Genomic DNA, 922,746 nt, shown 5'->3' on the forward strand with positions numbered 1-922,746 from the left:
GTCTTTCAATATATCCTTCATCTTGTTGATAATCACCTGTACATTGATATCCTGTAATGACGAGCTGTGAACAAAATTCAGAATATCATCCACATCATTTTCAAACCTTCTTTCGTCCGGAATTTCATAGCTTATGGCCATTTTTTTGAGTGAACGGACTATTTTATGCGAATTTTTAGCGACAAAACTGACAATAAGATTTTCAAGAATTTCTTTATCATTAGGCTGAATTTTCCCTACTGCTCCGAAATCGATGAAAACAATTCTGCCGTCTTTTCTTACTAAAATATTTCCGGCATGAGGATCGGCATGGAAAAACCCATAGTCTAAAATCTGTGATACAAAGAGTCTCAATCCTGTTTCTGAAACCTTTACAGGATCGATATCATTGGCCAAAAGAACAGATTTATCGGTTACTTTGATTCCATCAATAAATTCCATACAAAGAATATTGTTGTTGGAAAATTCTTCGTACACTTTAGGAACGTATGTTTCTTTATTGTTCTTAAAATTCAGACGGAACTGCTGGATATTATTTTTTCATTGATCAGAGAGACTTCTTCGAGTAAAGATCTTTCAAAGGTAGAAATAGCCTGTTTCAGATTGAGTTTTTCTCCTATCTCCGAATAAGTGGATATCAGCTTTTCAATATCTTTAATCAACAGTAAATCATCTTCAATGACAGACTGAACATCAGGTTTTCTCAACTTTAAAATTACCGGACTGCCATCCAACAGAACAGCTTTGTACACCTGTGCAATGGAAGCCGTAGCCAAAGGTTTTTTCTGAATTTCACGGAAATAATCTTTGACGGAAATATTGAATTCACTTTCCAGCGCTTCTTCCACATCCATATCTACCGTATCCACTTTGTCCTGAAGTTTTTGTAACTCCTGGATCAATTCCGGCGGCAATAAGTCTTCCCTGTTACTAAATGTCTGACCCAATTTTACAAAGGTAGGTCCCAGCTCTTCTAGAGCGAGTCTTATTCTTTCATAAACGGTTCCTTTTGAAATGATTTCATCTGAATGACCAGAAGCTTCTTCCTGCTTATTTCCATTCATTCTGGCCAGAATATCTTTGAATCCATATTTACTTAATACGGAAATCAGTCTTGCGGATCTTTTCAGTTTTCTTTGAGGCTTGTCAAACATAGTGTATCAATAGTAGGTGCAATTTACTCCAAAAATTGTTCCTATTTTTTATTAAATTCGAGAACAAAAACAATAATAACTTCACCTATGAAAAAAACTATACTCTTGTTCTTTTTCCTCATTATTTCCTCCATCCTTTCAGGGCAGTCTAATTACAACCTTGGATATGCGGAATATATTAATGAACATTACAAAGAAGCAATCTCACTTTTTACTAAGGCCATCGAGAAAAAAGAAAAAACTTTTGACTCTTATCTTTACAGAGGAATGTCTTATTTATATTTGGAGGATATTAAAAATTCGAAAGAAGATTTTGATAAAGTTCTTAAACTGGACCCCAAAAATCGCAGGGTCTATTCTTTTTACGCTACTTATTATTCCTCTCTGGCCGATTTTGGAAAAGCACTGGAGTATTATAATATTGCGATAGAGAGAGATCCTTTAGACTATGATTTATATAGTGAAAGAGGGGGCGTTAAAGCAGAACTGGGAATGTATAATGAAGCTTTGGCTGACGCCAATATTTCAGTAGAAAAACAACCTAAAAATTTCAGCAATTATCTGAACCGCGGATATATAAAAATGCGAATGGATAATTATTCTGAAGCTATTGAAGATTTCAATACATCATTGTCCTTAAAAGAGAGCCAGAAAGGATTTGGAAACAGAGGGGCGGCTTTTGCCTTGCTAAAACAATATGATGCTGCGCTTAAAGATTTAGAAAGATCCCTGCAATATAATTCTGACGATCCAACGGTTCTTTATATTCGTGGGGAAGTGCTGCTAGCTATGGGGCAACAGGAAAATGCATGTAAAAGCTTTCTTAAAAGCAGGCAATTTGGAAATACAGGGATTGATGATGTCATTTCCCAGGCAAAATGCACAGAGCTTAAAAATTAAAAAATTCACACATAATCAATATTTTAAAGAATAAAATACACCAATATCAATAAAATCACATCATATATTGTAAAAATTAATATATTTACAACGTACAAATTAAAACAATTCAAAAGTATTAAAACATGAAAAATTTACGAAACAACAAACTTTCAAGAGAACAGTTAAAAGGAATTGCAGGAAGCGGAATCATTATCGGAAACTGCTCAAACCAATGCTGCCCTACAGACGGAAGACCAAAATGTCCTGGACTGATCTGCCCTGCTGTAGTATGCCCTCAGTATATGTAAGACCAGAGTTTATACAGAATTATACGGTACCCGAAGAAATATTCTTCGGGTATTTTTTTTACCCTGAAAAATGCCTATGTACCTCAATTTCTGGCACATTATTTCTATCTAAAAAGAAAAAAATACAACTCTATAATTACAACACTATGTTAAAAAAAATTATTTCAGCTGGTCTTATTTTATCAGCAGTTCTGTTTACAACACAAGTAAAAGCACAGGTAGCATCAGCGAGATCTATTGCAGAAGTGGCCACAAAAGAAATGAGTTATTTAGGGCTTACAGAATCACAGGCAAATAAGGTTACAGAGATCAATAAAATGACAGCAGATGCTCTTATTGCTCTTGATAACAAAGCCGGTGACAATAGCAGTTCCCAGAATAATAAAATGATTGCTGACGAATTTGTAAGCATCATTGCCCAGCGTCATCAGGCGATGGAGCAGATTCTTACTCCTGAGCAGATGGCTGTAGTAAAGCAAGACAGAGCAGAAAAGATTGCTCTTTTCAGAACATTGATTATGGTTCCTATTCTGGATCTGACTGAAAGACAGGTTGAGCAGGTATACGAGATCAACTTCAAAGGAGTACAGAAAGTTCAGAAAGATTTTGGAAAGCGTCTCAACAAGAAAAATGCGGGTCCTGAAGATGCTGACAGCAATAAGGCAAAAAAGGTTATTATAAGTGATTTTAAAGTCCTTGATAAAGATTTTAAAAAGATATTAAGCCCGGAACAATATGAGGTTTATAAAAACAATCAGGATTTAATCAGAGAATCTGCTAAAAAAGGATAGTTCGGTCCGTTTGGATAGTAAAATATCTGCGGCAGCTCCAACGGAGCTGCCGCAGATATTTTTATTTAAGGTAGGTTTCGTAAAGGTCTTTTCTTCGGTCTTTCATTACCTGAACAGAACCGTTATGATGGAGATCTTTCAACAGATTCAAATCTACATCCACAATCAGGGTCATTTCTGTGTTGGGAGTAGCTTCTCCTTTCACGGCATTGGATGGGAAGGCAAAATCGGAAGGGGTAAATACAGCAGCCTGTCCAAACTGAATATCCATATTATTAACCTTCGGAAGGTTTCCTACGCAACCGGCAATGGCAACGTAGCATTCGTTTTCAATGGCTCTTGCTGCGGCACAGTGGCGTACTCTCATGTAGGCATTCTGAGTGTCTGTAAGATAAGGAACAAACAGAATCTTCATCCCCTGATCGGCCAGAATTCTTGGTAACTCCGGAAATTCCACGTCATAGCAGATGACAAGACCTATTTTTCCGCAGTCGGTATCAAAAACTTTGATTTCATTTCCGCCTTTCATTCCATAATATCTCTTTTCGTTTGGAGTAATATGAATTTTTCTGTATTCATCCATACGTCCATCACGGTGAAGAAGATAGCTTACGTTGTACAATTCATTATTTTCAAAAACAGGCATACTTCCCGAAATAATATTGACGTTGTAACTGATGGCCAGCTCTGAAATTTTTTCTTTGATTTCCTCTGTCAGCTTCGCCAGCTCTATCATACTGTCCCTTTCGGAAAGATTATTGAAGGGAGCCAGTAAAGGCGTGTTGAACAGCTCAGGGAAAAGGACGAAATCAGATTTGTAATCTCCCATTACGTTTACAAAGAATTCTACCTGCTCGTAAAAAGCTTCAATATCTTTAAAATGCCTCATCTGCCATTGCACCAATCCGAGACGGATAATGCTATCCTGCATGGTATTCGGTTTTCTGCTGTAATAAATATTGTTCCATTGCAAAAGAACTGCATTTTCTCTTGAAGCTTCATCTTCCGGAAGATATTTTTTCAGGATTTTTATCGGAAGAAAATTATTGGAAAGCTGGAAAGACAATACCGGATCATAGATCTCCTTATCTCTTACTTTTCGGATATAATTTCTTGCAGAAAGCTCGTGGCTGTATTTGTGATAATTGGGGATTCTGCCTCCAAGAATAATCGATTTCAGGTTTAATAACTCACAAAGTTCTTTTCGTGCATCGTACAATCTTCTTCCCAAACGCAGTTCTCGAAACTCAGGATCTACAAAAACTTCAATTCCGTAGAGAACATTCCCCGTTGAAGTATGGGTATTGAATGTATAATTTCCAGTAATATCACTATAGGTATGATCGTCCCCGAATTCTTCATAATTGACGATAATGGAAAGCGCTACAGCAGCGAGTTTTCCGTCAACCGTGATACAAATTTGTCCGTTAGGGAATATTTTTGTCAGTTTATCAATACTTTTTTTGGACCATATAGACTCCGACATCTGTGGGTAGGCCCTTTTCATCGTTTCCGCCAGTTCATCATAATCCTGAAGGGTCAGGTTTCTTGTTTCTATTTGCATTTGATGTAATTTTACTTAAATTTAGTGAAAATATTTTACTTAAATCCTTATAGATAACTACTTCCCCAACTATTTATACAAAATATAACAGTGGATATCACCGAAATTTTACAAGCAGCAGTTCACTCAAATAATTATTGGAAACACTCTGATTTCAGTTCTGTAATCGAGGCGCTTTCATTTCCTTATCGCACTGATATAGAAAAGGAAACAGAAAAAATTGCTATTCTAAATTTGGGAAATAAAACTGTGGGATATATCTGTCTGAATTATCCTCTGATTTTTATAGAAAAGCTATATGCTTTACAGGTAAAAATATTCTGCATACATTTCGTGATATAGAATATATTATTGTCGATACGCTATCTAATCCGTATTTGACTGTAGATCCTGATATTTATAATGCTTATTTTGATTTTATAGAAAACCTGAATGCTTTTTCTGCGGAAGATTTTTATTTTTACAATGTAAATTAAAAATCATTCTTGTCCGATTAAATTAAATTTTTATTAGTTGATGAAACCATACGCAGTAATTTTACTCATAAGCGTCACCATTATGTTTATTTTAAGAATCTTTTATGCTGATACATCAGTCAATGTTTCGCATAATTTAAACTTGTTTTAAGCATCTGAAATAAAACCCCAGGAAGCAAAAAGTTTTATTTACTTCTATTTAATAGGTACTATGTTAACAAGTTATGTCATTTTCCATAAACATATACTCTTCAAGCTGATATATTGCTTGTTAATTGCTTTAAATATTTTACTGATCATTTCTTCATTGAAACAGTTTTAACAAAAAAATCCTACCCAAAATGGGCAGGATTTATATTTAAATTCAAGTCAAAAATTATTCCCACTCAATCGTTGCAGGTGGTTTGCTTGAAATATCGTAAGCTACTCTGTTGATCCCTCTTACTTCGTTGATGATTCTGCTGGAAACGGTATCCAGGAACTCGTAAGGAAGTCTGCTCCACGTTGCCGTCATAAAGTCGATGGTATTGGCAGAACGAACTACAGCTGTATATTCGTAAGTTCTTTCATCACCCATTACTCCTACAGATTTTACAGGAAGAAGTACTACAAATGCCTGAGATACTTTTCATAAAGATCATTTTTGTATAATTCTTCAATGAAAATATCATCAGCTTCCTGAAGAATTCTTACTTTCTCAGCATCCACAGCTCCCAATACTCTGATTCCTAATCCAGGACCTGGGAAAGGGTGTCTGTATACCAGGTGATGAGGAATACCCAATTCTTCTCCTACTCTTCTTACTTCGTCCTTGAAAAGCTCTCTTAATGGCTCTAATAATTCGAATTCCATATCTTCAGGAAGTCCTCCAACGTTGTGGTGTGACTTGATTACTGCAGATGGTCCATTAACAGACTGGCTTTCGATAACGTCAGGATAAATGGTTCCCTGAGCTAAGAATTTAGCACCTTCAATTTTGTGAGATTCTTCGTCAAATACGTGGATGAATTCGTTTCCGATGATTTTTCTCTTTGCTTCAGGATCGTCTACTCCGGCTAGTTTTGAAAGGAATCTTTCTTTAGCATCCACCATTTTAATGTTCATATGGAAATGCTCTCCATACTGATCCATTACTTTTTTCCCTTCATCCTTTCTCAATAATCCCGTATCTACGAAGATACAAGTCAACTGATCACCGATGGCTTTGTGGATCAAAACAGCGGCTACAGAAGAGTCTACACCTCCTGAAAGTCCAAGGATTACTTTGTTGTCTCCTACTTTCTCACGGATTTCCTCAACTGTTTTTTCAATATAGTTAGTCAGTTTCCAGTTTTTCTCTGAGTTACAGATGCTGAAAACGAAATTTTCAAGCATTTTTCCTCCTTCTTCTGTATGAGAAACTTCCGGGTGGAACTGAACGCAGAAGATTTTTTTGTCTTCATTGGAGATAGAAGCAATTACGCCTGATTTCGCATTTAATTCAAAACCTGCAGGCAATTCTCCTACTTCGTCAAAGTGGCTCATCCAAACAACAGAGTTCTGAGTAACTCCTTTTAATAAAGAGCTTTCTTTAACGATCTCTAAGTTGGCTTTACCGTATTCTCCTTTCTCTCCTTTGTTTACTTTTCCTCCTAAAAGGTGAGCCGTCATCTGCATTCCGTAGCAGATTCCCAATACAGGAACTCCCTGCTCGTATAATTCTTTCTCAACCAGGTGAGCATTTTCTGCATTTACAGAACTTGGTCCACCGGATAGGATGATTCCTTTTGGCTGTTTTGCTAAAATATCTTGTAATGGTGTATTGTAAGGCAAGATTTCAGAGTACACGCCCATCTCACGGATTCTTCTTCCGATAAGCTGGTTGTACTGGGATCCGAAATCTAAAATAATAATACCGTTGTTCATTTTTGATAATTGATAAATGATGATTAAATTAAAAGCTTTAAGCTATAGGCTTCAGGCAATAAGCTTTCTATAACGCAATAAGCATGCTGCCTGTAGCCTAAAGCTTATTGCTTACTTAACTGTTTTACAAAAAAAGACTTGGATTAGCTCCAAATCTTTTTTCGTGATTTTTATTAAAACTTTCCGATGTCTTCTCTATAGAAGCCGTAATCGAAATGTACGTGACCTGCGTCTTCGTAAACTTTCTTGCGGGCATCTTCGTAAGTAGCTCCTGTAGCCACAATGTTCAGTACTCTACCGCCATTGGAAACTACTTTATCACCTTTGGTGACAGCTCCTGCGTATAACAGTTTACTGTGTTTCAGTTTGTCTTCTCCTGTAATTTCGAAACCTATTTCGATATTTCTCGGATATCCTCCTGAACACATTACCAAACAAACTGCCTTTTCGTCTTTAAACTTAAGCTCAATATCTTTTCCTTCCATACAATCCTGAATCACATCCAGAAGATTGTTTTCCATCAACGCCATCAATACCTGAGTTTCAGGATCTCCGAATCTCATGTTGTATTCAAGAAGGTAAGCTCCGTTTTTCGTTACCATCAATCCGAAGAAGATGATTCCTTTAAATCCGAAACCTTCAGCTTTAAGACCTTTGACAGTAGGTTCTAAGATATTTTTCTCAAAATCTGCATAGTGCTCCTGAGTAAATTCCGGGCTTGGTGCTACTGAACCCATACCTCCTGTATTAGGTCCTGTATCTCCGTTTCCAGCTTTTTTATAGTCTTTTGCTGCTACACATGGAAATAATTTTTCTCCGTTAGAGAAAGCAATGATAGAAGCTTCAAAACCTTGTAAATATTCTTCAATAACTAAACGAATACCAGCATCACCATAGATTCTTCTGATCATGAAATCGTGGATTGTGGCTTCAGCTTCTTCAAGGTTGTCACAAATAACAACGCCTTTTCCGCCAGCTAAACCACTTGCCTTGATTACCAAAGGATACTGCTGTGTCTGCACATACTCTTTAGCTTCGTTATATGAATCAAATACTACAGCTTTAGCTGTTTTGATATCATAGGTCTGCATAAATTTCTTAGAGAAAGCTTTACTTCCTTCCAGGCTCGCTACTTTTTGAGTAGGCCCGAAAACCTTAAGATCATGCTTTTTAAATTCGTCCTTGATACCTGCTACAAGAGGAGCTTCAGGACCTACGATCGTAAGATCAATTTTTTCTTTAATAGCGAAATCTCTAAGTTCTTTGATTTCTGATAAATGAACATTTTTCCCTATTACATCGGTAGTAGCATTCCCGTTGGCAAAAAACATTTTAGAAATTCTTGAGTCATTCTGAAGCTTTGCCGCTAAAGCAGATTCTCTACCGCCTTCACCTATGATTAATATTCTCATACTTTATTTATTATCTAGTCTTAATTTACAAATATATAATTTTGAATGCTAAAAATACAATCCCTAATTATTTTTTAATTCTATTTTAATTAGTGGAAAAAGTGTCTGACACCTGTAAACATCATTGGAATACTGTGCTCGTTTGCTGCCTCAATACTATCCTGATCTTTTACACTTCCACCTGGCTGAATAATCGCCTTGATGCCTTCCTGAGCGCAGAAATCTACTACATCACGGAAAGGGAAAAATGCATCTGAAGCCAGTACTAAATCTCCTGAGAATTTTTCTTTTGCTCTTTCGATCGCCTGCTGTGTTGCCCAGATTCTGTTTACCTGTCCGCCACCGATACCGAATGCCTGAATTCCGTTGGAAACTACGATTGCATTAGACTTCACATATTTTACTACTCTCTGAGAGAAAAGTAATGCTTTTTTCTGCTCTTCTGTAGGCTGTACTTCAGTTACCACTTTGATATCATCTGAGAAGTGAAGGTCATTATCCTGAACAAGGATACCTCCGTCTACTTTCACCCAGGTCTGTTTGTCAGAAACAGGGTTTACGATTTTGATGATTCTCAGGTTTTTCTTTTTTCTTAAAATTTCAAGAGCTTCTTCATCAAATTCAGGAGCCATTACAATTTCAAGGAAAGTTTTGTTGAGCTCTTCCGCTGTTGCTGCATCAATTTTATAGTTCATTGCAACAATTCCGCCAAAGATGGAAACCGGATCACATTCAAATGTTTTCTGATAGGTTTCCAATGCTGAAGTTCCGATCGCAACGCCACAAGGGGTAGAGTGTTTTACGGCACAACAAGCCATTTCTTCTTTGAACTCAGTGACTACTTTCCAGCAAAGGTCCATATCACGAAGATTGTTGAAAGAAAGTTCTTTACCTCCAAGCTGTTCAAAGTCTTTCATCGCTCCGTTTTCGAAAGTAGAAACGTAGTAAGCTGCTGTCTGGTGAGGATTTTCTCCATATCTTAGATCTGCTACTTTTTTATAAGAAGCATTCAGATAAGTAGGATATTCTTCATCTAAAAGCATTCTTGAAATAGCCGCATCATATGCAGAGGTAAGGTTGAATACTTTTCCTGCAAGTTTTTTACGGGTTTCGATATACGTATCACCGTTTTGCTCCATTTCAATTTTCACTGCTGCATAGTCTTCAACATCAGTGATTACTGTTACAGAATCAAAGTTTTTCGCTGCAGAACGAAGCATTGAAGGTCCACCGATATCGATAAACTCTACTTTTTCATGTAAAGAAATGTCTTTGTTTACATTTTCAAAGAAAGGATAAAGATTTACGATTACCATGTCAATCAGACCAATTCCGTGCTCCTGAACGGTTTTCATGTGCTCTTCATTGTTACGAACAGCCAACAATCCACCGTGAACTTTTGGGTGTAAAGTTTTCACTCTTCCATCCAACATTTCAGGGAAATTGGTAACCTCATCAATCTGAATAGGATTTAAACCAGCGTCTTTCAAATGTTTGAACGTTCCTCCTGTAGAGATCAACTCATAATTCTGAGCTTCCAAAAACTGTGCGAATTCTATTAATCCACTTTTGTCAGAAACACTGATTAAAACTCTCTTTTTACTCATTTTACTTTCAATTTTTTACTTTTTACAGCTATTTCAAACTGTGTCCGGGTCTTTCACCTCCGAACTTACTTTTATTTTACTTAGATTTCTTTTTATTAATGTAACAATGTATCAGTCCAGCAATGTAACAATACCTTCAACATTGGTAAATTGGTACACTGATACATTGTTATATTTATTCATTTCCCAGGACCTTATTGATCGCTATCGGAAATATTTCATATTCAATCTGGTGAACTTTCTGAGCCAGCGTTTCAGGAGTGTCCTCAGCGGTTACTTCGAAAGACTTCTGAAGAATAGCTTCTCCTTCGTCAATCCCTGGTGTCACAAAATGTACAGTTGCCCCACTCTCTATTTCTTTCGCTTCAATAACTGCATTGTGAACGTTCATTCCCCACATTCCTTTTCCTCCGAATTTCGGAAGCAAAGCCGGGTGAATATTGATTATTTTACCATTCCAGTTTTCACAGAATTCAGATTTTAAGATGGATAAAAATCCTGCCAATACAATCAGATCTGTATTTTCAGGGATTACTTTGGCCAATTCGCTGCTGAAGTTCTTTCCTCTCGGAATGAGTATGTTTTCTATATTGTGATTCTTTGCTCTTTCCAGTCCGAAACATTCTCTGTCTGCTACCACCAGAGTTACTTTTGCATTCCGGATTTCTCCTGAGTCAATAGTATCAATGATTCTCTGCAGATTGGTTCCTGAACCGGATACGAGTACAACAATGTTCTTCATTATTCAGATGTTAGATGTCAGATTAAAGATTACAGACTTACATCTGATATCTAAGATCTGAAATCTGATGTCATTTAAAATTTCAAATTGATTTTCTCTGCTCCTTCAGTGATTTCACCGATTTCGTAAGCGTCATCTAAAAGGTGTAATACTTTTTCAGCATGTTCAGCATCTACAACGATTACCATTCCTACACCCATGTTGAATGTTCCGTGCATTTCTTCACGTGCCACTCCACCTCTTTTTTCAAGCTCAAGCATCACACTAGGAATTCTGATTTTTGATTCGTCGATAGAAGCACAAAGTCCTTCAGGAATAATTCTTGGAACGTTTTCGTAAAGACCACCTCCTGTGATGTGGGCAATTCCTTCTACTCTTACTTCTTCCAATACTTTGTGAATATCTTTGTAGTATAGTCTTGTAGGAACTAAAAGCGTCTCGTATAATGGTTTTCCTTCAAACTCTTCTTCAAAGTCCGGGAATACTTTTCTTACTAAAGAGAATCCGTTTGAGTGGAATCCTGAGCTTGGCAACGCAATAATTTTATTTCCAGCTTTGATCTTAGAACCGTCAATGATCTGGTCTTTTTCTACGATTCCTACACAGAATCCTGCAACATCATAATCTCCGGGCTGGTACATTCCAGGCATTTCAGCAGTTTCACCACCAATCAATGCACAGTTGTTATCCTTACAAGCGGCAACCATTCCTAAAACGATTTCTGCAGCGATTTCTGAATCAAGCTTTCCACAAGCCAGATAATCCAGGAAGAATAAAGGTTTAGCACCGTGGCAAAGAATATCGTTGGCACACATTGCGAAGCAATCTACCCCGATAGAATCGTATTTTTTGGTATCTAAAGCTACTTTCAGCTTTGTTCCTACTCCATCTGTTCCTGATACAAGAACCGGATTTTTGTATCCTCCGATTTCATAGAAAGCACCAAAACTTCCCAAGTGGTTCAGTACATTGGAATTGTGGGTTTCACCGACCGCTTTTTTGATCTTGTCAACCGTTTTGTATCCTTCTTCTTTGTCTACTCCTGCTGATTTGTAAGTGTTGCTCATGTCTGCTTAGATTTTTAGATATAGGATTTCAGATCTCAGATTTCAGATGATTCTTATCTTGTATCTGACGTCTTGCGTCTTCTTATCTTTTAATATTTCAATTACTTTTATACTCGATTTTAGAAAACAAAAAAGCCGACAATCTTTTCAGATTATCGGCCGTTATTTTATCTCAGAATTTCAGAGCCCACAACTTTCCCTTTATGAGAAAAACATTGTTTATAGGAGGTCTGAATTTTCATCTCTTTTCTTTTTGCAAAAATAGTAATTTTAAATGAATATTCAAATTCTATTTTTCAAGGATTGTTTCAATGGCTGCAATCTTCTTAATTTTTTCTTTTAACTCACTGTCTTTCTCTTCATTAGAAATTTTCTGAGCGGCTTTATCAAAGTTATCATTAAAGAAAGGAAGTGAAAAAGTTTCCACCACATTTCCTCCGTGGAAAGGGAAACGCTTTGATGCTGCTTCCAAAACACCTGCCCCACCTCTACCTCCGGGAGATGTAGACATCAATAGCATAGGTACTTCATTCCAGACTGTTCTGTCTTTGATTCTGGATACCCAGTCGAACACATTTTTGAATGCTGTAGAATACGTTCCGTTGTGCTCTCCCAAAGAAACAAGTAATACATCAGCACCGTCAATTTTTGCTGCGAAATCATGAGCTTCCTGTGGAACACCGCCTGCTAATTCTCTTTCGTGTTTATAGATAGGCATTTCGAAAGGGTTTAAATCGATTACTTCTACTTCTGCATTTTCAAATAACGTTGATGCATAGGCTACCAACTGCTTGTTCATTGAAACTTCTGAATTACTTCCTGCTATTGCTAAAATTTTCATAGGTGAGGTTTATTTTTAAGATTACAAATTTAGTTTTTTATTTAAGATAAGACGGCAGTTCCATAGGTACTTCCATTAATAATACTTCAGTGTCTTCCACGGCTTCTATATTAAAGCTCTGTGTATCCCAGATTCCCAACCCGTCTCTTTCATTCAGAACGCGGTCTCCGATTTTTGCACTACCTTTTAAAACAAATGCATACACTCCGTTTCCTTTTTTGTTTAGCATATAATTTTTACCGTTTCCTTTTTTAAAGTTGGCCAGATTGAACCATGCATCCTGATGAATCCAAACTCCGTCATCATTTTTATTGGGAGATAAGATCTGTTGGAATCCATTGATTTTTTCTCCTTCTTTGATACTTTTCTGATCGTATCTCGGTTCAACATTCTGTTCTTTTGGGAACACCCAGATCTGAAGGAATTTTACTTCTTCATCTTTATTTTTATTGTATTCGCTGTGCATGACACCTGTTCCGGCACTCATCACCTGGATTTCTCCTTTTCTGATTACTGCTGTGGTTCCCATGGAGTCTTTATGTTCCAGATCTCCTTCCAAAGGAATGGATATAATTTCCATATCTCTGTGTGGGTGTGTTCCGAAGCCCATTCCCTGCGAAACGGTGTCATCGTTCAATACTCTTAAAACTCCGAAGTTGGTTCTGTCTCTGTTTTGATAGTTGGCAAAACTGAATGTATGGTAAGAATTTAACCATCCGTGGTTGGCATGGCCTCTTGAATCTGCTTTATGATATACTGTTTTCATTTTCTGTGATTATTTATAGTACAAATGTACGAGATGTGGGTGTTTAAAAAGTTGATGTAGGTTAAGAAAGGAAATTGGAGAAGTAAAAATGGTGAAAAAGTGAAAATATAGGCTAGGTTGGATTACGCAAAGACGCGATTTTTTGCATTTGATATGTTTTTAGGGCGCAAGGATTTTATCTGGGATAAAATTTTATACTGGATATTTTTTCTTCCAATGATTAAACAAGTGCAAGCATCTGTGATATCTGTGAAAATCTGCGGGAGATTATTGCAATCTTAAGATCAAAAAAATAATAAGCATACGAAGGATAGGTTTTAAGTTTTGGCTCTAAAGCCAATTGATGGATGTTTAAAAAGAAAGCGGGCTAAAGCCCGCTTCTATTGAATTTTATGATGCTATTTTAAATTAAATTTCAAAACACATCACATTACTTATTTCTAACCTCTATTTTCTTATTAAAAATGTACCTGCTTGATTTCCTCTTCAATTTCCTTAGGGGTTTCATCTTCGGATTTCACAAAAATCATGGTTACTACGGCTCCGATCAGCATGCAAACACCTCCTACGACAACATAATCCATCGCCTGTTTTCCGAAAATCCCGCTTACGATAGGACCTCCGAACAAACCATTGATGATCTGAGGAATCACAATAAAGAAGTTGAATATGCCCATATAAACCCCCATCTTCCGTTGTGGAATCACCTCAATAAGCATGGCATAAGGCATTGCGAGAATACTTGCCCAGGCAAAGCCTAATCCAATCATGGAGATCCATAAATTGTTGACATCCTTAATGAAATACATGGAAACCAGTCCCAAACCTCCACACAATAAAGCTAAAGCATGAGTCTGTTTTTTACCAATCAGTTTAGCGATAGGTGTTAACAGAAACGCAAACGGAATCGCCCAGAGATTATACATTCCGAAAAGTTTTCCGGTAAGGTCTCCAGCATCATTGAATGCCTTGGAATGGGTATCTTCCGGGGAAAGTCCAAAATGATGGGTTGCCAGAGCACTGGTGGTAAATACCCACATGGTAAACAATGCGAACCATGAGAAAAACTGAACAATTCCCAGCTTTTTCATCTGCAAAGGTATCGCTGCAAAGTCTTTAAAAATATCTGAAAACTTAGAGTTATGTTGGTCTGCGTCTTTTCCAACTTCAAAATCAGCAAATTCCTGTGGGGAATACTCTCTGGTTGTCATGATGGTGTATAGAATTGATATGATAAGCAATGCAGCACCGATATAAAAAGAATAAATCACATTATCTGCTACAAATCCTGCTGGTGCTTCATTGGAAATTCCCATTTTCGTTAACCAGTCCGGCAGATAAGATCCTAATACCGCTCCGATTCCAATCAGAATTGTTTGTACAGAAAACCCTATCGTACCCTGATGTTTCGGGAGCATATCACCCACCAAAGCCCGGAAAGGTTCCATGGCAATATTCACTGAAGCATCCATCATGGCTAAAAATATTACCGCTAACAAAAGTGCATTGGCGGCAAACATCTGAGTAACGGATGCTGCATTAGGAAGGAGAACCAATCCTATCGCGCATAAAACAGCGCCAATCAGGAAATAAGGTTTTCTTCTTCCCAGCGGACTCCAGGTATTGTCTCCCATATGACCGATAATAGGCTGGACAATCAGACCTGTAATGGGAGCTACTAGCCAGAACCAGGATAATTCGTGAACATCAGCTCCTAAATTCCCCAAAATACGGCTCGCATTTCCATTTTGTAACCCGAATGCCATCTGAATTCCCAGGAATCCCATGCTCATATTGATAATCTGGAGCATCGATAGGTCTGGCTTTTTTCTTTTCCCGACTGCCCCAGTATCATATTTCCCCATCATGATTGCCATTATGATTTCAGTTTTTGAATTAATGCATCTTCAATAGGTGCTTTTTCCGTAACCACTTTGTCTACCACCTCATTAGGAACTGTCACAGAAAGAACATACTGTCTTACCTTCCAGCTTCCATTGATTTTCTCTACCACTCCTGAGCCTCTGCAGATCTTCATCTGTGTATCCAGCAATTCGTCAAACCAGGCCAGTTTCCCATCTTTACTGAAATAAATATTTCTTTTAAGAGCTTTAAAGTTCCAGGTTTTCTTTTTGTCAAAGTAAGGTTTTGCCCAAACCATAAATGCTTTTTTATCCCAGATTTCAGTTGCATCTGTTCCGATGAAGGTAGATTCCTCTGCAAACAGATTAAAATAGGCATCGTAATCTGCTTTTGCCGCCATTGCATTAAAGGTATCAAGCATGGTAGTGATTTCCGATTTTTCTTTTTCAAATCCGGTCTTCGACTGTGCTGTAAGTAAAGAAAATCCCAGTAAAAAAAGGATTAATGTATAAGCAGTCGTTAGTTTTTTCATAGGTAATTATTATTTTTCTAATTCAATGATGAATGGTGTCTTTGCAGGGATATTCATACTGTTTTGTAATGAAATTTCTTTTCCTGAAATTACTTCTTTTCCTTTTGTATATCCATTCAGTGATTCTGCGAATCTTTTCAGATCTAACGTCTGATCTTTTTCATTATTGTTGATGGCCACCATTACACTTTCTTTTTCATTATATCTGAAATACACAAAAACGCCATCCTGAGGAACGAAATTTTTAGTTTTTCCATGATGTATCACGTCTTTACCTTTTCTCCAGTTTAATAATTTCTGAGTAAACCGGAAAAATTCTTTCTGCTCCGCAGTTTGAGCGGATGGATTGAAAGCGTTTTGTGTATCAGATTTCCAGCCTCCTGGAAAATCCCTGCGGATATCCGCATCACCACCAGTTTTTTTATCACCTCTCATTCCTATTTCTGATCCGTAATAAATCTGTGGAATTCCTCTTACTGTCGAAATCAGAGTGAGTGCCATTTTATATGCATCAGGATTTGCATTAAAGATTTCATTCCATCTTTCGGTGTCATGATTTTCAAAGAAAACAAGGGTATTATTGATATCCGGATAAAGGAAATCGCTGGTAAAAGAATCGTAAATACGGATCATTCCTTTATCCCAGCTTTCTTTTTCTTTAAGGGCTTTAGGCATGTTTTCAAACAGCATAAAATCCATCACCGATGGTAAATTTGAATTGTAATTTTCTATCGCCCCGATCTTCGAATTTTTCTGCCACGCGGCAATTTGAGCTGCTGTATACAGCCATGTTTCCCCTACAATATTGAATTTCGGATATTCATCGGTGATCGCCTTTGCCCATTTTGCCATGGCGTCTTTATCATTGTAAGGATAGGTATCTACACGAAATCCTCCCAGCTCGGCATATTCGATCCACCAGATAGCATTTTGGATCAGATATTTCAGGACCAATGGATTTTTCTGGTTGATATCAGGCATCGTTGTATCAAACCATCCGTCCAGGGCATATTTTTTATCAATATCCGAAGCATTGGTATCAAACTGTGTCGTCGTTTTATAGTTTGACCGTTTAAATCCTTTTTCTCCTTCATCAAACCAGTGTATCCAGTCTTTGGAAGGAAGATCTTTAATCATCCAGTGGGAGCCGCCCCAGTGATTGGTTACATAATCCATCACTAACATCATCTTTCGCTTATTTAGCTCCTGGGATAATGTTTTATAATCTTCGTTGGTACCGTAGCGTGCATCAATTTTATATAGATCGGTCTGAGCATAACCGTGATAGGAATACACTTTTTCGTTATCCTCATTCACGGGAGTCAGCCAGACTGCTGTAGCTCCTAAATTCTGGATATAATCAAGATTATTGATAATCCCGCGGAGATCTCCTCCATGTCTGCCGTTGGGAAGACTGCGATCTGCTTTTTCGGTAAGCTCCGGTCTTGAATCATTCTTCTCATCACCATTGGCAAAACGGTCCGGCATGATCAGATACATGAGATCTTTTGAAGTAAAAGATTCACGATCAGCAGATCCCGGATTCCTTTGTTTCAGCTCATAAGTGTATGAACCCATATTCTTTTTGCCTTTCTTAATATTGATAGCAAACTTCGGAACGTTTATTTCGTTGGTATTGACTGTAATAAAAACATAGTTAGGATTATCTACTTTCCTTATGTCTTTGATCTGTATGCCATCTGAAAGCGTAATCTCGTTATTAGCCACTTCTTTTCCGTATACAAGAATCTGAAGTTCAGGATTTTTCATCCCCTTCCACCAGAAAGCAGGCTCTACTCTTTCCAGATTTTTCTGGGAAAAAGCAAAAGAAGCTATCGAAAGGGCGAATGCTGCATATATTGTCTTCATATTAGTGTTCAATTTAGCATTAAATTTTCATATATACGTTCAAAAATGTAACGGAAAGTCTCTTTTTTTAATCTTCATTTCTATAAGATTATCAGATTAAATGACTTCATTTTAATTTTTATAAAGAATAATTAAATTTTTCACAAAAAATTCATGCATAAACTTAATTTCCCATGCTTTTTATGTTTAGTTTTATAGAAAAAATGTTGGATTTCAGCAATATGTTCAAAACTGAAGGACCGGATGTTGTTTACACATGGACAATTCCTGTGTTTGCTGCTATAATTTTCCTGGAAATGGCCTACAGTCATTTTAATAAAGAGAAAATATATGAGACAAAAGACGTAGCAACAAATGTACTTTTCGCCTTGCTTAATTATGGACTAGATATCATCATGAAGGGTTTCTCCTTATTTGTTATGATGTTTTTTTACCAGCACCGTCTTTTCGACTGGCAGGAGGGGATCTGGTACTGGATTGCCGTATTCCTGGCTCAGGACTTTGCGTATTATGTTCATCATTATGTAGATCATCATTCCAGAGTTTTCTGGGCGGTACATATTACTCATCATAATTCTGATTATTTCAATATCAGCACGGGATTCAGAAGCCCTGTATTTCAGCCGTTGTACAGGTATTTATTTTTCTCTCCACTAGCTTTCATGGGTTTTCATCCGTGGCATATTCTGGTAGCCTACTCTTCTATACAGATTTACGGCACGTTTGTACACACCCAATCGATTAAAAGTATGGGATTTTTAGAATATATCCTGGTGACACCTTCTCATCACAGGGTACATCATGCCTGCAATATCAAATATCTGGACCGCAATATGGGAATGGGACTGATTATCTGGGATAAAATTTTCGGGACTTTTGAAAAAGAAGATCCTGAAGTTCCTGTAAAATATGGAGTTTATCCGAAAATAAAATCCAAAGATCCCGCAACGATGCTTTTCTATGAATGGAGAAGAATAGGGAAAGATATCAGACAGCCGGGAATTTCTTTTAAAGACCGCCTAAAATATCTTTTTTATTCGCCGGGATGGAGACATGACGGAACTGGAAAAACCGTCAAACAGTATCAGAAAGAATATAAAGAGAAAATAAAAACTCCTGTTAAAGTACAGGAACAACTATTAGAATCTGAAAATCAATATTCCCAGCTGATTCAACACGCAGAGGATAAATAAAAATACCCCGGCCATCGAAAATCCGATAAACCGGGGCACCTTAGTGTATCTTTACAATTATTTTACTGGTTTAATTGAAATTGCGAAACCGCCGCTTCTTACCATTTTAAAATTAATTTTCGACTTACTTGTAATCTCTTTTTTGTAGATGTTATAACTTTGAGGGTTATCGATATAATCAGCATCTTTTCCATCTTCATAGATGGTTGCCTCATATTTCTTTCCTTTATCCAGGAATGAGAAGTCTACAGTATACTCACGTTTGTTTTCATCCGTGATACCTCCTACAAACCAGTTTTCAGTGCCTTTTGCTTTTCTCGCTGTAACTACATAATCACCAGGCTCAGCAGCTAAGATTTTTGTATCATCCCAATCTGCTGCAACATCCTTAATAAACTGGAATGCATCCATATGCTTTTTGTAGTTCTCGGGAAGATCCGCAGCCATCTGAAGCGGCATATACATCGTTACATAAAGTGCTAACTGCTTTACCAGAGTAGTTTTTACAAAACGGTTATCTCCAGGGAAATAATAGTCAAGTTTTGTCTGGAAAATTCCCGGCGTGTAATCCATAGAACCTCCCATCCATCTTGTAAACGGAAGAACCGTCTGATGATCCGGCTTATTTCCTCCGAAAGCTTCATATTCCGTTCCACGTGCTGCTTCTGCAGAAATATAGTTTGGATAAGTACGGCTTTCTCCTGTAGGACGTACGGATTCGTGAGAATTCACCATGATTTTATAGTCGTTTGCTTTTTCAGCAATTCTATAATAATGGTTGATGGTCCATTGAGAATAGTGATGTTCACCTCTAGGAATGATATCTCCTACATATCCGGTTTTCACGGCATCATAACCGTATTTGTTCATCGTTTGGAAAGCTTTATCCGCCCATCTTTCATAGTTCGTGGCAGAACCTGAAGTTTCGTGGTGCATGATCAGCTTGATTCCTTTTGAATGCGCGTATTCATTCAACATTTTAATATCAAAATCCGGGTAAGGAGTAATGAAATCGAAAACAAACTCTTTTGAATGTCCGAACCAGTCTTCCCAACCGATGTTCCATCCTTCGATCAACAATCCCTGGAATCCGTTTTCTGCTGCAAAGTCAATATATTCTTTAACTTTTGTATTGTTGGCAGCATGTTTTCCGTTTGGAGTTAATTTTGCAAAATCTGTTTTACCTAAATGGACATTTTCAGCGGTAGAATAAGCCCATTGTGATTTTCCAATAATCATTTCCCACCAGACTCCCATGTATTTTGTAGGGTGAATGTAAGAAGTATCGGTGTACTTTGTAGGCTCATTAAGGTTGAAGATCATTTTAGAATCCATCACCTGCTCTGCTTTCGGAGCTACAATAATTGTCCTCCAAGGCGTTACTGACGGAGTCTGAATATATCCTTTCGCTCCCTGTCTGTCGGCAGTCAAATGCGTTTTGAATTTAAAATTCTGTGCATCTACCTCAAGGTGTGAAGCCGGATAATCCAATACAGCTGCTTCTGCAACGTTAATATACAATGGCTCTTTTCCTTCTTTTTTAAGCATCAATGGAGACTGCACTGCATTTTTCACCAATGACTGTGAAGCGTTGGCATCATATGCTTTATCCCATTTTGAAGGGATTTCGGATACTTTTGTTTCCTGATACTGATACTCCTGAGAGTCATAATCTGCAACCATCCACCATGCCTTCATATCGGTAGGGAAATCGATTTCAGAATCTTCTTCTCTGATGACGAAATAATTAAGGTTTTTCTGTTGTGGGAATTCATATCTGAAACCCAATCCATCATTGAATAATCTGAACTTTACCACAATACTTCTGTCTGTAGAAGCCTGATTCAGGGTGACTGCCAGTTCGTTGTAATGGTTGATATAATTTTTCTTTTCTCCTAAAACCGGCTGCCAGGTTTCATTTTTGGAGTCTCTTTTTTCATCTGTCTTTGCAAAACCGTTGTTCAGATCGTATTTTGCATCTTCTGGTTTGGCAATTTCAGAAGCGAATTTTATGGCTGTGTCTTTAAATAATCTCAATCCCAATTTAGAATCTTCCACCACTACTGCCCCATTGTATTTCAGGTTATAGTAAGGTACTCCTTCTTTCAGCTGAAAGTTCATTTCGAACTTTCCGTCCGGAGATTTTAAAGATTGGGCTTTCACACCTGTAAACATCATTGAGAGCAAAAGTGCTCCAACTGTAATTTTCTTCATAATGACTATTTATTAACTTAAAAAAATAAAGTGCTGCGGTAAAGCAGCACTTTGCTTTATTTTAGTTTGTTTAGTTTAATTTACAATTTAGTAATGGTTAACTTGTAATATGCTGAATTGTGTAGATCCAGTTCAATTTTATAATTACCTGCCTGTGAAACTTTATATCCAGGATCTCCTGTAACAGTTCCCTCTAAGCTTAAATAGGTCTGAACACCTGTCCCTGAAACTAAAGTCTGCTCTGCATCTTTTGGCTGGAACTTTATTGCCCAATCATCATTGGCTCTGAATTTAAATACTCCGGTATTGGATAAAGCAATTGAATTGATAACATATGTTTTGGTTGCAGGATTGTATACAAAGTCAGTATCTGATCCCCATCCCGTAGGCGTTGCATCACCAATAACTCCGAAGTTTGCTAATGTAGCAGAATAGGTATTTGCTGCCCAGTCTACTTTCATATAATAAGTTCCTGCTGCTGCCGGTACTATATCTGAACCATCAACTTTTAGTTTTCCGCTATTGGTTCCATCATCCCCTTTATTTCCCGGCCAATCCTGATTGATCGCAAATTTATATTTACCATTATCACCTGAAGCATCTTTGATGAAAATAAATCCTCTGTATCTATCATTTTTCTCAGGAGAAAACAGATTCGGTGAATTAGATGGAGTCCAGTTTGCATAACCAGCTGACCCTGCGTATGCTCCAGGAACATTGATCTTTGGATATACCAAATCAGGGTTTGGAGTATAAGGAGTTACTTTAAGAGCAATTACATTAGAATAAAAAGCTGCTGAGCCTACTGAAGTCTTCAATCTTACTTCGATATCGTTTACAACATCCGGAACTGCTCCAATGGCAAACATGGCGGCATTCAAAGCGGCATGTGTTGCAGAACCTGAAGTCATATCATTAGAAAAGTCAATGGCAGCACTTTTTTTGAAACCATCCCCTTTCATTCCAAATTCTACTTTCTGATTGGGAACTACAGCAATATTAAATGTTGGTTTTGCCCATGTAAAGCTTATTACGGCATCATTTGCATTAAGTTCATTAAGAACTATTGCACTTTTATCAGCAGATATTTTACCGGCAGATGTTTCATTAATAACCGCCTGATCTTCATCTTTTTCACAGGAAAAAACGATAAGACCTGTAAAAACCAGGGCTAATATTTTGAATAAATTTTTCATTTTAAACAGGATTTAAAATTAATACCCAGGATTCTGAATCAAATTAGGATTCGCTACAATATCTTTAGCAGGAATCGGGAACAGGTTTCTGTAGTTTTCTACTGCTTTTCCATCTTTTACATTTCCTTTCCATGGCCATAGATAATCCCCTGTGGTGAACTTATTGAAACGAATAAGATCACTTCTTCTGGTCATTTCCCATGATAATTCTCTGGCTCTCTCATCTAAAATGAAATTCAGATTGATAGAAGAAACATTTCCGCTTGTATCTCCATAAGCACGTTGTCTCAGTTGATTAATATAACCGATTGCTGTAGCCTGATTTCCGCCAGTTCCTCCTCTTAATACAGCTTCTGCATACATCAGATAAATATCTGCCAAACGGTACAATGGGATATCAGCCTCCACCCAGTTGGTATGAGCTCCGACAGATCCGTTACTTTTAACATTTTTAAACTTGATAAAAGCATAACCATCTGTAAATGAGCCTAAATCATTAATTTCTAGATTTTGCCCTGAAGTAAAGAATCTTCCTCTTTTGTCACTTCCATTATTAGGGAATAACCCTACAAATGCTTTTGTAGTTCTTAAACCACTCCATCCTCCATTCACTCCAAAATCAGCAGCTTTCATATCACCACCTATGGCAGCATGTACCAGATAAGTGGTCCCACCATTAGTCTGCGTATTGATTCCGTCAAAATTAACGCTTAAAATCTGCTCCGGATTATTGATATTATTATCAGCAAGGAATAAATCATCATATTTCGGTTTTAAAGAATATCCTGCTGCAATCACTTTATTACAGTATGTGATACAATCTGTATTTCTCTGAGTTCCAGTATAAACTTCAGCATTTAAATATAATTTTGCCAACAATGACCAAACAGCAGCTTTATCTGCTCTGCCATATTCATTTGTTTTAGGATCTTTTAACTCTCCTGCTATAGCAAGTAATTCAGATTCGATATAATTAAACAATGCTTTTCTTTCTATTCTTTGTGGCGGGTTTATAGATCCAGGCAGGTATGATTCATCTACAAAAGGAACATTTCCAAACATATCAATCGCATGAAAATATGACTGTGCTCTCAGGAAACGTGCTTCTGCTCTCATCAATTTTGCCTGATTAAGATTGTCTCCAGTAATATTATTGGAAGCTAACTTTTCATCGGTAACATTTCTTAAGAACTCATTACAAAAAGCAATTTCTGTATATATTCTATAGTACATAGCCGCAATAAACTCATTGGAGGCATCCCATGTCATTTTGTGCATGGTATGAAGATTTCCGTCATTCCATCCAATCACAGCTTCATCTGTTGTAACAACATTTAGTGTGTACATCAATCTGGTATATTGGGAAAAACCACCATTGATTCCGTTAATATCACTATCCGGCTGATCACCATCTCCACTTACCTGGCCACCCATTGCAAGTCCTCCATAAAGTTTTGCCAAAACATTTTTATAGTTAGCAAAATCCTTATAAATACTGGCTGAAGTAACATCTGTGATAGGTTCTCTTTCAAGATCTTTCACACAAGAAGTTGCTGTTAATAAAAATACTGCTGAAAGAGGCAATACTATATTTTTAAGTTTAATTCTATTTAGTTTCATTGAATTTTTATTTAAAATTGGAAGTTAAAACCTAAAGAGTAAATTTTAGGCATTTGGTAGTAACCGTTGTCTATTCCCCCAAAAACTTCAGGATCTACTCCAGAGTATTTAGTGATCACAAAAACATTCTGCGCCATCGCATATACTTTCAGGTTGCTTCCTTTGGTGAAGATTTCTCCGAAATTGTATCCAACATTGATATTATCCAGTCTCAGGAATGAAGCATTCTCAACATAAATATCAGATTTGTACTGAGGAACTGCAAACTTATACTGAGGAGCTGTAGAGAATACGTTCTGAAGGTATTCGTTGGTAGATGCTGACTGCAGTGAACTATTTGAAGCAGCATTATTATATACGTAGTTTCCTAATACGGCTCTTGCACTTAATGCAAAATCCCAATTTTTGTGAGAAACTTTAGTAGAGAAGCCTAAAATTGCATCCGGTGTAGTAGATTTGTAATAATACATATCTTTTGTATTGATTACTCCATCTCCGTTTCTGTCTACAAAGGCTCCGTCAACAGGTTTTCCGTTGGTATCATATACCTGCTGGTATACCCAGAATGAATTAGGTGCATATCCTACAGCATGAGCCTGAATTCTGTTTCCAGAACCTCCTTCAATACCTCCTACTTCCATGTTAAATGATTCGTCAGCTCTGTCTTTAAGCTTCGTGATAACCGGCTTGTAATGAGTAGCATTAAAGCTTACTTCCCAGGTGGTATTCTGGTTTTTAACAGGAATTACGGTAATACTTCCTTCAATCCCTTCATTTTTCATATCACCTACGTTCTGCCAGCTGGCATTACTTAAACCTCCAGCAGGCTCGTCAGCATATACAAGAAGATCTTTCGTATCCTTTCTGAATACATCTATTGATCCGGTAATTCTGTTTTTATTAAAACCAAAATCTAATCCTAAGTTTTTAGTGGTTGTAGTTTCCCAGGTAAGATTTGGATTATAGTTAGCAGGTCTGAACATAAAGTAGAATTCATTTCCAAACTGATATCCAGCTCCCTGATAACTTGGATTGTAGGCTGCAAAAGCCGGGTAATTATTAGGCTTGTTACCGTTAAGCGCAGGCAATTCCTGCTGGCCCGTTTTACCCCATCCCGCTCTTAGTTTTAATGTACTGATGGAAGATATATTTTTGATAAAATTTTCTTCATTAAGCTTCCAGGCTAAGGAAACTCCAGGGAAAACACCCCAAACATTATCTCTGGTACCGTTAAAGAATCTTGAAGAGCCATCTTTACGAACTGATCCTGAAATAATATATTTATTAGCTATGGTAAAAATAGCTCTTCCATAAAATGAAATCAGCGTATTTTGAGTTTTGAAATCTAAATCTTGCGAGTTAATTCCTGTTCCTCTATAAGTGATAGCTCCCGGAAGATAGATATTGAAATCCTGATAAGAATATCCTGCAGTAATGTCTACACCAGTATTAATAGCACTGATGTTTTTTACATAATTAAAATAGGTTTCCAAAAGCTTGTTTTTCTTTTCCATAGAATAGAAATTTGAGCTTCCTTTATCTTCGAAACCTGGTCTCAGACGAGCGTCTTTAAATTTATGTCCGTCACTTTTTGTATAATCGTATCCGGCATTTACATTGAAATGAAGGTCCGGAAGAAAATGAAACTTATAATCTAACTGAATATTTCCCAATCCTCTTAATACAGAGGAAACATCTCTTACCCCATTGATCATCCCAAGTGGGTTTGAATTGGCATTTACATTATAACCTGTTGCAGATCCTGAATCCAGCCATTCATAATACCCTCCGTAATTAGAGTTTCCTGAATACACCGGTTGTGTAGGATCAAAATAAGTAGCCGCCTTAATCACTCCGCCATCTACAAATCTGTTATCGGTAAATGTTCCCTTTGCATTTACATTCACTGATAAATGATTATCAAAGAATTTAGGGTTTAAGTTCAATCCTACAGAAGTTCTGCGGAAAGAATTTGATTTTACAATACCGTTCTGCTCATTATATCCTAATGATAAACGGTATGGCAGACCTTTAATCCCTCCTGAAAGGGCAACGTTATTATCGGTACCCCATGCTGCCTGATAAATCTGATCCTGCCAATCGGTATCAGCATTTCCAAGTTTGGTTTTATAACCTGCAGGTGCATACGTATTAACAAAATCTCTAAACTCCTGAGCATTTAATACATCTACCTTTCCCATTTTAGTAGAAACCGAAGTAACTGTTGAGAAATTAACTTTAAACTTTCCTGCTGTTCCTTTCTTGGTTGTAATGAGAATAACCCCATTGGAAGCTCTGTTACCATAGATCGCAGTAGCGGAAGCATCCTTAAGGATATCAAACGTTTCAATATCATTCGGGTTAATTAATGATAAAGGATCGGAAACACCATTCATTCCAACGAAATCCTGAGGAACTCCATCAATAACGATCAACGGAGAGTTTTCTCCACTTAAAGAAGAAGTACCCCTGATCCTGATTTTTGTACCCGATCCCGGAGCTCCACTGTTATTGGTAATCTGTACTCCTGGTGTTTTACCCTGGATCAGCTGCCCGGCAGAAGTAGCTCCTCCGTTGAAGTCTTTAGCCGTAACAGAAGTTATAGAACCGGTAAGGTCAGATTTTTTCTGTTTTCCATATCCAATTAGTACAACTTCATCAATCTTCTTCTCCTGAGGAAGAGAATCTTTTTTCTGCGCATGTATTACTGTACTGGCCAGTAAAAAAGCGGGCGCGATTTTTAATACTGTTGTAAAATTCTTCACAATCTTATTTTTTTATAGTTTCGTTTTTCAGTCATATTTTGGCCCAGAGCCAGACTCGCAATTTAAAAAAAAATTAGAATTATTATAAATTTAATATAATTTTAGTTAAAATTATGTATATTACGAAACCGATTTTAGTTAGTTTTTTAAAATCCAATAATTTACAACGTCTTATGCATTACATAATATTTGTTTTAAATTAAGAAAATGTTAAACAATTGTTTAACTTAATTTCATATTCAACCTTTCAAAATCGCTTTCTTCATCATAATAATGCCACTAATAGCGGTATTCAACAGATATTCCTTATCTTTGCAGTTAAAACTTTACTATAAATGTCAAACAGAAAGATGATTACGGCAGCTTTGCCTTATGCAAATGGGCCGGTTCATATAGGACATTTGGCAGGTGTTTATATTCCTGCGGATGTTTACGCAAGATTTCAGAGAAGATTAGGAAAAGATGTAGCGTTTATCTGTGGTTCAGATGAGCACGGGATTCCTATTACCATAAGAGCTAAAAAAGAAGGAGTAACTCCTCAGGATATCGTGGACAAATATCACGAGATCATCAAAAAATCTTTTTCTGATCTGGGAATTTCATTTGATGAATACTCCAGAACAACGTCTAAAAAGCATTATGAAACCAGTCAGGATTTCTTCAAAGTTTTATACGAAAAAGGAAAATTCACGGAAGAAATTTCTGAGCAGTATTTTGATGAGCAGGCAGGAGAATTCCTTGCTGACCGTTATATTGTAGGAACTTGCCCTAATTGTGGTAATGAAAACGCTTACGGAGACCAGTGTGAAAAATGTGGTTCTACCCTTTCTCCTTCTGAGCTGATCAATCCGAAATCAATGCTTAGCGGAAATGTTCCTATCCTTAAAGAAACAAAAAACTGGTATCTTCCATTAAATGAATACGAAGACTTTTTAAATGAGTGGATCATTGAAGGTCATAAAGACGATTGGAAGCCTAACGTATACGGACAGGTTAAATCTTGGTTAAATGACGGTCTTAAGCCTCGTGCCATGACCAGAGACCTGAACTGGGGAGTTCCGGTTCCTCTTCCAAATGCTGAAGGAAAAGTATTATATGTATGGTTTGATGCTCCTATCGGTTATATCTCTTTCACCAAAGAATGGGCAGAGAAAAACGGAAAAGACTGGAAAGACTACTGGCAGAGTCCAGAAAGTGATCTGGTACATTTTATCGGAAAGGATAATATTGTATTCCACTGTATTATTTTCCCTTCGATGATGAAAGCACACGGAGATTATATCATGCCGGCTAATGTTCCTGCTTTTGAATTCCTGAACCTTGAGAACGATAAGATCTCAACATCAAGAAACTGGGCAGTTTGGGCTCATGAATATGTGGAAGACTTCCCCGGACAGCAGGATGTTTTAAGATATGCGCTTCTTTCATCTGCTCCGGAAACAAAGGATAATAACTTTACATGGAAGGATTTCCAGACTAAGAATAATTCTGAATTGGTAGGGATCTTCGGAAACTTTATCAACAGAGTTGCAGTTCTTATTCATAAATATTATGACGGTGTTGTTCCACAAGGCGATGTAAACAGCCCTGAACTGCAGGAAATAAGTAAATCTGCAAAAGAAATCTCAGGATTCCTTGAAAATTATGAGTTCAGAAATTCATTAACTGCATTAATGAACCTTGCGCGTTTTGGAAACCAGTATCTTCAGACGGAAGAGCCTTGGAAAACCATCAAGGACAACCCGGAAAAAGCTGCTCAATCTTTATTCGTTGGAGCTCAAATAGCTGTTGCTCTGGCTCAGTTATGCGAACCTTTCATGCCTTTCAGCTCTGAAAAGCTATTGAACATGTTCAATGTTGAGAAGAAAGACTGGAACTCTATTGAAAACCAATCAGTATTAATTGAGACAGGTCACAAAATCAATGAATCTTCCCTTCTTTTCTCAAAAATTGAGGACGATGTCATCGAGGCTCAGATCCAAAAACTGGAAAACACAAAACAAAACAATAAAAAAACAAACCCTAACGCAAACCCTATGAAAGAAGAGATCACGTTTGATGACTTTACTAAAATAGACCTTAGAACAGCAACCATTTTAGAAGCTGAAAAAGTAGAAAAAGCAGATAAATTACTAAAGCTTACTGTAGATACAGGAGTAGATGTAAGAACTGTTGTTTCCGGGATTGCAGAAAGTTTCACTCCTGAAGAAGTAATCGGGAAGCAGGTAATGATTCTTCTGAACCTTGCGCCAAGAAAAATCAGAGGAATTGAATCTCAGGGAATGTTATTATTAACAACAAAACCAGACGGAAAATTATCTTTCGTAACACCGGATGACAGCAATGTTGAAAACGGTATTGAGATCGGATAATTAAAATCCTTATAAAGATAACAGGCTGTTTCACGAGAAGCAGCCTTTCTTTTATAGACAGCTTATGGTCAATAAAAATGTTTTAAGAAAGCTTTCCAATCAGGAATTAGAGGGATATTTAAAAGAAGGCAACCGCTTTGTTCCGGAGGCTGTTCAGGCAGCTTTTGAAATTCTGGAAGAAAGAGGGCGTATTTTCAATGAGCAGGAAAAAACAGCTGTTCAGCAATTAATTCAGCGTAAACAAGAAGCTGAAGCAGTAAAATTTACAGAAGAACGTGAACTTTGGAAAGATCATATCACTGAAGATACGAATGCTGTTAAACTTTTTCCGAGAGACCTTATCTTACTTGCTGGAGGACTTTTGGGAACAATTCCAGGAGCTTTATTGTTAGGACTGAATTTTGTTAAGCTTAAAAAGTATGGAGCAGCAATTCTAACATTTATTTTCGGAATTGTCTTTATGCCTATTCAGAATTTTTAGTTCCACTCATATATAAGGAAAGTATACAAGGATTTTTTACTTATAGAAAAAGTCCAGAATTTTTCATGGCTGCCGTAGGTGCTTTAATTTTACTGCTATTATGGGTTTTGTTTACACCAAAAAAGCTACCTTATAAGGCAGCTTCTTATATCTTACCAGGTATTATTTGCCTGATAATGTTAGCAATTATCATCAATTACCCTGAATGGTTTTCTGGTTATCTCTTAGTAAGCTTCGCTAAATAAGAATCTTCATCTTTCAATACTCTTTCTATTTTGAAACCATTATTTGTGGCAGCATTTTTCAAGGTATTGAAATCAAGATACAGCCAGGTAATCGGTTCTTCAGATTCCCCTTTATAATGAACCACATATTCCAGTTCTCCGTAGTATCCACCAGCCGGAATATACACTCCCCCATCTTTATCACGATCGAACATATAAAGAATATCCGTACTATCAATTAAAACCTGTCCTTCATCGTTCAGTAAAGTATGTAGTTTCTGAAGATAAGTATCAATTTTCGCAAGGCTTTCAAAAACTCCGGTACCGTTCATCAGCAATAAAATAGTATCAAAAGTTTCTCCGGAGAAATCAAGCATATTCTCACAAACTGCTTTTTTTATGCCTCTCAGCTTGCAAACTTCAACAGATTTGGGTGAAATATCCAATGCGGTAACCTCAAGATTTCTTTCATTTTGAAGGTATAAAGAATGAGAACCTGCACCCGCCCCGATATCCAGAACTTTTCCGTTGGATAAATGCAGTGCTTTCTGCTCAATATCATTCATTTCTTCAAAATCTCTGAATAAATAATCCACCGGAAGTTCATCCAGCTCAGAAATTGACGTTTCAGTCTGCAGATCTTCAGGATTGTCATTATGATAATAATCCCAGATCGCTCTGCCCATTAAATCTTTCATAGTGCAAAGATAATAGTTCAATGTTCAATGTTCAAAGTTTTTGGTTGAATGTTGCGGGTTTGCGAGATGCGGTTACGAGTTTCCAGGTGCAAGATTCGGTGTAGCTACAACTTTAAACCTTAAACCTTGAACTTTAAATCCTTGCCCTCTACTCCATCGAATCCTTCTCCTTATGTCTGTCAGCCTGAGATTCGTTTTCTGCTACGCCTGCTTTCCAGTAAGAATAAGCGTACAATTCCTGGGAAGTCCAGTTTTTCTCTTTTCTCAGATAGGTACGGATTTCTTTCACACTTGAGAATTCACAGGCTACATAACCAAACTTTGTTGATTCCGGAATTTCAATACTTTTTACCGCATTTGAAATTTCACTGCTGATCTGAGGCTGTGGATTGTGTAACCATTTAAAATCAATCTGAGCATTGGTTTCAAGCAATTGTTCGTCTTCTTTTCCGTGAACTTCAATGATACAAATACCTTTTGCCGTTTCAGGAAGTGTTTCCAGAATAGCACTGATCACCGGAATAGCTGTAGCATCTCCTACCAGCAGATACCAATCAGCTGCCGGATACAATTTTTTTCCTTCCAGACGCATCATCACTCCAAGCTTTGAACCTGCTTCAGCTTCTCTTACCCATCTGGAGGCTGGTCCACCATCTCCGTGGTCTACAAAATCGATGATCAGTTCATTTTTTTCCAGATCAATTCCTCTGTGGGTATAAGTTCTGATTGCAGGAGCCACTTCTTTAGGTGGATACACCCATTGATGATTTTCATCCAGTGTGGGAAAATGAACCTCATTCAGTCCGGCCGGAGGAACTGCGATCTTATTATTATCTCCCACCATGGTATTTTGGAACAAATGAACTTCCGGTGAGTACAAATACACTCTGATAAAATGGTCAGTAATGTATTCTTTTCTGGTGACTTCGGCAACGATCTGCCCTGTTGAAATTTTAGCCATAACTGATTTTTTTAAATTAAAATCCGGTTTCCGATTGATTCAGAAACCGGATTTGAAATACAATATGTTTTCAGATCAGGGTATTTTAAATCCCGATCATTTTTTTAAAATTCAAAAGTGTAAGAAAGGTTGAATGTTCTTCCTCTTCCTTTATAATTAAACAGTTCCGGAAGTCCGTAAGTAGCATATAAAACCTGGGAACGTTTGCTCCAGATCGTCTGGTAATCGGTATTAAACAGGTTCTGAATTCCTAAGTTGAATTTTCCCCAGTTGAAACGGTATCCCATCATCAGATCTGATGTATTATAGCCTTCCACTACATTATTAAGCTCGTCTTTCTGCTTGAAATTCTGTAACGACTGGAATCTGAATGACCAGTTCTTAATATTATACCCGATATACGTCACCAATTTTGAAGGGGAAGCATTGTAAATTTCCTGCTTCTGCCATTCTCCGTCTTTGTCTACTTCAGATTTAATCAAAAGTCCGCTGGCACCGAAATACACTCCATTGCTTAAAGAATAGGAAACCTCAGCTTCAATTCCCATATTTCTTAATTTCAAATCATTCACAAGAATCTGGAACGTCTTTTTATCTACAGCAACGGTTTTGTCTGAGTTACTCAAAAATCCTGCAATCTGAGCTCTTAGACCTCCTCTGTTCACACGGTATCCTACTTCAAACTGATTGGTTTTGATAGCCTGAAGCGGTTGTTCTTTCACATTGATACTGGATACTACATCCCAGTTTGTTCCTACCAATTTGTACTGTCCTATTCCATAAAATTTGGCAGGATCTGCTAAGCTTGCTCCCTGGGAAAATGTTCCCCAAACCTGATGCTGCTCATTGAATTTATATAATAAACCTGCATTAGCTAAAGTCACATTATAAGAACTTTCACCTCCGGGAATTGCCGATGCTGAATTTCCATACCCCATAGCAATCTGTGTCTGCTGCTCTGAGCCTACAAAATCATCCATTTTTACGTTGATATGCTGATAGCGGATTCCGGCATTCAGTTGTAATTTGGGAAGAATATTGTATTTTGCCTGAACATATCCTGCATAACTCTGTGAATGATTGGTTGGATATCTGCCAAGGCTGTATTTTGTTTCATTGATTAAACCTCCACTGGACATTGTTTTGGCAATATCATAAACAGACTGTGTTCCTTCAAATTTTTCAAAATCGAAATCTGCTCCGTAAGTAACATTTAAGCCTCTCCATGATTTTGACAACAAAGCTTTAATCCCGGAATAATAAGTATCTTGCTGCGAAGAAGACATATAAGGTATTTTTCCCGTCTGTAAGGTAACATTTCCCGGGAATGGATAGAATCCTAATTTTTCACCTCGGGTAGCCAATTGCACATATAAATCCTGGCCACCTAAAATTCCGTTTCCGTTATACGCTACGGTTGCCATATAACGTTCCGTTCCTACATTTTTATCGGATGAGAAACCATCTCTCATTTCCAGCAATGAAGCATTTTTTGTAGTAAATGCACTTAAATTTTCACCTAGAAATAAGCTTCTGTCTCCATTAAATTTAGAGTTGTAATACTGAACAGAGGCTGTTATTTTATGTTTATTGTTAAACTGATATCCTCCCGTAGCCAAAATGTCAATGGATTGGTTATACTGAAGATCGGTCTGGGTAATATCAGTAAAAAGCTGTTTCTGATCTGCCCCGTAAACACCTCCATTCTGCTGATAGGCTACTCCCAATCTTCCAAAGAACTTATCTCCTTTTGCGGCAATAGACTGAGCAGCACGGAAGTCATGGTCATCTTTTCCCATAAATCCTGTACGTACACCCAGTTCAGTTTCACCGCTGATTCCTTTTTTGGAAGGTGTTTTTGTAATGATATTGATAATACCACCGGTAGCGTTACCTCCATAAATTGAACTTGCTCCTGAAAGCACTTCAATTCTTTCGATATTAAAAGGATCAATAGCATCCAGCTGACGGCTGATCGCACGAATACTGTTCAGAGAAACGCCGTCTATCATCACCAAGGCAGAACGTCCTCTCATATTCTGACCATAATTGGTTCTTCCCTGCGGACCGATATCCATAGAAGGTATCAGAATTGATAACATTTCTTTGATCGGAACTCCACTTTTGGCTTGTTCCTGAATTTTTTCTTTCTGTACGACCCAAACTGTTCCCGGAACTTCAGAGATTTTTGTTGGTTTTCTGGAGGCTACGATTACCACATCTTCAATACCTTTGGAGGCAATAGAATCTTTTACGGTCTGGGAAAGCATTAGTCCCGAAACTAAAAGACCTATGAATGCATACTGCTTTTTCATTCTTTCTACTCAACGTTTTATAATCTTGCAAAGATAATTCTTATTTAGAAAGAATAAAAATAACCAAACATGAAATTTTCCCTTATTTTATGATAGTAAACCTCTTTTACAGAAAAGTTTTCTAAATCCGGATATATATACACCATTAAGAAGGATTTAAGGAATAAAGTATAGTTAAGATAAATCATTCTGTTTTTTCAGCTTAAGGCGAAGCTCATCTTAATACTCTAAATACCTTACTACAATCTTAATGTTTCCAAAAAGTTTAAAATTTGATATCTTCTTAAAAACGTAAAATCCCAGCCCAACTAAGGACCAGGATTTTACTGGTAAAAACAAGGTTTCTTTTTATACTGCAGGACCTGCAGCATCTTTTATTTCTTCTAATAATTTTTTTCTTTCGCGAAGTCTTCTTCTCGCAATGACCGATTTACCGCCAAGAACTCTTACAAATCTGAAATACTGGAATCGTTTTGCTCCGAAATGATGAGTCGCAACATAAATCAGTACTCCAAATCCGACTAAAATAATATATCCGAATATTTTCTTGGTGGCGATGATAATGGCATTAAGCTGAATGGCTTTCATATTGGCTGCTACATTCTGAGGAGTCACCGTCATTCCATCCATATAAACAGCAAGATCTCCTATTGCCGTAACCTGAAAACGGTATTGAAACCAGGAATATAAAGTTGAAAAAATTCCTACGGCAAGAAAAGTTCTCCAAACCAATACAAGCCCGATGGCCGCCAGCATTTCATCCATTTCAAGCTTATCCAGCGTATAAAACCATACGGAGATAAACAATGAACACATTCCGTAGCCCTTTAAAAACATAGGCAGATACCAGTTGTCATAACTGAATTCCAGAACCATAGAAAAATACATGATAATGGCATATGCAACCATTGCTGCAAAACCTGAAAAAATGTACATTTTCAAAGGTTTTTCTTTTTTGAACCAGAAAATGGCTATGATTCCTGCTAAAATAATTCCTGGAATCATCAGTAGACTCAGCCTGGTATTGGTCAATTGATCATATCCCAAAACTCCTACCGCAAACATATTCTGAATAGAAGCTGTTCCCAGAAACATTCCCAGCCAGAAAAGCATGAACAAACCGTGCTGCACATTATTTTTGGTGAAAATTTTGAATGAAAGATACGGGCGTTTTAAGGTCAGCTGACGGATAGAAAGCAGTGCAAAACTGACAAAAGCTGCAATACTTCCATAGATGATGTTCCTGGAGTTGAACCAGTCCTGCTGTCTTCCAAATGAATACACATAAGCCGAAAACATGAATGTTGAGATGAAAAGCAAAATACTCAGCCAGTCAATATAATGCAGGGGAACTTTTAATGCAAAATATTTGTCATGCATAAAAATCCAGTGTATCAATGCTAAAATAAAGCATAAAACAGCTGTAAGCAGGTAGAACTGCTGCCAGTTGTAAAGAAGGGCAAACTCAGCAGCATAATAGGTTGCCACCTGGTTCATGACAAGAACGAATGTATAGAAAGCTCCATAAAATACTCCACGATTTCCAATCATGACCATCAATGGCAGAAACAGTTCTATGGTAACCATCATTTTCATAAAGCCAATCATTAAAGAAGTAAAAATAAAAATCATTGGCTGTAAAGTAGTCCCGTTCACGTAGCTCAGCAACCCTAAAAGTACCAGAAGCAACACCATCTTGTCCCTTACTTTGAATCTCATTTTGATTCTTAGGACAACAGGCATGCAAGCTCCCATCCCAATGGTAGTGGCGTAATTGGCCCACATAAAATATTCTGTCATGGCACCCGTTCCGCTTACAAGAGAACTGATATTTCCTGTATACACCCCGCCGATGGGCATTACCACAGCAAGTAGTAATACAATCAGCAGCAGCTGTACGGGTTTCGGTACCCAATCGCTATATAATCCTTTGTTGTACATGATTTTTTAGGGAATAGACTTCAGATATCAGATGGCAGACTTTCGACATTCAACCTTAGCTTCCCATACGCATGATGTCTGAAATCTGATATCTTCCATCTTTTAGTCTTTATTAATATTCACATTCATATTCATTCCGGCACTCAGTTTATCCAGATCTTCTTTTTTGTTGGAATCGGTAAACTCTATTCTTACAGGAATTCTCTGTTGTACTTTGATAAAGTTTCCGGTAGAGTTATCTGTAGGTACATTTGAATATCTTGAACCGGTAGCTGCAGAAACTGCTGTGACTACTCCTTCGAATTTTTTACCGCCCAAAGCATCGGCTGTCATGAAAATTTTTTCTCCTACTTTGATATTCGGCATCTGGCTTTCCAGGAAGTTGGCAGTTACCCACTTCTGACCATTCAGAACGATTGTTGCCACCTGCTGGCCTGGTTGGATCAACTGACCTTCAGAAATTGTTCTTCTTCCCATCACTCCATCATACGGTGCCGTAATAACAGTATAAGAAAGGTTGATCCTTGCCATATCCAGAGCAGATTTTGTTCTTTTAATTTCGGCATCATTAATTCCTAATCTGCTTTTCACTTCAGTAGTGGAAAGGTTTGCGGATTGCTTTTGATTCACTAAAGTTTCATAAGCCGCCTTTTGAGCATCATATTCTGTTTTTACCTGATCATACTGCTGTCTGGTAACGGCTTCAGCTGCCAAAAGGTTTTTATATCTATTTAAATTCTGTTCAGCATTCCATAATCTCGCTTTTGCACCTGCGATATTAGACTGCATGACGTTGATATTGTTGGAAACCGTGTTCACTGAAGAACTTGTTGCCGTTTTCTGAGCCATTGCATTCTGATAAGCAGCTTCTGCCTGCCCCAATTGAGTAAGAATCTCACGTTCGTCAAGAATTACCAGTGTATCTCCTTTTTTCACACGCTGATGTTCGATAAACTTAATTTCTTTGATATAAGCAGAAACTCTCGTATTGATAGGGTTAATAAATTCCTCTACCTGAGCCGCTTCCGTGTAGGTTTTGCTTCCGATATGGAAATATTCACGAATTAACCAGAATAATCCGAATCCGATCACCAGAAAAACGATGATGTTGGAAATGATGGCTCTGATTTTATTCGTTTTATTTTTCTTTTTCTTATTTTCTACAGCAGATGCTGCCGGAGTTGGTGTTGTATTTTGAGTAGTTTGTCCCTTGTTTTCCATTGTTGATTTTCAGTTTTAAAAATTAAAGTGTTCCTGTAGATTTCAAAAGGTTGTAGTACTGATACAGAACATTGATTTCTGCATTTGCATAATCCAGTTCTGACTGTAGTTTCTGGTTCTGCGCATCAATCATTTCTGCCTGCACAGCCAGTTGGTTAAGATATTTGGCTTCCGTAATTTTGTAGTTTTCTTCAGCCAGTCTTTTGGAATCATTCAGAATATCTGCCTGCTGAATCGCTTCCTGATATTTAGTATAGGCTGCATTCACTGCCATATCTACATTCTGCTGTACCAGAGTCATGGCGTCATTCGCCTGATTCTTTTGCAGCTCACCTAATTTCACTTTTTCCTTTGTTTTAAAAAGAGTATCTATATTATAGCTCAAAGAAACTCCGGTCTGCCAGCCTCCTGAATACATATCCAAAACAGGGTTTCTTGTTGTAATCGGTCTTTGCAGCGTATATCCTCCGAACCCTGCCACCGTAGGCGCATTATCCGTTTTTATAATCTCTATATTTTTATCTGCAACAGCAATATTTTTTTGAGCCGATTTCAGTAACGGATTGCTTTCATGGGCAAGATCTGTATAATACTCCATACCTATTCCGGATTCTTTATTTTCGAGGCTTTCCGTAGGGATAATCTCCGTATCAGAGGATAGGCCTAATGCAATATTCAGATTATAATTAAGGATTTTCTTATTATTCGTAAGGGTAAGAATTCCCTGGTCCAGATTTTTGATGGCCAATTCGCCACGAATTACCTCGTTTCTTGTGACCATTCCCTGCTGATAAAACTTCTGGATATTTTTCAGACGTTCCAGAGCCAGTTTTTTGTTATTCTGAAATACTTCTTCCTGATTGATGATTTTATAGACATCCAGATAATTGGAAATCACTAAAAATTTCACATCCTGTTTATTTTTCTCTAAATCCAGTTCCGAAAGCTGTTCACGAAGCCCTGCCATTTCAATAGATTTATTCACCAATCCTCCTTTGAAGATCAGCTGTGTTGCCTGTACAGCATACGAACTTCCGTAATGCGGCATCGGAACGTTTGTAGAATTTGAAAAATCTTTATCAATGGCTACTGCATCTCCTAAGTAGAACTGGCTTGTAGAAGCTGTAATGGTAGGAAGTTTCTGAAGCTTAACCACATTGGTGTTCTGCTTTGCAATATCAATATTCTGTGCGGAGACTTTGAGCTGCTGGTGATTCTGAACAGCGAGTTCTGCCACCTCACCTGCAGTCATCTGCTTAATCTGTTGTGAAAAAAACAGCGCAGGAAAAGCTGCTATCAATACAGATAGTGCTGTTTTTATTTTCTTTGTCATTTTACCTTGTTTTACAGATGCAAAGTTAGGTCAACAACAAAATCAATCAAATGTTTGATTTTTGGAAAAAGATGTTCAAATGTAAGATTTTAATTTTCGAACTGATGTCTGTACTGTGTAGGGCTTACCTCAAGATGCTTCTTAAAAAAATGAGAAAATGAGTATTGATCGCTGAATCCGAGGATAGAAGAAATCTCCGAAACCGGTTTACTAGAAGAGTTTAAGAGTACTTTCGCTTCATTGATGACAATTAAAGCAATAATCTGGCTTGCAGACTTACCTGTGATGGTCTTGACCACAGAGGAAAGATGTCTGGTTGTAATGGATTGCCGTTCGGCATAAAATTCCACTGTCCTTTCTGTAAGATGATGTTCCGAAAGATCGGTAAGAAATACAAATACGATTTCTTCCTGTCTGGACATCTGATTCAAAGAACTGTTATCTTCCTTGGAAATAATTCCTGCCATCTGGTAACAAAAAACAGAGAAAAGATGCTCTACCATTTCTTTTTTATAGAGCATTTCAGTATCAGAATCCAGGATATATTTCAGGAAATTGACGCTTTTCCAAACGACTTCCATTTCGTCTTCAGGAAAAGGAACTCCTTTATTCATCTGCTGTCTGAAATATCGGTAAGTAATCAGCCGATTAAATTTCAATGATAAGGCAGAGATAAACTCTCTTTTGTAAGAAACCATTCTCGACTGAAAGTCATCCGTTACTCCCACCACTTCATAAATGGTCTGCGGATCGGTTACCATAAACATATTGGCAGAAACTTCAAGATCACTGAAATGCTGACGAAGTTTTATAGTCCCTGATTTAATAAATATAAATGCAGGATTTTCAGGACGGAAAGGTTTACCGACAGCGATTCTCTCGAAAATATTTCTTTCCGTAAAAATATCAACGCCAAATTTTTCAAGGGCAGACATAAGACAAATGTAAGCAATCTTACCAGTGATTACAAAATTTTATTATTTTAGCAGGAATCCAATTTCCCTTCAGCATGAGAAAGGTTGATCTATTATTTGCAGAATACAGTAAAAGCCATAGAAACGCGACCAACAAGTTCATTCACTGGATTTGTGTGCCTTTAATCTTCTGGACAATTCTAGGCTTTGCCTCCCTGATTCCCTCTCCACATTTCTGCGCTTCCTACTTCGGATGTGCAAGTATTATAAGCCTTTTGGTGATTACTCTGATCACTTTATTCTATATACGACTGTCTTTTCTGATCGCTATTATGATGATTGTGATCATGCTGGTCATGGAACATTTCATCTATCTTACCAATATCAGTGTCGGAAAACAATCATGGATAGTTTATCTTTCTGTATTCATTATCACATGGATTTTCCAGTTTATAGGGCATAAAATTGAAGGGAAAAAGCCTACTTTCCTCAAAGACCTTCAGTTTCTTCTGATAGGACCAATATGGCTTTTAGGCTTTATTCTTAAAAAGACAGGAATCAGATACTAGTCTTCCAAAGCATAAACCGCAAAACTGGCCAGCCAGTGGTCTCCACCATAATTTCCCTGGAAAAGCAGAGGTAATCCATTATTGAGAAATACATCTGCTGTCTTTCTGAAGTCTTTTTTCAAGGGATGATTGGTAGGAAGTGCCTTTGAAATTCCTTTCATACACCATGCTTTAGAAAAAGACAATCCTACGAGGTGAACCGTCTGATAATCGCTCAGATCACTTACCACAGGGATTTTTTCAACATTTTCCAGACTTCTTTTTTCGTAGAAAGCATTCAGCCACTGTACAAATTCTTTTTGAGGAAGCACTCTTCGCATCAGATCTGCAATTTCCAGACTTGGCGAGAAGAAATCTGAACCATCCGGTTCCAGATAAGCAGGTGTTTTCTGATCTTTTAAGAAAAAGTATTTAGCCTTTTCCATCAGCTGATTTTCGAAGTCTTTATCTTTATTGGCCCTTGCCCAATCTATCGCAAATGCCATAGCAAATGCAGTATTAGGGTGAACTCCGGTTCTGTTGGGATAAGTTTGTTTGGGAAGATAGGTCTTCCAGGATTTCAGAATCTGATCTGTTAACGGTTTCAGGTTTTGATGCCATATTTTAGCTTTCGGATGATCCCAGGTTGTGAGTTCTTCATCCAGTTTTAAAATCCACGCCCAGCCATAGGTTCTTTCAAAAGTTCCTGTCAGCTGATATTTTGTAAAGTAATCTGCTTCTGTCTGCAGTTTTTCTTTCTGAAATGATTCATCCAGAATTTTTTCAATCTCTCTGGCATTGGACAGATTAGGTTTTGTTTTTAAAAGTCTTGTCAGCATCCAATGTCCGTGAACAGAGCTATGCCAGTCGAAACATCCATAAAAACTAGGGTGAAGATCTTTAGGAGTTAAAGGAACTTCGCCTGCATTATTGATGATATGCGCTGTTTTATTCGGATATTCCTGATTGATACAATGAAGAGGTTTGTCGGATAATTTTATCGCCATCTCGTCTGTAAGTTTCGGAATTTCCTGGGCATACATCAGAAATGGAGAAAACACAAATGCTAAAAGACTTTTTTTCATGAATTAAAAATAGAAATAAATTACCAGTTCTCGTAATTTTTCAAGTTGGTTTTCCAGCATTTCTTCTATTTACTGATTTGATATTAAATTTTTTGTTTCATTTTAATTTTTTAATCAATCTTACCCATAATCATTTTTGTGCACACTTTTTGATCATACCCATAAAAAACTAATTAACCCATGAAAAAAATTATTTTACTGTTATCAGGTCTTATTCTGATCAATTGCAGCAAATCAGGTGGTGAAAAACAGGAAGTGAAAGCCGACCTGATGGAAGTTCTAACTGAAGATAGAACACCTTCTCCTGCAGCGGCGCCTCCACCTCCACCACTTCCTATCTCTGAAAAGGTAGTTTCTGATGAAAATGGAACCAACAAAGATGTTCACCCCTCAAAGAAAACAGATATAATCTCCAAAAAAATCATCAAAAACGGAGATATGAAGATTCAAGTGGGTGATATTAAAAAAACACAGAGCCAGGTTAATGAAATCATTAGAAAAAACAATGCTTATATCCAGAAAGAAGAGTTTCAAAATACGGATATGGATGATAACCTTAGTCTGATTATCCGTGTACCTCATAAAAATTTTGATGCTCTGATCAATTCTTTTTCAAATGGAGTAGGAACTGTTTTATCTAAAAATATTTCATCCAATGATGTCACAGAGGAATATACCGATGTAGCAATAAAGCTGGCCAATAAAAAGATATATCTTGAAAAATACCGTGATATGCTTAAAAAGGCTGCTACTACGAAAGATATGCTGGAAATCCAGGAAAATATCCGTGAGCTGGAAGATGAGATCGATGTAGCAGAAGGCAGACTTCGTTTTATTGATGACCGGGTGAATTACAGTACACTGAATTTGAATTTATACAAAGAAAAAGTGAGAAGTTCCGCCACTTCAAAAATAGGTTTTGGAAGCCGCTTTATGGATTCTCTGACGCAAGGCTGGAACAGTTTTGTAAGCTTTATGCTGGGAATGGTTTCATTATGGCCATTCTTTCTGCTTGTCCCCATTATTATTTTCCTTTGGAGAAAGTGGAGATCAGGGAAGAAAAATAAAAATTAAATGATAAAAAATCCGGGCATCTTCGATGCCCGGATTTTTACTGCATTATCAACAATTTATCCTGTTTCCAGTACTTGTTTAAAATCAATAACAATGCAATAGCCTTGTTAACAGCTGTTAAATATTTTTGAAAATTTACTTTCTGATGGTTTTGGTAATACGGGTTCCATCTTTATACTGAATCTTTACAAAATAGATTCCAGACTGAAGTCGGCTGATATTCATACTATTCTGTTCCGGATTCATGAAAGTCATGATCTGAAGTCCGTGAGGCGTGATGACATCTACCCTGCTTATTTTACCATAATAAGTTTCTGGTGCAAAATTGATCATATGTTCCGATACAATAATTGAAAGATCATTCTCTTTGTTAGCAAGAGACGATGTTTTGCAACTTTGACCTTCATTACAGTCATTTACCACTTTCCAGACAGCGTTACTTCCCGGTGCTTCTCCAGGATTTGCATACCATTTGTTTTCCCAGATTTTGCAGGCATGAAAAACCTTTATTCCTGCCGTTGGATAGGTTTTTGAAGGATCATATTCCTGTGCTCCACAATACGTAACCGGACCACTGGATTCACAACCAGGACCTTCGATACAAGTACTTATTTCTTCCCATACCATATTGACTCCAGGTAGTTCTCCCGGATTTGCATACCATTTGTTTTTCCAGATTTTACAGGAATAAAAGACTTTCGTTCCGGCTGTAGGATATGCGTTGGCAGCGTTATACTGCTCTGCTCCACAATAAGATTGACCATTTCCGGATGTAACTTTCTTAGTTCTGATTTTTAATTCATTGCTGGCATCAGATAACTGATCGTTCATGGCAACCGATTTAACCGTGTAACGATATTCTGTGTCTTGTGCCAATCCTGTTCGTAAAAAGTTTGTTTGTACAGTCTCTCCTACCTTGATCCCATTTTCAAAGATCTGGTAGTTTTTGATGCCCTGTGAATGGGTAGATGCCATCCACATGAGTGAAACTGAATTTTCAGTAACTTCCATTGAATGGAGGTTTGATGGTGCTGTAGGTTTTTCAATAGTACCTTCACTATTAGTTTTTATATTGAGTGGCGCACTTTTTCCTGACGTAAGTCCTGAAGAGCCTTTCGCCTGTATTTCATAGGTATAAATTGTGTTAGCAGTTAAGCCTGTATCCTGAAAAGTAGGTGTACTTACCTGTTGAATATTTTGTCCGTTGCGGAAAACATTATAGGACACTGCATCTGATTGCGTATTCCAGCTTATTTTAGCCGAAGAGCTTGTTACTCCTACTTGTGTTAATCCTGTAGGTGTAGCGGGTGCAGAAACTCCTGTTCCGGAGGTTACGTTCACATCAATTACATTATAGAATGCATTGGTGGTATCTGCTACATCCCAGACTGCTAAAATAATATGGTAGCCCGTACGGTTGGTAGGAACTGTAATCTGATGAGAAACATTGTCCTGTGGTGGTGTTCCATTATGCATAACTGTACCTATAAGTTCAAGATCCTGGCGGGAAAGCGGCTGATTGGGATTCCAACCCTGCTTTGTCATATAATAATGCCATTTCGCTGTCGCATGGTACGCCGAGTATTTCCAGATAAAGGCATTCACACCAGTGGAGATATTGGTTTTCTTCCAACGGTCGGCAGTCTGTATGTCCAGTGTAGTGTCTCCACCGATGCTTCCATTAGCAGAGGCGATCTTTCCATCTGCAGGACCAGCCGCAGGAAACCCTTTTGGGGCTTCAAGAGATCCTGGTTCATTAATAACAGATCCATAGATACTAAATGCAGCAGAATAACCTAGTGCAGCCTTATCAAGGCTTCCTTGATATCCTCTGGAGGCAGGACTCAGTACATATCCGTGCGCAGACAGATGAATTAAAGATGGTACCAGCATCGCCAGCATCAGCAATAGCGCAAAAAAAAATTTACTCGTCTTCATAACTAAATATTTTGGTGTTATTGATTAATCTTCCGTAAAACTATTTTCTGAAACCCTTTTTCTCGATATAACTAAAGAAATAGAAAAGAAAACAGCTTTAATTCATTAAATAATTTGAATTGTATAATTTTTAATAAAAAAACAAATTAGACTAAATGAAGTAGTCAATATTTCATATTAAAACATAAAATTACAATTCATAACATCTTATATTTAACATATAGTCACAATATGTTAAAACATAAATATACAAAAAACCACTTAATTAATCACACTTTATTGAAATATTTTTTTATATGAATTGATTGATAACAGAGGGTAGAGAGAAATGAAAATATAAAATGATGTCAGTTATATAATTTGCAAGCAGTACTGAAAACTATTTAATAAAAAAGCTGAAAGAATTGATCATTCTCTCAGCCAGTAGATTATATTCACAAAGAATTCAAGTTATTTCCCAAGTACGAAGACTGCAGGAATTTTATGAAGTTCCGGCTTTTGTTTCTGCCAGTCTTTTATGGTTTTTGTTTTGATGAATTCGTGTTCCGGATCGTTGATATTAGCTGCAATACAAAGCTTTGTATTCGGTGACAAAAACTTACACAAATCTTCAAACAGCTGGTTATTCCGGTAAGGTGTTTCCATGAAAATCTGAGAATATCCTGTTTTCTGTACAAGACTTTCCAGGTTCATGATCTGCTTCTTTTTCTCTCCTTTATCAATAGGAAGATAACCATGGAAGGTGAATTCCTGCCCATTAAAACCACTGGAAATCAAGGCAAGAATAATGGATGAAGGTCCTGAAACAGGAACTACTCTGATATTTTTTTCATGACACCATTTCACAATCAGATTTCCGGGATCTGCAATACATGGCAGTCCTGCTTCTGATAGTAATCCGAAGTCCTGCCCTTTCAGCATGAGCTCCTGAGCCTCCTTAATATCTGCATTTTCTGTGTATTTATCCAATAGAAATAACTTCAGATCAGCCTGTTTTTTTTCGGGAGCGAAAAATTTAACAACTTTTCGAGCTGTCTTCTCATTTTCCACAAAGAAATAGTCCGTCTGCATGATATAATCCTTCAGAACAGGGGAAAAGTGGTTGATAGAAGTATTTTCTGATAAATAAGCAGGGAGTAAAAAAAGCATTGTATTATTTTTTTAGTTCTTTCGTTAAGTGAAGGTTGTGGGAAATATTTTGCATTTTCATGCTTATTATTTTGATAATTGATTTTTGATAGCCTCACACCCTTTATCCAAAAGCTGGAAAACCTTTTCAAAATCGTTCATATCGCCCCAATAAGGATCCGGCACTTCAGCATTTTTGTGATCTCCCAACACCTCTAAAAACAAGGAAACTTTCTGACGTTCTTCTTCATTTTTAGTTTTAGAAACCACATCTTCCATTACAGCAATATCCATACAGTAAATTTTATCAAAGGTTTCAAAATCTTTTCTGGTGATGGGCCTTGATCTTTGTCTGGATATATCGATATAATGATTAGCAGCCGTTTTAATAGCTCTTTTATCAGGATGTTCACCTTCATGCATTGAAATAGTTCCGGCAGAATCTACCATATAATGATCCGGTAGTTTTGCTTTCATAATTCCTTCCGCCAATGGGCTTCTGCATATATTTCCCAGACAAACCATTAATAATTTCATATCCTGTGTATTTAAAAAGAGTTTTTTGTCACGACAAAACTAAATAAAAAATGAAGAATAAAACTATCCTTCATTTTAATTTATGTAAGCTCAACCTTAATTATTGTTTGATTCTTTCAGTAAGGTCTTTTACGTATTTCTTGATTTCTTTATCTATTTTAGAAACGTCTTTGATGGTATCACAGGCATACATTACTGTAGAGTGATCTTTTCCACCCATTTCTTCACCAATTTTAGTAAATGTAGAATTGGTAAATTCTTTGGAGAAGTACATGGCAAGCTGTCTTGGCAATGCAATTTCTCTTTTTCTTGTTTTTGAAAGCAGCTGTTCTTTTTTGATTCCAAAATAATCACAAACCACTTCCTGAATATAAGGGATATTAATAACCTTCTTCTGATTCGCAGCAATTCTGTTGATGGTTTCCTTAAGTAACTCAAGACTAAGATCTCTCTTATATACGGTAGAGTATGCAATCACAGAGTTGATAACCCCGATAAGCTCTCTCACATTCGTTTTTGCTTCGGCAGCAAGGAAGTCAAGCATATCTCCCGGAAGAACAATTCCGTCTCTGCTTAGTTTATCTTCAATAATCTGTCTTCTTGTCGATAGATCCGGAGATTTGATTTCTGCAGAAAGTCCCCATTTAAAACGGGAAACAATTCTGTCCTGGATATCCATAATATCAGCAGGTGCTTTATCAGAAGTAAGGATAATCTGTTTTCCGTTCTGGTGAAGGTGATCAAAAATATGGAAGAAACTGTCCTGTGTAGCTGATTTTCCGGATAAGAACTGAATATCATCAATAATCAGTACATCTACCATTTGATAGAAATTCGCAAACTCAGTCTGCTTATGAGCTTTAGCCGCAGAGATAAACTGCTGGATAAATTTTTCAGAAGACAGATAAAGAACTACTTTATCAGGAAACTGATTTTTTACTTCAAGACCCACCGCCTGTCCTAAGTGAGTTTTACCAACTCCATAACCTCCATATAAAAATAAAGGGTTGAATGCTGTTGCTCCAGGTCTTTTTGCAATGGATCTGGCTACAGTGGCTGCAAATTTATTGCTTTCTCCTTCTACATAACTATCAAATGAATAGTCAGGCTTCAGGTTAGAATCTATGTTTACTTTTCTAATACCAGGAACTACAAACGGGTTTACAATATTAGCAGAAAAACCTTGTGGCATGGTTTCCTGTGTTTTCGGAGTAGGAACGCTTTGTCCCTTGATGTTCATGGTAACAGGCTTTTCTTCACCTTTTGGTCTGTTTTCCATTACAGAATACCATAATTTCACTCCTTTTCCAATATTTTTCTTCAGGGCAGCAGAAAGTAAGGACAGGTAATTGTCCTCTATATATTCCTTGTAAAAATCGCTTGGTACGATCAACGTAAGGTTGTTGGCCACCAACGAAAGCGGCTGAACCTTATCGAATAGCATATCGAAAGATTTTTCAAGTTTTTTAAGGTCAGAATTGTCTTCAGCAGCGTTCAGGTTATCGCGCATAAACTGAAGGCATTTCTGCCATATCATCATTAAATTGTCATCCATTTTTTAAGCCCCGATTATTCTTTGTTTGTACTGTGTTTAGAAGGAAGACAAAGGTCCAATATTTTCTTTTCAAAAAAAAATATTGCAGGTATTGATTATTTAAAAATATATTTGTATGTATAATTTAACCCGTAAAATGATACACACAACACACTCAATACGAGTACGTTACGCAGAAACAGATCCGATGAAATATGTATACTATGGAAACTATGCAACGTACTTCGAAGTAGCGAGAGTTGAACTCTTCAGAAGCATAGGAATTTCATACGATGAAATTGAAAACCAAGGAATTTGGCTGCCGGTTTCGGACTACAAAATTAAATATATCCGCCCTGCTTTATATGATCAAAAATTAGAAATTCATACTTATGTTAAAAAAATTCCAGGGGTAAGGATTGAATTTGAGTATGAAATTTACAATGAAGAGCATACTAAAATAACAGAAGCCTCCACTACTCTATTTTTTCTGGATGCAAAAACCAATAAAGTGATCAAGTGCCCGGATTTCCTGATGGATCTGATTGAAAAGAACTGGAAAGGATAGATGCCAGATAGTAGGTTGCAGGTAGTAGGTGGTAGGAATTAGGAAATACCCGACGAAATATTAATGGAAGAGATTAATGTGAATGGTGAATTTTTGATAGAGCCAAGATGTCTATCTCAAATTATCCGGTCACAAAATAAACCCGCAACTCACAAACCATAACTATTAATTCACAACTAACAAGATTACACGTTAAACTCTAAATTTTGAACTCTATCCCTCCCTATTTATGAATTAATTCGCACCTTTGTACCCTTATTATAATCATCCCTTATATATTATATTATGAAGATTGCATTTTTGGGACCTCATGCCAGTTTTACCCAGCTTGCTACAGCACAGCTTTTCCCTGATGACGAAATAGTACCACAAGCCAGCATTCTGGATTGTTTTAATGCCGTTGAAAACGGAGAGGTAATAAAAGCAGTAGTACCTTTGGAAAACTCTATTGAAGGAACCGTCTCTATGACGCTGGATTATTTGTATAAGACTCCGTCTATTAAAATTGAAGCAGAAGCAGTAATGCCTATTGCCCATCATCTGATGATTCATCCGGAAAATTCTATTGAGAATATTGAGAGAATATATTCACATCCGCAAGCCCTTGCACAGAGCTTTCACTTTCTGGATACCCATTATAAAGAAATTCCAAAACAGGACTTTTCCTCAACTGCAGCCGCTGCCAAGTTTGTTTCTGAGAATCCGGAGACTCCTATTGCTGCGGTAGCCAATCAGTTTGCAGCCAATTTATATGGTTTGAATATAGTGAATCGTAATATTCAGGATTTCGAACAGAACCACACGCGATTTATCATCATTTCTAAAGAGCAGAATAAATACCAGAATGATAAACTGGAAACATTGGGTGAAAAATCAGGTATGCTGATCACTCTTCCCGAAGATCATCCCGGTGGATTGCATCAGGTATTATCTGTTTTTGCATGGAGAAAAATGAATCTCAGTAAGATTGAATCCAGAACATTAAAAACAGGACTGGGAAATTATTTCTTCTTTATCAATGTTGAAGGACCATGGGAAGAAGTCTTACATGAAAATGCATTGAAAGAGCTTGAGTCAATCCATGCCAATGTAGATTTTCTTGGGAATTACAAAGAATTTCTTCTGGAAAGCTAGAAAAAAACTAAATCTGTAAAAAAACACTGCCATTAAGCAGTGTTTTTTTTATTTACACTATAAAAAAACAAAATCTTAAAAACTTTTACAATAGATTACCATAATGACAACATCATCTGTTTAATTAAAAAATAACCCACACAATGGAGAGAATTATTTTTTATCAAAACCCTGATAAACAAAGTATTATAACAAAATTAAATATAATAAGTCGTAATTAAATTATATGGAAATATCAATCAAAATATAAACATATGTTTAAAGATATTACATCATATTAATGTTAAAAATGAAAATATCACAATGTAGAGTATAATTTTTATTGTATATTTGCTTAGCAACTAATTAAAATCTTGATCATGAAAACTAAACTTTACAGCTTAATGTTAGCATGTGCGACGTTACCATTATTCTCGCAAGTAGGTATCAATACAGCAACCCCATCCGCAACCTTAGACGTTAACGGGACACTGAAAGTTCGTGACACTCCCGCCGCTACAGCACTACCCGGATATCAAATTTTAGCAGTTAACCAGGGAACCACACAAGTGTTTTCGGTAGACCCGTCATTATTAAGCGCAGCTGCAGGAACCAACACATCTGTATATTCTGCAAAAAAAACAACAGGTATCACGCTTCTGAATTTAGGAGTTTTACCATCTGATTTCCAACCTGTCAGTTTTGTACAAGCGGATAGAACTATAGGAAGCGCAGCTTTGTTTACAAATGCTGACGGTTCTTATAATATTCCGTCCACTGGAGTATATGCGGTAGGATTCGCGTTCAGATACGGAACAGGATTACAGGCTTCATTACTATCAGGAACACCTGGTATTGCCATTGCAAGAACCAGATCATCAGTAACCACCTTGATAGACACACGTCCCTTCAGTGGTGTTAACCTTGCATTAGCAGTTAACTTAACACTTTCCGATTCCAGCATTAATTCTTTGTATTCATTCCAGGCGGGTGACAAAATATCTTTCGGACTTGTAGATTCCGGTGTTGTCACAGCAGGATTATTAGGATCCAGTATTGCATCATTCTACGTTTACAAAGTATCAAACTAGTAAAAACATATTGTTAGTTATCTATACCATTTAACCCATCGCTTATACCGCGATGGGTTAATTTTTTAATAGCATATTAAACATTTCTTTATATTTGATAAAAACTAATGAAATGAATGAATTTGTTGCGGCTATCATCTTTATCATTATCTTCATCATTTTCAATAATCTGAATACCAAAATCAGAAAGTTGGAAAAGGAGATTTCAGATCTTAATTATAAAATCAATAATACTCCTCCGGCTCAGACTGAAGTAATTCATAAGAAAAACTCAACAGAAGAGACATCCTTCCCTCAGCAAGAGCAATCTCCGCTGGTTCATTATCAAAATATACAACCCAGTGAAGTAAATGAAAACATTTCAACACCAGTTCAAAAAGACTGGCTTGCTCCTGTTTCTGATTTTTTAAAACAAAACGCACTTACCATTATCGGTATTTTTACCCTTGTTCTCGGAATTGGTTATTTTGTAAAATACGCTATTGATAAAAACTGGATTGGAGAAGCAGCAAGAGCGGGAATCGGTTTTTGTATCGGAGCAGGAATTATTATAACCGGACATTTTCTCAGAAAAAATTACCAGGCTTTTTCTTCCATTATTACAGGAGGCGGTGCTGCTGTTCTGTATTTCACAGCCACCATTGCCTTTCGTGAATATCATCTGTTTACCCAAAATACAGCTTTTATTATAACAGCACTGATTACCGCAGCCTCTATCATCCTGTCCTATTACTATAAAAATGAAGTATTGATTATCTTTTCACTGATTGGAGGTTTTGCAGCTCCCTTGATGATCAGCACAGGACAAAGTAACTACCTTTTCCTTTTTATTTATATTACCCTTTTAAATACAGGAATGCTGGCAACCTCTTTTCTGCAACACTGGAAAAGCGTGGGATGGACAGCTTATATTTTTACAACAGGATATCTCTTCTTTTGGACTAATGAAAGTCCTGAACTTTTAAGCATTACTTTTTATTTGATCAGTTATCTGATTTTCTACATTTTTGCCCTGCATGATTACTTCAGAAGAAATATACTTTCAACCTCTGATATTTTAATACTTGCTCTCGCTAATTTTTCAAGTATCCTGGGGCTTCTTTACATTTTTGATACATTAAAATATGACCCTCCGATTGTTTTCCCACTTATTTTTGCTGCTGTAAACGCTATTTTACTTTTCAGAGAATACACCCGCAAAAGCTTTGGAGTAGCTTATTCTGTATTTGCAGGGCTTGTTACCAGCCTTATAACAATTGCAGTTGCTATTCAGTTTAAAACGCATCTCATCACCAGTATCTGGGCCATAGAAACCACCCTGCTTCTTTTTATCTGGAAAAAAACAGGTCATAAGATTTTCAAAACCTTCTTTTATATCCTGTTTCCATTGGTGATAATCGCCCAGCTTATAACCTGGACTGAATATTTTGGAACAAAAGATTTCAATATCATATTCAATCCTCCATTCATCACCAGTTCCTTTACTATTGTTTCCATCATGATTAATCTGTATTTACTAAGAAACACCGTGAAAGAAACACAGGAAAAAAGCAATAACATTTTTGAAGATCTTATTACCGCGATCAGTTATGGGGTTATCTATATAACTTTTCTTCTTGAAATCACTTATCATATTTCGGAAATGCCCTGGTCAGCCATTACCAGCACAGGACTTTTATTCAGTATTTATTATATTTTCATTTTATTGCTTTTCAGAAAACTGCTCAGCATCAGAAATGATGTTCAAAACCTACTAATTTATCTGTTTTTCTTCCTGTTCGTAATAAATACATCGGTTTCGACTCTTTCAGTTGTGACCGCTGTCTTAACAAAAAAGCTCAATTTAAGTTTTTATTTTCTTCATCTTCTGCAATGGATTCCTTTTATATATATAGGATACAGAATTATTCCTACTTCAGCGTTTCACAAGCAAAAGATTTCTTACTGGATACAGGCTCTGGCACTAATCATTTCTGTAAGCTGCGAGCTGCACCATTCTTATATTTTAATGGTTTCCAATAATCTTCGTCATTCTTATAAAGCGAGTGAACATTTCAATATTCTTTATCTTCCTATAATATGGACAATTCTTGCCAGTATATTTATTTATAAAGGCTTGAAAAAGAGTATCCAGGAATACAACAAGATTGGCTTTGCATTGATAGGTCTGATGGTATTAAAACTTTATGGGTATGATGTATGGCAAATGGATAATATTTCAAGAATAAGTGCCTTTATTGCTCTCGGAATCATTTTATTATTAAGCTCATTTGCTTTTCAACGCCTGAAAAATATGATCAGAAATATGGTGGATAAAAAAGACAAAACAGAAGAAAACACCGACTGACAATCAGGGAAAAAGTTTTTATTTCTAAATAGAATGTAAAACAATTCGAGATTTTATTCAGATTTTATAAAAAATAACTATATTTATCACGTTTTTAACAGTTACATATTCTGATTATGAAAAAACTATTCTATTCTTTTTTACTACTATCTTCTGCTACTTTATTGGCACAGCAAAAAAATCCTGCAGTAAAGTTTGCAGTGGCCGATAATGCCATTGGGACAGTAGAATTGTTCAATACCAAAAAGAACGTATTGCAGGTTTCAAAGGTATACAATACTCCAGCTAGTCTTCCCCAAAGCTTAAAAAAATACAGTTCTGTTTTTACAAAAGGCGTAACTGAATATAAGTTTAAAAACGGAGAAAATGTACTTGACAGAATGGCATTATCCAATATGAATGTTCAATATAATATCCCAGCAGATAATCCTGTATTTATTGAAGGATATGAATTTGCAGACACCAACACTTTGATATATCCTGAAATCAAGAAAAGAACAGAAACTAAAGATTACAACGGTAAGAAAACATTATTTATTTACACTACCGAATAATTAATAACATAAAAAAGGATGTCGTTTTTACAACATCCTTTTTTATTAGTATTTATTGTTCCACTTTTTCTTGAGCTCTTCGTAAATCTTCTTTTCCGTAGAATTATTTCCCGGCTCATATAGTTTCACATTCCTGATTTCTTCCGGAAGAAAATCCTGTTCCACAAAGTTTCCTTCATAAGAATGGGCATATTTGTATTCTTTTCCGTAATCAAGGTCTTTCATCAATTTAGTAGGTGCATTCCTCAAATGAAGAGGTACCGGCAGGTTGCCCGTCTGCTTTACCAGAGCCAACGCATCATTGATAGCCATATAGGCAGAATTACTTTTGGGTGAAACCGCAAGATATACGGCTGTTTCACTTAGTATAATCCTTGCCTCAGGGTTTCCGATAACATTGATTGCCTGGAAGCAATTATTGGCGACCACCAAAGCGTTAGGATTCGCCAACCCTACATCTTCAGCAGCAAGAATAAGCATTCTCCTTGCGATAAACTTGATATCTTCTCCCCCGGCAATCATTCTCGCCAGCCAATACACTGCTCCATTAGGATCACCTCCACGCATGGATTTGATAAAGGCTGAGATAATGTCATAATGTTGCTCTCCGTTCTTATCATAAAGAGCCATCGTCTCCTGAAGAACTTCCAGTACATCAGAATTAATAATTTCAGTTGTACCCGAATTTTTATATTGATTCAAAACCAATTCTACAGAATTGATCAGTTTTCTGGCATCACCACCTGAGTATTGAATAAAAGCTTCTTTCTCAAGGATTTTAAAATCTGTTCCTTCATCTTTATTGTATCTTTCCGAAGCTATGTCTATTAATTCCTCCAGCTTTTCATAACTTAATGCTTTTAAAATATAAACCTGACTTCTTGAAAGTAATGCCGATACTACTTCAAAACTCGGATTTTCGGTAGTCGCACCAATCAATACAATCCAGCCTTTTTCTACCGCATGCAATAATGAATCCTGCTGCGATTTATTAAACCTGTGAATCTCATCAATAAACAAGATAGGTGATTTTCCGGAGAACAGATTCTGCTTTTTTGCATCTTCAATCACATCACGTACATCTTTCACACCGGAAGAAACAGCAGAAAGCTTATAAAATTTTCTCCCCGACTGTTCTGAGATAATTTCAGCCAGCGTTGTTTTTCCTGTTCCCGGAGGCCCCCATAAAATCAACGAATTCAAGGTATTATTTTCAATCATTTTTCTGATTGTTCCTTTATCGCCGGTAAGGTGCTCCTGTCCTAATACATCTTTCAGGGTTTTAGGTCTTAATTTTTCAGCTAATGGAATATTTTGATTCAAAGTACTTCTTTTTTAAGATCAATGTCCCGGATTTCCGAGCTCCGAAACTTATAACAAAATTAAACTAATTTTCATTTTTTTACCCTATTTTTGCATTGTTTTGAAACTTACATTCAATAAAATCATTACATTTCCGCTGGTAATTTTGATCAAATTTTACCAATGGTTCATCTCGCCCTTACTTCCCAAAAATTGCCGTTACGAACCTACCTGTTCTCACTATATGATTGAGTCACTACAGGTGCATGGGGTTTTTAAAGGTTTCTGGCTGGGATTTAAAAGAATTTTAAGATGCCACCCCTGGGGAGGAAGCGGTTACGATCCCGTTCCACCCAAACATAAATGTCAATAATCAAACTATTAAATCAATAGAAAAATGAATACACTCTTTTTCAGAATTTATCTTGTGCTGTTTGCGTTCACCACGCAGCTTCTTTTTGCACAGGAATACCCTGGAGGTTTATCTGACGGAACTTTAGATATCAATGGAAGCAATGTTCCTGTAAAAATCTACTCTACTACGGAGATGGGAGACCTTACGGCTTTTCCGGACAGAGAATCAGACAAGAACCAGTCTTTTGTTGTCATCCTTAATGAATCTAATTTTGAACCTTCTTATTACAATTATGTTGCTTCAACTTTAGCAAAGTACAAGGATTCAAAGTACCAGTTTTTCGATAAAAACTTTAAACTGATTGATACTGGTGTCACCAAAGAAAACATCACCACTTTCAAGTATGCAGTAAAATCTGTAAAACCCATCACTGATTCTGATAAAGTAGAACTTAAAACATCATTTAAAATCTGGGATCCTTCAAAAGGTATTCACATCGGATCATTTACGCTTCACTTTTATAGTTTGATGTTTGTATTTGCATTTGGTTTCGGGTATGTTTTAATGACGAGAATCTTTAAGATTGATAATGTGAACCAAAAATACCTTGAACCTCTGTTCACATGGACATTGATCGGGACAATTCTGGGAGCAAGATTAGGACATGTTATCTTTTATCAGCCGGAATTATTTAAAGAAGATTTCTGGAGTGTATTCCTGCCTATAAGCACAAAAAACGGTTTTAAATTTACTGGATTTTCAGGGCTGGCAAGCCATGGTGCTACCATTGCCTTGATTTTCACTACGCTTTATTATTCATTTAAAATCATTAAAAAAAATCCATTCTGGGTATATGACAGATTGGGTATTGTGGTTGCTTTAGGAGGAGCATTTGTAAGAATGGGGAACTTTTTCAACTCTGAAATCGTTGGAAAACCAGCTGACCCGAATTCTCCGTTTGCTTTGCTTTTCCCACAACAAAGCAGTGAGTATGGTCTTACTGTACCCCGTTATCCGAGCCAGTTATTTGAAGCCGTAGGATATGTTCTGTTGTTCATTCTATTATGGATATTGTACAGAAAAACAGATAAAAATACCAGCAGGGATGGTTATTCGGTCTGTTTTTCATCATTCTTTGGGCGATCAGATTCTTTGTTGAGTTCCTTAAGGAGCCACAGGGAGATGAATTCATCCAGATCGGTGGTCTGAATACAGGTCAGGTTCTTTCGATTCCTTTTATGATTGCAGGGGTTGTCATCATGATCGTTTCCAAGAAATTTAAGATTACTGAAGCAGAAAACGAGAAACCGGAATAAACCATTTAAACTAAAAAATAAAAAAGGCAAATTTGTAGAAATACAGATTTGCCTTTTTTATTAGCTGTTTACTTATAGATTTCTCTCCGCTTTCCTGTTCAGTTCTTCAAAAACAGACCCCAATGCATCAATGACATCAGTAGGCAGCATCGATTCTTTTGAATGTTTTTCTGAAGCAATATCGGCAGCTCTGCCATGTAACCATACACCAAGAATACAAGTCTCTTCTTCAGAATATTTCTGGGCCAGAAGCGAAGTCAGGATTCCGGTAAGAATATCTCCGCTTCCTCCTTTCGCCAACCCTGCATTTCCCGTTATATTATAGAATACTTTTCCCTCCGGAGTAACAACCTGGGTATGGTGGTCTTTAAGAACAATATAAAGACCAAGATCTTTTGCCTTTTTCCTTGCCATTTCAAGTCTTTTGAAAGAATTATCTGTACTTCCGAAAAGTCTTTCAAACTCTTTCGGGTGAGGCGTAATGATTGATTTTTCAGGAATTAATTTCAAATTTTTCTTATCTTTTGAAATGATGTTCAATGCATCTGCATCCAGAATCAATGGCTTTGAATAGTCTTTCAGAAAATTCAGAAAGTCTTTTTCGGTTCCTGAATGAGTTCCCAAACCAGGGCCTGCACCACAGGTAACATCTTTGTCCATCTCAAAATTTGTGATAAACTGCTCCCCTCCTTTTATAAACATTGCTTCAGGACATGAGGTCTGCAGAATATCATATCCACATTCCGGAGCAAGGGTAAAAGTAAGCCCTGCACCGGTTTTTAGAGCTGATTTTGTAGCCAGTACTGCCGCTCCTATTTTTCCATAGCTCCCTCCTATGATGGCTGCTTTACCATAGCTGCCTTTATGAGAAAATTCCTGTCTCGGAACGAATATCGAACTAATCAGCTGATCATCAATTACAGAGTAATCGGAATCGGTTGTGTCTGCATATATTTTATTTAAATCAATATCCAGTACTATTATTTTTCCAGAATATTTTCCGGTTTCAGGATGAAGGAAGGTCTTTTTCCAGCATTGGAAAGTAAGGGTATAATCAGCTTTCAGAATAACAGGATCATGGTCAAACATTTCATCAGCAGACAATCCGGAAGGAACATCAATGGATATCTTAATATTCTTTTTAGTATTCAATTGCTCAACAAGCATTTTATATTCTCCTTCCAGCGGCCTGGATAATCCTGTTCCGAAAAGAGCATCGATAATGATTGTTTTATCATCAAAATTATATTGTTCTTTAGGATCAAATTTCCTGACTGAAATTCCGGATAAATCACGAAGTCTTTTCAGGTTAACAGAAGCATCTTCTGAAAATTTCTTTTTGGAATCGCTTACAAATACATCTACATCAAAACCTTTCAGATAAAGTATTCTTGCGACAGCCAGGCCGTCACCTCCGTTATTTCCGTTACCACAAAATACAGCCAGTTTCTTATGATTTTTACAATGTTCCGAAATCCAATGTGCAACAGCCATTGAAGCTCTTTCCATCAGTTGAATGGAGGAAACCGGCTCTTGAGAAATCGTGAACTGATCCCAGCTGCGTATCTGTTCTGCTGTAAAAACTTTCATAGGCAAATCAAACTTTTAAGCAAATTACAAAAGATTTTTCATTATGATGCCACGTCAATAACAAAAATAAAGAGACCTCACTAATGAGATAATATATCTTAAAAAAGCTGAAATATTCATTAAATCAAATTCTATAAATTTCTCATAAAATTCAATATTTTGGGAATAAAAAACCATAAAAAGTAGTGTTTTTTACATTTTTAAATTATATTTTTGTGTATATACTAATTAAAAAATATAAATTATGGGATTTGTTAAAGAATTTAAAGAGTTTGCCTTTAAGGGCAATGTTCTCGATCTGGCTGTCGGTGTGATCATTGGGGCAGCATTTGGTAAAATTGTTTCGTCTTTGGTAGAAGATGTTATCACGCCTCTGATCTTAAACCCGGCATTGAAAGCAGCCGGTGCAGAAAATATTGCAAAACTTACATGGAATGGTGTTGCTTATGGAAACTTCCTTTCAGCAGTAATCAGTTTCCTTTGTATTGCGATGGTTCTTTTCTGGATCATCAAACTGGCTAATAAAGTGAACAAAAAAGAGGCTCCAGCTCCTGCCGGACCTACAGAAGATCAAAAATTACTTACTGAGATCAGAGATTTGTTGAAAAGCAAAAATATCTAATTTGTAAACTACATTTTAATATAAAAAGCACCTCGGTCTAACCAAGGTGCTTTATTTATAATATCATTTCCAAATTACTGAATCTGTAAGATGCTTGAAATCTGCTCTGCCAGGGAAAGACCGATTCTATCCTGCGCTTCAAGCGTAGAAGCTCCCGTATGAGGGGTAAGGGAGATTTTAGAATGAGTAAGGATTTCTTTAGAAGGTGTTGGCTCATTAATGAAAACATCTAATCCGGCAAATCTTACTTTACCTGAGTCCAAAGCTTGAATTAAAGCTGCTTCATCAATAACTCCTCCTCTTGAGCAGTTGACAACAGCCACTCCGTCTTTCATTATTTCAAACTCATTCTTTCCGATCATATAACCGTCCTTCTGTGCAGGAACGTGCAGAGTAATGAAGTCTGAATGTTTTAAAACATCCTGTAACGGCTCTGTTTCAATATCAACATTGATGAACTGGTTGTTGTAAAATTTCACTTTGATACTTGCTCTTCCGACGTTATTATCAGCTGCAATCACTCTCATCCCAAGTCCTAAAGCAATTCTTGCCACTTCCTGGCCGATTCTTCCCATTCCCACAATACCGATGGTTTTTCCTCTCAGTTCTATACCTGCAGCGTATGCTTTTTTAAGACCTGCAAATTCAGTATCTCCTACAACTGGCATTTTTCTGTTAGAATCCTGAAGAAATCTCGCCCCGGAAAACAAATGGGCGAAAACAAGCTCAGCCACAGATTCCGATGATGCTGAAGGAGTGTTGATCACATGAATTCCTTTTTCTCTTGCATAATCTACGTCAATATTATCCATACCAACACCCCCTCTTCCAATAATGTCGATAGACGGACATCCATCAATAATATCTTTTCTTACCTGTGTGGCACTTCTCACCAATAAGGTGCGGATTTTGTGCTCATTAATATAATCTACTAAAAATTCCTGGGGAACTTTTGTAGTAATCACCTCAAAGCCTTTTTCTGTCAATGCATCTATTCCAGATTGATCCAGGCCGTCGTTTGCTAAAACTTTCATAAAATATCAAGTATATTAAAAATGAAAGATTTAAAAATTAAAGGTACTGGTTCACATTTAATCTTTAAATCTTTGAATTATATTTTTATTCGCCGTCTTCTTTGAATACCTCAATGGTCACTTGTTTTTCTACCAAATCCGTAAATCTTCCTTTGTATCTTGTAGCTCTTACCAGGTGGTTGTCTATCCAGTGATAATTTCCTCCTCTTGGTTTTCCGCAAAGCACGCTGTGGTATTTGAAGCCATGCTTATCCAGCCAGTCGATCGTAATTTGTTTCAGATTTTCGGTTCTTGAAGTAAAAAAGCAGATCTGATGTCCTTCGTCATACCATCTGTTGATCGTTTCCAGAGCATCAGGGTAGGGTTCGCAGGTAACCATTCTTTCCGGTTCTTCATTGGGAACGTCATCGGTAATGGTTCCGTCGATATCTATTAAGTAATTTTTTATTCCATCCTTTAGAATAGGACTAATGTGTTCAATGTATTCTAATTCCATTACTAAATATTAAAAAACAAAGTTAGCGTTTTTACAACTATCAGGCATATTAATCTTAGTTTATGTTAATATTTTACTACAGAAACTATTATTTAAAGAATAATATCAATATTTTATTCATTATTTACCCTGAAATAGTTAATAATTTTCGTTTTGCATTTCTTTTTTTAAATAAGAAAGTGGAGGTTTTAAAGAAAATCAATCTGTGAATGGATGTATTATCTGTAAACTTTCATCATTTTATTAGTCTTATTACAAAAAGCATGATGTTTATCTAAAAATTTCCAAAATACATTTATTACTCTTACATTTGTAGGAATGGAAGAATTTGTCGTTTTAGTAAATCCTGAAGATGAGGTTTTAGGGCTGATGGAGAAACAGCAGGCTCACATCAATGGCTTGTTACACCGTGCTTTTTCTGTATTTCTTTTCAATAATAAAGGAGAAATGCTATTGCAGAAAAGAGCGTCAGGAAAATACCATTCTCCCAATCAATGGACCAATGCGGTATGCTCACACCCCCGAGAAGGAGAAACTTATCTGGAAGGAGCAGTACGCAGACTGAAGGAAGAATTGGGAATTGAAGCTGATCTTTCCGAAAAATTCCATTTTATTTACAAAGCAGATGTAGGCGGTGGTCTTTGGGAGCACGAGCTGGATCATGTGTTTGTGGGAAATCATGAAGCTGATTTCAATTTGAATAAAGATGAAGTGGAAGAAGTAAGATTCATTTCTATGGAAGATCTTGATAAGGAAATTTCCGAACATCCTGAAAACTTTACAGAATGGTTCAAAATCATCCTCGAAGAATACAAACACCATTTTTAATGATGAAAAAAATATTGCTTTTTTCTGCTTTTTTGACAGGAAGCCTGTTTTTTGCCCAAAAGGCAGGTGTATTTGACACTCCGAATTACTCTATCAATGTTCCTGAAGGCTGGAAATCCACAAACGACAGTGAGATCATCAATATTTTCCCTACCAGCCAGATAGGTGCTATTACCATCTCGGAATATCATGATCTTCCCCTTCCGAAAGAAGAAGTGAAAAAATTTATCCTTGCCCTTTATCAATCACATGACGAAGAGAAAAAAGTAAAAGAAAAAAAGAGCCAGAAAGGGTATACGGAATATTTCTATGAGCATTTCGATGAAAAAGAGAAGCTGTTCTGGGTAACCAAGGCTTTTCAAAAAGATAAAAACTTATATTTGGTTTCCATCAACTGTGGCCAGAAGTTCTGGAACGGAAACTATATGACCCTATTCAATGAGACTTTTAACAGTTTTAAAATAAAGAAATAAAATTAAATATGAAGAAAACAGCCTTGTACGACAAACATGTTTCTTTGGGAGCTAAGATCGTACCTTTCGCAGGTTTTGAAATGCCTGTTCAATATTCAGGGGTTACAGAAGAGCACTTTGCCGTAAGAGAAAAAGCAGGATTATTTGATGTTTCCCACATGGGACAGTTTTTCATCGAAGGGCCGGGTTCAAAAGACCTTTTGCAGTATGTAACTACCAACAATGTAGATGCACTTGAAAACGGAAAAGCTCAATATTCTTGCCTTCCGAACGAAAACGGCGGAATTGTAGATGACCTTATCGTTTACAAGATGGAAGATGACAAATATTTTGTAGTAGTAAACGCATCCAACATCGACAAAGACTGGAATCATATTTCAAAATACAATACTTTCGGAGCTAAAATGACCAATGCTTCTGATGAAATGTCATTACTGGCAGTTCAGGGGCCTAAAGCTACTGAAATTCTTCAAAAGCTTACGGACGTAAATCTTTCAGAAATTCCTTACTATCATTTTACAGTAGGAACTGTTGCCGGAGAAAATGATGTGATTATTTCAAACACAGGATACACAGGAAGCGGTGGTTTTGAGATTTATTTCAATAACGGAAGTGCTGAAAAACTTTGGGATGCCGTAATGGAAGCAGGTAAAGAAGAAGGAATCATTCCTTGCGGATTGGCTGCCAGAGATACTTTAAGATTAGAAAAAGGATTCTGCCTGTACGGAAATGATATAGATGATACAACGTCTCCGATTGAAGCCGGTTTAGGATGGATCACTAAGTTTGACAAAGACTTCGTTTCTAGAGATGTTTTCGCAAAACAAAAAGAAGAAGGGGTTACAAGAAAACTAGTAGGTTTCGAATTGACAGACAAAGGAGTTCCAAGACATGATTATCCTGTAGTGGATGCTGAAGGAAATGTAATCGGGAAAGTAACTTCCGGAACACAGTCTCCAATGAAAAAAGTAGGTTTAGGTCTTGCTTATGTAGACAAACCTCACTTCAAATTAGGTTCTGAAATCTTCATTCAGGTAAGAAACAAGAACATTCCTGCAAAAGTGGTAAAAGCTCCTTTTGTATAATCTGTTCAAAAGATATAAGAAATAATAAATCAGCCCCGCAATTTTTGCAGGGCTGATTTTATAAAATTTTAGTCTGAAATATATTTGACCAAGGAAGCTCCATTTTCAAGATTCAAATTGAGCCTTTCAATGAAAAAGCGGACATCTTTTATAAAGTTATCTTTCAGATATTCTTCTTCTATATCGTGCCCCCAGCTGATTCTTTTATAAAATTCAGGATTTTCTGCTAATGCATGTTCCAGTTCAATCAGTTTCACACGTAAAGGTTCTATACTTGTAAAACCTTCGTATTCTTCAGTATAATCCCAGAAATCCAACAAAGTAAGATCAACATTTAAAACTCTTTCGACTTGCCTTAACAGTCGATCTTCATCACCTGCATCCACATCTCCATCTCCTGTCATTATTAAGTTTAAGCCGTTTCTATGATCAAAATGGTAACGGTCTCTAAGCTCCAAATACTTTTCAAATGGTTCTTTCACATCAAAAATGAGATAGATCTCTAATCCAAATCCCATATACGCTATATCACACCAAAGAACTTCTGCAATTCTTCAACGTTCTTCTTATCATTTCCTACGAAAATCTCCTTGTCTGTCACAAAAACAGGTCTTTTAAGGAAAGTATAATGATCCAGCAGTAACTCTTTAAAATCTTTCTCTGTCAAAGACTTTACATCCAGCCCTCTCAATTTAATCTGAGTGGATTTTTTACTGAATAATGCTTCGTATGATTTTGTTTTCTTATGCATTTCCGCCAATTCCTCTTTTGTGATGGGCTCTTTTTTAATTTCGCGAAGTTCCCAGCCTGTAAGGTCAAATTGGGCTAAAATTTTTCTACATGTATCACAAGTGTTGAGATAAAATACTTTCTTCATTACGGGCTCTAAATCTGTTATGGGTTAAAATTCTCTTTCATTGAAAGTTTCGTCTTTCAAAAGTAGGATTTAATCTAAAACTTTGGAAATTATTAAATAACTTTATTCAAATTTTATAAAGATGCAGAACAAGCCTATTACTTTTCAGTTTATTTCGGAGCCTTCAGATGTTAATTACGGAGGAAATGTACATGGAGGAAGTGTTATGAAATGGATTGACCAGGCCGGTTATGCATGCGCGACAACCTGGAGTGGTAATTATTCTGTCACTGTTTATGTGGGCGGAATCCGTTTTTATGATCCTATTAAAATCGGGGAAGTAGTAAAAGTAGACGCTCAGGTGATCTATACCGGAACTTCAAGCATGCATATTGCCATCAATGTTTTTTCAAGAAATTTAAAACAGCCCAACTTTGAGAAGAAAACACATTGTATTATTGTATTTGTAGCTGTGGATGAAAATGGAAAAAAACTCCCTGTTCCAAAATGGACACCGGAAACAGAGGAAGAAAAACAGCTTGAAATGTATGCCAAACGCCTGATGGAGCTGAGAACGCAGATTGAAGATGAAATGAAACCTTTTTTGTAAGAGCGGGTTTCGGGATGCGAGATTGCAGGATTTGAGGTTTAAGGTTTTGGGAAACCAGTAACAAAAAACAACCAATCACATGATATGAAAAGTTTTTTTACTTTAACAGCATTGCTCGTAACAGCTTTGGTGCAGTCTCAGACACACCGGTTTATTTATGAACTTCAGTATAAAATGGATTCTACCGAGGCTGGATATGAAAAAGTGAATATGATCCTCGATATCACTCCGAAGGAAGTAAAATTCTATGGGAAAGATCTCGCCATCAGAGACTCACTGAATAAAAAATTCGGAACGAACTTCAGCTATACTGATATGACCGGACAGATAGTTAAAAGAAAGATCAATTCTTTTGATAATGAAAATTTCATCAATATTAAAAACGGATATTATAAATTTAAAACTATAGATAAGATCAATTGGACGATTGCTGATGAGATAAAAAAGGTAGAAAACTATACTTTACAAAAAGCAACTACAAAATTTGGAGGGAGAAGCTGGACGGCCTGGTTCTGTAAAGATATTCCATTTAATGAAGGGCCATTTAAACTGCGTGGATTGCCCGGTTTAATCTTTGAGCTATCAGATGCTAAGAAAAATTTCCTTTATACTCTCGTGAAAAGCAGAGAACTTCCGGAAGTTTCCCCTACTTCAGATTTCCTGGAATCCAGCTTTGGTAATAAAGCAATTCCTATTAACGAAAAGCAAAAACATAAGCTGCTCATGGAGTTTTATAATGATCCTTTTGCTTTTGAAAGAAATAATATCAGCAAATCCAATAATGACCTTAGAATTAATATCAACGGAAAGGAAATTCATAATGTTGATGAACTGAATACGCAAACCAAAAGCATGCAGGAGGTTATCAGAAAATATAATAATCCGATTGAAATCAATAAGGCGATGCATTATCCGGTATATTAAAGCTATGGTTATTTTAAGTTTAGGCTAAAGCCAATGGGATTTAAAATTTATTTGGCTGGGCTAAAGCCCACCCTTATTGAATTTTAACAACAAGATCTTTTATCTTTTATCTTTTATCTTTTATCTTTTATCTTTTATCTTTTTACCATAATTCATATATTTGCATCATCAAAAGGAAATGGTGTTCTTCCTTACCCAACCGCTTTACAAAAGCTGATGACGCCTGATTAAAAGATTATTAACAAATAACTAATCAGGATTACTATGTCAAAAAGTCAAAGAACACCAGGTAAAAAAGCAATTTTTCATACTCGTTTTTTCTTCAGAAAATTTCCGGCAGTTCCTTATATTTTAAAATGGCTGTGTATCAGTATCATCATTGGTATATTGGTAGGAACAGCTTCTGCAGGATTTCTTCAGTCTTTAGAATGGGCAACAAACTTCAGAGAAAATCATCTCTGGCTGATTGCTTTACTTCCTGCTGCAGGATTTCTGATAGGGCTTCTTTATTATTATTTCGGAAAAGATGTGGAGGCTGGAAATAACCTGTTGATTGATACCATCCATGAACCCAAGGGAATTATTCCTTTTAAAATGGCTCCTTTTGTCTATCTGGGAACAATTGTAACTCATTTTTTCGGAGGTTCTGCCGGCCGTGAAGGAACAGCTCTTCAGATGGCGGGTGCCATCGCGGATCAGCTCACCAGGCCTTTTAAACTTGACAGAAATGAAAGAAAAATATTAATTATTGCTGCTATTGCTGCCGGATTTGGCTCCGTTTTCGGAACACCACTGGCAGGAGCCGTTTTTGGTCTTGAAGTTTTTCTGATCGGAAGGATTCGTTACAATGCAATCTTTCCGGCATTTGCTTCCGCAATTCTGGCAGACTGGGCTACCAATCTATGGAATGTAAAACATACCCATTACCATATTGATTTTATTCCGAAACTTGAATTTTTACCAATTCTATACAGCATTCTGGCAGGAATAGCTTTTGGAATCTGCGCGGCCGCTTTCAGTAAAATCATCCACTGGATGGGCTCTGTCTTTAAATCAAATATCAAATACCCTCCGCTTCGTCCTGTAGTGGGAGGAATTATTATAGCACTTGCCGTTTTTGCGATGGGAACAACCCGTTATATCGGACTGGGCGTTCCTATAATTATGGAATCTTTTGAAAAGCAACTTCCACTGTATGATTTTGCTTTAAAAATGATTTTTACCATTGTTACCCTTTCAGCCGGATTCAAAGGTGGAGAAGTGACACCCTTGTTCTTCATTGGTGCTACCTTAGGCAGTGCTTTATCACTTTTCATCCCATTACCGTTCGGATTATTGGCAGGAATGGGATTTGTAGCCGTATTTGCCGGAGCTACCAATACTCCTTTGGCATGTATGCTGATGGGAATTGAATTATTCGGAGCAGAATGCGGTGTATATGTAGCTATTGCGTGTGTCGTTTCTTATCTTCTTTCCGGTCATAACAGTATTTATACAAAACAAAAGATTGGAGAGGCAAAAAACAGAAGATTTGAAAGTCAACAGGACAAGTCTGTTTCGGATTTTTTATAAGGGATTTCGAGATGCAGGGTGCGGGATGTGGGATGCGAAGTGCGAGGAGCGGGGTCACAATTATTTGTTTATTTTGTTGCTGGATGCGGTATGCTGGTTTTTATTAGTTCTCAGTTCTTCATTTATAACATCTTAAACCTGAAATCCCGAAACTCGCACCACGAATCCCGCACCACGAAACCCGAATCCCGAATCCCCGATCTCTCAAATACTAAGACTCCGAAACTCGCAACACGCATCTCATTACCCTCAAACCCTCCCACTCTCAAACTCCCTTCATCATTTCCAACTATAATTCGTAATTTTACCCCATGTTCGATTACAGATTAAAAGTTTTCCATACGGTGGCTACCCGATTAAGCTTCACCAAGGCTTCAGAGGAGCTACACATCTCGCAACCTGCTGTCACTAAACACATTAAAGAAATTGAAACTCAGATAGGCGCTAAGCTATTTGACCGTAAAGGAACTTCTATCCAGCTGACCCAAAGCGGAAAAATTCTGTTTGAACATGCAGAAAAGATCAGAAACATCTATCGTGATATGGAGTTTGAGATCAGCCAGATCAGCCAGCAGCATAAAGGAAAACTGATTATCGGGGCGAGTACAACCGTTGCACAGTATATTTTACCAGAGATTTTAGCCAAATTCAATTCTTATTATAAAGATATTAAGATTGAGCTTCTTACCGGAAATACGGAAACCATCTCAACACTTTTAAAAGAAGAGAAAATTGACCTGGGTATCATTGAAGGGGAATCACAGTCTTCTTATTTTGAATATAAAACGTTTAAGCCCGATGAGATTGTACTGGCCGCAAAGTCAGATCACCCTCTTGCCCATAAAACATTAAGCTTAAAAGATCTTTATCAGCTGGATTTTATCTTCAGGGAACAAGGTTCCGGAACACTTGAATTCATCCAAAACAGGCTTAAAGAAAAGGAAATCAATATCCATGAATTGAATACTGTTATGCAATTGGGAAGCAGTGAAAGTATCAAAAATTATCTTCTTCATTCGGAATGTATGGCGTTTCTTTCTATCAGTACTATCTTAAATGAACTGAAAAACAATGTACTTACGGTCATTGACATTAAAAATTTCAGTATTGAAAGAGATTTTCATTTTATCCTGCCTAAAGGCGAACAATCTGAACTGATCAAACTTTTTTTGAGGTTTGCAGAATAACAGGCAATAAGCAATAAGCAATAAGCAATAAGCAATAAGCAATAAGCAATAAGCAATAAGCAATAAGCAAAGATATAACTTTTAGTTATCCGATATAACAAAATACGATTTACTTTGTAATACTTTATTCCGGACTTTTGATGCTCATTTTAAAAGTTCGCGTTATGAAAGATTTCATTCAAAATGAAATAACAAGGAAAGTATTTTTTATTGTTTTGGCTGTATTATGCCTTACACCTTTTATATCTTCTCCCATTGCTCTTGCTTTGGGATTTGCCCTGGCTGTTTTTATCGGAAACCCTTTTGAAAAACACCTTCATCAATATATTCATTTACTGCTGCAGATTTCAATAGTAGGTCTTGGATTCGGGCTGAAACTTGATGAAGCGCTTCATGCCGGAAAAACAGGCTTGATGCTGACTGTTGTAAGTATTGTCACCGTTATGGTTTTAGGATATTTTCTGGGAAAATTATTTAAACTGGAAAGACCTTTATCTTATCTTCTCTCCGCAGGAACTGCTATTTGTGGCGGGAGTGCTATTGCTGCTGTTTCCCCCATCATTAAACCTAATACAAAACAAATTTCTCTTGCACTGGCTATTGTTTTTACCTTAAATTCGGTTGCCTTGTTTGTATACCCTGCAATAGGACACCTGCTGAATCTTTCACAGGAGCAGTTTGGACTTTGGTGTGCTGTGGGAATTCACGATACGAGTTCTGTAGTAGGTGCTGCCAGCAAATATGGAGATGAAGCCTTGAAAATAGCAACTACTGTGAAATTGGCTCGCGCTTTATGGATTATCCCTGTTTCATTGATTACCATGTTTATTTTTAAAAGTAAAGATTCCAAAATAAAGATTCCGTGGTTTATCGGGTATTTCATTGTGGCGATCCTTTTGAATACTTATTTCCCATTTCTTGACCGCTTCAGCACTTCAATTACTGTTCTGGCAAAATCCGGTATGAATCTGACCTTATTTTTGATTGGTTCTACCCTTTCTATTCAAACGCTGAAATCAATCGGATTAAAACCTTTGGTTATGGCAATTATCCTATGGATCACCATAAGTGTTGGCAGTCTTCTTTACATTATCTATTAAAAAGAGCAGAACCCTTTTGGAATCAAAAGGGTTCTGCATATTAAATGTGGAAATGTTTATTTCTAATTGAAATAATTTCTTAGATCTCCCCACAAGTATAAACCTGTGGACAGCCCATATATATTGAGCAATAGTCAGGACCAGTTACAGCACCAGAGCAGCTACATCCGCAAAGAGATAAATCCGGCTTACCGCTTACTCCTCCAGTAATATTTTTTAAATCTTGTTTTCTCAGTTTTTTAGCATTTTTCATAATGTTCATGTAGTTTAGTTTTGATTAAAAATATAGTTTTAGTTACTTCTCAAAGTTAAACAAATATTAAACACTCGCAACAAAAATCAGAATAAAATTTAATAATTTATTGATTATAACTTCATTGTTATATTCAAAACAAGGATTACCAGCATCTTATTTATTAAACAAGTTAAATTATTCTGTAAATTCAAGATCTCTGTCGTGGGTTTCAGAAATGGTAAGTGAAGAGTAAAATGCAAGCCCGAATACCACTACTCCTACTATGGCAGCACTTTCTACAACAGGGAAATGCCCTTTAAGGGAATCAAAAGCGAATATCATTACCGGCACCAACCCTCTTACCATATTGGGAACAGTTGTGGTTGCAGTATTTCTTATATTCGTTCCAAACTGTTCTGCTGCCAGTGTCACAAACATGGCCCAATATCCTGTTCCAAATCCCAGCCATACACAAAACATGTAATATTTTGTTTCCGTATTTGTATTACCAAATAACATGATTGCCACCCCAACCAGAGTAAAGACCAGCATATAAAAGATGGCCATTTTTCGTGATTTTAAAGCATGAGAAATAAACCCGCTCAACAGGTCGCCGACAGAAATACCTACATAAGCCCACATAATTGCTTTTCCGGGGTTGATATCTTTTATGCCCAATTCAGGGGCAAACTGATTGGCTAAAACAGCCAGAATCCCTATGCAATACCAAGTAGGTAATCCCACTGCAATGCATTTTAAATACCTTATCAATCTGTCTTTATTGGTAAAAAAGGAGAGAAAGTTTCCTTTTGAGATGTTTTTATGCTCAAGATTCTTATAAATTCCGGATTCCGATACGCTTATTCTCAGTATCAATAACATAATTCCCATGATCCCACCGATAATGTAAGAAATATTCCATCCTCCGGCCAGCTCTACGGTAAGCTGAGCTACAACAGCACCCATTAATCCAAAACCTGCAACTACTGAGGTTCCGATAGCTCTTAAATTCTTCGGCAGACTTTCAGAAACCAGCGTAATTCCGGCTCCGAGCTCTCCGGCAAGTCCAATACCCGCAATAAATCTTAACCCGGCATATTGGTACACTAAATGCTCTTTCGGAAAATAAGGCAGAAAACCACAGGCAATATTGGCTAATGAATAAACCAAAATAGATCCAAACAGTACAGAAAGTCTTCCCTTTTTGTCTCCAAAAATTCCCCAGAATACCCCTCCTATGAGAAGTCCTACCATCTGGCAGTTCAGTATGAAGGTTCCGTCTGCATCCGGATTAAGCCCTAATGCTTTTAAACTTGGAATTCTAACGATACCGAATAAAAGAAGATCATAGATATCTACAAAATAGCCTAAGGCAGAAATAATAACGGGAATAGAGAAAATGTACTTCAGTTTTGAAGACAGGGACAGTTCTTGCATTTTTAAGTTTTGATAAAAATAAAAAACCTTTCAATTTCTTGAAAGGTTTTTATCAAATATCTTTTTCTGATTATTATCTGGCAATATTCACAGCTCTTGTTTCTCTGATTACTGTTACTTTTACCTGTCCCGGATAAGTCAGTTCATTCTGGATTTTCTCAGAGATATCGTAAGAAAGCTGAGAAGCTACTTCGTCATTTACTTTTCCACTCTCTACCATTACTCTCAGTTCTCTACCTGCCTGAATTGCATAAGCACTGGATACTCCATCGAAGCTTAATGCTGCAGATTCAAGATCTTTTAATCTCTGAATATAAGATTCCAATACCTGTCTTCTTGCTCCCGGTCTAGCTCCAGAGATCGCATCGGCAACCTGAATGATCGGAGATAATAACGATTTCATTTCAATTTCGTCGTGGTGAGCTCCAATAGCATTTACTACTTCAGGATTTTCACCGTATTTCTCAGCCCATTGCATTCCTAAAAGGGCGTGTGGTAATTCTGATTCCTGCTCAGGAACTTTACCGATATCGTGTAAAAGACCTGCTCTTTTGGCTAATTTAACGTTTAATCCTAATTCAGCAGCCATGGTTGCAGCAATGTTGGCTACTTCTCTTGAGTGCTGCAGTAAGTTTTGTCCGTAAGAAGAACGGTATTTCATTCTACCTACAATTTTGATCAGTTCAGGGTGTAATCCGTGGATTCCTAAATCAATGATGGTTCTCTTCCCTACTTCAATGATTTCCTCTTCGATCTGTTTTCTAGTTTTTTCTACTACTTCTTCGATTCTTGCCGGGTGAATTCTACCATCGGTTACCAATCTGTGAAGGGATAGTCTTGCAATCTCTCTTCTTACAGGATCGAAACATGAAAGAAGGATAGCTTCAGGAGTATCATCAACGATAATTTCTACTCCGGTTACTGCTTCTAAAGCACGGATATTTCTACCTTCTCTACCGATAATTCTACCTTTTACTTCATCAGACTCGATGTTGAAAACGGATACTGAATTTTCGATTGCCTGCTCGGTTCCAATTCTTTGGATCGTTTGAATAACAATTTTTCTTGCTTCATTCTTGGCATTCAGCTGAGCTTCTTCCATGATGCTCTGAACATGTGCCTGCGCTCTTGTTTTTGCCTCAGCTCTCATAGTTTCCACCAATTCTGCTTTAGCTTCCTCTGCAGTATAATTAGAGATTTTTTCTAGTATTTCTACTTTCTTGGCAGTAGCTATATCTAATTCCTGCTGTTTTCTGTCCAGAATTTCGTTCTTCTTAGCATAATCTGCAATCTGCTTGTCTAAGTCTTTTTCAAGCTTTCCAGTCTTGCTAAGTTCATCATTCAGCTTATGCTCTTTGTCTTTTGTTCTCTTTTCAACTTCCTGCATTTTCTTTTCACGGGATTGAATGTCAGCGTCATGCTGTGATTTCAATTCCAGGAATTTTTCTTTAGCCTGAAGATTCTTTTCTTTCTTTATGGATTCAGCCTGAACATTGGCTTTTTCTATAAGGTTTTCGGCATTTTTCTTGGCATCATCTATGATGAATTTTGCTTTAGCATTCAGAGAACTTCTGGAAAAAAATATTCCCACTACAGCTCCGATTACTAAACAAACAACACCTACTATAACTTCTATCATAATTTATATTGAGTTTTAATTGTATTCATATCCTTGTTCAATAAAAAAAGCCCACAATAATCCAGAGATTGAGAGTAAACTCCTAATCAACACGATTTGAACTGATTTCCACTGTCTGTAATCCGGAAGTCCGGCACGCCATTCGATGGACATTTGTTCGGTAATTGTTTAGCGTTGAGTTTACCTTTAATGTGTTAGAATTATTGTAGGCAGTACTTTTCAGGAAAAAAAATCTATTTCCCGATTTCATTCAACGACTGATTAATCTGCGTTAATCTTTCGTTGGTTGAATTAATATTTTTTTCGTAGTTCAGAGAAACTACTTCTGCATTGGTTCCCAGTTTAAGGGCACACATTGCCAAAGCATCCTGTTTATCTCTTACATCGAAATTCTGTTCAAAATCTTTAATCATATTCTCGATCTGCTTCCCTACTTTACGCAAAGTTTCTTCCTCTGCTGCCGGTACGTTCAGCGGATACACTCTTCCTGCAATGTTGACGGTTATTCTCCTTACCTCCATTATAATCCACTGTTTTGAAGCTGAGCAATACAGAAATCAATTTCTTTCACCAATCTGTTGATATGGTTTTTCATTAACCTATTGTGTTCAGGATTTCCTGATATTGCTGAATAAAGTTTTATATTTTTTTGTTCTTCTGCTAATACCTGATTCTTTCTTCTTTCCTCATCATATTTCTTCTTCAACTCTTCATGCTCAAAATTTAATTCTTTTAAATTTTCCGTAAGATTTTTATAGTTCTTTTGCAGAGTCGAAATCTTTCTCTCTAATTCTGAAAAATTGTTTTCTAAATCTTGAAGCATTTCAGGTTTGTATATTCTAACTAAAAGCAAAAATAAAAAAATAATAACACTAACAAAAATAAAACACTCTATATTTTGATATAACAATAAAAAAGGAGGCGCCAGTGCACCTCCTGTGTATTTTTTGACACAATATTTTTATTCAAATTTCAGAACGAACATTACCGCTCTTGTCTGCAGTGTAGAGATCGCAGATGACCAGTAAGGAGGTGTAGTAGCATTGTCCGCCACTTTCTCGTTGTTCATGAAGAATGTTCCTCTTACGGCAGGAGTCAGCTTAAACTTGTTGAAATAAAACTGAATTCCCATTTCTGCAGACCATGCAAAGTTGTGCGTTGTAGATCTGTAGATTCCCTGCATGTTGTCATCTGTGGAACTTGAGTTAGACTGAAGGTTTACAACATAGTTCACCCCTGCAGCAACGTAAGGCCTTGAGTTGTACCATCTTTGACCATGAAGTTCCAGAAGTACCGGAATATCAATCAAGGTAGATTTAATTTCTCTTACTTTATCCTTTTCCTGTAAAGGGAATGGCATAAAAGGAGGATTGGTTAAAGATCCACCCGCATAAATGTCATTGGATTGAGTATTAAAAGTCAACTGTCTTTGTGCAAACTGTAACCCTGGTTCTACTCTTACATCAAGATAGTCATTCAGTCTCCATTTTGCAATAAGCCCGGCACCGAAACTATAACTTTCCTTTGAGGTAACAAGGTTTTCATTATCATTCATCCCATATTTCGGATGCAAAACAATGCGGTAATCCAGTCTGTTCCCGTTCAAATAAAACCCCCAACTGAATTTCTGTTCGTCGAAATCTTCCAACTTGTCCATTCTGTTTCGGGTTCTGAATTGCGCGTTTGCAAAAACGGCAACATTTACTGAGGTTAAAACCAGTGCTTTTAATAGAAATTTATTCATAGGTTACTTTGTTGCTTTATAAATTGTGGCTATACCTAAACTTAATTTTTTATATTCAACTTTCTTAAATCCCGTATCTAAAAGAATTTGCTTCATCTTCTCCCCGAAAGGAAAAGCATTTACAGAATCCGGAAGGTATGTATACGCCCTATTATCCTTAGAAACCAATCTGCCGATGGCAGGTAATATATTTTTGAAATAAAACATATAAAATGGCCCCATGAAACCCTCAACCTTTGAAAACTCCAGTATATAAACACTTTTGTTATCTTTAACTACTCTTCTTAACTCTGCCAAACCTTTGGTAAGGTTTTCAAAATTCCTTACTCCAAATGCAACGGAAACAGCATCAAATCTATTGTCCTCGAAAGGTAAATTTTCTGCATCTCCTTTTTGCATGGAAATTTTGCCGTCTAATTTAAGTTTTTTTATTTTAATAACGCCAACATTCAGCATTTGTTGTGATAAATCTAATCCAACTACTTTAGAACCGGTTCCTTTTTCAATAGTAATTGCCAGATCTCCCGTTCCTGTAGCCACATCCAGCACTTCCTGCGGATTATCATTTTTCATCCATCTTACCAGTTTATTTCTCCATAAAACATCAATTTTCATGGATAAAACATGGTTCAGAAGGTCATACTTCGGTGCAATGTTGTCGAACATATCCTCTACCTGGCTTTTTTTGGTAGCCTCTGAATTGTAGGGAGTAACTTTGGTGATATCTTTTGTCAAAACTTAAAACTTGTAATATTCTTTGTAATAATTTAGGTAATCCTGCTTTCTGAAGATTTTGGATCGTGATTCCACTTTCTGGATATTTTTGATCACTTTGTCATAGTCTTCATCTACATTGTAATAAAAATCTTCTGTGTAAAGCTTATTGAAGCGTCTTGCTCCTCCGTAATAATCCTTTCCGTCGATAACCGTTTTATCAAGTGCTGTCAGCAACGAATCTTTTTTAAGATTATATCCGTAATACTGATCATTTACGTAGTAATCCTGATGGGTAATATTAATCAGACCACGAAGTTTATTGACTTCAAATGCTGAATCGTAAAGCATTTTCTTATTCTGATCAAAAACCTGAATAGAGTTTTTCCCTTTATTCAAATCCACATGCACATACTGCCCCGCTGAAATAATTCCTTCAGATCCGTTATTGATCTTAAAGTAATACGTATTCGGGGTAGGATTATCTACCACATAATAATTCTTCTTGGCTAAAAAAAGGAAGTAGATCCCAAAGGCAACGATAAACGCCACAGCTGCAATAAGTAAGCCTTTTAAGGACGAGTTGTTTTTCATAGATTGTAAAGTACAATTTTTGCAAATTTAATAATATTTTTAATTCTCCGTTATTAATATTAATTATTAACTTTGCATCTTTAAAAAAATCATATAAACGAATGCCGAATACGATCATTATTGGCTCTGGATCTTATATTCCGAACAGAGTTATTGGTAGAGATTACTTCATGAATTCCGAGTTTTATACTGAAGACGGAGTAAAGATTGAAAAGCCTGTGGAAGAGACCATTGCGAAATTTGTAGAGATTACAGAAATCGAAAACAGGAGATTCATTGAGGATGATCTTTCCAATTCACAAATCGGTTATGAAGCTGCAAAAATCGCCCTTGAGGATGCAAAAGTAGACGGCGAACAACTGGATTATATCATCTATGCAAGCAATTTCGGGGAAGTTACAGAACACGGATATGCTGATTTTATGCCTACAATGGCAGCGAGAGTAAAGAATAAACTGGGAATCAAAAACAGAAAATGCGTAACATATGATATGCTTTTCGGATGTCCGGGATGGGTGGAAGCTATGATTTTGGCAGATAACCTTATTAAAGCTAAAGTAGCTAAAACAATTCTTGTTATAGGAGGGGAAACTTTAAGCAGAGTAACAGATCCACATGACAGAAACAGAATGATCTTTGCAGACGGTGCAGGAGCTGTAGTAGTAAAAGCAACAGATGAAGAGAATGTAGGGATTATTGCCCACAACACGATTTGTGACAACGGACCTGAATTAAATTATCTTGAAAACCAACCTTCCATCAATAAAGAAGTAGATCAAAAACGCCTATATGTAAGAATGTTAGGAAGAAAAATCTATGAATACGCTCTAAAAAATGTACCGGTTGCGATCAAGGATACCATTACTGATGCCGGTCTTTCTATTGAAGATATAGACAAAATCTTAATTCACCAGGCAAACGCTAAAATGGATTATGCTATGATTGAAAGACTTCACAGACTTTATGATGTAAAAGAATACGATCATGCCATCTCTCCTATGACGATCCAGGATCTTGGAAACACTTCTGTAGCAACAATTCCTACTATGTATGATTTAATAATTAAAGGAAAAATGGAAGGTCAATCGTTTAAAGATAATGGTAACATTGTAATGACTTCGGTAGGTGCCGGAATGAACATCAATGCTATCGTTTATAGATTTCCTAAAAAGTAATATTTAAACCATTAAAATACAAAAGCACAGGGAAGTTTATTCTTTGTGCTTTTTTTGATCAGACATGCAAAAGAATTTTTTAATCATCGCCGGAATCTTCCTTTTTTTGGAAGTGTATATTTATCAGGCCATCAGAACACTTACCGATAATTTCTGGATCAGAATCGGATATTGGATAATTTCTTTGGTTGTGTACGGGATTTTCGCTTACGAAGTCACTCACTATCAGAGATCAGATAGAAGTATGGCAAGAACCCAGATCATGATTTCTTTATTTTTGATCTTTATCCTTCCTAAAATTTTCATAGTTCTGTTTTTATTAATTGATGATATCATCAGAACCGGAGGTTATTTAATCGGCTTCGCCAAACCCTCCGAGAATTTCTTCCCGGAAAGAAGAAAGTTCCTGAGTCTGGTTGGATTAGGAATGAGCGGAGTACTTTCTGCTCTTTTCATAGACGGAATTACGTTTGGAAAGTACAGACATAAAGTAAGAAGAGTAAGAGTAAATTTTGCTAACCTTCCGAAAAGCTTTAAAGGATATAAAATCATTCAGATTTCAGACGTTCACAGCGGGAGCTTCTCAGATCCGGACAAATTACAGCATGCGATTAACCTGATCAACGAACAGAAACCTGATTTGGTATTATTTACCGGAGACATGGTGAACAATGTTGCAGACGAGTTCAAACCTTTTATTCCCTTGTTTTCAAAAATTAAGGCCAAAGACGGAAAATTAGCCGTGCTAGGAAACCATGATTACGGAGATTACGTGACCTGGGAATCACCTGCAGCTAAAAAAGAAAACCTTGACACCTTAATCGGCTATGAAAAACAAGCTGGTTTCGACATGCTGAGAAACGAACACAGAGTCATTGAAAAAAACGGAGAAAAACTATACATTCTGGGAGTAGAAAACTGGGGATTAAAACCATTTCCTCAATTCGGAAGAATAGATGATGCTTTAAAAGGAGTGCCAGAATCCGCTACGAAGATTCTGATGAGCCACGACCCTACTCATTTTGATTATGTGGTTAAAAAGCACCCTTCAAATATCCACTTAACTCTTTCAGGGCATACCCACGGAATGCAGTTTGGTTTAGATCTTAAAAACGTAAAATGGTCACCCGTACAATACAAATATCCAAAATGGGCTGATTTATACGAAAGTGAAGGGAAACTATTATATGTAAACAGAGGGTTTGGTGTATTAGGATACCCAGGAAGAGTGGGTGTACTGCCGGAGATTACGCTTTTTGAGTTGAGCTAGAGGTGCGGGTTTCGGGATGCGAGATTCGGGGTTCGAGTTATTATTTGCAAATTGTTTGGTTGCGAGTTACAACTACACAAAATTAAACCTTGAATTCTCTCCCTAATCCCTACAACCTAATATCTGCTACCTATCACTAAAAAATATAATCTTTCATACGGGAAGTAGCCATTTCCCTGCCATTGAGAAAAGTAAGGAGGGCATCTAATTTGTCCTCCATTTTTTTGCCCGAAAATAAGCTCCGGTAAAAAGGAATATCAAAACGGTATTTTTTGAAATCTGTAAACTGCCATGTGTTCAGATAGATCAGTACAAATTCTTCATTCTGCAAAGTTTCCAGCACCATGTTCTGGTAATATTTCATCGGCAGGATCTGAAACACGAAATCATTATAAGGAAGCTGACTGTACGGAGAAATACTTTCAGGGACAATACTCAAACCATCCTCTTCTGTAATTTCGGTATCTCTTTTGAGTCTTTTAAAAGGAAAAAGAATATTGGCATTATCGATATTTGAGACGTAATTAAATTCCATCAGCTTTAAAGTTTCCTGAGCAACTTTTACATCTTTCTGACGAATTCCTCTGATCTGTTTTTCCAAAAGATCCTGAATATTCTTCTTGGCATTTTCTATTTCTTCAGGATTTGATCCTTTATTATAAAAAGCAATTTCATGCCCTTTGGATGAAATTGCTTTTATTAAATTCTGAAGTTTTTCGGTAAGAGAAACCTCTACAAAAAAACTTGATTTGATATCATGAATATCTAAAACTCTAAGAATCGCTTTGGTATTATCTTCGGTGATTTTCAATCGCTCTTCATCAGTAATTTGAGAGCCGTTTTTTACTTCAGCCTCAATACAAGTGATGTTAAAAGTTAATAATACCATTTAAATTAAAGTTTATATAAATTCTATAATATATTAAAAATCAGATGTTAAAATCAAGAACAATTAAAGTATTACTTTATATTATCAATCCTTTCCTAATTTTACTTTCAGATTCTTAATCATATCTTTTGTCATTTCCGAAATTCCGAAATCATAAGTCAGACCCCAGTCTTTTTTCGCTACTGAATCGTCAATAGATGCCGGCCATGAATCTGCAATTGCCTGTCTGAAATCCGGGTTATAATCAATCGTAAAATCCGGAATTTCTTTTGTGATTTCTTCTGCCAATTCTTTTGGAGTAAATGACATTCCACCTAAATTATAAGAAGAACGAACTGTCAAACTTTCTTTTGGAGCATCCATTAATTTCAAGGTTGCATTAATGGCATCATCCATATACAACATCGGCATTCCTGTATTTTCGGAAATGAAACTTGTATACTTTCCGTCTTCAATCGCTTTGTAGAAAATCTCAACAGCATAGTCGGTAGTTCCACCTCCCGCAGGAGTCTTCCATGAGATCAATCCAGGATATCTGATACTTCTTACATCCACACCATATTTGTCGAAATAGTATTCACACCACTTCTCCCCTGCCATTTTAGAGATCCCATAAACAGTTGTTGGATTCAATACCACATCCTGTCCTACCTCATGCTTTGGAATTCCTTTTCCAAATACCGCGATAGAACTTGGCCAGAAGATCTTTTTAAGAAGTCCTTCTTTAGCCATTTCACAAAAGTGAAGCAATGGTTCAAGATTCAGCTTCCACGCAAAAACAGGCTGCTTTTCCGAAGTTCCGGATAAAAGTGAAGCAAGGTGATACACTGTCGTTATCTCATAATCATGAATCACCTGTCTTACCAATTGAGTATTGGTAACGTCCATTCTTTCGTAGTGTCCGGCAGAAGTAATTCCTTCCTGCCATCTGTCCAATCCTGAAGCAACAACGTTTTCCGCTCCGTGAATTTCAACAAGTCTGTTCGTAAGTTCGGTACCAATTTGTCCCAAGGCACCTGTAATCAGTATTCTTTCCGTATAGGATTCCATTTTTCAGATTTTTTTTAGAATTGTACAAAAGTAAAAAAAACATGCCAACCATAATAAAAAAGGTGTATTTAAAAAACATAGCCCTGACAAACTACAGATATTTCAATTAGATAATCTCAATGAAAGAAAAAATCAAATGCAATGATCATCAGGCTGTGATTAACTGAAAATTCAATAATTTTGTTGTAAAGAAAAAACAATCATATGAAGAAGATTTTAATTGCTTCGATGCTTTTGGCAGCTCAGCTAAGCTGGGCTCAGTTCACAGATATCAATATTATCAAAGAAGTACAGGTAAAGAAGAAAGGTGTTGTCGTCTCTGCGCACCCGTTAGCCAGTGAAGCGGGAGCTAAAATCTTAAAAATGGGAGGAAACGCCTATGATGCCGTTACTGCAACACAATACGCCCTTGCTGTAGTTTATCCTCAGGCAGGAAATATCGGAGGTGGCGGATTTTTGGTAGGTGTAAAAAATAACGGTGAAAAATTTACGCTGGATTACAGGGAAACTGCTCCTAAAAAAGCCTCCAGAGACATGTATATTGATAAAAAAGGTAAAGCAGATACTGATCTTTCCCAGAACGGAAGACTGGCCGTAGGTATTCCCGGAAGTGTAGCAGGATTCTTTGCTACTCTGAAGTACTGTAAGCTTCCTATGGAAAAAATCATCCAGCCTGCTATTGATCTTGCCGAAAAAGGATTTGCCATTACCGACAAGGAAGCGGAAATGCTGAATAATCAAAGAGAAAAATTTCAGAAGCATAATAAATCTTCGATCATTTTTGTAAAAGAAACTCCGTGGAAAGCCGGAGATCTTTTGGTTCAGAAAGACTTAGCTGAGACATTGAAACTGATCCAGAAACAAGGTGCTAAAGGTTTTTATGAAGGAAAAACAGCTGATCTTTTAGTTGCCGAAATGAAAAGAGGAAACGGAATCATCACTCTTGAAGATCTTAAAAATTATAAAGTTGCTGAAAGAAAAGCGCTGGAATTTGATTATAAAGGAAGCAATGTTGTCACGATGCCTCTGCCTTCAAGCGGCGGAGTTCTTCTTGCCCAGATGCTCAGAATGGCTAGTTTTGAAAACCTTGAAAAGTATCAGCAAAACTCTACAAAAGCAGTTCAGATCATGACTGAAGCAGAAAGAAGGGCTTACGCCGACAGAGCAGAATATATGGGTGATCCGGATTTTATTCAGGATAAAACCTCTTATCTGATCTCGGATGAATATCTGAAAGGAAGATGGAAAAGCTTCAGTTTTGATAAGGCAACTCCAAGTGCAGAAGTCGGTAAGATTATAGAACAACCTAAAGAATCTATGCAGACTACTCATATTTCCGTATTGGATAAAGATGGAAATGCTGCTTCTGTAACCACCACACTTAATGGATACTATGGAAGTAAAGTTCTTGTTTCAGGAGCCGGATTCTTTTTAAATAATGAAATGGATGATTTCTCTATCAAACCCGGAGTCCCGAATATGTTTGGAGCAGTAGGTGGAGAAGCTAATTCAATACAACCTAACAAGAGAATGCTCTCTTCGATGACCCCAACCATCATCCTTAAAAACGGAAAACCTTATATGGTCGTGGGAACACCAGGAGGAACTACAATTCCGACTTCGGTGTATCAGTCTATCGTGAATGTAGTGGATTTTAAACTGAATGCGAATATTGCGGTGAATGCACCCAAATTCCACCATCAATGGTTACCAGAAACTATCACCGTGGAAAACAATTTCCCGGAAAGCACTATTTCTGAACTGAAAAGCAAGAATTACATCATTGAAAAGACAAAATATATTGGTAAAACAGAAATGATTGTCCTTGATGAAAACGGAAATATTCATGCTGTCGCTGATGGCCGTGGAGATGATTCTGTAGCAGTAGAATAATACTTATACAAAAATAACAAATACAGCCTGGGCTTCATTCTCCGAATGAAGTCCAGGCTTTTTTAAGCATTTTAGAAAACCCGCGCTACAGATTCTTTTCAATGACTTTTGTCATGTTTTTAGATAAATTTTCTTAATTTTCGCCCTTAAAAAAACAAAACGACTGTTCTTTGAAAGCAAAAAAAATACACAATCAGCTTTATTTCCAGGTGATTATCGCCATCATTGCGGGTATTCTTCTGGGAAAATTTTATCCTGAGTTAGGAGAAAAGATGAAACCTTTGGGAGATGGATTCATCAAATTGGTAAAAATGATTATCGCTCCGGTAATTTTCATTACACTTACGTTAGGAATCGCCCACATGACCGATTTGAAAAAAGTTGGCAGAATTGCAATCAAAGCAATGATCTATTTTTTTACCTTTTCAACTCTGGCTCTTATCATAGGGTTATTAGTAGGAAATATTCTTCAACCGGGTCATGGTTTAAATATTGATCCTTCTACTCTTTCGGGTGATGTTTCACAGTATCAGGCAAAAGCTCATGAATCAACACTTACGGGATTCATTATGAATATTATTCCGGAGACATTATTCAGTCCGTTGGTGGGTGAAAATATTCTTCAGGTACTTTTGGTAGCAATTCTAATGGGAGTTGCTTTGGTTTTAACAAAAGAAAAGAGCCAGAAAGTAACCGATTTTTTACAGGATCTATCAACTCCGGTATTTAAGATCGTTCATATGTTGATGAAACTGGCCCCGATAGGTGCTTTCGGAGCAATGGCTTTTACGATCGGCAAATATGGACTACATTCTGTTCTTAATTTGATATTCCTGGTAGGTACATTTTATATTACATCAATCCTGTTTGTGATTCTGGTATTGGGAGCGGTAGCATGGTATAACGGATTTAATATTTTCAAACTCCTTTTCTATCTTAAAGAAGAACTACTTCTCGTTTTGGGTACAAGCTCATCAGAATCTGCTTTGCCCGGAATTATGGAAAAACTTGAAAAGGCAGGTTGTTCACGCGCCATTGTAGGCCTTGTGGTTCCTACCGGATATTCTTTCAATCTAGACGGAACTAATATTTATATGACCCTGGCCTCTCTCTTTATCGCGCAGGCCTTAAATATTCATCTTCCTATCGAAAAACAACTGATGCTTCTTTTGGTGGCTATGCTAAGTTCAAAAGGGGCAGCTGGCGTTACAGGCGCCGGATTCGTTACCCTTGCCGCAACATTGGCAGTAGTTCCTGAGATTCCGATTGCAGGAATGACTTTGATTCTTGGAATTGATAAGTTCATGAGCGAATGCAGAGCTCTGACCAACGTAATTGGGAATTCTGTAGCTACCGTAGTAGTTGCCAACTGGGAAAAACAGCTTGATAAAAAGCAACTTCAATACTGCCTGGATCATCCGGCTGAAGTGGAAAAGAAACTGGAAGTGTAAAGAGATTGCAGATAGCAGGTTTAGGTTGCAGGAATTAGGGAAAGAATCAAGGTTCAAAGTTCAAGGTTGTGTGTAACACCTAACCCGAAACCCAACAAACAGCAACGAGTAAATCCGAAACCAAATTAACCTGCATCCAGTACCATAAAGCTTTAAATCAAAATACTTAAACTCGCGGGTTGAACTTTAACATGGATTGGTGATTTGATCTTATTGAATTCACCGTCCAGATGCCAGTTTTTGGTATTGACCTTAAATGATATTTCAGAGACTGGAAGATAGGTTACATATTCATCATCTTTCAGTCTTTTAGTAAACATTCGGAAAGCAAAAAGTGCTGAATAAGTAAGTGGAAACTTTTTTACCAAAACCATGTCAACCAGTCCATCACTTTTACTGGCTTTCGGAGCAATATATGCATTGTTACCAAACTGACGGGTATTGGCAATGTTCATCATCAGATACCTTCCATTGTACTGTTGATATTCTTCATCAAAAAATTTCACCTTGATAGGTTTGTAATTGAAAAAGGTTTTCAGGGAAACTTTGATATAATTTTTGAATCCACGGCTTGTTTTTTCAAATTCCTTAACCACTTTACCGTCAAATCCTGTTCCCGAAACATTGATGGATAGCCTGTCGTTTACCGTAAAAGTATCAATCTTTCGGGAGTTTTTAGCTTTTATTTTTTCTAAAAGTTCATCCAGATTTTTACTGAATTGTGTTTCATTGGAAAATCCATTTCCTGAACCTGCGGGAAAAATTGCCAGAATTTTATCTGTGTAAATAAGATTTTTGGCTACTGTAGAAATAGTACCATCCCCTCCGATGGCCACAAAAATATCAACCTCTTCAAAATGGGACTGAATAAATTCATCTGTTCCTGGAATAGATTCTGACACATAGTACAATGGGTTATTAACCTTTGTTTTAAGTTCGTTTAAAAACGGCTGATAATTTTTTTTGGCCGAAAAAGGATTGATAATAAAAGCTACTTTGTCCATTACCACAAAATTAAAAAATGCTTCCAAAACTGGAAGCATTAATTTACTTAATTTTCATTCTTTCTTTAAATTCTGTATTTAATGTACCTTTCAGATCTTCCCATGAAACCGGAATTGTAATATCTCCGGCAGCAAAAGCAGCAATTTCATACGGACTGTAGTGAAAATACAGGTTTTTATCATCAAAATAAAAGTTGTCTGATGCCGGAATTTTATCCACTAAAAGCATTTCTGAGTTCTTCACTTCTCCGTCACCATCCATTGTACCACTATTTATTTTATCAATATTTTTCATCAGAATGGCTTCAATTTTATTTTTAGGCATTGAAGTAATGTCTTTCAGTTCTAATTTTTTGTTGTTTTTAAGATCAAAAACCCTTTCGGAAAATCCGTAGTTATCATGTGCTCCTCCTTCATACCCGCTTCCCAGATACTGAATATGCATATAACCGTTAGAATTAGAAATAAGATTCATATGCGAGCTTGAATACCAGTTTTGAGCATAAGTAACATCTGAAACCCAGTCTTTATTATCATTTTTTACAGAATTGAAATAATTAGTTTTTTCATTATCCAGATAAGTCTGAAGACCAGCTTTGGAAAAATCTTTAATCTTTTCATTCTGGAAATAGATGCTGTCTAACAGTTTTTTATCTTTTAAAGTTGGAAAAACCAAAAGCTTTGAAGTAAAGCTCACTTTTAAAGAATCCGTAATTTTTGTAGAGTCATTGACTTTCACAGAGTCTACTACAAATTCTTCAGCGGCTTTGTTTTCTATTTTTTCTGCTGATCCTGCTGTTTCATTTTTTTTACAGGCAGTAACAGCTAAGAAAGAAGATAATGCTATAACAGCAATCGTATTTTTCATAATTCTATTTTTGGGGTATCAAATACAAAAACCATTCAAAAGATGAATGGTTTTTGAAAAAAAAATATTTTTTTATTTAAATCCTGTTAACTATTACTTTTTTACAAGACTGATTACCTGATTTTCAAATTTAGAAGCAACGCCCCAGATTTGTTTGAATGCAGGGTAATATTCTTTCGGGTAGTCTGAACTCCCAATTTTGGTAGTTGTAGTCACCTCCAGTATATTTCCTTTTTGTTCTACAGAATAAGTATATGCTATTTCTTTATCTTCTGTAACGATCCTTTTTTCTTTAGGCATTTCCTCTATCTTGTATCCTTCAGGAATTTCAAGAATGACCTTTTTTGTTCTGGTTATGGGTGATCCAAAATCAATTGGATATTTTCTTACTTCGGTTTGATCAAATTCATTAGAGTTTTTACTTAAAAACAGCATCGGATTAATGATCATTTTCTTCCCTACTCTGTCAATAAGGTTGGACGAAGAGAATTTCATCGTGCTTTCAAAGTCGCCATTTTCCAACACTTTCGAATTGATATCCGTGAAATCCATTGAGAAGTTTTCTTTATACTGCTTCTTGTATTTTTCTGCGTTATCATCGTAGTTGTCTTTAGCATACATCGCGTATGCACCTGTATCTTTATCCGAATAGGTACCGGAAATACTACCGTCATCATTGATTTTGGCATTCGCTGTAAGATAAGTATTGCTTGATTTTACATTGGACATCTGAATCTGCAAAGCCTTATCTTTAGTCACAAGGATTCCATATTGATTCCAGTTTTTTAGAGGTATTTCATCCAATGAAGATTGTTTGGAGGTAGCATCATAAATATGCAGCTGCTTATCTATATCAATTGCTGCCAAAACAAAGTTCATATTGGAAATATTAGGGGACACCATATTGATCAATCCGTTCTCTACCGTAGAAATAATCAACGGATCAGCTTTAAGACCTGCTTCGCGAAGCATCATAACAAGGAAAAGATTAATTTCTGCGGCGTTGCCGGTTTTAGTTTCCAAAAGTTTTTTGATACCATCTTCTGTATAAACCCCTTTGTCCTTATTCCATGTAAAGGTTTTCTGAACGTATGAAAATATTGCATTGGCTTTTTCAAGATCTGTTTTCATTTCCGAAACTCCTGCCGGAATATTTTCTCTTGCCAGTTTTGTTCTTTTTATTTCACCTCCAAAATCATCACTATCATACAGTCTCTTTGCAATCTGATCCCATGAAGATGAATACAATTTAAGCTCGCCGAAATTAGTAGAATTTAGCTCAGCACTGATTTTTGTTCTGAAATTTCTATCGTTTCTTACAAATTTTTCAGTTTTAAAACCAGTCAAATTCTCATAAGCAAATCTATAGGTTTTATATTGAGCACCATACAGATATCTTTCTTCCATTTCTCTATACTTAGGACTGATTCCTCCCGTATAGTTTACATTATAAGACATATTGATGGGTGTATCAAAAACATATTCTGTATTCAGTGAAGGAGTATCAGATTCTATCAATACCTCTGGAATCATAAAGCGGAACGGAGATATAATTTCATATTGATATTCTATGACAGATCCATTTTTCACACTTGGAAAAGCAAATTTTGTTAAAGTAACATATTTATTCTCTTTACTCTTATATTGAGAACTTTTTTCCACTTTTACTGGAACTGTAACTCCATTTTCAAGATTATAGGTAAAAGCTTTGAACTTTCCCAGTGATTCTCTGTTGGTTCCAACATTATAAATAGGAATTTCAAGATTCAACCAGTCTTCGGCTTTGTCTTTATTATAAATCTTCACTCTGTAAAAATATCTTTTGTGGAGATTTCCTGTATTGGAATCCACCATAAAATAAGCAGATTTGTATAAAATTTCGGCAGGAGCATTTTCATCTAATAAAGATTTTGCTTTTGACAGATCTGCCTCATTAAATTTGGGAGGGTTCAGAAATTCATATTTCTTCTGAGCACTGATCAATATGGTATTGGCAGAGCAAAAAAGCAATACTATAATTTTTTTCATGGTTATATTTTTGTTATTAAAATTTTCGAATTATCCATATTCAGAATCTTTTTTCTGAAACTTATATAATCGTTGTATTTTTCTTTTGGATATAATCCTTTATTGATCTGTACTTTTCTGACCACCTTTACCTGTCCTTCACTTTTAACAAAACTTAGTTTGTAAGATCCAAATTCAGAAGTGATGCTTGAATTATCAGGAGTTTCATCCACCTTATACCCCAAAGGAAGTACATAAGCAATTTCATATTCGTCCTCATAAGACATACCGACTTCAAAAGGAAGCTCGCGGGTTTCATCAGTTTTAAAGACAGCATCATTAAAAATAGGCACAGATCTGAACAGAAGGCTATTTCCAGCTTTTTTGGAGAAATTATTGGTCTTAAAATCAAGGTCGTAGGTAATAACAGCATTATCTCTGTCATTGTTAAAATTTTTCATTTCAACCTTTTCAAAATTTAAAACATTAAACCTCTCTTTTACCGCATCATTTTTTTCAGTGGGATTAAGACTGGCAAACCTCAAATTATAATCATATTGATTTCCCGTATAGGAAAAATTTCCAGTCCCGATAATACTGTTGTCCTCATTAAGGTTAACTCGCAATATTTGTTTTTCTTTATTTTGTTCAGCTTTATAAACCGGTGTATTGATAAGTTCTATTCCCTTCGGAGTTACAGCAAGCACATTTCTGTCTGTGGTATTATAGCTTAAATGATTAAAGGCTATTTGTTGAGAAGTATTTTCAAGCCAGATATTTCCTTTTTCAGTCGGGATCATCAGAATAGCGTGATTTCCTCCCATAGAAGGAAATTCGGGATCAAAAGAAACCTGTGAGGAACTGGAATTGATCACACAGTATTTAGATGGAATTCCTGCTTCATTCAATAGAATTCTCATATAATTCGTTAATGCTTTACAATCTCCATATCCTTTTTTGTGGACTTCATCCGGCTGCATAGGAAGCCAGCCCCCAATTCCTAATCCTACAGCGATATATCGGGTTTTGTTCTGCATGTACTGATAAATTTTCTTTACTTTATCTTCTACAGATCCCTGTAATTGTAAGGATGCTACTTCAGCTTTAATAGCCGGAGTAGATACCGAAACTGGTTCTATCAGATCTTTATAATACCAGGTTCCAAAATCCGTCCAGTTATTTAAAGTCCCTTGTTTTCCTGCCAGGTTAAATTTTGTTAAAGCAAAATTTACTGAAGGTAAGATTTTAACAGGCTCCGGAATCATAAAAGCATCATCAATGGCAGGTACATTTTTATAGGAATAGGTCTTATCATTTTCACTTCCGCTTTCTACAACAGACGCATAGTTATACTTTGAAGGGTATATCTTGGTACGCAGTTCAATTCCTGATGTATTAATGATTTTGAACTGAGCCTCTTCCAAAGACATTTTAATAGAGTGAAACGGTACAAAATCCTGAATAAAGATCGTATTCTTATCTTCGCTTTCATAAGAAAAATCAACAGTATAAGGATACTGAACTGATGTGTAAGAAAATACCAGAATTCTGTTATCAGAATAGAAAACTCCCTGAGGATTATTAGCAAAATCTTTAAAATCCGACTTTGAAAAGCTCTTAACCTTTTTTCCTGCTTCATCATAAATCGTAACTTTTATATTAGAAATACTTTTTGCTTTATCATAAGGTATATACGCTACAGCTCGTTCATCACCATCTTTATTTAAAACTGTAGTCACAGTATTATATTGGTATTTTATTTCATCAACTTTGTTGATCTGAACCGTTGTAAATTTTTTTCGTATAACAACGTTAGCATTTTTCTTTAAATTCTCAGGAATGGCAGAGGCAGGATAGCTCTGTGCGAAATACAATGAGGCGGTAGATAAAGCCCCCAAGACTAATATTTTCATCATAGTTATTAAGATGATACAAAAATAATAAAATCTTAATAACTGTTAAAAAAAATATAAAAGGCTTCAACATGTGAAGCCTTAACCTATTACTTAAAAAAGTACTATATTAAATGTACCTATAAGAAAATGAACACATTATCAACTTTTCATCATTAATTTTGAAAAGTTAAAAACAGAATATTTATACTCATTCTATATTGGGAGAAGGGTATACCTATTCTGTGGCATGAAGGGATAAACTTCATATTATCTTCATTTCAAATTTAAAATAAATTACAATTCATGCAATTTAAATAATGTAGAATTAATAATAGGAAGAAGTACAATAAATTCTACAGCTTAAAATTATTTATAAAAAAAGACCTCAAAAATGAAGTCTTTTAATTTTTTTGTTTCTTTTTTAATCATTCGGGACCAGTTTACTATCAAACTGATCACTTCCGAGTCCCAATACAGGAATAAAAATAAATCCGAAAAGGAGAATCAGAATCGTGTAAAGAGGAGTTTCTTTGGCAAAGCCTTTGGCTAGTCTGTCATATACAACCCAGCAGGCATAGATATTCACCAATGGAATAAAGAAAAGAATGATCCACCAAATTGGTTTTTTCACAATTTCCAGCAATACGATGGTGTTATAAATAGGAATAAAGGCAGCCCAGGCATCTTGTCTTCCTGCTTTCTGGAAAATTTTGTACATGCAATATCCGTAGAAAATATAGCAAAGTAAGCCGAAGAACATCGTTCCGATCCCCAATCCTGCAGCTACTGCTCCAGAAGCCGCATCTGCCCCGTTGTAAGGGTCTGTTTGTAAAAGAGTTAACATATTATTGTTTTTTTGGTTTATCCAAATATAAAAAAAGCTTCTAAATAATTAGAAGCTTTTTTTGTTATATTTTTAAAAACGTTTATGCATCAATTTTGGCATATTTCGCATTTTTCTCAATAAATTCTCTTCTTGGCGGAACTTCATCTCCCATCAGCATTGAGAAAATACTGTCTGCTTCCACTGCATTATCAATGGTTACCTGTTTAAGAATTCTGTGTTCAGGATTCAATGTAGTTTCCCAAAGCTGTTCAGGGTTCATTTCTCCAAGACCTTTGTAACGTTGTACTTCTACTCCTTTACCATCCGGAGCCATGTCTAGAGTAAACTCTTCACGTTCTTTTTCGTTATATGCATATACTTTTTTGTTCCCTTTCTTTAATAGGTATAAAGGAGGTTGAGCAATATAGATATATCCATTCTCAATAAGTTCCTTCATATATCTGAAGAAGAAAGTAAGGATCAATGTAGAAATGTGAGATCCGTCAATATCGGCATCGGTCATGATAACGATCTTGTGGTATCTCAGCTTAGCCATATTCAATGCTTTGCTGTCTTCTTCTGTTCCTACAGAAACTCCAAGAGCTGTATAGATATTTCTGATCTCTTCATTATCATATACTTTATGAAGCATAGATTTCTCTACGTTCAGAATTTTACCTCTTAAAGGAAGGATAGCCTGGAAGTGTCTGTCTCTTCCCTGCTTAGCCGTACCCCCTGCGGAATCTCCCTCTACAAGGAAGATTTCAGATTCTGCCGGGTCTTTAGAAGAACAATCAGATAATTTACCTGGAAGACCAGAACCTCCCATGGGAGATTTTCTCTGAACCATTTCACGGGCTTTCTTCGCTGCCTGTCTTGCTTTTGCTGCCAAAACAACTTTCTGAACGATCAGTTTTGCCTCAGAAGGGTTTTCTTCAAGGAAATTGGTAAGCATTTCCCCAACAATTTTATCAACAGCTCCGGAAACTTCAGAGTTTCCTAGTTTTGTTTTAGTCTGTCCTTCAAACTGAGGCTCCATTACTTTTACAGAAATCACAGCTGTTAATCCCTCACGGAAGTCATCACCTGTAACTTCTACTTTCTCTTTCTGCGGAATACCCAGATCATCAGCATATTTCTTAAGCGTTCTTGTTAAAGCACGTCTGAAACCTGCTAAGTGAGTTCCTCCTTCATGAGTATTGATATTGTTTACATAAGAGTGAAGATTTTCGTTGAAAGATGTATTGTAACGCATTGCTACTTCTACAGGAATATCATCTCTTTCTCCTTCCATGAAGATTACATGTTCCATGATAGACTCACGGTTACCATCAATGTAAGCAACGAATTCTTTTAACCCACCTTCTGAATGGAAAACTTCCGAACGGAAAGATCCGTCTTCTAATTTCTCTCTTTCATCAGTTAATGTAATGGTAATTCCTTTGTTAAGGTAAGAAAGTTCTCTTAAACGGCTTGCTAATGTATCGTAATTGTAAATTAACTCTGTAAATATACTATCATCCGGCTGGAAAAACTGCTTGGTTCCTCTTTTTTCGCTGTGACCAATCTCCTCAACACCTGTCTGGGCTTTTCCTCTTGAATAGATCTGCTGGTAAACATTTCCATCTCTGTAAACAGTAGTGATCATCTCATTGGAAAGTGCATTCACACACGAAACCCCAACCCCGTGAAGACCTCCTGAAACCTTATAAGAGTCTTTGTCAAACTTACCTCCGGCTCCAATTTTCGTCATTACAACTTCAAGGGCAGATTTCTGTTCTTTTTCGTGGAAATCAACCGGGATACCTCTACCGTTATCACTTACCTCAATTCCGTTTCCTTCCTTGATGCTAACGAAGATCGTGTCGCAGTACCCTGCCAATGCCTCGTCAATAGAGTTATCTACTACTTCATAAACCAAGTGGTGAAGTCCTCTGACTCCTACATCACCAATGTACATTGAAGGACGCATACGTACGTGCTCCATTCCTTCCAATGCCTGAATACTACTAGCTGTATATTGTTTTTGACTCATATTAAAAATTAAAAATCCTGCTGTATGCAAAGACTCACAAATATCGTGATTTTTTTCGAGGTATGAAAGTTAAAAAGTGTCAAAAAAATGTAGAGTTTTCTTATTAAAAACATAAGAAAAAGGAAGCCAATAAAAGATTCAAAATTAAAAGGTATTGCTGAAATTGCAACTGTTGTAAATCATATTCAACATCAATAATTTATGCTTAAATTTATTAACTGAAAAGTTGAAATTATGGATGATTTTATAGCAGCACGCGCTCAGATGGCTCTCTCTCTGGGCTTTCATATCATATTCTCTTGTGTGGGTATGGTGATGCCTTTTTTGATGGCTTTTGCCCATTGGAAATACCTAAAGACCAATAATGAAGTATATAAAGGACTGACAAAAGCATGGAGCAAAGGGGTAGCTATCCTTTTTGCTACCGGAGCAGTTTCAGGAACCATGCTTTCCTTTGAACTTGGACTTCTATGGCCTGGATTTATGAAACATGCAGGTCCGATTTTCGGGATGCCGTTTTCTCTGGAAGGAACAGCCTTTTTCATTGAGGCTATTGCTATCGGTTTCTTTTTATATGGATGGGAAAGATTCAATAAATGGTTTCACTGGTTCTGCGGATTTCTTGTAGGAGTAAGCGGGCTGGCTTCCGGAATTCTGGTGGTAGCAGCCAACTCATGGATGAATTCTCCCACCGGTTTTGATTATATTAACGGACAGTACCTTAATATAGATCCTATCAAAGCAATGTTCAATGATGCGTGGTTTCCGCAGGCTCTTCACATGACGGTTGCGGCATTTTGTGCAACAGGATTTGCCGTAGCTGGAGTACATGCCTTTATGATTATGCGAAAAAGAAATGTTGAATTTCATACCAAAGCTTTTAGAATTGCCGTAGGATTTGCTTTGATTGGGGCATTCGGAGCACCTCTAAGCGGTGATGTTGCTGCAAAGTCGGTAGCAGAAAGACAGCCTATCAAACTGGCAGCTATGGAAGCTCATTTTGAAACGGAAAAAGGGGCTTCATTTGTGATTGGAGGAATTCCTGATGAGGAAAAAGAAGAAGTGAAATATGCAGTGAAAATTCCGAAAGTTTTAAGTTTTCTGGTGAGCAATGATTTCAATTCTGAAGTAAAAGGTCTTAAGGATTTCCCTAGAGATGAATGGCCTCCGATTGCTGTGGTTCATTATGCTTTTCAAATCATGATTTTCTTCGGAGTGATCATGATTGTTATTGGAGCTATTTATTTATATGCTTTCTTTTTCAAAAAAGAATGGCTGAATAAACACTGGCTATTGAAAACATTTTTAATAGCAACACCTTTTGGATATATTGCGTTGGAAGCCGGATGGACAGTAACGGAAGTAGGAAGACAGCCCTGGATTATTTATGGAATTATGAGAACAGTTGACGCTGTAACTCCTATGCCGGGAATACAGTATTCATTCTATTTTTTCACGGCTATTTTCGTATCATTATCACTGATCCTTGTTTTCCTTTTAAAGAGACAGATTCAAATGGTACCGAAGCTTTACGATCCTACCGATGCTCAGTTTAACGATAAAAACAAAAAATCATGATTTACATTGTAATAGGTTTTCTCTGGCTATCCATTTGTCTTTATATTATTCTGGGAGGAGCTGACTTTGGAGCAGGTATTGTAGAAATGTTCACCAATAAAAAAGCCCGTCATAAAACCCATGAGATTATGTATGAATCTATTGCTCCTGTTTGGGAAGCCAATCACATGTGGCTGATTATTGCCATCGTTATCCTTTTTGTTGGTTTTCCGGAGATTTATACCACTATGTCTACTTATCTTCACATTCCTTTAGTCTTAATGCTTTTAGGAATTATTGCAAGAGGAACAGCTTTTACGTTCAGGCATTATGATGCTGTAAAGGATAACTGGCAGGTTTTATATACCCAGATTTTCTATTATGCGAGTCTTTTAACTCCTTTCTTTTTGGGATTAATTGCTGCTGCTACGGTTTCACATTCTATCAATCCTGATGCTGTAGGTTTTCTGGATTTGTATGTATTCAGCTGGCTGAACTGGTTTGGGGTTTCTGTGGGCTTATTTACTGTAGCCCTTTGTGCTTATCTTGCTTCTATATTTTCATTAAGAGAAACACGTGATAAGGCCGATCTTTTGTTAATGATCAGAAAATCCAAGCAGACCATGATCTTTGTTGTGGTCACAGGAATATTGGTATTCGTAACTGCTTATATTTCAGATATTCCCCTTTTGATGTGGGTATTTTCAAAGCCTTTGGGGATTATGGCGATTGCTTTTGCCACCATTGCCTTGTTGCTTATTCTAAGAGCGATGAACCGTCAGAAGCTGCTTCCTGTACGTGCTTTGGCAGGATTCCAGATGGTGATGATTTTAGTAGCGGCAACGTATCAGCATAATCCGGATATTATTTTATTAGGAAACGGACAGCATCTTTCATTACTGGAACATATGGCTCCTGAAAAAACTATCGCCGCATTGGGATGGGCATTGATGCTGGGCTCATTGTTTATTCTTCCTTTCTTATTTTATCTGATGGCTTCTTTCAGTAAGTTGAGAAAATAGTAAGTATGCAGGGTTATAAAGATAAAACAGAATTCATTGAAGAGCTAAAGAAAAGATATCTGCTCTATGATCAGGAATTTAATGATATAAAAGAAGAGGAAAAAGATCTTCGGCAGCCGGGAGTTGATAAAACTCCATCACAAAATATTTCCTATCAATTGGGTTGGACTCACCTCCTTTTACAATGGGAATCTGATGAAAGCAAAGGAATTGAAGTGAAAACTCCCACTCCTGAATATAAATGGAATAACCTGGGAGGATTGTACCAGTCTTTTTATCATGAATACGGTTCTTATAGTTTACAACAGCAAAGAGACTTGCTGAGAAATCAAGTTGATAAAATTATCACTTGGATAGAAAATCTTGACGATGAAACACTATTCACTCCGGAACAGAGAAAATGGGCAACTACTCCCGCCCAGTGGCCGGTTTGGAAGTGGATTCATATCAATACCGTGGCTCCGTTTAAAAACTTCAGGGCACAGCTCCGGAAATGGAAAAAAGAAAAAGGTACAGCATAGCACTGTACCTTTTTTATTTATGTTTTCTGAGAAATCTTAAGACAGTTTCATCAAAAGATTTTCGTCAATTTTCTCTACTTTCACAATATTGTTTTTTGTCAAAGTCTTGGAAGCTTTATCCCATTTTTTACCGGATAACTGGCTTCTTTCTTTTACTTCAGCCAAAGCCATTGGCTCTTCCTGAGAATTAAGGATTTCAAGGATTACTTTTTCATCCTCGCCCAGTTCAATTTGCGGTGTTGCTTTTTCAGGTCTCATCTGAGGGAAGAATAATACTTCCTGAATAGAGGCATTATTCGTTAAGAACATGATTAATCTGTCCATACCGATTCCTAATCCTGAAGTTGGCGGCATACCGTATTCCAGCGCTCTTAAGAAGTCCTGATCGATAAACATCGCTTCATCATCTCCTCTTTCAGATAAAGCCATCTGTGCTTCAAAACGCTCTCTCTGATCGATCGGATCATTAAGCTCTGAATAAGCGTTAGCGATTTCTTTACCGCATACCATTAATTCAAAACGTTCTGTTAAGCCTTCTTTGCTTCTGTGTTTCTTTGTCAGTGGAGACATTTCGATCGGATAATCCGTAATGAAAGTCGGCTGGATGAAGTTTCCTTCACATTTTTCACCGAAGATCTCATCGATTAATTTTCCTTTACCCATCGTCTCATTTACTTCGATACCGATAGACTTGGCAAAATCGTATAATTCCTTCTCAGTTTTTCCAGTGATATCGAACCCTGTAAATTTCAGGATTGCTTCTGTCATGGAAACTCTTGGATAAGGAGCTTTGAAATCTACTTCATGTTCCCCAAAGGTAGCTTTTGTAGTTCCGTTTACCTGGTTAGCACAGAATTCCAGTAATTTCTCAGTGAAATCCATCATCCAGTTGTAATCTTTGTAAGCTACATAGATTTCCATAGCGGTAAACTCAGGGTTGTGAGTTCTGTCCATTCCTTCATTTCTGAAGTTTTTAGAGAACTCGTATACTCCGTCAAAACCACCTACGATCAGTCTTTTCAGATATAATTCGTTGGCAATTCTTAAATATAATGGAATATCTAATGCATTGTGATGCGTGATAAACGGTTTTGCTGCTGCTCCACCAGGAATTGACTGTAGAATTGGTGTTTCCACTTCAAAATATCCTGCATCATTAAAGAATGTTCTCATGGCATTGAACAATTTTGTTCTCTTCACGAAAATTTCTTTTACCTGTGGGTTTACCGTTAAATCTACATAACGCTGTCTGTATCTTAATTCAGGATCTGTAAACCCATCGTGTACAACACCGTTTTCATCAGTTCTTGGTTGAGGAAGTGGACGAAGAGATTTAGTAAGAAGTACAAAATTTTTCACTAAAACCGTCTTCTCTCCTACCTGAGTGGTAAACAGTTCTCCCTCAATACCGATAATATCACCGATATCCAAAAGGTGCTTGTATACTTCATTATAGAGTTCTTTATCTTCACCCGGACAGATCTCGTCTCTATTGAAATAAACCTGAATTTTTCCTTTAGAATCCTGCAATTCTGCAAAAGAAGCTTTTCCTTGAATTCTGCGGGACATCAATCTACCAGCGATCTTCACCTGTTTACTTTCAGAAAAATCCTGTTTTATAGATTCTGTAGTATCTGTAATTATATACTCATCCGCAGGGAACGCATTAATCCCCATTTCAGTAAGCTTATTCAGCTTTTCTCTTCTAATGATTTCTTGTTCTGATAATTGCATTTCTTATTTTTCTAAAAGCGTACAAATTTAGGCATTTTTGACATGACCGTCAATGGCTTTTTTAAGAAATTTTAAAAAGTGGTAAAGATGCGGGGTATTGGGGTTCGGGATACGTGTTTAGAGATCAAAGATTTGAATGATTGTGCTATAACATTAAACTTTGAACTTTGAATTTTAAACCAACCAGATTTTTCTGTCTTTTTGAGGAATAAACGTCCACGCCAGCATTCTGCTTACTTTTTGTCCCTGAGCCATATCGATGGTTTTCACCTCTACAGCATTTACTTTCTTTAAAAGATTGTTGAGTTTATTGAGATTATCTTTTTTGGAAACCAGACACGTGAACCAAAGAACCTGTGATGAAAACAATGTACTTTCATTGATCATTTTAGTAATAAAAGCAAGTTCCCCACCTTCACACCAAAGTTCAGACTGCTGTCCACTAAAGTTAAGAAGAGGTTTCGTTTTTTTTGATTTACTAAGATTTTTTGTTTTTCTGATATTCCCTTTCATGGCAGATTCTTCAGAATCATGAAAAGGAGGATTACACATGGTAAAAGTGAATCTGTCTTCCGGACCAATGATATTGGTAAAGATATAATCAGCATCAGGCTGGCTTTTTAATTGAATAACAGAAGAAAGATCTTCATTTTGATCCAGAATGTGTTGAGCATTTTTCAAAGAATCCTGATTGATATCCGTTCCCAGCATTGTCCAGCCGTAAGATCTGTGGCTGATTAAAGGATACACAAGATTAGCTCCTGCTCCTATATCCAGACCTTTTACAGAATTTCCTGTCGGGATTTTATTAAGTTGTTCACTTAATAAATCAGCAATATAATGGACGTAATCTGCTCTTCCCGGGATGGGTGGACAAAGATTGGTATCGGGAATATCCCAGCCTTTAATGTTGTAGAAATGTAAGAGTAAGGCTTTATTGAGCAGTTTAACTGCTTGAGGAATGCTGAAATTAATGGTTACCGTCTGATAAGCATTCACGAAAACATAGTGTTTCAGTTCCGGCACACAAGAAATAAGCTGATCAAAATCATAGGGATTACGATGCAGATTTCTTGTGTGCAGACTGGATTTTTCAGCGGACATATTTTATTTCTTCTGACTTAAAATATATTCCACCATTTTTTTTGCATCTTCTTTAGATACCTGTGGATGGGCAGCCATAGGCACACTTCCCCATACTCCACTTCCGCCCTCTATAATTTTGGAAGCCAGCAATTCCGTATCCTTTTCAGTATACTTTCCTGCAATTTCCTTATAAGAAGGTCCTATCATTCTCTCATTAACAGAGTGACATCCTGAACAGTCCAATGTTTCGATGATCTGATCACCTGAAAGTTTAGATTGAACTGGTTCTGAAACAACTGCCGTTTCAGAAGAAGATGCCGCTTCTGCTGTATTTTCTTTTTTAGAACAGGAAATGATCATAAGACCTAAAGTTCCTGCTAAAAGTATTTTTTTCATTATTTCTTAGCTGTAGAATCTGTTTTAGCAGCTTCAGGTGCAGGAGCAGCCGGAGTTGCAGCAGCTGGAGCAGCAGTTTTAGCCGTAGAATCAACAGTAGCTACTTCTGGCTCTGGAAGCATTGTGTTTGTGTCCTGTAAAGAGTGATCTACTTTTTTAGAACAGCTTGCTAATAATAAACCTCCGATAAATGCGATTGCTAATACTTTTTTCATTTTTTTCTAATTTGGAAGCAAAAATATAAAAAATAACCTTTTAAACTTATGACAAATGTTTTCTTTGAGAAATATTTTTGGGATCGAAGCTTTAATTTAACAATAAAAAAATAATTCAATACATAGGGAAATTTAAAATAGGTTATTATTTTTGTATATTGGATAATCCGAGCCAAGACCAAAATATAAATATGAAGCTTATGGCTAAAAAAAAATTGTTGGCTACAACTTTCTTTGTTGTATCCTCATCCCTCTTCCTTTCGTGTGACAATTCATCTAACGAACCACAATCAGAATATTCTGATAAAATTGAATCGGTGACACTTTTAAAAACAACCAAATCATGGGATGGAACGGTATATCCGGCCTATCCTACCACACAGCCGGAAATCACAGTTCTTAAAATTGCCGTACCTCCGAATTCTGCATTGAGTTGGCATAAACATCCTGTGATCAATGCAGCTTATGTAGAAAAAGGTGAAATTCAGATTGAAAGAAAAGAGGATGGAAAAACGCAATGGATAAGAAAAGGTCAGGTGCTTCCTGAAATGGTTAATACCGGCCACAGAGGTAAAACCGGAGACCTCGGAGCAACGCTGATTGTTTTTTACAGCGGAACTCCTGACATTCCTTTATCTGAACCGGTACAATAAATAGTTCAAACGCTATGTTCGCAAAGTAATTATCATCAAACTCTATTTTGGGTTCACAAGGGCACTTCATTTAACTAATGATATTGTATTTTACTGAGTGTAACGCCGTTGCGAACGTTTTATAGTTATTTTAATAACATCTTTGCGAACATAGCGTTTAAATAAAAGATTATTATAGTTATCTTTAATCCATGGTTTTAATTTCAAAAATTCTGTTTTTCACCAGTCATCATGGTTTTTATACTGTGGTTCTGTTGCTGGTATTCTTTGTAGGGCTTTCGTATATGACCAAAAAAACCTGGCTTTTAATACCTATCATTCCACTGGCTATATTAAATGGTTTTGGCGGACAGTTTTTAAACGCATGGTTTTTAAATAAATATGGAGTGGAAAGCACAGCTATCATCACGTCTGATGTAGAAACCAATTCTACCCTGAATGATATGTACATCCACGATTATGAGGCTATTGTGAAGAAACAGGACGGAAAATATACCACTACTTTTTTCTCCACTACTACTGCAGCGATTTATCCCATCCGAAATTCAATCAGAATACCTGGTGACAAGGATATACCCGTAAAATACATCCCGGGATATGAAAAAAACATTGTTATCCTTTATGACCAATCCAGGGAAGGAAAAATTGTATTACAAAATGAAAAACTGGCTCCTGTGAATTCTGCAAAAACCAAGTATGAAGCAGACAAAACGAATAAGGAATTCATTGAGGAGTATATTGCTACATTGGAAAACTACGTAAAATACTACAATGATGAAGCTTATAAAGAAAAAATCAAGGAATTAAAACAAGAGCTCAAGCAGCTTAAATAAAGGATTTTTATATTAAATTTTAGTATTTTCTGATATTTTTTAGTTTTTTTATTAAAAAAATTTCTACATTTGTCCCATGTTAAAAATGAACAACAATATTTGGTGGTGGCTTTCAAACTCTTCGTCGGGTCTGGAGGTATTGTCATGTTGTTAACTACAGCAGAAATAATCAAAAAACAATATATAGGCTTTGACGGATACCGTTAAAGCCTTTTTTTATTCCTTAATCTCACAAAAAACAATAAGATGTTGACCAACGCAATTACAATAAAAACTGTTTCGAAAAAAACACTGGGAGACCTTCATACTCCCATGAATATTTACCTTAAGATCAGGGATAAATTCCGTGACACCATTCTTCTGGAAAGTTCGGACTCAAAAAGTATTGATAATAATTTTTCCTTCATTGCAGTGAATGCCATCGCCGGAATTGAAGTGAAAAACCTCAACGAATATGAAATCAAACTTCCTGCCTCTGCTCCCGTAAAACAATTTATTATGGAACGAAATATCACAGATATATTTGAAGAGTTCCGAAAAATTTTTAACTGCAAAGAGACCAATGATCCGATTGAACAAACTGCTCAGAGTCTTTTTGGATATACAAGTTTTGAAGCGGTACAGTTCTTTGAAAACATCAATCTTAAACCACAGAGCAAGGAAGTAGAAATCCCTGTGATGAGATACAGATTGTACCAATATGTAATTGCTATCAATCATTTCAATGATGAAATGCATATTATTGAAAACTTTATCGATGGAGTAAAATCTGAACTTCATCTGTTGGAAAATCTTATTAAAAATCAGAATACTCCGGTTTATCCTTTCGAGAAAACCAGTGAGGAAACCTCTAATATTACAGATGAAGATTATCTTGAACTCGTAAAAACAGCACAGAAACACTGTATGCGTGGAGATGTTTTCCAACTGGTTTTAAGCAGAAGGTTTGAACAAAAATTCAAGGGAGATGAGTTCAATGTATACCGTGCTTTGAGAAATATCAACCCTTCTCCTTACCTATTCTATTTTGATTACGGAAATTACAAACTATTTGGATCAAGTCCTGAAAGTCAGTTAATCATTAAAATAATAAAGCAATTATTCACCCGATTGCCGGAACTTCGAAAAGAACCGGAAACTTTGAAGCGGATCTTGAGTCTATAGAAGTGCTAAAAGCTGATCCCAAAGAAAATGCAGAACATACCATGCTGGTAGATCTCGCTAGAAATGATCTTGGAAAGCTTGGGAAAAATGTAACGGTTACTAAGCTTAAAGAAATCCAGCTTTTCTCTCACGTTATTCATATGGTAAGTGAGGTGACTGCAGATGTTGCTGATGACATCAATCCTCTGGAAATGGTTTCCGCTACTTTCCCTCAGGGAACATTAAGCGGTGCTCCAAAACATAAAGCGCTTCAGCTGATCAACCAATACGAAAAAGATTCCCGTGGATATTATGGTGGCTGTATCGGAATTATCGGGTTGAACGGAACCTGCAATCAGGCCATCATGATCAGAACCTTCTTAAGCAAAAATAACACGTTATTTTATCAGGCTGGTGCCGGCCTTGTGGCAAAATCTGTTCCTGAAAGTGAACTGCAGGAAGTCAACAACAAACTGAATGCTCTTAAAAAAGCCGTAGAAAAAGCTGAAAAAATAGTTGAAAAATAAATCCGTCAACCAGCAAACAGCAACAAAAAAAATAGCAACTCTCTAACAAAAAAGCAATGAACAACAATATAAACACTCAACAACCACAGCTTAAAGTCCTCGTTTTCGACAATTATGACAGCTTTACCTATAACCTTGTCCAGATTATCGAAAGAATTCTGAATCAAAGAGTGGATGTGGTAAGAAATGATAAAATTACCCTTGAAGAGATTGGAAAATATGACAAAATCATCCTTTCTCCAGGTCCCGGAATTCCTGAAGAAGCCGGTATTTTATTAGACCTTATTAAAGAATACGCTCCTACAAAAAGTATCCTTGGAGTGTGCCTGGGTCAGCAGGCTATCGCTGAAGCTTTCGGAGGAAGTCTTATTAACCTTTCTGAAATTTTCCATGGAGTAGCCACCACTACTGAAATAGTAAAAGAAAATACTAAAGTTTTCAAAGATCTGCAATCAGGATTGGAAGTAGGAAGATACCACAGCTGGGCAGTCAATCCGGAAGGTTTTCCGGAAGAACTGGAAATCACAGCTGTAGATAAAGACGGAATGATCATGGCTTTGCAGCACAAAACATATGATGTACACGGAGTTCAGTTTCACCCTGAAAGTATTTTAACACCGGAAGGAGAAGTAATCATTAAAAACTTTCTGTTGTCATGAAAATCTTAGAAATCCCTTCAACAAACATAAAAACGCCACAAATGAAAGAAATACTGCAATATCTGTTCAATCATAACACACTCTCAAAATCAGAAGCAAAAGCGATGATGATTGAGATTGCACAGAATAAGTTTAATGCCGCAGAAATTACTGCTTTTATAAGTGTCTTCCTGATGCGGAATATCACCTTGAAAGAGTTGGAAGGCTTCAGAGAAGCACTATTACACATGGCTGTTCCTGTAAAGATCGACACCAATGATGCCATTGATATTGTAGGAACCGGAGGTGACGGAAAAGACACCATCAATATCTCAACCCTGGCCAGCTTTGTAGTAGCCGGAGCCGGACAAAAGGTAACAAAGCATGGAAATTACGGAGCTTCCACCACTACTGGTTCATCGAATGTACTGGAAGAACTGGGATATCAGTTTAAAAACAGTTCAGAACAATTGAATGAAGATCTTGAAAGAGCCAACATTTGCTTTTTACATGCTCCTTATTTTCATCCTGCTCTGCAATCAGTTGGATTACTGAGAAAATCTTTGGGATTGAGGACATTCTTTAACCTTTTGGGTCCATTGGTAAATCCGGCAAAACCAAAATTTTCCATGATTGGAGTTTATAATCTGGAAATTGCAAGAATTTATCAGTATCTTCTTCAGAAGGAGGAACGTGACTTTACTCTGGTCCATGGTCTTGACGGATATGATGAAATAAGCCTTACTGACGATAGTAAAATCATTACAAAAAATGGTGAAGAAATCTATTCGGCAGAAGATTTGGGTTTCAATCCGGTAACACTGGAAGATATTAAAGCAGGAAGTTCTATTCAGGAAACCGCAAAAATATTTATGAATATTCTGGAAGGAAACGGTACGGAGCAGCAGAACTCAGTAATTCTTGCCAATGCTTCAGTAGCGCTGCACAACACCCATAAATTCGGAACGTACGATGACTGTCTTCTGCTTGCTCAGGAAAGCCTGCAAAGCGGAAAAGCATTAAACAGTTTTAATCTCCTGATTAATTAAATTCATTATTCACTTGCGAAGCAAAATTCACCATTGACCAAACTTAAACACAAAAATGACTATACTGGATCAAATTATTAAACGAAAAAAAGAGGAAGTTGCTGCTGCAAAATTGCGCATTTCTCTTGACCGATTAAAAAATACCGCCTTTTTTGGAAGACCAACCTATTCACTGAAGGAATCCATCAAAAATAAAAGCGGAATTATCGCTGAGTTTAAAAGACAATCTCCTTCAAAAGGAATTATAAACAATAGTGTACAGCCTTTGGAGGTAGTTTCTGCTTACGAAAATTTTGGAGCCAGCGGAATTTCAATCCTGACTGATCATGATTTTTTCGGAGGAAATTTAAATGATGTTCTGGATGTAAGAAATGAGATTACCATTCCGATTCTGCGAAAAGATTTTATGATTGATGAATATCAGTTTTATGAAGCCAAAAGTATTGGAGCTGATGTAGTATTACTGATTGCTTCATGTCTTTCACCAGCTCAGGTACAGGAATTTACCGAATTAGCTCACCAACTGAAATTGGAGGTTTTACTGGAAATTCATACAGAAGATGAACTGAAGCATTTCAATTCAGAAATTGATTTGGTAGGAATTAATAACAGAAACCTTAAAGATTTTAAAGTTGATCTTCAGCATTCCGTTCAGCTGAAAAACCAGCTTCCAAAAGAAGTTTTATCTGTTGCTGAAAGCGGTATTTACAATCTTAAAGATTTTCAGTTTTTAAAAGAAAAAGGATTTGATGGTTTCCTGATGGGTGAATATTTCATGAAAAATACAGATCCGGCCAAAGCTTTTGAAGAATTCGCTTCTCAAATTTTAACTCAATAATAATCAACAATGAACCTGCAACCTACAACCTCAAACCTGCCATCTCGCCTGAAAGTCTGTGGTCTTACAAAACCGGATCAGATTCAGGAATTGATTGCTATGAAAACAGATTTTCTCGGTTTTATCTTCTACGAAAAATCACCGAGATATGTTTTGAACCATCTGAGTCTGGAAGAGATCTCAACTATTAATCATCAGGGAAAAGTAGGTGTTTTTGTCAATGAAAAAGTAGAGATCATTGTAAAGATCGTTCAACATGCAGATTTGAATTTTGTACAGCTTCACGGTGATGAAAGTAATGATTTCATTGCTGAACTAAGACAAAAACTAAATCCTGAGGTTGGAATCATTAAAGTAATCAGAATAGGGAGTAATACGGCAGAAAATCAAAATAAAATAACACAAATTCCTGATCTGAAACCTATCGCCTACTACCTATTCGATACTGACAGCAAAGCCTTTGGCGGAACGGGAAAACAATTCGACTGGAATATTCTGAATGAATTTGAGATTCCTCTGCCCTACTTTTTAAGCGGCGGTATTTCTGAGGAAAATATAGGGAATATGGATACATTGAAACAACAACCTTTTGCTTTGGATATCAATTCGAAATTTGAAACAGAGCCCGGAAATAAAAATATTGACAGCATAAAAAAGTTTAAAACTTTATATCAGCAAAATAAATAACACATAAAAACACACAAGGATGAATATACATTTGCTCAAAAAGACATTTTACAAAACCTTATTTCCCCCTAAATTCGGGAATGAAAAAATCCAGAATCTGTATCACTTTGTTTCACAGAACGACAGTAATACAGAACATTGGGAAGTGGGTGGATTATTGTCTGATTTCATTTGTATTATTAAAGATTTTGAAGAAACAGATATTCAGTATTTTTTTGAAAGAATCAGCTTATGGAACAGCTATTATCTGGTGATTATTTCAGATAAATTTCTGGAAACTCATGTCAGATCAAGTATAAAATATGACTTAGGATTAATTTATGCCAAAATATTCCTGTTATATGAGGATTCCGATCCTTATTTTATGATTGATAATCTGGAAATTGCCATTACCATGTATCAGTCCAAAATAGATAAAGCAACCTTAATTGATTTAATGCATAAAATAGAATTACTGTACTATAAAAAACTGATTACCAAACAGCAAAATGATTACCATCTCACATTTATTAATAGTTTAAACCCATGAAATATCAGGTAAAAGAAACGAAATATTTAACAGAAGCCGAAATAAAACACATCCTGGAACTTTGGGATATTTCTGCATGGAACACCATGAAATCATCCTACTTCCGCTCTTTTTTTAAAGACTCGGAATTTCATTTTCTGATGGATACGGATGAAAGCATATTGGCCATTATGAGAGTGAATTTTGATTTCACCTTACAAATAGCAGACACCGGTTATTCCTTTGCGGAAGCCGTAGGGCTTGTTTCTGCTCATAAAAAGAAAGGGTATGGAACCGCTTTGGTGAAACATTTCAAAGAAAATGTTACTCAGAGAAATCTTGAGACAATTGGTTTCTGCCACGCTGATCTTCGTTCCTTTTATGAAAAATGTGACATAGAAATCCTCCATGACAAGGCCAAAATGATCAAAGAAAGTATCGGCTCGGAGTGGGTAAATTCTGAAGATGATGATATCTTGATTTTTCATACCTCACAGAAAAGAAAAGAGCTGCTCAACCAGCTGAGTGTACAAAACAACGCTTATTTAATGAATAAAGAATAAAAAATGAATTATAAAAACCCCGATGAAAACGGATATTATGGAGAGTTTGGAGGTGCTTTTATCCCCGAAATGCTCTATCCTAATGTAGAAGAACTGCAAAAAAACTATCTTGAAATCATAGAATCTGAAGATTTTCAGACAGAATATCAGGATTTACTGAAAAATTATGTAGGAAGAGCTACGCCCCTCTATTTTGCTAAAAACTTAAGTCAAAAATACCAGACACAGATTTATTTGAAACGGGAAGACCTCAACCATACGGGAGCTCACAAGATCAATAATGCTCTGGGGCAGGTTCTGTTGGCAAAACGTCTTGGAAAAACCAGAATCATTGCTGAAACCGGAGCAGGACAACATGGTGTTGCCACAGCTACAGCGTGTGCTTTGCTTGGTCTTGAGTGCATTGTTTATATGGGAGAAATTGATATCCAGAGACAAGCCCCAAACGTCGCAAGAATGAAAATGCTTGGGGCGGAAGTTGTAGCAGCAACTTCAGGATCAAAAACCCTTAAAGATGCCGTAAATGAAGCGTTAAGAGACTGGATCAACAATCCTGTGACGACTCATTATGTGATTGGAAGTGTGGTAGGACCTCATCCTTTTCCGGATCTTGTGGCAAGATTTCAAAGTATTATTTCAAAAGAAATTAAAGAACAGCTGAAAGAGAAAATCGGAAGGGAAAATCCGGATTATGTGATTGCCTGTGTGGGCGGAGGAAGTAATGCTGCGGGAACTTTCTATCATTTTGTGGAGGAAAAAGAAGTAAAAATCATTGCTGCTGAAGCCGGAGGGATGGGTGTAGATTCAGGAAAATCGGCTGCGACTACATTTTTAGGAACCCTTGGAGTCCTTCACGGAAGCAAAAGCCTTGTGATGCAGACGGAAGACGGACAGGTTATTGAACCCCACTCTATTTCTGCCGGACTGGATTACCCGGGAATCGGGCCTTTTCATGCGCATTTATTTAAAGAAAAAAGAGCAGAATTCTTTAGTATTAATGATGACGAAGCTTTACAATGTGCTTTTGAACTTACCAAACTTGAAGGAATTATTCCTGCATTGGAAAGTTCTCATGCGCTGGCAGTTTTAGACAAGAAAAAATTTAATGAAGATGATGTTGTCGTTATTTGCCTGAGCGGACGTGGAGATAAGGATATGGAAACGTATCTGAAGAATTTGTAAAATGTCGGATGTAAAATGTACAATGTACTTTCTCACCTGAGTTTAATACTATTTTCTACATTGTACTTTGTACGTTATACTTTAATACAATAAAAAATGAAAAAACTAAATATATACTTCACAGCAGGAATTCCACAACTGGAAGATACCGCTGATATTATACAACTGATTCAGGATTCCGGAGCAGATATGATTGAAATCGGAATGCCTTATTCTGATCCTGTAGCAGATGGACCGGTGATCCAGAAAGCTCACGAACTGGCTTTACAAAACGGAATGACGATCGAAAAACTGTTATTTCAGCTAAAAGCCATCAAAGACAAAATCAACATTCCAATTATTCTAATGGGATATATCAATCCGGTATTGAGTTTCGGATTTGAGAAATTCTGTGCAGCATGTTCGGAAAGTGGTGTTTCAGGGCTGATCCTTCCTGATCTTCCTCCTATTGAGTTTGAGAAAAACTATCAGCATATCTTAAAACAATATAATCTTAATTTCACTTTCCTTGTAACACCGGAAACCTCCGATGAAAGAATGATCTATCTGGATTCATTAAGTTCAGGATTTCTGTACGCAGTAAGCTCTTCTTCCACTACCGGAAATGAAAATGCGGTTTTAAAGAATGAGGACTATCTTTCCAGGCTCGCTGCTCTTCCACTTAAAAATCCGGTGATGATTGGGTTTGGAATTAAATCGAAAGAAGACTTCGAAAATGTAACGGAAAAAGCAGATGGCGGTATCATCGGAACTGCTTTCGTAAATATTTTACTTCAGGATAGAGACTGGAAGAAGAATGCCATAGATTTTATCCATTCCATAAAAGGGTAAAATTCACTAAATTTGTATATCAAAAATTGAAATGAATACAAATCAAAATAAAGCAGTAGAATTTGAAGATTTAGGAATCAAAGAATATCAGCCAGCCTGGGATTATCAGGAACAGCTGATGAAAAACATCATTGATACCAAAATAAAAAACAGAGATCTTCCTGCAGAACAGCATAGTATTACTCCCAACCACCTTCTTTTCGTAGAGCATCCTCACGTGTACACGTTAGGAAAAAGCGGACATGAAGAAAATATGCTTGCCGGTATTGATAAGCTGAAAGAAATTGAGGCTACCTTCGTGAAAGTAAACCGCGGTGGAGATATTACGTATCACGGTTACGGACAGGTTGTGGGCTACCCTATTCTGGATCTTGAAAACTTTTTCACAGATATTCATTTATATATGAGGAATCTGGAAGAAGTGATCATCAGAACCATTGCCGAATATGGTATTAAAGGAGAACGCTCACCAGGAGAAACCGGAGTATGGCTGGATGTGGGAAAACCATACGCCAGAAAAATGTGTGCCATGGGAGTGAAAGCTTCCCGTTGGGTAACTCTTCACGGCTTTGCATTGAATGTGAATACGGATATGCGTTATTTTGAATACATTATTCCATGTGGGATCAAAGATAAGCAGGTTACTTCTTTAAAAAGAGAGCTTGAAAGAGAACTGACACCAGAAGAAATGGAAGAACTGAAAGCAAAGATCAGAAAGCATTTCGCGGATGTTTTTCAGGCAGAATTGATTTATAAATAGTCAAGTTTACTTACAATAAAATGAGCCCGGTTTCAATCGTTGAAACCGGGCTTTTAGTTTTATGATAATGTTATTTTTATTCACCTTGACTATCCACAACGTTTGTTATTCAGTAGGAATCCAGACTGCAAGGTTAAAAAAACATTATTTTAATTTTTTTTATTTTTCTTGAATATTTCTATAAAAATGATCATTTTTTCATCTTTTTAAATATTATAAAATCAATAAAACAACAGAATAATGTATTTTTTTCAAAAAAATCTTGCATATATTTTAATTTTTATTACTTTTAATGTCACAAATAAGTGAACTATCATAATTAAAATGTTCACTGAAAATTAACCACAAAATATAAAAACTATGAAAAAATTTCTGTTATCCATGATGGTATTCATGACGGTACTGTCAGTGAATTCCTGCTCAGATTCAGCTGCCAACCAGGATCCTAATCTTGTTGCCAAGGAGTCTAATGAAATCGCAATGAAAGATTTTGGCAAAACTGTTCCGGTAGGGATTGAAAAAGAAGATGGAAAATTTAAAGTTTCATTTATGGTTTCCGCACAGCCCTATCAAATTAAGGATACCAAAGAAAATGCAGGATTTATCTCCATGATCAAAGAAGCAGTAGAAAATGAAACGCCTGTTCAGGTTTTCCTGAAGGTCAATTCTAATGAAATTGCTAAGGTTGAAAAAGCGACAGCTGATGACATCCGTTATTTTAAAACTGTTTTCAACAAAGAAGAAAGAGGTGACAGCAAAAAAGCAGTAAGCGTTATTCCTAATCTTGCAACGCTGAACAGTTTATTCACTCAGATCAAAAATCAGGCTTGTGGAACTTCTACCGCATCTTCACCATGTATCACTTTCAGATATCCTGTGGATGGCTGCTATGCAAGAGCGCACAAAATGAGACAAATCCTTTTGAATGCAGGCTACGATTGTGAAAAGCAATTCGTGTATGGTAACCTTAGAGCATCTACAGGAACATGCTGTGTTTCATGGGTATATCACGTAGCCATTTTGGTAAGCTTCAAAAATGCTTCAGGAATTGTTGAAAAAAGAATCATTGATCCGTCATTATTCTCCAGCGGACCGGTAACCGATTCTGCATGGAGAGCTGCTTGCACCAATACAAGCTGTGGATCTGCTTCAGTATCTTCTTATGCCAATACTGCAGGAAACGTATACTACAGAAGTCCATCAGGATCTCTGTTATATGATAACAATTATGTGAATACCAACTGTGTATTAAACATATTCTCATCCCTTTCCGGATGCTCTCCTTCCCCTGCACCTAGCGTAGCGAGCTGTGGATTCTAACTAATTTATGTAGAGCTCCTGCCGATATTTTGATATATTGCAGGAGCTTTTTACTTAATCCTTTTTATTATGAAAGCCTGGTCCTATTTACTATTACTTTTTATTATGATTACATCCTGTTCTGGAAATTCCACTCCGCAGAATTTAACCTGGTATAATAATGCCACTATTTCCGATATTACTGAAGATCCGGACAAACCCAATGAACTGGTACGTGTTGCTATAGGAATCAGTGCGCAGGTATTTTATCTTTCAAAAAAATCGCCGGAATATAAAAGCCTCATGGAAAAAGCGACTCAAAGCTTTAAAAAAGGTAAGGCCTATAATATTGGTATTGAAAATAAAACCAATATCATCAAAGAAATTAAAGAGGTCAAATAATCAGGATTATCTGATCACAGAAATTCCGGCATCCACTTTTATCTCCGCTCCATGGATATAGGACGCTTCTTCTGAAGCCAGAAACAGAACTACACTGGCTATTTCTGAAGGCTCTCCCTGTCTTTTAAAAGGAATTGTCGGAATAATATCATCAATAGCGCTTTCTATCTGCTCTCCGGTTAAACCTGTATTATTAAAAATATTGGTTTTGATATGTCCGGGACTTACTCCATTCACACGGATTCCACGTTCTGTAAGTTCTACAGCAAAAGTTTTGATCATTGACTGCACTGCAGATTTGGCTGCAGAATACACCGAAAAATTAGGCATCGCAATATCCGTTGCCACTGAAGTATTGAAAATAACAGAGCTTCCGCTTTTCATTAATGGCAACATCTGCTGTACCGTAAAAAACGGTCCTTTCACCAGCATATTAAATAATTCGTCAAACTGATTTTCATCCACATATTCCACAGGTGCAAATCTTCCGTATCCTGCATTGGCAAAAACCAGATCAATATGTTCTGTATATTTTCTGACTTCCTGCTGAAGATTCATCAAATCTTTTATATTCCCAGCGTTAGATACGATTCCGAAGGCATTTTCTCCAAGCTTTTCCAAAGCATTATTCACGGTTTCTTCACTTCTGCCTGTAATAATGACTTTCCCTCCTTCTTCTATAAATTTCTGAGCGGTAGCCAGACCCATTCCATTGGTTCCTCCCGTAATTAAGGCGGTTTTGTTTTTAAATCTCTGCATTGTTTTTAGTTTAAAATTCTATGACAAATATTGGAATTCATAGGCTTTGAAAAAATCCGAATCATGCGGAAATGAATAAAATTGAAACTAAAATTTCTTACTGTCATCTTCATTATTTCACCTTTTTAAAGTTTATCAATAATTGCTATCAATAAAATCATTTAAAATTAAATTGTACACAATTAAATTGACTGTATATTTGTACTGTTAATTTACTTCAACAATAAATAGAGGTGATAAAAAACAAAGTAGTTTAATTTAAAAACAAAATAAAAATGTCATTAATAGAAAATCTAAACTGGAGACACGCTGTAAAAGCTTATGATCCTACCAAAAAAGTTTCACAGGAAGACCTTAATACGATTTTAGAATCAGCAAGACTGGCTCCTACTTCGTCGGGCTTACAACCGTTCAGAATTATTGTAGTGGAAAACCAGGAACTGAAAGAAAAAATGGTAGCAGGTGCTTTAAACCCTGAAGTAATGAGAGATTCTTCTCACGTTTTGGTCTTTGCAGCATGGGACAGTTATTCTAATGAAAAAATTGACAAAGTTTACGATTATCATACAGATGTAAGAGATCTTCCGAGAGGCCGCTTTGGAAGCTATACCGATAAAATTAAAGAAATATATGGCGCACAGACTCCTGAAGAGCATTTTGCACACACTGCCCGTCAGACTTATATTGCCTTAGGAATTGCCCTTGCACAAGCCGCAGAGCTTAAAATCGACAGTACTCCGGCAGAAGGATTCAGCAATGAGGTGGTAGATGAAGTATTGGGATTAAAAGAATTAGGACTGAAAAGTGTAAGTCTTTTATATCTTGGATACCGTGATGAAGCTAATGACTGGCTTTCTACTATGAAAAAAGTCAGAATTCCAATGGATGAATTTATCATAAAAAAGTAATACCTTCATCGAATCTTTCGTACTCAAAAATTATGGAAAATCCGAAAACACCCAAACTGGAAAACCAGATTTGTTTCCCATTGTATGTCATTGCCAAAGAGATTACAGGGCTTTACCGTCCTTTTCTTGATGAACTGGGCATTACCTATCCGCAATATCTTGTGATGATGATATTATGGGACGGTGACGGACTTACGGTAACCCATATCGGAGAAAAACTGTTTCTGGACAGTGGTACTTTGACCCCTCTTCTTAAAAGGCTGGAGTCTAAAGGATTTATTATCCGAAAAAGAAAAAAAGAGGACGAAAGAGTGGTTGAAGTATTTTTAGACGAAGCAGGAAAACAGCTTCAGCAGAAGGCATGTGAAATTCCGGGAAAAATTCAGGAAAAACTGGGAATACAACCGGAAGAGCTGTTGCACCTTAAAGACACCGTCTTAAAAATCTTAAACAAAATAGAAAATAAATGAAAACGTTATATACAACTCAGGTCACTGCTCAAGGAGGAAGAAACGGACATGTGAAGAGTGAAAACGGAGTTCTGGATCTTGATGTAAGAATGCCGAAAGCTTTAGGAGGAGCCAATGATGATTTTGCCAATCCTGAAATGCTTTTTGCAGCGGGATATTCTGCCTGTTTCGACAGCGCTCTGAACAGAGTGATCAGTCTTTCTAAAGTAAAAACAGGTGAAACAACAGTGACTGCTCAGGTGAGCATAGGTCAGCTTGAGAATGGAGGCTTCGGACTAGCAGCAGAACTGGATGTGAACATCCCTGGAGTTTCTATTGAGGAAGCACAGGCTTTGACAGAAAAAGCACACCAGATCTGTCCTTATTCTAATGCGACCAGAAATAATATGGAGGTGAAACTATCAGTCACCAACAACGATTAATCCAATTTTTTTAAGCATAGTTATAACGAAAGGAGCTGTTTCCATGGAAACAGCTCCTTTTTATTTTAGTTTCCCACAGATTTCGCAGATGGGCACAGAGGATTAAGGATATTTTTATGTATATAGTGTTTAAGAATATCATTCATCATTTATAACTCAATATGATATAAAATAGAGTAATTTTGTGTCATGGAAATCATTATAGATATTGTATGCCAGGTGTATGCAGGGCAAAAATCAAGAGAGACGATTGATCTTGTTCTAAACACATTCCTTCCCGGATATGAAAAATTAAATCTCGATTATACTTTCCCAAGGCACGACAAAGATTATATTTTTAAAACAGAAGATGAAATGATTGGTTATTTCATCGAAAACCCTGCCCTTGACCAAACTTTTTACTGGAATAAATATCATGATAATCCGGACAAAATAATGGTGGGTGCCAATATTACAGATGATGACAGGCTTATTATGAGCCTAACAATGGACACTACGGAAGAGAAAAGAGATATGTACTTCAATAAACTAAAAGAAGTTTTACAATCAGATATCGGGGTAATTACCTATGTATATCCCGCAGGTTATGAAGATGGAGAAGATTTCATTGTAAAATATGGTTAGAAACATACATTTACTTAGCCTTATAACAACTTCTCATCATTCATCATTCATTATTTATAATTCATCATTACCTTCTGTCTTTATTTACATCACTTTTCTGATAGGCATCTACTTTTTTATAGGAATCATTTTTCTCTTTTTCCTTTTTATCGGAAATCAGGATGCCGAAAAGGTGGTCGATTTCATGCTGGAAAATCACCGCAGTAAAACCTTCTACGATTTCTGAATATTTCTGTCCTTTCAAATCCACATATTCCAGTTGGATAACTTTGCTTCTGTAAAACTGATCTCTGAAATCAGGAATAGATAAATCACCTTCGGGGCCAAGATTCTGCAGATCGGAACGCCATACAATGACCGGGTTAATAAAATATTCCAGCGGTGTACCTTCCTTATCAAAACGCTGTACCCAAATGATCTTTCTGTTGATTCCCACCTGAGGAGCAGCAATGCCTACTCCACCATCTGTTGAAAGAAGAGATTCTTTCATCCTTTTTACCAGAACAGCGGTGTTAGGATCAAGAGGATCAGCTTCTGAAGAAATGTTCAGCAGGGTTTGGTGCTGATTATTATCTGTCGTCTGATAGATGGGTAACGCCGTGTTTACATCTCCCTGATTGATGATTGAAACTTCACTGGAGGTGAGTTTCTGAGCATTAAAAAATCCGGTAAAAAAGATCAGCAGGATAGGGATTTTTTTCATATGTTTTTGAATCTGATACAAAGGTAAATATTGTGGTGTAAAAATAATTTATTTAGCAATGAATTTTAAGTTTTGGCTAAAGCCAATGGAATTTTGATATAAAAAAATGAACGGGCTAAAGCCCGTTCCTATTGAATGAATGCAATTGAAATTATTTAATTCATAATAAGATCTGCTCAATCCGCATCATCTTCTTATTAAAAAGTCTTCGTCATATCCGCAGGAATAATCAGATTGAAATCTGTCGGGATATAATCTTTGGCAGGTACTTTCAGTTCGGGATCGTCTGATTCAAAAACAGAAATTACGGCCATTTTCAAATTAGGATTTTTCTGTTTGATATACCAATAGATTCCTCCAAATTCTTTACTGTGATAGTTACCGTTGTAGTGGATGAAGGTTTTTCCGGCCTGGTAGCTTTTCAGGATAGATTCAGCCATTGTAGCATCTTTTGTAGCCTGAGCTGAAATAAAATTCATCACTTTGGTTCCTTCTGCATGATCTCCCATCATCTTTTTCATTTCCGGATATCCAGGAGTGTCTAATGTTACTTTAATCGGCAGCTGGGCAATGTAGGCTTTCTCTTTTTCGCTTAATTTATTCAAGGATTCAAGACCTTCTTTGGCGGTTTGAGAGGCATATCTTCTCGGGATATTCGTCGCAATAAAATTCAGTTTTTTATCTTTGGCAAAATCTACCAAAGGCTTGTAATCGGTTGCATAATTGTTCCACAAACGGGCAGAATCTTTTAATGTTTTTGCATCAAATCTTCCGTTTAAATATTGATCCAACTGCGCCTGATTATCTCTCTCAAACATCTCTGCTCCTAAGATCAGCTGTCCGTTCTTTTTCACAAACAAAGCTTCCGTAATCTTCAGCTGAAGCCAGTGATTGATAGAACTGTTATGATTTTCGCCAAAAAAGACCACATCATAATCCGCCAGTTCTTTTACCAGCTTTTCTGTCTTTACTTCTTTTCCTTTTTTATCGTAAAACTGATATGCTTTTAAATCCTGTGCCTTCAATGCACAGAAACCAGCCAGCAGTATCGCTATGAAAATATTTTTCATTTTTTATATTTAGTCACAAATTACACAAATATTCCTGCATTTGCAGATTGTTTCAATAAAAAAGACCGTTTTGAATTTTACAAACAAAACGGTCTCATTCAAATCATCTAATTATTATTTCTCTAAGGCTGCTACAAGGTCCTTCCACTCTTGAAGCTCAGGAATTCCAGGTTTTCTTTTTCCGAAGAACTGAACGATAAAGTCTCCTTCTTTGTTGAATACTTCGATAGCGGTTACTTCTCCGTCTTCAGTCGGTTTTTTCACGATCCACGCTTCTGCAATTTTCGTTACGTCAAGATGTAAGTTGAAATCAGGATCCATCACATTGAACCATTGCTGGTGCCAAAGTGTTTTCTTCACATTTCCTGTGTGGATCTGGATAATGCCTCTGTTTCCAACGAAAACCATGATCGGAACGTTCTTTTCAGAAGCATCTTCAAGGATATTCACCACTTTCGCATTATCAATTTTCTTAGCAAATCCTTCCGGAGCCAATCTTAATGCCTGCGTTCTGCTTACTCCATATTTTCTGGTCATCATGAAGAAATCATGGGTGTCTTTCAATTCTGTCCATGCTTTTTTAAAGCCTTCTACATCAATGTCTGAATCTGCTTTTTCAGCCTGTTTTGGAGCGATTGCTTCAAAAGCCAATGCCTGATTCTGATCTTCTGCTCTGAATTTTTCTACGATCACATCGAAAGCAGCTTCATTACTGTCTTTTGTTAAATAAATCTTGTGAAGTGCCAGACCATCTTTTCCGAAAAACTGAAGGCTTTTCTTCTCTCCTTCCAGTACTGCAAAAGCAAATTTCCAGTGGTTAAGGAAAATTCTGAGATCAATATCTTCACCCACAAAAAGCTGTGCATGAGGACTGCTGAAATCTCCGTTCAGATAAGTCCCTTTTCTTTCATGAACACATTCATCATTACGGGTAAGAGCCATTACTTTTCCTAACTGCTCAGCTTCTGTAAGGATTCCCTGGAAATCCGAGTTCAGGACAGTTACTCCTTCTCCTATGCTTGTTGCCAATAATTCTGCCTCACTTACTTCTAACTGTGCTGCTGCATTTCTTATTCTGATATGTGGATTTTCTGCTTTCAGAGCTTCCCATTTTTCCTTTAAATCATTAACTAATGTGCTCATTACTTTACTTTTTTATGGTTAAAATTGTATAAATTCTTCGTATGGTTTCGTTTCCTGTTTTACTTTTTATTTCTTCTTCTCTTTCAGAAGTTTTCATCCTTTTAAATTGGCTTTTGGAGACCAGCTCTTCCATTTCACTGTTGCTGTACAAAGTGAAATCATATTCCGTAAACGGCAGTTTTTCCATGAATTCTTTTTGTCCGAATGTAAGAACAAATGTTCCGTCATCTTTTAAAACTCTATAAATCTCGTTTAGAAATTCAACCGGATTTTCCCAGAAATAAACTGTGTTTACGGTAAATATTTTATCAAAAGTTTCATCTTTAAAAGGAAGCTTATTCCCTTCGTATAAAACAAATTCTGCCTGGCTTTCAAATTCTTTATTGAGCCTTTTGGCTTCATTGTGCATGGTTTCAGAAATGTCAATCCCTGTGTATTTCAAGTTTTTGGCAAGGCTCATGATACTTTTCAGGTGTGCGGCATTTCCGTGTCCTATTTCAAGGATTTGCTGGCCGTCATCAATCACAAGTGTTTTGATGCTCTCTAACGTCATGCTGATGTTAGTGGCATTCATCATTTCACCAATCTCGATGCCTTTTTCACCCTGAGGATTGGCAAGATTCTGTGCGAGGATTTTGAGTTCTTCTTTTTCCATGGTTATCCAAAAATGATCATTGGGTTATTCGTAATAGGGTGTCCGCAGATGGTACAGGGGAAGTTATAGGCATTGCTGATATTTTCTTCAGTAAAAACTTCCTGTGGAGTTCCATAGGCAGAGACTTGTCCTGATTTCATTAATAAAATCTTATCTGCAAACTGTGCAGCAAGGTTCAGATCATGCAAAACAACAATAGCACTGTTGGCTTTTTTGGTGAAATTTTTGATAATTTCCAATGCTTTGTACTGATGTTTTATATCTAAATTATTCAACGGCTCGTCCAGAAAAACCAGTTTATGGGCAATTTCATTTTCAAGCTGTGCCATCACTCTTGACAGATGTACACGCTGCTTTTCTCCTCCCGAAAGGGTATTGTATTCTCTTTCTTTGAGATGAAAAATATCGGTTTCGTACATCATATTGTTCATGGCTTCAAGATCTTCTTTTCCTGGTTGGGCATCAAAATAAGGATATCTTCCCATCATGATCACGTCCTTCACTTCAAGCGGAATATCATTGCTGTTATGCTGCGAGAACTTGGCTTTGTGTTTAGAAAGTTCCCGGATATTCCATTTTCTGATGGGTTTATCTTTAAACAGAACTTTGTTATTTCCGGATTTCACTTCATCTGCCAATACGCTCAGAAGACTTGATTTTCCTGCTCCATTGGGTCCCACAATGGCCAGGAATTCACCATATTCCAGTGAGACATTTACCCCGTCCAGAATTCGGAATTCTTTATGTTGATAATTAATCTGATGTGCCTTGATCATTACAGTGATTTTTTAAATTTAACCAAAATAGCGATAAAAATAGGGCCTCCCATTAAGGCTGTTAAAATCCCTATCGGCAGTTCTGACGGTGCCACAATACTTCTGCTGAAGGTATCTGCCGTTAATAACAAAATGCTTCCGCACATTGCCGATAATGGCAAAATAAAAACATAATTGGATTTGAATAAAAGCCTTAAAATATAAGGTACAATAAGCCCTACAAAACCAATTGTTCCTGAAAATGCCACGCAGGTTCCCACCATTAATGCCACGGTGATGATGATCTGCTTTTTCAGTCTTTCCACATTGATTCCCAGATGCTGTGCATCTTTTTCTCCCAGCATCATTGCATTTAAGGCTTTTCCTTTGGGTAATAAAATGATGTAGGCGATGGTGATCACAATGGCGAGAATGATATTCTTCGTCCATGTTGCTGCGGCCAGGCTTCCCAGGTTCCAGAAAGTAAGATCTCTGAGCTGTTCATCTTTTGAGATATAGATCAAAAATCCGGTTATCGAAAATCCGATAGCTGTAATGGCAACTCCGGTAAGCAGCATCATCACTACATTGGTTTTCCCTCCGCTTGTTGAAATTCTGTAGACCAGCATCATGGATAAAAAAGAACCGATAAAAGCGGCTATTCCTACCAGTGAAAATTGTACAGCTTCAGGAAGATATTCTTTGAAATGTCCTCCTAAAACAATCGCAATGGCTGCCAGCAACGTTGCTCCTGATGTAAGTCCTATTAAATCTCCCGTTGCCAGAGGATTCTTGAAAAGTCCCTGAAGACTCGTTCCTGAAACCGACAACATACTTCCTATTAAAATAGCCATGATAATCCTGGCTGCTCTTACGTCCCAGATCACATATTTATCACTCAGCGATAAACCGGGATCTTCTTTTATCAATTGCCACAGAGCCCTGAACGGAGAGTTTTCTCCGAAATCATAAACTCCTGTATTAAGTGACAGCACTGCTATAATGATAAGCAGTACCGCACTTATAACAAGATAAAAGTATAGTTTACTTTGTGCTTTCAATTAAAAGTTTGTTTAATCCTACTGCTGCTTCTCCTACTCTTGGTCCAAAACCTGATACCAAACCTCCGTCCATTGCAATGATTTTCTTGTTCTTACCTGCATTGGTCTGAGATACTCCCGGCATTTTTAGCGCACCTTCGTTTCCTCCTGCTCCCTGTAAACCGGTTTCAAAGAAGAATAATACATCAGGATTAGCTTTTACAACTGCTTCCGGTGTCAATGGTTTGAAATCTTCAAAATCGGTTACTGCATTTTCTCCCCCTGCAAGGGTGATCAATGAAGCCATTGGGGTATTTTTACCACTTACCATCAACATATTTCCTCGGGCGTAGATGAACAATACTTTTGGTTTTTTAGCGATAGGCTGTACCTGCTTAAGGTCAGCATCAATTTTATCGTTTAGTTTCTGATAATCTGTATTTCCTATAGCTTTTGCTACCTGCTCGATCAGTTTTTTAGTTCCTTCAACCGTATATTCCTGTTTAAAAACTTCGGTTTGAATCCCTGAAGATTTAATTTTCCCCATTAATTCCGGATTGATATCTTTATCAGAAGCCAGAATCAATGTTGGGTTTACAGCCATGATCGGTTCAATTGTCATTGATCTCATGTGTCCTAAATCTTTCGCTGTAGCTTTTAATGAAGCAGGATAGGTGCTGGTAACATCAGTTCCTACGATTTCTTTTTCGTGACCTAAAGCAGCTACGATTTCAGTAATTCCTCCATTTAATGTTACTATTTTATTGTTGGTTTTGGGTGCTTCTGAACTGGCTTCTGTTGTATTTTCTTTTGCTCCTGTCTCTGTTTTTTTGCAAGAATATACTGCTACAAGAACAGAAGCTGCAAGGATGAATTTTTCATGATATACTATTATTTGATTATTTATAAAGGTTCGAATTCAAAATTGGTGTATCCTCTTTCTCCTTTTGTATTTTTCATGGTATTGAATCTCAGCTTGAAATAAAAGCCTTCAGCATCTTTCAATACAAAAAAACGGTCTGCATACACAAAAGGAACAGGATTGGATGCCGTACCGGTAGTGGTTCTCCATTTATCCCCGATAGCCCTCTGGTCATTGAAAACAAATTTTGAAGACTCTACATCTTTTAGTTTAAATGCATTGTAAGCAGCATCAAGATTTCCTGTAACCGTTACCTGGTAAGCACCTACTCCATTCAAAGTATTGGTTGTTACAAAATCTGCATAAAAATAGCTTCCTGCACTGGTTGTAGGTCCCATGAACACTTCATTGGTAAATGTTGTGAATGCCAGATCCCATTTCTTTTTCTTTGGCTGAATCTTTACCGGCGTTCCTGTTTTCAGGTTGAAGAATGAGAAGCTGTATTCTGTATCTTTGGTAATCATATATTCTTTGATGTCTGCTTCTGCTGCGTTCACATAACCATAACGGATTTTGTATCCATTCTGAGCTCTCAGTATCTGAATTTTTTTCCATCCTCTCGGATCACCGGACAATGAAACTGAACCTGCCCCGATATTGGCAGCAGAAGGTATCTCTCTCCCGAGATTGATCAGATACACAGGATTATCCGCATCATTTTCTTTGATGGCATCAATTCCTGAAGTCTGATTCAGGAAGTCACCATTAGGATTGTCAACATATTTCATATTGGCAGCATCAAATGTTCCTACCTGAGCAATATCTTTTAAACTTGAAATATCAGCTTCCTTTACTTTACTGATGTCTGATGCGTTGGGTATTTTGATCACCGTCATGGCAAGAGATCCGTTCATGATCACTCTGTAGGCATCGCCGCTGTAAAAACCAAGATCCCAGTCTGTCCTGCTGTTGACCGCCGGATTGGTGTAGTCACTTAAGTCGATCCAAACCTGATTAGGTTCTGTAGGGCCGCCAATTGGCACACTTACTTCAGATCCCGTCATAGGCGGAACCGGAACCGGATCTTCGTCTGCAGAAAGACAAGACTGTGTGGCTGCCATGATGGAAAGAACAGATACTATTTTTAAATACTTCATAATCGTAACTTATTATTTAAAATTGAAACATTAATCGGGCAAAATAGCTTCTGCCATAATATAAATTAACAAACCCATTGGCAGCTGTATGAGCTGAACCGGCCACTGCCGTAGAGTTTAACCTTGTTACATCAAATATATTTTTCACTCCTGCAGAAATTTCAAAATGCTTATTCCAGAAAGGTTGGCTTACAATAAAATCCATCATATGGAAACTATCTATTTTTCCAAGGCGGAAGTCATTAGCTCCATCGGACACATAAATTCTGTCCGGACCTGTGAATTTGTAATAAAGGGCAAAATTAGTGTCGGTACTTTTCAGTTTGTAAGTTGCTGAAGCGCCTGCCTGTACCAGATACTGAAAGTCTGTTGGGGAAGAAGATTTCAAATCAATCATCGATACTGATGTTCCGTTTACTGATCCTCTTAAAGACAGGGCAAACTGATCTTTTCTGAAATCTACATTAGCAGAGAATAGTAGATTTTTATAGGTATTAAGGTTCATATATTTATAGGTGGAAGGCTCCTTTACCATTACCATTTCAATCCTGTCACGTACATCGAGGTATAATGCGTCTACTCCATAAGCGATCTTCCAGCCATTATCTGCTGAAAAGTTCTGATTCCAGAAAAGTCCTGCAGAGAATCCCTTTTCAGGATTCAAGTCCGGATTTCCCTGTACATCATGGTTAAGATTCACAAAATAGGTGTACAACTCGTCATATTTTGGGAAGCGGTTAGCCGATCCCACCACTGCTCTAAGATTTGAATTCTCAGAGGTTTTATATCTTGCTGATAAAGAGTAGTTGTATTGATTATTAAAGTTTTCGCTAAGAGAAAGTCTTACTCCCGGTCTTAAAGAGAATTTGTCTGACACATTCCATTCTGCAGAAAGGAAATTGGAATAGGTGAAGATCTTTCTTTTTACCGCTTCACCAAAGAAATCTCCGGCAATTAAAGCGGCATAGCCATTGGTATAGTCTAATTCATATCCTAACTGGAAATCAAAAACCTTGCTGTCGAGGAAGTTGCTGAACATTCCTCTGGAGTAGATGACATCGGTCTTATAATAAGATTTTTCTTCCTGACGGCTTTTGATTTGTCTGTTCGGGATATCGTAATTATAGTCGTAGTATTTCCTATCCTGGTTCTGATACGAGAAGTCTCCCATGTATCGGATATGTCCCAGATTAGTCTGAATATTGAACTGGTGAATCCATCGGTCCGTGTTATATCTTCTGTCTCTGCTTTCATACGAAACACCGCCCAAACCATCATTAAGAGGATTTCTGTTGACCTCCGGATTGTAGAAGTTGAATTTTTCATTCAGATAAGACAGTTTGTAAAAGAATGTCGTTTTATTTTTGGTATATCTTAATAAAGCAGACGCATCATACTGATCTTTCGGGTTCCATTCATACCCTCTCTGGTTATCCTGCCCGAAATATTTGTAGCCTTTGCTTTCTCCTTCATATCCCATAAACTGATTATGGTTGAAATTGATACTGGCAAACCATTCATTGCTGATGTTATAATCTACATTAAGGTTCTGAATATGCCTTCCGTTTCCTCTTTTCTTAAGATCATAGTTGTCCCTTACTGTTTCTTCCTGTATCGAACCTCTAACACTGATCTTTTTTGTACTGTTTTTTTTGGTAATAATGTTGATAACCCCGGCAACGGCACCATTTCCATATTCAACCCCCATACTTCCTTTTACAATTTCTATTCTTTCGATATTGCTTAGAGTAATTTTGGTAAGGTCTATATTACTTCCCAGTCCTGTATCCCCTACTACCGGTATATTGTCTATAAGGATTTTCACATAGTCTCCGTTAAGTCCCATGATGTTGGCGGTGGAATTTCCTGAACGCGTATCCGGAGTGATCTGTATATTCAGACTTTGATTCAGAACCTCGGCAACATTCGTTGCTGCCATATTTTTAATCTGTTCTGCATCAATAACATCAACCTTATATATCGATTTGTTAATGGACTGCTGCATGTACTGTCCTGTAATAACAACTTCTTCAATTTTCTTTTGATTAAGAGAATCCTTTTTTTGTGCATTTACCCATAAGGCCACGGATAACGATAGAACGGAAAGCACTTTCTTCTTCATAAGGGTACAAATTTTCAGCAAATATAAAACTTTATTTAGACTCATTAAAAATAATTATATATTTTTGTGGAATAATTCTAAATAAAAATAATCTTATGAAATTACAATTACTTTTAGGAGCTCTGATGTTTACAGCCTTAACGGCGAATGCTCAGGTATCTAACATCAATGAAAATTTCAACAATTTTACCGCTGGGAATACTACTTTCCCTCAGTTTGGATGGTCTGCCATCGTTGCACCGATAACGGGTGAGTTCCCTCCTGTACCTCCAAGAATGATTGTAGCAGGAGATTCCAACAGATTCGTTCAGTCGTACGCAGGAAACAATGCAACAGGTTCTTCTTATCTGATTACGCCGCAGATTGAAACTCCAACAGGAAATAAAACTCTGACTTTTGATACTACCCTGGTATCTCCATCTCCTGGTCCGGGAAGCATTCAGATAGGAGTAGCCTCCAACCCTGCAGACATGTCAACATTCGTTCCTGTAGGAAGCCCTATCAATGTATCGGTTATTGGTACAGTACAGAATATCAGTGTTAATATTCCGGCATCCACAGGCTCATACATTGTATTTAAGTTCACTCCTACTGCTACTCACGTAGCGATTCAGGTAGATAATGTAGTGTATAACACGACTGCTTCTTTAGGCGTATCAGACAACAATAAATCAACAGAAAATTTCAGATTTGCCTTAAATTCTGATCAGTCTGCAATAGAATTCATTGCCAAAAAAGATCCTAAAAACATTCAGATCTATTCTGCAGCAGGACAAAAAGCAGCGGAAGGTAAACTGAACGGACAAAGATTTGATATCAGCACACTTCAGACAGGAGTATATTATATGAATATTGAAACAGCAGAAGGAAAATTCATTCAATCAAAATTCATTAAAAAATAAGGTTCATCAGACTATTATTGGCCTTTATTAAAGCCGGTAGGACTGTTCTTACCGGCTTTTCTATGCTTTGATTTTTATTATTTTCTGGTAGTGATTAAAATAAAAACACGATAAAAATCATGTTTTTATTTAGACTGATTAAAAATAATTATATAATTTTGTGGAATCATTCTAAATAAGGATTTAAAAAATAAATTATGAAAACAAAACTATTATTGGCATCAGTACTGGCACTGTCTGTTCAGCAGACTGTTTTGGCGCAGACTGACGCGTTGGGATATTCACAGGTCAATATGACCATGGGAAGCGGATATCAAAACCGCGTGTTTGTGAACCTTGCAGATGGTAATATGGTTTCTCAGCCAGCCAATACGTGGGATATTGCTTTTTATAGGAACTCAAACTATGCGTTCGGATCAAGAGTCAATGATGCTAAAGATATTGAAGTATTCACTGCATCAACCAACTTAGCAGACTGGGATAACATCAGCATCAGCAATGAAGCTTCATGGGGCGATCCTCTTTATAATCCGGACCAGACCACTGACTGGAGCCAGGGCGCTTTTGAACAGGGACCAGTAACCTCTCCAAACCCCAATATTCCTTCAACCGGCTGGGGCGTTTATAACCCGGTGAACCACCACATTCAGGGGAAAGCAATTTTTGTTTTAAAATATGCTTCAGGAACCTATATCAAGTTTGCCATTGAAGATGCTTTTGCAGGATATACCTTCAGATATTCAAAATGGAACGGGACTTCATGGGGAGCTACAGAAACCAGAACCATCGCCAATGGAACAGATGATTCATATTTCAACTATTTCTCATTTGATACCGGAGAAAAAGTTCCCAATCTTGAGCCTTCCAGAACGGCATGGGATTTCGTATTCACCAAATATTACACGTTCTATATGGGTGTGCAGATGTACCCGCTTTCCGGAGCGATTCAAAGTCCGAACGTAAAAGTGGCAATGGTTCAGCCTGAAACACAGCAAACCGCATCGTATGCAATTCCTGCTAATGCAAGTTTCTCATCTGCTATTACCACAGTAGGACATTCATGGAAGGGGATCGGGACAGTAAAAAATGATGTGGTCTACTACGTCAAAAAAGGAAATGATTACTACAGAATGTACTTCACAACCAATGGTGGTGCCAGTACAGGAAATATGTATTTCAAATACAAAAAGATCACGGAAACGTTAGGGATAACTGAAGTTGGAAAAAAAGCATCATTCGGTATTTATCCTAATCCAGCTACTGCGGATAAAAAAGTAACGGTTCTTTTTGATGTTAAAGAAAAAACAGGCAACAAAGGGAATGTAGAAGTGTATGACCTTACCGGGAAAAAGGTATATTCGGATGAACTTACAAACCAGGCAGGATTCTACAAGCAGGACCTGAACCTTTCTACACTTCCATCAGGAAATTACCTTGTAAAAATTACTTACGGTGGTCATTCGGAGACGAAAAAGCTTATCGTGAAATAAACTTTCTATTTTAATACTTTCTATTTTTTCTAATAAAAAGGCGGTTTCAGATTGTTGAAACCGCCTTTTATTTTTTCTTCATTAAAGAACTTAAAAATATATAAAACAAATAGTTATATAAGATTCTTCTTTAAATCATTAAATTTTTAAATCTTTAAACCCTTCAATACCATCAATATATTTTAAATCCTTTATAAACTTCTGCAGAACTTTCCATAATTTTGGAAGCATCCTTACGGAAATCCAAAAGGTGATCCTGACCGTTATGCCTGTTATGATGTTCTACACTTTCCCAAAGCTCGATCAGGAAGAAAGTTCCTTTATTATCTTTATCTTCAATAAGATCGTACTGCAGACAGCCTTCTTCTTTTCTTGTTTCTTTCACAAGGTTCTGAAACAGCTCTACAGCGTCCATCAGATAATTTTCATTAAACTTAAAAAGTGCAATGATATGTAAATTCATGTTCTAATATTTAGTGATGTAAAAGTAAAATATTTTCAAAACCAAATATCTTTTTAGCCCTTTTATTTTTCCACACCAAGTGTAATTTTTAATTAAAAACTGATTTATAAATAGTTATAGAACTCATCACAATCACCAGAGTTCCGATAATCACAAACATTTTCTTCACAGGAAGCCTGGCAGTAAGCATTGCTGAAAAAGGAGCGGTCACAATTCCTCCGATCAAAAGCCCGAGAATGATATTCCAGTGCTGGATTCCCAGGGTAAAGAAAAAGGTAACGGCAGCCGTGATGGTAAGAATAAATTTGGCCACTGTAGAGCTTCCTACGGCAAATCTTGGGGTGAAAGCATTTTTAATCAATGTTCCGGTTACCAAAGGTCCCCAGCCTCCTCCTGCAAAGGAATCTATAAAGCCTCCGATCACACCCAGCCTTGTCAGATTGGTTTTTCTTTTCAGGGCTTTGCTTTGTTTTTCTTTAAATGCATTTGATAGAATCTGGAATCCGAGGTATAAAGTGTAAAAAGCAATGAGTGTTTTCGTGATCTTCGCATAATACTCTCCCAGATAAGTAAGACATACTGCACCAATAACAGCACCAATAACAGCCGGAATGGCGAGCTTTTTCACCAGACTTTTGCTTACATTTTTCAATTTAATGTGGCTGAGACTTCCTGCGGCGGTGGTAAAACTTTCCGCAGAATGAATACTCGCACTTACAATATGCGGTGGAATATTAAGCAGCATAAGGGTTGTAGTACAAATAACACCATATCCCATTCCCATGGAACCTGCAACAATTTCAGCAAAAACGCCTACCAGAAGCATCCAGTAAAAAATATAATTATCTTTTGCCAGAATGGTCTGCAGTTCTTCCAGATATCCGAGTTCGTACATGGAAAAAACAGCAATGGATATAATAGCAGCCGTCACCAAAAGGACATTCAACCTTACCTGAATTTTTCTTGAAATCACCATATTACAAGTGTTTTAATCCATACTCCTTCAGCATCGGGGCGTCATTGACAACTGAGGCATTTAAAGTTGAAATGTTCTCTGTAGTTCTGTGCGAGGAAATATTTCCGGATATAATACATGCAGCCACGGAATGCACTGCGGTAATAGAGGGCGTAAGCTTTTGTAATTCGGTTACCTCTTCTTTTGAAATCATAGTTTATTCATTTGAAGTAGTGCAAATATCTGATAAAATATTTATCCTACAAAACAAGTAGACTATCAATTCAAAAAAAAGGATCAGGTTAATCTACCAGATCCATTAAAGTTTTACTTTCCAGAATATTCAGAGAGGCATCGCGAACTTCTATCAGGACATCATGAAGCCCGCAGTGATCTTCATTGCAGTCATCACATTTTTCATAAAAATTGAGACTTACACAGGGAAGCATTGCAATAGGGCCGTTTACAAGACGGATGATCTTTGCCAGTTTCACATTTTCCGGACTTTCTTTGAAAAAGTATCCTCCACCCTTTCCTTTTTTACTGTCGAGAATTTCCGCTTTTTTCAGTTCAAGAAGGATGTTTTCCAAAAACTTTAAAGGAATCTTTTTATGTTCCGCAATTTCAGAAATAAGAATCGGGCCTTCATTTCTTTTTTCTACAAGATATGAAAGCGCCTTAAACGCATATTGAGATTTTTTTGAAAGCATTAGAGCAAAAATACGAAAATTGTTTAATATTTGAAAAAACCTGAAAACAGGAATAATAAACGAATAAAAAGGTAAGTTTGTCTATCCGTAATTTTACGGTTTTAGGTACCACACTTTTGCCTTTCTCCTATTAAATCATTATGTTTGCGCTATGTTCAGTAAACAAGAGGCACAGCAATTAAAAAAGGAATTTTGGACAGCTTTTGGAAGATCATTTCCCAGAAAATGGATTCTTTATGATACCAAAATCAAGGACATGGCATTTAAATTTTCTGCCGACAACAAAAAAGCAGAAGTTTCTCTGGATATCGAAATGAAAGATGAAATCTTCCGAAACGCTTATTACGAGAAGATCTGGTCTTTAGAAGATATTTTAAAAGATTTTATTGGAGATTTTCAGAAAGAAGAATATTTCACCCTTGAAAACGGTAAGGTCATCAGCAGGATATGGGTTGAAAAACATAATGTTTCTATTTTTAACAAAAACACCTGGCAAGAAATTTTTGAATTCTTTGTGGACAAAATGGACGGTTTTGAAAGGTTTTACTACGAATATGAGGATTTTATAAAGGATATATAGAATACTTACGAAATAAATACTACTTTACACTTCAGGTTAAGATAAAAAAGAAAACTTATCTTTGCCCTACCACTTAAACTAATAGATGAAACAAACTAACATGATTAAAAATGAGAAAAGTGTACAAAAACATTTTTGGAGAGATCATCTCCAAAAGTAATGCTGTGAAGCTGAGCGAATATCATCTGTATTATTATGAGGAAGGTTCCGATTTCCTGAAAGAAATTGAATTTATTAACGAAGACAGTGTTTATAACATCAATTATTTTTTAAGTGACGAAGAAGACGAAACTCAGGTAGTCAATTATCTTAAAGAAAAGTCTGACTTTTTTGATATTGAAAAAAAAGAAACCACCGAGGGCTTTATTATTTCTACCAATAAATTGTATTCCTTATCCGTAGATGAACTGCCTTTAATTTCTAAAACTGTTTTTAAAACAGAAGATCCTGAAAATTTTATCTGTTCACAGGTTATCGATAACGAAACCCATCAACCACAGCTTGAAAGAACCATAAAATGCTGGTATACCAACGACGAAAGCGGTGAAAAATATGCTGCCATAGAATGCAGCTATCAGGAAGACGGAAAACTGGAACTGGCTGTAGATAAAACACCCGACCCGGACAATGAAGAAAACTGGATTCATTATGATTATGACACTTTCCACAACCTTCAGGCACAGATCCCTAGCGACATCAGCTATTACAAAACAGCTGCCTTACTCCCAAAAGAAGCCTATCAGCAGTAATCTATATTCTTTAACACACCACAACCCGATTATTAAATGGAAGAGAACCCAATTTTTTTTGCAGACGGAAATGATCCGGAAATGATTAAAGCTTACAGAAAAGCTCAGGAAACCTTTAAGTATTTCTGGCGCGAACAGTCCTGGGAATACAGAAGAATCATTCCCGGACTTAATGTATCGTGCGTTAAAACGGCTTTTGAAGAACAGGATGAAGAAACCGGAGAAAGCCTGGTAGAACATATGTGGATTAATGAAATATTCTTTGACGGAGATCACGTGAGAGGATATTTGATTAATGAACCTAACAGCCTTAAGAACATCCAGGTGGGTGATTATGTGGAAATCCCTTTAAGCAATATCAGCGACTGGCTTTTTGCCATCACTCCGAGTGTACAAAAACCCAAGGGACTTTCCAAGCTATTTTCATCATCATCTTCTCCACTTCCGAAAGCTTACGGAGGGTTTACCATCCAGAAAATGCGTGCTGACATGTCTGATGCAGAAAGAAAAGAACACGATAATGCCTGGCAGCTGGATTTCGGAGACTTTAATGATATCCTCGTTGTGAATAACCAGAAAGAAAATCCGGAAAATCTTATTGAACATCCGATGAGTAAAAATATGAAGGAAGAATTTGCAAAGTTTTTACAACAATATCCGGATGAACTTACCCAAACCGATGAAGACGGACTGACGCTTCTTCACAAAGAAACCATTGCCGGGAATCTAACCACTGTAAAAGTTGCTTTAGAAGCCGGAGCGGATAAAAATATCCAGTCTAAAAAAGGAAAAACAGCTTTGGATTATGCAAAACAGCTGAACTGGGAACACCTTATTCCTGTATTGGAAGGGTAAATTATTAATTAAGATGGTTACAACTCAATAATAAAGTTGTCAAAATAAAAATTCCGGAAGAAAATCTTCCGGAATTTTTTATGTTTTATCCAAATTTCTTTTTCCTTAGCCAGAAGAACAGTCCTCCGATAAGACCGATAATAGCCAGTGGAAGCAGTAAATTGATCCACTGCCAGGTCGATTTCTCTTCAGTGATTCTTTGCCTGTCGAGAAGTCTTTCTTCAATGTTTCTGTTTCTCAGTTCCATCAGATTGCTGTCATCAAGAAGATAATCTAAAGCATTTCTCAGAAACTGTTCGTTTCCAAACTGTTCGTTCGTTAACAGATCTACCCCTAATGGAAGTGGTTTTCCTTTGATTACTTTGTTCCTTCCTACATCTCCGTCTGCAATCACGATCATTTTGTTTTCCGGGCTGGAGGTTTTGAATCCAGGGTACGATTTTCTTTCAATTCTCGATGCATAGGCAGAATTGAATTTTCCTTCCAATGCAACAGCGAAGATCTTCGGTGTACTTGGTTTCTCCATTTGTCCAAGACTGTCTACGCTTGCAATTTCCTTCAGATCAACATAATTAGGAACCTGTTTCAATAAAGTTCTTTCACTCGATTCGAAAAGGACTTTTGTTTTGATATTCTTTCTTCCTCCTAAAGTATCAATAGAAGTCGGGAATTCAAATTTTACAGGGTTGATATTCTTTGTAACCGGATTATTATTTTCGGCAATTCCAAGCGGATAATAAGGCCAAGGTAAGCTTGTGTACTGAGGATTTCCACTCACTTCTCCTGTAACCAGTCTTAACAGGGCAAACTTTTTCACGTCTTTTACCAACGCTGGATTGATTCTCAGTCCGTAATTAAAAAAGAAGTCTGTCATATTGATATCGACAGGGAAAGGCATTACTTTTTTGGATCTTGTTAACGTATCCATTTCGGCATTCACAGCATCAATCATCCAAAGGGTTTTCCCTCCGTTCATGATGTACTGGTCCAGAATTACTTTTTCATTATCTGTAAAAGCTTTTCTTGGTTTTGCAATCACCAAAGCACTCATCTGCTTTAACAGCGGAACATCTTCCAGTGAAAGTTCAGTCTGATTTTTAGGAATTATAGGTCCTGCATCATAGTTTTCCATTGCCAATTGTACAAATCCCTGGAATTCATCCGGATTCAATTCATCGTGGTTGACAAGAATCCCGATTTTCTTTCTCTTGGCAGCTGCAATATTTTTAATATTGGAAACAAGATTGTACTCCAGTCCTTCAATCGATCTTGTCAGCTGCTGATCGGCATCAATTCCGGCCTGCTGAACCACTAAAGGAATAGAAACCCCGTCATTTCCATATTTAATCACAGCGTAAGGGAAAAGCGTGATCTGTGAGATTTTCCCGTCTTTTACATCCGGAAGAATAGATGGCTGCATTCCCATGGCCATCAAAGTGTCCTGAGACATTTTTGTTTTAATCGGATCGATGAATTTAAAATCAATCTTCGGATTAATTTTTCTGAATTCTTCCAGCATGAATTTCGTTTCGCTTTGCAGCTGTTTGAAACTTGCCGGAAAGTCACCTTCCAGATACACTTCTACCGTCAGAGGCTTTTTAACAGACTCCAGTACTTTGATGGTGTTATCAGAAAGGGTATATCTTTTTTCTTTTGTTAAGTCTAATCTGATTCCCGAATAGGTCAGGATAATAACCAAAGGAACAATTGCAATTAAGAAAATTCCCAGTGGAGATTTAGCATTGAACTTCTTCATGATTCTACTTCTTTTTGTTAATAAAATGATTAGCCAATACTAATGAAGCGCCGATGACAAGTACAAAATATGCCACATCTTTAGCATCAATAAGTCCTCTTGTGAAGCCTAAGAAATGCTGATAGAAGCCAATATTCTGCAGGATAAAATCTGCACCTCCCAATAGTTTATAGCTCGCCAGCTGCTCGATACCAAAATACATAATGAAACACATAAAAACACCCAGCAGATAAGCCATAATCTGATTCTGAGAGAGAGAGGAAGCAAGAATTCCCACTGCTGAAAATGCTGCAATTAAGATAATCAGTCCGATATAGCTTCCGAAAGTCATTCCCAGATCAATATTTCCTGCAGGAACTCCCAAAACATATACCGTATAAAGATAAATTAATGATGGAATAAGACATAAAATTCCTACAATCCATACGGAAAGGAATTTACCTGTTACCAGTTCTGAAACTTTTAACGGTTGTGAGAAAAGCCAGTTTAATGTTCCGGTTTGCTGTTCTTCCGCAAAAGTTTTCATGGAAAGGGCGGGGATGATAAACATTAACAGCCATGGAACCAATACGAAATAGCTCTGCAATGAGGCCATTCCAATCTCAAAAATATTAGAATCGTTGTCGAAAAAGAACAGAAAAAGAGTCGCTATCAAACTGAAAGCGGCAATGATCACCCATGCACTCCAGTTTCCAAAGTAACTCCAAAGTTCTTTCTTTAAAATTGCAATCATAGTTTTTTTGTAAGATGTAAAAAGGATGCATGTTTCAAGACATACGCCCTACTGTACAATTATTTGTTTTTTTTATTTTTATTAACCAGTTTCACTGTCATCATAATCAGAAATACAAGAACGAAAAATCCTGCAATTAATTGCCACCAGTATTCGATCACCATTGATTTTAATATAACGGTAAATACCACCAGAAACAGAATGAACGTTGCAATTTCATTCGCCTGTCTCAGTTTGATATTGGCAATCGGCAGTGTATCTCCATGTAATTCTTTTAAATGAAGGACTTTTTTCCAGCACCAGTAATGGTAGATGGCAAGCCCGATCAGGAAGGTCAGTTTCAAATGAAACCACGACATTTTCATCAGCCCGATATTTAAAAAGATCATGACCAATCCGCAAACTGCCATGATTATCCCCGCAGGAACGGTGATAATATTCCACAGCCTTCTGGCCATAAAAGTGTACTGCTCTCTCAGAATTTTCTTTTTTTCTTCCGGAAATTCATCGGTATCTTTATAATATACGAAAATCCTCACGAGATAAAAAATTCCCGCAAAGTAGCTTACCATAAAAATAATGTGCAGCGCTTTGATTATTGTGTAAAGCATTCAGAAAAAATTAACAGCAAAGATAAGCTTATTATATAATTGTTAAAAATAAATTTCTTTTGATCAGGAAAAGATAAGTAAAAACAGTTTTATATAAAAAATAGTTCGGCTCGGGGCAGCAAAGCTGCCCGAGCCGAACATTATATTTTTATTGTGGTAGCCACTTCAATAATTAAGAGATCACTCCTAATTCTTTTCCAACCTTTTCAAAAGCAGCAATCGCTTTATCCAAATGTTCTCTGGTGTGAGCCGCTGATAACTGTACTCTGATTCTTGCTTTTCCTTTCGGTACCACAGGATAGAAGAATCCGATAACGTAGATGCCTTCATCCATAAGCTTTTCAGCCATTTTCTGAGAAAGTGGTGCATCGTAAAGCATTACCGGAACAATGGCAGCATCTCCATCAGGAATATCAAAACCTTTTGCTTTCATTTCCGTTCTGAAATATTCTGCATTTTCCATTACTTTATCACGGAGAGAAGTATCATCAGAAATCATATCCAATACTTTCAAAGCAGCTCCTACGATACCCGGTGCCAGAGAGTTGGAGAATAAATAAGGCCTTGAACGCTGTCTCAGCATATCAATGATCTCTTTTTTACCGGAAGTAAATCCTCCTAAAGCTCCTCCTAAAGCTTTTCCTAAAGTAGAAGTAATGATGTCTACTCTACCCATTACTTCATTAGCTTCGTGAGTTCCACGACCTGTTTTTCCGATGAAACCTGTTGCGTGAGAATCATCTACCATTACCAAGGCATCATATTTATCGGCAAGGTCACAAACTCCTTTTAAGTCTGCTACGATACCGTCCATTGAAAATACTCCGTCCGTAACGATGATTTTAAAACGGTGATTTTTTTCAGAAGCTGCAATCAACTGAGCTTCCAGATCAGCCATATTATTGTTTTTATATCTGTATCTCGCTGCTTTACACAAACGAACACCATCAATGATTGATGCGTGATTCAGCTCATCTGAAATAATAGCATCTTCTTCTGTAAACAATGGCTCAAAAACACCTCCGTTGGCATCAAATGCTGCTGCGTAAAGAATAGTATCCTCAAGACCTAAGAAATCAGCAATTTTTTTCTCCAAATCCTTGTGAATATCCTGTGTTCCGCAGATAAAACGTACAGAAGACATTCCGTATCCGTGAGATTGGATCATTTCCTGAGAAGCTTTCATCACTTCCGGATGGTTGGATAATCCCAGATAATTGTTCGCACAGAAGTTCAAAAGCTTTTTTCCGTTTGCTTCTATTTCTGCGCTCTGCTGAGAAGTGATAATTCTTTCTCTTTTGTAAAGTCCGTCATTCTCAATATTCTGAAGTTCGTTCTGTAAATGTTGAAGGTATTTTTCAGAGATCATTTTTAGTAATTTTTTAGATATGCTAATTTACTAAAAAGGCAGTAAAATAAAACCTTTTATATGCTTAATTCTAAAAAATGAATATAGATTTCAGTTTTAACATTATTAGTCTATAAATTTAGTAGGATAATATTTATATTTGTTTAAAATTTTAATGCATGAGATTAAAGCCGGTACAAAAAATAAAGATGATCAGTTCAGAAACCTTTATTAAAAACTATATGAAGCCAGGAGTTCCGGTTATTATTGAAGACTTTGTTCATCCGGAAAGTCCAGCTTTCAAAAAGTGGAATTATGAGTATTTCAAAGAAGTTGCAGGAGATCATATGGTGAATATCTACGGCAGTGAGCTTGATTCCCTGGACAGAGTGGCCAGTGATCCTATTGCACAGACTACATTTTCAGAATATCTGGATCTCATCCAATCTGCTCCCACTGAACACAGGCTTTTCTTATTTAATTTATTAAAAATAAAACCTGAATTGAAGAATGATCTCATCTACAATGATGTAACGAATGGTAAAATACTGAAATGGCTGCCCTTTATGTTTTTTGGAGGAGAAGGTTCTGTAACCAGAAATCATATTGATATTGACATGTCCCATGTTTTTATCACACAATTTCAGGGAATCAAAAGAATCTGGCTCTTCCCGTGGGAACAGTCTGACTTCATGTATAAACTCCCCTACAACTTCCACAGTCTGGCTCAAATTAAAAATCCAGATTACAGAAAATATCCGGCGCTACTTTATTTAAATGGTTATGAAGCTGTCATTCATCCCGGAGAAACCCTTTATATTCCTTCCGGCTGGTGGCATTATATTCAATATGACACGGAAGGTTATTCGATATCAGTAAGAGCGCTGCCGTCAAGTGCCCTTGAAAAATGGCGTGGATTTAAAAATCTGGTCATTACCAGACATTTTGATAATCTCATGAGAAAAGTGTTCAAAGAAAAATGGTTTGAGTATAAAGTGAAAACAGCCAGAAAAAGGGGAGCCAGAGCAGCAAGAAAACAAAGAAGCTTTCAAATCTGAAAGCTTCTTTTGTGATATTTTGATTGATTTTGGTAAAAGTAATCATTCATACTTTACCGTTTTTCATTTTAATGTTTGATAAATTTAATATTCTTTTCATCAATCGTAATGAAATAAGCTCCCGGAACTAATTCTGCTATTCCAATCGCTTTACCTGGATGATATGTTCCTTTTCCTACCAGTTTTCCGTCTATGGCATGAATCGTAAAGTCCATAGCCTTATTAATTCCTTTCAGATTAATTTCATTTTTTGCAGGGTTCGGATACAAACCAAATTCTTCTTTCTCAACAGAAGAAACACTTAATGTATTATCCTGAACAACAGTAGAGTTCTTCTCAAGAATCTGGTATTCATAATTAAACTGAACACTTGCGATCGGGAATGTTACCGATTGTAAAAAGCTTTGGTTATTGGATGTATTATTAAGAACAAAATAAGCAGTCTGACCTGCAGTTCCGGTTACTTTAATAGGTAAAGGCATTTCAAAAAAGCTAACGTTAGCACTGCTTTGCGTCTGAGAAACTTTAAATAAAGCCTGATTTCCGCCCTGCATCCACTTGATGGTGTAAGTAGGATATCCTTCGCCATAAACCCAGTCATTGAAAAATTCTGTAAAGTCTTTTCCGGTAGACTGAAGCAAAGAAGCATTAAAATCAGCTGTACGCACATAGTTGTATGCCAGGTTCGGCCTCGCATGATAATCTTTAAGTGCCTGATAAAATGCAGCATCACCTAAAATCCACTTCAGCATTCTCAAAACATATCCTCCTTTAGCATAAGACAATCTGCTGTCAAATATCCTGTTGATGCTGGAAAGTCCGGAATCCGGGACATATACAGTTCCTGTTGTACTTGCAGTAATGTAGTTAGATTGACCTTGCAAGTAATTCAAAAATTCTGTATTGGTCATCAATAGTTTTTCATTGGCAAGGTGTTCTCCAAAAGTTGCAAAACCTTCATTCAGCCAGATATCATTCCATGCACCACAGGTTACTTTATCTCCAAACCACTGGTGAGTAAGCTCATGGGCAATCAGCTGCTTGCTCCATCCACCCATGGAAGACATGGTCTGATGCTCCATTCCTCCACCATACATAAATTCCATGTGTCCGTATTTTTCATTACGGAAAGGATAAGTCCCAAAATAGGTTTCAAAAGTATCCATTACCTGCTTTGTCCAGTTGATATTCGCAATGCTCGTTGCATTTGAATTTGTGGACGGATAGATATAGTTGACAAAAGGAAACGGAGGGTTTCCAATGGTATCAGTAAGTTTAACAAAATTGGTAATCGACAGTGCTATCAGATAAGCCGGCGTAGGATACATTGTTCTCCAGAACGTCAGTTTAGTGCCACCGGTAGGAAAAGTCTCAGACATCAGTTTTCCATTGGCTGCCACGCTGTAGTTTGAGGGAGTTGTAATTTTAAAATCAAATCTTTCAATTTTATCATTTAAACTCTGCTTTGTCGGAAACCAGTCCTGGGCGCCATAAGGTTCATTCAAAGTAGAAAGTACCGGAGTTCCGCTCTGAAGAGCAGTTTTGAATGCATCATTACTTGTGGACGGTGCTCCAGCATAATAAATGGTAAGAGAGTCCAGTGTATTGGCAGGAATGGAAGCCGGAAAATCAATCTTCAGTTCTTTTGAAGGAAGCTGCTGAAAGCTTGTAATGTTAGTTCCGTGGTATTTCACCTGAGAAACCGTTAACGAATTGGAAAGATCAAAATAAATGCTTCCCATATTTTGATTAGGTTTAAAATGTGAAGTTACCGAACCGGAAATATTATACACCGCAGGATCCAGGCTCACATCCATTCTCTGATACTGCAAGTCATAATTCAGCGTATTGGGATTGGTATTCCCGATATTCATTTTTTGAGTGAAGGATTTTTTCTCTTTTTCAATGAGTCCCTTCATATCAATGTTTTGTTCTTGCTTCTGGCTATAGAACTGTTGGGAAAATAGAAATCCCAACACCAAAAGGTACAATTTTGTCATGTTTAGAAAAATTTAATCAAATATAAAAAAAACCTTTTAATCAATGATTAAAAGGCTGTTATAATATATAAAATAAAAAATTTTTAAAGATCTAATGCGGGTTCAAGAATTTTTTCCATTCTTTTCTTCACCATATCTACTGATCCGGAATAGTTATTCACCATTAAAGAAAAAACCAACGTTTTTCCTGAATTGGTTTTCAGATAACCGGCTAATGTTTTTACTTTGTTCAAAGTTCCTGTTTTCGCAAAAACCTGTCCGTTACCTCCTGCATTGAACATTCTTTTCAATGTTCCGGATTGTCCTCCGATAGGCAAAGAAGTCAGATAAGATCTGTAGTATTTCTGATCCATCAGAGAAGTAAGAAATTTCACCTGGGAAATCGGGGTTACATTATTACTTCTTGACAATCCGCTTCCATCGATGTAATTAAGTCCAACCATATCAAAACCTGCCTCTTTCAGGTGATTAGTCACCACTATTCTTCCGGATTCTGAAGTCTGGTCACCCATTTTCTGATATCCTACCGTTCTCAGCAAAGCTTCTGCCAATGAATTGTCACTGTGCTGGTTGGTATAATAAATAATATCATTTAAAGTAGGTGATTTATACGCTGAAAGCATTTTTCTGTTTTCCGGCGCAGCATCTGTCATTTTCGGAGTTACTTTTCCGGTAACAGGAATTCCGCTTTTCACCAGTGTTGTTCTGAAAGAGTTGGCAAGATAAGCCGGTGCATCAGGAAGTTTGGTTGTTAAAACTCCGTTTCCTTCGTATTTGTCAGCATACACCATCTGATGATTGTAAGGAGAAACGTAGAAGAATTTTTTTTCTGTAGAGAAACCTCCTTTTTTAACGATCAGTTTTTCGTTAGCCGGGTTGATATCGCGGGTACTTCCTGCAGGCAGATAATAATTATTGTTTTCCAACCATACAACATTTTCCGGAAGCACTGAAATATTGCCTTTGAAAAGCGCTGTCTGAATGATAATATCACCATTTACCTTTTTGATTCCCTCTCTTGAAACACCGCCTACGAAATCTGAAATAATATCTCTATAAGATGCTGCACCAGCTTTGTTGGTTCCCAAAGAAGGGTCTCCGCTTCCTATTACATAAAGATTTCCATTCAACACTCCATTTTCATCTATTGTTCCTGAGTACTCCAGCTGAGTCATCCAACGGTAGTTTTCACCCAGCATATTTAATGCCGTTTCCGTTGTAAGCAGTTTGGTAGTAGAAGCAGGTACTAAAGGAGTATTTTCGTTGTACGAAGAGATTACCTTCTTCGTTTTAGGATCATACACTACGAATCCCCAGGTTGCATTTTTCAGCACAGGATCCGCCATCATTGTGTTTACATTAATGTCTACCAGTTCTTTTGCTGACAAAACAGTTTTCTCCACCATCGTGGTAACGGGTGAAGGCAGGTTTAAACTGCTTTTCTGATTGTCATAATTCTGGGAATAAAGAACGGTAGATACGGTAGATTGAGCCAGGAAAAGACCAGAAGCCAACACCGCCGCACTTGAAATATATTTTCTGAAATTTACCATCTATCTTCTTTTTGTTCTGTAGTTTTGACTCTATAAAAAATGAAAGGTTAAATCATTCAGTAAAAGAGCCAAACACTTAATCAACGTCCAAAAGTAGAAATTATTGTTATATAACGGACCACCGCCCCGTTATAAAAGAGTGTAAAGTTTGTTAAAAATTGTTAAAAATCAACAAAAACATCTTTTTTAATGCTTTGATACGCAGTGATTTCATCAAATTCTTTCAAACTTATCAAAACCATGTTTTTGAATTTCTCATAGTTTTTCCCACGGGGAAGCTTCAGCATAATCTGGAACTGATAGAAGTTATTCAGTTTTGCAATCGGTGCTCTTTCCGGACCTAAAACACATTCTTCAGGAAGATATTTTCTGAGAATAGAGCCCAGAAACTGTGATGCCCGATCGGCTTTATCCTCTCTTCTGTGTTTCAACTCAATCATAATGAGCTTGGTGAAAGGCGGATAATGAAATTTCTGACGTTCTGTAAGGATATATTTATAGATCTTGGCAGGATTATTCATCTTGATCAGCTGAAATACGGAATGATCAGGATTAAAGGTCTGAATAAGGATTCTCCCTTTTCCGGAAACTCTTCCAGCCCTTCCCGAAACCTGTGTGATCAGTTGATACGCTCTTTCTTCCGCTCTGAAATCCTGTACATATAATAAGGAATCCGCTTTAGGAATTGTCACCAGTTCAATATGATCAAAATCCAGTCCCTTGGAAATCATTTGGGTTCCTACAATAATATCTGTTTCTCCGTCTTCAATCTTCTCGTACAATTTTTCGTAGGCGAATTTTTTGCGCATGGAGTCTACATCCATCCTGTCTACTTCATTTTCCGGAAACAATTTGGTAACCTCTTCATGAATCTGTTCTACACCTACTCCTCTTTCGTTCAGCTTTTCAGAATTACATTTCGGGCAGGTTTTCGGTTTTGAAGCTCTTTGCCCGCAATAGTGGCATTTCATTTCATTTGCCGCTTTGTGATACGTCATGACCACATCACAATTAGAGCAGTAGTTCACATAGCCACAGCTTTCACATTCTATGACATTGGAATAGCCACGACGATTGTGTAAAACGATTGCCTGATTCTTTTCATCCACCGTTTTCTTAATCTCTTCGATAAGCTTCAGAGAAAAATTCCCTGAAACCTTTTTAGATTCCTGAGCTTCCTTGAAATTGATCAGTTCATATTCCGGCAGATTGACATTCCCGAATCTTTCATTCAGAAAAACGTATTTCATTTTATCTTTCCTGGCACTGTAGTAGCTTTCAACAGAAGGGGTAGCTGATCCCAAAATCACTCCTGCGTTATACAGCCTACCTAAAACCAGAGAAGCGTCTTTAGCATTAAAATAAGGGGAAACTTCCCTTGGTCTGTACGCAGAATCATGTTCTTCATCAACCACAATAAGCCCAAGATTCCGGTAAGGTAAAAACAAAGCATTACGGGTTCCGATCAGAATACGGATGTCGTTCTGCTTAATTCTTCTCCAGACTTCTACCCTTTCAAAATCGGTCAGTTTTTGATGATAAAAACCGAGCTGTCTTCCATACTTCTTTTCTAATCTCTGGGTGATCTGTTTGGTAAGCGAAATTTCCGGAAGCAAAAACAAAACATTCTTTCCATCACGGACGCACTCATCAATTTTCTCTAAATAGATATGGGTTTTCCCTGATGAAGTAACGCCATGAAGCAGAACATTCTTCCCTTCTTCAAAAGCTTCATCAATTTCAGCTTTTGCTATTTTCTGCTGTTCGGAAAGCTCTTCAAGTTCCTCAATTTCTCCTTCATAGCTTTCAATCCTGTCTTTCTGCATAAAGTATTCCTCCACAAGACCTTTGTCTGCCAAAGGTTTGAAGTGGGAACTTCCGAAATAACCGTCTTCAAACAGTTCAGATTTTTTGAGGGGAACATCAGGATGTTCCGTCTGTTTTTCCAATATAAGAAGGAAAAGATCTTTCTGTTTTTGAGCTCTGTTCAGTTTTAAAAGAATATCCGTAAGATTTTGATTGGCCAGAACCTCATCATTAATTCTTACGTAAGCCACTTCTTTGGCCTTATACTTTTCAGCAATTTTCTCATCAATTTCAATATACTGAAGATCAATAAGAGAATTGATGGTTTTGATGATATCTTTTTTAGGAATAAAAGCTTCAATATCCGTCAGATTGATTAGCTGTCGTACTTCCAATGCCTGAACCAGATACATTTCGTTAACATCCAGATTTTCAAAATCTATAATGGCTCCTGGTTTTAGTTTTAAATAGGTTTCACTTTCCAGTTTTAAAGAAGAAGGAAACGAAAACCTGTAAATTTCTCCGAGGCTGCACAAATAATACTCCGAAAGCCAGTTCCAGAAATCAATCTGTTCCTGAGGAAGAATCGGTTGATCATCCAGCATGCTGATGACTTCCTTGGCTACAAAGTTTTCCGGTGCATTATCATGAAGCTCAAACACGATTCCCGTATAGATCTTCTTCCCGCCAAACGGTACCAGAACACGCATTCCAGGCTGGATTTCAGACATCATTTCCTGAGGAACTTTATAAGTGAAAGATCCTTTCAGGTTGAGGGGTAAAACAATTTGAGCGTATTGCAAGGGAAATATTTAAAGTGTAAAATTAGAATTTTCCTGAGAGAACTGCAACTTTGTGGAGATTCTTTAGTAATCTTTAACCAAGAACCTGAAACTGCATTCTATTCTTTACTTTCTCCTTATTTTTGTCTATTCCGTAGTAATGTAACCCATTCAGATATTTTTTAATGTCTAGAATTACATTGATCAAAAATAATGATATGACAGGCTGGATTTCTGCGGAATGACAAAGTGTGTAGATAAAAGAACAACCACAAATTCAGAAAGGATCGAAGAAAGGATTCATGAATGACTAAAAAAGAAGTTCTGTAATCTGATACCAGAATGCAGACGTAATAAATCCTACAATGATACTGACTCCAATGATCAGGTTGGTCAGTTTTGAGTTCAGCCTGAACTGTTCTGCAATAATACTTGAAGTAACCAAGGTTGGCATCGCTGCTTCAAATACTGTAATTTTAGCCACATCTCCTTTTATTCCGAATAACAGAGCCATTCCCAGAACAATTGCGGGTGCCAGAATCAATTTATAAAGCATGGACATCGACATTTGAGGAATCAGTTTTTTCCATCCGTTGAATTTCAGCTGTAACCCGACTGAAAACAGAGCTAACGGACTTACCGTTGCTGCCAGCTTATCAAAAAATGGTTCCGCAACAGTAAAGTCAATAAACTGAGACAATACCAAAGCAGAAATACAGCCAATTAATGGTGGAAATGTTATTAATCTCTTTAAAATAAATGCTGCACTCACCTTTCCTGACTTACTTCCCCCTTTTACTGCAGCAATAATTCCCAGGGTTGAAAGGGCAAAAAACATGGTCTGGTCACAGATAATGGCAATACTCAAAAGTCCTTCGCCATAAAAAGCACTGATCAATGGAAATCCGATGAAAGAGGTATTACTATATCCGCTTGCCAGTTCTAAAGTACTCCTGGACCGCCTTGAATATCCTCTGCTCTTACTGTAAAACATCATAAAAAAGAAACAGAACACAGAAATTAAAAATGTGGCTGCAATCGGGAACAGCATTTCTGTTGTCCATTTTACTTTGGGCAGATATTTAAACGAAACTGCCGGAAGAGCAAGATAAAGAATCCAGGTATTGATGCCTTTGTGAGCATCGGGGTGGATAGATTTTGTTGCTTTGAATATCATTCCTGCAATGATACACACTGCAATCAGAACAAAATTTACCATAACTGTAATAAAATATGAGGCAAATTTACGGCTGATTTTTGAGTTGGAAGGGTAAAATTTATATTTTTTTCGGTAGAATTTCTAATGAAACTTTCCAGTATAATACCTTACAGGTTTTCAAAACCTGTAAGGTTGGGAGATCTACCTTCCGGAAATTCATAACTGTTTGAAATAATTTTTTCAGAATATATTTTACTTCTTTATCACCTCCCAAAGACTCATCACCTCTATATTTTCCAAAGGTTTTGAAAGGGTAATTCTTTTTGAAGTTCCCGGAAGCAGGTCAAAGAAATTATCGCTGAAGTGAGTATCGCCGATTAAATAAATGTCCTTAGCCAGCTTATCTGTTGAAATTTCAATTTCAGTGGGTGATATTTTCCTGATTTTAATATCAGGTTGTAAGAGTTTCAGATCTTTTGGTTTACTAAAGAAGAACAGCTTTTCGAATTTTGTGTCTTTTTCGGAACTGACCTTTAAAACAGTTGCGGACAAATCAAACTGACCCAGTTCTGATTTAATGATACTTCGTATTTTCTTACTTACATCAGCTTTTACATTATCTGACTGACTGCTTTTCCAAAGTATTTTTCCTTTGAAATCAATCAATTCAAATTTTGTCTCTGTTTTCAGTTCTTTCAGGAGATCGCTTATCAGATAGACATCATAGCTTTTTTCGGTTTCCGCTATTGATACCAAAACAGGTTCAAAGCTTCTTTTCGCCTGATAATGGAAGGCTTTCCAGTTTCCAAGATAATCAATGGAAGACCAGGAAACTACCGGCCAGCAATCATTCAGCTGCCAATACAAGGTTCCCATATTGTAAGGCTTTGCACGGCGGTGAGCTTCAATAGCAATCTGCATTCCTCTTGCCTGTAACAGTTGTGAAACGTAATTGTATTGCGTAAAATCTGTTGGAATTTTATAATCACGCTTCAGATATTCATTAATGATGTTCCAGCCACGGGCGTGCTTTTCGTGAGCTTTAATGGTTGGATTCTGAAAGCTTAAATCCAGAGTTCCGGAGAACATTGATTTTGTAGTTTCAAGGCTAGGTGTACCCTGAAAGCCATATTCAGACATGAAACGCCCTACTTTTTCGTTGTAAATTTCAAAAGGCTGCTCACCCCACCAAACGCCCCAGTAATGAGAATCTCCTTCGGTAAGACTTTCTTTATGTCCCCAACCAATGGAGGGAGAACTTGGCCAATATATATTTTTATCCGATTTCAGATTTTCTGCCAATGCATTAGGAATTACCTCATGAAACAGCTTCTTATAATCTTTCCAAACCTGAAGAGAGTCATTTTTTGAATATTTAAACTGTTTCTGATAGCCCCAGTTGACAATCGCTTCATCAATTTCATTATTTCCGCACCACAGAGCAATGGACGGATGATTCTGAAGTCTGTTCACCTGATCTTTTACTTCTTCTTTTACATTGTTTAAAAATGCTTCATCTGACGGATAAAAGCTACCTGCAAACATAAAATCCTGCCAGACCAGGATACCGTTTTCATCACAGGCTTTGTAAAATTCATCCTCTTCATATATACCTCCGCCCCAGATACGGATCATATTCATATGGGCATCTTTGGTATCTTTGATCAGTTTCTGGTATTTTTCTTTGGTCATCCTAGGTGAAAAACTATCTCCCGGAATCCAGTTTGTTCCTTTGATATATAATGGCTGTCCATTCACTTTAAAATAGAATGATTTTCCCTTTTCGTCTTTTTCCTGAACCAATTCTACCGTTCTTAATCCTATTCTGAGATTTTTAGCATCAATGTTTTTCTGATCTTTAGCTAATTTTACTTCAAAATCATAGAGATGAGCCTCACCACGCCCGTTAGGCTGCCAAAGCTTCATTCCGCCAGTTTCGTAAGGAACAGAGACTGTATTGATTCCTTTTTTCAGAGATACTTTTCTGTGGGTTTTATTAAGATCTAAGGTATAGTCTCCTGCATTTTCAGCATAAATTTCTATGTCAAAATGTAAGTCTGTAGAAGCTCCAGAGGTGCTTTTCTGAATATCTTTAACAGTTATAATTTTGGCCTTATTCCAGAATTCCAGCTGAACATCTTTCCAAATTCCTGCCGTAACCAATCTTGGTCCCCAATCCCAGCCAAACTGATATTGTGCTTTTCTCACAAAACTTCTTGGTGATTCCGGTAGGGTGAACGGAATTTTTTTCGCTAATTCCTTTCCGGTATTCACTGCAGATTTAAACTTAATCTGAACTGTATTTTTTCCTGTTTTCAGATATGGTTTCACCGGAATTTCCCATTTCCTGAACATATTATCTGTTTTCTTTAACAGTTTTCCATTAAGATAAATTTCTGAAAATGTATCCAGACCGTTAAAAACAAGATCAATATTGTCGTTCTTTAGTTCATGAGGTGAAATAGTAAATGAGGTCTGATAATCCCAGTTCTCATTTTCAACCCATTGTACTTTCTTTTCATTTTCATCGTGATAAGGATCGGGAATCACCTTGTTATTCATTAAATCCAGATGAACGGTTCCCGGAACTTTCGCAGGAAGCCAGTTTTGATCTTTTGAATTTTTAAACTGCCAGTTCTCCAAAGACAAGCTTCTTTGTGAAAACTGCGCGGAAAGGATATTCTGCACAAAAAGGAAAACAAAAAGGATCGTTTTATTCATCAATAAATTTGTTTTGTATTGTTACCATAGCAGTGATTTTGTCATTCCGAAGTACGAAGGAATCTCTATTTTTATTGGTTAAGTTCCCGCTACGCTTGGAATGACAACCAGAGTGCATATTATTTATTCTTCAATGCAACCACTTCATCCGGGTTGGCAAAAGCCCCACCATCCGTAATGGCTGAAGAATGGAAGTATCCGGCATGGGTAAAGGCTCTTATCCCTTCGATATTGGATGAGCGAAGTCCGCCTCCAACAAGGATTTCTATTCTTCCACCGGAAAGTTCAACAAGTTTCTTAAGATTTTCTTTTCCTTCAGATACATTCGGTTTCTGACCGGAGGTAAGAATGGTTGTAAAACCACATTCGATTACTTTTTCCAGAGAATCTTCCAGATTTGCGGCACGGTCAAAGGCACGGTGAAAAGTACATGGAAGCGGTTTTGCCAATTCGACTAAAACTTTATTCTGCTCTATATTAATCTCATCATTTTCATCCAGGATACCGAATACAAAACCATCTGCATGTAAAGATTTTAAATGAACCAAATCATTTTTCATCTGCTCAAATTCCGAATCCGAATAGGTAAAATCTCCACCTCTTGGACGAATCATCACAAAAATCGGGACCGTAATTTTTTCACGAAGCTTCTTCATGGTTTCGAAATCCGGAGTAGTTCCACCTTCACTGAGTCCATCACATAATTCGATTCTGTCTGCCCCATTTTCAAAAGCAATTACTGCTGATTCAGGATTAAAACAAGCTATTTCTATTTTTGACATTGTATTGTATCTATTAAATTTTATTTCGGTTCGTCTTGCCATACATCCGCAATCAGAAAAGAACCGTTTTCTTTTACTACTTTTATCACAGAGGGATATTGAGCTTTGAAGCCATCATCTCTCAATACTACATTGAATATATATTCATCCCTTGAAGACGACTTTAAATCGCAACTTTCTACTTCAATACTGTTCCAATCCTGAGCAGAGATCAAAAATCCTATGCCGACTCCAGCTTTACTGGTATCAAACTTAGACTTCCATTTATCCTGAAATTCTTTGTCGGTAAGACTTCCGTCTACATCCAGATTAACATTTGTTGCATCAGTTTTATAATCAAAATAATCTTTTGTGGTGATCTTCTGCATATTCTTTTCTTCACTTCCAATATCAGCTTTAAAATAGTAGACAATACTTTTTTCCAACCATTTTTGGGCTTCTTCAGCTTCATTGGAATCATTATGCAAAACTACTTTTTCTTTTATTGGCTGGATTTCACCATCTTTTTTTATCTCCTTCTTTTCTTCCTTGCAAGCAATAATCATAAACAAGGAAGCGATAATCGTTCTTTTCATATTTGTTTTATGTTTTGGCTAAAGCCAATGGGTATCTTTTATTTGTTTAAATGGGCTGAAGCCCATTTCTATTGAATTTTTAATTATTTCAAAGCAAATTCAGGAGTTTCAAGGCGGTTTCCTTTCTGATCATAAACGGCAAAGTTGAATCCATCCTGAATACAATAAGATCCATATTCTCCCTGTTTATTGATGGCTATAAAACCTACCTGAATATCTTTCAGATTTTTATTTCTTCGCTGATTGATTTTTACAATTCTCTCTACAGCTTCTTTACAGGCTTCCTGTGGATTTCTGCCCTGTCTCATCAACTCAACCACAAGATGGGTTCCCACGGTTCTTATCACTTCTTCACCATGACCTGTTGCTGTAGCCGCTCCCACTTCATTATCTACAAACAAACCTGCTCCAATAATTGGGGAATCTCCTACCCTGCCATGCATTTTGAAAGCCATTCCACTCGTCGTACAGGCACCGGAAAGATTTCCTTGGGCATCCAAAGCAATCATTCCTATGGTATCGTGATTTTCAATATTGGCAATGGGTTTATATTGGCTGGTCTTTAACCATTCTTTCCATTCTTTTTCTGATTCGGGAGTGAGAAGATTTTCTTTTTTAAAACCTTGTGAAAGGGCAAACTGTAATGCTCCGTCACCAACCAGCATAACGTGTGGTGTCTTTTCCATGACAGCTCTGGCTACAGAAATAGGATTTTTAACATATTCCAGGCAGGCTACAGAACCGATATTATAATTTTCATCCATGATACAAGCATCCAGCGTTACCCTTCCGTCTCTGTCCGGACGTCCTCCATATCCTACACTTCTTTCTTTTGGATCTAATTCTACAAGACGGACTCCTTTTTCTACAGCATCCAAAGCTCTTCCTCCTTTTCCAAGGATTGTCCAAGCTTCTTCGTTGGCTTTTAATCCGAAATTCCAGGTGGAGAGTACAATAGGTTTGTTGACGATTTTTTTACTTTCAGGCAGATTTCCGGCCATCACATCTAAAGGATTAATGGTAAGGGCTGCTGTGGCAATTCCCAGTTTTTTAATAAAACTTCTTCGGTTATTGTTCATTGTATGTCAAAATTATTTAATACAAAGCAAATATCTTAAAAAAATTCGTTGAAAGTCTTATGGCTTTTTCACTATTTTTTCTTTCCTATTTTTTCTTATTTTTATATTGGTTATTATAATGAATATTTATGTTTAAAACGTTTAGAAGAATGGATTGCTTTAAGGAATTATCTGATGAAGAAATTCAGGTCCTTGCAAGCATCAGTACTCCCAAACTTCTTCGGAAAAAAGAAAAACTTTTAGAGCCTGGCCAGCCATTTAACCATTTATTTATATTGACAGGTGGTCTTCTGAGATTTTTCTTTGATGATGAAAACGGAGTTGAAATCAATACTTTTCTGCCCTCAGAAAAAGAGGTTGCTTTTATGGAAAGCCCGGAATCTTATTCCCCGGAAGGCACAAAAAAGTATACCATACAGGCTGTCATTGATTCTCAAATTTTTCTTTTTAATAAAGGCGAATTTGAGCAGACTGCATTTCAGCATAAAGGAATTTACAATTTGTACTTAAAATCTTTAAAGCAGATTATCAGCATCTTATCCGCACGTACAGAACAGTTTTGCAAAAGTTCTCCGCTTTCCCGCTATGAAGATTTCCTGAGCAGCCATCCGTTTGTGTGTCAAAATGCAAACAGAAAGTATATTGCCAATTTTTTGGGTATTACTCCTAATTCTCTTTCCCGTATAACTGCCCGTGACAATAAAAAAAAGAATCAAGGAAAAAAATAACTTAAGAATATTTTTAATTGTTGCATTCAGTATAATTTTGTCCGGTCAAAAACTTGTTCTTCACACATAAAAAAACCAAATGAAAAAAAATATAATCATCTTCAAAGCATTCCATCTTATAGAATAGTCTTTACCTCTTAACAGGATTAATATGTGATTGTCCGGATATTCATCGGGATCTGAATCTGTATTTTCTTAAGTCAAAATTTTATTACCATTATATATTTATGCAAAGAATAACCACCATTCTCTGCCTGTTACTGGCATGCAATTTTGCTCAGGCATCTACAGGCAATATTGAAGACAAAATAGCCGACGGAGCATCCTGGCTTATCTTATTTGTATTGCCTATTGCAGGGATTTATCTCTTCTGGAAAGTTCATATTTACCCGGAAAAAGTAGCAGAAAAGAAAAACCATCCCCAGCTGAACGCTATCAAAAGTATGTGTCTTCTTTCTCTGATCTTTGGCGGTCTTTTATGGCCGGTTGCCTTAATTTGGGCCAACTATGACTATGGAAACCAGACGGCTCCTGAAAGAGAGAAAGACAACACAGATTTGCCTGAAGAAGAATTAAAACCTATCGAAAATTAAAAAACATGCTGGAATTACTAGTTGCAATATATGCCGGAATATGCTGGCTTCTTATTAAAAAATTAAAACTGATCCCGTGGACATTTACCACACAGGTAATTGTATATTCATTGCCTATCTTCGGATCTATCGCTTTGATATTAAGTTTAAATTATTATTGCCCTATTACCTCTGATGTAAAGGTGGGAAACAGAAGTGTGGATATTACTACGCAGGTTTTGGGAAAGGTGAAAAAAGTATATGTGAGTACCAACCAGGAAGTAAAAAAGGGAGATACTTTATTTATGCTTGACAGGGAGCCCTATTTACAGGAAATTAAATCACTGGAAGCTAAACTGAGCAGTATGAAAGCCACTGTACATTCTTATGATGCAGACATTTCGGCCTCCAGAAAAAATATTACGGCATTACAGTCGCAGCTTGATCTTGCCAACAAAAGAGTCTCTCAATATCAGGAGCTTGTACAGGCAGGAGCAGCCAACAAGTTCGATCTTGAACAGGCGATCACGAATGTCCGCGATCTTCAGTCAAGAATCAGTGCTGCACAATCACAACAGCAGTCTTTGGAAACAAAGTCCAATGCTTCTTATGGCGGAGAAAATTCATCAGTATCTGAGATTCAGGCTAAGCTGGATCAGGCAAAATGGAATCTTTCCCAGACCGTTGTTTTAGCACCAACAGATGGGATAATTCCGAATGTGCAGCTGAATGAAGGAGCTATTATGGCCCCATTCAAATCAGCATTTGTTCTGATTCAGAAGCAGCAGTCAGTTATTGGATTTTTTGCTCAGAACGAGCTTGAATCTGTAAAAAATGGAAATGAAGTAGAGCTTGCTCTTAAAACAGAACCTGGAAAAGTGGTAAAAGCTAAACTTGAATATGTAATTGATGCTACAAGCCAGGGAATCATGAATAATGCAGGAGGAATGCTGGGTGGAAATGGTTCTACGGCAGGACTTCCTGATACGGCAAGACAATTACCTGAGACCGATGGAAAATTGATTGCCAAGTTTGTATTGGAAGATAACCAGAAACAACTTACAGTGGGAGCAAGAGGAATGGCTGTGATCTATTCTGATCATATTAAACCTCTTCATCTTATCAGAAAAGTAATGGTGCGAATCAACAGTAAAATCAACTTCCTGATTCCTAAACTTCATTAACATGTATAAAAAGTTAGTTTTATTGAGCGTGCTCTCTGTAAGCTTAAGCTCATGCATCGGTTATAAAGAAGCTACGAAGGAAAATATAAATGAGCTGAAAGAAAAAAGTGAAATTGCTTCTCATATACAAATTCCGGATGACTGGATTTTTGACAGAAAAGCAAATTCAAAATCAATTTCCTATGACTGGATCAATGATCTTAAGACCTCACAGCTTGAAGCTTTGATTAATGAAGGAATGTTGTATAATGCAGATCTGATTATTGCCAGAGAAAAGCTTAACCAGATTGAGCTGGCAATGGAAATTGCCGGAAGCGACCTTTATCCAAGCGTAAGTGCTGTAGCCAACACTTCGAATAATCTGGTTAGTGGCAGTCAGGTTCAGCGTCTTGCGTTAAAAGCCAATTGGGAAATTGACCTTTGGGGCAAAAATAAATCTTCACAGATGGCCAGCACCAGCAGCTATTTTTCTGCAAAACATCAGAATACACTGCTTCATCAGTCTATTGCAGGAATGATTGCCAAAGCTTATTTTCTGAATATTGCAGGAAACATTCAGGAAAATAAGATTGAAAGTTATATTCAGAAGACCAAAGACCTGGAAAAACTCTACATTATTCAAAAGAAAGTTGGAACGGCAAATGCTATTGATGTGTCCAATATTTCTGCCGAAATTATTTCCCTGCAGGGTTATCTTGAAAAGATTAAAAATGCCAATATGCAGTCGAGAAGGTCTCTGGAACTTCTTACCGGAAAGTATCCGGAGGGAAAACTGGCAACCCAGAATTTCTTTAATTCTGTAAAAAGCAGTATTCCTGAATCTTTTCCTCTGGAGCTTCTTGAAAACAGATCAGACATACAGGCGAGTCATTTCCAGATCGAAAAAGCTTTTTATGAAGTACAGGAAGCTAAAGCGGCAAGACTTCCATCATTAAATATAAGCTCATCGCTTGGGAGTGCAGGAAGTAATGTGGAATCTATTAATTCTTTATTTTCCAACCCTTTAATAAAAGTGGGCGGAGGATTAGTTTCTCCTCTATTCAATGGTGGAAAGCTTAAAAAGAATGTAGAAGTAAAAAATTCTCAGCAGAAACAAGTCGTTGAAGAATATTCTAAAGCTGTTCTGAATGCATTGAACGAAGTGGAATCTTCTTTAGCAAATCTCCGTTCTATTGAAAAACAGATGACTTATACAACTAATGCTGTCAATGAACTGAAAAACAATATTTCTCTTACTGAAAAACAAATAAAGGTCGGTACCAGCAACAGTTTTGTACTGATTCGTAAACAAAGGGACCTATTGAAAAATGAAATGAACCTCATCAATCTGGAACTTCAGTACAGAATAGAGCGTATAAATCTTTATATGGCTTTAGGTGCGGAGAACTTCATTTATTCATAATTTTTATACTTGAGAGACTGCAGATTTTTTCTGCAGTCTTTTTTATAATTTATCTGATATTAATGAGGCAGTTTATCTCTGAAATATCCATATACCCATGTTCCGGCAATTGCACTTAACAAAGTAACAGATACTGCTAAAGCTCCTGTTCCAATCTGAGCAAAAAGAGGTCCGGGACAGGCTCCAGTAATGGCCCAGCCAAAACCAAATATCAATCCTCCATAGATCTGACCTCTATTAAACTTTTTAGGTGCCAGAGTAATAGGTTCCCCATCAATTGATTTTACCTTAAATTTTTTAATCAGCCACACTGAAATCATTCCTACCAATACGGCACTTCCAATGATTCCGTACATATGGAAAGACTGCAGACGGAACATTTCCTGTATCCTGAACCAGCTGATCACTTCTGCTTTCACAAAAATAATCCCGAAAATAATTCCAGCGGCGAGGTATTTCAGATTGTGATACCATGGATGGTTAGCCGTACTTTCGTTTACACAAGTGGTATATATATATTGTTCTTTTTCTTTGATCATAATGCAATTCTCTTTTTAAATTATACTTATAGGGAAAGGATGATAGGCAAAATAAGGTTAGCCATTAAAAAGCCACCGATCATAAAACAGACTGTTGCCACCAAAGAAGGCCACTGTAAGTTGGAAAGTCCCATGATTGCATGTCCGCTGGTGCATCCTCCTGCGTATCTTGTTCCGAAACCAACCAAAAACCCACCCACTACCATCATAATAAATCCTCTCAGGGTCAACAGGCTTTCGAAATTCATCAGTTGTTCCGGAACCAGATTACTGTAATTTGTGATTCCATATCCTGCCAATTCTGCTTTCAGATTGGGATTGACTTTTATTTCATTAGGATTCACTAAAAATTGGGATGTAATCAATCCTCCGAAGAAAATCCCCAGTACAAAAAATAAATTCCAGGCCTCTTTTTTCCAGTTGTATTTGAAAAAATTTACATTGGCAGGAATACAGGCTGCACAGATATGTCTCAGCGAGGAACTGATTCCAAAGGATTTATTTCCCATAATCAATAAAGCAGGAACGGTAAGTCCAATCAATGGTCCGGCAACATACCATGGCCAGGGTTCTTTTATAATTTCTAACATTTTTTTTACTTATTTAAAATTTTAGTCTGACACACAAAATCACTTTTAGGAATCTCTGTAGAGCTAATTGCTTTAAAACCTCCTTCAATTTCTGAAAAGTTTCTGTATCCTCTTGCCTGAAGGATGCTTGCTGCCATTGTACTTCTGTAACCGCTACCACAATGCATGTAGAAATGTTCTGTTGGTTTTATCTTATGAATCCATTCGTTGATATAGGCCAGAGGTTTGCTGTAAGCTTCATGAATATGTTCTGCGTTGTATTCACTTTCTTTTCTTATATCAATGATTTTGGCTTCTTTTTCTTTGATTTCGGTTTCAAACTGTTCTGCAGAGATTCGGTTGACAAAGTCTGTTTCCTTTCCGCTTTTTTTCCAGCTTTCAAAACCTCCATCCAGAAAACCTAAAATATGATCGAATCCTACTCTGCTCAAACGAGTTACCGCTTCTTCTTCATATCCTTTTTCAGTAACCAGCAGAATAGGCTGGCTGACATCAGCAATTAAAGCTCCTACCCACGGGGCAAAATCACCATCCAATCCTATATTGATAGACTGTGGGATAAAACCTTTGGCAAATTCACGATTGGATCTTACATCTAAAATCAAAGCACCTGAGGCTTCAGCAATTTCCTCAAACTGTTCAGGAGAAAGAGCGTGCAACCCTTTTAAAAGTACTTCATCAAAACTACTGTACCCTTTTTTATTCATCATCACATTCATTCCGAAATAAGCTGGCGGAGGCAAAAGCCCATCTGTTACTTCTTGTATAAAACTCTGTTTATCCTTTTGATTCAAGGCATAATTGGTTCTTTTTTGATTTCCCAATGTATCTACGGTTTCTTTCTGCATATTTTTGCCGCAGGCTGAACCGGCTCCATGAGCGGGATAAACCGTAATATCATCTTGTAAAGGCAGAATTTTATGATACAAACTATCATATAAAAGACCTGCTAGCTCTTCCTGAGTCATATTTGCTCCTTTCTGTGCCAGATCAGGACGGCCTACATCTCCAAGGAACAAGGTATCACCGCTAAAAAGAGCCTTTTCATTACCATTTTCATCAATCAATACATAACATGAACTTTCAAGCGTGTGTCCTGGTGTATGAAGAACCTTAATTTTAATATCTCCTAGTTCAAATATCTGTTCATCTTCTGCAATAACAGCATCAAACTCGGGATTGGCTGTCGGTCCATAAACAATTGGAGCTCCGGTTTTAAGGCTTAAATCCAGATGTCCGCTGACAAAATCTGCATGAAAATGAGTTTCAAAGATGTACTTCAATTCTACTCCATCTTCCTTCAGTCTGTTGATATAAGGCTGTGTTTCTCTCAAAGGATCAATAATTGCGGCTTCGCCGGCTGAAGTAATATAGTAAGCACCCTGTGCAAGGCATCCTGTATAAATCTGTTCTATTTTCATTTTATTTTATTTTGATTTGTTATCTGATACAAATTTCCAGCTTTCTGCTTTCCCGTACAGCTACTTTTGTTACATAAGAACATTAAAGGAAGATTTCTTTCGTAATGATATAAATACCCATGATCAGGATAAACCACCCAAATGCAGGTTTCAGTTTTTTGCCGTCTATCTTTTTTGATAGTTTTGAGCCCATTATAATTCCTGCAACAGCAATCACCGTAATAGAAACCAGCAGTTTCCATTCTATTTTCACCTGGTTTACTGAAGAGAGGAAACCGATTAAAGAATTGAAAGAAATAATCATTAAGGAAGTTCCTATTGCAGTTTTCATGGGCACTTTTAATAGATTCACTAATGCCGGGATAATCATAAAACCGCCTCCTGCTCCTACCAATCCAGTTAAAACACCTACTATTGAACCCTGTCCTGCTGCCAGAAAAGCACTATTCTTATTCGTAATGCATTCTAAAGATTCTTCTGAAGAATTTCTTTTTATCATTTTATAGGAAGCCAGAATCATTAAGCCTGCAAAAATCAGTAGTAAAAAAATATTTTTGGTAACCGTAAAGTTCTGTATCTGGAATACGTTTTCAGGAATTAAAGGAAGAAGATATATTCTGGTCAGAAAGATAGAAATTACCGAAGGAAGTCCGAATACCAAAGCCATCTTAAAATTAACCAATCCCTTTTTAAAATAGGATACAGAGCCTACAAGACTGCTGATTCCCACTACAAAGAGAGAATATTCTGTTGCCAGAAAAGCATCAATCCCGAAGAGATAAACAAGTACGGGAACCGTGAGAATACTTCCTCCACCTCCTATTAAACCGAGAGAAACTCCTATTAAAATTGCGGCTGCATATCCTATAATTTCCATTTTTATTCAACTAATTCTGATGCAAAAATGGGAATGCGGAAAGAAAGCTACAGCTACTTTTGTTACATAAGGAGATTTTTAACACAAATGAAGACTAATGGTTTCACAAAGGACACAAAGAATTTAGAGTAATTCCGCTTCTTTGAGATTGCTTCACCTTTGCTTCGCAATGGCTTTAACTACCCCGTCAAAAATTCTTTGAACTTTTGCCACCCTTCCAAGAAAGGGAAATATGAGTATTTTTGATTAAATTGAGAGAGAATTTATGAGTTCAGGGCTTTCAGGAGGGTAATTTTATTTCTGCCTAACATGAGTTTTCCGTCTTCTTCCAGTTGCTTCAAAAGTCTTGACACCACTACTCTTGCGGTTCCCAGCTCATTGGCAAGCTGCTCATGAGTGGTATGAATGGTTTCAGAGCCAGTGAGTTCAGATTTTTTCTGCAATAGGTTGAGAAGTCTTTCGTCTACTTTTTTGAAAGCGATGGCATTGATGATATCTAATAGCTCTTCAAATCTTTTATGATACAGTCTGAAGATATAATCCAGCCATTCCGGATGTTCTTTGATGAATAAAGAGACTTTGTCTACCGGCAGAAAAAGAATTTCCGCATCTTCTTCAATCTCAGCTTTTACAATGCTTTTTTCATTATGCATACCGCCCAGAAAAGACATGATACAACTTTCTCCTGCTTTGATGTAGTACAGTAAAATTTCACGCCCATCTTCTTCCGTTCTGATCACTTTCAGCATTCCTTTCATCACAATAGGAATGGAACGGATGGAAGCATTTTCATCTAGAATAATATCTCCTTGATGGTAATTCTTCGTTATACCATATTGATACAGCTTTTCTACCAATTCTGGTGATGATGAGAATTCTGAAGAAAGTATCGTGTCGTTCTGCATTTTTTTATTCTAATTTACGCCAATTTCATCAACAAACAACCATGCTTTGGAATCTGCACCAGGATTTCCTGCCGGAATAATGCCTGCATTTTCAATAGTTACTTTCAGGTATTTCGCGTTCTGCGTTCCTACATTCACTTTGATTTTTCCGCCGGCCTTCTGAATTTCAGGCGTGCCGATCTCTTTAATCAGTTTGAAATTCTTATTATCATCAGAAACAAAAATCTTTGCAGATTTAGCCAGATGAATCCAGCTTCCTTTATTTTCAAGGGTATTGAAATACACTTCTGAAAAAGTTGTTTTCTGCCCCAAATCTATTGTTGCCACTACATCTTTTCCCTGAAAGCCCAGCCATGTTTTACCCAGTTTTTTTACATTTCCGATAATACCATCTACTAAGGTGAAAGCACCTCCAAAAGAATAGTTTTCGCTAGGTTGTTGTTCTAAAGTTATCTTTTTTCCGGTAGTCTTTGAAATGATAAATTGCTGTGTAGACACGGCACTTTTCAACTGCCCCTCTTCAAAATAAGCTGATTTAATGGTTAAAGAATTAGGAATCTCAACTGCCGTCTGATACGTTTTAGAATTGATGGAAGGGTCTGTTCCATCCAGCGTATATCGGATACTGTTTGAATTCTGCGAAGTAGACAGTTCATAAGCAATTCCGTTATTGGAAGGAATTACTTTTCCGGTGATGTTATAAATGCTTCTGGCATAGTTGACCTTCATACCATCCAGAACTTTAAACTGGTTAATCACTCTGTTTTCAAATTCTTTATAGTTCTTAGGATCTGATGTTCCCCATCCTACTTCAGAAAGCGCCATTAATCTTGGAAAAATCATGTACTGTACCTGCTTAAAATCTAAAATATATTCCGTCCACAGATTCGCCTGAACTCCCATAATATATTGGGACTGTTCTGCATTCAGTTCGGAAGGGATAGGATTATAGGAATAGACTTTTTCCAGCGGAGTAAATCCTCCAAAAGCATTAGGTTCAGACTGTGGATCTCCCTGATAATGGTCAAAATAACAGTAGGCACCAGGAGTCATGACGGCAAAGTGTTTTGATTTTGCAGCTTCAATACCTCCATTCACGCCTGTCCAGCTCATCACAGCGGCGTTGGGAGCTAATCCGCCTTCTAAAATCTCGTCCCAGCCTATGATTTTTCGCCCTTTACTGTTAACATATTTTTCAATCCGATGAATAAAGTAGCTCTGTAAGCCGTGTTCATCTTTTAAATTATTTTTCTTAATCAGTTCCTGGCAGTGCGCACATTCCTTCCATCTTGTTTTCGGGCACTCGTCACCTCCAATATGAATGTATCGGGAAGGGAATAATTGGATTACCTCATCCAGAACATTTTCAAGAAACGTAAAAGTTTCATCTTTCGGGCAGAAAACATCATCAAAAACGCCCCATTTTGTAGCAGGTTCAAAAGAACCTTTGGTACATGCCAGTTCAGGATATGCAGACAGTGCGGCCAAAGCATGCCCAGGCATTTCAATTTCAGGGACCACAGTAATGTGTCTGTCCTGAGCATATTTCACCACGTCTTTTATTTGTTCCTGTGTATAAAAATAAGGTCCGTAAGGTTTTCCATCAAATGTATTATCAACGTAAGCTCCGATCATTGATTCTTTACGCTTTGAGCCAATTTGCGTCAGTTTAGGATATTTTTTGATTTCAATCCTCCATCCCTGATCATCCGTTAAATGCCAATGGAAAGTGTTCAGTTTATACATTGCCAGATAATCTATATACTGCTTCACTTCATCTACTGTGAAAAAGTGGCGGCAGACATCCAGGTGCATTCCTCTCCATGCAAATTTCGGCTGATCTTCGATTTTCATAGCCGGAATATTCTTTCCTTCTTTATACTGTTCAATAAGCTGGATCAAAGTTTGAAGAGCCAGAAAGTATCCTTGTTTAGTGTAAGACTTTATATGTATCTGTTTTGGAGAAATTTCTATGGAGTAATACTCTTTTTTCTGTTCAGAATCTGTTCCTGATGCCTGAGGAATTATAGAATTCGTTAAATGAATTTCACCACCCTTCTTAGCATATTGAAATTCCACCTGAGAACCTATTCTCTTTTTGAAATATTCTGTTTCCTCTTTTGGCAGATCACCACTTAATACGAAAGCTTTTGGTATTGCAAATTCACCCTGTAAAAGTTGAACTTTTTGAGGATAAGGGATTAGATTTAATTTATTTTGGGCAAAAATCATGTTTGAAATCAATACAAAGAGTACTAGAAAAGTCCGTATCATGAGATGGGGTTAAGGTTTGAGCTAAGATAATTATTTTTCAAAACTCTTTGAGCCTTTTTAAAAACAAATTAAATACCCTATTTCAGACTCCTGTAAAATGAATAATTTGCAGTTTGCAATCATTCTATATAGATATTATTGTGGTTTGCTTTTTGATCAATGTAGTCGACTTAAAAAAATTAAAGGTTTAAATTTGTAAAAAAATAAGATGAAAAAAAATATTTTTCTGGCAGCCGCTTTATTATTTTCTTTATCAGCTCAGGCACAAATTTTTGATATTATAAAATCTGCTGTTAAAGACAAAACAGGTGTAGATCTTAATGTTCCTGTTAAAAATAATGGTACGGTAACTTCTACTAAGACGACGACTACCACTTCAGGTAATTCATCTGCCAATATTGGAAACCTTACTTCAAGTCAGATTTCTTCAGGATTAAAAGAGGCCTTAAGTATGGGCGTAACGGATGGAGTAAAAAAACTAGCGGTAACGGATGGTTTTTTCAAGAATGAAGCCGTAAAGATTTTAATGCCTGAAAAATTAAGAAAAATTGATACAACACTACGTTCCATCGGAATGGGAAGCCTTGCGGACGAAGGCGTAAAATTGTTAAACAGAGCTGCTGAAGATGCCGTAACAGAAGCTGCACCTATTTTTACAAATGCTATTACTTCTATGACGATTACAGATGCCAAAAACATTTTATTAGGGAGTAATAACGCCGCAACAAGTTATCTGCAGGGAAAAACCCAGACTCAGCTGTTCAATGCCTTTCAACCCAAAGTAAAAGCTTCTTTAGGGAAAGTAGGTGCTGATACGCTTTGGAAAAACCTGATTTCAAAATACAATACGTTTACCGGACAGGCTGTTACTACAGATCTTAACGAATATGTTACTACAGAAACCATTAATGGAGTTTTTAAAATGGTAGCAGATAAGGAAAGCGGAATCAGAAATACACCTGCCATGAGAACTACAAGTATTTTGCAGAAGGTTTTTGGAGCGCAGGATGGGAAATAAATAAGATTAGACTAAATATATAAAAGCTGTTTCATGATGAAGCAGTTTTTTTATGTTTAATTTCTTTTGTCTTGAAATCGAAGATTCGACGTATTCAAACAAAAGAAACAAAAGTTCAAGACCTGGACCTCTCCGCTAAAAATAAGTCCTGTTCTCTAAAAATTCTAAACTTGCGCGAATCATTATTCTTTATCGGTTCTGATTTTGCCTCGCGCTTCGGACAGGAGAATTTTCTTAACGTTCACAGGACTTATTTTTTTGACGCTGCGAGTTTCGATGTCGTCTTTAAAAAGTTTCGGCCTCACTTTGTGAGGCCGAAACTTTTTTTATTTATTATCAGATTAGAACTGCATTTCAGGAATTTCTCCTTCAATGATCAGATCTGCTTCTGTTGCTTTAATAATGTCTTCTACCGAAACACCTGGTGCTCTTTCCACCAGCTTGAATCCTTCCGGAGTTACATCCAGAACAGCTAATTCCGTCACTACTTTTTTCACACAGTTTACACCCGTTAAAGGAAGTGTACATTTTTTAAGAATTTTACTTTCTCCTGCTTTGTTCACGTGCATCATGGCTACAATAATATTTTCAGCAGAAGCTACAAGGTCCATCGCACCTCCCATTCCTTTTACCATTTTTCCGGGAATCTTCCAGTTGGCAATATCTCCGTTTTCCGAAACTTCCATCGCTCCAAGAATGGTAAGATCCACTTTCTGACCACGAATCATCCCGAAACTGAAGGCTGAATCAAAGAATGAACCTCCTTCCAGAATAGTAATAGTCTGTTTTCCGGCATTGATGATATCAGCATCTTCTTCTCCTTCGAAAGGAAAAGGCCCCATACCCAATACTCCGTTTTCACTCTGGAATTCTACGGAAATACCTTCCGGAACATAGTTGGCAACCAAAGTAGGTATCCCAATTCCAAGGTTTACATAATAACGATCTTTCAGTTCTTTTGAAATTCTTTTGGCAATTTGTTCTTTTGTAAGCATAATAAAAACTTAGACTGCAATTTAATTATTTTCACGTGAATACAAAAGAGCTTTGTTGTATTCAACAATTAACACTGTTAGTTAAAATAATATCTGTAATTTTGTTCTATTATTTTTAATAGAATGAAAATACTTTTTAGATATCTAAAACCTTATCAGTGGCTGATAATCATCTCTTTATTTTTGGCTACTGTCAATCAGGTTTTTTCTTTATTTGCTCCGGCGATCACAGGAAATATCCTTGATCAGCTGGTTACCCATCCCAACTTTTTTGATAAAGAAAAGCTATTGCCCAGAAGCCTGAATGAATATTTATACGGAAGTTCTGTATATCATGGGGCTTTTTACTTTTTGGGGCTTCTTATCGGAACTGCAATGGTAAGCAGAATTGCCAAAGCTTTCCAGGATTATGTGGTAAGCGTGATCACTCAAAAGTTTGGAGCGAAAATATTTACAGACGGCTTAAAGCATTCGATGGCACTGCCTTATCAGGAATTTGAAGACCAGAGAAGCGGTGAAACGCTGTCTATTTTAACAAAAGTAAGAGAGGATACGGTAAAATTCATCACTAATTTCATTAATATTTTCTTCGGAATTCTCGTCAGTATTATTTTCGTTTCCGTGTATGCGATCCGTTTACACTGGTCTATTATGCCTGTTTATATCTGTGGAATTTTCTTTATTGCCATTGTTACCAATTTGTTGAGTAAGAGAATCAAAGTGATCCAGAAAAATATTGTAACGGAAACCACCGCTTTAGCCGGAAGTACTACTGAAAGTCTTAGAAATATTGAAATTGTTAAAAGTTTAGGATTAACCAATCAGGAAGTAATCCGTTTAAATAACAATACGTATAAGATTCTTGGCCTTGAACTGAGAAAGGTAAAAAGCATCCGTTCTTTGAGCTTTATTCAGGGTACCATGGTCAATTTTCTTCAACAGATGATTACTCTGACTTTATTGTATTTAATTTTTAAGAATATTGTTACACCAGGTCAGTATTTATCTCTGATATTTTATGGTTTCTTTATTTTCGGGCCAATGCAGGAAATTGGAAACATTATTATTTCTTATCGTGAAGCAGAAGCTTCTCTTCAGAATTTTGACCGTTTGATGAAAAAAGAAGTGGAAGAAAAGCCGCTTCACCCAAAACAAATCGGGGCTATTGAGGAACTGGAATTCAAACATGTTTCATTCAAGCATCAGTCTGCACAGTATAAAGCTTTAAATAATATTTCTTTTGATCTTAAAAACGGTGAGACCATTGCTTTTGTAGGACCCAGCGGTTCCGGAAAAAGTACCCTGGTGAAACTATTGGTTGGATTGTACAGACCTCAGGAAGGAAATATTTTTACAATGGAATCAATGGAAAGGAATTTGATTTTGATGAACTGAGAAACCAGATTGGTTTTGTAACACAGGATACTCAGTTATTTGCGGGAACTATTAAAGAAAACCTTCTTTTCGTTAATCCTTCCGCTACGGAAGAGGAACTGGCAATTGCTTTACAGAAATCAAGCTGTACCGCATTATTGGAAAGGGCTGAGAAAGGAATTGAAACCGTTATCGGTGAAGGAGGTCTGAAACTGAGTGGTGGTGAAAAACAAAGAATTGCCATTGCAAGAGCTCTTTTAAGAAAACCTCATCTTTTGATTTTTGATGAAGCCACTTCTGCTCTTGACAGTATCACCGAAGAAGAAATCACTACGACGATCAAAGAAATTTCGAAAGAAAGAGAACAGATCACCGTCCTGATTGCCCACCGTTTAAGTACCATTATGCATGCTGATAAAATTTATGTTCTTGAACGCGGACAGATTGTAGAAACAGGTTCCCACGCCAATCTTATTGACGAAAAAGGATTGTACTACGCCATGTGGAGACAACAGATCGGAGAAAGAAAAACACTTACTCCTCAAGCATAAAAAAAGCGCTGAACATCGATTCAGCGCTTTTTGTTTTTATTGTTTTGAACTTATTCTTTAGTTCTTACAGTTCTCTGCTCAATTCTTTTTTCAAATTTTTCTCCCTGGAAAATTCTCTGAACCATGATTCCCGGAATATGAATTTCGTTCGGGTCTAATTGTCCCGGTTCTACCAGTTCTTCCACTTCAGCAATGGTAATTTTTGCCGCACCCGCCATCGGATGGTTGAAGTTTCTTGCTGATCCTTTAAAAATAAGGTTTCCTGCATGATCACCTTTCCATGCTTTTACGATAGAAAAGTCTGCATCGTATGCATGCTCCAGAATATGAGGTTTTCCTTTGAATTCTTTTACCTCTTTCCCTTCTGCTACTTCAGTTCCATACCCTGCAGGTGTATAAAATGCCGGAATTCCGGCCTGGGCAGCTCTGCATTTTTCAGCTAAAGTTCCCTGAGGAGTAAGTTCTACATCCAATTCACCTGAAAGCATTTGTCTTTCAAATTCAGCATTTTCTCCTACATAAGAAGAAATCATTTTCTTAATCTGCCTTTTGTGAAGCAATAGTCCTAATCCGAAATCATCTACTCCTGCATTGTTTGAAATACAAGTCAGATCTTTCACATCGCTTTCTACCAAAGCATTGATTGAGTTTTCAGGAATTCCGCAAAGTCCGAATCCACCTAGCATCAGTGTCATTCCATCATTAATTCCTTCGATGGCCTCCTTTGCATTTTTTACTCTTTTATCTATCATGAAATATTAGATTTTTCTGTTGGCTAAATTTAATAAATTTTCTTGTATATCCTATGAGGAGAAACATTACTGAATTTGATACATTTTTTAAAAATCGATCTGAAACTTTTAAAAACATCATAATCAAAACATTACATCAAAAACTGAACAAGTCTGTTCATTTTTTATCTTATTTCTCATCAATTTCATCTATATTTGCCCTCTCAAAGCCGGAAATACTGTTTTTCAGTTCCGACAGAAATTTAAACACAACTTTAATGTAGAAATTATTTTATGGCAGATTACTACTGTCCTCATCACTTCTTTTGATCTCTATAAAGGTCTCTTTCAATATCTGCCATCTCACTAATCATATAAAAATATCAAAGCTTACATAAAAACATGAAAAAATTATTTACCTCAGCATTACTTGCACTGGTACTCAGCATCAATGTATGCGCACAGGAAAAAACGTATTTCGATGAAAACTGGGAAAAAACTACTCAGGACAATATGGAATATTACCGTGAAACGACTCCTAAAGGAAAGCTTACTCTTATCAAAGATTTCTATAAGGACGGAAAACTTCAAATGGAAGGACTGGCTTCAGACACTACTCCTAACAGTGAGGTTTTTGAGGGAAAAGTAACCTGGTATACTGAAGAAGGAAAGGTTCTGAATTTTGCCACCTATTCCCAAGGACAGCAGGTTGGCCCGGCACAGACTTATGATATGAATGGCAGGCTGACAGAAGATGTAGTATATAAAGCTGACGGAAGTTTTTCAGGAAAGATGTTCAGTTATAAGGATGCTGAGGATGGAATGGTCTTTAATATTCTGGTCGATTACGAAAACTCTACGCCTGTAAAAACAACCGTTTATGATGATGACATTAAAGGGATCAGAAATGAAACTATCATTGATAAGGACGGTAATACCGAAACAAAATATTACGGTGAAAAAGGGAAATATCTTGGCAGCAGTACTACTTCCGGTGCGGGTGAAAATATGATGGTGGATTACTATTCCAGCCCAATGAGGATTTCTAAGATAGAAAAATACAGAAAGGACGGCAGTGTAAAAGAAGGCGTCATTTATAGCAAAAGCGGAAAGATCTTACAGGAACAGAAAATGAATAAAAAAGATGGCTATAAAACCACTTACGATGAGTCGGGAAAAAAAATAGGTCATCTTGTATACCAATATGATAAGGAAAATGATATTTATAATCCAATAGACGGGGATGATTATCATCTGGCTTATGAATATTCACAGATTTCCTCTATTGATACTTATGACAAAGGCTCAAAGGTAACCAGTAAATATTTTGATGAAGACGGAAAGTTATCCTCCGAGCAATTTTTAAAAGATGATCTTATCCAGGAAATCAAATATTATTCACCGGATGGAAAGCTGAAATCTACATTAACATACAAAGATGGTATCCCTTATAATGGTACTACTTATGAAGGTTTTAGTGAAACTGTTTATAAGGAAGGTATTATCATAAATATCAAAAACTTTTTTGAGGGTGACAATACAAAACTGAGTTTTGAAAAAAAGCTGAACGCTAAACAAACAGGCTATGATGCAACCGTTTACGATCCCAAAGGCACTATTCTATATACATTTACACAACCTATCACTGAAGACGGGGAAGATTATTCCTTCACAGCACAAATCACACAGTATGTAAAAGGAAAGCCTGCCAATAAGTCTTCTGTAAAAGCAGGTGTTATTCAAAGTGGAAAAATCAGAATAAAAACATGGGATGGAGCTAAAGAACTTGAACGCAGCGGGAAATGGATCTTGTTAAAACTTTATAATATGGATGGAAAGCTCATTCAGGAAACTAAAACGCTGGCCGATACTCAGGAGGAAGATGCTTCTGCCGAAAACCAGACGCTGATTAACGAGGATGATCTGCACCATTTATTTGACTAATTACCACAACTATATATCAAAGGCGGTTTCATTTTTTTGGAACCGTTTTTTGTTTAACCGCAAACGGGCACAGATTTTCACAGATAATTATGGAAAATTATACTTTTTTACATCCATAAAAAAGAGGCTATCATTGTTGACAGCCTCTTCATAATAATTGTGTTGTGTTTATCTTACTGAATAATCAGTTTTAAAGTAAATAGTTTTCTTCCGTGTACTTTTACATAGTAAACGCCTGCCGGAAGATTTTCATTCACCAAAGAGAAACGTTGGTTATTGATATTTTTCGATACATACAGTAATTCTCCCGAAGCTGAAACCAGTTCTATTTTTTCAATCGGATAATCACTTTTAATAAAAGTAGGCTGTCCCGGTTTGGTTGGATTAGGATACAACACTACATTTTTCTCTGTACTTCTTGTTTCTTCCGTTCCTAAAGTAGGTGAAGCCACCTGGAATTGTACTCTGTTCGAAACTTCTGTGTAGGAATCATTGGTAAACATCACCATGTAGTAATTTCCCGGTGTTGCAGGTACTGCTGTTCCCTGAATAGTTTTTGTTCCCTGAGTTATTCCGTCAAAATAGGTATAAGAAACAAAATTATCATCCGGTGTCTGAACACTCTGAGGATATATTCCCAACCAGTCTTTGATGATTCCCGGAGAATCCGTCCATGAAGCCGTAATATTTTCACCCAAGGTATAAACAGGTTTGTTGATCCAAAGATCAGTAACGATATCTCCTACTTTGAAGAACACCTTCTCCCCGATTCCGTTATATCCGTCTTCCAATAAATACTGAGCATAATAATACCCTTTTGGAAGTCCTGTGAAATTAAGAGTTCCTGAAGCCGTTGTTACATAGCTCCATTTGATAGAAGCTGTAGTTCCCGGAGTTTGTCCCATTTTGTAAATTCCGATCCAGTCTTTCTGTAAGTTGGGTCCGTTTGTAAAATTAATAGTAACGGTTCCTCCCACAGGATACGTATCAGCAGTAGTCTGCAGCTGTACTTTCGGTCCTACATAGAAATTTTTTCTTGGAGTGATTTCTGTATATCCTCCATTTGCAAAGAATCCTGCAAAATACTGACCTTTAGTAGCCAGACCATTATTGAAAGTTACTGTTCCTGCAGTCTGCCCGTTCGTATAAATATAACCTTGTGAAGTGGTAGAAGCAGGAGTCTGTCCTTTTTTATAGATTCCTACCCAATCCTGCTGATTTCCCGGACCACCTGTAAACGTAGCCGTAATTGCTTCATTTTGCGCATATTCTGTTTTGTTTAAAGTAAATATAGGATTAGACACTACACTTCCTGTAATTTCGAACTGCTTCACATCACTCCAGTCGCTCCACTCAAGGTTTCTGTCTCTGTAACGTGTTTTTACATAATAGATTCCGTTGGGAATAGAATTCGCTGCCAATGTCGCTTTGGTGATGTCTATTCCATCATTTAGGTTTTTCGTTTTATCAGGAGTTCCGTTTCCGTCTTTTCCGAACCAGTTTTCAAAATCGCGGTAGAATTCCTTTTCAATCACAGAGAAGTTCGAGGCTTTACTGATCTGGAACTGTGTTGTATTTAAAAGCTCTCCGTTAGAAGATGAAAATGCACTTCCATTTAATGTCAAAGGTAAAGTAATGGGTCCTGAGAACGTATTGGTAATGGATGGTTTTGCAGGTTTAGGTTGATTTTTATATCTGTGGAAAGAATCTACCAACACATTGTTTTTCTTATTGTAAATTCCACCGATTGAATAACATTCGACATCTACTTTTCCGGTTGGGACATCTACTTCCACGATCTGATAGGTCCAGTCTGTCAAAGTTTTCTGGACATCGTCAAAATCCTGTTCATTAGACATTCCCCAATACTGATCCCATGCAGTTCCTCCTGAAATAATCTGGTAATTCGGTGTGTTTTTAAGCTGACCTCTGTGGTATAAATGATGGTGGGCTCCTACGTGCATTAAATATTTATCAGAAGTTACCAGAAGCGGTACTGCATTTTCTCTTACCCATGTAGAAATATCTCCCACATACTGCTCAGCCTGATAAGGTCTGTGACTTAAAGAAATAATCCAGTCTACCGTAGAATCATTGTTGGCTGCCGTTAAAATCTGCTGAAGCCACGTTTGCTGTGCTGATCCTGTATGTTCAGAACTTAAGCTCACAAATAATACATTTCCTGCCTGCTGGGCATAATAATTTTCATTTCCTGAGCTTATACCTTTATAACTGATTTCATCAATATAAAAATGAGCATAGTAGGAATTCATTCCCATCGTTCCGTAAGTTTCATGATTTCCTACCGTTGTCTGAATAGGCAGATAAGGTGATAATTTGATATTCTTTTTAAAGTGAACATTTTCATAATGGTCCAATGTACCTACGTCTACCTGGTCACCTACCATAAAAGTAAGCGCAATATTATCTGACGGATCTGAAGCAGCTCCGAATTTTTCCTTTAATTTTTTATAGGCATTCAAAGTAAGCGTATCATATCTCGGTTCTGCTTTGATCTGGTTGTCCCCCATAATAAGGAAGCGGATCTTTCCATTGGCAGTTACAGCCTGTCCCGGTAAAGGAAGTGTTCTAAAATTGTAAACAGCAGACTCACTGGTTCCTGTTTTGATCTTATAATAATATTTGGTATTCGGCTGAAGGTTCGTAATCTTTGCCGTGTGATAATAGTAATTGTTGTTGTATCCCGTATCTGAGAAGATGTTGGTAGTTCCCGTTACGGTAACATTCAGATTCGCTGGAGAATCTCCGTAGATCACTGTTGTTTCATTATTGGAAGCTGTTTTCCAATTGACGATCATAGAATTCGGAGTCGGGTTTTGTAAATAAGGGAACAAAGCCTGCCCGAAAGCCATCTGGACCGCGAAACAAAAAAAGAAGAAATAATGTTTCATAATCGTTTTCGTTTTAAAATAACATATAGAATTTCGAATTGTAAATCAACTATTTAAAAATCCTTGCTAAGATTTTTTACTTCGGGCAAAAGTAGAGTTCCCATATAAACTCTGTCTGATGGTATTTTAAAGAAACCGTTAATTTTTCAGCGAAACCGGAATGAAAAAATTATAGTTTTTAGCACATTAAATATTTGGTGTATTCAAAAACTATTTTGTACATTTGCAACCTGTTATTCAACCTCTGACGAAGAACGTGTAAGTTGCTTAGCTTTAACATTTTATTTTATTAATAATGGATTTATTAAAGTACGTACAAGACAAGTACATTGCGAAAAAAGAATTCCCTGAATTCAAAGCAGGTGATACAATTACTGTGTATTACGAAATTAAAGAAGGACAAAAGACCAGAACTCAGTTCTTCAAAGGAACAGTTATCCAATTAAGAGGTACTGGTTCTACAAAAACTTTCACTATCAGAAAAATGAGTGGTGATGTAGGTGTAGAAAGAGTATTCCCTATTAACATGCCTGCACTTCAAAAAATCGAAGTTGATAGAAGAGGTAGAGTTAGAAGAGCTAGAATTTACTACTTCAGAGACCTTAGAGGTAAAAAAGCAAGAATCAAAGACGCTGCTTACAAGAAGAAATAATTCAGACAACAATACATACAAAAAGAGGCTGTTTACGTGTAAACAGTCTCTTTTTTTGTTTCAATATTTTTTACTTTTTATAGGGAACTCCTTCTCCGGTTTCCAGAAATTTTTTCAGACTGCCTATAAATTGCAGCCAGCCATTGGAGCAGATCTCATAGCATTCAACAGCCGGGTTCAGACCGATATGAGTAAGTTTTATCTGGCACCCCCCTTTCTTTTCCTCTATTTCCCATACAATTGTTGTTCCGATCCATTCTGTTTGGTTCTTTAAATCGGGAAGAGCAATTAATGAGTCTTCAACAGACCATACAACTTTTACATTGGCGGTTAATTCTTTCACACGCATTGTTTTGTGAATCTGATCTCCAAATCTTATGGTGAAAAGATTTCCCTCCTCCGAAGATGAACCTTCAAACAATTCAGTCCACCAAAGAGGAATTTCATGAGTCAAAGCATGGTACATTTTATCTACAGTAGTGTTGATCTCAACTATATGCATGTAATTCTCAACGTTACTGGTACTCATTGTTTTCATAAAATATGTATTAGGTAATACAATTTTATGAAATTTACTATGAATCAGGCTTTTCATAAGACAAGAAATATACATTGAAATTCTTGAGTAGAGTAATTTTAATCAGTTGCAAAAAGACTATTCATTCTTCATAAGATATTGCAAAGGTGTTGAACCTGTGTGTTTTTTGAAAAACTCAATAAAAGCACTGTCTGATGAAAAGTCAAGGATATGCGACACCTCTCCTATTGAATTACCTTCTACCAAAAGTTCAATAGACCGCTGTAACCTCCATTGCTGTCTCCAATCCTGATAAGACAGTCCGGTTTCTTTTTTAAAAATACGGCTGATCGTTTTCCCCACTGCTCCGGTTTTTTCTGCAAGATTTTTCAACATTGGAGGTATAGACTGACGTAGCGTCCACTCTTCAACGATTCTCTTAAAACGTCTGTCCTGCGGCATTTTAAGTTCCAGTTTTTCTTCCTGAGCCCTTTGCATTTCATCCCAGAATACGTTTAAAAGATTGGTTTGGTCACTTTTAAGAGCTGACCACTCCCAAAAGCAAATCCTTTCTATGATTTCCTTTAACAAGGTGTTGACATGAAGAACTTTCAGATCTGATTTTATATACTTTTGGGAATAATCTTCATCAAAATAGATGGATCTGTAGGCTACAATGTTTCTGAAATTCACCCGATGAACTTCATGGGCAGGAATCCAAAGCATTCTGAACGGAGGAAGAACCAACTGTCTGTCAGAAGTAGTCACTGTCATACAGCCTGATGGCGCATACAACAACTGAGACTTTGTTTTATGAAAGTGAAAACCGGAATCATGCAATACCATATCAGAAGCTATTCCAATTACATTTTCGTGAAGGGTATCTGCATTAAAACTTTCATTTTGCTTCAGTATAGCCATGTCCTATTTTTGATACTTTTTGTTTTTACATCATTATAAATATACATGGATTTTTTGGAAACTTTGCAGAAAAAAATGAAAAAGACAAATCCTATCTGGCTGCTGACTCTACTTGTGATGCTTCCTCAGTTTGTAGAAACCATCTACAGTCCAGTTTTACCAATGGTACAGGAGAAATTTGGAGTGAATGAAGAATCAGTTACCTTAACGATCAGTTTATATTTTATAGCATTTGCGCTGGGGGTAGCATTCTGGGGCATTCAATGCGACAGGATCGGAAGAAAAAAATCAATGGAATATGGTCTCATTACCTATGGAATCGGAACCCTGGCAGCTGTTTTTGCTTCTGATTTTATAATTCTTCTTACAGCCAGGATTATTTCAGCATTTGGAATTTCAGTGGGTTCCATTGTGACTCAAACCATTTTAAGAGACAGCTATGACAAAGATAATCTGAGTAAAGTATTTTCCTGGATCGGAATCGGCTTATCTGTAAGTCCTGTAGTAGGAATGATTACCGGTTCAGCATTGGCTTCTTCCTTCGGATATCCGAGTGTATTCATCACATTATGTATTCTGGCAATCCTATTCTTCATGCTCTCCCGACAGAAAATTTCGGAAACCCATCATTCGGAAAAGGAAATCAGCATGAATATTTTGATACGTTTGCTCAAGCGGATGCTCTGTGATCAGGACATCATCAGATGCTGTTTATTAATCATGAGTTTCAATGTTTTATTATTTTCATACTATTCGCTGGCTCCTTTTATTTTTAAAGAAAATCATTATTCGTCTTATGTCTTTGGGTACAGCAGTATGATACTGGCAACAGGTACATTTGCAGGAGCAAAAATTAACAGATACCTGTTATTCAAGAATATACAACCTAACTATTTAGTAAAAGCAAGTATATGTATAGCATTTATCGCCTCTATTTTCGTATGGATTCTGACAGGTACAGGTATATACTTTTTAATTCCTTATTTCTTCATTGTGATGGCATTCAGCATGGCTATTCCTAATATCTTGAGTACTGCCCTCATTCATTATAAAAGTGAGACAGGAAGTGCCGGAGCTTTATTGGGATTGATTTATTATATCCTGATAGGTTCAGGACTAATAGCGATTGGTTTTATACAGAACCTGGGAATTGCGTGTGTCTTGTTTTCTGGAATTGGAGTTTGTACTTTATTGCTGTTTGGGAACAAAAAGAATTGATTTTGAAACATTAAGTTAATGAAGTTAATAAGAATAGTTAAGTTTCATCAAAGATGAAAAATTAAGTAAAATGTTTATAAAGCTTATTATTTTTACTCACTTGCAAAAACTTAATGTTTCAAATATTTTATAGTTTACAATGAAATTATTGTATAAAATTATACAGTGCTTCAATAAATTTAGGATAGACTTCGATATGAGGAAGATGCCCTACATTTTCAATTTCGACAAGCTTTGAACCCGCAATTTCACGTTGAGTTTTCTTTCCCAATTCCTGATATTGCCCCATTTTAGGTTGAAGTTCTTTAGGAGCTCTGTCCTTTCCTATTGCGGTTCTGTCTCTTGTTCCAATGATAAGCAAGGTAGGAACTTTGATATTTTTAAACTCATAACATACCGGCTGATTGTAAATCATATCTGTGGTAAGTGCAGCATCCCAAGCTACCTGAGGATAATCTTTATGAAGAGTCCATCCTGCGATTAAGTCAAGCCAGGGTTGATATTCTTCTTTCCATTTGTTGTCGTAATAAAATTTAAGCTGATAATTTTTATACGTTTCGGCTGTATTTTTAAGTTCAGACTGATAAGCCTGATCAATGGTCTGGTAGGCTGCAAAAGTTTTATAATCTTCCAGTCCGATCGGGTTTTCGAGAATCAGTTTCTGTACTTTCTCAGGATGTAGTAATGTAAATCTGGTGGCCACCATTCCTCCCATTGAATGTCCCAATACTATGGTTTTATCAATTTTCAATACATCCAGAATTGCCTTTGTATTTTTTGCCAGTTGCGAAAAAGAAAATTGGTAAGTATGAGGCTTTGAAGATTTTCCAAATCCTATCTGATCAGGAATCACTACCCGGAATCCTTTGGCAGAAAGGTCTTTTGCTGTTCTTTCCCAGTACGCTCCATTAAAGTTTTTGCCGTGGAGAAGCATGACCGTTTTTCCGTTCGGTTTTTGCGGTCTTACATCCATATAAGCCATTTTCAAATCTTCGCCCTGAGACTTGAAATTGAGATAATGTACTTCGTAAGGGTATTGATAATCAGACAGCATTGCATCCAGAGGTTTTACCTGTGAAAACATAAAACCGGAGACTGTCAAAGAAAAAACAGTCATTATATTTCTGAAATGTTTCATGAAACGTTTATTTTAAAGATAAAATTAAAAAAAACCGCTCCAAAAGGAACGGTTTCAACTGTTATTTTTAGTTAAATATTTTTTAGACAATTATGCCATTGAAACTTCTTTTTCTTTTTTTGAAGGTAAATTCATCAAAACAATGGCAAAAAGAATCAGAACAATTCCTACCCACTGGATCAGAAATACTTTCTCTCCCAACAAAACAAAAGCCATGGTAACAGAAACCGGAAGTTCCAGTGATGAAACGATACTTCCAAGTCCCAATCCTGCATTGGGAAACCCAACATTGAATAAGATTGGCGGGATAATAGTTCCAAAAAGAGCCAGTACAAATCCATATGTGAGAAATATTGAATAATTAAATGAATGGATATGTTCTGTATTATCAGTAAAATTCAGGTATAATGATTTTAAACCATCAAAATACATAGGCCCTATCTGGGCAAAGAATAAGAATGCAAAAACTACAACAGAACCACCTGCCAGCATAATAATACTCTTTCTGAAAACCGGAAGATGAGTAGCCAGTGTGTTTGAAGTGAACATCGTCAAAGTATAGGAAGCTGCTGCCATCAGTCCCCAGAAAACCCCATGCCAGTCCAGTTCTATTTCCATATTAATAAGATTCGTTGCCAGAACCGTTCCCAATAATACGATAACCACAGAGACCACTTTCCTTGTATTAGGCAGCTTTTTTGTAATAATACTCTCTACTACCACACTAAACCATACCGACTGCATCAATAATACAATAGCAATGGAAACATTGATATATTGTACGGCAATATAATAAAATAAACTGGTACCTCCCAAAGAAGTTCCTGCAAGCAAGAGCATTCTTACTTCTTTAGAACTTGGCATTGATAATTTCTGCTTTGAGGTTATGGTCTGAATAAAGTTGAGGATCAAAAGTCCTGTCAAACCTAAAACGAATTGGGAAGTAGTAACTTCTGAGGTTGTAAAACCATCATGATAAGCCATTTTCACAAAAGTGGCTAACATACCGTATATACTAGCTCCAATCCCTACAAATAAAACACCTTTTAGTATATTTTTCTTCTTCATAATTTTTTTAACAGCCTGCAAAGGTACGACATATTAATTTAATCATTCTGAAGTGTCATGGTAATAGATAAATAAAATCGCCGCAAGCAAGCTTGTGGCGATTTTGAGATTGTTTATAAAAGTAAATTATTTTTTAACCATTACTTTCGAAGCAGCTTCGAAACCTAGTCCTTTGATTTTAACCATATAAGTTCCGTTAACAAGATTGCTTGTAGAAATTGCTTTCTTAGCATCCGGTGAGATTTTATCTTCTGAAGAAACCAGCTTACCAGACATATCGTAAAGTTCTACACTTACTTTTCCAAGAGTATTGCTTGGGAACTTAATATAGAACTCGTCCTTGGCAGGATTTGGATAGATAGAAACATTATTGTTCTTATCTGCATTTACATCATTAGTAGCCAACAAACATGCCTCCGGAACATTAAAATCCTGAACCTGGTCATTAATATTATTTTTAACTCCCGCTGATGCATTTACCCCTAAACCTCTTCTTGCAAACACACCCCAGATCATACATTTATCCTGTCCCTGAGTAGTTGCCAGCTCAGCTGCTAAAATTGCATTTCTTCCATCAATAAAGCTAGGGTTACAACCCTGAAGTTTAAGAGCATCCGTTACTAACTGTAATACTTTTGTGCTTCCATTAGGCGTTGTGGACAATACGTCTGAAGAATAACCATATTTTTCAACATATTTCCAGTGAAGATCCCATAGCATGGTTGCCCAAACAAAACCAATGGAGTGTACATCCGGAACAACAGCTGATCCGTTATTGTATTCCATTCCGTTGGTATTTCCGTAGGTAAATCCGTTAACAGCAAGATTTGTAGAATATTTCGCAGGTCTGATACCACCGCCTGTTATTGGTTGTCCTATTGCATAAGTCCCTGTACCTCTAGCCACTGTAGCATCGTCTCCAGCTTTATTAGTCAACATTAAAGCAAAGAAATCAGACCATCCTTCTCCCATTTGTTCTTTACTAATTCCTGAGTTCAGACAGTTGTATCCGGTGCCGGTCATTCTGTTGGAAATTCCGTGACCATATTCGTGAGTTACGATTCCGTTATCAAAGCTTCCGTCAGGGGTCATATTTCTTTTTAAGGTAACATTTACTACAGTACTTGCTGCAAGCTGAGTTTTGATATATTCACCTTCTGCATTGGTAATTAATACTGAAGGGATTGTAATTGCCGGATCATCACCCGCCATATTTCCCAAAGTAGAACCATTTACTGCGTTATTGTAAACAATAGCCGCTTTAGCTCCTGCATCCTGAAGGTTTTTCACTTTTATGGCAAAAGCACATGTTCCTCTCTCAACCAATCCTATTTTATCAACCAATGAACTTGCAGGCAGAGCCGTACATCCATCTAACACTGATGAAAGTGCTACATCTCCTGTTACTCCATTTATAGGTAGTGGGTTACCAAACTGTGCAGTTCCGGCTCCCGGTGTACGGGAAACAGCAGCGGTAGGTGCATTATAATAGAAAATTCTTCCAACAGAAGACCATAGGTACATCTGCATTTTACCATTATATCCGTCTGGTGGTGAAGAGAAGTTAGCATTATTTAATCCACTTCCATCCTGAGCCTCTGCATATACAGAATCATCTTCTCCTGTTGCAGCTCCATTTCCAAAATTGTTCTGCTGAAAGTTTCTTCCGGTTTCTGTAAATCCAAATTTGTAGAAAACATCATGAATTCTATTATTCAGATAAAATAAATTCGTAATAGAAGCATTTCTGTTGTTTAATGGAGTTTCATTAATATTAAAAGGAAAATCAAAATTTCTTGTTGCCCCACCTTCTGCCGGAGTTCCTGTAAGATAATCCGGTGCTGTTAAAGCTGTTCCTGCTGCATCTTCATAGGCAAAAACATTATTTCCTCTCGTAATGGTATAATGATTAGTTCCGTCAGAATGCCATCCTTCAGGAGAAGCACTCAGAATCCATGGATTGTTAATGATGGATCTTGAACCAAAAGTGGGTGCTTCAATTGGTAATGGAAATACGTTATATGATGCATTATCAGGTAAAAGCAATGGAATATTATTATTCTGTGCTACACTATTCTGAGGCCCAACTAATGTATTTTGAAAATGATCAGCATGGCTTTCCCCTACTTCTGAACCGTAAGCATCATGATGGAAATTACATGATAGTGTCAGATTGTTTTTCAACAGGATATTTCCATTGTTGGCATCTACTAAAATATTCCAGTAATTGGGAGATTTTGGCTCCATTAAAATATATTCGTAAGCCAAACGCAAGTTTCCATTCTCGTCATTTGTATAAACTAATCTTTGATTAGCAGATGTAGCTCTTTTCTGAGTCTTTTCAAGATATCCGAGAATCGTGAAATTCGCAATATCAGGATTCTTCAGATCCTCGGCAATTTTTTGAAGAGCTGTATTTTTATTAATAGCAGCTGTACCTGAAGTAGATGTAGTATAATCTGTAACAAAATTATCTGTGTAGTAAATAATTTTATTGTCCCTGATCAATGCTGTTCCTACAGAACTGTATACCGGCAAACCATTATAAGTCTGTAAAAATTTAACCACATTACCATTCAATGATTTTGACGGATCTATATTATCAACAATGATATTATTAAGATCAGACTTTTTATATTCCCTTATTTTATTTTGAGAAATATAATCTTTAATCAGTTTTTCATTATCCTGTCCGAACAATATTGCAGGAAATGCAGAAAATACTGCAAATAAAAGAGGTAGAGCTTTGTTTTTCATATCCATTATTAAAGGCGCTAATCTACAAATAATTCACAAAACTTTACGTTTTTTTTAACAAAAATAAATATGTAAATAAATACCTATATAAAACAAAAAAATCAAACTATTTTACATATTCCTCAATTAATAGAATAAAATAATATACTTAGATATTCAAGATTGTTTTTATTCTGTTTCTTTGATTTTTTTAGTTTAAATATTTCACAATACAAATAAATCTTTAATATAAAATTCTCATACAAACAAGACTCAACTATTTTTTATAATGTTATGTCTAATTTTTAAGAAACTCTCCTTTCCAATATCTTACATACAATTCTGCTATCCTATGTATATTCATAAAAAAAGCCGCTCGGATGAGCGGCTTCATATTTATATATGGTTCAAAGATTATTTACCTTCTTCCATTTTTCTTTTCAACTCTGCTAATGCATCGATGTCTCCAAGAGTAGATCTTTCTTCGTTGTTAGAAGAAGAAGTTACGTTTCTAGAAGAAGCTTCTTTTACGTTTTTCTTCTCTTCGTCTCTGAAGATACCTGTGTGAGATACTACTACTCTCTTGAATTCTTTGTTGAATTCGATTACTTTGAACTGAGCATCTTCACCTTTTTTGATTTTAGATCCATCTTCTTTCTCTAATAATCTTGAAGGGCAGAATGCTTCTACTTCAGCATCTTCGAATTGAACAGAAGCTCCTTTATCGTGAACTTCTACAGCTTTACCAGCGTGGATAGTTCCTTCAGCATATTTAGTTTCGAATTTATCCCATGGGTTTTCAGTCAATTGCTTGTGACCTAGAGATAATCTTCTAGCTTGGATATCTAATTCAAGAACTACAACGTCTAATTTATCACCTACTGCGCAGAACTCAGATGGGTGCTTGATTTTCTTAGTCCAAGAAAGATCAGAGATGTAGATTAATCCGTCGATACCTTCTTCTAACTCTACGAATACACCAAAGTTAGTGAAGTTTCTTACAGTTCCTACATGCTGAGATCCTACCGGATACTTAGCTTCGATGTTTTCCCATGGATCTTTAGACAACTGCTTGATACCAAGAGAAATTTTTCTTTCTTCCCTATCTAAAGTTAATACTTCAGCTTCTACTTCATCACCTACTTTTACGAAATCTCCAGCAGATCTTAAGTGAGTAGACCAAGACATTTCAGAAACGTGGATTAATCCTTCAACACCTGGAGCAATTTCTACGAATGCACCATAGTCAGCAAGAACTACTACTTTTCCTTTTACTTTGTCACCTACTTTCAAGTCAGCAGAAAGAGCATCCCAAGGATGAGCTTCTAATTGCTTCATACCTAATTGGATTCTTGTTTTCTCATCATCGAAATCAAGGATTACAACTTTTACAGTCTGTCCGTCCTCTAGGATTTCAGATGGGTGGTTCACTCTAGACCAAGAAAGGTCTGTAATGTGGATCAATCCATCAACACCTCCTAAGTCAATGAATACACCGTAAGAAGTAATGTTCTTAACAGTTCCTTCAAGAACCTGACCTTTTTCAAGCTGAGCGATGATTTCTTTTTTCTGACCTTCGATATCTGCTTCGATCAATGCTTTGTGAGATACTACTACGTTTTTGAACTCAGGGTTGATTTTCACAACTTTGAACTCCATAGTTTTTCCTACGAACTGATCGTAATCTTTAATTGGCTTAACGTCAATTTGAGAACCAGGTAAGAATGCTTCGATTCCGTGAACGTCAACGATCATACCACCTTTAGTTCTAGATTTAACAAAACCGTTAACGATTTCTCCAGTTTCGTGAAGTTCGTTTACTTTATCCCAAGCTTTAAGCGTTCTAGCTTTTCTGTGAGATAATTGTAACTGTCCAGTTTTGTCTTCTCTCTTGTCAACCATTACTTCTACCTCGTCACCTACTTTCAGGCCTTGGTTGTAACGGAATTCGTTTAGAGAGATAACACCTTCAGATTTGAAGTTGATGTCTACGATAGCTTCTTTATCAGTTAATCTTACAACTTTACCAACTAAAACGTCGTTATCGTCAAGGTTGTTTAATGATCCGTTGTAGATTTCTTCTAAATCGCTTTTTTCTTTTCTCGCATCTGCATCAAGACCTGATTCGAATGAATCCCAATCAAATTGTTCTGGTGCTACGTTTTGGTTTAATAAAACCTCTGCTGAATTTGTCTCTTTTGACATTTTCTAATAAAATTTGTATTCCTTCTTTTTTAACGGTTTGAATAAATGCGGATTAAAAAATACGGAAGTAATTAATTGTAAGTAATTTACTCTTCAAACCTTTTTGCCCCAAAAGTGGGTGCAAAGATATGAATTTTATTTAAAATAAGCAATAGATTTCAGTAGACTAATATTTAATATATATATTTAAAAATCAATACTTTGATTAAAAGAATGCTTCAACTGAGCCCAACACGGCATCCTAATATTAACTGCCTTACATTCAGAATGAAGCAGTATCAGCTGTTATGCCGGGCATGAGCTGAAAGTTTACGAACGTAATTCACGAATCACCTGTAATAAGTAGGATAACTCAATGTGCTTCTTCATTTCGCTACCCTTCATTCAGAGTGACAGAAACACAGAAATAAAGAAGAGCAATACTTTCCTACTCTAAAACTCTAAGGCCCTACCACTCTCAAACCCTCAAACTCCAAAATTCATTACCTTTGCAGCATGGAATTAGAATCAATCTATCAAAAACTGCAGATTCAGGATATGAATCAGATGCAGAAATCTACTTATAAAGCTTCTGAAAACAATACAGACATTGTTTTACTTTCTCCTACAGGATCCGGGAAAACGCTTGCCTTTTTATTTCCTGTTCTCAGAAATCTGAAAAAAAACGTTCAGGGAGTTCAGGCATTGATATTAGTTCCGGCAAGAGAACTTGCTTTACAGATTGAGCAGGTTTTTAAATCCATGGGGACAGATTTTAAAGTTTCTGTCTGCTATGGTGGACATGACAAAAAAATTGAGGTTAATAATTTGATTGAAGCTCCGGCTGTATTAATCGGAACTCCTGGAAGAATTGTTTACCATTTAAGAAATAATAATTTTGATCCGAAAACGATTAAAACATTAGTTCTTGATGAATTCGATAAAGCTCTGGAATTGGGGTTCCATGATGATATGGAATTTATTTCCAATTCTTTAAAAGGTCTTTCTCAAAGAATTTTAACATCTGCCACAGCTATGGATGAAATTCCTGCTTTTACAGGCTTAAAAGATGAAAAAATAATCAGTTTCCTTAAAGAAAATGATGTAAAACCGGATCTCCAACTGAGAAAAGTAATGACGATTCCTGAAGAAAAACTGGATACGCTTTTCAATCTGGTTTGTAAAATCGGGAACAAAAGGACTTTGATTTTCTGCAATCACCGTGAGGCTGTAGACCGTATCTCTGAACTTCTCAACCAAATGGGAATCGACAGAGAAACCTTCCACGGTGGTATGGAACAGGATGAAAGAGAACGTGCCTTACTGAAATTCAGAAATGATTCTGCAAGAATTCTTATTACCACAGATCTGGCTGCCCGCGGGCTTGATATTCCTGAAGTAGAATCAATTGTTCATTATCAGCTTCCTCCAAAAGAAGATGCTTTCATTCACAGAAACGGCCGTACAGCAAGAATGAATGCCAAAGGTTTTGTGTACCTGATCATGACGGAAGATGAAAACTTTCCGTTCATTAAAAACAATACTCCTGAAGAAAATATTGCCGGATTTACTAAAGTTCCACAAAAAACACCTTTCCAGACTGTTTATATCAGTGCAGGAAAAAAAGATAAAGTTAATAAAGTGGACATTGTGGGATATCTGCTAAAGAAGGGAGAGCTGCAAAAAGAAGATGTTGGAATTATTGAAGTAAAGGACACCACATCCTATGTTGCCGTTGCCAGAAATAAAGTAAATGCTCTTTTAAGAAAACTTCAGAACGAAAAACTGAAAGGTAAGAAAGTGAAAATGGAGGTTGCATATTAAACCTTCCACTCTGCACTTTATTGTCATTGCGAGGAGCACAGCAACGAAGCAATCCGCCCTCCCCGCAATGACATAATATTATTTAATTCCTCTCACCCTTGTAGGGAAAGTATATACAGATTTCGAGGCAGTAATGAAGAGAATATCATTGTTTTTGCCACCAAAAGTCACATTGGATGTCCATTTCTCAGGAATAGAAATATGATAGATTTTCTTTCCCAAACGGCTAAAAACATGTACACCATCTCCCGTTAAGTAAAGATTTCCGTGTTTATCCAGTTCCATTCCATCTGAGCCCATTTCGCAGAAGAGTTTTTTCTCAGACAATTTTCCTTCTCCCAGTATATCATATACGTAGGTTTTTCCGGCATCAATATCAGAAATATAAAGTTTCTTTAATTTTTCGCTTCCAACAATTCCATTAGGTTGTGTGAAGGTATCCAGTTTCGTTACTTTTCCGGTTCTATCCCTGTAATAAAGGCTTTTATGCTGGATCTCCTGTTTAAAACCAATCCAGTAATCTCTTTCATACAAAGGGTCTGTAAAATACATTCCTCCAAATTCATCATTCCATACATCATTAGGCCCATTCAATCTTTTTCCTTCAAAACCTTTTAACAGGACTTCTACTTTTTTATCTTTGGAAATCTTCCAGATCTCACCCTGATCGTCTGAACAGGTAATCAAATAGCCGTCTTTGTCAAAATGGGTTCCGTTGGCTCTTCCTGTTTTATCTAAAAACTCTATCACTTTATTGCTTTTCCAATCCCAATAATAAATTTTATCATTAGGCTGATCGGTAAAGTAAACATTCCCTTCTTTATCTGCTGATGGTCCTTCTGTGAAACTGAACTTATCGGAAACCATTTCCGGTTGTACTCCTTCATAAAACATTTTACTATAATTTACTGATTGACAGTTTACCAATGCGAAAACCAAACCAATCATACTTATTTTAAAGATATTCTTCATACTTCATTTTTAAAGCTGCAATTTACGATATGACCCAAAAGCATCAAAATATTTTCTCACTTTGACACAATAAAAATCACAGAAGTAAAATGTCTCAATTGTCCTATTTTGGACGTAGATCATATTAGTAATAAAAAGATATAATCCGGAGCTTTGCAGTAACAGAACCGGTCACTTTCTTCAAGAAAAAATATCTTAAAAAATGATGAGTCCGGACGAAAATTGTACCAAAATACTTTATAGCATACAACAATGAGCGCAGAGTCCAACAATATCAAGTCTTTGGAAATTGAAAATGAAGATTTCAGAAATTCCGTAGGAACTATGGATGAAACCGGGAAAAGAAAATGGATTTTCCCCAGAAAACCAAAAGGAAAGTATACCAACTACAGAAATTACACCAGCTATATTCTTCTTGCGATTTTCTTTGGGTTGCCTTTTGTAAAGATCAATAACAATCCTTTTCTTCTCATTAATGTGATCGACAGAAAGTTTTTTATCATTGGACAACCTTTCTACCTGCAGGACTTTTTTATCCTGGCTTTAGGAGCAGTAACCTCCGTGATTTTTGTAATGTTATTTACAGTAGTCTTCGGAAGAATATTCTGTGGCTGGCTTTGTCCACAGACCCTTTTCATGGAAATGGTTTTCCGCAAAATCGAATACTGGATTGAAGGTGACCGAAATAAACAGATGAAGCTTGACAGACAGGAATGGGATGCGGAGAAAATAAGAAAGAGGCTGACTAAATGGTCTGTTTTTCTTCTTATTTCACTGATTATTTCTCACTTTATGTTCATGTATATTGTGGGCTATGAAGAAGTTTTCCGCATTATGAGTGAAGGACCGGAAGGAAACTCACTGAAGTTTCTTGTGATGATCTTCTTTACCCTGACGTTTTATTTTGTATTTGCATGGCTTCGTGAGCAGGTCTGCACACTGGTTTGTCCTTACGGAAGACTGCAAGGTGTATTGATTGACAAGCAAACCATTAATGTATACTATGATTTTAAAAGAGGGGAAGGCCGTGCAAAATGGAGAAATAACGAAGACAGAAAAGCAGCAGGAAAAGGAGATTGTATCGACTGTAACCAATGTGTTGTGGTATGTCCTACAGGAATCGATATCAGAAACGGACAGCAATTGGAATGTGTAAACTGTACAGCCTGTATCGATGCCTGTGATGAAGTCATGGAAAAGGTTGGTTTGCCTAAAGGTCTGGTACGTTACGCAACAGAAGCCGAGATTGAAAACCAGGATAAATTCCGCTTTACCCCAAGAATGAAAGCAACAACTGTTATCCTTGCATTGTTAATCGGATTCCTTGGATTTTTAATGTACGACCGTGGTTCTATGGAAGCAAAATTCATCAAACCGGCAGGTTCTACATTCTTTGTTAAAAACGGTAAAATCACCAATACCTTTATTTATACTCTTCTGAATAAATCTAATGAAAAGAAAACCCTTTTCATCAAAGTGATTACTCCAACAAATGCAGAAATTACTTACTTCGGTTCTGAAAAAATTATATTGAAAGGAGATCAGATCCTGAAAGGAAACATTAACATTTCCTTCCCTGAAGAAGAAATTAAGTTCTCAAAACAGAATATGGTCATTGGCGTGTTCGATGAAAAAGGAAAACTTGTAGATTCGTTTGAAACGACTTTTGAAGGACCATTTAAGTTAGCTCTTTAGATTACAGATGATAGGTTGCAGGTCGTGGTGATTAGAAAAAGTAGTTGATGCTTCCCTAATTCCCCTCCTCTGGAGGGGTGGCAAAAATTCTTTGAATTTTTGACGGGGTGGTTTACAACAATCTCTCCATTAAACTTTAAACTGTTAACCTTAAACCTTAAACTTTGAACTCATTAAGCCTTATATTTCCTCATGAACTGTGTAGGAGTCATTCCGGAGCTTTTCCGGAATACTCTTACAAAGTAGGAATATTCTTCGTATCCCAGTCTAAAGGCAATTTCCACCAAACTCTCGTCGAGATACATGAGCATTCTTTTGGCTTCCAGCACTACTCTTTCGGTGATCACATCAGTCGCTGTTTTTTGAACAACAGTCTGGGCAATCCTGTTCAGATGTTTGGATGAAATACCTAACAAAGAGGCATAATGCGTAATGGACTTGTGTTTTGTGAAGTTTTGTTCAATCAGATTTTCAAAATCCTGATAATGTTTAAAATAAGAAAGTCCGGCAGCAGAATCCATTGTATCAAAATCTTTTGAAAACAATCTTGCAGCATTAATGAAAATCTGAGACATTAGTGATAAAATCAGGCCTTCTTTCATGATTTTTTTAGCCTGATGTTCTTCTCCCAGTTCTTTAAATAAACTCATGTTTTTCTTCAATTCCTGAGCGTTTAATTGTAGTTTTCGCGGGAATGATACGGATCCGAAAAACGGAAAATTTCTGAGTTTCTGATTCACATAATGCATTTCATAAAATTCCTGGGAACAAAAGAAAATGTAACCGTCTATATCTTCCGAAAGCTCCCAGCTGTGAATCTGCCCCGGTGACAAGAAGAAAAGACTTCCTTCAGAGACTTCATATCTTTGAAAATCGATCTCATGCACTCCTGTTCCTTTGGTAAAGAGAACTGCTGCATAGAAATCATGTCTGTGAGGCTTCTCTATATGACGATGTCCCAGCACCAAATGACTCTTCATGGTGTTAAAATAAAAATCTGAAGTATTTTTACCCGCCTGGAAAAGATCTATATGAAGAACGGAGATCGGATTCATTGATAAATATCTTAAGGATTCACAAATTTAGATAAAAAGAACCGGTAATAGCTGCTCTTCTTCTCTGTGATGACCAAATGGCTGTTTTGTGATGATTTTACATCTTTATTTTTCCTTTAAAACAAAGTCTGACCGCACTTTTTACAATATATTTTGGATGAAACTTTAAAAAATTTTTATCTTTGAAGTTTAGGAGTTGTAAAATGAAAATAAATTTACCTGATAAGCTGTATTATTCTATAGGAGAAGTTGCGAAAGCATTCGATGTAAACACTTCATTAATACGTTACTGGGAACAGGAATTCCCTATTATCAAGCCTAAAAAAAACAGAAAAGGAAACCGGTATTTCACTCCTGAAGACATCAAAAATCTTCAGATGATCTACCATCTCGTAAAAGAAAAGGGATATACCCTTGACGGAGCCCGTATCGCTCTGACCACCAACAGTAAAATTTCCGAAACCATCACCCTGATCGACCGCCTGGAGTTTGTAAAAGCTGAACTGATCAAGCTGAAAGAGTCTTTAGGAGAACGGGAAGAGGATTAAATGCTTTGAAAATATAAAACCTCCGCTGCAATTCATTGCAGCGGAGGTTTTTATTCATAGTAACACATGGGAAAACCAATGATTCATTATTGCTTTTTGTCCAAAACTATTCTTCTTTCTTAAAACTCACCACCAGATATTTTCCGTTTGAACAGTATTTCTTACAGCTGTCATCTTTAAAATTTTCAGGCTTTTTGGTGTATTCTTCAATATACCTTGCACTTTCAGCTGTATCAGCCGGAACTATAACAATATGGTTAATGTTTTAATTTGTTTTTCTGTAACAAATTCAAGTTTATTTATTTTACCTGATTGTATATCAGCAACATCGTTTTTAGGATCAGCAAATCTAAATTTTTGCTTTGTACTTCCATCACTTTTTACGACTCTTCCCTTACTTCCATTCCATAAGTTATGCCACCAATTATCCTTTGTAGTTCCAGTGTAGTTTCCATTTTCATCAAAATTAATAAATTTTCTTCCATCTGGGTCTATATACCTTATAGGATTATCACCCGCATAGGTGTAAGGGCTAAATCTTCTCATTTTTTCCGCCAGCGGAGCTCAAAGTCTGGAGACTTTGCGCAGCGGGGGTTTCCGATGGATTCCTGTAGATGTGTTTTTCCTGTTCCGCTACTTCCTAAACTCACTACGTGCAAAGGATGGTTTCTTTTTCTACTGCAAAAAATCAAGAACATTATTAATCTGTTGTCTGTTTCTCCGATTACTCCGCTTTGTCCTATCAGTTCATTTGTACGTTCTAAAAGGTTTTCAGATTCCAAGAGTTCTAAGGATTCTTTTCGCTCCTCTTCTGATAATGGTCTTATTTCCTTTTCCGTATGCTGGTTTTCTAATTGTTCTAACCTGTATTTTTCCAGTTCTTCAATAAGCTCATTGATACACGCTTCTATAACCGAATGTCCGACTTCTAATTTTACCGCCGTTTTTCTTATCAGCTTTTCTACCTGTGTATCATTGTATAAATCCAGATTGTGTCTTACTGCGATAAGGTGAGTTTCGGGATAAGGTTACTCTTAATCGGTCTAAACCTTCTAATCGGATTCCGCCTAATACAGATATGTTCAGGATTTGGTTTTCGTAAGTGAGTTGGTTGGGGTTGTCATTCGTGAACACAGGAAAATTATTTTTATAGAACTTTTCAGTTTTAAAAATAACTAATCCATTTTAAACAACAAAATTTTTTGGAGTTGTTTAATACTTTTTCATTCTTTATTTTTGTTTTATTATTGGTTTAACCGTATTAATTAGAACTTATGAGTTTCGGCAAACGTTTATCGGAGATAAGAAAAAGCAAAGGTCTTTCGCAGGAAGATTTGGCTAATCATTTGGGAACTAAATCGCCTGTGATCGGAAGATATGAGCGTGACGAGATGAAGCCCTCCATTGATACGGCTAATAAACTGGCTTCTTTTCTGGAAGTGTCTTTGGATTATTTAACAGGCAATGCAGATGTACTGCTCGATATGCAGACAATGGAAAGGATTCTGGAAGTGCAGGCTTTACCCGATGATATAAAGGAAAAACTTTTCTACTTCATTGATATGACAATAAGAGATTACAAAGCTAAAAAAGCGTACTCGTAAAATAAAAACCGCCACTCGAACAAGTGGCGGTTTTATTTTAGGGATATTCAAAACCAAATATAATTTTATACAGTTTGCTATCTTTTAAATAAAATTCCATAAAATACGGAGGCATTTCATATTGCTTTATTTTAGGATCATTAGGATTGTCAATCGTATATCTGATAATTTTTTCGTTAGATTTTTTTTCAACTTTATAGTTACTACCTTTTATATTGGTTATTTCCTCTAAAGTCATTCCTAATTTGAGCCCTGATTCTGTATTAAAATTATCGTATTTAGTTTCTGCAACGTCTTTCTCAAGTTTTCGGTCATCTTTTAAATACCCTACCTCGAAGCAACTAAAACTATTCTTCACATCTCCCTCATATTGATAGACAAGTAAATATTCTTTTTTTTCTTTATCTGTAAAAGCAATCACAGGAGAATATCTTAAGTTATCTAATAATCTTACATTTTGAGGATAAAAATTATTTATAGAACCTTCTTCTCTTAATTGTAATTGATTCACTTTAAAATCTGGTTTAAAAAAATTTTCTGTAATAACAGTTTCATTTTCTATCTTTCCTTGTATCTTTTTTTCTGATTGATGACAACTAAAAAACAGAAAAAATAATAACAAAAGACTATTCATTAACATTTGGTATTTTCGTTCCACTTTTTCCATTATTATTTGGATTATTCTGAATATTAATATTTACAGGTACTGGACCTCCTGTTTTTATCATACTTCTTAGAGTATCTCTAAAATTGGTTAGAACAATTTTATCCCCAGACATTCCGATACAACCTAAAGTTCCCTCATTATTTCCATCAGGATGTATTCTTAATAAACTTCTACCTGTACTAAATTGTGGATTAAGATTAAAACTAAATCCGACTCCGTCCCGATTCATTCCTTTGTTATACCATCCATTTGGACTTCTGTCTTGATAACTATCCACAGTATACTCCCCATTTTCTGGTGCGCCATTTCCAAAACCTCCTGCAACACCATCATAAGAACCTAATGTTTTTGTTTTCCCATTTTCAAATGTTACATTTAACTTTACATCCACATCGCCAATTTTAGAGTTTCTCATTTCTCCATCTATCTCAACACTCATTTCTTTTGCTGCAGAATAACTCATTTTTCCATATGTATGATAACTTTCTAATACAAGTCCTTTATGCTTTTTATTGTCCCAGGTTTTAGTGCGTTCATAGTAAGTTCCTCTATATGTTTCACCTTTTTGAAGTACTCCTTTATCTTTATGGTTTTTAGCTGTTACATCATCTCGCCAAGTAATATCTCCATTCGCTGCTTCAACCCAATCCATTCCATCTGGATCTACAAATCTTATTGGATTATTATTAGCGTACATCATTGGATTTAAATCAGGATGTTTTTCAGAAAGTGGATCTGGTACAACCCAACGAGCAATATCAGGTAAGTATTGGCGGGCTCCGAAGTCATAAGCGCCAGTTTCTTGCAGTTCCTTGGAGCTATACTTGTAATTCTTATAAGTTCCCTGCCCAAAATAAGCATTACCGGTTTTCAGATGGTTCATCCCAAATGGATAATAATCATTACTGTCCACGATTTCAAGAGTGCCTGTGCTGTTTTTTGCAAAGCTCACACAGACATTTCCTAGGTGATCTTTGTATTGATAAAATTGTTAAAATACTACCACACGAAAGGATTCGTGCGGCAGCTTGGGTTTTGTTATAATTGTAAAAAGTATTAATGTGTAAACATCGAGCAGTCAGCAGAAGGATTAGAAAATGTAATATCTTCGTATGTATCCGAGAATTTTAATTTTCTATTCATTAAAATTGACTTCATACACCCCGAAATCGGAACTGGTGATAGAAAAGTTATTTCATTTTTTTTGTTTAAAACAATATGCCAATTCTCAAAATCATCAGTAATCATTGTTTTCTTTTGATTGAAATTTTCATATTTGGTTTTTTTAAACATTTTCTCTATGCTTTTACATTCATTATCAGGTAGTATAAGTTTATACCCTTCAAATATGTAAACATTCTTATATTGAATACCTTCCATAAATTCAGGTTTGAAAAAAGCTACATCAATTGAATATTCATTTTTTTCTTTTGTCCGGTCGTGAAAAGTTACTGCTAATATTTCATTCTTATTATCAACCTTTCGTTTTTTAGAAATATATTCTATATATCCTTTAATAATATTATGCAAATCTTGTTTCTTAATAGCACTTTTATTAAATGTAAAAAAGAAAACAAGAGTAACCAAAAGTATTTTTTTCATAGATTTGAATTAATTTATTTTTTCTTTCCTGTATATACTGCTTCATTGTAATTATATTTTACATATCCACCCTTTGACCCATTATTTTTTAGCCATGTATTGTATACATACTTAGATATTGCATTATTGCTTTTTGAACGTCCCTTATCACCTGCATCTTTATATGCTATATCAAATGTTGGATTTCCTTTGTTCCAGTTTCCTTCACTAAATCCAGAAGGATTATATTCAAATCCGGGATGAGAGTGAACAGCTTCAGAATACACACCATCTTTTGTTATATGCATGGTACCAGACCCAACACTCAGATTATGATTCGCTAATACATCAGCAGCACTTGAATGCTTAGTTTCATTGTAATTTGTACTTATTACATTTGTAGAAAATCCGTCAGAAAAATCAAATTTATCCTGTCCAAATTCTACAGAAGTATTGTCTGCTATAAATTCAAAAACTTGTGTAGCTGTATTATAATCATTTATTTGGAAATAACCGAAATCAGGCCCAACTCCTGCAATTGAAACCTTTTCATTCTTTAACTCGCCTATTTGCGAATCTCCTGTAGGATTTGATTCTGTGACATTAGTACGAGCTATTTTTATAGAGGCGGATTCATCTTCATTGGTAACTGTATCATAAGCATTATTATCTTTTGTTCTTTCTATATTACCATTATTGAAAATCTTAATCTTATCTTCATTCTGCATTCCATCTGGATCAACAAATCTAATAGGATTATTGTAAGCGTATGTATAAGGTGACCAACGACGAGAAGTTTCTGCTAATGGATTAATAACACCCCATCTACCCAAGTCAGGCATATACATTCTTGCCCCATAATCATACATTCCCGTTTCCTGCAATTCCTTACCATTGTACTTGTACTTTTTAAAACTATCCTGTCCAAAATAAGCATTACCGGTTTTCAGATGGTTCATCCCAAATGGATAATAATCATTACTGTCCACGATTTCAAGAGCGCCTGTGCTGTTTTTTGCAAAGCTCACTCTTATATTTCCTAAGTGATCCTTGTATTGGTAAATGTACTGATTTTTCTGATAATCATAAAATCCTTCAGAAGTAGGGAAAAACTGTAAATCCGGAGTTTTGGCTGATGGGAGAGAAACGGTAGTATTTTCCAATGAGAAAGCCTGAGGTTCCATTGCTCTTGCTGTCATCAATTCAATTTCCCCACCTCCTCCTGAAGTAACGATATCTCTTTTAAAATACTGAAAACCATCCAGATACTCTGTCTTTTCTATTAGCAGTGTCAATTTTGCTAGCTTCTATACTGTTTTAGGAACCTTATTTATAAACAACCCTTGCCATATTTGCAAGGGTTGTCATTTATTCAACATTGGAAACCAAACCATAGGGTAAGTTTATTTAATAAGCTCAAAGTCTGGAGACTTTGCGCAGCGGGGGAAAGACTACCTCAAAGGTAGTCTCTCACATTTATTATATAGTTTTATTCTTCGTAGTCCTTTGAAAATTTTATTCCTTTTATCATAAGCAATTCTTTTATTTCTTTTGATTTTTGATATGGAGATGTTATGCGAATAATTTCATTTTTAGAATTAAATATAATATGCCAATTTTTTACATTGTAATCTATTAGGTCTTTTGCTAAATTGAAATTTTTATATTTAGTTTCTTTAAAAGAGTTTTTTAAAATATTTGATTTTTTAGATGATTCATCTATAACTAATTTATAACCATCTATTTGATAGACTTTAGTGTATTTTGCATCTTGCAATAACATTGGACTTACAAAAGTAACATCCACCCAATAGCTATTTTCATAATATTTACTGGTATTAGCTCCAATTAATAATATGTTTTCCTCTTTACTTAGAATCTTTTCTGAGTTTCTATATTCAATATATGTTTTAACTATATTTTGATACAAATTATTTTTCTTTTGGCTGTTAAAATTATTTATACAACTACAAAGAATTATAATGCACATTAGTAAGAAAAATCTTTTCATATTTCTATTTTTTTGTTCTACCTGTATATACAGACGCTTCATTACTATATCTAAAATAACCTACATTAGGCGTATATTGATATGAATTTTTAATATTATCATACTTTACACGATCACCTAAAGGTAGTGATAATTCACTTACCCATGTTCCATTTCTAAGAAAAGAAGTAAATCCTGATGGACCAGGTTCTGAACCTGGTATATGAGAGTGAACCCTTTCTTGAATAGTTGCCATATTTATAAAATGAGAAGAGCTTGACCCTGGTAGACTTACATTAACATAACCAATTGTTTTAGCTATACTAGAACTCGAATTAGCTGTATGATTGGTAGTTATAATATTTGTAGAAAAACCATCTGAAAAACCTAATCTATCCTGTCCAAATTCGACTTTTGTATTACTAGCAGCAAATTCAAAAAACTGGGTTGCAACATCATAATTTTGTATTTGCAAGTAGGTATATCTAGATGATCCTGCTTCTCCATCATGACCTTGTGTTACAATGTTTTCTGTCTTAGCATCTCCTATCTGCGAATCTCCTGTTGGATTTGATTCTGATACGTTTGTTCTTGCAATTTGTATAGACTTAGATTCATCTTCATTAGTAATTGTATCATAAGTATTATTGTCTTTTGTTCTTTCTATAGTACCATCATTAAATATCTTAATCTTATCTTCTGCCTGCATCCCATCAGGATCAATAAACCTAATAGGATTATTAAAAGCATAATTATATGGTGAAAATCTTCTACTTGTTTCCGCTAACGGATCAACAACACCCCATCTTCCAATATCAGGCATATAAAATCTCGCTCCATAATCATACATTCCACTCTCTTGCAGCTCTTTCCCATTGTACTTATACTTTTTAAAACTATCCTGTCCAAAATAAGCATTACCGGTTTTCAGATGGTTCATCCCAAATGGATAATAATCATTACTGTCCACGATTTCAAGAGCGCCTGTGCTGTTTTTTGCAAAGCTCACTCTTATATTTCCTAAGTGATCCTTGTATTGGTAAATGTACTGATTTTTCTGATAATCATAAAATCCTTCAGAAGTAGGAAAAAACTGTAAATCCGGAGTTTTGGCTGATTGGAGAGAAACGGTAGTATTTTCCAATGAGAAAGCCTGAGGTTCCATTGCTCTTGCTGTCATCAATTCAATTTCTCCTCCCGGATCCCCTCCTGAAGTAACAATATCTCTTTTAAAATACTGAAAACCATCCAGATACTCTGTCTTTTCTGTAGTGGTGGTAACGGTATAATATCCTGAAACACTGGTTACAGCGGTTTTTTCCAGCTTGGTACCATCTGCTCTATACATGGTATTGATAACTTTACCGGAAGGGCCAAAATCTATACTCATTTCCTGAGGAAGATTTAAATAATTATACCTGATCACTGAGATCAGCTTATCCTGCATGGAGGTCATATTTCCATTGGCATCATATCCAATAGGTAATCCAGCTGTACCTTCGTACCCTGTACTATTACCGCTGTTATCTTTAATTTTGACAGCCTGATTACCTGTGTATGAATACGTAAGATTGTCAATTACCGTAGCGGTATTGCTTCCATTCTCCATCACAGAAGTCCTGTAAAGGGCGGTAATATTACCATTTACATCATACTGCAGAGATTCTGTATTTTCTTTGCTGTATGGGTTGTTGGGATTCTGATAGTATCCGGCCGTCAGCCTGTTGAGTTTATCGTAAGCATAACCGTATCTCTTTGGTGTTAACGAAGGATTTACACCCAATGTTTCAACAGATCTCCAGTCTACTTCTGCGATATTGCCGTTGTATCTTGGAAGTACATCTTTACCCGAAAATAGTGCAGGGTCAGCATTGGTAATACCTTCTTTCTGAGTATACTTGATTTTATAAGAAAAAAGCTTGGCTCCTAAATCTGCAAGACTCATCTGGTTTTTGTTGATGTCAGTCATCCACCCTCTGATATTGTAAGCGTAATCAATACTCTGAAGGTTGTTTCCTACCTGCTTGTTGACCAGTTGAGAGAGTTCATTATAACTGTTTTTAGCCAATAGTTCTTCAGGATTGCTGTCTACCTGGTGATAATGTTCCTTCAGCCTGTTTCCATTATCATATACAAAACGTTCTTTTACCGTGATTCCTGTTTCCCCTGCCTTTCGTAAATGAGTAGTAATGGTTTGTAAAGCAAGCCCCGTAAAATCCAGTTTGGATTCTGTGTGGGTATATCCTCCCAAATGATTAATAGAGTGACTGCCAATAGCTCTTCCTTTCTGATCATAATAGGTATAGTTCTTTGTCCACTTGTCATCATCAATGTTTTTTACAAAGCTCATCACAGGAAGTCCTTTGGTACTTCTCCCATCAGCTGCAGGAGCTGCTGGCAATACTGGCTCTCCCTGAATAGTTGAAGGAAATGCAGGATTAAAACCGTAGGCAGGATAAGAGTCATAATAATTTACCGATAATAAAGTGAGCCACTTAGAGGCATGAGGATAGGTGACACCAGGATCGTAATAAACATCCATTCCCTGCCTGGTAAAGACCACAAAATTAGTCCGTGTCATATTATTTGAACCATCAGCCAATGGTTGCTCTGCATTTCGGTCTCCTCCTGTCGCAAGTCCAGTAATCACAACTCTTCCAAACTGATCGTACTGAGTATACAGCCATTGCCCTTTTGTTCTTAATAGAGCATCCTGAGTTCCTACAAGTCTGTCCTGTTTGTCATATACCATATATTCCCAGCCTTTGCCAGGAAGCTTTTTTTCCACAAGTCTTCCCCTGCCATCATAACGGTATTGATAGCATAAAGTATTGAGAAGATCATCCGTAATAGGCTTATGAACAGCCAGAGGAGGAATAACAAAAGCCAGCTGGTCATATTCATTGTAAACATAATAGGTATCGATATGTTCTGCAGAACTCTTTATTTTCCTTACCAACAGAACCTGACCTTTACCATTTTTAAATTCTATGGTTTCATTATCATCCTCATCTTTGACAGAGTTTTTATAAAGCTGGTTAGGGGCATACACTGTAGCAGGCGATAAGCTCAGTACACTTTTAGTAGCCCTATCTATCCAGCTTGTGGTCGTGGTAAACTGATAGACTTCATTCAATCCGTTAGCATCATACTCGAATTTAACAGGTTTAGTGCTCCAATCATTACCTACCTGAATCTGCTGTTGAATCCTGTCCAGAGGTGAGTTTTCCAATTTTTTTTCAGAATAGATCTTTTCATTTCCGTAGGTGGTAGGATAAACACCCAAAGGTCCTGAATAATAGTTCCCATTGCTTGTGGAAAGTTGAGGAATAGGAAGATAGTCTTTCACCTGTCTCCCGAACGCGTCATATTCAATGTGGGTGACAACATCTCTTCCCAAAGGTGATGCTTTTACATTAACAATCTGCTTGGGTCTTCCCAGCCCGTCAAAATACTGAACGGTTTCTGAGGATTTGGTTGGAGAAGTTCCGTTATAATCGAGATACGTTTTGGACTGAATATAGTTTTCATTGCTTGAAATCGTGGAAAGCTGGGCGTAGGTTATATTGGATAAGAGCAACGCTCCTATCGGTATTATCAATTTTTTCATCAGTTTTAGTTTTTATAGTTGTATTTCATTTCCTTCAACACTTTGCCATTCACATCGATCACTTTCTGAAGCCTGTTTGCGGAATCATACACATAGCTTTCCCTGATTCCGGATGGTGGCGTGATGCTTCTTACTCCTACTAATGGATCATACGTAAATGTTGTAATCTGATAAGCGGATAAGGCCTTATTAGCTCTGAAGGTATTCAATGCTGACAAGAAAGATGTTTCATCATTGTTGGGACCAGCTAAAGCGTCTGTATTGGAAGCATTAACAATGGAATCAATTAAAGACTGCTGGATGTCTGTTAATTTGGCTCCTTCTATTTTGGCAATAGGCTGGGTTTGGTTGTAACCCCAGATAATTACCGTTGAAATACCATCTTTTGTGGTGTATTGCTGTAAGTTTCCTTTGTTGTCATATTTATCGTAAGTGACTTCAGTAGAAACAACATTTTGTAAATCGGTAGAGAGTATCGTGTAAGGCAATACTAATCCTGAAGTTTTCAAATCTGCCTCTGATTGATTAAACGGATATAAGGTTTTTGTCTGGGATAATATCTTACTTGTATTACCCACTGTTTTACTGCTTATAGTTTCTAAAGGAATTCCGATCATATTTTTGGAAATCATGAGCTGGTTACTTTTTTCATGGGCGTATTCAAATTGAGTAAGTTGGCTTGCATCAGAAAAATCTACATTTACAATTGTTGGGTTAGTATGTCTATAATTATCGTCATAAGTATAACTGGTAATTTGACTAATCTCACTGTTATTAAAATAATCGGTTGTTGTTATCATTTTCTTTTTAACCCAAGCTGAAGATATTTCATAACGATCTACTGTAAAGGTATAATTACGTCCTAAACAAACTCCATTAGCGTCATGTACAGCACAGGCCATAGACTTTACTCCTATATAATAAGGTCTTATCGTAAGACTCGGGAATCCTGTACTGTAATCATTTGAAAGATTATTGAAATGATTATCAAATTCATAGGTGTATGAATCTTTTTTTATAAGTTTATGCTGAGAATTATAATATTTTCTATCAGTTAATATACCACGGGCAAATTGATTATTAGCATAAGTAAAAATTGGACTTCTTGCATTCTTAGGATTGGTATGAGACAGATTCATATATTCATCTGTTATTTCATAGCTTTCTGTGTTATTATTTATATTCTTATTTCTGGTAATAACCTTATCATAAATCGTTGGTTTTCCGTTGATGGTACTGATATTAAAATTTCCAGAATTACTAATGACCATTTGCTCACAGGTGTACCCAAACTCCTGATCCTCCGCTACCTCCTGAATATAGGAATATTCAATATCATCTGCCATGTATCTTCCTGTAGATTTATTGTTTTCATCCCTATAAATAAACTCTGTTTCATGAGTCAGTTGATCTGCATCATTTTTTGTTATTTTTTGTATCCTTATTCCTCCAACAGATTTATTGTACTGTTTAACTTCTGAAACTTTTTCATACCATTGTGCATTCAGAGTAGCATAGTGACTACTACTAACATTTCCTACCTTCCTGATTCTGATTTTATAGGACGGTTTTATATTTTCGACAAATTCATATTCTTTGTTGATAAGAAATGTTCTGAGAACAGTATTGGCATTATCCAAAAGCTCCCCCACAAAATGTGGTCCTTCCGGCAAAGAGCCGATCGGGCCTTCATCAGGGTTGGCTGTACTTTGAAAAGTAATTCTGAAATCTACTGTGTTTCCATTTGTATTAACGTTAAATATACCACCTAATGGCTCAAGGTTAGAAATAAGAAAGTGTTTTTTACCTATTTGTGTTTCAGTACCTTTAAAATAAAAATCATCTAGCTCATACTGCAATCCCATTTTCCCACCCGTAGGATATTGTATTTCTTTTAAACTACCAGAAACAGCATAATTAATATCAGGATTTTTATCATCTCCAAACCCATAAATTTTATCACCATATGCAACAAAAGGAATTCCATGATTGGCTAATTTACCATTATAAAAGCCTACAAAGTCTGTTTGATCTGATAATCTGTTAGGTAATGGATTATTCTCATAATATTGAAGTTTATATTTTGAATTGTCTTTTAGGTTTACCACTTCTTTTAACTTCAGCCTTTTCATCAGATAGGGGATTTCAGAATCATAGCCGGGAGCCGATGGAGAATCTGTACTTGTAAAATAATCTTTTACCAAACTATAATCTGATATTAGTGTCTGCTGAGGATTTCTGACTTCTATTTTATTTAAAGAAAGTCCGTTATTAATATCTTCACGATTACCATAGATGAACTTTACTTCACCACCTTCAAATTCAATGCTTTGCAACACGCTTTCAGAAAGCACATTGGTCTTTGTGACAAATTCTTCATAAGTTATACCGTTCTGGTATACACATGCTCTTGGAATTTTAAGCCCTTTATAAAAGTTATTCAGGTAACTGTAACTACTTGCCTGGTAATTAAACTTTATTTCTTTTCCTGTTGGTAAAAGAATCCTTGTAATGATAAAATCTGTATTACTGAAGTCATGAGGAGCAGGAGTACCACCACCTACAGTTTGTGTTTGATTTCCTACTTTGAAGAAATACTTTATACCCTGATCATCAGTGAAAACAAATGCATCTTCTATTTTTACAGTACTAAAGGGAATCTGAATAATTTTCCCTGAACTGTCATAATAAAATTCTCCTGAAACGTTTCCCAAAGAGAAGGAATAAATATCAGGCTGGGTATCCAGTTGCGAAAATTCCTCTTTGATACTTTTTGCTAAATTATAATCATGAAGATTGCTTTGAACAGGATTGAAGCTATCCGGATTTATATACTGAATCTTACCTTTATCTTCACGCCCTAAAACCTGTTTGGAAAGGGATATTCCTCCTACGGACAGAGACCAGCCAAGACCTACCTTAGAAGCTGTTTCTTTTACCTTTACTCCTGATGCATGATATTTCAAAGAAATCGGAAGGGTAAAATCTCCTACTTTTATGGTATATATTGGGATATCAATACCAACAGTTCCTGTATGCGTAGATGTTGGAATATCTGTATGCTTTGATAGTTGGCTGGCATCAGGTGACTTTATTGTCAGATTATATTTACTTTCCTTTGCTTCTACAGATTGTGAATAGCCAAGGGCATATCCACAGATAATAAGAGAAGCTGCAATTATCTTTTTCATCGTAGTTTATTTCTTAATTAATTTAGCATTTGCCGTTTTATGGTTATCTGTTTTTATCGTCACCAGATAAGCTCCCTGAATTAGTGCCTGGGTATTTAGCTTTGTGACTTTGTTTTTGGTAGTAATGTTTTGAAGCTGTCTTCCAGACATATCGTATAACAGTATAGTGGCATCCTTAAAATCAAAACCGATTTCTACATAAGCATAGTCAGATACAGGATTTGGATAGATCTTGATATCATATTTTTCAATCAGCTGATCAACCTGTTTGTCGCCCAGCTTTACAATTTTCCAGTTTTCTTTACCCAGCTCTTCTGCACTGGTTCCAGCAAGAATAATGGAACCGTCTCTGTTGAGTTTTAAATCAGAAAGTCTTTCTTCTTTTTGTCTGGATTCTCCTTTTACGTGTTTTCTCCACTGCTCATTGCCATTCTGATCCAAATACAGCATCCAGAAGGTTTCATCATCAGTTTGAATTCTTCCTTCAGCCTGGGTATAACCTCCTAAAAGAATACCTTTAGAAGATTTATCGTCAGCAGAATGAAGAACACTCATACCCATCAAAATATCTCTGTTTTTGAAATTGTAGGATTTCTGCCACTGCTCTTCTCCTCTTTCATTGAGAGCAATCAGCCATAGGTCTGTTCCTTCTTCAATGCCTACGGTTTTGTTTCCTGATCTTTCTGATCTTGATTCTCCACCAATGATAAAACCTGTAGAGGTTAGTGCAAGGGTTCTCAAATGATCATCTCCTTTGCCTCCGAAGTTCTTTTCCCATTCTACTTTTCCGTTTTTGTCCAATTTTACGATCCAGTAGTCGCCTTCACCGAAATTTTCCGTGGATTTTGCGATTCGAGATACGGGGTTCGGGTTTTGAACGTTGGATGCAGAATCTGCGCCTCGCATCCCGGAATCTTTTTCAGAACTAGAAATATGAACCTCGGAACTTCTTGAATAAATCCCCAGTAGCGCTCCTCCATCTCTCATTGGAATCATCTTCTCTACTTCATCCAAGCCTTTTCCTCCTAAAATTAATTGGGAGAGTTCTTTTCCGTTTTTATCGAGTTTGGTAATCCAGACATCTTTAGAGCCATAGCCTTTTGCTGAATTCTGTACGTTTCCGGCCACAAAAAATCCTAAATCAGTAGTCTGGATAACCGCTCTGGCTTCTTCATCTGAAGAACTTCCCAACGTTTTCTGCCATAATTCATCTCCAAATTCATTGATTCTGATCAGCCAGATATCGGAACCTCCTTTGGAATCGTCTTTTTTGTCTAACCCTTTTCCGGAATAAGATGTTCCGGCCAAAAGAAATCCTCCATCCTGAGTAGTAACGGTAGCAGAAAGATAATCATGGTTCTGTCCTGAGAAATATTTCTCCCAGACTTCTTGACCTTGTTGATTGAGTTTTAGTAAATGAAAATCATAACCGTTATTGTGCTTACTGCCTGAAGCCTGTTGCTTATTGCTTTGAATAGAACTTCCTGTGATCAAATACTGTTGATCAATGGTTGTAGCGACCTGGCTTAGAAAATCCTGGGTAGAGGATTGGATGTCTTTTTCCCACACCACTTCCTGGGCAGATATGCCCAGGCTCATGCATAAAGTAAATGCACTGAGATAAAGTTTTCTCATCTTTATGTTGTTTTTTGAGTTAGTAATTAGTTTATTAAAACGCAACGAATTTAACACTTTTTAAGATACGAAAATCACAATACTTTAACCTGCTATAAATCATATTATTAATAGTTAGATCTTATTAATATTGTATTGCAATTTGTATCATTATGATGCAAAAATATATGCTCGCTGCGACAGAACCTGTCGTGTTAAAAAATAAATATCTAATCAGAATATTTAGTATCAATTACGAAATTATATCGCCCAAAAGGCAATATTCCCATTAGCTTATCAACAATAAAACACTTTCTCTATATCATATTTAACTAATTCATTATCAACTATTGTCGTGATTTATTTTTATCAATAAGTTTACTGCATGATGAGAAAAAGCTATTACCAAAAACTGGCATTGATGGTCACATTGCTGACTGTTTTATTAGCCTATCAGAAATACACCAGTCGTGAAAAAGAACCTTTTCCTGAAGTTACCTTTATTAAAGATTCTTCAATACGGGATCTATCAGATTTTGATCCTAATATACTGGACAAAGAACAGTGGCTGAAACTTGGATTTTCAGATAAACAAGCTGCTACTATCCTTAAGTATAAAGATATGGTAGGAGGAAAATTTACGTCAAAAGAGCAGTTGAAAAAATGTTATGCTATTTCCGAAGAGAAATTCAGTGAGCTAGCCTCTTTCATCTTGCTTCCTGAAGCAGCAGAAAAAGGAGATTCCAAAAGATTCACTCCATACGGGAAGAAAGGAATTATGATTTCAGCGAAATTCAATCCTGATAGGTTTTCTGTCCACGACTGGCTTAAGATGGGTTTCAGTGAAAAGCAGGCAGAAGCTATTATAAAGTATAGAAATTATCTCGGGGGAAGTTTTATCAGTAAGGAAAAGTTTAAAGAATGCTTTATCATTTCCCCGGAAAATTACAGCAAAATCGCACCTTATCTTTTGCTGCCGGAAAACACTCCGGAAAACTTCAGGAATTTTGCGAAGGATAATACTGTAAAATCCAGAATTCAATATCATATTTTTGATCCTAATCAGCTTGATTTAGAGGGTTGGAAAACACTTGGATTCTCAGAGAAACAAGCAATCATAATCCTCAATTACCGGGACAGAAATTTACGGGGAAGTTTCAAAAGCCTAGAAGATCTGCAGAAATGTTTTGTGATCTCCGCAGAGAAATTTCAGGAGATGAAACCCTATATCAAAATTCAGGAAAAACAACAGGAAAAACAACAGGAAAAACAACAGGAAAAAACAGATTTTTCAAAAACAGATCTTAATACCATTACTTTCAAACAGCTTATAGAATTTGGTCTGGATGAAAGAAGTGCAGGCTCAATAATTGGCTTCAGAAAGAAGCTGGGAGGTTTTATGAATAAGCAGCAAATTTTAACCACCTACAACATAGATCAGGATCTGGTTCAAAAACTGATTTCAATAGCCCCGTTGAATATATCAAATGTACCCCGGTATTCATTAGTAGACGCACCTGAGGAATGGCTTAAAAATCATCCTTATTTCAAATATTCAGCAGACAAAATCATATTCTACCGGATCAGTAACCCTGATGATAAGAAAATATGGAAACTTTTGAAACTGAAACCTGAGTATGAAGAAAGAATGAAATTATATGTAAAATAACATGAACCCTAAAATAGGCGTAAACTCTTCCAAAATATTCCGGAAGAGTTACGTCCTGTAAAATAATATCTTCGATTTTAGTGATGCATGTAGTTGCTTGGCCCATTAGTCCCTTCAATGGATTCCGGCAGTATTCCGTATTTATTACGTAAATCTACTGTGCCTAATTTTTTTTCCGTATTAATATCAATTATACTGATCGTACCGGAATTTAAGTTGGGAAGATCCAATAAATTATTCTGTACTGCTACAACTTCTTTTCCTGATTTGGTTTTAAAGAAAGCCATATGATGTGCGCCTTTATCCGCATCCAGAGTCTTCAAAAGCTTTAGTTGAGGAAGATTATTAATATCAAAGACAAGTACTTTTCCAGGTTCTGCAAAACTCACGTACAATTTGTTGGTATCATCGATATACATTTCAAGTGCCCAGCCTAAACCTTTTGTGCTTCCGTCAAAAATCTTAGTAAAAGCATCATATTTTTTGGTTATAGCATTATAGGGAGCTATCCAGATATCTCCACCAAGCATTGTAGTAGCAAGTGCATATTGCGGGAACTTTCCGCGCAGTAACAAGACTTCTACAGGAGCAGATAAATCAGTTGGAGAGTCTGCAACCTGATAGGTTTGCTTTATTTCGTAAGTATTGAGATCTAATAAAGTACAGGTATTACCCATTCCGGTAGTAAGATCAGGGTGAATAGTGGATGATACCATCATCAATCCTTTTTCCTCATTGATGGAAATACCGTGTGGATACATGATAAACTTATTTGGGTTAGTCTGAATGGGTGCTTTAATCGTTTTGATAAGCTTATTATTAGCCGCGTTAAAAACACCTATACTTCCGTCTTTTGGACCTCCTGCTCCACCCATAAAGGTCATAAAATATCTTCCGTCATTGGTAAAAAATAAATTTTCGCCTACCGTATTCTCACCCGTATCAACAGGAATTGCGTTCAATAATATGGGTTGTCCGTTTTGGTCTTGCCCGGTTTTTACTTCGTAGAGATAACTGCCTCCCAAAGCAGTTGTGAACATTTTGTTGGCATTTTGATTGTAATAAATATGGTGAGGCAATACACCGACACCTAATTCAAGCTTACTGCTTATATTTCCAAAATTGGGTGCTTCAGGATCAAGTTCAATAACGGCAATTCCGTCTGGTAATCCTTTTAAACTTCTGTAATCAATGTAAAATGAAGAATCATGTGGATGATCCGGATAATGATTATCATTTTGACAACTCACTAATATTACCAAAGTAATACATACTAGAACTGAATTAAGACTTAATTTCATGATTTTCAGGCTATTATTGTTAATATTATAAATATAAAACATTTTCACTGAAAAATAAAATATATTACACCAATACGTGAAAAAACAATAAATAACATTAAAAAATAATGCTTCCCATAGGTAATACAAGGAAGCATGAAATTAAAAACCGTTAAGTATTTTAGATATTTTTAATCAATTGTTTTACTGGAATCTGCCAGCAGGGAGTTAAGTGTATTCAGTTCCTCATCCGTCATATCTCTCCATTTCCCGATAGGTAAATCAAGTTTGATATTCATGATACGGATTCTCTTAAGTTTTTTTACTTCGTATCCAAGATATTCACACATTCTTCGGATCTGTCTGTTCAGTCCCTGAGTAAGAACAATTCTGAAATTCATTTCATCAATCTTTTCTACCTCACATTTTTTAGTCACGGTATCAAGAATTGGAACACCGTTTCGCATTTTTTCCAAAAATCTTGGTGTGATAGGTTTGTCTACCCGAACAAGATATTCTTTCTCGTGGTTATTTCGTGCTCTAAGAATTTTATTAACGATATCACCATCGCTCGTTAAGAAAATAAGTCCTTCACTTGGTTTATCCAGTCTTCCGATCGGAAAAATTCTTTTGGGGTGATTGATATAATCTACGATATTATTTTTTTCACGTTTTGTATCCGTGGTACAAACGATTCCTACCGGCTTATTAAAAACGATATACACCGGTTTTTCCTGAGGCTCTCTGATCGGTTTTCCATCTACTTCTACAAGATCTTCATCAGAAACTTTGGTTCCTAACTCAGGAATTTTCCCGTTTATCTTGATCCTTCCTTCTTCCAAAAGTTTATCTGCTGCTCTCCTTGAACAGTATCCCACTTCTGATAAATATTTATTGATACGCGTTTTTTCCATTAGTCTTTTCCGTAGCCGGTATAATTTTTATTACTGAAATCGGAGGTCCATAGTTTAAATCTATGAAAAATCATTATCCCATCTTGCAGTTTATGTGATTTGAAAACGATTCCTCCTTTTGGCTCAATATTTTTGAATAGGAAACTTGTATTTTCAGTATTTCCCAATGCAAAGTTAGGAAGAAAATGATATTCTTATGAAAGTAATACCATAATCAATATTTCCTGATGGTGTATTATTTTCAATCTCCTGAGAATTGCTGGTTTAATTTTTACAGACCTTCAAATCTGTACTCGTTATTCAGGAACTGATCTGTAGCATCTTCAATGGCATAGTCACCAATCTTGGTACGTCTCAGCTGTGTCAGATAAGCTCCTACTCCCAATTCCTGACCGATATCATGGGCCAGACTTCTGATGTAGGTTCCTTTTGAACATCCTACCATAAAACTCACCACAGGAAAATCAATTTTAATATCCTTGATGTAATGGATCGTTGTTTTTCTTGCTTTCATTTCCACTTCTTCACCAGCTCTGGCAAGGTTGTATGCTCTTTCACCATCAATTTTAATAGCCGAATAAACAGGTGGTTTCTGTTCAATTTCTCCAACAAATTTTTCCAACACTTCTTTTACCTGTTGTTCAGTAATATGCGAGATATCCTGTTGAAGAATTTCAGGCTTTTCAGTATCATAGGATTCCGTCTGTACACCAATCTTGATCTCTGTCCAATATTCTTTGGGAGCATCCTGAATTTCAGGAATTTTCTTTGTAAATTTTCCACAGCAGACGATAAGAAGCCCAGTTGCTCTGGGATCTAAAGTTCCGGCGTGTCCGATTTTAAATTTTTTAGGAAGATCAAACTCCCTTTTAAGTTTATATTTCATTTTATTGACAGCCTGGAAAGAAGTCCAGTCCAAAGGCTTATCCAATAAAAAAATGTATCCTGATTTCAGTTCTTCAGCAGTCATTCTTTTCCAATATTGTCTATTTCTCTCACTTGTTTGAAACTAACTTTATATTTATTTACAAGATAAAGAAGAATTATTAAAAATACAGTTATTACAGCTTTACAATAATAAGGGGTATAATCATAATAATGATTAAAAAATAAAGCAATAAAAGATTTAATATTTATTAATAAAACTAATATGAGATAAATATTTATTAATCGTATTGTAATTCTTTTTTTGTTAATCAAGAAAATGAAAATTATAATTGCAAAAATAAGAATACTTGTTACAAAAATATCATGTTCTAAACCTACATTATAAGCAAAAGGATGGATATTTAAAGGAATAAAGATAAAGCCACAAAGGATGAAAAATAACAGACAAAGTAGATAAACAAATTTCTCTTTAAATAATATGTTTTGCATTATTTAAAGAAATAAAAATAAATCAACAGGGCAACTCCAACAAAAATACGGTACCAGCCCCAAGGTTTGAATCCATATTTGTTAAGCACACCAATAAATGCTTTAATGGCAATAAGTGCTACAATAAATGCTACAATATTTCCTACCACGAAGATCATAATGTGATCCTGTGAAGACATAATCATTTCATATCCTTTCTGTGGATTTGCGGTTTCTTTTCCCCAGGTCTTAACAAAAACTGAGTACACTGTTACCGCAAGCATGGTAGGAACTGCAAGAAAAAAAGAGAATTCTGCAGCAGCCTTTCTGGTAAGACCTTGGGCCATTCCTCCAATGATGGAAGCAGCACTACGGCTTGTACCCGGCATCATTGCAAGACACTGCCAGAAACCAATGGTAACAGCATTTCTTATCGTAATTCCTTTTTCATCATCAATCTTAGGATTCTTAAACCATTTATCGGCAAACAATAAAACTACACCACCCAACACCAGTACAGAAGAAATCGCAATCTGGTTCCCAAGAACGGCTTCAATTTTATCATCGAATAAATATCCCAACACCAAAGCCGGAACTACGGCAAATGCAAGTTTGAAATAGAACTGAATATTATTTAAGTCAAAAAACTTTTTCCAATAGGCTACTACCACAGATAAAATAGCTCCAAACTGAATAGACACCTGAAACATTTTTAAAAATTCTGTTTCTTCCAACCCCATAAGATTCGCAGTAAATCCCATATGTGCTGTAGAGGAAATCGGAAGATATTCCGTCAAGCCTTCTACAATGGCAATAATAATTGCTTTGATTAAATCCATATTCTTTTAAAAATTAAAAAGATTAAAAGATTTAAGAATTAGAAAAATCAGCTCATTGGCTTACATCTTTCAATTCTTAAATTTTTTAATCCTTAAATAAAATTATTTTATTTATTTTCTTTTTAAGATCGCGTACACTTCTATTGCAAATCCTATAACAACAAACAGAGGTGCTATTCTGATTCTTCTGATAGAAAAGATCCCGTCATTCCATGAGTTAGGATCAAATTTTCCATCTACAGTATTGGCATCAGGTCCCATCATCAGTAGAAATCCTACTACAATAAATGCTAATCCGATCAGCATCCATTTGAAATTCTGCTGTCCGAAATAGAAAGTGTTTTCCTGTGGTACTTCAGCTTCATGTCCAAAGTCTGAAGCGGAAAATTTATTTGTTTTTTTGCTCATTATTAAGAGTAATATAAATCGTCAACGTTTGATTTTAAGAATCTCCATGTAGCGAAAATGGTACTTAAGACAGAAATAAAAATTCCAACACCCAATACCAGGATAACTAACCAGAAGTACTGATTGTTGTCCTGCACGAAAGCTGAACCAATCTGACTTGTGAAATAATACCAGACTCCACCTAACGCAATAAGACCTATTACAGAACCGATAGCTCCCAGAATAATAGCTTCTACAATGAAAGGTTTAAGGATAAATCTTCTTTTCGCTCCTACCAACTGCATTGTTTTAATAATAAATCTCTTCGAGAATATCTTCAGACGGATAGAGTTGTTGATCAATACAACTGCCAATATCAGAAACAGAATCGAAAATCCTAAAATCCATTTCAGAATTCTGCTCAGGTTATTGTAAACATCTACCATCAAAGTACTGTCATTTTTAACATCGATAATCCCTGGAACAGATTTGATCTCTTTGATGGCTTCATCAATTTTTGCTGGATCTACGAATTCCGGTTTTAAAGCTACTTCAATAGAGGAAGGGAAAATATTTTCTTCGAACAATGCATCACTGTCGATTCCCATACTCTTTTTGGCTTCTTTAGCCGCCATATCCCTTGAAATATAAGTCGCTTTTTTTACAGGAGCTAATAACTGTACCTTTTTAAAAGTTTCTTCCTCAAGTTTTGCAATTTTTACAGAATCTTTAGCGTCATAGTTTTCATCAAAGTAGGCATTCACCACCAACTGTTCTTTGATATAGTCAGAATACTTCTGGGCATTAATCAGAATAAGCCCCATTAATCCTAACAAAAATAACACTAAGGCAATACTTATCACTACTGTAATATTGCTGGACCGAAGCCTTTTCTTATTAAATTCATCTACAGATTTAGCCATTAATATTAAAATTTTTGGCTAAAATAGAAAAAATCTTCCGAAATTTGGGACGAAATAAAGAAAATCACTGTTAATAAAATCATAAAAAACTTTGAGTGTAAAAGCAAAAAACATCTTGGACAGCACTTCCTGACAGATGAAAATATCGCAAGAAAAATTGTAGAAGGTCTTAGTTTTGAGAACTATACCAACATCATGGAAGTAGGCCCTGGAATGGGAGTTCTTACCAAATATCTTCTTGAAAAGGATCAGAACATTTACCTTGCAGAAATAGACACAGAATCTATTGAATACCTGAAAAACAATTATAAAAAAGTAACGGAAGAAACTTTTGTAGGAGATTTCCTGAAACAGGATTTCAGTTTTATCAAAGACGATCAGATTGCTATCATTGGAAATTTCCCTTATAACATTTCGTCACAGATTCTGTTTCAGATTGTAGATCATTACCAATTGATCCCGGAAATGGTGGGAATGTTCCAGAAAGAGGTTGCTGAAAGAACGGCTGCTGTTCCCAGAACTAAAGATTACGGTATTCTTTCTGTTCTGATACAGGCGTATTATGATGTATCTTATATGTTTACGGTACATGAGAACGTCTTCAATCCTCCGCCAAAAGTAAAATCGGGAGTCATCAGACTTACAAGAAACCCTAAGGAAGGACTTGCGGGCAATGAGGTTCTGTTTAAGCAGATTGTTAAGACAGGTTTCAACCAAAGAAGAAAAAAACTTTCTAATGCTCTGAAATCATTAAACATTCCTGAAGCCTTAAAAGGACATGAATTTTTAGATAAGAGAGCGGAAGAACTTAGTGTTGCAGATTTTATACACTTTGCGAATCTCTGGAAAGAAAATCAATAAACAATTATTATAAAAAGCTCCTCTATCAGGAGCTTTTTTGTTGAATAAAGTACAATACCCTTATTCGTTAAAAGTAGAAAGCCTTTCAAATAAATTCGAAAGGCTTTCTTTTATAGTACATTATCAATTTTAGTTTCTGTTCTTCAGCATGATCCATCCTGACCAGTTCATCTGAGCTTTTGATTTTGGATACTCAAAGTTGAATTTATACCAGTATGTTGCTGTAGGAAGTCTCTTACCACCTACTGTTCCGTCCCAGGTAGGATTTTCTTTTGAGAATCTGAACATTTCTACTCCATACCTGTCATATACAGAACCTGTAAAGTTTTTAAAGTCTCCAAGAGCCTTAAGATCCAGTACATCGTTGATTCCGTCTTCGTTCGGCGTAATGATATTGTTAATCTGCAATGTAAAGAATTCAAGAGATCCCACACAATGTGTTCCTACTCTTCTTACTAAAACAGTGTAGTTTGTATTATCTAAAAGGTTAGTAAATACATTAGAAGCCTGCCATGTAATACCATTGTCAATAGAATATTCCAAAGTACTTGGTGTATTGTTCATTGGCGGGTTTTCCGCTGTAATTGTTACTGACTTTTTGATACTTTCATAATTTAAAGCGGTAACGAAAGGAGTTGCTGCTCCCATTACTTTAGCTTCAAAAACTTTCTTACAGATACCGTTATCAATTTCCACTGAGTAAATACCCCATTGGTTTACATTAATTTTCTGCGTTGTAGCACCTGTGCTCCAAAGATATTTATAACCGTCACCAGCTCCTGCATCCAGGGTTACAACATCACCTACACACATTTCAACATCTTTCAATGTAGAGGTAATTTCTGGTGTCACTTCAATTCTAATTGTTGCCGGATTCAGAGATTTACATCCTTTTGCTCCAATTGCATATACTGTAAATGTGGTAGTCTGATACAGAGTAACGGTCTGCATATTCCCTGTTCCCATAAAATTGCTCCAAAGATAAGTATCTCCTCCTTCAGCAGTAAGAGTTACAGATTCTCCTGGACAGATTTTTATTCTGGAAGCTTTCACTTTAGCGGTTGGGGTTGCTTCTTTCTGTAATGTCAGTTCTACAATTTTGCTACAGAATCCTCCATTGGAAACCAAAACATACAAAATCTGTCCATCGTTACCATTATAGTTTAAAGGAGTCTGAATATAGTTGTTATTCTGTGCAACAGCATCCGCCTGATTTTCGTAGAATTTAAAGATAGCTCCAGGCGTTGGGCTGATGGTAGGCATAATTGTACTTAAATCAAAAGTAGTAATATCCGGTGTGGTACAAAGCAGCAATGTTGCATCCTGAGCCTGAGGTGTTGTTCCTCCGTGAATCTGTATGGAAGCTTTACCCGGACATGGATTACCTGGAACACTTACTTCGATAGTATAAGTACCAGGCTGTATTGCAGTAATTGTATTAGTAGTTGCATTAGGTATTGGTGCACCGTTATAGAACCACTGATATACAAGGTTAGGGTCATTTACAGAAGCTGTAATTACCTGAGGGACATTATCACATACATTGATATCTGAAGGCAATTTGGTTCCTGCAGGATCTAAAAGATCTACCCCGATATTGAAAGATCCACCTTCAAGGAATACGGCAGAGTCATAACTGTGGTCACTGTAATCGGCAATTACCATTTTGAAGTGGTATTGCTGTCCTGCTACTACGGTTGCCGTAGCAGTCAATGGAATCGTTCTTCCGTTAAAATTTGTTTCAACGTTCCCGGTGTTATATCCTGCAAAATATTGTTCGTTTACGGCACCACAACTCCCTGCAATTGCAGGGTGGATATTGGTAATACTTACCGGTCCTGCTCCTCCCGGAAGTACAGCCATATTTACATAAGGTCCACCTGAAGTAGGTCTCAATAAGATGGCAAATGCATCTGCAAAGGTACAAGGGAATGAGCCTGTATATTCTTCTGAGGCAATCAGATAATTAAATTTAATCTGAGAGGTGGTTGGAACGAAGTCAAACTCCAAAAGCACAGCATCATTCAATCTGCTTTCCACTACCCCAATCACCTGTGCAAGGTCAGCATCTGATCCTCCACCGTTCACATCACTAAGGCCACCCTCAAAGGTGTTACCAGCTCTTCTTGCAAATCCTGTGGAAAGAATAAGTCCATCTTTAAACGGAAAATTGGTTGCAGCCTTATGAAAATATCCCCATGCTCTGTTTGCCTCACTTGCAGCATGGTTAGGTGTAATCTTCACATTGGTTACATTGGGAGTAAGACAAGTATTGGTCCCGGATGAGATCAATACATCTTTAACCATTTTTTCAATAGTATAAGCTGTTTCAGGATACTGCGGAGCATTCACATCAATAAAAGCACCAGCCCTTCCGGATAGATTGGAAGGAATTTCTTTTGCCTGTTTTCGCGGAGGCAGATCTTGTGAAAATAAAAAAGTCGAGATGACTAAAAAAAATAAACAAAGCGGTAGATATCTTCTCATAATATTTTTGTTTCAACAAATTTAATTTTTTTTTAAATATATCATATACATATTTATATTTTTTACCACAAAAAAACAAAATAAGAACCTCTTACAGTAAATTTTCATTAATCAATCCCTATTCGGACAAATCATAAATAGTGTGGTAGCATTGTATTACAAAATATTTTAACATATTCTTCCCCTATTCCAAATAATTCACAAAACGCAACAATCTTTATTCCTAAAAACAACAAAATCTTTCATTGCTGAAAGATTTTGTTGTTGATTTTTTATTTTAGTAAATTCTAGTTTCTGTTCTTTAAGAGAATCCAACCTGAACGTTGTTCCATTTTCTTGCTGGCCGGATTTTCCCATTGTACTCTATACCAATAAGTAGCGGTAGGAAGATTGATTCCTTTTAAAGATCCTGTCCATATAACATTACCTTTAGTTGCTTTAAATACTTCCGCCCCGTATCGGTCGAAAATTGAAGCTGCAAAGTCTTTGTATCCGCTGATTCCAGTAAAGTCAATGGTATCATTTACACCATCCATATTTGGAGTAATAGCATTGCTGATAACAAATGTAAAGTAATCCAGTGAAGTACCACATTTGGCACCTTTCACTCTTACCATTACAGAATACATCGTATTATTCAAAATACCTGTAAATATATTGGATGGCTGCCATGTCAATCCTCCATCTATAGAATATTCTAAAGTTCCACCTGTAGGATTACTTGCCGTAAGTGTAAGAATATGGTTATCATAAACAATATTGGTAAACTGTGGCAGATCAGGATTAATAAGCTGTGCAGAGAATGTTTTGGAACAAACCCCATTGCTGATTATCACAGAATACGTTCCGGGAATATTAGTGGTTATCGTCTGAGTCGTTGCTCCTGTACTCCATACATAAGTATAGTTGGGTCCTGCCCCGGCATCCAGAGTTCCTTTATCTCCGGCGCAGACAAATACATCTTTTAAGGTAGAAACAATCGCCGGAACTACTTCAATAGTAACTTTAGCCGGATTCACAGAGCTACATCCGTTTCCTCCTAATGCATATACTGAATACTCTGTTGTTACGGTAGGCGTCACTACCTGTGTGTTTCCGTTTCCTGTAAGTCCTACCCAGTTATAAGTAATTCCTCCTGTGGCAGTTAATGTTACAGATTCTCCTTCACAGATTTTTAATTTAGATGCTGTAAGACCTGCTATAGGTGGTCCTACCTGAACTGTAACAGTTGCGGGCGTTGCAGAAATACATCCGTTAGCTCCAACTGCAAATACCGTATACACAGTAGTTGTAGTAGGTGAAACAACCTGAGTATTTCCATTTCCTGTAAGACCATTGCCCCAGTTATAGGTTACCCCTCCGGAAGCGGTCAACGTCACTGATTCTCCCACACAAATACGAGGTTGTGATGAAACCAATGCAGCAACCGGTTGTACTTTATCTTCCTGAACTGTTACTGTAGCAGTAAATGTACAGCTCAGGTTTCCTGGTTGTGAAATGTTAGTAACCGTTAGAGTATAAGTTCCTCCAGAGCTTACAACAGGGGTAAGAGTATTACCTCCTGATACAATAGTTCCTCCGGTTGTTGTCCAGGCAATTGTAGATCCTGCAGGAACTACTGATGCCGAAGCATTGATAGTAACCTGAGGAGTTGTACAGGTAATTGTTTGTGGTGCAGCAATAGTAAGAGTAGTTTGGGCTGTGCTTAATAATTGCAGAGATACTACATAGCTGCAGCCTCCATTGCTTACTAATACATAAATAGTCTGGCTTCCTCCGGGAGGTGTATATGTTGTAGGTACTGCAATAAAGTTTCCGTTAGCTGCATTGGCATCAGCCTGATTGATATAGTAAGTAAAAGTAACGCCTGCAGTAGTTGTAATCTGAGGCTGAGCTTCAGTAAGATTATAAGTTAATCCTGGCTGATAACACTTATGCAGTGTTGCATTTTGTGCTGTAAAAGGCTCTGAAACTTCTATTGTTATCGTTGCAGGGTTTTGAGAGACACAACCATTTGCACCTACTGCTGTTACGGTATAAGTAGTGGTAACAGTAGGTGAAACAACCTGTGTACTTCCGTTTCCTGTAAGGCCATTACCCCAGTTATAGGTAGCCCCGCCTGAAGCGGTAAGTGTTACAGAATCTCCTTTACAGATTTTTATTTTGCTTGCTGTAAGCCCGGTAACTGGCGGGGCACTGTTTCCTGTTACAGTTACAGTTCCTACAGCGGTACAGCTGATATTTCCAGGCTGATAAACTTTTGTAATAGTTAAAGTATATGTTCCTGCCGCATTAATGACAGGGTTTAAAGTAGTTCCTCCTGAAACAATATTTCCTCCTGTAGTTGTCCAGTTGAAAGTAGCTCCTGCCGGATAAACAGAGGCTGAAGCATCCAGTGTAGTCTGAGAGTTAGCACAGGTAAGTACAGCCGGAGGAGCAATAGTAGGCGTCATTTGTGGCGCCTTTACCAATTGCAGCTGTGCTACTTTTGCACAGAAACCGTTTGCTACTCTCACATACACCGTTCCACCTGCACTCTGATGAGCTGTTGGATTAGGAATTGTATTTGCATTTCCTGCATTAGCATCCGCCAATGTGGTATAGTAGGTAAACACAGCACCCGGTGTGGTGCTTATTGAAGCTTGTGCTAATGTTAAATTAAAAGTTGCATTTCCGGCAGCATAACAGGCTGTTAATGTAGCATTCTGTACTGTAGGAGATGTTCCGCCAACTACTGTAATAGTAGCTTCCCCCGGACAGGTATTCCCCTGGATGAAAACCTTAACGGTGTATACCCCTGGTGCTGTTGCCGTGTAACTTGCATTGGTAGCTCCTGCAATCGGAGTGGTACCCTGATACCACTGATACGTTATATTAGGTCCCTGTACAGAGGCTGTAAAAGTCTGTGGCGTATTATCACACATATTAACAGAATCAGGAAGCTGCACGCCAGCCGGATCCAGGATTTTCACCCCGATATCAAATGATCCTGCTTCAAGAAATACTGCTGAATCGAAGTTGGGATCCTGATAATCCGCCAACACAATTTTAAAATGGTAGGTTTGCCCGGGAATGACAGTTGCTTTTGCTGTCAGAGGAATAGTACGTCCATTAAAATTGGTTTCAATCTGAGCGGTATTGGTTCCTCCGTAATAGGCTTCATTCTTAGGTCCGCAGTTTTGATATTGCGGGTGAATATTCGTTACACTTACAGGTCCTGCTCCTCCGGGAAGCACTGCAAGATTGGTATAAGTAGGATCAGATGCCTTTTTTAACAGCAAAGCGAAACCATCTGTAATAGTACATGGAAAGTTTTGCTGATATTCTTTAGAAGCAAATAAATATCTGAAAGTAATTTCAGTAGAGGCGGCTACAAAGTCAAACTCTATAGAGGTTGCATTGGTTAGGTTATTGTTAGCAATCCCTAAAGCGTTCGCAAGATCTACATCTCCTCCGGTTCCCAGATCATCACTTAATGTTCCTTGAAAAGTATTCCCTGCTTTATTGGCATATCCGGTTGAAAGTATAATCCCTTTACTAAAAGGAAAGTTGGTATTTGATTTATTAAAATATCCCCAGCTACGGTTCTGATTGGTGGCAGACAAGTTAGGAGAAACGGTTACATTGCTTACCGTTGAACTGGTACAAGTAGAGCCTCCTGATATAAGCACATCATTTATAAGCTGGGTTATAGGATAGCCGGACTCCGGGTAACTAGGTGCATTTACATCTATAAAAACACCTGCCCTCAAAGAAGCAGCTTTAGGTTTTGCAGCAATTTCTACCCTTCCTTTATTTTGAGCCAAAACAAAGTTCCCCATGAAAGCTAAAAATAACGCTAAAAATAAATTTCCTCTCCTCCTATTTAACATTTTATATTATTTTGAACAAAAATACTATTTTTTTTGATTGAAATTCAAGTTAACACAATTTACATTATTACTAACGCAAATTTATTTATATTAGAATATCAACTCTGTTTATTTTAAAATAATAAAAAAAGACTGACGAAATAGTCAGTCTTTCAGTTATAGTTTAAATTATTCTATATTTTTAAGTAATATCCATCCTGTTTTTACAGTAAGTTCTTTACTTGCAGGATCTTCGAAGGTTACCTGATACCAATAGGTAGAAGTAGGAAGCTTTTTACCCTGGAAATATCCGTCCCAATATGGATTGATCTTCGCTGCTTTGAACACTTCTCTTCCATATCGGTCGAAAACCTGTCCGCTGAAATCTTTATAATTAACCACACCGCTGAAATCAATGACATCATTAATATTATCACCGTTTGGAGTAATTACATTTTTCATCACGAATGTAAAGAATTCAAGGAAACCTACACAGCTGGTAAATTTAACCCTAACTCTGATCGAAATGACTTTATTTTTAGGCACATTGTTAAATACATTTGAAGACTGCCATGTAACCCCGTTATCTACTGAATATTCCAGGATACCATTACTTGGATTACTTGCTGTAACGATCATAACTCCATTCTCACTATAATCCACTTTTATCACTTCAGGGATCACGGCCTTAATAACCTGAGTTTTGAACTCTTTTGAACAAACTCCGTTACTGATCGTTACCGAATATTCTCCAGGTGTAGAGACTGTAATACTTTGACTTGTTTCACCAGAACTCCATTGATAAGTATATCCTGGACCAGAACCTGCATCCAGAATAATTTTATCACCCTGACAGATATGTCCTCCTTTTAAGTTGGAAACGATAGCCGGAACTACTTCAATGGTAATACGTGCCGGTTGAAGAGATTTACATCCCTGTGCCCCGATAGCATATACAGTATAGGTAGTAGTTTGAGTTGGGCTTACCGTTCTGATTCCTCCGGTAGTGGCTGCTGAATCACTCCATTCATAGGTTACACCGCCTGTAGCTGTAAGCAAAACAGATTCTCCGGCACAGATTTTCAATCTTGGTGCGGTAAGTAAAGCCGTTGGTGTCTCTTCTTTTCTTAAAGTTAATGTTGCAATCTTACTACAGAAAGCTCCATTGGAAACCAATACGTATAATATCTGTCCATCTGTTCCTGAGTAGTTTGTGAGATTAGTGATGTAGCTGTTATTTTGAGCCTGTGCATCGGCCTGATTTGCATAAAAACGGAATACTGCTCCCTGCGTTGTACTGATTAAAGGTTTTGCTGTTTCCAGATTAAAACTGGTAATTGCAGGTGTAGTACAGAGTTTAAGTTCAGCATTCTGTACGGTAGGGCTCGTTCCTCCGATAATGGTAATAGTAGCTTCACTTGGACATTGATTTCCCGGGACCATTACTTTTACAGTATAAACTCCCGGTTGGGTAGCTACATACACAGCACTTGTTGCCCCTGGAATAGCCACTCCATCTTTATACCACTGATAAGTCATTCCCGGAATTGCTGCTACCTGTGCCTTTAACTGCTTCGGAGTATTATCACACATGTTGATAGTACCTGGTAACACAACTCCTGTTTCATCTACAATTTTAATTCCCACGTCGAAAGATCCTCCTTCTAAGAAAACTGCTGAGTCATGAGACGGGTCTTTGGCATCTGCCAATACCATTTTGAAATGATACGTTTGTCCTGGGATTACGTCTGCCACAGCTGTTAAAGGAGTTGTTCTTCCAAAATAATTGATTACTAAATGTGGATTTGCCAGTGCTCCAAAAAAAGCTGCATTAATTGGCCCACAGCTGAATCCATTTCCTGCAGGAACAATATTGGTTGCACTTACAGGTCCGGCACCTCCCGGCAATACAGCCAGGTTAGTATAGGTAGGATCTCCAACTTTCTTTAATAAAAGAGCAAAGGCATCAGAATAGCCCAGACATGGATAATTGGAAGTATATTCATCAGAAACGAATATGTAATTAAATTTCACCTGGTTTGAATTCGGAACGAAATCAAACTCAAGGGCTACCGCATCGGTTAAACTTACATTGGCTCCGGTAGCGGCTACAAGATCCGCATCACTTCCTGTTCCTACTGATTGTCCTACAGCGGCTACATAGTTGTTTCCAGCTTCAGATGCATATCCTGTAGTAAGGACAATCCCATCCGTAAAAGGAAAATTAGTAGTTCCTTTATGAAAATACCCCCAGAATCTGTTGCTGTTTGTCACATCATGATTAGGAGATACAGTAACGTTGGTAACATTGGCTGTTGTACAATTGGTACCGCCATTGATCAAAATATTCTTTACCAACTGCTCGGGAGTATAATTTGAAGGGGTGTAAGGCGGTACATTCACATCTATAAATGCTCCGGCCCTGAGAGCGGCGGCAGAAGGTTTTATTCTTTCTGATTTTCTGACAGGTCTCGTTTGAGAAAATGCAGAAACAGAAATCAATAAAAAAGAAAAAAGGAAAAAATAGTTTTTTAGTCTATAGATTAACATTTTGTTTTCATTTGTTCAAATGTAGCAAAAATAATCATACCAAATCAGCCTTTAACATTACTATTTTATAATCCAGCAGGTAGATTCATAACATTTTTTTCTTATTATTACATTTTCCGCAAATCATTTTGAACAGAAATTAATCCATAAAAAAACAGATCAACGTATTGATCTGTTTAAACTTTAACGGCCATTATTCCGGTTCTTTATCATCTTTTTTCAACTGGTCTATTTCATTCTGCAACTGAGAGATAATATCTTTTAAGGCTTTTATTTCGTTTTTGTTCGAGCTCACATTACTCTTGAGCATTACATTTTTCGCTCTTTCATTGTGGTCTTCTTCATCTTCGTCTTCGTTAATTTCTTCAATATCTTCGCTGATTTCCTCAATGTCTTCCTGGATATCTTCAATATCTTCATTGATCTCTTCAATGTCTTCGCTAATTTCTTCTATATCCTCGCTGATTTCCTCAATATCTTCCTGAATGTCTTCAATATCTTCCTGTATATCTTCAATTTTCTCGTGGCTTTTATTCACAGACATCTGAATGAAGATTGCCAGATAAATAGCTTCCAGGGAAAGTACGGTCGTAAGAATCAGAAGCATTTTATCAAAATCAACGATATTCAGCATCGGAAGTAAAAACGAGGTAAGGAACAGCAGAGTATGAACAATCAGGGACTGAATAGATCCTATCCAAGATGTAATGCTGTCTGCTATTTTTTCAAGAACTTCTGTTTTTTCGTTATATTTTTTCATCCTTTATATTTTTACAACAGTTCCTTTGTTACTCCTAATCCAAACAATGCAAAGTCATATTTTGCCGGATCTTTTTCATCAAATTTTCTGATGGCAATATCAAGCTCTTCTACTGTTTTCCAATCATTCTGTGTTCGGAAAACCAAGCCTAATTTTCTGGAGATGTTTCCTGTATGCACATCCAGTGGAATGGAAAGATTTTTTTGGTCTATATTCTTCCAGATGCCAAAATCTACTCCCCTTTTATCTTTACGCACCATCCATCTCAAAAACATAATAATCCTTTTGGCAGAGGAATTCTTATAAGGTGAACTGATGTGTTTATGGCTTCTGTGCTTCTCTGTTTCCAGGAAACCACTTCTGAATCTTTCTATAGCGTGGAGAAAGTTATTCTCTGATTCTTTTACTTTAAATAAACTTTCCAGGCTTTCATTTTCATTATAAATTCTGTTGAACTGTCTGATGAAATAGGAAAAATCCTGTCCGTTGAACGTTCTGTGAATGCTTTTATCCTGAATACTTTCCAGATCTTTTTCTGAATAATTCATGACAAAATCATAGGGTGAATTTCCCATAATATCAAGCATTTTATCTGCAGAATTAATGATGGACTTTCTGTTTCCCCAGGAAATTGTTGCTGCCAGAAATCCTGCAATTTCAATGTCCTGTTTTAAAGAAAAGCGATGCGGAATCTGTATCGGGTCATTTTCAATAAAATCAGGAGCGTTATACTGATCTGCTTTTTCGTTGAGAAAATCTCTGAGTTCTTCAAATTTCAACATATTCATTCTAAATCTTTACACTTTCCAATGCTTTTGGTAAAAATGTATTGGGAAATATTTCTCTTGCCTCATCAGTAAATACTGTCAGATCTCCATATCTGTTGGAAAAGTGACCTAAAATCAGTTTTCCAACCTGAGCTTTCTGAGCAATGGTAGCTGCTTCCAAAGCTGTGGTGTGGCCTGTATAATCTGCCATTTCCTTCAGATCATGTAAAAATGTAGATTCATGATACAAAACCGTTACATTCTTAATGATAGGAATCACAGTTTCAAGATAACGGGTATCACTGCAAAATGCATAGGATACCGATGGAGCCGGATCAACAGTCAGAATTTCATTTTTAAGGACATAACCATCGCTTAGTACAAAGTCCTTCCCTGCTTTGATATTGTGATAATCGCAGGTTTCAATTTCGCTGTACTTTGCAATCTCTTTCATATTAAGATGCCTGTCTTTCGGTTTTTCTTTAAAAAGATACCCATTACAGTAAATCCTGTGATCCAAAGGAATAGTGTATACTTCTACCCTGTTATCCTCGTATATTTTTTCAGAATAATCTTTATCCAGTTCATGATAAATCACTTCAAAACCACGGTGGGTTTCTGTAATCTGAAAAATGGTTTCCAACATCTTCTTAATTCCTTTAGGACCATAAACATGCAAGGGCATATCTCTTCCTAAAAGACGGAAAGAGGCTATAAGCCCCGGAAGTCCGAAACAATGATCTCCATGAAGATGGGAGATAAAAATATGATTGATTTTTGAAAATCTTGCTTTTGCCTTTCTCAGCTGTACCTGTGTACCTTCTCCACAATCGATCAGGAAGAGTCTTTCTTCCATTTCCAGCAGCTGTGCTGTGGGTGATGTATTGATGGTCGGAATCGCAGAGTTAAAACCTAATATTGTTAAATAAGTACTCAAATCAATAATTTATGATAACAAATGTACAACAGAAAATATAAATGGGGATTTCGTCCTGATATTTAAACTTAATCAGTTACTTTTAAAAAATCCATAAATAGGTCTAATGCCTGTTTACGGTGGCTGATCTTATTTTTGTCTTCAGGATCCATTTCTGCAAAAGTTCTTTCATATCCTTCAGGAACAAAAATCGGATCATATCCGAAACCTTTGAAACCTTTATTTTCTGTCAGTAAATTTCCATGAACTCTGCCTTCAAAATATTGAGCGCCATTTTCATCATAATAACACAGAACCGTCACAAAATAAGCCTTCCTGTTTTCAATTCCCTGCATTTCTTCCAATACCTTTTCGATATTTTTTGCGAAGTCATGATCTCCGGCATAACGGGCTGAGAAAATTCCAGGTCTTCCATCCAAAGATTCTACTACCAAACCGCTGTCGTCTCCCAAACTTGGAACCCCTGTTTTTTCAAAGCAATATTTGGCCTTGATCAGGGCATTGGCATGAAATGAATCTCCGTCTTCTACAATTTCTTCGTGAATATTATAATCGGTAAGACTTTTCACCACGCAGTCACTTCCCAGGATCTGTTGGATTTCTTCTTTTTTATGTTCGTTGTGTGTAGCTACTAATAATTCCATTTCTATATTCATTTTCAATTTTATTTTTTAATCGGGTTACTTACATTTCAGCATAATGTATTTTATACTTTTTCATAAAAAGATAATAGAACAAAGAGAAAAGTACAATTCCAACAGCCAGCACAAGCCATTCTGAAATATGAAGAACCTTTGCAAAACTCTCGTCTTTACCATAAAGCACCAATAGCGACAGGGTTAAATTATTAAACGCATGCAGTAATATCGGCATCAGCAAAGACTTTGTTTTATGATAGACCAATCCCAGTACACAGCCCAACATTACAGCGCTGATAAACTGCCATGGATTTCCGTGAACCACGCCAAAAATTATAGAAGCATACAGAATCGCCTTCCATGGTTCTACTCCTTTATTGATCAATCCTTTCTGGATAATTCCTCTGAATATAATTTCCTCAAAAATCGGAGCCATGATTACCGTCATGATAATCATTACAACAGGATTATCTGTCAATTGGCTCATCAGCTGGATAAAATATTCATAAAAGTCACCGAAAAACGGTCCTGTGGTTGGGATCTGAGCGGCAATAAATTCGGAAATAAACATCATCCCCGCCATCATTGGAAAGATGAGAAGATAGGTAGAAAAATTAACCGATGAAAAGTTGAAGTTAAGCCTCTTTTGAGTAGTACGTCTTACAATGAAAAAATCAAAGAAAGCAATAGCTGTAAGAAATCCTACAGAATTTGCTACCATCAGAAACCAGTCTTTCAATTCAATATTTTCTCTGAAAACAACCTTCCAGAAAGTGCTGAATAAAGAAACGGCCATTGTTCCCACGAATAATCCAACCACCAAAACAACACCGCCAAACCATGTGAACGTAAACTTCGGATATTTGCTATTTTCCATCCTTTCTCTGTAAAAGTTTATGAGAAACAAAGATAATTTTTTTGACTGCTACAGGCAACTAAAAAAGGAATTTCTTATTTTCGTTCCTTTATCCATGAACATCACAAAATGAATACAGAATTTCCATTCCAAAGATTTGAGTCTGCAACCAACAGGTGGATGACTGTTGTTCTGAATGCTCTTTTCTTTGTGATGTTTATTTCTTTCGTTTTGCTTTTTGTTTTAGGTCCTGCTTACGGAATTTACAGAAGAGGGTTTGAAACTATGCTGTACCCTGCCTTGATCAGTTGGGGACTTTCATTGTTGATTTTGATTCCTGCGATCCGTTATATTATTAAAAGGAAAAAGCCGGCCCATACAATTGTGGTTGATGAAACCGGCCTCTTATTTTATAATTCAAGAAATGAAATTGCAGATCAGATCCTCTACACAGATCTCCGGCCTTCAAAACAGAATTTTGATATTTACACAGTCAATCCGGTAGGATCAGGAATCACTTCTTTACTGCAGGTAACAGTCTTATCAGATAAAAAAGAAGAAACTCTAAGACGTATTGATATGAATCTCCCTTTGAGAGTGGTAAAAAACAAATCTGCTTTGTATGCCCATTTTCTACACGGCATCAGCACTTTCCGTCCTGATTTGAAGATAGATCCTCTCGTTTTCCGCAGCTATTCTATTGATACGGAAACATGGAAAGTGAACAGTAAAGGGATCTCTTTGGGAGGCTGGCTTTTATTTCTGGCAGCACTTGTTATTACAGCACTTATATGCGGGCTTGTTTTTTTGTTAACTTAGGCTAAGAATTAATATGATTGAAAAGTTCCAGACCATAGAATCCAAAATCAGCAAACCCACTACTTATTTTCTAATGGGAATTCTCTGGATCGCTGTCATTCTGATTATGGTAGTAATCGTGGTTGTTTTCAATCTTATTTACAATAATTTCAGACAATATTTAGAACAGGATCTGGGCATTTTTTTCACGCTTATTATTGCACAACTGCTTCTTATATTTTGTTGTATCGCTTTGATAATGGCTTTAACTTACAGAAAAAAGCAAAAGATACGAAAAGCCATTGTAGATGAAAAAGGAGTAACATTCTATAACAACCGAAATGTAATCATTGAAACCATATTATATCATGAACTTCAGCCGGCTCAGAACTCATCCACCGATGTACATGTATCCAATACCCAAAACGTAAAATATAGCAAAACGACATTGCAGATCTACCTGAAAAATAAAGCAGGAGAAATTGGACCAATACGTGTTGATTTCAATTTTGAACTGGTAATTTTAAGTAACCAATATGATCTATACCATCATTTTCTAAAAGGGATTCAACACTTTCGTCCGGATCTGAGAATAAGTCAACAGGCGATTGATCAGTACAATATCAGTTCAGAACCACAAAAAACAGAATTTGGGATATTTGAATATATCATAGCAGCCATTGTTATCCTGATTTCTGCCGGACTGGTGTATGTTTTTATGTTCCTCGTAAAAATAATAGTTGATAAGCTGCATTGAAGAAAAGCCAGCTATTGGCCGTTTCACAGCTATATTCATCATTCAGAAACCTGAGTATCCTTCTATTATTCTGTCTAATTAATATTGTCTTCATTTAAATTTGAAAACCTCGTAAAAAATCACGATTTTTGCAACTTCAAAATACGATATGTCAGACTTAATCAAAGAAATACAAAAAAGAAAGACCTTCGGGATCATTTCCCACCCGGATGCCGGAAAAACGACTCTTACAGAAAAGCTTCTTCTTTTCGGGGGAGCTATTCAGGAAGCGGGTGCGGTAAAATCCAACAAAATAAAAAAAGGAGCTACCTCCGACTTTATGGAAATTGAAAGACAGAGAGGAATCTCTGTAGCGACTTCCGTATTAGCTTTTGAATATAGAGACCACAAAATCAACATTCTCGATACTCCGGGTCACAAAGACTTTGCTGAGGATACTTACAGAACATTAACTGCTGTAGACTCCGTAATCGTTGTAATTGACGTTGCAAAAGGGGTTGAGGAACAAACTGAAAAACTTGTTCAGGTTTGTAGAATGAGAAACATTCCGATGCTGGTTTTCATCAATAAACTGGACCGTGAAGGTAAAGATGCCTTCGATCTTTTGGATGAGGTAGAACAAAAATTAGGATTAACCGTTTGTCCGCTTTCTTTACCAATTGGTATGGGAAGTGACTTCCAGGGAATTTATAATATCTGGGAAAATAATATTCAGTTATTCTTAGAGGAGAAAAAACAGAAAGTTGGAGATTCTATTAAGTTTGATGATATCAATGACACATCTATTGATGATGTGATTGGTGAAAAAGCGGCAAAAACATTAAGAGAAGAGCTTGATCTGATCCAGTCTGTTTATCCTGAATTTAATCGTGATGATTATATGAAAGGTGATCTTCAGCCGGTATTTTTCGGTTCTGCTTTAAATAACTTTGGAGTACGTGAATTATTGGATGCTTTTATTGATATTGCTCCAATGCCACAGCCCAAAGAAAGTGATACGCGTCTGGTAAAACCTGAGGAAAGCACTTTCACAGGATTTGTTTTCAAAATCCACGCGAATATGGATCCTAAGCACAGAGACAGGCTTGCATTCGTAAAGATTGTTTCAGGAACATTCAGGAGAAACGAAAACTACTTACTGGTAAGAGAAGGTAAAAAAATGAAATTCTCCTCTCCTAACGCATTCTTTGCAGATAAGAAAGAAGTGGTAGAAGAAAGTTTCCCTGGTGATATCGTCGGTTTACATGATACGGGAAGTTTCAGAATCGGAGATACATTGACTGGTGGCGAAAAATTAAGCTTCAAAGGAATTCCTAGCTTCTCTCCTGAACATTTCCGTTATATCAATAATAACGATCCGTTAAAAGCCAAGCAATTGGCGAAAGGTATTGATCAGCTGATGGATGAAGGGGTTGCGCAGTTATTTACGCTTGAAATGAACGGAAGAAAGATCATTGGAACGGTTGGAGCCCTTCAGTACGAAGTTATCCAATACCGTTTAGAGCATGAATATGGTGCAAAATGTACTTATGAACCGTTATCTATGCACAAAGCATGTTGGGTAGAAGCTGATGAGAAGTCTGAAGAATTCAAGGAATTTGCAAGATTAAAGCAGAGATTCCTGGCAAGAGATAAGTACAATCAATTGGTATTCCTTGCAGATTCTTCTTTCACGATTCACATGACGCAGGAGAAATTCCCGAATGTGAAATTACACTTCATCAGTGAGTTCAGAGAAAATTAAATGAAAGACAAATCGCAAAAAGGCGAAATTGTTTACAATACAGATCCGCAGAATTTTTCTGCGGATTTTTTTATAATATATATCGTATGAAACCACCTCGTCTAAAATTCTTCGAATTTTTGCCACCACTCCGGAGGATGAGAATTTTTAGATTTCCGAACTAATATTTAGTGAAAAGACAAAGCTTTCGAATCATTTCAATACCCCAAAATCAGAAAAACACTTTGTAAATCTTTTGTAAAACGAATACAAAAGATTGAAAATACAGCACTTATAATTTTACCAGCACAATACATTTCATTTACAATCTTTACAAGAACTTCCCTTCTAATTTTACTTCATCAAAAAAATTAATCTTATGAAAAAGTTCATCTTACTCACTGCTGCAGCAAGCACTTTCATTATGTGTAAAAAAGCGGAAGCTACACAGGATAAAATACATGAAGCCATCCATTCAGCCGACAGTGCGGTTACAGTGGCTACAGAAACCGTTGAAAATGCCAGTAAAACAGTAGACCAGGCTATGGATTCTGCAAGTATTAAAATAAAAGACTTTGAGAATACAAAAAATGATATCCGGCAAAATATAGAGAACACTTCCAAAATGGTAGATTCTTTATCGGATAAAATTGCCAATACAAAACTGGAATCAAAAATTGAGAAAAAAGATTCTATAACAAAGAAGACTGAAAAGATTGCAGTAAAAGCTCCGGCTCCAAAGGTTATTAAAGAAACCAAAATCATTTATAAAGAAAAGCCTAAGAATGACAGTTACGAACTGAATATGCCTAAAGATAAAATGGTAAAATCAGGATATCTTTCTATAACCGCAGAGAATGTGGAAACGGTAAAGGAAATTATCCGGGACGAAGCGAACAGAAATAACGGTTATATCAAAAGTGAAAATCTATCTTATGTGGAATCAGCCAGTCCTCACGGAGAGGATCAAAAAGTATACAGTCTGGATATCAAAGTTCCCATACAGCATTTTGATGGGTTAATGGAGGGTATCAATAGCAATGTTGGAGATATTGATACAAAAGATATTCAGGTTTCAGGACGAAACTACGCAGACAATACCATCTGCACAATCAGTGTAAATATCAGTGAGAAAGCCAAAACAGAAACAGAGCCTAAAACCTTTGGTGGAAAATCACTGGCTGCCATTGAATCCGGCTGGGATGTTATTACTTCCATATTCCTGTTTATCCTTCCATTATGGCCTTTATTCCTAATTGCCGGCATTGGGTATTATTTCTATAAAAAGAAGAACAGAAACATTCCTAATAACGATTCTCACTAAGTTTCAATCTTTACTCAGCATAGATTTTAATAATTTTTTAATGAGGTTTAGAATAGAAGTTCGATACTAATGTTTAATTTTATCAAACGTTAAAAGAAAGTGCTTGCTTATTAGAAAAATAACTCTTAACTTTAAGTATAAGCAAAATGTAAAGAATCTTCGTTGTGAAACAAGGTTCAAAAATAAATTTGGAAATTTTATTTCATATATTAATATTTTGTGATTTGGTGTAAAATAAGGCCCTCATATTGAGAGCCTTATTTGTTTTTATTTCATATTCACTACTTTATCTACAATGAACTTTGTGTTTCCTCTCCAGGGAAGCGCGCCATTATACTCTTTGTAATGCAGGTCAAAAGTTTTACCGCTGTTGGTTTCCAGTTGTTTGAAAACTTCGGGATCATCTACGGAAAATTCAAACTCATAGCTTGTAATAGTTCCTGTTTTTCCCCTCCCAAAACCTTCCTGAATCAGCTTGCCTTCATAAGTTTTGAAAACATAACCTTTTTTCATCGCATAGTTCAGGTATCCGGACTTTACTCCTTCTCCGAAAACAAAATAATACTTATACCAGACAAATACGCCCAGTAGCAGCAATACAACCCCAAGGGTGATCCACAAAGATTTTTTCATAGGTAGTGTGTTTTATAAATGTTATTTTGCGATGCTTCTGGAGATCACGATTTTCTGAATTTCAGAAGTTCCTTCATAGATCTGAGTGATTTTCGCATCTCTCATTAATCTTTCTACGTGGTATTCTTTCACGTATCCATATCCTCCGTGGATCTGTACTGCTTCAATAGTAGTATCCATTGCCACCTGAGAAGAGTATAATTTGGCCATAGCTCCGCTTTCAGAGATATCTTTTCCTGCATCTTTTTCACACGCAGCTTTGAAGCACAGCATTCTTGCAGCAGTGATCTGAGTCGCCATATCAGCCAATTTGAATGCAATCGCCTGGTGGTTGATGATTTCAGTTTTGAAAGCTTTTCTTGTTTTAGCATATTTCAACGCCAGTTCGTAAGCACCTGAAGCAATACCCAGCGCCTGAGAAGCAATACCAATTCTTCCACCGTTCAATACTGCCATAGCAAAGTTGAACCCGAATCCGTCAGCACCAATTCTGTTTTCCTTCGGAACTTTTACGTTATTAAAGATCAAAGAGTGAGTATCACTTCCTCTGATTCCTAATTTGTCTTCTTTTGGTCCGATTTCAAATCCTTCCCATCCTCTTTCAACGATAAAAGCATTGATCCCTTTGTGCTTTTTCTCAGGATCTGTCTGTGCAATTACGATATAATAAGTAGCTGTTCCACCATTCGTGATCCAGTTTTTGATACCATTTAAAAGATAGTAATCTCCTTTGTCTTCCGCAGTAGTTTTCTGAGAAGTAGCATCAGAACCTGCTTCCGGCTCAGATAATGCAAATGCTCCGATAACCTGCCCGCTTGCCAGTGGAGTAAGATATTTTATTTTTTGCTCTTCAGAAGCGAATTTTTCAAGACCGGCACAAACCAATGAGTTGTTTACAGACATCACAACAGCCGCAGAAGCATCCACTTTTGCAATTTCTTCCATTGCAAGTACGTAAGAAACGCTATCCATACCTGCACCGCCGTATTTTGGATCTACCATCATTCCTAAAAGTCCCATTTCTCCCATTTTCTTCACCTGTTCTGCAGGGAATTTCTGGTCACGGTCTCTTTCAATCACTCCAGGTAAAAGTTCGTTCTGTGCAAAGTCTCTTGCTGCCTGCTGAATCATCAGCTGTTCTTCCGATAAATTAAAGTCCATAAAAAAAATAATTAGATAGCCGTAAATTTACACTTTTTAAGCAAATCTGAAAAAATAAATTAAAAACGGGAAAAAGGCAGGTTTGGGGAGATTTATTGATGGCGGATACCCGTTTCGGGATTCCGGATAATGGGTTAAGAAGGCAATATAAAAAACCTGGAGAAAAATAAACCATTATAAAAGAATCATTGAAAATATAAAATCCCTACTTCAGGGCTTCCGGCCTCCTTTTTGATTCAAACTATTATGGCAAGCATTTAACTAATTTCTAAATCTTACCTTCGGATGGTTTCAATTAAAAAAAATGCTTATATTTAAATTTCTTTATAAATTACGTAAAAAATCATGACGATCAAGAGATTATTCGATATTCCACACTATGCTTTAGAAAAATATCCTAAAACGGATATGTTTGTAACCAAATATCATGGGGAGTGGAAAAAAACTTCTACACAGGAGTTTATTAATGAGGGAAATAAGATATCCAGAGGATTATTGAAACTTGGTATAAAACCAGGTGATAAAATTGCTTTGATTACAACCAATTCCCGTACAGAATGGGCTATCATGGATTTTGGACTTTCTCAGATCGGCGTTGTTTCAGTACCGGTTTATCCAAGTATTTCTCCTGAAGATTATGAATTTATCTTCAATAATGCTGAAATTCAGTATTGTTTTGTTTCTGATAAAGAGCTCTTGAATAAAGTAATGAAAGTAAAACACAATATTCCGAGCTTACAGGGAATTTTTACTTTTGATACTATCAGTGGAGCAGCCAACTGGAGAGAAATTCTGGATCTGGGTAAGGATGAATCTACCCAAATTGAAGTAGAAGACCTTTCTAACGCAATCAACACAGAAGATCTTGCAACTATTATTTATACTTCCGGAACTACAGGAAGACCGAAAGGAGTAATGCTGACGCACAATAATATTGTTTCAAACATATTGGGATCTATTCCAAGAATTCCAAAAAAGAGAGGCTTTGATTACAAAGATGCCAGAGCATTAAGCTTCCTTCCTATCTGTCATATTTTTGAAAGAATGCTGTTCTATCTTTATCAGTACAATGGTTTTTCTCTTTATTTTGCTGAAAGCATCGAAAAAATGGGTGAAAACGTAAAAGAAGTGAAACCTCATTATATGACTGTAGTACCAAGACTGGTAGAAAAAGTATATGACAAAATCTATAATACCGGATCTTCAGCCGGAGGTTTAAAATCAAAAATATTCTTCTGGGCCCTGAATCTGATTAGCAAAAAGAAAACCATTTCAAAACCGTCCGGACTTCAGGAAATTATTGCTGACAAGCTTGTATTTTCTAAATGGAGAGAAGGTTTAGGTGGTGAAATCGTGACTTTGGTTTCAGGATCTGCAGCATTATCTACAAGGCTCAACCTGATGTTCCAGAATGCTGGTATTCCAATTCTGGAAGGCTATGGCTTAACAGAAACTTCCCCTGTAATTTCAGTTAATAGCTTTGATAAAATGAGAGTGGGAACCGTAGGAGTTCCATTGGATAATTTAAAAGTTAAAATTCAGGAAGACGGGGAGATTACAGTAAAAGGACCGTCCGTATTTAAAGGCTATTTCCAGAATGAGGAAATGACAAAAGAAGCCTTTACAGAGGATGGATTCTTTAAAACCGGAGATATCGGACATATAGACAGCGACGGATTTTTACAGATCACTGACCGTAAGAAAGAAATGTTCAAAACTTCCGGAGGAAAATATATTGCTCCTCAGACTATTGAGAACTTAGCGAAAGCTTCAAAATTCATAGAGCAGATCATGGTGGTAGGTGACGGTGAGAAAATGCCGTGTGCTTTGGTACAGCCTGATTTTGAATTTGCTAAAAACTGGGCTCTGAGAAACAATCTCAACATCAGTTCCACACCTGAAGAGATTGCAAAAAGCCCTGAACTTAAACAAAGAATTGAAAAAGAAATAGAAGGTATCAATGAACACCTTGGAAATTGGGAAAAAATCAAAAAAATTGAACTTACTCCTGAGGTATGGAGCATTGAAAGCGGACTGCTTACTCCAACTTTAAAACTGAAAAGAAAGGCCGTAAAAGAGAAATTTATTGCTTTGTATAATAAGATGTACGATCATCATGATTAATTATTCAATGAAATTATGTAAGCATAGATTCATCTACCAATCCACTTTTGTAGGATTGGTATTTTTTATGTTTTCATGTAAACAACAGATAGAAAACACAAAATCAATATCTGAGAAAAAAATTGAAATTCCACAACTTTTGTCAGATTCCACTTTAAAAGAGAAAACATTGAATGATTATATTCAAACTGCTGAAACCATAAAACCCAATGTAAAAAACGGGGTTCCTTTTAACAAGCTTGATTATGATAAAATTATTGCTTATGATTTTGCTGGTGACGAAGAGACCTATCCTAATCCTATTGATAGAAAAGGAAAATTTACACCTGTGATCTTGAAACAACAGTTTCTGACTCAAAAACAAGCTGATCAGATCTTATCTGCTTTAGCAAAAAATTCAAGCTATGGTGAAAGCTCTGCGGCATGTTTTCAACCTCATCTGGGATTAGTATTTTTTAAAGGCAATAAAAAAATCAATCAGATCAGTATTTGTTTAAGCTGTAACACTTCGATTACAGAAATTGAAATTCCCGCCAGAACACATAAAATATTTAATAAGGGAACAGATAATGAGTATTCCTTTACTGGTTTCAAACCGTCTGGAAAAACAGCAATCATCAAACTGTGTAAGGAGATTAACTTTCATTATGGAAACAAGAAAGAGTAATATATTAATAAAATAGATTGAAGAATAACTTTTTATTTATAACAAAGTATTTTATTTCGGATATTTCTATAGTTTTGGCTAAAATTTTATTTTGATTAAACAAGCTAAAGCCCGTTCCTACTGATCCCCATCATTTAGTTTTTTAATCAATTACAACACTATCACCGTCATTCCGTATGAATCCATGCTATGTCGAAAAAAGAGCCGAGATTCTTCGGAATGACAAAGACTCTGATTAAATTGTACTGCTATGTTTAGATCAGTTCAGATAAAAAAAAGCTGCTTCATTTTTGAAACAGCTTTTGTATGTTATAAAATCAATAATTAGAATTTAATTACAGATTTCATTTTTTCGTTTTCTTCCATTACCAATTCATCATCAACAAGGATTTTTCCAGAGTGCTCATCAATAATGATTTTCTTTCTCTGAGCAATTTCCATTTGCTTTTGAGGAGGGATAGTGAAGAATGATCCTTTTGGAGCTCCTCTTTCTAATCCTACTACAGCAAGACCGTTGATAGAGTTGGTTCTGATTCTGTTGTAAGAAGCTAATAATCTCTCATCAATTTTACCTGCGAATTCTTTAGACTGCTCTAAAAGATATTCTTCTTCTTTCTGCGTTTCAGAGATCAGACCATCCAATTCTTCTTTCTTGAATTTCAAATGGCTTTTCAAATCATCGATCTTAGAGTTCAGTTCGCTTAAAGTTTCGTTTTTGTGAGCAATTTTAGCTCCGAACTCTTTAATTCTTTTTTCAGCAAGCTGAATTTCCAGATCCTGGAATTCCATTTCCTTCCCTAATGCTTCAAACTCTTTATTGTTTCTTACATTATCCTGCTGAGATTTGTATTTCTCAATTAAAGTTTTAGCATGGTTAATCACTTCATGCTTTGTTTTGATCTGATCCTCCTGATCTTTGATATCAGCATGAAATTTTTCAGCTCTTTTTTCAAGACCTTCAATCTCAATCTCAAGATCTTCAACTTCAATTGGCAATTCTCCTCTAGTATTTCGGATTTCATCCAATCTTGAATCAATGATCTGTAAATCGTATAAAGCTCTTAATTTTTCTTCAACTGAAATATCGTTGGTTTTTGCCATATTTAAATGAAATAATTTACTGGGTTTGTTTTTTCAATAGATTTTGAAATTGCAAATGTACTAAATTTTTGTGATAAAATTTCAAATAATTGTTGACTAACAAATTGTTCTGATTCATAATGTCCAATATCACAGATCAGCATTTTAGACTCAGCCAGAAAATAGTCGTGATATTTGAGGTCTCCGGTAAGGTAAGCATCACATTTCCTGGCAGCTGCAGATCGTATTCCACTTGCCCCAGATCCTCCCAGAACCCCTACTCTTTTAATTTTTTTATTGTTAAAAGAGGAATGTTTAATCACTTCCAAACCAAATTTTTCTTTTACCAATCCAAGGAAATCTTTTTCATCCATTTCTTCTTCAAGATCTCCATACATTCCCAAGCCGGCATGATGATTTTTATTATCCAGATTATAAATCTGATAAGCTACTTCTTCATAAGGATGCGCTGTCTTCATTGCGCCCACAATCTGCCCTTGTTTAAAACCTTCAAAAATCACAGAAATCATATCTTCATCTGCATTTTCGCGAATTCCCTGTTGTCCTGAAAACGGATTTGAACCTTCTGCAGGCCTGAATGTTCCGTTACCATTCACTGTAAAACTGCATTCGTCATAAAATCCGATATTTCCAGCTCCGGCAGAGAACATAGCTTCTTTTACTTTTTCTGAATAGTCTTTGGGAACAAAAACCGTTAACTGTTTTAAATTATTTTCTTTAGGCTGCAGAATTTTCATATTCTTTAATCCCAACTGACTGCATATCCCATGGTTCACTCCAAAGAAATCATTATCAAATGCAGTGTGGATGGCATAAATAGCTACTTTATTTTCAATAGCTTTTAAAACAGCTCTCTCAACGTAGTTCTTCCCTGTTAAAGATTTTAATCCGGAAAATATAATGGGATGAAAGCATACGATCAGATTGCAGTTTCTTTCAATAGCTTCATCAACCACATTTTCCAATGCATCATGGCAAACCAGAATTCCTGATACATCACGGTCGTAAACCCCGCACAGCAATCCTACGTTATCAAAATCTTCTGCCTGTCTGATACTTATTTCCTCTTCAATCTTTGCAATTACAGTTTTTAGCTTCATTAATTTTATATTTTACAGTTACAGCGAAGATATTAATTTTACGGTAAAAATTTCCAACCCCATAAAAAAACCGGCTTTCATAAACCGGTTTTATTTTGATATTAAAAAAGAATAAAGTAACACTGTTAATCTTTGAAAAGAGATACTCTTGTAAAGGATTCCACAACAACACTACAGTTGATATCAGACTCCATAAAAAGCTGATATCCTCTTCCCGGATCAAGACTCGCAGGGTCTGCAATGGTATAGAAATAAAAGGTAAGAATGTTACCCGTTCCACTGGAACCACTCGGAACCAGCTGGATAGAGTTAATTTCAAAGCCTGAATCAGGATTTTTAAAAGTAGCTTTTATAGATCCTGAAGAATTGGATCCTGGAGTGATGGTAGCAATTACTCTCCATACATGTACTTGCCCGTAAATTTCATTTTCTCGCCATTTACCAGTTGCCGAGATATAGATATTACTGGTTACTCCGGGAAATGGAACAGTGGTTTCCGGCCAGCTTGTAGTAGGGCTTGCGGCAAATACTAACGGAGTAGCATAAAGTACCTGTTGTCTTGGGCCGTAGCCGCTTCCTGCTGCACTTAAACTGAATGAGGGTTTTACATTTGCGTTTCCAGAATTGATTTTAACGACACCATCGTTACCAGCCTGAGAAGATGTGGGAACAAAAAGCTGTCTCCAGAGGGTACCGTCCCAATACTGGAAGTTATTTGTTGTCGTATTAAAAATAAGGGTTCCTGCAGTAAGGTTAGGGTTTACCACACCTGCAGGAGGTACTGTGGAAACGTCATTATCAGCCAGGTTGGTATCCCGGTCAGTATCTGTAAGACGAGGAATAAGAATTCCTTTTTGGTTGGAAACTATATCCAGTACTGAAGCCCCATTCGGTGCTGAAGTATTAATCCCAACCTGAGCGTTAACAAAACTGTTTATAAAAAACAGAATAAACAAGGTTAAAATTTTTCTCATGATATAAAGCTTTTGTAGAATAAAATTACAAACTTGGATGAAAAAATGTTAAAAATTTAATTTTTATATGTCATATTTTATTCGTATTTTACTAAATATAACACATTGAAAACCATACAATTAATACTAAATAATTCACTTTTTAATGATAGATTTTCTTTTAACATTTGCAAGATTCTTTTAACAATCATATATTTACCGTATACATTATAGAAATTATTAACTTCGCTGTGAAATAACCTTATATAAATGGAAAGAGAACATAATCTGATTCCTGAGGATACTCTATGGAAAAGATTCCTTTACCGGATAATTTATCGCTCCGATACGAAGCTTGGAAAACTGTTCGACATCATATTATTGTCATTGATTCTTGCCAGTACTGCTATTATTATGATGGAAAGCGTACCAAAGCTTGATAAAAAATTCCATTATACCTTTCTGATCCTCGAATGGGTTATCTCTATTTTTTTTACAGCAGAATATTCTATGCGGATTGCGGTGGTAAAAAATAAACGTAATTATATATTCAGCTTTTTCGGAATTATAGATTTCCTTGCTCTTGTTCCTTTTTATCTAAGCTTTATTTTCCCTGTTACTAAATATTTTCTGATTTTCAGAATGCTGAGAATGCTGAGAGTATTCAGAATTTTCAATTTGCTTGATTTTATGAATGACGGGTATTTTATTGTGCGGGCTCTGAAAAACAGTTCGAGAAAGATTTATATTTTCCTTTTATTCCTGATTATATTCTCTGTGATTGTAGGATCACTTATGTTCATGGTAGAAGGTGGAAGACAGGGCTTTGAAACAATACCGCAATCCATCTACTGGGCAGTTGTTACGGTAACTACCGTAGGCTACGGTGATGTATCACCCATAACCCCTTTAGGGAAGTTCTTTGCAGTTATTCTCATGCTGGCAGGTTATTCCATTATTGCAGTTCCTACCGGTATTGTAACAGCTGAAATGAGAAACAAAAGACAGAACCTGGAAATGGTATGTGAACGTTGTGGCAATGAAGATATTGATGATGATGCAAGATACTGCAAGAAATGTGGCAAGAAATTAGCTTAACATCTGGTATAAGTAAAATTTATTCACTAAATACCACAAAATCATGGAACCAAAAAAGAAAAACAGACCCAATAGCTTAGTGATTATTCTTTTTGCACTGATTGTGCTTATGATCATCATCTATTTTATATTAGCAATGTTCTTCCCTACCGTATTTGACCTTATGAATAAAGGAGAAATACAGCCTGTACCCAATAAATGATGAGTGATGTATGCTGGGTAATATGTGATGGAAAATATTCGATAATCGATAACGGCCACAGGATAAAATAAAAAAGATGAGTGAAATATTTTGCTCATCTTTTTTCATTCAAACATTTAATAAGATTCTATTCAATCTCCATAAAAAAGACGGATCATCAATGACCCGCCTCCCTTTTTTTATTTAAATGATGAATTATTTTTTAATAGCTTTAATAGTCTGCTTAGATCCGTCTTTCATTTCAAGTGTTATTAAATAAACTCCTTGCATCAGATCTCTTAAATGGATTATAGATTCAGGGTTGGTAATAGTTTTCACCAATCTTCCTGTCGCATCTGTCACCATTACATTTTTTACATTTTTCACATCAGAGATATTCAATACATCCGTAAATGGATTAGGATAAAGTTGGATATTATTTTTCGCTTTAGCAACTTCAGCTGTTGCCAGATTTGCGTTATTAATACTGATATCGTCAATATACAGATTATACTGGTCTGGATCTGAATAAGCATTAAATCCAAAGAAATATACTCCTGTTGTAGGTACAGTAAACGTTATAGATTCTGTATGTGCCATTTCATCATTGATTGAAGGATAATCTGCAATAGAACCTGTCATAGCAGCTGCAGCTGGTGAAGTTCCGTATGCTACCTTCAATTTTTCGACATAGGTTGATGAGTTATTACCATATTTATAACTAATAGTATACTGCACTCCTGCTGTCAAATTCAATCCTTGTGTAAAGAACCATGCATTACCAGAATTGGAAGAGTTATACTGGTATTTCAACACATTGGTGGTGAATCCCTGGCTATCGGAAGGAGGATCCATTGTTACCCAATCATTTCCTGTTCCCGCATTAACATTATTTGTACAACCAGGTAGATCTGGAACAGTAACGTTTTCAAAATCTATCGTGTAAGGAAGATTCGTACTTGAACATAATGTTGTAAACGTAGCAGAATCACTCCATATACTTTTACTTGTTGCGCTACAGGCAGATCTCACCCATACGTAATAAGGAGTGGAAGCAGCTAAGCCTGGAATATTATAAGTGGTTGCTGTAACTCCTGTAAAGTTAGGTGTACTTGTTGCCGTAGGTGCTGTATTCGTTGTACTGTAATAAATATCATAGCCGTTAGCCGGAACCGGAGTGGCTGCTGCCCAGGAAACTGTAGCTCCTGCAGCGGTAATATTTGAAACAGCTAATGCATTAGGTTCGCTACAAGCCGGTGCAACATCTATATTAATATCATCAACGTATAATTTATTCATATTAGCATCAGAATAGGCCTGGAATCCAAAATAATATACTCCGGTAGTTGTTGGTGTGAAGTTCGTAAAAGAACTTGTTGCAGTGCTGATCACAATATCCGAGTGGTCTGCTAATGTATTAGTCATTCCTGCACTGGTAGCTGAAGTCCCATAGGCTACTTTCAGTTTTTCAGCATATACGGTTCCTTCCGCATTGGCATATTTATATTTAATTCTGTAAGTCACTCCTGCAGTAAGATTAATTCCGTTGGTAAAAAACCAGGTATTCGCATTCTCTGCATAGTCATATGAATACTGAAGAACATTTCCTGTAAATCCCTGAGCATCCAGATCACCTGTTTCCCATATATTTCCTGCCCCATCATTCACTACCGAGGTACAAGTTGGTATATCTGGTGGAGTTATACTTTCGAAATCCAATGCATAAGGCACTCCCACAGCAACACACGAAGTCATAAATGTGGCCATTTGAGACCATGCACTCTTATTAGAAGCACTGCATACAGAACGTACCCAGACATGGTAAGTAGTGGCTGGTGCAAGAGAAGGTAGATTTGTAGTCAATCCATTGATAGACCCGGAAACTACTGTCGCAGCAGTAGGATATGTACTGGAAGTTGAGTAATAATATTCATAACCACTTCCTGGAGCAGAAGACGGAGCTGTCCATCCTAACTGAGCTGAATTGGCAGTAACAGCAGATACTGTTAAAGCAGACGGAGCAAAACAAGTCGGAACCGCCCCAATTACTACTGTATAATCATGAGCCTCTCCATATCCGTCTGTATTACAAGGAATAGGATCTCCGGAGAATCTATCCCCTACTCTCATTCTGTAAGTACCTGGAGTTACAGTTGAAGGAATTGTGATAAGCCCTGCGGTAATATCATTCCCTCCTATAAGTGTACTGCTTGCAGAAGCCACAAGCTCCGGAGCTGCATCATCAAAAGTTCCATCGTTATTGAAGTCAATCCAGATACGAACATTCTGATCACTGTAATCATGTTTAACGCTAAAATCATAACTTAAACCTGCACTGAGATTAATCGTCATAGAAGTATAATCTCCATAAGCATTAGTAGAGCAACCTGTATTAGAATGATCAAATCCGGCACCCGGAATTGCAAAAGTATCTATCATATCCCCGCCACTACAGCCACTAGCGAAAGCAGGCGTACAATAGGTTTGCGCGGAGGATAAAAAGCCAGTTATTAAGAAACCAACGAGTAAAAAATTTTTCATATAAATCAGTATTAGTTAATCAAATCTAGTGAAAATCAGCAATAAAAAAAATATTTTTTTCATCATATGACAACAAATATAAATTTTCTTTCAACAAAAGATAATCCCCCTTATAAACAAAGAGACTGCTCAAATTGAACAGTCTCTTTTTTCTATTTTTAAAATAAATTATTTATCTTTTAATTGCCTTAACCGTTTGTTTAGATCCGTCTTTCATATTTAATACTACAAAATACATTCCTTGTTTCAGATCTCTTAATTGAAGTTCAGAAGAAGGATTATCAATTGTTTTCATCAATCTTCCGGAAGAATCAAGAATGGAAACTGATTTTACGTTATATGGTTTTACAATGTTCAGGATATCTTTAAATGGATTTGGGTATACTTCTATAGTTTCTTTTTTATCATTAACTTCAAGAATACCAAGACTGGTTACTTTTTCTATAGTAATAGTAAAAACATCTTCTACTGTATCAGTATTGCCCCGATCTCCAACATTTATATAATATACAGTTCCCGCAACAGTTGGCAAATCCATTACAACCGGACTTGAACCAGTAAAATCTACTCTTTTTACACACGTTAAGTTTCCACAATTTCCTTTATAGGCACCAATACCAAAATTAAAGGTGCTATTTAAAGGTCTTGAAACTGTAATCTTATGCAGAAAACCATCACCAACGAAGGTAAACCATGTCCCATCATTCATCGCAGAATTACAAGAATTTATAAATCCATTATTATTGGTAGTATGCTCAGCATCAACCTGTGTATAAGTATATGGAAAATTTGAAACCGTCAAAGCACCAGTACAGTCATCATTAACGGGAGGCTGCAATGTTCCCACACAAATATTGAATTTAACACCAACACCAACACCTGTACTGTACACCCTTATATAATAGGTTTCACCCGCAACCAACCCTGAAACATTATTAATATAACTAGAACGATTAACACTTCCGCCGCATTTTACACTTGTTAAAGCACCACAACTACCTTTGAAAACTTCGAATCGTATATCTTGCTGTGTATTACTCACTCCAACATCTATAATATTTTTAAAACTAATTCTGTGGCTGGCTTCTGTTGCTACAAATTTAAACCATACATCATTCTGAACCCCGATTCCGCCACACGAAACTGCAGGTAACATCGCTGAAACTGTTGCCCCCAAAGTACTTCCTTCAAGTCCCCCAACACAGGTCAAATCCGGATTAACACTCAAAGAAACAGCATTTGTACATTCATCATTTACCGGAATCGGTGTCAAATCTTTTGTAATACATAAATCAAAATTGAAACCCGATTGGGGTGTTCCCTCTACATCAAATATTCTGAGATAATAAGTTTCTCCCACCGTAAAACCAGTAACAAGTCCAACAGTCCCTCCTATTCCTAAACATACAGGATTAGCACAATTGCCACCAAGCACATTAAAACTTAATCCTCCCAAGGAGTTTGGTTCTCCCACAGCAACTTTATTAATTAATTTAATGATATGTTTGGTATCAGTTGCTATAAATTTATACCATACATCATATCTGGAGAAATTGTCACAAGATACAGCAGACTTTGTTGATGATAAAGTCGTTCCGGAAGTAACAATTGTACAATCCGCTCCAGAATTTACAGGAATACTTATGGCATCAATACAATTATCATTGACAGGCGGTTGTGGCAGTGTTCCTACACATATATCAAATTTATGAGATGAATAGCCTGATCCACTAAATACTTTTATATAATAGGTCTCTCCTACAGTAAGGTTATTAACAACAGAAACAGGACATGATGCACTTGTCACATAACCGCATCCATAACCAGAACATAATATACTTGTCAAATTACCACAATCACCTTTTAAAACCTGAAAATAAACATATCCACCTCCTAATGGTACAGAGGTTACATCCTTCAGATTAACTGTATGCCTAGAAGAAGTAGCTGTAAACTTATACCATACATCACCAGTACTCGTATCACATGATGATGCAGGAGACGATACAGTTGACATCACAGTAGTCCCAGAGGTAAAACTCACACAACTCACATCTGGATTTACAGTAAGGTTTATAGCATTTGTACACTCATCATTGGTAGGTATAGCTGGCACTGTTGTAAATTTCTGATTAACACAACCGGAAGACTCTCCTGCCGATCCCACTGCTGTTACTTTAAGATAATAAACTGTACTTGCCAAAAGTGGAGATGACGGAGTAAAGTTTGTTGTCGTTACCGACTGTTGATTAACAATATCTGTTCCTCCCGGAGTTGTTCCGACAGAAACTTTATAACTTGTAGCTCCCTGTACAGCGGCCCATGTAAAAGTAGGTAGAACCGGTACATTCGAAGCATTGTTTGCAGGATAACTGATTATCGGACAATCCGGTAAAAGATTGGGAACCAATCCCATAAGACTCACCACAGGCTTATAAGGTAAAAAATGGCCAATTGGAGGATTAGCAGGATCAGGATTAGCAGTATTACTTTCAGTATAAAGAGCCTGCTCCATAGTATTATATACAAAAAACGGATTATTTGAATTAGAATTAAATCCATTTTCATCTACTGCAACAACTAAGTTTCTTACATTATCATATGGAAAAGGAGTAGAAAATGTAACCTCTGCAACTCCGTTTACATTAGTAACCGTACCTGAATAAACCTGAGTCATTTCCCCAACAGAAATCCAACCGATTTGATAATCTAAAGAGTTTTTTGTAGTATGTCCTAAATAAACCACCCAATTTGATAAATAAGAGGGATTTGCAGAAGGTGTTAAGTAAAATTTAAGCCCTGTAATATTACCTGCTGCATCAGCATTGATTTCTTGTTTTGTATAAATCTGCTGGGAATAAGAGAAGGCAAAACCACTGTTGACCGGAGCATTACCCGGGTCTGTACTTCCTGCTCCTAATTTGATTTGAGCACTTAGTACAATACTTAACATCAGTAAGCATAAAAATAAGATTTTCTTCATGTATAAGTTTTTGGTTATTAATACGTCCACGAATTTACAATAAATTCAAAACACCTTTTTAAAAAAATTAAAAATAAAAAAACGACAGCTATTTAGCTGTCGTTTCATGTTAGATAATTAATACATTTTATCTTTTAATCGCTTTAATCGTTTGTTTAGACCCATCTTTCATATTCAGTACCACTAAATACATTCCTTGTTTCAGATCTCCAAAATGAAGCGTAGAAGAAGGATTGTCAATAGTTTTCACTACTCTTCCTGCAGTATCAACTACAGAAGCAGATTTTACTTTAGCAGCATCTGAAATATTCAGAACATCTACAAATGGATTAGGATAAGCTTTAATCTCATTATTTTTCTTTTCAACCTCAGCTGTTGCAAGCCCCGAACAACCTTGCGTTACCGAAATACTATAGTTACCAACTCTGGTTGCAGTATACCCTGTAAGCAAGATATAATAGGTAGTACCAGCAACTCCTGTAAAGGTTAATGTCGGAGCATTATAAAGAGAAACTGTACATCCGGCATCAGCATATCCCACACCAGAACTATTACTGAAGCAAGTAAGTGAACCACAAGTACCTGTGTATACTCTTAGATATGCATCATATTGTGTACCACAAGCATCAATAGTAATAGGTCCATTTTCAGTAGCTTTTACTGTGTACCAAACTCCTTTATAAGATGCAGTAGAACCTGTACTACCACATGATGAAGCTGGAAGAGTTTCATCACCGGCCAGCGCATTTACACCCTGAACTGTTCCGTTACAAGCTATAGCAGTAGCTGTATCACATGTATCATTAGCAACAGGTGAAGGAGTAGTCACAGCAATCTGGAAATTAGATGTTGTAGTTGCCGTACTTGTAGAAGAATATACTCTTACATAATAAGTTTGACCTACAGCAAGATTTTGTAACAATATGTTGGAATTTCCATAAGCACCATCAAAACAAGTCATAGCTGTTAAAGCCCCACAGGCTCCAGAATATATCTGTGTACTTGTTGCATTATCAGTATATAAAACATGTACAAGATGTGTAGCAGCCGTTGCAGTAAACGAATACCAAACATCATCATTAACTCCAGATGCGCTACATGTAGGTGCCGTAACTCCTGAACTCTGAGTAGCACTTACAGTAGAACCGTTCACAGCGTTTAGGAAAGCATCAGTACCGCTCACAGAAAGAGCTGTAGCGTTTGCACAGTCGTCATTTGCCGGAGGAGGCGGAGGCGTACCAATACAAATATTGAAGCTATTAGCATACAGCGTAGTACCATTCGTATTAGAATTATAAACTCTCACATAATAGGTCTGACCTGCAGTAAGACCAGTTAGTGGAGTATTCACAGAAGTACCACATTTAATACTTGTCAAAGTACCGCAAACACCACTGAATACCTGTGTATACAAACTCGTTGATGAAGAAGTTCCAACCGCAGTAACATTTGAAAGCATTACTACATGATCAGTACCTGTAGCTGTAAATTTATACCAAACATCATCATCAGCCGTTCCTGTACATGGACTTACTGCCAACCCTGAATTAGTTGCACTTAAAGTTGTTCCCGACACAGGCGTAGCACATGCCAAAGTAGGATTTACCGATAAGGAAACAGCAGCTGAACACTCATCATTAGCAGGAGCAGCAGGAAGCGTTCCCATACAGATGTCAAAAGAATTTGCATAAAAACTTGCTCCTGAATTAGCATCATACGTATACACTCTCACATAATAAGTCTGACCTGCCGTAAGACCTGTTAAGTTTGTAAAGTTTGTATTTGAACTGATACATGTAGTACTTACCAAAGCTCCACAAGCCCCACTGAATATCTGAGCATACAAAGATGTAGTAGAAGCAGTTCCGACAGAAACTACATTCTTCAACTGAAAAGTATGACCAGTACCTGTAGCTATAAATTTATACCAAACATCATCATCAGCTGTTCCTGAACAAGATCCAAGAGCAACTCCTGAACTTGTTCCTCCTAATGTTGTTCCTGATGTTATACTTGTACAACTCATATCAGGATTGATTGTAATTGCCACTGCATTAGCACAGTCATCATTCGCTGGCGGCGGTGGCGGTGTACTTACGCAAATATTAAAGCTAGCATTAGCCGTAACCGTAGTAGAGTAAGTATAAACTCTTACGTAATAAGTTTGTCCCGGAGTAAGACCGGTAACAATATTTGTCTCAGCATCAGAACACAGTAGACTTGTGAAAGTACCACAGTTTCCTGACAATACCTGGAAATACATATCAGTAGTTCCTGTTGTAGTTCCAGTAGAAGTTATATTAGATATTGCTATTACATGACTTGCTGCCGTTGCAGTAAACTTATACCATACATCATCATTCGGACCTCCGAAACAAGTACCTGCAGCCATAGATTCTGTAGCACCCAAAGTATTACCAGGAGTTGTAGCAGTACAAGTTAAAGAAGGATTCACTGTTAAATCCACAGCACCTGAACAATTATCATTTACCGGAGGTACTACAGTAGTCGTGAAGTTTCTTTCAGTACATCCTGTTGAGACTACACCACCGTTATAAGCTGTAATAGTATAATAATATTGAGTTGTCGGATTCAGTTGCTGCGCAGGAGTAAGTGTATAAGCAGTAACATTTCCCATATCAAAATTACTCAAAACATTGAAAGTGCCAGCAGACGTTCCGATACTTAATCTATACCCTAATGCTCCGCTTACAGCAGACCAAGAGAAAGTAGTTAATACCGGTACACCGACCTGAGCACTTGTAGGTGCAGTCACAGACGGACATCCCAATGTAGCCATTGTTGTAAAAGATCTTTCAGCACATGCAGTAGATGTCCCTGCGGAATTTACAGCATATACCGTATAGTAATATTGAGTATTGAAACTTAAGGAACTGGTTAAAGTATAAGAATTAGTAATCCCTACATCCTGCATATTCATAATATTTGTTCCTCCAGGTGTTGTTCCCATGCTAATCTTATATGATGAAGCATAATTGGAAGCCGTCCAGGTAATTGTAGGCATTACAGAAACATTGGTTGCTGCAGCTGCAGGTGCGGAAACCGCCGGACAAGCTGGAGCTGCTGCCGGAGTAAGTCCCAACAGACCTGTAACTGATTTTGTAGTTGTTCTTGATCCTGTTGGAGGTGATGCCGGGTCTGGATTCACAGTGTCACTTCTATTATACAGCGTTGAATTAGAAGGTCCGGTATAGGTGTAGAATTTGTTTGTGGTTGCTGTATAATCAGCAGTATTCTCATCTATAGCAAACACAAGGTTATCTGTATTGTTATAAGCAAAAGGAGTTGTAAAATTGACAATCACTTCTCCTCCTGAAGCACTTACAGTACCAGCAAAAACCTGTGTCATACCAGACACAGGAATCCAATCCGATGTACTGGAAAAAGAAGTCTTAGTAGTATGAGCTACATACACTACCCAATCTACAGATTTTGAAATATCTGCATTGTTTGGAAGATAAAACTTCATCCCGGTAATAGTACCCGCAGCACTCGCATTAATTTCACTTTTAGTAAAAATCTGCTGGGTGTAGTTATATCCGTAGTTGACATCAACCGGGACGTATCCTCCCTGGGACGTCCCACTGCCGAGTGTTACCTGGGCATTCATAATAGAAGCTATTAAAAATAGACTTAATAGTAGTAATTTCTTCATAAATAGTAATAATATAAATTAGGACGGTAAATGTATAAATATTATATTAAAATTTAAATGAAATATTTAAAAATATCATAAAATATTAAATAAAAACACTTAAAAATAACGATAGAACACAATAAAATTAAACATTTATTTAAATTTAACAATTATTTCGCAATATATTGAAAAATAATAATCACATGAAAATCAAACACTTAAATACTATACAAACAAAATAGACTTCAGAAAATTTTTCTATTTAACATAAATAAATATTTAAAATTTTTCATCAATATCATCAAATAGCAAACAAAAAAAGAGCGACCTAAGCCACTCTTTTATATTATTAAGTATTTTCTAGTTTAAATAAAACTCATATTTATTAAGAAGTTGAATTTCTTTAATCAAATCTCCATTAAGATCCACCGAATGTTTCATAGACTGCACTTCAATATGGGAGTCATCTTCGAGATTTTTAATAAAGAATTTCAGTTTTTGATTTCCTTTGTTTCTGTCGAGAACTGTTCTGAAAAAGTCAAGATCCTCAGGTCTTACATCCATTACATCCATTACTAAAGATATACTTTTTGCAAACCGTTCAAATGCTTCCTGAAGTTCTATCACATCATTTACATTCACGAAGACTCTCCCATCTTTTACCTGAGCAAATTTTATTTTAAAAATAACAAATCTCTGAACTTCCAGTTTCTCCTTCAGCCTCATATAATCTCTGTCTCCCAGCCTGAATGAATATGATCCTGAATAATCTTCGAGCGTAACAAAAGCTACTTTCTCACCACTCCTGAAACCATCCTGAACTCTGTATTCAGTAATAAGACCAGCTACAGTATATTCTTTTCCTCCGCCGCCATTTTCTCTTTCTTTCTGAAGCGTTTTCCAGTCTTTCTTTTTCTCTTCAAACAACTCTTCCTGTTTATTAGAAAAAGCCTGTTCTTTATAAGCATCTACCTCATCCAGATTCAGGAATAAGAAATTTCCTTTTGGTTCTGCTTTTTTAGTCACTTCCTCCACTACTTCCTCTTCACCAGCCACTACATCATCTGAGACAATTTCTATAAGATCTACAGCATCATCCTGAGCATCCTTCTCCAATACGGGTGTTTCATCCGTAACTACTTTATCTTCCTCATTTTTCTCAAGAACAGATTTTTTAGAAAGCCGCCCCTGCATAAACTGGAACTGATATTTAAATTCATCCAGCGGATGGGCAGAAAGATAGAAACCGATAATCTCCTTTTCTTTATTAAGTTTATGCATATTTGGCCATTCCGGACAAGGTGCCAATTTCGGCTGCTCAATCTGAACTTCTTCCGCAAAATCTGCAAATAAAGAATGCTCCATCTCATTTTTACTTTCCTGAAAGCTCTGCCCGTATCTGATAAGCCTTTCAAGATTGGTCTTTCCAGCCATATCAATGTCAAAATACTGTCCTCTGTGGAAAGAATCCAGTTCATCAAAAGCTCCGGCAAGCACCAAACTTTCTGCTACTCTTTTGTTCATCTGGGAAGGCATTATTCTTTCGAAGAAATCGTAAATATTTTTAAATCTTCCGTTCTCTCTTTCTCTTGTAATACATTCACTCGGTCCTTCACCAATTCCTTTGATTGCTCCCAATCCGAAACGGATCTGCCCCTTTTCGTTTACGGAGAACTTGTATTGAGATTCATTTACATCCGGTCCTAATACATCAACTCCCATACTTTTACAATCTTCCATGAACATGGTAATTGCATCCGTATTGTTAATGTTATTACTCATTACACTCGCCATATATTCCGCCGGATAATTCGCTTTTAAATAGGCAGTCTGATAAGCAATAAACGCATAACAGGTTGAGTGAGACTTGTTAAAGGCGTATTCTGCAAAGGCCTTCCAGTCGTTCCAGATTTTCTCTAATCTCTCCTCATTCAGGTTATTTTTTCTCCCTCCTTCAATGAATTTCGGGTACATTTTATTAAGAACATCGATCTGCTTTTTACCCATCGCTTTTCTCAAAGTATCGGCTTCACCTTTGGTAAAGTTGGCCAGTTTTTGAGATAAAAGCATTACCTGCTCCTGATAAACGGTAATCCCGTATGTTTCCTTTAAATATTCTTCTGTTTCTGGTAAATCGTAGACAATTTCTTCAATTCCATGTTTTCTGTTGATGAAGTTTGGAATGTATTTAATAGGACCCGGACGGTACAATGCGTTCATGGCAATAAGATCGGCAAAAACCGTTGGTTTAAGCTCCCTCATGTATTTTTGCATCCCTGGACTTTCATACTGGAAAATCCCTACTGTTCTTCCTTCTTTAAATAGCTGATATGTTTTAGCATCATCAAGAGGAATAAGATCCGGATCAATATCAATATCATATCTTGCTTTTACCAGCTTCAATGCATCCTTAATAATAGTCAGAGTTCTCAACCCCAGGAAATCCATCTTCAGAAGTCCCGCACTTTCCGCCACTGAGTTATCAAACTGTGATACCAGGATATCTGCATCTTTCGCTGCAATAGTCACCGGAACCAGGTTACTCACATCTTCCGGCGTAATGATTACACCACAGGCGTGAATCCCGGTATTCCTGATACAACCTTCCATCTTTTTGGCGCTTGCCAAAACTCCGTGTCTCGCATCATCAGGAGTATCAAGAACATATCTCATTTCATCAACGAGCATCTGTTCTTCCGGCTTTAATTTATCATATTTTGCTAAAGCTTTCGCAATGTTCATCCCCGGACTCGGAGGAATCAATTTAGCAATATTGTTCGTGTCAGGAATTGGGACATCCAAAACTCTTCCGGCATCTTTAATGGCAGATTTTCCTCCCAACACGGAGTATGTGATAATCTGTGCTACCTGAGTTTTTCCGTATTTTTCAACTACCCATTTGATAATTTTATCTCGTCCTTCATCATCAAAGTCGATATCAATATCGGGCATGGAAACCCTTTCAGGATTCAGGAATCTCTCAAAAAGGAGATCATATTTAATAGGGTCTACATTGGTAATTCCGATACAGTAAGCCACCGCAGATCCCGCAGCTGACCCCCTTCCAGGACCAACCCAAACCCCCATCTTACGAGCTTCATTACAAAAATCCTGTACAATAAGGAAGTATCCCGGATAACCGGTATTGGCAATTACTTCAAGCTCAAAGTCCAGTCGTTCTTTAATTTCATCAGTAATGCCTGTATCTTCATATCTTCTTTTCGCTCCTTCATAAGTAAGATAGGTAAGATAAGCCATCTCCCCTCTTTTTCCTCCGTCTACCTCATCTTCCGGATGGATAAATTCTTCAGGAATATCAAATTTTGGAAGGAGAACGTCCCTTTTTAAAGTATATGGTTTAAACTTTGCCGTAAATTCTTCATAGGCATCAAAAGCATCAGGATACGCTAGAAAGGCTTCTTTTATTTCATCAGAATTTTTAATAAAATATTCACCTGTTGCCAACCCTCTTCTTTTACCGAATCCCTTTCCAATAGGCGTTGTCAGCTTTTCACCATCTTTGATGCAGCTTACAATGTCCTGGATATTAGAATCATCTTTATTGGTATAAAAAGTCTCGTTCTGAGCAAGAATTTTAACATCATATTTATCAGCCAGATACAAAAGAACTTCATTCAAATGCTCTTCTTCAGGCAGTTTGTGATTCTGAATCTGAACATAAAAATCATCCTCAAAGGTATCTTTCCACCATTTGAAAAGCTCTTCCCCTTTCTGTTCACCGGTATTTAAAATCGCATCAGGAATATCTCCCATAATTCCGGAAGTCAAAGCAATGACTCCTTCTTTATACTGCGCAATCAATTCTCTGCTTACCCTTGGAACCCCAAAATAGAAACCTTTCAAAAATCCGATACTGGAAAGCTTTGCCAGATTTTTATAACCATTGAAATCTTTTGCCAAAAGCACTACCTGGGTTCTCCTGTCCGGATCATCCTTGGTAAATTGCTTTTGTTCATAACGTTCTGAAATATAAAATTCGCAACCTACAACCGGGATAAGCGGTTCGGAAACAGGTTCAGCTTCATTAAATTCCGTTCCGTTTTCTTCTGCTTCCTGCTTTTTCGCCAGGTATTCTTTATGTTTCTTTGCCCTGTCACCATTAGCACTCTCAACTGCTGACACAAACTTGAAAGCTCCCATCATATTTCCCAGATCCACCATACCGACAGCCGGGAAGTTTTCATCAGTAGCTTTTTTAATCAAATCATTGATACTCGAAGTAGCGGTAAGTGTAGAGAAAACACTGTGATTATCAAAATTGAAATATTTTCCTAAATCAATTTCATCAATACTTCCGAAATCCTGTTGTTTTTTCTTATTATGAAAATCAGCGACCTGCCTTCTGATCACAATATTGAAAGGCTTAATAGGATCCGGATAAAGGCTTCTGAAATAAGCAAGCTGATCTTCTGAAATCTTTAATGTCTCAGCCGGTACTACTCCAATTCTTACCATTTCAAAGAAAGCTCTGGCAGTAGCATTTACGTCGGCAGCAGCATTATGGGCTTCATCAAATTTGCTCCCATAAAGTTTTTCATACAGTTCTTCAAGTTTTGGAGGTTTAAAACGGCCTCCCCGGCCTCCGCCCAGCTGGCAGAAGTCAGTCCCCAAAATCATGGTATCTGCTTTGGGTTTTTCCTGAAGATTATCTTTCAGATTTTTTCTATAAAATTCTGCTCCTACAATATTATAGTCGAATTCTACATTATGTCCGGAAACCACCCTTACCCTTTCAAGGACTTTAGAAAACTCTTCAAGAATTTCCTGCAGATCCCGTCCTTCTTCATTGGCAATTTTGGTTGTAATCCCGTGAATACGTGCTGCATTGAAGGGAATATCGTACCCTTCAGGTTTTATGATATAATCCTGGTTTTCAATCAAGTTTCCATCATCATCGTGTACCTGCCATGCAATCTGAACCATTCTTGGCCAGTTATCCGAGTCTGAAAGCGGAGCGTTGAAATTTTTTGGTAAACCGGTTGTTTCTGTGTCAAAAATTAAATACATATAATGTTCTAACTTTTTTATAAAAAGAGAATGTAAAGTTACTTCATTTTTTCTAATTATTAGTTTATGACAAAAACTCACAATATTCAGAATAGCTAAACAATTTCGTTTTGTAAAAAAAACAACCAACTCAAACAATGTTGAAATAAAATATTAAAATGTAATTAAAAAAATTAGAATTATTCATTTAAAACTATTAATTACTAAATATTTACCATATATTTGACAAATTACAATTTTAATATTTCAACAACTAAAATGAAGAAACATCTACTTCTCATCAGCACATTAGCAATAGCTTTAGTAAGTGCTCAAAACAACGATGGTTTAAAGAGAGAATTTGAAAGACAAAACAAAGAGAATAATGAAAAGTTTGACTCTTATGTTTCTAGAAGATTTGGTAGTGATAGAAATCCTGAAACTCAAAAAATAATTCAGGAAATGAGAGAAAATCTGGCCGGGTTTAGTGGAAATGTTCCCAACTTTTACCAGTCAGAAGATCAAACTCAAATTTTAAATAACAATGTTGATGCCCTAACAACTGCCGGAGGTGTCAATGGTCTAGCCGGATCATTTAAAGGTGAAGGAATTGTATATGCAATTTTTGATGGAGGAAGAATTTATGAAGCTCATACCGCTTTTAATAACGCGGCAGGTAGAATTTCCAACAAAGAAGCAGCCACTAATGCTTATAGTGCCCATTCAACAGGTGTAGCAAGTATTATTGGTGCTAAATCTTCCCCTTTATCAGCCACAAGTAATGGAGTTGTAGTCACAGGAAATGCAATGGGAATTGCATTAAATTCAACAATGGATTCTTACAGATTTGCAACCACAACATTACCTGGTAACTCAACTACAAGTACTGTATTTGATAAAATCTTGCTGGCCCAACCTAAAATATCCAATCACTCTTATGGTATAAATGCTGCCTGGGATTATAAAACTACGGCAAACGGATATCCTGCTAACGGATGGTATTGGGGAGGAAATTATATTTCCGGAACTAATTACGATCTAATGGGAACCTATTATACAAACGACAGATCTTATGACGCTATCGTTTATAATAACCCAACTTATACTATCGTGAAATCTGCCGGAAATTATTTCGGATTCGGACCAGGATATTCAGGCAGTACTACAACAGCTTATTATTATAATGGATCGGGGTATTCTACCTATGCAACAGGTACAGAACCACCTGCTAACTGTGCACAAGGTTATGACTGTATAGGTTATGGCTCATTGGCTAAAAATATTATTGTAGTTGGAGCAACAGATCCTATTACTACAAATAACAGTAGATACAGTGCCGTTACAGATGTTTTAAAGTCTGATTATAGTAGTGCAGGACCTAGAGATGATGGTGGTATTAAACCAGATATTTCCGCTCCGGGCACCGATGTCTGGATGGCATCTACTGCAGAAAATACAACAGGAAGTACAACCTGGCAGGTGAATAGTGGAACCTCAATGGCAGCTCCTCAGGTAGCCGGAATTATTGGACTTTGGATGCAGATTTATAAATCCCTGTTCAACAATGCTCAGCTTATTGCTTCTGCTTCAAAAACTTTAATGGTGCATTCAGCTCTTGAAGCTGGTCAGATAGGTCCAGATCCATGGTACGGATGGGGATACATTAATGCCAAAAAAGGTGCTGAACTTCTTGTAGGAAAATCCAACAACACCATCATATTTAATGATGAAACATTAAATAATGGTGCAGTTAATACCAAAACAGTTAAAGCATCCGGAACTGAACCTTTAAAAGTAACCATATCCTGGATTGATCCAGAGTATACCAACATTACGAATCAATGGGATAATCTATACAACAACAGAACCTCAAGATTAATTAATGATTTAGATGTAAAAATTATCAATACAACAAACAACACAACTTACCTTCCGTGGAAACTGGATGCCAATAACCCAATGTTGCCAGCAACAAAAGGAGACAATACAGTGGACAATGTTGAGCAGGTAGTTATTGATACTCCGACACCAGGAGCTGTTTACAGAATTGAAATTTCTCATAAAGGAACATTAAAGAATAACGCTTCTCCAAGTGTTACTTCTCCTCAAAACTACTCTGTTATCGTAACAGGATTTACTGAAGTATTGGGAACTAAAGAAACCGGATTCGCAATGGATGCTGTAACAGTAGCTCCAACTGTTGTAAAAGACTTTACCAATATATTAAAAGCGCCTAAAAAGGCTACTTTTAATGTTTATGATCTTTCAGGTAAAAAACTACAGACAGGTATCATTAACAATGATAAAGAAGCAGTAGATTTATCCGCTTACACAAAAGGAATTTACATCATTGAAATAAAAACAGACAAAGATGTTATTTCTAAAAAAGTGATCAAGGAATAACCTATATCAACAAAGATTTTACACAAAATACTAACAGTTGTTAGTATTTTGTTTTTTTATGTATATTTGCTTCCTATGGAAAATGCACTTCACGAAAAAGTTTCTCAGGATATATTACTCAAAGCGTATAATCATATGATGCTGGCAAAAGCCATGGCAGACATCTACGAAGAAAACAGAAATGTATGCAAATACGTTCACAGTACTTCCAGAGGTCACGAAGCTATTCAGCTTGCAACAGCTTATCAACTAAAGAAAGAAGATTGGGTTTCTCCTTATTACAGAGACGAAAGTATTCTTTTAGGAATTGGTTTTGAACCTTATCAATTAATGCTTCAATTACTAGCCAAAGCTGATGATCCTTTTTCGGGAGGAAGATCATATTACTCACACCCTTCAAGTAGGGATGAAAACAAACCAAAAATTGTTCATCAGAGTTCTGCTACAGGAATGCAGACCATTCCTACGACAGGAGTAGCACAGGGTATCAAATACATTCAGGATTTCAACCTTCAGCAATTTGAAAATAATCCTGTTGTGGTTTGCAGCCTTGGAGACAATTCCGTTACAGAAGGTGAAGTAAGTGAAGCTTTACAATTTGCAGCTTTACACCAGCTTCCTATCATCTTCCTGGTTCAGGATAACGAATGGGGAATTTCCGTAACAAAAGACGAGGCAAGAACCTGTGACGCTTATGATTTCGTAGCTGGATTTACCGGATTAAGCAGAATGAGAGTAGATGGAACTGATTTTGTGGAAAGTTTCGAAGCTATGAAAAAAGCCGTAGATTTTGTTAGAACAGAAAGAAAGCCTCTTGTTGTCTGTGCCAAAACGGTATTGATCGGCCATCACACTTCAGGAGTAAGAAGAGAATTCTATAGAGACGAAGAAGATTTAACAAAACACAGGGCCAAAGATCCGGGAGAGATCCTTAGAAAACATTTACTGGAAACAGGTGTTGATGAAGATCTTTTAAAGCAAATCACTAAAAAGGCGCGTCTTGAAGCAGAAGAAGCTTTTGAAAAAGCTAAAAATGCAGAAGATCCAAAGCCTGAAAGCGTAATGCAGCACGTTTTCGCTCCTACTCCAATTACAGAGGAAACAGGAACTCGTGAACCTGCCAATGGAGAAAAGATTGTAATGGTAGATGCTGCCATCCACGCAATACAGGAATTGATGTGGAAACATCCGGAAGCACTTCTTTACGGACAGGATGTAGGGGAAAGAATTGGTGGAGTTTTTCGTGAAACAGTTACTTTAGGAAAAAAATTCGGTAGCAAGAGAGTATTCAATACAGCCATCCAGGAAGCTTATATCATTGGATCTACAGCAGGAATGAGTGCTGTTGGGCTTAAGCCAATTGTTGAGGTCCAGTTTGCAGATTATATTTATCCGGGAATCAACCAGTTGATTACGGAAATTTCAAAATCAAATTATTTAAGTGGTGGAAAATTCCCTGTAAGCAACATCATCCGTGTTCCTATCGGAGCTTATGGAGGTGGTGGTCCTTACCACAGTGGAAGTGTTGAAAGTATCTTAGCCAATATCAAAGGAATCAAAATAGCATACCCAAGTAACGCTGCCGATTTTAAAGGATTATTAAAAGCAGCATATTATGATCCGAACCCTGTAGTAATGCTGGAACATAAAGGATTATACTGGAGTAAAGTTCCGGGAACTGAAGATGCTAAAACGATAGAACCTGCTGAAGATTATGTTCTTCCATTCGGAAAAGGTAAAGTGATCATTGAAGCTGATAAAGATGAAACTGAAAAAGGCAGAACTTTATTAGTGGTTACTTACGGTATGGGAGTTTACTGGGCTAAAGAAGCAGCCAAAAACTTCAATGGAAGAGTTGAAGTAATTGATTTAAGAACATTAATTCCTCTGGATGAAGAACTTGTTTTTGAAAGAGTAAAAGCGCACGGAAAATGTATCGTTCTTACAGAAGAGCAACTCAACAACTCTTTTGCAGAAGCTTTTGCGCACCGTATTTCTAAAAACTGCTTCAAGTATCTTGATGCTCCGGTAGAGACGATGGGATCACTGGATGTACCTGCTGTTCCGATCAATCTTGTGCTGGAAAAAGAGATGCTCCCAAATGCTGAAAAGCTCAGCAGTAAGATCGAAGAAATGCTGAAATATTAATTTTATATAAAATTAAAACCTCTAAAAATATTTAGAGGTTTTTTTATGCATTTTTTTCACTACTTTTATTTAAGATTATCAATCTCAATTCTAATCTATTATCAACCAAGAAAACACAATTATCCATTATCTGAGAGTTACTACAAAATACAATTAATCCCAGTTTGGTATTTATTTTGTCTATACACGCAAAACACATCCATTTTTATGATCACTACAAAATACGTCAATTATAAACAGGTTCTCAATTTATCGGGTTTTCATCTTATACTGATTTCAATCTGGTGTACTCTGATCGCTGTCCTGTTCTATTTTTTCAACTGGCAGTGGATGACGATTCCATGGGTTCCTGTAGCTTTAATTGGTACGGCAGAAGCCTTCCTTGTAGGTTTTAAAAACAATCAGGCGTATGACAGACTTTGGGAAGCCAGAAAAATCTGGGGTGGAATTGTGAATTCCAGCCGTTCATTTGCCTCTATGGTATATGCCTTCGATACTAAAAATGAAGAAATTGGAGTTTTTGATCTTGAAGACCGTAAAAAAAGAATCGTCTACCGTCACATAGCATGGTTATATACTTTCCGGGAACAGCTTTTGATTCCTACAGAATGGGAGCATATCAGCACAGAAAATAATAAATTCGGGAATATCAACCTGAGAAGAAACAGGTTAATAAAAGCCGGTTTTCCTGACTACGGAAGAGCTCCTATTTTCCTGCACAAATATCTTTCGGAAGAAGAATACGAACTCAAAAACGATTATAAAAACTTCGCCACCTATCTGGTTGCCCAACAGGCAAAAGATATCAATGAGCTGAAAAACATGAATGCTATCACAGATTTCAATCAGACTCAGCTTCAGAACGCACTGAATGAATTCTACAATTTTCAGGGACAGGCAGAAAGAATCAAGAAATTTCCTTCTCCAAGACAGTTTGCCAGCACAGCCTTTGTTTTCAATATTCTCTTTATCATGCTTCTTCCATTAGGATTAGTGAATGAGTTTGCAAAGCTTGGCGACTGGGGAATCTGGACTTCTATTCCTTTCTGTATCATTATCGGATGGATTTATATCATTATGGAACTGGTAGGAGATTATTCTGAAAATCCTTTTGCAGGATTAATGTTTGATGTTCCGATGCTTTCAATCTGCAGAACGATTGAAATAGACCTTCTTCAGATGAGCGGAGAAACAGACCTTCCGGATCCTATTTCTTCTAAAAATGGAGTGTTGGTATAATTTCTTAGTTATCTTGAAAACCTAAACTTTATATCAAAATCATTGTAAAACTTTAAAATATTCTCTAAAAAGTATTCAAAAAGTTCATTGTTTTTCATAATTTAGAAGCATTGAAAGCATAAGCTATATTGATTCATCCGAATTGATTTAGCTTTTACTTTTTCCATCAACTAATAATTTTATCCTTCCTTTTGTAAACAATGAAATCCAATCAACTCCTGCAGGCTATCGCAATGTTATGTCTTGCCTTATTCTCCCCTAAAGTGAAATCACAGGCAGCTTTCAACAAAGAGTTACCCAAAGAGTTTACGGACGGATTTACCAAAGAAATTAATGACAGCATTTCTTCTTTGGGATCTTTCATTGTTTCACAAAATAATAAGGTAATTTATGAGCAGTATTTCCATGGTGCCAATAAAGAGACTATTTTCAGTATAAAATCTGTTACCAAAAGTATCGTTTCTGTGCTGGCAGGTATCGCACAGGATAAAAACATACTTCCCAACCTCAATACTCCGGTTTTAAAAATTCTTCCGGAATACAATATATCGAGAAGCAGTTTCAAAAACATTTCCAATATTGAAGGAAAAGTAGCTCATGATTCCATCAGAAATACATTAACGTTAAAAAATCTATTGACCATGCAGGGTGGTTTTGACTGGGTTGAAAATTCAAAAATTTCAACAGCTATGTCATTTTCCGGTGATCCTGTAAAGTTTGTACTGGATCTTCCTTTTGAAGAATATCCGGGGACAGTCTTCAATTATAATAGTGGTGAAACCCATCTTTTCGGTGCGGCATTAGCTAAAATCGTAAAGACTAATCTGAAACAGTTCGCTACAGAAAATCTTTTCAGGCCGTTAAAAATGAATACTCCACGATGGGATACAGACTCCATGAACAGGAATATTGCAGGTTCAGAAATGTTTATGAAACCTGAAGACATGCTGAGGTTTGGTACAATGATCCTGAACAACGGAAAATTTAGCGGCAAACAAATCGTCTCTTCAAAATGGATTCAGGAATCTATTTCTGAACAGGTACAACTCGATACCTGGGATGTCATGCCGAATGCCAACGGTTACGGCTATTACTGGTGGCGAAGAAAAACCAATGGGCACCAGGCTTTCGTTGCAACCGGATATGGCGGACAGCTTATCTGTGTCATTCCTGATTTAAAAATGGTCATTGTAACCACTTGCTTTCTGAATGATAAAAATAAAGGCAGAACAGAGATTAAAAGACTCCATTATTTCATTGATAAAATAACCAAAGCAGACCAATAACTGAGTGGGAAATTTATCTATAATATGATTGCCGTCGTATTTTTCACTTCGGAAATCATAAAAGAACTGTGCGTACTTGCAATGTGTTGGAGCGTTGTAAGTTTTGTTAACATAAAACTGCGGTAATCTTCAATATCTTTCACTCCTATTTTAAGAATATAGTCATAATCTCCGCTTACGTGAAAGCATTCTGTTACTTCCTGAAGATCCATCACTTCCTTTTCAAACTGCAGTACAAATTCTTTTTTGTGCTGACTTAGTTTTACATGACACAACACGATAAAATTTTTCTTAACTTTACTCTTGTCCAGCAAGGCTACATATTTTGAAATAACACCTGCATTTTCAAGCTTTTTTACACGCTCATAAATTGCTGTAACAGACAATCCAAGCTTGCCGGACAGCTCTTTGGTGGTTTGCTTACAATCTTCCTGTAAAAAAAGTAACAGTTTCTTATCTGTTTCGTCAAGTTCCATAGATATTTTTTTGGTAAAAATTTAATAATATCGAAGATACTAAATATTTTTTCTAAATAAACAATATTTTACAGTTTTATATTCTACAAATTCAATTTTATATTGTAATTATTAGGAAATTAATGCAAATTGGAACGATAAAATAAAAACAATATTTATGGAAAACTTTAACGCAGCCAATGAGATCCAGGATCTTCAGTATTTTGGTGAATTCGGGGGAGTGAATCCTTCTATCTCTGACAGCTCTACCTATACCTTCCTTTCCGCAAAGACAATGTTTGATACCTTCGAAGGAAATGCGGAAGGATGCTATCTGTATTCCAGACATTCATCGCCAATGAATCTTTATCTGGCGCAGGCTCTTGCCAAGATGGAAAACACAGAATCCGCCAACGTTACAGCATCCGGAATGGGAGCGATTACTTCTGTTTTGATGCAGGTGTGCAAAAGTGGAGATCATATTATTTCAAGCCGAACGATCTACGGAGGAACTTATGCTTTTCTTAAAAATTTCTTCCCTCAATTCAATGTAGCGACCACTTTTGTAGATATCAATAATTTTGAATCTATAGAAAAAGCTATCACTCCAGATACTAAAGTCATTTATTGCGAAAGTGTAAGCAATCCGCTGCTTGAAGTAGCAGACCTTAGAAAACTTTCCGAAATCTGTAAAAAACACAATCTGAAGCTGATCGTAGATAATACCTTCTCTCCTCTTTCTATCTCTCCGACATTATTCGGGGCTGATGTAGTAATTCACAGTTTGACAAAGTTCATCAACGGAAGCAGTGATACGGTAGGAGGAGTATATTGCGCCACTCAGTCATTTATTGATGACACCAAAAATGTAAATTCCGGTGCGTGTATGCTTCTTGGTCCAACGATGGACAGTTTAAGATCTTCAAGCATTTTAAAAAACCTGAGAACATTACACATCAGAATCAAACAGCACAGCCACAATGCCATGTATCTGGCTGAAAGATTTGAAAAAGATGGCTTAAAAGTATCTTATCCGGGCTTACCATCCCACAAAAACCATGAATTAATGAAAAGTATGATTCATGAAGAATACGGATACGGAGGATTACTGACTCTGGACGCCGGAACAACAGAAAAAGCAAACGAACTGATGGAACTGATGCAGACAGAAAATCTGGGGTATCTTGCCGTGAGTTTAGGATTCTATAAAACCCTATTCTCTTGCTCAGGAAAATCTACCTCATCTGAAATCCCTGAAGAAGAAAGAGCTTCCATAGGGATTTCAGACGGACTGATCAGGTTCTCCATCGGTCTTGACCACGATATCAAAAGAACTTACCAAAAAATGAAGGAATGTATGTTGAAAGTAGGAGTTCTTAACCACCATGAAAACATTTCCATTTCCTAAATTTATTGTAAAAGGCTGTTTCATTTGCGAGAAACAGCCTTTTTTATTTATCTACTTACCTGTTTTGATATTGATTAACAAATGTTGTTTGTAATCTTTTATAGGTTTAGGCTAAAGCCATTGAAAGATTTTATTTATTTGATGAATGGGCTAAAGCCCATTCCTATTAAAATTCGTTTATAATAATTATCCCTTCTATTTCTTATAATAGTGATGCGGAAAAGCCTCCTCAGGCTTCATTCGGAAAACATTCAATAAAATCCATGATTTCAGGAAACCATACCCGTAAGAAAACATCTGAATATAGGTAGAAATAACTGCCATTCCGGCAATGCTGATATTTTTAGTCAACAACAAAGCATGAAACAGCACCAAAAAGGTATACAATCCGTAGAAAGCAAGGATAATTCCTCTGCCCATCACAAAATACTCCAGAAAGCCCATTATATATCCCAGCATAAATAAGGTAGGAAATGCAAAGGAAATCTTTACATAATTCGGGTGTCTCTGGTTAAGAATCGGTCTTGCACAGCCAAACTGATAGACCTGTTTGGAGAATTTTCCAAAATCAACCCTACGTTTATGATATACAGCGATATCATCAAAAAAAGCAGTGGTAAAGCCATTTTCCCAAAGAGTCATGGAAAGATCCGGATCCTCACCTATCCTCATTTCTGAAAATCCGCCTACTTTTTCAAAAACAGCCTTTTTCACGCCCATATTAAAACTCCTTGGTTGAAATTTTGAAACGGCTTTCTTACTTCCTCTGATTCCTCCGGTTGTAAAAACAGAAGTCATAGAATACGAAATAGCCTTCTGCATCAGATTAAATCCTTTATGCGCTTTGTCAGCTCCTCCAAACGCATCACAAGGAATAGTCTGAATATCCTTTTTAATATGTTCAATATAATCTTTTTCAACGATGACATCACTGTCTACAAATACCAGCCATTCGTTAGTGGCTCTTGCTGCCCCATAATTTCTTGTCAGTCCGGGTCCTGAGTTATCTTTTCTGAAATATTTAATATCCAGGATTCCATCAAAATTTTCAATGGTAGGTTTCAGATCGATTAAAGAACCATCATCCACAATAATGATCTCAAACTCCTTATCTGTCTGCTGAGTAAGAGACGTCAGTAACTCGAAAAGTTCATCTTTTCGGTTGTAAATAGCAACGACAATAGAAATAGTAGGCTTCAAATTGAAAATTTTTCAAAATTACTTATTCGCAGAACAACCTACAAACAGTTTAACAGCTTATTCAGATAAATTAACGATAGAGAATTTTATCTGCCTTACTACATGGAGATTACAAATGAAATTCTAAGCCAAGTCATTTGACATTTTAAACAAAATAAACACGAAAAATCCCCCCTAATTTTGCTATAGAAATTTAAACCAATAAAAAATGGAAACAATGATCAGCACATTACAACAACCTATTCAATCAGGTTTTGATGCATCTTCTACAGCTCAGGAAGTTATCAAAGGAATAGATCTTACAGGAAAAACAGTCATCATTACCGGTGGTTATGCAGGAATTGGACTTGAAACTACCAAAGTTCTTACTTCAGCCGGAGCGCATGTTATTATTCCCGCAAGAGATATCGAAAAAGCAGGAAAAAACCTTACAGGACTAGAAAATTTTGAACTTGAAAAAATGGATTTAATGGATCCTGCCTCTATTGATGCCTTTGCAGAAAGATTTATAGCGTCAGACAGAAGCCTGGATCTTCTCATTAATAATGCAGGAATCATGTGGGTACCACTCCGAAGAGACAGCAGAGGTTTTGAATCCCAACTGGCAACCAACTATTTTGGACAGTTTCATCTTACCTCAAAATTATGGCCCGCTCTGAAAAAAGCAAATGGTGCAAGGGTTATCAGCGTTTCTTCTTATGGGCACCAGATGGCACCTTTTAATTTTGAAGATCCTAATTTTGAAAAAAGAGATTACGATACCCTTTCCGGATATGGACAATCTAAAACAGCTTGCAATCTGTTTGCTGTAGAACTCGATGAAAGAGGAAAAGAATTCAATATCAGAGCGTATTCACTTCATCCTGGTTCTGTATATGGAACTGATCTGGGCAGAGAAGAACCTGTTGAACTTTTTAAACAGCTTGGAACGCATGATGAAAATGGAAATATCAAACCCGAGGTGGAAGCACGATTAAAAACTATCCCGCAAGGTGCTGCAACAACAGTCTGGTGTGCTGTAAGCCCTCAACTTAATGAAATAGGTGGAGTTTATTGCGAAAACTGTGATATTGCTGAAATAGACGAAGGACAAATTGAACATAGATTTGATGAACCGGCAACCATTCGAGGAGTACAGCCCTACTCTGTTGATAAAAACAATGCTGAGCGTTTATGGAAATTAAGCGAAGAAATGCTGGGGTTTAAATTTGATACCAAATAACTGTTTTTTAAATACATTTGTAATGAAAAACTTTTGACAATGGATTTCCAGATACAATACCTCACTCCGGATATCAAAATTTCCAGTTATGACGACAAGCTGTTCAAAACGGAAACGGTTTTTGAATATCATATGCTGGTATGGTTCATATCAGGAGAAACGAAAATTATTCAGGCAGACAAAACCTATCTGTTCAAAGCAGGAGATATTTTTCTGATTCCTAGAAATCATCTTGCTACGATTATCAATTATCCCAAGGATGGGCTTCCACATAAAGCTGTAGTAATGCATCTTACCACAGAACGGCTGAAGAATTTTTATAGCTCTGTTGATTATGAAAGGAAAAACGGACATCGGGAATCCAGCATTCACAGTTTCAACAGCCATCCGCTTCTGAACAGCTGTCTTGCGTCCCTGATTCCTTACTTTGAGATTGAAGGCTCACTTCCTGAAAATATCGCCCATCTAAAAATCACTGAAGCCATCAGTATTGTAAGGGAAATTGATCCGGATATCGATACTTTACTTGCAGATTTTGAGGAACCTGGAAAAGTAGATCTGATTAACTTTATGGAGAAGAATTATATGTTCAATATGCCATTGGAACGATTCGGATATCTGACAGGAAGGAGTTTATCAACTTTTAACCGTGATTTCAGAAAGATTTTTCAAACAACTCCGCAGCGATGGCTTACTCAAAAACGTCTTGAACTTGCCTATTATCATTTATCAGAAAAGAATAAAAAACCTTCCGATGTTTTTCTGGAAGTAGGTTTTGAAGACCTTTCCCATTTTTCACATGCCTTTAAAAAACAGTATGGCTTTGCGCCTTCACTGGCTCGATAAACAAAACAGGTTGTACACATTCGTACAACCTGTTTTTTATTTTAATTACCACTGGAATTATTATTTTGGTAAGCTATCCGGATCTTTTGAATCCTTCTTCTGAGATATTACATTATGATTTAAAGCTTTTCTTTCAGGTTGTGAAGATGATTTTGAACGTGACGATTTTGATCCAGAACCCAACAGACCGAATAAATCAAAAACTACATCAAATATGTCAAAAAAATTCCAGGACATTAGTTTATTATTTTAAATCCTACTTATTCTCCTCCAACTTATATACTTTCTTGGTTCCTTCATACATTTCATATTGTAAAAATCTCGTTTCCACCTTTCCGTTGAAAAGTCTGATCTTTCTTGAAGGACGTCAATCGATTTTCTTCACTGTTTCAAAGTCTTGGAACATCAGCCGGCTATATGTTCTATATATTTTACTAAACCTGATTCGTTCTGTTATATAAACCATCCTGACTTAAAGTAAGCACACGATACTGTAGAAATAAAAAAAGTAATCACTGAACAACTGAAAAGAAGCAATTTGAACGGGGTTTTAAAGTAATAAAGTTCCAAAATATAGAGCACAAAAAACACTAACAGCGAAATACCGATTCCTATTAAAGAAGCTACTATTAAGGTTTGTGTATAATTTTGTACCGGTAAAGGATCTTTAAAAACCATAAAAAAACCAAATGCCACTAATACCAAAGCTACAGCACTTACTTTCTCAGTAAAATATTTAGATCTTTTTGATTCCTTTTTTCTAGGTTTTTCATCATAATTAAGACTCTTTCTGTCAGAGGTTGAACTTAACGAGCCTGAGCCCGAGCTAAACAATCCCAACGCGTCTACAATTATTCCCAATAGATCTAATAACATCAGTTTATTATTTTAAATCCTACTTATTCTCCTCCAGTTTATGTACTTTCTTCGTTCCTTCATACATTTCATATTGTAAAAATCTCGTTTCCAGTTTTCCGTTGAAAAGTTTGATCTTTCTTGAAGGACGTAAACCGATTTTCTTCACCGCTTCAAGATCGGAAGAGATTAACCAGGCTAGTGTATTCGGGTAATGCGTTTTAAAAGTATCTCCGATTTTCTTGTAAAAATCATCATCATTAATAGAAATTCTCTCATCGTATGGAGGGTTGAATACCATTAATAATGGGAAAAGTTCTTTTTTAGAATCAAAGAAGTTCTGTTTTTTAATCTCAATAACATCTTCCATTTCTGCAGCTTCTACATTCATTCTTGCAGCATTCAGCATTCTTGCATCAATGTCATATCCAACAATTTTTCCATCAAATTGCCTTACTCTGTTAATTCTGAATTCTTTAATTTTTGCAAATAAGTCTGCATCATAGTTATTCCAGTTCTGGAATCCGAATCTCTTTCTGAAAATCTGAGCCGGAAGGTCCATCGCAATCATTGCTGCTTCAATTAATAATGTTCCGGAACCACACATAGGATCAAGGAAATTTCCTTTTCCATCCCAGCCTGCCAGCTGAAGCATTCCGCTTGCCAAGACTTCGTTGATAGGAGCCTCTCCCTGTTCTCTTCTGTATCCTCTTTTAAACAAAGGATCTCCTGAAGAATCCATTGAAATCATTACCAATTCTCTGTCTATGTGAAGATGGAATTTGATATCCGGATTTCTCGTTTCTACATTAGGACGTCTTTTAAATTTTTCCTGGAAATAATCCACAATAGCATCCTTCATTTTCAAAGTCACAAACTGAGAATGCTTGAAGGTTTCAGAGTTTACAGTGGCATCAATAGAGAAAGACTGGTCAACATCCATAAAATTCTCCCATTCAAATTTAAACAATCTATCATAAAACTGATGCTGATTAAAAGCTTTGAATTCATGAATCGGCACCAGAATTTTCAATGCTGTTCTCGCAGAGTAATTGATTTTATAAAGAAAACCAAGATCTCCTTCACAGTTTACCGCTCTGTTTTTAATTTCAACATTTCTTCCACCCAATTTTTTGATTTCTTCTGCCAGAATCTGCTCCAATCCGAAGAATGTTTTTATCTGTATTTTAATATTTTCTGTATCCATAAGTTTGAATTAAAAGATTTAAAGCTTTAAAAATTAAAAGATTAACTATTCAACTTCTTGTCCAATTGAATTTTTCAATCTCTTAATGTTGTAAAATACTTTGCTTTTAACCGCACAAATTTAGTTATTTTTGCATTATGGAATGGTTTGAATCTTGGTTTGATACCCCTTATTATCATTTGCTTTATAGCAACAGAGACTATACTGAAGCAGAAAACTTCATTACAAAGCTCACAGCGGACCTTCAGTTGCCGCCTCAGTCGAAAATCATAGATCTTGCCTGTGGAAAGGGAAGACACTCTGTTTTCCTTAATAAATTAGGGTATGATGTTTTGGGACTTGATCTTTCAAGACAAAGTATTGAATCCGACAAACAGTACGAAAATCAAACTTTACTTTTTGAAGTTCATGATATGAGAAATCCTATTGATGCAGATCCAATGGATGCTGTATTCAATTTATTTACAAGTTTTGGGTATTTTGACAATGAAAGCGATGATAAAAAAGTATTCCAATCAGTTTACAATGCTTTAAAACCAGGAGGATATTTTGTTCTAGACTATCTGAATGAGGAATTTGTAAGAACTACCTTAGTTCCTGAAACAACGATCACGAGAGGGAATATTGAGTTCAGAATCCTAAAGAAAATCGAAGGCAGACACGTCATCAAAGACATCCGTTTTGAAGCCGATGGTAAACCGTTTCATTTCTTTGAGAAAGTAAAACTTCATACTCTGGAAGCCATTCATACCTATGCTTCTGAATGTGGGTTTGAAAGAATAAAAATCTGGGGAGATTATCAACTGAATGAATTTAAGAAAGAAAATTCCCCGCGATGCATCAATTTATTTAAGAAAAAATAATGACAACAGTACTTTTACTGATTTTAAGTGTCGTAACAGGAGTATTTCTGGGAAAACACTTTGGTAAAAAAGAGAAACTGGCTAAAAATCTACTGATATTAAGTGCCGGTTTTTTGATTACAATCTGTCTTAATGAAGTGTTTCCGCAGGTTTATACCTCTTCCGGAAGCAGTAGTCTTGGGATATTCGTAATCGCGGGAGTTCTGCTGCAGATGATCCTGGAAGCTCTTACCAAAGGCTTTGAACACGGGCACTTCCATCATCATAGCGAACACAATATTCTTCCTGTTGCTTTAATGGTAGGATTATTTATCCATGCTTTTATTGAGGGGATTCCTTTGGCTAACGAGCAACACGAAATGTCGCCTTATCTTTGGGGAATTGTATTTCATAATCTCCCTATTTCATTTATTCTGGGAGCATTTTTATTTAACAGAAAGGGAGAATCTAAAAGTTCTTCATCTTATCCTTCTATTCTCATTGTAGCCTTATTTGCATTGGCTTCTCCCATGGGAATGTTGTTAGGTAATTATTTCAATCCTGATCTTCAGCCTTATTTTCTGGCGATCGTAGGCGGAATTTTCCTCCATATTTCATCCGTAATTATTTTTGAAAGTAATAAAAATCACAATATTGATTGGGTAAAAATCGGGCTGGTTGTTTTAGGAGTTTCACTTGCATTGATGATGCATGTTTTCCATCAACATCCCACTGCTCATTCTCATTAAATATAAAAAAAGCTCTGAAATCCAGAGCTTTTTTTATTATATTTCTAGTAATGATCCACGTTTTTCATGATCATTATCCTTAATCTATACTCATTCCTCTTTAGACTCATCAGTTAAAATTTGTTTTTTTTAAAATATTTTACACGAAAAAATTAATAAAAATTAAATATTTACACTTTAAAACAAAATAAAACACAATGTTTAACATTTTTTAACATATATATAACACCTATACATTGTTTTTTGTACATTAGCGACATTACCATCATCTAAAAATTGTATGAAAAAACAAAAGAAATTAACGACATCAGTCTGTTTTTTTTTAATGACAGGTTTTATAGCAGCCCAGACCACAAAGAAAACAGATACTTTAGAAGAAAAAAAAATTGATGACATTGTAATTATCGGCTACAAGGCACAGAAAAGATCCAGCCTTACAGCTGCCGTTTCTGTTATTTCTGACAAAAAACTTCAGGATTCCAATACCCCAAGCGTATCCGGTCTTCTGCAGGGAAAAGCCGCCGGAGTTCAAATCTTACCCGGTGGAGGTTCTGCAGGTTCTGTAGCCACTGTAAAAATCAGGGGTACTTCTACTATCAATGGTCCCAGTTCTGCCCTTTGGGTGGTGGATGGCGTAGTAATGCCCTATGCTCCCAATCTGGATCCCAATCAGATAGAAAGCATCAATATCTTAAAAGATGCCGCTTCAACAGCCTTATATGGCTCTAAAGCAGCAAATGGTATTGTACAGGTGTTTACCAAATCAGGAAATTCAGGGAAAGGAATATTAAGTGCATCTCTTAATAATTCTTTTAATGTGTTTAACAACGGGCGCTTCAAGCTTATGAACGGAACGCAGTTGTATGATTATTTCACCTCATTAAAAGGAGCACCTGAAATCCCTAAAACCCTTAGAAACGATGGCTACAACTGGCTGAAAGGCGGTACACAAACAGGAGTTGTACAAAATTACACTATTGATTTCAGAGGTGGCTCAGACCATTCCAAAACCTATATTTCAGGAAATTATTATAATGAAACCGGAACAATAAAAGGAGATGAATACAACAGGCTATCATTCAGAATCAATCATGAACAGACTATAAAGCCTTGGTTGATATTGAAACCAAAACTCAGTTTATCATACACCACGGGAAAAGATACTCAGGCTTCCCTTTATCAGATGTACCTTAATATGCCATGGGACAACCCCAGAGATGCCAATGGAAATCTGATCCGGGTGGATGAGGATTACGCAGATTGGTACGGAAGGGATAAAAGCAGTTACCTTTATGACCTTCAATGGAACTATGGCAAAAGTAATCAGCTGGATCTCATAGGAAATCTGGATGCTGAAGTCAGATTTACTGATTATCTTAAATTCATTACCACTAACAATGTTACCTACAAAAACTATGATGATATGTACTATACCGATCCCAGATCGATCAGTGGAACAAGTAATAAAGGGGAATTAACAGAAAACTATCAAAAAGACATCAGCAAATTTTTCAACCAGATGCTGAGATTTGACAAAGATTTTGGAAATCATAACATCAACGCATTAGCTGCATATGAATATACCGACAGATTCTATAAGTCATCAAGAGCTGGTGTTTATGGCGTAGTACCCGGTACAGATATTTTTAATACCGGTGCTTCTACAGGACAAAAGCCAACAGGAAGAAAGTTTGACCGCGCTTATAATGCATTCCTGTTTAACACAGAATATGTATATGATAAAAAATATTTTATCCAAGGGTCTTTAAGAAGCGAATCATCTTCTGCATTCGGTGCCAACAACAGAAACGGCTTATTTTATGCGTATAGTGTGGGATGGAATATCCATAAAGAAAATTTCTTCAAAATAAAACCTGTTAACGAATGGAAATTACGGGCAAGCAGAGGACTTGTGGGAAATACACCCAGTCCGGATTACGGATGGCAAGACCTATATAGACTTACAGAAAAATATGATGGACAAATAGGAGCAACATGGTATCAGCTCGGAAACCCTGCGTTAACCTGGGAATCAATCTATCAGAATAATATTGGTATCGATATCAAGGCATTTAATAACAGACTTACTTTAAATATTGATTATTTTAATAATAAAACAAAAAACCTGCTGATGCTTGTCCCTCTGCCATCATTGACTGGAGTTGACAGACAGTACGTGAATATCGGTGACGTCAGAAACAAAGGCTGGGAGTTCAATGTAAATTATTCCATTATCCGCTCAGAAGATATCAACTGGGATCTGGGGTTTAATATCAGCACCTATAAAAACAATGTCCTTTCAACCCGTAATAACGGCACACAGGTCTTGGACAATTATCATGTAGCTATACAAGGATATGACGTTAACTCTTTCTATATGAGAAAGTGGCTGGGTGTAAATCCAGAAAATGGTGAAGCACAATGGGAGATCATTAATCCGGATGGAAGCAGAAGTGCGACCTCAAAATACAACCTGGCTACCGTACAAGTGGTAGGAGCTGCCACACCAGATTATTACGGCTCTGTAAGTACTAATCTGAACATCAAAAATTTCTATCTTGCCGCAAATCTTTATTTCTCTCAGGGTGGGCAAGTATATAACTCGTACAGAGAATTATTTGATTCAGACGGTGCCTATCCGTATTACAACCAGATGGTTTTAAAAGATGGATGGACAAGATGGGAAAAGCCGGGAGATATCGCAACCCATCCGGCTGCTGTATACAACAATAATTCATTAACAAATAAGCCTTCATCACGGTATCTTGAGGATGCCAGCTTTGTCAAGTTAAGATCCTTGAGAATAGGATATAATTTGCCTGCATCTCTAACAGAAAAGATGAAAATAAAATCAGCGAATATTTATATTATGGGTGAAAATTTATTTACCATCACCAAATTCTCCGGAGTGGATCCTGAAGTTGGTAATGCAGATAATCAAAGCGTCTATTCTGGCAATGCAGGAGCTATCTACCCTATTCCGAGAAGATTTTCCTTAGGCTTAAACTTTTCTTTTTAAAAAAATAATTATGAAAAAAATACTTATTCCCATTCTCATAGTATCATTAACGGCATGTAACATAGACCGTTCACCGTATGATTCAAAGGAGTCTGATGTTATCCTTGCAGATGCAACCGGACTCAAAACCATAACGCTGGGAAATTATGCATTGCTTAAAGGGGATGCGGATGGCGGTGGTTTTTACAACAACCTATACAGGATCAGTGAATATGGTGGTGATAATATTGATATCAGCGGAACTACCACCGATTCATTTTTTTATTATTATAATTATAAAAGCATTAAAAACAATGCCCGCACCAATACGATCTGGAACTCGGGATACAAAGCTATTATCGGATGTAACAGAGTGATATCAAAGGTTACGGAAGGAAAAGACACAGAAACAGATCAGCTCATAGGCGAAAATTATTTTTTAAGAGCTTATGTATACTTTTCTATGGTCAATGTATTTGGAAGACCCTATAATCAGGGGACAGGTAATCCCGGAGTACCCTTAAAACTATCTGACGATGTCAACGATTTACCTGCCAGAGCCACTGTAGGAGAGATATACAATCAAGTGGTAAACGACCTTCTGAAAGCAGAAAAACTGATGACCCTGGACAAAAACAATATATATGCATCCAAAGAAGCAGCACAGGCTTTACTTTCCAGAGTCTACTTATACATGGAAAATAATGATAAAGCGATTGAATATGCAAATAAAGTCATCAATTCCGGGAAGTATACTCTTCTGTCTAAAGCAGAATTGCCTGCTTATGCTACCAAAACTCCTGAATCCAATACCGAAACTATTTTTGCATTTAAATACAATAAAGATGGAGACTATAGTGATGGCTGGTATACTATAGGCTCAATGTATGCTACCATACAGAATGTGGGCTGGGGTGAAATGTATGCTTCTTCCTCTTATCTTGACCTGATCAATCAGAATCCTCAGGATGCAAGGCTGAAGTTTATTTCTCCCAAATACAGCAGTCCGGCGGTTCCGGTTGCATATTGGGTACAAAAAGGAACCAACTCATCCGGTGCCACCACCTACAGTTATCAATTTCAAAAGACTTTCCAGCAGAATGGAAATACTTACTTCACCATGAATAATATCAATTATCAGGTACAATCTGAGGCAGCACCCAATAAAACAAACTATTATTTTGTTAACGCAAACGGTGGAAAAACTTATGTTTACTTAGATAATGATATGGATAAAAGAAACGGATATCCTAAATTTTATGTTTTAAAATGTTCCTTACAAGAGGGAGTTCCGCAACTGTGGTCTCCTGTTGTTATAAGACTGGCAGAAATATACATGAACAGAGCCGAAGCCTATTCGAAAAAAGGAAATACTGCTTCAGCACTCGCAGACATAAACATTATCAGAACAAGAGCAGGAATACCTGTATATAATTCAGTCCCTGCAGGGCAGACTATTCTGGACGTTGTTCTACAGGAAAGAAGGTTGGAAATGGCTTTTGAAGGACATAGAAGATACGATGTCTTCAGAAACAAACTGGATCTCGACAGACAATATCCCGGAACTCATTTAAGTGGAAATAATGCTTTTTATACAGTACCTTATACCCATAACAGAGTGGTAGAATATATTCCCGAGCAGCAGATCCAGATCCAGCCAAATCTGGTGCAGAATCCGGATTAAGAATGATACGGAAATCAACAGCATTCAAAAATTTCAAATCAACAAAAAAGAGGCTGTCCTAAATATAGGCAGCCTCTCTTTATATATTTTGATATCTTAACTTAGAATTTCCATCCAACCGTAAGGAAGAAATTATTTCTGTTGTTTTTCACCTCACTTGCCGCATATGCTTCACTTGCGAAGATATTTTTAGCAGAATAATAAGATGAATCAGAATTACCATCCATATATCCTCTCATAAAAGGATTAGTATACTTAGATGAGATATTCTGATAAGATGCATCTACATAGAATGATTTGAAATCATACCCGATACCAAAAGAAAGGGTATTTCTGTCACTTAGCATCATATTGCTGTACGATTGATCTCCTACAGTACCTGCATCATTAAATCTGCTGATCGTAAGGGCATCAAAAGGAGTTGACTGGTAGGCGTAACCTCCTCTCAACCTGAACTGCTGTACTCTGTACTCAGCTCCCACTCTTACTTCTGAAAGATTCTTGTAGTTTTCTTTGAAGAAATCATTTAATTCTCTTTCTGCACCTCCATATACTTTATAATCAGGTTTTGTAAGTCCAAGAGTATAGTCTACGTTCAATGAGAAGTTTTTACTTGCTACAAACGCAGCACTCACCGTTGCTTTAAGAGGTGAAGTGAACTTTCTGTTTTCAGCTCCAATATCGTCTCCATAAACAGGATCATTATAGAAATAATAATTTCTGTCTATTGTCCAGAATGTAGGAGTTTCAAGAGAGGCTCCGACTCTGAAGTTAGGACTCAACTTTCCAATCACCCCTAATGAAGCAGAAAAACCTGAAGATCTTTCTGAGTACGGAGTATCCTGCTTACTGAATGCTTCTGTAGAACCATTGGCAATGTTTCGGTACAACAAAGTATCATACTGATCCAATGAAGCATTGAAAAAGTTGAAACCTGCTCCTAAATATAAATTATGATTATAGTTGGCACCAACTCCAAAACTCATCTTTGACAAGTTACCGTATCTTTCATACATATGCCCCGCTAATGCAGCATCCTTGGTAATATCATCCTTATCAAAAGCATAAACGATCTTATTATTTCCTGGTGACTGGATTACATTGTCCAAAGTCTGATTAGAAAAATTAATACCAATGTTGATAAACTTCCATCCGGTTTCTGTCATCAAAGGAAAAGCAATTACACCTCCTGCATTCCCAAGGTCTCCTCTGGTTTTGCTATAATCTATTGTAGATCCTCCTAAAGTACTTTTGTTTTTATTTCCTAAAATAGATAAAGTTCCTGAAACCTCGCCTGAAATAGCTACTCCTAAACCTGCCGGGTTCGTAAGCAAAGAGTTTGCATCACCACCTAGCGCACCATTAGCTCCAGCCATCGCATTAAACTTAGCTGATCCCACCATAGGAGTACTTGAATAAACCTCTACCGTATTTCTTATGACAGAAACATCCTGAGCCTGTGCATAAAATGCAGCAGAAATACTCATTAATACTAAAGATTTTTTTAACATTATTTTTTAATAGTTTATTAATTTGAAAAATTATCTGAAGCCACCTCTGCCTCCGCCGCCGGATCTCATTCCGCCACCTCCTGAAGAACCGCCTCTAAAGCCTCCTCCTCCGGAGTTGAAGCCACCACTCGATCTGAAACCTCCTGAATCATTAGATCTGAAGCCTCCGTTATTATTGTTATATCTTGGTTGTGGTTGCTGATAATTGTAATTAGGTCTTGTTTGTGGCGCAGAGTTACGGAATCCACCATTAGACTGTGTATTTCTGAAACCTCCGGAATTACCGTTTCTAAAACCTCCGGAATTGCCATCTCTGAAACCGCCATTACTGTTTCTGAAGCCTCCGTTTGAGTTGGTATCTCTGAAACCACCATTATTATTAGTGTTTCTGAAACCTGAATTATTTGTATTCGTTCTGTAAACTGCGTTGGCTACCCCTGTATTCTGGAATCCACCTCCACTGATGCCACTTCTTCTGTAAACAGGTCTGTTGTAGTAGCCACCACCCCAGTAACCACCTCCGTAACCCCAGTAGGGATTTCCGTAGTATCCGCCCCAGAATGGATCATAATATCCGCCATATCCGTATCCCCAGTATGGACTTCCCCATCCGTAAGAGCCTCCCCAGCCCCATCCGAATGATCCGCCCCAACCCCAGGACATACTAACACCCCAGCCCCAGCCACGGTTCATACCCCAACCCCAATACGGGCTGTAACCACCATACCATCCCCAAGGAGATCCCCATCCCCATGAGTTGTCATAATAGTTGGTCTGAGAACCTGCATAAAGTCCCCAATCCGAGTCTGTAGCGTTGGAATTCCAATTGGTGTTGGTACCACTCCAGTCATTATATCTGTTTTGTTGCTCTCTGGAATTCGTCTGTGCATTTTGAATTACATTGGAATCCTGATAGTAATCATAGTATTCTCCTACTCTGTTTCCGCTATCATTGATGATAACTCCTTCAGGTAGCGTATCCTTATTGGGGTCGTAATACACCCCGTCTGTCTCGCTATACCCTCCCATCTGAGCACCACAAGACACAAGTAATAATCCGCCCGATATAGCCAATATCCCTTTGGATCTTAGCAGACCAAGCAAATTTTTATGTATATTTCTTTTCATGATAACGTAAAAATTTTTAATTTAAATTATATTTGCAATCTGTACCAAAAATGTACCAAAATACTGGTAAAAAAATCTATCAAAAATAGATTTTTATTTTTAGATAACAATAATGTACAAAAGTTAAAAAAATTTAAAAAAATAATGGCAAAATTAACCTCAAGAAGCGAAGATTACAGCAAATGGTATAATGAGCTGGTTGTAAAAGCTGATTTAGCTGAAAACTCAGGCGTGCGTGGATGTATGGTGATCAAACCGTATGGCTATGCGATCTGGGAAAAAATGCGTGATGAAATGGATAAAAAATTCAAAGAAACAGGTCACGTTAACGCATACTTCCCGCTTTTTGTGCCCAAGAGCTTGTTTGAGGCTGAGGAAAAAAATGCAGAAGGTTTTGCAAAAGAATGTGCTGTTGTTACCCACTACAGGTTAAAAACCGATCCGGACAACCCTTCCAAACTGATTGTAGATCCGGATGCAAAACTTGAAGAAGAACTTATTGTTCGTCCTACTTCAGAAGCAATTATCTGGAATACCTATAAAAACTGGATTCAGTCTTACAGAGACTTACCGATACTAATCAACCAATGGGCCAATGTTGTTCGTTGGGAAATGAGAACACGTCTTTTCCTGAGAACAGCAGAATTCTTATGGCAGGAAGGGCACACCGCTCACGCTACAAAAGATGAAGCTATTGAAGAAGCAGAAAAGATGAATAAAGTATATGCAGATTTTGCAGAAAACTTTATGGCTATTCCTGTAATTCAAGGGTTAAAAACGCCTTCTGAAAGATTTGCAGGAGCTGATGAGACTTATTGTATTGAAGCATTAATGCAGGATGGAAAAGCTTTACAGGCTGGAACATCTCACTTCTTAGGTCAGAATTTTGCAAAAGCATTTGACGTAAAATTCACCAACAAAGAAGGAAAAATCGAACATGCATGGGCAACATCATGGGGAACATCTACCCGTCTGATGGGAGCTTTAATTATGACGCACTCTGATGATTTCGGATTGGTATTGCCTCCTACCCTTGCGCCGATTCAGGTGGTGATTGTTCCTATCTTTAAAGGAGAAGAGCAACTGGAACAAATCAGTGAAGTGGCTTTAGATATTCAGGCTAAACTGAGAGCAAAAGGAATTTCTGTGAAGTTTGACAATGATACTCAGAACAAACCAGGATGGAAATTTGCAGAATATGAATTGAAAGGAGTTCCTGTAAGAATCGCTATGGGACCAAGAGACCTTGAAAATAAGTCTGTAGAAATTGCGAGAAGAGATAATCTGACTAAAGAAGTTCGTTCTATTGAAGGAATTGATTCTTATATCGAAGATTTATTGAAAACGATTCAGCAGGATATTTATAATAAAGCATTTGAATTCAGAAAAAATAATATCACGAAAGTGGATACTTATGAAGAATTCAAAAAAGTTCTGGAAGAGAAGGGAGGATTCATTTATGCACACTGGGATGGAACGGCTGAAGAAGAGGAACAAATCAAGGATGAAACGAAGGCTACAATAAGATGTATTCCTTTGGATAATGACGTAGAAGAAGGAATTTCTTTGATTTCAGGAAAACCATCTAAGAGACGTGTATTATTTGCAAAAGCTTATTAAAAATTTTAATGATTTAGAAAAAAATCATTAATTTTTAAAGAAATATTCAAAAAAAAGTGACATTTGGACGGATTTTTGTTTAAATTTATCTCAACATTAATCAAAAAAATTTATTATTATGTCTTTAAATGTCATTGATTTAATTAAAGGACAATTAGGTCCCGCATTGGTTTCACAGGCTGCATCGCAGTTTGGAGAAAGTGAATCTGGTATTTCTAAAGCAATTGGCGGATTATTACCTGCTGTAGTAGGTGGATTAGCCAATAATGCAGATAAACCTGGCGTTGTGGATGCTATTACACAAGCCTCTTCAAGTGGAATTTTAGGAAATTTATTAGGCGGTTCGTCGAGCAGTCCTGTTATTTCAAACTTATTATCTTCTATTTTTGGAGATAAAGTAGGTGCATTAGTTAATTCTATTGCCAGTTTTTCAGGTGTCAGCAATACCTCTGCAGGTTCTTTGTTAAACCTGGTGACTGGAGCTACAGTAGGCACTATTGGAAAATATGCAGCAGACAATAATCTGGGTGCTTCAGGTATTTCCAGCTTACTGCATGATCAGAAAGGCATTATTTCTTCTTTATTGCCTGCAGGTCTTTCTTTGGCTTCCTTTGGATTAGGAGCTGAAAATTGGTTTGGCCAGGCAAAAGAAACGGTTTCTTCAGTAACATCTACTGCTAAAGATAACATCGCTGAAGGTGTAGCTACAGCAAGAGAAAATGTTTCAGAAGGAGCAAGAGAAGTAAGAGAAAGATTTGAAAATAATAACAATAATAATCAAGGCGGAGGTTCAATCTGGAAATGGTTGCTTCCGCTTTTATTATTGATCGCTGCTGCTTATTTCTTATGGAAGCAGTGTGAGAAAAAACAAACCACTACAACCACTACTACAACATCTGATTCTACTGCAACCAGCACAACTACGGATACTGCTGCTACAACAGTAACACCTGCTCCTGCAACAGCTAAAACAGATGAAGATATTGATCTTAATGGAGTGATGTTAAAAGGTTACAAAGGAGGAATGGAAGATCAGATGATTACATTCCTGAAATCCGGAAACTACAAAAATGCAGCTGATGATGCAGCATTGAAAGATAAGTGGTATGACTTCGATCACGTCAATTTCAAAATGGGAAGTGCTACTGAACTTGAAGCAGGTTCACAAGGGCAATTGGATAACTTAGTGGCTATCCTTAAAGCTTTCCCTGATGCAAAAATCAAAATTGGAGGTTATACAGACAAAACCGGAAACGAAGCCAACAATGTAAAACTATCAAAAGCCAGAGCTGAATACATCAAGGCTGCTTTAGTAAAAGCAGGAGTTGGTACTCAGGTTTTAGAAGCTGAAGGCTATGGAAGTAAATTTGCTAAAGTAGATGCAAAAGCTTCTGATGCTGAAAGAGCTGCCGATAGAAAAATGGCTGTAAGATTTGCAAAATAATCTTTAGAGTCAATAAAAATTAGGTCCCGGGAAGCAATTTCCGGGATTTTTTTATGCCATGATTTTTCTGTTTACATTTATTTAATTAAATTTGTTAGTCATTTCTAACATTTATGAATTTCAATATAAAAAACGCTTGGCGAAAAGATAAAACAAACCATTCCTTATCAGAGGTTTATTCATCAATCAAAGTCCCTAAAAATGCAACTTTCTGGAGGAAATATCTTGCATTTGCAGGACCAGGTCTGATGATTGCCGTAGGTTACATGGATCCAGGAAACTGGGCCACAGATATTGCCGGGGGAGCTCAATTCGGTTATACACTCCTTTCGGTCATCCTTATTTCCAATATCTTTGCAATGGTTTTACAGCACTTATCCGTAAAACTTGGTGTTGTTGCAGAAAGAGATCTTGCTCAGGCCTGTAGAGACCACTTCAATCCTACCACTAATTTTATTCTCTGGGTATTCTGTGAAATAGCCATTGCCGCCTGTGATCTCGCTGAGGTCATCGGTTCAGCCATTGCATTAAACCTGTTATTCCATATCCCGCTGACTTGGGGGATTGTCATTACAACAGTGGACGTTTTAATCATTCTTTTACTTCAGTCCAAAGGTTTCCGATGGATAGAGAGTATTGTAGGAGGGCTTATCTTCATTATTCTAGCCTGTTTTGTATATGAAATCATCATTTCGCAGCCTGCTTTTAATGAGATTCTGGGAGGTTTGGTTCCGCAAAAGGAAATTATTCAGAACCCGGCCATGCTTTATATAGCAATCGGGATTTTAGGAGCTACCGTAATGCCACACAATCTGTATCTGCACAGCAGTATTGTACAGACCAGAGATTATACCCGTGATACCGAAGGAAAAAAAGAAGCCATAAAGTTTGCCACCATAGACAGTACCGTTTCATTAATGTTGGCATTTTTCATCAATGCAGCAATTCTTATTCTGGCTGCTGCTACATTCCATACTACAGGTAATGAACATGTGGCGGATATTCATGATGCCTATAAAATGTTAACTCCTATTCTGGGAGCTTCTATGGCCAGTATTGCATTTGCCATTGCTTTATTAGCATCCGGGCAAAATTCAACATTAACTGGAACTCTTGCCGGACAGATCGTCATGGAAGGCTTCCTGAATATCAGATTAAAACCATGGCTGAGACGATTGATCACCAGACTTATTGCTGTAATTCCGGCACTTATTGTTGCCATTCTTTACGGAGAACAGGGAACAACTGAATTATTGGTTTTAAGCCAGGTAATTCTTTCCATGCAGCTTAGTTTTGCAGTTGTTCCATTGGTGATGTTTACCAATGACAAAGCTAAAATGGGAGAATTTGTCAATAAACCATTCCTGAAAGTCTGTGTATGGATTATTTCCATCATTATCATTGTTCTAAATCTGTACCTTTTGTACCAGACGTTTACAGGAGAATAGAAAATATAACTATAGTTTTAAAATTGACTATTGGACATTCTTTAGTGAATAGTCAATGGTCAATTTTTGCTTCGCAAAGTCAATTATCAATCCCTCCCCGCAACAAATTCACAAGCAAAACGAATTGACGTATTCACGATTCACCACTACTCCCTTTTTCTGCCTTAATGTCCAGATTTTAGATTTGGCAGGCTCTTTGTCAAACAATCAGTAAATAAATATTGAATTATGGAAAACCAGGATATTAACGAAGAAAGCATCAATAATCAGGAAGAAAACAATGTTCAGAATGACGCAACGTCTCAGGACAATGTGACAGTTACTCCTTCTCCAGAGGAACTTTTGGCAGAAGAGAAAGACCGTTACATCAGATTGTATGCTGAATTCGAAAACTATAAAAAAAGAACAAGCAAAGAGAAGATCGAATTCTTCCAGTATGCCAACCAGGAAATGATGGTTTCAATGTTAGGAGTTTTGGATGATTTTGAAAGAGCTTTAAAAGAAATCGCTAAAAATGGAAATCCGGCTGACCTGCAAGGTGTGGAACTTATCTATCAGAAATTCAAGAATAAACTTACCGAAAAAGGACTAAAAACAATGGAAGTAAAGGCTGGTGACAGCTTTAATGTTGATTTCCATGAAGCGATTACTCAAATCCCTGCTCCATCGGAAGATTTGAAAGGAAAAATCGTAGACGTTATTGAAACAGGATATACTTTAAATGATAAAGTGATCCGTTTTGCAAAAGTAGTAACAGGAAATTAAAATTCATAAATGATAAATGGTGAGTGATAATTGATAAATGTTTCACTTATTAGCTTTACAATATCTTTTATCATTTATCAACAATCAATTATAAAGTTGTCATGTCAAAAAGAGATTATTACGAGGTTCTTGAGATCAGCAAATCTGCATCGGCCGACGAAATAAAGAAAGCATACCGTAAAATGGCCATCAAATTTCACCCGGATAAAAATCCGGGAGATAAAGAGGCTGAAGAAAAATTTAAAGAAGCTGCTGAAGCTTACGAAGTTCTGAGCGACGATCAGAAACGTGCAAGATACGACCAGTTCGGACATGCCGGAATGGGTGGAAATGGTGGTTTCGGAGGCGGAGGCTTCGGAGGCGGAATGAACATGGAAGATATTTTCAGCCAGTTTGGAGATATTTTCGGTGGTGGTTTCGGAGGATTCGGTGGTGGCGGTGGAGGCCGTCAGCAGGTGAAGGGTTCTAATTTAAGAATCAGAATCAAGCTGAACCTTGAGGAAATGGTAAATGGTACTCAGAAAACCATCAAAGTAAAGAAAATGAAGATGGCGGAAGGTGCCACTTCAAAAACATGTCCTACCTGTAACGGTTCCGGTGTTCAGTTAAAAGTAATGAATACCATGTTTGGTCAAATGCAGACTCAAACTACATGTAGTACTTGTCAGGGAATTGGAAAAGTTGCTGACAAAATTCCTGCAGGAGCCAATGCACAGGGACTTATCAAAGATGAAGAGGAAATCGCAATCAACATTCCGGCAGGAGCAAGAGACGGTATCCAGCTTAATGTAAGAGGAAAAGGTAATGATGCTCCATTTGGAGGTGTTCCGGGAGATCTATTGGTGATCATTGAAGAGGAAGTAGATCAAACGATCAAGAGAGAAGGTGATAATCTTCACCAGGAATTATATGTTTCATTTGCTGAAGCTGCTTTAGGAACGAAGAAAGAAATTCCTACCGTAGGCGGAAAAGTAAAAATTACCGTTGATCCGGGAACTCAATCCGGAAAAATCTTGAGATTAGCCGGAAAAGGGCTTCCAAGTATCGACAGCTATGGTAAAGGAGACATGTTCATCCACATCAATGTCTGGACTCCACAGAAGCTTACCAAGGACCAGAAAGAATTCTTTGAAAAGCAGATGTCCAGCGGAGAAATGGTTGCAGAACCATCCGGAAAAGAAAAAACTTTTTTTGATAAAGTAAAAGATTTATTCAATTAGTATAGAAAAAGAGACTTTTTACAGGTCTCTTTTTTGTTTAACGTTCAAAGTTTTATATTCAAAGTTTAAATCTAATCATAAAAAATCCTGCACTCTCTCGAGTACAGGATTTTTTGGTTATTTAATTCTAATTCTGTTTTATTTTTTTGTTGCCAGGGAATAGATTCCTTTTCCTAAAGTGAAGACAGCAACCGCTGCCAATCCGCCAGCAACTCCAAGTGTAAGCTCTTTCAAAACATCCGGCCAGGTTGGTAATATGCCATGGAAAAATTCGATCCTATGCAGAAAAATTCCACCAGCAACCATTATTAAAGCAATTGTTCCTACGACTCCTAATATTTTAATAACAATAGGTAAAGCCTTCACTAATAGATGTCCAAGTCCTCCGAAAAAGCCTTTATCCTTACTTTTCTTTATTAATCTAAACCCAGCATCATCCATTCTTACGATCAAAGCTACAATTCCATACACTCCAACAGTAGCAATAAATGCAACCAGACTTGTTACTAAAATCTGCGTAATGAAAGGATGACTTTCTTCCAATACGGTTCCTAAAGCAATAATAACAATCTCGATGGATAAAATAAAATCAGTTGTAATTGCCGATTTTACTTTCTCTTTTTCAATTTCTTCAGAACTTTTTTCGTCTTCTTCAATTTCCTCTATAACTTCATGCCCCTTTTTGTCACGGTGAAAAAGAAATTCTATAACTTTTTCAACGCCTTCAAAGGCCAGATAGAATCCTCCAAGGATCAATACATAATTAATAGCCGGAGCATATAACCAATTAAGTAAAAAAACGATAGGAAGAATAATCAGTTTATTGATAAATGATCCTTTGGTAATTGCCCATAAAACGGGAATTTCCCTTGAGGAAAGAAAGCCAGTGGCTTTTTCTGCATTTACAGCCAGATCGTCTCCTAAAATTCCTGCTGTCTTTTGGGTAGCAACCTTACTGGTAACCGCTACATCATCCATCAATGCTGCAATATCATCCAAAATTGCAAAAAAGCCTGATGCCATATTTTAATATTTTTTTAATCTTTGTTAAGTTCAGCAAAAATAATTATTTAATTCCGTTTTTGGATTCATAATCTAACAATTATTTTGAAAATTATACGAACCTTTCAACAATCCTTCACTTTCAATATTTTATATCTTTGTTTAAAATCTATTGGATGAATAAAAACTGGGAAAATCAATTACAAAGTATATGGCTAAAACTTGGAACCATAAACAGTGAAGAGTTTATTGAGCAAATTAAAGATCATGTAGAATTACTTACAGAAAAGGATTCCCAGGCTATTGCTGATTTTGAAAGAGCCTGTGCTTTTGATTCCACCGGGCACGAAAAGGAAGCAGAACCTTTGTACAGATCAGCATTAGAAAAAGGATTAACTGGCTTACGAAGAAGAAGAGCAAGAATTCAGCTCGCAAGCACCTTAAGAAATAATGGAAAAATAGAAGAAAGTATCCATATTTTAAGGGAGGAAAAAGCCCACTATTCTGATGAACTGGATGATGCGGTAGATTCTTTTTTAGCACTGTCCCTTTCTTCAGCCGGGAAATATGAGGAAGCATTATCATTAACTTTAAAGGCACTTTCCAACCATCTGCCAAGATACAACCGGTCTGTTTACAATTATGCCAAGGGTCTGCATAATGAATTGTAATAATATTTTTTTATTTTTACTTTATGAAAAAACTCATTCTCCGGTATCATTTTTTCGCTATGGGATGTGTTGGCTTCGTGCTGCAGTCTTGTAATACTAAATTCAGAGTTTGGGTAGGTCCCGGCGGACAACAGAAGATTTACAATCTGAAATATGGGGAACATAAAAGACAGAAAATGGATGTTTTTCTTCCCAAAGATTATTCTGAAAATTCTCCTGTTGTACTTATCGTTCATGGTGGTGCCTGGACTTTGGGTAAAAAAGAGCATATGATCCAGGTTCAGAAAATGCTTTTTCAAAACAACATTCCGAGTATCAATATGAATTACAGGTTTGTTTCTACCAAAGAAAAGATCACTTATAAACAACAGCTTGAAGATATTGGGCTTGCCATTGAAAAATTCAACTCTTTAGCAGAAAAAGCAGAGCTTCAACCCAACAATTACATTCTTCTGGGAGAAAGTGCCGGTGGCCATCTAGCCTTACTTTATGGTTACCAGCATCCTGAACAAATAAAAAAAATAATCTCCTTAAGCGGACCAACAGATTTTTACAGCTCTGAATATCTTAAATCTTTTTATTCAAAATATACCTCTCCTACTTTTCAAAAGGTAGTAGGAACTAAGTTTGACCGGAAAAACGTTTCTGAAGCTTTTAAGGAAGCCAGCCCTATTGCTAATATTACAGATGTTCCGACCATGTTATTTCAGGGAAATAATGATGTACTGGTAAATCAACACCAGGGAATTGCGATGGACTCTGCGCTTACCAAGATGAACGTTCCACACAAATTTATTTTTATGAAAGGAGCCGGGCATGCACCCAGATTTTTCAGTAAAAGAAAAAGAGACAGCATTATCTATCCTAATATTCTGGAATGGATTAAAAAGTAAAGGTGTCTAAGAGAATTTTTTTGATTATTAAACGCAAAGGATAATAATTACAACACATCATTGTAAAAAAGCAAAGAAGTCGTGACTTTGTCACTGATGAAGCTCACGAATATATATCCATACGCTTAGAAAGAATCAATTTCATTGATTCCTACCTTTGCTCTCTCAAAATAATACTCAATACAAATTAATCTTTGCGTTTAAAAAATTTATTGATAAGCAATAAAAAAGCCATCTCATGATTGAGACGGCTCTATATTTTTGATTGAATTCTTTATCTATTCAAAGTCCTGATCTTCATATTTTTTTGAAAGGTCTTCTTTTTTTCCGAAAACAAACTTGAAGATGACCGGAAGTGTCGTTACCAATACAATGACGATAATGATATATTCCAGTTTCTGTTTTAGATTGATTCCAAACTGGTCCATGAAAAGTTTATCCAGATAATGCCCTGCAAAGATCAAAATGAATGACCATAATACAGCTCCAATAATATTATCTCTTAAAAACTCTTTTTTATCCATTTTTACAATACCTGCCACAATGGGTGTAAAAGTTCTTACAACCGGTAAGAATCTTGCCATAATAACTGCTAATGCACCATGTTTTTCAAAGAAATCGTGGGCCTGATAAAGGTATTTCTTCTTAAAAAGCATTGAATCCGGTCTTTTATATAAAGCAGGACCTGCTTTTCTCCCGAAATAATATCCAACTTCATTTCCAATAACAGCAGCAAGAGCTACACCAGAAGCTAATATTGTAGTATCTAGGAAATCGCTCCCTGTAGAGCCAAAAGTCTCTTTGATGATTTCAACAGCATAAATTCCCGAAACGAACAGTAGTGAATCTCCAGGTAGAAAAAATCCTACAAAAAGACCTGTTTCAGCAAAAACAATAAACAAAATCAGCCAAAACCCTCCCATTTTTATATAAAACTCCGGGTTTAATAAATCCTTCCAGCTATTGAAATCTTCCATAAATATCGATGAACAACAAAAGTAAGTCTAAAATGTCTGAAACAAAAATTAATTATAAGATTTTAACTAAAATTCAAACATGATTTTTATAAGTCCAGATCATCATCGGAAACTGCCGTTCCATCGGCCATTAAGAATGCTTTCAGGAATGGGGTAATATTTCCGTTCATTACGGCATCCACATCTGAAGTTTCATGACCGGAACGTACATCTTTTACCAGTTTGTATGGATGCATGACGTAGTTTCTGATCTGGCTTCCCCACTCAATCTTCATTTTATTGGCTTCAATCTCATTTCTGGCTTTCATACGCTCTTCCAGTTCCATTTCGTAAAGTCTTGAACGAAGGAGCTGCATGGCCTTTTCTTTATTCTGAAGCTGAGAACGGGATTCTGAGTTTTCAATGATAATTCCTGTAGGAGCGTGGCGAAGACGTACAGCCGTTTCCACCTTGTTTACGTTCTGTCCTCCGGCTCCGGAAGCTCTCATGGTTTCAAAGCTGATATCGGCAGGATTGATGTTGATTTCAATGGTATCATCCACCAAAGGATAAACATATACCGAAACAAAACTGGTATGGCGTTTCGCATTACTGTCAAAAGGAGAAATCCTTACCAAACGGTGTACTCCGTTTTCACCTCTTAAATATCCAAAAGCAAATTCGCCTTCAATTTCAAGGGTAACAGTCTTCACACCTGCTACATCTCCTTCCTGGAAGTTAAGTTCACGGATTTTATAGCCTTGTTTTTCTGCCCACATGGTATACATTCTCATCAGCATAGCTGCCCAGTCACAACTTTCTGTTCCTCCTGCTCCTGCTGTAATCTGAAGTACTGCAGAAAGTTCGTCCCCTTCATTGGAAAGCATATTTTTGAATTCCAGGTCTTCAATTTTTTCTACCAATTGCGGGAAAGTCTCATCCAGTTCTTTTTCAGAATCCGGATCTTCTTTAGCAAAATCAGCCAAAACCTGTAAATCTTCAAACTGTGTCTGAATTTCGTCATAACTTTCTACCCATTTTTTCTTGGAACGAAGCTGTTTTAGAAATGCTTCAGCAGTTTTTGGATTATCCCAAAATTCGGGTGCCGCAGTTTTTTCATCATCATTGGCTATTTCAATCTTCTTTTTTTCAATCTGAAGGTATCTGTGTAAGTCTTCAATTCTGGATTGAACTTCTTTTATCTGGTCGTTGTTAATCACGAATGTTTCTTTTTTGCAAAAATAAGGAATTCTTTTAGAGTGGAGAGGTGCGGGGTTAAAGTTCGGGCTTAAAGTTTTGAATCCGAGGTTCGGGTTCCGGGACGTAGAGTTCAGGTTTGAATTTATGGAATGTAAATTATCCTTTATATTTATATTTTAAAACAGGTTTAAAATGGATATCAATGATTGGATCAATGAGCGTAATGGAAATTTTGCTCAGTTAAAGAAGCTTATTATTTCAATGAATTTAATGCCCGGTCTTTCTAAAAACAGTTTTAATCACTTAACAGAAAAACTTCTTCAACAGCTGGAAAAAGGGGCTGATCAGGAAAAGCTGGAAACTATTATAGAAACCGAGTTGGGTGTCACTTACGGTCTTTACAGGTCTGAGTTTAGTGCCGAAGATGTAGCAAGAGATATTTTAAAGTGGTGGGAAAACGGCTAAATCACTCTTTGATAATTTCAGCGTCAAAGCTTCTTCTAAGATATTCTTTTGCTTGTTTACTTTCCGATTTGAACCCTGCCATAGTTAAAGCGTAGACAAACAAGAGCATACCCAGAGGAAGAAAAAGTTCTACTGATATTTCTTTTTCCCTTATAGTTTTTATAGAGACACCTATGAAGAAAATCAGGGCAAATGAGCACCAGACTATTAAGAAAAAGAAGACAAAAGCATGTAATGACATGGTCACCTGTATTTGGGTTCCATTATTTTCATTTTGAATTTTACCGTTGATCTGAGGAAGAAAAGAGTTTCTGTATTGTATCACTCTGCTTATTTCAAAGCTATTATTATAGATAGATCCTTCATATTCTTTGATATAATTTTTCCCCAAACCAAATTTTTTAGGTTCTACAAAACCAGAAAGTCTTGTTAAAACTTCCTTTTCAGACAAATTTGTTTTGTAAGTAATACGTTCAAAGGGTAAGTATTTCATGTTTCCCAACGTTGTAATTATATCATTTCTGCCACCATTTCACCTATCTTCGGGGCCAGGGCCACTCCCATTCCGGAAAGTCTTACCGCGCAAAACTGTCTTTCTGAAAGCTGTTTTACAATGGGCGATTTTTCTTCACCCATAGCCATGATTCCTGACCAGCGGAGGGCAATTTTAAAATCTTTATGAGGAAGTATGACTTCTTTTAAAAAGTTTTCTAAATGATTCTGCAGAAATTCTGTCGTTTCAAAAGCTGTTGTTTCTTCTGTCTTAAAATCCTGATTTCTTCCGCCACCCAGTAATATTCTGTTTCCTATATTTCTGAAATAATAATAGCCTTCATCATAATGAAAAGTACCTTTAAGTTTTAAACCGTCTACTGGTTCTGTCAGGAGAACCTGTCCGCGGGCAGGAATGATATTCTCTTTTTCCAGAAATTTTGAAGTGAATGCATTGGTACAATAAATAAGCTGGTCGGCGATTACAGAAAGATCTGTTGAAAGCTGCACCTCAACTTTGTCCGTTTCTTCAATATTTTGAACTTCCGTTCCAAATAAAAACTCAATTTTCAGTTCGTGGCATTTCTCCAGTAGTTTCTGTACTAACTTTCCGGAGTGAAGACCTCCTTCACAGGGATTTTCAATCAGGAATTCAGATTTTCCAAGTCCGAATTCCTTTATTTTATTCTGTTTTAAAGTATAAGTCTGATCCAGTCCGGTTATTGTTTTCAGTTTTTTATTTACAGCATCAATCTGGGTTAAAGGCTCTTCAGTGTTTACAATTTCATAACCTCCATTCAGTTCAAAATCAATTTCATCATGTTTAAAATAATGCTGGATTTTCTGAAGTCCGTTAAATCTCATTGTAACAAGCTCCAGTGTTTTTTCCCAGCCCATTTTCTCAGAATCGGCAATCACTTCGGTAAGACTTCCAAAGCAGGCAAACCCGGCATTTCTTGTGGAAGCACCCAATGGAATAGTATTCCGTTCAATAATAAGAACAGATTTTTCAGGATACTTCTCCTTTATGGATATAGCTGTCCAAAGCCCGGAAAACCCCGCACCAATAATGATGATATCTCTTTTTCTGTAGAATGTATCCAATTCCCAAATACTGTTCATAAATAATGAGTAATTAGGTAATGAGTAATTTTTATAAAACCTTAAACAGTTTATCCTTTATCTCCTTCTTCATTATGCTGGAATCCGATTGCTCTTTGCGGCTCTTCGACAACTCTGTAGGTTTCCAGTTCATTTTTCAGAGCCTGAATCCTAAACCTGAAGTCATCAAAATTATTGATAATGGCATCCGCAAGAAATCTAGCTACCTGATCAAGATATTCTTCGGTAAGTTTTGACCCGGCATCCCTCAGCGCACTCTCCAAAAGTTTCTGATCAATTTTCAGCTTTTCGTTTCTGGTTCTCTGATAAAGGTTTTTAATTCTTTTCTTTAAACTTTGGGTAAAGTCTATCAGCATAGTGTTACTGAAGGCTTTCATCTTTGAAGAGATTTCATGCCAGAAAGGAACCTTATCAGCTTTGTTATTTTTAAGTATTTTGTAGAGTAAAGAATCTTCTTCCAATCCTCTGGTCATGGCATAAAGAATGATTTCCGAGCGCTCAGAAGCATTGGGAGGAAAAATAGGAATCAACACATCAAATCTTCCGGGCGCCAGAATTTCCTCATCAATTTCAGCCACAGAATTAGCTGAACCTACCATTAAAACACCTTCTTTTTCAAATTTTCCAATGTAATGCAGAATCAGCTCCTGAGCCTCAAGATTGCAGGAAGCAATATCTGTTTCCGCCCTTCTCTGCATCATAATTTCATCGAAATCATCCATAAAAAGAAGCATTTTGTTTTCCTTCATCATGCTCACCAGGAAATCACTGAAATTGATCTCATTTCCATCAATCAGCGAAGTTCCCAAATAGTGTTTTTTAACTTCTTTAAACTGATATCCGATGATTTCAGCAATTTTATTGGCCCAGAATATCTTACCGCTTCCCGGAGGTCCGTACAGAATAATCCCCGCAGGTTTGTTGATGCCCCAGTCTTTGATCTGCTGTGGATTCAGGAAGGGTTCCAGAACAGTGGATGTATAAAAGAAAAGGTCTCTGTACCCTATAAAATCTCTTTGCTGAAGGCTGGTTTTATGCCCAAAATAATCGTAGACAAACTGATAATTCCCTCCAAGTTTGTTATCAATTCCATAGCTTGATATGGAGGATTTGAAAAAACCATTATCGAAAATATTGAGATTATTGTCTTTAATCACCTTTTCCACCTTATCTTTTGGCTGCTTAATGACTTCGGCAATCTGTTCCAACGTTTTATTTTTATCAAGATCTTTTTCATATAACCTCAAAAAATCTACATTCTCACGGGCAAATTTTTCAAAATCTTCTTTTACGTCAAAATTTGTACTGACACAGTCTACCAGTTCAAGATCAAAATCCTGGATAAACTGTTTTATGGCTTCTGCAGATACATTTAATTCTTCTGCCAGTTCAATTAGCTTCATAACTGTTGATTAATTCTATCAAATTTAATGTATTTGTCCATAAATTAATATTGATTTATGATAATTCTGTAACATTCTCTAATTTATATAGACTACTACTATGTAAAACAAATTACATGGAAAAGATTTTATCAGTAAAAAATTTGACGAAAAAATTCAAAAGAGTTGTGGTGAACAATATTTCTTTTGATGTCGAAAGAGGAAATGTTTATGGCCTTTTGGGTCCGAACGGAAGCGGAAAGTCCACTACTTTCGGGATGCTGCTTTCAACCATCAATCCCACCAGCGGAGACTGGTTCTGGTTTGGAAAAAAAGGAACTGATCCTGACACCTTAAAAAAGATCGGAGCAATTATCGAACAGCCTAACTTTTATCCTTATTTAAGCGCAGAAACCAACCTTAAGATTGTCGCTGAAATTAAGCAAGCACCCTATTCAAGGATTGACGAAGTGCTGAAGACCGTTAATCTGTACGAAAGGAGAAAAGATACTTTCAAAACTTTTTCTTTGGGAATGAAACAGCGTCTTGCCATAGCTTCAGCGATGCTCAACAATCCTGAAGTGATGATATTGGATGAACCTACCAATGGACTGGATCCTGAAGGAATCATTCAGATCAGACAAATCATCAGCAATATTGCCAAACAGGGAATCACCATTATCATTGCAAGCCATCTTCTGGATGAAATTGAGAAAATCTGCAGCCACGTGATTGTATTAAAAGAAGGAAATTCCATCTACTGTGGAAGAGTGGATGAAATGACTTCCAATAATGGATATTTTGAACTGAAAGCTGATAATAACACATTGCTGTTAAATGCTTTGAATGAACTTCAGTGGTTCTCTTCCATTCATCAGGAAGGAGATCTTATCAAAGCCCAGATCCGTGATGATGCTTCTGTTTCAGCTTCAGCGATGAATCAGAAACTGGCAGAGAAAGGAATCTATCTTTCCCACTTGACCAAGAAAAAACTGTCTCTTGAATCTCAATTCCTTGAACTTGTAAAAAACACTAATTAATCATGATCAAATTATTAAAACTGGAATACTACAAAAACCTTAACTATCAACCGTTTAAGGTTTTCACTATACTCTATTTCGCCATTCTTATTGCGCTGCTTTTCATAGGATTGGTTGACTTTGATATTTTTGGAGGAACCATTAACTTAAAAGAACAGGGGATTTACAATTTCCCGGAAATCTGGAACTTCACCACATGGATTGTTGCCTTACTGAAAATTTTCCTGGGACTGATCATTGTTTTCTCTATTTCACAGGAATTCAGTAACCGGATGTTCAAACAGAATACCATTGATGGATTGAGCAGAAAGGAATTCATCACTTCAAAATTACTGACAATAAGTATTTTCACTATTGTTTCAACAGCCATTGTATTGGGTATTACTTTGTTTCTAGGATATCAATATTCGAAGACAACAGAATCTACAAAGGTTTTTGCTGAGATGTTCTTTATTGGAAATTACCTGGTAAAACTATTTACGTTCTTCTGTTTCTTAATGTTCCTTTCTATTTTACTGAGGAAATCTGTGTTTGTATTTCTTGCTCTCTTTATTTTCTGGATTGGTGAGGGAATTTTAAAGGCTCTTGAAGTCTATTCAAAAGTAAAAGGAATGCAGGGGCCCCAAAGAAATGAGGTTCTTCAAAATGATTTTTTCATCTCGCATCTTTTACCACTGGAAAGTATGTCTAACCTTATTCCCAATCCGATGATCAGATTGGATATGGCAAAAATGATGGGATTAAAATATGAATTCCACTACCCTACAGAAAGCCTTATCGCCTGTCTGGTGTGGTGTGGTGTTTTTATATTCGGTTCGTACTGGATTCTGAGAAAAAGAGATTGGTAGATGGTAATATCTGGAATTTAAAGATTTAAAAATTACAATATTTAAAGATTATTTTTTAAGTGGTTCGTTTTCGGATCACTTTTTTTTGGCTTAAAATTTTCATTCGGTACTATCAAAAACCAGCCATGAAAAAAATATACTACTTTCCAGGATTGATCAGCGCCTTGCTGATTCCTGTTTTGTTTTGGTATTATGGAAGCCAAAAGTCTGAAGATATTAACGTTTCTGTGATAGATATTGGACTTCCTGCCAAAGAAAGAGAAGGGAGTAAAAATACATTTGAAAGTTTTGAAACTTACAGAAACTGGGATTACAAAAAAATAAAAATAGTCCCCGGTACTGCCAAAGAAAATTCAAAATCATATGTTTCTGAACTGAAAAAGCTTCAGGAAAGAAATGAGAAAGAGTCTGGTATTGAGTTTATTTTAGATCAAAATAATAGCTATGGTGATTTTGTCTCTGTTTTGAATGATCTGGCAATTGCCAAACAGGAACAATATGCCGTTGACCTGGAGAAAACAGGACATATTTTTGCGGGTTATAGCTATATTGATCCTAAGGTGCAATATCCTGAATATGAATGTTTACTTTGTAATGATACTATAGATTGGGGGCCAGCAGAAACTATGAATGCTTTTGAATCTACCTGCTATGGGCAAATCTTTAACCTGTTTACAACCGCTTCCAAAGAAACTTCCTACATTATTTTCGGGTTTCTTATATTTCTGAATATATCCATGTTCAGCATTAAGGAAAGATTTCAATTGCACTATTAATTCAAAATAAAAAGGCTGCCAAATGGCAGCCTTCCTTTCACATTACTTTTTATCTAACAACGGAAGATATTTTCCGTATCCTTTTGTTTCCATTTCAGCTTTCGGAATAAACTTCAGAGAAGCACTGTTGATACAGTAACGAAGTCCTCCTTTATCCTGCGGCCCGTCTGTGAAAACGTGTCCCAAGTGGGCATCTCCCGTTTTACTTCTTACTTCTACTCTATCCATACCATGGGAACGGTCCAGCTTTTCATCAATCAAACCTTTGGTAATCGGTTTGGAGAAACTTGGCCATCCGCATCCGGATTCAAATTTATCGGTAGAAACAAACAAAGGTTCTCCTGTGGTAATATCTACATAAATTCCTTCACGGGTTTCGTTCCAGTATTCATTCTGGAAAGGTCTTTCGGTGCCGTTTTCCTGGGTAACATTATATTGTTCTGCTGTCAGTTTTTCTTTTAAAACTTTTTTATCCTGCTTTTGATAAGCCGGTTTTGGAAGCGGGTTGGCTTTTTTGGCCATTTCAAAAAGTCCCGGTTCAATATGGCAGTAACCGCCTGGATTTTTATCCAGATAATCCTGATGATAGTCTTCCGCTCTGTAGAAATTTTTCAATGGAATAGTTTCTACGACTACGGGTTTATTATAATTCTTTGCCAGCTTCTGAACTTCATCTTTTACCACCGCTTCATCCGTTTTATCAGTGAAATAAATTCCTGTTCTGTACTGGTTTCCTCTGTCATTTCCCTGCTGATCCTTGCTTGTAGGATCAATGGTTTTAAAATACAGATCAATCAATAGTTTCAGATCTACCTGTTCAGGATCATATTTTACTTTTACGGTTTCTGCGAAACCTGTTGTATGGCTTACGACTTCTTCATAAGTAGGATTTTTGGTATTACCGTTGGCATAACCAACTTCTGTTCCTACAACACCACGAATTTGTTGAAAAAAATGTTCTGTTCCCCAGAAACATCCACCTGCAAAATAAATCTCTCTAACGTTTTTGTTATCCATAATTTTCTCATTTTCTTTTTTTACTTCCACTACATCAGGCCTGTTCTTTTTGAAGAGCCCGGATCCCGCAGCAAAGACTGCTATACCCAGAATGATTCCGAGTACAATTAATATATTTTTCATTTTTACCTTTTTATTCATTACTTATTATTTTGAACGATCATGAATCCAAATCCTAAAAGCATAAGGTCTTTTAAAATAAAGAAATCCGTCACAGGAACTCCGTCCACTATTTTCCATATTCCCGGTGTTGTAAACAAATAGCTTAATGTCACCAGAAAGGTTACGATCATTCCTATCCCTGCATACTTTTTCAATACAGCAAATTTCGCACTAAATATCAGGAGTAAGGCAATGATAATTTCTATCGCTCCGATAAGATTTGACACTGTCTGGACACTTATAATTTTATATACGAAAAAAGTTAAGAAATGGTTTTCTACCAAAGGTTTTATTGCAGCTGCTTCTGTGGGAGTGAATTTGAAAATACCAATCCACAGTAAAATAAGTGCTGCTCCGAAAAGCGAAATATAATACCCGATTCGGATTAATTGATTTTTAGATTCCTGTACTGTTCCGACCATATTTTTAAGATTTTAAATGAATACTTTATTGTTTTCAAAAGTATAGTCGGTGCTATTTTAAAATCCTGACAGAAATTATCCTAAAAATTTAATTTATCGATCATTTTATTTTTAAAGTCCTGAATTTCAGAATCATTAATTTCAGTTTCTTTTTCAGAAAAAGTCTTTTTAAAAGCTTTATCCAGAAGAGCCAGCTTTTCATTGTACATCCTGCACCATTTACAGATCATCAGGTGCATGCTGAGCATCCTGTTTTCTCTGGCAGAAATAGATTGGGCATTCCTTTTTTCCATCAGTAAAGTAGCTTCACTGCACGGTAAAAATAATATATGTAGTATTCTTCGTATCATGATTTCTTATGATTTTGAAAACCAGTTAAACTCCAGACATTCTCTGAGCTGCATGCGGCTTCTCTGCAAAATCTTCCAAAGATTAGTCGTAGAAACGTCTAATTCCTGACTTACTTCCGGTGCTTTTTTTTCTTCGATATAATACATTTTCAACAGAATCTTCCATTTGGAGGGCAATTCCTCAATGCACTCTTCAAGTGTTTTATTAAAATCCTTGTTGTCTAAAAGCTCATCTTCCTCTCCTGATACATTCCAGTCATTTAAAACATCATTATTTTTCCATGATCCGGTTTCATCAAAAAAATGATCAAGTCGGATATTGGGTTCCGATTTGTATTTTTTCCGATAAAAATCGGCCACTTTTCTATTCAGAATAGCCATCAGCCACGTAAGCGCATTACTTTTCCCTTCAAAAGAATCATAAGCAGAATAAGCTGCAAGAAAAACTTCCTGAACCACATCCTGTGCATCTTCTTTATTCGAAAGTACATACAGTGCCCGCTTCAAAAGCGGCCCTGAATACTGTTCTATCCAGCTTTTCAGCTCTTCATCTTTTGTCATTGAAAGTGTTTTGCCTTATCTAAGATCATAGCGAAGGTAGTAAGTTAAGCCGGAAAATGCAAAACAAGATAGATTATTACAAATTATAGCCGTCTCAAACCTCGCAGGTTTTGAAAACCCGTGAGGTTTTAGGACACATCCATATCCAAAGCCGGGCACCATTCAAAACATAGCATAAAATTATTACAAATCGCTTAAAAATAGTAAATTTGCATCTTATCAAAATTTGATACTAAAAAAGCAAAAGCAATACTATGACATCACAAGAGATACGTCAAAAATTTTTAGATTATTTTAAAAGTAAGGAGCATTTAATCGTTCCTTCAGCTCCTATTGTGCTGAAAGACGACCCTACCCTTATGTTTTCCAACTCCGGAATGACGCAGTTCAAGGATTTTTTCCTTGGCTACAAAACCCCTACCGCCCCTAGAATTGCCGATACACAGAAGTGTCTGAGAGTTTCAGGGAAGCACAATGACCTGGATGATGTAGGGAGAGATACTTACCACCACACTATGTTTGAAATGTTGGGAAACTGGTCTTTCGGGGATTACTTCAAAAAAGAGGCTATTGCTTTTGCCTGGGAATTACTGACTGAAGTATACGGAATTCCAAAAGAAAATTTATACGTTACCATTTTTGAAGGTGATGCTTCAGAAAATCTGGACAGAGACCAGGACGCTTACGATTTCTGGAAATCTCATATTTCAGAAGACAGAATCATCAACGGAAATAAAAAAGATAACTTCTGGGAAATGGGTGAAAGCGGACCATGCGGACCGTGTTCGGAAATCCATGTTGACTTGAGAACGCCTGAAGAGAAAGCGAAAGTCTCCGGACTTGAATTGGTAAATAATGACCACCCTCAAGTAGTTGAAGTATGGAACCTGGTTTTCATGGAATTCAACAGAAAGGCAGATAAATCTTTAGAGAAGCTTCCTGCTCAGCACGTAGATACGGGAATGGGCTTTGAGCGTCTTTGTATGGCGCTTCAAGGGAAGTCTTCCAACTATGATACGGATGTTTTCACTCCGCTTATTGCTAAAGTTGAGGAACTTTCAGGTAAAAAATATACCGGAATTTTACAAGACGAAAAGGATATTGCGATCCGTGTTGTGGTAGACCACATCAGAGCAGTTTCCTTTGCTATTGCAGACGGACAATTACCTTCCAACGGAGGTGCGGGGTATGTTATCAGAAGAATTTTAAGAAGAGGAATTTCTTATTCTTACCGATTCCTGGATATGAAAGAGCCTTTCCTTTACAAACTGGTAGCTGTACTGCAGGAGCAGATGGGAACTTTCTTCCCGGAAATCGAAAAACAGGGAAAACTTGTTGCTGAAGTGATCAAAAGTGAAGAAGATTCTTTCTTAAAAACTATTGAAAACGGTCTGATCAGAGTAGAAAAACTGATCCAGCAGACTATTGCCAATAATCAGAAGGTATTACCAAGTGAAGAAGTTTTTGAATTGTATGATACTTATGGTTTCCCTGATGATTTAACAAGAATTATTGCTGAGGAAAAAGGATTAACAATTGATGAAGCAGGTTTCAAAGCTGAAATGGAGAAACAGAAGCTTCGTTCAAAAGCTGATTCTGCTCAGAAAGTTTACGACTGGGTTACTTTGGAGGAAAGAGATGAAAACTTTGTAGGATACGATCAGATTGAATCCGAAACCTATATCACAAGATACAGAAAGGTAGAAAATAAAGACGGAGAATTTTACCAGGTGGTATTAAGCAGTTCTCCTTTCTATCCTGAAGGTGGTGGACAGGTTGGAGACAAAGGTGTTCTTGAAAATGCGGTTGAAAGCTTTGAAGTATTGGAGACTAAGAAGGAAAACGGATTGATTATTTCGTTGATCAATGGTCTTCCAAAAGATGCCGGTGCTGTTTTCTATGCTAAAGTAAACGCTTCCGAAAGAAAAAATTCTCAGGCCAACCACTCTGTAACTCACCTTCTGCACGAAGCTTTAAGAGAGGTGTTAGGAACTCACGTAGAACAGAAAGGTTCTTATGTAGGCCCTGATTATCTTCGTTTCGACTTCTCTCATTTCAACAAAATGACTGAGGAAGAATTAGCACTTATTGAAGAAAAAGTAAATAAAAAGATCAAAGAAAGTATTGCTTTACAGGAGTTCAGAAATATTCCGATTCAGGAAGCTCTGGATAAAGGAGCAATGGCTTTATTTGGTGAAAAATATGGTGACAGTGTGAGAATGATCCAGTTTGGAAGTTCAAAAGAACTTTGCGGAGGAACTCACGTAAAAAACACCAGCGAAATTGGTCATTTCAAGATCACTTCTGAAGGTTCTGCAGCTGCGGGAATCAGAAGGATTGAGGCTATTTCGGGAGACAAATCTGAGGAGTATTTTAACAATCTTGAAAAACAGATCACTGAACTTTCTCAGTTATTAAAGTCTAAAGATGTGGTAAGATCAATCGAAAAACTGATCGAAGAAAATACTTCATTGAAGGCTGAAGTAGATGCTCTTAAAAAGGAAAAAGCAAAAGGAGAAATCGGAGAATGGAAGAATGCTTATGAGCAGAAAGGCAACAAACAGCTTTTAGTAAAGAAAACTTCTCTGGATGCAGGTTCTGTAAAAGACATCGTTTTCCAGCTGAAGAGAGAAATTCCAACTTCAGTAACGATTATTCTTTCTGATGCAGATGGAAAACCAATGATTACCGTTGGAGTTTCTGATGATCTTGCTGCTGATTACCAGGCTGGAGCTATCGTAAAAGACCTTGCTAAAGAAATTCAAGGCGGTGGTGGTGGAAACCCTGGCTTTGCAACAGCTGGTGGTAAAAACCTTGAAGGGTTGGAAAACGCTTACCAAAAAGCTTTGAATATCTAAAATAGAAACCTCTATTATAAATTTTAAACCGCGGCTGTCTCAGAATTGAGACAGCCGCGGTTGTTTTTAGTGCATATCATATTATTTTAACACAAAGTTTTTTCTATATTACTTTATATTTCAAGTGGCAAAGAATGGAATCAACTTCATTGATTCTGACTAAGCGTGTGTACTATTCTTACTTCTCGCAGATGAAAAAATTTGAAAAATTACATAAGCCGGATATAACGCTCATGCTATCATCAATATTTTCGATCGCAAATGCCTTTGCGATCGAAAAAAGCAGGAAATAAAACTTTTGCGTACTCTGCGCTATACCATACTATTCTTTATTCCTAAGATTTCATCACAGTCTTTTTTATTTATACCCGTTCTAATTATTGATCTTATCTTAACAAACCATTACTTAATCTTAAACTATTTGTTTTATCTTTTTAAAACTCAGTTAATACAAGACCTTTAGTTTTGCCATAATCGAAATTCAAAAAATATAATTATGAAAATAAACAAAACTATTGGAGCGCTAGTCTTTGCTTCTCTTGTATTTCAAGGCTGCAATGATGACAACGGTAACTCGGACACTCCTGTCAATGATAAAATCAAACTTGAAAATTTTTCTAAAGAACCCGCTTTCGTTTATGGAATGAAAGATTTTGAAAATTTAAATATAACTACCCTTATTTCCAGTTCTGACGTTCTTCCAGGTTCTCCCGATTTCGTTTTCGGAGGCCAGCCGGACGGAATGGGTCTTATGAAAGATCCAAACTCAGACGGCTATCTGATGATCACCAACCATGAGATCAAGCAATCGGTATCAAGAGTCTATTTAGACAAAACTTTTAAGCCTGTAAAGGGAGAATATATCTTAAACGGAACCGGAGGAATGACAAGATTATGCTCCGCTACATTGGCAACTCCGGAAATTCATGGTTTCAGTGCATTCCTTACCGCCGGAGAATCAGGTGAAGAAAGTATGGTACATGCTTTAAACCCTTTGGCACCAGTGTCTCAGGCAACTGATAAAACAAGGGTAAAACCGGCATTAGGAAAGGCTTCTATGGAAAATGCAGTTCCGCTTCCTAAAGATGTTTCTAACGGAAAAACCTATATCATCATTGGTGAAGACCAGTCTTATTCTTCTTCTCACCAGTCTGCAGGACAGCTGATCATGTATGTAGCAGATACACAGGGAGATCTTGATAACGGTAAGTTGTATTCTTTAAAAAGAACCAACAGCAACTATACTGAAACGGATATGACGAAAGGAAGCAGCTACGACGTAGAGTTCGTAGAAATTCCTAATGCTAAAAACCTTACCGGAGCTCAGATCAACCAGAAAAATATTGACAATAATGCGATCCGCTTTTCAAGAGTGGAAGATGTAGATTACAGAAAAGGAGCTGGAAAAGGAAGAGAAATCTACTTTACCGCTACAGGTGAATCTTCTGACGGTGTTAATCCAAAAGCCGGATTAACCATGTGGGGAAGAGTCTACAAGCTTGTTCTGAACGCCAATAATATGCTGACAGGAAAACTGGAAGTGGTGGCTGAAGGTGATTCTAATCCGGGAAATAATCTGATCAATCCTGACAACTTATGTGTAACTGAAAACTTTGTATACATCCAGGAAGACGGAGATTCTTATTACAAAAATGCCAATCACGATTCTTATATCTGGCAGCTGAATATTGCCACCAAACAATACAAACCGTGGCTGAATATGAGGCACAACAGAGGTGACTCTGCATGGCAGACAGCATACAACCAATCCGGAGATCTGCAGAAGTACGGTTCATGGGAGTTCGGAGCAATGGTTGATATTTCAGACATCATCGGAATCCCTAATACCTTCTCTGTGAATATCCATTCTCATACATGGCAACTGGATAAATTCAAAAATCCTGACGGTTCCGGAATCAACGCCAACAAAGAAGGCGGACAGATTGTAATCATCAGAAACGTAGAAAAATAGTTTTAATTCCTTCATATCCAATTAAAGTATCAATAGAAAATCTCTGTTGATACTTTTTCATACCTATGAATAAGCATTCAAAATACCCGATACTCCTTTTTCTTTACTGTGCAGCAGCGCTTTTTACCCTTTATTACTGTAAAAACGATAAGCAGCAGCCGATATACGAAGATCTTGGTTCTGTCAAAAACAGGATTATCAAAACCAATGTTGATTTCGAAAAGCAAATTAACGAACTGAAAACTCTGGTTACTAAAAACGCTGATGAAAAACTTCTTCAGGAGAAATTCCAGAATATCCGAAAAACCTACAAAACAATTGAATGGGCGGTAGAATACTTCCTGCCCCACTCCGCAAGGTTTATCAACGGCCCTGCCCTGCCTGAAATAGAGATGGACGAACATACGGAAATAGAACCCGAAGGGCTTCAGGTTTTGGAAGAAATGTTGTATCCATATGATAAAGGAAATAAAGAAGAAGTAATCCGGATGCTCAATAAGCTCATCAATAAAAGCAATACCATAGAAACCAACTTTCAGGTTATTACTATCAGTAAAGATCAGGTTTTTGATGCCTTAAGACAGGAAGCTTTCAGAATTTCCAGCCTGGGAATTTCAGGTTTTGACACACCCGTTTCAGGAGTATTTTTAGAGGAAATGCCATCTTCTCTGCAAGGAATAAAAGAAACTTTGGAACAGATCTCCACTGATCGTTCGAAAAATAAAGCCTTAAAAAGTCTTGTGGCAGAGATCAGTTCAGCCATTAATGTACTGAAGAAAAACCCCGACAAAAACACATTTGATTATGTCAATTTCATTCCGGATCATCTGAACAGGATCACAGCTCTGATGCTTGATTTTAAAAAGCAGGAGAACATTCCTGATGTTGACGTAACGACCGCTTTAAACAAAAATGCAGCTACATTCTTTAGTAAAAATGCTTTTAATCCTAATGCTTTCACTCCCGGAAAAGAATACACCTACTCTGAAGACAAGGCAGCTCTTGGACATCAGCTTTTTAATGATAAAATATTATCCAACAGCAATAACCGAAGCTGTGCAACATGCCATATTCCAGAGAAAGCATTTACAGACGGTCTAGCCAGAGCAATGTCCCTTGAAAATTCAGAACTGGCGAGAAATACACCTTCACTCAACTATGCAGGATATCAGCATGGCCAGTTTTGGGATATGAGAAAGGATGATCTGGAAGGACAAAGCTCAGATGTGATCTCCAATAAAGAAGAAATGCACGGTGACCTGAATATCATTCTTGCCAAAATCAATCAGGATAAAAATTATCAGGCCGCATTCAAAAAAATTTATCACTCCCAAAAAACTGAAGTATGGCAGCTTCAGAATGTACTGGCGAGCTATATTCGTTCGCTCGCAAAATTCAATTCAGATTTTGATGAATATATGAGAGGAAATAAATCAGCGATGACAGACAATCAAAAGCGTGGTTTCAATCTTTTTGTGGGAAAAGCCCAGTGTGCCATCTGTCATTTCCTTCCTTTATTCAATGGAACGGTTCCTCCGAATTTCAAAAAAACTGAGCAGGAAATATTGGGTGTGGCAGTAAATGCAGAGAATAAAACATTTGATGCCGATCCGGGAAGAGGAAAATTTCATGAAACAGTTCCTTCTTTGCAGCATTCTTTCAAAACACCAACTCTCCGAAACATTCAAAAAACAGCTCCTTATATGCACAACGGAGGTTACAAAACATTGAAAGAAGTGATGAATTTTTACAACAAAGGTGGTGGAAAAGCTTTTGGATTTAAAGTGGAAAATCAGACTCTTTCTGATAATCCGTTACAACTTACTGATAAAGAAACAGATGATATCATTGAATTCATGAAAGCGCTCAATGATCAATAAAAGACGATTCTAAAACACAAAACAACGAAAAACCACAAAACTCCTGAATCTTAATTGCTAAGGAGTTTTTTTATTTGAAAATTCCTTTAAAATACAGAAAGACTATCTGATCATTTTTTCATTTGTCTTTGTCTTTACAAAGTCCATGAAAACATTAGATTAAATCAATGTTATACTCTGTTAAAAACTTTTTTACAACAATAAATATCATTATTTTTGACGTAGTTTTTTTACATGAAAAGGGGTTTACTGTTATTATTTTTCCTGATCTGCTTTTTGGGGTATTCACAATCAAAAATTAAGGTTGTGGATGACGCCAGTCAAAAGCCTGTCTATAAAGCAAAGGTATCCTGTGACAATACAGTTATCGGATACACCAATGAACAGGGTATTCTGGAGTTTAAAACAGGATGTAAAAATATTGATATTGATGCAGATTCTTATCAGAGAGAAACTATCACAGTTGAGAGCAGCATGGAAGTTTCCCTGCTTAAAAAAACATCAAAGACAACCAATATTGAAGCTGTAGTTATTGAGGATAAAAGTGACCCCAGAGCTCTGGAAATTCTTAAAAAAGTCAATAAATTATTCAAAGAAAACTCACCCAAAAGTTTAGGTTCCTATTCTTACAAATCCTACGAAAAAATCTCTCTTGATATTGATGAGGACAGTCTTTCGCAGTTTAATCAGTATTTTAATGATTTAAATATTTTCAAGAAAAAAAGGGAAAAAGACTCGCTGAATAATATCAACGCAAGAAAAATATTTTCAAAAAGTAAACTCTTCCTTTGGGAAAGAGCTCAGGAGTTTTTGTACTCCAAAAAGTATGGTGAAAAGATCAATATTCTGGACAACAGAATCTCCGGTCTGAAGCAGCCTATTTACGAAATGATCGCACTCCAGCAAAGTAACAGGGATGTTGTTCCCGAACAGATAAAACCCGAAAACAGAGGACTTTACAGATTCTTTCTTTCAGATACGGTTACCCTTGACGGAAGGAAAAACTTTGTAATCCGCTTCCGTGAGGTAAATTACAAAAAGCCGGACAGAAAACGAAAGTATAACGGTGCTATTTATGTAGACACCGAAACGTACGGAATCAAAAAAATCGAGAATTTCAGTAAAAATAAAAACGAAGGAATTATTACCAGTACCTGGGTATTCTACAATAACAAATGGTTCCTTGCCCATGAAAAAGCCAAGCTTAAAATGGGTAAAATGGCCATGGATGACAAAGTGCATGCCGATGATAAGAAAGACAAAAAAAGCTTTGGGACCTATGCTTTCCTTACCTCAAAATATTTTGATTTCGAATCTCCTATTGAAGAAGATCCAAAGGATTTTAAAGGCTATACTTTCTCGGTAAAAAATATTGACGGTCAATCTCTGGACCGCTACAGGACAGATCCCCTTACCGAAAGGGAACAAAATACCTATAAAACCATCGACAGTTTAGGTAAAAAATATAAAATCGACAGCAAAGCACAGATTTTATCAGGTTTACTGAACGGACAGATCAGAGTCGGTTCTGTAGACTTTGCTGTGGATGAAATTGTCAATTATAACTCCTATGAAGGTTTCAGATTAGGTTTAAAAGCCAAGCTGAATGAAAATTTCAACCCTTATTTTTCACCCGACTACTATTTTGCATATGGTGTGAAAGACCGAAAATGGAAGTATGGAATGGGGCTTGATATGAAAACCACACTGGAAAAGAATTCCTTTTTCAGATTTGAAGTGTATGATGATGTAACAGCATCCGGAGAATTCAACCGAAAGATGTGGAATTTCAAGATGAGAATGATGAACTTCGGGAATAATCTGAATAATGACCGGTATTTCCACTTTAAAGGAATGTCATTATCTTACCTGAACGATGTCACCAACGGACTTACCGTTGCTCTTGCCGTAAGAAGAAACACAGAAGAAGCTGAGTTCGATTATCAGTTCAGAGACCGGGGAACATCTTACAGAAACTTCAATACCCTTTTCACCCTGAAATATTCTCCGAATTCTACCAATATTATGACCCCTCAGGGAAAATCTCTGATTGATCAGAAATATCCTGAACTGTATTTTAATTATGAGCAGAGTTACAAAATACTGCAGGGGGATTTTAATTATTCCCGTTTTGATGGTTTGTTTGTTCATAATTTCAAAACACCGATCGGAACTACAGGGTTCCGATTATATGGAGGTCTTGTTCTTGGTGGAGCGCCTATCTGGAAAAACTTTACGATGAACGGACTTGCGTCTCCGGGCAAAGATTTTAATTTTAACCTTACTTCTTATCTTGGGTTTGCAACACTTGAAGGTGGGAAATACTATAATGACAGATTTGTTGCATACTACTTTACGCATAAACTTCCATGGTATCTGAAAAGTTTCGGACACAATGTTTCCAGCTTTGACTTTGTCCTAAGAGGAACTATAGGAGACATGAAACATCCGGAATACCACCAGTTTAAATTCAGAAAACTGGATCACCTGTATCAGGAAGTCGGTGTGGAATGGAACAATTTCCTTTCCAGCTATTTTAATCTTGGGGTATTCTACAGAGTGGGTTATTATGCAACGCCACATTTCAAAGAAAACTTCGCCATCCAATTTAAGCTGAAGTTTCTCGAGTTTTAATACTCTTTCCAATACAAAATCTTTATTTTTGAATCAGAATTCAGAGGTATTCAACGACAATATATAAAAAAGAACATGCAGAAAATCGAAATCAAAGCAGAACAGTTTTTTGAATTATTAAAATTAAAAGACACTCCGATGTGGGAAATTTTCTCACAGATGATCGATGGAAATGAAAAGGAAATTATCTTTTTGGACAATGAAGACAAGATCCTTTTTAATTATATTCTACCTTCTACACAGGAAAAACTGGAAGAAGACAGAAAAGAATTTTCAAAACAGTTTTCAGAGAAACTAGCTGAATTTAATTAAGCAATGTTATGAATAAAAATTATATTTTTTCTCTGTTAAGCCTTTTCCTGTTTACCCTCGGAAATGCTCAGAATTATAAAAAACCTTTAGTTTCTGCTATCAAAGAATCTGATCTCCGCACCGATATGTATCAGCTTGCTGCAGACCAGTTCTGGGGCCGTGAAGCAGGAACTCTGGATGAATTGAAAGTTTCTATGTGGTTGGCTGACAAAGCGAAGGAAACCGGAATGAAACCTGCCGGAGATAATGGAACATTTTTCCAGTTTTTTGATATGTACAGGCATCAGGTGATTCCACAAAGCAGCCTGAAAATCGGAGATACCAGTTTGAAATTATGGAAAGATTTCCTTGTCGCTGAACCTGTAAACGCTTCATTAGATGCTGACATAGTGTATGCCGGAAACGCAGAGCCTGAAGAGCTTGCGAAATTGAATATCAAAGGAAAAGTTCTTGCTGTAAACGCTTCTGACAAGAATATTTCAAAAGATATGACACTTTTTGTAAGAAGATATCCCGGATTTGTAAGAAATAAATATTACAATAAAGCTTCTGAACTGGGAGCCAAAGCCATTATCTTCATCACCGATGATATCTCCGAGCAAAGCTGGGTAGAAGTACTGCCTCAAATGACAAGAGGAAGCTATGGCGTAGAAGGATTAAGAGAAAAAATCACCAATAATATTCCTGTTGTGTGGATCAAAAGAGAAAATGCTGGCTGGGTAAAAAACAATCCTAAAGCTTCTCTGAACCTGATCACTGAAACTTACAAATATCCATCCGTTAATATTATCGGAAAAATTGATGGTACAGATCCTGTTCTTAAAAATGAATATGTTCTGTTAAGCGGACACCAGGATCATGACGGGATCAGACATCCTGTAAAGAATGACACGATCTACAACGGTGCTGATGATAACGCCAGTACTTGTGTTGCCATGTTAGCAATGGCCAGAGCTTACAAAAAACAGCCGGGAAAAAGAAGCATCCTTTTTGTTTTCCATGGCGCTGAAGAAAGAGGATTACTGGGTTCAAGATGGCATGCAGCCCATCCTGTTGTTCCGAAAGAAAAAATTGTAGCCGTACTGAATGGTGACATGATCGGGAGAAATGACAATAATGAAGCTGCTTTATTAGGAGGAAATGCTCCTCACAAAAATTCTGAAGAGCTGGTAAAAATGGCCGAAGATGCCAACAATGAAAGTACAAAGTTCAAATACCTTAAAGATTGGGATTCTCCAAGCCATGCTGAGTATTTCTATTTCAGAAGTGATCATCTTCCGTATGCTAAGATGGGAATTCCTGCAATATTCTTCACAAGTGTACTGCACGATCAGTATCATACTCCGCAGGATGAATCAGAAAATATCAATTACAAAAAGCTGTATAAAATGACGGAATGGATGTACAGAACATCCTGGAAAGTAGCTAATGAAGCTGAACGTCCGAAAGTAATTTCGAATTTTTCGCTTGAAAGATAATTTATAAAAAGAATTATATTTCTTTTGTCTTGAAACAAAAGAAACAAAAATTCAAGACTTAGAAACTTCAGCTAAAAATGAAATCTGTTCTCTAAAAACTCTAAACTCGTGCGGAAACGATCTATGTTTAGAATCATATTTTGTCCCGCACTCAAACAATAGAGTTTTTTTAACGTTCACAGAATTCATTTTCTTAACGCTTCAGTTTCTTATGTCATTTGATATTGCCAGAAACATAAAAGCTTCACAAAAATTGTGAAGCTTTTTTCATCACTGAAGCCATCCTGCTTACTAAATATCGAAGATGTTTTCTTCACTATTCTTAAAAACTTTATTATTCTTAATGGTTCGAAAAATTATTTTTAATCTACTTCTTTTGTCTTGAAACAAAAGAATCAAAAATTCAAGACTTAGAAACTTCAGCTAAAAATGAAATCTGTTCTCTAAAAACTCTAAACTCGTGCGAAACGATCTATATTGAGAATCATATTTTGTCCCGCACTCAGACACCAGAGTTTTCTTAACGTTCACAGAATTCATTTTCTTAACGCTTCACTTTCTTATGTCGTTTGAAATTGACAGAAACATAAAAGCTTCACTAAAATTGTGAAGCTTTTTTCATCATTGTGTTTTTAGAATCTGATTTGTGTACGAAATAATTTAATATTGAATATAATTTTAAATAAGCAAATTCATCAGTGAAGGATCATTGTTCAGATAGTTGACAAAGAAATCATATTGTTTCATTTTATCAATTAAAGGAGTGAAATCTTTGTTTTGTTTTAAAGCAATTCCTACTACTGCGATTCCCTTTTCTTTTGAATTTTTCTGGGTATATTCAAAATAAGTGATGTCATCATCAGGTCCCAGTACATCCATTACAAAGGTTTTCAATGCTCCGGGACGCTGTGGAAATCTGACAAGGAAATAATGTTTTAGTCCTGCATGAAGCAATGCTTTTTCCTTGATTTCTTCCATCCGGGTAATGTCATTATTGCTTCCGCTGATAATACATACTACGTTTTTACCTTTTATCTCTTCTCTATATTTGTCCAATACTGCTACTGAAAGTGCCCCTGCCGGTTCTACAACAATAGCATCTTTATTATACAAAGACAATATGGTTTCGCAGACAAGCCCTTCATCCACTGTTGCCATATCGTACAGGATATCTTTACAGCGTTCAAATGTAATATCTCCCACTTGCTGTACGGCTGCTCCGTCTACAAAACGGCTGATCTTTTCAAGAAGAACAGGTTTTCCCTTTTCAAGGGCTTTTTTCATGCTTGCTGCTGCGGAGGGCTCTACCCCGATAATCTTTGTTTGCGGAGACAAATGCTGAAATACTGTGCAGATTCCTGCTGCCAGTCCGCCGCCGCCGATCGGTACAAAAAGATAATCAACCACACCTTCTGTCTGTTCCAGAATCTCCAGTGCTGTTGTTGCCTGTCCTTCAATAATCGCCGGATCATCAAAAGGATGGATAAATACGCTGTTATGGTCTTTACAAAACCTCATCGCAGCATCTTTAGATTCATCGAATGTGTCTCCAAATAAAACAACATCAATGTATTCTCCACCGAACATTTTCACTTGTTCAAGCTTTTGTCCGGGAGTTGGCAAAGGCATGAAAATCGTTCCTTTCACCTTCATGGTCTGACATGCAAAAGCAACGCCCTGGGCATGATTTCCGGCGCTGGCACAAACAACACCTTTTGAAAGTTCTTCCTCAGACATGGTGGCCATCTTATTATAGGCTCCTCTTATTTTATAGGATCTGACCCTTTGAAGGTCTTCTCTTTTAAAACAAATATTCGACTCATAAATAGCTGACAGATTATTATTCACAGCTAAAGGTGTTTTTACCACTACATCTTTTAATCGTTCCTCCGCTTTATAGACATTTTCTAGAACGGAGGAACTTACTTCCTCTTTCATCATCTGTTTAGTAATTAATTGTTTTCGGGTCTCAGGCTTCGTACCGTCTTACCTGCTTTCCACATTTCGCTTTCTCTCAGTTCTGCAAGTTCGGCTTCCAATTTTTCACGATAATCCGGTTTGCTATTGCTATCAATCGAACGTTGTGCTTCGTTTCCTTTGGCTACATTGTCATACAGCTCTTCAAACAAAGGTGAAGTAGCATCTCTGAAACGTTTCCACCAGTCCAAAGCTCCTCTCTGAGCGGTTGTACTGCAGTTGGCATACATCCAGTCCATTCCGTTTTCTGCTACCAAAGGCATTAATGACTGAGTCAGTTCTTCTACGGTTTCATTAAAGGCTTCAGAAGGGCTGTGTCCATTTTTTCGCAATACATCATACTGAGCGGCAAATATTCCCTGTACAGCACCCATCAAAGTTCCACGTTCTCCAGCTAGATCACTGTAAACTTCTTTTTTAAAGTCGGTTTCAAAAAGATATCCGCTTCCTATCGCAATTCCCAATGCTGTTACTCTTTCTCTGGCTTTTCCTGTAGCATCCTGATAAACGGCAAAACTGCTGTTTAAACCTCTGTCCTGCAGAAACATTCTTCTCAATGAAGTTCCTGAACCTTTAGGAGCTACCAGAAATACATCTACATCGGCTGGAGGAACAATTCCAGTACGCTCGCTGAATGTGATTCCGAAACCATGAGAGAAATACAATGCTTTTCCTGGGGTAAGATGCTGTTTTACTTTCGGCCAGTATTCTATCTGTGCGGCATCACTCAAAAGATAGCAGATAACAGTTCCTTTTTCCAGTGCTTCTTCGATTTCAAATAAAGTTTCTCCCGGTACAAATCCGTCTGCGACTGCTTTATCCCAAGATTTGGAGTTTTTTCTCTGCCCTACAATCACATTAATTCCGTTATCTTTTTGGTTTAAAGCCTGTCCAGGTCCCTGTACTCCATAACCAATCACTGCTACGACCTCATTTTTTAATACTTCCTGAGCTTTTTCCAGCGGAAATTCTTCTCTTGTTACTACATTCTCCTCTACTCCTCCAAAATTCAATTTTGCCATTTTTTTTGATTTTTATTTATTATTGATTGTGATGTTTAATTTTTACACTTAGCTGGCATATTCTACTGCCGTCAGGTATGGATTTCTGTGGTAATGTACTTCCAGAACGTCTACCTGTTTTTCCATTTGTCTGCTGATCTTCTGAACAGAATCTTCTGTTTCTCTGATTACGATCACAAACTTTTTTACTTTTTCTATTTCTGAAGGCCCTACATTGAAGGTCACCATAGAAATTCTTCTTCTTGAAAAAATAGCATTGATGCGGCTGATCAATCCTAAATAATCTTCTGTATACGCTGTAATGGTATATTCTTTATGATCTGTTTTCATCTTTTTTATTTTTAAACTTTATTATTTAATACAATTTCCGAAACACTTTTTCCCTGAGGGATCATCGGAAATACATTGTGTTCTTTTCCTGTCATTACTTCAAGAAGGAAAGATCCTTTGTGATCCAACATTTCACGGAGCGCCCATTTTAAGTCTTCCCTCTCGGATACTTTTTTTCCGGGAATATTATATCCCTTTGCCACCTGAACGAAATCGGGGCTCTGGATATCTACGGAGGAATATCTTTCTTCGTGAAACAATTCCTGCCACTGCCTTACCATTCCCAGATAGCAGTTATTCAGAATTAAGATCTTCACTTCCGGATGATACTGCATAATGGTTCCCAGTTCCTGAATATTCATCTGAGCTCCTCCGTCTCCCATCACAGCAATAACAGGACGGTTTGTTTCTGCATAAGAAGCTCCTATCGCAGCGGGAAGACAGAATCCCATGGTTCCCAGCCCACCGCTTGTGACATTGGTTCGGGAATGTTTGAACTGGGAGTATCGGCATGTCGCCATCTGATGCTGTCCTACATCCGTTACAATAATTGCTTCTCCATCTGTGATCTCATTCAACTCGCGGATAACCTCTCCCATTGTGATCTCCCCTTCTTCAGGGTAGAGCTCCGTATGAATCAGATTGATGCTTTCAATTTCATGACATTTTTTAAATCTTTTATGCCAGTGATGATGTTCTCTTTTTACGATCTTTTCTGTAAGAAGAGGAAGCGTATGTTTGCAGTTTCCCAGAACGGGAACATCTACTTTTACATTTTTATTAATCTCTGCGTTATCAATATCCAGGTGAATAATCTTTGCCTGCTTTGCATATTGATCCAGTCTTCCGGTCACGCGATCATCGAACCTCATTCCGACAGCAATTAAAACATCACATTCATTGGTTAATATATTCGGGCCATAGTTTCCGTGCATTCCTACCATTCCTACCGCTTGTGGATGATGAGTTGGAATAGCACTCATTCCCAGAACCGTCCATGCTACCGGAATTCCTGATTTTTCTGCAAACTGTAAGAACTCCTTTTCAGCTTTCCCCAACATAATCCCCTGTCCTGCGATGATAAATGGCTTTACAGCATTATTGATCAGCTGTACTGCTTTTTCAATACTATCAAAACATGGATCAGGATCGGGTTTATAGCTTCTCAGTGAAGAACATGGAGAATATCCTTTATAATCAACAGACTGCAGCTGGGCATTTTTGGTAACATCAATCAGAACAGGACCTGGGCGACCTGACTTTGCGATGTAGAATGCTTTTGCCAATACTTCGGGAAGTTCATTAGCATCGGTTACCTGATAATTCCATTTGGTAACCGGACTTGTAACGTTCATCACATCTATTTCCTGAAAAGCATCGGTACCGAGAAGATGTTCAAAAACCTGTCCTGTAATACAGACCAAAGGGGTATTATCCAATAAAGCATCTGCCAATCCTGTTACAAGATTGGTAGCTCCCGGGCCGCTGGTAGCCAATACAACACCGACTTCTCCTGAGACTCTTGCTAAGCCCTGTGCTGCATGTACTGCTGCCTGCTCATGGCGTACCAATATATGTTTCAGATTTTCTTTATAATCATAAAGGGCATCATAAATAGGAATAATGGCACCTCCCGGATATCCGAAAACGGTTTTCACCCCTTCCTGAAGAAATGCTTCAAGAATAATCCGGCTTCCGCTCAATTGTATTTCTGTTGATAGATTCAGATTTTCCATATTTTTTTATTGAGTGATTTCGTCTGTTACACAGCCTTCTGCAGCTGATGATACGGTTAATGCATATTTATAAAGCAATCCTTTCTGTACTTTAAGAGCTGGTTTCTGCCATCCTCTCTTTCTTCTTTCGATCTCTTCTTCTGAAACTTTAAGCTGTATGGTGTTGTTGACAGCATCAATTTCAATCAGGTCATCATCGTTTACAAAAGCGATAAGACCTCCTTCATGAGCTTCGGGAGTGATGTGTCCTACTACAAAACCATGAGTTCCTCCGCTGAATCTTCCATCTGTAATCAAGGCTACACTGCTTCCCAGTCCTGCTCCAATCAGTGCACTGGTGGGTTTCAGCATTTCCGGCATTCCGGGAGCTCCCTTCGGACCTTCATGACGGATGACAATGACATCGCCATGCTGTACGGTTCCATCCTGAATTCCTCTGATCAGATTTTTTTCGCCATCAAATACACGCGCTTTTCCTACGAAACGTTCTCCTTCTTTACCTGTAATCTTTGCTACACTTCCTTTTTCAGCAAGATTTCCGTATAATATTCTCAGGTGTCCTGTTTCTTTTACAGGTTCTGATAATGGCTTAATAATCTTTTGAGTATTAAAATCCAGATCGGGAACATCTTCTAAATTTTCAGCTAATGTTTTTCCGGTTACTGTTAAACAATCACCGTGTAATAATCCCTGGTTCAGAAGGTATTTCATTACTGATGGTATTCCTCCGTGCTCATACAGATCCTGCATCAGGTATTTCCCGCTTGGTTTTAAATCTGCCAGTACCGGAGTTTTATCACTCATCTTCTGGAAATCATCCTGAGTAAGCGGTACTCCCACACTTTTTGCCATGGCTATAAAATGCAGAACGGCATTGGTACTTCCTCCAAGAATAACAATCATTCGCAGCGCATTTTCAAAAGCTTTTCTGGTCATGATATCCGAAGGTTTAATATCTTTTTCCAATAGTACTTTCAGATATTTTCCTGCTTCAAGACATTCTTCCTGTTTTTCTTTGCTTAAAGCTGGATTGGAAGAGGAATACGGAAGACTCATTCCTAAAGCCTCTATAGCGGAAGCCATTGTATTGGCTGTATACATTCCACCACATGCACCAGCTCCGGGACATGAATTTTTTACAACCCCATCAAAATCTTCTTCCGTAATTTCTCCTGCAATCTTTTTCCCTAAAGCTTCAAAAGCTGAAACGATATTAAGCTGTTCACCTTTATAGCAACCGGGAGCAATCGTTCCTCCGTACACCATGATGGATGGTCTGTTCAGTCTTCCCATTGCGATGATAGTTCCCGGCATATTTTTGTCGCATCCAGGCAATGCGATTAATCCGTCGTAATATTGTGCTCCACAGATGGCTTCTATGCTGTCTGCAATTACATCACGGCTTACCAGAGAATAGCGCATTCCATCTGTTCCATTACTCATTCCGTCACTTACTCCGATGGTGTTAAAAATCAATCCGGCTAATCCATGATTCCATGTTCCTTTTTTTACGACCTGAGCCAGATCATTCAAATGCATATTACAAGTGTTCCCGTCATAGCCCATACTGGCAATTCCGACCTGAGCCTTATGCATATCTTCTTCTGTAAATCCTATCCCGTACAACATGGCTTTGGCTGCGGGTTGTTCGCTATTTTGCGTGAATGTTTTTGAATATTTATTTAACATACTTTTCCTACATTTTCTATTCTTTTCCTTTTCTTCAAATAGAGTTCTTTACTAAATTTTGATCCAAAACTACATTTTGTAATATTCTTTTCATTTTCATTTTTTCTAAAAACTACAATATTCAATTATTAAGAAAATAGAACCATTCAACTGATAATCAAATATTTAAATTCATAATATTTACAATGACAGAACTCTTACTAATTTTAAATATGCCTGTTGTACTCTCCCACTTGCTGTGTTTTCCCAATCTTTGGTAAAAGGAACATCATCAAGTGAATCAAGGGCAACAATTTCTGCTGCCGTACCACAGAAAAATCCTGCATCTGCACCACGCATTTCCTGTGGTTTAAAAAAGGTTTCTTTTACCGGAATGTCAAGCTCTTTACAGATCTCCATAACGGTTTGTCTTGTGATTCCCGGAAGGATACTTCCTTTAGCCGGAGTATATAAAACCCCGTCTTTCTCATAGAAAACATTGGCACCTGAGCTTTCGGCAACATTTCCGTTTTCATCCAGAACCAGTGCTTCATCATATCCTTTGTCTTTGGCATCCTGACAGGCCAATATGGAGTTTACATAATGTCCGCCTACTTTGGCTTCCACCTTGAAAGCCTTAGGATTAGGACGTTGAAAAGGGGAAGTCATGATTTTCATTTTATCTGCCAGATAGCCGTTATTCCATTCCCAGGCAAGAAGTGACAGATAAGATTTTTGTCCTTTTGAGAGTGACATATTAGGCGAACACGTAACCAACGGACGGATATAAGCATCTGTAAATCCATTACAATCCAGAAGTTCATAGGTAAGTTCTGTAAGCTGATTTACGGAATAATCAAAAGGAATATGCATGAGTTCTGCCGATCTCTTAAGTCTTTCGTAGTGCTCTTTTGCTTTGAAAATTTGAGTTCCATGATCTGTGCTGTAGGATTTGATGCCTTCAAAAACAGAGTACCCATAGTGAAGTGACTGGCTGTAGAGATCTGTTCCGGCATCTTTCGCTTTCATAAATTTTCCGTCAAAGTAGATGGTCGTGTCGTCGTTGTAATACATATTATAGAGGTTTAAAAAATTAGTAAATGGGAATAAAAAAAAAGCCCTCTCACAGTGTGAGAGGGCTCAATATATGTACAGTCATACATGTTCCTTCTCACAGCCGTAAGGGAATAATAATGACGATAATAATTACTGATAATAACTGATACATACTTTTATACTATAAAAAATTAAAAACAAAAAAAACCGTTTCATAGTTTGAAACGGTTTTATATATAATTTAAATTAAAATCTATTTAAAATGCCGTTTCCTTACTGTTGTTAATGACAACAGCAATAATAGAAATGACAATAATATTTTTCTGATTCGTAAAATTCATATTGCAAATGTATAAACTTTTTAATTACTCACAAGTTTTTTTTGCACTTTTTATTTTTTTCGTAAAAACTGGTTCAGTGTTTCCTTCGCTTCAGCCACATCATGAACCCTCAAAATTTTAGCTCCCTGTTCCAATACTTTCATGTGCAGTTTCTGTGTTTCCTCATTGATGTCCAGCGGTGATTTTCCAAGAGGTTTGTAGATAAATGACTTTCTGGAAATACCTATTAAAAGAGGAAATTGTCCGAATCCCAGATATTCAACTTCATGGATCATTTTCATCTGATCTTCTACTGTTTTTCCGAAGCCAAAACCAGGATCAAGAATGATATCATTCACTCCTTTTTCTAAAAGTTCTTTTGTTTTTTTAGCAAAATACTGGTTCACTTCCAGCGTAATATCTTCAAATTTTATTTTATCATGCATGGTTTCATAAGAAGGATTTACATGCATCAGAATGTAAGGCAACCTCGTTTCAGCAGCTCTATCAAACATTTCTGTATCATACTGACCTCCAGAAATATCATTAATCAGATCAATTCCTTCATTAAATCCAAATTTCACTGTTTCTGCATAAAAAGTATCCAGGGAAATCAGGGCTTCCGGAAATTCTTTTTTGATCAGAGAAATCAGATTTCCAATTCTGTTTTTTTCTTCGGAAGCACTTAAAAATTCGGCATTGGGACGTGTAGACTGAGGGCCAATATCCAGTATTTCTGCTCCATCCTTCAACAGTTTTTCAGCATGCTTTAATGCTGATTTTTCATTATTGAACTTTCCGCCATCGGAGAAAGAATCCGGTGTCATATTAAGGATTCCCATGATTTTTGGGGTGTCCAGTTGTACTAAACGACCATTGCAGTTGATTGAGTATGTTGGAGAGCTGGAGGGTTGGAGGGCTGGAAGGTTGGAAAGCATGAGTTTAGTATTGAGAGATGATGATTTATAAATGATAATTGATAATTGATGAATGATTTCTGTGCTGCAAAATTAGTGATTTATGAGTTTTAAAAAGAGATTAAATTGAGGATGGAAGTTGGAAGCTGGAGGCAGGAAGTTAAGTAAGCCCTCTCAAACACTAAAACCCTCTTACTCTAAACCACGGTAACACGAATCCCGAAACCCGAAACTCTAAAACTCTCCCACCCTCTCACTCACAAACTCAGCTCATCAAATTCAAAAATCTAAAACCGAATTCGTATATTTGGAAGATTAAGAAAATTTATGCTAAAAACATCAGTACAGTTCGAGAAAGTTATCAGTCAGTGCCGTGATCTTTTCGGTAAAAAATTACAGGATTATGGTGCAGCATGGAGGGTTTTAAGACCAAGCTCTATTACGGATCAGATTTATATCAAAGTCAACAGGATCCGTACCCTGCAGATGACTGATAAAAAAATGGTGGATGAGAGTGAAGAAGATGAATTTATCGCCATTGTGAACTATTCTATCATTGGACTTATTCAGCTAGAGAAAGGCCTTTCCAATGATTTCAATGAAAATAAAGAAGAAATTTTAGGTCTTTATGATAAGTATGCCAATGAAGCAAAAGCTTTGATGGAAAGAAAAAATCATGATTATGGTGAGGCATGGAGGGATATGAGAATTTCTTCAATCACAGATCTTATTTATCAGAAAGTATTAAGAACTAAACAGATTGAGGACAATCAGGGAAAAACCATTGTTTCGGAAGGGCTTGATGCCAACTATTTCGATATGCTGAATTATGCAGTCTTCTGCCTGATCAAATTCTCAGAAAAAGAAAATCAATTCGAACCCAAAAATATTTAATATGCTCAAAGGTTTATTACGCTTTATTATTGCTGTTATTTTTATCCTTTCAGGCTTTGTAAAAGCCGTGGATCTGGTAGGTTTTTCTTTCAAAATGGAAGAATATTTCGCACCTCCGGTTTTCAACATGCCATTTTTAGAAAAGTTTGCCCTGTTATTTTCCATTATTGTAGTGGTACTGGAGCTTTTCTTAGGATTTATGCTGCTGCTTAAATTAAAGCTTAAATTTACCTTATCCATATTAATTGCACTTTGTATTTTCTTCGGATTTCTTACTTTTTACTCAGCGTATTTCAATGTTGTAACAGATTGTGGATGTTTTGGAGATGCTATCAAATTCACTCCTTGGCAGAGCTTCTTAAAAGACGTTGTACTGCTGGTAGGATTGATTATTTTATTCATCCTTTACAGAAAAGATTTCCGTAAAAAAGATGAATATGGAGTTACTCCGAAAGAGTCTTCCAACACATTTAAATATATCCTTTTAACAGTATTTTCTTTAGGAATGATTTATGTTATGGCTCAAGGAATTATGCATGAACCGATCATAGATTTCCGTGATTATAAAATAGGAACAGACATTAAAGCTGAAAAAGCAAAAATTGATAAAAATCCTTCCGAATATAAAACTTTCTACACATTGAAAAATCAGAAAACAGGAGCTGTTGTAAAAGTAAATCAGGATGATTATATCAAAAAAACAGAATACTGGGCAGAAGGCTCTCCATGGAAAATTGAAGATGGGAAAAATGAATCTGTCCTGATCAAAGAAGGATATAAATCTGAAATTGTAAAATTCAAGATTGAAGATCCTACAGGAATGGAAGTTACCCAGGAAATCATCAACGCACCAAAAGCCGTTCTTGTTTTCTCCTATCATCCAAAAGATGTTCCTGCAGACCTGCTTCAGAAAGTGGAAACGAAAGTAAATACACAGAAAGGTGCTCTTATCTACGGAATTTCTACAGAACCGAATACTTTTAAAACTATCAAAAATGTACTAATGGACGGAACTGCCATCAAAACAATAGCAAGAAGCAACCCATTTGTACTGATTCTTGAAAACGGAAAAATTGTAGACAAACAACCTGCAAAGGACTACGTTGATTAATTATAAATGATGAATTATAAATGATATGTTACGACAGATATTTGTATCAAATTATCAATTATCAATTATCAATTATCAATTATCAATTATCAATTATCAAATTTAAACACTAAACTTAAACATACAACAACTCATGCAAAAATCAAATAAATCAATCGCCGGTTATCATTTACTTATGATCCTTTCTTCTGTAGATGGAGAATTTGCTCCTGAGGAAGGAATGCTGGTACAGCAATACATGGCAGATGAATTTCCTTTCAGAATGAATCTTGATAATGAACTTGAAACCCTGGCTCTTTTACAGCCTGAGGAATGGAAAGATCATTTTGAATTCCATGCAAGATGTTTCCACGAAGATTCTACAGAGGACGAGCGTGTGAAATTTGTTCAGTTTGCAAAATCACTGATCAAAGCAGACAATAAAGTAACGGAAGAGGAACATACGTTCTACGTACTGTTGAAAAATCTTTGGGGACTATAATCTAAGAACAGATCCAAGCCAAAAAATACCATGAAAAAAATTTATCTAGGACTATTAGTAATGAGTGCATCTACATTTCAATCTCAGACATTTCCCAATATGAAGACTCCTGTTGCAGAAAAGCAGGAACATATCAGAGAAATCCACGGTGATAAGGTTAATGATCCTTATTACTGGATGATTGATTATTTTAAAAAAGGAAAAGATTCTACCAAAGTTGTTGATTATTTAAAGGCTGAAAACACGTATTGGAAAGGCATGATGAAGGATACTGAACCCTTCAGAGAAAAGCTTTTCCAGGAAATGAAGGCCAGAATCAAGGAGAAGGATGAATCTGTACCTGTTTTTAGAAACGGATATTACTATTACAGCCGCACAGAGACCGGAAAACAGTATTTTAAATACTGCAGAAAGAAAGGCAGCCTTACTGCTCCGGAAGAAGTTCTTCTGGATGTAGATAAAATGGCAGAAGGTCATCCATATTATTCTGCTGCTGGCTTCAGCATCAGTCCGGATAATACCAAAATGATCTACGGAGTGGATGATGTTTCCAGAAGGCAGTACAAATTATTTTTAAAAGATCTTTCTACAGGAGAAATCACGGATCTTGGTATTAAAAATACAACAGGTTCTGCAACATGGGCCAATGATAACAAAACAATTTTCTATACTTCTAAAAATCCTGAGACTCTTTTAACAGAAAAAATTTTCAGACATACGCTGGGAACAGATTCCGGTAAAGATATTCTGGTATATGAAGAAAAAGATAAAACCAACTATATCAGTGTAGGAAAAACAAAAAACAATAAGTTTATCCTGATTGATTCCCGTGCTACTACTTCTTCTGAAACCAGGTATCTGGATGCCAATGATTCTAACGGAAATTTCAAAATTTTTCAGCCCAGGATCAATAATGTACTTTATGATGTAACTTCACTTGAAGATAAATTTTTGGTAACAACCAATAAAGATGCTCTTAACTTTAAGGTTGTAGAAACTCCTTTAGATAAAACGGGAGTTGAAAACTGGAAGGATTTTATTCCGCACAGAAAAGATGTTCTCATGGAGGATGTTACTGCATTTAAAAATTATCTGATATTCAGTGAAAGACAAAACGGACTTTCCCAACTGGTAATTTATGACAGAAAAACAGGAAAAAAGGAGTTTTTAAAGTTTGATGAGCCTACTTATACTGTTTATTCACTGGATAACCCTGAATATAACACGGATAATTTCCGTTTTGGGTATACTTCTATGATTACACCAAGTTCTCAGTATGAACAGGATTTAAAAACCGGAAAACGAGTTCTTTTAAAACAACAGGAAGTTCTGGGAGGTTACAATAAAGACAATTATACAACGGAAAGACTTTTTGCCACAGCAAAAGACGGAACGAAAATTCCAATCTCCATTGTTTATAAAAAAGGGTTCAAAAAAGATGGGAACAACCCTCTTCTACTCTACGCTTACGGTTCCTATGGAAGTTCTATGGATGCCAGTTTCAGCAGCACCAGACTGAGCCTTTTGGACCGGGGTTTTGCATATGCAATTGCTCATATCCGCGGAGGTCAGGAAATGGGAAGACAATGGTATGAAGATGGAAAAATGATGAAAAAGAAAAACACATTTACCGATTTCATCGATTCCGGAGAGTATCTGGTTAAAGAAAAATATACTTCACCTAAGCATCTTTACGCTCAGGGAGGAAGTGCAGGTGGTTTACTGATGGGTGCTATAGCCAATATGAGTCCTAATTTATGGAATGGGGTTATTTCACAGGTTCCATTTGTAGATGTAGTGAATACGATGTTAGACACTAGTATTCCACTTACGACCAATGAGTATGACGAATGGGGAAACCCCAATAATAGGGAAGCTTATTTTTATATGAAATCTTATTCTCCATATGAAAATGTAGAGAAGAAAAACTATCCGAATCTTTTGGTAACAACAGGATTACACGATTCTCAGGTACAATATTTTGAACCAGCGAAATGGGTTGCCAAGCTAAGAGATATGAAAACGGACAAAAATGTACTGTTATTGAAAACAGATATGGAATATGGCCATGGTGGCGCTTCCGGAAGGTTTGATTATCTGAAGGATGTAGCTTTGGTATATGCTTTCATGTTTAAACTGGAAGGGATTACTAAGTAATAAGTTTTGCAAAAAGAAAATTAAAAAATAAATAAATCTATATTTAAATCTTATGAGAAGAAAAATAGTTGCAGGAAACTGGAAAATGAACAAAAATGTAATTGATGCACAACAATTAATGATTCAGTTACTAAGCTATAAAAACAACAATGCAACGAACTGTGAGGTTTGGATTGCTCCCCCAGCATTGTATTTGATGATGGCAAAAGACGTTTTTGAAAAGGATGAAATCGGAGTATTTTCTCAGGATATGAGCGAGCATGAAAGCGGCGCTTATACTGGTGAAATTTCTGCAGATATGCTGGAATCCATTGATGCAACCGGTTCATTAATCGGGCACTCTGAAAGAAGACAATATCACGGAGAAACAGATTCTCACTGTAACAGAAAGATCAAATTAGCTCTTGACAAAGGTCTTATTCCTGTTTACTGTAACGGAGAAACTCTTGAGCAGAGAAAAGCAGGACAGCACCTTGAGGTAGTAAAAAACCAGACTGAAGTAGCTCTTTTCACGCTTTCTGCTGAAGAAATCAAAAAAGTAGTGATTGCTTATGAACCGGTTTGGGCTATAGGAACCGGAGAAACGGCTAGTCCTGAGCAGGCTCAGGAAATCCACGCTCACATCAGAAATATTATTGCTTCAAAATACGGACAGGAAGTTGCTGACGAGGTTTCTATCCTTTACGGAGGTTCTGTAAAACCAGACAATGCAAAAGAAATTTTCTCTCAGCCGGATATCGACGGTGGTCTTATCGGAGGAGCAGCTTTAAAATTAGAGGATTTCTCTAAGATTATTGAAGCTTTTAATTAATAGAGGATTGATATATTATCCAATAAAAAGCGGCGGAATCTTCGATTCCGCCGCTTTTCCGTTAAAAAAATCTAATTATTGAATATCGACTACATACATTGTTCCTTTGTCTACTTTACCCGTTTTAGGCAAAATTTTAGCTTTTGGATTTCCGTTTCCATCATCCACTACTCCAAAGTCATCATCATTGAAAACAGCCAGTTTATTATTTCCTAAATAAACAATTCCCTCGAATTTATCATGTTCATAACCCAGTTTTGCTACCAGATCTACGGCTAATGTTTTGGTAACAGCTTTTATTCCGGCATTGGTAATTTCATCCCATGAACATTGCTCTAAAGCTTTTCCGTTAACTTTCATTCCGTCCACATCGGTGATATCGGCTCCGTTTACATCTGTTGCATTGCTAAGATTGATTCTGTATACTTTTTTTATTCCTCCCTGAGAACCGAAATTTCCATCTCTTTCAATCACCAGGAATTCATTATTGCTTAATGCGGTAATATCACACACTGAATCAGAAGCTCCTCCTTCCTGCTTATATAGAAACTGTTTAGTCTGCCCTGTAACCGTATCAAATGTGACAATTCTCGTTAAAGTTTTATTGGTAGCCAATGCCTTACTGGGAACATACATCATCGACTGCATGGTTCCTACCAGCGTTCTTCCGTCCGGGCTCATACAAAGTCCTTCCATTCCTCTGTTGGCTCTTCTTTTCGCTAAAACAGCAGGTAGTTTTCTTGATCCTGTATTTACTCCGATCGGGCTTATTCTTTCCATCTCCATTCCATCAGCACTGTAGTGTACAATATGCGGTCCATATTCATCAGAAACCCAGAATGTACCGTCAGCGGCAGCAACAATACTTTCGCTGTCAAGACCATACTGATCAGTACCTAAGACATTTCCGGAAGCATCATATGCTACTTCCCCTGTGCTCCCCATTCCAACAGGATTTGGAAGTCCGGTAATAGGCTGTCCGGATGGATTTTTAAGTTTAATATATTTGATGACCTCTACATTTCCGTCAGCATTGATTTTAAAATGCATAATGGTTGGAGTAAAATTAGGAGTAAGAAACTTTTTCCCATTCTGGAAGTCGGTGTTAGGTCCTCTATCGGTAATGACATAGAATTCGCCTTTTCTGGTAGGATGAGCCGCAGCTCCGGATCCAAAACCTCCGTTGATAACATCCACTCCGTTTATCGTAGTCAGTTTTGAAAATGGAAACTCCTGAGGGAGTTTGGAATAATTAATATCCTGATTAACCATTGCGGTATCGTCATCACTTTTACATGAAGCCAATACAGCCAGTATACCCACAGAACATAGTAATTTTTTCATATGCTATTTTATGGCTGCGAAAATAGGACTTGATTGTAAACTGATCTTAAATACAATGATAATTGTTTTTTAACAATTGAACAGACAGAATGCATTGAAGATAAATAAGAAAAGAATCTATTTAAAAATGAAAAACCAACAATCCAACCAAATTATTAATCAATTTGAAAATCATTTTTTAAAGGAAAATAATTCACAAAACAGACTTATCAATTTATATGATATATTTGCAGCGTTTTAAGGCTGAACAATGTCCATTAATAGGGAATCAAGTGAGAATAATATTCAAATCTTGAGCTGTACCCGCAACTGTAAACTGTTTAAACTTACTGCACAAAAACCACTGGATCTGAAAATCCGGGAAGGAAGTTGTAAGATGTGAGCCAGGAGACCTGCCTTAAAACACCAGATTCAGAGAAAGAATTAGTTCTGCTCTGAAGATAAGTTTCGGGAATAAAACTTTAAATTAATTATATCATGAGAAAAATCTATCTTTTTTTCTTACTGCTTTGCATGCAGGTATTGTCGGCCCAATTCACAGAAAACGACATTAAATTTTGGGTAGGAACCGGTTCTAAAAAAGCATATTTCATTGCAGACTTTAATGATGACAGCACCCCAAATTCTTATGCTTGGGGATACCGTTTTGACGGAAATGGCTTAACCATGGAAGACATGATTACTGCTATTGCCGCTGCAGAACCTAAAATGGAAATTGAAATACCATCCGGATTTCTGTACAGTTTAAATTACAATCATCATACTCCCAGCCTTGACGACTATTGGTCAACCTGGTCAGGAAACACTCCATCAACTATGGCATTCAATAATGGTGTGAACAATGATCTTTTAGTGGACGGAAGATGGTATGGAGCTTCTTATAGTTTTTCCCCTCCTACAATGCCTTCCCCACCAGTTCCAGCCTACAGTTCTGCTTGGTTTGTTCCCTCGCAGGTTACAAACTGGGTAGGAAGCGGAACTAATAAAAGTCTTGTCGTTATTGATTTCGGAACTGATAATGCCAACGGAAATGCCAATTCTTTTGTTTTTGGAATTAAATATAACGGAAGCATAATTGCTGAACAGGCGTTACAACTGATCCAGTCTCAAGCTTCCTATTTCAATTTTGCATCAGCGAATAATCAGATTACTAATTTAACATTGAATTCATTTACTGGGAATACTTCCGGATCAGACAGCTGGAAGTTATATAAAGGAAAAGATCTATCAAGCTGGCAAACAAAAGCCAATCTTTCTCAGATTCAACTGAGTAACAATGACTGGTTTGGATTAAGTTTCGGGCAAAGAAGACCATTTACCCCCACCGAGGCACAGCTGACTTTAGGAATTTCTTCTGTGACCAAGAAAAAATTCAATATTTATCCAAATCCGGCAAGTGATTTCATTCAGATTGAAACGGCTGAGAAACTGAAAGAAGTGAATATTTACTCTGTGACAGGACAAAAAATAATGACTTCTCAGGTTACTAAGATTGATATTCATTCTTTAAACTCAGGAGTTTACTTTGTGGAGATTAAAACAGCTGAAAGTGCTACGGTACATAAGATTGTTAAGAAATAGAGAAAGTGCCTCAAGGCGCTTTTTTTGTGAGGATATGGATAAAATATACTGTTACAACCGCCCCGTCAAAAATTCTTTGAATTATTGCCACCCCTCCAGCGAATATAAAATGAGTGATTAAAATATAATCCAACAAAAAAACCGCACCAGATTGGTGCGGTTTTCTGATGATGTTATCATCAATTATTTTTTCTCTGTGGATCTTTGTAAAACCTCATCTACCATTCCGTAACCTTTAGCTTCTTCAGAAGTCATCCAGTAATCTCTGTCAGAAGATTTTTCTACCCACTCATACGTTTGTCCTGAGTGATGACCGATGATTTCATAAAGCTCCTGCTTCAGTTTCAACATCTCTCTCAAGTTGATTTCCATATCAGAAGCAACTCCCTGAGCACCTCCTGAAGGCTGGTGGATCATTACTCTTGAATGCTTAAGCGCAGAACGTTTTCCTTTTTCTCCGGCAACCAGTAATACAGCTCCCATTGAAGCAGCCATACCTGTACAGATTGTCGCTACATCCGGCTTGATGATCTGCATGGTGTCATAAATACCTAGACCTGCATATACACTACCACCAGGAGAGTTGATGTAGATCTGAATATCTTTTGAAGGGTCAGCACTTTCCAGGAATAAAAGCTGAGCCGTAACGATGTTTGCTACCTGATCATCAATACCTGTTCCAAGGAAAATAATTCTGTCCATCATCAGACGGGAGAAAACGTCCATCTGAGCAACGTTTAATCTTCTCTCTTCCATGATGTACGGAGTAAGATTCGTAGGCCCATACATTCCCATATACTGATCGGTAACCAAACCGTTGTTTCCTAAATGTTTTACAGAGAAATCTCTGAATTCTTTTTTAATGTCCATATTTCTATTATGTATTATTTTTTAAATATTCTCGAAGTTTAAATTACAATATTTATTCCTAAAATTTTATAGGACTTTTTGTCACAGAATATTAAAATAACTGACTTAAAAATTACCGTTTTCTACCATAGATTCCTTTGATAGGTGAATATTCAATGATATTACTCAATCGCATGGAAGCCTGTTTCAATAACGTAATTTTCTTGATAAGCTCATAGTACTTTCCTTCATCAGTATCCCTGTACACATCCAGCTCTTTATCTGTTTCTGTAATTAAATAATCAATATATCTGAATTTGTGCAGCAAAACATCTCCCTTGATCTGATCTGCCACTTTATCACCGTAATTGGGAGGATAAATATTTCTGGAAGCCCAGTTTTCAAGCTCATCCAACGGGATCAGAGCGTCTACAACCTTTGTGGTAATTTCTTCGTCCATAAAAGATACAAAAAAGTTTCCACTTCTCAACTCATCTTTTTGAATTCCTTCCCTCACCTGAGTAATAATGATTTCATTCCCTTTAACTAAAAATTCATACTGCTCTTCTTCAAAATGATGAAGAATTTCCTCAATTACTGTAATCTGATATTCTTCTCCTTGTTCATTTCTACGTTTCAGAATAATATCTCCAAATGCCAGCATGTGTTCAACAAGTTTGTTCTCCATGAACAATACATCATACAGAAAAGGATCTTCTTTTTCCTGATCCAAAGGCACAACCTCCATCTTTGGAGCGGCTGTTTTCTCTTTCTGCTGCTGTTGAACATGATGGGTCTGATTCTGTGTGATCTGCTTCTGAACATCCAGTTCATTGAAAAGACTCTGCTCAGAAAGCCCGAATTTATTGGAAACCTCTTTCAGATAAACCTCTCTTTTCAGGGCATTTTGTACGAAAGAGACAGATTTCACAATATCTCTGATTGCTTCAGCCTTTTTAATCGGATCATTTCCGATATCTCTCAGGAGAATTTCCGCCTTGAAATCGATGAAATCCATCGCTTCATTTTCGATATACTTTTCAACGTATTCCTGCGGGTGTTTTCTGGCAAAGGAATCCGGGTCATCTCCATCAGGGAAAAGCAGAACACGGATGTTCATTCCCTCAGTCAGTAACATGTCAATACTTCGGAAACTAGCTTTGATACCGGCATTATCACCATCAAAGAGAATCGTTACGTTTTCTGTAAGCCTCTTAATCAGTTTGATCTGCTCTGTCGTCAAAGAAGTTCCTGAACTTGCCACTACATTTTCAATTCCGGACATATGAAGGGAAATCACGTCCATATATCCTTCCACCAAAAGACAGGCATTCTTCCTGGAAATAGCCTGCTTACTCTGGTTTAATCCGTAAAGAACATTGGATTTATGATAGATCTCGGTTTCCGGGGAATTGAGGTATTTTGCAGTTTTGACATTATTCTTCAGAATCCTTGCTCCGAAGCCTAAAACCCTGCCAGAAAAACTGTGAATAGGGAAAATAACCCTTTCCCTAAAACGGTCTACGCCTGCAGGAGTATTTTCAGGAAAAATAGAAAGTCCTGATTTTTCAAGAATTTCTTTATTATATCCTTTTTCCAAGGCATAAGCTGTAAAAGCATTCTTCTTCTCGGGAGAATATCCCAGCTGGAATTTCTTAATGATATCATCCCTCAACTCCCTTTCTTTGAAATAAGAAAGTCCTATACTTCTGCCTTCCTGATCATCCCAAAGGATCTCCTGAAAATAAGTATTGGCAACCTCATGGATTTTATACAGCAGATCTTTTTCTGTCTGGGCATTTTTTGCTTCTTCAGAAATTTCACGCTGGTCTTCCTCAATTTCAATTCCGTATTTTTTTGCAGCGTGGCGGAGTGCCTCAGGATACGTAAAATTTTCAATTTCCATAAGGAAAGAGATCGCCGTTCCTCCTTTTCCTGTGGAGAAATCCTTCCAGATCTGCTTACTGGCAGAAACTACAAAACTGGGTGTTTTTTCATCATGAAAAGGACTGAGCCCCTTGTAATTAGACCCTGCTCTTTTCAACTGCACATATTCGCCCACAATCTCTTCAACGCGGATCGTGGAGAATATCTTATCAATGGTCTGTTTGGAAATCATAGTACAAAAATACACATAAAAAAAAACCTTACAATTATATAATACAAGTGCATTATATTTAGTAAGTTTTATCATTATTTTTGCAAAATAAATTTGCTACTATATGCAGTTCACTATCAATACAATCGAAGACTGGCAGGAAGTTGTTGACAGCATCATTCCTCAATTACAACATAATATTCTTTTATTAAAAGGAAACCTGGGCGCAGGTAAAACCACATTCACTCAATTTCTGCTTAAAAATATGGGCAGCAAGGATGAAGTGAACTCTCCCACTTACTCTATTGTCAATGAATACAATACCGAAAAAGGGAAAGTATTTCATTTTGATCTTTACCGCTTAAAAAACATTGAAGAAGTCTATGATATCGGAATTGAAGAATATCTGGACAACTCTTTTTTATGCATCATCGAATGGCCGGAAGTCTATGAAGAGGACCTTTACGGTCTTAACTACCATACAATGAGCATTGTAAATACGGGTGAAAACAGAGAGATTTCATTCGATTAAATATTATGTATCTTTGCTCATTAATTGAGTGTAAAAAACAATCTGTAAGACATAATTTAATTTAAGGATGAGTACAAATATTTTTACTCCTTTCACAGAAGAAGAATTAATGCCGAAAGAGGAAAAATTGGAGGTTATAAAGAAAGGGAAACAGTTCAGTATTGGAATTCCTAAAGAAACCTGTCTCAACGAAAGGAGAACCTGCATTACTCCTGACGCCGTACAGGTGTTGGTAGAGCACGGCCATGAGATCATTATTGAATCAGGGGCCGGACAAGGTTCATTTTTTACAGATTTACAGTATTCCGAATCTGGAGCGAAGATCACCAATGATCCAAAAGAAGCTTTCGGGCAGGATCTTATCCTGAAGGTGAACCCTCCTACAGAAGATGAAATTGAGTACATGAAGCCTAATACGTATCTGGTTTCAGCTCTTCAGATCAATCTTAGAGACAAGGAGTATTTCTTAAAGCTTGCAGAGAAAAAAATAAACGCCATCGCTTTTGAATTTATCGTTGATGAATACAAGCAGCTGGCTTTGGTAAGATTAGTCGGGGAAATTGCAGGAACCGTTTCAATCTTATATGCCTCCGAATTATTAGCCTTATCAAACGGGTTAATGCTGGGAGGAATTACAGGAGTAAGACCTGCAGAAGTTGTTATCCTTGGAGCCGGAATTGTAGGTGAGTTTGCTACAAAGGCAGCCATTGGTTTAGGAGCAAGTGTAAAAGTTTTCGATAATTCTTTATCCAAGCTTAGAAGGCTTCACACGATTGTTGACAGCCGTGTACCGACTTCTATTATTGATCCTAAAGAACTCAGCAAAAGTCTAAGACGTGCTGATGTAGTGATCGGAGCTCTTCCAAGATTGAACATGACCCCTATCGTTACTGAAGATATGGTGATGAAAATGAAAAAAGGCAGTGTCATCATCGATATTACCATAGATAACGGTAAAGTGATCGAAACTTCAGAGCTTACTACCATGGAGGATCCTTATGTCATCAAACACGGTGTCATCCACTGCGGACTTCCGAATCTTACCTCAAGAATGCCGAGAACTACCACTAAGGCCATCTCGAATTTCTTCCTTTCCTATATTTTAAATTATGACGAAGAGGGCGGCTTTGAAAACATGCTGATCCGCAAAAACGAAATGAAGCAGAGCTTATATATGTACAAAGGAAGACATACCAAGAAGATCATCTGCGATCGTTTCGGACTTACGTACCACGATATCAATCTTTTAATTTTCTAATGAAGAAACTGAAATTTTATGCAATAGGCTTCGTTCCGGGGCTTTTGATCGTATTTTTTATTTTAAACAAAAAAGGAGCAAGCTGCAGCGGATATTTACCGAACAGCCGTGTGATTGCTGAAAGTCTTTCCAAAGAATTCAAATATTCTGAAGAAGCTAAAAATGCAATGGCAACCTACAAGATTGATGAGAAATTTATAAAAGACAGCATCATTACCAACGGAAAGGTAGATTTTGACCGCAGCCATGCACAAAAGAAACCATGTCCGGACTATCTTTTAACCTATCCTGAAAAAAATCCGTCTTATGAGATCACGTATGAAAAATGTGAAGAAACGGTGACGGTAAACAGTCTTAAAAAACTGAAATAGTTTCAAGTACAAGCTATGGACGGCAATTACTACATGATTCATGATTATCTGATATTCATCGGAGTTTTTGCCATTTTCCTGTTTCTGACTATCAGTATTTATCTCTTCAGCCAGAATCAGAAGCTGAAACAGAGGAATACCAAATTATCAGAAACCAATAAACTTATTGAGCAGCGCCTGAATGAAGTCCGTCTGGAACATATCGGCACAAAGCTGAATCCGCATTTGTTTAAAAATATTCTGAATTCGGTGCAGTCTCATGCCTATCAGACGTATATGTCGCTGGATAAGCTGGCCAATGTGCTGGATTATATTTTATACGAAAGCAACAATAAGTATGTAAGCCCGAAAGAAGAGCTTAATTTTGCTTTAAGCCTTATTGAGATTAATAAAATCAAGATCAATCCACTTTTTGACTTCAGAATCAAATCAAAGATTAATAAATCAGATGCTTTGTATGAAGAAAAGGTATTTGCCCCGCTTATCTCTGTGGATCTTATTGAAAATGCCTTCAAACATACAGATTTTCTTGCTCAGGATTCTTTTATTTCTATTTATATGGAGCTTGAAGATGGAATTTTCACTATGAAAGTCAGCAATAAAGCTTCTCTGAAAAATATTCTGGAAAAAGAAAAAAGCGGCTTTGGAAGCCAGTCTTTTGATCAAAGGCTTAAAATGATCTACAGTACCCATTATCAGCTGGAAAGAAGTTCAAAAAACGGAATCTTTACGGCGGAATTAAAAATCAATTTAGGAGAATTCTATGATAAAATGCGTTATTCTGGATGATGAATTACTGGCCATCAGTTATTTAAAACTTCTATGTGAGCAGATTGAGAATGTAGAGGTGGTAAAAGCATTCAATGATCCTAAAATTTTTCTGAATGAAATAGACAACCTCGACTGTAATCTGTGCATTCTGGATATTGAAATGCCCGGAATGACAGGTCTTCAGGTGGCTGAGATTATTTCAGGTTCTAAAAAAATCATCTTTACAACAGCTTACAAAGAATATGCTGCTGAAGCTTTCGATTTGAATGTGGTGGATTATGTAAGAAAACCCATCAAAAAAGAAAGACTGATTCAAGCTTTCGAAAAAGCTAAAGAACTGGTAGAAAATGCTCCTAAAAAAACTTTTATCGAGTGGAATACCAATATTGGAAAAACCGTTATATTCACAGAACAGATTTCCTACATCAAAACCTCTGAAATCGACAGCAGGGATAAAGATATTATGCTTATTGACGGAACAACCATCGTTTTAAAAAACCTGAATTTCAAAAACCTTCTGGAAATGCTGCCATCAAAAGATTTTGCTCAGGTCAACAAAAAAGAAATTATCGCATTGTCTTCCATTAAGGTATTTTCAACCAACGAAATTATTACCACCATTCCTGCGGAAGATCACTCTTTTCTGAAACTTCAGATCGGAGATGCTTATAAAAATTCATTGATGGAGCTCTTCGGAAAATAGATCTTTTCAAATCTTTCCGGTTTCATTACAGAATATAAGTCCTTTATTACAACTCCCCTTTTTCAGTATTGAATCCCTTTAATTTTGTATGGAATTAATTGATTTTATAATGAAAAACTTTTTCTATGCTGCAGGACTTCTCCTATCCGGCTTGTGTTTTTCCCAGGAAGCTTCTTCAAAACTGAAGATCTCTTTTTTTGACGGAATAGCAATAGGCGGATATGTAGATCATGGTGCTTATCTCAACTTTACAGGTCCAAATGTAAGTCTTACCCATAAAAGCGTAAAATTCATTGTTGGAATGCTTCCTTCTCTGAGAATTAAAGAAGACCATTCTTCCGGAACCAAAAACAGTCCTATTATGCCTACACTGGGAGCAGGTCTTACTGTGGTCTATAAAAAAATAGCCTTCCAGATTCCTGCCTACTATAACGCTAAGACAGCAGATCTGAATGGGAACTGGAAAATAGGATTTGGAATGGGTTATTCGTTCAAATAGATTTTATTACATTTTTTAGAACATTCATTACATTTTAAAAAAAAGAGTATTTAACATAACTATATTCTTTTCAACTTTGCATAAAATATTGGAATCATGAATTTGGGGAAATACAAAAATTTAATTTTCTACATTACCACCATCGCAGTCTTTTCCGCTCTGATGTATTATTTCATCATCGAAGGGCAGACGCTGGAAGTAAAAGAAAATATCGTTGCCAATACCAGCAGCGGCTCTACCTGGGATAATTTCCTGGAATCATTCAAAACCAATCTTCACCATCCGCTTGCGCTATTATTGGCGCAAATTGTCACTATTATTATGACAGCAAGGCTTTTCGGATGGATTTGTATGAAAATAAAACAGCCTACGGTTATCGGAGAAATGATTGCAGGGATTGTACTCGGTCCTTCACTTGTGGGAATGTACTTCCCTGAGTTTTCCGCTTTTCTTTTCCCAAAAGAATCATTAGGCAACCTTCAGTTTCTGAGCCAGATAGGTCTTATCCTGTTCATGTATATTGTTGGAATGGAGCTGGATCTGAGTGTATTAAGGAAAAAAGCTCATGATGCGGTTGTCATCAGCCATGCAAGTATTATTATTCCTTTTGCTCTGGGAATAGGCCTTTCTTATTTTGTGTATCAGGAATTTGCTCCGGATGGTATCCAGTTTACCTCTTTTGCTTTATTTATAGCCATTTCGATGAGTATCACAGCATTTCCGGTACTGGCGAGAATCGTACAGGAAAGAAACCTCCAGAAAACCAAACTGGGAACAATTGTTATTACCTGTGCTGCTGCCGATGATATTACAGCATGGTGTATTCTTGCTGCCGTAATTGCTATTGTAAAAGCAGGTTCTTTTGCAAGCTCTATCTATGTGATTATCATGGCTGTTGCTTATGTATTTTTAATGATTAAAATTGTAAGACCCTTCCTGAAAAGAGTCGGAGACCTTCAGGCCGGAAAAAATACGATCAGCAAACCCATGGTGGCTATTTTCTTTCTGACATTGATCTTATCTGCATATGCTACTGAAGTAATCGGTATTCACGCTTTATTTGGAGCTTTTATGGCCGGAGCTATTATGCCTGAAAATACAAAGTTCCGTACCCTTTTTATTGATAAGGTAGAGGATGTGGCATTAGTACTTCTGCTCCCATTATTCTTTGTATTCACAGGACTCCGTACCCAAATCGGCCTTCTTAACGACAGTCATCTGTGGATGACCGCCGGATTTATTATTCTGACCGCGGTTCTCGGAAAGTTTGCAGGAAGTGCGTTGACGGCACGATTTGTAGGTATTAACTGGAAAGAAAGTCTGACGATAGGAGCTCTGATGAACACACGAGGCCTTATGGAACTTATTGTACTCAACATTGGATATGACCTTGGCGTTTTAAGCCCTGAAATTTTTGCAATGCTTGTGATCATGGCTCTATTCACCACTTTCATGACTGGGCCTGCACTGGATTTTATTAATTTTATTTTTAAATCTAAAAAAAATCAGGACGAATCCATTCAGGATAATGATTCCAAATACCGCGTTCTTCTCTCATTTGACAAGCCGGAATCCGGAAGTACTTTGTTGAAGCTAGCACACAATTTCACCCATAAAATGAACGGCAATAAAAGCATCACTGCGATGAATATTGCTCCGGTAGATGAAATGCATGCCTATGACATCAATGAGTATGAAGAGTCACAGTTTCAGAATGTCATTGAAACCTCTCAAGATCTGAATCTGGAAGTTACTACCCTCCTCAAAGCATCTACTGATATCGAAAGTGATCTTACCAGCATTACCAACAAAGGACATTATGATCTTCTCCTGATCATGCTTGGGAAATCTATGTATGAGGGAAGTTTATTAGGAAGGTTATTAGGCTTTACCACCAAGATTATTAATCCTGAAAAACTATTGAACACGGTAAAAGGCAAAGGAAATATATTCAACAATTCTCCTTTTGACGATTTTACGCTTCAGATTCTCGACAAAACCAATATTCCCGTAGGAATTTTGGTGGAAAAGGACTTTAAAGCGGCAGATAAAGTATTTGTTCCGATCTTTAATCTGAGTGACTTCTACCTTCTTGAATATGCTAAAAGACTGATCAATAACAATAATTCTCAGATTATCATTCTGGATGCGGCAGGACAGATCCGAAATAATATTGAAGTAAAAGAACTGATCAGAAGCATTGAACAGGTAGCTCCAAACCACATCACTCTGTACAATGAGAAAAAGATTGAAAAAGATTTTCTGGGTTCTCAGGATCTGATGCTCATCAGCAGTAAAAGCTGGAAAAACCTGATCGATACAAAAAGTCTATGGCTGTCTGACATCCCATCAACATTAATAATATCAAATCCATAACACAATAACACACACCGATATTTCTATTTCTATTGAAGCTGTAAATATTATTCGTTGTCTGTAAAGAAAAAACGGGTATATTTATGGCTTTAATTTTTTGGGACATGCTGATTAACAGTGAAAATGGAGTTATAGAGCTGGAAACCTTTGCTACCAGACTTTATAAAGGAATGAGTCTTGATCAGCTGAAACAGTCTGATTTTTATAAAGAAAAGTATCATGATCTGTGGGATGTAAAAACCGGATATTTTTGGTATTATTTTAAGCCTGTAGAAATAAAGGGATATCAGGTATCTTTCAGTCTGTGCTTTTTTAAAGATCATCTGGACATCATCCATATGAATACATGGGAAAACAGTGATGCCAAAGACTGGAATGAATGGACAGAGGAAAAAGAAATGAATATTTTCCGCCGGAATAATACTTTCCTGACCAAAGTCCTTGGAATATCACCCACCCAAAAAAAGAAAAAACCTTATCCCGGCTGCACCTTCAGATTTCCCTGGGGAGATGTGTGGTCGGTTTACGACCCGAGAAGCGCCGCCAGCTTTATGGGAATCAATTTTAATGAAGAGGAATAACAAATAAAAATAACTTATAACCAAAGAATAAGAGAACACTATGTGCCGATATGCCATGATGGTTTACAAAGGTCATTATGCCTGTTTCAACTGCCAGAAAACATTCAAACGCCGCCACCTGAAAAATGTGGACCGGGATGCTCAGACCTCTGTGGAAGCCAAGTGTCCGGAATGTGGGAATCTGATGGCCAATATGGGACTTGACTTTAAATCCCCGCCCAAAAATGATGATAAGCAATGGGCTCATATCCGGGATTTGTATACGGTTGGAATCACTTTTCATTCATGTGGATGCTCTGGTCCCGGATATATTCCCCAGGACCGTAAGGCCATTATTGATTATCTGGAAAAAGTTCGTTCAGAATACATGAAATCTCTGGTATTCTGGAGATACCGCATAGAGCCTGAAAATAAAAAAGAACGCGAACTGGACTATCAGAAAAACAGCTCACACCTATGGGCCGTCAACCGTAATGCTTTCAAAGAAACAGTGACCAATCAGGAAGGAATTAACTATTGGCTTAAAAGAATCAATGAAGTTGAGGAAAGACTCAATATCATCAAGGCTGATAAATCATAACGCTGCTCTAGTTTACAAGCTTCAGAAGCCTTTTAAAATCCTCTTTGATTTTTTCCTCCTGCTCAGCGGGATAATCCGCACCGATACTAAATCCGCGTCCTGTAGTATTGGTGATCATAATGATATTTCCGTTTTCAAAATAATTCCTTGTTGTGATAACCTCGGACTTATTGAAATCAAAGGCTTCCGTATCCTTATTCTCTTTCATTGCTTTAGCATTATAGAAAAGCGGCCGGTTATACCTATACTCTTTCTCGAAAACAAAAGAAAGCTGTCCGTTAAGAAGATAATATTCTGTCAGCTTCTGCCCGATTTCTCCATAATGTTTCGCAATTACCTTTTGCAGACCTTCATCTGTGTAATAAAATGTGGCCTCCCCGCCTTCTGCAGATTCTCCTTCAATATCTTTCTTTTTGACAGCAGTCCATTTTGTCACGGAATTGATTCTTTTAAAATTTGCCTGAATAGGTTTTATCCTATTTTTTAAACTCTTGTTTCCTGTTGTATCTTTCTCATTGTATGCTTCTCCCTTCTTTACAGTATCCTGTGCTTGGATAGTGAAAAAAACAGGCGACTGATCTCCGGACTTCTGAGCATATGCAAAACTCAAACTGATCAATATTATGCAAACTCCATGCAAGAATCTATTCTTCATATTTTCTTTTTTATAGCTTTAAAATTAATAATAACTTTTGGTTGTACTGCATATAATGAAACCACAAAAGTTACAAATAACTGTTTTAGCTTTGAAAATCCTTATACCAGCTAAGATTCCTACAGAATGATACAATTGGAATGATTGTCTTACCATACAGTTTGCCACTCCGTAGAAATCCAGCCACATTAAACCAACAAGAAAAGCATCAACAAAAACTCCAATCCTGACCAGCACCACAATTGAAGACGTACAATTCCCATCCTCCGGAGAGGTGGCGAAAATTCAAAGAATTTTTGACGGGGTCGTTTTCGGGGTGGTTTCTTCACACCATCAGTTTCATGTCGTAATTCTACTACAATTTTTAAAATTTAACCCCAAAAATTTATTTCCAACAGTGTTTTTTAATAGCTTTATCTGATAATTCACATTGGATGGAAATTGATTTCTTACAATATCAGGTACGAAACGGAGACACACTCACCTCCATCGCTTCCCGGCTGGGTATGACCGGTGAGGAGCTTAAGCTGTTTCATAATTCCCATTGCCCGAAAATGGATAAAGTCTGGTTTGAAAACCTTAATGACGTTAAAAATATTTTTGTCCCTACTCATTTTAAAACAGAATCACAGAAGGAAAATGAAAGGAATAACAGTCTTCCCGGCCAGTTCTCCGATTCCTTTTGGGCCCAAACTTATAGTATTAATGAGACTTTTGAAACGTCTTTTGAATCTTCAGTTAACATCGATTATACCATTGATGTAAATCTCCGAAAAGACCAAAACACAGGTTTGTATATCCTTAGCTACAGTCAGAGAGACTTTAAATCAGGAGGAAATGAACCTGATGATAAGGTAAGCGGCCTTTCGATAGCCTGCATGAAAAGTATTATGCCGCTTGAATTTATTCTTAATGAACAAGGCAGGATAAAAGGATTGGCAGATCATAAAAAAATCACGGACACTTTTACCGGACAGCGTAAAGATCTTGAAGAGTTTTATGTAGGTGAAGTCTCTCGAAATTATATGGATTCTTTTGAAAGGAACATCAGCAATGAAGTGTTTTTATTACAGCAATTTCAGAGTACACTGCTGTTTCAGACTCTTTTCCCCAAAACAGACTGGTTCAGGAGAAAAATAAAGTGGACAGAATCTTTTTATTTTGTACAGAATTCATTTCCGGTAGCCTGTGAAATTAAACCTGAACATAAAAATAAAGAAGAGGACTCTGTTTTAACTATTTTAAGCGGAAAAATCACTGAATTATGTACCTCACAGGAGATCATGCGCGGGATCAGGCTCAAAAAACCGGCTGCAAGACCGGCTTCAGGAAATATTGTATTAGAATACACCACTCACACTAAAAATAAGAATCTTCTTCAGGCTAAAGCCTCGGTTTTACTCAGCCATGAAGAGGTATTGATACACCAACATCACATCAATATAACACAAGGATAATATGAAAAATTATGTCACACAAAAAGGCGATACTTTCAGTTCTCTGGCCCGGCAGTTTAAGCTGAAAAATGAAGGTATTTTAAAAACTTACCATAATCTCCACTGTCCGCCGGAAGATGTCATGCAGGAACCTGTTCCGGGAAAAACGATCTTGATTCCGGAAGATCCACAACTCATGGCTGAAAAAATAGAACCTCAAAATATGGCTGCATCTTCTCAGGAGCAATCTACAGAAAATGTAGGTTCTGATGAAGGAGATTCAACGGAAGAAACTCCACAAAATCAAGAGCAGTCATCGGGAAAAACGGAACAACAAAGTGATAAAGAAGAAAAGGAAGATCAAAAAGAAGACAGTGGTTCCAGTCCTCATGAAGGAAAATATTTCATTGTGCAGAAAGGAACCGTGCAATGTAATCAGGGATTTAAATTTCCAAAATTTAAAGTGACCAGCCATCAGAAACACTACTGGAATGATGAAGAAGGAAACGCTAATTACCTGGCCGTAACAGAGGATGATCTTCAGCTCGATCCTGCGGCACAGCCGTTTGGACAATGCAAGCTCAAGCCAAGTTCGGGAGGATATCTTCCGTGTGCTTATGCTCCAGCCGGAAAGTGGCAGAAGACGTATGAAAAAGTAAAAGTGATGGGGAAAAGTTGTCTTACGGAAATCTCAGAACTCATGTGCAGTACGGGAGGGAAAATTACCATCCTTAAACATGGACAGCAAAGCGAAGTCGGTAAAAGCCAGGTTGCCAAAGCGAATACGCAGGAACAGCAGGTTTATAATCCTATTGTGGATTTTGATGAATTCAAGGAAGATACAAAAGATACAGACCAACTTTATTATAGCTAAGCCATGACAGGAACAATTATCGGGAATCAGAATCCTCTGGTAGGAACAACCTATACCTACGAGATAAAACCTTCAAGCCTTTCATTTGGTCTTAAAGGTGATTATGAATGGTATCTTTTTAAGAAACAAAAGAACGGAAGCTGGAAAGACATCACCGGAAAGCCCAAGACTGGTGAAAAGGTAACGTACAATTTTGGGGAAATAGCACTGGGAATAGAGTTTCAAATGAAAGTCTATGAAACTAAAAAAGGTCTTTTACCTGATCTTCCCTCTACCAGAGAACTGGCTGGAAGCTGTGTATTAATACCAACAAGCAACAAAGTTCCGAAGATTGATAAAGTAGTACTCTTCAACAGAGGAGCAAAAGACGTCAATAAAGCCAGCTACCGTGATACTCTTATTGCGCAGGCTCATTGTATTGCAATGTTTAATAAAGAGATTGAGTTTCATCTTTGGGAAGATGACGCTCCTGGAAAAGGGCACGATGCCAGTATTAACAAAAACAACCGTCACACCCGCAGCTATAAGGCTCGCGTCAATGAAAAAGGGATTGCAGAAGTGTCAATACCCCTGATGTCTGATGAAAAAATCCTTCGTCAGATGGCCAATCAGTTTCTGATGAAAGGTGACAGGAATGAAGGTGCCAATCATGAGTATTATGTTACAGCCACTTATTCAGGGCAAATTCAGGGAGCCAGCCAGGTGAATGTAGCTGTAGCCAATCCGGATTATAAAGGCCAGCCTCAAAACCAGCCAAAACCCAAGCCGCAACCTGAAAAACACACGCCAAAATTTCCGGCCGGACAAGGAGGTGGTCCCAAACAGCCGGATCCTAAAGGCAATATTATAGAAGCTGTTTTCATTGATGATAAAGGAAATGAACTTTCCAAAGTCGCTGTAGGTGATAAAGTAAGGGTAAGAATCCACTCCAAAAATATGGTGGGAAAACACATCCAATATGTAGTCTGGGAATATGATACCACTTCCAATGATGAAGTTTACAGAAGCGGAAATATTAAAATTCCTGCCGATGTATGTGATACTTCAGGATTTGTCATTACCAAAGACATTTTCGGAAAAGGAATAGACTCCCCTATCGGCGATCCGGACTCCAGTACACAAAATTATTTCATCGAAATTATCTCCAAGGACCTTTCTGCGGAATCTCAGAAATTTGGGGTAAATTCGGAAGGACTGATGAAGGTGGAGAAGGTGAAGAGTGCGGCGGGGGTACAAAAAACGCAAGATCCCAAACCAGAAAATGGAAAATGTCCGAATTGTGAGAAAGATATAACTGTTGAACAATTACAAAGGATATATTCAGAGGTTAAAGATAAAACTTTATTATCTGAACTTGCAGAAACTTTAAACAAATACAAAAAGATCTATAAATTAGATACTTGTGCACGGAAAGCTCATTTTTTTGCTCAATCGATTGAAGAATCTGGGCTAGATTTATCGGGTGCAATACATGGAGAAGGTTTAAATTACTCAGCAGAAGCATTACCAATTCAGTTTAAAGCATTTAGAAAAAGAAATGCTCAAGGAAGAGCAGTTGATAAACATGGAAATCCAACAGATGATAATTCTAAAACAGTTCCAAATGATCTAGCCTATCAGTACGGAAGAAGCTCAAGGAATGGATATGTAGCGAACCAAAAGAAAATTGCAGAAATAGCATATGGAAATCGGCCAGAGTTGGGTAACAAATCTGCTGAAGACACTTGGAATTATAGAGGAAGAGGACTGCTCCAAATAACAGGTAGAACTACATATGGCGAAATTCAAAAAAGGATTGATAAATTTGCCTCATCTGAGAATATTAAAATAAGTGATGGGATTGATAGAGACTATACTCCAAAAGAGGCAGCCCTAACAGGTATGGCAGATTGGTATAAAGAGGATATGTTTGATAAGGCAGATGAAACAGGAAAATTAAAAGATGATGATGTTGTAGATTTGATTGTTAATATTATAAATAGAAATACCAATTCAAGAAAGAAAAGAAAAGATCATTATAAAATAACTAAAGTAGTTTTTGAAGTTGATAAATGTCCTGAAGTTAAACCACAAAATAAAACTGGTGATGATAAAAATGCTATCTGGAACAACCCATTAGAGAATCCCCAGATTACTATATATACGTTCGGTGGCTTAAAACGACCATGGCGATCTGCTTTCGGAAGAGTAAGAACAGATATGCCTGGAAGTGACAATGGAAAAAGGCCTCATCATGGCATAGATTTGTTTGCAGAAAAAGGAACTCCCGTATATGCATGCCTACCTGGTAAAGTAGTTAGTTTGTCTCCTGGAACTGGATACGGAAAAGGTTTAGTTTTAAAAGTAGATTCTCAATATTTAGAAATATTTAAGAAACAACGTCGAGCTTACGAACCCTACTATGTAAAATCAAAAAGGACTTATGATAAAAACAAATATGATATAGAAGGATATGGTGATTTTGACGAATATGAAGGAATTACAGAAAGTAAAGATGTTTATTTGATGTACGCACATTTAAGTGAGCTAAATGTTTCACAAAATGAAGAAATTACGATTGAAAATTATAAAACAAAACGATTAGGAAAAACTGGCGACACTGGAGCAACTGGTACTAAAGGGCCACACCTTCATTTTGAAATAAGAAGTGCTCAAAATCCTTCTGGATATTCCGAACGCTATAATCCAGCTTTCTATGTTAATTATAAGAATGAGACTCAGCTTTCGGAAGCTGAAAGAAAAAAACAAGATAAAACAGCAGGTAAGTAATATGAAAAATTTAACGAATCTATTTATACTATTATTTTTCTTTAATCTATTATCGTGTAAGGAAAATAGTCCTAAACAAGAAAAAATAGATAAACTCACAACATTATATTCTATTGATTTTAAACAGGAACAATTAAACTGTACTGGTGAAAAGTATAGTTCAAATAAATGTATTGATAAAAATAAAAACTTATCAATTTCTTTTGATAAAAATTCGATCCTATTTACCAATAATAATAAAAATTACATTGATAAATTAAATAATTCAAGTGATCTAGGATATGAAACTTTTTTATTTGGAAGCAGCAATGATGAAAAAATTATTTTAATAGATAATTTTTTAGAAAACGGACACCTATTTCTTGTCTATTATGTTAATAATAACAATATAAAGTTCTTAGGAAAAAATGAAGTAATCAACAACACCGAAGAGAACAATGCATATAATTTTAAAATAAAAAAAACAGACGATAAAGTTGATATATTCTTAAATCCTCAGCTTGGCAACTTTTCACTTGATATAGAAAAAGCAGCTAATCTTAATAACAATGATGATAAGAAAGCTATCTTAAATATTAATTTTCTTAATGATAATATTGCAACTCCAGATAAGATTACCAGTGAATTAATTTTCACAAAAGACAAATCGGGAAAATTAATAATTAATACTGATATTCTAGATTACATACAAAAAAACACAGCTAGTAGTAATAATTCATATTCCATGTCATTATCGAAATATGTAACCCAACTTATTATTAATTTTTATGATAATGAGAGTACAGAATGGAGGGAAGAAGACTTATTTAGAATAATTGGATATGCTGCAAATACCACAGATCCATTGTTTAAGAAATACTGGAAAAATAATCCTGAAGAATGGAATAATGGACAGGGGGGATATATTTTAGGTTTTTGTAATGTTGCATATCATGATCAAATCTGGGCTAAACTAACTAATAATTTCAAACAAAACAAATATTATAATTTACCTTATTTAGAAGAAATGGTGTGGTATGGAAGCGATTTTGATAAAGCAGGAGCACCTTAAGATTAGTCCATAAAACTTCAATTAATAATGAAAAACTTTTTAATCCATTTAATATTATCATCTTTCGTCTTTTGGAGTTGTAAAGAAAGGAACAAGAAGGAATGGGAAAATGCTAAAAAAGAACAAAACTCAACTTTGATTGAGGAGCAGTTTCAACCTGCCATGAAAACAAATGTAAATATGAATAAAGAAATAATTGATTTCAAAGGCTTTTATAACATTTGTAAAGCAAATCTGAGAAACGATTCTATTAAATCCGAAACCTGTTATGAAATAACAATTACACCAGGCTTAGCCTATATAGACGCCAATACATCATTGTGTAAAGGAAATTATAAAATTAAACAGATCCAAAACAATGAAATCAATTTGATAAATGAACATGATAACAACTGCGGTTTTAATATAAAAAAAGAAAACAACGCCTATTTTATTAAAAGAGAAGGAAGTGAAGCAGTATTACATGAATGGACAGAATTAGAGAAAGTAAAATAACGTTTATAAAACAAATCAGTCTTTCGTGAAAAGGTTCTTCATACTATTTGTACTTATACTTGTTGCATGTTCAGACAAGCCAAGAGAAACATCAACATCTGAAGTTTCAAGCAAGTCAGATAACACTAAAAAACTACTTCAATTAACTAAAATCAATTGTGACGAAGAAAGTACAGAATCAACAAATTATACATTAAACTGTAAAAACTTCACTGTCTCAAATACCCTTATTGAAGGAAGTGATCAAAACAGATATGAACTTATAACTTTTGTTTTTAATGACATAGAGAAGGCTATAATTAGGAAAATCAATAATGAAGATCTGGAAACCTCTTCTCCTATTGTATATTTTTCAAATACCTCTAAAAACTATATCATCTTGTTTCCTATAAATGGTGAAAACCATTTTGGGTGGAAATTATATCTGTATAAAAATAAAGTTTTATACCCGCTGGGACAAAGGGTATTGTACTGGAAACCAGATTATGAAGAATCTAATATTAATTATTCTGATATATTAAAAATCTATGAAACAGGAGATAGTATTCTTGTTGAAATACCAAGTAAGTACATTATTAAAAATGATAATGATTACAAAAATTATCCTAATTATTTAGATGGAAAATATTATGAGAAAGAAGAGAAATCCTACTTTGAATTTTCAATATCAAAAATAGAATATTACAAAAAGTATAAAAATGGACTTTTTGAAGGAGATTATAATAAAATGATTAATAATAAAATAATTGATCTTATAAAATAAATCCGTTATATCATCTAAATATAACAAGCAAATGATGAAACCCGTTTTAACTTTATTATTTATTATATTTTTCCTTTGCTCCTGTAGAGGTCAAAAAAGAGAGATAATGATATAAACTTTCTGGATGTAAAATTCCAAGCAACTGGTTTTTTCATTCCAGACATCTCCAATCCTTACCCAACATACACCTATTCAGATAAAAAAATAGGTTTTTTCAGAGTAGACTTTATTGGAAAAACAGATGAAACTCAATATTTTTGGAATCCTAATAATTCGAGAGGTTATTTTTCAAAATCCGCGAACCTTGAAAATGATGCCCAAAATTCAAAAGCGATAAAAAATCTTATTAAAGAAAATGATTATTATGTACTTGCCTCGTATTTACCTGTTAAATTCATCACTTATACAGGAGGGGAAGATGGAGAATTTGAACCAAAACAAAATGCAAAAACAACATTTTATTTATATGAAAAGAATAAATGGGAACAAATAGGAGAAATAGAAACTGTGAAAATTCCAGAAGATATTTTAACATTTGAAACTGACCTTGTCAAAAAATTTCAAAACTCAATTAATAAAAAATAAGTAGTTGGCCTACTCCTACCTTCAAAAAAACAATTCATCCCAGCTCCAGATAATTTAGAAAAGAAAATTTCGTCTCATTAAAAAAAATATTTATACCTTTGCTCTGTGATTTTTAACAACGGAACATATTATTATAGAATTTTTACCTCAGCTCTGGGATAGGGATTCTTATGAATATAATTTAAAACCTCGTCCTAGGGACGAGGTTTTTTTATTTTAAAAAATAGAAAAAGATGAAAATAAGTATTATTGGAGTGGGATTAATCGGAGGTTCGATGGCTTTGAAATTAAGAGAGAAAAACCTGGCCAGCTTCATCTACGGAATCGATAACAATACACAGCATATCAGTGACGCACTGGAACTTAAAATCATTGATGCGGGAGTAGATCTTGAACATGGAATTAAAAATTCGGATCTGATTATTCTTGCTATTCCTGTAGATGCTGCACGAAAACTATTGCCTTCTGTTCTGGATCTTGTGTCTGACCAGCAGACGGTAATGGATGCAGGTTCCACCAAAGCAGGCATTGTACATGCGGTAAAAAACCATCCGAAACGGTCAAGATTTGTAGCGTTCCACCCGATGTGGGGAACGGAAAACAACGGTCCAAAATCCGCTATTGCTGAAAGTTTCTCGGGAAAAGCTGGTGTCATCTGCAACAAAGAAGAATCGGCAGACGATGCTCTGGCTACCGTTGAAAAAGTAGTCAATGCTCTCGACATGCACATGATTTATATGAATGCAGAAGATCATGATGTTCATACTGCTTATATTTCCCATATCTCCCATATTACATCTTATGCCCTTGCCAATACCGTATTGGAAAAAGAACGTGAAGAAGAAACGATTTTCCAGCTTGCCAGTTCGGGTTTTTCAAGTACCGTACGTCTTGCCAAGTCGCATCCGGAAATGTGGGTTCCTATCTTTAAGCAAAACAAAGAAAATGTACTGGACGTTCTGAACGAACATATCACTCAGCTCAGAAAATTCAAATCCGCTCTGGAAAAAGAAAACTATGAATATCTGGAAGAATTGATTTCCAACGCCAACAGAATCAGAGGAATTTTAAGATAAAAATTCTTATACGATACTAAAAGCCCGACGGTTTTTACTTTTATTTTATTAAGAAACCCTTAGTCATAGTGGCTAAGGGTTTTATATTTTGAAATAAAATAATTTCTATTAACATTCCGGAACGTTGACTGCAATGGCCAGTCCGCCTTCCGAAGTTTCTTTAAAACGGTCACTCATAGACTGAGCTGTTTCCCACATGGTCAGAATCACTTCATCCAATGTTACTTTTGCTTTGGTGGGATCACTTTCCAGTGCAATATTGGCTGCCGTAATCGCTTTCATCGCGCCCATCGTATTCCTTTCAATACATGGAATCTGTACCAGCCCTTTAATTGGATCGCAGGTTAATCCAAGGTGATGTTCCATCGCAATTTCTGCCGCCATCAACACCTGTCCTACACTTCCTCCTAAGATTTCTGTAAGTCCGGCTGCTGCCATTGCAGAAGATACTCCGATTTCCGCCTGACATCCTCCCATTGCTGCAGAAATGGTTGCATTTTTCTTGAATAAGGTCCCGATTTCTCCCGCTACAAGCAAGAATCTTATAATATCCTCCTCACTCGTAAATGGGGTAAATGCCTGAGAGTACATCAATACCGCCGGAATAACTCCACTTGCGCCATTGGTAGGTGCGGTAATAATTCTTCCGAAGCTTGCATTCTCTTCATTCACTGCCAGTGCAAAACAAGCAATCCATTTGTTGATATTCGTAAAGTTCTCTTCAGCGTCTACTACCTGCTGGAACCATTCGTCTTTGTTTTTATAGATTTTATCTCCGAGCAGCTTTCTGTTGATTCCTGCGGCTCTTCTGGAAACATTCAGTCCGCCAGGAAGAACTCCTTCCTTATTGACCCCTTTGTAGATACATTCTTTGATCTGCTGCCAGATATAAAGTGCTTCCTGCCTAGTTTCCTCCTGGGTTCTCCAGCTTTCTTCATTCATGAAAATCAAATCTGACATTTTATCAAATCCCAGCTTTTCACAATATTTTGCAATATCTGAAGCTTTATGACAAGGATACAGCGTACGTACACACTGCTTCTGAATAGAGTTTTTTTCCTGGCTGGCAATGAAACCGCCACCTACAGAATAAAAATCCTGCACGAGTTCAGTTCCGTCTTCGAAAACAGCTCTGAAGATCATTCCGTTCGGATGAAAATCAAGGCTCTTTTTCATGTTTAAAACCAAATGATGTCCGTAAATGAATGGAATTACCTTTTCACCACCAAGGTTAATGGTTTGAGTACTCTTGATGTAATCTATCTTTTCATCAATTTTTGAAGTATTGATCGTTTTAAAATCTTCTCCATTCAACCCAAGCATTCCCGCAATATCAGTTCCGTGCCCGATTCCCGTTTTTGCGAGTGAGCCAAAGAATTCAAGAAAAACCTCTTTAACTTCTTCTATTGATCTTTCTCTTTTTATAATCCTGATAAATGCTGCTGCTGCGTTCCAGGGTCCCATCGTGTGTGAACTGGACGGACCTATTCCTACTTTAATAATTTCAAAAACCGATATTGATTCCATAAATGATTCGTCATTTTCCTCAGAAACAAAGATACATGATAAATCCTGAAATATACCTTCAAATTTTTAATGATATCAACATATCATCACAATATAAAAGCTATTGCAGGCATTCTTCATGCTGCGAAAGATCAAGCCCTTTATTTTCAGACTCTTCAGAAACTCTTAATGTGATCATGGAATCTGTAAGTTTATATAAAATTAATGATCCTAAAAAAGTAAAAATAGAAACCAAAACAAGGGCTGCCATATGATGAAGAAAAACATCAATTCCACCATGAAGCAGACTTGCTTTTTCACCATGAGCAAAAATGGCGGTAAGAATCATTCCCATAATCCCTCCTACTCCATGGCAGGCAAAAACATCGAGGGTATCATCTACTTTCTTTAAAACCTTCCAGTTCACCATCAGATTGGAAACGATTGCTGTGATAAATCCTATAAAAAGACTCTCCTGAATGCTTACAAAACCACATCCGGGAGTAATGGCCACCAAACCTACCACTGCTCCTATGCACGCTCCCAAAGCAGAAACACTTCTCCCATTGATTCTGTCAAAAAATATCCAGGTCATCATCGCCGAAGCAGATGCTATGGTAGTTGTTCCAAAAGCGGTAGCCGCAGATGCAGAAGCACTCAAAGCAGATCCGGCATTAAATCCGAACCATCCGAACCACAGCATTCCTGTTCCCAGAAGCACATACGGAATATTGGACGGCTCATGATGAGGATTCTTCCTGTTTCCTACCACCAAAGCTCCGGCAAGCGCAGCAAAACCGGCACTCATATGCACAACGGTTCCCCCTGCAAAGTCTTTTACCCCGAAATATTTGTTTAAAAGCCCCTCAGGATGCCACACCATATGACAAAGCGGCGTATAAATAAATATACTGAAAAGAACAATGAACAATAAATAAGATATAAAACGAACCCTTTCTGCAAAAGATCCGGTAATAATTGCCGGAGTAATAACTGCAAATTTCATCTGAAACAAGGCAAAAAGAATAAAAGGAATCGTGGGAGCCATCAGTTTATGAGGTAGATTTCCTACCCCGCTAAAAAAGGGATAACTGAGCGGATTTCCAATGATACCGTAATGCTTTCCGGCTATTGTAATCCCGATAGATTCACCGAAAGATAAAGAAAAGCCTACGACTACCCACACCATGGAGATAACGCCTAAGGCAATAAAACTCTGCAGCATGGTAGAAATTACATTTTTTCTCCCGACCATTCCTCCGTAAAAAAAGGAAAGTCCTGGCGTCATGAGCAAAACAAGTCCTGCCGCGGCCAGAATCCAGGCAACATCAGCGCCGACAATTTTATCTTCACTTAAAAATTCCCTTGTATCAGGAATATCGGCAGCCGGATTCCAGAATAAACCACCAATGGCAACGATTGCGATAACAGAGAATGAAACGATCCATTTTAACCCTACTTTCATAAAATTTATATTTAACCCTATCAAATTTAAATATAAATTCCATAAAAACTACATTTTTAAATCAAACACCCCTAAAAAAATATTCAATCTGGAACTTTTTCAATTTTTTCAGAAAAAATCTCTGACAGTATTTTGGAAACTTCTTTGGATTTAGTGGCCGGAAAAAGATGTGTTCCTCCTTTTACCACATAATTCGGATTTGAATAGCGGATAGGAAAAACAATGTCTTTATCACCTAATATCTGAATGACATTGGGATTCTCTTCAAATTTCCATTCGGAAACTTTTTCTACGGACCATTTGAGGTAATAAGGATCTCTTACTTTAAAATATTGAAGAAGTTTAGGATTTTTAGGGTCAAAAAGCTTTCGGACAACAGCATATACATTGGCCGCTTTGTCATTGAATAAACCTACCGGAAGTATTCTTGGGATTTTGGTAAGCTCACCTGTCTTTATGAATCTGGATTTTTCCTTATCGGATTTTATACTTCCAAGGATCACCACCTTTTCTGCAGGTTTCAATTGATTAATCTCCTGAACAATGATTCCTCCGAAAGAATACCCCAACAGGCAGAATGGTTCTGAATCATCCACTTTCTCTGCCATTCTTTTGACATAAGCATCGAAAGGCTCATTTTTTTCGGGAATAAGCCAGTCTATAAAAATCAATTCACAGTGTTTGGGAAACTCTATTCTTTCAAGGACTTTAAAGTCTGCTCCCAGACCGCTTACGATATAAATTTTCATACCACTAATTTATAAAAAATAAGGAAATAAAGGATGAGCCTCCTGATTTAACAGCATTAAAAAAGAGCAATTCTCACGAACTGCTCTTCTGTATTAATAGAATATATTTTACTTTTTCTTTTTCGGTACTCTATTCTCATTATCCAGCATTTCTGTGGAAACTTTGAACTGAATATCCATTTCGTTCTTAATGAAATAATCTTTCAATGAAGACTGATAGAATACTTTAAAGTCTCTTCTATTCAGGGAGAACTTAGCAGATTCAATAGATGTTGTAAACTGAGTAACGTATACATTCGCAGGGAAAGAGATTGTTTTTCTCACCCCTTTAAGAGTAAGGTCACCGTACACTGTAGAATTGTATTCACTGTTTGCTAAAGGAATAATTTTAGTCAAATGGAATTTTGCAATGGGGAATTTTTTTACTTCAAAAAAGTTTGGGCTCTTCAGATCGTTGGTAAGCTTGATCTGATCCTCATCAGAAACATCTCCCGCCATCATACTTCTCATATCGATAATAAACTCTCCATCCACCAGGACCGTATGGTCAAAGTTAAATTTTCCACTTTTCAGCTTTACTGTTCCTGAATGGGAAGTTTCTTCGGTTTTTACCACTTTATACCCCCACCATCTGATCTCTGATGAAGTCACTTTTGAAACTTTATCAAATTTCTTCTGGGCAGAAACAAATGACATGCTTGCGCACACCATAGCAAACAATAGTAATCTTTTCATTCTTTTTTATTTACAATTCAACAAAAATAAAAAAAAGTGTAGAACTTCTACACTTTTAATAATCTTTTTTTGATTAATTTATTGAGCAGTTACCTTTACAAGCATATCAATATCATCTTTCACAAAAACATCCTGCATCGTAGACTTGTAAGCTACGTCAAATTTTTGTCTGTCGAAAGAGAATTTGTTAGATACTAAACTTACTACTCCTTTGCTGTAAGAAATCTTAGCAGGGAAAGAGATTGGGCTTGTTTTTCCTTTTACAGTAAGGTTTCCTGTTACAAGAGAGTTGTAAACTTTATCATTGTTTTTCTTTACTCCTGTAATTTTGAAGCTTGCTGTAGGATATTTTTCAACTTCAAAAAAGTCCCCGTTCTTAAGGTGCCCGTTTAATTTCTGCTGATATTCTCCTGTAAGGTCAGTAGAAGTAATAGAAGTCATATCCAATACGAAGCTTCCGCCTACCAATTGGTTTCCTTTCATTACCATATCTCCTGACTTCACTTTTACAGTACCGTCGTGAGAACTGGCCTCAGATTTTGCTACTTTGTATCCCCACCAGTGTACATCAGATGCTACTACTTTTTTTGACTGTCCGAAAGCTAAACCACCAGCTAAAACTGCTAATAAAAATATTTTTTTCATTGAATAGAGTTATTTACTTATTTAATGATGCAAATGTAAGTATCTTATTCAATAGATTTCATTGATGTATATCAATAAAATTTATTATTTTCATGAATAATATCATTCCATAAAAAAACTCCGAATTTCTTCGGAGTTTTATTTTATAGCTGATAGTAAGCGGTGTAAAGTGCTATACCATTTAATGCTGTGTGATTTTGCTTGACCAGATAGATGGGAATATTTTTAAGCATTTCCTCCATTTTATCACTGATCTTGAATTTCTCATAGAATTTCGCCTTATCAATATATTCTGCGATCATCTGTGGAATATCTCCGGCAATCAGTAATCCTCCGGTAGCTTTTAATTTTAATGTTAAGTTATTGGCCTCTCTTGCCAGGAACTCAAGGAAAGTATCTAAAGCAATTTTGCAGATCAAAACATTTTCCTCTACAGCAGCTTTATAAAGCTCTTCCACAAAATTCCCCTTCGCAAGGCGTTCTCCTAACCATTCCGGTTCCGGGTGTCTTTTCACATCTCTCAGGAATCTGTAAATATTGAATAGTCCTGACTTGGATAATACATTTTCCCAGCTTACAATACCATAGATATTATTTAAGAACTGGTAAAATTCAACTTCTACGTTGGTTCTTGGTGAAAATTCTGAGTGCCCTCCCTCTGTTGCGAAAGGTCTCAGGTATTTTCCGTCAAAGAAATAGCCTGCTTCTCCTAATCCGTTTCCGGGAGCAAGAACCGCCACATTTCCTTTTTCAAGATGTCCGCTGGTATAAATGGCTTCAAGATGGTTATCTTCAAGAAGAGCCATTCCATAGGCAGAAGCTTCCAGGTCATTCAGCATTTCTACTTTTTCAAACCCGAAATCGCGTGTATACTCGGCAATATCTAAATGCCAACCTAATCTTGCCGGACTGCTTTTCCCGTCCAATACAGGACCTGGCACAGCCATTCCCAGACGTTTTACATTTTCAAGCTGATTATCCTGAATAAACTTCTTTAAAATATCTGAAAAGGAAGCATATTCTTTGGTTGCATATTTATTTTCTACTTTTATCTCAAGACCTCCGTTCCCGGAAACAAAATAGCCTAAGATTGTTATATCTTCACGGAGACTTGCTCCAATGATAGAAACACTATCATTATTACTGTTCTCTACTCCTGGTAAATAAAGTGGAAATTTTGGATTCAGAATCATAACCTCAAATTTTACCAAATATAATAATTGTTTTTGTAAATCCTGCACAGAACAAAAAAACCTTTCCACTTTCGTGAAAAGGTTTTGGTTAATAATTGTTTATATATTAAATCTAACTACTTTCCTAATGGGATATTGTAACCGAATCCTACTCCGATATTCCCCACATTATAGTCCTGACCTGGCAAATCTCCCTTGGTTCCTACAAAAACCTTTTGGTATTGTACGAAGAAATTCCAGTCTCTGTTGTGGTATCCGATCTCCGGTTTAAGGTAGAAACCTCCGCCAGCTCTTTCAACATTGGTGTTTGACGCCACTGCTTTATCACCAACAAGGAATCCGTATCCTAAGTCAGTTCCGAAATAGAAACCGGTTTGTTTTGGATAAATTCTGATTAAAGCTGCTACAGGAACTACTCCTACATCATTGTTTTTATATCCGTTGTTCTCTTTTCCAAAATAGTGAGTATATCCTGATGCAATACCTAATCCAAACCCTGGGGTAATCAAATTCTGGTACGCTACATCCACTCCTACTGCAGCGGAAAGATTATCTGCGGGAACTGCTAAACCAACATTTGCACCTACCTTGATCATATTGTTCATTTGAGCACTTTGGGCGCTTGCGATACCCGCTGTTAAAATACCAGCCAGTACTATTGCTTGTTTAAACATTTTCATAACTCTAATTTTTAAATTTTACTAAACAAGAGGATGTAAAAATCATGCCAAGCAAGGGTTTTTCTTGTATTTTAACATTCAAAAAAACATAAAACAATGACTATCAATATATTAATTTTAACAAAATTTAAATAATTGTTTAACAAAATTTATCAAAAATGATAGTTAAAAAGTGAATTAAAGGATGGAAGAAAGGAAGCCGGATACTGGAAGAAATATAATTCATAAAATCAACTCTATTTCTACGATCTAAAACTTCCTGCCTATTGCCTCCTACTACCAGCTTCCAGTCTAATACAACAATATTAACAATGCTTAACCCGTTGTTATTTTAACCTTTTTGTTCAAAATACATCAAAAAATAAATTCTCCATGATGGCTGATTCATTATTAAAAAACAAGCATCTTCTTTGGCGGGCAGGTTTTGGTGTTAGCATTAATCAAATTGATGGTTTGAAAAATAAAAACATTAAAATGCTGATGAATGAATTATTTAAAGAAGAAAGCTTCAGCGAAATCACTTATGACACTCCAGATCCTGTTTCTGTGGCAGACTATATGAACAGTACAGCTCCTGCAGAAAAGAAAAAAGAAATGCAGCGGATCAACAGGGAACAAAATAACGAACTGAACCTGAATTTTCTAAACTCCATCGTTAACAGTAAGGAACAGATGAGGGAAAAGATGGCCTTTTTCTGGCATGGGCATTTTGCATCACGAGTGATCAATCCAAAGTTCAACAAACAGCTTTTAAATACAATCAGGAAAAACGCACTTGGCAATTTCAGAGATCTGCTTTTTGAAATAAGCCAGTCGCCTGCCATGTTGAATTTTCTGAATAATCAACAGAATAAAAAAGACCATCCTAATGAGAATTTTGCCCGTGAAGTGATGGAACTGTTTACCATGGGAAGAGGAAATTACACTGAAAAGGACGTAAGAGAAGGAGCAAGAGCTTTTACAGGATGGAGTTATGATAAAGAAGGGAATTTTAAAGAAAGAAAAAATCTCCATGATGAAGGCAGCAAAACTTTTTTAGGAAAAACAGGCAACTTTGACGGAAATGATGTGCTCAATATTATTCTGGAACAGAAAACTACAGCACAATTTATTACGACAAAGATTTATAAATTCTTCGTCAATGAAAAACCGGACCAGGAGATTGTTAATCAACTCAGCGCCAATTTCTACCATTCAGGATATGACATCAAAAAGCTGATGACTGAGATATTTTTAAGCACCTGGTTTTATGATCAGAAGAATATCGGAAACAGGATAAAATCACCTATAGAACTGATGGCAGGAATCATGCGAATCCTTCCAATGCATATTCAGAACCCTGAAAACCTCATCGTTTATCAGAAATTATTGGGTCAAATGCTGCTTTACCCGCCCAATGTAGCGGGATGGCCGAATGGAAAGTCATGGATTGACAGCTCTACTTTAATGCTCAGGCTTCAGGTTCCGCAGATCTGGTCCGGACTCCGCCCTTTGGAATACAGCCCACGGCAGGATGATGATATTGATATGGGAATGAAATCCCGTGAAACAGCATTAAATAAAAGCTTTAAAAACCCGAATATCACCATCGACTGGGATCGTATTGAAAAGCTTTTCGCCTATAAAAACTGTGAAGATTATCTTCTGCAGAATACCCAAAGCCTCGATATGAACTCTGTAAGTAATTTTTCAGACAAGAGTATAAAAATGACTGTCATCAACCTGATGTCTACTCCGGAATATCAGTTATGTTAGGTAGGAGGTTTTAGGTTGCAGGCAGCAGGTAATAGCTGTCGCAGTAGAACTTGGCTCCTCCCTGATTTAGTTTTCACTGCTATAAAAATAAAATGTGGTCCAGCCCTATAATTTACAACCTGCAACCTGTCATCTGCCACCTGCCATCTTAACCCCTAAAAACAAAATTATGCTAATCAAAAGAAGAGAATTCCTCAAAATAAGCTCACTGGCTACTGCTTCTATGCTGATGCCTAATTTCTTAAAAGCGATGACGCTGGATGAAGCGCTGAATCCTGGTCAGAACATTCTGGTAGTCCTTCAGTTTACGGGAGGAAATGATGGTTTGAATACCATTATTCCGGCCAAAAACGATATTTATTTCAGGGAAAGGAAGACATTGGCTATTCATGACTCTATACCGCTTACAGATGAGGCTGGAATTAATCCGTCACTTTCCTATTTTAAAGAACTTTTTGATAACGGAGAGCTGTCTGTGATGAATAACGTAGGATATCCCAACCCGGATAAATCCCATTTCCGAAGCATGGATATCTGGCAGTCGGCAAGCAGAAGTGATCAGTTTCTGGAAACAGGCTGGCTGGGACGTTTTCTGGACGAAGAATGTTATCACTGTGATCATCCTACGCAGGCACTGGAAGTAGATGATATGCTTAGTCTAGCCCTAAAAGGTGAAAATAACAAAGCTTTTGCCTTTAAAGATCCCAAAAGACTGTATCAGACCAGTCAGGAAAAGTATTTTAAATCTCTCTACGACCATCATCATGATGATGAAACGGTGTCTTATCTCTATCAGACTTTAGGTTCTACCATCAACAATGCTGATTATATTTTTGAAAAAAGCAAAGCTAAAAAAACAGAGCAGGTTTACCCCAATTCTCAACTGGGAAAAGATTTTAAAACGGTTGCTTCTTTGATAAAATCTGACATTAATACCCAGGTATACTATCTTTCGATCGGAAGTTTCGATACGCACGTCAACCAGAATGACAGACAGAAAAAGTTATTTGATGATATCAACGAGTCGGTAAAATCATTTGTTGCAGATATGAAAAGCAACGGACTCTTTAAAAATATACTGCTCATAACATTCTCAGAGTTTGGCCGTCGTGTGGCACAGAATGCCAGCAACGGAACCGATCACGGAACTGCCAATCAGATGTTCTTTATCAGCGGAAACCTTAAGAAAAAAGGACTGTTAAATACACTTCCTGATCTGCAGAATCTGAATGATGGCGATCTTATTTATAAAGAGGATTTCAGAAAAGTATATGCAACAATTCTGAAAAACTGGCTTAAAGCGGACTCTTCCAAAGTATTGGGATGGAAAGACGGGATCTATGACTTTGTGTAGGGAAACCGAGATTCCTACGGAATGACACAATTGGAATGGTGATGTATCCACACAATTTGTCATTCCATAGAAACTCAGCCTTTGCTATAAGGAGTACAAAAACAATCCTGTCCAATACACCAACTGAAGACGTAAAAATTCCCATCCTCCGGAGGGGTGGCGAAAATTCAAAGAATTTTTGACGGGGTGGTCTTCAGCACTCATTAAAAAGATCCATTAACAACAAAAAAAGAAACTGTACATTGTTATGACAGTCTCTTTTCAATAATTTCAAATTTAAACTACTTTTACGTTTAAGCCGTAATCTGCTTTTTTTCGTTCTCTTTCTCTTCTTGTTTTTTATCTATCTTCTCAGATATTTTTTTTACGATATACTCTATCGCCAGCGGTGCTATAATTGCAATTAATGCTTTAAATATTCTTGATTTCATAATTAATTTGGTATTGTTAAGTTAATACTACAATTTCCAAGCCAAGATAAATTATGAAAATAAATTATCTTCAACAAAGCCCTGTGAATGGTACATTTAAATTAATTTAGTTTTCCTCAGGAACAATCAGATTCTGATAATTTTTACTGCCTGCCCTGAACTTTTCCTCCATTTTCAACCGTAGTTTTTTGGGCTTATGTACAATCAGAGAGTCTCCGAACCCAAGCAAGAGTCTTTCCAGCTCAAAATTGATCTGCACACATATTTTAAACAGCGTGCCTTCACGGTCTTCCTTTAGGATCTCCTGACTTTTATGCAGCGGTTTTGTTTTCACATAGGGAGCATTTCCCGAATCCACCCAAAAGACCACATTTCTGGGGTCCATTGACTCTGCAACAGTTACTCCTACAATATCTTTAAAATATTCATCTCCATCCAGATCCTTGTCAATATAGAGAAGACTATCATCTGTTTCGATACTTTCCATTCTGTCCAGTGCCAGATTGTACATTTTTTGTTTGTAAAAACAGATCAGAAACCAACGGTTGTTGAACTCTTTCAACAGCTGCGGATGTACTGTAAAGATATTGGATTCCCTTGCCGTAAAACTTTTGTAAAGGATCTTCAACACTTTTTTATTAGCAATACTTTCGTACAGAATATCAATATGTTCCAATCCTTTCAACTGTTCATTTTTATCCAGATGAATAATAGATTTCTGGCTGGTGGCATGAATAGAATCTTCCAGTTTCTGAATAACCCCATTCATCTCCTTGAACATGGAAAAATCCTTGAACTGTTTTAAAATCTGAACCGCATTATTCATCGCCTTCAGATCACTTTCATTCACAGAAATATTATGAATACTGTATTCCGGATCACTGTAACGATAGTATTTTCTTTCGTAAACTTCAATAGGGGCTTCATATCCGAATTTTTCACTCCGCATATTCTGAAGATCAAGCTGAACAGTCCTCTTACTTACATACGATTCTTTTCCCTCAAATTCAAACAATGCTTCCGAACATTCATCAATAAGATCCTCCAGCGTATACTTTCTGTATTTGTTTTTAAGACATTTATCTAATGTTTTATACCGGATCAGAGCATTTTTATTGGATGACATACCTTAGTGTTTAATGATTGGTGTTTTTTTAATAGCAATCTGCTTTTATTTCTGCTCTTTTCCTGAAAATTATTTCTCTCTCAAAGCATTTTCGTCAAAAGTAATCCCTTCCCAGCCGAATTTCATAAAGTTTCGGATATTTTGGTGGTCAGTTCCTTCAGGATTTTTCAAAACATCTTCTCTGTAGAACTCACCAAAAAGCCAAAGGGTTTGTTCTTTCGTCAGATCCTGAATACTTGCAAAGCTGAAAACCTTGCACGAACCATTGTTCTGTCCGGCCTGATTGGTTGTATCTCCGTTTTGAAAGGCAGTAGGAGTAAATTCATAATGTTCATCAATATGAGCGATCACATCATTAAACTGAATCGTTTCCGGGAAATGTTTTAATTGTTCTAATAATACCATGAGCCTTGTTTTTTTAATTTTATACTATTTTTACGAGTCTGCCACTGGGCTTTTTCGTCTTTTTAATTAATTTTTGTAAAAATAATTAAAATTTCTTTATCTACGCAAAACTATTGCGCAATAATGATATTACTTTGCATCATCAAAATGAAACAAAATGGAATTTAATGGAAATCATTTAATCGAATTAGGATATAGACCGGCAAAATGGTTTAAAGATGCCATTACCTATATCAACGAGAATAAGTTGGATGAACATCAGATCGCAGAATATCTGGTACAGTTCAAACAGCCAGATCTTATTCCGCTTCATGAAACAGCTAAAGATTTTATAATCAATATACGTGCAGAGCACGAAAGTGAGAATGATAATGTGGAAAAAGTAATCAAAACCATGAAAGTTCTGATGAAAACTCCCACTCTGATTGGTGGAGCTTTAATGCCGGACGCCTGCCCTACAGGTCCTGAAGGTCAGATTCCCGTTGGAGGTGTGGTCGTGGCAAAAAATGCTATTCACCCGGGATTCCATAGTGCGGATATCTGTTGTTCTGTGATGCTGACGGATTTTGGAAAAACAAATCCTAAAGAGGTTTTGGATGCAGCACATTCTGTCACTCATTTCGGATACGGAGGAAGAGCAAGAGGGGAACAGATGCCGATGTCTCAGGAACTGATGGATGCTTTCAGAGAAAATGAATTCTTACAGGATGAAAAACTGATCAGCATTGCCCGTTCTCATATGGGAACTCAGGGAGACGGAAACCACTTCCTTTTTGTCGGAATTTCCAAAAATACTGGAAATACCATGATGGTAACCCATCACGGGTCAAGAGCTCCGGGTGCTGCTTTATATGATAAAGGAATGAAGGTTGCCAACCGTTTCAGACAGGAAATCTCTCCTGAAACTTTAAGAGAAAATGCATGGATTCCTTATGATACAGATGAAGGTAAATCGTATTGGGAAGCACTTCAATTAATAAGACAATGGACAAAAGAAAACCATACTTCCCTTCATGATGCCGTGCTGAATAAGCTGGAAATGGAGAAGGAAAACAGATATTGGAACGAACATAACTTCGTTTTCAAAGATGGAGACCTGTTCTATCACGCGAAAGGAGCTACTCCGCTGGATGATAAATTCATGCCTGATATCACCGGACCTAGACTGATTCCGTTGAATATGGCCGAACCGGTACTGATTGTTCAGGGAAAAACAAATGAAAGAAACTTAGGTTTTGCACCGCACGGAGCAGGAAGAAATTTCAGCAGAAGCCAGCATAAAAAATCTTTAGCTCATAAAACGACCGAGGAAATCTTCAATGAGGAAACAGCAGGATTGGATATCCGTTTCTACTCTAATGAGATTGATATTTCTGAACTTCCAAGCGCTTATAAAAGTGCGAAGAATGTAAGAGCACAGATAGAAGAATACGGACTTTGTGAAGTTCTGGATGAAGTGATGCCTTACGGATGTATTATGGCCGGAGATGTTCAGAAGAATGCTCCATGGAAGAAAAAAAGAAATTCAGAAAAGCATAATTTTAATAGTATGTTCAAACCTAACGGGTTTTAGAAACCCGTTAGGTTTAAATAAAAACAATAACCAAATTTCACAACACTAAAAATATTAGAAAAATTCAAGGCAAAGAAAGTTCCTATATTTCCAGATTTACTTTCCGCCTTTTTACAAATTACAAGGCAAACGGAGTTCCTATATTTTTTGGAAAAATACTCCCCGCTTTTTATAAACTATAGGTAAAAGGAGTTCCTATACCTTTCACTTTTAATGAATCTACTCCTCACTTATTTTTTAAACTTAAAACAATGAAAACACTACAATTATTCAATGCTGTACTGGCCAGAAAATCTGATGAAAAGCCATTTATTTCTAATGATGGTTTCATCATTGAACCGGATGCTCTATGGGCAAAAAATGAAATCATCTCTTTTTACGCAAAGGAAAAGCTGAATGGTAATAATTTGAATAAAACCTTTCATAAATCCTGGGAGAAAATAAAGAACACTTCCAGAATTGATTTATTTTTTGAACAGATCACTCATTATATTTCAACCTATGGAAGCGATTTTCAAAGTGAAATCTATATTCCTAATGAAATTTTGAATGTTCCTGATATGAAGCTGGTTTTTAAAGTAATCAAAGCCTACTCTGTAGAAGAAATGCAGGAAAAATGTCTTGCTCTTTTAAGATCAGGAATTGCTTTAAAACAGGAAACCATTGATGATTTGCTTTCTATTTTACATACGGAGCTGGAATATGATTTTACCGGAAAAGAAAACATCAGAAATAAAGAAGCGGTTATAAAAATTGCTGATCTATATGATATCTATCCTGAAAATCCCGTTGAGTTTTTCCGTTATGTTATTTATAAAACGACGAACACTACGCTTTTAATCAAAAATGATGATTTGATTAATTTAATCAAGCAGAGTAATTTTAATCCAACATATTTGTTTGAAAGTTTTGGATTGGAAAAAATGGCGGAAATTTTCAACAGATTCAAGCCGTTATTTCTGGCTTATAAAAACAGAGCGCCCAAAGCGATCAACAAAATATCAAAGTTATCTAAGGTTCATCATAAACCATTGATTTCAAACCCATTGAATGACGCTACAAATACTCTATTGGAAAACAGCGATTGGCACTGGCTGGAAAATGCGACACCGTTTGCATTATTCAAAGCATTATCAGCATGTTACTCCAGAATGTATGGTCAGGATACCTTTGTCTACAGAATCCGAAACGGAAAATCATGGACTAAAAAAGGTAAGGAAACTTACGTGAATCAGTTCAATTATGATTTCATTCTGGACTTTTTGAAACTGAAGTATGAAAACCTGTCCGGAAAGAAATTCTATTTCCCTGAGAATATAGAATTTGCATTGCCAACTTCTGAAAAAATGTTTGTTGGAAATATTCCTACCGGAACCCGTTTTTATGCGGATAGACTGGCTGTAGGTATTTATTGGGAAGACCAATGGGGTGCCAATGACCTTGATCTTTCAGGATTGAACATCGCAGGAAAAATAGGTTGGAATGCCGCTTATAACCATGGTAACGGACAATTGATGTACTCCGGAGATATGACTTCTGCTCCTAATGGCGCTGTTGAATATCTTTATGCCAATAAAGGCCTTTGTGAACCAACCCTTGTTATGAACAACGTTTTCAGTGGAGATGCGAACTGCGGATATAAAATTGTGATCGGAAAAGGGGATAATATTTCCTACGATTATATGATGAATCCTAATCACCTCTTTGCTGAAGCCAGATGTAATTCTGTTCAGAAGCAAATGATTCTAGGAATGCTTGTAGCGAAGAATGAAAAGCAATGTTTCGTACTGTTGAATTTCGGAGCCGGACATTCGCATGTTTCAGGAAATAGCCAGATTTCTGCAATGGCAACAAATGCATTATACCAGCAATGGTATGAAGCGATGTCTTTCAATGAGCTTATCAAAGAGCTTGGCGGTGAGATTACCACAGAAAAAGCGGAAGCTGATTTTGATTTCTCACTGGAAAACCTGGAAAAAGATAGTTTTATCAGAATTTTTAAATAAATTCTATGGCGTCATCTGATGATATCGGGTGGCGTTTTTTGGTGGCGGTTTGGTTAGGTAAACGTTGAGAACCACCCCGTCAAAAATTCTTTGAATTTTCGCCACCCCTCCGAGGGAGGGGAATTTTCACGTCTTCAGTTGGGAGAATAGTCGGGATTGTACTATTTCTGTGTATGTTTTTTACAGGAATTCGGCCTACAAACTAATCTTTAACAAACGGACTAAAGTCCGTTCCTATTGAATACAAGCCTTTATGGTAATTATACATTCACCTTTTTCACAGAAAAAACTCCTTCATTCACATGAATGATCACTTTCCTTCCATAATCAATCTGAATAGTAAACATATTCTCCAATGGGAACTGAAGTACCGCCTGAAGGATCAGACGAATAACTCCGGCATGCGTAACTATAAGTGCTTTTTCCAGATCTTTTCTTTGAATAAATTCATTCCAGAAGCTGAGAACGCGGGTTTGCATTTCAAGAAGATTTTCACCACCCGAGGCTTTTACACTGACAAAATCTTTGTACCACGGATTGATTTCTTCTTCTGGAATATCCGTCCATTTTTTTAATTCCCAGTTCCCGAAATTCATTTCGCGAAGTCTTTCATCTGTTTGGTATTCAAATTTAAAATAATCAGCCAAAATACGGCATCGCTCAGAAGGACTTGAAACAATTATATCATAATGACCGTCAATATCCAACAATTTAAAATCTTCGATACACTCTTTCCGTAAAGGCATTTCAGCAAAACCATAACACAGGTTTTCAGGATTGTCCACAGCAGTATGACGGATCAAATGAATTTCCATACGATGATTGTTCCTAAATAAAATAAAACTTCACAAACCTGCTGTACCGATCCCAGACAATCACCTGTATACCCTCCGATATGTTTTTTAAAATACCAGCCCATATATATTTTTCCTAAATAAGCGAGCGCAAAAGCAAAAATCAAACGCCAGTCCGGAAACAGGGCAAAAGTGGCTAAAACACTGATGAAGCTTACCAGCAAAGCCATTCCATCCAATGGTTTATTGGCCAGAGGCTTTGACTTACTGACATCGATATCCGTAACATACTGGTGAGTATAGATCATCGTTCCTGCAATAAAACGGCTTACCGTATGCCCTAAAATAACAATGAGTAAAACTCCCACCGGATTACTCATTCCTAGGGTTTGAATACTATAAAATTTTAAAGCAAAAAGCAAAATGATCCCTATCGTTCCATATGCTCCTACCCGGCTGTCTTTCATAATCGTCAGGATTTTTTCCTTTCCATATCCGCCTCCGAAACTGTCGCACATGTCTGTGAAGCCATCTTCATGAAAAGCTCCGGTCAGCAAAACATTGGAAATCATCATTAAAACAATCCCGATTTCAAGATTAAAAAGCAGTGTAGAAAGATAAAGAACCAAAGCGTTGATGAGCCCTACAATCAAGCCTACCCAGGCAAAATATTTCTGAGATTTATTCATAATCTCGCTGGAGTACGGAATGGTAAACGGAACCGGAATTCTCGTGAAAAACATGAGTGCCGTTGCAAAGTAAATCAGTTCATTTTTTATAGCTTTCATTTAGTTTTTATTTGATACATCTGCATCTTCGAAACTTGACATTTCATTCAGAAAATTAACGGCACTTTGAATAATCGGATAAGCCAATGCACAGCCTGTTCCTTCACCAAGGCGCAGATTCAGATTGAGAATGGCCTGTTCTCTCATTAATCCCAACAGCTGAGGATGGGCATTTTCATTGCTTACATGGCAGAAGATACAGTTATTCAATACTTCAGGATTCTTTTTCCAGACCGTGGCTACCGCAACTGTTGCAATAAAACCATCCACCATGATCAGCATATTGTGATGATAAGCTTCTTCTATGGCTCCAATCATCTGGGCTATTTCCAATCCGCCAAAGGTCTGGGCAATCTCATCCTCAGTCATTTCATCCGGGTATTTTTCAACAGCTTCTTTTAAAATACTGATCTTATTGTCAAGCTGATGATCATTCAGTCCCGTTCCACGTCCGATACAATGGATAATAGGAATATCAAAAAGCTTGCTCATCATCAAAGAAGAGGCGGAAGTATTCCCGATTCCCATTTCTCCAAAGCCAATGATATTGCAGCCTTTTTTAGCAATATCATTCACCACAGACTTTCCATTTTTAAGTGCCTGCTGATATTCTTCGAAAGTCATGGCAGGTTCTTCCAGAATATTACGGCTGGATTTTCTGACTTTTTTATCAATGAGATTCAGCCCTTCCGGGAAATCAAAATTCACTCCTGCATCTACAATTTTAATGTTGATACCATTCTGTCTGCAAAAAACATTAATGGCAGCACCTCCGCCAAGGAAGTTCATCACCATCTGATAGGTGACCTCCTGTGGATAGGCACTGACGCCTGCAACAGCAATCCCATGATCGGCCGCAAAAACCACCATATGAGGGTTAAGCAACTGCGGAGAAGTGGTTTTCTGAACCATTCCGATTTTGTGGGCAATATGTTCAAGATGCCCTAATGCACCTAACGGTTTTGTTTTAAAATCAATTTTATGCTGTAATTCTGATGATAACATGGATGTTTATAGTTATGTTAAATGGAAAAGTGCAATATTAGTAAAATTCAATGAGTCTTTTTCTTTTGTCTTGACACAAAAGAAACAAAAGGTCAAAACCTTGAAAATTGAGCTAAAAATAAAATGTGTTCTCTAAAAATTCTAAACTCGTGCGAATTCATTATTACTTTTTTGAATCAATATATTCGTCGCACTCAGACAGGAGAATTTTCTTAACGTTCACACAATTTATTTTTTTAACGCCCAATTTTCAAAAGTCAAAAAATTTTAGCCCGCAATATTCACTTACTCTCAAACCCGAACCCAGCAACTCTCAAACTCTCCCACACTCAAACCCATCCCCACGAAACCCGGATCTCGTAACAAAAAAACAACGTAAGAACATTGCGCACTTCACCCTTTACTTTGCGCCATCAATCAATACCAATGACACCGAAAATACTTGAAAAAATAAAAGAAATAGAAGCAACACGGTGCGTAGAAGTCCTTCTTGCTGTAGAATTAGGGAGCAGAGCCTGGGGTTTTGCGTCTCCTGACAGTGATTATGATATACGTTTTATATACCGTCACGACAAAGATTGGTATCTTTCTCCCTGGGATAAGGATGAAACGATAGAATTTATGACAGAAGATGATCTGGATGGTTCCGGCTGGGATCTGCGAAAGACGTTTCATCTCTTACTGAAGTCGAATGCGGCTTTGCTGAGCTGGTTTTATTCTCCTATCGTGTATAAAGCGGATGAAAGGTTTGTAGAACTCTTTAAACCTTTGGCTGATGCCTGCTTTTCTCTGGTTGCGGTTTCTTATCATTATCTGAGCATGAGCAAGAAATATCTGGAAGCCTGCAGACATGATGAAGTAAAATTAAAAAGTTATTTTTATTGTTTACGAACCACATTAACAGGAAAATGGATCATAGAAAAAGGAACGGTTCCTCCTGTACTGTTCAGTGACCTACTTGTTTTAACAGATGAAGCCACCAAAAGAAAAATAGAAGATCTTGTCACCTTAAAAGCAACCAAAGGAGAATCCTATTACCATCCAAACGATTGGGAACTGTTTGATTTTCTGGAGAAAACGATAGCAGATATTGAAGAAAAATCGAAAGATTTATCAGGAGGAAAGGCGGATAAAGGGGAGATGGAGAGGGTTTTTAAGGAGATATTGGAGAAATGTTAAGGATTACGGGAAGCCGTAGTGTTTTTTTATGGATTGGGAATATATTTGTTGGTTGAGCAAAACTGCTCAATTAGTTAGAAATTAATATATTAGGAAAAACTAAAAATTATGAAAATAAATAGAGGTTCAGAATGGAGAAAATGGGATTTACATGTACACACAAAAAATACAAATAAAAATGATCAATTTACGTCAAAATCATTAGATGAATATTTTATTTATTTGTTTAAAAAAGCCTATCAAGAAAACATTGCATGTATAGGAATAACTGATTATTTTACAATTGACAGATATCTTGATGCATTAAAGTTTATAGATGAAATACAATCTAAAGTTGATGATCAAGATAATCCAATATTTTCAGATGAAGAGAAAGAATTTATTGAAAATATTTTTTTACTTCCAAACATAGAACTCAGGATGTTACCAACAACTGACAAATCTAGGCTTATAAATATTCACTGTCTGATAAATCCTGATTATGTACCAAAGCTTAATAATGCCTTATTTAATACTTTAGAAAATGAAGGTAGGTTCAAAATGAACCATGCTGGATTTATAGACTATGCTAAATCACTTGGACAAACTGGAGATGATAATAAACTTTTTAAAGAAGGTTTAAATAGATATACAATAGACCCTAAAACATTAAAAGAGGTAATAGATAAAAATTTAGAATTAAAAGATAATATTTTAATTATAGTAAGTAACTCAAACAATGATGGTAATTCTGGCTTACAGAAACATTATGATTTATTTGAAAACGAAACAGGAAGTTTAGACGGAATTAGGAAAAATATTTACAAATTATCACAGGCAATTTTTTCAAATCAAGAAAAAGATACTCAGTACTTTTTAGGTAAAAGACTTGATAACAAAAAGGATATAACTTTTGAAGAAAAATATAATGAAAGAAAACGTGTAATAGAAGAGCAAGGCCATTTAAAAGCATGTATTGTAGGTTGTGATGCACATACAGAAACTGATATTTTTAATCGTTTTACATGGATTAAATCCCATCTTACTTTTGAAGGTTTAAAACAAATTCTGCATGAGCCAGAACAAAGAGTGATTATTCAAGAAAATATTCCGAATGAAAAGGATAAAAAATTAATAATTTCTCAAGCTTCGTTTGTAAGCTCCAATAATCTTTTTACACCTAAAATAATTTATTTTAATGATAATTTAAATGTAATTATTGGTGGAAAATCTTCAGGAAAATCTATATTATTGTATAATATTGCAAAAGCGCTATATAAAGATAGAAGTGACGAAGGAGTCTTAAAATATTTTGACACTACTGATAATCGTTTTAAGTACTTTTATGACGATTTACAAAATGAATCTGATTTTATTGTTAAAGTTAAACTAGCATCTGGCTTAGAACAATCTTCCGATAGGGATAATACAGAGCCTAGCATCCTTCCTGAAATTAAATATATCCCCCAAAATCATTTATCTAATCTCGTAGACAGAAGTAAAAAAAATGGTAGTACTTTAAAAGAGCTTATAAAAGAACTTATTTTAGAAGACCCCTTTGCAAATGAAAGATATAAACTATTTGAAGATAATAGAGATTCTAATAATTCTGAAAAACTAAGAGAAATTGATACTTTCTTTGATTTTCAAGATAAAATAAAAGGATTAAAAAAAGACATACAAGATAAAGGGAGTAAAGATATTCTCACCACAAGTATCACTTTTAGACAAAATGAAATAATAACTTTACAAAAAGATATTTCAGAGGAAAACAAAAATCTTTATAATAAATACAACACCGAAATACAAATCCTTATAAATGAAAATGAAAAGATCATTTCAGATTATCGTAAACTTAAAACTCTAAACCAAAATATAAAAGCATCTTTAGAAAAAATACAAAATGATAAAAATAGTTTATTAAATACATTAGAGAATATTGACATAAAATCTGAATTTACAGAACAGTATGGTTTTATACAACAAGCAATTAATAAAATAAATGAAATTGAACAATTATTTCTTTTGGATGATAATAATCTGATCAATGAAAGTTCTATTAAAAAGCAATTAATAAATAATAACAAAATAAAAAGAGAATTACAAGAAAAAATTAAACCATTACTTGGTCAAAAAGAATCTCAAGACAAAATACAATTATTGCAAACTGAAATTCGAACAGACCAAGAAAAGTTAAATAGCATAATTAAAATTGAAAATGAAATTAAAGATTTACAAAATGAGTTAATAATTCAAAAAGAAAAATTTTTAATAATATTGAAATCAATTTTAATGAGTATCAAAGCTTAGTTCATGATTTAGAACCAAGGACACAAGATATTGAAAATAAAGACAATGATCAAATTGATATCAAAGGGTCTACTAAATTTAATTTTAAGAAATTTAAAGAAAGTATGAACAGTATAAGTGACTTAAGAACTTTGAGATTTCAAAATCCTTTTAATTATTTATATAATGAAAATTTAAATAACTTATCTGAAATTAATAAAGATGATATTATAAGTGAATTAAAAAATGTATTTGACTCTATTCTTGAAGAAAATTATCCATTAATCAAAGATTTTAGCTTAAAAGAAGCTTGTAGAATATTACTTGAAAATCACTTTTTTGATCATTGGGAAGTAAAATCAGGCAATGACACAATACACAATATGTCTACTGGTAAAGCAAGCTTTATATTACTTAAATTGATTATTAAATTGAGTAAATCAGAAGCTCCAATTTTAATTGATCAACCAGAAGATAATTTAGACAATCGCTCAATTTCTACCGATCTTGTTGATTATCTAAAAGATAAAAAACTGAAAAGACAAATTATTTTAGTAACTCATAATGCAAATATTGTAGTAAATGCAGATGCAGAAAATATAATAGTTGCAAATCAAAAAGATGAGAACAATACAAAGGATAAATGTATTTATACTTTTGATTACATCAATGGAGCACTCGAAGAAACTAACTATAACCCTGATGGAAATTTTTTAAAATCTATGAGCATTAGACAACATATAGCCGATATTCTTGAAGGAGGAAAAGAAGCATTCAAAAAGCGTGAAGAAAAATATGGATTCTAATATGACCATCCAAGACCTAAAAAACAAAAACCTCCTCCTCTTCGAAGCCATTTCCGGAAGCAGAGCTTTTGGGCTGGCGACGGAGAATTCTGATACGGATATCCGCGGGATATATTATTTGCCGAAGGAAGATTTTTTGGACTGAACTATATTCCGCAGATTTCCAATGAAACAAATGATATCACCTATTATGAAATCGGAAGATTTGTAGAACTGCTTCAGAAAAACAATCCTAATATTCTGGAAATTCTGGCAAGTCCTGAGGATTGTATTCTGTACAAACATCCGCTGATGGATCTGTTGAAAACAGAAGATTTTCTTTCAAAACTATGCAAAGATACATTTGCAGGTTATGCTGTTTCCCAGATTAAAAAGGCAAAAGGTCTCAATAAAAAGATTGTCAATCCGATTGATAAAGAAAGAAAATCGATCCTGGATTTCTGCTTTATTTTGGATGGACAAGGTTCTGTCCCATTGAAAAAATGGCTGGATGAGGATGGTCTTTCGCAGGAAAAATGCGGATTGATAAACATTGATCATACCAAGGGAATGTTCGCTTTATTTTATGATGAATCGGGAACATTGGGATATAAAGGAGTTATTCAGAATGAAGAAGCGAATCAGGTTTCTCTATCCTCTGTTCCTAAAGAGGAAAAACCGGTTGCATATCTGTATTGCAATCTGGATGCCTATTCTGTGTATTGTAAAGATTACAGGGAATACTGGAAATGGGTTGCTGAGCGTAATGAAGACCGTTATAATGTCAATCAGACTCACGGGCAGAATTATGATAGCAAGAATATGATGCACACCATCCGCCTGCTGCAGTCCTGCGAACAGATTTTTAAAACCGGTTCACTAACGATCCGTGTAGAAGACCGTGATGAACTGTTAGATATCAAAAGTGGCAACCAGTCGTATGAAAGTGTAATGCAAAGGGCAGAAAACCTGATAGAATCCATAGAAAGTCATTACTCTGCCAGCACTCTTCCCGACTCTCCGGACCTGAAGAAAACCACAAAAATATTAATTCAGATCAGAGAAAAACTGTACAATAATAATGAATGATGAATTATAAATGATGAGTTATGAATGGTGGGACTGTTGAAATCCAACGCTCCCACTCTCTCACTCACCTACCCTAAAACACTCTCCAAAACCGAATCCCGAATCCCGAAACTCTCCACCACACTCTCATACCCTCAAACGCTCCCACTCTCCAACCCTCCAACCCAAAACTCACTTCTTCGCCGCCTTCGCCAATGGATTATAATCCAAACATATTTTAATCCAATACTCAAAATCATCTGCTTTTTGGAAACCCATGGGTTCTACATAGCAATAGCCATTTAACTGTTTCCCTTTCATGATCATTGGGAGAAAACCTTTCTTCTCCGAAACCTCATCTTCCAACTCCGGGTCATAACGGCACATCAGATTATCATGACTGATGTTGATGCACAACTTTCCGTTCACCAGAAAAGACAAGCCGCTGAACATTTTCTTTTCTTCAATTTCTATATTATTTTCCATTGAAAGCCATTCACGTACGCGGTCTGCAAGTTCAATACTGTAAGCCATGATTTCTTTTTTTTTGATCTATCCTTTTTAATAATGGCTTCGACAGGCTCAGCCTGACAGTGCTTAAAAATTGTCGTTGGTATTCCAGTTGCCACCCTGAGCCTGTCGAAGGGCATCAATAAGAAAATCTTTGTTAAGCATTAAGCTCGAGTATTAATTAAAGGGATAAGTTGATCAGCTTTTCTCTTATTAAAATTAATAAAAAACTGTGATTAACACCTTATTTTTTTAGTATTATTGATGATCTCAGAATTAAAAATTAAAATTTCATTTAAACAAATTATTGTTTTACGATAATTAATTATACATTTGTAATAGTAATTACAATTCATACCATGAACCAGACCAAAATTATTGCAAGAATTTTATTCTATATCTGCGCCTTACTTTCGGCCGGATATTTAGTCACTTTTGGGTATTCCTTATTCTGTCTGATGAGCGGATTTGCGGTCACGCCTTATAAAGAAGGCCAGTTCCTTCACATCAATTATCCGTTTACAGAACAACCGTTTCTGAATATCGAAAACAATTATCCTTATATGATCTTTTCCTTTATGTTGGTGCTTATCACTTATGGAATCTTTTTCTGGTTATCTGCCAGGGTTTTCAAAGTGTTTTTCCAACAAAAACTGTTTACTCAGGAAAATATCATTCAGCTTAAGAGATTTTACCTGTACAATATTTTCATTCCGCTTCCTCTGGTTATTATCGCGAGTTTCTTTGTGGAAGTAGAAAGTATCATATGGGGACTGGTGTTTATTCACTTTATGCTTGGAATTTTCTGTCTGTTTCTTGCGAATATCTTTAAGCAAGGACTACATTTGCAAAACGAACAAGACCTATTTATTTAAAATGCCAATTATAGTCAACTTAGATGTGATGCTTGCCAAACGAAAAATGCAGAGTAAAGAATTGGCAGAAAAACTGGGTATCACGCCCGTGAACCTCTCTATCCTGAAAACCGGCAAAGCCAAAGGTGTCCGTTTCGATACTTTGGAAGCCATCTGCAAAATCCTGGAATGCCAGCCGGGAGATATTCTTGAATTTAAAGAGTAGACGGGATTCGGGTTGTGAGCTGCGGGGTTTGATTTGAAGTGTTTTAGAGTGGAAGTGTAAAAAATTCTCTTCTAACTTCTAACTTCTAACCTCTAACCTCTAACCTCTAGCTTCTAGCCTCCAGCCATTAACTTCTAAACCAGCTGCCGAAAGGCCGCCTGTCCTTCCATTCCCCAAACACAACGTTATGAATACATTATCCATCAACAACCTTAGCCTCACCTATAAAAATGGATTTCAGGCTATTAAAGACATTTCACTCGACATCAAAAACGGTATGTTCGGGCTTCTTGGTCCCAACGGAGCCGGAAAATCTTCTTTGATGAAAACCATTGTCGGACTTCAGAAACCGACCTCCGGAACAATACTTTTCAACGGAGTGGACATCGCCAAAAACCCTGATTATATTAAACAGAATCTCGGATTTCTCCCACAGGATTTCGGAGTATATCCCAAAGTTTCAGCCTATGATCTGCTAGAACACATTGCCATTCTGAAAGGCATTAATGATAAAAACCAACGTAAAAACCAGATTCTGGGTTTGCTGGAAAAAGTCAACCTTTCTGATTTTGCTAGAAAAGAAGTTCATACCTTTTCTGGGGGAATGAAACAGCGATTCGGTGTTGCTCAGGCCTTATTAGGAAATCCGAAGATCATCATTGTAGATGAACCTACTGCAGGATTAGATCCTGAGGAACGTAACCGTTTCAATACGCTGCTCAATGATATCAGCCAGGAGGTTATCGTCATTCTGTCCACGCATCTCGTTGAAGATGTCAGAAATCTTTGCTCAGAAATGGCAGTGATGAATCATGGGCAAATCCTCCGAAAAGGAAACCCCGGAACACTCATTGCAGAGCTTGACAACAGAATCTGGTCCAAATCTATCGACAAAAACGAACTGGAAAGTTATCATTCCAATTATGAAATCATCAGCAGGCAGCTTCTGGAAAGAGAACTCCACATCACTGTATTTTCTGAAGAATCTCCGAAAGATTTCAGCCCTGTAACCCCTTTGCTGGAGCACGTTTACTTCCATACACTCACCCAAAAACCTTAATCATGAACGCAATATTCTTATTTGAAGCCGGACGCTCTTCCAAGCACTGGCTCACCTATCTTGTGGCCTTACTTTTAATAGGAATGGGCATCTTTTCTGGCAATCAGTTCAATCTTTCAGTAGGAGAAGGGATTTATTTAAACTCTCCCTACACCATTGGTTTTATGACCGGAATGCTGAGCCTTGCCGTGATTTTTTTCGCTACGGTTTATGCATTGCAGCTGCTTTTTAAAGATCAGGATTCAAAATTTGACAGTATTCTGTTTTCATTCCCATTGTCAAAACTCACTTACCTGAAAGGGAAATTCTATGCTTATTTTTTACAGACGTTTTTAAGTTTTTCTTTCCTAATGACAGGATTTATCATAGGTCAGATGATGCGGACGGGAAGTGAAATGCAGGAAGGTTTTAACATTGTCCATTATTTATACCCTTTATTCATATTCGGTTTTATCAACAGTTTATTTGTCTGCAGTTTCCTTTTTCTCATTGCATTTATTGTCAGGAAAAAACTGCTGATTGTAGTAGGCGGACTGCTTCTGTATGTTTCTTACATGATTATCCTGCTGTTTTCCAATTCACCCTTTATGGCGGGAAGTCTTCCCCAGTCACTGGAAACGCAACAGTTTTCGGCTTTAATAGATCCTTTTGGATTATCCGCTTATTTTATGGAAGCCCGTGATCTCACAGCTCATCAGAAAAATATTCAACTGGTACCTTTCTCTGGTTATCTTTTGTTTAACAGAATTTTATTCTCTTTTATATCTGTTGGAATTCTTCTGCTTTCACATAGATTATTTTCTTTCTCCAATACCTCAGGAAAGAAAGTAAAAACATTAGGAAATACTCTTATATTTTCGGAAACAAATGGAGCTGAATACTCCACTGTTACACCCAGATTCAATGGATGGAGTTCTTTCCGGTCCGTATTGTCCTTTACAAAAACCGATCTTACCTATTTGTTTAAAAGCATTGCCATTCCTGCTGTATCGATTCTTTTATTATTCTCTGTGGGAATGGAAATGTATGCCGAAATTGAAAAAGGCATCCGTCTTCCGCAGAAGTATGCGAGTTCAGGTCTTATGGCGGCCACCATTTCAGAAAACTTCCATTTGCTTGGACTTCTTATTTCCGTTTATTTTTTAAACGATGTCTACTGGAGAAGTTCTTCTTCAGGATTTTCTCTGATTGAAAACAGTACCTATTTATCAAAAAACAGATTAACCGGCCATTTCATTTCCATCAGTTTTCTGCTGTTTTTCTTCACCGGAATTGTAATTATTCAGGGCATTATTTTTCAGGCGGCTTATCAGTATTTTCATATTGATTGGAATGCTTATCTCGGTGTTTTTCTTTTCAATACTTTCCCATTGATGCTGTTTTCCGGATTGATTCTTTTGATAAATGACAGAATTCCCAACAAATTCATAGCCCTTGGAGTTTCCATTCTTGCCGTTTTTATAGTATCAGGTCCGGTTTCAGGGAAATTGATACCCTACCCTCTTTTCAGAATATTCTCAGATTTTAAAGGGACTTACAGTGAGTTTAACGGCTATGGAATCTATGAAGAAGCTTTTCTACAAAGACTTTTATTCGGAACAGGGATTATCAGTATTTTATGGATGCTCAACAGCATTATAAAAATTAAAAAAGTTCCTGTACTTGCATGTGGCTTCAGTATCATTCTGCTCATCTCAGGAATCTTTGCCGGAACATTGTTTATGAAAGGTTATATCCCAAAAATGAAGATCAGGCTATTCTAAGCTCGGAAGCATATGAAAAAAACTATCGAAAGTATGAAAAACTTCTACAGCCGGATATCACCGATATTGCTACAGAAATTAAACTGTATCCTTCGAAAAATGCTTATCAGATCATTGGAAAATATACCCTTAAAAATCAAACCAATCAACCTATCAATAAGGTCCTGATCAATTTTAATAAAGATTTAAAACTGGAATCTGCTGTGATAAAGTGTGGTACTGAAATCTCAAAAATTAATAAGCATGTTACAGAAGTTTCATTACAAAAGCCTCTCCGGCCTGGTAAAACAGCTTCTCTTGATTTTAAAATCTCCTATCAATGGTTTGCGGTCAACGGACACCGGTCTTTCAATGCCATTATTGAAGACGGATCTTTTATGAGGATCAGCAGGTATTACCCAACAATTGGATATCAGAAGGATAATGAAATTCAGGATGAAAAACAACGCAGCCAATTCAGCCTTGGAAAACTTACTGAACTGAAGAAACCGGAAGCCCCTGAAGTTTCAAAAAGGGATTTTATCAATCTTACGATGATGATTTCCACCGAAAAGAAACAAACAGCCATAGGAACAGGAGATCTTGTCAGAAAATGGTCACAGGCCGGGCGTAACTATTTCAAGTTTAAAGCAGATCAGATTCCTTTCCGGTTTGCCGTTTCATCTGCTGAATATAAGATCAAAAGCGTGAACTATAAAGGAATTTCCATCAATATCTTTTATCATCAGAAACACTTTGAGAATGTGAATCATCTTCTTGAAAACGCAAAGCTTACTTTAGATTACTGTCTGCAGAATTTCGGGCAGTACCCTTTTAAAAGCATCAATTTTGCGGAGATTTCTTCTTTTACCAGAGGTTTTGCCGCTACAGCCTATCCTTCTGCCATCTTTATGCCGGAAGACATGATTTTTCACGCCAATATTCTGGCGGATAAGAAACAGGATGTCATCAATGAGCTGGCAGGCCATGAACTTTCCCATCTCTGGTGGGGCAGCAGCCAGATCGACCCTGATGACAGAGAAGGTTCTGTGATGCTTACTGAAACCCTCGCCATGTATACCGAGATGATGCTCTACAAAAAAATGCATGGCAAAGAAAAAATGATGGAAAGAATCAACGTACATCAGCAGATCTATGACAATGAAAAAGGACTGTCTGAAAATGTTCCGATTTATAAAGCAACCGGAGATGTTCCCCATATTTCGTATTCCAAAGGAGCTGCCGCAATGGTACAGCTGAGTAACTTAATCGGTGAAGATAAAGTGAATCTGGCTTTGAAAAATTTTCTCAACAACAATCAATATCCCAAAAAACCTGGTTCATTGAATCTGATCAATGAGTTTTACAACATTGCTCCGGATATTTCCACCAGGAAGCAAATCGACAGATTATTCAAAACCACAGAAAATATAACTTTTACTTCAGAGTCTAAAACTGCTTCTGTAAAGGCAAAGTCCAAAGAAACCGGTAACAGCTTTTAATTTTTTTTGAAAATATTTTTCAGGAATTGTAACAAAGTAAAATGATGATTTACTAATTAATTGACATATCAATAATTGATACATCATTTTAAATCTGAAAATATGGAAAAGTTAAATTCAATCATCTTCTACAACATAGACAAAGCGATCAGATCTTACAGAAACTATGCTCAACGCCAGCTAAAATTGCATGGTTATACGATCACTATTGATCAATGGCTTATCATCAAAGCAATTCTGGAAAACCCGGGAATTACCCAGAATGAAATTGGTGATCTGGTTTTTAAGGACAATGCTTCTGTCACGAGAATGATTGATTTAATGGTAAAATCCGAATACATTATCAGAAAAGTTCATCCTGAAGACCGAAGAAAAACCCAGCTGGAAGTGACAGATTCCGGGGTAAAAGTAATTAAAGAGGTTCAGAATATCGTAGAAAAGAACCGTAAAACTGCTTTAAAGGGCATCAGCAATGAAGAACTGGAAGTGATGTATTCAGCTTTACTGAAAATTTCAGAAAACTGTCTCAACCCTAAAAAGTAAAACGCTATGACCAGAATATTCTCACTTATTATTGTCTGTATGCTGATGCTGTTCAGCAGCAGGATCTCTGCCCAGCAGGCAATGAAGAGTTTGACTTTGTCAGGAAACATAAAATCCGACAAAGCAGAGCAGATGGAGATCAATCTCTTTGATGCTGATCAGAAATTGATCAAAACAGAAATTGCTGATAACAGCGGTAAGTTCAATTTTAATGATTTAAAAGAAGGAACTTATCAGGTAAAAATTAATAAAAACGGTACTGAGGTTTATCACTCGGAAAATATTTCATTAACCGAAAATAAGACCCTCAGTTCCATTGACCTGAATGTAAAATCGATTGAAGGAGTAACGATCACCAAAACCAAGCCTCTCATTGAAAGACAGGATGGAAAGATGATCATGAACGTTGAAAACAGTATTGCCAGCACCGGAAATTCCGCTTTTGAAGTTCTGGAAAAGGCTCCGGGAGTGAATATTGACAATAACGACAATATCAGTCTTCGCGGAAAAGGAAACCTTCTGATCCAGATCGATGGTAAAAATACTCCCATGACGGGAACTGATCTTGCCAATTATCTAAAGGGAATCCCCTCTTCCACCATTGAAAAGATAGAGTTCATCACCAATCCTTCTTCAAAATATGACGCTGCCGGATCCGCCATTATCAATATTAAACTTAAAAAGGAACAGAGAAAAGGAACTAACGGAACTATTTCAAGCTCTCTGGGATCGGGTAAATATGTGAAAAACAACAACAGTTTCAGCATCAACCACAGAAATAAAAACATCAATATTTTCGGAAATTACAGCTTTGCGTACAGGGAAGCTTACAACGGATTGGTTCTCGACAGAAATTTCTATGAAGCCAATACCTTTAAGAAAGCGTATGTGCAGGATAATTATCTGAAATTCAAATTCAACAGCCATGTGGCCAAAGCGGGAATGGATTATTATCTGAACGACAAGAATGTGCTTGGATTTTCTGTGGGACTTGTTTCCAACAAATTCAACATCAACGGAGACAATTCCAACGTCACACTGGGCAGCAGCTACCTTCCTGAAAGTACTTTTACAACAGTCAACAGATCGAATGACCGCTGGACCAATGTTTCATTCAACCTTAATCATAAATATACGATTGATTCGCTGGGTTCTGATATTTCTACCGATTTTGACTACATTAATTACGCTAACTCTTCTTTGCAGAGCTTTGATACAAGAACACATGATATTTCCAGCAATACGGATAATCTTGACATTATTAAAGGTGATATGGACGGAAAACTGAATATCTATTCTTTAAAATCTGATCTTACAAAAAATTTCAGCAACGACTGGAAGCTGGAAAGCGGAGTGAAAACCAGTTTTGTAAAGACAGACAATGATTTGAAATTTTTCAACGCCAGTTCTGGTATTCCTGTTCCGGATCTTGGGAAAACCAATCATTTTATTTATGAAGAAAACATCAATGCAGTGTACGGAAATGTGTCCAAAAAATGGGAAAAATTTAAAGCTACAGCAGGTTTAAGAGTTGAAAATACCAATGTAAAAGGAACTCAGATTACCACCCATCAAATCAATAAAAGAAATTATACCCAACTGTTCCCAAGCGCTGTTCTGAGTTATGATCTGACGGATAAAAGCAACCTTGAAATCAATCTCAGCAGAAGAATTACAAGACCAAGCTACAACCAGCTGAATCCTTTTAAATTCTATCTTGATCCTACTACAATGAAAGCCGGGAATCCTGATCTGAACCCTCAAATCACGATGAATTATGAATTAACCTACAGCCTGAGTAATAAATACTTTGCCACTTTAAGCTACAGCAGGAATTCTGATAATATCACAGACATCCTAAAACCTGTCATAGAAAACGGGCAGATTGTAACCGTACAGACCATTGAAAACCTGAATTCTGCTTCTTATTTCGGATTAAACCTGATCGCTCCGGTAAAGGTGACCCAATGGTGGGATATGAATAACAGTGCTAATTTCTATTATGGCTCCTACACAGGAAATGTCTCCGGAACCCAGATCAATAATAAAGGGAATTTTACATTCAGCATCAACAGTATTAATTCCTTTAAACTGGGAAATGGTTTCACTGCTGAACTTACAGGAAATTACAAAGCCAGAGAAATCTATGCTTATCTGAATGTGAGCCCGAACTGGTATCTGAATATCGGAGCGCAGAAGAAGTTTAAAAACAACAGTGTTCTGAAGCTTTCCTTCACTGATGTCTTCTTTACCAGCAATATCAAAGGGCAAACGGTGTATAATGATTATTTAGAAAACTTCGCTGTAAAAAGAGATACCCGTGTGGCAACCCTCTCCTATACTTACAATTTTGGTTCTTCCAAAAACGGACAGCCCAGAAAAACAGGCGGTGCTGAGGACCTGAAGCAGAGAGTGGGAACGTAATAATGAGATTACTTCAAAGTTCTGCATTTCGCAATGATGCAAAAGCAAAAATCCCTCAAATTGAGGGATTTTTTATGTTTAAGAATGAATCTTATTAAGCTTCGTTAGATGGAGTTTGGTTTTCCACGGGTTTTTCGCTTTGTGGCTTTTCACCTTGTGGTTTCTGTCCTTCCGGTCTTCTTTGTCCTTCCGGTCTTCCTTGTCCTTCTGGTCTTCTCTGCCCTTCAGGTCTACCTTGTCCTTCCGGTCTTGGAGGTCTTGGTAAAAGAACTTTACGGGAAAGTTTCATTTTCTTACGATCATCATAACCCATGAACTTCACTTCTACCTCATCACCTTCTGCATAAGGAACTTTGTCCAGACGAGCCCACTCAATTTCAGAAATGTGAAGAAGTCCTTCTGTTCCTTTAGCGATCGCTACGAATGCACCAAAGTCCATTACTTTCACTACTTTACCTTTGTAAACTTCGCCTACAACCGGTACGAAAGTAATTTCATTGATCTTAGCAATAGCTGCATTGATTTTTTCTCTGTCTGTTCCTGCAATTTCGATACGTCCGATTTCTCCCATCTCTTCGATAGCAATAACCGTATCTGTATCTTTCTGTAACTGTTGAATAATTTTTCCACCAGGCCCGATTACAGCTCCAATGAAATCTTTTGGAATCTCCATTACCACCATTTTCGGAGCGTGAGGCTTCACATCTGCTCTTGGCTGGGAAATCGTTTCCGTGATTTTATTAAGGATGTGTAATCTTCCGTCTTTAGCCTGCATCAAAGCTTTCTCCATGATATCCATAGAAAGTCCCTGGATTTTGATATCCATCTGACAAGCTGTGATACCGTCTGCAGTACCTGTTACTTTGAAGTCCATATCTCCAAGGTGATCTTCATCTCCTAAGATATCGGAAAGTACGGTAAATTTACCTGATTTTGTATCGGTGATCAGACCCATTGCAATTCCTGAAACAGGTTTTGTGATCTGAACCCCTGCATCCATCAATGCTAATGTACCTGCACAAACTGTTGCCATTGAAGAAGAACCGTTAGATTCTAAGATATCGGAAACAATTCTGATTGTATATGGATTTTCTGCCGGAATTACTGCTGTTAAAGCTCTTTGAGCTAAGTTTCCGTGTCCTACTTCTCTTCGTGAAGTACCTCTTAAGGGTCTTGCTTCACCTGTAGAGAATGGAGGGAAGTTATAGTGTAAGAAGAATCTTTCGTCGTGCTGCGTGATTACGCTGTCGATCATGTTCGCATCTTTTACAGAACCCAGAGTTACCGCAGTCAGAGACTGAGTTTCTCCTCTTGTAAAGATCGCAGAACCGTGAGCTCCCGGAAGGTAATCAATTTCTGACCAGATTGGACGGATCGTCTGAGGATCACGACCATCAAGACGGATATTGTCTTCAAGGATCATCTGACGCATTGCTTCTTTCTCTACGTCATGGTAATATACTTTAACGAATGGAGTTACTCTTGCCAATTCCTCTTCGTCTTCAGCATATTGTGCTAAAAACTCTTCAAGAACCGCTTTGAATTTTTCTCCTCTTTCTTCTTTATTTGATGGAGTTTTTGCTACTTCATATACTTTATCATAGCACTCTTTCCATACTTTTTCACGAATTTCTTCATCGTGATCTTCGTGGCTGTATTCTCTTTTAGGGAAAGATTTTCCTACTTTTTCAGCTAATCTCTCCTGAGCTTCAATCTGTTTTTTGATCTCAGCGTGAGCGAAGTTGATGGCTTCAAGCATTTCCTGCTCAGAGATCTCCTTCATTTCTCCTTCTACCATTACGATGGAGTCTTTAGTAGCTCCCACCATAATGTCGATATCTGATTTTAATAAGTTTTCATAACTTGGGTTAACAGCCAATTGCCCGTCAATTCTTACTACTCTTGCTTCAGACATTGGTCCGTTGAAAGGGATATCTGTAATTGCAATAGCTGCAGAAGCTGCCAAACCTGCCAATGCTTCAGGCATTACTTCTTTATCGTAAGAAATTAATGAAATCATCACCTGTACTTCCGCATGGAAATCTTCAGGGAAAAGAGGACGTAATACTCTGTCCACCAATCTCATTGTAAGCACTTCATCATCAGATGGTTTTGCTTCTCTACGGAAGAAATTCCCAGGAATTCTTCCACCTGCATAAAATTTTTCTCTGTAATCTACCGTTAATGGTAAAAAGTCTACACCAGGATTGGCTTCTTTGTTGGCTACAACTGTTGCTAAAAGCATAGTTCCGCCACATTTCACCACTACAGATCCGTCAGCCTGCTTAGCCAGCTTTCCCGTTTCGATAGTGATTTCCCTGCCGTCTGCAAGGATAATCGTTTCTGTAAACGCTTGAGGTATACTCATAAATTTGCTTCTTTATACTCCGTATTGAGTATGATTAATATTTAAACTCTTTAAATTTTCGTTTGCAAAGGTACTATATAATAATGATATATTAAATTTTTCGATTGCTTTAATAGGCGTTTAAAATACAAAAAATTGGCTATCAATTGATGAAAGTTTGAAAATTTGCATTAGTAATCTGAACTTATACACCATTTACGAAAATAAAAAAGTGTTTTTTTGAGGATAATGTATTGAAAAATCCCGTCGTTTTTGTATTATTGTCTCAAAAAATGAAAATAACATATTGATCTTAAAAAAAGTATTTATTTCATTTTAAAAATGATTAAAATTATTGCAAACCAATAGGCTGATCCCTATATTTGCCCTACTTCACCAATTACAATGCTGTAGGCTAAAAAAGTTAAGGAACTATCCTTATCCAGATAAATAAATGTTTATGATTAATAAAGAAGTACAATCTCAAAGCAGGAATTATACGGTTCCGTTGATTACCATCACCCTGCTGTTTTTTATGTGGGGATTCATCACCTGTATGAATGATATCCTGATCCCGTATCTGAAACAACTTTTCAATCTTACCTTTTTCGAATCCATGCTGGTACAGTTCTGTTTCTTCGGAGCTTACTTTATTGGGTCACTGATTTATTTTATGATTTCCATTACGAAAGGAGATCCTATCAATAAATTAGGCTATAAGAAGGGAATCCTGTTCGGAATTTTTCTGGCAGCATTCGGCTGCGTTCTGTTTTATCCGGCAGCTACGTTCTCTTATTATCCGCTGTTTCTGGGAGCTTTGTTTATTTTAGGACTTGGCTTTACAGTACTGCAGATTACAGCCAACGCTTATGTTTCATTGCTGGGAAGTGAAGAATCTGCATCTAGCCGACTGAACATGACTCAGGCATTCAATGCCTTCGGAACCACCATTGCACCGGTACTTGGAGGTCACCTGATTTTTGAATTTTTCTCATCTCCGGACGGATCATTCAGCGCGGTAGCGACAAGAATTCCTTACCTTATTTTTGCAGGTATCCTTTTACTGGTAGCTTTATTGATTTCCAGAGTGAAGCTTCCTTCATTCCAGATGGGTGAAGAAGAAATCGTAAAAGGCTGGGGAGCCCTTGAATTCAGCCACCTGAAATTCGGTGTATTCGCTATGTTCTGCTATGTAGGCGGAGAAGTTGCCGTAGGAAGTTTTATCATCAGTTTCCTTGAGCAGCCACAGATTATGGGTTTTAATGAGATCATCAGTAAAAATTATCTTTCCTTATATTGGGGAGGAGCGATGATTGGCCGTTTTTTGGGAGCCATTTCTTTAAATCAATCCATAAGCCAAAGCAAAAAGGCTCTGTATATGCTGGGAGCAGCGGCAGCAGTTTTCCTTGTGATTTTCAGCATTGTCAATCTTACTTTCAGTCAGATCAGCTTTTTCATTGTGTTTATCATCCTTAATTTCATTGCTTTTTTCGTGGGTAAAGCAGCTCCGGCAAGAACATTATCCATTTTTGCAGCAATCAATGTTGCCTTGTTGATTTCTGCAATGGTGAATCATGGTGAGCTGGCGATGTACAGTATTTTAGGAATCGGAATTTTCAATTCTATTATGTTCTCAAATATTTACACACTGGCTATTTCAGGACTGGGTAAATATACCAGCCAGGGATCTTCATTAGTGGTAATGGCTATTCTGGGAGGAGCTATTGTTCCTATTTTCCAGGGATATCTTGCCGATCAGTTTGGAGTACAGCATTCATTTATTATTCCTGTATTCTGTTATCTGGTAATTCTGATATTCGGAGCGTACTGTACCAAATATCTGGGTCATGTAGAAAGTACCGAAACAAAGTCCGGGCATTAAAATCAAATTCAAATCAAAATGTATAAGGCGGAATATCTCAAAGGTATTCCGCTTTCTTTATTCAGATTTTAAAATGTAACTTTTCATGAGAAAAAAGAACTTATCGTATAAACTAACACAATCATTATGAAAATACAGTTAAAGCTTGAATATGCCGCATTTCTACTCTTAGGTATATATGCTTTTGCACAAACGGAATATTCGTGGTGGTGGTTTGCCGGACTTTTCCTTGCACCCGATATTTCTATGCTGGGATATACCATGAATAATAAAGTAGGTGCTTTCTTCTACAATCTCTTCCATCATTTTGGAGTAGCTGTCATTGTTTATTTTGCGGGAACAGCCTTGTCTCTGCCCTATTTACAAATGATCGGAGCTATTCTGTTTTCTCACTCTGCGTTTGACAGGATTCTGGGTTATGGATTGAAATATCCCGATAGTTTTCAGAATACGCATTTGGGGAAGATTGGGAAGAAGGCTGAATAGTGATGTTGAAAACCACCCCGTCAAAAAATCTTTGAATTTCCGCCACCCCTCCGAGGGAGAATTATCGCACCTTCAGTTAGGATGGCTGTTACAGTTGTAATCATCTTCAGTATTTTTTCAAGATAATAAAGGCTGGATTCCTACGGAATGACACAATTAGCGTATTAGTCTATCCATACAGTTTGTCATACGTAAGAATCTAAATACTCTTTTATTATCACATGAAAATCAAAGACTTTAAGAAATTTAAGTGTTCTTCTCAACCATTTCGTATTTTCTAAAAAAACTTTTTGTGACTTTTGCGGTAAAAAATCCCCTGTTGCGTAAAAACAAAAAAGCAACCTCTTTAGAAGTTGCTTTTTATTTTGAAAATCTTTATAGATTATTTTCTTAAACCTAGTTCAGCAATAATTGCTCTATATCTTGCGATATCTTTGTTTTTAAGGTAATCTAATAAACTTTTTCTCTTACCTACCAATTTCACTAGAGATCTCTCTGTGTTGAAATCGTGACGGTTAGCCTTTAGGTGCTGAGATAAGTGGTTGATTCTGAAAGTGAAAAGAGCGATTTGTCCTTCAGCACTTCCTGTGTCTTGTGCAGATTTCCCGTGTTTTGCGAAAATTTCCTGCTTTTTGTCTGTTGTTAAGTACATTCCAATATTGTTTAATGATTATTATGTAACGGGTGCAAAATTACGACTATTTTTTGATTCTGCAAACATTATTGATTTCATATATCAAATTTGATAGAAAAAAATGTTAAAAATTTCTTAATAATTTGTATGCAATACAACGAAAAGGCAGTAATTTTGCATACGAATTACAAATGAAAAAAATTATATTCTTTACAGCGGTTACTACTTTTTTATTCATCGGATTTACTTCGGTAAAAGCCCAGAAGAATGCTGATGATAAAATAAAAAAAGTTCTTTACTTCAATCCTGAGGTAGAGCCTGATATCGACGAAATAAAAGACCCCACCAACAATGCTTTCTTTGATGCTGTTACCGATAATTTCAGTAACAGAAGAAATAAAATGCTCCGGGCGGAGGTTCAGGTTCCCTTCGACAGTATAGACAAACAGACTATTGCAGATTACTGTCTCAACAATGATGCAGATTTTGCCATTGTTTCCAAAGTGAGATATTTCAAAGTGGGATTTGGAAAGTATGTTTTCTCCAATCAGGTGGTTGTGAGTATGAAACTCTTTGGTGCTGACGGAACTCTTGTTACAGAAACCGATCATGATACTTATCGTAAAAATATGCGTCTTCTGGGTTCTACAGTCAACTCTGTTAAAATAGGAACCGAAGGAGCAATAAAAGGAATCATTAAGAAGCTGAGAAAACTGAAACCTACAGAAGCAGAGCTTTAAGATTTGAGGTTTAAGGTTGGAATTGACAGTCATTTATCGTCAATGGTCAATTTTGCTTTGCAAGTCAATGGTGAATTTTTTTCATGCAGGTCAATCCACATATCAGACTGATTCATAATCATAATTCTTTTATAGACACTATTCTGTAGTGTATCTCTATCCTTATCAATAAGTTGAAAGCTTTCATTAGTTTAGTTTTATCTTAAATCTAAATTATTATGAAAAATTCAAATCTAAAAAAACTAAGCAGAGATAGCCAGAAAGAAATCCTGGGGAGTATCATACGTCTTCAGAAATGTCAATATCATTTCGAATGTCCTGGCGGTTCATGCTGCCACAGACTATGTGTTGTGTATGCATGCCCAGAATTATAAATATTTCATGTTAAATAAAGTACTTGTTCATCCTTACGAACAGGTGCTTTTTATTAAAAAAACCACCATAAACAACTGATACACAATTAAATATTTTCACCAAATAATGATTTATTAAATATTTTTCACTAATTTAGACCAACATTAAAACCAAAATTTCATGAAAAATCTAAAGAAACTCAGCAGAGAAAAAGCAAAACAAATTAATGGAGGAACTATGGAAAGATGCAGCGAAACTAATCCATGTACCGTTGGATGGTGTTGCTTTGGAATCTGCTCTCCTTTCATCTGCCTTGAATAAAAGATAAAACTAAACCATATAAAATCAAAATTTATGAAAAATCTAAAAAAACTCAGCAGACAAGTACAAAAGGAAATTAAAGGCAGCGGACCTTTCAAAAGATGTACAGAACATTACGAATGTCCGGGAGGATCGTGTTGTCACAACACCTGTGTTGTTAATCCATGTCCCCTGGAATAATATATGATCATTACAGACACCTGCCTTAGTAGGTGTTTTTTTATTTAAAACATAAATAAAACACTGATTACTAGCAAAATATTTTCACTCCAAAATGAATAATATAGAAATATTTACTATTTTAGTCTGACATTAAATCTAAACTATAACAGTATGAAAAATCTAAAAAAACTCAGTAGAGAATCTGCCAAGCAAATTAACGGCGGTATCGGACCTTTCAGATGCAGCATCACAAGACCTTGCTCTGTTGGATATTGCTGTAATGGAGAATGCCTTGACCATGACTGCATGATAGAGCCTTAATTTAAATACAATCATAGTATGAAGAATTTAAATCTTAAGAAGCTCAACAGGCTTGAACAAAAAAACATTAAAGGAAGCGGGATAAAAAAGTGCGGTGACAATTCAGATTGTGGCCCTTACCAATGCTGTACAAACGCTGTTTGTACATACATTCCCACTTCAGAATGCGAACCAATATAAAGAATATTGGAATTTAAAATTTAATTTTTGCACATCCGCTTCGGCGGGTGTTTTTTTTACCCTTATACTGAAACAATAAACTTTAATTAATCCTTAATTTTGCCAGTTTATTACTCAGTCTTAAAAATTTGAATTATTTTTGCATATCCAAAAAATTTCACGTTTTGAATTCTAGAGACGAACTTATCTTCAACCCTGCCGATATTGCCGAAACTCTCAGCGAACTTCCTGCTGATGAGAGGCTGCTCGCGTTCCTGAAGGTTCCGAAAGAATACAAAGCAGAAGTTTTTTCACATCTTGACCCTGATTTTCAGGAAGAAACCATCAGAAGTATCGGAAGCGATGAAGTTTCCGAAATTCTGAATGCCATGACTCCGGATGACAGAACTGCTCTTTTCGAGGATTTCCCGGATGAACTGATCAAGTATTCCATCAACCATCTTAACCCCCAGGAAAGAAGGATTGCTTTAAAGCTTCTTGGATACAACTCGGATTCGATTGCCCGTCTGATGACACCTTACTATATCCAGATCCGTAAGGAATGGACGGTAAAAAGATGTCTTCAGCAGATCAAAAAAGTAGGAAAAAGAGTGGAAACCATGAACTACCTGTACGTGGTAGACGAAAGAAACCGTCTGATTGATGACCTTGCCATCGGAACTTTACTGCTGGAAGAGGAAGATACTTTGGTTTCCGACATCACAGACAATCATTTTGTGGCGATTACTACAACGACTTCCAAAGAAGATGCGGTAACCTATTTCGAAAAGTATGACCGTGGTGCTCTTCCTATTATTACGGAAGCCGGTGTTCTGGTAGGAATTGTGACTATTGATGACATTCTCGATCAGATTGAGCAGCAGAACACGGAGGACATCCAGAAGTTCGGGGGATTGGAAGCATTGGATCTTCCTTACATCCAGACTTCATGGACAGAAATGATCAAAAAAAGAGCTACCTGGCTGATCATTTTATTTGTTTCGGAAATGCTGACGGCTTCTGCTATGGGATATTTTGATAAAGAAATTGAAAAAGCAGTTGTTCTCGCTCTATTTGTTCCATTGATTATTTCCAGTGGAGGAAATTCCGGATCACAGGCTGCAACGTTGATTATCAGAGCAATGGCGCTGCAGGAAATCAGTCTGAAAGATTGGTGGTACGTCATGAAAAAAGAAATTATCTCCGGATTATGTCTCGGAGCAATTTTAGGGGTTATCGGATTTATCAGAATTATGCTTTGGCAGCAAATTGGCTTGTTTGATTACGGTCAGTATTGGGTATACGTAGGATTGAGCGTTTCTGTTTCCCTGATTGCTATTGTATTATGGGGAACATTATCAGGTTCTATGATTCCGTTTGTTTTAAAGAAATTAAATCTTGACCCTGCTACTTCTTCTGCACCGTTTGTAGCAACATTAGTGGATGTAACGGGACTTATTATCTATTTTACCGTAGCCGGACTTTTCTTAACCGGAAAACTTTTGTAATTTTAGGCATCATCTAACATGCCAATATGAAAATCGTTTCACTTGTACCTTCTATTACTGAGGCTTTATTCGACCTTGGACTGACCGAAAATGAAGTGGTAGGAAGAACCAAATTCTGTATCCATCCTCAGGATAAAATAAAAAATGTACCCATAATCGGCGGAACTAAGAATATTAATATTGAAAAAATTAAAGCATTACAGCCGGATCTTATTCTTGCCAATAAGGAAGAGAATGTAAAAGATCAGGTGGAAGCTCTGATGGATGATCACAAGGTAATGGTCACCAATATTGATACCATTGAGGATAATTATTACCTGCTTAAAAACCTCGGAAAACTTTTTGGAAAGGAAGACAGAGCACAGCTTTTCAATCTTAAAATTTATGATGTTCTGAATCAGGCAAAACTGGAATCTCCTGTAAAAGCAGCTTATCTTATCTGGAAAAATCCTTATATGACCATTGGATCAGATACTTTCATCCACAGAATTTTATCTGAAATTGGTTTTGAAAATATTTTTAAAGACAAAACCCGTTATCCACAAATTACCACTGAAGATCTGGTAGAGGCAGACGTCATTATGCTTTCATCCGAACCTTTTCCGTTTAAAGAAAAACATATTGAAGAACTGCAGGTCTTCTATCCTGATAAAAAGATAATGATTGTAGATGGTGAAGCCTTTTCCTGGTATGGAACCCATATTGCCAAATGTGAGAATTATTTTAAAGAACTTCTCACAGAAATTCATTCAATGCAGCAAGGTTAGTTTTTCACCTCATCTTTACACTTTAAATATTCAATTCACATGTCTGGTACAGTTATACTATCTGAAGGAACAGAATTCAATCATGTTATGCAGGAGGTTTTAAAATACATCAATCTTTATGTAATGGCATTTGGAAAGGAAGAAAGAACCATCACCCGTTTAGAAAAACGTGAAAATATGTATGGAGGAAAGGGAACGGTTTATATGATACAGATGTTTGATCAGGAAGAACTGGCCAATAACCGCCTGGCGGCCTACATGGTTTTACTGAATAAAGGAGATGAATCTGGATTCCACACGCACAATCTAAGAAATGAACAGGAATTGTACGTTGTAGTGCATGGAACCGGAGAATATCGTGAAAGAACAGGAACAGAAGGAGCAATACGCAGGAAAGTGCTGCAGAAAGGCGATATTACAGCGATCAGTTCTGTAGGATATCATTCTGTTGAAAACACTGGAGATGAACCTTTAATTATGTTTGTGATTACCACCAACAATCCATAAAAAACTCCGGCTGATATAGCCGGAGTTTTTATTTTTTTATAGTAAGTTTTGATTATAAAATCTTAGAAACTTCATTACAAAGCCATTCTAATAATTCACGGTCTTCCTGCGTGAAAGGATCAATGGTGTGAGAATCAATATCGATCTGACCGATATTTTTTCCATCCTTAAAAATCGGAACTACAATTTCTGCTTTTGTATCAATTGAACAGCTTAAATAATTGCTTTCTTCGTGTACATCAGGAACTACAAATGTTTCATTGGAAACAGCAACCTGGCCACAAATTCCTTTACCGTAAGGAATAATAGTATGATCTGTTGGCGCTCCTACATAAGGGCCTAAAATCAATTCATCCTTATCTCCGTTTTTGAAATAGAAACCTGTCCAGTTGAAGTAAGGAATCTCCTGATCCAACAGGTGGCAGACTTTTTCAAGTTTTTCTTCTGTATTATGTTTGGGACTTTCAAGAATTGAGGAAAGTCTTTTCTTTAATTCTGACATTGTATTTATATTTTAAGAGAATTGTTTTAGGGAAAGCTCTTCTTTATATCCGAACATTCCACGCTCTTTAATCATTTCTGCTACGCCTTCCGGAACCTGAGTTTCCCAGCCTTTCACACAACATGCAATTTTTCTCAATATCTCTCTGGAATAAATTTCCAAAAACTCAGGATTATAGTTGGTAATATCTACGATACGGTTGTTGTGTTTGAAGTATTTGTATAATTCTTTCAGATTTTCTTCTACCTTCAGGTTGGAAGAATCCAACAGCTGATGAGTTTCCGGATCTTTGTAAGGATACAGATACACTCTCATTCCGTTTCTGAAAAACTTACCGAATGCTTCAAGAATTCCTCCTGAGAGATTTTTATAATATTTCTCATCGAATACCATCAGCATATTATTTACTCCCATGGCGACTCCGATGTCTCCACTTGTGTAAGATGCGAAGTAATCAATCAGTCTGTAATATTCAGAGAAGTTTGAAATAATAACGGTGTACCCCAGTTTTCCAAGAATGTCTACTCTATCCAGGAAATCCCTTTCATCAATATCTCCGTCTGCTCTCAGATTGGAAATGGTGATTTCAATAAGGACCTCCGTTTCTTCGTGGGTACAGGTAGCATCTTTGAAGAACATATCCATACCATTTTTAAGCATGTCAATGTTCACTTTCGTTACTGGTCTGAAACTTCCTCTTACCGCGAAAATATTTTTCTTGTACAAAACATCTGCAGGAAGCATATTGTTTCCTTGAGAATTGAAAATTACCGCATCCGTCATTCCATTCTTTACCAATTGAAGAGACATCAGTCTGTTATCAACATAGGCAAAAGCAGGTCCGCTGAAGTCGATCATATCAATTTCCAGATTATCTTTTGCAATATCATCATAAAGAGATTCTACTAAAGTTCTTGGATTGTCAAAATAATGAAAGGCTCCAAAAATAAGATTTACTCCGAGGTTTCCTAAGGTTTCCTGCTGAAGTGTAGCATCATTTTCTTTGAATTTTACGTGGATAACGATCTCATTATAATCTTCATTTTCTTTGGTCTGAAAACGGATTCCTACCCAGCCGTGGCCTTTTACCGTTTTATCAAAATTGATGGTCGTTACCGTATTGGCGTAAGAAAAGAATTTCCTGTCAGGATTATTATCTCTTGAAATTCTCTCTTCAATCAAAGCGACTTCATATCGAAGCATTTTGCGAAGCCTGTTTTGGGTTACGTACCTGTTTTTTACTTCTTTTCCGTAGATGGCATCACTAAAATCTTTGTCATAAGCAGACATTGCCTTAGCAATCGTACCGGAAGCTCCCCCTGCTCTAAAAAAGTGGCGAACAGTCTCCTGCCCGGCTCCAATTTCTGCGAAAGTACCATAAATAGTAGGATCTAGATTAATTGTTAATGCTTTTGTTTAGGAGTTAGTTTCTGATACATTAGGACGTGAAATTTTTTGTAAATTTACCAAAATTAAACCAACCTCAAAACAAAATGAAGTTGAAATTTTTAGGAACCGGTACTTCTCAAGGTGTACCCGTTATAGGCTGTACATGTGAAGTGTGTACTTCAGAAAATCCCAAAGACAAACGTTTGCGTTCTTCCGTAATGATTACTACGGAAGAAAATAAAAAAATACTGATCGACTGCGGCCCGGATTTCAGGCAGCAAATGCTTACCAACCATGAACATACCGTAGACATTGCACTAATTACCCATGAACATAATGACCACGTGATCGGTCTGGATGATATGCGGCCCCTGATTTTTAAAAGTGGAAAAGATGTACCGCTCTACTGCTATTCAAGAGTGGCTCATGAGATAAAAAACAGATTTCCTTACGCTTTTGCTGACGTAAGGTATCCCGGTGCACCCGCTTTTGAGCTACACGAAATAGAAAATAAGCCTTTTGAGGTATTGGACACAGAAATCACTCCTGTGGAGGTGATTCACTATAAAATTACTGTTTTCGGATATAAGTTTAAAAAGCTGGCTTACATTACGGATGCCGGGTTTATTTCTGAAACGGAGAAGGAAAAACTGAAGGATCTTGACATTCTGATCTTAAACTGCATCAGAAAATTTGATCCCCATCCTGCCCATTTTATCCTTCCGGATGTTATTAAATTATTTGAAGAGCTAAAACCTAAAAAATTATTTTTAACCCACATCAGCCATCACCTGGGGCTGCATGACATTGAAGATAAGGAGCTTCCGGCCGGAATACACCTTGCCTACGATGGTTTGGAATTTAATTTTTAAAAAAAAATCTTCAAAAGCTTTTGAACATTGAAAAAAGTTCCTATATTTGCACACCAATTTGAAACAAACATAACGTTTGAAATCAACATCAAGCCCAGGTGGCGGAATTGGTAGACGCGCTGGTCTCAAACACCAGTTCTTAGGAGTACCGGTTCGATCCCGGTCCTGGGTACAAAAAACCTCTGAAATCATTTGATTTTCAGAGGTTTTTATTTACATATTATACTCAATGAAACACTGCACTAAGTACCATAATATACAATAGTTATTGATCCCTGAGTTATTCTAAAAGTTCTGGTATAAACCGCTGTAACTTTAACAACATCTCCAACATTAAAAAACTGTGTTCCTGCCACGTTATGTCCTATATCTGTTGTTCCATCCCCATGCCCCGAAAGACTATATGTAAACGCAGTACCGTTTTTAAAGATCTCTGTTTTAGCAGATCCTCCTGTTGGGGAGTTCATGGAGATGTCATATTTTACAAAAACTGAAAAATTATAATATCCTGCTTTATTTATGGTAAAATTGCCACTACTATAGGTTACATTGGCGGTATTATTTTTATTAATCGTAAAAGCTACTAAATAAGGAGTATTTGCTGTCTGATTAGCAGATGTATTAGCAAAACCTACTGTAGCAATAGCAGGGATATTCAGGTTGCTTCCATCTACCAGATAGCCGTTAGCATCAGTCCCTAATACCCCGATATCTTTGTATTTCTCAAGACGAACCGTTCCGTCATCTGCCACCTGTAATAATTCTTTATTCGTATTATCATTAATCTCCAGGGCTTTGGTTGCACTAGTAGCCCCTTTACTAAGAACATCAAGCGTTGCGCTTGGAGTAGGCGTCCCAACCCCTACACTCCCGGTGGAAGTGGCGGTCATTCTTACCGTATTGTTGGTAATCAGGCTCAGATCATTTGCTGTAGTGGTTCCCAAATAACCAGCCCCACTTCCAATGTACGTTTTCAGGTTGATTGTACCATTGGTGTGATTCAATCCGAAAGAGCCATCAGGTGTACTGATCGTCAATTTGGTATCCGGTGAAGATGTACCCACACCAACGCGGTTGTTAGCGGCATCTACTGAAAAGGTTGTGTTATCTACTGAAAAAGCATTGGTAGCTGTTCCGGTAAATGCTAATGTATTACCTGCCTGCGAAACGGTACGGTTACCGGTAAGGGTACCATCCGCATTGTAAATATTAGCAGCTATTGAATTGGTTGGATTATGAAGTTTTACCCACGCTGTTCCATTATAATAATAGTAACCAACAGTATCAATATTGATAGCATTTCCCGTTTGTGATCCGGTAGCAATACTGTTTACGTAAACTAAGGTTGAAACAGGAACTCCAGTCATACTCTGGGCTCTCTGCCGATCTAAACGGGTAATTAAAACACCATCCACATTGGTAGAAGCACCTGTAGCATTCTTGGCAGTAATATCAAATGTAGCAGCAGGAGTGGTTGTGTTAACTCCTACTTGTGAATACATTTTACAAAAAGTAAATAATAAAGTCAAGGGTAGTAATTTTTTCTCATAAAATTGGTTTTAAATGATTCGTAACCAAAATTAAGTACAAACCAACATTCAGATTAAAATTACCAATACATCACAAATACATCAAGAGCATATCGAACATACATCACTACACATAAACACCTGTAAATCAAAAGACAAAGACCTTCATATTTAAATATTTCAACAATTAATGATTTACTAACAATTAACCATATCCTAGTAAAAATTTATGTTACACTTACTCCAAAAAGCTTTCCTCCTAAAGCTGTAATTCCCATCGCACAATTCCCCAGAAACAAATCCTCAATACGGCTATTGTAATACCGGAACCACCGACTCTGCCAGAAACTATCCCTAAAAACATTAAAAATATAATTGAAAATCCATACTGTAAATACACCATTTTTTAAGAGAAGCCCAAAAAGAAACAGTAAAAAGCAATAAGACTTTTATAAAAACAAGTTATTAACATAAAGCTGGTTAAAATTTAAATTCTTCAATTTCTAATTCATAATAAGTATATCCTGCTATATCAGGCTGTATTTTTGATTTTCTAACCTTGCCGCTCACCATTACTTCTGTATTTTCACGGAAAGCTTGAAGGTGGGTTACAAATATAATATACTGATACTTCATTAACAGTTCCCGGTGTGTGAATATTAACGAAGGATGTTCGGGAACTGAAAGCTCATATTCCAACACAAATACACGCCATCCTTACAAAAAAAACTACTTCAGCTGGCATTTTTTCATACAATGCAGTATTTATACGTAATCATAAGACCTAAAATAAAAATAAATTTGTGGCTTAGTTCATCATTTTTTTATTAAAATCATTTATTTTAAAATACAAACACCGACAAAATAAAAACTAAAATAAACTTAAATATGAAAATTAAACGTTTTTATTCTCTGATCACGTTATGCAGTACAATCGTAATTACACATGCACAGGTAGGGATTAACACCGCCAATCCACAGGCAACTTTAGATGTTGTAGGAAGTACAAACACCAATATGAGGGATGGTATTCTTCCTCCCAGAGTTTCCAAGCAACAATTAGCATCAAAAGACTTCGGAACTTATGGTATTGATCAGAAAGGGGCTATTGTTTATATCACAGACGTTACTTCACCCACCGGTACGACGCCGAGTATAGCAGAAGTTGGCAGCATTGACAGCATCGGATATTATTATTTTACCGGATTTCAATGGGTTCCTTTTGCCATGAATCTTTACAATACAGACGGAAGTCTTTCAGGTAACAGAGTTGTGACTCAAAACTCCAATACTCTGACATTTACAACCACCGCCAACAATGGATTCTCTATTGACGGTACTACATTCTCTGTAGATGGAGCCAATCACAGAGTCGGATTGGGAACAAGCTCTCCTGAAACAAGATTCCATGTAGTGTCCACCACTCCAGTTTCAAACCGATACAATCTGATTGATGCTACTGCAGGAACCAACCAATACGGAATTGTTACTTTAAGAAACACTTCTGCTTTGGCCACAGGAAATTTTTCATTGCTTGGTTTTACCAATAACGGACCTTCTTCAGGAGGCGGAAACTGGGCATTAGGATCTGTAAGAACAGGTTCAACACTCACTAATGGTTCGGAAGAAGATTTTTACATTGGAAATTCTACCGGAGGCGGTTTGATTGAAAGAATGAGAATCAATCCCATATCAGGAAATGTAGGAATCGGAACATCTTCAGCAACCAATAAACTCCACATTAATGCTACGAACCCAATAAGACTGGAAGGGTTACAGACTTCTTCAGGAACTGCGGGAAGCTTAACCGTGAACAGTACAGGTGTTGTACAATTACAAAACTCATCAAGCATCAGCGCTGCAAGAGGTACCGGAATAGTAGTCATTACAACAAACAATACTTTTGTAAATACAGCAACATCAGCAAAAACTTTTGATAATCTCAGTGAAATGACGGGTAATACTTTTACTGCTTCTGCAACAGGATTATATAAGGTTGATTTTGTAATTAATTATCCTCAAAGAGGAGCAACAGAAGATGGTGGAGACGGGTATTTAGGATATGCCCAGATTAGTCTGAACGGGATTCAGCAGTCATTTACCAATACTAAAGTTTCCCTGCCTGAAGCGTCCGGGGCACCCTCATTTGTTACGTGCACAAATACTACATTACTAAAAATGAATGCAGGTCAGGTTCTTTCATTTCAGGCACTTACTTTCGGATCAACACCCAATTCAACCAATATTATAGCTCCGTTTACAATCAACGTCGTTCGTATTGATTAATCCATTGAAAAAAGGTAAAAGTTCCCATTTACCTTTTCAGGCAAAATTCTATCAACACAAATAGAAAAAGACCACTTGCAAAACACAGGTGGTCATATTTTTATTTAAATAATCTGTTTTTAGTCTTTACGTTACATTGACTCCAAAAATATGCCCCACAAATGCTGTAATTCCCATCGCCACGGTTCCCCAGAAACAAATCCTCAATACAGCTATTTTAATACTGGAACCTCCTGCTCTGGCAGAGATTGCCCCTAAAAGCATTAAAAATATAATTGAAAAGCCATATTGGAAATACACCATTTCTTTAAGAGGAGCCAAAAGAGACACCAAAAATGGCAATAAGGCTCCCACCGCAAATGAGCCGAATGAAGCCATTGCTGCTACCAAAGGTTTAGCCTGCGTTATTTCATTAATTCCGAGTTCATCACGGGCATGTGCTCCCAAAGCATCGTGCTCTGTAAGTTCAATAGCTACCTGCATGGCTGTTTCTTTAGTACAACCTCTTTTTTCATATACTTTGGCCAATTCTCTGAGCTCTATTTCGGGCATTTCTTCAAGCTCGCGTTTTTCACGGAGTAAATCTGCTTTTTCTGTATCCTCCTGAGAACTTACAGAAACATATTCACCCGCTGCCATAGACATTGCCCCGGCAATCATCCCTGCTAATGCAGCAAGAATAATGATATGACGCTCCGGCTCTGCAGCCGCAACTCCTATAACGATACTTGTAGTAGATAACAAACCGTCATTCGCGCCCAATACCGCTGCACGAAGCCAGCCTACCCTGTTTACATAATGTTTCTCCAGTGGATGATACATAACTTTTATTTTGGTGGTAGGTTAAAGTTACCCAATATTTCATCAAGAATCATTTTAAATTATATTCATTCTTATAGGCATAGTTTTCTTCCGTGACAGTATGTAATACGCTATAAATCAAAATATACCGTTATAAAGCATCACCATTCTGTTCAGAAAATCCTATTTTCTTATCTTTGCGGCAATGAATTTATTATACATCAACTGGGATATTAATCCCGAAATCGTCAATATCTTAGGACTTCCCATAAAATATTACGGATTATTATTCCTTGCGGGACTTGTTTTATCACTCAATATTTTAAAAAGAATTTATAAAAAAGAAGGTCTCAGCACTCAGGCACATGAGGCTTTATTCTCCTATGCCCTGATCGGAATTCTGGTGGGTGCAAGGCTGGGACACTGCCTTTTTTACGATTTTGATTATTATTCACAGTATCCGCTTGAAATATTTTTACCGATTCAGAAAGGGCCGGATGGTGTCTATCATTTTACGGGATTTGCAGGTCTTGCCAGTCATGGTGGCGGTATAGGTCTGGTCATTATGCTTCTCATCTATGCAAGAAAATACTCTATCCCGTTCATGACGGTTCTGGATGCTATAGCAATTGTACTTCCGTTGGGTGGTACTTTCATCAGACTGGCTAATCTTATGAATTCTGAAATTATAGGAATTCCTACTGATGTTCCATGGGCTTTTATATTCCGTCAGGTGGATGATCTTCCGAGACATCCTGCCCAGCTTTATGAGGCCATCTCTTATTTTATTATTTTCCTTGCGGTGTATTTTACTTATAAGAAGAATATTTTTAAGATCGGAAAAGGATTTTATTTCGGAATAAGCATTCTGCTGATCTTCATTATGAGAATCCTGATTGAATTTATCAAGGTGGATCAGGTAGAATTCGAACATGGAATGAGCTTAAATATGGGACAGCTTCTGAGTATTCCATTTGTTCTTCTCGGATTATTCTTTATGATCAAAAGTATACTGGAGAAAGGAAAGGTTAAAACCACTTGATTTCCTTATTTCTTTTACCATAAAAAAGCTCACTGAAAGTTGTTTTCAGTGAGTTTCTTTTTTAAATGGAATTACAAATACTATCTTGTTGTGTATCCGCCGTTGGCAAATATCGTCTGCCCGGTAATCCACCAGCCTTCTGTTACCAGGAATTCTACCAGCGGAGCGATGTCTTTAATATCGGTAAGACCTCCCAATGCGGATGCAGACTTATGATAAGCGACCGCATCGTCAGTTTCCTGCCCGTAAAAGAAAGGAGTATCCATAGGACCTGGCGCTACTGCCGTTACAGAGATACCTCTTGCTCCAAATTCCTTGGAAGCCGCTCTTGTAAAATGCTCTACCGGTGCTTTTGCTCCTGCATACGTAGAATACAATCCTGTGTACGCTGCCAGCAATGAAGTAACAATCGTACAGATTTTTCCGTGATTGTTTAGTTTTTTACCCGCTTCCTGTAAAAAGAAATACGCAGATTTCGAGTTTACATTGAACATGGTGTCATATTCAGCCTCCGTCGTTTCGGAAAATGGCTTTTTAAGTACCATCCCTACAGTATTGATTGCAATATCAATTCCTCCGAAGCGGGAAATAGTTTCGTCAAAAAACTTCGTGATATGATCTACTTTGGTAAGATCTCCCTGAAATAAAAATGCTTCAGCTCCTAAAGCCTGCACTTCAGCCAGTGTTTTTTCGCTTTCGGCTTTTGAACTTTCGCTGTTGTAATGGATGGCCAGCTTTGCCCCCTTGGATGCAAAATCTCTGCTTAAGAGTCCTCCTAAATTTTTACCTCCTCCAGCAATTAAAACAACTTTTCCTTGTACATTTTGTGTTGACATGTTTTTATATTTAAATATTAATGAGACAAAGATCAATAATAAAAACCGCCTCAACATGGTGAAATTTTCGGGAATTTCTATTTATTATTTTTAAACCAAAAGAAAAATGTTTATTATTTTATGTAAACAATAGTTTTTAATAGAATGTTATTTACCAACCAGATACGCTTTGGCACATGCCATTTCTGTTAAACACTTTTGTATAATTCACAAACACGCATCAATTTTAGGCATAACATTTGATACCTTCCTCCCGTATCACGCACCACCACTTCATTTTTAATATATTTTTTTATAATCCTCAGGTTTCTGAGGATTTTTTTATACAATTATCACAACTTACTTTATACTCTTCCTACAGATATAAAGTGTCACTTAAAACCATTTCTGATAATCAATCATTTAAATCCTGATTATTCATTTTATTGTTGTATATTTGCATATTATAAACCAAGTCTTTACTTTGTTTTCTGTAACGACCCGAATATTTTTTATTCAGTCTTTGCCTTTTGAGCAGCCATCTTTTTAACTTTTATTCTTCTATTAAAGAACAATACTTGTCGGAATTTTAAAGCTCTGTATGATTGGGATTATCCAGGACAGAAAACATAGCCAGGCTTTATAGGGGTCTAACAGACCAGTTTGAACTCATTAATTTATAGAAACTAAATACTAAAAATAATTTATGGCAGATTCTTTTTCTAAAAAGGAAAATTTCAAGAAAAAAATTCAAAAGCAAAAAGAAAAGGCGCTAAGACGCGAAGAACGTAAAACGAACAACAACAAAGGAGCAGAAGATGTCTTCATGTATGTAGACGAATTCGGAAGATTAACATCTACTCCACCTGAACAAAGACAGGAAGTAAATCTTGATGACATTCAATTGGGTGCTGCACCTATCATTGAGGAAGATCCAAGAAAAACAGGAATTGTTACTTTCCTGAGTGAAAAAGGATATGGTTTCATTACGGAAGATAATTCCAAAGAAAACATTTTCTTCCACAATAACAACTGTGCAGAGCCGGTGAAAAAAGGAAATAAGGTATCTTTTGAAAAAGAGAAATCTCCTAAAGGATTTTCTGCTGTTGAAATTCAGCTTGTTAAATAATATGTACTTATAAAGTGTTTCTGCCCTGAAAGCAGATTCATTTTAAACCATATACAAAGAGACTGCCCATTAGGACAGTCTCTTTTTTTAGGGACATATAAAAAAAGTTAACTCAACTTATAAAAGTTAGATTGTATGCAAGATCCTGGAATTATTTCAATTATCATTACGGGAATCCGTAGAATCCTATAAAACATAAAAGAAGCTGCCTAAAGAGACAGCTTCCTTCATCGTAAAAAAAGTAAAAATTAATCCAGTTTCCCTCCCAGTGCTTTAAACAGCAGGACGTTATTTCTGGTATTCTGATGCTGAAACTGCAGTAAATCCAGTTCAGCAGTTAATTTGCTCTTCTGAGAATTGATCAGTTCAAAATAATTAGCATATCCTGTGAGATACAGATCGTTGGAAACCTCAACACCACGGTCAAGGAAACCAACTTCTTCTGATTTAAGCTTTAAGACACGCTCATAGATCTTAGTCTGTTTCAAAATAGACTGAAGTTCATTAAAAGCAGTGGTAATACTTTTCTGATAGTTTAAAAAAGCAATTTCCTGTTCTTTGCTGGCTACCTTAAATTCATATTTCAGCTGTCCTTTATTGAAAACAGGAACCATTAATCCTCCCAACAGCTGCCCGGCAAGAGAACTTGGTTTGAAAAATGTTTCCACAGAAAAAGAATTCAATCCGAAACCTGCTCCCAGATCAATTTTAGGATAAAAAGCAGCTCTTGCTGCCTTCGCATCAGCCTGAGAAGCTTCCAGAACATAATAATTGGCAGCAACATCCGGTCTGGAATGAATCACATTTTCTACATTAATGGTTTTATTCAAGACTTCCATATTGGTAGGCATCAGTATTTTTCCGCGTTTTACCTCTCCACCGTAGCTTCCTGTTAAAGTAGTGATTGCCTGTTCTACCGTAACAATTTCTACTCTGATATGTTCAATCTCTGCCAGCCAGTTGTTATTCTGAGCTTTGAACTGCTGAACTGCCAATTCCGTGGCTTTTCCCACTTCACGCTGAGCCAGAACAATTTCAAAGGCTCTTTGCTGAAGTTTATAGTTTTTCTGATAAATCGCAAGACGGTTATCTAAAGCAACCAGCTGATAATAGAGATTCGCAATATCCGTGAAAAGCTCTACTTGCAGCAACCTCAATCCTTCCGTTGAAGCAAGATATTTCTTCTGAGCAGCAATCTTTTTATTTTTCAGCTTTCCCCAGGCGTCAATTTCCCAGCTGCTTCTTGCTCCCAGCCAGTAATTTGGAGTAAAATCCCGGTTAATTTTCTGATTTTCCGTAATATTAGGGGAAAGATTGGTATCATAGTTTCCAACGCCTTCCATTGTATATTTTCCGTAGTGGTCACCGGAAGCCTGTACTCCCACTTCAAGAGATGGCAATAGATCCATCTTTGACCTTTGAAGGAAACTGTTGGCAATCTCCACTCTTTGCTGGGCAATCTGAAAATCAGGATTAGCCTGAACTACTTTATCGAAAAGTTCAAGCAGGTTTGGATCTGTAAAATAAGCTTTCAGGTTGATCTGCTGGAATTCATCCGGAGATTTATTTTTATCAGCTTTAAGAATCTCTTCAGGTAATTCCTGAGCTTTTTTCAACTCCGTTACTTTGGGAACAGCACACGAAACCAGGCTCAGTGACGCTATTCCATACAATATATTTCTATGATTTAATCTTTTCATCTTTCTTCTTATTTTCAAGTTTTGCAAAGAATATATACAGTCCCGGAATCACGACCAGTCCGAAGATCGTTCCTATCAGCATTCCTCCTGCTGCTGCCGTACCGATAGAACGGTTACCGATGGCTCCGGCTCCTGATGCAATACATAGAGGAATAAGCCCTGCTACAAATGCAAAAGAAGTCATCAGAATTGGCCTCAGACGTTGCCTTGCGCCTTCAATAGCTGCCGGAACAATATCAAATCCCTGTTTGTTTCTTGCTACCGCAAATTCTACGATCAGGATGGCATTTTTTGCCAGAAGACCGATCAGCATGACTAATGCTACCTGTGCATAAATATTATTATCCAGCCCTGCAGCCACCAATGCAATGTAAGATCCGAAAATTCCTGTCGGAAGACTTAATAATACAGGCATCGGAAGAAGGAAGCTTTCATATTGTGCTGCTAATAAAAGATACACAAATAAAAGACAGATCGCGAAGATATAAACGGTTTGGTTGCCTGATAAGATTTCTTCTCTTGTCATCCCCGACCATTCAATATCGAATCCTCTTGGCAGGGTTTCTTTGGCTACACGTTCTACCGCTTCAATGGCATCTCCGGAACTGTAACCGTCCGCGGGCTCTCCGTTGATCATCGCAGACATATACATATTGTACCTTGTCAGTACTTCAGGGCCATATACCTTCTCGATAGTGATGAAAGTTGAGAAAGGAACCATTTCACCTTTATCATTTTTTAGATATAAATTCAGAATGCTTTCCGGGGTATCTCTGTGTTCCGGACTCGCCTGGACCATTACTTTATACATCTGGCTGAAGCGGATAAAATTCGTGGCATAATAAGATCCCAACATGGTCTGTAGGGTAGACATGGCGTTGTCTACCGATACTCCTTTCTTCGCTGCCATATCATAATCTACATTGATCATGTATTGCGGGAAAGTAGCATCAAAGCTGGTAAAGTTGTTCTGCAGTTCAGGAGCTTCGTTTAATTTCTTAACAAAATCCTTCGTGATCTTATCTGTATTTTCAATCGTTCCTCCGGTTCTGTCCAGCAGACGCAATTCAAAACCGCTGGTATTACCGAACCCCGGAACCGTTGGTGGTGCAAAAATCTCAATCTGCGCATCTGCAATGCTTTTTGTTTTGTCTGAAAGTTCTGAGATCAGATCATTCACTGAAATACTCCTTTCTTTCCAGTCTTTAAGGTTAATCATCGCCATTCCGTAAGAAGAACCTGCAATTTCAGTTACGATGCTGTACCCTGCAAGCGTGGTCACGTTTTCCACTCCTTTGATCTTCTTGGCAATAACGGTAACTTCATCCAGTACTTTTTCTGTTCTTTCTACTGTTGCTCCCTGTGGAGTCGTTACACTTACATACACCATTCCTTGGTCTTCCATTGGAATAAATCCGGTCGGCAGGAATTTGCTGGTCACGAAAGTAAGTCCGACAAATAAAAACAGCAGTCCGAAAGTTACCGTAGTTCTTGTAGCAAATTTTGATAAAATACCTACATAGCCATTTGTCAGTCTTTCAAAACCAGTATTGAAACTCTGGAAAGCCCTGTCGATGATCGTTTTCTTCTTATTGTGGTCATGAGGTTTTAAAATAATAGCACAAAGTGCCGGAGTAAGTGTCAATGCATTCACCCCAGAAATCACGATACTGATGGCCAGCGTTAATGAAAACTGACGGTAAAATACACCCACCGGGCCATCCAGGAAAGCTACAGGAATAAATACAGCAGACATTACGATCGTAATCGCTACTACAGCTCCTGCAATTTCTTTAGTGGCACTGATGGTGGCATCCATCGCATTCATTCCTTCTTCCATTTTCACGTGAACGGCTTCAACGACGACAATGGCATTATCAACCACAATTCCGATGGCCAGAACCAATGCAAACAATGTTAAAAGGTTCACAGAGAAATCCAGCATATTCATGAACGCAAAAGTTCCTACCAATGCTACCGGTACAGCCAGTACAGGAATTAATGTGGAACGCCAGTCCTGAAGGAAGATAAATACTACAATTCCTACCAGAATAAAGGCTTCAATAAGGGTTGTCAGTACTGCACTGATGGAAGCATCCAGGAATCGGGAAACATCATAAGCCATGTTATACTCCATTCCGGGAGGGAAAGAGGTAACTTTTAATTCTTCCATTTTTGCTTTTACGCTTTCGATCACTTCGGAAGCATTGGAACCGGGACGTTGTTTCATCATAATCGACGCAGAAGGTCTTCCGTCTGTTTTGGAAACCATTCCGTAGTTCATGGCTCCGAATTCCACTTTAGCAATGTCTTTAAGCTTTAAAATAGTTCCATCCACGTCAGATCTGATAGGAACTTCTTCATATTGCTTAGGCTCAAAAAACTTTCCCTTATATTTGATTACATACTGAAGCTGACTGGAGGTTTTACCAGAGGTTTCACCTACTTTTCCAGGCGCAGCGGAAATATTCTGTTTTTGCAGGGAAGTGATTACCTCATCTGCTGAAATATTATAAGCTGCCATTTTCTGAGGATCCAGCCAAACTCTCATGGAGTACTCTTTCTGCCCCATAATTTCAGCACGCCCTACTCCATCAATACGTTTCAGCTCCTGAAGGACGTTGATATCCGTAAAGTTATAAATGAACTGTTCATCCTGGCTCGGATCTGCACTGGTGATGTTAAGGTACATCAGCATACTGTTCACCTCTTTTTCAGTAGTTACTCCGGCTCTGATTACCTCTTCGGGAAGTTCATCAAGAATAGTCGTTACTCTGTTCTGAACGTTTACTGCAGCCACATCAGGATCTGTTCCTACTTCAAAGAACACCTGAATAAGGGTAAGACCGTCATTGGAGGTTACCGTGGACATGTACGTCATCCCCGGCACTCCATTGATCGCACGTTCCAAAGGCAGCGCTACCGCATTGGCAGACACTTCGGCATTCGCTCCTGTATATTTTGCTGTAACGGTTACTGAAGGCGGTACAATATCGGGAAACTGAGTGATTGGCATTTTCAGCAACGCCATAATTCCCAGCAATACAAATAATATGGAAATAACCAACGAAAGAACCTTTCGTCTTATAAACATTTCTACCATAGTTAGTTGATTTAAAGATTATGAAAGGTTAATACTTCTTTTTGATTTTGATAATATCACCATCTTTCAAAGACTGAGTCCCTTCATAAATGATTAAATCTCCTTTTTTAAGCCCGCTTTCTACCATATAAGAATCTCTTAAAGTAGTTCCGATCTTAATGTTGGTCATTTTCACTTTATTCTGTTTATCTACCACAAAAACATAGGTTTTATCCTGAATGGAAAAGGTAGATTTTTGTGGAATAAGGATCGCATTATTCTGTTGCTCAGAAATGATAAGTTTCCCAGAAGTACCGTGTTTGATCAAACGGTCCGGATTCGGGAAAAGCACTTTATAACGAATAGAACCTGTGGTTCTGTCTATTTCCCCTTCTGCTGTTTTCAAAGCTCCGTTGAACTGATAATTAACTCCATTAGGCAACGTCAATTCAATTTTTTGATGATTTCCGATCTTATCATTAGCTAAAAGCTCAAAATATAAGTTTTCAGGAATGGAGAAATAGGCATACACTTCGTTCAGTTGGGACAGTGTGGTTAACAATGTTCCATTTTCCACCAAACTTCCGTCTTTATGGGGAATTACATCAATTACTCCATCAAAAGGTGCTGTAATTCTTGTAAAGCTTATTTTCTGAAGAACGGTTCTTTTTTCTGCATCGGCAAAGGCATGTTTTGCTTTTGCAGAAGATAGTTTAGCCTTTACCATTTCCAGTTCGTTGTTTGCAACAAATTTTTTAGCATGAAGACTCTGAATCTGCTTCAATTCTACTTCTGCAATACGAACATCTGCTTCAGTCTGTTTTAAAGCTGCATTTGCTTTCAGGAGTTCCATCTGAAGTTCGGCATCATTAATTTTAAATAAAGCCTGTCCCTGATGGACAAATTGTCCCTCATTTACATAAATATGCTGTATAATACCTCCGATTCTGGAGCGCATTTCAACATTTTTTTTAGCCTGGATATCAGTAACAAACTGGTTGCTCACCAAGGTGTCTTTTTCCTTGATTTCCAGCACGGGAACTTCTTTGTCTTTCTGATTGTCTTTTTGCTTGTCTTTACTGCATGACACAGCGAATAATGTTGCAAGAATGCAAATTATTACGTTTTTAAAATACATTTTTAAATGTTTAAGTTATAAGATTTCCGTAAAAATGATTTGGTATTCAGAAACTTAAACCTAGTACAGCTGGAGGAGATGGAGAAAAGATTTAACGCCACAAATAATAGAAATTGCGATCTCAGGAAGCGTAACTTTGGGAATAGCTTTTAAAATTCCTGAAAAATCTGCAATGGCAGTATCGTTTTTTTTGACAGAATGTTTTACAATTTTGGCAGCCGCAGGCAATGCATGCGTATTCATATCTGCCTCTTCGTAAACATCCAGAACATGAATGTTGGTTACAGGAGGAACATGAGGGATATTTCTCAATGATTTTTCCGCCCAATTCGAATTGAAAAGGGAAAAAACCAGTATGATATAGAATAAGAAAAATGACCTCAGACTTGCCATGTCAACCAGAACACATTAGTTTTTAAGTAAAAAACGATAGTTTGGCAAAATTAGGAATTTTTACCGGAAAATTCGGCCATTGAACTGTTAAAAAAACTTAAACAATGGATGAATAATCTTATTTATTTGTATTGGGATTCCTACGGAATGACAAATAGAATGCAAAGTCTATTCATGCAGTCTGTAATTCCGTAGGAATCTAATTGGAATCGTTAAAGTTTCGGCTAAAGCCAGTGGAATTTGGGTTATCGTTTTTAAACGGGCTCCCTTCATCTAAGCTCAGGATGATAAACCGTTTCTATTGAATATCTAGAACAGTTTACTCAATATTCTGAAACGATAATCAAAGATATGTTCCAGTTTCTTTTTCACGAAAAGACCGTGGGCAATTTCACCTAAAAATCCCATGGGAAGTTCATAGTCTATAGTATCCTTCATCAATACGCCTTCTTCATTGGAAATAAATTCATGATAGTGGTTCCATAGTTTGTACGGACCTTTTTTCTGAAAATCAATGAAACTTTTCTGAAAATCTACGTGGGTGATCTCCGTCTGCCACTTCATTTTGATACCGAATAATGGAGAAACATAATAATCGATGAGCATTCCTTCAAAGATTTCATCATCTTCCATTTCCGTTAATACGACGAAGCCCATATCCTTCGGAGTAATTTCTGAAAGATTGTTTGCGGAGGAAAAGAACTTCCAGGCGGTTTCTATATCACAATTGAGCTGTTGTTCACGGAAAAGAGTATGCTTCATAAGACCGGATCAGTTTATCTGATTGTTGTGAAACAAATGTATGACAAAGATTTAATTATAGATCCACATCAGTACTGGTTTTCCCGATTTCTGAATCATCGGATCAATTTCTTTCATGGCATTGTTGGAAACAGTCGGGCAGCCCCATCCTTCGGGAGATCCGTCAGGAAACACTTCCTCATCGCTCATAAGATCCCAGGAATGAAAGACAATATATCTTTTTAAAGCATTGCTGTTGGTTTCTTCAAGGCCGTGCATAAGGTATTTTATATTGATTCCCCAATCGCTGTAGCCTCTTCCTTCCAATTTATACTTTCCTAAAGATGAAAGGTGGCTTCCATCTTCATTGCTGAAACCCGGATTGGCTTTAGAATTATCTTTACTCCAGGAATTGGAACCGCAACCATGCCCTACCAGATATTTTTTAGTAATCTTATTATTCTTAAAATCCCAGACAAAAAAACGGTTAACGCCGGAGTGAAGGCTCATATCAATGAGAATACAGAAATCTTTGCTGAGGTTCTTTGAAGCACAGAATTTCAGGGCTTCTTCTGCTTTTATTTTTAATTTAGAAAAATCAGCTTCAGGTTTCTTTTCTGCAACTACTGATGTTTCTACCGTTCTTATTGTATTATTTCTCCTTTCCTGAGAACATGAACAGATCCAAAAGATGGTGAAAAACCAAAAAACCTTTTTCATATTTTATTTATAATGCTGAAAGATTCCGAAATCAGAAGGAGTCCAAAGTGCGGCTTTTTGCCCTGCTGCCTTCAAAGCGTTATTTGACCAGGTGTTGCAGGTATACAGAAAGCTGTAAGTCCCTTTTGCATCATAAAAAGCATCGTTATCACCGTAAACAGCATTGGTAGGGATCAGCATAAAATTTCCGTTCTGATCTCTGTCAAATTTATCTTCCACATATTTCACCAGATTTTCATACTGACTTCTGCTAATCATAATCATTTTACAGTCATCGCCTTCTTTCATCGTATTATAATAAGTACAGTGCATAGCTGAATCACTTAGCCAGAATGCAGCTTTTATAGCTGTTGAAAATTTCAGGTCTGCCCACGTAGGTGTATCAAGATAAAAACCTTTATCTCCCCATCCTATCCCTATATACTGATAGTCTGTTCTTTTTGATTTTGTATTGGCAAAAGGAATTTTCCGGCTCCAGTCCTGCAAATCGTTTTTCACAGGCATTACAATATCGGTATGCACTCCGTTGGTATAAATGTAGATTGGAATTTCTTTCTTTTGTCCATCATTTTTTGCGGAAACAGGAATATAGGGAATCAACAACCCAAGGATGACATAAATAATCACAATCCCTAAAATAATTCCTATCACTTTCAGGAGATACATAAATATTGTTTTCACAGTCATGTTTTTTAATAAAATTTAATCTTTAATTTTTAGTAAAAGTATTTGTTTTAATCGAAAAATTAGCTATATTTAGTTACGAAATATTCACAAATATGCGTAAAAATACTAAATCCCAAAAAAGGTTTAAAGTAAGAGTAAAAACTGCTCCTAAAAGAATACAAAAAAGACGTTGATTTTCGGTGAGATTCTGATCTCCTGAAAATCAATTTTTCTTTATAGGAAAGGCTTTTTAAGAAACTTATTAATGTAAATCTTCACCTCCTTAAAGCGAAAAATTTAAGGAATGGTCGACCATCAGCTCTGGTTTGGAACTTCAAAAAATTCCAAAAGAGGGATTGTCACCAAAAGTTCAGAGAAAACTCAGTCAGAAGATTTCTGTAAAAACTCAATATTTCTTTTGAGTCCTGTAAATTTAGTACGTTTTACGGGAGACTTTCTAAAGATTTCTGAGAAAATTTCCTGAGTAAGTTCCTTCCATTCTCCTTTTTTGAAGTTTTTCAACGCTTCATTGGGTTGGAAGCGGCTCTGTTTGTTAGGCGCTGAGAACCTGTTCCAGGGACAAACATCCTGACAGATATCGCAGCCAAACATCCAGTCTTCCATTTTATCTTTAAAATAATCCGGGATTTCGCTTTTGAGTTCTATGGTTGCATAGGAAATGCAGCGGCTTCCATCTATAATTTTTTCAGAAACAATGGCATCTGTAGGACAGGCATCGATACATTTTCTGCAGCTTCCACAATGATCTGTAGTGGCGTGGTCAGGAATCAGCTCCAGATCGCAGATGATTTCGGCCAGAAAATAAAAAGAACCGCTTTGTTTGGTAATGAGGTTGGCATTTTTCCCTACCCAGCCTATTCCTGATTTTTTAGCCCACGCTCTTTCCAAAACCGGCGCAGAATCTACAAAGACACGAAATCCAAATTCCCCTATTTCTTCCTGCAGCTCTGCAACCATTTCACGGAGTATTTCTTTGATTACTTCATGATAGTCTTCTGCATAAGCATATTTTGAGATTTTAAAGTTCTCCAGCGTTGAAATTTTTTCTTCAGGAAAGTAGTTGTAAGAAAGTGAAATCACAGATTTTGAACCTTCTACCAATAGTCTCGGATCAAGTCTTTTGTCGAAATGATTTTCCATATACTTCATTTCGCCGTTGTAATTATTCTTCAGCCATTTTTCAAGATGAGGAGCTTCTTCCTCGAGAAAATCAGCTTTGGAAATGCCACAACTCTGGAATCCAAAACTTTTTGCCTTGGACTTTATGAGTTGGGAATATTTTTCAGCGTCTGCATTCATTAATTTCACACTGCAAAATTAAGATTATTTTATCAATCTTCAGATTTATGCCAAAGTACCTCCCACGAATGGTTCTTTCTGAAAAAATTATGTTTTAATTAGGATTTTTTTCAAAAAAAAATACGTAATTTCGTTTCTAATTTAATGTTTAAACCAACAACTATGTCTTTAATAGAAGTAATACAATCAGGAAACTATGAATTAATCGACGTTCGTGAGCCAATGGAGCTTGAAATGGACGGTAATATAGATGGTGCTAAGAATATTCCTTTAGGCGAAGTAGAAGACAGACAGGATGAGATCCTATCTATTGAAAAGCCTGTTATCTTATTCTGCAGAAGCGGAAACAGAAGCGGAAAAGCATTGGATTATCTTAACGCTCAAGGATTAAAGGACGGTTATAACGGCGGAGGCTGGGCTGAGCTGAAGGCTGTTCTGGAAGCAAATCAGGGAACTTTTTAAAAGTTCCTTTTTTTATATCTTATTTCTATGAATCTGAAAAACTATTTTGAAACGCTTTGTTCTTCTTTCACCGAAAACAAACAGCTGATCGACAGTCTGTGGAACGAAGTTGAAACCAGATATTCTGAAAAAGGCAGACACTACCACAATCTTCTTCATCTTGAAAATATGTTCAGTGAACTCGAAGCTGTGAAAAGCCATATTTCAGATTTTACAGCCATTTCTTTCTCCGTGTTTTACCATGACGTTATCTACGATGCTTCTTCTAAGTCTAATGAGGAAAAAAGTGCGGCCAAAGCAGAAAAAAGGCTTGGAGAACTTCATTTGAACAAAGACAGAATTTCACTCATTTCTGCGCAGATTCTGGCAACAAAATCACATCATCAATCCGATAATGAAGACACCAATTATCTGCTTGATGCCGATCTTTCTGTATTGGGTAAAGATTTTAAAACTTATTTAGAATATACTCAGAATATCAGAAAAGAGTATGCTATTTATCCTGACTTCCTTTATAAACCGGGACGAAAAAAAGTGCTCAAACATTTCCTTGAACTTGAAAGTATCTTTAAAACAGAATATTTTAAGGATAAATATGAGGCTCAGGCAAGGGAAAATATTGCTGCCGAGCTACAGTTATTGAAATAAAAATAGATCAATCTGTTGATTTAACAAAGACACCCGTTAACAGGTGTCTTGTTGATATTGTATATTAGAAATAATTGCTGATAAATCCGGCCGCTTTCTCCAATACAAGCTCAGGCACTTCTTTATGCGGTGTATGGCCTATACCGGGAATGATATATTTTTCTGCACTTCCACCGACCTGAGTAACTGTTTTTTCTACCTGATCCAATGTGCCATATTCATCGGCTTCTCCCTGAATAAATAACAATGGAGCTGTAATATCTTTCAGGAAATACTCTATATTCCAGGTTCTGTAATCATCCCGTGTCCAGGTTTCGGTCCAGGCTCTGAAAAGCATTTCTACTTTATCACCATGATATTTCTGCAAACGTTCCGGAAGATTGGTCGTTTTGTAAGCTTCCCATGCGTCGTAAACTCCTTTTAAAGTTGTTTCTTCTACAAAAATATGACCAGCTTCACAGATAACGGCTTTTATTCTTTCGGGATATTTTGCAGCGGTGATCAAAGCAATTGTTCCCCCATCACTGTGCCCGAACAGGACAACGTTATCAATATTCATTTCAGTCAATGCATCATTCAACAGATCTGCTTCCAGTTCCATATAATGTATCGGCCTCTCATGAGTAAGCATAGGAAACGATTTCCCATAGCCTAAACGGTCATAAGCAAGAGTATTGCATTGTGTGATCTCAGCCAGCTTAGCCGGAAAATCTCTCCAGAGCTGCACAGATCCTAATGAATCATGCAGAAAAACAATGGTAGGCCTGTCTCGAAGTTGATTATTGTGTTCGATATATAATTTTTGTCCCTTTACATCAATTATTCTTCCTTCCATCGAATATGATCATATTAAAAAACCGGCATTTTCGTTTCTTCAAATTCTTTTAAAAGATGGCTGAAAACAGTTTCCACCGGAAGAATTTCATCAATTAAAGCAGAAACCTGGCCTATTTCAAGTTCTCCCTCTTCCATATCTCCTTCAAACATCCCTTTTTTTGCTCTGGCTCTTCCCAGCGATGCGATTAAAGCATCTTTGTTTCTTCCGTTCACATAAATATCTTCCAGCTCATTGAAGAATTTATTTTTAACCATTCTTACAGGAGCCAGTTCTTTCAACGTAAGGTGTGTATCTCCTTCCTGGAGTTCTGTAATTTTCTTTTTCCAGTTTTCATGGGCGCTAGCTTCGTGGGTAGCAGCAAAACGGGACCCGATTTGTACACCGTCCGCACCAAGAATCATTGCAGCCTTAATTTGTGAACCTAAAGCAATTCCTCCGGCAGCGATTAACGGTTTAGAAATATGTTTCTTTACATTCGGAATAAGACAGAATGTGGTGGTTTCATCTCTTCCGTTGTGGCCTCCTGCTTCGAAACCTTCTGCAACAACAGCATCTACTCCTGCGTCTTCGCATTTTACAGCGAATTTGGTGGAAGAAACAACGTGAGCTACTTTGATTCCTTCTTTCTGAAGGGTTTCCGTATAGGTTTTCGGGTTACCGGCTGATGTAAATACAATTTTCACTCCTTCTTCAAGGATGATCTGAATGATTTCATCAATATTAGGATATAACATCGGTACATTTACCCCGAATGGCTTATCTGTTGCCAGTTTACATTTCCGGATATTTTCTCTCAGGATATCAGGATACATACTTCCTGCTCCTATTATTCCTAATCCTCCACAGTTAGAAACTGCAGAAGCAAGTCTCCATCCTGAATGCCAGATCATGCCTGCCTGGATAATTGGATATTTAATATTAAAAAGGTGTGAAATTCTATTGTGTGTAGCCTCCATGTCATGAAGTTTTTTTGCAGCGTTAAAATCTATAAAATTGCTCATGTGTAAAAATAATAAAAACAACTGTTTTCCGGGAAAAATATGTCAATATTTTCTATCATAGCTTATTATTCTTTAAAGCTTATTATAAAAAAAACCTTCAGAAATTCTGAAGGTTTTGATTTTATTTTGTTAAGGATTGTTTCTTCCAGTTAGACTTAAAGTTACAGGTATCGTAACGTCCGTCAATTGAAATAAAGGTTGTCGGTAACTTTGAGTTGACAAACTTTTCAACCATTTCACTTTTCTTTTTATTCAGTGCCATCTGCTTGATTCTGCTGAAATCTGTTTCCAGAGTAATCTGGTGAGAAGGAATCACATCTTCAACTTTGATGATCTTGATTTGTTTTCTTTTGTTCTCTTCATCTTCAAAAGCAGTAGTGATATCACCTTTGTTTAAACCTGCCAATTCGTAGCTGATTGTTCCCGGGATACTTTCTCTTTCAATTTTATCAGAACCATCAGCTCCAGGAATGATCCCTGCGTTGAACTTCGTTCTTTTATCATCTGAGAATTTAAAAGCGGCATCTTTGAATGTCATTTTACCATCGATAATAAGACCTCTGATACTGTCTAATTTTGCTTTTGCCGTTTTGATCTCATCATCAGTAGGAACAGCTTTCAACAAGATGTGTCTTGCATCATATACTTTACCGGATCTTTTCACCAACTGAATAATGTGGAATCCGAATTCAGATTCAACAGGATCTGAAATTTCATTTTCCTGAAGGTTCAATGCAGCAGCTTCGAATGGCTTCACCATCTGCCCTTTATTGATATTTTTATATAATCCTCCGTTGGCAGCTGACCCCTCATCTTCAGAATAAATTCTTGCCTGGCTTTCGAAAGTTTCCCCTCCGATAATATCCTGCTTGATTTTTTTCAGTCTGTTGATAAGGTCTTGTTTGTGAGCTTCTGTAAGTGACGGATAGATCATAATCTGAGCTAAAGTAACTTCATCTTTTACCTGTGGCAGCTGTGTTTTATACATATTGTAGAAATCAGTTACCTCATTTGGAGTTACGTCTGCTTTATCAGTAACTCTCTGGTACTTCGCCTGTCCGTAATACTGGTCTGTATCTATTTTCTCGATAGCATTTTTCAGTTCATAAGAATTTCTGAACTTATAGGCTGCAAGCATTGTTTTTTCATCCGGAAACTGAGAAAGCATCTGACGGTATTTTGCATTAGCCTGTTCTTTGATTGCTGCAGAACGGTTCTCAATTAAGGTATCTTTTTTTGCTTCGTATACAAGAAGCTTATTGCTGATAAGATTTTCCAGGAACTCACATTTGTCTGTATTGGCAGCACCCTGCTGTTTACCATAATTCATCTGCTCGATTACATCAGATTCCAATACAATCTCATCCCCGATAACAGCTGCAATACCATCCACCAGATCTCCTTGTTTTAGCTGGGCATTCATCATATTTGAAGAGAATATCATGATGAAAATCCCAAGAAGAAAAGTGATTTTTAGTTTATTTGTCATTTTACTATTTTAACAAGTTGCAAATTTAGAATTCTTAACGAATTTCACTCAATTTTTTATTATAAATATTTCTTAAAAAGACTTATTTACTGCAGTTCAACATCAAATGTCGTTAATTCTTTGAATTGTCTCAATCTGCTGAACATATCTGCTTCGTTTACTTCTTCTATTCTTTCTGTTCCGAATTTCTCTACAGTGAATGAAGCCATTGCAGATCCTACGATAAGAGCAGATTTCATCGTTTCGAAATCAATTTTTCCTTTTTTGGCAAGATATGCCGCGAAACCTCCTGCAAAAGTATCTCCAGCTCCTGTCGGATCGAAAACATCTTCCAGTGGAAGTGCCGGGATAGCAAATACTTTATTATCATGGAAAAGCAAAGCTCCGTGCTCTCCTTTTTTAATGATCACATATTCAGGACCCATTGTGTGGATCTTTTTAGCTGCTTTCACTAAAGAATATTCTCCTGAAAGCTGTCTTGCCTCTTCATCATTGATGGTAATAACATCTGTTTTAGCAATCATATCCATTAAGATATCCCATGCAGAATCCATCCAGAAGTTCATGGTATCAAGGATAACCAGCTTAGGACGGTTGTTCATTTTTTCAAGTACAGATAACTGAACTCCAGGGTGTAGGTTTCCCAGTAGTAAAATTTCGGCATCCTGCATTGAATCCGGGATTTTCGGATCAAAGTTCTCCAACACGTTTACTTCTGTAGCCAAAGTATCTCTTGTATTCAGATCGTTGTGGTATTTTCCGGACCAGAAGAATGTTTTTCCTTCTTTCACAATTTCAATTCCTTCGATGTTTACCTCTCTGTTTGTGAACATATCAAGATGTTCCTGTGGAAAGTCTCCTCCTACTACAGAAACAATTCCGGATTTAACGCCTAAAATTGATGAAGTGATCCCGATATAAGTGGCTGCACCTCCTAAAATTTTGTCCGTTTTACCAAATGGTGTTTCAATTGCATCAAATGCAACACTTCCTACAACTAAAAGTTTCATATATTTTTCAATGTATATTAAAAGTAATTATTTTTTCCATTCAAAAGTGTCCAGCAGATGTTTCATATCATTTTTGATATAGTTCACTGCAGGCGCAAGAGAGTCCGGTTTCGGTCTCGTATTAAAGTATAAGTAAGCAGTCACGAAGTGTTTCGTACTGTCTGTAATGTAAAACTGAAGATTGGAAGCACTCTGCCCTTTCAATTCATAGAAGTTCCCATATACTTTCTTTTCAGGGTATTCAAAGGATTTTGTATCAATGGAACTGGCTTTGATGGTATGCTCATATACCATTTTTTCAGCTTCCTTAATATGGTCAGCAAAGTCGTTTTGTATAGGGTAATAGGTAATGAAAAGCTTAGCTTTCATTTTTGGATAGTTCAGATAAAACCAACAAGGTTTCTTCGCTGGAGCAATCGAAGCAAAGTCCGAATACTCAAAGGTATAGGCGCAATCGTTTTCAAACTTCTGGTATTTCGGTGCGGGATATTCAAGACGCAGTTCTCCATAAGGTTTTGGTGAAGGATCTTTTCCACATGAAATTAAAAGCAGCGATACAAAAATAAAAATGACTTTTTTAATCATTTTGCAAAAGTACAAATTAGATTTCAGATTTCGGAAGACAAATTTCAGTCTTTCAGTGCGTTTTGAATGTAAATTTCCAAAGGCTTCGGAAAGGATTTTTCATGAGAGCCTTCAAGGTCTGTAATCAGGTATTGATTTTCAGCGATAAAATCATTCCATTGTTTTTCTGAAGTAACCTCAACATTCCAAATTTCAATGCTTAAATTCTTATGAGTCAGTTTATGGGTAACTGTTTTTGAACCTGTAATGAAGGGTTCCATATCGGAAGGAATAGCTGTGGGAAACTCAAATAATTTCTTCCATATGAAGTCATCTGCTCTCTGACGGATCAGAAATTGTCCTTTTCTATGAACAAAATAATAGGTCAAAGCAAGATCTTCTGCTTTTACTTTTTTCGTTTTTACAGGATAATATGAAATTTTTTGCAAGGAAAATGCCAGACAATCTTCATTTACAGGGCATTCTCCGCACAACGGATTTTTCGGTTTACAGATTTCCGAGCCGATATCCATCATAGCCTGATTAAAGTCTCCTACATTTTCCGGCATTACCAGGGCGGCCAGTTCAGAAAAATAGGTAAACGCTCTTGAATTTGAAATATCAAAATCATCGGCAAAAAGACGGCTCAAAACACGGTAGAAATTCCCGTCAACCGCAGGCATTCTTGCACCGAAGCAGATGCTTGAAACAGCTGCTGCAGTATATTTCCCTACTCCTTTCAGTTTTAAAATTTCTTCATATTCGTGAGGAAAGATACCCTGATAATCGTTCATGATCTGCTGGGCCGCTTTATGAATATTGATGGCTCTTGAATAATATCCCAATCCTTTCCAATAGAGTAAAACTTCGTTTTCTTCAGCTTCTGCCAATGTTTTTACATCAGGAAATCGTTTAATGAAATTATTATAATGATTCAGCCCCTGATTGATTCTGGTCTGCTGAAATACAATTTCACAGATCCAGATTTTGTACGGATCTTTTGTCTGTCTGAAAGGCAGATCTCTTGCATTATTTCTGTACCACTCCAAAAGCCTGTTTCCTATATGAAGGAATTCTGAACCTGTTTTATTTTTTTCCAAAAACCAATCTTATTTTAAATCATTGAAGAGATGATTTTCTCTTCATCCTGAACATTGTTTCTATGCTGCAAAGATAGGTTTATTTTATTTTTCCTGTTTTTGATGTTGAAGGAGTATTTTTGTGAATCTGTTATTGTATAATTTTTTTACTCTTATCTATTCCTACTATTTGCGTATGAAAAAAAGATAAATAATTAAAAAGTTCTCATCAGGATATATAGTTTATGAACTAGTTGATATTTATTAGGATTTATTGATAATCATCATCTTGGGGTGAAGTTGTACTCTCGTTTTCTAGGCCACCGCTTTCAATATATTTTTTTAAATATGGATAACCAAAATAGTTGTGTTTTTTTAAAATATCTAGTACTTCAGGGTGATTCATTGTGCTTTTATTTTGAAGGTAGAACAATGTAGTAGCTTGCGAGTTCCAAGAATCCGTATTTAAACCTTTATAGTTATTGAATGCAGGGATTTCTATATTGGATATATTTGCTACAATTTCAGCCTTTTCATCAGGTGAAAATAGAGATTTTATACTGTCATTATAAAGTATACCAATCACATAATTTGATAATGCAGAGACATATTTATCATTATTTTTAGTTGTGTTTTTTTCTATATACTTAAGTAAGTTTTTTCTAATACTTAGTTTTCCTTCACAATTTTTTACAAATAAAATATTTCCTATTTTTTGAGAGGATTCTGGCGTTTCTTTGGAATATTCTTGAAATAGATCATTTAGAATTACTTCATTTATTTTATCCTCTTTATCAAAGCCAAAATTTACAAGTAATATTTTTAAAAAATCCTTGTCATTAGCTAATAACCAAGCCAAGTCTCCTTTACTGTTGTTAAATAAATATTTGTTTCTAGCAATAATAGTTTGATTTAAATTTACTTTCAAATTATTGTTTTTTAACTCCACAATATCATTTAAAAGAGGCAGATCTGTTAAAATTTTAAGATTGGGATAAACATATATATGATCATAAGTGTAATCAAATTCTGTTTGTTTAATATTTTGTTCCTGTGACGAATTGACAAAATAAGTAGTGAAATTTTGATGCTGCTTTACTGAGGTACATGAACAATCTTCCTGTGTTTCAAAAATATCCTTAATTTGCTTTGAAAAAAAGCTGTTTTCAGGTACTTTATAACCATTTTCTTTCAATCCTTGTAAGGTTAACTCTCCACCTAATTCTAAATCTTTATCTATTAGCTTATACTGATTTGATGTATTTGTGTCATTTTCAGAAAGCTCAATTTTTTCTTGAAGCCTCATATGTTTTTTTATAAAATCTATATCATTATTTATATTTTCAACTGTTGTATTTTTCTCTTTATTTTGACAGCAAATAAGACTTGTTGCTGAAAAGAAAATGATTACAAATTTTTTCATTTTTTATTATTACTAATTATCTATATCCGATATGAAAATGATCTTGATGAACACCGGTGGCTTTGCCAGTTGTGTTCTTTATTCCCTTTTTATATGCGTAGTTTTTTATAAATTTCCATTTGACAGCTACATCTAATATATTTTCTAAATCTTTTATGAATGCTTCTTCATTTTTATATGTTTTCATAGCATCCTTCCAAAGTGTTTGTGCGCCATTTGTACTTCCTGGATATCTTATATCAACATCATTTCCTGCTATGTTGTGTCCCGCATGTCCAATATTTCTGCCATCGTAAGCCGAAATATCATTAAAATATAGTGCTTTAGAATACTTATTTAATGGTAAAGAGTAAAAGAAACCTAATAATGCAGCACAGACTTTTTCATTTACCCAGTTATCTCCACCTTTATCTCTTGTTCCAAACCTTCCCCAATTAGGTCCTGTTTCGGGAAAAGGTAAAAGATTGTGACTGTTTTTTTTGATATTATAAGTTTTGATTTTCTGCCCTGATTGATAAATGTTATATTCATAATCCATACTATCGGATTTTGTGGTTATTTTTTTAACTTCAAAAGTATCTACATTAATGTCATATTGATTTTTATCTCCTTTTTCTGTATCATTATCTTTCTTTCCATATATGCATTCGTTTACTTTAAATAAAATAGATGTTATTTCATCGAATGATTTTTTCTTTCCCTTCCAATCTACATCTGTTCCAATTAATTTTGAAATTAAATTTACATTTTTTCTCCATTAGCTTTTTTCTGAATTGTTCTTTCATCTGCAACCCAGTATCCCATACAAGCTAGCATTGCAACTTCTGCATTAGTGCCTACTTTATTAGCTCCTTCATCAGATATAATTTCAATATTAGCATATTTTTCAGTGTATTTACTAGCTGCTGTATAATTATTTCTACCTGTTAGTTGAATGAATCCTCTTCCTCGATATCTCCAACCATCTCCATCTTTTGTATTTCCTAATTTGGCTTTAACTGGACGGTTCTTATCATCATATACTAAATTTGCTATCATCTCCTGATTAGCTTTTGTATACCATTATCATTCGCTTTGTTTAAATCTTTTCGACCATATTTATTAGCATCTTCTTTATGAGTGTCAAAATATGAGAAAGGCCGACTTTTAAATTCCCCGTCAAGATAGTAGCCTCCTATTTTTTTATTGGGTCTCCCTTAACCCAATTTTTGCCTTTATATCTGTCACCTTCAATTAATCTCTTAACAGAATAATTTAAGCCTTCATCTTTAATATGTAAAGATGTTCCAGCTTCTATTCTGGTTTGTGCAAAAAAATGAGCCTTATTCCAACATGTATTCATCTGAAATTTTGACATATATTTATTATATGCTTCCATGACTGATTTAAGTTTAGTTTCATCTTGACAGTCAGGGAATATTTTTTCATTTGATCTAAAGTAATATCTTTATCACAATTCGGACATTTTCCGGTTTCCGGTTTAGGAGCTTGAGTCTTCTGCACTCCCACCGCACTCTTCACCTTCTCCACCTGCATCAGGCCTTCCGAATTTACCCCAAATTTCTGAGATTCTGCAGAAAGATCTTTGGAGATAATTTCTATAAAATAGTTTTGTCTACCGGAGTCAGAATTGGCGGTAGGAGACCCTGTTCCTTTTTCAAAAATATCTTTTGTAATGACAAATCCTGAGGTATCATATACATCGGCAGGGATTTTAATCATTGCACTTCTATAAACTTCATGAGTGGATGTAGAATCATATTTCCAGATAACATATTGGATGTGTTTCCCTACCATGTTCTTGGAGTGAATTCTGACCCTAACTTTATCTCCTACCGCTACTTTGGAAAGCTCTTTTCCTGTATCATCTATGAAAACAGCTTCTATAATATTGCCTTTAGGATCCGGCTGTTTGGGACCACCTCCTTGTCCGGCCGGGAATTTTGGCGTGTGTTTCTCAGGCTGCGGCTTAGGTTTGGGGTGATTTTGAGGCTGACCTTTATAATCCGGGTTGGCTACCTCTACATTCACCTGGCTGGCTCCCAGAATTTTCCCGGAGTAGGTAGCCGTAATATAATATTCATGATTGGCGCCTTCATTTCTGTCACCTTTCATCAGAAACTGATCGGCCATCTGACGAAGGATTTTTTCATCAGACATTAAATGAATAGATACTTCCGCAATTCCTTTTTCATTGACGCGAGCCTTGTAGCTGTGGGTGTGACGGTTGCTTTTGTTAATACTGGCATCGTGCCCTTTTCCAGGAGCGTCATCTTCCCAAAGGTGAAATTCAATCTCTTTATTAAACATCGCAATACAATGAGCTTGTGCGATAAGAATATCATGATAACTTGCTTTATTGAAATCTTTTACTCCTCTGTTGAAGAGGACTACTTTATCAATCTTTGGAACCTTGTTGCTGATAGGAACAATTATAAGGCTGCCAGCCAGTTCCTTGGTAACGGGAAGGCCGGGTAAAATACCTTTTTTAATTTCATACACCTTCATTTGAAATTCTACTCCCAGCGCTATTTCTCCAAAGTTGTATGTCACTTTTTCACCGGTTTTTGGTTTTCCGGTGATGTCTTTCCAGCTTCCGTTTTTCTGTTTCTTATAAAGATACCATTCAAAGCCTCCATTCAGTACAAATGAAAGTACTGAAGGCTTTATTTCGTAGGAACATGTTGTTCCAACCCGAGGATTCTGATCCCCGGCAATATTCCCTGTCATGGCTGATAGAATTTAACGAACTCCCAGTCGGAAGCTATTTAGACAGGTACTACTTTTCAGATTAAATGGTTGGAGACGATAGAGGGAGATATCCTCATACAAGGTTACATTCTTTTTCATTTTGTTTTTGTGTTTGTTCAAAAACAAAAGTAAAAAAATCATGATATAGTGATATAAAAAACTTGAATTTAAAGTTAATTCTTCTCAACAGAATATACCGGAGCTGCTTTTAACCACTGATACTTAAGGTTTCTGTCTTTGGCTATAAAACGATACCCTTCAAGCTTCTTCAGATACACATACATAGAATCTGTATTTTTAATCTTTAATTTGTATTGAGATAAAAACAGCATTGGCATATCTACCGTAGAATCTCTTACTGTTTTCAATACTTTTCCGGATTTTACTTTATAGAGATAGAATGATTTTCCACGGCCTTTTGAACTGTCTGAAAGTTTTACCTCTGAACTTGCAAGTACGAGTTCACTTCCATCAAAACATTCATCTTCATTCATGATGTATGCTTTTCCTTCCTGACGTTCCTGTGCGAAAAGATCATTTTCGTAAGTGCCCGGACTTTGGTATTTTTTTTCACAACTTATCAAAAGAACCATTGATAACATTGGTAAACCAATGATAAGTTTCTTATTCATATTCAATTTCATAGGTGTTGGTTGAAAAAAAACCGATGTAATATTGCATCGGTTTTTGTTATGTAAAGTATGTTTATATTACTCCTGAGTATATTCTGCATCCCATTCGTTACCATCATCTCCTTTGTGCCCGTCCAATTTAATAACGAAACTTTTTGTAGGGAAATAAGGGGTCATACGGATATCCAGCCATACTCTGTCTTTGTTTACTCTATCCTGCTCGAAACGAACAATTTTGAATTTCTCAATCAGCTTGTCCGGTCCTTTGATGTTATCCAGGAATGTTACAATCTGTCTTCTCAAATCATCCTCATTCTTAGCATTCCAGTTTTCGAAAGCTCTTCTATTAAGGAAATCAAGTAATACTTTAGTTACATAGTCGAATACACGAACTACGGAATACGTCTGAAGACCGATATTGTCTCCTGTAAATAAGGTCTTCGCTGAGAAAGCCATAATTTTTCCGTATTCGTTAACCATTGGTACAAGACCCATTTTTTCCAACTGAGAAATTTCACTTTTCTTAAGCTCGAATTTTACAGCGTCTACTTCGTTGATATTACCATGTTTTTTACCTGCTGCTACCTGAGACATCAGTGTTTTATGGATTTTTCCTGCTAATGAAGTGGAAGGCGGAAGTTCTACGTTTTCTTCTTCCCCTACTTCTTCAGCTTTACCACGTCCTACCAGCCAGTTACACGTCATGATAACGTTACTTCTGTGAAGCTCACCTCCTGTAAGATTGGCAGAGTGGAATAAATCTACCACGTCATCCGGCTTATCAAGGTTAGCGAAGTCTGTAACCATCATTACTTTGTTTTCGTTACAGATTTTTGCCCACTTCTCGATGACCTTGTTTGATCCTAAATATCCAGGTATGGCAAGGATTGAGTAGTTATCTCTAAGATCAAGACGGTCATAATAATTTTTGAATTCTTCTGAAATAGCATCAATGAACAGAGGATTATCCAGATCGGAAACCTGCTCAAGGCTTGCATTCACGATACTTACGTTATCCACTTTATCCAATTCCGTATTTTTGTAGAATTGGGCTACTGTTCTGTAGTTGGTTTCCAACATACGAACGGCATCCAGTGTATTTTTTAAGTTTTTCTTTAAATTCTCGTCGGCCTGTTGTGCTTTACTTTTGCACGTATCAGCCATTTTATCAGCAGATTCGCTACCTTCTAAAAGGTTTACCCAAAGGTTGATCTTCTGAAGAAGTTCTTTTCTTTCTTCTGCTTTATTGCTATCGTTCAGGAAGATTTCTTTTCTTGCCTTTCTTGTGGGGTTCATATTGGCAATACCGTCTACAACGGATTCAACAAAGCCAAATCCTCCCATTTTATTGAGCTCTGCAAGCGGGTTACCCTTCGGCTGCCCTGCGTGTTGCTGCTGACCCTGCTGCTGGCTTTCTTGTGCCTGTAATTTGCTATCCATGATTTAATGTAAGTCTTTAATTATTTTTCAAGTTCTTGTGCCACTTCTTTCAATACCTCTATGAACGCCGCTCTTGTCTGATCGTTCTCCAGCATATTGCGTAGAATTTTGTTTGTTTTCAGCTGACGTACTATTTTATTGTACTGCTCCTGTTCCATGCTCAATTGCTGCAGATAATCTGACTTCTGAGTAAGGCTTTTAGGGGTAAAGTCTCCAAGGTTTTGAAAACGGAATTCTTCTTCTATCACTCCACCATCTTCTGTTTCGTGCTGTACCGATACTGAAGGCTGGAAATGTCTGAAAACGTCTTCCACTGTTTTTAATCCTGTTACGATTTCAGGGGTATAAGACTCTTCTGTTGTAAGCTGGCTTACTATCAGTGATTTATTTTCCTGTATTTCCTGAATAGCTTCATTAGCGTCTACTTTTACCTCGTTTCCGCCAACACCATAATTAAACATTGCCATATTATTGTTATTTTGAGATTTACTATTTTGGTTTGGATCTGTCCTCGAGTAATTTACCGATGAATCAAATAAATTACCAATCCAATGTTTAAATTTAAAAAAAAACTGTAACATACAAAATTTTACTAAGATTTTTCTTGGATCATCTAAATTCTTCTGCATTTATTCAACATAAAATCACCGTATTACGATATCACTAAGCTATGAAAAAATAAATAAAGTCTTCCAAGAAAAATAAAATAAAATTTTTGTCCGCTTTACTCTTTTAAAAACATGTCTGATAAATGTTAAAATAAGAATTGCTAAGATTTTACAAAAAATTATTCTTTATATTTAAACAAAGTGAACAGTGTCATGAAAGATGTAAAAATAGCATTCAGAAAACCGATATTTCCTGTTTCAGAAGCATTACAACAATATTTGGAAAAATATAACAGAACGACCAAGATTAAGTTTCTGTATGAAGATCTTTTAAGGTTCAGCGACAGTGTAAGAATTCTGGATAAAGATGGCAAAGATACTTTGTGGCTTGGGGTACTGTATTCTGAATATGAGTTTAAAGAAATAGAGGCCAATTTAAATAAAATCTATACCCTCCTTCATTCTGATGGAGATATTGCTACTTTACCTTATCTGAAAGTTGATACGATCGACTTTTGTACGTTCGGAAATTCTAAACCTTTTCGTATTCGGGTGAGAAATATACTTAACGATAATTACACCTATTTTTATATTAAACAGGCAGATGCTTCCCGAATATTCGGGCTGGAACTTGAAGATCTGCTTTCCCCCAACCGAATAAACTTTCTGGTTTACAAAAACACTTTGATCGAGGAACATATTTTAGGAATTCCCGGAGACGTTTTTATTCAGAAACATTTATCCAACTGCTCCGAACTTGAAAAAGCACAGATTTCCAAAGAATTTGTGAAATTCAATGAGCGTTGCCTTATTGGACTCCTTGGTGATATGCGTTCTTATAATTATGTGGTGATTCCGATACACGATTTTGATCAGGTTATTTACAGAATCCGTCCTATCGATTTTGATCAGCAAACGTATGAGGGAAATCTGAAAGTTTATCTTCCACAGTATTTCAAAGAAAATAATCAAATGGTGAATATGGTATTGGAAAAGCTAAAGCCAAGTTCCATAGAACAATACCGCAAAGAAGTACGTTCACAAATTGTAAAAAGAGTAACGAGCAGTCAAAACAGATTTGATGAACTTATTTCTATTATGAAAAAAGACAATCTTGCACCTGAAGCCAATGTCATAGAACTAAGAACAGCTTTACAAAAACTCACCTATGATGTTAATTTCAAATATTGTAAAACCATGGGAGATATTATAGAAACCGGAATAAAGTTTGTGCTCCGAAACTATAAGAAAGAATATTAAAAAAGAGAATCCGCTTCGTATTGAATCGGATTCTTTCTTTTCTAACAATTTATGGTAAAATTACCAGATTTTTATTCTGTCCTGAGGAGCTTTATACATTTTGTCTCCCGGTTTGATATCAAATGCTTTAATGAATGAGTCCTGATTAACCAACGGACCAAATGCTCTGAACATTCCCGGAGAGTGGGGATCGGTTTTCACCTGGTTGATCATATACTGATCGGTAGCTTTCGTTCTCCAAACCGTTGCCCAGCTCATGAAGAATCTCTGATCCTGAGTGAATCCGCTGATCTTTCCAGGGTTTCCTTTGTCTTTTAAATACATCTGAAGGGCATCGTAAGCCACTGCTACTCCACCTAAGTCACCAATGTTTTCACCACTTGTAAATTTACCGTTCACGAAGCTTCCTTTTACAGGTTCGTAAGCACTGTACTGAGCAGCTAACTGGCCTACTTTTGCATCAAAGTTTTTACGGTCTGCATCCGTCCACCAATTATTCAGGTTACCGTCTCCATCGAAACGTGAACCGCTGTCGTCAAATCCGTGGGAAATTTCGTGACCGATAACGGCTCCGATTCCCCCGAAGTTCACTGCTGCATCTGCTTTAGGATTGTAGAAAGGAGGCTGAAGAATGGCTGCAGGGAATACAATTTCGTTGTTTGATCCGCTGTAGTAAGCATTTACAGTTTGTGGAGACATTCCCCATTCTGTTTTGTCAACCGGTTTACCTACTTTATCCAAGCTTCTCTGATATTGCCATGCTGCTACATTCTGAAGATTAGAATATAGTGTAGCCCCTTCTTTGGGTGATTCTACTTTCAACTGAGTATAATCTTTCCATTTGTCGGGATAAGCGATTTTCACTGTAAACTTGGATAGTTTTTCCTGAGCTTTTACTTTGGTTTCAGGAGACATCCAGTCTATGTTTGCGATGTGTGTTTTAAATGATTTTAAAAGGTAATCAATATACGTTTCCATCTGCTTTTTAGCTTCTGGAGTGAAGTATTTGTCTACATACAATTTTCCGAAAGCTTCACCCAGAACACCATTGACAAGGGTAAGTCCTCTTTTGTTCATCGGACGCTGTTCTTTTTGTCCCTGTAAATATTTAGCATAGAAATCGAATCTGATCTGCTCCAAATTGTCATCCAGATTACTTGCGTTTCCATTGATAATATGATATTTCAGATAGTCTTTCAGTAAAGGAAGGTTTTTCTGGGTAATGAACTGATCCATATTCTGGTAATATTTCAGTTCTCCGATGATCACCCGGTCTGTGTTTACTCCTGCATCTTTCAGATATTTTGCCAGGTCAACGTTTTTCACAAGCCCAGATAATTCTGATACTTTTTTAGGGTTATATCTTAAATTGGCATCTCTGTTCTGCTCAAGAGTCAATAAATAATTAGCAAGCTGTTTTTCAAAGTCTACCACATTCTGTGCCGCCTGAGTAGTATTTTTATATCCTAAAACTCCGAATAACTTTCCAACGTAGGTTTGATATTCCGCCAGTGTTTTAGTATTGGCATCATTTACTTTCTGGTAATAGTCTCTCCCCAAACCAAGATCCGGACCGCCAAGATACACCGCATTCATATTGGAATTCTTCATATCAGCACCTACTCTCCATCCATAGAAAGAATTATCGCCTAATCTTGTAGCTTCTAAAAGATATTTCTGAAGATCACCAAGACTTTTAATAGCATCTACTTTGGCAAGATCAGCTTTGATAGGAGCCAGACCTTCTGCATTTCTCTTATTGGTATCCATAAAAGAGGCATACAGATTCTGGATTTTCTGTCCTTCTGACCCGGAAGGATATGATTCTGTAAGAATTTTGTTTAATATATCTAATGAAGCATCATCTACATTTTCTCTCAATGCATTGAAAGATCCCCAGTTTGCTTTATCTGAAGGAATCTGAGTCGTTTTCACCCAGTTTCCATTCACATAGCTAAAAAAATCATCTTGTGGACGGACACTGGTATCCATATACGATAAATTGATTCCCTCTTCTTTTGCTTCTTCTTTTACCGGTTCAACTACTTTTGCTGTAGCTTCTGTTTTATTGTCTGTCCCTACAGTCTTTGCTGCACCACATGAGTTAAGAAATACAATACCTGAAAGGGCAAGTATTCCAATATTTAGCTTTTTCATTAAAGATAATTTTTGATTTTACACAAACTTATCAAATATACAAACTTTAATGATATGTAATGAATGATAATTGATAATTCGGGATTTAAAGTTTAATGTTATTAGACCACCCCGTCAAAAATTCTTTGAATTTTTGCCACCCCTCCGAAAGAGGGGAATGATGGAAACCGTTAATATAAAATTGTCACTTAGATTCCTAATCATGATTCCTATTACTTATTATTTATTACCTATAATCTGCAACCCATCACCTGCTACCTAAAAAAACAAAACCGCTCATTGCTGAGCGGCTGTTATTGTTACCAGATTTTGATTCTGTCTTCCGGAGCTTTGTATAGTTTATCTCCTTTTTTAACGTCGAATGTATTATGGAATGCATCAATATTGATTAAGGGAGCAAAACTTCTGAGATATCCCGGAGAATGTTTATCAATCTTGATCTGAAGAAGAAGATATTTATCCGAAGCTTTTGTTTTCCATACACTAGCCCAGCTCATGAAAAATCGCTGATCCTGAGTGAATCCGCTAATCTTTCCTGGATTTCCTTTGTCTTTTAAATACATCTGAAGAGCATCATACGCTACTGCTACTCCGCCCAAATCTCCAATATTTTCACCGTTTGTATGGATTCCGTTGATAAAAAAACCTTTTACAGGTTCATATTTGTCGTATTGTGCTGCAAGAGCTTTTGTTGCTTTCTCAAAATTAGCCTTATCCTCAGGCAACCACCAGTCTACTAAATTTCCGTCACCATCAAACTGGGCTCCAGAATCGTCAAATCCATGGCTTATTTCATGACCGATCACTGCTCCTATTCCTCCGAAATTAACGGCTGCATCAGCTTTAGGATTAAAGAATGGTGCCTGAAGAATCGCTGCTGGAAATACTATTTCATTGTTTACTGCTCTGTAGTAAGCATTTACAGTTTGGGGCGTCATTCCCCATTCTGATCTGTCAACAGGTTTGCCTATTTTTTCCAGTTTTTTACTGTAATTCCAAGTGGCAATATTCTGAAGATTACTGTATAAAGAACTTCCCGGAATAATCTCTAGAGCTGAGTAATCTTTCCATTGATCTGGATAGCCCACTTTTACGCTAAATTTATTAAGTTTATCCATTGCTTTCTGTTTAGTGGCTGGTGACATCCATGTTAATTTTTTGATGTGAACAGCGAAGCTTTTCTTCAAATAATCAATCAGTTCAACCATCTGAGCTTTGGATTCTGCAGGAAAATATTTTTCCACATAGAGCTTACCGAAGGCTTCCCCAATATTTTTGTTAATCAATTCAAGACCTCTTTTATCTAATGCCCTTTGTTCCTGCTGTCCGAATACATATTTTCCAAAGAAATTAAAGTGAAGAGTATCGAGTTTTCCGCTTAAATAAGTGGCGTTGCTATTGATCAGGTGAAACTTCATATAATCTTTAATCACAGCAAGTTTTTTTTCATTGATTAACTGATCCATATTTTTATAGTAATTCAGCTCCCCAATAATCACTTTATCTGTATTCACTCCTGCTTTTTTAAGATATTCCGGAAGATTTACACCTTTTACCAGATCTGAAAGCTCAGCCATCGTCTGTGGATTGTATTGAAGAATATTATCGCGGCTCTGCTCGTTAGTCAGATAGGTTTTCGCAATGCTTTTTTCATATTCTACCACTCCTTTTGCTGCTTCATCCGCATTGGTATATCCTAATTCTTTTAGCATCAAAGCTACATACTTTTGATATTCCGCCAGGGTTTCCGTATTCTTCTCATTAACTTTCTGATAATAATCTCTTCCCCAAAGTCCCAAAGCAGGAATCCCCAAATAAACAGCATTCATTTTTGAGTTTTTACGATCTGCACTTACAGACCATCCATAGAAATTATTTTCTCCATCTTTTGTGACAGAGATCAGATAATTCTGAAGATCAGCAAGATCTTTGATAGCATCAATTTTATCCAGTTTTTCCCGAATGGGTTTAATTCCATCTGCATTTCGTTTTTGCATGTTTATATAAGATGCATAGAGCTCCTGAATCTTTCTACCTTCGCTTCCTATAGCAAAATTATCCGTCAAAAGAGAATTTAAAATCATCATAGAATTGTTATCTGTGTCTTCTGCAAGTTTATCAAAGCTTCCCCAAACAGGCTTATCTGAAGGAATTTGAGCAGTTTTCATCCAGTTTCCGTTCACATAATTATAGAAATCATCCTGTGGGCGTACTGAAACATCCATTGCAACAAGGTCTAAACCTCTGTCTTTACTATGCAGTGCTGTTTTAATCGTTTTTGCCTGTGCATTCATCAAATTCTGAGTGAATATCCCTGTGATTAAGGATAGGGAAAGTATCAGTTTTCTCATAGTATTAACTTTATACTATCATATGTCTACACTGATTTACAAATCGTTACACTACTTTCAGATAAATACTCACTATTTCTCATCTTTTCAGAAAATTCTAATAAAAAAACCGCTCATTGCTGAGCGGCTGTTATTGTTACCAGATTTTGATTCTGTCTTCCGGAGCTTTGTATAATTTGTCTCCTTTTTTCACATCGAATGCTTTGTAGAAAGCGTCAACGTTGATAAGCGGACCAAAACTTCTGAAGTATCCTGGAGAGTGTGGATCGGTTTTCACCTGATTCACCATATATTTCTCACTTGATAACGTTCTCCAAACGGTTGCCCAGCTTAGGAAGAATCTCTGATCCTGAGTGAATCCGCTGATTTTTCCTGGGTTTCCTTTATCTTTTAAGTACATTTGAAGAGCATCATAAGCGATATTTACACCACCTAAATCAGCAATATTTTCACCATTTGTGAAAGTACCGTTTACAAAAGTTCCTTTTACAGGCTCGTATTTGTCATATTGAGAAGCAAGAGCTTTTGTTGCTTTTTCGAAGTTTGCTTTATCTTCCGGAGTCCACCAGTCTACTAAGTTACCATCTGCATCGAACTGTGCACCTGAATCATCAAATCCGTGGCTCATTTCATGACCAATAACCGCTCCGATACCTCCGAAGTTTACAGCTGCATCTGCTTTAGGGTTAAAGAATGGCGGCTGAAGGATCGCTGCAGGGAATACAATCTCGTTGTTTACCGGGTTGTAATATGCATTTACAGTCTGAGGAGTCATTCCCCATTCTGTTTTATCTACCGGCTTACCAATTTTAGCCAAATCTTTGTTATACTGCCATTCACCGATGTTCTGAAGGTTCTGATATAGATTTCCTCCTTTAGCTTCAGAAACGATATTTAATTTTGAATAGTCTTTCCATTTGTCCGGATAAGCTACTTTTACAGTGAACTTATTCAGCTTTTGCATTGCTTTTTCCTTAGTTGTTGAAGACATCCAAGATAAGTTATTGATGTGAACAGCGAAACTTTTCTTTAAATAGTCGATCAATTCCACCATTTGAGCTTTTGCTTCAGCAGGGAAATATTTCTCAACATATAATTTTCCGAAAGCTTCTCCTAAAGAACCGTTGATCAACTCAAATCCTCTTTTGTTAAGAGCTCTTTGCTCCTGTTGTCCTCTAAGGTATTTACCATAGAAAGCAAACTTCATATTTCCTAAGTTTTCGCTTAAGTAGGAAGCGCTTCCGTGGATCATGTGGAATTTCAGATAATCTTTGATTACAGGAAGATTCTGAGCATTTACCAATTTATCGAAGTTCTTATAGAATCCTAATTCACTGATAATTACTTTGTCAGAATTTACCCCAACTTTTTTAAGATAACCTGGAAGGTCAACATTTTTTACCAAAGCAGAAAGTTCAGCCATCGTCTTAGGATTGTACTGAAGCGTGTTATCACGGCTCTGCTCATTGGTCAGGTAAGTTTGTGCGATGCTCTTTTCATAATTAACGATACCTTTTGCTGCTTCATCAGCATTTTTGTATCCTAATTCTTTTAGCATGGAAGCTACATATTTCTGATATTCAGCGATAGCTTCAGTATTTTTTTCGTTTACCTTCTGATAGTAATCTCTTCCTAAACCTAGAGAAGCATTACCTAAGTAAACTGCATTCATTTTAGAATCTTTAAGGTCTGCATCCACTCCCCATCCGTAGAAAACATTTTCACCTTCTTTCGTTACAGAAGTAAGGTAGTTCTGAAGATCAGTCATGTTTTTAATAGCGTCAATCTTGTTCAGGTTTTCCTGAATTGGTTTAATTCCATCGGCATTTCTTTTCTGCATGTTCATATAAGTAGCATACAGATCCTGAATTTTTTTTCCTTCACTTCCATCAGCAAATTTATCTTTCAGAAGAGAGTTCAGGATGGTCATGGAATTGTTATCCGTATCCTCAGCCAGTTTGTTGAAGCTTCCCCAAGTTGGTTTGTCAGATGGAATTTTGGCAGTTTTCATCCAGGTTCCACTTACATAGTTGTAAAAATCATCCTGCGGACGTACTGAAGTGTCCATCAAGCTAAGGTCTAAACCTTTATCTGTGTTATTCACTGCTACTTTAGCAGCTTTAGCTTGTGCGCTCATTGTAGTCTGAGTGCAGATCCCTGCTATTAAAAACAAAGAAAGCGTTATTTTTTTCATTATGATAACAATTTTTAGAATATGTATGATTTATTTCAGATTTGTTACTTGAATATGAAAACAAATTTAAATAAATAACATGAAAGTATCCTAAGTGGGAAGTTGGTGACAGAAAGCTGGAAGTTATGAAAGTCATGAAAACAACCTCCAGCCTCATTCTTCAGCCACCAACCTCATTAAGAAGTTGCTATCTCTTTTACATTCCCGGTTCTTTTCAGGAATCCCCAGGACTGCATTTCGCCTTTCAATGCTTTTCTTAAACTTTTAAATAATACAATATACATCAGCCATCTATACCCAAATCTCTGTGGAATAATATACAGGAGATTGATCAGTTTTTCCCGCTGCATGATGAATGCTACTAATGCTAATGAAGCATCTACCAAAAGGAAAATCAGATAATAGGTGAATATTTTGTCTCCGTTTCCGGACAGGATTCCAAAGAACATAATTACATCTGCCAATGGCGAGAAAAATGGGATGATGTATTGGAATAATAAAATATTCGGCATTGCCCAAAGTCCCAATCCTTTATATTTGGGGTTAAGGAAAGTCTGTCTCTGTTTCCAGAACATCTGCATAATTCCATAAGTCCAGCGGAAACGTTGTTTTAAAAACTGTTTTGTGGTTTCAGGAGCTTCCGTTACTGCTATTGCTCTGTTTTCGTTCGCTACAGTATATCCGGCTTTTAATATTTTCACCGTAATATCACAATCTTCTGCCAGAGTATCGGATGAATAGCCTCCTGCTTCAATGATCACGGATCTTTTAAATGCTCCGATAGCTCCGGGAATAACTGTAATGGCATTGATATGTGCATACGCCAGCCTGTCAAAATTCTGACTTGTTGTATATTCTATAGCCTGCCATCTGGTAAGCCAGTTCACCCTGTTTCCTACTTTCACATTTCCTGCTACAGCGGCTATTTTTTCTTCCGTACTTGAATTTAAAAATCTTGCAATAAGATATTTCACAGCATCCTGTTGCAGTTTCGTATCAGCATCAATACATACTACATATTCGGCATCGCTCTGTGATATTCCGAAATTCAAGGCAGTGGCTTTTCCACCGTTTCCTTTGCTAAAGATTTTCAGTTTCGGGTGATCCGGAAATGCTTCCAATGCTTTTTCATAAGTAGAATCTTTACTTCCGTCATCTACCATAATAATATTAAAATTGGGGTAAGTCTGTTTCAACAAATTCTGCAGGGAAGACACAATATTCACTTCTTCATTATAAGCAGGAACTATGATGGAAACCTTCGGATAAGATTTTAGAACCGGAAACTCACCCAGTTTTTTTTCTTTGCTTCTTTCTTTAAAAGCCCAATATGCCATCAGCAGTAATCTGATCACTCCTAATACAATGAAAATGGTAAACAATGCAACCAGGAAATGGCTTATTCCGTAGATAACAGTAGCCAATACAAGGTTCAGCTGCATGATATAATACGATCTTGTTTTAGGAACTTCAGGCATCAACTCGTTTCTGCTTTTGTGCAGAATATTCGTTAGATTGGTAAAATGATAGCCCTGTTTCTGAAGTGTCGGGATCAGAATTTTTAAAGCTTTTACCGTTTCTTCTCTGGTATCTCCGCCTGCATCATGAAGAAGAATGATATTTCCTCTCTGCTGCTTGATTCCAGCCATTACACGTTTTACAATTTCATCTGCTTTTATCCCCGGCTGCCAGTCTTCAGGGTCTATATTTTCCCCAATATCAAGATAGTTTTGCTGTCTGGCCAATGCTACCGGAATAATCTCTTCTGAAGTGGTAGGCTCAGAGTCTGCGTTATAAGGAGCTCTGAACAGAATGGTACTGTGACCAGTAATACATTCGATCAGCAATCTTGTCAGTTTCATTTCCAGCAAAGCTCTTTCCGGGCTTACTTTTGCTACATTTTCGTGGGTAAAGGTGTGATTTCCTATTTCATGTCCTTCTCTGTAAATTCTTTTAACAAGCGGAAGATTTTTTTCTGCATTCAATCCTACCAGAAAGAAGGCTGCCGGAACGTGGTATTTGGAAAGAATATCCAATACCTGCGGCGTATACGTTTCATCCGGACCGTCATCAAAAGTGAGGACAAGCTCTTTCTGAGGAGCGCTTCCGTATTTTTTTACTTCATATGAACTTGGGTAAGTGACATAATTTTCGTCTGTGATAATTTTCTCTTTCGGATCAATCTCCAGTGCAATTTTTCCGTCATGAGGGGTATTCAGAACATCCAGAACTTCTCCGTCTCCGATATAATCCACCATGGTCTGCCCTTTTACATTTTCAAGTGATTTCAAATTCACTTTTGAAAGTCCGGCGAAAGTAAGATCTTTATCATAGAAATTCCAGACTCTGCTGTCTTCACTTCCCAATCTCCAGAGCGCTGTTCCGGCCAGAGGATATTCTGAAGAGAAACGCATTGTGTTGAAAATAGAAGCGGCGTCATTAAAAAATACGGTATGGGTTAAATTTTTAGAATCAGTATAAGAATAATTTAAATTAAAAGTATTGTCATTAAAATCAATAACTGCTTTACTGGCACTGGCTTTGGTAATTGCCTGCATATAAGTAACAGAAGTATTATCATCCTTATTGGAACTCCAGTCGTAACCGTATGCTCCCAACCCTAAAATAATCTTTTGAGGAGAGGTTTGTTTTACAATTTTTCCAGTCTGCTCTTCAATCCATTTTTGAGAAGAAACCGGACCTGCATCACTTCCTGCTGAATATTCATCATAAGCCATCAGCACAAAATAATCTACATAAGGATTCAGCCTTGGAATATTGTAATCATCATTATCCGTCATGATATCCATCGTAACCAGTAACTGATTTTTTTTGAAAGTCTCTGAAAGTTCTTTCATAAAGGCGATCAGATTCTCATCAGAATTCAGATTCATATCTTCAAAGTCAATATTAATTCCTTTGAAGTGGTATTTTTTACATTGCTGAGTGATTTTTTGGATTAGATGAGTTCTTTTCTGAGGATCATTCAGAACTTTTACCAGTCCTTCTGAACGGAATTCTCTGTCGAAGTTATTACTAAGCATCGGCATGGCAGCCACACCTGTTCTTTTGATCACTTTATATCCTTCCGGATCTACATTGGTTTTCAGATCTCCTGTTTTGGGATCAAGGAAAAACCATTCAGGGAAAACAAGATTGACGTGTCTGATATTTCTTTTCAGTGACATCAGCGATTGAGGATCCCACGCTACATAAAATGCAGAACGGATTCCTCCCGGAAACTGGGCCCAGTTTCGGTTCTGATTCTTGTATCTTTCTGCTCTCGCCTTCTCAATTTTGTCGAGGCTGGTATGGATTGTTTTTTCAGAAATAAAGCTTCTGAAACCTTTATATTCTTTTGAAATTTTATTCTCCTGAAGATAAGGTTTATTAGCTGTAATTACCGCTTTATAATCTTCTTTAAAAGGTATTTTAGGACTTCTGTCCAGAGTCATCATCAGACCTAAAGCAAGCAGAAGCAGTATTCCTATGAAAATAAAAATACGGCTTCCCCATTGGACACTTTTCCAGCGTTTTTTGCTGCTGGTCTGAAAAATCTGTTTGGAATTTTCCACGATTTTTGAAATTTATTGTAGGGCTTTCAAAAAGCGTGAAAAACTATATAAAAATTAATTAAAAAAAATTAAAAAGATATATCGTATTTAACTGTTTACGAGAAGACTTACCAGATCCTGAATCACCTTTTGGGAAACAAAATCCATAAAGTCTACTCTTTCCAGATGTGGCATATATAATCTGGAGGTGACTTCCTGATCATTGATCCTGATTGTATAGTAAACCGTTCCTACATCTTTACCGTCTTCTCCTTTTCCTGGCCCGGCAACGCCTGTTGTAGAAAGGGAAATATGAGTTTCAAACAATTCCTGACACCCTTTGGCCATTTCCTGTGCCACCTGTTCACTCACTACAGTGAACTCATCAACGGTTTCTCTGGAAACATTTAGAATTTTAATCTTTTTCTCTGTGGCATAAGCTACCATTCCCCCTAGAAAATATTTTGAGCTTCCGGAAACTGAAGTAATCATTTTGGCCAGTTCACCTCCTGTGCAGCTTTCTGCAGTAGAAATCGTCAAATTTCTTTCAGTGAGCATTTCTGCCAGAATATTTTCTATTTTATCTTCAGTTACGGCAATTACATGACCTTGTACCAAAAGAAGTAATTTTTGAATTTCTTCTTCTGTTCTTTGTTTCAATTGTTCTTCATTCTCACCGGAAGCTGTCAGACGGAGTTTTACACGTGTTCCTACCGGAAGATAAGACAGTGCAATATTTTCAGGAAGCGCCAGTTCCCATTCTTCAATTTTGTCTGCAAGGATACTCTCAGGAATTCCTACTACAGAAACAATTCTGGTATGGATATAATGAAGGCTGAATCTTTGCTGTAAATAAGGAATAATCTGATCCTTAATCAGTGGTTTTACTTCATAAGGAACTCCAGGAAGACTGTAGCACAATTTCCCGTCCTGTTCCATCATCATACATGGTGCCGTTCCGTAATGATTCTGAAAAACGATGGATTTTGTAGGTACAAAAGCCTGTTCTTTGTTTCTCTCCAGAATATCTGCGCGTCCTCTTCTTTCCATATAGCCTTTCAAATGATCGAAGGTTACCTCATCCAATGCAATTTCATCATTGAAATATTCAGCAAGTGCCTTTTTGGTTTTATCATCTCTGGTTGGCCCAAGTCCTCCGGTTGTAATGACTAAGTCTCCGGTTTCAAAGGCAGTACTTAAAGCATTTTTAATAGTTTCAATTTCGTCTGAGATTGTAAGAATCTGAATAACTTTTATTCCAATATTTTTAAGTTCAGTTGCAATAAAATTAGAATTGGTATCTACCGTATTTCCGGAAAGGATTTCATCACCGATAGTAATCAGAACAGCTTTTTCCATATGTTTTTTTGTTGAAAAAAATTCTATGCAAATGACGGAAAATTCTATGGCAGCGGCAATATAAATTGATTTTTTCTATTTTTGCCAGAATTATCAAAAACTACAATACAAATTATGTCTAAATATGATGATGCGTCATGGCATTATGGTGGTGATTTTCCGGAAGGACTTCCTCAGAAAAACGGGGCAACACATACAGGAATGTTTCTGAACTGGTGTATTCATAACAATCTGATCTCCGATGAACTGAAAGAAGATGCTGCAGAAGAAATAGAAAAGGTAAAACGAAGAGAAATGACTGGAGCAGAATTTGTTATGGATTCCTGCGATGGAAAATTTTCCGAATATGATCTGAATGAACTGGGAAATCTTTTTGCCAAAGACTATTATGCAGACGATACTGATTTCGGTAACCGATACAGTTCATTTGCTGATGATTATGTGAATATTTTTGATGCCAAAGCAGAGGAAAGCGACTACGAATACGAGACATTCTACCACATCGAAGACACCTACGAAAATTATGATCTGATGAAACAGGTTATTGACCACCGTTTTGAAGAATGGAAGGAATATATAAACAGCTAAAAGCTTAGAATAAAGAAAACAGAGAGCAAATTAGTTTAGGAACCTCATCTGTTTTCTTCGTTTTTTTATTGGTTATGCTTTACCCAGGTCAGTTCATCAGTATTATAGCCTATTTTTTTTGCTTTCTGAATGAAACGCTGGCGGATGCTTTCAGGAATATTGGTAGTACGGGAAAGAATCCATAAATATTTTAAACTGCTTCCTGCTACAAGAGCATATTGATAGTCTTCATCAATATCTATAACGTTATAACCCGCCCATATTGGTTTAAAAAATGAAACTTTAAGGCGTGCTTCTGTCGGGTCTTTTACAAATTTTGCCTCTCCAATAGATTCATTCCATACTTTTTTAACGTAATCATACCCTTTATTTCTGACCTGAACTGTTCCATCCGGATTCTCTGTATACTCTGCAGTAACATTGTCCATATTTTTCTCGAACCTGTAATCAAAACGGGCAATCTCATACCATCTGCCCAGATATTTTTTAAGATCAAAATTCTTTACAGCAGATGCACCTCTGGGAATCCTTACAGAATAGGAATTGAAAACGATAAGCCCCAATGCTCCTAACGAAACGGGAAGTATAATTTTATGAATAGTTTTCATGACAGAAAGATTTTGTATGGTTGTTATAAAAACGTCAAAAATAATGCCTTAAGTCTGTTAAGGTACAATAAATTCTATGAAAATACTTTCAGGAAATTATCTTTAAAGCTTCCTGAAACCTCAATTTCTGTATCATCAGACAGCATCACTGTTCCGCTTTTATGGTAGGATTTCACAAAACCTGTATTGATAATATGGGAACGGTGAACCCTCACAAACGGATTTTCCAGAAGATCATCAAAGTGTTTCAGAAAGCGGCATACCATCTTCTTTGAACCATCCGTAAGATATACCTGAGTGAAATTTCCATCCGCCTGAAGTCTTACAATATCTTCGGTTTTTACGACGTCAAATCCTTGTAAAGTTGGCAAAATCAATTGCTGTTTTTCAGGTTTTAATTTCAGGTTTTCAAGAAGGATTTTATTCCGGTTGAGTTCATCTTTTTTCTCAAGACTTTCTGTTACTTTATTGACTGCAAGAATCAGTTCCTGAATATCAATAGGTTTTAGAATATAATAACTTGCTGATTTATTTAAAGCCTGTAATGAATATTGTGAAAATGCAGTAATGAAAATGGTTTCATAGGAGAATTCTTTGGTAGCTTCCAGTACATCAAAGGCATTTCCAAAAGGCATTTCCACATCCAGGAAGACCAGCTGAGGCTGCTTTTCAGCGATTAATGGCACGGCTTCTTTAATATTTTCAGCTTCACCCAGAATTTCCACTTGCGGACAGTATTTGGTCAGATAGTTTCGTAAAACTTCTCTTGCTATGAGTTCATCATCTATAATTACAGCTTTTATTTTCATCAGATCAGATTTTAGGTAGTAGATCATTAGATTGCAGGTGCAAATTAGGAATATTTAACCAACCTTACAATTTGCTGACACAAGCTCTCTAGCCATACTTTTGGTCACTTTTATTGCAGGAAAGATACAAAAGAATTATTTTAGAGATTAAAATTAATAAACCAGACAAAATCATATGAAATCAAAACTTCTTATTCTTTGCTGCATGAGTGTATTCAGTTTTTCTTTTTCACAGATGAAAATTTCAGAAAGAGAGGATATCAGTAAGATCAATAAAAACTGGAGACTTACAAAAACCAATTCCGGAACGTATGGAATTTCAGATGTAAGCGGAAAAATCATCACTCAACCTGTGTATTCCAGGATTAATAAATTCGGTGAATACTCTGAGGATCTGGCATTGGTAAAAAACATAACGGGGACCTATGGATTTATTAACCGTTCAGGTACTGAAATCATTCCTGCCCATTATGAACTGGACTATATCAAAAAGAATTTTTCTGTTTTAAAGAAAAAATATATCAAATAGAAACCACAGATCGATTTGAATTCAATTACTTCAAATTGACCTGGATAGTTACCAAAACACCATTACTATTTTCCTTATCCTTTACAGAGCAGGTGATCTCTTTTTTGTAGAGATCATTCAGAAGTTGAATTCTTTCCAGCGTATTTTTCATCCCTCTTCCCTCTCGGGTCTTTTGGTGCTGGGTTTTCTGCTTTTTACTTTCTTCAATACCTATTCCGTTGTCTTCAATAAGAATGTTCAGATGAGACTCACTTTTTTTAAAGCTTAATTTTAAAAATCCTTTGTCAGTTCTGTAGCGGAGTCCGTGCCAGACAGCATTTTCCAGAAACGGCTGTATCAGCATTCCCGGAACTTGCAGATTTTGCATATTCAGGCTTTCATCTACTTCAATTTCATAATCAAATTTATCTGCGAAACGCGTTTTTTCCAGAGCAAGATAATTCTGAAGAAGATCCAGCTCCTGCTGAAAAGGAATAAAATCTTCAGTGGAATTTTCCATTACACCGCGCATCAGCTTCGAAAATTTGGTAAGATACTGATTCGCTTCCAGTTCATTATTGGTGGCTATAAAGTGATTGACACTATTTAAACTGTTGAAAATAAAATGAGGATTCATCTCACGGCGTAACGACTGAAGGGCAATTTTCTTATTTTTCGTCTGAACCTTTTTCAGGGTGCTAAAAATAAACATGATTAGTCCTGTCAGCAAAACCAATGCACCGATCAGACTGTAATTAAAGACATTTTTCTTTCGTATAAGTTCGTCTTTAAGCTCTTTTTCTTTTTCCAGCTGTGAGATTCGTTGCTCTGTATCTTCGAGAATTTTATTATCAACAAGGCTTCTGTCTTTGGAAACAAGATTCGGAAGTTTTCCCAAAAAATCTCTGTACAGCTGAACTGAGGCATCCACATTTCCTGAAATCGCATAAAGGCTATCCAGTTTCTTTACACTTCTTTGTGCTTCCAGCGTATGACCTTTGTCTAAAGCAATTCCGTAGGCATTTTTCAAAAGGTCTACGGCTTCTTTAGGATCATTCTTTTTGATATAGATATCGGCCAGCTCCTGAATCTGATTCACTTTTTCCTGTGAGTTCTCTTTCACAAAATCCTCCTTCAGAACTTTCTTTTTAGCTTCAATAGCTTTCTCAAAGTTTTTATTTTCCACATAAAGATCTGCCAGTTTCTGATTGATGGCAAGCGCTTGCTGAGGAGCTTCTTTTTTAGAAATTTTATAGGCTGTATTCAGATTTTCTTCGGCACTGGAAACGTCTTTCTGTCTCAGATTAACATCTGCAAGCTGGCTGTAACTTTCTGCAAGATCGCCCTGTTCATTTTCTTTTTTGGTCAGATTGATATTATTCTGAATGGCTTCTGCTTTGAGCTCCGGTGTGGGAGAAGAAAGTCTTGCTACATCATTAGCATTGACCGCTTTACTTTTTTCACTATAGCTTACCTGTGCAGCCATGCTGTAATTGCTGATGGCTGGTGTTATTTTATTCTGCTTTTCCTGTGACTGGGCTAATCTTCGGGTAGCTTTCTCAATATTGGGCTTATCGTTGAGTTTTTCATACAGCTTTTTGGCTTTTGTATAATATTCTTCACTTTTCGCAAAGTTTCCGCCATTGAAGAATGTTTCTCCGATATTATAATAAGAATCTGCCTGGGCAGGTTCATTTTTCTTGTCCATTGCTTTTTTCAGCTTCTTCGTTTCTACCTGTACTTCTTCCACAGCAGCACTGCTGTTAGTAGTGGTTTGGGAATAGATTATATTTCCCAAAAGCACAAGTAAAACGATAGTAAAGAGTTTAAGCATTTTCATAAAACAAAGATATACATATATATAGTCTGCTCAAAAACTATTCACCAAGTGAAGTTTCCCTTTCACCAAGTTGAGTGTTTGATACTCTGGGGTAAGATGATTTTTTTTGAAATAAAGAGAAGGTCACCACTTAAGCATTTAAACAAAATTAAGTCTCTTGATTCTATTAATGGTTTAAAAGATTTTTTTTCAAAACAATACTTTTTTCAAGACTCACCAAGTGAAAACTCTATTTCACCAAGTCTCCCGGAATCTGGTTTCTGATCAGCGTAATTTTACATCAGAATTAAAAATTTAAAAACAGGAAATTATGAAATTGAAACATTTTTTATTAATCGGAATTTTAACCCTTGGAAGCTTTGTAAATGCTCAGGAAGTAAAGAAAAACGCCATTGAAGTAACAGGCGTTGCCGAAATGGAAGTGGAACCGGATGAAATTATCTTTAGCATCGGGATAAAAGCTGATAATAAAAACGATCTGGCAGATAATGAAAAGAAGTTATTTGATATTTTAAAAAATGCAGGAGTAAAGAACGAGGATATCAAATTCAAAGCGATGTACCAGAATATCTATTCTAAGACAGCTAAGTTTTCTAAGAACTATCAGTTTAAAGCCGGTACAAAATCAAACCTCAGCAAAATCTTTGAAGACCTGAATCAAAAGTGGGTAAGCAGCCTGAATATTGCAGAGGTAAAGAATACTAAAATTGCGGATTTCAAAAAAACAGTGAAGATCAATGCTTTGAAAGCCGCTAAAGAAAAAGCAGACTACCTACTGGAAAGCATGGGTAAAAAAACAGGAAACGCTCTTGAAATTGTAGAGATAGAAGACTACACCAGTGATGTGATCATGCCTGCAGCTTATAAAGGAAGATCTTACGGTGTGCAGGTGGAAATGGCTGACGCTCCTGTAGATTATTCTTTTGATAATATTGAAAATATCAAGCTGAAATACAGCATCAAAACAAAATATGAAATCCTTTAAAATAACAGATGTGAGAAAGCTGCCTTTTGGGCGGCTTTTTTGTTTTTTGTACTATTGGGTTATCGGGTAATGGCTGAAGAAAAATACCTGTCGGTCTTTTAAAGTTTTTCGAATGGTAAAGGCCTCGACTCCACTCAGCCTGACAGTATTGAAATGATACATTAGATTTATTACTATCACACTAAACATACAATTAGAACCTTCCTTATTTTGTCATCCACCAAGTGAAACCTTCCGTTCACCAAGTTTCGTGATTTCAAGCCTCAAATAGGGATAATTTTATTTCAGGAATTTAAAATAATAAGGATTTAAAGATTTCCGATTACAACAAATAACCAATAAAAAATAACAATATGACAACTTTAAAAATCTTAGCGCTTGCAGCAGGTACAGCTTTCTTAAGCTCCGGAAACATTCAGGAAAACCTTGCTGCAAAAAGTAATACTGACGATCATTTACCGGTACAAAAAGCAACATTAATTCCGCTAACCTCAACGGTAAAAGACAATAAAATTCAGGTTGCTCTTCTCCTTGATACTTCCAATAGTATGGACGGACTGATTGATCAGGCAAAATCCAGACTGTGGAATATTGTGAATACGCTGACCACTCTTAAATACAACGGAAAAGCTCCCGAGATCGAAATTGCACTGTATGAATACGGCAACGACGGAATTCGTGATGAAAATTACATCCGTCAGGTAACTCCCCTCACTCAGGATCTGGATCTTGTTTCTGAAAAGCTGTTCGCATTAAGAACCAATGGCGGCAGTGAATATTGTGGTGCTGTGATCCGTGATGCTGCTGCCAACCTGAACTGGGACAGCAATGAGAAAAGTATGAAACTGATTTATATCGCAGGTAATGAAGCATTTGATCAGGGAAAAATAAATTATAAGGAAGTTGTTTTAAAAGCGAAAGGTAAAAATATTTATACCAACACCATTTTCTGCGGAAGCCGCGAAGAGGGAATCCAAACGTTCTGGCAAAACGGGGCATCTCTGGGAGGTGGAAAATACTTCAATATCGACAGCGACAGAAAAGTGATGTACATTGAAACACCTTACGACAAAAGAATTTCCGAATGCAATGCCAGGTTAAATGATACTTATATCTACTACGGAAATCATGGTTCAGAGTACAGGCTTAAGCAGATCACACAGGATAAAAACGCAGAAATGCAGTCAGCTTCCAATCTGGTAGAAAGAACAGTTGCCAAATCTAAAAAGAATGCTTACAAAAATGATCACTGGGATCTGGTAGATAAAGCTGAAAAAGATGCCGGATTTATCGCCAATGTTAAAGAAAGTGAACTTCCTGCCGAGTTGAAAGGAAAAAGCAAGGAAGAAATTCAAAAAACGATTGCTGCCAAATCTGCGGCACGCGATACAATTCAAAAGGAAATAGAAGAACTTTCCAAAAAACGCCAGGGTTATATTGATTCCGAAATGAAAAAAAGAGGAACAGAAGATTCTGATGATTTGGGAAAAGCCATTGAGAGTTCTATTGTTGAACTTGCTAAAAAGAACGGGTATAGTTTGTAGTTGAACAGGCAGTCTTTTTGTGACTGCCTGCTTTTTTAAACCACCCCGTCAAAAATTCTTTGAATTTTTGACACCCCTCCTGTGGAGGGGAATTGGGCACAACAATTGGAGTATTGTCATATATAAGATAAAGCATGAAAATTTACCTTCCAAACTTAAAATATCTTGATAACGAATGCTTTTTGCCTTTCATGAACAAAGAAGTCATTTCCATTCCCGCGACTGAAAAAGTAATTCCGTTTCCTCCGAAGCCTAACACAAAATAAGAGTTTTTAAATTTTTTATGCTCACTGATATAGGGTAAGCCGTCTTTTGTTTCCCCAAAAGTTCCAGCCCAGACAAAGTCTGTATAGAAATGATAATCGGGTTTTATTTTCTTTAAATTTTTAAGAATTTCTTTTTCTTTTTTATACAATATAGCATCACGTTTTTCGGCATCATAAAAGTCTTCGTCTCCTCCCCCAATGAGAAGTCTTCCATCATCAGTAGTTCTCATGTAGAGGTAAGGATCATCAGTATTCCATACTAATGTGCTGCTGATGTTTTTGAACTTGTCTTTATCAATTTCAGAGACGACCGCGTAGGTACTTTTAAGGTTGACAAAGTTCTCTTTGATCAGATTTTTGCTTTCGTATCCTATACAGTAAATCATTTTTTTTGCTTTGATCTGAAATCCGCTGTCTGTGGTGACCAGATTAAATCCTTTATGCTCCTCCACTTTTACCATTTCAGTTTTATCAAATATCTTCAATCCCTTCTTTACATTATGCATGAAAAGCTCATGAGCGAATTGGAAGGCATCAATGCTTGCGCCCTGTTTTGACAAAATTCCGCCATACGTATTTTCAAACCCGAACTGGTCCATAACACGATCCGAAGACAGCCACTTTACTTCAAATCCTGCGGCTTTTCTCGCTTCATATTCTTTTTTCAGCCATTCCAGGTCTTTCTTTTTCGAGGCATAGTATAATGATTTTTTGCGTTTGAAACCTGCTTTGGATCTGATGGTTCTTGTGATTTTCTCCAATGTATCAATAGAATCGCTACAGGCTTTATAACTTAAGACTGCTCCTTTTTCCCCAATCTGATCGATCAGTTCATAAAGAGGAACATCTATTTCGTATTGTAACATTGAAGTGGTGGCGGAAGTACTTCCGTTGCAAAGTTCACGTTTATCAATCAGGATGGTTTTATACCCGTCTTTTATCATCTGATGAGCGATCAGGCTTCCAGTAATGCCGCCTCCTATAACGAGAACATCACATTCTTCATTTGATTTTAAAGATGGATAAGATGCTAACAATCCGTTTTTTAAAAGCCAGAAAGGTTCATTTGATTTGAGATTCATATTAATATTTTACACTGAAACTAACAACATTTATACCTTTTTTAACAATTTTCTACTAAATTATGGTGTAATTATTGTTATTCTTTTAAACTGAACCACCATAAAATATTGATTATGATAACAATTATTCCAGAAGCCCCGGAGAATGTTGCGGCATTCAATGCAACGGGAGAAGTAACGAAAGAGGATTTTGAAAAACTGGTAATTCCGCGCGTAAAAGAGAAGGTAGAGCAGTTCGGTGAGCTGAATTATTTATTGTATTTGGATACCGATCTGGATAATTTTACCATGGGTGCGTGGCTTGAAGATTTATTGTTGGGACTGAAAAATCTTACCAACTGGAACCGGTCAGCCATTGTTACGGATAAAGAAGGAATACGTGATTTCACCAGTGTTTTCAGTGTTCTGATGCCGGGAGAGTTTAAATCTTTCCCCAAAGAAAATTTATACAATGCCCTCTACTGGTGTAAAAACGGAGATGAGGTAGAGGCATAACATTTATTTGATAAAAAATCGCCTGTTTCTTACTGAAACAGGCGATGTTATTTTCACTATGACTCATTTTTATTTATCGCATGAGACGCATTCTGCAGCTATTTCTTCTTCATTCTGAGTTTTTGAGCCGTACAGGTACATATATCTTACGCTTATAACCAATCCGATAAAGGTCATCCCTACTCCCACCAACGATGGATAGTTGAAGGAGTAACCATACTCCAAAGGAATTCCTCCAAGGAACGCTCCCATTGCATTGGCAATATTGAACCCTGCCTGCATAAAAGCCGCGGCCATCATTTCACTTTTCGGGGCAGCTTTCATCATCATAATATTGATGGGTGATGCGATAGACATTGAGAGCGCACCACACATGAACGTCAGTATCAAAGCAATATTCTTGTATTCTGCAAGGAAGAAAACACCTCCAAGAGAGATCATCATAAGGAAAATCAGTAATACACAGGTTTTTTCCGGGCCTAATTTATCTGAAACAATACCACCCACCAGGTTTCCAACTACCATTCCGGCCCCGGCAAGGACCATTACATAAGCCATCTGGCTGCTTTTAATCCCGGCAACAACAGTCATTAAAGGAGTAATATAGCTCAACCATGTGAACAATCCTCCAAATCCAATGGCTGTAATAGCCAATACCAGCCACGACTGTTTATTTTTAAGGAATTTCAGTTCTTCCATAAAGTGGGTATTCTGGTTGGATTCCAGATTCGGAAGCCACAGTTTTAAAAATAAGATGGCAAAAAGTCCGATAACAGCCACAATAGCAAAGTACAGCCTCCAGTGGAACGTATGCCCGATATAGGTGACCAGAGGCACCATTGCGAGATTGGCAACCGTAAGCCCTGTAAACATCATCGATATATAAAATGCTTCTTTTCCTTTTCCTGCCATTCTTGAAGCCACTACTGTTCCTACACCGAAGAAGGCTCCATGCGGAAGTCCGGACATAAAACGGATAACCAGCATACTGTTATATCCCGGTGCAATAGCCGAAAGCGCATTAAATAATGTAAAAAGGATCATAAAAGCCATCAGGACTTTTTTCGGAGGGAATTTTACAGAATATCCAATCAGGATTGGAGCTCCGATAACCACGCCCATGGCATATGCTGAAATCAAATGTCCGGCTTGCGGAATCGTAATCTGTAATGTTTTGGCAATATCCGGCAGCAGTCCCATGACGGTAAATTCCGTAGTTCCTATCCCTAAACCACCAATTGCCAGTGGTATTATTCTTTTATCAATCTTCATTGTCTCTAAATCTTTTTCTGAATTAATTTCCTTCAAGTTAAAGGATCACCTGAGTATCTTTATTTTGAAAGTGCAAAAATCGCAAGAAAGTTTGAATTTCACTCCTACTTGAATGATAAAAATTTGCTCCATATTAACCTTTTTACTTAATTTTAAATTCAGAAACAATCAAATAAGAACAAAATGAAGATCCAGAAAGAAATTATTGAGTTTGAAAAAGGGAAATCCTTCAAGCTATTTTCTCCTTCTCTGAAAAACTGTTTTTTCTGGCATTATCATCCGGAAATTGAACTGGTGTATGTAGAAGCTGTGAATGGAATCCGCCACGTTGGAAAAAACATTTCCGGCTTTACGGATAGCGATCTTTTACTGATTGGTTCCAACGTTCCTCATCTTAATTTTGACTATGGTATTCAGACCGAATGCAGGCAGCTTGTATTACAGATGCGGGAAAGCTTCCTTCAGGATATTATCCTTCCTGTTCCGGAATTTGAGAATATTAAGAACCTTTTGGAACGTTCCTATCTCGGACTTTCATTTTCCGGAGAAACCAAAAATACAGTTGTTGAAAAACTACAGGCTATTAAAGATAAAAACTCTTTTGAATCCTTGGTTGGGCTGATTGAAATTCTGCAAATTCTTGCCCATTCCACAGAAGTGAAAGAATTGAATAAGGAAGATACCCGGATCAAATGGTTTTTGAATGACAAAATCAGAATGGGAACCATCTACGATTATATCCACGAAAATTATGACCGGAAGCCCAATGTCAATGAAGTGGCCCAGGTTGTCAGTTTGAGTACTCCTGCTTTCTGCCGGTATTTTAAAAAGCAGACGAATATGACGTTTACTGATTTTGTTAACAATTACAGGATCAATCAGGCTAAAATATTCCTGCTCAAAGATCAGTCTGTGACAGAAGTTTGTTTTCAGGTAGGTTTTGAAAGTCTTTCTTATTTTAATAAACTTTTCAAACAGCATACGGGAGAAACGCCTTCGGAGTTTAAGAAAAAACATTTCAGACCGATTGAAATAAATGGTAGGATTGGAGTGATTAAGAAGGATACGACTTGTTAAGTAGGGTTTGTTGAGTGTTGTAGGAACCACCCCGTCAAAAATTCTTTGAATTTTTGCCACCCCTCCAAAGGATGGGAATGATGACAGCCGTATTGTAAATATTGCCGCCTTCATTAGCAACCACTAATACCTGCAACCTATCACCTTTAATCTGCTACCTAAAAAAACAAAAAACCGCTCATTGCTGAACGGTCTGTATTTTTAGTGAATATGTTTTTCTGCGTGGTAAGAACTTCTTACAAGAGGAGAACTTTCAACATGTCTGAAACCTAGGCTTCTTGCAAAATCCCCGAATTCATCAAATTCTTCAGGAGTGATAAATTTCTTTACCGGAAGATGTTTTTTAGTCGGCTGTAGGTATTGTCCAAGTGTAATGACATCTACATTGGCATTTCTGATATCTTCGATCGTCTGGAAAACCTCATCTTTAGTTTCACCTAATCCAAGCATTACCCCTGTTTTGGTTCTTCTTTGTCCGGCTTCTTTCAGGTATCTTAATACTTCAAGGCTTCTTTCGTATTTTGCCTGAATTCTCACTTCTCTGGTCAGACGTTTTACGGTTTCCATGTTGTGAGAGATTACTTCAGGAGCAACTTCTACTAATCTGTCAAGGTGTTTTGTGATACCCTGAAAGTCAGGAATCAATGTTTCCATTGTGGTTCCCGGAGAGATTCTTCTGACAGCATTCACTGTTTCTCCCCAAAGAATAGAACCCATATCTTTCAGATCATCGCGGTCTACAGAAGTAAGCACGGCATGTTTGATCTTCATTAATTTGATGGATCTTGCTACTTTTTCAGGTTCGTCCCAGTTTACGTCAAGCGGTTTTCCTGTTTTTACGCCACAGAATCCACAGCTTCTTGTACAGATATTTCCTAAAATCATGAAAGTAGCTGTACCTTCACCCCAACATTCTCCCATGTTCGGGCAGCTTCCGCTTTGGCAAATGGTATTTAATTTATATTTATCAACCAAAGTTCTCAGCTCTCTGTAATTCTTTCCGGTAGGAAGTTTTACGCGGATCCATTTTGGTTTTTGAACGGTAGTGTCTTGAACTGAATTTTCCATTTCTAAAATTGAAGCTCAAAGTTAAGGATTTTTTAATGGAAACCATCAACCGGATATATTGATGAAATTGATCATTCAAATTTCATTTGTATATTTATCTGTTCAAAATATTCTTATGAAAAAAATATTCTTTCTTTTATTCGCTGTATGCGGAACATTTTGTCTGGCCCAAAAACAATTTCAGCCTGCAGGTTCTTCAGTTATTGAAACAGTAGATGGTGATCTTGATGGTGATAAAATTCCTGAGAAAGTAATTATTTACAATACAAAGGATACGACTGATATGGGAAACATCCGTGAAATTCAGATTCTGAAAAAAACAGGTGGAGCATGGACTATTCTTGAAAAATCCAGAAACGCTGTTATGGAAAGCAATGGCGGAGGGATGATGGGTGATCCTTATGGAGAAACTAAAATAGAAAAAGGAATTCTGATTATTTCCCAAAACGGCGGAAGCAGCTGGAAATGGGATGTTACAGATAAATATAGATTTCAGAACGGGCATTTTGAGCTCATAGGAACCTCCTCCACTTCCGGAAGACCTGGTGATTACTGGAAAGAGATAGATTTTAACCTTTCAACTGGACAGCTTAATTATTCAAAAGAGGTAGAAAATACTGCGGAATATGGTAAGTCTTTAAAAGAAACTTATATTAAAAAAGGGCTGAAGATCAATCTGCAGAACAGAAATCAGAAAAAGCAGCAAAAAATAGTTCTTCCGAAAACAAAAGAAGAGGTTTATTTTTAATCTTTGGCTAAAGCCAATTTTGAATTTGTATTTTTAGTAAACGGGTTAAAATACGTTTCTATTGAATAGTATGTATTGAATTATTGAGCTTAATGATCATCAAATTCATTATTCTTCAACAGTTCGGCTAAGACTTTTTTGGCTCGCATTACTCTTACTTTAGTATTGGCAACGGAGATTCCCAGCTCTTCAGCAATTTCTTTGATGCTTTTTTCTTCAAAAAATCTCAGCTTGATAATGTCCTGATAATTGGCATCCAGAGATTCTATGGTTTTGATGATTTTCTTTTGTTCTTCTTCAGAAATCAGAAGCTCTTCAGGTGATTTTGCATATTGGTTTTTGACTTCATCAAGGTTTTCAACAGCGTCTTCGTTATCCCGATTCTTCTTTCTCCAGAAATCAATAACAGTATTTTGGGCAATGGTCAATATCCAGGTCTTGAACTGAAAATGAGGATCAAACATATCCAGTTTTGACAATACTTTTGAAAAAACATTGACGGTAATTTCATCCGCATCATTTTCATCTCTTACCTTTTTCATGACAAAAGAGAAAACATCTACCCAAAAAATATTGATGAGTTTAGTCTGGGCCTTCTGATCTTTATCTTTTGCCTTCTGGATGAGCAGGAATAGCTGTTCGTCGTTCATTAATAGCAAATATAGATTATTTGGGGTGAAAAACAAAGGAGTAAAAGGGCAAAAATGTGAACTTGTTCAATTCTTAAAGTTAACAAAGATTTTCATGATTTGTGACTTTCTTTTCCCTACATTTTTGCTGTTTCGCTTTTACCCTTAATACTTATGAATTTACTATCTTTGCATCTTAAAATTTTAAAGTTAAAAATCAATGAATTCCTTTATAGAAGAACTAAAGTGGCGTGGTTTGTTTGCCGATATGATGCCAGGAACCGATGAACAACTGAATAAAGAGGTAACTACTGCATATATTGGTTTTGATCCTACTGCCGATTCTTTACATATCGGAAGTCTTATCCAGATAAAAATTTTAGCGCACTTCCAGCTTCATGGCCACAAGCCGATTGCATTAGTGGGAGGTGCAACGGGAATGATTGGTGATCCGTCCGGAAAATCTGCTGAAAGAAATCTTTTGGATGAAGAAACTCTTTTACACTATGTTGACTGTTTAAAAAACCAGCTTTCGAAATTCTTAAACTTCGAAGGAAACGAGCCTAACAAAGCTGAGCTGGTAAATAACTACGACTGGATGAAGAATATTTCTTTCCTTGATTTTGCTAAAAATGTAGGAAAAAATATCACAGTCAACTATATGATGGCTAAAGATTCTGTAAAGAAAAGGTTTTCTGGAGAGTCAGGGGCAGACGGAATGAGTTTTACAGAATTTACGTACCAGCTCATCCAGGGATATGATTTCCTCCACTTATACCAAAACAATAATGTAAAGCTGCAGATGGGAGGTTCAGACCAGTGGGGAAATATCACTACAGGTACAGAATTGATCCGTAGAAAAGCTCAGGGTGAAGCATTTGCATTAACGGTTCCTTTGATCACCAAAGCAGACGGCTCCAAATTCGGGAAGTCTGAAAGTGGAGAAAATTACTGGCTGGATAAAAAGAAAACTTCTCCTTACAAATTCTACCAGTTCTGGCTGAATGCTACTGATGAAGATGCTGAGAGATTCATTAAGTTCTACACTTTCTTAGGAAAAGAGGAAATTGAAGCTTTAATTGAAGAGCACAAAACAGCGGCACACGAAAGAAAACTACAAAAGAAACTGGCTGAAGAAGTAACAGTTTGGGTACATGGAAGAGAAGAGTATGAGAAAGCACTGAAAGCTTCTGAAATCCTTTTCGGACGTTCTACTGCTGAAGATCTTGTAAGTCTTGATGAGGAAACATTCCTTGAAGTTTTTGATGGAGTTCCTCATAAAGAAATTGCAAAAGCTGATGTTTTAGGAGTGAATATTGTTGATCTTCTTTCTGAAAAGTCAGGGTTCTTAAAATCTAAGAGTGAAGCTCAAAGAGAGATTAAAGGAAATGCAATCTCTGTCAACAAGCAAAAAGTAAATGATACTTTTACAGCTAATGAAACGGATCTTATCGATGGTAAGTTCTTATTATTACAAAAAGGTAAAAAAAGCTACTTTATTGTAAGAGCAAATTAGTAAAAGATACATATAAAAACGGGCGCTGAGATGAATCTCAGCGCCCGTTTTATGTCCTAAAATAATTTAATATTAAAATGTATAGCTTGTAGAAGCCGACAAATACTGTCCGCTGGAAGTCCCCTCTTTCTTCAGTTCTCCGTCTACCCAGATCTGAACTTTCAAAGTTGCAGAAGCATCCGGTCCGACAGCGTTTACTCCAACGGTGGCATTGTATGCTCCCGGTTCTGATGTTACCTCAGGGCTGCTCCATGTTGTTCCGCTAAGACTTGTTGCAGTGGTAGGATTACCGTCAATTCCATAAACCGCTACCTCAATATTACTACCTGAAGAAGCGATTGCTTTAAAAACCACTTTATGACTTTTTCCTGCTCCATTCTCATTGTCATCGTTATCTTTACTGCATGAAGCCGTAAATCCAATAAGCATTGCTGCTATTACTGCAACAAATGCTCCTCTTAACAGCTGATTCATTCTCATTTTTTTCATAATCTTTTTGTTTAAATTTTAGTTACTATATTGAATATTCTATGATTCATGATTTGATGTTTGCAAAGCTATGAGCATCACGTACGTCTATCAATCCTGAAAAACCAGTAATTTTTTCTACCTAAATTCAGGTATTTTTTATGCTAAAATTTTTAATTAAATTGAACGTTTTAAAAAAACATTTTACAGAATTGATCCATAATGAAGAGATTACTTGTCCTGTTAAGTCTATTTTTATCTTTTACTTTACAATCCCAACAAATCATTCCGCTTAATGAGAAAGCTTATATAGACAGCTTACAAAACATTACAAAAGGAAATCATTCCGATCCTTCAAAAGCAACGGCCTCTTTTCTTTTATCAAATTATTACAGGAACAGTGATTCGGTTTTGAGTAAAAAATATCTTGCAAAAGGGAAAATACTGGCTCAAAACAATCCTTTTATTTCGGCAAAATATTATTATTACGAAGGACAGTATAATCTGGACAGGAATAAAAACAAAGCTGCTGTTTCTTATCAGCAGGCTATTCAATTTTTATCAAAATTTAAAAATGAAGAATCCGATTTTCTTCAGGCTCTTGCCTGGTACAGCTACGGAGTTTCTCAAAAGGATAAAGAGGGGTATATTCCGTTGGTTAAAATCATGCTTGAAAAGAGTATTCCATTGGTTGAAAAATATAAGAACAGCAGAAACCTGGGATTCCTGTATACTCAGCTTGCAGTTATTCTTACTTATAATGCCCAGTTTAAAAAAGCTGAAGGTTATAATAACAAAGCCCTTGAAATTCTTGAAAAACAATATCCGAATTCTGCGGAGCTATTTTTTACCTATCTCAATTCTGCCAACAATTTTTGTTATCAGGCCAATGGAGACCAGGCTGAAAAGTATTTGAATAAAGCCGAAAAGCTTGTCAGGACATATCCTGAATCTTCATCCAATGCTTTTTATTATTACAGCAAAACCCTGTTGTATATTACCCGGCAGAAAAATGAGGAAGCTCTTCCTGTGATAGAAAAAGGAATATTGTATACCAGAAAGTACAATCAGAATCTTCTGGCTCAAATGTTTTATTTCAACAAGTTTGACATTTTAAAGAAACTTAAAAGATATAAAGAAGCTAAGACTACCCTGGAAGATGTTTTAACGGAAAAATCTCTGGCTATTGATCTTAATAACAGAAAAACTTTTTATAAGCAGCTTTCCCTGCTTAATGAAGAACTGGGAGATACTAAAGAAGCGCTCCTGTGGGAACAAAGATATTCCAAACTCAACGATAGTTTGAATACAGAAAATGTAAAGCTTGAAATCAACAAACTCGAAACTAAATTCAATACTGCTGAAAAAGAAAGAAAAATAGCAACTTTAAATGCTGAAAAGAATCAAAAAGATCTGGAAGTTAACAAGAAAAACTCTTATTTGTGGGGAATGGGTCTTGTTTTATTGCTGGCGTTAAGTCTTCTGATCTTCCTGTTTATTATTTTCAGAAAAAACAAAAAAATAAATGAACAGAGAATCAATGATATTAAACAAAAGGAAGAATTATCGTTAACCAAAGCCATTCTTGATGGCGAAGAAAGGGAAAGAGAACGTATTGCAAGAGACCTTCATGATGGTCTGGGGGGAATGCTTGCCGGCGTAAAGATCAACTTTTCTACGTGGTCTTCCAGTCATTTAAACCCTGAAAAAGATCGGGAGTTTTATAAGATACTGGGGCAGCTGGACAGCTCTGTAAGTGAACTCCGTCATGTAGCGAGAAATTTAATGCCAGAATCATTGCTTAATTTTGGTTTGGAAACCGCGATACTCGACCTGTGTGAATTTTACAAGAGAAAAAACCTGGAAATTGATTTTCAGGCTATTGATATTGACAAAGCATTACCTTTAAATATCCAGCTTAATATTTACAGGATTGTACAGGAGTTACTGGCCAATGCTGTAAAACACGCCGAAGCCAGCAGTATTCTGCTTCAATGCTCCCAATCCGGCGAGAATTTTCTGATCACGATTGAAGATAACGGAAAAGGATTTGATAAAAATATAGAAAATACCACCAAAAGTATGGGACTTCGTAATCTGAAAAACAGAGTCAACTACCTGAAAGGAAAAATGGAAATCAATTCTGATGATCAAGGAACAGCAATTAATATAGAACTTAACATCCATGGAGAATGAAAAAATAAATATTGTCATCGTAGATGATCATCCCATTGTCATTGAAGGATTAAGAATGATGCTGAGAAGCCAGCCTTTCTTCAATGTTGCAGGAAGTTTTGCATCCGGTGCAGAAACACTAAGTTTCATCCGGTCTGAAATGGTAGATATTGTTCTTCTGGACATTACGCTCCCAGATTCCAACGGAACAGAACTCTGCCGAGAAATCAAAAAAATATCGCCAAGCACCTCTGTCATAATGTTCAGTAACCGTTCAGAACGAAGCATTATTATGCAGTCTATACAAAACGGAGCAAGCGGTTACCTTCTCAAAAATACGTCCATTGATGATCTTGTGATAGGTATCAGAGGAGCTCTTTCGGGAGATATTGTTTTCTGCAATGAAACCAAACAGATTATCAGTCTTCCTTCTCAGACTACCCTTCCTATTCCAAGACTGACTAAAAGGGAAAAACAAATTCTACAGATGGTAGCACAGGGAAAAACAAGTAATGTAATTGCTGAAGAACTTTTTTTAAGTCCTCTTACCGTGGACACTCACCGTAAGAATCTGCTACAGAAATTTCAGGCAAAGAACTCAACAGAATTGATTAACCTCGCAGTACAGCAACGTATGATTGAAGAATAAAAAAACCGCTTTAAAAGCGGTTTTTTATATATTGTTAAAGTAATTTAAGGTTCTAAGAAGCTATAATCAATAGAAGCAACCAATACCCCTTTACCTTTCTTCTTCACTGTTCTTGCTATCTCACCATCAATATAAAGATTGATTGTCAATTCAGAATTATCATCCGGCATTGATGCATTCGCATCAAGATTAAGCTGTGCCTGGCTGGAATTCACAAAGAATTCTCCACTTGTCCATGGTGAAGTTACAGGAGACTGCGGAGTATTGTATATGGTATTCTGAGCTGTACCTACCTGTGTTACAACACTTATAATGTTTCCTCCGGCAGTGGTCTTCACTTCGAATTGAACCACATGATCCTGAAATTCTTCATCATCATCTTTTTTACAAGAATTAACAACGGTGATTACAGAAAATAATAAAACGAATAAAAAAGAAAGTCTAAGTAAACTTTTTGAATTGTAAAATTGCTTCATTTCTCCAAATAGATTTTTTAATGTTTCAAATATAAGTTTTTTATTAATATAAAAATAACTTTTATGAAAAATTTCCAATAAAGATTTCCAAATAATATCAAATCAATAAAAACAGAAAGACCCGGAAATATTCAAAAATATACTCCAAATAATTAATCATTACACATAAACCCTCGTGCAACAGAAGTTCATTGTATGAATAATAAAAGTTAAGATTCTGCAGGTAATTTAATTATCTTTGCTGTATGAATTTAGATTATCTAGTAAGAGAGCCGGAAAATATTACTTCCCAAACTCCCATTCTTTTTATGCTTCATGGCTACGGCAGCAATGAGCAGGATCTTTTCAGTTTTAGAGAAACTCTTCCCAATGACTGGATCATTGTAAGTTTCAGAGCTCCACATGATACTCAATTTGAAGGATATTCATGGTATGATATCAATTTTAATGATCCTGAAAATTTCATTGATGTTCCCCAGGCCAACGAATCTTTACATGCAGTTCTGGAAAGTATACTAAAGATTGTCAACCACTATGGGCTTACGGAAAGCAAAGCTCATCTTTGTGGCTTCAGCCAGGGTGGTATATTATGTTATGCTTTGGCTTTAAAACATCCTGAGCTTTTCAATCGTGTTGCCTGTATGAGCAGTTATCCTGAAGATAAAATTCTGGAGGGTATTGTAAAAGATAAAAAGAAACTGGAGGGGCTGCGTTTCTTCATTTCTCATGGTACGGATGATGCTGTGATCCCTCTGGAATGGGGAAGAAAAGCAGCTGATCTTCTTTATGATCTTAGCTGTTATTTCACGTTTAGAGAATATATGAGCGGGCATGGGGTTAACCAGAAGAATTATATGGATTTAATGGACTTCTTTTCAAAATAAACAAAACCTATTTTGGAATAAATTTAATAAAAAACATTACTTCATTGTAACTTATATAAACATTCCAGTTTTTGGAATGTTTTTTTTATTATCATATAGATAAATTCAGTAAATTCAGTAAATGAAATTTAAATTGCTTTTACTGGGATTATTTCTAAGCATTTTTGTAAATGCTCAAAATACTTTTGAGTTAATTAATACTAAAAAAACAGTCATTCCTTTTCAGCTTATCAACAACCTTATCTTTATTCCTATTAATATCAACGGTGCTGAACTCACCTTTCTTCTGGATACGGGAGTTTCTGAAACCATCCTTTTCAGCCTGGAAAACAAAGAAGTGAAGCTAAGCAATGTTGAAAAAGTCAAATTTTCCGGGCTTGGGGGTAGTTTAAGTATTGATGGACTGAAGTCTGAGCGCAATATAGGCAAAATAGGTGATGGGATTATCAATACCTCCATGTCTCTTTATATCATTATTGATGAAGAATTTAATATTTCGCCTCACGTAGGAATTCCTGTAAATGGAGTGATTGGCTATCATTTCTTCAAAAATCATCCTATTTATATCGATTATTCATCCAAGAAAATAACTGTATTTGAAAATGCTGCTCTTTTAGAAAAGAAAATCAGAAAATTTGAAGAATTCCCCATTACCATTGAAAGAGACAAGCCCTATCTGTATGCAGGTGTAGAAATGACAAATGAAAAGAAAGACTCAAAACTGCTGATTGATCTTGGAAACAGTGATGCGATATGGCTCTTCCCCACACTGATTAAAAATTTTGTTTATAACAGGCCTAATATTGATGATTTTCTTGGCCGTGGTTTTAATGGAGATATTTATGGTAAAAGAAGTCGTATTCATAATTTTTACCTTGGAAATTTTAAGTTTGAAAAGCCTCTCACTTCTATGCCGGATGAATTCTCTATACAACACGTCAATTTAGTAGAAAACAGGAAAGGCTCTATAGGCAGTGAAATTATGCGCAGGTTTACAGTCATTTTTGATTATCCTAACAAAAAGTTATATTTGAAAAGAAACAGATTCTTTAATGATCCTTTTCACTTTAATATGAGCGGATTGGATTTCAAACAGGACGGGCTGGAATGGCAGCAAGACAGAATAAATATTGAAACTCAAAAAACGACAACTATAGTAAACGGCGCCTATAAAAATGCTTTTCAATATAAATTCAGTCTAAAACCTATATTTTCTATTGCCGGAGTAAGAAAAGATTCGCCGGCCTATGAAGCAGGTCTGAAAAAGGAAGACAGAATTCTAAGTATTAATGGAGATCCTACTTCCGAGATGACCCTTGAAAAAATTGTAGAGCTTATGAAATCTAATGAAGGTAGAACTATCAATATGCTCATTCAAAGGAAAAATGAAAAACTTACACTAAGTTTTACCCTTCAAGACCCTATTCCTTATCAAGAATAATAATATGAATACTGAAGAAACCACCTTAGACAGAATAAGAACCAGACCCAGATTTAAAATGTTTACTCATCTTACTAAGGAAGAGTATGCTGAAAATCTGAAAAAATATATGGAAGAGCATAAAGATGAGTTTTCAGGCAATATCAATAAAGAAGTGGCTACCATCTGGGTAAAAACAGAATATGATAATTACTGGAAACCCAGCCTTGCCTTACGGATAGAAATGGAAGATGAGCATACGACCATACGTGGAGTTTTCGGTCCCAGTTCTGCGGTGTGGACCTTCTTTATGTTCCTGTATTTTTCTTTTTCTATTCTTTGGATGACCTTTTTCACAATGTATTACGTAGAAAAGCAAATAAAAAGCGCCGAATACCCTTGGGCACTGAGCGCTTCTTTTATCATGTTATTTTTTATTCTTCTTACGTATATCGCTGCCAGATTTGGGCAACATAAAGGTAAAGAGGAAATGCTTAAACTTAGAAAGTTTGCTGAAGAATCTACTTTACAATTTGAAAAGAAAATTAATTAGACAGGGGTTCTACAGGCTTTTCATTTTGAATAAGAGCTGCTGCTTTTGCTGCTTTGATAGAATCTGCAACTTTTTCTCTGTTGCTTTGTTCTTTAAGCATCTTCGGAACGTCTGGTTCTAAAAGTTTCGTCAATTCTTCAACGGAAATATTGTTGGCATTAGGATCATCCAAAAGATTTCTCCATGGTTTTCTTCCTCCCCATTTATAATCTCCGAATACCATTACTGCTGTACCTCTGGCTTTAGTAGTAGCTCCACCGGGATTCAAAATCCAGGTATCTGCATAGGAATACAACCATTGGGCATCTTTTCTCAACAATCGTAAACATGAGTGTGAAGCAGGATATCCGGGAAGTGTATATTCATGCCACCCGATTCCGCCTATATTGTGAATATTAAAATTGTAAGGAAGTTTCCATTCGCTGCTTACAGTGGAAATAGCCAGTTTCTTTTTCCAGTTGGCAAAAGTAAGGCCTCTTGTAGTCTGGGCTGCTTTTTTACCCATACTTGTTGGTCCCCATTTTACAAGACTTCCATTAGAGTATACCGCAAAAGCCTGTATAGGATATGAGAAAATGACAAACTTTTTCACTCCGCTTAACACATCCAGTTGCATTGGAAACGGTGAATAGGCCATCAGCGTGGTATCTATTTTTGCAGGAACTACCAAGGTGTCGGCATTCCATTTACTTTTAGAATCCAATCTGTTTAAGGCTAAAATAGCTGTTCTTTCTTCCACACTATATTTCTTGCTGAATTCTGCGTAAACAGAATCACGCATCTTTTTATCTTTGGGAAGAACAAAGGCATTATAAAAGCCATTCTCCTGCATAACAGGCGGAACAGATTCTTTTTTAACGACAGGAACAGAATCTTTCTTTAGAGAATCCTTTTCTACCTCCGCAACTTCCGAAGAAGAAACTGTATCTTTAAAAGTATCACTTATTTTTTCTATTTCCTTTTTACAGGAAACCAGAAAAAAAGCACATAAACAGATATAAAAAAAGGATTTTTTCACAGATATGTTTTTCATAAATAAATCGGCCATTTAGTTTGGCTACCCAGTACAAATATCAGACCTAAATTTGAATCCTAGAAGACATTCTTAAAAATACCGTAAAAAAACGGAGGCTTTATTACTGTAAATGAGGAGTTATAGTTGAAAAGCCCAAAGAAAAACATAATTACTTACTTAATTTTAAACCAGAACTTTACCTTCATCAAGAAATTTTCCACAAAAATATAAGTCTCAAAAGTAGGAGTAATAAATAAAAGAGCCTTCTAAAAATAGAAGACTCTTTTGCGATCCGGACGGGACTCGAACCCGCGACCTCCGCCGTGACAGGGCGGCATTCTAACCAGCTGAACTACCGGATCAATTTTTTAAGGTAGCATTTGCTTTTTAACTGGTGCAAATATATAGATTTTTTTAACTTTTCCAAAGAAACGTATTTCTTTTCTTTCAAAGTTATTGTTAAGATACAGATTGTCAAAGATAAAAAAATTAATATAGAGCTGTACTTAATACTCTTCTGCCCTATTTTACTTAGAAAATTTAAGAAAGTCGATTATAAAAAACACACAAAATCAACATTCTTGTTACTTTAAATTCTAAGATAACACTTTATCTATAATTTGTACATACAATAGATTCTTTCTCTTGATCATTTATTCTGTTTGTTCGATGACTTCAACAAATTTTTTACACAAAATGGATTTATCATAAACTGTTTCAGCCAGTTTCCTTGCATTCTGTCCCATTTCCTTTACCAATTCAGGATTGTCTTTCAGATAGAGTACTTTTTGTGCAAGTTCTTCCGGACGGTTTGGGTTTACATAAAATCCGCAATGATATTTTTCGGCTATATCTTTCGTCCAGCCGGCAGAGTTTACAATAATTGGTTTTCCTGCAGACAACGAATCGAAAAGCTTGTTTGGAGAGTTGGTATACAAAATAGGAATATCCAAAAAGGAAATCATCGAAACATCCGAAAAATTGACAATCTCAGATACGTCAGTCATAGGGAACTTTCCGAGAAATTTCACATTTTTAAGATTACTTTTTTCTACTTCTTCTATTAAATCTTTTTCGGTAGAACCTCCTCCTACAAACAAAAATTCTATATCTTCTCTATTGTTTAATAATTTGGCGGATTCAATAATTGTCTGAGCCCCATTTGCCAATCCCAAAGAACCAAAGTGAACTATTTTGAAGGAATCTTTTTTTAAGCCGAGCTTTTCCATCAGTTGATCATTTTTTCCCCTAGGCCAGAATTCGTCCATTTTAGCCATATTAGGAATCATGGATGTTTTTTCTTTAGGAATATACTTTACAACTCCAGCCTGCATACCCGGAGAAAGAGCAATAACACGGGAAGCATTTTTATAAATCACTTTTTCCAGCAGACGAGTCGTTTTTATTGTCCAACTATTTTTTATGGCTCCCATCTGTATTGGCACCTCCGGCCAGAGGTCTCTTACTTCAAAAACAAAAGGCTTCTTTTTAAACCACTTTAATATAAGTGCCGGAATACCTATTGTAAGAGGAGTAGATGTAGCAATTACCAAATCGATATCTTTCTGTTTCATTCCTACTACAGATGATTTGTACATAAATTTCAAGAAGGCCTTTAACCTTCTGGAAACACTCATATTCTGGTCGTAGTCTTCTTTTATATAAACGACTTCAATACCATCAATTTCTACAATTTTAATATCCTCTGAAAATTTGGATGATGAGGTGAGCATAGTAACTTTATGCCCGTTTTTAATAAGTTCTTGTGCCAGCCAGTACGATCTTGTTCCTCCTGGCTCCTGAGGAGTTACGAAATATTGGTGGATGTATAATATATTCATTATTTTTTTTCTATATATAATTGTTGATATACTTCAGCTATTCTCTTCCAGTCATGATTTTTTAACAATTGTTCCATATCAAAACTATAATGATCTCGTTTTTGGATTAACCGTTCAAGCCCTCGTTCGATTGCAGAAACAGAAGTGTCCTCCACTTTTTCTCCAATAGAATCATCATAAAAACCGTCGATCCCTTCATTTTGCGTGTACATCACCGGTAAACCTTGCAAAAGTGCTTCTATATAGACCAAGCCAAAGGTTTCTGCTTTGGAAGGCATTGTAAAGAAATCGCTTCGTTCGTAATAGGATTTTAGAACAGGCAGACTGTCTACTTTTCCTACAAACTCAAAGGAATGATCATTTTTAATGGAATCCAGGATTCTTTTCTCGTCATTTCCTCCCCCTCCAATCAGTGTTAATTTTATTTTATTCTGAATTTTGTGATTATGATTCTTAACAGCATTAATAAGGTTAAAAACATTTTTGCCCTTATTGAATTTCCCTATATAAAGCAGCTGAATGTTTTTTTCATTCTCAACAATTTTCCTGTTCATAACCTTTGATTCTATCCAGAAAGGGTCTACACCATTTGGGATCACCATTAGTTTTTGCTGTATATCGCTCATGATATGAGACAAGCGGGGATCTTCAAGCATTCTTTTTTTATAGACTGCCGAAATGGTTATGATCTTATTTGCATTCTGAAGTATTTTTTGTCCGTAGCCTCTTTCGTGCAGAAAATACTTCAAAAACACGTTAAGATCTGTATTTCGTACTGCTAATATGTATGGAATATTATATTTTTTATGAAGCTCATAGGCCACCCCACCATCGCTGTACCAGGTGTGAGCATGAATAAATCTGACGGTCTTGAGGTCTATTTTTGCTTCAATGTCCTGTACTATTTTTTTAATTTTTCTTTTATACAAAATCCGATCTGCATATTTTGATAAAATATGGCTATAGATAATTTGAGAGCGGGTATTTTTAAAATCTATTTTATTTTTCCCTATTCTGGAAGATTCTCGAAATGGATTATATACAATCTGCTCTAGCCCGTTATTATCCAGCTCCCTCACCAAATTTTTATAAACTGTAGATCCTGAGTAATCGTTTGTAATGTGAAGTATCATTATGGATAAATTGAATTAAACTGCAGCTCTAAAGAAGAGTTGCTAATTTTATTACTGTAATTCGAAAGGTTTTTTTCGACTAAAGGGTATAAACTTGCATCAAAATAGATAAGTTTCATCCAGCCATCCGATATTTTCCATCCTGTATTCTGCACACTTGGATCTGTAGTACCATCTACATTATCGGCAATAATGTTCCCTTTAAGAATCTTAAGCTTTAAGGTATTGCATAAATAATTGAAATTAAAGTCAGCCCAATTGGCATTTCCCAATTCTTTTGCCTTTATTAAATATAAAACAACATGATTTCCATGTGACACATCCTGTACAACCGGTTTATAATTCTTAATTTTCTGTAACGCCTTACAAAAAGTATCAGGATATGTACTGTTCCACGTATAATACAAAACGCTACCTGCGCTCTTGTTTAAAACCAACGCTTTTTTCAGCTGCTGATCAAACTGATTTACAAATAAAGCATATGAATTTTTATCAGATTCGTCATACTTCATCAGATAGAGTGCAACAACAGCCCAGTTTGCTCCTGTATGAAGCCTCTGATGAAACAATAATGAATAATCTCCATATTGGCTGAAGCTTCTGGCTTTCCATTTATCGAAGGAGTATTTTAAACCACTTTCTATCGCTGGTTGATAATTCGTATACAATTTATTCTTAGCTAGAATATCCAAAAACTCACCAATATATCTGAAAAAATATCCTTCCGAAATTAAATGCTCCTTTCCGTTCGCTACTGCATTCTGATTTCCTTTTGCGACATTCATCACCCAGCCATTCTTTTGATACGAGGTATTTGAATTCGTATCAATCAGGATTGGTTTTATGACAGAAATATTAGTATCAATATATTTTTTATCTTTTGTTTTAAGATACATATTGTTATTTGCATTGATAAAATATCCTAATGCCATGAAATCATAAGTATTTTTACTCTTTGATGACAGTTCCATTTTCTGCAAACCATAACTTTTGGATGCCTGCATATCTGCATTATACCTGCTTACTCTGTTTTGCTGAGCAAAAGAAAAGCTAAATAATAATAACGCACTAAGCTTTATAAAATCACTTAAATATTTCATAATTATTAATATTATAATTTTGAATCAGATTCTGTAACTGCTTATCGTTACCTCCATCTGCAACGTTTTCCTGACTTAACTTGAAGAGTGAATTTTTATTTTCAATGGGAATTAAGTTTGAAAAATAATTGGATTTCACTGTCTTTGTCCTATTCAACTGAGCCATAATATTCAGCCAGACATCATCTGCCATAAAACATAAGCTGACAAATGCATCTTTATTTACAACTTCTTCACTAAAAAAATTACTTTTATATAAAGTTCCTCCCCCACTTGTGTGAAATAGATCAAATGTCGGTCCACAATTTCCGAAGACTTTTTTCCATTTTGAATATTTGCTTATGGTATTATCATCATTTCTAATAACCTTATGTGCTCTGTGGCAACAAATTGTATCGGGAAATTTCTTATGTAAATCCATTAAGTCTTTAATGATATTCGACGGATAAAAAATATCATCATCTATGGTTATAATAACGTCGTTTTGATATTCCTTAAAGGCATAGTAATACTTTTTATGAGACCTTAAATCTTCCTCTACAAATATTATTTCTAATTGCTTCTTATTATAGTAACCCAGAAGATTATCCGGTATATCTTTCAACTCATTCGGAAATTGATCTTTTGCCAGATACAATACAATTTTGTTTGGAAGAAGACTTTGTCGTAACATACATTCTACAACCATCCATAATTTGGATATTCTTCCCGGAAATGTTGTGAGTGATACGATAATATTTTCCTTATTAACTAATTGCAACCTTGAATCTTTTTTTGTAAGATTAAGATACAATGGTAATATCAGATTGCTTAGTTTTCTAATAATAAACCGAAATAATGATTCGATCTTATTTTCTTTAGATCTTAATGAAGAATAAACCCTATCTAAAAAATCAATTATCATTTTATATTTTATTTTTGATCATGCTACTTTGCTTAGCAACAACATTATTAACACCTAATCCAATAAAAAACAACAACAAATACATGTTCAAATTCGCTAACCCTTTAAAATTTAAAACAATAATCCAAGATAATACGATTAAACAAAATGCTTTGAAGATCCACGAAGGGCTTTTTTTTGATAGTAAATAACATAAGTATGCCTGATACATCATATAAAGTACAGTGAATATTATCCCAAAATAGAAAATCATTCGAACATACCCTATATCTGATCCCATATAATATGAACCATTTGGGTTTTGCATCCTTCCATCTCCAATGATCCATGTTTTTAATGTCTTTGGAAATTTATACATACTTATAGACCCTTCAGTTGAAGAACTTGTAAGCTCTCCACTTTTTTGATAATTAATAAATAATTCAAAAACAAAATTAAAAACTCTGTCAATACGCTCTTGATTTCCTATTGAAATCATTATTGAATATAGTAACATTGTTAATACCAAAACTGATGGGATAACCTTATATATAAGTCTAAGGGTATTTCGGGGATCAATCAAAAGGTATAAAACTAATCCCAAGCAAATAGCAACGAAAAATGTTCTTCCTGTCATCAATCCAGCAATTATGATTAACACAAAGGATATTATATAAATTGTTTTCCTTTTGTATAAATCGGTTTTTAAATAGGGAAGAATAATAGCTATGAAAAAAGCAACAGCATATTTTATTACACCAGTAAAAAAAGCGCTTCCAACACCTATTAATCTTTTTTCAACCTGTCCTAATCTACTTGTTAAACCCTGACTTGCATTTTGAGATAATAAAGAAGTATAGGCGTCAAATATAGGTGGAACAAAAAAGAAAACCAACGAAATAATAGCCTGTAACGCTGCAATGATAACAATTGAATCTAATAAATTATTAACAATTTTATTCTTATTAATTTTAAATAAAATATAAATGATAAGATAAGCTGGAAAAAAATACAAAAAGATATCAAAATGATCTTTAAAATAGTAAAGATCAAGTGAACTATAGTTCCAGTTCTGAACAATTAGTATTACAATTAAAATTAATAATGAAGCAAAATAAAATAAGCTGAGATTTTTAATCCTAAAAACTAATTTTCTGTATGGAATATCCATGAAAATAAATCCTAACCCCAATATTTGAATAATTCTATCTGTTGGGATAGGGAAAAATTTCATATATATAGGATATATATAGCAAAATAATAATACATATAAGAATATTTTATATTTCATTTATTTTACTGAATAATTTTTGAATTTTTTCTAATATGATTTAAGATTATAGTTTTCTTAAGAGAATTAGGTATTCTATTATTAAAAAAATCTTGTGTTATAAAATAAAACAGACTAGAAAAACTATATTTATCTAATGATAGATAATAACAAATTATAAAATTTGTAAGCTGATTTCTAAATAATAATTCACTTCTATCTTGAAAAACTTTTAATTGTTTGATTTCGTTAATTGTTATTTTAGAAGGAATTTTATAATTTCCTTTAGTATTTTTACTAATAAAAAACTCTATATGATCTTTTATTATTCTACTTTTATTTGTTCTCTGTAATTGCTTTTTATTACTAGTAATTTGATTATCTGTTATTCTATATTTTAATAATATATCTTCAAGATTACCAATCTTTCCTATCTTAATAATAGTATTCCACAATTCATAATCTTGAGTCACTAAAAAGTCCTCATTATAGCGTACTCCCATTTCAAAAAAGACCTCTCTCCGAATGATAGCAGTAGGATGTGGTAATGGAGGATAGAGTGGACTGGGAATAACAAATTTTTCCAAAATTTTTATCGAATCCGTCTCAATTTCTAGGAGCTCAGTTGTATTACCAAATTTTTCAATACTACCGCCTGAAGCTAAAATGTCTTCATTTGAGTTCATAAAGGCTATTTGCTTTTCAAACCTATCTTTTAAAGAAATATCATCAGCATCCATTCTGATAATATATTGCCCCTTAGACATGCTGATCGCTTTATTTAGTGACTTTGTTAAACCTATATTGGATTCATTAATAATGAAAATAACTCTGTTATCACTTTCACAAACTGAATGTATATATTCTTTTAATTCAATATTATCAGGTTTATCTAATACTATTAAAAACTCAAAGTCTTTAAAAGTCTGATGAATAATGGATTCGATTGATTCCTTAACCCAATCAATCTTTTCATTATAAACAGACATTATTACACTTGCACTAACCATACTATTTTTTTTCAATCTTTTTTGCAGGTACTCCTGCTACTATAGAGTTCTCTTCTACATCAGTAAGAACTAGCGAACCGGCACCGATGATGGCATTATTTCCAATTGTCACATTACCTATTATTATACTATTAGGATATATCGTTACATTATCACCTAAGGTTGGATATTTACTGGTCTTATAGTTTGCCGTATCTTTAGATCCAATAGTAACATTTTGATATATAGTACAATTATTTCCTAAAACAACTTTCTGGCCTATCACAATTCCTATTGGGTGAGGAAAGTTTGTTTTTTGTTTTTTTATATACTTAAGACCTACTGTAATGTGATTATTAACAAAAATTCTAACATTATTAAGGCAAAATATACTATAAAATAAGTTGTACACATATTGGTACAGTTTTATTAAATTTCTATATAACTTCTTCATATTAAATTAGTTTTTCTTTTTTACAGATAATATATCTATAGAAAGTATCAACAAAAAACGATAATAAATAAACACCAACAAACACATATATGTTGAAGTCTACTTTTAGAATAGTTTTAAGTAATAAGTAAACTAGAATATATATGAAACTTGATATAATCATACTGTAAAGTACATGTCTGTCATATCCATAGACATTTAAACAATTTCTTCCTAACATTGTTCCGATGGAATATATAGGAACCATCACACTCATTAAAATCAAAACAGGATATGCATTTTTTATTTGATTATTTGAAAGAAGATCAATAGCCATATTTCCAAAAGCTATATATAAAAGAGTCATAGCTATAGATATTACTGTAACGAATTTTAAAAGCTTTAAAAAGAATTTTTTATTTTTTTCCTTCGCTAGCTTTGGAAAAACCGTCTGACTAATTAAATCTATTACAGTATTTGCTATATTTAACAACTTTGAAATTAGATCAAATACGGCAACCTCATTAAAGCTAAGAACATTTTTAATTAAAATAAGATTTAAATTTGATTTCAAAGAATTAGAGCCAAGTGCCAGTCCCATTATATAGGAACTTTTTATATGATAAATAGTCTCTTTAAATGAGGGCTTTATTAGTCTTATTCCGTCTTTATAAAGAATATAAAGGGAACAAATAATTCCAACGAGTGAACCTGCCAAATTTATTATAGGAAAAAGTACATAGTCACTTTTTGATTTGATAAAAATAAAAATACAAATAAAGAAAATCACCCTGCTGACAAGAGTAATCATCGTTATATATTTCATTTTTTCAACTCCCTGAAAATAATATATTGGAAAAAAAACTTCAAATAATCCTAGCCATAATAAAGTATATAAAAATAAAGAAAAGTGCTGATGAATATCATTTATATATATGCTCAACAAATACAAAATTAAAAGCGAAATAACAAAAAATAAAACTTTAGCAAAGTAAGTAGCTGATATTATCTCAGATATTCTTAATAAATTATCTCTATTTTGGGAAATTTCTCTGGTTGTCGTAATACTGAATCCAAAATTTACGAAAATAACAAAATATCCAACAACCGCCTGAGAATATATCAATAATCCATAGTTACTTTGACCTAAGGTTTTCAATAAATAAGGGTAAGTAAAAAGCGGTAAAAACAATGTTACAATTTTGATAATTGATAAATAAGAAAAATTCTTTACCAATCTTTCGTTGTTTTTAATTATGCTGATTAGCTTATTCATTTGTATAATCACTAAACCATTCAACAAATTTTGAAACGCCCGTTTCTATAGGTACAATACACTTATATCCTAATTCATTCAACAGAGTAGTGTCTGCCCAGGTTCTTACAACGTCTCCCGCCTGCATTGGCAGCATTTTTTTATTTGCTTTTAATCCTAAAGAATTTTCCATGCACTCAATAAAATATAATAATGATACAGGAGATCCATTTCCAATATTGAATAATTGATAAAAATCATCTTTATTAGGATGGTTAAGAGTTACGATAATTCCCTCTACAATATCATCGATATAGGTAAAATCTCTACTCATTTCTCCATTATTGAAAACCTTTATTTCTCTATTATTGGTCATAGCATCAGCAAATAGCATAGGTGCCATATCTGGTCTTCCCCAAGGTCCATATACTGTAAAAAATCGCAAACCAGAGGTTGGAAGTTTATATAAGTGACTATAAGTATGTGCCATTAATTCATTTGCTTTTTTAGTTGCAGCATACAAACTTACTGGCTGATCCACTTGATCGTTTTCACAAAACGGAATTTTATCGTTTTCACCATATACAGATGAACTTGAGGCATATACCAAATGTTTAATTTTATTGTGTCGGCAGCATTCTAATACATTTACAAAACCTACCAAATTACTGTCAACATAAGCCATTGGGTTTTCTAAGCTGTATCTAACGCCTGCCTGAGCTGCCAAATTAATTACATAGTCAAAATTTTGTACTTTAAAAATATTTGGCAAATTTTCTCTATCCTCTAAATTCAAACGGATAAAACTAAATTTTGAAAATGTAGAGGATTCAACTAAATTATTTTCCTTTTCGGCTTCTGATCTATGAATACCTAATTCTTTTAAACGATCATATTTCAGGTTTATATCATAATAATCATTGATATTATCCAGACCTACAATGACATATCCAAGATTCAAAAGTTTTTTACATAAATGAAAACCAATAAATCCAGCGCAACCTGTTATTAATATTTTTTCCATTAGTTATTTCCAAATAAATCTCTAGTATATACCTTACTTTGAACATCCGATAGTTCAGTAGTATTACGGTTAGATATAATTACGTCACATTCTTCCTTAAACTTCACTAAATCTTTTACCACTTTGGAACCGAAAAAATATTCTTCCTTAAGAGCCGGTTCAAACACTTCAACTTCCACGCCTTTAGCTTTAATCCTTTTCATGACACCCTGTATGGCAGACGCTCTGAAATTGTCTGAGCCTGCTTTCATAATCAGACGGTAAACGCCTACTTTTTTTGGTTTTTTAGCAAGTACAGAATCTGCTATAAAGTCTTTACGGGTTCTGTTTGCATCTACAATTGCCTGAATAATATTATTAGGAACAGCATTATAATTTGCCAAAAGCTGTTTGGTATCTTTAGGCAGACAATATCCTCCGTAGCCAAAAGAAGGATTATTATAATGTGAGCCAATTCTTGGATCCAGACCAACACCTTCTACAATCTGGCGGGTATCCAGTTCATGGATCTGTGCATAGCTGTCTAATTCGTTGAAATAAGCCACACGCAATGCTAAGTAGGTATTTGAAAACAATTTAATTGCCTCTGCTTCTGTAGGATTTGTAAATAAAACCGGAATATCTTTTTTTATGGCACCTTCTTTCAATAATTCTGCAAAAATTTTTGCGCGCTCACTCTGTTCCCCGACAATAATTCTGGAGGGATATAAATTATCATACAGGGCTTTGCCTTCTCTTAAAAATTCAGGAGAAAACACCACATTATTTATATTTAGTCTGCTTTTTAAATCTACAGTATAACCCACCGGAACCGTAGATTTAATAATAATTACAGCTTCAGAATTATATTCTGCAATTTCATTTATTACATTTTCAACACTGCTTGTATCGAAATAATTTGTTGTAGGATCATAATCTGTTGGTGTGGCAACAATAATATATTCAGCTTTATCATAAGCTTCCTTTCTATCTAAAGTAGCTTTAAAATTAAGATGTTTCGTACTTAAAAATGTACTGATCTCTTCATCCTCTATAGGGGATTTTTTAGAATTAAGCAATTCTACTCTTTCCTGAACAATATCTAAAGCTACAACTTCATTATGTTGCGCCAATAAGATGGCATTAGACAAACCTACATATCCTGTTCCTACTACTGCTATTTTCATTTTCTAATTTCTTTTTATAAACGATTATCGTATTTCTCTAAAATTCCTTTAACATCATATATCACCCCACCTTCTTTTAAATAACTGGAAAGATCAATATTCAGGAATTCATCATGAGAAACTGTGAGAACAACTGCATCAAACTTTCCTTTGACATCTTCCACAGAATTTGTAGATTTAATGCCATATTCATGCATCACTTCTTCCGGATTCGCCCATGGATCATACGTTGTTACGTTGATAGAATAGTCTTCCAGTGCATTAATAACATCTGCAGCTTTCGTATTTCTTACATCCGGACAGTTTTCCTTAAAGGTGATTCCAAGATTCAGCACTTTGGCATCCGGAATGTTGATTCTTTTCTTAATCATCGTTTTTACCACCTCGGAAGCTACAAACTGTCCCATAGAATCATTCAGTCTTCTTGCTGTAAGGATAAGCTCAGAATAATATCCTACATCCTGTGCTTTCTGGGCAAGATAAAAAGGATCTACCCCAATGCAGTGCCCTCCTACTAATCCGGGCTTGAATTTCAGGAAATTCCATTTCGTTCCTGCAGCTTCCAAAACGGAATGTGTATCGATATTCAAGAGATTAAATATCTTTGCAAGCTCATTTACAAAAGCAATATTGATATCACGCTGTGAATTTTCGATTACTTTTGATGCTTCAGCTACTTTGATGGTTGGTGCCAGATGGGTACCCGCTGCAATTACAGATTTATATAACTCGTCTACTTTTTTACCAATTTCCGGTGTAGAACCTGAAGTTACCTTTAAAATTTTCTCTACTGTACGTTCCTTATCTCCTGGGTTGATTCTTTCAGGAGAATATCCTGCAAAAAAATCTTCGTTAAATTTCAATCCCGAAACTTTTTCCAGTACAGGAATGCATTCTTCCTCTGTAACTCCGGGATAAACAGTAGATTCATAAATAACAATATCCCCTTTTTTCAATACCTTCCCTACTGTTTCAGACGCTTTATATAAAGGCGTTAGATCCGGACGGTTATGTTTGTCTACCGGTGTAGGAACAGTTACAATATAGATGTTAGCCTCTTTAATATCTTCAAGATCAGATGAGCAAAGCAAACCTTTTGATGAACCTGAAAATGGGTTCTCTTTTACTAAAACCGGCTGCAATACGTCATCTTCTACCTCCAAAGTAGAATCTTTTCCGCTGTTAAGTTCTGCAATTCTGGCGTGATTGATATCAAAACCAACGACCGCGTATTTTGTTGCAAATAAACGGGCCAGAGGTAATCCTACATACCCCAGTCCGATTACCCCAATTTTATTCTGTATATTCATATTATATGTGATGTTCTTACTTTATTTTAATGTATATTTTTGAAGATAAATGGATTATTTATTAAAAAGCTTTTGCCACCAGTTTTTCTTCTTATCAGCCGTATACCCGTAACCGTAACCATAGTTGTAACCGTAGCCATATCCTCCTACATTTTTAGCAACATCATTAATTACAAAAGACATGTTTTTTATTTTTGATTCTTTTACGAGTTTATTTGCAAACTCTATTAATATTCTTCTTGATACTCCTGATCTTACAACATATAGAGAAGCATCGGCTGTATCTGAAATACTCAACGTATCTGAAACAAGCATCAGAGGAGCCGAATCAATCACAATATATTCGTAACGGGAGGACATCTCACTGATAAGCTTCTGATAACGACCGTTGGAAAGAAGTTCCTGAGGATTTGGAGGGATAGATCCCGCATAAATTACATCACATTCAGGATTGGTATCGGAAATATGTATAAGATCTTCTATATCTGTTGTCTCATCATATAAATATTCCGTAAGACCAGCATTCTTAACTCGCTCATCATCATATCTCTGTATCTGCGGATTTCTAACATCCGAACCAATTAGTAATGATCTTCCGTTTTTACTTCCCAATGTCAGAGCGAGATTCACTGAAACCAATGTTTTTCCTTCTCCTTTCACTGAAGAAGTTACCAATATAACTTTCGCCGAGTCTTTCTTAGGAAGGAGAAATTTAAGATTGGAAACCAATATTCTGAATGCTTCAGCCAATTCTGAAAAATCATTTTTCTGTACAAGGTGAAGCTGATTATCTTTAAGAGCAGGAATATCTGCCAATACACCAAGAGATGAATTTTCTGAAATATCTGTACGGTTGTAGATTTTATCATCCCACATAAAGAAAAGATAAAGTACCCCAGCAGGTAAAAGCAACCCTAATATAAGTGCAGCCAAAAGAATTATAATCTTCTTTGGAGAAACAGGTCCATCAATCGTATAAGCAGGATTTACAATTTTAGCTTTAGGAACATTAACAGAAAGATTGATCGCGTTTTCTTCTCTTTTCTGTAAAAGGAAAAGGAAAAGCTGTTCTTTAAGATTCTGCTGCCGTTCGATACCTCTGTAAACTTTCGATTGTCCGGGAACCTTTTCAATCATTCCTGTATTGGCAGAAATCTGACTGTTTATCTGCGCAATAGATGCCTGAATTGTAGCCTTTTGCTGGCTTATATTATCTCTTACAATTTCTTTCAATGAAGAAATTTCTTTATTCATTTCTATTACCGCAGGGTTCTCATTGGTTGCCTGCTTCAAAGTTTTGTTTCTACTGATAACAAGACTATTATATTGTGAAATTGTCTGTTCTAAAGAAGGGTTTAATCCTAAATTAGAAGGCATAAGTTGATTAGAACCCTTTGAAGCTTCAGATTGAAGAGAGTTAAGGAGATCCAGCTGCGTTTGCTGCTGAAGAAGTTGTTTTGTGTTGTCGGTCGTATTTTGAAGTGCTAACTGCGCCTGTGCCTGCAAGTCCACTATACGGTTACGGTTCTGAAAATCTTCTTTCTGATTTTCAACTCCGGAAAGATCACGCGAGATAACTTCTAATCGTTTATCAATAAATTCCTGAGTATTTTGAGCTTGTAAATTTTTATCTCTTAGCCCATCCAGATTATACTGTTTGGTTACTTCATTAAGAATGGCTTCTGATTTTTCAGGAACAGTTCCTATGATGCTAATGTCCATAAGCATCGCTTTCTGATCCGGAAGATCAACCTGAATCTTTTTTTCCAAAGATTTTACCTTCTCCAGAGGATTCCAAAACACAATTTTATATTTATCCTTAAAGATAAGTCCTGGAACTTTCTGAAGAACTACAGTTCCGAAATTAAGAGCCAGATTTTTATTGAAACTGCCTTTTACTGTTTTCTTATCTTTATCCTCTAAAACGAAATCATTTCCATTGACTTCCTTCACAAGATATTCGGATGAAACAAATTTCTTGATATCAGTTTTATAAGATATAATTTTGGCTTCGATAGGTATTTTTGTGAATAATTCAGAATCCCTTATTTCACCAGAATTATAATATTGTACATTGAGATTAAGGTTTTCGACAACCTTCATCAAAATAGGCCTGGAACTTACTACAGCAACCTCACTTTTAAGCTCATCTGCATTTCCCAAGCCAAGGCCAAGATTATCAAGATCGATCAAAGCACCACTTAGATCCGATTGTTTTTTATCAAATTTTAGAGTTGTGGTAGACTGATATTGAGGTATAGCATACCGAAGATATACAAAAGCTACGATTACAAATAATAATACAGATGCTATAAACCAAGGCCATTTGCCTAAATACTTTCCAATGATCTTTCTAAGATCTAAAGACTCTTCACTTTCCTGAAATTCTATCTGCTGCATATTTTATTTTCGAGTTAAAGCAATAATAAGTGTACCAGCTGTCAGTAATGCACCAATAATCTGGAATGTAAGGGCTCTGTTCGGATTAGAGTTGGCCTGAACCTGTTTGTTTTTGTCCGGCTGTACATACAATATATCGTTCTGCCTCATATAATAGTATGGTGAATTTACAATATCTGATCTAGTAAGGTCAACGTTGATAACCTGATCTGATCCATCATCTCCGGAACGGATCAATTTTACATTGGTACGGTCTCCAAAATCTGTCATATCACCTGCAAGACCAAGAGCTTGGAAAATATTGATCTTTTGGGAAACACTTTCTTTCTGTCCAGGATTTTTTACTTCCCCTAAGATGCTTACATTAAAATTTTTCAGGGTAATCGTAACCAAAGGGTCTGTCAGGTATCTTCTCAACCTGGCTTCTAGGTCCTGTTTAAGCTGTATCTGTGTCATTCCCTTTGCAAAAACATCTCCCAATACCGGGAAGTTTATATATCCTTCCTCATTCACGAGATATTCGCTTGGCTGTACATATTGATTAACTCCAGTACTGCTTACACTTCCAACTTTATTGGCAGTATTAAGATTGAAGGGTTTTACCGCAATTTCATCTAATGCAGAAACAAGGATTAACAGCACGTCACCTTCCTGAATATGTAATCCCTGAAATTTTGCTTTCGCAACTTCCTCTTCCATATTATGTTTCGACATATATACCATATTCTGCTTCGGTCTGCATGATAACAAAATAACCGATAACAATGTTATATATGTAATAATCTTTTTATTCATATGTTGTTTATTCTAAGTCTACTTGTGTTATTATTTAAAATCTATCTGAACTAAATTTAATTTAAGATACCTAATAGGAAGAAAACTAACCACATAAGTATTCTATATTTATAAGAAGTTTACGAATGTGAGAGGTATTTAATCTTTATATTTAAATCAATTCTTTCTCTAGCAATTTTCATTCCGTTTGGAATTAAAATAGCAAAATTATTATTTTATATCAGTTTTTTATGTATTTTATTCTTTAATTTCATTCATATGCTTCATGTTCAGATATCTTGTCAAGAATTTCAAATTCAGAGTTATTGCTTTTAAATTCCGGCACAATTATTTTTAATATTCTTACAATCTGTAAACTATCTTTATTCATTGCTGAAAGAATAATTTGCGAGCACAAAATATCTATATCTTCAAACTTCATCAATGGATCTCTGGATATCATAATTTTCTCATGATGGGTAGGAATAGTTGTAGAATTATTCGTTAAAAGTTCTTCATATAGTTTTTCACCAGGTCTTAAGCCAATAAAATCAATTTTAATATCGATACCTGGAGTATATCCTGATAATTTGATCATTCTTTCCGCTAAATCCAAAATTTTAACCGGTTTACCCATATCAAAAACATAAATCTCTCCTCCCTGTCCCATTGTTCCTGCCTGAAGTACCAATTCGCAGGCTTCAGGAATCGTCATAAAATAACGAATGATATCGGGATGAGTAATCGTCACCGGACCTCCTTTTTCAATTTGTTTTTTGAAATGTGGTATTACAGAGCCATTGGAACCTAATACATTTCCAAAACGCGTTGTTATAAATTTTGTTGTATTCTCCGAAGAATTTTGTAGAGACTGTACAAAAAGTTCAGCAGCTCTTTTAGAAGCTCCCATTACGTTGGTGGGATTTACAGCTTTATCTGTAGACACCATCACAAAACGATTTACATTATATTTTTTCGATAAGAGTGCCACATTTTTAGTTCCTCCAATATTGACAAAAATAGCTTCATGTGGATTATCTTCTATTAATGGTACATGCTTGTAGGCTGCCGCATGATAAACTATTGAAAACTGATAATCATCAAACAATTTCTCCATTCTGGAATAGTTTGAAATATCAGCCAGTATAAATTTGAACCTTTGATTTGGGAATCTTTCTAATAATTCAAGCTGCAACTCATATAAAGGAGACTCAGCCTGATCTACCACAACAATCAATGATGAATTTAGCTGAGCAACCTGCCTTACAATCTCACTTCCTATAGACCCGGCACCTCCGGTTACCAGAATATTTTTACTAACATGAAAACATTTTACCTCATTGTTTTCTATTTTAATTGTCGGACGATTCAGTAAATCTTCAATCTGAAGAGGACGGATACTTCTCACCTTATCATCCTCTTTTATGATATTGGTTACGGGTACTTTTAATACTTTCAATCCTTTATCCAATGCAAAGCTAGTCCATTCTTCTATCTCTTGCTTTGTCATCACGTCTTTGATTAAAACCGCATCAAATTGTTCTTTCAGAGTATCACTCTTAAGAAATTGCTTTTTATTATAAATTTTATAGCCAAGCAACCTTGCTTTTTTAGAATCTGATCTTGCAGTGAGAAATCCTGCCAGCTGATAGGGATGGTCGGGATTGTGAATAATAGCCTTTGCTAATGACACGGAAGTATCCTCTACTCCTACGATAGCAATTCTAGCTTTGGATAGAGTATCCTTAGAATCTATTAAGACACCGAAAAGCTTTTTGATTGCCATTCTGAAAAAAAACATCAGAAAAATGGAAACAAAGAAAAATAAAAAAAGAACAGGATATAAAAATACGGGTTTGCCCAATATCAGTTCTGACATAAAATTCAGTCCAAGCAAGACAATAAGAGCACTCCCTGAAGACCATACAATTTTAAAAAAGTCAAAAAAAGTAGAGTGTCTGATAATTCCTGCATAAGTTTTGAACAGAACTATACACAGAATATTAATAAGCACCACTGAAAATATCTTTTCCTTTTGATACTTAGTAAAGTTAAGTTTTACCTCCAGACTATTCAGAAGAAAATATGAAACTAAAATTGAAAAAAAAATGACTGAAACATCAATAAGAAAAACCGACCACCTGGGTATATATCTTAACTCCCTGATTTTAAAAACATTCCCCATACACAAATAAACCTAAAGTATCTTTTTCATTATTTCAACAATTGGTGGTTTTATTATCAGGCGAAGATAATAATTATTATTAATATTTTTAATAGCATACGTTAATTTTTATTCAAAATATAAATTACTAGTGCCATAAAATATTTTAACCTAAAATTAATACGCATATTCCAAAAAAAAATACTGTAAAATAAGTATTTTACAGTATTTTGACTACTTTGATTGATAGTTGCGATCCGGACGGGACTCGAACCCGCGACCTCCGCCGTGACAGGGCGGCATTCTAACCAGCTGAACTACCGGATCAATTTTTTAAAAAAGAAATTGAGAAAACTTCTGCGATCCGGACGGGACTCGAACCCGCGACCTCCGCCGTGACAGGGCGGCATTCTAACCAGCTGAACTACCGGATCAATTTTTTAAAAAAGAAATTGAGAAAACTTCTGCGATCCGGACGGGACTCGAACCCGCGACCTCCGCCGTGACAGGGCGGCATTCTAACCAGCTGAACTACCGGATCAATTTTTTTAAAGTAAATTGAGAAAACTTCTGCGATCCGGACGGGACTCGAACCCGCGACCTCCGCCGTGACAGGGCGGCATTCTAACCAGCTGAACTACCGGATCATTATTTTAAAGAACGTCGTTTCTTTTTCGTGGTTGCAAAATTACAACTTTTTTTGTTACCTGCAAATTATTTTAAAAAAAATGCCTCCCAATACTGGAAGGCGTTCATTATCAAACTTATTTTTTTTATAAGTGAGCACTTAATTTTTCAGCAATTACCTCTTTTGGAGCTACACCTACTAATTTGTCTACTACTTCTCCATTCTTAAAAATAAGAACAGTAGGAATATTTCTGATACCATACTGCATAGAAATCTCCTGGTTGTTGTCTACATCTACTTTTCCAACTACTGCTTTACCTTCAAAATCTGATGCTACTTCTTCGATGATCGGTCCTAAAGTTCTACAAGGTCCGCACCATACTGCCCAGAAGTCTACTAATACCGGTTTTTCTGATTTTAAAACCGTATCCTGAAATGAGCTGTCTGTAATTTCTAAAGCCATTTTTGTTTCTTTTATTTTAATTAATATTATTTTCTTTTAATCCTTTATTGGATATTCAAAATTACGCTTTTTAGAGCACAAGCCTATCTATGCTCAACATTAGTTTTTTCTATAGTGTAATCACTTGAAATTTCCTTTAATGCATTGACCAATGTATCAATCTCCGCTTTGGTCGTCATATGGCTGAACGAGATACGTAATGGAGTACAGTGATCCATTTCATCCTCAGAAAGCACCATCATCATAACCATTGAAGGTTTTGAAGCTCCTGATGAGCATGCACTTCCCTGAGAGATGGCAATCCCTTTCATATCTAATTGAAGTCCTATGAGTGGATTTTTGTAAGGTAATAAAGCACTTAAAACTGTATAAAGACTGTTGTCCTTTTCAGCACTTCTTCCATTGAATTTAATTCCTTCTATTTCAGCAGAAAGTCTTTCAATTGCATAATCCTTTATACTCTGCATATGGTTGGTATATTCCTCCATATGATTCAGAGAAAGTTCTAATGCTTTTCCTAATCCTACGATACCACAAACATTTTCAGTTCCCGCCCTAAGGCTTCTTTCCTGAGGTCCTCCGGTAATAATTCCTTTTAAACCTGTTGCTTTTCTGATAAACGCAAATCCAGCTCCTTTTGGCCCATGAAATTTATGGGCACTGCAGGATGCAAAATCCACAGGAATATCAGAGAAGTCAAGGTTCATATGAGCCATTGTCTGGACCGTATCTGAGTGGAAAAGTGCATGATGTTCTTTGCACAGCTGGGCAACCTGTTTAAGGTTGATGATATTCCCAATTTCGTTGTTGGCATGCATTAAGCTTACCAATGTTTTTTTATCTGAAGCTTTTAAAAGTTCTTCCAATTTAGCAAGATCAATATCTCCTTTTTCATTCGGGCGGATATAGTTTACTTCTACTCCTTTTCTGCTTTTCATATCCAGAATACTTTCAGAAACGCATTTATGTTCCAGGGGAGAGCTTATGATTCTTTCTACTCCAAGGTGTTCTACCGAGGATTTAATGATCATATTGTTTGATTCGGTACCACAGGAAGTGAAAATGATTTCAGCAGGAGTTACATGAAGATAGTCTGCAACCTGTCGTCTTACATTTTCAATAAGGATTTTTGCTTCCTGACCAAAACTGTGTGTGGAAGACGGGTTTCCGAAATTCATTTTCATTGTGCCCACCATTGCATCTATAACTTCTTCTGCAAGCGGAGTGGTTGCGGCATTATCTAAATATACTTTATCCATTATTATTTTGAATATTTTAATTCTACAGAGGTAAATTTGTAATCTGTGGGAACAGTAAATATAAACCAAGGGCTTGAGATCACCTGAATTTCCATTCCACCGGAAGGTTCACCAGCCGGAACTTCTACATACAGAATCTGATTTTTCACAGATATACTTTTAATCTCCTCAATTTTGTGGCTACCAGATCTGAAGGTTCCCAAATTGTATAAAACGACTTTTTTATTTTTTGGAAACTGCGGATATTTGATATAAGATTCTTTTCCTATTTCTGAGATACCAAAACTTCCACTGATAATATTGCGGAAATCCTTTTCTTCCTTAATAATTCTAAAGCCAGGAGTGTCTGCCCCTCCCTGGGATTCAGAGACAATAAGTTCAGCATTTCCCTGTCCAGGAGAAGACTTCTGAGATGAAGTGCTTGCACAGCTCATGAAAATTGCTGTACATGCGATTAACAGGCTTTTCATTTTTTACAATTTTATCTCCCAAAATTAGTGAAAAAATTGGTAATGTCCCTCATTTGCCCATTTCAACATTGGCCGATCTCCTGAAGTATCACCAAATGCAATAATTTTATCGTATTTAGAATCGTTGATTTCCTCTTTAATTCTTACCAGTTTTTCTTTCCCGTTACAGTTTTTTCCGACAAAATTTCCTGTGAAAACTCCGTTCTTAAACTCTGCCCGCGTAGAAACAAGCTCCATTTTCAGTTCATCAGCGAAAGGTTTCACCCAGATATCTAATGAAGCGGTTACCAATAAACTCTGTGTATTATTCCTATCGATATTTTTTATAAAGTCTAATGCATTTTCCCTCACTATTTTAGGATAATGCTGTTCAAAAAATTGTTTAGACTTTTGCTCTATTTTATCCTGGGTCTGTCCTTTTAAAATAGAACCGATAAAGCTTTTTTTCACTTTTTCTGTTTCAGCCAGTTTCAGCTTCAGCAGGATAAAAAGAGGTACATGTCTTAAAAATTGTATACGATATTTTGTAGAATCGTAAAATTTAAGATACATAAACATAGTATCTTTATACGTAAGGGTTCCGTCAAAATCAAAACAATACAATTTTTTCATTTTTTAAAGCTTTAATTTCTTGAATATAAACTCAGGGATATTCCTGATAATCATCATAATAATACTCCAAACCGGCAAAACATATGCCACATTCCTCTGCTTTTTGAAGGCTTTGTAAATACAGGAAGCAGCCTGTTTGGGAGTGGCTGTCAGTTTCGGATTTAAAGGCAGACCTTCTGTCATCTTAGTTTCCATAAACCCTGGTTTTATAGTAAGAACGTGTACTTTTTTATCAAAAAGATAGTTTCTCAAACCACTCAGATAAGCAGTAAAAGCTGCTTTTGCACTTCCATAGATAAAATTACTCTGCCTTCCCCGGTCTCCTGCCACAGATGAAAGCCCGATAATCGTTCCTGATCTTCTGCTTTCAAACTTATGGGCAAAATAATTCATCACAGGAACCAGTTTTGAATAATTGATATCAATGATACGTTCTGTATTTCTGTTATCATACAATCCTTCCTCGGTTCCTTCCCCTAAATATCCTACGGCACAAAATAATACATTTGAATTGATATAATCAAATCTATTGTAATCAATTTCTTTTGTAAGATCCAGTTCAATAACTTCCGCCTGCTGCAGAAACTTTACATCAATGTGTCTCGCAAAACGCTCTGTAGTTTCTTTATTTGAGGTGAAAAGATAGATTTTTTCAAACTTTTCTCCTTCCTGAAGTGCTTTTTCCACAAAAGCCTGTGCCACTTCAGATGTACTTCCCAGAACTATCATTATGAATTGTTATTTATGATTCTTTTGTGCTGTAAAGACACAAATTTAGGATTTTGAATATTTTTCAGGTAACTGGTAAGTGACGATCTGCTCATGCTGTCTTTGGTAAGATAGATTCTTCCCCCGAACTCCTGAACAATCGCATCCAGCTGATCTACCAGTTTTTTCAGTTTTGAATTAACTTTAAAATCAAGAGCCAATGTATACCCTTCCACAGGGAATGAGTTGTAAGCCTGCGGATTGTTCTTTCCAAAAAGTTTTAAAACTGCCAGGAATGATCCGTTTCCGCTTTTGGCAATCGTTTCAAGGATTCTTTTCATTCCTTCTTTTCCAGTCTCTTTAGGAATGACCATCTGATACTGTATAAAACCGGACTTTCCATAAATCTTATTCCAATCTGTGATCGTATCCAAAGGATAGAAAAACGTCTCATAGTCGATAAAGTTTTTCACTTCTTTTTTAGACTGTTTTTTATAGTACAACCAGTTGAATATTTTTACGGTAAGGGCATTCAGTACAAATCCCGGAAAATAAAAAGGAACTGTAGGCTGCAGTTTTTTCTTTAACCGTAAAGGCGTTTTGGAAAAACTTTGGGGAAGCTCATGCTGAAATGCATGCTCTCCTCTCATGAGAATACTTCTTCCGATATTTTTTCCTTTCTGAAGACAATCAATCCATGCAACAGTGTAGGTCCAGTTTTCACTTTCATCGAACAGCTTAAATATCTCATCAAGATTGTCTGCTTTTATACTTTCCTGACGGATGTATGCGGACTCTATATTTTTAAGTTTAAATTTTGCGGTAAGAATAATTCCTGTAAGTCCCATTCCACCGATGGTAGCCCAGAACTTTTCTGAGTTCTCTTCTCTGGAACAGGTAATAATTTCACCTTTCTCAGTCATTAGCTTAAACTCGATCACATATTCGGAAAAACATCCTTCTGCATGATGGTTTTTTCCATGAACATCGGAAGCGATAGCTCCTCCTACTGATACAAATTTTGTCCCTGGAGTAACGTATAAAAAGTATCCCTGTGGAACTGCTATTTCCAGTACATCTGAAAGCAACACTCCGGATTCACATTCTATGATCCCGTTCAAACGGTCAAAATTGATGAATTTATTTAATTTTTTAGTTGAAAATATAGATTCTCCCAACGAAGCATCGCCATAGCATCTCCCGTTTCCTCTCGCAATAACCTCGTTGTGACTGAGTACAAATTCTTTTATTCTTCCGAAACTGTCCTCAGATCTCATCTCCTTCTCCACTATTGGGAAATTTCCCCAGTTTGTAACTTTTTGTATGAAATTCGGTTTCATTTCTTAAAATAAATTTGAATTAAAAATGCCACTACCCAAAGTAATAAAGTAACCTGTATATAGCGGTCTCTGTAAACAATTTTTGTAGGAGATTCCGTTCTGTTATAAACCAGTGTCTGCTGAAGATATCTTAGCAACGCGAATACCACGAAAATCACAGTATAAAAAACTCTTTCGTGAAACCTTGCCTGAACTTCCGGAGAGAGTGTAAACATCAGATAGCAGACAATAGCCAGAGTAATAGAAATGGATAAAGCAATATCTGCAAACTGCACGTTATAGCCATCCAGTGCTTTTCTTGTTTTTCCTGAAACCTGGGCATTGATAAGCTCCCCCTTCTTTTTCCTATAGCCAGTACCAAAGCCAATACAAACGTCAGGAGAATCGCCCATTGTGATATACTGATTCCGGTGATATAACCTCCAGCCAGTACACGCAGTACAAACCCTATGGCAATAATAAAGATATCAATAATAGGAACATGCTTCAACCTGAAAGTATAGGCAAGATTCATCATCACATAGAATCCTACAATGGTCGCAAATTTCCAAAGATACTCGTGGAAATAGATCTGTGTAAAAAATACAAGAGCAATATCTGTAATGACCAAGCCTATAAGAATTCCTATCGCTTTTGATTTTGAAATAGCTCCACTCGCTAATGGTCTTCTTCTTTTTTCCGGGTGCTTTCTGTCTGCTTCAATATCATTGTAATCATTCAGGATATAGACAACACTTGCTGCAAGTGAAAATATAACAAATGCAAAAATGCTTTTGAGAAGCAGATCTATATTGGTAATATTACCTGAAAAGAACAGAGGGACAAATACAAAAAGGTTTTTCACCCATTGCTCCACACGGAGCAGTTTTAAATATTTCTTCATTTATGTTATTTCAAATACAAAAATAATAAATTCAAAATTTCTAGCATAAAAATACAAAAAAAACCGCCGGGGCGGTCTTTTACGAAAATATTTATATATTAAATTAACTATTGCCCTTGCTTGGCATCGTTAATCATTTTTTCATTGGCAGTAATAGCAAACTCCACTCTTCTGTTTTTAGCTCTTCCTTCATCGGTATCATTACTTGCTACAGGCATTGCTTCACCTTCACCTTTTGTAAACATTCTGCTTGATGCAATTCCTTTTCCGGATAAATATGCTTTCACAGCGTCTGCTCTTCTTTGAGAAAGTTTAAGGTTATAATCATCAGAACCTTTGCTGTCTGTGTGACCATAGATATTGATATTGGTATCTGGGTTATTAGCTAATACTTCTGCTAATTTATCAAGGTTTGTCTGTGCTACAGAAGTAAGGTTTGAAGAATCAAATGCAAAGTTAACAATACTTTCATTCATGGTTACTTTAATACCATCTCCTACCCTTTCTACCTGAGCTCCTGGTAAAGTTTCTTTAATATCTTTAGCCTGCTTATCCATTTTGTTACCGATAACGTTACCTGCAACACCACCGATAATACCTCCTAATACAGCTCCGATAGCTCCATTTCCACCTTTACCTACATTGTTACCAAGGATACCTCCAAGTACTGCTCCTGAAGCAACACCTACTGCTGTACCTCTTTGTTGATGATTTGAATTCTGAACCGCTTCACAGCTTGTCAATAATAATGCTGATGATAAGAAAAGGGCTCCTACGTATGTTTTTGTAAATTTCATTTTTTTTGATCTTTTATGTTGATAAATTATTTCATTCCTGTTCTCTGGAAGTTGTAAACTACTTTTACATTACCTCCTTCAAAAGGAACATCCTGCTCCAGTGAAAACTGATCTGTACTCTGATTGATCATGGTAAGGCTGTAACCAGCTGTATTCTGTTTTGCTTTTGTACCTGAAGCAATTTTTTTAAACATAAACGTATTACCGCCTTTTACTTCAAATTTGATAGGCTGTGTAATTGCCGGGCAATCTCCACCACCGTTTAAAGTATACGCTCCTGTCCAGTTATTAGGAATCAATCTCCAGTGACTTCCTACGAAGCACTGTGCGTCTGCACCTTCGTCAAAAGGTTTAATTTTATAACCTTTATCATAATCTATGCTCACAATCTGCCAGTCTCCTTTCATTTTAAGGAAGTCGGCTCTTTGATTTTGAGATGTAGCTGCTTTGTTAACAGAGGAACACGAAACTGCAAAAAGTGATGTTCCCAACATCCCTGCAAGTAGTAACTTTTTCATTTTGTTGTTTATTATTTTGTTACTATAAAGTTACAAAAAACCGTGCCAAAATTTAAAATAAAAAATAAAAAGTCCGAAAAAATTCGGACTCTTTATGGTTTCTCCTTAAACAGAGGGAGATAAATTATTTTTTAACAGCCTTTTTTACGGATTTCGAAGACTTGGCAGTGCCTGAAGGTTTCCCTTTGTAGAAATTCGTATATGCATATTCTGCTGCTTTTTTAAGGTCGATAACTCCACCAGCCTGAGATTGGTCTCCAAACCCATCTGCTGTACTTGGATTGCTGCTTTTCACAAGGGCTTCGATAATCTGGTAAGGTTTCAGATCAGGCATATAAGCCAATAAAACAGCTGCTCCTCCGGCAACGACAGGCGATGCCATAGAAGTCCCCTGAAGGTATTTATATTCGTTTTTAGGAACGGTAGAATAGATTTCTTCTCCCGGGGCAAAAACGTTTACCATCTTTTTATTGTAATTAGAAAAATCCGCTCTCAGGGCATTGTTTTTATTGGTACTTGCTCCCACTACAAGAACGTTGCTTACAAACGGTTTTTCGTCTGTAACATTTTTAAAGTTGGTAGGATATGCCAGATGTTCTGCTACATCTTCATTTTCGTTACCTGCAGCCTTTACTAAAAGAACTCCTTTATCTTCAGCATATTTAAAAGCATCCCAAACTACATTTTTACCAGGAGAAACAGGTTTTCCAAAGCTCATATTTAATACTTTCGCACCGTTATCTACTGCATATCTGATAGCATTCGCAACGTCTTTATCTCTTTCATCACCATTAGGAACTGTTCTTACAGACATGATCTTCGCTACTTTGGAAGCGACTCCGTACTGAACTTCTTTTCCTTGTGGAAGCCCTGCAATAATACCTGCTACGTGGGTTCCATGTTCTGCATCCGGTCCTTCATAATGATTATTTCCGTAGATTTTTTCAGAATAGTCATCATAGTTGTCCCCTACAATTTCTTTTCTCGGATCGTATGAAAGGTCATATTGTTTTGCCGCAGGAGCAAAATGATCGATAGCTTCTTTCATTTCGTCCTTCATCTTTTTTTCAAATTCAGCTGCTGATTTTCCTTTGAATTCTGGGCTTTGTGAAATCTGGCCTAAAAAATCCAGGGCAATCGCGTCTCTCTGATCCGTTGGAGCTTTGATTGCAGCAATAGTTTCAGCGGTTACAGGCTTACCTCCTAACAGCTTTACCATATTAGGAATCAGCTCGTTCAACATTGAATAGGTCTGGAAGTTTTGTTTTGCCTCAACACTTTTTTTATTGAACATATCTTTGGCTTTCATGTACATCTCAAACTCATCCTTCATTTTAGCCTGGTTGGCTTTATTTTTTGTGGAATCATCTCCTTCGAAAATAGGCTTATATTTGGCAACAACTCTTGTTACTTCCATATTATCGATATCAATATCACCGTTTTTACCTCCTATGAAATTCCATCCGTGTACATCATCAATATATCCGTTTCCATCATCATCTTTACCATTTCCGGGAACTTCATTAGGGTTTGACCATAGGTTCTTTACCAATCCGGGATGATCTACCTGTACTCCACTGTCTAACACTCCCACCACTACGGTTTTCGGCTTCAGCCCTTTAGATTCCAAGTATTTATAAGCATTTGCTGTATTTACTCCATACACTTTCGAAGTTGCAAAATCTTTATGATACCATGTCATCAGATCTTTATCTTCGTTGGGATCAATACTTTTAGCTTTAGATTCCTGTGCAAAAGAGAAACTAAAACCTGCTAAAAAAACTGCAGCTAATAATACCTTTTTCATATGTTGATATTTAATTTTTTAAAGACATATTCCAATCGCCACCTTCATGTTTTCTATCCTGAAAATTTCATCAAAAGCGATTGTATGCTAATATGATTGTTTTATATTTTTTATATACACCAATGATTCCGGGCCTTTATTACAAATAAGGTCAAGAACCGAAAGATCTTCCAAAAATCCTAATTTATCAGAAAATGTCTGGTAATATTCTTCCATCTGAAATTCTGAAGGAAGCTTTGCCGAAAACTTTTCTCTGAAATTAATACTCTCCGGATTTTTGATATATTCTTCATTCAAAGAGTGTGCCTTTTCTGTTTTCAGTATCTGTTGGATCACTTCTATCCCTTTAAGGTTAAAATCCAAAAGGAATTTTTCTTTAAGGTCAAATATTTTTCTGAACTTATCTTCATAGTATTCGAAATAAGGAGAGCTCTGGTATGCTGTTTTGATTGATTTCCAGTGCAGGGTTCTCCAGTCTTCACGGTAAGAGATTTCAACATCTTTGAATTCTCTTTTTCCGTTATGGTTAATAGGGATTATTAATGACAATTTTCCGTTGGCACCATAAATATTGGCTCTGTTTCTATACGTCTGTTTCGGGAAATTTTCAAACTGTTCAAATACAATTTCATTCTCAGGATTCAAAAACACTGAGAACCAAGAGATTGGGGGCATATAAAATGCCGGTAATAAAATATTTTGCATAATAATATAATCTAGTTTTTAGGATAAAACACTCTTCCTACAGCATCTTTCTCGTCAACAAAGCCTAAATAACGGGAATCTAAGCTTGCGTTACGATTATCTCCTAAAAAGAATAATTTTCCACTTGGAACTCTTACCGGACCAAAATTATCGGCACTCCAGTCTTTATGATAAATTTTACGAATGTCCTGATTGGTATTCGGGTTTATAAACCTTTCATGAAAAAAATTATCATTAAGCTCTTTATCGCTTAATTGAGTGATGAAATAATTGTCATCAATCTGAAAGATTTCACTTTCTTCAGTACCTTTGGATAGAAGATCATTTACATACCCTCTGTCTATTTTGTAAGAATGTTTCACATTAAATTCATCTATCAATATACCATTAACATATAAATCACCATTCTCAATTAAAATCACATCATTTTCAGTTCCTATTAATCTTTGTACATAGGCACCTTGGGGATAATCTAAATTATTTTGATTGTAAGCAATCATTTTAAACTTTTCATAAGGAAGGATATTGGTCATAAAAATAAATGACTTTCTTTTGATCGTAGGTTCATTACCTGCCAAGGGTACAAAAGCATATTGCAAAACCCCAGAGAGTTTTGCAATAATAAAAAGAGTTACAATAAAGCTGCCTGTTAAAAGGACTCTATTAAATATTTTACTTTTAAACACTATTCTTCAGTTTTTTTCTTTCTGAATAATTTCATGAAATAATCCCATCCGAAGAATAAAATCAGGATCATCGCTGCAATCCACCAGTAAGAAGTTTTATTGGCTTCTCCTGTATTGGTAGCTTTGAACATTCTTTCCCAACGGATTTTAAATGGTGCCTGATAAGTAGAACTGCTGTCAGAGAATGCACCCTGAAGACTCATCCATGTAAACATTGGTTTTCCAACAATATTTTCTTCCGGAACGAAACCAAAGAATCTTGCATCTAATGAAGCATCACGGTTGTCACCAATCATCATATAATAATCCTGCTGAATAGTATACTGATTCGCTTCTTTTCCGTTGATGAAAATCTTTCCGTTCTTTTTCTCCAAGCTGTTGTGTTCATATTCAGAAATAATCCACTGGTACATTGGCAGTGTTTCCTGATTGATCACTACTACATCTCCTTTTTTAGGAATTCTAACCGGGCCGTACCAATCAGGATTCCAAGCTTTATTAACTGGAAATATAGATTGTGCAGTATCTATACTTTTTGTATATGCTGTTCTATCTGAATTCAATTTATATTGGACAGCAGCCGTTCCTTTAGGCAAAATGCTTTCTTGCATATCAATTACACTTGGTAATTCTTTAATGTCTTTAGCAATTTTATTAGTTAATCCTTGGAAAGTATATCTAAAACCACTGTTTGTTTGTTCCTCATTTACAGGTAAAAAACCATAACCTTTATATAACGTAGGAATATCTAATTGTTCTTTAGTATTAACAACATATGCGTGCTGTACTTCCTGATCTCCCAAAACAGTCTCCGGCTTTCCGTTAACGAAAAGTCTTCCGGCTCTCATTTCAAAAGTATCTCCTGCTGTAGCCACACATCTTTTTACGTAAGGATCTTTTCTGTCAATAGCAGTATGTACTGAATCCTGAGGATAGTTGAAAACAACCACATCATTTTTCTGTGGCTTATTGAATTGTAAAATTCTTGTATAAGGAAGCTTCACTGCATCTACGTAAGACTTTGGATCATCTTTAGGATTTCCTTTCTGGCCTGTATCCATAATGGTTCCCTGAAGGAAAGGTATTGCTACCGGACGCATTGGAAGTCTGTACCCGTAGCTCCATTTGTTTACGAAAAGGAAGTCACCTACCAATAAAGTTCTTTCCATAGATCCTGTAGGAATCCCGAAAGGCTGTGTTACAAAAACGTGGATAATGGTAGCAAAGACTACGGCAAAAGTAATGGAACCAATGAATGTATCTTTCTTCTTATCATTTTTCTCTTCATCTGTAAGAAACAGATCGTTTGTATTTTCATCTTCTAACTCTACATCTTTAGAATAGTTGATGACCGCCATATAAATAAACGGCAGAATCACGGTAAGAATCTGATCTTTGAAAAGTGTTTTGCCGAACTTCTTCACTAAGTAAAGGTGGAAAACCGACATCATGATTGGTCCTACTATCGGAAGATAAGAAAGGATTGCCCACCATTTCGGATGTTTTGTTTCTTTAAGAATAATGAAATAGTTGTAGAAAGGGATAAAAGCAAATAAAGGGCTATATCCCATTTTTTTGAACAGTTTCCAAGATGAAATCCCCATCAACACGGATAGTATGATGACATATACTGTATAAGTTAAAAAATAATTCATAAATTTTTGTGCCTATTCTTATGATATAAATGATAAATGATGAGTAATAAATGATAAAAGCAGTCCGCTGTTACAATTCACTATTCATCATTTTCTGCTTATTGGTCTGCAATTTACAGAATTTGTTACAAATTAAAGCCCCAAAACGTCTTTCATTGCGAAGTTTCCTTTTTTATCTTTAATCCACTCGGCAGCGACTACCGCTCCCAGCGCAAAACCGTTTCTGTTGAAAGCGGTATGCTTGATCTCGATTTCGTCTACTTCGCTTCTATAATATACGCTGTGTGTTCCAGGAACTTCGTCTTCGCGTACCGCAAAAATTCCCAGCTGCTTGCCTTCTGTTTCTTCCAGTTTCCATGCATCGAATTTCGGGTTGTTTTGAATGATTCCTTCTGCTATGGAAATGGCTGTTCCACTTGGAGCATCTTTCTTGTGGATGTGGTGAATTTCTTCCAGCTGGCAAGAGTATTCATCTACGTTCTTCATCAGGTCCGCAAGCTTTTCGTTGAGAGCAAAGAATAAATTCACGCCTAAACTAAAGTTAGAGCCATATAGGAAAGCAGTATCATTATCTATCGCTAATTTTTCAATTTCAGCTTTTTGGTCAAGCCATCCTGTTGTTCCGCAGATCACCGGAATTTTATTTTCAAGACAAGCTTTGATGTTTTCAAATGCTACTTCCGGCAGTGAAAATTCAATCACAACATCCGGATTATTAAGATTCTCAGCAGTTGGGGTTTCCTTCAGACGGGCAACTACTTCATGACCTCTCTTCTGTGCGATCTCATCAATGATCTTACCCATTTTACCGTAACCGACTAATGCTATTTTCATATAATCTTTTTATTTTTTAATCTGCATCTGATCCTCAGAACTTCTGCAGGTGTATTGTCTTTTAAAATCTGTAACTTAAACTGAATCCTGTTTTTGGTGCGCTATACCCATACTGATCCTGAATAACCGATGGTTTAAAAACCAAATCCGGATCATGGCGGCTTTCGTAAAGGTGTGCATCTACTACAGCATCTACAATATTCAGGATATAGATCAACCCTGTAATGGCGATGGCATAATCCCTTTGTCTTTTGGCTCTGTCCTGTGCGTTACCTAAAGCTTTTTTGTCCAGCCACGGGTGACTGTCTACAAATTCATTAGGAGTTCCATTCAGTTTTGCCACGTAATACTCACGGTATTTTTTGTATTGATTGTCATTCCATACGGCAATACCAACCCCAGCACCTACGGCTCCCCAGACAATGGGAATTTTCCAGTATTTTTTGTTATAAAACTGTCCTAATCCAGGTAAAACTGCGGAATATAATCCCGCTCTGGTAGGGTTTAGCTTTATGGTTTTTGCTGTGGGACCGTTCGCTTTTTCAAGATCTTCAATAATCTTTGCTTCTGTTTTGCTTGGTTTTACCACACGAGGTTCTTCTTTCGGAAGAGTCTGCATCCGAACGGTATCTATAGGTTTTACTTGTGAGTAAGCCATTGCAGCGATACACAAGAAAAATGTGAAAAATATTTTCTTCATTTATTTAATATGGGATAAAATATATTCCAGCTCTTCTTCATTTTTGAAGTCCAGAACAATTTTACCTTTTTTACCATTTCCAGAAGATTTGATCTCTACTTTTACGTCTAAGATATCTGCTATGGTCTTCTGGGCTTTTTTATAGTTATTGGAAAGCTCGACTTTTGCTTTTTTGGCAGCAGGAGACTTCGGGTTCTTCAATGCAGCAGCAGCCTGTTCGGCCTGACGAACGTTTAATTTTTCTTTGATAATAAGATCAAATAAAACCTGCTGATCTTCTTCACTCTCAAGACTGATGATTGCTCTTCCGTGTCCTGCAGAAATCTCACCGCTTCTGATAGCATTCTGAATATCCGGATTTAATCTTAACAGTCTGATAGAATTGGTAATCGTACTTCTGTCCTTTCCTATTCTCTGGCTCAGGTTTTCCTGAGTAAGGCCGATTTCTTCAAGAAGCCTGTGATAAGTCAGGGCAATTTCGATAGCATCCAGGTCTTCTCTCTGGATATTTTCAACAAGAGCCATCTCAAGAAGCTCCTGGTCATTTACTAAACGGATATAAGCAGGAATAGTTGTTAACCCTGCAATTTTAGTTGCCCTGTAACGTCTTTCCCCGGAAATGATTTCAAACTTTTCACCGTCTTTTCTAAGGGTAATCGGCTGGATTACGCCTAAGTTTTTAATGGACTGTGCAAGTTCGTTTAATGCTTTTTCATCAAAATAAGTTCTCGGCTGCGTTGGGTTCGGATAGATATCTTCAAGCGCAACTTCCACAATATTTCCCACAAACTTATCTGCTCCTTCATCAGTAGCGGAATTGATAGTTGCTTTGGATTCTGCACTTAAAATGGCGCCCAAGCCGCGTCCCATAGCTCTTTTTTTGTCCTTCATAGATATAATTGATAAATGATGTTTGAAAAGTGATGTCTAGCATTCACTTGTTGGCCATTTATTATTAATTTAATTCTTTATTAAGTTTTCATTCTTCAAAAGAACTTCTTCAGCTAACTGAATATACTGAACAGCTCCTTTACTTTCTGCATCATAATTCAGGATGCTTTCTCCAAAACTTGGTGCTTCACTCAATCTTACGTTTCTACTGATAATGGTTTCAAAAACCATTTCAGGGAAATGTAAATTTACTTCTTCCACAACCTGATTGGATAATCTCAATCGGCTGTCATACATGGTTAAAAGAAGACCTTCTATTCCAAGATCTTTATTGTGAATTTTCTGAACATTTTTAACGGTATTCAACAATTTACCAAGCCCTTCTAATGCAAAATACTCACACTGGATTGGAATGATTACAGAGTCTGCAGCTGTAAGCGCATTGACGGTAATAAGACCTAAACTCGGCGCACAGTCGATGATAATATAATCATAATCATCTCTTACACTTGCCAGCGCTTTTTTCAGCATATACTCACGATCTTCCTTGTCTACCAATTCAATTTCCGCTGCTACCAGATCGATATGTGACGGAATAATATCCAGGTTCGGAGTTGCAGTTCTCTTGATACAAACTCTTGTATCTGCACTGTGCTCCAGAAGATTATAGGTAGAATACTGAACATCCTCAACACCCAGACCGGATGTTGCATTCGCCTGAGGGTCAGCATCAATGATTAATATTCTTTTTTCCAATACTCCTAATGCTGCTGCCAAATTTACAGCGGTGGTAGTTTTACCAACACCTCCTTTTTGATTAGCAATACCTATGATTTTTGCCATTATTAGAACTTTAAGTTTCAAAAATACACTTTTTTCTTTGCTCTCGGTGAGTGGGGAAAATCAAAATTGAGTTAAAATATTGTTAATAAGCAATTTAACGATAAAAAAAATTATCCACAAAAAAAATTCTTTGTGGATAACTATTTGAAATTTACTTTTCCGTATTAATTCTCAAATTTCATGGAGATAGGAAATTTGAAATAACTTCTTACGTATTCTCCTTTTTTGTTTTTGGCAGGGATCCATTTTCCTTTATTGGAAATCATTTTAATTGTTCTCATTGCCTCATTATTAAAATCGGCGTTGGTTCCGTTAGCTTTTACCCCTGAGATCGTTCCGTCCATTTCTACAATAAAGGTAACTGTCGTCTTTACAACATCTTCTGATTCAAATCCTGAACCATCGAAGCTGTTCATTACTTTATTTCTGAAGGAGTCTATTCCTCCTGCAAAACTAGCTTCTACACTAGGATCCTTATCAATAATTGTAGGATCTGTCTTTTCCACTACCGGATCAGCCTTTACAGCGGGTGGCCCATCTCCTCCGATAACACGTGGAACAATTGGAATATAGGTTGTATTTGGTACTTCTTTGCCTTCCGATGTTTCTGTGCTTGCTACTGCATTCGTTTTATCTACAACTTGTTTTTCATTGGTAACAATTGCTTTAGGCTCTGGCAATCTTTCATCGTATGTTTTTACTGCGGGAGCTGGCGGCGTTGGTTTTACAATTTGTACCGGCGGATCTTTCGGTTTTTCTATCTCCTGAATTTCAACAACTCTCGGAAGTTCATATACCGTTCCTACAGGCTCGTCCACAGGTTTCATTGCAGAAATCACAAACGGTGTAATGGATACTGCAGCCATTAAACTTGCTCCGATAAAAAGCGCTTTGGTTAATATTCTATCTGATTCGTTTCTTAATACATAGGCACCATAGTCTTTATTGCGGTGCTCGAACAGGACCTCGTTGAACCGAAATTCCTGGTTTTGGTTATGTTGTTTCATCACTACTACTATTTAAACTGTTAAAAATTTTGATTATTAGTTTTATTGTTCTTATCGATAAGTAGTGTTTCAATATCAAAACATCTGCCAAAATTTTATCAAAACAACATAATATTAGAAAATTTTATGATAAAGTTTAAATTTTAACATTTACGAGTAAAAAGTTTATAGAAGAAAAAGGAGTTATTTCTTCTCAAGTAAATGAGGAATAAACTTAATGACCTCTTACCCACATCAAGGTTTAAAAACTTGACAAGGCTCATAAAAACAAAAAAAGAGACCATCAATGATGATCTCTTTTTATTGTATGTTCTAAGAAATATTAGAATAATTCTTTTCTGATGATGTTCTGACTTCTTTCAGGACCTACAGAAACTAAGTATACGTTGATTCCTAAGTATTTCTCAATAAACTCGATGTATTTTTGCGCAGTATCAGGAAGTTCATCATAGCTTCTTGCTTTGGTAATATCTTCGCTCCAGCCTGGTAAATCCTGGTAAATTGGCTCGTAGTTGTATAGCTTTTCTGTTGACGAAGTGAAATAATCGATGATTTTTCCGTCTTCAGTTTTGTAATGGGTTACTACTTTCAGGTTCTCAATTCCTGTAAGAACGTCAAGCTTAGTGATCACAAGGTTGTTGATTCCGTTGATCATACAAGCATGCTTTAAGGAAACAAGGTCTAACCAACCTGTTCTTCTTGGTCTACCTGTAGTTGCTCCGAATTCACCACCGATCTGTCTGATTTTTTCACCCAGTTCGTTATCCAGTTCAGAAGGGAAAGGTCCGTTTCCTACTCTTGTACAGTAAGCTTTTGCTACCCCGATAAGGTTCTGAAGTGAAGTTGGCGGAACACCTGCTCCTGAACAAACACCTCCTGTAGATGGAGAAGATGAAGTTACGTATGGATACGTTCCAAAGTCAATGTCAAGCATTAATGCCTGTGCCCCTTCAAATAAAACGTTTTTACCGTCTCTGATCGCTTCGTTAAGCTCTAATTCAGTATCAACAATTCTGTCCTGAAGCTGTTTTCCGATTGCTAAATATTCGTTGTAGATTTCCTCAACGTCTAACGTTGGCTTTCCATAATATTTTTCAAAAAGAGAATTCTTAACTTTTAAGTTTTTCTCAATTTTATCTCTTAAAATCTCAGGATTTAAAAGGTCTACCATTCTGATTCCGACTCTTGCAATTTTATCTTCATAACAAGGTCCGATTCCTTTTTTGGTAGTTCCGATCTGAGTTCCTCCGTGTTCCTCTTCACGGTAAGTATCCAAAAGGATGTGGTAAGGCATGATGACATGCGCTCTTCTGCTGATAAAGATATGATCTGTTCTCAAGCCTTTGCTCTCGATCTGACCAACTTCTTTAATGAAAGACTTAGGGTTTACCACTACTCCATTCGCAATGATACATTTCCCTTTGCATTGAAGAACTCCTGAAGGAAGAAGGTGTAGAACGAATTTTTCTTCACCAACATAAACCGTGTGACCAGCGTTATCTCCACCCTGGAAACGTACTACATAGTCCGATTTTGCTGATAAAACATCCGTGATTTTACCTTTACCTTCATCTCCGTACTGAAGACCTACAACTACATAAGTTGACATATTTTACTTTTGTTTTTAGATTCGTGCAAAATTACTTTTAAAAAATTGGGTGAGCAAATTTGAGAAGGATTTTATTTTTGGGTGGGGTGGAAATCATGAGGGTACAGATATCAAGTTCTTTATATAATATTAAAATGAATATATTTGTAATAATAATTTAAGAGAAGAAGATTAATTATGGTTTATTGCATTGGATATGATTTAAATACTCCTGGAAAGGATTACACAACATTAATCGAACAAATTAAAACATATGATATTTGGTGGCATCATTTGGATTCAACTTGGTTTATTGTTTCTGATAAAAAAGCATCAGAAATAAGAGATCATCTAAGTAAATATATTGACTCTAATGATGAATTATTAGTTTTTAAAACAGGAGATACATGGGCCGGAAAGGGATTTTCTGAAAAGGGATACAAATGGCTTCATAATAATTGGAAAAAATAGAATATGCAAGAAACAACCTCAACAATATCTACATTTGATTTATTTAATTTAATAGCAGCAATTTCCTCAATAATACTTGCAGTATTTGCTTTAGTTTTGTCAATTATTTTTTACAAATGGTCAGATAAGTCAAATAAAGAAATTGTTTCTGTAGCACAAGCTATAGATAATAATACTAAAAAAATTGAAAATCTTTTTGATAGATTATATAGTGATACCTTCGGAATCATGAAAAGTAATGTAGAAGCAATGCAGAGGCAACTATATGATTTTAAAATTTCAGAAGGTGATTCCTCACTTAATAATCAGGAAATTATAGAAGAAAATATAACTTCAGTTCTATCCAAATCTCAAACAATTAACAAAGAATCAATATATTATATTATTCAGAAATTTTTCCCTTCAAAAAGAATAACGGACAATGAGATTGATACTGCCCTAAAAAATTTAGCAGAAAAAGGTATAATATCTATAAATCAAAGTCTTATCATTTTAGTTTCTAAGGCTAGTTTAGTTGAGGAAAGTAAGTAAGGGAATCTTGAAAAAAATTTTTCACTATATTCTTAAAGTTGTTTCAAAATATTTAAGTAATAAATATAAACTTACTAAAGGTTTTTATTAGTAAGCATTTTAATAAATATTAAGATATGGCTACATATCAAAAACCAAACTATATCTCATCAAAAATAAACAGTGATTCTCAGCTTTACTACACTCTGTTTTCTCCAGAAACAACAAAAGCTACTCTACTCATTGTTCACGGCATGCAGGAACACAGCGGAAGATATGCTGAGATTGCAGAATATTTTGCGTCTCATGGAATTGCTGTATTGACCTATGATCACCTGGGACATGGAAAATCTGTAAAAGAGAAAAAAGATATTGGTTTCTTCCAGCTTGAAAAACCGGATGAAAGGCTTGTAGCCGATGCCGAAATGATGGCAGATTATCTTGCAGAACAATATCAGGATGTTCCTCATTTTATTCTGGGACATTCCATGGGATCTTTTATTACACGATGTCTTCTTCAAAAAGAAAGCAGTAAATTTTCAGGAGCTATCATTACAGGAACCGGCGGACCTTTACCTGGAATAGATATATTGAGAGCTTATCTATCATTAACAAATGCCATCGCTCCCCGTCATCGTACTTTTTTGAATTCTGTTTTTACGAGCGTCAATAACAAACATTTTAAAAAGGATAAAGATTTCAGTGATACCAGCTGGCTCAGTGTAAATCCTAAAAACCGACAAGCTTTTGAAAAGGATGAACTTTGTGGAATTCCGTTTACCCATAATGCTTTTTATACTTTATTTACCATTTATAAAAAAGCGACAGCGAGAAACTGGGCTGCACCTATTTCTAAATCGTTTCCTTTTTTATTCGTAAGCGGGCAGAACGATCCGATTGGTGATTTTGGAAAAGGTGTCATGCAAACCGTCAACAACTTAAAAATTGATGGTTTTCAAAATGTAGACGTAAAAATCTATCCGGATATGCGTCATGAGATTTTAAACGAATCCATAAGAGAACAGGTTCTGAAGGAAATCCATAACTGGATCTTAAAATAATAAGAACAAAATAAAAATTCCAGATAGCATTGATCTGGAATTTCTGTATAAGTTTCGGCTAAAGCCGATGGAGTTGTTTTGATGTTGAAGGCGGGCTAAAGCCCACCCCTATTGAATATCTAAAGGATTTTGTCTGATTTGTAAGAAATATAATAATTACCCCAGCATCAATTCTCTGTCAATTCCAATCTCCTGAAGAAAAACTTCATCATGGGAAATCACCAGTAGAGTTCCATGATAATCTTTTATAGAATTGGTGAGAATTTCCACATTCTGGAGATCTAAATTATTCGTAGGTTCATCCAGGATAATCATATCGGGTGCTTTATTACTAATGGAAAGACCGCAAAGAAGCAACCGTAAACGCTCTCCGCCACTTAGCATTCCACATTTTTTGTCCCAGGTATCTTTCCAAAATAAAAATCTGGACAGTAATGTTTTCACTTCGGATTCCTGCATGGCATTGTCATTGAAAGTCTGTACAAAATCGTAAAGCGTTGAATCATTATCAATAAGGGAATATTCCTGGTCAATATAGATACTGTTGAATTCTGTCTTATTTATTTTTCCTTCCAAAGGTTTAATATTTTCCAACAGAAGCTTTATCAGGGTAGTTTTTCCGGAACCGTTTGAGCCTTTCACTGATATTCGGTCTCCGCTTCGCACCTCCATACTGATGTTTTCTTTCCAGAGTTTTTCTTTTCCGTAAGTGAAATTAATATCTTCAACGGTAACAAGGATCTTTCCTGAATGCAGATTGGAATCATTAAAATTAACTTTCATCTGATCAGAATTCTTTAAGGAGGAACGCAGATCTCTTAAGTCACCGGAAATCCCACTAATTTTCTCTGCGTGTACACTTTTAAGTTTTGAACTGTTTTTTTCAGCATTATTCCGAAGCGTATTCATCATAATTCTGGCGACTCCGGATTTTTCCTGCTTCCCTTTACCTCTTGAATCCAGTTTTTGCTTTCGTTCCAGAGTTTCCCGCTCCTTTTCTTTTGCTTTTTTCAGAGCACGTTCTTTGGAATGGATATCATTTTGCAATGCTTCCTCCTCCACTTCTTTCTGTTTGGCATAAAAGTCATAGTTTCCACCATAAGTTGCAATTCCCTGATTGCTTAATTCGAATATAGTATCCACAAGATTGAGCAAAATACGGTCGTGGCTTACGATAACCACTGTTGCATCTGTTTTGTCAATAAGATCATACAAGAGTTTTCTTCCTTCCCTGTCCAGGTGATTGGTCGGTTCATCCAATACGATAATATCAGGTTGGTTGATCTGAATTCCAGCGAGAAAAACTTTAGTCTTCTGTCCTCCGCTCAGGTCTTCTAGTTTTTGAGTTAATTCAAAATTTTCGAGTCCCCAATGCTCCAAAGCATTCTGGCATCTTTCTTCAATATCCCAGTCGTCATTGAGCGTTTCAAAATATATTTCGTCCACCTCTCCATTGGTAATTTTTTGAAGAGCATGGAGTTTCTGATCTATCCTCAGGCATTCTGCAATGGTAAGATCATTTAAATTTCCAAACATCTGCGGTACATAAAAGATATTACCCCGGATATTAGTATTGCCGTTTAGAGGCTGTATTTCTCCCGCGATTATTTTCAGCAGGGTTGATTTTCCCACGCCATTACTCCCTACCAGAGCAGATTTGGTATGAGACTGTATTGTTAAATTGATATGATTAAATAGAAGATTTCCTCCAGGAAACCCAAAGGATATATTTTGCAGTAAAATCATGATTTCTTTCTTAATAAAGGTTGAACACCAGCAACATTCTTGTTACCGTTTTATTGAGTCTGAAAGAAATGATATCCTACATGTCTGTTTTTTTGGGTTTTGAAAGAACAAAGATACTCATTTTTCTGAATATTTGTTTTCATCAATAATCAGGACATTTATCATTATCCTTTTCTTCCTTATTTCAAACACCTGCTTTTCAAAAGTATTTTTAAAATCTATTTTTTGAGGCTATACCATTCTATCTCATTAAAAAGCTTTTTGTTATGAATGTTTAAACAGACTTCATCAGGATATTGAATTTTGTGATCCGGAAAACATCAAACTTTCAAACTGATAAAAACAGGAAAGTATTTTAATCAAAAATCCGTAACTTTGCCAACTACTAAAAATTTTATGGAAAGCATTAAAGTTCACGACAAAACTTTCGTTCCTTATTTAAAGGATGCCGAAATTCAGGAAATTGTAAAAGAGACAGCGTTAAGAATTTATGAAGATTACAAGGATGAAGTTCCTGTTTTCATAGGGGTGTTAAATGGAGTGGTGATGTTCTTCTCTGATCTTTTAAAATATTACCCGGGAGAATGCGAAATTGCCTTCATTCAAATGAGTTCTTATGTAGGAACAGAATCTACAGGGATCGTTTATCAGAAAATGGAGCTTACTAAAGACGTAAGAGACCGTCATATTATTCTTGTGGAAGACATTGTAGATACAGGAAATACCGTTGAAAGTCTTTTCAAATATTTCAAAGAAACACAACGTCCAAAATCTGTAAAACTGGCTAGTTTCTTATTGAAACCTGAGATTTACAAGAAAGATTTCAAACTGGATTATATCGGAAAAGAAATCCCGAACAAATTTGTACTTGGATACGGGCTGGATTATGATGAATTAGGAAGAAACCTTCCGAATCTATATCAGTTGGAAGACGGACAAATCAACCATTAAATGCTGTTGGCTATTAGCTGATAGCTTTTAGCTTAAAATTATATAAAGAAATAAATTTAATAATAACTTAAAAAAGCTGAAAGCAAAAAAGCAAGCCGCCAAAAGCCACAAGCCGGAAGCAAAATGCCCATTGCTGGAAGCGTATCAACATTATGATAAACATTGTTCTGTTCGGCCCTCCAGGAAGTGGAAAAGGAACACAAGCTCAGAATCTAATCGAGAAATTCAATTTAAAACAGGTTTCAACAGGTGATCTTTTCAGATACAATATGAAAAATGACACTGAACTTGGAAAACTGGCTAAGTCATACATCGATAAGGGAGAATTGGTTCCGGATCAGGTAACAACAGATATGCTGATCGACGAGATCAAAAAACCTACTGATACCAACGGTTTTATTTTTGACGGATATCCAAGAACAACTGCTCAGACAGAAGCTTTGGAAACCATCGTTAAAGAAGTACTGAATGATGAGATTGACATCTGTCTTTCATTGGTAGTAGAGGACAAAATTTTGGTTGAAAGACTTCTGAAAAGAGGTGAAACCAGCGGAAGATCAGACGACAGCAATGTAGAGATCATCGAAAACAGAATTAAAGAATATTATACCAAAACAGCAGAAGTTGCCGAGCTTTATAAGCAGCAGGGTAAATATGTAGAGGTAAACGGTGTTGGAGAAATTGATGAGATTTCCCAAAAACTTTTCGCTGAGGTAGAGAAAATTAAATAATCGGGATATGGCAAGGGATAAGAAGTTTCATCCCTGCAACCCGCAACACAAACTATATGTCTAACTTTGTAGATTACGTAAAGATCCATTGTAAAAGCGGACACGGAGGTGCTGGTTCTGCCCACCTTCGCCGTGAAAAGTATATTCCTAAAGGTGGTCCTGACGGTGGCGACGGAGGTCGTGGCGGACACGTCATCATGAGAGGAAATGCTAATGAATGGACTTTGCTTCCACTCCGATACACTCGTCACATAAAAGCTGAACGAGGTGAAAACGGAGCGAAAAACCAGCTGACAGGAGCTGACGGTTCTGATATTTATATTGATGTTCCAATTGGGACTATCGCTAAAAATGAAGAAGGTGAAATTATCGGAGAAATCCTTGAAGATAAGCAGGAAATCATTTTGATGCAGGGAGGAAAAGGAGGAAAAGGAAACGAACATTTCAAATCCTCTACCAACCAAACTCCAAGATATGCTCAACCCGGAATGGAGGGTGAAGAAGGCTTTGTGGTTTTCGAACTTAAAATTTTGGCCGATGTAGGACTTGTTGGATTTCCAAACGCTGGAAAATCTACACTTTTAGCATCTGTTTCTGCGGCAAAACCAAAAATTGCCAATTATGCTTTTACCACTTTAACTCCTAACCTTGGGATTGTAGATTACAGAAATTACAAATCATTTGTAATGGCTGATATTCCCGGGATTATTGAAGGAGCAGCAGAAGGAAAAGGCTTAGGACATAGATTCCTGAGACATATTGAAAGAAACTCTATCCTTTTATTCTTAATTCCGGCTGACTCTGAAAATCATTTCCAGGAGTTTAAAATTCTTGAAAATGAATTGAAAGAATATAACCCAGAATTACTGGATAAAGATTTCATTGTTTCTGTTTCAAAATCTGATCTTTTGGATGATGAACTGAAGAAGGAAATTGCAGCAGAGTTCCCGGAAAACAAACAGCCTCTGTTCTTCTCAGGTGTTACCGGAGAAGGTCTTATGGAGCTGAAAGATGCTATCTGGAAACAATTGCACGGATAGAAATACATTGATTTATCAGTTTTATTTTGAAAATAGAACTGCATTATAAAACAACAGCCTTAGGAGAACCTGAGGCTGTTTTCATTTATACAATTTCTTCCATTCAATATTTTAAACCATTAAGAATGGATATAAGAAATGAAGTAAAGTTAAGATGAATCATCCTGATTTCTTAAGCATACGGCAAAGCTTATCTTTATATTCTTAACACCTTAATACAATCTTAATGGTTCAAAAAAAACAAAGGCTTAAACAACTTTCCTTTTCTATATTTAACATAAAAACATAGTAAGATGAATACTTTTGGAACAATTATTGGGAGACCTTTTCAAATTGAAAAAACTATGAAATATTTGTTAGCCATTTGTGCATTTGTGTTGTTGACATCGTGTATAACTTCTCAAAAAGTAAGTTCAAAATATACTAAAATTGAATATGAGGCTACTCCATGTTTTGGATTCTGCCCTGTTTTTACAATGACAATCAATCCGGACAGAACTGCAGTTTTTGAAGCGGAACATTTTAATTTTAATGATAAGCCTTCAAAAGATGAGTTTTCAAAGCCCCGTGAAGGTACTTTTAAAGGAAACATTAAAGAAGAAGATTACAATAAATTAATCAGTTTACTAGATGGCTTACATGTAAAAAGTTTGAATGATAAATACGGTGAACACAATATTACCGATCTTCCAACGTCTTATTTAAGAATCAAATTTGCTGACGGAACTTCAAAAAATGTGGAAGATTATGGAAAACGTGGAAGTGAAAAGCTTTCGGAAGTGTATCAGTTTTTTGAAAACTTAAGAAAGAATCAACAATGGGATAAAGTGAAATAGCTTCACTAAAATATTTAAATTATCTTTGTAAAAGTAATTCCTTCGTTTGGAGGAATTATTTTTTTATAAAAACTTTTAATCATTTAAAAATAAATATGAAGAAGAACATTTTCTTTATCACAGTATTTGCTTTCTCAGCAATATTTAAAGCACAAGAAAACACAAAAGATCAGGCATCTATGAGCTTTGGCGTCAAGGGAGGATATTCATTATCCAATATGAAGTTTTTTGGAACCGGGCTGGATTCAAAATCCTATTTTTATTTAGGTATTGCAGCAGAGCAGCCTTTATCTTCTAAATTTGGCTTACAGGCTGAATTACTATATACTCAATTGGGTGGTAAAGACGCTTATCCCTGGTATGAGTTGGTAGGCAATGAAGTAGTAGACGTGGGTGATATGCACTTTGATTACAAATTCAACCAGATACAGGTTCCCATTTCAGTAAAATATTATATTGTTCCAGAGCTTTCTGCTTCTGTAGGGATGAACTTAGGATTTAATATATCATCCAAAGTAAAAATGAATACTGTTTTTGATGAGGCTGAAACCCACAATTACGAATCTTTAAAAACCTTGAATTTATTTCCTTTTCTGGGTGCAGAATATAAGATTAATCAAAAGTTTTTTGTTGACGCCAGATACAATTTCAATTTTATAGAAATGAATAAAAGCAACGCTGTTCCTACTAAAATTGGATTTCTTCAGGCTGGTGTAGGATATAGATTTAAATAAACTGCAGATATGTAACAGAAAAAAATGGCGGCTCATATTCGGGTTGCCATTTCTGTTTTTCAATAAGCAATAAGTCTAAAAAAAGTGGAATAAGATACTTAAAAATATTTAGACTACCTTTGCAGAATGTAATTCTTTCAGACTGAAGGAATTTTTATTTAAATTTTAAAATAATTCATTTGAATTTTACAGACTTAAACTTAATAGAACCTATTGCAAAAGCAATTCAGGAACAGGGATACACGACTCCTACTCCTATCCAGGAAAGATCTATTCCTGATATCCTGGAAGGCAGAGACTTTTTAGGTTGTGCGCAAACAGGAACAGGAAAGACAGCAGCTTTTTCTATCCCTATTTTACAGAATTTATCTAAAAATAAAATTCCCAATAAACATATAAAAGCGTTAATCCTTACTCCCACCAGAGAACTGGCGATTCAGATTGAGGAAAATATTAATGCTTACGGTAAATATCTTCCCTTAAAGCAACTTGTTATTTTCGGAGGAGTAAAACAAGGAAATCAGGAAGCAGCTTTGAGAAAGGGTGTTGATATTCTGGTAGCAACTCCGGGAAGACTTCTGGATTTTATTGCACAAGGAATCATCAGCCTGAAAAATCTTGAGATTTTTGTTCTTGATGAGGCAGACAGAATGCTGGATATGGGTTTTGTACATGATGTAAAAAGAATCATTAAACTTTTACCTCAGAGAAGACAGACTTTATTCTTTTCAGCAACAATGCCGACTGAAATTCAGAAACTGGCTAATTCGATCCTGAATAATCCGGTAAAGGTAGAGGTAACTCCGGTTTCTTCTACTGCAGATACTATCAAACAATCTGTGTATTTCGTAGAAAAAGACAACAAACTGAATTTGCTTTCTCATATTCTTCAAAATGATATTTCAGACTCTGTATTGGTTTTTGCAAGAACAAAACACGGTGCAGATAAGATTTCCAGAAAGCTTCAGAAAGACAATATCTCCGCAGAAGCGATTCATGGTAATAAATCTCAGAATGCGAGACAGAATGCGTTGAACAATTTTAAATCCGGAAAAACAAGAGTTCTTGTAGCGACTGACATTGCTGCCAGAGGGATTGATATTGATGAGCTGAAATTCGTGATCAATTTTGAGCTTTCTGATGTTTCTGAAACCTATGTACACAGAATCGGAAGAACAGGAAGAGCAGGAGCCGAAGGTAATTCTATATCTTTTGTAGACGGACTTGATCTTTTGAACTTAAAGAATACTGAAAAACTAATTGGAAAGAAAATTCCTGTAATCAAGGATCATCCGTTCCATACTGATGACCTGGTAGCACAGAAAAGGGATTCTAATAACAAACCTGTAGCTGCAGGGGGTGGAAAACCTAAAACAGGTAATGGTAATAATTCAAGGCCAAATAATAACCGTAAAAAGCCTGCAGCGGGGGCTTCAGTAGGGTTTAAAAAACCTAAGAATAAGAATTTCACCAGAAAAAAATAAAAAAAGTCCTTTTCAAAGAAAAGGACTTTTTTTATTGATCGTTTATTATTATTCCATTCTTTGCTTTGTATAGCAGTAACCTATAATACAAAATGGTAAACAGGCTGCCAGATAGGTAGTAGAAAAGAAATTATTCTGGTAAGAAAATCCTAAAGTTACATACTGCTCACTTACAAAACTCAACATCACAAAAAAAGAATATAGGCTGAAAAGTAAAATACTGTTTCTATTTTTTTAACATAGAAGGAAAGGATAACCGACAGTATCATAAAGAACAGCATAACAAATTTATTGCTTTGTCCCTGAAGATTAAGAGGATTATATTGCAGCACATGCTCAATACTTTTGGCAGGCAGCAGAACGGATGCCAATAAGATTGCTACCGTTAATAAAAAGCTTAATCCAAATTTTATTTTATTATTCCAGCTGGTTTTTAAAAAGGGATTTAATAAAAAGATGATCAAAGGAATGATCACTACGCTTCTTGTAAGACATAGAATTCCTATGCATATTCCTAACAGAAAGGATCTTTTAAAATAATCATCTTTAAACATTCTGTTCCAAAAGACAATAAAGGCTGCCACTGCAATAAAGGAAGAGATAAAATCACTCTTACAGACCACTTCATAAATATAAGCCAGGGAAATACCTAACATTCCTATTGCAAGAAATCTATGAAAATTGCTCTTAAATTCTAAAAAAACAACATAGGAAAATAGTAAAAAGGCAACAACCTGTAGGTAGCCAACATTCCCTAAAAAATAAAAAACACTTGACAAAAGTAATTGCCCAGGAAGATATGATGATAAATTTCCCATGAAATTTGGAGTATCATAGATGTATTCTCCTTTTGCCCAATGTTGCACAGAAAATTCTAACGTTGCCCATCTGTCAATATTCATTTTATAAGGATCTTTCATCACATGGCACATCGCAATGTAAGCAATCGTGATAAAAACGATAAGAAGATATACGGATTTCCTGGTCCATACTTTTTCCAACCAGGACCACTTTCCTAAAGAAAATAACAATAAATTTCCCCCTGAAAAAAAAATAATTAAAATCGTAAGAGGAACAAAAGACTGTCTGATTCCATATTTCGTCAGAAATAAAAGATTAACTATGAAATAAATGGCAAACAGCAATATGCCATTCAATTTGTTGCTCCTAATAAAATTTAACAGGGCACTCATTAATTATGGTATTTGAAAAATGTTTTTAGCATTTTCTGTCGTGATGCGGTCTATCTCAGAAAAATCTTTTCCATAGATATTCACCAGCTTTCCGGCAACCAGGTCCAGATAAGAGCTTTCATTCCTTTTTCCTCTGTGGGGAACCGGTGCCAGGTATGGAGAATCTGTTTCTAAAACAATTTTATCCAACGGAACTTCATTCAGAAACTGGTCTATTTTTCCGTTTTTAAAGGTCACTACTCCACCGATTCCTAAAATGAAGTTAAGGTCAATAGCATGCTGCGCCTGTTCGAGATTCCCTGAAAAACAATGGAAAATTCCTCTTAGTTTCGGATGCTTTTTTCGTTCTAAAACTTCAAAGGTCTCATCAAAGCTTTCTCTGGTGTGGATCACAATCGGAAGGTCTCTTTCTATTGCCCAGTCAATCTGCTGTTCAAAAGCTTTTACCTGAATATCCAATGTCGTCTTATCCCAGTACAAGTCAATTCCGATCTCTCCAATTGCTGGAAAATGTCTTTGATCAAGATATTTTTTTACAATTTCAAGTTCTTTTTCCCAGGATTCCGGTTTTACATAGCAAGGATGTAATCCCATCATTGAAAAAATCTGTCCCGGATATTCTGTTTCCAGCTGCAGCATTTTTTCATGTGATTCAGAATCAATAGCAGGAAGATAAAATTCTGTAATTCCTTTATCTACTGCTCTTTGAATAGCTTCTTTTCTGTCTTCATCAAATTCTTCTGCGTATAAGTGTGTATGTGTATCAATCATTTTATTTAAAATTTCAATAGATCTTCGTAAGGATTTTCAAGTCCCAGCAATATTCCGAAAGCGGGCTCCGTTTTTATTCCCTGTTTTTTAAGTTCTATTATTCTTTGTTTAAATTCTTCTCCTTTTTCTTTTAATATTTTGTATTCGGCCATCATATGAAGATAAGCGTTCTGCTGTTTTGTAGGCTTATTCTGTCCAAAGATCTCAATGGGAAACCCTTCCAGCATAAAATTTAAAGTCATGCATTTTTCCCCGTTTACAATAGGATATTCCACTTCTACATCGTGAGGAATAAGCTGACAAAATAGTAAATCATCCAGAAAATCCTGTTCACATTTTAAATCCACCTCGAAAATAAGATCCAGATCACTTCCTTTGATATCAATCTCTATAGGAACAGTTCCTGCTAAAATAGGAGAATAGTCCTTCAATTTATCAAAAACACGATATTTTGTAAGAATTTCGTAAGCTTTTTTCTGTCTTTCATTTCCATCTTTCAGATAGTCAATTCTGGTGAAATCAAGCATTTAAAATATTTTATGTTTTACTTTTTTACGCTGTACTTCAATTCTCTGATCCAGTTTTTCTCTGAACTCGATAAACTTAGGATCTTTCTTATCACTGGTTTTATGTTCCAGGGCTCTCATAATCTTAAAGTTTTCTTTGATAAAATTCTGAGTTTCTTCTGAAAAATAAGATTTTCCAAACTTCTCAAAAATATAATTTACCGCCTGTGTACTAGGATGAATCATATCTTCTTTATAGAAACGATAGTCCCGGAGGTCATCCATCAAAATCTCATAGACAGGCAGATAATGACAGTCTTCAAAGAGAGAAATAGACTCGTGGATAGCAGTGATTAATTTGGACTTACTTAACTGATTTTCTACCATTCCATCTTTGGTATGCCTTACAGGTGAAACAGTAAATAAGATTTGTACTCCTTCTTTACAAATATCTTTAAGATCCAGAATCGTCTGGTAAATTGAAGTGGTGAGTTCCTGATGAGATAGCAGTCTTTTCTCAAAAAACTTTTGCGGAATTTTATGACAGTTGGCTACCAGCTTTTTCTTGGGAAGGAATTCATAAATAAATGAGGACCCGTAGGTAATAATAATCCAGTCGGCTTCCTGAAGAAAGGCATTTCCTGCTTCAATAGCTCCATTAATCTTATCCAGGGTCTGATGAATATAACGGGTATCAAAACTGGTATGATGATCCAGAGAGATATATTCTTCATTGTAAGTGATCAGTTCCTCTTCTGCGTAAAATGCAGAGTCATGTAATCTGTTGACTGCATTATTGATAGAAAAAGGGTTAAAAATAGTCCCAAAAGGATTATTAAGGGTCTGAAGTTGTCCGTCCTGAAGTAAATCCGTCATTTCAGAGGCAAAACATGAGCCTATTGAAAATATTCTATCTTCAATTTCAATCTTCTTTTCTGATGCGGGAATATCAACTTCTGTTCTGAATTTCATTGTATAAGGGTTAGGTTGCAGGAAATAAGTAGCGGGCAAATTACTGTTACCTGCTACCTATCATCTGCTGCCTATATTAACTTTCTCTTCTCAACAAATAATTGGCCAGTTCAATAAAAGGTTTTTTCTTTTCTTCCGGCACATCAATTTTCTGAAGATAACTTTGTCCAATCTCATTATGTTTTTCAATCAGACGTAATGCTTTTTCATCTACTTTTGTTCTTCTGAAGATCTTTTCTACTCCATATACTTTATCAACATTTTCAGTCTTCTTAGAATACCAGTAGTCCAATTCTTTTCTTTCTTCGTCTGTAGCGTGTTCTCTTGCTAGCAGATACAGAACAGTTTTCTTGTTTTCGTAGATGTCTCCGGCATGTTTTTTACCAAACTGCGCCTGATCTCCAAATACATCAAGATAATCATCCATAATCTGGAATGCGATTCCGATATGTTTTCCGAAATTGAAAATAGCTTTGGCATCCTTAAAATCTGCTCTTGCAATTAAAGCTCCGATTTCAAATGAAGAAGCACTTAATACCCCGGTTTTATAAGTAATCATTCTGATATAGTCATCAAAAGTAACATTTTCCTGAGTTTCAAAATTAATATCGTACTGCTGACCTTCGCATAACAGAAGACCTGTATGGGTAAATATTCTGATACATGCCTTGAATATTTCAGGTTCCAGATCCTCAAAAAACTTATACGCTTTCAACATCAGTCCGTCTCCGGAAAGAATTCCTACATTAAGCCCGTGTAAAGTATGAATAGTAGGCTTGTTCCTTCTTAAAGGAGCCTCATCCATAATATCATCATGGATCAGGGTGAAGTTATGGAAAAACTCGATAGCCAATGCCGGCTTGATTGCCTGCTTAAGATCTCCACCGAACATATCACATGCCATTAACACCATAATAGGACGAAGGCGTTTTCCACCATGGGAAATAATATAGTTCATCGGATCATAGAGCTCCGAAGGTTTATCTTTAAAAGTATATTTAGTGATGGCATCTGCAACAATCTGCTGGTATCTGTCTAAAAATTCCATAAAATCTTATAATTTGAACAAAAATACGATTTTCCAAGGCTTTATAAAACAAAAAAACATCGTTTTGATGAGGATTTTTATGATTATTCGCTATTCTAAAAAATTATTAAATTTCTTCTTATTTTCTTCAATTCTTTTTCTGTACTCTGGAGTATTAATTTTACCCTGGGAAGGGTCATTAATGTATTCTTTACGCTTTTCTATGTATTGAACTTGAGTAATCAACAATCCTTTTTTATATTCTATAGGTAAATTCGTTTTAGTTATAGAAAGAAACTCAAAATTAAAATATTTTTTTTCATCGCTGACCTCTAAAATCAATCCGGGAAGACCTTTAAACTTATAAGGACCATCATTAACAGGTATTTCATGAGTAAACCATGCTATATATATTCTCTTTCCAACTTTAGCAACAGCTTTTGTACATTTATATCCTTGAATAACTTTAGTTATCAAGTTATCAATCTTCCAATGAATGTTTTCTGTACGAAAGGTATAAAAGTCATTACCTAAGTGATTTGATATGTAGATAGAATCATTATCCTTATAAACACAATGTCTTACTTTCGATTGTAGTAATTTACCTGGTTCTACAATACTGCCAGTCTTTATTGCAGTTTCCAGCTGTTTCTTAAAACCATCAGAAAATGCTTTATAATTCTCACTATAATAAACAGATTTGTTACTATTAGCCAGGAGTATCATTGGTTCTGAAACAACGCTTTCTATATTCAAAGTATCCGTTATATATGAAAAGTTGTATCTGACTTCCAGTATAGAAATATCTCTTTCTAATTTAGGAGATTGACTTTTAATAAAGATTAAAAGAAAATAAAAAAATATACCTAATTTTTTTTCATAAAAAAATAAATACAAGGTAGGTCAAACAGCTTCAGACAACATTAAACAGGCGGATTCTCATAGCTGGCATGGCCACAATCCTGTTGATTATACATTTCCCATTCATTATTTACACAATCATACGTATCGAAATCAGTATCTAGAACAGTTTGATAAGTAGTTCCACAAACAGTCTTTAGTGTTATTAAATAACGTGTAAATAAAACGGCTTGGGCTGTTTTTTCATTCTTAAAATTAAAATTATTGGCTTTAATAAGTGCTGCCAACATAAATGCTGAAAGAAGTAATAGTTTTTTCATTGTAATTTGTATTAATAAACTTTTTTGTTCAAAAGTATTGCAAAGTGTTTATCTAATGTATAAAACAAATAAACTATAAAACAATAGAAATCAACAAAATAAGAAACTTATTTTAAACAAAACACAAAAACATGGATCACAACAATAAATATCTGTTCGTTGATTAATAATTTAAATTTCAACATTGCACAATAAAAAAACTTTGCCCAAATGGACAAAGTTTATATAATTGTATGATTTGTTTTTTTAGAAAAGGAAGGTTACCGCAAGATAAGTAATTGCTGCTACTATTGCAGAGATTGGAATGGTAAGAACCCAAGCCCAAAGTAAGCTTACAGTGATTCCCCATCTTACCGCTGAAATTCTTTTCGTTAATCCTACCCCGATGATAGAACCTGTAATCGTGTGTGTAGTAGATACAGGAATACCGAAGTGGTCTGTGATGAATAAGGTAATAGCACCTGCCGTTTCTGCACTTACTCCTTCTAATGAAGTTACCTTTGTAATCTTTGTTCCCATTGTTTTGATGATCTTCCAACCACCACTCATTGTACCTAAACCAATAGCAAGGAAGGAAACCAAAGGAACCCAGATATAATGCTGTGCAAAATAATCAAAACGTTCTGCAGAAGGAATATTCAAATACTGCGCATCCTGAAGCATATTTACGTGATAATAGATTACTGCTGCACCAATGATCCCCATTACTTTCTGAGCATCATTCAAACCGTGTCCCAAGCTGAATAAAGCTGAAGAAGCCAGCTGTAATCTTTTGAAAGACTGGTCTGCTTTGTGGGGGTTTGATCTTTTATAAAGATGTACAATAATCAGAGTAATAATGATCGAGATAATCATCCCTATGATTGGTGCCATGAAAATGAACAGGAAGATAGGAATTACTTTATCAAACTTTACGACACCCTGTTGTGTTACCTGGCTGAAAGCTTCTTTAATGGTATCCCACATCCCAAGCCCGGGTCGTGCTGCAGCTACATCATGATAATCCATCATGAAGGCATGCATAAGAGCCGCTCCTAAGAAACCTCCAATCAGCGTGTGTGAAGATGATGAAGGGATCCCGAACCACCATGTCAAAAGGTTCCAGGCAATTGCGGCGATAAGGCCGGAAAATATAACCTCAAGAGTGATAAAATTCTCATTAACTGTTTTGGCAATTGTATTACCAATTTTGAATTCTCCAATAATATAAGCAGCAATAAAGAACGCTGCAAAGTTCCAAAGTGCCGCCCAAAGTACAGCCTGGAATGGAGTTAAAACTTTTGTAGAAACTATAGTTGCAATTGAGTTGGCTGCATCATGGAAACCATTGATATAATCGAAGATCAGGGCCAGCGCAATAATAACTACAAGTAAAATCGGAAATTCCATTTTTTGCTATGTATTAGGCGTATTTAATCATGATGTTCTCAATCGTATTGGCAACATCTTCTGCTTTGTCTGTTACAATTTCAAGGTAGTTTAATACAGATGAAACTTTAATAATGTTGATGGCATCATTAGTTTCAAATAATTCTACCATTGAGTTGGAAAGCAAATCGTCAGCAATATTCTCAATAGAGTTCACCTTAATACAAGCTTCTTTCACCTGTTCCATATTTTTGAACCCTTTAAGGTTTTTCATTGCATTCTGAATTTCAAGACATGCTTTGTGGATTAATAAAGAGAAGTCTGAATAAGCCTTCATCTCCGGTGATTTGTAAAGGAAAATATATTTTGTGGATGCGTAGATATAATCAGCGATATCATCAAGTCCTGTTGCCAGTGTGTGAATGTCTTCACGGTCAAAAGGTGTAATGAAGTTCTTCCCTAATTCTACGAAAATTTCGTGAGTAAGTTCATCATTCTTGTGTTCAAAGTCGCTCATTTTCTTCAACATTGAATCGTCATTAAGATCGAAATCCTTGATTCCTGTGTTGAATTCTTCTGACATTGCAACTAGATTTTCAGTTACTTTTTCGAAAAGTACAAAGAAGATTTTATCTTTTGGTTGAAAAGCGTGGAAAATATTACCAATTCCCATTTTTTAGTATTTATAATTCGTGTGCAAATTTCTTAAAAAAGGATTGTACGTGAAACTATATAACATTAAGTTTTGTTAACATTCGCTTAACTACTGATTATCAAACAAAAAAACCGGCATCAATGCCGGTTTTGTATGGTATAAGAAGAGATTAGTTTGCTACTTCAGCTCTCATATCTTTTCCTTTGAACTTCATCGATTGAATATTGCTCAATACATTGTCTTTGAACGATTTTTCAACTTCGAAGAAAGAGAATTTCTCTAAGATTTCAATATCACCGATTTCCGCTCTTTTTTTGGTTTTTCCGCCAGCAGTAGCTTTGTTGATAATATCTAAAACATCAAGTTTCTTCAAATGGTCTTTTTTACCAAGGTTGAAGAAAAATCTTACCATGTTTTCATCTCTTCTTCTTGGCTTTCCACCACGATCTCTGTCTCTTCCACGGTCTCCACGATCTCTGTCGCGACCTCTATCTCTGTCTCTGTCACGTCCGCGATCTCTTCTAGAATAGTCATCGTCTCTGCTGCTTAATTTCTGCTCAACAAGGTCATGCTTGTCTTTGTAGTATAAAGCAAGATCTTTCAACTGAAACTGTAGAAGCTGGTGTACCAGTTCTTCTTTTGTAAAGTTGCTCAGATCCGGGATTAAGCTATCATCAAATTCAAAAAGATCTTCGTGCTCCGTTAATAATTTCTCGAATACACCACCTACCTGAGCTTTGATAATATCTTCACCTGTAGGAATGAATTTTTCGTTAATTTCAATTTTCGTTGCAGATTTGATCTGTTTCAGTTTTCTGCTTTCTTCAGGCTTTATTAAAGCCATAGAAATACCATCTTTTCCAGCTCTACCTGTTCTACCGCTTCTGTGAACGAATACTTCAGGATCATCTGGTAAAGAGAAGTGAATAACGTGAGTTAAAGAGTTTACATCCAATCCTCTTGCTGCAACGTCTGTAGCTACAAGAATATCAATATTTTTCAATCTGAATTTCTTCATTACCGTATCTCTCTGTGCCTGAGAAAGATCACCATGAAGAGCGTCAGCTGCATATCCGTTCTGCATTAAGAAATCAGCAACCTCCTGAGTTTCCATTCTCGTTCTACAGAAGATAATGGAGTACTGGTTAGGGTTAGCATCAATTAATCTTTTTAATGCTTCTTTTTTCTGACGGTATCCTACAACATAGTATTCGTGAGTAATGTTCTTCTTCACTTCGTTGATAGAACCTACTGAAATACGATGCGGCTTTGTAAGATAATTTTTGGAAATTCTTTCCACCTCTTTATTCATCGTTGCAGAGAATAAGAAAGTTTGTTTAGTTTCCGGAGTTTCGCTTAGAATGGTTTCCAATTCGTCTTTGAAGCCCATAGAAAGCATTTCATCAGCTTCGTCTAATACTAACCAATGAATCGCAGAAAAGTCTAATGCTTTTCTGTTGATAAGATCAATTACTCTTCCCGGAGTTCCCACAATAATCTGTGGTTTGTCCTTCAAAGATCTCATCTGCTCTACAATACTACTTCCACCATAAACCGCAGTTGTCTTGATGTCTTTCATATACTTAGAGTAATTCTTTATGTCCTTCGAAATCTGAAGACATAATTCCCGTGTCGGACAAAGCACCAATAATTGGATTTTGCGACTCGTATCGTCAATCATATCCAAAATCGGAAGCGAAAACGCTGCTGTTTTGCCTGTCCCTGTCTGCGCAAGTGCGATCAAGTCGCGAATATCTGAAAGAATAAAAGGGATAGTCTGTTTTTGGATTTCTGTTGGGCTTTCGTAACCCAGTTCGCCAATTGCCTTAAGGATATCAGGACTTAAATTGGTTTCCGTAAATAAATTCATTAACTATTTTAAAATTTTTGCAAAGATACAATAAATATTTGATTTGTTTTTGAATAAAGTTTTAAATATACAATCTTAAATTCAGAATCTTTTAATATTTCTTTGATTTTTTGAAAATTAAATGTAAAAAAAACAGCCTTAAACTAAGGACTTGTTAAACATTATTTTTTTTATTAAATTGGATTGATTTTTTCTGTGATATTAATGAATTTTCAAAAATAAAACCATAGAACATATATTTTTCTCTTTTTATATTATTATGCAAAACATTGAATCTATCACAAAAGACCACTTAAAATAACATAAAAATTTCTTCAAAAGAATAATGAGAGCTTCAGGCATCCGGTACCTGGCAGCACCTTACTTATCAACCTGTTTTGATTCCCAATCTGCCACTGCAAATTCCTTTATCATCTAATATCCGTCTATTATCCCTACTGAAAGTATAAAACCTAAATAGATTTTGTACATTTGAATTGTGGTATGAATTTCCAATTCTAAATTTCGGGATTGAATAGCCTACCCAAATCTGACTTAGCAACAACACTAAAAACACCTCACATAATATGTCTGCAAGCATTTCTTCTAAAACATTTGATTTTTTAAACAAATTAAATAAAAACAATAACCGCGAATGGTTTACTGAAAATAAAAACCTGTACACAGAATCTCAGCAAAATGTTGTGTCATTTCTTGATGAACTGATTAAGGAGATGTCTGGTTTTGATGAAGAACTTGCTAAAATAGACAGTAAAAAGGCCTTATTCAGAATTTACAGAGATACCCGCTTTTCAAAGGACAAATCGCCTTATAAAACCAATTTCGGAGCTTCTCTGGGAATGGGAAAAGGAAATCAGAAAGGAGGTTATTATCTTCACATGGAACCTGGAAAGTCCTTCTTAGCAGGAGGAATCTATATGCCGGAATCTTCTGTCCTGAAAGAAGTCCGCAAAGAGATTTCTTTGTATGGAGACGATTTTCTAAAAATTCTCAATAATAAAGATTTCAAAAAACATTTTCCGGAGCTTGACCAGGACGATAAACTAAAGAAAATACCTCAGGGTTTTGAAAAAGAAGATCCTATGGGAGAATATCTCAAACTTAAAAATTTTATTGTAGTATATTCTCTGAAAGATGAGGAAGTGCTGGACAAAAATGCTGTAAAAAACATGACCAAAGTTTTCAAACTGATGAAACCTTTCAATGATTTTCTGAATACACCTTTTCTCTAGATAGTTTTACTTTTTCAACTACCGATCACTCGTTTTTCATAGATCATTGGGTGCATTCTGGTTGAAGTTCTATTTCTACAGAATGTCATAATCAGATGTTAAGGGGATACAGGTGTCTCTGTGACAAATCAAAATTATAGTAAAACTCCCCAGGTTACAAAAACAAATTTCAGAAATCCATCCTGAAAATCAAGCCATTATAATTAACATTTTTTAAGAAAAGTTTTACATTTTTACGTATCTTTGCTGTTCGCCAAAAAGCCAAAGATGTCTTTATACCAAAAAATTGCAGAGAAACTACAATACATAAGCCCGAATTTCTACAAAAAAAGATATTTTAAAGCTCTAAATAATCTTAATAAAAATAACTTTTCGGAACGTAATGTAGAACCGGAATTGGTATGGATCAAAGAATACCTTCCTAAAAATGCTGTGATACTGGATATTGGTGCCAATGTGGGAACTTTCCTTTATCAGCTGGAAAATACATTGAAGCATGAGCATATTTATGGTTTTGAACCTAATAAAAAGCTTTACAGAAGACTGAAAAGACTGTTTTCTGACATGCATATTCTCCCTCTTGCTCTTTCGGATGAAAACAGGATTGCAGAATTCAAAGTACCCATCATTAATGGGAAAACTATTGCTTCCCGTGGTACTTTAAACACTTCTTACAAAGAAAAAGGAGAAGAGAAAAGCTATACGGAACAAGTAAAAGTTATTAAACTTGACGAATGGGCAGCACTGGAACATTTCAACAGACTTGATTTTATCAAAATAGATGTTGAAGGAAACGAAATAAAAACTCTTTCCGGAGCGAGAGAAACTATTAGGCAATTTAAGCCGACCTTAATGGTTGAAATGGAGCAAAGACACCATGAAACTCCTATATGGAATGAAATATCCGAAGTGATGAGCTGGGGATATGATGCCAGATATCTAAACAGAAACAGCTTTACGCTGGAAAATCTTACAGAAGATATTATAACACAAAATACAAACGACGAAAAAATAAAACTCAGTACATCAACAATATTATTTTTATACCTAAAAACATTTAAAACAACTTATGAGTGTAGTAGCGAGACAAGGCTTCAAATATTCCATTATCGGTTATATTGGTTTTTTGCTGGGCACCGTTTCCGCAATATTTATATTTCCGAATGATTTTGAATTTTACGGAAAGCTACGCTACATTCTTCCCACAGCTGAAATGCTGGTTCCTTTTGTTGTTTTGGGTATTTCTTATTCGAATGTGAAATTTTTTCACAAAGTAGAAAAAGATGGTAAAAAACAGAATATGCTGTCACTGTCACTACTGACGGTTTTTATCAACTTTATTATTTTCACGGCTGTATTTTTTATACTTCCCTATTTTTATCCGAAATTCAGACATTCAGAAGCATGGAAGATCAAGGAAATGATTCTGCCATTGATTTTAATCCTTTCATTCTGTGCTATTTTCAATAAATACACATCCAATTACAAAAGAATTGTAGTTTCCAATATCTTCGACAATCTGTTTCCGAAAATAGCGAACCTGGGAGCATTCTGTCTTTTTTTCTTTGCTTTATCACAGAATGTTACAGCTTCTACGTCACAGATCATTGCATATGCTTTCTTTTTTGGAATTTTCTTTTTAATGCTTTTGGGATATATTTATTACACCAACAAACTGGAAAAAATCCAGCTGGATTTTAATACCGATTATTTCAAAAAGAATAATTTCTGGAAAGAGTTTTTCAATTACAGTTTCTTTGGATTCCTGGGAACTTTTGGAAATTATCTGGCGATCAACAGCTTTATGATCGGAGAATTTATGGGAATGGAAGAGGTTGGAATTTATTCTGTTCTGTATGCTCTGATCTCGTTAATTTCTATTCCCCAGCTTGGATTATTTAATATTTCAGCACCTATCATCAACAAAACTCTGGCAGACGGAGATATGGTGGAACTGGACAGGTTCCATAAGAAGACATCCTTAACCTTATATTTCCTTGGAGCCGTTTTATTCTCCTGTATTATGGTAGGATTTCCTTATCTGACGCAATTTATGCCAAAAAACGGAACCATGCTCAGAGAATATGAACCCGTAGTCTGGATCTGGGGTTCTGCAGTATTAATAGATCTTGCTACCGGATTCAACGGGAATATTATTTCACTCTCAAAATATTACAGATTCAATATTCTGGTGATGCTTTTGCTGGCCGGACTGACTATCGGACTGAATTATTATTTCATTAAAAACACGGATCTGAAGCTGATCGGAATTGCTTTATCTACGGCTATTTCACTTACTATTTACAATGTTGTGAAAATTGTTTTCAATTATATTGTATTTAAGGTTTCGCCGTTGAGTATTGAAATGATTTTCGTCTCTATTATCTGTACTTTAGCTATTACAGTAGCCATTGTTCTTCCCAACTTCAACAGCAATCTGCTTAATCTGATATACAAACCTGCAGTGGTCTTGATACTGATCTATGTCGGAAATTACTTCACCAGGATTTTCCCTGTTGAGGATTACCTGAATATGAGATTTATTAAGAGTGTATTTAAGATAAAATAATTGCTTTTAAGACAGAAAATAGAATAATCTAAAGCTTTTTATAGCAAGCCTTTGAGAAATTGCTCCAGTTTTTTCTGAACTTTTTTCCTGCTGTATGTTGTATAAAAATCAAATGGATTTTCAGAAACGGTTTTTAACTGTTCGAGAATATTTTCTTTTTCAGGAATAATAAAATTCAGTTTTGAAGGATACTTTCCCGGAAAAACAGCCAGTTTTCCATAAGCTATGGCATCGCCAAGGTTTCCTGTCATTTTAGTAAGTCCATACGTTTCTTTCATACCAAAAAATTCTGTATCCTGTTGAATCGGACACCATAGAACATCTGCTTTTTGCATCCATTGTTCAAATTCTTCTGAAGAAACTCTTTCAGAAAAATAGGTGATTTTAATATTTTCAGGTAATTTTCCAGACAGATTTTCAAGTTGTTTTAACTCGTGTCCGGTTGATTTTCCAAGGAAAACAAATTGGCAAGATTTATCCGGATTAAGTTTCCGAATGGTTTCGAAAATAGAATGATAATCTCTTCTTTTCTGCGAAACACCACCGGGAATCACCACCATAAGGTCTTCATTTTTTGCTTTATCAAAATCTCTTGTGTAAAATAGTGGCAAATAATGATATCTCCCTGATATCAGAGCTTCATCCAGCACGAAAAGAGTTCTTGAAGTATTATAAACTTTGGTTTTGTAGAACAAACCTTCTTTCAACCACAATTTTAGTCTGAAGATAACGTCTCCCTTGAAAACACTTTTCATCAGATCCAGCTTGGATGCTTTTATGAAATTAAGATTATGGGAAATAACTGCCGTATTGTACCTTTTTGTGACTGCTAAAAATGTATTAAAATAACGGTGTACAGTACCTATGATCACAAGATCATATCCTTTTCCCTTTAACTGATCCAGAATCATAGAACTATCTGATAAAAACACAGCTTCATGGCGGTGGCTTACCTGATCTTTGATTCTTTTTGAAAAATAATAGTCTACCGTAAAATCCTGAGAACCTTCCATAATATCCATGAAAGCCTGGGAGATTTCTGCGTGGGTATCTATTTCTATGTAAGCTATTTTTTTCACAGTTTAACGGGAGTTATATCTTAAATTTTGGCTAAAGCCAATGGAATCTTTACTTTTTTGATTAAACGGTTAAAACCCATTTCTATTGATGGGCATTTACAACGTATAAAAAATCACCTTCTACATTTTCAGCCATTTCTTTTTCAACATTCTCCAACGTTGATCATTAACGGCCTTCTGTTCTTCTTTGGTAATTTTCAGTTCTAATTTCTTTGATCTGCAGTTTTCATAAGATGTAATAATATCAAAGAAAAATGAAACAGATTTACTTTTCATAGCTTCTTTTGAAGAGGCAATATAAGCCAGAAACCTGTTCAGTCCCAAGAAATAAAAATATCTTCCGTAATAATCAGCAGGACGTATGGTGTAATCGGCTCCTTTTACTTTAATCAGCTTTACATGGAGCTCCGGAAGTACAACTTCTTTCCATCCATGATTTTCCAACAGTATGGAATCAATATTATCCCAGCCCAATGTTTCCCTTAAACCACCAATCTCTACAAAGCATTCTTTACGATAAGCCTTCATAGGCCCCCTCACGTGATGTTTATTGGAATTTCCTTCGTACACCCAGTTCCCATCCTTTTCGATATACAAAAGTCCTCCCACAAGCCCATATTCAGGATGATTGATAAAAGCTGTTGCTACTTCCGCCAGATAATTTTCCGGAAGAATGATATCGGCATCAAATTTACAGATGATATCAAATTCATCCATAGCTTGAGTCTGAAGTCCGTTTTTAAAAGCGTGAACGACTTTAGATCCTGGCTGATGTTCAGATTTCTGTAGGTTGGTTATTTCAAAACGGGAATCAGTTTCTGTATAGTTTCTGATGACCTCAGCTGTTCTGTCTGTAGAACCGTCATTCACTACCACTACTTTAAAATCTTTGCTGCTTTGCTGTTGCAGAGAGTTAAGAGTAAATGGGAGGTTGTCTTCTTCGTTATGGGCAGGAATTATGATTAAAAACCTCACAAATTATAGTATAAATGATGATGAATAAATGATCAATGATGAGAAGCTTTTGAGGGCATCAATTATCATTGATCATTTATCGTTGATAATTTTATTTGTTATGCGGTTTCAGCATGTTTTTCGGATCAAGAATTTCATCCAGTTTTTCCTGAGAAAGAATTCCCTTCTCCAAAACAAGGTTGTATACGCTCTTTCCTGTTTCCAATGCTTCTTTTGCAATCTGTGTTGATTGTTTGTATCCGATGTAAGGGTTCAATGCTGTAACAATACCGATGCTGTGTTTCACCATATTCAGACAAACTTCTTTATTGGCAGTAATTCCAACCACACATTTGTCACGAAGCGTATCCAAAGCATTGCAAAGGAAGTTGATGTTTTCCATGATGGCATGTGAAAGTACCGGTTCCATTACATTCAGCTGTAATTGTCCTGCTTCTGCGGCAAAAGTTACGGTAAGATCATTTCCAAATACTTTGAAACAAACCTGGTTAACTACTTCCGGAATTACAGGATTTACTTTCCCTGGCATTATAGAAGATCCTGGCTGCATTGGCGGAAGATTGATTTCAAAAAGACCAGCTCTTGGACCTGATGAAAGTAATCTTAAGTCGTTACAGATTTTGGATAACTTCACCGCAAGACGCTTTGTAGCTGAAGAATAAATTACATACGATCCCGTGTCAGGAGTAGCTTCTACTAAATCCGGTGCTGAAACAATAGGGAATCCTGTAATCTGAGCTAAGTTTTTAGCACAAAGCGTGGCATATCCTACCGGAGCATTCAAGCCTGTTCCGATAGCTGTAGCTCCCATATTTACTTCTACAAATAGGTTGGCGTTGTTATTCAGTTTGGAAATATCCTCTTCTAAAGTGGCAGCATATGCTTCAAATTCCTGTCCTAAAGTCATTGGAACAGCATCCTGAAGTTGTGTACGTCCCATTTTAATAACATCATGGAACTCCTGTCCTTTTGCACGGAAAGCCGTGATAATTCTTTCCAGTTTTTCTACCAGCCCAATGTTCATCTGAAGCAATCCCATTTTGATTGCTGTAGGATAAGCATCGTTAGTAGACTGAGAAAGGTTGATATGGTCATTGGGTGAACAGAATTCGTATTCTCCTTTATTTTTTCCTAATTTTTCCAACACGATATTGGCGATCACCTCATTCGCATTCATGTTGATGGAAGTTCCTGCACCTCCCTGAATCATATCTACCGGAAACTGCTCATGATATTTCCCTTCTACAATTTCATCACATGCTTCTGCTATTTTAAAATACAGGTTTTCGTCTAGAAGTCCAAGTTCATAATTGGTTTTAGCTGCTGCTTTTTTTACAAAAGCCAATCCTTTTATGAAATCCGGATATGAAGACAAAAGCTGCCCTGAAATTTTGAAATTGTTAATAGCTCTTTGTGTCTGAACCCCATAATAAGCATCTAAAGGCACATTCAGTTCGCCTAATAAATCACTTTCTTTTCTGAAATTTTCCATTACAGATATTTTACTGTTTTTGATCGTTTAAAGATAGCAAAAACGCATCTAACCGATGCGTTTTAATTTGAATTATTTTACTGGATATTTTTGATTTAAAGCCTGGAGTATTGCCCATGTTTCTCCATCCATAATTCCGTCATAATTCTGTGGACGGAAATGATATTGGAATGCTTCAATTGTTTTCTTCGTAGCATCATCCCATTTTCCGCTAAGATCAAGTGCATATCCGAATTTCTGCAATGACGTCTGAATAAGGAAAATAAAGCTGGAATCATTATATCTTGCTGTAATATCAGCCTGTGCTGCCTCAAGATAAGTCTGTTTAGCCGCTTCATCATACCACATTCCAATCTGGTACTCATCATAAAGCTTTTTCCATGGAAACATTGGTCCCGGATCCTGTTTTCTTGTAGGTGCAATATCGGCATGTGCCAATACATTCGTAGGCTGGATCTGATATCTCGTCACAATATCTTTAACCAAAGCCGCTACTTTTTTCACCTGGTCATCGCTAAAAGGAGCAAAGGTTCTTTTCCCGGTAGCATCCGTGGTATACCCTGTATTTACAATTTCAATACCGATAGAATTATCGTTGAGATTTTTGTCATTTCTCCACGCGCTTACTCCTGCATGATAGGCTCGCTTATTTTCATCCACCAATTGATAGATCTCGTTATCTCCTGTATTATTTACCAGATAATGGGCACTCACCGCCTGTTGGGTAAGGACGGTAAGAGATTTATCGTCCGGAAGGGCTGTATAATGTAATATAAGATAACGTTGTCTGAAATTCTGGGCTACCGCAGGAAAATAAGTTTTCACCACTTTATATCCGGCTGGTTTCGCAGATACAATAGAACCATAACTTGCCGTATTATCATTTTTTGTTGGGTCTGCTATATTAGTAGTAAAAAAGTCTACTCCATGATCAGATACAACTTTTGGTTTTGAAGCCACCGGAGGAGTTGTTTGAACCGTCGGTTTCGCCTGTGTTATTGGGGTTTTCGGTTTGTAAGTATTTTTTTTCACATTTTGTTGGGAAGTACATGAAAAAACAAAAGTGCTTAATCCGATGATATATAATGTTTTACGCATCAGTTTGGTTTTTGAATGATTTATTACCTCAAAAATACACAAAAATTTCTTGAATTTTATTTGGTAAATAAAGAAATCTGTTCTATATTTGCACTCGCAATAACGGAACAACGATCATTAAAAAATAAACAAAAAGGAGGGTTGCCGGAGTGGTTAACGGAGCAGTTTGCTAAACTGTCGACGCGAAAGTGTCGCAAGGGTTCGAATCCCTTACCCTCCGCTCTTCTTATATATTCGGGGCGTAGCGTAGTCCGGTCATCGCGCCTGGTTTGGGACCAGGAGGTCGCAGGTTCGAATCCTGCCGCCCCGACTTTTTAATGTGCTTATTTACTAAGCGAGAATCAACTTCTAAGGGTGCGTAGCTCAGCTGGATAGAGCATCTGCCTTCTAAGCAGACGGTCAAAGGTTCGAATCCTTTCGCGCTCACAAAGACCTCACAATTTTTATTGTGAGGTCTTTTGTTTTTAGAAGGCTACAGATCTTATTTTACAATCAAACAATATCACAGAGAAATCGTACTCTTAATTTAAAACTGAAAAACTTCTATTTAATCCCTGATAAGCTGTTTAATTTCGTCATGATATTTCTTATTCTGCTTTCTGATTTTCATAACAAAATAGAAAAAGATACTCAGTATAAAAAGTCCAAGAATTATCATGCCAGCCATAAAATAATTATATCGGGTGGCTAGCTTTTTACTTTTCTTTTGAGTTTCCATATTGTGGACATCAATAGCGTGATTGATGGAGCTTAGTTCGCTCTGCTCTCTCTTAAATTTTGTTTCAAAGTATTTTCTGCTGTAGACCTGATAAAGATTAGGATTTCCCATCGCCAGATAATTTTCCGCCATTTCTTTATAAATCCCTTCATCGAGGGACAGATCACCTGCTTCCTTACCTAAGTTTTCAGCTTTTATTAACAGTTTCAGAGCTTCCTGATTCTGATGTTTTTGCTTGTTCATCTCTGCAAGGCCTTTTAAAGCAAACGCTTCAAGACTTTTTGCCTTGATCATACCTGCAAGATTCATAGATTTCATAAAAGCCGTTCCGGCATTGTCCGGCTGGTTAAGATTGAGATAACAATGACCAATATTGTAATAAATGATACTCTGGTTGAAATAGGTTTTCTCTTTTTTCTCTTTTATTTTTTCAAAGTTTCTGATCGCGATTAAAAACTCCTGAAGAGCGATTTCCGGATTCGACTGGCTTTTATAGATCATTCCGCGCAGGGCAAAGCTTCTGGCTGTTTCAAAATTTTTCAGATAGGAATCTTCAGGCAGTTTTACCAAATATTCGTCAGCTTCGTCCAATGTTTCAAGGCTTTTGCTGAAAAGTTCCATCTGTTGGTACTGCACAGCTGCTGCAATTAAAAAACTGGTTTGGATCTTAGGATCATTGGTTTTCTGAACCAGTTCTCTTGCTTTTAGAATATATTGCAGAGATTCGTCAAAGTTTCTCTTGGCAATTCCTGCAGTAGATAGAATCAGATAGATTTTAATGGATTTATTGAGGTCTCTTTCTTTTCGGAGCAGTTTCTTTCCAATGTTTATAGCATTGTCCGGATTATTATAAATTTCCAGATTGGCAATCTTCATCAGGGAATCATCAGAAATTTTCTGTCCGGCAAGAGTTGTCTGAAAAAGCAGAAGACTCATCAAAACAATATGGATCCAGAATTTCATCAGTTTTTATTTTTTATAATTTCCTGGATGTAGGTATTGGGAGACATTCCTGTAATAGATTTGAATACGTTCGTAAATGCACCATGAGATGAAAATCCTGCGTATTCTGCCAGATAGCTTACTTTATAATTAAGATAAGCAGGATCTGTTTTCAAAAGACGCGCAATATGATCAATTCTCAGCTCATTAATGTAGCCGTTAAAGTTCTTTCCTTTATTGTTATTGATGACTTCAGATAGATATTTAGTATTTATCCCCGTCTGTGCGGAAAGAATAGCCAGTGACATGTTTTTATTCAGGTAGCCGTCAGATTTTTCCCAGTCTTTAAGCTTCTGTAAAATTTCATCTTCTTTTTCTTTTGAGATTTTAGAAGGATCCTTTTCCTGATTTTTATTTTCTTTTACAGGATCTTCTCTCGGCCCGCCAACCTCTACAGCTGAAGGCTCTTCTTTTATTTTCAGTTTTTCAAAGAAATCAAGCTGTTTTTTGAGGTGTCTACTTCTTGATGATTCGCTCAGGAGATAAGCAACCATTCCCGCAATAAGAATCAAGATAGCAATACCGGCAGTTTTAAGCTGCTTTTCTTTCTTCTGTTCCTGGAATTCAAGGTTTTTGTGATGGTAGGTTTCAAGCAATTTCACAACATATTGTATTCCTTCCTTTTTATTGGAATCCAGTTTTGCTTTTAAACCGGTATATAAATTATTGTAATAATAGTATTTCTCATCATTATTGAGGGCCAGATAGCTCCGTGCAAACAATTCATAAAATATGATTTTCAGATCATTATAAGGAAGATTTTCAATTTGAGCAAATCCTTTTTCCAATTGTTTTACAGCTTCGTTGTAATCTCCTTTTAAAAAATAATATCGGGACATACTTTCATAGGCAAATGCAGAGATAAAGGCATTATTTTCATATTTTTCAACGTCCTGAATAACATCATCAAGTAATTTCTTTGATTCTCCCAGCCTGTTCTGCCGCATCAGAAATGTAGACCGGAAAATGATATTTTCCCATTTGATAATCATGTTTTCTGCGTTATGACTGTTCAGGTAGGAGTTACTTTTATCTATATTCTGTAAAGCAGAATTATAGTTCCTCACAATCCCTGCATTTATAGCCTGAAGCTGGAATAGTTTTGCAAGCACCATCCGTTCTTTGGGATTATTGGTTTTTAACAATTCTGAATCCTTTAAAATATCTGCAATGATTTTCTTCGACTGTCCGTACAACCCTAAATTCTGATACTGATCAGCCAGATTATAATCATCAAACAACTGAATAAAATGGGAAAGACTTCCTTTTTTATCATCATCTTCTTTCTGATTGGAAATACTTACAGACTGCACATAGTTTCCCTGAAGGGCATAAGCCTGGGAAATAATGTTCCGCAGAATGACTTTATGCTCCACATTTTTATCACTGATCAGAAGGCTCTGTGAGTAGCTGATACACTCTTCGGGATTCTGATATAATTTCTGAAAAGCTTTGTCGGTTAAAATACTGAAATCCGGAATCGCCTGCCCCTTTATAAAAACCGGGCACCACAGAATGAAAAACAATATTGCTATATTACTTTTCAGTATTTTTTTGAACATAAGGATCATTTCCCCACTGTTTTTATCTGATATTTCTATCATTACTCCTTTTAAAACACTCAAATACAAATTACTGATTTACAGTATTTTATCCTTCAAACTCTTGTAAATTCAACGAATTATGCAAGCGTATTCCTTGACGAAGGGCAAATATAACGCTAATATTGTTCAAACCTTTAAGTTGATTCAAAATATTAGACTTATTCTCAAATTTCAATGAAACCATCACACTTATTAAGCATTATCATTATAAAAAATTAAAGATAATCTTCTAATCATCTAAGATATGATTTTTAAGATATAATTCAATGAATCAATATTTACTGATGTAGAAAAAAGAAGTAAAAAAATACACTGCACAATTAAGTATACCGCCCAAAATCTGATGATAAAGCCGGTACATCTAACCCTTAAAAATAGAAATAAAATGAGAAAACACTACTTATTATGGATGATTTTCCTCTTTTCAGTTCTTCAACTGAATGCACAGACCTACTGTGTTCCTACAGCCGGCACTTCCAGCCAGTCTAACTATTTAAAGAATGCCATATTTTCTGATCAGGGAGCTTTATACTATACAGCATCTTCATATCAGGCTTATGTTGACAATTCTTCCAGCCAAACAGTATCTTCATATCCTGGAGGGACAGTGAACGTTCATCTGGATTTTGCAGGATCGGGAGTAAAGTCTTATGTCTGGATCGACTGGAATAATGATGGAGATTTTGATGATTTTTATGAAAATCCACTAGGACCTTCAAGCTATTCAGTTGTGGATGATCTGTTTTTTATTCCACCTTCTCAGGCCGCTGGAATATATAGAATCAGGGTACAGAGCGGCACTTCATTCCCGAACCCTGTAACCCCATGCGGGTCTAACAATTATGGAAATTTTGTAGATTTCAGTTTGAAGATCGATGCTTCACCAACCTGTTTTGTTCCTTCAACACTTACTTCTTCCAATATAACCAACAATTCTGCAATGATTTCCTGGAGTGCTCCTGCAACAGCACCAGGAAGCTATGAATATTATTATACTTCTTCCACCACTATTCCGGATGCCTCTACGCCAATATCAGGGACCAGTAATACAATCTCAGCACCCATCAGCGGACTTTCACCTTTTACAACTTACTATTATTATGTAAGATCAGTTTGCGGTACATCTAATAAAAGTGCATGGTCTTTAAGGGGGATATTTAAAACCAAGTGCGATGCTAAAACTTCAATGTTTGAAGACTTCGAAAGTGCAGTAAACGGGCCTAATAATGCTGACTGCTGGGATAGAATTATTTTAGGATCAGGATACCAGACAATTGGTTCCGGTAGTGGTGTGAACAGTAGCAAAGCGATGTATCAGAGTGCCAATGGTGCAGCTAACACAGTAATTGCTGTACTTTCGATGTTCAGTAATGTAAATGCGGGAACCCACTGGTTAAGATTTAAAGCAAAAGTAAGCAGTACTGCCGGTGTATTAGATATTGGTTACGTAACCAATGATACGGATGCTTCTTCTTTTGTGAATATCCAATCTGTGAATATCAGTAATACTGTTTTCGATGGATTTGAATATAGTGTTGTAATTCCCAATACCATTCCTGCCAATGCAAGGCTGGCCATAAGACATGGAGGTGTTCCTTCTGTAAATATTTACTGGGATAATGTATATTGGGAGCCTAAACCAACGTGCTTTACTCCAACAAATATCGTTTTATCCAATGTAACCAGCGCAACAGCGAATATAGCATGGACAGCTCCTTCACCAGCACCAGCAATGGGGTACGACATTTATTACAGTACCAACAACACCGCGCCAACCTCATCTACCGTACCTAATATAACAGGGGTAACAGCTAATCCTTATACTATCCAGGGATTAAACTCTGCAACAACCTATTATATATGGATAAGATCAAGATGTAGTGCTTCAGATCAGAGTCTATGGAGCAATATTGCATCGGTACAGACTCTTTGTGCACCAGTTGCAACACTTTTAGAAAATTTTGATTCTTATGCTACGGGATTATTAACCAATGCTCCATGCTGGGGAAGAATTGTGACAGGAATAGCAAGCTTAAATATTAATGGAAATGGTGCTCTATCCGGAACGAAACATATTTTACAACGCAGTATTTCTGCAGGAGATATATCCATTGCTGTATTACCTGAGTTTACCAACATCAATGCAGGAACTCATTCTCTGAAGCTGAATGCTTATTGCAGTGTGAATACAGGAAAATTAGAGGTGGGATATATGACCAATCCTACTGATGCTTCTACTTTTACATTGATCCAGCAATTGAATATTACCAATACCTCGTATACTCCAGCTACAGGAAGTGAGTACACTATTGTCATTCCTAATACCGTTCCGGCAGGGGCAAGACTGGCTATCCGGGATACATATGCAACCTCAGGGAATGCATTGTATTACTGGGATAATGTTTCTTGGGCTCCCACACAAACGATGAATGTACAGGACAACGTAGTGAAATCAAAAGCAAGCATTTCCCCTAATCCTTTCACTGATGTAATTATGATGACTGACCATAAAAACATGCAATCCGTTATGATATATGATGCTTCGGGTAAATCCGTCACTGAGATCAGGAATCCTGACCATACAATTTCATTAAAAGATCTGGCATCAGGAATATATTTAATAAAAATGATCATGAAAGACGGTACTTCTCACACCGTAAAAGCCATAAAGAAATAAATGTTGTCTCTGTCATCAAAAGCGGTGGAAACTTGTTCATCGCTTTTATGACAGTTTTATCCTCCTTAAACTTATTCAATGAAAGATTTTTACTTCGTTTATAAGCCTGCTTCCGAAACAGGAAAGCACTGGCTTTTATTGCTCAGAAAGCTTCTTTTTACAGTGCTCATTTTATCATTTGGAAGCAATATGCTTTTTTCCCAGAGAGATACGGAACATTGGTTTGCCCCGATGATGTCCAGACTTAATGATTCCAATAAACAGGCTTTATTTTTATCGACAGATTCTACAACTCCATTTCCCGTCACGATCTATAACAATAATACAGCCATTGGAAATGTAACAATCAGCAAAGGCAATCCCCAATCTTTTGACATTCCTATGGATAAAATGATTACGGGGTCACAATCAGAAGTTTTTAAAGTAACCGGACGAGGTATTTATGTTAAAGGAGAAAAACCTTTTTTCTGTACTTTCAGATTCTCTACAAAAAATCATGGAGAAATACTTACGTCCAAAGGAAAAGCTGGTATTGGAAACAAATTTTATGTTGCTTATGGGCCTATTGCTACAGCTTCTTCCAATAACAATTTCACCTGTGGAGTACTTGCTACTGAAGATAATACAATGGTAACAGTATCTAATTATGGAGCTTCCGTTCAATTCTCCAATGGGACTACTGGTACCAATACGCCTTCAATGACTTTTACCTTACAAAAAGGGCAGTCGTATATTATAGAAGGTACAGGAAACCAGACAGGAAACCAAAGCGGTTTTATTGGAGCTAAAATTGAGTCTAATAAACCTGTAACTGTTACTAACGGAAATTTCAACGGTCAGATTGTTAACTCCAATAATGGCGGTGATATTTTAATGGACCAGTCGATACCGGTAGAACGTTTAGGGGATGATTTTGTCCTTGTTAAGGGCATGGCTCCGATCGCATCAAATGTAGAGGGTGCTGTAGTAACCGCTACAGAGAATAATACACAGGTATATCTCAATGATGATGTGAACCCGATTGCCACTCTTAATGAAGGGCAGTTCTATCGGATCGGCTCTTCTTCTTATATGAATCAAAATAGTACCGGACATTATAACATGCACATCCGGACTACCAAAAAAGCCTATGTTTATCAATTGATGGCTGGAACAGCAACATCATTTGTTGAAATTACCATCGGGGCTAATTATATTCCTCCTCTCAACTGTTTTCTTCCTAAGAAGATTGATGAAATAGGTATGATCAATGTATTACCTTATTATACTGCTATCACTCCTGCAGTAAAACTCAATATCATCACTGAGACAGGAGCTACAGTAACTGTTAACGGAATACCTTTACCTCCCGCACAAGGACCGTTCCCCGTAACCGGAAATACTAATTGGGTTACTTATTCTGTACCGAATGTTACAGGTAATATTACCGTAGAATCTACTAAAGCTGTGACGGCTGGTATTGCTGCCGGTGAAGGAAATGTAGGCTACGGTGGTTATTTTGCCGGATTTTCTTCTATCCCTGTTATTGCCAAGAAAAACGGAACCTGTATTCCGGGAATGACACTGGAAGTAGATGATAGCTATACAACTTATCAATGGAATTTTAACGGAAATGCTATTCCGGGAGCGAATACCAACACATATACTCCTACTCAACCGGGAAATTACACCGTTACCGTATCTGTGGGTGGAAGCTGTCCCTCTGTCACAACACCGGTTTATAAGGCATTTTCATGTCTAGCTCATACCACAAAAGCATTAACGGTGTGTTCAACAGGAACCCCGGTAAACATAACGCCTTCATTTACGAATTCATCCCAAACTCCGGTTCCGGGAACGGTACAAATCATCAGTCCGCCTGCCAATGGTACACTCACAGTAAACCCTACAACAGGAATACTTACTTATACAGCCAGTACCGGAGCTGCAGATACTTTCACCTACAAATTCTGCGGCAATGTTCCTGAATTTACAGATTGCGAAGAAGTAAAAGTCAATATCACTGTCCAAACAGTCACAGTAACGAATACCTCCATTAAAGCATGCAGCAATAACGGAAGCGGACTTTTTGATCTCACTTCTGCCAATGTGGGAGGACCATCGGGAAGTAGTAAGAAATATTATCCCACCGCCGCAGATCTGGCTGCCGGTACTAATGAAATTATTCCAGCCAATGCTTATGTATCATCTGTTCCTAAAGACATTTATGTAAAAGTAACAACCCTTGAAGGGTGTTCTGCCCAGGCAAAGATCAGTCTCCTGTTTAATCCTTCCCCGCAGGTTCGGAATACATCTTTAACGTCATGTTATATTGCTTCCGCTCCGGATAAAGGAAGCTTTGATCTCACCCAGGCATCTGTTACCAGCGAAACAGGTATTGCAAAAGAATATTATAAAACACTACAGGATGCTGGAGCAGGTATCAATGCTATCCTGAATCCCAGTGTTTACATTTCCTCCGGCGGAACGGTATACATTAAAATCATCAATGCTACAGGATGTTACACTATTGCGACAGTAACTCTTACCGTCACACTGCCTCATCCTTCCCCATTGCTTAAAGATCAATTCATATGTTTTAATGCTACAACAACACTGGATGCAGGATCCGGCTATGAGTCTTATGAATGGAGCACAGGAGATACAACTTCTTCTATTTCTAATGTAAGAGTAGGAAATTACTGGGTGATTTTAGGACATGACAACTGTTTTACAAAGCAGCATGTTTCCGTAAAAAAAGCACCTGACGTTGTTATCAGGCAAATTGATTTCGACAATAATAAAGCAACACTTACTGTAATAGGAGGAAATCCACCCTACTTATATTCCATTGATGGGATTAAATGGCAAAATTCAAATGTGTTTACAGGCCTGCCTAATGGTCAGAATAAGTTTTATGTAAAGGATTCTTACAACTGCGAGCCCATACAGGTAGAACTGACAATGATGAACATCATCAATGCCATTACACCTAATGGAGATAATGTTAATGATAGCATTTCTTACGCAGAATTTGCTTACAAGAAAGAGTTATCCTTTACGGTACATGACAGATATGGAAACAATGTTTTTACAGGTACACGTTTTAACAATTATACTTGGGACGGCATGTTCAATAATAAAAAACTGTTCACCGGAACTTACTGGTATGTAATCACCTGGAAAGAACCCACCCTGAAAGACACCATCATCAAATACACAGGATGGATCTTACTGAAAAATTAAAGATTAATCTAAACACAATCAATCAACTGTAACAAAGCTGGCTTTCATGAAAAGCTGTCTGCCTCATTTAATCTAATCTTCCTTAAAGCTTATGAAAAGGATCTTATTTATCTTTATATTACTATTTGTATCATCATCTGTTTTTGCACAAAGGGATACAGAGCATTGGTTTGCTCCTATGGTGGCGAGTTCTTCGAATGGTTCACCCAAACAGGCATTGTATCTTTCTACAGACAATACAACACCGTTTCCTGTCAGTATTTATAATAATAACACTGTAATAGGAACAGTGACTATCAGCAAAGGAAATCCGCAGACATTTGATGTCCCGATGAATCTGATGATAGGACAAAATACAACCGATGCAATGAGTGTAAAAACAAGAGGGCTTTATCTTCATGGAGACCTTCCTTTTTTTGCCACCTACAGGTTTTCGGAAGTTAATCATGGAGAAATTCTGACGTCCAAGGGAAAAGCCGGTATTGGTAATAAATTCTATGCAGTATATGCTCCATTGATGAATAACCAGTCTTCACAAAATTTTCCTGTGGTATCCTGGCAACTGAAGACAATACCCAGGTCAAAGTTTCAGGATATGGTATGACAACGTGGTTCTACAATAATTTTAACGGACTTACCCATCCCAGTATTACAATCACTCTGAATAAAGGACAGTCTTATATTTTTGCAGGCTACGCCAATAAGCCCGGAAATAAAGATGGTTTTATCGGAGCTAAAATAGAATCTACAAAACCTGTATCTGTTACCAATGGAAATTATCATGGTCAGTTTGGAATGACACCTCCTTATAACGGGGAGGATATTATCATGGATCAGTCTGTTCCGGTTGAACGTTTAGGACAAGAGTTTGTTCTCATTAAAGGAATGGGAAATCTCCTTCCTGAAATTGAAGGAGCCATTATTGTTGCGACAGAGAACAATACAGAAATCAGGCTTAACAACAACCCTGCACCTGTAATAACACTCAATGAAGGGCAATATTACAGAGTAAGTGCAATGAATTATGTACTCAATGGGCCTTCTCATCATAATATGTATATCAAAGCATCAAAGAATGTTTATGTCTATCAATTATTATCAGGTATTGCAGACAATGATGCTACGGAAGGTTTTAATTATATACCGCCTCTTAACTGTTTTCTGCCTACTGTTATTGATGAAATAGGAAAAATAGGAGAACTTCCTTATTATACCACATTCAATCCGCCTCTTTCTGTAAAGCTTAATATTCTTACCCAAACCGGGGCCGGAGTCGCAGTAAACGGCGTAACTCCCACCGCAGCAGAAGGGCCATTTCCTGTCACCGGAACTCCAAACTGGGTTTCATACTCAATTCCCAATATCACTGGAAATATAACAGTAACTTCTACCAAAGCCGTTACAGCCGGTATTATCGGAGGTAGTGGAAATCTTGGCTACGGAGGATATTTTGCAGGTTTCAATTCCATTCCGGTAATCAGCAAATCCGCCGGAGAATGTATTCCGGGAATTGTGTTAGAAGTGGAAAGCGGTTTTGACCATTATCAATGGAATCTTAACGGCACCCCTATTCAGGGTGCGAACAATAATACCTATACTCCTACCCAGGCAGGAAATTATACCGTATCAATTACTAAAAGCACCTGTAATCCTCTCACAACATATCCCTACAAGGTATACACCTGCCTTGTCAATACTGTAAAATCAATGAATGTCTGCAGCGCCGGGACTCCTACCGCCATCACTCCTGCATTCTCCAACTCTACACAGACTCCGGTCCCGGGAACAGTACAGATCATTGCTGCTCCGGTGAACGGGACTTTAACAGTAAATCCTTCAACAGGAATTCTTACTTATACAGCCAATACTGGAACAAGCACCGATACTTTCATTTATAAATTCTGTGGAAACGACCCGGATTTTATAGATTGTGAACAGGTAAAAGTCAATATAACAGTACAGCCTCTGATTTTAACGGATACGACTGTAAAAACCTGCGAGACCAACGGAACAGGTATTTTCAATCTTACTACAGCTGCTGTAGGAGGACCAACCAATGCCATCCGAAAATATTATCCTACCATGGCTGACTTAAATGCAGGAACCAATGAAATTATTCCTGCCAATGCATATCCATCAGTCGCTCCTGCGACAGTATTCGTAAAAGTAACTACAGTGGAAGGCTGTACGGCCAATGCTAAAATTACCCTTCAGTTTTATCCTGCTCCTAATGTGCAGAATGCAACCCTCAACGGATGCTTTGTTCCAGACAATCCTAATACTGGAACTTTCGATTTAACCACAGCCCTTGTTACAAGCACTGCTCCTGTGACAAAAAAGTATTATCCTACTTTAACGGATGCCACAAACGGGACGAATGAAATAACTACTCCTACCGCTTATATTTCTTCAAATACAACAGTATATGTAAAGGTAATTACTGGCAATGGTTGTTTTGATTTTGCCCCAATTACTTTAACTGTGATTCCACCCAAGCCTTCTGCTCTTCTGGTGGATCAGTACATATGTCCGGATGCACGCGTTACATTGGATGCCGGGCCGGGCTATACCTCTTATTTATGGAACACAGGAGCAACTACTCCATCTATCACCGCTTCCATAGGTAATTATTGGGTAATCCTGACTTCCAATGGATGTGAAACGAAACAGTTTGTAAAAGTACTATCTGTTCCTGTTCCAAAAATTAAAAAGATAGAAACTACAGGAAATACAGTTACCCTTACTGTGGAAGGCGGTACACCGCCTTATCAATATTCAAGGGATGGAATGATATGGCAGGATTCTAATATATTTACAGGTCTTCCGAGAGGTAAAAATATTTTCTACGTAAAAGATTCCAATAATTGCCGTCCTGTGGAGACTCAGATTCTGGTTCCAAATCTCATCAATGCAATTACACCAAACAGTGACGGCATCAATGATAGTCTGGATTATTCAGAGCTTGGATTTTTGAAAGATCTGAAGTTTGGTATTTTCAACCGATACGGACAGCTTATTCATTCATCCGATAAAAATAATAACTTAAAATGGGATGGCACCATCGGTGGTACTCCAGTGAGCAGTGGTACTTATTGGTATGAAATAAAATGGACAGATCCGGATACCCAAAAGCTCATTTCCTATACCGGATGGATCATGGTCAAAAATAGGAATTAATTCAAATACAAAGCCTAATCAGGATTGTAATACTTTTTGTTTAAAGAAACTGTCTCATTTTTTTGAGACAGTTTCTGTTTTTCTTCTATCCTTAGGTATATACTGGCGTTTAATTATTAACGCCCTCTCCTATCTTCAAGCTTCCGTCAGAATATTATGCAGCTCCTTTTATTTTTGTACCGTTCTTTGCCGCTTCGATTTTCTTATTATTTCTAAGCTCACGTTTCATTTTACGGTAGTCCCAGGGAGCAAGAGCATTACTATCCTGCCAAAGTCCCATTTTTTTAAGCTTTGCAGTTTCCTGAATTTTGCCCAGAGACGCATCTTTTGAGTAGGAAAAATACCACCATCCTAATCCTGCTTTGATAAGCTCTTTGGAAAGATATTTCCCGTCATCATAATATACTTTCGCAATGGATCTTCCATAACGATCTGTAGTTGTTTCAACAAAGTTTACCGTTTTTCCGAATACCTGAGCAGAAGTAAACTGTTTCGCATTTTTACCAAATGCCTGCCCGCTTTCCGGACAATCAACTTCGGCAAGTCTAATTTTCTTTTGTTGATTTCCTTTTAAGAGTAAAGTAATGGTATCTCCGTCTGAAATTTTGATCACTTTTCCGGTAGTCTGTGAGAATAGAAATAAAGGGAAAAGTACATACAGCAGCATTAGTCGTTTCATGGAGCAAATATAGGGATTAGAAAGACTTGTTTAATTACAAAAACCTCGCGTTTTGCGAGGTTTTTTATATTGAATTAAGTTATTTCATTTTTTTCGCCTCAAAGTCGGGAGACTTTGCGGAGCAAACTATTCAACATCCAATACTTTATGAACATCGTTAAAATTATACCAGCGTTCTTTTTTACCGGGATAATAGTAGTACAATTCATCCAAGTATGTATCTTCTTTAAGAAAGGTAGTCCCTTTATTTAGCGGTAATATATAATTGTCTAAATTGTTAATGAAACTAATGTATTGACTGTAATTATATTTAGTTTGTGAAGAAATGGTTTCGCATAGTATATCTTTATTATCAATTCTATTACCATCATCGCTGATACGTCCACTACTTGAAACATATTCATCAATCAGTTTATTACTAAAAAAAGAGGCTATCTTTTGAGCATCAATTGCTACGAAGAATAAATATCCTCCATTTTTTAAAACTTGAAATAATTCATTTAAGTCTTTAGTAGAATGATTAGTTTTTTTTACAGCCCTACGCTCATTAAGAGTCAAAAAATTCTCTCTGCAAAAACATTTTTTAGCCATTAAAAACTGTTGAAATGCCAAACTATCTTTTTTTAAAAATGTCTTTAACTTTTCATATTTGGTATTTCCGACAGGAGTTTGTCCCCAAATGATCACATTAAATAGCAAAAAAACTATAACAATGAATATTTTTTTCATCACTTACTTTGTTTATTATTTTTATCTGCAACGTACAAGTAAACTGCTTGAGCATACTTTAGATACACATGGTTGTTTCCCTTATTGTTTTTCTCAAAGAGGGAAAACTACTATAATTGAAGCAATTAATCCTGAAAGACTAAATGATCTATGTAAATATTAAGACCTGTTCTTTTTAAGAGCTCCAGAGATGTTGTAAAATAATTAACTCCTAAGGCATCTTCTATGGCTTGTGCAGAATTGATATATAGATGAAAATCTTTCATATTATTATTCTTACTTACGGTATGATCATGAAGTGAATCCAACCCACTTCCCATAAAACCTTTTTTTCCAAAGAACAATTCACCTAGTTGTCTTTAACAAGATCTCCCTCCATTTTCATGATGTTATTCTCTTTACTCATTGTATAAAGACCGTTATTCCAAATAAAACAAGCCTGGAGATAAGAGTTTTTAAGTTCACTGTTCTCAGTCTTCCGCCAGTTAAATTCTGAATGATTGAACCAATCGTAAAAAATTTTCATGAGATATTGATCATATCCACTTCCCGTAATACTCATTTTATTAATCATAGTTCCATAAAGAACAATTCCATCTGGCTCATTATAGTCTTCTTCAGTTAAAACATAGTCTATGATAAATCGGGTTTTATATAATATTCCTTTTTTACCTGCTTTATTGTAAATTTTTACAGTTAGTTTGATTTCAGGCTTTTCTAATTCATCTAAAATAATGGATTTAGCTTCAGGCTTAACTTTCAGTAATAATTTATCATTAACAATTTTCTCATCTCTAGTAATATCTAGATAATCTATTTTAATATTATTTAAGAATATCTCCATTTTTATTAAATTATTCTATTCATAAACAGACTTTACTTCTATGATCTTATCCGGCAAAGTCTGTAAGTTTGTATAAGTTTTTTGATATTAGCTAAAACCAAATATATTAAGTTATTGCCCCTCTAAACCAAATTGATTTTCATAATCCAGTTTTTCAATTTTATCAGAATTTTTTATAATCACTTCTAAAGATCCTTTTGGTTTTATTATCGAGTCTCCAACCACAACTTTATCCCACCAATCTCTGTAAACTACAATACTATCTTGATGGCCATACACCAGAAATGGTATATTGTGATTATCATGATTCATATACTTTTTTCTAACTATTGATTTTATATCCTTTTCTCTAATTTCATCAATAAAACTGCCTTCATTTTTTGAAGAAAATATCAGTTTGTATAGGAATACTATAGCAATAATAACCAACAGGATTACAAAACTCTTATTTCTATTCATTTTTCCTAATTAAAAAAACAATTAAAATTCAAAAAAAACAATCATAAGGTTAAAAGCAATATCAAAAATACCATCATCAGCAGAATTGTAGTTTTACCAATTAAATGGCATCGCCACATAGGTGTTTTCAAAAATAGGTAAGGACAATACTTCCTTTGTTTTTAAGCCGGTTTCTCCCTTCTTCACAATGCAAACTTTAAGTAATTCTCCCCGATGATGGTAACCATTTAAGATGAGCGCCTGAATACCATCAGTATCCAGAATCCTGATCAACGCTCGAAATTTATCTGCTGTATCTGTTACTTCCAGAAAACTTAAATCAATATCAGTAAAGGAGATATTTTCATCGGCTACAATCTGAACAAAACGTTGTCCGATATCATATGCAGTCAGGTCTTTAAATTTTCCATCTGCCGTTACAAGACTGGTTTCCAGGCAATCCAGATATACTTTTCGCTCTTGTGACAAATAGTTTCGGATATGCAACTTAGCTTCTTGCACTATCTCAATAGCATTTCTTCTGAAAGCTCTTTTCCACTCATCAATTTTTATTAAAATATCTGTATCCGCATACTCCCACAAAAAAGAATAAACCTTCTGATCAGGAAAAAAAGTTTCCATTTGGATTCCGTCTTCATAGTTATAAAACAACCATAAGCTATCATAGTTCAATTCACTGTGTTTAAAAAAATTGGAAAGGTAATAATGATGGGTATCTCTATATTTCTTCATAAAACACTAATGCTTTTTTGGAGATATTTCAGTTTTCGCCGGAATAATTATAATTTCCAACAGCCAATATTGACAGGTAGAGAAGAATAATTTTCAATAAAAAATCATGATCAAAACGATAAAAATAAAAATCTTCTATATCAATCTCAATTTTCTGGATCGTAATTTCCAGGTGTAAAAAAAATTCAACAAATTCTTTCACAAAATCATTGATATTAATTATTATATTCTCATCAGTATATAATCCTCCATTGATCTGATTATCAGAACAGCCACCACCCCAATATACTGAACAACCTTCAATAAAAGCAATGAAACGGTCTACCAGATTCTCCGGCATATCTTCATGAATTACAATTTTAAATTCAAATATATCTTTCATTAATTCTTGTTTTAGTCAGTAACTGCCTGCTTTCTACAAATCTCTATCCTGACAAGTATATAGTGTTGAAATATCAACAGGAAGCATAATCGTTCTGATATCTGAATTTCTCACTTTACTAAAAGTAATATCCAAACCCACGGATAATGATAATGTTCTCAATAAAAATACATTATCACTTTTGTTATTCTCTTCAAAAATACGATTTATGGTACTCCAATCCCTTTTAGTAAAAGTCTTTTTCCCTATGATATTCTGCATCTCTTTAGATGATTTTTCATCTGTTTTTACACCATAATATGTTTTCTCTCCATCTGTAAAATCCTTCTGAACACAAGTAAAAATATAGGAATCATTTTCCAGTGAAACCCATGATGTTATAATATCATCATACCAGTCAAGTATATGTAATTGAATAATGGTCACTTCTATTTTATTTATTTTTCGTCAAAATTAATGGTAAACCGGGCTGATCAATTTTCATGATTTTATCAAATCCAACCTTCATGTACTATCTCTGGTGGGTAATATAATTGATAAAAAAATTCATCACGATAGTAAACTTTGCATATTGGGTATTTACGGATTGAATTTAATAGTTTTAAAAACTTTTAAAAATAATTCTTTATTCTCTTCACTTAAATCATTGATAATTATTGCCATTTTATTTTGATGAATATCTACACTGTCAAAATGAATCCCAATAAGTCCTTTATCCATTTTTTTCGGCATCATAATCTGAGCTCTGTGTTTATTGATTGTATCGTAGTAATAATAATTAACATTATAAATTCCGTTTCTGTAATCTCTATCAGAATTATCAGAAAGATAAGCTCTGAATTCTCTGTTATTCTTAAACTTCTCAAAAAGCTCAGGCTCTACCGTAACCATATAATTATCTTCCACAAAAGGTTTGTAATCACCATAGTAAATATAGCCAACATGCCTATTTCCAGCATTAATGCTGTATATCTGAGAATCTTCGGCTCTTTCTTTTTTAATGCTCATTGATTTGGGTAAACTCAGTGATGCATTAGCAATAGTGTAATTAACAAATTCATGATCCTTACAGCAAGAATACAGCATCATCAAAAAACAGAACAGAAGAAAACGAACTTCTGTTTTCAAGGTTATTTTTCTATATTTTGGGGTAAGAATGTTTAATGTGAACAAAAAAAAAGAAAATTCTTTCATCATTTTTAAGAGGGCTAAATCAATGGTTATTAATAGGGTAAAGGTAATAAAAAGAGTTCATAAAAAATTAATTAAAAATTATACCTCATTTTCTTTTTTTATTCCAAAAAGAATTGCAACTTTGCAGCCCTAAAAACGATGTAAAATTCGTTATCGATGATCCTTCGGGGCGTAGCGTAGTCCGGTCATCGCGCCTGGTTTGGGACCAGGAGGTCGCAGGTTCGAATCCTGCCGCCCCGACTTATAAATTTAGGGTGCGTAGCTCAGCTGGATAGAGCATCTGCCTTCTAAGCAGACGGTCAAAGGTTCGAATCCTTTCGCGCTCACTTAAAGACTTACTGGAAACAGTGAGTCTTTTTTGTTTTTGCTCAGGCCCTGCTAAAAGTTCTCCATTTTAGTGAGGAATAATAAAATAATATAAGAATATGATTATTAAACAGGTACAACGAATCAAAGAGCGTTCACGAAAAAATAATTAAAAATTATCTCTAATTTTATTTTTTTTATTCCAAAAAGTATTGTACCTTTGCAACCGCAAAAACGAAGTAAAAATCGTTACTGATGATCCTTCGGGGCGTAGCGTAGTCCGGTCATCGCGCCTGGTTTGGGACCAGGAGGTCGCAGGTTCGAATCCTGCCGCCCCGACTTATAAATTTAGGGTGCGTAGCTCAGCTGGATAGAGCATCTGCCTTCTAAGCAGACGGTCAAAGGTTCGAATCCTTTCGCGCTCACTTAAAGACTTACTGGAAACAGTAAGTCTTTTTTGTTATATTCAGGATCTTTGGAACTCATACTCGTAGTCACTCATTCTGGCATGCTGCTGAAGAAGTTATTATTCTTAGTATTAAATATCACTAGGAAAACCCGTATCTGCTACTTAGATATTTCTACATCATAATTAAGAAACTCCCATTTAACAATATAAAATACTGAAGCTTTTATTTTCATTCGTATGCCGATTTACATCTAATAGATTGGAAAAATATTGGTAAAGAAAAAGACATACCGAACATTAAAATTATTTTTTCTTTTCTTTTTTTAAACTTCATGCAAAGTAAGCATAAGCACAACATCCATTACAAAACCACTATACAATGTATGCACGCAATGAACCTACACCATACATACAACCTAATAACAACCCTTACAGATAAAGTAAAACAACATGATGTACCTATGATGTATTCTATAATTTTCTTATTTCCTTTCTTTTCTTGAAATTGCAGCAAATTATCGATTCTAAAACACAAAATTGATCAAAAAACCTTTATGATGCCTAACGGGTGGGGTTAATAATCCCACCTGTTTTTTGTGGATATTAGTCATAATTACAAGAGTTAATAAACAGTAGTTTATATTATAATGAATTCACTTTTATCTTGCATTATATTTAATTTTTGTATTATTCTCAATATAGTATTTATTCTATGATGATGAAATCTTTGAAAAATTTTAATAGAATAATCTATTGTATTGTTTTTACATGCGGTTGTTCAAAACTATTTCCACAACACTATAGTATACAGCAAATAGATACTTTACTCATAAAAACAAATGAAGAACTCAGAACCCAAATATCTAACAAGGATCTGATCATTTGGAATCAAAAAATTATAAAAGAAGCACAGCAAAATAATTACCTTAAAGGAGAAGCCTGGGGTTATGCCAATATTGCGAATCGTCTATGGCTTACAGGAGAATTTAAAAAGGCCATAGAATATCTGAATGATGCTGAGGAAAAATCAAAAGATATCAATGATGATTTTCTTGCCGGTAAAATCAATCAGGAATATTCACAGGTCTACAACAGGATGAATCTCCCTAAAATGGCTTTAGGTTATAATTCAAAGGCCATGAAATTTGCTTTAAGATTGAAAAAAGATAATCAGGACTGCCGATTTTTTTTACGGTATGTTTATTCAACCCGGGCATCGTATTTCGACGGAGTTGAACAGTCTGATTCATCACTCGTCTACCTTCATAAAGCAATGAAAATAGATCTGAATCCTTTAGATATAGCACTTATAGCATATCATTATACAAAGTATGATCGAAATTTAGATTCAGCCAATTATTATTTTAAAAAAAGCCTTAACCTGATAGAAACCAAAAGGTTTAAAAATAATAAATACCAGAGAGCGGTTATTTTATATAATTATGGCTTTTTTCTGTATGTTCAGAAAAAAATAATGAGGCTATTGATATCTATCAACAATCCCTTGAACTGGCAAAGGAAGTAAACAGACCTTATCTGGTCTTAGATAATTACAGATGGCTGGCCACAGTTTATAAAGACCTTAAAGAATCTGAGAAAGAATCTGAATATTTAAGCAAGGCCACCTCACTAAAAGACAGCTTAGACAATGACCAAAGCAAAGCTATCACATTAGCTTTTAATAAAATTTCAAAGAAAGAAGAAGAAAAACAAAAAAACAAATTCCTGTCATTTTTATGGTATGGAGGGGTTCTGTTTGTACTTATTTTTTTACTATCTCTTTATTTTTATCTACAGTTTAAAAGAAAGAAAAAAAGGCTTATTGAAAGTAAAACAATTATTCTTCGGCAGGAAGAAGAAGCAAAAATTCTAAAAAGAAAGCTCAATGAAAATCATGAGCAGATCATTCAACTGGCAAAAAAAAACGATGTTGGCTTTTTAGCATTATTTCAGGAAACATATCCTGAGGTCTGCCAGCAACTTTTAAAAATCAACGCTAATCTTTCCCCCTCTGACTTATCTTTCTGTGCTATGATATGGCTGGGGTTCTCTTCAAAAGAAATGGCACAGTATTCTTCTATGGAGCACAGATCTGTACAAACGAAGAAATACCGATTACGCAAAAAACTACACCTTGAAGCACAGACTGATCTCTATCAATTTATAAGATCAATATCTGAGGTTAAATAATCTTCACGAACATAAAACATAATGAATATGATGGTTATTCTCCTCAAAAGTAATAAGAGTTTACCCCTGACACTATATATAAAATCCCTCATTCTTAAGTGAGGGATTTTTAATTTTCGTCAATACTGATTTTATTTCAGTTTGTAAGTATTTCCATTCCAAAGGTAAGTTCTGAAAGAATGTTTTTTCTTCTCTCTATCTCTTTCATCTACTTCCATATCTTCCACTTTTAAGATAAATGCATTGGGAACTCCTCCTTTATCATTGGGAAAAATAAATTCTTCACTATGATAAAAAACACCGGCATCCCCTACGTTTGTCAATTGCGGAAGAGCAATTAACTTTTTACCTTTAAAAAGAACATACTGATCATAACTTGCTATTCCACAAGCTTCTCCCGAAACCATTGCTTTTAAGGTGAATTCAACATTTTCCAGTTTATGATTGCTTTCTATATTGAATGCTGCTGAACTCAACTCCTCCCCTCTTCCGGTATCAAAATACACCTCATCAATAAGTGTATTTCCTTCCAGTACTTTTATTCCTGCAATATTCTGCTTTTCAATCTCATTGATTTCTTTATTCTTCCGGTCAATTGTTTTGGAAAGCCCAAAGAGGAAGTCATACCCATTCTTATTACGGTAGCCTACACAAAGATTGCCACCCCAGATATATCCTTCCAATGTATTCTCTCCTTTCTGATAAGAGATTTTATACCAGTTAGCATTTCTTTCTCCCAGTTTCAGGACTGCATTTTCTTTTTTAAGAATCATTACCTGTTGGTTCACCTGCAATGAATCTACAATCTGAGCATTCACTCCGGGATCTAATCTCACACGCGTCCAATCTGTAAAGATTTTTTGAGTTTTATTTTCTTCAAAGCTAAAGATACCATCTGCATACACTTCATTTTCCTGTGCTGTAAAAAACTGCAGCATCAGTAAAAATAAAGCTGTCCATAAAGTTTTCATATTCGTATTTTGTTTTTGGTGTGTTATTTTTCAAGCAGAAGGCTTACCCACTCTTCACGCTGTAATTTCTTTTTAAGCTCCAGACCACTTTCTTTGCATACTTCCAGAATATCATCTACATCAAAGAAGCAAAGGCCTGAAAGTAATAATTTTCCACCGTCATTCAATACTGAAACATAGGTTGGGATATCTGAAATCAGGATATTTCTGTTGATATTGGCTAAAATGATATCGTAATTCTCTTTCCCTAAGTTTTCTGCAGTTCCCTGTTCAATATCCAGTTCTACATTATTTCTTACTGCATTTTCTTTTGAATTTTCTACTGACCATTCATCAATATCGATAGCTTTGGTATCTCCTGCACCCTGCTGTTTTGCATAAATAGCTAATACAGAAGTTCCGCATCCCATATCCAATACTTTTTTACCACTGAAATCAATATCCATCATTTGCTGGATCATTAAATGGGTTGTAGGGTGATGACCTGTTCCGAAAGACATTTTAGGTTGAATGATAATTTCATGCATTCCCGGTACAGATTCATGGAATTCTGCCCTGATCAATACTTTATCATCGATATTGATAGGAGAAAAATTCTTTTCCCATTCTTCATTCCAGTTGATGTTCGGCATTTCTTCGAAAGAATATTCGATTTTTACATTTTCGTTTTCGAAAATTGGAAGTCCTTTCAACTGATCTTCGTGAAACAAATCTGTCTGAATATATCCTAAAATTCCGTCAATTTCTTCTGTAAAGCTGTCAAAACCTATTTCTATAAGCTCTGCCATTAATATCTCGTTCCAAGGTTGCAATGGAGAAATCTTGAAATTGAATTCTAAATAATTTTGCATGTGAATAATTTCTGCAAAAATACTAATGTTATTACGGTAAAAAAAATGATGGAGTTAATTTTGGCTGAAACCGGGGAGTTTTATGTTTTTTTAAATTGTGGATGTGGTAAAAAAGTTTATTTGTTAATTTTTTCTCCCACAAATTATACGGATGACACGGATGATTGCATCGTATTTTCAATAGAGGCGGGTTTTAGCCCGTCTTCAAAATCATGACAAATTTCCATTGGCTTCAGCCGAAACTTATTTTTTCTATCCTAAAGGCTATGTAGATTTTTTAAAATGCGAAAGATTGTAAGTTTGGGCTAAAGCCTAAGAAACATACAAAATAAAGCGGGCTAAAGCCCGCTCCTATTGAATTTTATCATTCAAGTTAGATTAAAATGTCCTTTGCCGAAAGCTTTAAACATTAAACTCTCAACCTTGAACTTTAAATTTTAAAACCTTATTAAGGATTTGTAGAGAATATAGAACCGTTTGCAATCAGCGCTCTTCTGTTCATTTTCAGGATATCTCTTACCCATTCTGCAAAATCTTCCGGCTGTAATACTTTATCAGGATTTCCATCTGTAAGACCGCCCTGGATGCTCATATCAGAAGCAATAGTACTTGGAGTCAGCGTAATGACACGGATATTTTGTTTTCTCCATTCTGCCATCATAGATTGAGAAAGAGATACTACTGCTGCTTTTGAAGCGGCGTATGCAGACATATTAGGACCTCCTTTCAGACCTGCAGTAGAGGCTACGTTGACTATATCACCTTCTCCTTTTGCTTTCATGAAGGGATAAGCTGCTTTGGCTGCATAGTATACTCCGAAAAGATTGGTTTTAATAACCTGCTCCCAAGTTTCAGAAGGCATTTCTTCGATAGAACCAAAGTCTCCGATTCCTGCATTATTGATCAGAATATCAATTCCTCCCAATTGTTCTGCTAAAGATTCTATTCCAGCTTTTACCTGAATTTCATTGTCTACAGAAAATACTGCGTAGGCTGAGTGTACTCCTAATTTTTTGATTTCTTCAACCGTCATTTTAAGGTTCTCTTCGTTTCTTCCTGTAATGGCAACGTTTACTCCTTCATTGGCTAAAGCTAACGCTACAGCTTTCCCCAGTCCTCTTCCACCACCTGTTACAATGGCATTTTTTCCGTTTATATTCATAGTAATGATACTTTTCTTGATACAAAGTTACGAAAGAACATTTTTACGAAACAGCGAAAACATGGATTTAATAGTTTTTTAATTGTTTATCGTAAAACTCGATAAAAATTAAAACCGGCTCATAAGAACCGGTTTCAAATCTAAAAAAAGGTATAGTAAAAAAATAAAAAGCTTAAGGAATCTGGATGGCGTTCTGAACTTCAAATTCTTCTGAAGCTGAGAATTCATTTCCATACATGTCTACAGCTTTCACCTCAACCTTGTGTTTTCCTAATGATAATTTCTTAGGAAAATCCGCTTCCCAGATATGTTTTGACATTTCAGGGTTTGAAGGTCTTCTGCCCGGAAGAATTTTCTCTGTAGAATCCCATTTGAAAACAGAAAGAGCAAAATTCGGGTCGATGGTTTCATCGTACTTCATTTCTTCCCATTTTCCACCGTCTATTCTGTATTCTACCTTGTCTTTTTTGCTTCCCATGAAGAAGTTAGCCAGTACTTTGGCAGAGGTTCTTGAGGAAGAAATCACTTTCGGAACATATAATTTGATCTGATAGTCTTCCGGTTTCCCGGCTGTTCTGTACTTAACTTTATACTGATTGTCTGTAAAACTGATGAAAGAGTAACCTTTTGCAGTCCCATCTCTCATGGTTGAGGTAGGAAGTCCGGCTTCATCCGGTGTTCCTGAATACCAGTCGCCACAAGTAGTTCCTACGTTATATTCGTGTAATTCTTTGATTCCGTTCCAGCCTGCTTTTTTGCCATAGAAAATCTGTTGCTGGATGTGAGTATGTGCTGACAAAAGCAATACATTCTGGAAAGGATTCAGAAAATCAAATAATTTCTGACGGTCCGCATTTCTGAAGTTGTCTTCATTATTATGTTCCAATGGAATATGGAAAGAAATGACGATCAGTTTATTTTTATCAACCAGTTTCAGATCATTTTCGATAAACTGAAGCTGGTCATCACGGAATCCGCCCCAATACCCTTTGCCGTCTCTCGGGTCCGGATAAAGAATATCATCTAAAATGATGAAGTGTACATTACCGTAGTTGAAGGAGTAATTGGCAGGACCAAAATTAGATTCAAATGTTTCATCGGAAAGCCTGTCTTCCTTTGCATCATAGTTCATGTCATGATTTCCCATCACATTATACCAGGGTAGTCCGACTTCTTTCATCACATCTGCGTAAGGTTTCTGAAGACTTAGGTTGTCTCCTACCAGATCTCCCAGACTGATACCCAATACTGCATTTTTCTTTGTATTCTTTACTTCGTTTACGATTCCTCTTTTGAAGTAATCCAGTTCTTTTTCTGTGTAAGGCTGAGGATCACCGAAAACAAGGATGTCAAAATTTTTGTTTTCGTTTTGCTTATAAAGCGGGAAGTTCAGTTCTTTGGGAAGGTCTCCTGTGGGAGCTACTCCTTTGTATTTAAAATCTGCAGGAGATCCATTAGGTTTATGATGATAATAGAACTGTGGAAGATTGTTTGCATTTAAAGCAGTCTGATACCCTGAAGGCTTGATCACAAAAATACTCTGATCTTCCTGAACCGGAAGACTGTATCTACCGTTTTTATCCGTAAGAACTACCTGCACTCCATTAGAGACAGCTACGCCTTCAATTCCTTTTTCACGGTTTTCTTTCTTTTGATTTTTGTTGAGGTCTTCGAATACATATCCTGAGACAGAAGTCTGTGCGAGCGCCATTGCTGAAACCAGCATACAAGGCATGATATATTTTATATTGATAGTCATAATTTTTTAAATCTTTAAATTATTTTTTAATCTTTCAATTGACACTTTTATTTATTCCACCACATTTTCACGTTGATATTGTCTCCTCCCATCGATTGTACGGCTGCGTTATAATTATCTGTATTCATCACTTTTGTAGCCGTAGGATACATGAATCTCACAGGCATTTGCCCTCCGTTCTGAAGCCCTCCGTTATTAGGGAGTACAGGAAGTTTTGTACGTCTGTATTCATACCATTGCTGATGGTCAATAAAAAACAGGGATATGTATTTCTGAAGCATAATTTTTTCCAGAGAGCCGTCATACGCCACTTTAGGATTACTGAAGTAATTGGCAGGAACTGTTGCTCCCCATTGTTCGATTATAGATTTCACCCCGGTTTCGTAATAGGTTTGCTGGTTTCCCGCGATGATTCCTTTATTGACTAATTCTGCAAGGATAAACTGAACTTCAGAATAAGTCATGATTAAAATCTTTAAAGGTGCTTTCGCCAGATTCTGATTAAGGTTGGAAGGCTGATAGTTGAAAGATGTTCCCAAAGCGTATCCTGAAGGAGCTCCTTTATAACCAAGATCTTCTCCTGTTCCTGCTTTCGCTTTTGTGAAAAATAGGCTCAGTCTTGGGTCATTATTATCTTTCATGGCATTCACAAAGAATTCACCTGCAGCCCTGGAAGCGGTAAAATCCTGTGGGCGGGCTATTGGCGGCAGGTAGGGAGATATTCCGGAAAGCGGCAGCACTGCACTGTCTGTATTATTCTGAAAAATGGGATATTGAGCCGGATTATTGATAATTTCCTGAATTCTTTCATAGACATTTACTTCTCCGTTTCGGCTTAGAATTCTGGTTAATAATCTTAATGAAAGAGAATTACAGAATTTTTTCCATCCTAAAATTCCGGTCTGGCTGTTGGTATTGGCATTATAAAACAGATCGGTTTCCGTTAATACCTGATTGGTATTGAATAACGAGTTGGCTGTTTTCAGATCATTTAACAGCTGAATGTAGATCTCTTTCTGCTTATCATATTTTGGTCTTAAAATATTTTCTTCAACTTTAAGCGCTTCAGATAAAGGTATATCTCCGAAAGCATCAGTAAGGTTGGAGGCAATCCATGCATTCAGGACCATTGAAATAGCAAGGTAATTATTATTCTGTTCTTTGTCTGCATATTTTCTGAGATCATTTACCTGCTTAAGCCATCTGTAAGAAGTATTCCAGTATCCGTTACCACTTTTTTCATCCATATAATATCTGCTGTAGGAATTTCCTTCATTGGGAAAGTCTAAAGCAATCTGCATCATATCAAAAGTGAAATCATCTGCTCTGTTATAGCCGTAACTCGCCATTTCATACTGAATGGGAGCAAGAAGGCTTCCAACGGAAGGGTCTTTAATCCTGCTGGTGTCTGTATTGAACTCCTCGAAAGTTCTGTCACAGGATTGAAGCATGAAAACCGAAACTGCCAATGTCAGATTTATAATTATTTTTTTCATTTTTAAAATTTAGAATTTAAGATTTAACTGAAAACCAACTGTTCTTGCTGCCGGGAGTTGTCCCATTTCCACTCCGGGAGTAATGGTTGCATTATCCAACGTAGCCACTTCGGGGTCAAACATTGGAAATTTGGTCCACATCCACAGGTTCTTTCCGAAAATGGCAATGGTAAGATCATCCAGACCTATTGATTGTATGGTTTCTTTCGGGAATGAATAGGCAATTCTTGCGTCTCTCAGCTTAATAAAGTCTGTGCTGAAGCTGTTGGTTTCCACATTGGCCCTTCTATAATAATCTCCGTAATAAGAAGATACCAGTACTCCTTTTGTATTCGTACTGAACGATCCGTCAGGATTTTGGACAACACCGTCTCCTACAATCATTCCGCCAGGATTATCTCTTCCCGGAAGGGTAGATTTCAGCTTACCCTGTTCAGACATTTTATGATGTGACTGAGAATAAGCAATACCACCGTACTGACCGTCAAATGAGAAACTGATCGTAAAGTTCTTGATTCGGAAATCATTCTGAAGACCGGCTCTCCATTTCGGGAACGCATTTCCTACTTTTTCAATATCTGCAGGTCTTGCAGGAAGTCCGTTATCGCCATAAATTACTTTTCCATCCGGAGTCCTTAGTAGTTTAAAGCCATACATATCGCCCAATGAACCTCCTACTTCCATTTTATAGAATACTACATCTCCTACGTTGGAAACAATACCGTCAAAGCCTTCAGGTAAGGTCATCACTCTGTTTTCGTTGGTAGACCAGTTTCCACCAACTTTCCATGAGAAGTCTTTACCTTTTATGGCTAAGATATCCGCTGAAAGTTCAAGGCCTCTGTTTCGGATTTTTCCGGCATTGATGATCCTTTTGGAATATCCGCTTTCTGTAGGCATCGATACCGGAATAATCTGGTTTTCACTGAAATTCTGGTAGGCAGTAAGATTAAGGTTCAATCTGTTTTTGAAAAGGCTGAAATCCATACCGGCTTCAATATTGGTATTTTTTTCAGGTTTAAGAGATGGATTATTAAAAGTGGTAGGCGCCACTACACTCCCTGTAATATTACTTGCTGTATAATAGTTATCCAAAAGATAAGGATCACTGTCTATCCCTACTTTTGCCCATGAAGCTCTCAGTTTCCATAGGTTCAGATTATTGCTTTTCAGATTAAAAATATCTGATAAAATGAAACTGGTACTCACCGAAGGATAAAAGAATGATCTGTTTTGCTTCGGAAGCGTAGAGCTCCAGTCGTTTCTTCCGGTAATATCCACAAATATTTTATTGTCATATCCCAGAGTAAGCAATCCGTACACACTGTCTACATGTTTATCTCTGGGTGCCGGATATTTAACCGGAATAGAAAGTGCGTTGGTAAGGCTGTATTCTCCTGCTGTTTTCAGTCCGATGGCCTGATAATCATTAAGCAGGTATTCATTATAACGAATGCTTCCCCCTGCTGATGCTGAAATACTGAATTTATTCCAATCGGCTTTATATGAGAACAAAAGGTCGTTATTATATTCCTGGTTTTTGATAAACTGTTCTCTGTAGAAACCTTTCAGGTAATTGGCAGAGCTCCAGGGTCTTTTGGTCGTTCTTTTTTCATTCAGGATTTCAATTCCTGACCTCAGCATTACACTGAAATTCTTATTAAACTGATAATCCGCTGTGATATTTCCTGTAATAGTCTTCTTTCTAACTCCATTCAGCATTTCATAAGCAATCATATATGGATTGTCAATATAGGAGCTGAACGGATGGATTTGGTCAACCTGCTCCTGCCCAGGCTTCCAGATAGGCTTATACCACTCCAGATCTACATTGGGATTCTGGAAGATCATGAAATAGGAAATCGACTGGTTGTTGTATCCTGTTGCAGGAAGATTATCACTGGTAGTAGTGTTATAGGCAAATTTTGTTGATATTTTTAATTTTTGGGTAAGCTGATGGGCAAATGACAAAGCAAAATTGAACCTGTCGAAGCCTGTATTTGGCATCATCCACTCATTATTAAGGTAAGTAAGTGAAGATCTGAAGCTGGTTTTCTCGTTGGAGCTTTCTACGGAAATACTGTTCGAGTAGGTAGAACCTGTTCTCCAGAAACCTTTAATGTTATTTTCATAAGGTCTCCACAATTGTCTTTCCTTGCTCTGCCCCATTACGTTAGGATCGTATTGGAAATAATACTGTCCGGCGAATTTAGGACCAAAAGCACTACTGGTTCCTCCGGTATTTGGTCCATCCGGAGAAAGGCCATAAGAATAGTAGAAGTTTCCTGCTGTATTGGTTGCCAGTGTTCCCTGCCCGTATTCGTATTGCCAGTCCGGCCATTTCAATACAGAATCAAAGCTTGAGGAAGAGTTAAAAGTAACCCTCAGTTTTCCGTTTTTAGTTTTTCCGGATTTTGTGGTGATCATTAAAGCTCCGTTGGCAGCGCGTGATCCGTATAATGCGGCTGCAGAAGCTCCTTTCAATACCGTTACGGATTCAATATCATCCGGGTTGATGCTGTTCAATCCATTCCCAAGATCGATGGGAACGTCACCTCCGGAACCTGCTCCATACGCAGCCGTACCGGAACCTGTGGTAGAATTCCCCAATGGCACTCCATCCACTACAATAAGAGCGTAGTTGTGATCCATCATAATGGATTTTTCCCCTCTCAAAGTAATTCTGGAAGTTCCCAACGGCCCTGCTCCGGCCGTCTGGATTTTAAGACCAGCGACTTTTCCTTCCATCGACTGTGCCCAGTTATTATTCTGGGTTTCTTCAAATGTTTTGGCATCTACTTTCTCAGCAACATACCCTAAGGCTCTGTCATGCCTCTTGATTCCCAAAGCAGTCACTACTACTTCATCAAGTCCTTTAATGGTATCTTTTTTAGCTTTCTGCTGAGCTGCCAGATTAACGCTGACCAATCCTAACAGCGACAAAACCAACAGTTTTTGTGTCTCTTTACGCATTTCCTTTTTGTTTGCGCAAAATTAGAACGACATTACAAGGAACGTCTTAACACAATTTTAACGTTTCTTAAAAATTTATTAAACCAAATATTAATCGAGCCTTAACAATATTGAGTAAACACCTCAATAGTAAACACTTAGACAATTAAGTATTTTTAATACGGTGGTAAGGCTGTATTTATGTATCTTTATTGTCTTGCTTTGAGATAATAATACGCGAAATACATAAAAACCTGATTTGAAACTTATTAAAACAAATCCAACCACCTGTTTATATCGTTTATTATTAAAAGAAAGGGCTTAGCTGCTAAAAAGAAACAGTCTGCCTCTTGATAATGGGCAGACTGTATAAATTATTGGTTATTTGTAGAGATGGTTAAAAATTTCGTTTGACCACCCCGTCAAAAATTCTTTGAATTTTCGCCACCCCTCCGGAGGAGGGAAATATTTTGTCCTTCAGTTGTTATATTTCTGAAGATGTTAAATCTATTTATTCTTCAATTGATCAGGAATATTGGTTGTTACGAATCCTATTCCTTGTTTTTTCAATTCTTCGTAAACAGCAATGTCATTTACGGTCCATGAATTGGTAATTAACCCTAATGCTTTTGCATCAGCAATCCATGTTGGGTTTTTCTGGAAGACGCTGTAGTGGTAATCCATACCATCCAATCCTTCTTTTTTGATCTGCTCAGGTGACAGTTCACCGTTCAGATATTGTACTTTAAAAGACGGAGCCAGTTTTTTGATCTCTTTACAGATATTAAGGCTGAAAGAAATAAACTCACTTTGAGATTCCAGCTTCATATCTTTAATCATTTTGATCGTTTTCTGCGTGATCTCATTTTCAATTTCCGGAGTCTTAGCTGGTTTGATTTCAACAATTAACTTCAGAGATTTATCTTTTTTCCCCTGCTTTAAATAGTCTTTTAAGGTCGGGAATTTTTCTCCGTTGGATAATTTCAATGCTTCCAGTTCTTTGAAAGGAGTTTCTGAAATTTCCATTTTACCATGGTGTTCATCATGATTGATCACCAATACACCATCTTTTGTCATTCTTACATCAAATTCCGCCCCATATATTTTTAATTTCTGGGCATTTTCCAATGATTGAATTGAATTCTCTGTTGTTGGAGGCTGAGCCTGGAAATATCCTCTATGGGCAATAATCTGGGTTTGTGCTTTCATCATAACTGTACTTAAAACTGCTAACCCTAAGATAAAATTTTTCATAATATAATTTTAAATTATTAAAATAAAGTCGTGAAACTTCCTGATAAAGGTAGTTATTACAAAATAAAAACCAAAAGACATAAAAGATTTACTGATTAAAGCTAGGTGAGATTTACCATAGCCTGCTCAATTTCTTTTATGTCTTCAGTGGTTAAAAAAGGTAAAAGTTAGAAACTGTATTTCGCACCGATCTGGATCTGGTAAGGATTTCCTGTCAGAGGAACCAAACCGCCTCCACTTACGTTTTTGGTGTATTCGTACTGCATCGTATCTTTATTGAACTTGGTTACCTTATACAAAGAAGTATTTGAGTATGATTTGTTTACCCCCCATTCTTTGTTAAGAAGGTTGGCTACGTTGAAAATATCAACAGAAAGTTCAAAAGCTCCCACTTTATCAAATTTTATTTTCTTAGCTACACGTACATCCCACACGCCATAGAAACCATTTTTTCCACCATTACGTTCTGCAATTTTTCCGTTGTATTCAGTGATATAATCTTTCAGGGCCTGCCCTACCTGCGGATCATCCAGTATGGATTTGGTAAGATTAGGGAAGATAAAAGCAAGATCGTTGGAATCTACGAAGTCGCCGTTGATGTTTCCTCCTGTGGTTGCTGAGAAACGCGTTCCTCCGATTCCTGAATACCTGATCCCCAATGTAAATCCTGCAATGGTAGGAGAGTTTCCATAGATCACGACTTTGTTTCTGAACTGGTTGTCAGAATAGGTCATTCTCAAATCTCTAGGATCACTCTGAATCATGGTAGACAATGTTGCAGAGTTGGCTACGTTTCCGTTGTATGAAGTATTGTCTTTGATATCAGACCATGTATAACTTGCGGTGATTTCTCCATCTTTCCAGTAGCGGTAACTTGTATCGATTACGAATGAGAACTGGTTTACTTTACCATCGCTCACCAATTCCAGTACTCTTCCGAAATTATTATTGATTCTTCCCTGTTTCCAGTCGAAACTTACACTGTTATTGGCATTATTGGTAATAGCTCCTGTAGGAATAAATACTCCCCTTCCACCTTCGTTAGCCAGTGTAAAGAAAGGATTGGCCACCATGTTTCTGTCGTAATAATAGTAATTGTTTCTACCTAAAGCCATATATCCTGCAATTCCTGCTCTGAACCTTTCATTGAAGAAGTGGGTATAAGAAATATTGGCTTTATAAACGATCGGGATTTTTGCATCCTTACCGGTATAGTTGATCGTCGGAATCTGCTTCTGGGAAAGTGACGGAACCGTATTATAATCATCTCTATAGCTGTTGAAATCCGGGAACGGAACATCTTTACCCGTTACATCCACAGTAGCCAGATGTTTTCCATCAAATACAAGGTTATTGATGATCATATAATTGTTGATATCGGAAGAGAAAATTCCGGCACCGAACTTCAGGAAGTCTTTATTTCCTTCATTGATGTTCCAGTCAAACTGGAATCTTGGCTGGATGACAAATGATTTGATCTGGTTATCCGTTCTGATTCCCATTTCATCAAACAGTTTCTGGTTGAATTCTGCTTTCGGGTAACCACCATAATCTAATCTCAAACCAGCCATTAAATCAAGTCCTTTAGCTACTTTGGTCTGGAATTGCCCATAGAGACCGATGTTCCAGATATTTGATCTGACAGACGGATCGGCCACCAAAGGAACTTCTCTATAGAATCTGTAAGGTGTCATGGTCTCAAAATTGCTCATTCCCTGGAAATGGAACCTTCCGTTCACCTCACTTCCGTATACCGATTTTGCTGTTGTATACATAAGGTCTGCCCCAAACGTATATTTTACCTTATCTGTATTGTAATATAAATTATCTACAATCTGGAACACATTATTTCTGAAGCTTTCCTGAGCAAAGCGGTGTCCTCCGATCTGAATATTCGTAGATCCCGCGCTGGAAGATACTCCTTCAACAATAGCTCTCGGTACAGGTTTTCCTAATTGATTGTTCTGGTAACTGTCCTGGAAAGTATAGAGATACTGCGCCTTTAATTCGTTGGTTAAGTTAGGTCTCAGATTTGATCTTAAGGTCAATAATAAACTGTTATCAAGGTTCTTATCATTTCCGTACGACTCAAAAAAGTTGATATTGGTATTGTCACCTAATCCGTTTTTGTTAAGATCGTAAGTAAAGTTATTTCTAAGCGTTAATAAATGCTTTTCATTAATCTGCCAGTCTAGACGTAAGAAACCGGCATCAGAGTTTCTCACTTTATCAAAAGTTCCGAACTGGGGGCTGCTTCCTACTCCATATTTTGCTCTTGCAATATCCAGGAACTGATTAAGCGTCTGCGTAGTTGTGTTGAATCTCTTCTCATCATCCGGAGATTTGATATCAGCAATCACTAAAGGTCTTGAATCCAGCTGATGATCCCATGCTACGAAGAAATGCAATTTATTTTTAATGATCGGACCTCCCAATGAAAATCCGAACTGCGAAGTAGAGAAGTCATTATTTCTTTTGTTTCCTCTGATGTCATATGGACTGGAAAGCCAGTTTGTTCTTAAATATTCCCAGGCACTTCCGGAAAATTTATTGGTTCCTGATTTGGTAACAGCACTTACTGTTCCTCCTCCACTTCTTCCCAATGTAACATCATATTGGTTGGTAGTGATTTTGAATTCACGGACCGCTTCAATGGAGATGGAAAATGGTGCACCGCTTCGGCTCGTTGTTGATCCTGCAGAAGTAGGATTTTTTGCGGTCATCCCGTCAATCGTAAAGTTGGTAGAAGATCCAAGCTGGCCGGAAAGGTTTCCTCCTTTTCCGCTTAACGGAGATAGTTCCGTAAGATTGGTGAAGTTTCGTCCGTTCACCGGAAGCATGCTGATGTTTTTCGCAGAAATTGCAGTAGCTGCTCCCAGGTTTCCGATCTTGTTTTTAAGGTTTCCTGTAATTTTTACTTCCTCAATAGTCTTTTCGTTCCCCAGATCCATATTCACGGTCACCTGATCTCCGAAGTTGACATTATAACCTTCTTTTTTATCATCATTGACAATAACCGTGTAAGGCCCACCAAGAGGAATTTCTTTAAAAATATATTCTCCTTTTGAGTTGGTTTCCGTTTCCGTTCTGAATCCTGTGGACTCGTTCACGATCGTCACTTTCACTTTTTCCTGAGCCGTACTTCCCGGTCCGGTAACTTTCCCTGTAATAGAAGCCTGCGTGGTCTGTGCATAAGCCATTGTCCCAAGCCCTAAAAACAATAATCCCAGTACAATCTTTACTTTTTTCATTTCTTCCGAAGATCTATATTATTAATTTTTTCATGTTAGCCCGGAAACCTCTTTGATTTTCACGATGATAGATCATTATGAGGTTTCTTTCAATCAGATGTGCAAAGGTATTTTGACTTTAAGAGCGGGGTGTTTAAGAAAGTTTTAACATTCTTTTAATTAAATCAGAACTTTATGTTAAATTACTTTAAACACGTGTTTTATTTTCTGTAAAACCAGTAGGTTAAGACATATTAAGCATTTTTAATTTTCCTATACTATTTTATTCTGTTATTTTTTAAATGCAATTACTTTAGTTATTTTTGCTCAAAAGATAGAAAAGCAATGTCTGAAAACATTCAACAAAAGATAGAACAGCTTCGTAAGGAACTTCACCAGCATAACGAAAATTACTACCAACTGGATACTCCCACCATTACAGATTATGAATTTGATATGCTTCTGGAGGAGCTACAGGATCTGGAAGCCAGGTATCCCGAATTCTATGATGAAAATTCTCCTACCGTTCGTGTAGGTGGCGGTGTTACCAAAGTTTTCCCTACGATTCAGCATAAGTTCAGGATGTATTCTCTGGACAATTCCTATGATTTTGACGATCTTGAAGACTGGGAAAAGAGAATCATCAAAACGATTGACGATCCGGTAGAATTCGTTGCTGAGCTGAAATACGACGGTGCTTCCATTTCTATTCTTTATGAAAACGGTAAGCTTTCACAGGCTGTGACCCGTGGTGACGGTTTCCAGGGTGATGAGATTACCCCGAATGTACGTACCATTTCAGATATTCCTCTGACTTTAAAAGGTGATTTCCCTGCTCATTTTTTTATGCGTGGTGAAATTTATCTGACCAGAAAAAACTTTGACAAAATCAATAAACTTCGTGAGGAAGAAGGGCTTGATCCTTTCATGAATCCAAGAAATACTGCCAGCGGAAGTTTGAAAATGCAGGACAGCGCTGAGGTAAGAAAGCGTGGACTTTCTTCCGTATTATACCAGTTTATTTCTGATGAAGTTCCTGCGGAAACCCATTGGGAACTGCTTCAGAAAGCTCAGAGCTGGGGCTTCAAAACCTCCCAGCAGGCCAAATTATGTAAAACAATGGCTGAGGTACAGGAATTTATTACTTTCTGGGACACAGAACGTCATAATCTTCCTTTTGAAATTGATGGTATTGTTTTAAAAGTGAATTCACTACAGCAGCAGAGACAACTTGGCTATACGGCCAAATCTCCGCGTTGGGCTATGGCTTATAAATTTAAAGCGGAAAAAGTAGAAACAGAACTTCAAAGCGTTTCTTATCAGGTGGGAAGAACCGGAGCTATTACTCCTGTTGCTAATCTTAAACCTGTTTTACTGGCCGGAACCATTGTGAAAAGAGCTTCTCTGCACAATGAAGATATCATCAAAAAGCTGGATCTTCATGAACATGATTTCGTGTATGTAGAAAAAGGAGGTGAAATTATTCCGAAAATCGTAGGCGTAAACACAGATAAAAGAACTGAAGAAAGCAAAGAAATTGAATATATCAAACATTGTCCTGAATGTGGTACCGAGCTGGTAAAAATTGAGGATCAGGCCATCCATTTCTGTCCGAACGAGCTTCACTGCCCGCCACAGGTTGTAGGAAGAATGATCCACTATGTTTCCAGAAAAGCTTTGAATATTGATAATCTTGGAAGTGAAACGATTGAACAGCTGTACAGAGAAAGACTGATTGAAAATCCTGCCGACTTCTATGTTTTAACAAAAGAACAACTTCTTCCACTCGAAAGAATGGCTGAGAAATCGGCTCAGAATATCATCACAGGAATTGAAAAATCCAAAGAAATTCCTTTTGAAAAAGTTTTATACGGAATCGGGATCAAACACGTGGGGGAAACAGTTGCCAAGAAACTGGTTAAAAACTTCCCAACGATTGAAGAATTGAAAAATGCAACCGTAGAAGAGCTCTGCCAGGTAGAAGACATCGGAGCTAAAATTGCAGTAAGCATTGTCGATTTCTTCCAGAATTCTGAAAACGTATTGATGATCGAACGATTGAAATCTTACGGAGTACAGCTTGAAAAAGGAGAAAGTACCAATGAGGTTCTATCCAATGTTCTGGAAGGAAAAACTTTCCTGTTCACCGGAAAATTGTCATTATTTACCAGAGAATCTGCTGAGGAAATGGTAGAAAAGCATGGCGGAAAAAATATTTCTGCAGTTTCAAAAAACCTCAACTATCTTGTAGTAGGTGAAAAAGCAGGAAGTAAGCTGAAAAAAGCACAGGATATCGGAACAATTGAAATCCTGGATGAGCAACAGTTTCTGGATTTGATTGAGAAACAGTAAGAGTAATCATTTTAAAACAAAAAGACTGTGAATTTATCACAGTCTTTTTTCTTTTAGCCATTCTTCAATATCCTGATTGGCCTGATTGATCTTCCGTAAGGTATGCTTTGTTCTTATATTCTTCTCTCGCTTCAGCAGTTCTTTCCTTTTGTTCAGCAGTAAGAATATATTCATTCTGATCCAATTCAAAATCCAGAATCTTTTGAATTTCTTCAATAATTCTGGCTTCTTTTAATTGGGTAATCCTGTTAATTGAATCAATTTTTAAATCTGATGTATTCATCTTATGTGATTTAAGATCAAACTTAGAAAATTTAAGTATTACATTAATTAATAGACAAATCTTAATTCTTACAAATAATAGTTTTTCTACTATTTAATATCTCCATTAAAGCACTTGCTTTCACATTCAACAGGTCTGTGTTTATAACACTCCCTTTTCTGCCAAAAGGATCTGGATTACTCTTTATATTAATATAAATAGACTCACTTGTTTTTATTCCCCGGAATGTTGTATTTGAAATATAAAATGAAGAAATATCTTCAAAATTAATTGTTGTTGGTTTTCTCAATAGGTTATAAATGATGATCTGCTTATCAGTAACTGTTAATAAAGGTTTTGTTCGAAATAATAACAAAATTGAATAGACAACTCCTAATGAACAAAGTAAAAATCCAAGATAAAACATGACTATAAGACCCAGACCTGCATTTCCTAATTTTTTATTTAAAAAAGCTAAAATAAAAATGAATGAAATAATCAATACTATAAGACTTTTTATCTTATTCGAGTAAAAGTGAACCTCTTTAGTACGCATTGAGTTCTTATTAAATATTACTTGAAAACAATAATAGTATATGGAGTATTTTGTCCAGATTTAGGTAATATCATCCTGATATGTTCTTTATTCCTGTAGTAATCTATATAAAGTTCTTTGGTGATAATCTTTCCTTTCTCCGTTTCTTTATATCCGGCAGCCAATATCAGTTTAAGATACTGCTCATATTCTTTTTCGTCCTTAAACTCAAACTCAATCCGATCTTCTGATTTTTCTTCTTTGTATTCAAACTTTCCGATTTTCGAGCTATAGTCTGGAGCTTCGTATTCGGTTAAAAGGAAGCTTAAGCCTTCAGTTCTGTCATAAAATTTGAACTGAAGCTGTTTCATTTCCTTTTTAAACTCCTCCATTGTCAGTTTATTGAATCCTTTAAGCTGTTCTACTGTGAAGGTTTGTGCAGAGACCTGAATACCCAGTACAGCTGAAAATAATAAGAGTCCTAAACTTTTTCCCATTGTTATTTTTATCGCAAATATAAAAAATAGGATTTTCAGTTTTGTACTCTCCAGTCATGAAGGACAAGGGTAATAATAACGTCGTTCCATAACTCAAAGCCTATCAACTTAGGTTTTATTGGAAGAATGGAGGTTTCAACCCATTTAGGATCCTCTACAGTATACATTGTCGCATCATATAAGAGATTTTTATCAAAGGGATTACTTACCTGAAGCATCATTCCTTTATGTTTTCTGCCTTCAACATCCTGCGAAAACTCTATTTCTATGGTCTTTGACGGGTTTACATTCTCTTTAACCACCTTCATATATTCCAGTTTTCCCTCTTTAACATCTGCTTCAACAAATAAGTGTTCACCAGGATAAATTTGCAAAGTATTTTCTTCAACAAAATAGGGAGATTTTTTAACTTCTTGCTGATAGTATCTTACAGAATCCACCGGAAGTTTTAAAGTAAAGTTTTCACGAAATTGTTGCTGACTAAAGCAAAAATTCGATATAACTAGTCCCCAAAAAAGAGCAATTGTTTTAATATTCACAGGTTTAGGTTATTTAATTCTATAGCGCTAAAATATAACAATAATCCTTACGAAACCGGCAGTCTGAAATAAAACGTACTTCCATTATTCAGAGAACTCTTCACTCCTATTTCTCCATGTTGCTTCTCAATAAAATTCTTGGAGATTGCTAAACCCAGCCCGGTCCCGTTCTGATGTTCGCCGGGAACCTGAAAATAACGGTCAAAGATCTGGCGGTGGTATTTTTCATCAATTCCGCTTCCGGTATCAATAATACTGAACTGAATGAATAAGTTCTGTTTTTCTACCACAATCTTAATATTTTCATCCTGAAAAGAGTGCTTTACCGCATTGGTAAGAAAGTTATTCATCACCCAGACGGTTTTATCAAAATCTGCGGTCACCGCATCACTGTCTTCCAGAAGATATTCTGTGCTGATGGAGATATTTTTCTGCTCCGCCAGTTTTTCAACATTCTTTACAGCAGTCTGTACAATTTCTTTTGGGGAACATTTTTCTACGGTCAGTCTGATATTTCCGGATTCTACCTGAGAAAGATTCAGCAATTCTCCAGTGATATCCAATAAACGCTGCCCGTCTTCATTGATACTTTTCAACAATTCCTGCTGCTGCGCATTCAGTTCTCCGAACTTTTGGTTTCCAAGAAGCTGAACACCCATTTTGATCGCAGAAATCGGGGTTTTCAATTCATGGGAAATGGTTGCAATGAAGTTGGTTTTGGCAAAATCAAGCTCTTTAAAAGGCGTAATATTTCTCAACAATATTACCTTTCCTATATTTTTTTTCTCCTTTTCCCCTGTTTTTACAATATTGATGGGAATAATATCCTGTTCAAAATAGTTTTCCTTATTATCGCGGACAATTTTAATCGGATCTTTTACCGGATGGTCGATATTTTTCAGCAGTTCACGCATCAGATCATTATTGATGGCTACTTCATGAGCTGTTTTTCCAATAATATCTTCTTTATGGAGATTGGTGATCTTTAAAGCTTCATCATTGATCATGTAGATAAAATGATTCTCATCCAGACCAATTACCGCATCATGCATATTGTTAACCAATGTTTCGATACGTTTTTTATCCATAAGCTGCTTGGAAAGCGTACTACTTTCGTACTCCTGAAGTTTCTCCGCCATGGTATTGAAGGAATCTGCCAGACTGTTGAATTCTTCACTTCCTTTAAAATGAACCCTCTCGCTATAGTTTTTATCGGCAATCTGTTTGATACTGAAGGTCAATTGATTGATAGGCTCTGCAATGGTTTGCGGCAAATTGAAAAGCAGAATAAAAGCAATCAGAAAGCATACCGTACCTAAACTTACGATCCAAAAAGTAGCATTTTCTGCTGTTATAATCGCAATGTCACTTTTTCGTTCTATTCCCTTCATATTCAAAGACATGATCTTCGAAAGATCTTCACGGATAAGCTTTTCTTTATTGATATCGGGAGCTTTAAGGTAGCTGTTGAAATGCAGATTCAGATTCTGAGTGGCTTCTTTTTCTCCAAATTCTGTAAGGTTCTTTTCCTGAAGCTTATTATTTTTTCGAAAATCTGCTATGGCAACGGTACTGTCTGTACTGATATTATCTAACGCCAAAAGCATATTTTTGGAAAATTCCAGGCTGTTGTAATTGGCCGTAAGGATCTTTTCAGTATCGGATTTTAATTTATTGATGTATACAGAACCTATCACTGAAAGCAGAACGATCAGTAAAAATAAAAGGCCCACGCCTAAGGTAAGTTTCGTTTTAAGTTTCATTACTTTTAAGATAAAATAATAATATCTATCTGTCTTTCATTCAGCCTGTTCATAAGGGTATAGATCCAGCTGTATCCCAACATTCGCTGCCAGAAACTGGCGTGAGGTTTTCCAATACAGACCGTCGTGATGTTATGAGCAATCACATATTCCAGAATCCCGTTGTGGACACTGCTTTCTTTGATGCGGACTACTTTGGCACCTAATTCCTGTGCTAAATTAAAATTATTAATTAAATACCGTTGTTTGTCCAATGCAATTTTTTCCGGATTTTCAGAAGGCTTCTGAACGTACAAAACAGTCCATGGACTGTTATAGTAGCTGGCTAATCTGGCAGTTTTACGGATAATTGTTTTGGCAATCTTCTCATTACTGCTGATGCAGGCCAGGAATTTTATGGGCTTAAAATTTTCGGTTTTGATCTCTGTCTCTACCTTTCTTTCCACGTGGGTGGCTACTTCTTTTAAAGCCAGTTCACGAAGTTGAAGAATATGTCCGCTCTGGAAGAAATTACTAAGCGCCGTCTGAATTTTTTCTTTTTTATATATTTTTCCTTCTTTTAAACGGGTCAGCAGCTCATCAGCCGTAAGGTCAATATTGACTACTTCATCTGCTAGCGCCAGTATTTTATCCGGAACCCGCTCTGTTACTTCTACCCCGGTAATTTTCTTTACCTCTTCATTCAGGCTTTCGATATGCTGGATATTCATAGCACTGATGACGTTGATTCCGTTATCAAGAATTTCCAGTACATCCTGCCATCTTTTTTTATTTTTAGAACCTTCTACGTTGGTATGGGCAAGTTCATCTACCAGAACCACTTCAGGATGCTCGTTGATGATAGCCTGAAGATCCATCTCCTCAAGGTTCTTTCCTTTATAAAAAACTGATTTCCTTTCAATTTGAGGAATTCCTTCTACCAGAGCTTCAGTTTCTTCACGGCCATGTGTCTCAATATAGCCAATCTTTACATCAATGCCATTTCGCAAAAGAGAATGAGCTTCCTGAAGCATACGGAAACTTTTTCCTACCCCTGCACTCATCCCGATATAAATTTTGAATTTTCCTTTACGGGATTTTTGAATCAGTTCTAAAAAATCTTTTGCTGATGACATTGATTTTATACTTTTTAATTTTACTTTAAGCACTATTCTCTGTGACTAAACCGATATTAAAACCAGACCGCTAAACTCGATGTTATAAAGAAATTTCCTTTTTTAAATTCATCATTTTTAGCAAAAATGGCATCTTTTGAAGTAAAACCTCTCGCTTCTGTACGGAAAACTACATTTTTGAATATGGCATAGTCTACATTGAGAGAATATCCGAAGGTCTGAAATCCATTGGGAGTTTCTGTACTGATAATCACGCCGTTTTTATCATTATAATATTCCAGTCTTCCCGCTAATGCCCATTTGCTGTCCAATTGATATTTCATCTGAACATTCGGACTGTACCAGATATTATACTGCTCGCTTCCTTTTGATTTCTGCTCAGCGCCAATATCAAATCCCAATACAGCCGAAAACTGATCTGTTATCTGAAAGCTTCCGTACAAATCATGGAAGTAACGCATTCTTTTGTCCTCTTTTGCTTTATCATTCCCTATGAATGAACTGCTGTTCAGGGTAATTTTATCAGTTGGTTTATAGGTTACCTGGTGACCAAAAGAAATACTCTGGTTTCCCTCAGGTTTGGCTATTCTCTGCCATCCGTTCAATACCAGTCCGCTTAAAAACCATCTCCCATTATCTGAAGTATAGGAAATCTTAGCTCCGGTTTCAAAATACGGAGAGTTCTCTGCAGCTAAGCTTCTTGTCAGATTAACATTGTCTTTTCCTATAGCACTTTCCCATCCAATATGGGAAGGCATGATCCCTGCATCAATCCATAAATTCTTATTCTTTGATAATCTGATTCCTACATTGGCTTCGTTTACATAACGCAGTGCATTTTGTTCTGCTGCCATATTATCCTGGGCATAGGTTCCGGCCATTAAAGCTACATTAGCACGGATATTTTCGCTCTGATAATTGGCTTTAACCAATCCCAGGTTAAGGTTCATTTCATTGTGCCTGTTATAGGAATACAAAAAGTTTTGACGAATATGATTACCAGGCTCATTAAAATCATACGTATAAAAAAGTTCTGCATAAGCGGAAAAGGTCACTTTATTACTTGTTTTTAATGAATCTGATGATTGGGCTTTTGAGAAAAACATTCCCAATACGGCTCCTATAACTAAATATTTTTTCACGTTATTTTTATATTATTTAAGAGTATAAGAAGAATTTAGCTATTAAGAAAAGATAAGGATTTACCAGCGAATTATAAATGAGAAATATTTTAAAATCGTAGATTTTTTTGTGTAGCTCCTTCAATCATCTTAATGGCTTCAATTCTTCTTTTTATCATTGTATGATTTGAATTATTTTAATTGATCTAAAGCAATATTAAGCTTCAGAACATTTACTTTTGACGGTCCGAAAAGTCCTAAGAAAGGCTTTTCAGTCTGATTATTAATTAAGCTTTTGATCTCTTCCTCTGAAATACTTCTCACTTTTGCAATTCTTTTTGCCTGGTATAAAGCCCCTTCTTGAGAAATATCCGGATCCAGTCCGCTTCCGCTGGCGGTTACCAATTCTACAGGAACTTTAGCATTACCCATTTCAGGATTGTCCATTTTTAAAGTATCAATTCTTTTCTGTACAATTTCCAGATATTCTTTATTGCTTGGACCTTTGTTGCTTCCTCCACTTCCCGCTGCGTTATAATCGACAGAGGATGGACGACCGTGGAAATATTTTTCAGACTTAAATTCCTGACCGATATTGGCATAAAACTTCTGCCCTTTATTGTAAACAATTTCTCCGTTTCCTTTGTTAGGAAGTATTTTAGAACCTCCATAAACCACTGCCAGATAAATACCAGTAACTAGCAACATGACAAGAGTTAATCTGAATGCTGAAACAATATGATTTTTCATTTTTTTTATTTTAATAGAATAAACTGATTACCAGATCAATGATTTTGATTCCGATGAACGGAACGATTACTCCGCCTAACCCATAGATCAAAAGGTTTCTTCTTAATAATGCACTTGCACCGATGGGCTTATAAGCAACTCCTTTCAACGCCAGCGGAATCAAGAACGGAATAATCACCGCATTGAAAATAACCGCTGATAATATGGCTGTTTCAGGACTGTGAAGGTTCATAATGTTCAGCTTCTGAAGAGAAGGAATAAAAGTGATAAAGAGCGCCGGAATAATGGCAAAATACTTTGCTACGTCGTTTGCAATACTGAAAGTGGTCAACGTTCCTCTGGTCATCAATAGCTGTTTACCGATTTCTACAATTTCGATCAGCTTTGTAGGGTCATTATCCAGGTCTACCATGTTGCCGGCTTCTTTAGCAGCCTGCGTTCCGCTGTTCATCGCAACACCTACATCTGCCTGGGCTAGTGCCGGAGCATCATTGGTTCCGTCTCCCATCATCGCTACCAGCTTACCTTCCTGCTGTTCCTTTTTGATGTAATTCATTTTGTCTTCAGGTTTGGCTTCAGCGATAAAATCGTCTACTCCGGCTTTTTCTGCAATGAATTTTGCAGTCAGAGGATTATCTCCGGTTACCATTACCGTTTTTACACCCATTTTTCTCAGTCTCTGGAAACGTTCCTGAATTCCGGTTTTAATAATATCCTGAAGTTCGATCACGCCCCAAACTTTTTCATTAACCGCTACTACTAAAGGAGTTCCTCCGTTTTCAGAAATTTTGGTTACCGCATCCTGGGTTTCCTGTGGGAAGATATTCCCGGCTTTTTCAGTCAGTTTTTTTATTGTATCGTAAGCTCCTTTACGGATTCTTGTTTCATCAAAATCAATTCCTGAAGTTCTTGTTTCTGCAGTAAAATCGATATAAGTAGGGTTAGCAACTAATAAATCTTCAGGTTTTAAAGCACTTAGTTCAATAATAGATTTCCCTTCCGGTGTTTCATCCGCTACGGAACTTAATGCAGAAGCTTTAATAAATTCTTCAAGCTGAATTCCATTCGCAGGGTGAAATTGGGTTGCTTTTCTGTTTCCGATGGTAATTGTTCCGGTTTTATCCAAAAGCAATACATCAATATCTCCTGCAGTTTCCACTGCTTTTCCACTTTTAGTAATCACATTCGCTCTCAGCGCTCTGTCCATCCCCGCTATCCCGATTGCAGAAAGCAGGCCTCCGATGGTTGTCGGAATAAGACAAACGAAAAGAGATATAAATGCCGCTATGGTAATCGGAGTCTGCGCATAGTCTGCAAAAGGTTTTAAAGTGAGGGTAACAATAATAAATGTAAGCGTGAATCCTGCTAAAAGTATGGTTAATGCGATTTCGTTGGGTGTTTTCTGTCTTGACGCTCCTTCTACAAGAGCAATCATTTTATCTAAAAAGGATTCTCCGGGTTTTGTGGTTACTCTTACTTTAATTCTGTCTGACAATACTTTCGTTCCTCCCGTTACAGAACTTTTGTCTCCACCCGCTTCACGGATGACAGGTGCACTTTCTCCGGTAATAGCAGACTCATCAATGGTAGCAAGACCTTCAATAATCTCACCATCCATCGGAATCTGATCTCCGGCTTCACAAAGGAAAATATCACCTAAGGTCATTTCAGCAGACATCTTCAGTCTTGTTTCTACCTGAAATCCCGGCTTGTTATCAAGTACCAGTTTGGCCGGAGTTTCTTCCCTTGTTTTTCTAAGGGTATCAGCCTGCGCTTTTCCCCTTGCCTCTGCAATAGCTTCTGCAAAATTGGCAAACAAAACGGTGAAAAATAAAATTATAAATACTAAAAAGTTGTAGGAAAAGCTTCCCTGGGTTTTATCACCGGTAAGGCTGAACATGCTTACGATAAACATGACGATGGTTCCGATTTCCACCAGGAACATTACCGGATTTTTAAACATAATTTTCGGATTCAGCTTTACGAAGGACTGTTTTATCGCTTCGTTGACCAAATCTCTTTGAAACAATGTTTGTGACTGATTTTTCATTTTTTTGAAAGAATTTATATCATTGTAAATCAATAGTAACCATCAAGGTCTGCCGGATAATAAGGATAGATATGGATAATATTAAGTGAACGTTTCGTAAGTGTCATACTAGTTTCCTTACACTTTTCAGCTTCCTTAATGGTTGAATATTGATTTTAATTTTTAATGTTCAAATTTATTTTGAGAAATACTGAATCTGCTCTGCAATAGGCCCTAGAGTTAATGCAGGGAAGAAAGACAATGCTGCAATCAGTAAAATCACTGCCAGAGTCATGAATCCGAAAGTTGCCGTATCTGTTTTCAATGTTCCTGAACTTTCAGGGATATATTTCTTCTGTGCCAACAGACCTGCAATGGCTACCGGTCCTATGATTGGGATAAATCTTGAGAGTAACAGTACAATTCCCGTTGAGATATTCCACCAGGGTGTATTGTCTCCCAACCCTTCAAATCCGGATCCGTTATTCGCTGCAGAAGAAGTAAACTCATACAGCATTTCACTGAAACCATGGAAGCCGGGATTATTCAGTGTCTTTGCTCCAAATTCCGGTAGATAAGCCGTTAAAGCGGTTCCTGCAAGAATCAGGAAAGGATGGAATAAAGCGACGATCATAGCAATTTTCATTTCCTTTGCTTCAATCTTTTTACCCATAAATTCCGGCGTTCGTCCTACCATCAGACCACTGATAAACACAGCCAGAATGATAAAGATGAAATAGTTTAGAATTCCGACTCCACAACCTCCGTAGAAGCAGTTGATCATCATCGCAAGCAATTCATTCATTCCCGAAAGCGGCATTGTACTGTCATGCATTGAGTTCACAGATCCTGTTGAAATAACTGTGGTTGCAATACTCCAGTAGCCGGACGCTGCACTTCCGAAACGGATTTCTTTACCTTCCATAGCTCCCAGGCTTTTATCTGTTCCCATTTTTGTGATCAAAGGATTTCCTCCTGTTTCATTCACGATATTCGGAATGGTAAGTGCCAGAAAACCGACCGTCATTACCGTAAAAATCACCCATGAAAGTTTTCTTTTATTCAGATAAAAACCCAGTGCAAATACCAATGCAAACGGAATGATCATCTGAGCGATCATCTCTGTCATATTGGTCATATAATTGGGATTTTCAAGCGGGTGCGCAGAGTTGGCTCCGAAAAATCCACCTCCGTTAGTTCCCAAATGTTTGATCGCAACAAATGCAGATACAGGCCCTCTGGAAACATCAGCTTTCTGACCTTCCAGTGTTATAATGTGATCTTTTCCTTCGAATGTCATCGGACTTCCGTTAATAGAAAGTACTAAGGCAACAATTATACTTACCGGAACCAGAATTCTGATCATTGATTTGGTAAAAAAATCGTAGAAGTTCCCAAGTTCGGTACTTGTTTTTTCTTTAAAAGCCTTGAAAAGGACAGCCATTGCCGCCATTCCCGTTGCAGCCGTAACAAACTGTAAAAACATCAGATAAAGCTGGCTCAGATAACTTACTCCTGTTTCTCCTGAATAATGCTGTAAATTACAGTTCACTAAGAATGAAATGGTTGTATTAAAAGCAAGATCGGGTGACATATTTGGATTCCCATCAGGGTTCAAAGGAAGCCATGCCTGATTCAGCAAAAGAAGGAAACCTATGATGAACCAAACCAGATTGATCGCCAGCATGGCATACATATTCTGTTTCCAGTTCATCTGGCGGGCAGGATTAATTCCCGAAACTTTATAAATTAACTTTTCAATGGGTTCAAAAACCGGATCCAGAAAAGTCTTTTTGTATCCGTAGACATTAGCTATATATTTCCCTAAAAATATTCCGATAACTAATGTGATAGCAAACATTGCTATAATGCCTAAAATCTCTGTATTCATGACTAATTAAAATTTTTCAGGTTTCATTAAAACATAACAGATATACACAAAGGCAAGTATTGAGAGGAAAAATAAACTCCACATAATTTATATTCTATCAAAAAATTCAACTGATTTATACAAAAGCCAAAACAATACTGCAAAAAGCAGAATTAAACTTATGAGCATCATATTTTAATCATTAGGGTTAAAAGGGTCAACAATACGTACGATACAATCAGCAGACTAAAAGTCGAGTGCTCCCGTTTTTTAAACGTTTTTCTTGAAATTGTCATTTTTAAATATTTTATTCGAAGACTATATGCCAAAAGAAAGTCCATTCTGAAAAACAAGCACCCAAACAATTGAATAACAATATATTAAAACTAAATGCTAAACTATATAAAAACAGAAAAGCCTATCAAAATGATAGGCTCTTTATTAAAATGATAAAAGGTTTATTTTAATCCGTATTCTTCAAGTTTACGGTACAATGTGGCAATACCGATTTCCAGTAAACGGGCAGCTTCTGCCTTGTTACCTTTTGTATACTGTAGAACCTTCTGTATGTGTATTTTTTCCAGTGATCTGATACTTAAAGAATCACTTTCAGGAACAGCTTTTTCCGAATAATGGGGAAGACTTTCTGCGTCAAGGATATTGTTATCCATCAAAATCAAGCTGCGTTCCACGGCATTTCTCAGTTCACGGATATTTCCTTTCCAGTCGTTTCGTTCCAGTACTTTATAGTAATCAGGATTTACCTGAACCCCTGTCAGATGAAGTTTATGAGAAAAAATATCTATAAAATGCTTGGCAATAGCTTTCAGGTCTTCTTTTCGTTCTCTTAATGGCGGAAGCGTGATCTCAAAGACATTCAGCCTGAAATAAAGGTCTTCTCTGAAATTTCCCTGCTTTATTTCATCTATCAGGTCTCTGTTGGTAGCAGCAATTAACCTGAAGTCAGATTTAGAAACTTTGGTTTCACCCATTTTGATAAATTCCCTGGTTTCTAAAACTCTGAGCAGTTTTGCCTGAAGTTCTATTGGCATCTCACCGATTTCATCCAAAAACAGAGTTCCTCCGTTAGCTTCTTCAATCAATCCTTTCTTATCTTTCAAAGCTCCAGTAAAAGCACCCTGTTTATGACCAAAAAGCTCGCTTTCCAGAATTTCTTTACTGAATGCTGAACAATTAATCGCTACAAAACTGTTTTTCTTCCTTTCACTTCCTTCGTGAATGGCACTCGCAAAAACTTCCTTACCCGTTCCGGTTTCCCCTGTAAGAAGAACAGCAGCATCCGTTAAAGCTACTTTTTCAGCCAGTTTCTTAGCCTGCAAAATAAGTGGTGATTTACCTATTATCTGATTAAATCCTTTCGTCACAGCCTGCTGAACAACCCTCGATTTATTGTCTTTTACCTTATCAAGAGCCTTATACACCAATGGGATTATTTTCTCATTATCATCTCCTTTCACCAGATAATCATAAGCACCATTCTTCATAGCCTGTACAGCATCCGTAATATTACCGAATGCCGTCATCAGGATAATTTCAAGCTGTGGATATTTAGTTTTGATAGCCTTTACCAGCTCTACCCCAAAAGCATCAGGCAGACGAACATCGCTCAGAACAACATCAAATTCATATTGCTCCAGCATGGTCATTGCCGAACGTGCCGTAGAAGCTTCTTTTACATTAAAATTTTCTTGGGAAAGGATCATTCCTAGTAATTTAAGGAGTTTGATCTCATCATCGATGATCAGAATATTTCCTGACATTGTAATTATTTTTGAAAAACTAGTACAAACTTATTGAATTTATTCGAGGAAAACGGGGTAATAGAAGGAAATAGTTTACTTAACACCATTTGAGATATCAGGAGCTGTTTCCCGCTATCCATTCATACTCCTCGCGCCTGTGCTCCCGCCCTGAGTAAAGCCGCACGTCTCCATGCCTGCTACGGGGTAACCATTCCTATCGGGGCTAGGATGATGAATGAATCATCAATGATAAATTATAAAATGATGTAACGAAGTTCGGGATACGGATTCAGTGGTTATCTTTTCCAATGGAGTTATTGGTTGCAATGGCGTCTTTCTTTTTATTTGGCCTGCTTCTTTTCTACTGTGTCATTCCGCAGGAATCCAGCCTCCTTTATTATAGTCTTTAAAGGATTAAAAAGGTAAAAGTAATATTTGAGTTATGTGCTAATACTTTGTTGAGACTCCTACTGAGTGACAATTGGAGTGTATGCTGTCCAGCATAAGTAATAAATGATAAGTGATAGTTGATTGATGTATCGTTTATCAATTATTATTCATTGCTCATTACTTATAAGCTTAACTTGGGTATATAACAAAAAAACCTTTATCGTAAAGATAAAGGTTTTTTAAAAATAAAATAAAAACTGGCGGCGGCCTACTCTCCCGCGTTAGCAGTACCATCGGCGCTGGTGGGCTTAACTTCTGTGTTCGGAATGGGAACAGGTGAGCCCCACCGCTAAAACCACCCTAAAGAAGGTATATAAGATATCAGAGGATAGATTTCAGATTTCAGACTTCAAGGTCTGGTATCTGATGTCTTATATCTGACATCTGTTTTAAGCGATAAAAACTTTCACAAAGACAAAACCTTCACTGCGCATAAAGCACCTGGTTTATATTAGTAACCATAGACTATAAATCTACGGGTAATTAGTACTACTTGGCTATGACATTACTGTCTTTACACCTATAGCCTATCAACGTCGTCATCTACAACGACCCTTAAAAGATGTCTCATCTTGAGGCGAGTTTCGCACTTATATGCTTTCAGTGCTTATCTCTTCCAAACGTAGCTACTCAGCGGTGCACCTGGCGGTACAACTGATACACCAGAGGTTTGTTCAATTCGGTCCTCTCGTACTAGAATCAAGCCCTCTCAAACATCTAACGCCCGCAATAGATAGAGACCGAACTGTCTCACGACGTTCTGAACCCAGCTCGCGTGCCACTTTAATGGGCGAACAGCCCAACCCTTGGGACCTTCTCCAGCCCCAGGATGTGACGAGCCGACATCGAGGTGCCGAACCTCCCCGTCGATGTGAGCTCTTGGGGGAGACTAGCCTGTTATCCCCGGAGTACCTTTTATCCTATGAGCGATGGCCCTTCCATACGGAACCACCGGATCACTATGTCCTGCTTTCGCACCTGATCGACTTGTAGGTCTCACAGTCAAGCACCCTTATGCCATTACACTCTACGCACGGTTACCAAGCGTGCTGAGGGTACCTTTGAAAGCCTCCGTTACTCTTTTGGAGGCGACCACCCCAGTCAAACTACCCACCACGCAATGTCCTTCTGAAAGAAGTTAGGCTCCAAGTAAGTAAAGGGTGGTATTTCAACGTCGGCTCCACAAACACTAGCGTGCCTGCTTCAAAGCCTCCCACCTATCCTACACATTACTTACTCAAAGTCAATACGAAGTTATAGTAAAGGTTCACAGGGTCTTTTCGTCCCATTGCGGGTAATCGGCATCTTCACCGATACTACAATTTCACCGAGCTCGTGGCTGAGACAGTGCCCAGATCGTTACACCATTCGTGCAGGTCGGAACTTACCCGACAAGGAATTTCGCTACCTTAGGACCGTTATAGTTACGGCCGCCGTTTACTGGGGCTTCAGTTAATGCCTTCGCTTACGCTAAGCACCTTCCTTAACCTTCCAGCACCGGGCAGGTGTCAGACCCTATACAGCATCTTTCGATTTAGCAGAGTCCTGTGTTTTTGATAAACAGTCGCCTGGGCCTCTTCACTGCGGCCAACATTGCTGTTGGCGTCTCTTCTTCCGAAGTTACGAGACTATTTTGCCTAGTTCCTTAGCCACGACTCACTCGAGCACCTTAGGATTCTCTCCTCGACCACCTGTGTCGGTTTTGGTACGGGTTGCTTCACTTCGGCTTTTCTTGGATCAGATTACACTACAGCAGCTTCGCCCGAAGGCTAGGCCTTGACTATTCCGTCAGTCTCCAGCAGCTACATCCAACCGTCCCCTTTTATTGTGAGCAAGTATGGGAATATTAACCCATTGTCCATCCACTACCCCTTTCGGGTTCGCGTTAGGTCCCGACTAACCCTCAGCTGATTAGCATGGCTGAGGAAGCCTTGGTCTTTCGGTGAGCAGGTTTCTCGCCTGCTTTATCGTTACTTATGCCTACATTTTCTTTTCTATCCGCTCCACAATACCTCACAGTACTGCTTCGGCGCAAATAGAATGCTCTCCTACCAGATATATCTAAAATATAAATCCATAGCTTCGGTAATATGTTTATGCCCGATTATTATCCATGCCGGACCGCTCGACTAGTGAGCTGTTACGCACTCTTTAAATGAATGGCTGCTTCCAAGCCAACATCCTAGCTGTCAATGCAGTCCAACCGCGTTGCTTCAACTTAACATATATTTGGGGACCTTAGCTGTTGGTCTGGGTTCTTTCCCTCTCGGACATGGACCTTAGCACCCATGCCCTCACTGCCGTAGAACATTTATTAGCATTCGGAGTTTGTCAGGAATTGGTAGGCGATGAAACCCCCGCATCCAATCAGTAGCTCTACCTCTAATAAACTTATATACGACGCTGCACCTAAATGCATTTCGGAGAGTACGAGCTATCTCCCAGTTTGATTGGCCTTTCACCCCTACCCACAGGTCATCCGAAGACTTTTCAACGTCAACCGGTTCGGTCCTCCACTCTGTGTTACCAGAGCTTCAACCTGCCCATGGGTAGATCACAAGGTTTCGCGTCTAATCCTACTAACTATGCGCCCTATTCAGACTCGCTTTCGCTCCGGCTCCGGTACTTAATACCTTAACCTCGCTAGTAAAATTAACTCGTAGGCTCATTATGCAAAAGGCACGCCGTCACAGCATTACGCTGCTCCGACCGCTTGTAGGCGTACGGTTTCAGGTTCTATTTCACCCTTCTATTCGAAGTGCTTTTCACCTTTCCTTCACAGTACTTGTTCACTATCGGTCTTTCAGGAGTATTTAGCCTTGGAGGATGGTCCCCCCATATTCAGACAGGATTTCACGTGTCCCGCCCTACTCATTTATCATCTCTATATGCCTTTCGAGTACAGGATTATCACCTTCTATGATTGTTCTTTCCAGAACATTCCTCTAAACATAAAAAGACTTTTGGGCTAATCCGCTTTCGCTCGCCACTACTTACGGAATCTCTTCGATTTCTTTTCCTCCGGGTACTTAGATGTTTCAGTTCTCCGGGTTTGCTCCTCTTACGAGGTGACATATCTTCAATATGCCGGGTTGCCCCATTCGGATATCTGCGGATCAATTCGTGTGTGCCAATCCCCGCAGCTTTTCGCAGCTTACCACGTCCTTCGTCGCCTCTGAAAGCCTAGGCATCCGCCATACGCCCTTAACGATTTCTTTCCTATTGGTTACTCAAGCGCTTTATGCGCTCGGTTTTCTCTTTGTGATGTCTTTACCGTTAATGTCAATGATCTTAATTTCTTTCTTTCAAACTGATGAACAAATGTTGTTTTTGGCTCCATTCGTAACTTTTAAATCAGTCTTCCAAAACTGTGGAGAATAAGGGAGTCGAACCCTTGACCTCCTGCGTGCAAGGCAGGCGCTCTAGCCAGCTGAGCTAATTCCCCTCTAGTAGACTTTAGATATCAGATTCCAGATCTCAGACCTAAATGTCTGATGTCTAATAGCTGATCTCTTCCTGTCTTTCAATTAGTAGTCTCGGGCAGGCTCGAACTGCCGACCTCTACATTATCAGTGTAGCGCTCTAACCAGCTGAGCTACGAGACTGTCTTTTAGACGTAAAAGATGATAGACTGATAGATAACAGACTAATTTCTTCGTCTTTCTCTCTCTGCTTTTATCTTCTTTGCCTCTCTCAATCCCTTTACTAATTTCTAGTGGGTTTTGTATTTTTATATATCAACCAAACAAAAAACTAAAGCTATACTTTAAGTAAGTATTTTGTATCTTACGATACTGATTTTGTTTAACGTCCTAAGACGCTCTAAAATGAGATGTTCCAGCCGCACCTTCCGGTACGGCTACCTTGTTACGACTTAGCCCTAGTTACCTGTTTTACCCTAGGCAGCTCCTGTTACGGTCACCGACTTCAGGTACCCCAGACTTCCATGGCTTGACGGGCGGTGTGTACAAGGCCCGGGAACGTATTCACCGCGCCATGGCTGATGCGCGATTACTAGCGATTCCAGCTTCATAGAGTCGAGTTGCAGACTCCAATCCGAACTGAGACCGGCTTTCGAGATTTGCATCACTTCGCAGTGTAGCTGCCCTCTGTACCGGCCATTGTATTACGTGTGTGGCCCAAGGCGTAAGGGCCGTGATGATTTGACGTCATCCCCACCTTCCTCTCTACTTGCGTAGGCAGTCTCACTAGAGTCCCCAACTTAATGATGGCAACTAGTGACAGGGGTTGCGCTCGTTGCAGGACTTAACCTAACACCTCACGGCACGAGCTGACGACAACCATGCAGCACCTTGAAAAATGTCCGAAGAAAAGTCTATTTCTAAACCTGTCATTTCCCATTTAAGCCTTGGTAAGGTTCCTCGCGTATCATCGAATTAAACCACATAATCCACCGCTTGTGCGGGCCCCCGTCAATTCCTTTGAGTTTCAAACTTGCGTTCGTACTCCCCAGGTGGCTAACTTATCACTTTCGCTTAGTCTCTGAAACTTACATTCCAAAAACGAGTTAGCATCGTTTACGGCGTGGACTACCAGGGTATCTAATCCTGTTCGCTCCCCACGCTTTCGTCCATCAGCGTCAGTTGTTGCTTAGTAACCTGCCTTCGCAATTGGTGTTCTAAGTAATATCTATGCATTTCACCGCTACACTACTTATTCCAGCTACTTCAACAACACTCAAGACCTGCAGTATCAATGGCAGTTTCACAGTTAAGCTGTGAGATTTCACCACTGACTTACAGATCCGCCTACGGACCCTTTAAACCCAATAAATCCGGATAACGCTTGCACCCTCCGTATTACCGCGGCTGCTGGCACGGAGTTAGCCGGTGCTTATTCGTATAGTACCTTCAGCTACCCTCACGAGGGTAGGTTTATCCCTATACAAAAGAAGTTTACAACCCATAGGGCCGTCGTCCTTCACGCGGGATGGCTGGATCAGGCTCTCACCCATTGTCCAATATTCCTCACTGCTGCCTCCCGTAGGAGTCTGGTCCGTGTCTCAGTACCAGTGTGGGGGATCACCCTCTCAGGCCCCCTAAAGATCGTAGACTTGGTGAGCCGTTACCTCACCAACTATCTAATCTTGCGCGTGCCCATCTCTATCCACCGGAGTTTTCAATACCGAATGATGCCATTCAGTATATTATGGGGTATTAATCTTCCTTTCGAAAGGCTATCCCCCAGATAAAGGCAGGTTGCACACGTGTTCCGCACCCGTACGCCGCTCTCAAGATCCCGAAAGATCTCTACCGCTCGGCTTGCATGTGTTAGGCCTCCCGCTAGCGTTCATCCTGAGCCAGGATCAAACTCTCCATTGTATGTTTGTCTGACTCACTCAAAGTTTTTAACGCTTTAGTTTTTCCTTACTTGGTTGTTATATTGTATGTCAATGATCTTTATATCTTTCGCTTTTCAACGAAGCAATCTCTCTGTCAGTGTCGCTCCGTATTTGCGAGTGCAAAAGTAAAACTTTATTTTTTAATGACCAAATGTTTTTGAAGAAAATTTTAAAGTTTTTTAAGTAACCTTAATCCTTCTCAAAACTTCAATCTCTATACTCCTGCGCTCCCTCTAATTGGGACTGCAAAGATACAAACTCTTTTTAAACTGGCAACTTTTTTTTACAAAAAGTTTTAAAGTTTTTTTCGTCCGTCTCTTTTTGGAAGTAATATCGTTTCTGCCCATCTAAAGGCTCTTCTGCGCTACTGAATGTCTTTCGTTTTTCAGTGGGGCAAAGATAGTAACTTCATACAAAGCAAAACAAGTTTATTTAACATAAATTTTACATTAGGGTGATATTTGTCCCTAAAGGACTGGGTAGCAGGGTGAAAAATTTTAAACATTTGTTTGGAAGATCGGGGTGAGAGCGTGGGAGTGTGGGAGAGTTTGAGCGTTTGAGGGGGAGAGAGGAGGATTCGGGGTGCGGGATGCGGGGTTGGGGTGGCTATGATCAAATAAAGTATATATTATATAATAGAGAGACTAGACTAGAGAGCTGACTTTCCTCGACGAAGACTGAAGAGTATATTTAATATATAAATATAGAGTAATAAGATTTAACTCCTGTACCCGTAATTAATTATAATGCTTCGACTCAGCTCAGCATGACATGGCTAATACTAACTGCTAAAAGACCTTAGATATTATCCTGCCAACTTACAAGCGTTCTTGTAAAGAATTTGGATTCCTGCGGAATGATACAATGGGAATAGGGATTTATACTCAATAATATGTTTCCATAGAATTCTGCAATATGAAAATTCAAACCAATATTCCTTTTATACATGGAGACCCAAATCTCGAAACACAATAACCAGAACCTCATCATTCATCATTCATCATTCATCATTCATCATTCATCATTCACCACTTATCATTAACGACTCCTACCCTAGCCCTGATAGAAATGGTTACCCCGCAGCTTGCGTCGGAGGGTGGGTTTTAGGTGTGGAGCCCTTCGGCTTCGCTCAGGGTGACAGCGTTGGAGTGCACGGGCGCGAGGAGTAGGAATGGATAGCAGGAATTAGCTCCTAATAAAGTTCGAGGGTTGGAGTGTTGGAGTGTTGGAGAGTGAAAAAGTTTGAGGGTATTGGATGAAGAATTAAAAAGCTTATTCCTTTCTGCATAGCTGATTCTTGCTTATAATTCACTTTTTCAACCGTAACAATAGATGTAATAATGATAAAAAGAGGCTAACATTTTTTTTGATTCCTTACATTTGTAGTGCATTCCGGTTTCTAAGGGATGAAATGAGTTTTATATATGACAGACAGAAAATATAAGGAAACGGTACATACAGATAACAACCAATACGACTATATTACGGTAACCCATGACGAAAATAACGTCAGAATCTATACTTTGAAAAATGGATTAAAGGTTTTTCTTGCTCAGAATTTTGATGCCCCAAGAATACAAACCTTCATTCCGGTAAGAACAGGAAGTAATAATGATCCGGCTGATAATACAGGGCTGGCACATTATCTTGAGCATATGATGTTTAAAGGAACTTCAAAAATCGGAAGCCAGAACTGGGAAAAGGAAAAAGAACTTCTTGATCAGATCTCGGCTTTATATGAAGAACATAAAGCAGAACAGAATCCTGAAAAGAAAAGGGAAATCTACAAAAAGATTGATGAAGTTTCCCAGGAAGCCAGCCAATATGCCATTGCCAATGAATATGATAAAGCGATTTCTTCTCTGGGAGCCAGTGGTACCAATGCGCATACCTGGTTTGATGAAACGGTTTACAAAAACAATATTCCGAATAACGAACTTGAAAAATGGCTGAAAATAGAAAAGGAAAGGTTCTCTGAAATTGTCCTTCGTCTTTTTCATACTGAGCTGGAATCGGTATACGAGGAGTTCAACAGGGCGCAGGACAATGATACAAGACTTGTGAACTACGAACTGATGGATGCTCTTTTTCCCACTCATCCCAACGGACAGCAAACTACCCTGGGAAAACCGGAACACCTGAAAAATCCATCGATGAAAGCTATTCACAAGTATTTTGATGAATATTATGTTCCCAATAATTATGCTATGGTATTGGTTGGGGATCTTGATTTCGATGAAACAATCCAGTTAATTGATCAATATTTCGGGACTTTACCTTATAAGGAACTTCCTGCAAAAACACTCATTACTGAACAGCCTATTACAGAAGTTGTAGCCAGAACAGTAAAAAGCCCTACTACTCCACGTACTCAGCTTGCATGGAGAACAGATAGCTATGGAACAAGAGAAGCAATGCTGGCTGATATAGTTGCCAATATTCTCAGCAACAGAGGAGAAGCCGGATTATTGGATTTACACATTAACCAGACGCAGAAGATGCTTTGGGCTCAAGCCTTTTCTGTAGGACTAAGACAGTATGGATATTTCTCCATTGTTGCGGTTCCTAAGGAAACACAGACTCTGGAGGAAGCAAAGAATATGGTATTGGATGAAATTGAGCTGATCAAGAAAGGAGATTTTCCGGACTGGATGCTGCCAGCCATCATCAATGATTTCAAACTTCAGAGAATGAAAGGTCTTGAAACTGCCGAAGGTCTCGCCACCAATCTTTACGATTCTTATATAAAAGGAAGAACCTGGGAAGAGGAACTGAATGAAATGGATGAGTATGCCTCTTTCACCAAAGATGACGTAGTGAATTTTGCCAATGAGTTTTTCAAAGAAAACTATGTGGTGGTCAATAAAGAAAAAGGGGTAAACGACAAACTGATCAGAGTTGAGAATCCAGGTATCACTCCTGTTAAGATCAACCGTGATACACAATCTGAATTTTTGAAAGAGATTCTGGCGGATAAAACGGAGGATATTAAACCTGAATTTATTGATTATCAAAAAGAAATCATTACGGATCAGCGTAACGGAAAGAAATTAAGTTTCGTAAAGAATAAATACAACGATATTGCTCAGCTGCACTTTATTTTTCCTTTAGGAAGTGATCATGACAGAGATTTAGGGATTTCAACTCAGCTTCTTCAGTATTTGGGAACTGATACCCTTTCGCCGGAGGATTTAAAAAAGGAGTTTTTCAAAATCGGAATCAGCAATGATTTTAAAACAACGAACAATCAGCTGACCATCTCGTTGAGCGGACTGGAAGAGAATATAGAAAAAGGAATTGCCCTTCTGCAGCATTGGATGCGCAATGTGCAGCCTGATCAGGAAATCTATAATCAGTTTGTGGGAACAGTACTGGAAAACCGTCAGGCCATGAAGAAAGATAAAAACCGGATTATAACAGCCCTGAACAATTATACAAAGCTGGGCAGCAACTCACGTTTTACGGATGTTATTTCTAAGGAAGAACTTGAAAACTGCAGTGCTGAAGTTTTTACAGACAGAATGAAAAAGCTTTTCCAATATCCTTATCAGGTATTTTTCTATGGTAAAAATTTTGAAACCTTTAAAGAATACATTGGTGAATACATAGAACCTGAAAGCCTTCAGATACCAGCTGCTAAACTGTATCCGGAACCGGCAACCGGAGGAAACGTGTATTTCATCAACTATGATATGGTTCAGATGGAAATGAGCAAGATTGGTAAAGGAAGCGAGGTGAACCCGCTTCATTTCGGAAAGATCAATGTGTTTAATGAATATTTTGGAAGAGGGTTATCTTCCATTGTTTTCCAGGAAATGCGGGAAAGTAAAAGTCTTGCTTACTCTGCTTATGTTTCTTATGCAGCGAACTCTGAGCTGAACCATCCTGATTATGTAACGACTTATATCGGAACCCAGCCTGACAAGCTGATGATCGCTGTAGATACCCTGAATGAACTGATGAACGAGCTGCCAGAAGTCCCTATTCAGTTTGAGAATGCCAGAAATGCAGCTCTGAAACAGATTGCTTCTACAAGGGTTAACCGAAACAATATATTTTTCAATACCTTAAGATTGCAGAAATTAAATATCTATCATGATTTCAGAAAAGATATTTATGAACAGATCCAGCACTTGGCATTTGAGGATATCAATCATTTTTATCAGACAGAAGTCAAATCAATACATTTTAACACCGCTATTATCGGCAAAAAAGAGAATCTTGATATGAAAGCTGTCAACAAAATGGGAATATTTAAAGAAGTAAGTCTGAAAGATATTTTCGGACATTAAAAAACAAACCGCCAGATAGAATTATCAGGCGGTTTGTTTTTTTATAAGTGATAAATGATAATTGATCACGTGTAGCTCATCATTCATCCTTCATCATTCATCATTTATAATCTATTACGTCATCATACAATCTCCGTCACCATCCTGATATTTTGGATTAAAATGATCGGGAAGTAATTCCAAAAGATTTTTATGAAACAGATACTCTCTTTTAAAATCACGTTCATAGATAGGGGAAAATACTTTTGACTGTTGTATTTCCTTGTTTAATGCGGTTTGATAAGAAGTAAAGCCTTTTACTTTATGACTCACGATGAAATAATGTAAAACCCGGATAACCTCATCGAAATTACCGTCCGTAAAAAGGTAAGGTATTTTAAGATAGCCATCACGGAGCTGCAGCAGAAAACAGGATGTAATCTTGTTATTTTTATTTAAAATTTTGATCCAGAAATATTTAAAGCTGTCAGCAAAACTTGAAAACAGGTATTTTTCATCTTTTTTGCCTTCTAAAACCCAGGGATAATTGATAAAAGTATTGATTTCATCTGCATTACGCATCCCGGGAAACCTGTTCATAAAACCTGCACTTTCTTTGTCGATGTGATCCAGAACTTCATATTTAAAATCCGGTTTTGATGCTGTAAGATTCTTTATTGAGATCACTCCATTGGCTGCAGCATCCAGAATTTGAAAAAGAGGTTTCAATGGTTGTGTTCCCGGTTTCTTTTCAGGAATCATTTTGGCGGCATCGGTTCTGAAGTAATAGCGTTTCCCTTCTTTAGGAAAAACATAATCAAAAACACCCATAATATTATAGAGGGCTTCTGCTTCTTTGGTAAATTCTGTAATGGCAATCCGGCCTTCGTATTCTTCAAAAACTTTTTTCAGCAATGCTTTCGCCGGTCTTTTTTTTCTGTATTCCGGGTTTACATACAGGGTACTGAGCCAGGCATAGCGGATTTCTTTTCCATCAATGATAAAACAATCCGGAAAACATCCCACATAACCGATCAGTTTTTCTTCATAAAAAGCTAAAATAAGAAGCGTATCCCCATCTGATGCTTTTGGATTATGAATATGAGACAGCGAGCGATGTCTTGTAATGGGAAGAAAATCATATTGCTGAAAATTTCCGGAGGATATAAAATCTTCCAGTTCTCTTCTGTTGTATGTTTTCAGCGTTATCATTTTCTAATAATTGTATTTTTATGGATAAGCTTTTTAAGTCGGAAGTATGCTATTTCTTTTTTTAAAGTCTGTACTCCACTCTCTCCTGTTTCCATAGGAATTCTTTGAAAGTTTCTCTTCACACTGTCCAGTTTTATACCAGCGCAACCAAAACTGCAGTAGATCTCCTCATTTTTATAAAGTTCATCAAAAAAATCTTTCCTTACTTGAAAATCAGTGAATGGAAAGGCGAAACTTTCATAGAGGAAACCATTTTCTTTTAAATAAGCAAAAGTCTTATCTGTTGTTTCCATCTGCTGTTTCAAAAATAAGTCTCCGTATTTCGGGTGATCCCAGCTGTGCGAAGAAATTCCAAAACCTTTGTTGGTAAGTTCTTTTAATTCTTCTGTTGTTAAATAAGGTTTAAATTCCTTTGAATAGGCATTAAAATCTACCTCAAGTTTTTCATCAAGCTGATCCAGAATATCTTTTTCCTGATAATTTATGGATAAAATTTTCTTTTGTAAAACCCTTCTATCCATATTTTTCAACGACAGGATAAAATAAATTTCAGGATCTATTGTTTTCATTTTTTCAGCAGCATCGGCAAGAAGACTCGCTTTGCATCTGAACATCATCTCTTTATTGTCTATGAAAGCCGGATTGATAAAATTACAGGCATATATTCCTTTTCGTTCCAGGATGGGAACTACAATATCGTAAAACTCTCTAAAACCATCATCAAAAGTTAAAAGGGCAATTTTTTTCGAAGGTTTAAAACTTCCGGCCATATAATCTTTGAACTCCTGCCAGTTTACAAACTGAAAATGCTTTGCGATATAATCCAGATCATTCTCAAACTGTTGAGTCGTCTTATAACGGATCACATGTTTTAAATGAGGAAGTTCTTTGTCTGAAACACTGTGATAAAGTGGCAGACAATAATCCAGCGGAAATGATTTTCCGATATTCCCAGTTTCAAAAGCTGCCAAAACATTGATGATGCTGTCTTTCATCCTATTGTAAATAAAAAGAATCTATTCAAATTTAAATTCAAATAGATTCTTAAAGGTATAACTTTTAAAATTATTTTATGATCTTCATTTCATCAACAAGCCATCTTGAGTCTGCGAACTTATCAATGATGAAAAGGATATATTTTGTATCTACCATGATGTTTCTGCTGAAACGCGGATCATAGTTGATATCACTCATTGTTCCTTCCCACTGTCTGTCGAAATTCAATCCTACAAGGTTTCCGTTGGCATCCAAAGCCGGACTTCCCGAGTTTCCTCCGGTTGTATGGTTGGTAGCAGTGAATCCTACAGGAACATCACCTGTTTTATCTTTATAGATTCCGAAATCTTTTTTGTTGTAAAGGTCAATCAGTTTCTTGGGAACATCAAATTCGTAATCTCCGGGAACATACTTTTCCATTACTCCTGCAAGGTGAGTCTGGTATCCGTAAGAAACAGCATCTCTAGGAGTAGAACCTTTCACTTTACCGTAAGTCACACGAAGCGTTGAGTTGGCATCCGGGAAGAATTTTCTGTCTTTATCCGTCTTCATCTGCTGCGCCATGAATTTTTTCTGCAAAGCATCAATTTTTGCCTGCATTGAAGTGTATTGCGGATCTGCAGTTTTCATATAGGTTTCTTTCATCGAAACATATAATTGATAAATAGGATCTTTCTTTAAAGTCCTGATCAGTTTATCCTGATTAGAAAATGCTTTATCAATATCGGCAGTTAATGTTCCTCCGTTTACAGCTGTTCTTCCTGTGATAACAGAGTTTTTAGACATATCTTCTATAACAGGAATATTAGCATTCTCATCTTTATATTTGCTGAATCCTGCCGGTAAAAACTGAGGTGCCGTTTTATTCACATATAAAGCCAATAGTTTCGCAGTTACTTTTGCATCAAGCTCAGCACTGTAATCTTTATAGAAAGAAGTTAATTTTGTTTTTAACTTTGAAAGTTCCTTTTCATCCATTCTTCCTGCTTCTACAGAAGCTACGAAGTCATAATAATCTCCGGCAAGCTTCAAAGTCTCTGCATTTCTTATCACTTCTGTGTAGTAAGCATTGTTTAATGCATAAGGAGCCTGATCATTGTACAGTTTATTCAGCTGATCCAAAGTAGTCTTGATCTCAGGATTTTTAGCAACCAAAGAACCTTCATACATTACTTTCTTTTCTACAGCATTGGATTTTTTCAATCCTTCTACTTCACCGATCCATTTTTTCCAATAGTTGGCTACTGAAGCATATTTTGAAGCATATTTGATACGCGTTTCATTGTCAACACGCATTTTTTCGTCCAAAGTTTTTAAAGCAACATCACGTACCGCAATTCTCGCAGGGTCAATATCTTTCATGATCTTCTCTACAGCGATTGCAGGAAGGTATTCTGTAGTTCTTCCCGGGAATCCGAAAACAAAAGTAAAATCGTTCTCGTTTTTATCTTTGATAGAAACCGGTAAATAGTGCTTTGGAACGTAAGGTACATTGTCTTTAGAATATTCTGCAGGTTTGTTATTCTTGTCTGCATAAATTCTGAACATAGAGAAATCTCCGGTGTGTCTCGGCCAAACCCAGTTGTCCGTATCGCTTCCGAATTTCCCGATGCTTTGAGGCGGAGCTCCTACAAGACGGATATCTTTATACGTTTCGATGGTATAAGCATAGTATTTGTTTCCATAATACATTGGTTTTACCATGATTGACTGGTAAGATTCAATTTTCTGAGAGTTTTTATACACCTCAATATTGTTGTTGATCTTTTTAGTAAGTTCTGGTTCTGTAAGATTGTCTGTACCTTCTAATATCGGATCAGTAACTTCTTTTATATCTACAATAAAATCTACTTTTACTCCCGGATTAGGAAGCTCACCTTCTGTATTTTTTGCCCAAAATCCGTTTGAAAGAAGATCATTCTGAACGGTAGAGTGTGCCTGAATCTGCCCAAAACCACAGTGATGGTTCGTTAAAAGCAATCCTTTAGGCGAAATAATTTCTGCAGTACATCCGCCGTTAAACTGTACAACCGCATCTTTAATGCTTGGTTTCTGAGGATTGAAAATATCTTTTGCAGAAATCTTCATTCCTAAATCCTTCATTTCCTTTTCATTCAGCTCTGTAGGAATCCACATTCCTCCATATTGTTGCGCAAATGCCATTGCAGCTGGCAAAAGAAATACAGATAAAAGTATCTTTTTTGTCATAATCAAAATTTTGCCCCAATTTACAAAGAAAAATAGGAACAGGCTTTATAAAACGGGTGGAAAAGTTACTAAGAGTTCGTTTTTGGAAAATAGTGATGGTCAATGGTGAATTTGCTTCGCAAGTGAATGGTGAATTTTTATAATCAAACAGTAAGTAAATTCATTAAAAATTGACAAGCGAAGCGAATTGACTATTCACTATTCACAATGCGTTCAAAAATTGGATTGTCAATGATGAAGCTTGCTTCGCAAGTGAATGGTGAATTTTTATAATCAAAAAAATAATTAAATTCATTAAAAATTGACAAGCGAAGCGAATTGACTATTCACTATTCACAATGCGTTCAAAAATTGGATTGTCAATGGTGAAGCTTGCTTCGCAAGTGAATGGTGAATTTTTATAATCAAAAAAATAATTAAATTCATTAAAAATTGACAAGCGAAGCGAATTGACTATTCACTATTCACAATGCGTTCAAAAATTGGATTGTCAATGGTGAAGCTTGCTTCGCAAGTGAATGGTGAATTTTTATAATCAAACAATAAGTAAATTCATTAAAAATTGACAAGCGGAGCGAATTGGCTATTCACTATTCATTCAAACATTCTATCCCTTCCCTCTGGCTCAGTTTTTGTTGATTGGAAGTATATTATTATAAAAAACATCCTTAAATTAATTATTATGATGAAAAGTAAAATGCTCATGTTGGGAATGGTATCTGTTCTATTCCTTGCTTCATGTTCTAAAAAAGAAACCACTGAAACAACAGCTACTACAGATTCTACAACGGCTGTACAACCTACTGCTACGGACAGTATCACTAAAGCAACTCCTACAGCAGCTGGTGACACTTCTGAAAATGCTCTGGACTGGGCAGGTACTTATGAAGCAACAGTTCCTTGTGCAGACTGCCCGGGAATAAAGACTTCTTTGACATTGAATGATGATAAAACATTCAGCATTACTGAAGAATATCTTGACAGAAATTCAAAGAACCAGGACAAAGGATCTTTCACCTGGGAGGCTACTGGAAGCATGATTACTTTAAAAGGGAAATCTGCCAACTATAAATACAAAGTGGGTGAGAATATGCTGATCCAGCTGGATATGGAAGGCAAGGAGATCGATGGTCCCAACAAAGATCTTTATGTATTTAAGAAGAAATAAAAGTAAAGGCTTCGGCCTTTATTTTTTTGCTCTTTCACTGTCTAAAACTGATACGCTTTAATTTTCGGATCATTCACCAGACGTCCGATGACTTCCTCATGATGGCTATTTTTTCCGGTAAGTCTCCATATAATGGTAAAGCTTTCCTGAGAATACTGCTGTTTAAGCATCTGATATCTTAAGTGATTTTCTTTGAATATATTTTCACAATATTTAATATCCTGGGAGTCTGTTACAGCAATTCTGTATTCCCTTACTTTATTATAATTATCAATAAAATTCTGGAGATAAGTCAGGGCACTTAAAATAAGTAATACCAACGTAGTTCCCAACAATGCAATATAAACATAGCCGGAACCTACAGCCATTCCAATAGAAGCAGTTGCCCAGATAGTGGTGGCTGTGGTAATTCCTTCAATTTTATTATCTCCTTTGAAAATAACCCCTGCTCCCAGAAATCCGATTCCTGTAATGATATTAGCTGCCAGACGATCCGGATTGGCCACGCCTATTTTTATAGAAAGTATGGTAAACAGACAGGCACCAAAACACACGAGAATAAAGGTCCTGAGGCCGGCCGACTTATTACGGTATTCACGTTCAGCACCAATAAACAATCCTAGAATAACTGAAATAAGGATCAGCAGCAATTCATTTTTAATAATATAGTGGTCCTGAAGAAAATCCATCTTTTATAATTTAAACAGAGAATAAATTTACAATAAATACTATTAAGGAACTATCTTTGCTGAGGAGATTTTGCGTTGCTGCCTCAAAAAATTTATTGCATGAAAAACTTTTGCAATGTTACATTTTAATTGCGGAAATTTTCTTGTATAAAAGGGATATTCATCAATGCGGAAAAATGTCACTTATTAAAAAATCAAAAAAATAATACTTATATATATAATTATGGATAAAGAAATTTCACACTTCTGGTTAGGATATTTCAAGAATGAAGAAGATTTTTATAGCTTTATAGAAGAGGATGAAAACTACTATATAGAGGAAGAAACTGATGATCAGTATGTTTCCAAGTTTGCAGAATCACAGAACATCAAATGGTTTGATGATGATTTTATAGAATATGGTTTTGAGGATGAAAGCCTTAGTCTTTATGATAAGTTTGCAGAGTATTCTTATGCTGACCAATGGCTTCCGGTTCTGGAAAACAAATTAAACGAACTCAGTCTGGATACGCCCGTAAATGCTATTATTTTTGCAACAAGATTTGTAATTCCTAATCCGGTTTCTGTAGAAAATGATGATTTTTCACTGCATTATGTGGGGGAAATAGAATACGATATTTAATAACCAAAGCAAAACTGCTTTCTCAACACCGGCAACAAGTGATTTCATTATATATAAATCATCTGTTGCCATTTTTTATCAATGAACACAATAAAGCTATATCTTAGGAATGACGAAATAATTCAGACATTTGAACATCATGAAAGAATTCAAACTTAATCAGTTCTACTCTTTTCTGAAGAGATGGTTCATTAGTACCACCTTTATTTCAGTGGTTACATTCTTACAATTTTACTGGTCAATGGGAACCTTTTCAGAACGTGTTTCAAGCGGCTGTATAGACTGTTCATTTTTTGAAGATGCGGTGTATATATCCCTTATAGCCGGTGGATTCTTATCAATTGTCTTTTCTCTGCTTTTCTTTGTTAAAAAGATTTTCTTCAAGGCTTCAGTCGAGTTCCTATTCCTGATCTTTGTCTGGTTATTTTGGAACTACACTCTATTTGTAGACAGGGAATCTTCCTGGAGTACTTACGATTTCAATTCGGAAATCCAATATACAATTTCACTTTCCTTTCTACCTGTTACCGTACTGGGATGTTTGTGTGTTGTAATTTTACATTATCAGGAAATAAAAGCTAGATTTGTATCTTAAAAACAAAAACCATTGAAAAAAATCATTTCTACTTTACTTTTTGCTTCTTTAATTGCTTATTCATGTAACAAAACCAAAACCCAGGCTCCGAAAAATTCTTCGGGCATTATAAAAAAGGATACGGCACCAGTTGAGAAGGAACAGTCGACAGCAGGAAAACAAGTCTCAGATTTTGTATCCAGTCAATATGAAATTCAATACGAAACCGAAGGTGATCTCAACCATGACGGACTTCCTGATAAAGCTTTGGTTTTAAGAAAAAAAGACGACACTTTAGCACAGAGAACTATGATAGTCCTTCTAAAGAATCCTGACAAAACATACCGGTTATTTAAAAGTTCTGAAACCGTTTTTCCCGATGAATACAATGAATCTGGTTATAAAATGCACGATCCTGAAGACATCAGTATTGAAAAAGGAACATTGAATATCAATCTCTATGATATCGGACCTTATGGTAATCAGTTCAGTAAATTCAAATATATGAATGACAACCTGATTCTTACCTATATTGAAACGTATAATATGGGTGCGGGTTCCCACTCTGCCCTCTATTATGAGCCTATGAAAGGTAAAGTAATACTGGAAACGGTAAATACCATGGAACAAGAAATGCCATCAGAAACTAAAAAAGTACAGGTAAAAAAAGAAAGATTTTTATTTGAAAATGTTTCTCCTGATGATGTTGTCACCAATGTTTACAATTCTGTAGAACAGGAGTAAGCTGTCCAGTTCTAACAAAATAAAACTTCCGCCTAAAAGACGGAAGTTTTTTATTTAAAGTATGATTTACAGTATTGATTAATGTGCTTCTAACCAGTTATCTCCTACTCCAATTTCTACCAATAAAGGAACCTGTGTTTTCAGGGCACTTTCCATTTCAGTTTTGATTAGTTTTGAGGCTGTATCAATCTCATCTACCGGAGATTCGAACACCAATTCGTCATGTACCTGAAGCAGCATCTTTGTTTTAAGCTGTTGCTCTTCAAGTTCTCTGTCTATTTTAATCATGGCAAGCTTTACAACATCTGCTGCACTTCCCTGAACTGGTGCGTTTACAGCATTTCTTTCCGCATGACCTCTTACCACAAAATTATTGGAATTAATATCTTTCAAATGACGTTTTCTTCCTAAAATAGTTTCAACATATCCTACCTGGCGTGCTTTGTTCACCTGCTCAGCCATGTACTCCTTCAGTTTCGGATAGGTTTCAAAGTAAGCTTCGATCATCTGTTTGGCTTCTGTACGGGATAATCCGGTTTGTTCTGCCAAAGCAAAAGCTCCTTGTCCATAGATAATTCCAAAGTTTACGGTTTTAGCCTGACTTCTCTGGGTTTTGGATACCTCAGCCAAAGGAATTTTAAAGAGTTTTGCAGCGGTAGAAGCGTGGATATCTTCTCCATCCTGAAAAGCTTTGATCATATTATCCTCTCCGGAAATCTCAGCAATCAAACGAAGTTCAATCTGAGAGTAATCGGCAGAAATAATCTTCTTCCCTTCTCCGGAAACAAATGCTCCACGGATCTGCTGGCCCCTTACCGTTCGGATCGGAATATTCTGCAGGTTAGGGTTTACACTCGCCAAACGGCCTGTAGCAGCTGTAGTCTGTGAGAAGTTGGTATGTACTCTGTTATCTTTTTTCTCAATCTGTGAAGGCAATGCATCCACATAAGTTGATTTTAATTTCTGATAGGTTCTGTATTCCAGGATATGCTTGATGATTTCATGTTTTGAACTTAATTTTTGAAGAACATCTTCTGAGGTTGCATATTGTCCTGTCTTTGTTTTTTTGGCTTTGGGATCCAGCTGTAATTTTTCAAAAAGAATTTCTCCCAACTGTTTAGGGGAATTCATATTGAATTCTTCTTCTGAAAGTTCAAAAATCTTTGTTTCCAGCTGTTTCAGATCATTTTCAAGGTCAACACTTTCCTGTGCCAACCATTTTTCATCCAAAGAAATCCCTGAAAGTTCCATTTTTGCAAGTACTTCCATCAGAGGCATTTCAATATTAAAGAAAAGCTCTTCCAGGTTTTCTTTTTTCAGCTGCGGTGCGAAAAGTTCATACAGTTGGAAAGTGATGTCTGCATCTTCCGCCGCGTAGTCTGTCTGCGTTCTCAGATCAGCATCTCTGAAATTCCCCTGTTTTTTCCCTTTTTTTCCGATGATGGTTTCAATGGATACCGGTTTATAGTTCAGATATACTTCTGAAAGGTAATCCATCCCGTGTCTTCCATCCGGATTCAGCAGGTAGTGGGCAATCATGGTATCGAACATAGCCCCTTTAACGGTGATGTCGTACTGTTTTAAAACTTTATAATCGTATTTTAGATTGTGAGCAATTTTAAGCAGGTCTTCTTTTTCGAAAAACGGTCTGAAAATCTCCATGGTCTGCAACACTTCTTCTCTGTTTTCAGAGAGAGGAATGTAGTAGGCAAGTCCTTTTTTATAAGAGAAGCTCATTCCTACCAGTTCTGCTTCCAGTTCGTTTAATGATGTCGTTTCCGTATCGAAACATACTACTTTCTGCTGCAGCAGGTTGTCTACCAGTTTTTTCTGAGCTTTCGGATTATTGATAAACTGATAAAGGTGATCATTATTCTCAATCGTTGACTTTGTAGAAGTAGCCTGTTCCAGTTCTTCAAAATTGGCAAAAAGGTCAAGCTGCATCACCTGTCCTTTTACTTCGGTTCCGGCCGGTGTCTGCTTTACTTCTACTTCACTTACAACCACTGTTTCTACAGCCGCAGGAGCAAAAGCCCTGTAAAGGTTTTCGTATAACCTTCTGAATTCTATTTCATCAAAGACCTCTTTTACTTTTTCAAAATCCGGAGTTTCCAAATCGTATTGTTCCTGATGAAATTCTACAGGAGCGTCACAAATAATGGTTGCCAGTTTTTTAGACATAATACCACGTTCTGCGGAAGCTTCTACTTTTTCTTTCAGTTTTCCTTTCAGTTTATCCGTATTGGCTAATAAATTTTCAATGCTGCCGAATTCTTTCAGGAATTTCATAGCCGTTTTTTCTCCTACCCCTTCTAATCCAGGGATATTATCTACTGCATCTCCCATCATAGCAAGGAAATCAATCACCTGCTTAGGATCATCAATCTCATATTTTGCCTTTACTTCTTCTACTCCTAAAATTTCAATGTCGCCACCTTTTAAACCTGGCTTATAAATTTTAATTTTATCGGTAACCAGCTGTGCAAAATCTTTATCCGGCGTCACCATGAAAGTGGTATATCCTTCTTTTTCTGCTTTGCATGCGATAGTTCCAATGACATCATCGGCTTCATATCCTTCCACCCCAAGAATCGGGATGTGCATTGCTTCCAGAATTTTGTGAATATATGGAATCGCAATTTTGATTGCTTCGGGAGTTTCGCTTCTGTTGGCTTTATATTCTGAGAAATCATCAGTTCTTACACTGGCCTGTCCAACATCAAAAACTACTGCCAGGTGTGTTGGTTTTTCTCTTCTGATCAATTCGATCAAAGAATTGGTAAAACCAAAGATGGCAGAAGTATCCAGACCTTTGCTGGTAAGTCTCGGATTCCTGATTAATGCGTAATATCCTCTGAAAATCATCGCATAAGCATCGATGAGAAACAGCCTTTTATCTTGTGTTGCGTCCATATTTTGAATAATGAACAAATATAAGAAAATAGGAGTAAAAACTGGCAGCCCGTTGAAGGGTTTCGGGAATGGAGATTCGGGTTCGAGGGTTCAAGATGGGGTTAAAAAAACAAAACAGCATACCCGAAGGCATACTGTTTCTTTTTTTATTTAAGTTTATGGGATTATTTACCTGAAGAAGGCCATAGTCCTGCGTACTGAGAAGTACCGTAGTCAATGGTTTCAGCACTTACTACAAAGCTGATCAGCATACTGTTACTGTCTACTGCGTCGAAGTCTACTTCGTGTTGGATCACATATCCGTTCTCCCATTTCAAAGTAATCAATGTTCCTTCTTCGTGAGATTTGTTGAAAGTGATCTCTCCTACTGTCGGCTTGTATTTACCGTTTAGTAAGCTTTCAAGGATGTCTGACTTTTCAGTAGCTTCTACTGTCACCTTAATTAATGCATTGGAAGGATCTGATGCTACACGTCCTGATACGTCTGTAGATCTTGATACACTGTAGTTCATTTTTAACAGTTTCTGCCCTTCACCGTTGTTGAATTTTAAGATTCCTCTTGAATTTCTTTCTGCCATGATTGTAAATTTTAATCGTTAGTAATAAATTGTAATTCAATAATTATATAACAAAGATAGCCTCCTTGGGTTTGATAAAAAAGCAATTGAAGGGAAATCTGAAAAAGTGTCGTAATTGTACGATTTGATGTAGTAGTTCTACGATTTCGTGTCGTAATTCTACGATATTAGATTTAAAACAAAGCACAATACACTGTAAATAAATATTTTAAAAAGGATTAAAAATCTTCAACAAACACCAACTTATTACACTATTAAGAGAAATAATATACATAAAATTCACTTATATACATAAAAAAAGACCTTATACAGGTCTGGTTATTTTATCTTTTAAAAATCAAAAAATTGGGTTGAGTCTAGACATCATTTGCTATTACATGTATTCCGTTTCCGGCATCTTCCGCCATTGCATTGGCTAATATTCTTCTTGAGTCTTCAGAAAAATACGTAGCGATAAATGGGAAAAAGAAACCGATGAATCCACCACCTTTTACGCCAAGTTTACCAATATTTTTGATATTCTGCATTTTTATGCTGGGAAGTTCTTTGGCTAAATTCGGTAAGTTTCGGGGACGTACTCTTCCTAAGCCGTCTTTTGCTGTGGCAACCAGAGATTCTGAATATTTGCCGTTACGGATATTTTCTACAATAGCCTTTCCTTCAGATGTTTTCCATACTTCACGGGAATCTACACCTTCTAAAGCTGTCAAATCTTTAGATAAAGCTGTCCCTTGTTTTATTTCAATCAGGTTTTTTTGCCAATCCTGGACATACCATTTTCCGTTAAAGAAAATAGGGGTTTTACCGTCTCTGCTTGCCAATCCTCCTTTTTCATTAAGTTCCAGAATATCCGGGCTGGCAAGATCTGAAGGAGTTATGCCCGTCACATTTTTTGGAAAATCCTTTAGGTATCCGGGAACTCTGCTGTTTTCATCTGCTTCTTTATTCATATCCTGATAATGGCTATTATCTTCCAATGAGTTGCTTCTGATGATTTCTCTTTCCCAGTAACTTCCTTCGTTCATTACTGCCATGGTTCCACCCATCCACAATAGCGTCTTACCGATTCCCATTTCTACTCCTGCAATAACGATCCCAGCTCCTCCGAAGAAAGAAGCAGCGGCATTGAGAACAATTTCCTTTCCATTATTACTCTCGATCTGCTGTGCGTATTTCTTGGCCACAGAATAGCTGAATATGGGGCTTAATAGTCCTCCGGTATCACAAACCAGTATAGAGTTCTGGGTGATGGCCATAAATTGATCAAATTTTACTTTTTCATGTTCAATTTTCCAGTTTCCTTTTCCTAAAGATTCAGTACATAAGTGGTTTATTTTTGTTGCATGATATGCTGCTGCTGCTCCGCATGCCAGAACACCAACTCCCACTGCTAATGCAGCCCAGCCAATAGGTCCGGATAACACAAGCAGTGCACCAACAATAAGGCCTGCTCCAAAGCAAAGAAATCCCCACATGGCATTTTTAGGACTTTTACAGGGAAATTCTTTATTGATATTTCGATCTTCTTTTGTTAATAAGGGCCGGGTTTTATCAGATCCATAGAAAACAGTAATGGGTTCTCTTGTAGGAATTAATTGTCTTGGTTCTGAATCGGTTTGAAATGTACACACTGTGTAAACATCTTTGGGTATATAGGAAGCACTCATAATGTTACATTTTATTGATTAACACATCCTGTAAATAGTGAATTTGTCTTTTAAATTTTCAGAGTTTATATGTCTTAATTATATTGTGAATACCAATAAACATTCTGAAGACTTTTCTTTTCTGTTTTTGAAAAATGGAGTTCTTTCTGAGCTGATATCAGAAATTTTTTAAGTTCGTTTCCTTTCTCTTCTTCGTATTTGTTTTTGTATTCAACATCATTTAAGTAAATGTCTGTCTTATTTTTCAAGCGGAATCTGAAGTATATTTTTGAGCTTTGCAATGACGGTGCTTTGGTTTCATAATCATAAGCATAAAATCCTTCAATATCTGTCTTGGAATATTTTTCAGGAGTCTGGTTTCCCTTCTGTATATAAAAATAGTTTTCATCAAACCAGATTTTCAACTTCACAGAAATTGCTTTCAGGATCAGATAACAGCTTCCAAAATAAAAAAGGAAAAAAAACATAACGAAAGAAAGTCTGAATACTCCTTTGAAGAGAACATAATACAATGCTCCATAGAAAACCAGGCATGGGATAATAACCAGAAGTGTTCTGGCAATATGATAAGGCAAAACGTTATTGAATGTAAACACTTTATTTTCGGCCATACTTAAAAATTACTTTTAATATTCAATTTGTTTTAGATCAAACTGGGTAACAAACTGATAATTATTTTTTACTTCTTCTTTCATTAATGCTGATGCATTGATAATAGTTCCTGTTTTTTTATCGACCATTCTTCTGATTCTATAATCATAATTATATTCACTGAAACCATATTCAATAATAGGTTTGTAGAATTTGTTGTATTGTTCTTCCAGCACAGCATTATCTATTTTATCTTTTAAAAGTGTCCCCACAGTTCTGAATTCTATAAAGTAATCATCTTCTTTTATAATGGTATGCTGCAATTCCAGTTCAATAGGAACATTGACAAATATCTGTGAAATAAACTTTAAAACATCATTTTGCTTTCTCTTTTTACGGGCATCAAAATCATTAAACAAGACATGATAAAGAAGAGACTTGTCATAGGTTTTTCTCAGATTGGCTTCGTTCTCAAATTCCAGTCCGCCACCTTTGATGATATCTTCAGCAGCTTTGGAGTTAATTTTCTCCACCTGTCTGTAAAATTCCGAAGCTTTTAATTTGGGTTTAAAAAGTTCCCATTTTTCCTTTATCTGGGGAAAATTTTCTACTCCTTTTATGGTATGGTCATCATTTAAATTGAAAATTACATCTTCTTTATCAAATTCCAGTTCTTTGACAGCTTCTATAGCAAGAGCCATATTTTCGGGATTTATTTTATATAAATATTCCTTAAGCTTTACTTTAGCTTTAGTATTGGCTGCATCTTTTTCAACAACATATTCTTTTTTGGTATTGCAATGAAATGTGATTCTATCTTCAACCTTTGTAGTATTGAACTGTTCGCATCTGTATCTTGCTTTTTTGGGAAATTTCCTGTCTTCTATTGCCTTATTGATTTCTTCACCTGTTTTCTTTTCTAAAAAAAGATATTGTAGATGAATAGGCAGTTTTTCTCCAATAATAAAATTTGTGGTTCCACAATAGAGGTTATGAAAATTGATCAGTTCTTTAACGGATGTCCCTTGTTTCTCTGCAAGAGATTCCAGGGTATCTCCTTTTTTAATCTCGTATTTTATAAAATCCATTCTGTTAATTGATATCTACCTGTGATCCTGTTATTTTTGTCAAGCCTTTAAAATTAGCTGTTGCACCGCCTCCGTTGATGTCGATTTCATCACTTTTAATAGAAACCTTCGTTCCGGTAATGATAATCTCACTGTTACCTACTTTAATGGTAATTTTCTGGGCTCCGGTTAAATCAATCACTCCGGCATTATCCATTGTAAATACACTCTGGTCTTTGCCTACTGAGACTTTATGGGTATTGCCTACGTCTGAAATATGATCGCAGCCTACTTCCAGTTTTTTATTGTTTCCAATCTTATCTGTTTTATCATTACCAACAGTTTTAGTGCTGTTGTTATTGGCATTATGTATAACATTTCCGGATCCGTCAAAAAACATATTTGCACCACCCTGATCTTTAAGATTCATCGATCCGGCTCCGTTATCATACTTTAATTCTGCACCACTTCTACCGCTAAAGCTCATTATATTATTTCCAGCTCCGCCACCGGCTCCTATACTACCATGAAACATTCCTCCCATTACGAAAGGACGGTCAGGATGCTGATGTACAAAATTGACAATTACCTGGTCTCCAACTTCAGGAACTGACATAAAGCCTCTATTTTTATTGACCTTATCACTGCTTCCTGCATCCGGAGACATTACACGGATAAATTCTGTACTGTCCGGCCCGTTTTGCCAGTCAAACTGTACCTGAACTCTTCCCTGATTCATAGGATCTGTATTGGAAATTACTTTTGCAAACTGAGCCTCAGCTCTCGGAGTTTCGAATTCAGGCCGTGGTATAAAACCTGTGTCTGCGGCAATTGCTTCAAATTTACCGTCATAGTAACCTCTTGCATCTACTTCATGGGTTACTTCGATAATCATCAGCTTGGTAAAATAGGAAGTTTCATTTGTTGAAGATTTCCGCATTTCAATATCTGCTGTACATCCCGGATATAAAAACGGAAAAGTAGTTGTCCCCGATGTAATAAATACTTCCGAGGCTTTACTTCCTGCTGTTCCTTTCTGTGAGGCATCAATGTCCATAAAAGAGGTTGCTTTTATTGGGGCTACTCTCAAAGAAGGTGTGGTGAAGATCTTTTCAGATATTTCGTAGGCTCTTCTTGCAATATCTGAAGTATGGCTGATTTTCGAACTTCCAGTGGTCAGTTTTTCATTTTTACTGCTGTTATAGCCATAAAATGTAGGGTTGACATGCTGTGCCTTCATTTTGACAGCAATATCACTTACGCTGCTTCCATAGGTAAGTTTAACAGGTTTTTCCTGAGGTGGAAGTTTTCCAAAATGTAATACTTCACCATCATAATAAAACTGCTCACCATAAGCCTCAGCTATTCTCGCAAGATAATTATAATGAGTTTCTTCGTATTGTGAACTGTAGGCCACATTTCCGTGCTGAGCATCTATTCTGAAGTCGAATTTATTTTGTCCCAGCCCTTCACGGATCACCTGGTCGGCAATACTATTCAGGCTGACAGGCTGTCCACCTCCAAAACTCTGAATATGGGGAGCCGCATCCAAAAGTACTGTCGGGCTAAAACCTTTAAGAACGATATTTCCAAGGCTTCCCTTTTCCTGGCTGAAACCTACTTCTGTAATGACTCCTACAAAATTACGTTCAGCGCCTTTTTCTACATCTTTATATTTAAATACAACAGTAATTCTTTTTCCTAAAAAGCTTTGGGCCTCTTCAAGATTGTGATTTTCTGCATTGCCAAGGGCATCATGAGCCAACATCAGGTTGAATTCATGATGTTTTGCAGCACTCTGGGTAAGTTTGAAATGCTTAAAATGTTTGATAATTTGTCCTTCAATAACCACATCCAGCTTTACCACACGATTGATTCCTGCAATAAAACTTTGAGCAATAGCTTCAGCATTGTGTATTTTTGAAGTTGGCTGTTTCGCCCATACTTTATTATCAACAATAGAAGGATTGTTCGGTACAAAAGTCTGGTTCATAAACATATCAGCACCTTGAGCAACATTTAAACTTTGCTGTCCTGCTTTTGCTACCTTTTTTACTTTTTCATCTGCCTTATTCAATTTTCCTTCTGCTTTTTTGGTAACATTCTCCTGCACTGTATTTTTCAACTGTTGTTTGCCCGCGTTTATCTCGTTTTTCGGGTTTGCTACTTTAATTTTTTTATCATCCTGAAACATAGCGTTTTGTATTTAAGTTAAATCGTAAATAAACTGCTGATACTTACAGCATAGAAAGTGTGAGATTGATAAATCATTTGTGCATCTATCATTTTCCTTTTGAAAAATGATTTTCGAAATTCTTTTAAACGGAAAAACAGAACAGTATACCCGAATGAGCGTACTGTTCTGTACCAATTTTATTTTTACTAAGATGATGAATAGGCTTATTTACCTGCTGAAGGCCATAATCCTGCGTACTGAGAAGTACCGTAGTCAATGGTTTCAGCGCTGATTACGAAGCTGATGAGCATACTGTTGCTGTCTATTGCGTCGAAGTCTACTTCGTGCTGGATTACGTATCCGTTTTCCCATTTCAAAGTAATCAGTGTTCCCTCTTCGTGAGATTTGTTGAAAGTGATTTCCCCTACTGTTGGCTTGTATTTACCGTTTAACAAGCTTTCAAGGATGTCTGATTTTTCAGTAGCTTCTACTGTTACTTTGATCAATGCATTAGAAGGATCTGATGCTACACGTCCTGAAACGTCTGTAGATCTGGAAACACTGTAATTCATTTTTAACAGCTTCTGTCCTTCTCCGTTGTTGAATTTTAAGATTCCTCTTGAATTTCTTTCGGCCATGATTAGTAAATTTAATCGTTAGTAATATTTTGTGATTTGGTGATTGTGTTAGCAAATATAGAGGCTCTTTTTCGCTAAAAAAAACTTTTGAATATAAATCTGAAAATTTGTAGTAGTTCTACGATTTCTTGTAGTAATTCTACGACAATTGATTTAAGAACACCAACCAAAAGCCTATCAATAAAAGGTTTTAATTGATTGAAAATTAACACCAAAAACAATAATTTTCCACATCAGTGAGAAATATTAAGATTTTCTTAATAAAATATTAGGATGTTTTTAACAGATTATCCAATAAAAAAGCAACCGTTTTATGGGTTGCTTTTTTATTGTTATCGGATATTATTTTACTGTTGAGCCTTTCCACCTTCTTTTATGGAACGGACCAATATTTTGTTTTTTCTCAGCAGAAAATCAGGCATCAGATCCACAGGAAGATAGAATGGACTTTCTCCTTTTTTCTGGAGTTCTTCTACGATTCCCGGATTCCAGGCAAGGATTTTGTCTACTTCTACGTTCAATTCTGCAGCAACAACGTTCAGATTGAATCCGGCATTGATCTCTGTTTCTGAAAGCGCTGCAGCAGTTTCTTTACGATCTCCCTCAAAGAAAATCTTGTTGAGCCTTGCAGAATTATAATTATTCAATACACTCTGAAGTTCTCCTGTTGCATAGCATGCATTAAGATATTTCTTCACATGATTAATGGTTTCTCCCGGAAGGTATTTATAAAACACATGATATTGAGTAGAGCCAGCAGCTTCCATTGCTTTGGCAATATTTCCTTCACCACAATTATAGGCTGCAACCACGGTCACCCAATTATTGTACTTTTTATAAAGATTACTTAAGGAAATGGTAGCGGTTTTAGTACTTTTATAAATGTCAGTACGTCCTTGCTCTGTAAGCCCGTATTGGTTGGCATGTGCAGTCATAAACTGCCAGATTCCTACTGCTCCGGCACCTGAGGTAATATTTCTGTCAAAATGGGATTCAATCAGGGCCAGATTTCTCAAATGCTTGGGAAGGCCTTTCTGAAGGAGTAATTGTTCAATAAATTCTACAAGATCCTTATTGGCATTAATGATACCTTTATACTTTTTCACACTGCTTTCAGAGGTATCGGAAGCAGCAAGAAACTGTCCGTTGATCATGATAACGGATCCTAATAATAGAAAACCTGTAAAGATATTTCTGACAATTGTTTTCATTTTAATTTTATTTATAAGCTAAAAGGCAAAAGTGGGTAACAAATTTGCCTTTTTACTTTATACTTAATCTACTTTCCAGCTTAATTTTTCTTCGTCTTTATTCCAATCTACATGAATAGTCTGGCCGGATTTCACTTCTTCTCTCACAATCATTTTAGAGATTGGTCTTGCAAGCTGAGCACGGATGACCCCTGAGATCTGTCTTGCACCATACTTACTGCTAAACCCTCCTAATGCAAGGTTTTTCACAGCTTCATCGGTAATTTTCAAAGCAATTCCCAATCTTGTTAATGAAGTATGAAGTGATTTCAGCTGAATATTAAAGATTCTTTCTGCAATAGATTCTGTGATCGGTGCAAAAGGAATAATTTCTGTAATTCTTGCCAGGAACTCAGGTCTGAATCGTCCGGAGTTTGACATAATCTGCATGAGTGAAGATGATTCCGGAATTTTTCCTTCTTCAAACTGTTTTACAATTTCTTCACTTCCGATATTGGAGGTAAACAGGATCAATGCATTGCTGAAATCTCCTTCTTTACCTAATTTATCATGAACTTTCCCTTCATCCATAATCTGAAGGAATACATCAAAAACAGAATGGTGGGCTTTTTCAATCTCATCAAATAACACAACAGTATATGGCTGTTGTCTGATTTTATTAACAAGCATTCCTCCTTCTTCATATCCTACATATCCCGGAGGCGCTCCGTATAGCAACGCTGCGGAATGTTCTTCTTTAAATTCCGACATATCAAAGCGTACCATTGCCTTTTCATCGTTGAAAAGTAATTCTGCCATTGATTTTGCCAGCTCTGTTTTACCAGTTCCGGTAGGTCCAAGAAGGAAGAACGATCCGATAGGCTGTCCCGGTTTGTTCAATCCGCTTCGGTTTTCAACAATAGCATCGGAAAGGATTTTTAGTGCATGATCCTGCCCTACAACCCTGTTCAATAGAAGGGATTCCATATTCAGGAGTTTTTCTTTTTCCTGAGCCTGGATTTTCCCGATTGGAATATTGGTTTTAGCGGCCATTACAGCTGCCAGCTCCAATCTGTCTACTTTTTCTCTTTTCTTAGCTGCATGCTGCAAAAGTTCTGCGTAAGTATCTTCAATGATTTTCTGAATCTGATCTACCGGCATAGAGTTGTCGATGGAAGGCTGCTCGCTGAGTGATCCCCACAAAATTGGGCTTATTTTGTCTCTTAGCAGGTTATATGTCCAGATCAGTTCATCAGCTTTATCTTTGCTGTCTGTATATTCTTCCTTCAAAATCGCATCATAGCTTTCTTTCCAGCTATCCAGTTCTTTTTCTGATAATTCATCAAGCATTTTGATCGCAGCCATTGTTCTGTCTAATAAATCAATAGCGGCATCCGGTAATTTTTTACCTTTTGCATATCTTTTTGCCAGACGTACACATTCCGGAAGGGCTGTTTTTTCCACTTCAATACCGTGGTGCTTTTTGTATCCTTCAAGGAGTACATCGATCATTTTGACGCATGTTTTCTCATCCGGTTCAAGAACGGTTAACACCTCAAAACGACGGTTGAAAGCCTGTTCCGGCTCTATAATTTTTCTGTATTCTTCCTGCGTAGTAGCTCCGATTACGGTAATTTCGCCTCTGGCAAGCTCAGGTTTCAAGAGATTGGCAACGTTTCCGATGCTTCCTTTCGGATCTAAAAGGGTGTGGATTTCATCAATGAAAAGAATGGCTTTTTCAATTTTCTTACATTCATTGATGACTTTTTTCAGGCGGTCTTCAATTTCCCCTTTATAAGAAGTTCCGGCTAATAATGCTCCGGTGTCCAGTTCTAAAAGGGTACCGTTTTTAAGCATTTCAGGAACATTTCCTTTAATAATTTCTGTAGCAAAGCCTTCTACCAAAGCTGTTTTTCCTACTCCTGGCTCCCCGATGATGATCACATTCGGTTTGCTTCTTCGGCAAAGGATTTCCACCAGCATTCTGAGTTCTTTGTCCCTGCCGATGATATTTTCTATTTCTCCTTTTCTTGCCTGCGCCGTTCTGTCTACACAATAGCTTTTAATGGAAGGAAAGGAAGAGTCTGAATAGTCTGAACCATTTGAAAATAATGATGAGAAGTTCCCATCTTCTGAAACGGTAAACGGAGTATCTTTTCTGTATAGATTAAAGATCTCATGTTCTCTCAACGGAAGTGACTTTAACTGCTGAAGAGAGAATACAACCTGTGGTTTTACAATGGCTGTCAGGATACAGATAGGAGTAATCTCATCCAATCCTAATTTTAAACGGATATCATCAGCTTCTTCAATAAGGGTATCCACTGCATCATCCTGTCCTACTTCATCGGGAAGATGGCTGGTTTTCGGATATTCTTCGATACGGACATCTGCCCATTCATAGAAATAGCCCGGATCTTTATCTATGCTTTTCAGGAATTCATTAAGTCCGATATCTTTATGCATTAAAGCCTGCAGGATGTGCGGGCCACCATAAGTTCCATTATAATTTTCCTTCGCTATCGACTGAGCAATGTGAAATAGTTGCTTTACTGTTTCGTTGGTTACTAGTACTCCCATTTATAATTTTCTTATATTAATATATTGGCATTCTGTTGTGCTTACGATTTGATGATTTTAAAGTATATTTTTCATCTCTTTTTTCAAAGAATTAAAACTTATTCTTTTTGTGCAGCTAAAATTAGCTATTTTATTCTAAACGATATAAAGATAGTTAATTCTTCAATTAGAGAAGTAACAACGGTGCTTTTTGTTTTTAATCGTAGTTCTGATGGTGACATATTACTTTTCTGGATCTCTTTCCGGCCAAAATAGAAAAAAGATTAACCTATTAACGGCTCACAAACGGAACCACTTTTTTCTCAAGTTCTGTACCTGATTGACCATCTAAAACAACTTTTTGAATATCTCCATCCGGGATAAGGTATTCTATTACCCAAACTTTTTTACCATCAAGAACATCCTTTCTAACCCGGGTATAAAACCCAGAATCATGATATCCTTTCGGAAGCGCGATTTTATTCTTTTCACAATACTTCACTACCTTTTCAGGAGTAAAACTATATCCTTCATCTGTATATTCTTCCTTAGTAAGCTTACCTGATTTATCAAAATGATATAATATTCCGACGGGTGAGCCCGTGTTAAATGCCAATGATTTATTTTTTATGTACCCATTTTTATAATAGAATTTATCTGATTTATAAAAAGAATTCTCATAGTAAATACTTAATTTATATCCACCTTCAGAAGTAGAAAAGATTTCTTTTCTTCCTTCTGGAGTTTCAATACATCTGTCATCATCTTTTTTCTTAGAATTCTGTATGGTAATCTTTTCAAATTCATTACTAATTTTTGGAATCATTGTCTTTTGTAATTCCTGCGATTGAAATTGAGTAAAAAAAACTAACCCAGCTAATATTATTATTTTATTCACAATATTTTTTATAGGTTATTGTTTTTTTACATTGGGAAAAATAAAGGTATAACAGTAAAAAAAAACTTTTAATTTCATAATTTAAGAGCTACTTAACTTCATCAAAAAAAGCTGGTTATACTTTTCTATCGTTTTATCATCTGAAATATTATTAGCTTTATAAAAATCGTTTTTTGGCATCAATGTTTTCATAAACCCATGATGCTTAACCACATCTGATTCTCTTCCGATATAAATAACGTTTATGCTATTATTTTCTTCATTCAAATAAATATGATTAATATGATCATTTGCATTTCTCATTACATTTTCAAATTTCAATATATTAACTAATGAATCTTTATAAGAAACATAAAGTTCATAGGTAGCACCTGCTTCCGTTTCTGCATTTATGTCATATTCTTTTCCTAAAAACAATAATGTATTTTCAGTTTTTGCTCCTCTATCATCTATCTTTATGATATTAATTTTAGTATTCTTCAATATATCTTCTTTTCCAAATACTTTAAATGTTTGTTCATTCATTTTTGTACAAGCTACAGTAGTTATTAATAATAATTGTAAGAAAACCTTAACGATGGTTGTTGAAAATCCCTTGATGTGTTGATTTAATAAGTTTTCCATTTTTATAGCAATTCATATTGTTAGCTTTTAAATACCTTACCATACCAGCTGTTCTTTTTTCATCAAGACTTATTACTAAACTAAATGCTCTAGTAATCTGTTCATAAAAGTATTAGTAAAAGTCCAACTTGCTTGTTTCTAAGCCCTTCTCCTAAGTAATTTCTTTGTGTGATTTTTTTTAAAATATCTAACCCTGAAGGATAGAATTAACAAACAGTTTACATGTATTAATATTTTAAGATTTCATTATTATATAATAACTCTTCTTACCTATCAGAAAAATATTCTTTTTGGAGAGAGTCTTTTATTTTTTCATGAATAGGCAAATTTTTTACATCATCAATAGATAATTTGACTTCATTATGGAAGATACTTTCACCATCGAATCCCAAATAAATACTTTTACCATTAATTGAATTCATATATTTTTCGGTTTTAAATGAATTTATTTGGACACCCTCCAATTTCTGACAATTTATCCCTCCATAGCTATAAATATTCTTTTTATCTCTAATATAATTACCACTTAATAATTTGACTTCTGGAGACACTAAATCTAATATTATATATGGAGAATTATTATTTCTCGAAGTAGAGTTATAATAAATATTATTTACATCCTTGTATAAAATATTCTTTTCCACTTCCTGATAACTTGCTGTTTTTATAATAGCATCAGTACTCCATAAAGAATTTGTTTTTAAAGAAAAGATAGAATCCTGTAAAATTAATCCTTTATTTTTTGTCATTATCTTTTCATTAGTTCCCGCATATTGTATAGTATAATCTGATGAAATATTCACTTTACCATTATACATATATAGATTTAATTTTAGTTTTCTAATATTATTACTGTTATTAATTTCCTTTAATTGTGTATCATAATAATTGATCTGTTTTTGTCCATCACATGAAAGCATAATTAATAAAAACAAAATACTATATCCTATTTTTTTGTATTTTCCATATTCCAAATTTTGTTGATGCTGTTTTATCTCTGGTTAAACTTGCTGCTCCAGACCAATTATTAACATTCATCTCTAACAACTTATCATCTATCAAAGAAAAATTTTGATAATCTCCTCTATCTCTTAATTGATCATATATTTTAAATTTCATATCACATGGATTTGAAGCATTTACAACAAGCAGCAATACATGATAACCATTTAAAATTGTAAAATAAAATACGTGATAACCAATTTTACTACCAATTGCATTTTTCAAATAATTTGATATTACATTTTGTTTTCCAGTATTATATTCCTTTGGTTGGTAATTACCTCCACCCTTAAAAGTACTTTGTTCAAAAATTTGAAAATTCTTAACAAAACCATAATCTTTAATTTGATCTATTCTTGTATAAGCATTATAAACATTTGCTTTATTATTTGAAGTTTCAGTTATAAAGTTTTTATTGTCCAATAATAACTTTCCTAATTGTTTGTCAGCAGCGATTATACATGCTGTATGTCGAGAAATAGAAATCTTATTTTCCTCAACTAATCTTTCCACATCTTTTTCAGAAAATACGTCTTTATAATCAACACATTTTATTTTAATCGTATTTAACGTCTTTCCTTCCACTTTTACCGTAATAAGAGTTTCACCAAGCTTTTTGCCCGTCACTTTTGTCTTTATTACCCATTCATTTTCAACACTCCAATAAGAAGTAGATAATGATATATTTGAATTATTAAGTTCAAATTTCAGATCACGCTTCTTATCATCATTTTTCCCACCTACCTTAAATCTAATTTCTCTTGTTTCATTCAAGCTAATGTTATACTCTACTATTCTTGTACATTCAAAATTTACAGAGGTAGGAAATATTTCTCTCGTGACTTTAAACCAAGTATTATAACTAACCCCTGCCATCTGCTTTTATTTTTTTTGCGCTATTGAACTCCAGATTATCTTCGATTGCATCGAATATCATTTTTTTACTGGTACTCATGTGAATTCTCCCAGCTAAAACAGCGTCCTTATTTTGAGTAATAATTTTAATATTCGAAGCTTTTCTTATAATTGCCATAGACGTTAATTTTTAATGATTAGTCCCTTTTTCACCACTATTCATATGTACAGTCTTAGCACTTTGTATAAGAATATCATCTTCTGAACTTATAGCAGTCATTTTTTTTGCAAAAATATCAGACGTTGAAGACTGTCTTGTATAATCATTATCCACCATCTCTGTCCGGTTATCAGATATTTCCATTCTATTACCCGTAGCAGTTTCTATAATATCATTACCAGCAGATATTGTAATATTATTTCCAACGTTTGTACTTTGGTTATTTCCCACCGTCGTAGTCATATTCTCTCCTACATTAATATTCATATTCTTACAGTTCAGGGTCATGGTTTCCGGTGCCGTGATATTAATATTACTTCCTGTTGTATCCAGATGGATTTCATTTCCGCTTTTATCTGTAATAATAATGCTTTCGTCTTCTGTAAAAACGATTCTGTGGCCGCTTCGCGTTTGTATAGATTTTACACGATTGTCTGCACCTCCACCAAGGCCTATTCCGCCATGAAACATTCCTCCCATCACAAATGGTCTGTCAGGATGACTATGTACGAAATTAACCATCACCTGATCGCCTACCTCGGGAATAGCTACATAACCACGATTTTGAGTGATCTGATCGGTTCCTCCTGCATCGGGGCTCATTACTCTTACAAAGTGAGTGTTATCATTCATCTGCCAGTCGAATCTTACCTGAACTCTTCCCTGACCTTCCGGATCGGTATTGGAAATTACCGTTGCAATTTGTGGCTGTGCAGCCGGTACCGTAAATTCCGGTTTGGGCAGAAAACCCGTGTCTGCGGCAATGGATTCGAAAGTTCCCGTATAATGTCCGATCGTATCAATTTCATGAACGGCTTCTGTCACCATAACCTTCGTAAAATAAGATGTTTCACTGCTGTCCGGTTTTCTCATATGAATATCAGCAATACATCCGGGATGCAAAAAAGGAACGGTTGTAGATCCGGAAACCGAAAATACATTAACCGCTTCACTTCCTGACGCGCTTCTTTGAGAATGCTCCACATCCAGATGCGTTGTTGCTTTGATAGGCGCAACCTGCAGTGCCGGAGTTTTATAGATTTTATCGTTATGAGTATATGCTGTGCGGGCCAAATCACCTAAATGATCAACCGGAGTTTCCCCTGAGGTCAGTTTTTCATGTTTACTGCTGTTATAGCCATAATATTGAGGTCTTGTATGAACCGCTTTAAGCTCTACTTTAATATTATCTGCATTGCTTCCGTATAAAAGTTTTATAGGCTTATTCTGTGGAGGCAGCTTGCCAAAATGCAAAACTTCTCCATCATAATAAAATTGTTCTCCATAAGCTTCTGCCATTCTCGACAGATAATTATAATGGGTTTCGTTATACTGGCTGCTGTAAATGATCTGGGAATAATCATTGGTATCGACTCTTATATCAAACCGTTCTTTATCTATTCCCTGTTGTATTACTTCTTTGGCTATGATTCCCATATTAACAGGCTGGCTGCCGCCAAAGCTCTGGATATGCGGAGCACCGTCCAGCAGGATCGTTGGGCTGTATCCGGAAAGTACAATATTTCCCAGACTCATTTTTTCCTGACTGAATCCTACTTTGGTAATAACCCCGACAAAATTCCTTTCCGGACTCTCTTCAATATCTTTGTAGGAAATAACAGCCGTAAGACGTTTTCCCAGAAATTTGTTGGCTTCTTCAAGGGTATGGCTCTGCCTGTCTCCCAAAGCATCGTGAGCAAGAATAAGATTGAATTCGTGGTGGTGACCCGCTTTTTGTTTAAGAGTGAAATGTTTATAGTACTTAATAATTTTACCTTCTACAACCAGTGATAATTTAACCAGCCGGTTGATCCCTGCGTGATGATTCGCGGATATCCCGTCTGCATTCTGAGATGGGCGGAAAGAAGATCCTTTGGTCTTTGATTCGGTTTTCATATGCTTTGTGTTTGTGTTTGTGTTTGTGTTTGGTATTAAAGATAACAAAATTTATGTAACAGACACTATATAAATATGTTATAAAATAAAATTCTCAGGTATAGTTTTTTTATTCAGGCAAAAAAAGACCGTCTTAAATAGGGACAGTCTTTCTTCTTATGAATGTTGATAATGTGTGTCAGTATTTAGCTGGATGGCCATAGCCCAGCATATTGAGAAGTACCATAATCTATTGTTTCAGCACTGATTACGAAGCTGATCAGCATACTGTTGCTGTCGATAGCATCGAAATCTACCTGATGCTGGATTACATATCCATTCTGCCATTTCAGTGTAATCAATGTTCCTTCTTCGTGAGATTTGTTAAAAGTAATCTCTCCTACAGTCGGCTTATATTTACCGTTCAGCAAGCTTTCAAGGATATCTGATTTTTCAGTAGCTTCTACTGTAACCTTGATTAATGCGTTGGAAGGATCTGATGCTACACGTCCTGAAACATCTGTAGATCTGGAAACGCTGTAATTCATTTTTAACAGCTTCTGCCCTTCTCCATTATTGAATTTTAAGATTCCTCTTGAATTTCTTTCTGCCATGATTAGTAAATTTAATCGTTAGTAATATTTTGTGATGTGGTGATTGTGTTAGCAAATATAGAGGCTCTTTTCCGCTAAAAAAAACTTTTCCCTATAAATCTGAGATTTTGTAGTAGTTCTACGATTTAATGTCGTAATTCTACGACAATGGATTTACACACCACACGATAACATCCATTAATACAGTGTTTTAAATTATCTCTCCATTTTTAGATAAAAAATAATTTTACACATGAAGGAGAAATAATGAGGTTTAAAGTCCGAGGTTTCAGGTTTATGTAAATCAATTTTTTGGTCAATCTGTCTTTATGCGACAAAAAAAGCAGAAGTATATACTCCTGCTTTTAATATCATAAAATGAATTTTTTAATGTTTTGTGTATTCCGGTTGTTCTGTTGGAATTCTTGATGGAGTAAAGTACTCATTAAGCCAGTAGAAAGTCTGTCCGTTCTGCTGAATTTTTACAGCCGGATTGTTTCTGTTGGCAAGCATTCTGTCCGCTAAGTTTTTATAATGCTGGAAATAATTCTTTACCGTTTCACTAGGAACAACTTTTGATTTTTTCCAACCTTTCAGCTTATATTTAGCCATCAGTTCTTCTTCAGAAAGATCAAATCCTGTACTCATTCCGATAGCGTAAGACATTGGCAGCTCATAAAGTGCTCCTTTATCTAAGAATTTTATTGTAGGATTATATTTCTTCAACAGCTTCACATATTCTTTCACCGCTCTTGCCTGATTAAAGTCTGCACGGTCCGCCTGAGTGTTTCTGTAAACTTCAGTGTAGAATGCTTTTAAGTTATCATATTCGGATTCAGAAATAAGGATTCCCTTTTCTATTGCTGGAGTATAATCTTTCAGATCTTTTGGAATATATCCTTTCACAAGGAATGGACTTCCGTAGTTGATCAGCTGTGCAGCAATTCCGGCAGAAACAGGATTGGTAAGTCCTGGATACAGATATTTATATTTCAGATCTACATCTGTTCTTCCTGCGCCTACCGATGAATGAAAATATTCATTCAGAGATTTATCAACAGTCTGATTGTCTAAAGTAACCTGCGCAATAAGGCTGTCAACAGATTTTTTCAGGAATCCCGGAGTGGTAATATCTCCTTTTTTAGGGAAAATAACGAATCCCTGAGACATACTCTGCTTAGGATAAGCTAAAGAGAAAAATCCTTCATCACCTTCCACAAGGTTGAAATTGTTTTTGGTAAGTACATCATATTGGTTGATGATCTTCTGCTTTTTAAGCTCAGCAATATTTTTAGCTGTATTGGTTACCACATTTTCTGCCATCAATACAAAATCATTATAAGTATCAGATGATCTTGCACTGGTCTGGAACATGATTAACCTTGCCTGAGCCTGCGTCAATGAGCTGATTACACTGTACATATTTCCGCTCTGGTTAGCAGAAGTACCTACAGTCACTACAATATTGGTTTCATCAGGAACATTTGAAAGAAGATTTCCAGCTGCAGTAAGAGCTTCTCCTACCGGCTGATAACCATTGTTGCTTGCGCAGTTCATTTCATTTGTTTTCTGATCGATAAACGAAGAAATCTTGCTGTAATCTGTACTTAAATTGGATACAGAAATATTCTCCCCACAAGGATTATTTTTATATAAAACCACTCCATATTTAACATTACTAAAATAAGATGGTTTTTCAAATCTAAGCTGCAGGTCCTGTAATAATGATTTTACAATAGGTGCATAAGGTGCATTGGCTGCACTTACATCTAGCGCGAAAACAATATTGATATTTTTATCTCTTTCCGTGATTTCTCTGTAACGGTCAAAATAGATGGGTTCTCCCAATACATTGGATACAAAGTTTTTGCTGTAATCTAAAATATTGGTGAAATATTTTGTCTTTGAATCAGGAGTTGGTGTTTCTTCTAAAGGAAGATTTACCGGGAAGATATTTTCAAGAGGAGTTCTCTTGTTTACATCAGTAAGAAGAACTGCGGTTTTGTTGTCAGCATCAGAAGCTGATCCACCTGGATGCCCTTCATGAATTCCCAGTGTTGTATCATTAATTCCTGTTGTATTTTTTAGTTTGATTGCAGAACGTTCTCCCCAGCTGGAAATTACATTTGAGCTTACCCATCCGTAAAGTCCTTTGTTGATACTGTCCATATCAACAGATGGTTTTTTACCTACCAGGAAACGTTTGTTATTTTCAGCCATCTTGTATACGTAAACAATTTGTCCATTAGGAATTTTCACGTTGGCTGTTTCAATAAGGCTTGGTGAGTTGAACACCATAATAGAGTCGTTTTTGTAGTATCTTTCAGCATTTCTGATGACTTCGCTGTTATTAGGGACTACTGCGACTCTTACAGGATAACCTGTTTTTTCGCTTTTTAAGGCATTATTCCAAAGAAGGAGGTCAGATTCCTGAATCCAGCCGTATGTTTTGACTGATTTTGGGGAAACTTTTTTCATTAAAGCATCCGGAACATATTCCGCTACTTTTACCATTCCGTCTCTATGTTTTAAAACCATTAAAGGTTCAAGGAATTTCACTTCTTTGTAAGACTTCTCATCATCTTTATCCAAATAAGCTGTATTTCTGGATCTGTCTGAAATAACAATCCATGGCACTGACTTTTTTGGATATCCGTTAACGACAGGTGAAGCATCCACCTGCCCATATTGTGAAGGCTCCGGGGTTTTCTTTGACGGCAGTTTTACCTGGCAACTCGTCAATAATACTGATAACCCTATATAATATGCTGCTAGAGGAAATTTATTTTTCATCCTATTTAATCTTTTTATGATTGGCACATCCGTAAGACCGGACGAAATTATTTGCTTTGATTAATATCTACTTTAGTTACACAGTTCTGCGTATCATCCAGGTTTACTTTTACCGTCTGGATTACCGTATTTTTGTCAAACTGAAGGCCTGCACAATACATGTAGAAGTTATTCACTTTGCTGTCATTTACTTTTACCACTGTATTTTCATTGTTACACAGATAAGTTTTCAGCAGGTAATTGTAGTGCATATTGAAACTGTTTCCGTTGGCAATCTGCTGCAGGTGATATTTAAAATCATTGTCTACTTTGGCATAAGAGTCTTCTACTGAAACTTCATCTTCTGCAAGAGCATCATAAGCCGGAAGAATTTTGATACGGTGATAGATAGGATCCTGGCTTTGTTCTGTGTAAAGAGTCACCAGATACTCTCCAGGTTTTTTATAGGAATAGATGGTAAATTTATCCTTCGCATCTGTATTTCCAGACTCACCGAATTTCCATGCAAACTGTTTTGCATCAGAAACAGCGCGGAAAGTCACATTTTCATTTTGCATCGCCTGACTCACGGCTTCAATAGTCGTTTTTGTCGTTGCAGTATCTTTAGGTTTCTGAACGCTTCTTGCGCCTACCATTACAGGGAAAGATTTCGTGTACTTGTTGTCAACGATCAAGCTCACCTGATAGTACCCTGGTTTATTATAGAAGTGAATACCACTATTTTTATCTGAAGTTGTTCCATCTCCGAAATTCCATCTTTTGGTTTTCGCAAACTGGGTTTTATCTTCGAATAAAAGCGTGTCTCCTACCGCCAATGAAGACGGATAAACCACCCCAACAATATCATCGGCTGAGTGTATTACCTTTTTCTGCAGCCACAGAGCAACCAATGCTGCGATCAGCAAAGTTGCAATAACACCGATAATAATGTTTTTCTTGTTCTTTTGAAAATAATTCATAGTTAGTAATTGTGATGTGTTTTATTTAAAGTTCCTAGTATTTATTGCTTACTGCATTCTTGCTTTCAGATCCTGCTCGCGCTGATAGAGCTTATTCTGCTTATCTTTAAATCCGATTCTGCATTCATCTACCTGTTTCTGGAAAATTTTAATGTCTTCAGAGGTGGTTGAAATGACTTTTTTGTCATCAAAATACATTTTATAAAATTTTGCGATCTGTGGATAAGCATCTTTGCGGATATCCACAACGTCAGTACTATTGAAATAGCTGTTAAGGTCGTTAACACCCAGTTGGATATTGTTTTCGATGAAAGGCTGTGGCCCGTCGTCCGTAAGTTTGGTAATCATGGTATACGTACTGTCCATGATAGGAAGAACAACTTTCTGGTGTTGTTCAAATTCGGCTTTCTGCTCAAGATTCTGAATTCCTCTTACATCTTCATCAGAAAAAGGAGATACAAATCCTTTTAAAAAGATCACTCCCAAAAATAACATTGCAGTTACCAGCATCAGTATTAAATAAAAAAACTGATAATGCCTTTCTTTCTTAGATAATGTGATTTGTCCTTGCATATCTTTTCTTTTTATCTTCTTCTTTTACTTCCTGTGAAATTTCTTGTAGGGTCTTTTCTCAGTTCATTATTGGTCACTTTGATCTTCCCCATGCATTCATCAAGATCTCTTAAAACTGTTTTCTTCTGATACTCCACTTCAATGATCTTGGCTTTTAAAGTCATCATCGGTACAATTTGCTTCATCAATAAAGCATAATGTTTAAAGCTCTGCACACTGTCTTTCCCCATAATGTTTTTAGCATCTCTCACATTATCCATAATACTGGTTCTGAGAAACACTTCATTCTCCACCTTATTAATGCTAAGCTGGTTCATTTTGTCGTAAATATCATCAATGTGATCTTTAAGCACGTCACTTCGAAGCATCAGTTCTTTATAAGCTTCAGCTTCACGGCTAATCCCTTCGCGCTGTATGTCATAACTCTTAAAGAAGAGAAATAAGCACGTAAAAGATACAACCGACAAAACAACAAATGACAGAATAAACTTCCAAATGCCCGTTCTGACGTCAGATTTGTTTAATTTTTTTTCCCTGTTAGAAGACATAATTTGCGATTTGTTTGGCCTGTGAAAATATAAAAAAAAAATTTTATGCACAATACGTAATTTCCCCAACCCTGTTTCGTGAAAACCCTGATTAAATTAATATTAATTTTCACTTTGATAAGTTTTTCATAAATTAGACCTCTGAATTTTAAATATCATTCGCCAAATCGATATTAAGAATGAGTAAAATATTATCTAATACCGTACGTTTTTCCATTGCAGACAGTGATTTTTATTTTAAAAAAATAATGATCAAAACTCTTATGGAAAATCCTTTCTATATGCTTCTGAATGATTGTAACAATGGGCATGAACTGGTAAACAGAATCTACAGAAGACAGGAAGATGTGTTCATTATTGAACTCTTCATGCCGGTATTAAGTGGAATTGAAGCTATTAAGTATATCAGAAAAAACAATACTGAAACCCCTATTATTACGTATTCCGGCACTTATCAGGAAGATATGGCGGAAATCCTTTCGAAGATTCCCAATATCTATTACTGTCAGAAAAAAAGCACCATTATAAAGGATATTATTAAAGGAAGTATTGCCTCTGACGACTTCGACTATCAGGCTTATTCCAAAGAATGGGAACAGCAACCTCTTGCTGTACAGGAATACATGGACAGGCAGAAAAAAGGACAGGAAGAGCTGTCACCGGCAGAAATACAGCTTATGAGATTCTGTTATGAAGGATTCAGTAATAAAGAAATTGCAGAAAAACTGAATCTGAGTACCAGGACTATAGACACTTATATCAACAGGCTAACAGAAAAGCTGGGCTTAAAGACCAAACTTCATCTGATACGTTTCTGTGTAGAAAACGGATATTATAATTCCAGTTTATAAAAAATTTTGATTTCACTAAAAAAATCAATTCCTCGTGATGTATGAGGACAGAGAAGAAGATTTCAAAATATTATAATCAATATTAAAAAGTACTGTAAAGCCTGCTATAACCAGCATTTATTAAATTTTGTTCACCAAATTTCTGTACCTTTATCCGGCTGTATTATTTTATTGTTAAATAATCTTCACCGTACCTTAATATAGTGTATACATAAAAAGTCCAACTCTTTGAATAAAAATATTTTGCCACTAATTTGCTAGTATTCAATTTTTTTAACTAAATTTGCACACCTAAAATTTAAAATTAAAATAAGGAAATGACAAAGGCAGAATTGGTAAACACCATCTCAAATAAGTTGGGAACAGAAAAGAATGAAACACAGAAAGTTGTAGAAGCTTTTATGCAGGAGATCAGAACTTCTATGTATAATGGGGATAACGTTTATCTAAGAGGTTTTGGATCTTTTATCATTAAAACAAGAGCTGCTAAAACAGGAAGAAATATTTCTAAAAACACTGCAATTGAGATTCCTGCTCATAACATTCCTGCTTTCAAACCTTCAAAATCTTTTGTTGAGAAAGTAAAAACTAAAGTTGCAGTAAAATAAGAACATTAACTGAATATTAACTAGTTACTAAAAAATTAAAATTATGCCAAGCGGAAAGAAAAGAAAAAGACACAAGGTTGCGACTCACAAAAGAAAGAAAAGAAGAAGAGCAAACAGACATAAGAAAAAATAATCTCTTTTTCTCGAGATTTACAATATAATAATATAGTTGGTGGATTTAAATTTTTAAAGTTCACTAACTATATTTTTGTTTGCAACTATAAGATTCCGCGGAAAACGGAGGGTTTCAAATATTATTTTAATAAACATATAATGATTTTCATTCAAAATCCTTATATTTAATAGATGAATTAATCGATAAAAAACATCCACTTCCTATAATCTTAACAATTTTATCTTATTAAAAAATGAAGAAAGAACTAATAGTTTCGCATGAAGATGATCTTACAAAGATTGCGCTGCTGGAAGACGGAAGACTATGTGAACTTCATGAGCAAGAAGACAAAAGCGATTTTATAGTTGGAGATCTGTTTATAGGAAAAGTAAAAAAACTGGCACCCAATCTGAATGCAGCATTCGTCAATATCGGATATGACAAAGATGCATTTCTGCATTATCAGGATCTGGGACCTCAGTATCTTACGTACAGAAAGTTTTTAAAAGATACTATTTCTAAAAAACAAAGCACTTCGAGCTTAAAAAATTTCGAGATACAACCCGAAATAGACAAAAACGGAACGGTAGACAAAGTAATTGCCAAGGACGATCTTGTTCTGTTACAAATTACCAAAGAACCTATTTCTACCAAAGGTCCAAGAATTTCTACCCAGATTTCATTAACAGGGCGTTTCCTGGTTTTAATTCCTTTTGACAATAAAGTTTCTATTTCCAAAAAGATCAGAAGTTCTGAGGAAAAAGAAAGACTGAGAACCCTTATCGACAGCATTAAACCTGAAGGATTCGGAGTAATCATCAGAACGGTAGCAGAAGGAAAAAAAGTAGCAGACCTGCATAATGACATGAACCAGCTGGTTCAGAAGTGGGAAAGCACTTTCAAAAACATCCAGAGAAATAAAGTTCCGTCTAAAGTTTTAAGCGAAGAAGACAAAGCTTCAGCTATTCTAAGAGACAATTTTAATCAGGATTTCGTGAATATCATCTGCGACGATGAGCAAATGGTCAACGAAATGAAAAATTACATTGAAGTAATTGCCCCTGAAAAGAAAAACATTGTCCAGTTTTATGATTCTCATATTCCACTTCTGGAATATTACAATGTTGAAAAACAGCTTAAACAGAGCTTCGGAAAACACGTCAACATTCCGAGTTCCAAAGGAGCTTATCTTGTTATTGAACACACAGAAGCACTTCACGTAGTAGACGTCAACTCCGGAAACAATATTACTACCGGAACTGCTGTCAACAAAGAGCATGCACTGAAAGTGAACAAAATGGCTGCTACAGAAATCGCAAGACAACTTCGCCTCCGCGATATGGGAGGTATCATCGTTATCGATTTCATAGATATGCCGAATTCTGATCACAGAAGAGATCTTTACGAGCATCTTAAAGAGGAAATGAAGCGCGACAAAGCACGCCACAAAATCCTTCCTCCAAGTAAATTTGGTCTGATCCAGATTACCAGACAGAGAAACCGTCCGGAAAAACAGATCGACACCAAAGAAGAAAACCCGAACAAAGACGGAGAAATTGTAGCTCCTATTGTTATCGTGGAAAGAATGGGTGAAACCTTAAGAAATATCCTGCAGAAAGAAAAAGGAAAAATCTACCTGCACGTACACCCATTTGTGGAAGCCTACCTTACAAAAGGCATTAAAAGTATCCAGATGAAATGGTTTATCAAATACAAAAAGTGGGTAACCATTGTTCCAAGGGATTCTTTTAAATATTTAGAATACAAAATCTACAATGCCAAAAAAGAAGAATTGATAGAATTCTCTAATTAAAAAATTTAAAACCTTCAGTTGTACTGGAGGTTTTTTCGTTTTTATAATGTATTGCAAATATAGAACATGATTAATAATTTAAGTTTTGCCTCAAGACAATGGACGATTAGATTATTACACTAGGCGGGCTAAAGCCCACCCTATTGATATTGATATCCAGATGTATAATAGTTGTTTAACAACAATATCTTTTATCTTTTATCTTTTATCTTTTATCTTTTATCTTTTATCTTTTATCTTTTATCTTTTATCTTTTATCTTTTATCTTTTATCTTTTATCTATGAAAAACCACCATTACAAAATTACCGTCCAATGGACAGGAAATAAAGGAACAGGAACCAGCGGCTATAGAGACTACGAAAGAAATCACACCATTTCAGCAGAAAACAAAGTTGTGATTGAAGGTTCATCAGATCCTGCATTCCGTGGTGAAAGAACAAAACATAATCCGGAAGACATGCTGTTATCTTCACTTTCCTCCTGTCATATGCTATGGTATCTTCATTTTTGTTCTGAAGCCGGCATTATCGTTACAAATTATACTGATGAAGCGACAGGTACCATGGTAGAAACAGCCAGTGGAAGCGGTCATTTTACAGAAGTAACTCTACACCCAACAGTAACAGTTGCTGAAGAATCTATGATTAAAAAAGCAGAACAACTTCATCATAAGGCCAGCGAATTCTGCTTCATTGCCAACTCCGTTAACTTTCCGGTAAAGCATATCCCTACCACGTTAGTTAAATAGTACCACATTTCAAAATAACGTTTAAAAACAACGATGAATAATAGATTTCAACAATAATAACTCCAAAAAATTCCACAAAAAGAGAATTATTTAGCGAAAAATCAATAAAAATAATATTTTACCATCAATAAAAACATAATAATTTGAAATTATTTGTCAATTTTGTTTAAAATATGAAGTTTTTTTCCTATTTTTATATAAACAAAATAAACCATGATGAAACCAAAATTGACTATTTTTGATGAACCGATGCTCTATACAGAAGGATTATCAAGACTACTTACTCAAAGCAAAATTTTCAGTACAATTGATATTTGCAATTCTCTAGAAAACCTCTCAAAACATTTAAAAGAAGAACCTCCGGAAATGCTTGTGATGAGTTCCAACATGCTTATGCTTTCAGAAATATGCAAGCTTGTGGAGACTATTATTGCAAAGCATAAAAATACCAAGATTACTATCATTGGAAGTTCATATGATGTGATTGACATCCGAAAACTCTTCAATAAAGGTATTAAAGCTTATCTGGATAAAAATTGTTCCTATGACGAATTTCTTAAATCCATCAATGTTTTACTTCTTAATGAGATCTATATCTGTGATCAGGCAAAGGAAAGAATGATCAATTTTATTAGTAATGAACAGGGAAAACCCAACCCTCACATCAAAGAACCTCTCACCCGCCGCGAAATGGAAATTCTTAAACTGATCTGTGACGGATGCAGCAGTAAAGATATATCAGAAAAATTATTTATCAGTATCAATACGGTAGAAACACACAGAAAAAGAATTCTTTTGAAACTCAATGCGAAAAACTCAGTCGGAATTGTAAAATATGCGATCGAGAATCATATCATCGACTGAAAGACTTCCATGAATCACTCAAAAATTCCAGGCTTTAAAAAGTCTGGAATTTTTTTTACTTCTGATTTTAATTAATTCTTCAGTGAAATTTTTATTGTTACCTATACTCAAAGTCTGTAGAATAAAAAGTGAGGCAGAGAAACTAGAGACAAAACATGAAAAACATATTTAATTAATTCTAAAAAATTGATCTCTAATGGTACAGATATGATCTCATACCTCACTTTAAAACTAAAACCTTAGACATTAAATATTGTATCTTATTCATAATCCGGCATTTCTCCATTACTGAACAGTGTTGCCCTTGTCATATCGGTCAGCGTACTACTAAGGTCAATGACCATTATATTCCTTTGAGAAATATTGTCGTTGGAGGTATTCATGAATATAATCTGAGCATTATTTGGTGAGAACCTAGGATCGTGGTCATTCGTTCCCAGTACTTTTTCGCTTTCTGCAGAAATATCACTCACAGCATCTGTAACAAGGTTATAGATAAAGATATGTGAATCCAGCTGACGGTAATTTCCACTTCCATCCAAATATCCGGACATATCACGGGTAAAGAGAAGAAGCTGTCCGTCTACAGAGAAGTTCAAGCCTCCGCTGGCACCTGCAGTACCTGACAATACCGTTTTAAGAACAGCGCCATTTATATCTATTACATGAATTTTAGTATTGTATCCGTTATAATCATTGGTTTTCAATGCTATTTTACTACCATCATAGCTCCAGTCACATTCGGAGATCAGGCTTCCATCCGGAGTTGTATAGACTAAGCTCAAGCCACTTCCATCTTTATTAATTCTGTACAACTTATTAAAATTGGAGTAAATAAGCTCCTTACCGTTGGTACTCCATGCAAAGTCCATTTCATAGTTATTAAAGCCTGCAACAGCAACCGTTGTTACTTTAAAAGGATTGGAGCCATCCGGATTGGCAGTGTAAAGATGGGTACTTCCACCTTCCGTACGAAGGAATGCAATGAGACCTGCATTATTGTTTTTACGCGGTCGCCAGCTGTTGTAGGAAGAACTGGTAAACTGGAAGTTATTTCCCTGATCATCACTGGAAATAATCACAAAGTTTCCATTTTGTTTCTGAACGTAATGATACCTGTTGGCCGGAACTGTATTGGTGGTAAATTTACTGATAGAGCTTAAAACTGGCTGGTGAATGCCGTCCGAAACAGACACCTGCCAGAAGTAACTTACACCAAACTTCAGATTTGAAAGCGTATAGTGGTTTGCTGTCAAATCATTAACCTGAATCACATTAGTGTCAAGATTATTTTTAATGGTCAGACTGTATCTTAATACATCTGCTGTATCGGGATCTGTTGCGCTCCAGGTTAATTCGACGCTCAAAGGTTGATTTACTGCGTTATCTATCGGACTTAGCAACTGTGGTGTAGCGGGAGGAGAATTCAATGAAGTATCATCATCCATCTCAAAAACTACCGTTACCACCTGATTTTGATTTTGTATATTGACTGACTGAAAGCTTGTGATATATCCTGAAAGTTCTGCTTTTACAGAATAATTCCCTATCGGCATGGCAGCGATTTCAAATGAACCGTCTGTACCACTGAAAACCGTTTGTGTCGTAGGATTTGTAAATATCTTCACATTAGAAAGCGGCACATTGCTACCCCTTTTCACGACTTTTCCTTTTAACATTCCTGTTTGCGCCTGTTCTACAAGGTCTTCATTGCATGAAAACAGACAAAAAGCAAAGATGAGTATGCTGAATATTTTAATTATAGTTTTCATAGTTCATGTTTTTATTTGTTTCCGAAGTAAAAGTTGATTCCTATTCCCAAGCGCAAAGCCTGATCTTTTCTTTTCCCATTAACAAGGCCTTCCCAGTCGTCTTTGAAGCCAAGATCATATTGGGCTGAGGCTCTCAGCGAAAAATTCTTGCTGATCATATATTCCAGCCCGCCACCAAACTGTGCTTTATATTGAGGTTTATATTTTGAATACAACGCTCCTGCTCCACCATACACAAATGGACTGAATCTGTATTTCGGAAAAAGGATGTATTCCAGATTCACTTCAGGACCATAGTAGTTTCTTTTCACAATATTTGAATTTTCAAGCGTAAAGTAGCTTGCGTTCAGTTCCATATTCAGATAAGGAGTAAGGAAATATTTAAGCCCTATTTTTCCACCAACATTCATTTTAGGACCTACGTAGTCATCTTTAACTTTCTGTCCTTCAACGTTGGCAAATATGGATACTTTCTGTCTGTAATCCTGCGGATATCTGCCTCCAACAACTCTGTCATTATTTTGCTCCTGCTCTCTGTTATATTCATTAATTAAGCTTTGATATCCTCCATTCTCATCTATTGCCTTCCCCCATATTTTATCTCTGATTCCTTCAACAATCAGGGCTTTTACTGCTTTTTCTATTGCTTCTGTTACAGCGAGCTGAACAGGTTCGTTTTGAGTCAGACCTACCTCAGCTTCCAGTAATCTTTCAGTATCAATATATCTGAAAAAACTTCCGTTAACACTGGTTGAAAGAATGGTTTTAGAAGTATAAACCGTTTTAAGAATTTCTCCGTTAAGTGTAGAGACAGCGCGGAGATAGATGGTAATTCTGTCCTGGCGGTACTGTGTGGAAGCTCCGATTCCGAAATACCTTGCTCCAAGTCCTCCGGTCAGAATATTGCTGTCGTATGAGATAACGCCGCCTTCAAGAAGAATTCCGGCGTATAAAAGAGGTGGAAGTGATTGATTGTTTTTGTCTGCATCCTTGATGTATTCCTGTCTGGTGGAACGGATGATCTGTCTTTCATTGAGAAGATTAGCGATGTTTTCCCTTTCAATAGGGACAAACCATCGGCTGTCTTCTAATGCTTTGATAAGAATGGTTGTAGTTCCCTGAGGGACTGCCGTACTCCAGTTGTTTCCATTTTCGGAAGGTTTATACTGGCCGGTCTGGTCTCTGAATTTGTAGACTCCTATTACAATTTTCTCTTTGGGAAGCGGAAGATTTTTTAATTCTGCGGTGGAAGATGTAACCTCTCCCATTGTTGGTTTTTCGGGATCCGAAGGTAAACCAAATATTGAACTACAGGCCTGCAGAATGCATAGCAGGAAGGTGCAGAAAAAGATTCTGGTATAAGTGTAGGTTGTCATGGTAAGTTTATTTTTAGTGATTACCTATTTTGGAATTACGATCTCGGACTGATCGCCATTGCTGGTATCCAAAATATTGATTAAAAGTCCCTGATTAGTATTGGTAATTTGTAGATAAAGGGAACCGAAAAGATAATTTCCGGGTTTTATGTTTCCATCACCAAACTGTTCTTCAAACAGTTTTCGTGAAAGCTCACTGAGGATCTGCCTGTTAAGACTCTCAGTAAAACTATCAAGAGAGTTCACCCGATCCAGCAAATTGCTGAAATCATTTTTTTCATCAAATGGGTTTTGGGCATTAGCAGAGCTTAAAAGCCACTGGTAATTAAATGTATCTCCTCCAAAGGCTGGATTTACCGGCTTATAGACGAGCTGCTGAGCTTTTCCGTAGAAAATACCCGCAATACATGTCAAAATAATGATAAATGTTTTCATGGCGGACATTTTTAATAGATGAATTCATTTTTAATAAGATTTTTCTTAGCATTAAATTCTTTGATATATTTTAAGCTATAGCTTAATTGTTCTTTTAAATAATCCTCTGCCGGATTGGTCATAAAACTGTAAATAATTTTATCTTCCATCTGAATATTAATCTGACCACTTGTTCCACGGAGAGGAAGTTCTGTAATAGTTATTACGCTACTGCTTTTATCAGGAAGCTGACTGTACTGCATGTAAAACATATCATAAAAGTCTTTTCCTACTTTGGTTTTTGTCTCATCAATAGTAAGTCCTCTGAGTTCGTAAGCGGCATCTTCTTCTATCTTAGCTGTTTTTTTTTTGAAAAGATCGCTGTTCAGTTCAACACTGTCTTTGGCAATCAGCTTCTGGGTTTCTTCATCCCTGATATAAAGGAAAGCTTTGAGAGCATCTTTTGATTCAAGATTCACACTGATTTCCGATAATACCTTTACTTCATTGGGATTCACGGAAAATTTACCGTTCTGCTGGTTGTTTGAAAGATTTCCACTATTGCCTTTTTTTATGGAAATCAAAAGGTAATTCACTTCTTTATATACAGCAGTGTTATTGATTACGACTGCTTTCAATCTGACCTGGTTTTCAAGGACACTACTCTCTATCCTTGCGTTTACTTTCTTATCTTCCTGCCCATAAACCCATACAGACAGGAAGGTAAAAAATGTACCCAAGCTAAGGGAATATAAAAGTTTCATCATTTGTGTTTTAATAGTTTCTCATGAAAACTGTCTTATTATCTCCCTTTACATTAATCTGAATTCCATCCGAAATACTGTTGCTTCCTGTAACATCAATAATATTATTGTTTCCCTGTGCAGTAATGGCAGCTTTTGTTTCTTTATCTGTAAATGAATTGATAAAATATAGGGTATTGAAATCTCCCAGCTGTCTTACTATAATATTCGTTCGGGTATTTAGGGAAAGTTCGGCATTGTTATAGTCTCCTATCTGGATGATATCGGATCCATAAGAACTCTGATCTGTCTGTTGTCTGGCTATAAGATTAAAGATTGTATTGCTGTTGACCTTATCCCAGTCTATTTCCTGTGCATGTATTGGCAACATTATGAAAAGAGCCAAAACACTCCATTTTAAGTTAAACATAGCCTTAGTATTAAAATTACATGATAGCAAAACGGAGAAAACCGAAGGGTTAAAAAAGGAGAAACACTGCAGTTTCTCCTTTACAATTTCTAAGATTTACAGTATCTTGTTATAGGGCTTAATTTGACTGATTTACAATCATTGAGTTTCCATTACCCATCTGAGTTCCTACATGAACATGGCCAAGACCGCTCTGAGCTACCCAGGTAAAGTTACCATTACCCATCTGAAGATCAAGAGCTGTGTTGGAATCTCCTATCTGGAACTGATAAAGCTGGTTAGCATTACCTATCTGTACTCCTGCAGAAGTGTTGTCATCTCCTACCTGTACTGAGGCCGCAATATTACCATTTCCTGCTTGAATATGAGTGGCACTGTTGTCATCACCATCCTGATACTGAACAAGAACATTATTAGCTCCTATCTGAAGTCCGCTGGCATCATTTCTTCTTCCCAGCTGAACCTGATAAGCGTCATTCCCAATACCCACCTGAATAGCAGAAGCATCATTTCTTCTTCCGTCCTGATATTGGAAAACATAGTTTCCTAATCCAATCTGTACTGAAGAAGCATCATTTCTTCTTCCGATCTGAGTTTGTTCTGTAGAGTTAAGTACTCCTAATTGCCAAGTTGAAGCAGAGTTTCTGTTACCCATCTGTAACACTTCATTTGAGTTTCCAATACCCATCTGATCTACATCTACAGAGTTTCTGTTTCCGATACTTTTTGCATTATTGACATTTAAAATTCCTACCTGGTCAATATCTGCAGTATTACGATTCCCTGTCTGTGTAAGAGAATTGATGTTCAAAAGACCAGTCTGGTCTACTGTAGCAACATTTAAGTTTCCTGTTTGAGTAGTCACATCAATATTGAATTGTGCGAATCCGAAACTCATTGCGAATAGTGTAAGTACACCTGTAAGTAAATTTTTCATCTTAGTAAAAATTAATTGGTTAATAGTAAGGCAAAGGTAGCTTCCCCGTCAAAATGAAAAACCACCATCAAAGTGTAAATTTTGAAAATCACTGTTTCCAGTTGGACAAGTCATTATTTACCGTTACGGAAAAACACCATCACAACATATTGATTTACAGCAAAATCCATCAATAGTGAATATTAATATTTATGCAAGGATGATTTCTTCTAAGCAAGCCCGATTTTTTATCTATTCAAAACATCACAATTCAGGGTTTTACGCTATTTCTTACCCAATCCTTTCAAATTTATTTTATCCACCGAAAATCAATTTTATATTAGAAATTCAAGACTGAAAGTGAAATAGATTGCATTTTATCATTCATGATATCTTATTAGGTTTAATAAGTAAATATTTCTGGCTACGATGCGGTCTTTCTCATAGGTTAATTAATGTTAAGGCACTTATTTCTTCAAGATATATTGCTAAATTTGAGCTATGGAAAATTTTGGAAAAGATTTATTAAGAAAAATAAAAAGCGTGGAACTTCCCGGTGAACACGCCCATGGAGTATTCTCGCCTCCCTACCGTCCCGTTTTTACTTATGATGAAGTATTGTCAAAGAATCCCAAATTTGCGGCAGTCAATATTGTTTTATATCTGAAAGACAACGAATGGTATTTTCCATTGATTCAAAGAACGATTAATGAGCACGACAGACATAGCGGGCAGATATCACTGCCTGGAGGAAAGCGTGAGGAAATGGACAGAGATTTTGCAGAAACCGCAGTTCGTGAAACCTCTGAAGAAATCGGAATAGATAAACATTATGTAAGGATCATCAGAGAAATGTCTCCTATCTATATCCCGCCAAGCAATTTTTATGTGTATCCCTATATCTCTTATACCAAAAAGAATCCTGCTTTTGTTCTTCAACAGACTGAAGCTGTGGAAACCATAGAATTTCCCATCACTTCCTTTTTAAACCTGTCGGATACCCCGGAGATTATGGCTCTGCCAAGCGCAGGCGGACATGATGTTCCTGTCATTAATTTCAACGGATATATCATTTGGGGTGCTACAGCCATGATATTAAGTGAATTCAGTCAGTTGCTGAAAAAAATGTAACTTTGCACTACCGTGTTTAATTGAGAGATGGCGAAGAAAAATATTTTCACCGATGCATTCGGAACTCCTTATTTTTTGAAAAGGTTTATTATTTTTATTTTAGGAATTGTTTCTTACAGAAGATTCAATGGCTTTAATAAGTTAAAAATAACCGGTACAGAACACCTTGTGGATCTTCCGGACTCTAACGTACTGTTTGTATCCAACCATCAGACCTATTTTGCAGATGTGGCGGCAATGTATCATGCCTTCTGTGCTGTGAACAACGGATATTTAAATACAATAAAAACCCGATCTATCTGTTGAATCCGAAGATCGATTTTTACTATGTGGCAGCAGAAGAAACCATGAATAAAGGTATTCTTCCCAAAATTTTCAAAATTGCAGGAGCTGTAACGGTAAAAAGAACATGGAGATCTGAAGGGAAAAATGTCAACAGAATGGTAGACATGAGCGAGGTAGATAATATTATGAAAGCATTGGACAATGGCTGGGTAGCTACTTTCCCTCAAGGAACTACATCGGCTTTTGCACAGGGACGAAGAGGAACTGCCAAACTGGTAAAAAATCAGCGTCCTATTGTAATTCCAATCAAAATAAACGGATTCAGAAGAGCTTTTGATAAAAAAGGACTCCGCGTAAAGGTAACCGGTGTAAAACCTACGATGGAATTCAAAGCTCCTTTGGATATTGATTATGATAATGAAAAAGCACCGGAAATTTTATTGAAAATTATGACTGCTATTGAGCAGACAGAAGATTTCAATCTATTACACAGTTATGATGAAGAACTTAAAGCTAAAAAATTAGAACAAAAGGACTCAAATAATTAAAGTAAATTAAAAATTATGAACAAAATACTTGGAATCCTATTCGCAATCATAGTATTAGTTTCATGCAACAGCCAAAAGGTATATTCGGATTTTGACATCAGCTATTCGAAAAGCGGAGGTGTTGCTCCTATTTATGAAAATCTTCTTATCAAAGGAAATAATGTACACTACTCTTTTGAAGGACAGGGAAAGAAATACAAACAGGATTTTAAAATTTCTGATGAAGATTTAAAGAAACTGGATCAGGTTCTTTCTCAGAATAATTTCAGAAGAATACAGGAAGACCGTAAAAAATTGTACGACAATATTTCAACGTCCATCAACGTCAAGAAAGGTCCCAATGAAGGCAGTAAAACGGATGCCAGTATGATCATTCCGAATTACAAGACCAACTGGAACAATATTCTTGAAGCTTTTCAGCAGATCATTAATACTAATGTTAAAAAACAGTAAATACAATTGAAAACCCACTTCATTGCCATTGGCGGAAGCGCCATGCATAATCTCGCCATCGCATTAAAAGACAAAGGATATCAGGTGACAGGTTCTGATGACGCTATTTTTGAGCCTTCAAAGTCCCGATTGGAAAAGAAAGGAATTCTGCCTCAGGAAATGGGCTGGTTCCCGGAAAAGATCACTTCGGATATTGATGCAGTCATTCTTGGGATGCATGCACACCAGGATAATCCTGAGCTGGCAAGAGCAAAAGAACTGGGCTTGAAAATATATTCTTATCCTGAATTCCTGTACGAACAGTCTAAAAATAAGACAAGAGTTGTCATTGCAGGATCACATGGTAAAACAACCATTACTTCAATGATTCTCCATGTTCTGAATTTCCATCAGAAAGATGTGGATTTCATGGTAGGCGCCCAGCTTGAAGGTTTCGACTGTATGGTAAAACTGACTCAGGATAATGATTTCATGGTTTTGGAAGGTGACGAGTATCTTTCATCTCCTATTGATCTTCGTTCGAAATTTTTATTGTATCAACCCAATATCGCTTTAATGAGTGGTATTGCATGGGATCATATCAATGTATTCAAAACATTTGATGATTATATTGAGCAGTTCAGAAAGTTTGTGGCAAGCATTACAGCAGGCGGCGTTCTGGTATATAACGAAGAAGATCCGGAAGTCGTAAAAGTAGTGGAAAATGCAGAAAACTATTTCAGAAAGATCCCTTACAGAACTCCTGAATACGAAATCAATAATGGTAAAGTATATTTAAAAACGGAAATGGGAGATGTTCCTCTTTCTGTTTTTGGAGCACACAACCTGCTGAACCTTGAAGGAGCAAGACATATCTGCCAGCAGTTGGGAATTATGGATGAAGATTTCTATGAGGCAATCATGAGTTTCAAAGGCGCATCCAAGCGTCTTGAAAAAGTGGAAAGAGAAGATAAAGGAATTCTTTACAAAGATTTTGCTCATGCACCAAGTAAGGTGAAAGCAGCTGTAAAAGCCTTCGCAGAGCAATTTAAAAAGGATAAGAAATATGGATTCCTGGAGCTTCATACCTATTCAAGCTTAAATCCTGCTTTCCTTGAACAGTATGACCACGCCATGGATGGTTTGGAGGAAGCCATTGTTTTTTATTCTGAAGACGCATTGAAGATCAAGAGAATGGAACCTATTTCTCCTGAGTTTATCAAAGAAAAATTCAGGAATGAAAATCTAAGGGTTTTCACCAATGCTGAAGATCTTCATACCTACTGGAATACATTAGATAAAACGGATGGTGTTTATCTGATGATGAGTTCCGGAAATTTTGGCGGATTAGATTTAACAAAATAAATAAAAAGCTTCAGAGTATATCTGAAGCTTTTTTATGGTAGTTTATTTTTAATCGATCAACTTTTTATTATTGGTCAGTTCGATACTTTTTATAGAACCTACCGGTGCTATTTTTATCGTTTTATTTCCTTGAGCCAGATAAATATAATACATGCTGTTGGATCCTATAAGATGTACCTGATCAGAGCTTTCATCACTGTAGTTTAATTTATAGTCATATTTAAGCTTGTTCTCCTTTATCTTCCTGGTGAGCCCAAGACCCTCTCCCCATCCTATCCCTACAAAAAAAGACAGTAACATCATGGCAAGAAATCTCACAAACATATTGGTAAAATGATTCTCAATAGCTTCTTTAGTCATCGTTTTATGTTCTTTAAGAGAAGCCATTTTTAAAGCCCATTTTTTATCTCTATTGGCCTGTTTTGACAAAAAAGAGGGAAAAGCAAATGAAAATACAACTATAATAATGAGGGCAATCAGTATTACCGGGTGAGCCGTTAGAGTAGCTATCGGGCTTATCAAAATATCCATTATCGTTGAATATTTCAGAATATTAATCCCTATCTGATAATAGAATACACTCTCTTTTAATATTCCCATTATGACGAGGAAAAGATATCCGAACGGAAGAGATCTCTGAATTCCTTCTGAGTATTTCATGGATGTTTTTATTGGTTTAGTTTTATATTGGTTCAGATCAATACTATTGATGTACGAAAATATAAAATTATCATCAAATTAAAACATACAGATTTATTTTTCACATTCTTTGATCAGATTTCTCAAAACTTCCTCTGTAGATTCTTCACTGTACCGATGAATGGACTGCCCTACCCATATTCCTACAAATTCAGGATTTTGTAGAGCTTTAGCTGCTTTTCTCAGGGCATTCGTAAGTTTGTTCTGATAAGGATAAGGTAAAATATATTCTGAGTTTTCAACTGTTTCTATAAACTGATTTTTCACTCCTCTGGCATACCTTCCGGAGAAACTTTTCGTTAAAACAATTTCGTCTTCTGTTACTTTTTTCAATCGTTCTTTTTCAAAAGGCAAAAGAGCACTTTCCTGAGAAGTTAATAGAAGATTTCCAACCTGAAAACCTTGCGCACCTAAGTCTTTCACAGCCTTTAATGTTCTTGCTCCGTAAATTCCTCCTGCATAGATTAAAGGAACATTTACCTGATCAAAGATCTGCGATAGTAAAGATAAACCTCCGATCTGCGGAATATTTTCTGCTTCAAAACTTCCTCTGTGTCCTCCAGCTTCTATTCCCTGAACACAGATGATATCAATACCGGATTTCTCAAGAAATAAAGCTTCCTTCACAGAAGTACATGTTCCGATAAGGGTAACACCATTTTCCTTTAATTTCTGAATACTCTGATCCTCCAGATTTCCAAAAGTAAAACTTAATATTTTACAATTTTCTTCAATGATAGCATCCACCTGTTCACGATAACCGTTGACACTGATTTCTTCAAGATCCGGAAGGTGCACTTCAATACTATTGTCTTTAGCCAGCTGCTCAATAAATTGCTTTGTTTTACTATACTTTTCTCTTAAAGCATCTGTCACTTCAGGAATGTGATGAACAAATATATTGGCAGCAAACGGTTTATCAGTCAGTTTTCTTGTTTCCCTGATTAATTCCACAGACTGGTCTGCAGAAAGGTCAGCCAGCGCCAAAGATCCGAGACAGCCTGCTTTTGTAGCTGCTAATGCCATCTGTACCGTGCTCACTCCAAACATTGGAGCCTGAATTACAGGATATTCTATACCTAGTTTTTTACTGATTGTATCCGGCCAAAACATAAGAATTATTTTTTATTAAAATGTACGAAGAACAAAGCATTAGTTTTTGTTCCAAGGTATGATATTGCTCACTATTTATTCAAAGTTCAAGGTTCAATGTTTAGAGTTTAAGGTTGTTGATCAACTTCTATTCTATATTAAATGAATAAAGATTTACTTTTTCTTCCTGAGTTCTTTGTAGAACAATTTTAATTCCGGTTCCAGTTTTTCTGTTGCGTAAGAAAATGTAACGGCAGACATTGTTTTTACATAAGCAGTGAGAAAACCGTGTAATTTCTTTTTGTCTTTTTTTCCGGCTTCCCGAATCCAGCTTCCTACAGCTTTATTCACAAACTCGTTTGGATCGTGAACAAGAATTTCCGCTATGGCAAAAGTGTCTGCTACCTCATTTTTCCGAATAAATGCATGAGTGCTTACGATGGCTGTTCTTCTTTCCCATGGACTGTCGGAATCAGCAAGTTTGTATAAAATGTCTCTCGGTTTATCAATAAGATATTCTCCAATAATACTTCTGGCAGCTCTGTCTACAAAATCCCAGTTATTCAAACGGTCATGGCGGTTGAGATAGAGATCAAAAAGGGCTTTCTTATGGTCTTCAGACGTTTTTTTACTTCTCGCCTGGAAATCCATGATGCTTACCGCTCCCATTCTTACCTCATAAAAATCACTGTCAAGAAGCTTATTGATTTCCTCCAGAGACATCTCCGAAAATTCTTTAGCCGTAGAAAAAACATCTCCGAATTTCGTCCCGAAACTCTTAGTAATACCATCATTTCCTTTGAAAAACTTTTCAGCTTTATTAAGCTCTTTTTCATTCTTAAATAATGCGAGTGTTTCTATGAATTCTTTTGCAGTCATGGTTATATTGATTTAAAAATCCCGCAGATCTCACAATAGCTCAGATTCGTAGATCTGTAAATTTGTGAAAGCTGCGGGATGTATTTTTTATAAATTCCAGATTAAATATCCGCTACGGAATTTAACATTTTTTGCTCCCATTCAGGATCTTTAGGATCAAAAAATAATCTTTTCCCAGTATCTAAAGAACGGACAACATTCATTTCATCTTCTGTCAGTTCAAAATCAAATACATTAAAGTTTTCTTCAATTCTTGAAGGGGTTACAGATTTTGGAATCACGACAAATCCTTCCTGTAAGTGCCATCTCAAAATTACCTGAGCTACTGTTTTTCCATATTTTTCTGCAATAGCTTTCAGATCAGGATTGCTTAAAAGATTTGCATTACCGTTTCCTAACGGGCTCCAAGGTTGAGTTACGATATTATTTTCTCTGTCATACACCTGCAGTTCTTTCTGCTGAAATACAGGATGCAGTTCAATCTGATTGATAACCGGTAAAACAGTTGAGTTAGCTTTCAATTCCTCCAGTTTTTCTACTGTAAAATTGCATACTCCAATCGCTTTGATTTTTCCTTCGTGGTATAATTCTTCCAAAGCTTTCCATGTAGCCAGAAAATCTCCGTATGGCCAGTGGATAAGATACATATCAAGATAATCCATCTGTAATCTGTCCAATGTTCTCTGAAAAGCACTTTTCGCCTTTTCGTATCCATGATCCTGAACCCATACTTTGGAGGTGATAAACAGTTCTTCCCTGTTTACACCACTATTTTTCACAGCAGCACCTACCGCGGTTTCATTCTGATAAATAGCAGCAGTATCAATCATTCTATATCCCGTCTGAATGGCTTTAATTACCGCATTTTCACACTCCTTCAGATCTTCCATCTGCCATACTCCGAATCCTAAAGCCGGGATATCCACTCCGTTATTTAATGTTACCACAGGTTGTCCTGTATAGGTTTTCTTTTGCATAAATCTTTATTTTAGTTATTAATATAAAGTGATAAACAAATTTGCAATAAAAAATTGAAAATACAGCCTACCAATTTTACTGTTCCTGTTAAAAAATTGTCATTTAATGAGGTTTGTTTAAACTACCCCCGTCTTTTTGCTTTGCAAAAATCCACCCCTTCAAAGAAGGGGAATGAGTGGTCGATAAAACGGCTATGTCTACTTCTGACTTCCAGCCTCAAAATCCACCCTTCATCTAGCATCTCACCTGCATTTTACCTATTTTTGTCTAAAATTTAGAAATCATGTCACAACATATCAGATTGGCTACAGCAGAGGATTATCCGGCAATTATGGAAATATGGGAATCAGCAGTAAAAGCAACTCACGATTTTCTTGCTGAAGAGGATTTCAATTATTTCAAGGAAGCCATTCCAAGAGACTACCTTCCTCATCTGGAAGTGTATTTAATTACTGAAGATAATGAATCTAAAGGGTTTGCTTCTGTAGCAGACGGTAATCTGGAAATGCTTTTCATTCATAATGACACGCGTGGAAAAGGGTACGGTAAAAAACTTTATCAGTTTATGAAAGAGAAAACCGGACTGACGAAAGTAGATGTCAACGAACAAAATCCCCAAGCCATTGGGTTTTATGAAAAAATGGGATTCAAAAAGGTCGGAAGATCTGAGAAAGATGGTTCAGGAAAGGATTATCCACTTATTCATATGAGTCTGTAAATGGAAAATTTCACTTTCAATCTATTGCATTCTGATTCGGAGATTCCTTATCATCTCCTGTTGTTGGCTGATGAAACCCAGGAAGCAATTAATCAATACATTTTCAATTCTGATATCTATCTTCTGCATGACGGTACTGAAAGCATTGCGGTAATGGCATTGTACAGAAAAAGCAATACTGAACTGGAAATTAAAAATGTTGCCGTCATTGAAAGCTACCGAAGCAAAGGCATCGGAAGTATTCTGATGAATAAAGCAAAAGAAATTGCGAAAGAAAATCATTATAAAACACTGACTGTTGGAACATCGGATACCGGTGTCCAACAGATCAGATTTTATGAGAAAAACGGTTTCACTAAAAGTGGAATCCTGAAAAATTTTTTTATTGAAAACTATCCGGCTCCTATTTATGAAAACGGTTTACAGATGAAAGATATGGTTTTATTAAGCCATCACCTTGCGGAATAAGCCTTTGATATGTTCTATTTCGGTTTGATAATTGGTTTTCTTACGACAACCGAAATACAGGGTATTTTCAAACTTTTTCTTTCCTTCCCAGATCAGCTGAATATTACCGCTTGCAATATCATTTCTGCATAGAAAGTCAGGAACAACGGCTAACCCAGTTCCTCCTTTGAGGCAACGGATGATTGAGTTCATGTTGGGAACGATATAATTAGGACGAAAATTCGGTTTATGACCAAAATTCAATATCCAGTACTGGAAAAGATGTTCCATATCACCAGTGGTTCCGTACCATTTTTCGTTTTTCAGCCACTCCTCTATCTGTTCGGCATCTTTTGTTTTCAACACTTTATTGAAAGCTGTTTTATCCACATCCTTCCCTCCAACCAGAATGATCTGCTCGGAAGAGAATGCTTCATGTTCGATATTGGGTGAAGATCCTTTTTTGGGAGTGATGATCAGATCGAGGATTCCCTTATCCAGTTGGTCCAGCATTTCGGGGTATTCTCCGAAACTGATAATCAGATTAAAAGGCAATGAAGAAACATATTGCTCCAAAGTGGTCTGAAAAGTCTCAAAGCACATCCCGACACTGATGGTTGGAGTATGCTTCTCTGTAGATTTTTGAAAATTTTTCTCTACATCTTCGAGTTTGGTAATAGGTTCGGCAACTGCATTAAACAATACTTTTCCTCTTTCTGTCGGAATCATTTTTCGACCTGTTCTGTCGAATAGTTTGTATCCAACATAAGCTTCCAATGAGCTTAAGTGAAGGCTCACTCCCGGCTGTGATATAAACAGAGCATCGGCAGCACCTGTCAATGTCCCGGTTTTATAGATCGCCTTAAAAGTACGATACCATTCTAAATTAACCATGACTTAATTATTAATATTATAATACAAAATTACAAAATAATTATAATATTGATACGTTTTCATTTTCCAGGAATGACGCATAATAATCGGGAATCCCGCTTTCCCTTATCTGGCGGGCAGTTTCATCAATCGGGTAAGACAGCTGAATAATTTCAGGAGTAATTTTTTCTTCATCTAATGTAAGAATAAGGTAAGAAGCCAGTCTGTTTTCTTCTTTAGAACGCCCCACGGAACCACAATTGACAGCCCAGGTATTATTTTCAAACTGTTTTTTAAATGATAAATGGGTGTGCCCCATCACTATGAGATCAGCGTCCGCATTCTTCAGCATTGATGTAAAAACCTCATAACTCTCAGATTCGTATAAATAGGTATCATTACTTTCAAGACTGGAATGAACCAGCTGGATGTTCCAGTGCTTTTTACCTGTTTTGTAATTTAACTTTAAGTGGAAAGGCAACCCGGAAAGAAATTTTTTATTCGGTTCTGTAATATGTTTTTTAGAATGATCTATCGCAATGAATCTGGCAGTGGTTTCTTCTTCTGAATGCTTAGACAAAGGAACTACAGGAATATCAAAGGCAATTCTTTCGTCATGATTTCCCATCAGGCAGGGAATGTTCAGACTTCTTATTTTTTCTATCACTTCATTGCCCCAGGGTGCAAAATCAACCAGATCTCCCAAGCAGAATCTCTGACTGATTCCTCTTTGCTCTATATCCTTCAACACAACTTCCAATGCAGGAAGATTTCCATGCACATCACTAAAAACAGCTATCTGTATCATTGTCCTTCAATTTGTTAGACAAATTTACCTGTCAGAAAATAATTCCGGTTCAGAGATGATATGATATTTTACCATGAAAGGGGAAATTGTCAATCGTCAATTTTTGCTTCGCAAAGTCAATAGTGAATGATTAACTGCTGATTAGAAATACCTGTATATACAAACAAATCAGCTGCACTCAATCCCGAACCACGTATCCAAAACGCGTAAAAAGTTCACAAGCGAAGCGGATTGATTCTTCGCCAGTCACGATCAACAAACCTCACATCTCGTACCCGGACCACGTACCCCAAAACGTGTAAAAAATTCATAAGCGAAGCGTATTGACCATTGACCATTCACATATATAACCTTAAATCTCTCAAACTATAATTTAAATAATACTTTCCTATAATTTATATTATTTTTATTATACAATCATCTGATCTAACTTTGCAGAGTAAAATTCAAACAATCATAAAAAAATGAAAAAAGTACTAATCATCAACGGAGGACAGAATTTCGGACATTCCGGGGGAAAATATAATCAGACTATCGCAGACAATACACTAGCCGTTCTTAAAGAATTTGATAATGTAGAAGTAAAGATAACCAATGTAAGTGAAAATTACGACAAAAATGAAGAAGTGGAGAAATTTGTCTGGGCAGACTACATTATTTATCACACTCCAATCTGGTGGTTCCAATTGCCTAACGGATTGAAAAAGTATATTGACGAAGTGTTCACAGCAGGTCACGCTAAAGGAATTTATATGAGCGACGGAAGAAATGCTGAAAATCCGGAAATCAACTATGGTACAGGAGGAATGCTAGGAGGAAGAAAATATATGTTGACTACAAGCTGGAACGCTCCTGCAACTGCTTTCACTCTTCCCGGAGAATTTTTCAGTGAAAAAAGTGTGGATGAAGGACCATTATTTGGTTTCCACAGAATGAATGCCTTTGTTTCGATGGAAAAAATGGAAAGCTTCCACTTCCACGATGTGGAGAAAAACGCCAATATAGAACGCGATATGAAGCTTTACAGAGAACATGTGAGAAATATTTTTGAAAAAGAATTAAGATCTGAACTGGTATCATGAAAAAAATACTGATCACAGGTGTTACCGGCTATATAGGCGGAACTATCGCAAAAAAACTCCTCGACAGGAATTATGAAGTGACAGGACTGGTTCGTAATGAAACCCACGTACAGGAACTGGAATCATTAGGAATCAAAACCATTGTGGGAAATATTCATGATGAAGATCTTATCAGAACAGCAGTTTCCGATGCAGATGCAGTTATTCATAATGCAGATTCAGCAGATGATGCGTATGCAGCAGATAACTTTATCAAAGCTCTGGAAGGAAGTCAGAAAACCTTTATATTCACTTCAGGCTCTGCCATTTTTGGAGGAAAGGAGAATGGTAAAAAAAGTGACTTTATCTTCACAGAAGATTTCCCTTTGCAGCCAAGACTGGAAATGGCATCTAGAGTATTGATCAACAATTACGTCCTGCAATCTGCCAGCAAAGGCATACGAAGTATTGTTATTGTTCCTACCATGGTTTACGGAGAAGGCCTTGGAATAAAAAAAGACAGCATTCAGGTTCCGGCTCTTATCAACTTTTCTAAGGAGAAAGGGCATGGTGTTTATTTTGGTGAAGGTGAAAACATCTGGTCCAATTTACATATTGAAGATCTCGCAGATCTGTATGTACTCGCATTGGAAAAAGCAAAAGGAGGCTCTATCTATTATGCAGAAAACGGTTCATCTTCTCTGAAAAACATTGCAGAAAATATCAGTAAAAAATATAACTTACAATCAGCTAAATCATTAAGCATACAGGATGCGGTTGACAAATTTGGTCCTGCAGGAGGTTATTTCGGTTTTGCATCCAACAGCAGATGCAGTTCAGATAAAGCCAAAGCAGAACTGGATTGGAAACCTATTTATAATTCAATTGAAAATTTTATTTAATATGAAAATTCATCTTACAGCCATTATAAAATCCAAAGCAGAACATCAGGCAGAAGTACTGGAAGTTCTTCAGAATATGGTAAAAGAAACAAGAAAAGAAGAAGCATGTGAACTTTACAACCTTCATCAGGGAATTGAAAACAAAAATGAATTTGTTTTCTACGAAATCTGGAAAAGCGAGGAAGGGTTGGCACAACACAACCAACAGCCTTACATTCAGGCCTTCGGAGCTTTGGTCGAGGAGAAACTTCAGGAAAAACCACAGATTTATATCACCAATCTTATTTAACAATGAAAAAATTAGCGTTTTTAATGCTTGCGATCTTTACGATAGGATTCATACAAGCACAAACCAAAAAATCAAAGAATATGAAAAAGAAAATTTTATTCGTCGTTACCAGCCATGATAAAAAAGGCAGTACCGGTGAAGATACAGGATATTACCTGGGTGAAGTTTCTCACCCTTGGGAAGTTCTTCACAAAGCAGGATATGAAATCGACTTTGTAAGCCCGAAAGGCGGAACACCTCCGGTAGACGGCTTCGATTTAAAAGATCCTGTCAACAAAGAATTCTGGGAGAACAAGGAATATAAAAATAAGATTGACCATTCCATGACGCCGTCACAAGTGAATCCGAAAGAATACTCAACAATCTTTTATGCAGGTGGACACGGAGCAATGTGGGATTTTGCAGACAATAAGGAACTGGCAGATATTGCTTCCAAAATTTATGAAAACGGAGGCATTGTTGCCGGAGTATGTCATGGTCCTGCAGGTTTGGTGAATATCAAGCTTAATAATGGGAAATATCTTGTAGATGGTAAGAAAATCAATGCTTTTACCAATGAAGAGGAATCTGAAGTAAAATTAACGAACGTTGTTCCATTCTTACTGGAAGATAAACTGAAAGAAAGAGGAGCAAAATTTGAAAAATCAGGGCTTTGGCAAAATCATGTGGTAACAGATCAGAGAGTAATCACAGGACAGAATCCACAGTCTGCAAAAAGCGTTGGAGAAGCTATCGTAAAAGAACTAAAAAAATAACAGACAATTTTTAACCACAAAAGCCATAAAAGTTTCAGACACTTAAGTTCTTAGAAGTGTCACTATTGAAACAGCGAGAATTCCCCTCCTCCGGAGGGGTGGCGAAAATTCAAAGAATTTTTGACGGGGTGGTATAACACAACAACAATTTTAAAACAAACAAAATGGAATACAGAAAATTAGGAAACACCGATTTAGAATTATCAGCAATCACACACGGAGCTTTTGCCATCGGTGGAAACATGTGGGGCGGTAATGAAAAACAGGATTCCATCAATTCTATTCACGCTTCATTGGATCATGGAGTAACTTCTATTGATACCGCACCATTCTACGGTTTCGGACTGAGTGAAGAAATGATCGGTGAAGCTATCAAAGGAAAAGACCGTTCAAAAATTCAGCTTTTAACAAAATTCGGATTGGTATGGGACGGAAGCAACAACGGAAAAGGAGAATTTTTCTTTGATGCAGAAGATGAAGGAAAAACTCTTCCGGTTTATAAGCTGGCTTCAAAAGAAAACATTATCAAAGAAGTTGAAGAGAGCTTAAAAAGATTGGGAACAGACTATATTGATCTTTTACAGCTTCACTGGCCGGACAGCACAACGCCTATCTCTGAAACTATGGAAGCGATGGAATTATTAATCCAGCAAGGAAAAATCCGTACTGCAGGAGTAAGCAACTACAGTGTAGCTCAAATGGAAGAAGCCAAGAGAACTTTACTACTTGCCAGCAACCAGGTTTCTTACAGCATGCTGAACCGTGCTATTGAAAACGATCTTGTCCCTTATTCTTTAGAAAATAATACAGGAATTATTGTGTACAGCCCAATGGAAAGAGGTCTTTTAACAGGTAAATATTTCAAAGAAAACCAATTAAAAGAAAACGACCATAGAAACGGATATTTCTCTCAGTTTGATCTGAATAAAGTGAAAATTTTCTTAGAAAAAATAGAACCTATTGCACAGGAAAAAGGAGCAACGCTTTCTCAACTGGTATTAAAATGGACAACGCTTCAGCCAGCAATCACAGTCGTATTAGCAGGAGCAAGAAATGCACAGCAAGCCATCGAAAACGCAAAAGCAATGTCTATTGACCTTTCACAGGAAGAATTGAACTTTATCAATTCTGCTTTGAGCGAAATATAATATAAAGCTGGAAGAAGGAGGCTGGAAGATGGAAGTTATTGATGTCGGATAACCAATAGATTGGTTTACGATTGAACTTCAACTGTCATTCCGACGAAGGAGGAATCTCTTTGTTACATGCAGAAAAGTGCATAGAAACCACCTAATTATCAATACACTAATAGAACTTCCCTCTCCCAGCTTTCTGCTTCCCTCTTTTAACCCCCAAATCTTTTTAAAAATGAAAAATAATCTGATCAAAATGTTCGGGTTAGCTACGCTATTGACTATCAGCAGCATTAGTTTAAAAGCTCAGACACTCGTCAATCCGGAAGACCAATCATGGTATCCTTCGGTTTACGGTGCGAAAGATGAGATTGGAGCAGCGAATCTATTAACGCCGGAAGTTGTAAAACAGGCACTAGGATTAGTAAAACAGGGCAAAACATTAGCGCTTGCGGTTCCTATTGATAAAAACCTTCCTGCTTTCAGACACAGAAGTTTCAATTTATACAATATTCAGCCCGGAGAACAGGGCGGAAAAAGCATAGGTCCTAATAAATTCACCTTCAATGACGAACTGGTCAACGGATGGACCGGAGTGGGAACACAGCTGAACGGTATCGGACACATTGGTATTGACAATACTTACTATAACGGAAACAAGGCAACAGATTTCGTAACCGTCGAAGGCGTAAAAAGACTGGGTGTTGAAAAAGTACCCCCTTTCGTTACCCGAGGTGTAGTGCTTGATATGACTGCTCATTATGGAAAATCAATCGTACCCGGAGGAACAGAATTTACAGTAGAAGATATTAAATCTGTTTTGAAGAAACAGGAACTTACCTTACGAAAAGGTGATATCGTTCTTTTCAATACGGGATGGCTTGAATTGATTGGTAAAAACAATCAGCAATTCCTTGAAACAGAACCCGGAATCGGTATGGATGCCGCAAAATGGCTTGCCGATCAGGGAATCGTAGCTTTTGGTGGCGACACCTGGGCTTCTGAAGTCTATCCTAACCCAAAAAGTAAGGAAGAATTTCCCATCAACCAGTTTATGCTGGCTAAAAAAGGAATTTATAACCTGGAACTGATAGACAGCCGTCCTTTGGTAAAACAAAAAGTCTGGGAATTTTTATTCGTGCTGGGACAGCCTTTGTATGTAGGTTCTACTCAGGTGAATGTAAATCCTGTAGCTATTTATTAATTTAATTATTAGAAATATAATCCGAGAAACGGAGAGACAATGTAATTCCGGTTTAAAAAATAAAATGAACCAAAAAATTTATTTTTAGAATTAATACCCGAACCCTGTTACACTGTCACTTTGCATCTTGCATCAAAACGGCCTTTCAAAAATTTGAAAGGCCGTTTTTTTTTAATAAAATAAATATCCATAGATAATACAGTCTTCATCAACTTTTATCCTCCATCTTCCTGACTTCCCTATTTTGCAATCGGAAGATGAGTACTTACTGCAATTCTGTTCCAGGCATTGATGGTAATAATCGCCATAATAATCTGAGCGATCTGGTTTTCATCAAAGAAAGACTTTGCTTTCTGATACGTTTCTTCAGTTAAACCTTTATCGCTGATCAGTGTAATTTCTTCCGTCATAGCCAACAGCACCTGCTCTTCTTCAGTGAAAAATTCTTTTGCTTCTGTCCATCCGTTCAGAATAAAAATTCTTTGAGGATTTTCTCCGTATTTGATGGCATCTTTGGTATGCATATCAAGACAGAAAGCACATTTATTGATCTGTGAAGCTCTGATCTTAACCAGTTCCTTCTGAATGTGTGTTAAAGAAATCGTTTGTAAATACCCTTCCAATCCCAGCATAGCTTTATAGGCTGCTGAATCTACTGTTGCAATATTTAATCTTGCGCTCATAATATTATATTTTTTTGGTTAATTGATCTATACTTAAAGAATAATGCTGCTGTACCGCCAGTAAAAGTGCTGCTGCACTTCCCACCCATACGGAATAGTTCAGTGGAGCTTTTGGTCCCGATGCGATGGTCATGGATATCGCAAAAATTAACAGCAGTATACTGCTTCCGTAGGCCGCAATTCTTGTTTTAAATCCAAAAATCAGCATCAAAGGAAAAAGAATTTCTAAAAAGGTAGCGGCATACGCTGAAACCGTACTTAAAGCTTCCGGAAGAAAAAAGGTAAGCTGTCTTGTATATTCTTTAAAACGCTCCATGTTTCCCCATGATGAATTTTCTTTACTCCATAATCCGAACCTGTCTGCTACTGCAGAAAGCATCGTAACGGCGAGAGCCAGTCTTAAAAAAAGTTGCGGAAATTGATATTTTTGATCTGTCATTGCATTAGCTTTTAATCACATGACAAATTTCCGTCTTCTGATCCGTAAAAAACTTAAACTGGTTTAAGATCGTAATTTTGCTCTGATTTCACTCAGATATTCCGGAGTAAGATTCAAAAATGAGGCAATCAGATATTGAGGAATCCTTTGAATAAACCACGGATACAATGTACTGAAATGCATATAAAGTTCTTCTCTGGACATCTCATATAAATAACGGATTCTGCGTTCCGCAGCAGCATATGCCCGCTGATAGATCATGCGAAAATACCTTTCCATAATAGGATGCTTTTGTAATAATTCTTCCTGTCGCTCCAGATCAATCACCAAAACGGAAGAAGGTTCTACCGCCTGTATAGAAAAGTTAGTTTGTATCTGCCTTTCGTAAGCAAATGTATCTGTAATCCACCAGTTTTCAATGGCAAATTCCGTCGTCTGCTCTACTCCTTTTTCATTGATAAAAAACTTTCTCAGACATCCTTTCACTACAAAATACATGGTCCGGCATACTTCACCTTCCAGCACCAGATTTTGCTTCTTTTTAACATCCATTACCTCAAAAAATGATACAATAGAAGTATATTCTTCGTCAGTTACCGTAATAAATTTGTTTAAATGTGATTTGAATGAATCCATTGTAAGATTTAATACTCAAACTTAACTTTATTTTTTTAGTTTTACAATGAGAAAAATATTGAATCATGGAAATCGTTGCTAAAATTCTGATCGCTGTCGTTGCACTGGAACATCTTTATATCCTTTGGATGGAAATGTTCGCATGGGAAACCAAAGGAAAGGAAGTTTTTAAAGCAGCTCTCCCTGCGGAAATGTTTAAACCAACGAAAGGACTTGCTGCCAACCAGGGACTTTACAATGGTTTTCTGGCTGCCGGACTGATCTGGTCATTCCTGATTAAAGATCCGCAATGGCAGACCAATGTGGCATTATTCTTTTTAGGGTGTGTAGCTGTAGCCGGAATCTATGGAGCCATTTCTGCCACTAAAAAAATATTTTTCGTTCAGGCTTTACCAGCTATCCTTGCCATTATTGCTGTTTTATTGAAATAATCTTACAGCTTAACTTTTAAAATAATTACCTTACTTATCTTTTAACTTAATGATAAGAGAAAATTCGTCATGAATCACCTCTTTTAAATAGTATTGAAAATCAAAAACTTACATACGTAAAAATCCATTTAATATAAAATTCGTAAATTTGCACCGTCATAAAAAATTGATATACAGTTTTTTGATGCTGGCAAGCATTTTGATGAAATGTAGCCATTCAAGTTGTTCAGTACACATATCTGTAATTACCTCATCAGTAATTTAATTGTAGAATCTATGTAAAAGATCAGTTTCTTTTTACATAATACACTCTTTTTCTAGAGTATAATCTATTGAAATATTTAAAATAAACATAAGGCCAGCAGGTCTTTATGCTGTTATTTTTTTGTTTAAAGCTTTTATCACTAAAGGCTTAGCAAATTATTTTATCCTATGATCAACAGCAGAACAACAAAAGCTAAATGTATGTAATGAATTGGTGTACAATTTTTTATATCAAATTATTAATTGAAAAATTCTGAATATGGAAAAAAATGAAAACACTAGAAAAGTAAAACTTAAAGTGGAAGACCTGACCATCATCTTTGGTAAAAACAAAGAAAAAGCACAGGAACTTCTGGATAAAGGTTTTTCCAAAAAGGAAATTCTTGAAAAAACAGGCTGCACCATAGGAATCAACAAAGCCAGTTTTGAAATTTATGAAGGAGAATTCTTTGTGATCATGGGACTTTCGGGAAGCGGAAAATCTACTTTACTGCGTTGCCTTAACAGACTGAATGAACCCACTTCAGGAAAAGTATTCATCAATGACGATGATATTACCAGTAAAAACAACAAGGAACTTTTACAAGTAAGAAGAACGGAAATGAGTATGGTATTTCAGAAATTTGGATTACTTCCCCATCATACAATTCTCGACAATGCTGGTTTCGGGCTGGAAATAAGAGGAGAAGACAAAGCTTCACGCGATAAAAAAGCACAGAAAGCATTGGACATCGTCGGATTAACCGGCTTTGAAAACCAATATCCTTCCCAACTTTCCGGAGGAATGCAGCAGAGAGTAGGATTGGCAAGAGCACTGGCAAACGACCCTGAAGTTCTGCTTATGGATGAAGCCTTTTCCGCACTGGACCCATTGATAAAATCTGAAATGCAGGATCAGCTGCTTGAACTGCAGAATACGTTGCAAAAAACCATAGTCTTTATTACCCATGATCTGGACGAAGCCATTAAAATCGGAGACCGCATCGTCATCATGAAAGATGGTGTCATAGAACAGATAGGAACTGCTGAAGATATTCTGACCAATCCGGCAAGCGATTATGTAAAAGCGTTCGTAGAGAAAGTAGACCGTAAAACGATTATTACTGCCAGATCTTTAATGTTTGATAAAGCGACAGTGGTACGTTTCAGAAAAGACGGTCCTGAAGGCGCTTTAAGAAAAATGAGAGCCACGGGATTAGAAAACTTGCCAGTGGTAGATTTTCAAAATAAATTTCTGGGTTTTGTAACCCTTAATGATGTGGTCCGCATTGCCAGAAAGAAAGAACCTACGGTAGAATCTATTATCAACAGCAATGTTCCTTCGGTTTATCCTGAAGTAACTGTAGAAGAAATGCTGCCGCTGATCTCTGAAAATAAATCATCCATCGCTGTAATTGATGAAGACAATAAATTTTTAGGTCTTGTCACTCAGTTATCACTGGTCATAGAAGCGACCAAATTTAACGAAGAAGAGATTATCGAATTAAAAGAAATCGCAAACAACCAATAAGATGAATAAAACTATAGATATAGGTCAATATGTAGAAACTGCAATCAATTGGCTCACAGAAAACGGAAAACCTGTATTTGATGTCATAAAGCATCTGGGAAATTCCTCTATTATGGGGATTGAATGGGTTTTAACAAACACTCCTTTTTATGTAATCATTCTCTTTTTTACCCTGCTGGCACTATGGAAAGCCGGAAAAGGCATTGCTGTAGTAACGGCTGCCGGATTAAGTTTAATATTTTTAATGGGATTATGGAAAGAAACCATGGAAACGCTGGCACTTATTTTTGTTTCCACCATTACAGCCCTTATTCTTTCTATTCCGCTTGGAATTTTAGCAGCGAAAAGCAAAATAGCTGACAAAATCATTCGTCCTTTACTGGATTTGATGCAGACTATGCCCGCATTTGTCTATCTGATCCCGGCTGTACTGTTTTTCAGTATCGGTAAAGTACCGGGTGCTTTTGCAACGATTATTTTCGCCATGCCGCCAGCAGTTCGATTAACGACACTGGGAATTGAAGCCGTTCCGAAAGATATTGTGGAGGCTGCCAGAGCTTTTGGTGCTACCAACCGTCAGATTCTGTTCAAAGTAGAGCTTCCTTTAGCGATGAAAACGATTTTAACAGGGATTAATCAAACCATATTGTTATCATTATCCATGGTCGTTATTGCAGGAATGATTGCTGCAGGCGGTTTAGGGGAGAAAGTACTGGAAGGAATTAATAATCTGGATATCGGATTAGGATTTGAAAGTGGTTTATCCGTAGTGATATTGGCCATTATCCTCGACCGTATTACTCAGGGATTTGTAAAGAAAAAGCAATAAGATGAAACAACTTAAATATCTGTTTTTGCCCCTTTTAATGTTACTATTTACAGCATTAAGTTCGTGTGAAAACATAAAAAATTCTAAATATATTACCATAGGAATGGTAGACGGCTGGGCGGAAGATGTTGCAATGACGCACGTTGCTAAAGCTATTCTTGACCAGCAAGGTTATCATGTGATTATTCAAAAAGCTTCTACAGATATGATTCTGGCTTCGATGAATAATGAAGATACAGACCTTTTCATGGGAGTCTGGCTTCCTTACACTCATGCGAAAAAGCTTGCTAAATTTCCTGGGCTGACTCATCTTGGAACCAATTATGACAACGGTCGTATAGGATTAGTTGTACCTGAATACGTTCCTGTTAACTCCATTGAAGAGCTCAATCACAATAAAAATCAGTTCAATCAAAGAATCATTGGAATTGAAAAAGGAGCCGGATTAACCACCGGAACGGATAAAGCAATTATTGACTATAAACTGGATTATCATCAGATTAACTCTTCTACCATTGCCATGATCACCGAATTACAGAACGCTATCCAACGTAAAGAATGGATTGTGGTAACCGGATGGCAGCCCCACTGGATGTTTGGAAAAATGAAGCTTAAATTTCTTGATGATCCTCAAAAGATATATGGTGAAGCAGAACAGATTAAAACTTACTCCAGAAAAAGCTTTGCAAAAGATCATCCTGAGCTGGCCAAATTCTTTTCAAAACTCCATTTTGATGATGAAAACATGTCCGATCTTTTAATGAAAATGGAACAGAGTAAAAACAAAGAAGCCACCGCCAAAGAATGGGTGAAAGATCACGCTGAGCTTGTACAGTCGTGGTTAAATAAAAATTAACAAAAAGATACTTTTTGATAGTATGAAAAATCCTCAACCTTAATCCGGTCTGAGGATTTTTTATCTATTGTTCCGAAGAATTCATTGATTCTTTGATCTTTTCCCGATGAATGATCCCCCAATTCACCAATGTTTCTGTCACCGGAAATACAGATTTTCCATATTCGGTCACCGCATAAGTTACCGTAATCGGCTTTGTATCCTGAATGGTTCTTGTGATCAGGAGATTCGTTTCAAGTTCTTTTAATTCTTTACTCAACATTTTCGCAGAGATACCTTCTATACTGCGTTCCAGCTTTTTAAAATGGATCATCTGATTAGGTCTGTTCGTCAGATACCGTAAAATCATCAGTTTCCATTTCCCTCCTAAAACATCCAGACTGTCCCGCATCGCGAACAATTCTTCGGTACAGCTTGCTTCTCTTTCGATACCGTTTTCAATGATTTTTGCCATAATAGTTTCATGAAGGTAACTAGTTACCATTGGTTAACTAGTAGCAAATATAAACTATTCCCGCTTTACATTTGTGTATCAAATTAACAATAATGAAAGCAGTTATTTTAAATAAGAACGGAGCACTGGAAAACGGACTGGCAGAACAGCCAAAACCCAAAAGCAATGAAGTTTTAATCCATATTAAAGCAAGTGGTTTCAATCCCATCGATTATCAGATGCTGGAAAATGAACTGGAACGAAAACTGATCAGTTCTCCGATATTAGGAAGAGAACTATCCGGAATTGTAGCGGATAAAGGTTCTGATGTTACAGAATTCAATATTGGAGATGAAGTCTATTGTGGCAGCGGTTCCATGGGAAGCAACGGCACTTATGCTGAATATATTGTCGTTCCTGAAGCCATTGTTTCCTTTAAACCAAAAAATATTTCATTTGAACAGGCGGCTGCCATTCCTTCGGCAGGCCTTACTTCTTTACAGATTTTTAACCGTTTGAAATTAAACCCCGAAAATACAGTTTTAGTAACAGGAGCAACAGGAGGAGTCGGTTCATTTCTGATTAAAATTTTATTAGCACATAATATCCAACAGATCACAGCCACGGTTGGCAGCGAGGAAAACAGACAGATTCTTCTCAATCTGGGATTGAAAAATCATCAGATCATCAACTATAAAGAAGAAAATCTAATCGGTAATATTCTAAAAGCCAATAATGATCAACCTTTCGAATATGGAATTGATCTGGTGGGAAACTATATGTCTGAAATCACCGCAGAAGTTTTAAAAATCAACGGAACGTATGTGGATGTGACAGCCTTGGTCACTAGAGATGCTCATGAAACCCTTTTCAACAAAGGAACTATGATTATGAATATCTCCAATTATATGTATGGAATGGTAAAAAAATACGAGTATTATAAAAACAGCTTGCTTACCATCAAAACACTTATTGAAAACGGAACGATTCTCCCTCCACAATATAGAACCGTTGGAAATCTTTCTTTGGATACCGTTCTACAGGCACATTCTATTCTAAAAATAATCAGACTCAAGGTCATAAACTTATTATGAAACATTAATCTATGAATAAAATACCAAGACGAATCGTAACAGGAATAAAAGACGGAAAATCCGTTATTACTGAAGATCAACAAGTAGAAAACGCTGTGGAACATTTTCCAGGACTCATCATTTCAGACGTATGGAATGCCCAGACAATGCCGGCCAGCCTGGACTTTGAAACCCAAATTCCCAATACCGGATTTCCACAAACTCCTAAAAATGGTACTTACTTCCGATATGTAGTAGTTCCTCCTGATAAAGATTTAGGTATAGAATGGAAAAAGAACGAACCTCATCCGATGATGCATCAAACGCCAACACTGGATTATATCATTATTCTTTCCGGCGAACTTTACCTCATCATGGAGGAAGGAGAAACGCTTTTGAAACCTGGCGACATCGTTATCCAGAGAGGAACAAATCATGCATGGAGCAACCGTTCTGACGAGCCTTGCATTCAGCTGGCGGTTTTGATTGATGCAGCGATCTAAATTTAGACTACTATATAAGATTTTACACGATTGGCATTCTGACGAAGGAAGAATCTCATGTAAAGCTTAGATTCTTCATTTCACTGCGTTACATTCAGAATGAGAGTGTCCTAATAATAAGATAGCAGGATTAATGTGGAATTGTGTATAATTGTCTATATTTAATCTTACACCTCACAAAGCAGAAATCTCCAACAGCTTCTGCTTCATTTTTTCAGGCGTCATTTGTCCTTCCTGATAATACACCAGATTCTGATGCTTATCCAGGAATATCCACAAAGGATAAACAGGTTGGTTTTTATTCTTAGACAAAGCCAGCGCCAACTCATGAATTCCGGAATTTCCATTCTGCAGATATTCAAACTCCTGATTCTGGAAATGAATTTTCTCCTTTGTCTTCTCTGACTCAAAGTTGATAAAATAAAAGTGATCATTGATCATACTCACCAGCTCCTTATCTTTATTCATACGGAAAGACTCAATCTTACACACCGCACACCAATCTGTATAAAGATGGATCACAACCGGTTTAGGATTTTCTTTCTGCTGAACCTCAAGATCAGAAAAAGTGCCTGTCTTCATCTGAGACAGATAAAAACAGGGCACTAACATTAAAAATAAAGCTATTTTTTTCACTTTAAAGTATATTTTACTCCTAAGAAACCTCTGATTCCCTGCATCGGGGCATAACCGTATGCCGTATCAAAAGTATAATGATTAGGGTTGTTTATAGGATCATCAATATATTTATCAAACGGGTCAAATGGTCTCATCAAAGGATCTTTAGGTCTGAAATTGAATAAATTTTTCATTCCGCAATACACTTCAAATCCGGATTTGAAACTCTTGGACACCTGAATATTGGCCAGAGAATAAAAGGGTGAATATTCGGGACGGAAATCATTTACTAAGACAGGTAATCGCATTGGACCGTAGAACTGTCCTGTAAAATCGATGGTCAGGTTATTCGCAAACTTATAGGTCAGGTTATAAGTTCCACTCCATTTTGGTGCATGCAGCTGCTGTGTTTTTTGATTTTCATTATCAAATTTCTGATAGACATCCAGATAAGTAACACCAAGATTGACACTCAAAGGAAACTGAAAACTAAAATCCACATTCAGGGAAGCACCTCTTGAAATTCCATATCCGTGAAGGTTGTCATAAATAATTTTATTAGGATCAGAATCAAAATCTCCTACAATTTTATTACTGAAATAAGTGTAAAATGCAGATGCATCAAGATTCACCATTCTGTTTCCTACGGGAATTTTCCAGATATAATTCAGGTTTCCATTAATAGATCTTTCCGGTTTCAGGTCAGATTTTACCACAACTTCCCTTGAACCTGTCAAAGCTGCGTGATCTTCTGTAAATAAATTAACCACTCTAAAACCTGTTCCAAAATTGAAACGTAAAGTATGATATGGATTGGGATTAAATTTCCATGCAAACCTCGGTGAGTGAACGGAGTGATGTATTTTATCATAATCATATCTGTATCCAATCAGCAAAGTATTTTTATCGTTGATTTCCCACTGATCCTGAATGAAAGCTCCCCAGATAGGAGATTTCATCGGTGCATTGGTGATGCCATCTGCATCGAGTGTTCCCGGAGTATTATCATCGTAAAAAGTTCTTTTGAAGGTAAGTCCGGCCGTGATATCATGTTTCCCGAAGCTCCTGTCCCAATACGTTTGCACAAAGGCTACCTTTTGTGTTGCATTGAATGGGTTTGATCCATAAAACGAATTCTGATCATGATAATTATAAGAAAACTGTGTCACGATATGCTCTTTCATCGGCCATTCGTACAATCCGAAAACCTCTGCTCTGTTGGTATAGATACTTTCTCCGTATACTTCGTCACTGCCTCGGAAAGATTTATTCCATTGCATTTCTCCCCCAAAGCGGTCTTCATACAGATACCTCAAAGCAAAACTTGCCTGTCTGTTTTCTTTTCTCTTAAAATTCCACTTGTTAAATACGGAAATTCTACTTTGTAAAGTGGTATCCGTGAAATTATCTTTATTCTGATCTATTCTTTCCTGAAAACTGAAATAATTTAAACTTAATAATGAAGCGGCATTCTTCCCTACGTTGAATTTAGTAGAAAGATCCAGATTATTTTCAAACCAGCTCGATGTCATCAGGTCAATACTTAATTTAGGAGCGGTCAGTGCATTTTTGGTGATAATATTGATAACCCCTCCCATGGCTTCAGAACCGTAGATGGAAGATGCAGGGCCTTTTACTACTTCAATTCGGTCAACCAAACTATTAGGAATTCCACTTAATCCATAGACGGTGGAAAGTGAACTTACAATCGGCATTCCGTCAATCAGAATCATGGTATAAGGCCCTTCCAGTCCGTTGATGTGAATATCTCCCGTATTGCACACAGAACAGTTCAGCTGAGGTTTTACTCCATTAACCATGGCAATGGCCTCAAAAATACTGGGAGTAGGATTTTTCTGAAAAAATTTCTGACTGTAGATCTCTACGGCAACAGGACTTTTGGACCTGCTCATCGGTTTTATGGTACCGGTAACCACTACATCTTCAATGGTACTGGTCTTAAATTCCCTCTTCATAACCCTGGCAGAATCCTGACTTTTAGTCTGCTGCAAGCTCAAACTGTCCGTCTCCTGCGCAAAGCAATAGGTAGATAAAAAAGTAATAGAAAATAATATTCGCTTCATGAAATTAAAATTGTTAGACAAATCTAACAATTATTTTTCAAATACAAAACTTAATCCAGAAAATATAGGTTGAGCCAATTCATGAAAAATGATTAAATTTGAGAAACTACATATGAAAGTAAAATGAGATATCATCAATTGGGAAATATCCCACAAAAAAGACATACGATCTTTAAGTCTCCGGAAGATAAATTTTACTATGAACAGCTTTTCGGTACAGAAGGCTTCCATGGTATTTCTTCTCTGTTATATCATATCCACCGCCCTACACAAATCAAATCTATCGGTGAGCCGAAAGATGTTACTCCCAAAATCGCTGTGGAAAAAAATGTGGCTCCAAGAATGTTTAAAGGAATGAACGTCACTCCTGAAGATGATTTTATGGACAGCCGAAAGATCCTTTTGATGAACAATGACCTGAAAATGGGATTGGCAAAGCCAAGAAAATCGATGGATTATTTCTACAAAAATGCAGAATGTGATGAGCTTTTGTATGTTCATAACGGAGCCGGAATCTTAAAAACATTTGTGGGAGATCTTGAATTCGAAACCGGAGATTATCTTATTATTCCGAGAGGAACCATTTATCAGGTAGAACTGAAATCTGGTGATACAGTCTTTTTTGTACTGGAAAGCCACTCTCCTATTTATACTCCGAAAAGATACAGAAATGAATTCGGACAGCTTTTGGAACATTCGCCATTCTGCGAAAGAGATATCATTGCTCCTACCTACAGAGAACCCATAGACGAAAAAGGAGAATTCCTTATTAAAGTAAAAAAAGAAAACCAGATTACCGACTTCATCTACGCTACTCACCCGTTCGATGTCGTGGGCTGGGATGGCTATTTTTATCCTTATAAATTCAATATTAAAAACTTCGAACCTATTACGGGAAGAATTCACCAACCGCCACCGGTTCACCAGAATTTTGAAGGACACAATTTCGTAGTGTGCTCATTCTGTGCAAGAATGTATGATTATCATCCACAGGCTATTCCTGCTCCGTACAACCACTCTAATATTGATTCTGATGAGGTATTATTCTACACAGAAGGTGATTTCATGAGCCGTAACCACATTGATTTAATGGACTTTACCCTTCATCCTGGCGGAATTGTACACGGACCTCACCCTGGTGCTATGGAAAGAAGTATCGGCAAAAAATTCACGGAAGAATATGCCGTAATGGTAGACCCTTTCCGTCCGTTAAAAATTACAGAGGAAGCTTTAAAAGTAGAAGATCCTTCTTATAAAACTTCATGGTTAGAATAAATCATTAAAAATTATCAAAAAGTATTACTGAATACATACAAAAGACGCTTTAAATCCTTTATTTAAAGCGTCTTTTTTTGTAAATTTGTGAGGTATGGTTAACATATTGACCATCATTATTTTTCATATCGCATCCTAAGTAATGGTGGTTTAAAACAAAATCAATATTACATGTTAGAAAGAATCAGATTAGAAAGTTTACACCAAAAGGTAACCACAGCCGAAAACGCTGTAAAAATCATTAAAGACGGTATGACCATCGGGTCCAGCGGCTTTACAAAAGCAGGTGACAGCAAAGCCATTTTACCGGCATTGGCTGAAAGAGGAAAAACAGAAGACCTTAAGGTCACTTTGATGACCGGAGCTTCACTGGGGCACGGTACCGATGGAAAACTGGCGGAAGCCAATGTTCTGAAAAAAAGAATGCCATTCCAGGTAGACCCTATCTTAAGAAACAAAATTAACAACGGTGAAATTCTCTTCATCGACCAGCATTTAAGTGAAAGTGCCGAGCTTCTTCACACCAAAAATCTCCAAAGCATTGATGTAGCCATTATCGAAGCGGCTTATATTGAAAGAGACGGAAGCATCGTTCCTACTACTTCTGTAGGAAATTCTGTGACTTTTGCGGCTTTGGCTAAAAAGGTTATTATTGAAATCAATACGGAAGTTCCTGAAGAAGTTTATGGAATCCATGATATCTACCAGGCTGAAGATTATCCTTACAGAAATGTTATTCCGATTGTTGCGCCATGGAACAAAATCGGGAGAAAAAGCATTCCTGTGGATCCTGAAAAAATTGAGGCTATCGTATTTACCAACCGTAAAGACAGTCCGGCTGATATTGCAGAACCGGACGAAAAAACTACAGCTATTGCCAAACATCTTCTTGCCTTTTTTGAAAATGAGGTCCTTCTAGGACGCCTTACAGACCGCTTACTTCCTCTGCAGGCAGGTATCGGTAAAGTAGCCAACGCTGTTCTGACAGGGTTCAAAGACAGTAATTTTTATGATCTGACGATGTTTTCCGAAGTGCTTCAGGACAGTACATTTGATCTGATCGATTCCGGTAAGCTAAGTTTTGCTTCGGCATCATCCATTACCGTTTCTCAGGAATGCTATGAAAGAGTATTAGGAAACCTTTCAAAATATAAAGACAAATTCGTTCTAAGACCTCAGAATATTTCAAATACTCCGGGATTGATCAGAAGGTTAGGAGTAATAGCTATCAATACAGCTATTGAATTCGATATTTATGGAAATGTAAACTCTACTCATATCGGAGGAACCAAAATCATGAACGGAATCGGAGGTTCCGGAGACTTTGCAAGAAATGCTTATTTAAGTATTTTCGTAACTCAGGCTGCTTCAAAAGGCAACAATATTTCCCACGTCCTTCCAATGGTTTCTCATACCGATCATACAGAACACGATGTGGATATTCTGGTAACAGATGTTGGTTTGGCTGACTTAAGAGGATTAGCGCCAAGAGAAAGAGCTCAAAAAATCATCGATAATTGTGTTCACCCGGATTATAAAGAAGAACTACAGTCTTACTTCGACAGAGCTTGTGAAAGAGGAGGTCATACCCCTCATTTATTGGAAGAATCTTTCAGCTGGCATTTACGATTTGCAGAAACCGGAAGTATGAAACAGAAAACTGCAGTAGAAACTGCTAATTAAGATTTTCACCAAAATAACAGATAAAACAAAAGGACTGAATGCCAACACATTCAGTCCTTTCTATTTTAAATCAAAGGTGGTTTATTGGTATGATAAAAGTCTGTTCAATATCCTCAAAATATTTATATGAATATAAAATTATAAAGATTATCTTTGAAAGAAGAGCGGTATTTTTTTGAATTATAAAATTATCTTAACACCTTTTTAAAAAGACAAAATATGAATAATTACATCAGCGCAGAAGAAGCAATATATACGATAAAAAGCGGTAACCGTGTCTTTTTTCACGGTAGTGCCTGTACGCCCAATTATCTTATTGACGAGCTGGCAAGACAGTCCGGCCGGTTGCAAAATGTGGAAATGGTTTCCATTACCCAGCAGGGAAATGTGGAAATCGCAAAACCACAATACAAAGACAGCTTTTTCATTAACTCTTTATTTGTTTCCACACCTGTGCGTGATGCTGTGAATTCTGACCGCGGAGACTTTGTTCCTGTTTTCTTAAGTGAAATTCCTATTTTATTCAGAAAAAATATTCTGCCTCTTGATGTAGCTATTGTTACGGTTTCTCCACCCGACAAACACGGTTTTTGTACGTTGGGAACTTCGGTGGATATTGCGAGAGCCGCTGTAGATACGGCAAAAATCATTGTGGCCATCGTTAACCCAAGAATGCCGAGAACCCATGGAGACGGGATGATCCACATCAGCAGAATCCACAAGCTGGTTTGGCATGAAGAGGAACTCCCAACAGTAGATTATGGTTCCAAAGTAGGTCCTGAAGAAATGCTCGTAGGAAAAAATGTAGCAGAGCTTATTGAAGACAGATCGACCCTTCAGATGGGAATTGGAACCATTCCTGATGCGGTTCTGAAATGCCTTACCAATCACAAGGATCTGGGAATCCACACAGAAATGCTTAGCGACGGTGTTATTGACCTGATTCAAAATGATGTAATCAACAATAAATACAAGGGTTACAACGATAATAAAACCATCACAAGTTTCTGTTTCGGAACCCGGAAACTCTATGATTATGTGGATGATAACACTGTTTTTGCTTTCAGGGATGTAAGCGAGGTTAATTTTCCTATCAATATCATGAGAAACAAAAAGATGGTAGCCATCAATTCTGCCATTGAAATAGACCTTACAGGCCAGGTGTGTGCCGATTCTATCGGAACACTCCAGTACAGCGGAATTGGAGGTCAAATGGATTTTATGCGCGGTGCAGCTTTAAGTGATGAGGGAAAACCTATCATAGCCATTACCGCAAGAACAAAAAAAGGAATTTCCAGAATCGTTCCCTTTCTTAAGCAAGGCGCTGGTGTAGTTACTACTAGAGGGCATATTCACTATGTTGTAACTGAATACGGAACAGCTTATCTGTACGGAAAAAACCTTCGCCAGAGAGCACAGGAACTTATCAGCATTGCCCATCCGGATGACAGAGAAATGCTGGAAAGAGCTGCTTTTGAAAGATTTAAACACTGATAATCAAATTATAAACTCCTTACAACCTCCTTTTTTAATTGAAACTTTAAAACAAATTTTGAATTTAACATCATAGAATCATATGAAAATATTAATTTTTTGGCAGTATATTTGATAAAATTCATTCAAAAACAAGGAAATTGAAAACTATATATAATTCGATACGAGACGAAGTGGTAAAACATTCCAAGGTGAGGAATTCTGTTTTGGGGAATGTGAATGAATGGAAAAGAAGCCATTATATTATTCTTTCCGAAATTATTAAAGAAGAGCTTTCTGAAGCTGAAGAACTGAAAGGAGGAAAAAAATTTGAAATCGGAAATACCATTTCTCATGTTACTCTTCAGCGTTTTTTTGAAAATGATTATCAGGATAAAACCCATAGTGACCTCAGATTTCTTAAAACACTTGATAAAATCTGCATCTTCTTAGGATACAAAGATCTTAATGATTACATCCTTACGATAAGATATAAGAAAGTTGACGACAAAGAAATTGATGACCAGTCCTATCTAACCCAAATGGTTTATGATTATTGTGCATCGGCTTTTGAGTTTTATAAGCTATTCCCCGTTCACAATACCGAACTTTTAAAAGGTCTGGTATTTGAAGATTCTCCTTTTTTAGAAAGGGCTTCACAATTCAGTAAAGAACTGTGTGACAAGGATTTCCATCTGGTAACAAAAAATAACAGATCCAACTACGAGGTATTTGATATCCATGTGGTTACTGATGAACCTGACAAAAAATTCTGGAATCACAGGAATTCTGGAATCTTCTGTTTAAAGTAGGAGAAACGGGAGAAGAACATTTTGTCAATCAACTGAGTACACAAATTTATTTTATCAAAAAAATAAATAATACCTGGAAGATCTGGGACAATTATAATCCTGATGCAGGAATGCTCAACAGAAAAATTGAAACAACCTAAAATAAGAAAGCCGTAGAGAGTATCTACGGCTTTCATGTTTCGAAATATTTTTTTTTCACTTGTCTTTTGTATAACAAATGTAGGCAGATGATTTTAGACTTATGAAACTTAAATATACTTAAGTAAACTCTTCTTTAACGTTATGTTAAATATATTCAATGAATCCTTGGGAATATTTTCGCCATATCTAAGAATTTTGTAATTTGCATACCAATAAAATAAAAGTAAAAGAGAAAATATGTCAACACTTACATTTGCCGAGAAAATAGCTCAAGCAGAAAATTTCTTACCGATTAACGGTACAGATTATATTGAGTTTTATGTAGGAAATGCAAAACAGGCTGCCCATTATTACAAAACCGCTTTCGGTTTTCAGTCTGTAGCTTATGCGGGTCCTGAAACAGGAGTAAGAGACCGTGCATCTTATGTGCTTCAACAGGGAAAAATCAGATTGGTATTAACAACAGGACTTAAATCTGACTCTCCTATCAGCGAGCACGTAAAAAAACATGGTGACGGAGTAAAAATTTTGGCACTTTGGGTAGATGACGCTTATGCAGCTTTCGAAGAAACAACTAAAAGAGGTGGAAAACCTTATTTAGAGCCTGTAACGTTAACTGATGAGCATGGTGAGGTAAGAATGTCCGGTATCTATACATACGGAGAAACCGTTCACATGTTTGTGGAAAGAAAAAATTATAACGGAGCTTTCATGCCTGGTTATGAAAAGTGGGAAAGTGATTATAAGCCTGAAGAAGCAGGTTTATTATACGTAGACCACTGTGTGGGAAATGTTGACTGGAACAGAATGATCCCAACTGTAGAATGGTATGAAAAAGTAATGGGATTTGTAAACATCCTTTCTTTTGATGACAAGCAGATCAACACAGAATATTCTGCATTGATGTCTAAAGTAATGTCAAACGGAAACGGATATGCTAAATTCCCAATCAACGAGCCTGCAGAAGGTAAAAAGAAATCTCAGGTAGAAGAATATCTTGATTTCTATGAAGGTGAAGGAGTTCAGCACATCGCTGTGGCAACAAAGGATATTATCCACACCGTAACTGAATTGAAGAAACGTGGTGTAGAGTTCCTTTCTGCTCCACCGGAAGCTTATTACGACATGGTTCCTGAAAGAGTTGGTCATATTGATGAAGATCTTAAAAAACTTCAGGAGTTAGGTATACTTATTGATCATGATGAAGAAGGATACTTATTACAGATCTTTACGAAGCCTGTAGAAGACCGTCCTACTCTATTCTTCGAAATTATTGAAAGACACGGCGCACAGAGTTTTGGTGCCGGAAACTTCAAGGCATTGTTCGAAGCATTAGAAAGAGAGCAGGAAAGAAGAGGTAATCTTTAATTTTACATTAGAAAATATAAGTTTTGTCAGAATACAGTATTCTGGCAAAACTTTTTTATAAAACACAGTATATGAGAAAACTTTTAATCGGGATTTTTCTTCTGGGAACCTTAGGGCTTAAAGCCCAATATGGAACTTTGAATGAAATCCTTAACCGACTTGAACAAAGAAAAGGCATCAATCAGCATCTTGAAAATGTAAATATTGACAACAAAAAGTTTGTTTTTATTAAAGATGAAGCCGACCATACGGAGAGGGACTTTATTATTATCAAAGGGAATAATGCCACCTATGTAGAAGTTTTCGATGATAAAGCAACTGGAGAAAGCAGTTCCAATGTTTTCACCGGTGATATCATCAGGAAAAAAAATATTATTTCTTTAAGAGCAGACATGCTTGAAAACAAAAAAATCCCAATGCCTGTCACGAAGACTTTATTGCTGACACAACAGGACAATATTCTGTACCTTATTGATGTCAATACCAGAGACAGATGGATTGATGAAGCCTCTTACTCAAAAAAGACCAAATAAATGTTCCGGGGAATTCTCCGGATGATATTGAATCTAACTAAAATCTAAACTTATGAAATCATTTGTAGACTATTCCTCAAATTCGGATTTTTCTATACACAATATTCCTTTCGGAGTCGCAGTTTTTAACAAAGAATATATCGGATGCTGTACAAGAATCGGAGATCAGGTCATTGACCTTGCTACATTGTACGATCTTGGGTATTTTGAAGATATTGAAGGATTAGACGACAATGTTTTTGAAGCGTATACCATCAACGAATTTATCGAGCTGGGTAAACCTGTTACCAACGCTGTTCGTACTAAAATCCAAACCTTATTACAGGAAGGATCAATTTTATCAAAAGATCAGAAAACTATTGAAGAAGCTTTCTATGACCTGGATAAAGTAAAAATGATGATGCCTGTGCACATCCCGAACTACACGGACTTCTACAGCAGCATCGAACATGCTACCAACGTAGGAAAAATGTTCCGTGACCCTGCCAATGCTTTATTACCCAACTGGAAACATTTACCGGTAGGTTACCACGGAAGAGCATCTTCTATCGTAGTATCCGGAACGGAAATCAACCGTCCTAAAGGTCAGATGAAGCCTGCAGATGCAGACAAACCAGTTTTCGGACCATGTAAACAACTGGATTTCGAACTGGAAATGGCCTTTATCATCAATAAAAATACAGAGATGGGAGAAAATATCTCTACCAAAGATGCAGAAGATGCCATCTTCGGAATGGTTGTTTTCAATGACTGGTCTGCAAGAGATATTCAATCCTGGGAATATGTTCCACTGGGACCATTCCTTGCGAAAAATTTCGGTTCATCCATTTCTCCATGGGTGGTTACACTGGAAGCTTTGGAACCATTCAGAACTACTTCTCCAGTGCAGGATCCTGAGGTTTTAGACTATTTAAAATTTGAAGGTGATAAAAATTACGATATCAACCTTGAAGTATATATCCAGCCTGAAAACGGAGATCAGAATCTGATCTGTGAAAGCAACTACAAACACATGTACTGGAATATGACCCAGCAACTGGCACACCATACCGTAAACGGATGTAATGTGGAAGTAGGTGATCTATATGCCAGCGGTACTATTTCCGGAAGTGATCCAAAGTCTTTCGGTTCTATGCTTGAGCTGACATGGAGAGGACAAAATCCTTTATCATTAAGCAACGGAGAAGAAAGAAAATTCATCGAAGACAATGATACGGTTACCATGAAAGCATGGGCTGAAAAAGACGGTGTGAGAGTAGGTTTCGGCGAAGTTTCAGGTAAAATCATTCCAGCACTTTAATTTTTATCTAAATTTTAGCTCTGCACAATACTACTATTAAACCTTATAGGTTTTGAAAACCTATAAGGTTTGGTGGATGACATCGCTAGAAATATACTGCTTAACAGTTAGTATTCGAAATGTCATGCTGAGCGGAGTCGAAGCATCTTTTAAAGTAAAAACATGAAAACAGTAGTCCCCTCCGAGATAACCTCCGTACAACTGCAGACCATTATGCAGACCGCCGTTTCACCACGACCGATTGCACTGGCATCTACTGTAGATAAAGACGGTAATAATAACTTATCTCCGTTCAGTTTTTTTAACATGTTCAGCACGGTTCCTCCGATTCTGATTTTTTCACCATCGAGAAGAGTTCGTGACAATACTACCAAACATACACTGGAAAATGTTCTTGAAGTACCGGAAGTAGTCATCGGAACAGTCAATTTTCCGATTGTACAGCAGATCTCTTTAGCATCTACAGAATACGAAACCGGAGTGAATGAATTTATCAAATCCGGCCTTACCATGAAAGATGCAGATCTTGTACAGCCTAAGCTTATTGAAGAATGCCCTGTTAACTTTGAATGTAAGGTTTTAGAGGTAAAATCATTGGGTGATCAGGGCGGAGCAGGAAATCTGGTAATCTGTGAAGTTCAGAAAATCCATATCAGAGAAGAATATTTGAATGAAGCAGGAAATCTGGATCAGAAAAAACTGGATATGGTAGCCCGTTTAGGCAGCAACTGGTATTCCAGAAGCAATGAAAACAGTCTTTTTGAAGTACCCAAACCTTTGGTAACAAAAGGAATCGGTTTCGATCTGCTGCCAGATTCTATTAAATACAGTAAAGTCTTTACAGGAAATGACCTTGGAATGCTTGCCAATACGGAAGTATTACCAGCCGGAGACTTTCATGCCGATGAAAACATCCATCTAGATGCCCAGAAATTACTTCTGGAAAGTAAAATTGAAGAAGCCTGGAAGATTTTAATTAAGTAGTCTGAATTATAGATGAAAAAATATATATTCTTCCTTTTTCTCTTAATCACATTACAATCATGCTATTATCCTGTAAAAAAAGATTATGGGATCTACAGCAAGTCATTGGTATTTTCGAAGGACAAAAAGTGGCTGATTAACAACATCAAAACAGATGTAGATTCGCACCACCGGGAAATGATTAGCAAGGAAGTATTTCAACTATTCCAGGATTTAAGCAATGGCAAAGCCTTTGACTTAAAAACGGCAAAAGCAGAAAATATCATTCAGAATAGTATTCCTTTTGATCCGGAAACTGAAGATCTTGAGGTATTGAAAAGGAACTCTGATTTTAATTTCCTGGTAAACATCTACACCATGAAAGTGCGAAACGGTTTAGACAATTCAATTGGAACGCAATATGAATATAAAAAAAATGAAACTTTTGCAATGATGGATGTCTATGATATCAGCACTATGAAGAAAATATATTCGCTCAAAGCATATTCAGAAGTTTCGGTGGAGAAAGATCAAAAGGTGACTATCTTCGATCCTTCAACTGAAATGATGACTATGAAAAACTTTCGAAGTCTTTTAAAGGCAGTAAAAAAGAACGCTGTTAAAACGAACTAAAGATATCTATCGATCATCAATAAAAAAGGAGTGAAAGTTTCACTCCTTTTCTGTTATTTGGATTTAAGCGATTCTGAAACAGTAATTTTTCCTTTTTCTGCAAATTCTGTTGCTTTACCGTTTTTATCAATAGAAATATTCAGGTTGTCATTTTTAGCATCATAGTAAATGCTTGTGGCATATCCCGGACAGTCGTGTTGTTTGCATCCAGTCAGTTTGTAGATTCCATTTTCTGATGCAATAGGACTTTCCACGTTGAAATTCTTTACCATTTCATCATACTGAGCACCGGTAAGTTTTTTCAGTCTTTCTGAAATACCTTTATCTTCAAAGAATTTAATATCATGAGGATATTTACCCACATTTTTGGTAATAACATTATCCGGAGCAGGAGCAGAAGGAACTGCAGTTGCCGCTGAATCTGCTTTTGGAGTTGTTACGGAATCCTTAGGCATTACGGTTGCCAAAGTATCACTACTTACAGAAGATTCGGTTTTTGTTTCTTTTTTACATGAAACAACACATAGTGAAAGCGCAAATGCGCCTGCAATAATTTTTTTCATAAATATATTTTATGGTGGTTACTATATAATAACGTAGTTTTAAATGTTTTATTTCAATTTTTCTTTGATAAAATCAATGCATTTTTCAGTTACAATATGGAGATCTTTTGGTAAATCATTTCCTTCCCATGGTTCTTTTCCCCCGAAAGTATGGTTGGCATTTTCAATCAGAAAAAGCTCAGAATTCGGGTGAAGAATATGAAGATGTTCTGCCTGCTTCACCTCTACCGCTTCATCTTCTGTTCCATGAATAATCAGCATATGAGCTTTAGCCATTTCTGTAGCTCGTTCTACATCAAAACGGTGAATATCCTTTTCATAGTCTTCATAAAACTGATAATAATGAGGCATTTCCTGTTGTGTACGCCCATTTAAAGCATAATAAACACCATTATTTTTCCAGTTCTCCAAGGCTTCTCCTTTTGGAAAACGATTTAAAGTATCCACACTAGCCAACGTAATCAACCCGTTAATCCTTTCATCTTCAAAAGTTTTAACAATAGAAATTCCTCCTCCTCTGCTGTGCCCGATCAGCACAATCTTTTCATCATCCACATGGGGATCTTTACTAAAGTGATCAATCACTACACCAAGATCTGAAAGTTCTTTAGAATAATTATTATTTCCAAAAGCTTCAAGATCTCCGAAGTTGAGCGGATCATCGGTTGTTGTCCCGTTATGTGAAAAATTAAACTTGACAAAGAAAAAACCTGCTTCCGCAAACTTTTCAGCCATCAGATTCCAGGCTCCCCAATCTTTATACCCTTTATATCCGTGAACAAATATGATCAGGGGAAGTTTTTTTTGACTGTCTTTATAAAAAGCATCAGCAAGAAAACCTTTTGTTTCTTTATTTTCTAAGTATATATTCTTTTCTATAATCAAATTCATAAAACAAATGGGTTTTACTTAATATTATTTATATTTATAGGATGAATTCAAACTGAAATTTATGAAAAAAACTCTACTTTTTTTATCTTTAATTACATTTTCTTTCATCCTGAGCCAGACGACCAAAAGGGTATTCTTTATTGGAAACAGTTATACTTATGTTAACAATTTACCTGGCCTTATTCAAAGCATTGCTGCATCTAATGGTGATGTATTCGAACATCACAGCCAGACTCCGGGAGGTGCTACCCTGCAGGATCATGCCAACAATCCGAATGTCACTTCAGATATTAATCAGGGAAACTGGGATTACGTGGTATTACAGGAACAGAGCCAGCTTCCTTCGTTTCCCGATTCACAGGTACAAAATCAGGTGTATCCTTATGCTCTTCAGCTTTCCAATTTAATTAAAACAGCCAATCCTTGTGGAAATGTCATTTTCTATATGACCTGGGGCCGTAAAAATGGTGATGCAACCAACTGTCCAGGACTTCCCACAGTCTGCACATATCAGGGAATGGACACTCAAATTTATAACCGTTACATGGAAATGGCGATGAACAATGAAGGTATTGTCTCTCCTGTAGGTAAAGTCTGGAGAACGATCAGAGAACAAAACCCGGCAATTGAATTGTATGATCAGGATGAATCGCACCCGAGCTACATTGGTTCTATGGCAGCTGCGTATACATTTTATACGATTATATTCAAGAAAGATCCTACCCAGATTCCTTTTAATGGAAATCTTACTCCGGCACAGGCTCAACTGATCAAAGATATTGTGAAAACAGAAGTGTATAACCAGCCTGATAAATGGTATGTAACCAACAATGATGTTCACAGCAGATTCACTTATCAGCTTACCGGAGCAGGCACCGTTCAGTTTACGAATACAACCCAAAATGCAGCTAATTATTCATGGGATTTTGGCGATGGAACGACTTCTACGCTGGAAAATCCGACGCACACCTATACTGTGGGAGGAAGTTATCATGTAAAACTTACTACAGATGCCTGCGGAGCAACTACGACCAAAACAAAACTGGTTGTTGTAAGCACATTACATACAGCAGAAACAACTATAGAAAATGGAATTCAAATCTATCCCAATCCTGTTCAAAACCTTATTAACATTGTTTCTAAAAAGAAATTTGAAGTAATTTCCCTTACAGAAGCTTCAGGAAAAATCATTCCTCATCATTTGAATAAAACAGAGACTGGCTACAGTATTTCACTTCAACATTTGACCAACGGAGTTTATTTCCTGCAATATAAAACAGGAGAAAAGGAATTCACTAAAAAAATTATTAAAAAATAAGCTTATTTTTGCTGCATGCAGAATTTAAGAACTGTAACCGTGATGCGTTACATTCTGCCCTTGAGAGAAGGAGGATCTCTTCCGGCTCTGGCAGAAGCTGATGATGATTTCAAATATGTTTTAAAATTCCGTGGCGCAGGCCATGGGGTAAAAATGCTGATTTCCGAACTGTTGGGCGGGAAAATTACCGAAGCTTTGGGACTTAAAATTCCTGAACTTGTTTTCGTTAATCTTGATGCTGATTTCGGAAGAACGGAAGCCGATGAGGAAATACAGGATCTTCTGAAGTTTTCTGAAGGTCTGAATCTTGGGTTACATTATCTTTCCGGTTCTATTACATATGATCCGGGAGTAAGTGTGGATCCGCTTCTGGCTTCAAAAATAGTATGGCTGGATGCATTCATTACCAACATCGACCGTACTTTTAAAAATACCAATATGCTGATGTGGCACAAAGAACTTTGGATCATCGATAATGGTGCTTCGTTCTACTTTCACCACTCATGGCAGAATTTTGATGCAGCGGCCAAAACGCCTTTCAAATATGTGAAAGATCATGTGCTTCTTCCTAAGGCCAAAATGCTTGATGAAGCGGATAAATTTGCCCATGAAGTTTTGAATGATACTCTTTTCAGAAATATTGTCAATATGATTCCTGAAGACTGGTTACACTGGAATGATGCTGACGAAACGCCAGAAGAAATCCGTGAGATCTATTTTCAGTTTATGAAAACCAGATTAGAAAATTCTCAAATCTTTGTAAACGAAGCGAAAAATGCAAGAGGATAAAATATATGAATATGCGGTAATACGCCTGGTACCTAAAGTTGAAAGAGAAGAATTTTTCAATATCGGACTGGTGATGTTTTCCAAGAAGGAAAAATTCATCAGAGTAGAATTCTATTTGTGTCCGGACAAATTCAAACTGATGCACAGCAAACTGGATTACGATGATATCATCCACAATCTTGAAAGCTTTCAAAAAATTGCTAACGGTGAGAAAGATGGCGGTCCTATTGCTTTTCTTGATATTCCGGAACGTTTCCGATGGCTGACAGCGGTAAGAAGTTCTGTAGTCCAGACCTCAAGACCTCATCCGGGAAAATCAAAGGATCTGAATGTCACTTTTGGTAAGCTTTTTGAGGAGTTAGTAAAGTAACACTTTTCTTAAAAATTTATTATGAATTTATCGACAAACTACATATCAATCTACAGGTTTTTCACAAACCTGTTTTTTGTTTTAATTATAGGATTTTCTAATTTATTTTTTTCACAAGAATTACCGTTAAGACCAAACAAAGCTTCTGCTATAAAAAGTACATTACTTCCTGAAATTGCAGCAGTTTCCGAAGATATCGTCTACAAAACAAACAAAAAGGGGAAACCTCTCGCTCTTGATCTCTATACTCCCAAGAATGCCACCACTGAAAAGCTTCCGGTATTGATCTACGTTCATGGAGGCGGATGGGTAGAAGGTGACAAAGTGGTAAATGCAGATAATTATCTTGAAACGACTGTAAAAAAACTGATAAACAAACAATATGCGGTGATCAGTATTAATTATACGCTTTTAAGTGACAGCATTCATTTTCCTTTGCCTCTGGAAGACACCAAAGATGCCATAAGGTGGGTAAGAAAAAATGCAGAGAAATATCATTTCGACCCCAATAATATCGGGTTATTCGGGGCTTCTGCCGGAGCTCATCTTTCTCTGATGGCAGCCTATACACCAGACAATACTTATCTGGGTAATCCGGAACTTTCCTCTTATTCGGCTAAGGTGAATTATGTGATTGATCACTATGGCCCTGCAGACCTCAACAAACTTTTCCACACCAAATTAGGCACAATCCCGGTAGCACTCATTGGATTAATGTCCAAAAAAATTGTCGGTTTACAGGAGAATCTTGTCAAAGGAATTTCCGGGTTTGATATCAGAAAAAATCAGGACAGTGCTATTGACTATCTTAAAACGATTTCCCCTGCCTATTTTGTTTCCGGAGGAGTTCCAACTTTGATTGTTCAGGGGAATAATGATAAAATTGTCCCTTTAAGCCAGTCTAAAAAGCTTCACAGAAAATTAAACAGAGCGAAAATACAGAACTCATTGATCGTCGTTGATGGCGGAGTCCATGGCTTTGGCACCACTGATAAAGCTTATCTGGATCAAATTACGGATCAGATGGTGGAATTCATTCTTTCACAGAAGAAGTAATATATACACTCTCATCAAAATACAATTCAAATAACTATAATTCAAAACATTAACACATACAAATATAATAAATTTGCTAGATTGATATACATATTGATATTTTTCATTGAGAATTAATTACCTTGGCTATTGTTTAAATTATTAACAACAAAAGCACCAATAATTTAATTTTTCATCAACAAAAATAAAGAATATGGAATCTTTAAACAATATCAACGCACTTACGCTCATCTTTGTATCTGTTCTTCTTTTTGCGATAGCTTACCGCTTTTATGGAATTTTCATTGCCAATAAAGTTCTCAGGCTCAATGACGGAAATACGACACCTGCTGTAGAATTTGCCGACGGTAAAGATTACGTGGCTACCAATAAAAATGTACTTTTCGGGCATCATTTTGCGGCTATTGCTGCTGCTGGTCCTTTGGTAGGACCTGTTCTTGCTGCGCAGTTCGGATATCTTCCGGGAGCTTTATGGATATTGATAGGATGCGTACTGGGAGGTGGTGTTCATGATATGATTGTGCTCTTTGCTTCAGTGAGACATAAAGGGCAAAGTCTAGCCACGATTGCTTCCAAAGAAATCGGGAAAGCAACGGGTACGGTGGCGGGTTTTGCAATCCTCTTCATTTTGATTCTTACGCTGGCAGGTTTATCTTTGGCTTGTATCAACGCGATGCACGAAGCTTCATGGTCTCTTTTTACAGTAATCATTACGATGCCTATTGCTATCATTATGGGATTGATTATGCGTTATAAAAAGAACAGTGTCCTGTTTGCAAGTATTCTGGGAGGAATTCTTCTGATTGCAGGGATTATTGGTGGACACACTCTGATGCAGAATCCTACGATGAATGGTTTATTTTCCTGGGATATTAAAACGATTTCTATAGCGATTCCTCTCTATGGCTTTATTGCTTCTGTATTGCCGGTATGGCTTCTCTTGGTTCCAAGAGATTATCTTTCAACTTATTTAAAAATCGGAACCATTATCATGCTGGCTATAGGAGTAATCGTTATCCATCCTACGATACAGATGCCTGCTATCACAGCTTTTGTTAATGGAGGTGGGCCTATTATTGGCGGTCCTGTGCTTCCTTTTATCTTCATTGTAATTGCCTGCGGAGCGATTTCCGGATTCCATGCGGTGATTGCTACAGGAACCACTCCGAAAATGCTTAATAAGGAAAGGGAAATTCTTTTTGTTGGTTACGGAGCAATGCTGGTAGAAGGTTTTGTCGCATTAATGGCACTTATTGCAGCATGTACGCTGATGCCTGGTGATTATTTTGCGATCAATACTCCCAAAGAGGCTTATGATTCATTTCAGGCAGCGCATCCTTCTTTGCACGGAGTAGATATTGATTATTACTCACAGAAAATAGGTATTGATCTGTACGGCAGAACCGGAGGTGCTGTATCTCTGGCCGTGGGAATGGCCCATATCTTTAACAAAATCCCGTACATGGATCAGCTGACGGCTTATTGGTACAATTTTGCCATTATGTTTGAAGCAGTATTTATTCTTACTGCCATTGATGCAGGAACAAGAGTCGGACGTTTCTTTTTACAGGAAATGCTTGGATCTGTTGTACCAAAATTCAATGATAAAAACTGGATTCCGGGAATTATTATCAGCAGTCTTCTTTTCACCTTTGCCTGGGGATATCTGGTGTACACCGGAAATGTAAACAGTATCTGGCCGTTATTCGGAATCAGTAATCAGCTATTGGCTGCCTGCGGGCTTATTGTCTGTACAACGATGCTGATCAGAATGAACAGAGGAAAATATGCTTTATGCTCGGCTATTCCAGGGGTGTTTATGGCTGGAATTACCTTCTGGGCAGGTTATATTCAGGTAACTGCCATTTATATTCCTAAAGGACAATATTTACTGGCAGCCTTAGCAATAACAGCCATGGTTCTGATGCTTATTGTATTTGCAGGAGCTTTCAGAAAGTGGTATCAGCTTCTTCAAGTCAAAACAACTGAAATTGACCATTATGGTGAACCAGTGAAAGAGCTGGTAGAAAGATAAAATTCAAATTTTATAAAGAAAAACCATTAAGGAGGATTGAAGAAATAAAGTATAGTTAAGATGAATCTTTCTGATTCTTAAGCTTAAAGCGAATCTTATCTTAATACTCGTACACTCTTATTACATCTTAATGGTTCAAAAATAAAAGTTTAATTCATATTACATAAAGAAAAAACAGTTCAGGATTTCTGAACTGTTTTTTTTATGCATTTGTTTTATTTAAAAATTGAAATTCAATCTTGCAAAAACATACCTTCCATTCTGCCCAAACTGTGAAGTAGATCTTGAATAGATGAATTGGTCATTATTGGTAGAAGCAGTAAGGTTTTTCGTTGGATAGATATCAAACAAATTGTTTACTCCCAAAGTCAATCCTACATTTTTGGTAAACTGATAAGCAGCAGATAAATCCGTAATGATCTTATCTCCGATCTGCTGGTGTTCATTAAAATCAATAATTCCGTCTCCGTTTACATCAATAATATCGGCTCCTGTTACTTTTCCGAAATAGGTATTTCTCAGATATAAACTTGCATTCTTCCATGAAAGCGTATGAGAAAGACTGGCTTTCACTCTCGGTACTGCTTCTTCCAGATACACTCTTGATTTCTCAGAGAAATATACCTTCTCCAATTGTGGAGACTGCAGAAGTCCTGCAGAATGGATATCACCAACCTGTTTTGTTTTATTAAGGTTAATGGCAAAATTGTTATCCAACTTAAATCCAGAGAATCTGGCATTATGTGAAATTACAACGTCAACTCCTTTTGTTTCCGTATCAATGGCATTCGTAAAGAACTGCGCTGCATTGATTCCTAACTGATCATAAGCTTCCTGTGCTTTCTGAGGAACATTCGCTTTTAAGAACTGGTCTGTAAGAATAATACGGTTGTCAATTCTCGTGAAATATCCGTCTGCTGTAAAGGTAAGACTCGCTGAAGGAATTCTGTACGTAAATCCTACACTTGCTGATTTGGATGTTTCCTGCTTCAGTTTTGGCATATCCAAAAGCCCTGCAAGCTGAGAATCATTACTGAATGTTCCTACTTCCAAAAGCTGATTATTCGTAAATAATGTAGAGGTTACATTATAATAAATCTGGTGGATTGATGGCGCTCTGAATCCTGTAGATCCTGCAAATCTCACATTGAAATTAGGCGCTACTTTGATTCTTGAAGCCAGTTTATAATTGAATGTAGACCCGAAATCCGAATAGTTTTCATATCTGGCTGCTGCATCCACTAACAACCAGTTGGTAAAGTTGAATTCCACATCTGCATAGGCTGCTACCGACTGTCTGTTTTTATCGACTGCATTTCCGGGTTTAAACCCGTTGAATACCTGAGAACCTCCCGGCAAGGGTTGTCCGAAAAAGTCTGTGGCTCTCTGGCTTGGATCTCCGTTCCAGATATTTCCAAACTGGTCATATGTCTGATAGGAAGCTTCTTCTCCCTGGGTAATTTTAAAATTCTCATAACGGTGTTCTCCGCCGAAGGCAACGTTAATCCCTTCCCATACATCATATTTTTTAGAGAAATCTAAATTGATGGTATTCTGAGAAAACCTTAAACCTCCTGCATTAAACTCTCTTGGTGAAGCAAAACGCAAAGAAGTATTTCCTGTATTCTGAATATTATAGGTAAATGAATTCTGTCCGTATGTATTACTGAAATCAATATTCCAGCCTTCCCATTTTCCTTTGATTCCAGCTGCTAATGAGATATCCTGAATATCTGTTCCGATCTGTGGAAGGTAACCATTAGGATATAATCCTGTAAAAGTTCTGCTTTCACTTGGTCTTCTGTAAAATCCTCCGGAAGTTCCGTGTCTTATACTATAACCTCCAAAAGTATATACTTTCCAGTTGTCACTTACAGGAATCTCAGCATTCACAAAAAGCTGGTGATTGTTAAGCTTAGACTGCCCTACCTGCATATTAAAATCCTTTCTCGTCTGTCCTCTGTAAGCCAATTCCTGATCAGTAAAATAATTAAGCTGTTCTCTGGTGAAATTTGCAGATTTTAAAACATTTTGTAGTGCAGAAATGGTATTTGCTCCCTGAATATCATTCTGTAAACCCTGAGAAAAATAGCTCACATTTTGCGCATACTGATGGATGTAATTTACAATCTGTTGTGAATTGGGTGTACTTCCAATATTGGTAAAAAGCGAAGAAAGGTTCACTCCGTCATTCAAGGCACGTTGTTCGATCGCATTATATGGGTTATAGATAGGACCGCTTTCTGTACCTGCTCTGTACGTTGGGTTTCTGAATTGCGAAGACCAGGTAATATTAAAGAATCCTCCTTTGGTTCCGATTTTATTTCCATAGTTCAAATCCAGCTGGATATTTTGGCCGTCAAAATCTCCCGTATGGTCATTAGCTGTTGGCGTAAGGTTTCCGCCATAGCTGATCTGTCCTGCCAGTTTTCCTGTATCTCTTTTCAAGTCAAGGTTGATAACACCGGCAATGGCATCAGATCCGTATTGTGCGGCAGCTCCGTCTCTTAATACTTCAATCCTGTTCAAAGCGAAAGATGGAATGGCATTCAAATCGGTTCCTACGGTACCTCTTCCAGGTGTTCCGTTGACGTTCACCAATGCTGAAGTATGTCTTCTTTTTCCGTTAACCAAGACCAAAACCTGATCAGGCCCCAAGCCTCTCAGCTGTGCAGGATCCAGGTGATCTGTTCCATCTGAATTCGTTTGAATGGTAGAAGTAAATGAAGGAGCAACCGCATTAAGAATTTGTCCGATATTGGTTTGTGGAAGGATAATTGAAGATTCTTTTACATTGAATACATCTACGGGAACCGGACTGTCTACTTTAGACCTGGCACCGGCTCTTGAACCCAGTACGACTACTTCTTCTACAGTATTGGTTTTTATGGTGTCTTTATTTGCTTTTATGCTGTCTTTTTCCTGTCCATAAGTAAATACACCGAGGAAAAATAAAACAGAGGCCGAAAGAATAGTTTTCTTATTATTCATAGTTTAGAATTTGATTAACATTTATGTTTTTACAAGGTGCAAATGTAAAATTTATTTATTAGTCTACAAAATAGATAGACTTTGTTTTTGTAAAAAACTATTATCGTTTCTTTCTATCCCTCATTTAAAGTTATGATAAATTAAGGAAACATTCGTAAAAAACATTGCTTTATAGAAGATTAAGTTCATAATAAATATTGAAAAATGTTACCCACGCAAAGAAATAAACTGCTTATTGATTATTCTTCCGGTTGCAACGGCACTTCGTTCAGGAGAGGATTATCTTAGCTCGCGATCGAAAAATATACACAGCGTAATAGTCACATTGCGAACATGGCGGTCAAACAAAAAACGGATCCAAAAATTGAATCCGTTTCTTTTATATTTTTATTCTGAAATTAAATCTTAGTCAGTTTAGCATATTTCAGGATCAGATTTTTCTCTCCTTCATGCATGAAAACTACTTTTGCTTTGATGTTCTGAGGATCTGTTCCGTCTAAGAAAGTAACTTCTCCTATTCCAAAACGGTCGTGTCTCACTTTATCTCCCACTTCAATATCCTGAGAAGAAGCTCCACTTGGATTGATAATTTTAGCCGTGCTTACTGGTTTCAGCTTTCTGACTTCCGGAGCAGGTTTCGAAGTATCTCCTCTGTCGATGGTCTTTTTCTCAACCTTTTTGAAAGATCTCATTTCAGATGGATGCTCATCAAAGATATTGGATTTCACTCCTGAATTATTGATAAACCTTTTTTCTAAAGCCGGATTAAGGAATTCAATATATTCATCATCAATTTCGCTTAAAAATCTTGAAGGCTCAGCATCTGTAATTTTCCCCCACTGAAAACGGGAAACCGCATAGGAGAAGAAAGCTTGCTTTTCTGCTCTTGTCAATGCCACATAAAATAATCTCCTTTCCTCTTCAAGATCTTCTCTGGTTGCTGAGCTCATAAAGCTTGGGAAAAGGTTTTCTTCAAGTCCTACCAGGTGAACCACCGGGAATTCCAGTCCTTTTGAAAGGTGGATCGTCATCAAAGAAACCATATCATCTTCCAGTTCTTTATCCTGAGTATCTGCAGAAAGTGCGATATTTTCCAGGAAGTTGGAAAGACTAGGATCTCCGTCTTCAAGCTGCATCTGTTCTTCAATGAATCCCTGCATGGAGTTCATCAATTCCTGTACGTTTTCTACTCTGGAAATTCCTTCAGGAGTCTGATCATCTTTTAAAAACTTGATTAATCCGCTTCGCTTTGCTACTTCCATAGCCACACTGTAAGCTGTTTCTGTTTTCAGCAATACCTGGAAAGCCTTGATCATAGACCAGAAATCGTTCAGTTTGTTTAAAACGCCGTTGTTCAAACCTAATTGCGGTGCATACATCGGAAGGTTCTCCAATACCTTTGAAACTGCAATATTGTGGGCATCAGCAAAAACAATCAGTTTATTCTGTGTCGTTTCTCCAATTCCTCTTGCAGGATAATTGATAATCCTCATCAATGCTTCAGAATCATTTTCATTGATCAGCAGACGAAGGTATCCAATAAGGTCTTTTACTTCTTTTCTTTGGTAGAAAGAAAGTCCTCCATACACTTTGTACGGAATATTTTTACGTCTCAGTGCATCTTCAAAAGCACGCGTCTGAGAGTTGGTTCTGTATAAAATGGCAAAATCGCTGTATTTTCTCTGGTCGCGGTTACGAAGTTCCCAGATATTTCCAGCCACGAAATTGGCTTCATCAGCATCGGAAAGAGATCGGTATATTTTGATCTTATCTCCCTCTTCATTATCACTGAAGACATTTTTCTTAAACTGCTGCAGGTTTTTAGCGATAACAACATTAGCCGCATTTACAATATTCTGTGTGGAACGGTAATTCTGTTCCAATGATACTGTTTTGGCATCCGTATAATCTTTTTTAAAGTTTAAAATGTTATAGATATTCGCTCCACGGAAAGAGTAAATAGACTGTGCATCGTCTCCTACCACACAGATATTTTCGAATTTTGAAGCCAAAGCTTTTACAATAAGATACTGAGAGTGGTTGGTATCCTGATACTCATCTACCATGATGTATCTGAATCTGTCCTGATATTTTGCCAGTACTTCCGGGAAACGGGTCAATAGTTCATTGGTTTTCAATAAAAGATCATCAAAATCCATAGATCCGTTTCTGAAACACTGATCCACATATTTCTGGTAAATCTGCCCAATGAATTTCATATTCGCTTTTTCATCCGCTTCCATCAGTTCAGGATTGTTGAAATAAGCTTTTACCGTGATCAGATTGTTCTTATAGGTTGAAATTCTTGCCTGAACTTTTTTTGGTTTATAAAGATCTGCATCAATATTCATATCCTTCAGAACTTTTTTAATCACATTCAGAGCATCCTGCTGATCATAGATGGTAAAGTTAGAAGGATATCCAAGGTAATGGGCTTCAATTCTCAGAATTCTTGCAAAAACGGAGTGAAATGTTCCCATCCAAAGGCTTCTTGCATTGCTGTCTCCAACTACTTTTGCAATACGGTCTTTCATCTCACGTGCTGCTTTATTGGTAAAGGTAAGCGCCAGGATATTGAAAGGGTCTATTCCGTTGTGTATTAAATGGGCAATACGCATAGTCAATACACGCGTTTTCCCGGAACCTGCTCCGGCAAGTACCATCAGAGGTCCTTGTAAAGAGGTAACAGCTTCATATTGTGATTCGTTGAGTCCTTTCAAATAGTCCATACAGCAAAAAAATTTTGGGAACACAAAATTAAGGTATTCGGAGGAGAATTCAAACTTTCATAGAGAAGTTAGGAATTTGAAGTATTCACATGGTATTTGTCAATGGTCAATTTTGCTCCGCAAGTGAATTGTGAATGATTATTCTTGGTCTCAAATCCCGCAACCCGAATCACGTAACAAATTGACAAGCGAAGCGAATTCACCATTCACTATTCACCGTCACCTATATATTTCTACACATTCTGTAACATTTAATTCACTTTTCATACTAATTGATAAACAATTTCTAAATTTTATGAAAAAGCGACTTCTTTCTGCTGCTGCCGTAGCTTTCTTCGGGCTAATGCTGAATGCACAGCAAATCAAATTCGAAGAGTATGACCTTCCCAATGGTCTTCACGTAATTCTTCATCAGGATAACTCGGCACCAGTTGTAACAACAGGTGTAATGTACCATGTAGGTGCAAAAGATGAAGTAAAAGGCAGAACAGGTTTTGCTCACTTCTTTGAACACCTTTTATTCGAAGGAACTCCTAACATCAAGAGAGGAGACTGGTTTAAAATCGTTTCTTCAAACGGAGGGCAGAACAACGCCAACACCACCAATGACAGAACTTATTATTACGAAACATTCCCTTCCAACAACGAACAGCTTGGACTTTGGATGGAAGCGGAAAGAATGCGTCACGCTGTTATCAACCAGATTGGTGTAGATACACAGAGAGAGGTTGTAAAAGAAGAGAAAAGATTAAGAATGGATAACCAGCCTTATGGAAATCTTTTCACGACCATTCAGAAAAATTTATTTACCAATCACCCATATAACTGGCCGACAATTGGTTCTATGGAAGATCTGAATTCTGCTAAATTAGAAGAGTTCCAGGCGTTCTACAAAAAGTATTACGTTCCTAATAATGCTACTTTAGTAGTTGCAGGAGATATCAAACCTGAGCAGACAAAAAAATGGATCGAAACCTACTATGGAGGCATTCCAAAAGGAACCCTTTATCCAAAAGATTTCCCGAAAGAAACGCCTATCACACAGGAAAAAGAAGTGACTGCTACTGACCCGAACATCCAGCTTCCGGCATATGTATTCGCGTACAGAACTCCGGCTAACAAAGAAAAAGACGCGTATGTTTTAGATATGCTTTCTTCTTATTTGAGCAGCGGTAAGTCTTCAGTTTTATATAAAAAATTAGTAGACCAGGACAAAAAAGCACTTCAGGTAGCGGCTTTCAACCAGGGACTTGAAGACTACAGTATTTTTGCCTTCTTCGCAATTCCGATGGGACAGACTACAAAACAGGCTTTACAGACAGATATTGATGCTGAAATCAAAAAGCTTCAGACTACTTTAATTTCTGAAGAAGATTATCAAAAACTTCAAAACCAATACGAAAACCAGTTTGTAAATGCGAACTCTAGCATTCAGGGAATTGCTGCTTCATTGGCAACCAACCACGTATTGATGGGTGACACGAATTTGATCAACAAAGAAATTGACATTTACAGATCTATCACCAGACAGGATCTTCAAAATGCGGCTAAAAAGTATCTTAATTCCAACCAAAGAATAATCATCAATTACGTACCTGAGAAAAAGTAATCATTCAACTTTTAGGTGATAACATGATTATTAAAAATTAAATTTTTACAAATGAAAAAGCAATTAACATATATAGCTGCAGCATTTTTCTTTACAGGAATGGTTTCAGCACAAAAAATAGATCTTAATGCAATGCCGAAACCGGGACCTACTCCTGCGATTAACATTGCGAAGCCAAAAACTTTCCAGCTAAGCAACGGTCTTACAGTAATGGTGGTTGAAAACAACAAATTACCAAGAGTAAGTGCAAGCCTTTCTATGGACAGACCTCCATACAACGAAGGAGCAGTAACCGGAGTAAGCGAAATTATGGCTGAACAGTTCGAAAACGGAACTACCAACATCAGCAAAGATGATTTCAACAAAAAAGTAGACTACCTTGGAGCGAACCTTAATTTCTCTTCAGGAGGTGCTTCTGCCAATTCACTTTCAAAATATTTCCCGGAAGTTTTAGGTTTGATGGCTGATGCAATCATTAACCCTAAATTCTCTGCTGAAGAAATTCAGAGCTCTAAAGAAAGAGCTATCGAGGGATTAAAGTCTGAAGAAAAAAATGCATCTTCTATTGCTGAAAGAGTTTCTAACGCTTTGATGTATGGAAAGAATACGTCAAGAGGTGAGTTTGAAACCGTTGAATCTATCAATAAAATTCAGTTAGCTGACGTACAAAATGTTTATAAAAAATACTACGCTCCGGATAATGCTTATTTAGTAATTGTTGGAGATGTAAAGTTTGAACAGGTAAAACCTTTGATTGAAAAAGCTTTCAATGGCTGGAAAAAAGCAAACACTCCTATTGCACAGTTAGAACCAGCTTCTAATGTTGCTAAAACGGAGATCAATGTAGTAGATGTTCCTTCTGCAGTACAGTCTGTTGTTTCTTTAAACAACCTGAACACTCTGAAAATGAAAGATGCCAACTACTTCCCTGCAACAATTGCCAACTATATTCTTGGTGGTGGTGGTGAAGCCAGACTTTTCATGAATCTTCGTGAGAAAAACGGATTTACCTATGGGGCGTATTCAAGTATGGTTGCCAGCAAGTATTCTCCACAATTCTCTGCAAGTGCAAGCGTAAGAAACGAAGTGACAGACAAAGCTGTTAAAGAATTCATGAATGAACTTAACGCTATTTCTACTGTAAAACCAGAAGAATTAGCCAATGCTAAAGCTAAACTGAAAGGATCTTTCATTATGTCTTTAGAGCAGCCGGCGACAATCGCAAGATTCGCTTTGAACCAAAAAGTTCAGGATCTTCCTGCTGATTTCTATACCAATTACTTAAAGTCTATCGATAAAGTAACTGCTGCAGATGTTTCCAATGCTGTAAAAGCTACTATTTTACCTAACCAAAGCAGAATTTTCATCGCTGGTAAGGCATCTGACATTTCTGAAGGATTGGAAAAATTAGGTTATCCTGTAAAATATTTTGATAAGGAAGCGAATCCGGTTTCAAAACCAACTGTACAAAAAGTGGATGCCAGTGTAACGGTAGCTTCTGTAGTTGACAAATACATCAATGCTATCGGAGGAAAAGCTAATCTGGCAAAAATCACTTCTTATACTACCAATGCCTCAATGTCTATGCAAGGACAAAACATCGATTTTAAAATCGTTAAGGCACAAGGCGGAAAGGAACTTACCACTGTAACAGCAATGGGACAGGTTGTTCAGAAGCAGGTTTTCGATGGAAAAACCGGTTATTCGATGCAAATGGGACAAAGAGTGGATATCACACCGGAAGAAATTGCTGAAAAACAAAAGAACCCTGAACTTTTCGAAGAATTAGGTTTTGCAAAATCTGCTGATTATAAATTAGGCGGAATTGAAAAAATCGGAGGGGAAGATTCTTATGCTATTAAAGGTGGAGATACCACCTATTACTATAGTGTTGCAACGGGATTAAAAACCGGAGAAACTAAAAAAGTAAAAGCTAAAGGCCAGGAAATGACCATCCCAACAACATTCTCTAATTACAAAGATGTAAACGGAGTTAAAATGCCTTACACCATCTCTGTAAGTCAGATGGGAATGGACATGACGATGACGGTAAAGTCTTATGAGATCAATAAGGCTACAGATGCGGATTTTAAATAAGAACACCTTATTTTTATACAAAAAACGGCAACAATTGTTGCCGTTTTTATTTTTATCAACATTTGGCGACATCTTTTTTTGTCATTCAGTAAAAAAAGATTAAATTTGCCCATTCAAAAAGATATAAGAATTAATGGATACTATATTTACACTACTAATGGTTCTTGTTATGGTTGCCAGTGTTTTATTGGTAATTATCGTTATGGCACAAAACCCAAAAGGAGGAGGCCTTTCCAGTACATTCGGAGGTGCATCATCTGCACAGTTCGGGGTACAGAGAACCAATGATTTCATGGAAAAAGCAACATGGACTCTAGGCGGAACTATCATCGTTCTTATCCTTTTAAGCGTTGTTATCACAGGTAAGCCATCTCAGACACTTCCTGCACAACAACCTGCTAAGAAAGAAGCTCCGGCTAAACAGTCAGCTCCTGCTTCTTCTACTACAACTACTCCGGTAGCTCCGGCAAAATAAGAAGAATATTATCTTACATACAACAAAAGCAACTCAAATTGAGTTGCTTTTTTATTTTAATTTGATCTTTTCAATCTGATGCCGAAGCTTTAATCCTGCTTTCAAAAAAGAATACTGTACAGGCTTCGATTCTTTATAATACTTATCAATAAAGATCTGCATGGCTCCATAAAATCTGTTGAGATATACTTCATCCTTAATTGTACTTTCTCCTTTATGGTGAAGGATAGAAACCTTCCCATAATAGAAGTTTTGATATCCGTTTCTTAAAAATGTATAGCAGAGATCAATATCTTCTCCATACATAAAATAAGCCTCATCCAATCCTCCTATTTTTTCATAGACCTCTTTTTTAGCCAATAAAAATGCTCCGGTGATCACATCTACCTCTGCAATGGCATTTTCTTCTATGTCGTTCCTGTAATAGGATTTCGAATTGTTCTTTTTAAAATTGGTAAACAGTTTTTCAAACGAGTTGAACATATCCGGAACTGAGCGTTTGCTTTCAGGAAGAAAATGACCTTCTGCATCATGCATTCTCACTCCCAGACATCCGAATGAAGGCTGGGCCTTTGCAAATTCCAGCAATTCTTTCATATAAAATCCTTCCAACTCCGTATCAGGGTTTAAAAGCAGAATATACTCTCCTTTTGCCATCTGAACAGCTTTGTTATTCGCCTTTGCAAAACCACCATTTGTTGTAGAAGATATAAAGTATACATTGGGAAACTCAGGGATAAGGTCACCCCATGAACTGTCTGTAGAAGCATTATCAATGACAATCACTTCATAATCTATTTCCTGTATATACTTTTGGAGCGACTGGAGACAGCTTCTGAGCAATTGGGTAACATTGTAATTAACAATAATAACGGACAGCTTCATATTAATCCTTTTCGTTGTAAGGCAGCCTGTTGATAATAGATCTTCCTAAAGAAATTTCATCAGCATATTCCAATTCATCCCCTACTGAAATTCCTCTTGCAATGCTTGAAAAATTCACATTGAAACTTTTAAATTTCTTATAAATATAATAAGCTGTGGTATCCCCTTCCATGGTGGCACTCAATGCGAAAATAAATTCCTTCACCTTTCCGTCATTCAGTTTCTTTTCAATGCTTGGAATATTCAGCTGGCCTGGCCCCACTCCTTCCATTGGAGAAATTTTCCCCCCGAGAATCAGATATTTTCCTGTATACTTTCCTGTATTTTCAATCGCAATCACATCACGTACATCTTCAACGATACAGATCAGTTCACCATTTCTCTTTTCGTTGCTGCATATTTCACAAATGTCAAAATCTGAAAAATTGTGACATTCTTTACAGTATTTTATTTCATTGACAAGATTAATCAGGGAGTTTCCAAGACTTACAGCTCTGGAACTAGGCTGCTTCAACAAATGGAGTGCTAATCTCAAAGCCGTTTTTCTTCCAATCCCAGGCAATCCCGAAATCTCATCTACTGCTTTTGCCAATACTTTACTAGGGTAATCCATAGGTACAAAAATAAGGATTAAAGTTGATAATTGATAGTGAATCGTGCATGGTCAATTCACTTCGTTTGTGAATTTGTATAAAGTGATTATTGACTATTGGCTTTGCGCAGCAAAAATTGACTATTGACCATGAGGTTAATGTCCCATTATGATATTTTATATTTCTCCCATACCTGAGAACACTAAAAAAACCTTTATATTTGCGGCTTAAATTAAATATGAAAAAAATAAACTGACATGGTACTTAACAATCTTAATTATCCTCTGGATTTCAAATTCAAAATCACTACTTTAGCAAGTGACTTCAACATTACTGACAAAAACGGAAATTATGTGGCATATGTTCGTCAGAAAATGTTCAAGTTGAAAGAAGATGTTATCATTTTTAATGATGAAAGCAAGTCTAAGGAACTTTTCAGAATCAGAGCGAATCAATGGATTGATTTTAATGCTTCTTATTCTTTGAATGATCTTATCGATAATAAAAACTTCGGTAGACTGGCAAGAAAAGGAATGCGTTCTATCTGGAAAGCAAGTTATGATATTCTGGATGCGCATGATCAGCCTAAGTTTAAAATTCAGGAAGACAGTGCATGGGTAAGATTCTGGGACAGCTTTGTAGGAGAACTTCCTATTATCGGAATGTTTACAGGGTATTTCCTTAATCCATCTTACACGGTAACAGGAATTGACGGAAAGGCTTATTTTAAACTGAAAAAGATGCCTTCATTCTTTGGAAGAAGATTCCAGCTGGACAGACTGATCGATATTGATGATGAGGAAGAAAGCCTGGTAATCCTTTCATTATTGATGATGACACTTCTTGAAAGAGCAAGAGGATAAACAAATTATAAAACCACAAAGACATGAAATATGTAATCATTGTATTTTCCGCATTTCTATTGGTAGCCTGTAAAAAGGAAAAAGAAACTGTTTCAGGTTCTGTTCATGCCGATTCTTTACATATCGCTAAAGATACTGCGTCTATCGGACCTTCTTCAGGAAATATTCTGGTGGGAACCATTCCGTTTCCAAAAGAAATCAAAGAATGTTCCTGCTATTTTGCAGCCAGCAAATCTGATTTTGAAAATGAAAGATATATCTACGCGGATGATGCCGGAAAAACAGCATACATGATGCTTGACGGTAAAAGAATGGCGATGAATCTCATTTCATCAAGTGACATGGAAGTAGATGAATTGCTGACCAAGGAAATAGAAAATGATGATTATAAAATTTCCGTAAAAGGTAAAAAAATAAAGGGCGAAGAAGCTTTACTGTTTGAAGGAACTCTGACTATAGAGAAACCGGACGGAACTACATTTACCACTCCGATCTATGGAGAGTGTGGATGTTAATAAAGCTAAATCCTACAAAAATGCTTCTGTATCTCACGGAAGCATTTTTTATTTCGTAAATTTGAGAAAAATAAATTTCAATGGAATTATCTAATATAGAACCGCAGATTATATGGAAAAATTTCTCCAGATTAAATGCTGTTCCAAGACCTTCAAAAAGGAGGAAAAAGTAATAGCTTTTATCAAAGGATTTGGTGAAAATTTAGGACTGGAAACTACGGTAGATGAAGTAGGAAACGTTATTATTAAGAAACCGGCCACGGCAGGAATGGAAAACCGTAAATCTATTGTGCTTCAATCCCACCTTGATATGGTTTGCCAGAAAAACAATGATGTTAATTTCGATTTTGAAACAGAAGGGATCAAAATGGAAATTGACGGTAACTGGGTAAAGGCAAAAGGAACTACTTTGGGAGCTGATAACGGTTTAGGAGTAGCTACCATCATGTCTATCCTTGAAAGTTCAGATATTCCACACCCTGCATTGGAAGCTCTTTTCACGATTGATGAAGAGACTGGAATGACAGGTGCTTTAGGATTAAAACCAGGGCAATTGACAGGACAAATTCTATTGAATCTTGATACGGAAGAGGATGATGAAATTGATATCGGCTGTGCAGGAGGTGTAGACGTGACAATCACTCAAACCTATGCTGCAGAAACTTCAAAAGGACAAATTGTAAGACTTGAAGTAAAAGGTCTTCAGGGTGGACACTCCGGAATGGATATCCATAAAGGGTTTGGAAATGCCAATATTATTTTAGGAAGACTTCTTTATACCGGACTGGAAAACCAGAATATTGAATTGATCTCTATCGACAGCGGAGGATTGAGAAATGCTATCCCAAGAGAAGGAGTTGCTGTAATTTCAGTGAGAAATGCTCAGGAATTTATTGAAAATGTAACGGTTCTTAAAAAAGAGATCTTAGAAGAATTTGCTGCTGTAGAACCGGGAATCCAGATCAATATTGAAAACTCTACGTCTTCCGACAAAGCTATTTCAGAAGCAGATTCAAAAAAAGTGATCCTTACTTTAAAGGCTCTTCACAACGGAGTATACAGGATGAGCCCTGATGTGGCTGATCTTGTAGAAGCGTCCAACAACGTAGCAAGAGTAGAACTGAAAGGTGGAGAACTTAAGATCTTAAACCTTACGAGATCTTCTGTAGATTCTTCCAAATATTCAGTGGCAGAACAATTGAAATCGGTAGCAGAGCTGGCTGGAATGAATGTTGAATTCAGCGGTTCATATCCGGGATGGAAGCCAAAACCTGGTTCAGAGATTGTACAGCTGATGGAGAAACTTTATATTGAAAAGTTCACTGAAAAACCTCATGTAGTAGCATGCCACGCAGGTCTTGAATGTGGTATCATCGGTGCCAACTATCCTGAAATGGAAATGGTAAGCTTCGGACCTACTATCAGAGGTGCACACTCTCCTGATGAAAGAGCGAATATTCCTTCAACTCAGAAATTCTGGAGCTTCCTGAAAGATATTTTAGCCAATATCCCTCAGAAATAGAACATTAAAATAATTATATTAATATCCAAAGTCTTATGATTTTGGATATTTTTAGTTTTAGTCTGAATATATTTATTTAATTATAAAAGTGCTTCGACAGGCTCAGCATGGTATCTCTAATACTAACTGCTTTTTTAGAGATAATTTTTAGCAGCGTCATGCTGAGCTTGTCGAAGCATCTCAACAATAGTATAAAAAACAAATCTAATACAATGAAAAGTATAACCGTATTCTGTGGCTCAAGTTTCGGCACAGATAAAATTTATGAAGAACAGGCATTTCTGCTGGGACAAACTTTAGCAAAAGAAAATATACAACTGGTTTATGGTGGTTCGGAAACCGGTTTAATGGGAACAATTGCTAATGGTGCTTTAAGTGAAAAAGGTAAAGTAACAGGAGTCTTACCCCGGTTTTTACAGTCTAAAGAAATTGCCCATAAAAACCTGACAGAGCTTATTATAGTGGAGACCATGCACGAAAGAAAAACCAAAATGAACGAACTCTGTGACGGGGTTATCGTTCTTCCCGGTGGCTATGGTACGTTGGAAGAGTTTTTCGAGATGATCACATGGGCACAGCTGGGACTTCATCAAAAACCTATCGGAATTCTGAACATTGACGGATTTTATGATGACCTGATTCAACTTATTCAGACCATGGTGGACAAAGGATTTTTAAAACAAATCAACAGTGATATGGTACTCCTCAGTAATTCAATTGATGATCTGCTGGAAAAAATGAGAAATTATCAGGCTCCTACAATCTGGAAAGTGATCAGCAAAGATGAGGTATAAAGAAAAAACCCGTCCGGAAAATCCGGACGGGTTTTTTATTAAGATTAAAAAATATTTTCTAAGGATAAGGAGCAATTTCCACTTCGAGCCCTTCCATGGCATCGGCAATATGTAACTGACATCCTAATCTACTGTTGTCTTTCACGTGGAAAGCTTCAGCCAGCATGGCATCTTCTTCATCTCCCATCGGTTCCAGACCCGGATCATTGATTACATATACCTGGCATGAAGCGCACATCGCCATTCCTCCGCATACCCCAATAGTACCTTCTTCTGCCAATTCATAGGAACGGATAATTTCCATTAAGTTCATGGACATATCCGTAGGAGCTACGACATCGTGGGTTACCCCTTCTCTGTCGGTGATTTTAATATTAATGTCTGACATAATTCTGCAAAATTAGTCAATTTTTTTCACAACTGCCTTCTCTGCTTCTTTACGGCTTCCGTCAAATCCGTCAACACCACTTACCGTTGTATATTTTAAAACGAATTTTTTACCAGGATTTAGCCTGTTGTACACACTCTGACACATTAAAGTAGCCTCGTGGAAACCACAAAGGATCAACTTTAGTTTACCTGGATAGGTGTTGATATCCCCGATAGCGTAGATACCATCAATATTAGTTTGATAATCAAGAGCATTGTTTACAACGATTGCATTTTTCTCGATATTCAGTCCCCAGTTTCCGATCTCACCCAATTTTGGAGTCAATCCGAATAAAGGAATGAAATAATCTGTTTCAATATCGTAAGCTTCCTGTCCTTCTACTTCTACAGTAATCGCTTCTACTTTTCCGTCACCTTTAATGCCGGTAACTTCTGCAGGTGTAATTAATTTAATTTTCCCCTGATTTTTCAGATCCTGAACTTTCTCTACAGAATCCAAAGCTCCTCTGAATTCATTTCTTCTGTGAATCAAAGTTACTTCACTTGCAACGTTAGAAAGGAAAATACTCCAGTCTAATGCAGAGTCTCCTCCACCAGCAATCACCACTTTTTTATTTCTGAAGTGTTCAGGTTCTTTAACGAAATATTCAAGACCTTTTTCTTCATAATCAGCGATATTTTCAAACGTAGGTTTTCTTGGTTCAAAAGTTCCTAAACCTCCTGCGATGGCAATCGCTTTACATCTGTGAACGGTTCCTTTGTTGGTAATCACCTCAAACCATTCATCGTCTATTTTTGTATAAGAAACAGCTGTCTCCCCTAAAGTAAATCCAGGCTGGAACTGCTTGATCTGCTCCATCAGATTATCTACCAATTCTCCGGCATTCACAGAAGGATAACCAGGGATATCGAAAATAGGTTTTTTAGGATAAAGTTCAGCCAATTGCCCTCCCGGCTGTGGAAGTGCATCAATAATATGGCACTTCATTTTTAATAAACCAGCTTCAAAAACTGCAAAAAGTCCTGTAGGTCCCGCACCTATGATCAATATATCAGTGGTTATCATAATCTTTAAGATAATTTAATTATACATGTAACTGCAAATTTACTAATTTTAATGCGAAGCATATTTAATTGATTCTAAATAAAAACCTGAGATTTGTCAAATATCTATCATTTAAGATTTTAAATTTGGCAATGTTTTTGTAAATGTCTTGTTATGAAGAAAATTTCAATCCTTTTTGCATTATTAATATTCTTTTTTGGCTCAGCCCAGATTGATAATATCGCGGATGGCGAATCCATTACTCTTAGAATTCACTATGGTTTCCTTAATGCAGGAACTGCCAATCTTACTACCAAACAAACCACTTACAAAGGTATGCCTCATCTCTATGTAAAAGGAACCGGGCAGACAACAGGTGCTGTAAAAGCATTCTTCAAAGTAGAAGATTTATATGAAAGTTTCATCAATACACAGACTGGATTACCAAGCTTTTATGTCAGAAATGTACGTGAAGGAAGCTACCGCCAGCATTTTGAAACAGTTTTTAATCACGATAATAATACTTTAATATTAACGGATAAAAAAACTCCGGCCAACGGTTCAAAGGTTTTAAAATCAGTGAAAGGTGTTCAGGATATGCTTTCCTGCTTTTATTATTTAAGAAGTAAAAGCCCGGATGAACTGAAAGTGGGAACTGTTATTAATATGAATGTATGGATTGATGATGAAATGTTTCCTTTTCAGCTGAAAGTAACAGGAACAGAAAATTTAAAGACAAAATTTGGTACGATCAATTGTTTGAAGATTATCCCATCCGTAAAAAGCGGAAGAGTATTTAAAGACAAAGAAGGAGTCACCATGTGGGTTAGCAATGATGCCAACCATCTTCCTATGCTATTGAAAGCAGAACTTGCCGTAGGAGCGCTGAAAGCAAGTATTGATGATTACAAGAATGTAAAATATCCTTTAAAATTCAGCAAATAATAATTGTCAGTTTCAAAGATACAGCCTGTAAATTTTACAGGCTTTTTTTAATTTCTTATGTAATATATTCTTAATACAGATTGTCTTTATAATAGAGGCAGGCAAAGAACTGCATCATGTCAATACTTCATTGAAGTACCTAGCGGATTCAAACAGAAGTATAGGCATAAGAAACAGACACGTGTAAATTTTTCAATAAGATCAGTTTTTAATTACGTTTTGTTTCTTAGGTCAGTAATTAAAAACAAAAAACCTCCGGAGCTCCGGAGGTTTGATTTTTTATAGTGTTTTGAACTGTTCAAGTGTTCTGATATCATTTTCGAAGAACATTCTGATATCACTCATCTGGTAAAGAAGCATGGTAATTCTTTCAATACCCATTCCGAATGCATATCCTGAATATTTCTCAGCATCGATATTCACATTTTTCAGTACGGCAGGGTCTACCATTCCGCATCCCATAATTTCCAGCCATCCTGTACCTTTTGTGATCCTGTAATCTGTTTCAGAGTTTAATCCCCAATACACATCAATTTCAGCACTTGGCTCTGTGAAAGGGAAGAAAGAAGGTCTCATTCTGATTTTAGATTTTCCGAAAAGCTCAGTCGTAAAGAACTGGATTGTTTGCTTCAGGTCTGCAAAGCTTACATTCTCATCAATATATAGTCCTTCAATCTGATGGAAAATACAGTGAGAACGTGAAGAAATTGCTTCATTTCTAAATACTCTTCCCGGAGATAAAATTCTGATAGGCGGCTGGTTTTCTTCCATATAACGTGTTTGTACGGAAGAAGTATGCGTTCTTAAAAGAATATCAGGATTCTGCTCAATGAAGAATGTATCCTGCATATCTCTTGCCGGGTGATATTCCGGAAGGTTAAGCGCGGTAAAGTTATGCCAGTCATCTTCAATCTCTGGTCCGTCTGCCACTGCAAAACCGATAGATTTGAAGATTTCAATAATTCTGTTTTTTACCAGGTTGATCGGATGTCTTGAACCCAATTCCAATGGAAAAGCAGGTCTTGTAAGATCTTCTTTTTCAACCACAACAGAAGATGCGGAAGCATTTTTCAAATCCTCCAGTTTTACAGCAACTGCCTGCTTCAAAGTGTTGATCTTCTGTCCGAATTCTTTCTTTTGATCGTTAGGAACTTCTTTAAATTTTTCAAAAAAATCATTCAGAACCCCTTTTTTACCATTATACTTGATTCGGAAGTTTTCAATCTCTTCCTTAGAGGTAGCAGTGAAGCCGTTTACTTCGACCAGTAGTTCTTCTATCTTTTCTATCATTATTTTACCCTTTCAAAATGTTTTGCAAAAATACGATTTTAAGTTGAATAATAAGTCCGTCAAAAAAAAATCTGCCTCTTTTTCGGGAGGCAGACTTCAATCACTTATTTCACTTAAATAAAAAAATTATTTCTTTTCTAAAGCTTTAACGCTGATCTGAAGAGTTACCTCGTCTTTAATCACACCGTTTTCAGCCGGAGCCTGGAACTTCACTCCAAACTCTTCTCTCTTGATATCTTTTGGCTCAGTAGCTACACTCACCTCTCCTTCTTTCACCGAAACATTAGCTTTAAACTGAACAGGTTTTGTAATTCCTTTAATGGTTAAATTACCATCCAAAAGAGTATTATAATCACCTTCTGCAGCAGGAGTTACCTTTGTAATTTCATAAGAAGCTGTCGGGAATTTTTCAACTTCAAAGAAATCTCCGCTTTTCAGGTGGCCATTTAATTTTCCTAAATCTTCGGGGTTGTCTTTCAGATCCACAGAAGTTAAAGAGTTCATATCAGCAACGAATTTTCCGCTTTCCAGTTTTCCGTCTTTCACCGTCACATCTCCACTTTCAAACCTGATTGTTCCAAAATGGCTTGTATTCTCAGATTTAAATACTTTGTATCCCTTCCATTCAACCTTACTGTTTAGCGTATCCAAAGTGAACTGGCTACCTTCTTTAGTAGTCGTCACCTCATTACTTTCACTGGTAAGTGGTTTGTCTTTTTTACAAGAAACCATTACAGCAGCAATAAATAATGCAGGAATAGCTAACGAAAACAGTTTTTTTCTCATTTTTGATTTATTTTTATTAGTTCCGCTAATATAATAAAAAAATTATGTTTTCATAAAAACCTTACATTTGTAATATGCTATTAGAAATAAACAATTTATTTTTCTCTCACAACAAAGAAAATCCCCTGTTTCAGAACCTTAACCTAAGGTTTGAAGAAAACAGAATTATAGCGCTGGCCGGTGAAAGCGGATGTGGAAAATCTACTCTTCTCAACCTGATTTATGGTCTTTTGGATTGGGAAAGCGGCGAGATTATTTTTAACGGAACAAAGCTTTTGGGACCGAAAGGAAATCTTGTTCCGGGAGAACCGGAAATGAAATTCGTAGCGCAGAATTTTGATCTTATGCCCTACGCTACAGTGGCTGAAAACGTAGGAAAATTTATTTCTAATATCAATTTAAAACAAAAAAAAGAAACTGTAACGGAGCTTCTTGAGGTGGTAGGGCTTCAAGAATTTGCGAACGTACTTCCAAAATACCTAAGCGGCGGACAACAGCAAAGAGTGGCTATTGCCAGAGCATTGTCTGTACTTCCCAAGCTTCTTATTTTAGATGAACCCTTCAGTAATCTTGATTTTCCGAGAAAAATTGAACTGAGAGAAAGACTTTTCAGATATGTAAAACAGCATGGCGTTTCTCTGATTATTTCCACTCATGAACTTCAGGATATCATGCCATGGCTGGACCAGATTGTTATTCTGCAGGATGGAAGACTGATTCAGAATGACAGCCCGGAAGAAACCTACAGAAATCCTTACAACTCTTATGTTGCTAAGCTATTTGGGGAAGTGAATATTTTTAGTGAAGCAGAAGCTGAAGATTTCCAGCTTACCAAATTCTCTTATTATCCCAAAGAAATCAAAATCACAGAAACCGGTCTCGAAGCCGAAGTTCTTGAAAGCAGATTTGCAGGAAATTATTATTGGAATAAATTAAAGGCAAAAGGAAAGGAGCTTGTTGTGTATACAGATGAGAAAATATCAGAAACGATCTGTATTTCGTTTATGTAGGCGAAAAACCGAATTACACATAACTTATACATTCACTTATACTTATCAATAAAAAAAAGCACAAACGTAAGAAGCTGTTTAAAACTTTTTCTTACATTTGTACTTCTAAAGTATAAGGAAATTTTTGGTTAATTCTCTTTCTGCCTTCCAGACGGACATTAGCAATATTGCAATTAAGTCTGTTGAAAGATTACACTGTCCAATTTTTTCCTTTTCTTTATTTTCAGGGCATAGAAAAAAAAAGTTCTTATGCTTTCTTTACAAATTCTGACTTAAGAGCCATTGCTCCGAAACCATCAATTTTACAGTCAATATTGTGATCACTTCCCGGTCTCAGACGGATATTTTTCACTTTAGTTCCGGCTTTTACCGGTTTTGGTGCTCCCTTTACAGGTAAATCTTTTATTACCACTACAGAATCACCATCCTGAAGTTCATTTCCGTTGGAATCCAGGATTTTTCCTTCATTTGCGGCTTCAGCAGCGGCTTCAGCCGGATCCCATTCGTAGAAACACTGGGAACATACCATCATATTATCGCTCGGGTATGTAAACTCAGAGCTGCATTTTGGACAAATTACTGTGTCACTCATATTTTTATTTTTTGCAAAGGTAGAACTTTTTAAAGGTTGAAGTCAATAGATAAAGCTCAGTATAGTAGATCATAAGCGCTTATTAATTTTACACAGACAAGTGAATTAATACAAATTAAATAAACTTGCTGCAAAGAAAATAAAGTATAGTAATGAACAGTGTATATTTTATCAGCAAATATTTTTCATTAAGCAAAAAACACTGGCTTATACGTCTTATAGTAAAAGGCTATCGTCAACAAATAAAAAATATAAATAATCGGAAAACCTTTACAAATTGAGCATTAAAATTTATTTCTACCCTGTAAAAATTAATAAACACACAGACCATTCACTACTGAATCTCAGATTGTCAATAGTCAATTTTTGCTTTGCAAAATGAATCGGGAATGCACACCTTTCCATTAGAAAACATATCTGTACAATATATAATTACTCATAACTTCTCAACCGGAAACCCAAAATTCACAAGCGAAGCGGATTCACCATTCACCATTCACCATTCACCATTCACCATTCACAATCCCCCTTCATCTCTCCTATCCTCAATCTCTCACCCAAATCTTCAACTCTCAATTAAAAGTCGTATTTTTGCAGATTCAAACAGCGAAGCAAATTTATGGAACTTATTCACAGAAACTTGGCAATCGGAATTCACGATGCCTTACAGGAGACATTTTTTGAAAAAAACAAATATGCCGATAAAGTTATTGAAAGACTTTTGAAAGCAAACAGAAAATGGGGAAGCCAGGACAGAGCCGTTGTTTCTGAAATTTTTTACAATATTATCCGTTGGAAAAAACGCCTTGAATACTACATGGGTGAAGGCGTGAAACCCAACAATATCTACAAACTGATCATTGCGTATCTACTCTGGAGTAAAACCAATTATAAAAAATTCGAAGAATTTGACGGAATCAAAATCGCCGATATTCTTACCAAACTTAAAAAGAACACTGTTCCTACAAAAGCAATAGAACACTCTATTCCTGAATGGCTTGCTGAAACTCTTGAAAAAGAACTGGGTGCCAGCTGGGAAAGAGAAATGATTGCTTTAAACGAACAGGCTCCTACGGTTTTAAGAGCCAATTCTTTAAGAACAACCACTAAAGAACTTATCTCTGATCTTTCAGATGAGGGTGTTGTTTCTTATCCTGTTAAAGGTTATCCTGACGCTGTTCAGCTGGAAGAAAAGAAAAATGTTTTCCTTACTACCGCTTTCAAAGAAGGATTATTTGAAGTTCAGGATGCTTCTTCTCAGAAAATCGGGTATTTTCTTGATGTAAAAGAAGGACAAAGGGTAGTAGATGCATGTGCTGGTGCTGGTGGAAAAACACTTCACCTGGCAGCATTAATGAAAAATAAAGGTCAGATTGTAGCATTAGATATCTTCGAATGGAAGCTTGCCGAGCTGAAGCGTCGTGCCAAGAGAGCCGGAGCCCACAATATTGAAACCCGTATGATCTCTGACAATAAAGTAATCAAACGTCTTCATGAAAAAGCTGATAGACTTCTGATTGATGCACCATGTTCAGGTCTTGGTGTTTTGAAAAGAAACCCGGACAGCAAGTGGAAAATTGATCAGGACTTTATTGACAGAATTAAAAAGGAACAACAACAAATTCTTCAGGACTATTCTAAAATGCTTAAAAAAGGAGGAAAAATGGTATACGCTACCTGTTCTATTCTTCCATCTGAAAACAATCTTCAGGTAGATGAGTTCATCAAAAACAATCCTGGATTCAAGATGATTAAAGATGAAAAAGTAATGCCTAGCGAAGGGTATGACGGATTCTATATGGCTTTAATTGAGAGAATTTCTTAATTTAAATCCAACAACAATACACTAAACTACTCTATTTTCCGGAGTAGTTTTTTTGTTTTAAAACCTTTCTGAAAAAATGTAACAATTTTTGTAACATTTCAACCCCATTGCCTACTAACTGTATAGATCAAAACCGGTTTGATGCTGTAGAAAGTTTAGAATACCTTTGCAGCAAACTCATTTATTTATGCATACAAGAATTGTTTTCAATTTTCTGGCTGTTTTCGCGTACTGTCTGTTTTCTGCACAGACCTATGAAATTCAGTACACTGGTTCTTATAACGGAAAGGTATCAACGGATCAGCCCTCTACCATCATTTGGGTCAATGAGAAAGAAAATTTTATTCTCAATAGTACGATCAAAGAACAAAAAAGCAGCTATCCTTATGAGATCACTAAGGTAGAAAAGCCATCTAACTCTATTGTTTCTTATGCATTTTTAAAACCAGGATCCATTATTTCAGCATCAGATACAGAGTCTGTTGGAAAACAGAATTTTGAACTCACCAATGAAACAAAAAGATCTTAGGATACAACTGTAAAAAAGCGGTTACAAAAATCAATTCAAATACCATTGAAATCTGGTATACCAATGACTTAAAACTGAAAGGTGGTCCTTCTGTTTTAGGACAGAATTTAGGATTAGTTCTGGAAATAGAGAGAAATAAAAATTCTTTAACAACAGCCAGCTCAATCAAAAAAATAAAGAACACAAGGATTGAAAACATATTGAAAGGAAACATACAGACAACCGATCAGCTGGGATATAAAGATCTCCTTTGGAAAAGCAGATTTACCACACTGAATGTTTTTGAAAATGAAACCATCAATTTCTCTGATGCCTCAAAATCTGATGACCAGATCAAGAGATACGCTAACGGAACCATCATTCTGAAAAAAATAAAATTCCCCACTATTACAGAAGGAGAAAATATTTTTGTTGAACTGAAGCAGCAATCCAATGGGGATGCCTATGACAGAACCGGAACTGTATTTTTCATTCCACAGGATAAAGAAAAGTCTTTTTTTGACGGTCTGGAAAAGGGAGTAAAAACACTTCCTCTTTACGAAAACGGAAATGGAAAACAATATTACGGAGTAACTGCTGCCGACAATTATAGCCCTGCCATTGAAATGATGAGATTCTTTACCGCTTTTGGTATCCAGAAATTCAATCATATTCAGCTTAAAGGAAAAGACTGGCAGACTATCAGCCCGTACCGACAGGATATCACAGAATTGAAACCTGCTTTATCAGGAAAAGAACTTTGGATAGGTACATTTATTGGCAATTATGATAAAGGAGGACATAAAGTAAGCCTTGATATTACGATTCATAAAAGTGACCAGACCGTAAATAAGAACAATACGGCTATTCCTTTGTTTAATACTTTAAATATTATGGAAATGGCAGGACAGGACTACTCTACCATGTTTAATCAGGACAAAGGTCTTCTTGTTGACTTCACTTTAGATAAAGACCTGAAAAATGCCCAACTTAGGTATATCACAACAGGACACGGCGGTTGGGAAAATGGTGATGAATTCGTTCCTAAAGCCAATTCTATATTGATGGATGGAAATCCTGTATTTTCATTTATCCCATGGAGAACAGATTGTGGCTCTTATCGTTTATACAATCCAGCCTCTGGAAATTTTCAGGACGGACTTTCATCCTCTGACCTCAGCCGATCAAACTGGTGCCCGGGAACCGTTACCAATCCTAATTTCATTCCTCTGGGAGATTTGAAAGCAGGAAAACATACCATACAGATAAAAATTCCTCAAGGACCTACAGAAGGAACAAGTTTCAGTTCTTGGAATGTTTCAGGAACTTTACTGGGCGTACAATAAAAACAAAACCTTCTTGCATGAGAATTGCAAGAAGGTAAAAACACAAATGATGAAAAAAATTATTTCGAGCCACAAAGTAAGGGGTAAAATTCATATAATTAATTACCATAGATTAATAAATATGTCATTTTTATTTCGTATGGAAATTACATCCATTTCGGCTCAACGAAAAAAATTAATCAAAAACATGTTAATTTCAAGAAATAGTTAAAAATTTTAACTTTAAAATATTAATTGATTAAAAATTTTCGTTTTTAAATATTTTTTATTGTTATTTATAAACATCCCTTCTACTTTTGTTCCATAAATAATAAAAATCATGTGTGGAATTGTATGTTTATTCGACGCCAAGCAAAAAACTGAAGTATTAAGACCTCAGGTATTGGAAATGTCAAAAAAAATCCGTCACAGAGGACCGGATTGGAGTGGAGTTTTTCAGGACGAGAAAGTAATTTTTTCTCATGAAAGACTTGCCATTGTAGATCCTACTTCTGGAAAACAGCCTCTATTTACTAAAGATGGAAAAGTAGTATTAGCGGTGAACGGTGAAATCTATAACCATAGAGAACTTAAAGAAGAATTTCCGGATTATGAGTTTCAGACTCAATCCGACTGCGAGGTGATCCTTGCTCTTTACAGAAAATACGGAAAAGATTTCGTAGAGAAACTTAACGGAATTTTTGCATTCGCTTTATATGATACCGAAAATGATATTTATCTTATCGCCCGAGATCATATGGGAATCTGTCCGCTTTATCAGGGTTGGGATAAAAGCGGAAACTACTATGTCGCTTCTGAATTAAAAGCTCTTGAAGGAATCTGCAAAAAAATAGAAACTTTCTTACCTGGCCATTTGATGTTCAGTCCGGACGGAACAGAACTTCAGCAATGGTATACAAGAGACTGGGACAGCTTTGATCATGTAAAAGAAAATGAAACCGATATCTCAAAACTGAGAAAAGGTCTTGAAGATGCCGTTCACAGACAACTGATGAGTGATGTTCCTTATGGTGTACTTCTTTCCGGAGGACTGGATTCGTCTGTTATTTCAGCCATCACTGCAAAATTTGCCCGCCAGAGAATTGAAAGTGGCGATACTCAGGAAGCCTGGTATCCAAGACTCCACAGTTTCGCGGTAGGATTGGTTGGTTCTCCGGATCTTGCAGCTGCACAAAAGGCAGCAGAGCACATTGGATCTGTTCACCATGAGGTTAACTTTACTGTTCAGGAAGGACTGGATGCTGTACGTGACGTCATTTATCATCTTGAAACTTATGATGTAACCACCATCAGAGCATCCACACCGATGTATCTTTTGGCAAGAGTCATCAAATCCATGGGAATTAAAATGGTTCTTTCAGGAGAAGGTTCGGATGAATTGTTCGGAGGTTATTTATACTTCCATAAAGCTCCTAATGCAAAAGAATTCCACGATGAAACTGTGAGAAAATTAGGCAAACTTCACCTCTATGACTGTTTAAGAGCCAACAAAGCGTTGATGAGCTGGGGAATTGAAGGAAGAGTTCCTTTCCTTGACAAAGAATTCATGGATATTGCAATGACGATTAACCCTCAGGATAAAATGATCAGTACTGCTGAAGGAAAAATTGAAAAATGGGTATTGAGAAAAGCTTTTGAAGACCTTCTTCCAGATTCTATTGTCTGGAGACAGAAAGAACAGTTCTCGGATGGTGTGGGATATTCATGGATAGATACCTTAAAAGAGGTAGCTGAAAGAGAAGTGACAGACGAAATGATGACTAACGCAAGATTCAGATTCCCGCTAAACACACCTCAGAACAAAGAAGAATACCGATACCGAACTATTTTTGAAGAACATTTCCCGAGTGAAACTGCAGCTGCTACCGTTCCATCAGTTCCTTCTGTTGCATGCTCCACTCCTATTGCTCTGGAATGGGATGAAGCGTTCAAAAAAATGAATGATCCAAGCGGAAGAGCGGTGAAGGTACATGAGACTTCGTATTAGGAAGGGATGATGAATAGTCAATCGTCAATTCGCTTCGCTTGTCAATTTGTTGCGGGATTCGGGTTACGGATTACAGCTTTATTATTCACTTGCGAAGCAAAAATTGACAGTTAATAATTCACTTGCAAAGCAAAATTCACTAATTACATGTATATTTTTCACATTCAAACCTATAACTCCTTCTGTTATAATTTATCAATCCTGTAGCAATACAGGATTTTTTCTTGAATTAACACTAACAATATGGCATAATTTAACTCACAATCCAAAATAATATCTAATAAATAATTATATTTGGAAAACGAAAATATCAATTATAAAAAAATGAGAAGAAACCTTACTGTTTTATTTGCCTTATTAGCCATAAGTTTTGCTTTTGGACAAGGAAAATATGGCAAATATCTGAATTCAAAGAAGCTTGCTTTGGCTTATAAGAGTGTGAAAGACCAGGATAAAGATGACTACTATCAACAATATTATTGGCTTGTAAAGGCAGAGCAACTGAAAACTTATCCTCACCTTAAAGACATTAAACCTGTTGTTTTATATGAATTTGTAAAATATGTAAACCCTCAGAACCCGACAAAAAAACTGGATGCAAGAGGTAAAGAGCTGAGAGCAACTGCAGAATTATCATTAAATCAATATTTTAAAAATAAAAAATTCGAGAACAATTCTGTTTTAATGTATAACCTTGAAACGTATGTAGATCCTTCAAAAGGTCAATATTATACTAAAGTAGATCCCGAAAAAATCAAGGAACTTGTACCTAAGGAATTATTTGCTTTCAACTCATTCAATAGAAATATAGGAGAAGAAAAGACATATTATCTTTGGATTGACAAGAAAAAAGACGATCTGAATATTGTAGATATCATCCCTAGCGAAAAAGAAGACAAAGCTTTCTACACAAGATTGAAACAATATCTTCCAAGCTATAAATTCTCAAAATATGTTCCTTCTGTAAAAAAAGGAAACAAATCTGATAAAACAGACATTGAATATTATTATATCATGCCTTTTGAGCAGAATACCGATAACATCGAATATAAAACAAAGGATTTCAAAACTTTCACCTTAAGCCAGTACAGAAAAGCCGGTGATGAATGGAAAGGAGTAGAAAAACCTAGAAAATAAATCAAAAAGTCCTGTGAAATTTCACAGGACTTTTTTAATTTTATATGGATTTCTTTATCTAAGAATCAAAACGCTTAGAGTAAGCGGTTCTTCAAATAAATAAGTCTGGGAGTTTTTCACAACCCAGCCGATACAAAATGACAGAAGCAAATACACAACAGACCTCCGTAAAAAAAATACTTCCCTTAATTCTGGCCACTGCTATTTTCATGCAAATGCTGGATTCCACGATTCTGAATACTTCTCTGCCTGCTATTGCAAAAGATCTGAATGAATCTCCGCTCAATATGCAGAACGCTATCATCAGTTATGTTCTGACCCTTGCTGTTTTTATGCCCGCCAGCGGATTTCTTGCCGACCGGTTTGGAACAAAAAAAATATTTATATTTTCTCTGGTATTATTCAGTCTGGGTTCTTTGTTCTGTTCCATGTCTCAAAATCTCACTCATTTAGTAATTTCAAGAGTTATCCAGGGAGTTGGAGGAAGCTTGATGACGCCTGTTGGAAAGTTGGCACTCATTAAAACATTTGATAAAAACGAACTGCTCAAAGCCATGAACTTTGCCATCATTCCTGCTCTTATCGGACCTGTATTGGGACCATTGGTCGGAGGTTATATGGTAGATTATCTTTCATGGCACTGGATATTCCTGATCAATATTCCGATTGGAGTTCTGGGAATTCTTTTAGGATTAAAATTCATGCCCAATTATAAATCCGATGATGTTGATTTTGATTTAAAGGGCTTCTTGATTTTTGCAGCAGCCTCTCTCCTGCTTTCTGTTTCCCTGGAACTTTTCGGGGACATCCAGAATATCACCCCTGTTTTGCTTGTATTTATAATGGGCTTCCTGTTCCTGTATTATTATTATAAGCATGCTAAAAGAGGAGGAAATCCTATCTTCCCGTTAAACCTTTTTCAGGTGAGAACATTCCGGGTAGGCATTGTGGGAAATCTTGCCACCAGATTAGGAATCAGCTCTGTTCCGCTATTGCTGCCACTGATGATCCAGATTGCCTATAAACAGTCTGCAGTCACTTCGGGCTGGATCATTGCTCCTATGGCTTTGACGGCTATCTTCGGAAAATCATATGTTATTAAAATTTTAGATAAATATGGCTACCGCCAGACTTTGATGATTAATACATTCATCATCGGAACGCTGATATGCCTGCTTGCCATACCTGATATACACACATCTTTGTACTGGTTTGTTCCGATCATCGCAATATTAGGTTTTTTCAACTCTATTCAGTTCACTTCCATGAATACTATTTCTATTGCCGATCTTCGTAACTTTCAGACCAGCAGCGGAAACTCTTTACTCTCAGTCAATCAACAGCTGGCGATAGGCTTCGGAATTGCCTTCGGACTGATTGTTTTAAAGTTATTTGAAAATACAGATCTTATTAATGGTGAAATCCATAATGCCTTCCGACTTACATTTCTTACGGTGGGAATACTAACGATTTTATCTGGGTTCGTGTTCAGGAGGCTGCATATTTCGGATGGAAAGAATATGAAATCCAAGGAAGATTAAACAGATCTGATCACAGCTTCATCCTTTTCCACGAACTTAACACAGATCAATGCTTTTCGCATATAACAATGGTAATTTTGTTTACATAAATCAACAATGTGATGGCAACTAAAAAAATAGAAATCGTAGTATCTCCAAAACCTGCGCACTTTGTAGGCGATGGGTTCAGGGTTCACAATTTCATTCCGGGAGTTCCTGGATTGGATATGAAAAGAATGGATCCGTTTATCATGCTGGATTACAATTCAAAATTTCATTTCAATGGTTCAGACAGACCAAGAGGTGTAGGAGTACATCCGCACAGAGGTTTTGAAACAGTAACGATAGCGTATAGGGGAAAAGTAGAACACCATGACAGCGCTGGCGGCGGCGGTGTGATCGGAGAAGGTGATGTTCAGTGGATGACTGCTGCCAAAGGAGTTCTTCACAAGGAATATCATGAAACAGAATGGGCAAAAGAAGGAGGAATTTTTCAGATGGTTCAGCTTTGGGTGAATCTTCCGGCAAAAGATAAAATGAGCTGCCCAAAATACCAGGCTATCGAAAACTCTAAAATGGAAAGAGTGGATCTGGGCGAAAATGGCTACATAGAAGTGATTGCCGGAGAATATGATGGTCATAAAGGACCTGCGAGTACTTTCACTCCGGTTCATATGATGAATGCCAAACTGAAAGCTGGAGGAAAAGCAGAGTTTAATTTCCCTGCTCATTTCAACACTGCAGCTTTGGTAATTGAAGGAAGTATTATTATTAACGAGGAAGAAGCTGTTAAAGCTGATCATTTTGCCCTGTTTAAAAATGAAGGGGAAACATTCACTATCGAAGCCAAACAAGATGCTGTTGTTTTAATCATCAGCGGAGAACCTATTAACGAACCTATTTATCCTCACGGACCTTTTGTGATGAATTCCAGAGAAGAAATCATGCAGGCTTTCGAGGATTTTAATACCGGAAAATTCGGATACCTGGAAGATTAAAGATTTAAATTTATCTTAATCTTCGATTATTCCTTTTTTTATTAACTTTATATAATGGCAAACCTTATAGGTTTTATGAACCTATAAGGTTTAATTGTCTTAACAAGCAATTTCCTGCATTTATAGGAAATGCAGCACCCTTAGTACAAATATTATGAAACCAGAATTTGAAAATATACCTCTTGTAAAAGCCGAAAAAAGATTTGAAATAGAATTCAACGGACATTATGCATTTATTGATTATCGTGAAACCATGCATCAGATTTCTTTAATCCATACAGAGGCAGCACCGGAACTGGCAGGAACCGGCGCAGCTGCTGCGGTGGTAGAGAAAACTTTGAATTTTATTGAAGAAAGCGAAAAAAAACTTCTACCCTTCTGTCCTTATGTTTTCGCTTTTATTAAGAAACACCCTGAATGGAAACGTATCGTGGATGAGAGATTTGAAGGCTACGACAAACTTTAAACCTTCACCAGCACTTATCAATTTATTTAAATAACATTTTAAAAAGTATCACATCATCATGTCAAATATTGGACTTATTATTGAAGAAAAAGCGGCAGATATCGGAAATTTCCTCGTAGGAAGACTTCTTCCTTTCCGTGAGAAAAGAGCCGTTGGACCTTTTGTTTTTATTGACCACATGGGTCCTTCAGAATTAAAAGATTATCAGAATCTCGATGTTCCGCCACATCCGCATATCGGCTTATCTACATTGACTTATCTGCTGGAAGGCTCTATTTTCCACAGAGACAGTATTGGAAGTGCTATAGAAATAAAACCGGGTGCTGTTAACTGGATGACAGCCGGAAAAGGGGTTGTACATTCAGAAAGAACACCTGAATATTTAAGACACAGTGATAAAAGACTTCACGGATTCCAGATCTGGGTAGGTCTTCCGAAGCATCTTGAGCAGTCTGAGCCTACTTTTCATCATATTGAAGCAGATGAAATTCCGGTGTGGGAGGAAGATGGTATTCAGTATAAATTAATTGCTGGTGAAGCATTCGGAAGAACATCTGCAGTTCCGGTACACAGCAAATTATTTTTCCTTGAAATTAAAACAAAAGAAGCAAAAAAAATCAGCATTGGAAAAGATCTTTATGGAGAAGCAGCCATGTACGTTCTGGATGGAACAGTAACTACCGATGGAAATTCTTATGGTTCCAAACAGCTGATGATTGCTAAAGATACCAAGCTTTGCGAATTTGAGATGAGTGAAAACGGAACGGTTTATCTTTTCGGTGGCGAACCATTCGATGAAGAGCGTTTTATTTTCTGGAATTTCGTTAACTCTGACAAGGAATTAATTGATCAGGCAAAAGTAAACTGGAATGATCAGAATCACGATGCATTTCCTCTGGTTCCTGGTGACGAAAACGAATATGTGCCGCTTCCTAAGGCTATTCTAAACAGAAAATAACTTCAGTTCAGATTATTAACTATGAAAATATTAGCATTTGCCGGAAGTACATCTTCCACCTCTATCAACAGGGAACTGGTAAAATTTGTTCTGAAAGATTTTCAGGATGAGGAAATCAATCTGATTGACCTCAACGATTTTACAATGCCCGTATTCTCTGTAGACCTTGAAAAGAAAGGTTTTCCTGATGAAGCCCACCAGTTTTTAAAAGCGATTGAGGAATGTGATGTAATCATCTGCTCACTTGCTGAGCACAACCGTTCTTACAGTGCAGCTTTTAAAAATGTTTTTGACTGGGCTTCAAGAATTAACGTAAAAGTATTTCAGAATAAACCAATGCTTCTGATGAGTACCTCTCCCGGAGGTTATGGAGGCGGAAATGTGATGAATACAGCAAAAACATTTTTTCCACAGTTTGCAGCAGATATCAAGGACACTTTTTCACTGCCCAAATTTTATGAAAACTTTGATATGGAAAGCGGTGTCATCAATCCCGATATGCTGAATGATCTGAAAGGTAAAATACAAAACTTTAAAAATCAGATAAAGTAAATGAACAAAGGAAGACTGGAGGCGTTCAGTGATGGTGTCCTTGCTATTATTATCACCATTATGGTACTTGAACTGAAAGTACCTGAAGGAAATAGCTGGGCCAGTGTCAAACCTCTTCTTCCTAAGTTTCTGGCTTATATTTTCAGTTTTATTTATGTAGGAATCTACTGGAACAACCATCATCATTTGTTCCAGACAGTAAAGAAAGTAAATGGCAGCATTCTTTGGGCCAACCTTCATCTTCTGTTCTGGCTTTCTCTGATGCCAATTGCTACAGAATGGATCGGGACGACAAATTTTGCAAAAAACCCCGTTGCAGTCTATGGTATAGGGCTCATTATGTCGGCCATTGCCTACACTATTCTGGAGCATGTGATTATCCGTTGTGAAGGAGAAGATTCAAAACTGAAAGAAGCCATCCATTCGAAATATAAAGAGTATATCTCAATTGTATTTTATGTCCTGGGAATCGCTACTTCATTTTTTTATCCTTATATTGCCATAGGTTTTTATTATATCGTGGCTCTTATATGGCTGATTCCGGACAGAAGAATCGAAAAAACATTAAAAGAAAATTGATATGGAAACACACGAATATCCTAACGGAAACATTACTGTCATCTGGCAGCCTAAAAAATGTATCCATTCTGCCATATGTGTAAAAACACTCCCCAAAGTCTACGATCCTAAAGAAAGACCTTGGATAAAAGCAGAAAACGCAAGTCCCGAAGAACTAAAAAATCAGATCGACCTATGCCCATCAGGTGCATTAAGTTATAAATTCAATACAGAAAAATAATGGCGGTAACAGTAAAGGCAAGTTTAGGAAAAACAAAATATTATACAGAAGTAACAGCCGGCGAGAATACAATTATTACGGACGAACCGATTGATAAAGGCGGACAGAACAAGGGTTTCAATCCGCTGGAAATCCTGGCTACATCACTGGCAAGCTGTACAGCAGCAACCTTGAGAATGTATATTGAAAGAAAGGAATGGGATATAGAAAACATCAATGTAGAAGTAGAGCTTGAAAACTTTCCATTAACAAAAAGAGCGGTCTTCAAAAGAGATATCAGTTTTGAAGGTATTCTGGATGATGAGCAGCGTAAAAGACTGCACACCATTGCGGATGCATGCCCGGTTCACAAAATATTAACCAACGACATAGAAATACTAACTAAATTCTCATAACATGATCGAAGTAAAACAAAACAACGACGAAAAACACGGAAGTTTTGAAGCTTTCATAGATGGAAGACGCGCAGGAATGATGACCTATACCTGGGCCGGAGAAGAAAGATTTATTATAGACCACACCGAGGTGGAAGAAGCTTACAACGGAAAAGGAGTAGGCAAGGAAATGCTTCTGGCAGCCGTAGATTTTGCCAGAAAAAATGATAAGAAGATTATTCCCCTCTGTCCTTTCGCTAAAGCAAGTTTCCAGAAAAGTGAGGAACTTCAGGATGTTTTAGTGAATTAGTCACTGTATTACACCCTTACCATACAAACCTTTCAGATCGATCTCTGGAAGGTTTTTGTTTTTAAAAGTAAATCACTGCTTACAAGTAAATTAACCATCACAATTTGTTTTGACACGAACAGGAATTCAAATTCATGATTCACGACTGATCTTTTTTATATATTTGCTAAAATTTAAAAATCAAGCATGAATCCAGGAACTATCCTTTTGCTATTTGTTTTCGTCTATTTTATCGGCCTTTTGGTGATTTCTTATTTCACCAGCCGGAATTCTGATAACCAGTCTTTTTTTATCGGTAACAAAAAGAGTAAATGGTGGCTCGTAGCATTCGGGATGATAGGAACCAGCTTAAGCGGAGTTACTTTTATTTCCGTTCCGGGAACTGTCGGAAAAATGACCGGCTCCGAATACATTTACGGAGGTTTTGAATATTATATGATGGTGATAGGATTCTTCATCGGATATTTTATTGTGGCAGCAATATTACTACCACTCTACTACAAGATGAATCTGACTTCTATTTACACATATCTGGGAAAAAGATTCAATGTAGAAGCGCATAAAATAGGTTCTATCTTTTTTATTATTTCAAGAGCAATTGGAGCTACTGCAAGATTATACCTGGTAGTGAATGTTTTACAGATATTCTTACTTGAAGGATTGGGAGTTCCGTTCTGGGTGACTTCTCTTGTTCTTCTGTTAATGGTACTTCTGTATACTTTTGAAGGCGGTGTAAAAACGATTGTTATTACAGATACGCTGCAGACTTCTTTTATGATCATCAGTCTTGTAGCTTGTATTGTTTATATTTTATCCAACCTGAATCTGTCGTTTGGTGAAGCTTATACGATTCTTGAGCAGAAAAATTATACTCACTTCATCAATTTTGATCCGAATTCCAAAACCTTTTTCCTGAAAACCATTCTGGGCGGAATTTTCATTACCATTGCTATGACAGGGCTGGATCAGGAAATGATGCAGAAAAATATCTCTGTGGATAATCTTAAGAATTCAAAGAAAAACATGTTGACTTTTGCAGGAACACTTCTTATTGTGAACCTTGCCTTCTTATTCCTGGGAGGATTATTATACCTCTTTGCTCTACAGCATGGAGCAGAATATGGAACTATAAACGGTGAAACAGTAACGAATATTTTTGGATTTAAAGATCCAGCAGGAAATATTAAAAACGTAATGGGAGATGACCTTTTCCCCGCTTTATCACTTCAGGGATATTTTCCTATGGCTATTTCTGTTATTTTCATCATCGGATTAATTTCAGCCTTATTTCCTTCTGCAGATGGAGCTCTAACAGCTGTAACCAGCTCATATTGCGTAGATTTATTAAACCTTAATGAAGATAAAACAAAAACTGAAAAAGAGAAGAAACGCCTTCGTATGAAAGTACATTTGATTTTCACCGTAGTGTTCTTCATCCTGATTATGGTTTTCAAAGCATTGAATGACAAATCTATCGTCTATCTGATCATGGAAATTGCAGGATATACTTACGGACCGCTTCTTGGACTTTTTGCTTTTGGAATTTTCACCAAGTTCCAGATTTCAAGAAAATATTCCATCCTTACGGTTACCCTTTTGGCACCTGTATTAACTTATTTAATCAATCTGGCTGTTACTACTTATACCGATTATAAAATCGGAGTAGAACTCATTGTTTTAAACGGATTACTAACCTTCATTGGTCTGTGGCTGGTAAAAAACAAACAACATTTAAGAGTTGTTTAAAATAACATACATTCCAAAAAAAGACTGTCCTCTATTGAAGGCAGTCTTTTTTATTTGAATCAAGGAAATAGATTATTCTTTAATCCATTTGATTGTTTTCTCAAGATTCTTAGATTTAACTTTAATCAGATAATCTCCCTGAACAAGATGTGACAAGTCAAAAGACCCTGTTTTATCATGATTCAATTTATTATTTGCCTGAGTGAACACTAATTTTCCGCTTACATCATATACTGTAACATCATATACTTCATTTGAATTGTTAAATTTCACATTCAGAAGTCCTTTACTTGGATTAGGATATACCACAAATACATCTTTATTGGCAGAGGTTTCATTCACGCCTAATGTCTGGGTAATGGTAAAGTTGATTGGATTAATGTTGTAGAAAACATTTGTTTCTGCAGCAACCATAATTCTTGCCTGGGTGGTATTTACGTTAGGAATAGTAACAACTTCAGAACCATCGTTCGGAGTGGAAGCCAGGATCAGCGTAGGATAGGTAAGCCCGCCGTCTGTAGAAAGGTAAATATTTACAGTAGCGGCATTCACCGGAAATGCAGTTGTATTGGCTACGTCCCAGGTTACTGTCTGAGTAGAATTACCGGCCCAGTTTACCGCTGTAGTAGGTGCAGTTACGTTAAAAGGTCCGGAATTTCCATCAACAGTAATAATAGCATCATCATTGGCTACTCCTGCACAACCCGCGTTATTATCTCTTACAGTCAATCTGAACTCCATTGTTCGTGCATAAGAAGGTCTAACTTCTCCTTTGGAAACAGTTCCATTGATTACATCTGTAAGTTTTGGGAAATATCTGTAAGGAACGGTTACAGGTACATATGATCGGAACAGAGGTGCATTTAATGTTGGTGCATTCCAGTCACCCGCAGGTCCTACATCATTCTGTTCCCAGCAATAAGTAAGTGGGTTATTTTCAGTATCTGTTGCAGAGCCTGTTAACTTAAATGGGGTTCCTTTTGGGATGGTATAGTCATTTCCCGCATTTACAGTAGGTGCCGTATTAGCCACAGATGTTGTCACCTGGCATGTGAGAGATTGAACTTCTGAAGTAATTGATTGAAACGAGTTGGTATGAAAAATAGGAATACTATTAGAGGCTAAATTATTGGTACTCCCACAAATTCCTGCATACGCCATAATTGTAATTCCACTTCCTGGTTCTACAGCATGGGAAGCCTCACGATTTCCTCCTCCACAACTTCCTGTTGTTGCATTAAAAGTATGCGGAGCCCCAAACTGGTGTCCCATTTCATGGGCTACATAATCAATATCATAAGGATCACCAACAGGATTCGATGAACCAGTAATTCCGTTGGCTTTGTATGAAGAATCACATATACCTGAACCAGCTAATCCGCCCCCTCCGGTACTGAAGGTGTGTCCTATATCATAATTAGCTGTTCCTATTATTGAGTCAATTACCGTTTGACTTTCATCAATTAATATATCTGCATCATCATTTCCAGTGAAAGGATCATTAGCAGCACTTACAAAGATAATATTGCTTTCAGTAGGAATGAGGATCAATCTCACCGCAACCTCCTGTTCATACACTCCATTTACCCTATTTACAGTTGTTACTATAGCAGACAAGGTTTGAGCTACAGTAGGTGAAGCAGATCCTGTTGCCGCTACCGCATATTCCCCTGTACACGCAACCGCTAACCGAAAAATCCTGATTTGGCTTCCTATACTTGGAACTACTGTTTTTTGGACGTTTCTTTTTTCTGATTTAAAATTCTCCTCTTTTGAACTACAGCCTCTCTGCTTTTTATCAATTAAATCACTTTTCTTGTAAATGATATAATTACTGACATCCTGTTTTGCATAAGGATCAATATAAGTATCTTCTGATGCTATTGATTTTATTTGAGCATGGAATCCTAACTCTGTAAAATCAAGTTTTATAGTAGCATAGTGATCATCTACTCCCTGCCCTGTTAACGTAATAATTTGGGGAAACTTACCGGCTAACTCCGGAGCCATTACTGAGGATTTCCATACTCTGAATTTAGTTTTCGTTCCATCAGACATTGGCAAAACAATAATTGGGGCATTGTCTTTACGGTCATTATCTCTCAGCTCCGGAATTGAAGCCAAATAGTTTTTCAAACCAGCCACATCTAATTTATAAGTAAGAAATTTTTCTGGCTGCACTGTTCTGCTTTTAGATTCTGCTTTAATTGTTCGTTCACTGATTTCTGTAAAGAAATCCTGAGCTTTTCCTAGAGAAATCGATAAAATAAATATCCCTAAATAAAATAATTTTTCAAGTTTCATATGATGATGTTTTTTAACAGTATTAAATATAAGAATAAAAATCACAAAACAATGAATAACAGTGATTTACAACTAATAAACAACATAACTAACATTAAATAAAGTAAATACTACCATTCGAAAAACAATTATCTACTAATCTCTAATAACGATTAATTTTTTTTAAGCCTATATTTCCTGAGAAGCCAATAGAAAAAACAGATTCTCCAACGAATATTAAGGTTTTCAATTTATTAGCATAAAAAAGACTATCCTCTATTGAAGACAGTCTTTTTTTATTTAAATCAAGGAAATAGATTATTCTTTAATCCACTTGATTGTTTTCTCGAGATTTTTAGATTTAACTTTAACAAGATAATCTCCCTGAACAAGATGTGACAAGTCAAAAGACCCTGTTTTATCATGATTCAATTTGTTATTTGCCTGAGTGAACACTAATTTTCCGCTTACATCGTATACTGTAATATCATATACTTCGTTTGAATTGGTAAATTTCACATTCAGAAGTCCTTTACTTGGATTAGGATATACCACAAATACATCTTTATTGGCAGAGGTTTCATTCACGCCTAATGTCTGGGTAATGGTAAAGTTGATTGGATTAATGTTGTAGAAAACATTTGTTTCTGCAGCAACCATGATTCTTGCCTGTGTGGTATTTACGTTAGGAATAGTAACAGCTTCAGAACCATCATTCGGAGTAGAAGCCAGGATCAGCGTAGGATAGGTAAGACCGCCGTCTGTTGAAAGATAAATATTGACAGTAGCGGCATTCACCGGAAATGCAGTTGTATTGGCTACGTCCCAGGTTACTGTCTGAGTAGAATTACCTGCCCAGTTTACCGCTGTAGTAGGTGCAGTTACGTTAAAAGGTCCGGAATTTCCATCAACAGTAATAATAGCATCATCATTGGCTACTCCTGCACAACCTGCGTTATTATCTCTTACAGTCAATCTGAACTCCATTGTTCTTGCATAAGAAGGTCTAACTTCTCCTTTAGAAACAGTTCCATTGATTACATCTGTAAGTTTTGGGAAATATCTGTAAGGAACGGTTACAGGTACGTATGATCGGAAAAGAGGTGCATTTAATGTTGGTGCATTCCAGTCACCCGCAGGTCCTACATCATTCTGTTCCCAGCTGTAAGTAAGAGGATTGTTATCTAAATCTGTAGCAGAGCCTTCCAATCTAAATGGTGTACCTTTAGGAATGGTATAATCTCCTCCGGCATTGACTGTAGGAGCGAAATTGTTGCTTGGAAGTGTTACCTGACAAGTTGTTGACTGAACTTTTGTGGTGATAGACTGATATGATTTAGTATGGAAAGTCGGAATACTGTTAGGAGCGAGGTTATTGGTACTTCCACAAATTCCGGCGTAAGCCATTATGGTAATTCCGCTTCCAGGTTCTACAGCGTTGGTTGCACTGCGGTTTCCTCCTCCACAGCTTCCTGTTGTTGCATTAAAAGTATGTGGCCCCCCAAACTGATGTCCTACTTCATGGGCTACATAATCAATATCATAAGGATCACCAACCGGATTTGGTGAGCCGGTGATTCCTCTTCCTTTATTAGAGTTGTTACAGATTACTCCTAATCCGGCTAATCCTCCACCTCCTGTACTGAAGGTATGTCCGATATCATAATTGGCATTTCCTATCAGTAAGTCAATTTGGGTCTGGCTTTCGTTAATTAATGTTCCCGCACTATCATTTCCTGTGAAAGGGTCCGTAGCCGCACTGGTAAAGATCACATTGGTTTCAGTACCTACTAATACCAATCTTGAAGCAACTTCCTGTTCATATACTCCATTCACTCTGTTTACAGAGGTTACAATGGCTGAAAGAGTCTGTGCTACTGTAGGAGTTGCAGAACCCGTTGCTGCAATTGCATACTGATGGGTACAAGCCACTGCGAATCTGAAAACTCTAATTTGAGTTCCTACGCTTGGAGCTACGGTTTTTTGTTCGCTTTTTTTTTCTAGTGGAGCATCCTGATCATCTTTCAGCCCACATGTTCTTGGATTTTTATCAATTAAATCACTTTTCTTGTAAATGATATAATTACTGACATCCTGTTTTGCATAAGGATCTATATAAGAATCGCCTGCGACTATAGATTTTATCTGCGCATGAAATCCTAACTCTGTAAAATCAAGTTTTAGGGTTGCATACCTGTCATCAATTCCCTGTCCGGTAAAAGTGACAATCTGAGGAAACTTGCTGGCTAATTCCGGAGCCATCACGGAAGATTTCCAGATTCTGAATTTGGCTTTCGTACCATCTGGCATTGGAAGAACAATAATCGGAGCATTTTCTTTGCGGTCACTGTCTTTCAGTTCCGGAACAGAATTGAAATAACTTTTCATTCCGGCCACATCCAAGGTATAGGTAAGTGACTTTTCCGGTTGTACAGTTCTGTTTTTCGGATCTGCTTTGATGGACCTCTCACTGATTACTGTAAAAAAGTCCTGTGCTTTCCCGGAGGAAACGGATATAATGAATATCCCCAGATAAAATAATTGTTTAATTTTCATATATAATGGTATGTAATTTTTATTAATCCAAACATTAAAACCAAAAACAAAAAAAATAATTAGTTAAAGGTTCATAATTCATGATTATTTGAATTATAAAATTAGTTAAATTAATCTAAATACCACATATTAAAATTCAAAAAAAATCAATGTTTAGTAGCAAAAAACCAATGATCCTGCTACCACAAAGCATTACCGTTAATAAATATTTTTTATTTTTTCGTATTTGTTTAAGTAACTGATTTTATAGATTTTTGCATTTTAATTATCTTTAACACGAATGATATAAATTGATTTTAAAAAACATCGAAATAAAAAAAAACAAAAATTAAAAACTATGAAAAAAATTATCGCAATTTTCACATTTCTATTGACTTTTAGTTTTATGAATGCTCAGGACAACTTTGAAGTCTCAACATTACGAATTGGCCCCTTTAAAGTTTTCATGCCTAAGGTTGATGCTGAAAAAATAGCGGGAATAAAACTGTCCAACTCTGGCGGAGAGAAAAAAAACATCGTAAAATATAATGGAGAAACTATTCAGATTGATCTTTTTGATAATTACATCAATGAAGCCAACCCGAGTGTTCCTTCCATTACCTACATGACAACAACAAGTAAAAAATTCAAAACCAAAAGCGGAATCGGGGTGGGAAGCACCAGAGATGACCTGATCAACACGTATAGAAGTTACGCCAATTTCAGTGTACGCCCGGACTGGGACTCCAATGGTAAGCCGATTAAAGATGCCGGTTATTTTAATCTTGAAGACAGCCAGGCAGGAACATTATTAAGCTTTAAATTTGTTAATAATATAGTAACTGAAATCTCTGTTTATCTTAACGAAGGCTGTTAAAAGCGGGAAAATATTCAAATCATACTAAATCCGGGTTTTATATCCGGATTTTGCATTTCCATAAGCCGGTAAAAAATTGTAAATTCGCATGCAAATAAATCAGATATAATGAGTAAAAGTATCGAAGAGTTAAAAACTCTTACTACGCAGATCAGAAGAGACATTTTAAGAATGGTTCACGCTGTAAATTCAGGACACCCTGGTGGTAGCTTAGGGTGCACAGAATTCTTTACAGCCCTTTACGGAAAGGTAATGAACTATAAACTTCCTTTTACAATGGAAGGTAAGAATGAGGATCATTTTTATCTATCAAACGGACACATTTCTCCGGTATTCTACTCTACTTTAGCAAGATTTGGTTTCTTCCCTGTAGAAGAACTAAGTACTTTCAGAAAATTAGATTCAAGATTACAGGGACACCCAACAACGCACGAAGGCCTTCCGGGAATCAGAATTGCCTCAGGTTCTCTTGGACAAGGACTTTCCGTAGCATTAGGGGTAGCTGATGGTAAAAAATTAGATGGTGATCAATCTCTTGTTTACTCTCTTCACGGAGACGGTGAGCTTCAGGAAGGTCAGATCTGGGAAGCATTGATGTATGCAGCTGCTAAAAAGGTAGATAATATCATTTCTACAATTGACTATAACGGTCGTCAGATCGATGGTGATACAGATGATGTATTAAGTTTAGGAAATCTTCATGCTAAATTGGAAGCATTCGGATGGATTGTTCTGGAAGAAAAAAATGGTAATGATCTTGAAGCTGTGATTGCAATTCTTGAGAAGGCAAAAACAGAAACCGGAAAAGGAAAGCCGGTAGCAATTCTTCTTCATACAGAAATGGGTTACGGAGTTGATTATATGATGGGATCTCATGCCTGGCATGGTAAAGCTCCTAATGATGAGCAATTAGACACAGCATTCAAGCAATTGTACCTAGAAGCTCCGGCTGATTACTAATATCTTAACATCTCGATTAATAAAATAAAAATGAAATATACATATACAGAAAAAAAGGACACGCGTTCAGGATTCGGAGCAGGATTAGCTGAACTGGCTGACAAAAATCCTAATGTAGTAGCACTTTGCGCAGACCTTATCGGTTCTTTGAAGATGGAGAAATTCATTGAGAAAGCTCCTGAAAGATTCTTTCAGATTGGTATTGCAGAAGCAAACATGATGGGGATTGCAGCTGGTCTTAGCATTACAGGAAAAATTCCTTTTACAGGAACTTTCGCTAACTTCTCTACTTCAAGAGTATATGACCAGATCCGTCAGTCTATCGCTTATTCTAACAAAAATGTAAAAATCTGTGCATCTCACGCAGGTCTTACTTTAGGAGAAGATGGAGCTACTCACCAGGTTCTTGAAGATATCGGTATGATGAAAATGCTTCCTGGAATGACCGTGATCAATACTTGTGACTACAACCAGACTAAAGCTGCTACTTTAGCGATTGCAGATTTTGAAGGTCCTGTATATTTAAGATTCGGAAGACCGGTAGTTCCTGTATTCATTCCGGAAGATATGCCTTTCGAAATCGGAAAAGGAATTATGCTTCAGGAAGGTACTGATGTAACGATTGTTGCAACAGGGCACCTTGTATGGGAATCTCTTGTAGCTGCTGATGAGCTTGAGAAAGAAGGTATTTCTTGTGAGGTTATCAACATTCACACGATTAAGCCTCTTGATGAAGAGATCATTTTAAAATCTGTTGAAAAAACAGGTAAGATTGTAACGGCTGAAGAGCACAACTACCTTGGTGGTTTAGGAGAATCTGTTGCAGGTATGTTGGCAAGAAAAAGACCTACAAAACAGGAATTTGTGGCGGTAAATGATACTTTCGGAGAGTCTGCAACACCAGCAGAATTGATGAAGAAGTATAAAATTGACTCTGCTGCAGTAAAAGAAGCTGTAAAGAGAATTTTAGCTTAATAGTTTAAAATAAGCTATTTTATATAGACAAAACCCGGCGGTTTCTTCGAAACCGCCGGGTTTTTTGTTATTGTGTATCAACCACCCCGTCAAAAATTCTTTGAATTTTTGCCACCCCTCCAAGGGAGGGGAATGATTATACCTCCATTCTTCATCGTATTAGTTTTTACCCTGCTTTTCGGTACTTGTTTTATTGTTCTTCCTGATTCAGGGGAATTCCTACAGCAATGAGAACAGGACATAAAATTTCTTTTATATACTCCTCCTCTCTTCTGTTAGAAGCTTTAGATCCGGAAAAATAATTACTGATTCTGTAGTTTTTTACAAACTGATTTCTCTTTTTCCCGATGGAATAATAATATCCACCTCTTTCATCGTTCACAAAATAGGTCATTTCATCAAAATTCATGAGCTTTTTGGAAAGTAACAGTTTTCTGTAAATACACTTTTCCGATTTATCAAAATATATTTCACAGGAATTCTGAAAAAGAGATCAAACAGAAAGTAGATCATATAAACACTCCATAATCCCATGGCAATTTTGAACTGATCTCCGGATATTTTATCCATAAAATAATAGATGATCACAGGAAGTGCAATGACTCCCAATGCCAGCCATCCAACCAAAGTGCGCAGAAAACTGTAATTGGGCATAAAGCTTATTTCTCGTCCGTTTTCTTCAAACTTATAGCGGTCTCTGATGTCCATTTTCAGGATGATTAATGTTCAAAATATCCTCTGTTTCATTGACCATTTTCTGTATTCCTTTCTGGGTAAGCGCCTGGCCTATTGTAAGCTGTTTTTCTTTTCCATCTATTTCAAAATAAACAGACAGCATTACATTAGTGGTAATAAATCCCATATATTTTGTTGCCACCACATGAAAATTTCTGAAATTCTCAATCGGATATGTTCTTGCCGGAACAAAAATGGTATGTTTTCCCGTAATTGTTTTACGATCCATATCAATGATAAATTTCTTGGTAAAGAAGTTGACTACAATAAGTGCAACTACTGCCATAATAATATAGCTCCCGGTTCTTACACTATTAAAAATGAGTCCTGCAATGACCAGAAAAATAATACAGAGCACTGCAATAAACACCGGCTGGTTTCTAAAAATATATTGATTTCCTTCTTGCTTATAAAATTGATAGTTGTTCATAATGAATGTAATTGTTCTTAATATTTTGGTTGGGAGTTGAGTCTAATGTTATAAAAAGCATGTATAGAGATTGTAATGTATAAGAGGCTTCTGAGACAATTATTTTATCGGCTTCATATGTATATATTTAAAGTGTTTTTTTAATTCTTCATACTTTTAATTGCCCCAGGTAGCCATCCAGTCCAGATATTCATGTCGGTATTCATTATCATTCAGTCTGATGATAAGGTTTTTCAAGTCTTCTTGCTCAAACTCATAATCTGAAACCGTGAAAATCAGGAAAATATCTTTGCTCGTGACATTTGTGAAAAAGTTCTCGTTTTTAAGTTTTTCCAATACTTCAATACAGATTGAATATAGTTTAGCCTGAAAACTCTCAAACCATTGATCATCGTCATCGTGCTTACTAAGCTCTGCTCTCAACTGAGTGCAGATTATATCAAATTCTTTATCGGCACCTTCCATTTCGTAAGTCCATTCTGCCGGTTCATATTTATAATAAAGAGCATCTTCTTCATCTGCATTCTCCATTACTTTCAATGTATTGGCAGCAGGGCAAACTGTCATTGCTCCTTCATCGCTGTACAGTGCAAAGCTGTAAATTCCTTCTGCTCCATGCTTTTCATACACTTCTAAAAAAGCTTTCCTTGCAGCATCTTCAATCTGCTGTTTCAAAATTTCAAAATCCATACTTCTTTTCTTTTCTAAAATGGGCGGTAAAATTACCTTTATCCTGTTAAATCAGTATATTATATTCTTTAAAGGTATAGCCAGTTTCATGATTATAGCTAGCTGTTTTTATTATATATAATCCAGCCGGGAATTAAAAATCAATCTACAAAAGTGTTATAACGGTCAAGAACATATCCTGCTTCTCTTTCCAGGTTATCAAGATCACGGTTTAGATCCTGACTATTTTCGTTTAGGCTTCGCTGTACGATTCTCATTTTACCCAGGAAATCATTGACAGAACTGTTGAATGCCTGATAACTGTTTTCCTTCTGCTTTTCTGAAGACGGAATTTTTTCATTGATGTTCCTTTTATATAATTTTTCCATCTGCTCGTATTGGTGGGAAAATTTGTTTTTATAGGCATTCATATCCGCTACATCGTAGGAATCATCAATAATTTTCTGAGCCAGCTCCATAACCTCCTTAGATTGAATGATCTGTGTTTTGAGCGGATGATCTTTAAGCATCTCAATTTCTGCTTTATTTGCCCTTGGGGAAAGCTTAGTGAATAAGTCATTGGCCGCTGTACGGTTTTCTTTAATAAGTTGTATTGCTTTTTCGTTGATTTCGGCGACTTTCTTTCCTTTATCATCTTTCCAGTCCTCTGCCTGTTTGTAAGTGTCCAGTTCTTTTTTTAAAGATTCCAATCGGACCATTGTGTCCTTCATCTTATCCACAAGTGTCTGAAAATTCTTTCCCAATACATCCGGAGCCTTTAATTCCTGACGGGTGTACAACATCACTGAAGGCGTAAATATGGGCATAATACCGGAAGCTTTTGGATTGGCACCGGCATTTTTCACATAGTCTTCCATCTGTATCAATATATTCTGAAAATCTTTGATAAAATCTGACTGCTCATCATCCATTTTTACAACTTTGTTATTAAAAGAAATAATATCTCTGTTTACATCCCCGGAATTAACACTAAAAGTGTTTACCTGCCCGGAATTATTCTGTGACAGCTTTTCTTTAACTTTTTCCAGTTTATCGCATGATATAACAGAAAAGCTAAAAAAAAGCATCCCTGCGATGATTAATGGTGTTTTCATAATTCTATATTAAATGTTAAATAGGTGTTTCCAAAAATTTTTGAATCCTATCCGATAAAAGAAAATTTGTCCTCAAATATTTTCCCTATTAATGGCAAAGGCTTTTCAACATTGTTGGCTGCATTAATGATTCCGATAATCATCAACACCAAAGGAATCAAACCCAATATTCCCAGAATTCCGATTTTAGTAATCATCAATACAATATTGAGAATGATAGATAAAAAATAGAAAAAAGAATTAATCCCAATGATTGTTTCAGATGGTATTTTAAAAGGCTGTTCGACTTTTCTTTGCCGATAAAGAAGGATATCAGCCATCCGAAAAGCGTAATGTAAGAAACAATTGATAAGGTTTTGTTGTCCATAGCTGTAAAATTTTAAATTAATATTCTTTGATTTTTTCTGGCCCTAAATTGCAGAAGAAAAGATCCCAGTCTTGTTTTATGCGACTACAAAACATATTCAACCCCGATCACAGATGACTACAAAATGTCTACAAAATATTTAATAAATTAATAATCAACAAGTTAAAAACAATACATAGCTCTAGTTTTTCAGACAGGAAATTGACAGATGTCTACAAATTTTGTACTTTCACCTTATGAAATTAAAGTACTTACTCTTATACTGTATACTTTTTATCTGCACATTATATCCCGCACAGAATGCATTTATTGATGGCCTTAAAAACCAATTGAGAGGAGATCATATTTCTACTGCAGAAAAATTCAGAATTTACAATGAACTTACCGAATATTACAGAGTTAGCGATCAATATCCTACAGCTGAAAAATATGTTCAGCAGCAACTTGATCTTGCTAAAAAAGAAAATGATTATGCTGAAGAAGTAAAAGCTCTCAGTCAAAAAGGAGTCATTAAGCTTAATCAGTCTGAATATGATAAGATTCCTCCTATTCTGGATGCTGCGAATGCAATTGTTCAAAAGAGTCAAAATAAAACTGCGGAACTATATGCCACTTATCTGAATATCTACTACAGAAATGCACTTGGCGAACTTGAAAATACAATCAGGCTTGTTCAGAAAGTCCTTCCCATCGTTGAAAAACAACCTTCTGAAATCTTATTAAATGCTAAGCTCAATTATCTTCTCTACGGAATCTATACAGAATGGAACGATGCTGAAAATGCCACCAGATATGCCAAAAAATCCATAGAACTTGCCGAAAAGGCAGGAAACAAAAATTTACTCAGCTCTACCTATTCGGCGCTGGCTGTCTGCTACTCCTTTCAATATGAGAAAAGTGGAAACTCAAAAGATCTGAAACCCGTCATAGAGATGTGTAAGAAAGCTGTTGGCCTGTACCATCAATTTCCCGGTCATGTCTCAGCCCATGTACATGCAATGGCCTTACTGAATCTCACCAACTATTATCTGAGCTATCCGGTTATGACTCCTGAAATCCGTGAGGAAATTCACAATAACGCCCACGAAATCCTGACCCTTACGCAGCATACGACCCTTAATCAGAGTATGCAGGCAGGTGCACTTGGTGTTTTGAGCAATCTCGCATCACGGGATCATAATGATACTTTATCAGAGCATTATCTTTTGAAAGCGGAACAGATTCTGCTTACCCAGCAACCGGTTTATTACCATGTTATGATCAATGTGGTGAAAGATCTTGCCCAGCTGTATGCAAAACAAAAGAAATATCAGAAAGCTTATGAATATGAATCAAAGTTAACAGAATACAGCAATCTTCTCTTTGATGAAGGGCAAGCTGAAACCGCAAAAAGATTGGAAGCTCAATACCAGTCTCAGAAAAAAGAATCTGAACTCAGATCTCTCACTGAGAAAACAGCCATTCTGAAAAAAGAGAAACTCCTTTATATTATATTGGGAATCATAGGATTAACTGGCGCCTTCTTTATGTTCCGTTCTTATCATTTTAAACTGCGGTATTCTATAGAAAGAGAAAATAAACTTGATACAGAAAAGCATGAAGCAGAAATGCAGGTAAAACTTCAGGAGCAAGAGCAGGCAAGATTAAGGGCAGAACAGGAACTTCTTACGCTTCAGCAGCAAAAACTTCAAAGTGAGGTACTGGCCAGCCAGCTTCATATTCAGCATAAGAATGAGGTTCTGCAGCAGCTTCAGACCCAGCTTTCCGATACGGATATTAATATTCATCAGGTGGTAAAGGGAGAAAATCGGGTTGACAATGATTTTGAAAAAATCAGATTTACTATTCAGGAACTGCATCCGGATTTCTTTAAAAACATCAGTGAAAAAGCCCAGCAAAAACTTACTGCTCTGGATCTGAAATACTGCGCCTATATTTATCTGGGAATGGATACAAAACAGATTGCCAACCTCCTCAATGTAGAGCCCAAGAGTGTAAGAATGACCAAATACCGCCTGAAAAAGAAGTTCGGGCTGGATGAAAATACTGCTTTAGAATCTTTTTTCCAGGGAGTATTCTCTGAGTAAACGCCCCATATTTATTTCTATTTCAAATTAAAAGCTTTTTAACCTCATGTTGAAAAGCTTTATTTTTATATCTCAGGTTCCTTTGCACGGATTCAAATTTTAAAAACCCAGGGTTTTCTGCAAAAATTGATAATATGTTTACCTCGTTTTCGGATTAAAAAATGTCATTTTAAAACAAACAAATCACCAGAAGCATACAAATTGTGGTCAAAATAAGTGACTCAGCATCTTATTATCGCGCTAAAATCATCTGTTTTCCGATATTGTACAATAGAAAATATTACCATACAACCTACTGTTAAAGCCTGTAATTTTCTTTTTATGGCTGGCATGCAATTTATACTTTTTCGAATTTCAAATATTTCACCAAAATACAACTACCATTCCGAGTAAAATTTGCATTTGTGTATCAAGTAAAATACAAATCATTTACACATTTTATCCCCATAAAGTGATCTAAATATTTATAGTTTTATCCCATCAACGTTGATGAAATATATTCTTCAAATTTAAAATGTAAGTGTACAGTGCATGATAAATAGGAAGAATTATTCACCCAGGTCAGGGTTTATTTGACACAAATGATTCATATAAAAACAATTAAAAATTACACACATGAAAAAATTAAATGGAATGAAGAGAGACTTCTCTTCTTTGGAAAACAAAAAAATGAAAAATCTACAGACTATTAAAGGTGGAGAAACTGCTATCAACTATGTTGCCACTAACAAAGGAGAATGTTATGACAAAGAAACGTGGATTGACCACACCCTTGATTCAACTTTAGAAATCTGCTAAGATCAATAAAAGTGTTAATATATTGTCTAGGGAGGAAAATAATTCCTCCCTTTTACCAATAAGAGTATCATTAATCCAATAAATACTGATCACCTAATGAAACGAAATTCAACTTTAATATTCCTTCTCATTATTCTTTTCTTTATTTTTTCCTGCAAAAGCAAGGATTACATTGTTTATTATAACAGAGTGAATGAAATTGATAGTCTTTACCGGATTGCTAACCAACCCGAAAAAGCAATAAAGCAGTATAAGAAATTATTCAAAAAATACACTCCAAAAAATCAGGAGCGTGTCAAAGAATATGAGACTTATGTTAAACTGGCAGATCAACATCAAAAGAATTTCGGTGGGAAGAAAAGTCTATACAAACTTATCCCTCTGATTGCTCCTTACGAAGGGTCATATGGAAGTTATTTCGGATTATTTAAAAAGTATGGTATAGATAGCACCGAGGTAAAACAGAGAATTGCAGACTGGAAGAAAGGTTTGAATAAGCGCCTGGTAGATTCTTTCAGCATTGCTTTTGTCCGTGATCAGGCGGAAGGCAGGAGAAATCCACAGCTCATGGAAAAAAATGACAGAATCAATGCACAACTGTTGAAATGGACCTTTGAAAACTACGGCTATCCTTCAGTACAAAAAATTGGTCTTATAGGAAATGGCGGTGTGTTTATGCCTATGCATCCCTTGTTCAGTCACATGATAGGTGAAAAAGAATATCCTTATTTCAAAGCAAAAATGCTGGAATATATAAAATCCGGAGACTGTATTCCAAAAGACTATGCCAATATGGTAGACCGTCACAATCTACAAATAGATAAAGTAGAAATGCCTTATGGCTCTTATCCAAGTTATAGTGCTATTATTGATACTATGAAAGTAAACCGTAATAGGAAAAAAATAGGCTTGCCTGCTTTAAAACGTATATCTAAGGTTCAAAAAAAATGACAATATGATTCTTATTATTTCCAACAACAATGAAAGAACCACTAATAAAATTATAGAATGGCTTCTTGAAATGGAAAAGGAATTCGTCCGTATTCATGAAGATGAAATTTTTGAAATTGCAGTGGAGAACAAAAAATTACTGTTAAGGAGTAGCAGAAGTTCTTTTTTTCTGGATGAGATCACAAGCGTATGGTACAGAAGAGGCAGATTAAAAATCAAACGCTTAAAGTATGAAAACCTTTCAGTAAATGCTCATATGAATGAAGTACAGCATTGGCTGGAAGATTATGTAAGAACAATACTGGAGTCCAAAAAACATATCAACAAAGCAAGTAATAGTGATATTAATAAACTCCTGGTATTGGAAGAAGCAAAAAAAATAGGTTTAGAAATTCCAGAATATTATCTGGCAGATAATACGGATCAGGTTTCCCTGGATAAGACTATTGTAAAAACCATTGGTGGAAATCCTATTTTGGATGACATTGATAAAGATTTAAATGGTATTATGTATACCTCAACGGTACACAAAAGAGAGAAAGCAAAGTTCTTCATTACATTCTTTCAGGATAAGATTGAAAAAGAATTTGAAATCAGAACATTTTATCTCAACGGAAAATGCTACTCGATGGCTATTTTTTCTCAAAATGATGAACGGACCAAAACTGATTTCAGAAAATATAATCTAGAAAAACCTAATAGAAATGTTCCCTACAATCTTTCCTCTTGCATTGAAGAAAAAATTAAACTTCTGATGCAGGCATTGGACCTTAATTGTGGATCACTTGATTTTTTAAAAGGAAAAGATGGCAAGTTTTACTTTTTAGAAGTTAATACCATTGGCCAGTTTCTGGGATTGTCTCATACCTGTAACTATTCGTTGGACAAAAAAATAGCAGATTACTTATGAAAATTAAAGTTAAAGAAAAAAACAAGCTTCCGCTTACCTTCAAACATATAGAATCCTTCAATGATCAGAAACCTAAAAAAACTAATGATGTCGTCTATGTTTTAGAATGCAAAAAATATCAGACCAATTATTATATAAGAGAAAGACCTATCAAATCATTGAACCGGTTACTATGAAATACTTCAATTTATTCTCAAACATCCTCGTCACCAAAGGATCCATCAGAATTCTCATTTCAGATCTACAGAGAAATGTATCTGAACTATATCCTCTGGAGTTGTTTGAAATTATACAAGAGCTGAAAAACAAATCTATCGAAGATACAATGATAAGTTATGATGAAGAATCCAAAGAAATAGTTGAGAACTATATCAATCTTCTATTGGAAAAAGAATACGGATTTGTTACTGAAAATGGCTGGGACAGAAATTTTCCTTCTCTCTCTTACGACTATCATGAACCCAATGCTATAACAGATCTTTTTATCGAAATGGAAGATCTCGGGATCTTAAAGAAAATATATCCATCCATAGAAAATCTTGGAGTTAAATATTTGGTTATTTACAGTTTGAAATCCTTAACCTTAAAAGACTGTATAGAAATTGATGAAATTTTTAAAACCTCAGTTTTATCAGGAATAGAGATTTTCTCCCCGTTTCATCAGAAAATGAACCTATCTTTTATGCAGGCTCTTCAAAAAAACACGGTCAGAATTTACAGTCTCATTCTTTACAATTGTTCAAAACCTCCTTTCAAAGCTAAAGATGAATACCGTTTCTCGCTGCATTTCCTGAAAGATGATCTGAAAATATCTGCGTGTGGAAAAGTGGAACTGAAGTACTTCAATACTAACATTACTAAAGTGACGGAAGCAGTTAACCACAATTCCTGCCTGCATAAAAAGATAGGCATTGATAGAAAAGGTAATATTAAAAACTGTCCACTGATGAATGAAAGCTTTGGAAACATCCAAAAACAAAGCCTTGAAGAAGCCCTCAATCAACCTGATTTTAGAAAATACTGGGATCTTACCAAAGACCAAATTGAGATATGTAAAGATTGTGAGTTCCGTTATGTCTGCACAGACTGCAGGGCATACACTGAAAACACTCTAAAAAGCAAAGAAGGTCTGAATATATCAAAACCTTTGAAATGTGGCTATAATCCTTATACGGGTGTGTGGGAGGACTGGTCCAAAAATCCTTTAAAACAAGAAATTTTTAATTCCCTGGAATTCAGATAATTTTTTTCATAAACCTTGTTATAATTGAAAACCGCTTCTAAATTAAATTTAAAAGCGGTTTGTTATTTTATTGTATTTGAAACTTTATTTAAAAAACTTCCATTTCGGGATAATGGCAAGCATTCCGAACCCCGTAAACAGGAAAAGATTGGTAACATCCGTATACAAAAATGTAGACAGATAATAATTATGCATAAAGAAATGCAGCACCAGTAACGCCGGAAACATAAAGATTCCTACTTTCCTGTAAAAGAACATCAGTACCAGCCCAATCATCATCAGTACATCAATAGAAAAAATCACATAGAAGTACCACCTCGGAATCTGAAGATATTCATGCTGCAGATATTCATCTACATCGATACCAAGCCCCATTATAGTAAACAACATCAAGGCAGCAAATGCCAGAATGAATCCCCATCCTTTCTTTGGGTCTTCGTCAAAATAGCTGTATTCTTCCATACCTACAAAAATAAAGAACTTATGAGAGATTTCATAAGTTCTTTTATAATTATTCGTTTAAAATTTGACTTACACAGAGATTGCGTTGATCAGTCTGTTTTTGTCACTTAAGAATTCCTCCATAGAGATCATACTTTCAGTTCTCATTACATCCTGAATGTCGTCAATCTGGTAAATAATTCTTTTAGCATCATCAGTATTCTTAGCTCTTACTTTACAGAAAATATTATATTTTCCTGAAATAACGCTAGCCTCGATTACGTTAGGGATTGTTGACAATTCTTTCAATACTTCCTGAGTACGGTTTGATTTTGTCAAAAGGATACCTATGAAAGCTGTAAAGTGATAATCAAGCTTACCATAATCGATGTTAAGAGATGATCCCAAAATAATACCTGCATCTTCCATCTTTTTCACTCTTACGTGAATTGTTCCAGCAGAAACATCCATCTGCTTTGCAATTTCAGTAAAAGGCATTCTTGTGTTTTCTACTAAGAAATCAAGAATCTTCTTGTCTATTTCGTCCAGTTGATAGTTCATATTAGTTAAATTACAATTTCTTTAAAAAATCTATGTATTTTTTGCAAATTTACGAAAAATAATTTAACTAAAAAATATATATCAAATATTAACAATAATTAACACAGATGATAAAAATCATTAAAATATTCTAATTATTTACCTTGCGATTTTATAGAATCTGTTTTTATTTCACCTTTTGCATCTGGAGTTTTTTTGTCTTTTTTCTTCTTTTTAAACAAAGAATTGAAGCTTTTACTCCACACTACCCCTCCGCCATAGGCTTGATTAGCAGAACCGTTTGTACTCACCATTCCGATGTTTGTAGGCTTGGAATAAGCACGTATAACCAATGAGCCGTCATTCTTCTTAGATAAATCGTACTCTACTGACCCTTCCGTAGAAAGGTAATTGTTTTGGGCTCCATCTGTTTTTGATAACGGAATACCCAAACCGGTCTTGATATTAACTCTCGGGGAAAGGGCTACACTTACTCCCGCATTGGCTCTGTCTCCATAATTCGAATTCTGATCTCCTTTCACATAATTAAGGTCAATCTGAAATTCGTTACTCATTGTATTAAGAACAGATCCCAACTGCTTCAGAAGTATATTATATCCTGAGGATTCCGCTACATTTCCTACATTTACATCGAATCCACCAGTGTTGGATACGTTAAAGGTACTCAATAACAATACAGATCCGAACTGAAGAACCTTCTCTCCTTCCTGGCTCATTTTCGCGGCAAGGGTTTCTCTTACCTGGCTGGATACGTCCATTGCAGTCACATTAAGATCAATCTGAGGGTCTACCAACGACTGGGTAATATGGGCTTGCAGCAAAATACTTATAGGCTGTAGTTTCCCCATACTAAGATATTCTCCTGCATTGGAAACCATTCTTATATAATTGGCATTAATATCCAACGCAGGTTTCATAGCATCCCCATCCCATCTGATACTACTGTTTCTTTCAATCTGGAATGTTTTATTAAGAATGGCTTTAGAGACAAATGTTCCGTTATCTACTTTATAGGTACCGCTCATGGCAATATTCCCCTGTCTGTTCATATGAAACCTCAATGGATCAGCAGATCCTTTTACGGTAATATTTCCCACATCGTCTCCTACGAGTACGTTTACAGTAGTTCCTTTATCTACAGCCAGGTTGAAATCAATATTCATGTTGGCTCCTGTTTTTTTCTTTTCTTCCAGTGTGATCAGACCGTCTTTTCCTTCTTTCAGGAATCTTAGCATTTTAAATTCCTCTACATTGGAAGTGGAGCTGGAATTAAAGGTAAAGGTACTTCCATTGAGTGCCTTCATATTAGGAGTTGTTATGCTTAATCCTGAAACCGGTCCGTCCACGTACAGATCTCCCTGTCCGTAAACTCTTCCCCAGAACAGGTCAAAATCTTTCTGTGTGGTATTCAGCATCAATAGATTATCTGCTCTCATTACGAGAGATACCCCCATTGAAGAAAGGGTTTCAAACTGAATCGCCCCGGAAATATTCCCTTTGGAATTGGTTCTTCCGTCGTGTACTTCAATATTATTGAGGATAGCAAGCCCTTTGGTAAGCTGAATTACGGTATCATCAAATGCATAATCTACTCCGGTAAACAGAAGCTTTAATCCAAAATCTTTTAAAGCAATATCTCCACTATAATCAAGGTTGTTAAGCTTTCCATTGATTTTAAGATCTCCTGTTGCTTTTCCACGAAGGTTTCCAAAAATAGTCTGCACAAACTGCTGCGTAAATGCCAGGTCAAAATCACGCATTTCTGCTGTAAGATCAATAATCGGCGAAGAAGTATTATTATTAACGGTTCCTGTAAGGTTAAGGCTGTTGTTTCCAAGTACTCCGGCAGAGTGAACTTTTACATCAATATCATACACATTCAGTGAGAATCCATTGGTGGCAGAAATAGAGATATCTCCCATATCATTGCCATTCATCTTAATATCATCAATGTTAAGATCAACCAGCGGCTGAAGAGTACTTTTATCCATTTTGATCTTAACGCTTCCGTTAGCAAGACCTTTAATATCCATAGTATTTCCTCCGGACTGCATTTCAAGAAGCTTCTCTACCGCAAAATCGTTGATGTCTGCATCTACATAAAAGTCTTTTGCTGACTTAAACTGGGCTTCCTTAATAAACAAAGCACTTTTATCGGAATAAACTCTCAGATTTCTGATATCAAAATCTCCTGTTTTCTTTCTGTAGGTAATGGAGTGATCCAATTCGGGGCTTGTATCTATTGCCCATGTAACTTCATTGAATTTTACCTCGGTAGGTTCAAACCTGAATACATAATCTCCGGCTGCATCGGTAGACTGATCCACATTGATGGCGTATTCCTTAAGCTTTTCATTAATCTCATCATCAGGACTTCCATGCTTAAATACAGTGGCTAAATGAAGTGTATTTCCGTTTTCATTATTCCCTTTAAGCTCAAAATCTTTGATCACATTTTTATTATAAATGACTCTGTTGATCTTAGCGTACAATTGCTGGTTAAGGTCTCCCGTGTTAATTCTAACTTTAACACTATCTACCATCGCACTATCTCTGCTGAGATTCTTATTGTCATTAATTTTATAATCAGGATTTGAAGATGCCAGCGCCTGATCAGCGTCTGTAATCTCTTCCTCCTTAGTCATAATATATTTTAAAGAGGCTGCATCAAGATTCAGAATCAGATTGTTTGAGTTTCCATCATACTCCCCTTCTACAAGAGCTCCTTGTGGCAATCTCAATTCGGGTAAGAAATAATTGATCAATCCTTGCTGAACATCAAACTTCAGCGCAAAATTCTGTCCCCGGTATAATTTTCTTGGCGGCGGACCCACTAATATTTTTCCAACTCCATTTTCTACCATACCTGCAAGGTCTGCAAGACTGTATTTTCCTGAAATTTTACCTGTAGCAGCTCCCGGAGCATCTACATCAATAACACGACCACCTGCTTCAATAAACGTTTTTAACTTGGCATTCGGAATATTATATTTTTGAGTAGCTGAAGCAAAGTGAAGGTTATTGGCATTCACATCTAAAGTAAGATCGTTGATAGAAGACATGGCCATTTTTCCGTCAACCTGACCACTTACCACCTGAGTCCCTGGCTTATTGGTAAAGTAGTTCATATTCAGATAAGTGACGTCCGCATTAACATCCATAGCAATCCTCGGAGTACTGAAATCGATCAATCCTTTGACTGTAGCTTTTGCCTGTTCATCATTAACAGTGATGAGTCCGTTATATTTTTTATGATCCAATAAACCATCCAGATACAGATTATTGATCGTTTTATCCATAATTTCAATACTTGCAATCTGAGATTTCGTGGTCAGACGCATGGTATTGACATCAAAACTTTGCCCGTTAAGATCAAATTTACCAGAAATTAAGCCTACCGATTTATTCTTAGTGATGACTGAGGTATTGAGATCTTTTACATCAAGATAACCGGAATATTTTGGCATTGCAGTGCTGTAGCCTGTCAGGGTAAGTTTCGAAATTTTCGCCTGCCCGATTCCTGTCATTAAATTACCATTATCCACATAAATCTGATCAGGATTCACTTTAGCCGTTCCATTGTATTTCAGTTTTCCGAAATCATCTGCAAAGTTCTTCATCTTTTTGGAGATGAATGAAGGCATCATTGCTTTTAAATCCTTGTAGGTAAAATCTGTGGAAAGCTCTTTTGTTTCAATAGCAAAATGACCTTTAAGCAGATTGTCTACCTTCATCGTTTTGGTAGCAATATTGACGTCAGGATTTCTGATCAGAAAATTTTCCAGATGAAATTTATTCAAAGGACCAGTCATAACCCCTGAAAGATTGAAAGGTTTGATATTATCCCAGTTGGTAACAAAATAACTGATGTCATATCCGCTTAGCTGGCTTCCCTGCTGAATATTCATATCCCAGCGTACCTTGTCTGCAAAATCTGCCCAGGATCCGTCGTGAAGATTAAATTTGATATCTCCCTGAAGTAAGGTATGATCTGTATTCAGGGTAAGGTCTTTTAATGACAAAAACTGCTTCGTTAGAGACAGTTCTGTTGAAAAAGTATCTACAAAATGAGATTTCCCCCATCTTGAAGTTACAAATGACATATTATTGATTAACGCCGAAACATTCGGACCGTTAACTTTTACGTTCGGAGCTTTTAAGTTGAATTTTGTTGCAGTAAGCCATTTTCCCTGTTCTCCGGGAGAGTTTTCATTAACAATGGAAACTTTAGAATCAATGATCTGAATTCTGGAATTAAGTTGAAAAGGAGGTTTCTTGGGATCTCTTTTCTTCCCGTTGTCAAAGAGTTCTACAAACCTGACAAAATTGGATATACTGTCGCCTTTATAAGTAATCACCTTTACATCGGCATTCACAAGAGCCAGAGAGTTAAAACTTAGAGAATTGCTGCTTCCTGAGATGGCATTTACTGCCAGAGATATCCAGTCTGAATCTGCGCGAAACTCACGGGCTGTAATAAAATTAAATCCTTTATAGTCTTTTACTTTTAACCCTTTTATGGTGACATCACCGAAGTAATTTACATCTACACTTTCTGTAGAAAAATCCGATTTAAAATCATTATTTACAAGCTTGAGCGCCTGATCAGCTGCCCATTTTTTAGTTACCGGAAGATTGATGGCAATAAGGACTCCGCCTACAAGGAAAATTCCCAGCCAAAAGAGAATCAAGAGAAGTTTTGCCCACCATGTATAGCTGGTAACATCCTTTACAGCTTGTTTTCCAAATTCTTCAGCTGTTTCCACAGGATGGTGTATAGCATCCGAAGCAAGCTCTGATGCTTCCTTCACTGTTTCCCGTACTTTTCCCTCTACATTTTCAACAGTTTTCTGTACCTGATCCCCTAGGTTTTCAGCTACTGATTTTTTATTCTCATTCTCGTTATTATTCTCTAACTTTGCCATTATTATGAGCGACTCTATAATTTTAGGTATTGAATCGTCCTGTGACGACACCTCAGCAGCTATCATCAAGGGAAATTCTATTCTTTCAAACATTGCCGCGAACCAGGCCATCCACAAAGAATATGGCGGCGTTGTCCCTGAATTGGCTTCACGAGCCCATCAGCAAAATATTATCCCCGTTGTTGAAAAATCTTTTTCTAAAGCAAATATACAACAAAATGCTATCTCTGCTATAGGATTTACTCGCGGACCGGGACTTTTAGGATCTCTTCTTGTAGGAACATCATTTGCTAAGTCTTTGGCTATGAGCCTGAATGTACCTTTAATTGAAGTAAATCACCTTCAAGCCCACATTCTGGCCCATTTCATCGAAGATGCAAATCCTGTGCCGCCTACTTTTCCGTTTTTATGCCTTACCGTAAGCGGCGGACATACTATGATTGTATTGGTAAAAGACTATTTTGACATGGAAATCATCGGGAAAACCATTGATGATGCAGCGGGAGAAGCTTTTGATAAAATCGGAAAGATTTTTGACCTTGATTACCCTGCAGGACCCATCATCGACAGATTGGCCAAAGAAGGAAATCCTGATGCTTTTACATTCAACAAACCGAAGCTGGAAAACTACGATTATTCTTTCAGCGGTATTAAAACTTCCGTGCTGTATTTCATTCAGAAAGAAGTCAGAAAAAATCCGGATTTCATTAAGGAAAATCTTAATGACCTTTGTGCTTCCGTGCAAAAAGCAATTATTGAAATTCTGATGAATAAGCTTGAAAAAGCAGCCAAAGATCTCAATGTAAATCAGGTGGCTATTGCAGGAGGTGTATCTGCTAATTCTGCACTTAGAAAAGCAATGGAAGACAATAAAGAAAGACTGGGATGGAGTATTTATATTCCAAAATTTGAATATACAACAGACAATGCAGCCATGATCGCTATGGTGGCAAAACTGAAGTTTGAGCGAGGAGAATTTACAGACTTAAGAACTTCCGCAACCGCAAAATACGATTTATGAAAATACTCTTAGAAGAAAAAGTACTGGGAACACATTCTAAAAAGAACTCAAAATATTACTGGGTATTGGAAACTATCACAGGAAGACATGAGGGCTCAGAAACTTTTTCAGAGTTTAACGGAGAAAGTTCTGAGACAGGATATATTCAGGATATCAAAGAAGAAGTTTTAAAATTAATTAATTCTGAACATCTTTTTAGTTTTCCCTATACTCCAAAAGAAGGAGATTATTTATCCATCAAAAATAATTTGAGAAAACAGGAATATTTAAATCTGATTTTCATTAATAATGTATGGATAGAAGAAATATACATGTGTTCTTACCGGGAATGTGATACAGACATATATACAACCATCAAAACAGGAGTAGCATTTATAAACCAGGATATATGAAACTATTCTACGGAGACATCAACGGAAATAAAGTTTTAATCAACGACGAAGAACAGCAGCATATCGTAAAAGTTCTTCGCATGAGAGATGGAGAAGATATTCATGTGACGGATGGAAAAGGAAAACTTGCTTCCGGAAAACTTATAATAGAAGGCAAGAAAGCCGGAATTGAAGTTTCTGAGATCAAAGAAAATCTGCCGGAATTCAATCCAAAACTTCATATTGCGATTGCCCCTACCAAGAATATTGACAGAATCGAATTCTTTGTGGAAAAAGCAGTGGAAATGGGTATCTCAGAAATAAGCATTATTATCACTGAAAAAACGGAGCGTAAAAACATCAACATCGATAAAATCAGGAAACAAGCGATCGCAGCATCCAAGCAAAGCCTGAGATTTCATTTTCCGTTGATCAATGAAGCTCTAAAGCTAGGTGATTTTCTGAAAAATATTGATCCGGAACATACTTTTGTAGCACACTGCCATGAAAATCTGGAAAGAATTGATCTTAAAAACATTCCTCAACTGCAGCAGCTTACATTTTTAATAGGCCCTGAAGGCGATTTTTCCGAAAAGGAGATTGCATTTCTGGCAGAAAATAAGATAAAAGCAGTATCTCTCGGAAATCAGAGACTCAGAACAGAAACAGCTGGCGTTTTTGTTGCAGCCTGGAATTATTACAATATGATATAAATACAAAACGAGAAGACACTAAACCTTCTCGTTTTTATTTTTGACTCCTTATTTCCAGTCAATATTATTCTCTTTCAGGTATTTTTCAAAAATCTGCTGACCGCTTCTTATTGAATTCACTGCCCAAAGGATTTGCATCCTTAAAAGTTTTTCTTCATTCAGTTTATAATCAATCCCAGACTTTATCAGCTTTTGTTTCAGTTCGTACATACAAATGGAAGCCGCTACAGAAACATTGAAGCTTCTTGTAAAGCCATACATCGGGATGGCCAGTGTTTCATCGGCAAAATCTAAAATCTCCTGGGAAACGCCTTCCATTTCAGTTCCAAAAACCAAAGCAATGGGTTCTGTTATTTCATACTCAGGTAACATTTTAGCGTTCTTTTCCAGCGAAACAACCACTATTTTATATCCCCGGTCTTTAATATTCTGGAAAGATTCCATATTTCGGGGAAGTTTTTCTACCTCAACCCAGGTATCAGCTCCTTTTGTTACACGAAGATTGGGTTCAAAACTGTATTCTTCCTGCAAAGCCACTACTTTATGGAAACCACAGGCTTCCACAGAACGCACAATGGCTGCTGCATTTCTAAACTGATAGATATCTTCCACCACCGGAAGGACAAAGTCTGAACTTTCCTGAGAAAAATGTTCAATTTTCTCGAGTCTTTCTTCAGTTAAAAACTGTTTTAAATATTCAAAGGTTTGCGCTAAATCTTTCATCCGCATTTAGTTATTTTTTTCAATAGCCCTATGAAACATCAGTCATTTTCATTTTATTTTTATAAAATTTCATGATAAGCGTTTCATTCATTTTCAAATCTTTGCAAATTAACGTAATTTTGACCTATGAACCCTAATCGGGGGCCAATTCTTAATAAATTAGTACATGAAGCGAAAAGTCCTGCTCATCTATACCGGTGGAACCATCGGAATGGAAAAAGATTATGAAACCGGAAGTCTCCGTGCCTTTGATTTTGGAAATATATTCGAAAAGATGCCTGAAATGAGGCTTATGGAATGCGAAGTCTTTGTACATCCTTTCGCTAAACCATTGGATTCCTCGGATATGGGACCTGAAGAATGGAGAGTGATCGCTAATTATATTCAAAAAAATTATGATGAATACGACGGTTTTCTGATCCTTCACGGAACAGACACGATGTCTTATACCGCTTCAGCACTAAGTTTCATGCTAAAAGGATTAAGAAAGCCTGTCATCATGACAGGATCTCAGCTTCCGATTGGTGATCTGAGAACGGATGCCAAGGAAAATCTTCTGACCAGCCTTTATTACGCCAGCCTTTATGAAAATGATGAAGCAGTCATTCAGGAGGTTGCCATTTACTTTGAGTATAAATTATTAAGAGGAAACAGAACGTTGAAATATTCTGCTGAGTATTTTGATGCCTATTCAAGTCCGAATTACCCTATTTTGGGACAGTCTGGAGTTCATTTGAATATTATTAAAGACAACCTGTTCCGTTGTGATCCTGAGGTAGAGTTTCACGTGGATGAACATATTTCCGAAGATATTTTATTCTGGAGAATTTTTCCGGGCATGCATTTGAGCCACTTCAGGGAAATTCCTAAAATGAAGGTTCTTATTCTTCAGGTTTTTGGTTCGGGAACTATTTTCAGCAGTGCAAAAACTCAGGAAACGCTTCAGGAAATCAGAGATAACGGAACTGAAATTGTGGTGGTAAGCCAGTGTATTTCAGGAGGTATCTCATTCGGAAAGTATGAAAACAGTAATATTTTCTCCAGAATCGGAGCAATCAGCGGAAGAGATATGACAGCGGAAACAGCGATTACCAAAGCCATGCACTTAATTGATAATCCAAGTTACTCCGGAAGCTTTGCCGATAACTTCACCAGAAGTCTTTGTGGAGAAATTACAGATTAATTTGTAAGAATAATTTGGATATTCCAGAAAATACACTATTTTTGCAATCTCAAAAAGAGAGGTGTCCGAGTGGTTGAAGGAGCTACCCTGGAAAGGTAGTATACGGGTAACTGTATCGAGGGTTCGAATCCCTTCCTCTCTGCAATTTTCATAAAGTGTTATTTATCAGTATTTTACAAACTGTAGATAACACTTTTAGTAAAAATAAGTAAATTTTTCTCATACTCCCTCAAGTGTTCACAAATCAAAATATTTGTGAAATGAAAAATTTAGAAGTCCGAATCTCTTCATCAACGGATATGAAATACCGTTGGTATGTCTATGTTTACAATACAGAGACTCAAAAAATCATCAAGAAAATATCAAAAGGTCTTAATTCATCAAATGATTACAGTGAGCGCATGTTTGCCGCTGAAATCCTCAAATCAACTCTTGAATTAAAATTAAAATCTGGAATTGATCTAAACCCATCTTTAAAAAAGAAAACGGAAGTAGTAAAAATTTGTGATGCTTTGGATTTTGCCCTGAAAAAAAAGAAAGCTGATCTGTCTAAAGGTTCTCAAGGGAATTACAACTGCGCTGTTAACTTTTTCAAATCAGCTGCTGTAAAACTAAAATTTACTAATGTTAATATTTCAGATGTAGAGAGGTATCACGTTAAGTCTATAATGGACGATATTCAGCAAGAAAGAAACTGGACCGGGAAAGAATATAATAAGAATCTGGGATATATTAAATCATTGTTTTCAGAACTTGTAGAATGGGAATATATAAAGTTCAATATAGTACGGGATATTCGACCAAAGAAAGAGGAAAAAACAGAAGGCTACATCTTGGCTACTGACAAGCAGCATAAAAAATATCTAAGCATTTACGGGAAACAGACTACAATTTTTACATATTCTATAGTATCGAATATTATTTAGGGATAAGACCTAAAGAAATACTCTTGCTTAAATGTGGTGATGTAAATATTGAACATAAAATAATAAGAATTGCTTCAGAAGATGCAAAAGATAATTCTTATAGATATGTTCCTATTTTTGAGCCGGTATTATCACTCTTGAAAAAACTGAATCTTAGCAATAAAGACTATTACCTAATAGGAAGACCTAAACCATATGGGTGCAGGTTCTTTAAGCATGAATATTTTTGCCCAAATCCGTATAGTATCAAGAGAGATACTGCTACCAGAAAATGGAAAGAATATATTATTGACGGCTTGGGAATTAATGTAAAATGCTATTCCTTCAAACATAAGGGCGCAAACGATAAATTAAAAGCAGGAATGGACCTAAAAACAATATCTGAAATATTCGGACATTCAAAAGAAAAAACTACTGAATTATACGCCAACCACATTAACTCAATTCGATTTGAGGAAGCAAGCAAAATAAAACTTGAAGAATATTAAAATTAAGGCGTGTCTAAAACGATACGCCTTTTTCCTTTTATCTTTTCCCATAATTAGTCACAAACTCAATTGCTTTATCGCAAATTAAATGCGTAAAGTATGACTTCTCTCCCGTTTTTGGATCCTCGAATACTTCTGATTCCCATTTAATCCACATATCTACAATATCCCATTTCCTAAGCCTATGAAGATGCGGATTAAAAGAGCATTTCACTTCAAAATACTGTTTTTTCTTATCGCCTTCAAATTCAACTATCATAGTGTTTTTTGAAGGGTGGGTTTCTTCCCTGATAGTTCCTCGTAATTTCATGCTTCAAAATTGATACATTTTATAACAATTACAAAATAATAAATGTTACAATTCATAACAATGTTATTTTTTTCAGGATTAATAGTATTTATAAATATGCGTTTTCACGATGGTGAGAAAAGGAAAATCCCCGGAGCAATCCGAGGATAAATTAATTACTAACTCATTTTATAGAAAATGAGAATTCAAATATAATATTTTAAATAAAAAAAATCCCCGGATTTCTCCGAGGATAAAAAAGTGTTTTTGTTAAAAATTCTAAACACATTTAAATATACAAATTTTGTGTAGCAATGTTTATGAGTCAGATCATATCCAAGATTCCCATTATCTTATTAAATTTGATTGATCGATAGCTCGAATTATCGACTACTTAATCATGCTGCCTCTCAATTATGGGAGGCATTTTTATATAAAAAATCCCCCAATAAAGGAGGATAAAAAACTAATAACCATGAAAACTCAAAAAATATGAGCTGTATCTTAATATACGACTAAATTTAAAGTATGGATTCTAATAAGAAATAAAAACCTCCCAGGGCATAGAAGGCTGAATACATATCATCCGATATTTAAATAATCGAACACTTAAATATATAAATTATTTCATTATTTAGTGATTAGTTAGTAAATTTAACACAATCTCTTTATTCATAGTACTTACAGACAAAAACACCTCTCAAAAATAGAGGCATAGATAGACTGATTAGTTTATAAATAAACCACAAACGAAGCTAAAATAAAAAAAACTTCATAAAAAATGAAGTTTTAAGTGTGTGATTAAGTATAGATAGATGATGTGGTGTTGCGTAGGTTATATTTTACAAAACCTGCATTAACACTAACAATACACATGCCATAATCATCACTGTTTAATGAAAAGTTTATTTTTGTGGTATCTTTTGATAAAAATATTTGGAAACTGAAACAGGTATATTAATAATCCAATTTGTTAAAAATTATCTTATGGTATAAAAAACCTCCCAGACAACCATGAGGTAAAACTAAAATATTTTCTTTCAGTTACGACAATTTAAAATAGAATCTTATGATTGAGACAATATAAACTAAAACTATTTATGCTGACATTTACAATTCATAATAGTTGTACTATCTCTACGTACATTTGCCCTCCCCTAAAAAGGAGGGTTTTACTATGTAAAAAATCCCAAGCCATAGCCAGGGACATTAAAAAAAACTTGACTTGTTCTTATCTCTTAAAAAAACTCCGTAAATATACGGTTAGACTGTAGTAATAACTCTACGGGAAACCGTAATGATTGACTTTAAATTGTTTGTATATTAGAATCTACAAAAAACTATTTTTTATGGAAAATCAAAACGATTTATTAAGAATGATTTCTGAAGCTTTGCAACAAAACAAAGTTATTAATGATGAAATATTAAGGTTAATTTCTAAGCAATCTGGAATGCATGACGTGCAATTGCAAGAAATAAAGAGGTTACTATCTATTAATTCAGGCACTTTAAGATTGATTAGAGAAAACACTCCTACTGATTAAGTAAAACCCCACTGTTAGGTGGGGAATTTCTTTTAATTTATATTACGGAAACCCGTAAGGCAGTTAATATAATATTCTGTAGTTTCACCAAAAATTAGATAATACGACGTTTTCTGACGTCGCCTACTCATAGATTTGTAAAAAGAAAATATGAGTGAAGAGATCTAAATTAAACAATAAAATAATTATACAGTATTTGATGCTATTGATGCTGTATAAACATGAAAAAAAGATTTAAACAATTATTTTGAACCGTTACAAATAATAAAAATTGATAAATTTTATGTAATGATTTGCTATTAAACGCAATAAAATACATATATTTACACCATAATTAGACAATTTAGAATAATTCTAAACAAACATTTGCATGTATTTTGCAATAATTAAAATATTAAATTTAACAAAATAAAAATATTAAATATGTCAACTAAGCAATTAAAGACTCAAAACCAAAAGGGTATTAGAAAGGGTTGGCCAACTATTAAGGACTCCAAACCTATCAAACTTTCAGACGCAAGTCAAATCATCGTTTTTAATCCAAGAACCGGAAGAAATCATTCTCTAGAAATTTCTTGGTAGATGAGCGAAGATTATTATAAAATATATAATTATAGAGGATGTCCAGCTGAAAAGGCTGGACATTCTATTAAAGAAGGGTATGAATTCTTCTTTAAGTCATCAAAATCTAATCTAAAATATTGCATCGAAGCAATTTACCATGAAGGTGATTTTTTTGCCATAAAATATTATTGTAAAATTCACAGGGATTCAAAAAGGAAATACAGCATCCCTACTAACACTCACGAACCATATAAGATAATTAGATCTTGCATACAAATTATGCCAATCCTTCAAAAAAATATCCAACGGCATCATTTGTCGCTGTTGGAGCTAGATCTATATTTGGTGACACTATTGAAGATGCTCAAAATACGATTAGATTTAGATTGTATTATAAAATGGTCTATCAAATGTTTAGTCAATATGAAGACTTTATTTTAATGCAGCTTCCAGAGGTTAGTGGTATTGGAATTGTTTTTGTAAATGATATTTACTCTGATCCTCAAAAAACACAATCACCTACTAAATATATAGTAGAAAGGGTTAGGAAAATAAAAAAAATTGTTCAAGAATCTTATGATGAAATTCACATACAAGATGATGAATAATAGTATGTAACTTTAAGAAAATATTTATTACTTCACTTATATTACTTCACAAAGAACAAGTCAGCCTCCGCTTTTCTTCTCCGGATCAGTCCGTTCAAAACTTTTCCTCCGGCGGTAATGTATTTTGTAGTGAACCAATTCCTGATCTCTGCATCTGAAGCTCTTTTGTTGATTAAATAAAATAAACCATCAGATCCTCCGGTATTGTAAGTGTGTGAAACAAGAGCATCAAATTGATTCTGAGTCAATGGAACTTTTACTTTTGAATTCACAATCTTTTCATAAGTAGGCAGAATTGCAGCGAATAATTCAACTCCTTTCTCTTTTGTTATCGCTGGATCTTTCATGGTTACTTTTTTCCCTCCTGGATAGTAAGTATTGCCATATCCTATTGTCGGAATTCCTGCAGAATCCAGATAAGGCTTTGAGCTGAATCCCTCAAATGATGTAATTAGATTTATTCCTTTCTGTGATGTTTTCATTTTATAATCTTATTAAATTGTAAGAAACCCCGACACCAAAGCCAGGATAAAACTGATTAGTTCCGGGTATGTAATAATAACCTGCCTGAATGCCGAAACCTATTTTTTAGGCTTTATGTCAATTCGCTTTTTGAAATGTTCAACGCCGTTAATCTTCATGTTTTTGTCAGGTGAAGAAATGTCGATATATGTTTTTTCGGGCCCTAAAAGCCACTTTTTTTCATTATACTTAACCACATCAACAATAGCATTGTATTTATAGTTTATAGTACTGTCAGCTGTATTGGAAACAATCTGCATATACTTGTTTTCATAATAAATACGGTCCTTTTCTCGTTGTTCCTTACTGGCTTTTAACTGCCCTTCTAAAATGAACTTTGCCCTGGTTAATTCATCAATCTTTTCAGTAGCGATGTTGAGAGCAGGAGCCAAAGTGTCTTGAACATATGTGTTGTAATTTTTAGTAACATGATTCTGAATTAACTCACCTTCCTTTTCTTCAAATTTTCCATGTAGGGTACTGTCAACTCTATTCATCCATGTATATAAAGCAATACTGTCTTTTTTGTGTTTTGAGTCTTCTACAATCCGGTCGTTTTTACTCAAAGTAAACCATCCGGTAAAAAGGTTTGCAGCTAAAACTATAACTGCCAAAACCAAAATCGCTATAAATGCATTCTTTTTCATTTTGCTTGATTTAAAATTGTTTTGGCCTGTTCCTGAGTTTTTTCACGAAGCGTACTGTCAGCTTTTTTTATTGTCTCCTTCTCAATATACCCGGCCTTTCTTAATAATTGATCTTTTAGGGCGTCTTTTTCCCATTTTTCCTTTTCGTATAATTCTTTCCAATACTGCTCAGCATCGTTATTTTTATTCATGTTGATGAAATAGGTAATCCAGAACATAACGAAAAACACAGCAGCGACAAAAGCAAGTGGATTTCTAGCGATAAGCTGCTGAAATCGTCCGATTTGATTTGTATTTGGATTCCCCATTTCATTACCTATTAATTAAGAATATTATTTTGTGGAAAGTCGAAGCGAATTCTGTTGTCATATGCATACTTACACATTGCTTCAATCATTTCTTTGCCTTCTGTTGTAGATTCTCTGCCCTCGTGATAGAACATTTCGAATACATTTTCGTGTTGTAACTATTGTTTTCATTCTTAAGCATAGTAACAACTGCTGTTGCATTGACAGCGTCTAAACGCGGAGAAGTTCTCGCGTAGTAAAAGCCTATTTCATAATTGTAATAATCATCCGCGTTTCTAATGGCTGTTTGTTCAGCCGTGGTTAACCCTGAATCATCCGTTCTAGTATCATCCGCGGTTAACGCTCCTACCAATCCATATTTTTTTAATTCAGCATGCAGAGTCTTACTTCCTTTGAAATTTGAAAACCTTGGCATATTGTCAATGGTACTGTATCCGGCAAAGCGATTGATCTCATTGATGATACGTGTATAATGTTCAACACCATCAGTGAGAGAGATAGTGGTATAGTCAGTAGTTGAATCCACACCATGGAACCCAATCTTTAACCAATGAGAATTCGCAATGAATTCAGCTTTCCAGGTCGCAGGCATTTGGGATAGATTGAATGTATTCGAAGAGTTTTGATAGAATGCAAACAAAGAAAAACACGCACCATATTTATCATGCATTTCCTTATAAATTGCTAATCTTGCATTGTCAAAAATAGATGCCGGATTATTGATTGATAATTCTCTAAACACATTAATAGAATCATCCACTGAAATATGTAGATAAGGAGCTTTTCTCTTTTTATACTGGATATTAGCAGCCTTCCAGTACTGTACATTATCCCTGAATCCAATAACCCCCTTCATGTTTCCATTCAAAGTGCCCTGTGACGCGGCATTGTAACTTCCAGAAAAAACACCGTTTATATATATTATAAAATTTAATCCGCTTCTGAACAGCGTAAGAACATCACCTGCAACAAGTGTTTTTGCCGATCCAATAGCTGCCGAACCTATAGAAGTAACTCCATATCTAGACATTAAATAAACATCGAATATACTTGATGATGCAGCCGTTTTGATTAATTGAAAGCACGAATCTGTATCGCCAAATCCTAATCTAATGGAACCATTTGAGGCGATGGAATCAATTTTAGCCGAAATAACAGAAATGTTATTTTCATTGGTTGCAGCGAAATTCAAATGATTAACACCACTACTAGCTAACATTGCAGTCTTCTTATACTCTTCTACCCCTACTTGCGCTGTAAATTTGAATTCGCCACCAAAATATACATTCTCATAGTCTTTAGCTGTTTCTATTTTTTGGATTTGCGGAGTGGAGATTGTTCCAAATAATTTTTCTGCTTTTAGATAATCTCCAGAAGCCGAGCCTTTAATTATCTTTAATGATGAATTATATGGTGATGTTGAAGGTGATAATCCTACATCAGTACCACTGGCCACCTGGACCATAAAATTATTACAGGTTGCTGGAGTTGTGAATGGAAATGTTGTTGCCGATCCACTTGGAAGATATGATAAAAATGTACTTCCATTGTAGAAGAACACTCGCATATTTATGGAATTTGAATCCATGCTATACCCCTCAACGCTATAAGCCGTAGACGGATCACAAGTAACGGGTAATGTGCGCAACCAGTTCACAGATGTATTAGGTACACCCGTTGTCGTATTGAGTCCTCCGGCTGCCAAAGTGAAAGGAACGTTTGTGGAACCTAAATTAATAAGATTCTTATATCTATCGTATACAGTCCCACCGCTCACAGCATTAGGATTGCTTGCTTCCACAACTCCATCAACGTCTACTTCTGGCATTTTAGTTTCTGATTTGGTCCAAACTGAACCTTTTTTATAAAATAAAGTATCGTAGCCGTTCATAGATTTTAGATTCCCCGCATTAGGATAGTTTGTACCTGGATCTGCTGAAGACACTGACGGCTTATAAGTGCCATCTTCTGTCGGTGCTGGATCACTTGGTGAAAGTATTCCTTTAAAATCGGATTCAATCATTGCTGGAACAGCATTTATCCCATCAATAATATCTAGTAATGAATTTCTAACAGTATTAAATTCTGATGAAAAATGTTTATCGCCAAAATGTTTTACTGGTAAGTCTTGTATCGGTTTTTTATCTATCGCCATAATTCCACTTCGTTATATTTTTCCCGATAGGGTTTCTGTTTTGAATATCTTTATTTTCACTTTTAGATCCGCATCCACAATTTTTACAATCAAAGTGAACACAGTCTTTTATTAGTTCTTCGTTTTTTATCGTACACAAATAATCTTTTACCATTTCCAAATACATATCTGCATTACGGTAATGTTCATTCATGATTGATTTAAGTTCATTTATTGGAGCTGCTACGCTATCTTGATTTATCTTCTGTACAACTCCGACTGATGTATCAATGTATCCGTGTCTGAAGATGTACGCTGCATAACTAGCATGAATTAGCACTCGTTTCAGACCGAAATGAATCATTAGTTTTCCTGTACACTCATACTCCGAGCCACACCATATTTTTTTTATTAATTCATTTTCCGGATTTGAAACTATTTTATTAACCAGACAATATCCAATCTTAGGAATTAACCAAAGGTTAGTTTGCTCACGGATAAACACGCATAGCTGTTCCCAGTTACAGTGTTTAGCAACTTGCCCAATGCATTCGAAATCTGATTTCTGGATTAAATTATCCTCCAGGCTGCATGTTATCATCTGTTTTGTCTTTTGGTTGTCCAATCATTTTTTCAGCTAAATCAGCACTAATTCCATAAATCTCTTTAATGATTTCAATTGCAGATTCTCTCTCTGTAAATCCTTCACTAACGCTTTTCTGTAATTCAATTAGGGCTGAAACTCCTCCTACGGATCCTTTCAATTCGGCTTGTGATTTCAATCTTAATTCATCGCCTACATCTGTAGAAACATCTTCTTGAATAATCGGAATGATTTTGAATTCAGTGTTAAATATTTTTTTAAATAAATCTTCAACCTCATATCTGATAGACGCAGTTTCGTTGTTATAGACTTTAGTCGCTTCTTTAATTGCTTCTCCTGAATTTCCAAATATCCCGCCGTCTTTGTCATCAATTAAAATCTTAGGTATTTGAAGGTAACAACTTCTAATGTTGTCTTTAATATCTTCTAAAACCTCTTTGAATTTCTTTGGATCATAAGAAGATGCAACTGTTTCAACCGATATTGTGCTTTTAATATCCTCAACCTGGTAAGGTGTATTAATATGATATACCCCCCCGGCATTCTCTGCCCCTAACCATCCGTAGAAATCTTTTTGGAACTGTGTTTCAGAGTCAGGGTCTAAACCGTTTGTTATTAAAATAGTTTTGTCAATAAATCCAAGCCGAATATTATTGTTATGGTACAAACTCATTCTAAATTCTGAGTCGGCATCATTCATTCCTTGAGCATTTAGCCATCCATTTGCATATATTTGATTTCTATCATCTAACGAATAATATAGGACCTGACCTCTGTAATTAACTATTTGAGTTTTAATATCTGCTTTAGGACTGTCTTTTTCCCTTTGCGCATTAATGTTTTCAGGATTGTAAGGATAGAACCATTTACTTCTTTTATTTTTTTTCTCATTGAAGAAGCTAAAATTCCTTTTTTGCTTAGACCAATCTTTGTAAACAATAACTCCTTCGTTTCCATAGTCATCTTCTTTTACCTTTCTACATTTTTTGTATTCAAGAACATCAAAATAATTAACCTTCCCTTCAATGTTAAAGTTCAAATGAATATATACGCCTTTATGAGTCTTCAATGAATTACTTACATCTAGAAGGCATCTATTCAGGGTTATTTTCTGATTATTGCGAGTGTTTATTTCAGAAGCAAAATTATTTTCAAAACCTTTACCGAAAATAAAATTGCCTAGCTTGTTTGAGCAACTAATGGCCGTAACCGAATTGCGTTCAATAGCCTCTAAGCGGTCAGGATATAAGTTATCCACATCATTAAGATAAATATCAAAATCACACTCCTTTTTCTGAGGAATGATTCGATTGTATATCTCAACAAATTTTGCTGTGAACTTTGCTAAGTTACTTTCGGCTTTTTGATCCATTAATCTTGTTTTTTACGCCCTCTTCTTGGTTTTGTTTCTTCAGCTTTTGCGTCATCCACAACAACGCTTGTCATTGGCGATTCGCTCGGCTCTTTTTTTTTGAAGTCCTCTTCAACGGCTATTTCGGGTTCTGTCTTCTCAATTGCAACTGGAAGCACATAAAACAGATCTTTTGCCTGTGGTTTTAAACTGATATATTTGACCCAGTCCTCATCAGATGAGTTATTAGACCATACATCGCCATTTAAGTACTTTAAAGTGCTTTTATCTTTAAGAACATAAGTCTTATTGTTATTAACAATTTTATTTTCCATAGGTGTTACATTATTATTTAATACTTGATTCTTCCATTGACTGAAGTGATTATTGAACTGGCATCCAAAACACCCTTGCGGCAACTCACCCCAATCCTCTAAAAGAAATTGTTTGTAAGCATTAAAAAGGAGCGGTGTGTTTCTAACCGCATCCGCTCCTTTATTTATTAATTCTAATCTTTCCATGACTAACTTAATAAGTAATCAAAAGTATAGTTGAAGAAGGGGGTGTCCCCGCCCCCACCTAGTTTCCCAGCGAATCGAAGAACGCTTTTGTAGTTGTATAATCTGTCAGAAGTAATCTTAATGGAGGATCTTTTTCTAAGTTCGGTTCTCTTGAAGCAAGTGGAATAATTGTATTACCGTTGTTTTCATTAGAGTTCCATGTGAATTCTCCAATCTTTAATCCGTTATCAAATCCGTATACCCAGAATGCATCTTTATTGTCCGATCCTTTATCTCTTTGATGAACAATCGCTACAACTTCAGCTCCTGCTGCTAAAGCTTTTAAGTTACATACAGTATCAATAGTCATCCCTTGACTGAATAAGTTTACTGTGTGGGTAAATAAATCAGCATAGTCACCAGTAGCTAAACTAAATGAAGCCGAAAGCAACTGTTTTGATGGAATACCTTCAAATGTCACAGCTTTTAAAGTTTCCGGATCGCCAGCATAAGCTGTAATTGAATGCTGACAAGCAGGAGCCAATGATCTTTGAATAGTAAAATCAGCCAGATTAGACAAAATATCATCCCTGTTGATAAGCTTGATTGTTTGCTCAAGTCCTCCCGTTGATTTGTTCTCACAATTATGTAAGGAGTTATTTATAATTTTTGCACAATTTGCCATAGTCTTGTTTTTAAATTGCTAGGATAAAATTTTTGTCAAATGTTGCCTGTACATCAATATTAGTTTTAACCTTGATCTCAAGCGTTTCTGTTTTAGGATCATAAATACGTTTCATTTGCTTGAAAGCATTCATATCACATGTACCTACAGAAATCTCAGTATCGTAAGTAAGTAAAGCTCTGTGAGGTTTGTCGTACTTAGTTGCAGATGGGCCAGCAATGTATTTTACAAGCTCAGTCCATTCATGTTCAATCTGAATAGGCACACCCATGTAATTAAGGTTATCTAATGAATATTTAGATCCCGTAACGCCGTCAGTAGGTGAGAAACAGCAGTTCACCTCTTTATTCTCCTGTAACCAGTTTAGATAATTCAATGCTAACTCTTGTGTAGCTCTAATCTTAAGCCCTGGCTTAGTCATCATAAACGGCCTATTAGTCAACATCAATGAATACATTTGCTTGAAATACTTATAACCTGCGTCTGTTGGCAAAGTCATTTGTGCGGCAATATCCGCCCCTGCATTTTCTGCAATAATTACTCTTTGCTGCGCTGCTAAAATAGGATCAGCAAGAATACCTAACAGCTTTAAGAAAATGTTATCAATACCAGCGAAGTCAGTATTAGTATTATCCTTATAATCGAAATAAGTAATTCTCCAGTAAGAATCATTTACTGCTTTTGCAGTTTGAGCAATTACAAACTGGTAAAATGCATTATCAAAATCTGTTTCTGGATCTGACTGGCACTTTAGGTTCCAGAATGCTCTAAAGTTTTTTGTTATCTGCGGATCATCCCAACAAAATGTCAATGAACAGTCATAGTTATGTGGAGACCATAGTTTTTTAGTTGGTTCGCTAGATAATGTACATGAATTCCAAGTACAGCCAAGGTCAGAAGATTTTTTTAAGAATCCCCAATTTTTAGGTTGCTCCCAAGCAATAATTGGTGTATTGTGCTCAATTCCTGTTTGAATATAATGTTTCGATGCAAAATCTGATGTTTCAACAGTTTCCTGGAAAATCATATTATCGATGTTCAGTTGTCTTGCTTGCGCTAGATCACAACTCGCATCAATTAAATCTTGAATATTAAAATCGTATGCTAATGTCATTTACTTTGTATTTTTTAGTTTAAAATTTTCGAATCTGTTTTTAGAAGTGGTAACAACCGTATCAACTGGTCCCTTCGGCTCATTTTCAACTCCTACACCAGTTTCTCCAACAAGGTTTTTAAGCTTATTGAAAGTGTCTTCGAAATCAGATACTTTGTTTAGTTTACTTTGAAGGGTTTCAATTGTTGAATTCTGAGTAGCGATTGTATTTTCCAGCTCTGTATTTTTAGAAATTAACCCATCCAACTTCTCATTTAATGAATTCAAAGTCACAGTATCAATTGTTCCATCTTTTTCTTTAATTTCAGTTACTTTACCAGCTTCAAAACTGTAAACAGATCCGTCCGCCATATTCACTGTACCACTCGCATTTTTGCCGTTGATAGTTGCAGCATCGCCAACTTTCGGCTTTTCTCCTTCATTTAGCTCAGCAAATACAACCTCTTCATTTTTGTCAGTGTATAGCATTGCATTTTTAGAAGAAGTTTTGTCTTTGTCACTGAACATATTTTTAATCTTGTTCCAAACCAAATTCTCTTCTTGCGTCATTTTATTATTTATTGAATTATTTCTGCTTTCTTTATTCCTTGAAATGATAGAATTAAATATCATTGAATTTTGCACAGTTTGAACATTCTCAAGCTCTGAGTAAAATCCATATTTCATACACTCTTCTATTGTAAGATCACGATCTTCACTCATGAATTGTAAGGCTTCTTCTTTTGAAATATCTGTATCTTCAGCGTAACATTCTGCAATCTCATTATCGACAATATCCAGAGCTTCAAAAATTTTTTTAGCCTCATTTTTGTCACCTGTGACCATCCATGACCAAGCATTGTGAACAAACGGCTTTAAAAATTTGCTTCCAGTTCTTTTGTCTTTGTCTCCTGCTAAAAGAATAATAACCCCAGAAGAGGCGCAATAGCCATCTACTCGGGTTCTGATAGAAATTCCTTTCTCTGTTTTAGTTCTTTTTAGTAAGTTTCTGATTGCAAAAGCAGTAGTAGTATCACCGCCATAAGTATGAATGTTAACGATAAGTTCATCAGAAGGCTGGAAAGCAATTGAACTTAAAGAATCTCTCAAATCCTTTAGGTCATATTCGCTACCATCATTAAGCCATTTGAACGGAACTATATCCCCGTAAATAAAAATCTCGTGCTTCATTAAAATCCAATCTACCTTATACAAATTTTCACTTATTTTTTTGTAAATTTGTGTAAACACAATTCGCAGACAATTAACGTTTTAGCTTTGTATATAAAGGCTTTACGATTTACACGAATTTTTTATTTCGCACCAGCTATGATATTAATGTTACTTTTTATTACTTTATTCTTCTACATTGTCATAAACAATGCTGTTAAAAGGAAAAAACGCAAGGTAAATCCGTACATTGAAACTCATCAAAAAAAGATGAATGACGACAAATTGTATGATGAATATTTAGAGTTTTGTAGAAAGAATGGAGAATTGCCAATGGAGAAATCCGGGTTTCATGAATTAAGAATGAAAGAGGAAAAATTGAAAGAAAAAATAAATAATGCAATAAGATGATGGACATAAAGCAACTGAGGTATGGTAATTGTGTTTCTCTTTCTGAAACATATAGAAATGTTGGCGATTTGTTAATATTGGATCAATCAAAATTTGAGGCTTTGATTGTATTTAAATCATATGATAGAATATATCCTATTCCATTAACAATCGATTGGTTGCTTATGTTTGGGTTTGAGCATATTCATGATGATTTATTTAAAATACATATAACTGATTCTGTAATTTTAATAGTAAATCTAAACTATCTTTCACAAGATGTAGCTATATGTATTAATAATCAAAGATTCTATGTTGGAAAAAAATATGTACATGAACTTCAAAATCTTTATTTCTCGCTTAAAAGAAGAGATTTAGATTTTAATATTAGAGATGAATTTACTCCTCCTACTCTTCAGCAGGCTATTGAAAGATTAAATAAAGCTTTTAGAACAGAATAGGTTTTTAAATAAATTATTACGGTTTCCCGCAAAACCCATATCAAAAATATTTGCTTTCTTTGTGGAAAATTATAATCATGGAACAAAACACAAATGTTAATTCAACTAAAAAATCGGGTTGTTTAAAATGGGCTTTAATAATAACAGGCTCATTTGTATTTTTATTATTTGCAATGTATAAATGTGGCAGCAATATAATAGAATCTGATAAAGAAAAACAAAAAGCTGATAGTTTAAAAATAGCAAGCAGCCAACAAAGAAAAAAGGCCCTGGAAAAAGGCTGGTCAAATTTGACAAGTGATCAACGTAAAACGGAAATCGACAACTTTATTAAAAGCAAGGATGATTTTTATTCCGAAAAGAGATTTTTACTTAACAATGATATTAATTCATTGATAAAATATTCTGTAAAATATCCTGAAACATTAGAATTTAGAAGTATTGGTGGAGACTTAACAAAGAATCCTGATGGAAACACAAGCATTTCTGAAAATGATATTTCAAAGATAAACTATGAAAAGGGTGAGTTTTATGTGATGAAAGATTTTGTGAGCGAAAATAAACTAAGTATGAAAGTGAAGGGTTTAATTATCGTTTTGGTTTCTTTTGATGGATTGAAGTACAAAATTAAAGACGTAAAATTTGAATAATTATGAATCGACAATTGTTTATATTTTCCCTTTTTTTATTTATACAATTAGCCTCATGCAATTCTGCTGATGAGCCAGGACAATGTCAATGTACCGAACAAAAATACCAAAGAAAGGTTGTTAGTACTGTTGGATCAACTACTACGCCTTCGGTAATTATATCCAAAGATGAATGGAGTAAAACCGGAAACCCCTATAGCGCAGGGGAAAAAAGATGTAACGATGTAGATTACATAAGATCCGGAGAAAGCACCAATTTCCATCTTATACCTGGGACTAATAATGTTTATTACTACGAAATTGAATATAGAACTACTTGTAGATAATTAAATAGCCATTTTCATAGTCTGTAAGGCTATCTCGACAGTTCTAACCGTCACTTTACAAAACGTTGCAACAACTTTTTTACGCTCAGTACACGACTCTATGTGTTTGTGACTTTCATACTGTTCATAAATAGAAAGATAATCCAGTGCGGTACCAATATTTTTGATTCCGCACTTATTTAATTTATAGAATAATTTTCTGTTATCCAGAACTGCTTCCTTTACTGTTCCCATCTGCTGCATTTCTTTACTGACTGTCTTAATTTATAGGATAAAATACACCCGCAATCCCCGCAAGTTTTGCCTGAAAGTTCCGGTATTTGCTTATCCACAACACACAATTCAGGGATTGGTTCTTCAATACTAAATTTACAACTTTTACAGTGATTTTCAAATCTTTTCTTTGCTAATTCCTTGGCTTTTTTGTTTCCTGTTTTAAAATTTAATATACCTGCAGCCACTGCTTTAGTATCTCTAATAATATTTATTTCTTCTTGCTTACTTAGGCTTTCGCAAAACCTCTTAAATTCCTCCTTCATATTTTAAAAATTTGCTCCGTTTTGAATTTCTCTGTTGTTTGAAAGGTCAGCGAGTCCGGATTGACTGCCTGCATATACTGCTTGGGCTATATCCATCACGGCTGCCTGATCTAATGTTATTACAGTATCTTGTTTTATCGCATTTTGAATTGTTGGCAATTGGCTAATATTTATTCCAGGTTTAATTTGACCACCTGAAGCAAATTTAACTCCACCTCCTAATTGGTTTATTTGTGATAATACTCCTCGATACATCGCAGAGCTACGCTTATTAATAATAACTTCTCCTCCTTCTGCCTCTATCATTCCTCCTGGGGTATTTATTGGAATTCCACCATTAGCATGTGAAGGCCCAATTAATATTCCGTCAGCGGCTTTAGGCTTAGCAGACATTTGACCAATTGAAACAACTCCGGACGAAAGTCCCTTAAGCCCAGATACGGCCCCCGAAGGAATATTTACACCCGAAATTCTAGCAACATTAGCCAAACCTGAAGCGACAGCTAAACCAGCAGCAACGGCTCCTAATGCAGGGCCTACAATTGGAATGCCTGATAAAGATTTATAAGCATTAGTAGCGGCAGCATAAGTGTTTATTGTTGTTTCAGCAATTGCAAAAGCTTTTCCTAGTGCAGTTTGCTCACCTGCAATTTGAGCCATGTTTGCAGCAATACCAGCTGCTAATGCATACTTTGCATTTTCTTTGTTCCTAGCTATTTCAACCTCCTTATTAGCATAATCAACTTGAATTATATTTAGTGAATTTAGAAGATTTTGTAAATTTTGTTTCTTTACTTCATCCTGAGTTAATGCAAGTTGATTTTCAATTTCTTTCCTTTGGGCTTCTATTTCAGCATTTAAATCATAATTCTCTTGATCAAGCTGCCTTTTAAGTTCATTTTCCTGTATAAAACTAGCTAACCTCTGTTCAGTTTGTTGTTGTAACTGAACTTCTTGCATAGCATACTCAGATGCCTGTTGTGATTCTAAGTCGGCTAATTGTGATTCATATTCTAGTGCTCTAGCTAAATTTGAAGCCTGTGTCTTTTCCTCTAAGAATTTTTTGTCTAATTCTTTACGCTTATCGTTTGTATCATTGTTTATAATTAACTCTTTGGTAGCATATTCTTTTTCGACAACTTCTTTCTGAGCAACTAAATTTTTCTTTTGCTCTAGCTCTTGTTGGGAAACACCTTTTATTGCTTCTATCTGATCATTAAGAGACTGTAATTTCTGCTGCTTCTCTAGTTCATTGGCAATTTGTGATTTCTCCCTTACACTTTCAAGGTATCGCTGCATTTCATTAACCTTCTCCTGCGTAAGTCTCTTATCGGATTTAAGCTTTTCAGCGTTCATCGCTATATACTCTGCAAGTTCCGCCTGCGTTGCTTGAATAGCAATATTCGCCCGTTCCTTTGCATTAGCTAAATCCTGCTTCGCAGCCTCTTCAATTTTTTTCTGCTGGTCAGATCTTTGTTTTTCTAAATCTTTAAGCGCTTTTGATTGAGCGGAACTTGCAGCATCAGCAACAGAACCTGTTATTTTTCCTGATCCGGACTGCTGTTCAGCTTTTTTAGCAGCTTCCTGCGCTTGTTTCTGTCTCTGCGCTTCTATTTTGGCCGCTTCTTCAGCAGTAATTATATTACGGTTCTTAACGTTTATAATCCCTTCGCTTCCAATAAAGGAAGAGAATATTTTAATCTCTCTCTTTGTATTTGAAAAAGCATTCGAAATACCGGCCTTTAATTGATTGAACTTAGCCTCTACTCCATCAAGGTTTAATGTTAAAGCATCTTTTATAATGGCCCCTGATAACTTTGCCAAAGAAGCTAAATTAGATAAATCACTTGCGACCGCTGAAACTACTTTACTAAAAGTATTAGGAATTAATCTTAAAAAATCTATAGTGTTCATTCCGGCTAACCTCCATCCCTTTGCAGCATCAGAAATAAATGAAGTTATATTGCCTAAAGATTTATACCATAAAATCTGAATTTCTTTCCAGGCAACTTCCATATTTGCCTGAAACGCTATCATTGAATCTGATTTGAAAGCTTCATCTTTAGCCTGTGCAAGATCTCTATCAAGTTCTGCAAGTTTTATAACTTGCTTTTGAATATCTGTTAATCCTTGTGCGTTTAATTCTTGCGCATCGTTTAACGCATTGAATATTGTTAACACTCCTCCGGCATCTTCTCCGGCGCCTTTAAATACATCTGCAGTTAACTGTGCTAATTGCTGCTCATTTAAATGCATTTTAGCAGACTTTGCCGCTATCTCATCTAATCCATCAGCAACAGTTGTTTTACCTGACTGTATCCTTTTTAATAGATCATCTGAAAATGAAGCTCCAAAAGCATTAACAAGCGCGTCTCTTGTTGCTTTTGTTTGTTCAGCAAGAGATAATCCAGCCTCTTTAATAGCATCAGGAAGTTTGTCACTATAAATTCCAAGGTCAATACCTGAATTTAGAATATTAATAAACTCTTGGGCAGAATATCCGTTTTTAGAAAATAGAGGTCCATATTCCCGGATTGAATCACCAAATTCTGCATTTAAAGCTCCTCCACGTGCTAATCCTTCATTGTACACATTAAAAGCTTCTTCAGCAGATACTTTAAAGTCATCCATCAAAGACTTTTGCTCCTGAACAGCCTCTTTAAAGTCTTTACCATAAGCATTTTGAATTGCAGTGGCATTTTTACGTAGTTGATCAGTAAGATCACCAGAGGTATTCGCTAATGACTCAACCTCATTATTTAACTCCCTAACCTGCTGGTTGTATTCATACATTTCTTTAACATATGTGAATATTGCACCAACAATAAGAAGCCATGGATTCGCTTTTATAAATTTAAAAAGATCGGCAAAACCACTTTTTATTCCACTTAAGCCATTTTTAAATGATTCAAATCCACCTTGAACATTTCCTGATAGAAGCATTCCAGCGCCATCACTAAGGTCTGAAAACGCACTCTTGATACTTTCTGCGTAATTACCAACATTCCTTCTGTTGTCTCCCGTAGCCCTATCGAGTTCTAATAATTGCCCATGAAGTTGCCTTGCCCTTTCTGCGGTTTGTTCCCATTGAGTTGATAGGTTTCTATATTCATCAGTATTTTGCCTGCCTTCTCTTTCTAGTTGCCTCATTTCTGCACCAAGATTATTAGCCTCGGTTCTTGTTGCTGCTAATTGTTGAGACATTTCTCTGTAAGCCCCTTCATTCCCTTGTACTTCGGTTCTACCAGATCTTAGCAGAGTATTTAACTCTCTATTCTCATCATTAACGTTACGCAAATCGGTTCTATAAGACACCAATTGCAATTGTTGCTCTCTTTCTACAGCAATCAAACGTGACAATTCAACTTCTGATTCACGGATAACATCAGTAGTAAGACTAACAATGTAATTGTATTGTTCTTGAGTAATAATACCTTGAGCTAATTCTTCATTGGCCGTTTCAATTGCTTTATTACCCTCGGTGATAATACCAGCCATTAACTTTGCCTGATCCTGGTATTCTTTAATCGCCTTACGGGTGTCTCTAATTTCTCCGTTTAAAAGGTCTATTTTAGTTTGATTTTGGGCTATTTTTTCCTCAAGAAGCCTGGAATCAATATCAAACTGTGCTAAAACTATTCTTTCTGCCATAATCCTCCTTCATTTTTTTATTACCTACAATAGAGTTTTTAAATATTCTATTTTTGCGACTGTTTCCTGTCTTACGTTGCTTTTCAAACTTGTTTTTAATTTACTTACCAAATGTTCTATTTGAGATTCTATCGTGACGCATCTGGCGTTTTCGCCTACTAATATTGTATCCTCATCGTCTTCCCTAATAAAAACATCGATTAAAATACCATTATGGACACTGTAAGCCCTTTCACCATTCGTCCCATCAATTACCATTACATCAAATACTTTTTTAATTTCTTCTACGTTTGGAACGGTAACATCAATATCATTTATAAACTCTAATTTACCCTGAATAAATAAAGATGTGCCACCTACAAATTTTAATCCGGGTACTTTTGCCAGGTCCTGGATTATTAATGATATATCTCTTGTATTACTCATGATCTAAAGTCTTTAATTCTTACTAATTCTGCAGTTGTTTTGGAATCATCAAATGAAATCTTATTAATAAAGCAGTATTGCTGAAGCTGATTAAAGTACAGTACTTTTGTTAAATCCAATTGCAAAAGTTTTGGGTATGGAACATTTAAAGTAACATTCCAAATAACAGATTGGTTGATAACATTTTTGAAATCTTTATAGTACTTTCCAATAATATATCCCATAGTTAGATCTCTGAATTCACCAAATTTGATTATTGAATTTGTTTGTTCTAAATCTTGTATATCTGAACCTATATCAACTGATGTGTTGACTTTGTTCATTCTAAGATAGAAATACCTCTTTGAAAGCGGCTTGTATTTTAGCTCTGTAGATCCATCCTGCGGTTCTTTTTCATACAGCTTATAAATCGACACTTTTTGAGTTAACGAACTATTTACGTAAAAATCTGAAAGCAATTCTTTTTCTACAGAATATGTTATAGATGTAAATACCGTTTTCTCTTCATCTAAATTTTTATTGTCTATAAACAGTGATCCGTCAGATTGATTATCTTCTTGATCATTATATTTATATTTAAATAGATTATTTTGGGCATATGATGAACCAAACTTATAGGTTTCTTTATCAATACTCACTAGATAATTTGACCAATCTTCGGTTGATGCATTTTTAAAACGTCTTTCGTTAGTCAAATACTCAATAGACCTATTAACGTTGTCGATATTTGGAGTCAAGCCCATGAAATTATAAACATCTTTTAGCAAATCCGAAACTTTCAGATCTTTGAATTCCTCTGTAAATGAAATATCTTCAAGCTTCCTAATTTTAAAATGCATAGACGCAGATCCATTCCAGTCTGTATTTATATCATAAAATATATCAATTACATCATTTTCATTTAATTCCATTTGTGGAGCCAAATTAATTTCTATGCCATTGATTGTGGCGTAAAAATTAAAAGTTAAGTTTCCAAGTCCTGAAGGAATAGGCTCATTTAGACCAGCTGTTCCTTCTGTTAATATATTGTAAATACCTTTTTCTAATATTTTTACGCCATTCGATCCTCCATTATTAAATGTAAATCCAAAAGAACCTTCAGCGCCTGGTGGCGAAAAAGTTATGTCTGTTTTCGTTTCATCAAAATATACGGTTGAGCCATCATCTTCAGGAGCCTTTGGGTATGAAATAAACCAGTTTATATAGTCGTCAAACGTTAGAAATTCTCCACTGAATGTATATCCGGCTTTAGTATGTATTTTTTCGAATAAATAAGACACTAATACACTAGGCACAACGTAATCAATGTTAACCACATTGCCATTAGACTTTCTGTGAGTTCTTCCATTGAAGTCGGCAAATAGATAAGTATATTTTAAGGTATCATCATTCTGTGTATTTATGACGGTTGTTAAGTTTTTATTATGGTTGATTTCAGTTAATTCAGCAGTCAGATAATCTCCAATCGTTTTGTTTTCAAATATCTTAAAGAATTCAATTATTCCAGAATAAATTGAGACACTATATTCGTCATCCGTTGACGTAATCTGAACCCATGCCTGGGTTAGAAAATCAAATCCATCTATTTTTAGTAGAGCATCTGGCTTTAAATATGGAATATTTGATGTACTGGAATGTATTCCTAAACCATCAAGCGTTCTAATGTTTTTCGGTGTTTTAGGTAATTTAAATGAATTGGTGTAAGACGCCTGACGGTCTTTTACTTCCGCAACATCATTAATCTGCAGTGTATGTTTTATATCTGTATCCTGATATAAATCAAGAGATACTCCACCTAGCCATAATTCAACTATCATAACTTAATTGTTCTATAATTAGGTAATGTAAATGTTACTTTGTTCTCATATGCCTTCTCGTAGTTATTGAAAACATAACTGTTATCGTCTAGTCTAAGCAGCAACCAGCTTGAATCATTATCATTACCGTTAATATCATACATTAAAATATGTGGACTTCTGACAAGCTCTAAAAAATTTGGCTGAAGTTTAATCTCAGTATAAGCATGAAGAGTTATTGTCTTGGTTTCCTCATATCCTATATTTTGGAAATTATCTTTTCTAAGTCTATCTGTAACCCGGTTAATCGTTTTATCAGGCTTTGTTTTGGTTGAAACTTCATATCTATCGAAATAGAAATATTCATACCCTCCAAGTGAATTCAAATACTTTAAAACTTTACCATCACAGGCTTTTCTTTCTTCCTGTGTAATCGTTTTACTATATGTAGTATCTTCAACCAGGACTCCTGAACTTATCTTTAAAGGTATGCCTAGTGCGGTCCATGAGTTACCGCCTGAAATCCAATAATCATTCACTAAGAAGTCGCCATTATTCAAGTACCATTCTTTTTGGCCTTGCTTATTTCTTCCGCCTCTAATAAAGTATTTTGTGATGGTTGAAACATCATCAGGCAATGTTGTATTTTTAAACTTAGCAGTGATATTAATCTGAAAGCTTTGCAGACTATTAACAACAATATGGTTAGGTTCAGGCATCAAAGTCCTAACCGGAAAACAGACATTGAAAAAACAATCATTATCCGGACTCGCTGAGCATTCAAAACCTTTTAATTCTTCACTCGTAGTTAAATTTTTGAATTCCAAAATAAATTTTGAAACCACTTCCGTGAAACCGTTAATCTTAACCCAAATATCATTCTGGGTGAGATAGTAATTATTTTCAAGTCCATTTATCGTCATTATTCTTTTACTTCTATAATTAGAAAACTATCAGGAACTATTGCTTTTACTTCTCCCTCATTGATGAAAATGAAGTACTTGTCTTTAAATTGTATTTCACTTGCTTCAACAATGTACTCATCATTGTGGAAATCAATCCTAATTGGATTTATACACCTAAATTTTTTAGTGATGTCTTTTGTTTTTTCCATTTCTCTATTTTTTATTTTATTAATTTGCGGTTGTGGACATGGTGGTGGATTTCTATGTCTTGGAATATTATTTCCATTTACCTGTCCATCTGGTTGATATTTTCCGTTAATTTTCATCCTCTCAATTGTCTTAATAGTTCTTCTTGAATTCGCGGAGTAGCTTTTTCACCTAATTTCAACATAATCCAGTTTACTGTTTGCTGTTCCTCCAATACTTCAAGCAAATCACTGCCTCCTTTTTGATACCAAGTTGTACCCGATTTTTCAATTTTTTTAGCAACTGCCCAAGCCATTGATTCAGCTTGCTTGTCTGATAAACCGAACTTTGCCTTTGCCCATCTTTCTAATGCAGATACTGGTGGACGTTTACCAGGCTCTCGACCTTTTGTTAAGTACTTAGTATAATCGAGTCCCATTATTATTCCTTTGCCAGGTTCTGCAGCAGGACCCACCGATTTAATCCAATCACCTGAAGCATTCATGCCAAGCTCATTGAATCTTGGGATAAGAAATCTCTCTATTACCTCTTCCATTACTGAGGTTATTTCTTCTATTGTTATGAATTCCGTTGCAACCATCATCAATAATTATATTGTCCTTTAATGAGCCAACCATCATAGTTTGAATCTTGATAGTTTATTTTCTGAGTTGCTGTAAATTCAGAAGGCTGGTATAAGCCGTTATCATCACAAAGTATTTCAAGGAAATCACAACCAAGACAATCTTTTATAGAATTTAAAATTGACCATTTAGACTCCTCTTTTTCTTCCTCTGTATTTCCTAGCTCATTATAAAACTGAATATCTAATCGGCTTGGAATTCCAATAAATCCTTCAAAACTCGTGAAGCAATATTGTTTAGTTGTGAATCCGTTTTCGTCCGGAGTATATCTAGTTCCAAACTTTATATTAAACAATCCAACATAAATACAGCATTCCGCTTCTTCAATATTTTGAAACATATTGAAAAGATCCGGACGTCCAGCTCCAACGAACTTCCAGCAATAACCACATTTACTTTCTTCATTCCACCCGGTTATCAGGGTTTCGAACTGCTTGATTATGTTCATTACTTTTTATTTTTAATTATTTCATTGTAATCTCGCTGAATTACTGATTGAATCCCATCACCCAACATTTTTACATACATTAACTCAAACTCAACTTCTCCCAAGCTTTTCCACTCACGGGGATCATTCGTTATTGAACGATAAATGGCAAACTCTCCTATTTCATTCATTCTATCCGCTCCGGCCGCCATCATATCTGGATCATTTACTGAAGGAATGTTATTGAGAAGCTCAGAACATTTTAAAATCTCTTGTTCTAGCCACTTCATGAACTTCATAGATTCATTAGCAGGCAATTGTAAAACTTCTTCAAATGTTTTGTTAATTATCAATCCTATTGCTTCAAGTACTTTACCTTCTTTGTACAAGTCAAAACATTGATAAATCTTGGTAAATGAAACCTTAAAAATATCTCCCACATTAAATGTGTCTTCTGCAGGGATTAATTCATATACTGCTTTAAAAACAGCTTCGTTCTGCAGTATCATTTCTAAACTATCGCATGCTTGACCCACCTGAATTTATTTTTATCGTTTTGCCTTTCTTGGTTATATAATATCCCCCCGCATCATTTGTATGGTCATATCCCTCTTTTTTATCTGGCTCACCATTTTTATACTTTTGCTTTTTAAGTGATTCAGAATAAACCGGACATGTAAACCTGTTGATAAAATACTTTCGTTCTCTGAATGCGGTATTTACTTCATTAACCCTATCACGTATAGCCGGATTACTAACGCCTGTTCTAATGACATATTTATACTGCCTTATGATGTCAAAATCAGACTTGCCACTTGTTTTTCTATTCTGACCGGAAGCATCCGGATAAATAACAATACTATGACCACCGTATAGCTCTTTAATTTTTTCACACATACTAAACGTATCAAATATTCCGGTAAGCTCTGCAACTGCATAATCTGAATCTCCTTCATGTACATGAATAATAGCACTCATATTTGTTACGTTAAAGTCCATTCCTATATGCAGAACATCGTTTGGTTGAACCACTCTATCAGTATGGTTTTCTATGTCATCATAGTCATTGTAAACTGAATGACCGCCTTTATCTGGAATTAAACCTAAAATTGTTGTACAGAAATAATGGAAATCATCTTCTAAAAACTTTTCATACTGCTCAATGGCAGTTTCATTTAAGTTTTCATAATTATTTATGAAAGTGTTCTGAAGCGAAAGGTGGTTTTTCCTTTTCGGAACTGCCAAATAGTATGGCTTATTATTAAGCTTGACTATCTGCTCAACTTCTTCTCTACTTTTATTAGTATGCTTTAATACTATTTCGACAAGAACATCATTTGAAACTTTCGTAAGCTTATAATCACCCCACACATGATGGTCTTTTTCTGGCGGGTTAAATGCTCTCAATATTTGAAGTACTGCACCTTTTTTTCTTAGTGATAACAATAATTTATTGAAATCCTCTTTTTCTACTTCATCGTATTCCTCAATATAAAGATCTGTTGCTCCTGCTAATGACTTTAAACTAGCCGTTTGATTACCTGATGACACTTTAAATCCTTTTGTCCCTAGAGTATTGCCATTCAATAAATTTTCAGCATAGTTTTCGCCTGATTTGTTATCTGAATAAGTAATTATTCCATTAAGGCTTATACCGTGCTGCTTTTCATATTCTTCAATTCTATCTTTTAGATCCTGCCAGCACGATGTGTAAATCGTAGCGTGTGTTTGTCTTAAAAAGAACGCCCTTGAATTTTCTTTATGAAGCAAGTTATACAAAGCTCTTTGCGACATTGCGTAAGACCTTGCTCCAGCACGACCTCCCCACAAATCAGCAATGAAGTAATCTTCAGTGTATAAAGGGTAATATTCTTTTAATACATTCATTTCTTGCTTGCGTCAACTACATTCCATTTTGGAGGCTCTTTCATTGAAACTGTCGACTCAACTACATGTTCTTGCTTATCACTCCAACCCATATTCTTAAGCCCGAATACAACACCTGCAACCTTATCACTCCATAAACCCTTTTCATAGTTATTTTCAACTTCTAACAACGCTCTTTTTATCGGGTAAGTAAAACCGTCCTTTTTAGCGTAATCATGAAGAGATTGACGACTTTCAAATCCTAAGAAAATAGCTAGTCCAGTAATTGTTGGTTCTTCTGGGTGACGAACCCATATTTTTACTGGTTCATCTTCAGTTGTAGTAACAGCGTCTTTTCCTTTTCCTGTAGTTCTGCTCGTTATCTTTCTTTCAATTATAAACTCCCCTTTAATCCACTCAAAGTATTCAAGAAGTTTTTCAGCGAGTTCTTCACCATTTGAATATATAGGAGTTCTGCCAGGAGAAAACTTATTCCCCTCCGCAAACTTTCCGTCCGGCTTTCTTCCTTCATTCTCTTCACTCTTCTTCTTTGCCATTTCTTTTATTATTAAAACATTGAGATATAAATTCAGCATGTTCAAATGCTTCTAATCTTTCTCTCGTTAAAATTTGAGGATCATCCGTCTGAATGTATGGTACAGATGCTATTTTGTATTTTTCACCTAAAGTTGTGTTGACAATATTCCAAGCTGATTTACTTTTCGAATGTTTTACTATTGTTTCCATTTAATTTATTTTCCAATTCATTCACCGCACTCCCCGTCACTCCCTCTGCCATAGAAAATTAGTTTTTGCATTCTATTTTGGTTTGAATCTCATATGCTCTTTCCAATGTTTCACCACGATATTCTAAATCAGAACTTACCCAATAATTAGAATGCCATACGGTTGACCAACCTTTTGAGATTAAATACTTCTCTTTTTCTTCTTTCTCCATACTCCCTAAATTAAAAACCCTCAACTACTGAAAATAAAATACATATTTGTGCTTGTCTGGCGCATCACTTTCTTTAACCCGGAATGTTGCCCATTCTTCAGAATCATAGATTGTCGATCTAGGTTGACTCTTCCTTTTAGCATATCCCTTGTATCTAGCTCGACTGATTGCTTCAAAATATGATCTTGCCAATACTTTAAACGAGCCTTTCCAATCAGAATTAAACCTTCCAAACAACATTGTACTTTCATCAACATCGTAGTACTTACATTGCTTTCTTAGCTTTTTAAAATGTTTTGCCTTCATAATAATTAAAAACCCCGCTACCTATTACAGCAGCGGGACACCAAATCACAAAATATTAATATGAAAAAAATAGTTCCTACTGCATTAAAAATAGAGATCAGCTTTACCGCCTTCCGAACGTGGCTGATGGCTTTCGGTTAACCTTTACTCTATTTAATCAATCTAAAAAAGAACAGACCAGATTCGACACTGGTACAAAAGAGTTTTATCAGGTATCTGGTTTCGATTTCTCTAACTTCACACAGCATTAGAGCTTTATACTTACTGTGCACCCTTGGGACTTTACTTACACATGGTGCTCCCCACGCCTCTTTTTAATCCCCTTAGCGTCTATCTTCCGCCACTGTTCTTTGGTTGCCCGTCTATCCAGGCGGTCTGTCGATACATAACTTTGCTGTTGCCCCCTGTTTCGCTCAGTAACACTTAACCGATGTTAAGGTCGTATATCTCATATACTGGCAACACGTTTTATTTTTTTCTACTTTGCCACCACATTTCAAAAATCCTACCTGCTGAAAACCCAATAATTCCAAATGCAATAAACTCAACCATATTTTTTTTATTTAGCGCATTACCTATATGCTAGCATCACGTTTTAATTTTCTCTTAGTTTAGCAATATTTTGCCCAGCCAATAAGCAGAAGGCAAGACCAGTTAAATAGTATACACCCTGTTTAACTGTTAGCAGTTCTTTATTTCCAATAAGTAGAAATAAACCACACAATAACTGAACAATCGCTAAAAATAAATTCCATTTCATAATTTCTTTTCTTAAAAAAAACACCAAGCACCCTCCTTCATCAACCAACGATCCACCCCTTCTGCGCTCATCATCTGTGCTTGGTAGTTTAACAACAATTAATCATATCACACAACCGCTTTCTTCTTCATTTCCCTAATCTTTCCGCGGTAATACTCAATCTTTTCTTTTATCTCTGGAATTGACAGCTTAAGCAAGGACTGTTTAGCCTTTACAACAAGCATATCAAATCTTTCTTGTCCTATTCGCCTTGGAAGCCTTAAAGAATATTCAGCAAGATTGCCATGCCTATGTAAATTACACTCAACACAACTTACATGAACATTATCTTCATTGAATCTAACATTAGGATGCGAACCCACCGAAAAAAAATGGCTAGCGTGCCCGTTTCCTTCAACTCTACACCCACAACTCACACACGACTTGCCCTTGTCTCTAACTCTGATAAACTCGTTAAATACTTTCTGTAAATCGTTTAAATAATCTTTGTGAGTCTTTAATTCCTCCTTCCTGATCTTCTTCTCTTTTCTCCAAGCTTTGGCGTTTTGCTTTTGAATATTTGATTTGCCTAAAGAAATTGCGCATGCCGTTCCACATACTTTCTGAGTTGACTTAAATGGCATGAACTCTTCCCTACATACTGCGCATTTCTTCGGCTTTATCTCCTTCATTTCCAACTGCTTTACAGTAAAGTTACGAAAACGAAAATTACAAAACAACACTCAATCTAACTTTTTTTATAGTTTTTACTAACAATTTTTATTGAATAATCTAACAGTTAAATTTTGAACAAAAAAAATACCCCTGTTAATTCAGGGGCTTTATTTTGGTAGGGTTACACGAGCGTTGTTTAAGCTTTGAAAAATATGTATTTTCTTCTCTTTAGCCATACGATATAAAAAATCGTTTCTTTCTTGGATGGGAAGGTTTAAAATGTGATCAAAGCTCCCCATTGTTACACCGTTGGCCCCTCCATCTTTTTTAAATTGTTCGGTAACTATTTCAATTATTTGTCTTTCTATTTCTTCCATGGAGTAAAGATACTAAAACAGATAGAAAATTAAGTATATCACGCATGCAATCCAAAACCAAGCAAGAGCGCCTATTATTCTCAATTCCGTGTCCTTATTTCTGAACAGCATACATTCGTTAATAAATTCTTTCATAGTTCTAATTTAGTTTGGTTATTTGGTTTTGTATTGTGGGTTTCCGTAATTAAAGAAGTACAATATTATCTTCACAATTAATTTTATCCTGTTGTTCTATCCAGTCAGTGCAACGTTGGTTTAATGTCAATTCCAAATTATTACTTGCTTTCGTTAAAGATGCTTTGCAGCTTTCGATTGCGTATCTGATTGCTGATTTTCTGAAGTATGCTTTTATAATTTCCATTTCATAAATACTTTCTAATAAATCATCAAAATCCTTATACCCTTTTTCTATTGCTATTTCGTCTTGAATTTGTTCTAATCTGCTCATATTAGGAATTATTAATAGGTTTTATTTTAAAGAGTCTATGAAATTGTTTCGTGCTTTGATAGCTTCACTAATAGTGCTATAACTACCCAAATATTCTTCACATTTTTTAAATTGAAATCTTACTGAATATTTGTTGTTTTTATTTAATGTCAAACCTCTTGGCAAGTAACCTTCCGTTAAGTCACTGTAATTTTCACATACGAATTTATCTCTAGCACTTACTGCATCATCAACATTATCATAATATCCAATATGGATATTTTTATTATATTTTTTGAATGAATATTTACCTGATACTTATTTTTGTATTTATAGACAGATTTTGGCAGTTTAATTTTTTGCATATCTATATAATTTCAAAGATTATACATTTTGATGGGTTGAAGGTCCTGGATTCGGATTCACGCCATGCTTTCAAAATCCCATCTGCTTTAAAAGTATCACCCATATTACGATATATCTTCTCGCGTTCTAATGATACCGGATTCTCTCCCCAATGGTAATTTTTCGATTGGATGGCAGAAATGAATGATTCTAAAGCAGATCCACAACAATAATTATCTTTAATTGAATGGTGATAACCAATATCAGGATTTTCATCTGTTCCAAAATTCATACTATGTGTAAATCCGTTCGCAATATCCTCAGTAAGATCGGAGCCTTTGCAGATGAATTTTGTTGGCTCATCATTATCCGTACAAACCCTAATACCTTGCTTATCGCATGACAACACATTTTCTAAATGATCCATATCGTCAAACTCCACAATAAGGAGTCTTTTATTTGTTTTTATCTCTAACTGTTTCATTGGTTCCGTAATTGCATTTTAGTTTTATTTATTTGTCTAATCAGTTTGTTATTTAGATCAGCATTCAATCTTAATTTGCTTTCAAGCAATATTTCCATTATCAATAACTGATTCTCTAAAATTGCATCGATATTTATATTTGCTATTGGCTGTTTCATATTATTTTTCCGTGTTTAATTACAAAATATAGCTTCCCAGGCTCAGCACCCCATTCCGGATTTCCTTCCCGGATCTCAATTCCTGCATGTTTCAATTTCAAAATTCTTTCGGAGTCGGTTTTTGAAGGATAGCCCAAAGTCATTGTGTTAATGGTAAATTCTTTAAATTTCAAATACCAATTGTCTAAGTGATATTCCAAATGCTCCGTGTAATCAGAAGAAGATTGACTTGATGAAAGAATATCCGAGCAAGCTTCTTCCCATTCACTATTTGTTAGAGTATATCCATCAGTAGAATAAAACATCAATCGTTTTAACCAATACGGCGTTATCTCTCTGTAATCTTCCGGTTTAATTCTGGCTTTCGTCATTTCAAACCATTTCTTTTTTAGTGAAAGTTGTAGGTTCATGATTCTTTAATTTTCTGAATTAGTTATTTTTATAGCTGTGAATTCTATCCATTCACCATAATATTCTCCTCCAAAATTGCAAGTATATCCATACTTAGTACATGTATTCTTTAGCAGTTCTTTATTTTCGATTCTAACAGGAAAACCATCATTAGTAACAACGGAATCTCCTTTTTCCATTCTGCCAAACAACCTGCCGTATTCAACACCTGCGGTAAAGCTTTGTGATTGATCTGGAAATTTTATAAATAGTTCCATGTTATTTTTTAATTTTAAGTTCTTCCCCGGTAAGGGTGAAAAAGAGGTTCTGCAATTCGTGAATTTTCCAATAACCAGATAATTCAACACTACCATTTCCAAATTTTTCTTTCTCAACATAATTTAGATTCCATGCATCATAAAAATAGAGCTCGAAGACGAATCTGTCATTGTCTATTTTGTAAGCAACGTTATTTGAATCAAAGCCAAACTTCAAAAGCCAGTCCTCATTCAGCTCTATCGGTTCATATGTACTTTTACCGTTCTTATTTACAATCAAATTAAAATCTGGCATTTCTATCTGAAATGGATTCCCGTTAATATTGATCCAGTTTCCTAAACGTAGTTCTTGTGGTGCTATCATGGCTTTACGTTAATTATTTCTGTTATTTCATTGTATGGTATTCTAACTATTCCTAGGTCCATTTTTGCTATTAATGAATCTCCAAGTTCACCATTATGCACAACTGTACATATTTGATTTGCTAAATTCTTGGTTCCATCTGTTTTATGTCGAATAGTTGCGATAAAAGTATCGCCTACCTTTAAATCTTTTGCTATATGTTCTTTTGTTTCCATAATTCTTGTTTTAAAGTGCTACCCTAAGATGGCACGGGGTTAAAATCCATCGAATTCAGGCATTTTATCTATTTCCTCCTGAGTGTGATACTCGACACCAAATTGAAATTCTAAAGTTTCATTATCTGGTAAATTTTCCAGAAGCTCCACCTTTAAGTATTATAGTATTCCTTCAATGTCTGTGTCAACAAATTTTGAGTTTCCCATTGACATACTGTAACATTTAATTTTTTCGTTTTCCATTGTATTATTGTTTTTGAGTTAAAGTTGCTTTGTTTATGTATTCGGATTCAGGGAGCGAAAAAATATTGAAGTGCCATTCTAAGAGCTTTTGAAATAATTTTAGTTGATTTTTTACAATCATAGGTTCTGCATTTTTCCCAACTTGCCAGATAAAGTATCCTTCTGGATGGTAAATAAAAAATCCTTTTTTCTCATTTTTAGCATTAACATAGCAGGTACCTAAGTTGCCGTTTGTCACTCCGCACTCCTGTTCTCCTGTACCTAATTTTGCAAGCTCTACAATTGGAGTAATTTTCTTCCCCTCATGCTCTATCTCCTTGGTTAAATAGGATAGATCGTAGAGAATAGGTAATCCCGAATCTGGATAAAAGTGCCTTACATGTGAATCAATGTCGAGGCCTAATACAAAATCAGGCTTCAACTGGATTTCATTTATTTTTCCTCTTCTGCCAAATGCCTCGAATTCCAAGTCATACGGCAGATAAGCTGAGTAAATTTTTAAAAGTTCATCTTTATTCATTGTTTTGTTTTTAATTATTTTTTCTCTAAAATAAATAGGGTTGTATTTCCATAATTAATTTTAACTGTATATATGACCTTCCAGCCATCGTATAACATTTTTTCTAAATCGCCAACTTTTTGAAGGTCTCCATCGTGGAGTCTAAAAATCTTTTGCATTATTTTGTCTTTATAAGTGAGTGAAGGAATTTTATTAGTTCAGGAGACCACTGATCTGCCATAGTCTCTGCGATCCCTGTAAATGTCCGGCTCCGTTCTTTCCATCTATATTCCCTTGGGGGAAGTTTCCAAATTCTTTGCTCACGTCCATCTACTATATTGGAAGGTTCTAGTTCCGGCAATCCAATAAGCCATAAACAAGTTGCTTTAGTTTCACCATGTCCATGCTGCCACGGTTGAATAACTTGCGTGTATTTTCCAATTCCATCAACCCATTCTCCATTTAAAACAGAATGAAACCCATCTCTAGCATATTTGTGAGGAATAGGATTTTCCAGATAACCGATTTTTATTTTCGACTTCAAAAGATTGAAAAATTTAACCGACACTTCTAGTTTCACCCATCTATCATGGTTTTTGCTTCCGTCTTTATTCCATAGCCACCGAACGCCAGAATTTGTCATATAAGTACATTCTGGATGTGACCCTATAAAACCAGTGTGATAATCAATAATATTTAAAATATCACCCTGATAGCGGCTCCCTGGTTGCTCAGTTGGAAGGAAATCGCATGATATGAAATTAAACCCTTTTTTATTGAATGCTTCTCTTACTATTCCAGAGTATTCACATGCAATAATTCCATCAAAACCTGATTTTACTTTCTCCCGGATCTCCCGGGTTAGTTCTTCTAGCTCTTTCATGAGATCTTGTTTTCTGGGTTAAGTATCGATCTTTCGTGTTTGTCAGTTCTGCATTCACTGCCTTTATTTTTACATCGATCCCAATTCATATTCTTCGCTATTCTCTTCTGCTGTTCAGCCTGTACGAGATCACAGGCATCGAAAATGTGATCTTTTAATTCAGATACAGTCATTTGCCCATCACATACGGCTTTTTGCAATAAATGCCTCCAGCTTCCAAATCCTTTTAATCTTGCATACTGATCAAAGATCTCTTGTTTCTCTTGGTGACTCATGGCTAGTTTTCTTTAAGTTTAATCCAACCAAAACTCATAAGATCTTCAACAGATAATCCCATCCATTCAGTGGCAAATCCGTTACTTCTTAACCAATCCAGACAATAACCATCTGAGATTTCAATAGCTCCGGAAGCGCCTTGATCAACATAAATAAAATCGAATTCAATTTGACCATCATCCAGCTTTACATTATGGGCTGTTGGTTCGTAAAACTTTACAATAATTACTAGTTCTTCATCTGTAATTGATGAAAGAGGGTTTAGTTCTAAATACTCTTCTTCCAAAGGATTGTTTAAAGTCCAAGTAGCAACAGGGACAACTTCAGGACTCATTGACGTTCTTAAAACTCGTTGTTTGAAATACTGAGCGAAGAACTTTGCTTTATTTTCTAATGTGTTTTCCATTGTTAATTTTTTAAATTTCACATAAGACGGGTGCGTTCGCTGTTTTTTACGAACTGTTTTTGCACTGAAAATTGTCTTTGATTTTTCCCGGGAGAACGGTCCAGGTTCCGTTTATTTTAGTTTGGTTATTAATTCTTCAGCTCTATCATTTAGCCAATCTGGTATTGTATGACCGCAGGTGTGACAACCTACAAGTTGTAATAACACCTCCTTCATCTCATCCTCATAGTCTGGCTTTTCTTCCAGCCAGTAGTCAATTTTCATGGGATTAAAAACTTCATTTTCAAATTCTTTCATGACTGGATTGTAAAACAGACGTCCAATATTTGTTTCATAATATTTAGATTCTTCCGGATGTCGCTCCGATACGGATACTTTAATGTATTTTGTATTTTTCATTAATTAAGATTTTAGCAATTCTACTTGTTTTTTATAGTCCTGAAGATCTTCGATTAAAATTTGCAACATCTCATCCATTACAGTTTTTGATTTTGCTTTTTTAATTGCTTTTAAATGAGACATAATTAAAAGCCTTTTGTCATCTTGTATTTTTTCAGGAAAAAGTCTTGATTTTACGATTTTCCTAATCCTTTCTCTTAATTCTTTTTCGAATTGAATTGCACTTTCAAGTTTAGCAAACAATTTGTCTACTCTTTTTTCCGAGAATTCACTTTTTGTAAATGCGTAACTCCCATTTATTTGAGCAAACTCAATATAATTTCGATCTAAATTGCTAAATTTACCATGACTTGAATATCTATCTTTCAATATATTATATTCATCTACAGCTATTTTATTTTCATTTAAAATATAAACATTTGGATTTTTTGAGTTGAATCTGTCCGTAATTCCGCAGTGGATAAATTTTGAATTTGTGTCTTCAATAAATCCATAAATATCTATTTCAACTGTTTCAAAATCTATTTCTTTGTAAACAGGTTCAAAACCTTCAATTTCTTTTCTGTTTGCAATTGCTCTCAATGTTTCTTCTTCTGAACTATCTGAATCAAAATAAGTTGGTTTTGATTTATATTCTTCTAAACTTAAAAAACTGTCATCTTTTTTATAGCCTATGACTTCTTTTTGCCTTGGAAGGATCTCAATAGAATCAGTCTTTTTTAATATGATTTCATTTTTTTTAGCCTTATTATCGATCACATTTTTATTAATGTAAAAATCATGATAATCACTAAGTTCAAATGCTTTAATTAAAAATGCTTCTTTTCCAATTATTTCTAATGCTTTTATTTTCATAATATTTTTGATTTTAATTTTTCGAAATTTTTAAACCCGGGCGACATGATGGATCAAAACGCCACCCGGTAAAACTAACCATGAAAGCCTTTTTGAAACTTGCTTAGGTTTTTTAATATTAAATGAAATTATTTTCCATTCGTGGAGTATTGTAGCTCCTGAATAATATACTGTGTAGTTTCAATCACTTGATAATGATAATCTTCTTTTCCAAAACAAATCATAGTGTACTTATTCTCTATTGACATGAAATCAGTTACTAAATTGAAGTTTACAAAGATTGTTCGTCCGTCTAAAAGGGTTAATTTTAATATGTTCATGACGTTGTAATTTTAATTGTTTTCGTTTTTGCTTTTTCAAATGTACAATTATTTTTGTACAGTACAAATATTTTTGTACATTATTTTTTATATCTTTGCTGTATGACAGTTGAAGATTATTTAAAAAATCATTGTAAGGTTGACCTTTCGTACATCGCTAGTAGAATGTGGCCTACGAATAAGAACGCTGCTGCATATTTAAGCAGAAAGTTAAATAATGCTGATGGAAGATCTTTTTCTAAGAAAGATGCTGTTAAGGCTTTGGAGGTATTAAAAGAACTTTCAATCGAACTTAATACTTTGACTATTGAGTAAGTCTTTCTTCTTTCTTTATCTCCTTATACATTTCACCAACAGTCTTAACAGGCTTCTTTGGCTTTTGGGATTCAACAAAGTCATTAATCCATTCTGTTTTTGACTTTGCTAAATTTTCTATTCGTTGCTGGTAGTTCTTTTTAAATTCTTCTATATTTTCCATTATTACCCCCTTTTACTTCGTTTATAACTTGGTTTATAACTTCGCATTTAAAATAATCTTCCTTTTCTTCATGATACTTTAGAAGGACAATTAGAGATACTCCATATGCATGCAATCTGGCATAAAAGGAGTAAAATTTTTCAAAATCAGAACGGTAAATCTGTGTATTCATCTCCAAAAGCTTGGTTTATAGTTGCTGTAGGAACTTTAAATTCCGAATATTTATATTCATTCTTGGTTATCCAGTTCAAATTATCAAATTGTACTGCTCCATTTCTATTTTCACTTTCATACCTACCATTATTCATATTGTATCTAAACTCCCAAATACCAGTGTTTCCCATTGTTTGATTTAACTTTGCTTTGCTGATCGCAACCTGACCATGTGATAGGAATTCTAAAGTCTCATCCTTCTGTTCTCTTCGTACGGATATACCGTAAGAAGTCATATTAAAAAAGTCGGCAGAACCTGAAATATCATACATCGAAGCAATGGGGAATTTTCCGTCTTTGGTTTTTTGAAGCTTTGTTGGATGTGCAATTAAAAATAAAAGCGCGTCATTCCTTTTTACAAAAGAGATAATCTTTTTCAATACTTTCTTGATGTATAAAAGCTTATCCTGGGTATAATCTTGATCAGTCTCGATCCGGTTAAATGGGTCAATAACAAAAAGCTTCACTCCTTTAGCCTTAACCAGGTATTCAAATCTAGAGAGTATTTCATCCAAATTCATATCATCAACCGGAGCTACCCAATAATAATTTTCATTTAAATAGTCCTGAACCGAATATCTTTCAGCATCCGAAGGGCAATACTTTTTTTCAAATTTAAACCCTGCAAATTTGGAAAATACTTTACTGAAGTGAACCGACAAAGGCGCTGATTCAGGCGAATAATAGCCAACTTTCCAATTATGTAAGAAATTCAATTTGGCACAAACAAAATCAATAAATTCAGATTTTCCTGAAGTTGGCGAACCGGTTACAGTAGCATAGTGCCCAGTCAACCATCTAATTTTTTCATCCAGATCATCAATACCTAGTGTTTTTCCTTGTGGCAAACCATTCTCAAAATATGAATCCAATTCATTTTCAAAGTCAGACACTTCATAAACATCCGAAACACGAACCAGTTTGGCTGTTTTAATTGCATTTAATAGACTTTCTCTGCCCTCGTGAACCAATATCTCGTTTGAATCCTTAAACTGTCTAAATGAGGCTATTTTACATTTTTCAATACCAAGCCTTCTTGTTAGATCGTTTTTTAACTCAATTCCTTTAAGATCGTTATCAGTTGCAATTATGAAAGTTTTCACTTGATTTAGCATATCAAAGCTACTATCAAAATATTCCATCTTTCCTGTACTAGCGCCGTTTGGGACGGAAACTACATATTCATGACCAGATTGAATGACTGATAAACAATCAAACTCTCCCTCTACAATAACTAATTCCCCTTCATTATCAATGCACTTTTTGATACAATCGTAGTTATACCATACCAGCTCTGCGCCAGACGAAAGCTTAAAATTCTTGCTCCCGTCCCTGAATTTGATATTCACAAGTTCCCCTTCTTTGAAGTACGGGAAAATTATGCAGTTAGAATTCTTCTCGACCTGTGGCATGTATTCTGATTTTTCCCCGATCTTCATTTCCAACAGAGTCATCTGTGAAATACCTCTGCTTTCAAAATATTTAACCACGTTCTCAGAAAGTTTTGTATAATTCTGCCATTCAATTTGCGGTTTAACATACTGCTTATCCTCATGGGGCTGATGCTTAACAAATCGAGTGTCGCAATGGTTGCAGTAACCAACCTCTTTTTCCGTGTTGTACGAAAAACACTTAACATTCTTTTTGCGCCTATTACGCGAGCATTCAGGACAAGGCATTTGATTCTCTCCATTCCTATCTGCTGTTATATCGTAAATCTGTCTTGTTGATAAAGAAATTATAGTTTCCATTAGAACATTGATAATTTTGGTTTAGAACTATCTGCAGTTTTCTCTCGATTTTTCTTAAGCCATTTTAAGGCTGTCAAATACAAGGATGAATATTTTTTATTAGCCTTGTAATTTTCTATATCGTCTAGAATTGAGTTAATTTCGTCTTCCTGATAATCTGATGACTTTAATTTCTCAAACTCTTCAAAAGAAATAGATAGATGGGCGAATGCCCTATATATTCCTTTCTCTTCTGTTTCTTTTCTTGTTTCTGTTTCGTTTCGTTTCAGGGAAGCAATTGATTCGCTATTGCTTATCATATGCGTAGCATCTGCTATGCATTCGTCAGGTGCTGGATATTTAGTTGTTTTTTGCCTCAATGTTTGTTTGAAATTTTCAATCTGTAAATAGCATTTCGATGCGACTGTATAGATAGTAATCAATCCGGCTTTCTCACACGCAGTGAGACAACGGGCAATGTCAGTATCTCTTATATCGGATTTTAGCGGAAACAGTTGTGATTTCAATAATCTTTTATCAGCAGAAAACCTTCCAAAATCATCTACCTTCATGATAAGCCTAACGAAGAATCTTTCAGCGTGAACATCTAATTCGTCCACAATGAAACTGTCGGTCCAGTCTCGTAATATTCTATTAGGCATATCTTCATTTTAATTCTTTGTAATTTTCAATCGGTACCCATGCTAAAACATCACTAATGCATGGTAGTTTTTAATCTTCAAGTATCATGTACTCGTTGTCAAACAGGCTGTTTATTTTAAATACAGGAGCTTTTTCCAATACGCATTCAAAAATTGTTTTGCCTGCTTCGTAATCTACAAGGTTTCGGGCTATTTTTTCTATTCTTATACCTGGTTTATTTCCTGATTGTGTAAATCTGCTACAATTCAAAAGTATCTTAAAATCAAACTCATGAAATTTTGAAAGATTGTCCAGTTTTGTATGAATAAAATTTTCTACACGCCTGTCGTTTAAACTATCTGGAAGTTTGAAATTGCACCAGTACAGATGCCTACCTCTTTTTTGCGCTTCAATCAGTGGTTCGTAATATGGAATTACATTTTCAACACAATACTTTCCTTTGAAAAAATGAGACAAAAACAAAATCTCTTCGTAAAGCATCATTGATGGATATTCCGGTTTGTGATTACCATTATTTGTTTGGCTTTTCTTCATCTTAGAATGAGTTGGACACGGTGGTGAACTCCATATAAAATCAAACTCTTTGTAATGATCAAGTAAATACTGGTGAGCGTCTGCAACAACTACAATATCATTTGGGAATCTTTCCTGATACAATCTTGCAAGTTCCGGATCTAATTCAACTGCTGTTACTTGAATTTCAATTCCAGATTCTCTAGCTACTTCATCCCACTTATACCTATTCCCACCTAAGCAGGCGTATAGATTAAGTATTTTGTACACATCCATAGTTACAATTTATCAATAACTCTTTGTATTCTAAATCTTTCAACTTCTTCTGGCTTGAAAAAGAACCTGCCTCCTATTTTTTCAGCATCTATTTTTCCAGATTTTCTGATGGAACTTAGATTGCTTGGTTGAATGTCCAGAATTTTAGCTGCTTTTGCAGTAGATATTAAATCATCTTCTGGTTTTGATACTTTTGGCACTCTTTCTTTTTCCAGCTCAATTGTGTACTGGCATTCGCCGGGTCTTGCAAATCTGGCTTTACGATTTAGCGTTTTAGCGTAGATTAAAGTTGCTGTTGCGTCTATTTTACCTAAGGCAATTGAAACTCTACTGTTTGGGATTTTGTCACCTGGTAAATAACCTAATTCTTTACATAGGCTTGATTTAATTGCCTCAATTTCGGGGTTTGTTTTTGGGTTTTTCATTGGTTTTCTTTTTGTCGGTTTCTAATCTGATAAGTCTCTTTTCATTCCATTTGAATAGGCCATTTGAATCACGGCCTGACCAGTATCCGTCTTTTTCTTTCATAGCTAGAATGGTAGATCATTATCATCCGAACCCGGAACCAAGTTTTTGACATTGTTTTCAAACTCAAACTCTTTCCCGGACCCCATGTAAACTTTTTCTTCTTTAGCCTCTCTTTCTTCTTTAGTCTGCTGGATATATACAGTATGAGTATTTCCGTACTGATCTGTTTCTTTTCTTTCGGCTACGATAATGTTTAGATATTTACCTTTTTCGCCTACTACGATTTTTGTTTTGTCGATTTTGTCTAATTCAAGACGTACATTGATTATTTTGCTCATTTTTATTGTTTTTAAATTAATTGTAAGTGTGTTGCTAGTGTTGTGTTTAATGAGTTCAGATATTCTCTTGCAATTAATACCATATTCTTTGCTTGTTCTATGGCTTTTTCATCGCGGTAAATAATAAATTCCTTAATTCTAGCCTCTTTTGGAATGTCGTCATAAGTCATATTCTTGGTAATTTCTTGGTCCAGATCTTCAGGTAGTCCATCAATGTAACCAAGCTTCCAGCCAACTCTTCTTTTCTCGTCAAGTATTAGGTCTATCGGAGTATCTACTAATCCGTAAACCAACTTCACTTTTTTTACTTTAGGCCTAAGATCCATATACCCTTGTCCTTGCCAATAGTAATCTTCATTAGGTATATCCTCTTCAAGAATTGGAAACGTTTCGTAATCCCATGAACTCTTGAACTCCAAAACTTCATCATCCTCTTCAACATCCATTTCACCAGAAAAGAACTCATTCTCATATCTTACTTCATTTTTAATCAGGAATGTTCCGTTAACTTCATTGTACTGATTAATATTTTCATCTTCTACAGCAATACCTTTTGACAGATACTTATTCTGAACTTCTTTTTTCCGATTGAAAACCTCTTGCTTAAATATTGACTTTAAGTATGACTTCGCTCCTTCAGATAAAATTGGTTTCGCGTTTTTTTTCTTGAGCAAATCACCTAATGTTATTATCTGCTTTTCTGTAATGGTTCCATTTTTTTGTTTTTCAAGTAACCCGAACAAAGTCTCTTTTTGCGATTCAGTCAAAGGCTTAGGAAGCCCTTTCATTAATTTACCAAGTGAATGTGGACGAAATTTGTAATTTGAAAAATCACGCACTCTTAACATTTTCTAATTCTTTTTTACGTTCAGTTACTAATACTTTGTATCTCTGTTGTTGCTCTTTTGACATCTTACCGAATAACTTACCAAGCTCTGAAACCTCCTTACATGCGTTTATTTCGTTTGTAAGATCAGCATCTATGATTGGTTGCTTTTTTACAATTCTAACGCCTCCAACTACGTCACCTTTCATTTTTACGGTGGAGTCAATAAATAATTCGATTAATAATCCTTTCCAATCCTCAACGAATGAAGATCCGGAGAATCCCTTCAATACCGCAGCGTTCGTTGCATTTAATACTAGAGGCTTAATGTTTTCTTCAAAATATGCGATATTGAAGTTTCCTTTTTTCCCCGCTACACTTACTCCCAACTCCTGTTTAACTTCCCGTATTTTGAAAACAAGCCTTCTACCCTCTTCTAGATAGTCTTCCAAATCAGCCACTCCCAAGTGATCAGACTTGTAAACTTTTCTAAAATGTGTTTTAGATTGTTTTTCCATTTTAATTAATTGTTTTTGAATAGACCGCGTAAGACTTACTGCCGATCTTTTTTATTGATGTTTGATAAATTTTTTGTTTTGCTTTTAGCTCTGAGAATCGTCCGGAAATTTTGTGTATCTCCACTCCTAGTTTATTTGCGATCTCTATTGTTGATTTAATCCCGTCTACTTCATTTAAAACCCTATCCTGCATTTTAGGAATTGTCACCTTTACTTGTTGAAAAGCCAGTTTTGAATTAGCGTTGTTCCGCCCCCGGCTGTAGTCTTGAATATCCATATCTTCATTTTTGCTTTGGTTATTATTTGATTATGAATCCATCTCCGAAAAAATATTTTGCTTTAGCTTCTGTTCTTTGAACCCATGATCTCTTAGATCTTCCGCTTAGTCCATTATCCATGTGACGATAAAAAGGCATATTGTCTAAACTTTCAGCATACAAAACACCATTATCATCTAATTTTAAAACTCCTTTTGCTATCTTACTTGTTAAATAAATTTGCTTTCCAATTAGATTATTACAAGTAAAGCTTAATGATATTTCGTCTCCGATTTTCAGATTGTTGAGATTTAAAAATTGATCCCTGTACTTCAACAAATATTCTTTTTGGAGACTTTTTTTGTCAGGAAACAGCAACTCTGATTTTTCCATGATTATTGATTTGATTGTTTAAACTCTTTGATGAACTCGTTTAAGGCTGATATTTCAAGGTCTGAAAGTTTATCATGCCCTAGTCTCTTGTGATTCACATACCAGATGCCGGAATGATTTTCTATTTTAATTATTGCTGAATGTGTCATGATTGTAAATGATTTAGTTTCCATTGTTCGATGTCATTTAAATATTCATCACATTCACTTACGGCAGCATTTAAAGCCTCTTCATATGAATTGTATCTATTATCGTTCACATATTCATCCAAAGTGTATACTCTATGATTGTTGGATTTTTGTATCAGTTCTGAAGTTTCATTAGCAAGGTCTTTAATTTTGTAAGAGAAATATTTTTCTATTCTTTCTTGATGACCCCATGCGTAATACATATCTTTTTTGTAGTGAAGTTCTATTTCAATGAACAAATCTTGTTCTAAGTATTTTTGAATGGTTTCCATGATTATGATAAAGTGTTTTGAATGGTTTCTAAAAACTGTGAGAACTGAGACTCACTTTCTATCTTAATGTCCTTTTCCCTACCTGTACCGATACATATCGAAGCAGAATTATTGTATACATATACTATTACTGATGGTTCTGAACTTGCTATCTGTAATTCGTAATAAACTTCATCAGATACTTTTTTCGTAAAGTCCTTATCAATAAGAAATTCAGGACTTAGTATTTCTGTTAGGTTCATATCTCTGTGGCTTCTTTAATTAACTGATCAATTTCTTTTTCAAAATCAGGCTGTATATTATACCTACGTCTAATTGTGATCAAAGCTTCAAGCATTTCAGGGGCTTTGGAGATTAATAAGGCATTATATTTCCAGTTTTCCATTGATTCTTCATATTCTTCAGGCTTCAAGCAAACTATATCGCCTATTACTTCTTTTAATTCTGTAATTACATCTTCATTTTCATCAATTATCCATTGTCCTTTTGTTCCTTTAAATTCCATGATTATTGTTTTTTAAGTAAGTATTCTATTATATATATGACTTGCTGTAGAAACCAGCATTTGATAAGAAATAAAGCTTTCATGAGGCAAGTTTTAAAAAGTTAGACTTGTTTTCCGTGAATTTTATTTCTGAGTTCCGGAACAAATTACAATTGTGCATTCCATCAATCACTCTGCTTTTCCAATAACCCACATGATGCATTTGCCCTCCTTTTGATCCTTTGCGATAAGATTTAAAAGCTTTCGCAATAACTATTTTCATTTTTCTGAATGCCGGAGAAGTTTTTAGTATCGCGCCTTTTCTTTGTCCGTCAATTACAATGAAATACTTACCTTTTGACACTTGAATGAAAACTCCTTTTTCCAAGAGAATATGCCCGCGGATAAATTCTCTGTTTACATTCCAATCAGTAACTTTTGATAAATGTGTCCTGATGATCTTTTTTCCTAAAATTGTTTTTCCTAAATTTGCCGACATGATGTAGTGATTTTTTAATTACTATTTCGTTTTTGCCGAGTCGTTCTGTTACAGCAGTGCGACTCATTTTATATTTTACCTTTAGCGAATTGTGCGTCTAAATAATCCGAATAAAACTTCCCAAGTTCCTTTTTTGATTTTTTCTTCTCAGACACTCCCTCAAGTGTTCTTTTGCATAATTTTACTCTTTCTGCCTCAGGAAGCCTATTCAGATATTCTTTTGCTATGATGTAGTCAGTGTTCATGATTGAAGAATTAAACTAAGTTCCTTTTTACATCTTAAAGCCTCCTTTCTTTTTGCTTCCGCATTTTCCAAAGCTTTCTTTGCTAAACTGATGATTCCTTTTTCATTTCCTTCAGAAACATTGTTTGCTCTCCTTTTTACGTAGTTCAGAGTAGAAATACTTACACCAGTCTCAGTGCTTACATTTGCTACATCTTCTTTAGTTGTGAAGTCTCTCAAATAATTGGAAAGCCTTAAACTAATAGGTTGACCGTATTTCAATTTTTCCATACTTTATTTATTTTAATTAAAAAATAGTTTTATCACTGTTTTTTCAGATTCAACAAAAAGACTAACTTTGCGTTGTTGTTTTGTTAAGACAAATATCGAAACTTTTTTCGAATAATAAAAATTATTTCGAAATATTTTTCGTTTAAAACTGTAACGTACTGATTATGAGCGATATTAATTTTCGAATTAAAATATTAAGAGATCACTTTGCTAAAGGAAATAATAGTGATTTTGCTTCAATGATTGACTCAAATGAAGCGAATATTAGAAATTACATAAAGGAAACAGAGCCTCGAGCAAACATTCTCGTAAATATTTGCGAAAAACTCGAAGTAAGTGCCGAATGGCTTTTATTAGGTAAGGGTGATATGCTTATTTCAAAAAATTCTATCGAGAATGAAGAAAGTATTGAGTTCGGCTTAAAATCAAATTTTGAATTATCTCCAGAAATTTTGAAATTTCTAGAAGATTATAAGAGTGCATTTAATGCAATTCAGACAATTCAAGATAGAAAAATAGAAATATTAAGCAAAAATGTTAGATCTTTAAATATGGAATTAAATGCTCTTAAAACTGCAAAAGATAATTAATTAGCAGCTATTTTGTAATTGTTAATCGTGCTAAAAGCATTCTTTTTTTGTATTAATACATATCCAATCTTGGATGTAAACAGCTGAAGATCTTTAAATGATAAATCATTAGCTATCATTATCTCTCTTCTAACATCATCTGATTTAGATAGATACTCATCTTCACATATATCTCCTGACTGGTAATCATCCCATAATTTATCGCTAATAGAAATTAAAATCATTAGCTTTTCAGAATTATCTAAAATGCTCATGTTATTTTCTATTTTTAATTATTTCTGAGTAACGATCTAATGTCTTATTTAAATACTCGTTTTTTGTTTCTATATCTTTATAATACTTACTTATGATGTAGAACAAAAATGTTGCAACCGCACATATTACAAACAAAAGTATTTGGGTAAGGATATAAGATTTCTTTTTTTCAATGAAAATGAAATTTACCGTAAGAAAAAGCTGTATGTATACGGAAATGAATACAGCAAAATAACTATTTTTATGCGCTCCAAGCCTCGCGCCTATTGCTATAAAAAGATAGCTAAAAGGAACTGACAGGAAAAATATTGCACTATCCAAGTCAAGTTTTTTAACTCCTGGAGCATCTATCAAAAGAATTGATTCTGTTTTAAATAAACTATTAAGAATATTATTCAGGAATGGCATAATAGAAGACAACAGGACTAATGCTGTTGCCTTCACTTGTATATGAATAGTCCTACCAGGGTTTGTCTGGTTTGGTTGGATCGATTGTTTCATCCGGATCTTCTGGTGGTATACCCAAGCCCATATCGTTACTGCTTCTAATTCTAATAGTATCACTAGTTAGAGTCGATTCGCCTTCACGACTTTGTGCGCTTGGTTGGTTTAACTTTAAGTTCTGGTTACTAGCTTTGACCTTTTCAATTGCATCCTTTCTTACCTCTTCGTCTCGGTCGTTTGAACATGAGTAAAGTAAAACTGCAGCTGCAGCAGTCAAAATAATTAGTTTTGTCTTCATAGATAACTGTTTTTTAATTCATTGCAAAAATAACAATTCTAAAACGACAACTACTACACTATATCACTTTTTCATGAAATGCTAATATAATATTTTATTTAACACACCAAACATAGTGTTATAAATATTTTCAAATATTATAAATTTTCTTGATAATACATTACGGGTTTCCGTAAAACGTGAATATTTTTTAATTTTTATATTTGCGAAAAAAATAATCATGAAGAATTTATTTACAATTCTATTTACGTTAGTGAACTTGTTTTTATTTAGTCAAGAAAAACTAAGCTATTCAAAGGTTATAAAGGTAGATTCTACTATTTCTAAGGATGTTTTATTTAATAGGGTTAGCAATAAACTTTCAACTTTATTTGGTTCTAATTTCAAATATGAAAGAGATGTAATTTTATCTGATAAATCACAAGGGATAATTAAAATAAAATTCACCAAGCCATATCATAAAGGCGAATCTTTTAGTAATGTTGCCGGAGATATTGACTTTAATATGACATTTTTATTTAAAGATGGAAAATCTAAAGTTGATTTAACAGACTTTAAGCACTATGGAAATACAAGTCTTGGAACAATACTAGATACAGATTCCTATCCATACAATGACAAAAAGATGTTTAAGAAAACAATGGATAAAAATTGGATAAAATTAAGAGAGTTTCTAGATGAATACAAAAATACTTTATTCGATATTTCTTCAAATCTATTAACAAAACCGGACGAAACAGAAAATAACAACTGGTAAAAACAAAGTCAATTTATATAAGTTGATAGCACTATTACAACACCGACTAACAAGGTGTTTGAGCGTAAATTAGTAGCAAAAACTAACGACTTTGATAACCCAATATTGAGTCTATGATCGTTACTATATAATATACATTTAATGTATATATATGACAGGTTATTATAACTGCATCTAAGTAATCTCAAACCTTTAAAAAATTGACAAAATAGAGGTAAATACCTCAAAAAAGCCAAAAAAGACCTGAAAAAATTTATTTTTTCTGCTGTTATTCTTGCGCAAATAGGGCTGATTTCATGCGCTTTAGCCTCCCAACACTTCCGTCCTGCGCCCACTTCTTATGTATTCAGCAAATTTGCTTTGGGATTTCGTTCCCCCTCTTTTCTATCTTAAATTATGCAGTTCCCCGTTGTCAAACCTGGACATTGCGGGATTTTTAGAGAGAGCACTTTGGGATGACTAATTTTATTTTTAAATTTTTCTCTTTAACCTCAATTTTTCTGATCCTACTTTTGTCTATCGGATAGCTTCGGCAACGCCTAATGATGTATGAGTAAAACACCGGTGAGAAAAGGAAATAAAAAAGAGCCCCTAAACATATATTTTTGCTACAAAACACACGAGGCTCTTATTATATAACGTATAGTTAATTCGTATTACAAATATAGTTCTTTATGTCTTGTAGCATAGTAAAGTTACGAAAACGAAAAATAAAAAACAAAATTGTAAAAAAAATAAAGCCCCAAACGGGGCCTTTTTTATTATACGACGAGTTTTGTCGTTATCTAGTGTGACATTTGTTGAAAAGTATTGAGTGCTAAATATTTGTTTTTACTTTTAAAATGCATACTTTTGCAAACTTTTTGCTTTTTGAGTAAATAATTGTATATTTAAAAAAAAATAAATGTTATGTATAACTGCTTTGATGTTGCAAAACAATTTCTAAAGTTAGCTAAAGAAGATGGCGTTGGTATTGAACCAATGAAGCTTCTTAAGTTAACTTATATTGCGCATGGGTGGTATATGGGATTTAATGATGAGCCACTTATCAGCAATAATGTGCAAGCGTGGAAATATGGTCCAGTTATTCCCGAACTGTATCATGTTACAAAAAGATTTGGCTATAACGATGTTGATATTGATATTGTTGACTTATATTCTGAGAACAAATTAACTGATTATGATAAGCATTTTATAAACTTAATATGGAATACTTATAAAACGTTTACGGGCTTAGAGTTGTCTTCAAAAACTCATAAAGATGGTACGCCGTGGAGTTTAGTTTACAAACCAGGACAAATGCACAAAGTTATTGATAATGGGGTTATAAAAGATTATTATAAGGAACTAATCCATGAGCAATCAAGCAAACCAGCCAACTCCTGATCAAGCAACAACCTTTTTTCAAAATTACCGTCCAGAACCTGAAACAAACACGCCAAATGATATTAAATCTAAGAAAGAAAAAATATCTCTATTCGGCGGTGAGATGACAGATATTGATGTTTTCATTAAACACGAGGAGTTTCGACTAAAGTTTTTCGAATTCAAACTTAAGAAAAAAACTCAAGTAAGGGAAAATAAATCAAAATATAAGGACAGAAAAAATGAAAGAAAACTACGGAAAGAAAATGCTAAAAAAGCATATATTTTTTCTGTAATTTGGGCTGCATTTATAGCTTTTTTCATATTACTACATGGACTAAAAGCCATTAGAATTCCGTTTTGGAAGAAAATAATAACTATTCCATTCAAAATGTAACAAGCTGAATTTATTTTTGTCTGTGGCACATTAACAGCATCTATTCTTATATTTTATCTGACAGTTATTAAGAATCTATTTCCAAATAAATCTGATGACAAACAGCCACTAGAAACAAAGGAAAATTGATGCCAATAATGATGCCGATTTAACCAGTAATTTCTATATTTGCACTCCGAACATTTGAGTAAAAAGAGTAAGAAATGAGTAAATGACACCTATTTTTTACGTATTTTGAAATTGTAACTTATTGATAATCAGTCACGATATTTTGCATCATGGAATCCCTTCCTCTCTGCAAGAAACCAAAACCTGTGCTAATCGTTAGCACAGGTTTTTTTATGCCTAAAATTTTGGTACCTTTTCTCATAGGTATTTATACTCACTCTAATAATTGGTCATTTATACTCTACTGCAGGTGCCTTGTTCTTCGTTACTTTGAAATACAATCTAATCACCTAAAAAACAAATCAATATGACATCAACAAGTGTAAATGCAAATTCCTCAGGTCAGTTAGTACTTGGAAACGGAGCACAATTCTGGGTGTATCTTTCCCCACAAAATGATACCTCTAAAATGATTTCTACATGGCGTGTAACTTTTTCACAGGGAGACTGGAGCGACTTCATCTCAAGTGAAAATCCTACCAAACAGATTCAGACTCCCAATCTTTCCGGGATCTTTGAAATCAGAGTAGAATTATTAAGCGGATCTACCGGTACCTGGCGCCAGATTCCACCTCAGGCCGGAAGTCATAATGAAATAGGCTGTAACTCCAACTGTGCTTCAATGGTAGGAATTGTTGCAGACAGTACAAATCCTCCTATTGGAGCTATTAATGCCCATTTCTGGACCACATGGGATGCTATGTGCGGAGTAAGACAGAACTAACAGATAAGTCAACCAGTCCATAAAACCAAATTGCCACAATATCTATATATTGTGGCAACTAATTTTTACACCTGTACACTACAATATCAAATATTTACGCAATCATGTGATCAATGTGAGAGAGATTTCCTCAAATTACTAACAAGTTATACACATTTTATCCACAATTACAATACAGTTCTAAAAACTTAATCTTTAGAAAGTTTTATTCCTAAATCTATCCTAAATCAGGCCTTTACTTTGTCTTGTTTTTAAACAGTATTAAAAGATTTTGAATAAACATTCTATGAACAAAGCCTCTAATTTTGGTATTATAAAGTATTCTCTCTGCGTATCAACAGCATTCTTATCCGTCTCATGGTTTCGCAGTTATTTAAAATTAACAGTAAAACAATTATTCACCCTATTGAGCATGAAGAAATTTTTTGCAGGATTATTTTTATTGGGATGTTTAGGAACATCGATCAAAGCGCAGATCAGTCCACCTGGACTGGGAGATGCCAACAATGCATCCTGGGGAGCCTTCGGAGTGAAGCGACAACTCGACTCTTTGGGTAAAAAACAGGCTTTGAGCTACGTAGCCATCGGGAGAAAAAGCAGTCCGGATAATCATAATCTGTTTTCGAAGCAGGCGATCATTGTTTTAAATCATGAAGTTTATCATTCCTTTGCGCCACACCAGCAATATAGTTATGCATTAAGTTACCGACGTCAGCCACAGTATGAAAGTACAGCTCCTTATGATAAAGAAAGTACGGAACAGGAATTCAGAATTTACGGAAGATATGCCTATACTTTTGATCTCGGCAGGAAATGGAAACTTAAAAGTACCATACGCCAGGAATTCAGGAAATTTTTTGATGCAGACTTTTATCAAGTCGAAGAGGATTTTCAGTTGAGAACACGGATCAAGAATCAGCTCACCTATAATTTATCTCCAAAAAACAATCAGAAACTGGCCTTGAGTGCAGAAGCCCTGTTTTCTATAAGCCATCTCAATGAGCAGGATTCTGAATGGAGTTCGTTTGGATATCGTGAAATGCGTATTGCGGCGTACTATATGTTTACAATTCCGAACTCTCCTTTTACTGTAGACATAGGATATATGGACGATCTGATCAGAGACAGCAGAAGTATTCATCATGGTGGCGTTCATTATCTGGCAGCCGACCTGGTATGGAATATTCCTTATAAAAAAAACAAGTAATACACATTAGCAAGTATTCATACAATTGCAATACAAAATCCCGATCATTACTGACCGGGATTTTTGGTTGAAAACATAAGTTTTCCGCAATATAATTAAGTATGAATGTTTGGTGTAAAATTTAGTTGCACAAAGTCAGAAACTGACGGCTCAACTGCACATCGAATTTGGCTTCCGCTCTTGAGCGTGCATAAATAGTCTGTTTAAAAGCATGCACAGTTTTTAATTTCTGGTCTATAAACTCTGCAATCTGAACAACAGAAAAAAGAAAATCCCTGTATACCGCCATATTAACGGTCTGTCCATAATAGGGAAGATAAGCTTTTAAAAATGGAATGGCTTTCTGATGACGGTTGTAGCTGATACAATACCCTACTCCTTCCATTGAAGTAATAATACTGTAATTATTAATATAGTCCTGAATATTTTTACTTCCATCAAGAGCATGAGCATTTTTTGAACAAAACTTATTGATCTTATCCAGAATATGCTGGGCATACTCCATCATGGAGATATTTTTAAATTCAAATACCTGATTCATTCCGCTGGATGGGGAAATTCCGTTTTCACTATCAATACAGAAAGAGATTCCTATTTTTTCATGATAGGGAAAAAAACAGTCTTTCACTTCAATGGAAGCATCGGGCTTTAGCATGTCATCTGCAAAGTTATAATACACATAGGGGCGATAAAGCTCTGCAAGCGCTTTCAGATAATCTGTTTCGCTGGTATTATGATATTCTTCAAACCATTTTTCAAGGTTATCGTAATAATTACTTTCAAAGTCGTTAAAGTTTAAGTAAAATGGCAATTCCATAGCTCTGTAATTTTGATATGACAAAGCTATATGTGTAATGCGACAAAACTTGACGTAATATATTTTTTGTAAAAAGATTTTTGTCAATGGTCAATTTTTGCTTCGCAAAGTCAATCGTCAATCATAATTAATGCTAAAGTTCGCAAGGTTTATTGATAAACAGAATTCATCAGTTCGCAAAGGCACTCCGTTCAGCCAAAGACCTTAGTGTGTACATTGCTGAGTGAAACGCCTTCGAGATCGTTTTTTATAATAAAATATCGTAGTGGACTTTGTGTTAAAATCTATGTAAGTGTATCAAAAACTTGACGCAATATATTTTTTGTAAAAAGATTTTTGTCAATGGTCAATTTTTGCTTCGCAAAGTCAATCGTCAATCATAATTAACGCTAAAGTTCGCAAGGTTTATTGATATACAGAATTTATCAGTTCGCAAAGGCACTCCGTTCAGCCAAAGACCTTAGTGTGTACATTGCTGAGTGAAACGCCTCTGCGGTCGAAAAAAAAGTAAACATCATAAAAACTTTGCGAACACCACATTTAATTATATACGAGCTTATAAAATTCACAAGCGCAGCGAATTGACCATTCACCATTGACACTTATTTATCATAATTCTTCATAATGTACTCAAAGTAGTGGATCATTTTCAGATAGTTTTCAATACTAAGATATTCATTGGTACTGTGAATACTCTGCTGCTCGGCACTGTTGATCTTAATCGGCATGAACCTGTAGACGTTTTTGCTTACAATTTCATATTTACCGGCATCGGTTCCAGCCATAGTAAGATAAGGGGTAACAATGGCTCCTGGATGAATTTCTTTCACTCCGGCTTCTATCATTTTAAAAGCTCTTGTATTGGTTGGGGAAATAGCAGAAGCTTCTCTTGTATTATCAATTTCTTCTACCTCAACATCAAAACCTTCAGTCGATTTAGCAATATGATCTCTTACATCTTTCACCGAATTTCCGGGAAGTAATCTGAAATTAACCACAAATTCCACTTCTGGAGAAAGGACGTTAGTTCCATCACTTCCTTTCATCATCGTTAAAGCTGTTGTGGTTCTAACCAAAGCATTGGTTGTATTATTTTTGGTAAGCTGGGAAATCAGTACCGGTTTTAAAAGCCATTGATTCGCCAGTGCCATTCTTGTGGCAAAAGGCATTTCACCTCCGATATTCGTAAAAAATTCTTTGATTAAAGGGGTAATAACAGGTTTCATCTGGTGATCTTCCAGACGCTGCATGATAACAGCAGCTTTTCCAATTGCGCTTTCCATAGGAGGCATAGAAGAATGTCCACCCAGCCCTTTTACTTTGATTTTTGCAGAAAGAAAACCTTTTTCAGCACATCCTACTACGGCAACGTCTGTATCAATTCCGGCTACATTTCCTTTTCTCATAATCAATCCCCCTTCGTCATAGACCGCATCGAACTTCAATCCCTTTTTCTTAAAATAATCGGCAATCTGAATCGCTCCTTTCTTTCCGCCTACTTCTTCATCAAAACCGAAAGCCAGATAAATATCTCGCTGTGGAATCTGTTTGTTTTTAATCATAGAATTCAAGGATTCCATCAAGGAAAAAAGCATTCCCTTCATATCTATGGCACCTCTTCCGTAGATTCTTCCGTTGGCAACAGCTCCTGAAAAAGGGGCAAATTCCCAATCTTCTGCGACTTTTGAAACGGGTTCTAAAGGTTTATCATCCGGACGGAATACGTTTGGATCATTATTCTTTATATCAGCATCTCCGGGAGGAACTACGTCCATATGGGAAAGGAATAAAATAGGCTCCAGCGAAGAATTGCTTCCTTTAAGTCTGAACACCAGTCCATATTGGTTGACCTCAACATTTTCTGTATTCTGATAGACTAACGGATAAGATGTTTTTAAATAGGTTTTGAACTGTTCAAACGGTGCATAATCAAATTCACCCAAACTTCCTGTAGAAACGGTGGGTACTTTTATTCCTCCTGAAAGTCTCATCACTGCAGAATCATTTTTTATGGGTTTCCAGCCCTCGCCTGCCCCGATATTATTTTTTTTAAACGGATAGGTGTAGGTTTTGATCAATATGACAGCAGCCAGAATGACAACGATTCCCAAAAGGATTAAAAGAATTTTTTTCATAGCGGATAGTTTGTGAAGTGATTTTATTCTATAAATATAACAAAGTATTTTATGCCCAACAATATAAAGTCTGGCTTTTTCATCAATGGAATATTACTGCAGATTTTTCGGAGTATAGATAACGAAGCGTTTTTTTATTGTAACGCACAGCTTTCTATTCTTACAACTAAATATAAGGGAACAGAGCTGCAATCAACAAGTTAATTGGAGGGAGCTTGGTGATTATAGTAACGCTGTTAGTTTGTTTTTAACGCAAAGGCACAAAGTTTTTACTGCTGATGTATATGTAAGGTGCAAGAAGATCAAAGATTTTCAGCAGGGAATTGCAATAACATTCTTTTGTCTTAAAAATGATGATGATGATTTTCGCACCGGTGCGGTTCTTTTAATTCAGGATTTCGTTCATTTCGGTTAAAATGATAGGTTTTCCATCTGTGATTACGATGGTATGTTCGTGCTGGGCCATATAACCGCCTTTATTGCCTACCATGGTCCAGCCGTCTTTTAATTCTACAGCGATATTGGAATCGGTGGAAATAAATGTTTCAATAGCCACCACAGAGTTTTTCTTGAAACGTCTGGAATCATAGCGGTTTCTGTAGTTCAGCAATTCGTCAGGCTGTTCGTGTAAGCTTCTCCCTACGCCATGGCCTGCAAGATTCTTAATAACTTTAAGACCTCTCTTCTTTGCTTCTGTTTCCATTAACAATCCTATGTCTGCTATTTTCACACCGCCTTTGATATTGTCGATAGCTTTTCTTAAAATATCTTTGGAGGCCTCCACCAATTTTTGATGTCCGTGAATATCTTCTCCGATCACAAAAGAACCTCCGTTGTCTGCCCAATATCCATCCAGTTCTGCGGAAACATCAATGTTGATCAGATCTCCTTCTTTTAAAACCCTCTGATCTGTGGGAATCCCATGGCAGAACTCGTTGTCTACACTGATACACGTCCAGCCTGGAAATCCATACGTAAGATAAGGTGCTGATTTTGCTCCGAAACTTTCCAGTATTCTGGCTCCATATTCGTCCAGATCTTTGGTGGTCATGCCGGGTTCGGCGTAATCCATCATCCTCTTCAGCGTATAGGCAACAGCTTCACTTACTTTTTGCATTCCGAGCATCTGATCTTCGTTGGTGATTGACATCGTTTTGTTTTGATTGTTATTGAGAACTACAAAGTTAGGAAATTTAAATATTACCGTATGCCCTGTTTCCAATCCTTACATCCATTTATTGAAAATATAGTGATTACCCCCTTCACCAACCCCCTCTCCCCCTTGGGTAAGGGGGGAGATCCAGTTATATAAGGGGCTAAAGGGTGTTCATTAAAGGTTTCCAGCCACTTTGATAAGTGGATAAAGGCTCTTATGGAACGGTCTGGAGACTGTTATGGAAGGGGTTACAGGCTGTTCCGAAGGGGCTGAAGGGGGTTCCATAACGGTCTCCAGCTACTTGAATAAAAGGCTATAGGGACTTATGAAAACAGTTGAGACGGTTGTAAAGTATTGATACCTATTTGATAAAGTATCCGGAGATACTTACAATAGTATCTGAAGGCATTTCTTAAGTGGTTGGAGACCGTTTACGAAATGATTATAGCAAATTAATAAGCGACTGCAGACATTTACTGGAGTGACTGAAAACACTTCTGAAACTGCTGGAGACAGTTTATAAACCAGTTCCCGACACTTTACTACATATGGCCGGAATATTTTACCGGATATTTTTTAACCTTTACTTTACAGAATGTATTATCTTTGAGTCTTCACAAATTGATTAAAGAATGGACCACAAAATACATCAGGGAAGAAATGTAAAGCGTTTCAGAGAAATGCTGGGAATAAAGCAGGAAGCATTGGCACTTGATCTGGGCGACGACTGGAACCAAAAAAAGATCTCTTTACTTGAACAAAAAGAAACTATTGAAAACCAGCTGCTGGAAAAAATATCCGAAGTACTGAAAATTCCCGTAGAAGCTTTTCAGAATTTTGATGAGGAGCAAGCTGTGAATCTAATTTCTTGTACTTTTTCAGATAATGCAATGTTTAATAATAGAATTGAAGTCCAAAATATCAATCCTATTGATAAAATTGTTCAGCTTCACGAAGAAAAAATAGCTTTGTATGAGCGTATGCTGAAGGAAAAGGATGAAATGATGAGCAGACTGGAAAAGCTGCTTGATAAGTAAGAGAGTTTATAAAAAATACACTTTTAATAGAACGAAAAACCACTGCTGTGCAGTGGTTTTGTTTATTTGTGGGAACTAGCGAGACGCTCGCGCCGGCAGGGTTATTCATAATTTTATTTAACAACTAATATAAATAACCTAATAGTATTTAATGTTTTATTGGTTTTACCATTGCCATTAAAACTATCATTATTAGAAATAATACAAACAATAATAAATATCCTCTATAGCTTTCCTTAAACCCATATTCTAAAAATCTTTCTTGTTTTACGAATAAAAAATTAATAATCAACATTACAATAGGAATAAATAAGAAAAAATATATTTACAATGTAGATGTAAATAGTTTTCAAAAAAGATATTGTCTATACTTAATATATTTAAATTAATAAAAATAGATATAACTACTATTAACCAAAATTTTTCAACACCTCTATCTTTATGTTTGAATTTATCCATCCTCTTGTATAGGCAATCAAGATGGAAAATAAGATAATCTATAATTTTTATCATAATTACTTTTTTTGAGGCCCTAATCCAAAATCATTAAAAATACTTCTACCGGTTGCAGATTGATAGCCTCCCGTTATAATACCAAATACCACAGCAGCTCCCATAGTCCAAGGCGTAGGAATTAATCCAACTCCTGTCATTATGTGAGTAACAATTCTTTCAGTATCACCTATTTGACCGTCAGCATATTGGAGTTCTGTAGCTACAACAGCAACTCCTGCTAATGCATAACCACCGTATTTGGCAACTTTACTTATTGTTGCTGCTGTAGTAGGTCTCATTTTAATTCCCGCTATCGTAGTTACCCTATATGGCTTTGCAGCATCATCTAAAACTGTATAATTTACAGAATAATCTGGTCTTAATGCTTTATTTAAAGAATAATCTGCAAAAGTAGCTACAGACTCGCTTGTAATTAAATGCCCAGAACTAAAATCTTTATCGTTCGCAATATTAGTAAGATTTTTTTGAATACTCCCTGTAAGTTTCATTATGTGTGCTACCATTTCTTGTGAAGTACTAGCATTTCCTGGCTTTCCAAGTGTCCACCAAGATATAGAAAGTCCTGAAAGAGTTCCTCCTTTTTTAAAATACTCTAACATCGCAGATGCTACATCTCCTCTAAAAGTATAACCATTTCCTGAACCAACATGATCTCCACCCCACATTGTTTTTAAATTACCACCAAATCCTGCACTTTCATAAGAACTGCCAAACCAGCTGCTTCCATATAATGTCGTATTCTGATCAAAATTCCAGAATAAGGCAGAATCATGCTCCCTCTGTGAGGCGGACACATTCTGTCTTCCATCCGGATCAATAAACATCACAGGATTATTATAAGCATAGGTATAAGTACTCCATCTTCTGGATGTTTCTGCCAGCGGATCGATTACTCCCCATCTTCCAAGGTCCGGTATATACATTCTTGCTCCATAATCATACATTCCGCTTTCCTGAAGCTCTTTACCATTGTATTTATAACTATAATACCTTCCAAAATTAGAAGTATTTAGCATCCCTTCAATATGGTTTAAACCAAACAGATAGTAGTTGTTGGTGTATATCACTTCAAGAGCTCCTTCATTGTTTTTTGCAAAACTTATCCTTTTATTTCCCAGATGATTTCTATACTAGTAAATATAACGGTTTCTCTAGAATAGAAATTAAAAGCCACTGTTTTTGCAGTGGCTTTTATTCTTACCTGCCACACGAAAGGATTCGTGCGGGAGCGGGGATATCTATTAATAAGGTAAAGTGCCATTACAAATAATGGGAGCTTGCTGATACGCTTCAGATAGCTTATCACTTAAATATTTTTCATTTATTGAATTTACTCCAATTCCTAAATACATAGAATCATTGTTAATAAGAATCATTCCTTTAGGATAATGAGAATTTTTTTTATTTACAAAATAGAAATCATATTCCCTCTTGGGCTCTGATAAAATAAATGAAAACATTTCAAAATAATCATCAGTTTCAAACTCTATTTTTCCCAAATATTGAGGATATCTAAAAAATTCATCTTTAGGTTTAAATCCGATTAACCAGTTTTTCATGAAATCAAGTATCACCTCTTTTTCGATTTTATTAATGTGTATATAGAGATCTGTTAATTGAGATTCATTAATATCAATAAAGTTTTTAACAATATATAATGTACGATTATCCAATCTAGACAGAATAATTTCCATTATTTTAATATAATAGTCAATAGAGTCATATGATAATCCTGCTGTAAACACAACCAGTTTTTCATTTTTTTTTAATAAATAATAAGTAAATACTAGAAAATTTTCTATTGCTTCGCATGAATTTAAATGATCATCTTTAAAGCCTATTATATTTTCAATTTCATCTTTTAGTTTTTCCTTATCTTTTAATTTATCATAATTATTACCATAAATTTTAACTGCATTTTCAATAGGAAAATTAACGGCAGTAAAATCTTTATTATCAATTAAGCTTTGATAATCACTGTCTATATCTATTACTGTTAAGCTCATATTCAATTATTTAGTGTTTAATTTACTAATTGGTATATTGTAATTTCTCAATCAACTTTTGTCTTATCACCCCCCTTAAGAATTATTTTTATATTTTTTATATCTCCTGTTTCAATAGCATATCTAATTGCTGCATTCATACTATGATTTCCTTCTGTTAAAACTGTTTTCCATCAAGAGTTATAAATCCTCCTCCTGGCTTATTAAATTTTCCAGCTTTCATCTGTTGATAATACCCCTCAATTATTTCTTCAGAATTTTTGGCCAAGCTCGATGGTCCACCGCTATAAAAATTAGCTTTCTCAGCAAAATCTGCTATCCTTTTTCTCATTGCTTCTTTAGGTCCAATAAATTTTCCAACATGTCCTGTTCCCATTCCAGAGCCTATCAACCCATGTTCTGCCCCCCATCTAATACCTCCTCCTCCTACATTACTTCGCATATAACCTGTCATTTGACCTCTGAGGTCATCCATTCTTGCCTGTCCTTCTGCATCCAAAACAAAAGCATTTCTTGTATGGGTATCAAACCAACCAGATAAAGGACCTCTAATATTTCTCTGAACCCAATTTGCTGTTCTTTGTCTAAATCTGCTTAAGCCATTTCCTGGAGGGTCCATAAAATCTGTAAAATCTTTTTCTTGAAAAAATTGGTTCTGAGCGAGATAATCCATTGCATCCTTAAACATTTGTGATTGTAGAAAAGAACCTCCTGATCCTCCATGATCTCCACCATTCCACATGCTTTTAAAATTACCTTCAAAACCTGAACTTACATAAGAGTCATCAAACCAACTATTTCCAAGGATAGTACTGTTCTGTTCAAATTTCCAATGCAATGCAGACACATTTTCTCTTTCATCCGGATCAATAAACATCACAGGATTATTATAAGCATAGGCATAGGTACTCCATCCTCTGGATGTTTCTGCCAGCGGATCTATTACACCCCATCTTCCAAGGTCAGGCATATACATTCTGGCGCCATAATCATACATTCCGCTTTCCTGAAGCTCTTTACCATTGTATTTGTAGCTGTAAAAACTTCCAAAATTAGAAGTACTGAAAGCCCCTGAGATATGGTTCAGCCCAAAGGGATAATAATTGTTGGTATCGATAATTTCAGGAACGCCTGCACTGCTTTTGGCAAAGGTTACCTGGCATTTCCCAAGTGGTCTTTTTACCAACACATCTGAAACACCTGATATGATCTTCAATATTTTAGATAGCCTATTTTCTCTTTTCTTCCGTTCTGGCTATTCACAATATTATCTCAACTTTTATATTTTTACTAATGTTTTTAAAATTAGAGCATTGAAAATCAATACTCTAATTTATTACCAACACGTTTGGAACATTACCAAATTGATAGTCAATTCTCTCAATTGCTTAAAGTTATTGATGTTCTATTTTATATTTTGAATTATTAATTGAATCTTTAGTTTTCTGTTGTTGGATATATTCTCTAGAATATGGCCCAGTTTGATTTTCTTTTGATCTTTCGTCCATCCAATAACGAGAATAAAAAAGGTTTATTAAAATTAATAAAACAATAAAAGCAACTAATGACTTGTAAGTTCTATTTTTGGATTTAGGTAAATCATCATAATAAATTATAAATTTCTTCCATTCATTTTTAAATACAAAAAAATAAAGATCTGGAATTATTATAAATAATAAGCTTATAATAATTAATTGGAATTTTGATAAATCTAAATCAAAATAATATAGAAAACTTATAAATAAAAAGCTTTTTAATATTATAAGAGTTATTACTGCTTTTGTATCACTCCAAAACTTAGGTTGTGAAATATAATCCCAAAACTTATAAAAGCAGTAAAAAAATAATAATATATTTTTTTTAAATTCATAATTTAAAATTTTTGTGAGCCATAAGGGGCTGTTATAAAACCAGAAACAATAGAAGCATTTTCAGATTGTATACTTTGGTAATTATTTCCATATCCTTCCCAACCCCCAGGATAAAAGGAATCAACGCCAAAATATAATAATGCGGGAACAGTTCCTACACCAGTTAACCCGTACAATCCCATAATTGTGTTTAAATCAGCTTTACGTGGATGTACTGCATTTGGAGAGTTTGGATCTCTTTCGTATTCTTTAACTCCGTAACCATAATCTAAAACTATTCCAAGACCAACTGTTATAGGACCTAAAAATTTCCCAGCTTTAATTAGACTTTTTACGTTTATTAAACTTTCTGACTTTAAAAAAGTTCTCCCATTTCCATAGTATTTAATACCTCTATAGGTAAAAGGTACATTACGTCTTGCTGTACCAATATATCTCCTATATGGTAAATTAGACATATATACTCCATTGAAAGATAATAGTGTATTACCCTGACTTAATGGAGAGTATACTCCTACTGAAGAATCTTGTTGAGAGTTAGATAGCTTCATCATATGTCCTATCATTTCCTGGGCTGTATTGGCATCTCCTAAAGCCCCTCCTGTCCACCAGCTCATATAGCCGTTGTTGCTGCTTAATGAAAAATCTCCTCCATTTTTAAGTGCAAGCAATAAATCCTTATAGGCTGCTGTCTTTCCAAAGGCAATACTTCCTGAGCCTCCAGGGTCTCCACCATTCCACATAGTTTTGAAGTTATTATTAAATCCTGCCATTTCATAAGATCCTTCAAACCAACCACTACCATAAATAGTTGTGTTCTGATCAAACCTCCAGAATAAAGAAGAATCATGCTCTCTTTGTGAGGCGGACACATTTTGCCTTCCATCCGGGTCTATAAACATCACAGGATTGTCATAGGCATAGGTATAAGTACTCCATCTTCTAGATTTTTCTGCCAGCGGATCTATTACACCCCACCTTCCTAGGTCCGGCATATACATTCTTGCCCCATAATCATACATTCCGCTTTCCTGAAGCTCTTTACCATTGTATTTATAACTGTAGAAAATTCCAAAGTTAGAAGTACTGAAAGCCCCTGAGATATGGTTCAGCCCAAAAGGATAATAATTGTTGGTATCGATAATTTCAGGAACGCCTGCGCTGTTTTTGGCAAAGGTTACCCTGGCATTTCCAAGGTGGTCTTTTTACCAACACATCTGAAACACCTGATATGAACGCTAACACTAGCTTGCAGTTTGTTGCTTATGTATTTAATTATTTTTTTCAAACTCGTATTTTAGCATTTCATCAGGATCACCTTCCCATATAAAAATATTCCATGGTGGGTTATTTCCATTGATACCTTGCCCTGAGATATAAAATAAAATTTCCCCTTTTGTTCCCTCGGGTAGATTATATTTCATAGTAATTCCATTGTCTATATTATCAAGAATACCACTTTCTACATTTTCTGTAAACTGCCAAGTTCCTTCAGCATTTAATTCTCTATTTTTATTTTTTGGAAAACTACTGATTTTATAATGATCGACCCCTTTCAAAATACAAGTTCCATTTTTATTTAATTTGATATATGCATTATCAGATGACTTCCAAGTTCCTATAAAATCTGATTGTTTTGGCTTAGTTTCACCACAACTATATAACATAATTGTTAATAGTGTAATTAATAAATATTTTAATTTTGTTTTCATTTTAGATATAATACTTCTGTCCAGTGAAATGATTGAGTAGTTTTAGACCCCCAACCTGTTTTAAATTTTTCATTAATAAGTTTCCCCGCTGTCTGTTGCCAAATTGGAAGATAGCCAAGCACAGGAGAGCGGGACGCAGATTGCATTGTAGAAGAATTTTCAACATGAAATGAAACAACTACACTCTTATTATATGCTGCTGCCGTGTATTCTAAGTTATAAGATCCTAAATATGTTACTGCTAAATTCCCTGTTAACCCGCCTGTTAATAACGTTGAATAATCTTTAAGATAAAGCCCAACTCCTTTTATACCACCTAGCTTATAAGAATTTGACCCCTCTAAACTACTTTGACTTAAAGCCATTTTAGATAGGATAATATCCCTAGTGGCTTGTACATGACTATGTTGTCTTAACATTTCTGTCATTAAGTCTCCATTAGTAAAATCTCGGTGTCTTGGACCTGTTCCTGAAAGCCACTCTACACCTAATTGCCAAGGAGTTATTTCTTTATTTGAAGGAAAATTTTCACGCCTTAATTTCAGCATGTTAAATTGTCCCACTCCAGTGACATTTGGGTCAGAATCCTCATAATCTGTCCACCATTTCAAAGTACCATTCTGATTAACCAATCCGCCACTTCCCCCATTATAAAATGCATCCATCAGATCTGCAAACGCTTGTGTCTGTACGAAGGGTCTACTTCCCGAACCACCATGATCCCCTCCGTTCCACATGGTTTTGAAATTATTACCAAAGCCTGAACTTACGTAAGAATCATCAAACCAACTATTTCCAAGAATAGTACTGTTTCTATCAAATTTCCAATGTAATGCGGACACATTTTGCCTTCCATCCGGGTCTATAAACATTACAGGGTTATTATAAGCATAAGCATAGGTACTCCATCCTCTGGATGTTTCTGCCAGCGGATCTATTGCACCCCATCTTCCAAGGTCCGGCATATACATTCTTGCGCCATAATCATACATTCCACTTTCCTGAAGCTCTTTACCATTGTATTTGTACTGGTAGGCATTCTGGGTAGTGGCGGTATAATTATGCATCATCCCGAAAGGATAATAATTATTCACTTCTACAATTTCCCCAGGTTTCCATTCTCCAAGGCAACCAAATTTAGGCGAACATGTTGATGTATTATATCTCCTTGGCTGGATAATACCATCTCCATTTGTATCGGTATAACTTAATCTTACATTTCCCAGATGATCTATGTTGTAAATATAACAGTTTCTCTAGAATAAAAAGTAAAAGCCACTGTTTTTGCAGTGGCTTTTATTCTTACCTGCCACACGAAAGGATTCGTGCGGGAGCGTGGGGTGTCCACGGGGCTGTCATCGGTAGATATGAGCGTGAGGAAGTAAAACCATCTATTGAGATGGCTACACAACTGGCGGAAGTTTTAGAGATTTCTTTAGATTATCTCGTAGGTTCTACAGATGTTCTTTTGGAAAAAAATATCGTCTCCAAAATCCTAGACATCCAAAAACTAAAAGAGAACGACAGACAACACGTCTTCGCTCTTCTGGATGCTTTTCTTAAACAAACTAAATTGCAAAGCATTATGTAAAACAAACCCCTCGCAAATTTGCGAGGGGTTTGTTTTTATCTACCGGCACGAGCGAGACGCTCGCGCCAGCATGGGGGTTATTGCTGTATACAATTATTAATTATTGGATTAGATGTATACAGTATAGGTTGTTCATTAATACTTCCCCTCCAAATAATTTCATTATCAAAAGAAATAGAAGTATTATCATACTCACTACTTGTAATAGTCGTATTTAGAGAATATTTTTTTAATGCTAAATTATATGGGATACCTACTTTTACAGCGTTACACTTAACAAGATTTTTCTCTTTCTTTTCAGAAATTAAAAAACTTTTTTTGTCTCCTTTTATTTCTAAAATATAAAAATTAGATGTTTTAATAATCTTATTAAATATTATATTAGTTGGAGAAATATTCGCCTTATCTTGTGAAAAACAAGATAATGTCATAGTAAAAATTAAATTAATAAATATTAATTTAATTAGGAATTTTATTTTCATAGAGGGGGTGTTTTTTACCATTTATATCAAGATATATTTTTTCTGTTATTGATCCATCTCGATTTTTCTTAATGTCTTTACCTGGTGTTCCGTTTCTAATTCTATCAGGATCTAATGTACTAGCTTTATTATGAGCATTTAAATAATTCTGTACATTTTCTTTACTAGATCCAGGTGTTTCAGATGCAGATATATAGCTCTCTAAAATTTCATGTAGAGCTGCCGAACCTTGCGGTGACTTTTCTGCTTTATCCACTTTTTCTGCCTGATTTGGATTTAAAATCTGATATCCTTCAGTAATTGTTTCACCATTTTCACCTACAACAACTTTATTGCCTCCATAAGCACCACTTACGATATAATTTCCATCAGCTGTTTGATTTGCACTTGTTGCTTCTAAATTAACTATAACACTCTTATCTTTAGTTGCTTCTAAAAGTTTCTGTTCGGCTTTTGTTGGAGTTGCTCCCTCTTTGATAGAGCCTGTAACTTTGCCATTCTTATCAATTTTTAAATCAAGATTCGTTGTTTTAGATTGTAGTTGTTTAAAAGCTTTGTCTTTTAAATCTCCTGTAATTATGACATCAGTTACACCACGACCATCAGGATCTATAAACCTAATCGGATTGTTCACGGCATAATTATAAGGAGACCATCTTCGGTACTGTTCAGCCAACGGATCCACCACTCCCCATCTCCCAATATCGGGCATATAAAATCTTGCGCCGTAGTCGTACATTCCCGTCTCTTGGAGTTCCTTTCCGTTGTACTTGTACTGATAAGCATTCTGAGTAGTTGCAGTATAATTATGCAGTAATCCAAAAGGATAATAAGTATTCATTTCTACAATTTCTCCGGGCATGCTTGTGCTAATGCAATTAGGTATTTGGAACGGAGGTATAAAAGGACCATCGCAAGTCTGTGAAAAATACTGCCTTGGCTGTATTACTCCATCTTTATTGGTATCAGTGTAACTTAATCTCACATTTCCTAAATGATCAGTAAAATTATAGACATACTGATTCAATAAGGCGTCATAATACCCTTCCGAAGTGGGGATTATTCTTAGTTTTATTTGTGCTACGTCATTAGGATCATCAATACTACCTATTCTTCCAACTGATGATTCTGAAGGCTTAGTACTTTTATACTGGAAGCCATCCAGATAATGGGTTTCCAGATCTCCAAAGAGCTTCTTTACTTTTACTCCATCTGCTCTGTAAGATAGCTTGTCAATTTTAAGTTTTGAGTAATCTTATCTGGTAAATTTAAATAATTATATTGGAAGGAGAAATGTAATTATTAACCAGTTATACATATAAAATAAAAGCCACTGCAAGAGCGATGGCTTTTATTCTTACTTCCCACACGAAAGGATTCGTGCGGGAGCAGGGCTCAATGATTTTTAAAATGGTAGATAAAATGCTCACTACAAAAAAATTTAAAGACTTCTTTAATAAAAATGTAGCTGCTTTATAAAACATAAAACCCACCGCAATTGCGATGGGTTTATTTGTATCTGTCGACACGAGCTATACACTCGCTCCAGCGTGGGAGATTAATCTTCCTTATATAAAGGAATCTTTCGTATTTCGTCATTTACTTTTTGTAAAGTATCTTCAGATATATTATTTTTCTTTAAGAATGATAAAACTTCTTCAACATTTTCTTCTTTTTCAATACAAAATAGTTTCATTTTATTTCTATAAAAAATACTAATATTAAGTAAAGCATGTGGCGAATATGTTTTAATAGAATAGATAGTAAGATTATGATTTTTGAAAATAATTTTAGTTACTATGGAACTATTAAATGTATTTTGATCTAAAACTTCATCAAAGACAAATTTTGATATTTCAATCCTTTTATTTGAAATGTCTTTATATTTATTTTGTGAATAAAATAAAGAAGTAAACAAAAAAACACTAATATAAATTTCATTCTATTATTTATTTAATTCTTTTAAAACTTTATCTTCAGATCTTTCTGGAACAGATTCAATATCTCGTTCTTTATAACCTTTCTTGCCATCATTATTAGCATTATATCTACCATCTATAATATTTTTAGGATCTGTTGCATGTGTTATTTCATGAGCAGCTGTTGCAGAAATCATACCACTTACATCATTCTTATCATGCAACTTTCCATATTCTAACGCTTGAGCATCCCAAACTAATTCATTTTTAGTCTCACTAATCCTCTTAGATACAGTTTTTATAGTTCCTTCATAGATAACTATCTTCATTTTAGTCAAATCATATTCTCCCGTTTTCTCATTAAGTTTGTATTCAGGTGTAGTACCTCCCATTCTCTTTGAATCCGTTTTCTTAGTATCAACTGAAAAGCTTACTTCGTGTTTAGCATTCACGGCATCTTTTAATTTCGCTAATCCTTCATTAGTTCTTGCTAAGGCATTTCCTACTTTTTTAGTATCTGCACTTGCATTTTTACTCCAAGTTAATGTCCCATCGGCATTTTGTTTGTAAGTAACTTTCTTGCCATCAGTTCCTCTAATCCATTCAGGAGCTCTTCCATCTGGATCTACAAAACGGATTGGATTATCAAACGTATAATTGTACGGAGACCAGCGACGCATTAATTCTGCTTTTGGATCCACCACGCCCCATCTACCTAAGTCAGGCATATAGAATCTCGCTCCATAATCATACATCCCGGTCTCCTGCAACTCCTTTCCGTTGTACTTGTACTGATAAGCATTCTGAGTAGTTGCAGTATAATTATGCAGTAATCCAAAAGGATAATAATTATTCACTTCCACAATTTCTCCGGGCATACTTGTGCTAATGCAATTAGGTATTTGGAAAGGAGGTATAAAAGGGCCATCGCAAGTTTGTGAAAAATACTGCCTTGGCTGTATGATTCCATCTTTATTGGTATCAGTATAGCTTAATCTCACATTTCCTAAATGATCCGTAAAATTATAGACGTACTGATTCAATAAGGCATCATAATATCCTTCCGAAGTAGGGATTATCCTTAGTTTTATTTGTGCTACATCATTAGGATCATCAATACTACCTATTCCTCCAACTGATGATTCTGATGGCTTAGTACTTTTATACTGAAATCCATCCAGATAATGGGTTTCCAGATCTCCAAAGAACTTCTTTACTTTTACTCCATCTGCTCTGTAAAGATAGCTTGTCAATTTTGAATTTTGGGTAATCTTATCTGGTAAATTTAAATAATTATATTGGAAGGAGAAATGTAATTATTAACCAGTTATACATATAAAATAAAAGCCACTGCAAGAGCGATGGCTTTTATTCTTACCTCGTTTTATTTTTGGACACGAGCGAGACGCTCGCGCCAACGGGGGATCTCTTTATGAGTAAATATAACTAATTTTTAAAATACTACCACACGAAAGAATTCGTGTGAGAACGCGGATTCGTACGACAGTAAGAAAGAAGCATTTTTTATTTACACTGAACAATATCTTGAGAATATCTTCGATTTTTAAATTCTACAACATAATCATCCTTAAATTTACAATATCTTTTTTTATATTGTTTCATATCTAAATTGTAAATTCTAACAATTAAGTAATCTGTATCATAAAATAAACCTTTACTAAGCGGAATATTATAATTATATGATTTAATTTTTTTCTTTTCATCAAAACCTTGATAATCAAATTTCAAAATAACATCTTCTTTAAAAACATCATTATTGTCAATTTCAATTTTTTTTCCAGGATAATAATTAACTTTATATTCTCTGTGAGATACATTATTATTAAATCTTAAGCCTAAAGAATTTGTAACAATTTCATCATTTATGAATATAATTAAATTTACATTTTGACCATATGCACAAAAAGATATAGTACTCGTTAAAATAAGTATTATTAAATTAAGGTTTAATTTTACCATTCTCATAATTAGATAATATTTTATTGACTGTTGAAGATTCTATTGTCATTGTTTGATTTCCATTTCTATCATAGAAAACAGCTCCTTGTTTATTATTAGGATTAGTAAAAGTACCATCAGAATTTACCTTTACTGTGTTTCTTTCTAAATTACCTGCAATAATGTTTGTGTCCCGATTAGTAAAATCAGCTATATCAGCACCGGATGGTTCTGTTGCGGTAAAAGTATAAGTAGTAAATTGCCCTTCTGTACCACTGCTCTCCACAGCTGTCCCTGTTGGATGCGTATGTAATACTATATCGGAAGTAATTTTAGTTCCAACACCTTGCTGAGTTGCTTTATCAAAACCATTAACTTCACCTTCAGCAACGCCTCCACTTATAGTAGTTTTTCCTCCTGTTGTAAATATAGTTCTATTACCTGCTAAATTAATGTCTGCTCTAACTTCGTGAAGCCCAGCCTTAGAATCCGGACTGATTAAATGATTAGATGGAGAGTTTGTCATTTTCAAAGCAGTAGAAATAGCCCCTAAAGAGGCTAATCCCCTGCAACTTCTTTCTTGTCTGTTGTTAAATAATTACTTTTATTTCCTTGACTTATATATATTTTACCATCGTTTTTTCCATCACTTCCCAAATATTTACCCGAAGTTCCAAAAAAATCCCCAAAAGGAGCTCTTCCATCAGGATCAATAAACCTAATTGGATTATTAAAAGCGTAATTATACGGACTATGGCGACGCATTTTCTCCGCCAGCGGATCAACAACACCCCATCTTCCTATATCCGGCATATAAAACCTCGCTCCATAATCATACATCCCACTCTCCTGAAGTTCTTTACCATTGTACTTGTAACTATAATAACTTCCAAAATTAGAACTACTAAGCATCCCTTCAATATGATTCAATCCAAATGGATAATAATTGTTGGTATCTGTAACTTCAAGAACGCCTTCGCTGTTTTTGGCAAAACTTACCCTGGCATTACCAAGATGATCTCTGTACTGGTAAATATAACTAATTGTAAATACTACCACACGAAAGGATTCGTGCGGCAGCTTGGGATCAGTTTAGTCTTTTTTAAACTTTGCGATACACTGTTCAATAAATTGAGGTTGTGTAAATATCACTTTTTTGTCATTTACATACATAAATAACGAATCGTTTTTAACTGCATTGAGTTTTTTATCATGAACCTTTAAAAGAAAAATTGCCTGATAGTTACCCGTTCTATCTTTTTTTGGTTCCAGATGACTTACACTTTCTGCAATTTTTATTTCATTTTTCATACTATCGTCCACTTTTGCATATTGTGATTTGATTGCTTCTAAATCATTTACTGCTTTAAAATTTTCAAGTTCTTTTATTAGCTGTTCCTTTCGTTTAATTAATATCTTCAATCTCTGACTGGAATATTGAAATAAGAGATCAGCTTCCTGCCATTCCATTAAAGTATCATATTTTGCAAGATGAATGGATTCTAAAGAAGAACCATCTTGTTTAAGCTCTTGTGTAATTTTTTTCTGAATCGATTGGGTTAATTCTTCTTTAAAGCTTTCAGCCTTATCTTTTCTACAAGAAAGAATAGTGAATAGAATCAATATATAAATTATTTTAGTCTTCATATTATCTTGGTGTTATTCTTTTTAATATAGAATCAGCTTGCTTATCAAGTCTAGCATTAATAGCATTAACACTACCTACCATTGAATCCTTTTGACTTCTTGACATATTAGTTTTATGTACATCCTGAGTTTTAACACCGACACCGGTTATTCTGTCTCCAGATCCTCTATAAATATTAAGACCAACTGCTTGGGAACCATAAAAACTAAGTGTGTCCGAATTTACTGGGTCACCTGTAGCTTTAGAAGGTTTATACAAATCTATCAACGACATAGCATCAACCATAAAATTCATCAAGCTTGGCGCTCCTTTATCCCCTCTGCTCAAACCATTGTGTATGCCTCCAAAGTAACCTTCTACATCAACTACTTTGTCTATATCTGATCTAAAGAAAGGATTTGTACCACCACCTATACCTGCACCTCCTGGATTTGAATAATAATCTCCACCCTCATTTCCTAAATGAGAAATATCTCTGTCCAGTTGAAGTCCACTAGAAACAGTTCCCCCAAGTGTCTCATTTGAAAAATTCACCATCGCTGTTGACAAATTATCAGGCATATATTCCGCTGTTCCGCCTGCATTGAGTCTCACATAACTAGCTTCTCCTTCAGCTCCAATCTTAGCATCTGAAATTACCGAGCCATTTTTAGCAAATGCATCTGCTCCAGCAGCTTTTGCCTGAGCGGCTGTCGTAATATTCGCATCATATGTCCATTGATTATCCTTCTTAATCCAATCTGATTCTGATCTTCCGTCCGGATCGATAAATCTTATAGGATTATTTATAGCATAATTATAAGGTGAAAACCTCCTGTTAATTTCCGCCAGCGGATCCACCACACCCCATCTTCCAATATCCGGCATATAAAATCTCGCTCCATAGTCATACATTCCCGTCTCCTGCAACTCCTTCCCGTTGTACTTATAATTATAAGGAACTCCTCCAAAAGGAGCAGGCACAATAAGCCCCTCCTGGTGTTTTAATCCAAAAGGATAATAGTTGTTGGCATCAATAACCTCAATTCCAGTACCATTATTCTTATAGCTCACTCTTACATTTCCTAAATGATCCGTATAATTGTAAATATACTTATTTTCCGTAAAATCATAATACCCTTCGGAAGTCGGTACAAATTTTAATACCGGAATAGTGTAAAGAGAGGCTGAGGTATCATATGCATGCCTGTTATCATACTGGAAGCCGTCAAGGTAATTGGTTTCTATGGATCCGTTCATACTGTATGTTTTAGAAACTTTCGTTCCGTCTGCCCTATAGGTGTAGCTGGTCTTGGAAATACCTATCAACCCTTCGTTAACTGAAATATAACTAGGCAAATTCAGGTAATTATAACTGATCTTCATTTTTTTATCAGGATGATCCGTCATATTCCCATTAAGATTATAGGCCATGGTTCCCTGCAAAGCATTATATCCTGAACTGTTATTAATAACACCGGCAGGAAGGGTAATTTTGTCCAGGGTATTACTTTTGTCCCCATTCTGATAGTTATAGACCAGATCATCAATCTTCTCTGCGATAGTTCCCCCGGAAACAGGCCATGAAAATCTTTTTAAGGTTTTAATATTTCCATTGAGATCATAACTCAACTCTTCATTAAAATAATTATTCTGGACTACAGAAGAATTGGGCTCGGAATATACTCCTTTCAACATCCTGTTTAAAGCATCATACTGGTAATTGTACCTTTTTAACCCTTCTGCACTGGAAATATTCCAATCAATCTCAGCAATGTTTCCATTAAACCTTCCTGTTGATGTATTGGTATACACAGGATTGTTATACTTCATTTCATATCCAAATAATTTTCCATTCAGATTAGCCGGATCATTAACCTTAGTCATCCAGCCCCGGATATTGTATTGATAAGCAATGGTCTGTAATGGAGATGCAGCTGTTCCTCCTACTTTCTTGGATTCCAGCTGGGAAATTTCATTATACTTATTCTGGGCAAGGTATTCAACAGGATTGCTGCCTACCTGATGGGTATGGGTCAGAAGCCTGTTCTGGGGATCGTAGGTGAATTTTTCTACAATGTTTTTTTCAGGATCTGCAGCAAGTCTTTTATGATAGGTATTGGTCTGAAGGATTACTCCCGAAAAATCAAGTTTATTGTTGACCACAGTATAACCTCCTAAATGATTGTTGCTTCTTGAACCAATGTTTCTTCCCTTCGTATCGTACCAGATAAAATTCCTAGTCCATTTATCATCTTCTATATTTTTGATATAGGAAGCGGTAAGGAGTCCTTTAGTCGTTTGTGCATTAGCTGGATTGTCCGTAAGGAGAGGCTGGGCAAATACATTGGTAACTGCAGAAGAACCTGGAGGATAGGTGTCATAATAATTAACACTTAACACCTGGCTAACATTCGAAGGAGTGGAAAGCTTCGTATAGTATACCGCCATACCGTTTAAGGTAAATCCCGCCGCAGCAGTTCTGGTTTCATATAAAACGGTATTGACGTTGGCACTGTTTTGCATTGATACCCTGCTGGCAGTATTATTGGTAATTCCGGTGTAAATGGTTCTTCCAAACTGGTCATATTTGGTAAAGAGCCATTGTCCTTTTCCTTTAAGCTCGGTATCCTGAATCAGTATAAGCTGATCAGCTGCGTTATACACCATATATTCCCAGCCTTTACCAGGCAGTTTCTTTTCTACCAGACGATTTCTCCCGTCATATTTATATTGATAACATAAATCATTCAATACGGTATTCGGATCTGCTTCTACGGAGGCTTTGGGAGGAATTACATATGCCAGCTGATTATAATCATTATAAACATAATAGGTATTGGCACTTTCTGTAGCACTGATTACTTTTCTGACCAATACCACCTGACCCTGTCCGTTTTTGAACTCAATACTTTGGTTGCCATCTTCATCGGTAACTGTATTTTTATATAACTGTCCTACTCCGTAGGAACCGGATAAAGTGAGTTGGGAAGTAAAATTGGTATAGTTAAAAGTGGCGGTGTATTTTTTAACCTCGCCATCTGTATTGGCATCATATCCAAATTGTACAGGCTTATTATCCCAAGCGTTTCCAACTTGTTTCTGGCTTAAAATACGGTCTAAAGGTGAGTTTTCAAGAATCTTCTCTGAATAGATCTTTTCATTCCCGTAGGTGGTAGGATAAACACCCAAAGGTCCTGAATAATAGTTCCCGTTGCTTGTGGAAAGTTGGGGAACCGGAAGGTAGTCTTTCACCTGTCTCCCGAACGCGTCATATTCAATGTGGGTGACAACATCTCTTCCCAAAGGTGATGCTGTTATGTTAACAATCTGCTTGGGTCTTCCCAGACCGTCAAAATACTGTACAGATTCTGAGGATTTTGTAGCTGTAGTACCATTATAATCCAGATACGTTTTGGACTGAATATAGTTTTCATTGCTTGAGATCGGGGAAAGCTGGGCGTAGGTTATATTGGATAAGAGCAACGCTCCTATCGGTATTATCAATTTTTTCATCAGTTTTAGTTTTTATAGTTGTATTTCATTTCCTTCAACACTTTGCCATTCACATCGATCACTTTCTGAAGCCTGTTTGCGGAATCATACACATAGCTTTCTCTGATGCCAGATGGTGGCGTGATGCTTCTTACTCCTACTAATGGATCATATGTAAATGTTGTGATCTGATAAGCGGATAAAGCCGTATTAGCTCTGAAGGTATTCAATGCTGACAAGAAAGATGTTTCATCATTGTTGGGACCAGCCAAAGCGTCTGTATTGGAAGCATTAACAATAGAATCAATTAAAGACTGCTGGATGTCTGTTAATTTGGCTCCTTCTATTTTGGCAATAGGCTGGGTTTGGTTGTAACCCCAGATAATGACTGTTGAAATACCATCTTTTGTGGTGTATTGCTTAAGATTTCCTTTAGAATCATATTGATCATAAATAACCTCGGTAGTAGGATTATTCTGAAGATCATACGACACTGCTGAGCTTGGAAGTAAGTTCAGTGGATTGTCATATTTGGTTTCCGTTCTTGACAGTACTTTACCTACAGCATCATTGGCATTTTGTTTTTTTGTAACCTGTGTCTCTATAGGAGTATCAATGATATTAGCATTAATAAGTTTCTGAATGCCTTTTTCATGCGCATACTGATAGTCTGTCACAACATTTTCCCCGGATGAAAATGTAGATAATGTACTCTTTAAATTGACAGGTTTATTAATATCCGTATCTGAATAAGTATATACGGTTTGATTTTCAACCTTTTTATCTCCCTCAAAATGATCTATTACCTTTGATATTTTACGTTCTATCTTTCCTCCGTAAATTTCTACAGCACTCATATTGACCTGATAAGAGGATAATGGAGGTACGTTAAAATTCTCTACATTGTAAGGTACAATATCCAGATCAAGCCCAAAAGCAATCTCTTCATTGGTAACGGGATTATATCCTGATAGCTTATTTTTCAATGGGTTGATTTCATATTTAAATATTTCTTCTTTTAGAGTATTAGCTCCTTTCTTATACGTCGTTTTTAACGGGAGTCCATATCTCCAATCATCATATGGTCCTGTCTTGTCTGCATAAACAGAGCTTGTCCCGGCATTTCCATCTGCAAATTCATAAATAGTTTCTCCAAGATCATTATACTCTTTTACCGTAGAATAGGTAACTATATTGGACATGCTATAAGAGTTATAAGCGCTTCCTGTATTTTGAACCATATAATCTCTCTGAATATAATCTGATGATGCTGCATGTTCTGGGCTTGGATGAGCTACTCTATAAAAAGGTTTAACAAATTGAAACGGACGTTTAAGCTTTCCTGAACCTTTAGAAACTCCTGTAATCGGATCAACCCTTTCATAGCTGTAGTTATAGATATTAGACGTATTACTGGCATCTACATCTTCTACTTTTGTTATTCTGAGCCCACCAACATTTGAAATTAAATTGGTTGCAATTTGTTTGTTATATTTGATGTCAAATGAAAAATCACAGCCACAGTCTCCTATACGCTGCAAACGTAATTGAATGGGGCTTGTTGTAGCACTAAATTCTGCAGTAAAGCTTTTTCCGTTAGAAGTATATACCTGTCCTGACATATTTATGCTGCCCTGGCATCTGTTTTCATGGATCTGGGCAATGTCATCATTATTATTCATACAGCCATTTCCAAAAGTGATTTTAAATCTTGCATTAGACTTATTCATAAAAACAGATTGCGGAACTGTAACCAGGGTATCACGAATAGGTTTCACAAAAGTACCCGGGTCCTGATTATTACCCACACTCATATAATTTTCATACGCTTCAATGGTGGAATATTGGGTTGTTTCAATGGTATTGCTTTCATAATAAAGCTTTTTAGAAGCACCGGTAGGATATTTGATAGCTGTTAAAACTCCTAGTTGGGCATAAGTAGGATTCGTATTTCTATTTCTGCCTCCGATTATTGTGCTTTGGCTCGCCCCGATATTACTAGAAAAAATCTGATCCGGGATACTGGTGTTTGACTTGCTGTAAAATGTATTATTAAAATATCCCCAGTAATCATCATTATTAGAATTTCTTGCAGGAAGAGGGCTTGTTTCATTATAAGAAAATGCATAACTCTTATTTTGAAGATTATCTTTTAAGCCTATAAGTTTAAGCCTGTAATCTTCATAGGTTTTATCAACAGAGCTTGATTCAAAATAAGAATGATTCAGCAAAAAATCTTTTATTATTTTTCCTGATTTGTCTTTGACAACAATTCTTTTCAACGCAGTGCCGGCAGATGAATTGATATCTTTTCTATATATTTCATTACCTACGGTCATTAAATTGTCATCTCCCGAATATTTGAACTCAATTTGCCCTTCAGGAAATGTAATTTTTGTAATTAATTTTTCAAAGTTCGTATTGATGTCAATTCTCGGTGGCGGAGATGTTTGAATCGGAGGAAAAGGAGTATAGCCCACGGGAGCATTTTGGGAAGTCAGAATTCTACTTTCAAATTTACTCTCTTCAGAATAGTTTAGCTTTTTTTGATACTCAATTTGTATCCCCTGATTTCTCGATGTACGCAAACTGTCCATTAAAAAAGAATTTACAGCCAATTGAGGAACCGTTTGAGATCGTTTAGTCATCACTGAATTTTTCCCCGACAGCCAGAATTTGTTACCTTTTGAATCTGTTATGGTGAAACTACCATTATCAGGCAGTCTTTCAATCAAAACATCTTCATGAGGAATCGGAAAACCTTTGTTATTATTTATTATAAAACTGCCATTTACGGTAGGGAGGTTATACGAAAACAGATCGGGCTGCACATCATACATCCCATCATAAAGAAAGCCCAAGACCTCTTTTTTGGCATTATCATTCCAAGGATCAATAGATGAATATTGATAAGCTGTATTGTAATCTTTAAAATAGATTGGAAAAAAATCATCATCTTTTCCCATAATATTCTTTGAAATGGTATTGGGTATGGATAATGACCATCCTAATCCTACTGAGCTTGAAATCTCATTCTGTTTAATTCCTCCTGTATTATAAGAAAGCTTAATGGGGAAAACCATATCTCCTAATTGAATATCATAAATGGGAATAGTTATATTAGCTTTCCCATTAAATAGATCCATAGGAAGCTTTCCTACTTTATCAAAGCTGTAGGCATCAGGGGAGGTTGGAAAGGATAAGACCTCTTTATTCTGCTGCGCATTAATTCCAATTCCGGACTGTGAGTATCCAAATGAAAAAATAGACAACAACACTATTACAAATATTCTTTTCATCATTTTATTTCTTAATTAATTTAGCACTTGCCGTTTTGTTGGTATCTGTTTTTATTGTGATCAGATAAGCTCCCTGAACCAAAGCCTGGGTATTGATCTTAGTCACTCTGTTTTTAGTTTTTATACTTTGGAGCTGTCTTCCGCTCATATCATATAACAGAATATCTGCTTCTTTAAAGTCGTTGAATCCTATTTCTACATAAGCATAGTCAGATACTGGATTTGGATAGATCTTGATATCGTATTTTTCAATCAACTGGTCTACCTGTTTGTCTCCCAGCTTTACAATTTTCCAGTTTTCTTTACCCAATTCTTCTGCACTGGTTCCAGCGAGAATAATGGAGCCGTCTCTGTTGAGTTTTAAATCAGAAAGTCTTTCTTCTTTTTGTCTGGATTCTCCTTTTACGTGTTTTCTCCACTGCTCATTACCATTTTGATCTAAATACAGCATCCAGAAGGTTTCATCATCAGTTTGAATTCTTCCTTCAGCCTGGGTGTAACCTCCTAATAAAATTCCTTTAGAAGATTTATCGTCAGCAGAATGAAGAACACTCATACCCATCAAAATATCTCTGTTTTTGAAATTGTAGGATTTCTGCCACTGCTCTTCTCCTCTTTCATTGAGAGCAATCAGCCAAAGATCTGTTCCATCTTCAATGCCTACGGTTTTGTTTCCTGATCTTTCTGATCTTGATTCTCCACCAATGATAAAACCTGTAGAGGTTAGTGCAAGGGTTCTCAAATGATCATCTCCTTTTCCTCCAAAGTTCTTTTCCCATTCTACTTTTCCGTTCTTGTCCAACTTGACAATCCAGTAATCACCCTCACCAAAGTTTTCAGTTTGTTTCGAGTTGCGGGATACGGGATTCGGGTTTTGAATCTTTGATGCAGAACCCGCATCTCGCATTCCGGAATCTTTTTCAGAACCAGAAACACGAACCTCGGAACTTCTTGAATAAATCCCCAGTAATGCTCCACCATCTCTCGTTGGAATCATCTTCTCTACTTCGTCTAAACCTTTTCCGCCTAAAATTAATTGGGAGAGTTCTTTTCCGTTTTTATCGAGTCTGGTGATCCATACATCTTTAGAGCCATAGCCTTTTGCTGAATTCTGTACGTTTCCGGCCACAAAAAATCCTAAATCAGTAGTCTGGATAACCGCTCTGGCTTCTTCATCTGAAGAACTTCCCAACGTTTTCTGCCATAATTCATCTCCAAATTCATTGATTCTGATCAGCCAGATATCTGAGCCGCCTTTGGAATCCTCTTTTTTATCCAATCCTTTTCCGGAATAAGATGTTCCGGCTAGTAAAAAACCTCCATCCTGAGTAGTAACTGTTGCAGATAAATAGTCATGGTTCTGTCCTGAGAAATATTTCTCCCAGACTTCTTGACCCTGCTGATTGAGTTTTACTAAATGAAAATCATAACCGTTATTCTGCTTACTGCCTGAAGCCTGTTGCTTATTGCTTTGAATAGAACTTCCTGTGATCAAATACTGCTGATCAATGGTTGTGGTGACCTGGCTTAGAAAATCCTGGGTAGAGGATTGGATATCTTTCTGCCACACCACTTCCTGGGCAGATATACCCAGGATCGTGCATAAAGTGAATGCACTGAGATAAAGTTTTCTCATTCTCGTGTTGTCATTTTTTGAGTTAGTAATTAGTTTATTAAAACGCAGCGAATTTAGTACTTTTTAAGACACAAAAATTGATATACTTCAACCTACTATAAATCATGCTATTAATAGTTAGATTTTCTATATATTGTATTGCAATTTGTATCATTATGATGCAAAAATATCTACTCACGGCGACAGAACCTGTCGTATTAAAAATAAAAAGGGCCAACTCAAAAGAATTGACCCTTCCAAAAAACATTAACTGTTTATTGATAGAATTATGATGTTTTATTTCCAGCCTCCACCTAAACTTTTATAGATGTCGACTACAGTACTGAGCTGTTTCTGTTTTGCTTCGATAAGCTCCATTTTAGCATCCAATGCATCTCTCTGATTCAAAAGAACTTCAAGATAATCTGCTCTTGAATTACGGAACAACTGATTAGCAATATCAATAGACTGATCCAGGGCTTTGGTTTCCTGAGACTTCAACTGATAATACTGGTCAATATTTTTAACCTTTGACATTAAATTGGCAACGTCCAGATAAGCATTCAAAATGGTTTTATCATATTCGTATAATGCCTGAACCTGTTTTGCATCTGCCGTCTGAAAATTAGCTTTTATCGCACTCTTATTAATGAGTGGTCCAGCCAGCTCACCCACAAGATTGTAAGCTATTGATTCTGGTAATTTAACAAGATAGGATGGTTTGAAAGCTTCCAGTCCTAAGGTTGCAGAAATTTCCAAAGAAGGATAAAATTCTTTTCTTGCAGCTTCCACATCCAGTTTTGATGCTTTCAATTCCAGCTCTGCCTGCTTGATATCAGGACGGTTGGCTAATAACTGAGATGGGATTCCGGTATACACTGTGGGAGGAATGGTAGACATAAAGTTTTCCTTTGTTCTCACAATCGGCTGTGGATATCTTCCCAGTAAAGCATTAATTTCGTTTTCCTTCTCTGTGATCTGCTGACGGATTGTATATTCTGAAGCTTTGGATTTCGCCAACTCTGCCTCAAATTTCTTCACAGCAAGCTCCGTTGCTGCAGCGGCTTCTTTCTGAATTTTGGAAATTTCCAATGCTCTCTGCTGAAGCTTGATATACTGCTGTATAATATCCAATTGATTATCAAGTGCTAATAACTCATAATAATTATCCGCAACTTCTTCAATAAGATTCGACAAAACAAAGTTTTTCCCTTCCACTGTAGAAAGGTAATGAGCTACTGCAGATTCTTTCTCCGTTCTGAGTTTTTTCCAGATGTCAATTTCCCAGCTTGCATTTAATCCTGCTTCAAAATTTCCCAGTGGATCCGGCATTTCTTTTCCGGGTTCTATTTCTGTAGTAGCATCCCCTGCTCCTTCACTCGTATAACGGCCGGATTTTTTCAATCCCGCTCCTATTCCTGCAGAAACCGTTGGAGTCAATCTTCCTTTTTTAGCTAAAACACCACTTTTAGCAATTTCAATCTCCTGAAGTGTGATCAGAAGCTCCTGATTATTTTTTAAAGCCGTTTCAATCAGCGTTACAAGGTTAGGATCTGTAAAGAACTGTCTCCACGGAGTTGTTCCGCTATTGTTGTTAGCATCCTGCTGTTCTTCCTGATTAAAGTTCTGAGGAATATTTTCTTTTACCTCATCTTTTATAACAGTCGCCATCGGCGCCTTACAACTTGCGAGTACAAGTGATAAGGCAATGGCTGTGATTATATTTTTAGTCTTCGAATTTTCCATCATGTTCATAAGGTTCAGTTTGTTCTGTTAAAGGATTCTCTTCTTCATATCTCGCCAATCGTGACTTATCAGCAATGGTTCCGAAGATATAATACAGTCCGGGGATAATCATCAATCCGAAAATAGTCCCGATTAACATTCCTCCTGCTGCTGCAGTACCAATGGTTCTGTTACCAACTGCTCCCGGTCCTGTTGCAATCACCAATGGAATCAATCCGGCAATAAATGCAAATGATGTCATCAAAATCGGACGGAAACGGATAGCCGCTCCTTCAATAGCCGCTTTGGCTACGGGGATTCCTTCTTCTGCCTTTTTCTGAACGGCAAATTCTACAATCAACACGGCATTTTTACCCAGAAGTCCGATAAGCATGACCATGGCCACCTGTGCATAGATATTGTTTTCCAATCCTAATAATTTTAAGCATAAAAATGCTCCAAAAATACCTACCGGAAGGGATAAAATAACCGGTAACGGGAGGATGAAACTTTCATACTGTGCAGAAAGAATCAGGTAAACAAATCCTAAACATACCAGGAAGATAAATACGGCTTCATTACCACGGCTTACTTCATCTTTGGAAATACCCGCCCAGTCTATACCAAAACCTCTTGGAAGTGTTTTATCCGCAACTTCCTGAATGGCTTTGATCGCCTGTCCACTACTATATCCAGGTGCCGGAGTTCCGCTCACCTCTGCAGAGTTATACATATTATGTCTGGTAATCTCTGATAATCCGTATACTTTTTCCAATCTCATAAAGTCTGAGTAGGGAACCATCTGATCTTTATCATTTTTAACATACAGTTTCAGCAGGTCAGTTGGTAAGGCACGGTATTGAGGTCCCGCCTGAACAATTACCTTATAGGGTCTGTCAAAACGGATGAAACTCGTTTCATAGTTGGAACCAATCAATGTAGATAGGTTATCCATTGCTTTTTCAATGGTCACTCCTTTTTGTTCTGCAAGATCATTATCAATCTTAAGCATATATTGCGGGAAACTCGCAGAATAGAAAGTAAATGCTGATCCAAGTTCCGGACGTTTCTTAAGCTCCTTCACAAAGTCATTACTTACCTGCTCCATTTTATGATAATCTCCACTTCCCGCTTTATCCAGTAAACGAAGTTCGAAACCTCCTGCTGCTCCATATCCCGGAACGGATGGCGGCTGGAAGAATTCAATATTGGCACCTGGAATATTTTTCGCTTTTTCCTCAAGTTTTTCAATGATTTCAGCGGCGGATTCTTTACGTTCTTCCCAACTTTTAAGGTTGATCAGACAGGTTCCTGAGTTTGACCCGGTACCTTCCGTTAAAATCTCATAACCCGCGAGAGAAGAAACGGATTGTACTCCATCAATGTCTTCAGATTCTCTTAAAAGTTCTCTGGCAATCTGGTTTGTTCTTTCCAATGTAGATCCCGGAGGTGTCTGAATAATGGCATAGATCATCCCCTGATCTTCAGCCGGGATAAATCCTGATGGTAAAGAGTTACTCAGGAAGAATGTACAGGCACAGAATGCTAATAGTAACGGCAATGTTATTGTCTTTTTCGTCACTGTTTTATTCAGTAGCTTCTCATATCTGCCAGCTCCTTTCGTGAACAGGTTGTTGAATTTATCAAGGAAAATAGTAATGGGAGTTTTCTTCTTCGCTTTTCCATGATTATTTCTTAAGATCAGAGCACATAATGCTGGTGTCAGCGTAAGTGCCACTACCCCTGATAAAATAATGGATGAGGCCATTGTAATAGAGAACTGACGGTAGAATACCCCAACCGGTCCGGACATAAATGCAATCGGAATGAACACCGATGCCATTACCAGTGTAATTGCGATAATTGCCCCACTGATCTCATGCATTGCTTCCTCGGTAGCCTTCAATGGAGAAAGATGTTTCTCTTCCATCTTGGCGTGAACGGCTTCAATAACTACAATCGCGTCATCTACCACAACCCCGATCGCCATTACTAAAGCAAAGAGGGAAATCATATTCAGGGTAATTCCAAAGGCTGACATCACTGCAAATGTTCCTACCAATGAAACCGGAACGGCTAATGCCGGAATCAAGGTTGAACGCCAGTCTCCAAGGAATAAGAATACCACGATAGCAACCAAAACGAAAGCTTCAAATAGAGTGTGAATTACTTTTTCCATGGATGCGTCCAGGAATCTTGAAACGTCATAACTGATGTCATAATGCATTCCCTTAGGGAAATTATTTTTTTCAAGATCTTTCATCAATGCTTTCACATTTTTGATAACGTCACTTGCATTGGATCCATAGGATTGTTTTACGGTGATCGCAGCTGAAGGTTTTCCGTTCAATGTGGAATAAATATCATACATGGAACTTCCAAACTCAATATCGGCAACATCTTTCAGTCTTACAGATTCTCCGTTCGGTTTTGCTTTTAAAATAATGTTTCCGTAATCTTTTTCATTATTGAAACGACCAGGATATTTTAATACGTACTCGAAAGACTGAGAGCGTTTTCCTGAACTTTCACCTGTTTTCCCAGGGGAAGCTTCCAAACTCTGCTCATTCAGAGATTCCATTACTTCATCTGCTGAAATATTATAAGCTGTTAACCTGTCCGGCTTAAGCCAGATACGCATTGCATATTCACGGGTTCCCAGGATATCGGCAAAACCTACACCACTTACCCTTCTCAATTCAGACATTACATTGATATCTGCATAATTGAAAAGGAATTTCTGATCAGCTTTAGGATCATCACTGTACAGGTTAATATACATCAACATGTTGGGTTCTTCACGTGTGATCTTTACCCCTTCACGCACTACCAAAGGCGGAAGCTTATTAACTACTGAAGATACACGGTTCTGAACGTTTACTGCAGCTACATTGGGATCCGTTCCCAGATCAAATACAATCTGAATGGAAGCTTCCCCGTCATTTCCGGCATCCGAAGTCATATATTTCATACCGGGAACTCCATTTAATCCTCTTTCTAAGGGGATTACTACGGATTTAATCAACAATTCGTTGTTAGCTCCGGGATATTCTGCGGTAATATTTACTTTAGGTGGAGAGATGGATGGGAACTGTGTCACCGGAAGTTTTACCAATGACAGTATTCCCATAAATACAATAATCAATGAGATTACTATAGACAGAACTGGTCTGCGAATGAATTTCTTAAACATACTGCTTCATTTTAGAGACCACTACTCTGCTTTTAATTTCAATGATTGAAGAACTTTCTTAGGATCCTGGAATTTTGTTTTCACCTTTTGATCATCCTTTACTTTCTGAACTCCTTCCAGAAGAATCTGATCTCCTTTTGAAATTCCTGATCCTACCACATACAAATCCTGAAGTTCATAGGCAACTTTAATATTTCTGGATTTTGCTACTCCATTTTTATCAATCACAAATACATATTTCTGATCCTGAATTTCATAGGTTGCTTTCTGTGGAATGATCAATGCATTGTGAACAGGCATTGACATCTGCACTTTTCCGGTTTCTCCGTTTCTCAGAAGTTTGTCCGGATTAGGGAATTTCGCACGGAAAGCAATATTTCCTGTTTCGTTATCGAATTCTCCTTCAATCGTCTGGATTTCTCCTTTTTGTGTATACATTTCTCCATTGGCTGTAATCAAAGAAACCTGATTGCTTCCTCTGTCTGCAGCATGAGTCTGATAGCTGAGATATTCAGGTTCTGAAACGTTGAAATAGGTGTAGATACTTGTGTTATCTGATAACGAAGTCAACAAATCGCCTTCATCTACAAGGCTTCCCAATTTCAGTGGAATTCTGTTAATAATCCCTGAAAACGGAGCTTTGATATCAGTAAAAGACAAATGGATCTGAGCCAGTTTCATTTCTGCATTGGCAGCGTCCAATTTAGCTTTTGCCATCGCTCTTTCATTTTTAGAAACGATGTTGTTTCCTGCCAGTGTACTTGCGTTTTTAAGCTCAATAGAAGCTTGCTCTACTTCTGCTTTTGCTTTTAATAATTCTGCCTGATACAATTTAGGCATAATACGGAACAATGTTTGTCCTGCCTGTACGTACTGTCCTTCATCTACAAAGATTTTTTCCAGGAAACCTTTTTCCTGAGCTCTCACTTCAATGTTTTTTACAGATTTAATCTGGGCTACGTATTCTTTGTTGATTACGGTATCCATGACCACAGGGGACGTCACCGGATAGACGGTAACTTCTTCTTTTTCTTCTTTTTTCTTATTGCAGCCAACCGCCAACAAAAGGGCACTCAGTGCAATTCCCGAAGCAACTCTTTTTATCATAATTCTAGAGTTTATATAATCGTTAATGTTTTGATAGAAATAAAAAACGGTAATAAAAGGGATACGGTGTGATGATTACCGGCATACACAACGCAAGGTATTTCCGCCCGTCATCAGGCAGAAAATAAACGGAACGGAGAAATTTTAGATTCTAATGGAGCGGATAAGAATAAATCTTTTGTTGGCTAAACCAAGAACAAAGCCATGAATATCCGGTTTTGATAGTTTATAGCTTTTTAGTCCAAAAATATAGACAAGACTGAAAACTCCTGCAAAAACAACAATGGCCTGCCATACATCAGACAGTTCGAAATCATTTTCGGTAAGTTCTATAGTGGAATTGTCTACATTATCTGCCATCTGCTGAACGGAGAGTTTTTCAAAAGTCTGATTCAGTCGGTTGGCTCTTTTGGGCATATGATGAGAAACATGACCGTTATAGTCGTTTCGGAGCGTTTTAACATCAAGTCTGCTTTCTACTACAAAGAGTAGAAAAAGACCGGTTAAAAAATATACTACGAAGTTTCTCATTTTGAAGTTGCAAATGTACACCCAGATTATGATATTATCATCATGGATTAACAAAATTTAACTCTTCTTTAAAATAACTGAATATAAAAAATGATAAATATTAAATATTTCGTTTATTCAAGCGTAATTCGAGCAATCCTGACATCTCATCTGTGCAAGTTTCAATTCTCAAATATCAAGCCATTTTTTTGCATTTAAGGAAATTTTAATTTTAAAGTTGTTGCATTTTTGAACATTTTAGGTGGCATAGTACTGTACTTTGAAAATTTCATTAGTCAAACCTAAACTTTATCATGAATTATAATTATTAACATTAACTTATTGTTACTCTTTTCTTTTTGAATTATTTTTGCCGAAAATTAACACAACAAATGAAAAATGAAAAAAATCAACATTATACTACTGAAAACAAATTCGTTAAAAAGCCTGAATTAACAAAGGTTACCATTACTTTCGACAATAATTATTAGTTTCCGTTTTGTGAATTTTGTTTCCAAAAACAGTGAGTTAAATCATGTAAAACTTTAACTTTCTGTTAGTTTATGAAAAATTAACATATATTTATTAAAAATATTTGTAAATTTATATAGCATTAACATCATAATTCATGAAACACTTTAAAATCACTTATCACTATGAAAAAATTATTATTACCAGTCCTTTTCGGATTGACCATTATTTCCCTAACAGCGTGTAAACATCCCGGAAAAGAAGCTGAAATCATTACTGCTGTTACTCCAGAAAATACAGATGACATTTCAAAAAATGTGTATGTTGACAGCTATGGAGAAAAAATAGAAGTTACCATCAATAACACCAAAAATACAGCAACAATACATTTAAACGGCAAAACTTTTGACCTTAAAAAAAGTGATGCTTTACCTGAATATACTGCCTCCAATGAAGAATATCAATATTCTGATATTAAAGGGAATATCACTTTCCTGAAAAAGAATGTTGATATGGTCCTGTTTCATCTTAAACAGGCAAAAAAAGAGTCTGGTCCTGCAAAAATGGCATCGTATTAGCATAGGGATTAGCAATTCAAATTAAAAAAATAAACAATATGAAAAGTTTATATTATTATGTATCAGCACTTGTTATCACAACATTTTTAGTTGTTTCATGTAAAACACAAAATGCTCAAAAAGCAACTACTGATATTACAGGAAAAACATGGAAACTTACAGAACTTAACGGGAAGCCGATTGAACTGAAGAATCCTAAAAACAATCCTTATTTTAAACTTGAAATGGATGGTATGAGATATCAGGGACATGCCGGATGTAATGGTTTGGGAGGAACTTTTGAGATCAAACCTGAGGTAATGAGAATTAAATTCAATCAGGGAATGTCAACGATGATGGCTTGCGAGGATCTTGATATTGAAAATCAATTTACCAAAGCAATTCTTGCAGCAGACAATTATTCTGTAAACGGAAATACGCTTACTTTAAACAAAGCAAGGATGGCTCCTTTAGCTAAATTTGTTCTTCAGTAATTGAATCTCACTTAAATAAAAATAAAATACGCCTCATCATGATGAGGTGTATTTTTTTATTGACATTTCTATTTTTTGTTGTTGTACTTTATGTAGCAGATCAAAAGGCTGATATTCACCAGAACCGCAAATGCATTTGATATAATAATAGGGAGTTCGTCCTTTTCAAATCCATACCAGACCCATAAAGAGAGTCCTGAAATCAGAACCAGGAGCATGAGTAAAGAAATATCTTCTACATTCTTTTCTCTGATTACCTTTATAAGTTGTGGAATCATTGAAACGGAAGTGAGAACTCCGGCCACTAAACCTAATATATTTTCATTCATAAATTTTCACTTTGAATACCAATTCTAAGATACACTATTGAAATCTCTTCCACGAAACTTCTTCATGCAATGGAATATCTTCTTCCATAAAACGGAACAGATCTCTTGAAAAATAGCACCCATTAAGAATCCCACGGGCTCCAAGTCCATTAAAAACATAAAGATTACTGAAGGTATCATGTCTTCCGATGATAGGTCTTCTGTCTTTTACGGTCGGGCGGAATCCAAAATGTACTTCTTCTACTTCAAAATCATAAGGGTAAAATTCTGAAAGTCCTTTCACCAGTTGGGCAACTGCTGATTCGTCAATATGATGGTGAAGCTGCTCTCTGTCATAAGTTCCTCCATAAAAATATAATTCGTTTCCCGTCGGAAACAAGAAATGTTTCTTTTTAATGGTTATGTTTTCCGGAATCGGTTGAGAAAGTTTCACTTTTATGTGGTGACCTTTGTTCGGGTTTACTGTAATCTCTGAAAAATACGGATTATCCTTCACCCCCATCCCTTCACAGAAGATCATATTTTTGAAAGTAAAATCTTTATATACCCCTTCAGATGGATTCAATTTTGAATAATCGAATTTTTCTTTGACCAGATGATCATTTTTTTCAAAATAATTAAATAAACCACTGAAAAATCCATTAACGTTGAGTCTTGCAGACTGATTCACCTTTCCGGTAAGAAAGTCGTTTTTTACTACATTTAAACGATCAAAATTCTGATCAAGAAAATTTGATAATTCTTCATTTGCTGATTTTTTCAACCATAAATTCTGTTCATTTTCATCATGGAAAATTCTGTGAATGGGAGCATTGATCAGATAGTTTTCCCCTGTATATGATTCTATTTCTTTAAGACTGTCTTTAAGAAAATCTATTTGCTCCTGTGCTTTCCAGAATGTGGTAAACTTCTTTAGAACAACAGGATTGATAATTCCTGCTGAAACCTGAGAAGCGCTTTTTCTTCCTTCCGTAAAGATCACAAAAGACTTGTTATTTTTGATCAGCTGATGAGCTAAGAAAAGCCCTGCATATCCGTCTCCTACAATAATATAATCTACATTTCTCATAATAAAAAAACCTGAGTAAAAATACTCAGGTTTTCTATAAATATCAAGTGAAATCTAGTAATTCCACATATCATTTTCCATTTCAAGAATCTGCGCTTTGATTCTATCGCTTTCTTCCAGTTGTTCATCGGCATTTTTAGGAATATAATCCTTAATAGTACCGTCTCCTAAACCAGCCGAAGATTTATAAATGATAGAAGAGAATCTTCTTGCATTGATAACATCATCGAAAGATAAGTCAGCAGATGAATTTTTTCTATTGAAAACAAAATTGTTTGCTAAGATATCACGAGCACTTGGGTAGTAGATCCAGAAAAGATCAATAAGCTCATCATTACTTGCAATAGGCTTACCATCTGGACCAATAACTCCCTGCACTGCAGGATCTGGTCCCATTGCAGCAATACCAAGAGGTCTGTATTTCATTTGTCCGTCTCTCTTATCAATAAACCACATACCCATGATTTTAAGAACTTTTACTTTATCAGTAGTCGTCTTAAATACATCAGTATACTGTTTCTTTTCTGCTTCTGTAAGCTGTCTTCCAGAGTTTAAGATATCAATAGCAGCATCATTGATGATTACTTTTTCCAATCTCTTCTGAATTCCTTCCGGAGAAAGTTTTACAGTAAAGTTTTCATCGTCATATACCTGCTCAATCTTACCGCTCAAGGCAGCATCCAATAATAGTTGGTATAGAGATCTTGTAGGGGTAGCAAGAAGACCATCCGGATTATCGTAGTAGAATGGTTGGTTGATCTTATCATTCATATCAATGATCTCCCACACAAACATACTCTTAAGGATATCTTTGTCTTCAACAAAACCATATTCAAGAGGTTTTACTGTTTTATCTACAATAGTATCACCAACTTTCTGTTTGTTTTCTGCTCTCATCTGTCTGAACTCTTCCGGAGAAGATGCGTTCAGAATAGTCTGGGAAAAAGCAAATCCCGAAACTAATACTAAAAGGGTGCTAATATATTTTTTCATAATAAATTACAATTTTAGTCCTATTGAACATTAATGATTATAGGAGTAATGTTTTTAATAATCTGACCGTCAAGACCTTGAGCTGTTGCTTTAATATCAAAGATAGAAACCACATCTCCTGTTCTCAGATTCTTCACTAAACCTGCTGCTTCATCCAGAGAGTTACCATGAACAAGAAGCGCTGCTCTACCCGGTACTCTCACCATAAACTGAGTTACTGTAAATGAAACAGGGAAATCAAAGTCAGGAATTGCTGCCTGAACAGACTGGTTAGGAATAGAAGTTGCCGGCATAGACAATACATTCTGTCCTCTCATTTCTCCTCTTGGAGGCGGAACGTTCTTAATTCTGTATTCAAATACCTGAGATACTGATTTTCCATAAGGATCAATTCCTGATAATGTTAATTTAACAACATTACCTGAAGTTGGTTTCACACTCCATTTACCTGGACCTGTACTTCTTACAGATGCACCCGGAGCAGATAATGAAAGTTTAGAATTGTCAGCACCTAAGATTGATCCTGAAACAGGGTTCTCAAGCCCTCTGTACATTACATTCATTTTGTCTGCAGCAAGTAATAAACCTTTTTCAAGTTTTACTTCTCTTGGTCCTGCAATTACATTATAAGTATGAGTCCAAGGGAAAGATTGTGGTTTACCAGAAGCATCCGTTAACGTAATAGTACCTCCCAATTTATGTTCACCAATTCCAGAACCTGAAATTGCGATAGAACCTTTACCATTTTCTACTTTACTTACTCCGGAAATACTGATCTTATTGCTGTTAGAATAAGTACCCAGCATTACTTTTACTTCAGCCTGTTTTCCTGCCTGAATATCAATCGGACCTGAAACGATAGGCTCGTAGCTTGAGAACTTAATACTCGCATCTACTTTTTCCTGAAGTAATAATGCCAATGCATCAGACTGAACGTTTCTGGCATCATTTTGGATAATCTCCAGGTTAGATATTGCAGCAATTAGCGGCTGATGATAAAATTTATTCTGGAACCAAGTCTTTTCATTTGGAGACGTTCCTTTCGGATACTCTGCAATAAGAGACTTGTTAGCTCTTGCGACTAAATCCTGCAACTGAGCATTGTTTCCGAAGGTAGCATTGATGTAGTTTCTTACGTCATCAATTTTAGCTTTCAGGTCTAATGCATTCTTAGATGGAGTATTTTCATCTCCTTCTTTGAAGAAATATTCAGTAGTTGCTTCATTATTGTTCAATGCAGCGAAGTTTTCACTTACATCAATATCTTTTCCTGTTTGAGGATCTTTGTCGTGAAACTCAGATTGTTTTTTCAACAAATCTTTAATATCCTGAGCAGATTTCACCAATGCATCAATTTTGGTTTTCAATACTTTGTACTGAGCCCAAGGCTGTGCATAGGTATCCGGAACTTGCTGGGCTTTAGCTTCCAACGTTCTTTCAAAAATCTTCTCGTTCTTTTTTTCGGTTAAAGTTCTGGTTTCATTCAATGCTCTGGTAGAGTCATAGTATGATCTGATGATTTCTGCATCAATATTTAGGGCCATCATCGCGATGAACACCAAATACATTAGGTTGATCATCTTCTGACGAGGGGTCTGTTTTCCTTGTGCCATTCTCTTTTCTTTGTTTTTTGATTAAGTAGTTAAATTTAGAAATGGTTAGGAATTAAGACTTCATAGCAGTTAGCATACCACCATAAACTCTATTTAAGTTATTAAGATTAGATGTTAAACCTTGTAGCTCTTGGTTGAATTTCTCAGATTGCTCTGCAGATTTCTGCATATCTGCAACATACTTGTTAGCAAATTCAGATTGTCTCTTACCGCTTTCAAGCTGCATTGCATAAAGAGCATTCATGCTTTCCATGTGCTGAGCTGCTTTATTTAATTGGTCGTTATATTTATGAGTAGAAGCAGATACGTCTACAGTTTGATTGATCTGATCAACAGAGTTTGAGAATTTATCAATTCCTGTTCTTAATCTTTCAAATAATTGAACGTCTAATCTGGCATCTTCAAGCATTTTATCCAATTTGTTAGAAAGAGAATTTTCTAATTCAGCAAATTGAGCTCCTGTATTTTTAGTTGTTACATTAGAGTGTAAAGGATTTGGATTAGCATGTTTATCTAATAACTCAGGATAAACATTTTCCCAAGCATAAGACTCTTCAGTTTTTGGAGGGTCAAATGCAAAGATGATAAAGATAATCGCCTCAGTGATAAGTCCAACGGTAAGAGCAATGTTACCGTTAATAGGTCCCAAGGTAATGTGAGTAATTTTAAGCCAAGCTCCAAGAATTACAATTGCAGCACCGAATGAATAAAAGAAATTCATCCAAGCATCTTTAGTCTTAAACATATTGAGTTAGTTTTTTTAATGTTAAATAAAATTGTTATTGAAAAATTGTCTGATTAATTTCTGTTAACTCTTCTTGGTTTAACAGCTGCTTCAGGAATATCCTGTACAGTTCTGAATCCGATATAGCTTCTTGCGGAATCTTTTCTTTCCCAATCTCTAGCACCTGTCATTAGTGCATAACCTATATCTTTCCAAGAACCACCTCTTACAGATTTCTTCGTATCCTTTTTATCTTTAGTAGAAGGATTTAATGTAGAAGAGAATCCTGAAGAAGAATTGTTAAATGAAGATAGTGTCCATTCAGAAACGTTTCCAGCCATATCAAATAACCCAAACCCATTTTTCTTAAATTTCTTAACTGGAGCTGTATATGTATAAGTACCTTTTTTCTCGTCTTCCATATAGTTACCTCTTTTCGGCTTAAAGTTAGCCAGATAGCAACCTCTGTCGTCCATTAAATATGGACCACCCCAAGGGTAAGTAGCATTTTGCATACCACCTCTTGCAGCATATTCCCATTCAGTTTCTGTTGGAAGACGGAACTCTAATGGTCTTTGTTTTTTTCTTTTTAAACTTTCGTTGTAATCTGTTTTCAATTTAGATCTGAAGTTACAATAAGCCCTTGCCTGGTCCCAGGTAACCCCAACAACAGGATAGTCTTTGTAAGCCTTGTGCCAGAAATACTGTTCAAACAATGGCTCATTGTAAGCAAAGTGGAAATCTTTTACCCAAACTGTAGTATCAGGATAGATCGCGATACTTTCACTTTTCAGGTAGTTAGCTCCTCTTTCGTTATCTGCAACTGCAGCGTCCATATCTCCCCAACGGTAAGTATATTTCAGCTTGCTTACATCTAAAATTCTTTCGTTTCCGATTCTTGAAGAAGAAGGCAGATACATAGATTCCAAAACTTCTGCGTATTCTACATCCGGATATTTTGATGTGCTCCAGTGTAAAGGAATTTTCCAATCTAATCTTTTACTGGCATCATAGCTTCCGTCTTCCCGGCCACCCTGGCCTTCCATATATTCTTGATAAGGTGTTAAATTTTCTTCTTTTTTAGCAAGATATGCATAATCTCCTATTGCTGCTCCTTTACGTCCGCCTTCATCACCACCTTCTCCGGCAGCTTCAGCAAGTAAAGTTCTCGCGATAGAGTCTCTTACATAATTGATAAATACTCTGTACTCCGAATTGGTAGTTTCTGCTTCATCCATGAAGAAAGAAGAAACAGTAACTGTCTTCAATGCTGCTTTTTCAGGAGTATTTGTTGGATCCTGGTCTGCTAAACCAGCAACAAATGAACCTGCAGGAATTGCAACCATTCCGTATGGTCTTTCCGCAACAAATGATTTAGTTTTTTCTCTTGGTATCAATTCTCCTTTTGTTCCTGGCTTCCCTACAGAAGAGCTGCCACCACCTGAACAAGATACCGATGCTACCGACGCAGACAATAATAAAAGAAATATCCTTTTCATGTTAATTTTTATAATTAAGCCGTAAATATATAATTTTTTTAAGAAACTTTTAAGATTTTTTTTGAAATAACGGAAGAAATCTAAATTTATTTTATTTACAACAACTTTTTATTCCACGGTAACAGATTTTGCAAGGTTTCTCGGTTGATCTACGTTGGCTCCTCTATATACTGCAATATAATAAGCAAGCAGCTGCAGAGGTACGGAAGCAACGATTGGAGAGAAACATTCTGAAGTTTCAGGGATTTCGATAACATAATCTGCCATTTCACTCACCTGACGGTCTCCTTTATTAACTACAGCGATAATTTTTCCTTTTCTCGCTTTAATTTCCTGAACATTACTTACAATTTTATCATAGTGGCCTTTTCTAGGTGCTATAATTACAATTGGCATATTTTCGTCGATCAGGGCAATCGGACCGTGCTTCATTTCTGCAGCAGGGTATCCTTCTGCATGGATATAAGAAATTTCTTTTAATTTTAAGGCTCCTTCTAAGGCTGCAGGATAATTGTATCCTCTGCCTAAGTAAAGGAAATTGGTAGCTTTCACAAAGTCTTTTGCAATATTCTGCGTAAGCTCATGAGTAGTATTCAACACTTCTTCAATTTTCTTAGGAATAGCATCAAGCTCAGCAATTAAGCTCATAAATTCAGCGTTTCCTAAGTTTCCGTTGTGTTTTCCTAATTTAAATGCGATTAAAGTAAGAATGGTAAGCTGAGCCGTAAATGCTTTGGTAGAAGCAACCCCGATTTCAGGACCGGCATGGGTATACGAACCAGCATCTGTAATTCTTGCAATGGAAGAATCCACAACATTACATATACCATATATAAATGCACCTTTTTCTTTTGCTAGTTTTAAAGCAGCCATGGTATCCGCTGTTTCTCCAGATTGAGAAATGGCAATCACTACATCTTTATCTGTAATGATCGGGTTTCTGTATCTGAACTCTGATGCATATTCTACTTCCACAGGGATTCTTGCATATTCTTCTATCAGATATTCTCCGATAAGCCCTGCATGCCATGAAGTACCACAAGCAATGATGATAATTCTGTTAGCATTTTTGAATTTTTCAACATGATCCCAGATTCCGGCCATTTTTATGACTCCCTCATCCACAAGAAGCCTACCTCTCATGGTATCGTGTACAGATTTAGGCTGTTCAAAGATTTCTTTAAGCATGAAGTGCTCATATCCACCTTTCTCTATTTGCTCAAGACTCAATTTAAGTTCCTGGATTTCAGGCTCAATCTTAGAGTTTTCATTGATGGTTCTGATATCTACTCCATTTTCCAGAGAGATTGTTGCCATATGTCCTTCTTCAAGATATATAGCTTCTTTTGTAAATTCTACGAAAGGAGAAGCATCAGATGCAATAAAATATTCTTTATCTCCGATTCCGATTGCTAAAGGAGATCCTAATCTTCCTACAACCAATACTCCAGGATAATCTTCATGAAGTACAGTGATTGCATAAGCACCATATACTTCATTCAATGCATATCTCACTGCAGTTGGGAAGTCGATATCCGGATTAAGATCCATAAAATATTGGATAAGGTTTACCAGTACTTCAGTATCTGTTTCTGATTTAAAAGTAAAGCCTTTCTCAGTAAGCATTGTTTTAATGGTATCATAGTTTTCAATAATACCATTATGTACAATTGCAATTTTTCCGTTGTTTGACAAGTGCGGGTGGGAATTTCTGTCACTTGGAACTCCATGGGTAGCCCAACGGGTGTGTCCCATTCCAATTTTAGACGTTCCTTTTAGTTCTTTTGAAATATTCACCAAATCCTCAACTTTACCTTTTGTTTTTTCTACTTCCAGCTTGTTATCTGGTCCTTCTAAAACAATTCCGGCACTGTCATACCCTCTATATTCCAATCTTCTAAGACCATTAATTACAATTTCATAAGCGTCTTGAAAACCTGTATATCCTACTATTCCGCACATATTTTATTTTGTCTAGTGTTGTTTGTTATCGTGTTCTATTTTTTCGTTCCGTAAGTCACCATTAGCTGGATTCTCTTCGGATTCGTATTTGTTTTATCTACTCCTGTCAGAATAATTCTGTTCATATCAAATGCTCTTGTTGTGTTACGAACTCCCAAAAGAGTTCCTGTAGTACTTGCTGCAAATGCTCCTGCATTGATAATTAATGGTTTATTAACAATCGGCTGTGTAGCATCTCCTATTGTTTCTGTTTTTCCTTCAACAATATCCTTGACTGTTTTTGTAACTACAAAATCATAATAACCAGGATTCTCTTTATAATAATATAAACCTAGTCCGTTTGTAAGATCTGAAGTGAATGTTAACTTTGAGTAATCAATTTTACCCGCATTTAATGTATTGTTTAAAAGTGTAAACTTACGATCTTCAGTAGAACCTGTATTTTTCCATGTTGCAGGATCCAGATATACTCTGATCTTAGCACTTACAATACCTGCCTTATCTTTATTATAGATCTCCTTAAGTTTTGTGATGGTCTCATCCTTAATTTTCACTACCACAGAAGGGCCTCCCATTCCCTGAACAAAAAGTCTTTCATCTCCTTCATTAGGGTTACTTGCAGCCAGTGCAGCTGCAGCAGGTGATCCAGATCTGTTATACTCATACAATCCGATATGAGCATTAGCACTTCCTAGGTTGAAATTAAGTGTTGTTTGTGGTCTTGTGGTTGTTCCGTTGTCTGTCTTATCATATTTATAATACATGATAACCTGCAAGTCATTAGGAGAGAACTGATACAGATATCTATCCGTTTCGTCCACAGAAATTTTTATTCCTTTAAAATATCTGATAAAGTTAGCAGCATCCTGAAGTTCAGGTTTTCCTTTTTTATCAAGAATATGAGTCTGGAAAAAATTTGTATTACTTAACTTCATTCTGAATCCTAAGTTTCCTGAGAATACAATTGAATTATCAGATTTTTTTGTAATAGATAAAGAACTCACGTTCCCATCAAATACTCCTGAACCTAACAGCTCACCAGTACTTATTGATGCATTGGAACGTTTTAGAGCATCATTATTTGCATCTAAGAACGTAGTTACTTCGTGTACATTGATTTTCATTGATTTTGAAGCCCCCCCTATTTTACCATATTTACGAACAGGATAAGTTTTTTTCTCAATGGAAACTTCCGTAGCTACTCCGTCTACTGGGAAATCTGTTTTTGTATATGTATTTGTTCTTAATGAATCACCTTCAAAGAAGTAAGTATTTGAAGCTGTATTTGCAGGAGGTCTTACTACAAGGACTACTGAATCTACTTTTGGATTTGCGCCGTTGAAGTCAAAATTATCCGTTGGCATTCTCAGCTGGGTAACATAAGATGCTCTTTGCATTCCAAACTGGGGTTCAGTAAAGGCTCCAAGAACAGCAACATTTGTAGTAACACCTGATTCACTCAACCCACTGATTAGTCTTGAAGCATCACTTCTGATTGAATCGTTGTTATCATAATTGTATGCAATAACAGGGTATGCAATTTCATTGCCCTGTGCTGCATCACCATTAAACAGCTGCTCACCAAGAGAATCCGGATCCGGTTCACAATTATAAAGGAATGCACTTCCAAATATCGCCAATAGAAGCATGGCGAAGGTCTTTTTAAGATTATGAGTCATTAAAAATGTGTTTTTAATAAAGTTGATTTATAGAATCTACGTCCAGATATTCCGATTTCTGGGTTGCTGTTTCATTGAAAGCCTTATCCAGGTCTTCATCCAGAAACTCATCACCTTTTACAACGGCATCTACATAGTTCATACTTTCGATAACAAAACTTTTAATAGTTGGGTTATCTAACGCTTTTAATCCCGAAATATTATCAAACTGTAACTTTTCATCGATCTTTTTGTCCAGGTCAGCATCTTTCTCATTGTAAAGAGAAAGTACAATTTTTGCGTCTTTGAAATAAGTATCGGATTCGTAGTAAGTTTTAAGATAAATTGGAACAAAAGAAGACATCCATCCATTTAAATGGATAACGTCCGGCACCCAGTTTAGTTTCTTAATGGTTTCAATAACTCCTCTGGCAAAGAAAATAGCTCTTTCATCATTATCTTCGAAAGGGTTTCCTTCATCGTCGAAATAATATTGTTTTCTTTTGAAGTATTCTTCATTGTCAATAAAGTAAACCTGAAGTCTTTCCCCCGGAAGAGACGCTACTTTAATGATTAGAGGCTGGTCCAGATCATTAATAATAATATTCATCCCTGAAAGACGGATTACTTCATGAAGCTGGAACTTTCTCTCACTTATTTGTCCAAATCTTGGCATAAAAACTCTTACATCATTGCCTTCTTGGTGCATCTTAAGTGCCATTTTGTTTACCACTGCAGCCATATTTGTATCTTCCTGATATGGATACATCTCTGTAGTAATGTACAGTATTTTTTGATTCGGCATAAACTTTCTATCTAATTTTTGTAAAAATGCTTTAATGTGCAAAATTACAAAAAAACATCCAACATTATTTTAATTAACATTTTTTTACGAAAATTCCCTTTTTCAAATTATTAAAAGTACATATTATTATGCGATATTTTTAGTATTTTTGAAATAGTATTAAAATAAACTATGGAAGTTCTAAAAAACAGAAAAGTCCTTCAGGATTTCATTGAAAGACAGAAAGAAATGGGAAAAAGAATTGGCTTTGCCCCTACTATGGGTGCCCTGCACAATGGCCATCTTTCTCTGTATGAAGAGGCAAGAAAAGAAAATGATCTTGTCATTTCTTCAATTTTTGTAAATCCAACTCAGTTCAACAATCCTGAGGATCTTAAAAAATACCCAAGAGATGTTAACAGAGATATCCTTATTCTTCAGAATTCAGGCCTTGTAGATGCTGTCTACATCCCAGAGGTAGCAGATATTTACCCTGAAAAAACTGAAAGCCAGTCATATGATTTTGACGGACTGGAAAATGAAATGGAAGGCAAATCCAGACCGGGACATTTCAACGGAGTAGGAACTGTTGTAGAAGAGCTTTTCAGACAGGTACAGCCTGATAATGCTTATTTTGGTGAAAAAGATTTTCAGCAGCTTGCTATTATTAAAAAAATGGTGGAGAAAAAACATCTTCCCGTTAAAATAACCGGAGTTCCTATTTATAGGGCAGAAAACGGACTGGCACTGAGTTCAAGAAACCAGAGACTTCATGAAGACCGAAAAGAAGCTTCTAAAGTAATTTATGAGACTTTAAAAAAAGTAAACGACTGGTTCAGAACTGTCAGTATTCCGGAAATCAAGGAAAGAGTAGCTGATATTTTTGATGATCAGAAGGGTATGAAGCTTGAATACTTTCTGATTGCTGATGAAAATACATTACAGGAGACAGATTTTTTCTATAAAGACAGAAATTTCAGAGCCTTCATCGTAGTTGTAGTAGATGGAGTAAGATTAATTGACAACATGCACCTGGATTAATCTTTATCTATTAAAATATAGTATCCCTGGCTATTTCAGCTGGGGATTATTATTAAATACAAAAAAACAAAACGAGATGAAGTTTAGACTTGAGTTCATACAAAAATCAAAGGCCTCCTGAAGGAAGCCTTTGAAACACCAAATCACAAAATATTAATATGAAAAAAATTTACTTTTCAGTAAACTTGTGACCCGGCTGGGATTCGAACCCAGGACCCATACATTAAAAGTGTATTGCTCTACCAGCTGAGCTACCGAGTCGGCCACAATTAAAATGAAATAAATTTCAATATTAATTATAAAATTTTCTTTGCAGTGCCTGCGACTGGACTCGAACCAGCACATCCTTAGGAAACCACCCCCTCAAGATGGCGTGTCTACCAATTTCACCACGCAGGCAATAAAATTACAAATTCAGTAATTTTTATTGCTAGTGACCCGGCTGGGATTCGAACCCAGGACCCATACATTAAAAGTGTATTGCTCTACCAGCTGAGCTACCGAGTCGGCCACTTGTGCAACAAGTTTTCATTTAAGTAATGTCCCTTGTTTTAAGTGGTGCAAAGATATGACTTTTTTCTTTATCTCAAAACTTTTTCGCAAATTTGTTAAAAAAAATTTCATGGTAATTTCATTGATCGGATACATGGGAAGTGGCAAATCTCACATTTCCAAAATATTAAGCGAAAAAATAGATTTTAAATTAATTGATCTTGATAAAGAGATTTCCAGAAGAAATAAATTAACCATCCCTGAAATTTTCGAGAAAAAGGGAGAAATTTACTTTAGAAAACTGGAAAGAGAGGCGCTTGAAGAGATATTGGCTTCTGAAGAAAATGTTGTCTTAAGCCTTGGTGGAGGAACTCCTGTATATTATAATAATATGGAGATTATTAATCATAACTCCAGGAGTATTTTTTTAAGAACAGGAGTTGGGACATTGGTGGAAAGACTTTCAAAACAGAAAGAAAAAAGGCCATTAATTGCCAATATATCCGATGAAGACCTGCCGGAATTCATTGCCAAGCATTTATTTGAAAGAAATCAATTTTACAGCAAAGCACAATTCACTGTAGGGACAGATTCCAGAGAACCGGAAGACATTGTCAACGAAATAATAGAAAAGCTCTATCTCTAGAGCTTTTCTATTTTTATATTAATCTTCATCCTCATCTTCACCGCCGGTCTCTCCGAAGAAATCATCCCAGTCTGTAAAATCGGAGTCGATATCATTGCCTACATATTCATCCATTTCTCTTCTGTCTTTTTTGGTAGGTCTTCCCTCTCCTTTGTTTCTGTAATAGTCTTGTGACATTTTACGGAGTTTCAGCAATTCGTATTGCTCTTTATCTGTGACGTCCTGAATGTGAAGAGGTACCAGTTTGGCTCCAATTCTGCTTTTAGGAATCTGAATTACCTTTATTTTATAATCAATCTGATTCTTACGGATTTTGATCGTATCTCCTTCTTTTACTTCTTTAGACGACTTTACAGCAGACGTTCCTATAGAAACTCTGTTCTTTTTAATCTCCTCTGCTGCAATACTTCTCGTCTTATAAAAACGAATGCTCCATAAAAATTTATCTATTCTCATAATTTTTTATACTTTTGCCGTTATATTATTTGTAAAGTAATTAAAGTTTTTTGAAATGAAAAAAATATTTTTATATATCCTTGCAGGATCTTTGTGTTTTTCTGCTTGTAAGAAAGATGATGACACATCACCCTATGTAGAACCGGAAGATATTGCTACGCAAAACACCTATGATGATCAGGCAATTAAGAAATTCATGGATGAGAATTATCTGGATGCGCAGGGTAATATAAAAGCTTTCAGCTCTACGGACACGTCAGATGATAATGAAAAAAAATTATCTGAGCTTTCGCCTGTAACGCTTCCTTCAGGAACAATCTATATAATGAGGAGCGGTGCTCAGCCTGTTAATCCTACACCTAATCAAACCATCAAGGATGATGATATTATCAAAATTATGGGAAGAGGATATTCATATCTTGCCGTTAATTCTGATGGAAACACTACATTTCAAGCAAAAGCTGCCTTTTTAAATACCATTGACGGAACGGGTGTACCTGTTATTGACCCAATGTATTATTATGTAAAGAGATCAATATTGGAAGCTGGTACAACTGATGCTGCAAAAAAAGCAAAATATTATCAAATCCCTGGGTTCAGAGAAGCTTTACAGAAATTTAAAGCATTTAATAATCTTACCGGTGAAACACCTTATAACTTACAAGGAGTAATTATCGTTCCTTCCAGAGCTGCTTTTGCAAGAAATCCTCATTATCCGTATTTAAATACTTCTTATAGAAATAAATCTTTTGTATTCAACTTTCAGATTTATGGAAGAGAGGACAGACCAAGTGATGACAAACAAACACAGAAACAACAAGAATAAAATAAAAAATAATTATATAAAAAACACCGTTATTCAAACGGTGTTTTTTTATGATGTAAACTGTAATTACGGTCTTGCTTTCTGTTTTACATTTCCTAAGATATCAGGGAAATAAAGGTCTGCAAGGTGATCAAACTCATCACCTCTCATAAACATGGTGGCATCTACTTCTTCATAAGAGCTTCTTCCTGCAGCGGCAATGAGTTCATTGCATGTGTGCAGTGTATTTTTATGGAAGTGATATACTCTTTCTGCTTTATCTGTCACATCCAATCCTTTGATAAGCATTTTATCCTGTGTAGCAACTCCTGTAGGACAATTGTTGGAGTTACATCTCAAGGCCTGGATACATCCTAGAGAGAACATAAATCCTCTGGCATTGTTACACATGTCTGCACCCATTGCGACTGCTCTCAGAATATCAAGACTGGTAAGAACTTTACCACTGGCAATCACTCTTAATTTACTTCTCAGGTTATAGTTATTAAGCGTTCTGTTCACAAAGATCAAAGCAGGTTCCAATGGCATCCCTACTCCATCTGAAAACTCCGGTGGTGCAGCTCCTGTTCCTCCTTCTGCACCATCTATGGTAATGAAATCAGGATAAATTTTCAATACATTCATCTGTACACAGATATCTTCAAATTCTTTGGTATCACCGATACAAAGTTTAAAACCAATCGGCTTTCCTCCTGAAAGTTCTCTTAACTGCTGTACAAACCTCAGCAATCCGGCTGCATCAGAAAAAGCGCTGTGTGAGGGTGGTGAAATAACGGTCATTCCCGGTGTGACATGACGAATCGCTGCAATTTCCGGTGTATTTTTTACTCCCGGAAGCACTCCTCCGTGTCCTGGTTTTGCTCCCTGTGATAATTTGATTTCAATCATTTTAACATTAGGAAGCGTGGAATATTTTGTAAATAATTCAGGGTTGAATTTCCCTTCCTCGTCGCGACATCCGAAATACCCTGTTCCGATTTGCCAGCAAAGATCTCCTCCTTCCAGGTGATAAGGTGAAATTCCTCCTTCTCCTGTATTATGGTAAAAGTTTCCTTTTTTGGCTCCTCTGTTCAGTGAAATCTGTGCTCTGTCACTCAAGGCCCCGAAACTCATTGCTGAGATGTTAAATAAAGAAGCATGATAAGGCTGTGTACATTGTTCTCCTCCAACCCATACTCTCGGAAGTTCTTCTGATGGTGATTTTGCATAAATAGAATGCTTGATCCCTTCATACTTTCTGTGATTTACTTCCAGCTGCGTACCAAAAGCTACCGTATCACTTAAGTTTTTTGCACGTCTGTATACTGCAGAACGCTGGTTTCTTGGAAATGGCTTCCCATCTGTTTCCCTTTCAATAAAGTATTGCTGCATTTCGGGTGAAATACTTTCGAAAAAATACCTGAAGTATCCCAATACAGGAAAGTTCCTCAAAATAGCATGTTTCGATTGGTAAGCATTGTAAACACCCAATGCATAAATTGCGGATAACAGCGTAGGTATCCAATAATGCGCTCTGATCAGTATTGCTATAATCCATGTAGCAGCTACTAATACAATTCCCCAAGATAAAAACTTATCTCTCATGAATGTAGTATTTAAAAGTTTAAAAATAAATTTAGTAGAATTTTTGCAAAGAGCCTATGCTTTTGCTAAAAAATTTTGGTAAGAAGATTGCACAGAAACCGTGCCATCTGACAGGATTTTTTCTAAATTTAGAAATTCAATTTGATTGATGGATGCAGGATCAAAGTCTTTCTGGACTCTCACATAGTTTTCTGTGAAGCCAAACATTTTCCCGTCTTTATTTTCGTGCTCCCAAAGAACAGGAAGCGTTTTTCCAAGTTGTGTCTGATAAAATGCCATTTTCTTCTTTTCAGAAAGAATTCTCAGCATTTTATTACGTTTTTTTCTTTCCGCAACAGGAACTACTCCTTCCATTGCTGCAGCTTCCGTATTTTCTCTTTCAGAATAGGTAAATACATGAAGGTAAGTGATAGGAAGCTCATTAAGGAAATTATAAGTTTCCATAAATCTTTCTTCTGTTTCTCCCGGGAATCCTACAATAACATCCACGCCGATAGCCGCATGAGGCATAACCTCGCGGATCTTGTTCACTCTGTCATGATAAAGCTTGGTCAGGTAACGACGTTTCATCTTTTTCAGAAGATCATCGCTTCCGGATTGTAACGGAATATGAAAATGCGGAACAAAGCTTTTACTTTTAGAAACCAGTTCAATACTTTCATCTTTCAAAAGATTAGGTTCGATGGAAGATATACGGATTCTTTCTATTCCTTCTACTTTATCCAGTTCTGAAATAAGATCAAGAAAGGTATGTTCGTGTTTTTTATTTCCAAATTCTCCTTTACCATAATCACCGATATTCACCCCTGTAAGAACAATTTCTTTGATATCTTTCGCAGCGATCTCCGTAGCATTTCTAAGAACATTTTCGATGGTATCAGAACGTGAAATTCCTCTTGCTAACGGAATGGTACAGTAGGTACATTTATAATCACAGCCGTCCTGTACTTTCAGGAAAGCTCTGGTTCTGTCCCCAATAGAATAACTTCCGATAAAGAAATCGGTTTCTTCAATTTCACATGAATGCACTACGCCTTCACTCTCAGATTTCTCCAAATCATCCAGGTAGCTCAGAATATTGAATTTTTCTTTTGCTCCTAAAACCAGGTCCACTCCTTCAATCTGTGAAATTTCTTCAGGCTTTAGCTGTGCATAGCATCCAACAATTACCACCAGTCCTTCCGGATTGGCTTTCATTGCTCTTTTCACGTGAAGTTTACATTCACGGTCAGCATTTTCTGTCACAGAACATGTATTGATAACATACACATTCGCTTTTTCATCAAAGCTTACCTTATCATAACCTGCATCTGTTAATTGACGGGCAATAGTAGATGTTTCTGCAAAGTTTAATTTGCAGCCAAGTGTATGAAACGCGGCAGTTCTGTGAAAAGTAGACATTTGTTACTCCTGAATTTTATGGGTGCAAAGATAGTAATTTTAATAAGAATCCAAGATTGATTCAATCTATTGTTTATATTCGTCTCTTACCTCGGGGCTGTTTTGAAGGCAGACAGGCGATGAATTGGTATCCGGATCCTGATTTGAAAATTTGGTTTTCATTTCTGTATTAAACTGTTGAGATCGGTTTCTGGCAATTGAAAGCGTATTCCAATCTTCATTCTTTATCATTTTCGCAATATAAACAATCTGTCCGATGTGGTAAGGATAGTGAGCCAATTGACGAAGAACGGCATCAATAACCGGATGTGCTTCTCCTCTGATGTACGTTGTGGAATAGAGATTCTCCTCGTTTATTTTATCAAGAGCATCAAAAAAACATTTCCAGCCCTTTTCCCAAAAATCAAGAACCTGTTGTTTAGTGGTAAAAGTATTGACAAATTCTCCATCACGGTTACGCCAGGATTTCTCACCATCTTCAGTCAGGAAATTGGTCCATCTTGAAAGCATATTTCCTGCAAGATGTTTTACAATAATGGCAATAGAATTACTTTCTTCATTATACTGCCAGAACATCTGCTCATCTGTTAACTGTTCAAAGGTTTTATCACCAAGAGATTTATAGTATTCAAAGCGTTTTACAAACAGGTCTTTCATTCTTTCTATTTTATTTCCTAATTTAATAACTTTTAAAACTAAAAACCACCTCAATTGAAGTGGTTTTTTCTATCTGTTTTATTATTATTCTCTGTTTTTCACCAGAACCCAGCCTGTATATTTTATGGCCGTATTCTTTTTATCATTTTCATTCCATGTGATAGAATACCAGTATGTTCCTGTAGGGACTCTTCTTCCACCCTGGGTACCATCCCATTTATAGCCATTGGATTTGTCTGCCTGGAAGATTTTATTTCCATAGCGGTCAAAGACATTCATGATCAGGTTTTGTTTGTTCGCTAAGGCTGAATAATCAATCACATCATTTATTCCATCTGCATTAGGGGTAATCACATTGATCAGATTAGGGACAACAATTCCTATTTCTATTGGATCACAGTCATAAGCATCTTTTACATATACTTTATGATCTCCTCTGGAAAGGTTATTGAAAACATTGGAATCCTGCCAGATGATATTATCAATTGAATATTTATAGGCAGGAGTTCCACCTATTACGGATACTGTGATTGTGTTATTCGAAATATCAATCCCGGAAACAACCGGCTGCTCGGAAGGAAGTACTTTTACAGTTTGTGTGGTAACACATTCTCCTGTTTTAAGTTTTACCCAATATACTCCTATTCCTGCTTTAATCGTTTGTGTAGTAGCTCCTGTACTCCACTCGTAACTTTTAAATCCGGGTCCTGCATCCAGCGTAGTCTGGTCTTCTGCACAAATAGTCACATCTTTGAGCTTATCAGAATATACAGGCGGAATAACGATCAAAGTAACTTTAGCGACATTATAACAACCCTGAGCATTAGAAACCCTTATGTATACAAAACCATTGGGTGCAATGTAATTATTGGGATTCAGGATTTCATTGGTCTGATTAACAGCATCTGTCAATGAAGGATAATATTTTTTTGTCGGATTGGTCTGCCCGGTTACTGAAGCATTGACAAGATTGAAAGAAGCGGTGGCTGGGCTGGCTTCGATGAAACATGATCTCAGGGTTGTTTCATTCACAACCACTACCGGATAAAATTTCAAAGTAATCTGTGCGACTGCAGTACAACCAAATTCTGAGATTACCTTTACATAGATAATTCCTTCTGCAGAAACAAATGCCATTGGGGTGGTAATCTCATTGGTTCCGGCATTGAGATCCGCCATTGTAGGATAGTATTTCTTAGTAACATTTGGGTTTCCAATAACGTCCGCTGTGGTTAAGTCAAATAAAGCAGTCCCTGCATTATTATTGTTACATTGGGTCAAAATCGCATTTTTGGCTGTAATAGAACCATTTTTAAATTTAAATGTTCCAACCTGTTTACATTTATTAAGCGGATTAGATGCATTGGCCGGATCGGTATAATTGATACTGTAATAATAGACAGTTGTTGTATTGACTGTAATAGGAGCTGTAATAGGATTATTCCCTGTTAAGGCATCATTCTGACTCAGATGATAACTTACCCCAAAATTTTGATTTCCGTTGAGAATTCCGGAGGATAAGGTAGAAAAATCAAACAAAGCTGTAGCAGAGCATATTACAACCTCTCTTGGGTCTGCAGGATTTGCCGCCGGAATACCCGGAGGAATAAATGGCTGAGTCTGAATATTTGGATCGGTAAATGGTGAAGCCAGTGTGGCAGTTCCTCCCCACGTTAAAGAAAACGGTGCTGTAGTAGAACTGGTGCTGCTCACCCAGTTATCGATAAATAAATAATAAGTCTGTCCCGGCAAAACATCAAGATATCTGCAATAAGGAGTTAAAGAACCTCCTGCAGCACTTAAAAGCGTACTTGTCATATTTAATCCTGTTGCAGGACCAGGCCCAATAACGGTTGCCGCATTACAACGAATAGGTGATCCCAAACTTCCACAGTTTACATTGGGACCAAAAATTGCCCAGTCGTAATCAGCATCCGGATTATTAGGAACCAGATCGAAGGTAAGCGTTCCTCCTGTAGCAATTGTAATTTTATACCAGATTGAATTGTGCTCCCCTGTAAAGTCTATGCAGCTTCCTGAGTTAACCAATTCTTTTATATTACCATACCCAGTAGGACTATACGTGATATTTGAATTTCCGCAAACGGAAAGAGCGGTAGCACAATCGGCCTGAGCATAGAAAGTATGAGAGAGACATAGAAGTATAAAAAGTAAAAGTTTTCTCATAGATTGAATGTTTTTATGGTTATAGCAGTCATACATTGCATTGATAATCAATACACATCAAATATAACTTTATTTTAATTAAAAACAATAAAATCTAAACAATTTTAAACTATTACAAATTAAAACATTAAATAATTCAAAATAATCTACATTATATCAAATTATACAACAAATAATCAAATACATAATATTTATTTTATACTTGTAATATTTCCACAGAGATTTTCCAGGTGAAATATTTTATGGAAAGGACTTTTTACTTCTCTTAAATGTTCTTTATCCTGAATGAAGGTATATCGTGAAGCAATGGAATTCATATCGGAAACAATGACCAGCCAGCATTCATCTACTGAGGTGTCATAATATGGGAATTTTTCATTCTTTTTTTCGATGAGTTCCAGAATCTTTTCTGAGCATAGTTCATCAAACAGATTCATGCTGTATTCATGGGTTATGAATACATTTCTGCGATGGAAAGATTTTCTTACACTTTTTACACATCCCACTCCTTTATTTTTTTTGATGCTCTTATAAATGCTGATGATATTTTCCTGTTGTATTTCCAGATTATCAAATTTGGTTTCCGGGTGGAATTCTAAAAAATAAACACCACGATATTTCGTAGTGTCTTCCTGTTCTAATAATATTTCTGCCTGACGGAACATTTTATTCAAAGTACTTTCTACTTTTTTCATTTCCAGATGATTGATTACTTCAGTCAGTTCTATTCCGATTTTTTTGTCGTTTAATTTGGCGATAAAGTCTGGACTCTCGCAGGTAAGGTTTTCAAATTTCACTTCGGGAAAATGATGCATAAAAGAATTGAGAAGCAGAATCTCGGATTTCTTTCTGTATTTTTCACGGTCATGCAGCGGAGATTCATCTATGGTACGGTGATACTTTTCCATTGGCTTTTTTTTCAAATGCCGATTAAGGTAGTATAAGCTAAGATTCTTTATCAGATCTTCTTCAGAAAACGTCTTTTTCATGTGTGATTTTTTATTTAATTAAAGAACACATGCAGCCAATGGCTTTCATCATTAAAAGTTTTTGATAATCAAAAATTTACCCTCTTAAAGGTAAGTAAAAAAACAATTCAATACTTAGTTTTTTATTAATTTATCGATTAATTAATGTAAAGTTTATTTTCATAATTAATACCTTTGCCTTTTTAAACACAAACCCACATTTATGGATTTCAGGAATTTCAGAATACCTTACACGATTAATCCTCAATATTCAAAAAAAGCCGTTTATTTCTCAATGGAATTTGCTCTTGAGCAGGTACTGAAAATATATTCAGGTGGACTTGGCTTTCTGGCAGGATCTCACATGAGAAGTGCTTATAATCTTAAGCAGGATCTTATTGGAATCGGTATCCTATGGAAATTTGGTTATTATGACCAGGCAAGAAACCACGATCAGACTTTACAACCTGTATGGACGAGAAAGATGTACAGTTTTCTTGAAGACACCGGAATAAAATTCCAAATTGAAATCCATAGTGCTCCGGTTTGGGTAAAAGTTTGGTACCTTGATCCTGAAATTTTCAATACGGCACCCATGTTTTTCCTTTCTACAGATGTTCCGGAAAATGATCATGTTTCCAAAACAATCTGTCACAAGCTGTATGATGCGAATGAATCTACAAAACTTGCTCAATATATTTTATTGGGGAAAGGAGGAGCCAAGCTACTGGATGAAATGAACATTGAGAGAGAGGTTTACCATCTTAATGAAGCTCATGGACTTCCGGCAGCCTTTTATCTTCTGAGAAAATATAACGGAGATCTTGATAAAGTTAAAGAAAAACTGGTTTTCACCACTCATACTCCTGAAGAAGCTGGTAATGAAAAGCACAGCTTCAGATTATGTTATGACATGTCCTATTTTTCGGGATACAGCATGGAAGAAGTGAAAAAGATTGAAGGATCTGATGATGACCGTTTCAATCACTCTCTCTGTGCATTAAGAATGGCAAGAATGGCCAATGGCGTTTCACAGCTTCATGGAGTCGTTTCCAGAGCCATGTGGAATAAATATCCGGGAATCTGTGAAATCACTTCTATTACTAATGCTCAGGAATTTAAATATTGGTCTGATAAACCTTTATACAATGCAAAAGATGAAAATGATGCCACTGCTTTCGATTTCCGTAAGAAATATTTAAAGAAAAAACTGTTCAGTATTGTTGCCGATCAAACAGGAAATTTATTTAATCCTAATATCTTTACGATTGTATGGGCAAGAAGATTTGCAGGCTACAAAAGAGCAGAGCTTCTTTTGCATGATAAGGAGAGATTCTACAGACTTCTGAACCATCCCAAATATCCGGTACAGATCATCTGGGCAGGAAAACCTTACCCAATGGACTACTCTGCTATTTCCACCTTCAATACACTGGTGGAAGAAAGTAAAAATCATAAAAATATAGCTGTTCTTACAGGCTACGAGCTTTCTTTAAGTAAATCTTTAAAACAAGGTTCTGATGTATGGCTTAATAACCCAAGAGTTCCAAGGGAAGCTTCCGGAACTTCTGGTATGACGGCTGCTATGAACGGCTCTGTCAATTTATCCACAGACGACGGCTGGATTCCGGAATTTGCCAAACACGGAGAAAATTCTTTCGTTGTTCCTAAAGCAGATTATCAGAATATGAGCATTTATGAACAGGATAATTATGATTTAAATACATTATATGAAATCCTTGAAAACGAAATTCTTCCCACGTATTATGATCGCCCTGATGAATGGAGAAAAATTCAGCATAATGCCATGAATGATGTGAAAGATCATTTCAACAGCGACAGGATGGCGGATGAATACTACCGGATCCTCTATAATAATCAAAAATAGAATTAATGAGTAATGTCTTGAACACACCTGAATCCGGTATGTTCAAGACTTGTATCAGGGCTGCTTTTCATACGCCGGGCCACCCTGTATCCACTGCAATAGCTATCATTGCATAAAAAGCTTCCTCCACGAAGGCTGCGCTTTACACTATAAGGTTCCTGAGGGTCATAAGACTTGTCAGCACCCTTCGGGTTTAGAGCCATTGTGCCTTCTAGTTTTTTATAGTAATCATAATTATATAAATCGCTGCACCATTCCCAAACATTTCCCGCCATATCATACAATCCATATCCATTGGCTTTAAATGATTGTACAGGGGCAAGGGTACTATAACCGTCTTTCTTTTCATTGAGGTACGGAAACTTTCCTTCCCAGCTGTTTGCTTTAGGAGTTCCTTCATTGACGGGTTCATTTCCCCATGGATATATATTATTTTTTAATCCGCCCCGTGCTGCAAATTCCCATTCTGCTTCTGTGGGCAAACGTTTACCAGACCATTTACAATAAGCCTGTGCATCATCCCAGCTTATATGTACTACAGGATAGTTGTCTTTTCCTTCAATATTGCTTCCCGGTCCCTCAGGATGTTTCCAGCTAGCACCTTTTACCCATTTCCACCATTGGTTGTAATCATTCAGATCCACAGGTCTGCTGGTAGGTTTAAATACTAATGAAGCAGCTACCAATATACTATCCGGAGGTTTCGGAGTACCCTTAGGAAGGTTTTTTTTTAATTCGTCCCAATCGGGTTTACGTTCTGCCGTTGTGATATAGCCTGTAGCATTTACAAATTTATTGAACTGTGCATTCGTCACTTCTGTTATATCCATATAAAACGGAGAAACCTTCACTCTATGTTTAGGGTATTCATCTGGATCAGCCTGACTGTTATCGCCTCCCATATCAAACTCTCCTCCAGGGATTAGCACCATTGCTTCCAGAGAAGTTTTTCCATTAAAACTGATATGAGAAGAATCTGTTGTCCCTAATCTCTTCGGAATAGTCATGCAGGTATGCCCGGGTTTATTTCCCACAGGTTCTACGGCTTTATTTTTACTACAGGAACATACCAAACTTAATACTCCTGTACAAATTATCATCTTTATGGAAAACATCATCTTTATCTGAATATTTACAGTTTTTTATGATTTCGGTTTACTGTATCTCCATCCTTTTTTCAACTGAAGTGAAAGTTGATTGACTATTTTTTTAGAAGGAACTTCTTCAGCAATATTTATATTTTCGTCAGGATCATTTTTATGATCATAAAGCTCTCGGGCCAGATAAGCTCCGGGCTTTTCAGTCTCTTTATTCCATTCGAACCATTCTACATATCGATACCTGTCGGTACGGATGGCATATCCCATTCTTTCTACATTTTGTCCCCCTTTGGCTTTTACCCCGTATCTTCCCAATAAAAACTGACTGTAGGCTGCTGTTTTCCATTTACGGTCAGAATCCGAAAGCAGAGGTTTCATACTCGTTCCCTGAAGATAATCGGGAATTTTTATTCTGCTCATATCACATAAAGTAGGATAAATATCAACAAACTCTGTAAGTGCATTGCTTGATTTTCCTTTCGCCTTTACTCCTGCCCCGCTGATAATAAGCGGCACTCTGGTATCAATCTCGTAATTGCTCTGTTTACACCAACTGTTATGCTCTCCAAGTTTCCAGCCATGGTCTCCCCACAATACAATAATGGTATTTTCACTCAGTCCTAATTCATCCAAGGCTTTTAAAAGCCTGCCTATCTGAGCATCTGTATAAGAGACAGAGGCATAGTAAGCATGGAGAATTTCCTTTTGCTTTTCCAAATCATATGGCTTTTCCGATGGTAAAGGCAGGTCTGATCTGTCCGTATACCCTCTCAGTTCAGCATCACCATGTACGGCAAATTCCGGAGCATTTTCAGGTATGAATTGATTTTTCGCAAGAGGTATGTCGTTTCTGTTATACAAGTCCCAGTATTTTTTAGGAGCGTTAAATGGCAAATGCGGACGGTAATAACCTACTGAAAAAAAGAAAGGCTTATCTTTTCCTTTTAATTCTTTCAGCTTTTGAATGGCCATAGTCGTTTGTGCGCCATCATAATAAGCATCATCATCAACATCTGCCATTTCAACGGAATTGGACTTTGTATAGATAAATCCATAAACATCCGGCTTGGCTTTTCCCATTTTCTGCAGAGCAAGCTCCTTTTCTTTCTGAATCATCTTGTTTTTCTCCAGCTGATACACTGCGTCCGGATCAAAAGGGTATCCATTTACATGAAGTTCTTCATTCCAGGATTTATCATCAGGTAAAGTGTTATGAAAGGTCTTTCCAATTCCTACTGTATAATAACCATTATTTTTAAAGATCTGCGGAAGGGTTACTATATCCGGCAGATTTTTCCTGAAATCTGTCTGAAGATCCCATACACGAACAGAATCTGGTCTCAAACCTGTAAGGAGGCTTGCCCGTGAGGGGTTGCATACAGCCTGCTGGCAATAGGCTCTATTAAAAACAACTCCTCTTGCTGCAAGTTTGTCCATATTAGGAGTTTTTATAACTGTATTTCCATAGCAGCCCATTTCAGGTCTTAAATCATCAATAGGAATAAACAGGATATTGGGTCTTGTTTGCTTGATAGCGGATCTTACACTTTTTTTAGGTTTGGGATTATCTTTATTAAAGCTTACACCTCTCACCGCCATGCAATTACAAATCAATATAATGAATACTATTTTTAAAAAGTTGAAATTCTTCATGAGGTATAATTTTCTTTTATTGATAAGACTTATTTGTTATCAGCTTATTTTTCACTTCTTTCCATCCTTTTTTACGTTGTTCAGAAAGCTTTTCCAGAATGTCTTTATTTTCGGGATAAACTGCTATATTGAAATTCTCCTTCGGATCTGAGGTAAGATTATAAAGTTCCCGTGCCACAAGTTCCACCGGTTTTTGGGTTACTTTATCCCAATAGTACCATTCTATCAGATGATAGCTTTTGGTCACCATTGAATATCCCATGTAATTTTTTTTATTAACATCGATTCCTTCTCCGGCAGGGCGTAAGAATTGACTGAATACTGCTCCTTTCCATTCGACACTATTTTCATTCAGAAGCTTTTTAAAACTTATGCCTTGCAGATAAGCAGGTGTTTCTATTCCTGCGAGATCACAGAGGGTAGGATAAAGATCTACCATCTCTACCAGTTCATTGCTTTTACTTCCCGGATTTTTCATTCCAGGTGCATATACAATAAGAGGAACACGGGTATCATTTAAATAATTAGTCTGCTTGCCCCAGGCGTTATGCTCACCCAGTTTCCAGCCATGGTCGCCCCATAATACAATAATGGTATTGTCCATTAGTTTTTGTTTTTCCAGCTCATTTACAAGCCGCCCAATACAGGCATCAACATAGCTTACAGAAGCATAATACCCATGTTTGAGCATTCTGGCTTCCTTTTCAGGCATCCGGAAGTAGGCAGGATGTTTTACGTATTCCAGATCATAGCAAGCAGTCATCTCTCTTTGGTTATACATAGCCATACTTGGTGCGTTGAACGGAATAAAATTGTTATCCGCCATAGGTATTTGCATAGGATCATAAAGATCCCAGTACTTTTTGGGAGCTACAAAAGGTAAATGCGGCCTGAAATACCCCAATGCAAGGAAGAAGGGTTTCTTTTTATTTTTAATACGGTTGATGGTCTGAATAGCAAGTGATGTCTGAGCTCCGTCATACAGCGAATCATCAGGACAGTCTGCAACTTCTACAGAACGTCCGTATGCCCAGCCATTCCCATATCTTTTAGGATCTTTGGCTAATCTTTCCAATCTTTTGGCAGCAAGCTCAGCTTTAAGTTCACCACTGAAATAAAAAGATTCCGGATCTCTGTCTATCATATTTTTAACAGCATATCCTTCAGGACGGAGATCCGGTTCACGAAAAGAGATAGAATCAGGCATATGATTATGAAAAATCTTTCCGATAGATACTGTATGATAATTGAATTTTTCAAATTGCTGGGGAATCGTTACCACATCAGGATGTATTTTACGAAATTCTTCTCCCAGCACCCATACCTTAGTGGAATCCGGCCGTAAACCCGTTAAGGCACTGGCTCTGGAAGGGGCACAAACTGCTACCTGACAATATGCATTTGTAAAAGTTGTACCTCTTCTTGCCAGCTTATCTATATTGGGTGTTTTAATGGTTGAATTACCGTAAACTCCCAGTTCCGGCCTCAGGTCATCAACGACAATAAAAATTACATTGGGCTTAGACTTTTTTTGTGATTGTCCTGCAATTATATTAAATGATAAAATCAATAGAAGAATATAAACTGATTTTAAAATTGAAACTCTGAACATATCAATTAGTTTTAAAAACCAGCCTTGTAAGAATGTGAGTTGCACCGTAATAGTAAAGAAAAAATCCCCAAGGCTGTTATTGATTAAATATTGAAAAAAGAAAAACTTTAAACATCCACAAAACATTAAGAATTCTTTTTCATCATTTGTGTTTTGAATCGAAATAAGATAATGAGTTATGAATGTGATGCGAATTTGCAACAAAAAACTACAAACTCTAGCAAAGTGAACTACAGCATATATACATCAATAACACAAAACACACATTTACAAGTATTTAAAATAAAATAAACAACATCAAAATACAGGAAAAATTGCATAAAAAAACAAAACCAGCTAATTTTCTCATTACTTCTTTTTCCTATTTATTGTTCGAAACAGATAAAATATAGGATATGAGATAAAAAAATCCGGAAAGTTTATCTTTCCGGATGATGAATTACTTATTTTTCTTTTTCGATGGTACTTTCATACCTTTTTCCCGCGCTTCAGAAATACCAATGGCTACGGCTTGTTTTCTGCTTGTTACTTTCTTTCCGGAAGAAGACTTTAATTTTCCTTCCTTGAATTCGTGCACTACCTTTCCTACTTTGTCCTGAGCTTTTTCTGAATATTTAGTCTTACTCATGATCAGATTTTTTTAAGATTTTGGCAGGGATACCCCTAATTCATAGACACACGCATGTTTCAAATATTTTGAACGCTCTCTCGATGTTACCGATTCAAAATGATCATTTTTGATCACAATAATCGGGTCTTCCGCATTTTCAATCTCAAAATTGGCTAAATACCTTTCATCCGGTGGGGATTGTTGCAGTTTTGCTTTTATTTTCTGCAGCTCATCTGCATATTTTCTAAATCCCGGATCTGAGGAATGGATAAATTTATACTCATCGCCTGCATACACATAGTAATGAATTTTTTCTCTATCAACCCCGCCTCATCAGTAATTTCGGGATTATCATTTCCGTCTCTAAAAACGACTTCCACCAATGTTCCTCCTTTTTTATGGGCACATTCTTCAGCGTCTTTAAAACTGGAAAAACCTGTATAAACAATCTGATCGTTCAATACATAACGGTTCAGTTTCTGGTTGTATGCATTCGTTTCCATAATTATTATTTCATTTGATTTATACTTGTTATATATTCAATTTTTTTGCCAAATTGCCTTTTTAAAGAAATTTCATTAATGAATATTTTCAATTACTTCAGATTCGAAAACTAAAAAACATTTTCCTGAAAGAGTAAGAAAAAATGACACCAGGTCGCGATTTTTATTTTATATGGTTATGTAAGTAAGAATTATTAAATTTGGAATCATTAAAATTGAAAATGAAAAAACTCCTTTTAACTCTTACTGTTGTTGCTGTATTTCAAAATGTCTCAGCACAGGAAATTACTTTAGATAAAATATATTCAGGATATTACCGTGGAAAAGGGATTGCAGGAATCTCTTCTATGAAAAACGGAGAAAACTATCTTGTAATTGAACCTTCGGGAATTGCAAAATATTCTTACAAAACTTCACAGAAGGAAGGAAATCTTGTGGATGGAAGGTTTGAAAGCTATATTTTTTCTGATGATGAATCTAAAATCCTTTTACAGACAGGAAGCCAGCCTATTTACAGACATTCTTTTCTGGGGAAATTTGATGTAAAAGATTTAAAATCCGGGAAAGTAATCAGCCTTAATGAAGGAAAACCGGTTCAGGAGCCTACATTTTCACCGGATGCTACAAAAGTGGCCTTTATTGCTGACAATAATCTTTTCTATCAGGATCTTAGCTCCGGAAAAATCACACAGATTACTACGGATGGTAAAAAGAACTCTGTCCTGAATGGTTTGGCAGACTGGGTATATGAAGAAGAATTCGGGCATGCAAGACAATATGAGTGGACAAAAAATTCTGATGCTATCGTATTTGTGAAGTCTGATGAAAGCCAGGTTCCGGAAATCTATATTCCCATTTATGGAAAAAACCTTTATCCGGCTGAAATGCGTTATAAATATCCAAAAGCAGGTGAGAAAAACTCTGTAGTTTCAGCACAGCTATACCGTCTTGATAACGGAAAAACAATGCAGCTGAACTTAGGTTCTTTCAAAAACTATTATATTCCGAATGTATTCCAGACTGCAAAACCGGACGAAATTGTTTTAATTACGTCTGAAAGGATACAAAACGCTTCGGATATCTTAAAGGTAAATACCAAAACAGGAGCAGTTCAGAAGTTATTTACTGAAACGGATGATAAATGGATTGATACAGACAGTCCTACTCTTGAATTCCTTGAAGATGATTCCTTCCTTTGGGCTTCTGAGAGAGACGGAAACCGTCACCTGTACTGGTATGACAAAGATGGTAAGTTGAAAAAACAGATCACAAAAGGAAACTGGGAGGTAACGGATTATTATGGTTTTAATCCAAAATCTAAAGAAATTTACGTTCAGACAACTGAAAAAGGAAGCATTAATAAGGTGATTTCCAAAGTAAATATTGACAACGGAAAAACTCAGCTGATCTCTAATGCAGAAGGAAACAACTCTGCAAACTTCAGTAAAAACTATAATTATTTCATTGAAACATCTTCTACAGCATCTAAACCTTATACCTATGTTTTAAAAGACGGTAACGGAAAAGCGGTAAAAGAACTTCAGAACAACAATGACCAGTTACAGAAACTAAAAGCTGATAATTTTGTTGAAAAAGAATTCATTACGATTCCAAACGCTGTAGGTGATCAGATGAATGCCTGGATCATGAAGCCTAAAAACTTTGATCCGAACAAGAAATATCCTTTATTTATGTTTCAGTATTCCGGACCTGGATCTCAGCAGGTAGCCAACTCATGGGATAACGGAAATGCTATTTGGTTCAATCACCTTGTACAAAAAGGATATATTGTTGCTTGTGTAGACGGCCGTGGAACGGGGTATAAAGGAGCAAAATATAAGAAAGTAACTTATATGAATTTAGGAAAATATGAGATTGAAGATCAGATCACAGCAGCCAAGTGGTTCGGAAACCAATCTTATATTGATAAAAGCAGAATCGGAATGTTCGGATGGAGCTTCGGTGGTTATATGACAAGTTTGGCAATGACTAAAGGAGCTGATGTCTTCAAAGTGGGAATTGCTGTAGCACCGGTAACCAACTGGAGATATTACGACTCTGTATACACAGAAAGATTTATGAGAACACCTCAGGAAAACCCGGATGGATATGATAAAAATTCTCCTACGGAATATGCTAATCTGTTGAAGGGGAAATTCCTTCTGATTCACGGAACGGCTGATGACAACGTTCATTTCCAGAATTCTATGGAGTTCTCTGAAGCTTTGATTCAAAACAAAAAACAGTTTGATTTCATGGCTTATCCTGATAAAAACCATGGAATTTACGGTGGACAGACAAGACCTCAGTTATACCAGAAAATGACGGATTTCATCCTGAATAATCTATAATATCAAATTGATAACTCATAAAAAATCCCTTTCAGAAATTCTGAAAGGGATTTTTATTATTTAGGGTATTTCACCGCTTTATCCAGTTCTATAGGATTATTAAAGGCTTTTAACTTTTTTCTTTCGTTGGCTTCTGCGGGTTTCAGCTGTTCTTTGGACAAGACTGTTCCATCCTCCAAAAGCAGTTTTTTTCCTTCAGGAATGGTAAGATTTCCATTCAATACATATTTAAAAGGATTGGAATAAAGATCCAGCCTTAACTTATTTAATTCCTTCTGGGTAACGGGAATTGCTCTGGATATAAAGCCTTCCAATGAAATACGTTTATAACTGTCCTGAATTTTTTCACTTTTGATTATTTTAAAATAATAATTTTTTTTTGAATCATATAGCTCCATGATTAATCCAGGCAAACCATTAAATTTATAGGGTCCGTAAGAAACTGGGATATCTTTGGAAAACCATGCGGCCCAACTTCTTCCACCAAATGCGGTTACCGCTTTTTGAACCCGATGACCTTCAAATGTTTTGATACTATCTGAAATTTTCCAATTCTGTTCAGCCTTTTCGTTAATCTTGTAGAAATTCACATCTCCTATGTATTCATAGTTTTGATAGACATTGCTGTTGTTCTGTTTGATGAGAAACGAAGTCAGCCTATTAATTGGAGATCGTTCTGTAGCTGTAAATATTGAATCCCTAATATAATTCAATCTGTTATAATACGCTATATCCTCTTTTGTGATATCCAGATAATAATTTTCCCTGGTTATATCTTTTGAGGTCGAATCTTTCTTATACTTCACCTCATAGATGAACCTGTTGTTCTGGGAAAAAAACATTACAGTTCCCAGCAATATAAATAATAAGCTTTTCATAACAATTTAATTTTCGGATAATAATTCCGGGATAAAGAACTCCAGATCTGCTCTTTCATACTGAACCGGATATTCCGTGTCATTGATAAAGATATTGGGTGTAAAATGCACCCCATTGCTACTTACCCATTTTTCGTGTCCTTTTAATAGGGCAAGTGCATTTTCTGAACTTCCAAAATATTTAGAATACTTTTGATACCAGCCACTTTTGTCTTCATTATAGCCCTGAACATTATACCAGCTGCTCAACGCTTCCAGAAATTCTATTTTATTTTCGCTATTGATATAAATATTGGTAAGATTCACATGAACCGTTCTATTATCCAGATCATCCCTGCTAAGATCTATATCAAAGAAAATATTGATTCTTAACTCATCAGAATACTTTTTTACCAGCTTTAGAAAAACAGGATAAAATTCTTTGCAATGTTTACAAAAAGGATTGGTAATAAAGGTTAAAGTTTGATTTGCTTTTTCATTTCCAAACACAAAAGCGTTCGAAAAATCTTTATTCTCAACTTTTTTCTGTAAAGACAAATTATTTTTGAAAAACTGATAGTTTCTTCTGAATTTTAAATTTCTTTTAAGCGTATTTTCATCTTTCTGTGCATTCTGATTTATTATCCTAAAATTCATCAAAACAATGAGTGAACCCAAGCTCCCAATTAAAAACAGAACAGCACTGATGTCCGGTTTTTTACTGGTAAAGGAGATAAGATTGGCAGCCACCAGCTGAATACATACTGAGGCTATGATTACCATGCAGACAGGACAATACTTTTTAACAACAAATACCTGATAGAATAAGGATAAGAAAGCAACGGGTATGAATGCAAATAATCCATATTGATAGATCTCAAAAAAGAATTCAATATTTTTTATCAAACCCAATAAAATAAAACACACGATCTGACTGGTAAAAAACAGCAGTGAAATCTCAGATAAATCTATTTTATTAAAAATCTTCCATTTTTTCGAATTAAAAACCAGGTCACAATCCGTATTCAGATAATTGCTTTTGCATACTCCAACCGGTATGAATGTTCCTTTACCATGTGTCTTTTTATAAGCTTCAAGGGCAAATATGAATCCGATAAGTCCTGTAGCCGCAAAGATCAGTTTCAAAATTAGATTGGAATCATCATATGCGAAAAGAAACAGAAATAGCAGTGCAACAATTCCCCAGTTAAGGTATGCATAATCAAGTTTTGATTTTGTATAGGACTGCTCCTCAGATTTTTCTACAATAAGTATTATATTTTCCCATTCCGAAAAAAATTCTTCCGTTTGAGAACCATTGACTGTTATTTTATTATCTTTATTATTCACCACTGCCAATTCTCCTTTTACTAAAGCCAGAAAATCCTCAGGTAAAATATCTTTTTCATCATTATCAATTCTGTAACTGTAATTTTCAATATTGAAAAAATGTAAAGCATCAGAAAATGCCAGAAGGCTTGGAAAATTGGGATGCCCTTCCAATTGAAGTTCAAACTCATCCTTATCAATATGTATTTTATTATCATCCAGGTAATTGATAACAGCAGTATAGCTTTTGCGTGTCATTTTACTATAACTTTTTGTATTTTAAAAAAAATAGCAACAGTTTCCTGTTGCCATTTTAAAAGATTTACTTTAATTACCCACAACAAAAAGTACCGTTGCAATACGAATCACCATTCCCATTATGAGTATTTGCACATGCTGCATTGGTACATGCACATCCTGCATCCGAAATAGGATCTTCCTCTCTTAATCCCCCTTTAATGGTTTTCAACTCATTTCGGGATAAACTTCCTTTCATCTTTTTTAAATTGATCTTTTTCATAATAAATGTTTTTTTAATTACGTGTCACTATTGACATAGGCGAAAATAGAAAACAAATATCACTCACAAAGGAAATACATATGCATATTTTATGTTTATTCATTGTATTTTAATTTGTGAAATATGTACAAGTTTTTAAATAAAGAAAACCTGTCTGCACATTCATTTTTCTTATTTATTTCATTAATCATTTACGCAGCTATTATTTATTTTATCAATTAAAATTAAAAAGCTATTTTTGGGAAATTTGAAAATTGATTATATGAAGACTAAACATCCTAAAGGGCTACCCTATCTCTTCTTTACAGAAATGTGGGAGCGTTTCGGGTATTACCTGATTCTTGGAATCTTTGTTCTATATGTTATTGAGCCTACGGGCATGAAAGGCGGACTTGGACTTCCGGATAAAACTGCTGATGACATTTTCGGAACTTATATTGCTTTAACTTATCTGACTCCCTTTATTGGAGGATTCCTGGCAGACAGAGTGTTAGGGTATATTAAATCTATTTATCTTGGAGGTTTTTTAATGGCTGCAGGATATATAGGTATGGGAGTTTTTAAAGATTTACCCCTGTTTTATACCTCTCTGGCATTAATTATTATTGGAAATGGTTTCTTTAAACCTACTATTTCAACTCTCTTAGGAAATCTTTACTCTGAAGAACCTTATAAAGCGAATAAAGACTCCGGGTATAATATTTTCTATATGGGAATCAATATCGGGGCATTTATCTGTAATATTATTGCCGCTTTCATGCGTAATAAATTCGGTTGGGGTGAAGCTTTTATCACTGCGGGTGTAGGAATGCTTATCGGAATGGTTATTTTTACCATCGGAAGAAAGCATTACATTCATGCTGCACAGATGAAACCTGTACAGGAAGGTGATACAAAACTTTCAGAGATTCTGATCAAAGTATTTGTTCCTGCTATCGTTGCCGGAGCAATAGGTTGGTTTATTCCTGATAATATTTTCGGAAGTGACAGTACAGATGCCTTTATTTTTGCATGTGTACCGGTTATTTATTTCTATGCATCACTTTACTTTAAAGCTAAACCTGATGAAAAAGCCTCTATCGGAGCATTACTTTCTGTATTCCTGATCAGTATGTTCTTCTGGGCGGTTTTCAAACAAAACGGTACAGCATTGACAAGATGGGCAAATTATTACACGGACAGAAGTGTTCCGGCTTCTCTTGAAAAGCCATTGGAGGGAATTTATATGGTGGAAGGGAAAAACTATGAAGATAAAGAAGTTCCGGTTTATGACAATCAGTTCCGTTCTCAAAAAGATGATAATGGTGAGACTAAAAAGGAAATGGGGAAAGATGTTTATTTTAAGAACATATCCCCTGAACAACGTGCAGCACTTGAGAAAAACCCAGAAAACAAAGTATATTTATACAATACAGAATTATTCCAATCTATTAATCCATTCTGGGTTATTGCTTTAACCCCGGTTATTGTAGGATTCTGGGCATTATTAAGAAGAAAAGGAAAAGAACCTTTAACTCCTACCAAGATTGTTTTAGGATTATTTATTTCCGGACTTTCTTGTCTTGTAATGGTTCTAGCAGTGATGGCCGGAGACAACGGATCAGTAAAAGTATCTCCGTTATGGCTTGTTGCCAGCTACGGAGTCATTACCATCGGGGAACTATGTTTGTCTCCAATGGGGCTTTCTTTTGTTTCCAAACTTTCTCCTGCAAGGATTACAGCATTGATGATGGGAGGATTTTTCCTGGCCAACTCTGTGGGAAATAAGCTTTCCGGAATTCTGGCAAGTACATGGTATAACTATGAAAACAAGACGAATTATTTCCTTGTAAACTTCGCTTTGTTAATATTTGCTACACTTTTAGGTCTTTCTATGTTAAAAAGGCTAAATAGAATTATGACAGAAAAAGGGCATTAAAATCCTTAATATTATAAAGAAAAGTAAGCTGCGGAAGAGTCCCGCAGCTTTTTTATTTAAAAATAAAATTAAAACCTTGCCAAAAACCCAAAATAAACTATATTTGTCAGTCTTAACAAAAATTAACAATAGAAATGGATAATATTGAAGCATTGAGTCCGAAACCGGATGAATTTGTAGAGAATAAGAATTCCAGGCATCCTAAAGGATTATGGGTTCTTTTCGGAACAGAAATGTGGGAGCGTTTCAACTTTTATGGAATGAGAGCTCTTTTGACGCTCTTCATGGTAAATTCCTTATTAATAAAAGAAGCTGATGCAGCGATCATCTATGGTGGATTTCTAGCTTTATGTTATTTAACACCTCTTTTGGGAGGATTTATTGCTGATAAATATATCGGAAACAGATACGCGATTATCATTGGTGGATCATTAATGGCTATTGGCCAGTTCTTGCTATTTATCAGTGCCTCTACCTTCTCAGCAGATATCGGAAGCGCCAAGCTCATTATGTGGCTGGCATTATTCGTGATCATTTTTGGTAACGGATTCTTCAAACCAAATATTTCTTCAATGGTGGGAAGCCTTTATCCAAAGCAGGAAAAATCTAAACTGGATTCTGCCTTCACTATTTTCTACATGGGGATCAACATCGGAGCGTTCTTAGGTCAGTTTATCTGTCCATACGTAGGTGACGTAAAAGATGCTGCAACCGGAGTAAGAGATATCTTCGCATTCAAATGGGGATTCCTGGCAGCTTCTATTGCCATGGTAATCGGAACGGTAACATTCTTTATCCTTAAAAACAAATATGTAGTAACTCCGGAAGGAAGGCCTATCGGAGGATTACCAAAAAATAATACAAGTGCTGACTTTGAAGAAGGAGAAACGCAGACTGCTAAATTCTCTGGCCAGGCTTTAGGAATCACTGGTGGAATATTTGTAGTTTTATTCTTCCTTTTCAGATATCTTCTTGTAGGTGAGTTTGGATTCAATTCTGTAGAAATGGGGCAATTGATTAAAGGAATCATTTACCCATTCATCTATTCAGCGGGTATTTCTCTTGCCTTCTTAATTATGTCTTCTGCTGAAAATAAGGTTGAAAGACAGAGAATCTGGGTAATTTATATCGTATCATTCTTTATTATTTTCTTCTGGGCTGCGTTCGAACAGGCAGGATCTTCATTAACATTTATTGCAGATAACCAAACAGACAGAAACATTTTAGGATGGAATATGCCGCCTTCAATGGTTCAGATCTTCAACGGAATCTTCGTTGTTATTCTGGCAGTTCCTTTCAGTTTAATCTGGGACAAGTTAAGAGCTAAAGGAAAAGAGCCGGTATCTCCGTTCAAACAGGCAATGGGATTAGCTTTGATTGCTCTTTCTTATTTCATCATTGCACACAATGTAAAAGATCTTGGAAACTCAGGTTTATTAGCCATCAAATGGTTAATGTTACTATACTTCATCCAGACATGTGGTGAGCTTTGTCTTTCTCCGATTGGTTTATCATTGGTTGGTAAACTGGCTCCGAAAAGATTTGCTTCATTACTTTATGGTGTTTTCTTTATTTCTAACGCTGCTGGTTATGCATTAGCCGGTTCATTGGGAGCACTTATCCCTGCAACAGGTGATAAATTCAAGAAAGCTGAAGAAATGGGTGTTAATCTGCAGGATGTTTTAGATAAAAAAGTGACCCTTACAGCGGATCAGGTAGCTGCTTTCGATAAAGCTCAGTTACCATTACACAACCCTACTTTTGTAGGATTTGAAATCCATAACTTATTTGAATTCTTCATGGTGTTCGTAGTACTTTGTGGGATTGCTTCTGTAATTTTAGGATTAATTTCACCTATCTTAAAGAAAATGATGCATGGTGTAAACTAATGTATCAACAAAATATCATAAAACCTCTGCCAAGTCAGAGGTTTTTTTTATTTTCGTATGATGGAAATTTCCGAAGATTCTTTATTCCAATCCGTAAAGGAAATCATTAGACAATCGCGCGAAAAAGTGTTTCGTATAGCGAATTCTACTCTACTGCTCACTTACTGGCAGATTGGAAAATTGATTATTGAAGATGAACAACAGGGAAAAGAACGCGCAGAATACGGAAAATATACGCTGAAAAAACTTTCTCAGAAACTTACCTTAGAATTTGGAAAAGGATTTGATGAAAGTAACTTAAGAAACATGCGCTCTTTTTATCATGCATTTCCAATATGTGACGCATTGCGTCACGAATTGAGCTGGACCCATTACAGATTACTGATAAGGCTTGACAATGCTGATAAAATGAATTACTATCTCAATGAATCCGTTCAAAATAACTGGAATTACAGAGATCTTAAAAGACAAATCAATTCGCTTGCTTACGAAAGGGTTTTGGAACATAAAAAATCTTCTCCGGAAACTATTCACAGTGTTTTAAAAGATCCTTATATTTTTGAGTTTCTTGGATTAAAAGCTGATGAACAATTTTCTGAAAAAGAAATTGAAACAGCCATTATTGACCATATTCAAAAGTTTTTGCTTGAATTTGGGAAAGGATTCGCTTTTGTAGCCAGACAACAACATATTTCAACAGATACATCGGATTTTTATATAGACCTTGTCTTCTATAATTACATCTTAAAATGCTTTGTCATTATTGATTTAAAAACAGGAGAACTTTCTCATCAGGATATAGGACAGATTGATATGTATGTAAGAATGTATGATGATCTGAAACGCGGTGAAGGAGATAACCCAACCATCGGAATTTTATTATGTTCAGAAAAAGATGAGACCATTGTAAAATACTCCGTTTTGAATGATAAAAATAATTTATTTGCCAGCAAATACCTGCTGTACCTCCCAAAAGAAGAAGAATTAAAACAAATTATTGACCAGGACAGAATCCGTTTTGAACTGGATCAGAAAGATAAAAACCCTTAATTAGAACTTAATCATATATCATTATGAGCTTAACTTTAGATGAAATACAAAATTTCAAAGGAAAGTATCCCAGACAAATCTGGAGCCTGTTTTTCTCTGAAATGTGGGAACGTTTCTGTTTCTACGGAATGCGTGGAATGCTGGTTTTCTTTATGATCTCACAGCTTAATTTCCATGAAAAAGAAGCCAACCTTCAATATGGTGCCACCCAGGCTTTTGTTTATGCCTTTACCTTTGTGGGAGGTCTTTTTGCTGATAAAATTTTAGGATTCCGAAAATCCTTGTTCTGGGGCGGTTTGCTGATGATCGTAGGAAGTTTAATTCTTGCTACCGATCCCCACAAATTCTTTTTCTTAGGAATAGCATTCACCGTGGTAGGAACAGGTTTCTTCAAACCAAATATTTCATCTATGGTGGGACAACTTTACAAGCCTAATGATTCAAGAGCAGATGCAGGTTTCTCACTTTTCTACGCAGGAATTAACCTTGGAGCATTGCTAGGCGGTTATTTATGTATTGCCATTGGTAAAGGAGAATTCTTAAGCAACATTATTGCAGAAGAAATGAGGTGGCATATTGCTTTTGGTCTTGCTTCAATAGTAATGGTAGTAAGCTTGATCAATTTTGTATTTACACAAAGAACATTAGGGACTATCGGTTTACAGCCGGGACATCCTTTAGCAGAGGTAAAAACAGCTCCAATTCCAAAATGGAAAGAATACGGAGTATATGTTTTGTCATTGGTTTTTGTACCCATCATCATGACCATGGTAGCCAAGACAGAGTATACAGATTATTTTATGTGGACCATCGGGCCTTTAACTTTAATCTATCTGTTCTATGAAATGTCTAAAGTAACAGCTTCTGAACGCAAAAAACTTTGGGCAGCTTTGGTTTTCATTATATTCTCCATTATCTTCTGGGGAATCTATGAGCAAAGCGGAGGTTCTTTAAGTATTTTCGCAGCTAAAAATCTGAATAAAGATCTTTTTGGATTAGACCCAAATGGAGTGAATAACTCAGGAGGAGCTTTCTTCATTATTTTCCTTGCCCCATTGATCGGACTTCTATGGATCTGGCTGAACAAAAGAAAAATTGAACCCAACACGATTATCAAATTCGGATTAGGATTTATTTTCTTAGGATTAGGATATTATGTTTTATTTGCAACGCGCCTCTTCGCAGACCTTCAGGGAATCACTTCACTGAACTTCTTCACACTTGCATTGCTTATTATTACCCTTGGGGAATTATGCCTTTCTCCTATCGGTTTATCCATCATGACCAAGCTTTCTACCAAGAATCTTCAGGGAATGATGATGGGAATGTGGTTTCTTGCATCAGCGTATGGGCAGTATGTTGCAGGAATTATTGGGGCCAGTCTTGCCACAGCCAAAGAAGGTTCTACCAACTATGATGAATTGATCACTTATACTGATGGATATAAACAATTAGGATTATATGCGGTAATTGCCGGAGTGGTATTAATTTTGATATCTCCGTACGTGAAAAAATTAATGCAAGATGTAAAATAAAAAATAAGTAATTATGCTTATTTTTATCCAAATATCACAATATGAAGAAAATTTTAAGCATAACACTCTTATTTTTATTAAATTTTAGTTTTGCACAAGTAAAGTGGATGACCATTGAAGAAGCTTTAAAAGCCCAAAAGGAAAGTCCCAAAAAAATATTAATTGATTTCTACGCAGACTGGTGTGGTCCGTGTAAAATCATGGATAAAAAAACATACGGCCACCCTGTACTGGCTCAGATATTAAATGAGAATTATTATCCTGTAAAGTTTAATGCAGAAGAAAAAAAGAGCATTGAAATCTTTGGAAGAACCTTTTCAAATCCTAATTCTGAACATAAAAAGGGAAAAAATTCTCTTCATGAGTTTACCCAGTATATGAATGTAGGGGCTGTTCCAAGTACGGTATTTCTGGACGAGCATGGCGATCCCATCACCATTCTTCAGGGAGAATTGTCTGCCAAAGAACTGGAACCTTATCTGGAACTGATCTCCAAAGATTTGTTTAAAAAGATTAAAACCAGAGAACAATGGGAGGATTACCAGAAAAAATTCAAATCTAAAATAAAAGATTAATTCAGAACTTTGAAACAGGATTTTGTGTTTCAATGCTAAAAATTCACTATAGAGGCTTCCAATTTTTTGGAAGTCTTTTTTATTTTACCGAAATTCGAACCTTTATTTTTTATCATCCGAAATAAGAATCAAAAAGTTCGAAAAACAGTATCCTGAAACCTGAAAATGAATCTCGAAACCTCCATAGAATATGTAAAAGGAATAGGTCCGGAAAGAGCTAAACTCATCAAAAGTGTGTTGGGCTTATCTACTGTGGAAGATATGTTGAATTTCTACCCTATCCGTTATCTGGACAAAAGTAAAATCTATACTGTTTCTCAGCTTAGAGACGAGACCAGTCAGGAAATACAGCTGAAGGGAAGAATTACTCAGGCACAGGAAATTCAGACAGGTAAAACCAAGCGATTATCTGCAAAGTTCAATGATGAAACAGGTAGTATAGATCTGGTTTGGTTTCAATATTCCAAGTGGTTGAAAGAACAGCTTCCCATCAACAGGGAAGTTTATATCTTCGGAAAGATCAATGTTTTCAACCGCCAGTTTTCTATGCCGCATCCGGAAATTGAAGCGGAAGAAAAAAAAGAGGGTGATACCCGCCTTAAACCTATTTATCCAAGTTCTGAAAAACTAACCAAAAGAGGGTTAAATCAACGATTTTTCCAGAATGCTTTAAGAAATATCTGCAGAGAGATTCCGAGTCTTATTGAAGAAAATTTTCCGGAATATCTGATGAAAACCTTTAAATTCATGTCCAGGCAGCATGCTTTTCTGAATGTACATTTTCCAAAAGATCAGGAGCATTTTGATAAAGCAGATTACAGACTGAAATTTGAAGAATCGTTTTTCTTTCAGTTAGGATATGGCTTAAAGAAACTTCATCATAAAACACAATCCCAGGGTAATCCTTTCCCGATTATTGGAGATCACTTCAATGATTTTTATGAAAACCATCTTCCTTTTGAGCTTACCAATGCACAGAAAAGGGTTTTAAAGGAAATAAGAATGGACATGAAAAGGCCGATTCAGATGAACAGGCTTTTACAGGGAGATGTAGGATCAGGAAAAACAATGGTTGCCCTTCTTACCATGCTTATCGCAATGGACAATGGGTTTCAGAGCTGCCTGATGGCTCCTACTGAAATTCTGGCCCAACAGCATTACAATGGTATTAAAGAACTGTTGGAAAAAACAGGAATCAATATCCGCCTTCTCACAGGTTCTACCAAAGCAGCAGAAAGAAGAATTATCCATGAAGAACTGGAAAATGGGACTCTTTCTATTTTGGTAGGAACTCATGCCGTTTTAGAAGATAAGGTTAAATTTAAAAATCTGGGATTAGCCATTATTGATGAGCAGCATAGATTCGGGGTTGCTCAAAGGGCTAAACTCTGGGCTAAAAATAAGATTCCGCCACACATTCTGGTAATGACCGCCACACCAATTCCAAGAACTCTGGCCATGAGTTTTTATTCTGATCTGGATGTTTCCGTGATTGACGAGATGCCAGTGGGAAGAAAACCTATTATCACAGCGCACCGCCGGGAAAAAGACAGACTGTATGTCTATAACTTTTGTAAAGATGAAATAAAAAAAGGAAGACAGGTTTATTTCGTATATCCTCTCATCGAAGAATCAGAAACCCTGGATTATAAAAACCTTATGGAAGGTTTGGAGCATGTGATGGATTTTTTCTCCGAATACAATGTGACAATGCTTCATGGGAAAATGAAACCGGATGAAAAAGATGCTGCCATGGCTTATTTTGCTTCAGGAAAAGCTGAAATAATGGTTGCAACCACAGTAATTGAAGTTGGGGTAAACGTTCCGAATGCTTCGGTAATGGTGATTGAAAGTTCTGAAAGGTTCGGACTATCACAGCTTCACCAGCTCAGAGGACGTGTAGGAAGAGGTGCTGAACAAAGTTACTGTATCCTGATGACTTCCGATAAATTATCAAAAGAAAGCCGAACACGTATTAAAACAATGACTGAAACCAATGATGGTTTTAAAATTTCTGAGGTAGATATGCAGCTTCGCGGTCCCGGAGATATACTGGGAACCCAGCAAAGTGGTGTGGTAGATTTTAAGAGACTGGATCTCATTAATGATTCTGCGATCATCAAAACAACAAAAAATACGGTAGAAAGAATACTGGAAGCTGATCCTATGCTATTAAGACCCGACAATCTGATCATCAAAAATTATTATATCAGATACTACAAAGGAAAAAATAAGTGGAGCAAAATATCATAAAAAAACCGCAGAAAAAAACTTCCTGCGGCCCCCTTATAAAACTGTTATTTAGAAGAAATTACTTTTGGTATGTCCAAAAAAAATTTATTTTAATAGTTCAGGCTTAATATTTTGTGATGTGGTGTGAAAATATTTATATAACAATATAATAATGAGCTAAAACCATAACTATTAAAATAAATTATAAAAAACAAAATGAATTATTTTTTCCAACTTGCTTATTATAAAAACTAACTGTGTTTCGGTGGAGATGAGGGAATGAAACGAATAAAAATATCTCCAACTACTTATTGAGTTTTCATGATTGTACCGTTTTGTTTAAAGATCTTCTGTGCTTTATAATTGGAAAATTAGTATAATCCATTTTGTTTAACTAACATCGTGATTTATATAATTTTTTTATTTTTAGAAACAATTACTTATCATTCATCTGTATCTTGTACTATATAATAAATTTGTGTCTGAGTTTACTTTTACAAATGTCCGTATATTAATTCAGATGCCTTTTATATTATTTTAATGATTAGTTATAAAATTTTCACCTATTTGTGAATAGTATGCAATAAATACGATTTTTAAATTATTAATATTAAATTAATAAATCCTTTATTCATCATACTTTCAGAATTAAATTATCTTTATTCAAACCCGAAGTGTGATACTGCCAGTTGATGGTAATAACTTCCGTAAGTACCTTTCTGAGCTTCTCAAAACAGTCAGGTTTTTTCATAAAAATATGCGCACCTTTCACAAAAATATCTTCTACTTCATTTTCCGGAATAGGGTCAGAAAAAATGGCCGTCACCATATTGTTAAATTTTGAATTCGAACCAATATCTTCCAGGCATTCCATACTCTCTTTTCCGGGAATCATATAATTTATAAAAACAAGTTCCGGAATTACAGCATCATCATTATTCAGGTATTCCATCAGGCTGTTCCCGTTACTGAAACATTGAACTTTTATAGAGATCTTCAACTCCTTCAGAATATTTTTAAAAAAAATCAAAGTGTTTTCATCGTTATCTGCTACTATTACGTTCAGAAATTCTTTATTCATACTGCATTTTATGGTTTATTACAGTGCTTTGTACTCTTCTTCGTTTGCCAATAATTTTTTGAAACTGGGATGGAGTGATTCCTGTTGTATTTTTGAACTGGGTGCTTAAATGCGCCACACTGGAATAGTTCAGCTTATGGGCAATTTCTGTAAGGCTTTGTTTGTTTCTTATGATCAAGGCTTTTGCATGCTCAATCTTTTGCAGAATAATAAAATTCTCAATAGAGGTAAAAGCAACTTCTGAAAAAAGATTGGAAAGATAACCATAGCTGTGATTCAGCTTCTCAGAAATATAGATGGAGGCTTTTACCGGTATAATTTCATCCGAAAACACGAGCTCTACAATAGCATCTTTTATTTTCTGTACCAGTGCACTTTTTTGGCTTTCTATGATCTCGATACCATAATCTTCAAGATTTTTCTTAAAAAGATTGTGCTGTTCTTGTGTAAGGGGCTCATAGAATTCCACTTCACCGAAGTTCAGTAATCTGTACTTCAGCCCGTGTTCTTTAAGTTTCTCGTCCAATACCTTTTTACAAAGAGCATTGAAATCAAATTTAACATACATTTTCATCCTAGTATATATAAGCCAATATTATTTAGTAAATATAATAATTTATTTCAAGTAAATGTGAAATAGGTGTATATTTTTAATATTTTACCATATATACGAAAAAACTCCTGTATTTTAGAATACAGGAATTTAAACACTAAGGATGAAAAAAATATACTGATAAAAAGCTTTTCAGCTCAAAACCAAGCATATGAATGTATTGTATAAGTGATTTGGTTCTGAAGCAAAGATGAATCAAAAAAAGAAATCACTTGTTATAGAATTACAGGATAAAGTTACAAAATTTTAAGTCATTTATTTGTGAATTAGATATTCCATAAGAAAATCATCCATCACAAAACCGTTACCAATATCAAAAACACCTTCGTCATACACTTTATATCCCTGGGATTCGTAGAAGTTTCTGGCTGAATTGTATTTATTGACATTCAGGATAATTCTGTTGTTTCCGTTTTCAGAAACTTTCTCATTCAGAAACTGAAGTGCTCCTTTCCCAAATCCTTTTCCTTTACTCTCAGGAACCAGATAAATTCTGTGCAGTTTGGTGGTTTTCTCTGCATAGTTGTGCTCATATCCGATAAAGCCTTCAAAAGTATTATTATTTTCATCCTGAATAAGATAATAATGATAATACGGATTTTGAAAATGGTGTAAAATTTCATTTTCAGAATACATTTCTGCGAGCATAAACTCCATTTGTTCTTTAGAAAGAATGTCTGCATAGGCATTTTCCCATGATCGTCTTGCAAGATCCTGAATCAACGGGATGTCTGCAGCTGTTGCCTGTTGTAATTTCATGATTGGTTGTATTATGATGATTAAAAAAAGTGAAAAGCCTAAGCTTTTCACCCTTTATATTGTTCAATGATGACTCATGAGTTTTAACATAATTAAAATTCATTTTGCCGGTTCATTATTAAATTGTAGCCATTTCAGCTTTAATTTTTGCATGAAGACCTTCTGAAGCCTTTACCAAAGGAAGTCTCAGATAATTTTTGATGATTCCTTTTTCGGTCAGGATTACTTTAATACCACAAGGATTACCTTCAGCAAAAATCAAACGGGTAATATCTACCAGTTTGTTATGAATATCATAAGCTTCCTTTACCTTACCCTCAAAAGCCAGCTGTACCATTGTTGAAAACTCTTTAGGATACGCCTGTCCGATTACAGAAATTACACCATCTCCACCAGCTAATGTTACAGGTAATGTATATTCATCATCTCCAGAAACTAAAGAAAATCCTTCAGGTTTCTTTCTCAGAATATCAAAATACTGAAGAATGTTAGGAGAAGCCTCCTTAATCAGGAATAAGTTAGGAAATTCCTTTGCAAGACGAAGCGTAGTCTCTGCTTCTACATTTTGCCCTGTTCTTGACGGAACGTTATAAATAATAATATTTTTTCCTGTGGAAGCTAAAGCTTTATAATGTTGATAAAGACCTTCCTGGTTCGGTTTATTATAATATGGAGATACTGAAAGTACGGCTTCAAACGCAGAAAGATCTGCTTCTTCAATCTGTTTCTTGACCTCAAGAGTATCGTTGCCGCCAATTCCCAAAACTAAAGGAAGACGTTTATTATTCACCTTAATGATGTGCTCAATTACCTGTTTCTTCTCCTCTGCAGAAAGCGTTGCGGCTTCTGCCGTTGTTCCCAATACAACTAAATAATTGGTTCCGTTTTCGATATTGTACTCCACCAGTTTTGTTAAACTGTCGAAGTCAACGGATAAATCTTCATTAAAGGGCGTTACCAATGCAACACCTACTCCTTTTAAAATGCTCATCTGTTAGAATTATTTTTGCCAAATTTAATAATTTACAGTAAGAATTTGTAATAAATAATAATGTTTTATTATACATATAGTTATATTTGCATATACTAAAAGAGATTATGAAAAATAAATTCTTGTTATTAGGAATTGCTCTGGTGTCACTTACTGCATGCAAAACGGCTTCTGTGCCGCAGCTTGTGAATGTAAAGACCCAGAAAAATATTTCTATTAATAATGAGCTAAAGAATGATGAGGAGTTTGTAAAATTTATCGAACCGTATAAGCAGAAACTGGATAAAGAAATGAACCAGAAGATCTCACACACCAATGTGGATCTTACCAAACAGGGCGATAACAGCAATCTGGGTAATCTTTTAGCTGACTATACGTTTGAAGGAGGTAATGAGTGGATCAAAACTCATCTTAAGCAAAATGTAGATGCTGCATTGATCAATATCGGAGGAATCCGAACCACTATCGGAAAAGGAGATATTTTACTTAAAAATGTATTTGAAGTAATGCCTTTCGAAAATGAAGTAGTGATTGTGAAAATGAAGGGAGCAGATTTACAGGGGCTTTTTGAGTATTATGCAAAAACGCAGGTCAACAATCCTGTTTCTCATTTATACATTGAAACAAAAAACGGACAGGTAACCAAAGCCTTAATCAATGGTAATACAGTAGATCCTGCTAAAGATTATTATATTGCGACTTCAGACTATCTTGCATTGGGAGGAGACAATATGAAATTCTTTGCTAAAGGAGAATCCATTGCAACAGGAATTAAAATGAGAGATTTATTTATTGATTATTTTAAAAAATCACCTGAAGTGATGGTCAATTCGGATGTTCGTTTAAATTTTATCGGGAAGTAATAATGGATAGAAAAAGTTTTTTAAAAGCAATAGGAGGCGGATCTTTAGCAATGGCTTTGGCTCCCAATATGATGATGGCGGAGGAATTAAAAATTCTTAATTTAAAATCTGCAAATAAACTGACTATTCTACATACCAATGACCAACATAGCAGAATAGAGCCTTTTGATGCAAGCTATACAAAAAATCCCAATCAGGGAGGTTTTGCAAGGAGGGCAAGCTTAATCCAACAGATCAGAAGTCAGGAAAGTAATGTTCTTCTTCTTGATTCCGGAGATATTTTCCAGGGAACTCCTTATTTTAATTTCTTCGGAGGAGAACTGGAGTTCAAATTAATGTCTATGATGAAATATGACGCCTCTACCATGGGAAATCATGATTTCGATAATGGACTTGATGGATTTTTAAAAGTACTTCCTAATGCGAAGTTTCCTTTTATTTGTTCCAATTATGATTTTACAAACACTGTTCTTGACGGGAAAACTTCTCCCTACCAGATATTCAATAAGAATGGCATCAAAGTAGGAATTTTCGGAGTGGGAATCCAGCTGGATGGCCTTGTAGGCAAAAAACAGTACGGAGAAACCGTTTACTCCAACCCCATTGATGTAGCACAGCATTATTCAAATTTTCTAAAGAAAGAGAAGAAATGTGATCTTGTGATTTGTCTTTCGCACATCGGCTATGATTACAAAGATGAACCTGATAAAATAAGTGATAAAATTTTAGCGGCCAATACAGAAAATATTGATATTATTTTAGGAGGCCATACTCATACATTCTTACCGGAACCTCAGACCTTTACCAACAGACAGGGCAAAAATGTCCTTGTTAATCAGGTGGGATGGGCAGGTCTTCTTTTAGGTAGAATAGATTTTTATTTTGATACAAACAAAAACGTACAGCATATTTCCTGGAACAATCAGGTGATAGATAGCAGCATAACCGCATAATATGAAAAAACTCTCTATAATTTCTCTTGGTATTTTAGCATCCCTGCAGCTAATAAAAGCTCAGGTTATTTCATCCAAAAAGTGGGCAGATCTGTTTTCCTACAATAATGTCTTAGCCATGAAAGAAGACAATGGAAAAATCATTGCAGCCACTCAAAACGGAATATTCTATTATACAATATCAACAGGAGAAATTACGAAGTTATCCAAAGCCAATGGCCTGCACAACATTGGAATTACTGCTTTCGATTACAATCCGCAGACTAAAACAGGGCTTATCGGTTATGAAAACGGATCTATGGATGTTATTACACCACAGGAGATCAAATATATTGTTGATATTCCTATTGCTACAGGATATAATGGAGATAAAAAGATTAACCACATTTCGATAACCGGAAATCAGGCTGTCATTTCTGTTGGGTACGGTGTTTCCATATTCAACCTTCAGAATAAAGAGTTTGGTGACTCTGCATTTTTCCTTTCTGGTGGTGTTTATCAGGCAAGTAATGAAGCTACGATATTCGGGAATAAAGTATATTCTGTAACGGATACAGGATTGAAAAGCCATCAAATGAATACTACGTTTCCCGTATATTCTACCTGGACAACGGAAGCCCCAGGAGCATTCAAACATATAGATTCAGAATCAGAATTGGTTTACTCAACAGCTACAACAGCTTATATTTATAACAACGGTACCCCGACACAACTTCCTACTACTTTTGAAAAAATCAGGGATGTTGTTATTACCTCCAATAGTATTGTCGTTACAGATAACAGAGTATATACTTACGGAATCAATGGAGTATCGCAAAATGCGGTAAGCCTTGGTGAAGAATGTAATACTGCATTAACAGCTGGCGGAAAGATTTTAGGAGGAACGGTATTATCGGGAATTAAGGATGAAGGTAACAATACTTTTAAACCTTCCGGACCTTACTTCAATTTTGCTTATAACATCAATCTTTTTGATAACAACCAGCTTCTGGTTTCCTCTGGTGCCAGAGCCAATAACTACAACCATCCGTTTATTCAGCCACAAGAACCAGGATTTTATTATTTCAATGGTACAGAGTGGATTTATCCTTCATTTTTCAATAAAAGTAATCCCAATCGCCCCATCTTCATCAACGTATTGGATGCTATTATAAGCCCTTATAACAGTAATGAAGTACTATTCACCAATTATACTATGCTGGATAACGGGGTGTATAAGATGAAATATAATGCGACAAGCAAAGATTTTGAACTGGTAAATATTATAATCTGGGAGCACAGCCTTACCTCAGACGTCCGGTAGGTTTTGCTGTAGACCCACAAAACAATCTTTTTGTTTCTTTTGGATTCAATGATGGAAACCCTTCTATAGGAATCTATGATAAAGCAGCTGATGATTTTCTTATCAAGAAAATAGTTCTTGCCAGTGATGGAATACAAAAGACTATTTACCATGAAAACATGCTTTGGACTCCGCTGCCAAGATCTAACAATTTCTGGGTATATGACTATAAAAATGCCACTAATCTTTCTGATGACAATGATTATATTCTGGGAACGGCTAATGGATTTAACAGTTCAGGAGGTATTTTATCGGTAGCATTTGATAAGTCTGGAGATGCCTGGATCGGGACAGATGGAGGACTAAGAATTATGTCTAACGCAGCAACAGAAATAAAAAGCGCCCAGCCAAAAGTAGAGCCTATAGTTATAGAGCAGAATGGTTTGGGGGAAGAGCTTTTCAGAGAATCCGCAATTCTTCAGATTGCAGTAGATGCAGGTGACTATAAGTGGGTATCTGTTGATGGTGGTGGTGTTTATTACCTCTCCGCCGACGGTCAGAGAACTATAAAGCATTTTACAAAAGAAAATTCCCCTCTTCCTACGAATAGTGTTACCGATATAAAAGTTGATAAAAAAACAGGTAAGGTATATTTTGTAACATATAATGGTATTGTAACGTATCAGGGAGATGTTGCAGATGTAACTTCCAATTTCGGTGATGTGGTAGTATATCCAAACCCTGTTGTTTATTCTAATTTCAAAGGAAAAGTAACCATTAAAGGTCTTGCAGAAAAAACCAATATAAGAATTGTAGATGCTGCAGGTAATGTAGTTCACTCTGCAGTCGCAAGAGGTGGATATTATGAATGGGATCTCAATAATCAGAAAGGAACAAGAGTAGCTTCAGGGATTTATTTTGTCCTGATGACGAATGAAGACGGATCTGATAAAGCTACCGCTAAAATAGGAGTGGTTAATTAATGAATTCACAAAACGGTTTTTTACTTTCATTTATCAAATATGGAGAAAATGATGCTGTATTGCATTGTTTTACAGAAGAAGAAGGTTTTCAGAGCTATTTTCTAAAGGGAATTTATTCCAAAAAGAATAAAAAGAAAGCCTTGCTTCAACCGTTGAGCCAGCTCAATTTTTCTGTAAATCCATCACGTGGCAACGGAATCCCGTCTGTTTCAAAGTTTGAACTGGTAAAAAACAATGACATTTATACAGACATAAAAGTCAATACCGTTATTTTCTTTATCTCAGATTTTCTGAGTCATATTCTTAAACATGAGAATAAAAATATTCCTATCTATTCCTGTATTGATCATTTAATCTGCGAGCTGACTAATAAAAATTATCAGGCGCATCTTCTGTTTTTGCTGGCTTTTTTAAAAATTCAGGGTGTTGCACCCTTATTGAGCGAAGGCAGGTTTTTAGATCCGGAAACCGGAACTTTTTCACTGGGAATAAGTCACCAGCTCTTCAATGAAGAAATTTCCATGCTATGGAAAGAAGCTCTTTGTGCAGAAGATTTTTATGCCACAAAAATCCATTCCTCCTTGAGAAAAGATTTCCTTGACAGTCTTTTAGTATACTATCATTACCATATCACGGATTTCAAAACTCCAGCCTCTTTGGAAATCATACAGCAGATATTTGAATAAATAATATTATTCCTTCCCTGTTGTTTTTCCAATATCTTCCGGCATTTCTGTTTCGGATTCTGCCATTTCTTTTTTGGAAAATCTAGGTTGAAGGATCTTAGCAATAAGTCCTGTCCAGCCAGTCTGATGGGAAGCTCCTACTCCACGGCCGTTGTCTCCGTGAAAATATTCATAGAACAAAATATAATCTTTAAAATCAGGATCGGTTTGAAACCTTTCATACTGTCCATGAACCGGGCGTTTCCCGTTTTCATCTTTTAAAAATATCTTCGCAAGTCTCTTGTTTAAAGCATCTGCAATCTGATCAAGGTTTGAGTAATTACCACTTCCCGTAGGATATTCCACCAAAAAATCCGGGCTATAATAAAAGAAAAACCGCTGAAGACTGTCAATAATAAGGAAATTGATAGGAAACCATACGGGACCGCGCCAGTTGCTGTTTCCTCCAAAAAGGCCGCTATCACTTTCAGCAGGTGTATATTTTACGCTGTAATTCGTATCATTCAATGTTAATGTGTAAGGATTGCTTTCATATTCTTTGGATAAAGCTCTTACTCCGTAATCACTGAGAAATTCCTCAGGATTCAACATTCGGTTTAACAGTCTTTTCAAACGATGTCCCCGAAGCAGAGATAAAAGGTGTTTGGAATCCTGCCCTTTCACTTCCCATCTTGAAACCAGAGAAGCCAGTTCAGGTTTATTATCCAGTACCCATTTCATTCTTTTCTTGAAATTGGGAAGGTTTTCAATCATTTCATCATCGATAACCTCAACGGCAAACATTGGAATTAATCCAACAATAGTCCTTAGCTTCAGATACATCTGAGCTCCGTCGCTGGAAGTAATTGCATCATAGAAAAATTCATCCTGTTCATCCCAAAGACTGAATTTCTCATCACCCATATTATCCAGTGAATGGGCAATCGACAGGAAATGTTCAAAGAATTTCATAGCCATCTCTTCATACACCTTATTGTAAAGAGCCAGTTCCAGCGCAATTCTCATCATATTGAGGGCAAACATAGCCATCCAGCTCGTTCCATCGGACTGCTCCAGCTGTTCTCCGTTGGGCAAAACAGAATTCCGGTCAAAAACCCCAATATTATCAAGTCCCAGAAATCCTCCTTCAAAGATATTATTGCCATTAAGGTCTTTTTTATTAACCCACCATGTAAAATTCATCAATAACTTCTGGAAAGCGCTTTCCAGAAATTCCAGATCGGGTTTATCTTTTAAATATTCATCAATTTTAAATACTCTGAAAACCGCCCAGGCATGTACAGGTGGATTCACATCACTTAAGTTCCATTCGTATGCAGGCAGCTGTCCGTTGGGATGCATATACCATTCAAACAGGAAAAGTTTCAGCTGATGTTTTGCAAAATCCGGATCTATCAGGGAGAAGCTGATAGTATGAAATGCCAGATCCCATGTTGCATACCATGGATATTCCCATTTATCAGGCATTGAAATGATATGCTCATTGTTCAGATGCTTCCAGTCGTAGTTTCTTATCGTTTCGCGGGACTTTGGTGGAGGCATTTCGGAAGGATCACCTTTCAGCCATTTTTCTACATTGTAATGGTAAAACATTTTATTCCAAAGCATTCCTGCAAAAGCCTGTCTCTGAACCAGTTTTTCATCTTCCGAAGCAATTCCTTTCTGAATTTCTGCATAAAACTCGTCGGCTTCTTTTTCTCTTTGTTTAAAAAGAATATCGAAATCTTTAAAAGGTTCTCTTATATCTTTATCTGAAAGCCTGAATTCAAATATTTTTGATTCTCCCGCTTTAAAATCTTCATCAATAAAGAAAGAAGCTTTGGTTCCTGCATTTTTGGGATTCACAGACTGGGAATTTCCCGTCATCACAAAATTATTGATCCCGTCTTTACAGTATTTTGACTCATTAGAAGACTGGTAAAGCCTTTCATTATTGGTTTCATTATTACAAAATAATGTTTTTAAAGATTGTTTTGCATATACATTTTTAACCTCGATATCCTGATGATTGACTTTAATATGGTCTGCATCTTCAGCAGACAATTGTGGTTTATAATCATCATATCCCCAGTTCCAGGTATTTCTGAACCAAATAGTCGGAAGAATTACGAGAGACGCTTCTTTTTCAGATTTATTGAATATTTTTAGTTTTACAAGAATATCATTCTGACTTTCTTTTGCATATTCAATAAAAATGTCAAAGTATTCATTGTGATCAAAAATCCCTGTATCAATCAACTCATATTCAGCTTCCTCCTTTCCCCTTTCCGCATTTATTTTTACAAGCTGTTCATAAGGAAAAGCATTTTGAGGATATTTATACAGCATTTTCATGTAAGAATGGGTAGGTGTGGAATCCAGATAGTAATAATATTCTTTCACATCTTCACCGTGATTTCCCTGACCATTGGTGAGACCAAAGAATCGTTCTTTGACCATTTTATCTTTCTTATTCCAGAATCCTAAAGAAAATACAAGCTTCTGGAGATCATCACAGATGCCACATATTCCTTCCTCACCCCAACGGTAAGTTTTGGCTTCTGCAGTTTCATGATTGGTATAATTCCATGCATCTCCGTTTTCACTGTAGTCCTCACGAACAAGGCCCCATTCACGGTTACTGACATAAGGCCCCCATTTTTTCCATGAAATATCTGAAATTCTCTGTTTTTCCGACATAAACGATAATTATGAGTAGTGAGTAATATTTAATTCCGTTTCAAGTTCTAAAAACAACCTCAAAAACTTTAAACCTTGAACATTAAACTTTGAACTTCGAATTCCTTTATCCTCCGGTAGAAAAACTCTCAAACGTAGTCATTCCACCATCCACGAAAATGCTTGTTCCTGTGATATAATCTGCAAGGTCACTGGCAAGGAACGCAGCTAAGTTTCCGATATCCTGCGGTTGTCCGATTCTGTTATAAGGAATAAGGTTCAGAAGAGAATTAAGGGCTTCCGGAGTATCCCACGCATTCTTATTAATAGGGGTTTGAATAGCCCCGGGACAAATGGAATTGACACGGATCTTGTTGGCACCATATTCTTGAGCAAGGGTTTGCATCAGCATTCTTACAGCCCCTTTACTGGAAGCATAATTAGCATGTCCTGCCCACGGAATAATTTCATGGACCGAACTTATATGAATAATTTTCCCACAGGCAACAGAGCGTGAAGTGTCGATTCCTCTTCTTAGAAATTCTTTAATAGCTTCTCTGGCACAAAGAAATTGTCCGGTCAGGTTGACTCCTATGACCGCATTCCATTGATCCAAAGTCATTTCAGTGAATTTTGAATCCTTTTGAATGCCTGCATTATTGACCAGAATATCTACCGTTTGGAATTCAGAAACAACATCCTGAAACATCCTGATAACCTGATCCTCTTTGGAAACATCACACTGGTAGGTTATTCCTTTACCGCCGGCATCCGTTATTTCTTTTAAAACAGCTTTAGCTTCTTCTGTAGATCTTTCCGAAGAATGATTAACAATGACTGTTGCTCCTGCTGCCGCCAATGATTTTGCAATTCCTGAACCGATTCCACTGGAAGCTCCTGTGACTACAGCCACCTGATTTTGAAGTGATATTTCCATGTTTTGTAATTTGATGTTACTCAAAGTTATGGAAAGATATCAGCAGATAAAAAATTATGATTTTAAAATTTTATTAAAGTTTTTTGTACATCAGGTATTGAGGTCCGCTTCTTCCAATTCTGGTCTTACCGTCGTAAATATATCCTGCCTGAAGATAAATATGGTAAGCAGATTCATTTTTCTGGTTGACAGCCAGTACAATCTCATCGCAGGTCTTGAAATGATTTTGGACAAAAGTACCTACTTCCTGCATAGCAACTTTTCCAATTCCCTTTCCCTGCAGTTGAGGATTCACAGATAGTGAACGCAGTAAAACTGAATTCTCATTATCCGTAAGATCTAATTTATCTTTTCCAAAATCAAGGACAAAAAAACCTACAGGCAGATCATTTTGAAATATCGTCACTGGAAATGCGTCATCATCATTCCGTTCGCTGATGCTTTGTAAGGCCTGCTGAGCAGTCGCTGTAAACCTCATCTGATTTTCATCCAAAGTATAACTGACTCCGGAAAGGTCTTCCGGTTTAAAGAAATCTAAATATATCATAGTATTAGTGATGGTAAATATCTTCATACATTACCCCTGCACGGATTTCTATTGGAAGTTTATTTTCCTCCGGAACAATAGGACAATTGTAATCATAAGCGTTGTAAGCACAGAAAGGATGATAGGATTGATTAAAATCAAGTACAATGGTATTTCCTTTCGGGATTTTAAGATCCATATATTTCCCTCCTCCGTAGGTTTCCTTTTCATTGGTAGCATCACGGAACGGAAGGAAAAGATAGTCTTTATATTTTTCCTGTTTGATCAAGTCCAGACTTTGGTATAAAGTAACGGTATAAGGTTTCCCATCCAGCGTAAATGTTGCTTTTCCATATTCCTGATAAGACTTGGTTTTTCCTGCAGATGTAGGAAGATCAAAGGGTTTTGTATCTTCTGATTTTACAAATTGCGCAGTAATTCTGTATTTAGCATCAAAAGGAAAGAAAGGATGTTTTTTAAAATTTTTAAAATTATCACCTCTTAACGGAGTCTCTTTTGGGTTAAGGTATTCCGCATTCAGTTCTTTCTGAAATTTCTGGACCTCTTTCTCTTCCTTTGATATCTTTTTTTGAGAAAAGCCCCATAGTGGAAGCAGTAGAAAGAGTATGATATATTTTTTCATGAATTTAAAAATTATAAGTAAAGCTATGAATTTTCATTCCAACAAAAGTTAAAATTGTAATAAAAAATATAATCTGTGATAAATAAAATAAGCACCTTCACCTCTAGCATACTTTTTGAAAAAGAATGCTCATGGACAGAAAAAGCTTCATAAAGACCAGTGCTCTGGCAATATCAGGATTTTATTTTCTTCAATCTGAATTATTTCATGCTGCAGAAAGAAGAAACAATCAGATAACTGAATACCATGATGTTCCGATTGTTATTATTGGCAGTGGATATGGAGGTGCTGTATCTGCCCTTCGCCTGTGTGAAGCCGGAAAAAAAGTAGTACTGCTGGAGATGGGTCTTAACTGGGAAAAAGCAGGAATTCCATTTTCTAATCTTTTGAAACCCGGAAAAAGTTCTGCATGGCTGAAAAACAAAAGCATTGCTCCTTTTATGAATATCTTTTCGCTAACTCCTTTCACCGGAACATTGGACCGTCTGGATTTTGATCATATTAAAATCTGGGCAGGAAGAGGGGTTGGCGGAGGTTCTCTGGTGAACGGCGGAATGGCTGTTACTCCCAAAGAAAGCTATTTCAAAGAGGTTTTTCCTGATCTTGATGCTGAAAAATTTTATAATCATTATTTTCCTCTGGTACAGGAAGAACTAAAAGTAAATGTTATTGACGAACAGTTTCTGAAAGACTGTCCTTATTATAAATTCACCCGGGTAGGTGAAGAAGAAGCCCATAAAGCTGGTTTTAAAACAATAAGGGTTCCCAATGTGTATGACTTTAAATACATGGAAAAAGAATTCCGGAATGAAGTTCCCCGTTCAGCTCTTAATACTGAAGTGATTTATGGAAACAATCACGGGAAAAACAGTTTAGATAAAACCTATCTCAGAAAAGCCCTTGAAACCGGAAATCTGGAAATCCTTGATCTTCATCGTGTCCAGACCATTCACTTGAATGATGACAAAAGCTATACATTGAATGTCCAGCAGATTGATACTTCAGGTGCTTTGCTTACTAACAAAGTCTTTACCTGTAAAAAACTGATTCTTTCTGCAGGAACAATGGGCACTTTACAACTTCTGTTACAATCTCATGCAGAGAACGGATTTCCCATCCATGAAAAGATTGGTAAAAACTGGGGAAATAACGGAAATTTTATGACGGGGCGAAACTGGGTGAAGCCTTTGTCTGGTGGCACCGGAGCTAAGCAATCTACTATCCCTGTGGGAGGAATTGATAACTGGGATGATCCTGAACATCCGTTTTTCACAGAAATTGCTCCTTTGCCTATGGGAATGGATGTCGCTACCGCTTTGTATCTGCTTATCAACAGAGTTGAGAAAAAAGGTGAAGTCACATACAATAAAGCCAGCCAGTCTCTTACATTGAATTGGAACGAAAGCAATACTGTTAAAATGAAAGAAAATGCCCAATATTTTATCCGGAAAATGAATAAAGCCAATGGCGGTACCAGAAGTCATCTTCTTTTCGATAATGGTTTTGGAGCAGATATTTGCTATCATCCGCTTGGCGGGTGTGTTTTAGGAGAAGCAACCAACGAATATGGAAAACTCAAAGATCATGAAAATCTCTATGTCCTGGACGGATCTTTAATTCCGGGAACCATTGGTGTGAATCCGTTTGTAACTATTACGGCTATTGCAGAATATTGTATTGAAAACCTTATTAAACAGAATGAATTTGCCTGAAATTAAGACATTGTCTTCACATTCTTAAGATAGTTCCGAATATCATCCTCCAGCTTTGACGGATAGATAAAATGAAGCTTTTCAGCCAGTGAAGTTCCCAACTCATAAACCAGATCTGCATAGGCAAACAATGCATTCCAGTTTTCTTCAATATTACTTCCTGAGAAAGTTTTTTCCACTTTATTCCATAGATCAGCGGACAGGTATTTTTTGAAAAGCCTTCCGTGTTTATTGGTTGTGATATTATTCCACTCATGATTTCCGGCAATATGCCACTCAATCAAAGGGACGAGATAATCTGTGCGGAGAATGTTTTCAGACATAAATTTGGCATAAAATATATCTCCACGCTTCAGGCACTTGGCAACATAGGTTGTATCCCACCAAAAATCATTCATCAGCTGCTGAAATTCTTTTTCCTTTGGCTTCTGAATCATGATTGACTGATACGTTGGTGGTTTCAGATTCTTAGTCAGGTCATCTTTATCTATTAAAACTTTATACCCTACATCCCAGTCTTCAGGAAGATTTTCTTCTTTAATTTCTTCAATAAACTCTGCTACCTGATACAGCTTAAAATCAACTTTCACATGGTCTTTGTACAACACCATTTTCATAGCATGCCTTCCGTCAAAAACACGATCGTCTTCTTCAATCATAGAAATAGGTTCACCAAAGAGTCTGATCCACTCATTTCCGGATTCATAAGATGCTCTGTTACCAAAAACAAGTTCTACATCTAGATCACTGAAATCATCTACCGGAGCATAAGGATTTACCAATGAACTGGTCAGGAGAACAGCACGGATATCAGGATTGTTTTCAGCCCAGTGAATAATCTGTTCCAGCTTTTCTTCCCTTACTTTCATATTAATAAGATTCTGATATTTTTACACGATATACGTCAGAAGAATTTCTCTTGATTGATTCTACAAAGAATCCTCCTTCCTCAGGAATAACTTCTTTCAGATCAAAACTTTTGCAGTCTTTCGGGAGACCTGAAAATATAAGGGTAAACCAAAAGTCTTTCATAAAGGGAACTGGTGTCCAATAGGGCGAAATTGAAATATTTTCCGCATGAATCATTTTGCTTCTATGCTCAGACTGGTTGTCAAAAAGATAGGTCGAATGCCAGATCCTGATCAGGTTTCCCAGAAACGGTGACGCCGGAAAACAACAGTGTACAATAACCTGCCTCTCCTCTTCTGTTTTTGCCTGAAGAGATTCCAGGATTTCCTTTGCAATGACTGGTTTTACAATTACTTCTTCCACCTTTTTATGAGTAATAAGTAATGAGCAATGAGTAATAACGATTATTACTTATTGCTCATTATTGATGTTAATATTCTAATTCTAATTTTTCTTTGGTGTAATTTCGTACTTCATGGGTCAGCTCAGGGTTATCAGCCAGTTTTTGACCATAAGAAGGAACCATTTCAAGCAGCTTTCCTTTCCATTCTCCATGTAGTTTTTCAGGGAAGCATTTTTCCAGCACGTTCAGCATGGCATATACTGCTGTGGATGCACCTGGTGAAGCTCCCAATAAAGAAGCAATGGTTCCAGACTTGTTCACCACAACTTCGGTTCCGAACTCCAGCTTACCTCCTTCTTTTTCATCTTTTTTGATGATCTGAACTCTCTGTCCTGCTACTTTCAGTTCCCAGTCTTCTTCTTTGGCATCTTTTATAAATTCTCTCAAATGCTGCATTCTCTGAGACTTCGTCATGGCAACCTGCTGGATCAGATATTTCGTTAATGGAATGTTGTGCCACCATGCTCCGAAAAGTGATTTTAAGTTTTTGGTATTTACACTTTCAGGAAGGTCCAGATAGCTTCCTTCTCTTAAGAATTTAGTTGAAAATCCTGCAAAGGGTCCAAAAAGAAGGGCTTTTTTCCCATCGATGATTCTAAGATCAAGGTGTGGAACAGACATTGGCGGAGCATCTACTGTAGCCTGAGTATATACTTTAGCATGGTGCTTTTCTACCAGCTCCTGATTATGACTGACCAGCCATTGGCCGGAAACCGGGAAACCTCCGTATCCTTCACTTTCTTTAATATCTGAGCTGTCCAGTAGCGGAAGCGCGTATCCTCCCGCACCGATAAATACAAAATCTGCTACCACTTCCTGTTTATGGCTATGGATTCTGTCTTTCACTTTCATTTCCCATGTCCCGTTCTCTCTAGGGCTGATATCTTTTACTTCGTGGTATAAGAAAACCTCAACATTGGAATCTTCCAGAAGATGTCTTCCCATTTTTCTTGTCAATGTTCCGAAGTTCACATCTGTTCCCATATCCATCTTCGTTGCAGCCATTACTTCAGACTGATTTCTTTTGCTCATCACCAAAGGAATCCATTCTTTCAGCTTTTCATGATCTGTAGAAAATTCCATTCCTGAAAAAAGGACAGATTCTGCCATTTTATCGTGGCGCTTTTTAAGGTATTCAGCATCTTTTTCTCCGAATACCAGACTCATGTGTGCACAGGAATTGATAAATTCTTTAGGCTCACGGATATATCCTTTGGTAATCAGATAAGACCAGAATTGTTTTGAAATTTCAAACTGCTCTGCAATGCTTTCTGCCTTGGAAATATCAATAGATCCGTCTGGTTTTTCAGGAGTATAATTTAGCTCACAAAAAGCGGAATGTCCTGTTCCGGCGTTGTTCCATGCAGCTGTACTTTCTTTGGCAAACCTTCCGAGTCTTTCGAAGATAGCGATTTCAAGATTTGGATCAAATTCATGAAGCAGCGTTGCTAAAGTGGCGCTCATGATTCCGCCGCCTATCAGTACAACGTCGTATTTAGGTTTCGGTGTTCTGCTTGTAAGCGATTGTGACATAATTTTAAAATTTTACTTCAAATTTCGGGAAAAGTTTTAAAAAGCGGAACGATTTTAACACGTTATTTTTTTGTTCAAAACACTTATTGAGTACACAACAAAAAACCATGGAAAATTTCAATAAAGTACCATTGAAATGATTGATAATGTAAAATATTTCTTTATAAAAATATTAATTTTTTATTTTTTATTTCACTGAATGGTAACTAATTAATGAATAATTCAAGGGTGAAATTTTATAAAAATTTAAGTTTATTTAAGTTCATCATATTAAATACTGCAATCATAACTATTTACACCATTTTATTTTATCAACAACAAGTGATAAATAATTATACTAAAATTATAAAATATCACTTTTTATTGATAAATATATAATTTTATAGATACAATTCCATACATACCACATTGAATAACTGTTTTTTTTATGTACCTTTCAATTGATTTAATACCTATTCCAACAAGTATTTAATTAAAATTATTTCATAAACATACTAAAGATGAGAATTATTAACTTCGCGAGTACATTGTTCGCTACAATGGGATTTGCTCAGAGCGGAAGTGTAGGAATCAACACGTCCACACCGGACCCCAGTGCTATTCTGCACATTGAGAACTTCAGTGGAACCCCAGCTACAGCTACAGCCACCATTTCGGGAGGTGCTGTTATCGGGATTACCATCAGCAACGGAGGAAGCGGCTATACTTCGGTACCAACAATTAATTTTTATGGAGGAGGATCTGTGGTGAATGGAGGTTCAAAAGCCCGTGCTACAGCAGTCATTTCCAACGGTCAGCTAACAGGTATAACGATTAACAACGGAGGTAGTGGCTATACTACAGCTCCTACAGTAACTGTTTCCGGAGGTAATAAAGGAGTATTATTCCCCAACCTGAATATTGCTAACCTAACCAGTACGACAAGTCCTGTTGTCTCGCCTGCCAATGGACTTATTGGATTCAATGGAGGAACTAACAGTAACAACAAAGCTCTTCATTTTTTTAATAGCACGACCAATTCATGGCAAAGCACAATTGATGCACAAAACACTCCCAAGGTTGCCTATCTTGATTTTACCGGATCACTATCGGCTCTTGACAATGCGATAGCAGGTGCCAGCACTCAGCTTATAGTTAATAATCCTGCCGTTTCAGGGGTATCAAATATCAGTGGATTTAAAGTGCTTCCAAACACTTCCGGAGGATATTCCCTGATTCTTCCACAGGGAAAATATCTGGTAGAGGTTAACCTGAATTTAAATTCACCTCAGGAAAGTCCATCCGGACAGGGAGGAACTGCTCCACTTTCCGGGAGTACTTATTATCTGATGGGATATTTTATAGATTTCATCAACGATACCTATAATAATACAACGAATACCTTTACCGGAGGAGGTGCTACAAGGAAAGAAGTTCCTATTGTTTCTAAAGTCAATACCAATCATCTTGCCACCTGGTCCTATTATTACACTGTTCCGGCTAATGTGAACGCCAATATTATAGGAGGATTAAGACTCAATCTTGGAAGAATGCAGAACAGTACATTCTACGATCTTGTGAATGTAATTCCTACTGGCTCTTATATTAAAATATCTCAGCTATAAAAAAACAATCAACATATGAAAAAAAGTTATATCCTGCTATTATTGATTATAGCTCATACCATATATGCACAGGTTGCTATTGGGAAAACCTCAGTAAACAGCTCAGCTGTGCTGGAAGTTTCACAGACCACTAATAAAGGAGTACTTCTTCCAAGAGTAGATATTATAGATGTTTTGAATAATACCTCTCCGGTAAATAATCCGGCAGAAGGACTGGTTGTTTATAATAAAGGGAACTCCATTAGCCCCGGTCTTTATATCTGGAAAAGCAATATGTGGACTCAGCTTTCTGATACGTATAACCTGGTAAGTTATATGATGCTTCAACGCACCTCTGATTATTCAATACTTGGAGGTCTTGCCAACGGTACATACAAAAATTTCAACGATGCCGCATTTACTGTTGTATCTAATGATATCGGAGCTTTATACAATACTTCTACAGGAATTATCACACTTCCCGGAAACAGCGGATATCTGGTGAATGTATGTCTGAATATCAGAACAGCTCTTGAAAGTACGACTGCCGGAATAGGAGGAACTTCTGTTCATCTGCATCAGTACCTTGTAAAACTTATTGATCCGTCCACAGGAAATCAATATGGTAAAACAATTAGTATCAATGCACAATCAATTGCCAGTAATAAGACCCATACTCTGAATATGAGTTTCTCTTTTGTGACTACTTCAGCAGCTCCTATTCTTTTAGTTCCTGCCATTGCTCATGATGCGGGAGGAACTTACCAGAACGGATCCGGAGGAACAACGCCTAATAACGGAGAAATCATCATCACGAATGCTAAAGTTGATATTCAAAGATCAGCACTTAATCAATAATTTATAGCACAATGAAAACATCTATTTACATAATCGGTATGATACTGTTAAGCATTTTTTCAAATGCACAAGTTGGTATTAATACAAACACGCCTAATTCAAGCAGTGTTCTGGACATTAGTTCTTCTAATAAAGGAGTTCTTCTTCCACAATATGATCTGCTTGTTCTGAACAGTACCTCTACTCCCATTGCGAATCCTGCAGACGGGCTTATTATTTACAATAGCGGAGGAGCATCTACTTTTCCGAAAGGATATTATGTTTGGGTAAGAAATCAATGGCAACGTATTATAGTTTCCGGTTCAGAACCTCAGATCATGTCTTTGCTTATCAATCCGGGAGTACTTATTCCTACCGGAAGCACGAATAATACATTAGGGAACTTTGCGGTTACTTCGAATAAAATTACAGGAGCTTCACTAGGCGCGGATAATTCCACGATTACTCTGCCTGCCGGAACATATATTGTACGGTATTCTGTGGATTCCAGCAATGCGAATAATAATAACGGAACGGCTAACACCCAGTATCTTTCTCAAAATTTTACCTGTACCCGTTCTTATCTGATTAATTCCGCTACCAGTGCAACCATTACGGAAACCAACAGAATGTGCCAGTTATCAAGCTCATTTACATTTTTCCAGGGAAGTTATTTTTTAACACTGGCTTCTCCAACAACGATCCGTCAGAAGTTCGAATTTGATACAGGAAACGGTTTTACCGCCAGTAATCTTAATGTAAGATCATCATTATCACTTGTCATTACCAAGATGAGTCTATAAAAAAACTTAAGCATGAAAAATGCTTAAGTTTCATTATTTATGTTTAACAGGACTTTAATTTTTAAAGTCCTGTTTTTTTAATTCAATTTTGCGGTCAATTTTTTAAACTGCTTTTCAGCATTTTTACCTTCATACAAAATAGCATATACGGTATCAATAATCGGAAGTTTAAGATTTTTCTGTTTTGCCGTTTTATAAATGGAATCTGCAGCGTAATATCCTTCTGCTACCATGTTCATAGACTGAATGGCAGATTTTACGGTATATCCTTTCCCAATAAGGTTTCCAAGGTTTCTGTTTCTTGAGAAAAGTGAATATGCCGTTACCAAAAGGTCACCCAGATATGCACTTTCATTCACGTCTCTTGGTGCCTCATAAATCGCTTCCAGAAATGTTTCCATTTCACGGATAGCATTGGAAACAAAGACTGCTGTAAAGTTATCACCATAACCCAATCCACTTGCTATTCCCGCTCCGATGGCAAAAATATTTTTAAGAATGGCGCTGTATTCATTTCCTAAAATATCTTTGCTTGTATGAACTTTAATAAAATCTGAACTGAAGATTCCTTCAAGTTTTTCAGCAGTCTCATCTTCTACGGCCGCAATAGTAAGATAAGAAAGTCTTTCCATAGCCACCTCTTCAGCATGACATGGCCCTGCAATAACGGCCTGATTTCTGAAACCAATTTTAAATTCATCACGCAGATAGTGTGCTACCACGTCATTTACTTTAGGAATAATTCCTTTAATTGCTGAAATAAAGATCTTATCTGAATATTCACAGGTCATTTTATCCAACGTATCAGACAGATAGATAGACGGTGTTGCCAGAACAATAACATCACAGGCAGTAACCAGTTCGTTAATATCTGTTGTCAGTTTTAAACTTTTAAGATTAAAATGGGCAGCCGTAAGATAAGTTGGGTTATGTCCACGAAGCTCAATAGCTCCTTTTACAAATTCATTTCTTACACACCAGTGTACTACTTTGCAGTTTTCAACAAGCATTTTTACAATAGCGGTTGCAAAACTTCCGCTTCCTACAACTCCTACAGAAATATCCTTTTTATTCTTTTTTGGATTCGAAGATTCTGAAATAATTTTCTTTTTAGCCATAATTGGAATGTGAACTGCAAAGATATTAAAACAAAGACGTAACGCAGGCTTTGAAACTATGATAAAAACCATTTTCTGAAAAAATTAACACTACAACACAATTAAATAGCTAATTAGCCGTTAAATACAGAAAAAACTGAATTTTAATTAAAAATAACTCACAAAGCTTATTTTTAATTAAATTTGCAGCTTCAAAACCGTTTTAACTTACTAAGAGAAGAAATATGAAAAAATTTCTAAACAGCAAGAAGAACGTAAACATTCTCCTGGGAGGACTTTTACTAGTAGTTTTTGCACAAGGTGTATTCATTGCCAAACTCTTTTCTGAAAGAGATGACAAAACCTACGAAGTAAACCTTGTAAAAATAAACACTGAAAAAGACAGTGTAGATTATTTAAAAATGAAAAGTGATCTTACTCTTGTAGATCAAACCGTTGCTCAGCTCAACTCCTTCCTGAAGTCCAAAGACATCACTAATGAAAAACTAATGATGCTCAACCAGGACAGTATTTCAAACTCTATTTATCTTTCCAAACAGGCTAACCGATACAGCCAATATCTGATGGATCTTCAGAAAAAACTCATGCAGGTTCCCTTAGGAATGCCTACTGATGGCTATATTTCCTCTAATTTCGGGATAAGAAAAAATCCTATTCCTTTCAAAACTGTTTTTGCTTCGGTAAGATCTAGTGCAGCAACAGAAGCAAAACCAACAGTAGTGGCAGCAGCTAAGCCTGAAGTAAAAGCTGAACCTGTTGAGAAAATTATAGAACTTACAGACAGCTATGGAAATAAGAGAGAAGTAAAAGTAATGGTAACCCCAAAAACGGCTCCTGTAGCTGCAACTTCTGCTCCTGCAACTACAACAAAAGCTGCTTCCGGAACGCCTGCAACTAAAACTGCTGTCGCTGAAAAAAACAATCCACCTGCTGAAGCTGATCAGATGCAGTTCCATAAAGGACTGGACATTGCTGTTGCCTATGGTTCTGATGTAAGAGCTGCTGCTGCCGGAACAATCATTTTTTCCGGACAAAAAGGAGGCTATGGAAACTGTGTAATTGTTTCTCACGGAAACGGGCTGGCTACTTTATATGGACATTTATCTCAGCTTATTGCAAAAGTAAATGATAAAGTAAAAGTTGGTCAGGTCATTGCAAAATCAGGAAATTCCGGGCGTTCTACAGGACCTCATCTTCATTATGAAGTACACAAAAACAATACTCCGATTAACCCGAAATTGTTTATGAATCTATAAAAGAAAACTGTCTCTCATGAGGCAGTTTTTTAGTTTTACAAAATAGAGTATTCATTTAAAGACCTTTTTTAAACACGAAGAACACGAATAGTTCCACGAATAGAACGAATCACTAATATAATTCTCATGATCATAGATCTTCAAAATCTATAAAATCTGCGAGAGATTATTTTAATTCAAAGTTTTTAATTTGCTTTCTTTTGAGGCTAAGGAGGCAAAGTTAGAATCAGCAAGCTGATTTGATGAGCTTTAATGATATTTTATTGTTAACTATTATGATACAAAAAAGACAGCTGCATTGGCAGCTGTCTTTTTATTTTAAAATTTTAAGCGTTCCTTTCGGGTGGGTAAATGTACCGTCGGGACCTGCAATATTCGAGTAGATGATATTTTTATTATAATCCTGAATATGGGTTACATTGAAACCAAGGTGCGGCTCATGCCAGTAGACCATAAAAACATTTTTTGCTACTTCTACGGCAGTATATTCTACAGTATCTGTACTGTTTTTTGAACTTCCGGCTGTTCCTATGAATGTCATGGTTTTATTATCTTTAAAATCAAGAACAAATTTAACTTCTCCAAAGTTCACTTCCACTTTTTGTCCTATTGCCGGATAGGGTGATTTAAGATCCCAGTCCATTTCTTTAAGATAAACCTTTACTCCCATTTCCAGCTCTTCTTTTCCTGGCAGATCAGGGTATTTTTTACCATGAAATCTACAATTGCGGATGTAGTTTTGTTTTCAGTAACTGCCTGTTTATAATTTTCCAGATAGTTTTTCACAAAATCAAGAGATTGTGGTGATGTGGAAAGCTCTGCAAAATGAGAAGGAATAACTTTTTCCGGTTTCAAACCTTTCATAGCATCAATCTGCCCTATCCATTGATCAACGGCTTTGACATTCTGTGTATCTGCCATCCAGAGATGTGAGCCAACAGAAACTGAAATCCCGCCTGCAATGGTTTTGATGGACGGAATCCAAAGAAAGCTATGTGCAGGATCTTCAGGATTTTGTCTGATTTCAATTTTGTTTCCTTCAAGATCAGGAATTGAAGTAACTGCTTCAGGAATTATAATTTCTGATGGGGCATCTGCCTTCAGCTGTGGTTTCCACACTCCCATTTTATCATCTTTTGAAGCTGATATAAGGTAAGCAGTCTGTGCCGTTGAGATAATTTTAGCATTAGGAAAAGCTTTTTTAATCACATCCAATCCAAAATAGAAATCAGGATCGCTGTGAGAAATAAAAATGGTTTTCAGGTTCTTTCCTGTTGCTTTTATTTCTTTTACCAGCTGTTCCGCATATTGTTTCTGAAACTGAGCATCTACCAGTATCGCATCTTTATCTCCGTAAATAATGGTAGAAGTAATGGGAAAAATAGCTTTGGTTCCCGGATTATAAACTTTCACTTTGAGATTCCCTGCAAATATGCTGATGAATCCCAACAATGCTAATAACGACCATAATTTTTTTTGTATCATTTTTGTTCTTTTATCAATTAATAAGCTGCTGTGAAACGTTCACGGATGTGATTGTTCTGCTCTAATTCGTCTACTAAAACTACGGCTACGTCTTCTACAGACAGACGGCTTCTTCCGTTTTCATCAAATACCGGAGTTTCCAGTGAAGTTCTGTATTTTCCTGTTCTTTCTCCTACATTCGCCTGGTTCATTTCTATAGCAGGGCTGAAGAATGTCCAATCCAACGTATTATTTTCCTTGATTTTGTTTAGATAATCTCTTGCTGCTGTTGCACCAGGTTTGTAAGCTTCAGGGAAATCAGGAGTATCTACAATTTGTACGTTATCGGGTGTGTAAAGGCTTCCTGCTCCACCTACTACAATCAGTCTTTTTACTCCCGACTGTTCTACAGCTTTTTCAATGTTCTCAGAACCGTTTAAAAAATCGTTGTAAAGGTTAGGGTTGGTCCATCCTGCATTGAATGTACTGATTACTGCATCACTTCCTTTCAATGCTTCAGCCAGTTCGCTTACATTGTTTACATCAACACTTTTTGCAGTTACATTTTCCTGTGTTTTCACTTTTGATGCATCTCTTACCAATGCTTCCACCGCATATCCTCTTTCTGCTAATTCTGATACTACGTGTGCTCCTACAAATCCTGTTGCACCGATTACTGCTACTTTTTTCATAATGTTTTATTTTTTTAATTAAACTGTAATAAATTTTGTTACATTTAAAATGAAATTTTTTTATTCGAACTGGTCAGTGAATTCCTGTAATGACTTGTCTCCTAAAAAGTTTACCACCAATTGATCTGTTTCTTCAAATAATGTATTTAAATGATTGTTGATCTCCTTTCCAACACTGCATGCGGGATTGGGATTCTGATTTTTTTTGCCTAATACTTCTGTATTTTTTACTGCTTTATAGATCTCGGAAATTGTGATCATTTCAGCATTTTTTGCAAGCTGACTTCCTCCTTCTTTTCCTTGTCTGCTGATAATCAGACCTGCTTCTCTCAATACGCTGATCTCCTTTCGGATAATCACCGGATTCACATTGATACTACCGGCCATCCAGTCGGATGTAAGCCACTCCTGAGGGCTTTTCGCCAATAGTGTCATTATATGTACTGCCGTAGCAAATCTTGTATTGTTCATTGTAATTACTTTGCAAAGATACACATTTTTTAAATGTAACAAAATTTATTACAGTTAATTTTTTCTTAAAGAATTAATTTATCCAGATCCAGCAACAAATAATTGATATTTTGATTAATGGTACGTGTGGCCGACTGCATCTGATTGAGCATGGCAGCGCGGTTATGAAGATCGTCTGCTCTGTAAAACCCTCCATCACTGAAGATTACAGACTTATCTGCTGTTTCTTTATTGTCATCAAACTGGTAATGAAGCCATCTTAATTTCATATTTCCGATAATGGAGTGTTCTTCTCTGTTGGAAAACTTTTTCTCTGTGTACATATACCAGATAAAAGGGGGAAAATTCGGAGACTCTAATTTTTCTTTCCAGATATCTCTCAAAAGGTTTCTCTGGTGGATAAACTCTACCTTTTTCCCTTTTGGATTAAGGGTTGCCAGTCCAAAACCTGCTCCCAGAACCCCTCCGCCTATATCAATGGCATTACTCCAGCCTTGATCATGTACAATTCCTCCTGCTATGGAAGCGGCTGCTCCTGCAACAATTGAATATAAAATAAGCTTATTATTTCTTGATGAATTTAAGTTATCCACATAATTTCCAATCTGGGCTACTCTTTCTCCTTCACAGTCGAACTCTGCGGCTACTGCATCCAGTTCCGTAAGAGCAATCGTTATTTTGCTGTTTATTTTTGTCTTCAACTGTAAGACTTTAATCTGGGAAGCAAGGGATGAATCTTTTTTAAGATCAATAATCTGATGAACCTCATCTAAATTATCCAGTGCGTTTAAGATGAGGATACTCTGGTCAGAAAAGACCTCTTTTAATTCTTTATTGGCTGCCAGTATAGAATCTGAATTATAAGACGGAAGTTTATTGCTGTAGTTATATTTGAACGGCGCTTTACAGTAGCTGTCTTTCAGGGTAAGAATATTCTGCTGAATAGCCTGATTCTTCCTGGAAACACAGGAAGTAAGAAGCCCGAAAACAATCAATAGGTAAAAAAGTTTTTTCATTCAGTGATTTTTTGTGTTATCAGGTATATTGCAAAATAAATTTCTCCATTTTCACAATTCTCCTATACGAATATAGTACAAATAAAAAATTTACCTGAAATCAGGTAAATTTTTAATCTATTTTTAAGAAGGATTATTTAATATCCAGTAATTCAACCTCAAAAACAAGAGTACTGTTTGGTCCTATTTCCTTGCTGATCTCCTGATCTCCGTATGCTAAGTGCGGAGGAATAATCAATCTCCACTTACTTCCGACAGGCATCAGCTGAAGAGCTTCCGTCCATCCTGAAATCACTCTGTTCAAAGGGAAAGATGCAGGTGTACCTCTTTTTACAGAGCTGTCGAATACTTTCCCGGAAATAGTAGTTCCGTGATAGTGGCATTTTACAGTAGATTTGGGTCCTGGTTTCGGGCCGTCGCCTTCTGTAATGATTTCATACTGTAAGCCGCTTGGTAACTGCACAACGCTTTCTCTTTTACCATACTCTTCCATATATTCTTTACCGTCTTTCAGGTTTTTTTCTGCTAATTCTTTTTTACGTTTAAATAACATATCTGCTACTCCCATATTATAATTTTTTACAAAGATAAGGCTTTTTGGGTTTGGAAGATGGGAGCACGATAAGCGAAGTTTAAAAGCCTGAAGAATTTTCCTCTCAAACAAAGTGACTTTAATTCATTCTCATTAAAAATAAATAAACACTAATAATCAACAAGTTAAAAAGATTATTTTTCAATATTCATTAATCATATAGTCTTACATTTTTGATTTTCAAAGAGCTTTTCCACAAAATTCAAATATTTGTAATACTTATTTAACACAGATTTCGAAACTTGGCGTTATAATTGGATTTTAAAAACTAAATGCCAAATCCACTAAAATATAATAAGAAGTTTGATGAGCTGAATGAAGAGGAAAAAAAGCTTCTGGAAATCAATAAAAAAACAATAGCAGATTTTGTTGAACAATCCTCTTCCATCAGCGATGTCAACTATGCTACCAGAAATGCCCATGCCAAAACGTATGCGGTAGCAAAAGGTACATTCAGGATAGAATCTGATATTCCGGAATCACTGCAGCCTTTTTTTGATAAGGAAAAATTTGATCTTACTATACGGTTTTCCAATGCTCAGCTGAAAATTAAGAATACAAGAAAGGATATTCCTGCCTACGGCTTTGCAGTGCAGATCAAGAATGAAAACGGTGGGCTTCTTGCCAATTATCCATTGGTGAATTTTCCCCTGTTTCCTATAAATTCTGTTTCAAATTTTTTGAAACTGTTTACGGCGGTCAACAGATTTTACACCAAAAAATGGAGCAGTTTGTTTACCCTGCTGCTTCAGATGATTAAAATGACTCCTTCCCTGCTAACAGCTGATATGGTTCGTAATATGATTCAACTTCTTCGTAAAAGAAATGATTTTATTCTTTCCTTCGACTATCATTCTATAGGAGCTTACCGGCTTGGAGATCATATCATCAAAATAAAACTGTCTCCTCAATCTGTGGATAAGAACATTGGAAAAAAACAAAAGGTCAAGGATTCTTTAAAAAACTATCTGCAGACACACAACTTTACTGCAGATGTCCTGATACAGATATGTTATGACCTGAAAGACCAGCCTGTCAACAAACTGAATGTGGAGTGGAAAAACTCTCCTTTTATTAAAATCGGCGAAGTAAAAATCGACAAAGATTCTTTGCTGGATTCCCGTAACTGCAACACTGAACTTCTTTCATTCAATCCTTTTGAGAGTAAAATATTTTTTCAGCCTGTAGGAAAAATACAAAAGCTGCGTGATGAAGCTTATAAGGTTTCCCTACAGACGAGAAGAAAGATCAATAAGCTGCTGCATGGGAAAAACGGGTAGGGTAATTATGAATTTTTGAATACTAGATTGCCTTCACTGGTTAAAATAAAAAAGGAACAGTGCTTTGACTATTCCTTTTCTACTATTTATAAATTATTACTTTTCAGTTTTTAATTAATTTTCTGATAATTAATTTACCTTCAGTATCTTCTATTTTAACCCAATATACACCTTGTGGCAATGACTGCACATTAATGATATTACTGTTAATATAGGAACCGATTAATCTTCCTTCTTCATTATAAATTTTTACTGTTTTAATTCCTGATAGATTTTTAACTGTAAATGAAGTCTTTGCCGGATTTGGGTACAATGTTATTTCATAGTTTTTTATATTATTTTCAACCACTTGTAAGGTCATAGTTGCAGGACAGTTTACAGCTACAGGCGAAAGCTTATATACATCAGTACCATCTCCAAGCTGTCCAGAAGAATTATAACCCCAACTCCAAAGTGATCCATCTGTTTTTAAGGCCAAAGTATGATAAGCTCCACCAGCCGCTATTTTCCAATCTGTAGCTGCAGTAATTTGAAAAGGAACATGTTTATTTACTATTGTACCGTCACCAAGCTGGCCAGAATCATTATTACCCCATAACCAAAGTGTTCCATCTGTCTTTATTGCTAATGAATGATTAACTCCCGCAGCAATACTTTTCCAATTTGTATCAGTACCTATCTGAACCGGAACATTCTTATTTGTAACAGAGCCATCCCCTATCTGACCATAGGTATTATATCCCCATGCCCAGAGTGTTCCGTCTGTTTTAATGGCTAAATTATGATTTCCACCTACTGCAATACTCTTCCACTCAGACGATGTACCAATTTGAACAGGGCTGGTTCTAACTGTATTAGTACCATCTCCAAGCTGCCCTTGAAAATTAGCACCCCAAGCCCAAAGAGTACCATTCGTTTTTAAAGCAATAGTATAAAATGTTCCTGCAATAGCGTTAGACCAATTAGTGTCTGTTCCTATCTGAACATAAAAATACCTGTCAGTTATAGTGCCATCTCCCAATTCTCCATAAGTATTATCACCCCTAGCCCATAATGTGCCATTTCCTTTTATTATCAAGGAATGTGCGCCTCCAGGTGATATACTTTTAAAACCGCCAACATCACCCAGCTCTACGGGACTCATTTTATGGTCTCCCATATTTCCGCCTAACTGTGCATAACTATTGCTTCCCCATCCCCAAAGTACATCATTTGATTGTATTCCCAGAACATGATCTGCATTTGTAGTTGAATTAATATTTTTCCATCCTGCACCATTTCCTAATTGAATGGGGTTTGATTTGTTAACGTTTGTTCCATCTCCTAACTGCCCATACATATTATTTCCCCATGTCCAGATTGTTCCGTCATTTTTTAGGCCGGCAGAGTTCCATCTGCCTGTAGAGATTTCCTTCCAACATTGGGAAAAAGCAAAAAAAGGCATAAGTAAAAAAAGTAAGAATACTTTTTCGATTGATCGAATTTTTCTCATTTGTATTTAAGTTTATATCCGAATTTCATTTCTAATGAAAGTAAAACTCAGATGAGTTATTAATTTATAGTATCGAATAATTTTTAACAAATATAAAACAAGAAAATGAATTTTTACATATAAAAAGACTGTCATTACAACAGCGTTTTAAATCAAAATTTACGATCTTCTTCTTTGATAGCCAGATCATTGATACTGGCATATCTTTTTGCCATGAGCCCGTTCTCATCGAACTCCCAGTTTTCATTCCCATAAGCCCTGAACCATTTCCCTTCCTTGGTTTGGTACTCATATTCAAAACGAACGGCAATGCGGTTATCCGTATGTGCCCAATATTCTTTCTTAAGCTTATAATGAAGTTCTTTTTCCCATTTATTCTGAAGAAATAGTACAATCTCTTCTCTCCCATTCACAAAGGTATCTCTGTTTCTCCATTCGCTATCGATGGTATATGCTTTGGAAACCTTTTCAGGATCCTGACTGTTCCAGGCATCTTCTGCGAGTTGAATTTTTTCCAGGGCCGTTTCAAGAGTGAAAGGCGGAAGCGGATGTTTCTGTTCCATAACTTATTGTATTAAATTGGTCACTATTTTTTTTGATTTTTCAATTAATTCATTGGATTTGAAAAGCTGGCTTTCTATGATACTGCTTTCAAAAAGCATGTAGATATGATCGGAAAGTTCATCATCATTCAGCAATTCTAAAAAAAAGTTTCTAAGATCTGCTTTATGAGACTGAATAACGCTCAGTATTTTAGTATTATCCATGGGGATTTCCGACAGAATATTCAGAAAGCTGCAACCTCTGAAGTTTTCCTTTTCATTCATATACACCAGAAAATCAAAAGCACTGATGATTTTAGACTGTAAGCCATTTCCTTTTGCTATAAATTGATTGAGTTCATTGAACCAATACTCATGTCTCACCTTCAGAAATTCTACACACAGATCTTCTTTGGATTTAAAATATTGATAGAAGCTCGCCTTGGCAACTTCAGCTTCGGAAATAATCTGATTGATTCCGGTAGAATTATACCCTTGTTTAGCAAACAATTCAAAGGTCTTTTCTACAATTCTTTCTCTTGGAGATTTCATATGCTTTTCTTTTCCGGAACAAATGTATGAAAAAAAATTACATACAGACCAGTCTGTCTGTTTTTATTTTTAATTTTTTTTTGAGAATTTTTGAAAGCGCAAAGGCGATAAATTTTTATAGATTTAACATATTTAAGGCGCAAAGATTTTATCTCCGATAAAACTTAATAATGCTAAGAAAGGCTTTGAATGAAACCGGTAATTGCGCAGTAATCTTGCTGAAAATCTTCGATTTTCTTGTGTCTTAAAAGCAGCATAATTTTTATCTTCTTTGCGCCTTTGCGTTGTCCAACTAAGAATATGAATAGAAAAAGCCTCCAGAAATAGATTCCAGAGGCTTAATAGTATATTTTAAATAGGATTACTCTTCCAGTTCTTCTTTCTTCTCTTCTTCTTTTTCAGGGAAGATGATGGATAAAAGAACAGAGATTACCAATACTCCTCCTACGATTCCCAATGAAACCGGAGACGGAATATGAATCCATGGGGCAATAAGCATTTTAACTCCAATGAAGGACAGGATAATAGCCAATCCGTATGGAAGTTTGCTGAACATATGAATAAAGTTCGCTAACAGGAAGTATAATGATCTTAATCCTAAAATTGCAAAGATATTTGATGTATAAAGGATAAAAGGGTCATTTGAAATCGCAAAGATTGCCGGAATGGAATCTACTGCAAAAAGAACGTCCGTAAACTCGATAACACCCACTACTACTAAAAGAGGAGTTGCCATTTTGATTCCGTTCTGGATGGTGAAGAACTTATCTCCATCGTAATTGTCTGAAACTTTCCAGAAACTCTTGATTAATCTTGCTCCTGCCGTGTTGCTGTAATCTTCATCATCGTCATCATCACCGTCACCCCATGATTTGATCCCTGCATACACAAGGAATAATCCGAATAAGGTCATGACAACGTTGATTTTCACTGCTTCACCGAAGATATTCATTTCAGGAAGATACGTCAGATTGATTAATCCTACTCCTGCAAAGATAAATATAGCTCTGAAGATCAGTGCTCCGATAATTCCCCAGAAAAGAACTTTATGGTGAAGAAATTTCGGAACTTTAAAGAACCCGAAAACCAGGATAAATACAAATAAGTTATCTACAGACAAGGCTTTTTCAATCCAATAGGCAGCCTGATACTGTGTAAATTTCTCTACTGCCAAAGCATGGCTTTCAGGGCTTCCGTCGGTATTGAATACCCAATAGACCACTCCTGAAAAAACCATAGAAAGCGAGATCCATACAATAGACCAGATGGTAGCTTCTTTGGAAGAGACTTCATGACTTTTTTTATTAAATACCCCTAAGTCCAGGAGCAGCATGATAACGACTGTTACTGCAAATCCCCACACCAGACCAGGGTGCAGTTCTAAAATACTTTGATGTTCCACTTGAGTTATGTTATTATATGATAAAAGCAATAGATGCACAGAGTACAAATATTGCTATTTTATTTATCTTTTGATTGTCAATTGATTATAGATAATTCATCTGTACCGTCTGGATTGTCTGCTCCAACTTTTTATCCGCTGTAGGATCTCCGATCGCATTGAATTTCCATTCTCTGTTTCTCTTATAGAAAACACCCATTACCATGGCAACATGTCCGCTGAAAGATGCGTCATTCGCAATATCATATTTTGCAAAGACCTCTCTTACATTGGTAGGTGATCCTTCATAAATACGGATAGAAGCAAAAGGAATAGTGCCGAAATCCTGGCCTCTGTAGCTGTTCAAAACCATTGCCACATGCTCCACATTTGGTTCCAATTGGCTGAAGTCTACCGTGATTACTTCGTTATCCAATCCGTCATCTCCATTCACGTCACCGGTAAGGTCGTCTCCGCTGTGTCTTACAGATCCGTTTCTTGATTTAAGATTTCCGAAATAGATTACTTCTGTAACGTTTTTGTTTGAATCATATAAAATACAGCTTCCGTCCAAGTCTACTGCTTCTTTCTTTGTTCCGAAAAATCCTTTCTTTTCGATTGCTCCCCAGTTGATTCCTACACAAGCCTGGGAAAGCTCAGCTCCATTTTCTTTTTTAAGGTTAATTCTCTGACCTTTTTGTAAGTTGATAGCCATCTTTCTATGTTTAGTTGTTATTTACTTTTTTGCAAAAAAGGTAATCTTCTTTGCTTTTCAAATTTCGTTCTAGTTATTATTCAAATTCAAATTAAGCATTGCCCGCAGAATATTCGTTTCTTCGTCGAAGTCAAAGATTTTACTCATAATATCCATATTTTCCAGGTTTTTAATATAATCTTTCAGAACGCCTTCCACTTCAGTTGGCAAAGTACGCTTTCTTTCGTTCATACTATGTTCCAGCTGTTCATTTTTACTTCTCAGCTGATCAATAATGGAACTCTGATTAGACTGATTCTCGGAAATATCCAGCTTATCCAGTTCTTTGTCGAAAAGATACAATTTCTTTTCGTCTACACTGAAAATAAAATAATCATCAGACTGAAAGATTTTAAAAAGTTCATAATCGTGGGTTCCGATAAGGTAACCACATACGAAACGGACTTTAAACCCCTGTATATTAAGCCTTCCCAACAGTTTCCTTTCGATGGAATATTCTTTATACTGATAGGAAGGAAAAGAATCAGTTTTCAGCAGTGTTTCATCTGCCTCCGATCTGTAAAATTCCTGGGCATATTTTTTATGAAAATACAGTACATTTTCCCAATTGGCTGTAAAACGATCTTCCGTTAAGTCTTTATACACTGTTTTCAAGTGCTGGGAAAAGACACCGCTGTACATTTTCCTGTCGGTTTCAAAACTGTCTACCCTTCTTTCTTCAAAACCTGAAATATATTTACTGTTGATGTTAATTTCATTGATGACCGCCAGCATGTCATTTTCCTTCTGCTTTTTAATTTTAGTGAGAAGTTCTATAAGGCTGTCGGTATACTGCAGGTGGAAAAGTTCCAGTTTATTATAATCTAAAGCCGTATTTTCCTGGAACAGATTGTGAATAATATCCGTTTTGATGTAAATTGATATGATGTCAATATGTTCAAAAAAATTAGCGAGAAGCTTAAGCTTTGTTAATCTTCTTTTGCTCTGCGACAATATGGTTGCTGCATCATCCCCCACCTTAGTATCCTATAAATTAACCTCTGACATTTGCTTTAAGTTCATGCTCCAATGTCTGAAGATCCTGATCCAGTTTTCTTCTGTTGTCAGCTCCCTGTTTCTGGATTTGTTTCACTTCATTCAATGTATTGATCAGCATTGACGTTGTTTCTCTCAATGTTTCCACCGATACGATAGTCTGCTCGTTGGCTCTGGCAACATTCACAGAATTCTGGCCAAGACGTTCCGCATTCTTTCTTAAAATCTCTTCTGTAGTAGAAGATACTTTTTGCTGTATTTCAATATTCTGCTGCTGTCTGTACATCGCTACCGCAAGGGAAAGCTGGTTTTTCCAAACCGGAAGTGTAGTGGTAAGAATCGTCTGTGCTTTTTCAGCAATAGAAACATTGTTGTTCTGTACCAGTCTGATCTGAGGAAGTGACTGCATCATAATCACACGCACCACTTTAAGATCAGCCATTCTCCTGTCTAGCCTTGCAATGAAATCTCTTTTATCTGCAATCTGATAATCCTGATAAATCTGCGGATTCGCTTCCATCTGAGCAAGCTCGCCTGCAGCTCTTTCCATTCTGATATTACCTGCAATGACAAGCTCTTCAATCTGCTTGATAGAATTCACATTGCTTTCAAAAATAGTCTGAAGTACAGCGTTATCTTTTGTAGAGGTGATAATTCCTGCATTTACTTTATAAGAAATCTGCTCGATATTGTTGATGATCTTATCGTATTTTGCAAAAAGATTTTCCACCTGAGTCATTACCTTTTTCATGAATGGCAATTTGCTCAGGAAACTTTTCACTTTATTTCCGTTAAGTTCTTCTACGTCTACATAGTTAAGCTCTACCAAAAGATCGTTGATAAGCCCACCAACTTCTCCTGAGTTTGATCTTCTTACATTTCCTAAGAAACTGTCACTCTGGTTGGTTAATGTTTTCTGAAGCTCTGCCCCGAAATTCACGATGGAACCTGGGTTGGTCTCGTCAATAGAGTTCGCAAGAACTTCATATTTCCGACGTTCTTCTGACTGCAGCTGTGTCAGATTTACATTTCCCTCTCTGTCCACAAGAACTGCCGGCGCCGCATTCTGAGCGGGCTGAACCGGAGTTTGGGGAACCATTGGAGTCGGTTCAAAGGTTTTAAGGGGTTCTATTGATCCTAGCGGATCTATGGGTTGATTTTCCTGATTGTCCATGATTACTTCTGATAAATTGATACAAATTTCTCAAGGCCGTCTCTCTGTCCTGCACCTACAGCCTCAAATTTCCATTCTCCGTTTCTGTTGTAGATTCTTCCGAATTCTACAGCGGTTTCGATTGAGAAATCTTCGTCTAATTCGTATTTTAAGATCTCTTCATTCGTATCTGAATTAAAAATTCTGATGAAAGAATTTCTTACCTGTCCAAAGTTTTGCTTTCTTGAATCAGCCTCGTGAATCGTTACGACTACTGTAATTTCTTTGATAGCACTGTCAATTTTAGTAAGATCAATTTTGATCTGCTCATCGTCACCCGATCCTTCTCCTGTAAGGTTATCACCCGTGTGGATTACAGATTTGTCCGGAGACTCAAGATTGTTATAGAAAATAAAGTGATTATCTGAAACTAATTTTTTGTCGTCCCCAAGCAAAAACAAAGACGCATCAAGGTCGAAAGCGGTTCCTGTAGAAGTATTATTGATATCCCATCCTAAACCTACAGTAAATTTAGGTGCGTTAATGTTTTCTCTTTGTCCTTTTTGTAAGTTAATAGCCATAATATAATTCCGTTTGTGTTAAAGTATTGATGTTATTTTCGTATTCTTTTATTAAATGATAATTGTTACTGATCGCCAGCTCCAAAAGCAGGTCCATCTGTTCCTTTTTTACTTGAGACGTAAGATAATCAAAATTACTTGAATCCAGGCCTAAAATATATTTGACAATCCTTGTATTGAACTGAAAACTTTCTTTATTCATCACTTCTGCAACATGATTTACATTTTTTACAGCATAGTAGTTGAAAAAGTTTTCAATTTTCGGGTCAAGGTCAAAATTCATCAGTTCTGCATAATACAGGAACATAAAGTCAGCCTCCACGTTATATTCATTCAGGATTCTGTTGACAGTATATTCATGACTTCCCGTGATTTTTATATCGTCTATAAAAATACAAAGTTTTCCTCTCAAAAAGTCCTTATCGATATAATAAGTGTCATTGGCGATCAGATTTTTGCGGTCTTCAAAATTGAGATTCCCGTAATCTGTGATGTATGTATGGTTTCTGTTGATTTTAGATAAAATACTTGACTTTTTTCCTTTTTGAAACAGATAAAAATCCAGGTGTTTTTTAAAGTAAAAACATAAAAAGTTGGATGCAGTAGGAATCGCCATATAGGGGCTTGGAAGCACTACAATCTCTTTATCTGTACTTAAAAGTTCTTCATTTTCGGAAATAAATCCGTCGAATAATTCTCTTGCGAATTTTTCAGCATACGACTTATCGCCATACTTGAAAAAGCTGTATTCTGCAGGTGAGAAAGTAAACTCATCTGCCGAATGAATGTGGTGTAAGCTGTATCTTTTGTTCATGTTTATTTTTAGTGTTTAAGTAAATGGGCACTGAAACCAAAGTTCTTTGCTCCCTGATAATCTGCCACCGGATTGTCTCCGATATGCAGAATCTGGTGCATGGGCAAATCCTGATCTTTGATCTTATTCTTCACTTCCTGAAAAATAAGCGGGTTAGGTTTGGAACAGTTGATTTCATCAGAATAGATATGGAAGTCTATGTACTGATCCAGGTTTTCATGAATCAGGAATTTCCTCATTGTTTTCCCTTTGATAAATCCAGTGTTGCTTAGAATATTTATGGTCTTTCCCTGATTTTTAATATCCTCAAAAAAATCGTGAATATTTTCAAAAATCACCACCGGCTTGTATTCCAGAAACAATTCTTCACTCTTGTTGTAAAACTCATTAAGTTTTTCCTTATTAATAAGTTTTACGTCTACATCCAAAGCCCCCAAAATCATCAGATAAATTTCAAAAGTATCAATATTCCCCCCTGTCACCTCATTGATGGTATTACAAAGATCATCGTAATATTTTACGGTTTTCGCAACCTCATCTATCGGCTTATCTACGTTAAAAAATGAGGAGAACAGCTCAACTCTTTTTGCTTTAAATTCAGGATGAGATTTGATTAAAGTGAGCCACAGATCAAAGGAAAAATGACAGTGGTTATGGATGTCGATATCTGTTTTCAATAGGTTTTAAGTTAAAAGTTTTTATTTAGCTTCTTGAAAAAGATTTAAAATTTTTTAATCATCAAAAAGTGTCTACAATACTATTCTTCCCAAAGATAAAATATTTATCATAAAAGCATTACGTTCAAGTTCTGTTTTAAGATATTTTTATGAAAATCCAAGGTTTTGAAAGGTTCACAGAAGATGATTGATGAAGCGTTTTAAAAAAATATTTTCAAAAATTCTTTGGAAATCAAAAAAAAATTATAATTTCGCAACCGATTAAAAATCAACAATGTCAACAAAAATGATAAATATTATAACGTTAAGCAATCCTGTCAGAGCTGTGTTCTTTGGCAGCACTGAATATTTATCTGAATAGTTCTATAGATCTTTTATACCCAAAAATATATTGAAGACCTGTCTATTCGGATAGGTCTTTTTTGCTGCCCTGATTTCAGACTTTAACAATTCAAACAACTTCTGCTGTTTGTTAAGATCTCTGAAAATTTTCCTTTGATACGAAATACGAAAATGTTTTACCGGCTTTATAAGACCGGAGTGTATTTTGTGTTTATTTTTTTCAGAACCTTTTCCAAACACAGATCTAAAAATCAACAATTTAAATTAAAAAAATGAAATACAACACACGAAATATAGGGATTATAGCACACGTAGATGCAGGAAAAACTACTTTATCCGAAAGACTTCTGTATTACACAGGACTTATTCACAAAATCGGCAATGTAGATGACGGAAATACCACCATGGATAAAGACATACAGGAAAGAAACAGAGGAATTACCATTTCATCCGCTGCAGTTTCTACCCAATGGAAAAAAGACGATAAAGTTTATAACATCAACATTATTGATACGCCTGGACACATTGATTTCGCAGTGGAAGTGGAACGTTCTCTAAGAGTTCTTGACAGCGTTGTTGCAGTTTTCTGTGCTTCATCAGGAGTTCAGCCACAGACTGAAAATGTTTGGTTCCAGGCTGAAAAACATGGAACATCCAAAATCTGTTTCATCAATAAAATGGACAGAATGGGTGCAGACTTCTTTGCTGTTCTTAATGAAATAAAAACCAAGCTGAATTCTGTTCCATTGGCCATTCAGATTCCGATTGGAGCTGAAAACGATTTTGAAGGCGTTATTGATCTTATTAAAATGAAAGCCTTATACTGGACAGATGAAAATGGAGAAACCATCATGGAAAAGGAAATTCCTGCTGCTTCTATGACAGAAGCCCATGAATACAGAATTAAATTAATGGAAACTCTTGCAGAGAATGATGAGATGTTCTTTGAAATTTTTATGGATACTGAACAGATTGCCACTGTTGAAATGATTTCAGAAGCTATACAAAGAGTCTGCAGATCCGGATCAGCTGTTCCTGTTTTATGTGGTTCAGCCTTTAAAAATAAGGGAATCCAGCCTCTTCTTGATGCTGTGGTTACTTATCTGCCTGCTCCAGATCAGCTTGCTGACCTGCAGGGAAGAGATCCACATACAGATGAAACGGTAACACTGGAAAGAAATGAGGAAGCTGCTTTTTCAGGACTCGTTTTCAAAGTGATAATTGATAAACATATGGGAAGACTGGCTATGCTTCGTGTCTATTCCGGAAAAATCAAATCCGGAGATACGATACTGAATGTAAGAACGGGTGAAAGCTTCAGGATTTCGAGAATTTTACAGATGCAGTCTGATAAAACATTATCAATGGATGAAGCTAAAGCAGGAGATATTGTTGCTTTGACAGGAATAAAAGATGCCAAAACCGGTGATTCTCTATCTTCTCTTGAAAAGCCGATATTACTGGAAGCCATTACCATTCCTACTCCTGTGATCAGAGTTGCTATCGAGCCGAAAACCAATGGTGATGAGAAGTCTTTCGGTTTGGTATTGGCCAAAATACAGGAAGAAGATCCTTCTTTGGTGGTTGAAAGAGACCCGCAGACCGGAGAAACTTTATTAAGCGGCTTGGGAGAACTTCATTTGGAGGTTACATTGGAAAAAATCCGTCTGAATCATGGTATTGAAATCAATCAGGGGAAACCTAAAGTTTCTTATCGTGAGATCTTAACGGAAACCAAAGTTCACCGAGAAAAACTTTCCAAACAAAACGGCGGAAGCGGTCAGTTTGCTGATATCACTTTTGAAATCGGACCAGGAAATGATCATGAAAATGGATTTGAGTTTGTTAATATGATCAAAGGTGGAGTTATTCCGACTGAATTTATTCCTTCTGTTGAAAAAGGTTTCAGAGAAGCTATGGAACATGGCCCATTAAAAGGATATCCTCTGGAAAACATGAAGGTGACTCTTCTGGATGGTTCTTTCCACGCTCAGGATTCTGTAGCATTTGATTTCGAAATTGCAGCAAGAGAAGGATTCAAAGCAGCGGCAAAAGGATGTCATCCTAAATTGATGGAACCTGTTATGCAGGTAGAAATCCAAAGTATTGAGGAGTACACGGGAGCTGTCACTGCGGATATCAACAGAAGAAGAGGGATTATCACTTCTATTGACGAAAAATCAGGAAGAAAGATTTTTGCAGCGGAAGTTCCGTTAGCTTCAACTTTCGGATATATTTCTGACCTGAGAACACTGACAAGCGGAAGAGCTTCTATCAGCATGAAATTATCACACTATGCTTTAGTGCCAGATTTTATTGCAAACACATTAATAACCTAAACAAGCAAGGACTGTAGATTTTTTCTTACAGTCCTTGTCTTGTTTGTGAATGGTCATTGTCAATTCGCTGCGATTGTCAATTTTTCTATTCTGAAAAAATTCACCATCCACTTGCGAAGCAAAATTCACTCATTGACTATGAAATTGTGAATAGTCAATCGTCAATCCGCTGCGCTTGTCAATTTTTTTTTACTATAAAAATTCACCATTCACTTGCGAAGTAAAATTCACTTATTGACTATGAAATTGTGAATGATCAATTGTCAATTCGATGTGCTTTCAATTTTTCTATTCTGAAAAAATTCACTTTTCACTTGCGAAGCAAAATTCACTCATTGACTCCTTTCCTATTTTTCCGGCATCACCTTATATGTAGGATCATCCTGAATATTAACTTCCACTACAGCCTCTGCATTTTTAAGTATTTTTCTGCAGTCTTCGCTGAGATGGCGCAGATGCAAGGTTTTGTGATATTGTTTATAACGTTTGGATAATTTGTCCAGCGCATCAATAGCACTCATATCTACAATACGGCTTTCTTTAAAATCAATAACCACCTGATCCGGATCATTCACAGGATCAAATTTATCCGTAAACGCTGTTACTGAACCAAAAAACAAAGGTCCATATATTTCATAGTACTTCACCCCATTTTCATCTACATATTTTCTTGCTCTGATTCGTTTAGCATTATCCCAGGCAAAAACCAATGCCGAAATGATCACTCCAATCAAAACCGCCAAAGCCAGATTGTGTAAAACCACAGTGATTAGAGCTACAGTTACTCCAACAAAAATATCGGATTTCGGCATTTTATTCACAATCCTGATGGATACCCACTGGAAGGTACTGATCGCAACCATCATCATCACTCCTACCAGAGCCGCCATAGGAATTTTCTCTATTACAGGTGCTCCACACAGAATAATAATTAAAATTAAGAGTGATGCAATAATCCCGGATAATCTGGCTCTGGAACCAGCGTTGAGATTCACCAGTGTTTGTGCTACCATTGCACAACCTCCCATTCCGCCAAAGAAACCATTAGTAATATTAGCCAATCCCTGAGCTACGGATTCTTTATTGGCACTTCCTTTTGTATTTGTAATTTCATCCACCATAGATAATGTCAGAAGAGATTCAATAAGACCTACTCCAGCCATAATTAAGGCATAAGGAAAAATAATTTGTAACGTTTCCAGAGAAAAAGGAATCTGTGGGATATGGAAACTCGGAAGATTTCCACTGATATGGGCGATATCTGCTACCGTTTTTGTTGGAATATTAAATCCGAGAACCACAGCAAAGACAATGATAATAGCCACAAGAGAGGCAGGAACAACTTTTGTGATTTTTGGAAAAAAATAAACAATGGTAATTGTAAGAGCTGTTAAGCCAGCCATAATGTATAAAGGCATTCCCTGCAACCAATTTACCGCACCACTACTATCTGTTATTTTAAACTGCTCTACCTGGGCCATGAAAATAATAATAGCCAACCCGTTCAGGAATCCGTACATAACAGGTTGCGGAATCAGTCTTACAAATTTGCCCAGTTTAAAAATACCTACCATCATCTGAAGGATTCCGGCAAGTGCTACAGTGGCAAAAAGATATTCAATCCCATGGGATTGAATAAGAGCAATCAACACAACAATCGTTGCTCCTGCTCCACCAGAAACCATTCCCGGACGACCTCCCAAAACAGCTGTTACAAGTCCCATCATAAAAGCTGCATAAAGACCGATAAGCGGAGAAAGACCAGCCAGAATAGCAAATGAAAGAGATTCGGGAATCATTGTCATCGCTACCGTAAAGCCAGCCAGCAGTTCATTTTTATAATTGATTTTTTTCGAAAAATCGAATAAGCTAATAGTATTTTTCATTCATTGACAAAGGTATGGACTGTCAGGATGGTATACAATTTTTTCTTTTTATCATTTTTTCATGAACCCATCTGTTAATTTGAATAATTCACACATCAGTTCTTATAATATGTTAATTTTAATTAAAATAAACACATAAGGTATAATTTTTATATTTATGATTGTTTTTACTTCTTATTTTTGTCTACATTTGAAAGCGAATAAGCAATTATTTGGTACTAATTAAAAATTCAACGAGTAAAAAGCTGTTTATCAATCTATCGCAGCTTTAACTCATAGAATTGTATAAAACCTTAATAGGTTATATATTATTTCACACAAATGGCAGGAAAAGAAGTTTGAAAGAGAAGAAGAGAAGACCATTGAAAATAAAGAATATAATCCAAGTACATTAAGGTGATCCCTACCCACCTGTTTTTAAGATATTTGGCAAAATTCAAATCTATTTTATAAGATTCATCGTCTTATGAAAGCTATTTTAATATTCTTAATCATAATTTCTATTCTTTATCAATTTCAAATTTTTGTGAATTATTCCCTGCCAAGTAAGATAATATATATCACCTATTCTCGTTTTTTTATATATAAGTTTAAACAAAAGAACAATATTTAGTAAAAATGTTATATAAAGAAATCCATATTGGGAAATTTATTAAGGAAAGAGTTGATGAAAATGAAATTACAGTAGAGAGGATATGTAAATTTTTAAGTAAAGATGAAGAGGCTGTCGAAATGATGTATGACAGCAGATCAATGGATACGGATCTTCTTTTAAGATGGAGCAAATTGCTGGAATATGATTTTTTCAGACTTTACAGCTCGCATTTGATTTTATACGCACCTCCATCGGCAGTTAACAAAAACCAGCAGAAGTCCGAAAAAACACCTTATTTCAGGAAAAATATTTATACACAGGAAATTAAAGATTTTATAATGAAAAGAATTCTTTCCGGTGAAATGACGCAAAGTGAAGTCATTAAAGAATATTCTATTCCGAAAAGTACGCTTCACAGATGGCTTCAGAAGAGTGATAATGCCAACTGATAAAGAAATAAAACATGCGCCCAAATTACAAAAGAATTTATCAGGATATGCTAAAGATGGAATATCCTGAAAAGCTAAAAGATCCGAAAATCAAAGAACTTCTTGAAAAGCTTCACACCAGTGATGATGTACTTAAGTTCAATGAAAAACTGTTCAAGCAATCCAGAGAAAATCAAAAACTCAAAACCTATGACAAACAGACTATGCTAAAACTGCTTCAGTATCAAAAAAAACATGGTCATTCTACAAGTTATATGTCACGAAAATATAAAATAAGCCGAACAACGCTTTCAAAATGGAAAGGAATGTTTGAAGAAGAGCTTGAAAATACAATGAAAAATGCCGGTAAGTAATCTACCGGCATTTTTTTAAGGTAATAATAAGGAAAAAACCGGGCTGTCGTTTGCCGGAGTCGAACCGGATAACCTTGCCGGAGTGATCGGCTTCGCTATTCCTCCCATAGTTGTGTTACGATGAATTTTTTCCTAACGACACTTCAAAATAATAATATAAAGAAGCTGGAAGTGGGCAGAAGAAAGGGGTAAAGTCTGAAAAAATCATCTGACTTTATAGAAAATTATATACAAAGATATCTTTCAACGTCCCACTTCCGGCTTCTTATATATTTTAAAAACAAAGGCAACAGGTGAATAATGCAGTCGTGCTCTAACCAGCTGAGCTACTCTTCCTATTTAGACTGTGTTTTTTATTGTGGAAGAGACGGGATTCGAACCCGTGACCCCGTCGTGATGAGCGAAGTAACATTTTTCTACGGCACTTGTTTGTTTTTAAAATAAAAAAGAGGCAAGATTCGAAAAGACTTGTACAAGATCACTTTCATGATCTTCTGGAGTCGAACAAAATTAAACCGAAGTAGGTCTTTTCTACGGCACTCTTTTACAAATCAAGGTAATATTTTTCAGAATCTTCCGTGCATTTGCTCTACCTGCTGAGCTACCTCTCCTTTTCGAGGGAGAAGGCAGGATTCGAACCTGCGACCCAATGTTTACTCAATCTCGAAGTATGATTCTAAGACGACACTTGATTTTAATTATTTATAGTTATTAGTTTTCTTTTTACAAAAGTATATTCTTATTGCGCATTCTATTTACGTAGTATAATTTTTATTTACCTATTTGTTCGTTTTGCCTTGAAGCAAAAGAACTAAAAATTCAAGACCTGGAAACTACGGCTAAAAATAACCTACACTCTCTAAAAATTCTAAAACTTGCGCGAATGTAATGTAACTTCTTCGTTTCAATTTCTGTGTAGCGCTTCAAACAATAGAATTTTCTTAACGTTCGCATAGCTTATTTTCTTAACGCCTCCGTTTCCTATGTCACATTTCCATAGTTATCATTGGTGGAAATTTCAACCTTTTATTATTATTTTTCATTGATGTGATTTAAATAAAAGAGGCAAGATTCAAAAAGACTTTTACAAGATCATTTTCATGATCTGTTATGGAGTCGAACCAATATTATACCGAAGTAAGCCTTCTCTACGGCACTCTTTTATAGCATCAGGGTAAAAGCGGCTGAATCTTTTCTATACCATCTACTCTGCCATTTGAGCTACATTCCGTTTACAACAGGAATGGCAGGAATTGAACCTGCATCTGACGGGGGACTCGAAGTATGATTCCAAAACGACACCTGATTTTAATTTTTCCATTGGGTTTTTCTGTATTTCTTCCAGTTTCGCTGGAACTTTGTATACCTTGCATTCACCACTTCAAAACCATGTGGAAAACAATATGAACAACCCATATCATTTCCGTACATCAATCTTGAGATCTGTACGCCTGAAACTTTCTTTGGAAAGTCAATTAATCCATATTCATTAAATCCGAATTTCTGTCTTAACGTTTTAGCTTTTTTCATAAGTATTGAGTATTAACCTCAATACACTGCTTCTTTTAGATCTAGTTTATAATTATTCATAGTTATTAGTTTTCTTTCTACAAAATTATATTCTTACTGCGAATTCTACTTACGTAGTTTTTTTATTAAAAACCAAGCAATGAATGATAAGAGTAGTTGATGTTCAATTGGAAGTTGACGATGAAACTCTTATTAACGGCATTGGTTAGCTACCGGGCAATCTGGTGAAAGACTCTGTCAGTTTGGAATCGAAGGAGGTCTTTCTAACGGCACCAGTATTATTAACACTGCAAAATTATATTGTGAGTACGCAATCTATTTACGTAGTTGATTTTTATTGAGAAAATAATGATGAAATAATTTCAAAAAGTTTAAAAACCCCTAAAATCGGAAGTAAAATAATGAATCCGATCAATAAAAAGATTCCTATTTTACTTAAAAAATCTGTTTTGTTTTCTGAATAACTGCCTTTCTCTCTTGTTTTGACTTTGAAAACAGGAATCTGTTTTGTGATTTTAAGACTATGTTGTTCAAGTTCAGTGATTACTTTCAATGCATATTCATCAAGCAGTTTTTTATCTCCTCTGAAAACAATATCTTTTAAAATGGCATTTCCTGAATTGCTTAAAGACTTTCTGTAAATCTCTACTGCATTTTCCATTTTATTATTCTCTGGTTTAGAAAGGATCCAAAATTTACCTGCTTCATCAAGAAATCCTGCTTCAAAATAAATCTGTCCTAATCTTCTTCTTAGGGAAAGGTCATTAGGAAACTGATTAATCATATTTCTTAATCTGTCGCATGCTTTTTTCTTTCTGCCATCTTTAAGATCCTGCTTAATTTTATGCATTAAATTTCCCATACTTTTATTTTTCATGTAAATATTTGTTCGTTTTGCCTTGAAGCAAAAGAACCAAAAGTTCAATACCTGGAAACTTTGGCTAAAAATAACCAACACTCTCTAAAAATTCTAAAACTTGCGCGAATGTAATGTAACTTCTTCGTTTCAATTTCTGTGTCGCGCTTCAAACAATAGAATTTTCTTAACGTTCGCATAGCTTATTTTCTTAACGCCTCCGTTTCCTATGTCGCATTTCCATAGGTTTTATTTTTAAAAGCAGTGCCTGTTACAGCACTACTTTCTGAATCATTTTTACTGCAGACTTTTTGTCTTCCAACGCGTTCAGTACATCGAAAATTTTGTCTGACCAACCTGCAATAAGATGTACATCATCCTTCCTGATATCAAGCGGCTGTGTTCCATAACCTGCAAGGTCAAAAATATACAGCTTTGCATGAGGCGCGATGGCTTTGTACTTTTTCCACACGTCTTCGAAAGAGTTTCTGTTTCCTGTGCTATCCCACATCTGGGTATCAGTGAAAAGCATTACTTTATCCACCTGCTCTTTTCTTTTGATAAGGTCTTCCATCACCAGATAACCGTTGGTGGAATATCCTACTTCACCTTCACGTTTGTAGAAGGCATCTACATTCCTTAAAATACCATTTTTCGGCATTGGAACTCTTAGCCAACGGTCACCGAAGATACCCGTTACCACGTTTTTACACTGTGACTGGAGGATCATAGACATCAGCAAACCGATATCATACAGCAAAATTTTACTTTTGCTGGAAACTGCTTTCTGCATAGAACCTGACACGTCGGCAGCGATCACCACTGATGTCTCAAAACCAAAACCTTTGATGTTTCTGGCACTTACCAAAACAGCATTTTCCAGAGCTTCCAGTACGGAGGACAGATAAGGAGAATCAAAGTTTTTTAATTCTCTGTAAGCCGCCAGGAATCGGAATGGGAGCTGTTTTGAATTGGTTACGGCTCTTTCATCGGAAAGGTATCTGCACACTTTGTTCATCGCATCAGACGATACGTTAGCTTCCAGAATATTCCTCAGGTTTCTCATGGTTGCCATATAGCCCAGTTTGTTGCTGAAAATTAATTCTTCCCATTTATTTTTGAAAGCCAGTTTTCTTTCTGCATCATTTGCAAATTTTGTCTGACCCAAAACTGAAAGCTCCACTTCCCACGTATAAGGAGTTTGCAGTGTATTGTTAGCAATTTTGTTGAAAACTGCCTGCTGATTTTCATCTTTAGCTTTCGGGTGAACCAGAAATAACGCATCTTTCAGGGTTACTTCTGCTTTTCTGTTATATTTTGCAAACTGGTATTCATCAAACTTATTGAATGATTTTACCAGACCTTTCTGAATCTGTTTGGACAGTTTATTCAGTTTCTTGGTATCTGTTCTTTTATTGGCAAACTGATAGTAAGCCAGCAATTCTGTAATTTCATCTGCTCTCTGAATGACTCCGTCTACTGTTTTGCTTACAAGGTCTGTACCTGAAGTCTGCTTTGCCAATTCAGTTGTCAAAACCAATGGGATAGATCTCAGATACATATCTTTTCTTGCATATACGGCCAGCTTCGCCACAAATTCGGGATCATTTTTTTTGATCAGAGACTGGATTCTTCCTAATCTGTCATTTCCTTTTTCGTAGCTGGCATCTGACAGTCCTGTTGTAACAACAGCACTATACAGTTCTTCTGCAGGTGTCATGGCATATGCTTTTGTACCTTCGTAGTTCTGTACTACTTTATTTTCTTTTTTTAAAAAATTAAATTTCATGGTTACTGTTTTTATTGTTAAACATGGGAAGGATTGATACTTCCTTTCTGATTTCTGATGCAAAGTAAAAACTGTATTACGCAATCTTTTTGCGCAGAAAATTTTTCTATGATTTTTTTATTTTTAATCTGATTCTCGCAGATTTTAAGTTTTGGTTAAAGCCGACTGAAAGGTGCTATATTTGAAAGGCGGGCTAAAACCAACTCTATTGTGTACTATATTGAAATTATTATAACACAGAAAACACAGATGCTATAGGAATAAAATTGAATTCTTCATTCATCATTTATAATTCATCATTATAAAATCCTTCTATTATTCATTTTAATTAAAGAAATCGTCTATGCGGAATTTTCAGATAAGAGTTTTCTAGCTTTGTTTTATTAAAATTAAGCTATGATTAAAGGAATATACGAGACTCATATTCAGGTGAGCAATCTGGAAAATGCAATACAGTTTTACACGGAAGTATTAGGATTAAAACTGGCTCACAAAGATGAAAACAGACCTATTGCTTTTCTATGGGCGGGAGAAGGAAAACAATTTATGCTGGGGCTTTGGGAGCAAAAGGAGAATCTTCAGACCAGACATTTTGCTTTTTCCAGCAGTAAAGAAGATATTTTGAATTATTCTGTAGAATTTCTTGAAAAAAAGGATTTAAAACCTTACAATTTTCTAAAAAACGGAACTGTAGAGCCTATGGTATTTGCATGGATGCCTGCATTGGCAATTTACTTTAATGATCCAGATGGAAATCAGCTTGAATTTATTTCTATTCTGGAGGGTGAAGGCAGACCGGAACTTGGAGTACTGAGCTATGAGGAATGGATGAAGCAGACTGGTAATTAATAAGACACTACTACAACACAGTGGCGCAAGATGTTGCGCCTTTGTGCTGCTCAACAAAATGATAAGATGAGCATCAGCAGTATTTAAACATTAACCAGTTTTTTCACTGCCAATACATGTTTACAGGGACCTCTTTCCCCCTGATATTTACTGAACCACTCACAGGTACAGCGTTCTTTTTCTTCCTGAATGATTACTGTATGATGTACACCGGTTCCTCTTACTGTGGCTTCTGTTCTTTCTTTATTATTATTCAAGATTTCTACTTTTCCGTCTTCAATCAATTTTTCCGCATTTTTTATGCGGGGATTAAGCCCGATAATCCGGCTTAATTTAAATGGAAGTCTACGATAGAAAAATTCTCTGTCATTAAGATCATAACCAAGCAATCCCATTGCAGCAAGCCTGCCTGTACTATTTTTAACATTGTCAAAACTGATGTTCTCTTCCAAGGTAAGTCTGCCAGGATTAAAAGACTGATTGGCATAGGCATATTTATCCAGCGCATCAATCCACTCATCAGGAACATCTGAAATCAGGCTATCCAACACCGCACCTTCACCTGAAAAACCTCTCCAGCATTCTCTCGATAAAGAAAAACTTAACCGGATATTTCCCATATTGAGTTGCCATGTTGTAGACTGCATATTAGCATGTGCAAAAACCTGCAAACCATCAATATAAGGAAGAAGAGGTTCTAATAGGCGTAGTCTGTGAAGTCCTCCTATACAAACAGAATCTGCAGATTTTACCGGAGAAAAAACAGGTTTATTTCCTCTCACAATTAAATAATAATCTGATTTCACCACTCCTTTGGGCATTCCTCTGAACAATTGCTGTGTCTGGATTTTATTGAATGTATGACGCTTTTCGGATTCTGATAAATACACCTGAACAGTTCCCAGTCCTTTGATCCATTTAGCAGGCAATGGTACTTTCCTTTCTATTATTTTGCTTTCCCCCTTGTATAATCCTACTTCTTTTTGCCCTACAGAAAGCATAATTTCTTCATTCGGAAGTATACTTCCCAGCGCTGTTATCATAGGTTGATTGAAATCCACATTCGTTGTTCCATTTTCAAGAAACTCTCCATCCAATCCCTCAGGAAGTACATCTATTCTTGCATACACTCCTGCACAATGAGAAAAACCTTCAAACCTTAATCTTTCATTTCCTGCTGTCACTATAGGATCTTTAAGAAGTGCCATCTGAAAAGGTGACAGGTTAAAACTGGATTTCACGATGTTTGAAAGTGTGATCAGACATCGGGCCAAAATAAAAGGCTGCCTTACATTTCCCCAGAAAAAACAGGGAATATCAGTATTTTTATCAATCTCACTGTATTTGGCAAGAAATAACTCTTCAAGTGTACCTTTCCTGACTAAAGAGGATACTCCTGAATAGCTGTAAATAAGCGTATCTTCCATGTTCTATTTTTTCAGAAGAAGATTACATATTTTTTTAAGACTCGAGTTTTCCTTCCAACTGTTTAATTTTTCAACGACTTCCTGATGTACTGAGGAATGGTTCAAAGCCAATACTTCATGGTAGATCTCCAGAATTCTTTTCAGATTGGTAACTGGCTTCTCCATTTGAAGTAAAATACTGAAAATCAATTCTTCAAGAGCTATATTGTGATTTTTACTTATATTAAGCATGTGGTGCTGTATAAGATCGGTCAATCTTTTCACTGGTGCCCATTCTAATTTTTCGTGCAGACCAATCACTCTTCCAAGTCTTGCATTATCCATCATCTGACCAGAAACATGTTCAAGCCAGATCTCAGCAGCTGTTCCACGAATGGTTTTATCACTATCCAGGAAAATAGTCCCAAGAAACAGATATCCAATTTCATCCAGAGGTTTTTTGATCTGATACAGCGTATTGGCAGTATTCAGAACAAGGCTTCTTTCAAAAACTTCTGCAATTCCTGAATAGAAAAGACAGTACTTAATTACCTTCGCCAGGGCATTTGCAGGTGTATTGGGGAAGCAAAGCATCAGCGCAGGAATTTCATTAAGTTCTTTCTGCTCAGCAACAAAATATTCCATGAATAAAGGTTCTTTTCTTTTTTCAAGATGGTATTTTGGAATCGTAATATTCAGCTCTACCGGATAGTATGAGTTTTTCTTATTGTCAATGGTTTTCCATTGATAATCTCCCGAAAAGAATTCTGCAGGAATATTATCATATCCGAAATTTTTAAATTCCTCAAAAGCCGTTTCCGGTGAGCGGGTAATTCCAGCGGTCATCCACCATGAAGGATGTATAAACTTACCTTCCGGCTTTGCATTTTCTCCAAAGAAGAAAAGTAGTAAGTCTTTATATTCACCTTTTAATCTTTTCTCTGTTTCTTCAATAGCTTTAGAAGTATCGTCTAAAGCACAACGTTGAAGGGCCAGCTGAATATCCAGATGATGAGGCTCTGCATTGTTATTCTGGTAATTCTCCAATCTCTCAACCAGCGTTACGGGAGAAATCCAGCATGGCGCATGGGTGATAGGAAACAACAAAGGAAGTTTATCACCGGATTTTATTTTTTCAACAGCATAGATGGCAATTTCCTTAAATGCCTGTCTTGCCGGGCAATCTGCCCCTACATCTTCTATAGGTCCCAATTTTTTCTGATAATTGGAGTAAGACTCTCTCGTAGCTTCCTCTTCTTTGGTTTTCTGGTATATTTTTTCCAGATTCTTTAACTGAATCGGATATTTTTCCATTAAAGCCAGCCCATAATTGATGATTGCATTGCATAATAAAACGTTCAGATAAGGAACTTCCCATTTTGCAATGGTTTTACAGGCTTTCAAAAACACAGGTTCCATCAGTTTTACAGATTCTTCATCTACATCTCCTGCAAATCTGATAAATCCAGTCAAAGCAATATCACAATGGTAGCTATAAGGATTGTCCATTGCTAAAGGCAGATAGAACATGAGATCTTCAAAGTTCTGAAGTACCTGCACTGCATTTTCATCTGAAGTCAGTAATAGTTTTTCTGATGCTATCGCCTCAAGTTCCGGCTGTTTTTCTTCAATGTACTTGACCAAAAGAGGACGTACATTGGTTAATATATTATCTGAATAATGAGAAAGCGCCACCATCATATTTTCTGAAGCCGGAATGTATTTAAGGATGATCTTCGCTGCTTTTGATTGTATCCCATCATCTTTACTGACAAATGCTGTACTTAAAGCCATCCCAAGCATATCCGGATCCATTTTCTTTCTCTGGAATATTTTTTCAGTAAGGCCCAGACTGGAAACCACTACTGTTTTTACCTCAGAGCTTAATAGATTCGGAAGATAATTTGAAAATTCTTCATTCTTAAATTCTGAAGTTCCCACAATTTTTTTCAAGTGAGATAATATTGTATTCACGGCTTTTGACTGTGAAGAAACAAGCCCTGCAAGTAGTTCATCCTGTAGATCAGATAATTCTTCTTCCGTTGGTTTTAATGAGGTAAACGCATCCATAAACCAACCCGTGACATTTTTATTAAAATTCCTGTTGGCAGCCAAAAGGCATTCTTTCAGAAATCTTTTTCTTTCAATTTTCTTATCTGCAATCAGTTTTTGAACAATAGGAAACCATTCTTTACGGAAAGGTAAAGATTTGGAAGGAAATTCACACAAATACCAAAAATGAGTATTGAGTGTTTCAGGGTGGCGGTCAAGATCTGCGGGATAATTGCTCAGATGATGTCCCAACAATTCTGGTTTGGGCTGTACATATCCTTTCTCCGTCCATCCTAAAATATCTTTATAATTAAATGCTGTAAATTCAGCTTCAACAGATTCATTGATAAAGTCTGAAAACCAATCCGGGCATCCCCATTCCAGTATCTGATCAGTCTGTTCTACATTACGGAAAAGACTCCAATAGTTTTTACCAAAATTCTTTTTGTCCATGCAGACAAATGAAGCAATATCTATGATGGAATGCTGATTCACAGATCCTGCCGTATGGTAGGAGTTTTTAGTCATTACAATTTTACTGATCTCGCGGTCCATTTTCTTTATAGACGGTACCAGTGTTTTCCTTTCTTCAATACTAAGCTCTTTTAGAAAGGGAATAATCTCATGTATTTTTTCCTCATTAAGGATCTCATAAAGTCTTTCTTTCATGGTGCTTTAATTTGATGTATAAATTTGTTTCAGGTTATTCATTTTTTCCATTCTTTAGGTTGTCTGACAAGATTTTTTTCATCCCAGACTGATTTTGTTTTAAAAGTTCATGATAAAGCCTAAGGAAATTTTCAGCATTCAAAACTGTCTTTTCAACTGTTGAAAGAATGGGCATCAGCAGTTTTCCGGAAGCAGCATTCCAACTGGTAATCACACGGATAAGTTTGGGAATTTTGTAGATAAATCCTTTTATCTGATTCCATTCAAAACTTAACTTTTTACCGATTATTATTCCCCACTTCATTTCTTTAAAATTATTCAAAAACATCCTGTTTATAGGGCTTCAAAAGCCGTACCACAGAGCGTTTCATAGTATTAAACAGTCCCAAAAGCATGAATAAACAAAGCCTCTTCAGGGAAGCGCATTCTGTTTCATCCAAACATTCGGAAACACAATATCTATTTACATAAAAACACTGATATACAACACTTAATAAGTTTTACTATTTTTTTCCTGTAAAAGCAGAGTCTGAAAAACAGGATACCACATATAAAATTCTCATCAGATTATTATCATAAACACCTTGATAAAATTGAATGAAGTATTTAAAAAAGAAGTATTATCAGGAATATAACGATCAAAGAATTCACTGACAATATCAACAGGTGTCTTGCCATATCCGGAATTCTGTTATTTATAATCGTTTCCTGTTTTACAATACGTCAACAGTTTAAATTTTTCACCTGAAAACCTTTATCAATAAGCATAAACTCATTCTTATCGGCTAAAATAAAAAAAAATGACTGACAGACAGTAAATTATCCCATAAAAGTGATTTTTTTAACAAATATTAAGTTAATTAAAACAATGGCTATCAAAGCCGTTGATAACATAAAAACAATTCCCTGTTTAAAGATATATTAATAAAAAAGTGGTTAAAAGCGTTATATAATGATATTTACACAACATTTGGTGTCTTAATTCCAGAATTTAAGATACCTTATAACCAATTATGTTAGCTTACTAATACGTTAATTTTTTTTAAAATAATAAAAACAGGATTGTAATTCGCTAAATTTTATATATTTGCAAAATAAAATACTTGACAACTCAAATACTTTTCAATGATAAGCACAGAATTATTATTCTTAATAAACATCAACAAGCTACAGTCTGTAATTGCCAGAAAATTTGATTCTCTGAGCGTTCATGGCCTGGGATTCAATGACTTTGTTATTCTTTATGTGCTCTATTCTTCCTCTGAGAGCAAAATGAGAAGAATAGATCTTGCCGAAAAAATAGGTCTTACCGCATCGGGAGTTACCCGATTATTGAATCCATTGGAGAAAATCGGACTTGTATCCAGAGAAAGCAACGAAAGAGATGCCCGTGTAAGTTATGTGGTCATCACTCCTAATGGTAAAAAGATATTTGAAGAAGCTAAGCTAAGCGCAGAAAATATTACCAAAGAAATTCTTTCTTCCAAAAAAGGTAAATCTCTACGCATGGTCAATGAGCTTTTATTTGATTTAGGAGGAAATATACAATAATGAAAAGATGAAAAATGCATTAAAAAAACAACTAAGAGAAAGGGCAAAAGACCATACAACAACAATGGGAGTACTTGCTGTTACCAACATTTCAAACGGGAAAAAATACGTTCAGGGTTCTTTAAACCTGGAAGCACTGGTGAACAAGATGAAATTTCTGCTAAACGGAGGCATGTTTACAAATCCTCAGTTACAGAAGGAATGGACAGAATCGGGAAGTGATTCTTTTACCTTTGAGTTTGCAGTTGTTGTTCCGGATCAGAACAATGAATTTATCAACTACCGCAAAGAGGTTCAAAAGGCTGAACAGTCTTATATTTCCGGACTCATTACAGAATTATATTAAAGTGATGTCAAAAAAATATCTATCTCCAACTTTTGAGGCAGGTAAACATCTGTTTACTAAAAATATAAAAGGAGCCATCATTAATCTTAACCTCATCAAATTAAAGAAGGAAGCAAATTATTCAGAATATCCGGATCTGAAACCCAATGAGCAAACAAGTGGTTGGGATGCCTATCTTACTTATATCAGGGAAACGGAACCTTATTTAAAGGAAAGCGGTGGAGAAATTTTATTTATTGGAAAGGGAGACCAGTTTCTGATAGGTCCTGAAAGTGAATATTGGGATCTGTGTCTCTTAATCAAACAAAAAAGTGTTAATGATTTTTTCGGTTTCGAAAAAAATGAAGCTTATATGAAAATTATGGGACATAGAATGGCTGCGGTAGAAGATTCCAGACTTTTACCATTGGAAGAAGTATTATTAAATACACAAAGGGATTAAATGAAAACAGTCAAAATGAATGAGGTGGAATTATGCTATGAGGTATTGGGTGAGAAAAATCCGGATACCATTGTATTGATTTCCGGATTGGGAAGTCAGATGATCCGTTGGGATCATACATTCTGTGATCTGTTGGTTGAAAAAGGATTCAGAGTTATTCGGTTTGATAACAGAGATTCGGGGAGTTCTGTTTTTAATTCGAAAAGGGAAATACCTTCTGACAAAAGCATTGAAGAGATTTTTGCGAAGCTCAGTAAAGAAGGGATTCCTTATTCTTTAATGGATATGGCGGATGATGTTATCGGTCTTCTTAATCATTTAAATATTGAAAAAGCTCATATTGCAGGACGTTCCATGGGAGGAATTATTGCACAGCTTTTAGGTTCCTATTATCCTGAAAGAGTTTTATCATTGACGATCATCATGTCTACTTCTATGAATCCTTCCCTTCCCAAGCCTGATCCGGAAGTGATGGCTATGTTGACACGGGTGTCTGCTGATCCTATTCTTCAGAAAGAAGAATATCTGAGAGAAAAGATCCATTTTGCAAAGAAAATATCGGGCTCTGGATATGTTTTTGATTCGAATCAGGAAAAAGCTTTGCTTGAAGAGGAACTTATACGCTCCAGAACCAAAAACGGAACCATCCGCCAGCTTTTAGCAATGGGTTCCTTTCAGTATAATCCTGAAGTGTTGAAGAAAATAACTGCTCCGGCTTTAATCATTCATGGAACAGACGATCTGATCTTTCATCCTGATTGCGGAAAAGATATTGCGGATTCTATTCCGGGTGCCGAATGGCTTCTTATTGAAGGGATGGGACATTCTATTCCTGCTGACCTTTACAGTTTTATTGGCAACAGGATATCTGATTCAACAAAATAAAAAAGACTGTCTCAACATTTTGAGACAGTCTTCATTTTTAAATATCTGTTTCTATTCAGTATTTAATAATTCTTAAGGCACCAATGCAGAATCTTTGCAATGTTTTTAGCGTCATCTACTCCTCTGTGGTGGGTACCTTCTAAAGTCATACCCAGTTCACCCAAAGCTCTGTTCATTCCGACACTTTTCCTGATTGTAGGATGAATTTCACCAAATAATGTCTTCACATTGATATGGTCATCACTCATTGGATAATCTGTGTAGAATCTTCTTGCCTGATTCTGAAGCATATTCAGATCGTAGTTTCCGTAGCTCGCCCAAGTCAGTTCCTCCGAATCATACTCTGCCCTTAGGATATCGAAAGCATCATCCAGCATAATGCCTTCATGATCCAGCATATTTTGGGTAATAGTAGTCAACTCCGTACAGAACGGACTTACTTTTGAATACTGGGGTTTTACTAAAATTCCTTCATTTTTAGAGATCTTACCTGTTTTTGCATTCATGATGCATACCCCGATTTCAATGATCTCACTTTCCTGACCTCTTGGCGGGCGGTTATCCCAACACGTTGCTTCAAGGTCTACTATTAATATATTTTCTGTTGTTTTCACTTGTCTAAAATTTAATTGTTAAAGATTGGAAGAGGATGCAGAAAGAAGAAATTTTTACTATTGTCTCATTTACTTCCAGCCTCCAGCATCTGTCCTCCAGTATTTGAAATTGACTATTTACAGAATCTTACTTAAAATTCTGGCTGTATTATAAGCATCGTCTGCTCCGCTGTGGTGGGTGCCTTCAAAATCCATATTCAAATAATGTAAAGCTCTTTTAAGCCCTATTTGTTTATGCAATTTGAAATGTCTTTTAAATTCATGCATCACATTCATATAATTTTCTGAAAAAGGATTGGTTATCCCGAGCCAGTCACATTGTTCTATGATCTGCTCTCCGTCGAAGTTTCCATATCCTGCCCAGGTAAGTGATGCGGAATGGTATTGATCTCTGATTAATTCACAGGCTTCTTCGAAATAGATTCCTTTTTCTTCTATCAGTTGCGGCGTAATTCCGGTCAATTGTGTACAGAATCTGTTGATTTCTGACCGTTCCGGAATGACATAGATGCTTTGTTTCTGGGAAATTGCTTTTGATGTTAAGTTTAATTTGCAAATTCCTATTTCTATAATATCGACCTGCTGCCCAATGGGAATTCTGTCGTTTTCCCAACATGTAGCTTCCAGATCGATGATTATCATCTCATTGGTTGTTTTCATGATTTTTTTAGAAATTAGAAGCTAGAAGTGAGTCAGGTTTATACTTCTCATATCCTCAAGCTTCATTTTCATCGTTAATTGTTAATTTCTGGGAGCAAATGGAGGCGTCCATTTTTTCCTCTTCATTATTTCCTTGACTTCCTCGTAGGAAACAGGATAAAAATTGTGGCAATCTACCCCAACGTCAAAACTGAGTGCCATCTCATCATCCGGTAGAGTTCCGTGTGAATGGCCGTATAATTGCCAGACCCCGCGGTGTGAACCATTCCAGGTACGCATGGCGTAATGGAAAAGAATGATTTTCTGTTTACCATTACTTTGATCTGCTTCATCAATTCTCAGTTCGTGGTAATCTCTGATGGAAGCAAATCGTTTGGGATAAGTGAGAGCCGCTCCTTCATGATTGCCCTTGATCAGATGAATATTGCCATGTAACCGGTCTAAAACCTCTTTTGTAAAATCCGGTTTGCCTAAACTCATGTCTCCTAAGTGGTAGACTGTATCACCGGGCTCAACTTTCTCGTTCCATCTTTTAATGAGTTCTTCATTCATATGGTCCAGTGATTCAAAAGGTCTTTCTGAAAACTTTATAATATTCTCGTGACCAAAATGATGGTCTGCTGTAAAAAATATATTGGGTTTCATTTTTTTAATTGTTTTTTTCTTTTTAAAACCACCCCGTCAAAAATTCTTTGAATTTTCGCCACCCCTCCAAAGGATGGGAATTGTCACACTTTCATGAGTCCTATTTCTCTTTAATACAATGAAGTGTTTTCGTTCTTCTGACTTTGATGGTTACTTGTTATACATAAAAAAGTTTCGGTAAAAAATTACCGAAACTATACTTTAAGAGTCATCAACTCTTCTTTTATAAAATCAATGACTAAAGAATTCAACTTTTTGTTGATCCTTTTCTGCTCTTCTTTTTCAATAGTGGCAAAAGCTGCCGGGAAGTCTTTCTGGAAATCCTCTAAAATATCCTGTGAAAAAAGACCAATTACCTTACCTATCATTTTAGGTTCGAATTCGCCAATTTTGCTTATCACATTATTCAATCTGTTGGCTGTAGCATATTTTTGGATTTCCTCCCAGATCTCCTGAGCTTTTTCGCTGAAGTGAATCTGTTTCTGAACAGTTTTACCCTCTTTTTTAACCATTTTTGATTTTTCTACCCATTTTTCATTCTTATTTTTAAGAATAATTCTGGCTCCGTTTCCAAAGTATCTGGTTTTCAAAGTTTTTACAATGGTTCCTTCACACCTATTGTCTTCCAATTCGGGTAATCCCAGCCAAGCAGGAATTTTTGAATTGAAAACATTAGGGAATTTCAAAGCTTCTTCAAGACTTCCCTGAAACAAAATTTTAGCATAGAAAAATCCTGTCTCTTCAAAAATCTGATTGAACACTTCTGTATCCAAATAGGTAATTCCATTCAGTTTAATATCGAAAGCGTAAAATTCGTTGTAAGGTGCATATTCAATACCTTTCTGTACTTTTACAGCATCTTTTACGGGTTCTACTTCTTTATGTTGGTAACCACCACCGAACAATTCACCGTAGATCACTACAGTTTCTACATTCGGGTAAATGGCTTTCACTTTTTGAAACACTTCTATTACATTTTTTCTGTAGCGTTCCAACATCTGATGGGCATTGAAAAATTTCTCATCTTTTTCGATGAAAGCAGTTCTCTTTGCGATTTTAATTTCCTTTCCGTCGGTAAAGAAAGAGAAATTAGCTCCGTGAACTTTTTCCTGTACGATGAAAACCTCATCCCCAAAACCCTGCATTCTGATCTGATCGATCACACGGGCCTGGTAAGCATTTTCTATAGCGTTATATGTTTTAAAAATCATTTTGTTTAGTTTTTAATCATTTCTGATTCGTTTTGCTGCATCTGGGTAATATGTCTTCGAGCATGGAGTGACAGAAAATAAATATATTCATATACATTAATTTTCCCCAGGTCATTCACTGTCATTGTCGTTTTATACAAGAGTCCTTCGCCATTTTTCATTACTTCAAGATAGTGTACGCATTGAAGATATTGTTGGTTTATTAAGCTTCTTATTTCATCTAAGCTTAATTCTCCTTTCGGCTCCATATGTTCTGGTCTTATCCATTCAAAGGCACCGTGCTCCCCTACTTTGTCAAAATTTTCTTTATTGAAACTGTAGTTTTTTATTTCAGATTCCAGATCAAGATCTAAAGAATTCTTCATTGCTTTTTTGGACCCTTTTTCGATAAGGATGAGCAGATAAAAATTCGTAAGATAAATGTGTTCTAAAATCTGCTGAATCGTCCAGCCTCCGTTTGAAGGCTGATGATTCAACGTTTTTTTATCTTTTTGAAACCATCCGTCTACATTATCAAATGTGAACTTCAGATGTGCTTTTATATCTTCAATAAATCTAAAAATTTCCATTACAATTCTTTAAAGTTTTGCAGCAGGTTTAGGATATTTTCCTTTCCTACCGGATTCATGGAGTGGCAATAGAATTCCGGAAGGTCCAGATAATTGTCCATGCAATATTCTATAAGCCATTTGGCGCAGTCGTATCCTGTTTTCTCAACAAATTCCTGAGAATTCTGTTTCAAATAGTGTTCGTCTGCAAGGTCATGGTCAAAAGATATCATTTCCGGAAGTCCTTTTTCCAAAATCCTGTTGACAAACTGTTCGTAATTTCGAACGATATGCCAGTCGCTTCTGAGGAAAACATCCTGTTTTGCATAATGATAAGCCTCAATCGGGTATCTTATATCATCCAGAAATAGTAATCTTTTTGTTTTTTCCATTGTTAATTTTTATAAATTCTTTAAACTTCCAACTCCCAACATCCCTCTTCCATCTTTCTTACACCATCATATCAGCACAATTGGAACTTGCGAAAGCGTAAGGCTTTGCTTTAAACACATATCCCATTCCCAGAATATAACCCATGGCATCTTTTAATGCTACATTGGATTTAAAATCCGGGTCGGTATTAATGTCTGCGTGTACCTCCATTTCCACACCATAAGCATCCAGCACAGAACAGATCGCGTATGCAATTTCAACGGATTTGTTGACTTCATTCAGCATTCGCTCCTTGATACTGATACTCTGTATTTCTCTTTCTTTTCTAATAAAGGTAAACGCTCCTTTTCCCTCACGAATAAACACTACTGCCGTAGCATAGTTGATGGCATCTCCGTATACATGAGAGTCTGATCCCACACATACTTTCAGACGGTGTCCGTTGGCCTGTTCGCGAATGATGGCTTCTTCTACCAACTGTGTGATAGAGTGCTGGAAAATTTTTCCACTCATATTCTGCCATGTTTGTTGTTGCGTTTCCATTTTTTCTACATGTTTTAAATTTTGTTTTAAATTAATTTCTGAATTGTGAATCGTCAATATTTTTAAATTCATTTGCAAAGCAAAATTCACTATTGACTATTCACTTTGCACTCCGAACCGGACTCGAACCGATACCATCAGTTTTGGAGACTGAGATGCTGCCATTACACTATCAGAGTAAAATTGTTGATTCATTAGGACTCGAACCTAAACTCCAAGAATCAAAATCTTGTGTGCTGCCAATTACACTATGAATCAATTTTATAATTGATAAATGTTGATTGATAATTGATGAAGTGCTCAGCAATCATTGATCATTAATCTCTTATCATTTATGTTTTTGTACGGGAAGAGGGATTCGAACCCTCAAAAGCTTGATCCTAAATCAAGAGTGTCTGCCATTCCACCATTCCCGCAGGTTTTTTATAAGTAATGAGTAATTGGTAATGAGTAATATTTTTATTTTCATTATTACTCACTGTTCTTCAATCACTTATATCCTGTACCTCTCCCCAGATTCGAACTGGGACTTTACGGGGTTTAAAGCCGTTTTCTCTGCCAATTGGAATAGAGAGGCGTATCTTATTAGTAATGAGTAATCGGTAATTCTTAATGAAAATCCATGGGTATTTACTTATTGCTCATTACTTATTACTCATAGTATATCTAGGTTTGAGAAAGCTCTGTCTGATAATAAACTATGCCTGTTAGTGTTTGTAAAGATCTTCTGCGCTTGACAAACCTTTCTCATTTCCTAATGTATTTTGTTTAAAAAAGTAAAAGGCTGTCTGTTTTTATTGACTAAAGATCTTCTGCTCTCGACAGTCCTTTTTCTCTTTTCTTCATTTTTTTGCGTGAATGGTAACTGGCCAATTTTTTCAATAAAATCTGAACTTTCATGGTATTAAATCAATTCAATATTGACCAGCTATTCACATCCAGTACTCTATAAGGGAATCGAACCCTTGTTTTCTGCTCGAAAGGCAGGCGTCCTCACCGTTAGACGAATAGAGCGTTAATCCACAAACCAGGAATCGAACCTGGACAACAAGAGTACATTTCCTGCATGCTGCCATTACATTATTTGTGGTTGGTGGAAGTAGTAGGATTCGAACCTACTCAGCAATGAAGCAACAGATTTACAGTCTGCCCCGACTCTCCAACTTCGGCGTACTTCCGGATTTTTTTGAGCAATTAATCATATTCATAAGTAATTCCTCATTTTACTATTAAAAAGATAAGGTCTGTCTTTATATTGAATGTTTGGTTAAAGATCTTCTGCGCTCGACAGCCTTTTTCTTTTATTAATAAAGGATATTCTTTGCTATAGATGATAAAAGATCAATGATAAAAGATTCTTATATTTCCTATAGTTTTTACTTTGAGATGGCTATGGGATTCAAACCCACTCAGTTTACACAACGGTTTTGCAGACCGCCCCGACTCTTCCACTTCGGCGAACCATCAGATTAAAAATAAAGTCTGTCTAAAATTGTTTGATATAAGAACTTCTGCGCCTGACAAACTTTATTTTACCTAAAAATTTATAAATGATATTCTTTAACTTTTAATTAATCTTGAGAGAAGAAAAGCCTGTCTCTATTTTTCGTGTTTGGCGTAAAGATCTTCTGCTCTCGACAAACTTTTACTTTTTCTCCTGAAACAATTAACAATTAGTTACTGTAATTCCGGAAGGACTCGAACCTTCAACCTTCGGTGTATCAGACCGACACTCTAACCACTTGAGCTACGAAATCATTTGTATTCCATAAGGGGATCGAACCCTTGTCGTCCGGTAGAAAGCCGGATGCACTTGCCACTATGCTAATGGAACCAATTGTCTGGAAAGCAAGATTCGAACTTGCGACCTCCCGCGTCCAAGACGGGTAAACAACCACCGTTATCTTTCCAGCTTTGGGGTTCACTTCTGTTTCTTTTCCGGGAGACAGCCGGATGGGAAATCTTCCATGAACCTTTGGTGATTCCGAGAGGACTCGAACCTCTAACCCTGGGTTTAGAAAACCCATGCTCTGTCCAGTTGAGCTACGGAACCGTTTTTGTAATCCCAGAAAGATTTGAACTTTCAACCCCCGGTTTAAAAGACCGGTGCTCTAACCATTTGAGCTATGGGATTATTTTAAAGTCGTGAATAGTCAATAATCAATTCGCTTCGCTTGTCAATTTTAAAATTCACATTCTTTGTAATCTCAGAAGGACTCGAACCTTCAACCTTCGGTGCCGTAAACCGACGCTCTATCCAATTGAGCCATGAGATTTTCTCCTTTGGGTATCTCCGGGGATCGAACCCTGTTCTCCGGTTCCACAGACCGGCGCTTTACCAAATAAGCTAAAGAAACCATAAAAAAAGCGCCTCTTTTCGGGAGGCGCTTCATATATTTAAACGTAAGAGATCATTAGCTGACCCACGTATATAAGCACCTTTTATCCACAATTTCACTTTCAAGAATACATGCAACACCTGTCGGCTTCTGTCCGAATAGTCTTGAATATTGATTGAATATGTTGTGTAACTGTTTCATTTTATTTTTGTTTGTTTCTAAATTATTTTTAACTGAATCCTGAAAACCTGTTGCTTTCAATTTTCGGTTGCAAAGTAAATATGAATTTTTGGAATCCGCAAATAAATTTTCAACTTAAAATATTGATAATCAATTTGTTATATGTTATTTTTAGCATAGAGAATTTCTGTCCGCAATATTTTGCAGATATCTTAATTACCTAAATGACTGTCTCTCACCGGGTTGCTTATCACTCTATTTTATCGTATTAAAGTTTCATTGTTTATTAAAAATTTTTCATGTTTATGGTTATTTTTTTTCATTCTAAATAATTTCTGACCTAAAAAACAAAAAACGCCTCGGAAAACCGAGGCGTTTCTGTTGTATTTTGATTAATTTTTTACAAGTTTACAGTAAATAATTTCCAAAGTCAGCACATTTCGCCTCATCCCATATCACCTCATCATACCCGAATAATCCTTTATTAGAAGGACTTTCGCATAGTTCTGCATTGATATGTGCTCTTTGTATTGTCATAATTTTCTGTTGCAAAGATAAATCTTTTTTGATATTATTTTATAATATTCACAATTTTGGGAAAGTTTTAGATAAGCAAAGGGACGTAAAGGAATCAATTAAATTTTGATTTGATAAAGCTGAATTTTCTTTAATTTTTAAATTCTTGAATCTTTAAAATTTAATTCCTGAACATTTTATTTCTTGCTGTTTTGAACCTTGAAATATCTTTCAGAATCACTTCATCATTGGGATTAAAAAATTTCAGTTCATTGACAATTTCAGAACGGGTATTTACTTTTTCAGCAATGATTTCGTAAGCTATATTTCTTGTTACGGCATGCAGTTCCTGAGATTTTTTAAATTCATATTTCATAGCATCAAGATAAGTAATCTTTTTATTGTCTGGAGTTTTTTCGTATAAATTCATAATTTCTGATTCCAGCTTTTTAATATCAAAGATATTGGCGAAGTAGTTATTCAAACAATTGAAAGCATCTTTATCTTCTTCCCATCCTTTCAACAGCACTTTCTGGGCTTCTTCTGTTTTTTCCATTTTTTTACGGTAGACTAAAGAGGCTTTCACCATCTGATTATTTCCTGTATAATCATCTGCTACCAGCTGGTAATAGTGATGGGCATTCTTAAGATCATTGATTTCTTTATAAAGATCTCCCACTTTTTCTTTCTGCTCCATTTCTTTATAAAGCTCAATAGCTTTTTTATGCTGTTTTGCATTTTCATAGCAAACCGCAGCATCGGATTTATTATTCAGTTTTTTAAGATATACTACCGCTGCTTCATTATAAAGCCCTCCATTTTCAAGTGTTTTTGCACCTCTGTAATTATCCTGCAGCAGGTTCATATAGACTCTTGCTGCTTTTTTATAATCTTTTTCGGCTATGTATTTTTCGGCAAGTTCTTCATATTTGCTCCTGATCTTGTCAAAGAGTGAATTTTCCAGATAGAAATTACTGCTTCCGCTGCCTTTTCTTCCAACTGAGTTTCTGTTATTTTGCTCCTTATCTTTTAAAAAAGTGATCACAATAAGGATAATAAAGGCTACAATTAAGAAAATACCCAATGTTCCCACTACGCTCCAGAAACTTTCATGGAACAGCTGGGCTACAATTCCGACAACCTTAAACATGGCCAACAGTACGAATGCTGCCATAAATTTGTCTATAAATTTCTGTCTATTCATCATCATCGGAATTTAAAATGGTTTTATCTTCTCTGAAAAGACGGTAAAGAAGTAACAGCACACCAATTACCAGAATCCACACAAACCAGTTGTACCCAAACATTTTAACCAGCGGATAAAATAAATATACAAGCATAGCTACAAGAATGGCAATTAAAACAAACTTTACCCAGCCTGGTACATTGTCTCCGCCAAGATTTAACGATTTATTTTTAAACAGGAATGAGTATAATCCCACTCCAGCAATCATCAGGATTACCATATACAGAATATCTGAAACGGGAGTTTCTTTTTTTAAAGGAGTTCCTTCTGAACCCACTCCTTTTACTTTAGACTTGTCAATTGACACAGAAGAAGGATCTACGATATCCAGTGTACCGTAAAGTTTCCCTAGTGAATCAGCCATCAATGCCTTCCTTTTTTTGAGAAGGTATTTTACAACATCATCATTCACCGGTTTTCCTTTAGTATATTGCTTTAGAGAATCTGAAATGTTACGTTTCAGATTTTCAGTTTTTGTTCAAGATGTTTTGTGATTTTTTTGGTGTAAATGGTTTTAAGAGAATCTCTGCTTTGTTTTTCTTTATTAACAAGCTTTTCGATATCTCTTCCTATTTCGCTTACATCTCTTCCGCCACCTTTTTTATAGTTTTCTTTGTCTTCTTTTGTTTTGGATTCAATGATTCCTGCATGAATAAGCTCTTTGGATAATCCCTTTCTCTGCTGGTGATACATTGAATCTATTTTAAGATCAATTTCCGACGTCCCGGACTGGAAAGCAATTATATCAGAAGGTGCTTTTGCTGCATTATTTGCTATCTTTCCTGAAGAAGGAGTATTTTCATCCTGTTCCGAACTATTTTTATCTGAAGGTAATGCAATCTTTAAAACGATAGCGGCAATAATGACTGCCCAGAATACTCTGCGAAAATTTCTGGTTCCTGCACTTTCCTTTTTGCCTCCTGCACCGCCACCAAATAATCCTTCCAGCCAGGTAAACTTACCAAATCCATCACCTCTGGAAGTTCCCATTACGTCCAGGGAAACACCTAAATCTACTGCTCTTTCAGGGTATTTTTCAATATATTTTAAGTATTTTTCTATTTCTTTTTTATTTCCGGCCATTACTTTTTTAAGATCAAACGGCAGGTTGTTCATCCATTCTTCTTCGGTTTGTTTTGGTTGTAATGCTTCCATTACTTTTTCATCATCCATTTCCACCGTGTAGCTTTCTATTTTCTGAGGGATTGAAACTCCGTTCAGAGGCTTTCTGATGGTTTCATTTATGGTTTCAGGCTGTTGAATTAATGAGATCCAGTCGATTTCTTCAGAGAGTTTTACCAACCCGAATTCGGGATGCATAATCAGAAAACGTGAATCAAGCTGTGCCCAGTCTTCAGGATTTATTTTGGGATAAAAGGTTGTATTTTCAGGGATAAAAAGCCTGTCATCCACACTTTGAAAATAAGCATTCCTGCCTATTTCATGCGGAGCATAATCATTAAAAATGAGAAAACAACCGTACAGCACATTGGGACTGTCTGCCGGAATGGCAAAAGATTTTACCTGACTTAAATTAATACCAAGGATTTCCATTTCCTGAAGCCATACCACAGGTGAAGAACCTTTGATTAAAAGTCCTTTTTTGGGATAATTATTTTTCGGGAAAGGTTTTATTCTAAGCTCCATAATCCAAAATCTGTTCTATAAACGGTTTTAAAAACCTGTCACACATATCATCCATTGTTTTTACTTTCAACAGGGCATGTTCCGGAAGATAATATTCTGATCCTCCGAATTCCGTATAGGTAGCTAACGAGAGAAAACCACCTAATGTAGATGGAATAAAGAATTCTTCGATACTCTTATTACTGCTTCGGAACGTCAGCATTCCCCGAGAGTCGGTGATGATTTCACTTCCGTCAGGAAATGTAAATTTATTTTTATTCTGCTCTGCGAAAATTTTGATATCAAATTTATTTTTGGAAAAATCAAGTGTATTTTCCGTAGCACTGTATAGTTCATTTCCAGAAACAACGAGGTTATTATACTTGTTGATTCCTATTTTATTGAAATTATTGATGACCTTCAGTCCACTTCCTTTCAACCTGGCAACTTCTGCTTCTGCTTTTATATTATTTTTTTCAAATTCTTTATCCTTTCCGGTAATAGGCTCTACAGAAATGTTCCCATCAATATTGATTTTGTAATGGGTAGGGTTGTCCGGATGATGAAGATAAAAATTCCGTCCAAAATAAATCAACCGGTAAGACTCCAGAATGTTCATCCCTGTAAGATTCTGGTCAGAATATTCTCCGGTATTAAGATTAAGTTTTAAAATAAGTTTCTGTTCAGGATGGTACTGACACAGAATAAAGTGTTGCTGTCTGTTTTTTGCCAAGGCAAACTGTCCTTTGGGTTTTATGGAAATTTTATCAAACAAAACTTCACAGCCATGAAATGTTTTATAATAATCGTAAGAATGTCTGTCGTAATAATTATCAGAAAGGTAAGTTTTCAGTAATTGCTTTTTTGAACTCAAAATGAAAAATTCTCCTTCATATAAGAACTTAGCAATCTTATTAACCGGCGTTGGAAATAAAATCGGATAGTTTTGAGGAAGATCTGTTTTCTTTCCATTGAAGTTCTGAACAGATTGTTTTTGTTGCGGCGGATTGGCCCACAGCTCCTGCAATGGAAGTTTTATTTTCTGGATATGCTTTCTTGCTCCTTTATGATGCTTGTAAAAATTGATTTCACCATCTGAAGCCGTTGTTACCAAAAACTTCAATTTATCCCTATTCTGATGTACAACCCGCTGAATTTCCTCACCAGCCATATTATCCTGATGGGTAATGAAGAACACTTCAATATCTTTTTGTGAATGATGTTCGTTAAAAAACTTCTCCAGTGCTTCCGAAACTTCCAGAACCGGACTTACCTGGTTAAGATTTTCCACCACTTCTTCCACTTTGTTCAGTGAAATCGGAATTGCTGCCTGCCCTAAAGCAAGAACTTTACATTCAGAATGAGCTTTGGGATGTTTAATAATGGCTATTGCAGAGGCATAAGCCAATACTTTTGGTGTTCCCCAGTTTCTAAGGGAAGTATCAATCAGGATAATTCTTTCAAAAATATTTTCTTCAGGCGGAATCTCTCTTTGAATATAAAGTGCTTCGTTATTGGCAACACGATTTATAAAGACATCATCTTCATTGGCAAATTCGGAAAGAAGCATTCTGTGAAAATCTCCTTTATTGGTCATATCGGAAATTCCTCCAATGGGTTGCTCTCCGGGAGAAAGATGACGCATTGGAATTTTAAGGCCGCTCCAGATTCTTTTGATCAGGCTTCCTATCTGAAAAGTCTTGGGTTCATCAATTAATTCTTTGATAAAATCTTTATGGCTATCTGCAGTTGTCTCTTCTTCTACCACCTCATCCTCCAATTCCGGCTCATGAACCAATCCTTTCATGGCATCAATAATGGATTGCACCGTAGGAAATTTTTCATTGAGATTCAAAGCGCTCAGATCTTTGTTTAAAGCTATTGAACCTTCGTCTTGTTTTTCTGCACTGATCGCTAGTTCCTGCGGTCGTTTATAATAGATCTTTAAATAAATATCCGCATGAAGAGAGGCCACCCTGTTATGACTATTGTTGAACAAAGTCTGGAGCAATACAATTCTGTTCTGTTTCTCCTTATAAACTTTGGGTAGTGATTTTATTTTTTCAAGGAACTCAATTTGCTTTTCCGCGTTGAACTCAAAATCTTCACCGCTATAAAACTCAGCTGTACGTCTTAGCGGGCCTGCAAAGTCCGTATATCCATCCTGCATCGCATACAAAACCATAAGCAATGCCCCGAACGGAGGCCATCCCTGCGGCTGAAGCTCTTTCAGTATCTCCATTAGATAAGGCCTGTAAGCTATGGCTCCTACTCCGGGAATGGAGAGGAGATTGTTTTCATGATAACCGGAATCACCGGGAACATCTTCATCAGTTTTCCATTCCCAAAAATAATTTTCATAGGACTGGAAATAAGCCTTTAATTCCATTCTCTTGATTTTTCTGTCAGGCGGAATGAGCTTACGGATAATGGACGGAAGTCTGTTTCTTTTATTGAAAGATAATTCCCATTTCCATCCCACAGCAGCCATCCTTCCTCTTGATTATATTTTTGCTGCAACAGTGTGCTTAGGTTTTTAAATTCAAAATCCAGACCTGCAGGCAATAAATGTCTGTCCTTTGTCCAGTAGGTCTTTCCGGGAAAGCTCAATAATGGAGTTCCCATAAACAGGGCTTTATCGCCCAGAACTGTCCATTTTATTTTTTCAAGCTTAAACTTCGGTAGTGCAGCGATACTTTCTTTAATATCGGCAATGTTGCTCAGCAAAGCGATAACCGAATGTTCTTCATTGCTTTCTTTTAGTTGTATCCGAACCTGTTCATGAATCCCAAAATAGTTTTGGTTTGAAGGGGGAAGACTAAGCTGCAATGCTTTGTCTATCGGAATCCAGAGCAAAGCTGTCCGCATTTTTTTACTCGGAACCAAAGCCTCTTTTCTGAATAAAAGTCCATCACGAAGTTCATACAGAATAAAGTCCGGCAATTGTTGCATTTCCGGAGCTGCCGCCTGTTCCTCGATAAAGCCTTTCAGCCAGATCGTTTCATCCTCTACAGCAATCTGAATATTCTTCAAGTCTCTGATGGAACCCAGAAAATCTTCATCAGCACGGGGAATTTCCGCCCAGAATTCTTTTAAACGCTTTGAAGAATCTTCTGCCATAAGCTTTCAATTTCTTGCTGGATATATTGTTTTTGCTCCGGATTTCTGATCCAGTCGCAACGGGTCTGCAGGTATCTCAATTTATCTTTTATTACATTCTGCTCTTCAAAACTTAATGTTCCTTCATTCCATTTTTCTACAAGAATTTTTACGTCTTTCATAACTTCTTCAGGATTGGGAGTTTTGTTCTGCATGGCCTGTGGATGGGAATCCGGATGATCATCCTTCTCAATCGTCCTGTTGATAATTCCTTCCAGAATTTCAATCTGTTCTTCGGTATCCCAGATATGCTTTAACACCCACAAATCAGAAAGTACGGCTTCTTTTCTTCCGCAGATCAGGGCGCTTGCTGCAATCAGATTCTGAAGTTTCACCGCTCTACGGTCTGAAATAGCAATCCCTGTATTTCTGAGGCTCATAATTGTGTTCAGGTAGACTTCATAAATGGGTTTAAGATCTATGGTTCTACACAAACTCTGAAGCTGTCTGATTTCGTCAGCATGGATTTCCGGAACTTCTGTTTTTTCTTCGTTTTCCAGTTTTCTTCCGGCCAAAAGTACCTGTTGTAAGAGTTCGGGATTGACATAGTCTACATTAATTCTTACCAAAAAACGGTCAAATAATGCATTCAGTGCTTCATCTTCCGGAAGAACGTTACTTGCTCCTACAAACATCAGTGCAGGCAGATGTTTGGTTTCTTTTCCTCTTTTAAATATTTTTTCGTTGAGTGCTGTCAGAAGGGAATTCAAAATAGCCGAGTTCGCATTGAAGATCTCATCAAGAAAAACCAAGGAAGCTTCGGGCATCATTCCTTCCGTATTGGTTAAAAGTTCACCTTCTTTCAGTTTTCTGATATCAAAAGGTCCGAAAATCTCGTTCGGTTCTGTAAAACGGGTTAACAAATATTCGAAATTCTTTCCGTCCTTCACTGTTTTGGCCAGTGTTCTGACAATCGCAGATTTTGCCGTACCCGGAGGTCCGTATAAAAATGCATTTTCTCTTGCCAACAGGCATATTCCTAAAAGGTCTACGACATCATTTTTACCTACAAAAGTATCTTTTACGTAGTTAAGGACTGTATTTAGCTGATTTATATTCTGGTTCATTGATTTTAAAAATTAAAATTTCCACCACTTTTTCTTCGGGGTTTTCTCTTCTTTATTTTCTGCCTGTTCATTTCTTTTATTGAATGAAAAAGCCAGTCTCTGATAAGGCACTTTGATATCGAAATACAGCTGTGTTCCGTCATCCAGTGTAAGTACATCCATGATTTTATCTCCATCCTTGACCAGACTTTGTGAAACATCCTGTTTATTGAAGTGATGTCTGATCAGATCTCTTTCATCGGAAATTCTTGTGATCATATAAGGAGAATCTTTGGTTCCGTCTCCGGTTTTTTCAAGGCAATCAAAGATAAGCTGTGCTATGGTCATTTCAATATTCCGTCCTTTTTCGTCCCCCAGTTCTTTGTAAGCAAAATATTTACAGATATGCGCTCTGGGACTCAGTAAAATATTGACATTGACATATTGTATAACCTCTTCAAATTTCCCTTCATTCAGTAAATCCTGTAAGTTTTCAATATCTTCGGAATAGGGATCATATTCCGTATTACTGATCACCAGTTCACGGCATTTCAGGAATGTTTCTTTTGTAGGGTCGGTTAAAAATTCAAATACTTTCTCATACGCTTTCATTGTTGTCTTCGGTTATAGTTTTTAGTTCTCGCCAGAATGCATCTTTGTACATTCCGAATTCGGCTATTAGTAGTTTATTAATGAACGGAATTTCCGCAAGTTTATAATCTCTTTTTTCAACAATTCTTTCCAGATAAAGTTTCCTGTAGGTATTGTCTTGCAGTTCTTCTGTCCAGTTCACGTTCTTCAGATCAAGATCATACCCTACTCCGGAATAGTGAAACTGTGTCAGAATATTTTCCAGCATAGGGATTAAAGCATCTTCGGGATCCACAGTATGTAAAGCAGTCATTACCTGTGGCAAAAATCTCAGTGACAAGTCTGCAGATAAGATAGAAGGAATATCCCGTGTTCCTTTGAACCGGGGAATAAGATTGTCAATATTTTTTTCTGTATTTTCTCTGATCAGATAAAGCTGTGCGCTATGGTAGAGCACCTTGGCAGCCCAAATAGCGGTTTCTTTGCTGCAGGTCAATTGATCAGATAAAAATTCAAGTCTTTCTTTTTCGAATTCAGCTTCAAAATAATCTCCTGCTTCCGCCTCTTCCTGAGGGGAAATTTGCTGTAAGTTTGAAAAAAGAGTAATACATTCTTCCTTACGAAGCAAAAATATCGTGTCTAAAAACGGTGACTTGGTTTCCATGATCTAACAAAAATAAAATTATTTCGTTGAGAATAAAATTTTTGTGGAGAAGATTCTTTTTAAATATGGATTCTTTGAAGTTATCCTAAGGTTGGAAAGCGCAAAGGCGCCAGTGAGTAAGCATTGTAATACTTTTTAAGGCGTGAGAACATTTCGAATTCGCTGAATGTGAGGTTTTCAGCAAGATAATTCTTACAATCTAAACCTTTTAGGTTTTAAAAACCTACAATGTTTGAAATTACATATTTATTACTATACTAAAGATTGCTTCGTTGCTAAAGCTCCTCGTAATGACTTAGTGTGATACAATTTCAATAATATTATTTTCCGGATCAAGGATGACGCTTTCGTAATATCCGTCTCCTGTGGTACGCGGTTCTCCAGCTACTTTATATCCATCTTTTCTCAGTATTTCTGTAAGTTCGTCTACTTTTTGTTTATTGTCTACAGAAAATGCAAGATGAATAATTCCGTACTGCTGGGATTCATAAGAGTTTTTGCTTTCTTTGATATCCGGTCTGGTCATAATTTCAAGACGGCAGCCATTTTCAAAACTTAAAAAATAGGATTGAAAGTTTTTAACCGGATTATGGTATTTTTCATTGGAAACTGCTCCAAAATATTTCTGATAAAATGCTCTGGATTGTTCAAGATCTTTCACCCAAATGGCAATATGCTCTATTTTCACTTTTAAAATGTTAAATGTTTTACTTCTGCAAAAGTAGCCGGTCTGCTTTCACGATACCTGCTCTTCGTTATTCTTTTATTGTTCTCTGTTTACAAGGTTAGGTTTTGGATTATACAAAGGACTTTATTTAAAATATTATTTAAAGCATTTATTAATAATATCTTATATATTCTATTAATAAGAAGAGGTTTCATTGTTTCCATTTTCGTAATTATATAAACAAACTAAAAGTTATTATCTTTGTCCCATTCAAAAAAACATTATGAGTATTCACATCAGTGCAAAAAAAGGAGAAATTGCTAAAGTAGTATTGCAGCCGGGGGATCCGCTTCGTGCACAGTATATTGCTGAAAATTATTTAGAAAATGCTAAACTGGTAAGCAAAACCAGAGGTATTTTTTATTATACAGGGCTTTATAAAGGTAAAGAAATCACTGTAGGAGCGAGTGGAATGGGTTTCCCAAGTATAGGAATCTATTCTTTTGAGTTATTTACAGAATATGAAGTAGATACGATCATCAGAATCGGAACTTGTGGTGCTTACAATACAGATCTTCAACTTTTTGATATCTTAAATATTGACAAAGC

820 protein-coding genes, 33 tRNA genes, 3 rRNA genes, 14 pseudogenes and 2 riboswitches (2 of these 872 running past the window's edge) are annotated in these 922,746 nt (G+C 36.3%); of the genes and pseudogenes, 328 read left to right on the plus strand and 542 right to left on the minus strand.

The window, feature by feature from the left end:
- Both KBP46_RS23575 and KBP46_RS23580 read right to left on the minus strand, forming a co-directional pair.
- Positions 1-477 carry the 5' portion of an AarF/ABC1/UbiB kinase family protein gene (locus KBP46_RS23575; RefSeq protein WP_253297230.1) on the minus strand. 492 nt of this gene lie to the left of the window's left edge, so 477 of the gene's 969 nt are visible here — the first part of the coding sequence; it begins with the start codon at positions 475-477; the stop codon falls past the left edge of the window.
- A 35-nt stretch (positions 478-512) separates the two neighbouring features.
- A complete protein-coding gene (locus KBP46_RS23580; RefSeq protein WP_253297231.1) occupies positions 513-1,154 on the minus strand; it encodes an AarF/UbiB family protein in 642 nt (213 codons plus the stop codon).
- Positions 1,155-1,241: 87 nt separating this feature from the next.
- Here KBP46_RS23580 and KBP46_RS06645 point away from each other — a divergent pair, with 87 nt between their 5' ends.
- The 3 genes from KBP46_RS06645 (at position 1,242) to KBP46_RS06655 (ending at position 3,135) form a co-directional block, all read left to right on the plus strand.
- Positions 1,242-2,054 (plus strand): tetratricopeptide repeat protein, encoded by an 813-nt coding sequence (locus tag KBP46_RS06645; protein WP_120230578.1) that lies wholly within the window; start codon positions 1,242-1,244, stop codon positions 2,052-2,054.
- A 125-nt stretch (positions 2,055-2,179) separates the two neighbouring features.
- Positions 2,180-2,344, plus strand: coding sequence for a hypothetical protein (locus tag KBP46_RS06650; RefSeq protein WP_167497813.1), 165 nt, complete (start codon positions 2,180-2,182; stop codon positions 2,342-2,344).
- Positions 2,345-2,490: 146 nt separating this feature from the next.
- Positions 2,491-3,135 (plus strand): hypothetical protein, encoded by a 645-nt coding sequence (locus KBP46_RS06655; protein ID WP_216444969.1) that lies wholly within the window; start codon positions 2,491-2,493, stop codon positions 3,133-3,135.
- Between the two features lie 61 nt (positions 3,136-3,196).
- Here the strand turns inward: KBP46_RS06655 and KBP46_RS06660 are convergent, their stop codons facing one another.
- The 11 genes and pseudogenes from KBP46_RS06660 to KBP46_RS06710 all read right to left on the minus strand — a co-directional run bounded on the left by KBP46_RS06660 (position 3,197) and on the right by KBP46_RS06710 (position 17,779).
- Entirely contained in the window at positions 3,197-4,699 is a 1,503-nt protein-coding gene (locus KBP46_RS06660; RefSeq protein ID WP_062670801.1) for a carbon-nitrogen hydrolase family protein, read from the minus strand.
- Between the two features lie 852 nt (positions 4,700-5,551).
- Positions 5,552-7,080, minus strand: a pseudogene (gene guaA, locus KBP46_RS06665) (glutamine-hydrolyzing GMP synthase).
- Positions 7,081-7,253: 173 nt separating this feature from the next.
- Positions 7,254-8,492, minus strand: a complete 1,239-nt coding sequence (gene purD / locus KBP46_RS06670) for a phosphoribosylamine--glycine ligase (protein ID WP_062670807.1) — start codon at positions 8,490-8,492, stop codon at positions 7,254-7,256.
- 89 nt (positions 8,493-8,581) lie between these two features.
- Positions 8,582-10,099, minus strand: a complete 1,518-nt coding sequence (purH, locus tag KBP46_RS06675) for a bifunctional phosphoribosylaminoimidazolecarboxamide formyltransferase/IMP cyclohydrolase (RefSeq protein ID WP_062670810.1) — start codon at positions 10,097-10,099, stop codon at positions 8,582-8,584.
- Between the two features lie 175 nt (positions 10,100-10,274).
- The gene (purN, locus tag KBP46_RS06680; protein WP_120230574.1) at positions 10,275-10,841 is read right to left on the minus strand and encodes a phosphoribosylglycinamide formyltransferase; all 567 of its coding nucleotides are present in this window, start codon (positions 10,839-10,841) and stop codon (positions 10,275-10,277) included.
- A 74-nt stretch (positions 10,842-10,915) separates the two neighbouring features.
- Positions 10,916-11,908, minus strand: a complete 993-nt coding sequence (purM, locus tag KBP46_RS06685; RefSeq protein WP_062670814.1) for a phosphoribosylformylglycinamidine cyclo-ligase — start codon at positions 11,906-11,908, stop codon at positions 10,916-10,918.
- Between the two features lie 289 nt (positions 11,909-12,197).
- Positions 12,198-12,749, minus strand: coding sequence for an NADPH-dependent FMN reductase (locus KBP46_RS06690; RefSeq protein ID WP_062670816.1), 552 nt, complete (start codon positions 12,747-12,749; stop codon positions 12,198-12,200).
- A 37-nt stretch (positions 12,750-12,786) separates the two neighbouring features.
- Positions 12,787-13,515, minus strand: a complete 729-nt coding sequence (locus KBP46_RS06695) for a pirin family protein (RefSeq protein WP_034696330.1) — start codon at positions 13,513-13,515, stop codon at positions 12,787-12,789.
- 458 nt (positions 13,516-13,973) lie between these two features.
- Positions 13,974-15,392 (minus strand): MFS transporter, encoded by a 1,419-nt coding sequence (locus tag KBP46_RS06700; RefSeq protein ID WP_216444970.1) that lies wholly within the window; start codon positions 15,390-15,392, stop codon positions 13,974-13,976.
- On the minus strand, positions 15,392-15,910 hold the full coding sequence (locus tag KBP46_RS06705; protein ID WP_216444971.1) for a nuclear transport factor 2 family protein: 519 nt from the start codon (positions 15,908-15,910) through the stop codon (positions 15,392-15,394). Before KBP46_RS06705 ends, KBP46_RS06700 begins: the two co-directional genes overlap by 1 nt.
- Positions 15,911-15,919: 9 nt before the next feature.
- Complete coding sequence (locus KBP46_RS06710; protein WP_216444972.1) at positions 15,920-17,779, minus strand: glycoside hydrolase family 13 protein; 1,860 nt, start codon at positions 17,777-17,779, stop codon at positions 15,920-15,922.
- A gap of 203 nt (positions 17,780-17,982) precedes the next feature.
- Between KBP46_RS06710 and KBP46_RS06715 the strand changes: the two genes are divergently transcribed.
- Complete coding sequence (locus tag KBP46_RS06715; protein ID WP_062670824.1) at positions 17,983-18,972, plus strand: sterol desaturase family protein; 990 nt, start codon at positions 17,983-17,985, stop codon at positions 18,970-18,972.
- A 57-nt stretch (positions 18,973-19,029) separates the two neighbouring features.
- On the opposite strand, the gene KBP46_RS06720 is transcribed toward KBP46_RS06715, so the two are convergent.
- From KBP46_RS06720 to KBP46_RS06735, 4 genes are all read right to left on the minus strand, one after another.
- Positions 19,030-21,186, minus strand: a complete 2,157-nt coding sequence (locus KBP46_RS06720; protein WP_062670825.1) for a glycoside hydrolase family 97 protein — start codon at positions 21,184-21,186, stop codon at positions 19,030-19,032.
- An 80-nt stretch (positions 21,187-21,266) separates the two neighbouring features.
- Entirely contained in the window at positions 21,267-22,382 is a 1,116-nt protein-coding gene (locus tag KBP46_RS06725) for a SusE domain-containing protein (protein ID WP_216444973.1), read from the minus strand.
- An 18-nt stretch (positions 22,383-22,400) separates the two neighbouring features.
- Positions 22,401-24,002, minus strand: coding sequence for a RagB/SusD family nutrient uptake outer membrane protein (locus KBP46_RS06730; RefSeq protein WP_082798702.1), 1,602 nt, complete (start codon positions 24,000-24,002; stop codon positions 22,401-22,403).
- 11 nt (positions 24,003-24,013) lie between these two features.
- Positions 24,014-26,767 carry a SusC/RagA family TonB-linked outer membrane protein gene (locus KBP46_RS06735; RefSeq protein ID WP_062670829.1) on the minus strand — a complete coding sequence of 918 codons (2,754 nt, stop codon included), beginning with the start codon at positions 26,765-26,767 and terminating at the stop codon, positions 24,014-24,016.
- Between the two features lie 335 nt (positions 26,768-27,102).
- On the opposite strand from KBP46_RS06735, the gene metG reads away from it, so the two are divergent.
- A complete protein-coding gene (metG, locus tag KBP46_RS06740) occupies positions 27,103-29,139 on the plus strand; it encodes a methionine--tRNA ligase (protein ID WP_062670831.1) in 2,037 nt (678 codons plus the stop codon).
- A 64-nt stretch (positions 29,140-29,203) separates the two neighbouring features.
- Entirely contained in the window at positions 29,204-29,620 is a 417-nt protein-coding gene (locus KBP46_RS06745) for a hypothetical protein (protein WP_216444974.1), read from the plus strand.
- A 217-nt stretch (positions 29,621-29,837) separates the two neighbouring features.
- Here the strand turns inward: KBP46_RS06745 and KBP46_RS06750 are convergent, their stop codons facing one another.
- From KBP46_RS06750 to KBP46_RS06780, 7 genes are all read right to left on the minus strand, one after another.
- On the minus strand, positions 29,838-30,542 hold the full coding sequence (locus tag KBP46_RS06750; RefSeq protein ID WP_062670835.1) for a bifunctional 2-polyprenyl-6-hydroxyphenol methylase/3-demethylubiquinol 3-O-methyltransferase UbiG: 705 nt from the start codon (positions 30,540-30,542) through the stop codon (positions 29,838-29,840).
- Positions 30,543-30,690: 148 nt separating this feature from the next.
- Positions 30,691-31,503 carry a siderophore-interacting protein gene (locus tag KBP46_RS06755; RefSeq protein ID WP_216444975.1) on the minus strand — a complete coding sequence of 271 codons (813 nt, stop codon included), beginning with the start codon at positions 31,501-31,503 and terminating at the stop codon, positions 30,691-30,693.
- 104 nt (positions 31,504-31,607) lie between these two features.
- Complete coding sequence (locus tag KBP46_RS06760; RefSeq protein ID WP_216444976.1) at positions 31,608-33,818, minus strand: TonB-dependent receptor; 2,211 nt, start codon at positions 33,816-33,818, stop codon at positions 31,608-31,610.
- Between the two features lie 348 nt (positions 33,819-34,166).
- Positions 34,167-35,759 (minus strand): MFS transporter, encoded by a 1,593-nt coding sequence (locus KBP46_RS06765; protein WP_216444977.1) that lies wholly within the window; start codon positions 35,757-35,759, stop codon positions 34,167-34,169.
- A gap of 102 nt (positions 35,760-35,861) precedes the next feature.
- Positions 35,862-36,980 (minus strand): HlyD family secretion protein, encoded by a 1,119-nt coding sequence (locus KBP46_RS06770; protein WP_216444978.1) that lies wholly within the window; start codon positions 36,978-36,980, stop codon positions 35,862-35,864.
- A gap of 22 nt (positions 36,981-37,002) precedes the next feature.
- Positions 37,003-38,313, minus strand: coding sequence for a TolC family protein (locus KBP46_RS06775; protein ID WP_062670847.1), 1,311 nt, complete (start codon positions 38,311-38,313; stop codon positions 37,003-37,005).
- 89 nt (positions 38,314-38,402) lie between these two features.
- Entirely contained in the window at positions 38,403-39,248 is an 846-nt protein-coding gene (locus KBP46_RS06780) for an AraC family transcriptional regulator (RefSeq protein ID WP_062670849.1), read from the minus strand.
- 74 nt (positions 39,249-39,322) lie between these two features.
- Between KBP46_RS06780 and KBP46_RS06785 the strand changes: the two genes are divergently transcribed.
- Complete coding sequence (locus KBP46_RS06785) at positions 39,323-39,796, plus strand: DUF962 domain-containing protein (RefSeq protein ID WP_120230558.1); 474 nt, start codon at positions 39,323-39,325, stop codon at positions 39,794-39,796.
- On the opposite strand, the gene KBP46_RS06790 is transcribed toward KBP46_RS06785, so the two are convergent.
- On the minus strand, positions 39,793-40,860 hold the full coding sequence (locus tag KBP46_RS06790; protein WP_062670853.1) for a DUF2891 domain-containing protein: 1,068 nt from the start codon (positions 40,858-40,860) through the stop codon (positions 39,793-39,795). The two genes, KBP46_RS06785 and KBP46_RS06790, sit on opposite strands and share 4 nt — an antisense overlap.
- A 180-nt stretch (positions 40,861-41,040) precedes the next feature.
- On the opposite strand from KBP46_RS06790, the gene KBP46_RS06795 reads away from it, so the two are divergent.
- Positions 41,041-41,934 carry a DUF4349 domain-containing protein gene (locus tag KBP46_RS06795; RefSeq protein WP_216444979.1) on the plus strand — a complete coding sequence of 298 codons (894 nt, stop codon included), beginning with the start codon at positions 41,041-41,043 and terminating at the stop codon, positions 41,932-41,934.
- 135 nt (positions 41,935-42,069) lie between these two features.
- Here KBP46_RS06795 and KBP46_RS06800 read toward each other — a convergent pair whose 3' ends face one another.
- The 4 genes from KBP46_RS06800 to dnaA form a co-directional block, all read right to left on the minus strand.
- Positions 42,070-43,872 (minus strand): lytic polysaccharide monooxygenase, encoded by a 1,803-nt coding sequence (locus KBP46_RS06800; RefSeq protein WP_216444980.1) that lies wholly within the window; start codon positions 43,870-43,872, stop codon positions 42,070-42,072.
- Positions 43,873-44,322: 450 nt separating this feature from the next.
- Positions 44,323-45,021 (minus strand): SAM-dependent methyltransferase, encoded by a 699-nt coding sequence (locus tag KBP46_RS06805; protein WP_034695928.1) that lies wholly within the window; start codon positions 45,019-45,021, stop codon positions 44,323-44,325.
- Between the two features lie 66 nt (positions 45,022-45,087).
- Complete coding sequence (locus tag KBP46_RS06810) at positions 45,088-45,537, minus strand: low molecular weight protein-tyrosine-phosphatase (RefSeq protein WP_216444981.1); 450 nt, start codon at positions 45,535-45,537, stop codon at positions 45,088-45,090.
- A 100-nt stretch (positions 45,538-45,637) separates the two neighbouring features.
- Positions 45,638-47,092 carry a chromosomal replication initiator protein DnaA gene (dnaA, locus tag KBP46_RS06815; RefSeq protein WP_002980474.1) on the minus strand — a complete coding sequence of 485 codons (1,455 nt, stop codon included), beginning with the start codon at positions 47,090-47,092 and terminating at the stop codon, positions 45,638-45,640.
- A gap of 136 nt (positions 47,093-47,228) precedes the next feature.
- On the opposite strand from dnaA, the gene KBP46_RS06820 reads away from it, so the two are divergent.
- The 5 genes from KBP46_RS06820 (at position 47,229) to KBP46_RS06840 (ending at position 52,744) form a co-directional block, all read left to right on the plus strand.
- Positions 47,229-47,639: a thioesterase family protein gene (locus KBP46_RS06820; protein WP_062670861.1), complete on the plus strand. Its 411-nt coding sequence runs from the start codon at positions 47,229-47,231 to the stop codon at positions 47,637-47,639.
- Between the two features lie 285 nt (positions 47,640-47,924).
- The gene (pheA, locus tag KBP46_RS06825; RefSeq protein ID WP_120230553.1) at positions 47,925-48,773 is read left to right on the plus strand and encodes a prephenate dehydratase; all 849 of its coding nucleotides are present in this window, start codon (positions 47,925-47,927) and stop codon (positions 48,771-48,773) included.
- Between the two features lie 359 nt (positions 48,774-49,132).
- Entirely contained in the window at positions 49,133-49,843 is a 711-nt protein-coding gene (locus tag KBP46_RS06830) for a hypothetical protein (protein ID WP_120230552.1), read from the plus strand.
- 112 nt (positions 49,844-49,955) lie between these two features.
- Positions 49,956-52,190 (plus strand): DUF2339 domain-containing protein, encoded by a 2,235-nt coding sequence (locus KBP46_RS06835; protein ID WP_216444982.1) that lies wholly within the window; start codon positions 49,956-49,958, stop codon positions 52,188-52,190.
- Positions 52,191-52,306: 116 nt separating this feature from the next.
- Positions 52,307-52,744: a hypothetical protein gene (locus KBP46_RS06840; protein ID WP_062670870.1), complete on the plus strand. Its 438-nt coding sequence runs from the start codon at positions 52,307-52,309 to the stop codon at positions 52,742-52,744.
- Between the two features lie 45 nt (positions 52,745-52,789).
- On the opposite strand, the gene KBP46_RS06845 is transcribed toward KBP46_RS06840, so the two are convergent.
- The gene (locus KBP46_RS06845) at positions 52,790-54,067 is read right to left on the minus strand and encodes a replication-associated recombination protein A (protein WP_123277993.1); all 1,278 of its coding nucleotides are present in this window, start codon (positions 54,065-54,067) and stop codon (positions 52,790-52,792) included.
- 100 nt (positions 54,068-54,167) lie between these two features.
- Between KBP46_RS06845 and yidD the strand changes: the two genes are divergently transcribed.
- The gene (gene yidD, locus KBP46_RS06850) at positions 54,168-54,419 is read left to right on the plus strand and encodes a membrane protein insertion efficiency factor YidD (RefSeq protein ID WP_034695943.1); all 252 of its coding nucleotides are present in this window, start codon (positions 54,168-54,170) and stop codon (positions 54,417-54,419) included.
- A 510-nt stretch (positions 54,420-54,929) separates the two neighbouring features.
- Positions 54,930-55,717, plus strand: a pseudogene (gene lgt / locus KBP46_RS23585) (prolipoprotein diacylglyceryl transferase).
- A gap of 72 nt (positions 55,718-55,789) precedes the next feature.
- On the opposite strand, the gene KBP46_RS06860 reads toward lgt (KBP46_RS23585), so the two are convergent.
- A complete protein-coding gene (locus KBP46_RS06860; protein ID WP_216444983.1) occupies positions 55,790-57,307 on the minus strand; it encodes an NAD(P)H-hydrate dehydratase in 1,518 nt (505 codons plus the stop codon).
- 244 nt (positions 57,308-57,551) lie between these two features.
- Here KBP46_RS06860 and mscL point away from each other — a divergent pair, with 244 nt between their 5' ends.
- Complete coding sequence (gene mscL, locus KBP46_RS06865; RefSeq protein ID WP_034695945.1) at positions 57,552-57,929, plus strand: large conductance mechanosensitive channel protein MscL; 378 nt, start codon at positions 57,552-57,554, stop codon at positions 57,927-57,929.
- Between the two features lie 74 nt (positions 57,930-58,003).
- Here mscL and KBP46_RS06870 read toward each other — a convergent pair whose 3' ends face one another.
- On the minus strand, positions 58,004-58,963 hold the full coding sequence (locus KBP46_RS06870) for a D-2-hydroxyacid dehydrogenase (RefSeq protein WP_062670879.1): 960 nt from the start codon (positions 58,961-58,963) through the stop codon (positions 58,004-58,006).
- Positions 58,964-59,048: 85 nt separating this feature from the next.
- Positions 59,049-59,459, minus strand: coding sequence for a phosphoheptose isomerase (locus KBP46_RS06875; RefSeq protein WP_002980498.1), 411 nt, complete (start codon positions 59,457-59,459; stop codon positions 59,049-59,051).
- 318 nt (positions 59,460-59,777) lie between these two features.
- Here KBP46_RS06875 and idi point away from each other — a divergent pair, with 318 nt between their 5' ends.
- From idi to gcvT, 3 genes are read left to right on the plus strand one after another with little or no spacing between them, the layout of a single operon-like run.
- Positions 59,778-60,287: an isopentenyl-diphosphate Delta-isomerase gene (idi, locus tag KBP46_RS06880; protein ID WP_216444984.1), complete on the plus strand. Its 510-nt coding sequence runs from the start codon at positions 59,778-59,780 to the stop codon at positions 60,285-60,287.
- On the plus strand, positions 60,287-60,760 hold the full coding sequence (locus KBP46_RS06885; protein ID WP_062670883.1) for a hypothetical protein: 474 nt from the start codon (positions 60,287-60,289) through the stop codon (positions 60,758-60,760). The genes idi and KBP46_RS06885 overlap by 1 nt, the downstream gene beginning before the upstream one ends.
- Before the next feature lie 8 nt (positions 60,761-60,768).
- Positions 60,769-61,845, plus strand: coding sequence for a glycine cleavage system aminomethyltransferase GcvT (gene gcvT, locus KBP46_RS06890; RefSeq protein WP_216444985.1), 1,077 nt, complete (start codon positions 60,769-60,771; stop codon positions 61,843-61,845).
- A gap of 68 nt (positions 61,846-61,913) precedes the next feature.
- Here gcvT and KBP46_RS06895 read toward each other — a convergent pair whose 3' ends face one another.
- Both KBP46_RS06895 and KBP46_RS06900 read right to left on the minus strand, forming a co-directional pair.
- Positions 61,914-62,363: a hypothetical protein gene (locus tag KBP46_RS06895; RefSeq protein ID WP_216444986.1), complete on the minus strand. Its 450-nt coding sequence runs from the start codon at positions 62,361-62,363 to the stop codon at positions 61,914-61,916.
- A 5-nt stretch (positions 62,364-62,368) separates the two neighbouring features.
- The gene (locus KBP46_RS06900; RefSeq protein WP_062670889.1) at positions 62,369-62,722 is read right to left on the minus strand and encodes an arsenate reductase family protein; all 354 of its coding nucleotides are present in this window, start codon (positions 62,720-62,722) and stop codon (positions 62,369-62,371) included.
- Positions 62,723-62,843: 121 nt separating this feature from the next.
- Here KBP46_RS06900 and KBP46_RS06905 point away from each other — a divergent pair, with 121 nt between their 5' ends.
- From KBP46_RS06905 to KBP46_RS06925, 5 genes are all read left to right on the plus strand, one after another.
- Entirely contained in the window at positions 62,844-63,311 is a 468-nt protein-coding gene (locus tag KBP46_RS06905; RefSeq protein WP_002980508.1) for an acyl-CoA thioesterase, read from the plus strand.
- Positions 63,312-63,395: 84 nt separating this feature from the next.
- Positions 63,396-64,235 carry a GLPGLI family protein gene (locus KBP46_RS06910; protein WP_216444987.1) on the plus strand — a complete coding sequence of 280 codons (840 nt, stop codon included), beginning with the start codon at positions 63,396-63,398 and terminating at the stop codon, positions 64,233-64,235.
- A gap of 165 nt (positions 64,236-64,400) precedes the next feature.
- Positions 64,401-64,468, plus strand: a riboswitch (Fluoride riboswitch).
- 31 nt (positions 64,469-64,499) lie between these two features.
- Positions 64,500-65,807 carry a voltage-gated chloride channel family protein gene (locus KBP46_RS06915; protein ID WP_216444988.1) on the plus strand — a complete coding sequence of 436 codons (1,308 nt, stop codon included), beginning with the start codon at positions 64,500-64,502 and terminating at the stop codon, positions 65,805-65,807.
- Between the two features lie 311 nt (positions 65,808-66,118).
- Complete coding sequence (locus tag KBP46_RS06920; RefSeq protein ID WP_120230540.1) at positions 66,119-66,994, plus strand: LysR family transcriptional regulator; 876 nt, start codon at positions 66,119-66,121, stop codon at positions 66,992-66,994.
- Positions 66,995-67,158: 164 nt separating this feature from the next.
- Entirely contained in the window at positions 67,159-68,094 is a 936-nt protein-coding gene (locus KBP46_RS06925) for a YeiH family protein (RefSeq protein WP_216444989.1), read from the plus strand.
- A 79-nt stretch (positions 68,095-68,173) separates the two neighbouring features.
- On the opposite strand, the gene KBP46_RS06930 is transcribed toward KBP46_RS06925, so the two are convergent.
- From KBP46_RS06930 to KBP46_RS06965, 8 genes are all read right to left on the minus strand, one after another.
- Positions 68,174-68,356 (minus strand): hypothetical protein, encoded by a 183-nt coding sequence (locus KBP46_RS06930; RefSeq protein WP_062670895.1) that lies wholly within the window; start codon positions 68,354-68,356, stop codon positions 68,174-68,176.
- 168 nt (positions 68,357-68,524) lie between these two features.
- On the minus strand, positions 68,525-69,766 hold the full coding sequence (locus KBP46_RS06935) for an MFS transporter (protein ID WP_123278000.1): 1,242 nt from the start codon (positions 69,764-69,766) through the stop codon (positions 68,525-68,527).
- Between the two features lie 73 nt (positions 69,767-69,839).
- Positions 69,840-71,405 carry a ribonuclease Y gene (gene rny / locus KBP46_RS06940; protein WP_216444990.1) on the minus strand — a complete coding sequence of 522 codons (1,566 nt, stop codon included), beginning with the start codon at positions 71,403-71,405 and terminating at the stop codon, positions 69,840-69,842.
- 233 nt (positions 71,406-71,638) lie between these two features.
- Positions 71,639-71,926: a cell division protein ZapA gene (locus KBP46_RS06945; RefSeq protein ID WP_034695967.1), complete on the minus strand. Its 288-nt coding sequence runs from the start codon at positions 71,924-71,926 to the stop codon at positions 71,639-71,641.
- Positions 71,926-72,228 carry a hypothetical protein gene (locus KBP46_RS06950; protein WP_034695970.1) on the minus strand — a complete coding sequence of 101 codons (303 nt, stop codon included), beginning with the start codon at positions 72,226-72,228 and terminating at the stop codon, positions 71,926-71,928. The genes KBP46_RS06945 and KBP46_RS06950 overlap by 1 nt, the downstream gene beginning before the upstream one ends.
- Before the next feature lie 138 nt (positions 72,229-72,366).
- The gene (locus tag KBP46_RS06955; RefSeq protein ID WP_034695972.1) at positions 72,367-73,149 is read right to left on the minus strand and encodes a porin family protein; all 783 of its coding nucleotides are present in this window, start codon (positions 73,147-73,149) and stop codon (positions 72,367-72,369) included.
- 3 nt (positions 73,150-73,152) lie between these two features.
- Positions 73,153-73,815, minus strand: coding sequence for a bifunctional demethylmenaquinone methyltransferase/2-methoxy-6-polyprenyl-1,4-benzoquinol methylase UbiE (gene ubiE / locus KBP46_RS06960; RefSeq protein ID WP_238590583.1), 663 nt, complete (start codon positions 73,813-73,815; stop codon positions 73,153-73,155).
- 72 nt (positions 73,816-73,887) lie between these two features.
- Positions 73,888-74,457 (minus strand): hypothetical protein, encoded by a 570-nt coding sequence (locus KBP46_RS06965; RefSeq protein ID WP_062670900.1) that lies wholly within the window; start codon positions 74,455-74,457, stop codon positions 73,888-73,890.
- Positions 74,458-74,558: 101 nt separating this feature from the next.
- Here KBP46_RS06965 and KBP46_RS06970 point away from each other — a divergent pair, with 101 nt between their 5' ends.
- Both KBP46_RS06970 and KBP46_RS06975 read left to right on the plus strand, forming a co-directional pair.
- Positions 74,559-75,632, plus strand: coding sequence for a 3-oxoacyl-ACP synthase III family protein (locus KBP46_RS06970; protein WP_062670902.1), 1,074 nt, complete (start codon positions 74,559-74,561; stop codon positions 75,630-75,632).
- Between the two features lie 64 nt (positions 75,633-75,696).
- Entirely contained in the window at positions 75,697-76,902 is a 1,206-nt protein-coding gene (locus KBP46_RS06975; protein ID WP_216444991.1) for a metallophosphoesterase, read from the plus strand.
- 136 nt (positions 76,903-77,038) lie between these two features.
- On the opposite strand, the gene KBP46_RS06980 is transcribed toward KBP46_RS06975, so the two are convergent.
- Positions 77,039-77,791: a polysaccharide deacetylase family protein gene (locus KBP46_RS06980; protein WP_216444992.1), complete on the minus strand. Its 753-nt coding sequence runs from the start codon at positions 77,789-77,791 to the stop codon at positions 77,039-77,041.
- Positions 77,792-77,875: 84 nt separating this feature from the next.
- Positions 77,876-78,841: an NAD-dependent epimerase/dehydratase family protein gene (locus tag KBP46_RS06985; protein ID WP_062670908.1), complete on the minus strand. Its 966-nt coding sequence runs from the start codon at positions 78,839-78,841 to the stop codon at positions 77,876-77,878.
- Positions 78,842-79,045: 204 nt separating this feature from the next.
- Here KBP46_RS06985 and ggt point away from each other — a divergent pair, with 204 nt between their 5' ends.
- Both ggt and KBP46_RS06995 read left to right on the plus strand, forming a co-directional pair.
- Entirely contained in the window at positions 79,046-80,734 is a 1,689-nt protein-coding gene (gene ggt, locus KBP46_RS06990) for a gamma-glutamyltransferase (RefSeq protein ID WP_216444993.1), read from the plus strand.
- Between the two features lie 170 nt (positions 80,735-80,904).
- Positions 80,905-82,185, plus strand: a complete 1,281-nt coding sequence (locus KBP46_RS06995) for a dicarboxylate/amino acid:cation symporter (RefSeq protein WP_062670912.1) — start codon at positions 80,905-80,907, stop codon at positions 82,183-82,185.
- A 152-nt stretch (positions 82,186-82,337) separates the two neighbouring features.
- On the opposite strand, the gene KBP46_RS07000 is transcribed toward KBP46_RS06995, so the two are convergent.
- The 6 genes from KBP46_RS07000 to gyrB all read right to left on the minus strand — a co-directional run bounded on the left by KBP46_RS07000 (position 82,338) and on the right by gyrB (position 90,820).
- Positions 82,338-83,189 (minus strand): diacylglycerol kinase family protein, encoded by an 852-nt coding sequence (locus KBP46_RS07000; protein ID WP_062671591.1) that lies wholly within the window; start codon positions 83,187-83,189, stop codon positions 82,338-82,340.
- A gap of 43 nt (positions 83,190-83,232) precedes the next feature.
- Positions 83,233-84,057, minus strand: coding sequence for an RsiV family protein (locus KBP46_RS07005; protein ID WP_216444994.1), 825 nt, complete (start codon positions 84,055-84,057; stop codon positions 83,233-83,235).
- 93 nt (positions 84,058-84,150) lie between these two features.
- Positions 84,151-86,085 carry a transglutaminase-like domain-containing protein gene (locus KBP46_RS07010; protein ID WP_062670917.1) on the minus strand — a complete coding sequence of 645 codons (1,935 nt, stop codon included), beginning with the start codon at positions 86,083-86,085 and terminating at the stop codon, positions 84,151-84,153.
- A 2-nt stretch (positions 86,086-86,087) separates the two neighbouring features.
- Positions 86,088-87,980, minus strand: a complete 1,893-nt coding sequence (locus tag KBP46_RS07015) for a DUF3857 domain-containing protein (protein WP_216444995.1) — start codon at positions 87,978-87,980, stop codon at positions 86,088-86,090.
- 400 nt (positions 87,981-88,380) lie between these two features.
- Positions 88,381-88,803: a DUF5684 domain-containing protein gene (locus tag KBP46_RS07020; RefSeq protein WP_034695994.1), complete on the minus strand. Its 423-nt coding sequence runs from the start codon at positions 88,801-88,803 to the stop codon at positions 88,381-88,383.
- 82 nt (positions 88,804-88,885) lie between these two features.
- Positions 88,886-90,820 (minus strand): DNA topoisomerase (ATP-hydrolyzing) subunit B, encoded by a 1,935-nt coding sequence (gyrB, locus tag KBP46_RS07025; protein WP_062670921.1) that lies wholly within the window; start codon positions 90,818-90,820, stop codon positions 88,886-88,888.
- Positions 90,821-91,054: 234 nt separating this feature from the next.
- Here gyrB and KBP46_RS07030 point away from each other — a divergent pair, with 234 nt between their 5' ends.
- The 3 genes from KBP46_RS07030 to KBP46_RS07040 are packed head-to-tail and all read left to right on the plus strand — an operon-like array spanning position 91,055 to position 93,920.
- The gene (locus KBP46_RS07030) at positions 91,055-92,398 is read left to right on the plus strand and encodes a cytochrome ubiquinol oxidase subunit I (RefSeq protein WP_062670923.1); all 1,344 of its coding nucleotides are present in this window, start codon (positions 91,055-91,057) and stop codon (positions 92,396-92,398) included.
- Positions 92,395-93,399: a cytochrome d ubiquinol oxidase subunit II gene (locus KBP46_RS07035; protein WP_062670926.1), complete on the plus strand. Its 1,005-nt coding sequence runs from the start codon at positions 92,395-92,397 to the stop codon at positions 93,397-93,399. Before KBP46_RS07030 ends, KBP46_RS07035 begins: the two co-directional genes overlap by 4 nt.
- A gap of 5 nt (positions 93,400-93,404) precedes the next feature.
- A complete protein-coding gene (locus tag KBP46_RS07040; RefSeq protein WP_216444996.1) occupies positions 93,405-93,920 on the plus strand; it encodes a ClbS/DfsB family four-helix bundle protein in 516 nt (171 codons plus the stop codon).
- A gap of 36 nt (positions 93,921-93,956) precedes the next feature.
- Here KBP46_RS07040 and lysS read toward each other — a convergent pair whose 3' ends face one another.
- From lysS to KBP46_RS07060, 4 genes are all read right to left on the minus strand, one after another.
- A complete protein-coding gene (gene lysS / locus KBP46_RS07045; RefSeq protein WP_216444997.1) occupies positions 93,957-95,654 on the minus strand; it encodes a lysine--tRNA ligase in 1,698 nt (565 codons plus the stop codon).
- A gap of 174 nt (positions 95,655-95,828) precedes the next feature.
- Positions 95,829-96,758 carry a 23S rRNA (adenine(1618)-N(6))-methyltransferase RlmF gene (gene rlmF, locus KBP46_RS07050; RefSeq protein WP_216444998.1) on the minus strand — a complete coding sequence of 310 codons (930 nt, stop codon included), beginning with the start codon at positions 96,756-96,758 and terminating at the stop codon, positions 95,829-95,831.
- A gap of 3 nt (positions 96,759-96,761) precedes the next feature.
- Positions 96,762-97,136, minus strand: a complete 375-nt coding sequence (locus KBP46_RS07055; protein WP_120230523.1) for a c-type cytochrome — start codon at positions 97,134-97,136, stop codon at positions 96,762-96,764.
- Positions 97,136-97,351 carry a hypothetical protein gene (locus KBP46_RS07060; protein ID WP_034696013.1) on the minus strand — a complete coding sequence of 72 codons (216 nt, stop codon included), beginning with the start codon at positions 97,349-97,351 and terminating at the stop codon, positions 97,136-97,138. The genes KBP46_RS07055 and KBP46_RS07060 overlap by 1 nt, the downstream gene beginning before the upstream one ends.
- Before the next feature lie 200 nt (positions 97,352-97,551).
- Here KBP46_RS07060 and KBP46_RS07065 point away from each other — a divergent pair, with 200 nt between their 5' ends.
- The 14 genes and pseudogenes from KBP46_RS07065 to KBP46_RS07130 all read left to right on the plus strand — a co-directional run bounded on the left by KBP46_RS07065 (position 97,552) and on the right by KBP46_RS07130 (position 109,264).
- Positions 97,552-98,004 carry a cupin domain-containing protein gene (locus KBP46_RS07065; protein WP_216444999.1) on the plus strand — a complete coding sequence of 151 codons (453 nt, stop codon included), beginning with the start codon at positions 97,552-97,554 and terminating at the stop codon, positions 98,002-98,004.
- A 191-nt stretch (positions 98,005-98,195) separates the two neighbouring features.
- Positions 98,196-98,837, plus strand: coding sequence for a hypothetical protein (locus tag KBP46_RS07070; protein ID WP_123278008.1), 642 nt, complete (start codon positions 98,196-98,198; stop codon positions 98,835-98,837).
- Positions 98,838-99,083: 246 nt separating this feature from the next.
- A pseudogene (locus KBP46_RS07075) lies at positions 99,084-100,507 on the plus strand (anthranilate synthase component I family protein).
- A 56-nt stretch (positions 100,508-100,563) separates the two neighbouring features.
- The gene (locus KBP46_RS07080; protein ID WP_062670937.1) at positions 100,564-101,166 is read left to right on the plus strand and encodes an aminodeoxychorismate/anthranilate synthase component II; all 603 of its coding nucleotides are present in this window, start codon (positions 100,564-100,566) and stop codon (positions 101,164-101,166) included.
- Between the two features lie 41 nt (positions 101,167-101,207).
- Positions 101,208-102,194, plus strand: a complete 987-nt coding sequence (trpD, locus tag KBP46_RS07085) for an anthranilate phosphoribosyltransferase (RefSeq protein ID WP_123278223.1) — start codon at positions 101,208-101,210, stop codon at positions 102,192-102,194.
- Between the two features lie 55 nt (positions 102,195-102,249).
- A complete protein-coding gene (gene trpC / locus KBP46_RS07090; protein WP_062670938.1) occupies positions 102,250-103,032 on the plus strand; it encodes an indole-3-glycerol phosphate synthase TrpC in 783 nt (260 codons plus the stop codon).
- A gap of 9 nt (positions 103,033-103,041) precedes the next feature.
- Positions 103,042-103,719, plus strand: a complete 678-nt coding sequence (locus KBP46_RS07095) for a phosphoribosylanthranilate isomerase (RefSeq protein ID WP_062670939.1) — start codon at positions 103,042-103,044, stop codon at positions 103,717-103,719.
- Between the two features lie 19 nt (positions 103,720-103,738).
- Positions 103,739-104,248, plus strand: a complete 510-nt coding sequence (locus tag KBP46_RS07100; RefSeq protein WP_062670941.1) for a hypothetical protein — start codon at positions 103,739-103,741, stop codon at positions 104,246-104,248.
- Positions 104,245-104,790, plus strand: a complete 546-nt coding sequence (locus tag KBP46_RS07105; RefSeq protein ID WP_120230518.1) for a GNAT family N-acetyltransferase — start codon at positions 104,245-104,247, stop codon at positions 104,788-104,790. Before KBP46_RS07100 ends, KBP46_RS07105 begins: the two co-directional genes overlap by 4 nt.
- Before the next feature lie 3 nt (positions 104,791-104,793).
- Entirely contained in the window at positions 104,794-105,972 is a 1,179-nt protein-coding gene (gene trpB / locus KBP46_RS07110; RefSeq protein ID WP_216445000.1) for a tryptophan synthase subunit beta, read from the plus strand.
- A 96-nt stretch (positions 105,973-106,068) separates the two neighbouring features.
- Complete coding sequence (gene trpA / locus KBP46_RS07115; protein WP_216445001.1) at positions 106,069-106,803, plus strand: tryptophan synthase subunit alpha; 735 nt, start codon at positions 106,069-106,071, stop codon at positions 106,801-106,803.
- Between the two features lie 31 nt (positions 106,804-106,834).
- Positions 106,835-107,563, plus strand: a complete 729-nt coding sequence (gene lipB, locus KBP46_RS07120; RefSeq protein ID WP_110009434.1) for a lipoyl(octanoyl) transferase LipB — start codon at positions 106,835-106,837, stop codon at positions 107,561-107,563.
- 360 nt (positions 107,564-107,923) lie between these two features.
- Positions 107,924-108,883: a protein-glutamine glutaminase gene (locus KBP46_RS07125; RefSeq protein WP_216445002.1), complete on the plus strand. Its 960-nt coding sequence runs from the start codon at positions 107,924-107,926 to the stop codon at positions 108,881-108,883.
- Between the two features lie 105 nt (positions 108,884-108,988).
- On the plus strand, positions 108,989-109,264 hold the full coding sequence (locus KBP46_RS07130) for a hypothetical protein (protein ID WP_131797470.1): 276 nt from the start codon (positions 108,989-108,991) through the stop codon (positions 109,262-109,264).
- A 6-nt stretch (positions 109,265-109,270) separates the two neighbouring features.
- Here KBP46_RS07130 and KBP46_RS07135 read toward each other — a convergent pair whose 3' ends face one another.
- Entirely contained in the window at positions 109,271-110,023 is a 753-nt protein-coding gene (locus KBP46_RS07135) for an SDR family oxidoreductase (protein WP_216445003.1), read from the minus strand.
- 275 nt (positions 110,024-110,298) lie between these two features.
- Here KBP46_RS07135 and KBP46_RS07140 point away from each other — a divergent pair, with 275 nt between their 5' ends.
- From KBP46_RS07140 to KBP46_RS07155, 4 genes are all read left to right on the plus strand, one after another.
- Positions 110,299-110,931: an NAD(P)H-dependent oxidoreductase gene (locus KBP46_RS07140; RefSeq protein WP_062670959.1), complete on the plus strand. Its 633-nt coding sequence runs from the start codon at positions 110,299-110,301 to the stop codon at positions 110,929-110,931.
- Positions 110,932-110,963: 32 nt separating this feature from the next.
- A complete protein-coding gene (locus KBP46_RS07145) occupies positions 110,964-111,401 on the plus strand; it encodes a MarR family winged helix-turn-helix transcriptional regulator (protein WP_062670961.1) in 438 nt (145 codons plus the stop codon).
- Positions 111,398-111,823: an organic hydroperoxide resistance protein gene (locus tag KBP46_RS07150; RefSeq protein WP_062670963.1), complete on the plus strand. Its 426-nt coding sequence runs from the start codon at positions 111,398-111,400 to the stop codon at positions 111,821-111,823. Before KBP46_RS07145 ends, KBP46_RS07150 begins: the two co-directional genes overlap by 4 nt.
- 189 nt (positions 111,824-112,012) lie before the next feature.
- A complete protein-coding gene (locus KBP46_RS07155) occupies positions 112,013-112,447 on the plus strand; it encodes a hypothetical protein (RefSeq protein WP_216445004.1) in 435 nt (144 codons plus the stop codon).
- A gap of 67 nt (positions 112,448-112,514) precedes the next feature.
- Here KBP46_RS07155 and KBP46_RS07160 read toward each other — a convergent pair whose 3' ends face one another.
- The 9 genes from KBP46_RS07160 to KBP46_RS07200 all read right to left on the minus strand — a co-directional run bounded on the left by KBP46_RS07160 (position 112,515) and on the right by KBP46_RS07200 (position 121,954).
- Positions 112,515-113,150, minus strand: coding sequence for a peptide deformylase (locus KBP46_RS07160; protein ID WP_062670967.1), 636 nt, complete (start codon positions 113,148-113,150; stop codon positions 112,515-112,517).
- Positions 113,151-113,347: 197 nt separating this feature from the next.
- Complete coding sequence (locus tag KBP46_RS07165) at positions 113,348-114,220, minus strand: ChaN family lipoprotein (RefSeq protein ID WP_216445005.1); 873 nt, start codon at positions 114,218-114,220, stop codon at positions 113,348-113,350.
- A 114-nt stretch (positions 114,221-114,334) separates the two neighbouring features.
- Positions 114,335-115,363, minus strand: a complete 1,029-nt coding sequence (locus KBP46_RS07170) for a hemin-degrading factor (RefSeq protein WP_216445006.1) — start codon at positions 115,361-115,363, stop codon at positions 114,335-114,337.
- Positions 115,364-115,367: 4 nt separating this feature from the next.
- Entirely contained in the window at positions 115,368-116,018 is a 651-nt protein-coding gene (locus KBP46_RS07175) for a class I SAM-dependent methyltransferase (protein WP_216445007.1), read from the minus strand.
- A 2-nt stretch (positions 116,019-116,020) separates the two neighbouring features.
- Positions 116,021-116,794 (minus strand): heme ABC transporter ATP-binding protein, encoded by a 774-nt coding sequence (locus KBP46_RS07180; RefSeq protein ID WP_216445008.1) that lies wholly within the window; start codon positions 116,792-116,794, stop codon positions 116,021-116,023.
- On the minus strand, positions 116,794-117,834 hold the full coding sequence (locus KBP46_RS07185) for an iron ABC transporter permease (RefSeq protein WP_216445009.1): 1,041 nt from the start codon (positions 117,832-117,834) through the stop codon (positions 116,794-116,796). Before KBP46_RS07185 ends, KBP46_RS07180 begins: the two co-directional genes overlap by 1 nt.
- Positions 117,818-118,705: a hemin ABC transporter substrate-binding protein gene (locus KBP46_RS07190; protein WP_216445462.1), complete on the minus strand. Its 888-nt coding sequence runs from the start codon at positions 118,703-118,705 to the stop codon at positions 117,818-117,820. The genes KBP46_RS07185 and KBP46_RS07190 overlap by 17 nt, the downstream gene beginning before the upstream one ends.
- Positions 118,706-118,716: 11 nt before the next feature.
- Positions 118,717-119,832, minus strand: a complete 1,116-nt coding sequence (locus KBP46_RS07195) for an HmuY family protein (protein WP_253297232.1) — start codon at positions 119,830-119,832, stop codon at positions 118,717-118,719.
- Between the two features lie 16 nt (positions 119,833-119,848).
- Positions 119,849-121,954, minus strand: a complete 2,106-nt coding sequence (locus KBP46_RS07200; RefSeq protein ID WP_216445010.1) for a TonB-dependent siderophore receptor — start codon at positions 121,952-121,954, stop codon at positions 119,849-119,851.
- A gap of 95 nt (positions 121,955-122,049) precedes the next feature.
- On the opposite strand from KBP46_RS07200, the gene KBP46_RS07205 reads away from it, so the two are divergent.
- Positions 122,050-122,856, plus strand: a complete 807-nt coding sequence (locus tag KBP46_RS07205; RefSeq protein ID WP_123278024.1) for a choice-of-anchor J domain-containing protein — start codon at positions 122,050-122,052, stop codon at positions 122,854-122,856.
- 197 nt (positions 122,857-123,053) lie between these two features.
- The gene (locus KBP46_RS07210; protein ID WP_216445011.1) at positions 123,054-124,346 is read left to right on the plus strand and encodes a T9SS type A sorting domain-containing protein; all 1,293 of its coding nucleotides are present in this window, start codon (positions 123,054-123,056) and stop codon (positions 124,344-124,346) included.
- Positions 124,347-124,518: 172 nt separating this feature from the next.
- Here KBP46_RS07210 and KBP46_RS07215 read toward each other — a convergent pair whose 3' ends face one another.
- The 3 genes from KBP46_RS07215 to KBP46_RS07225 form a co-directional block, all read right to left on the minus strand.
- Entirely contained in the window at positions 124,519-124,809 is a 291-nt protein-coding gene (locus tag KBP46_RS07215) for a putative quinol monooxygenase (RefSeq protein WP_047376912.1), read from the minus strand.
- An 88-nt stretch (positions 124,810-124,897) separates the two neighbouring features.
- Positions 124,898-125,785 carry a sulfite exporter TauE/SafE family protein gene (locus KBP46_RS07220; RefSeq protein ID WP_062670991.1) on the minus strand — a complete coding sequence of 296 codons (888 nt, stop codon included), beginning with the start codon at positions 125,783-125,785 and terminating at the stop codon, positions 124,898-124,900.
- Between the two features lie 281 nt (positions 125,786-126,066).
- On the minus strand, positions 126,067-126,474 hold the full coding sequence (locus KBP46_RS07225; RefSeq protein ID WP_062670996.1) for an Rrf2 family transcriptional regulator: 408 nt from the start codon (positions 126,472-126,474) through the stop codon (positions 126,067-126,069).
- 151 nt (positions 126,475-126,625) lie between these two features.
- Here KBP46_RS07225 and KBP46_RS07230 point away from each other — a divergent pair, with 151 nt between their 5' ends.
- The 3 genes from KBP46_RS07230 to KBP46_RS07240 all read left to right on the plus strand — a co-directional run bounded on the left by KBP46_RS07230 (position 126,626) and on the right by KBP46_RS07240 (position 128,658).
- Complete coding sequence (locus KBP46_RS07230) at positions 126,626-127,054, plus strand: DUF4268 domain-containing protein (protein ID WP_062670998.1); 429 nt, start codon at positions 126,626-126,628, stop codon at positions 127,052-127,054.
- 110 nt (positions 127,055-127,164) lie between these two features.
- Complete coding sequence (locus KBP46_RS07235; protein ID WP_216445012.1) at positions 127,165-127,803, plus strand: hypothetical protein; 639 nt, start codon at positions 127,165-127,167, stop codon at positions 127,801-127,803.
- A 36-nt stretch (positions 127,804-127,839) separates the two neighbouring features.
- The gene (locus KBP46_RS07240; RefSeq protein WP_120230500.1) at positions 127,840-128,658 is read left to right on the plus strand and encodes a DUF2314 domain-containing protein; all 819 of its coding nucleotides are present in this window, start codon (positions 127,840-127,842) and stop codon (positions 128,656-128,658) included.
- An 85-nt stretch (positions 128,659-128,743) separates the two neighbouring features.
- Here the strand turns inward: KBP46_RS07240 and gldG are convergent, their stop codons facing one another.
- The 4 genes from gldG to kbl all read right to left on the minus strand — a co-directional run bounded on the left by gldG (position 128,744) and on the right by kbl (position 133,127).
- On the minus strand, positions 128,744-130,414 hold the full coding sequence (gene gldG, locus KBP46_RS07245) for a gliding motility-associated ABC transporter substrate-binding protein GldG (protein ID WP_216445013.1): 1,671 nt from the start codon (positions 130,412-130,414) through the stop codon (positions 128,744-128,746).
- Positions 130,415-130,418: 4 nt separating this feature from the next.
- Entirely contained in the window at positions 130,419-131,147 is a 729-nt protein-coding gene (locus KBP46_RS07250) for an ABC transporter permease (RefSeq protein ID WP_062671005.1), read from the minus strand.
- 59 nt (positions 131,148-131,206) lie between these two features.
- Positions 131,207-131,758, minus strand: coding sequence for a CopD family protein (locus KBP46_RS07255; RefSeq protein ID WP_216445014.1), 552 nt, complete (start codon positions 131,756-131,758; stop codon positions 131,207-131,209).
- 172 nt (positions 131,759-131,930) lie between these two features.
- A complete protein-coding gene (gene kbl, locus KBP46_RS07260) occupies positions 131,931-133,127 on the minus strand; it encodes a glycine C-acetyltransferase (protein WP_062671009.1) in 1,197 nt (398 codons plus the stop codon).
- 158 nt (positions 133,128-133,285) lie between these two features.
- Here kbl and KBP46_RS07265 point away from each other — a divergent pair, with 158 nt between their 5' ends.
- Positions 133,286-134,164 (plus strand): cupin-like domain-containing protein, encoded by an 879-nt coding sequence (locus KBP46_RS07265; protein WP_062671011.1) that lies wholly within the window; start codon positions 133,286-133,288, stop codon positions 134,162-134,164.
- A 68-nt stretch (positions 134,165-134,232) separates the two neighbouring features.
- Here KBP46_RS07265 and KBP46_RS07270 read toward each other — a convergent pair whose 3' ends face one another.
- The 8 genes from KBP46_RS07270 to KBP46_RS07305 form a co-directional block, all read right to left on the minus strand.
- Positions 134,233-136,164 carry a M1 family metallopeptidase gene (locus KBP46_RS07270; protein ID WP_216445015.1) on the minus strand — a complete coding sequence of 644 codons (1,932 nt, stop codon included), beginning with the start codon at positions 136,162-136,164 and terminating at the stop codon, positions 134,233-134,235.
- A gap of 83 nt (positions 136,165-136,247) precedes the next feature.
- Positions 136,248-137,717, minus strand: coding sequence for a D-alanyl-D-alanine carboxypeptidase/D-alanyl-D-alanine-endopeptidase (gene dacB / locus KBP46_RS07275; protein WP_216445016.1), 1,470 nt, complete (start codon positions 137,715-137,717; stop codon positions 136,248-136,250).
- Between the two features lie 161 nt (positions 137,718-137,878).
- Positions 137,879-140,326: a primosomal protein N' gene (gene priA / locus KBP46_RS07280; RefSeq protein WP_216445017.1), complete on the minus strand. Its 2,448-nt coding sequence runs from the start codon at positions 140,324-140,326 to the stop codon at positions 137,879-137,881.
- A 289-nt stretch (positions 140,327-140,615) separates the two neighbouring features.
- On the minus strand, positions 140,616-141,524 hold the full coding sequence (locus KBP46_RS07285; RefSeq protein WP_062671019.1) for an AEC family transporter: 909 nt from the start codon (positions 141,522-141,524) through the stop codon (positions 140,616-140,618).
- A 192-nt stretch (positions 141,525-141,716) separates the two neighbouring features.
- Positions 141,717-144,185, minus strand: a complete 2,469-nt coding sequence (locus KBP46_RS07290) for a glycoside hydrolase family 2 protein (RefSeq protein WP_216445018.1) — start codon at positions 144,183-144,185, stop codon at positions 141,717-141,719.
- Positions 144,186-144,304: 119 nt separating this feature from the next.
- Positions 144,305-144,967: a copper homeostasis protein CutC gene (locus KBP46_RS07295; protein ID WP_216445019.1), complete on the minus strand. Its 663-nt coding sequence runs from the start codon at positions 144,965-144,967 to the stop codon at positions 144,305-144,307.
- A 20-nt stretch (positions 144,968-144,987) separates the two neighbouring features.
- Positions 144,988-145,542, minus strand: a complete 555-nt coding sequence (locus tag KBP46_RS07300; protein ID WP_216445020.1) for a hypothetical protein — start codon at positions 145,540-145,542, stop codon at positions 144,988-144,990.
- Between the two features lie 83 nt (positions 145,543-145,625).
- The gene (locus KBP46_RS07305; RefSeq protein ID WP_062671028.1) at positions 145,626-146,621 is read right to left on the minus strand and encodes an isoaspartyl peptidase/L-asparaginase family protein; all 996 of its coding nucleotides are present in this window, start codon (positions 146,619-146,621) and stop codon (positions 145,626-145,628) included.
- A gap of 128 nt (positions 146,622-146,749) precedes the next feature.
- Between KBP46_RS07305 and KBP46_RS07310 the strand changes: the two genes are divergently transcribed.
- From KBP46_RS07310 to KBP46_RS07325, 4 genes are all read left to right on the plus strand, one after another.
- Positions 146,750-147,349, plus strand: a complete 600-nt coding sequence (locus KBP46_RS07310) for a Crp/Fnr family transcriptional regulator (RefSeq protein ID WP_228432251.1) — start codon at positions 146,750-146,752, stop codon at positions 147,347-147,349.
- A 227-nt stretch (positions 147,350-147,576) separates the two neighbouring features.
- Complete coding sequence (locus tag KBP46_RS07315) at positions 147,577-147,942, plus strand: DUF3302 domain-containing protein (protein ID WP_216445021.1); 366 nt, start codon at positions 147,577-147,579, stop codon at positions 147,940-147,942.
- 5 nt (positions 147,943-147,947) lie between these two features.
- Positions 147,948-149,105: an HlyD family secretion protein gene (locus KBP46_RS07320; RefSeq protein ID WP_216445022.1), complete on the plus strand. Its 1,158-nt coding sequence runs from the start codon at positions 147,948-147,950 to the stop codon at positions 149,103-149,105.
- 1 nt (position 149,106) lies between these two features.
- Positions 149,107-150,507: a TolC family protein gene (locus KBP46_RS07325; RefSeq protein ID WP_216445023.1), complete on the plus strand. Its 1,401-nt coding sequence runs from the start codon at positions 149,107-149,109 to the stop codon at positions 150,505-150,507.
- Positions 150,508-150,566: 59 nt separating this feature from the next.
- Here the strand turns inward: KBP46_RS07325 and KBP46_RS07330 are convergent, their stop codons facing one another.
- From KBP46_RS07330 to KBP46_RS07355, 6 genes are all read right to left on the minus strand, one after another.
- Positions 150,567-151,046: a DUF6691 family protein gene (locus KBP46_RS07330; protein ID WP_123278038.1), complete on the minus strand. Its 480-nt coding sequence runs from the start codon at positions 151,044-151,046 to the stop codon at positions 150,567-150,569.
- A 26-nt stretch (positions 151,047-151,072) separates the two neighbouring features.
- Positions 151,073-151,636, minus strand: a complete 564-nt coding sequence (locus tag KBP46_RS07335) for a YeeE/YedE family protein (RefSeq protein WP_062671038.1) — start codon at positions 151,634-151,636, stop codon at positions 151,073-151,075.
- A gap of 5 nt (positions 151,637-151,641) precedes the next feature.
- A complete protein-coding gene (locus KBP46_RS07340; RefSeq protein ID WP_216445024.1) occupies positions 151,642-153,057 on the minus strand; it encodes a rhodanese-like domain-containing protein in 1,416 nt (471 codons plus the stop codon).
- Between the two features lie 82 nt (positions 153,058-153,139).
- Positions 153,140-153,934 carry a sulfite exporter TauE/SafE family protein gene (locus KBP46_RS07345; RefSeq protein ID WP_216445025.1) on the minus strand — a complete coding sequence of 265 codons (795 nt, stop codon included), beginning with the start codon at positions 153,932-153,934 and terminating at the stop codon, positions 153,140-153,142.
- A 263-nt stretch (positions 153,935-154,197) separates the two neighbouring features.
- Positions 154,198-154,839: a Crp/Fnr family transcriptional regulator gene (locus tag KBP46_RS07350; RefSeq protein WP_062671045.1), complete on the minus strand. Its 642-nt coding sequence runs from the start codon at positions 154,837-154,839 to the stop codon at positions 154,198-154,200.
- Between the two features lie 9 nt (positions 154,840-154,848).
- Positions 154,849-157,071 (minus strand): family 20 glycosylhydrolase, encoded by a 2,223-nt coding sequence (locus tag KBP46_RS07355; RefSeq protein ID WP_253297233.1) that lies wholly within the window; start codon positions 157,069-157,071, stop codon positions 154,849-154,851.
- 250 nt (positions 157,072-157,321) lie between these two features.
- Here KBP46_RS07355 and KBP46_RS07360 point away from each other — a divergent pair, with 250 nt between their 5' ends.
- Positions 157,322-158,131, plus strand: a complete 810-nt coding sequence (locus KBP46_RS07360; RefSeq protein ID WP_120230484.1) for a DUF4197 domain-containing protein — start codon at positions 157,322-157,324, stop codon at positions 158,129-158,131.
- Positions 158,132-158,472: 341 nt separating this feature from the next.
- Here KBP46_RS07360 and KBP46_RS07365 read toward each other — a convergent pair whose 3' ends face one another.
- Positions 158,473-159,126, minus strand: coding sequence for a CoA transferase subunit B (locus tag KBP46_RS07365; protein ID WP_105703093.1), 654 nt, complete (start codon positions 159,124-159,126; stop codon positions 158,473-158,475).
- A 123-nt stretch (positions 159,127-159,249) separates the two neighbouring features.
- Between KBP46_RS07365 and KBP46_RS07370 the strand changes: the two are divergent.
- Positions 159,250-161,051 (plus strand): annotated as a pseudogene (locus tag KBP46_RS07370) (ABC transporter ATP-binding protein).
- Positions 161,052-161,101: 50 nt separating this feature from the next.
- Here the strand turns inward: KBP46_RS07370 and KBP46_RS07375 are convergent.
- A complete protein-coding gene (locus KBP46_RS07375; RefSeq protein ID WP_062671053.1) occupies positions 161,102-161,803 on the minus strand; it encodes a CoA transferase subunit A in 702 nt (233 codons plus the stop codon).
- Positions 161,804-162,184: 381 nt separating this feature from the next.
- On the opposite strand from KBP46_RS07375, the gene KBP46_RS07380 reads away from it, so the two are divergent.
- Positions 162,185-163,726 (plus strand): toxin-antitoxin system YwqK family antitoxin, encoded by a 1,542-nt coding sequence (locus KBP46_RS07380; protein WP_216445027.1) that lies wholly within the window; start codon positions 162,185-162,187, stop codon positions 163,724-163,726.
- 173 nt (positions 163,727-163,899) lie between these two features.
- On the opposite strand, the gene KBP46_RS07385 is transcribed toward KBP46_RS07380, so the two are convergent.
- Positions 163,900-166,638, minus strand: coding sequence for a fibronectin type III domain-containing protein (locus KBP46_RS07385; protein WP_216445028.1), 2,739 nt, complete (start codon positions 166,636-166,638; stop codon positions 163,900-163,902).
- A gap of 295 nt (positions 166,639-166,933) precedes the next feature.
- Between KBP46_RS07385 and rplS the strand changes: the two genes are divergently transcribed.
- Positions 166,934-167,290: a 50S ribosomal protein L19 gene (gene rplS, locus KBP46_RS07390; RefSeq protein ID WP_002980648.1), complete on the plus strand. Its 357-nt coding sequence runs from the start codon at positions 166,934-166,936 to the stop codon at positions 167,288-167,290.
- 70 nt (positions 167,291-167,360) lie between these two features.
- On the opposite strand, the gene KBP46_RS07395 is transcribed toward rplS, so the two are convergent.
- Together KBP46_RS07395 and KBP46_RS07400 are read right to left on the minus strand one after the other, a co-directional pair.
- Positions 167,361-167,828 carry an SRPBCC domain-containing protein gene (locus tag KBP46_RS07395; protein WP_216445029.1) on the minus strand — a complete coding sequence of 156 codons (468 nt, stop codon included), beginning with the start codon at positions 167,826-167,828 and terminating at the stop codon, positions 167,361-167,363.
- A 117-nt stretch (positions 167,829-167,945) separates the two neighbouring features.
- The gene (locus tag KBP46_RS07400; RefSeq protein ID WP_216445030.1) at positions 167,946-168,728 is read right to left on the minus strand and encodes a helix-turn-helix domain-containing protein; all 783 of its coding nucleotides are present in this window, start codon (positions 168,726-168,728) and stop codon (positions 167,946-167,948) included.
- Between the two features lie 75 nt (positions 168,729-168,803).
- On the opposite strand from KBP46_RS07400, the gene KBP46_RS07405 reads away from it, so the two are divergent.
- Positions 168,804-169,946, plus strand: coding sequence for a multidrug effflux MFS transporter (locus KBP46_RS07405; protein WP_216445031.1), 1,143 nt, complete (start codon positions 168,804-168,806; stop codon positions 169,944-169,946).
- 145 nt (positions 169,947-170,091) lie between these two features.
- Here the strand turns inward: KBP46_RS07405 and KBP46_RS07410 are convergent, their stop codons facing one another.
- From KBP46_RS07410 to rpsA, 4 genes are all read right to left on the minus strand, one after another.
- Positions 170,092-171,084 carry an alpha/beta fold hydrolase gene (locus KBP46_RS07410; RefSeq protein ID WP_216445032.1) on the minus strand — a complete coding sequence of 331 codons (993 nt, stop codon included), beginning with the start codon at positions 171,082-171,084 and terminating at the stop codon, positions 170,092-170,094.
- A gap of 90 nt (positions 171,085-171,174) precedes the next feature.
- Positions 171,175-172,152: a DMT family transporter gene (locus KBP46_RS07415; protein ID WP_062671065.1), complete on the minus strand. Its 978-nt coding sequence runs from the start codon at positions 172,150-172,152 to the stop codon at positions 171,175-171,177.
- A gap of 126 nt (positions 172,153-172,278) precedes the next feature.
- Entirely contained in the window at positions 172,279-174,909 is a 2,631-nt protein-coding gene (locus KBP46_RS07420) for a T9SS-dependent M36 family metallopeptidase (protein ID WP_253297234.1), read from the minus strand.
- Between the two features lie 393 nt (positions 174,910-175,302).
- Positions 175,303-177,093 carry a 30S ribosomal protein S1 gene (gene rpsA, locus KBP46_RS07425; RefSeq protein ID WP_034695342.1) on the minus strand — a complete coding sequence of 597 codons (1,791 nt, stop codon included), beginning with the start codon at positions 177,091-177,093 and terminating at the stop codon, positions 175,303-175,305.
- 495 nt (positions 177,094-177,588) lie between these two features.
- Between rpsA and KBP46_RS07430 the strand changes: the two genes are divergently transcribed.
- Entirely contained in the window at positions 177,589-178,896 is a 1,308-nt protein-coding gene (locus tag KBP46_RS07430; RefSeq protein WP_216445034.1) for a DEAD/DEAH box helicase, read from the plus strand.
- Between the two features lie 78 nt (positions 178,897-178,974).
- Here the strand turns inward: KBP46_RS07430 and KBP46_RS07435 are convergent, their stop codons facing one another.
- Positions 178,975-179,868: an SMP-30/gluconolactonase/LRE family protein gene (locus KBP46_RS07435; protein ID WP_123278049.1), complete on the minus strand. Its 894-nt coding sequence runs from the start codon at positions 179,866-179,868 to the stop codon at positions 178,975-178,977.
- Between the two features lie 252 nt (positions 179,869-180,120).
- Here KBP46_RS07435 and ccoG point away from each other — a divergent pair, with 252 nt between their 5' ends.
- Positions 180,121-181,563: a cytochrome c oxidase accessory protein CcoG gene (gene ccoG, locus KBP46_RS07440; RefSeq protein ID WP_062671073.1), complete on the plus strand. Its 1,443-nt coding sequence runs from the start codon at positions 180,121-180,123 to the stop codon at positions 181,561-181,563.
- 173 nt (positions 181,564-181,736) lie between these two features.
- Here the strand turns inward: ccoG and KBP46_RS07445 are convergent, their stop codons facing one another.
- Entirely contained in the window at positions 181,737-182,618 is an 882-nt protein-coding gene (locus tag KBP46_RS07445) for a helix-turn-helix transcriptional regulator (protein WP_062671075.1), read from the minus strand.
- Positions 182,619-182,821: 203 nt separating this feature from the next.
- On the opposite strand from KBP46_RS07445, the gene KBP46_RS07450 reads away from it, so the two are divergent.
- Complete coding sequence (locus tag KBP46_RS07450; protein WP_062671077.1) at positions 182,822-183,166, plus strand: MerR family transcriptional regulator; 345 nt, start codon at positions 182,822-182,824, stop codon at positions 183,164-183,166.
- Between the two features lie 243 nt (positions 183,167-183,409).
- Here the strand turns inward: KBP46_RS07450 and KBP46_RS07455 are convergent, their stop codons facing one another.
- Complete coding sequence (locus KBP46_RS07455; protein WP_216445035.1) at positions 183,410-183,712, minus strand: hypothetical protein; 303 nt, start codon at positions 183,710-183,712, stop codon at positions 183,410-183,412.
- A 728-nt stretch (positions 183,713-184,440) separates the two neighbouring features.
- Here KBP46_RS07455 and KBP46_RS07460 point away from each other — a divergent pair.
- On the plus strand, positions 184,441-184,770 hold the full coding sequence (locus KBP46_RS07460) for a helix-turn-helix domain-containing protein (RefSeq protein WP_062671096.1): 330 nt from the start codon (positions 184,441-184,443) through the stop codon (positions 184,768-184,770).
- A 37-nt stretch (positions 184,771-184,807) separates the two neighbouring features.
- Here KBP46_RS07460 and KBP46_RS07465 read toward each other — a convergent pair whose 3' ends face one another.
- The 8 genes from KBP46_RS07465 to KBP46_RS07500 all read right to left on the minus strand — a co-directional run bounded on the left by KBP46_RS07465 (position 184,808) and on the right by KBP46_RS07500 (position 197,444).
- Positions 184,808-185,437, minus strand: coding sequence for a hypothetical protein (locus KBP46_RS07465; RefSeq protein ID WP_216445036.1), 630 nt, complete (start codon positions 185,435-185,437; stop codon positions 184,808-184,810).
- On the minus strand, positions 185,397-186,389 hold the full coding sequence (locus KBP46_RS07470; RefSeq protein ID WP_216445037.1) for an RHS repeat-associated core domain-containing protein: 993 nt from the start codon (positions 186,387-186,389) through the stop codon (positions 185,397-185,399). The genes KBP46_RS07465 and KBP46_RS07470 overlap by 41 nt, the downstream gene beginning before the upstream one ends.
- Before the next feature lie 104 nt (positions 186,390-186,493).
- Positions 186,494-187,039 carry a hypothetical protein gene (locus KBP46_RS07475; protein WP_216445038.1) on the minus strand — a complete coding sequence of 182 codons (546 nt, stop codon included), beginning with the start codon at positions 187,037-187,039 and terminating at the stop codon, positions 186,494-186,496.
- A gap of 14 nt (positions 187,040-187,053) precedes the next feature.
- Complete coding sequence (locus KBP46_RS24115; protein WP_216445039.1) at positions 187,054-188,313, minus strand: RHS repeat-associated core domain-containing protein; 1,260 nt, start codon at positions 188,311-188,313, stop codon at positions 187,054-187,056.
- A gap of 194 nt (positions 188,314-188,507) precedes the next feature.
- Complete coding sequence (locus tag KBP46_RS07485; RefSeq protein WP_216445040.1) at positions 188,508-189,029, minus strand: hypothetical protein; 522 nt, start codon at positions 189,027-189,029, stop codon at positions 188,508-188,510.
- A 4-nt stretch (positions 189,030-189,033) separates the two neighbouring features.
- The gene (locus tag KBP46_RS07490) at positions 189,034-192,618 is read right to left on the minus strand and encodes a DUF6443 domain-containing protein (RefSeq protein WP_216445041.1); all 3,585 of its coding nucleotides are present in this window, start codon (positions 192,616-192,618) and stop codon (positions 189,034-189,036) included.
- A gap of 5 nt (positions 192,619-192,623) precedes the next feature.
- Complete coding sequence (locus KBP46_RS07495) at positions 192,624-195,809, minus strand: hypothetical protein (protein WP_216445042.1); 3,186 nt, start codon at positions 195,807-195,809, stop codon at positions 192,624-192,626.
- A 6-nt stretch (positions 195,810-195,815) separates the two neighbouring features.
- Positions 195,816-197,444, minus strand: a complete 1,629-nt coding sequence (locus tag KBP46_RS07500; RefSeq protein ID WP_216445043.1) for a T9SS type A sorting domain-containing protein — start codon at positions 197,442-197,444, stop codon at positions 195,816-195,818.
- A 364-nt stretch (positions 197,445-197,808) separates the two neighbouring features.
- Between KBP46_RS07500 and KBP46_RS07505 the strand changes: the two genes are divergently transcribed.
- On the plus strand, positions 197,809-199,092 hold the full coding sequence (locus KBP46_RS07505) for a helix-hairpin-helix domain-containing protein (RefSeq protein ID WP_216445044.1): 1,284 nt from the start codon (positions 197,809-197,811) through the stop codon (positions 199,090-199,092).
- Between the two features lie 77 nt (positions 199,093-199,169).
- Here the strand turns inward: KBP46_RS07505 and KBP46_RS07510 are convergent, their stop codons facing one another.
- From KBP46_RS07510 to KBP46_RS07535, 6 genes are all read right to left on the minus strand, one after another.
- On the minus strand, positions 199,170-200,342 hold the full coding sequence (locus KBP46_RS07510) for a hypothetical protein (RefSeq protein ID WP_216445045.1): 1,173 nt from the start codon (positions 200,340-200,342) through the stop codon (positions 199,170-199,172).
- A gap of 221 nt (positions 200,343-200,563) precedes the next feature.
- Positions 200,564-201,286, minus strand: coding sequence for a 23S rRNA pseudouridine(2604) synthase RluF (gene rluF, locus KBP46_RS07515; RefSeq protein ID WP_062671111.1), 723 nt, complete (start codon positions 201,284-201,286; stop codon positions 200,564-200,566).
- Between the two features lie 271 nt (positions 201,287-201,557).
- Entirely contained in the window at positions 201,558-202,256 is a 699-nt protein-coding gene (truB, locus tag KBP46_RS07520) for a tRNA pseudouridine(55) synthase TruB (RefSeq protein ID WP_062671113.1), read from the minus strand.
- A 406-nt stretch (positions 202,257-202,662) separates the two neighbouring features.
- Complete coding sequence (locus KBP46_RS07525; protein WP_062671115.1) at positions 202,663-203,481, minus strand: undecaprenyl-diphosphate phosphatase; 819 nt, start codon at positions 203,479-203,481, stop codon at positions 202,663-202,665.
- Between the two features lie 111 nt (positions 203,482-203,592).
- The gene (locus tag KBP46_RS07530) at positions 203,593-203,889 is read right to left on the minus strand and encodes a DUF3098 domain-containing protein (RefSeq protein ID WP_062671117.1); all 297 of its coding nucleotides are present in this window, start codon (positions 203,887-203,889) and stop codon (positions 203,593-203,595) included.
- Between the two features lie 2 nt (positions 203,890-203,891).
- Positions 203,892-204,791, minus strand: a complete 900-nt coding sequence (locus KBP46_RS07535) for an ABC transporter permease (RefSeq protein WP_062671119.1) — start codon at positions 204,789-204,791, stop codon at positions 203,892-203,894.
- A gap of 81 nt (positions 204,792-204,872) precedes the next feature.
- On the opposite strand from KBP46_RS07535, the gene rsmA reads away from it, so the two are divergent.
- Positions 204,873-205,652, plus strand: a complete 780-nt coding sequence (gene rsmA, locus KBP46_RS07540) for a 16S rRNA (adenine(1518)-N(6)/adenine(1519)-N(6))-dimethyltransferase RsmA (protein WP_216445464.1) — start codon at positions 204,873-204,875, stop codon at positions 205,650-205,652.
- A gap of 129 nt (positions 205,653-205,781) precedes the next feature.
- On the opposite strand, the gene KBP46_RS07545 is transcribed toward rsmA, so the two are convergent.
- From KBP46_RS07545 to KBP46_RS07580, 8 genes are all read right to left on the minus strand, one after another.
- Positions 205,782-208,139 (minus strand): choice-of-anchor L domain-containing protein, encoded by a 2,358-nt coding sequence (locus KBP46_RS07545; protein WP_062671124.1) that lies wholly within the window; start codon positions 208,137-208,139, stop codon positions 205,782-205,784.
- 287 nt (positions 208,140-208,426) lie between these two features.
- Positions 208,427-212,011 (minus strand): choice-of-anchor L domain-containing protein, encoded by a 3,585-nt coding sequence (locus tag KBP46_RS07550; RefSeq protein WP_216445046.1) that lies wholly within the window; start codon positions 212,009-212,011, stop codon positions 208,427-208,429.
- A gap of 168 nt (positions 212,012-212,179) precedes the next feature.
- Complete coding sequence (locus KBP46_RS07555; RefSeq protein WP_062671128.1) at positions 212,180-214,540, minus strand: choice-of-anchor L domain-containing protein; 2,361 nt, start codon at positions 214,538-214,540, stop codon at positions 212,180-212,182.
- A 193-nt stretch (positions 214,541-214,733) separates the two neighbouring features.
- Positions 214,734-215,300 (minus strand): DUF1003 domain-containing protein, encoded by a 567-nt coding sequence (locus KBP46_RS07560; RefSeq protein WP_062671130.1) that lies wholly within the window; start codon positions 215,298-215,300, stop codon positions 214,734-214,736.
- Positions 215,301-215,311: 11 nt separating this feature from the next.
- On the minus strand, positions 215,312-216,079 hold the full coding sequence (locus KBP46_RS07565) for a TIGR02757 family protein (protein ID WP_117753093.1): 768 nt from the start codon (positions 216,077-216,079) through the stop codon (positions 215,312-215,314).
- A 10-nt stretch (positions 216,080-216,089) separates the two neighbouring features.
- Entirely contained in the window at positions 216,090-217,004 is a 915-nt protein-coding gene (locus KBP46_RS07570) for a ribonuclease Z (RefSeq protein WP_062671132.1), read from the minus strand.
- 68 nt (positions 217,005-217,072) lie between these two features.
- The gene (rdgB, locus tag KBP46_RS07575) at positions 217,073-217,654 is read right to left on the minus strand and encodes an RdgB/HAM1 family non-canonical purine NTP pyrophosphatase (protein WP_062671602.1); all 582 of its coding nucleotides are present in this window, start codon (positions 217,652-217,654) and stop codon (positions 217,073-217,075) included.
- 34 nt (positions 217,655-217,688) lie between these two features.
- A complete protein-coding gene (locus KBP46_RS07580) occupies positions 217,689-218,519 on the minus strand; it encodes a CPBP family intramembrane glutamic endopeptidase (protein WP_062671134.1) in 831 nt (276 codons plus the stop codon).
- 108 nt (positions 218,520-218,627) lie between these two features.
- Between KBP46_RS07580 and KBP46_RS07585 the strand changes: the two genes are divergently transcribed.
- The 4 genes from KBP46_RS07585 to KBP46_RS07600 all read left to right on the plus strand — a co-directional run bounded on the left by KBP46_RS07585 (position 218,628) and on the right by KBP46_RS07600 (position 223,100).
- Positions 218,628-219,317: a hypothetical protein gene (locus tag KBP46_RS07585; RefSeq protein ID WP_216445047.1), complete on the plus strand. Its 690-nt coding sequence runs from the start codon at positions 218,628-218,630 to the stop codon at positions 219,315-219,317.
- Between the two features lie 13 nt (positions 219,318-219,330).
- Positions 219,331-220,053: a hypothetical protein gene (locus KBP46_RS07590; RefSeq protein ID WP_216445048.1), complete on the plus strand. Its 723-nt coding sequence runs from the start codon at positions 219,331-219,333 to the stop codon at positions 220,051-220,053.
- A 148-nt stretch (positions 220,054-220,201) separates the two neighbouring features.
- A complete protein-coding gene (locus tag KBP46_RS07595; protein WP_062671139.1) occupies positions 220,202-221,797 on the plus strand; it encodes a peptide chain release factor 3 in 1,596 nt (531 codons plus the stop codon).
- A 358-nt stretch (positions 221,798-222,155) separates the two neighbouring features.
- Complete coding sequence (locus tag KBP46_RS07600; protein WP_216445049.1) at positions 222,156-223,100, plus strand: DUF4349 domain-containing protein; 945 nt, start codon at positions 222,156-222,158, stop codon at positions 223,098-223,100.
- Between the two features lie 267 nt (positions 223,101-223,367).
- On the opposite strand, the gene KBP46_RS07605 is transcribed toward KBP46_RS07600, so the two are convergent.
- Together KBP46_RS07605 and KBP46_RS07610 are read right to left on the minus strand one after the other, a co-directional pair.
- Positions 223,368-223,733, minus strand: a complete 366-nt coding sequence (locus tag KBP46_RS07605; RefSeq protein WP_034695305.1) for a hypothetical protein — start codon at positions 223,731-223,733, stop codon at positions 223,368-223,370.
- Between the two features lie 21 nt (positions 223,734-223,754).
- Entirely contained in the window at positions 223,755-224,894 is a 1,140-nt protein-coding gene (locus KBP46_RS07610; RefSeq protein WP_120233159.1) for an acyl-CoA dehydrogenase, read from the minus strand.
- 345 nt (positions 224,895-225,239) lie between these two features.
- On the opposite strand from KBP46_RS07610, the gene KBP46_RS07615 reads away from it, so the two are divergent.
- Positions 225,240-227,018 (plus strand): long-chain fatty acid--CoA ligase, encoded by a 1,779-nt coding sequence (locus tag KBP46_RS07615; protein ID WP_216445050.1) that lies wholly within the window; start codon positions 225,240-225,242, stop codon positions 227,016-227,018.
- Positions 227,011-227,685, plus strand: a complete 675-nt coding sequence (locus KBP46_RS07620) for a hypothetical protein (protein WP_062671147.1) — start codon at positions 227,011-227,013, stop codon at positions 227,683-227,685. Before KBP46_RS07615 ends, KBP46_RS07620 begins: the two co-directional genes overlap by 8 nt.
- 324 nt (positions 227,686-228,009) lie before the next feature.
- On the opposite strand, the gene KBP46_RS07625 is transcribed toward KBP46_RS07620, so the two are convergent.
- The 3 genes from KBP46_RS07625 to KBP46_RS07635 all read right to left on the minus strand — a co-directional run bounded on the left by KBP46_RS07625 (position 228,010) and on the right by KBP46_RS07635 (position 230,860).
- Positions 228,010-228,786: a zinc ribbon domain-containing protein gene (locus tag KBP46_RS07625; RefSeq protein ID WP_120233156.1), complete on the minus strand. Its 777-nt coding sequence runs from the start codon at positions 228,784-228,786 to the stop codon at positions 228,010-228,012.
- Between the two features lie 2 nt (positions 228,787-228,788).
- The gene (locus tag KBP46_RS07630; protein WP_062671150.1) at positions 228,789-229,886 is read right to left on the minus strand and encodes a Nif3-like dinuclear metal center hexameric protein; all 1,098 of its coding nucleotides are present in this window, start codon (positions 229,884-229,886) and stop codon (positions 228,789-228,791) included.
- A 125-nt stretch (positions 229,887-230,011) separates the two neighbouring features.
- Positions 230,012-230,860, minus strand: a complete 849-nt coding sequence (locus tag KBP46_RS07635; protein WP_062671152.1) for a hypothetical protein — start codon at positions 230,858-230,860, stop codon at positions 230,012-230,014.
- A 249-nt stretch (positions 230,861-231,109) separates the two neighbouring features.
- Here KBP46_RS07635 and KBP46_RS07640 point away from each other — a divergent pair, with 249 nt between their 5' ends.
- A complete protein-coding gene (locus tag KBP46_RS07640; protein WP_120233154.1) occupies positions 231,110-231,937 on the plus strand; it encodes an ion transporter in 828 nt (275 codons plus the stop codon).
- A 43-nt stretch (positions 231,938-231,980) separates the two neighbouring features.
- Positions 231,981-232,139 (plus strand): hypothetical protein, encoded by a 159-nt coding sequence (locus KBP46_RS07645; protein WP_156106430.1) that lies wholly within the window; start codon positions 231,981-231,983, stop codon positions 232,137-232,139.
- Between the two features lie 195 nt (positions 232,140-232,334).
- Here the strand turns inward: KBP46_RS07645 and KBP46_RS07650 are convergent, their stop codons facing one another.
- The 4 genes from KBP46_RS07650 to dnaE all read right to left on the minus strand — a co-directional run bounded on the left by KBP46_RS07650 (position 232,335) and on the right by dnaE (position 246,328).
- On the minus strand, positions 232,335-234,659 hold the full coding sequence (locus KBP46_RS07650; RefSeq protein WP_216445051.1) for a GEVED domain-containing protein: 2,325 nt from the start codon (positions 234,657-234,659) through the stop codon (positions 232,335-232,337).
- 172 nt (positions 234,660-234,831) lie between these two features.
- Entirely contained in the window at positions 234,832-237,642 is a 2,811-nt protein-coding gene (locus KBP46_RS07655; RefSeq protein WP_216445052.1) for a T9SS type A sorting domain-containing protein, read from the minus strand.
- Positions 237,643-237,769: 127 nt separating this feature from the next.
- Complete coding sequence (locus KBP46_RS07660) at positions 237,770-241,318, minus strand: T9SS type A sorting domain-containing protein (RefSeq protein ID WP_216445053.1); 3,549 nt, start codon at positions 241,316-241,318, stop codon at positions 237,770-237,772.
- Positions 241,319-241,660: 342 nt separating this feature from the next.
- Positions 241,661-246,328 carry a DNA polymerase III subunit alpha gene (dnaE, locus tag KBP46_RS07665; protein ID WP_062671161.1) on the minus strand — a complete coding sequence of 1,556 codons (4,668 nt, stop codon included), beginning with the start codon at positions 246,326-246,328 and terminating at the stop codon, positions 241,661-241,663.
- A gap of 258 nt (positions 246,329-246,586) precedes the next feature.
- Here dnaE and KBP46_RS07670 point away from each other — a divergent pair, with 258 nt between their 5' ends.
- The 4 genes from KBP46_RS07670 to KBP46_RS07685 all read left to right on the plus strand — a co-directional run bounded on the left by KBP46_RS07670 (position 246,587) and on the right by KBP46_RS07685 (position 253,383).
- Entirely contained in the window at positions 246,587-248,710 is a 2,124-nt protein-coding gene (locus tag KBP46_RS07670; RefSeq protein ID WP_123278066.1) for a S8 family peptidase, read from the plus strand.
- Between the two features lie 75 nt (positions 248,711-248,785).
- Positions 248,786-250,858 carry a thiamine pyrophosphate-dependent enzyme gene (locus tag KBP46_RS07675; RefSeq protein ID WP_062671163.1) on the plus strand — a complete coding sequence of 691 codons (2,073 nt, stop codon included), beginning with the start codon at positions 248,786-248,788 and terminating at the stop codon, positions 250,856-250,858.
- 207 nt (positions 250,859-251,065) lie between these two features.
- Complete coding sequence (locus tag KBP46_RS07680; protein ID WP_062671165.1) at positions 251,066-252,097, plus strand: bestrophin family protein; 1,032 nt, start codon at positions 251,066-251,068, stop codon at positions 252,095-252,097.
- A gap of 200 nt (positions 252,098-252,297) precedes the next feature.
- Positions 252,298-253,383 carry a serine hydrolase gene (locus tag KBP46_RS07685; protein ID WP_216445054.1) on the plus strand — a complete coding sequence of 362 codons (1,086 nt, stop codon included), beginning with the start codon at positions 252,298-252,300 and terminating at the stop codon, positions 253,381-253,383.
- Between the two features lie 17 nt (positions 253,384-253,400).
- Here the strand turns inward: KBP46_RS07685 and KBP46_RS07690 are convergent, their stop codons facing one another.
- Complete coding sequence (locus KBP46_RS07690) at positions 253,401-253,859, minus strand: Lrp/AsnC family transcriptional regulator (protein ID WP_034695278.1); 459 nt, start codon at positions 253,857-253,859, stop codon at positions 253,401-253,403.
- A gap of 157 nt (positions 253,860-254,016) precedes the next feature.
- Between KBP46_RS07690 and KBP46_RS07695 the strand changes: the two genes are divergently transcribed.
- Positions 254,017-255,246: an aminotransferase class I/II-fold pyridoxal phosphate-dependent enzyme gene (locus KBP46_RS07695; protein WP_062671169.1), complete on the plus strand. Its 1,230-nt coding sequence runs from the start codon at positions 254,017-254,019 to the stop codon at positions 255,244-255,246.
- 195 nt (positions 255,247-255,441) lie between these two features.
- Here KBP46_RS07695 and KBP46_RS07700 read toward each other — a convergent pair whose 3' ends face one another.
- The gene (locus KBP46_RS07700) at positions 255,442-256,446 is read right to left on the minus strand and encodes a glycosyltransferase family 2 protein (RefSeq protein ID WP_123278068.1); all 1,005 of its coding nucleotides are present in this window, start codon (positions 256,444-256,446) and stop codon (positions 255,442-255,444) included.
- A gap of 208 nt (positions 256,447-256,654) precedes the next feature.
- Here KBP46_RS07700 and KBP46_RS07705 point away from each other — a divergent pair, with 208 nt between their 5' ends.
- Positions 256,655-257,668 (plus strand): SDR family NAD(P)-dependent oxidoreductase, encoded by a 1,014-nt coding sequence (locus tag KBP46_RS07705; RefSeq protein ID WP_123278069.1) that lies wholly within the window; start codon positions 256,655-256,657, stop codon positions 257,666-257,668.
- Between the two features lie 39 nt (positions 257,669-257,707).
- A complete protein-coding gene (locus tag KBP46_RS07710) occupies positions 257,708-258,514 on the plus strand; it encodes an AraC family transcriptional regulator (protein WP_216445055.1) in 807 nt (268 codons plus the stop codon).
- A gap of 256 nt (positions 258,515-258,770) precedes the next feature.
- Here KBP46_RS07710 and KBP46_RS23600 read toward each other — a convergent pair.
- Both KBP46_RS23600 and KBP46_RS07715 read right to left on the minus strand, forming a co-directional pair.
- Positions 258,771-258,935, minus strand: a pseudogene (locus tag KBP46_RS23600) (class I SAM-dependent RNA methyltransferase); the annotation flags it as partial.
- A gap of 474 nt (positions 258,936-259,409) precedes the next feature.
- On the minus strand, positions 259,410-260,576 hold the full coding sequence (locus KBP46_RS07715; RefSeq protein ID WP_034695266.1) for a class I SAM-dependent RNA methyltransferase: 1,167 nt from the start codon (positions 260,574-260,576) through the stop codon (positions 259,410-259,412).
- Between the two features lie 137 nt (positions 260,577-260,713).
- Between KBP46_RS07715 and KBP46_RS07720 the strand changes: the two genes are divergently transcribed.
- The 4 genes from KBP46_RS07720 (at position 260,714) to KBP46_RS07735 (ending at position 266,849) form a co-directional block, all read left to right on the plus strand.
- Positions 260,714-261,439, plus strand: a complete 726-nt coding sequence (locus KBP46_RS07720; protein ID WP_216445056.1) for a class I SAM-dependent methyltransferase — start codon at positions 260,714-260,716, stop codon at positions 261,437-261,439.
- Positions 261,439-262,167 carry a ZIP family metal transporter gene (locus KBP46_RS07725; protein WP_123278072.1) on the plus strand — a complete coding sequence of 243 codons (729 nt, stop codon included), beginning with the start codon at positions 261,439-261,441 and terminating at the stop codon, positions 262,165-262,167. The genes KBP46_RS07720 and KBP46_RS07725 overlap by 1 nt, the downstream gene beginning before the upstream one ends.
- A gap of 280 nt (positions 262,168-262,447) precedes the next feature.
- Positions 262,448-265,186, plus strand: coding sequence for a SusC/RagA family TonB-linked outer membrane protein (locus KBP46_RS07730; protein ID WP_216445057.1), 2,739 nt, complete (start codon positions 262,448-262,450; stop codon positions 265,184-265,186).
- Positions 265,187-265,196: 10 nt separating this feature from the next.
- The gene (locus tag KBP46_RS07735; protein WP_216445058.1) at positions 265,197-266,849 is read left to right on the plus strand and encodes a RagB/SusD family nutrient uptake outer membrane protein; all 1,653 of its coding nucleotides are present in this window, start codon (positions 265,197-265,199) and stop codon (positions 266,847-266,849) included.
- A 101-nt stretch (positions 266,850-266,950) separates the two neighbouring features.
- Here KBP46_RS07735 and KBP46_RS07740 read toward each other — a convergent pair whose 3' ends face one another.
- Together KBP46_RS07740 and KBP46_RS07745 are read right to left on the minus strand one after the other, a co-directional pair.
- Positions 266,951-268,336, minus strand: coding sequence for an OmpP1/FadL family transporter (locus tag KBP46_RS07740; RefSeq protein WP_238590577.1), 1,386 nt, complete (start codon positions 268,334-268,336; stop codon positions 266,951-266,953).
- 54 nt (positions 268,337-268,390) lie between these two features.
- Entirely contained in the window at positions 268,391-269,488 is a 1,098-nt protein-coding gene (locus KBP46_RS07745; protein WP_216445059.1) for a prolyl-tRNA synthetase, read from the minus strand.
- Between the two features lie 144 nt (positions 269,489-269,632).
- On the opposite strand from KBP46_RS07745, the gene proS reads away from it, so the two are divergent.
- From proS to dnaJ, 5 genes are all read left to right on the plus strand, one after another.
- Entirely contained in the window at positions 269,633-271,108 is a 1,476-nt protein-coding gene (gene proS / locus KBP46_RS07750) for a proline--tRNA ligase (RefSeq protein ID WP_062671604.1), read from the plus strand.
- 118 nt (positions 271,109-271,226) lie between these two features.
- Positions 271,227-272,552, plus strand: a complete 1,326-nt coding sequence (locus KBP46_RS07755; protein WP_216445060.1) for an OmpA family protein — start codon at positions 271,227-271,229, stop codon at positions 272,550-272,552.
- 113 nt (positions 272,553-272,665) lie between these two features.
- Positions 272,666-274,000 (plus strand): Nramp family divalent metal transporter, encoded by a 1,335-nt coding sequence (locus tag KBP46_RS07760; protein ID WP_120233139.1) that lies wholly within the window; start codon positions 272,666-272,668, stop codon positions 273,998-274,000.
- A gap of 228 nt (positions 274,001-274,228) precedes the next feature.
- Entirely contained in the window at positions 274,229-274,765 is a 537-nt protein-coding gene (locus KBP46_RS07765; protein WP_062671198.1) for a nucleotide exchange factor GrpE, read from the plus strand.
- Between the two features lie 101 nt (positions 274,766-274,866).
- Positions 274,867-275,985, plus strand: a complete 1,119-nt coding sequence (dnaJ, locus tag KBP46_RS07770) for a molecular chaperone DnaJ (RefSeq protein ID WP_062671200.1) — start codon at positions 274,867-274,869, stop codon at positions 275,983-275,985.
- A gap of 138 nt (positions 275,986-276,123) precedes the next feature.
- On the opposite strand, the gene KBP46_RS07775 is transcribed toward dnaJ, so the two are convergent.
- Positions 276,124-277,008 carry a DUF808 family protein gene (locus KBP46_RS07775; RefSeq protein WP_216445061.1) on the minus strand — a complete coding sequence of 295 codons (885 nt, stop codon included), beginning with the start codon at positions 277,006-277,008 and terminating at the stop codon, positions 276,124-276,126.
- A gap of 155 nt (positions 277,009-277,163) precedes the next feature.
- Here KBP46_RS07775 and KBP46_RS07780 point away from each other — a divergent pair, with 155 nt between their 5' ends.
- On the plus strand, positions 277,164-277,658 hold the full coding sequence (locus KBP46_RS07780) for a tetratricopeptide repeat protein (RefSeq protein WP_253297235.1): 495 nt from the start codon (positions 277,164-277,166) through the stop codon (positions 277,656-277,658).
- A gap of 23 nt (positions 277,659-277,681) precedes the next feature.
- A complete protein-coding gene (locus KBP46_RS07785) occupies positions 277,682-278,551 on the plus strand; it encodes an alpha/beta hydrolase (RefSeq protein WP_216445062.1) in 870 nt (289 codons plus the stop codon).
- A 278-nt stretch (positions 278,552-278,829) separates the two neighbouring features.
- Here KBP46_RS07785 and KBP46_RS07790 read toward each other — a convergent pair whose 3' ends face one another.
- Together KBP46_RS07790 and prfB are read right to left on the minus strand one after the other, a co-directional pair.
- Entirely contained in the window at positions 278,830-279,528 is a 699-nt protein-coding gene (locus KBP46_RS07790; RefSeq protein ID WP_062671210.1) for a DedA family protein, read from the minus strand.
- An 86-nt stretch (positions 279,529-279,614) separates the two neighbouring features.
- The gene (prfB, locus tag KBP46_RS07795; protein ID WP_062671212.1) at positions 279,615-280,727 is read right to left on the minus strand and encodes a peptide chain release factor 2; all 1,113 of its coding nucleotides are present in this window, start codon (positions 280,725-280,727) and stop codon (positions 279,615-279,617) included.
- 172 nt (positions 280,728-280,899) lie between these two features.
- Between prfB and KBP46_RS07800 the strand changes: the two genes are divergently transcribed.
- Positions 280,900-281,172 (plus strand): hypothetical protein, encoded by a 273-nt coding sequence (locus KBP46_RS07800; protein ID WP_216445063.1) that lies wholly within the window; start codon positions 280,900-280,902, stop codon positions 281,170-281,172.
- A 1-nt stretch (position 281,173) separates the two neighbouring features.
- Here the strand turns inward: KBP46_RS07800 and KBP46_RS07805 are convergent, their stop codons facing one another.
- The 3 genes from KBP46_RS07805 to KBP46_RS07815 are packed head-to-tail and all read right to left on the minus strand — an operon-like array spanning position 281,174 to position 284,189.
- Positions 281,174-281,665, minus strand: a complete 492-nt coding sequence (locus KBP46_RS07805) for a hypothetical protein (protein ID WP_216445064.1) — start codon at positions 281,663-281,665, stop codon at positions 281,174-281,176.
- Positions 281,666-281,682: 17 nt separating this feature from the next.
- Positions 281,683-282,786 carry an FAD-binding oxidoreductase gene (locus KBP46_RS07810; RefSeq protein WP_216445065.1) on the minus strand — a complete coding sequence of 368 codons (1,104 nt, stop codon included), beginning with the start codon at positions 282,784-282,786 and terminating at the stop codon, positions 281,683-281,685.
- Positions 282,787-282,836: 50 nt separating this feature from the next.
- Positions 282,837-284,189 carry an AAA family ATPase gene (locus tag KBP46_RS07815; protein ID WP_120233134.1) on the minus strand — a complete coding sequence of 451 codons (1,353 nt, stop codon included), beginning with the start codon at positions 284,187-284,189 and terminating at the stop codon, positions 282,837-282,839.
- A 116-nt stretch (positions 284,190-284,305) separates the two neighbouring features.
- Between KBP46_RS07815 and KBP46_RS07820 the strand changes: the two genes are divergently transcribed.
- From KBP46_RS07820 to KBP46_RS07830, 3 genes are all read left to right on the plus strand, one after another.
- Entirely contained in the window at positions 284,306-285,208 is a 903-nt protein-coding gene (locus tag KBP46_RS07820; protein ID WP_216445066.1) for an ABC transporter ATP-binding protein, read from the plus strand.
- Positions 285,209-285,210: 2 nt separating this feature from the next.
- The gene (locus KBP46_RS07825) at positions 285,211-286,056 is read left to right on the plus strand and encodes an ABC transporter permease (protein ID WP_216445067.1); all 846 of its coding nucleotides are present in this window, start codon (positions 285,211-285,213) and stop codon (positions 286,054-286,056) included.
- 125 nt (positions 286,057-286,181) lie between these two features.
- The gene (locus KBP46_RS07830) at positions 286,182-286,832 is read left to right on the plus strand and encodes a hypothetical protein (RefSeq protein WP_120233132.1); all 651 of its coding nucleotides are present in this window, start codon (positions 286,182-286,184) and stop codon (positions 286,830-286,832) included.
- Between the two features lie 42 nt (positions 286,833-286,874).
- On the opposite strand, the gene msrB is transcribed toward KBP46_RS07830, so the two are convergent.
- From msrB to KBP46_RS07850, 4 genes are all read right to left on the minus strand, one after another.
- Positions 286,875-287,972 (minus strand): peptide-methionine (R)-S-oxide reductase MsrB, encoded by a 1,098-nt coding sequence (gene msrB / locus KBP46_RS07835; RefSeq protein WP_062671612.1) that lies wholly within the window; start codon positions 287,970-287,972, stop codon positions 286,875-286,877.
- A 17-nt stretch (positions 287,973-287,989) separates the two neighbouring features.
- Positions 287,990-288,433 carry a DUF417 family protein gene (locus KBP46_RS07840; RefSeq protein WP_216445068.1) on the minus strand — a complete coding sequence of 148 codons (444 nt, stop codon included), beginning with the start codon at positions 288,431-288,433 and terminating at the stop codon, positions 287,990-287,992.
- An 80-nt stretch (positions 288,434-288,513) separates the two neighbouring features.
- Positions 288,514-288,783, minus strand: coding sequence for a hypothetical protein (locus KBP46_RS07845; protein WP_062671232.1), 270 nt, complete (start codon positions 288,781-288,783; stop codon positions 288,514-288,516).
- A gap of 6 nt (positions 288,784-288,789) precedes the next feature.
- Positions 288,790-289,344: a sigma-70 family RNA polymerase sigma factor gene (locus tag KBP46_RS07850; protein ID WP_216445069.1), complete on the minus strand. Its 555-nt coding sequence runs from the start codon at positions 289,342-289,344 to the stop codon at positions 288,790-288,792.
- Between the two features lie 254 nt (positions 289,345-289,598).
- Here KBP46_RS07850 and alaS point away from each other — a divergent pair, with 254 nt between their 5' ends.
- From alaS to KBP46_RS07880, 6 genes are all read left to right on the plus strand, one after another.
- On the plus strand, positions 289,599-292,202 hold the full coding sequence (gene alaS, locus KBP46_RS07855) for an alanine--tRNA ligase (RefSeq protein WP_062671236.1): 2,604 nt from the start codon (positions 289,599-289,601) through the stop codon (positions 292,200-292,202).
- Between the two features lie 496 nt (positions 292,203-292,698).
- Complete coding sequence (locus tag KBP46_RS07860; protein WP_216445070.1) at positions 292,699-294,174, plus strand: PhoX family protein; 1,476 nt, start codon at positions 292,699-292,701, stop codon at positions 294,172-294,174.
- A 65-nt stretch (positions 294,175-294,239) separates the two neighbouring features.
- Positions 294,240-296,054, plus strand: coding sequence for a cytochrome-c peroxidase (locus KBP46_RS07865; RefSeq protein ID WP_216445071.1), 1,815 nt, complete (start codon positions 294,240-294,242; stop codon positions 296,052-296,054).
- A gap of 306 nt (positions 296,055-296,360) precedes the next feature.
- Entirely contained in the window at positions 296,361-298,688 is a 2,328-nt protein-coding gene (locus KBP46_RS07870; RefSeq protein WP_228432257.1) for a hypothetical protein, read from the plus strand.
- A gap of 75 nt (positions 298,689-298,763) precedes the next feature.
- The gene (locus KBP46_RS07875; RefSeq protein WP_062671616.1) at positions 298,764-299,000 is read left to right on the plus strand and encodes a hypothetical protein; all 237 of its coding nucleotides are present in this window, start codon (positions 298,764-298,766) and stop codon (positions 298,998-299,000) included.
- A gap of 8 nt (positions 299,001-299,008) precedes the next feature.
- Positions 299,009-300,478 carry a M20/M25/M40 family metallo-hydrolase gene (locus KBP46_RS07880; protein WP_216445072.1) on the plus strand — a complete coding sequence of 490 codons (1,470 nt, stop codon included), beginning with the start codon at positions 299,009-299,011 and terminating at the stop codon, positions 300,476-300,478.
- 678 nt (positions 300,479-301,156) lie between these two features.
- Here KBP46_RS07880 and ilvA read toward each other — a convergent pair.
- The 7 genes from ilvA to folP form a co-directional block, all read right to left on the minus strand.
- A complete protein-coding gene (gene ilvA, locus KBP46_RS07885) occupies positions 301,157-302,419 on the minus strand; it encodes a threonine ammonia-lyase (protein ID WP_216445073.1) in 1,263 nt (420 codons plus the stop codon).
- An 11-nt stretch (positions 302,420-302,430) separates the two neighbouring features.
- Positions 302,431-303,477, minus strand: a complete 1,047-nt coding sequence (ilvC, locus tag KBP46_RS07890) for a ketol-acid reductoisomerase (RefSeq protein ID WP_114821206.1) — start codon at positions 303,475-303,477, stop codon at positions 302,431-302,433.
- A gap of 48 nt (positions 303,478-303,525) precedes the next feature.
- Positions 303,526-303,807: a hypothetical protein gene (locus KBP46_RS07895; RefSeq protein ID WP_062671248.1), complete on the minus strand. Its 282-nt coding sequence runs from the start codon at positions 303,805-303,807 to the stop codon at positions 303,526-303,528.
- A gap of 11 nt (positions 303,808-303,818) precedes the next feature.
- Complete coding sequence (ilvB, locus tag KBP46_RS07900) at positions 303,819-305,543, minus strand: biosynthetic-type acetolactate synthase large subunit (protein WP_216445074.1); 1,725 nt, start codon at positions 305,541-305,543, stop codon at positions 303,819-303,821.
- 6 nt (positions 305,544-305,549) lie between these two features.
- Positions 305,550-307,232: a dihydroxy-acid dehydratase gene (ilvD, locus tag KBP46_RS07905; protein ID WP_216445075.1), complete on the minus strand. Its 1,683-nt coding sequence runs from the start codon at positions 307,230-307,232 to the stop codon at positions 305,550-305,552.
- Positions 307,233-307,412: 180 nt separating this feature from the next.
- Positions 307,413-308,285, minus strand: a complete 873-nt coding sequence (gene ilvE / locus KBP46_RS07910) for a branched-chain-amino-acid transaminase (RefSeq protein WP_216445076.1) — start codon at positions 308,283-308,285, stop codon at positions 307,413-307,415.
- Between the two features lie 373 nt (positions 308,286-308,658).
- A complete protein-coding gene (gene folP, locus KBP46_RS07915; RefSeq protein WP_216445466.1) occupies positions 308,659-309,429 on the minus strand; it encodes a dihydropteroate synthase in 771 nt (256 codons plus the stop codon).
- 402 nt (positions 309,430-309,831) lie between these two features.
- On the opposite strand from folP, the gene KBP46_RS07920 reads away from it, so the two are divergent.
- The 5 genes from KBP46_RS07920 (at position 309,832) to tpiA (ending at position 314,958) form a co-directional block, all read left to right on the plus strand.
- Positions 309,832-310,398 carry a DUF1599 domain-containing protein gene (locus KBP46_RS07920; RefSeq protein ID WP_062671258.1) on the plus strand — a complete coding sequence of 189 codons (567 nt, stop codon included), beginning with the start codon at positions 309,832-309,834 and terminating at the stop codon, positions 310,396-310,398.
- A 1-nt stretch (position 310,399) separates the two neighbouring features.
- Positions 310,400-311,509, plus strand: coding sequence for a BT_3928 family protein (locus tag KBP46_RS07925; protein ID WP_216445077.1), 1,110 nt, complete (start codon positions 310,400-310,402; stop codon positions 311,507-311,509).
- A gap of 133 nt (positions 311,510-311,642) precedes the next feature.
- Positions 311,643-311,990: a TerB family tellurite resistance protein gene (locus tag KBP46_RS07930; RefSeq protein ID WP_034692300.1), complete on the plus strand. Its 348-nt coding sequence runs from the start codon at positions 311,643-311,645 to the stop codon at positions 311,988-311,990.
- 30 nt (positions 311,991-312,020) lie between these two features.
- Positions 312,021-314,147 (plus strand): S9 family peptidase, encoded by a 2,127-nt coding sequence (locus tag KBP46_RS07935; protein WP_216445078.1) that lies wholly within the window; start codon positions 312,021-312,023, stop codon positions 314,145-314,147.
- A gap of 52 nt (positions 314,148-314,199) precedes the next feature.
- The gene (gene tpiA / locus KBP46_RS07940; protein ID WP_062671267.1) at positions 314,200-314,958 is read left to right on the plus strand and encodes a triose-phosphate isomerase; all 759 of its coding nucleotides are present in this window, start codon (positions 314,200-314,202) and stop codon (positions 314,956-314,958) included.
- A gap of 75 nt (positions 314,959-315,033) precedes the next feature.
- Here the strand turns inward: tpiA and KBP46_RS07945 are convergent, their stop codons facing one another.
- Positions 315,034-316,302, minus strand: coding sequence for an esterase-like activity of phytase family protein (locus KBP46_RS07945; RefSeq protein ID WP_216445079.1), 1,269 nt, complete (start codon positions 316,300-316,302; stop codon positions 315,034-315,036).
- Between the two features lie 223 nt (positions 316,303-316,525).
- Positions 316,526-316,717: riboswitch (cobalamin riboswitch) on the plus strand.
- 62 nt (positions 316,718-316,779) lie between these two features.
- Between KBP46_RS07945 and KBP46_RS07950 the strand changes: the two genes are divergently transcribed.
- Entirely contained in the window at positions 316,780-317,883 is a 1,104-nt protein-coding gene (locus KBP46_RS07950) for a T9SS type A sorting domain-containing protein (RefSeq protein WP_216445080.1), read from the plus strand.
- A gap of 183 nt (positions 317,884-318,066) precedes the next feature.
- On the opposite strand, the gene clpP is transcribed toward KBP46_RS07950, so the two are convergent.
- Positions 318,067-318,753, minus strand: a complete 687-nt coding sequence (gene clpP, locus KBP46_RS07955) for an ATP-dependent Clp endopeptidase proteolytic subunit ClpP (protein ID WP_027373257.1) — start codon at positions 318,751-318,753, stop codon at positions 318,067-318,069.
- Positions 318,754-318,865: 112 nt separating this feature from the next.
- A complete protein-coding gene (dnaG, locus tag KBP46_RS07960; protein ID WP_062671270.1) occupies positions 318,866-320,851 on the minus strand; it encodes a DNA primase in 1,986 nt (661 codons plus the stop codon).
- Between the two features lie 103 nt (positions 320,852-320,954).
- Here dnaG and tsaE point away from each other — a divergent pair, with 103 nt between their 5' ends.
- From tsaE to KBP46_RS08005, 9 genes are all read left to right on the plus strand, one after another.
- Positions 320,955-321,362, plus strand: a complete 408-nt coding sequence (gene tsaE, locus KBP46_RS07965) for a tRNA (adenosine(37)-N6)-threonylcarbamoyltransferase complex ATPase subunit type 1 TsaE (protein WP_216445081.1) — start codon at positions 320,955-320,957, stop codon at positions 321,360-321,362.
- Between the two features lie 67 nt (positions 321,363-321,429).
- Positions 321,430-322,620: an alanine dehydrogenase gene (locus tag KBP46_RS07970; protein ID WP_062671272.1), complete on the plus strand. Its 1,191-nt coding sequence runs from the start codon at positions 321,430-321,432 to the stop codon at positions 322,618-322,620.
- The gene (locus KBP46_RS07975) at positions 322,620-322,991 is read left to right on the plus strand and encodes a DUF4258 domain-containing protein (protein ID WP_062671273.1); all 372 of its coding nucleotides are present in this window, start codon (positions 322,620-322,622) and stop codon (positions 322,989-322,991) included. Before KBP46_RS07970 ends, KBP46_RS07975 begins: the two co-directional genes overlap by 1 nt.
- Positions 322,992-323,006: 15 nt before the next feature.
- Positions 323,007-323,780 (plus strand): histidine kinase, encoded by a 774-nt coding sequence (locus KBP46_RS07980; protein ID WP_082798713.1) that lies wholly within the window; start codon positions 323,007-323,009, stop codon positions 323,778-323,780.
- Entirely contained in the window at positions 323,755-324,465 is a 711-nt protein-coding gene (locus KBP46_RS07985; protein WP_062671275.1) for a LytTR family DNA-binding domain-containing protein, read from the plus strand. Before KBP46_RS07980 ends, KBP46_RS07985 begins: the two co-directional genes overlap by 26 nt.
- Positions 324,466-324,574: 109 nt before the next feature.
- Complete coding sequence (locus tag KBP46_RS07990; protein ID WP_110009323.1) at positions 324,575-324,964, plus strand: hypothetical protein; 390 nt, start codon at positions 324,575-324,577, stop codon at positions 324,962-324,964.
- Positions 324,965-325,060: 96 nt separating this feature from the next.
- On the plus strand, positions 325,061-327,340 hold the full coding sequence (locus tag KBP46_RS07995) for a cation:proton antiporter (protein WP_253297236.1): 2,280 nt from the start codon (positions 325,061-325,063) through the stop codon (positions 327,338-327,340).
- Between the two features lie 83 nt (positions 327,341-327,423).
- Complete coding sequence (locus tag KBP46_RS08000) at positions 327,424-327,921, plus strand: hypothetical protein (protein ID WP_253297237.1); 498 nt, start codon at positions 327,424-327,426, stop codon at positions 327,919-327,921.
- A gap of 55 nt (positions 327,922-327,976) precedes the next feature.
- The gene (locus KBP46_RS08005; RefSeq protein ID WP_367397894.1) at positions 327,977-328,501 is read left to right on the plus strand and encodes a hypothetical protein; all 525 of its coding nucleotides are present in this window, start codon (positions 327,977-327,979) and stop codon (positions 328,499-328,501) included.
- Positions 328,502-328,508: 7 nt separating this feature from the next.
- Here KBP46_RS08005 and KBP46_RS08010 read toward each other — a convergent pair whose 3' ends face one another.
- Entirely contained in the window at positions 328,509-329,156 is a 648-nt protein-coding gene (locus KBP46_RS08010; protein ID WP_216445083.1) for a hypothetical protein, read from the minus strand.
- Positions 329,157-329,590: 434 nt separating this feature from the next.
- On the opposite strand from KBP46_RS08010, the gene KBP46_RS08015 reads away from it, so the two are divergent.
- The 7 genes from KBP46_RS08015 to KBP46_RS08045 all read left to right on the plus strand — a co-directional run bounded on the left by KBP46_RS08015 (position 329,591) and on the right by KBP46_RS08045 (position 338,205).
- Positions 329,591-330,613: a LysM peptidoglycan-binding domain-containing protein gene (locus tag KBP46_RS08015; protein ID WP_216445084.1), complete on the plus strand. Its 1,023-nt coding sequence runs from the start codon at positions 329,591-329,593 to the stop codon at positions 330,611-330,613.
- 1 nt (position 330,614) lies between these two features.
- Entirely contained in the window at positions 330,615-331,466 is an 852-nt protein-coding gene (locus tag KBP46_RS08020; RefSeq protein ID WP_216445085.1) for a PAAR-like protein, read from the plus strand.
- A gap of 3 nt (positions 331,467-331,469) precedes the next feature.
- Entirely contained in the window at positions 331,470-334,235 is a 2,766-nt protein-coding gene (locus KBP46_RS08025; RefSeq protein WP_216445086.1) for a peptidoglycan DD-metalloendopeptidase family protein, read from the plus strand.
- Position 334,236: 1 nt separating this feature from the next.
- Positions 334,237-335,286 (plus strand): hypothetical protein, encoded by a 1,050-nt coding sequence (locus KBP46_RS08030; RefSeq protein WP_216445087.1) that lies wholly within the window; start codon positions 334,237-334,239, stop codon positions 335,284-335,286.
- 27 nt (positions 335,287-335,313) lie between these two features.
- Complete coding sequence (locus KBP46_RS08035) at positions 335,314-335,781, plus strand: hypothetical protein (RefSeq protein WP_216445088.1); 468 nt, start codon at positions 335,314-335,316, stop codon at positions 335,779-335,781.
- Positions 335,782-335,806: 25 nt separating this feature from the next.
- A complete protein-coding gene (locus KBP46_RS08040; protein WP_216445089.1) occupies positions 335,807-336,544 on the plus strand; it encodes a hypothetical protein in 738 nt (245 codons plus the stop codon).
- A gap of 818 nt (positions 336,545-337,362) precedes the next feature.
- Positions 337,363-338,205 (plus strand): prephenate dehydrogenase, encoded by an 843-nt coding sequence (locus tag KBP46_RS08045; RefSeq protein ID WP_137905854.1) that lies wholly within the window; start codon positions 337,363-337,365, stop codon positions 338,203-338,205.
- A 108-nt stretch (positions 338,206-338,313) separates the two neighbouring features.
- Here the strand turns inward: KBP46_RS08045 and KBP46_RS08050 are convergent, their stop codons facing one another.
- The 7 genes from KBP46_RS08050 to KBP46_RS08080 all read right to left on the minus strand — a co-directional run bounded on the left by KBP46_RS08050 (position 338,314) and on the right by KBP46_RS08080 (position 345,178).
- Positions 338,314-339,732 carry an L-serine ammonia-lyase gene (locus KBP46_RS08050; protein WP_062671299.1) on the minus strand — a complete coding sequence of 473 codons (1,419 nt, stop codon included), beginning with the start codon at positions 339,730-339,732 and terminating at the stop codon, positions 338,314-338,316.
- 100 nt (positions 339,733-339,832) lie between these two features.
- A complete protein-coding gene (locus KBP46_RS08055; RefSeq protein ID WP_216445090.1) occupies positions 339,833-341,176 on the minus strand; it encodes an ammonium transporter in 1,344 nt (447 codons plus the stop codon).
- Positions 341,177-341,259: 83 nt separating this feature from the next.
- A complete protein-coding gene (locus KBP46_RS08060; protein WP_216445091.1) occupies positions 341,260-341,925 on the minus strand; it encodes an alpha/beta hydrolase in 666 nt (221 codons plus the stop codon).
- Positions 341,926-342,033: 108 nt separating this feature from the next.
- Positions 342,034-342,660, minus strand: coding sequence for a YceI family protein (locus tag KBP46_RS08065; protein WP_216445092.1), 627 nt, complete (start codon positions 342,658-342,660; stop codon positions 342,034-342,036).
- A 78-nt stretch (positions 342,661-342,738) separates the two neighbouring features.
- A complete protein-coding gene (locus KBP46_RS08070) occupies positions 342,739-343,305 on the minus strand; it encodes a YceI family protein (RefSeq protein WP_062671305.1) in 567 nt (188 codons plus the stop codon).
- Between the two features lie 143 nt (positions 343,306-343,448).
- A complete protein-coding gene (locus KBP46_RS08075) occupies positions 343,449-344,498 on the minus strand; it encodes a glucokinase (protein ID WP_216445093.1) in 1,050 nt (349 codons plus the stop codon).
- Positions 344,499-344,614: 116 nt separating this feature from the next.
- Positions 344,615-345,178 (minus strand): hypothetical protein, encoded by a 564-nt coding sequence (locus KBP46_RS08080; RefSeq protein WP_062671310.1) that lies wholly within the window; start codon positions 345,176-345,178, stop codon positions 344,615-344,617.
- A 372-nt stretch (positions 345,179-345,550) separates the two neighbouring features.
- Between KBP46_RS08080 and KBP46_RS08085 the strand changes: the two genes are divergently transcribed.
- Positions 345,551-346,933 carry a DUF1800 family protein gene (locus KBP46_RS08085; RefSeq protein ID WP_216445094.1) on the plus strand — a complete coding sequence of 461 codons (1,383 nt, stop codon included), beginning with the start codon at positions 345,551-345,553 and terminating at the stop codon, positions 346,931-346,933.
- Positions 346,934-347,102: 169 nt separating this feature from the next.
- Complete coding sequence (locus tag KBP46_RS08090; RefSeq protein ID WP_216445095.1) at positions 347,103-348,287, plus strand: DUF1501 domain-containing protein; 1,185 nt, start codon at positions 347,103-347,105, stop codon at positions 348,285-348,287.
- A gap of 293 nt (positions 348,288-348,580) precedes the next feature.
- Here the strand turns inward: KBP46_RS08090 and KBP46_RS08095 are convergent, their stop codons facing one another.
- The 3 genes from KBP46_RS08095 to KBP46_RS08105 all read right to left on the minus strand — a co-directional run bounded on the left by KBP46_RS08095 (position 348,581) and on the right by KBP46_RS08105 (position 350,249).
- Positions 348,581-348,718, minus strand: coding sequence for a hypothetical protein (locus KBP46_RS08095; protein ID WP_167348772.1), 138 nt, complete (start codon positions 348,716-348,718; stop codon positions 348,581-348,583).
- A gap of 106 nt (positions 348,719-348,824) precedes the next feature.
- Positions 348,825-349,844: a YafY family protein gene (locus KBP46_RS08100; RefSeq protein WP_216445096.1), complete on the minus strand. Its 1,020-nt coding sequence runs from the start codon at positions 349,842-349,844 to the stop codon at positions 348,825-348,827.
- A gap of 69 nt (positions 349,845-349,913) precedes the next feature.
- Positions 349,914-350,249 carry a HopJ type III effector protein gene (locus tag KBP46_RS08105; RefSeq protein WP_120233102.1) on the minus strand — a complete coding sequence of 112 codons (336 nt, stop codon included), beginning with the start codon at positions 350,247-350,249 and terminating at the stop codon, positions 349,914-349,916.
- Between the two features lie 157 nt (positions 350,250-350,406).
- Between KBP46_RS08105 and KBP46_RS08110 the strand changes: the two genes are divergently transcribed.
- Both KBP46_RS08110 and KBP46_RS08115 read left to right on the plus strand, forming a co-directional pair.
- On the plus strand, positions 350,407-351,822 hold the full coding sequence (locus KBP46_RS08110) for an RtcB family protein (RefSeq protein ID WP_216445097.1): 1,416 nt from the start codon (positions 350,407-350,409) through the stop codon (positions 351,820-351,822).
- 251 nt (positions 351,823-352,073) lie between these two features.
- Positions 352,074-353,828 carry a hypothetical protein gene (locus tag KBP46_RS08115; RefSeq protein ID WP_216445098.1) on the plus strand — a complete coding sequence of 585 codons (1,755 nt, stop codon included), beginning with the start codon at positions 352,074-352,076 and terminating at the stop codon, positions 353,826-353,828.
- Between the two features lie 260 nt (positions 353,829-354,088).
- Here the strand turns inward: KBP46_RS08115 and KBP46_RS08120 are convergent, their stop codons facing one another.
- Genes KBP46_RS08120 through cobT form a run of 3 tightly spaced genes read right to left on the minus strand, consistent with a single transcriptional unit; the run spans position 354,089 to position 356,415 of the window.
- Positions 354,089-354,643: a histidine phosphatase family protein gene (locus tag KBP46_RS08120; protein WP_216445099.1), complete on the minus strand. Its 555-nt coding sequence runs from the start codon at positions 354,641-354,643 to the stop codon at positions 354,089-354,091.
- A complete protein-coding gene (locus KBP46_RS08125; RefSeq protein WP_120233098.1) occupies positions 354,628-355,410 on the minus strand; it encodes an adenosylcobinamide-GDP ribazoletransferase in 783 nt (260 codons plus the stop codon). The genes KBP46_RS08120 and KBP46_RS08125 overlap by 16 nt, the downstream gene beginning before the upstream one ends.
- Positions 355,411-356,415, minus strand: coding sequence for a nicotinate-nucleotide--dimethylbenzimidazole phosphoribosyltransferase (cobT, locus tag KBP46_RS08130; protein WP_216445100.1), 1,005 nt, complete (start codon positions 356,413-356,415; stop codon positions 355,411-355,413).
- Positions 356,416-356,841: 426 nt separating this feature from the next.
- Between cobT and KBP46_RS08135 the strand changes: the two genes are divergently transcribed.
- From KBP46_RS08135 to KBP46_RS08150, 4 genes and pseudogenes are all read left to right on the plus strand, one after another.
- Positions 356,842-357,594: a nucleotidyltransferase domain-containing protein gene (locus KBP46_RS08135; RefSeq protein WP_216445101.1), complete on the plus strand. Its 753-nt coding sequence runs from the start codon at positions 356,842-356,844 to the stop codon at positions 357,592-357,594.
- A gap of 108 nt (positions 357,595-357,702) precedes the next feature.
- On the plus strand, positions 357,703-359,883 hold the full coding sequence (locus KBP46_RS08140; protein WP_216445102.1) for a hypothetical protein: 2,181 nt from the start codon (positions 357,703-357,705) through the stop codon (positions 359,881-359,883).
- Between the two features lie 104 nt (positions 359,884-359,987).
- Positions 359,988-360,668 carry an ATP-binding protein gene (locus KBP46_RS08145; protein ID WP_216445103.1) on the plus strand — a complete coding sequence of 227 codons (681 nt, stop codon included), beginning with the start codon at positions 359,988-359,990 and terminating at the stop codon, positions 360,666-360,668.
- A gap of 1 nt (position 360,669) precedes the next feature.
- A pseudogene (locus KBP46_RS08150) lies at positions 360,670-361,736 on the plus strand (nucleotidyltransferase domain-containing protein).
- A 171-nt stretch (positions 361,737-361,907) separates the two neighbouring features.
- Here the strand turns inward: KBP46_RS08150 and KBP46_RS08155 are convergent.
- Entirely contained in the window at positions 361,908-362,249 is a 342-nt protein-coding gene (locus KBP46_RS08155; RefSeq protein ID WP_216445104.1) for a TfoX/Sxy family protein, read from the minus strand.
- Positions 362,250-362,584: 335 nt separating this feature from the next.
- Here KBP46_RS08155 and KBP46_RS08160 point away from each other — a divergent pair, with 335 nt between their 5' ends.
- The 7 genes from KBP46_RS08160 to KBP46_RS08185 all read left to right on the plus strand — a co-directional run bounded on the left by KBP46_RS08160 (position 362,585) and on the right by KBP46_RS08185 (position 370,576).
- Complete coding sequence (locus KBP46_RS08160) at positions 362,585-363,100, plus strand: DUF2975 domain-containing protein (RefSeq protein ID WP_062671338.1); 516 nt, start codon at positions 362,585-362,587, stop codon at positions 363,098-363,100.
- Between the two features lies 1 nt (position 363,101).
- Positions 363,102-363,305 (plus strand): helix-turn-helix transcriptional regulator, encoded by a 204-nt coding sequence (locus KBP46_RS08165; protein WP_002980904.1) that lies wholly within the window; start codon positions 363,102-363,104, stop codon positions 363,303-363,305.
- 187 nt (positions 363,306-363,492) lie between these two features.
- Positions 363,493-364,365 carry an ABC transporter ATP-binding protein gene (locus KBP46_RS08170; RefSeq protein WP_062671340.1) on the plus strand — a complete coding sequence of 291 codons (873 nt, stop codon included), beginning with the start codon at positions 363,493-363,495 and terminating at the stop codon, positions 364,363-364,365.
- Positions 364,366-364,367: 2 nt separating this feature from the next.
- The gene (locus tag KBP46_RS23605) at positions 364,368-366,128 is read left to right on the plus strand and encodes a hypothetical protein (RefSeq protein ID WP_253297238.1); all 1,761 of its coding nucleotides are present in this window, start codon (positions 364,368-364,370) and stop codon (positions 366,126-366,128) included.
- Positions 366,032-367,609 carry a M1 family aminopeptidase gene (locus KBP46_RS23610; RefSeq protein WP_253297239.1) on the plus strand — a complete coding sequence of 526 codons (1,578 nt, stop codon included), beginning with the start codon at positions 366,032-366,034 and terminating at the stop codon, positions 367,607-367,609. Before KBP46_RS23605 ends, KBP46_RS23610 begins: the two co-directional genes overlap by 97 nt.
- A 102-nt stretch (positions 367,610-367,711) precedes the next feature.
- Positions 367,712-368,152, plus strand: coding sequence for a MarR family winged helix-turn-helix transcriptional regulator (locus tag KBP46_RS08180; RefSeq protein ID WP_216445105.1), 441 nt, complete (start codon positions 367,712-367,714; stop codon positions 368,150-368,152).
- A gap of 6 nt (positions 368,153-368,158) precedes the next feature.
- Complete coding sequence (locus KBP46_RS08185) at positions 368,159-370,576, plus strand: TonB-dependent receptor (protein ID WP_216445106.1); 2,418 nt, start codon at positions 368,159-368,161, stop codon at positions 370,574-370,576.
- A 94-nt stretch (positions 370,577-370,670) separates the two neighbouring features.
- On the opposite strand, the gene KBP46_RS08190 is transcribed toward KBP46_RS08185, so the two are convergent.
- The gene (locus tag KBP46_RS08190; RefSeq protein ID WP_216445107.1) at positions 370,671-372,944 is read right to left on the minus strand and encodes a polyribonucleotide nucleotidyltransferase; all 2,274 of its coding nucleotides are present in this window, start codon (positions 372,942-372,944) and stop codon (positions 370,671-370,673) included.
- 439 nt (positions 372,945-373,383) lie between these two features.
- Between KBP46_RS08190 and KBP46_RS08195 the strand changes: the two genes are divergently transcribed.
- A complete protein-coding gene (locus KBP46_RS08195; RefSeq protein WP_062671350.1) occupies positions 373,384-374,805 on the plus strand; it encodes a sugar MFS transporter in 1,422 nt (473 codons plus the stop codon).
- Positions 374,806-374,931: 126 nt separating this feature from the next.
- Positions 374,932-375,291, plus strand: a complete 360-nt coding sequence (locus KBP46_RS08200) for a DUF4260 domain-containing protein (RefSeq protein ID WP_216445108.1) — start codon at positions 374,932-374,934, stop codon at positions 375,289-375,291.
- Positions 375,292-375,673: 382 nt separating this feature from the next.
- Here KBP46_RS08200 and rpsO read toward each other — a convergent pair whose 3' ends face one another.
- Positions 375,674-375,943: a 30S ribosomal protein S15 gene (gene rpsO / locus KBP46_RS08205; RefSeq protein ID WP_034692246.1), complete on the minus strand. Its 270-nt coding sequence runs from the start codon at positions 375,941-375,943 to the stop codon at positions 375,674-375,676.
- 173 nt (positions 375,944-376,116) lie between these two features.
- Here rpsO and KBP46_RS08210 point away from each other — a divergent pair, with 173 nt between their 5' ends.
- From KBP46_RS08210 to KBP46_RS08240, 7 genes are all read left to right on the plus strand, one after another.
- Positions 376,117-376,665, plus strand: coding sequence for a hypothetical protein (locus KBP46_RS08210; RefSeq protein ID WP_062671354.1), 549 nt, complete (start codon positions 376,117-376,119; stop codon positions 376,663-376,665).
- 534 nt (positions 376,666-377,199) lie between these two features.
- Positions 377,200-377,340, plus strand: a complete 141-nt coding sequence (locus KBP46_RS08215; RefSeq protein WP_157885750.1) for a hypothetical protein — start codon at positions 377,200-377,202, stop codon at positions 377,338-377,340.
- A 33-nt stretch (positions 377,341-377,373) separates the two neighbouring features.
- The gene (locus KBP46_RS08220) at positions 377,374-377,520 is read left to right on the plus strand and encodes a hypothetical protein (RefSeq protein WP_002980914.1); all 147 of its coding nucleotides are present in this window, start codon (positions 377,374-377,376) and stop codon (positions 377,518-377,520) included.
- Between the two features lie 153 nt (positions 377,521-377,673).
- The gene (locus KBP46_RS08225) at positions 377,674-377,823 is read left to right on the plus strand and encodes a hypothetical protein (RefSeq protein ID WP_157885751.1); all 150 of its coding nucleotides are present in this window, start codon (positions 377,674-377,676) and stop codon (positions 377,821-377,823) included.
- 344 nt (positions 377,824-378,167) lie between these two features.
- Positions 378,168-379,490: a magnesium transporter gene (gene mgtE / locus KBP46_RS08230; RefSeq protein ID WP_047432715.1), complete on the plus strand. Its 1,323-nt coding sequence runs from the start codon at positions 378,168-378,170 to the stop codon at positions 379,488-379,490.
- Between the two features lie 26 nt (positions 379,491-379,516).
- On the plus strand, positions 379,517-380,257 hold the full coding sequence (locus KBP46_RS08235; RefSeq protein ID WP_216445109.1) for an ABC transporter substrate-binding protein: 741 nt from the start codon (positions 379,517-379,519) through the stop codon (positions 380,255-380,257).
- A gap of 39 nt (positions 380,258-380,296) precedes the next feature.
- Positions 380,297-380,764, plus strand: a complete 468-nt coding sequence (locus KBP46_RS08240; RefSeq protein WP_062671358.1) for a cupin domain-containing protein — start codon at positions 380,297-380,299, stop codon at positions 380,762-380,764.
- 52 nt (positions 380,765-380,816) lie between these two features.
- On the opposite strand, the gene KBP46_RS08245 is transcribed toward KBP46_RS08240, so the two are convergent.
- Together KBP46_RS08245 and KBP46_RS08250 are read right to left on the minus strand one after the other, a co-directional pair.
- Positions 380,817-381,266, minus strand: a complete 450-nt coding sequence (locus KBP46_RS08245) for a GAF domain-containing protein (protein ID WP_062671360.1) — start codon at positions 381,264-381,266, stop codon at positions 380,817-380,819.
- A 12-nt stretch (positions 381,267-381,278) separates the two neighbouring features.
- A complete protein-coding gene (locus tag KBP46_RS08250; protein WP_253297240.1) occupies positions 381,279-382,556 on the minus strand; it encodes a TonB-dependent receptor in 1,278 nt (425 codons plus the stop codon).
- Positions 382,557-382,759: 203 nt separating this feature from the next.
- Here KBP46_RS08250 and KBP46_RS08255 point away from each other — a divergent pair, with 203 nt between their 5' ends.
- The gene (locus KBP46_RS08255) at positions 382,760-383,527 is read left to right on the plus strand and encodes an MBL fold metallo-hydrolase (protein ID WP_062671362.1); all 768 of its coding nucleotides are present in this window, start codon (positions 382,760-382,762) and stop codon (positions 383,525-383,527) included.
- 92 nt (positions 383,528-383,619) lie between these two features.
- A tRNA-Leu gene (locus KBP46_RS08260) sits at positions 383,620-383,699 on the plus strand.
- Between the two features lie 70 nt (positions 383,700-383,769).
- Here the strand turns inward: KBP46_RS08260 and KBP46_RS08265 are convergent.
- Positions 383,770-385,029, minus strand: a complete 1,260-nt coding sequence (locus KBP46_RS08265; RefSeq protein WP_216445110.1) for a hypothetical protein — start codon at positions 385,027-385,029, stop codon at positions 383,770-383,772.
- 507 nt (positions 385,030-385,536) lie between these two features.
- Positions 385,537-385,692 (minus strand): hypothetical protein, encoded by a 156-nt coding sequence (locus tag KBP46_RS08270; protein WP_216445111.1) that lies wholly within the window; start codon positions 385,690-385,692, stop codon positions 385,537-385,539.
- A 252-nt stretch (positions 385,693-385,944) separates the two neighbouring features.
- Between KBP46_RS08270 and KBP46_RS08275 the strand changes: the two genes are divergently transcribed.
- A complete protein-coding gene (locus tag KBP46_RS08275) occupies positions 385,945-387,342 on the plus strand; it encodes a hypothetical protein (protein ID WP_123278135.1) in 1,398 nt (465 codons plus the stop codon).
- A gap of 126 nt (positions 387,343-387,468) precedes the next feature.
- Here KBP46_RS08275 and KBP46_RS08280 read toward each other — a convergent pair whose 3' ends face one another.
- Entirely contained in the window at positions 387,469-388,164 is a 696-nt protein-coding gene (locus KBP46_RS08280; protein ID WP_216445112.1) for a VIT family protein, read from the minus strand.
- A 184-nt stretch (positions 388,165-388,348) separates the two neighbouring features.
- Here KBP46_RS08280 and lgt (KBP46_RS08285) point away from each other — a divergent pair, with 184 nt between their 5' ends.
- Positions 388,349-389,185: a prolipoprotein diacylglyceryl transferase gene (gene lgt, locus KBP46_RS08285; protein WP_216445113.1), complete on the plus strand. Its 837-nt coding sequence runs from the start codon at positions 388,349-388,351 to the stop codon at positions 389,183-389,185.
- 80 nt (positions 389,186-389,265) lie between these two features.
- Here lgt (KBP46_RS08285) and KBP46_RS08290 read toward each other — a convergent pair whose 3' ends face one another.
- Complete coding sequence (locus KBP46_RS08290; RefSeq protein WP_062676348.1) at positions 389,266-390,021, minus strand: SDR family oxidoreductase; 756 nt, start codon at positions 390,019-390,021, stop codon at positions 389,266-389,268.
- Between the two features lie 685 nt (positions 390,022-390,706).
- On the opposite strand from KBP46_RS08290, the gene KBP46_RS08295 reads away from it, so the two are divergent.
- On the plus strand, positions 390,707-391,129 hold the full coding sequence (locus tag KBP46_RS08295; protein WP_047432903.1) for a cold shock domain-containing protein: 423 nt from the start codon (positions 390,707-390,709) through the stop codon (positions 391,127-391,129).
- 248 nt (positions 391,130-391,377) lie between these two features.
- Here the strand turns inward: KBP46_RS08295 and KBP46_RS08300 are convergent, their stop codons facing one another.
- The 8 genes from KBP46_RS08300 to queG form a co-directional block, all read right to left on the minus strand.
- Positions 391,378-392,829 (minus strand): TolC family protein, encoded by a 1,452-nt coding sequence (locus KBP46_RS08300; RefSeq protein WP_123278137.1) that lies wholly within the window; start codon positions 392,827-392,829, stop codon positions 391,378-391,380.
- Entirely contained in the window at positions 392,810-395,932 is a 3,123-nt protein-coding gene (locus KBP46_RS08305; protein WP_062676350.1) for an efflux RND transporter permease subunit, read from the minus strand. The genes KBP46_RS08300 and KBP46_RS08305 overlap by 20 nt, the downstream gene beginning before the upstream one ends.
- 28 nt (positions 395,933-395,960) lie before the next feature.
- Positions 395,961-397,049, minus strand: coding sequence for an efflux RND transporter periplasmic adaptor subunit (locus KBP46_RS08310; RefSeq protein ID WP_062676351.1), 1,089 nt, complete (start codon positions 397,047-397,049; stop codon positions 395,961-395,963).
- A gap of 60 nt (positions 397,050-397,109) precedes the next feature.
- Positions 397,110-397,361: a hypothetical protein gene (locus KBP46_RS08315; RefSeq protein WP_131797565.1), complete on the minus strand. Its 252-nt coding sequence runs from the start codon at positions 397,359-397,361 to the stop codon at positions 397,110-397,112.
- 390 nt (positions 397,362-397,751) lie between these two features.
- Positions 397,752-398,204, minus strand: a complete 453-nt coding sequence (locus KBP46_RS08320; protein WP_216445114.1) for an SRPBCC family protein — start codon at positions 398,202-398,204, stop codon at positions 397,752-397,754.
- A gap of 51 nt (positions 398,205-398,255) precedes the next feature.
- Positions 398,256-398,903 (minus strand): murein L,D-transpeptidase catalytic domain-containing protein, encoded by a 648-nt coding sequence (locus KBP46_RS08325; protein ID WP_120233019.1) that lies wholly within the window; start codon positions 398,901-398,903, stop codon positions 398,256-398,258.
- 3 nt (positions 398,904-398,906) lie between these two features.
- On the minus strand, positions 398,907-399,590 hold the full coding sequence (locus KBP46_RS08330; protein ID WP_123278140.1) for a TIGR02117 family protein: 684 nt from the start codon (positions 399,588-399,590) through the stop codon (positions 398,907-398,909).
- 360 nt (positions 399,591-399,950) lie between these two features.
- The gene (gene queG / locus KBP46_RS08335; RefSeq protein ID WP_123278141.1) at positions 399,951-400,889 is read right to left on the minus strand and encodes a tRNA epoxyqueuosine(34) reductase QueG; all 939 of its coding nucleotides are present in this window, start codon (positions 400,887-400,889) and stop codon (positions 399,951-399,953) included.
- Between the two features lie 162 nt (positions 400,890-401,051).
- Between queG and KBP46_RS08340 the strand changes: the two genes are divergently transcribed.
- Positions 401,052-401,351, plus strand: coding sequence for a rhodanese-like domain-containing protein (locus tag KBP46_RS08340; protein WP_047377132.1), 300 nt, complete (start codon positions 401,052-401,054; stop codon positions 401,349-401,351).
- Between the two features lie 27 nt (positions 401,352-401,378).
- Positions 401,379-401,999: a hypothetical protein gene (locus KBP46_RS08345; protein ID WP_123278142.1), complete on the plus strand. Its 621-nt coding sequence runs from the start codon at positions 401,379-401,381 to the stop codon at positions 401,997-401,999.
- A 64-nt stretch (positions 402,000-402,063) separates the two neighbouring features.
- Here KBP46_RS08345 and KBP46_RS08350 read toward each other — a convergent pair whose 3' ends face one another.
- The 14 genes from KBP46_RS08350 to KBP46_RS08415 all read right to left on the minus strand — a co-directional run bounded on the left by KBP46_RS08350 (position 402,064) and on the right by KBP46_RS08415 (position 414,693).
- On the minus strand, positions 402,064-402,834 hold the full coding sequence (locus KBP46_RS08350) for an alpha/beta fold hydrolase (RefSeq protein ID WP_216445115.1): 771 nt from the start codon (positions 402,832-402,834) through the stop codon (positions 402,064-402,066).
- A 14-nt stretch (positions 402,835-402,848) separates the two neighbouring features.
- On the minus strand, positions 402,849-403,793 hold the full coding sequence (locus tag KBP46_RS08355; RefSeq protein WP_062676472.1) for a nitronate monooxygenase family protein: 945 nt from the start codon (positions 403,791-403,793) through the stop codon (positions 402,849-402,851).
- 166 nt (positions 403,794-403,959) lie between these two features.
- Entirely contained in the window at positions 403,960-405,327 is a 1,368-nt protein-coding gene (locus KBP46_RS08360) for a peptidylprolyl isomerase (protein WP_216445116.1), read from the minus strand.
- Between the two features lie 86 nt (positions 405,328-405,413).
- Positions 405,414-406,337: a PfkB family carbohydrate kinase gene (locus KBP46_RS08365; protein ID WP_062676360.1), complete on the minus strand. Its 924-nt coding sequence runs from the start codon at positions 406,335-406,337 to the stop codon at positions 405,414-405,416.
- A gap of 27 nt (positions 406,338-406,364) precedes the next feature.
- Complete coding sequence (gldD, locus tag KBP46_RS08370; RefSeq protein ID WP_062676361.1) at positions 406,365-406,922, minus strand: gliding motility lipoprotein GldD; 558 nt, start codon at positions 406,920-406,922, stop codon at positions 406,365-406,367.
- Between the two features lie 44 nt (positions 406,923-406,966).
- Positions 406,967-408,001: an A/G-specific adenine glycosylase gene (gene mutY / locus KBP46_RS08375; protein ID WP_216445117.1), complete on the minus strand. Its 1,035-nt coding sequence runs from the start codon at positions 407,999-408,001 to the stop codon at positions 406,967-406,969.
- 250 nt (positions 408,002-408,251) lie between these two features.
- The gene (locus tag KBP46_RS08380) at positions 408,252-409,403 is read right to left on the minus strand and encodes a hypothetical protein (RefSeq protein WP_216445118.1); all 1,152 of its coding nucleotides are present in this window, start codon (positions 409,401-409,403) and stop codon (positions 408,252-408,254) included.
- Positions 409,404-409,419: 16 nt separating this feature from the next.
- Positions 409,420-409,941, minus strand: a complete 522-nt coding sequence (locus tag KBP46_RS08385) for a hypothetical protein (protein ID WP_216445119.1) — start codon at positions 409,939-409,941, stop codon at positions 409,420-409,422.
- 203 nt (positions 409,942-410,144) lie between these two features.
- Entirely contained in the window at positions 410,145-410,441 is a 297-nt protein-coding gene (locus tag KBP46_RS08390) for a hypothetical protein (RefSeq protein ID WP_216445120.1), read from the minus strand.
- Positions 410,442-410,577: 136 nt separating this feature from the next.
- Complete coding sequence (locus KBP46_RS08395; protein ID WP_216445121.1) at positions 410,578-410,781, minus strand: hypothetical protein; 204 nt, start codon at positions 410,779-410,781, stop codon at positions 410,578-410,580.
- A complete protein-coding gene (locus KBP46_RS08400; RefSeq protein ID WP_216445122.1) occupies positions 410,742-412,133 on the minus strand; it encodes a hypothetical protein in 1,392 nt (463 codons plus the stop codon). Before KBP46_RS08400 ends, KBP46_RS08395 begins: the two co-directional genes overlap by 40 nt.
- A gap of 194 nt (positions 412,134-412,327) precedes the next feature.
- Entirely contained in the window at positions 412,328-412,786 is a 459-nt protein-coding gene (locus KBP46_RS08405) for a hypothetical protein (protein WP_227944040.1), read from the minus strand.
- A gap of 78 nt (positions 412,787-412,864) precedes the next feature.
- Complete coding sequence (locus tag KBP46_RS08410) at positions 412,865-414,226, minus strand: DUF5458 family protein (protein WP_062676366.1); 1,362 nt, start codon at positions 414,224-414,226, stop codon at positions 412,865-412,867.
- Positions 414,227-414,246: 20 nt separating this feature from the next.
- The gene (locus tag KBP46_RS08415; protein ID WP_253297241.1) at positions 414,247-414,693 is read right to left on the minus strand and encodes a type VI secretion system contractile sheath small subunit; all 447 of its coding nucleotides are present in this window, start codon (positions 414,691-414,693) and stop codon (positions 414,247-414,249) included.
- A 354-nt stretch (positions 414,694-415,047) separates the two neighbouring features.
- Between KBP46_RS08415 and KBP46_RS08420 the strand changes: the two genes are divergently transcribed.
- A complete protein-coding gene (locus KBP46_RS08420; protein WP_120233008.1) occupies positions 415,048-416,094 on the plus strand; it encodes a hypothetical protein in 1,047 nt (348 codons plus the stop codon).
- Between the two features lie 60 nt (positions 416,095-416,154).
- Here the strand turns inward: KBP46_RS08420 and KBP46_RS08425 are convergent, their stop codons facing one another.
- The 5 genes from KBP46_RS08425 to KBP46_RS08445 all read right to left on the minus strand — a co-directional run bounded on the left by KBP46_RS08425 (position 416,155) and on the right by KBP46_RS08445 (position 427,709).
- On the minus strand, positions 416,155-418,251 hold the full coding sequence (locus tag KBP46_RS08425) for a M13 family metallopeptidase (RefSeq protein ID WP_123278149.1): 2,097 nt from the start codon (positions 418,249-418,251) through the stop codon (positions 416,155-416,157).
- Between the two features lie 299 nt (positions 418,252-418,550).
- Entirely contained in the window at positions 418,551-420,602 is a 2,052-nt protein-coding gene (locus KBP46_RS08430) for a M13 family metallopeptidase (RefSeq protein ID WP_216445124.1), read from the minus strand.
- 136 nt (positions 420,603-420,738) lie between these two features.
- Positions 420,739-422,796, minus strand: coding sequence for a M13 family metallopeptidase (locus KBP46_RS08435; protein ID WP_062676369.1), 2,058 nt, complete (start codon positions 422,794-422,796; stop codon positions 420,739-420,741).
- Positions 422,797-422,972: 176 nt separating this feature from the next.
- Complete coding sequence (locus KBP46_RS08440; protein WP_216445125.1) at positions 422,973-426,371, minus strand: polysaccharide deacetylase family protein; 3,399 nt, start codon at positions 426,369-426,371, stop codon at positions 422,973-422,975.
- An 87-nt stretch (positions 426,372-426,458) separates the two neighbouring features.
- Positions 426,459-427,709, minus strand: coding sequence for a CinA family nicotinamide mononucleotide deamidase-related protein (locus KBP46_RS08445; RefSeq protein WP_216445126.1), 1,251 nt, complete (start codon positions 427,707-427,709; stop codon positions 426,459-426,461).
- Positions 427,710-427,823: 114 nt separating this feature from the next.
- On the opposite strand from KBP46_RS08445, the gene KBP46_RS08450 reads away from it, so the two are divergent.
- The gene (locus KBP46_RS08450) at positions 427,824-428,297 is read left to right on the plus strand and encodes a hypothetical protein (RefSeq protein ID WP_062676372.1); all 474 of its coding nucleotides are present in this window, start codon (positions 427,824-427,826) and stop codon (positions 428,295-428,297) included.
- Between the two features lie 65 nt (positions 428,298-428,362).
- Here KBP46_RS08450 and KBP46_RS08455 read toward each other — a convergent pair whose 3' ends face one another.
- Positions 428,363-428,905: a lipocalin family protein gene (locus KBP46_RS08455; RefSeq protein ID WP_216445127.1), complete on the minus strand. Its 543-nt coding sequence runs from the start codon at positions 428,903-428,905 to the stop codon at positions 428,363-428,365.
- Positions 428,906-428,979: 74 nt separating this feature from the next.
- Entirely contained in the window at positions 428,980-429,714 is a 735-nt protein-coding gene (locus tag KBP46_RS08460) for a LytTR family DNA-binding domain-containing protein (RefSeq protein ID WP_065119735.1), read from the minus strand.
- 175 nt (positions 429,715-429,889) lie between these two features.
- Here KBP46_RS08460 and KBP46_RS08465 point away from each other — a divergent pair, with 175 nt between their 5' ends.
- Positions 429,890-430,243, plus strand: a complete 354-nt coding sequence (locus KBP46_RS08465; protein ID WP_120233174.1) for a WG repeat-containing protein — start codon at positions 429,890-429,892, stop codon at positions 430,241-430,243.
- 25 nt (positions 430,244-430,268) lie between these two features.
- On the opposite strand, the gene KBP46_RS08470 is transcribed toward KBP46_RS08465, so the two are convergent.
- The gene (locus KBP46_RS08470; RefSeq protein ID WP_253297242.1) at positions 430,269-432,056 is read right to left on the minus strand and encodes a histidine kinase; all 1,788 of its coding nucleotides are present in this window, start codon (positions 432,054-432,056) and stop codon (positions 430,269-430,271) included.
- Between the two features lie 316 nt (positions 432,057-432,372).
- Between KBP46_RS08470 and KBP46_RS08475 the strand changes: the two genes are divergently transcribed.
- Positions 432,373-433,047, plus strand: a complete 675-nt coding sequence (locus KBP46_RS08475; RefSeq protein ID WP_062676377.1) for an SIMPL domain-containing protein — start codon at positions 432,373-432,375, stop codon at positions 433,045-433,047.
- Between the two features lie 353 nt (positions 433,048-433,400).
- Positions 433,401-434,591 (plus strand): VWA domain-containing protein, encoded by a 1,191-nt coding sequence (locus KBP46_RS08480; RefSeq protein ID WP_216445128.1) that lies wholly within the window; start codon positions 433,401-433,403, stop codon positions 434,589-434,591.
- A gap of 142 nt (positions 434,592-434,733) precedes the next feature.
- On the opposite strand, the gene KBP46_RS08485 is transcribed toward KBP46_RS08480, so the two are convergent.
- Positions 434,734-435,939, minus strand: a complete 1,206-nt coding sequence (locus KBP46_RS08485) for an FAD-binding oxidoreductase (protein ID WP_216445129.1) — start codon at positions 435,937-435,939, stop codon at positions 434,734-434,736.
- Between the two features lie 114 nt (positions 435,940-436,053).
- Here KBP46_RS08485 and KBP46_RS08490 point away from each other — a divergent pair, with 114 nt between their 5' ends.
- The gene (locus KBP46_RS08490) at positions 436,054-436,434 is read left to right on the plus strand and encodes an STAS/SEC14 domain-containing protein (protein ID WP_047432974.1); all 381 of its coding nucleotides are present in this window, start codon (positions 436,054-436,056) and stop codon (positions 436,432-436,434) included.
- 69 nt (positions 436,435-436,503) lie between these two features.
- Here KBP46_RS08490 and KBP46_RS08495 read toward each other — a convergent pair whose 3' ends face one another.
- A complete protein-coding gene (locus KBP46_RS08495; protein ID WP_216445130.1) occupies positions 436,504-437,706 on the minus strand; it encodes an MFS transporter in 1,203 nt (400 codons plus the stop codon).
- A gap of 183 nt (positions 437,707-437,889) precedes the next feature.
- Between KBP46_RS08495 and KBP46_RS08500 the strand changes: the two genes are divergently transcribed.
- Complete coding sequence (locus tag KBP46_RS08500) at positions 437,890-438,783, plus strand: AraC family transcriptional regulator (protein ID WP_062676380.1); 894 nt, start codon at positions 437,890-437,892, stop codon at positions 438,781-438,783.
- Between the two features lie 201 nt (positions 438,784-438,984).
- Here the strand turns inward: KBP46_RS08500 and lipA are convergent, their stop codons facing one another.
- Positions 438,985-439,851, minus strand: a complete 867-nt coding sequence (gene lipA, locus KBP46_RS08505; RefSeq protein WP_002981042.1) for a lipoyl synthase — start codon at positions 439,849-439,851, stop codon at positions 438,985-438,987.
- A 115-nt stretch (positions 439,852-439,966) separates the two neighbouring features.
- Between lipA and KBP46_RS08510 the strand changes: the two genes are divergently transcribed.
- Positions 439,967-440,599 carry a hypothetical protein gene (locus tag KBP46_RS08510; RefSeq protein WP_228432263.1) on the plus strand — a complete coding sequence of 211 codons (633 nt, stop codon included), beginning with the start codon at positions 439,967-439,969 and terminating at the stop codon, positions 440,597-440,599.
- A gap of 89 nt (positions 440,600-440,688) precedes the next feature.
- On the opposite strand, the gene KBP46_RS08515 is transcribed toward KBP46_RS08510, so the two are convergent.
- A complete protein-coding gene (locus tag KBP46_RS08515; RefSeq protein WP_034692096.1) occupies positions 440,689-441,249 on the minus strand; it encodes an RNA polymerase sigma factor in 561 nt (186 codons plus the stop codon).
- Between the two features lie 199 nt (positions 441,250-441,448).
- Here KBP46_RS08515 and tyrS point away from each other — a divergent pair, with 199 nt between their 5' ends.
- On the plus strand, positions 441,449-442,744 hold the full coding sequence (tyrS, locus tag KBP46_RS08520; protein WP_216445131.1) for a tyrosine--tRNA ligase: 1,296 nt from the start codon (positions 441,449-441,451) through the stop codon (positions 442,742-442,744).
- Between the two features lie 72 nt (positions 442,745-442,816).
- Here tyrS and KBP46_RS08525 read toward each other — a convergent pair whose 3' ends face one another.
- Entirely contained in the window at positions 442,817-443,233 is a 417-nt protein-coding gene (locus KBP46_RS08525; protein ID WP_062676383.1) for a hypothetical protein, read from the minus strand.
- Positions 443,234-443,434: 201 nt separating this feature from the next.
- Between KBP46_RS08525 and KBP46_RS08530 the strand changes: the two genes are divergently transcribed.
- Positions 443,435-445,408, plus strand: a complete 1,974-nt coding sequence (locus KBP46_RS08530; protein WP_216445132.1) for a tetratricopeptide repeat-containing sensor histidine kinase — start codon at positions 443,435-443,437, stop codon at positions 445,406-445,408.
- Positions 445,398-446,036 carry a response regulator transcription factor gene (locus tag KBP46_RS08535; protein ID WP_062676385.1) on the plus strand — a complete coding sequence of 213 codons (639 nt, stop codon included), beginning with the start codon at positions 445,398-445,400 and terminating at the stop codon, positions 446,034-446,036. The genes KBP46_RS08530 and KBP46_RS08535 overlap by 11 nt, the downstream gene beginning before the upstream one ends.
- Positions 446,037-446,080: 44 nt before the next feature.
- Here the strand turns inward: KBP46_RS08535 and KBP46_RS08540 are convergent, their stop codons facing one another.
- Positions 446,081-446,512, minus strand: a complete 432-nt coding sequence (locus tag KBP46_RS08540; protein WP_228432265.1) for a hypothetical protein — start codon at positions 446,510-446,512, stop codon at positions 446,081-446,083.
- 245 nt (positions 446,513-446,757) lie between these two features.
- On the opposite strand from KBP46_RS08540, the gene KBP46_RS08545 reads away from it, so the two are divergent.
- The 3 genes from KBP46_RS08545 (at position 446,758) to KBP46_RS08555 (ending at position 449,369) form a co-directional block, all read left to right on the plus strand.
- Positions 446,758-447,396 (plus strand): alpha/beta hydrolase, encoded by a 639-nt coding sequence (locus tag KBP46_RS08545; RefSeq protein ID WP_062676386.1) that lies wholly within the window; start codon positions 446,758-446,760, stop codon positions 447,394-447,396.
- A 121-nt stretch (positions 447,397-447,517) separates the two neighbouring features.
- Complete coding sequence (locus KBP46_RS08550) at positions 447,518-448,837, plus strand: PDZ domain-containing protein (protein ID WP_123278159.1); 1,320 nt, start codon at positions 447,518-447,520, stop codon at positions 448,835-448,837.
- 4 nt (positions 448,838-448,841) lie between these two features.
- Positions 448,842-449,369: a hypothetical protein gene (locus KBP46_RS08555; protein ID WP_120232994.1), complete on the plus strand. Its 528-nt coding sequence runs from the start codon at positions 448,842-448,844 to the stop codon at positions 449,367-449,369.
- Here the strand turns inward: KBP46_RS08555 and KBP46_RS08560 are convergent.
- The 16 genes from KBP46_RS08560 to KBP46_RS08635 form a co-directional block, all read right to left on the minus strand.
- Complete coding sequence (locus KBP46_RS08560) at positions 449,362-450,387, minus strand: L,D-transpeptidase (protein WP_253297243.1); 1,026 nt, start codon at positions 450,385-450,387, stop codon at positions 449,362-449,364. The two genes, KBP46_RS08555 and KBP46_RS08560, sit on opposite strands and share 8 nt — an antisense overlap.
- A 285-nt stretch (positions 450,388-450,672) precedes the next feature.
- Positions 450,673-450,746, minus strand: a tRNA-Asp gene (locus KBP46_RS08565).
- A gap of 291 nt (positions 450,747-451,037) precedes the next feature.
- Entirely contained in the window at positions 451,038-452,225 is a 1,188-nt protein-coding gene (locus tag KBP46_RS08570; protein WP_062676389.1) for a glycosyltransferase family 4 protein, read from the minus strand.
- Entirely contained in the window at positions 452,225-453,358 is a 1,134-nt protein-coding gene (locus tag KBP46_RS08575; protein ID WP_216445134.1) for a glycosyltransferase, read from the minus strand. Before KBP46_RS08575 ends, KBP46_RS08570 begins: the two co-directional genes overlap by 1 nt.
- Positions 453,358-454,458, minus strand: coding sequence for a hypothetical protein (locus tag KBP46_RS08580; RefSeq protein ID WP_216445135.1), 1,101 nt, complete (start codon positions 454,456-454,458; stop codon positions 453,358-453,360). The genes KBP46_RS08575 and KBP46_RS08580 overlap by 1 nt, the downstream gene beginning before the upstream one ends.
- Complete coding sequence (locus KBP46_RS08585; RefSeq protein ID WP_216445136.1) at positions 454,442-455,362, minus strand: glycosyltransferase; 921 nt, start codon at positions 455,360-455,362, stop codon at positions 454,442-454,444. The genes KBP46_RS08580 and KBP46_RS08585 overlap by 17 nt, the downstream gene beginning before the upstream one ends.
- A 1-nt stretch (position 455,363) precedes the next feature.
- Positions 455,364-456,575 (minus strand): hypothetical protein, encoded by a 1,212-nt coding sequence (locus KBP46_RS08590; RefSeq protein ID WP_216445137.1) that lies wholly within the window; start codon positions 456,573-456,575, stop codon positions 455,364-455,366.
- A 62-nt stretch (positions 456,576-456,637) separates the two neighbouring features.
- Positions 456,638-457,636, minus strand: coding sequence for a glycosyltransferase (locus KBP46_RS08595; RefSeq protein WP_216445138.1), 999 nt, complete (start codon positions 457,634-457,636; stop codon positions 456,638-456,640).
- Complete coding sequence (locus tag KBP46_RS24030) at positions 457,623-458,054, minus strand: serine O-acetyltransferase (protein ID WP_062676395.1); 432 nt, start codon at positions 458,052-458,054, stop codon at positions 457,623-457,625. The genes KBP46_RS08595 and KBP46_RS24030 overlap by 14 nt, the downstream gene beginning before the upstream one ends.
- 1 nt (position 458,055) lies before the next feature.
- Positions 458,056-459,309 (minus strand): oligosaccharide flippase family protein, encoded by a 1,254-nt coding sequence (locus KBP46_RS08605; protein WP_216445139.1) that lies wholly within the window; start codon positions 459,307-459,309, stop codon positions 458,056-458,058.
- Entirely contained in the window at positions 459,302-460,312 is a 1,011-nt protein-coding gene (locus KBP46_RS08610; protein ID WP_216445140.1) for an NAD-dependent epimerase, read from the minus strand. The genes KBP46_RS08605 and KBP46_RS08610 overlap by 8 nt, the downstream gene beginning before the upstream one ends.
- Complete coding sequence (locus tag KBP46_RS08615; RefSeq protein WP_062676398.1) at positions 460,312-461,478, minus strand: nucleotide sugar dehydrogenase; 1,167 nt, start codon at positions 461,476-461,478, stop codon at positions 460,312-460,314. Before KBP46_RS08615 ends, KBP46_RS08610 begins: the two co-directional genes overlap by 1 nt.
- A 14-nt stretch (positions 461,479-461,492) precedes the next feature.
- On the minus strand, positions 461,493-462,788 hold the full coding sequence (locus KBP46_RS08620) for a nucleotide sugar dehydrogenase (protein WP_216445141.1): 1,296 nt from the start codon (positions 462,786-462,788) through the stop codon (positions 461,493-461,495).
- A gap of 54 nt (positions 462,789-462,842) precedes the next feature.
- Positions 462,843-465,188, minus strand: coding sequence for a polysaccharide biosynthesis tyrosine autokinase (locus tag KBP46_RS08625; RefSeq protein ID WP_062676400.1), 2,346 nt, complete (start codon positions 465,186-465,188; stop codon positions 462,843-462,845).
- A 3-nt stretch (positions 465,189-465,191) separates the two neighbouring features.
- Positions 465,192-465,902, minus strand: a complete 711-nt coding sequence (locus tag KBP46_RS08630) for a polysaccharide biosynthesis/export family protein (protein WP_238590677.1) — start codon at positions 465,900-465,902, stop codon at positions 465,192-465,194.
- A gap of 331 nt (positions 465,903-466,233) precedes the next feature.
- Positions 466,234-467,748: a nucleoside-diphosphate sugar epimerase/dehydratase gene (locus KBP46_RS08635; protein ID WP_238590678.1), complete on the minus strand. Its 1,515-nt coding sequence runs from the start codon at positions 467,746-467,748 to the stop codon at positions 466,234-466,236.
- Between the two features lie 22 nt (positions 467,749-467,770).
- On the opposite strand from KBP46_RS08635, the gene KBP46_RS23620 reads away from it, so the two are divergent.
- Positions 467,771-467,938 (plus strand): hypothetical protein, encoded by a 168-nt coding sequence (locus KBP46_RS23620; protein ID WP_228432271.1) that lies wholly within the window; start codon positions 467,771-467,773, stop codon positions 467,936-467,938.
- A 441-nt stretch (positions 467,939-468,379) separates the two neighbouring features.
- On the opposite strand, the gene KBP46_RS08640 is transcribed toward KBP46_RS23620, so the two are convergent.
- From KBP46_RS08640 to KBP46_RS08750, 23 genes and pseudogenes are all read right to left on the minus strand, one after another.
- Positions 468,380-468,453 (minus strand) — tRNA-Asp (locus KBP46_RS08640).
- A 33-nt stretch (positions 468,454-468,486) separates the two neighbouring features.
- Positions 468,487-468,560: transfer RNA gene (locus tag KBP46_RS08645), tRNA-Asp, on the minus strand.
- 33 nt (positions 468,561-468,593) lie between these two features.
- Positions 468,594-468,667: transfer RNA gene (locus KBP46_RS08650), tRNA-Asp, on the minus strand.
- Between the two features lie 32 nt (positions 468,668-468,699).
- A tRNA-Asp gene (locus KBP46_RS08655) sits at positions 468,700-468,773 on the minus strand.
- A 126-nt stretch (positions 468,774-468,899) separates the two neighbouring features.
- The gene (gene trxA, locus KBP46_RS08660) at positions 468,900-469,217 is read right to left on the minus strand and encodes a thioredoxin (RefSeq protein WP_062676403.1); all 318 of its coding nucleotides are present in this window, start codon (positions 469,215-469,217) and stop codon (positions 468,900-468,902) included.
- A gap of 83 nt (positions 469,218-469,300) precedes the next feature.
- Positions 469,301-470,476 (minus strand): cysteine desulfurase family protein, encoded by a 1,176-nt coding sequence (locus KBP46_RS08665; RefSeq protein ID WP_120232981.1) that lies wholly within the window; start codon positions 470,474-470,476, stop codon positions 469,301-469,303.
- 2 nt (positions 470,477-470,478) lie between these two features.
- Positions 470,479-470,946, minus strand: coding sequence for a hypothetical protein (locus KBP46_RS08670; protein WP_120232980.1), 468 nt, complete (start codon positions 470,944-470,946; stop codon positions 470,479-470,481).
- A gap of 24 nt (positions 470,947-470,970) precedes the next feature.
- Entirely contained in the window at positions 470,971-471,558 is a 588-nt protein-coding gene (locus tag KBP46_RS08675; RefSeq protein ID WP_062676406.1) for an HAD-IB family hydrolase, read from the minus strand.
- A gap of 3 nt (positions 471,559-471,561) precedes the next feature.
- Entirely contained in the window at positions 471,562-472,287 is a 726-nt protein-coding gene (locus KBP46_RS08680) for an SDR family NAD(P)-dependent oxidoreductase (protein ID WP_062676407.1), read from the minus strand.
- A complete protein-coding gene (locus tag KBP46_RS08685) occupies positions 472,287-473,606 on the minus strand; it encodes an FAD-binding oxidoreductase (protein WP_216445143.1) in 1,320 nt (439 codons plus the stop codon). The genes KBP46_RS08680 and KBP46_RS08685 overlap by 1 nt, the downstream gene beginning before the upstream one ends.
- A pseudogene (locus tag KBP46_RS08690) lies at positions 473,603-474,489 on the minus strand (decaprenyl-phosphate phosphoribosyltransferase). Before KBP46_RS08690 ends, KBP46_RS08685 begins: the two are co-directional and overlap by 4 nt.
- A gap of 107 nt (positions 474,490-474,596) precedes the next feature.
- Positions 474,597-475,286: an OmpA family protein gene (locus KBP46_RS08695; protein WP_062676410.1), complete on the minus strand. Its 690-nt coding sequence runs from the start codon at positions 475,284-475,286 to the stop codon at positions 474,597-474,599.
- A 26-nt stretch (positions 475,287-475,312) separates the two neighbouring features.
- Positions 475,313-475,804: a lipocalin family protein gene (locus tag KBP46_RS08700; protein ID WP_047433063.1), complete on the minus strand. Its 492-nt coding sequence runs from the start codon at positions 475,802-475,804 to the stop codon at positions 475,313-475,315.
- Positions 475,805-475,928: 124 nt separating this feature from the next.
- Positions 475,929-477,611: a S8 family serine peptidase gene (locus KBP46_RS08705; RefSeq protein WP_216445144.1), complete on the minus strand. Its 1,683-nt coding sequence runs from the start codon at positions 477,609-477,611 to the stop codon at positions 475,929-475,931.
- An 87-nt stretch (positions 477,612-477,698) separates the two neighbouring features.
- Entirely contained in the window at positions 477,699-478,316 is a 618-nt protein-coding gene (locus tag KBP46_RS08710; protein ID WP_062676412.1) for a WbqC family protein, read from the minus strand.
- 11 nt (positions 478,317-478,327) lie between these two features.
- Positions 478,328-479,002 (minus strand): signal peptidase I, encoded by a 675-nt coding sequence (lepB, locus tag KBP46_RS08715; protein ID WP_202967952.1) that lies wholly within the window; start codon positions 479,000-479,002, stop codon positions 478,328-478,330.
- A complete protein-coding gene (gene lepB / locus KBP46_RS08720) occupies positions 479,002-480,657 on the minus strand; it encodes a signal peptidase I (protein WP_216445145.1) in 1,656 nt (551 codons plus the stop codon). Before lepB (KBP46_RS08720) ends, lepB (KBP46_RS08715) begins: the two co-directional genes overlap by 1 nt.
- Before the next feature lie 132 nt (positions 480,658-480,789).
- The gene (dapB, locus tag KBP46_RS08725; RefSeq protein ID WP_062676415.1) at positions 480,790-481,491 is read right to left on the minus strand and encodes a 4-hydroxy-tetrahydrodipicolinate reductase; all 702 of its coding nucleotides are present in this window, start codon (positions 481,489-481,491) and stop codon (positions 480,790-480,792) included.
- A 61-nt stretch (positions 481,492-481,552) separates the two neighbouring features.
- Positions 481,553-482,191, minus strand: a complete 639-nt coding sequence (locus KBP46_RS08730) for a DUF5683 domain-containing protein (RefSeq protein WP_034697458.1) — start codon at positions 482,189-482,191, stop codon at positions 481,553-481,555.
- A complete protein-coding gene (locus KBP46_RS08735) occupies positions 482,192-483,082 on the minus strand; it encodes a ParB/RepB/Spo0J family partition protein (protein ID WP_034697457.1) in 891 nt (296 codons plus the stop codon).
- A 69-nt stretch (positions 483,083-483,151) separates the two neighbouring features.
- Positions 483,152-483,925 (minus strand): ParA family protein, encoded by a 774-nt coding sequence (locus KBP46_RS08740; RefSeq protein ID WP_002981269.1) that lies wholly within the window; start codon positions 483,923-483,925, stop codon positions 483,152-483,154.
- Between the two features lie 164 nt (positions 483,926-484,089).
- On the minus strand, positions 484,090-484,932 hold the full coding sequence (locus tag KBP46_RS08745; RefSeq protein ID WP_062676416.1) for a hypothetical protein: 843 nt from the start codon (positions 484,930-484,932) through the stop codon (positions 484,090-484,092).
- 322 nt (positions 484,933-485,254) lie between these two features.
- The gene (locus KBP46_RS08750) at positions 485,255-486,541 is read right to left on the minus strand and encodes an adenylosuccinate synthase (protein WP_047433086.1); all 1,287 of its coding nucleotides are present in this window, start codon (positions 486,539-486,541) and stop codon (positions 485,255-485,257) included.
- A gap of 177 nt (positions 486,542-486,718) precedes the next feature.
- Between KBP46_RS08750 and KBP46_RS08755 the strand changes: the two genes are divergently transcribed.
- The 3 genes from KBP46_RS08755 (at position 486,719) to KBP46_RS08765 (ending at position 488,562) form a co-directional block, all read left to right on the plus strand.
- The gene (locus tag KBP46_RS08755) at positions 486,719-486,991 is read left to right on the plus strand and encodes a hypothetical protein (protein ID WP_216445146.1); all 273 of its coding nucleotides are present in this window, start codon (positions 486,719-486,721) and stop codon (positions 486,989-486,991) included.
- A gap of 3 nt (positions 486,992-486,994) precedes the next feature.
- Positions 486,995-487,522 (plus strand): hypothetical protein, encoded by a 528-nt coding sequence (locus tag KBP46_RS08760; RefSeq protein WP_216445147.1) that lies wholly within the window; start codon positions 486,995-486,997, stop codon positions 487,520-487,522.
- A 116-nt stretch (positions 487,523-487,638) separates the two neighbouring features.
- Complete coding sequence (locus tag KBP46_RS08765) at positions 487,639-488,562, plus strand: alpha/beta fold hydrolase (protein ID WP_216445148.1); 924 nt, start codon at positions 487,639-487,641, stop codon at positions 488,560-488,562.
- Positions 488,563-488,718: 156 nt separating this feature from the next.
- Here KBP46_RS08765 and KBP46_RS08770 read toward each other — a convergent pair whose 3' ends face one another.
- A complete protein-coding gene (locus KBP46_RS08770; protein ID WP_216445149.1) occupies positions 488,719-490,308 on the minus strand; it encodes an ABC-F family ATP-binding cassette domain-containing protein in 1,590 nt (529 codons plus the stop codon).
- 396 nt (positions 490,309-490,704) lie between these two features.
- On the opposite strand from KBP46_RS08770, the gene KBP46_RS08775 reads away from it, so the two are divergent.
- The 6 genes from KBP46_RS08775 (at position 490,705) to KBP46_RS08800 (ending at position 496,084) form a co-directional block, all read left to right on the plus strand.
- Positions 490,705-491,259 (plus strand): phosphoribosyltransferase, encoded by a 555-nt coding sequence (locus KBP46_RS08775; RefSeq protein WP_047374145.1) that lies wholly within the window; start codon positions 490,705-490,707, stop codon positions 491,257-491,259.
- Between the two features lie 152 nt (positions 491,260-491,411).
- Positions 491,412-491,990, plus strand: coding sequence for an adenylate kinase (locus tag KBP46_RS08780; RefSeq protein WP_034697446.1), 579 nt, complete (start codon positions 491,412-491,414; stop codon positions 491,988-491,990).
- A gap of 56 nt (positions 491,991-492,046) precedes the next feature.
- Positions 492,047-493,030 (plus strand): GTPase ObgE, encoded by a 984-nt coding sequence (gene obgE, locus KBP46_RS08785; protein WP_216445150.1) that lies wholly within the window; start codon positions 492,047-492,049, stop codon positions 493,028-493,030.
- Between the two features lie 344 nt (positions 493,031-493,374).
- Positions 493,375-493,866, plus strand: coding sequence for a DUF6438 domain-containing protein (locus tag KBP46_RS08790; RefSeq protein WP_216445151.1), 492 nt, complete (start codon positions 493,375-493,377; stop codon positions 493,864-493,866).
- Between the two features lie 95 nt (positions 493,867-493,961).
- Positions 493,962-494,600: a porin family protein gene (locus KBP46_RS08795; protein WP_216445152.1), complete on the plus strand. Its 639-nt coding sequence runs from the start codon at positions 493,962-493,964 to the stop codon at positions 494,598-494,600.
- A 179-nt stretch (positions 494,601-494,779) separates the two neighbouring features.
- Positions 494,780-496,084: a DEAD/DEAH box helicase gene (locus tag KBP46_RS08800; RefSeq protein ID WP_062676423.1), complete on the plus strand. Its 1,305-nt coding sequence runs from the start codon at positions 494,780-494,782 to the stop codon at positions 496,082-496,084.
- Between the two features lie 185 nt (positions 496,085-496,269).
- Here KBP46_RS08800 and KBP46_RS08805 read toward each other — a convergent pair whose 3' ends face one another.
- The 10 genes from KBP46_RS08805 to KBP46_RS08850 form a co-directional block, all read right to left on the minus strand.
- Positions 496,270-497,277: a hypothetical protein gene (locus KBP46_RS08805; protein WP_216445153.1), complete on the minus strand. Its 1,008-nt coding sequence runs from the start codon at positions 497,275-497,277 to the stop codon at positions 496,270-496,272.
- Positions 497,278-497,280: 3 nt separating this feature from the next.
- On the minus strand, positions 497,281-498,048 hold the full coding sequence (locus KBP46_RS08810) for a TatD family hydrolase (RefSeq protein WP_123278176.1): 768 nt from the start codon (positions 498,046-498,048) through the stop codon (positions 497,281-497,283).
- Positions 498,049-498,053: 5 nt separating this feature from the next.
- A complete protein-coding gene (locus KBP46_RS08815) occupies positions 498,054-498,575 on the minus strand; it encodes a DUF4269 domain-containing protein (RefSeq protein WP_216445154.1) in 522 nt (173 codons plus the stop codon).
- On the minus strand, positions 498,576-499,526 hold the full coding sequence (locus KBP46_RS08820; RefSeq protein ID WP_062676427.1) for a GSCFA domain-containing protein: 951 nt from the start codon (positions 499,524-499,526) through the stop codon (positions 498,576-498,578).
- 76 nt (positions 499,527-499,602) lie between these two features.
- Positions 499,603-500,574, minus strand: coding sequence for a polyprenyl synthetase family protein (locus KBP46_RS08825; RefSeq protein ID WP_062676428.1), 972 nt, complete (start codon positions 500,572-500,574; stop codon positions 499,603-499,605).
- Positions 500,575-500,664: 90 nt separating this feature from the next.
- On the minus strand, positions 500,665-501,450 hold the full coding sequence (locus tag KBP46_RS08830) for a GLPGLI family protein (RefSeq protein WP_216445155.1): 786 nt from the start codon (positions 501,448-501,450) through the stop codon (positions 500,665-500,667).
- Between the two features lie 26 nt (positions 501,451-501,476).
- Positions 501,477-501,734: a hypothetical protein gene (locus KBP46_RS08835; RefSeq protein ID WP_120232967.1), complete on the minus strand. Its 258-nt coding sequence runs from the start codon at positions 501,732-501,734 to the stop codon at positions 501,477-501,479.
- A gap of 246 nt (positions 501,735-501,980) precedes the next feature.
- A complete protein-coding gene (locus KBP46_RS08840; RefSeq protein ID WP_216445156.1) occupies positions 501,981-503,123 on the minus strand; it encodes an inorganic phosphate transporter in 1,143 nt (380 codons plus the stop codon).
- Positions 503,124-503,136: 13 nt separating this feature from the next.
- Positions 503,137-503,775 carry a DUF47 domain-containing protein gene (locus KBP46_RS08845; RefSeq protein ID WP_027374906.1) on the minus strand — a complete coding sequence of 213 codons (639 nt, stop codon included), beginning with the start codon at positions 503,773-503,775 and terminating at the stop codon, positions 503,137-503,139.
- Positions 503,776-503,926: 151 nt separating this feature from the next.
- Complete coding sequence (locus KBP46_RS08850; protein ID WP_062676431.1) at positions 503,927-505,627, minus strand: DEAD/DEAH box helicase; 1,701 nt, start codon at positions 505,625-505,627, stop codon at positions 503,927-503,929.
- A gap of 566 nt (positions 505,628-506,193) precedes the next feature.
- Here KBP46_RS08850 and KBP46_RS08855 point away from each other — a divergent pair.
- From KBP46_RS08855 to KBP46_RS08865, 3 genes are all read left to right on the plus strand, one after another.
- Positions 506,194-506,859, plus strand: a complete 666-nt coding sequence (locus KBP46_RS08855) for a DUF2461 domain-containing protein (protein ID WP_062676432.1) — start codon at positions 506,194-506,196, stop codon at positions 506,857-506,859.
- A 267-nt stretch (positions 506,860-507,126) separates the two neighbouring features.
- A complete protein-coding gene (locus KBP46_RS08860; RefSeq protein ID WP_253297244.1) occupies positions 507,127-508,026 on the plus strand; it encodes an FkbM family methyltransferase in 900 nt (299 codons plus the stop codon).
- Positions 507,929-509,428, plus strand: a complete 1,500-nt coding sequence (locus KBP46_RS08865; RefSeq protein WP_062676434.1) for a lipopolysaccharide biosynthesis protein — start codon at positions 507,929-507,931, stop codon at positions 509,426-509,428. The genes KBP46_RS08860 and KBP46_RS08865 overlap by 98 nt, the downstream gene beginning before the upstream one ends.
- Positions 509,429-509,466: 38 nt before the next feature.
- Here the strand turns inward: KBP46_RS08865 and KBP46_RS08870 are convergent, their stop codons facing one another.
- The 4 genes from KBP46_RS08870 to KBP46_RS08885 form a co-directional block, all read right to left on the minus strand.
- Positions 509,467-510,507, minus strand: a complete 1,041-nt coding sequence (locus KBP46_RS08870) for a hypothetical protein (protein ID WP_216445157.1) — start codon at positions 510,505-510,507, stop codon at positions 509,467-509,469.
- Positions 510,508-510,627: 120 nt separating this feature from the next.
- Positions 510,628-511,482 carry a glycosyltransferase family 2 protein gene (locus KBP46_RS08875; RefSeq protein ID WP_216445158.1) on the minus strand — a complete coding sequence of 285 codons (855 nt, stop codon included), beginning with the start codon at positions 511,480-511,482 and terminating at the stop codon, positions 510,628-510,630.
- 91 nt (positions 511,483-511,573) lie between these two features.
- The gene (gene aspA / locus KBP46_RS08880) at positions 511,574-512,974 is read right to left on the minus strand and encodes an aspartate ammonia-lyase (RefSeq protein WP_062676437.1); all 1,401 of its coding nucleotides are present in this window, start codon (positions 512,972-512,974) and stop codon (positions 511,574-511,576) included.
- A 72-nt stretch (positions 512,975-513,046) separates the two neighbouring features.
- The gene (locus tag KBP46_RS08885) at positions 513,047-514,072 is read right to left on the minus strand and encodes an N-acetylmuramoyl-L-alanine amidase (protein WP_062676438.1); all 1,026 of its coding nucleotides are present in this window, start codon (positions 514,070-514,072) and stop codon (positions 513,047-513,049) included.
- Positions 514,073-514,207: 135 nt separating this feature from the next.
- Between KBP46_RS08885 and KBP46_RS08890 the strand changes: the two genes are divergently transcribed.
- The 3 genes from KBP46_RS08890 (at position 514,208) to KBP46_RS08900 (ending at position 514,498) form a co-directional block, all read left to right on the plus strand.
- Positions 514,208-514,292, plus strand: a tRNA-Ser gene (locus KBP46_RS08890).
- Between the two features lie 15 nt (positions 514,293-514,307).
- Positions 514,308-514,382, plus strand: a tRNA-Pro gene (locus tag KBP46_RS08895).
- Positions 514,383-514,424: 42 nt separating this feature from the next.
- Positions 514,425-514,498 (plus strand) — tRNA-Arg (locus tag KBP46_RS08900).
- A 121-nt stretch (positions 514,499-514,619) separates the two neighbouring features.
- Here the strand turns inward: KBP46_RS08900 and KBP46_RS08905 are convergent.
- Together KBP46_RS08905 and KBP46_RS08910 are read right to left on the minus strand one after the other, a co-directional pair.
- Positions 514,620-515,753, minus strand: coding sequence for a hypothetical protein (locus KBP46_RS08905; RefSeq protein ID WP_216445159.1), 1,134 nt, complete (start codon positions 515,751-515,753; stop codon positions 514,620-514,622).
- Positions 515,753-517,396, minus strand: a complete 1,644-nt coding sequence (locus KBP46_RS08910; RefSeq protein WP_062676440.1) for an AraC family transcriptional regulator — start codon at positions 517,394-517,396, stop codon at positions 515,753-515,755. The genes KBP46_RS08905 and KBP46_RS08910 overlap by 1 nt, the downstream gene beginning before the upstream one ends.
- 385 nt (positions 517,397-517,781) lie before the next feature.
- Between KBP46_RS08910 and KBP46_RS08915 the strand changes: the two genes are divergently transcribed.
- The 4 genes from KBP46_RS08915 to KBP46_RS08925 all read left to right on the plus strand — a co-directional run bounded on the left by KBP46_RS08915 (position 517,782) and on the right by KBP46_RS08925 (position 526,475).
- Complete coding sequence (locus KBP46_RS08915) at positions 517,782-520,073, plus strand: fibronectin type III domain-containing protein (RefSeq protein WP_216445160.1); 2,292 nt, start codon at positions 517,782-517,784, stop codon at positions 520,071-520,073.
- A 78-nt stretch (positions 520,074-520,151) separates the two neighbouring features.
- Positions 520,152-523,298, plus strand: a complete 3,147-nt coding sequence (locus KBP46_RS24035; RefSeq protein WP_301285843.1) for a T9SS type B sorting domain-containing protein — start codon at positions 520,152-520,154, stop codon at positions 523,296-523,298.
- Between the two features lie 91 nt (positions 523,299-523,389).
- Positions 523,390-523,902, plus strand: coding sequence for a hypothetical protein (locus KBP46_RS23640; RefSeq protein ID WP_253297245.1), 513 nt, complete (start codon positions 523,390-523,392; stop codon positions 523,900-523,902).
- Positions 523,899-526,475: a T9SS type B sorting domain-containing protein gene (locus KBP46_RS08925; protein WP_253297246.1), complete on the plus strand. Its 2,577-nt coding sequence runs from the start codon at positions 523,899-523,901 to the stop codon at positions 526,473-526,475. The genes KBP46_RS23640 and KBP46_RS08925 overlap by 4 nt, the downstream gene beginning before the upstream one ends.
- A gap of 154 nt (positions 526,476-526,629) precedes the next feature.
- Here the strand turns inward: KBP46_RS08925 and KBP46_RS08930 are convergent, their stop codons facing one another.
- From KBP46_RS08930 to KBP46_RS08970, 9 genes are all read right to left on the minus strand, one after another.
- Complete coding sequence (locus KBP46_RS08930; RefSeq protein ID WP_120232959.1) at positions 526,630-527,154, minus strand: thermonuclease family protein; 525 nt, start codon at positions 527,152-527,154, stop codon at positions 526,630-526,632.
- Between the two features lie 126 nt (positions 527,155-527,280).
- Complete coding sequence (locus KBP46_RS08935; RefSeq protein ID WP_216445161.1) at positions 527,281-527,883, minus strand: hypothetical protein; 603 nt, start codon at positions 527,881-527,883, stop codon at positions 527,281-527,283.
- A gap of 125 nt (positions 527,884-528,008) precedes the next feature.
- Positions 528,009-528,203 carry a hypothetical protein gene (locus tag KBP46_RS08940; RefSeq protein ID WP_216445162.1) on the minus strand — a complete coding sequence of 65 codons (195 nt, stop codon included), beginning with the start codon at positions 528,201-528,203 and terminating at the stop codon, positions 528,009-528,011.
- 29 nt (positions 528,204-528,232) lie between these two features.
- A complete protein-coding gene (locus tag KBP46_RS08945; RefSeq protein WP_216445163.1) occupies positions 528,233-528,727 on the minus strand; it encodes a hypothetical protein in 495 nt (164 codons plus the stop codon).
- 111 nt (positions 528,728-528,838) lie between these two features.
- Positions 528,839-529,186, minus strand: coding sequence for a hypothetical protein (locus tag KBP46_RS08950; RefSeq protein ID WP_062676446.1), 348 nt, complete (start codon positions 529,184-529,186; stop codon positions 528,839-528,841).
- 93 nt (positions 529,187-529,279) lie between these two features.
- Positions 529,280-529,918, minus strand: a complete 639-nt coding sequence (locus tag KBP46_RS08955; RefSeq protein ID WP_062676447.1) for a hypothetical protein — start codon at positions 529,916-529,918, stop codon at positions 529,280-529,282.
- A gap of 28 nt (positions 529,919-529,946) precedes the next feature.
- Positions 529,947-530,300, minus strand: coding sequence for a hypothetical protein (locus tag KBP46_RS08960; RefSeq protein WP_216445164.1), 354 nt, complete (start codon positions 530,298-530,300; stop codon positions 529,947-529,949).
- A gap of 33 nt (positions 530,301-530,333) precedes the next feature.
- Positions 530,334-530,726, minus strand: a complete 393-nt coding sequence (locus KBP46_RS08965; protein ID WP_216445165.1) for a hypothetical protein — start codon at positions 530,724-530,726, stop codon at positions 530,334-530,336.
- 153 nt (positions 530,727-530,879) lie between these two features.
- Complete coding sequence (locus tag KBP46_RS08970; RefSeq protein WP_216445166.1) at positions 530,880-531,428, minus strand: hypothetical protein; 549 nt, start codon at positions 531,426-531,428, stop codon at positions 530,880-530,882.
- A gap of 231 nt (positions 531,429-531,659) precedes the next feature.
- On the opposite strand from KBP46_RS08970, the gene KBP46_RS08975 reads away from it, so the two are divergent.
- The 5 genes from KBP46_RS08975 to KBP46_RS08995 all read left to right on the plus strand — a co-directional run bounded on the left by KBP46_RS08975 (position 531,660) and on the right by KBP46_RS08995 (position 533,734).
- Positions 531,660-531,734, plus strand: a tRNA-Pro gene (locus KBP46_RS08975).
- 12 nt (positions 531,735-531,746) lie between these two features.
- Positions 531,747-531,820, plus strand: a tRNA-Arg gene (locus KBP46_RS08980).
- A 244-nt stretch (positions 531,821-532,064) separates the two neighbouring features.
- Positions 532,065-532,139, plus strand: a tRNA-Pro gene (locus KBP46_RS08985).
- A gap of 12 nt (positions 532,140-532,151) precedes the next feature.
- Positions 532,152-532,225: transfer RNA gene (locus KBP46_RS08990), tRNA-Arg, on the plus strand.
- Between the two features lie 711 nt (positions 532,226-532,936).
- Positions 532,937-533,734 carry a hypothetical protein gene (locus KBP46_RS08995; protein WP_216445167.1) on the plus strand — a complete coding sequence of 266 codons (798 nt, stop codon included), beginning with the start codon at positions 532,937-532,939 and terminating at the stop codon, positions 533,732-533,734.
- 796 nt (positions 533,735-534,530) lie between these two features.
- On the opposite strand, the gene KBP46_RS09000 is transcribed toward KBP46_RS08995, so the two are convergent.
- The 8 genes from KBP46_RS09000 to KBP46_RS09035 all read right to left on the minus strand — a co-directional run bounded on the left by KBP46_RS09000 (position 534,531) and on the right by KBP46_RS09035 (position 548,095).
- Positions 534,531-535,370 (minus strand): SH3 domain-containing protein, encoded by an 840-nt coding sequence (locus KBP46_RS09000; protein WP_216445168.1) that lies wholly within the window; start codon positions 535,368-535,370, stop codon positions 534,531-534,533.
- A gap of 23 nt (positions 535,371-535,393) precedes the next feature.
- The gene (gene prmA / locus KBP46_RS09005; protein WP_216445169.1) at positions 535,394-536,221 is read right to left on the minus strand and encodes a 50S ribosomal protein L11 methyltransferase; all 828 of its coding nucleotides are present in this window, start codon (positions 536,219-536,221) and stop codon (positions 535,394-535,396) included.
- A gap of 448 nt (positions 536,222-536,669) precedes the next feature.
- Positions 536,670-537,383, minus strand: coding sequence for a 3-ketoacyl-ACP reductase (locus KBP46_RS09010; protein WP_062676455.1), 714 nt, complete (start codon positions 537,381-537,383; stop codon positions 536,670-536,672).
- Between the two features lie 172 nt (positions 537,384-537,555).
- Positions 537,556-539,118, minus strand: a complete 1,563-nt coding sequence (locus KBP46_RS09015) for a calcineurin-like phosphoesterase C-terminal domain-containing protein (RefSeq protein ID WP_216445471.1) — start codon at positions 539,116-539,118, stop codon at positions 537,556-537,558.
- A 71-nt stretch (positions 539,119-539,189) separates the two neighbouring features.
- Positions 539,190-540,638: a SusD/RagB family nutrient-binding outer membrane lipoprotein gene (locus KBP46_RS09020; RefSeq protein ID WP_216445170.1), complete on the minus strand. Its 1,449-nt coding sequence runs from the start codon at positions 540,636-540,638 to the stop codon at positions 539,190-539,192.
- A gap of 9 nt (positions 540,639-540,647) precedes the next feature.
- Positions 540,648-543,611: a SusC/RagA family TonB-linked outer membrane protein gene (locus KBP46_RS09025; protein WP_216445171.1), complete on the minus strand. Its 2,964-nt coding sequence runs from the start codon at positions 543,609-543,611 to the stop codon at positions 540,648-540,650.
- 486 nt (positions 543,612-544,097) lie between these two features.
- Positions 544,098-544,844, minus strand: coding sequence for a glycerophosphodiester phosphodiesterase family protein (locus KBP46_RS09030; RefSeq protein ID WP_216445172.1), 747 nt, complete (start codon positions 544,842-544,844; stop codon positions 544,098-544,100).
- 167 nt (positions 544,845-545,011) lie between these two features.
- The gene (locus KBP46_RS09035; RefSeq protein WP_216445173.1) at positions 545,012-548,095 is read right to left on the minus strand and encodes a TonB-dependent receptor; all 3,084 of its coding nucleotides are present in this window, start codon (positions 548,093-548,095) and stop codon (positions 545,012-545,014) included.
- A 324-nt stretch (positions 548,096-548,419) separates the two neighbouring features.
- On the opposite strand from KBP46_RS09035, the gene ligA reads away from it, so the two are divergent.
- Entirely contained in the window at positions 548,420-550,426 is a 2,007-nt protein-coding gene (gene ligA, locus KBP46_RS09040; RefSeq protein WP_216445174.1) for an NAD-dependent DNA ligase LigA, read from the plus strand.
- A 64-nt stretch (positions 550,427-550,490) separates the two neighbouring features.
- Here the strand turns inward: ligA and KBP46_RS09045 are convergent, their stop codons facing one another.
- From KBP46_RS09045 to KBP46_RS09120, 16 genes are all read right to left on the minus strand, one after another.
- Positions 550,491-550,709: a hypothetical protein gene (locus KBP46_RS09045; protein ID WP_228432274.1), complete on the minus strand. Its 219-nt coding sequence runs from the start codon at positions 550,707-550,709 to the stop codon at positions 550,491-550,493.
- 61 nt (positions 550,710-550,770) lie between these two features.
- Positions 550,771-551,244, minus strand: coding sequence for a hypothetical protein (locus tag KBP46_RS09050; protein WP_216445175.1), 474 nt, complete (start codon positions 551,242-551,244; stop codon positions 550,771-550,773).
- Positions 551,245-551,261: 17 nt separating this feature from the next.
- Positions 551,262-551,720, minus strand: a complete 459-nt coding sequence (locus KBP46_RS09055) for a hypothetical protein (protein WP_123278201.1) — start codon at positions 551,718-551,720, stop codon at positions 551,262-551,264.
- A gap of 35 nt (positions 551,721-551,755) precedes the next feature.
- Positions 551,756-552,259 (minus strand): hypothetical protein, encoded by a 504-nt coding sequence (locus KBP46_RS09060; protein WP_123278202.1) that lies wholly within the window; start codon positions 552,257-552,259, stop codon positions 551,756-551,758.
- Positions 552,260-552,306: 47 nt separating this feature from the next.
- Positions 552,307-554,022 (minus strand): ATP-binding protein, encoded by a 1,716-nt coding sequence (locus KBP46_RS09065; RefSeq protein WP_216445176.1) that lies wholly within the window; start codon positions 554,020-554,022, stop codon positions 552,307-552,309.
- A gap of 5 nt (positions 554,023-554,027) precedes the next feature.
- Positions 554,028-555,137: a histidine kinase gene (locus KBP46_RS09070; RefSeq protein WP_110011850.1), complete on the minus strand. Its 1,110-nt coding sequence runs from the start codon at positions 555,135-555,137 to the stop codon at positions 554,028-554,030.
- Between the two features lie 56 nt (positions 555,138-555,193).
- The gene (locus KBP46_RS09075; protein ID WP_216445177.1) at positions 555,194-556,279 is read right to left on the minus strand and encodes a porin; all 1,086 of its coding nucleotides are present in this window, start codon (positions 556,277-556,279) and stop codon (positions 555,194-555,196) included.
- A 171-nt stretch (positions 556,280-556,450) separates the two neighbouring features.
- Complete coding sequence (gene kdpC / locus KBP46_RS09080; protein WP_120232939.1) at positions 556,451-557,008, minus strand: potassium-transporting ATPase subunit KdpC; 558 nt, start codon at positions 557,006-557,008, stop codon at positions 556,451-556,453.
- A 10-nt stretch (positions 557,009-557,018) separates the two neighbouring features.
- The gene (gene kdpB, locus KBP46_RS09085) at positions 557,019-559,058 is read right to left on the minus strand and encodes a potassium-transporting ATPase subunit KdpB (protein ID WP_120232938.1); all 2,040 of its coding nucleotides are present in this window, start codon (positions 559,056-559,058) and stop codon (positions 557,019-557,021) included.
- A gap of 175 nt (positions 559,059-559,233) precedes the next feature.
- On the minus strand, positions 559,234-560,928 hold the full coding sequence (kdpA, locus tag KBP46_RS09090; protein ID WP_216445178.1) for a potassium-transporting ATPase subunit KdpA: 1,695 nt from the start codon (positions 560,926-560,928) through the stop codon (positions 559,234-559,236).
- 437 nt (positions 560,929-561,365) lie between these two features.
- Entirely contained in the window at positions 561,366-562,688 is a 1,323-nt protein-coding gene (locus tag KBP46_RS09095) for a sigma-54 dependent transcriptional regulator (RefSeq protein ID WP_062676470.1), read from the minus strand.
- Positions 562,689-563,315: 627 nt separating this feature from the next.
- Positions 563,316-563,423 (minus strand): 5S ribosomal RNA (rrf, locus tag KBP46_RS09100).
- 160 nt (positions 563,424-563,583) lie between these two features.
- A 23S ribosomal RNA gene (locus tag KBP46_RS09105) occupies positions 563,584-566,338 on the minus strand.
- 153 nt (positions 566,339-566,491) lie between these two features.
- A tRNA-Ala gene (locus KBP46_RS09110) sits at positions 566,492-566,565 on the minus strand.
- An 86-nt stretch (positions 566,566-566,651) separates the two neighbouring features.
- Positions 566,652-566,725: transfer RNA gene (locus KBP46_RS09115), tRNA-Ile, on the minus strand.
- A gap of 220 nt (positions 566,726-566,945) precedes the next feature.
- Positions 566,946-568,462, minus strand: a 16S ribosomal RNA gene (locus tag KBP46_RS09120).
- The 16S, 23S and 5S rRNA genes sit together here with 2 tRNA genes alongside, the layout of an rRNA operon.
- 1,444 nt (positions 568,463-569,906) lie before the next feature.
- On the opposite strand from KBP46_RS09120, the gene KBP46_RS09125 reads away from it, so the two are divergent.
- Complete coding sequence (locus KBP46_RS09125; RefSeq protein WP_216445179.1) at positions 569,907-572,774, plus strand: pitrilysin family protein; 2,868 nt, start codon at positions 569,907-569,909, stop codon at positions 572,772-572,774.
- A gap of 114 nt (positions 572,775-572,888) precedes the next feature.
- On the opposite strand, the gene KBP46_RS09130 is transcribed toward KBP46_RS09125, so the two are convergent.
- The 3 genes from KBP46_RS09130 to KBP46_RS09140 form a co-directional block, all read right to left on the minus strand.
- Entirely contained in the window at positions 572,889-573,965 is a 1,077-nt protein-coding gene (locus tag KBP46_RS09130; protein ID WP_216445180.1) for a GNAT family N-acetyltransferase, read from the minus strand.
- Positions 573,962-574,960, minus strand: a complete 999-nt coding sequence (locus KBP46_RS09135; RefSeq protein ID WP_216445181.1) for a polysaccharide deacetylase family protein — start codon at positions 574,958-574,960, stop codon at positions 573,962-573,964. The genes KBP46_RS09130 and KBP46_RS09135 overlap by 4 nt, the downstream gene beginning before the upstream one ends.
- A gap of 70 nt (positions 574,961-575,030) precedes the next feature.
- Positions 575,031-577,169, minus strand: coding sequence for a S46 family peptidase (locus KBP46_RS09140; RefSeq protein WP_123278815.1), 2,139 nt, complete (start codon positions 577,167-577,169; stop codon positions 575,031-575,033).
- A gap of 682 nt (positions 577,170-577,851) precedes the next feature.
- On the opposite strand from KBP46_RS09140, the gene KBP46_RS09145 reads away from it, so the two are divergent.
- The gene (locus KBP46_RS09145) at positions 577,852-578,337 is read left to right on the plus strand and encodes a copper resistance protein NlpE (RefSeq protein ID WP_253297247.1); all 486 of its coding nucleotides are present in this window, start codon (positions 577,852-577,854) and stop codon (positions 578,335-578,337) included.
- Between the two features lie 41 nt (positions 578,338-578,378).
- On the opposite strand, the gene KBP46_RS09150 is transcribed toward KBP46_RS09145, so the two are convergent.
- Positions 578,379-579,026 (minus strand): MgtC/SapB family protein, encoded by a 648-nt coding sequence (locus KBP46_RS09150; protein ID WP_062675322.1) that lies wholly within the window; start codon positions 579,024-579,026, stop codon positions 578,379-578,381.
- 223 nt (positions 579,027-579,249) lie between these two features.
- Here KBP46_RS09150 and KBP46_RS09155 point away from each other — a divergent pair, with 223 nt between their 5' ends.
- From KBP46_RS09155 to KBP46_RS09165, 3 genes are all read left to right on the plus strand, one after another.
- Positions 579,250-579,648 carry an immunity 22 family protein gene (locus tag KBP46_RS09155; protein ID WP_216445182.1) on the plus strand — a complete coding sequence of 133 codons (399 nt, stop codon included), beginning with the start codon at positions 579,250-579,252 and terminating at the stop codon, positions 579,646-579,648.
- Positions 579,649-579,787: 139 nt separating this feature from the next.
- Positions 579,788-580,243 carry a hypothetical protein gene (locus KBP46_RS09160; protein ID WP_123278818.1) on the plus strand — a complete coding sequence of 152 codons (456 nt, stop codon included), beginning with the start codon at positions 579,788-579,790 and terminating at the stop codon, positions 580,241-580,243.
- A gap of 12 nt (positions 580,244-580,255) precedes the next feature.
- Entirely contained in the window at positions 580,256-580,966 is a 711-nt protein-coding gene (locus tag KBP46_RS09165) for a hypothetical protein (RefSeq protein ID WP_216445183.1), read from the plus strand.
- A gap of 78 nt (positions 580,967-581,044) precedes the next feature.
- Here KBP46_RS09165 and polA read toward each other — a convergent pair whose 3' ends face one another.
- The 20 genes from polA to tssO form a co-directional block, all read right to left on the minus strand.
- Positions 581,045-583,879, minus strand: coding sequence for a DNA polymerase I (gene polA, locus KBP46_RS09170; protein WP_216445184.1), 2,835 nt, complete (start codon positions 583,877-583,879; stop codon positions 581,045-581,047).
- 164 nt (positions 583,880-584,043) lie between these two features.
- Positions 584,044-584,457, minus strand: coding sequence for a type VI secretion system tube protein TssD (gene tssD, locus KBP46_RS09175; RefSeq protein WP_062675327.1), 414 nt, complete (start codon positions 584,455-584,457; stop codon positions 584,044-584,046).
- A gap of 356 nt (positions 584,458-584,813) precedes the next feature.
- Positions 584,814-586,124, minus strand: a complete 1,311-nt coding sequence (locus KBP46_RS09180; protein ID WP_216445185.1) for a hypothetical protein — start codon at positions 586,122-586,124, stop codon at positions 584,814-584,816.
- Positions 586,125-586,198: 74 nt separating this feature from the next.
- The gene (locus KBP46_RS09185) at positions 586,199-586,735 is read right to left on the minus strand and encodes a hypothetical protein (protein ID WP_062675329.1); all 537 of its coding nucleotides are present in this window, start codon (positions 586,733-586,735) and stop codon (positions 586,199-586,201) included.
- A 15-nt stretch (positions 586,736-586,750) separates the two neighbouring features.
- On the minus strand, positions 586,751-587,803 hold the full coding sequence (locus tag KBP46_RS09190) for a LysM peptidoglycan-binding domain-containing protein (protein ID WP_216445186.1): 1,053 nt from the start codon (positions 587,801-587,803) through the stop codon (positions 586,751-586,753).
- Positions 587,804-587,807: 4 nt separating this feature from the next.
- Positions 587,808-589,976, minus strand: a complete 2,169-nt coding sequence (locus tag KBP46_RS09195) for a type VI secretion system Vgr family protein (RefSeq protein WP_216445187.1) — start codon at positions 589,974-589,976, stop codon at positions 587,808-587,810.
- 206 nt (positions 589,977-590,182) lie between these two features.
- Positions 590,183-590,596 (minus strand): type VI secretion system tube protein TssD, encoded by a 414-nt coding sequence (gene tssD, locus KBP46_RS09200; protein ID WP_062675331.1) that lies wholly within the window; start codon positions 590,594-590,596, stop codon positions 590,183-590,185.
- 347 nt (positions 590,597-590,943) lie between these two features.
- On the minus strand, positions 590,944-591,807 hold the full coding sequence (locus tag KBP46_RS09205; RefSeq protein WP_216445188.1) for a lytic transglycosylase domain-containing protein: 864 nt from the start codon (positions 591,805-591,807) through the stop codon (positions 590,944-590,946).
- Between the two features lie 63 nt (positions 591,808-591,870).
- The gene (locus KBP46_RS09210; RefSeq protein WP_216445189.1) at positions 591,871-594,366 is read right to left on the minus strand and encodes an ATP-dependent Clp protease ATP-binding subunit; all 2,496 of its coding nucleotides are present in this window, start codon (positions 594,364-594,366) and stop codon (positions 591,871-591,873) included.
- 271 nt (positions 594,367-594,637) lie between these two features.
- Complete coding sequence (locus tag KBP46_RS09215; RefSeq protein WP_216445190.1) at positions 594,638-595,243, minus strand: hypothetical protein; 606 nt, start codon at positions 595,241-595,243, stop codon at positions 594,638-594,640.
- A gap of 81 nt (positions 595,244-595,324) precedes the next feature.
- Positions 595,325-595,867 (minus strand): hypothetical protein, encoded by a 543-nt coding sequence (locus tag KBP46_RS09220; protein ID WP_062675335.1) that lies wholly within the window; start codon positions 595,865-595,867, stop codon positions 595,325-595,327.
- A gap of 266 nt (positions 595,868-596,133) precedes the next feature.
- Positions 596,134-596,841: a DKNYY domain-containing protein gene (locus tag KBP46_RS09225; protein ID WP_216445191.1), complete on the minus strand. Its 708-nt coding sequence runs from the start codon at positions 596,839-596,841 to the stop codon at positions 596,134-596,136.
- The gene (locus KBP46_RS09230; RefSeq protein ID WP_216445192.1) at positions 596,807-597,745 is read right to left on the minus strand and encodes a hypothetical protein; all 939 of its coding nucleotides are present in this window, start codon (positions 597,743-597,745) and stop codon (positions 596,807-596,809) included. The genes KBP46_RS09225 and KBP46_RS09230 overlap by 35 nt, the downstream gene beginning before the upstream one ends.
- Entirely contained in the window at positions 597,732-597,902 is a 171-nt protein-coding gene (locus tag KBP46_RS09235; RefSeq protein WP_157885782.1) for a hypothetical protein, read from the minus strand. The genes KBP46_RS09230 and KBP46_RS09235 overlap by 14 nt, the downstream gene beginning before the upstream one ends.
- Before the next feature lie 12 nt (positions 597,903-597,914).
- Positions 597,915-599,840 carry a type VI secretion system Vgr family protein gene (locus KBP46_RS09240; protein WP_216445193.1) on the minus strand — a complete coding sequence of 642 codons (1,926 nt, stop codon included), beginning with the start codon at positions 599,838-599,840 and terminating at the stop codon, positions 597,915-597,917.
- A 185-nt stretch (positions 599,841-600,025) separates the two neighbouring features.
- Positions 600,026-600,433, minus strand: a complete 408-nt coding sequence (gene tssD, locus KBP46_RS09245; RefSeq protein WP_062675339.1) for a type VI secretion system tube protein TssD — start codon at positions 600,431-600,433, stop codon at positions 600,026-600,028.
- Positions 600,434-600,799: 366 nt separating this feature from the next.
- On the minus strand, positions 600,800-603,205 hold the full coding sequence (tssR, locus tag KBP46_RS09250) for a type VI secretion system protein TssR domain-containing protein (protein ID WP_062675340.1): 2,406 nt from the start codon (positions 603,203-603,205) through the stop codon (positions 600,800-600,802).
- Positions 603,206-603,252: 47 nt separating this feature from the next.
- Positions 603,253-604,164: a PKD domain-containing protein gene (locus tag KBP46_RS09255; protein WP_062675341.1), complete on the minus strand. Its 912-nt coding sequence runs from the start codon at positions 604,162-604,164 to the stop codon at positions 603,253-603,255.
- Positions 604,165-604,212: 48 nt separating this feature from the next.
- Positions 604,213-604,737, minus strand: coding sequence for a type VI secretion system transmembrane protein TssO (locus KBP46_RS09260; RefSeq protein WP_034697149.1), 525 nt, complete (start codon positions 604,735-604,737; stop codon positions 604,213-604,215).
- Positions 604,738-604,748: 11 nt separating this feature from the next.
- On the minus strand, positions 604,749-605,285 hold the full coding sequence (tssO, locus tag KBP46_RS09265) for a type VI secretion system TssO (protein WP_062675342.1): 537 nt from the start codon (positions 605,283-605,285) through the stop codon (positions 604,749-604,751).
- A gap of 179 nt (positions 605,286-605,464) precedes the next feature.
- Between tssO and KBP46_RS09270 the strand changes: the two genes are divergently transcribed.
- The 5 genes from KBP46_RS09270 (at position 605,465) to KBP46_RS09290 (ending at position 610,285) form a co-directional block, all read left to right on the plus strand.
- Positions 605,465-606,136, plus strand: coding sequence for a response regulator transcription factor (locus tag KBP46_RS09270; protein WP_120233558.1), 672 nt, complete (start codon positions 605,465-605,467; stop codon positions 606,134-606,136).
- 317 nt (positions 606,137-606,453) lie between these two features.
- A complete protein-coding gene (locus KBP46_RS09275; RefSeq protein ID WP_002984212.1) occupies positions 606,454-606,744 on the plus strand; it encodes an HU family DNA-binding protein in 291 nt (96 codons plus the stop codon).
- A 368-nt stretch (positions 606,745-607,112) separates the two neighbouring features.
- Entirely contained in the window at positions 607,113-608,672 is a 1,560-nt protein-coding gene (locus tag KBP46_RS09280; protein ID WP_062675344.1) for a ribonuclease E/G, read from the plus strand.
- Between the two features lie 281 nt (positions 608,673-608,953).
- Entirely contained in the window at positions 608,954-609,421 is a 468-nt protein-coding gene (locus KBP46_RS09285) for an OsmC family protein (protein ID WP_216445194.1), read from the plus strand.
- A gap of 213 nt (positions 609,422-609,634) precedes the next feature.
- Entirely contained in the window at positions 609,635-610,285 is a 651-nt protein-coding gene (locus KBP46_RS09290) for a response regulator transcription factor (protein WP_228436889.1), read from the plus strand.
- A 260-nt stretch (positions 610,286-610,545) separates the two neighbouring features.
- Here KBP46_RS09290 and KBP46_RS09295 read toward each other — a convergent pair whose 3' ends face one another.
- From KBP46_RS09295 to KBP46_RS09320, 6 genes are all read right to left on the minus strand, one after another.
- Positions 610,546-612,057, minus strand: coding sequence for a carboxypeptidase-like regulatory domain-containing protein (locus KBP46_RS09295; RefSeq protein ID WP_216445195.1), 1,512 nt, complete (start codon positions 612,055-612,057; stop codon positions 610,546-610,548).
- An 11-nt stretch (positions 612,058-612,068) separates the two neighbouring features.
- On the minus strand, positions 612,069-613,433 hold the full coding sequence (locus KBP46_RS09300; RefSeq protein ID WP_123278828.1) for a CsgG/HfaB family protein: 1,365 nt from the start codon (positions 613,431-613,433) through the stop codon (positions 612,069-612,071).
- A 24-nt stretch (positions 613,434-613,457) separates the two neighbouring features.
- On the minus strand, positions 613,458-613,868 hold the full coding sequence (locus KBP46_RS09305) for a curli production assembly/transport component CsgF (RefSeq protein ID WP_062675648.1): 411 nt from the start codon (positions 613,866-613,868) through the stop codon (positions 613,458-613,460).
- A gap of 11 nt (positions 613,869-613,879) precedes the next feature.
- Positions 613,880-614,614, minus strand: coding sequence for a curli production assembly/transport protein CsgE (locus KBP46_RS09310; protein WP_253297248.1), 735 nt, complete (start codon positions 614,612-614,614; stop codon positions 613,880-613,882).
- A 7-nt stretch (positions 614,615-614,621) separates the two neighbouring features.
- Entirely contained in the window at positions 614,622-615,020 is a 399-nt protein-coding gene (locus tag KBP46_RS09315; protein ID WP_062675348.1) for a hypothetical protein, read from the minus strand.
- A 118-nt stretch (positions 615,021-615,138) separates the two neighbouring features.
- The gene (locus tag KBP46_RS09320; RefSeq protein ID WP_062675349.1) at positions 615,139-615,957 is read right to left on the minus strand and encodes an RIP homotypic interaction motif-containing protein; all 819 of its coding nucleotides are present in this window, start codon (positions 615,955-615,957) and stop codon (positions 615,139-615,141) included.
- 480 nt (positions 615,958-616,437) lie between these two features.
- On the opposite strand from KBP46_RS09320, the gene KBP46_RS09325 reads away from it, so the two are divergent.
- The 4 genes and pseudogenes from KBP46_RS09325 to murC all read left to right on the plus strand — a co-directional run bounded on the left by KBP46_RS09325 (position 616,438) and on the right by murC (position 619,697).
- Positions 616,438-617,067 carry a CoA pyrophosphatase gene (locus tag KBP46_RS09325; RefSeq protein WP_034697165.1) on the plus strand — a complete coding sequence of 210 codons (630 nt, stop codon included), beginning with the start codon at positions 616,438-616,440 and terminating at the stop codon, positions 617,065-617,067.
- Positions 617,068-617,094: 27 nt separating this feature from the next.
- A pseudogene (locus tag KBP46_RS09330) lies at positions 617,095-617,900 on the plus strand (lysophospholipid acyltransferase family protein).
- Between the two features lie 15 nt (positions 617,901-617,915).
- Entirely contained in the window at positions 617,916-618,353 is a 438-nt protein-coding gene (locus KBP46_RS09335) for a hypothetical protein (RefSeq protein WP_062675351.1), read from the plus strand.
- Positions 618,354-618,359: 6 nt separating this feature from the next.
- Positions 618,360-619,697 (plus strand): UDP-N-acetylmuramate--L-alanine ligase, encoded by a 1,338-nt coding sequence (gene murC / locus KBP46_RS09340; RefSeq protein WP_216445196.1) that lies wholly within the window; start codon positions 618,360-618,362, stop codon positions 619,695-619,697.
- Between the two features lie 48 nt (positions 619,698-619,745).
- Here murC and KBP46_RS09345 read toward each other — a convergent pair whose 3' ends face one another.
- The 4 genes from KBP46_RS09345 to KBP46_RS09360 all read right to left on the minus strand — a co-directional run bounded on the left by KBP46_RS09345 (position 619,746) and on the right by KBP46_RS09360 (position 623,344).
- Complete coding sequence (locus tag KBP46_RS09345; protein ID WP_216445197.1) at positions 619,746-620,357, minus strand: hypothetical protein; 612 nt, start codon at positions 620,355-620,357, stop codon at positions 619,746-619,748.
- A 93-nt stretch (positions 620,358-620,450) separates the two neighbouring features.
- On the minus strand, positions 620,451-621,509 hold the full coding sequence (locus KBP46_RS09350) for a nitronate monooxygenase family protein (RefSeq protein WP_216445198.1): 1,059 nt from the start codon (positions 621,507-621,509) through the stop codon (positions 620,451-620,453).
- A 153-nt stretch (positions 621,510-621,662) separates the two neighbouring features.
- The gene (locus KBP46_RS09355) at positions 621,663-622,367 is read right to left on the minus strand and encodes a DNA alkylation repair protein (protein WP_216445199.1); all 705 of its coding nucleotides are present in this window, start codon (positions 622,365-622,367) and stop codon (positions 621,663-621,665) included.
- Between the two features lie 101 nt (positions 622,368-622,468).
- The gene (locus tag KBP46_RS09360; RefSeq protein WP_216445200.1) at positions 622,469-623,344 is read right to left on the minus strand and encodes an aldo/keto reductase; all 876 of its coding nucleotides are present in this window, start codon (positions 623,342-623,344) and stop codon (positions 622,469-622,471) included.
- 284 nt (positions 623,345-623,628) lie between these two features.
- Here KBP46_RS09360 and KBP46_RS09365 point away from each other — a divergent pair, with 284 nt between their 5' ends.
- Complete coding sequence (locus KBP46_RS09365; protein ID WP_062675357.1) at positions 623,629-624,063, plus strand: GNAT family N-acetyltransferase; 435 nt, start codon at positions 623,629-623,631, stop codon at positions 624,061-624,063.
- A complete protein-coding gene (locus KBP46_RS09370; RefSeq protein WP_062675358.1) occupies positions 624,064-624,531 on the plus strand; it encodes an N-acetyltransferase in 468 nt (155 codons plus the stop codon).
- Here KBP46_RS09370 and KBP46_RS09375 read toward each other — a convergent pair.
- Together KBP46_RS09375 and KBP46_RS09380 are read right to left on the minus strand one after the other, a co-directional pair.
- Positions 624,508-625,404, minus strand: coding sequence for a LysR family transcriptional regulator (locus tag KBP46_RS09375; protein WP_062675359.1), 897 nt, complete (start codon positions 625,402-625,404; stop codon positions 624,508-624,510). The genes KBP46_RS09370 and KBP46_RS09375 overlap by 24 nt on opposite strands.
- A 40-nt stretch (positions 625,405-625,444) precedes the next feature.
- Positions 625,445-626,191, minus strand: a complete 747-nt coding sequence (locus KBP46_RS09380; RefSeq protein WP_216445201.1) for a metallophosphoesterase — start codon at positions 626,189-626,191, stop codon at positions 625,445-625,447.
- Between the two features lie 464 nt (positions 626,192-626,655).
- Between KBP46_RS09380 and KBP46_RS09385 the strand changes: the two genes are divergently transcribed.
- The 6 genes from KBP46_RS09385 (at position 626,656) to KBP46_RS09410 (ending at position 631,535) form a co-directional block, all read left to right on the plus strand.
- Positions 626,656-627,273: an NAD(P)H-dependent oxidoreductase gene (locus tag KBP46_RS09385; protein WP_216445202.1), complete on the plus strand. Its 618-nt coding sequence runs from the start codon at positions 626,656-626,658 to the stop codon at positions 627,271-627,273.
- Positions 627,270-628,154, plus strand: coding sequence for an NAD-dependent epimerase/dehydratase family protein (locus tag KBP46_RS09390; RefSeq protein WP_216445203.1), 885 nt, complete (start codon positions 627,270-627,272; stop codon positions 628,152-628,154). The genes KBP46_RS09385 and KBP46_RS09390 overlap by 4 nt, the downstream gene beginning before the upstream one ends.
- Position 628,155: 1 nt before the next feature.
- Complete coding sequence (locus KBP46_RS09395) at positions 628,156-628,443, plus strand: putative quinol monooxygenase (RefSeq protein WP_062675651.1); 288 nt, start codon at positions 628,156-628,158, stop codon at positions 628,441-628,443.
- Between the two features lie 80 nt (positions 628,444-628,523).
- On the plus strand, positions 628,524-629,198 hold the full coding sequence (locus KBP46_RS09400) for a type 1 glutamine amidotransferase domain-containing protein (protein WP_123278993.1): 675 nt from the start codon (positions 628,524-628,526) through the stop codon (positions 629,196-629,198).
- Between the two features lie 164 nt (positions 629,199-629,362).
- Positions 629,363-630,346, plus strand: a complete 984-nt coding sequence (locus tag KBP46_RS09405) for an aldo/keto reductase (protein ID WP_216445205.1) — start codon at positions 629,363-629,365, stop codon at positions 630,344-630,346.
- A 220-nt stretch (positions 630,347-630,566) separates the two neighbouring features.
- Positions 630,567-631,535 carry a cyclase family protein gene (locus tag KBP46_RS09410; protein WP_216445206.1) on the plus strand — a complete coding sequence of 323 codons (969 nt, stop codon included), beginning with the start codon at positions 630,567-630,569 and terminating at the stop codon, positions 631,533-631,535.
- 239 nt (positions 631,536-631,774) lie between these two features.
- Here KBP46_RS09410 and KBP46_RS09415 read toward each other — a convergent pair whose 3' ends face one another.
- The 3 genes from KBP46_RS09415 to KBP46_RS09425 all read right to left on the minus strand — a co-directional run bounded on the left by KBP46_RS09415 (position 631,775) and on the right by KBP46_RS09425 (position 633,293).
- On the minus strand, positions 631,775-632,218 hold the full coding sequence (locus KBP46_RS09415; protein WP_123278840.1) for a carboxymuconolactone decarboxylase family protein: 444 nt from the start codon (positions 632,216-632,218) through the stop codon (positions 631,775-631,777).
- Between the two features lie 4 nt (positions 632,219-632,222).
- Positions 632,223-632,657, minus strand: coding sequence for a DoxX family protein (locus KBP46_RS09420; RefSeq protein ID WP_216445207.1), 435 nt, complete (start codon positions 632,655-632,657; stop codon positions 632,223-632,225).
- Positions 632,658-632,720: 63 nt separating this feature from the next.
- Positions 632,721-633,293 carry a Crp/Fnr family transcriptional regulator gene (locus KBP46_RS09425; RefSeq protein ID WP_216445208.1) on the minus strand — a complete coding sequence of 191 codons (573 nt, stop codon included), beginning with the start codon at positions 633,291-633,293 and terminating at the stop codon, positions 632,721-632,723.
- Between the two features lie 65 nt (positions 633,294-633,358).
- Between KBP46_RS09425 and KBP46_RS09430 the strand changes: the two genes are divergently transcribed.
- The 4 genes from KBP46_RS09430 to KBP46_RS09445 all read left to right on the plus strand — a co-directional run bounded on the left by KBP46_RS09430 (position 633,359) and on the right by KBP46_RS09445 (position 637,183).
- Positions 633,359-633,724, plus strand: a complete 366-nt coding sequence (locus KBP46_RS09430) for a DUF1304 domain-containing protein (RefSeq protein WP_047429381.1) — start codon at positions 633,359-633,361, stop codon at positions 633,722-633,724.
- Between the two features lie 523 nt (positions 633,725-634,247).
- Complete coding sequence (locus KBP46_RS09435) at positions 634,248-635,498, plus strand: glycine betaine/L-proline ABC transporter ATP-binding protein (protein WP_062675368.1); 1,251 nt, start codon at positions 634,248-634,250, stop codon at positions 635,496-635,498.
- A gap of 1 nt (position 635,499) precedes the next feature.
- Entirely contained in the window at positions 635,500-636,327 is an 828-nt protein-coding gene (locus KBP46_RS09440) for a proline/glycine betaine ABC transporter permease (protein WP_110367868.1), read from the plus strand.
- A 1-nt stretch (position 636,328) separates the two neighbouring features.
- Entirely contained in the window at positions 636,329-637,183 is an 855-nt protein-coding gene (locus tag KBP46_RS09445) for a glycine betaine ABC transporter substrate-binding protein (RefSeq protein ID WP_216445209.1), read from the plus strand.
- Positions 637,184-637,247: 64 nt separating this feature from the next.
- Here the strand turns inward: KBP46_RS09445 and KBP46_RS09450 are convergent, their stop codons facing one another.
- Positions 637,248-637,637, minus strand: coding sequence for a helix-turn-helix domain-containing protein (locus tag KBP46_RS09450; protein ID WP_062675653.1), 390 nt, complete (start codon positions 637,635-637,637; stop codon positions 637,248-637,250).
- A 92-nt stretch (positions 637,638-637,729) separates the two neighbouring features.
- On the opposite strand from KBP46_RS09450, the gene KBP46_RS09455 reads away from it, so the two are divergent.
- On the plus strand, positions 637,730-638,710 hold the full coding sequence (locus KBP46_RS09455) for an NADP-dependent oxidoreductase (RefSeq protein WP_253297249.1): 981 nt from the start codon (positions 637,730-637,732) through the stop codon (positions 638,708-638,710).
- An 11-nt stretch (positions 638,711-638,721) separates the two neighbouring features.
- Entirely contained in the window at positions 638,722-639,192 is a 471-nt protein-coding gene (locus tag KBP46_RS09460) for a cupin domain-containing protein (protein WP_216445210.1), read from the plus strand.
- 174 nt (positions 639,193-639,366) lie between these two features.
- On the opposite strand, the gene KBP46_RS09465 is transcribed toward KBP46_RS09460, so the two are convergent.
- Entirely contained in the window at positions 639,367-639,774 is a 408-nt protein-coding gene (locus tag KBP46_RS09465; RefSeq protein ID WP_228432386.1) for a thioredoxin fold domain-containing protein, read from the minus strand.
- Between the two features lie 50 nt (positions 639,775-639,824).
- Complete coding sequence (locus KBP46_RS09470; protein WP_216445212.1) at positions 639,825-641,894, minus strand: TonB-dependent siderophore receptor; 2,070 nt, start codon at positions 641,892-641,894, stop codon at positions 639,825-639,827.
- A 123-nt stretch (positions 641,895-642,017) separates the two neighbouring features.
- On the opposite strand from KBP46_RS09470, the gene KBP46_RS09475 reads away from it, so the two are divergent.
- The 9 genes from KBP46_RS09475 (at position 642,018) to KBP46_RS09515 (ending at position 652,075) form a co-directional block, all read left to right on the plus strand.
- Entirely contained in the window at positions 642,018-643,169 is a 1,152-nt protein-coding gene (locus KBP46_RS09475) for a homogentisate 1,2-dioxygenase (protein WP_216445213.1), read from the plus strand.
- 171 nt (positions 643,170-643,340) lie between these two features.
- Positions 643,341-644,852: a succinate CoA transferase gene (locus tag KBP46_RS09480; protein ID WP_047424366.1), complete on the plus strand. Its 1,512-nt coding sequence runs from the start codon at positions 643,341-643,343 to the stop codon at positions 644,850-644,852.
- A gap of 219 nt (positions 644,853-645,071) precedes the next feature.
- Positions 645,072-646,346, plus strand: a complete 1,275-nt coding sequence (locus KBP46_RS09485) for an acetyl-CoA hydrolase/transferase family protein (protein WP_216445214.1) — start codon at positions 645,072-645,074, stop codon at positions 646,344-646,346.
- Between the two features lie 140 nt (positions 646,347-646,486).
- Complete coding sequence (locus tag KBP46_RS09490) at positions 646,487-647,137, plus strand: hypothetical protein (RefSeq protein WP_253297250.1); 651 nt, start codon at positions 646,487-646,489, stop codon at positions 647,135-647,137.
- A gap of 378 nt (positions 647,138-647,515) precedes the next feature.
- Positions 647,516-648,646, plus strand: coding sequence for a 4-hydroxyphenylpyruvate dioxygenase (gene hppD, locus KBP46_RS09495; RefSeq protein WP_062675378.1), 1,131 nt, complete (start codon positions 647,516-647,518; stop codon positions 648,644-648,646).
- Between the two features lie 71 nt (positions 648,647-648,717).
- Positions 648,718-649,179 carry a hypothetical protein gene (locus tag KBP46_RS09500; protein ID WP_114820841.1) on the plus strand — a complete coding sequence of 154 codons (462 nt, stop codon included), beginning with the start codon at positions 648,718-648,720 and terminating at the stop codon, positions 649,177-649,179.
- A gap of 52 nt (positions 649,180-649,231) precedes the next feature.
- Entirely contained in the window at positions 649,232-650,479 is a 1,248-nt protein-coding gene (fahA, locus tag KBP46_RS09505; protein WP_216445215.1) for a fumarylacetoacetase, read from the plus strand.
- A gap of 162 nt (positions 650,480-650,641) precedes the next feature.
- A complete protein-coding gene (locus KBP46_RS09510; protein WP_216445216.1) occupies positions 650,642-651,463 on the plus strand; it encodes a flavin reductase family protein in 822 nt (273 codons plus the stop codon).
- A gap of 12 nt (positions 651,464-651,475) precedes the next feature.
- Positions 651,476-652,075 carry a hypothetical protein gene (locus KBP46_RS09515; RefSeq protein WP_216445217.1) on the plus strand — a complete coding sequence of 200 codons (600 nt, stop codon included), beginning with the start codon at positions 651,476-651,478 and terminating at the stop codon, positions 652,073-652,075.
- Between the two features lie 53 nt (positions 652,076-652,128).
- Here KBP46_RS09515 and KBP46_RS09520 read toward each other — a convergent pair whose 3' ends face one another.
- Both KBP46_RS09520 and KBP46_RS09525 read right to left on the minus strand, forming a co-directional pair.
- Positions 652,129-652,638 (minus strand): hypothetical protein, encoded by a 510-nt coding sequence (locus tag KBP46_RS09520; RefSeq protein ID WP_123278853.1) that lies wholly within the window; start codon positions 652,636-652,638, stop codon positions 652,129-652,131.
- A 48-nt stretch (positions 652,639-652,686) separates the two neighbouring features.
- Positions 652,687-653,529, minus strand: coding sequence for a S9 family peptidase (locus KBP46_RS09525; protein WP_216445218.1), 843 nt, complete (start codon positions 653,527-653,529; stop codon positions 652,687-652,689).
- A 61-nt stretch (positions 653,530-653,590) separates the two neighbouring features.
- On the opposite strand from KBP46_RS09525, the gene KBP46_RS09530 reads away from it, so the two are divergent.
- From KBP46_RS09530 to KBP46_RS09550, 5 genes are all read left to right on the plus strand, one after another.
- A complete protein-coding gene (locus KBP46_RS09530; RefSeq protein ID WP_216445219.1) occupies positions 653,591-654,847 on the plus strand; it encodes a PKD domain-containing protein in 1,257 nt (418 codons plus the stop codon).
- Positions 654,848-654,862: 15 nt separating this feature from the next.
- On the plus strand, positions 654,863-655,636 hold the full coding sequence (locus KBP46_RS09535) for a HipA family kinase (protein ID WP_062675385.1): 774 nt from the start codon (positions 654,863-654,865) through the stop codon (positions 655,634-655,636).
- Positions 655,623-656,006: a DUF3037 domain-containing protein gene (locus KBP46_RS09540; RefSeq protein WP_062675386.1), complete on the plus strand. Its 384-nt coding sequence runs from the start codon at positions 655,623-655,625 to the stop codon at positions 656,004-656,006. The genes KBP46_RS09535 and KBP46_RS09540 overlap by 14 nt, the downstream gene beginning before the upstream one ends.
- 21 nt (positions 656,007-656,027) lie before the next feature.
- Positions 656,028-657,062 (plus strand): alpha/beta hydrolase, encoded by a 1,035-nt coding sequence (locus KBP46_RS09545; RefSeq protein WP_216445220.1) that lies wholly within the window; start codon positions 656,028-656,030, stop codon positions 657,060-657,062.
- Between the two features lie 193 nt (positions 657,063-657,255).
- Positions 657,256-659,097: a carbon starvation protein A gene (locus KBP46_RS09550; RefSeq protein ID WP_216445221.1), complete on the plus strand. Its 1,842-nt coding sequence runs from the start codon at positions 657,256-657,258 to the stop codon at positions 659,095-659,097.
- Between the two features lie 219 nt (positions 659,098-659,316).
- On the opposite strand, the gene KBP46_RS09555 is transcribed toward KBP46_RS09550, so the two are convergent.
- A complete protein-coding gene (locus KBP46_RS09555) occupies positions 659,317-662,088 on the minus strand; it encodes a TonB-dependent siderophore receptor (protein WP_216445222.1) in 2,772 nt (923 codons plus the stop codon).
- Positions 662,089-662,486: 398 nt separating this feature from the next.
- Positions 662,487-664,817 (minus strand): ATP-dependent helicase, encoded by a 2,331-nt coding sequence (locus tag KBP46_RS09560; protein ID WP_120233524.1) that lies wholly within the window; start codon positions 664,815-664,817, stop codon positions 662,487-662,489.
- 295 nt (positions 664,818-665,112) lie between these two features.
- Here KBP46_RS09560 and KBP46_RS09565 point away from each other — a divergent pair, with 295 nt between their 5' ends.
- From KBP46_RS09565 to secG, 3 genes are all read left to right on the plus strand, one after another.
- The gene (locus KBP46_RS09565) at positions 665,113-666,426 is read left to right on the plus strand and encodes a pitrilysin family protein (protein ID WP_047429324.1); all 1,314 of its coding nucleotides are present in this window, start codon (positions 665,113-665,115) and stop codon (positions 666,424-666,426) included.
- Positions 666,427-666,477: 51 nt separating this feature from the next.
- The gene (locus tag KBP46_RS09570) at positions 666,478-668,523 is read left to right on the plus strand and encodes a pitrilysin family protein (protein ID WP_216445223.1); all 2,046 of its coding nucleotides are present in this window, start codon (positions 666,478-666,480) and stop codon (positions 668,521-668,523) included.
- Positions 668,524-668,656: 133 nt separating this feature from the next.
- Positions 668,657-668,998, plus strand: coding sequence for a preprotein translocase subunit SecG (gene secG, locus KBP46_RS09575; protein ID WP_062675391.1), 342 nt, complete (start codon positions 668,657-668,659; stop codon positions 668,996-668,998).
- A 51-nt stretch (positions 668,999-669,049) separates the two neighbouring features.
- Here the strand turns inward: secG and KBP46_RS09580 are convergent, their stop codons facing one another.
- Positions 669,050-669,889 (minus strand): glycosyltransferase family 2 protein, encoded by an 840-nt coding sequence (locus KBP46_RS09580; RefSeq protein WP_216445474.1) that lies wholly within the window; start codon positions 669,887-669,889, stop codon positions 669,050-669,052.
- Positions 669,885-670,496 carry a recombination mediator RecR gene (gene recR, locus KBP46_RS09585; protein WP_216445224.1) on the minus strand — a complete coding sequence of 204 codons (612 nt, stop codon included), beginning with the start codon at positions 670,494-670,496 and terminating at the stop codon, positions 669,885-669,887. Before recR ends, KBP46_RS09580 begins: the two co-directional genes overlap by 5 nt.
- Positions 670,497-670,733: 237 nt before the next feature.
- Between recR and KBP46_RS09590 the strand changes: the two genes are divergently transcribed.
- From KBP46_RS09590 to KBP46_RS09605, 4 genes and pseudogenes are all read left to right on the plus strand, one after another.
- Positions 670,734-671,339, plus strand: a complete 606-nt coding sequence (locus KBP46_RS09590; protein WP_062675394.1) for a hypothetical protein — start codon at positions 670,734-670,736, stop codon at positions 671,337-671,339.
- 23 nt (positions 671,340-671,362) lie between these two features.
- Positions 671,363-671,854: a hypothetical protein gene (locus tag KBP46_RS09595; protein WP_216445225.1), complete on the plus strand. Its 492-nt coding sequence runs from the start codon at positions 671,363-671,365 to the stop codon at positions 671,852-671,854.
- An 80-nt stretch (positions 671,855-671,934) separates the two neighbouring features.
- Positions 671,935-673,376, plus strand: a pseudogene (locus KBP46_RS09600) (aminoacyl-histidine dipeptidase).
- 212 nt (positions 673,377-673,588) lie between these two features.
- Positions 673,589-674,170, plus strand: coding sequence for a TIGR00730 family Rossman fold protein (locus KBP46_RS09605; RefSeq protein WP_062675656.1), 582 nt, complete (start codon positions 673,589-673,591; stop codon positions 674,168-674,170).
- Between the two features lie 58 nt (positions 674,171-674,228).
- Here KBP46_RS09605 and KBP46_RS09610 read toward each other — a convergent pair whose 3' ends face one another.
- Entirely contained in the window at positions 674,229-674,558 is a 330-nt protein-coding gene (locus KBP46_RS09610) for a 2Fe-2S iron-sulfur cluster-binding protein (protein ID WP_212650648.1), read from the minus strand.
- A 12-nt stretch (positions 674,559-674,570) separates the two neighbouring features.
- Positions 674,571-675,626: an NAD(P)/FAD-dependent oxidoreductase gene (locus KBP46_RS09615; protein WP_062675398.1), complete on the minus strand. Its 1,056-nt coding sequence runs from the start codon at positions 675,624-675,626 to the stop codon at positions 674,571-674,573.
- Positions 675,627-675,779: 153 nt separating this feature from the next.
- Between KBP46_RS09615 and KBP46_RS09620 the strand changes: the two genes are divergently transcribed.
- Positions 675,780-676,550, plus strand: a complete 771-nt coding sequence (locus tag KBP46_RS09620; protein WP_216445226.1) for a DUF3108 domain-containing protein — start codon at positions 675,780-675,782, stop codon at positions 676,548-676,550.
- Positions 676,551-676,829: 279 nt separating this feature from the next.
- Here KBP46_RS09620 and pheS read toward each other — a convergent pair whose 3' ends face one another.
- On the minus strand, positions 676,830-677,840 hold the full coding sequence (gene pheS / locus KBP46_RS09625; protein WP_062675400.1) for a phenylalanine--tRNA ligase subunit alpha: 1,011 nt from the start codon (positions 677,838-677,840) through the stop codon (positions 676,830-676,832).
- Positions 677,841-677,966: 126 nt separating this feature from the next.
- A complete protein-coding gene (locus KBP46_RS09630; RefSeq protein ID WP_062675401.1) occupies positions 677,967-678,626 on the minus strand; it encodes a YceI family protein in 660 nt (219 codons plus the stop codon).
- A 74-nt stretch (positions 678,627-678,700) separates the two neighbouring features.
- Between KBP46_RS09630 and KBP46_RS09635 the strand changes: the two genes are divergently transcribed.
- Positions 678,701-679,636 carry a sulfate/molybdate ABC transporter ATP-binding protein gene (locus tag KBP46_RS09635; protein WP_062675402.1) on the plus strand — a complete coding sequence of 312 codons (936 nt, stop codon included), beginning with the start codon at positions 678,701-678,703 and terminating at the stop codon, positions 679,634-679,636.
- Between the two features lie 247 nt (positions 679,637-679,883).
- Here KBP46_RS09635 and KBP46_RS09640 read toward each other — a convergent pair whose 3' ends face one another.
- Positions 679,884-680,228, minus strand: coding sequence for a zinc ribbon domain-containing protein YjdM (locus KBP46_RS09640; protein ID WP_062675403.1), 345 nt, complete (start codon positions 680,226-680,228; stop codon positions 679,884-679,886).
- A gap of 619 nt (positions 680,229-680,847) precedes the next feature.
- Between KBP46_RS09640 and KBP46_RS09645 the strand changes: the two genes are divergently transcribed.
- From KBP46_RS09645 to KBP46_RS09710, 16 genes and pseudogenes are all read left to right on the plus strand, one after another.
- The gene (locus KBP46_RS09645; protein WP_062675404.1) at positions 680,848-682,053 is read left to right on the plus strand and encodes an RsmB/NOP family class I SAM-dependent RNA methyltransferase; all 1,206 of its coding nucleotides are present in this window, start codon (positions 680,848-680,850) and stop codon (positions 682,051-682,053) included.
- A 187-nt stretch (positions 682,054-682,240) separates the two neighbouring features.
- Positions 682,241-682,582 (plus strand): hypothetical protein, encoded by a 342-nt coding sequence (locus KBP46_RS23645; RefSeq protein ID WP_253297251.1) that lies wholly within the window; start codon positions 682,241-682,243, stop codon positions 682,580-682,582.
- A gap of 44 nt (positions 682,583-682,626) precedes the next feature.
- Positions 682,627-682,740, plus strand: a pseudogene (locus tag KBP46_RS23650) (hypothetical protein); the annotation flags it as partial.
- 42 nt (positions 682,741-682,782) lie between these two features.
- A complete protein-coding gene (locus KBP46_RS09650) occupies positions 682,783-683,907 on the plus strand; it encodes a PNGase F N-terminal domain-containing protein (protein WP_253297252.1) in 1,125 nt (374 codons plus the stop codon).
- 319 nt (positions 683,908-684,226) lie between these two features.
- Complete coding sequence (gene asnB, locus KBP46_RS09655; protein WP_062675406.1) at positions 684,227-685,894, plus strand: asparagine synthase B; 1,668 nt, start codon at positions 684,227-684,229, stop codon at positions 685,892-685,894.
- Between the two features lie 294 nt (positions 685,895-686,188).
- Positions 686,189-687,031 (plus strand): hypothetical protein, encoded by an 843-nt coding sequence (locus tag KBP46_RS09660; RefSeq protein ID WP_065119676.1) that lies wholly within the window; start codon positions 686,189-686,191, stop codon positions 687,029-687,031.
- A 137-nt stretch (positions 687,032-687,168) separates the two neighbouring features.
- Positions 687,169-688,572, plus strand: coding sequence for an MFS transporter (locus KBP46_RS09665; RefSeq protein WP_123278865.1), 1,404 nt, complete (start codon positions 687,169-687,171; stop codon positions 688,570-688,572).
- Positions 688,573-688,673: 101 nt separating this feature from the next.
- The gene (locus tag KBP46_RS09670; RefSeq protein ID WP_216445227.1) at positions 688,674-689,549 is read left to right on the plus strand and encodes a pirin family protein; all 876 of its coding nucleotides are present in this window, start codon (positions 688,674-688,676) and stop codon (positions 689,547-689,549) included.
- A 154-nt stretch (positions 689,550-689,703) separates the two neighbouring features.
- Entirely contained in the window at positions 689,704-690,015 is a 312-nt protein-coding gene (locus KBP46_RS09675) for a GNAT family N-acetyltransferase (RefSeq protein WP_123278867.1), read from the plus strand.
- A gap of 58 nt (positions 690,016-690,073) precedes the next feature.
- The gene (locus KBP46_RS09680) at positions 690,074-690,973 is read left to right on the plus strand and encodes a pirin family protein (RefSeq protein ID WP_120233507.1); all 900 of its coding nucleotides are present in this window, start codon (positions 690,074-690,076) and stop codon (positions 690,971-690,973) included.
- Between the two features lie 21 nt (positions 690,974-690,994).
- Positions 690,995-691,525 carry an NADPH-dependent FMN reductase gene (locus tag KBP46_RS09685; protein ID WP_062675412.1) on the plus strand — a complete coding sequence of 177 codons (531 nt, stop codon included), beginning with the start codon at positions 690,995-690,997 and terminating at the stop codon, positions 691,523-691,525.
- Positions 691,526-692,104 (plus strand): TMEM175 family protein, encoded by a 579-nt coding sequence (locus tag KBP46_RS09690; RefSeq protein WP_062675413.1) that lies wholly within the window; start codon positions 691,526-691,528, stop codon positions 692,102-692,104.
- A 1-nt stretch (position 692,105) separates the two neighbouring features.
- A complete protein-coding gene (locus KBP46_RS09695) occupies positions 692,106-692,324 on the plus strand; it encodes a (4Fe-4S)-binding protein (RefSeq protein ID WP_062675414.1) in 219 nt (72 codons plus the stop codon).
- On the plus strand, positions 692,324-692,719 hold the full coding sequence (locus KBP46_RS09700) for an OsmC family protein (RefSeq protein WP_062675415.1): 396 nt from the start codon (positions 692,324-692,326) through the stop codon (positions 692,717-692,719). The genes KBP46_RS09695 and KBP46_RS09700 overlap by 1 nt, the downstream gene beginning before the upstream one ends.
- Before the next feature lies 1 nt (position 692,720).
- Positions 692,721-693,008, plus strand: a complete 288-nt coding sequence (locus KBP46_RS09705) for a GNAT family N-acetyltransferase (protein WP_171006298.1) — start codon at positions 692,721-692,723, stop codon at positions 693,006-693,008.
- 186 nt (positions 693,009-693,194) lie between these two features.
- Positions 693,195-694,754 (plus strand): sodium:solute symporter, encoded by a 1,560-nt coding sequence (locus KBP46_RS09710; protein ID WP_062675416.1) that lies wholly within the window; start codon positions 693,195-693,197, stop codon positions 694,752-694,754.
- A 72-nt stretch (positions 694,755-694,826) separates the two neighbouring features.
- Here the strand turns inward: KBP46_RS09710 and KBP46_RS09715 are convergent, their stop codons facing one another.
- Together KBP46_RS09715 and KBP46_RS09720 are read right to left on the minus strand one after the other, a co-directional pair.
- Positions 694,827-697,058, minus strand: a complete 2,232-nt coding sequence (locus KBP46_RS09715) for a reprolysin-like metallopeptidase (protein ID WP_216445228.1) — start codon at positions 697,056-697,058, stop codon at positions 694,827-694,829.
- Between the two features lie 297 nt (positions 697,059-697,355).
- A complete protein-coding gene (locus tag KBP46_RS09720; protein ID WP_216445229.1) occupies positions 697,356-699,593 on the minus strand; it encodes a reprolysin-like metallopeptidase in 2,238 nt (745 codons plus the stop codon).
- A 337-nt stretch (positions 699,594-699,930) separates the two neighbouring features.
- On the opposite strand from KBP46_RS09720, the gene KBP46_RS09725 reads away from it, so the two are divergent.
- From KBP46_RS09725 to KBP46_RS09735, 3 genes are all read left to right on the plus strand, one after another.
- Positions 699,931-700,449 carry a hypothetical protein gene (locus tag KBP46_RS09725; protein ID WP_062675419.1) on the plus strand — a complete coding sequence of 173 codons (519 nt, stop codon included), beginning with the start codon at positions 699,931-699,933 and terminating at the stop codon, positions 700,447-700,449.
- Between the two features lie 108 nt (positions 700,450-700,557).
- Positions 700,558-701,409: a transketolase gene (locus KBP46_RS09730; RefSeq protein ID WP_062675420.1), complete on the plus strand. Its 852-nt coding sequence runs from the start codon at positions 700,558-700,560 to the stop codon at positions 701,407-701,409.
- A gap of 30 nt (positions 701,410-701,439) precedes the next feature.
- Positions 701,440-702,384, plus strand: coding sequence for a transketolase family protein (locus KBP46_RS09735; protein WP_120233503.1), 945 nt, complete (start codon positions 701,440-701,442; stop codon positions 702,382-702,384).
- A gap of 190 nt (positions 702,385-702,574) precedes the next feature.
- On the opposite strand, the gene KBP46_RS23655 is transcribed toward KBP46_RS09735, so the two are convergent.
- The 6 genes and pseudogenes from KBP46_RS23655 to KBP46_RS09760 form a co-directional block, all read right to left on the minus strand.
- Positions 702,575-702,793: a hypothetical protein gene (locus KBP46_RS23655; protein WP_253297253.1), complete on the minus strand. Its 219-nt coding sequence runs from the start codon at positions 702,791-702,793 to the stop codon at positions 702,575-702,577.
- The gene (locus KBP46_RS23660) at positions 702,790-703,092 is read right to left on the minus strand and encodes a hypothetical protein (RefSeq protein ID WP_253297254.1); all 303 of its coding nucleotides are present in this window, start codon (positions 703,090-703,092) and stop codon (positions 702,790-702,792) included. The genes KBP46_RS23655 and KBP46_RS23660 overlap by 4 nt, the downstream gene beginning before the upstream one ends.
- Entirely contained in the window at positions 703,070-703,549 is a 480-nt protein-coding gene (locus KBP46_RS09745; protein ID WP_062675422.1) for a hypothetical protein, read from the minus strand. The genes KBP46_RS23660 and KBP46_RS09745 overlap by 23 nt, the downstream gene beginning before the upstream one ends.
- A gap of 156 nt (positions 703,550-703,705) precedes the next feature.
- Positions 703,706-704,239, minus strand: coding sequence for a DUF4303 domain-containing protein (locus KBP46_RS09750; RefSeq protein ID WP_216445230.1), 534 nt, complete (start codon positions 704,237-704,239; stop codon positions 703,706-703,708).
- Between the two features lie 140 nt (positions 704,240-704,379).
- Positions 704,380-705,333: a DUF3829 domain-containing protein gene (locus tag KBP46_RS09755; protein WP_216445231.1), complete on the minus strand. Its 954-nt coding sequence runs from the start codon at positions 705,331-705,333 to the stop codon at positions 704,380-704,382.
- 47 nt (positions 705,334-705,380) lie between these two features.
- Positions 705,381-705,700 (minus strand): annotated as a pseudogene (locus KBP46_RS09760) (DUF4870 domain-containing protein).
- A 236-nt stretch (positions 705,701-705,936) separates the two neighbouring features.
- Between KBP46_RS09760 and KBP46_RS09765 the strand changes: the two are divergent.
- The 6 genes from KBP46_RS09765 to gwsS all read left to right on the plus strand — a co-directional run bounded on the left by KBP46_RS09765 (position 705,937) and on the right by gwsS (position 711,689).
- On the plus strand, positions 705,937-707,787 hold the full coding sequence (locus KBP46_RS09765) for a hypothetical protein (protein ID WP_216445232.1): 1,851 nt from the start codon (positions 705,937-705,939) through the stop codon (positions 707,785-707,787).
- 615 nt (positions 707,788-708,402) lie between these two features.
- Positions 708,403-708,585 (plus strand): TIGR04139 family peptide modification target, encoded by a 183-nt coding sequence (locus KBP46_RS09770; RefSeq protein WP_062675427.1) that lies wholly within the window; start codon positions 708,403-708,405, stop codon positions 708,583-708,585.
- 96 nt (positions 708,586-708,681) lie between these two features.
- The gene (locus KBP46_RS09775) at positions 708,682-709,536 is read left to right on the plus strand and encodes a hypothetical protein (RefSeq protein ID WP_216445233.1); all 855 of its coding nucleotides are present in this window, start codon (positions 708,682-708,684) and stop codon (positions 709,534-709,536) included.
- A gap of 4 nt (positions 709,537-709,540) precedes the next feature.
- Positions 709,541-710,446: a grasp-with-spasm system ATP-grasp peptide maturase gene (gene gwsG / locus KBP46_RS09780; protein ID WP_216445234.1), complete on the plus strand. Its 906-nt coding sequence runs from the start codon at positions 709,541-709,543 to the stop codon at positions 710,444-710,446.
- Complete coding sequence (locus KBP46_RS09785) at positions 710,443-710,622, plus strand: hypothetical protein (protein ID WP_062675430.1); 180 nt, start codon at positions 710,443-710,445, stop codon at positions 710,620-710,622. Before gwsG ends, KBP46_RS09785 begins: the two co-directional genes overlap by 4 nt.
- Complete coding sequence (gene gwsS / locus KBP46_RS09790) at positions 710,619-711,689, plus strand: grasp-with-spasm system SPASM domain peptide maturase (RefSeq protein WP_216445235.1); 1,071 nt, start codon at positions 710,619-710,621, stop codon at positions 711,687-711,689. The genes KBP46_RS09785 and gwsS overlap by 4 nt, the downstream gene beginning before the upstream one ends.
- 84 nt (positions 711,690-711,773) lie before the next feature.
- Here the strand turns inward: gwsS and KBP46_RS09795 are convergent, their stop codons facing one another.
- The 3 genes from KBP46_RS09795 to KBP46_RS09805 form a co-directional block, all read right to left on the minus strand.
- Positions 711,774-712,151, minus strand: a complete 378-nt coding sequence (locus tag KBP46_RS09795) for a hypothetical protein (protein ID WP_062675432.1) — start codon at positions 712,149-712,151, stop codon at positions 711,774-711,776.
- 69 nt (positions 712,152-712,220) lie between these two features.
- Positions 712,221-712,691, minus strand: a complete 471-nt coding sequence (locus KBP46_RS09800; RefSeq protein ID WP_002984446.1) for an Lrp/AsnC family transcriptional regulator — start codon at positions 712,689-712,691, stop codon at positions 712,221-712,223.
- Positions 712,692-712,825: 134 nt separating this feature from the next.
- On the minus strand, positions 712,826-717,616 hold the full coding sequence (locus KBP46_RS09805) for a translocation/assembly module TamB (protein WP_123278879.1): 4,791 nt from the start codon (positions 717,614-717,616) through the stop codon (positions 712,826-712,828).
- A 4-nt stretch (positions 717,617-717,620) separates the two neighbouring features.
- Between KBP46_RS09805 and tsaD the strand changes: the two genes are divergently transcribed.
- The 3 genes from tsaD to KBP46_RS09820 are packed head-to-tail and all read left to right on the plus strand — an operon-like array spanning position 717,621 to position 719,721.
- Complete coding sequence (tsaD, locus tag KBP46_RS09810) at positions 717,621-718,637, plus strand: tRNA (adenosine(37)-N6)-threonylcarbamoyltransferase complex transferase subunit TsaD (RefSeq protein WP_216445236.1); 1,017 nt, start codon at positions 717,621-717,623, stop codon at positions 718,635-718,637.
- On the plus strand, positions 718,634-719,029 hold the full coding sequence (locus KBP46_RS09815) for a hypothetical protein (protein ID WP_062675435.1): 396 nt from the start codon (positions 718,634-718,636) through the stop codon (positions 719,027-719,029). Before tsaD ends, KBP46_RS09815 begins: the two co-directional genes overlap by 4 nt.
- Positions 719,026-719,721, plus strand: coding sequence for a 16S rRNA (uracil(1498)-N(3))-methyltransferase (locus tag KBP46_RS09820; RefSeq protein ID WP_062675436.1), 696 nt, complete (start codon positions 719,026-719,028; stop codon positions 719,719-719,721). Before KBP46_RS09815 ends, KBP46_RS09820 begins: the two co-directional genes overlap by 4 nt.
- Positions 719,722-719,769: 48 nt before the next feature.
- Here the strand turns inward: KBP46_RS09820 and KBP46_RS09825 are convergent, their stop codons facing one another.
- Entirely contained in the window at positions 719,770-720,444 is a 675-nt protein-coding gene (locus KBP46_RS09825; protein ID WP_228411962.1) for an RNA methyltransferase, read from the minus strand.
- Positions 720,445-720,610: 166 nt separating this feature from the next.
- Here KBP46_RS09825 and KBP46_RS09830 point away from each other — a divergent pair, with 166 nt between their 5' ends.
- From KBP46_RS09830 to KBP46_RS09845, 4 genes are all read left to right on the plus strand, one after another.
- Positions 720,611-721,627, plus strand: coding sequence for an asparaginase (locus KBP46_RS09830; RefSeq protein ID WP_062675438.1), 1,017 nt, complete (start codon positions 720,611-720,613; stop codon positions 721,625-721,627).
- 55 nt (positions 721,628-721,682) lie between these two features.
- Positions 721,683-721,769 (plus strand) — tRNA-Ser (locus KBP46_RS09835).
- Positions 721,770-721,887: 118 nt separating this feature from the next.
- Positions 721,888-722,553 (plus strand): hypothetical protein, encoded by a 666-nt coding sequence (locus KBP46_RS09840; protein ID WP_216445237.1) that lies wholly within the window; start codon positions 721,888-721,890, stop codon positions 722,551-722,553.
- A gap of 17 nt (positions 722,554-722,570) precedes the next feature.
- Positions 722,571-723,041 (plus strand): site-specific integrase, encoded by a 471-nt coding sequence (locus KBP46_RS09845; protein WP_301285855.1) that lies wholly within the window; start codon positions 722,571-722,573, stop codon positions 723,039-723,041.
- Between the two features lie 37 nt (positions 723,042-723,078).
- Here the strand turns inward: KBP46_RS09845 and KBP46_RS09850 are convergent, their stop codons facing one another.
- The gene (locus KBP46_RS09850; RefSeq protein WP_216445238.1) at positions 723,079-723,351 is read right to left on the minus strand and encodes a hypothetical protein; all 273 of its coding nucleotides are present in this window, start codon (positions 723,349-723,351) and stop codon (positions 723,079-723,081) included.
- 1,328 nt (positions 723,352-724,679) lie between these two features.
- On the opposite strand from KBP46_RS09850, the gene KBP46_RS09855 reads away from it, so the two are divergent.
- Positions 724,680-724,874, plus strand: coding sequence for a hypothetical protein (locus tag KBP46_RS09855; RefSeq protein WP_216445239.1), 195 nt, complete (start codon positions 724,680-724,682; stop codon positions 724,872-724,874).
- Between the two features lie 830 nt (positions 724,875-725,704).
- Positions 725,705-726,046 carry a hypothetical protein gene (locus tag KBP46_RS09860; protein WP_216445240.1) on the plus strand — a complete coding sequence of 114 codons (342 nt, stop codon included), beginning with the start codon at positions 725,705-725,707 and terminating at the stop codon, positions 726,044-726,046.
- Positions 726,047-726,087: 41 nt separating this feature from the next.
- On the opposite strand, the gene KBP46_RS09865 is transcribed toward KBP46_RS09860, so the two are convergent.
- From KBP46_RS09865 to KBP46_RS09910, 10 genes are all read right to left on the minus strand, one after another.
- A complete protein-coding gene (locus KBP46_RS09865; protein WP_216445241.1) occupies positions 726,088-726,528 on the minus strand; it encodes a lysozyme in 441 nt (146 codons plus the stop codon).
- Positions 726,529-726,627: 99 nt separating this feature from the next.
- On the minus strand, positions 726,628-727,215 hold the full coding sequence (locus tag KBP46_RS09870; protein WP_216445242.1) for a hypothetical protein: 588 nt from the start codon (positions 727,213-727,215) through the stop codon (positions 726,628-726,630).
- On the minus strand, positions 727,212-727,523 hold the full coding sequence (locus KBP46_RS09875) for a hypothetical protein (protein ID WP_216445243.1): 312 nt from the start codon (positions 727,521-727,523) through the stop codon (positions 727,212-727,214). Before KBP46_RS09875 ends, KBP46_RS09870 begins: the two co-directional genes overlap by 4 nt.
- A gap of 85 nt (positions 727,524-727,608) precedes the next feature.
- The gene (locus tag KBP46_RS09880; RefSeq protein WP_216445244.1) at positions 727,609-729,678 is read right to left on the minus strand and encodes a hypothetical protein; all 2,070 of its coding nucleotides are present in this window, start codon (positions 729,676-729,678) and stop codon (positions 727,609-727,611) included.
- The gene (locus KBP46_RS09885; RefSeq protein WP_216445245.1) at positions 729,665-730,258 is read right to left on the minus strand and encodes a hypothetical protein; all 594 of its coding nucleotides are present in this window, start codon (positions 730,256-730,258) and stop codon (positions 729,665-729,667) included. The genes KBP46_RS09880 and KBP46_RS09885 overlap by 14 nt, the downstream gene beginning before the upstream one ends.
- Entirely contained in the window at positions 730,233-731,633 is a 1,401-nt protein-coding gene (locus KBP46_RS09890) for a hypothetical protein (protein ID WP_216445246.1), read from the minus strand. Before KBP46_RS09890 ends, KBP46_RS09885 begins: the two co-directional genes overlap by 26 nt.
- The gene (locus KBP46_RS09895) at positions 731,633-732,133 is read right to left on the minus strand and encodes a hypothetical protein (RefSeq protein ID WP_216445247.1); all 501 of its coding nucleotides are present in this window, start codon (positions 732,131-732,133) and stop codon (positions 731,633-731,635) included. The genes KBP46_RS09890 and KBP46_RS09895 overlap by 1 nt, the downstream gene beginning before the upstream one ends.
- A 58-nt stretch (positions 732,134-732,191) precedes the next feature.
- Positions 732,192-732,797, minus strand: a complete 606-nt coding sequence (locus tag KBP46_RS09900; RefSeq protein ID WP_216445248.1) for a hypothetical protein — start codon at positions 732,795-732,797, stop codon at positions 732,192-732,194.
- 10 nt (positions 732,798-732,807) lie between these two features.
- On the minus strand, positions 732,808-733,911 hold the full coding sequence (locus KBP46_RS09905; RefSeq protein ID WP_216445249.1) for a hypothetical protein: 1,104 nt from the start codon (positions 733,909-733,911) through the stop codon (positions 732,808-732,810).
- Positions 733,912-735,081 carry an ATP-dependent Clp protease proteolytic subunit gene (locus tag KBP46_RS09910; RefSeq protein WP_216445250.1) on the minus strand — a complete coding sequence of 390 codons (1,170 nt, stop codon included), beginning with the start codon at positions 735,079-735,081 and terminating at the stop codon, positions 733,912-733,914.
- 386 nt (positions 735,082-735,467) lie between these two features.
- Here KBP46_RS09910 and KBP46_RS09915 point away from each other — a divergent pair, with 386 nt between their 5' ends.
- Positions 735,468-735,911, plus strand: coding sequence for a hypothetical protein (locus KBP46_RS09915; protein ID WP_216445251.1), 444 nt, complete (start codon positions 735,468-735,470; stop codon positions 735,909-735,911).
- Between the two features lie 77 nt (positions 735,912-735,988).
- Positions 735,989-736,561 (plus strand): hypothetical protein, encoded by a 573-nt coding sequence (locus KBP46_RS09920; RefSeq protein ID WP_216445252.1) that lies wholly within the window; start codon positions 735,989-735,991, stop codon positions 736,559-736,561.
- 547 nt (positions 736,562-737,108) lie between these two features.
- On the opposite strand, the gene KBP46_RS09925 is transcribed toward KBP46_RS09920, so the two are convergent.
- The 28 genes from KBP46_RS09925 to KBP46_RS10060 form a co-directional block, all read right to left on the minus strand.
- Positions 737,109-737,426 (minus strand): hypothetical protein, encoded by a 318-nt coding sequence (locus KBP46_RS09925; protein WP_216445253.1) that lies wholly within the window; start codon positions 737,424-737,426, stop codon positions 737,109-737,111.
- Positions 737,427-737,429: 3 nt separating this feature from the next.
- The gene (locus KBP46_RS09930) at positions 737,430-741,077 is read right to left on the minus strand and encodes a phage tail tape measure protein (protein WP_216445254.1); all 3,648 of its coding nucleotides are present in this window, start codon (positions 741,075-741,077) and stop codon (positions 737,430-737,432) included.
- 24 nt (positions 741,078-741,101) lie between these two features.
- Entirely contained in the window at positions 741,102-741,503 is a 402-nt protein-coding gene (locus KBP46_RS09935) for a hypothetical protein (RefSeq protein WP_216445255.1), read from the minus strand.
- The gene (locus KBP46_RS09940; RefSeq protein WP_216445256.1) at positions 741,500-743,320 is read right to left on the minus strand and encodes a hypothetical protein; all 1,821 of its coding nucleotides are present in this window, start codon (positions 743,318-743,320) and stop codon (positions 741,500-741,502) included. The genes KBP46_RS09935 and KBP46_RS09940 overlap by 4 nt, the downstream gene beginning before the upstream one ends.
- Positions 743,317-744,222, minus strand: coding sequence for a hypothetical protein (locus tag KBP46_RS09945; RefSeq protein WP_216445257.1), 906 nt, complete (start codon positions 744,220-744,222; stop codon positions 743,317-743,319). The genes KBP46_RS09940 and KBP46_RS09945 overlap by 4 nt, the downstream gene beginning before the upstream one ends.
- A complete protein-coding gene (locus tag KBP46_RS09950; RefSeq protein WP_216445258.1) occupies positions 744,222-744,530 on the minus strand; it encodes a hypothetical protein in 309 nt (102 codons plus the stop codon). The genes KBP46_RS09945 and KBP46_RS09950 overlap by 1 nt, the downstream gene beginning before the upstream one ends.
- On the minus strand, positions 744,527-744,994 hold the full coding sequence (locus KBP46_RS09955) for a hypothetical protein (protein ID WP_216445259.1): 468 nt from the start codon (positions 744,992-744,994) through the stop codon (positions 744,527-744,529). The genes KBP46_RS09950 and KBP46_RS09955 overlap by 4 nt, the downstream gene beginning before the upstream one ends.
- Complete coding sequence (locus tag KBP46_RS09960) at positions 744,994-745,482, minus strand: hypothetical protein (RefSeq protein WP_216445260.1); 489 nt, start codon at positions 745,480-745,482, stop codon at positions 744,994-744,996. The genes KBP46_RS09955 and KBP46_RS09960 overlap by 1 nt, the downstream gene beginning before the upstream one ends.
- A complete protein-coding gene (locus KBP46_RS09965) occupies positions 745,482-745,970 on the minus strand; it encodes a hypothetical protein (RefSeq protein ID WP_216445261.1) in 489 nt (162 codons plus the stop codon). Before KBP46_RS09965 ends, KBP46_RS09960 begins: the two co-directional genes overlap by 1 nt.
- Positions 745,971-745,977: 7 nt before the next feature.
- Positions 745,978-747,348 (minus strand): phage terminase large subunit, encoded by a 1,371-nt coding sequence (locus KBP46_RS09970; protein WP_216445262.1) that lies wholly within the window; start codon positions 747,346-747,348, stop codon positions 745,978-745,980.
- Entirely contained in the window at positions 747,345-747,884 is a 540-nt protein-coding gene (locus KBP46_RS09975; protein WP_216445263.1) for a DNA-packaging protein, read from the minus strand. The genes KBP46_RS09970 and KBP46_RS09975 overlap by 4 nt, the downstream gene beginning before the upstream one ends.
- Positions 747,865-748,074 (minus strand): hypothetical protein, encoded by a 210-nt coding sequence (locus KBP46_RS09980; RefSeq protein ID WP_216445264.1) that lies wholly within the window; start codon positions 748,072-748,074, stop codon positions 747,865-747,867. Before KBP46_RS09980 ends, KBP46_RS09975 begins: the two co-directional genes overlap by 20 nt.
- A gap of 58 nt (positions 748,075-748,132) precedes the next feature.
- Positions 748,133-748,285, minus strand: coding sequence for a hypothetical protein (locus tag KBP46_RS09985; protein WP_216445265.1), 153 nt, complete (start codon positions 748,283-748,285; stop codon positions 748,133-748,135).
- A 901-nt stretch (positions 748,286-749,186) separates the two neighbouring features.
- Positions 749,187-749,351, minus strand: a complete 165-nt coding sequence (locus KBP46_RS09990) for a hypothetical protein (protein ID WP_216445266.1) — start codon at positions 749,349-749,351, stop codon at positions 749,187-749,189.
- 107 nt (positions 749,352-749,458) lie between these two features.
- Entirely contained in the window at positions 749,459-750,022 is a 564-nt protein-coding gene (locus KBP46_RS09995) for a recombination protein NinG (RefSeq protein WP_216445267.1), read from the minus strand.
- A 150-nt stretch (positions 750,023-750,172) separates the two neighbouring features.
- Complete coding sequence (locus tag KBP46_RS10000; protein ID WP_216445268.1) at positions 750,173-750,382, minus strand: hypothetical protein; 210 nt, start codon at positions 750,380-750,382, stop codon at positions 750,173-750,175.
- Positions 750,383-750,566: 184 nt separating this feature from the next.
- On the minus strand, positions 750,567-750,830 hold the full coding sequence (locus KBP46_RS10005) for a hypothetical protein (protein WP_216445269.1): 264 nt from the start codon (positions 750,828-750,830) through the stop codon (positions 750,567-750,569).
- A 346-nt stretch (positions 750,831-751,176) separates the two neighbouring features.
- A complete protein-coding gene (locus KBP46_RS10010; protein ID WP_216445270.1) occupies positions 751,177-751,638 on the minus strand; it encodes a hypothetical protein in 462 nt (153 codons plus the stop codon).
- 154 nt (positions 751,639-751,792) lie between these two features.
- Positions 751,793-752,206, minus strand: coding sequence for a hypothetical protein (locus KBP46_RS10015; protein WP_216445271.1), 414 nt, complete (start codon positions 752,204-752,206; stop codon positions 751,793-751,795).
- A gap of 6 nt (positions 752,207-752,212) precedes the next feature.
- Positions 752,213-752,464 (minus strand): hypothetical protein, encoded by a 252-nt coding sequence (locus KBP46_RS10020; RefSeq protein ID WP_216445272.1) that lies wholly within the window; start codon positions 752,462-752,464, stop codon positions 752,213-752,215.
- A 1-nt stretch (position 752,465) separates the two neighbouring features.
- Complete coding sequence (locus KBP46_RS10025) at positions 752,466-752,828, minus strand: hypothetical protein (RefSeq protein ID WP_216445273.1); 363 nt, start codon at positions 752,826-752,828, stop codon at positions 752,466-752,468.
- On the minus strand, positions 752,825-753,043 hold the full coding sequence (locus KBP46_RS10030; protein WP_216445274.1) for a hypothetical protein: 219 nt from the start codon (positions 753,041-753,043) through the stop codon (positions 752,825-752,827). Before KBP46_RS10030 ends, KBP46_RS10025 begins: the two co-directional genes overlap by 4 nt.
- A 247-nt stretch (positions 753,044-753,290) precedes the next feature.
- On the minus strand, positions 753,291-753,806 hold the full coding sequence (locus tag KBP46_RS10035; RefSeq protein ID WP_216445275.1) for a hypothetical protein: 516 nt from the start codon (positions 753,804-753,806) through the stop codon (positions 753,291-753,293).
- Positions 753,807-753,963: 157 nt separating this feature from the next.
- Positions 753,964-754,668: a hypothetical protein gene (locus KBP46_RS10040; protein WP_216445276.1), complete on the minus strand. Its 705-nt coding sequence runs from the start codon at positions 754,666-754,668 to the stop codon at positions 753,964-753,966.
- Entirely contained in the window at positions 754,665-754,943 is a 279-nt protein-coding gene (locus KBP46_RS10045; protein ID WP_216445277.1) for a hypothetical protein, read from the minus strand. Before KBP46_RS10045 ends, KBP46_RS10040 begins: the two co-directional genes overlap by 4 nt.
- Before the next feature lie 2 nt (positions 754,944-754,945).
- On the minus strand, positions 754,946-755,350 hold the full coding sequence (locus tag KBP46_RS10050; protein ID WP_216445278.1) for a hypothetical protein: 405 nt from the start codon (positions 755,348-755,350) through the stop codon (positions 754,946-754,948).
- 111 nt (positions 755,351-755,461) lie between these two features.
- Positions 755,462-755,749, minus strand: coding sequence for a hypothetical protein (locus KBP46_RS10055; RefSeq protein WP_216445279.1), 288 nt, complete (start codon positions 755,747-755,749; stop codon positions 755,462-755,464).
- Between the two features lie 3 nt (positions 755,750-755,752).
- Positions 755,753-756,604, minus strand: coding sequence for a hypothetical protein (locus KBP46_RS10060; protein ID WP_216445280.1), 852 nt, complete (start codon positions 756,602-756,604; stop codon positions 755,753-755,755).
- Positions 756,605-757,026: 422 nt separating this feature from the next.
- On the opposite strand from KBP46_RS10060, the gene KBP46_RS10065 reads away from it, so the two are divergent.
- Complete coding sequence (locus tag KBP46_RS10065) at positions 757,027-757,239, plus strand: hypothetical protein (RefSeq protein WP_216445281.1); 213 nt, start codon at positions 757,027-757,029, stop codon at positions 757,237-757,239.
- Here the strand turns inward: KBP46_RS10065 and KBP46_RS10070 are convergent.
- The 16 genes from KBP46_RS10070 to KBP46_RS10145 all read right to left on the minus strand — a co-directional run bounded on the left by KBP46_RS10070 (position 757,229) and on the right by KBP46_RS10145 (position 765,554).
- Positions 757,229-757,402, minus strand: coding sequence for a hypothetical protein (locus tag KBP46_RS10070; protein WP_216445282.1), 174 nt, complete (start codon positions 757,400-757,402; stop codon positions 757,229-757,231). The two genes, KBP46_RS10065 and KBP46_RS10070, sit on opposite strands and share 11 nt — an antisense overlap.
- A gap of 146 nt (positions 757,403-757,548) precedes the next feature.
- A complete protein-coding gene (locus KBP46_RS10075; RefSeq protein WP_216445283.1) occupies positions 757,549-759,366 on the minus strand; it encodes a toprim domain-containing protein in 1,818 nt (605 codons plus the stop codon).
- Positions 759,366-760,007: a hypothetical protein gene (locus KBP46_RS10080; protein WP_216445284.1), complete on the minus strand. Its 642-nt coding sequence runs from the start codon at positions 760,005-760,007 to the stop codon at positions 759,366-759,368. The genes KBP46_RS10075 and KBP46_RS10080 overlap by 1 nt, the downstream gene beginning before the upstream one ends.
- 70 nt (positions 760,008-760,077) lie before the next feature.
- Positions 760,078-760,797 carry a DNA cytosine methyltransferase gene (locus KBP46_RS10085; RefSeq protein WP_216445285.1) on the minus strand — a complete coding sequence of 240 codons (720 nt, stop codon included), beginning with the start codon at positions 760,795-760,797 and terminating at the stop codon, positions 760,078-760,080.
- 2 nt (positions 760,798-760,799) lie between these two features.
- Positions 760,800-761,222 carry a helix-turn-helix domain-containing protein gene (locus tag KBP46_RS10090; protein WP_216445286.1) on the minus strand — a complete coding sequence of 141 codons (423 nt, stop codon included), beginning with the start codon at positions 761,220-761,222 and terminating at the stop codon, positions 760,800-760,802.
- A gap of 105 nt (positions 761,223-761,327) precedes the next feature.
- On the minus strand, positions 761,328-761,603 hold the full coding sequence (locus tag KBP46_RS10095) for a hypothetical protein (protein ID WP_216445287.1): 276 nt from the start codon (positions 761,601-761,603) through the stop codon (positions 761,328-761,330).
- Between the two features lie 11 nt (positions 761,604-761,614).
- Positions 761,615-762,451: a hypothetical protein gene (locus KBP46_RS10100; RefSeq protein WP_216445288.1), complete on the minus strand. Its 837-nt coding sequence runs from the start codon at positions 762,449-762,451 to the stop codon at positions 761,615-761,617.
- Entirely contained in the window at positions 762,435-762,947 is a 513-nt protein-coding gene (locus KBP46_RS10105) for a hypothetical protein (RefSeq protein ID WP_216445289.1), read from the minus strand. Before KBP46_RS10105 ends, KBP46_RS10100 begins: the two co-directional genes overlap by 17 nt.
- 1 nt (position 762,948) lies before the next feature.
- Positions 762,949-763,224 (minus strand): hypothetical protein, encoded by a 276-nt coding sequence (locus KBP46_RS10110; RefSeq protein WP_216445290.1) that lies wholly within the window; start codon positions 763,222-763,224, stop codon positions 762,949-762,951.
- A gap of 22 nt (positions 763,225-763,246) precedes the next feature.
- Positions 763,247-763,597 (minus strand): hypothetical protein, encoded by a 351-nt coding sequence (locus tag KBP46_RS10115; protein ID WP_216445291.1) that lies wholly within the window; start codon positions 763,595-763,597, stop codon positions 763,247-763,249.
- Between the two features lie 145 nt (positions 763,598-763,742).
- The gene (locus KBP46_RS10120) at positions 763,743-764,057 is read right to left on the minus strand and encodes a hypothetical protein (RefSeq protein ID WP_216445292.1); all 315 of its coding nucleotides are present in this window, start codon (positions 764,055-764,057) and stop codon (positions 763,743-763,745) included.
- A gap of 2 nt (positions 764,058-764,059) precedes the next feature.
- On the minus strand, positions 764,060-764,299 hold the full coding sequence (locus KBP46_RS10125) for a hypothetical protein (protein WP_145953283.1): 240 nt from the start codon (positions 764,297-764,299) through the stop codon (positions 764,060-764,062).
- Entirely contained in the window at positions 764,296-764,562 is a 267-nt protein-coding gene (locus KBP46_RS10130) for a hypothetical protein (protein ID WP_216445293.1), read from the minus strand. Before KBP46_RS10130 ends, KBP46_RS10125 begins: the two co-directional genes overlap by 4 nt.
- Positions 764,563-764,641: 79 nt before the next feature.
- Positions 764,642-765,040, minus strand: a complete 399-nt coding sequence (locus KBP46_RS10135; RefSeq protein WP_216445294.1) for a hypothetical protein — start codon at positions 765,038-765,040, stop codon at positions 764,642-764,644.
- Between the two features lie 68 nt (positions 765,041-765,108).
- Positions 765,109-765,285 (minus strand): hypothetical protein, encoded by a 177-nt coding sequence (locus KBP46_RS10140; RefSeq protein ID WP_002984621.1) that lies wholly within the window; start codon positions 765,283-765,285, stop codon positions 765,109-765,111.
- A complete protein-coding gene (locus tag KBP46_RS10145) occupies positions 765,282-765,554 on the minus strand; it encodes a hypothetical protein (RefSeq protein ID WP_216445295.1) in 273 nt (90 codons plus the stop codon). Before KBP46_RS10145 ends, KBP46_RS10140 begins: the two co-directional genes overlap by 4 nt.
- A 164-nt stretch (positions 765,555-765,718) precedes the next feature.
- Here KBP46_RS10145 and KBP46_RS10150 point away from each other — a divergent pair, with 164 nt between their 5' ends.
- Positions 765,719-766,144 (plus strand): helix-turn-helix domain-containing protein, encoded by a 426-nt coding sequence (locus tag KBP46_RS10150; RefSeq protein WP_216445296.1) that lies wholly within the window; start codon positions 765,719-765,721, stop codon positions 766,142-766,144.
- Here KBP46_RS10150 and KBP46_RS10155 read toward each other — a convergent pair.
- The 3 genes from KBP46_RS10155 to KBP46_RS10165 are packed head-to-tail and all read right to left on the minus strand — an operon-like array spanning position 766,141 to position 767,141.
- Complete coding sequence (locus KBP46_RS10155) at positions 766,141-766,398, minus strand: hypothetical protein (protein ID WP_216445297.1); 258 nt, start codon at positions 766,396-766,398, stop codon at positions 766,141-766,143. The two genes, KBP46_RS10150 and KBP46_RS10155, sit on opposite strands and share 4 nt — an antisense overlap.
- Before the next feature lies 1 nt (position 766,399).
- On the minus strand, positions 766,400-766,843 hold the full coding sequence (locus tag KBP46_RS10160) for a hypothetical protein (RefSeq protein WP_216445298.1): 444 nt from the start codon (positions 766,841-766,843) through the stop codon (positions 766,400-766,402).
- Between the two features lie 16 nt (positions 766,844-766,859).
- Entirely contained in the window at positions 766,860-767,141 is a 282-nt protein-coding gene (locus KBP46_RS10165) for a hypothetical protein (protein WP_216445299.1), read from the minus strand.
- A gap of 220 nt (positions 767,142-767,361) precedes the next feature.
- Here KBP46_RS10165 and KBP46_RS10170 point away from each other — a divergent pair, with 220 nt between their 5' ends.
- From KBP46_RS10170 to KBP46_RS10190, 5 genes are all read left to right on the plus strand, one after another.
- Entirely contained in the window at positions 767,362-767,898 is a 537-nt protein-coding gene (locus KBP46_RS10170; protein WP_216445300.1) for a DUF4468 domain-containing protein, read from the plus strand.
- A 909-nt stretch (positions 767,899-768,807) separates the two neighbouring features.
- Entirely contained in the window at positions 768,808-769,284 is a 477-nt protein-coding gene (locus KBP46_RS10175) for a Panacea domain-containing protein (RefSeq protein WP_216445301.1), read from the plus strand.
- Positions 769,253-769,660 (plus strand): hypothetical protein, encoded by a 408-nt coding sequence (locus KBP46_RS10180; protein WP_216445302.1) that lies wholly within the window; start codon positions 769,253-769,255, stop codon positions 769,658-769,660. Before KBP46_RS10175 ends, KBP46_RS10180 begins: the two co-directional genes overlap by 32 nt.
- Positions 769,661-770,135: 475 nt before the next feature.
- A complete protein-coding gene (locus KBP46_RS10185) occupies positions 770,136-770,552 on the plus strand; it encodes a hypothetical protein (RefSeq protein WP_047428034.1) in 417 nt (138 codons plus the stop codon).
- 412 nt (positions 770,553-770,964) lie between these two features.
- Complete coding sequence (locus KBP46_RS10190; protein ID WP_216445303.1) at positions 770,965-771,759, plus strand: DUF2490 domain-containing protein; 795 nt, start codon at positions 770,965-770,967, stop codon at positions 771,757-771,759.
- A gap of 121 nt (positions 771,760-771,880) precedes the next feature.
- On the opposite strand, the gene KBP46_RS10195 is transcribed toward KBP46_RS10190, so the two are convergent.
- The 3 genes from KBP46_RS10195 to map form a co-directional block, all read right to left on the minus strand.
- A complete protein-coding gene (locus tag KBP46_RS10195; RefSeq protein ID WP_216445304.1) occupies positions 771,881-772,576 on the minus strand; it encodes a hypothetical protein in 696 nt (231 codons plus the stop codon).
- A 602-nt stretch (positions 772,577-773,178) separates the two neighbouring features.
- Positions 773,179-774,711, minus strand: coding sequence for a M20/M25/M40 family metallo-hydrolase (locus KBP46_RS10200; protein WP_216445305.1), 1,533 nt, complete (start codon positions 774,709-774,711; stop codon positions 773,179-773,181).
- Between the two features lie 385 nt (positions 774,712-775,096).
- On the minus strand, positions 775,097-775,861 hold the full coding sequence (gene map, locus KBP46_RS10205; RefSeq protein ID WP_216445306.1) for a type I methionyl aminopeptidase: 765 nt from the start codon (positions 775,859-775,861) through the stop codon (positions 775,097-775,099).
- Between the two features lie 638 nt (positions 775,862-776,499).
- Here map and KBP46_RS10210 point away from each other — a divergent pair.
- Positions 776,500-776,904 carry a helix-turn-helix transcriptional regulator gene (locus tag KBP46_RS10210; RefSeq protein WP_123278884.1) on the plus strand — a complete coding sequence of 135 codons (405 nt, stop codon included), beginning with the start codon at positions 776,500-776,502 and terminating at the stop codon, positions 776,902-776,904.
- Between the two features lie 515 nt (positions 776,905-777,419).
- Here the strand turns inward: KBP46_RS10210 and KBP46_RS10215 are convergent.
- The 6 genes and pseudogenes from KBP46_RS10215 to KBP46_RS23670 all read right to left on the minus strand — a co-directional run.
- Complete coding sequence (locus KBP46_RS10215) at positions 777,420-778,436, minus strand: RHS repeat-associated core domain-containing protein (RefSeq protein ID WP_253297256.1); 1,017 nt, start codon at positions 778,434-778,436, stop codon at positions 777,420-777,422.
- A gap of 225 nt (positions 778,437-778,661) precedes the next feature.
- Positions 778,662-779,426, minus strand: a complete 765-nt coding sequence (locus KBP46_RS10220) for a hypothetical protein (protein WP_216445307.1) — start codon at positions 779,424-779,426, stop codon at positions 778,662-778,664.
- Between the two features lie 157 nt (positions 779,427-779,583).
- Positions 779,584-780,642: an RHS repeat domain-containing protein gene (locus tag KBP46_RS10225; protein WP_253297257.1), complete on the minus strand. Its 1,059-nt coding sequence runs from the start codon at positions 780,640-780,642 to the stop codon at positions 779,584-779,586.
- A 657-nt stretch (positions 780,643-781,299) separates the two neighbouring features.
- Positions 781,300-782,442 (minus strand): RHS repeat-associated core domain-containing protein, encoded by a 1,143-nt coding sequence (locus tag KBP46_RS24120; RefSeq protein WP_216445477.1) that lies wholly within the window; start codon positions 782,440-782,442, stop codon positions 781,300-781,302.
- Positions 782,443-782,568: 126 nt separating this feature from the next.
- Positions 782,569-783,009, minus strand: a complete 441-nt coding sequence (locus KBP46_RS10235) for a hypothetical protein (protein ID WP_216445308.1) — start codon at positions 783,007-783,009, stop codon at positions 782,569-782,571.
- A gap of 851 nt (positions 783,010-783,860) precedes the next feature.
- A pseudogene (locus tag KBP46_RS23670) lies at positions 783,861-784,265 on the minus strand (RHS repeat-associated core domain-containing protein); the annotation flags it as partial.
- Between KBP46_RS23670 and KBP46_RS24040 the strand changes: the two are divergent.
- Entirely contained in the window at positions 784,202-784,600 is a 399-nt protein-coding gene (locus KBP46_RS24040) for a helix-turn-helix domain-containing protein (RefSeq protein ID WP_216445309.1), read from the plus strand. The pseudogene KBP46_RS23670 and the gene KBP46_RS24040 sit on opposite strands and share 64 nt — an antisense overlap.
- A 77-nt stretch (positions 784,601-784,677) precedes the next feature.
- On the opposite strand, the gene KBP46_RS10250 is transcribed toward KBP46_RS24040, so the two are convergent.
- The 15 genes and pseudogenes from KBP46_RS10250 to KBP46_RS10320 all read right to left on the minus strand — a co-directional run bounded on the left by KBP46_RS10250 (position 784,678) and on the right by KBP46_RS10320 (position 805,552).
- Positions 784,678-785,082 carry a hypothetical protein gene (locus tag KBP46_RS10250; protein ID WP_216445310.1) on the minus strand — a complete coding sequence of 135 codons (405 nt, stop codon included), beginning with the start codon at positions 785,080-785,082 and terminating at the stop codon, positions 784,678-784,680.
- The gene (locus tag KBP46_RS10255; protein WP_253297259.1) at positions 785,060-785,944 is read right to left on the minus strand and encodes an RHS repeat-associated core domain-containing protein; all 885 of its coding nucleotides are present in this window, start codon (positions 785,942-785,944) and stop codon (positions 785,060-785,062) included. The genes KBP46_RS10250 and KBP46_RS10255 overlap by 23 nt, the downstream gene beginning before the upstream one ends.
- Positions 785,945-786,640: 696 nt before the next feature.
- Complete coding sequence (locus KBP46_RS10260; RefSeq protein ID WP_216445311.1) at positions 786,641-787,000, minus strand: hypothetical protein; 360 nt, start codon at positions 786,998-787,000, stop codon at positions 786,641-786,643.
- 615 nt (positions 787,001-787,615) lie between these two features.
- Positions 787,616-788,299 (minus strand): annotated as a pseudogene (locus tag KBP46_RS23680) (RHS repeat-associated core domain-containing protein); the annotation flags it as partial.
- 226 nt (positions 788,300-788,525) lie between these two features.
- Positions 788,526-788,981 (minus strand): hypothetical protein, encoded by a 456-nt coding sequence (locus KBP46_RS10270; protein ID WP_216445312.1) that lies wholly within the window; start codon positions 788,979-788,981, stop codon positions 788,526-788,528.
- A complete protein-coding gene (locus KBP46_RS10275; RefSeq protein ID WP_216445313.1) occupies positions 788,962-789,486 on the minus strand; it encodes a hypothetical protein in 525 nt (174 codons plus the stop codon). The genes KBP46_RS10270 and KBP46_RS10275 overlap by 20 nt, the downstream gene beginning before the upstream one ends.
- 170 nt (positions 789,487-789,656) lie before the next feature.
- A pseudogene (locus KBP46_RS10280) lies at positions 789,657-789,998 on the minus strand (RHS repeat domain-containing protein); the annotation flags it as partial.
- 54 nt (positions 789,999-790,052) lie between these two features.
- Positions 790,053-790,607 (minus strand): hypothetical protein, encoded by a 555-nt coding sequence (locus KBP46_RS10285; RefSeq protein ID WP_216445314.1) that lies wholly within the window; start codon positions 790,605-790,607, stop codon positions 790,053-790,055.
- 1 nt (position 790,608) lies between these two features.
- Positions 790,609-794,103, minus strand: coding sequence for a DUF6443 domain-containing protein (locus KBP46_RS10290; RefSeq protein ID WP_216445315.1), 3,495 nt, complete (start codon positions 794,101-794,103; stop codon positions 790,609-790,611).
- Positions 794,104-794,108: 5 nt separating this feature from the next.
- The gene (locus KBP46_RS10295; RefSeq protein ID WP_216445316.1) at positions 794,109-797,384 is read right to left on the minus strand and encodes a hypothetical protein; all 3,276 of its coding nucleotides are present in this window, start codon (positions 797,382-797,384) and stop codon (positions 794,109-794,111) included.
- 1 nt (position 797,385) lies between these two features.
- Complete coding sequence (locus tag KBP46_RS10300) at positions 797,386-799,017, minus strand: T9SS type A sorting domain-containing protein (RefSeq protein WP_216445317.1); 1,632 nt, start codon at positions 799,015-799,017, stop codon at positions 797,386-797,388.
- 276 nt (positions 799,018-799,293) lie between these two features.
- Positions 799,294-800,751: a TolC family protein gene (locus KBP46_RS10305; protein ID WP_123278890.1), complete on the minus strand. Its 1,458-nt coding sequence runs from the start codon at positions 800,749-800,751 to the stop codon at positions 799,294-799,296.
- Positions 800,723-803,914: an efflux RND transporter permease subunit gene (locus KBP46_RS10310; RefSeq protein ID WP_062675463.1), complete on the minus strand. Its 3,192-nt coding sequence runs from the start codon at positions 803,912-803,914 to the stop codon at positions 800,723-800,725. Before KBP46_RS10310 ends, KBP46_RS10305 begins: the two co-directional genes overlap by 29 nt.
- 21 nt (positions 803,915-803,935) lie before the next feature.
- Positions 803,936-805,021, minus strand: coding sequence for an efflux RND transporter periplasmic adaptor subunit (locus tag KBP46_RS10315; RefSeq protein ID WP_216445318.1), 1,086 nt, complete (start codon positions 805,019-805,021; stop codon positions 803,936-803,938).
- Positions 805,022-805,165: 144 nt separating this feature from the next.
- Positions 805,166-805,552 carry a hypothetical protein gene (locus KBP46_RS10320; protein WP_216445319.1) on the minus strand — a complete coding sequence of 129 codons (387 nt, stop codon included), beginning with the start codon at positions 805,550-805,552 and terminating at the stop codon, positions 805,166-805,168.
- Between the two features lie 635 nt (positions 805,553-806,187).
- On the opposite strand from KBP46_RS10320, the gene KBP46_RS10325 reads away from it, so the two are divergent.
- A complete protein-coding gene (locus KBP46_RS10325) occupies positions 806,188-806,580 on the plus strand; it encodes a multicopper oxidase domain-containing protein (RefSeq protein WP_062675465.1) in 393 nt (130 codons plus the stop codon).
- Between the two features lie 38 nt (positions 806,581-806,618).
- A complete protein-coding gene (locus tag KBP46_RS10330; protein ID WP_216445320.1) occupies positions 806,619-807,053 on the plus strand; it encodes an META domain-containing protein in 435 nt (144 codons plus the stop codon).
- 68 nt (positions 807,054-807,121) lie between these two features.
- On the opposite strand, the gene KBP46_RS10335 is transcribed toward KBP46_RS10330, so the two are convergent.
- From KBP46_RS10335 to KBP46_RS10375, 9 genes are all read right to left on the minus strand, one after another.
- On the minus strand, positions 807,122-807,382 hold the full coding sequence (locus tag KBP46_RS10335) for a SemiSWEET transporter (RefSeq protein ID WP_062675467.1): 261 nt from the start codon (positions 807,380-807,382) through the stop codon (positions 807,122-807,124).
- A 34-nt stretch (positions 807,383-807,416) separates the two neighbouring features.
- Positions 807,417-808,451, minus strand: a complete 1,035-nt coding sequence (locus KBP46_RS10340) for an FAD-binding oxidoreductase (RefSeq protein WP_216445321.1) — start codon at positions 808,449-808,451, stop codon at positions 807,417-807,419.
- 54 nt (positions 808,452-808,505) lie between these two features.
- A complete protein-coding gene (gene gldN / locus KBP46_RS10345; RefSeq protein ID WP_062675469.1) occupies positions 808,506-809,444 on the minus strand; it encodes a gliding motility protein GldN in 939 nt (312 codons plus the stop codon).
- A 20-nt stretch (positions 809,445-809,464) separates the two neighbouring features.
- Positions 809,465-811,057, minus strand: coding sequence for a GldM family protein (locus tag KBP46_RS10350; protein ID WP_062675470.1), 1,593 nt, complete (start codon positions 811,055-811,057; stop codon positions 809,465-809,467).
- A gap of 52 nt (positions 811,058-811,109) precedes the next feature.
- The gene (gene gldL / locus KBP46_RS10355) at positions 811,110-811,802 is read right to left on the minus strand and encodes a gliding motility protein GldL (protein ID WP_062675471.1); all 693 of its coding nucleotides are present in this window, start codon (positions 811,800-811,802) and stop codon (positions 811,110-811,112) included.
- A gap of 53 nt (positions 811,803-811,855) precedes the next feature.
- Positions 811,856-813,280, minus strand: coding sequence for a gliding motility lipoprotein GldK (gene gldK / locus KBP46_RS10360; RefSeq protein ID WP_062675472.1), 1,425 nt, complete (start codon positions 813,278-813,280; stop codon positions 811,856-811,858).
- Between the two features lie 108 nt (positions 813,281-813,388).
- Entirely contained in the window at positions 813,389-815,242 is a 1,854-nt protein-coding gene (gene glmS, locus KBP46_RS10365) for a glutamine--fructose-6-phosphate transaminase (isomerizing) (protein ID WP_062675473.1), read from the minus strand.
- A 35-nt stretch (positions 815,243-815,277) separates the two neighbouring features.
- Positions 815,278-816,921 carry a DUF4270 family protein gene (locus KBP46_RS10370; RefSeq protein WP_216445322.1) on the minus strand — a complete coding sequence of 548 codons (1,644 nt, stop codon included), beginning with the start codon at positions 816,919-816,921 and terminating at the stop codon, positions 815,278-815,280.
- A gap of 13 nt (positions 816,922-816,934) precedes the next feature.
- Entirely contained in the window at positions 816,935-817,705 is a 771-nt protein-coding gene (locus tag KBP46_RS10375; RefSeq protein WP_034693703.1) for a glycogen/starch synthase, read from the minus strand.
- A gap of 171 nt (positions 817,706-817,876) precedes the next feature.
- Here KBP46_RS10375 and panC point away from each other — a divergent pair, with 171 nt between their 5' ends.
- On the plus strand, positions 817,877-818,725 hold the full coding sequence (gene panC, locus KBP46_RS10380) for a pantoate--beta-alanine ligase (RefSeq protein ID WP_216445323.1): 849 nt from the start codon (positions 817,877-817,879) through the stop codon (positions 818,723-818,725).
- Positions 818,726-818,913: 188 nt separating this feature from the next.
- On the opposite strand, the gene KBP46_RS10385 is transcribed toward panC, so the two are convergent.
- The 3 genes from KBP46_RS10385 to KBP46_RS10395 form a co-directional block, all read right to left on the minus strand.
- Positions 818,914-818,986 (minus strand) — tRNA-Lys (locus KBP46_RS10385).
- Between the two features lie 55 nt (positions 818,987-819,041).
- Positions 819,042-819,124 (minus strand) — tRNA-Leu (locus KBP46_RS10390).
- Positions 819,125-819,159: 35 nt separating this feature from the next.
- Positions 819,160-819,232, minus strand: a tRNA-Lys gene (locus KBP46_RS10395).
- A gap of 115 nt (positions 819,233-819,347) precedes the next feature.
- Between KBP46_RS10395 and KBP46_RS10400 the strand changes: the two genes are divergently transcribed.
- A complete protein-coding gene (locus KBP46_RS10400; RefSeq protein WP_216445324.1) occupies positions 819,348-819,863 on the plus strand; it encodes a shikimate kinase in 516 nt (171 codons plus the stop codon).
- An 18-nt stretch (positions 819,864-819,881) separates the two neighbouring features.
- Here the strand turns inward: KBP46_RS10400 and KBP46_RS10405 are convergent, their stop codons facing one another.
- Positions 819,882-820,319, minus strand: a complete 438-nt coding sequence (locus KBP46_RS10405) for an RNA-binding S4 domain-containing protein (RefSeq protein WP_062675476.1) — start codon at positions 820,317-820,319, stop codon at positions 819,882-819,884.
- A 55-nt stretch (positions 820,320-820,374) separates the two neighbouring features.
- Between KBP46_RS10405 and KBP46_RS10410 the strand changes: the two genes are divergently transcribed.
- On the plus strand, positions 820,375-821,145 hold the full coding sequence (locus KBP46_RS10410; RefSeq protein WP_216445325.1) for a hypothetical protein: 771 nt from the start codon (positions 820,375-820,377) through the stop codon (positions 821,143-821,145).
- Positions 821,146-821,211: 66 nt separating this feature from the next.
- Here the strand turns inward: KBP46_RS10410 and KBP46_RS10415 are convergent, their stop codons facing one another.
- The 5 genes from KBP46_RS10415 to KBP46_RS10435 form a co-directional block, all read right to left on the minus strand.
- Positions 821,212-822,729: an FMN-binding glutamate synthase family protein gene (locus KBP46_RS10415; RefSeq protein ID WP_216445326.1), complete on the minus strand. Its 1,518-nt coding sequence runs from the start codon at positions 822,727-822,729 to the stop codon at positions 821,212-821,214.
- 54 nt (positions 822,730-822,783) lie between these two features.
- Positions 822,784-824,130, minus strand: a complete 1,347-nt coding sequence (gene mtaB, locus KBP46_RS10420; RefSeq protein WP_120233447.1) for a tRNA (N(6)-L-threonylcarbamoyladenosine(37)-C(2))-methylthiotransferase MtaB — start codon at positions 824,128-824,130, stop codon at positions 822,784-822,786.
- 66 nt (positions 824,131-824,196) lie between these two features.
- The gene (locus KBP46_RS10425) at positions 824,197-824,787 is read right to left on the minus strand and encodes a DUF1572 family protein (protein ID WP_062675480.1); all 591 of its coding nucleotides are present in this window, start codon (positions 824,785-824,787) and stop codon (positions 824,197-824,199) included.
- An 84-nt stretch (positions 824,788-824,871) separates the two neighbouring features.
- On the minus strand, positions 824,872-826,974 hold the full coding sequence (locus KBP46_RS10430; RefSeq protein ID WP_062675662.1) for a T9SS type B sorting domain-containing protein: 2,103 nt from the start codon (positions 826,972-826,974) through the stop codon (positions 824,872-824,874).
- A gap of 191 nt (positions 826,975-827,165) precedes the next feature.
- A complete protein-coding gene (locus KBP46_RS10435; protein ID WP_062675481.1) occupies positions 827,166-827,963 on the minus strand; it encodes a hypothetical protein in 798 nt (265 codons plus the stop codon).
- A 202-nt stretch (positions 827,964-828,165) separates the two neighbouring features.
- Here KBP46_RS10435 and glgP point away from each other — a divergent pair, with 202 nt between their 5' ends.
- Positions 828,166-829,830: an alpha-glucan family phosphorylase gene (gene glgP / locus KBP46_RS10440; RefSeq protein ID WP_062675482.1), complete on the plus strand. Its 1,665-nt coding sequence runs from the start codon at positions 828,166-828,168 to the stop codon at positions 829,828-829,830.
- Positions 829,831-829,832: 2 nt separating this feature from the next.
- Here the strand turns inward: glgP and KBP46_RS10445 are convergent, their stop codons facing one another.
- The 5 genes from KBP46_RS10445 to KBP46_RS23685 form a co-directional block, all read right to left on the minus strand.
- A complete protein-coding gene (locus tag KBP46_RS10445) occupies positions 829,833-830,930 on the minus strand; it encodes a formylglycine-generating enzyme family protein (protein WP_253297260.1) in 1,098 nt (365 codons plus the stop codon).
- Positions 830,931-830,972: 42 nt separating this feature from the next.
- Positions 830,973-832,583, minus strand: coding sequence for a sulfatase (locus KBP46_RS10450; protein WP_216445328.1), 1,611 nt, complete (start codon positions 832,581-832,583; stop codon positions 830,973-830,975).
- Positions 832,584-832,599: 16 nt separating this feature from the next.
- Positions 832,600-834,195, minus strand: a complete 1,596-nt coding sequence (locus tag KBP46_RS10455; protein ID WP_216445329.1) for a sulfatase — start codon at positions 834,193-834,195, stop codon at positions 832,600-832,602.
- A 439-nt stretch (positions 834,196-834,634) separates the two neighbouring features.
- The gene (locus tag KBP46_RS10460) at positions 834,635-834,823 is read right to left on the minus strand and encodes a DUF6496 domain-containing protein (RefSeq protein ID WP_216445330.1); all 189 of its coding nucleotides are present in this window, start codon (positions 834,821-834,823) and stop codon (positions 834,635-834,637) included.
- A gap of 197 nt (positions 834,824-835,020) precedes the next feature.
- Entirely contained in the window at positions 835,021-835,308 is a 288-nt protein-coding gene (locus KBP46_RS23685; protein ID WP_253297261.1) for a hypothetical protein, read from the minus strand.
- Positions 835,309-835,529: 221 nt separating this feature from the next.
- Here KBP46_RS23685 and KBP46_RS10470 point away from each other — a divergent pair, with 221 nt between their 5' ends.
- Complete coding sequence (locus tag KBP46_RS10470) at positions 835,530-837,659, plus strand: S9 family peptidase (protein ID WP_216445331.1); 2,130 nt, start codon at positions 835,530-835,532, stop codon at positions 837,657-837,659.
- A 56-nt stretch (positions 837,660-837,715) separates the two neighbouring features.
- On the opposite strand, the gene KBP46_RS10475 is transcribed toward KBP46_RS10470, so the two are convergent.
- The 3 genes from KBP46_RS10475 to KBP46_RS10485 all read right to left on the minus strand — a co-directional run bounded on the left by KBP46_RS10475 (position 837,716) and on the right by KBP46_RS10485 (position 840,365).
- Positions 837,716-838,537, minus strand: coding sequence for a GLPGLI family protein (locus KBP46_RS10475; RefSeq protein WP_216445332.1), 822 nt, complete (start codon positions 838,535-838,537; stop codon positions 837,716-837,718).
- A gap of 6 nt (positions 838,538-838,543) precedes the next feature.
- The gene (locus KBP46_RS10480) at positions 838,544-840,103 is read right to left on the minus strand and encodes a vitamin K epoxide reductase family protein (RefSeq protein WP_216445333.1); all 1,560 of its coding nucleotides are present in this window, start codon (positions 840,101-840,103) and stop codon (positions 838,544-838,546) included.
- Positions 840,104-840,176: 73 nt separating this feature from the next.
- On the minus strand, positions 840,177-840,365 hold the full coding sequence (locus tag KBP46_RS10485) for a hypothetical protein (protein WP_120233440.1): 189 nt from the start codon (positions 840,363-840,365) through the stop codon (positions 840,177-840,179).
- Between the two features lie 262 nt (positions 840,366-840,627).
- Between KBP46_RS10485 and KBP46_RS10490 the strand changes: the two genes are divergently transcribed.
- The 6 genes from KBP46_RS10490 (at position 840,628) to recG (ending at position 849,585) form a co-directional block, all read left to right on the plus strand.
- Positions 840,628-842,283 carry a peptide MFS transporter gene (locus KBP46_RS10490; protein ID WP_123278995.1) on the plus strand — a complete coding sequence of 552 codons (1,656 nt, stop codon included), beginning with the start codon at positions 840,628-840,630 and terminating at the stop codon, positions 842,281-842,283.
- Positions 842,284-842,417: 134 nt separating this feature from the next.
- Positions 842,418-844,172: a peptide MFS transporter gene (locus tag KBP46_RS10495; protein WP_216445334.1), complete on the plus strand. Its 1,755-nt coding sequence runs from the start codon at positions 842,418-842,420 to the stop codon at positions 844,170-844,172.
- Between the two features lie 126 nt (positions 844,173-844,298).
- Entirely contained in the window at positions 844,299-845,222 is a 924-nt protein-coding gene (locus tag KBP46_RS10500; protein ID WP_367397895.1) for a YhcG family protein, read from the plus strand.
- Positions 845,223-845,245: 23 nt separating this feature from the next.
- Positions 845,246-846,757 (plus strand): peptide MFS transporter, encoded by a 1,512-nt coding sequence (locus tag KBP46_RS10505; RefSeq protein ID WP_062675494.1) that lies wholly within the window; start codon positions 845,246-845,248, stop codon positions 846,755-846,757.
- 41 nt (positions 846,758-846,798) lie between these two features.
- Positions 846,799-847,332, plus strand: coding sequence for a thioredoxin family protein (locus tag KBP46_RS10510; RefSeq protein ID WP_062675495.1), 534 nt, complete (start codon positions 846,799-846,801; stop codon positions 847,330-847,332).
- Between the two features lie 165 nt (positions 847,333-847,497).
- Positions 847,498-849,585 carry an ATP-dependent DNA helicase RecG gene (gene recG / locus KBP46_RS10515; protein ID WP_216445336.1) on the plus strand — a complete coding sequence of 696 codons (2,088 nt, stop codon included), beginning with the start codon at positions 847,498-847,500 and terminating at the stop codon, positions 849,583-849,585.
- Positions 849,586-850,198: 613 nt separating this feature from the next.
- On the opposite strand, the gene KBP46_RS10520 is transcribed toward recG, so the two are convergent.
- From KBP46_RS10520 to dapA, 4 genes are all read right to left on the minus strand, one after another.
- Positions 850,199-850,645 (minus strand): response regulator, encoded by a 447-nt coding sequence (locus tag KBP46_RS10520; protein WP_062675497.1) that lies wholly within the window; start codon positions 850,643-850,645, stop codon positions 850,199-850,201.
- Positions 850,638-851,219: an AraC family transcriptional regulator gene (locus tag KBP46_RS10525; RefSeq protein WP_062675498.1), complete on the minus strand. Its 582-nt coding sequence runs from the start codon at positions 851,217-851,219 to the stop codon at positions 850,638-850,640. Before KBP46_RS10525 ends, KBP46_RS10520 begins: the two co-directional genes overlap by 8 nt.
- A 294-nt stretch (positions 851,220-851,513) precedes the next feature.
- Positions 851,514-852,017: a GNAT family N-acetyltransferase gene (locus KBP46_RS10530; RefSeq protein ID WP_216445337.1), complete on the minus strand. Its 504-nt coding sequence runs from the start codon at positions 852,015-852,017 to the stop codon at positions 851,514-851,516.
- A gap of 118 nt (positions 852,018-852,135) precedes the next feature.
- Entirely contained in the window at positions 852,136-853,008 is an 873-nt protein-coding gene (dapA, locus tag KBP46_RS10535) for a 4-hydroxy-tetrahydrodipicolinate synthase (protein ID WP_216445338.1), read from the minus strand.
- A 107-nt stretch (positions 853,009-853,115) separates the two neighbouring features.
- On the opposite strand from dapA, the gene KBP46_RS10540 reads away from it, so the two are divergent.
- From KBP46_RS10540 to recO, 5 genes are all read left to right on the plus strand, one after another.
- On the plus strand, positions 853,116-853,871 hold the full coding sequence (locus KBP46_RS10540; protein WP_216445339.1) for a 5'-nucleotidase C-terminal domain-containing protein: 756 nt from the start codon (positions 853,116-853,118) through the stop codon (positions 853,869-853,871).
- A gap of 2 nt (positions 853,872-853,873) precedes the next feature.
- Positions 853,874-854,824 (plus strand): bifunctional UDP-sugar hydrolase/5'-nucleotidase, encoded by a 951-nt coding sequence (locus KBP46_RS10545; RefSeq protein WP_062675502.1) that lies wholly within the window; start codon positions 853,874-853,876, stop codon positions 854,822-854,824.
- Between the two features lies 1 nt (position 854,825).
- Positions 854,826-856,127 (plus strand): hypothetical protein, encoded by a 1,302-nt coding sequence (locus KBP46_RS23690; protein WP_253297262.1) that lies wholly within the window; start codon positions 854,826-854,828, stop codon positions 856,125-856,127.
- A gap of 158 nt (positions 856,128-856,285) precedes the next feature.
- Positions 856,286-857,089: a T9SS type A sorting domain-containing protein gene (locus tag KBP46_RS23695; protein WP_253297263.1), complete on the plus strand. Its 804-nt coding sequence runs from the start codon at positions 856,286-856,288 to the stop codon at positions 857,087-857,089.
- Entirely contained in the window at positions 857,089-857,775 is a 687-nt protein-coding gene (gene recO / locus KBP46_RS10555) for a DNA repair protein RecO (RefSeq protein WP_120233432.1), read from the plus strand. Before KBP46_RS23695 ends, recO begins: the two co-directional genes overlap by 1 nt.
- A gap of 6 nt (positions 857,776-857,781) precedes the next feature.
- Here the strand turns inward: recO and KBP46_RS10560 are convergent, their stop codons facing one another.
- The 4 genes from KBP46_RS10560 to KBP46_RS10575 form a co-directional block, all read right to left on the minus strand.
- Positions 857,782-860,454: a glucosidase gene (locus tag KBP46_RS10560; RefSeq protein WP_216445340.1), complete on the minus strand. Its 2,673-nt coding sequence runs from the start codon at positions 860,452-860,454 to the stop codon at positions 857,782-857,784.
- A 106-nt stretch (positions 860,455-860,560) separates the two neighbouring features.
- Positions 860,561-861,370, minus strand: a complete 810-nt coding sequence (locus KBP46_RS10565) for a glucose 1-dehydrogenase (RefSeq protein WP_062675505.1) — start codon at positions 861,368-861,370, stop codon at positions 860,561-860,563.
- A gap of 73 nt (positions 861,371-861,443) precedes the next feature.
- The gene (locus KBP46_RS10570; RefSeq protein WP_062675506.1) at positions 861,444-861,917 is read right to left on the minus strand and encodes an N-acetyltransferase; all 474 of its coding nucleotides are present in this window, start codon (positions 861,915-861,917) and stop codon (positions 861,444-861,446) included.
- A gap of 4 nt (positions 861,918-861,921) precedes the next feature.
- Positions 861,922-862,539 (minus strand): DUF1684 domain-containing protein, encoded by a 618-nt coding sequence (locus tag KBP46_RS10575; protein WP_062675507.1) that lies wholly within the window; start codon positions 862,537-862,539, stop codon positions 861,922-861,924.
- Between the two features lie 131 nt (positions 862,540-862,670).
- Between KBP46_RS10575 and KBP46_RS10580 the strand changes: the two genes are divergently transcribed.
- Positions 862,671-864,251 (plus strand): GMC family oxidoreductase N-terminal domain-containing protein, encoded by a 1,581-nt coding sequence (locus KBP46_RS10580; RefSeq protein WP_216445341.1) that lies wholly within the window; start codon positions 862,671-862,673, stop codon positions 864,249-864,251.
- A gap of 2 nt (positions 864,252-864,253) precedes the next feature.
- Here the strand turns inward: KBP46_RS10580 and KBP46_RS10585 are convergent, their stop codons facing one another.
- From KBP46_RS10585 to mqo, 3 genes are all read right to left on the minus strand, one after another.
- Positions 864,254-865,120 (minus strand): AadS family aminoglycoside 6-adenylyltransferase, encoded by an 867-nt coding sequence (locus KBP46_RS10585; protein ID WP_216445342.1) that lies wholly within the window; start codon positions 865,118-865,120, stop codon positions 864,254-864,256.
- Between the two features lies 1 nt (position 865,121).
- Positions 865,122-865,523: a hypothetical protein gene (locus tag KBP46_RS10590; RefSeq protein WP_034693615.1), complete on the minus strand. Its 402-nt coding sequence runs from the start codon at positions 865,521-865,523 to the stop codon at positions 865,122-865,124.
- Between the two features lie 67 nt (positions 865,524-865,590).
- Positions 865,591-867,096, minus strand: a complete 1,506-nt coding sequence (gene mqo / locus KBP46_RS10595; RefSeq protein WP_123278914.1) for a malate dehydrogenase (quinone) — start codon at positions 867,094-867,096, stop codon at positions 865,591-865,593.
- Between the two features lie 500 nt (positions 867,097-867,596).
- On the opposite strand from mqo, the gene KBP46_RS10600 reads away from it, so the two are divergent.
- The 3 genes from KBP46_RS10600 to KBP46_RS10610 are packed head-to-tail and all read left to right on the plus strand — an operon-like array spanning position 867,597 to position 870,319.
- Positions 867,597-868,700, plus strand: a complete 1,104-nt coding sequence (locus tag KBP46_RS10600) for a hypothetical protein (protein ID WP_131797539.1) — start codon at positions 867,597-867,599, stop codon at positions 868,698-868,700.
- 15 nt (positions 868,701-868,715) lie between these two features.
- The gene (locus KBP46_RS10605; protein WP_062675512.1) at positions 868,716-869,537 is read left to right on the plus strand and encodes a hypothetical protein; all 822 of its coding nucleotides are present in this window, start codon (positions 868,716-868,718) and stop codon (positions 869,535-869,537) included.
- A 38-nt stretch (positions 869,538-869,575) separates the two neighbouring features.
- Positions 869,576-870,319: a hypothetical protein gene (locus tag KBP46_RS10610; protein WP_216445343.1), complete on the plus strand. Its 744-nt coding sequence runs from the start codon at positions 869,576-869,578 to the stop codon at positions 870,317-870,319.
- 77 nt (positions 870,320-870,396) lie between these two features.
- Here KBP46_RS10610 and KBP46_RS10615 read toward each other — a convergent pair whose 3' ends face one another.
- A complete protein-coding gene (locus tag KBP46_RS10615) occupies positions 870,397-871,437 on the minus strand; it encodes an NAD(P)H-dependent glycerol-3-phosphate dehydrogenase (RefSeq protein ID WP_062675514.1) in 1,041 nt (346 codons plus the stop codon).
- 224 nt (positions 871,438-871,661) lie between these two features.
- Here KBP46_RS10615 and KBP46_RS10620 point away from each other — a divergent pair, with 224 nt between their 5' ends.
- A complete protein-coding gene (locus tag KBP46_RS10620) occupies positions 871,662-872,693 on the plus strand; it encodes a M23 family metallopeptidase (RefSeq protein ID WP_082798828.1) in 1,032 nt (343 codons plus the stop codon).
- Between the two features lie 313 nt (positions 872,694-873,006).
- Here KBP46_RS10620 and KBP46_RS23700 read toward each other — a convergent pair whose 3' ends face one another.
- The 6 genes from KBP46_RS23700 to KBP46_RS10645 form a co-directional block, all read right to left on the minus strand.
- Complete coding sequence (locus tag KBP46_RS23700; protein WP_253297264.1) at positions 873,007-873,363, minus strand: hypothetical protein; 357 nt, start codon at positions 873,361-873,363, stop codon at positions 873,007-873,009.
- Complete coding sequence (locus KBP46_RS10625; RefSeq protein WP_253297265.1) at positions 873,354-874,178, minus strand: MBL fold metallo-hydrolase; 825 nt, start codon at positions 874,176-874,178, stop codon at positions 873,354-873,356. Before KBP46_RS10625 ends, KBP46_RS23700 begins: the two co-directional genes overlap by 10 nt.
- A gap of 17 nt (positions 874,179-874,195) precedes the next feature.
- Positions 874,196-874,849, minus strand: coding sequence for an NAD(P)-dependent oxidoreductase (locus KBP46_RS10630; protein WP_120233422.1), 654 nt, complete (start codon positions 874,847-874,849; stop codon positions 874,196-874,198).
- A 60-nt stretch (positions 874,850-874,909) separates the two neighbouring features.
- Positions 874,910-875,320, minus strand: coding sequence for an Rrf2 family transcriptional regulator (locus tag KBP46_RS10635; RefSeq protein ID WP_076596660.1), 411 nt, complete (start codon positions 875,318-875,320; stop codon positions 874,910-874,912).
- 65 nt (positions 875,321-875,385) lie between these two features.
- Positions 875,386-876,336, minus strand: a complete 951-nt coding sequence (locus tag KBP46_RS10640; RefSeq protein WP_216445344.1) for a hypothetical protein — start codon at positions 876,334-876,336, stop codon at positions 875,386-875,388.
- A 133-nt stretch (positions 876,337-876,469) separates the two neighbouring features.
- A complete protein-coding gene (locus KBP46_RS10645) occupies positions 876,470-876,904 on the minus strand; it encodes an FKBP-type peptidyl-prolyl cis-trans isomerase (RefSeq protein ID WP_052198510.1) in 435 nt (144 codons plus the stop codon).
- Positions 876,905-877,200: 296 nt separating this feature from the next.
- On the opposite strand from KBP46_RS10645, the gene KBP46_RS10650 reads away from it, so the two are divergent.
- A complete protein-coding gene (locus KBP46_RS10650) occupies positions 877,201-878,208 on the plus strand; it encodes a catalase (protein WP_216445345.1) in 1,008 nt (335 codons plus the stop codon).
- A gap of 103 nt (positions 878,209-878,311) precedes the next feature.
- Here KBP46_RS10650 and KBP46_RS10655 read toward each other — a convergent pair whose 3' ends face one another.
- The 10 genes from KBP46_RS10655 to KBP46_RS10700 all read right to left on the minus strand — a co-directional run bounded on the left by KBP46_RS10655 (position 878,312) and on the right by KBP46_RS10700 (position 887,150).
- Complete coding sequence (locus KBP46_RS10655; RefSeq protein WP_216445346.1) at positions 878,312-879,700, minus strand: T9SS type A sorting domain-containing protein; 1,389 nt, start codon at positions 879,698-879,700, stop codon at positions 878,312-878,314.
- A 152-nt stretch (positions 879,701-879,852) separates the two neighbouring features.
- A complete protein-coding gene (locus KBP46_RS10660; protein ID WP_216445347.1) occupies positions 879,853-880,263 on the minus strand; it encodes a nuclear transport factor 2 family protein in 411 nt (136 codons plus the stop codon).
- 3 nt (positions 880,264-880,266) lie between these two features.
- Positions 880,267-880,794 carry a TetR/AcrR family transcriptional regulator gene (locus tag KBP46_RS10665; protein ID WP_216445348.1) on the minus strand — a complete coding sequence of 176 codons (528 nt, stop codon included), beginning with the start codon at positions 880,792-880,794 and terminating at the stop codon, positions 880,267-880,269.
- A 361-nt stretch (positions 880,795-881,155) separates the two neighbouring features.
- Positions 881,156-882,127: a TerC/Alx family metal homeostasis membrane protein gene (locus KBP46_RS10670; RefSeq protein ID WP_253297286.1), complete on the minus strand. Its 972-nt coding sequence runs from the start codon at positions 882,125-882,127 to the stop codon at positions 881,156-881,158.
- Positions 882,128-882,281: 154 nt separating this feature from the next.
- Positions 882,282-882,890 carry a TerD family protein gene (locus KBP46_RS10675; protein WP_216445350.1) on the minus strand — a complete coding sequence of 203 codons (609 nt, stop codon included), beginning with the start codon at positions 882,888-882,890 and terminating at the stop codon, positions 882,282-882,284.
- Between the two features lie 69 nt (positions 882,891-882,959).
- On the minus strand, positions 882,960-883,907 hold the full coding sequence (locus KBP46_RS10680; protein WP_123278923.1) for a hypothetical protein: 948 nt from the start codon (positions 883,905-883,907) through the stop codon (positions 882,960-882,962).
- A gap of 16 nt (positions 883,908-883,923) precedes the next feature.
- Positions 883,924-885,099, minus strand: a complete 1,176-nt coding sequence (locus tag KBP46_RS10685) for a toxic anion resistance protein (protein ID WP_184935585.1) — start codon at positions 885,097-885,099, stop codon at positions 883,924-883,926.
- A 2-nt stretch (positions 885,100-885,101) separates the two neighbouring features.
- On the minus strand, positions 885,102-885,659 hold the full coding sequence (locus KBP46_RS10690; RefSeq protein ID WP_062675525.1) for a TerD family protein: 558 nt from the start codon (positions 885,657-885,659) through the stop codon (positions 885,102-885,104).
- Positions 885,649-886,473, minus strand: coding sequence for a phosphoribosyltransferase family protein (locus KBP46_RS10695; RefSeq protein WP_062675526.1), 825 nt, complete (start codon positions 886,471-886,473; stop codon positions 885,649-885,651). Before KBP46_RS10695 ends, KBP46_RS10690 begins: the two co-directional genes overlap by 11 nt.
- Before the next feature lie 8 nt (positions 886,474-886,481).
- Positions 886,482-887,150: an HAD family hydrolase gene (locus KBP46_RS10700; RefSeq protein WP_062675527.1), complete on the minus strand. Its 669-nt coding sequence runs from the start codon at positions 887,148-887,150 to the stop codon at positions 886,482-886,484.
- 614 nt (positions 887,151-887,764) lie between these two features.
- Between KBP46_RS10700 and fusA the strand changes: the two genes are divergently transcribed.
- A complete protein-coding gene (fusA, locus tag KBP46_RS10705; RefSeq protein ID WP_253297266.1) occupies positions 887,765-889,831 on the plus strand; it encodes an elongation factor G in 2,067 nt (688 codons plus the stop codon).
- Positions 889,832-890,178: 347 nt separating this feature from the next.
- On the opposite strand, the gene KBP46_RS10710 is transcribed toward fusA, so the two are convergent.
- Positions 890,179-891,717, minus strand: a complete 1,539-nt coding sequence (locus KBP46_RS10710; protein ID WP_123278927.1) for a SulP family inorganic anion transporter — start codon at positions 891,715-891,717, stop codon at positions 890,179-890,181.
- Between the two features lie 618 nt (positions 891,718-892,335).
- On the opposite strand from KBP46_RS10710, the gene KBP46_RS10715 reads away from it, so the two are divergent.
- Both KBP46_RS10715 and KBP46_RS10720 read left to right on the plus strand, forming a co-directional pair.
- Positions 892,336-892,761 (plus strand): transposase, encoded by a 426-nt coding sequence (locus tag KBP46_RS10715; protein ID WP_216445351.1) that lies wholly within the window; start codon positions 892,336-892,338, stop codon positions 892,759-892,761.
- A gap of 14 nt (positions 892,762-892,775) precedes the next feature.
- The gene (locus tag KBP46_RS10720) at positions 892,776-893,114 is read left to right on the plus strand and encodes a helix-turn-helix domain-containing protein (RefSeq protein ID WP_216445352.1); all 339 of its coding nucleotides are present in this window, start codon (positions 892,776-892,778) and stop codon (positions 893,112-893,114) included.
- A 1,308-nt stretch (positions 893,115-894,422) separates the two neighbouring features.
- On the opposite strand, the gene KBP46_RS10725 is transcribed toward KBP46_RS10720, so the two are convergent.
- From KBP46_RS10725 to KBP46_RS10735, 3 genes are all read right to left on the minus strand, one after another.
- Positions 894,423-894,644, minus strand: coding sequence for a hypothetical protein (locus KBP46_RS10725; protein WP_062675530.1), 222 nt, complete (start codon positions 894,642-894,644; stop codon positions 894,423-894,425).
- Between the two features lie 334 nt (positions 894,645-894,978).
- Positions 894,979-895,521, minus strand: a complete 543-nt coding sequence (locus KBP46_RS10730) for a DUF6584 family protein (RefSeq protein ID WP_062675531.1) — start codon at positions 895,519-895,521, stop codon at positions 894,979-894,981.
- Positions 895,522-895,771: 250 nt separating this feature from the next.
- Positions 895,772-897,289, minus strand: coding sequence for a TROVE domain-containing protein (locus KBP46_RS10735; RefSeq protein ID WP_216445353.1), 1,518 nt, complete (start codon positions 897,287-897,289; stop codon positions 895,772-895,774).
- A 396-nt stretch (positions 897,290-897,685) separates the two neighbouring features.
- On the opposite strand from KBP46_RS10735, the gene KBP46_RS10740 reads away from it, so the two are divergent.
- Entirely contained in the window at positions 897,686-898,138 is a 453-nt protein-coding gene (locus KBP46_RS10740) for a VOC family protein (protein WP_120233412.1), read from the plus strand.
- A gap of 83 nt (positions 898,139-898,221) precedes the next feature.
- Here KBP46_RS10740 and KBP46_RS10745 read toward each other — a convergent pair whose 3' ends face one another.
- From KBP46_RS10745 to KBP46_RS10755, 3 genes are read right to left on the minus strand one after another with little or no spacing between them, the layout of a single operon-like run.
- Positions 898,222-899,565: an SWIM zinc finger domain-containing protein gene (locus tag KBP46_RS10745; RefSeq protein WP_216445354.1), complete on the minus strand. Its 1,344-nt coding sequence runs from the start codon at positions 899,563-899,565 to the stop codon at positions 898,222-898,224.
- A gap of 3 nt (positions 899,566-899,568) precedes the next feature.
- Positions 899,569-902,265, minus strand: a complete 2,697-nt coding sequence (locus tag KBP46_RS10750) for a DUF6493 family protein (RefSeq protein ID WP_062675535.1) — start codon at positions 902,263-902,265, stop codon at positions 899,569-899,571.
- A gap of 34 nt (positions 902,266-902,299) precedes the next feature.
- Positions 902,300-902,587, minus strand: a complete 288-nt coding sequence (locus KBP46_RS10755; protein WP_131797541.1) for a hypothetical protein — start codon at positions 902,585-902,587, stop codon at positions 902,300-902,302.
- 803 nt (positions 902,588-903,390) lie between these two features.
- On the opposite strand from KBP46_RS10755, the gene KBP46_RS10760 reads away from it, so the two are divergent.
- The 4 genes from KBP46_RS10760 to KBP46_RS10775 are packed head-to-tail and all read left to right on the plus strand — an operon-like array spanning position 903,391 to position 905,489.
- Positions 903,391-903,816 (plus strand): MarR family winged helix-turn-helix transcriptional regulator, encoded by a 426-nt coding sequence (locus KBP46_RS10760; RefSeq protein WP_216445355.1) that lies wholly within the window; start codon positions 903,391-903,393, stop codon positions 903,814-903,816.
- Between the two features lie 7 nt (positions 903,817-903,823).
- Positions 903,824-904,162 carry a GIY-YIG nuclease family protein gene (locus tag KBP46_RS10765; RefSeq protein ID WP_062675538.1) on the plus strand — a complete coding sequence of 113 codons (339 nt, stop codon included), beginning with the start codon at positions 903,824-903,826 and terminating at the stop codon, positions 904,160-904,162.
- Between the two features lie 4 nt (positions 904,163-904,166).
- Positions 904,167-904,604, plus strand: coding sequence for a DUF1330 domain-containing protein (locus tag KBP46_RS10770; RefSeq protein ID WP_120233408.1), 438 nt, complete (start codon positions 904,167-904,169; stop codon positions 904,602-904,604).
- On the plus strand, positions 904,605-905,489 hold the full coding sequence (locus tag KBP46_RS10775) for an alpha/beta fold hydrolase (RefSeq protein ID WP_216445356.1): 885 nt from the start codon (positions 904,605-904,607) through the stop codon (positions 905,487-905,489).
- A gap of 62 nt (positions 905,490-905,551) precedes the next feature.
- Here the strand turns inward: KBP46_RS10775 and KBP46_RS10780 are convergent, their stop codons facing one another.
- The 31 genes from KBP46_RS10780 to KBP46_RS10925 form a co-directional block, all read right to left on the minus strand.
- On the minus strand, positions 905,552-906,103 hold the full coding sequence (locus KBP46_RS10780) for a 3'-5' exonuclease (protein ID WP_062675541.1): 552 nt from the start codon (positions 906,101-906,103) through the stop codon (positions 905,552-905,554).
- A gap of 117 nt (positions 906,104-906,220) precedes the next feature.
- Positions 906,221-906,763, minus strand: a complete 543-nt coding sequence (locus KBP46_RS10785; RefSeq protein WP_216445357.1) for a 3'-5' exonuclease — start codon at positions 906,761-906,763, stop codon at positions 906,221-906,223.
- A gap of 81 nt (positions 906,764-906,844) precedes the next feature.
- On the minus strand, positions 906,845-907,408 hold the full coding sequence (locus KBP46_RS10790) for a metallophosphoesterase family protein (protein WP_062675543.1): 564 nt from the start codon (positions 907,406-907,408) through the stop codon (positions 906,845-906,847).
- A gap of 194 nt (positions 907,409-907,602) precedes the next feature.
- Complete coding sequence (locus KBP46_RS10795; protein ID WP_216445358.1) at positions 907,603-908,619, minus strand: RNA ligase, Rnl2 family; 1,017 nt, start codon at positions 908,617-908,619, stop codon at positions 907,603-907,605.
- 5 nt (positions 908,620-908,624) lie between these two features.
- Positions 908,625-909,188, minus strand: coding sequence for a DinB family protein (locus KBP46_RS10800; protein ID WP_216445359.1), 564 nt, complete (start codon positions 909,186-909,188; stop codon positions 908,625-908,627).
- The gene (locus KBP46_RS10805) at positions 909,188-909,559 is read right to left on the minus strand and encodes a cyclic-phosphate processing receiver domain-containing protein (RefSeq protein WP_216445360.1); all 372 of its coding nucleotides are present in this window, start codon (positions 909,557-909,559) and stop codon (positions 909,188-909,190) included. Before KBP46_RS10805 ends, KBP46_RS10800 begins: the two co-directional genes overlap by 1 nt.
- A 58-nt stretch (positions 909,560-909,617) precedes the next feature.
- A complete protein-coding gene (locus tag KBP46_RS10810) occupies positions 909,618-910,103 on the minus strand; it encodes a ribonuclease H-like YkuK family protein (protein ID WP_062675669.1) in 486 nt (161 codons plus the stop codon).
- A 108-nt stretch (positions 910,104-910,211) separates the two neighbouring features.
- Positions 910,212-910,282, minus strand: a tRNA-Trp gene (locus tag KBP46_RS10815).
- A gap of 7 nt (positions 910,283-910,289) precedes the next feature.
- Positions 910,290-910,361, minus strand: a tRNA-Gln gene (locus KBP46_RS10820).
- 85 nt (positions 910,362-910,446) lie between these two features.
- Positions 910,447-910,519: transfer RNA gene (locus KBP46_RS10825), tRNA-Leu, on the minus strand.
- A gap of 87 nt (positions 910,520-910,606) precedes the next feature.
- Positions 910,607-910,680: transfer RNA gene (locus KBP46_RS10830), tRNA-Leu, on the minus strand.
- 365 nt (positions 910,681-911,045) lie between these two features.
- Positions 911,046-911,117: transfer RNA gene (locus KBP46_RS10835), tRNA-Glu, on the minus strand.
- 77 nt (positions 911,118-911,194) lie between these two features.
- Positions 911,195-911,281: transfer RNA gene (locus KBP46_RS10840), tRNA-Tyr, on the minus strand.
- Between the two features lie 206 nt (positions 911,282-911,487).
- Positions 911,488-911,569, minus strand: a tRNA-Cys gene (locus tag KBP46_RS10845).
- Between the two features lie 217 nt (positions 911,570-911,786).
- Positions 911,787-911,860, minus strand: a tRNA-Ile gene (locus tag KBP46_RS10850).
- Between the two features lie 5 nt (positions 911,861-911,865).
- A tRNA-Glu gene (locus KBP46_RS10855) sits at positions 911,866-911,937 on the minus strand.
- A gap of 6 nt (positions 911,938-911,943) precedes the next feature.
- Positions 911,944-912,015, minus strand: a tRNA-Pro gene (locus tag KBP46_RS10860).
- Between the two features lie 64 nt (positions 912,016-912,079).
- Positions 912,080-912,156 (minus strand) — tRNA-Arg (locus tag KBP46_RS10865).
- A gap of 7 nt (positions 912,157-912,163) precedes the next feature.
- Positions 912,164-912,237 (minus strand) — tRNA-Lys (locus tag KBP46_RS10870).
- A gap of 68 nt (positions 912,238-912,305) precedes the next feature.
- A tRNA-Arg gene (locus KBP46_RS10875) sits at positions 912,306-912,379 on the minus strand.
- Between the two features lie 8 nt (positions 912,380-912,387).
- Positions 912,388-912,455 (minus strand) — tRNA-His (locus KBP46_RS10880).
- A 575-nt stretch (positions 912,456-913,030) separates the two neighbouring features.
- Positions 913,031-913,159, minus strand: a complete 129-nt coding sequence (locus KBP46_RS10885) for a penicillin-binding protein (protein WP_216445361.1) — start codon at positions 913,157-913,159, stop codon at positions 913,031-913,033.
- Positions 913,160-913,319: 160 nt separating this feature from the next.
- Positions 913,320-914,312, minus strand: a complete 993-nt coding sequence (locus KBP46_RS10890) for a soluble NSF attachment family protein (protein WP_238590657.1) — start codon at positions 914,310-914,312, stop codon at positions 913,320-913,322.
- Positions 914,313-914,334: 22 nt separating this feature from the next.
- Complete coding sequence (locus tag KBP46_RS23705; RefSeq protein ID WP_253297267.1) at positions 914,335-914,748, minus strand: hypothetical protein; 414 nt, start codon at positions 914,746-914,748, stop codon at positions 914,335-914,337.
- 95 nt (positions 914,749-914,843) lie between these two features.
- On the minus strand, positions 914,844-916,031 hold the full coding sequence (locus KBP46_RS10895; protein ID WP_253297268.1) for a hypothetical protein: 1,188 nt from the start codon (positions 916,029-916,031) through the stop codon (positions 914,844-914,846).
- Positions 916,021-918,399, minus strand: a complete 2,379-nt coding sequence (locus KBP46_RS10900; RefSeq protein ID WP_216445362.1) for a hypothetical protein — start codon at positions 918,397-918,399, stop codon at positions 916,021-916,023. The genes KBP46_RS10895 and KBP46_RS10900 overlap by 11 nt, the downstream gene beginning before the upstream one ends.
- Positions 918,390-919,130, minus strand: a complete 741-nt coding sequence (locus KBP46_RS10905) for a hypothetical protein (RefSeq protein WP_216445363.1) — start codon at positions 919,128-919,130, stop codon at positions 918,390-918,392. Before KBP46_RS10905 ends, KBP46_RS10900 begins: the two co-directional genes overlap by 10 nt.
- The gene (locus KBP46_RS10910) at positions 919,103-920,236 is read right to left on the minus strand and encodes an AAA family ATPase (RefSeq protein WP_062675551.1); all 1,134 of its coding nucleotides are present in this window, start codon (positions 920,234-920,236) and stop codon (positions 919,103-919,105) included. Before KBP46_RS10910 ends, KBP46_RS10905 begins: the two co-directional genes overlap by 28 nt.
- 12 nt (positions 920,237-920,248) lie before the next feature.
- Entirely contained in the window at positions 920,249-920,827 is a 579-nt protein-coding gene (locus KBP46_RS10915) for a DUF4919 domain-containing protein (protein ID WP_123278942.1), read from the minus strand.
- Positions 920,814-921,470, minus strand: coding sequence for a hypothetical protein (locus KBP46_RS10920; RefSeq protein ID WP_216445364.1), 657 nt, complete (start codon positions 921,468-921,470; stop codon positions 920,814-920,816). Before KBP46_RS10920 ends, KBP46_RS10915 begins: the two co-directional genes overlap by 14 nt.
- A 295-nt stretch (positions 921,471-921,765) precedes the next feature.
- Complete coding sequence (locus tag KBP46_RS10925; protein ID WP_216445365.1) at positions 921,766-922,158, minus strand: VOC family protein; 393 nt, start codon at positions 922,156-922,158, stop codon at positions 921,766-921,768.
- A 262-nt stretch (positions 922,159-922,420) separates the two neighbouring features.
- Between KBP46_RS10925 and deoD the strand changes: the two genes are divergently transcribed.
- Positions 922,421-922,746: the beginning of a purine-nucleoside phosphorylase gene (deoD, locus tag KBP46_RS10930; protein ID WP_034693505.1), read on the plus strand. The gene runs 385 nt beyond the window's last position; 326 of the gene's 711 nt are visible here — the first part of the coding sequence; it begins with the start codon at positions 922,421-922,423; the stop codon falls past the right edge of the window.

It is taken from the genome of Chryseobacterium sp. PCH239, from assembly GCF_018924625.1.
Lineage (GTDB): Bacteria > Bacteroidota > Bacteroidia > Flavobacteriales > Weeksellaceae > Chryseobacterium > Chryseobacterium cucumeris.

Coding starts and splice junctions, on each gene's coding strand:
- KBP46_RS23580 (WP_253297231.1), bottom strand. CDS start 1,154: ATGTTTGACAAGCCTCAAAGAAAACTGAAAAGATCCGCAAGACTGATT.
- KBP46_RS06645 (WP_120230578.1), top strand. CDS start 1,242: ATGAAAAAAACTATACTCTTGTTCTTTTTCCTCATTATTTCCTCCATC.
- KBP46_RS06650 (WP_167497813.1), top strand. CDS start 2,180: ATGAAAAATTTACGAAACAACAAACTTTCAAGAGAACAGTTAAAAGGA.
- KBP46_RS06655 (WP_216444969.1), top strand. CDS start 2,491: ATGTTAAAAAAAATTATTTCAGCTGGTCTTATTTTATCAGCAGTTCTG.
- KBP46_RS06660 (WP_062670801.1), bottom strand. CDS start 4,699: ATGCAAATAGAAACAAGAAACCTGACCCTTCAGGATTATGATGAACTG.
- purD (WP_062670807.1), bottom strand. CDS start 8,492: ATGAGAATATTAATCATAGGTGAAGGCGGTAGAGAATCTGCTTTAGCG.
- purH (WP_062670810.1), bottom strand. CDS start 10,099: ATGAGTAAAAAGAGAGTTTTAATCAGTGTTTCTGACAAAAGTGGATTA.
- purN (WP_120230574.1), bottom strand. CDS start 10,841: ATGAAGAACATTGTTGTACTCGTATCCGGTTCAGGAACCAATCTGCAG.
- purM (WP_062670814.1), bottom strand. CDS start 11,908: ATGAGCAACACTTACAAATCAGCAGGAGTAGACAAAGAAGAAGGATAC.
- KBP46_RS06690 (WP_062670816.1), bottom strand. CDS start 12,749: ATGAAAATTTTAGCAATAGCAGGAAGTAATTCAGAAGTTTCAATGAAC.
- KBP46_RS06695 (WP_034696330.1), bottom strand. CDS start 13,515: ATGAAAACAGTATATCATAAAGCAGATTCAAGAGGCCATGCCAACCAC.
- KBP46_RS06700 (WP_216444970.1), bottom strand. CDS start 15,392: ATGGCAATCATGATGGGGAAATATGATACTGGGGCAGTCGGGAAAAGA.
- KBP46_RS06705 (WP_216444971.1), bottom strand. CDS start 15,910: ATGAAAAAACTAACGACTGCTTATACATTAATCCTTTTTTTACTGGGA.
- KBP46_RS06710 (WP_216444972.1), bottom strand. CDS start 17,779: ATGAAGACAATATATGCAGCATTCGCCCTTTCGATAGCTTCTTTTGCT.
- KBP46_RS06715 (WP_062670824.1), top strand. CDS start 17,983: ATGTTGGATTTCAGCAATATGTTCAAAACTGAAGGACCGGATGTTGTT.
- KBP46_RS06720 (WP_062670825.1), bottom strand. CDS start 21,186: ATGAAGAAAATTACAGTTGGAGCACTTTTGCTCTCAATGATGTTTACA.
- KBP46_RS06725 (WP_216444973.1), bottom strand. CDS start 22,382: ATGAAAAATTTATTCAAAATATTAGCCCTGGTTTTTACAGGTCTTATC.
- KBP46_RS06730 (WP_082798702.1), bottom strand. CDS start 24,002: ATGAAACTAAATAGAATTAAACTTAAAAATATAGTATTGCCTCTTTCA.
- metG (WP_062670831.1), top strand. CDS start 27,103: ATGTCAAACAGAAAGATGATTACGGCAGCTTTGCCTTATGCAAATGGG.
- KBP46_RS06745 (WP_216444974.1), top strand. CDS start 29,204: ATGGTCAATAAAAATGTTTTAAGAAAGCTTTCCAATCAGGAATTAGAG.
- KBP46_RS06750 (WP_062670835.1), bottom strand. CDS start 30,542: ATGAAAGATTTAATGGGCAGAGCGATCTGGGATTATTATCATAATGAC.
- KBP46_RS06755 (WP_216444975.1), bottom strand. CDS start 31,503: ATGGCTAAAATTTCAACAGGGCAGATCGTTGCCGAAGTCACCAGAAAA.
- KBP46_RS06760 (WP_216444976.1), bottom strand. CDS start 33,818: ATGAAAAAGCAGTATGCATTCATAGGTCTTTTAGTTTCGGGACTAATG.
- KBP46_RS06765 (WP_216444977.1), bottom strand. CDS start 35,759: ATGTACAACAAAGGATTATATAGCGATTGGGTACCGAAACCCGTACAG.
- KBP46_RS06770 (WP_216444978.1), bottom strand. CDS start 36,980: ATGGAAAACAAGGGACAAACTACTCAAAATACAACACCAACTCCGGCA.
- KBP46_RS06775 (WP_062670847.1), bottom strand. CDS start 38,313: ATGACAAAGAAAATAAAAACAGCACTATCTGTATTGATAGCAGCTTTT.
- KBP46_RS06780 (WP_062670849.1), bottom strand. CDS start 39,248: ATGTCTGCCCTTGAAAAATTTGGCGTTGATATTTTTACGGAAAGAAAT.
- KBP46_RS06785 (WP_120230558.1), top strand. CDS start 39,323: ATGAGAAAGGTTGATCTATTATTTGCAGAATACAGTAAAAGCCATAGA.
- KBP46_RS06790 (WP_062670853.1), bottom strand. CDS start 40,860: ATGAAAAAAAGTCTTTTAGCATTTGTGTTTTCTCCATTTCTGATGTAT.
- KBP46_RS06795 (WP_216444979.1), top strand. CDS start 41,041: ATGAAAAAAATTATTTTACTGTTATCAGGTCTTATTCTGATCAATTGC.
- KBP46_RS06800 (WP_216444980.1), bottom strand. CDS start 43,872: ATGAAGACGAGTAAATTTTTTTTTGCGCTATTGCTGATGCTGGCGATG.
- KBP46_RS06805 (WP_034695928.1), bottom strand. CDS start 45,021: ATGCTTTTTTTACTCCCTGCTTATTTATCAGAAAATACTTCTATCAAC.
- KBP46_RS06810 (WP_216444981.1), bottom strand. CDS start 45,537: ATGAAATTATTAATGGTTTGTCTGGGAAATATATGCAGAAGCCCATTG.
- dnaA (WP_002980474.1), bottom strand. CDS start 47,092: ATGGATGACAATTTAATGATGATATGGCAGAAATGCCTTCAGTTTATG.
- KBP46_RS06820 (WP_062670861.1), top strand. CDS start 47,229: ATGATACACACAACACACTCAATACGAGTACGTTACGCAGAAACAGAT.
- pheA (WP_120230553.1), top strand. CDS start 47,925: ATGAAGATTGCATTTTTGGGACCTCATGCCAGTTTTACCCAGCTTGCT.
- KBP46_RS06830 (WP_120230552.1), top strand. CDS start 49,133: ATGAAAACTAAACTTTACAGCTTAATGTTAGCATGTGCGACGTTACCA.
- KBP46_RS06835 (WP_216444982.1), top strand. CDS start 49,956: ATGAATGAATTTGTTGCGGCTATCATCTTTATCATTATCTTCATCATT.
- KBP46_RS06840 (WP_062670870.1), top strand. CDS start 52,307: ATGAAAAAACTATTCTATTCTTTTTTACTACTATCTTCTGCTACTTTA.
- KBP46_RS06860 (WP_216444983.1), bottom strand. CDS start 57,307: ATGAAAGTTTTTACAGCAGAACAGATACGCAGCTGGGATCAGTTCACG.
- mscL (WP_034695945.1), top strand. CDS start 57,552: ATGGGATTTGTTAAAGAATTTAAAGAGTTTGCCTTTAAGGGCAATGTT.
- KBP46_RS06870 (WP_062670879.1), bottom strand. CDS start 58,963: ATGAAAGTTTTAGCAAACGACGGCCTGGATCAATCTGGAATAGATGCA.
- KBP46_RS06875 (WP_002980498.1), bottom strand. CDS start 59,459: ATGGAATTAGAATACATTGAACACATTAGTCCTATTCTAAAGGATGGA.
- idi (WP_216444984.1), top strand. CDS start 59,778: ATGGAAGAATTTGTCGTTTTAGTAAATCCTGAAGATGAGGTTTTAGGG.
- KBP46_RS06885 (WP_062670883.1), top strand. CDS start 60,287: ATGATGAAAAAAATATTGCTTTTTTCTGCTTTTTTGACAGGAAGCCTG.
- gcvT (WP_216444985.1), top strand. CDS start 60,769: ATGAAGAAAACAGCCTTGTACGACAAACATGTTTCTTTGGGAGCTAAG.
- KBP46_RS06895 (WP_216444986.1), bottom strand. CDS start 62,363: ATGGGATTTGGATTAGAGATCTATCTCATTTTTGATGTGAAAGAACCA.
- KBP46_RS06900 (WP_062670889.1), bottom strand. CDS start 62,722: ATGAAGAAAGTATTTTATCTCAACACTTGTGATACATGTAGAAAAATT.
- KBP46_RS06905 (WP_002980508.1), top strand. CDS start 62,844: ATGCAGAACAAGCCTATTACTTTTCAGTTTATTTCGGAGCCTTCAGAT.
- KBP46_RS06910 (WP_216444987.1), top strand. CDS start 63,396: ATGAAAAGTTTTTTTACTTTAACAGCATTGCTCGTAACAGCTTTGGTG.
- KBP46_RS06915 (WP_216444988.1), top strand. CDS start 64,500: ATGTCAAAAAGTCAAAGAACACCAGGTAAAAAAGCAATTTTTCATACT.
- KBP46_RS06920 (WP_120230540.1), top strand. CDS start 66,119: ATGTTCGATTACAGATTAAAAGTTTTCCATACGGTGGCTACCCGATTA.
- KBP46_RS06925 (WP_216444989.1), top strand. CDS start 67,159: ATGAAAGATTTCATTCAAAATGAAATAACAAGGAAAGTATTTTTTATT.
- KBP46_RS06930 (WP_062670895.1), bottom strand. CDS start 68,356: ATGAACATTATGAAAAATGCTAAAAAACTGAGAAAACAAGATTTAAAA.
- KBP46_RS06935 (WP_123278000.1), bottom strand. CDS start 69,766: ATGCAAGAACTGTCCCTGTCTTCAAAACTGAAGTACATTTTCTCTATT.
- rny (WP_216444990.1), bottom strand. CDS start 71,405: ATGATAGAAGTTATAGTAGGTGTTGTTTGTTTAGTAATCGGAGCTGTA.
- KBP46_RS06945 (WP_034695967.1), bottom strand. CDS start 71,926: ATGGAGGTAAGGAGAATAACCGTCAACATTGCAGGAAGAGTGTATCCG.
- KBP46_RS06950 (WP_034695970.1), bottom strand. CDS start 72,228: ATGCTTCAAGATTTAGAAAACAATTTTTCAGAATTAGAGAGAAAGATT.
- KBP46_RS06955 (WP_034695972.1), bottom strand. CDS start 73,149: ATGAATAAATTTCTATTAAAAGCACTGGTTTTAACCTCAGTAAATGTT.
- ubiE (WP_238590583.1), bottom strand. CDS start 73,815: ATGTTCGACAACATTGCACCGAAGTATGACCTTCTGAACCATGTTTTA.
- KBP46_RS06965 (WP_062670900.1), bottom strand. CDS start 74,457: ATGAAAAACAACTCGTCCTTAAAAGGCTTACTTATTGCAGCTGTGGCG.
- KBP46_RS06970 (WP_062670902.1), top strand. CDS start 74,559: ATGCCGAATACGATCATTATTGGCTCTGGATCTTATATTCCGAACAGA.
- KBP46_RS06975 (WP_216444991.1), top strand. CDS start 75,697: ATGCAAAAGAATTTTTTAATCATCGCCGGAATCTTCCTTTTTTTGGAA.
- KBP46_RS06980 (WP_216444992.1), bottom strand. CDS start 77,791: ATGGTATTATTAACTTTTAACATCACTTGTATTGAGGCTGAAGTAAAA.
- KBP46_RS06985 (WP_062670908.1), bottom strand. CDS start 78,841: ATGGAATCCTATACGGAAAGAATACTGATTACAGGTGCCTTGGGACAA.
- ggt (WP_216444993.1), top strand. CDS start 79,046: ATGAAGAAGATTTTAATTGCTTCGATGCTTTTGGCAGCTCAGCTAAGC.
- KBP46_RS07000 (WP_062671591.1), bottom strand. CDS start 83,189: ATGGACAAAGTAGCTTTTATTATCAATCCTTTTTCGGCCAAAAAAAAT.
- KBP46_RS07005 (WP_216444994.1), bottom strand. CDS start 84,057: ATGAAAAATACGATTGCTGTTATAGCATTATCTTCTTTCTTAGCTGTT.
- KBP46_RS07010 (WP_062670917.1), bottom strand. CDS start 86,085: ATGAAAAAAATTATAGTATTGCTTTTTTGCTCTGCCAATACCATATTG.
- KBP46_RS07015 (WP_216444995.1), bottom strand. CDS start 87,980: ATGATGAAAATATTAGTCTTGGGGGCTTTATCTACCGCCTCATTGTAT.
- KBP46_RS07020 (WP_034695994.1), bottom strand. CDS start 88,803: ATGTTAACTCTTTTACAAACAGACCCTTACAACGGGGCAGATGCGGCT.
- gyrB (WP_062670921.1), bottom strand. CDS start 90,820: ATGAGTCAAAAACAATATACAGCTAGTAGTATTCAGGCATTGGAAGGA.
- KBP46_RS07030 (WP_062670923.1), top strand. CDS start 91,055: ATGGATGATTTTATAGCAGCACGCGCTCAGATGGCTCTCTCTCTGGGC.
- KBP46_RS07035 (WP_062670926.1), top strand. CDS start 92,395: ATGATTTACATTGTAATAGGTTTTCTCTGGCTATCCATTTGTCTTTAT.
- KBP46_RS07040 (WP_216444996.1), top strand. CDS start 93,405: ATGCAGGGTTATAAAGATAAAACAGAATTCATTGAAGAGCTAAAGAAA.
- lysS (WP_216444997.1), bottom strand. CDS start 95,654: ATGCAATTATCAGAACAAGAAATCATTAGAAGAGAAAAGCTGAATAAG.
- rlmF (WP_216444998.1), bottom strand. CDS start 96,758: ATGTCCGCTGAAAAATCCAGTCTGCACACAAGAAATCTGCATCGTAAT.
- KBP46_RS07055 (WP_120230523.1), bottom strand. CDS start 97,136: ATGAAAAAAATACTTTTAGCAGGAACTTTAGGTCTTATGATCATTTCC.
- KBP46_RS07060 (WP_034696013.1), bottom strand. CDS start 97,351: ATGAAAAAAGTATTAGCAATCGCATTTATCGGAGGTTTATTATTAGCA.
- KBP46_RS07065 (WP_216444999.1), top strand. CDS start 97,552: ATGGCTAAAAAAAAATTGTTGGCTACAACTTTCTTTGTTGTATCCTCA.
- KBP46_RS07070 (WP_123278008.1), top strand. CDS start 98,196: ATGGTTTTAATTTCAAAAATTCTGTTTTTCACCAGTCATCATGGTTTT.
- KBP46_RS07080 (WP_062670937.1), top strand. CDS start 100,564: ATGAACAACAATATAAACACTCAACAACCACAGCTTAAAGTCCTCGTT.
- trpD (WP_123278223.1), top strand. CDS start 101,208: ATGAAAGAAATACTGCAATATCTGTTCAATCATAACACACTCTCAAAA.
- trpC (WP_062670938.1), top strand. CDS start 102,250: ATGACTATACTGGATCAAATTATTAAACGAAAAAAAGAGGAAGTTGCT.
- KBP46_RS07095 (WP_062670939.1), top strand. CDS start 103,042: ATGAACCTGCAACCTACAACCTCAAACCTGCCATCTCGCCTGAAAGTC.
- KBP46_RS07100 (WP_062670941.1), top strand. CDS start 103,739: ATGAATATACATTTGCTCAAAAAGACATTTTACAAAACCTTATTTCCC.
- KBP46_RS07105 (WP_120230518.1), top strand. CDS start 104,245: ATGAAATATCAGGTAAAAGAAACGAAATATTTAACAGAAGCCGAAATA.
- trpB (WP_216445000.1), top strand. CDS start 104,794: ATGAATTATAAAAACCCCGATGAAAACGGATATTATGGAGAGTTTGGA.
- trpA (WP_216445001.1), top strand. CDS start 106,069: ATGAAAAAACTAAATATATACTTCACAGCAGGAATTCCACAACTGGAA.
- lipB (WP_110009434.1), top strand. CDS start 106,835: ATGAATACAAATCAAAATAAAGCAGTAGAATTTGAAGATTTAGGAATC.
- KBP46_RS07125 (WP_216445002.1), top strand. CDS start 107,924: ATGAAAAAATTTCTGTTATCCATGATGGTATTCATGACGGTACTGTCA.
- KBP46_RS07130 (WP_131797470.1), top strand. CDS start 108,989: ATGATTACATCCTGTTCTGGAAATTCCACTCCGCAGAATTTAACCTGG.
- KBP46_RS07135 (WP_216445003.1), bottom strand. CDS start 110,023: ATGCAGAGATTTAAAAACAAAACCGCCTTAATTACGGGAGGAACCAAT.
- KBP46_RS07140 (WP_062670959.1), top strand. CDS start 110,299: ATGTCATTAATAGAAAATCTAAACTGGAGACACGCTGTAAAAGCTTAT.
- KBP46_RS07145 (WP_062670961.1), top strand. CDS start 110,964: ATGGAAAATCCGAAAACACCCAAACTGGAAAACCAGATTTGTTTCCCA.
- KBP46_RS07150 (WP_062670963.1), top strand. CDS start 111,398: ATGAAAACGTTATATACAACTCAGGTCACTGCTCAAGGAGGAAGAAAC.
- KBP46_RS07155 (WP_216445004.1), top strand. CDS start 112,013: ATGGAAATCATTATAGATATTGTATGCCAGGTGTATGCAGGGCAAAAA.
- KBP46_RS07160 (WP_062670967.1), bottom strand. CDS start 113,150: ATGAAAAAAATCCCTATCCTGCTGATCTTTTTTACCGGATTTTTTAAT.
- KBP46_RS07165 (WP_216445005.1), bottom strand. CDS start 114,220: ATGAAAAATATTTTCATAGCGATACTGCTGGCTGGTTTCTGTGCATTG.
- KBP46_RS07170 (WP_216445006.1), bottom strand. CDS start 115,363: ATGAGCACATTAGTTAATGATTTAAAGGAAAAATGGGAAGCTCTGAAA.
- KBP46_RS07175 (WP_216445007.1), bottom strand. CDS start 116,018: ATGGAAAAAGAAGAACTCAAAATCCTCGCACAGAATCTTGCCAATCCT.
- KBP46_RS07180 (WP_216445008.1), bottom strand. CDS start 116,794: ATGATCAAGGCACATCAGATTAATTATCAACATAAAGAATTCCGAATT.
- KBP46_RS07195 (WP_253297232.1), bottom strand. CDS start 119,832: ATGAAGTATTTAAAAATAGTATCTGTTCTTTCCATCATGGCAGCCACA.
- KBP46_RS07200 (WP_216445010.1), bottom strand. CDS start 121,954: ATGAAGAAGAAAGTGCTTTCCGTTCTATCGTTATCCGTGGCCTTATGG.
- KBP46_RS07205 (WP_123278024.1), top strand. CDS start 122,050: ATGAAATTACAATTACTTTTAGGAGCTCTGATGTTTACAGCCTTAACG.
- KBP46_RS07210 (WP_216445011.1), top strand. CDS start 123,054: ATGAAAACAAAACTATTATTGGCATCAGTACTGGCACTGTCTGTTCAG.
- KBP46_RS07215 (WP_047376912.1), bottom strand. CDS start 124,809: ATGAATTTACATATCATTGCACTTTTTAAGTTTAATGAAAATTATCTG.
- KBP46_RS07220 (WP_062670991.1), bottom strand. CDS start 125,785: ATGGTGATTTCAAGAAAAATTCAGGTAAGGTTGAATGTCCTTTTGGTG.
- KBP46_RS07225 (WP_062670996.1), bottom strand. CDS start 126,474: ATGCTTTCAAAAAAATCTCAATATGCGTTTAAGGCGCTTTCATATCTT.
- KBP46_RS07230 (WP_062670998.1), top strand. CDS start 126,626: ATGTTCAGTAAACAAGAGGCACAGCAATTAAAAAAGGAATTTTGGACA.
- KBP46_RS07235 (WP_216445012.1), top strand. CDS start 127,165: ATGAGAAAAGTGTACAAAAACATTTTTGGAGAGATCATCTCCAAAAGT.
- KBP46_RS07240 (WP_120230500.1), top strand. CDS start 127,840: ATGGAAGAGAACCCAATTTTTTTTGCAGACGGAAATGATCCGGAAATG.
- gldG (WP_216445013.1), bottom strand. CDS start 130,414: ATGAAGAAGTTCAATGCTAAATCTCCACTGGGAATTTTCTTAATTGCA.
- KBP46_RS07250 (WP_062671005.1), bottom strand. CDS start 131,147: ATGATTGCAATTTTAAAGAAAGAACTTTGGAGTTACTTTGGAAACTGG.
- KBP46_RS07255 (WP_216445014.1), bottom strand. CDS start 131,758: ATGCTTTACACAATAATCAAAGCGCTGCACATTATTTTTATGGTAAGC.
- kbl (WP_062671009.1), bottom strand. CDS start 133,127: ATGATCTCTGAAAAATACCTTCAACATTTACAGAACGAACTTCAGAAT.
- KBP46_RS07265 (WP_062671011.1), top strand. CDS start 133,286: ATGAGATTAAAGCCGGTACAAAAAATAAAGATGATCAGTTCAGAAACC.
- KBP46_RS07270 (WP_216445015.1), bottom strand. CDS start 136,164: ATGACAAAATTGTACCTTTTGGTGTTGGGATTTCTATTTTCCCAACAG.
- dacB (WP_216445016.1), bottom strand. CDS start 137,717: ATGGTAAATTTCAGAAAATATATTTCAAGTGCGGCGGTGTTGGCTTCT.
- KBP46_RS07285 (WP_062671019.1), bottom strand. CDS start 141,524: ATGGTAAATTTTGTTCTGATTGCAGTGTGTATCATTGCAGGAATGATA.
- KBP46_RS07290 (WP_216445018.1), bottom strand. CDS start 144,185: ATGAATAAAACGATCCTTTTTGTTTTCCTTTTTGTGCAGAATATCCTT.
- KBP46_RS07295 (WP_216445019.1), bottom strand. CDS start 144,967: ATGTCAAAAATAGAAATAGCTTGTTTTAATCCTGAATCAGCAGTAATT.
- KBP46_RS07300 (WP_216445020.1), bottom strand. CDS start 145,542: ATGAAAAGAACGATTATCGCTTCCTTGTTTATGATTATTGCTTGCAAG.
- KBP46_RS07305 (WP_062671028.1), bottom strand. CDS start 146,621: ATGAACAATAACCGAAGAAGTTTTATTAAAAAACTGGGAATTGCCACA.
- KBP46_RS07310 (WP_228432251.1), top strand. CDS start 146,750: ATGTTTAAAACGTTTAGAAGAATGGATTGCTTTAAGGAATTATCTGAT.
- KBP46_RS07315 (WP_216445021.1), top strand. CDS start 147,577: ATGCAAAGAATAACCACCATTCTCTGCCTGTTACTGGCATGCAATTTT.
- KBP46_RS07320 (WP_216445022.1), top strand. CDS start 147,948: ATGCTGGAATTACTAGTTGCAATATATGCCGGAATATGCTGGCTTCTT.
- KBP46_RS07325 (WP_216445023.1), top strand. CDS start 149,107: ATGTATAAAAAGTTAGTTTTATTGAGCGTGCTCTCTGTAAGCTTAAGC.
- KBP46_RS07330 (WP_123278038.1), bottom strand. CDS start 151,046: ATGATCAAAGAAAAAGAACAATATATATATACCACTTGTGTAAACGAA.
- KBP46_RS07335 (WP_062671038.1), bottom strand. CDS start 151,636: ATGTTAGAAATTATAAAAGAACCCTGGCCATGGTATGTTGCCGGACCA.
- KBP46_RS07340 (WP_216445024.1), bottom strand. CDS start 153,057: ATGAAAATAGAACAGATTTATACAGGATGCCTTGCACAGGGTGCTTAC.
- KBP46_RS07345 (WP_216445025.1), bottom strand. CDS start 153,934: ATGGAAATTATAGGATATGCAGCCGCAATTTTAATAGGAGTTTCTCTC.
- KBP46_RS07350 (WP_062671045.1), bottom strand. CDS start 154,839: ATGCAGAACGACACGATACTTTCTTCAGAATTCTCATCATCACCAGAA.
- KBP46_RS07355 (WP_253297233.1), bottom strand. CDS start 157,071: ATGATTTTTGCCCAAAATAAATTAAATCTAATCCCTTATCCTCAAAAA.
- KBP46_RS07360 (WP_120230484.1), top strand. CDS start 157,322: ATGAAAAAAAATATTTTTCTGGCAGCCGCTTTATTATTTTCTTTATCA.
- KBP46_RS07365 (WP_105703093.1), bottom strand. CDS start 159,126: ATGCTTACAAAAGAACAAATTGCCAAAAGAATTTCAAAAGAACTGAAA.
- KBP46_RS07375 (WP_062671053.1), bottom strand. CDS start 161,803: ATGATAGATAAAAGAGTAAAAAATGCAAAGGAGGCCATCGAAGGAATT.
- KBP46_RS07380 (WP_216445027.1), top strand. CDS start 162,185: ATGAAAAAATTATTTACCTCAGCATTACTTGCACTGGTACTCAGCATC.
- KBP46_RS07385 (WP_216445028.1), bottom strand. CDS start 166,638: ATGAAACATTATTTCTTCTTTTTTTGTTTCGCGGTCCAGATGGCTTTC.
- rplS (WP_002980648.1), top strand. CDS start 166,934: ATGGATTTATTAAAGTACGTACAAGACAAGTACATTGCGAAAAAAGAA.
- KBP46_RS07395 (WP_216445029.1), bottom strand. CDS start 167,828: ATGAAAACAATGAGTACCAGTAACGTTGAGAATTACATGCATATAGTT.
- KBP46_RS07400 (WP_216445030.1), bottom strand. CDS start 168,728: ATGGCTATACTGAAGCAAAATGAAAGTTTTAATGCAGATACCCTTCAC.
- KBP46_RS07405 (WP_216445031.1), top strand. CDS start 168,804: ATGAAAAAGACAAATCCTATCTGGCTGCTGACTCTACTTGTGATGCTT.
- KBP46_RS07410 (WP_216445032.1), bottom strand. CDS start 171,084: ATGAAACATTTCAGAAATATAATGACTGTTTTTTCTTTGACAGTCTCC.
- KBP46_RS07415 (WP_062671065.1), bottom strand. CDS start 172,152: ATGAAGAAGAAAAATATACTAAAAGGTGTTTTATTTGTAGGGATTGGA.
- KBP46_RS07420 (WP_253297234.1), bottom strand. CDS start 174,909: ATGAAAAACAAAGCTCTACCTCTTTTATTTGCAGTATTTTCTGCATTT.
- rpsA (WP_034695342.1), bottom strand. CDS start 177,093: ATGTCAAAAGAGACAAATTCAGCAGAGGTTTTATTAAACCAAAACGTA.
- KBP46_RS07430 (WP_216445034.1), top strand. CDS start 177,589: ATGGAATTAGAATCAATCTATCAAAAACTGCAGATTCAGGATATGAAT.
- KBP46_RS07435 (WP_123278049.1), bottom strand. CDS start 179,868: ATGAAGAATATCTTTAAAATAAGTATGATTGGTTTGGTTTTCGCATTG.
- ccoG (WP_062671073.1), top strand. CDS start 180,121: ATGAGCGCAGAGTCCAACAATATCAAGTCTTTGGAAATTGAAAATGAA.
- KBP46_RS07445 (WP_062671075.1), bottom strand. CDS start 182,618: ATGAATCCGATCTCCGTTCTTCATATAGATCTTTTCCAGGCGGGTAAA.
- KBP46_RS07450 (WP_062671077.1), top strand. CDS start 182,822: ATGAAAATAAATTTACCTGATAAGCTGTATTATTCTATAGGAGAAGTT.
- KBP46_RS07455 (WP_216445035.1), bottom strand. CDS start 183,712: ATGAGAAGATTTAGCCCTTACACCTATGCGGGTGATAATCCTATAAGG.
- KBP46_RS07460 (WP_062671096.1), top strand. CDS start 184,441: ATGAGTTTCGGCAAACGTTTATCGGAGATAAGAAAAAGCAAAGGTCTT.
- KBP46_RS07465 (WP_216445036.1), bottom strand. CDS start 185,437: ATGGAAAAAGTGGAACGAAAATACCAAATGTTAATGAATAGTCTTTTG.
- KBP46_RS07475 (WP_216445038.1), bottom strand. CDS start 187,039: ATGAAAAAAATACTTTTGGTTACTCTTGTTTTCTTTTTTACATTTAAT.
- KBP46_RS07485 (WP_216445040.1), bottom strand. CDS start 189,029: ATGAAAAGATTTTTCTTACTAATGTGCATTATAATTCTTTGTAGTTGT.
- KBP46_RS07490 (WP_216445041.1), bottom strand. CDS start 192,618: ATGAAAAAATTGATAATACCGATAGGAGCGTTGCTCTTATCCAATATA.
- KBP46_RS07495 (WP_216445042.1), bottom strand. CDS start 195,809: ATGAAAAAGATAATTGCAGCTTCTCTTATTATCTGTGGATATGCCCTT.
- KBP46_RS07500 (WP_216445043.1), bottom strand. CDS start 197,444: ATGAGAAAACTTTATCTCAGTGCATTTACTTTATGCATGAGCCTGGGC.
- KBP46_RS07505 (WP_216445044.1), top strand. CDS start 197,809: ATGATGAGAAAAAGCTATTACCAAAAACTGGCATTGATGGTCACATTG.
- rluF (WP_062671111.1), bottom strand. CDS start 201,286: ATGGAAAAAACGCGTATCAATAAATATTTATCAGAAGTGGGATACTGT.
- truB (WP_062671113.1), bottom strand. CDS start 202,256: ATGACTGCTGAAGAACTGAAATCAGGATACATTTTTTTATTGGATAAG.
- KBP46_RS07525 (WP_062671115.1), bottom strand. CDS start 203,481: ATGGATTTAATCAAAGCAATTATTATTGCCATTGTAGAAGGCTTGACG.
- KBP46_RS07530 (WP_062671117.1), bottom strand. CDS start 203,889: ATGAGCAAAAAAACAAATAAATTTTCCGCTTCAGACTTTGGACATGAA.
- KBP46_RS07535 (WP_062671119.1), bottom strand. CDS start 204,791: ATGGCTAAATCTGTAGATGAATTTAATAAGAAAAGGCTTCGGTCCAGC.
- KBP46_RS07545 (WP_062671124.1), bottom strand. CDS start 208,139: ATGAGAAGATATCTACCGCTTTGTTTATTTTTTTTAGTCATCTCGACT.
- KBP46_RS07550 (WP_216445046.1), bottom strand. CDS start 212,011: ATGTTAAATAGGAGGAGAGGAAATTTATTTTTAGCGTTATTTTTAGCT.
- KBP46_RS07555 (WP_062671128.1), bottom strand. CDS start 214,540: ATGTTAATCTATAGACTAAAAAACTATTTTTTCCTTTTTTCTTTTTTA.
- KBP46_RS07560 (WP_062671130.1), bottom strand. CDS start 215,300: ATGAAAAAATATAACGAAAAAACAGAAGTTCTTGAAAAAATAGCAGAC.
- KBP46_RS07580 (WP_062671134.1), bottom strand. CDS start 218,519: ATGGAAAATAGCAAATATCCGAAGTTTACGTTCACATGGTTTGGCGGT.
- KBP46_RS07585 (WP_216445047.1), top strand. CDS start 218,628: ATGAATACAGAATTTCCATTCCAAAGATTTGAGTCTGCAACCAACAGG.
- KBP46_RS07590 (WP_216445048.1), top strand. CDS start 219,331: ATGATTGAAAAGTTCCAGACCATAGAATCCAAAATCAGCAAACCCACT.
- KBP46_RS07595 (WP_062671139.1), top strand. CDS start 220,202: ATGTCAGACTTAATCAAAGAAATACAAAAAAGAAAGACCTTCGGGATC.
- KBP46_RS07600 (WP_216445049.1), top strand. CDS start 222,156: ATGAAAAAGTTCATCTTACTCACTGCTGCAGCAAGCACTTTCATTATG.
- KBP46_RS07605 (WP_034695305.1), bottom strand. CDS start 223,733: ATGAAAAAATCTTTGTGGATCACCCTTGGGGTTGTATTGCTGCTACTG.
- KBP46_RS07610 (WP_120233159.1), bottom strand. CDS start 224,894: ATGGACTTTAATTTATCGGAAGAACAGCTGATGATTCAGCAGGCAGCA.
- KBP46_RS07615 (WP_216445050.1), top strand. CDS start 225,240: ATGACGATCAAGAGATTATTCGATATTCCACACTATGCTTTAGAAAAA.
- KBP46_RS07620 (WP_062671147.1), top strand. CDS start 227,011: ATGATTAATTATTCAATGAAATTATGTAAGCATAGATTCATCTACCAA.
- KBP46_RS07625 (WP_120233156.1), bottom strand. CDS start 228,786: ATGGCAAAAACCAACGATATTTCAGTTGAAGAAAAATTAAGAGCTTTA.
- KBP46_RS07630 (WP_062671150.1), bottom strand. CDS start 229,886: ATGAAGCTAAAAACTGTAATTGCAAAGATTGAAGAGGAAATAAGTATC.
- KBP46_RS07635 (WP_062671152.1), bottom strand. CDS start 230,860: ATGAGAAAAATTTTAACCTTGTTTATTCTGTTTTTTATAAACAGTTTT.
- KBP46_RS07640 (WP_120233154.1), top strand. CDS start 231,110: ATGGAAAGAGAACATAATCTGATTCCTGAGGATACTCTATGGAAAAGA.
- KBP46_RS07645 (WP_156106430.1), top strand. CDS start 231,981: ATGGAACCAAAAAAGAAAAACAGACCCAATAGCTTAGTGATTATTCTT.
- KBP46_RS07650 (WP_216445051.1), bottom strand. CDS start 234,659: ATGAAAAATTTTTTACTCGTTGGTTTCTTAATAACTGGCTTTTTATCC.
- KBP46_RS07655 (WP_216445052.1), bottom strand. CDS start 237,642: ATGAAGAAAATCTTATTTTTATGCTTACTGATGTTAAGTATTGTACTA.
- KBP46_RS07660 (WP_216445053.1), bottom strand. CDS start 241,318: ATGAAGAAATTACTACTATTAAGTCTATTTTTAATAGCTTCTATTATG.
- dnaE (WP_062671161.1), bottom strand. CDS start 246,328: ATGTATTTAATTTTTGACACAGAAACAACCGGTTTACCAAAAAATTTC.
- KBP46_RS07670 (WP_123278066.1), top strand. CDS start 246,587: ATGAAGAAACATCTACTTCTCATCAGCACATTAGCAATAGCTTTAGTA.
- KBP46_RS07675 (WP_062671163.1), top strand. CDS start 248,786: ATGGAAAATGCACTTCACGAAAAAGTTTCTCAGGATATATTACTCAAA.
- KBP46_RS07680 (WP_062671165.1), top strand. CDS start 251,066: ATGATCACTACAAAATACGTCAATTATAAACAGGTTCTCAATTTATCG.
- KBP46_RS07685 (WP_216445054.1), top strand. CDS start 252,298: ATGAAATCCAATCAACTCCTGCAGGCTATCGCAATGTTATGTCTTGCC.
- KBP46_RS07690 (WP_034695278.1), bottom strand. CDS start 253,859: ATGGAACTTGACGAAACAGATAAGAAACTGTTACTTTTTTTACAGGAA.
- KBP46_RS07695 (WP_062671169.1), top strand. CDS start 254,017: ATGGAAAACTTTAACGCAGCCAATGAGATCCAGGATCTTCAGTATTTT.
- KBP46_RS07705 (WP_123278069.1), top strand. CDS start 256,655: ATGGAAACAATGATCAGCACATTACAACAACCTATTCAATCAGGTTTT.
- KBP46_RS07710 (WP_216445055.1), top strand. CDS start 257,708: ATGGATTTCCAGATACAATACCTCACTCCGGATATCAAAATTTCCAGT.
- KBP46_RS07715 (WP_034695266.1), bottom strand. CDS start 260,576: ATGGATACAGAAAATATTAAAATACAGATAAAAACATTCTTCGGATTG.
- KBP46_RS07720 (WP_216445056.1), top strand. CDS start 260,714: ATGGAATGGTTTGAATCTTGGTTTGATACCCCTTATTATCATTTGCTT.
- KBP46_RS07725 (WP_123278072.1), top strand. CDS start 261,439: ATGACAACAGTACTTTTACTGATTTTAAGTGTCGTAACAGGAGTATTT.
- KBP46_RS07730 (WP_216445057.1), top strand. CDS start 262,448: ATGAAAAAACAAAAGAAATTAACGACATCAGTCTGTTTTTTTTTAATG.
- KBP46_RS07735 (WP_216445058.1), top strand. CDS start 265,197: ATGAAAAAAATACTTATTCCCATTCTCATAGTATCATTAACGGCATGT.
- KBP46_RS07740 (WP_238590577.1), bottom strand. CDS start 268,336: ATGAGTATTTCTGCTGCATTTTATGCACAGGCTCAGGATGTTTCTGTC.
- KBP46_RS07745 (WP_216445059.1), bottom strand. CDS start 269,488: ATGAAAAGAAATATACATAAAAATTTGCTTGGTCTGCTAAGATCCAAA.
- proS (WP_062671604.1), top strand. CDS start 269,633: ATGGCAAAATTAACCTCAAGAAGCGAAGATTACAGCAAATGGTATAAT.
- KBP46_RS07755 (WP_216445060.1), top strand. CDS start 271,227: ATGTCTTTAAATGTCATTGATTTAATTAAAGGACAATTAGGTCCCGCA.
- KBP46_RS07760 (WP_120233139.1), top strand. CDS start 272,666: ATGAATTTCAATATAAAAAACGCTTGGCGAAAAGATAAAACAAACCAT.
- KBP46_RS07765 (WP_062671198.1), top strand. CDS start 274,229: ATGGAAAACCAGGATATTAACGAAGAAAGCATCAATAATCAGGAAGAA.
- dnaJ (WP_062671200.1), top strand. CDS start 274,867: ATGTCAAAAAGAGATTATTACGAGGTTCTTGAGATCAGCAAATCTGCA.
- KBP46_RS07775 (WP_216445061.1), bottom strand. CDS start 277,008: ATGGCATCAGGCTTTTTTGCAATTTTGGATGATATTGCAGCATTGATG.
- KBP46_RS07780 (WP_253297235.1), top strand. CDS start 277,164: ATGAATAAAAACTGGGAAAATCAATTACAAAGTATATGGCTAAAACTT.
- KBP46_RS07785 (WP_216445062.1), top strand. CDS start 277,682: ATGAAAAAACTCATTCTCCGGTATCATTTTTTCGCTATGGGATGTGTT.
- KBP46_RS07790 (WP_062671210.1), bottom strand. CDS start 279,528: ATGGAAGATTTCAATAGCTGGAAGGATTTATTAAACCCGGAGTTTTAT.
- KBP46_RS07800 (WP_216445063.1), top strand. CDS start 280,900: ATGGATATCAATGATTGGATCAATGAGCGTAATGGAAATTTTGCTCAG.
- KBP46_RS07805 (WP_216445064.1), bottom strand. CDS start 281,665: ATGAAATACTTACCCTTTGAACGTATTACTTACAAAACAAATTTGTCT.
- KBP46_RS07810 (WP_216445065.1), bottom strand. CDS start 282,786: ATGAACAGTATTTGGGAATTGGATACATTCTACAGAAAAAGAGATATC.
- KBP46_RS07815 (WP_120233134.1), bottom strand. CDS start 284,189: ATGAAGCTAATTGAACTGGCAGAAGAATTAAATGTATCTGCAGAAGCC.
- KBP46_RS07820 (WP_216445066.1), top strand. CDS start 284,306: ATGGAAAAGATTTTATCAGTAAAAAATTTGACGAAAAAATTCAAAAGA.
- KBP46_RS07825 (WP_216445067.1), top strand. CDS start 285,211: ATGATCAAATTATTAAAACTGGAATACTACAAAAACCTTAACTATCAA.
- KBP46_RS07830 (WP_120233132.1), top strand. CDS start 286,182: ATGAAAAAAATATACTACTTTCCAGGATTGATCAGCGCCTTGCTGATT.
- msrB (WP_062671612.1), bottom strand. CDS start 287,972: ATGAAAAATATATTAATTGTACTCGGAATCATTCTGGGTATAGCAGTC.
- KBP46_RS07840 (WP_216445068.1), bottom strand. CDS start 288,433: ATGGTCGGAACAGTACAGGAATCTAAAAATCAATTAATCCGAATCGGG.
- KBP46_RS07845 (WP_062671232.1), bottom strand. CDS start 288,783: ATGATACGAAGAATACTACATATATTATTTTTACCGTGCAGTGAAGCT.
- KBP46_RS07850 (WP_216445069.1), bottom strand. CDS start 289,344: ATGACAAAAGATGAAGAGCTGAAAAGCTGGATAGAACAGTATTCAGGG.
- alaS (WP_062671236.1), top strand. CDS start 289,599: ATGACATCACAAGAGATACGTCAAAAATTTTTAGATTATTTTAAAAGT.
- KBP46_RS07860 (WP_216445070.1), top strand. CDS start 292,699: ATGAAAATAAACAAAACTATTGGAGCGCTAGTCTTTGCTTCTCTTGTA.
- KBP46_RS07865 (WP_216445071.1), top strand. CDS start 294,240: ATGAATAAGCATTCAAAATACCCGATACTCCTTTTTCTTTACTGTGCA.
- KBP46_RS07875 (WP_062671616.1), top strand. CDS start 298,764: ATGCAGAAAATCGAAATCAAAGCAGAACAGTTTTTTGAATTATTAAAA.
- KBP46_RS07880 (WP_216445072.1), top strand. CDS start 299,009: ATGAATAAAAATTATATTTTTTCTCTGTTAAGCCTTTTCCTGTTTACC.
- ilvA (WP_216445073.1), bottom strand. CDS start 302,419: ATGATGAAAGAGGAAGTAAGTTCCTCCGTTCTAGAAAATGTCTATAAA.
- ilvC (WP_114821206.1), bottom strand. CDS start 303,477: ATGGCAAAATTGAATTTTGGAGGAGTAGAGGAGAATGTAGTAACAAGA.
- KBP46_RS07895 (WP_062671248.1), bottom strand. CDS start 303,807: ATGAAAACAGATCATAAAGAATATACCATTACAGCGTATACAGAAGAT.
- ilvB (WP_216445074.1), bottom strand. CDS start 305,543: ATGGAAAATCTGAATCTATCAACAGAAATACAATTGAGCGGAAGCCGG.
- ilvD (WP_216445075.1), bottom strand. CDS start 307,232: ATGTTAAATAAATATTCAAAAACATTCACGCAAAATAGCGAACAACCC.
- ilvE (WP_216445076.1), bottom strand. CDS start 308,285: ATGTATTACAACGACGACACGACCATCTACTTTGACGGAAAATTTATG.
- folP (WP_216445466.1), bottom strand. CDS start 309,429: ATGGGAATCCTTAATATGACACCGGATTCTTTCTCCGATGGCGGAAAG.
- KBP46_RS07920 (WP_062671258.1), top strand. CDS start 309,832: ATGCTAAAAACATCAGTACAGTTCGAGAAAGTTATCAGTCAGTGCCGT.
- KBP46_RS07925 (WP_216445077.1), top strand. CDS start 310,400: ATGCTCAAAGGTTTATTACGCTTTATTATTGCTGTTATTTTTATCCTT.
- KBP46_RS07930 (WP_034692300.1), top strand. CDS start 311,643: ATGCAAAAATCAAATAAATCAATCGCCGGTTATCATTTACTTATGATC.
- KBP46_RS07935 (WP_216445078.1), top strand. CDS start 312,021: ATGAAAAAAATTTATCTAGGACTATTAGTAATGAGTGCATCTACATTT.
- tpiA (WP_062671267.1), top strand. CDS start 314,200: ATGAGAAGAAAAATAGTTGCAGGAAACTGGAAAATGAACAAAAATGTA.
- KBP46_RS07945 (WP_216445079.1), bottom strand. CDS start 316,302: ATGAAAAAATTACTATGTTCTGTGGGTATACTGGCTGTATTGGCTTCA.
- KBP46_RS07950 (WP_216445080.1), top strand. CDS start 316,780: ATGAGAAAAATCTATCTTTTTTTCTTACTGCTTTGCATGCAGGTATTG.
- clpP (WP_027373257.1), bottom strand. CDS start 318,753: ATGGACATTAAAAAAGAATTCAGAGATTTCTCTGTAAAACATTTAGGA.
- dnaG (WP_062671270.1), bottom strand. CDS start 320,851: ATGATTTCCAAACAGACCATTGATAAGATATTCTCCACGATCCGCGTT.
- tsaE (WP_216445081.1), top strand. CDS start 320,955: ATGCAGTTCACTATCAATACAATCGAAGACTGGCAGGAAGTTGTTGAC.
- KBP46_RS07970 (WP_062671272.1), top strand. CDS start 321,430: ATGAGTACAAATATTTTTACTCCTTTCACAGAAGAAGAATTAATGCCG.
- KBP46_RS07975 (WP_062671273.1), top strand. CDS start 322,620: ATGAAGAAACTGAAATTTTATGCAATAGGCTTCGTTCCGGGGCTTTTG.
- KBP46_RS07980 (WP_082798713.1), top strand. CDS start 323,007: ATGGACGGCAATTACTACATGATTCATGATTATCTGATATTCATCGGA.
- KBP46_RS07985 (WP_062671275.1), top strand. CDS start 323,755: ATGATAAAATGCGTTATTCTGGATGATGAATTACTGGCCATCAGTTAT.
- KBP46_RS07990 (WP_110009323.1), top strand. CDS start 324,575: ATGAAAAACTTTTTCTATGCTGCAGGACTTCTCCTATCCGGCTTGTGT.
- KBP46_RS07995 (WP_253297236.1), top strand. CDS start 325,061: ATGAATTTGGGGAAATACAAAAATTTAATTTTCTACATTACCACCATC.
- KBP46_RS08000 (WP_253297237.1), top strand. CDS start 327,424: ATGGCTTTAATTTTTTGGGACATGCTGATTAACAGTGAAAATGGAGTT.
- KBP46_RS08005 (WP_367397894.1), top strand. CDS start 327,977: ATGATGGTTTACAAAGGTCATTATGCCTGTTTCAACTGCCAGAAAACA.
- KBP46_RS08010 (WP_216445083.1), bottom strand. CDS start 329,156: ATGAAGAATAGATTCTTGCATGGAGTTTGCATAATATTGATCAGTTTG.
- KBP46_RS08015 (WP_216445084.1), top strand. CDS start 329,591: ATGGAAATTGATTTCTTACAATATCAGGTACGAAACGGAGACACACTC.
- KBP46_RS08020 (WP_216445085.1), top strand. CDS start 330,615: ATGAAAAATTATGTCACACAAAAAGGCGATACTTTCAGTTCTCTGGCC.
- KBP46_RS08025 (WP_216445086.1), top strand. CDS start 331,470: ATGACAGGAACAATTATCGGGAATCAGAATCCTCTGGTAGGAACAACC.
- KBP46_RS08030 (WP_216445087.1), top strand. CDS start 334,237: ATGAAAAATTTAACGAATCTATTTATACTATTATTTTTCTTTAATCTA.
- KBP46_RS08035 (WP_216445088.1), top strand. CDS start 335,314: ATGAAAAACTTTTTAATCCATTTAATATTATCATCTTTCGTCTTTTGG.
- KBP46_RS08045 (WP_137905854.1), top strand. CDS start 337,363: ATGAAAATAAGTATTATTGGAGTGGGATTAATCGGAGGTTCGATGGCT.
- KBP46_RS08050 (WP_062671299.1), bottom strand. CDS start 339,732: ATGGAATCAATATCGGTTTTTGAAATTATTAAAGTAGGAATAGGTCCG.
- KBP46_RS08055 (WP_216445090.1), bottom strand. CDS start 341,176: ATGAAAGTAGGGTTAAAATGGATCGTTTCATTCTCTGTTATCGCAATC.
- KBP46_RS08060 (WP_216445091.1), bottom strand. CDS start 341,925: ATGAAAATTTATATCGTAAGCGGTCTGGGAGCAGACTTTAAAGTCCTT.
- KBP46_RS08065 (WP_216445092.1), bottom strand. CDS start 342,660: ATGAAAAGATTACTATTGTTTGCTATGGTGTGCGCAAGCATGTCATTT.
- KBP46_RS08070 (WP_062671305.1), bottom strand. CDS start 343,305: ATGAAAAAAATATTTTTATTAGCAGTTTTAGCTGGTGGTTTAGCTTTC.
- KBP46_RS08075 (WP_216445093.1), bottom strand. CDS start 344,498: ATGATTCTGAATCCAAAATTTCCACTTTATTTACCAGGAGTAGAGAAC.
- KBP46_RS08080 (WP_062671310.1), bottom strand. CDS start 345,178: ATGAAAATGTTTAAACAAGCAATAGTACTGGCTGGTATTTTAACAGCG.
- KBP46_RS08085 (WP_216445094.1), top strand. CDS start 345,551: ATGATGGCTGATTCATTATTAAAAAACAAGCATCTTCTTTGGCGGGCA.
- KBP46_RS08090 (WP_216445095.1), top strand. CDS start 347,103: ATGCTAATCAAAAGAAGAGAATTCCTCAAAATAAGCTCACTGGCTACT.
- KBP46_RS08095 (WP_167348772.1), bottom strand. CDS start 348,718: ATGAAATCAAGAATATTTAAAGCATTAATTGCAATTATAGCACCGCTG.
- KBP46_RS08100 (WP_216445096.1), bottom strand. CDS start 349,844: ATGTCATCCAATAAAAATGCTCTGATCCGGTATAAAACATTAGATAAA.
- KBP46_RS08105 (WP_120233102.1), bottom strand. CDS start 350,249: ATGGTATTATTAGAACAATTAAAACATTTCCCGGAAACGATTCAGTTT.
- KBP46_RS08110 (WP_216445097.1), top strand. CDS start 350,407: ATGGAATTTAATGGAAATCATTTAATCGAATTAGGATATAGACCGGCA.
- KBP46_RS08115 (WP_216445098.1), top strand. CDS start 352,074: ATGAAAACACTACAATTATTCAATGCTGTACTGGCCAGAAAATCTGAT.
- KBP46_RS08120 (WP_216445099.1), bottom strand. CDS start 354,643: ATGGAAATTCATTTGATCCGTCATACTGCTGTGGACAATCCTGAAAAC.
- KBP46_RS08125 (WP_120233098.1), bottom strand. CDS start 355,410: ATGAAAGCTATAAAAAATGAACTGATTTACTTTGCAACGGCACTCATG.
- cobT (WP_216445100.1), bottom strand. CDS start 356,415: ATGTTATCATCAGAATTACAGCATAAAATTGATTTTAAAACAAAACCG.
- KBP46_RS08135 (WP_216445101.1), top strand. CDS start 356,842: ATGACACCGAAAATACTTGAAAAAATAAAAGAAATAGAAGCAACACGG.
- KBP46_RS08140 (WP_216445102.1), top strand. CDS start 357,703: ATGAAAATAAATAGAGGTTCAGAATGGAGAAAATGGGATTTACATGTA.
- KBP46_RS08145 (WP_216445103.1), top strand. CDS start 359,988: ATGAACAGTATAAGTGACTTAAGAACTTTGAGATTTCAAAATCCTTTT.
- KBP46_RS08155 (WP_216445104.1), bottom strand. CDS start 362,249: ATGGCTTACAGTATTGAACTTGCAGACCGCGTACGTGAATGGCTTTCA.
- KBP46_RS08160 (WP_062671338.1), top strand. CDS start 362,585: ATGAACCAGACCAAAATTATTGCAAGAATTTTATTCTATATCTGCGCC.
- KBP46_RS08165 (WP_002980904.1), top strand. CDS start 363,102: ATGCCAATTATAGTCAACTTAGATGTGATGCTTGCCAAACGAAAAATG.
- KBP46_RS08170 (WP_062671340.1), top strand. CDS start 363,493: ATGAATACATTATCCATCAACAACCTTAGCCTCACCTATAAAAATGGA.
- KBP46_RS23605 (WP_253297238.1), top strand. CDS start 364,368: ATGAACGCAATATTCTTATTTGAAGCCGGACGCTCTTCCAAGCACTGG.
- KBP46_RS23610 (WP_253297239.1), top strand. CDS start 366,032: ATGTGGCTTCAGTATCATTCTGCTCATCTCAGGAATCTTTGCCGGAAC.
- KBP46_RS08180 (WP_216445105.1), top strand. CDS start 367,712: ATGGAAAAGTTAAATTCAATCATCTTCTACAACATAGACAAAGCGATC.
- KBP46_RS08185 (WP_216445106.1), top strand. CDS start 368,159: ATGACCAGAATATTCTCACTTATTATTGTCTGTATGCTGATGCTGTTC.
- KBP46_RS08190 (WP_216445107.1), bottom strand. CDS start 372,944: ATGAGTATACCTCAAGCGTTTACAGAAACGATTATCCTTGCAGACGGC.
- KBP46_RS08195 (WP_062671350.1), top strand. CDS start 373,384: ATGATTAATAAAGAAGTACAATCTCAAAGCAGGAATTATACGGTTCCG.
- KBP46_RS08200 (WP_216445108.1), top strand. CDS start 374,932: ATGAAAATACAGTTAAAGCTTGAATATGCCGCATTTCTACTCTTAGGT.
- rpsO (WP_034692246.1), bottom strand. CDS start 375,943: ATGTACTTAACAACAGACAAAAAGCAGGAAATTTTCGCAAAACACGGG.
- KBP46_RS08210 (WP_062671354.1), top strand. CDS start 376,117: ATGAAAAAAATTATATTCTTTACAGCGGTTACTACTTTTTTATTCATC.
- KBP46_RS08215 (WP_157885750.1), top strand. CDS start 377,200: ATGAAAAATCTAAAGAAACTCAGCAGAGAAAAAGCAAAACAAATTAAT.
- KBP46_RS08220 (WP_002980914.1), top strand. CDS start 377,374: ATGAAAAATCTAAAAAAACTCAGCAGACAAGTACAAAAGGAAATTAAA.
- KBP46_RS08225 (WP_157885751.1), top strand. CDS start 377,674: ATGAAAAATCTAAAAAAACTCAGTAGAGAATCTGCCAAGCAAATTAAC.
- KBP46_RS08235 (WP_216445109.1), top strand. CDS start 379,517: ATGAAAATCGTTTCACTTGTACCTTCTATTACTGAGGCTTTATTCGAC.
- KBP46_RS08240 (WP_062671358.1), top strand. CDS start 380,297: ATGTCTGGTACAGTTATACTATCTGAAGGAACAGAATTCAATCATGTT.
- KBP46_RS08245 (WP_062671360.1), bottom strand. CDS start 381,266: ATGTCAGAATTAAAGAAAAGACTTTCCTCAATTCTTGAAAGTCCCAAA.
- KBP46_RS08250 (WP_253297240.1), bottom strand. CDS start 382,556: ATGTCTGCTTATGACAAAGATTTTAGTGATGCCATCTACGGAAAAGAA.
- KBP46_RS08255 (WP_062671362.1), top strand. CDS start 382,760: ATGAAGTTGAAATTTTTAGGAACCGGTACTTCTCAAGGTGTACCCGTT.
- KBP46_RS08265 (WP_216445110.1), bottom strand. CDS start 385,029: ATGTATTCACAAGTAGGAGTTAACACAACCACTCCTGCTGCTACATTT.
- KBP46_RS08270 (WP_216445111.1), bottom strand. CDS start 385,692: ATGAAGTATCAGTATATTATATTTGTAACCCACCTTCAAGCTTTCCGT.
- KBP46_RS08275 (WP_123278135.1), top strand. CDS start 385,945: ATGAAAATTAAACGTTTTTATTCTCTGATCACGTTATGCAGTACAATC.
- KBP46_RS08280 (WP_216445112.1), bottom strand. CDS start 388,164: ATGTATCATCCACTGGAGAAACATTATGTAAACAGGGTAGGCTGGCTT.
- lgt (WP_216445113.1), top strand. CDS start 388,349: ATGAATTTATTATACATCAACTGGGATATTAATCCCGAAATCGTCAAT.
- KBP46_RS08290 (WP_062676348.1), bottom strand. CDS start 390,021: ATGTCAACACAAAATGTACAAGGAAAAGTTGTTTTAATTGCTGGAGGA.
- KBP46_RS08295 (WP_047432903.1), top strand. CDS start 390,707: ATGGCAGATTCTTTTTCTAAAAAGGAAAATTTCAAGAAAAAAATTCAA.
- KBP46_RS08300 (WP_123278137.1), bottom strand. CDS start 392,829: ATGAAAAGATTAAATCATAGAAATATATTGTATGGAATAGCGTCACTG.
- KBP46_RS08305 (WP_062676350.1), bottom strand. CDS start 395,932: ATGGTAGAAATGTTTATAAGACGAAAGGTTCTTTCGTTGGTTATTTCC.
- KBP46_RS08310 (WP_062676351.1), bottom strand. CDS start 397,049: ATGTATTTTAAAAACGTAATAATTTGCATTCTTGCAACATTATTCGCT.
- KBP46_RS08320 (WP_216445114.1), bottom strand. CDS start 398,204: ATGAAGCATACTCTTTTCCGTGAACAACAGCTCAATTGTGATATAGAA.
- KBP46_RS08325 (WP_120233019.1), bottom strand. CDS start 398,903: ATGAAAAAGGTTTTTTGGTTTTTCACCATCTTTTGGATCTGTTCATGT.
- KBP46_RS08330 (WP_123278140.1), bottom strand. CDS start 399,590: ATGACTGTGAAAACAATATTTATGTATCTCCTGAAAGTGATAGGAATT.
- queG (WP_123278141.1), bottom strand. CDS start 400,889: ATGAATGCAGACGCTGAAAAATATTCCCAACTCATAAAGTCCAAGGCA.
- KBP46_RS08340 (WP_047377132.1), top strand. CDS start 401,052: ATGTCTTTAATAGAAGTAATACAATCAGGAAACTATGAATTAATCGAC.
- KBP46_RS08345 (WP_123278142.1), top strand. CDS start 401,379: ATGAATCTGAAAAACTATTTTGAAACGCTTTGTTCTTCTTTCACCGAA.
- KBP46_RS08350 (WP_216445115.1), bottom strand. CDS start 402,834: ATGGAAGGAAGAATAATTGATGTAAAGGGACAAAAATTATATATCGAA.
- KBP46_RS08355 (WP_062676472.1), bottom strand. CDS start 403,793: ATGGAGGCTACACACAATAGAATTTCACACCTTTTTAATATTAAATAT.
- KBP46_RS08360 (WP_216445116.1), bottom strand. CDS start 405,327: ATGACAAATAAACTAAAAATCACTTTTCTTCTTGGGATTTTCATCATG.
- KBP46_RS08365 (WP_062676360.1), bottom strand. CDS start 406,337: ATGAAACTTTTAGTTGTAGGAAGTGTTGCATTTGATGCAATTGAAACA.
- gldD (WP_062676361.1), bottom strand. CDS start 406,922: ATGATTAAAAAAGTCATTTTTATTTTTGTATCGCTGCTTTTAATTTCA.
- KBP46_RS08380 (WP_216445118.1), bottom strand. CDS start 409,403: ATGAAAAAATTTGTAATCATTTTCTTTTCAGCAACAAGTCTTATTTGC.
- KBP46_RS08385 (WP_216445119.1), bottom strand. CDS start 409,941: ATGGATTATGAATATAACATTTATCAATCAGGGCAGAAAATCAAAACT.
- KBP46_RS08390 (WP_216445120.1), bottom strand. CDS start 410,441: ATGATAGCAAATTTAGTATATGATGATAAGAACCGTCCAGTTAAAGCC.
- KBP46_RS08395 (WP_216445121.1), bottom strand. CDS start 410,781: ATGGAAGCATATAATAAATATATGTCAAAATTTCAGATGAATACATGT.
- KBP46_RS08400 (WP_216445122.1), bottom strand. CDS start 412,133: ATGACAGGGAATATTGCCGGGGATCAGAATCCTCGGGTTGGAACAACA.
- KBP46_RS08405 (WP_227944040.1), bottom strand. CDS start 412,786: ATGAATAAGAAACTTATCATTGGTTTACCAATGTTATCAATGGTTCTT.
- KBP46_RS08410 (WP_062676366.1), bottom strand. CDS start 414,226: ATGGATAGCAAATTACAGGCACAAGAAAGCCAGCAGCAGGGTCAGCAG.
- KBP46_RS08415 (WP_253297241.1), bottom strand. CDS start 414,693: ATGGCAATGTTTAATTATGGTGTTGGCGGAAACGAGGTAAAAGTAGAC.
- KBP46_RS08420 (WP_120233008.1), top strand. CDS start 415,048: ATGAAAGATGTAAAAATAGCATTCAGAAAACCGATATTTCCTGTTTCA.
- KBP46_RS08425 (WP_123278149.1), bottom strand. CDS start 418,251: ATGAAAAAGCTAAATATTGGAATACTTGCCCTTTCAGGTATTGTATTT.
- KBP46_RS08430 (WP_216445124.1), bottom strand. CDS start 420,602: ATGAGAAAACTGATACTTTCCCTATCCTTAATCACAGGGATATTCACT.
- KBP46_RS08435 (WP_062676369.1), bottom strand. CDS start 422,796: ATGAAAAAAATAACGCTTTCTTTGTTTTTAATAGCAGGGATCTGCACT.
- KBP46_RS08445 (WP_216445126.1), bottom strand. CDS start 427,709: ATGGAAAAAGCTGTTCTGATTACTATCGGTGATGAAATCCTTTCCGGA.
- KBP46_RS08450 (WP_062676372.1), top strand. CDS start 427,824: ATGTCTAAATATGATGATGCGTCATGGCATTATGGTGGTGATTTTCCG.
- KBP46_RS08455 (WP_216445127.1), bottom strand. CDS start 428,905: ATGAAAACTATTCATAAAATTATACTTCCCGTTTCGTTAGGAGCATTG.
- KBP46_RS08460 (WP_065119735.1), bottom strand. CDS start 429,714: ATGAAAATAAAAGCTGTAATTATAGATGATGAACTCATAGCAAGAGAA.
- KBP46_RS08465 (WP_120233174.1), top strand. CDS start 429,890: ATGAAATCAAAACTTCTTATTCTTTGCTGCATGAGTGTATTCAGTTTT.
- KBP46_RS08470 (WP_253297242.1), bottom strand. CDS start 432,056: ATGCTTAAACTCTTTACTATCGTTTTACTTGTGCTTTTGGGAAATATA.
- KBP46_RS08475 (WP_062676377.1), top strand. CDS start 432,373: ATGAAATTGAAACATTTTTTATTAATCGGAATTTTAACCCTTGGAAGC.
- KBP46_RS08480 (WP_216445128.1), top strand. CDS start 433,401: ATGACAACTTTAAAAATCTTAGCGCTTGCAGCAGGTACAGCTTTCTTA.
- KBP46_RS08485 (WP_216445129.1), bottom strand. CDS start 435,939: ATGAATCTCAAATCAAATGAACCTTTCTGGCTTTTAAAAAACGGATTG.
- KBP46_RS08490 (WP_047432974.1), top strand. CDS start 436,054: ATGATAACAATTATTCCAGAAGCCCCGGAGAATGTTGCGGCATTCAAT.
- KBP46_RS08495 (WP_216445130.1), bottom strand. CDS start 437,706: ATGAAGATTGATAAAAGAATAATACCACTGGCAATTGGTGGTTTAGGG.
- KBP46_RS08500 (WP_062676380.1), top strand. CDS start 437,890: ATGAAGATCCAGAAAGAAATTATTGAGTTTGAAAAAGGGAAATCCTTC.
- lipA (WP_002981042.1), bottom strand. CDS start 439,851: ATGGAAAATTCAGTTCAAGACACTACCGTTCAAAAACCAAAATGGATC.
- KBP46_RS08510 (WP_228432263.1), top strand. CDS start 439,967: ATGAAAAAAATATTCTTTCTTTTATTCGCTGTATGCGGAACATTTTGT.
- KBP46_RS08515 (WP_034692096.1), bottom strand. CDS start 441,249: ATGAACGACGAACAGCTATTCCTGCTCATCCAGAAGGCAAAAGATAAA.
- tyrS (WP_216445131.1), top strand. CDS start 441,449: ATGAATTCCTTTATAGAAGAACTAAAGTGGCGTGGTTTGTTTGCCGAT.
- KBP46_RS08525 (WP_062676383.1), bottom strand. CDS start 443,233: ATGAAAAAAATGAGAATGAATCAGCTGTTAAGAGGAGCATTTGTTGCA.
- KBP46_RS08530 (WP_216445132.1), top strand. CDS start 443,435: ATGAAGAGATTACTTGTCCTGTTAAGTCTATTTTTATCTTTTACTTTA.
- KBP46_RS08535 (WP_062676385.1), top strand. CDS start 445,398: ATGGAGAATGAAAAAATAAATATTGTCATCGTAGATGATCATCCCATT.
- KBP46_RS08540 (WP_228432265.1), bottom strand. CDS start 446,512: ATGAAGCAATTTTACAATTCAAAAAGTTTACTTAGACTTTCTTTTTTA.
- KBP46_RS08545 (WP_062676386.1), top strand. CDS start 446,758: ATGAATTTAGATTATCTAGTAAGAGAGCCGGAAAATATTACTTCCCAA.
- KBP46_RS08550 (WP_123278159.1), top strand. CDS start 447,518: ATGAAATTTAAATTGCTTTTACTGGGATTATTTCTAAGCATTTTTGTA.
- KBP46_RS08555 (WP_120232994.1), top strand. CDS start 448,842: ATGAATACTGAAGAAACCACCTTAGACAGAATAAGAACCAGACCCAGA.
- KBP46_RS08570 (WP_062676389.1), bottom strand. CDS start 452,225: ATGAATATATTATACATCCACCAATATTTCGTAACTCCTCAGGAGCCA.
- KBP46_RS08575 (WP_216445134.1), bottom strand. CDS start 453,358: ATGATACTTCACATTACAAACGATTACTCAGGATCTACAGTTTATAAA.
- KBP46_RS08580 (WP_216445135.1), bottom strand. CDS start 454,458: ATGAAATATTTAAGTGATTTTATAAAGCTTAGTGCGTTATTATTATTT.
- KBP46_RS08585 (WP_216445136.1), bottom strand. CDS start 455,362: ATGATAATTGATTTTTTAGATAGGGTTTATTCTTCATTAAGATCTAAA.
- KBP46_RS08590 (WP_216445137.1), bottom strand. CDS start 456,575: ATGAAATTTTTCCCTATCCCAACAGATAGAATTATTCAAATATTGGGG.
- KBP46_RS24030 (WP_062676395.1), bottom strand. CDS start 458,054: ATGAAGAAGTTATATAGAAATTTAATAAAACTGTACCAATATGTGTAC.
- KBP46_RS08605 (WP_216445139.1), bottom strand. CDS start 459,309: ATGAATAAGCTAATCAGCATAATTAAAAACAACGAAAGATTGGTAAAG.
- KBP46_RS08610 (WP_216445140.1), bottom strand. CDS start 460,312: ATGGAAAAAATATTAATAACAGGTTGCGCTGGATTTATTGGTTTTCAT.
- KBP46_RS08615 (WP_062676398.1), bottom strand. CDS start 461,478: ATGAAAATAGCAGTAGTAGGAACAGGATATGTAGGTTTGTCTAATGCC.
- KBP46_RS08620 (WP_216445141.1), bottom strand. CDS start 462,788: ATGAATATACAGAATAAAATTGGGGTAATCGGACTGGGGTATGTAGGA.
- KBP46_RS08625 (WP_062676400.1), bottom strand. CDS start 465,188: ATGCAGCAGATAGAATTTCAGGAAAGTGAAGAGTCTTTAGATCTTAGA.
- KBP46_RS08630 (WP_238590677.1), bottom strand. CDS start 465,902: ATGTCGAAACATAATATGGAAGAGGAAGTTGCGAAAGCAAAATTTCAG.
- KBP46_RS08635 (WP_238590678.1), bottom strand. CDS start 467,748: ATGGCAATCAAAAAGCTTTTCGGTGTCTTAATAGATTCTAAGGATACT.
- KBP46_RS23620 (WP_228432271.1), top strand. CDS start 467,771: ATGGAAACAAAGAAAAATAAAAAAAGAACAGGATATAAAAATACGGGT.
- trxA (WP_062676403.1), bottom strand. CDS start 469,217: ATGGCTTTAGAAATTACAGACAGCTCATTTCAGGATACGGTTTTAAAA.
- KBP46_RS08665 (WP_120232981.1), bottom strand. CDS start 470,476: ATGGATAAAGTATATTTAGATAATGCCGCAACCACTCCGCTTGCAGAA.
- KBP46_RS08670 (WP_120232980.1), bottom strand. CDS start 470,946: ATGAAAAGCCTGTTAATCGCATGTACAGCAATTTTCATGAGCTGTGCA.
- KBP46_RS08675 (WP_062676406.1), bottom strand. CDS start 471,558: ATGAAAAAATTGTATTGTTTTGATTTTGACGGAACCCTTACGTATAAA.
- KBP46_RS08680 (WP_062676407.1), bottom strand. CDS start 472,287: ATGATAGTTCTGGGAAGTACATCTGAAGTGGCACAGGCTTTTGTGGAA.
- KBP46_RS08685 (WP_216445143.1), bottom strand. CDS start 473,606: ATGAAACCGAATTTCATACAAAAAGTTACAAACTGGGGAAATTTCCCA.
- KBP46_RS08695 (WP_062676410.1), bottom strand. CDS start 475,286: ATGAAATTTACAAAAACATACGTAGGAGCCCTTTTCTTATCATCAGCA.
- KBP46_RS08700 (WP_047433063.1), bottom strand. CDS start 475,804: ATGAAAAAGTTACTACTTGCAGGGATGTTGGGAACATCACTTTTTGCA.
- KBP46_RS08705 (WP_216445144.1), bottom strand. CDS start 477,611: ATGAAAAAGGTATTATTAGCTGCAGTTTTTTTAGCAGGTTTTAGTTTC.
- KBP46_RS08710 (WP_062676412.1), bottom strand. CDS start 478,316: ATGCAAAATATTTTATTACCGGCATTTTATATGCCCCCAATCTCTTGG.
- lepB (WP_216445145.1), bottom strand. CDS start 480,657: ATGAATTATTTTTTAACTTATACAGTATATGTCATCATACTATCCGTG.
- dapB (WP_062676415.1), bottom strand. CDS start 481,491: ATGAAAATAGCATTAGTCGGTTACGGTAAAATGGGTAAGATCATTGAT.
- KBP46_RS08730 (WP_034697458.1), bottom strand. CDS start 482,191: ATGAAGAAAATATTTTTCACATTTTTCTTGTGTATCGCTGCAATGGCT.
- KBP46_RS08735 (WP_034697457.1), bottom strand. CDS start 483,082: ATGAAGGACAAAAAAAGAGCTATGGGACGCGGCTTGGGCGCCATTTTA.
- KBP46_RS08740 (WP_002981269.1), bottom strand. CDS start 483,925: ATGGCAAAAATCATAGGTATTGCTAATCAAAAAGGAGGTGTTGGTAAA.
- KBP46_RS08745 (WP_062676416.1), bottom strand. CDS start 484,932: ATGAAACAACATAACCAAAACCAGGAATTTCGGTTCAACGAGGTCCTG.
- KBP46_RS08750 (WP_047433086.1), bottom strand. CDS start 486,541: ATGTCAACTTATGTAGTTGTAGGTCTTCAGTACGGAGATGAAGGTAAA.
- KBP46_RS08755 (WP_216445146.1), top strand. CDS start 486,719: ATGGTTTATTGCATTGGATATGATTTAAATACTCCTGGAAAGGATTAC.
- KBP46_RS08760 (WP_216445147.1), top strand. CDS start 486,995: ATGCAAGAAACAACCTCAACAATATCTACATTTGATTTATTTAATTTA.
- KBP46_RS08765 (WP_216445148.1), top strand. CDS start 487,639: ATGGCTACATATCAAAAACCAAACTATATCTCATCAAAAATAAACAGT.
- KBP46_RS08770 (WP_216445149.1), bottom strand. CDS start 490,308: ATGATTTTACTGCAAAATATATCCTTTGGGTTTCCTGGAGGAAATCTT.
- KBP46_RS08775 (WP_047374145.1), top strand. CDS start 490,705: ATGGAAAGCATTAAAGTTCACGACAAAACTTTCGTTCCTTATTTAAAG.
- KBP46_RS08780 (WP_034697446.1), top strand. CDS start 491,412: ATGATAAACATTGTTCTGTTCGGCCCTCCAGGAAGTGGAAAAGGAACA.
- obgE (WP_216445150.1), top strand. CDS start 492,047: ATGTCTAACTTTGTAGATTACGTAAAGATCCATTGTAAAAGCGGACAC.
- KBP46_RS08790 (WP_216445151.1), top strand. CDS start 493,375: ATGAAATATTTGTTAGCCATTTGTGCATTTGTGTTGTTGACATCGTGT.
- KBP46_RS08795 (WP_216445152.1), top strand. CDS start 493,962: ATGAAGAAGAACATTTTCTTTATCACAGTATTTGCTTTCTCAGCAATA.
- KBP46_RS08805 (WP_216445153.1), bottom strand. CDS start 497,277: ATGAGTGCCCTGTTAAATTTTATTAGGAGCAACAAATTGAATGGCATA.
- KBP46_RS08810 (WP_123278176.1), bottom strand. CDS start 498,048: ATGATTGATACACATACACACTTATACGCAGAAGAATTTGATGAAGAC.
- KBP46_RS08815 (WP_216445154.1), bottom strand. CDS start 498,575: ATGCTTGATTTCACCAGAATTGACTATCTGAAAGATGGAAATGAAAGA.
- KBP46_RS08820 (WP_062676427.1), bottom strand. CDS start 499,526: ATGAAATTCAGAACAGAAGTTGATATTCCCGCATCAGAAAAGAAGATT.
- KBP46_RS08825 (WP_062676428.1), bottom strand. CDS start 500,574: ATGGAATTTTTAGACAGATACCAGCAGATTGTTGCAGATGCCATCACT.
- KBP46_RS08835 (WP_120232967.1), bottom strand. CDS start 501,734: ATGAAAAAACTATTACTTCTTTCAGCATTTATGTTGGCAGCACTTATT.
- KBP46_RS08840 (WP_216445156.1), bottom strand. CDS start 503,123: ATGGAATTTCCGATTTTACTTGTAGTTATTATTGCGCTGGCCCTGATC.
- KBP46_RS08845 (WP_027374906.1), bottom strand. CDS start 503,775: ATGGGAATTGGTAATATTTTCCACGCTTTTCAACCAAAAGATAAAATC.
- KBP46_RS08850 (WP_062676431.1), bottom strand. CDS start 505,627: ATGAATTTATTTACGGAAACCAATTTAAGTCCTGATATCCTTAAGGCA.
- KBP46_RS08855 (WP_062676432.1), top strand. CDS start 506,194: ATGTCTGCAAGCATTTCTTCTAAAACATTTGATTTTTTAAACAAATTA.
- KBP46_RS08860 (WP_253297244.1), top strand. CDS start 507,127: ATGTCTTTATACCAAAAAATTGCAGAGAAACTACAATACATAAGCCCG.
- KBP46_RS08865 (WP_062676434.1), top strand. CDS start 507,929: ATGAGTGTAGTAGCGAGACAAGGCTTCAAATATTCCATTATCGGTTAT.
- aspA (WP_062676437.1), bottom strand. CDS start 512,974: ATGGAAAATTTCAGAAAAGAAAGTGATTTATTAGGCGAACTGAATGTG.
- KBP46_RS08885 (WP_062676438.1), bottom strand. CDS start 514,072: ATGCGTAAAACATTATATATCATCGGATTAAGCACTTTTGTTTTTTCA.
- KBP46_RS08905 (WP_216445159.1), bottom strand. CDS start 515,753: ATGAAATTCTGGATCCATATTGTTTTGATGAGTCTTCTGCTTTTTCAG.
- KBP46_RS08910 (WP_062676440.1), bottom strand. CDS start 517,396: ATGATAGAAATATCAGATAAAAACAGTGGGGAAATGATCCTTATGTTC.
- KBP46_RS08915 (WP_216445160.1), top strand. CDS start 517,782: ATGAGAAAACACTACTTATTATGGATGATTTTCCTCTTTTCAGTTCTT.
- KBP46_RS24035 (WP_301285843.1), top strand. CDS start 520,152: ATGAAAGATTTTTACTTCGTTTATAAGCCTGCTTCCGAAACAGGAAAG.
- KBP46_RS23640 (WP_253297245.1), top strand. CDS start 523,390: ATGAAAAGGATCTTATTTATCTTTATATTACTATTTGTATCATCATCT.
- KBP46_RS08925 (WP_253297246.1), top strand. CDS start 523,899: ATGACAACGTGGTTCTACAATAATTTTAACGGACTTACCCATCCCAGT.
- KBP46_RS08930 (WP_120232959.1), bottom strand. CDS start 527,154: ATGAAACGACTAATGCTGCTGTATGTACTTTTCCCTTTATTTCTATTC.
- KBP46_RS08935 (WP_216445161.1), bottom strand. CDS start 527,883: ATGAAAAAAATATTCATTGTTATAGTTTTTTTGCTATTTAATGTGATC.
- KBP46_RS08940 (WP_216445162.1), bottom strand. CDS start 528,203: ATGGGAAGTGGGTTGGATTCACTTCATGATCATACCGTAAGTAAGAAT.
- KBP46_RS08945 (WP_216445163.1), bottom strand. CDS start 528,727: ATGGAGATATTCTTAAATAATATTAAAATAGATTATCTAGATATTACT.
- KBP46_RS08950 (WP_062676446.1), bottom strand. CDS start 529,186: ATGAATAGAAATAAGAGTTTTGTAATCCTGTTGGTTATTATTGCTATA.
- KBP46_RS08955 (WP_062676447.1), bottom strand. CDS start 529,918: ATGAAGAAATATAGAGATACCCATCATTATTACCTTTCCAATTTTTTT.
- KBP46_RS08960 (WP_216445164.1), bottom strand. CDS start 530,300: ATGAAAGATATATTTGAATTTAAAATTGTAATTCATGAAGATATGCCG.
- KBP46_RS09000 (WP_216445168.1), bottom strand. CDS start 535,370: ATGAAAACTTTATGGACAGCTTTATTTTTACTGATGCTGCAGTTTTTT.
- prmA (WP_216445169.1), bottom strand. CDS start 536,221: ATGCAAAATTATTTAGAATTCAATTTCAAGATTTCTCCATTGCAACCT.
- KBP46_RS09010 (WP_062676455.1), bottom strand. CDS start 537,383: ATGAATATAAACGGAAAAAATGCCATTGTAACAGGTGGTGGAAGAGGA.
- KBP46_RS09015 (WP_216445471.1), bottom strand. CDS start 539,118: ATGCCTTGTATGCTGGTTTCAGCAATGGCGCTCGCACAGACTTCTGTC.
- KBP46_RS09020 (WP_216445170.1), bottom strand. CDS start 540,638: ATGAAAAAAATAATTATAAATCTGACATTGGCAGTTTCGGTTTTCATG.
- KBP46_RS09025 (WP_216445171.1), bottom strand. CDS start 543,611: ATGCGTAAAGAGACACAAAAACTGTTGGTTTTGTCGCTGTTAGGATTG.
- KBP46_RS09030 (WP_216445172.1), bottom strand. CDS start 544,844: ATGAAAAATTTTATCTTAGGGTTAGCAGTTTTAAGTACAGTTATGATG.
- KBP46_RS09035 (WP_216445173.1), bottom strand. CDS start 548,095: ATGAAAAAAGTAAAGATTGTACTGGGATTATTGTTTTTAGGGCTTGGG.
- ligA (WP_216445174.1), top strand. CDS start 548,420: ATGTCTGAAAACATTCAACAAAAGATAGAACAGCTTCGTAAGGAACTT.
- KBP46_RS09045 (WP_228432274.1), bottom strand. CDS start 550,709: ATGAATACATCAGATTTAAAAATTGATTCAATTAACAGGATTACCCAA.
- KBP46_RS09050 (WP_216445175.1), bottom strand. CDS start 551,244: ATGCGTACTAAAGAGGTTCACTTTTACTCGAATAAGATAAAAAGTCTT.
- KBP46_RS09055 (WP_123278201.1), bottom strand. CDS start 551,720: ATGGGAAAAAGTTTAGGACTCTTATTATTTTCAGCTGTACTGGGTATT.
- KBP46_RS09065 (WP_216445176.1), bottom strand. CDS start 554,022: ATGAAACTTAAAACGAAACTTACCTTAGGCGTGGGCCTTTTATTTTTA.
- KBP46_RS09070 (WP_110011850.1), bottom strand. CDS start 555,137: ATGTCATCAGCAAAAGATTTTTTAGAACTGATTCAAAAATCCCGTAAA.
- kdpC (WP_120232939.1), bottom strand. CDS start 557,008: ATGAAAAATCATATTGTTTCAGCATTCAGATTAACTCTTGTCATGTTG.
- kdpB (WP_120232938.1), bottom strand. CDS start 559,058: ATGAAAAATCAGTCACAAACATTGTTTCAAAGAGATTTGGTCAACGAA.
- kdpA (WP_216445178.1), bottom strand. CDS start 560,928: ATGAATACAGAGATTTTAGGCATTATAGCAATGTTTGCTATCACATTA.
- KBP46_RS09095 (WP_062676470.1), bottom strand. CDS start 562,688: ATGTCAGGAAATATTCTGATCATCGATGATGAGATCAAACTCCTTAAA.
- KBP46_RS09125 (WP_216445179.1), top strand. CDS start 569,907: ATGACAGACAGAAAATATAAGGAAACGGTACATACAGATAACAACCAA.
- KBP46_RS09130 (WP_216445180.1), bottom strand. CDS start 573,965: ATGATAACGCTGAAAACATACAACAGAAGAGAACTGGAAGATTTTATA.
- KBP46_RS09135 (WP_216445181.1), bottom strand. CDS start 574,960: ATGAAAGACAGCATCATCAATGTTTTGGCAGCTTTTGAAACTGGGAAT.
- KBP46_RS09140 (WP_123278815.1), bottom strand. CDS start 577,169: ATGACAAAAAAGATACTTTTATCTGTATTTCTTTTGCCAGCTGCAATG.
- KBP46_RS09145 (WP_253297247.1), top strand. CDS start 577,852: ATGATGAAAAGTAAAATGCTCATGTTGGGAATGGTATCTGTTCTATTC.
- KBP46_RS09150 (WP_062675322.1), bottom strand. CDS start 579,026: ATGGATTTTCTTCAGGACCACTATATTATTAAAAATGAATTGCTGCTG.
- KBP46_RS09155 (WP_216445182.1), top strand. CDS start 579,250: ATGGATAAAGAAATTTCACACTTCTGGTTAGGATATTTCAAGAATGAA.
- KBP46_RS09160 (WP_123278818.1), top strand. CDS start 579,788: ATGAAAGAATTCAAACTTAATCAGTTCTACTCTTTTCTGAAGAGATGG.
- polA (WP_216445184.1), bottom strand. CDS start 583,879: ATGGACGCAACACAAGATAAAAGGCTGTTTCTCATCGATGCTTATGCG.
- tssD (WP_062675327.1), bottom strand. CDS start 584,457: ATGGCAGAAAGAAATTCAAGAGGAATCTTAAAATTCAACAACGGTGAA.
- KBP46_RS09180 (WP_216445185.1), bottom strand. CDS start 586,124: ATGAGTGCTTCCTATATACCCAAAGATGTTTACACAGTGTGTACATTT.
- KBP46_RS09185 (WP_062675329.1), bottom strand. CDS start 586,735: ATGGCCGAAAATAAAGTGTTTACATTCAATAACGTTTTGCCTTATCAT.
- KBP46_RS09190 (WP_216445186.1), bottom strand. CDS start 587,803: ATGGATTTTATAAAATACGAGATTAAAAAAGGAGATACCCTGGAATCT.
- KBP46_RS09195 (WP_216445187.1), bottom strand. CDS start 589,976: ATGTTTCAGGATGATAAAAAAATTAAAGTAGCAAACCCGAAAAACGAG.
- tssD (WP_062675331.1), bottom strand. CDS start 590,596: ATGGCCGAAAGAAATTCAAGAGGAATCTTAAAATTCAACAACGGAGAA.
- KBP46_RS09205 (WP_216445188.1), bottom strand. CDS start 591,807: ATGAAAACAATTGTCAGAAATATCTTTACAGGTTTTCTATTATTAGGA.
- KBP46_RS09210 (WP_216445189.1), bottom strand. CDS start 594,366: ATGGGAGTACTAGTAACCAACGAAACAGTAAAGCAACTATTTCACATT.
- KBP46_RS09220 (WP_062675335.1), bottom strand. CDS start 595,867: ATGGAAAACTTATTAAATCAACACATCAAGGGATTTTCAACAACCATC.
- KBP46_RS09230 (WP_216445192.1), bottom strand. CDS start 597,745: ATGGCAGGGGTTAGTTATAATACTTGGTTTAAAGTCACGAGAGAAATA.
- KBP46_RS09235 (WP_157885782.1), bottom strand. CDS start 597,902: ATGGCAATTATAAGAAAAGCTTCGAATATTAAAATTATTACTCAAAAT.
- KBP46_RS09240 (WP_216445193.1), bottom strand. CDS start 599,840: ATGAAAACCGAATCAAAGACCAAAGGATCTTCTTTCCGCCCATCTCAG.
- tssD (WP_062675339.1), bottom strand. CDS start 600,433: ATGGCAGAAAGAAATTCAAGAGGAATCTTAAAATTCAATAATGGAGAA.
- tssR (WP_062675340.1), bottom strand. CDS start 603,205: ATGAAAAATAAATTTCCTCTAGCAGCATATTATATAGGGTTATCAGTA.
- KBP46_RS09255 (WP_062675341.1), bottom strand. CDS start 604,164: ATGAATTATTTTCAAAAGAACAAGAAAAACATTATTATCGGTGTTATT.
- KBP46_RS09260 (WP_034697149.1), bottom strand. CDS start 604,737: ATGCAAGGACAAATCACATTATCTAAGAAAGAAAGGCATTATCAGTTT.
- tssO (WP_062675342.1), bottom strand. CDS start 605,285: ATGTCTTCTAACAGGGAAAAAAAATTAAACAAATCTGACGTCAGAACG.
- KBP46_RS09270 (WP_120233558.1), top strand. CDS start 605,465: ATGAGTAAAATATTATCTAATACCGTACGTTTTTCCATTGCAGACAGT.
- KBP46_RS09275 (WP_002984212.1), top strand. CDS start 606,454: ATGACAAAGGCAGAATTGGTAAACACCATCTCAAATAAGTTGGGAACA.
- KBP46_RS09280 (WP_062675344.1), top strand. CDS start 607,113: ATGAAGAAAGAACTAATAGTTTCGCATGAAGATGATCTTACAAAGATT.
- KBP46_RS09285 (WP_216445194.1), top strand. CDS start 608,954: ATGAAAAACCACCATTACAAAATTACCGTCCAATGGACAGGAAATAAA.
- KBP46_RS09290 (WP_228436889.1), top strand. CDS start 609,635: ATGATGAAACCAAAATTGACTATTTTTGATGAACCGATGCTCTATACA.
- KBP46_RS09295 (WP_216445195.1), bottom strand. CDS start 612,057: ATGAAAACTATAATTAAAATATTCAGCATACTCATCTTTGCTTTTTGT.
- KBP46_RS09300 (WP_123278828.1), bottom strand. CDS start 613,433: ATGACAACCTACACTTATACCAGAATCTTTTTCTGCACCTTCCTGCTA.
- KBP46_RS09305 (WP_062675648.1), bottom strand. CDS start 613,868: ATGAAAACATTTATCATTATTTTGACATGTATTGCGGGTATTTTCTAC.
- KBP46_RS09310 (WP_253297248.1), bottom strand. CDS start 614,614: ATGATGAAACTTTTATATTCCCTTAGCTTGGGTACATTTTTTACCTTC.
- KBP46_RS09315 (WP_062675348.1), bottom strand. CDS start 615,020: ATGTTTAACTTAAAATGGAGTGTTTTGGCTCTTTTCATAATGTTGCCA.
- KBP46_RS09320 (WP_062675349.1), bottom strand. CDS start 615,957: ATGAAAAATTTACTTACAGGTGTACTTACACTATTCGCAATGAGTTTC.
- KBP46_RS09325 (WP_034697165.1), top strand. CDS start 616,438: ATGGAAAATTTTGGAAAAGATTTATTAAGAAAAATAAAAAGCGTGGAA.
- KBP46_RS09335 (WP_062675351.1), top strand. CDS start 617,916: ATGAACAAAATACTTGGAATCCTATTCGCAATCATAGTATTAGTTTCA.
- KBP46_RS09345 (WP_216445197.1), bottom strand. CDS start 620,357: ATGAAATACTCAGAAGGAATTCAGAGATCTCTTCCGTTCGGATATCTT.
- KBP46_RS09350 (WP_216445198.1), bottom strand. CDS start 621,509: ATGTTTTGGCCGGATACAATCAGTAAAAAACTAGGTATAGAATATCCT.
- KBP46_RS09355 (WP_216445199.1), bottom strand. CDS start 622,367: ATGACTGCAAAAGAATTCATAGAAACACTCGCATTATTTAAGAATGAA.
- KBP46_RS09360 (WP_216445200.1), bottom strand. CDS start 623,344: ATGCAAAAGAAAACCTATACAGGACAACCTGTGGTAACATTAAATAAC.
- KBP46_RS09365 (WP_062675357.1), top strand. CDS start 623,629: ATGTCACAACATATCAGATTGGCTACAGCAGAGGATTATCCGGCAATT.
- KBP46_RS09370 (WP_062675358.1), top strand. CDS start 624,064: ATGGAAAATTTCACTTTCAATCTATTGCATTCTGATTCGGAGATTCCT.
- KBP46_RS09375 (WP_062675359.1), bottom strand. CDS start 625,404: ATGGTTAATTTAGAATGGTATCGTACTTTTAAGGCGATCTATAAAACC.
- KBP46_RS09380 (WP_216445201.1), bottom strand. CDS start 626,191: ATGATACAGATAGCTGTTTTTAGTGATGTGCATGGAAATCTTCCTGCA.
- KBP46_RS09385 (WP_216445202.1), top strand. CDS start 626,656: ATGAAAAAAGTACTAATCATCAACGGAGGACAGAATTTCGGACATTCC.
- KBP46_RS09390 (WP_216445203.1), top strand. CDS start 627,270: ATGAAAAAAATACTGATCACAGGTGTTACCGGCTATATAGGCGGAACT.
- KBP46_RS09395 (WP_062675651.1), top strand. CDS start 628,156: ATGAAAATTCATCTTACAGCCATTATAAAATCCAAAGCAGAACATCAG.
- KBP46_RS09400 (WP_123278993.1), top strand. CDS start 628,524: ATGAAAAAGAAAATTTTATTCGTCGTTACCAGCCATGATAAAAAAGGC.
- KBP46_RS09405 (WP_216445205.1), top strand. CDS start 629,363: ATGGAATACAGAAAATTAGGAAACACCGATTTAGAATTATCAGCAATC.
- KBP46_RS09410 (WP_216445206.1), top strand. CDS start 630,567: ATGAAAAATAATCTGATCAAAATGTTCGGGTTAGCTACGCTATTGACT.
- KBP46_RS09415 (WP_123278840.1), bottom strand. CDS start 632,218: ATGAGCGCAAGATTAAATATTGCAACAGTAGATTCAGCAGCCTATAAA.
- KBP46_RS09420 (WP_216445207.1), bottom strand. CDS start 632,657: ATGACAGATCAAAAATATCAATTTCCGCAACTTTTTTTAAGACTGGCT.
- KBP46_RS09425 (WP_216445208.1), bottom strand. CDS start 633,293: ATGGATTCATTCAAATCACATTTAAACAAATTTATTACGGTAACTGAC.
- KBP46_RS09430 (WP_047429381.1), top strand. CDS start 633,359: ATGGAAATCGTTGCTAAAATTCTGATCGCTGTCGTTGCACTGGAACAT.
- KBP46_RS09435 (WP_062675368.1), top strand. CDS start 634,248: ATGGAAAAAAATGAAAACACTAGAAAAGTAAAACTTAAAGTGGAAGAC.
- KBP46_RS09440 (WP_110367868.1), top strand. CDS start 635,500: ATGAATAAAACTATAGATATAGGTCAATATGTAGAAACTGCAATCAAT.
- KBP46_RS09445 (WP_216445209.1), top strand. CDS start 636,329: ATGAAACAACTTAAATATCTGTTTTTGCCCCTTTTAATGTTACTATTT.
- KBP46_RS09450 (WP_062675653.1), bottom strand. CDS start 637,637: ATGGCAAAAATCATTGAAAACGGTATCGAAAGAGAAGCAAGCTGTACC.
- KBP46_RS09455 (WP_253297249.1), top strand. CDS start 637,730: ATGAAAGCAGTTATTTTAAATAAGAACGGAGCACTGGAAAACGGACTG.
- KBP46_RS09460 (WP_216445210.1), top strand. CDS start 638,722: ATGAATAAAATACCAAGACGAATCGTAACAGGAATAAAAGACGGAAAA.
- KBP46_RS09465 (WP_228432386.1), bottom strand. CDS start 639,774: ATGAAGACAGGCACTTTTTCTGATCTTGAGGTTCAGCAGAAAGAAAAT.
- KBP46_RS09470 (WP_216445212.1), bottom strand. CDS start 641,894: ATGAAGCGAATATTATTTTCTATTACTTTTTTATCTACCTATTGCTTT.
- KBP46_RS09475 (WP_216445213.1), top strand. CDS start 642,018: ATGAGATATCATCAATTGGGAAATATCCCACAAAAAAGACATACGATC.
- KBP46_RS09480 (WP_047424366.1), top strand. CDS start 643,341: ATGTTAGAAAGAATCAGATTAGAAAGTTTACACCAAAAGGTAACCACA.
- KBP46_RS09485 (WP_216445214.1), top strand. CDS start 645,072: ATGAATAATTACATCAGCGCAGAAGAAGCAATATATACGATAAAAAGC.
- hppD (WP_062675378.1), top strand. CDS start 647,516: ATGTCAACACTTACATTTGCCGAGAAAATAGCTCAAGCAGAAAATTTC.
- KBP46_RS09500 (WP_114820841.1), top strand. CDS start 648,718: ATGAGAAAACTTTTAATCGGGATTTTTCTTCTGGGAACCTTAGGGCTT.
- fahA (WP_216445215.1), top strand. CDS start 649,232: ATGAAATCATTTGTAGACTATTCCTCAAATTCGGATTTTTCTATACAC.
- KBP46_RS09510 (WP_216445216.1), top strand. CDS start 650,642: ATGAAAACAGTAGTCCCCTCCGAGATAACCTCCGTACAACTGCAGACC.
- KBP46_RS09515 (WP_216445217.1), top strand. CDS start 651,476: ATGAAAAAATATATATTCTTCCTTTTTCTCTTAATCACATTACAATCA.
- KBP46_RS09520 (WP_123278853.1), bottom strand. CDS start 652,638: ATGAAAAAAATTATTGCAGGCGCATTTGCGCTTTCACTATGTGTTGTT.
- KBP46_RS09525 (WP_216445218.1), bottom strand. CDS start 653,529: ATGAATTTGATTATAGAAAAGAATATATACTTAGAAAATAAAGAAACA.
- KBP46_RS09530 (WP_216445219.1), top strand. CDS start 653,591: ATGAAAAAAACTCTACTTTTTTTATCTTTAATTACATTTTCTTTCATC.
- KBP46_RS09535 (WP_062675385.1), top strand. CDS start 654,863: ATGCAGAATTTAAGAACTGTAACCGTGATGCGTTACATTCTGCCCTTG.
- KBP46_RS09540 (WP_062675386.1), top strand. CDS start 655,623: ATGCAAGAGGATAAAATATATGAATATGCGGTAATACGCCTGGTACCT.
- KBP46_RS09545 (WP_216445220.1), top strand. CDS start 656,028: ATGAATTTATCGACAAACTACATATCAATCTACAGGTTTTTCACAAAC.
- KBP46_RS09550 (WP_216445221.1), top strand. CDS start 657,256: ATGGAATCTTTAAACAATATCAACGCACTTACGCTCATCTTTGTATCT.
- KBP46_RS09555 (WP_216445222.1), bottom strand. CDS start 662,088: ATGAATAATAAGAAAACTATTCTTTCGGCCTCTGTTTTATTTTTCCTC.
- KBP46_RS09560 (WP_120233524.1), bottom strand. CDS start 664,817: ATGGACTATTTGAAAGGACTCAACGAATCACAATATGAAGCTGTTACC.
- KBP46_RS09565 (WP_047429324.1), top strand. CDS start 665,113: ATGAAAAAGCGACTTCTTTCTGCTGCTGCCGTAGCTTTCTTCGGGCTA.
- KBP46_RS09570 (WP_216445223.1), top strand. CDS start 666,478: ATGAAAAAGCAATTAACATATATAGCTGCAGCATTTTTCTTTACAGGA.
- secG (WP_062675391.1), top strand. CDS start 668,657: ATGGATACTATATTTACACTACTAATGGTTCTTGTTATGGTTGCCAGT.
- recR (WP_216445224.1), bottom strand. CDS start 670,496: ATGGATTACCCTAGTAAAGTATTGGCAAAAGCAGTAGATGAGATTTCG.
- KBP46_RS09590 (WP_062675394.1), top strand. CDS start 670,734: ATGGTACTTAACAATCTTAATTATCCTCTGGATTTCAAATTCAAAATC.
- KBP46_RS09595 (WP_216445225.1), top strand. CDS start 671,363: ATGAAATATGTAATCATTGTATTTTCCGCATTTCTATTGGTAGCCTGT.
- KBP46_RS09605 (WP_062675656.1), top strand. CDS start 673,589: ATGAAAAGTATAACCGTATTCTGTGGCTCAAGTTTCGGCACAGATAAA.
- KBP46_RS09610 (WP_212650648.1), bottom strand. CDS start 674,558: ATGTCAGACATTAATATTAAAATCACCGACAGAGAAGGGGTAACCCAC.
- KBP46_RS09615 (WP_062675398.1), bottom strand. CDS start 675,626: ATGATAACCACTGATATATTGATCATAGGTGCGGGACCTACAGGACTT.
- KBP46_RS09620 (WP_216445226.1), top strand. CDS start 675,780: ATGAAGAAAATTTCAATCCTTTTTGCATTATTAATATTCTTTTTTGGC.
- pheS (WP_062675400.1), bottom strand. CDS start 677,840: ATGATAGAAAAGATAGAAGAACTACTGGTCGAAGTAAACGGCTTCACT.
- KBP46_RS09630 (WP_062675401.1), bottom strand. CDS start 678,626: ATGAGAAAAAAACTGTTTTCGTTAGCTATTCCTGCATTATTTATTGCT.
- KBP46_RS09635 (WP_062675402.1), top strand. CDS start 678,701: ATGCTATTAGAAATAAACAATTTATTTTTCTCTCACAACAAAGAAAAT.
- KBP46_RS09640 (WP_062675403.1), bottom strand. CDS start 680,228: ATGAGTGACACAGTAATTTGTCCAAAATGCAGCTCTGAGTTTACATAC.
- KBP46_RS09645 (WP_062675404.1), top strand. CDS start 680,848: ATGGAACTTATTCACAGAAACTTGGCAATCGGAATTCACGATGCCTTA.
- KBP46_RS23645 (WP_253297251.1), top strand. CDS start 682,241: ATGCATACAAGAATTGTTTTCAATTTTCTGGCTGTTTTCGCGTACTGT.
- asnB (WP_062675406.1), top strand. CDS start 684,227: ATGTGTGGAATTGTATGTTTATTCGACGCCAAGCAAAAAACTGAAGTA.
- KBP46_RS09665 (WP_123278865.1), top strand. CDS start 687,169: ATGACAGAAGCAAATACACAACAGACCTCCGTAAAAAAAATACTTCCC.
- KBP46_RS09670 (WP_216445227.1), top strand. CDS start 688,674: ATGGCAACTAAAAAAATAGAAATCGTAGTATCTCCAAAACCTGCGCAC.
- KBP46_RS09675 (WP_123278867.1), top strand. CDS start 689,704: ATGAAACCAGAATTTGAAAATATACCTCTTGTAAAAGCCGAAAAAAGA.
- KBP46_RS09680 (WP_120233507.1), top strand. CDS start 690,074: ATGTCAAATATTGGACTTATTATTGAAGAAAAAGCGGCAGATATCGGA.
- KBP46_RS09685 (WP_062675412.1), top strand. CDS start 690,995: ATGAAAATATTAGCATTTGCCGGAAGTACATCTTCCACCTCTATCAAC.
- KBP46_RS09690 (WP_062675413.1), top strand. CDS start 691,526: ATGAACAAAGGAAGACTGGAGGCGTTCAGTGATGGTGTCCTTGCTATT.
- KBP46_RS09695 (WP_062675414.1), top strand. CDS start 692,106: ATGGAAACACACGAATATCCTAACGGAAACATTACTGTCATCTGGCAG.
- KBP46_RS09700 (WP_062675415.1), top strand. CDS start 692,324: ATGGCGGTAACAGTAAAGGCAAGTTTAGGAAAAACAAAATATTATACA.
- KBP46_RS09705 (WP_171006298.1), top strand. CDS start 692,721: ATGATCGAAGTAAAACAAAACAACGACGAAAAACACGGAAGTTTTGAA.
- KBP46_RS09710 (WP_062675416.1), top strand. CDS start 693,195: ATGAATCCAGGAACTATCCTTTTGCTATTTGTTTTCGTCTATTTTATC.
- KBP46_RS09715 (WP_216445228.1), bottom strand. CDS start 697,058: ATGAAACTTGAAAAATTATTTTATTTAGGGATATTTATTTTATCGATT.
- KBP46_RS09720 (WP_216445229.1), bottom strand. CDS start 699,593: ATGAAAATTAAACAATTATTTTATCTGGGGATATTCATTATATCCGTT.
- KBP46_RS09725 (WP_062675419.1), top strand. CDS start 699,931: ATGAAAAAAATTATCGCAATTTTCACATTTCTATTGACTTTTAGTTTT.
- KBP46_RS09730 (WP_062675420.1), top strand. CDS start 700,558: ATGAGTAAAAGTATCGAAGAGTTAAAAACTCTTACTACGCAGATCAGA.
- KBP46_RS09735 (WP_120233503.1), top strand. CDS start 701,440: ATGAAATATACATATACAGAAAAAAAGGACACGCGTTCAGGATTCGGA.
- KBP46_RS23655 (WP_253297253.1), bottom strand. CDS start 702,793: ATGAATTTTGATGAAATGACCTATTTTGTGAACGATGAAAGAGGTGGA.
- KBP46_RS23660 (WP_253297254.1), bottom strand. CDS start 703,092: ATGGACATCAGAGACCGCTATAAGTTTGAAGAAAACGGACGAGAAATA.
- KBP46_RS09745 (WP_062675422.1), bottom strand. CDS start 703,549: ATGAACAACTATCAATTTTATAAGCAAGAAGGAAATCAATATATTTTT.
- KBP46_RS09750 (WP_216445230.1), bottom strand. CDS start 704,239: ATGGATTTTGAAATTTTGAAACAGCAGATTGAAGATGCTGCAAGGAAA.
- KBP46_RS09755 (WP_216445231.1), bottom strand. CDS start 705,333: ATGAAAACACCATTAATCATCGCAGGGATGCTTTTTTTTAGCTTTTCT.
- KBP46_RS09765 (WP_216445232.1), top strand. CDS start 705,937: ATGAAATTAAAGTACTTACTCTTATACTGTATACTTTTTATCTGCACA.
- KBP46_RS09770 (WP_062675427.1), top strand. CDS start 708,403: ATGAAAAAATTAAATGGAATGAAGAGAGACTTCTCTTCTTTGGAAAAC.
- KBP46_RS09775 (WP_216445233.1), top strand. CDS start 708,682: ATGAAACGAAATTCAACTTTAATATTCCTTCTCATTATTCTTTTCTTT.
- gwsG (WP_216445234.1), top strand. CDS start 709,541: ATGATTCTTATTATTTCCAACAACAATGAAAGAACCACTAATAAAATT.
- KBP46_RS09785 (WP_062675430.1), top strand. CDS start 710,443: ATGAAAATTAAAGTTAAAGAAAAAAACAAGCTTCCGCTTACCTTCAAA.
- gwsS (WP_216445235.1), top strand. CDS start 710,619: ATGAAATACTTCAATTTATTCTCAAACATCCTCGTCACCAAAGGATCC.
- KBP46_RS09795 (WP_062675432.1), bottom strand. CDS start 712,151: ATGGAAGAATACAGCTATTTTGACGAAGACCCAAAGAAAGGATGGGGA.
- KBP46_RS09800 (WP_002984446.1), bottom strand. CDS start 712,691: ATGAACTATCAACTGGACGAAATAGACAAGAAGATTCTTGATTTCTTA.
- KBP46_RS09805 (WP_123278879.1), bottom strand. CDS start 717,616: ATGGCAAAGTTAGAGAATAATAACGAGAATGAGAATAAAAAATCAGTA.
- tsaD (WP_216445236.1), top strand. CDS start 717,621: ATGAGCGACTCTATAATTTTAGGTATTGAATCGTCCTGTGACGACACC.
- KBP46_RS09815 (WP_062675435.1), top strand. CDS start 718,634: ATGAAAATACTCTTAGAAGAAAAAGTACTGGGAACACATTCTAAAAAG.
- KBP46_RS09820 (WP_062675436.1), top strand. CDS start 719,026: ATGAAACTATTCTACGGAGACATCAACGGAAATAAAGTTTTAATCAAC.
- KBP46_RS09825 (WP_228411962.1), bottom strand. CDS start 720,444: ATGAAAGATTTAGCGCAAACCTTTGAATATTTAAAACAGTTTTTAACT.
- KBP46_RS09830 (WP_062675438.1), top strand. CDS start 720,611: ATGAAGCGAAAAGTCCTGCTCATCTATACCGGTGGAACCATCGGAATG.
- KBP46_RS09840 (WP_216445237.1), top strand. CDS start 721,888: ATGAAAAATTTAGAAGTCCGAATCTCTTCATCAACGGATATGAAATAC.
- KBP46_RS09850 (WP_216445238.1), bottom strand. CDS start 723,351: ATGAAATTACGAGGAACTATCAGGGAAGAAACCCACCCTTCAAAAAAC.
- KBP46_RS09855 (WP_216445239.1), top strand. CDS start 724,680: ATGGAAAATCAAAACGATTTATTAAGAATGATTTCTGAAGCTTTGCAA.
- KBP46_RS09865 (WP_216445241.1), bottom strand. CDS start 726,528: ATGAAAACATCACAGAAAGGAATAAATCTAATTACATCATTTGAGGGA.
- KBP46_RS09870 (WP_216445242.1), bottom strand. CDS start 727,215: ATGAAAAAGAATGCATTTATAGCGATTTTGGTTTTGGCAGTTATAGTT.
- KBP46_RS09875 (WP_216445243.1), bottom strand. CDS start 727,523: ATGGGGAATCCAAATACAAATCAAATCGGACGATTTCAGCAGCTTATC.
- KBP46_RS09880 (WP_216445244.1), bottom strand. CDS start 729,678: ATGGCGATAGATAAAAAACCGATACAAGACTTACCAGTAAAACATTTT.
- KBP46_RS09885 (WP_216445245.1), bottom strand. CDS start 730,258: ATGATAACATGCAGCCTGGAGGATAATTTAATCCAGAAATCAGATTTC.
- KBP46_RS09890 (WP_216445246.1), bottom strand. CDS start 731,633: ATGGATCAAAAAGCCGAAAGTAACTTAGCAAAGTTCACAGCAAAATTT.
- KBP46_RS09895 (WP_216445247.1), bottom strand. CDS start 732,133: ATGGAAAGATTAGAATTAATAAATAAAGGAGCGGATGCGGTTAGAAAC.
- KBP46_RS09900 (WP_216445248.1), bottom strand. CDS start 732,797: ATGGCAAATTGTGCAAAAATTATAAATAACTCCTTACATAATTGTGAG.
- KBP46_RS09905 (WP_216445249.1), bottom strand. CDS start 733,911: ATGACATTAGCATACGATTTTAATATTCAAGATTTAATTGATGCGAGT.
- KBP46_RS09910 (WP_216445250.1), bottom strand. CDS start 735,081: ATGAAGCACGAGATTTTTATTTACGGGGATATAGTTCCGTTCAAATGG.
- KBP46_RS09915 (WP_216445251.1), top strand. CDS start 735,468: ATGATGGACATAAAGCAACTGAGGTATGGTAATTGTGTTTCTCTTTCT.
- KBP46_RS09920 (WP_216445252.1), top strand. CDS start 735,989: ATGGAACAAAACACAAATGTTAATTCAACTAAAAAATCGGGTTGTTTA.
- KBP46_RS09925 (WP_216445253.1), bottom strand. CDS start 737,426: ATGAAGGAGGAATTTAAGAGGTTTTGCGAAAGCCTAAGTAAGCAAGAA.
- KBP46_RS09930 (WP_216445254.1), bottom strand. CDS start 741,077: ATGGCAGAAAGAATAGTTTTAGCACAGTTTGATATTGATTCCAGGCTT.
- KBP46_RS09935 (WP_216445255.1), bottom strand. CDS start 741,503: ATGAGTAATACAAGAGATATATCATTAATAATCCAGGACCTGGCAAAA.
- KBP46_RS09940 (WP_216445256.1), bottom strand. CDS start 743,320: ATGATAGTTGAATTATGGCTAGGTGGAGTATCTCTTGATTTATATCAG.
- KBP46_RS09945 (WP_216445257.1), bottom strand. CDS start 744,222: ATGACGATAAATGGACTTGAAAATAATTACTATCTCACCCAGAATGAT.
- KBP46_RS09950 (WP_216445258.1), bottom strand. CDS start 744,530: ATGAAAATTAACGGAAAATATCAACCAGATGGACAGGTAAATGGAAAT.
- KBP46_RS09955 (WP_216445259.1), bottom strand. CDS start 744,994: ATGATGGTTGCAACGGAATTCATAACAATAGAAGAAATAACCTCAGTA.
- KBP46_RS09960 (WP_216445260.1), bottom strand. CDS start 745,482: ATGAACATAATCAAGCAGTTCGAAACCCTGATAACCGGGTGGAATGAA.
- KBP46_RS09965 (WP_216445261.1), bottom strand. CDS start 745,970: ATGATACTGCAGAACGAAGCTGTTTTTAAAGCAGTATATGAATTAATC.
- KBP46_RS09970 (WP_216445262.1), bottom strand. CDS start 747,348: ATGAATGTATTAAAAGAATATTACCCTTTATACACTGAAGATTACTTC.
- KBP46_RS09975 (WP_216445263.1), bottom strand. CDS start 747,884: ATGGCAAAGAAGAAGAGTGAAGAGAATGAAGGAAGAAAGCCGGACGGA.
- KBP46_RS09980 (WP_216445264.1), bottom strand. CDS start 748,074: ATGGAAACAATAGTAAAACATTCGAAAAGTAAATCAGCTTGGAATATT.
- KBP46_RS09985 (WP_216445265.1), bottom strand. CDS start 748,285: ATGGAGAAAGAAGAAAAAGAGAAGTATTTAATCTCAAAAGGTTGGTCA.
- KBP46_RS09990 (WP_216445266.1), bottom strand. CDS start 749,351: ATGAAATGGAATTTATTTTTAGCGATTGTTCAGTTATTGTGTGGTTTA.
- KBP46_RS09995 (WP_216445267.1), bottom strand. CDS start 750,022: ATGAAGGAGATAAAGCCGAAGAAATGCGCAGTATGTAGGGAAGAGTTC.
- KBP46_RS10000 (WP_216445268.1), bottom strand. CDS start 750,382: ATGGAAGAAATAGAAAGACAAATAATTGAAATAGTTACCGAACAATTT.
- KBP46_RS10005 (WP_216445269.1), bottom strand. CDS start 750,830: ATGAGCAGATTAGAACAAATTCAAGACGAAATAGCAATAGAAAAAGGG.
- KBP46_RS10010 (WP_216445270.1), bottom strand. CDS start 751,638: ATGAAACAGTTAGAGATAAAAACAAATAAAAGACTCCTTATTGTGGAG.
- KBP46_RS10015 (WP_216445271.1), bottom strand. CDS start 752,206: ATGAACCTACAACTTTCACTAAAAAAGAAATGGTTTGAAATGACGAAA.
- KBP46_RS10020 (WP_216445272.1), bottom strand. CDS start 752,464: ATGGAACTATTTATAAAATTTCCAGATCAATCACAAAGCTTTACCGCA.
- KBP46_RS10025 (WP_216445273.1), bottom strand. CDS start 752,828: ATGATAGCACCACAAGAACTACGTTTAGGAAACTGGATCAATATTAAC.
- KBP46_RS10030 (WP_216445274.1), bottom strand. CDS start 753,043: ATGGAAACAAAAGAACATATAGCAAAAGATTTAAAGGTAGGCGATACT.
- KBP46_RS10035 (WP_216445275.1), bottom strand. CDS start 753,806: ATGAATAAAGATGAACTTTTAAAAATTTACTCAGCTTATCTGCCGTAT.
- KBP46_RS10040 (WP_216445276.1), bottom strand. CDS start 754,668: ATGAAAGAGCTAGAAGAACTAACCCGGGAGATCCGGGAGAAAGTAAAA.
- KBP46_RS10045 (WP_216445277.1), bottom strand. CDS start 754,943: ATGAGTCACCAAGAGAAACAAGAGATCTTTGATCAGTATGCAAGATTA.
- KBP46_RS10050 (WP_216445278.1), bottom strand. CDS start 755,350: ATGGAAAACACATTAGAAAATAAAGCAAAGTTCTTCGCTCAGTATTTC.
- KBP46_RS10055 (WP_216445279.1), bottom strand. CDS start 755,749: ATGAAAAATACAAAATACATTAAAGTATCCGTATCGGAGCGACATCCG.
- KBP46_RS10060 (WP_216445280.1), bottom strand. CDS start 756,604: ATGAAAATAAAAGCATTAGAAATAATTGGAAAAGAAGCATTTTTAATT.
- KBP46_RS10065 (WP_216445281.1), top strand. CDS start 757,027: ATGACAGTTGAAGATTATTTAAAAAATCATTGTAAGGTTGACCTTTCG.
- KBP46_RS10070 (WP_216445282.1), bottom strand. CDS start 757,402: ATGGAAAATATAGAAGAATTTAAAAAGAACTACCAGCAACGAATAGAA.
- KBP46_RS10075 (WP_216445283.1), bottom strand. CDS start 759,366: ATGGAAACTATAATTTCTTTATCAACAAGACAGATTTACGATATAACA.
- KBP46_RS10080 (WP_216445284.1), bottom strand. CDS start 760,007: ATGCCTAATAGAATATTACGAGACTGGACCGACAGTTTCATTGTGGAC.
- KBP46_RS10085 (WP_216445285.1), bottom strand. CDS start 760,797: ATGGATGTGTACAAAATACTTAATCTATACGCCTGCTTAGGTGGGAAT.
- KBP46_RS10090 (WP_216445286.1), bottom strand. CDS start 761,222: ATGAAAAACCCAAAAACAAACCCCGAAATTGAGGCAATTAAATCAAGC.
- KBP46_RS10095 (WP_216445287.1), bottom strand. CDS start 761,603: ATGAGCAAAATAATCAATGTACGTCTTGAATTAGACAAAATCGACAAA.
- KBP46_RS10100 (WP_216445288.1), bottom strand. CDS start 762,451: ATGTTAAGAGTGCGTGATTTTTCAAATTACAAATTTCGTCCACATTCA.
- KBP46_RS10105 (WP_216445289.1), bottom strand. CDS start 762,947: ATGGAAAAACAATCTAAAACACATTTTAGAAAAGTTTACAAGTCTGAT.
- KBP46_RS10110 (WP_216445290.1), bottom strand. CDS start 763,224: ATGGATATTCAAGACTACAGCCGGGGGCGGAACAACGCTAATTCAAAA.
- KBP46_RS10115 (WP_216445291.1), bottom strand. CDS start 763,597: ATGGAAAAATCAGAGTTGCTGTTTCCTGACAAAAAAAGTCTCCAAAAA.
- KBP46_RS10120 (WP_216445292.1), bottom strand. CDS start 764,057: ATGGAAACCATTCAAAAATACTTAGAACAAGATTTGTTCATTGAAATA.
- KBP46_RS10125 (WP_145953283.1), bottom strand. CDS start 764,299: ATGAACCTAACAGAAATACTAAGTCCTGAATTTCTTATTGATAAGGAC.
- KBP46_RS10130 (WP_216445293.1), bottom strand. CDS start 764,562: ATGGAATTTAAAGGAACAAAAGGACAATGGATAATTGATGAAAATGAA.
- KBP46_RS10135 (WP_216445294.1), bottom strand. CDS start 765,040: ATGTCGGCAAATTTAGGAAAAACAATTTTAGGAAAAAAGATCATCAGG.
- KBP46_RS10140 (WP_002984621.1), bottom strand. CDS start 765,285: ATGAACACTGACTACATCATAGCAAAAGAATATCTGAATAGGCTTCCT.
- KBP46_RS10145 (WP_216445295.1), bottom strand. CDS start 765,554: ATGGAAAAATTGAAATACGGTCAACCTATTAGTTTAAGGCTTTCCAAT.
- KBP46_RS10150 (WP_216445296.1), top strand. CDS start 765,719: ATGAGCGATATTAATTTTCGAATTAAAATATTAAGAGATCACTTTGCT.
- KBP46_RS10155 (WP_216445297.1), bottom strand. CDS start 766,398: ATGAGCATTTTAGATAATTCTGAAAAGCTAATGATTTTAATTTCTATT.
- KBP46_RS10165 (WP_216445299.1), bottom strand. CDS start 767,141: ATGAAGACAAAACTAATTATTTTGACTGCTGCAGCTGCAGTTTTACTT.
- KBP46_RS10170 (WP_216445300.1), top strand. CDS start 767,362: ATGAAGAATTTATTTACAATTCTATTTACGTTAGTGAACTTGTTTTTA.
- KBP46_RS10175 (WP_216445301.1), top strand. CDS start 768,808: ATGTATAACTGCTTTGATGTTGCAAAACAATTTCTAAAGTTAGCTAAA.
- KBP46_RS10180 (WP_216445302.1), top strand. CDS start 769,253: ATGAGCAATCAAGCAAACCAGCCAACTCCTGATCAAGCAACAACCTTT.
- KBP46_RS10185 (WP_047428034.1), top strand. CDS start 770,136: ATGACATCAACAAGTGTAAATGCAAATTCCTCAGGTCAGTTAGTACTT.
- KBP46_RS10190 (WP_216445303.1), top strand. CDS start 770,965: ATGAAGAAATTTTTTGCAGGATTATTTTTATTGGGATGTTTAGGAACA.
- KBP46_RS10195 (WP_216445304.1), bottom strand. CDS start 772,576: ATGGAATTGCCATTTTACTTAAACTTTAACGACTTTGAAAGTAATTAT.
- KBP46_RS10200 (WP_216445305.1), bottom strand. CDS start 774,711: ATGAAAAAAATTCTTTTAATCCTTTTGGGAATCGTTGTCATTCTGGCT.
- map (WP_216445306.1), bottom strand. CDS start 775,861: ATGTCAATCACCAACGAAGATCAGATGCTCGGAATGCAAAAAGTAAGT.
- KBP46_RS10210 (WP_123278884.1), top strand. CDS start 776,500: ATGGACCACAAAATACATCAGGGAAGAAATGTAAAGCGTTTCAGAGAA.
- KBP46_RS10215 (WP_253297256.1), bottom strand. CDS start 778,436: ATGCTAAATACTTCTAATTTTGGAAGGTATTATAGTTATAAATACAAT.
- KBP46_RS10220 (WP_216445307.1), bottom strand. CDS start 779,426: ATGAGCTTAACAGTAATAGATATAGACAGTGATTATCAAAGCTTAATT.
- KBP46_RS10235 (WP_216445308.1), bottom strand. CDS start 783,009: ATGAAAACAAAATTAAAATATTTATTAATTACACTATTAACAATTATG.
- KBP46_RS10250 (WP_216445310.1), bottom strand. CDS start 785,082: ATGAAAATAAAATTCCTAATTAAATTAATATTTATTAATTTAATTTTT.
- KBP46_RS10255 (WP_253297259.1), bottom strand. CDS start 785,944: ATGCCCGGAGAAATTGTAGAAATGAATACTTATTATCCTTTTGGATTA.
- KBP46_RS10270 (WP_216445312.1), bottom strand. CDS start 788,981: ATGGTAAAATTAAACCTTAATTTAATAATACTTATTTTAACGAGTACT.
- KBP46_RS10275 (WP_216445313.1), bottom strand. CDS start 789,486: ATGACAAACTCTCCATCTAATCATTTAATCAGTCCGGATTCTAAGGCT.
- KBP46_RS10285 (WP_216445314.1), bottom strand. CDS start 790,607: ATGAAGACTAAAATAATTTATATATTGATTCTATTCACTATTCTTTCT.
- KBP46_RS10290 (WP_216445315.1), bottom strand. CDS start 794,103: ATGAAAAAATTGATAATACCGATAGGAGCGTTGCTCTTATCCAATATA.
- KBP46_RS10295 (WP_216445316.1), bottom strand. CDS start 797,384: ATGATGAAAAGAATATTTGTAATAGTGTTGTTGTCTATTTTTTCATTT.
- KBP46_RS10300 (WP_216445317.1), bottom strand. CDS start 799,017: ATGAGAAAACTTTATCTCAGTGCATTCACTTTATGCACGATCCTGGGT.
- KBP46_RS10305 (WP_123278890.1), bottom strand. CDS start 800,751: ATGAACATGATGGAAAATTCGAAGACTAAAAATATAATCACAGCCATT.
- KBP46_RS10310 (WP_062675463.1), bottom strand. CDS start 803,914: ATGTTTAAGAAATTCATTCGCAGACCAGTTCTGTCTATAGTAATCTCA.
- KBP46_RS10315 (WP_216445318.1), bottom strand. CDS start 805,021: ATGATAAAAAGAGTTGCTTCGGGAATTGCACTGAGTGCCCTTTTGTTG.
- KBP46_RS10320 (WP_216445319.1), bottom strand. CDS start 805,552: ATGAGAAACTTCGTAGTATATTTTTTAACCGGTCTTTTTCTACTCTTT.
- KBP46_RS10325 (WP_062675465.1), top strand. CDS start 806,188: ATGAAAAAATTATTATTACCAGTCCTTTTCGGATTGACCATTATTTCC.
- KBP46_RS10330 (WP_216445320.1), top strand. CDS start 806,619: ATGAAAAGTTTATATTATTATGTATCAGCACTTGTTATCACAACATTT.
- KBP46_RS10335 (WP_062675467.1), bottom strand. CDS start 807,382: ATGAATGAAAATATATTAGGTTTAGTGGCCGGAGTTCTCACTTCCGTT.
- KBP46_RS10340 (WP_216445321.1), bottom strand. CDS start 808,451: ATGAGAAATGTAGATTATATTATTGTAGGAGACGGATATGCAGGGCTT.
- gldN (WP_062675469.1), bottom strand. CDS start 809,444: ATGAAAAAATATATTAGCACCCTTTTAGTATTAGTTTCGGGATTTGCT.
- KBP46_RS10350 (WP_062675470.1), bottom strand. CDS start 811,057: ATGGCACAAGGAAAACAGACCCCTCGTCAGAAGATGATCAACCTAATG.
- gldL (WP_062675471.1), bottom strand. CDS start 811,802: ATGTTTAAGACTAAAGATGCTTGGATGAATTTCTTTTATTCATTCGGT.
- gldK (WP_062675472.1), bottom strand. CDS start 813,280: ATGAAAAGGATATTTCTTTTATTATTGTCTGCGTCGGTAGCATCGGTA.
- glmS (WP_062675473.1), bottom strand. CDS start 815,242: ATGTGCGGAATAGTAGGATATACAGGTTTTCAAGACGCTTATGAAATT.
- KBP46_RS10370 (WP_216445322.1), bottom strand. CDS start 816,921: ATGACTCATAATCTTAAAAAGACCTTCGCCATGCTTCTATTGGCGATA.
- KBP46_RS10375 (WP_034693703.1), bottom strand. CDS start 817,705: ATGCCGAATCAAAAAATACTGTACATTACTACAGAGATGTATCCATAT.
- panC (WP_216445323.1), top strand. CDS start 817,877: ATGGAAGTTCTAAAAAACAGAAAAGTCCTTCAGGATTTCATTGAAAGA.
- KBP46_RS10400 (WP_216445324.1), top strand. CDS start 819,348: ATGGTAATTTCATTGATCGGATACATGGGAAGTGGCAAATCTCACATT.
- KBP46_RS10405 (WP_062675476.1), bottom strand. CDS start 820,319: ATGAGAATAGATAAATTTTTATGGAGCATTCGTTTTTATAAGACGAGA.
- KBP46_RS10410 (WP_216445325.1), top strand. CDS start 820,375: ATGAAAAAAATATTTTTATATATCCTTGCAGGATCTTTGTGTTTTTCT.
- KBP46_RS10415 (WP_216445326.1), bottom strand. CDS start 822,729: ATGAGAGATAAGTTTTTATCTTGGGGAATTGTATTAGTAGCTGCTACA.
- mtaB (WP_120233447.1), bottom strand. CDS start 824,130: ATGTCTACTTTTCACAGAACTGCCGCGTTTCATACACTTGGCTGCAAA.
- KBP46_RS10425 (WP_062675480.1), bottom strand. CDS start 824,787: ATGAAAGACCTGTTTGTAAAACGCTTTGAATACTATAAATCTCTTGGT.
- KBP46_RS10430 (WP_062675662.1), bottom strand. CDS start 826,974: ATGAGAAAACTTTTACTTTTTATACTTCTATGTCTCTCTCATACTTTC.
- KBP46_RS10435 (WP_062675481.1), bottom strand. CDS start 827,963: ATGAAAAAGACGTTTTCTGAAGAAGATCTGATAAAGAATCTTAGCTTA.
- glgP (WP_062675482.1), top strand. CDS start 828,166: ATGGATTTCAGGAATTTCAGAATACCTTACACGATTAATCCTCAATAT.
- KBP46_RS10445 (WP_253297260.1), bottom strand. CDS start 830,930: ATGATAATTTGTACAGGAGTATTAAGTTTGGTATGTTCCTGTAGTAAA.
- KBP46_RS10450 (WP_216445328.1), bottom strand. CDS start 832,583: ATGAAGAATTTCAACTTTTTAAAAATAGTATTCATTATATTGATTTGT.
- KBP46_RS10455 (WP_216445329.1), bottom strand. CDS start 834,195: ATGTTCAGAGTTTCAATTTTAAAATCAGTTTATATTCTTCTATTGATT.
- KBP46_RS10460 (WP_216445330.1), bottom strand. CDS start 834,823: ATGAGTAAGACTAAATATTCAGAAAAAGCTCAGGACAAAGTAGGAAAG.
- KBP46_RS23685 (WP_253297261.1), bottom strand. CDS start 835,308: ATGGAAACGAATGCATACAACCAGAAACTGAACCGTTATGTATTGAAC.
- KBP46_RS10470 (WP_216445331.1), top strand. CDS start 835,530: ATGAAAAAACTCCTTTTAACTCTTACTGTTGTTGCTGTATTTCAAAAT.
- KBP46_RS10475 (WP_216445332.1), bottom strand. CDS start 838,537: ATGAAAAGCTTATTATTTATATTGCTGGGAACTGTAATGTTTTTTTCC.
- KBP46_RS10480 (WP_216445333.1), bottom strand. CDS start 840,103: ATGACACGCAAAAGCTATACTGCTGTTATCAATTACCTGGATGATAAT.
- KBP46_RS10485 (WP_120233440.1), bottom strand. CDS start 840,365: ATGAAAAAGATCAATTTAAAAAAGATGAAAGGAAGTTTATCCCGAAAT.
- KBP46_RS10490 (WP_123278995.1), top strand. CDS start 840,628: ATGAAGACTAAACATCCTAAAGGGCTACCCTATCTCTTCTTTACAGAA.
- KBP46_RS10495 (WP_216445334.1), top strand. CDS start 842,418: ATGGATAATATTGAAGCATTGAGTCCGAAACCGGATGAATTTGTAGAG.
- KBP46_RS10505 (WP_062675494.1), top strand. CDS start 845,246: ATGAGCTTAACTTTAGATGAAATACAAAATTTCAAAGGAAAGTATCCC.
- KBP46_RS10510 (WP_062675495.1), top strand. CDS start 846,799: ATGAAGAAAATTTTAAGCATAACACTCTTATTTTTATTAAATTTTAGT.
- recG (WP_216445336.1), top strand. CDS start 847,498: ATGAATCTCGAAACCTCCATAGAATATGTAAAAGGAATAGGTCCGGAA.
- KBP46_RS10520 (WP_062675497.1), bottom strand. CDS start 850,645: ATGAATAAAGAATTTCTGAACGTAATAGTAGCAGATAACGATGAAAAC.
- KBP46_RS10525 (WP_062675498.1), bottom strand. CDS start 851,219: ATGAAAATGTATGTTAAATTTGATTTCAATGCTCTTTGTAAAAAGGTA.
- KBP46_RS10530 (WP_216445337.1), bottom strand. CDS start 852,017: ATGAAATTACAACAGGCAACAGCTGCAGACATCCCGTTGATTCAGGAT.
- dapA (WP_216445338.1), bottom strand. CDS start 853,008: ATGAGCATTTTAAAAGGAGTAGGTGTTGCATTGGTAACGCCCTTTAAT.
- KBP46_RS10540 (WP_216445339.1), top strand. CDS start 853,116: ATGAAAAATAAATTCTTGTTATTAGGAATTGCTCTGGTGTCACTTACT.
- KBP46_RS10545 (WP_062675502.1), top strand. CDS start 853,874: ATGGATAGAAAAAGTTTTTTAAAAGCAATAGGAGGCGGATCTTTAGCA.
- KBP46_RS23690 (WP_253297262.1), top strand. CDS start 854,826: ATGAAAAAACTCTCTATAATTTCTCTTGGTATTTTAGCATCCCTGCAG.
- KBP46_RS23695 (WP_253297263.1), top strand. CDS start 856,286: ATGCTTTGGACTCCGCTGCCAAGATCTAACAATTTCTGGGTATATGAC.
- recO (WP_120233432.1), top strand. CDS start 857,089: ATGAATTCACAAAACGGTTTTTTACTTTCATTTATCAAATATGGAGAA.
- KBP46_RS10560 (WP_216445340.1), bottom strand. CDS start 860,454: ATGTCGGAAAAACAGAGAATTTCAGATATTTCATGGAAAAAATGGGGG.
- KBP46_RS10565 (WP_062675505.1), bottom strand. CDS start 861,370: ATGGAAATATCACTTCAAAATCAGGTGGCTGTAGTCACAGGAGCTTCC.
- KBP46_RS10570 (WP_062675506.1), bottom strand. CDS start 861,917: ATGATATATTTAGATTTCTTTAAACCGGAAGACCTTTCCGGAGTCAGT.
- KBP46_RS10575 (WP_062675507.1), bottom strand. CDS start 862,539: ATGAAAAAATATATCATACTCTTTCTACTGCTTCCACTATGGGGCTTT.
- KBP46_RS10580 (WP_216445341.1), top strand. CDS start 862,671: ATGGACAGAAAAAGCTTCATAAAGACCAGTGCTCTGGCAATATCAGGA.
- KBP46_RS10585 (WP_216445342.1), bottom strand. CDS start 865,120: ATGAAAGTAAGGGAAGAAAAGCTGGAACAGATTATTCACTGGGCTGAA.
- mqo (WP_123278914.1), bottom strand. CDS start 867,096: ATGTCACAATCGCTTACAAGCAGAACACCGAAACCTAAATACGACGTT.
- KBP46_RS10600 (WP_131797539.1), top strand. CDS start 867,597: ATGAGAATTATTAACTTCGCGAGTACATTGTTCGCTACAATGGGATTT.
- KBP46_RS10605 (WP_062675512.1), top strand. CDS start 868,716: ATGAAAAAAAGTTATATCCTGCTATTATTGATTATAGCTCATACCATA.
- KBP46_RS10610 (WP_216445343.1), top strand. CDS start 869,576: ATGATACTGTTAAGCATTTTTTCAAATGCACAAGTTGGTATTAATACA.
- KBP46_RS10615 (WP_062675514.1), bottom strand. CDS start 871,437: ATGGCTAAAAAGAAAATTATTTCAGAATCTTCGAATCCAAAAAAGAAT.
- KBP46_RS10620 (WP_082798828.1), top strand. CDS start 871,662: ATGAAAAAATTTCTAAACAGCAAGAAGAACGTAAACATTCTCCTGGGA.
- KBP46_RS23700 (WP_253297264.1), bottom strand. CDS start 873,363: ATGGGAGTAAAGGTTTATCTTAAAGAAATGGACTGGGATCTTAAATCA.
- KBP46_RS10625 (WP_253297265.1), bottom strand. CDS start 874,178: ATGATACAAAAAAAATTATGGTCGTTATTAGCATTGTTGGGATTCATC.
- KBP46_RS10630 (WP_120233422.1), bottom strand. CDS start 874,849: ATGAAAAAAGTAGCAGTAATCGGTGCAACAGGATTTGTAGGAGCACAC.
- KBP46_RS10635 (WP_076596660.1), bottom strand. CDS start 875,320: ATGAACAATACAAGATTTGCTACGGCAGTACATATAATGACACTATTG.
- KBP46_RS10640 (WP_216445344.1), bottom strand. CDS start 876,336: ATGAAAAAACTTTTTTACCTATTGATTGTTTTCGGGCTTCTTACTTCC.
- KBP46_RS10645 (WP_052198510.1), bottom strand. CDS start 876,904: ATGGGAGTAGCAGATATGTTATTTAAACGTAAAAAAGAATTAGCAGAA.
- KBP46_RS10650 (WP_216445345.1), top strand. CDS start 877,201: ATGCCAAATCCACTAAAATATAATAAGAAGTTTGATGAGCTGAATGAA.
- KBP46_RS10655 (WP_216445346.1), bottom strand. CDS start 879,700: ATGAGAAAAATTCGATCAATCGAAAAAGTATTCTTACTTTTTTTACTT.
- KBP46_RS10660 (WP_216445347.1), bottom strand. CDS start 880,263: ATGGAACAGAAACATCCGCTTCCGCCTTTCACTCTTGAAACGGCCCTG.
- KBP46_RS10665 (WP_216445348.1), bottom strand. CDS start 880,794: ATGAAATCTCCAAGAGAAAGAATTGTAGAAAAGACCTTTGAATTGTTT.
- KBP46_RS10670 (WP_253297286.1), bottom strand. CDS start 882,127: ATGCTGCTCCTGGACTTAGGGGTATTTAATAAAAAAAGTCATGAAGTC.
- KBP46_RS10675 (WP_216445350.1), bottom strand. CDS start 882,890: ATGGCTATCAACTTACAAAAAGGTCAGAGAATTAACCTTAAAAAAGAA.
- KBP46_RS10685 (WP_184935585.1), bottom strand. CDS start 885,099: ATGGACAATCAGGAAAATCAACCCATAGATCCGCTAGGATCAATAGAA.
- KBP46_RS10690 (WP_062675525.1), bottom strand. CDS start 885,659: ATGGCTATTAACTTACAAAAAGGACAAAGAGAAAACATTAACGCACCT.
- KBP46_RS10695 (WP_062675526.1), bottom strand. CDS start 886,473: ATGAACAAAAGATACAGCTTACACCACATTCATTCGGCAGATGAGTTT.
- fusA (WP_253297266.1), top strand. CDS start 887,765: ATGAAATACAACACACGAAATATAGGGATTATAGCACACGTAGATGCA.
- KBP46_RS10710 (WP_123278927.1), bottom strand. CDS start 891,717: ATGAAAAATACTATTAGCTTATTCGATTTTTCGAAAAAAATCAATTAT.
- KBP46_RS10715 (WP_216445351.1), top strand. CDS start 892,336: ATGTTATATAAAGAAATCCATATTGGGAAATTTATTAAGGAAAGAGTT.
- KBP46_RS10720 (WP_216445352.1), top strand. CDS start 892,776: ATGCGCCCAAATTACAAAAGAATTTATCAGGATATGCTAAAGATGGAA.
- KBP46_RS10725 (WP_062675530.1), bottom strand. CDS start 894,644: ATGAAAAAAGCTAAAACGTTAAGACAGAAATTCGGATTTAATGAATAT.
- KBP46_RS10730 (WP_062675531.1), bottom strand. CDS start 895,521: ATGAAAAATAAAAGTATGGGAAATTTAATGCATAAAATTAAGCAGGAT.
- KBP46_RS10735 (WP_216445353.1), bottom strand. CDS start 897,289: ATGAAATTTAATTTTTTAAAAAAAGAAAATAAAGTAGTACAGAACTAC.
- KBP46_RS10740 (WP_120233412.1), top strand. CDS start 897,686: ATGATTAAAGGAATATACGAGACTCATATTCAGGTGAGCAATCTGGAA.
- KBP46_RS10745 (WP_216445354.1), bottom strand. CDS start 899,565: ATGGAAGATACGCTTATTTACAGCTATTCAGGAGTATCCTCTTTAGTC.
- KBP46_RS10750 (WP_062675535.1), bottom strand. CDS start 902,265: ATGAAAGAAAGACTTTATGAGATCCTTAATGAGGAAAAAATACATGAG.
- KBP46_RS10760 (WP_216445355.1), top strand. CDS start 903,391: ATGATAAGCACAGAATTATTATTCTTAATAAACATCAACAAGCTACAG.
- KBP46_RS10765 (WP_062675538.1), top strand. CDS start 903,824: ATGAAAAATGCATTAAAAAAACAACTAAGAGAAAGGGCAAAAGACCAT.
- KBP46_RS10770 (WP_120233408.1), top strand. CDS start 904,167: ATGTCAAAAAAATATCTATCTCCAACTTTTGAGGCAGGTAAACATCTG.
- KBP46_RS10775 (WP_216445356.1), top strand. CDS start 904,605: ATGAAAACAGTCAAAATGAATGAGGTGGAATTATGCTATGAGGTATTG.
- KBP46_RS10785 (WP_216445357.1), bottom strand. CDS start 906,763: ATGAAAACAACCAATGAGATGATAATCATCGATCTGGAAGCTACATGT.
- KBP46_RS10790 (WP_062675543.1), bottom strand. CDS start 907,408: ATGAAACCCAATATATTTTTTACAGCAGACCATCATTTTGGTCACGAG.
- KBP46_RS10795 (WP_216445358.1), bottom strand. CDS start 908,619: ATGATTTTTAAAACATATAACGCTATAGAAAATGCTTACCAGGCCCGT.
- KBP46_RS10800 (WP_216445359.1), bottom strand. CDS start 909,188: ATGGAAATTTTTAGATTTATTGAAGATATAAAAGCACATCTGAAGTTC.
- KBP46_RS10805 (WP_216445360.1), bottom strand. CDS start 909,559: ATGGAAAAAACAAAAAGATTACTATTTCTGGATGATATAAGATACCCG.
- KBP46_RS10810 (WP_062675669.1), bottom strand. CDS start 910,103: ATGGAAACGCAACAACAAACATGGCAGAATATGAGTGGAAAAATTTTC.
- KBP46_RS10885 (WP_216445361.1), bottom strand. CDS start 913,159: ATGACAATACAAAGAGCACATATCAATGCAGAACTATGCGAAAGTCCT.
- KBP46_RS10890 (WP_238590657.1), bottom strand. CDS start 914,312: ATGGCAGCATTCGTACTGTTGGCCATGTTTAAGGTTGTCGGAATTGTA.
- KBP46_RS23705 (WP_253297267.1), bottom strand. CDS start 914,748: ATGGCTGATTCACTAGGGAAACTTTACGGTACACTGGATATCGTAGAT.
- KBP46_RS10895 (WP_253297268.1), bottom strand. CDS start 916,031: ATGGAGCTTAGAATAAAACCTTTCCCGAAAAATAATTATCCCAAAAAA.
- KBP46_RS10900 (WP_216445362.1), bottom strand. CDS start 918,399: ATGGAATTAAAGGCTTATTTCCAGTCCTATGAAAATTATTTTTGGGAA.
- KBP46_RS10905 (WP_216445363.1), bottom strand. CDS start 919,130: ATGGCAGAAGATTCTTCAAAGCGTTTAAAAGAATTCTGGGCGGAAATT.
- KBP46_RS10910 (WP_062675551.1), bottom strand. CDS start 920,236: ATGAACCAGAATATAAATCAGCTAAATACAGTCCTTAACTACGTAAAA.
- KBP46_RS10915 (WP_123278942.1), bottom strand. CDS start 920,827: ATGAAAGCGTATGAGAAAGTATTTGAATTTTTAACCGACCCTACAAAA.
- KBP46_RS10920 (WP_216445364.1), bottom strand. CDS start 921,470: ATGGAAACCAAGTCACCGTTTTTAGACACGATATTTTTGCTTCGTAAG.